The sequence below is a fragment of the Pseudomonas sp. LBUM1673 genome, assembly GCF_059695645.1.
The window spans coordinates 4,578,288-5,501,033 of record NZ_CP166780.1; the positions used below are offsets into that span (position 1 = coordinate 4,578,288).

The following is a 922,746-nucleotide window of genomic DNA, read 5'->3' on the forward strand; positions in this document are numbered from 1 at the left end:
GTATTTAAAAACGATATGTACCGGATAAATGGTTATATGGAGTGGAACATCGACGTTCCATTACCATTGGAGCCCCGAAAAGTAGAACATCTTCATCACCAGCCTCTCGACACCGAACCACATTTTCTAGGCACCGGGGGGAAATGCGTCAAGCTCACCTCTTACCCTGAGCAAACCGCAATCGAACATCTGGAGGGCGAGGGTTCTACATACTTTATTCACCTCAGCACCGACATGACATTACGTATATCCACTCCAGGTGCTGTTGCCGACCCCGTACCCAAATTGCCATTTGCCTCCACCTGGGAGTTTGACGCAACAGACCTCGACAATATAGATATCAAACTGGTGAAAAAAACATTACAGATCGGGGGTAATGTTATTCACCTGCCTGAATATAACAACCCTGAAGATCTTATTGATCAGGTCCGCGTCATTACATCAAAAGGCATTATCTATGCCGTCGATCTGCTCTTCGAAGATGTCTATATAGAGGGCCTCGATGCAAGGTACTTTGACCCTCCCTCCGATTCTGCAACGGCGCTGCCCGAGGCGTTTTCATCCATAGCGACCAGAACGTTGGCAGTTCGAAATATCGCCATGAGAGATCTCACCCAAGGCACTTTAACTTACAGCTTGCCGGAACGCAGGTGGACCCTTGACACTGACAAGTCCCGCACCATTGCTTACACGCAACTTAAGGTACTCAATCGTTGTGCACATCAGCTAACACGTTGCCATGAGCTAGTACTGACCGGCCTGAACTCTACACCCCCAATAGGTGCTCCGCAGCTTCAAACCGTGCTGGACAACTGCAAAATCCTAATAGAAAACACGACACTTCAGGCCTCTGAAAAACTCTCGTGGGGCCCGAATATGTCGAGACTGTTATCCGAGCAAACAAACCATTCATGATGTGAATGAAATCTCCATCATTCTAAAAAATATTTCAGTAATTTATTGGATCACAGATTAATGGCTAAACCACCCAAGAAAGTTCCGGGCTCTCGTTCATCCGACCCCTCGTCCACAACTACCAGGCCGACGTCGGAGAATAGCCCGGTCGCAAGCGAGCACATCAATACCGGTCGCCCTCGCCCGCCTGTGCAAGCTGAGGATTCAACACCCGGCGCACACTCATCCGATACTTCCACGGGCGGAGTCACTCATCAGCCGTCTGTGGTCGTGACCGACATGCCTGGCTCCACCCCCCGTATGTTTGAGACCGCCCTCAGCGAGATTGCCTGGCCCCGGAACAGGTACGTCGAGTTGGTCCCGACCGGAGAAAATACAGGACTCTTCCATAGCCCGGATCTCAGGATATACGCCGAAATAGGAGACGAAGGCCGGTTCATGGTCGAACGCAACCGCCAGGGCGAATACCTGGTTCCCCTTTCCTTTGCACCTGGAGTGCCTGGCCCGATCCTGGCAAAGATTGAAGGCCAGCCGCGTTGGCGCATCGAACGACCGGGCTGGGTAACGACCGCAGAAGGTTCGAGCGCAACCGTGCCGACTATCGCAGCGCCGATGGACACTCGACCGATGAAAGTCATTTCCCAAGAGCTGGCGACCCGGCTGCCAGAAGCCAGGGAAACGGATGGAATCCGCTATGACAGCCTGGGCAGAATGTTTGTCGATACCGCCACCGAAGGCACGACCCTGATCCGCAAAAATGCTGTGGGCGACTATCAATCGACCGGCCTTGCCGCACGCGATCCGTCCGGGCCGGTACTTGAACGGATTCAAGGTTCAAAACTTTGGCAACGAAAACCACAGAACGCCACCTCCACAGAAGAAAGTCCTCGAGCTGATAGTCATCAATCATCTGCGGCCGATGAAGAATCAGGTTCCAGCCCAGGCAAGCGCCCACGACTCGATGATAATGTCGATTCGTCCAATGCAGGCGCACGCCCCGGATATCCCCTTGATCATGGTGCTGTCGATCGGACAGGGCAAACCCCCTACTTCTGGTTGCCATGGGGTCAAATAAACAAACCCGTTACCGGAGAATCCGTCCAGTTAGGCTGGCTTCATTATCCGATCGTGCCCCTCGGTTCGGCGACTAATCACGTACCCAAGGTTTACTTCCTGCAACACCCTGAATTTGCCCCCTCACACTTCGATGCCTTCGAGCGCATGTTGCAAGACGCACCCTCGTTGCAGCCCGTGGCGACTTTCCGCATGAGCTACGACCCGAGGGAAGTCCGACCAGGCAAGCGGTTTTTTGACAAGCCGCTGTCGCTGTCGGTCTCTGACACATTCATGGATTTTTCTGATCTCACGTCCCGGGCCGTCGCCAGAAAACTATTCGAGCTCTCTGATAACTCGCCCGTGATCACTACAACCGGATTGATTAATATCCAGGCGGTTTTGCAACAGTGGAACCAAAAACCGTTCCCCACAACGCCTGCATTCGCCGATCCGATGAATATGCTTCCCGTGACTGCCGCCACTGAGATCGCCGGGAAAAAAATTATAAGACTGCCTCCTGACGCTGACGGACCGCTGCAACGGCTCACCTTCGACCCCCAGCATTTCCCCGTGGAGTGGAATCACTACACAGCAGATGCCTCGGACTACAATCTCAGGCGCCTGGTAGGGGCCTTGCTGGTCCGCAGTGGCTATGACGTCTTTCCCCTGACTCATGAACACCGAAAGCCTACGTTGGTATTCAAGCGAGCGAACCATGACAATGTTTTCTTCCTGAAGTTGGGGGCGATCAAGAAAGATACTCTTGCGCACGACACATCACCGGGCTCGGAACTTGCCGATCCGCATCTGCTTGCCAGAATTGGCAGCGACGCACATCAAGCACTGAATACCGCTAACGCAGAAAACAAGGTGGTATGGCTGCTGGGTGGCGCTCTAAAGGCTGAGTCGGGTTCGCAATCGGTCTTCGTTATCAGAGAGCGCTAATCACAAGCCATTGGCCCTCGCAGGTACGCCTGCCAGGGCCTCATCCCATTAAGACCCAAAAAGTCCGCGCCTCATACAAATGCCAGTCAGTTAAGGCGCGGACTTTGTGGGAGCGGGCTTGCTCGCGAAAGCGGTGTATCAGGCGACATCAATGTTGACTGTGCCTCCGTCTTCGCGAGCAAGTCGGATCGCCGAACCGCCACTCCCACATAGATTACGGTTAACTGACAGGCAATACGGTTTGCCGTTTTAAAGTTATCAGCGGGAACAGCAAATAAACGCAACAGCTCTTAACCACCGTCGGAAACGTTTTGCATCATTTGTCACTCTGGATAGACATATATACCGCACGCAAAAGAGATTATTTAACGAATATTCAGCTCTCAGAAGCCAAGAACTGCGCAATCGCACGACTTGCAATACTGACCACATCATTCTTTGGCCTACCCATCCAGGTCAAATAATTAAATCAGTACTTCATCGGAGCAAATCAATGGCTAAACCACCCAAGAAAGTTCCGGGTTCCCGTCCATCCGACACCTCTTCAACAACGACAAGACCCATGCTGGAAGAAAGCCCGGCCGCAGGCGATCGCGTCAACGTAGGTCACTCTGATCCGCATTCGCAAGCTGGAGCTTCACCTCCCGGTGCACACTCATCGGATGCCTCCACGGGTGGAGCCACTCATCAGCAATCCGTCGTAGTCAGTGATATGCCTGGCCCCGGTAACAGCGCTGAGTCTGCAAACACGCAAGCTCCGGCTGTTGTTGCACCTGCTCGCACGGAATCGTCGACGTTCATTCCTGCGCACCTGGCAGCCAAACTGACAAAAGCAGAAGGCTCCGTGGACGGGATCCGTTACGACAAGTTGAAAAAAACTTATGTCGAGATGCAAGAAGGCACCGTCAGGGTTCACAAACACCCGGACGGGAGCTATCAGCAGACTTCCGTCAGCGAGTTGATCCCGTCCGGTGCGCTGCTTGAACAGATTGCGGGAACGAAACTTTGGCGACGAAAAGCACAGACCACTACGACCACACAAGAAAGTCCTCGACCGGATGTTCACCGACCGTCCGCCGAATCCGACGAACCACGTCCCGGTCCGAGCAAGCGTCCGCGTCTGGATAAAGAAGATAGCCACTCCCCCGATACAGAGGCATTCGCTGAAAGTCTCCTCTCGGATGAATCGGGCACACTGGATCTTTCCTACGGACTGGGGCGAAACTGGGGAAAGACCACAAAGCCTCAATCGGGCGAGTCCATAGAAATAGACGGGCTTCATTATCCGATTGTGCCTCAAGTTATGCTTGCTGATACTCGTCTTGTCTATCTGGAACACCCAGGCTTTTCACCTGGGCGATATGACGCTTTCGAACAGATGCTGTTAAACGATCCATCGCTGCAACCAAAATGGGCAGTTAAAAAGGATGACCAGTGGAAGATAGTGGAGAGACGCCCGCCGTTTGAAATGTCCCTGACTCAATACGTCACCCGCTCCTTCCAGTATTTGTCGGATCATACAGTGAGCGCGGTCGCAAGGGCCGTGTTTAACCAGGCTGGTTATTCCGAAGTCATCAACGGTCATGGACTCTCGGTGATGAGTCAGACATTTCGCCACTGGGCAGATAGAGCCCATATCGACGCTCCCCGACGAGAGCTGGCTGATCCGATAATGATGTTGCCTAAGCTGCCCACAACCAATAACGGCACCGAGAAAACAATATCACTTCCTTCTCCGTCTTTAGAGGCATTACAGCGACTCGACTTTGACCCAAAACGATTCCCTCAAGTATGGAGCGAGTATGTAATGGGTGGACCCAGCCTACGAAGCTTGTTCAGCACCGTTTTAGAACATAACGGCTATATCGTAAATCGCACGACCCGCGTACTCAGCGAGGATGCGTTGCTGTTTCACCGAGAAGAACTTGACGCCGTATTCGTGTTGAGATTTCCCGCCACTTCGCTGCTTGGAAACATTCGACGTCACACGGTACCGGGCTCCGAACTAAGCGATCCAGCGTACCGGAGCAGGATTGGCGAGGAGCAATGGCAGGAACTGAACCAGCATCTCGATCCGGACAAAGCTATCTACTTACTGGGCTGTACTCAACCAGTCGGACCAGATCAATCCACTCTCGTTATCGTTAGAGAAGGCTGAAAACGTGCGTTGTCAAACGTCCCATAGATTCTGCGCGCCAACGGGTGCTCCGATTTCTGTGAAATCAGACTTTCATCGTTAAAAAACTTTTCAGTAAATTATCAGAGAAAAATTTAATGGCTAAACCACCCAAGAAAGTTCCGGGTTCTCATCTATCCGACACATCATCAACTACGACAAGGCCCACGTCGGAAAATAGCCCGATCGCAGGTGACCACGTCAACATGGGTCGCCCTGATTCGCATCCGCAAGGAACAGAAACAACACCCGACGCACACTCATCGGATGTCCAGCACGGCGAAGTCACTCGTCAGCCATCCATCGTAGTGAGCGATATACCCGGCACCGAAACCATTACGCCTGCATCTGCTCTCAGATCCGTTTCCTGGCCCGCGGACCAGGTCGGTCTTTTGACTCCAATTGTAGACAAGCCCGGGCTGTTCAACGGCCCGGACGGCAAGACCTACGCCCACATTGCAGATGAGGGCCATTTCCTGGTCGAGCTTAAACCCGATGGCCGCTATCAGGTTCCCTTCGCCTTTACACCGGATCTATCAGGTCCGTTCCTGACAAAAGTCGAAGGCCAGCCGCATTGGCGCTTCGAACTACCAGATTGGGTATTACAAGGTTCAGGTGCAACCACGCAAATGCCGGTTATTGTTGCCCCCCCAAGGCTGCAGCCACCAACGCTCCTTCCCGCCCATCTGGCAGCCATGCTGACAAAAGCGGAAAACTCAGTGGACGGGATCCGTTATGACAGGCGCGGAGGAAGCTATGTCGACATGGAAGATGGCACAACTTTCAAGGTGCGCAAACGCCCGGACGGAAGCTATCAGCAGAGCTCTGCCCACGAATTCAACTCGCTCGGTGAGCTGGTTGAACAGATGCCAGGTACTAAGCTCTGGCGCCGCAAAGGACAGGACACCACGAAGGATATACGTCGGCCAGCGACCGAATCCGAAGAACCGACGGCGGGCCCAAGCAAGCGTCCGCGCCTGGAGGAAGATGGCGACACGTCCGATCCAGTCCCATGGGCTGACATTTTTTTCTCGAATACACCGGCTCCGGTAAATCCATCCATCGGACAGTGGAAAAACTGGGGAAAGGTCACAAAGCCGCGATCCGGCGAATCGATCGAAATAGACGGCCAACACTATCCAATTGTGCCTCAAGGTGTGGAGGCCAATACCCGTCTTGTCTCTTTGGAACATCCGCGATTCTCACCCGGACGATTCGATGCTTTCGAACAGATGCTGCAAGACTCTCCTGAGCTGCAACCAAAAGGGGCTGTGAAAGTGGATGACAAATGGATGGTCATAGAAAGCCGCCTTCCATTTGAAAAAACCATGACTCAATACGTCGCCGACACCTTCAGGCATTTGTCTGATCACTCCGCGAACGCGGTCGCAAGAGCAATGTTCCGCTGGGCCAATCACTCCGAAGTGATCAACGCTCACGGGCTTTATGCATTGTTTGACGTCTTTCAACACTGGGCAAACAGAGGCACTATCAACGTCACGCGACAAGAACTGGCAGAGCCGTTGTTGATGTTGGCAGCGGCGCCCAAAAGCGGTAGGACCCTTGCAATTCCCCGAAAGAATTCAGAGCAATTTTTGGAGCGACTCGACTTTGCCCCACCAAAAGGCTCTAAAGAACTCCTCGAATATAACGGTAGCCTACTTGCTGAGAGAAATCTGTTCATCGCCGTTTTAGAAGGCAACGGCTATATCGTCAACCGCAAATTCGTCGTAGGGATGAGTGTGATGTTTCGTAGAAAAGACATCGACGCCGATTTCGTGTTAGGAATCTCTCACGGCGCTGGTGAAAAATCCGACCTGCCGCGCTATCACTCGAAGCCGACCAACACCAGGCAGAAACAGAGGGAGATGTTGACGTCCCCTGGGCAGGATGACCCGCAGAGACTGCTCAAGCATTTCGACGAAGGTAAAATCATCTTTTTACTGGGCGGCGTCACAAAGTCTCAGAGCGGTAGTATTACGCTCTTCGTCCTCAGAGAAAAATAATCAACCGCCTTGCGCACGAGAACGTCCGGTAGCGCACCTGAAATCAGCCGAAGCGCACGGTATTGCTCAAAAAAAAGCCCGCAGTGTGAGCGGGCGAAAGACCAAAGAAGCTATATGCGCAGTCGCTTCTCGGAGGAGGCAGCTGCTTGGGGGATCAACTGCCTCGATACGTGGAATAACTGTACGGCGAAATCAACAACGGCACATGGTAGTGATCCTGCTCCGCAGAGATGCCGAAACGCAGCACCACCACATCCAGGAACGCAGGCTCAGGCAGCTGAACCCCACGGGCACGGTAGTAATCACCCGCATGAAACTGAAGCTGATAGACCCCGGACCGATAGTCATCGCCTTGCAGCAGCGGCGAATCGACACGACCGTCGCCGTTGGTGAGCGCAGTGGCGACCAATTCCAGCTGCGAACCTTCAACGCGGTACAACTCGACCTTGATCGAACTGCCCGGGCAACCGTGTGCAGCGTCCAAAACGTGTGTAGTCAAACGTCCCATTGATTCTGCGCGCCTGCCTGCGTGGAGCAGTCAGACCTCGCGCCTCCCGAAGTCAGTTGAAAAGGAGACCGCACCGTTTCGGAGCACGAAAAGCTGCGGCGAGCGACTGATTAAGACACTTTTCAAAAAAATTGTACACAATAAAAACGACATTTTTACCTCCAACACCGTCATTCAGGGTTTGCCAACGAATCTTGCGCCAAACCATAAGATCAAAGGACCTCTTATCCATTAGTTGACCAGTCAGGCAGGTTTCTTGCAATACTCTCCAAAGAGCGCAGTCAGTGAAAAATGCAAAAAATCAGGCTTACAAAGTGAATATAAAGTTGTATACAATCACTCCATTGCTGTGACGCCAGCCTGCCCTCTCATCGCCAGGCCGCCACGCAAACCCTGACTTTGAATAAGTCGATACGAACAAGAAGGAAGACTGCAGTGAGCGCTGACTACCCACGCGACCTGATCGGTTACGGCAGTAACCCTCCTCACCCACACTGGCCGGGCAATGCCCGCATCGCCCTGTCCTTCGTGCTCAATTACGAAGAAGGCGGCGAGCGCAGTATCCTTCACGGCGATAAAGAATCCGAAGCCTTCCTGTCAGAGATGGTTTCGGCGCAGCCGCTGCAAGGCGAGCGCAACATGAGCATGGAATCCCTTTACGAGTATGGCAGCCGTGCCGGCGTCTGGCGGATTCTGAAACTCTTCAAGGAATTCGACATCCCGCTGACCATCTTCGCCGTGGCCATGGCCGCCCAGCGCCACCCGGACGTGATCCGCGCCATGGTCGAGGCCGGTCACGAGATCTGCAGCCACGGCTACCGCTGGATCGACTACCAGTACATGGACGAAGCGCAGGAACGCGAGCACATGCTCGAAGCGATCCGCATCCTCACCGAAATCACCGGCGAGCGCCCACTGGGCTGGTACACCGGCCGCACCGGCCCGAACACTCGTCGGCTGGTGATGGAAGAAGGCGGTTTCCTCTACGACTGCGACACCTACGACGACGACCTGCCCTACTGGGAACCGAACAACCCGACCGGCAAGGCGCATTTGGTGATCCCGTACACCCTGGACACCAACGACATGCGCTTCACCCAGGTTCAGGGTTTCAACAAGGGCGACGACTTTTTCGAATACCTGAAAGACGCGTTCGACGTGCTGTATGCCGAAGGCGCCGAGGCTCCGAAGATGTTGTCGATCGGCCTGCACTGCCGCCTGATCGGCCGCCCGGCGCGTCTGGCTTCGCTTAAACGCTTTATCGAATACGCTAAAAGTCATGAACAGGTGTGGTTCAGCCGCCGCGTCGACATCGCTCGCCACTGGCACGCAACCCACCCGTATCAAGGGACCGCGAAATGAGCCACTTCCAAACCCTGAAGCCATCGACCCTGAGCCGCGACGCGTTTGTCGCCGCCTTCGCCGACATCTACGAACACTCGCCATGGGTGGCCGAGAAGGCCTTCGACCTGGGCCAGGACGCTTCGATCGACGAGATCGAAACCCTGCACCAGCGCATGAGCGACATCCTGTTGAGCGCTGATCACGCCAGCCAACTGGCCCTGATCAACGCTCACCCGGACCTGGCAGGCCGTGCCGCCGTCCAGGGCCAACTGACCGAAGCCAGCACGAATGAACAGGCTGGCGCCGGTATTCACCAATGCTCGATCGATGAGTTTGAACGCTTCACCGAGCTGAACGACGCCTACAAAGCCAAGTTCAAGTTTCCCTTCATCATGGCGGTAAAAGGCAGCAACCGGCATCAGATCCTCGCGGCGTTCGAAACGCGCATTCACAACTCGGTCGACACCGAATTCAAATGCGCGCTGGCGGAGATCAACAAGATCGCGTTGTTCCGATTACTGACCCTATAAGCGAGCCTGGCCCGAGTGCTCTTAAACGCGAAAAGTACCCAGGGCCCCGCAAGCATCCCAAGCCACTTATTTAAAGGCAGACAAGAAGAATGAAAGCTTACGCCGTACCTTTCGAGAAGTTCGTCAACCTGGCCGACGCCCGCCTGGGCACCAAAATCATCTCGGTCACCGATGACTGGTTCGCAGACGCCAACCGTCTGTTCCAACCGACCCCGGCCGTATGGAAGGAGGGCGTGTTCGATGACAACGGCAAGTGGATGGACGGCTGGGAGTCGCGCCGCAAGCGCTTCGAAGGCTACGACAGCGCGGTGATCCGCCTGGGCGTACCGGGCTCGATCAAAGGCGTGGACATCGACACCTCATTCTTCACCGGCAACTTCCCGCCGTCGGCTTCCCTGGAAGCCTGCTTCCTGGCAGAAGGCGAGCCAACCGAAAACACCCAGTGGGTTGAAGTGCTGTCCGCCGTCGAACTGCAAGGCAACAGCCACCACTTCCACGAAATCAACAATGATCAGGCTTTCAGCCACCTGCGCTTCAACATCTACCCGGATGGTGGCGTGGCTCGTTTGCGTGTGTACGGTATTCCGCACCGCGACTGGTCCGCTGTGGGCGACAACGAGCAGATCGACTTGGCAGCAGCCCTCAACGGTGGCCGTGCCCTCGCCTGCTCCGACGAACACTTCGGCCGCATGAGCAACATTCTCAACCCGGGCCGTGGCATCAACATGGGCGATGGCTGGGAAACCGCCCGTCGTCGTACACCGGGCAATGACTGGGTGATCGTCGCGCTGGGTCATGCTGGCGAAGTCGAGAAAGTCATCGTCGACACCCTGCACTTCAAGGGCAACTACCCGGACACTTGCTCGATCCAGGGCGCGTTTGTGAAAGGCGGCACCGACAGCCAGATCGAAACCCAATCGCTGTTCTGGCGCGAACTGTTGCCGAGCCAGAAGCTGGAAATGCACGCCGAACACACTTTCGCCGAGCAGATCAAGGCACTGGGCCCGATCACCCACATCCGCCTGAACGTGTTCCCGGATGGGGGCGTGAGCCGCCTGCGCGTCCTCGGCAAGGTAGCTAAATAAGCGCTGAGGCCAATCGCGAGCAGGCTCGCTCCCACATTGGATTGTGGTGTACACAAAACCTGTGGGAGCGAGCCTGCTCGCGATAGCAATAGAACAGACAACAACGAATTCAAGGTAAGAAGACCAGCATGCGCACATTGACGATTGAACCGTTGACCAAAGAAGCCTTCGCCCCTTTCGGTGACGTGATCGAAACCTCTGGCAGCGATCACTTCATGATCAACAACGGTTCGACCATGCGCTTCCACAAACTGGCGACGGTAGAAACCGCCACGCCAGAGGGCAAGGCGATCATCAGCATCTTCCGCGCCGACGCGCAGGACATGCCGCTGACCGTCAGCATGCTGGAGCGTCACCCGCTGGGCAGCCAGGCTTTCATTCCGCTGCTCGGCAACCCCTTTCTGATCGTGGTCGCGCCACTTGGCGATGAACCTGTATCAGGCTTGGTCCGCGCCTTCGTCACCAACGGCAGGCAGGGCATTAATTACCATCGCGGCGTCTGGCACCACCCGGTGCTGACGATCGAAAAGCGGGATGACTTCCTGGTGGTTGATCGCAGTGGCACAGGCAATAACTGCGATGAGCATTTTTTCAAAGAGGATGAGCGTTTGATCCTCGCCCCCCACCAATAAGAGAAGAGTCCGATCACTCGACAACAGAGTGACGGGCGAGAGGTAAAGACTGTGGAAGCACATCTGTTGGAATGGCTGAACCTGAGCGTGCGCTGGGTTCACATGATCACCGGCGTGGCCTGGATCGGCGCGTCGTTCTATTTCGTCTGGCTGGAAAACAACCTGAATCGGGTCAACCCGAAAAGTGGTTTGGCGGGCGATTTGTGGGCGATCCATGGCGGCGGTATCTACCACCTGGAAAAATACAAACTAGCTCCACCGACCATGCCGGACAACCTGCACTGGTTCAAATGGGAAGCCTACTTCACCTGGCTGTCGGGGGTCGCGCTGCTGTGCGTGGTGTTCTACTCCAACCCGACACTTTATCTGCTGGCACCGGGCAGCACCCTGAGCGGTCCTGAAGGTGTGGCCATCGGCCTCGGCTCGCTGTTCATCGGCTGGTTCATCTACTCCTTCCTTTGCGACTCGGCCCTGGGCAAACGCCCTGCCCTGCTCGGCTTCATTCTGTTTGTACTCATCATCGGCGCCGCTTACGGTTTCAGCAAAGTGTTCAGTGGGCGTGGTGCTTACCTGCACGTCGGCGCGATCATCGGCACCATCATGGTCGGCAACGTGTTCCGCATCATCATGCCGGCCCAGCGCGCATTGGTGGCGGCGATTGCCGAGAATCGCACGCCCGATCCGGCCCTGCCGGCCAAAGGCCTGCTGCGTTCGCGTCACAACAACTACTTCACCTTGCCGGTGCTGTTCATCATGATCAGCAACCACTTCCCGAGCACCTACGGCAGCCAATACAACTGGCTGATCCTGGCCGGGATCGCGGTACTGGCGGTTTTGGTGCGTCACTACTTCAACACCCGTCACGACAGCCACAAATTCGCCTGGACCTTGCCCGCTGCGGCGGTCGGCATGATTTGTCTGGCGTATGTGACCGGCCCGGCGCCGATGTCCAGTGCGCCGGAAGTGGCCAAGGCGCCTGAGACCATCGAGTATCAGCCGCTACCGGAAACCGCCCTCGGCGGTGGCAAGAAACCGGCTGAAGCTACATCGGCGACGGCCCCTGAAGCTGCACCCGCCCAAGCGTCGAATGCAGGTCCCAGCTTTGACAAAGTGCACCACGTGATTCAGGAACGTTGCACGGTCTGCCATTCGGCCAAACCCACCAGCCCGCTGTTCAGCGCGGCACCCGCCGGCGTGATGTTCGATACGCCAGAACAGATCCGCCAAAACGCTGCTCGCATCCAGGCTCAAGCCGTCACCAGCCAGATCATGCCACTGGGCAACATCACGCAGATGACCCAGCAGGAACGTGACCTGATCGGCGCATGGATTGGTCAGGGCGCTCCGACCCATTAAGTAGCAAAAGCTTCGCTCCTAAAGGATTTGCATTGACCTTGCAGGAGCGAGCGATGCGTCGATCCGACTGCCCGCGAATGGCCGCATTGATCTGAACCCGTGACGAAGGAGTTCACCCTAATGCGGGAGCGGGCTTGCTCGCGAAGACGGCAGTACAGTCAACATTGATGTCGCCTGACACACCGCTTTCGCGAGCAAGCCGCTCCCACATTAGGGTGAGCCCCCTTATCACAGTGCGCCTCAAACAATAAAAACAAGAGAGAGCAACCAGATGATTCGTACCCAGACAAGCCTGTCGTTCAGCGACGCCGGCCTGACTGCCTGCAACCGTGCCCCAAACCTGTCGCCAGCGCTCTGTTGCGGGGCACTTGAGCCATCGCCCGGGAGTCAGTGTTCTCCGCGGCCGTCCGAATCCGGTCTAAAAAAAAGCGCGAATTTAATTCCTGACCAGAAAGCCAACTTACCCCGGCTCTGGACCGCACCAAGGCATCCCGAAATGACGCTCAATCGACTGTTTTCGAACAGCCGAACGGGCGTTTTTTTGCTTTTTTTTATGCCTTGGCTCAGCTCTTGCTAACAGCACCAAAGCTGACCGAATGGATGATTTTTACAGCAACAAGAAAAGGCGCCACACCAGAGCGCCGACCTTAGAAAAACAACGTGGAACCACCTACTTTTTGGGAGCAACCGAATGAAACGTACGTGCACCAGCCTGATGCTCGCAGGATCCTTACTGGCCGGGGGCCAGGCAATGGCCGGCGACTTGCTGCAATGGCAGAACAACAGCCTGACCTACCTCTATGGCAAGGACTTCCAGGTCAACCCGCGCATTCAGCAAACCGTCACCTTCGAGCACGCCGATGCCTGGAAATACGGCGACAACTTCGTGTTCGTCGACAAGATCTTCTACAACGGCAAGGAAGACAGCGGCGTCGGCTCGAACACCTATTACGGCGAAATCAGCCCGCGCTTGTCGTTTGGCAAGATCTTCGACCAGAAACTGGAGTTCGGTCCGGTCAAGGACGTGCTGCTGGCCATGACGTACGAGTTCGGTGAGGGCGATACCGAGTCTTACCTGATCGGTCCGGGTTTCGACCTGGCGATTCCCGGGTTCGACTACTTCCAGCTGAACTTCTACCAGCGTCACACCGAAGGCAGCCGCCCGGGTGACAACGTCTGGCAGATCACCCCGATCTGGTCCTACACCATTCCTGTCGGCGATTCGAACATCCTGATCGATGGTTTCATGGACTGGGTGGTCGACAACGACCAGAACAGCAAAGGCACCTACCACGCCAACCTGCACTTCAACCCGCAGGTCAAATACGACTTGGGCAAAGCCCTGAACATAGGCGAGAAGCAGTTGTACGTCGGCGTCGAGTACGACTACTGGTCAGACAAGTACGGGATCAAGGACAGCCAGGCCTTCAAGACCGATCAAAGCAATACGAGCTTGCTGGTGAAGTTCCACTTCTAATCGTAAAAGCTTCGCGGGCAAGCCTCGCTCCTACAGGTCTTGTGTCGTTCACCGATTACATGAACGACTCAAATCCGTAGGAGCGAGGCTTGCCCGCGAATAGCCGCGCCGCCAATCTCAAGCCGGAACCGCAGGCTCCACCAGCCCAAGAAACCGGCACAACTCATCCCGCTTGGCCAATGCATCGCGCCGTCCCAGATCGATCAACTCGCTGCAATACCCCGCCTCGAACAACAGATAACTCAGCACCCCTGCCCCGCTGGTCTTGGTTGCTCCCGGCCCGCGTAAAAACAGACGCAAGGCCGCCGGTAATTCCTGCCGATGCCGCGCCGCAATTTCATCGATCGGCTGACTCGGCGAAATCACCAGCACCTCCACCGGCGCCGCCCCCAATGCACGACTCGATGCGCCGTCGGGCAGCAAATGGCTGAACTGATTGAGGCGCTGCAACAACTCGATGTCACCTTCCAGGCTGTCAATGAACGTACTGTTGAGCATGTGCCCGCCGATTTGCGCCAGGGTCGGCTGCTGACCGGTGTACGCACGTTGCAGCGGCTGCTGCGGATCGACCCCGCGCGGGTTGCCGCTGACGCCCACCACCAGCACTCGGCTGGCGCCCAGGTGCAGGGCCGGGCTGATCGGTGCCGACTGACGCACCGCGCCATCGCCGAAATATTCTTCGCCGATTTTCACTGGCGCAAACAGCAACGGAATCGCCGAACTGGCGAGCAGATGGTCGACGCTCAACTGGGTCGGCACGCCGATACGTCTATGGCGCAACCAAGCCTCGATGGTGCCACCGCCCTGATAAAACGTGACGGCCTGACCGGACTCATAGCCGAACGCCGTGACCGCCACCGCCTGCAATTGCTTTTGCGCGATGGCCTCGGCAATCCCGGGCATGTGCAGTTTGTCGTTGAGTAAACCGCGCAATGGCGAGCTGTTGAGCAGGGCCACCGGCACCTGAGCGCCAATCCCCATCAGATTGTGACTGACAAACCGGGCGGCTTGATGGATCACCCCCGGCCAGTCGCTGCGCAACACCAGATGGCTGCGGAAGCCTTGCCAGAAGGCCGTCAGACGCTGAATCGCGCCGCGAAAATCCATCGCCCCACTGGCCAGGCTGACTGCGTTGATCGCACCGGCCGAGGTGCCGACGATCACCGGAAACGGATTCGCCGCACCCACCGGCAACAGCTCGGCAATTGCCGCCAGCACACCCACCTGATAGGCCGCGCGAGCCCCACCACCGGAAAGTATCAACCCTGTAACCGGTTCAGCAGAACTCATTGCAACACTCCATGGAGCTTAAAGGGATCGGTGACTCAACCGCGTTTGGCGTACAGTTTCGGCTCGCCCGGTGGACGACTCTTGAAGCGCCGATGTGCCCAGAGGTATTGCTCCGGACATTCGCGCAAGGCACTTTCGACCCACCGGTTGATCCGAATGCAGTCAGTCTCTTCCGTCTCGCCGGGAAAGCCCTCGAGCGGCGCATGAATCACCAACCGATAACCGCTGCCATCCGCCAGGCGTTCCTGGGTGAAGGGCACCACCAGCGCCTTGCCCAGCCGCGCGAATTTGCTGGTGGCGGTCACGGTCGCCGCCTGAATCCCGAACAGCGGCACGAAGATACTTTGCTTGGCGCCATAGTCCTGATCCGGTGCGTACCAGATTGCTCTCCCTGCCCGCAGCAGCTTGAGCATGCCACGCACGTCGTCGCGCTCCACCGCCAGAGAGTCGAGGTTGTGCCGCTCGCGACCACGACGCTGGATGTAGTCGAACAGCGGATTCTTGTGTTCGCGGTACATGCCATCGATGGTGTGCTGCTGACCGAGCAGCGCCGCGCCGATCTCCAGCGTGGTGAAATGCACGGCCATCAGAATCACGCCCTTGCCCTGCGTCTGGGCCTGCTTCAGATGCTCCAGGCCTTCGACATGGGCCAGTTTCGCCAGACGCTGGCGCGACCACCACCAACTCATGGCCATCTCGAAGAAGGCGATGCCGGTGGAGGCGAAGTTTTCCTTGAGCAGGCGCTTGCGCTCGGCAGCGGACTTTTCAGGGAAACACAGCTCCAGATTGCGCTTGGCAATGCGCCGTCGGTCGCCGGCCACTCGGTACATCAATGCACCCAGGGCGCGCCCGACCGACAGCAAAGCCGGGTACGGCAACTGCACAATCAGCCACAACAGCCCCAGGCCACACCACAGCGGCCAGAAACGCGGAGAAAGAAATGCTGTTCGAAAACGCGGGCGATCCATTAAAGGTTCCGAAAAGACAATGGCCGGGCATTCTACATCGTTCGACCCGGCTTGCGGCCCGCGGGCGTTCTCGTTATAAGTCTCGGCACTTTTAGTGACAAGCCGTTGTATGCCGACCATGAGCCAAACCGAACCGCTAGACCAAGATCCCGTGTTCCAGTTGAAGGGCAGCATGCTCGCCATTACGGTGCTGGAACTGGCCCGTAACGACCTTGAGAACCTTGATCGGCAACTGGCTGCCAAGGTCGCCCAGGCGCCCAACTTCTTCAGCAACGCGCCGCTGGTACTGGCCCTGGACAAACTCCCGGCCAGCGAAGGCTCGGTCGATCTGCCGGGGCTGATGCGTATCTGCCGCCAACATGGCCTGCGCACCCTGGCGATCCGCGCCAGCCGCATCGAAGACATCGCCGCCGCCATCGCCGTCGATCTGCCGGTGCTGCCGCCGTCCGGTGCCCGTGAGCGGCCGCTCGACCCACACGAAGGCGAAATAAAGAAAAAACCGGAAAAACCACCGGAGCCGACCATCAAACCGACGAAAATCATTACTTCGCCGGTACGTGGTGGCCAGCAGATTTATGCCCAGGGTTGCGATTTGGTCGTCATTTCGTCGGTCAGCCCGGGGGCGGAACTTCTCGCCGACGGGAACATCCATGTATACGGCGCGATGCGCGGTCGTGTCCTGGCGGGTGTCAAAGGTGACACGAAAGCCAGGATTTTCTGTCAGCAAATGACCGCTGAACTGGTCTCCATCGCCGGCCACTACAAGGTTTCCGAGGATCTGCGTCGCGATCCATTGTGGGGCGCGGGCGTACAAGTCAGCCTGTCGGGCGACGTGTTGAACATCATTCGGCTTTAACGGATACTGCCGCATTTTCCAAGCATCTCTAAAACGTAGCGAAAACGGCTCAAACGAAGTAGGAAAAAGGCCAAAAGCAGTGTTTACCGGGGGTAAGCGCCGCTCAGAGCCGGATTCCAGCCAAGGCTGTCCGACTGCAGTAGTTTTTCAAGAGATGTTTTTCAGGGGCTAAACGTCCTTTTTCCTTAGGGGTAAAACACCTTGGCCAAGATTCTCGTGGTTACATCCGGCAAGGGTGGTGTGGGTAAGACCACCACCAGCGCCGCTATCGGTACCGGCCTCGCTCTGCGCGGCCACAAAACAGTTATCGTCGATTTCGACGTCGGTTTGCGTAACCTCGACCTGATCATGGGTTGTGAGCGCCGCGTGGTGTATGACTTCGTCAACGTGGTGAACGGCGAAGCCAACCTGCAACAGGCCCTGATCAAAGACAAGCGTCTGGAAAACCTCTACGTGCTGGCCGCCAGCCAGACTCGCGATAAAGACGCGCTGACCCAGGAAGGTGTCGAAAAGGTCCTGATGCAGCTCAAGGAAGACTTCGAATTCGTGGTCTGCGACTCCCCGGCGGGCATCGAGAAAGGCGCCCACCTGGCCATGTACTTCGCCGACGAAGCGATTGTCGTGACCAACCCGGAAGTCTCCTCCGTACGTGACTCGGACCGCATGCTGGGCCTGCTGGCCAGCAAGTCCCGTCGCGCCGAGAACGGCGAAGAGCCGATCAAGGAACACCTGCTGCTGACCCGCTACAACCCTACACGCGTGAGCAACGGCGAAATGCTCGGCGTCGAAGACGTCAAGGACATCCTCGCGGTGACCCTGCTAGGCGTGATTCCGGAGTCGCAAGCCGTCCTCAAGGCCTCCAACCAGGGCGTGCCGGTTATTCTTGACGACCAGAGCGACGCCGGTCAGGCGTACAGCGATGCTGTCGATCGTCTGCTGGGCAAAACCGTGGACCATCGTTTCCTCGATGTCGAGAAGAAGGGATTCTTCGAGCGACTTTTTGGAGGTAGGTAATGAACCTTTTTGACTTCTTTCGTGCCAACAAAAAGCCCAATACCGCCTCGGTAGCGAAAGAGCGTCTACAGATCATCGTGGCGCATGAACGCGGCCAGCGCAGTACGCCGGATTACCTGCCAGCCTTGCAGAAGGAACTGGTGGAAGTGATCCGCAAGTACGTCAATATCGGGTCCGATGACGTGCACGTCGCTCTGGAAAACCAGGGCAGTTGCTCGATCCTGGAACTCAATATCACCCTGCCAGATCGCTGAGTCGATCCGGCGGGAGCCACGGCGGCTCAGGCTCTTACGTACTCCGTAGGAGCGAAGCTTGCTCGCGAACACAAGCAACTCGGTGTATCTGATAGACCGAGGTGACGCATTCGCGAGCAAGCTTCGCTCCTGCAGGGGTGGGGCCTGAGCCGCCGTTGGCGTTTGTTACGAGGCTGTTTTAATGCCGTTGTCCAACATCCGCATCATCCATCAGGACGCCGCCGTACTGGTGGTGGACAAACCGACCTTGTTACTCTCGGTCCCTGGCCGGGCCGATGACAACAAGGACTGCCTGATTACGCGCCTGCAAGAAAACGGCTACCCGGAAGCACGAATTGTCCATCGGCTGGACTGGGAAACGTCCGGCATCATTCTACTGGCCCGTGACCCGGACACTCATCGCGAGCTGTCTCGGCAATTTCACGACCGCGAAACCGAAAAGGCCTACACCGCCCTGTGCTGGGGACAACCGGAACTGGACAGCGGCAGCATCGACCTGCCCCTGCGCTACGATCCGCCGACCAAGCCACGTCATGTGGTGGACCACGAATTTGGCAAGCACGCCTTGACCTTCTGGCGTGTGCTGGAGCGTTGTGGCGACTGGTGCCGCGTCGAGCTGACGCCGATCACCGGACGCTCTCACCAGTTGCGCGTACACATGCTCTCCATCGGCCACCCGCTGCTGGGTGACGGCCTCTACGCCCATCCGCAAGCCCTGGCCGCCTGGCCACGCCTGTGTCTGCACGCGAGCATGCTGAGCTTTACCCATCCCCAGACCGGCGACCGCTTGCGTTTCGAGTGCCCGGCACCGTTTTAAATCTGCCACATGGCGACACGGCTTCAAAACGAGGATTGAACAGAATGAGTGGTACTGACTCCTTGGCAACGCCCGTCAAGAAAACCCGAAATCAACTGCTTTATCTGATCTACGGCAATCAGGACGTTTACCGGCGAGAAGCCAAGTTCAGCATTTTGACTGCGCTTTCCCACATGAAGAAAGGCGAGCCTTTGTGCATCCGGGTCCTGACGGATCGCCCGCAGGATTACGCCGGCTGGCCGGTTGAAACCGTGCTCCTGACCGAGCAAACCCTGACCTTGTGGCAGGGCGAGAACGGCTATCACCATCGCCGCAAGGCCTGCGCCATGGCCGCTGGCCTTGCGCTTGCTGAAAAGACGCTGTTCGCCGATACCGACACCCTGTTCCTCAGCGACCCGAATCTGATCTTCGACCAGATTCAGCCCGGTCACTATTTGATGGATCGCTTCGAATACGACTGGCGGGATGTCTGTGAGCGCCATGACTACCTGAAACTCGGAGAAAGTCTACGCACTCGCGGCATCACTGCGGACAACGGCTTCAAGCTGTACAACAGCGGGCTCTGCGGCGTGACCGACCGCGATACGCCGCTGTTTGAAGCGTCGATCCAGTTGATCGACGAATGGACCCGCGGCAGCTTCGACATTCACACCATCGAGCAAATCGCCCTGTCGTTCGCGATGCGCGATAAACCGGTGCGTGAAGCCAAAAAATACATCTATCACTACTTCGCGGAAAAACGTTTCTTCCATGCGATGCAGGCGCATTTCTTTGCGCAGCATGGCGAGCAGTTCAGCCAGGATCTGGTGAAACTGTGCCGCGATGTACCGCGGGTCAAACCCGTCCCGTCAGCCTGGCAACGGCTGAAAATCAAATGGAAATTGCGCAACCAGAGCGGCGCCATGAAAAAGGTCGGTCGCGATCTACTGTATGGCAGCGCAGCGCCCGATCATCCGTACTACACGGTATGCCGACACGAATGGTGGGAATCCGCCTCGCGGGAGATTCTTCGCTGGAACCATACTCGTCAGAAACAGCTTCTGGGCGCTCATCAAACTGGCTGGCCCAAACAATTGCCCAAGCCAGAAAAGCCTGAAGATGAGCAGATCATCATGAAGTACCTGAAAAAACGGGTGGCCGCAGCTCGCTGACGCAACTGGCGAATGTCAGGCCCAAAGCCCCCAGCCAATACGTTAAACTCCCGCCCACTGCTGTCTGGAGTTTTTTATGCGCGAAGAGTTGAACCAAGGCCTGATCGACTTCCTCAAGGCCTCCCCTACCCCGTTTCATGCCACCGCCAGCCTTGTTCAGCGTCTGGAAGCGGCCGGTTTTGTGCGCCTCGACGAGCGCGAGCCGTGGACGACCGAGGCCAACGGTCGTTACTACGTCACCCGTAACGACTCTTCGATCGTCGCGTTCAAAATGGGCCGTCATTCGCCCCTGCATGGTGGCATTCGCCTGGTCGGCGCACACACCGATAGCCCGTGCCTGCGGGTCAAACCCCAGCCGGAACTGCAACGCCAGGGCTTCTGGCAACTGGGTGTCGAAGTCTATGGCGGTGCACTGCTGGCGCCGTGGTTTGACCGTGACCTGTCTCTGGCCGGCCGCGTGACTTTCCGCCGTGACGGTAAGGTCGAAAGCCAGCTGATCGACTTCAAGGCGCCGATCGCGATCATTCCGAACCTGGCCATCCACCTCAACCGTGAAGCCAACATGGGGTGGGCGATCAATGCCCAGACCGAACTGCCACCGATCCTCGCGCAATTCGCCGGTGACGAACGCGTGGACTTCCGCGCCGTGCTCACCGATCAACTGGCCCGCGAACATGGCTTGAACGCCGACGTGGTGCTCGATTACGAGTTGAGCTTCTATGACACCCAAAGCGCTGCGGTCATCGGCCTGCATGGCGATTTCATTGCTGGTGCGCGCCTCGATAATTTGCTGTCGTGCTACGCCGGCCTGCAAGCGTTGCTGACGGCCGAAACCGACGAAACCTGCGTGCTGGTCTGCAACGATCACGAAGAAGTCGGTTCCTGCTCGGCCTGTGGCGCCGACGGTCCGATGCTTGAGCAAACCCTGCGTCGTCTGTTGCCCGAGGGGGATGAATTCGTACGGACCATCCAGAAATCCCTGCTGGTCTCGGCCGACAACGCCCACGGCGTGCACCCGAACTACGCCGACAAGCACGACGCCAACCACGGCCCGAAACTCAACGCAGGCCCGGTGATCAAGGTCAACAGCAACCAGCGCTACGCCACCAACAGCGAAACCGCCGGGTTCTTCCGCCACTTGTGCATGGCCGAAGAAGTGCCTGTGCAAAGTTTCGTGGTGCGCAGCGACATGGGCTGCGGCTCGACCATCGGCCCGATCACTGCCAGCCACCTGGGCGTGCGCACCGTGGACATCGGCTTGCCGACGTTCGCCATGCACTCGATCCGTGAACTGTGTGGCAGCCATGACCTGGCGCATCTGGTCAAAGTGCTGAGCGCGTTTTACGCCTGTCGCGAATTGCCGTAGCCCTTAGTGATTAAACGCTAACTTTTGTGGCGAGGGAGCTTGCTCCCGCTCGGCTGCGAAGCAGTCGTAACTTGGCGAACCCGGTCTGACTGATAACCTGATACTGCTTGTTTTGGGGCTGCTTCGCAGCCCAACGGGAGCAAGCTCCCTCGCCACAATAAGCTTGCGATCCATTCCTGCATACACATCACCACCACTCACCCAAAAGCCGCCTAGACTTGCAGTACGCCCTCCGACAAGGCTGTCACCATGATTTCGACGTCTTCGTTTCACGCCATGCTGATCCCGATTCTTTCCGGGATGATCATGCTGGCCATCGGCTTCAACTTTCGCGACAAGAACGCCGGTGTGTTCGCGATGTGGGTCGGCATGCTGATGATCCTCGCCACCGTGATCTACAAGATCCTCGCCAAACTCAACGAATAAAATCCTCGCGCCTGCGCAAGATCAAAAAATCAGACCACATCCACCCCGACATGAATCGCATCATGGCGCCAGAACTCCAGGTCACAATCGATCAACCGTCCATGCTGATCATAATTGACCCGGGCAATCCGCAACCCGGGGCCGCCCACCGACACCCGTAAAGCCGCCGCCGCATCCACCGACAACGCCGTCGGCACAATCTCGAAACGCACACGCCCATAGTGCAAATCATAGTGCCGTGCATACAGCTCGGTGATCGACTGATTCAGATCGAAGTCCAGAATCCCCGGAAAAAACTGCGGATTCAGGTAGTGCTCCACATACAGCACCAACCGCCCATCAATGCGTCTTGAGCGGCAGATCTGGATCACGCTCGACAATGCCGGTAGCTGCAACCACGCACACACCGCCGCTGACGCCGGTTGCAACCGCGCCGAAATCACCTCGGTCGACGGCACTCGCCCTTGCGCACTGACCATCGCGTGAAAGTGACTGCGCTGCATCAGGTTATAAGCCAGGCGCGGTGGCGACACGAACCAGCCGCGCCGTTCCTCGCGATAAATCTGGCCCTGGGCCTCCAACTGCAACAAAGCCTCACGTACGGTGATCCGAGTGGTACCGAACAACTCACTGAGCTTGCGCTCCGCCGGCAACTTGCTCCCGGGCGCCAACAGACCATGGTCGAGCTGTTCCTGCAGAACCTGCCCGATGGCTGTCACCGCTTTGGTTGTCTCGATGCGCATCAACGTTACCTATCTGGACTAGACCAGCACTGATTCAGGGCAGAACCGCGATTCAAATCGATTCCCTCAATTGCCTGCAAGCCTAGGCACTGCACATGACTGGCAGATGACAAAGCCGCCGAACGGTTGCGCCAGACACCTGCAATTTTATGGCCAAGTCCCTTTCATATCAGCCCTTTAGCCATGGTCTACGCTTATCTCGCACCCCGCGTACCCGAGCGCAGAAAATCCAGGCCGGCCGGTCGTCGACATCAAAATGTCATCCAGCTCGCCTAAATTGGCTCAGGTATTGCTGACCTAGACCAACACAACCGCAATCGCAGCGTTGAAAACGCCCAAAGGAGCTTCGGATGAAACAGTTTTTCCTGGCATCACTGTTAGGCTCGACCATTGCCCTGTGCACCACCGCCATGGCGGCGGATGATCTGAAAACCCTGGAAGCCGCTGCGAAAGCGGAAGGTGCAGTCAACAGCGTCGGCATGCCCGATGACTGGGCCAACTGGAAAGGCACCTGGGAAGACCTTGCCAAGAAATATGGCTTGAAACACATCGACACTGACATGAGCTCGGCTCAGGAAATCGCCAAGTTCGCCGCTGAAAAAGACAACGCCAGCGCCGACATCGGCGATGTCGGTGCCGCCTTCGGCCCGATCGCGGTCAAGCAGGGCGTTGTGCAACCTTACAAGACCACCACCTGGGATCAGGTTCCGGCCTGGGCCAAGGACAAGGACGGCAACTGGGCACTGGCCTACACCGGCAGCATCGCGTTTATCGTCAACAAGAAGCTACTGCACGGTTCCGAAGTGCCGACCAAGTGGTCCGACCTCAAGACTGGCAAATACAAGGTCTCCATCGGTGACGTAAGCACCGCTGCCCAAGCGGCCAACGGTGTACTGGCTGCGGCACTGGCCAACGGTGGCGACGAGAAAAACATTCAGCCAGCCCTGTTGCTGTTCGCCGACATCGCCAAGCAAGGTCGCCTGTCCATGGCCAACCCGACGATCGCCACCATGGAAAAGGGTGAAATCGAAGTCGGTGTGGTCTGGGATTTCAACGGTCTGAGCTACAAGGCGAAGATGGCGAATCCGGATGACTACACCGTACTGATTCCATCCGATGGCTCGGTGATTTCCGGTTACACCACCATCATCAACAAATATGCGAAGCACCCGAACGCCGCCAAACTGGCCCGCGAATACATCTTCAGCGACGCCGGCCAAATCAACCTGGCACGCGGTAACGCCCGCCCGATCCGCGCCGAGCACGTAAAACTGCCGGATGACGTCAAGGCCAAACTGCTGCCGAACGAGCAGTACAAAGGCGTGACCCCGATCAAAGACGCCGACGCGTGGGAAAAGACTTCCAAGGCGCTGCCACAGAAGTGGCAGGAAGAAGTCATCATCAATATGCCGTAAGGCGGTAGCTCCCCCATTTGGAAATCTGATGGAGATCCAAATGGGGGAGCGGGCTTGTGTGGCGAGGGGGCTTGCCCCCGTTCGAGTGCGCAGCGCTCGCAGATCCTGGGTCCGCTGCGCGGCCCAACGGGGGCAAGCCCCCTCGCCACAAGCCCGCTCCCACAGGGGATTGGTTGCGTACTTGAATCATCTGTTTTTGCGGAGTCCCTGCCCCTATGAAGCACAACGTCATCCTTGTCGTGCTCGACGGCCTCAATTACGAAGTCGCACGCCACGCCATGGGGCATCTACAGGCTTACGTTGGCGCAGGACGCGCAGCACTCTACAAACTGGAGTGCGAACTGCCGGCCCTGTCCCGACCACTTTACGAATGCATCCTGACCGGCGTTACGCCGATCGACAGCGGCATCGTTCACAACAACGTCTCGCGCCTGTCCAACCAGCGCAGCATTTATCACTACGCCACCGACGCCGGCCTGAAAACCGCGGCCGCGGCCTATCACTGGGTCAGCGAGTTGTATAACCGCTCGCCGTTCGAGGCCGCCCGGGATCGTCACACCGACGACCCCAAACTGCCGATCCAGCACGGTCACTTCTACTGGAGCGACCACTACCCGGACTCGCACCTGTTCGCCGACGCGGAAAACCTGCGCCTGCGCCATGCGCCGAACTTTCTATTGGTCCACCCCATGAACATTGACGACGCCGGGCACAAGCACGGTCTCGACACCCCGCAATACCGAAACAGTGCCCGCTCGGCCGACATCATCCTCGCCGACTACCTGCAAGGCTGGCTCGACGCCGGTTATCAGGTGTTGGTGACGGCCGACCACGGCATGAATAACGACCGCTCGCACAACGGCCTGCTGCCCGAAGAACGCGAAGTGCCGCTGTTTGTCCTCGGCGATGCCTTCAGCTTCAACAAAAACGCCGCACCGAAACAGACCGAAATCTGCGGCACCGTCTGCGAACTGCTCGGCGTGCCCCACGACAAACCTGTGTGCCGGGAGCTGCTCAAGTGAACGCCATGACTCGCGGCAAATGGCTGGCGGTACTGTGTCTGGTGCCCTTCACGCTGTTCTTTATCGTGTTCGAGATCGCCCCGCTGCTCTGGGTGATGATCAACAGCCTGCAATCGGAAGAGTTTGGCTGGGGCTTGGCCAACTTCAGCAAAATCTTCAACTCGAAATTCTATTTGCAGGCGATCCAGCACAGCCTCGAGATCAGTTTCTGGTCCAGCGTGTTCGGCATCATCATCGCCGTACTCGGCGCCTACTCCTTGCGTCGGGTCGATTCGAAACTGCGCAACTTCGTCAACGCCTTCGCCAACATGACCAGCAACTTCGCCGGCGTGCCCCTGGCCTTTGCGTTCATCATTTTGCTGGGGTTCAACGGCACCTTCACCATCATGCTCAAACAGGCCGGAATCATTCAGGATTTCAACCTGTACTCGAAAACCGGGCTGATCATTCTCTACACCTACTTCCAGATCCCCCTGGGCGTGCTGCTGCTCTACCCGGCGTTCGATGCCCTGCGCGAAGACTGGCGGGAGTCCGCCGAGTTGCTCGGCGCCAACGGCTGGCAGTTCTGGCGACACATCGGTTTGCCGGTGCTGACCCCGGCGCTGCTGGGCACGTTCGTGATTCTGCTGGCCAACGCCCTTGGCGCTTACGCCACGGTGTACGCCCTGACCACCGGCAACTTCAACGTGCTGCCGATCCGCATCGCCGCGATGGTCTCCGGCGACATTTCCCTCGACCCGAACCTGGCCAGTGCCTTGGCCGTGGTGTTGGTGGCGTTGATGACCCTGGTGACCATCGTGCATCAGCTGCTGTTGAAGAGGAGCTACCATGTCTCGCGCTGAACTGGGCCCCGTCGGTATCTACCACCGGGTCGTGGTGTATTTGCTGTTTGCCATTTTGCTGTTGCCGCTGATCGGAACATTGATCTACTCGATCGCCAGCAGTTGGTCGGCGACGGTGATGCCCAGCGGTTTTACCTTCAAGTGGTACATTCAGCTGTGGAGCGATCCGCGTTTTCTCGAGGCGTTCGGTCAGTCGTTGCTGGTCTGCGTCGGCGCGCTGATTCTGTCGGTGGTGCTGATTCTGCCGCTGCTGTTCGTGGTGCATTACCACTTCCCGAAACTCGACGCATTGATGAACATTCTGATCCTGCTGCCCTTCGCGGTGCCGCCAGTGGTGTCGTCGGTGGGGCTGTTGCAGCTTTACGGTTCGGGACCGTTCGCCATGGTCGGTACGCCATGGATTCTGATCGGTTGTTACTTCACCGTGGCGCTGCCGTTCATGTATCGGGCAATCACCAACAACCTGCAAGCGATCAACCTGCGGGACCTGATGGACGCCGCGCAACTGCTCGGTGCCAGCACCTGGCAAGCAGCGTTCCTGGTGGTGCTGCCGAACCTGCGCAAGGGTCTGATGGTGGCGTTGCTGCTGTCGTTCTCGTTCCTGTTCGGTGAGTTCGTGTTCGCCAACATCCTCGTCGGCACCCGCTACGAAACCCTGCAGGTTTACCTCAACAACATGCGCAACAGCAGCGGCCACTTCACCAGCGCGCTGGTGATTTCCTACTTCTTCTTTGTGCTGGTTCTGACCTGGGCGGCCAATATCTTGAACAAGGACAAAAGCGAATGAGCTACGTCAGCGTCCAACATCTTCAAAAAAACTACTCCGGCACCACGGTATTCAGTGACATCAACTGCGAAATCAAGAAAGGCGAATTCGTCACCCTGCTCGGCCCGTCCGGTTGCGGCAAGTCCACCCTGCTGCGTTGCATCGCCGGGCTGACCTCCGTAGATGGCGGCAAGATTCTGCTGGAGGGTCAGGACCTCGTGCCGCTGAGCCCGCAAAAACGCGGGATCGGCATGGTGTTCCAGAGTTATGCGCTGTTCCCGAACATGACCGTGGAGCAGAACGTCGCCTTCGGCTTGCGCATGCAGAAGGTCAACGCCGACGACAGCCACAAGCGCGTCGCCGAAGTACTGAGTCTGGTGGAGCTGAACGACTTCGCCGCCCGTTACCCGCATCAGCTGTCCGGCGGCCAGTGCCAGCGTGTCGCCCTGGCCCGCTCACTGGTGACCCGGCCTCGGTTGTTGTTGCTGGATGAGCCGCTGTCAGCACTGGATGCACGGATTCGCAAGCACCTGCGCGAACAGATCCGTCAGATCCAGCGCGAACTGGGCTTGACCACGATCTTCGTCACTCACGATCAGGAAGAAGCCCTGACCATGTCTGACCGAATATTCCTGATGAATCAGGGAAAGATCGTACAGAGCGGCGATGCCGAAACCCTCTACACCGCGCCGGTCGATGTTTTTGCCGCAGGCTTCATCGGTAACTACAACCTGCTGGATGCCGACAGCGCCAGCAAACTGCTGCAACGACCGATCACCCATCGCCTCGCGATTCGCCCGGAAGCCATCGAGCTGAGCCTCAACGGCGAACTCGATGCGCAGATCCGCAGCCACAGCCTGTTGGGCAACGTGATTCGCTACCGGGTCGAAGCCCGGGGTGTGGAATTGGTGGTGGATGTGCTGAACCGCTCGGCGGCCGACTTGCACCCCGATGGTCAGCGCCTGGCGCTTTCCATCGATCCGACGGCCTTGTGTGAGGTAGCCTGATGACTTTGCTGATGTTGAAGAGAGAACTGCACTGATGGCCCTGGCAATTTTTGATCTGGACGAAACCCTGATCCACGGCGACTGCGCCACCCTCTGGAGCGAGCAAATGGGCCGCCTGGGCTGGGTCGATCCCGAGTCGTTCATGCGTCAGAACAACGAACTGATGGACGCTTACAGCCACGGCAAGTTGCGCATGGAGGAGTACATGACCTTCAGCCTGGAGCCGATGATCGGTCGCACACCACAAGAGATCGAGCACTTGGTGGGGCCTTGGGTAGAAGACTTTATCGAGCCGATCATCTTCAGCGACGCCACCAAAGCCATCGCCGCCCACCGCAAGGCCGGCGACCGGATTCTGGTGATCTCGGCCTCGGGCACACATTTGGTCAAGCCGATTGCTGACCGCTTGGGCATTGACGAGATTCTCGGCATTGAGCTGGAAGTAGCGCACGGGGTGTACAGCGGCAATACCGTTGGCACCCTGACCTATCGTGAAGGCAAGATCACCCGGTTGCTGGAATGGCTGGATGCCGAAGAAGAAAACCTGGAAGGCGCGAGTTTCTACTCGGATTCACGCAATGATTTGCCGCTGCTGCTGAAGGTAGATTTCCCACACGTGGTGAACCCCGATCCGGTCCTGTTCGAACACGCCGAAAAAGCCGGCTGGCCGATCCATATCTGGAAATAACCAAGAACTTGTAGGAGCGAGGCTTGCCCGCGAATGGTGCGACGCGGTGTATCTGTCAGACCGCGTCACCTCATTCGCGGGCAAGCCTCGCTCCTACACGGGTCAGGTCAAGCTTTCGTCGATCACCAATACCAACTTCCCCGACACCTTATTGGTCGCCAGCTCCGCAAACGCCGCTTCGGCATCCTTGATCGCAAACGTCTTGGCCAGTTGCGGGCTCAACCGCCCTTCGGCAAACAGCGGCCAGACGTGCTGACTGAGATCGCTGAACAAATCGGCCTTGAACTGCTCGTCGCGATTGCGCAGGGTCGAACCCAGCAGCTGCACACGCTTGGCCAGCACCTGCGCCAGATCCAGTTGCGCCTCACGACCGCCCATCAAACCGATCAGCACCCAGCGACCATCGCGAGCCAACAGCTTGAGGTTCAACGCCGCGTAGTTGCCACCCACCGGGTCGAGGATCACGTCGAACGGCCCCAGATCGTTCAAGCTGTTCAGATCGTCGTTGCGCACCACTCCACCCTGCGCGCCGAGGGCTTCACAGTAGGCCAGACGCTCGGCAGAACCGACACTGACCCAACACGGGTTACCAAATGCCTTGCACAGCTGAATGGCAGCTGAACCGATTCCACTTGCTCCGGCATGCAGGAGAACTTTCTCACCCGGTTTGATCGCAGCCAGTTGAAACAAATTCAGCCAAACGGTCGCATACACTTCCGGCAATGCTGCGGCCTCGGCCAGCGACAAACCATCGGGAACCGGCAACACATGCCGTCCGTCGACAACTACCTCTTCGGCCATCCCACCCCCGGCCAGCAAGGCGCAAACCCGATCGCCGACCTGCCAGGACGAACCCGGACCGACCTCGCTGATCACCCCCGAACACTCAAGACCCAGCACTTGACTGGCCCCCGGCGGTGGCGGATAAAGACCTGCTTTCTGTAACAAATCGGCGCGATTGAGTCCTGCTGCCGCCACTCGGATGCGAACTTGTCCTACATCGCACGTAGGACTCGGCTCTTCAACCCACTCCACTCGCCCCTCAACGCCTTGCAATGCTTTCACAGTGCCTCCATAGTGAGTCTGGACTGAGCCCGAAGCTGTAGCGCCGGGCTTTTTGCATTATGCGACCGGCCCTTGTGGATCCGGCGACTTCAAAGACGGCCTAATATGCGTTATCAATTGTCCCCGCGTCGAATCAGCATGAAGCACTTGTTCCCCAGCACCGCCCTCGCTCTTGTCATTGGTCTCGGTCTTTTGCCGATGTCGAGCAATTCGTTCGCAGCCAACAGCTGGGACAAGCTTCAGCCCGATCGTGACGAAGTAATCGCCAGTCTGAACGTCGTTGAATTGCTCAAGCGTCACCATTACAGCAAGCCACCGCTCGACGATGCACGCTCCGTGATCATCTACGACAGCTACCTCAAGCTGCTAGATCCATCGCGCAGCTACTTCATGGCCAGCGATATTGCCGAATTCGACAAATGGAAAACCCAGTTTGACGACTTCCTCAAAAGCGGCGATCTGAACGCCGGGTTCACCATCTACAAGCGCTACCTGGACCGCGTCAAAGCGCGTCTGGACTTTGCCCTTGCCGAGCTGAACAAAGGCGTCGACAAGATCGACTTCACCACCAAGGAAACCTTGTTGGTCGATCGCAAGGATGCCCCTTGGCTCAAGACCACCGCCGAGCTGGACGACCTGTGGCGCAAACGCGTCAAGGACGAAGTGCTGCGGATGAAGATCTCCGGCAAAGAGTCGAAGCAGATTCAGGAAACCCTGACCAAGCGTTACAAGAATCAACTGGCGCGTCTGGACCAGACCCGTGCGGAAGACATCTTCCAGGCGTACATCAACACCTTCGCCATGTCCTACGACCCGCACACCAACTATCTGTCGCCGGATAACGCGGAAAACTTCGACATCAACATGAGCCTGTCCCTGGAGGGCATCGGCGCCGTGTTGCAGAGCGATAACGATCAAGTGAAAGTCGTGCGCCTGGTGCCTGCCGGCCCGGCCGACAAAACCAAGCAGGTTGCACCGGCCGACAAAATCATCGGCGTGGCCCAGGGTAACAAAGAGATGGTCGACGTGGTCGGCTGGCGCCTGGACGAAGTCGTCAAGCTGATTCGTGGTCCGAAAGGCACCGTGGTGCGCCTGGAAGTGATTCCGGCCAGCAATGCACCGAACGACCAGACCACCAAGATCGTGCCGATCACCCGCGAAGCGGTGAAACTTGAAGATCAGGCGGTGAAGAAGTCGGTCCTCAACCTCAAGCAGGACGGCAAGGACTACAAGCTCGGGGTCATCGAGATCCCGGCCTTCTACCTGGACTTCAAGGCCTTCCGTGCCGGCGATCCGGACTACAAGAGCACCACCCGTGACGTCAAGAAGCTGCTGACCGAGTTGCAGAAAGACAAGGTCGACGGCGTGGTCATCGACCTGCGCAACAACGGCGGCGGCTCCTTGCAGGAAGCCACCGAGCTGACCAGTCTGTTCATCGACAAAGGTCCGACCGTACTGGTGCGTAACGCCGACGGCCGGGTCGATGTACTGGAAGACGAAAACCCGGGCGCGTTCTACAAAGGCCCGATGGCGTTGCTGGTCAACCGTTTGTCCGCCTCGGCGTCGGAGATCTTCGCCGGTGCCATGCAGGACTACCACCGCGCGCTGATTATCGGCGGCCAGACCTTCGGTAAAGGCACCGTGCAGACCATTCAGCCGCTGAACCATGGCGAACTGAAACTGACCCTGGCCAAGTTCTACCGGGTTTCCGGTCAGAGCACCCAGCATCAGGGCGTGCTGCCAGACATCGATTACCCGTCGATCATCGACACCAAGGAAATCGGCGAAAGCGCCCTGCCGGAAGCCATGCCATGGGACACCATCCGTGCGGCCATCAAGCCTGCGCTCGACCCGTTCAAACCGTACATCACACAGCTCAAGTCCGAGCATGACGTGCGCACGGCCAAAGACGCGGAGTTCGTGTTCATCCGCGACAAACTGGCCCTGGCGCAGAAGTTGATGAGCGAAAAAACCGTCAGCCTCAATGAAGCCGACCGTCGTGCACAACACGCCGACATCGAAGCCAAGCAACTTGCCATGGAAAACCTCCGCCGCAAGGCCAAGGGCGAAGAGCCGCTCAAAGAGCTGAAGAAAGAAGACGAAGACACCATCGCGGCCGAACAGGACAAGACCAAGCCAGAAGACGATGCCTACCTGAGCGAGACCGGGCGGATTCTGCTGGATTACCTGAAACTCAACACCGCGGTCGCCAAGCACTAAGTTGTTACAAGCAAGATGATGGCAATTTAATGCTGACGCTCCCCGGAGCGTCATCAAACAGACATCATTCTGTCGTGAAATACAGGACTGGGCGTGCTCTTTAACGAGAGCACGCCCAGTCCTTTTTTTATCGCCAGAGAACGCCATGACCACGACCGAACAGCTGAGTGCCTTGAGCTCAATACTGACTCAAAGCGGTTTGCACAGCCTGTTCCAGCCGATCATTTCCCTCTCTGAACGACGGATCATCGGCTACGAAGCCCTCAGCCGTGGCCCCTCCAACAGTCCGCTACACTCCCCCATCGCCCTGTTCGCGGTAGCCCGCCAGGCCGGTCGCCTCAGCGAACTGGAGATCGCTTGCCGCCAAAGTGCTTGCCGCCGTTTCAATGAACAGCAACTGCCCGGCAAACTCTTCCTCAATGTGTCCCCGGAATCCCTGCTCGAAGCCGCCCACCAACCCGGACGCACCCTGCAACTGCTGCAGGATTTCGGCATACCACCGAGCCAGGTGGTGATCGAACTCACCGAACAGACCCCGACCGACGATTTTCAGCTGTTGCAAACCGCCCTGCATCACTATCGGGCGATGGGCTTTTCCATTGCACTGGATGACCTGGGTGCGGGTTATTCGAGCTTGCGGCTCTGGTCTGAATTGCGCCCGGATTACGTCAAGATCGACCGGCACTTTATCGACGGCATTCATCAGGACGCGCTCAAGCGTGAGTTCGTCGGCTCGATCCTGCAGATCGCCAAGGCTTCCCGGGCACAAGTGATCGCCGAAGGCATCGAATTGCCGGAAGAACTGGCGGTGTTGACTGAGATGGGCGTCGATCTGCTGCAAGGCTATCTGCTTTGTCGCCCCCAGGAACATCCGCCCCGCGATGCCCGAACCTTGATGCCTAAACAAAACAGCACCGCAGCGGTACTGAACGAGGAAGTCAGTGACCTTAGCGCCCTGCTCAACGACCAACCGGCGGTGACCAGCGACACCCCGACCGCCACCGTGCTGGAAGCCTTCCGCCGCCAAGCCAACCTGAACTCCCTGGCGGTGCTCGACGAGCAGGGCCAACCCTGCGGCATCGTCCACCGTCATTCGCTCTCGGACGCCCTGCTCAAGCCCTTTGCCACCGACCTGTTCGCCCGCAAGCCCATCAGCCGCTTGATGAGCGACGACTTCCTCGCCGTAGAAATGAGCCAATCGCTGCAACAGGTCAGCCGCCTGATCACCAGCCGTGCCCGCCAGCGCATCGAAGAAGACTTCATCATCACCCTCAATGGCGGCTATCTGGGGCTCGGTCGAGTGATCGACGTGCTCAAGCTGATTACCGAACTGAAAATCCAGCAAGCCCGCTACGCCAATCCGCTAACCCTGCTACCGGGCAACGTGCCGATCCAGCAATGCCTGACACGGCTGCTGCAACAGGAACGGGAATCGGTGATCTGCTACGTGGACATCGACAGCTTCAAACCCTTCAACGACATCTACGGCTACGGCCGCGGGGATGAAGTCCTACTGTGTTTGGCGCACTGTCTGAACGACCGCATCGACCCATCCCGCGACTTCGTCGGCCATATCGGCGGCGACGACTTCCTGCTGGTGCTCGGCCCGGAAGACTGGCGCAAACGCCTGAATCAACTGCTGGACGACTTCCACAGCCAATGCCGACGCTTCTACCGCAGCGAACACCTGGAAGCCGGCTGCTTCATCGCCCCCAACCGCCAGGGCGTAAGACAGGAATTTCCACTGCTGTCCCTGTCCATCGGCGTGGTGCATTTGCATCCACAGGCTTGCGGACAACTCGATGCCAGCCAGTTAGCCGAGATGGCCTCACAGGCCAAACACCACGCGAAGAATGTGCCGGGGTATAGCGTGCATGTGATTGATAGCCTGGCGGTGCCCGGACCTGAAGAAGAACTGCTCATTGGGCATCGCTGATCGATCTGACGCCTTCGCGGGCAAGCCTCGCTCCTACAGTTATTGTGTCGTTCGCAATATCTACAAACGACACAAAACCTGTAGGAGCGAGGCTTGCCCGCGAAGAGGCCCGCTCAGGCACCGCAAATTTCCAGGACTAATCCATCACAAAGCATCGTCCGAAGGCCGCGCCCGCAACCGCCGCCCAATCACATCCAGCACATCACACCCATCGCGCAATGGAATGGCACAGAGCAAGGCAAAGTCACTGAGTATCATCGAATCGCATTCGACAGAGCCGCGCATGGACAGGTTCTCAAGCACCTGAGTGACGGCGCGGGTTCGATAGCCGGCAGCGTCAGTAAAATATCGAGCGGTGCGTGGGTATCAACGAACAAGGTCGGCATGTCGCTGCAATTGCTGGTGAGCGCCATGAAGCGGTTTTCGGGGTGGGGAATTGGTTTTTCGTAGGGTGGATCAGGGGTAATTGCTGTCATTGTTTGATTCCTAACGTATGGATTGGAGCCGCCAGAAATCACTTCCACGCAATAGGTGGCGGCTGTACGCAGGTGTGGAAGACCGGGACGTTAGGCACCCGGCGCACTCGAAAGCGCCCCGCGCACAGCCACCATAAAACACAGACGATAAAAAACGCCGAACTGGTGGCGCTTGATGCGCCTAACGATAGAAGGGCTTCCACACCCTGTCACTGAATTTGCAGTGACAGAAGAAAGACTATCGATGGAGCGCATTTCGCACCAGTTCATGCAAATCGCTACAACTTGAAGGAAATCTCCGATGGATCTACCCGGCAATAAACGCGCGAGACTTTGCGGGGGATCGATCAGGAAAGAAGTCGGGAAAGGATGATGTTGATGTAGGGCGATTCGCCAATGAGCGCTCCATTAATCAGCGAGCAGGCAGAAACGCAAACGTGGCGAGAGGTTTCCCTCACGCCACGTTCGTTTGTCAGACACGCAATGGTTTAATCCGCATTTGTGTCATTCGCAATATCCACAAACAACACAAAGCCTGTAGGAGCGAGGCTTGCCCGCGAAGAAGCCCGCTCAGGCACCGCAAATTTCCAGGACTAATCCGTCACTAGACATCGCCCGAAGGCCTAGCCCGCAACCGCCGCCCAATCACATCCAGCACATCGCAGCCATCGCGCAGTGGAATGGCACAGAGCAAGACAAAATCGCTGAGGATGATCGAGTCGCACTCGACAGAGCCGCGCATGGACATGTTTTCGAGCACCTGCGTTACGGCGCGAATTCGGTAGCTAGCAGCGTCAGTCAAAATATCGAGTGGCGCGTAGGTATCGACGAACAGCGTGGGCATGTCGCTGCAATTGCTGGTCAGCGCCATGAAGCGGTTTTCAGGGTGGCGAATTGGTTTTTCGTAGGGTGGATCGGGATGTAGTGTTGGCATTTTAAGCTTCCGATGAGAATGGGAGCTGCCATCAGCCTTCCTACAGGCTTGGGTGGCAGCTATACGCGGGGTAGGAATACCGAGCATCGGAAAACTCGACCACGCCGAAACGTGCCCGCGCATAGCCGCCGCGACAGATATTACGGACGCACATTGACGGCCGCAAATCTGACTTCGATTGCTAACGCATTACCGATGCTATTAAAGGGTTCCTACACCCCCTCACTGATATTCAGTGACCACTAAAGCCTATCGATTGAACTCACTACGCACCAGTTCACGAAAACCGCCACAACTTGAAGGAAACTTCCGAAGACCTTGCCCAGAAATTTCGCTCAAAAAAACAAACGTGTTGGAAGGTTTCACTGAAGCCTGGCTTGATTTCTCCACAGTGGGTTAGCCGCTTTCGACCCAGGCTGTGTGAAAACGCCAGCGATTGTCTAATCTTCTGATCGTCTAGATCGTGGCGGGGACGATCATGAAGAGATTCATTGAAGGTGAGGCTCGGACGCAAGTCACGTTGCTGCCGGAGTGTCTGGACGATTACGTTGCCGAAGAAAATCCAGTGCGAGTGGTCGACGTTTTCGTCGATGAACTCGACCTGGGTGCACTTGGGTTTGAAGGTGTCGATCCTGCCGCAACGGGGCGTCCGGCCTACCATCCTGCGATCTTGCTGAAGATCTATATCTACGGCTATCTCAATCGAATTCAGTCCAGCCGCCGGCTTGAACGTGAGGCCGAGCGCAACGTCGAGTTGATGTGGCTGACGGGGCGTTTGGCGCCGGACTTCAAAACCATTGCCGACTTTCGCAAAGACAACGGCAAAGCCATTCGCAGCGTCTGCCGGCAGTTCGTAGTGCTTTGTCGCAACCTCAATCTCTTCTCCCAATCGATCATCGCCGTCGACGGCAGCAAATTCAAAGCCGTCAATAATCGCGACCGTAACTTCACCCAGGGCAAAGTGAAGGCACGCATGCAGCAGATCGAACAGAGCATTGATCGCTATCTGGCGGCGATGGATTCGGCGGATCGGGCAACGCCAGAGGTGGCCGAGGCCAAGGCCGAGCGGCTGAAAGAAAAAATCGAAACGCTGAAACAGCAGATGCAAAAACTCAAGGACATCGAGGCGCAGCTTTGCGACAGTCCAGACCAGCAAATCTCTCTTACCGATCCAGATGCACGCTCAATGGCGACGAGCGGCCGAGGCACCGGAACGGTTGGCTACAACGTCCAAACAGCCGTCGACGACAAGCACCATCTGATCATTGCCCATGAGGTGACCAACGTTGGTAATGACCGTGGGCAACTGAGCAATATGGCGAACCAGGCGCGTGAAGAAATCGAGGCTGAATCGCTAACGGTGGTGGCCGACCGAGGTTATTACAAAGGTCTGGAAATCCTTGCCTGCGAGCAAGCGGGCATCACTACCTTCGTACCGAAACCTCTCACATCTGGCAGCAAAGCGGAAGGCAGATTCGGCAAGCAGGACTTCATCTATCTTATTGCGTCTGACGAGTATCGATGCCCTGCGGGGCAGTTACTAACTAGGCGGCACTCGTCGATGGAAGACGGCATGTTATTGCATTGTTACTACTTCTCGGGCTGCCAGTCCTGCTCAATGCAAAAGCAATGTACGACGGGTAAGGAGCGCCGTGTGAAGCGCTGGGAACATGAGGCGGTAATCGACGCGATGCAGGTTCGGCTGGAGCATGACCCGGGGAAGATGAAGGTTCGCCGCCAGACTGTTGAGCATCCTTTTGGAACGCTCAAATATTGGATGGGAGCCACCCACTTCCTGACCAAAACCCTACCGCGGGTAAGTACCGAAATGAGCCTTCATGTGCTCGCCTACAACCTCAAACGAATGATGAGCATCTTCGGCATCGCAGGACTACTTGAGGCGATCAGGGCGTGAGTCCAGCCGCTTGCTCGCCCATTAGTAGCCGTTTGGGCCGCTGACGCGGCCCAAACGGCATTACGAACGTCTATATAGCTGACTAAGGTAATTCGCGCTTCCGCCTGCTGATTCCACAGGCAACCCTCGCGACTCTCGGTTTTCGACGTATTTAGCGCGTTTTCACACAGCCTGGACCCATAGCTGCCCGCGGTGAGTGGCGGCAACCGGCCGATTCTGTTGAAAAAGTCGGATTTTCATCTCGCCTGAACTCAGGCACGACCACCACCGGAGAACCTACTCACCACATTGAGTGGTTTCTCGGCCCTTCGTTGATCTTTGCTGCTCTGTTAGTGGGTTAGTTTGAGGTTTTTTGCTTCGTGCAGGCGCACCTATCCCGTAGAAGGTGGCCCTTGAGATGCAAGTTTGGCCAGACGTCGTAGGTTCTGCACCGCAGCGGCCAGCGTGAATTCATCGGACGCGCCACTCATGCCACGTAGTCGCAAGCGATCCAGTTTCAGGATGCGCTTGAGGTGGGCAAACAACATTTCGACCTTCTTACGTTCGTGGCGAGAGCGCACGTACTCCGGCGTCGCTGCGATGCGTCGAGCCACATCACGAGCGGCTTCATGGACGCTGCGGACGATCTTACGAATCGAAGTGTTCGGGCAGCACTTGGCTTTCATCGGACAGGCAACGCAGTCGGTCTGTCTGGATCGGAAGATGATGGTGTTGGCTTTGGTGACGTGCGAACGCTCGTTCTTGAAAGCTCGCCATTCACTGCGCAATGCATTGCCGGCCGGGCAGCAGTATTCTTCAGCCTCTTCATTCCAGTGGAAATCATTGCTCGAAAAACTGTCGTTCTTGCGCTCGGTTTTGTCCCACACTGGCACGTGCGGTTCGATGTCTTTTTCCTCCACCATCCAGGCTAGCATCGGCGCGGTACCGTAAGCGGTATCGCCGATGAGGCGATCCGGCTTGATGTCGAATTGCGCTTCAACGCGATCGATCATCGTCTTGGTGCTCTCGACCTCGGCCGTGCGATGAGCCGGTGTGGGTTCCACATCCACGATGACGCCGTGCTCGGTATCGATCAGATAATTCGTGGAGTAAGCGTAGAACGCTGGGCCTCCTGGAGCAGCAGTCCAGCGAGCCTGAGGATCAGTCAGTGATAAACGCTTCGGCAGCGTTTCGGCCAAAGCCTCTTCATCAAGTGCCTCAAGGTACTCACGCACGGCGCGAGTGCTCAGGGACGGATCGCTCCAGTTGACCTGTTCATCACCCGGTACGCCGCGCTGCCGGCTCGCATCCGCTTTAATGATGCTGGCGTCCACGGCAAATCCTTCGCCTTTGACCAAGCCTGCGTCCATGCAGCGACGCAGCACTTCATTGAACAACCAGCGAAATAGATCACTGTCCCGAAAACGGCCGTGTCGATTTTTGGAAAAGGTCGAGTGATTGGGGACTTCATCTTCAAGGCTTAACCGGCAGAACCAGCGATACGCCAGGTTCAAATGTGCCTCTTCGCACAGCCGACGCTCTGAGCGAATGCCGTAGCAATAGCCCACGATCAGCATGCGAATCATCAGTTCTGGATCAATCGACGGACGCCCAATCGGGCTATAAAAATCGGTGAGGTAGTGGCGCAGGTCGCTCAGATCGAGACATTGATCAATGCTGCGCAGAAGGTGATTGGCTGGGATGTGATCTTCAAGGTTGAACGAGTAAAACAGTCGCTCCTGCCCACTCGATAACTGTCCCATCATGCTGCGTACTCTCTCGCTGGACGATGGAGTGATTTTGCCGTAGACGACACAGGAGCGCCATTCTTAGCAAAGTCGACCCAAAGCAGACCATGGCAAGTGGTTATCAGATAGAGAGGGTTCCGCAGTTTTATCCGACTCTTGACTGGTCATTCCCAGCCCAGTTTTCTGTAGGAAGTCTTGTCTTGTTCGGGAAAGTCCGTCAGGTATTCACCCCACTGCATGTGCGCATAGTATTTAGTCATCGCTTCGAAATGACTTTCAGCCTCGACCTCCCAAACAAGCTTCGCTTCCGAATGCATAAGCGCACGCGCACCATCTCCTTGAGCACCGGCTAGACAAAAGGTCTGACAGCCATCAGGTTCCTGCCAAAGTTCATGATTCATATTCGAGGTTCTGTTTTTTAAGGTCGTTATGGTGCCCGAAACTCTGATGGAACGGCCGTTACGGATCGGCTCTGTAGAAGAGACTGAATCCGAACGCCGACTTTTTCAAAAAAATCGGCCAAAAGCAGCCGTTCGAATTATGCATTACCCGCTGCGATTCAGTTAACGAGGCCGGTCCCCACATCAGAAAGAACCTGGGCGCTCGGCGGTGAGAGCTGAGCCATTGCAGAGTCTCTGCCCATACCATGTGACCGATCAGGGCAGCTCCGCACAGGGTCGGATGTCTCCCAGGCGGCGTCCGAAATTTCGTATCGTTTGGGCAGAATTCGGAAAAATCGTACGTTAAGGCATTCGTGAGCCATTCGTGAGCCAACTAGGGGTCAGCTCACGAAACGGTCACCGGGCGACATCCATCTTCGGGTGATGCACATGCATTGGATGTGAGGATGGAACAGAGGATCAGACGGAAAATACTTCTGCAACAGGCAACCGGTTCGACGCTTTCAATTCCCGCAAGGACAAATTCGAACGGATGCTCGACACGCCCGGCAGCTTTCTCAGCACCTTGTCCACAAAGCGGCTGTAATCATCGAGGTCCCTGGCGACCACCTGCAATAGAAAATCCGCCTCGCCCGTCGTGTTGTGGCAGGCGAGCACATTGGGACAAGCCTGAATGATTTTCTCGAACGCCGCAGTCACCTCTTCCCCGTGCTGTGTACAAACGAGCTGCACGAACGCCATGACGCCGAGGCCCAGTTTGCGTCGGTTCAGAATCGCCTGATAGCCATCGATCACGCCCTGTTCTTCGAGGCGTTTCACACGCCTCCAGCAAGGCGTTTCGCTCAGCGAGATCTGCTCAGCGAGTTTGGTGTTGGATAGGCGTCCATCACGTTGAAGACGATCCAGAATGCCGGCATCTACTTTATCTATTTCATCCATTTGAGAGGAATCTTTCAAAAATTAAATGATATAGAAAGAATGCCCTCAACTTCCTGCATTCTCAAGTACAAAAGGAAAGGTAAATTCAGGCTGCACCTTCATAATGATTGAGCATTTAGCACATCCATTTACCCCCTTCGAAGAAGGAGCCGCCCATGAAAGCAGTAGTCTATGAAGCCTTTTCCGCCCCGCCACAACTAAGAAATGTCCCTGACCCCACGCCAGAAGCGCATGGCGTCGTCGTCAAGGTGATGGCTACCGGCGTCTGCCGAAGCGACTGGCATGGCTGGGTCGGCCATGACACCGATATCGAACTCCCCCACGTTCCAGGGCACGAGTTGGCGGGGATCATTGAGGCGGTCGGCAAAGACGTGACGAAATGGAAAATTGGGGACCGTGTCACCGTTCCGTTCGTGGGCGGGTGCGGCGCCTGCCCTGAGTGCCACTCAGGGAATCACCAGGTCTGCGACTATCAGTTTCAACCCGGCTTTACCCATTGGGGGTCGTTCGCCGAGTACGTGTCCATTCACAAGGCGGACATCAATTTGGTTGCGTTGCCAGATACGCTGACATTCACCACCGCGGCCAGCCTGGGATGCCGTTTCGTGACCTCGTTTCGCGCCGTCGTCGACCAAGGCAAAGCATCCTCGGGGCAATGGGTCGCGGTCCACGGCTGCGGCGGCGTCGGCCTGTCTGCGATCATGATTGCCAACGCGGTGGGTGCCAACGTCGTGGCGATCGATATTTCTGAAGAGAAGCTCGCCCTGGCCCGTGCACTGGGCGCGGTCGCCACTTTGAATGCGGCCAAGGTTGCGAACGTCGCCGAAGCCGTCATCGAGATCACCCAAGGCGGCGTCCACGTATCCCTGGATGCACTGGGACACCCCACAACATGCTTCAACTCGATCAGCAATCTGCGCAAGCGCGGCAAGCACATTCAGGTCGGACTCATGCTGGCTGAGAACAGTACACCTGCCATCCCGATGAGCAAAGTCATCGCCAACGAGCTTGAAATACTCGGCAGCCATGGCATGCAGGCGCATCGCTACGACGCCATGCTGGCGATGATGCAATCGGGGAAACTGGCTCCTGAAAAGCTCATCGGCAAAACAATCAGTCTGGAACAGTCGATTGATGCGCTGATGAACATGGACAAATTTGAAGTCGCGGGCGTGACAGTGGTGACGGAATTCTGAGGGGCACATGATGAATCGACACGCGGTATCCCCCGTTACCGCCTTCGGCGGCGGCGGCAATATGGCCACCTCCATGGTTGGCGGTCTGATTAGCAACCACTTCCGACCTGATGCCATCATCGTATCCGAACCAAGCAATAAAAAAACGGCAATGCTGGCCGAGCGTTTTGGCATTCGCACTACTACTTGCGCGCTGGCAGCGGTCGAGCCAGGGACGTCGTTGGGGGCAACTCAGGAAAAGTGAACATCGTACGTTAAGCCGTGTGCCATAACGGTTTACTACACGGAGCTGACCTTTCCTGTCGACGTGTCAGGTTGATGTACACCCTCACAAAGCTGACGCTTGGCAGTTGCACACTCGACCCTTGAATCGACCCTACTTCGGTAGATGCTCTTCAGTCTATTAAGGGCTTTTAAGGGCTTTTAAGGCTGCCACGAGCGTCCGCCAAGGGTCGTTTTCGGCCAGTCGTGACAGGCAGTAATCGGCCAGAAGCGGACATTAACCACACGCATCTACAAAGCCAATTTCAGAATCATTATGTCGGATTGGGGACTGATAGCGCGTCGCCAATGCCATAGAAATGCCCACCGGCGATGTAATGCAGACTTCTTAAAGTGGGATCTGCTTTTTCGAATTGCCAATGCCCATTCTTGAATACACGGGTATCTGACCATGCGCCAACGATCTCGCCAATGAACAGGTCGTACGTCTGCTGGTTATGTGGCTCAGTAATCAGTTTGCAGGCCAGCCATGCTGAGCATCCCGCTACGAATGGCTGGTCGTATTCATCAATCTCGAATAACTCCGCCCCTGCACGCGTCAGCTTATCTGGTTCGCTGGCAAGGCTATGGGTTCCCAATTCATGCGTCAGTTTCAGCTGCGCCACGGTGGGAATCTGTATGACAAACCGGCCGCTTTTTTCGACCAGTTCACGGGTCTTCGCGCTCTTGTCCAGTACCACTGTTAATTTGGGTGGTGCGTAATCCAGTGCACAAGCCCAAGCTGCAGCCATCACATTATCGACGCCATCATGACGTGCTGATACAAGCACGGTGGGACCGTGGTTAATGAGGCGATATGCTTTTTCCAGTACAACGGAAGCAATATTACTGTCCATTGATATTCCCAAGAATGACAAGTATCTAAGTCAACACCAAGGCGATGTATCAGGCCAGACGATCAGCGCTAAGACATGTATGCCCGGGGCAGGATTGATCCCTGCCTCTATGAGCGCACTGGCAATATGTGATGCCGGATTGATGCGCCGTAGCCTCACCTTGCGCCCCCTTTATGGCTGATACCTTGCATTGCCAAATCGTCCAGCGCTTACTACTGGACGATTTGGCAAGTGCTGCATTCAGCCTTCGAATTGGTGGTACACGCTGGCAATGACTTGCCAAGTGTTATTCACCTTAATCAAGGTCAGATAATCATTGTAGTTTGCACCAATCGCGGCCCTCTCCATATCGATATGAACAATCGCAGTGCTCGGTGTAATTGCAAGCACATCGATGTGTGCCGTAAGTTCTTGGTCATGATTTTTCTTTTAGATGTGCTTGTGAATTGAGCGTACTGATTGAGGATTTAATTATTTGGATGTGTGTAGTAAATCTTGCTAACCACAGTCCACTTGCCTTCGACCTTCAGCAGATGGAAGAAGTCGGTGAAGGAGATGCCTGACATGTCGTTGGCGTCGATGCGAGCACTAGCCGCCGTACCAACGATCTCGATGCGGGCTATAGCGGCCTGTGCATCAGGAGATGGGCGGAAACCCTTGTCGACCCCATCGAACAGGCTTTGAATCGCGCCGCCGACCAGCTTGCCATCGGCACCGACGCTGTACATCGTCGCATTCTGGCTGAACGCGGGCTTCATGATGCTGCTATTGGCCTGCTTGCAGCCCTCAATGTACTTGTTCAGCACCTCGGTGATGGCTTGGTATTCTTGTACGTAAGTAGGTTTGCTCATGGTTTTATTACTGATAACTTGTTGGCTGCGCGGCAGGTCTTCTGCTTGAGCAGTCGCGCTCAAGCCCGTAATCATTGCCACGAAAAATAAAGTTTTGATAATAGTCTTTTCCATTTATTTTCTCATACCTAAGGGTTGCAATTACTGATTGATGCTCAACTGCAAAAAAACGCAACAGACATTGCGAGAAACTTTGATGCTTCTATATCCTCGCAATGAAATGAACGGCGTGTTTTCTGTCATGAATCCCGCAGCTTTGCCGTGACCTGCGGATTCCTTGTCTTTAAATTACTTGCCCAGGTTGGTCTTGAGTTCTTGCGATGCCTGCGCGATCGCGCTGCGGGGCGCCGGCAGGTGGCTGAACGCGTTCGACAGCCCAAAATCGTGAATCATGCCGTTGTAGCGCACCGACTTCACATGCACACCCGCAGCGTCGAGCTTGCGGCCGTAAGCTTCGGCTTCATCGCGCAGGACATCGAATTCGGCGGTCTGGATCAGCGTCGGCGGCAAGCCCTTCAACTGCTTGGTCGTCGCCTGCAGCGGCGAAGCGTAAATCTGCTTGCGTGCCTCGGAGTCGGGCGTGTAATTGTCCCAGAACCACACCATCAAGTCCTTCGTCAGGAAGTAGCCGTTGGCAAACTCCTTGTACGACGGCGTGTCGAAGTTTGCATCCGTCACCGGGCATAGCAATACTTGCGAACGCAGTGCAGGTGTGCCCTTCTCGTTCGCCATCAAGGCAACCACAGCGGCCATGTTGCCGCCTGCGCTGTTGCCAGCTACGGCGAGGCGCTTGCCGTCGACGTTGATCTCCTTGCCATGCTCGGCCACCCATTTTGTCGCGTCATAGGCTTGCTCGATGGCGACGCCGTATCCCGCCTCAGGCGACAAGGGGTAGTTGACGAAGACCGCCACCGCGCCCGAGCCCGCCACCAGGTCACGCACCAGCCTTTCGTGGGTAGGAAAGTCGCCCAGCACCCAGCCGCCGCCGTGGAAGAACATGAACGCGGGCAGGGTCTTCTGTTTGCTGCCGGCCGGGCGCACTATCGTCAGCTTCAGGTCGCTACCATTGACACGGATCGTCTTCTCGCTGACGTCAGCCGCCGGCAAGGCCACCTTGGGGCTAGCTTGCGCGCCCACCAGCGCGGCGCGGGCGTCTGCCGGCGTCATGGTATCGAGCGTCTTACCGCCTTCAAGGGATTGCAAGAATTTTGCTACGTTGTGTTCGACGCCGGGCAGGTCGGCTGCAGAAGCATTACCAAGCGACAGGGTCACGACGGAAAGGGCAAGAGCGGAGGTGAGGGTTTCCATGATGTTTCCTTTTTATTGCCTGAGTGTTTGCGTCATTAAATAGCGAGCTACTTTTTTATTGCGTTGCGTCTTCGATCAGACGGGCGAAGGCAGGGTCTTCCTGGCGGTGTGCCGGACGCACAGTTCCAGCGCCGCTCGGCTGCAAAGAAAAAACAGCAGGCATGGCGGGAAGCCTCATCTGCCGCGTATTTAAGGAAGACCGGAGGTTCAAGGCGCGACGTGGGTGTGGAAGATCTTGCTGACTACCGTCCACTTGCCATCGACTTTCAGCAGATGGAAGAAGTCGGTGAAGGAGATGCCTGACATGTCGTTGGCGTCGATGCGAGCGCTAGCCGCCCTACCGACGATCTCGATGCGGACTATAGCTGCCGGTGCGTCAGGAGATGGGCGGAAACCCTTGTCGATCCCATCGAACAGGATTGGAATCGCGCCGCCGGCCAGCTTACCGTCGCCATCGACGCTAAACATCGTTGCTTGCTCACTGAAAGCTGGCTTCATGATGCTGCTTTTGGCCTGCTTGCAGCCCTCAATGTACTTGTTCAGCACCTCGGTGATGGCTTGATATTCCGGCACGTAAGTAGGTTTGTTCATGTTTGTACTCCTGATTGTTAATTCGAGTCGTTGTAAAAAATCCGGCCACTCTTGGCTCGTATAGAGATCAACCCCTGCGATTATCCGCAGCGGCGTCCACTGTTGGGGCCCAAGGCCCCAACTGGTGAAGTTTGGTTTCGCGCTTGTCGAGCCACCAGCCGGCCTGAATATTCCAGGCGGCAAACGCTGCATTGGGGCTAGCAATCCCCAACTTCTGTTGTGCATGCGACGGCAAGTGCGGATCGCGAAGAGCTGCATGACCAAGCGCTACCAGGTCAGCCTCGCCAGAGGTGATGACAGCTTTACCCGGCTAGCGCAGGCCAATCGGTGTAACCCTTTGCGCCGTTGCCGTAATAGGTTTCGCGTGGCGCGATGGCAAGCTCAGCGCCATCTTGCAAACGACGCACCAAATCTGGATTGGCAATGAACGGACGGCCAAATGCCACTGCATCAACCTTGCCTTCAGCACGACGAGTAACGGCCAGCTCAAGGCCGTAATTGTTGTTGCCTATGTATGGCCCTTTGAACAGTGCGCGTAATGCATCGAGGTCTACGTTCTCAGGCACGACGCGCGACGTAGCCGTAGCGCCTTCGACAAAATGCATGTAAGCGAGCTGGAAGCGATTCAGTTGCTCAATCAGATAGCCATAGGTTTGCATTACCTGGCTGTCCAAGGGCGTGTTACCCGCATCTGGCGTCACGGGAGAGAGACGAATGCCAACGCGGTCATGACCCCAGACCTCGACCACTGCGGCAGTTACTCCCAACGTGAGTCGCGTGCGATTCTCGATCGAACCACCATATTGGTCGGTTCGCTGATTGGTAGAATCGCGCAGGAACTGATCGAGCAAATAGCTATTGGCAGAGTGCACTTCAACACCATCAAAGCCGGCGCGTTTTGCGCATGCGGCGGCGTGTCGGTATTGCTCGATGATGCCTGGGATCTCGGATGTTTCCAGTGCTCGCGGCATGGAGACATCCATCATTCCATTTTCGGTGTAGGTCTGCCCTTCAGCTCGAATCGCGGATGGCGCTACCGGCGCCGCGCCATCCGGCTGCAGGTCCACGTGCGAGAAGCGCCCCACATGCCACAGTTGGCAAACAATAAGACCACCAGCTGCATGCACCGCATCTGTTACCAGTTTCCAGCCCGCTACTTGCTCTTCAGTCCAGATGCCTGGCGTCAATGCATACCCCCGCGCCTGTGCGGAAATATTGGTCGCTTCACTAATGATCAGACCTGCGCTGGCACGTTGTGCGTAGTAGCGAGCGTGCAATTCGTTGGGTACGCCATCTGGCCCCATGCGACTGCGCGTTAACGGGGCCATGACAATGCGGTTAGCCAGAGATAAGGCTCCTAAAGTCATCGGAGAGAAAAGATCCGTCGATGGGCTGTTGAGTGTCATTGTGATTCCTAGTGATAACTGTTCTGCCGGATGAAATTCCTTGCTGTATAAACTATGGAGATCGGTAATAATGACGTAAATAGTCATAGGCGGACATACAGTATGAACAATAAGGTCATAATGCGCCCTACATCTCGCGCTGACGACGTAAAAGACGGACTTGCTGCACCATCGGTGCATCTTCCTGGTCTGTTGACCTTCGAAGCTGCTGCAAGGCATTTAAACTTCGCGCGGGCTGCAGCGGAATTAGGTGTTACGCCAACAGCGGTATCACGCACTATCAAAAGCGTGGAAGCACAACTGAATGCGCGACTGTTTAACCGCACAACACGCAGTGTCAGTTTGACCGAAGCTGGGGCTTCATTGAACGCCGAATTAGCGCCTGCCCTGGCAATGATCAAAAGCTCCTTGTCACAGGTTTTAACAGCGACGGATCAACCGTCCGGCACAGTGCGCATCAACTCTTCATACGTTGCATACCGTATCTTGATCGAACCGCATCTTCAGGCGTTTCTGGAAAAATTCCCGCTGATTAATGTCGAGGTATCACTGGATAACCAACTTAGCGATATCGTCAATGCCGGTTTCGATATCGGCATGCGCATGGGGAAAAGAGTGCAAAACGACATGGTCGCCGTACAGTTGGGAGCGGTACAAAAAAGAATTGTGGTGGCTGCGCCGGATTACTTCAGCAAGCGGGCTGAGCCACAGACTCTGGAGCAACTGCTGAAGCACAACTGCATTCGCCAGCGGTATTCAGTTGGCGGAAGATTCTTTGAATGGAAGTTCGAAGATAGAGATCAAATGGTTCAAGTCGATGTTCAAGGGCGTTTAATTTTTGACGAAATGAGATCCGTCCTTGATGCTGCAATACAAGGCCAAGGCATTGGTTTCGTTTTCGATGATTTCGCGAAGCAAGAGTTAGAAAAAGGCACCCTTCGGCAGATATTGAAGCAGCACAGCGGCATGGACGATGCGTTTCATCTTTACTACCCGCATCGTAAGCACATGCCAGGAAAGCTGCGTGCGTTTGTTGATTTCATGCGTAGTGCTAATAAGACGGAGAAATTTTGATTTAATTTTCCCAATGCAGCATGTTCGGAAATATTGAGTAATCAGCACAAATGAAGTGAGGACATTAATTTTTTGAAATCCCACGAATATGAATAGTCGGTAATGTCCGCTTCTGGCCGAAAGCAGCTCGTCATAGAATTTACAATTGACCATCATTAGCCCCCCCACAACGCATGCTTATCAAAGAACATCGATTACTGCGCAGTATCGCCGCTCGCCAACCCTTTCAACTTGATCTCAGCCAACGGATGCCCGGCCTTCAAAGCAATACGCCAAAACCGCGCCGCTTCCACCGGATCCGGCGCCTTGCTCGGCGTCCCCGCCAGGCAGATCACACCAACCTGATACGCCGCCTTCCCATCCCCCGCCAACGCCGCCAGGCGCAGTAATCGCACCCCCTCCTCGCGCGCGCCAAGACCAACACCGCGAAAGGTCAGAATGTGGCCGTAGAAACTCTGGGCACCAACATCACCCAGGTTCGCCATGCGCGCGAACTGGCCCTCGAGCCAACGCCAGCCTCGCGGCTGACGCACAAACCACGACCAGTGGAACAACCGGCGGGCCAGCCAGTAACCGGCCCGCGCCTTGAGTCGTAAAAACACTCAGGCTTCTGCCGATTCGGGGTACTCGTATTCGAACACCCGCACCACTTCCGAGGCATGCCAGGACGCGGCAGCCACGCCATCGGACGGCCCGGAGAAGCGTCCGAGGCGCTCGACACACTCGAAGAACCCGGTGCGCGGCAAGCGACTGGCGCCCTGGCTGATCACCAGCGAACTGCGCAACGGCTGCTCGGCTCTGGCATCCAGCGCGGCCAGGTGCTCAAGGGCTGCGGTCAAGGTTTGCATGGCCGGCGTGGGTAGCTGCAAACGCTCCAGCAACGCCCGATAAGTCAAAAGATGGCGCTGACGACGCGCCTGATCCAGTTCCCCCAGCAATCCGTCCCAATGTTGACGACTGATGCGTACGCTCACGATTCATCCCTCCATCCTGGCACCGTCAATTCCCAGGCGAGGCTGCGGCGAATAGCAGCGTCGGGTTGACGCTCACCGCTTTCGATCAAGGCGAGATATGACGGGCTGATGCCTACCGTGCGGGCCAGCGCCTCAATGGCGATGCCCTTCCCTTCGCGCAAATTGCGTAGTTGATCCAGACCCGGAAGAATCTGGTCTGGTGCCGCCGCGGGAGGCACTGTGGCGTCGCGCGGTGTTTGTTGCTTGATGCCTGCTGCTTTCAGTAGAGCCTGATACTGAGCCCATGGCAGAACCGCATACTCGGGTTCGCCTTCGCGTGTGATTATCTGAATATCCATGACTTCCCCGTAGGACAACGACACTTAGCGAGTCGGCACTTTTCCCTAGAAGTGTAATCCTAACAGCGGCCAAGGTCGCGGGGGGTATGAATATCTGAGGATCCTGAATGGGCTCAGGTTTTTTTCGGGCCCTGAAGCTGCAGTTGTTCCGGGGAATCGGGCAGCCGTTCGACTACTGCGAGCTTTTCCGGCAACTGACGCTTGCGCCAGGCGCGGAAGGCGTTGAGTTCGTCATCGAGGACTTTCATCAGCCAGGCCAGCACGGCAATGTCGTCGAGCATGCCAAATACCGGGATGAAATCCGGGATCGCATCCACCGGGCTCAGGAAATACATCAAACCGGCCACCACCGAGACCAGTGCCTTTGGACTGATGGCCCGGTATTCGCCACGCCAGTAGGCCAGGCAGAGGGCCTGCAACAAGCGCAGATCGTCTTTGAGCTTGCCCAGACGATTGCCTTGGCTCGCACCTTTGCTGGCAACCGCAAACAGCAGGGTCGGCAAACGACCACGGGCGAGCAGGCGTCCGGCCAGAGGCAGGAAACGAGCGAAATTCCAGGGCGTTTTCATCATTTTCCTCCCAGTGAAATGTTATCCACACAAATTGTGGATAACCTTGTGAACAGAGCTGCATTTCACCGCTGAAAGCCCCGTTTCATAAGGGCCTGACTCAGATCGGGCGTTTTTTACTCACATAAAAAAACCCAAGATTTCATTGACTTGGTGTCGCGGTCCGTCTAGCTCGGGCGCCCTCACTGGCTATGACTCCAGCGTACAGCATCCGTTCGCTTTGTTTACCTTCGCTGAATGCCAGATGCAACAACGCCCCGCATAAGCGAGGCGTTGTTTTTTCGAGCAGACGCGGATTACTTGGTGGCGTCTTGTTTCGCTGGATCCTTGATGGCCAGCAGCTCCAGGTCGAATACCAGCACCGAGTTGGCTGGAATCGCCGGGCTTGGGCTTTGGGCGCCGTAAGCCAGGTCGCTAGGGATGTACAGTTTGTACTTCTCGCCAACGTGCATCAGTTGCAGGCCTTCGACCCAACCTGGAATCACACCGCTGACCGGCAGATCGATCGGGCTGCCGCGCTCGACGGAACTGTCGAAAACGGTGCCGTTGGTCAGTTTACCGGTGTAGTGAACCGTCACCACGTCGGTCGGCTTGGGCTGCGCGCCATCGGCCTTCTTGACCACTTCGTATTGCAGGCCGGAAGCCGTGGTGACGACACCCGCTTTCTTGCCGTTTTCTTCAAGGAACTTCTTGCCAGCGGCTGCCGACTCTTCGCTCATCTTGGCCAAACGCTCTTCAGCACGCTTTTGCAGCGCGGCGAAGGCTTCAACCAACTCTTCATCTTTCAGCTTCTGTTCTTTCTTGCCGACGGCATCTTCGATGCCCTGGGCTACCGCTTTGGAATCCAGGTCATCCATGCCTTCCTGAGCCAGGCTTTTGCCCATGTTCAAGCCGATACCGTAGGAAGCTTTTTGCGCCGGGGTTTTCAGCTCTACGCTGGTCTGCGAATCACAACCCGCAAGTACCAGGCCAACCAGGGCCACCGCCGCCGCCAACCGATGCTGTTTCATGCTATTTCCTTGTTCATGCGCCTAAAGGGCAATCGAGTAAAGCCGCGAGCTTATCAGGCCGCCACGACCAATGGCTACCGGCATGAGAGCAGGAAACATCCGATAAGTTCAGGTGTTTAAACGCATTTGGGCGATAGAAGAATGAAGCTTCTGTCATCTGGCGCTCACAGACCCGGATGCCGGTTCCCATAGCCTCTGGCGTAATGGCCTCTTGCCGCACCTCGTCAGCTGAGGCATAAGATAGCTACTAATTGACAAGGATGTTTATCTTGCGCCTCATATTCCGTTTGCTGATTCTGATCGCAGTACTGCTGGGGCTGGCCCTCGCAGTGGTGCTGTACTACGTCGCCAACCCGAAATTACCGGCCTGGTCACCGGTGCAACAGGTGCATTACCTGGAGCAATGGAACGCCGCCGACCGCCAGGCTTACTACTTCACACCTCAGGGTACCCAGGTCAAAGGCTTGCGCTATGACTGGTTCAACGCCCTCGAACTGCCCTTCTCGCAACGCCGGTTCGCCGCTCCCGAATACCTCGCACGCTTTGGTTTTCTGATTGACCCGAGCCAGAAAGCCACGCCGAACAACCCTGGTAACCTGCCTGTCGGTTTTGCCCGTCATCAAAACCCCGGCAGCCAGGACGAGTTTCTGGACATCACCTGCGCCGCCTGCCACACCGGTGAATTACGCTTCAATGGCCAGGCCGTACGCATCGACGGCGGCTCGGCCCAGCATGTATTGCCAGCCAGCGTCCCGACCCTGCGTGGCGGCAGCTTCGGCCAGGCACTGGTGGCCAGCCTCGCCTCGACTTACTACAACCCCTGGAAATTCGAACGTTTCGCACGCAACGTTTTGGGTCAGGACTACGACGCACGTCATGAACAGTTACGCCAAGACTTTAAAAGTTCACTCGATACCTTCTTGAAAGTGGCCTGGAACGACACCCATCGCGGGCTCTATCCCACCGAAGAAGGCCCCGGCCGCACCGACGCCTTCGGGCGCATTGCCAACGCCAGTTTCGGCGACGCGATTTCGCCCGCCAACTACCGCGTGGCCAACGCTCCAGTGGATTACCCGCAACTGTGGGAGATGTGGACCTTCGACTGGGTGCAGTGGAACGGTTCGGCGCAGCAACCGATGGCCCGCAACATCGGCGAGGCCTTGGGCGTCGGCGCCACGCTGAATTTCTTCGACAGCAGCGGGCAACCCCTCAAGGGCGATACCCGCTACCCGTCCAGCGTCCGGGTGCGCGATCTGCACCGGATCGAGCAAACCCTGCAACGACTCAAACCGCCCGCCTGGCCGGAAGCCCTGTTGGGCAACATCGACAAGCCCTTGGCCGTAAAAGGCCGCGCGCTATTCGCTGAAAACTGCGCCGGGTGCCATGTACCCCGTGTCACCCAAAGCGACGGCAGACCGGTGCAACATCTGAAATTACTGCCCGTGGAGGTGATTGGCACAGACCCCGGCGCCGCCAACAATATTGCCGACCATCGCTTCGATCTGACGGCCTTGCAGTGGGATCCGGCAGAGCTTGCGCAACTGGACGTACAACTGCATCCCAAACCAACGCAACCCTTGGATTTGAGCCAGTTGTCAGTGGCCAAGGGGCTGGCCTACGTCACGGCTTTCGTGGGGAACCAAGCCTACCGCGAAGCCAATGTGACACCCGCAGAGCGTCCCAATCTGGACGGTTTCGGCCTGCCTATCGGCGTCCAGGAATTGCGCAGCTACAAAGCCCGACCACTGGCGGGCGTGTGGGCCACGCCGCCGTTTCTGCACAACGGTTCGGTGCCGAGCATTTATCAACTGCTCTCGCCCCAGGATGAACGCGCGACCACGTTCTACAAGGGCACCTTCGAATACGACCCCAAACACCTGGGCTATCGCACTGAAGCCTTCACCAACGGTTTTGCGTTCGACACGCGCATCACCGGCAATCACAACAGTGGTCACGAGTTCCGCGCAGGCGAGCGCGGTAACGGCGTGATAGGTCGCCTGCTGCAACCGGAGGAACGCTGGGCGCTGCTGGAATACCTGAAAGTGTTGGGCGGCCCGCTGGAGTCGCAATTGCCTGCCCCTCTCCTCAGTCATAAGGATTGACCCATGCTAATCACTCTCTGGCTGCGCCTGGGCGCCTTCCTCGGCAAAACCCTGCTGTGGTTGCTGGGTCTGGGCCTGCTCGGCTGGGCGCTGTTCACCGCATGGTCCGCCTGGCAGCATCGCGGCCCGGTATCGGCTGAAGAACTGATTCCGGACGGCGAAGCGGCGATGACCCAGGACATCATTCAGACGGCCGTGCGTATCGTCGATCAACACCGCGAAAGTACCCGCTACCTGCGCGACGCCCACGCCAAGGCCCATGGCTGCGTGAAGGCTGAAGTTCAGGTGTTGCCGGATCTGGCAACGGAGTTACGTCAAGGCGTGTTCAGCGAACCCGGCAAAACCTGGCAAGCGACGGTGAGGCTGTCCAACGGCAATGCATATCCGCAGTTCGACAGCATCCGCGATGCCCGGGGCATGGCGATCAAACTGCTCGATGTGCCTGGCAAACAGTTGCTGAGTGACCGACAAGGGCACAGCGAACAGGATTTCGTGATGTTCAACCATCCGAACTTCTTTGTCAGCGATGTCGCCGAATATCGTCAGAATGTGGCCGCTCAGGCTGACGGCAAAAAGGTGATGGCGTTCTTCCCGGGTTGGGACCCGCGCACCTGGCAGGTTCGCCATCTGTTTGTTGCGCTGGCGACACTCTCCCCGGCCCCGGCAAGCCCGACGCAGACCACCTACTTTTCGGTTTCGCCGTACAAGTTTGGTGAAGCCAACGCCAAATTCCGGGTGATGCCGGATCCTGATAGCTGCCCGATCTACGCGCTGCCCACGCAAAATCAAAACCTGCCGAACTTCCTGCGCAGTGCGCTGAACCAGCAGTTGTCGACTGACCGGGTGCCGGCCTGTTTCGTTTTACAGATCCAGCGTCAGGATCCGAGCCAATACATGCCGATCGAAGACACCAGCATCGAGTGGCGTGAGCGCGACGCCCCCTTCGAAACCGTGGCCCGGATCAAGCTGCCCGCCCAGGATTTCGACACCCCGGCGCTGAACCTGCAATGTGACAATCAGTCGTTCAACCCATGGTTCGGCCTTGAAGCCCATAGGCCGATTGGTGGGATCAACCGGTTACGCAAAGCCGTGTACGAAGCCGTCAGCGACTACCGACACAGCCGCAACGCCGAACAATAAACTAGGCAGAAACGAAAAAAGCGACCTGTTCGGGTTGTGCCAGTCAGTTAAGCAAAATCCCTGTGGGAGCGGGCTTGCCCGCGATGATGGCAGCACATTCACCATTGATGTGTCAGACAGGTCGCTATCGCGGGCAAGCCCGCTCCCACAGAACTTAATGGCATTGACCTGTTCGGGTCGCTTTTTCAGTCGATCCAGCACAAAGCCAAATCCCAGACAGCAAAAAGCCCGCATTAAGCGGGCTTTCTGTGGTGATCTGGCGTTCAGCGTTCCAGATACCGAATATGGCGCAGCGGACGGGACTCGAACCCGCGACCCCCGGCGTGACAGGCCGGTATTCTAACCGACTGAACTACCGCTGCGCGTAGCGTTGAAAGTAAGTGGTGGGTGATGACGGGATCGAACCGCCGACATTCTGCTTGTAAGGCAGACGCTCTCCCAGCTGAGCTAATCACCCTTTACCTTCGTTGCGGGGCGCATTGTGCCACAGATTTTCATAAAGTGTTGATTTAATTGATAAATTTATCAAAAAATCTGAAAATCGGTAAAACGACACGACCTGCAGGAACAACGTTCAAACCATGGACAGAAAAAAACCCGCGTTAGCGGGTTTTTCCGTGGTGACCTGGCGTTCAGCGTTCCAGGTAACCGAATATGGCGCAGCGGACGGGACTCGAACCCGCGACCCCCGGCGTGACAGGCCGGTATTCTAACCGACTGAACTACCGCTGCGCGTAACACTAAAGCGAATGGTGGGTGATGACGGGATCGAACCGCCGACATTCTGCTTGTAAGGCAGACGCTCTCCCAGCTGAGCTAATCACCCTTCACTTTCGGTGTGGCGCGCATTCTACGGAGCGACCACACCTCTGGCAAGCACTTTTTAAATTAATTTTTTCAGGCCTTCCAAAGGCTTAGCGAAGGGTTGGCCTATGGCGCCGCTAAGAGAATAATGCCCCCCTTTGTATAAAGGAGAGACTCACCCCATGTGGTTCAAAAACCTGCTTATCTATCGCCTGACCCAAGATCTGCCTTTTGATGCCGAGGCGTTGGAAACTGCACTGGCCACCAAACTGGCGCGTCCATGTGCAAGCCAGGAGTTGACCACCTACGGTTTCGTCGCGCCATTCGGCAAGGGCGCAGACGCGCCGCTGGTGCACATCAGCGGGGATTTCCTGCTGATCGCCGCCCGAAAGGAAGAACGCATTCTGCCGGGCAGTGTCGTGCGTGACGCGGTGAAGGAAAAGGTCGAAGAGATCGAAGCCGAGCAAATGCGCAAGGTCTACAAAAAGGAACGCGATCAGATCAAGGATGAAATCATCCAGGCCTTCCTGCCCCGCGCCTTTATCCGTCGCTCGTCGACCTTCGCCGCCATCGCGCCGAAACAGGGCCTTATCCTGGTCAACTCGGCCAGCCCGAAACGTGCCGAGGACCTGCTCTCCACCCTGCGTGAAGTAATCGGCTCGCTGCCGGTGCGTCCGCTGACGGTGAAGATGTCGCCGACCGCCACCATGACCGAGTGGGTCACCACCCAGAAAGCCGCGGACGATTTCTTTGTGCTGGACGAGTGCGAACTGCGCGATACCCACGAAGACGGCGGCATCGTGCGCTGCAAGCGTCAGGACCTGACCAGCGAAGAAATCCAGCTGCACCTGAGCACCGGCAAAGTGGTCACTCAACTGTCGCTGGCCTGGCAGGACAAACTGTCGTTCGTACTCGACGACAAAATGGTGGTCAAGCGCCTGAAGTTTGAAGATCTGCTGCAAGATCAGGCGGAACAGGACGGTGGCGACGAAGCCCTGGGCCAACTGGACGCCAGCTTCACCCTGATGATGCTGACCTTTGGCGACTTCCTGCCGTCGATGGTTGAAGCGTTGGGTGGTGAAGAGACCCCGCAGGGCATTTAAAGGCAAATGATTGTCCCTGTGGGAGCGAGCCTGCTCGCGATAGCGGAGTTTCAGTCAACATCATTGTTGAATGTCAGTCCCTCATCGCGAGCAGGCTCGCTCCCACATTGGTTTTGTGGTGCTACTTAACAATAAGGATCAGGCCATGCGCGCACTGGCTGCACTGAGTCGTTTTGTCGGTAACACCTTCGCTTACTGGGTACTGATTTTCGCCGTCGTGGCGTTTGTGCAACCGGCCTGGTTCATCGGTTTGAAAGGCGCCATTGTGCCGCTGCTGGGGTTGGTGATGTTCGGCATGGGCCTGACCCTCAAGCTCGAAGACTTCGCCGAAGTCGCTCGCCATCCGTGGCGCGTGGCCCTGGGTGTGGTCGCCCATTTCGTGATCATGCCCGGTGTGGCGTGGTTGCTTTGCCAGGTTTTCCACCTGTCACCGGAAATCGCCGTCGGCGTGATTCTGGTCGGCTGCTGCCCAAGCGGCACCTCGTCGAATGTAATGACCTGGCTGGCCCGGGGCGATCTGGCGTTGTCGGTGGCCATCGCCGCCGTCACCACCCTCCTCGCTCCGCTGCTGACGCCAGCGCTGATCTGGCTGCTGGCCTCGGCCTGGTTGCCGGTGTCGTTCATGGAGCTGTTCTGGTCGATCCTGCAAGTCGTGCTGCTGCCGATCGTGCTGGGCGTAGTCGCCCAGCGCGTGCTCGGGGATCGGGTTCGTCACGCGGTAGACGTGTTGCCACTGGTGTCGGTGGTGAGCATCGTAATCATCGTCACTGCCGTGGTGGCTGCCAGCCAGGCGAAGATTGCCGAATCCGGCCTGCTGATCATGGCCGTGGTGATGTTGCACAACAGCTTCGGCTACTTGCTGGGTTACTTCACCGGGCGCCTGTTCAACCTGCCACTGGCCCAGCGCAAATCCCTGGCACTGGAAGTCGGCATGCAGAACTCCGGCCTGGGTGCGGCCCTGGCCAGTGCGCACTTCTCGCCGCTAGCGGCGGTGCCAAGCGCGTTGTTCAGCGTCTGGCACAACATTTCCGGGGCGCTGCTCTCGACGTATTTCCGTCGCATGAGCGAGAAACAAGATCGGCAAACCGCTGCGCAGCAGGCAGCTGAGTAAGCCGAAACTTGATCCTCGGGTTAATGATCGGCACTCTGTTGCGCAACGCGGGGACGACCTCGCGGCTCGATCGAGTCATTAATCCGGGGACGACCCCATCCATCGATGGAGGTCTCTGATGTCCTGGATCATTCTGTTTTTTGCCGGTCTGTTCGAAGTCGGCTGGGCCGTGGGCCTGAAATACACCGACGGCTTCAGCCGCCCTCTTCCTACCGCACTGACTATTGCCGCCATGGCGATCAGCCTTGGCCTGCTGGGCCTTGCCATGAAAGAGTTGCCGCTGGGCACGGCCTATGCGATCTGGACTGGCGTGGGTGCGGTGGGCACGGTGATCGCCGGGATCATTCTGTTTGGTGAATCCATGGCGCTGTTCAGGCTGGCCAGTGTGGCGTTGATCATTGCCGGTTTGATTGGGCTCAAGGTTAGCGCTTAAGCCACTACCGTCTTCGCGGGCAAGCCTCGCTCCTACAGGTTTTGTGTTGAGCCATATATTGTGGACACACCACCAATCCCTGTAGGAGCGAGGCTTGCCCGCGAAGAGGCCCGCCCGCTCAACAACTATCTAACGGCCCCACGCAAATTCCCCACCAACCCTTGCAATTTGGCTGGCTCAGCCACCTCAACGGCCACCGCAGGACCTGCCACCAACGTCACCCGCGACCACAACCGACGAAACATCCCCTTGTTCGGATCGCGGCTGAAGAAACTCCCCCACAACCCCTGCAACGCCAGCGGAATCACTGGCACCGGTGTTTCTTCGAGAACCCGCGTAAGCCCGCCCTTGAACTCGTTGATCTCACCATCAGCGGTCAACTTGCCTTCAGGAAAAATGCACACCAGCTCGCCGTCCTTCAGGTATTGGGCGATGCGGGTGAAGGCTTTTTCGTAGATCTGAATGTCTTCCTGACGCCCAGCGATCGGAATTGTCCCGGCCGTGCGGAAGATGAAGTTCAGCACCGGCAGGTTGTAGATCTTGTAATACATCACAAAGCGAATCGGCCGACGCACTGCGCCGCCAATCAGCAAGGCATCAACGAACGACACATGATTGCAAACCAGTAGCGCCGCGCCCTCATCAGGAATCAGCTCCAGGTTGCGATGTTCGACGCGGTACATGGAGTGGCCGAGCAGCCAGATCATGAAGCGCATGCTGAACTCAGGCACGATTTTGAAGATGTAAGCGTTGACGCCAATGTTCAGCAGCGACACCACCAGGAACAGCTGCGGGATCGACAGTTTGGCGATGCTCAGCAAGACGATCGACACAATCGCCGACACCACCATGAACAAGGCGTTGAGAATGTTGTTGGCGGCGATCACCCGCGCACGCTCATTCTCGACGGTACGCGACTGGATCAGCGCATACAGCGGCACGATGTAGAAACCGCCGAAGACCCCAAGGCCCAGAATGTCGATCAACACCAGCCAGGCGTGACCGAACCCAAGGACTTCGATCCAGCCATGGCCGGCAACGCTGTCTGGAATCCCGCCGGAATGCCACCACAGCAGCAGGCCAAACACTGTCAGACCGAACGAGCCGAACGGCACCAGACCGATCTCGACTTTGCGCCCGGAGAGTTTCTCGCAGAGCATCGAACCCAGTGCGATACCGACCGAGAACACTGTAAGAATCAGCGTCACCACGGTCTCATCGCCGTGCATCCACTCCTTGGCATACGCCGGGATTTGCGTCAGATAAATCGCCCCGACAAACCAGAACCAGGAGTTGCCGACGATCGAACGCGATACCGCAGGCGTTTGCCCCAGGCCCAGCTTCAAGGTGGCCCAGGACTGGCTGAAGATGTTCCAGTTCAAGCGCATTTGTGGCGATGCCGCGGCGGCCCGGGGAATGCTGCGGCTGGCCAGGTAACCGAGCACCGCAATACCGATGATTGCCGTGGACACGACCGGCGCGTAGTTGCTGGCGGACATCATGATCCCGGCACCAATCGTCCCGGCGAGAATCGCCAGAAAGGTGCCCATTTCCACCAGACCGTTGCCGCCCACCAGCTCTTCTTCGCGCAAGGCCTGCGGCAGGATTGAATACTTCACCGGCCCGAACAACGCCGAGTGGGTGCCCATGGCAAACAGCGCCAGCAGCATCAGCGACAGGTGATCGAACATGAAGCCGACCGCGCCCACCGCCATGATGACGATTTCCCCGAGCTTGATCAGACGGATCAGCGCGTCCTTGGCGAACTTTTCCCCGAACTGCCCGGCCAGGGCCGAGAACAGGAAGAACGGCAGGATAAACAGCAACGCACACAGATTGACCCAGATCGAACGGTCACCCTCGATCGTCAGCTTGTACAAAATGGCGAGGATCAGCGACTGCTTGAAGATGTTGTCGTTGAAGGCCCCAAGGGACTGCGTGACAAAAAACGGCAGGAAGTGCCGAGTGCGAAGCAAGGTGAACTGTGAGGGGTGACTCATCTTCCATGTGTCCCTGATTTTGGATAGCTGATTTTGGGTAGCATTATTGGAATGTAGAACGTCAATCCAGGCCACACACATTACCTAATCTTTGCCGGTTATTGCTTTAATCCTGCAATGCACGGCGAGACAAACAATTCACCACGCCACGCGCCCTGCACCGTCCGTTTGGCAACTATCAGCCACATCACCGCCAGCATCGCCACCAACACGCAACCAAAGCCACTGAAAAATATCAGGTTCAAGGCACTGGCCAGTTTCAGCGTGGCCAGGGAGTAGACACCCAGCGGGAAAGTGAACCCCCACCAGCCGAGGTTGAACGGGATACCGGCGCGCAAGTAACGCACGGTGATCAGCAGCGCCATCAGCATCCACCAGAGCCCGAAGCCCCACAGCGTGATGCCGGCCACCAATCCAAGCCCCGCGGCAATCTCGCCGATACCCGGTAGACCGTTGGCGGCAAAGATCGCCGGCGCGTCGGCGCCCAACAGCAACATGCCCAGCGCACCGGTGCCAATCGGCCCAAGGGCCAGCCAGCTCGAGGCGGCCATGTTTTCGTGGGGTAATTTATGCAACGCCATGCGCAACAACAGGATAGTCAGAATGCTGAACGCCACCGGCAGGGAAAAGGCCCAGAGCACGTAGCTGGTAACCAACACCACCAGTTGTGAATGAGCATCGACCAAGTGTGGCGCCAGCAAGCCGCCGCTGACCGCCGCCACTTCCGCCGCCACCACCGGCAACAGCCAGACAGCGGTCATCTGGTCGATGCTGTGCTCCTGGCGGGTAAACATCATGTAGGGAATCAGGACGCCGCAGGCCAGCGACATCGCCACGTCCAGCCACCACAGCACTTCGGCGACATGAATCACACCGTCGCCCCAACGCGGCAGACCGAACAGCAAAAAGCCATTAATGATGGTCGCAAGCCCCATGGGAATGGTGCCGAAAAACATCGAAACCGTGGAATGGCCGAAAATTCGTCGCGCTTCGTCGAAGAACATTGCCCAACGCGCGGTATACATAGCCATGAACAAGACAAACAGAACGATATTGAACAGCCACAGACCTTCGGCAAACGCATGCAGACCGGGAATCGACACCGGCAAATGCGCAAGCGCCAGTGCCAATACACCAGTGCCCATGGTCGCCGCGAACCAGTTGGGGGTGAATTGGCGGATGGCCTCTCGTGGGTGCTGCAAATGACTGATCGGTTTGATACCGGGTTTAACGCTATGGGTGCAGGTCATGGTGAACTCCTGTCCTCTCGTGAGGTGGAGTCCATGGTAGATCCGAATGGAATATCGATATAACGGGTAATTTCTCTAACTGTTATCTGTTTTGCAGATATGTCATCAGACGCTGCCTTCAGTCTCGATCACCAATATCCTTGCCACGCCCAGCGGATGAGCCACATGCTCGGTGCCCACCGACGCATAAAAAATATCGCCAACTTCGAGTAGCGTTTCCTTTTCGAAGCCTGCTTCGCGATAACGCATCTGCACCTGCCCATCGAGCACCACGAACACTTCCTGGCCATCGTTGATGTGCCATTTATAGGGTTGATCGGTCCAGTGCAAACGTGTGGTGATGCCGTTCATGTTGGCGATATCCAACGCCGCCCAGGCGCGGTCACCGGTGAAGGATTTGCTGCGGATGATCTTCATGGGTCGGTCCGTCGAAATGAATGGCAGCGCCAAGGCTAGCGGTCATCGAACATCGACGCCACAGGCTTTGACGGACTGCATCGGTTGATCGATATTGCGTTCAGTCAGTGAGACCGCTTTCGCGGGCAAGCCTCGCTCCTACAGGTATTGCGTAACCTTGTAGGAGCGAGGCTTGCCCGCGAAGAGGCCCGACAAGACACCAAAGATCCAACTGACTTCGAACCTGCGACACCCCGCCCCGCCACGACCTTGGTCGACACTGACTAACTCAGGCGGTCATGCGAGACTGTCTGGACCGGGCGGGAGTCCCGGATGTCTTTTGTCTGGAGTTCCCATGTCGCTGTCCATCGGGCTGATCGCCACCGTCTCCCTGGCCTATATGGCCATTCTGTTCGCCATCGCCTTTTACGGCGACCGTCGCAGTGCGCCGTTGCCGCCACGGATGCGTGCCTGGGTGTACAGCCTGTCGCTGGCCGTTTATTGCACCAGCTGGACGTTCTTTGGCGCCGTCGGCCAGGCGGCCGAACAACTCTGGTCATTCCTGCCGATCTACCTCGGGCCGATCCTGCTGCTGGTGTGCGCGCCGTGGGTTCTGCAAAAAATGGTGATGATCAGCAAGCAGGAAAACATCACCTCCATCGCCGACTTCATCGCCGCCCGCTACGGCAAATCCCAGTCTCTGGCGGTGGTGGTGGCGTTGATCTGCCTGGTCGGCGTGCTGCCCTACATTGCCTTGCAGCTCAAGGGCATCGTGCTGGGCGTAAATCTGCTGATCGGCGCCGGTGCCGACGCCATGGGCACGCGCGCGCAGGACACGGCACTGATCGTGTCGCTGGTGCTGGCGCTGTTCACCATCGTTTTCGGTACCCGCAACCTCGACGCCACGGAACACCACCGCGGCATGGTGCTGGCGATTGCCTTTGAATCGCTGGTCAAGCTGTTCGCTTTTCTCGCGGTCGGCGCGTTTGTAACCTATGGCCTGTACGACGGTTTCGACGACCTGTTCGACCAGGCCATGCTCGCTCCGCGCCTTGAAGCGTACTGGAAGGAAACCATCAACTGGCCGTCCATGGTGGTGCAGACCGGTGTGGCGATGATGGCGATTATCTGCCTGCCCCGGCAGTTCCACGTGACCGTGGTGGAAAACATCGATCCTCAGGATCTGCGTTTGGCCAAATGGGTGTTCCCGGCCTATCTGGCGTTGGCGGCGTTGTTTGTCGTGCCGATCGCGCTGGCCGGTCAGATGATGCTGCCCAGCTCGGTGTTGCCGGACTCATTCGTCATCAGTCTGCCCCTGGCCCAATCTCACCCGGCCCTGGCGATGCTGGCGTTTATCGGCGGCGCTTCGGCGGCGACCGGCATGGTGATCGTCGCCAGCGTAGCGCTGTCGACCATGCTCTCCAACGACCTGTTGCTGCCCTGGTTGCTGCGGCGCAACAACGCCGAGCGGCCATTCGAAGTGTTCCGCCAGTGGATGCTTTCGGTGCGCCGGGTGAGCATCGTGGTCATTCTGCTGCTGGCCTACGTCAGCTATCGCCTGCTGGGCTCCACCGCGAGCCTGGCGACCATCGGCCAGATCGCCTTCGCCGCCGTGACCCAACTGGCCCCCGCCATGCTCGGCGCGCTGTACTGGAAACAGGCTAACCGCCGGGGCGTGTTCGCCGGGCTGGCCGCCGGCACGTTCCTCTGGTTCTACACCCTGGTGTTACCGATCGCCGCCAACAGTCTCGGTTTGCCCCTGAGCAGTTTTCCAGGCCTGGCCTGGCTACAGGGCAACCCGCTGAACCTGCCAATCACGCCGCTGACTCAAGGGGTGGTGCTGTCCCTGGCGGGCAACTTCACCTTGTTCGCCTGGGTTTCGGTGCTGTCACGCACGCGGGTTTCGGAGCACTGGCAGGCCGGCCGCTTCATCGGCCAGGAAGTCAGCGCCCGCCCCAGCGCCCGTTCGATGCTGGCGGTACAGATCGACGACTTGCTGCAACTGGCTGCCCGTTTTGTCGGTGAAGAACGGGCTCGCCAGAGCTTCATCCGTTTCGCCTACCGTCAGGGCAAAGGCTTCAACCCGAACCAGAACGCTGACGGTGAATGGATCGCCCATACCGAACGCTTGCTGGCCGGTGTACTTGGCGCATCGTCGACCCGCGCAGTGGTAAAAGCCGCCATCGAAGGTCGGGAAATGCAACTCGAGGACGTCGTACGGATCGCCGACGAAACTTCGGAAGTGCTGCAGTTCAACCGCGCCCTGCTGCAAGGCGCCATCGAGAACATCACCCAAGGCATCAGCGTGGTCGACCAGTCGTTGAAACTGGTGGCCTGGAACCGGCGTTACCTCGAGTTATTCAACTACCCCGACGGCTTGATCAGCGTTGGCCGACCGATTGCCGACATCATTCGCTACAACGCCGAGCGCGGCCTGTGCGGCGCCGGCGAAGCGCAAGTGCATGTCGCCCGTCGCTTGCACTGGATGCGTCAGGGCCGGGCCCATACTTCCGAGCGGTTGTTCCCCAATGGTCGAGTGATCGAGCTGATCGGCAACCCGATGCCCGGCGGCGGTTTCGTCATGAGCTTCACCGACATCACCGCGTTCCGCGAGGCCGAGCAGGCGCTGACCGAAGCGAACGAAGGCCTCGAACAACGGGTCACCGAACGGACCCACGAACTGTCGCAACTTAACGTCGCCCTGACCGAAGCCAAGGGCACCGCCGAATCGGCCAACCAGTCGAAAACCCGTTTCCTGACCGCCGTCAGCCATGACTTGATGCAACCGCTGAACGCCGCGCGACTGTTCTCTGCCGCCCTCACCCATCAGGAAGACGGTTTGTCCAGCGAGGCACAGAAGCTGGTTCATCACCTGGACAGTTCACTGCGCTCAGCCGAGGACCTGATCAGCGATCTGCTGGATATTTCCCGCCTGGAAAACGGCAAGATCAACCCTGATCGCAACCCCTTCGAGCTCAATGAGTTGTTCCATGCGCTCGGCGCCGAGTTCAAGGCACTGGCTCAGGAACAGGGGCTGAAATTCCGCGTCAGGGGCAGCGCATTACGAGTCGACAGCGACATCAAACTGCTGCGACGGATCTTGCAGAACTTCCTGACCAATGCCTTCCGCTACGCCAAGGGGCCGGTGCTGCTGGGCGTTCGGCGGCGCAACGGCGAGTTGTGTCTGGAAGTCTGGGACCGTGGACCGGGCATTCCGGAAGACAAACAGCAGGTGATTTTCGAAGAGTTCAAACGCCTCGACAGCCACCAGACCCGTGCAGAGAAAGGTCTGGGACTGGGGCTGGCGATTGCCGACGGGTTGTGTCGAGTATTGGGTCACACCTTGCGCGTGCGTTCCTGGCCGGGTCGCGGCAGCGTGTTCAGTGTCAGCGTGCCACTGGCCCAAGCACAAACCGTGGCACCGGCCAAGGTCGCCGAACTCAATGGCCATTTGCTCAGCGGCGCGCAGGTGCTGTGTATCGATAACGAAGACAGCATCCTGATTGGCATGAACAGCCTGCTCACGCGCTGGGGTTGCCAGGTCTGGACCGCGCGCAACCGTGAGGAATGCGCGACGTTGCTCGGCGACGGGGTTCGCCCGCAATTGGCGCTGGTGGATTACCACTTGGACGATGGCGAGACCGGAACCGAGTTGATGGCATGGCTTCGCACGCAACTGGGCGAGCCGGTGCCGGGGGTGGTGATCAGTGCCGATGGACGGCCGGAGACGGTGGCCCAAGTGCATGCAGCGGGCCTGGATTACCTGGCCAAACCGGTGAAACCGGCGGCGTTGCGGGCGTTGTTGAGTCGGCATTTGCCGTTGTAATAAATGCGTCTGGCTAGCCCAGAACCTGTGGCGAGGGAGCTTGCTCCCGCTCGACTGCGAAGCAGTCGCAAAACACGCCACGCGGATTGCCTTACGGGAAACGGGGGCTGCTGCGCAGCCCAACGGGAGCAAGCACCCTCGCCACAAATATCATCGGAAACCAGAGGCTTACTCCGGCAATTCGGCCAAGCCATCGACATCCGTCATCGCTCGCTCCAGCAGGTCTGCCGGCAAGCTCTTGCTGGCCCGCGCCCCAAGCAACTTGAGCTGCTCGCTACGACTGACCAGGTTACCGCGGCCTTCAGTCAGCTTGTTGCGTGCCGAACTGTAGGCCTTGTCCAGTTGCTGCAAGCGATTGCCGACCTCATCCAGATCCTGAATGAACAACACGAACTTGTCGTACAGCCAACCGGCGCGCTCGGCGATTTCCCGGGCGTTCTGGCTCTGGCGCTCCTGCTTCCACAGGCTGTCGATAACCCGCAAGGTGGCCAGCAACGTGGTCGGGCTGACAATCACGATATTGCGGTCGAAGGCCTCCTGAAACAGCGTCGGCTCCGCCTGCAATGCCGCCGAAAACGCCGCTTCGATCGGGACGAAAAGCAGGACGAAATCCAGGCTGTGCAAGCCGTCGAGTCGTTTGTAATCCTTGCCGGCCAGGCCTTTGACGTGATTGCGCAGGGACAGCACGTGCTGCTTGATGGCGATCTGACCGATGCCGTCGTCCTCCGCCGCCACGTATTGCTGATAAGCCGTCAGGCTGACCTTGGAATCGACCACGACCTGTTTGTCACCGGGCAGGTAAATAATCACATCCGGCTGGAAACGCTCGCCGTCCGGCCCCTTGAGATTGACCTGGGTCTGGTACTCACGCCCCTTCTCCAGGCCCGCGTGCTCAAGCACCCGCTCGAGAATCAGTTCGCCCCAGTTGCCTTGGGTTTTCTGCCCTTTCAAGGCGCGCGTCAGGTTGGTGGCTTCGTCGCTCAGGCGCAGGTTCAGTTGTTGCAGCCGCTCCAGTTCCTTGGCCAGGGAAAAACGCTCGCGAGCTTCAGCCTGATAGCTTTCCTCGACGCGTTTTTCAAACGACTGGATGCGTTCCTTCAACGGATCGAGCAACTGCCCCAAACGCTGCTGGCTGGTTTCGGCAAAACGCTGCTCACGCTCATCGAAGATCTTGCCCGCCAGCTCGGCGAATTGCGCTCGCAGCTCGTCCCGCGAGCCTTGCAGGTCGTTGAGGCGCTGCTGATGGCTTTCCTGCTGCTCACGCAGCTCGGCGTTGAGGGAGGCGGTTTGGGCGTCCAGGCGACGCAACTCAGCCTCTTTGCCGGCACGTTCGATGTTCCAGGCGTGGGCGGCGTCGCGGGCATCGTCGCGTTCGATCTGGAGCAGTTCGACTTCACGGCGCACGGCGGCCAGATCAGCTTGTTTGGCGGCGTTGGCCTGGCTCAGATCAGCGATTTCATCACGGCAGGTGTCGAGCTGGGCATTCAAGCCGTCCTGCGTCAACTGGGCCATGGCGAGGCGCTCTTCCAGCAGTGCCAGTTCGGCCTGCCCCGCACTTGCCCGACGCTGAAGTTGCCAGGCCAGTACCAGTAACGGCAATGCAGCGCCCGCCAGACCCAGCAAAGCGCTGGTCAAGTCCATCGCCATAGCCACTCCTGCCGATTAGATTAAAGCGTGAAGGTTAACCAAGGCGTCAGGTCTTGGACAGCTCAGTCTTCGGTCAGGCCGAGTTCCTGTTGCGCGCGTCGGTCCCCCGCACGCGCGGCCTGACGCAACAGCTCCTGGCCAATGCGCAGATCCCGGGCGTTACCGCATTCGCGACACATCAGCTGGCCGAGACGGCTTTGCGCGGCCACGACGCCTTCACGGGCAGGCTGCTTGAGCAAACGTCCGGCGAAGTATTTGACGCTGGGGTTTTCGCCCAGGCGCGGGCTGTCCAGTAGCCACTCGGCCACGCGCATCGAAAAGCGCTTGTGAGGGGTAATACTGGGGGGTGTTGAGGCAGCAGGGACTGATACTGAGCGAAACTTCATAAAACACTGTGGGGCAGATCGAAAAGCGCGCCACTCTACTCTTTTTTTCGTACAGGTAAAGTCGAAAAAAGACTGCACGCCCGTCCTAGAGCAAGCGCTTGGGACAATCCACAGAAGCTGTGGATAACTCAGTGGACAACCGCCTTTGAACTCGCGCAAAGCCCTGTGGAATGGGGCTCGCAGTCAAACTGACGATTTTTTCACCAGTAAAAAAAAGCGATGTTTTTCATTGACTTAAATTTTCGTTACAGGCACCCACTCCCATTGAGGCGATGATGACAGTGGGATGACAGTCCGCGCAACTTATGTGCACAAGTACCTGCGAGGCGGTTATATCGATGCGCTTTTTCGGCGCGTTTTGTCGGTAACGCCTGGGGATAAACCTTGGCAACCCGCGCTGCAGATTGATCCTGGTTCGATTGTCCCTCTCGGATCAACGGCCGGGTTCTGGTCTATTACGGGGCACGTGCCTGACAGTGGCTGTTTCCGACAGCTCATCCGGACGTGGTCAACAGGCACTCCAGCGATCTATTTTGCGAACAGACTTCCCTTCGGCCATTCAATCCGTTAGTATCCGCGGCGTTAGTACCAAGCTGAAAGTCAATTCTGGTCGAACAAATCCTCCGGTCAGCCTTCCCTAAGAGAAGCCTCCACCGACAAAACGGGATCGACCACCTCGATGGTTTCCAGGTAAATCTTGCGCCAACACAGCCTTTGAATCGAAAGCAAAGGGTGTTGCGAAGCTCACTTACTCTGACCGAACCAACCTGCAAATTGATCAGGATCTTCACCCCGGGCCCAGAACCTTTGCCCTTGATGTGTTGCCTGCCCTCCTAAGTACCTACCTGCCAGCCCAAGCGCGCCAACTTATCAGCGCTTCAAACTGGCTGCTTTGTTCCAGTCGGGTTCTTCGTTCGACCAATGGTGGTCGTCGTCACTGGAACGTTTTAACTTTGCACGGTTCTTATCCGTGTCGCTTGTAGGAACACCCATTATGTCTACTCAAATCCACACTCAGGATGCCATTCGCACCCTAACCAACGCTTTTGCTCCAATGAACTGCCTGATCATGGCCGCTCGCAAAGGCTGCTTCAGCTTCACTCTGGTCAACGAACACGGCATCGCTCGTCACAGCGAACGTCTGTACCCCGATCAATATTCCAGCGCTGAACCGTTGCAGGCTGTGATCGAGCGTACTCGCCAGGCACTGGTTGCCTGAGACGCCAGAAAGACTGAAAACCTTAAATGCCCTGCTGAAAAGCGGGGCTTTTTATTGCCCGATATTTCTCGTTTCGTGGCCTACGGCTAAGCACCAACCGGTATAACGGTTATAACTCGAAGCCGGAAATATTTTAAAAACAGTCCTTTACAGCAAAATAATGACACTACACTTCAACTCAAGCGGCTTAAGCCGCTTCCGGCGAGCCTGAGTCGATCCACTGCTGCCAAGGCCTCTTTCAGGTATCGCCGACCACTTCAGGTTTCGAGGGCGTTATGGGTATCGCTGCCAGCGAACTGTGCCGTTATGTGATCCGTCCGACATTGATCTACCTCGGACGCCATAGCGCGACTGCCGAATCCCTGCTGCTGGGCATTGCCGCCAGTCAGTCAGCCCTTGGCTCCGCCCTGCATGACCGCCGTGGACACGGCCTGTACCGAATCGCCGAACCCCGTCACCAGGCCCTCTGGGATCATTACCTGGCCCTGGACCCGGATCGGGCGAGCCTGGTTCGCGGCCTGGCCAGCCAGCATGCTTTTCTCAGCGGCCCGCACCTGGAATTGACCGTCAACCTGCGTTACGCCACGGCCATCGCCTGGCTGTTGGTAGAAGAACAGAACACTCCCCTCCCCGCCTCTGACGACTTACTGGGAATGGCCCGAATCTGGCGCCAGACTTTCCAACCCCAAGGTCGTTTGCGAGATTTCACCTGCGCCTGGCAAACCTGTGTTTCATCGTTGAATCAGGTCGCCTGCTGACCACCTCCGTTTCACAAAATCGCCAAACAGTCGCGAATCTGGTCTGATTGTCCTACAAAACCGCTCTAAATCAAGCGATACAGGCTATAGCGCCCGGACGAAAATGTTGGTAATTTTCGCCCCGGTGATCACCAGGAGTTCTAATAATGAAAAAAGTAATGCTCAAAACCACCCTTAGCCTCGCCGTTGCCTTGGCATCCACCCAGATTTTCGCAGCTGGCTTTGCCATCAACGAACAAAGCATCAGCGGGATGGGTACAGGTTTTGCCGGGCGATCTTCCTCTGCAGACGACGCAAGCACCATTTTCGGCAACCCTGCCGGCATGTCTCGCCTCAAGCGCGAACAAGTGACCGGCGGCGTTGCACTGCTCGACGCACACACCGACATCAGCCACGCCAGCTCCAGCCCGAACAGCGGCAGCAACGATGGCGACATGGTTCCCTTCATCGCCGTACCGATGGGTTACTACGTCAAGCCAATCGATGACCATTGGGCATTCGGTATTGGCATGTACGCCCCGTTCGGCCTGGTGACCGACTACGAGAACGGCTTTGCCGGCCGTTACTTCGGCAGCAAGAGCGACGTAAAAGTCATGACCTTGCAACCGACCATCAGCTACGCCTTCAACGACAAGGTGTCGATCGGCTTCGGTCCGACCATCAACCGCATTACCGGCACTCTGGAATCGAACCTGTCGATCACCCAGGCCGCGCCAGACGGCAAGGTCAAAATCAAGGGCGACGACACCGCGCTGGGCTACAACATCGGCGTACTGGTTCAAGCCACCGACAGCACGCGCGTCGGCCTGACCTACCACTCGAAAGTGAAGTACAAGCTCGAAGGTGATACCAAGGTCAACTACAACGTCCTCGCGGCCGTCGGCCAGAACCCAAGCCAGAAGTACGATGCTTCGCTGGACCTGACCACGCCTGAATCGGTCGACTTTTCGGTCACCCATCAACTGGACGACAAGTGGACCCTCTACGCAGGCAGCACCTGGACTCGCTGGAGCCGCCTGAAAGAGATCAGCGTCGAAAACAAAGGTGTTCCAGCCATCCTGAACGGCCAATTCGGTACCATCACCGAAGAGCAGAACTGGCACGACACCTGGGCCCACGCCATCGGCGCGTCCTACCAGCTGAACAAGGAATGGGTGCTGCGTACCGGTCTGTCCTTCGACCAGGCACCGACCAATAATGTCGACCGTTCCCCACGTATCCCGACGGGCGATCGCAAAATTTTCAGCCTGGGCGCCGGCTGGAGCCCGACCGACGATCTGACCATCGACGTAGCGTACTCATACCTGCGTGAAGAGTCAGTCAAGGTCAACAACAGCAACAACCGTGGCCAGACCTACAACGCCACGTATGAAAACTCGGCGAATGGTTTCGGTGTAGGCGCGACCTACCGCTTCTGACGGTTCCTCACCCGTCGCCTGAATTGAAAAAGCCCCGCACTCTTGTACAGAGGCGGGGCTTTTTAGTGGCCGTCGATCAGGGTTTCGAGGCGAGGGCTTTCTCCACCACCTCGATGAACTCGGGATTGTCGGGCTTGGTCAGGCTGGAGAAATTGGCGATCACATTGCCCCGACGCTCGACCACGTACTTGTAGAAATTCCACTTCGGCGCACTGCTTTGTTCGGCAAGTACCTTGAACAAATGCGTTGCGCCATCGCCGCGGACTTTCTGTGGCTCGGTCATGGTGAAGGTCACGCCATAGTTCACGTAACAGACCTTGGCAGTCTCTGCGCCATCTTTGGACTCTTGCTTGAAGTCATTGGAGGGAACACCAACCACCTCAAGCCCTTGATCCTTGTAACGCTGATACAGCGCCTCAAGGCCTTTGAACTGCGGGGCGAAGCCACAGAAGCTCGCGGTATTGACTACCACCAGCGGCTTGCCGGCGAAGCGCTGGCACAGATCGATGGATTCCTTGGCACGCAGCTTGGGCAACGAGCCTTGTAACAACTCCGGACATTCTCCCGCCTGGGCCAACCCGGCAAAAGCCATTAGCAACGCGGGAACTGCAAGCCAGCGCATCAGCATGTCGGACACCCTTGAGCAATCGTCAGAAAACGAAATTACTCGCCTTCGCCGCTCGCTAGCAAGCACCCATGCCCAACTGCATCAATGCCAACCCGCCCTGATGCCAGCCCCACCACGCCAGTGCCAGCAGCAGTACGCCGACGGCGATTACAACCATCCGCGGCCAGAGACTGTTCATGCCGCACTCATCCGGGTTTGCAGACGCGCCACCGGCTGCTCGCGTACCGGCCAGTTCAGGGCTGCGGCCAACAGACTCAAAAGAATCGCCACCTGCCAGATCAAGTCGTAGCTCCCGGTTCGGTCATACACCACTCCGCCCAACCAGCCGCCGAGGAACGAACCGAGCTGATGGAAGAGGAAAACGATCCCACCGAGCATGGACAAATTTCGTACACCGAACAAGGTCGCCACCGTGCCGTTGGTCAAGGGCACCGTCGACAACCAGAGAAACCCCATGGCCATGCCGAATAGATAAGCCGTGACTTGAGTGACCGGCGCCCAGAGGAACAGCACAATCACCACCGCCCGCAACAGATACAGACCGGTGAGCAAGCGCGGTTTGGACATCCGCCCGCCAAGCCAGCCCGCGGTATAAGTACCGAAGATATTGAACAGCCCGATCAGCGCCAGCACCGTGGTGCCGACGGAGGCTGGCAAGTGTTGATCCACCAGATAGGCCGGCAAGTGCACGCCAATGAACACCACTTGAAAACCGCAGACAAAAAAGCCGAACGCCAACAGCCAGAAACCCGAATGGGAACAGGCTTCGCGCAGCGCTTCAGAGAGGGTTTGCTCGTGCCCGAGAACTGGCAGCGGTTTGTCTTTAAGCATGCTCACCAGCGGCACGATCAGCGCCACCACCAGACCCAACACCAGCAATGCGGCGGACCAGCCAAGCCAGCCGATCAGCCCCAGTGTGCCGGGCAACATGGCGAATTGACCAAAAGAACCGGCGGCGCTGGCGATCCCCATGCCCATGCTGCGTTTTTCCGGCGGCACGGCACGGCCGACCACGCCAAGGATCACCGAGAACGAGGTGCCGGACAGACCGATACCAATCAACAGGCCGGCGCTCAAGGACAAGGTCACCGCCGAATCGGACAGCCCCATGAACACCAGGCCCAGGGCGTACAGCACACCACCGATCAACACCACCTTCGCAGCGCCAAAGCGGTCGGCCAGTGCGCCGGTGAACGGCTGCGCCAGACCCCAAATCAGGTTCTGCAGGGCAATGGCGAAGGCAAACACTTCGCGCCCCCAACCGAATTCGGCACTCATGGGCGCCAAAAACAGCCCGAAGCCGTGTCGTACCCCCAGGGACAACGCCAGAATCAGCGCACTCCCCAACAGAACCCAACCGCACGTTCGCCACATCGATGTCATTCTTGTTCTCCGGTAGCGGGTATATACCCGCTTAAGATCGAACAAACCGGCCTCAAGCCAGTTCGTCCAGCAGTTTCAGCAAGGTTTCACGCTTCTCGGCACCCAAGCGGTCGATCAACCGCTGCTGCGCCGCTTCCCAGGCCGGCAAGGCCGCTGCCAGACGTTCATGCCCCGCTTCGGTAAGCAGGACGATGCGATTGCGCATGTCCTCGCCTTCAACCAGCGTCACCAGGCCTTCGCCCTCCAGCACCCGCAGATTGCGCCCCAGGGTGCTGCGATCCAGGCCCATGGCTTCGGCCAAAGACGAGATGCTCGGCTGATCCAGACGCTGCAGATTGCACAGCAGAGAATATTGGGCAACGTTGATCCCGAAGCCGTCGAGGGCGCCGTCGTAATGCCTGCTGACGCCACGAGCGGCGCGACGCAGGTTGGTGCACAAACATTGAGAAGGAAGCATGGTGCGTGTATATACCCGCGGTTAAATGAAAGCAAATTTTTCGAAACATATTACCTGTAGGAGCAAGGCTTGCCCTACTGCCAGTCAGTTGAGCGGCAATGCGATCCGTAGCAGCTGGCGAAGCCTGCGTTCGGCTGCGCAGCAGTCGTAAAATCAGAAATGGCGGTACGTCAGGCAGACCGCGTCGAGCCGGATTCACGACTGCTGCGCAGCCGAACGCAGGCTTCGCCAGCTGCTACAGGCAAGCCCCGCTCCTACAGGGATTCAGAGCAGCGCCAGCCCCACCAGCACCGCCATCTCCAGCAACTCCAGTAAAGCCCCCGCCGTATCGCCAGTCGTCCCGCCCAGTCGTCGCACCATCACTTGCCGCAACCAGACAAACACGGCTGCCGCCAACGCAAGCGCCCATATAGCGCTGAGGCCAGCCATCAGCACACAAGCCACGGCACTGACTGCCAACACCTGCTTGCCAGCCAAACGCGGCAGATGATCGGCCAGCGCTTGCCCCAAGCCGCCGGGACGCACATAAGGCGTGGTCAGAAATAACCCCAGTAACGCGCTGCGACTAATCAGCGGAACGATGATCAGGAGCACGCTGTGCTGCTGCTCGATCAATGCCAGCAATGCAACGAACTTGAGCAGCAACACCAGCACCAGCGTCACCACCGCGATCGGCCCGCTGCGTGGGTCTTTCATGATGGTCAGGGTGCGCTCACGGTCGCCGTAGCCTCCGAGCCACGCATCGGCGCTATCGGCCAGACCATCCAGGTGCAACGCGCCGCTGAGCAACACCCACACGCTCAGCAGCAGTGCGGCGTGAAGCAATAATGGCGTGCCCAGCAATAGCCAGTTCAGCCCCCACAGAATCGCGCCGAACAGCAAACCGACCAGCGGATAAAACAGCAGCGACCGGCCCAATTCCTCGGGCGTCGGCATGCCCGGCAGGCGAATCGGCAGGCTGCTCAAAAATTGCAGGGCGATCCAGAACGGCAACATGGTCAGATCGCTTCCCTTAACAAGACGCCCGCATCGACCGACAACGAGAACAGCGCGCCATGGCCAACTTCAACATTGAGCAGCTGCTCACGAGGCAATTCGCGCGCTTGAGCCAGCAACAAACGCATGACGCCGCCATGGCTGATCAGCAAAATTCGCTCGCCCGCATAGGCCTCGTGCAACCGCTCGATGGCCGCCAACACCCGTGTCGAAAAATCCGCAACCGGCTCAGCGTCCGGCGGCGTGAACGAATAGGGATCGGCCCAGAACAAACCCAACGCCTCGGCGCTGGTTTCCATCAGCGCCGCCGCGCTCTGCCCTTCCCAGGCGCCGAAGTGCAGCTCTTGCAGATCCTTTTCCAGCTGCACCGGCAAACCCAGTTGCGCCCCAAGCTCTTGCACAAAGCGTGCGCAACGCTGCAACGGCGAACTGACCAAGCGATCCCAAGGGCCTTGCTCGACCACTGCGGCGCGCATCTGCTCCCAGCCCTTGCCGGTCAGCGCATCGTCGAGGCTGCCGCGCAAACCGCCGCCGAGTTCGGTTTCGCCATGGCGCAACAGGTCCAGGCGCAAGGTCATGCCGGGCGATCCGCCACCGCGGCTTCGGCGAATGTCGCCATTTGCCCGTGCAGGTCGCAGGCCAGACGCAACAATGGCACGGCCAATGCCGCACCACTGCCCTCGCCAAGTCGCAGGCCGAGGTCCAGCAACGGTTCGGCGTTCAGGGTTTCGAGCACATGGCGATGACCCGGCTCGGCGCCACGATGACCGAACAGCAACCACTCGCGGCAGGCCGGATTCAAACGCACCGCCACCAGCGCGGCGACGCTGCAAATAAACCCGTCGACCAACACCGCGACACCCTCCTGAGCACAGGCCAGGTACGCGCCGACCAGCGCAGCGATTTCGAAACCACCGAGATTGAACAAAGTTTGCAGCACATCGCCACGCTGAGCGCCATGCAACGCCAAGGCGCGTTCGATGACCTGAGCTTTATGGCTGACACCCGCCGCGTTCAAACCGGTGCCCGGACCGGCCAGATGCACCACCGGGCAATCGAGCAAGGCACAGGCCAACGCGCTGGCCGCAGTGGTGTTGCCGATGCCCATCTCGCCACCGATGAACAACTGTGCGCCTGCCGCGATGGCGCGCTGCGCACTGTCACGGCCGGCCTGCAAGGCGAGTTCGCCCTGGGCCTGAGTCATTGCCGGTCCCTGAACGAAATTCGCCGTGCCCGGGCCGATGTTCAGGTGACGCACACCCGGCAGATTCAACGATGGCGTGACGGTGCCGAGGTCGACCACTTCAAGGGAAGCACCCAACTGCCGCGCCAACACACTGATCGCCGCGCCGCCGCTGACAAAATTGTGCAGCATCTGCCCGGTGACTTCCTGCGGAAACGCCGACACCCCTTCGGCGACCACGCCATGGTCACCGGCAAAAATCGCGATCCACAGCTGCTCGAGCGTCGGCTTGACCTGCCCCTGCAGCCCAGCCAGTTGCACCGCCACCGACTCGAGCTGGCCGAGCGAGCCGGCGGGCTTGGTCAGTTGCTGTTGACGCGCCTGCGCCTGCTCGACCGCTTGCGCGTCGATTGGCTTGCACGGGTTCAGCCACCAGGAGTGAGTCATAACGCAGTTCCTTTCAAAGTCAGGGGCAGGCCGGCGACAGTCAGGACGACTCGCTGACAGCGCTCGGCCAAGGCTTGATGCAGCCAACCGGCTTCATCGACATAGCGGCGAGTCAACTCGCCCAGCGGCACGACACCCATTCCGGTCTCGTTGCTGACAAAAATGATTTCCCCCGGCAACCACGCCAGGCAGTCGAGCAGGGCTTCGCGTTCGGCCGACAGACGCTCGGCGTCGTCGAGCATCAGTAGATTGGTCAGCCACAGCGTCAGGCAATCCACCAGCAAGCAACACTCGGCACTGGCGCTTTCGCGCAGCACGCGAGCCAGCTCCAGCGGTTCTTCGATCAACGCCCATTCCGCCGGACGACGGGCACGGTGATGAACCACCCGCTCGTTCATTTCACCGTCCAGAGGTTGGCTGGTGGCGATGTAGATGACTTGGAGCTGACTGTCTGACGCGAGTTTTTCAGCCAGGCGGCTTTTGCCGGATCGGGCGCCGCCGAGGATCAGTTGCAGCATGGTCATCAACCTTCTAATTGGTGGTGTAGCGACGTACCCCATCGCGAGCAGGCTCGCTCCCACAGTTGACCGCGTTCCAATGTGGGAGCGAGCCTGCTCGCGATGGCGGTCTCGAAATCACCTCAAATCCCACAGAGTTCACGCAGTAACGAAGTATCCAGATGCTTCTCCACCAAATCCGCCAGCCGTTCGATATCGCGCTCGCGCAACCCGTGATAATCCACTGCCTGCACATCCTGCAACCCGGCCCAGCGCAACAGCGCACTGCACGCTGCCGGTGACTCGAACAGGCCATGCAGATAGGTACCGAAAATCTGCCCATCAACACTTTGCGCACCATCGCAGCGACCATCGTCCAGCTGCACGGCGGCGTTTTCCAGCGCCGGTCCAGTGGTCACGCCGGCATGAATTTCATAGCCACTGACCTGCGCGTCCTCCAGCGCCAAACGCCCACGCACATTGCGCAACTGCTTCTCTTCTTCGAGCTGCGTTTCGAACGCCAGCAAACCCAAACCGGCGCTGGAACCCGGCGCGCCTTCAAGGCCCAACGGGTCATGCACCTGCTCGCCGAGCATTTGCAAACCGCCGCAGATCCCCAGCACTTTTCCGCCGTAGCGCAAGTGCCGTGAGATCGCCGTGTCCCAACCGTTGGCCCGCAGATACGCGAGGTCGCTGCGCACACTTTTCGAGCCAGGAAGAATCATCAGGTCGGCGGGCGGAATCGCCTGGCCGGGGCCGATGAATTGCAGGTCCACCTGCGGATGCAGGCGCAGTGGATCGAAATCGGTGTGGTTGCTGATGCGCGGCAGCACCGGCACCACCACGTTGAGCACTTGATCGGCCTTGTCGGTCTGCCGCTGATCGAGGCCATCCTCGGCCTCAAGATGCAGGTCCATCACATACGGCAAAACGCCGATTACCGGTTTGCCGGTGCGCGCTTCCAGCCAATCCAACCCCGGTTGCAGCAAGGCGAGGTCGCCGCGAAAACGGTTGATGATGAAGCCTTTGACCCGCGCCTGTTCGCTGGGCGATAGCAGCTCCAACGTACCGACCAAATGCGCGAAAACCCCGCCGCGATTGATGTCGGCAATCAGCACGACCGGGCAGTCCACCGCCTCGGCAAACCCCATGTTGGCGATATCGCCAGCGCGCAGATTGATCTCTGCCGGCGAACCCGCCCCTTCGACCATCACCACCGGATACGCCGCGCTCAGCCGGTCATGGGAAGCGAGCACCGCTTGCATGGCGATGGCTTTGTAGTCGTGATACGCGACGGCATTCATGGTGGTGACCGCACGCCCATGAATGATCACTTGGGCGCCGGTATCACTGTTGGGTTTGAGCAGCACCGGGTTCATGTCAGTGTGCGGTTCGAGTTTGGCCGCCTGAGCCTGCACCGCTTGAGCACGGCCAATCTCGCCACCGTCGGCGGTGACGGCGCTGTTGAGGGCCATGTTCTGCGGTTTGAACGGCACGACGCTCACACCCTGACGTGTGACCCAGCGACACAGCGCCGTCACCAGTGTGCTTTTACCGGCGTCGGATGTGGTGCCCTGCACCATCAATGTAGTCATTGCGCTTCCTTAACGTAGGCTTCAAGCGCTTGCTCAAGACGCGCCCAATCCGCCTCATCCGCAGGCAAACCAAACCGCAGGCTGCTGGTGTGGGTGAACAACCGCAACAGAATGCCGCGCCGGGCCATGAATTCATGCAGCGCTTCGGCGCACTCGGTGATCAGCCATTGGAACAATGCGCAGCCGCCCTGAGGTTTGAAACCGTACTGCTCAAGCAGCAACGCCAGACGCTCGCCAGCCTCGTCAGTGCGAATGCGCTGTCGAGTGTGCCCGTCGGTATCTGTCAGGCAAGCCTGGCCCAGCACTCGGGTCGGACCGCTGACGGCCCATGGCCCGACCTGTTCGGCCAGCAGTTTGAGCAACTTGCGTTCGGCCAGTACAAACCCTAGCCGCACACCGGCCAGGCCGAAAAACTTGCCGAAGGAGCGCAGCACAATCAAGCCGATCTGATTGGCGAACGGTGCCAGGCTCAAATGGGGTGTGTTGTCCATGAACGCCTCGTCCACCACCAGCCAGCCACCGCGCTGAGCAAGCCGCGAATGCCAATCCAGCAGGCGAGCCGGGGTCAGGCTCAGCCCCGTGGGATTGTTCGGATTGACCACCACCAGCACATCGAGGCTGTCGAGAAAGAAATCGACTTCGGAGTCCAGCACTTCACGCACGATGTAACCGTTGCGACGCCAGGCTTCAGCGTGTTCGGCGTAACACGGCGACAGCACGCCGACCTTGCCGGCCCGACGCAAACGCGGCAGCAACTGGATCGCCATTTGCGAACCGGCCACCGGCAACACTTGAGCGGCACCGTAATAGTCGCAGGCGGCCTGCTCCAGACCGTCATCGGTTTCCGGCAAACGCGCCCAGGCCCGCAGCGGGATGTCCGGGACCGGGAATGGCCAGGGCGCCAAGCCACTGGACAGATCGAGCCAATCGGCTTCGGCGATGCCGTATTCAAGCGCCGCCTTGCGCAAGCGGCCACCGTGCTCAAGCATAGAATTCAGCCCCCACGCAGAGAATCAGCAGCCATAACCATACCCCGCGCTGAACCATTTGCCAGCCACGGTCAATGGAATCGGCATCTGCCGGCACGCCTTCGCCTAGTGGCGGACGCTGATGCAGTTCACCGTGATAGATCGCCGCCCCGCCCAACTCGACGCCCAGCGCACCGGCACCGGCCGCCATCACTGGCCCGGCATTCGGGCTATCCCAGGTTGGCCCCTGGGTGCGCCAGCACTTCAGCGCCAGTCGGGTTTGGCCCAGCAGCGCGTAGGTCAATGCCACGAGGCGCGCGGGAATGTAGTTCAAAACATCGTCGATCTTCGCCGCGGCCCAACCGAAACGTTCGAAGCGTTCGTTGCGGTAACCCCACATCGCATCCAGGGTGTTGCTCAGACGATAGAGCACCACGCCGGGCGCACCCGCCACGGCAAACCAGAACAGCGCGGCGAACACCGCATCGCTGCCGTTCTCCAGCACCGATTCGGTGGCGGCGCGGGCGACTTCGGTTTCATCCAGTTCGCTGGTCTGACGGCTGACCAGATAGCCGACGCGTTTGCGCGCCTCGATCAGATCATCGCTACGCAGGGCCTTGGCCACCGGCTCGACATGCTCGCCGAGGCTGCGCATGCCGAGGGCGCAATAGAGCACGAGAATCTCGACAATCCAGCCGACATAAGGCGCCCAGGAAAGTGCGGTGGCCAGCAAGGTCAGCGGCACGACCGCCATCACCCAGGCCGTAACGCCATGACTGCGCCAGCCACGGCCACCGGAGTTGAAACGCTGTTCGATGCGATCGGCAAAACGACCGAACGCCACCAGCGGATGCCAGCGTTTGGGTTCACCCAGCAGCGCATCCAGCGCGACCGCGGCGACACTCAACAACGCCACACTCATTGACTCACTCCCCAATAGTTTTCATACAGCAACTCACTCAGCGGACGCGCCTGCGCCCAGCCTTCGAGTACCAACATCGGCGCCGGATAGAATTCCTTGACCGGCCCCAGGCAAAGAACAGCCAAAGGCTTGGCCCCGCTCGGTAAACCCAGCAAGTCCGCCAAGGCTTGCGGCTCGAACAATGACACCCAGCCCATGCCCAGGCCTTCGGCACGGGACGCCAGCCAAAGGTTCTGGATGGCGCAGGACAGCGAGGCCATGTCCATTTCCGGCAATGTACGACGGCCGAAGATATGCCGTTCACGATCTTCCATCAGTGCGGCCACCAGCACTTCGGCGCAGTCGTTGATGCCTTCGACCTTGAGCTTCATGAACTCGTCGGAGCGCTCGCCGAGGGCTTCGGCCGTGCGGATGCGTTCGTCTTCCACCAATTGCTGGATCTTGCCGCGCAGTGCCCGGTCGTTGATGCGGATGAAACGCCAGGGCTGCATCAGGCCGACACTCGGCGCCTGGTGCGCGGCTTCGAGCAGACGCCTCAGTAACTCGGGCTCGACCGAACCGCCGCTGAAGTGACGCATGTCGCGGCGTTCGCCGATGGCTCGGTAAACAGCATCGCGTTCGGCCCGGCTAAATGCGTTGTCCGTCATGGCCTCTTCGCGAGCAAGCCCGCTCCCACATTTGAAATGCGTTCCACTGTGGGAGCGGGCTTGCTCGCGAAGGCGGTTTCAAGGTCAGGCACAAACAGCGCAGCAATCGCCGATGGATTGGATGGAAAATAAAAATGCACATAAGAGGCCGTCATCCGCCCCTCACGATAAACCGCCTCTGCCCCTCGCCCGCCATTGGGGCTCAAACCTCGAGCAATCGGCTCCAGTTCGGTACTGGTCAGTGAGTGGTGATACGTGTGCCCACGCAGCAAACCTTCCGGCAACTCAACCGCCTGCAAGGCCAACGCGGCAAGACGTTTCTGCATCACCGCATCACCGCTCAGCAAGCCAACCAGTTCAGCCCGAGTGCCCTCGACATCGGTTAACGAATCCAGCAGATACAGCATGCCGCCACACTCGGCCAGCAACGGTTTGCCCGCCGCGTGGTGAGCCCGGATCGCGGTCAGCATCGGCGCATTTTGTGACAACGCCACATGGTGCAATTCGGGGTAGCCGCCCGGCAGATAAAGGCTGTCCGCCTCCGGCAACCCGGTGTCGCGAATCGGCGAGAAAAAAGACAATTCGGCGCCCATGGCCCGCAGCAGATCCAGGCTCGCGCCGTAGGTAAACGCGAAAGCTTCGTCCCGGGCCACGGCAATCCGCACACCGGCCAGCAACGGCTCGGCCGCGATCATTTCAGGCGCGGCGAATTCCACGGCTGGCGGCAACGCCACGTCGCAACTGCCGGCCAGCGAATCGGCCGCCGCATCGAGGCGCAGATCGAGATCGTTCAGCTCGCTGGCCTGAACCAGACCGAGATGCCGACTCGGTAATTCGATCCCGGTCTCCCGGGGCAACGCGCCGTACCAGCGCAAGCCTTCAGTCAGGCTGCCTTCGAGCAACTGCGCATGGCGCACAGTGCCGACCCGGTTGGCCAACACACCGGCAAACGGCAAATCCGGCTGATAACGCGCAAGGCCCAGGGCCAGTGCGCCAAAGGTCTGCGCCATCGCGGTGCCGTCGATCACGCCAAGCACCGGCACACCGAAGTGCCGCGCCAGGTCGGCGCTTGACGGCGTACCGTCGAACAACCCCATGACGCCTTCGATAAGGATCAGATCGGCTTCGCCTGCGGCTTCCCACAATAAACGACGACTTTCTTGCTCGCCGACCATCCACATGTCGAGCTGATAGACCGGCGCACCGCTGGCGCGCTCGAGAATCATCGGGTCGAGAAAGTCCGGGCCGCATTTGAACACGCGAACCTTGCGCCCCTGATTGCGATGCAAACGAGCGAGCGCGGCGGTAACGGTGGTCTTGCCCTGACCGGAGGCCGGCGCGGCAATCAGTACCGCCGGGCAATGACGTGGCTGATTCACAACTCGACGCCTTTTTGCGCTTTGATCCCGGCCTGGAAGGCGTGCTTGATCATGCCCATTTCGGTGACCGTGTCGGCCAGCTCGATCATCTCCGGTTTGGCGCCACGGCCAGTGACCACCACATGCTGCATCGGCGGACGGCCCTGCAAGTCACTGAGCACCTGATCGAGATCGAGGTAGCCGTGCTTGAGGGCGATGTTCAATTCATCGAGCACCACAAGGCCGATGGACGGATCACTCAGCAATTCGCGGGACACCGCCCACGCGGCTTCGGCGGCGGCGATGTCGCGCTGGCGGTCCTGGGTTTCCCAGGTGAAGCCCTCGCCCATCACATGAAAACGCACTTGCTCCGGGAAGCGCCGGAAGAACAGCTCCTCGCCGGTGCTGGTGCGCCCCTTGATGAACTGCACCACGCCACACTGCATGCCGTGGCCCATGGCCCGCGCGAGCATGCCGAACGCCGAACTGCTCTTGCCTTTGCCGTTGCCGGTCAGCACCAGCAGCAGGCCGCATTCATTCGGGGAGTTGGCGATGCGTTCATCGATCACGGCTTTTTTGCGCAGCATGCGCGCCAGATGGCGTTCGTCACGATCGGGGGTATCAGTCATGGGGAAGCTCTCCGTTGAGGCTGGATAACGGCGGGCAGGCACAAGAATAGACGGCAAGAAGCCTGGCATCGCCCACCGTGATGCCGCTGAATGAATCAGGCCGGTCTCCGGGCTCATGAGCGGCTCCAAGGCCAACTGCGCGCCTTCCCATGTCGATAGTCGACACAGTGGCTCAAGGCGCAGCTTTTACTCATTTACCGTTGCGGGGGCAGCGCCGGGATCGCGATCATTCTTCGCAGGAAGAAATTCACTCACCGGCTTCCCTGTTTCACTCTGTCGACCAAGGCCACAGAGCACCTGAAACAAGCCGCGAAGGTTAGAGGGTTGGGGGTGGAGCGTCAATTAAAGCCGGGACACCGCTGAGCGAATAACTGCCACCTATCAATTATCTGACGCCAATCTTGTGCCACACTGTCGGCAGTGATATCAAAGAGCCACAATCTCACAACACAATAATAAGGGTGAGCCACATGCAAGGCATGATCATCAGCAATCCGAAGCTGGAATTCCTGCGGCCGGTGCTGGAACGCTGGTTTGACTGTATCGACCGCTACAACGCCGTGCGTGGCGATAACGATACGCCTTACTGGCATGACGAAAACGCCAACCTCGGCCTGCTCTGCGCCGCGGCGTGGATGGCAGAAATGGTCACGCTGCAACAAACACCGACGCGCAAGCAGAACGAAGAAGGCGAACGCAACGCCCGCGCCGATCTGTTTATCGCCACCCCCGAAGAACGCGCCTACCTTCAAGCCACTCAACGCTGGCCACGAGTCAATAGCCTGAACCTGACCCAGGCACTGCAGGACATCACCAGCGACGCCAAGCGAATCAGCTACGCCAGCGACCTGAAACTCGGGTGCCTGTTCGTTGCGCCGCAAAAAGCCCAGCAGAGCGCTACACCGGAAGAACTTCAGGACATGGTCGACGACCTGCAAAAGGAACACTGCTGCGCCGTGGCCTGGTATTTCCCGTACGCCTACCGCAAGTTGCGCAACGAAGCCGGTAACTATCACCCCGGCATTGCCGTGCTGCTCAAGGAAGCCCGCGGCTGACCGGTTGAACCATCGAGCGTCTACGCTTCTCTATGATTACGTCAATGCATTCATAGGGAAGATCAGTAATGCGCAAACCCCAGCTCGTTTTCATCATCGCGCTCGCCGGAGGGCTCGCCGCCTGTGGTGAAACCTCCAGCCTGCAAGTCTCGGACGGCACCGGACCGTCGCCCAAGCTGCCAGAACCGAATAAAACCCTGATCCCCACGGTGAACATCGCCCCGGCGATCGGCTGGCCTGAAGGAGTCAAACCCGTCGCGGCGGCGGGGACTCGAGTGGCCGCGTTTGCCGAAGACCTCGATCACCCGCGCTGGCTCTACGTGTTGCCCAACGGCGACGTGTTGGTGGCCGAAACCAACGCGCCGGCCAAACCCGATGACGGCACAGGCATTCGCGGCTGGATCATGGGCAAGGTTATGGGCCGTGCCGGTGCCGGCGTCCCCAGCCCGAACCGCATCACCCTGCTGCGGGACAAGGACCACGACGGCGTCGCCGAAACCCGCACGGTGTTCCTGGAAAACCTCAATTCGCCTTTCGGCATGACCCTGGTCGGCAATGACCTGTACGTCGCCGACACCGATCGCCTTCTGCGCTTCCACTATGAAAACGGCGAGACGTCGATCAAGTCGCAGCCCATCAAGGTGGTCGATCTACCGGGCGGCACGCTGAATCACCACTGGACCAAAAACGTCATCGCCAGCAAGGATGGCAGCAAGCTGTACGTCACCGTGGGCTCCAACAGCAACGTCGGTGAAAACGGCATGGGTCAGGAGGAAGGCCGGGCGGCAATCTGGGAAGTGGATCGCGCCACCGGTAACCACCGGATCTTCGCCTCGGGGATACGTAATCCAAACGGTCTGGCCTGGGAGCCTCAGAGCGGCGCATTGTGGACCGCAGTCAATGAACGTGACGAAATCGGCAGCGACCTGGTGCCGGACTACATCACTTCAGTGAAGGACGGCGGATTTTACGGCTGGCCTTACAGCTATTACGGCCAGCACGTCGACGTGCGCGTCGAGCCGCAAAACCCTGATCTGGTCGCCAAGGCCATTGCACCAGACTACGCAGTGGGCCCCCATACCGCGTCACTGGGCCTGGCGTTCGCCGAAGGCAGCAAATTACCGGCGCCGTTCACTCACGGGGCTTTCATTGGCCAGCATGGCTCGTGGAACCGTAAACCGCACAGCGGCTATAAAGTGATTTTCGTGCCGTTCAACGCCGGTAAACCGACCGGACAGCCAGTGGATGTGCTCACCGGTTTCCTCAATGACGAGGAAAAAGCCATGGGCCGGCCAGTGGGCGTGGTGATCGATCAACAGGGCAGCTTGCTGGTGGCGGATGATGTGGGGAACAAGGTGTGGCGGGTGTCGGCGGCCAAGTAAACAGCGCTGCCCGCGAAGCCGTTGGCGGATGTGTCGCCCCCTTCGCGAGCAAGCCCGCTCCCACAATGGACCTGTATTCGCAGATCTAATGTGGGAGCGGGCTTGCTCGCGAAGAGGCAATCACAGCCCCAAAAAACCGCCGTCTAGCACTTGCGGTGCGAGCGATCATGACAATCCAGGCTATGGATTATGTGCCAAGTGCTCGGGTTGCAAGACGCGTTTGGCGCTCAGGTAGGCTTTCTGCCAGTAAGCTTTGGACAAGCTGTCCAGCTTGACCGTGCCGCCCGTGGCCGGCGCATGGACGAAGCGGCCTTCGCCGACATAGATCCCGGCGTGGCTGACCTGGGAGCCGCCATTGGTGGCGAAGAAAATCAGGTCGCCGGTTTGCAGGCCTTCCTTGCCGACATTGGGGGCCTGCATGCCGATCATCTCGCGGGTGGAGCGTGGCAAGGAAATACCTGCGACATCGCGATAAACGTAACCGATCAGACCACTGCAATCGAATCCGGAATCCGGCGTGTTGCCGCCCCAGCGATAAGGCGTTCCCACAAGACCGAGCGCGCGAAACAGCACGTCTTCTGCCGCAGGGGAAAAGGCTTGGGAAGGACCGAAAACAATGGGCGCGCGAACCACCGGCGCGGGTGGCGGTGTGCGGCTGGCGCAGGCGCTGAGCAGCGCTGCGAAGAACATGAGTGCGAGGCGGGCCGACATCGTCATAAACAGAACATCCTGATCTGGCTGCGGCTTTTTCTGCCACAAAGACAGAAAAGAAAACCGCCTGCGCAGAACGCAGGCGGTTTGCCATCAATAATAGATCAGGATTCTAGCGACTACGCGGCAAACTTCAAGTAAGACTTTAACTTCGCCTTACAAACTGTCCGTTTACTTACGTGCAGTGACGATAGCCGGGGCTGCTGCAGGCGCCATCGCGAGGGCGCGCTTGGCTTCAATGAAGGTCTTGCTCCAGTAGCTGTCGCCCAGGCTATCGATCCGGACACCACCGCTTTTGCGGCTGCTGGAGTGGATGAACTGGTTGTCACCCAGGTAGATGCCGGCGTGACTGACACGACCGCGACGGCCATTGGTAGCGAAGAACAGCAGGTCACCCGGTTTGAGGGCGCTGCGAGCAACCAGAGGAGCGTCAACGTTGATCATTTCGCGGGTGGAGCGCGGCAGGTTCATGCCAGCCTCTTCACGAAACAGATAACCGATGAAACCGCTGCAGTCGAAGCCAGCCTCGGAGGTGCCGCCGAAACGGTAACGGGTACCGATCAGGGACATGCCACGTTCGAGGATGCTGTCGGCCAGAACCGGAAGCTGGTACGACTTGCCGCCGGCGAAGTCTGCCAGCTCTTTATCGGTGGCCGCCTCTTCCTGGTAAAGAGTTTCCTGGAAAAGAACGGAAGACTGCGCGGTAGATGAATTCTTGACCTGTTGTTGTTGCTCTTGCTGGGACACTGGAGAGTGAGCAGCGCAACCGAACAACAGGGTAACGAGTGCGAGAGGCACGAGGGGTGCGAAGCGATTTAGCATGGGCACGACCGTGGCTGATAGTTTCTGAAGAAGCCGAGACTATGCCCGCTATCAACCTCATTTGCAAATTCAATCGATCTTTATGTGACTTCTCGGTTTCTCGTTTACATCTAAGCGCTTAAGCCCATTTTGAATCTTTGCGCAGCCTGCCCCCTTGCAGGAAAGCGGATCTGTTGACGCCTGAAATATGCCAAACCCGTGTAAAACCTGGGCTTTGCCAGGTTTTTACCAACCAAGGGTTTCTTTCAGGAACGGGATCGTCAGCTTGCGCTGAGCTTGAAGGGAGGCCTGATCGAGACGCTCAAGCAACTCGAAAAGCGCACTCATGCTGCGGGTACCGCGGGTCAAAATAAAATGCCCGACTTCGTCGGTCAGGTGCAGGCCACGACGGGATGCACGCAACTGCAAGGCACGCAATTTGTCTTCATCAGAGAGCGGGCGCATCTGAAAAATCAGGGCCAGCGTCAGCCGCGACTTGAGGTCCGCCAGCTTCACTGGCAGTTCGCGCGGGGATGTCGAGGCGGCGATCAGCAGACGCCGACCGCTGTCACGCAGACGATTGAACAAATGGAACAGCGCCTCTTCCCAATCCGCCTTACCGGCGACTGCCTGCAGATCGTCCAGGCAAACCAGTTCGTATTGTTCAAGGTTGTCGAGAATTTCAATGCCGCGGTCCAGCAACTCGGCCAACGGCAGGTACACCGCTGGTTCCCCCAGTTGCTCGAAGCGCAGACACGCCGCTTGCAGCAAATGCGTGCGCCCTACCCCGTCCTTGCCCCAGAGGTAAATCAGGCTTTCCGTCCAGCCGGCATCGGCTTCGCAGAGCCGCTCGACATAGCCGAGTGCTGCGGCATTGGCGCCTGGGTAGTAATTGATAAAGGTAGCGTCATCACGCAGACGCACACCTAGGGGCAGCTGAATCGGTTTCATGCTGACTGAACAGTTCCAAAGGAACCGTTAGTGGCCTCTGTGTAAAGTTTGCGAAGTTTATACCCGTGAAGCTGACCGCACAATGCGACAGACCACAAGCAAAATCAAAGGTTTGCGTTAACTGACAGTTTCTTTGCGGCGCATGTGACAGCCGCGCGAGGGAAGCGGGCAAACCTGGCATGAAACCAGACAGCCCGCTACGCACAATCAAAAAACCTTACAGTTCAGATTCGTCGACACCGATGTAGATATCAGAATCTTTATATAAATCATGCACATGACGCACCAGAACCATGATCACCGCCGCCACCGGCAACGCCAGCAGTACGCCGGTAAAACCGAACAGCTCACCGCCGGCCAGGATGGCGAAAATCACCGCCACCGGATGCAGACCGATCCGGTCCCCCACCAGTAATGGCGTCAAGACCATACCTTCCAGCACCTGGCCGACCATGAACACCGCAACGATACCGATCATGGGGTACAGATCGCCACCGAACTGGAACAGACCGGCAATCAACGCCGCACCAATCCCGATGACGAACCCCATGTACGGCACGATCGCCGCCAGCCCCGCGATCAGACCGATCAACAGCCCCAACTCCAGCCCGACGATCATCAAGCCTGCGGCATAGATCACGCCCAGCGCCAGCATCACCAGCAACTGCCCGCGCACGAACGCTCCGAGCACTTCATGGCATTCCCCAGCCAGGGACATGACACGCTCTTCACGATCACGGGGCAGCAGGCTGCGGATCTTGGCCATCATCAGATCCCAGTCGCGCAGCAGATAAAAACTCACCACCGGGATCAGCACCAGATTGGCCAGCCAGCCAATCAGCGCAAGGCCTGAAGCTGTCGCCTGACTCAGCACCACGCCGACAACGTCGGTGGTCTGGCCCATGTGCTCGCTAAGTGCAGCCTTGAGCTTGTCGAACTTCCAGAAGCCGTCCGACAAACCCATCTTCGATTGCGCCCACGGCACCGCGGTGTGCTGTAACCAGTCGAGCATCTGCGGCGCCAGTTCATACAACCGAAACAGCTGCTTGGCGAGCATTGGCACCAACACCAACAGCAACGCGGTGACGATCAACGTGAACAACGCAAACACCGCCACCACGCCCCAGGTTCGTGACAGGCCGTACTTCTCCAGCCGATCCACCAGCGGGTCGAACAGATAGGCCAGCAACAGCGCCACCAGGAACGGCGTCAGGATCGGGTGCAACAGGTAAACAAACGCGCAAAGCAGGACCACCCCACCGAGCCAGAACCAACGCCGTGTATCGGCCATGTACCACTCCTGCTTCTATATATAGAAAAAACTTACCAACGGAAACGCAACTGCGGCGTCGGTGCCGGGGCTGGCGCTGCGACCGGTGTCACGCCAGCAGCCACGGGTTGAACAGGCGCCGTGGGGGCCGGCGTCTCACCGGCCGGAACTTCCTGCAACTTCGCCAGGGACAACTGCGCCCGCAGTTGATCGGCGCTGCCGTTGACCCGATAAAGCACGCGATCGCCGTCGACACTTTGCAGACGCGCGCCAAAAGGTTCCAGCAAACGCCCGAGCGTCGCATAACGTTCCAGACTCATCCCTTGCACCTCCAGCAATTGCTCGCTCGACGTCCCCGGCTTGGCGACAAAACGTGGGGCCAAACGCTCGCTGACCGCCAGCATCACCGCATCGGCCACGGCGGCGGTATCGGCGCCCTGCACGCTACCGGCCTCTTTTTGATCACCCAACCACAAACGCCACTTGGCTTGCCATTGCCCCCCCTCTTCGCGGGCATGCACCGCCAGCAAGGCGTCGGCATTGTAACGGTCGGACGCGCCCCGCAGCGGCGCAGGGTCTGCACTTTCCAGATTCGGTGCAGTGGCGACGATCTGCTCATCCAGGTCCGCCAACGGCAGACGCAGCGGCAGGCCACGGTGTTGAGCCGCGCGACGCAGGGGCGCAGCGCTGGCCTGACCATCGCCGACCAGGCTCGAACCTTCGGCGGAATCGTTCAACCACCAGCTGAGGATCGACGGCCGATTGGTGCCCCACAGAGCCAACCCGGCACGGCGCAAGGCCTGTTCGGTGGTGGCCGGATCGAAATCGACTTTCAGCACCTGCGGCGGCCCGGCGTCGTAACCGAACTGGCTGATGATCTGCTGAGGGTCTTTGCGCACGGCCGCCAGACCTGGGCTCTGCGCCGCCTTGGGGTCGCCGGTCAGGCGCAATACCAGCGTTTCCAGCGCCCGCTGAGTCGCCTGATCGCGCTCCTCCGGCGTCTGACTGGTGACAGGTTGGCGCACTTGATAGAGGCCTTTGACGGTTTCGGCATGGCTGGCCAGGCTGATCACGGATAAACAGCCCACGAACAAGAATTTAAGAAAACGCATGAAAGATTCCTGACGACTAGAGCGGCTGGAACAGACCGCATGAACTAGGCTGTGACCACACGCCCAAGCAAAACATTCACACGATCCCGGTAAGTTTTCGCACTGTCATAACGATAGACGGTTAGCGTCGATACCTTATACAGCCATGTGTGACACCACTAACACGGGCAATATCGGTTTTTTTAACGCGATATGCCCCTACCCGTCGGCACGAGGATGGCCGCTGCCTCTCAAGCCTGATAAAATCGCGCGCCTTCGCAGACCGGCAACAGCCGGGCGGTGTCGCAATAGTGCGTGAGGCAATCGCCCCCCGTCGATTTCGACGTCCCCACTGGACTCGGTCGTTACCCCTGAATCCCCCCTAAAGGCCTGGATCATGAGCAAGCAACCCTCCCTGAGCTACAAGGACGCCGGTGTAGACATCGACGCCGGTGAAGCATTGGTCGAACGCATCAAGAGCGTCGCCAAGCGCACTGCGCGCCCGGAAGTCATGGGCGGCCTGGGCGGTTTCGGCGCCCTCTGCGAAATCCCGGCCGGTTACAAGCAACCGGTACTGGTCTCGGGCACTGACGGCGTTGGCACCAAGCTGCGCCTGGCGCTGAACCTGAACAAGCACGACAGCATCGGCATCGACCTGGTGGCCATGTGCGTGAATGACCTGGTGGTGTGCGGCGCCGAGCCGCTGTTCTTCCTCGACTACTACGCCACCGGCAAACTGAATGTCGACACCGCTGCACAGGTTGTGACCGGCATCGGCGCTGGCTGTGAACTGTCCGGCTGCTCCCTGGTCGGCGGCGAAACCGCTGAAATGCCTGGCATGTACGAAGGCGAAGACTACGACCTGGCCGGCTTCTGTGTCGGCGTCGTAGAAAAGTCCGAAATCATCGACGGTTCGAAAGTCGCTGCCGGCGATGCCCTGCTCGCCCTGCCGTCTTCCGGCCCACACTCCAACGGCTACTCGCTGATCCGCAAGATCATCGAAGTGTCGGGTTCCGACATCGAAAACATCCAGCTCGACGGCAAACCGCTGACCGACCTGCTGATGGCCCCGACCCGTATCTACGTGAAGCCGCTGCTCAAGCTGATCAAAGACACCGGCGCTGTCAAAGCCATGGCCCACATCACCGGTGGCGGTCTGCTGGACAACATCCCGCGCGTACTGCCAAAAGGCGCTCAAGCGGTGGTTGACGTCGCGAGCTGGACCCGCCCGGCGGTGTTCGACTGGCTGCAAGAGAAAGGCAACGTCGACGAAACCGAAATGCACCGCGTGCTGAACTGCGGCGTCGGCATGGTCATCTGCGTGGCTCAAGAGCACGTTGAAACCGCGTTGAACGTTCTGCGCGAAGCCGGCGAGCAGCCTTGGGTCATCGGTCAGATCTCCACCGCTGCCGAAGGCGCGGCTTCGGTTGAACTGAAGAACCTCAAGGCACACTGATGCAGGAGCGGATGTCCCAGACCTGTGATGTGGTGGTGCTGTTGTCCGGCACCGGCAGTAACTTGCAGGCCTTGATCGACAGCACGCGAACCGGCGACAGCCCAGTTCGCATCGCTGCGGTGATTTCCAACCGCGCCGACGCCTACGGCCTGCAACGCGCCAGGGACGCGGGTATCGACACCCGCACCCTGGATCACAAGGCTTTCGAAGGTCGCGAGGCCTTCGATGCCGCGCTGATCGAACTGATCGACGCCTTCAACCCCAAACTCGTGGTACTGGCCGGCTTCATGCGCATTCTCAGCGCTGACTTCGTGCGCCACTATCAGGGTCGCCTGCTCAATATCCATCCCTCGCTGCTGCCCAAATACAAAGGGTTACACACTCATCAGCGCGCGCTGGAGGCCGGCGACACTGAACACGGCTGTTCCGTGCACTTCGTCACCGAGGAACTCGATGGCGGACCACTGGTCGTACAGGCAGTAATACCGGTAGAGTTGCACGATTCGCCGCAGAGTCTGGCGCAGCGAGTCCATACCCAGGAACACCTGATCTACCCGATGGCCGTACGCTGGTTTGCTGAAGGTCGTGTATCACTCGGTGAGCAAGGTGCTTTACTGGATGGACAGTTACTCGCGGCCAGCGGCCACTTGATTCGAACCTAGGAGATTTTATGCGTCGCGCCCTGCTCTTCGCTTGCGCTCTGCTCGCCCTGCCGTTTGCGCAGGCCGCAGACCTTCAACCCTTCTCCGCCAGCTACACCGCCGACTGGAAGCAGTTGCCCATGAGCGGCACCGCCGAACGCAGCCTGACCAAGGGAGCCAACGGCGTCTGGAAACTCAGCTTCAAGGCGTCGATGATGATCGCCAGCCTGACCGAAGAAAGCACCCTGACCCTGGACAAGGACACGCTGCTGCCGCAGTCCTACCACTTCGAACGCGGTGGCCTGGGCAAAGCCAAGAAAGCTGATCTGGACTTCGACTGGACCAACAAGATGGTCACCGGCACCGATCGCGGTGACGCCGTCAAGCTCCCGCTCAACCGTGGCATGGTCGACAAGTCCACCTATCAACTGGCGCTGCAGCATGACGTGGCCGCGGGCAAGAAAAGCATGAGCTATCAGGTCGTCGATGACGGCGAAGTCGATACCTATGACTTCCGCGTGCTGGGTTCGGAGAAAGTCGACACCAAGGCCGGCCAGATCGATGCGATCAAGGTCGAGCGCGTGCGCGACCCGACACAAAGCAAGCGCATCACCGTCCTGTGGTTCGCCAAGGACTGGGATTACCTGCTGGTCCGTTTGCAACAGGTCGAAACCGACGGCAAGGAGTACAACATCATGCTCCTCGATGGTACGGTCAACGGCAAGACGGTCAAAGGCAGCTGATTCGCAACGACATGAAAGCCCCGCAAACGCGGGGCTTTTTTTCGTCTGGCATTTGGCTGGGCGAGAGCGATCAGCGCACGGTAAAGCGTTGCTGGGCCAGCAGGCGATCACCCTGGAACACCATGAAACGCCATTCACCGGGAACGACTTCATGGCTTTCGGTGAACTCGTAGGCCATCAGGTCCTGCGGAGCACCGGGTACCAGTTTTTGAGTGACTTCCAGTTTGTCGTGACGCACGCCATCCGGAGTACGGATGCCCGGCGTGAAATAGAGCAAAGTCAGCGGCTGATCTTCGGCGACCTTGCCGACCAACTGGTAACGCATACCGAACTTGGTGCCGAGCTTGGCGGGGACGATTTCAGTTTGCTGGATCTGTTCATTGCTGCGGCGCAAAACTCGCTCGCCCGATTGCAGTTCGGCTTTCGGGCCAGCGAACACGCCGTATTCCACTGGGCCTTCGACGCGGACTTCGGCACTGGCCAAACCACTGACGAACATCATTGTGGCCAAGACGGCTAAACGGGTGAGGTGCATGGTGCGCTCCTTGATTGAGATGGCCGGAGCGTATGACACGGACATGACTTATTGATGACAGGTCCGAGTTTGGCGACAGGTTCAACAAATGGGTTGAATGAGCTATCGCTTTCGCGAGCAAGCCCGCTCCCACACGGGATCTCGGTCGTTTACAACATCTATGTACACAGGAGATCCAGTGTGGGAGCGGGCTTGCTCGCGAAGGCCGCGCCGCGAAATCAGCTTTTACCTACGGAACGAGGCAGGATCGCCAAAAAGTTATCCCGCGCGACCTTTCTGGCAACATCCTCCGGCAAGGCATCAAGAAACGGATCGAAGCCGCGCATTTCCTGACCGAGCTTGTTGAAACGTCCCACCACATCGGAACCGAGCATGAAGCGTTCCGGAAAGCGCTCCACCAGCTTCACCCATTTATCCCGAGGCTTGCCCTGCTCGTCCAGCAGGTAAGGCGTCAGCATGCTCCAGGACAGGTCAACGAACAGATTGGGGTAGGCCTCGAGCATTCGTGACAGCGTCGGCAACAGAAAATCCAGCTGAGTCTGGTGCCGATGAATCTCCGCGCTGCTGCCCGCGTGAGCCCAAATGAATCGCGTGTGTGGATGATTGCGCAGCGGCTCTTCGATTTCTGCCAGGTACAGCGGATTTTTCTCACGCTTGGAGGTGATGTTGGAATGCAGCATCACCGGCAAGTCGTTCTCGGCAGCCAGGTGGTAGATGCGGGTCATCGCCTCGTTATTGGCTCGCGGCGTGTCGCCGGACGTCAGTGCAGTCAGATCGTCGTGACGGGTAAAGATTTCGCCAATGCCCTGCCAAAGCCCAGGATTGAGGTCGAGCATGCGCTGGATGTGTGTCGCGGAGTTCTTGTCATTCGGGTTGAAGCCGGACAGAAAAGGGTGGAAACGCTGGCGCTGCTCGGGCGTCAGCTTATTCACCGCCGCCGCGACGATCACATCGGTCGCGCTGTACCAGTAGGCATCGGCGTCATCGCCGGCGTAATAACGTGGACGCTTGGGTTCGTCTTCGTGCCATTTCTTGGCCACCGGAATGCCGGAAATCATCACATGCTCAATGGCATTTTCGTCCATGGCCGTGAGCAATTTCGACATGCCAGCCGTTTCCTGGAAAAAATCGACGTAATGCAGGTGCGCATCGCTGTAAGCGTATTCGCGGGCGTAGGCATCAACGCTGCACAGCGCCAACAGCCAGGCGAGGCTCAAGCGGATCGGGGGCACGGGATTCTCCTGGATATGAACACCTGCGGTATGAGCAACATAGACCGCTGCGCGCAAACCAGGGTTCAGCCGGCAAGAAAGTGGAACGCGAACTTGAAGGAATGCTCTATAACTTCAGGGTCTTTTTTGATCGAATGACTTTTCATATTGCCCGCGAGGTTTCCCATGACTGTTACCGTCAATACCGTCTCCGCCGAAGGTTTTCGTCACAGCGTCCAGATCGATGACCACGAACTCTTTGCCGATGTGTCGAAAGCCTCTGGCGGCGAAGGCACAGCGCCCGAACCACACGACTACTTCGACGCAGCCCTCGGTGCCTGTAAGGCTCTGACGCTGAAAATGTATGCCAAGAAAAAGGACATCCCGCTGACGGGCGTCGAGGTTGAGGTCACGCGCGACAACAGTGAAGAGCAGAAAGGCAAATACGCCCTGCACGTCGAACTCACGCTCAAGGGTGTGCTCACCGACGCCCAGCGTGACGAACTGCACCGCGTGGCCGACCGCTGCCCGGTACACAAGCTGATGACCACTTCCGAGATCAGCATCGAAACCCATCTGTCCGAAGGTGCCTTCAGCCAATAGCGGCAAGGGCTGCGCAAGCGGGTTATGCTCCCTGCGTCACCCGCTCAGCCTGGAATGCACCATGAACACTCCGCTCGTGATCCGCCCTCGCGCCGAAGATGTCGAAGGCCAGCCGATTCTTCGCCCGTTGCCGTCAGCCAAATGCCGCAACGTCGGGCCTTTCGTGTTTTTTGACCACATGCTAGAAACCCGTTACCCGGCGGGCAAAGGCATGAACATCCGTCAGCATCCGCACATCGGCCTGTCCACCCTCACCTACCTGTTTGAAGGGCAAATCCAGCACAAGGACAGCCTCGGTTCCGATCAGGTGGTGAATGCCGGTGATGTCAGCTGGATGACGGCAGGTAGCGAAATTGCCCACGTCGAACGCACGCCCGAACCATTGAAAGACAGCGGCTTTACGATGCACGGCTTACAGATCTGGCTGGCTTCGCCCAAGGATCGTGAACACGGTCCGGGACACTACAGCCACCATCCGGCTGCCACGCTGCCCGTCAGCGATAACCTTGGCGTGAAGATACGAATGATCGCCGGGTCAGGCTTTTGCCTCGAATCGCCGGTCCCGGTGCTTTCTCCTACGCTGTATGCCGAATTGAACCTGCAAACGGCGACCACATTGCTGATCCCCACCGAGCATGAAGAGCGGGCACTGTATGTGCTGAGCGGTGAGGTGCAACTGGATGGCGAGCTGATTGAACCTCACTCGCTGGTGGTATTGCCGGCCGGGGAAGAGATGACACTGTTCGCCGAGAGCGACTGTCATGCCGTGCTGTTTGGCGGCGCACCGCTGGATGGCCCGCGACGGATCAACTGGAATTTCGTGGCCAGCGATCCGGCATTGATCGATGAAGCACGTCGGCGTTGGGCGGCCGGGGATTGGCCGACAGTGCCGGGGGAAAGTGAGCGGATCGAACTGCCTTCGGATCTTCGACGTTAGTAACACCGCCATCGCGGGCAAGCCCGCTCCCACAGTTGACCGGGTCGTTCGCAAAAATTGCATACGGCACAAATCCCTGTGGGAGCGGGCTTGCCCGCGATGAGGCCCGCGTAGGCACCGACTGAGTCAGAGCCTGAAAACAGCTCAGCCCTTGAACACTTCATCCAGCAAGTTATGCATCGACATGAACGCACGAGCAGCGGTTTTTGCGTCATACATCATCGTGCCCGGCACATTGGCATGGGGATCGGTGAACGAATGCACCGCGCCGCCGTAGCTTAGCAATTGCCAATCCACACCAGCGGCGTTCATTTCAGCTTCGAACGCCGGCAGTTGCTCTTTCGGCACCAGCGGATCGGCAGCACCATGCAGCACCAGCACCGAGCCCTTGATGTTTTTTGCATCGTTCATGTTCGGCGTATCCAGTGAGCCATGGAACGACACTGCCGCTTTCACCGGCGCGCCGGCACGCGCCAATTCCAGCGCACAGCAACCACCAAAGCAGAAACCAAACGTCGCCAATTTCGAGGTATCGACTGTCGCCTCACCCTGCCCTTGGAGTTGTTCGAAGGCAGCCTGCATGCGTTTGCGCAGCAAGGCACGGTCATTCTTCAACGGCATCATCGCCGCGCCTGCCTCATCGCCGTTCTGCGGACGAATCGACTGACCGTAAAGGTCCGCGATCAACACCACGTAGCCCTTGGACGCTACCGACTTGGCGATCTCTTCGGCACCGGCGCTGACACCCATCCAGTTCGGCGCCATCAACAGACCCGGGCGCGGGCCTTTATGGTCGGCATCGAAGGCCAGTCGGCTTTCATACGACTGGCCGTCGATCTGATAGGCGACGGAGCGAACAATGATTTGGCTCATGACTAACTCCCAGTAAAAAACACCAGAATAAAAAAACCCGCCTAACAGACTGTGTGAAAACACGCTGAAGGCGGCCTAAGCAAACGCCCCGACTTGTTCGGGGCGTTTGCTTTTGTGCAGGTAACAGGCGAAAAAAGGCTTTTCAGCCCATCAACTCCATCATTTGACGTACACCCAGCACATTGATCGCTCTTTTGAGGTTGTAGGCGTTCACCGCCAGGGCAATTTCCGCTTTTGCCCCCTCTAACTGTCGCAGCAGGAAGCGGCCGTTTCCAAACAGCCATTGTTTAAGGTTGCCGAAGGGATGCTCAACGATGGACCTTCGGCTCACCATCATTTCGGGATGCGCCTGCATGCGCTGCTCCATTCGCTCGAAGGCATCTTCGTGGGCGTGGCGTGAGACGTATCGGCGCTGAGCGTCGGTGCATTGACCTTTCAGTGGGCAGTTGGCGCAGTCGCTGATAGCTGCGTGGTAAATGCGCTCACCTTTATTCAGCTGTTTGAGTGTCAGCAGTTTGCCGGCAGGGCATTGGTACTGATCCTGCTGCGCATCGTAAGCAAAATCTTTTCGCTCGAAGAGTTCCTTCTCCTTGCTACGGGGGTTAACCGCTCGGTTGGGCGGCACGTACGCCGTAATGCCCGCGTCTTCACACGCCTGGAACTGCTTGCCGTTGGAGTAGCCCGCATCGGCGGTCACGCTCAGTTCGCTCTGCTGCAACTGTTCTTTGGCGGCCTTGGCCATGGGCTCAAGTTGCTGGGTATCGTTGCCGTCTTGTGTCACGTCGTGATGCAGGATCAAGCAATGTTCAGCGTCCACGGCGGTTTGTACGTTGTAAGCCACCCGCGGACCTTTGGGCGTGCGCATCATTCGGGCATCGCTTTCGCCGGTGTTGAACTGCTCGATCCCCATCGACTTCATCAGCGCCTGGCAGGTCAGATTGTTCAGTTGCCGGGCTTCAAGTTGCTTCAGCGCTGTCTTGATGGCGCTGCGATCAATGGTTTCACCCGCTTCGGCTTTATCGGCCTCATCCAGTTCAGCCAGATATTGGGCGATGCGCTTATCCAGTTTTTCCTGCTGGCGTTTGAGTTGTTTCACGTTCAGATGGCGCCGCGACGAGGCTACCGCCTGGAATTTACTGCCATCAATGGCAACCAGGTCGCCAGCGATCAAACCGACCGTACGACAGAACTGAACGAAGACCCGGCACGTTGCACTGAACGCCTGTTTGTTGTCCTTGCGAAAGTCGGCAATGGTCTTGAAATCGGGTTTGAGGCGGTTGAGTAACCACATGACTTCGATGTTGCGCTGGCATTCGGCTTCGAGACGACGGGAGGAGCGGATACGCTGGAAATAGCCGTACAGATAGAGCTTTAGCTGATCGGCCGGATCGTAAGAGGGGCGACCTGTGCTTTTGGGCACCGCCTTGTCAAACCCCAGACGTATGAGATCGAGCTTGGCAACGAAGGCATCAATCACGCGAACGAGGTGATCCTCAGGGATTAAATCTTCCAGCGAAACCGGAAAAAGGCTGGTCTGATCGCGCGCTTGGCCCTGGATGTAAGCCATAACAAGAATGCCCCGTATCTTTCGATACGGGGCATTTTCTTAAACCGCGATGCAGATTGCTAGGTTTTCACACAGTCTGTTCGGCGGGTTTTTCTACAACGCGGTTAAACCGACAGTTCAACCAGCAGCTTGTTCAGACGACGCACATAAGCGGCCGGGTCTTTCAAGCTGTCGCCGGCTGCCAGGGCTGCCTGATCGAACAGGATGTGCGACAGATCGCCGAAGCGCTCGTCACTCTGCTCGTTGTCGAGTTTCTCGATCAGCGGGTGAGCCGGGTTGAATTCGAAGATAGGCTTCGAATCCGGAACCTTCTGACCACTGGCTTCCAGAATCTGACGCATCTGCAGGCCCAGGTCCTGCTCGCCGATAGCCAGAATCGCCGGGGAATCGGTCAGACGGTGGGAAACCCGAACTTCAGCAACAGAGTCGCCCAAAGCGGTCTTGAGACGCTCAACCAGGCCTTCTTTGGACTTGGCGACTTCTTCCGCGGCTTTCTTGTCTTCTTCCGAGTCCAGATTACCGAGATCCAGATCACCGCGGGCCACGTCGACAAAACTCTTGCCGTCGAAGTCGCTGAGGTAGCTCATCAGCCACTCGTCAATACGGTCGGTCAGCAGCAGCACTTCGATGCCTTTCTTGCGGAAGACTTCCAGGTGCGGGCTGTTTTTGACTTGCGCGTAGGTTTCGCCGGTCAGGTAGTAGATCTTGTCCTGACCTTCCTTGGCGCGTGCCAGGTATTCGGCCAACGAAACCACTTGCTCGCCGTCTTCGCCCTGAGTGGATGCGAAACGCAGCAGGCCGGCGATTTTCTCTTTGTTGGCGAAGTCTTCTGCCGGGCCTTCTTTCATGACCTGACCGAAGTTCTTCCAGAAGCCTTTGTATTGCTCAGGCTCGTTTTTCGCCAGTTTTTCCAGCATATCCAGAACGCGTTTGGTCAGCGCCGACTTCATGGAATCGATGATCGGGTCTTTCTGCAGGATTTCCCGCGACACGTTCAGCGACAGGTCGTTGGAGTCGACCACGCCTTTGATGAAGCGCAGGTACAGCGGCAGGAACGACTCGGCTTGATCCATGACGAACACACGCTGCACGTACAGCTTCAGGCCTTTCGGCGCTTCACGCTGGTACAGGTCGAACGGAGCACGGGTCGGCACATAAAGCAGCGAGGTGTACTCGAGCTTGCCTTCGACCTTGTTGTGGCTCCAGCTCAGCGGGTTTTCGAAATCGTGAGCGACGTGTTTGTAGAACTCCTGGTATTCCTCGTCTTTCACTTCAGTGCGAGGGCGAGTCCACAGGGCGCTGGCGCGGTTGACGGTTTCCCATTCAACGGCCAGCTTCTCTTCGCCTTCAACGGCTGCCACTTCTTTCGGCAACTCGATCGGCAAGGCGATGTGGTCGGAGTACTTCTTGATGATGTTGCGCAGACGCCAGCCATCGGCGAATTCGTCTTCAGCGGACTTCAGGTGCAGAACGATGCGGGTACCACGGTCGGCTTTCTCGACGGTGGAGATTTCGAATTCGCCTTCGCCCTTGGACGACCAGTGCACACCTTCGCTGGCAGCCAGGCCGGCACGGCGGCTGAATACGTCAACTTTATCGGCGACGATGAAGGCCGAGTAGAAACCGACACCGAATTGACCGATCAGGTGCGAGTCTTTTTTCTGATCGCCAGACAGGTGTTTCATGAAATCGGCAGTGCCGGATTTGGCGATGGTGCCCAAATGGGTGACCGCGTCTTCACGGCTCATGCCGATGCCGTTGTCTTCGAGGGTGACGGTTTTAGCGTCTTTGTCGAAGCTCACACGGATTTTCAGTTCCGCGCCGCCTTCCAGCAATTCAGGCTTGGCGAGCGCTTCAAAGCGTAATTTGTCGACAGCGTCAGAGGCGTTCGAGATCAATTCGCGAAGGAAAATTTCCTTGTTGGAATACAGCGAATGGATCATGAGGTGCAGCAGTTGCTTCACCTCGGTCTGGAAGCCCAGGGTTTCCTTTTGAGTTTCCACACTCATGGTCATCAAACTCCAATCAGATGGCATAAGCCGCGACCTTGAAGGTCGGCGGCGGGTTGTCATCAGAGTTGGGGGCTGAGATCAGGATTTCAAGGGCTCTTCGATTTTGAAGTGAGCGCGGGCCGTGGCAATGGGCTCGGTTTCGGTGCTTTGCCAGGCGGTAATCGCCACGTTTGCCACCCGACGCCCCTGTCGGCACACCTGGCATCTGGCCCAGGTATCGCGAAACTGCCCTGCGCGCAGGTAGTCGAGGGAAAAGTCGATAATCTTCGGCACGCCGGGCGAGCCGGTGAAAATCAGCAGGTGCAGTGCCGCCGAGAGTTCCATGAACCCGGCAATCACCCCGCCATGAATCGCCGGCAATAGTGGATTACCAATGTTGTCCTTGTTGGCCGGTAGACGAAACAGCAGCTCATCCCCCACCCGCGAACATTCGACACCGATCAGCCTGGCGTAGGGAATCAGGTGCAGCAGCGAGGCGTAGTCTCCCTGCGCATGAGCTTGTTGAAGTTGTTCGTTGAACGTGTCGGTCATTTCGCAACTCCAGCAATGGCACCGGCAAAACCTTTGGTGCCTTTGACGCCCTTACCCATGCGCATGAACGTACCCACCACATGGGCGATGGGCTGTTTGGGGTCGTCCTGATAGGCAAAACCGCGCGCGAAAATCACGTCGGTGGTCACTCGGTAGCATTGGGCGAAGCCGTACACGTCCTTATGCGGTTCTGCGGCGTACATGTAGTCGATGCGCAAGTCCAGCGTCGGGCAGACTTCGAACTCGGGCAGCACACAGAGGGTGGCCATACCGCAGGCGGTGTCCATCAGCGAGGTCAGCGCACCGCCATGAATCACCCCGGTTTGCGGATTGCCTACGATCTGCGGGCTGTACGGCAAAATGACCGTCAGACCTTCGCTGCTGGCACTGTGAACGCGCATGCCGAGTACCTGACAATGCCGCAATGCCGACAGGAATCGGGTCGCACGCTCAAAAACGGGGGTTTCGGCCATTTGATAAAACTCTTCTTAGTGTCCGGGCAAAGTAGCAGGCTTGCGGGCAAAAGTTCCGTGGCACAACAAACTTATATATCTGTGCGAATTGAGGAACTTAACCCGGATCGCCGTGCTCGAAAGGCCAGTAGATATTTTCCATAAGGAGAAACACCCCATGCGTAAGACTTTAGCTATTGCCTTGATGTTGACCGCTTCCCTCGGTCTCGCTGCCTGCGATAAAAAATCCGAGGACAAAGCTCAAGATGCCACCAAACATGCTGAACAAGCTCAAGAAAAAATGAGCGAAGCTCAGGATAAAGTGAACGAGGCCGCGAAAGAAAACGCCGAAGCTGCCAAAGCACAGGCTGAATCGAACAAAGCCGCCACACAGGAAGCCGCTCCGGCAGCGCCTACAGAAGCACCTAAAAACTAAAACAGTTTTTAGCGTGATAAAAGAAAACCCGCCAAGTGCGGGTTTTCTTTTGTCTGCGGCTTTTGTTTGCCATGCAGCATTAGAGCAAAATTGTTCTAAAAGTCGGACTAATCATCAATAACAACGAACACACTAAACCCACAAACCACACCAGACTGCGCTGCCAGGCCAAATCCCCCCAATAGCACAGCAAGTAAATAATGCGCGTGATCACGAAGATGATCGCCAGCGTATCGATCAGCCATCCCGCCGTCTGCGTGGTGTGCGCCATCAACACCCCCACCGTAAACACTATGAACGCCTCGAAACTGTTCTGGTGGGCCGCCAATGCACGGGCACCGAAGCCTGTAAGTTGCGCCTGCTGCAAGCGCGGCAGATGATTGTTGTAACCACCCTGCTCGCTCATGGCCTTGGCGACTGGAATCTTTGTCAGGTAAATCAACAATGCGCTGATAAACACACACCAGAACGGAATACTCATCCAGCAACCTCTTTGTTCACTTCAGGCAATGGCGCCTCTGTAGGGGTATAGACCATCACATCAAGAACGTCGGAGTGAAACTCGCGGCGATACAACACCAGCACGACGCCGGCACTCATCAACATGAACAACCAGGGGCTGACGAACCACGCCAGCATGGTCATACCGAAGTAATAGGAACGCAGACCGAAGTTGAACTGGTTGGCCGCCATGGAGATGACACGGGCGGCTCGGGAAGCGAAGGCTTTACGTTCTTGCTCGGACACATGACGCTCGCCGATCATCGGTGCCGAGCCCACGAGAATGGCCGCAAAGTTGTACTGACGCATGCACCAACTGAAGGTAAAGAACGCATAGACAAACACCAGTGCCAGGCACAACAACTTGATCTCCGACATGCCTTGGGAGGCCTGTTGCACCATCGGGATATCCGCCAACAACGAAACAGCCCTGTCGGACGCCCCCAACACCGTGAGAATACCGGCCAGGATAATCAACGTGCTCGAAGCAAAGAACGAGGCGTTGCGCTCAAGGTTGCCGATCACGCTGGCATCGGCGATACGGTTGTCGCGCAACAGCATGCGGCGCATCCAGTCTTCGCGGTACAGGTGCAGCACGCTGGCCAGGCAGGCGGTGTCACGACCCTTCCATGTCGCGTAACGGGTGTAGCCCCCCCAGCAAACGACAAACCAGAGCGCGGCGAGGATGTGGATCAGATTGGCGTGGATGAACGACATGCAATTCCTTGTGAGACGTTGGCATTGGTAAACCTTGTAGGAGCGAGGCTTGCCCGCGAAGACGGCGTGTCAGGCGATAGTTTTTTCGCATGTGACACCGCCTTCGCGGGCAAGCCTCGCTCCTACAGGTAGTGCTTCGACGTTAGCGCAAGGAAAAAGACACCGCATCCCGCCCATAAAAAATGCCCCGTATCGATTGATACGGGGCATTTCCATTTGCAGCTCAAGGCCCGCGTGTGGCGGGCCATGAAACCACTTAAGCCAGCGCTTCTTCGCGCTTGCCCAGCAGACGATCGCAGACCACGGCAACTCCCAGGGTCATGACCGACGGCACCAGCCACGCCAGCCCCTGATCGCTCAGCGGCAAGTGAGCCAACTGAGTTGGCATCCAGTCCGCCAGACCTGCGCCCTTGAGCGCGTCGATCATGCCGAAGATGAACGACACCAGCATCACCGGACCGACGATGCGGCCCTGCTCATGCCAGAAGTCCTTGCAGAAGCTCAGGGCGACCAGAGCGATGTACGGCGGGTAAATGGCGGTCAGCACCGGGATCGAAAACGCAATCAGCTTGGTGAGGCCCAGGTTGGACACCAGCAGGGAGAACGCCGCCAGGATGATCACCAGCGTCTTGTAGGACAGTGGCAGTACACGGCTGAAGTATTCGGCACAGGCGCAGGTCAGACCGACCGCGGTTACCAGGCAGGCCAGGGAAATCAGCACCGCAAGGAAACCACTGCCGAGCGAACCGAAGGTGTGCTGCACGTACGCATGCAATACCGCCGCGCCGTTGGTAGCACCGGCGGCCACTTCATGGCTGCCAGAGCCGAGGCGGAACAGACTGACGTAAACCAGCGCCAGCCCCACGCCGGCAATCAGCCCGGCGATGATCGCGTAACGGGTGATCAACACCGGTGACTCCACGCCGCGGGAACGGATCGCATTGACGATGACAATGCCGAATACCAAGGCGCCCAGGGTGTCCATGGTCAGGTAACCATTGATGAAGCCCTGGGAGAACGGTGCCGCCACATATTCAGGGGTGGCCACGCCGATATCACCGGCCGGCAACGCGAACGCCGCGATACCGAGAACGGCCAGGGCGATGATCTTCAGCGGTGCAAGGAAGCGTCCTACGGTGTCCAGCAGGCGACCCGGATAGAGCGAGATGAAGAACACCAGCAGGAAGTACACCGAGCTATAGAGAAACAGCGCCAGCGGGCTTTCGCCAGTCAGTGGCGCCAGGCCCACTTCGAACGACACGGTCGCGGTGCGCGGCGTCGCGAACAACGGGCCGACAGCGAGGTAACACGCGGCTGCCAGCAGGCCGCCAGCGATTTTACCGATCGGGCTGCTCAACGCATCCATTGCACCACCGACCTTGGCCAGGGCGACAACAGTGATCACCGGCAGACCGACCGCGGTGATCAGAAACCCCAGCGCCGCCATCCAGACATTAGGGCCGGACTGCAAACCGACGATAGGCGGGAAGATGATGTTGCCAGCCCCGACGAACAGGGCAAACGTCATAAAACCCAGCGCCAGGATGTCCTGGCCTTTCAACACTTTCATTAAGGAAATACCACACTACTGAATCGGAATTTAGAGAGGGATTTCCCTTATGGGTGAGGGAAATGCTGTCGATCCGTATAGGACTGACCCGTTTAGCGCGTCGCTGCCTTGTGGGCCGCAGACGCAAAAATGGCTGCTAGCCTAACGAATTTGCCCGACAAACGCACTGTTACAGGGCGAACTATCCGATACGCGACATTTCAATGTCGCGTTTTTGCATGTAAATGGTGGGTGTCTGCAAGTAAGCGTTCGCGGGCAAGCCTCGCTCCTACGGATTTAAGTCGTTCACAAATACGGCGAACAACTCAATACCTGTAGGAGCGAGGCTTGCCCGCGAAGAGGCCCTTCCGCAAACACAAATCCCGGAAACGACAAAGGCCACCCGAAGGTGGCCTTTGTTTGGTGAAGCGTCAGTTAAGCGCGAGGCTTACTTGATCGCCCAACCGGTCAGCTCGGACAAAGCCTTGCCGATGTCTGCCAGCGAACGCACGGTTTTAACGCCTGCGTCTTCCAGGGCAGCAAACTTCTCGTCTGCAGTGCCTTTGCCGCCAGAAATGATTGCGCCAGCATGGCCCATGCGCTTGCCCGCAGGGGCAGTCACACCAGCGATGTAGGAAACAACCGGCTTGGTCACGTTTGCCTTGATGTAGGCAGCCGCTTCTTCTTCAGCCGAACCGCCGATCTCACCGATCATCACGATCGCTTCGGTCTTCGGGTCTTCCTGGAACAGCTTCAGGATGTCGATGAAGTTCGAACCCGGGATCGGGTCACCGCCAATGCCGACGCAAGTCGACTGACCGAAACCGGCGTCAGTAGTCTGCTTCACAGCTTCGTAGGTCAGGGTGCCGGAACGGGAAACGATACCGACCTTGCCTGGCAAGTGAATGTGACCTGGCATGATGCCGATCTTGCATTCGCCTGGAGTGATCACGCCTGGGCAGTTAGGACCGATCAGGACTACGCCCAGCTCGTCGCACTTGACCTTGGCATCCAGCATGTCCAGGGTAGGAATGCCTTCAGTGATGCAAACGATCAGCTTGATGCCGCCGAAGGCTGCTTCCAGGATGGAGTCCTTGCAGAAAGGAGCTGGAACGTAGATCACGCTGGCGGTGGCGCCAGTGGCAGCTACAGCGTCTTTCACGGTGTTGAACACTGGCAGACCCAGGTGCTCGGTGCCGCCTTTGCCAGGAGTTACGCCACCAACCATCTTGGTGCCGTATTCGATGGCTTGCTGGGTGTGGAAACTACCTTGCGAACCGGTAATACCCTGGCAGATAACTTTGGTGTCTTTATTGATCAGGACGCTCATTATTTGCCCTCCGCAGCTTTAACGACTTGTTGAGCAGCGTCGGTCAGGCTGGTAGCAGCGATGATGTTCAAACCGCTTTCTGCCAGTACTTTAGCGCCCAGCTCAGCGTTGTTGCCTTCAAGGCGAACAACAACCGGGATTTTCACGCCGACTTCTTTCACAGCGCCGATGATGCCTTCGGCAATCATGTCGCAACGAACGATGCCGCCGAAGATGTTGACCAGTACTGCAGCGACGTTAGTGTCGGACAGGATGATCTTGAACGCTTCGGTAACGCGTTCTTTGGTAGCACCGCCGCCCACGTCGAGGAAGTTGGCTGGTTTGCCGCCATGCAGGTTGACGATGTCCATGGTACCCATGGCCAGGCCAGCACCGTTGACCATGCAACCGATGTTGCCTTCCAGCGCTACGTAGTTCAGTTCGAACTTGGCAGCGTGCGCTTCGCGCGGATCGTCTTGCGACGGATCGTGGAAAGTCTTCAGCTTAGGCTGACGGTACATGGCGTTGGCGTCGATGTTGATCTTGGCGTCGAGGCAATGCAGATCGCCGTCAGCCTTGATCACCAGCGGGTTCACTTCCAGCAGAGCCAGGTCGTGATCCTTGAACAGCTTGGCCAGACCTACGAAGATCTTGGCGAACTGAGCAACTTGCTTGCCTTCCAGACCCAGCTGGAATGCCAGCTCGCGACCCTGGAATGGCTGAGCGCCAACCAGTGGATCGATGGTGGCCTTGAGGATTTTCTCAGGGGTGTCGTGAGCGATTTTCTCGATGTCCACGCCACCTTCGGTGGAAGCCATGAACACGATGCGACGGCTCGAACGGTCAACGACAGCGCCCAGGTACAGCTCTTTAGCGATATCAGTGCACGATTCAACCAGGATCTTGGTGACTGGCTGACCATTGGCGTCAGTCTGGTAAGTCACCAGACGCTTGCCCAGCCACTGCTGTGCGAATGCTTTAGCGTCTTCTTTGCTGCGAACCAGCTTGACGCCGCCCGCTTTACCGCGACCACCGGCGTGAACCTGGGCTTTGACAACCCATTCGCTGCCGCCGATTTTATCGCAAGCTTCTGCTGCTGCTTCCGGGGTGTCTACTGCGTAGCCGGTGGAAACTGGCAGGCCGTACTCAGCGAACAGCTGCTTACCCTGATACTCGTGAAGATTCATGCTTATTACCGTCTTCGTTAGGTACTGCGCATTCGGTGCTGCACTTGTTCAAGTGCCGCACCACCTGTGACTGCTGCTTGCGTAGCAGAGCTACGCAAGACTGCGTCCAGCGGACATTCCGCGGTGAGTCTTGCATGCAAGGCTCACGACGGGCCGTACCGCCGTGGTTTCTTATTGTCTTAACGCTTCTTGCGGTTGGCGATGTGGATGGCGCCGCCATTCACTGCCAGTGCAGCTTCGTGCAAGGCTTCAGACAGGGTCGGATGGGAGAAAACCATCATGCCCAGGTCTTCCGCGCTGGTGCCGAATTCCATACCGATCGCGCCCTGCTGAACCAGTTCTGCAGCGCTCGGGCCAATCACGTGGACGCCCAATACGCGGTCAGTCTTGGCATCGGCAATGACTTTCACGAAACCGCCGGTGTCGTTGGCTGCCATGGCACGGCCACTGGCTGCGAACGGGAAGGTGCCAACGTTAACTTCAACGCCTTCAGCCTTCAAGGTCTGCTCGGTTTTGCCGACCCACGCGATTTCCGGGTGAGTATAAATAACAGACGGGATCAGGTCATAGTTGATTTGAGCTTTGTGGCCTTTGATGCGCTCGACAACCATGATGCCTTCTTCGGACGCCTTGTGCGCCAGCATCATGCCGCGAACCACGTCACCGATCGCGTAAACGCCCGGTACGCTGGTCGCGCACTGGTCGTCAACGAATACGAAACCGCGCTCGTCGATGGTCACACCGCTGTCGGCAGCCAACAGTTCGGTGGTCACTGGACGGCGACCAACGGCAACAATCAGCTTGTCGAAGGTGATGCTCTGTTCGCCGTTGGCATCGGTGTAGTTCACAACGACTTCGTCGCCGTTTATTTTCGAACCGGTGACGCGAGCGCCCAGCTTGATGTCCAGACCTTGTTTGGTCAGGGTTTTGTAGGCTTCTTTGGAAACGGCGTCGTCAGCGGCTGGCAGGAACTTCTCCAGGGCTTCCAGAACAACCACTTCAGCGCCCAGACGGGACCATACCGAACCCAGTTCCAGACCGATCACACCAGCGCCGATAACGCCCAGACGTTTTGGTACGGATTGGAATTCCAGAGCGCCCGTCGAATCGACGATCACGTTCTGGTCAACCGGAGCCGGTGGAATGTCGATCGGACGCGAGCCCGAAGCCAGAATCACGTTCTCGGCTTCGATGATTTCGACGGTGCCGTCCGGCTTGGTCAGTTCAACTTTCTTGCCAGCCAGCAGTTTGCCATGACCTTGCAGGGAAGTGACGCCGTTCGCCTTGAACAGGGTGGCAACGCCAGAGGTCAGGCCTTTGACGATGTTGGCTTTACGACCAACCATTGCCGCCACGTCCATGGTCACGCCAGCGTGGTTGATACCGTGGATCGCGAAGCCTTCTTTGGCTTCTTTGTATTTCCAGGAGCTGTCCAGCAGCGCCTTGGATGGAATGCAGCCGACGTTCAGGCAAGTACCGCCGAGGGCCAGTTTGCCTTCCTTGTCGGTGTATTTCTCGATGCAGGCAGTGGTGAGGCCCAGTTGCGCTGCTTTAATGGCAGCCACGTAGCCGCCAGGACCCGCGCCAATCACTACCACGTCGAATTTCTGAGTCATGTGTCATTCCTTCTCGAATCAAACCGGACGACCCCTTTTGGGGACCGTCGTGGGACGAAGCTGGTCATTACAGAAGGGCCGTCCATCGCTGAACGGCCCGAGCAACGAAATCAGATATCCAGCAGCAAACGAGCCGGGTCTTCCAGCAGGTTCTTGATGGTAACCAGGAAGGTCACAGCTTCTTTGCCATCGATCAGACGGTGATCGTAGGACAACGCCAGGTACATCATCGGACGGATAACGACTTGACCGTTGATCGCCATAGGACGCTGCAGAATGTTGTGCATGCCCAGGATAGCCGCTTGCGGCGGGTTGACGATTGGGGTCGACATCATCGAACCGAAGGTACCACCGTTGGTGATGGTGAACGTACCGCCGGTCATTTCGTCCATCGACAGCTTGCCGTCACGAGCCTTCTTGCCGAAGGTGGCGATGCCGCCTTCGATTTCAGCCAGGCTCATCAGTTCGGCGTTACGCAGAACCGGTACAACCAGGCCGCGGTCGCTGGAAACAGCCACACCGACGTCAGCGTAGCCGTGATAAACGATGTCAGCACCGTCGATCGACGCGTTGACAGCCGGGAAGCGTTTCAGCGCTTCAGTGGCAGCCTTGACGAAGAACGACATGAAGCCCAGGCGCACACCATTATGGCTCTTCTCAAAGAGATCCTTGTACTTCGAACGCAACGCCATGACTTCGGTCATGTCGACTTCGTTGAAAGTGGTCAGCATTGCCATGTTCGATTGAGCTTCAACCAGACGCTTGGCGACGGTGGCCCGCACTCGGGTCATCGGTACGCGCTTCTCGATGCGATCGCCGGCAGCGAACACTGGAGCAGCAGCGGCAGGAGCAGCAGCCTTGGCAGGCGCGGCAGCCGGAGCGGCTTTCTTGGCAGCTACAGCGGCAACAACGTCTTCCTTGGTCACACGACCGCCTTTGCCAGTGCCAGCAACGGAAGCGATGTTGATGCCGTTTTCTTCAGCCAGCTTGCGAGCAGCCGGTGCAGCAACAGGATCATCTTCGCCTTCAGCGGCTGGAGCAGCAGCTTGTGCAGCGGCCGGAGCAGCGGCAGCAGCTGGAGCGGCAGCAGCGCCGCCCGCTTCGATGGAGCCCAGGACTTCGTCGGACAGAACGGTGTCGCCTTCGTTCTTGACGATAGCGCCCAGCACGCCATCAGCGGTGGCCAACACTTCCAATACGACTTTGTCAGTTTCGATGTCGACGATCAGATCATCGCGCTTGACGGCGTCGCCCGGTTTTTTGTGCCAGGTGGCAACGGTGCCATCGGCAACCGATTCCGGGAAAGTGGGGGCTTTGATTTCGATAGCCATTATCTGTGGGTCCTTAAATTCGGTTTCAGGTGCGCGAAGGCGTTAAACAGTAAAGGCGTCTTGCAGCAGTTGTTCCTGCTGCTCAGCGTGCATCGATGCATAACCACAAGCAGGTGCAGCAGAAGCATCACGGCCCGCGTACTCGAGTACGAGAGACTTGTTGTGATTGCCAACGATGCGGCGCATGTGGTGTTGGCTGCAGTACCAGGCACCCTGGTTCATCGGCTCTTCCTGACACCAAACGATATGTTTGAGGTTGGTGTACGGAGCCAGGACTTCGTTCAAGTCGTCCTCAGGGAATGGGTACAGCTGCTCGATACGCACGATGGCGATGTCATCACGACCTTCGGCACGGCGTTTTTCCAGCAGGTCGTAGTAGACCTTGCCGCTACACAGAACAACGCGCTCGACCTTTTTCGGGTCCAGGGCATCGATTTCCGGAATAACGGTCTGGAACGAACCTTCGGCCAGATCTTCCAGGGTCGAGATGGCCAGTTTGTGACGCAACAGCGACTTCGGAGTCAGAACGATCAACGGCTTGCGCAGCGGGCGAATCACCTGACGACGCAGCAAGTGGTAGATCTGAGCCGGCGTGGTCGGCACGGCAACCTGAATATTGTGCTCGGCGCACAGCTGCAGGTAACGCTCCAGACGAGCCGAAGAGTGCTCCGGACCCTGACCTTCATAACCGTGCGGCAGCAGCATGGTCAGACCGCAGAGACGACCCCACTTGTGCTCGCCACTGGTGATGAACTGGTCGATAACCACTTGGGCACCGTTGGCGAAGTCGCCGAACTGGGCTTCCCAGATCACCAGCGCCTCAGGCGTGGTGGTCGAGTAACCGTATTCGAACGCCAGCACGGCTTCTTCGGACAGGAACGAATCGTACAGGTCGAAACGTGGCTGGCCCTTGTACAGGTTTTGCAGCGGGATGTAGGTACCCGCGTCTTTCTGGTTGTGCAAGACAGCGTGACGGTGCGAGAACGTACCGCGACCGATGTCCTGACCCGTCATGCGAATCGGGTGACCTTCGAACGCCAGGGTCGCGTACGCCATGGTTTCGGCGTAACCCCAGTTGATCGGTAGGCCGCCGGCTTGCATTTTCTGACGGTCTTCGTAGATTTTCGAGACCTGGCGCTGAACCACGAAGCCTTCCGGAATTTCCAGCAGCTTGGCGGACAGTTCCTGCAAGGTTTTCAGATCGAAGCGAGTGTCGTGACGCGCGGTCCAGGCGTGGCCCAGATACGGACGCCAGTCCACGAACAACTCTTTGTTCGGCTCTTTGACCAGGCTTTTTACAACATGCAGACCGTTGTCCAGCGCATTGCGGTATTCGTCGACTTTCGCCTGAACACGCTCTGCGTCCAGCACCCCGCCCTGGGTCAGACGATCGGCATACAGCTCACGGGTGGTGCGCTGTTTGGTGATCTGCTGATACATGATTGGCTGGGTGCCGCTAGGCTCGTCGGCCTCGTTGTGGCCGCGACGACGGTAGCAGACCAGATCGATCACCACGTCACGCTTGAACTGCATGCGGTAGTCGATGGCCAGCTGGGTCACGAACAACACGGCTTCCGGATCATCACCATTCACATGGAGGATCGGCGCCTGGATCATCTTCGCAACGTCGGTCGCGTACTCGGTGGAGCGCGAGTCCAGCGGGTTGCTGATGGTGAAACCGACCTGGTTGTTGATCACGATGTGCACGGTACCGCCGGTCTTGAAACCGCGGGTCTGCGACATCTGGAAGGTTTCCATGACCACACCTTGACCGGCGAATGCCGCGTCACCGTGAATGGAGATCGGCAGAACCTTCTCACCGGTAGGGTCGTTACGACGATCCTGACGGGCGCGAACCGAACCCTCGACCACCGGGGAAACGATTTCCAGGTGGGAAGGGTTGAACGCCATGGCCAGGTGAACTTCACCGCCAGTGGTCATCACGTTGGACGAAAAGCCCTGGTGATACTTAACATCACCGGAACCCAGCTCGACCTTCTTCTTGCCTTCGAACTCGTCGAACAGCTCGCGCGGGTTCTTGCCGAAGGTGTTGACCAGCACGTTGAGACGGCCACGGTGGGCCATGCCGATGACGATTTCCTTGGTGCCGTAGGAACCGGAACGCTGGATCAGCTCGTCGAGCATCGGAATCAGGCTCTCGCCGCCTTCCAGACCGAAACGCTTGGTACCCGGGTATTTGGTGCCCAAGTATTTTTCAAGACCTTCGCCGGCAGTGACGCGTTCGAGCAGATGGCTCTTGATGTCGGTGGAGTACGTCGGACGGCCGCGCACGCTTTCCAGACGCTGCTGGAACCACTGGCGCTGCTCGGAATCGGTGATATGCGTAAATTCAGCGCCGATGGTGCGGCAATATGTCTGCTGCAACGCTTCGTGAATTTCGCGTAGGCTCGCCTCCTCTTTGCCGATGAACAGGTCGCCGGCACGGAAGGTTGTATCAAGATCGGCATTGGTCAAGCCGTAATGATTGATCGACAGGTCTGCAGGTGCAGGACGCTGCCACAGCCCCAGCGGGTCAAGCTGGGCTGCCTGGTGGCCACGCATACGGTAGGCCTGGATCAATCGCAGCACTTCAACTTGCTTCTTCTCGTGCTCACTGCTCACGCTGCCGGCGGAAACCGGTTGGGCGCGGCGCTGGTTCTTTGCCAGCAAGACGAAATGATCGCGAATTGTGGAGTGCGAAACATCGGTGGCAGTGTTGCCATCAGCAGGCAACTTCTGGAAGTAGGTGCGCCACTCTTCTGGCACAGCGTTAGGGTCGTGCAGGTAGAGCTCATAGAGCTCTTCCACATAGGCAGCGTTACTACCGGATAGGTAGGCGCTGTTCCACATGCGCTGCATCACGCTTTCTTGCATGCTTGGTCACCCTCGGTTAGGGGAACACCACCGGCGTCGACACCGAGCACACTTGCAGAAGTCCGAATGCAGCGACTAAAACAAGCCACTTAGGATCACGCTGATAGTCCGGGTACCAGCCCGGATGCCCCTGCTTGTCTCATTTCTTCAAAATAAGAGCCGCAGCCTTTTAAGCTGCTGCTCAGGTTAAGACTACGGCGCCGGTTGAAGCCTGCGCCGTAGCATCTACGGGTACTGCGGTCCTACGGGTACAGCAGCTGAATCACACGCCGCTTTGCAGCAACATGTTACGAATGTGACCGATGGCCTTAGTCGGGTTCAGGCCTTTCGGACAAACGTTGACGCAGTTCATGATGCTCCGGCAGCGGAATACGCTGAACGGGTCATCCAGCGAAGCCAGACGCTCGGCAGTCTTGTTGTCACGGCTATCTGCCAGGAAGCGATAGGCTTGCAGCAGAGCAGCCGGACCCAGGAACTTGTCCGGGTTCCACCAGAAGGACGGGCACGAAGTCGAGCAGCAAGCGCACAGAATGCACTCGTACAGACCGTCGAGCTTTTCACGCTCTTCAGGGGACTGCAGACGCTCGATGGCCGGAGCCGGCGTGTCGTTCTGCAGGTATGGCTTAACCTTTTCGTATTGCTTGTAGAAGATGCTCATATCGACGACCAGGTCACGGATAACCGGCAAACCTGGCAGCGGACGAACGATCAACTTGTTGCGTTTTACGACGGCAGACAGCGGCGTGATGCACGCCAGACCGTTCTTGCCGTTGATGTTCATGCCGTCGGAACCGCAAACACCTTCACGGCAAGAGCGACGATAGGAGAAACCTTCGTCCTGCTCTTTGATCAGGGCCAGCACGTCCAGCACCATCAGGTCTTTACCACCGGTATCAACCTGGAATTCCTGCATGAACGGCGCAGCGTCCTGATCAGGGTTGTAACGATAAACACTGACTTGCAACATGGCGGCCACCCTTAATAAGTCCGAATCTTAGGTTCAAAAGTCGGAACAGTCTTCGGCGAGAAGTTCACGGCACGCTTGGTAACGCGCTTGTCACCCGGGAAGTACAGGGTGTGGCACAGCCAGTTTTCGTCGTCACGGTCTTCGAAGTCTTCACGGGCGTGAGCACCGCGGGACTCTTTGCGCACTTCTGCAGCGATGGCAGTGGCTTCGGCCACTTCCAGCAGGTTCTGCAGTTCCAGCGCTTCGATACGCGCGGTGTTGAACGCCTGGCTCTTGTCGTTGATCTTGACGTTGGCGATACGGCCACGCAGATCAGCCAGCTGAGCAATACCCTTCTGCATGTATTCGCCGGTGCGGAACACACCGAAGTAGTTCTGCATGCAGTTTTGCAGTTCACGACGCAGGGTTGCCACGTCTTCACCTTCGGTACGCTCGTTCAGAGCGGACAGACGTGCCAGGGCCGCGTTGATGTCGGCGTCGGTGGCGTCATCGTATTCGATACCGTCGGTCAGCGCCTTTTCCAGGTGCAGGCCGGCAGCGCGGCCGAATACCACCAGGTCAAGCAGCGAGTTGCCGCCCAGACGGTTGGCACCGTGAACCGATACGCACGCCACTTCACCCACTGCGAACAGGCCAGGGATGATTTCGTCGACGCCTTCGTCGTTCTGGGTGATTGCCTGACCGTGAATGTTGGTCGGAACGCCGCCCATCATATAGTGGCAGGTCGGAACAACCGGAACCGGAGCAACAACAGGGTCAACGTGTGCGAAAGTCTTGGACAGTTCGCAGATGCCTGGCAGACGGCTGTGCAGCACTTCCTCGCCCAAGTGGTCGAGTTTGAGCATTACGTGGTCGCCATTCGGACCGCAACCGTTACCGGCGATGATTTCTTTAACCATCGAACGGGCAACTACGTCACGACCGGCAAGGTCTTTGGCGTTCGGAGCATAACGCTCCATGAAACGCTCGCCGTGCTTGTTGATCAGGTAACCACCTTCACCACGGCAACCTTCGGTGACCAGTACACCGGCGCCGGCGATGCCGGTCGGGTGGAACTGCCACATTTCGATGTCTTGTACCGGCACGCCGGCACGCAGCGCCATACCAACGCCGTCACCGGTGTTGATCAGGGCGTTGGTGGTCGAAGCGTAGATGCGACCTGCACCGCCGGTGGCCAGTACGGTGGCCTTGGCACGGATGTAGGTGGTTTCACCGGTTTCGATGCAGATGGCAATCACGCCGACGAACGCGCCGTCCTGGTTTTTCACCAGATCAACAGCGTAGTACTCGTTCAGGAACGTGGTGCCGGCTTTCAGGTTGCCCTGATAAAGGGTGTGCAGCAACGCGTGACCGGTACGGTCGGAAGCGGCGCAGGTACGGGCGGCCTGGCCACCTTTACCGTAATCCTTCGACTGACCGCCGAATGGACGCTGGTAGATACGACCCTGTTCGGTACGCGAGAACGGCATACCCATGTGGTCCAACTCGTATACGGCGGCAGGACCTTCCTGACACATGTATTCGATAGCGTCCTGGTCACCGATATAGTCGGAACCCTTGACGGTATCGTACATGTGCCAGCGCCAGTCGTCGTTCGGATCGGCAGACGCGATGGCGCAGGTAATGCCGCCCTGGGCCGACACGGTGTGCGAACGAGTCGGGAAAACCTTGGTGATCACGGCAGTCTTGTGACCGCCCTGTGCCAGTTGCAGCGCTGCGCGCATGCCGGCACCGCCACCACCAATAATGATGGCGTCGAAAGAAATCGTTGGAATGTTAGCCATGGATCAGATACCCCAGAGAATCTGCACACCCCAGACGAAGTAAGCGAACATCGCAACGCCGCATACTGCCTGGAAAAGGAAACGTACTGCAGTCGCGGACTTGCCCAGCGCCATCGGCGTCAGGTAGTCAGTCGCGATGGTCCACATGCCGACCCAGGCGTGAGCGCCCAGGGCTACAAGGGCCAGCAGACTGAAGATACGCATCCCGTTGTGGGCGAACAGGGCATGCCATTGGTCGTAGCCAATGCCTGGATTCGCAACGAGGTATCCGATCAGGAAGATGAAATAAGCCGCGAGAACGACCGCAGACACACGCTGTGCCATCCAGTCATAGAGGCCCGAACGCGATAGGTTCGTAACGCTGGTTACCATATCCAAACTCCCGCCAGAACGATCAACACCGCAGACACGGCGATAATGATTTGCGAGCCCAGTTTGCCGCCTTCCAGCGTCTCACCGATGCCCATATCCATAATCAAATGGCGCACACCGGCTACCAGGTGATACAGAAGAGCGGACAGGAGGCCCCATGCTACGAACTTGGCCAGCGGACTGGTCAAGCATGCCTTCACCTCGGCAAAACCTTCCTCGGAACCCAGAGACTTGCCCAATGCATACAGCATGAAGCCAAGGCCCAGGAAGAGGATGATGCCGGAAACACGGTGAAGAAACGACGTAACGCCGGTGATGGGGAGTTTGATGGTCCTTAGGTCTAGGTTTACAGGTCGTTGGCTTTTCACGGCTTTTTTCACACTGAAGAGCCCCTAACAATCAGGGCAAAGTTGTTGGGGAGTGCACTGGTCAGGTAACCACCACCCAGGGATGCGACCCCCAATAAAGCAGGCCCAAAAGCCCCTGGCGGTCGGTGGCCGAGTATAGACAGTTAGGCTACTAATGACAACGCGTTCACCTCCCCCTAATAGCTGATTGCACAAGTGAGATAAAAGGCGTAAATGGCAGTCAATTTCGAGGAAAAAGTCCGGTTAAAGCCTTCTGGAGCAAGACTTTAGGCAAATTGACATTCGAATTTATCTCACTATAGTGGTGCGGGCCCTGCGTGGGGGGTCTGTCTGATGATTTCAAGCATAAATAGGAGGCCACATGGCTGACAAAAAAGCGCAGTTGATCATCGAGGGCGCAGCCCCCGTCGAGCTGCCCATTTTAACCGGCACCGTTGGTCCCGATGTTATCGACGTTCGGGGCCTGACGGCCACGGGCCGTTTCACCTTTGACCCTGGTTTCATGTCGACTGCCTCCTGCGAGTCGAAGATCACCTATATCGACGGCGACAACGGCATTCTGCTACACCGCGGCTACCCGATCGAACAGCTGGCTGAAAAGTCGGACTACCTGGAAACCTGCTACCTGCTGCTCAACGGCGAGCTGCCGACCGCAGAACAGAAGGCCCAGTTCGTCGGCACCGTGAAGAACCACACCATGGTCCACGAGCAGTTGAAGACCTTCTTCAACGGCTTCCGTCGCGACGCCCACCCGATGGCCGTCATGTGCGGTGTAGTTGGCGCCCTCTCGGCCTTCTACCACGACTCCCTCGACATCAATAACCCGCAGCATCGCGAAATCTCCGCGATCCGCCTGGTTGCCAAGATGCCGACCCTGGCCGCAATGGTTTACAAGTACTCCATGGGTCAACCCATGATGTACCCGCGCAACGACCTGACGTACGCGGAAAACTTCCTGCACATGATGTTCAACACCCCGTGCGAGATCAAACCGATCAGCCCGGTGCTCGCCAAGGCCATGGACCGGATTTTCATCCTCCATGCCGACCACGAGCAGAACGCATCGACCTCTACCGTACGTCTGGCCGGTTCGTCGGGTGCCAACCCGTTCGCCTGTATCGCCGCCGGCATCGCTGCACTGTGGGGCCCTGCCCACGGCGGTGCGAACGAAGCCGTTCTGACCATGCTCGATGAAATTGGCGATGTCTCGAACATCGACAAGTACATCGCCAAGGCCAAGGACAAGAACGATCCGTTCAAACTGATGGGCTTCGGTCACCGGGTCTACAAGAACCGCGACCCACGCGCCACCGTCATGAAGCAGACCTGCGACGAAGTACTGAAAGAACTGGGCATCACCAACGATCCGCAACTCGAACTGGCCATGCGCCTGGAAGAGATCGCCCTGACCGATCCGTACTTCATCGAACGCTCGCTGTACCCGAACGTCGACTTCTACTCGGGGATTATCCTCAAGGCGATCGGCATTCCAACCAGCATGTTCACCGTGATCTTCGCCCTGGCGCGGACCGTCGGCTGGATCTCCCACTGGAAAGAAATGCTCTCCAGCCCGTACAAGATCGGCCGCCCGCGCCAGTTGTACACCGGCTACGAGTCGCGTGATATCACCAAGCTGGAAGACCGCGAATAAGACCTGTCTTGCGATAACGTCTTGAGCTGTACCGGAAACGGCCTCTATTTAGATAGGGGCCGTTTTTGTTTGTGGCCCTTGTGGGCCTTCGGCCCTTTGGTTGTGTACATATCCGTTTCTGCGGTAACGGCTTCTATTGGTTTCGCTCTTACAGCGAGTCACTTTGGAAAAACCCCAAAGTAACCAAAAGGCTTCTGCCCCTTTCGTTCGGTGCCTCGCCTAGGCTCGGCATGCCCTCGCTCCGGTCCTGCTCCGTGGGCCCGCCGCCATCGGCCATCCATGGCCGGGGGCGGCTAACCCGGCATCCATGCCGGGTTGCCCACTACGCAGAACCTCCACTCGGCCTCTCGAGGGGGCGGTGCATCAAAATCAAAAGCTGCAGGCGAGCTAACGCTCGGCCTGTTGGGTGGTGAAAAGCGCCGTGGTACGCCGCTCCATTGTGGGAGCTGGCTTGTCGGGTCGCCGCATCGCTGCGATGGCGACCTGACAGCCGACCAATCTCTCCCGGATGTACCCAGTCCAACTGTGGGAGCGAGCCTGCTCGCGAAGCCGTTGATCTTGCCGTTGCCGTTGCTTTGGCTTTGGCTTTGGCTTTGGCTTTGGCTTTGGCTTTTGATCTTGATCTTGATCTGCCGCCCCTTTCCCAGAGGCCGAACGCAGGTATTGCGTAGGGGGCACCGCGGCAAGGATGCCGCGGTAGCCGCCCCCGGCCATGGATGGCCGATGGCGGCGGGCCCCCGAAGCAATGCCGGAGTGAGGGCATGCCGAGCCTAGGCGAGGCACCGAATGGCGGGGCAAAAGCGCTTTGGTTACTTTCGCGTTTTTCGAAAGTGACTCGCTGTAAGAGCGAAACCATCAGCAGCCGTTACCGCAGAAACGGATATGCACACGATCAAAGAGCCCGGCCCGCTATCAGGCCACCTTCGCGGGCAAGCCGAACAGAGTGCGATAACCGCCCAATAAAAAATGCCCCGATCTCTCGACCGGGGCATTCGTTTTAGTGCGGCTTATATATAGAAGCCTTAGTGCGAAACCGCCCCACTCGCCCCCAACCCAGTCTGCGAACGAACAAACTGTGGGAAGAACAGCGCCCGCTCGTTCACACCCTCGGCCGACTTATCGGTGATCGAGAAGAACCAGATCCCGACAAACGCAATGGCCATGGAGAACAGCGCTGGGTATTCATACGGGAAGATCGCCTTCTCGTGACCCAGGATCTGCACCCAGATGGTTGGCCCCAGCACCATCAAGCCAACAGCACTGACCAGCCCCAGCCAGCCGCCGATCATCGCACCGCGAGTCGTCAGCTTCTTCCAGTACATGGAAAGCAGCAGTACCGGGAAGTTGCAGCTCGCCGCGATGGAGAACGCCAGGCCCACCATGAACGCGATGTTCTGCTTCTCGAACAGAATGCCCAGGCCGATCGCCAGCACCGCCAGGGCGATGGTGGTGATTTTCGAGACACGGATCTCGTCCTTCTCGTTGGCCTTGCCCTTCTTGATCACACTGGCATACAGGTCATGGGACACCGCCGAAGCACCGGCCAGGGTCAAACCGGCCACTACCGCCAGGATGGTCGCGAACGCTACCGCCGAGATGAAGCCCAGGAAGATACTGCCCCCGACCGCGTTGGCCAGGTGCACCGCCGCCATGTTGTTGCCGCCCAACAGCGCGCCAGCCGCATCTTTAAAGGCAGGGTTGGTGCTGACCAAGAGGATCGCGCCAAAGCCGATGATGAAGGTCAGGATGTAGAAGTAACCAATGAAGCCGGTTGCATACAGCACGCTCTTACGAGCTTCCTTCGCGTCGCTCACGGTGAAGAAGCGCATCAGAATGTGCGGCAGGCCAGCGGTACCGAACATCAGTGCCAGGCCGAGGGAGAACGCCGAGACCGGATCTTTCACCAGGCCGCCAGGGCTCATGATCGCCTCACCTTTAGGGTGAACCTTGATCGCTTCGGAGAACAGCGCGTTGAAGTCGAAGTTGACGTATTTCATTACCATCAACGCCATGAACGAGGCACCGGACAGCAACAGCACCGCCTTGATGATCTGCACCCAGGTAGTCGCCAGCATGCCGCCGAACAGCACGTACAGGCACATCAGGATACCGACCAGGATCACCGCAACGTGATAGTCGAGACCGAACAGCAGCTGAATCAGCTTGCCTGCACCGACCATTTGCGCGATCAGGTAGAACGCCACCACCACCAGCGAACCGCACGCCGACAGCGAGCGGATCTGGGTTTGCCCCAGGCGATAGGACGCCACGTCGGCAAAGGTGTACTTGCCCAGGTTGCGCAGGCGCTCGGCGATCAGGAACAGAATGATTGGCCAGCCCACCAGGAAGCCGATCGAGTAGATCAGGCCGTCGTAGCCAGAGGTGAACACCAGGGCGGAAATACCCAGGAAGGACGCCGCGGACATGTAGTCACCGGCAATCGCCAGACCGTTCTGGAAACCGGTGATCTTGCCGCCCGCCGCATAGTAGTCGGCGGCCGAGTTGTTTTTCTTGGAAGCCCAGTAAGTGATATATAAAGTCGCGCCGACGAACGCCACAAACATCAGGATCGCCGCGACGTTCAGGGGTTGTTTCTGTACCGCACCCGTGAGGGCTTCAGCCGCCCAGGCGCCAGGTGCAAAGGCTGCGATGCTCAATAGAGCCATTAGACGCCGGATCATTGCTGAGCCTCCTTGAGAATCGCATTGTTCAAGTCGTCGAATTCGCCGTTGGCGCGTCGCACGTAGATGCCCGTCAGGATAAAGGCCGAAACAATCAGCCCGACACCGATCGGAATGCCCCAGGTAATCGATGACTCAGGGCTGATTTTCGCGCCCAGGATATGCGGCCCGTAAGCAATCAAAAGGATGAATCCGGAGTACAGCCCAAGCATGATCGCCGAAAGAATCCAGGCGAATCGTTCTCTCTTGCTGACCAGCTCTTTGAAGCGCGAGCTGTTTTGAATCGAGAGGTAAATGCTGTCGTTCATTGTTTTTATCCTCGCAGCACAGATTTAGTTGGAACGGTATCCACTCTATGCGGCTGCCGGACAGGTTCCAGACGACCTTAGTATTAGAACGACATGACAGAGTCACCATTTTTCAGCATGCATTAAACAATGTGGGAGCGGGCTTGCTCGCGAAGGGGCCGTCACATTCGACATCTCTGTCGACTGACACTCCGCTTTCGCGAGCAAGCCCGCTCCCACATAAAAAAGCAAAAAGCCGCTTGGCAGTTACGCCAAGCGGCCTTGTAAGGTGCTGACCAGACGCTTCAGGTCAAATCATTTGGTCCAGTCGGCAACGCGATCCGGGTGTTTGGCCACCCAATCTTTCGCTGCTGCTTCAGGTTTGGCACCGTCCTGAATCGCCAACATGACTTCGCCGATTTCGTCTTTCGACGCCCACTGGAAATTTTTCAGGAACTTGGCGACTTCCGGCGCCTTGGTTGCCAGTTCTTTGCTACCGATGCTGTTCACGGTTTCAGCCGCGCCATAAACGCCTTTCGGGTCTTCCAGGAAGCGCAGTTTCCACTTGGCGAACATCCAGTGCGGCACCCAACCGGTGACGGCAATGGATTCGTTCTTCTTCTCGGCACGGGTCAGCTCGGCAATCATGCCGGCGCCGGAACTGGCCTTGAGGGTGTAGCCGTCCAGGCCATAGTCCTTGATCGCCTGCTCGGACTTGAGCATCACGCCTGAACCGGCGTCGATGCCGACGATGCGATTTTTGAAGCTGTCGTCGGTTTTCAGATCGGCAATAGACTTGGCCTTGACGTACTCCGGCACGATCAGGCCGATTTTCGCATCCTTGAAGTTCGGGCCGTAATCGACGACCTGATCCTTGTTCTTGGTCCAGTATTCACCGTGAGTCACGGGCAGCCACGCCGACAACATGGCGTCGAGTTTGCCAGTGGCCACACCCTGCCACATGATCCCGGTGGCAACAGCTTGCAGTTTCACGTCATAACCGAGCTTCTGCCGGATCACCTCGGCAGCCACGTTGGTCGTGGCGACACTGTCCGACCAGCCGTCTACATAACCGATCGTCACTGCCTTGCCTTCAGCACTGGCCATCGTAGAACTGATCGCCAGCACCAAAGCGGCACCTGCGCCCAAGAGTCGTCGCATCTTCATCGTTACTTCCCCGAAAGTGCTGCGCTCGACGGATGCCGAGCCGCTCAACGTATTGTTATGGTGCACAGCGCCCCCATCACGCCTCACCGCAAACTCGTTCAAACATCAGCGGAGTACTGACGATTGGATGATCAACCTGACGACCACGACGACCTGCTCTGCCAGCGACCTCAAGGCATCGAGAAACGACATCAGAAGGCCATTAATTGCAACCGCCGCAAATCCATCCGCCACCCCGCCCGAACTTTGCATGACAAAATTATGCAGGCCACCAAGCACGGGACAAATGCAGGTAACATGCGCGGCTTTGTTCCCAGACGGCCTGATCATGCCCGCGACATCCCGTTTTCCTTTTTTTGCTTATTTATTTGCCTGCCTGCTGGGGCTTTTTGCCCTCGGTGGCTTCTGGTATGGCCTCGGCAAACCGGTGATCCTGCCGGACGTGGCCAGCGCGACGCACAAGCTGCAATGCGCCTCCTACACCCCGTTCGACAAAGACCAATCGCCGTTCGATGTACCGTTCAAACTGCGCCCCGAGCGCATGGACGCCGACCTCGCACTGCTGGCAACCCGTTTCGAATGCATCCGCACCTATTCCATGACCGGCCTCGAGGCCCTGCCCGATCTGGCACGCAAGCACGGTTTGAAACTGATGATCGGCGCCTGGGTCAACAGCAACCCGGTGGACACTGCCAAGGAAGTCGACCTGCTGATCGCCTCGGCCAATGCCAACGCCGATGTAGTGACCTCGGTGATCGTCGGTAACGAAACCCTGCTGCGCAAGGAAGTGACCGGCGCGCAGTTGACGACGCTGATCAATAAAGTCAAAAGCCAGGTCAAACAACCGGTGACCTACGCCGACGTCTGGGAGTTCTGGCTCAAGCACCCCGAAGTCGCCCCGGCGGTGGACTTCCTGACCATCCATTTACTGCCGTACTGGGAAGACGATCCGTCGAATATCGATGCTGCGCTGCAGCATGTGGCCGAGGTGCGTCAGGTGTTCGGCAACAAGTTTGCGCCCAAGGACGTGATGATTGGCGAAACCGGTTGGCCGAGCGAAGGTCGTCAGCGCGAAACCGCCTTGCCGAGCCGGGTCAACGAAGCCAAGTTCATTCGCAACTTTGTGATCATGGCCGAGCAACAAGGCTGGCATTACAACCTGATCGAGGCGTTCGACCAGCCCTGGAAACGCGCCAGCGAAGGTGCGGTCGGGGGTTACTGGGGACTGTTCGACGCCGATCGTCAGGACAAGGGCGTGCTCGCCGGGCCGGTTTCGAACGTGCCGTACTGGTCGCAATGGCTGGCGGTGGGTGGTTTGCTCTTCATCGGCACGCTGATCCTCGGCGGTCGCGTTCGCAGCACCCGCGCGGCGTTGGTTCTGCCATTGCTCGGTGCGTTGGCGGCCTGTTCGATTGGCGCTTGGGGCGATCTGGCCCGTGTCACCACCCGGTTTGCCAGTGAATGGCTGTGGGTCGCCTTGTTGACGGGGTTGAATATGCTGGTGCTGGCCCACGCCGCACTGACCTTGAGCGCTCGTACCGGCTGGCGTGAACGCGCCTTCAATGCACTGGAACGTCGCGCCGGCTGGTGGCTGGCAGCGGCAGGTTTTGCCGCAGCGGTGATGATGCTGGAGCTGGTGTTCGACCCGCGTTATCGCAGCTTCCCGAGTGTCGCCTTCATCCTGCCGGCGCTGGTGTATCTGTGCCGCCCGGTGAGTGTGCCGCGCCGGGAAATCGCCCTGCTGACTTTCATCATCGGCGCTGGCATTGCGCCGCAACTGTATCAAGAAGGTTTGCAGAACCAGCAGGCCTGGGGTTGGGCGCTGGTGAGTGTGTTGATGGTGGCGGCGTTGTGGCGCAGTTTGCGGGTTCGCAAGGGCTGATCTTCTGCGTGCTGGCGGGCGTCTTCGCGGGCAAGTCGGATCGCCGCATCGCTCGCTCCTACAGATTTATGTCGACCGTGATAATTGCGAACGACTCTAAACTGTAGGAGCGAGGCTTGCCCGCGAAGGCTGACTATCAGGCGCTGCGAGAAGCCCGGACCAGGCGCAACCCGGCAATCACCACCGCAAACACCGCCAATGTAGTGTTGTACAACGCCAGCGCCGGAAACCCGAACACCAGCGCCAGCACCGCCAGCCACCACCCCGCTCGCCCAGGCAGCACAAAACCGATCACGGCGGCGGCCACTGCCGCCCAGCCCAACACCTTGAAATGAATCATCAAGCCCAGATTCGATCGAATCTGGCATTCCCAGCGACTGGCCTCGTCCACGCAGATGCCGACCCATTGAGCATCCTCCATGAAGCCATAACGCGCGCCATAACTGGCGGCCAGCCATAGCGGCAGGAGAACGAGCAGCAGAATCACGGGCAGACGGCGGGACATGAAGCACTCCAATAAACGAAATCGGCGGCCAGCTTAATCCCCCGCCCGAGGTAAGCAAGTGACATCAACAGATAACTGTTCATGAAATAGCTGCAAAGTGTATCGTCCGGCTACCGTTGCTCCGAAATCAGGCCTGTTTACTGCCCATCATGGCACTTTGGCGCATATCCGATGGTCATAGGCTGCGAACTTCATTCCGCACCTTCCTCTAAGGGATCTAGTAATGCTCCGTTCCTTGCGCTTCTTCGCCGCCCTGTTTGGCGGCTTGATTTTAAGTGCGTCCGCACTGGCGGCCGACATTGATGCCGCCAGTTACGGCTACCCCCTGACCAACCCGTTCGAGGCGACCATCGCCACGACACCGCCGGAGTTACGCCCGGAATTGCCGCTGGACGACGACATCAATCAGTCGGACCGCAGCGTCACGTTGCGCCCCGAGCGTGAATTCAGCCTGCCAGACAACTTCTGGCCGGTAAAGAAACTCACCTACCGCATCGCCACGCAAGATCAAGCCGCACCGTTGATTTTCCTGATCTCCGGCACCGGTGCGCGCTATGACAGTACCCTCAACGAGTACCTGAAAAAGCTCTACTACAAGGCCGGCTATCATGTGGTGCAGTTGTCGTCACCGACAAGCTTCGACTTCATGACCGCCGCCTCGCGTTTCGCCACCCCTGGCGTGACCAAGGAAGATGCCGAAGACATGTACCGGGTGATGCAGGCCGTTCGGGCGCAGAATCCGAAACTGCCAGTCACCGACTATTACCTGAGCGGCTACAGCCTCGGCGCACTGGATGCGGCATTTGTGGCGCACCTGGATGAAACCCGTCGCAGCTTCAATTTCAAGAAAGTCTTGCTGCTCAACCCGCCGGTCAACCTGTACACCTCGATCACCAACCTGGACAAGCTGGTACAAACAGAGGTGAAGGGCATCGACAACAGCACCACCTTCTATGAACTGGTGCTGGACAAACTGACCCGCTACTTCCAGCAGAAGGGCTACATCGACCTCAACGATGCCCTGCTCTACGACTTCCAGCAGTCCAAGCAGCACTTGAGCAACGAGCAGATGGCCATGCTGATTGGCACGTCGTTCCGTTTCTCGGCGGCGGACATTGCCTTCACCTCGGACCTGATCAACCGCCGCGGCCTGATCACGCCACCGAAATACCCGATCACCGAAGGCACCACCCTCACGCCGTTCCTCAAACGCGCGCTGCAATGCGACTTCGACTGCTACCTGACCGAACAGGTCATCCCGATGTGGCGCGCCCGCACCGACGGCGGCAGCCTGCTGCAATTGATCGATCAGGTCAGCCTGTATGCGCTCAAGGACTACTTGCACGACAGCCCGAAAATCGCCGTCATGCACAACGCCGACGACGTGATCCTTGGCCCTGGCGACCTGGGGTTTCTACGCCGAACCTTTGGCGACCGTTTGACTGTTTATCCATTGGGCGGCCATTGCGGCAACCTCAACTATCGCGTCAACAGCGACGCCATGCTGGAGTTTTTCCGTGGCTAAATACCCCCTGCTGATCGCAGCGTTACTCTGTGCAGGCGTCGCCAACGCCGACAACAGCAAAGCCAATGCACCTGTGGTGGTCGATAGTGACGGCTTCAAGGAACCGCTGAGCAAACTCAAATTCAACCCGGGGCTGGATCAGCGCGAGTTCGAACGCTCGACGCTCAACGCGTTGAACGTCTATGACCCGCTGGAAGAATGGAACCGCCGTGTCTACCACTTCAACTACCGTTTCGACCAATGGGTGTTCCTGCCCGTGGTCAACGGCTATCGCTACGTCACCCCAAGCTTCCTGCGCACGGGCGTCAGCAACTTCTTCAACAACGTCGGTGATGTGCCGAACCTGGTGAACAGCCTGCTGCAATTCAAGGGTCAGCGCTCGCTGGAAACCACCGCGCGCCTTCTGCTCAACACCACCATCGGTGTCGCCGGCCTGTGGGACCCGGCCACCACCATGGGGCTACCGCGCCAGAGCGAAGACTTCGGCCAGACGCTAGGCTTCTACGGCGTACCGGGCGGCGCCTATTTCGTGCTGCCGATCCTCGGCCCGTCCAACCTGCGTGATACCGCGGGACTGATCGTCGACTACACCGGCGAATCGGCGATCAACTTCCTGAACGTCGCCGAAGTCAGCTCCAACCACCCGGAAGTCTTGGCACTGCGCATCATCGACAAGCGTTATCAGAACAGCTTCCGCTATGGCCAACTGAACACGCCGTTCGAGTATGAAAAAGTGCGCTACGTGTACACCGAGTCGCGCAAGCTGCAGGTCGCCGAGTAATTCCGTCGGCAACAAAAAAGGCCATTCGATTTGCATCGAATGGCCTTTTTCATGTGCGGTGTCTCAAACACCACCAATCACTGTAGGAGCGAGCGATGCGGCGATCCGACTTGCCCGCGATAGCGGTGTGTCAGTCGACATCAATATTGAAGATGATATCGCCTTCGCGGGCAAGCCTCGCTCCTACAGGTTCAGGCTTTCACCGTTTTCCAAACCTTGCCGACAGCCATCACTGCGACCAACACCGCCGCACCCGCCACAATCCCGGCCACCGCATTCAGCAACGTCGGCACGATAAACCCGGCCCCACCGGCACCCGCGCTGACACCTTCGATCCAGTGATGAACCACCGGCACGCCGTGGGTCAGAATCCCGCCGCCGACCAAAAACATCGCCGCGGTGCCGATCACCGACAGGCTTTTCATCATGTACGGCGCTGCACGTAGAATCCCGCCGCCGATGCTTTTGGCCATTTGCCCAGGCTTCTGGGTCAGCCACAGACCGAGATCATCGAGCTTGACGATGCCGGCCACCAGGCCGTAGACGCCGATGGTCATGACGATGGCAATGCCCGAGAGCACGATCACTTGCTGGGTCAGCGAAGCATCAGCCACGGTGCCCAGGGTGATGGCGATGATTTCCGCCGAGAGAATGAAGTCGGTACGGATCGCACCTTTGATTTTGTCCTTTTCGAACGCCACTAGATCGACCGCAGGGTTGGCCACGGCCTCGACCAACTCTGCGTGCTCGGCCTGATCTTCAGCTTTGCTATGCAGAAATTTGTGGGCGAGCTTCTCGAAGCCTTCGAAGCACAGGTAAGCGCCACCCACCATCAACAACGGCGTGACCAGCCACGGAATGAACGCACTGATGGCCAACGCCGACGGCACCAGGATCAGCTTGTTGAGAAACGAGCCCTTGGCCACCGCCCATACCACCGGGATTTCCCGCTCGGCACGCACGCCGGAAACCTGCTGGGCGTTGAGCGCCAGATCGTCGCCCAGTACACCGGCGGTCTTCTTTGCGGCCATTTTGGTCATCAACGCCACATCGTCCAGTACGGTGGCGATGTCGTCGATCAGCACCAGCAAACTGCTTCCTGCCATGAATCAGGTTTCCTTCTTGAATGAATGGTGCGCAGCATAGCGCGACCCGAGGCCACACGGGGCATTCTTGAGCGCCGCGCGAGCCCGGTGCTACCATGCGCAACCGCCAGAACAGGCAAGGAACCCCTTGGTTTATGAGCACTATCCGCGAGCGCAACAAAGAACTGATCCTGCGTGCCGCCAGTGAAGAATTTGCCGACAAGGGCTTCGCTGCGACCAAAACCAGTGACATTGCGGCCAAGGCCGGGCTGCCCAAGCCCAACGTCTACTACTACTTCAAATCCAAGGAAAACCTCTACCGCGAGGTCCTGGAAAGTATCATCGAACCGATCCTGCAGGCCTCGACACCGTTCAATGCCGACGGTGTACCCGGCGAAGTACTGAGCGGCTACATTCGCTCGAAAATCCGCATCTCCCGTGACCTGCCCTTCGCCTCCAAGGTGTTCGCCAGCGAAATCATGCACGGCGCCCCGCACCTGAGCCCCGACCTGGTCGAGCAGCTCAACGGCCAGGCCAAACACAACATCGACTGCATACAGACCTGGATCGACCGCGGCCTGATCGCCCCCATCGACCCCAACCACCTGATGTTCAGCATCTGGGCCGCCACCCAGACCTACGCGGACTTCGACTGGCAAATCTCTGCGGTTACCGGCAAGGCCAAGCTGGATGAGGCCGACTATGAAGCGGCGGCGCAGACGATTATCCGGTTGGTGCTCAAAGGGTGTGAGCCCGACTGATAGACCGCGGTGCCTTCATCGCGAGCAGGCTCGCTCCCACAGGGTCGATCTGTGCACACCGGCTCTTCGAACAACCCAGATCCATTGTGGGAGCGAGCCTGCTCGCGATGGGCGCAATTCGGTTTCTGATCAAACCCAAATAGCATCCCACGGCGGATAGTCGCCAAGGCGCTCGACCAATCCCGCCCGCAACGGATTCGCCACAACATACCGGGCCAGCTTTACCAAGTCTTCCTCACGACGCAGCGCTCGATCATGAAAACCTTGCTGCCAAAGGCCGATCTTACGACCGGTGGACAAGTTCACCGCTTTGGTACTCAAAGATTTGGTCTTCTGCATCAGTTCACTCAGCGACCCCTGCTGCAACTCGATCAACCAATGGAAGTGATCAGGCATCACAACCCATGCCAACGAGTTAGCGCAGCCTTGATCCTGGGCAGTGCGAAATTGAGCGGCGACTAATCGGCCCAAGACAAAATCGTTGAAAACAGGTTCTCTACCGAGTGTGTTGGTGGTCAGGAGGTAAATTCGGTTTGGTTCGGCATAGCGACCAATGCGCAGGCGATGTGAAGCAGGTAAATCAGGCATCCTTTGCCCCTTTCATGATCAAGTCATGAAGAAGGCTAGTCCTGTGAATGCTTTTGGGTGGGGCAGACTTTTAGCTGGATGTGTCTGGTAGATGACCATCGCGAGCAGGCTCGCTCCCACATTGGTTCCGCGGCGGTCACAAATTTTGTGTCCACCATTGAACTACTGTGGGAGCGAGCCTGCTTGCGATGGCGACTGTTCAGACGCTGAAGATCAACCAACCACCCCCGCATCCGCCTTCAATCCCTGCGCCTCAACCGCTCTGATCGCACACTGCTCGTCAACATCAGACAGGTCCCCGCTGATGCCCACAGCTCCCAACACACCCCCATCCTGATCCCGAATCAACACGCCGCCCGGTACCGGGACGACGCTGCCCTGCCCCAGGCTATTGAGCGCGGCGAAGAAGGCCGGGCGTTGCTGGGCGTCCTGTGCCAGCAGGCGTGAGCCTTTGCCCAGGGCAATGGCACCCCAGGCCTTGCCGATGGCGATCTGCGGGCGCAGCAGGCTGGCGCCGTCTTCGCGTTGCAGCGTTATCAAGTGCCCGCCAGCGTCCAACACGGCAACGGTCAAGGGCGCGGCGCAGATTGCACGACCTGTGGAGATGGCCTGATTGGCCAGGTTGACTGCGATGTTCAAGGTTAAAGCGCTCATGGTGCCGTCCTCATTTTGTTATTGGGAAAGCCGTTGGACTGCTTTCTGTTGCGCAATCCGATGCAACAAATAGAACACAATTAATTATTTTTATGTATACAATAATTTTCGAAAAGCGCCACACTCGACGAAAAATCACAGTTCTTTAGGCTTCCGACGAATGAAACAGCCGATTGAGAAAATGGATTGACCTGCGCCGTCCGCCGTGAATACACTCTGCGCAAAGCCACTTGTATACAATTACAAAACGTAAGAGGCACAAAACAATGAGCAAAATGAGAGCAATCGAAGCCGCCATTCTGGTGATGCGCCGTGAAGGGGTTGATACCGCTTTTGGCATCCCCGGCGCCGCGATCAACCCGCTGTACTCCGCCTTGCAGAAGGTCGGCGGCATCGATCACGTCCTCGCTCGCCACGTTGAAGGCGCCTCGCACATGGCCGAGGGTTACACCCGCACCAAGGCCGGCAACATCGGCGTATGCATCGGCACGTCTGGCCCTGCCGGTACCGACATGGTCACCGGGCTCTACAGTGCCTCGGCCGACTCGATCCCGATCCTGTGCATCACCGGGCAGGCGCCCCGCGCCCGTATGCACAAGGAAGATTTCCAGGCCGTCGACATCACCAGCATCGTCAAGCCGGTCACCAAGTGGTCGACCACCGTTATGGAACCGGGCCAGGTGCCTTACGCGTTCCAGAAAGCCTTTTATGAAATGCGCTCCGGCCGCCCAGGCCCGGTGCTGATCGACCTGCCGTTCGACGTGCAGATGGCCGAAATCGAATTCGATATCGACGCCTACGAGCCACTGCCGCTGGCCAAACCGACCGCTAACCGCGTGCAAATCGAGAAGGCTCTGGCCATGCTCGATCAGGCTGAGCGCCCACTGTTGGTGGCAGGTGGCGGCATCATCAATGCCGACGCCAGCGAGTTGCTGGTGGAGTTCGCCGAGCTGACCGGTATTCCGGTGATCCCTACCCTGATGGGCTGGGGCACCATCCCGGACGATCACCCACTGATGGTCGGCATGGTCGGTCTGCAAACCTCGCACCGCTACGGCAACGCGACGATGCTGAAGTCGGACGTGGTGCTGGGCATCGGTAACCGTTGGGCTAACCGTCACACCGGTTCGGTCGACGTTTACACCGAAGGCCGCAAGTTCATTCACGTCGACATCGAACCGACCCAGATCGGCCGCGTGTTCACCCCGGACCTGGGCATCGTGTCCGACGCTGCTGCCGCGTTGACCGTGTTCATCGAAGTCGCTCGCGAATGGCAAGCCGCCGGCAAACTGAAAAACCGCAGCGGCTGGCTGCAAGACTGCCAGCAGCGTAAAGCCAGCCTGCAGCGCAAGACTCACTTCGACAACGTGCCGGTCAAACCGCAACGCGTTTACGAAGAGATGAACCAGGTGTTCGGCAAAGACACCTGCTACGTCAGCACCATCGGTCTGTCGCAGATTGCCGGTGCGCAGTTCCTGCACGTCTACAAACCGCGTCACTGGATCAACTGCGGCCAGGCAGGCCCTCTGGGCTGGACCATTCCGGCCGCACTCGGTGTGGTCAAGGCTGATCCGACCCGCAAGGTTGTGGCGCTCTCGGGCGACTACGATTTCCAGTTCATGATCGAAGAACTGGCGGTGGGCGCGCAGTTCAAGCTGCCGTACATCCACGTTGTCGTAAACAACTCGTACCTGGGGCTGATCCGTCAGGCCCAACGCGGTTTCGACATGGACTACTGCGTGCAGCTGTCCTTCGACAACCTTAACGCTCCGGAACTCAACGGTTACGGTGTCGACCACGTCGCTGTCGCCGAAGGTCTGGGTTGCAAGGCGCTGCGGGTATTTGAACCGGATCAGATCCAGCCTGCCCTGCGCAAGGCTCAGGAACTGATCGAAGAGTTCAAAGTGCCGGTGATCGTCGAGATCATTCTGGAGCGCGTGACCAACATTTCCATGGGCACCGAGATCAACGCCGTCAACGAATTCGAAGACCTGGCGCTGGTCGGCAACGATGCGCCAACGGCGATTTCGTTGCTCGATTAACTGGCCTGACACCTGTAGCAGCTGCCGAGGTACGAGGCTGCGTTGCGTGTCCGCAGGACCGCCGCCGAGGGCCGCTTCGCAGCCCAACGCAGCCTCGTTCCTCGGCAGCTGCTACAGGCACCTATTTTTTACGGGAGACCACCATGCCGCGTTTCGCAGCCAACCTGTCCATGTTGTTCACCGAGCAGGATTTTCTTGCCCGTTTCGACGCTGCCGCCAAGGCCGGCTTCAGCGGTGTCGAATACCTGTTTCCCTACGATTTCAGCTCCGCCGAAATCAAAGCCAAGCTCGATGCCAATGGCCTGACCCAAGTACTGTTCAACCTGCCGGCCGGTGACTGGGCCAAGGGCGAACGTGGTATCGCGTGCCTGCCGGATCGGGTCGAAGAATTCCGCGCCGGTGTCGATCTGGCCATCGCTTACGCCAACGTGCTGGGCAACACCCAGATCAACTGCCTGGCCGGTATTCGTCCACAAGGCGTCGACGAAGCCACCGTGGAAAAAACCTTCGTCGCCAACCTCAAGTACGCAGCCGACAATCTGCAAGCGGCGGGCATCAAACTGGTGATGGAAGCGATCAACACCCGCGACATTCCGGGTTTCTACCTGAACAACACGGCGCAAGCCCTTTCGATTCGCGAACAGGTCGGTAGCGCCAATCTGTTCCTGCAATACGACATCTATCACATGCAAATCATGGAGGGCGACCTGGCCCGCACCATGGCCGCGCACCTGGGCGAGATCAACCACATCCAGTTGGCCGACAACCCGGGGCGCAACGAACCGGGCACCGGTGAAATCAACTACCGCTTCCTGTTCGAACACCTGGACCGCATCGGTTATCAGGGTTGGGTTGGCTGTGAATACAAGCCGCTGACCACCACTGAAGCGGGTTTGGGCTGGCTCAAAACCCATAACGCAATTTGATCTGACACCGCGTCATCGTTCTTCGCGGGCAAGCCTCGCTCCTACGGGGGCCTGGGTTGTCTGTAGGAACGAGGCTTGCCCGCGAAGGCGTCCTCGCTGTCATCCCACGAATTTTGCGAACAGAGCAATAAAAACAAGAGGATTTTCTCATGGCTAAAATCGGATTTATCGGCACCGGCATCATGGGCCACCCAATGGCGTTGAACCTGCAGAAAGCCGGTCACAGCCTGTTCCTGTCGGCGCACCACGACGCCGCCCCTGCCGACCTGGTCGCCGCTGGTGCCGTCGCACTGGCGAACCCGAAAGAGGTCGCTCAGGAAGCCGAATTCATCATCGTCATGGTTCCGGATACCCCGCAGGTCGATGACGTGCTGTTCCGCGCCGACGGCGTTGCGGCGGGTGTTGGCAAAGGCAAGATAGTCATCGACATGAGCTCGATCTCGCCCACCGCCACCAAAGCCTTCGCTGCCAAAATCAACGAGAAAGGCGCTCAGTACCTGGACGCCCCGGTGTCTGGCGGTGAAGTCGGAGCCAAGGCTGCGACCCTGAGCATCATGGTCGGCGGCGATGCCGATGCCTTCGAACGCGCCCTGGCGCTGTTCCAGGCCATGGGCAAGAACATCACCCTGGTGGGCGGTAATGGCGATGGTCAAACCGCGAAAGTGGCTAACCAGATCATCGTTGCGCTGAACATCCAGGCCGTCGCCGAAGCCTTGCTGTTCGCCTCGAAAAACGGTGCCGATCCGGCCAAGGTGCGTGAAGCGCTGATGGGCGGTTTCGCGTCGTCGAAGATCCTTGAAGTTCACGGCGAACGCATGATCAAGGGCACCTTCGACCCGGGCTTCCGCATCAGCCTGCACCAGAAGGACCTGAACCTGGCCCTGGCCGGCGCTCGCGAACTGGGCATCAACCTGCCGAACACCGCCAATACCCAGCAAGTGTTCAGCACCTGCGCGGCCATCGGTGGCAGCAACTGGGACCACTCGGCGCTGATCAAGGGCCTGGAACACATGGCGAATTTCTCGATTCGCGATAAATAAAGCCTTGCGCAAAAACCTGTGGGAGCGAGCCTGCTCGCGATGAAATCGCCGCGATGCACCTGACATACCGCGGCGCCTGAATCGCGAGCAGGCTCGCTCCCACAGGGAACCGAGTCGCCCTCCATTAACAAGAATTCCGGGAGCCCGCCATGTCGGTCGATCCGCAACAACTGCTGCGCGAGCTGTTTGCCACAGCCATCGACGCGGCCCATCCGCAGCACGTCCTCGAAGCTCATTTGCCCAAAGATCGCAGCGGTCGGGTGATCGTCATCGGCGCCGGTAAAGCCGCAGCGGCCATGGCCCAGGTGGTAGAGCGCTGCTGGCAGGGCGAAGTGTCCGGCCTGGTGGTGACCCGTTACGGCCACGGCGCCCCGTGCGAAAAAATCGAAGTGGTCGAAGCCGCGCACCCGGTGCCGGATGCGGCTGGTTTGGCTGTCGCGAAACGGGTGCTGGAACTGGTCAGCGACCTGAGCGAAGACGACCGCGTGATCTTTCTGCTGTCCGGCGGTGGCTCTGCCCTGCTCGCCTTGCCCGCCGCCGGTATCACCCTGGCCGACAAACAGTCGATCAACAAAGCCCTGCTCAAATCCGGCGCCACCATCGGCGAGATGAATTGCGTGCGCAAGCACCTCTCGGCGATCAAGGGCGGACGTCTGGGCAAAGCCTGCTGGCCGGCCACGGTTTACACCTATGCGATTTCCGATGTACCGGGCGATCTCGCCACGGTCATCGCCTCCGGTCCTACCGTGGCCGACCCGAGCACCTCGGCTGAAGCGCTGGCGATCCTCAAGCGTTATGGCATCGAAGTCCCGGCCTCGGTGCGCAACTGGCTGCAAAGCCCGGAATCGGAGACGGTCAAACCCGGCGATCCGAGCCTGGCCCGCAGTCATTTCCAGTTGATCGCCCGCCCACAGCAATCGCTGGAAGCGGCAGCGGTGAAAGCCCGTCAGGCCGGTTTCAGTCCGTTGATTCTCGGCGACCTGGAAGGTGAATCCCGGGACGTGGCGAAAGTCCACGCCGGCATTGCGCGGCAGATCGTCCAGCACGGCCAGCCGTTGGCAGCGCCGTGCGTGATTCTGTCCGGCGGCGAAACCACCGTCACCGTGCGCGGCAATGGCCGTGGCGGGCGCAACGCCGAATTCCTGCTGAGCCTGACCGACAGCCTCAAAGGCCTGCCCGAGGTCTACGCCCTGGCCGGTGACACCGACGGTATCGACGGCTCCGAAGACAACGCCGGTGCGATCATGACCCCGCATAGCTACGCCCGCGCCGCCGCACTTGGCCTCGCTGCCTGCGACGAACTGGACAACAACAATGGCTACGGCTACTTCGCGGCGCTGGATGCGCTGATCGTCACCGAGCCGACCCGCACCAACGTCAACGACTTCCGTGCCATTTTGATTCTCGAGAGCCCTAAACATGACGCCTGACAAGAAGGTCAAAATCCTCGCCACCCTTGGCCCGGCCACCGACGGGATCGACGATATCCGTGAATTGGTGAAGGCCGGGGTCAACATCTTTCGCCTGAACTTCAGCCACGGCGATCACGCCGACCACGCGCAGCGCTATCAATGGATTCGTGAGGTCGAGCGCCAGCTGAACTACCCGCTGGGGATTCTGATGGACCTGCAAGGCCCGAAATTGCGGGTCGGCAAATTCGCCCAAGGCAAAGTGCAGTTGTATCGCGGTCAGGCCCTGCGGCTGGACCTGGATGCAACACCGGGGGATGAACGCCGGGTCAACCTGCCTCACCCGGAAATCATCGCAGCCCTGGAGCCGGGCATGGACCTGCTGCTGGACGACGGCAAGCTGCGCCTGCGAGTGGTGACCAAGTACGCCGACGCCATCGACACCACGGTGCTCAACGGCGGCGAGCTGTCGGATCGCAAAGGCGTCAACGTGCCGCAAGCGGTGCTCGACCTGAGCCCGCTGACCGCCAAGGACCGTCGCGACTTGAGCTTCGGTCTGGAGCTGGGTGTGGACTGGGTCGCGCTGTCGTTCGTGCAACGCCCGCAAGACATTCGCGAAGCTCGCGCGCTGATCGGCGACAAGGCCTTTTTGATGGCCAAAATCGAGAAGCCATCGGCTGTGACGCAACTGCGAGAAATCGCCGAATTGAGCGATGCGATCATGGTCGCTCGTGGTGACTTGGGCGTGGAAGTGCCGGCCGAAAGCGTGCCGCAGATTCAGAAAAATATCATCAGCACCTGCCGCCAACTCGGTAAACCAGTGGTGGTGGCGACGCAGATGCTGGAGTCGATGCGCTTCTCCCCGGCGCCGACCCGAGCTGAAGTCACCGACGTCGCCAACGCGGTGGCCGAAGGTGCCGACGCGGTGATGTTGTCGGCAGAAACCGCGTCCGGTGAGTACCCGCTGGAAGCGGTGCAGATGATGAGCAAGATCATCCGTCAGGTGGAAAACGGCCCGGACTATCAGACCCAACTGGACGTGAGCCGGCCGAAGGCTGAAGCCACAGTGTCGGACGCGATCAGCTGCGCCATCCGCCGCATCAGCAACGTACTGCCGGTGGCGGTGCTGGTGAACTACAGCGAATCCGGCACATCGAGCCTGCGGGCAGCGCGGGAACGGCCGACGGTGCCGATCCTCAACCTGACGCCGAATCTGCAAACCGCACGGCGTTTGACGGTGGCGTGGGGCGTGCATTCGGTGGTCAACGATCGGCTGCGCCAGGTGGACGAAGTGTGCTCGACGGCGTTGGAGATTGCGCAGGCGCAGGGGATGGCTCAGCGCGGCGATACGTTGTTGATCACAGCAGGCGTGCCATTTGGGCAGCCGGGGTCGACCAATTCGTTGCGTATCGAGACGTTGATTTAAAAATCTACCCCTGTGGCGAGGGAGCTTGCTCCCGCTCGGCTGCGAAGCAGTCGTCGCTTTGGCATGACGGTTTCAACAGAAAGACCGCATTGCCGATTTTAGGGCCGCTCCGCAGCCCAACGAGGGCAAGCCCCCTCGCCACATGATTTAGCGCCTGTACTGGCCTCTTCGCGGGCAAGCCTCGCTCCTACAGTTTGAGTCGTTCGCAATTATCGCGATCGACGTAAGTCCGTAGGAGCGAGGCTTGCCCGCGAAGGACGATTACACGGTTCCTCTGACACACAGACCTAAAATGCCTGCCAACCACTTCCACACCCACTGCCCCGACTGGGCCACCGCCCTGCTCAACGGCTTCAGCCAGATCTTTCTCCAGCGCCATCCGCTGTGCGGGCTGCTGTGTCTGTTGGCGATTCTGTTCAGCGCGCCGGCCCTGCTCGGCGGTGCGCTGCTGGGCGGTGTCGCCGGGTTGCTCACCGCGCAACGTCGCGGGTACGCCAAGGTTGATCGTCAGGCCGGGCTTTTCAGTTACAACGGTATTTTGCTCGGCCTGCTGCTGAGCCTGTATTTCCCGTGGTCGGCGTTGTTGCCACCGCTGATCATTGCCTGTGGCGGCCTGAGTGCGATGCTCACTCAGCAATGGCTCAAAGGCCCCCGCGATCGTCATTGCCTACCGGCCTACACCGCACCTTTCGTTGGATTGAGTTGGTTGTTGCTCGGCTTTGCCGCCCCACAGCAACCCGTTCCTCTGATCGAACTGAACGCCCTCAACCTGCTCGCCGCCGAATTGAAAGGCCTCGGGCAAGTCATGTTCCTTGGCCATCCACTGGCCGGCGCACTGATTGCCGCCGGATTACTGATCGCCGACCGCCGCGCCTTCCTGTGGGCGCTGCTGGGTTGCGCAGTTGGCCTCGGCTTCGCCTTGCTGCATCACGACACCTCCAGCGCATTGCAGGGCTTGAACAGCTACAACCCAGTGCTCGCCGCCCTCGCCTTCACCCCGCAACGCCGTCAACCGTGGCTACCGCTGCTGGGCATTCTGCTGGCGGTGTTGCTCACGCCGGGGTTCGCCGCACTGGGTCTGGCAACGCTGACCGCGCCCTTCGTCCTCGCCTGCTGGCTGGTTCGCGCAGGCTGCAGGGTGCTGCGTCAGGCCGTCGTAGACAGCACGCCTTGCGCTAGCGGGGAGAATCACCCTAGGCTTCGCTGATTCTCGGTTCAGGCGTTTTCCATGGACAGCAGCAAAAACTGGCGTGAAGAGCTTTACGTCATGATTTTCCAGAGCGACACCAAGGCTGGTCGGCGTTTTGACAGCATCTTGCTGTTGATCATCCTCGCCAGCCTGGTGATCGTGATTCTGGACAGTATCGACAGCGTTCACCAGAACTACGCCGATGTGCTGGCGTACATCGAATGGGGCTTCACCGTCATTTTCGTCATCGAATACGGCCTGCGCCTGTATTGCTCGCCCAAGCCGTTGCGCTACGCGTTCAGCTTCTATGGGCTGGTGGATTTGCTGGCGATCGTGCCCGGCATTCTCGCGCTGTATTACAGCGATGCACAGTACCTGCTGATCATCCGGATCATTCGGATGCTGCGGATTTTCCGCGTGCTCAAGCTCAGCCCGTATCTGAAGCAAGCCAACTATTTGATGACAGCGCTGCGCGGCAGCAAGCAGAAGATCGTGGTGTTTCTGCTCAGCGTCAGCACCCTGGTAACGGTGTTCGGCACTCTGATGTACGTGATCGAAGGCCCGGAACACGGCTTCACCAGCATCCCAAAAGGCATCTATTGGGCCATCGTCACACTGACCACCGTGGGCTTTGGCGACATCGTGCCCAGGACGCCATTGGGTCAGGTGGTTTCGTCGCTGGTAATGATCACCGGTTACTCGATCATCGCCGTGCCAACAGGGATCTTTACCGCGGAACTGGCCAACGCCATGCGCGGCGAACAACTGCAACACGATTGCCCGACCTGCCAGAAAAACAGCCACGAACACGGCGCAGCATTTTGCTCCCGTTGCGGCAATGCGCTGTTCAAGAAACTGGAATAAGCAAAGTGCTTTTTAATCTTTAAACGACTATGCGAGCCCGGCTATAGTCGCTGGCAAATTGCCAACACTTTCCATAGAACATGTTTGATTACACAAGGAATGCGCAGTGAAAAAACTCTTTGGCGCCTCATTTCTGGCCGCTGGCCTGGCCTTGAGCAGCGTGGCTCAGGCTGCACCGACCCTGCTTAACGTTTCCTACGACGTGATGCGAGATTTCTACAAGGACTACAACGCTGCCTTCCAGAAACACTGGCAAGCCGAGCACAACGAAAACATCACGCTGCAGATGTCCTTCGGCGGTTCCAGCAAACAGGCGCGTTCGGTGATCGATGGCCTGCCGGCGGACGTCATCACCATGAACATGGCCACTGACATCAACGCCCTGGCGGACAACGGCAAACTGGTCCCGGAAAACTGGGTCACGCGCCTGCCGAACAACAGCGCGCCGTTCACCTCGGCCACCGTGTTCATCGTGCGCAAAGGCAACCCGAAAGCCCTGAAAGACTGGCCGGACCTGCTCAAGGACGGCGTGCAAGTGATCGTCCCCAACCCGAAAACCTCGGGCAACGGCCGCTACACCTATCTCTCGGCCTGGGGCTATGTGCTGAAGAACGGCGGTGACGAAAACAAAGCAAAAGCCTTCGTCGGCAAGCTGTTCAAACAAGCGCCAGTACTGGATACCGGTGGCCGTGCAGCCACCACCACGTTCATGACCAACCAGATCGGCGACGTGCTGGTGACCTTCGAAAACGAAGCGGAAATGATTGCGCGTGAGTTTGGCCGTGATCAATTTGAAGTGATCTACCCGAGTGTTTCTGCCGAGGCCGAGCCGCCGGTGTCGGTGGTCGACAAAGTGGTCGAGAAAAAAGGTACTCGCGCTGCCGCCGAGGAATATTTGAAGTACCTGTGGTCGCCGGAAGGTCAGGAAATTGCCGCTGCCAACTACCTGCGTCCGCGGGATCCGGCGGTATTGGCCAAGTACACCGATCGCTTCCCGAAAGTGGATTTCCTGTCGGTGGAGAAGACCTTTGGTGACTGGCGCACCGTGCAGAAGACCCACTTCAATGATGGTGGAATCTTCGATCAGATTTACAGCGGTCAGTAATTCCTGAGCCCAACGAAAAGGCGGCCTGTAGAGGTCGCCTTTTTTGTGGCCGAACACAAAATTTGTGTTCGCTGAAGATCTCCTGTGGGAGCGGGCTTGCTCGCGAAAGCGGTGTGTCATTCAACATTGATGTCGACTGACACGGTCTCTTCGCGAGCAAGCCCGCTCCCACAGGGTTTTGGACATGTCATTACATCGGTGGTGTGACGCCATCCTTGCCGGCCGAAATGGATTGCGCGGTCAGTGTCCCATCAGCACTTTGGGTGACGAATGTCACGATCTTCACGCCCACCTTCAACAAGCTGCGATCCCCCGGCGCCAGGTTCACGATCGGCACATCCTCCGGCACCAGAATTTTCTGCTGGCCGCCCTTGTAGTTGACGGTCAAAACCCGACCATTGCTGACCACCAGATCGCCCACGCTGCCGTTGGTCATGCTGCTGCCCTTGACCAGATCAAAAGGCCGATGGCCGTCGCCGCTGCCGGCCAGTTCCGGTGGGAAGACATGGACTTCCAGGGCCTTGAGAGTGCCGTCTTCCTGGGGCACAGCAGCCGAGCCGATGTAGCTGCCGGGTTTGATGTCTTCGATATTGGCCAGGGTGACGGCGCGGACTTTGGCGTCTTGGGTCAGGTTGATCGCCACGTTTTCACCGCTGTTGACGTGGACTTTCATGACGTCGGCGCTGATGCCGGTGATTTCGCCGCGCACGCCGATGCGCATACCCGGCGCGTCCTGGGCCTGAGCCAACGTTGTCGTGAACAAGGTGATCAAGGTAACTGTTGAAGCGCCGCGAATCAGGTGACGGAACATCGCATTCATGGAAGTGCCTTCCGTGTTTATGAAACGTTAAGAGAGAACATAAGCACGCTATCGAACAAGATGTAAGTGAATGTATCATCGGATCCCACTGTTCGGGCGCAGGGTTGTCGGCAGATAGCACACACATGCGTCATTCATTCCGTACAGGCATGATGACTATCACTCCAAACTCTCTTCCGCCGCTCTACCCAGCCGATTAGCCTTTGCGCACTCCCTTCTTGTTCAGCGAGCCACGTTATGAATCCAGCGACTCAGGTGCCCCACGGTGCCGCAACAATGACCCGAGGGATGGTGCTGCTCTTCGCCTTCTGCTGCGGCGCTATCGTGGCCAATATCTACTATGCCCAGCCGATCATTGGCCTGATCGCGCCAGATATCGGTCTGACCGACACCATGGCCAGCCTGATCGTTTCGCTGACGCAGATTGGTTATGCGCTGGGCCTGTTCTTCCTGGTGCCGTTGGGTGATCTGCTGGAAAACCGCCGTTTGATGATCATCACCACTGTGGTGGCGATCGCCAGTCTGCTGGGCGCGGCGTTTACCGATCAGCCAAACGTTTTCCTGCTGATCTCGTTGCTGGTGGGGTTCAGCTCGGTGTCGGTGCAGATCCTGATTCCACTGGCCGCCCACCTGACGCCAGAAGAATCGCGCGGCCGCGTGGTTGGCGGGATCATGGGGGGATTGCTGTTGGGGATTCTGCTGGCTCGACCGGTGTCCAGCGTGGTGGCTGACCACTTCGGCTGGCGCGCGATGTTTGTCATCGCAGCGGTGTTGATGGCGGCGATCAGCATTGTGCTGACCCTGACGGTGCCCAAGCGTCAACCGGATCACAGTGCCTCTTATGGCCAATTGCTGGGCTCGCTCTGGACACTGTTGCGTCAGCAGCCGGTGTTGCGTCAACGGGCCTTTTACCAAGGCTGCATGTTCGCCACGTTCAGTCTGTTCTGGACCGCCGTGCCGCTTGAGCTGGCGCGTCATCATGGCTTGTCGCAAACCCAAATCGCGATCTTCGCCCTGGTCGGCGCCATTGGTGCCATTGCCGCGCCCATCGCCGGTCGACTGGCCGATGCCGGCCATACCCGCATCGCCTCGCTACTGGCCATGCTGTTCGCCAGCCTGAGCTTCCTGCCCGCGTTCATCCACCCGGCCTATAGCGTCATAGGCCTGGCCGTGACCGGCGTGGTGCTCGACTTCTGTGTGCAGATGAACATGGTCCTCGGCCAGCGCGCGGTCTACACCCTCGACGCCAAAAGCCGCGGCCGACTGAATGCGCTGTACATGACCAGCATCTTCATCGGCGGTGCGTTTGGTTCATCGGTGGCCAGCGCGGTGTATGAGCATGGCGGCTGGTTGTGGATCGTGATTGTGGGCAGTGCGTTTCCTCTGTTGGCGTTGTTGCGGTTTTTGAGCGTTTCAGAGAGGCGTTCGTTGGCAACGGCTTAGGACGCTAACAGCTTCGCGGGCAAGCCTCGCTCCTACAGGGATAATGCAAGACATGTAGGAGCGAGGCTTGCCCGCGAAGGCGATTCGACTGATACCACTCAGGGCCGAACCAGTTTCTCCATCGCCGCATCCGCGAGAAAGGAGGAGCGGCTTTTGACATTGTGCTCTCGCACATAACGGTCAATACGCTGGATCACGTAGCCAGGCAGCGTCACGTTGACCTTCTCGGTCTTGCCCAGATACGGCGAGATATCGAGTTCCAGCATCCCCCAACCCATGTCGGCAAATTCCGGATTCTCGCGGTGCGCAGCCGCTGAGGTCGGCATCGGAATTGACTCCCCGTCTGTCATGATCTCCTGCAGCATGATGTGGGCAATTTCGACCGCCGCGTTGTAAGCGTCTTCAAACGTATCCCCGGCCGTTACGGCACCAGGAATATCGGGGATCTGAATACCGATGGCGGTGTTCTCGTCGCCCCACTCGATACAGATTGGGTATTGCATTATGGATCTCCTGCCAAACTGGCTCCCGGGCAATACAGCCCGGCTCGCCTCCTGATGCTTTTGACCGTCCCGATCGGCAAACCCTTCTTCGGATGGGGGACGGGTATCGTGTAAGGGTTGTAACGGTGAGTGAAGATGTGATGACTGCCGGTGACCCGGTCCAGTGTCCAGCCCGCCTCTATCAGCTCCTTGATCAATAACCTGCTCTGCACCACCAGCCTCCTTGCTCCGGCCCAACAAAAATAACCCTAGGGTTATTTTTACTCAAGCACAAAAATCCGGATCACGACGCTCGGTTGTTTTACAGGGTGTTGATTTGATCGGACCTACGAAGGCTCGGTCGTTTGTCGATTACGTCCAGACTTGCAGGCAAAAGAGTCTTAAACAAGCCCAGGTTTCGTTTATTGCGATTTTCGTTTGATTCGAATAGCCTTCCAGCATCGCTACTCAGAATATTGGAAACCATCATGTCCTTAGTCATCCACCCACCAATCAACCTGCCCATGGCACGCGAAGTTCAAGCCGCTATCGAAGGCCAGCGCGCCCTCGCGGCCTATCTCGCGACTCAATTCGAAACCCAACGCATCCAGATTTTTGACGAGCAGAATGAAGCTCACAGCGTCGAACTGCCCACTTCAGCCCTGCGATTGCTGGTCGACATTCTGGCCGCATTGGCAGAAGGCAATGCGGTAAAGGTCGTTCCGGTTCACGCCGAACTGACCACCCAGGAAGCGGCGGATTTACTCAATGTCTCACGCCCGCACCTGATCAAACTGCTGGAATCCGGCGAGTTGTCCTACCACAAAACCGGCAAGCACCGACGTGTGCGCTTTGCCGATTTGATGGACTATAAAAACCGGCGCGACACCGCCAGCGAGCAAGCAATGACGCTTCTCGCCGAGCAAGCACAAGCGTTAAGGACAGGATACGAGTGAGGCACTCCCCTTTTACCGCTGTATATGACGCATGTGTTTTGTACCCTGCTCCCTTGAGAGATTTCCTGATGTGGCTCGCGCTCTCAGGACGTTTTCGGGCGCGATGGTCACTGGAGATACACAACGAATGGAAGCGCAATCTGCTGAAAAACCGTCCAAACCTGACAACAGAGCAATTGGATCGCACGTCCGACCTGATGGATCAGGCCATACCCGATGCTTGCGTATATGGTTACGAAAAGCTGATCGAGGGGCTAACACTGCCTGACGTCGATGACCGACATGTTCTGGCTGCCGCCATTCGCTGCAACGCCAGTGTCATTGTGACCTTTAATCAGAAAGACTTTCCCGATGACACACTGGGACCTTTTGGCATCGAGGCCCAGCATCCTGATGAGTTCGTCGATAACCTCTTTGACCTGGACCCGGCAGCAGTTGTCGCGGCAGCACAACGGCAACGCAAACAGCTAAAGATGCCGCCGATGGATGTCGGCACCTATCTTGATCTGCTATTGCGCCAAGGCCTGGTTCAGTCGAGCAAGGCGTTGACCCACTATCGGGCCATTCTTTAGCCTTCCACAAACCCCAAAAAGCAAAACGGCGATCCTCAGATCGCCGTTTCCATTCACTGCCCGAATTGTCTGCCCAACCCACCCGGCACACCATGGATGTCCGTCTCTTCCCACGGTCCGTTCGGGCTGATCGAGCGGCTCCAGCCGTTGTTCCAGCGGTAGTAGGTGCGCTGGCGGTAGAACGTGTTGGTTTGGTTGTCGAGCACATAAACGCCGAGTTTCGCGTCCCAATGGCTATTACCACCCGGTGGCGGGGCGAAGCTGGCGGAGGTGCGTGGCATCGGCTTGGACGGTTTGACCGGGGTGCTCGGTTTACTCGGCACCGTCGACGGAGCCGGTTTGGTACTCGGCCCCGAAGGCGGGATTGGCGGCAGCCGTGTGGGCTCGGGCTGCTGGACCGCACAAGCGCTTAACCCCAAAACCATACTGAGAAGAGTGATACGAGCGATGGCGGTCATGGCGGCGTTTCCTGTTATTTATCCGGGCTGTCGATGGTCAGTTTTTGTGGCGCGGTGGTGCTGGTGGCCAAGGGTTGGCTGCGACCGATCCATTCGCCGGCAGTCGGTTGGCCGGCGCGGGAGATGCGCGCAACCAGTTGGACTTCAGGGAAGTTCGACAGTTTCAACTGCGGCATCATGGCATCGGCATCACCCAGCTCGACGGTCGCCGGCAAGTCCGCGACGGTCAGACGCTTGGCGGCCAGCGGTGCGGGCGGGCCGGAGGTGGCACGGGCAAAGATGAATACGCTGTCGCCGGGCTGGACCTTGGCTTTCAAGTCCGGAGCCAGATCGACACGCACCTTGAGCAGTGCGGCAGCTTTCGCTGTTGGAGCTTCGGCCACCTTGCCACCGCTGGCTTCGAGTTTCTCGGCGGCCCGAGTGATGCCGCCTTGCAGCGCGACGCGGGACTTGTCATCCGGTGGCAGTTGCGCCAGCAGGCGACTCCAATAGTCGATGGCTTCCTGATAACGCTCGCCTTCAAAGGCCGCAATGCCCAGCAGGCCGAGGCTGGTGACTTCTTTCGGATCAGCTTTCAGCGCTTCGTCGGTCAGCGCCTGAACCTTGTCCGACCATTTTTTGCCGTCCGCGAAGTACTGGGCCTGAGCCCATTGCCCGAGCAGTTCCGGCTGACGACCGGCCAGGGTCACGGTGCGTTCGAAGATCTTCGCTGCATCGGCCGGACGGTCCTGGGCCATGTAAGTGCGGCCCAGGAAGTACAGGCCTTCAGCCGAGTCAGGCTGAGCGGCGACCGCACGCTCCAGGCGACGGGTCATCTCTTCCATCGACTGCGGCGCCTGGGCGAACTCGCGGGTCAGCTCGACTTTGTCGCTGGCCCCGAAATGCAGGTACAGCCCCAGGCCCAGCACCGGCACCAGAATCGCCGCCAGCAATGGCAACGGTTTGCCCAGACGCGACACTCGCGGCGCCTCGACGCCTTCGGTGTCGGCGAGCAGTTCACGGGCGGCTTCGGCGCGGCCGGTGTCCATTTGTTCGGCGTTGAGTACGCCCTCTTCCTGCTGAGTCTGCAACTCAGCCACGCGCTCCTGATAAAGCGCGACGTTCAGGGCCGTGCGGTCCTCTTCAAGCTGGGCACGACGACCACGCAGAACGGGGATCAGCAAAAAGCTCAGGGCAACCAGAAGCAGCAAACCTGCAGCGAGCCAGAAATCAATCATTCTTGGTTTTATCCAACAGATGGTCGAGGCGCTCACGCTCCTCGACGGAAAGCTCATCCTTGCTGTCAGTGCGTTGCACGCGACGGCGACGGACGATCACGGCGATGACCACAAAACCGCCCAGCAACAGCCCGGCGGGGCCGAACCAGAGCAAAGCGGTTTTGGCGTTCAAGGCGGGTTTGTAGCGGACGAAATCACCGTAACGGTCGACCATGAAATCGATGATCTGCTGGTTGTCCTTGCCCTCGCCGAGCATGCGGAAAATCTCTTTGCGCAGGTCGGCGGCGATCGGTGCATTGGAATCGGCGATGTCCTGATTCTGGCACTTGGGGCAACGCAGCTCTTTGGTCAGTTCGCGAAAACGCTCACGGTCACCTTCTTTGGCGAACTCATAGGTGTCGATGGCCGCGTGGGCCACACCGGCCATGCTCAAACCCAGCACGGCGGCGGCAATCCAGCGCTTCATGGCTTGACCTCATCGACCAGCGCCTGATACTTGGCCGCCAGTTTTTCACGCCAGACTTGTTCGTCGATCACACCGACGAATTTGTCGCGGATGATGCCCTTGGCGTCGATGAAAAAGGTTTCCGGTGCGCCGTACACACCGAGGTTCAGGCCCAGGGTGCCGGCATCGTCACGGATGTCCAGTTGATACGGGTTGTGGAACTCGGCCAGCCACTTCAAGGCGTCGGCGTTGACGTCCTTGTAGTTGATGCCGTAGATCACCACGCCTTGCCCGGCCAGTTTGTTCAGCACCGGATGCTCGACCCGGCAGGAAATGCACCAGGTGCCCCAGACGTTGACCAGTGCCGGTTTACCCAGAATGTCCGCTTTGGTCAGGGTTTTGTCACCCTGCACCGAAGGCAATGAAAATTCCGGGAACGGTTTGTTGATCATCGCCGAGGGCAGCTCAGCCGGGTCCAGGTACAGACCCCGATACAGAAAAACAGCGACCACCAGAAAAATCGCCAGTGGCAACAGCATCAACCAACGTCTCATGCGGTGGCTCCCGTCATGCCGAGCGCTTCACGCACGCGGCTTTTCACCTTGACTCGATAACGACGATCCAGCGCCGCCAGCAACCCGCCTAACCCGGTGAGCAACCCACCGAACCAGATCCAGCGCACGAACGGTTTGACGTGCACGCGAACCGCCCAGGCGCCCTCGCCCAACGGCTCACCCAGTGCAACGTAAAGGTCACGGGTGAAACCGGCGTCAATCCCGGCTTCGGTCATCACCGAATTCTGCACGGTGTAGAGGCGTTTTTCCGGGTGCAGCACGCTGACTTCCTTGCCATCGCGGATCACCCGTACGGTGCCCTTGTCGGACGTAAAGTTCGGCCCTTCGAAGTGCTTGGCGCCTTCGAACACAAATTGATAACCGGCAAGGCTCATAGTCTCACCCGGCGCCAGGCGCAGATCTCGCTCGGCACTGTTCTGGCTCGACAACACGACACCCAGCGCACACACGGCAATGCCCAAATGGGCGATTTGCATACCCCAATAGCTGCGGGTCAGCGTCGGCAAACCTTTGATCAGTCCCTTGTGACGGGTCTTGTCGAAGATATCCCGCACACCGGCCAGCAACACCCAGGCGGCGAGCATGAACGTCGCCAGCACCGCCCAGTTGAAATCGCCATAAGCGACGCCAGCCACCACGGCCAACGCGGCGCTACCGAGCAACACCGGGGTCAACATGCTCATCAGCCATTTGACCGGGGTGTCTTTCCAGCGCACCAGCATGCCGACCGCCATCACCAGCATCAGCAACGCCATCAATGGAATGAACAGCGCGTTGAAATAGGGTGGGCCAACCGACAGTTTGGCGCCGGTCATCGCATCGAGAATCAGCGGGTACAAAGTGCCGAGCAGGATCATCGACGCGGCCACCACCAGCACCAGGTTATTGCCCAGCAGCAGGGTTTCCCGGGACCAGAGGTTGAAGCCGACATGACTTTTGACCACCGGAGCGCGCAGGGCGAACAGCGTCAGCGAACCGCCGACCACAAACAGCAGGAAAATCAGGATGAACACGCCGCGCTCAGGGTCGGACGCAAAGGCGTGAACCGAGGTCAGTACGCCGGAACGCACCAGGAAGGTCCCCAGCAAGCTCAACGAGAATGCCGCGATAGCCAGCAATACGGTCCAGCTCTTGAACACGCCACGTTTTTCCGTGACCGCCAACGAGTGAATCAGCGCCGTGCCCACCAGCCAAGGCATGAAGGATGCGTTCTCCACCGGGTCCCAGAACCACCAACCGCCCCAGCCGAGCTCGTAGTAGGCCCACCAGGAGCCCAGCGTAATACCGATACCGAGGAAGGCCCAGGCGACGATGGTCCACGGACGGGACCAGCGTGCCCACGCCGCATCGAGACGACCGCCCAGCAGTGCGGCGATGGCGAAGGCAAACGCCACGGAGAAACCGACGTACCCCATGTACAGCATCGGCGGGTGAACGATCAGGCCGATGTCTTGCAGCAGTGGATTAAGGTCGCGACCATCCGCCGGCATCTGCGGCAAGATCCGGGCAAAAGGGTTGGATGTCAGGATCAGGAACAGCAGGAAACCGGTGCTGATCATGCCCATCACCGCCAACACCCGCGCCAGCATCACTTGCGGCAACTGCCGGGAGAACACCGACACCGCGAAGGTCCAACCGCCGAGGATCAACGCCCACAGCAGCAACGAACCTTCATGCGCGCCCCAGACGGCGCTGAATTTGTAATACCACGGCAACGCGCTGTTGGAGTTGCTGGCCACATAGGCGACGGAGAAGTCGTCCGCCATGAACGCGTAAGTCAGGCAACCGAAAGCGAACAGCAGAAACGCGAACTGCCCCCACGCCGCCGGCTGGGCCAGGCTCATCCACAAGCGATCGCCGCGCCAGGCACCGAGCAACGGCACCACGGCCTGAACCAGCGCGAAACACAGCGCCAGGATCATGGCCAGGTGGCCGAGTTCGGGGATAAACAGCCCTGAACTATAGAGAGCAGAAGTCATCAATTAACCCTCTTTCGCAGGAGTGGGTGCCGACTGGCCGCTGTCTTTCAGGGCCTTGGTCACTTCCGGCGGCATGTACTTTTCATCGTGTTTGGCCAGCACTTCGTCGGCCACCACCACGCCGTCAGCGTTGAGCTTGCCGAGGGCGACGATGCCCTGCCCTTCGCGGAACAGGTCCGGCAGGATGCCGCGATAACTGATGGTCACGGATTTGTTGAAGTCGGTGACGATGAATTTCACGTCCAGGGAATCGCCGGAACGTTGCAGCGAACCTTTCTCGACCATGCCGCCCGCGCGGATACGTGTGCCTTGCGGCGCTTCGCCGTTGGCGATCTGGGTCGGGGTGTAAAACAGATTGATATTCTGCTGCAGGGCGCTCAGGGCCAGGCCGACGGCAGCGCCGACACCGACCAGGATCGCGAAAATGATGATAAGACGCTTTTTACGCAGCGGATTCACTTGCCGTTCTCCCGGCGCAAACGACGCGCCTCTTGTTGCAGATACCGCTTGCGGGCCAGGATCGGCGCCGCCACGTTGAGGGCCAGCACCGCCAGGCAAATGCCATAGGCTGACCAGACATACAGGCCGTGATGGCCCATGGCGAGAAAGTCGCCGAATGAAACGAAACTCATCGAACGGCCTCCAGACTGTTCTGCACTTCGGTTTTCACCCAGCTCGCCCGGGCTTCGCGCTTGAGCACTTCAAGGCGCATGCGCAGCAACAGCACCGCGCCGAAGAAACAGTAGAAACCCAGCGCCGTCAGCAGCAGTGGCAGCCACATCTCGGCGGGCATCGCCGGTTTTTCGGTGAGGGTGAAGGTCGCGCCCTGATGCAGGGTGTTCCACCACTCCACCGAGTACTTGATGATCGGGATGTTGATCACACCGACGATCGCCAGCACCGCGCAGGCCTTGGCGGCGCTGTCACGATTGCTGATGGCGTTGCCCAGCGCAATAAGACCGAAGTACAGAAACAGCAGAATAAGCATGGACGTAAGTCGCGCATCCCAGACCCACCACGAGCCCCAGGTCGGTTTGCCCCAGATCGCACCGGTGACCAGCGCCACGACGGTCATCCAGGCACCGATCGGGGCGGCGCATTGCAAGGCGACGTCGGCCAGTTTCATTTTCCAGACCAGCCCGACAATGCCGCACACGGCCAGCATCACGTAGATGGACTGCGCCAGCATGGCGGCAGGAACGTGGATATAGATGATGCGAAAGCTGTTGCCTTGCTGGTAGTCCGGTGGCGCGAAGGCCAGGCCCCAAACCACACCGATGCCGATCAGCAGCAACGCCGCGACGCTCAGCCATGGCAGCAGTTTTCCGCTGATGCCGTAAAACCATTTGGGTGAGCCGAGCTTATGAAACCAGGTCCAGTTCATTGCTGTTTCCATCACGGGTGCTGCTCGCCATCACGAGCAGCGAAGGGCCTTTACTGATCAAAATTTGATCAGACCTCATTATTCGCCGACGCTGATCTTCAGGCCAGCGGCTATTGCAAAAGGTGTAAGGGTTATCGCCAGGGCGGTCAGGCTACCAAGCCACAAGAGATAACCGGTCGCCGGCATGCCCTGCAACGCCGCCTGCAAGGCGCCACTGCCGAGAATCAACACCGGGATGTACAGTGGCAAAATCAGCAGCGCCAGCAACAGGCCACCACGTTTCAATCCTACCGTCAGCGCCGCGCCCACCGCACCGAGCAGGCTCAGCACCGGTGTACCCAGCAATAAAGAAAGCAGCAACACCGGCAGACAGGCGGCAGGTAAACCGAGCATCAACGCCAGCAAGGGCGCGAGCAAAACCAGCGCCAGGCCGGAAAAAGCCCAGTGTGCCAGCACCTTGGCCAAAACCAGAATAGCCAGGGGGTGCGGCGAAAGGACCCACTGCTCAAGGGATCCATCTTCGAAATCACTGCGGAAAAGCCCGTCCAGCGAGAGCAAAACCGATAAAAGCGCCGCCACCCAGACTAGTCCCGGAGACAAGGTTTGCAACAATTGAGTCTCGGGGCCGACCGCCAACGGGAACAAAGAGACAACGATGGCGAAGAACACCAGCGGGTTCGCCAATTCGGCAGGACGGCGGAACAGCAAACGGGCCTCGCGGGCGACCAACAGGCCGAAAACACTCATACGGCCCAGTTCCCCAAATCAATGTCGCGATAGCCGGCTGGCATCCGGGTCAGTGTGTGGTGAGTGGTCAGCACCACCATGCCGCCCCGCTCGCAGTGCGCGGCCAGGTGTCCTTCGAGTTGCGCCACGCCTTGTTTGTCGAGCGCGGTGAATGGCTCATCGAGGATCCACAGCGGCGGGCTGTCCAGGTACAACCGCGCCAAGGCCACGCGACGTTGCTGGCCGGCGGACAGGGTGTGGCAGGGAACATCCTCGAAACCGCGCAGTCCCACCGCTTCCAGTGCCTGCCAGATCGCCTCATGGGAGGCCGGTTGATGCAAGGCGCAGAGCCAACAGAGGTTTTCCTCGGGGGTCAGCAGGTCCTTGATGCCGGCGGCGTGGCCGATCCACAACAGGTTGCGCGCCAGTTCACTGCGTTGCTCGTGCAGTGGCTGGCCGTTTAGCAATACTTGACCGGCGGTCGGGTGCATCAAACCGCAAAGCAGACGTAAAAGGCTGGTTTTGCCACTGCCATTAGGACCGCTGATTTGCAACATTTCGCCACTGGCCAGTCTCAATTCGAGATTTTCGAAGAGCAGCCGAAGGTCTCGCTCACAAGCAAGGGCAACGGTTTGCAGGACAGGACTGGTCAAGAGATCACGGGCCTTTTGCGGTTCAAGTCGGCTCTGGCGCGGCCGTTAAAGAGATGCAGCATAGATGCAATGACGGCTTGTTCTAGAGAGCTGCGTCAAACATTTGCAATGTTTTCGCCACTCAGCGAAAGACGGGCGGCATTATACATGCCGTACCTTACTCTCAAGAGTGCAATTTCCTCAGGTTGTGTCCGCGTATGACAGGCGAAATAAACATCCTCCCGCTCCCGCAAACCACCCCGGCGACTACGCGTGCGCTGGTGGTCAGCGGCGAATTGCTCAAGCTGCTGACGCCGATGGAGGGTCTGATCACGGCCGGTCAGACCGCCAGGGCCGAAGTGCTGTCGCTCAAGCAGGCGGATCAGACCTTTCAACTGTTGCTCAAGGTTACGCTCGACAGTGGCCGCCAGACCACGGTCCAGGCCACCAGCACTCAGCCGCTGCCTCAGGGCACCAGCCTGGCGATCACCCAGCCATCGGCGGGCAATTTGGCGGTCACGGTGCAACAGGCGATCGCCTCCAGCGTCGCGACCCTCACCCGCATCGACACGGCGCAACTGCCGGTCGGGACGTTGCTGCAAGGCAAAGTGCTGACCTCTCAGGTAATGCCGCAGGTGCCGGGCCAGCCGACGGTGTTTCGCTCGATGGTGAGCCTGCTCAACACCGCGCTGAGCGGCAGCACCCTGAGCATCGACAGCCCGACGCCACTGCGCATCGGGACCTTGCTGAGCGCCTTGGTGCAGGACACCCAGACGCTGAAATTCGTCCCGTTGAGCAGCCGTCAGGAACAGTTGGCGGTGACGCAGCAACTGGTCAGCCAGCAAAGTCGCCAGGGCTCTTTAGAGGGTTTGATCAAAGTCCTGCAAAACCTGCCGCCGTCGGATCAGACCTCCAGCGACTTGCGCGCCGTCGTGGACAAATTGCTCGCCGGCCTGCCGGACGTTCAGCAACTGAGTACGCCCAAAGGCCTGGCCCAGGCGTTGGCCAATAGCGGCCTGTTCCTCGAAGCGAAACTGCTGACCGGACAAAACCCGACCCTGACACCTGACATGAAAGGCGACTTGCTCAAGCTGATCGCACAACTGACGCCGGGCCTGCCGGCCAACACCCCTTTCAACGCGATCATCGCCGCCAATACACTGGCGCAAGCGCTGCCGAGTTTCGTGCGAAGCGCCTTGGGCATGCTTGGGCAAGTCAGCGCCAAACCGTTGCCGACCAGTTTCCCGCTTCCCGAGCGCCTGCTGCAAAGTCAGGACGGTGAAGGCGATCTGGAGCACTTGTTGCGTCTGGCAGCGGCGGCCGTCTCGCGGCTGCAAAGCCATCAGCTGTCGAGCCTGGAACAGACCGGCGTCACCGACGACGGTCGGCTGCTCAGCACCTGGCAGCTGGAAATCCCCATGCGCAACCTGCAGGACATCGTGCCGTTGCAGGTCAAATTCCAGCGCGAAGAAGCGCCCGAGAAAGAACAGCCCCACGAACGCCGCGACGAACGCGAACCCAAGCAACAGCTGTGGCGCGTCGATCTGGCGTTCGACATGGAACCGTTAGGGCCGTTGCAGATTCAGGCCCAACTGATCAAAGGCAGCCTCTCCAGCCAGCTATGGGCCGAACGGCCGTACACCGCGAGCCTGATCGAGAGCAACCTGGCCGGACTGCGCGAACGCCTGCGCGCGTCAGGCCTGAACGTCGGCGATCTGGATTGCCACCTCGGCACACCGCCACAAGGCCCTCAAACCCGCCTCGAACAACGCTGGGTCGACGAAACCGCATGAACGAATCCACCGCACCACGCCAGGCCATCGCCCTCAAATACGACGGCACTCACGCCCCTACCCTCACGGCCAAAGGTGACGAAGAACTGGCCGAAGCCATTCTGCAAATTGCCCGCGATTACGAAGTGCCGATCTACGAAAACGCCGAGCTGGTGAAACTGCTGGCAAGGATGGAATTGGGAGAGAGTATTCCGCAGGAGTTGTATCTCACGATTGCCGAGATTATTGCGTTTGCGTGGAATTTGAAGGGCAAGTTTCCTGAGGGGCAGGATCCGCATGCGCCTAGAGAGGAACGAGACGTAACGCCTTCAGCTCAGGAATGAGAGCACCACGACTCGCCACCCCAATTGAGATTGGTCGTCATTTCGTTGATGCCACGGTGACGTTATCGGTTCTGAAGAAGTGCAAAAGTCTGAGGCAACGGCTGATAATCAAACCATTGATAACGCCCGCGCCCAAAGATGAGAAAGAGATCATAAACACTTTATCAGCAAGTTCCGGACGCATTGCAACTTGATAACCGCTGTAATAACGCCAGGCAAAAAAGCACCAATAAACGACGAGTACTTTGACCGAACCACCCAGTATCAATCGATCACCTTCGCGTTCGACATCGCGGTACGAGTAAAAACCCAGCGCCCCAAGCCATCCGACTGACAACCCAAGCGCGTAAATCGACAACGGCATTGCGATACCCTGAGAGAAATTCAAAGACACCAGGGAAGTCGTGACAAATATTATCGGTGTTATCAGTAACGACCTTTTGGTTTCATGATTTTTGAAGCAAGCAATGACACCAAAATAGGTCACTATAAAAAAGACCGCATAAACCCATAGTGGTGTATGACGAAAGATATCGAACATAACAATCCTTGGCACTGCACATGTCAAAAACACGGCATTTAAGATTGGGGGGGGCGCGATCGAAATGTGACTTCGTCTGCGGGCGGGTAAGTCCGATCAATGCTATGCGGCAACGCAGATCAGGTTATTAATGAGGGGCCATTCTCACAAGTCGGCGAGATCCCACAAAATTGTAGGCAATGGACTAGGGCAGTGTAATTTTGGTCTGAGAACGGGCAACAAATCTGAACATCAATTTCTTTCGCCTTCCGTGTCGCTATAAAACTGCCACCTTCAGTTCGATTGCTGACTTGTCACAAAGCCCTCAAATACGACGGCACCCACGCCCCTACCCTCACGGCCAAAGGTGACGAAGAACTGGCCGAAGCCATTCTGCAAATTGCCCGCGATTACGAAGTGCCGATCTACGAAAACGCCGAGCTGGTGAAACTGCTGGCAAGGATGGAATTGGGAGAGAGTATTGCGCAGGAGTTGTATCTCACGATTGCCGAGATTATTGCGTTTGCGTGGAATTTGAAGGGCAAGTTTCCTGAGGGGCAGGATCCGCATGCGCCGATGGTAGAGAAGGATGTCACCGATCGAGGGGACGATTACTGAGGATTTGAGGACGCCTTCGCGAGCAAGCCCGCTCCCACAGGGGATTGGCGGCGCTCACACATTCTGTGTCCACCACCGATCCACTGTGGGAGCGGGCTTGCTCGCGAATAGCGATCTCAACGCAAGCGCAGAAATCAGTTCTTGTGCAACTTACTCATCAACTCCGCCTCAGCCTGGGTCAAGCCGCAGGACTGAGTCAGTTCATCGACGCTGGCCCCCATCCCCACCAATCGCGCCGCTTGGGCAAACGACAGGCTCGACGGATCACGCTGCTCCAACTGAGCCAGTTTGTCCGGCAACGGCCCGACGACCGCGCGCAGTTCGTGCAGGTCTTCACCCATGCGCACGTTGCCGCTCTGGTAGTCGTCGACGCGCTTGGCCAGGTCCTTGATGCGCTGATCGCGCAGCGCATCGCCCTGGGCCTGTTGCGCGGCGATTTGCCGTTGAGCGCGGATGTATGCCAGGAACATCGTCAACGTGCCTGCCCAGAAGAGGAACAGGACAATGACAGCCACCTCAAGAATCAATCAGATACTCTCCAGTTCCGACCATTCTTCTTCGCTCATCATCTTGTCCAGCTCGACCAGGATCAGCAGTTCGTTGTTCTTGTTGCACACGCCTTGAATGAACTTGGCGGACTCTTCGTTACCGACGTTTGGCGCGGTCTCGATTTCCGACTGACGCAGGTAAACCACTTCAGCCACGCTGTCGACCATGATCCCGACCACTTGCTTGTCGGCTTCGATGATGACGATACGGGTGTTGTCGCTGATCTCGGCATTCATCAGGCCGAAGCGCTGACGGGTGTCGATCACGGTGACCACGTTACCGCGCAGGTTGATGATGCCCAGCACGTAGCTCGGGGCACCCGGAACCGGGGCGATTTCGGTGTAACGCAGGACTTCCTGAACGCGCATCACGTTGATGCCGTAGGTTTCATTGTCCAGTTTGAAGGTTACCCATTGCAGGATCGGATCTTCGGAACCTTTTGCAGACGACGCCTTATCATTCATACCCTGACCCCTCGAAAAACCGCCCTGGCGGTGTGTGTTCTGTGTGGCGGCATTCAACAATGCCGTCGCATGTTTGTTATGTCGGCTGTTATGTCGATTTGTGTAGCGGCTTGCTGCCGCCCATGTGCTTTGCCCCACCGCTGGCGATCAACTCGGCCAGGGCGGAAACGTCCAGCAGCGCACACATGTGCTCAATCACCGTGCCGGCGAGCCATGGCCGCTGACCTCGATGACTTCTCCATTTGATTTCATTCGGGTCCAGGCGCAACGAGCGGCTGACCTGATGCACCGCCAGTCCCCACTCGTAGCCCTGAACCGAAATAACGTATTGCAGGCCCTGGCGGAAATCATCGCGATAACGATCCGGCATGACCCAGCGCGCAGTATCCAAAACTTTCAGGTTGCCGGCCTGGCTCGGCAGGATTCCAAGGAACCATTCCGGCTGACCGAACAACGGCGTCAGCTCGTGGCCGGCCAGGGAATAAATCGAGCCCAGGCACACCAGCGGCACCGCCAGGGTCAACCCGGCGACGTCGAACAACAGGCATTCGAACGGCTCGGCAGCCCATGCCGGACGACCGTCGGTTTCCACCGGGGGCGGCGTGTTGCTCGGCGGCAGATGAACTTCCACCACCGGCGGCACCAGCGCTTGCAGCAGCGGTGCAATCGTCGACACGGGCGCCAGAATCGGTGCCGGCGCTTCGATCACGGCCACCGGTGCTTTCAACACTGGAGCAACGATTGGTGCGGCGGCCACTGCCGGTTTCTGCGCATCACGGGCCTGTTCTTCAAGCACGGCAGCCTGGAACTCATCCAGCGCTGCTTCAACCACGACAACCTCGGGCAGAGCCTCGATTTCTGGCGGCAACTCTTCGGTCGCCTCCTGCAGCAAGCCGTCCAGATAGGATTGGAGGGCCAGTTGCGGGCGCGAGGTGATCTTCACCGGCCGATTCAGGTTCATCTCACGCCACCTGCGGAACAAGTTGCTGCGCCAGCAAATGCTTGAGCAGTGCACGGTACGCGAGGACACCACGGCTCTTGCCGTCGAATTGCGAAGGCGTCACCCCGGCCCGGCTCGCATCACGCAAGCGGGTGTCGATCGGGATGTAGCCTTGCCAGATTTCTTCCGGGTACTTGTCGCGCAGCACACGAAGGGTGCCGAGAGAAGCCTGGGTGCGGCGGTCGAACAGGGTCGGCACGATGCTGAACGGCAGCGCCTGTTTGCGCGAGCGGTTGATCATCGCCAGGGTGTTGACCATGCGTTCCAGGCCTTTGACGGCCAAGTGTTCGGTCTGCACCGGAATCACCAACTGCTGGCTGGCCGCCAAGGCATTGACCATCAGCACGCCGAGCAGCGGTGGGCTGTCGATGACGGCGTAATCGAAGTCCTGCCACAACTGCGCCAGGCTCTTGGCGATCACCAGGCCCAAACCACTCTGGCCCGGTGACTGGCGTTCAAGGGTCGCCAGCGCGGTGCTCGACGGCAACAGGGAAATGCGTTCGTCACTGGTGGGCAGCAGCAACTGACCGGGCAAGCCTTGCGGCACGCTGCCCTTGTGCAGAAACAGGTCGTAGCTGCTGTGTTCCAGGCTGTCGGGGTCGTAACCGAAGTAGCTGGTCATGGAGCCGTGGGGATCGAGATCGACCACAACCACGCGCTTGCCCGCCTCGGCCAGTAAACCGGCTAAAGCGATGGAGGAAGTGGTTTTACCGACACCACCCTTTTGATTGGCGACTGCCCAGACTCTCATTCGGATTGTTCCTCCCGGTCGAAATGCTCGACCGAGAAATAGCTCAACGTATTAATGCGGGTGACGGAGAATTGACGGCGCTCTCTCGTCCCGGCGACTTGACCGGGGTCGGTGCAGTTTGTGTGCCAGCACGCTTCAACGCGGCATCCGGTTTTGTATTGGCGGTTCCGGTGCCAGTGAGGCTGCGACGTACATCAAGATTTCGTGACACCACCAGCACCACCCGACGGTTACGCGCCCGGCCTTCGACGGTGGCGTTGTTGGCCACCGGCTGGAACTCGCCGTACCCCACCGACGCCAGACGCCCGGGGTTCACGCCCTGCATCGCCAGCATGCGCACGATGCTCGCCGAACGGGCCGAGGACAGCTCCCAGTTGGTCGGGTATTGCGCGGTACGGATCGGTTGATCGTCGGTGAAACCTTCGACGTGGATCGGGTTGTCGAACGGTCTCAGGATCGCGGCGACCTTGTCGATGATGCTGAATGCAATGTCGCTGGGCATGGCGTCGCCGCTGCCGAACAACAGGCTGGAATTGAGTTCTATCTCGACCCACAACTCATTGCCGCGCACGGTCATTTGTTTGGAGCTGATCAAGTCGCCGAACGCCGCGCTGATGTCATCGGCAATGCTTTTGAGCGGATCATTGGCGGCCTGGGCGATGCCGGCGTCGATCTGTTCGCTGTCCTTGACCAGCGGCTTGGCCGGGGTCACGGTCTTCGGTCGTTCTTCACCGATGGGAATCGGCTTGAGGGCGCGGTCGGAGTCGGTGAACACCCCAATCAACGCCTCGGAAATGATTTTGTACTTGCCTTCGTTGATCGAAGAAATCGAATACATCACCACGAAGAAAGCGAACAGCAACGTAATGAAGTCGGCGTAGGAAACCAGCCAGCGTTCATGGTTTACATGTTCTTCAGGTTGCCTGCGACGTGCCATGGTCCATTTCCTCCATCAATCCATGAAGCCCTGAAGCTTCAACTCGATAGAGCGAGGGTTTTCACCTTCGGCGATCGACAGAATGCCTTCCAGCAACATTTCGCGATAACGCGACTGCTGCAACGCAATGGACTTGAGCTTGGCGGCAATCGGCAGCAGCACCAGGTTGGCACTGGCCACGCCGTAGATGGTGGCGACGAAAGCGACGGCAATGCCGCTGCCCAGTTGCGATGGATCGGCCAGGTTGCCCATGACGTGGATCAGGCCCATTACCGCACCGATGATGCCGATGGTTGGTGCGTAACCGCCCATGCTTTCGAAGACTTTGGCGGCTTCGATATCGCGGCTTTCCTGGGTGTAGAAATCCACCTCCAGAATACTGCGAATCGCTTCCGGCTCTGCGCCGTCCACCAGCAACTGCAGGCCTTTGCGCGAGTAACTGTCGGGTTCGGCGTCAGCCACCCCTTCCAGACCGAGCAAACCTTCCTTGCGGGCGGTCAGGCTCCAGTTCACTACGCGATCAATGCCCCCGGCCAGGTCCACGCGGGGTGGAAACAGGATCCAGACGAGAATCTGTATGGCGCGCTTGAAGGCGCTCATCGGCGATTGCAGCAGCGCTGCGCCGACGGTGCCACCGATTACGATCAGCGCTGCCGGGCCGTTGGCCAACGCGCCGAGGTGACCGCCTTCAAGGTAGTTGCCCCCAATGATGGCGACGAACGCCATGATGATCCCGATAAGGCTGAGTACATCCATCAGATGCAGGCCTCAACCAGGTGTCGGCCGATATCGTCCAGGCTGTACACCGCGTCCGCCAGTTCGGCTTTGACGATGGCCATTGGCATGCCGTAGATCACACAGCTGGCTTCATCCTGAGCCCAGATCGCACTGCCGCCCTGCTTGAGCAGACGCGCGCCTTCGCGACCGTCGGCGCCCATGCCGGTCAGTACCACCGCCAGAACTTTGTCGCCGTAGGACTTGGCCGCAGAACCGAAGGTGATGTCCACGCACGGTTTGTAGTTCAGACGCTCGTCGCCCGGCAGGATTTTCACCGCGCCACGGCCGTCGATCATCATTTGCTTGCCACCCGGTGCCAACAGCGCCAGGCCCGGACGCAGGATGTCGCCATCCTCCGCTTCCTTGACGCTGATGCGGCACAGCTTGTCCAGACGCTCGGCGAAGGCCTTGGTGAAGGCGGCCGGCATGTGCTGGATCAACACGATCGGTGCCGGGAAGTTGCCCGGCAACTGGGTCAGAACCCGTTGCAGCGCAACCGGACCGCCCGTGGATGTGCCGATGGCGACCAGTTTGTAGGGTTTGCGTTTCGGCGCTGGAGACGACGGAGTCGCATGGGTGCGAGCCGGAATCGGTGTCGGTGCCGGACGCGCAGGCGCGCTGCTGCCATAGCTGCTGGCGCTCGAAGGCGCAGGCGTCGGAGCGGGTGCAGCCATTGGGGCCGGGGCCGGGGCACTATAGGCGCTAACACGACGGTTACTTCGCGAGATGCTGAGAATCTTCTCGCACAGCAGTTGCTTGACCTTCTCCGGGTTGCGCGAGATGTCTTCGAAATTCTTCGGCAGGAAGTCCACCGCGCCGGCATCCAGCGCATCGAGGGTGACCCGCGCGCCTTCGTGAGTCAGCGAGGAGAACATCAACACCGGGGTCGGGCAGCGCTGCATGATGTGTCGCACCGCCGTGATGCCATCCATCATCGGCATCTCGTAGTCCATGGTGATCACGTCTGGCTTGAGGGACAGTGCCTGATCGATCGCCTCTTTTCCGTTGGTCGCCGTACCGACGACCTGGATATTCGAATCCGCTGCAAGAATTTCCGAGACGCGGCGGCGGAAAAACCCCGAATCGTCCACCACCAGGACCTTGACTACCATAAACACTCCGTTAGACGGGGCGAGGCTCAGTCGCCCCGCTCCCCCAGAATCAAATACGCCGTGCGGCGTAACGCTTGAGCATGCTCGGCACATCGAGAATCAGTGCAATGCGGCCGTCACCGGTGATGGTGGCGCCAGACATGCCCGGGGTTCCCTGGAGCATTTTGCCCAATGGCTTGATGACCACTTCTTCCTGGCCCACCAGCTGATCGACGACAAAACCGATCCGCTGAGTGCCCACCGAAAGGATCACCACATGGCCTTCGCGCTGCTCTTCGTGAGCGGCGGAGCTGACCAGCCAGCGCTTGAGGTAGAACAGTGGCAGCGCCTTGTCCCGCACGATCACCACTTCCTGGCCGTCCACCACGTTGGTGCGCGACAGGTCGAGGTGGAAGATTTCGTTGACGTTCACCAACGGGAACGCAAACGCCTGGTTGCCCAGCATGACCATCAGCGTCGGCATGATCGCCAGGGTCAACGGGACCTTGATGACGATCTTCGAGCCCTTGCCCTTGGTCGAGTAAATATTGATGGTGCCGTTGAGCTGGGCGATCTTGGTTTTCACCACGTCCATGCCCACGCCGCGCCCGGAGACGTCGGAAATTTCGGTCTTGGTCGAGAAACCCGGCGCGAAGATCAGGTTGAAGCAATCCGACTCGCTGAGACGGTCCGCCGCATCCTTGTCCATCAGGCCTTTCTTCACGGCGATACCGCGCAGGACATCAGCGTCCATACCTTTGCCGTCATCGGAGATGGACAGCAGGATGTGATCGCCTTCCTGTTCAGCGGACAGGATCACCTTGCCGCTGCGGGGTTTGCCCATCGCTTCGCGATCAGCCGGCTCTTCGATACCGTGGTCGACCGAGTTGCGCACCAAGTGGACCAGCGGGTCGGCCAAGGCCTCGACGAGGTTCTTGTCGAGGTCGGTTTCTTCACCGACCAGCTCCAGGTTGATCTCTTTCTTGAGCTGGCGAGCCAGGTCGCGAACCAGACGCGGGAAGCGCCCGAAGACTTTCTTGATCGGCTGCATCCGGGTCTTCATGACCGCAGTTTGCAGGTCGGCCGTGACCACGTCGAGGTTCGACACGGCCTTGGACATGGCTTCGTCGCCGCTGTTGAGGCCCAGACGGACCAAGCGGTTACGCACCAGCACCAACTCGCCGACCATGTTCATGATCTCGTCGAGGCGCGCGGTATCGACCCGCACAGTGGTCTCGGCTTCGCTGGCCGGTTTTTCCGCAGGCGGAGCGGCCGGGGCACGAGCAGGTGCCGGTGCAGCAGCGGCGGCAGGCTTGGGCGCTTCGGCTTTTGGCTCGGGCGCTTTGGCCACAGGTGCGGGCGCAGCAGCCTTGGCGACAGGGGTTGCTACCGCAGAAACAGCAGCACCTGTGCCCACTTCAGTGAACTTGCCCTTGCCGTGCAATTCGTCGAGCAGCGATTCGAACTCATGATCAGAGATCAGATCGCCGCCGGCCGCTTTAGCGGTTGGCGCAGCCGGGGCCGGAGCCGAAGCAATGGCCGATTCCAGCGCATCGACCGCAAAGTTGCCCTTGCCGTGCAGCTGGTCGAGCAGTGTTTCGAACTCGTCGTCGGTAATGTCGGAGCTGTCGCCTCCCGCTTTCGGGGCAGCCGGTGCAGCGGGCACAGCCACTGCATCGACAGCGAACTGGCCTTTGCCGTGCAATTGATCGAGCAACGACTCGAACTCGGCATCGGTAATTTCGTCACTTGCAGCCGCATCGGTGGCAGGCAGCGCAGCAACCACGGGAGCCTCGGCCTGAGCCTTGACGGCGTTCAGCGAGTCCAGCAGTTGCTCGAATTCGTTATCGGTAATGTCACCTGATTCGCTTTCAGCGGCAGGCTCTTGCACCACTTCAGCGACAGGTGCCGCTTCATCGGCGGTTTGCGGCTCGGCCAGACGGGCCAGAGCGGCCAGCAATTCAGGCGTGGCAGCCGTGATCGGGCCGCGTTCGCGGACTTCGCTGAACATGCTGTTCACCGCGTCCAGCGCTTCGAGAACCACGTCCATCAGTTCCGAGTCGACGCGTCGTTCACCCTTGCGCAGGATGTCGAACACGTTCTCGGCGATGTGACAGCACTCCACCAGCTCGTTGAGCTGGAGGAAGCCGGCGCCCCCTTTTACAGTGTGAAAACCGCGAAAAATTGCATTGAGCAAGTCCGCATCATCCGGTCGGCTTTCAAGCTCGACCAGCTGTTCGGACAGTTGCTCTAGAATCTCGCCGGCCTCAACCAGGAAATCCTGAAGGATCTCTTCATCGGCGCCGAAGCTCATTAAGGGGGTGCTCCTGAGGTCTAAAAACCTAAAAAACCTAAAATGCTAAAACTCTAAAATCCTAGGCTGGATAACAAATCGTCCACATCGTCCTGACCGGACACAACGTCTTCTCTTTTATCGGCATGAATCTGCGGACCTTCACCCTGCGAGAGATGTTTTTGCGGATCTTTTTCAGCCAGCATCGCTTCATGGTCATGTTCGATACCCGCAAAGCGGTCTACCTGGCTTGCCATGAGCACGAGTTTGAGCAGGTTGCTTTCAACTTCGGTGACCAGTTGGGTCACGCGTTTGATCACCTGACCGGTGAGGTCCTGGTAATCCTGGGCCAGCAGAATGTCGTTGAGGTTGCTCGACACGACGCGGTTGTCTTCGCTGCTGCGTGTCAGGAAACCGTCGACCCGCCGGGCCAGTTCGCGGAACTCTTCAGCCCCGACTTCGCGACGCATGAACCGTCCCCAATCCGTGCTCAGCGCCTGAGCTTCGTCGCTCAGGCTGTTGATCAGCGGCGTGGCGTTTTCCACCAGGTCCATGGTGCGATTGGCCGCGGCCTCGGTCAGCTTGACCACATAGGACAGGCGCTCGGTGGCATCCGTGATCTGAGACACTTCCTCGGCTTGCGGCATGTGCGGGTCAATCTGGAAATTGACGATCGCGCTATGCAGCTCGCGGGTGAGCTTGCCCACTTCCTGGTACAGGCCACGGTCACGGGTCTGGTTGAGCTCATGGATCAGTTGCACAGCGTCGCCGAACCTGCCTTTTTCAAGGCTTTCGACCAGTTCGACCGCGTGTTTTTTCAGGGTCGACTCAAAATCGCCCTGTGAAGATTCGATATGCTCCATAGCTCCCCCGTGGCGCAGTTTCTCAACCGATGCGTTCGAAAATCTTCTCGATTTTTTCTTTCAACGCCTGGGCCGTGAAGGGTTTGACCACATAGCCGTTAACACCGGCCTGGGCCGCTTCGATGATCTGCTCGCGCTTGGCTTCAGCGGTCACCATCAGCACCGGCAGGTGCTTGAGCCTTTCATCGGCGCGTACCGCACGAAGCAGGTCGATGCCGGTCATACCGGGCATGTTCCAGTCGGTGACCAGAAAATCGAAGTTACCGCTTTGCAGCATCGGCAACCCGGTCAGCCCGTCATCAGCCTCGGCGGTGTTGGTGAACCCAAGGTCACGCAACAGGTTTTTTATGATCCGCCGCATCGTTGAGAAGTCATCAACGATGAGGATTTTCATGTTCTTGTCCAATTCGACCTCCAAGCAGTCTTAAACGCGCCCAGCACCTGGACGCGCCATTTCAATCAATCCGGCAAAGCACTCAATGACTGTCTGGAGCACAACAGATCGAGACCGGCGCAGTTCAACACCACACCCGCTCCATTCGCAGTGTCCCCACACTGCCTTCAGCGCGCTCGCCACTCCCCCAAACGCCCCCGCAAACGGGCCGCGCACTGGCTGTGTAACTGGCTGACCCGCGATTCGCTGACCCCCAGGACCTCACCGATTTCCTTGAGATTCAACTCTTCGTCGTAGTACAGCGCCAACACCAGTCGCTCACGCTCCGGCAAATTGGCAATCGCATCCGCCAGCGCTGCCTGGAAGCGTTCATCTTCCAGATCGCGTGACGGCTCGAGATGAGCACTCGCGCCATCCTCATGCAGCCCTTCGTGTTCGCCGTCCTGCAACAGATCGTCGAAACTGAATAACCGGCTGCCCAGGGTGTCGTTCAAAATCCCGTAATAATCGTCGAGACTCAATTGGAGTTCGGCCGCAACCTCGTGATCTTTAGCGTCACGGCCGGTTTTAGCTTCAATCGAGCGAATCGCGTCGCTGACCATGCGGGTATTGCGGTGGACCGAACGTGGCGCCCAGTCCCCCTTGCGCACTTCATCGAGCATTGCGCCGCGGATTCGTATGCCCGCGTACGTCTCGAAACTCGCGCCTTTGCTGGCGTCGTATTTGGTCGACACTTCAAGCAGGCCGATCATCCCGGCCTGGATCAGGTCTTCGACCTGGACACTGGCCGGCAAACGCGCCAGCAAATGGTAGGCAATACGTTTGACCAGTGGCGCGTAACGCTCGATCAGCTCGTACTGCGCGTCACGTGCCGACTTCTTGTAGAGGTTGTAGCCACTGGCTGTCATAGGACGGGTCCTGCGGTTTGTTGCACGAGGCGCTCGACGAAAAATTCCAGGTGCCCACGTGGATTGGCAGGCAGCGGCCAGGTATCGACCTTCTGCGCAATGGCCTTGAACGCCAGGGCGCACTTGGAACGCGGAAAGGCTTCGTAGACGGCACGCTGCTTCTGCACGGCCTTGCGCACGCATTCGTCGTAAGGCACCGCGCCGACATATTGTAAGGCGACGTCGAGAAAACGATCCGTGACCTTGGTCAACTTGGCGAACAGGTTGCGGCCTTCCTGCGGGCTCTGCGCCATGTTGGCCAGGACGCGGAAACGGTTCATGCCGTAGTCGCGGTTCAGCAGTTTGATCAGCGCGTAGGCGTCGGTGATCGAGGTCGGCTCGTCGCATACCACCAGCAAGACTTCTTGCGCTGCGCGCACGAAGCTGACCACCGAGTCACCAATGCCCGCAGCGGTGTCGATCACCAATACGTCGAGGTTGTCGCCGATATCGCTGAAGGCCTGGATCAGGCCGGCATGCTGGGCCGGGCTCAGATGAACCATGCTCTGGGTGCCGGATGCGGCCGGGACGATGCGAATACCGCCAGGCCCCTGCAACAGCACGTCGCGCAGCTCACAGCGGCCTTCGATCACGTCGGCCAGGGTGCGCTTGGGTGTCAGTCCCAGCAGGACGTCGACGTTCGCCAGCCCCAGATCGGCATCCAGCAGCATGACTCGCCGGCCGAGCTCAGCTAAAGCCAGGGACAAGTTCACTGACACGTTAGTCTTCCCGACGCCACCTTTGCCGCCGGTCACCGCGATCACCTGTACGGGATGCATGCTGCCCATGTTATTTTCTTTACCTTGTCTTACTTAGACGGAGGCCACATTACTGGCTGCGCGTTCATCAACAGAACAATGCATGGCAGACCATCGATGTAGGTACAAAAACTGTTCATTAATACCTCAGCCAACCCGCTTGGTCGGGCTGTGGTAAAGGTCAGCGAACATATCAGCCATGGCTTCTTCGCTGGGTTCTTCCTGCATTTGCACGCTGACGGCGCGGCTAACCAACTGATGACGACGCGGTAGATGCAAATCATCCGGAATCCGCGGGCCATCGGTCAGATAAGCCACCGGCAACTCATGACTGATAGCCAGGCTCAACACCTCGCCCAGACTTGCCGTTTCATCCAGTTTAGTCAGGATGCAGCCGGCAAGGCCGCAACGTTTGTAACTGTGATAAGCGGCGGTTAGAACCTGTTTCTGGCTGGTGGTTGCCAAGACCAGATAATTTTTTGATTTGATGCCCCGTCCAGCCAGACTTTCGAGTTGCATGCGCAGTGCCGGGTCGCTGGCCTGCAGGCCGGCGGTATCGATCAGCACCACGCGTTTGCGCAGCATGGGCTCCAGCGCCTGCCCCAGCGATTGGCCCGGGTCGACGTGGGTAACTGGCACGTTGAGGATCCGGCCCAAGGTCTTGAGCTGTTCCTGGGCACCAATGCGATAGCTGTCCATGCTCACCAGCGCGATGTTCTGTGCGCCGTACTTGAGCACGTAACGGGCCGCGAGCTTGGCCAGCGTGGTGGTCTTGCCCATGCCGGCCGGGCCGACCATGGCAATCACGCCGCCCTCTTCCAGTGGCTCGACTTCCGGGGTGGCGATCATCCGCGCCAGGTGCGCGAGCAACATGCGCCAGGCCTGACGGGGCTCTTCAATGTCGGTAATCAGCGCCAGCAGATCCCGCGACAACGGGCCGGACAGGCCGATGCGTTGCAGGCGACGCCAGAGGTTGGCTTGGGCCGGACGGCTGCCTTGCAGCTGATTCCAGGCCAGCGAGCCCAGTTGTACTTCCATCAGTTCACGCAGGCTGTTGAGTTCGAAACGCATCGAATCGAATGCACGCGGGTCGACGCCACCGGAGGCTGGCGCAGGGGCCGGCGCTGCACGACGAGGTTCGGCGTAGGTCGGTTCGATCAGCGGCTCGGCGGCGGTCAACGGCAGGCCAGCGAACAACTGGCGATTGGTGGTCTTGTCGCTCTCGCCATCGCCACGCAGGCTCAGTTCGGCCTGGGCGGTGACGATCCGCGACTGGGTCTTGCGCAGCTCGTCCTCGAGTTCCATGTTCGGAACACGCGGGGCCAGCGCCGACAGCTTGTAATCCAGGGCAGCCGTCAGCTCGACACCGCCAGCAATCCGGCGATTGCCAATGATGGCGGCATCAGCGCCCAGCTCATCACGAACCAGTTTCATGGCCTGACGCATATCGGCGGCGAAAAAACGCTTAACTTGCATAAACCACTACCTCAGCCGTTGGGCCCTACTGTCGCAACGATGGTCACTTGCTTGTTGTCAGGAATTTCCTGGTAAGCCAACACATGCAAACCCGGGACTGCCAGTCGGCCAAATCGCGACAGCATCGCGCGAACCGGACCGGCCACCAGCAGAATCACCGGTTGACCTTGCATTTCCTGACGCTGCGCCGCTTCGATCAATGAGCGTTGCAGTTTCTCTGCCATGCTTGGCTCCAACAGAACACCCTCTTCCGAGCCTTGTCCTGCCTTCTGAAGACTATTGAGCAATATTTGTTCCAACCTTGGCTCCAAGGTGATGACAGGCAGCTCCGACTCAGTCCCTACAATGCTTTGCACGATTGCACGGGATACGCCGACGCGCACCGCGGCCACCAAAGCGGCAGTATCTTGACTCTTGGCGGCGTTGTTCGCTATGGCTTCGGCGATGCTGCGAATGTCCCGAACCGGCACCTGCTCGGCCAGCAACGCCTGCAAGACTTTGAGCAGTTGCGACAGCGAAACCACCCCCGGCACCAGCTCTTCGGCCAGCTTCGGCGAGCTTTTGGCCAGCAATTGCATGAGTTGCTGGACTTCTTCGTGGCCGATCAGCTCGCTGGAGTGCTTGTACAGAATCTGGTTCAAGTGGGTTGCCACTACCGTACTGGCATCGACCACGGTGTAACCGAGGGATTGTGCCTGGGCACGCTGGCTGATTTCGATCCAGACCGCCTCCAGACCAAAAGCCGGATCTTTGGCGGTGATGCCGTTGAGCGTGCCGTAGACCTGCCCCGGGTTGATCGCCAGTTCGCGGTCCGGGTAAATCTCGGCCTCGGCCAGGATCACGCCCATCAGGGTCAGGCGGTAGGCGCTTGGCGCCAGGTCGAGGTTGTCACGGATATGCACAGTCGGCATCAGGAAGCCCAAGTCCTGGGAGAGTTTTTTACGCACACCCTTGATCCGTGCCAGCAGCTGACCACCCTGGTTGCGGTCCACCAGCGGAATCAGGCGGTAACCGACTTCCAGACCGATCATGTCGATCGGGGTAACGTCGTCCCAGCCAAGCTCTTTGGTTTCCTGGGCGCGGGCCGGCGATGGCAGCAGTTCCTGCTGACGCTTGACCTCTTGCAGCGCATGAACCTTGACCGCGTTCTGCTTCTTCCAGAACAGGTAAGCGCCACCAGCCGCCAGGGCCGCCATGCTCAGGAAGGAAAAATGCGGCATGCCCGGCACCAGGCCCATCACCGCCATCAAGCCAGCGGCCACTGCCAAGGCTTTCGGCGAGGCGAACATCTGACGATTGATTTGTTTGCCCATGTCTTCCGAGCCGGAAGCACGGGTCACCATGATCGCAGCGGCAGTCGACAACAGCAGTGATGGCAATTGCGCCACCAAACCGTCACCGATGGTCAACAAGGCGTAAACCCGACCGGCATCGCCAAAGGTCATGCCGTGCTGGAAGATACCGACTGCCATGCCGCCGATCAGGTTGATGAACAGAATCAGCAGGCCGGCGATGGCGTCACCGCGCACGAACTTGCTGGCACCGTCCATGGAACCGTAAAACTCGGCCTCTTGAGCCACTTCCATTCGGCGCAATTTCGCCTGGTTCTGATCGATCAGGCCGGCGTTCAAGTCGGCGTCGATCGCCATCTGTTTACCGGGCATCGCATCGAGGGTGAAACGCGCGCTCACCTCGGAAATCCGCCCCGCACCCTTGGTCACCACGACAAAGTTGATGATCATCAAAATCGCGAAGACCACGATACCGACCACATAGTTACCGCCGATCACCACCTCACCGAAGGCCTGAATCACCTTGCCGGCGGCGGCATGGCCGTCCTGGCCGTGGAGCATCACCACCCGCGTCGAAGCCACGTTCAACGCCAGTCGCAACAACGTCGCCACCAGCAAAATGGTCGGGAACACTGCAAAATCCAGCGGCCGCAAGGCGTACACGCAGACCAGCAACACAACGATGGACAAGGCAATGTTGAACGTGAAAAACACGTCCAGCAGGAACGGCGGCACCGGCAACATCATCATGGCCAGCATGACCAGCAGCAACAGCGGCACACCCAGATTGCCCCGACTTAAGTCGGCAACGTTTGTGCGGGCACTGTTGATTAACTGAGAGCGATCCACCGGTTTTCCCCGTTCCTTTAAAGCAAACTTTTGACGCCTGAAGCAGGCGCAGGGCGGCTATTGCAAGAAGCCTTCCAACTTTTGCCGGGGTTTGAAATAGAGGTCTGCTTCGGGGTTTGTATTGCCTGAAACGGCGCCTTCGCGGCAAGCCTCGCTCCTATAGTCCCGTGTCGTTCGCCTATGTCGCGATCGACTCAAAACCTGTAGGAGCGAGGCTTGCCCGCGAAGAGGCCAGCATTGCCAATGCACAATCAGGAATCGCGCCGCAAATCCGGCGGAATCGGCAGATCGTCCTTGAGCGGATCCGGGCGCTTGCCCTTGCCCGCGCGATACTGGCGGATCTGATAGACATAGGCCAGTACCTGGGCGACCGCCAGATACAGCCCGCCAGGAATTTCCTGCTCCAGTTCCGTGGAGTAGTAGATCGAACGCGCCAGCGCGGGCGATTCGAGCAGCAGCACTTCGTTGGCCACGGCGATTTCGCGGATCTTCAGGGCCAGGAAGTCGCTGCCCTTGGCGACCAGCATCGGCGCCCCGCCCTTTTCCGGATCGTACTTGAGTGCCACAGCATAGTGGGTCGGGTTAGTGATGACCACGTCAGCCTCGGGCACCGCCGCCATCATCCGCCGCTGGGAGATCTCGCGCTGCATCTGTCGGATGCGCTGCTTGACCTCCGGTTTACCTTCCTGATCCTTGTGCTCGTCGCGCACTTCCTGCTTGGTCATCAGCAGTTTCTTGTGGCTTTCCCACAACTGCACCGGCACGTCGACCGCCGCGATAATGATCAGCCCGCACGCCATCCACAAGGTACTCCAGCCGACCACTTGCAGACTGTGAATGATCGCCATGTCCAAGGGCTCGTGGGCGATGCGCAGTAGATCGTCGATGTCCGACGACAAGACTGCCAACGCGACGAACAACACGATGAAAAACTTCGCCAGGGCCTTGAGCAACTCCACCAGCGCCTTGGCCGAGAACATCCGCTTGAGGCCTGCGCCGGGGTCCATGCGACTGAACTTGGGCGCCATGGAGCCGGCCGCGAACAGCCAGCCCCCCAGGGAAATCGGACCGATCAGCGCCGCCAGCAGCAAGGTGATCATGACTGGCTGAATCGCCAACAGGGCGATCTGCCCCGAGTGCAGCAGATAAGCGCCCATGGAGCGCTGATCCAGAATCACCTCCCGCGAGAGCGAGAAGTTCATGCGCATCAGCTCCATCAAATCCTGGGCCAGGGCGCCGCCAAAAATCAGCAATCCACCGGCGCCGGCCAGCATGACCGCCAGAGTGTTGAGCTCCTTGGAACGTGCAATCTCGCCCTTCTCACGGGAGTCCTTTTTACGTTTCTCCGTGGGGTCTTCTGTTTTGTCCTGACCGCTTTCGCTCTCTGCCATGACTCAGCGCGCCCGTGCCAATTCGCGTAACAACTGCAAGGCCTCAGAGGCCAGCGGTTGATACTGATTGAGAATGTCCGCCAGGCCGACCCAGACGATGAACAGCCCAAGCACCAGGGTCAGCGGGAAGCCGATCGAGAAGATGTTCAGCTGCGGCGCCGCCCGGGTCATCACGCCAAACGCAATGTTGACCACCAGCAACGCGGTGATCGCCGGCAACACCAGCAACAGCGCCGCGCCGAGTACCCAACCGAGCTTGCCGGCCAATTCCCAGAAATGATGAACCATCAGCCCGCCACCGACCGGCAGCGTGGTGAAGCTTTCGGTGAGGACTTCGAACACCACCAAGTGGCCATTCATCGACAGGAACAGCAGCGTTACCAACATAGTGAAGAACTGCCCGATCACCGCCACCGACACGCCGTTCGTGGGGTCGACCATTGAGGCGAATCCCATACCCATCTGGATCGCGACAATTTGCCCGGCAACCACAAAAGCCTGGAAGAACAGCTGCAAGGAGAAGCCCAACACCGCGCCAATGATGATCTGCTCGGCAATCAACAGCAGCGCGCTCAGGTCCAATGCGTTGACCGGCGGCATCGGTGGCAGGCCGGGGGCGATCACGAAGGTGATCGCCAGGGCGAAGTACAGGCGCACGCGCTGGGGCACCAGCGTCGTACCGAAAATCGGCATGACCATCAGCAAAGAACCGATGCGAAACAGCGGCAACATGAACGTCGCCACCCAGGTACTGATCTGGGTATCGGTCAGCTGCAGCAACGACATGGTTTAGCCAATGACCTGAGGAATACTGCCGTACAACTGCAGGATGTATTCCATGAAAGTCTGCACCAGCCACGGGCCGGCAACGATCAGCGTCACCAGCATCACCAGCAGGCGCGGCAGGAAGCTCAGGGTCTGTTCGTTGATCTGGGTGGCCGCCTGGAACATCGCCACCAACAACCCCACCAGCAAGCTTGGGATCACCAGCACGGCGACCATCACGGTGGTCAGCCACAGCGCTTCGCGAAAGATGTCTACGGCAACTTCCGGCGTCATGGTGAAACGCCGCCGAAGCTGCTGGCCAACGTGCCAATGATCAACGCCCAGCCGTCCACCAGCACGAAAAGCATGATCTTGAACGGCAGGGAAATGATCAGTGGCGAGAGCATCATCATACCCATCGCCATCAGCACACTGGCCACGACCAGGTCGATGATCAGGAACGGGATGAAGATCATGAAGCCGATCTGGAACGCGGTTTTCAGCTCCGAAGTCACAAACGCCGGAACCAGAATCGTCAGCGGGGCCTGATCCGGCGAAGCAATGTCGGTGCGCTTGGATAGGCGCATGAACAGCTCCAGATCGCTGCTGCGCGTCTGGGCGAGCATGAAGTCCTTGATCGGCACCTGAGCCTTGGCCACGGCATCCTGAGCGGTGAGTTTTTCCGCCAGATACGGCTGCAAGGCATCCTGATTCACACGATCGAACACCGGCGCCATGATGAACATGGTGAGGAACAGCGCCATGCCGGTGAGGATCTGGTTCGACGGTGTCTGCTGCAAGCCCAGGGCCTGACGCAGGATCGAGAAAACGATGATGATCCGGGTGAAACTGGTCATCAGCATGACGAACGCCGGGATGAAACTCAGCGCGGTCATGATCAGCAGGATTTGCAGGCTGACCGAGTATTCCTGAGCGCCTTCGGCGTTGGTGCCCAGGGTGATAGCCGGGATCGACAACGGATCGGCGGCGAACGCCAGCGGCGCTGCCAGCATCAGGGCCAGCGTCAAGACGATGCGTAACGCACCCATTACTTCTTATCCTTCTGATCCTTGCCCAACAGCTCCAACAGGCGCTGGGCAAACTCGGGGGTCGCTTTTTCAGTCCCGCCCGGCACTTGCACCGGCTCCTTGAGCACATGCAACGCGGTGATGGTGCCGGGGCTCAGGCCGAGCAGAATCTGTTCGTTGCCCACCTGCACCAGCATCAAACGATCACGAGGGCCAAGCGCCCGGGAACCGATCAGCTCGATCACCTGCCCCTTGCCGGCCGGCCCGGCCTGCTGGACCCGGCGCAGCAGCCAGGCGAGGAAGAAGATCAGCCCCAGCACCAGCAGCAAGCCGAACACCAATTGCGTCAATTGCCCGGCCACACTGCTGCTGACGGCCGGCGCAGCGGCTGCTGTTGCTGCAGTCGTTACCGGCTCGGCAGCCAACACGCTGAATGGCAAGGCCAACGCTAACCCAAGCACCCCTCCCAGAACCCTTTTCACTCAGCGCAGCTTCTTGATGCGTTCGCTTGGGCTGATCACGTCGGTCAGGCGGATGCCGAACTTTTCGTTGACCACCACCACTTCGCCGTGGGCGATGAGCGTGCCGTTGACCAGCACGTCCAGCGGCTCGCCGGCCAGACGATCGAGCTCGATCACCGAGCCCTGGTTGAGCTGCAGCAGGTTGCGGATGTTGATGTCGGTGCTGCCGACTTCCATGGAAATCGACACCGGGATGTCGAGGATCACGTCCAGGTTCGGACCGTCCAGGGTGACCGGATCATTGTTCTTCGGCACGCTGCCGAACTCTTCCATCGGCAGACGGTTGGACGGCGAACTCGCGGCGTCGGCGGCCAGCAAGGCATCGATATCGTCTTGCCCGGCGTCACCGGTTTCCTGCAGGGCCGCAGCCCATTCATCAGCCAGTGCCTGGTCGTCCTGGGCGTTCATATCGTCATTCATCATTTGTCCTCGGCGGGCAACCATTCAATTAGAGGCTGTCAGTTAAAAGCGATTGTGTAGAGCGCCGATCAACGGCGCTCGATCGGCTCGATCACTTGCAACGCGAGGTTGCCTTTGTGCGAGCCCATCTTGACCTTGAAGGCCGGCACGCCGTTGGCGCGCATGATCATCTCTTCCGGCATCTCGACCGGGATCACATCCCCCGGCTGCATGTGCAGGATGTCGCGCAGGCGCAACTGGCGGCGGGCAACCGTGGCACCGATCGGCACGTCGACGTCCAGCACGTCCTGGCGCAAGGCGTTGACCCAGCGCTCGTCCTGATCGTCGAGGTCCGACTGGAAACCGGCATCGAGCATTTCGCGCACCGGCTCGATCATCGAGTACGGCATCGTCACGTGCAGGTCACCGCCACCGCCATCGAGTTCGATGTGGAACGTCGACACCACAACGGCTTCGCTCGGGCCGACGATGTTGGCCATGGCCGGGTTCACTTCCGAGTTGATGTACTCGAAGTTCACCTCCATGATCGCCTGCCAGGCTTCCTTCAAATCGACGAAGGCCTGTTCCAGCACCATGCGCACCACTCGCAGTTCGGTGGGGGTGAATTCACGCCCTTCGATCTTCGCGTGACGGCCATCGCCGCCGAAGAAGTTGTCCACCAGTTTGAACACCAGTTTGGCGTCGAGGATGAACAGTGCGGTGCCGCGCAGCGGTTTGATCTTGACCAGGTTGAGGCTGGTCGGCACGTACAGCGAGTGCACGTATTCGCCGAACTTCATCACCTGCACGCCACCGACGGCAACGTCCGCCGAGCGGCGCAGCATGTTGAACATGCTGATGCGGGTGTAGCGGGCAAAACGCTCGTTGATCATTTCCAGGGTCGGCATGCGTCCACGGACGATGCGATCCTGGCTGGTCAGGTCGTAGCTTTTGACGCTGCCGGGTTCAGCGGCGTTATCGGTCTGTACCAGACCATCGTCGACGCCATGCAACAGCGCATCGATCTCATCCTGGGACAGCAGGTCCTGCACGGCCATGTCGTGTTCCTACTGCAGTACGAAATTAGTGAAAAGCAACTGTTCGATCACCACTTTGCCAAGCTCTTTCTGCGCCACTTCCTGAACGCTGGCCGTGGCCTTCTGACGCAACATCTCCTGGCCGACCGGGGTCGCCAGCGTGGCGAAATCCTGACCGGAAAACAGCATCACCAGGTTATTGCGGATCACCGGCATGTGGACTTTGAGCGCCTCCAGATCAGCTTGATTGCGACCCAGCATGGTGATGCTCACCTGCATGTAGCGCTGACGGCCGTTCTGGGTGTAGTTGGCCACGAAGGCCGGAGCCATCGGCTCGAAGATCGCCGGCTGCTTGCCGAGCACAGCGGTTTCAACCGCGGCAACAGGCTTGCTCTGAGCGCTGTGCATGAAGAACCAGGTCGCCCCCACGGACACACCGATCGCCAGCAGCAAAGCCAGCACGATCACGATGATCAGCTTGATCTTGCCTTTGGTTGCAGGGTCTTTTACTGCTGCTGTTTCGCTCTTCGCCATGCCAATAATCCGTCACTATTCGGGTTTTCACAGTCGCACGGCAAGGCAAGAGCAAGTGTTATGCCAGAAGTGTCGGGGCGTTGAGGCGCAGGTTTAATGAGATCGTAAGAACTGTAGGAGCGAGGCTTGCCCGCGAAGAACGATAACGTGGCTTATCGGTTAAACCGCGTTATCGTTCTTCGCGGGCAAGCCTCGCTCCTACAGGGTGTTGCGCTTGATCAGGCGTAGTAGTCGACGGCGCTGGAGCCAATCACGCTGGTGGTGTTCGCGGCTACTTCAGCGACAGTCGCAGGAAGCTCTTCATCGACGGCATCGAGGCGACCGCCGCTGGCATTGGTACGCCCACCCTGGCCTTGTTGAGCCTGCTCCTGACCCTGGCCCTGCCAGCCACGAGACTGATCGGAAACATTAACGTCGACCTGGCCCATGCCCTGCTGCGCGAACATGTCACGCAGGCGATGCATTTGCCCGTCGAGCGCTTCGCGAACGCTTGGGTGAGCGCTCATGAAGGTCACCTGGGTCTGCTGATCCGGAACCATGTTCACCCGAATATCGAGGCGTCCCAGCTCGGCCGGTTGCAACTGAATGTCGGCCGCTTTGAGGTTGGCGCTGGACAGGTACATGACCCGGTTGACCACCTCTTCAGTCCAACCGCTCTGATGCATGGCGATCGGCTGGTTCACCGGCACTGCATTGGCAGTCTTGGGTGTTGCCGCCTGGGTCAGTGCCGCCAGACGGTTGGCGAAATCATCAACACGGGTATCGCTGCTGGCGGATTTCAGATCCTTGAGGCCGTCATCGATCAGGCCACTGAAAGCCTTCTCGCCGCCCTGGCTGGTGCTGTCCTGATCGGCTTGCACGTCAAGCATGCTTGCCATGCCCGCAGCAAAGTTTTGCGCCGAAGTCGGCTCGCCATCGACTTGAGTCGAGGTTGGTGCAGCTTTTGACTGGGCCTGGCTTGCCGCCGAAACGTGCCCGCCCTGTTCCATGGCCATGCGCACCGCAGGCAGCGCATCGAGAGGATCAGCTTCGGGGTCGAAATCAGGATCGGCGGTCGCAACAGCCTGCGCCGCTGCCGCCGTAACGGCGGCCGCGACAGGTGCTTCAACGGGTGACTGCGCAGTAGCCACAACCGGCGGGGTTTGCGGCACAGGGGCTGCCACCACCGGCTGCATCACCTGCATCAACGCAGGATCGAGGGTCGGATCGAGGGTCGGATCGACAGGCGCGGTATCGGCCACCGGCGTCGACGACTCAGCAGTCTCCGGCGCGTCATCGCTGGCTGTCTTGTCGTCGGTCTGCGCCGGTTTATCGGCGGGCAAGGTTTTGCCGCTATCGGCAACCGCCGGTTCCGGGGCGGCAGACGGGTCGTTGCTCACATCCTTTTTGCCGCCATTGTCCGCAGTTTTGTCGCGTGCGGATTTAGTCGATCCGTCCGCCACGGCCGAGGGCTTGCTCTGGGCCTGATTGGCGTAGACCTGAGCGAAGCTGGACGCCTTGTCCCCGGGCTCAGCCGTCAGTGCCGGTGCATTGGCGGACGCGGCTTGAGTTTTGGCCGCAGCGGCGGTCTGAAGAAGAATGTTGGGGGTAACGGGCATAAAACGGTCTCCGCTGCACTGGGATCGTAGGTACAGTTGAGCAAGTTGATTGCAAGGGTCGAGCCAGCTTTGCTCGCTAGCTGTTAAAAGCGCCGGACGGTTGCTGGTTCGGCAAGGGAACGCTGGCGTTCCGCTTCGTAAAGTAGCCGGACAATGGCGAATTCGCCGTCAATTTCTCCGACCAGCGCTTTAATGCCTTCGAGTTTTTTTTCTTTGGCTCGCTGCTCCAGTTCATGGCACAGCTCGGCCAGCCGGGTAGCGCCCATGTTGCTGCTGCTGCCCTTGAAACTATGCGCAGTGGCGCCTAACCGATCGGCATCGTCAGCCTGCCGCAGCAGACTCAAACGCTCTTCGGAATCGGCGAGAAAGGTATCAAGCAATTCTGGATACCCGTCTTCCATAACTTCCCGCAACGCGCTCAGCACGTCCCGGTCCAGATGTTTGTCGTCCACTTGTTCACTCCTTGATCAAGAATGCCTGGGATTATGCCAGAGCCTCCCAGAAAAACTCCACGTGAGCACTTCGACCATTATCGGACCAGCTCGCATGATGACTCAACTGGCGGATCAAATTGACTCCTCGTCCCGACAGACGGACATCATCGACGGGACGCTCCATTATCCGCGCTACATCGAAGCCCTTGCCACTGTCTTCGATCCGGACTGTCAGGCAACCGCCCTCGCCTTTTGGCATCACCTGCAAATGCACCCGCACATAGCCGTCCCGCAATTCGTCCAGGCGCGCACTGCGCTGTTGATAATAACGCGCAAAACCCGAAGCATCGCGTTTCAAACTCGAATCCAGGCCCAGCACGCCATGCTCAAGGGCATTGGAATAAAGCTCTGCCAGCACACTGTAGAGTGCGCCACTCTGAGCCCGCAGGCCATGCACCTCAAGCAGCAATTGCAACAAGTACGGCAGCGGATTGAAGCGTTTGAGGGTGGCAGAGCGGAACTCGAAACTCACCGACCAGTCCAGCGGGCTGGACTGGCCGCTGTCGGAGTACACCGGCGCAGTCGGACTCAATTGCGCAGCCTCCAGCAGGCTGACCTCGACCATGCTCACGTCATCGCGGGCCTCGCCACGGAAGTCCCGCAAGGCCTGTTCGATCTCTTCGAACAGCGCATCAGGCTGATGATTGGCTGCAAACACCTGTTCCAGTCGCTCTACGCCAAACAACTGTTCATTGGCATCGCAGGTGTCGATTACCCCGTCGGACAGCAGGAACACTCGATCCCCGATGGCCATCGGGAACACCTCGGTACGATCATCGAAGGTTTGCGGACTCAGCACACCCAGCGGCAAGTGCCGTGCCGTCAGCGGTGTACGTTCGCCGGTGGCGACGCTGTGCAGGTAACCGTCCGGCATCCCGCCGTTCCAGACCTCCATCGACCCTCGCTGAAAGCTCAGGCACAGCAGGGCCGCACAGCAGAACATGTCCACCGGCAGGATGCGTTTGAGCTTGGCGTTCATCTCCCGCAGGGTTTCGGACAAGCCGTAGCCCTTGGCAGTCATGCCGTAGAAGACTTCGGCCAAGGGCATGGCGCCAACAGCGGCCGGCAAACCATGACCGGTGAAATCGCCGAGCAACACGTGCATGTCGCCGGCCGGGGTGAACGCAGCCAGCAACAGATCGCCATTGAACAGCGCATAGGGTGATTGCAGGTAACGGATGTTCGGCGCACTCAGGCACCCGGAGTGGGCGACCTTGTCGAACACGGCTTTGGCCACGCGCTGTTCGTTGAGCAGGTAATCGTGGTGCCTGGCGATCAGGTCTCGCTGCTCCAGCACGGTGGCCTGCAAACGCCGCAAGCGGTCCATTGCCTTGATCTTGGCGGCGAGAATCACCTGGTTGTAAGGCTTTGCCAGAAAATCGTCGCCTCCGGCCTCCAGACAACGGGCCAAGGCTTCGCTTTCGGTCAGCGACGTCAGAAAGATGATCGGCACCAGGGTTTCGCCAGCCAGTGCCTTGATCTGCTGCGCGGCCTCGAAACCGTCCATCACCGGCATCATGGCGTCCATCAACACCAGGTGCGGTCGCTGCGAGCGAAACACGTCGACCGCTTCGGCACCGTTGCCAGCCGTCAGCACCTCATGGCCCTGACGACGGACGATAGTCGACAGCAGCAAACGGTCGGCCGCGCTGTCTTCGGCGATCAGAATCGTCAGCGGCTCGAGCGGCTGCATGACGCTCAACTGATGTCGAACAACTTGTCGAAATTGGAGATGGCGAGGATTTTCTTCACGTCGGAACTGCTGTTGATGACGTGAATATCGGAACTGTCGCCACCGGCGTGATCACGCAGCAAGAGCAGCATGCCCAGCGCCGAGCTATCGAGATACGTGGCTTCCTTCAGATCCACTACGATGGAATCGGGTTTCTTGTTGAGTTTTTCGTAGGACTCACGAAATTCCTGATGCCGACCGAAATCGAATCGTCCCTTGATCGAAATCGTCAGCTTTTGCCCATCCTGAGATACTTCTGTAACGACTGACATTTCACGGCTTCCTTGTCATTGGCGAACGTACGTGTAGAAGGTTTAGCACCTGACGAGGGTAGGAGCAAGGCAGGAAATCAGAATCAAAAGATCGCAGCCTTCGGCAGCTCCTACAGGATCGGGTTTACATGCGGTCAATGTAGGAGCTGCCGAAGGCTGCGATCTTTTAAAACCGACACTCAATACGGATCCTGACGCGGCAACCGCTGGGACAGCTCATCCAGCAGCTTCTGTTCACGCTTGTCTTCCAGCTGCCGTGCCTCATCCATGTAGCGCTGAACCAGTTTGCGCAAGCCTTCGACCCGGGCAAACGCCTGCTGCCAGGCTTCCCGAGACTTGTTCAGGTTGTTTTGATGCCAGTTCAGACTCTGGCGCTGCTGGTCGATGGCCGTGCCCAATTGCGCGAGAAATCCCTGGTAACCCAGCAACCATTGGCCTGACACGCCGCTACTGCCGCGCACGATCCATTGCTCCTGGTATTCCAGACGAAAGTTTTCCAGGTCGGCGAGTTTACTTTCCGCCAGACGAACCTGACCCTGGAAGTGCCCCAGGCGCTGGACGGCGGTTTTCTCGGCCTTTTCGGCCATTTCCACCACAGGCGCCAGGCGCGTCGCGCGACTCGGGGCCATGATCGATCAACCGCCCGGCGCTGGTGCGAAGACCGAAGCGAGATGGCCTTCGCTGGCGCCCATGCTGATGTTGTCGTTCAGACCCTGGCGCAGGTAAGTAACCATGGCCGGTTGCAGGGCGATGGCAGTGTCGGTTTCACGATCACCGCCGGGCACATAGGCGCCGACGCTGATCAGGTCGCGACTCTGCTGATAGCGCGACCAGTATTGCTTGAACATCTGCGCGTGGTTCATGTGCTTGGCGCCGACCACCGACGGCATGACCCGGCTGATGGACGCTTCGATATCGATGGCCGGGTAATGCCCTTCCTCGGCCAGACGCCGGGACAGCACGATGTGCCCGTCGAGCACGCCCCGCGCCGAGTCGGCGATCGGGTCTTGCTGATCGTCGCCTTCGGACAATACGGTGTAAAACGCAGTGATCGAACCGCCGCCCTTTTCGGCGTTGCCGGCCCGCTCCACCAGTTTCGGCAACTTGGCGAACACTGAGGGTGGATAGCCCTTGGTCGCTGGCGGTTCGCCGATAGCCAGGGCGATTTCCCGCTGGGCCTGGGCGAAACGGGTCAGGGAATCCATCAGCAACAGGACGTTTTTGCCTTTGTCGCGGAAATACTCGGCGATCCGCGTGCAGTACATGGCCGCCCGTAGACGCATCAGCGGCGCATCGTCCGCCGGCGACGCCACCACCACCGAACGCTTGAGCCCTTCTTCACCGAGGATGTGCTCGATGAACTCTTTAACTTCACGACCCCGCTCGCCGATCAGCCCGACGACGATAATGTCGGCCTCGGTGAAGCGGGTCATCATGCCCAGCAGCACACTCTTGCCGACGCCGGTACCGGCAAACAACCCGAGCCGCTGACCGCGACCGACCGTCAACAAACCGTTGATGCAGCGGATACCGACGTCCAGCGGCTGGCTGATCGGGTCACGCTTGAGCGGGTTGATGGTCGGGCCGTCCATCGGCACCCAATCTTCGGCCTTCATGCCACCTTTGCCGTCGAGCGCACGACCGGCGCCATCGAGCACCCGCCCGAGCATGCTCATGCCCATCGGCAAACGACCGGTATCAGCCAGGGGAACCACACGGGCACCGGGGGCGATGCCGGCGACACTGCCGACCGGCATCAGAAAGACTTTGCTGCCAGAGAAGCCCATGACCTCGGCTTCGACCTGCACCGGGTGATAGCTGTCATCGTTGATGACCATGCAGCGGCTGCCCATGGCGGCGCGCAAGCCTTCGGCTTCGAGGGTCAGGCCGACCATGCGCAGCAGCCGGCCTTCAAGAATCGGCGCGCCTGCAAGCTCCGTGGCCTCGGCATAGCTACCGAGGCGCTTGGCGAAGCTGGTGCGATCAAGGCGCATCGGGATCGTCCAGTTCTGGTTCGACCGGGGCGACCACAGGCTTTTCGTCGCTCGGCAACTCAAGGCTCAGGTCCGGCGCGGCCGGGTGCAGCGCCTGATCGTGCAATTGATCGAACAGCTTGGCCATGACCTGGGTAACGCGGGTCTCGATGGTGGCGTCGATACGGCTGTGTTCCGTCTCGACCCGGCAGCCACCCGGCAACAGAGACTCGTCCTCGACGATGCGCCAGGTTTCTTCATGGCGCTCGCGCAGGGCTTTGACCTGTTCGAAATCCTGCGGGTTGATGTACAGCCGCACATTACCCACGCCCAGCGGCAAGAGCTTGAGTGCTTCACGCATGACGTGTTCGATCTGCGTCGAGTCGATGGCCAGTTCGCGCTGAATCACTTGTTTGGTGATGTGCTGCACGAGGTGGACCAGGGACTTTTCGATCTGGGTGTCCTGCTCGGCAATGGGCTCGAACAGGTTGACCATCAGTTGTTCCAGGCCAGCGATCTTGGCCGCCAGGGCCACTTCGGCTTCCTGACGGACCTTGAGCGTGGTGCTGTGAAAACCTTCTTTCTCGCCGATGGCGAAGCCTTCGTTGTAGGCCTCCTGGCGAATGCTTTCGAGCTCTTCGAGGGTCAGTGGCTGGACTTCTTCCAGCGGCACTTCTTCCATTTCCGGCGGTTCGGGCTCTGGCTCGGGCTCGGGTTCCGGCACAAACGGGTCGAAACTGGGCAGCGACCAGATGTCGAAACCACCGACGTCCTTGGCACGGATCAGGTCGGTATTGGACTCATCATGTTTGGACGACATAGTGACCTTAGATCATCTCTTCGCCGCCCTTCCCGCCGAGAACGATTTCTCCGGCTTCGGCCATACGGCGGGCAATGGTGAGGATTTCTTTCTGCGCCGTTTCCACGTCGCTGACGCGCACCGGGCCTTTGGCCTCGAGGTCGTCGCGCAACAGTTCGGCCGCCCGTTTGGACATGTTCTTGAAGATCTTTTCCTTGACGCCTTCGTCCGAGCCTTTGAGGGCCAGCACCAGGACGTCCGAGGACACTTCGCGCAACAGCGCCTGAATGCCGCGGTCGTCGACATCGGACAGGTTGTTGAACACGAACATGAGGTCTTCGATCTGACCGGACAGGTCTTCGTCGACTTCGCGAATCGAGTCCATCAACTGACCTTCGATCGAGCTGTCGAGGAAGTTCATGATGTCGGCCGCACGCTTGATGCCACCCAAGGTGGTGCGCGAGGCATTCGAGTTGCCGGAGAACTGCTTCTCGAGAATCTGGTTGAGTTCTTTCAGGGCCGCTGGCTGCACGGTGTTCAACGAGGACACTCGTAGAATGATGTCCAGACGCACCTTATGGTCGAAGTTGCCCAGCACTTCACCGGCCTGATCCGGATCGAGGTACGCCACCACGATTGCCTGAATCTGCGGGTGCTCGTAACGGATCACGTCGGCGACGGCGCGCGGCTCCATCCACTTCAGGCTGTCGAGGCCACTGGTGTTGCCGCCCAGCAGGATCCGGTCGATCAGGCCGTTGGCCTTGTCTTCGCCCAGGGCCTGAGTGAGCATTTTGCGCACGTAGTCATCAGAACCGACACCCAGGCTGGTTTGGTCACCGACGATGTCGACAAACTCGCTCATCACCTGTTCGACCTGCTCGCGGTGCACGTTACCCATCTGGGCCATGGCCACGCCCACACGCTGGACCTCTTTGGGCCCCATGTGGCGCAACACTTGCGCGGCGTCGGTAGAACCCAGGGACAGCAGCAGAATCGCGGCTTTGTCGACCCGGGACAGTTTGGCGGCAACGGCTCGGTTATCACTCATCTGCGTTAATCCACTCTTTCACGACCTGGGCCACGCGACCCGGATCTTCTGCCACCAGACTCTTGATTGCGTTCAACTGTGCGTCATAGCCTTCGCTCGGGCTCGGCAGCAGGATGCTGGTCGGGCCGCCGAGGCTGACGCGGTCGTTGGCCAGTTCGCCGTCCAGGCCGCTCATGCCGCCGAGTTCCATGTCGCTGCCCAGGCCAGCAAGTTGCTTGCCTTTGCCGCCACCGGTGATGTTGTTGAGCACCGGACGCAGCACACCGAACACCAGCACCAGGATGAACAACACACCCAGCACTTGCTTGACGATGTCCCAGAACCACGGCTGGGAGTAGAACGGGATATCGGCAATCACTTCACCGCGCTCGGCAGAGAACGGCATGTTGATCACACTGACGCTGTCGCCACGGCTGGCGTCGAAACCGACCGCGTCTTGCACCAGACGAGTGAAGCGCGCCAATTCATCGGCGCTCCACGGTGCACGGGTGGTTTCGCCGTTGGCCGCGTTGACCTTGACCTGATCGTCCACCACCACCGACACCGACAGGCGATTCAAACGGCCCTGTTGTTGTTTGGTGTGGCTGATAGAACGGTCGAGTTCGAAGTTCTTGGTGGATTGCTGACGCTTATCCGCCGGGTACGGCGCCAGCATCGGCTGGCCGGTGGCCGGGTCCATGATTTGCTGACCGTTGGCATCGAGCAACGGTTGGCCTGGTTGCACCATGCCGGCCGATGCCGTGGCGCCACCGGTGGTTTGCGGTGCGGAGGCTGGCGATGGCGGCTGGTTGCTTAGGGCACCCGGCACACCTTGCGGGCCATTGCTGGCGGTACGTTGTTCGTTGACGGACTGCTCGCTGCGCAACGCCGGCTGGTCCGGGTTGAACTGCTCGGAAGTCGACTCGACGGCACTGAAATCCACGTCGGCCGAGACTTCGGCTTTATAGCGATCGTTGCCCAACACCGGTTGCAGGATGTTGTGCACACGCTGGGTCAGCATGTTTTCCATGCGACGGCTGTAGTCGAATTGCTTGCCGGCCATGGTCAGTTCGGAGTTTTCCGCCTGATCCGACAGCAGGTTGCCCTTCTGATCGACAACGGTGATCTGCGACTTGCTCAGTTCGGGAACGCTGGTCGCGACCAGATTGACGATGGCAACGACCTGGCCTGGCTCCAGCGAGCGACCGGAATAGAGCTCAACCAGCACCGAGGCGCTTGGCTTGCGCTCATCACGTACGAACACCGAGCTTTTCGGAATCGCCAGGTGCACGCGGGCACCTTTGACGTTGTTCAGGCTGGAAATGGTCCGGGCCAGTTCGCCTTCGAGGCCACGACGATAACGGGTCGCCTCCATGAACTGGCTGGTGCCCAGGCCCTGGTCCTTGTCGAGGATCTCGAAACCGATGTTGCCGTCGCTGGGAGTGACACCAGCGCCCGCGAGCTTGAGCCGCGCACGGGACAGGTCATCGGCCTTGACCAGCAAGGCACCGGAGTTCGGTTCAACGGTATAGGGAATATCGGCTGCGGCCAGGGTTTCCATGACCTGCTTGGCGTCCATACCGGCAAGGCTGCCGTACAGAGGCCGGTAGTCCGGCTGTTGGGACCACAACACCACGGCAAAACCAATCGCCACGCTCGCGGCCAGGCCGACCAACAGGCCCACCTGACGCAACATGGTCATCTCGGAGAGGTTTTCCAGGAAGGACAACCCGAACAGCGGCGGTTTGCCGTCTATTGGAGTGGCCTTGGCCGGAACATTATCGGCGATTGCTTCTGCCATGACTCAATCTCGTCCTTAAACCGGCATCTGCATGATGTCTTGGTATGCCTGAACCAGCTTGTTACGCACTTGGGTCAACGCCTGAAAAGACACGCTGGCTTTCTGTGAGGAAATCATCACGTCCGTCAGGTCAACGCCGCTTTTACCAATCTCGAAGGCACTGGCCAGCTGACTGGACGCCTGCTGGGTGTCGTTCACTTTATTGACGGCCTGACCGAGCATGTCGGAAAAGCTGCTGCCGCCCAATTCAGGGACTGCGGCAGTCGATTTCGGCGCAGACATGGCGTCCATTTGCATGGCGCGCATATCCAGCATCAATCGATTGAATTCAATACCTTGGCTCATGGTTTCTCTCTTTGACGAAGCTACGTCTTTGGCTACCCGCAATTTTTTGACACTCACTCGGCGGGTAGTGAGGTGTTAGCAACAAGAGTGCCAGCTCCGTGGCCGCTCTAAACAAAAGCCAATTCCGGGCTTTGTTCAACCGTGAACCAACGCAAGACACAAGCGGGCTTGCTCGCGAATACGGTTTTCCATTCAACAGAGATGCTGGCTGGTCTACAGCTTTCGCGAGCAAGCCCGCTCCCACATTTGTTTTGCGGTGTTGCTGCGTCAACTTTCAGGTGGCGAACAGGTAAGCTTCCACATCCATCCCGGCGTCGCGCATTTGCGCCAGCTTGTAGCGCAAGGTGCGCGGGCTGATGCCCAGTCGCTCGGCGGCTTCTTTGCGACGGCCGCGTTCGGCGCGCAAGGTGTCGATGATCATCTGAAACTCACGGCGCCGCAGGTCATCGCCCAGCGCCCCTGCCGATTCGGCTTCGACTTCCACAGCGCGCACGGGCGCTGGCGCCAATGTCGGCAACGGCGCACACGCCACAGGCCCGGCCAGACAGAAATCCTGCGGCTGGATCAAACCACCCTGCTGCAGAATCAAGGCACGCTGAATCGCATTATCCAACTCACGCACGTTGCCCGGCCATGGATAGCCGATCAGGCACGCCTGCGCCTCAGGCGAGAGCTTCGCCGCTGCATGCTTCATTTTATTGACGTGTTTGGCCAGCAGCCGCTCGGCCAGTGGCAGGATGTCGGCGGTGCGCTCGCGCAGCGGACGCCAGGCCAGCGGAAACACCGAAAGGCGATAGTAAAGATCTTCGCGAAAACGCCCCGCCGCCACTTCACCGGCCAGATCACGGTTGGTGGTGGCGACCACTCGAATGTCCAGCGTGATCGGCTTGCGTGCGCCGACTCGCTCGACTTCGCGCTCCTGCAATACGCGCAGTAACTTGGCCTGAAGGCCGAGGGGCATTTCGGAAATTTCGTCGAGCAGGATCGTTCCGCCATCGGCCTGTTCGAACTTGCCGGCCTGCGCCGCGATGGCGCCGGTGAACGAACCCTTTTCGTGACCGAACAAGGTGGCTTCGAGCATGTTGTCCGGGATCGCCGCGCAGTTGATCGCAATGAACGGCTGACTGGCGCGATGAGAGTGCTGATGGATGTAACGCGCCAGCACTTCCTTACCGGTCCCGGACTCACCGGAGATCAACACTGTGGAGTCACTGCGTGCCACGCGCGCAGCCAATTCCAGCAATTGCGCACTGGCCGGTTCGAACGCCACAGGCCCTTCGCTCTCGATCGTGCCGAGATTGCCCAAGGCGTGACGCGCCACCAGATCGAGCAAGGCCTTGGGCTCGAACGGCTTGACCAGATAATCCGCTGCGCCCTGACGCATGGCATCGACCGCTCGTTCGACAGCACCGTGAGCGGTCATCAGCAACACCGGCAGTTGTGGCTGACGAGCCCGCAGCAATCCAAGCAGTTGGTGACCGTCCATGCCCGGCATGTTGACGTCACTGAGCACTAAGTTAAATGCCTCGGCGCCGACCGCAGCCAGCGCCTCTTCCGCCGAACCGACAGCGATGTAATCGTGCCCGGCAAGCAGCAGCGTATCGGCCAATGCCTCCCGTAGCGCGCGGTCATCCTCGACCAGTAAAACCTTGATGGCCATGTCCTTCACTTCTCTCCCTGAGCGCTGGGCTGCTGACCAGAAAAAAGCGGCAAGATCACCTGCGCGCAAGTGCCTCGACCCGGCCGCGAGCGCAATTGCAATTCTCCCTGATGAGCACGGGCCACCGCCTTGACCACGGTCAGGCCCAAGCCGGTGCCGGTAGTTTTGGTGGTGAAAAACGGTTCACCCAAACGCGCCAGCACCGCGCCATCGATACCGCTGCCGCTGTCGCTGACGCACAGGCGCAGGTTGTTGCCGCGGGTATACAAGTGAACCTTCAAACGGACGTCGCCGGCGCTAGCCTGAATGGCGTTCTCGATCAGATTGAGGATCGCCCCGACCAACGTGTCGCGATTGCACAGCAACTCACCGGCATGGCTGTCACACTGCCAGCGAATCGGCAGATCCTGAACATGGGTCAGTGCGGCCGCTTGCAGCGCCTGCATCAACAGCTTGGGAGTCACGCGATCGGTCAACGGCAACTCGCCGCGAGCGAACACCAACATATCGCGAACCTGGTGCTCCAGCTCATGCAGACGCTCTTTCAGGCGAGCGGCAAAACGCTGCTGGGTGGCGACCGGCAATTCCTGCTCGGCCAAATGACTGGCGTAGAGCAACGCGGCAGACAACGGTGTACGAATCTGATGAGCCAACGACGCAACCATACGACCCAGAGACGACAAGCGTTCGTGGCGAGCCAATTGATCTTGCAGATGACGGGTTTCAGTCAGGTCGTTGAGCAACACCAACTGACCGGGCTCGGCGTCCAGCGAGCGCGTGGCGATCGACAGGCGTCGACCGTCCTTGAGAGAGATTTCGTGACCGTCGTCTTCCCGAGGTGCAAAGCATCGCGCAATGACATGGCGCCACAGCTCGCCCTCCAGGGGCAGGCCGAGCAGCTCACTCGCGGCGGGATTCGCTTCACGCACGATGCCCTGGGCGTCGATGACAATGACGCCGCCGGGCAACAGATCGAGGAGGTTTTGCAGACGGTTGGCCAGGCGTTCTTTTTCCGCCAGCTCCTGCATGCGCTGAGCGCTGACCACTGCCAGCTCGCCCTTGAGCTCGGTGACCCGGGCTTCAAGCATGCTGTAGGAGTCGGTCAATTGGCTCGACATCTGATTGAACAGCGCAAACGCCTGCTCAAGGCCAAGCCGGCTTGCCTGCTCTACGGACGACGGTTGCCCCGAAGCATCAGGGACAGGAGACATCTGGGCGGCTGGGGGCATCGTGCTCTCTCGCGTGGTTGACCGTCAGTTAAACGGAACGTTGCGAGGGATGTAGCAATACCCGTGCCTAAAAAAAACTGCCTATAAATGAAGAGGTTGAAAAACAGGCGTCAATCATCCGCCTGTTCATCACCTTCTCGACGGCTCATGCCGTACTTGCGCATCTTCTCCACCAGCGTGGTGCGACGAATACGCAGCCGTTCGGCCGCACGCGCCACAATGCCATTGGCATCATCCAGCGCCTGCTGAATCAGCCCTTGTTCCAGCCCGCCGAGGTAGTCCTTCAAGTCCAGGCCTTCCGGCGGCAGCAGGGCATTGGCGGTGAAGTCCGGGGTATGACCGTTGATGGCCACCCGCTCTTCGAGATCGCTGCGCAGGCTGTCGACCAGTTGCTCGTCTTCGTCGTCGACGTAGCGGAATTTCTTCGGCAATTCGACCACGCCGATCACCCCGTACGGGTGCATGATCGCCATGCGCTCCACCAGGTTGGCCAGCTCGCGAACGTTGCCCGGCCAGCCGTGACGGCACAGCGACATGATCGCCGCCGAGTTGAAACGGATCGAACCGCGCTTCTCGTGCTCCATGCGCGAGATCAACTCGTTCATCAGCAGCGGGATGTCTTCGACGCGCTCGCGCAGCGGCGCCATCTCGATCGGGAACACGTTCAGGCGATAGTAGAGGTCTTCGCGGAAGGTACCGATCTCGATCATGCTTTCGAGATTCTTGTGGGTCGCCGCGATGATCCGCACATCGACGCTTTGGGTCTTGTTGCTGCCCACGCGCTCGAAGGTGCGCTCCTGCAAGACACGCAGCAACTTGACCTGCATCGGCAGCGGCATGTCGCCGATTTCGTCGAGAAACAGGGTACCGCCGTTAGCCAGTTCGAAACGCCCGGCACGGCTGGTGATCGCCCCGGTGAAGGCGCCCTTCTCGTGGCCGAACAATTCGCTTTCCAGCAACTCGGCCGGGATCGCCCCGCAGTTGACCGGGACGAACGGCGCGTCACGACGTTTGGAGTGGTAGTGCAGATTGCGCGCGACCACTTCCTTGCCGGTGCCAGACTCACCGAGGATCAGCACGCTGGCATCGGTGTCGGCGACTTGCTGCATCATCTGACGGACGTGTTGAATCGCCCGGCTGGTGCCCACAAGGCTGCGGAAAAGATTGGGTTCACGGTGACGACCGCGCTCACGGGCCTGGTCATACATCTCGCGATAGACCTGGGCACGGTGCAGCGAGTCGAGCAATTTGCTGTAGCTGGGCGGCATTTCGAGGGTCGAAAGCACTCGGCGACGCTGGTCTTCGGGTAAGTCAATGGAAGAATTATCGCCCATTAGCAAAACCGGAAGGAACTCATCCCAGGTTGCGAGTGTCTTTAACAAGCCCATGAGTGCACCAGGAGCATTGACCGTCCCGATGAGGACACAGATTACTTCACGACTTGATGACAAAGAGCCGACAGCCTGCTGCCAGTCATGGCTGCCACAGGGTAAATTTTCTTCGCCAAGAAAATTTAAAATCACCGCCAAATCGCGGCGGCGGACGCTATCGTCATCAATCAGCAGAATTTTGGTTTCACGCCACATGCAATAGCAACTTCCCTAGTCAACTCAATGCCCAAAATGAGGGGCAAGCTAGACGCTTGCAGACACAGTGTGCCTGTAGACGCCTGAAATCTGGAACCAGCCACTAGTTAAGTCAAAAAACCGTGCACAGTCAAATTTATGGCGCACTATGTTTGGATTAACTGAGGGTTAATTTAACCAAACAGATGGTAAACCTTTGCCGCGTTCTGTGCTTGGTGGATCTGCGACATCTCGTCGACTATTGCCTGCCGCTCACCCGTCGCCGCCGCCAGAAGCTGTTTATACACCCCCAGCAACTCCTCAAGGTTGTCGCGCAACGCGGCCTCGTCCACCGAAGCTTCACTCAAGACGTCTTCCATGCAGGAACGGCAAGCCAGGTCCAACTCACCAATGGCCTCCCAGTTGCGCTCGGCCAATGCATCGACCAGGGCGTCCCGGGTTTGTTCGATTCGCTGCAAGACAAGACTCATGGTGATCTCCTTAAAACTGCGGACCCGGCGCGGCGATAGCATCCCAACCGTCTTTCACCGTGCGAAGCAAATCGGCGACTTCGTCGAGAATTTTTGGATCGGTCTTGATGTTAGCCTCGGCCAGACGCTTCATCATGTAGGTGTAGAGACTATCCAGCTCACCCACAGATTCGGCCTGGTTTTCCAGGTCCAGACCTTCACGCAGACCACCGATGATGCCGATAGCCTTGCCGATCAGAACACCTTTGTTCGCAATGTCCTTACGCTCCATCGCACCTTTGGCCTGAGCGATACGATCCAGGCCGCCTTCCATCAGCATCTGCACCAGACGATGGGGGCTGGCTTCGGAAGTTTGCGCCTGAGCGCCAATCTTCTGGTATTGGCGAAGGGCTAACATTGGATTCATGCTGTACCTCATCAGAATTCTGTGGTTCGTATAACCAGTGTATCGACGACGCGTCAAAAAACTTTAGATTCAAAAACCAAAAGCCCGGAGCGTGAAAACGCTGCCGGGCTTTTGGCACTCTGAGCTATAACCTATGAGTTGTTTTGCTGGGCGGTAATAGCCTCGAACATGGACGTGATGTTGCTGGCAGTCGCCTTCAACTGACCCACCAGGGCATCCATGGCGTTGTACTTTTTGGTCAACACCGCCGTCAGGGTTTCGATCCGACGATCCAGTGCATCCTGGTCATCTGACAGTCTTTTCGCTATGACACTGAGATTTTTGGTGCGCGTCGTGAGGATAGCCTCAACTTTATCAGCACCGGTACCAGTACCTTCGGTATAAGGCTTGATCGCATTATCCATGCGCTCAAGCAAACCGTTGTCACCGGTAAACAGCGTCTGAACCTCACCACCCAGCTTCTTGTCATTCATTGCCGTAGTGAACTTCGTGCTATCGAAATTCAAGAGGCCTGTCGTCTGATCAGTGCTGATACCCAACTGAGAGAGCACGGTGAGCTTGTCGCCAGCACCGGTTTCGGACAACGGCGCCCGTATAGCCGCCAGCACTGAGCGCGGCAGGGAGTCGCCGGTCAGCGCTGCCGCCACAGTCAAATTGCCATCTGCATCAGCCGTAGTCTTGGTCAGAGAGGTGACAGCCTTGGCAACAGCATTGTAGGCATCGACGAATTTCTGAATCGACGTCTTCAAACCATCATTGTTGGACGCTACGGTCACGGTCGATGTGCCGACCGTGAGCAGACTCAAGCTCAGCCCGGAGATCGTACTGTCGAGAGTGTTGGAGTCGCTGGTCATCGCCAGGCCGTCGACAGTGAACGCCGCATCCTGGGCCAGACCGCCGATGGCACCCGAAGAGGTGGCGGTCGGCGTGGCGGCCATTTCGACCGACCCATCGATTTCCAGGCCGGCGATACCGCTGGCAGAAATATCGGAACCCGCACCCATGGTGGTCGAACCCAGCACCAGACGCGAGCCGAAACTGTCGGTCACGATGTTGGCACTCAGGCCGCTGGCCTGGTATTGAGTGTTGATCGAGTCACGCACCGATTGCAGGGTGGCACCCGCCTCTATCGTGACCGGGTAACTGGTGCCGTTTTGGGTGATGGTCAGCGTGCCCGACGGAATCGTGCTGGTGACACCATCGGCAAATGCAGCAGAGGCCACTTTCGAAGAAGTGGCCAGTTGGGTGACCTTGACAACGTAGCTACCGGAGACAGCCGTGTTACTGGACGTGGCGGTCAGAACGCTTGTACTGGAGGACGTAGCGGCAAACCCCGAGAACTGTGGGCTGGTCGTACTGTTCAAGCCATCCATCGCAGTCTGAAACGCCGCCAGCACCGATTTTAAAGTGCCGATACCGGAGATACTCGACGTGTTTTTCGTGGTCGCACGGTCGATCTGGCCCTGCTTGGCGGCTTTGTCAGCCTCGACCAAGGCTTTGACGATAGAACTGGTATCAAGGCCAGAGCCTAAGCCGGAGCTCGTTATACTTGCCATGTGTAACTCCCTTCAGTGTGTCGTCGGCCTTTTGACCACTACAACGCCAAAAAGAACATAACAACAAAATTCGTGCCAGCTGTCAGACTTTTGCGCTGAACAACAGGCTGCTTGCATCATTCAAACTGTTCGCCAGCTTGAGGACTTCTTCGTTGGGGATCTGACGGATCACCTCACCGGAGTCACTGGCAATCACTTTTACCACTACTTTGCCTGAAGGCTCATCAATCGAGAACTCCAGGTTACGCTTGACCGACTGAACGAACTTTTCGATTTCCTGAACGGCCATCTTCAGTTTTTCCTGTTCGGTCTGATTGCTTTTACCTTCTTCCTTGACGGCAACCACTGGCGCAGTTTCCGCTAGAGGCTTTTCCGCAGGCCTATCGGCAACAGTCGTCGCCTGCTTGGCCGCAGGATAAGACAAGTTCAGCTTCACGCTCATATCCATGTCCATCACCTCTTAAATCAAAAAAGCGAGAGAGCGCGACATGCACACTCCCTCGCCAAAACTTACTCAGTTGTTACTGAAGCAGTTTCAGTACAGCGGATGGCAGTTGGTTGGCCTGGGCCAGAACTGCGGTGGAAGCCTGTTGCAGAGTTTGTTGCTTGGTCAGCTGCGCAGTTTCAGCAGCGAAGTCGGTATCTTGTACGCGACCCAGTGCAGCAGCGGCGTTTTCGTTGATGTTCTGCAGGTTGGAGATGGTGCTGGTCAGACGGTTTTGTGCAGCACCGAGGTCAGCACGAGTGGAGTTGATGGTCGCCAGAGCCGCATCGATTGCGACGATAGATGCTGCGGTGCTGTTTTCTGCGGTGGTGCTATCGGTACCGGTGATGGCAATAAGGGCACTATCAACGGCCAGAGTCGTAGCGTCCATGCCAGCGCTCAGATCAATGGTGATCTGGTTGGTCGCACCTGTGTTGGAACCGACCTGGAAGGTCATGGTGCCAGCGGAACCGTCGATCAGGTTCTTGCCGTTCAGGTTGGTCGACGCCGCGATACGCGTCAGCTCGTCGGACATCTGAGCGAATTCTGTGTTCAGAGCGACACGGTCAGCAGTACCGTTGGAGTCGTTTCGCGATTGAACAGCCAGTTCACGCATACGCTGCAGAATGTTGGTCTGTTCCTGCATCGCGCCTTCAGCGGTCTGAGCGATCGAGATACCGTCGTTGGCGTTTTTGATCGCCATGGTCTGACCACGGATTTGCGAAGTCATACGGGTAGCGATTTGCAGGCCGGCGGCGTCGTCTTTGGCGCTGTTGATTTTCAGGCCGGAAGACAGGCGAGTCATCGAAGTCGACAGAGCATCGGAAGCCTTGTTCAGGTTTTTCTGCACGTTCAACGATGTGACGTTGGTGTTTACTGTTAATGCCATGACGAATTCCTCGTTGGTTGGGTACTGCGGCTTCCGGCCCTGGCAACCGCCGGGTATGGCCTAGAGAACCTTCGTAATAGTTATCGTCGGGATTGCAACTTGCTTTAGGGGATTTTCAAAAATATTTGCCATCACGTTGCCACCCCCCGTAATTCAAGGGCTGGGCAGCGTGAGAGCAGCGAAAAAAATGACGTCAGGGAAATGCCGGTGACGGAGATGGCGAGGACTCGCCTGCACCGGCGCAAGAGAAATTGCTTAAATGGACAGACTGTCGCGCAGCAACCGGACCAGTTCGTATTCCAGGTAGTCCGCCAGCGCCAGCCAGTTCTGCGCCTCCTGGCACTCGAGCATCTGGCCGAGCAACAACACCCACTGCTGCCGAATAACCTGCGGCGTCAGATCAAAGGACGGTTGCATGGCCCCCATCAACTCGATCATCGCCAGCCCCGCTTCTACATCACGCCCCAAACGGAACAATGCCGCACATTTCTCCGAGTAGACGACAAAGGACTCAAGCCCGCTCATAACGCCAACTCCGGATGAAAAACCGTACCGGCGATCATCGCCCCTGCCCGGCTGCTGTTATAGAAGCGCACCTGAGGATGCCCTGCGATAAAACGCTCCAGTTCACACAAGTAACTGCGGAAATTGAGCTGGGTTTTGATGCGTTGACCATGACCATCGAGCACCCAGTGTTTGGCCGCGCCCAGTTGTGGCCCCAGGTCGCCATCGTTCCAGCCGGCATGGGTCTTGTCGTTGGGGAAGGCGAAGTCGGCACCGAACAGGATGATCTGTGCCGCACCCATCTTCACCGCCAGGTCCACCGCCGGATGAATCACACTGCCGCCGACATACAGCTCGCCCTTGGGCCGTTGCCGACGCATCTGCTGGTAGATGGGACTGGCGGAATAACCGGCATACCGCGGTCCTTGCCAGGCTGCCAGCACCTGAGGGTCGACCATGGGCATGTACGCCAGGGTAATGTCGGCCGTACCCTCAGGCGGCAGATGCCGGGCTGAGATGCGCTGGTCGATGCTGACCACCACATCGGGGCGGATCCCGTGATCGAGCAGCGGTCGGTAGGCCGTATCGACGCAGATGAACAACGGCCGCTCAGCCTGATTGCGAATCGCGCGCAAGGTCTCGAAGTGCTGTTCAAGACTAGGGCCCGTGGCAATAACGAACGCCTCCTGCCCTTTGCGCGAACCGAACAACTCGGCCACATCGCGATCGGCTTGCACCAGTTCCAGACTCACCTGCAAGCGCTCGACGATGTCCGGGGCCTGAGGGTCGAATTCACGGTTATTGAAGGTCAGGTGGGTTTCGCTGATCAGGCGATCACGGATCTTGGCATTGAAGTCATCGGCCAGTACCAGCTCGGACGGCAAGGCAAAGAACGGCAGCTGGATTTCCGTCAGATCACCGGCATACAAAAGCTCGACTCGTGGATCGTTGAGCCATTGCTGCTGATCGAGCAGTTGCAGCACCAGCGCAAACACCGCACCGTTGAGGATGTGCACATACAACCGTTCAAGCCCAGTGCGCGCCAGCAACTCCATCTGCAGATCGCCAAGCCCGGTGCCGTAGACATGCACCACGGGGCTGTCGACTGGCAGGCTGTCGGCCTGAAGCCTGGCTTCGCGGGTGCGGTCGTGGCGACTGGTCAGCTGGATGCCGTTGATGCTCAACGTCGAGCCCAGGCCTTCGACCAGATCAGCCTGCAACAGGCTCGCGTCTTCAACCAGCAACCGCGCAGACAGCAGCGGCCAGCGGCGCTGTATGACCTCGGCATTGCGCTCAAAGAACTCGCTCATGGAGCCTCGCTTTTCATTCGGGCAAAAAAATAGCGCTCAAGGTTACACCTTGAGCGCTTTTTTGTGCCTGGCTTTCTTTGACTAAAAAGCCGAGGTTCAAGGGCGATAGATGATCGCCGAACCCCAAGACAAACCAACACCGAAACCGCTGAGCGCCACACGCTTCCACTTGGAATCGAGCACGTGTTTTTCCAGCAGCAACGGAATGCTCGACGACACGGTATTACCGGTTTCGACCATGTCCTTGATGAACTTCTCAGGCTCACCCTCGAAACGCCGCGCCACCGCATCGACAATCGCCGCACTGCCCTGGTGAATGCAGAAGGCATCGATATCGTCGGCCGTGAGGCCCGAGTCAGCGAGCAGCTCATGCAAATGCGCCGGCACTTTGAGCAGCGCGAAGTTGAAGACCTGACGGCCGTTCATGAAGAACACCCCGTCGGAAACCTTCAGGTGTGGCGCGCCGGAACCGTCGGTGCCGAACTTGGCCTTGCCCAACTGCCATGGTGCGTCTTCGCCCATCCACGTGGCGGTGGCTGCATCGCCGAAAAGCATGGTGGTATTGCGGTCTTCCGGGTCGACAATCTTCGAGTACGGATCGGCGGTCACCAGCAAGCCATTCTTCAGGCCTGCGGCCTCCATGAAACCCTTGATGGCGTAAATGCCATAGACGTAACCGGAGCAGCCCAGGGAAATATCGAATGCGGCCACGGTCGTCGGCAGGCCCAGTTTGTCCTGAACGATGGCGGCGGTGTGCGGCAGGCCTTCTTCGTCGCCGTTCTGGGTGACGACGATCAGCACGTCGATGGCTTCACGTTTCAGTTCGGGATTGTTGGCGAACAGCGCGTTGACTGCTTCGACACACAGGTCCGAAGTTTCTTGCCCGGCGTCTTTGCGCGGCAGGAAGGCCGAACCGATCTTGCCCAGGATGAACTCTTCATCCTTTTCGAATTTTGCACCTTGTGCGTAATTGTCCACGCCGGCTACAGGAACGTAGCTCGCAATGCTCTTTATGCCAATCATTACGGCTTCCCAATAATAAACAGCCCAATACCACCGCTCGCAAGGATTCGAGGGGCGCCGACAAACAACGAATAACGTCGCCCTCAAGGGGGTGACAGCGGGAAGAATAAAGGGCCATCACTGGGCTAAAAAACAGACCAGGCGCCATCTCCCCTTTTTATACAATACAGTGAAGATGCGCGTTATGACTCGCAGGTCACGCTATTTCGCCGAATCAGCCCCACAACAGGCTATTCAACCAACGACCAGTCCAGCGGCGTTCCGCGCTTGATGGCCTGGCGGGCGCGGCGGCCCAGAAGGGTTTCAGCGTGTTTGGGGGCCAGCCCCAGGCCAGGCCGGATGGCCCGCAGATTGGCAACAGTGAAGGGTTCTCCGGCAACCATGTCCTGGGTGACATACAGCGAACGGCGGTATACCAGAGACTTGCGCTCGGCCTCAGTCACGCCGTAATGCACCTGGCCCATCGCCTGCCAGGCGCGTTCGGTTTCGATCACCAGGCTGGCAAGTTCGGCCGGTTCCAGGGAGAAACTGGCGTCCACCCCACCGGCGGCACGGTCGAGGGTGAAATGTTTTTCCACCACCGTCGCCCCCAGCGCCACTGCGGCGACAGACACCCCGACGCCCATCGAATGATCGGACAAACCGACTTCACAACCAAACAATTCACGTAGATGAGGGATGGTGCGCACATTGCTATTAGCCGGTGTCGCCGGGTACGTGCTGGTGCACTTGAGCAACACCAGATCCTTGCAACCGGCCTCACGGGCGGCGCGCACGGTTTCATCGAGTTCGGCGATGCTGGCCATGCCAGTGGAAATGATCAGCGGTTTGCCGGTAGCAGCGACCCGACGAATCAGCGGCAGATCAGTGTTCTCGAAACTGGCGATTTTGTAAGCCGGTACGTCCAGGCTTTCAAGGAAGTCCACTGCGGTGTCATCAAATGGTGTGGAGAACGCCAGCATGCCCAGCTCTTTGGCCTGGGCGAAAATCGGCGCGTGCCATTCCCACGGCGTGTGGGCCTTCTCGTACAGTGCGTACAGCGAAGAACCGGCCCACAGACTGTTAGGGTCCTTGATGAAGAACTCACCTTCGCAAAGGTCCAGGGTCATGGTCTCGGCGGTATAGGTTTGCAACTTCAAGGCGTGGGCACCGGCCTTGGCCGCGGCTTCGACGATTTGCAGCGCCACGTCCAGCGACTGGTTATGGTTGCCACTCATCTCGGCAATGATAAACGGCGGCGCATCGGCACCGATCGAGCGGTTGCCGATCTTGAAACTCGTCATGGGTGATCCTTTAAATCGCGCGTGAACGCGCAAGCACTCTGAGTGAAACCTGCCTCGCAAAAAACTTTCAGCGACGCTTGATTGGCCGGCAGCACCTGAGCGGTGATGGCTTCCAGCGCCGGCCAGTGAGCGGTGACGAAGGCTTCGCCCCGCGCCAACAGCGCCCTGCCCCAGCCCAGGCCAAATCGGCCTTCGAACAGATAAATCGAGACTTCGGCCCGAGTACCGTCAAGGTCATAGCGCAGCACACCGACCGGGCCGTCATCCGCCTCGGCAATCAACAGCAACCGCCGCGGATTGCTCAGGCTCGCGGCCAGCCAGGCCTGATGCCGTTGCCAATCAATGACGTGGGTGTCCAAAGACCAGCGCCGTACCGCCTCGGCATTACGCCCGTCGAACAACAATTGCGCATCGTCCTGAGTGGCCTGATGAACTTGCAGCACCGCACCGGCGAGCGCTGCCGCCACCCGCAGTGCTCCACGGCCATCGACCAACTGCCGCGAGCGGTCGGCCAGACTCTGACGAAAACCCTGATTGCCCACGACAAAACCGATGGCCTGGCGCAACTGCTCGACGCTGACCTGCTCGCGACTGCCCAGAAACACATGAGCCCCCGAGGTCGCCATCACCTCGCCATTGGCCTGCTGATTATTCGAGACCGCAATGCAGATCGTCGGCAGCCCCATGGCCGCCCGCTCCCAACTGGTGCCGCCACCGGCACCGACGAACAAATCGGCCTCGGTCATCAACCGGTAGAAGTCACTGACAAAACTGTGCAGGCGCCAGTTCGGGCGATAGTCCGCCAGCGTCTGCATCTGCTCCCAGGCCGGGTTGTCGGCACCCGCCACGAAATCGACCTCCAGCTCATGGAAATCCGCCAGCGCCAACATCGCGTGGTGGGTCTGCATGGCCGCATCGAAACCGCCGAAATTCACCAGCACTCGCCTGGCCCGAGGTTTGATCTCGATCGCCGGACAGCAAAACTCATCGCGCAACAGGGCAAACCGTGGACCGAGCAAAGTCTGGCAGTCGGGCGTCAGCAGTGAGTCATAAGCCTTTGGCGTGCCCGACAGATTTTGATTGAGCAGCAGATCGACGCGGTACTGCCGAGTGGCTAGGTCATCCACCGCCGCGATCCGTGGTGCCCAGCGGCGGGCCGCTGTCTGCCAGTGATGGTCGAGGCCATAGTGGTCGACGATAATCCAGTCGAAAGCTGGATGACCTTCCAACGCTTGCCCCAGCGCAGCGATGTCCGCCTGCCACGGCAGCATCGACTCGATGGCTTGCTGCGGATCCTCACCGGGATAACGCTGCGGTAGCGCGAAGGTTTCGAAACCCTCGGCTTGCAGACTGTCCAGTCGATGCCCCGGCAGCAGACGACACGCGAAAGCAACGTGCGTGCCCTGCTTGCGCAACACCCTGGCCAGGGTCAGGCAGCGGGCGACATGGCCGCTGCCGATGGTCGGCGACGCGTCGGCGCGGATCAGCACTCTCATTGCAGCTCACCACCGGCCTTTAAGGCTGCGTAAAGGTATTCGGCGCGTTTCCAGTCTTCGAGGGTGTCGATGTCCTGCACCAGATGCCGCGGCAGAATCACCGGCAGGCTCGCTGGCGAGAACAGCACATCACCACGCAACCAGGCCTCGCTGCGCCCCCAGTAGAACTGGCCGGCGTCTTGAAAAGCTTCGGGCAAGTCCTGGGAGCGGGTATCGCGAAATTCCGGGTAGAGCGAGGTCAAGGCGCCCTGCTCGTCGAGGGTCAAGGCCCGCTGTACCGGGAAGCCGAAACCGGTGACAGAAAATGCGAAGGATCTGTCCGGGTGCTGCTCCAGCAATTCATGCCCCTGACGCAGATAACGCGCCTGCAACAACGGCGCCGTCGCGTAGACGCAGCAGGCATAGTCGAACGGCGGCAATTGCTTCAAGGCATGCACGATGACCGCTGCGGTGCCGGTGAAATCGTCGGCAAGCGCCGCGGGCCGCATGAACGGCACCTGAGCACCGTGAGCCCGCGCGACTTCGGCAATTTCCTCATCGTCGGTGCTGACGATCACCTGGTCGAACAGCGTCGACGCCAGCGCCGTGCGAATCGAACGGACGATCATCGGCACGCCGTCGAACGGTTTGAGGTTCTTGCGCGGGATTCGCTTGCTGCCACCGCGGGCCGGAATGATCGCAACGCAGCTCAAGAGTCACTACTCCTCAAGGACCAGTCGTCGCAATTGCTCGACCACATAGTCCTGTTGTTCATCGCTCAGCAGAGGAAACAGCGGCAGGCTGATGGCCTCGGCGTAATAACGTTCGGCCTGGGGGAAATCACCCACGGCAAAACCCAGGTCGCGATAGTACGGCTGCAAGTGCAGCGGAATATAGTGCAGGTTCACACCGACACCGGCCGCTCGCAAGCCTTCGAACACCTGTCGATGGCTGAGGTTGATCCGCTGCGTCTGCAAGCGCACCACGTACAGATGCCACGCCGACTCGGCCTCGGGCTGCGCGCTGGGCAAGGTCAGTGGCAAGTACGCCAGCAACCGGTCATAACGCGCCGCCAGTTCACGCCGACGCTCAATGAAGCCATCAAGCTTGTTCAGCTGCGACAGACCGAGGGCCGCTTGCAGATCGGTGACCCGGTAATTGAAGCCCAGCTCCACTTGCTGGTAGTACCAGGGACCGTGGCTGGGTTCGGTCATCTGCTCGGGGTCACGGGTCATGCCGTGGCTACGCAGGCGCTGCAAGCGCTCGGCCAGTTCCGGGCGATTGGTCAGCACCATGCCGCCTTCGGCACTGGTGATGATCTTCACCGGGTGGAAACTGAACACCGTCATCGCCGCGAATTCGCCACAACCCACCGGGCTCCCGGCATAGGACGCGCCGACCGCGTGGGAGGCATCCTCGATCACTGTGAAACCATAGCGCTCGGCCAGTTCGGCGATCATGCGCATATCGCAGCTCTGCCCGGAGAACGCCACCGCCACCAGCACTTTGGGCAGCGTGCCGTCGCGCTCGGCGGCTTCAAGCTTCGACGCCAGGGCAAAGGCGTCGAGGTTCCAGGTCAGCGGATCGATGTCGACAAAATCGACCTCGGCGCCGCAGTAGCGACCGCAGTTGGCCGAGGCCAGGAAGGTGTTGGGCGTGGTCCATAACCGATCGCCCGGCCCAAGGCCGGCGGCGAGACAGGCAATGTGCAACGCCGCCGTGGCATTGCACACCGCCACCGCGAAATCGGCCTGGCAACGCTCGGCCATGGCCTGTTCGAAACGCTCGATGGTCGGCCCTTGCGTCAGCCAGTCGGACTGCAACACGGCAACTACCGCATCGATGTCTTCCTGATCGAGGCTTTGCCGACCGTAGGGAATCATGCCGACAGCTCCGCGTGCAGGTCAGCGATCTGGCCGACCGAAAGGAAGTGCGGGTTGGTGTCGGAGCGGTACTCGAAGTCTTCGCTCACCGGCCGGCCCTGCTCGCCCAGTTTGTCTACGGCAAAATCCACGTCAACGCTGGTGAAACGAATCGACGGCTGAATGGTGTAGTGATCATCGAATTCCAGGGTCATGCGCGCGTCATCCAGCGGCACCATCAGCTCATGGAGTTTCTCCCCTGGACGTATGCCGACGTTTTTGTGCGGCAAATGTTCAGCCATGCCCCGCGCCAGATCGACGACGCGAATCGACGGGATCTTCGGCACAAACACTTCACCGCCGTGCATGCGGGCAAAGCTGTCGAGCACAAACTTTACACCGTGATCGAGGGTGATCCAGAAACGCGTCATGCGCTCGTCGGTGATCGGCAGCTCTTTGGCGCCCTCGGCAATCAGCTTGCTGAAGAACGGCACCACCGAACCCCGCGAGCCAGCGACGTTGCCATAGCGCACCACGGCAAAGCGGGTCTGCTGTTCGCCAGCAATGTTGTTGGCGGCCACGAACAGTTTGTCCGACAGCAGCTTGGTCGCGCCGTACAGGTTGATCGGGCTGGCGGCCTTGTCGGTGGACAACGCAACGACTTTTTTCACGCCGTTGTCGATGGCCGCGGCAATGATGTTTTCCGCGCCGTTGACGTTGGTGCGGATGCATTCGGTGGGGTTGTATTCCGCCGCCGGTACTTGCTTCAAGGCCGCGGCATGCACCACGTAATCAATGCCGCGCATGGCCTGACGCAAACGGTCGGCGTCGCGCACGTCACCGATGAAGTACCGCATGCACGGTGCGTTGAACGTCTGCTGCATCTCGTACTGCTTGAGCTCATCGCGGGAAAACACCACCACCCGTTTGGGCTGGTATTGCTCCAGCAACCGGCGGATGAAATTGCGCCCGAACGAGCCGGTGCCGCCGGAGATGAAAATCGATTTACCGTTGAACATGCCTTGAGTCCTTTTATCTGTCAGCCAGGCTTATGCGAGCAACTGCGCCCAGTTCACACTGGAAGCGTCTCCGAGGGTAAAGCCTTTGCCGGTCAGGGCCAGGTTCTGGTTGTAGGCGACGTCCTGGGCGAAACGGGCCTGCCACTTGTCACGCAGGGCGGCACGAGCCTGAGGCGCCTCGGGCAACAGGCCAGGGTGCAGCAATTGCGCCTGGGGCGTCCAGACGGTGAGATAACCCGCATCGGCGACTTTCAGGCACAGGTCGACATCAGCGAAGGCTTCGTCGAAATGCTCTTCATCCAGCCCTCCGACCGCGTCATACAGATCCTTGCGAATCATCAGGCAAGCACCGGACACCGCCGAATAGTTCTGCTCGACCTGATGGCCGTTCATGTAGCCCTTGGCGTCCTTGCGTTCGCCGACAAAGACCGAGCCGATATCGCCATTCAAACCGAGAACCAACCCGGCCTGGGTGGTAACGCCTTGAGTGTCCGTCAACTTGGCGCCAACGATGCCGACTTCGGGACGCTGAGCCTGATTGAGCATGGCGTCGAGCCAATTGGCATTGAACACTTGGGTTTCGGCCGACAGCAGCACCAGGTACTCACCCTTGGCCTCGGCGCTTGCAACGTTATACAACGCTGAATCACTCAGGCGCTGACCGGTGCGCAGCACACGAATGCGCTCGCCTTTACCTTCCAGACCGCTCAGCCATTCGGCCAGCTCTGGCGATTGGCTGTGGTTGTCGACGATCAGCACTTCGTGGCGCTGGTAGCGGGTGCGTTGCAGCACGCTGACCAATGCACGTTGCAAGTGTTCCAGGTTGTCCTGGCTCTGGAGGACGATCGACACCATCGGTCGCTGAGCGTGCTGATAGTCAATCTGCCAAGTCTGCGGCAGCGTAGAGCTGACCTGACCACGATACCCACGATTGGCCAGATGACGAGTCAACACCTGACGTTCCTGAGCATTTTCTTCAGTGACCGGCGCGTTGCAGATCAGCAAGGGTTCGGCCAGGTGCGCCAGACCACCAAGACCGCCGTCTTCGATCAGACGCAGCAGTAGGTCGAACTCCAGCGCCTGGGTGTATTGCGCCGAGAATCCCTTGGCCTGGACCAACACATCACGCCGGATCAACCAGTGTCGCGCCATCAGTGACGGCACGGTTTGCAGCAGATCGAGGTTGACCCCGGGACGGAATACCTCCGCCAGAGAACCGTTGGCCTGACGCTGAATTTCATCCATCGCCACCGCACGCACACCCTCGGCGCCGATCAGCTCCAGGCTGGCGCGCAGCAACCCGCTTGGGGTCAACTGGTCACCGGCCTCAGCCAGCAGCAGCCAGTCGACAGCAGATTGGTCGACGATCTGGTTGATGCGATCCACATAGTTGGCGGTGGTGACTTTGACGAAGTGCACGGTGTCGCGCACGGACGTGGTCGCCGGCAATTCGCCGGTAGTGAAGACCACCACTTTGAAGGCTTTGCAGTGGCCGTTGACCAGGCTATCGAAGGTCGCCTGCAACTTGAACAAGTCTGCATCCAGGTCCAACAGCAGAATGCCGAATTGCGGGCCGCCATCGTGCGTGGCCAGATGCCTGGAAATAGCTGAACGTTGAGCGGCATCAGGATTGCGCGCTTCGAGCCAGTCGAGCAAACGCCCGGACGGCATGTTCTGAAGCAGTGTGCGGTCATCCTGTCCCGGTACCGAATCCAGACGCTTGGCCCATGCTTGAAGCTTGAGCTTCTCGTCCTGTTCCTCGGTGCCTTCGAGCGACTCGATCAAGCGCTTGACCACCGACCGATTGAACCGGTTAAGACTCAATGCCTCCCACAAACGGGCGCGGAGGGTGCGGTCGTTGTCGTCAGGCTGAATTCGCATCAGCTCGTGTTGCTTGAGCAGAATGCCTTCGAGCTCCTGCAATTGCAGACGGCCGGCCGGCATGGCATGCAACAGGAATTCAAGTTCGGTCAGCAGGTCGAACATCGGTTTGTTGTAAAACGGCATTTCGACGAACTGCTCGGGGCCGAACGAGCGAACCGGCTCGCGCCCCGGCTCGTTCCAGACTGAACGGAAGATCAGGGTGGCTTTGAGCGAGCGACCTTCGAGCAGGCAGTCGGCCATGGCGGTAAAGCTGTCCAGAACAATCTGTTTGACCCGGGCCGGGTCGCTGTCGCTGAACTGCGTCGGGATCGAAGCCAGGAATTGCGCAAACTGCTCGCGGTCGGCGACGGTTTTCGCATCTTTGTACGTCAGCACGGTCAACACATTGGTGCTGTGATCCGAGGCGCCATAATTCGCCTCACGCACAATGTAGGGAATCGGCAGGATCCGCGCCTTGGCACACGCCAGCAGGTAGAAAGCGTGGCCGATTTCCTGCCACTCGAAACTGGTACCAGCAGGCAACAGGCTGAGCCACTGTTGCAGCAGGTCGGTGCGAGTCACCGCATAGAACGGCGGCAGGAACTGGCCCATGAGTTCCATGACCCGATCTTCAGGCTGCTGCGAGTTGTAGTCCTCTTGCACCCTTTTGTCGCGGCGGTAGTAATTCACTTCGGTGGCACGGGCCAGGTACATCATTCCGTAGCCATGACACAGGCCGTAGTCAGGGTTGCCTTCAAGAAACTCCACCGACTCGGTCAGGGCGCCATGCAACAGGAAGTCGTCGTCGGCAGCAAACACCATATACGGTGTGGTGACCTGATTGACGCCGTAGGTGAGTTTTTCCTGCAGCCCCTGATAGGTGAATTGCGGCAAGTGGCGATAGTCGACCGACGGGAAGTCCCGGGCCATGTGCTCATCGCCCTCGACAGACGAGTCCAGAACCAGAACCGTGCAGGGATAACTACTGTAGTACTGCAAGGTACGCCGCAGGAACGCGTTCCGGTTGTGAGAAATCACCACCACCGTAAACCGCTCGTTCAGCGGCGCAACGTTGTTTTGAGCACTGTTTTGAACCTGCATCTTCCTATCCCCACAACCGGCCAATCGCCAAGAACCTGAAACCACTTCTGATTAACGAACGCGACGCAGATAACCATCCGGCGCTACGGTGATCAGCAGCTTGTTTTGCAGCTGCCGGTCGATTTCGAAGTCCTTGTTTTCTTCCAGGTACTTCCACACCGCGGTCTTCGGGTTATCGCCCGGGCCCCACGGACGATCCGGAAAGAAATCGGCCGGCATGTCTTCGACCACGGTGTCCATGACCACGCAGTAGCTGTCCACCGAAACCAGTGGTGCGTACAGGCGCAGTTCTTCCAGCACGTGATCGTGGGTGTGGTTGGAGTCCAGCACCAGAATGACTTTCTTGCCTTCGGCAATGGCACGTACTTGCGCGGCGATCGCCGGATCGATGCTCGAACCTTCGATCATGGAAATGCGCTTGCTCATCGGGTGGCTTTCGATGGCTTCGCGGTTGTGCGGACGAATATCGAGGTCAATGCCCAGCACTTCACCGTGGCCTTGCAGCTCCAGCAAGGAGGCGTAGTAGATGATCGAACCGCCGTGGGCGATGCCGCATTCGATCACCAGGTCCGGTTTGACCTGCCAGATGATTTCCTGCATCGCCATCATGTCTTGGGGCAACTGGATGATCGGGCGGCCCATCCACGAGAAGTGGTAGCTGTACTTGTGCTTGGCCGATTCGTTGAAGAAATCCCGGGCCAGGCCGGTGAGTTTCTGGTCGTCACCCTGCTGGGCGACTTGTTCCTGGCATTCGGCTTCGAAGGCTTTATTGATGCTGTTGTCGGTCATTTTAGAATCTCAATAGTCACTGGAACGAAGCGCTGTCGACGGCGTGATAGACGTAGCGTCCACCGGTCATCCGCTTGATTTCTTCGAGGTAGTTGGAGTTCATCACAAACAGGTTGGCGCCTTCGGGCAGTGCGTCCATGGCCTCTTGGGGCGAGGACACCCGCACGCCGCTCAGGGGTAGATAACGGCCCTGTTTGGCCGGGTTAATATCCACCACGCGATCCACCGCCACGCCCGCGCGTTGCAGGAACAGCGAATAAATCACGCCTTTGGACGACGCCCCCCAGATCGCTGAACCTTGCTCAGACGCCGCTTGAATGATCTGCACCGCACGCTCAAGGCTGCTGGTGAAGCCATCCGGCAATGCCAGGCGCGGCACCGGTTGCTCCGGCGTCAGACGCAACGTCGCAAGATCGGCGACGATGTACAGGTATTGGCCACCAAACAGATGACCGGCCTCGTGCACGGTGCCGAACATCCGGCGCAGGTCATCGAGGCGGAAATAATTGACGTGCTCGTAGAACAGGTCGAACCAGGCACGGTGCTCGAGAATCCAGTCGAAGCACGGCACTTCGATGTAGATCCGCCCGCCCTGATTGGCCTGGGCCATCTCGGCAAGAAAACTCACCGGGTCCTGGATATGTTCCAGCACATGCCGCAGTACGATAGCGTCCGCCGACAGACCCAGGCCGCGAGTGAACGGCGCCTTGATCACGTCGGCGTTGTCACCCTCGTAGGCCGGGTCGATGCCGGTGATGGCGTAGCCCAGGCCTTTGAGCAGCTCAAGGAAGTAGCCTTTGCCACAGCCGACTTCGATCAGTTCCTGCCCCTTGAAGTGACGGGCAATGATCCCTTCGACATCGCACAGGTGCTTCTGGAACTGACCGGAGTGGGCCTGCTCATTCTGGTAGTCGGCGTCGTAGCTGAGCTTGTCGGCGTCGAAGGCCTGATTGAAGATCAACCCGCTCGTCTGGTCCTGCACCAACACCATGTCGGCACTGGCCGAAGCTTTCGCCGATTGCGCGTCGGCAAAGGTACGGTTCTGCAACACCGGCAGGTCGGCGACCCGATACAACTCATGCTTCATGCTCTGCTCCCAGTAGCTGTTGCAAGCGGTCCGCCACGCCCCAGAACGCCATCGGCTCGTGGGTCGCGTATGGGTAGTGACCCAGATTCAAATCGATCGACGCGCCGCGTTCACGCAGCCGTTGTTCGACCAGCGCCCGGACCGATATCGGCTGACCGCTGGAGCAATTGATCACGCCGTCGAATTCGCGCTGTTGCAGGATCGCGGCGAGGTATCCGGCGGCCGTGTCGATCGCCAGGTAATCGCGCAACTGCTCGCCGGCCGACATGTTGAAGCTGCCGTCTCCGGCCTCGATGGCTCGATCCAGCGCCGCGAGCAAACTGTTCGGGTTCTGCCCTTCGCCGTGCAAGTAAAACAGCCGCGCCCATTGCAGGGTGAACGGCTGCTGGCGTTGCAGGTTTTCCAGGAACAGGCGCAGGGTGTTTTTTGCCAACCCGTAAGGATTGCTCGGCTGCGGCGCGGTCTGCTCGCTGAGCGGTCCGCTCTGCAAGCCGTATTCGAAACAGGTCCCGGTGACCAACACCTGCGACACGCCCGCCTCGACCGCACCCTTGATGAACCGGTAATCGGCCATCAGATTGTGTTCGAAGTGAAACAGCGCCTGATAGTTCGGTAACCCCGGCCAGGCGAGATGCGCCAAGGCATCGACGCCATCGGTCAGCACGGCGAAGTCCAGGTCGGCGGCATGAATATCCACCGCCACGAACTCCACGGCATTGATCCACGACAGTTGCGCTGCGGTCTCGGCGTTACGCGCCACGGCCCGGACCTCACAGCCACGGGCGAGCAAGGCCGCGACCAGATGTCGGCCGACGAACCCGGTGGCACCGGTCACCAGCACCTTCACAGTACGGTCAACTCAGGCACGGCGATCACGAAGCGGCCGTCCCACTGACGTATCTGCGCCAGTTGCTGACTGACTTCGTGCAACAGGTTCCACGGCAACACCAGGATGTAATCCGGCTTTTCCAGATCGATCTGCGCCGGTGAAACGATCGGAATACGACTGCCCGGCAAATACTTGCCTTGCTTGTGCGGATTGGCGTCGGCCACCCAGGCCAGCAGGTCCGGTTTGACCCCGGCGTAGTTGAGCAAAGTGTTGCCCTTGGCCGCCGCGCCGTAACCAACCACACGCTTGCCGTCGGCCTTGGCCTGCAACAGGAAGCGCAGCAGTTCGTGCTTGATGCCCTCGGCTGCTGGCGCCAGGGTCGCGTAGTACTGGGGGGTTTTCACACCTGCTGCAAGTTCGGCCTGCAACTGCTGCTCAACGGCTGGCTGCACCTCGCGGCGAACACCGTCGGCACGCTGGACGAACACCCGCAACGACCCGCCATGGGTCGGCAGCTGACTGACGTCGAACACTTCCAGGCCATTGCGCTCGCACAAGGTCTGAACGGCGGTCAGGGACAGGTAGGAATAATGCTCGTGATACAGCGTATCGAACTGCTGCCCGGCCATCAGCGTCAGCAGTTGCGGAAATTCGAACGTCGCCACACCGGTCGGCTTGAGCAGGGTGGCAAAACCACCGAGGAAATCATTGATGTCCGGCACATGCGCCAGCACGTTGTTGGCGGCCATCAGGTCGGCGGCCCAGCCTTCGCTGTTCAGCTGCGCAGCGGTGTCGCGACCGAAGAACAGTTCGCGAATTTCCAGGCCTTTTTCCCGCGCCGCTTGCGCCGTGCTGCGGGTTGGTTCGACGCCCAGGCAAGGGATGCCGCGCCCGGCCACGTACTGCAACAGGTAACCGTCATTGGCGGCGATTTCCACCACACGGCTGTCGGCGGTCAGGCCGAAGCGCTCGACCATCTCAGCCACATAGCGTTCGGCATGGGCCAGCCAGGTGCTGGAGAACGAACTGAAATAGGCGTACTCGGCGTCGAACAGGCTATCGGCGCTGGTGTAATCCTCGGTTTGCACCAACCAGCACTGCAGACACACTGCAACCTTCAGCGGCACCCATTGCTCGGCTTGTTCCAGCTGGTCGGCGCGCACGTAGGCGTTGGACGGCGGCGAGGTGCCGAGATCAATCAGCGGCAAGGCCAGAGGAGTACCGCAACCACGGCAGTTCATAGACGCACTCCAGCGAAGTGTTCATCAAGCAGGGGATGGCTGGAATCCCTGGCCGACAGATTATTGACAGGCAACGGCCAGGCAATGGCCAGCCGTGGATCATTCACCGACAAACCACCCTCGTGCGCAGGCGTGTAATCAGCGCTGTGCAAGTAGAGCAATTCGGCGTCGTCGGTGAGGGTCTGAAAGCCATGAGCGAATCCGGCCGGGATCAGCAGGCTGCGACCATCACCGGCCCGCAGGTGTTCGGCGTGCCAGTGCAGGAACGTCTCGGAGTCGGGACGCAAATCCACCGCCACATCCCAGACCTCGCCGCGCAGGCAGGTAATCAACTTGGCTTCCGGCGCATTGGAATTCTGATAATGCAGACCGCGCACACTGCCCCGTTCGCGGGTGCAGGAATGATTGATCTGGCGGATATGAAACGGCTGGCCGAAAGCAATCAGGCTGCCCTCACAGAACAGCCGCGCGAAGTGCCCGCGCTCATCTTCGAAGCGTTTGTGCTGCACGCTGAACAGACCGGCCAGCGGCAAGGCTTTCAACAGAAACTCACTCACAGCGCGCCTCGATACAGGTTCAACTGGCGCAGGGTGATTTCACGCATGTCATCGCCGTTCTGCCACGCCAGGTGCCAATCGAGGGTCTGGGTCAGGCATTGCTGCAACGACCAGCGCGGTTGCCAGCCCAGCAGTTGACGGGCGCGGCTGCTGTCCAGGCGCAACAGACCGGCTTCGTGCAAATCACTCGGTTCGATGCGCAAGCCACGCGCTTGCGGCCAGCGGTTGGCGAGCAACTCGACCACTTCGCCGACGCTGCACATGTCTGCTTCGCTCGGACCGAAGTTCCACGCACCAGCAAACTCCGGGCCCTGCTCGTAAAGGCCGGCAGCCAGTTGCAGATAACCGGCCAGCGGTTCCAGGGCGTGTTGCCACGGGCGTACGGCTTGCGGGTAACGCAAGGTCACGGGCTCGTCTGCGGACCAGGCCTTGAGCACATCGGGAATCAGCCGTTCCGGCGCGAAATCGCCACCGCCCAACACGTTGCCGGCACGGGCCGTGGCCAGGGCCAGACCGTGCTCAGCGTAACGCTCGGCCGGGAAGAACGACGCCGCGTAAGACTGCGCCAACAATTCGCAGCAAGCCTTGCTGCTGCTGTAAGGATCGTGGCCGCCGAGGGCTTCGTTTTCGCGGTAGGGCCACAGCCATTCCTGATTGGCGTAGACCTTGTCGGTGGTCACCAGCACGCAGGCACGCACGCCACCGACCTGACGGATCGCTTCGAGCAGATTGAGGGTGCCCATGACGTTGCTGGAGTACGTCCCCAGGGGGTCGCGATAGCCTTCGCGCACCAGCGGTTGGGCCGCCAGGTGCAGGACGATTTCCGGTTGGGTTTCGGCAATCAGCTCCAGCAACGCGCCGAGGTCACGCAGGTCACCGCGCTGATCGTTGATGCCTTCAGCCACCCGCGCCAGTTCGAACAGGCTCGGTTCGGTGGACGGATCAAGGGAAAACCCGCTGACCTCGGCACCGAGGCTTTGCAGCCACAACGTCAGCCAGCTGCCCTTGAAACCGGTGTGGCCGGTCAGCAGGACGCGCTTGCCGCGCCAGAACGCCGGGCTCAGTCCCATTGTTTCCATGGGGCCTCCCCGCTCAGCCACAACGCCTCAAGGTGATTCTTGTCGCGTAGGGTGTCCATCGGGTGCCAGAAGCCTTCGTGCTGGAACGCCTGCAACTGATCTTCTGTGGCCAACGCCGCCAGCGGCTCGGCTTCCCAGGAGGTTTGATCGTCAGCGATGTACGGCAAGACCTTGGGCGACAGGACGAAGAAGCCGCCATTGATCCAGCCGCCGTCGCCACGGGGTTTCTCGGTGAAACCGAGGACCTTGTCGCCATCACGTTCCAGCGCACCGTAGCGTCCCGGCGGCTGCACCGCCGTCACGGTAGCGAGCTTGCCGTGGGTCAGGTGAAAGTCCACAAGGGCACCGATATTGAGGTCCGAAACGCCGTCGCCGTAGGTGAAGCAGAAAGCCTGCTCTCCATCCAGGTAACGGGCAGCGCGTCGCAGGCGGCCACCAGTCATGGTGTCATCGCCCGTATCGACCAGCGTGACGCGCCACGGCTCACTGTAGTTCTGGTGAACGTCCATGCGGTTGTTGCACATGTCGAAAGTGACGTCGGAGGTGTGCAGGAAGTAGTTGGCGAAGAAGTCCTTGATCGCGTAGCCCTTGTAGCCCAGGCAGATCACGAAATCATGAATCCCGTGAGCGGAGTACTGCTTCATGATGTGCCAGAGAATTGGCTTGCCGCCGATCTCGATCATCGGCTTGGGCTTGAGGTGCGACTCCTCGCTGATGCGCGTGCCCAGGCCACCCGCCAAAATAACTGCCTTCATCGTCTCCCCTCTTGTTCTTCACAGGGCTCAGCCAAGCTGTATCAAGCTTTTGCGGGCCTACTGGCTAAAACCTTTTTGCCGTGTCGGGCGCTTGCGGAATGAGCGCAAGTGCTCGTTTTATGGCGATATGAGGGGGGCTTGCAGGAAACGCGCCAGCTCCGTGGGCCCAGCGTCGGGGGGTGTTAGGCATGAAAAAGGGGATGAACCCGGTCAACAGCAACCGGACTCATCCCCTTCTGCGGTGTATCAAGCCTTTAATCGGGATTCAGGATTGAGGGCATTGATACGCCGGATCACCCAAACATCGCAAACGCATCGCTGTTGGCCGGCAGATTGATGAGCTGTCCGTCCGCAGTCTGCACTTGCTCAATGGTATCGGAGCCGGCGAACCAGTCCTTGAGCCGCACGCCGTTATCTGGAACCTGCCCGGAATTGAAACTCCACTCGTGCAGGTAGAGGTCATCACCGATGCGATCAATCAGCAGTTCGGCATTGTTGATGTATGACAGAACAAGCTTGTCGGACTGACTGGTGCCGTCATCCTGGATCGTAACCAGTGCCGAGGTGTCGATGTTGTAGGTATCGTCCCCCTCTCCACCGAAGGCCGAACCGCCGTCCTGTAGCACCAGCCTGTCGTCGCCCGTACCACCAAACAGCGAAAAGCCGGAGTCCGTACCGGTCAGCAGATCGTTGCCGTCACCACCGTCGGCCATGCCGTGAATCACCGTGATGACATCGCCCCCCGCTTCACCATAGGCCTGGCTGCCCTCGTCGTTGCCAGCGGTGACAATGGTGTCGTTGCCATTGCCGCCATACAAGGTGTCAGCCTGCGGCCCATTGATCACACCATCGAGAGTGAATGGCCCGATCTGGGACACCAATCCGCCATAGAGGTAATCGTTGCCGTCGCCACCGTAGATGAGGTCGTTACCCAACCCGCCTTCAAGGTAGTTGACGTTGGCATCACCGGTGAGGGTGTCATTGAAGTGACTGCCCACTACGCGCTCGATGTTGAGCAATACGTCGCCTTGTGCATCGCCACCCTGATTGACACCAGTCAACAGGTTGATGTTCACGGCGGTGGCATTGGTGATGTACAAGACGCTGTCCTGACTGTCGCGGCCGTCAATCACATCCGCGCCTGCCCCACCGATAAAGACGTCACCGAACCGCGACCCCGACAACGTGTCATCAAAGTTGCTGCCCCGGAAGAACTCAATGTTGGTGAAGGTGTCGCCCGCGGCATCACCGGCGTTGGCATTGGTGGTCAGGTCGATGGTCACCGCGGCGTCCGAAAGCTCGTAACTGACCAGATCCTGCCCAACAGCACCGTCCAGGCCCATGGCGGTGGTACCACCATAGAAAATGTCGTTGTAGCTCGACCCCTTGATCGCTTCGATGTCGGCAAAGGTATCGCCCGCCCCGATCCCGGAATACACACCGGTCTTCAGGTTGATGGTCATCGCCACGGTGCTGTCGGTATAGCCCGCCGTGTCATAACCGGCGCTGCCGATAAACTGGTCGGCGCCCGCACCACCGTACAGCGTGTCGTTGCCCGAGCCGCCGGTGATGATGTTGTCGCTGGCGTTACCCCAACCGGTGTACGCGCCGGTGCCGACAAAGGTCAGACGCTCGACGTTGGCGGCCATGAAGGTGTGGCTGGGGTTGACCACCGACACGCGCATCTCGTCGTTGCCGCCATCGGCCAGTTCGACGATGCTCGGCGTGATGCTGGTGCTGATGTAGTAGGTATCGTCCCCGGCGCCGCCTTCGAGCGCTATCCCGCTCAGTCCAACAACGGTGAAGCTGTCGTTGAACGCCGAACCGATGACTCTTTCGATGTTGGTCAGGGTGCTGCCCTCGGCGTCGCCGCCGGTGCCGGCCATGCCCGTGCCAAGACGGATATCAACGTTCACCGCAGCGGCCGACGTCGAGTAGTCGACCGTATCGCTGCCGACCCCGCCGTCGAAGTCCGTGCCCCGGCCGTCGCCGACAAAAGTGTCGTTGTAGTTCGAACCCTTGATCGCCTCGATGTCGGTAAAGGTGTCACCCGCCCCGATCCCGGAATGCACACCGGTCTTCAGGTTGATGGTCATCGCCACGGTACTGTCGGTATAACCCGCCGTGTCGTAACCGGCACCGCCGATGAACTGGTCGGCACCCGCGCCACCGTACAGCGTGTCGTTGCCCGAGCCGCCGGTGATGATGTTGTCGCTGGCGTTACCCCAACCGGTGTACGCGCCGGTGCCGACAAAGGTCAGACGCTCGACGTTGGCGGCCATGAAGGTGTGGCTGGGGTTGACCACCGACACGCGCATCTCGTCGTTGCCGCCATCGGCCAGTTCGACGATGCTCGGCGTGATGCTGGTGCTGATGTAGTAGGTATCGTCCCCGGCGCCGCCTTCGAGCGCTATCCCGCTCAGTCCAACAACGGTGAAGCTGTCGTTGAACGCCGAACCGATGACTCTTTCGATGTTGGTCAGGGTGCTGCCCTCGGCGTCGCCGCCGGTGCCGGCCATGCCCGTGCCAAGACGGATATCAACGTTCACCGCAGCGGCCGACGTCGAGTAGTCGACCGTATCGCTGCCGACCCCGCCGTCGAAGTCCGTGCCCCGGCCGTCGCCGACAAAAGTGTCGTTGTAGTTCGAACCCTTGATCGCCTCGATGTCGGTAAAGGTGTCACCCGCCCCGATCCCGGAATGCACACCGGTCTTCAGGTTGATGGTCATCGCCACGGTACTGTCGGTATAACCCGCCGTGTCGTAACCGGCACCGCCGATGAACTGGTCGGCACCCGCGCCACCGTACAGCGTGTCGTTGCCCGAGCCGCCGGTGATGATGTTGTCGCTGGCGTTACCCCAACCGGTGTACGCGCCGGTGCCGACAAAGGTCAGACGCTCGACGTTGGCGGCCATGAAGGTGTGGCTGGGGTTGACCACCGACACGCGCATCTCGTCGTTGCCGCCATCGGCCAGTTCGACGATGCTCGGCGTGATGCTGGTGCTGATGTAGTAGGTATCGTCCCCGGCGCCGCCTTCGAGCGCTATCCCGCTCAGTCCAACAACGGTGAAGCTGTCGTTGAACGCCGAACCGATGACTCTTTCGATGTTGGTCAGGGTGCTGCCCTCGGCGTCGCCACCGGTGCCGGCCATGCCCGTGCCAGGACGGATATCAACGTTCACCGCAGCGGCCGACGTCGAGTAGTCGACCGTGTCGCTGCCGACCCCGCCGTCGAAGTCAATGCCCCGGCCATCGCCGACAAAAGTGTCGTTGTAGTTCGAACCCTTGATCGCCTCGATGTCGGTAAAGGTGTCACCCGCCCCGATCCCGGAATGCACACCGGTCTTCAGGTTGATGGTCATCGCCACGGTACTGTCGGTATAACCCGCCGTGTCGTAACCGGCACCGCCGATGAACTGGTCGGCACCCGCGCCACCGTACAGCGTGTCGTTGCCCGAGCCGCCGGTGATGATGTTGTCGCTGGCGTTACCCCAACCGGTGTACGCGCCGGTGCCGACAAAGGTCAGACGCTCGACGTTGGCGGCCATGAAGGTGTGGCTGGGGTTGACCACCGACACGCGCATCTCGTCGTTGCCGCCATCGGCCAGTTCGACGATGCTCGGCGTGATGCTGGTGCTGATGTAGTAGGTATCGTCCCCGGCACCACCTTCGAGCGCTATCCCGCTCAGTCCAACAACGGTGAAGCTGTCGTTGAACGCCGAACCGATGACTCTTTCGATGTTGGTCAGGGTGCTGCCCTCGGCGTCGCCACCGGTGCCGGCCATACCCGTGCCAGGACGGATATCAACGTTCACTGCAGCGGCCGACGTCGAGTAGTCGACCGTGTCGCTGCCGACCCCGCCGTCGAAGTCAATGCCCCGGCCATCGCCGACAAAGGTGTCGTTGTAGTTCGAACCCTTGATCGCCTCGATGTCGGTGAAGGTATCACCCGCCCCGATCCCGGAATGCACACCGGTCTTCAGGTTGATGGTCATCGCCACGGTGCTGTCGGTATAACCCGCCGTGTCGTAACCGGCACCGCCGATGAACTGGTCGGCACCCGCGCCACCGTACAGCGTGTCGTTGCCCGAGCCGCCGGTGATGATGTTGTCGCTGGCGTTGCCCCAACCGGTGTACGCGCCGGTGCCGACAAAGGTCAGACGCTCGACGTTGGCGGCCATGAAGGTGTGGCTGGGGTTGACCACCGACACGCGCATCTCGTCGTTGCCGCCATCGGCCAGTTCGACGATGCTCGGCGTGATGCTGGTGCTGATGTAGTAGGTATCGTCCCCGGCACCACCTTCGAGCGCTATCCCGCTCAGTCCAACAACGGTGAAGCTGTCGTTGAACGCCGAACCGATGACTCTTTCGATGTTGGTCAGGGTGCTGCCCTCGGCGTCGCCACCGGTGCCGGCCATACCCGTGCCAGGACGGATATCAACGTTCACTGCAGCGGCCGACGTCGAGTAGTCGACCGTGTCGCTGCCGACCCCGCCGTCGAAGTCAATGCCCCGGCCATCGCCGACAAAGGTGTCGTTGTACTTCGAACCCTTGATCGCCTCGATGTCGGTGAAGGTATCACCCGCCCCGATCCCGGAATGCACACCGGTCTTCAGGTTGATGGTCATCGCCACGGTACTGTCGGTATAACCCGCCGTGTCGTAACCGGCACCGCCGATGAACTGATCGGCGCCCGCGCCACCGTACAGCGTGTCGTTGCCCGAACCGCCGGTGATGATGTTGTCGCTGGCGTTGCCCCAACCGGTGTACGCACCGGTGCCGATAAAGGTCAGGCGCTCGACGTTGGCGGCCATGAAGGTGTGGCTGGGGTTGACCACCGACACGCGCATTTCATCGTTGCCGCCATCGGCCAGCTCGACGATGCTCGGCGTGATGCTGGTGCTGATGTAGTAGGTATCGTCCCCGGCACCGCCTTCGAGCGCTATCCCGCCCAGCCCAACAACGGTGAAGCTGTCGTTGAACGCCGAACCGATGACTCTTTCGATGCTGGTCAGGGTGCTGCCCTCGGCGTCGCCACCGGTGCCGGCCACCCCCGTGCCAGGACGGATATCAACGTTCACCGCAGCGGCCGACGTCGAGTAGTCGACCGTATCGCTACCGACCCCGCCGTCGAAATCCGTGCCTTGCCCGTCGCCGACAAAGGTATCGTTGTAGTTCGAACCCTTGATCGCCTCGATGTCGGTGAAGGTATCACCCGCCCCGATCCCGGAATGTACACCGGTCTTCAGGTTGATGGTCACCGCCACGGTGCTGTCGGTATAGCCCGCCGTGTCATAACCGGCGCCACCGATGAACTGGTCGGCGCCCGCGCCACCGTACAGCGTGTCGTTGCCCGAGCCGCCGGTGATGATGTTGTCGCTGGCGTTGCCATAACCGATGAAGGCCTGGCTGCCGGTGTAGGTCAAGCGCTCGACGTTCGCCGCCAGGACAGTGCCGCTGGGGTTGACCACCGACACGCGCATTTCATCGTTGCCGCCACCGGCCAGTTCAACAATGGTCGGCGTAGCGCTGGTGTTGATGTAATAGATATCGTCCCCGGCGCCGCCTTCGAACGCCATCCCGCCCACCGCCACGGTGAAGCTGTCGTTGAATGCCGAACCGATGACCTTTTCAACGTTGACCAAGGTGTCACCCTCGGCATCGCCGCCCCTTCCCGCCTGCCCGACACCCAGACGAAGATCCACGTTGATGGCTTCGGCAGACGCCGAATAGTCGACGGTGTCGGTACCGGTGCCGCCATCCAGCTTGTCCGCACCGGCACTCCCTTTGATCACATCATTGCCACCCAAGGCATTGATCTCATCATCCCCACTGGTACCCGTCAGCGTATCCACGCCAGTTGTCCCGTTTATCACTGCCATTGCGACTTCTTCCTTGCCTTGTTGTTGAACCAGATACCTTCAGAAAACGGCGCCCGACGAGCGTCGTCACATCTTCATTTCAATAAATGTCTATCCCGATACTTTCGGCAGATCCAACTCGAACTGGAGAAGAAAAATCACCTTGAAATCAAACAAAAACAGGCGACATAAAGTCGCCTGTTTTCAAGGGATGGGTTGGCGCCAATCAGTCCGGCAACCAGCCCCACAACCAGTGGTTCAAATTATCGCCCCGCAACATGAAATCCCGATGCACCGCGTCACGCAATTCATCGCCCATGCGGTAACTCGCGTCCGGGTCGGCCAGGTGCATGCGGATCGCTTGCAGCCATTCCGCCGTGCTATTGCTGTACACCTTGGTGCACAGCAAGTGGCCGCGATAAGCCTCGGTGTCGGTACAAATCACCGGGTATCCGCAGGCGCCGTACTCCAATAACCGCAGGTTGCTTTTGCAGTCGTTGAAGATATGGAATTCCAGCGGTGCCAGCGCCAGGTCAAGGTTCAGGCTGGCCAGTTTGAACGGGTAGCTCTGCAAACCGATGGCGGAATGATACTCGTGGATGTAAGGCCGCAATTCCTCCGGGCACATGCCGAAGAACACCCACTCCACTTCATTCGCCAACTCGCGCACGACCTCAGCAATGATCTCCAGGTCCCCGGTGTGACTGGTGCCGCCACCCCAGCCAACGCGCGGTTTACTGGAGGTGCGGCGACGGCTGGTCAGCGTCGCCCACGGGTCTGGCGACAGCATGTTCGGTACCACGCGAATGTCGTTGTGCATGCTCGACAAAATATCGGCCAACGGCTGGGTTGTGACTACCAAGCGATCGCACAGGCCGATGCCTTCGCGCAGCATCTGTTCGATGTTGACCGGTTTGTTGCGGGCGTGAGCGTTTTTCTTCGGTGCGCTGACGATGTAGTCGTCGAGTTCGAAAACCCGCAGGGCGCTGGAATACTTTTTCATCCGCAGAATATCGCCGACTGAACCTTCGCTGTAACGTCCCTGCAGGACGATGGTGTCCGGGGACAGACGCTCGATCTCCACGATCGACGGCGACTCATGGGCCACCCGTGAGATCACTCGTCCGGTGGCTTCGAGCTCTGCCAGCGGCGCGATCACCCGGTAGTGACCGACGGCAGTGCTGTTGACCGGAAGACCGAGAATCAGCGGCAATGCACGGGTGCAAAACGGGTTCCAGTTGTTGCGTAGCGAAGGCTCCAGACTGAAGCTGGAAACCCCAAGGCTCAGTGCCGGGCTGTAGGCCGGATCCTTGGCGATCTTCGGCAGCCATTTGCGATAGAAGGCGTCCTGTTCACGCTCACACACCTCCGGCGTCGACTCCTCACCTTCCGGGGCCAGCACCACACTGGAATACGGTGTCCAGACCACCAGGTAGCCGTTGTTATTCACCCGCAGGCACAAATCGACATCAACCAAGCACTGGGTAAACGTCACCTCATCGAGCTGCCCCAGACTGTCGAACACTTCCTTGCGAACCATCAGGCATTGGTCACTGACCGCGCTCCAGTTCTGGGTCATGTGCAACCGCTGCATGTAGCCGCGAGAATCAGCAGCCTCCCCGGCGAATGGCGAACCGACCGCCCCCCCCAACCCGAGGATCAACCCGGCGCTGACGATCGATCCCTGCGGACTGAGAGTTCGGGCGCCGACCACCCCCACTTCAGGACGCTGTGCGTGGTTGAGCAATTCGTCCAGCCAATCGCTGTTGCAGATCACCGTCTGAGGACTGAGCAGCAGCAAGTAGTCACCATGGGCCAGGCTCGCAGCGAAGTTGCGGATCGCCGCATCGTTGGCATCACCGGCGTAACGCAGCACCCGCAGCATCGCAGCACCCAGCTGCGTCATGGCAGCCAACCAGTCGAGCATCGCCGGGTCGTCCGTGCCGCTGTCGACGATCAGGATTTCGTACTGGGTGTAAGCCGTGCGCTCGATCAAACTTTCGGTGCAACGTTGCAAGGCGTGCAGCGAATCGCCGGTCTGGATGATGATCGACACCAGAGGACGCGCCTCATGCCGGTAATCGATGCGATTGATCAGTGGCAATTCTTCGTGACGGATAGTGTGCGCCATGCCGATACGGTCCAGGTGCGCACCGACCATGCCAGCGTTGTTCTCGATGACTTCGGGTAATGACAGCCAGTCGGCAAAGGCCAGACTCGATTCCACCTGAATCTCGGCGATGTGCTCGATGGTCTGCGGACCGACCTCTTCCACCAGACGCCACATCAGGTCATGGGGTGCCAGTTCGCCGTGAGCCGGGTCAAATCCACCCAGGGCCATGAAGCGCTGACGGTCGAAGGCCAGGGTTCGGCCGACGTAGGGGTAGGCACGCATCAGATCGAGGTTGAAATCCGGCTTGAACACCGGGTCGATCGACTCGCCGTCGATCAAAGCACCTTCGTCGCTATAAGCACAGAAAATGCCCGGCACCCCAGTGATGCGCTCCGCCAGAACCAGCAACGCCGATTCGCGCAAGGTGTCGCCTGCCTGCATCAGGTAAAACCAGTGAGTGCCTTCCAGTTGCGGGACCACAGCATTGAGCTGTTGTGCCCAGTTCGACTGAAACGGCAACTGAACGATTCGATCATCGGCATCACAGTGCGCATCGGACAGCACCACCACTGCCTGAGGGGCATACAGCTGAGCACTGATGCCCTGCAATGTGGTTTTCAGCGCTGCGCTGTCGGCACCGCGGTCAATGACGATCGGCACGATCTGCGGGCGGAACGCCCAGCTGTCGATGCGCTGCGACATGAGCCGCTGCTCGACTGCCGAGAACCTGCGGATCGCCAGCCATTGGCGATAGAAGTCGGCGTAACTCTCGCTCTCCCCACCGACTCGACCATTGACCACCGTGCTGCGGTTGTCGAGGATGCGCATCACAAACAACTCTTCCCAGGCGTGGGGTTGATCAGTGACTTTATCCAGGTCGATATAGCGAACCCAGCCCAATGCCGGCGCCGATTCGCCACTGCGTACCGCGAGCATCTGCGCCAGCCAGCTCCACTCGAGCGCGGCCGCCTTGAGCATCTCAGGGGTCTGGCTCAATCGCTCTGTATACAGACGCTCGGTGCTCAGCACCGTGCTGAGCGACACCAGGTTACCGCGGCGCATCAGGCACACGAACAAGGCGAAATCGAGCATGGCAATGAACCCGGAGCCTTCCTGGATCAAAGCTGGCAACAACTCCAGCACATCAGCGCGACGCAACAGGCTAGCGCTGAAATTGCCGAGGAAATTCTTTGGCGTGCCCTCGAAAATCGCCAGCATATCGTCGCCTTTGAGCAACGCATCGTTCGGACAAAAGCGGCAGTTGCCCACCCGCGACGGCAGCAGAAAATTGCCAGCGTCGCTGAACATGCGCAAGGCAAACACCAGATTGACGTCTGGGTGATCGATCAACACCTGGGCCTGCAAGGCAACGCTGGGCGAAAACAGTCGATCGTCATCGCACAGCACTTTGATGAACTCGCCCCGGGCTTCCTCGACGCAACGCAGTACGTTCTTCTGCAACCCCAACCGCTGCGGGTTGCGCAAGTAGCGAACCGGATGAGCCGGCTCGGCGAAGCCCTCCACGATGGTGCGGATTTCATCGTCGGGCGAGTCGTCGCAGATGACGATTTCAACGTGCTCGTAGGTCTGAGCGAGCGCACTCATCAGCGCCTGGCTGAAGAAGCGTGGGTTGAAGGCAGGAATGACGATACTGACGAGGGGGCGTTGATTCACGGCGGGGAACTCTCGAGCGGCGGGCCTCTACCCTTTCAGGCAGAGACCCCGGAACCGCTTAAAAAAAGACGGTTGGCAGCTCGGCAGGCGCAAACTCAGACCTTGTTGAACAGGCCCAGCTGAGCAATCTTGCTGAAGGCCAGTTGCGAGGCCTGCAGCATGGTTTGCTGCAAGGTCAGACGGGTCATGACGGCGGCCGCATCGGAATCGCGGATCGACGATTGGGTCTGGGCGTTGGCCAGGATCAGGCTCTGGTTGGTGTCACTCTGGGTGTCCAGGGCAGCACCGCGACCACCGACCGAACTCAAGGCGCTGGACAACTGATCGGTGCCGCTGGCCAGGTTGGCAATGCCGGAAGCCAATGACGCCTGCAATTTCTGAGTGGCGATGGCGTTACCGTTGGTTGGCGTATTCAATGCGGTTTTCAACTGGCTCACAGTGTCCAGGATGTTCTGGGTTTCATGAGTATTGACCGCGATGCTGAACTGATCGTCGGCAGCCGGGGTACCGGTCAGGGTGAAGCTCACACCCGATGCGGTGGCGACGCTGCCGACCAGGGTCCCGGAAGACACCGGGCTGCTGTTGGCCGTCAAGGGCGCGGCATACAGCTCGAAGTCGGTGGCAGTGGTGAACTTCAGGATCGCCGAACCACTGGGGAAACTGGCGTGGTAATCCACCGAGTTAGTGATGCTGCTGGCAGTCACCTGCGCCGTCGAAGGATTACCTGGGCTGCCGGTTGCGGTGAAGGTGTCCGGTTTGGCCGCCAGGGTAAAGGTGTGGCCAGGCAGCACGGTGGCTGCAGTGTCACCGGCGCTCAGATTGATATTCAGAGTCAGCTCGACGCCGCGGAAAGTAACGGCCTGGCCGGCCTTGCTGGTAGGGTCGAATGCGCCGCCCTGACTGGCTTCGGCGGTCACGTCGTTACCGAGCGAGTCAGTGATCTGCAATTGCGTACCGCTGACAAAGTCCACGGTATACGGCTCGCCGCTGCGGAACGTGCTGTTGTAGGTGACGTTCGACGACACTTGGCCATCGGACAGGGTTACGCGACCATCATCCACGGCCGGCGCGGTCATGGTGACCTCGCTGCGGCTGGTGTTGATTGCTTTCTGGAACGCGTCCCAACCGGTGCTGTTGGTGGCCATCGACATGGTATCGCCAATCGCCAGGTCCAGCGTTACCTGGTCACCGTTGTAGCTGTAGGTGCCATCGTTGTTGCGCGTGAACGGCACGGTATCGCCCTTGGAACCGGCGAAGATGTATTTGCCGTTCTCGTCCTTGCTGTTCATCAGGCTCAGCAATTGCTCTTCGATTTGCCCCAGCTCCGAAGCGGTGGCCTGGCGGTCGGCGTCGGTATAACCGGCGTTGCCCGCGCTAACGGCCAGTTCCCTGGCGCGCTGCAACACATTGTTGATGCTGGTCATCACCGCTTCGGCAGTACCGAGGGTGGCCTTGATAGTCGTGGCATTAGCTTCGTACTGATCGAGCATCGAAGCCTGCTGACCCAATTGCAGCAGGCGTGAAGCGCCAACCGGATCGTCGGCTGCGGTGTTGATGCGAACCAGGCTGCTGGCCTCTTCGCTGCTCTTGACCACGTTGGCGAAGTTCTTCTGATAGTTGGCAGCAGAGGACTCGTAAAACTGGGCGGTAGAAATGCGCATGGGCTACGACTCCTTAAAGACTGTTGATCAGTGTGTTGAAGATTTCCTGCGCAGCCTTGATGATCTGCGAAGACGCGGTGTAGTACTGCTGATACTTGACCAGGTTGCCGGTTTCCTCATCGAGGTCGACACCCGACAGCGAATCACGAGCGGTCTTGGCATTGGCCAGGATGGCGGTGGTCGCGGCACTGTCGAGGTTGCCCTGGGCGGCCTTGGCGCCGACGCCCTCGACCAGCTTGCCGTAAGCGTCGGTCAGGGAAATGCCACCGCTGGTCGAACCGGTATCCACGGTCTTCAGGGTCTGCAAGTCGGCCAGTACGTTGCCGTTGCGGTTGTCCAGAGTGCCCGCCTGACTGAGCGTCACGTTGATCGCCGTCGCGCTGTCCGGTGAACCGGCGATGGTCATATCGAACGATGCAGTACGCTGCACGATTGGCGGTCCTGGATCATTGATCGCGGCACCGCTGGCGTCGACCAGTGGAATGGTCAGGCTCAGCGTATTGTTCTGGCCAGGCACGATGGTGCCGTTGCTGAGTTCATTACCCTGGGCATCGAGCAACTGGTAAGTCTGGGTGGTACCACCGGTGGCACCGAAAACCACTTTGACCGGAGTCGAAGTCTTCAGGCCATTCTGAATGGCCAGGGTGGTGGTCGCGTCATAGATATCGAACTTCGTAGTCAGGGTCGGTTGACCGCTGGCCGGAATCGTCAATGTGCCGCTGCTGCCAGCAGCAATGGCCGCCCCCAACGGTGCTGCGATGGCCAGACGCTGAGGGTCGGTCATCTCAATCTCGATGTCGGTCGCCGCATTGCGGGTCGGAGTGATCTTGAAGGTGTCGCCGGCGGCTGCGGTGCCGTTGAGCGTCATGGAGAAACCATCGATCACCGGAGCCGGCGTGGTCGTCGTGCTGAACGCGCCCATGGCAGTGCCTTCAGGCAGACGCTGCACGGTGTAGTCAGTGGCGGTGGTGAACGTGACCTTGTAATCATTGATGGTCAGCGCGCCGCTGTCCTCGATGGTCACGTCGAAGTTGCCCGAGCCTGCGTTGTTGCCGACCGTGGCGATACTGCGCTGGGCCATTTGCGAAGCACTGTTGATGCTGCTGAACAGGTTCGAGCCGAACTCACCGTTTTTGTCGATGCCCTGGGCCTGGATGGTGTTCATCTGATCGGCAACGACCAGCGCCACACGACCCAGCTCGTTCATCGCCGGGTCCAGTACGGTGCTGCGATAGCGGAGCAAGCCGCCTATCTCACCACCGGTCATCACCGAGGTGACGTCGATGGTGCTCGAGCCGCGATTGAGCTGAATGGCCGAACGCGACGGGTCGGTTTTGCTTGGCACCACTTCCAGCTTGCTGGCGGTGTTGCCCATGACCAGCGGCTGACCGCTGCCCAGGTAAATATCGAGGTTACCGTCACGCTCGATCACTTGCGCGCCGGTGAAGGTAGACAATTGACGTACGACCTCGTTGCGCGTATCGAGCAAGTCGTTGGGCTGGCCGCCGGCGTTGGAAATTTCGGAGATCTTCTGGTTCAACTGGGCCACGGTGGCCGCCAGTTTGTTGACCTGATCGGCCATGTCCGCCAGGTTGCCGTTGATGTTCTCGTTCTGCGTGGTCAACTGGCTGGAGATCGAGTTGAACCGGTTGCTCAGGGCTTGCGCATCGCTGAGCAGCAGTTGGCGCGAGGCATCATCGCCCGGTTTGGCGTTAACGTTCTGTACCGAGGCGAAGAACTTGGTCAGGGCGCCATTGAGGCCGGTGCCGCTGTCCGACAGCAACGCGTCGAGCGGGCTGATCTGCCCGGCGTAGGCCGCCGAGTCGCTGTTGAGCGAGGTGGTGGTCTGCAGCTGTGCGTCGAGGTAGCTGTTGTACACCCGACGCACATCGGCGAGGGTCGTACCGCTGCCGACCCAGACATTGCCGAACTGATTCGAGGCCTTGGTACTCTGCACGGTTTGCTGACGCGAGTAGCCGGACGTATCGGCGTTGGCAATGTTATTGCCGGTCACCATCAACGAGGTTTGGCTAGCGGATAAACCCGACATCCCGATATTGAGCAAACTCATGGTTCAAACCTTATACCTTGTGCCTATAAAGGCGTGGTGGAAGCGCCCGCCGCAGCGTAGTTTTGGTAACTCGTCATCTGCTTGGCTATCTGCGAAATCTTGCTTGCGTAATCCGGGTCGGTTGCATACCCGGCTTTTTGCAACTCGCGTACAAACTGTTCTGGGTTATCGGCCGACTTCAGCACATCTTGATAGCGATTATTGCTTTGCAGCAGCGTCACAAGGTCATGGAAGCTGTCCTTGTAAGAGGCGTAGGAACGGAACTCGGCCGTCTCCTTGACCATCTCGCCATTTCTGAATTCGCTGGTGATCGCCCGCGCCGAATCGCCCTTCCAGCTACTGCTGGCCTTGATGCCGAACAGGTTGTGGCTACTGCTGCCATCCTGGGCGCGCATGACCGATTTGCCCCAACCGGTTTCCAGGGCTGCCTGAGCCACCAGGTAACGCGGATCGACGCCGATACGGTCGGCAGCCTCTTTGGCCATCGGCAGCATGGTGTTGACGAATTCGTCGGCGGAGCTGAAGGCCTTCTTTGCCGGCGCCAGGGGTATTTGAGCCATGGCACGACCATGAATCTGCAGGCGCCCGCTGGATGTCGTATCCGTTTGCGAAGCCAGCCAATCGCCGTTGTACAGAGAGCCGGAACCGGTCTTGGTGCTCTGCGGCAACTGGATGTTGTTCTGCGCCGCTGTGGCAGTGGTCGCCGTGGTCGATGTCGATACCGATGCAGATGCAGATGGCACCAGCCCGGCAAGCAAGCGGTCGGCCAGTTTCGGCGGCAATGCCAGACGCCGCTGATTGATCAGTGCCATGTCATTGCGGTGAGCGCCCTCACCCGCACTTGCCGGCGACTTCACCGAACGCGAAGCCCACAACGGGCGCTCACCATTGAGGCGCGACAGCGGCCCGTTGGTGGCGACCGTGCCGGCGGCAATCGGTGTTTCCACGGCGGCTTTCGCGGCGGCCTGCTTGGCGGCAGACGCTGCCGCGGCCTCCCCTGGCGCCAGCGGTTTGTTCTTCGACATCTGGCGCATCAGCACGTCGGCCAGGCCAATACCGCCGCCTTCGCGGGACAGGGAAACGGCCAACTGCTGGTCGTACATTTCCTGGTATTGCTTGGCCGCCGGTGTATTGAGCGGATTGTCCTCGCCCAGCGCTTCGGTGGCCGAGCGCATGGACTTGAGCATTTCACCGAGGAACAGCGACTCGAATTCCTGCGCCACTTTGCGCATGTTCGCATCGCTGTTCTTGTCGCCAACCTTGAGCTGGTTCAGACGGTTCAAGTCCGAGTAGGAACCCGAATCGCTGCTGCTGACCAGACCGCTTTTGCGCATATCCATGATCGCCGTCCTCAGATCACGATCAGGTCGGCTTGCAACGCGCCAGCCTGCTTCAGCGCTTCGAGGATCGCCATCAAGTCACCCGGCGCCGCGCCGACCTGGTTCACCGCACGGACGATTTCGTCGAGGGTGGTGCCCGGGCCGAACTTGAACATCGGCTTGGCTTCTTGCTGAGCGTTGACCCGCGAGCGCGGCACGACCGCCGTCTGCCCGTTGGACAGAGGGCCGGGCTGGCTGACGATCGGGTCTTCGGTGATGGTCACGGTCAGGCTGCCGTGGGTTACGGCGGCTGGCGAAACCTTGACGTTCTGGCCGATCACGATGGTGCCGGTACGCGAGTTGATGATGACTTTCGCCACCGCCTGACCCGGGTCGACTTCGAGGTTTTCGAGGATCGACAAATAGTCGACCCGCTGGCTCGGATCGAGCGGCGCGGTCACGCGGATCGAGCCACCATCGATGGCCTGGGCGACGCCAGGGCCAAGCATGTCGTTGATCTTGTCGACAATGCGCTTGGCGGTGGTGAAGTCCGAACGGTTGAGGTTCAGGGTCAGGCTGTTGCCCTGATTGAAACCGCTCGGCACCGCACGCTCGACCGACGCACCGCCCGGAATGCGACCGGCCGACGGAACGTTGACGGTGATCTTCGAACCATCACGACCTTCGGCATCGAAACCGCCAACCACAAGGTTGCCCTGAGCAACGGCGTAGACGTTGCCGTCGATACCTTTGAGCGGCGTCAACAGCAAGGTGCCGCCACGCAGACTCTTGGAGTTACCGATGGACGCTACGGTGATATCCACCTGCTGACCCGGCTTGGCGAACGCTGGCAAGTCGGCACTGATCGATACCGCCGCGACGTTCTTCAACTGCACGTTACCGGAACCTGCCGGCACCTTGATGCCGAACTGCGAAAGCATGTTGTTGAAGGTCTGCAGGGTGAACGGGGTCTGGGTCGTCTGGTCGCCGGTGCCGTTAAGCCCGACCACCAGGCCGTAGCCGATCAATTGGTTGGAACGCACGCCGGAAATACTGGCGATATCCTTCAGCCGCTCGGCTTGAGCGTCGAAGGCCGCCGTCAGCAACAGGGCGCCCACCACAAGGCTTTTCAGATTCAACGTAGCCACCTAGAAAGGGAACAGCGGGCTGAGGAAGAAACGGTCGAACCAGCCTGGCTGACTCGCATCGGCAAACGCACCGGTGCCCGAATAGGTGATGCGTGCATCGGCGACGCGGGTCGACGACACGGTGTTGTCGGTGGCAATGTCATCGGCACGAACGAGGCCGGCAATCCGCACCAGCTCGTCACCAGTGTTGAGGGTCAGCCACTTCTCGCCACGCACGGCAATGATGCCGTTGGGCAGCACGTCAGCGACGGTCACAGTGATCGAACCGGTCAGGCTGTTGCTCTGGCCGGACTTGCTGTCACCCTTGGTCGCACGGTCGGCGCTATAGCCGGCGTTCAGACTCAGGTCGCCGCTACCGATCGGGTTATTGGTGGTCAGGCTGGAGCCGAACAACGAGGTCAGGCCAACACTGGTCTCACTGTTCTTGTCGATCTGCGAGTTGGCGTTTTTGCTCGCCTGGGTGCGTTCGTTCAGGGTGATAGTGATGATGTCGCCGACCCGGAATGCCTTGCGGTCGCTGTACAGGTTCTGTTCGAAACCGGCCTGGTAGATCGAGCCGTTATTGGCGGCAGCCGGCAGCGGCGTGCGCGGCAACACCGGGGCGTAGTAAGGGTCATTGGGCTTGGGCGGCGGGGCGACGCAGCCCGCGAGCACGACGGCCCCACTCAGTGCCAGAACAGATACGAAGCGATTCATGACCCTACCTCACGGTGTTGCAGGCGACCTCATGGCCGCCTCATAGACTTGATTACAGATTCTGCGTTACGAACGAGAGCATCTGGTCGGCGGTGGAGATCACTTTGGAGTTCATCTCGTAAGCACGCTGAGTGGTGATCATGTTGACCATCTCTTCAACGGTGCTGACGTTGGACGTTTCCAGGGTGTTCTGCAGCGTGGTGCCGAAACCGGCGAGGCCCGGGGTGCCAACTTGCGGCGCGCCACTGGCAGCGGTTTCCAGGAACAGGTTGTTACCCACCGCTTGCAGACCGGCCGGGTTGATGAAGTCGGCGGTTTGCAGGTTGCCGATCACCTGGGAAGCAGCGTTACCGGGAACGGTGACGGACACGGTGCCGTCACGACCTACGGTAAAGGTCTGGGCGTCGCTCGGAATGACAATCGCCGGCTCCAGAGCGAAGCCGCTGGCGTTCACGATCTGACCGTTGGAATCCAGGTGGAACGTACCGTCACGGGTGTAGGACGTGGTGCCATCCGGCTGCAGAATCTGGAAAAAGCCGCGACCGTCGATGGCCATGTCCAACGGCTGCTCGGTGGTTTGCAGGCTGCCGGCGGTGAAGTTTTTCTGGGTGCCGACGATGCGCACACCGGTACCCACTTGCAGACCCGACGGCAATTCGCTGTCCTGGGTCGACTGGGCGCCTGGCTGGCGTTTGATCTGATACAGCAAATCCTGGAACTCGGCGCGGTCACGTTTGAAACCCGTGGTCGAAACGTTCGCCAGGTTGTTGGAAATGGTGGTGAGGTTGGTGTCCTGGGCGGACAGACCTGTTTTGGCAACCCATAGAGCCGGAAGCATTCGATTCTCCTCGTGCGCCTGTTTTACGGCGCGACGTTCTGATAATTAGCTGATCTGCAAGACCCGAGCCATGGCCTGGTCATCGTCTTTGGCGGTGTTCATCATCTTGATATGCAGTTCGAACTGCTTGGCCAGCGCCAGCACCGAGGTCATTTCTTCCACGGCATTGACGTTGCTCGACTCAAGGAACCCGGACACCAGTTTGACGTTGGCATCGGCCTGCGCCGGTTTGCCGTCCTTGGTGTGGATCGAACCGTCCAGGCCTTTGGTCATGTTCTTGAAGTCCGGGTTGACCAGTTTGATGCGGTCGACTTCGGCCATTACACGTGGACCTTCGCCCATCGCACGGATGCTGATGGTGCCGTCTTCGCCAACTTCGATTTGCTGCTCGGGCGGCACGGCAATCGGCCCGCCATTGCCTACCACCGGCATACCGTTGCCGGCGCGCAGCACGCCCAAGGCGTCAACGTTCAGGCTGCCGGTGCGCACATAGCTTTCACCGCCATCGGGGTTCTGCACTGCAATCCAGCCATTGCCTTGCACCGCGACATCGAGGTCGCGACCGGTTTCCACCAGCGAGCCCGCAGAAAAGTCGGTGGCCGGACGCTCGCTCATGGCAAACGCACGCGCCGGAAAGCTGTCACCAAACACCGGCATCGAACGGGCCTGCTCCAGGTCCTTCTGAAAACCATTGGTAGAGATGTTCGCCAGGTTGTTGGCATGAGCCTTCTGCGCCAAAGCATTCTGGCTGGCGCCGGTCATTGCCACATAAAGGTACTTGTCCACACTCTTTCCTCTGCATGCCGGACGTTTGCCGCCCACCGCTGTACTGCTGAGCTATAAGCAATTTGCAGACCAACTTTTTTCTGGCGGCGCCGGGCCCGGCAAACAAAGGACTTGAGGGATTCAGAGGGGACTGGGGGAATGTATCGAAGACGAAAAACCGGCGGTGTTATGCCGGTAGGTGGCAAGAGCCGGCCTTCATGACCGACTCAGTTCCCTGTGGCGAGGGAGCTTGCTCCCGCTCGGGCGCGAAGCGGCCGCAAAACCATCCTGCGCGATCTGCCTGCAATAATTCGGTTGTCATTTTTGGGGCTGCTGCGCAGCCCAGCGGGAGCAAGCTCCCTCGCCACAAAAGCTGCTTAGCCCGGCTCTTTGCCGACTTCGTACTCACGCAACTTATTGGCAATGGTCGTATGCGAAACCCCCAACCGTTTACCCAATTGCCGACTGCTCGGATGCTCGGAATACAAGCGTTCCAGCACCGCTTTTTCAAAGCGCCCGACAATCTCGTCCAACCCGCCCTCAAGGGAAAAATCGCCAAGCGGCTGACGCACGCCGTAATCCGGAAGACGAATGTGCTCGGCTTTGACGGTCCCCCCCTCACACAGAGAAACCGCCTGGAACAGTACGTTTTCCAACTGCCGCACATTACCCGGCCAGCGGTAGTGACTGAGCCGCTCCATCGCGGCCGGGGCCAGTTTCGGCAACGGACAACCTATCTGTCGACTGGCCTGATCAAGAAAGTGCTCCACCAGCGGCGCCAATCCGTCGAGGCATTCGCGCAGCGGCGGGATGTGCAGTGAGAGCACGTTCAAGCGATGGTACAAATCCTGGCGAAACTCACCGCGAGCACACAACTCGGACAAGTCCACCTGGGTCGCGCAGATCACCCGCACATCCAGATAGACCTCCTCATCGCTGCCCACACGACGGAAGCAACCGTCCTGCAGAAAGCGCAGCAATTTCACCTGCAAGCGCGGGCTCATTTCACCGACGCCATCGAGAAACAACGTACCGCCCGCCGTCAATTCCAACAGCCCGAGCTTGCCTTCGGCCCGCGCCCCTTCGAAGGCGCCGGGGCCGTAGCCGAACAATTCAGTCTCGGCCATGGACTCCGGCAGACCGGCGCAGTTGAGCGCCATCAGTGGTGATTGCCCACGCGGGCTCGCCAGATGACAGGCCCGCGCCAACAATTCCTTGCCGGTGCCGGTTTCACCTTCTATCAATAGAGGTGCATCCAGCGGCGCCATGCGTCGTGCCTCGCGAACCACCGCCGCCATCACTTTCGAGCTCTGGAAAATGCTGTCGAACCCACGCAACTCCTGCTTGCGCACGTTATAAATGCGCTCGCCCACCCGGTCCGCCCGGTGCAGCGTCAACACCGCACCGGCCATGGCTTCGCTGTCGTCATGTTCCGATTGCAACGGCGCGATGTCGGCAAGAAACACGTCGCCCTTGACCTTCACCCGCAAGCCGTTGATCCGTGACTTGTTGGCGCGTACCAGCTCCGGCAAATCGAAATCCTCGGCGTACCGCGACAGCGGAATCCCCGGCACCTCATCCACCCGCACGCCGAGCAACTGCGCCGCCGCACGGTTGGCCGCGACGATGGAGCCGCCCATGTCGATCGACAGCACCGGAAACTCCAGGGCACCGAGCAAGGCATTGAGCTCCATGTGCCGACGCTCGCTGGGCATCAGTCCTACGCGCTTGACGCCGAATACCCCGGCAATGGACTCGAACTTCGGGCGCAGCGCCTGGAATTGAATGTTGATCAGGTTCGGGCAGTGCAGATAGATCGCATTGCCGTGCTCACCGCCCACCTCGCCGCGGGCGACGTTAATCCCGTACTCGACCAGCAGGTTGAGAATGTCGCGCAGGATTCCGATGCGGTTCTGGCAGTGGACTTTGATACGCATATAAAGGCCCGAAAAAGCGGTGAGTGAGGTTGATGCCGAGCGCACAACCTGTGGGAGCGGGCCTGTGGCGAGGGGGCTTGCCCCCGTTTGAGTGCGCAGCACTCACAAGATCTTTGGTGCATCAGAGATTTTGGGGCTGCTTCGCAGCCCAACGGGGGCAAGCCCCCTCACCACAGCCCGCTCCCACAGGGGTATTTGCACTGCCCTCGGACGGATTTTTTTGCCGAGCGGCTCAGTTAGTCGTCAAGATTATGTGACACCCGTGAGCCATTTCAAACCCGGAAATATCAATACTTGCGCCATAGCGGCCAATCCGTAACGAATACTTTACGAAAAGCAGAGATTTTTCCTGCTCGCAACGCGGATCATCTGCAGCAACATCGCACGCCTTGGGGTATTTCTAGGTCTATAGCTGTACACACAACAAGAACGAATCCCCTAGCAGGAGAGCAGCATGAAGCAGACGCAATACGTGGCTCGCGAGCCCGATGCGCAAGGTTTTATCGACTACCCCGCCGAAGAACACGCGGTGTGGAACACGCTGATCACTCGCCAACTGAAGGTGGTCGAGGGCCGTGCGTGCCAGGAATACCTGGACGGTATCGAAAAACTCGGTCTGCCCCACGACCGCATTCCGCAACTCGGTGAAATCAACAAGGTCCTCGGTGAAACCACCGGCTGGCAGGTTGCCCGAGTGCCCGCACTGATTCCCTTCCAGACCTTTTTCGAATTGCTGGCGAACAAGCAGTTTCCGGTGGCGACCTTTATTCGTACCCGCGAAGAGCTGGATTACCTGCAAGAACCGGATATTTTCCACGAGATCTTTGGCCACTGTCCGCTGCTGACCAACCCCTGGTTCGCCGAATTCACCCACACCTACGGCAAACTCGGCCTCCAGGCTTCCAAGGAAGAGCGCGTGTACCTGGCGCGCCTGTACTGGATGACCATCGAGTTTGGCCTGGTCGATACGCCACAAGGCCTGCGCATCTACGGCGGCGGCATTCTGTCCTCGCCGAAAGAGACCGTTTACTGCCTGTCGAACGAGCCGGAGCATCAAGCCTTCGATCCGCTGGAATGCATGCGCACGCCGTACCGCATCGACATTCTGCAGCCACTGTACTTTGCGCTGCCGAACCTCAAGCACCTGTTCGATCTGGCCCACGAAGACATCATGGGCATGGTCAAGCAAGGTATGCAGTTGGGGTTGCACACACCGAAATTTCCGCCAAAAGCCGCGTGACCTGCGTCTTTTGGCATCAAGTGAGTCTGTTACGGATCGCCGCTATGCTTTAGCGTGATCCCACTGACGACCGTTTTTCAAAACACTCGATTTCAGGAACACATCATGTCCACATTGAACCAAGCCCATTGCGAAGCCTGCCAAGCCGGCGCCCCTCAGGTCAGCGACGAAGAACTGCCGATCCTGATCAAGCAGATTCCTGACTGGAACATCGAAGTACGCGACGGTGTGATGCAGCTGGAAAAAGTTTTCCTGTTCAAGAACTTCAAACACGCGCTGGCGTTCACCAACGCCGTCGGTGAAATCTCCGAGGCCGAAGGTCATCACCCGGGCCTGCTGACCGAGTGGGGCAAAGTCACCGTGACCTGGTGGAGCCACTCCATCAAGGGTCTGCACCGCAACGACTTCATCATGGCCGCGCGCACCGACGAAGTGGCCAAGAACGCCGAGGGCCGCAAATAATGCATTTCGACGCCATCGGCCGAGTGCCCGGCGACCCGATTCTCGGCCTGATGGAGGCCTATGCGCAGGACCCTGCCCCGCGCAAATTCGACCTCGGCGTGGGTGTCTATAAAGATGCCCAGGGCCTGACGCCAATCCTCGAAGCGGTGAAGCTCGCCGAGCAGCGCCTGGTGGATCGCCAAGCCACCAAGACCTACATCAGTGGTCACGGCGATGCGGCGTTCGGCAAGCTCATCAACGCGTTGGTGCTTGGCGCCGATTCGGCGCTGATCGCCGAACAACGGGCCGGCGCCACTCAAACGCCGGGCGGCACCGGCGCGCTGCGTTTGAGTGCCGACTTCATCGCCCAGTGCCTTCCGGGCCGTGGCGTGTGGTTAAGCAACCCGACCTGGCCGATTCACGAAACCATTTTCGCGGCGGCCGGGGTCAAGGTCAGTCACTACCCGTATGTGGGCAGCGATAACCGTCTCGATGTGGAAGCGATGCTGGCGGTGCTCAATGAAGCACCCAAGGGCGATGTGGTGCTGTTGCACGCCTGCTGCCACAACCCGACCGGTTTCGACCTATCCCATGACGATTGGCGTCAGGTGCTCGACGTGGTGCGCAGCCGCGATTTGCTACCGCTGATCGACTTCGCCTATCAGGGTTTTGGCGACGGCCTGGAGCAAGATGCCTGGTCGACCCGGTTGTTCGCCGCCGAGTTGCCGGAAGTGCTGATCACCAGTTCCTGCTCGAAGAACTTCGGCCTGTACCGCGACCGCATCGGCGCGTTGATTGTCTGCGCGAAAACCGCCGACAAACTGGTGGATATCCGCAGCCAACTGGCCAACATCGCCCGCAACCTGTGGTCGACGCCGCCGGACCATGGCGCCGCCGTGGTCGCGACCATCCTGGGCGATCCGGAGCTGAAAAGCCGCTGGGCCGACGACGTGGAAGCCATGCGCTTGCGCATCGCCCAGCTGCGTAGCGGTCTGGTCGAAGCGCTTGAACCCCATGGCTTGCGCGAGCGATTTGCGCACATCGGTGTGCAACGCGGGATGTTTTCCTACACCGGTTTGTCGCCGGAGCAGGTCAAACAGCTGCGCGAGCGTCACAGCGTTTATATGGTCAGCTCAGGCCGGGTGAACGTTGCCGGGATTGATGCGACGCGCCTGGATTTGCTGGCCGAGGCCATCGCTAACGTCTGCAAATAACCATCGAGCACTGCAAGTCCCCCTGTGGGAGCGAGCCTGCTCGCGATAGCGGTTTTTCAGTCACATTAATGTTGAATGTGCCACCGCTATCGCGAGCAGGCTCGCTCCCACATTTGTTTTGTGTCGCCCCCTCTTGCTGACCTGTCTAGACAATCCCATCCGTCGCAACAATTGGATATAAAAGCCTATTTGTCATTTCTCCTGCTGTATCCTGCCCAGGCTTTTTTAAAAGCGCGGATCTACCAGATCTATCCACAGACTTAGCGAGGAGCGCGAACATGCACGAGATCCCTAATCTCCCCTTCCCAAGCCTGCACGAAACTGAGCAGACAACCACGCAACAAGCCGGTGCCCAACAGCCCGAGCCGAAAGAAGCCCCTGAACGCCGCCAGGCCGACAGCGAAGACTGATACAACCGCACGACCAGACCGTGTGGAAAGCGCTAATATGCGCTTTCCACACCGCCTGAACCTTGAGCTTTCCCATGACCGATGAATCCAGCGTCACATTCAACGAAGCTCAGGCCAGCGTCCTGATCGGCACTGCCGAGAAGATGATCGATATCTGGAATCGCCTTTCTCCCGAGAAACAAGCGGCTTTACTCGCCCGTTTCGGCAGCGAAGAAAACGCCCTGGCCGCCCTGGTCACGACGCAATTGGTTGCCCCCGCAAAATCCTGATTACGCCGTCCGGCAAATAGTTTTACTTTTCCACGACCCGCGACCGCCACGCCGCTATCATAAGCAGCCTATCTATCCTGCTGCCCCGTGGATTTTTACCCATGTCAGAAACCCAGCGCCCCCTGGCGGTCACGCTGCAAGTCGTTTCCATCGTCCTGTTCACTTTCATCGGTTACCTGAATATCGGCATTCCCCTGGCTGTATTGCCGGGCTACGTCCACAGCGACCTCGGCTTCGGCGCGGTGATCGCCGGGCTGGTGATCAGCGTGCAGTACCTTGCCACCCTGCTCAGCCGTCCTTATGCCGGGAAAATCATCGACAACAAGGGCAGCAAACTGGCGGTGATGTATGGCCTTGCCGGCTGTGGCTTGAGCGGTGTGTTCATGCTGATTTCGGCCTGGACCCAGAGCTTGCCGACGTTGAGTTTGATCAGCCTGTTAGTTGGCCGACTGGTGCTCGGCAGCGCAGAAAGCCTGGTCGGCTCCGGTTCGATCGGCTGGGGCATCGGCCGGGTCGGGGCGGCGAACACCGCCAAGGTCATCTCCTGGAACGGCATCGCCAGTTACGGTGCGTTGGCGGTCGGCGCACCGCTGGGGGTGCTGCTGGTGAGTCAATTGGGTTTGTGGAGCATGGGCGTAAGCATCGTGTTGCTGGCCGTTCTGGGTCTGGCGCTGGCCTGGCCGAAAACCGCCGCACCGATCGTCGCCGGCGAACGCCTGCCGTTCATGCATGTGCTGGGGCGCGTGTTGCCCCACGGCTGCGGTCTGGCCTTGGGTTCCATCGGCTTTGGCACCATCGCGACCTTCATCACCCTGTATTACGCCACTCAGCAGTGGTCCAACGCGGTGCTGTGCCTGAGCCTGTTCGGCGCCAGTTTCATTGGCGCGCGATTGCTATTCGGTAACCTGATCAATCGCCTCGGCGGCTTTCGCGTGGCAATTGCCTGCCTCTCGGTGGAAACCCTCGGGTTGCTGCTGCTGTGGCTGGCACCGGATGCTCATTGGGCACTGGCCGGCGCGGCACTGAGCGGTTTCGGTTTCTCGCTGGTGTTCCCGGCCTTGGGCGTGGAAGCGGTCAACCTGGTGCCCGCTTCCAGCCGTGGCGCGGCGGTCGGGGCTTATTCGCTGTTCATCGATTTGTCGCTGGGGATTACCGGTCCGCTGGCGGGTGCGATTGCGGCAGGTTTCGGTTTTGCCTCGATCTTCCTGTTCGCCGCCCTCGCCGCGCTAAGTGGCTTGATGCTGAGCGTTTACCTGTACCGGCAAGCGCCAAAGTATCGGGAAGAGCGCGACACTCGCTAGAAGTCGACCTTGCCACGCCCGGCCTTGATGCTGCCGCGCTTGGTCTTGGATTCGAGCCGACGCTTCTTTGAACCGAGAGTCGGCTTGGTCGGACGACGTTTCTTTTCCACTTTAGTAGCGCTGAGGATCAATTCGGTCAGCCGCTCCAGCGCATCGGCGCGATTGGCTTCCTGCGTGCGGTACTGCTGGGCCTTGATGATCAACACACCTTCGCTGGTGATGCGACTGTCGCGCAGCGCCAGCAGCCGCTCCTTGTAGAACTCGGGCAAGGACGAGGCCGGAATGTCGAAGCGCAGGTGCACGGCGCTGGAGACCTTGTTGACGTTCTGCCCACCGGCGCCCTGGGCGCGAATGGCCGTCAACTCGATCTCGGCATCCGGCAGATGCACGTTGTTGGAAATCACCAGCATGCCAAACCTTCCCTCGGGTTGCTCAAGCAACGGATAAACCCAGCTCCGACAACAGCATTGAAGCTTGCGCACGGGAAATCACCGCGCCTTTGAACAGTTTGGCATCATTGAGGCGAAAACCACTCAGGTCCGCGCCGCGCAGATCCGCACCGGCGAAGGTCGCCCCGTTGATACGGGCGTGCGCCAAGCTGCAGTCGACGAACTCCGCCTTGCGAAAATCCGCATCACTCAAGTCCGCGTCGGAAAAATCCAGCCCGCTCAAGGTGCTCCGGGCAAACGACAGCCCCGGAAGGAATGCACTATTGAGGCGGGTCTCGGTGAATGACAAGCCAAGGCTTGAGCAATGACTGAAGTTGGCCCCCGTCAGCTTGCAGCCGTTGAAACTGACCTGCGCCAACTTCGCGCGCTGCCAGCGAGTGTTGTTCAGGTCGCAGTTGCTGAACACCGCTTCCAGCAGATGGGCCGCCTCGAATATCCCGTGACCTCCCCGACAGCCCTTCCACGTCGTCCCTTCCAGACGCGCGCCGAGGAAATTGCTGCGCAGCAACATGCAGCGCTGGAATTCGCAGTGGTCCAGCACCAGCCGAGACAGGTCGATATCGGTAAAGTCGACGCCGATGAAGCGCAACGGCCGCTTGTGCTGTTCAATCAGCGCTTGTACGTCTTGGCGTCCAAGGCTCGCTTCTTCGATGTCGTAATGTATTGGCGCGTCGCCCATGCCGTGTTCCTCCGTTGAATTGACGAGGGCCAGTCTATAGTCACTCCGCATAAGACCGCAGACAAAAAAACCGGCTTTTCAGACTGTGTAAAAAAGCAGTCTGAGAAGCCGGTTTTTTTGTTGTAGGCATTTGCCTACTTGATGGCAGAGCCGACTACATCGACGGACGCCTGATCACGTCGCTTGGTCTTGATGCCGTAGCAGACCCACATGAACGCGACCCACACCGGAATCGCGTACACCGAGACCTGGATGCCCGGGATCAGCAGCATCACGCCAAGGATGAACACCACGAACGCCAGGCAAACATAGTTGCCGTACGGGTACCACAGGGCCTTGAACAACGGCGTCTGTTTGGTCTTGTCCATGTGCTGACGGAACTTGAAGTGCGAGAAGCTGATCATCGCCCAGTTGATCACCAGGGTCGCAACCACCAGCGACATCAACAGCTCCAGCGCATGTTGCGGAACCAGGTAGTTCAGCAGCACCGCGACCAGGGTCACGGCAGCCGACGCCAGAATCGAACGCACCGGCACGCCACGCTTGTCGATCTTCGACAGGGCCTTTGGCGCATCGCCCTGCTCGGCCATGCCCAACAACATACGGCTATTGCAGTAAGTGCCGCTGTTGTACACCGACAGCGCCGCGGTCAGGACCACGAAGTTGAGGATGTGCGCGGCCGTGTTGCTGCCGAGCATCGAAAACACTTGCACAAACGGGCTACCGCTGTAGGCATCGCCGGACGCGTTCAGCGTCGTCAACAGGCTGTCCCAAGGGGTCAGCGACAGCAGGACCACCAGCGCACCGATGTAGAAAATCAGGATCCGGTAGATCACCTGGTTGATAGCTTTCGGGATCACGGTTTTCGGCTTGTCGGCTTCAGCGGCAGTGAAACCGAGCATTTCCAGGCCACCGAAGGAGAACATGATGATCGCCATGGCCATCACCAATCCGCTGACGCCGTTCGGGAAAAAGCCGCCATGGGACCACAGGTTGGTCACCGAAGCTTGCGGGCCGCCGTGGCCGCTGACCAGCAGGTAGCTGCCCAGGGCAATCATGCCGACAATCGCCACGACCTTGATGATCGCGAACCAGAACTCGGCTTCACCGAAGACTTTGACGTTGGCGAGGTTAATCAGGTTGATCAGCACGAAGAACCCGGCTGCCGATACCCAGGTTGGAATGTCCGGCGCCCAGTAGTGGATGTATTTGCCGACGGCGGTCAGCTCCGACATGCCCACCAGAATGTACAGAATCCAGCAGTTCCAGCCCGACAGGAAACCGGCGAAACCGCCCCAGTATTTGTGGGCGAAGTGGCTGAAGGAGCCGGCCACTGGCTCTTCGACGATCATTTCGCCCAGCTGGCGCATGATCAGGAAAGCAATGAAGCCGCAAATGGCGTAGCCGAGGATCATCGACGGGCCGGCGGATTTGAGCACGCCGGCCGAGCCGAGGAACAGCCCGGTACCGATCGCGCCACCGAGGGCGATCAGTTGAATATGGCGATTTTTCAGGCCGCGTTTAAGCTCGCCTGAATGCGAGTTTTGTCCACTCATGAAAAGGGTCTCACGCAAGGTTTGATGATGTTCAGTAGACGTTGCTGCTTGGTTGCGATTTCAAGCAGCGCCGATCAAACCCCAGCGCAGGCACCAGGAGTTCAGCGTTTTTACGACAGTCATGCGTCACCTGTTTGTTTTTATCTGTGACGAAATCGAACCCGACACGCTCGTGACGCGGCGGAGTGAGCAAGGCGGATAGCCTTGAGGTTTGCGCTGTTGCGCAGAGGGTCACAGTTAAAACGCGGCGCATTGTACACCTGTAACCCCCTGCTGCCAGACACCGCTGGATCAGCGCGTCGCTTGCCGGGATTGCCTGTGTCCGCCCCGAGAGTCTCGGGCGGCTGCAAAAATTGAGTCAGACCTTTGCAGGTCATCGATGGGGGCGGCGGAAAAATCGCCCTTGGATGAGGGATGGAGATGAGTCACGGCGTTCATTGCGCCTCCTTCTTGTTATGCACCTGCACGACAGGCATGGGGCGCATCTCACCCTTCATCCGATGCTGAAACAAGCGCGCCAGAGCCCTTGGATGCCAGCAACTCGCCCGCGGGCGGCAGGTTTTCCTTACAGGGCTTTCCCTCGCGGCATTCCACGGGCTTTGAGAGGGCTTTTCGTCAGGTTTTATTTACAAAGCGTAACGCAAACTTTCCAAATCAGATCCAAAGACACGTTGACTGTAAACTGACGATAGGAAGCTTGCTAAGGAAATACCCGACTTAGTTTTCTGTTTTCTGTTTTCTGTTTTCTGTTTTCTATTAAGAAATTGGCTTTCGAAAAATGGAATAAATAGTTCAAATGAAAATTGTTTGATTATTTTTTTGCATTCCAAAAAGCTCTGAACTAGGTTTCAGCGACATGCCGAGTCGCATCGACCGGCAAATTGACGCGCTCTTCAACGAGTGAAAAGCACGCCGCTGTTCTTACCGAAGCTGTTCTTACCGAAGAAGGCATCTAGGAGATTCACCATGCAAGCACTGGACAAAGACTTGGACACTGAACTGCAACTGGACGATTGGTTTGAAGCACCGACCCACGAGGCCGCCGTTGAAATGATGCAAGCCGACGCGGTTGTTCCGTTCGGCACGGCGATGTGGCCTCTGTAAGACATCCCGGCAGGCACGATCCGGCCGGTCGTGCCCGCCACTTTCTCGGTTTGTCAGGGAGGACTACATGGATAAGCAGCGCGCCATCTCGCATTTCCTTTACTACCTCGAACATCACCCTGCCGTTGCCGGTATCAACCCCGCGAAGGTCTTGCTCGGCCATACCGCTGATTATGAGGCACACACCTGCGCCATCGCCGAACAGGCCGGTAACAGCCGACGCTTCAGCTTCAGCGCGATGCGTCTGGACCTCGAACCCACCGAATTGCTGGCCCAGGCCATTGCCGACAGCGATCTGTACATTTTCTTCTACGACTCTTCCACCCTGCCCAACCCGCGCCCCGACGGCCCGGACTTTGTCCGCGCGCTGCAAGGCGTGATGGCGCAGAACTGGAAGAAGTCGCTGCTGTTCAAGGATTACGGCGATTACTTCTACGACACCTTCATTGTCACCCCGCAGCGGATTGCCGGGTTGAACAGCCACTTGATCCAGCGCATGTCCCACGCCACCACCCTGAGCTTCAAAGATGATCATGGCTCGTGGTTCGAAACACCCTTTAGCAGTATCAAGAAGTGGACCGACATCAACGGTGTCGGCAACTTCGATCTGGCGCCCGGCGAGATTGCCACCCATAGCGAGGCCATAAATGGGCGGGTGAAGTTTATGGGGACTTTCCTCGGCACGATTCCGTTTGCCCGCAAGTACGGCGTATTGGCGTCACCGCTGGAGTTGTGGATCGAGAACTCGACCATCAGCAAAATCGCCACTGATGTGCCAGGGCTGGAACATGACTTCAACAAGTACCTGGACGCCAACCCATCCAATCGCCGAATCGAAGAGTTGGGGATCGGCACCAACGAAGGCGTGAAAGATTTGTATGCGCGCAATGCCGGGTTCGAAGAGCGCCATTGCGGCTTGCACCTTGGACTGGGCGGTGGCGCCAAGGGTAGCCATCATTTGGATCTGATTTTTTCTGGCGGCGTGTTGGCGCTGGATGATGAGCCGGTGTTTGATAGGCGGTTTTTGTTTTAACCCGGGATTTTGCGGTGATGCGGCTGACGTCTTCGCGAGCAAGCCCGCTCCCACAGGTGACCGAGTTCTCTCGGGAGATTGCGATCAAATGTGGAAGCGGGCTTGCTCGCGAAGACAGACTCACAAACACCACATCACTAAAACCAGACCCCAAAAAAACGCCATCCCGAGGGATGGCGTTTTTCATGGGCCGCTTACCGATTACTCAGGCTTGCGACGACCAAAGCCCGGACGCTGGCCGGAGCCGGCTGGTGCGCCGCGGCGTTTGCCCGATGGCGTGTCACGGTCGACCAGCACGATGCCTGGGCGTTTCTTGGGCGCCGGCTTGGCCGGGCGCTTGGTGTCGGCCGGGCGGTCTGCCACGGGCGTACCGCGACCGGCAGGCGCGCCACGATCGCTACGACCACCGGACGGAGCGCCACGGCCTTCGCCACGCTCAGTACGACCGTTGGCCGGACGTGGCGTGCGTGGGCCGCGCTCGCCGTCCTGACGTGGCGCTGGTTTGCGGGCCGGGCGTTCGCCTTCGATCTGCGGCTCGCGGGCTGGACGCGGACCGGCCGCCGGGGCACCAGCAGCTGGACGCAGAGTCCGTACGCGTTCGGTCTTGCCCACCGGACGGGACGACTTGCGTTGCATACGCTCGAGCTTGTCTTTGCTCTTGGCGTTCATCTGCGGCATCGCCACCGGCGTCAGGCCGACTTCAGCACTCAGAATATCGACTTCGTACTGGCTCATTTCGCGCCAGCGGCCCATCGGCAGGTCGGAGTTGAGGAATACCGGACCGAACCGCACGCGCTTCAGGCGGCTGACCACCAGGCCCTGGGATTCCCACAGGCGACGAACTTCGCGGTTGCGACCTTCCATCACCACGCAGTGGTACCAGTGGTTGAACCCTTCGCCACCCGGAGCCTGCTTGATGTCGGTGAATTTGGCCGGGCCGTCTTCGAGTACCACGCCTGCCTTCAGGCGTTCGATCATCTCGTCATCGACTTCGCCACGTACACGTACCGCGTATTCACGGTCCATTTCATAGGAAGGATGCATCAGGCGGTTGGCCAACTCACCGTCGGTGGTGAACATCAAGAGACCGGTGGTGTTGATGTCCAGACGACCGATGTTGATCCAGCGACCTTCTTTGGGGCGCGGCATCTTGTCGAACACGGTAGGACGGCCTTCCGGGTCGTCACGGGTGCAGATTTCACCGTCGGGCTTGTTGTACATGATCACGCGGCGTACCGACTCGGCGGCTTCTTCGCGCTTGATCACCTTGCCATCGATGGTGATGGCGTCATGCAGGTCGACGCGCAGGCCGAGGGTGGCGTCTTTGCCATTGACCTTGATGCGGCCATGGCTGATCCAGGCTTCTACGTCACGGCGCGAGCCGACGCCGATACGGGCGAGGACTTTCTGCAGTTTTTCACCTGCTGGGCCGATTTCCTGGTCGTCTTTCTGGTCGTTGATACTCATCTGGGCACCTCCCGGTGTGGTCTGTTCAGGCTTGCCTGAAGCATTGAAAGCTGGGTCCTCGGGCGAAGGGATCGCCAAAGGGTCGCGAATCATACGCTCATGACGACGTTCGCGCATCAGAGACTAGCGGATCAATGAAGACTTACTTGATTTTCCGCCGACCGGTGGCACCGAGTTCGATCAACCGCAGTCAATACTCCAGTCAACTCAACACCCTGTGGGAGCGGGCTTGCCCGCGATTGCGGTGGGTCAGGCAGCAATGATGTTGACTGACACTCCCTCTTCGCGCGCAAGCCCGCTCCCACAGGGATTCCCGTTGCCCGCAGGATTTGGGTCAATCTTCGAACTGACGACGCTCAGCCTCGATTGCTTCTGCCAGAGCCTTGGCTTCGGCTTCTTCGTCGGTCAACTCGGGCTCGGGTTTCGACTGTTCGAGAGCGGCGACGGCGGCCAGGAGTTTTTCCCGCGCTTGGGCGACGCCAAGTACGTCATCCTCCAGCTCTTCTTCGACTGGGGCTTCGGGCTCGACTTGAAGTTCAACTTCGATTTCAGGCTCAGGCTCAGGCTCAGGTTGAACAAGATCGTCTTCGGTCCCGGTCAACTCGCCATCGCGCAGCAAATCATCAAAGTCGGTCTTGAGCCCCTCTTCCATGGTGTCCAGTTCCAGCAGCAACGTATGGAAACTGGTTTCTTCCTTCGGCTCCTCCGGCTCGGCGCTGGCATCCGCCAGTTCTTGCAACCCGGCCGGCACCGGCGCGTCATCGAACTCGAGCATCGGCTCGGGCTCCAGCTCGCGCAGTTCGGCCAGCGGGGGCAAGTCGTCGAGGTTCTTCAGGTTGAAGTGATCGAGAAACGCCTTGGTGGTGGCGAACATCGCCGGTTTGCCGGGCACGTCGCGGTAACCGACGATGCGAATCCATTCACGCTCCAGCAGGGTTTTCACAATGTGGCTGTTGACCGCCACGCCGCGCACGTCTTCGATCTCGCCCCGGGTGATCGGCTGGCGATAGGCGATCAGGGCCATGGTCTCGAGCATGGCCCGGGAATAGCGTTGCGGCCGCTCTTCCCACAAACGTCCTACCCACGGCGCGAACTTTTCGCGGATTTGCAGGCGATACCCGGAGGCGACTTCCTTCAACTCGAAAGCTCGGCCATCGCAGGACTTGGCCAGAATCGTCAGCGCTTTCTTGAAAACCGCTGGCTCCGGTCGCTCGCCTTCTTCGAAGAGTTCGAACAGGCGTTCAAGGGATTGAGGCTTTCCCGAGGCCAACAGAAAGGCTTCAAGCAGTGGTGCCAGCTCGCGGGGTTCAGTCAGGTTCATGATTCAACTCGTTATTCGGCTCGGGCTCGCACGTGGATCGCCGCGAACGGCTCATTCTGCACCAGCTCGACCAAGGATTCCTTGACCAGTTCGAGGATCGCCATAAAGGTCACCACCACCCCCAGGCGCCCTTCCTCAGCGGTGAACAGCTCGACAAAGGGCACAAAACCACCGCCCTTGAGCCGTTCCAGCACATCGCTCATACGCTCGCGGGTGGACAATGCCTCGCGACTGACCTGGTGGCTTTCGAACATGTCGCCACGGCGCAAGACCTCGGCCATGGACATCAGCAACTCTTCCAGGCTCACATCTGGCAACAGCTTGCGCGCCCGGGCTTCCGGGGCATCGAGCCTGGGCACCACCACGTCGCGACCGACGCGGCTCAGGCCATCGATGCCTTCGGCAGCAGCCTTGAAGCGCTCGTATTCCTGCAAGCGGCGAATCAGTTCGGCGCGAGGGTCGTCTTCTTCGTCTTCGATCGTTTCGGCCCGCGGCAGCAGCATCCGCGACTTGATCTCGGCCAGCATCGCAGCCATCACCAGGTACTCGGCGGCCAGCTCCAGGCGCACCGACTGCATCAACTCGACATACCCCATGTACTGCCGGGTGATTTCCGCCACCGGGATGTCGAGGATGTTGATGTTCTGTTTGCGGATCAGGTACAGCAACAGGTCGAGCGGGCCTTCGAAGGCTTCAAGAAAGACTTCGAGTGCATCCGGCGGGATGTACAGGTCCAGCGGCATTTCCATGACCGCCTGGCCATAGACCATGGCGAAAGGCAGCTCTTGCTGGGCGCCGGCCTGGCTGTCGACGGGTTCTACTGCAGACATCTACGCCTCGACCATGAAGGGCGCGGGGTCGCCGCAACCGACGCGGATGACTTCCGGCTCGCCGTCGGCGAGGCTGATCACAGTGGACGCCTTGATCCCGCCGAAACCGCCGTCGATGATCAGGTCCACCTGATGCTCGAGCAACTGGCGCATTTCGTAAGGATCGCTCAACGGGTCGGTGTCGCCGGGCATGATCAGGGTCACGCTCATCAGCGGTTCGCCGAGTTCTTCCAGCAGCGCCAAGGCAATCGGATGGCTCGGCACGCGCAGGCCGATGGTGCGTTTTTTCGGGTGCAGCAACAGCCGCGGGACTTCGCGGGTGGCGTTGAGAATGAAGGTGTATGGCCCAGGCAAGTGAGCCTTGAGCAAGCGGAAGGTGCCGGTGTCGATCTTGGCAAACAGCCCCAACTGCGACAGGTCGCTGCAAATCAGCGCGAAGTTGTGCTTCTCATCCAGCTGACGCAGCCGGCGCACGCGCTCCACGGCGTTCTTGTCGCCGATCTGGCAACCAATGGCGTAGGACGAGTCTGTGGGGTAAATCACCACCCCGCCTTTGCGGATGATCTCGACAGCCTGTTTGATCAGGCGCGCTTGCGGGTTTTCCGGATGAATCTGGAAAAATTGACTCACATTCTCTACCTGTTCAGACGGCGGCAATAATTGGGTCATGTTTGAATCGACACCACAGTGGCGGCAGATCCTCCGGAAGCGGGCGATATTCACCGATCTCGGACCAGCCTCCAGGGCCATGAAAATCACTGCCGGCGCTGACCAGCAGACCAAACTCGCGGGCAAGAATCGCCAGGCTGCCCACCTGTTCGGCAGGCTGGTGGCCATTGACCACTTCTATTGCGTGGCCCCCTGCTTGAATATAGTCGGCAATCAGGCGGCGACGTTTGCTGCGAGTGAAATCGTAGTGCCAAGGATGCGCCAGGCTGACCCAGGCACCCGCGGCGCGCAGGGTTTCAACAGTATCTTCCAGGGTCGGCCAGTGCTGTTTAACGTCCCCCAGCTTGCCGGCGCCCAACCATTTGCGGAACGCTTCGGCGCGATCCTTGACGAAACCTTCGCGCACCATCCAGTCGGCGAAGTGCGGACGGGCCGGCGCGTTGCCGCTGTCGCCCAGTTCCTGCTGCATGGCCCGGGCACCGTCAAGCGCCCCCGGCATGCCTTTCAACGCCAACTTGCGGCTTATTTCTTCGGACCGTAGCCAGCGGCCATCGTGCAATTTTGCGATGGCCTCGACCAATGGAGCGGCATTGACATCGAAACCATAGCCCAGCACGTGAATGGTCGCCCCGCCCCAAGTGCAGGATAATTCGACGCCATTAACCAGTTGCATCCCCAGCGCCGTCGCGGCGCTACGGGCCTCATCGAGGCCTTCGAGGGTGTCGTGATCGGTCAAGGCCAGGACTCGCACGCCTTTCTCGAACGCACGCGCAACCAGTACCGCAGGCGCCAGGGCGCCATCGGAGGCCGTGCTATGGCAGTGCAAATCAACATTCACAGGACTGTGTCACCTCAAATCAGCTGACGCTATCGCGCGTCAATATGTTTGTTATTATGCCGCCACATCCTGCTTCTGGCTGCCACTGTGAAACAATTCATCGACTTCATCCCGCTTCTGCTGTTTTTCATCGTCTTCAAAATCGATCCACGGGTCGTCGATATCGGCGGTCATGAACTGACTGTCGGGGGTATCTACAGTGCCACCGCAATGCTGATCGTCAGTTCTCTGGTGGTCTACGGCACGCTGTACATCAAGCAGCGCAAGCTGGAGAAGAGCCAGTGGCTGACCCTCATCGCCTGCCTGGTCTTCGGCAGCCTGACCCTGGCGTTCCACAGCGAGACCTTCCTGAAATGGAAAGCCCCGGTGGTCAACTGGCTGTTCGCCCTTGCGTTCATCGGCAGCCACTTCGTCGGTGACCAACTGCTGATCAAACGCATCATGGGCCACGCCCTGAGCCTGCCGGAGCCGGTCTGGACCCGCCTGAACATCGCCTGGATCGGTTTTTTCCTGTTCTGCGGTGCCGCCAACCTGTTCGTGGCATTCACATTCCAGAGCTACTGGGTCGACTTCAAGGTCTTCGGCAGCCTGGGCATGACTTTGCTGTTCCTGGTCGGCCAGGGCATCTACCTGTCCCGCCATTTGCACGACGCCGACACCACAACGCCAAAAACCGAGGACTGACATGCTTTACGCAATCATTGCCACAGACGTCGCCAACTCCCTGGAAGCCCGCCTGGCCGCACGGCCTGCGCACCTTGAGCGCCTGCAAGTGCTTAAAGGTGAAGGTCGCATCGTACTGGCTGGCCCGCACCCGGCCGTCGACAGCAATGATCCGGGCGCGGCGGGTTTCACCGGCAGCCTGATCGTCGCCGAATTCGATTCCTTGAGCGCCGCAAAGGCCTGGGCCGACGCCGATCCGTACATTACCGCAGGCGTCTACGCCAATGTTTTGGTCAAGCCATTCAAGCAAGTCCTCCCGTAAAGTCCTCGCGCGCGATGAGTCTTCTCGGTTCATCGCGCGTTCAATCGCTCATTATTCTCGTTTACCGGCCGACAACCTGCCCAATACCCGTATTGGAATCAGGAGTTGCGATGCGCAAAGGTCCGTTGTGTCTGATGTTGGTGACGTTGTCGATCATGGCGCCCGCCCACGGTGAAGAAAGCGCCGAGGGCGGTAATTCGACGCCGCTGTCCTTGAGCGCCGGCAGCCAGATCACCGAGTTGCAGCAGCGCTTGAAGGCAAGCGAACAGCAACGAGAAGAACTGAGCAAACAATTGCAAAATACCGATGGCGAACGCGAAAGCGCCCAGTTGAGCCGGTTGCGCCAAGAGAATCAGCGCCTGAAGCTGCAACTCAAGGAAGCCCAGGCCAGCAGCCCGCTGCCGCGCTTGCTGACTGATCAGCAACAATGGTTCGTCATCGGAGCCGCAGTAGCGCTATTGGCCCTGCTCTGCGGTATCTTCGCCAGTGGTGCCACCAGAAAACGTAGGCAATGGCTAAATTGAGTGAGTCATGAGCGAGCTGTTACTAATTGATGATGACCAGGAGCTGTGTGAGCTCCTGAGCAGTTGGCTGAGCCAGGAAGGCTTTCAGGTACGCGCCTGCCATGACGGCCAGAGCGCACGCCGTGCGTTGGCCGAAACGTCCCCGGCGGCCGTGGTACTGGACGTGATGCTGCCGGACGGCAGCGGTCTGGAACTGCTCAAGCAACTGCGCAGCGACCATCCGGATTTGCCGGTGCTGATGCTGTCGGCCCGTGGCGAACCGCTGGACCGCATCCTCGGCCTGGAACTCGGTGCCGACGATTACCTGGCCAAGCCGTGCGACCCACGGGAACTGACAGCCCGCCTGCGTGCCGTGTTGCGCCGCAGTCATCCGACGGCAGTCTCCAGCCAGCTCGAACTGGGCGACTTGTGCTTCAGCCCGGTGCGCGGTGTGGTCAGCATCGATGAACAGGAATTTACCCTCACCGTCTCCGAAAGCCGTCTGCTCGAAGCCCTGCTCAAGCAGCCCGGCGAACCGCTGGATAAACAGGAACTGGCACAAATCGCCCTCGGTCGAAAACTGACCCTTTACGACCGCAGCCTGGACATGCACGTCAGCAACCTGCGCAAAAAAATCGGCCCGCACCCCGACGGCCGCCCGCGCATCGTGGCCCTGCGTAGCCGCGGTTATTACTACAGCCTCTGAATCCGGACACAATCCTTTGTAGCAGCTGTCGAGCCCCAGCGAGGCTGCGTTCGGCTGCGCAGCAGTCGCGATCCGTCTGAAGCCGGACGCAGCCTCGCCGGGGCTCGACAGCGGCTACATAGGTCATGTTTCGTCACAGATGAATCGTCGAAGTGTTGGAATTGTCAGGAAGATAGAAATTCGTCTTTACCCAAGCTTTACGCTCCGCTGACCGCCGCTGACCTTGATCTCCGTAATCTGCACACATCCGGAACGTACCGGGAACGAGACAAGGAGATACACCATGCGCAAGACTCTTATCGCTTTGATGTTTGCTGCCGCCCTGCCAACCGTTGCCATGGCCATGCCTGAAGGCGCCGGCCCGATCGGTGACCACATGGACGGCTCACGCCACGGCGGTCAGATGCACGGCATGCGCGGTAAAGGCCCGTACAGCCAACTGGACCTGAGCCGCGAACAGCGCGAGCAGATCCGCAAGATCATGGGCGAACAGATGCATGAGCGTCAGCAACTGGTCGACAAGTACCTGGAAAAACTCTCGCCAGCCGATCAGAAAGCCCTGAAAGACGAGATGGCGGCCAAGCACAAGAAAGCCGAAGCCGACGTTCGCGCCCTGCTGAAACCGGATCAACAGAAGCAATTCGACGAGATCCAGAAGAAAAAGGCGGAGCGTCGCGCCGAATGGGCCGAGTTCAAGGCCTGGAAAGCGCAGCAACAGCAAAAAGCGCAATAATGCGCTAACCCTGGACCCAACGGCTAAACCCCGTTGGGTCTGTTGCCACTCAATTCAATGTGGGAGCGGGCTTGTGGCGAGGGGGCTTGCCCCCGTTCGGCTGCGAAGCAGTCGTAAACCCATTACATGCGGTTTAACGTTGAAATGCCGGGGCCGCTTCGCGACCCAACGGGGGCAAGCCCCCTCGCCACACAAGCCCGCTCCCACATGGATTGCGTTTGTTTGAGGATTTTCTGTGCGCTCATTGTTCTGGCGTATCCTGGCCAGCTTCTGGCTGGCCATCGCTCTGGTTGCAGGGCTTTCCATTCTGCTCGGGCACATGCTCAACCAGGACGCGTGGATCCTCAGTCGTCACCCGGGCCTCAACACCCTGGCCGAACAGTGGACGCAAACCTACGAAAGCCAGGGAGAAGAAGCCGCCCAGGACATTCTGGAGCAGCGCAAGCGCCAGTATCACATCGACGTTCAGGTGCTCAACGAGACGGGGGACCCGGTGGTACGCGGCACCTTTCCCCGGCGGGCAGCCGCCTTCGAAGCCCGGCAGAACAATGACGATCGGCGCCTGCCATGGCGGCGTCTGACCGATGAATACACCAGCGCCAAGACGGGCGACACCTACCTGCTGATCTACCGCATTCCGCACCCGGAACTGGACGCCTGGCACCGTGAAAGCCTGCTCTGGCCGCTGAGTGCGCTGGGTATCGCCCTGGTGGTGCTGACCCTGTTCAGCCTGCTAGTGACCTTTTCCATCACCCGACCGCTGAGCCGTTTGCGCGGCGCGGTGCATGAGTTGGGGCAGACGACGTATCAGCAAAATAGCCTGGCGCAACTGGCCAACCGCCGCGATGAGTTCGGCGTGCTGGCCAACGACTTCAACCGCATGGGCGCGCGCCTGCAAAGCCTGATCGGCAGCCAGCGGCAATTGCTGCGCGATGTGTCCCACGAATTGCGTTCACCCTTGGCCCGGCTGCGCATTGCGCTGGCTCTGGCCGAGCGGGCCAACCCCGAAGAGCGAGAAAAACTCTGGCCGCGCCTGACCCGTGAGTGCGATCGACTGGAAGCACTGATCAGCGAAATCCTGGTGTTGGCGCGGGTCGACGCCGACAACGCCAGTGCCGAAGAAGTGGACCTCAATGCACTGCTCAACACGCTGCAAAAAGATGCTCAGCTGAGTTCACCCGAGCAGAGCGTGCGCCTTGAAGCCGAGCCGCAACTGAACCTCAGAGGCTGGCCGACCATGATCGAGCGCGCCGTGGACAACCTGCTGCGCAATGCCCAGCGTTTTAACCCGGTCGGGCAACCGATCGAAATGCAGGCGTTGCGCCAGGGCGACAGGATTGTGGTCTGCATACGCGATCACGGCCCTGGCGTCGAGGCCGAGCATTTGAATCAGCTGGGTGAACCCTTCTATCGGGCACCGGGGCAAACAACCGCCGGGCATGGCCTGGGCCTGGCCATTGCACGCCGTGCGGCGGAGCGGCATGGCGGCAGTCTGGTGCTGGCCAATCACCCAGAGGGCGGGTTTATCGCCAGCCTGGAATTACCGTTGGTGCCGGGAGTTGTGGTGCAGCCTTAAAAGCTTCGCGGGCAAGCCTCGCTCCTACAGGTTATGCGGCGATTACAATATTGTGCCGTAATACAAATCCGTAGGAGCGAGGCTTGCCCGCGAAGCATTTGATCTTCAGGCTTTGCCGGGCCAGGCGCTGACGAATTCGGTCAAATCAACCTTCTCCGCAACACGCGGTTCTTTCTGCGGTGTGCCAAGGTAAAGAAACGCAATCACCTCTTCCCCTTCCGCCAGCCCCAACCCTTTGGCCACATGCGCCGAATAAGCCAGCTCACCCGTACGCCACACCGCGCCAATGCCCTGCGCATAGGCCGCCAGTAAAATCCCGTGGGCCGCACAGCCTGCCGCCAACAGTTGCTCGGACTTGGGATATTTAACGTGCTCCTGCAAACGCGCGACCACCACAACCACCAGCGGCGCACGCAACGGACCGTTGCGCGCCTTGTCCAGCAAGGCCTCGGACACATCACTGTCTTGCAGCTTGGCCGCTTCGGCCAGCAACTCACCCATTTGCTCGCGTGCTGCGCCTTCGACTGTCAGGAAGCGCCAAGGCTGTAAATGGCCGTGGTCAGGTGCGCGCATCGCGGCGGCAAACAGCACTTCCCGTTGCTCGGCAGTAGGCGCCGGATCGAGCAGTCGTGGGACGGAAACACGGTTGAGCAAAGCGTCAAGAGCCTGCATCGGCTACCTCCTGTAAAAAGTGTTTGGCTATTCTAGCGGTATCTGGCACAGGGCTGCCGGTTTACATGCCCTGCCCCGCAGGTAGAATGGCGCCCTTCCCCCACTTCAGCCCGAGCGGACTTCATGGCGTTGCCGACCCTACGGATCATTGGTTTCATCATCGGCATCTTCCTGATCACGCTGGCCATCGCCATGGTCGTGCCCATGGCCACACTGGTGATCTTCGAGCGCACCAGCGACCTGCCATCGTTCCTCTGGGCCAGCATGATCACCTTTGTCGCCGGCCTGGCCCTGGTGATTCCGGGGCGCCCCGAGCATATACATCTGCGTCCGCGAGACATGTATTTGCTGACCGTCAGCAGCTGGCTGGTGGTGTGCATCTTCGCCGCCCTGCCGTTCCTGCTGACCCAGCACATCAGTTACACCGACTCGTTCTTCGAAAGCATGTCCGGCATCACCGCCACCGGTGCGACGGTGCTCACTGGCCTGGACAGCATGTCCCCCGGCATCCTGATGTGGCGCTCATTGCTGCACTGGATAGGAGGGATCGGCTTTATCGGCATGGCGGTAGCGATTCTGCCACTGCTGCGTATCGGTGGCATGCGGCTGTTTCAGACCGAGTCGTCGGACCGTTCCGAAAAGGTCATGCCCCGTTCGCACATGGTGGCGCGTTTGATCGTTGCGACCTACGTCGGCATCACCATTTTCGGCAGCCTGGCGTTCTGGTGGGCCGGGATGGGCCTGTTCGACGCCATCAACCATGCGATGTCAGCGATTTCCACCGGTGGTTTCTCGACCTCCGACCTGTCTTTGGCCAAGTGGCCGGAGCCTGCGGTGCATTGGGTCGCGATCGTCATCATGATTCTCGGTGCCCTGCCGTTCACCCTGTATGTCGCCACGTTGCGCGGTAACCGTCGGGCGCTGATCAAGGATGAACAGGTTCAGGGGCTGCTCGGCATGTTGCTGGTGACCTGGCTGGTGCTCGGCACCTGGTACTGGTGGACCACCCAGCTGCACTGGCTGGAGGCCTTGCGGCATGTGGCGCTGAACGTGACATCAGTGGTGACCACCACCGGTTTTGCACTGGGGGACTACAGCCTCTGGGGCAACTTCTCGCTGATGCTGTTCTTCTATCTGGGGTTTGTTGGCGGCTGCTCGGGTTCGACCGCTGGCGGGATCAAGATTTTCCGCTTCCAGGTGGCCTACATTCTGCTCAAGGCCAACCTTAACCAGTTGATTCACCCGCGCGCGGTAATCAAGCAGAAGTACAACGGCCACCGTCTCGACGAAGAGATCGTGCGCTCGATCCTGACCTTTTCGTTCTTCTTCGCCATCACCATTTGCGTCATCGCACTGCTGCTGTCGCTACTGGGCGTGGACTGGATGACAGCGCTTACCGGCGCGGCCGCCACGGTATCTGGCGTGGGCCCGGGGCTCGGCGAAACGATCGGCCCGGCGGGTAACTTCGCCAGCCTGCCGGATGCCGCGAAGTGGATTCTCTCGTTCGGCATGCTGCTGGGCCGGCTGGAGATCATTACGGTGTTTGTTCTGTGTATCCCTGCGTTCTGGCGTCACTGACCCGTTTTGGTGCCTCCATCAGCCGCGCACGGTATTCGCCAGGGGTGGTGTCGAACCAGCGTCTGAAGGCACGGAAGAAGTTGCTCGGATCGGCAAACCCCAACAGGTAGGCAATTTCCAGCAACGTCATGGTCGGTTGCGCCAGGTACTGCTCGGCCAGTTCACGCCGTGTGTCATCCAGCAGTGCCTGAAAACTCGTGCCCTCTTCCTGCAAGCGTCGCTGCAAGGTGCGTTGCGACAAGTGCAGCGTCTGCGCCACCGCCTCACGCTTGGGTTCGCCCTGGGGCAGTAAACGGCACAACACCTGCCGCGCCTTGTGGGTCACGCGGCTCTCGGAAAACCGCGCCAGGTACTCACCGGCAAACCGGTCGTGCAACAGCGCCATGGCCTCGTTGGCAGTGGGCAGCGGCGCCTCCAGATCGGCGCGCTCGAAGATCAAGGCGTCATAGGGCGCGTTGAACATCATCAGGGCATGGAAAGCTTGCTTATACGGTTCGAGATCGACGGGGTGATCGCCCTGCAGCAGCACCTTGCGCGGTTGCAGCGTGCGCCCGGTCAACCAACCGCACAGCGCCAAGGCGCAGGCCAGCGACGCCTCGGCACTCTGTCGGGTCGGCGGCAGGTGGTCGCCATGGACCGTCAGAATCAGCGCATAACCCTCATCCAGCAATCGGAAACTCAGGTCGGCACTTTCAGCAATGATTCGCTGATAACGCACCAGACGCTGAAAGCCTTCGGCCAGGGTCTGGCTGGACATCAAGGCATAACCGGCGACATGGAAGGACGCCGGTCGCACCACCTTACCCATGTTCAGGCCGATCGCCGGGTTGCCGGACAGCTCGACCGCGCGCTGCCAGAGCCGCGTCATGGAATCTTGCGGGAAGCGCGCATCCGGATCATCCAGTGCCGCATAGTCGAGCCCTAGCTGCTTGAACAGAACCCGGCAATCCAGGCCGTCCATTTCCAGTGCCTTGACAATCCCCATCGCCCAGCTTGCAGAAGTCGTTCGTTCGCTCATGGCGTTTACTACGTGATGGCCGCATGCCACGACCCAATTCCGAAGGATACTAAAGTGGCGCCTATTGTCACTGGCTGATGCCAATGATCACTCTAGACTCAAATAAGCTACCCGCAGAACAACTTGTAGCGCGCACAGCAACCACAGAGATCGCACTCGTGGAAAACATCAAACGTTTCAATAGCTTCGCTGAGTTTTACCCGTATTACCTCAGCGAACACCGCAACAGCACCTGTCGACGATTGCATTTTGTCGGCACCTCCCTGGTGATTTTCATTCTGGCGCTGACCATCGGCAAAGGCGCGTGGTGGATGTTGCTGGCCCTGCCGTTGGCCGGTTACAGCTTTGCCTGGGCCGGGCATTTCTTCTTCGAGAAGAACCGTCCTGCAACCTTTCAGCATCCTTTTTACAGCCTGCTCGGCGATTTCGTCATGTACCGCGACATGATTCTGGGTCGCGTACCGTTCTAGGCCATCAAGGCGTCCTGTGCAGCCAATGCTGCATTGGATCCAATGCCTTACACTCAACGCATCCCTTTCGATAAGAACAACAGGATAGCCGATGAATGCCCATGCCCGTTTTACCCACATGCAAGACGGCACGCAGGAAGACTGGGCGATCATCGCCGCAGATTTCAGCGCCTATGCCCGGCAACTGCCCAAACGGATCGTGGCGCACCTGAAGTTACTGGAGGGGGATTTCGGCGGTTTTCCAGTGGATCGCCTGACCCACTCTCTGCAAACCGCCAGCCGTGCCTGGCGCGATGGCCGCGACGAAGAGTACGTGGTTTGCGCCCTGCTCCATGACATCGGCGACACGCTGGGCTCCTACAACCACCCGGACATCGCCGCGGCGATCCTCAAGCCGTTCGTCAGCGCCGAGCACCTGTGGATGGTGGAGAAGCACGGGATTTTCCAGGGCTATTACTTCTTCCATCACCTGGGCATGGACCGGCATTTGCGCGAGCAATTCAGTGGTCATCCGCAGTATCAGGCAACCATCGAATTTTGCGCCCGGTACGATGCCGCGGCGTTTGATCCAGCGTACGACACGCTGCCGCTGAGCTTCTTCGAACCGATGATGGAGCGCTTGTTTGCGCAGCCGAAGAACTCGATCTACAAGACGGCGATGGAAGAGCACGCGCCCGCCCGATGAATGTCGGGGACCGCTGCGCGGTCCATTCGCGAGCAAGCCCGCTCCCACATTTGATCTTCTGTGAACACAACATTGGGGACCACCACAGATCCAATGTGGGAGCGGGCTTGCTCGCGAAGAGGCCGTCCCAGATACCCTAAACCTCAAGCCGGCTCCGCGACTTTCTCCGCCTTCAACTCAGCCTCCCGCGCCTGAGCATCGGCCAACCGATACAGCTCGATCGACCCATCCCAATGCTCGATCAGTGCCGTGCACGACTCCACCCAGTCCCCGCAATTGAGGTAGTCCACCTCGCCGACCTTACGAATCTCGGCATGGTGAATGTGCCCGCACACCACCCCGTGCAATTCGCGTTTGACGCATTCGTGGGCGATTGCTTCTTCAAAATCGCTGATGAAACTGACGGCGGTTTTGACCTTATGCTTGAGGTACGCCGACAGCGACCAGTAACCGTAGCCATAACGGGCACGCCAATGATTGAGCCAGCGGTTGAGCGTCAGGGTGAATTCGTAGGCCGAGTCGCCGAGAAACGCCAACCAGCGGTGATAGCGGGTGATCACGTCGAACTGGTCGCCGTGAATCACCAGCAGATGACGGCCATCGGCGGTCACGTGCACGGCTTCGTCCACCAGTTGGATGTTGCCCAGCATCAGTTTGGAATAACGACGCAGGAATTCGTCATGGTTACCGGTGACGTAGATCACTTCCGTACCGCGCTTGCTCATGGTCAGCAGGCGACGAATCACATTGGTATGCGCTTGCGGCCAATACATGCCGCTGCGCAGTTTCCAGCCGTCGATGATGTCGCCGACCAGGTAGATCTTGTCGGTGTGGTAGCCCTTGAGAAACTGCGACAGGTGTTCGGCCTGGCAGTCCCGAGTGCCCAGATGCACATCGGAAATCCATAAGGTCCGCACACGTTGCTTACGGCTGGGTTTGGCGAGCTCGGCGCTGGTCATGGGCAACCCTCAGGACAAGTTTTGGCAAGCTTGCGCCGGTCGGGTGAATTGCCCATGACAGTGGCAAGTCAGTCTTGTGACAGCGCGAGCCTGGCCGCACCCGGTGTAGACTGGCGACCTGCACAGGAGACCTGCGATGAGACCGATCCTCACGCTACGCCAGTACACCCACGACCTGATCGTCCACAGCCACGACCACGCGCAACTGGTGTTCGGGCTATCGGGCGCGCTGGACTTCGAGGTTGAGGGGCATGGTAGTCAGGTGGTGCAGCAGAGTTTCGTGGTGGTGCCGTCGGGAGCGCATCATGCCTGCGACAGCGCCCATGGCAGTCGTTGCCTGGTGCTGGATGTGCCGAGCGACCAGTGGGTTTCGCAGTCCCTTGGCGATCACGCCGAAGCCAGCCGCCGCTTGCTCGACAATGCCGGGCGCCTGTCGCTGGACGCCGGGCAAAGCCAACTGGTGAGTTGGCTGGCGGGCAGTCAGATCAGTGATCCGCTGATTGCCCAGCAAGGCGCGGTGCTGTTGCTGGCCAGCCTGAACAACACCAGACCCGACAGTGTGGGCGGTCGGCGCCTGCCTTATGCGGCGCTGAATGCGCACATCGATCAATACGCGGCCTATCCACTGCAAGTCGCCGATCTGGCACGCATTGCAGGCCTGTCCAGCGCTCGGTTGCATGCGCGATTCGTGGCGGAATGCGGGCAAACGCCGATGGACTACATTCGCAGTCGTCGGCTGCACATTGCCGTGAGCCTGTTGCGCAATTCAGCGCTGCCCATTGGCGAGATCGCCTGTCGGGTCGGTTACAGCTCGCAGAGCGCTTTCGCCGCGGCCGTGTTGCGCGAGTTCGGTACCTCTCCCGGTAAATTGCGCCGCGAGGCTGGCGACAAATGACGCGAGTCTGACGACAGACATAGCCAAGCGTTGCGCGATTAAATGTAGGGACCGACGGTGTTGTCGGTCGGATTCGATACGTTTATCAAGGATTGCAATGACTCCCCGTACCGCCCTTGGCGCTCTGCATATCGGTGCACTGATGTTTGGCCTGACCGGCGTATTTGGCAAACTCGCCGCCGCCTCGCCGGCCATCATCGTGTTCGGCCGTGCTGCGTTTGCCGTTCTCGCCCTGGCGTTTTTTGCACGGTTCGCCAGCAATACCCGTTGGCATAAACTCGACGCCGTGGACTGGCGCCGGCTGCTGCTCAGTGGCTTGCTGCTGGCCGGGCACTGGGTGAGTTTCTTCATCGCGGTGAAGATTGCCGGGGTGGCGATCGCGACCCTGGGCTTTGCCAGTTTCCCGGCGTTTACCGTGATCCTCGAAGGGCTGATCTTCCGCGAGCGCATCCGCGCCAATGAAATCCTGCTAGTGGTGTTGGTCAGCGTCGGATTGGTGCTGGTCACGCCGGACTTCGATCTGGCCAGCGGTGCCACCAGCGGCCTGCTGTGGGCGGTGGCTTCCGGCTTGCTGTTCGCCCTGCTGTCCCTGACCAACCGCGCCAGCTCCGGGCGAATCCCGCCGGTGCAGGCGGCGCTGTGTCAGAACGTGGTGGTTGCGATCTGCCTGCTGCCGGTGGCGGCACCGCAGTTGAGCGAAGTGCGCGCCATCGATTGGCTGTGGATCGGCCTGCTCGGGGTGTTCTGCACCGGCGTGGCCCACAGCCTGTTCGTCGCCAGCCTGGCGGTGATCAAGGCACGGACCGCGTCAGTGGTATTCGCGCTGGAGCCGGTTTACGGCATCACCCTGGCCTGGCTGTTGTTCGATGAAAACCCGACGCTGCGCATGTTGATCGGCGGCGCGTTGATCATCGTGGCCATCGTGGTCTCCAGCCGGTTATCCGGTAGTTCAAGCAAGAACGCTGTGGCGGCAGAGGCCGCGTCTCACTGAATGCGGTCGTTGTGGCCCAGGTCGCGGTCCGGATCGATCTGATCGCGGACCCGCTGCTTGAGCACCTTGGCCTCGGGAAAACCGCCATCGGCCTTGCGCTCCCAGAGCTGCACATCGTCACAGAAAATGTGAAAGACCCCACCGGTGCCAGGCACCAGAGACACTTTGCCCAGGTCGTCGCCAAAGGTGCTGAGCAGCTCCTGAGCCAACCAGGCTGCGCGCAACAGCCATTGGCATTGCGTGCAATAGGTGATGACGATTTCCGGTTTACGTGCGGTCATGATTGGTAAAACTCCTGTGCCAGAGGGCGTCGCTATAATAGCCGCCTTTATCGCTCGCCCCGAGATCCATGATGCGCCGTATGCTGTCCTGCCTGTTGCTGTGTCTCTTCCCCTTGATCGTGCGAACAGGCGGTTTATTTGAACCTGGGGCAGACGTTCTAAAACGAACGCCCTCTACAGGTATCCTCTATAAAAATGTGGGAGCGGGCTTGCTCGCGAAAGCGTCATAACATTCAACATCTTTGGTGATTGTCAGTCCGCTTTCTCGAGCAAGTCGAATCGTCGCACCGCCGCTCCCACATCAGGTCTTCAAAACTTCCCTATCGAATACCGGCCAACAGAGTCCGGGCCGTCTCCTTGAGCGGTTCGTCGCCTTCCTTGAGCAACTCGTTAAGCAGCGCGATGGCACTGTCCAGATCGCCGTCGTCGATGCAGGTCTGGGCCTGTTCGAGTTTGCCCGCACTGCTCGGCCCGGCCGGTTCAACGTCCATCGACTCAGCAGTCAGCGGCTCAAGCTCCAGCATCTGGCCAGGATCGCTGAATTCGTTGAGAAAGGTGTCGTCCAGAGACTGAGCGTCAGGTTCAGCGCTGGACGATGAGTGTTCGAAGGGGCTGATCAGGTCCCAATTCGCATCCATCGACAGGTCATCCAGGTTCAACTGGAACTCATCGCTCGGTGCCACTTCAGGGACTGCAAGTGTAGGTGTAGGCGGAGCCACGGCGGCGGCGACCGGTGCGGCGCTGATCAGTTTCGGATGGCGGGCGCGGATGTCCTGAAGTTGTTGCGCGTCGAACCCGGCATCTCGCAGGTTGCTTTCCTGCTCGTCATAAGCCTGCACATCGCCCTGTTTGCCGAGGACTTCCAGCAGTTGCACGGCCAGATCGGTGCGCTGGGGCTCCCTGATCAACGCGTCTCGCAACAAACCGGCCGCCTCGGACAAACGGCCATACGCCAGATAGATACCCACCCCCTCCAACACGTCGCCTGCGGGAATCTCTTCGGCCGATCCGGCTACCGGTTGCGGCTGGGGTGCCGGCTTTACCGGTTCTGTTGCGTGGTTGAGCACCGGTTCATGGCGCGACGGCCGCACCGGTAATGGATCGGGCAAAGCCTGAATCTGCTGTCGTTGACGGCGGATGAACACTCCGAGCAATACCAAAACCACCAACGCCAGCAACCCGATGATCAATGGCCAATGGGTTGCCTCGGGCGTCTCGACAGCTACCGGGACCGGCGCCGCCGATGCCTGTTTGACTTCCGCCAATTGGGTTTGCAGCTCGATCACCTGTCTTTTCTGGCCGGCGATCTGCTCGTCCTGAGCCTGAAGCCTCGCATTGAGTTCATCGATGGTCGTTTGCAGCTGCTGGTTTTGCAGCACGCTGGTCGCCAGTTGTTCGGCAACAGGATCACTCGCAGGCAGGACGGCTGGTTTATCGACGTCAGGCTTGGGCGCTTTTACAGCCGGTGGCTGAGCGGCAGCCGGTTCGACGGACGGGAACGCGGAAGTCTGAGGGGCGGGCGCTGGATCGTCGCTGACGGGAACAATTCCGGGCGAACCCGGCGGATCGATCAGCACCGTGTACTCGCGCAGCAAACGCCCGCTAGGCTGATTGAGCTGCACGAGAAAATTCAGAAAGGGTTCCTTGACCGGTTTACTGGAAGTCACCCGGATCAAGCTGCGGTTGCCTCGCAGGATCGGTGTGAACTTCAGGTCGTTGAGGAAGAACACCCGCTCGACCCCGGCGCGGCTGAATTCGTCCGCCGTCGCCAGGCTGACCGACAACTCGCCCTCACCCAGACCAGCGGCGTCCACCAGGGCGATATCGGCGTTGAACGGCTGATTCAATGCCGAATGCTGGGTGATGTCACCCAACCCGAGCGCAGGGGCCAATGCCGAGTAAGTGACGGCACCACCGACCAGCAACAACCTGGCGCAACACCGCAATACAACGTGCCAACTCTCAAGCATGAGCATCCCTTAGATAACCAGAACCAACCTGTACGTGTTCGCACATCCGGTACGAACACGATATTGCCTAGTAGTTCTTTATAGTCTGCCCAACGGGGTATCTCAAAAGTCCGGTGTGTGTTTGTACCTCAAGATTTTTCCAGGTTGCCCAGGATGTGCCCGTGGACACGCATGCAGACCTTCAAATCCGCCTCATCAACGCCTTCGAACAGTTCGTGGCGCAATTGAGTGGCAATGGTTTCAATTTGTTCGATCAAGGGCCGGGCCGGAGCACAAAGGACGATTTTTTTCGCCCGACGGTCTTCCAGCACGGATTGGCGTTGCACCAGGCCCTGACTTTCCAGGCTGTCGAGCAGTCGAGCCAGGGTGGGCCCTTCGACGCCGACGCTTTGCGCCAGTTCGCGCTGGGTGGGGGCATCATCGAAACGCGCCAGGTGCAGCAGCACCAGCCAACGCGCCTGGGACAGACCCAGGCCAGCCAGTCGGCGGTCCAGTTCGGCACGCCAGCCCCGAGACATCTGGGCCAGTTGCATGCCAAAGCGGTGTTGATCGGTTAACGGCATAAAACACTCATGGTTAGACTGAAATAGAGAAAAACTAATTATTAGTCAGCTAAGCATGACCTTTGGCTATAGGCAAGGGTTGCCCCGGACTGAATCGTTACATCTGTGCGGCAGGTCATTCAGATTTCGAATTCCGACTGCAGAGCAGCACGAACGCAATACAAAACACCTTCCGGCACTCTCCCTGCGAACAGCGCGGCAATTTCCGACACGGGCGGTAACTCGCCCTCGCCGTCGAGGAAGGCGTCCTGAACTTCGCCCATCAACTCTTCGGGCAGGTCCAGCGCCTGTTCCAGCGACAACTGCTGCTTGCCGATCGCTTCGGCGAGCATCGTGTAAACGTTCTTTTCCGAGCATTGCAGCTGACTGGCGATCTGCAGCGGTGTCATCCCGGCACGGGCCAGCGTGATCAGCTCGTGGCGCACATCGGCCACCACTTTCGGCGCCTCGACCTGACCGCCGAGCACTTCGAGGAAGGCCTCGCCGTAACGCTCCAGCTTGCGCGCGCCGACGCCGCTGACCGTGGCCATTTCCGCCAGTGAGGTCGGCTGGCTACGGAGCATTTCCAGCAGTGTCGAGTCGGGGAAGATGACGTACGGCGGCACGCCATGCTCTTCGGCCAGTTTGCGACGCAGGGCACGCAAGGCTTCCCACTGTTCGCGCTCTTCACCGCGAACCAGTTGGCTGGCCTGGCTCTTGCTGCTTTTGGCGGTGGTTTGCGGCTTGAGGTCGCGGCGCAGTTCCAGGGTCACTTCGCCCTTGAGCAGCGGCCGGCAGGTATCGCTCAGGCGCAGACCGCCGTAGCCTTCGAGATCGATGTCTGCCAGACCGCGGGCAACAAGCTGTCGGAACAAGGAGCGCCATTCGCTCTCCCCCATCGCTTTGCCTACGCCGAATACCGACAAATGCTGATGGCCGAAGTTGCGGACCTTTTCGTTGTCCTTGCCCAGCAACACGTCCACCAGATGACCGACACCGTAGCGCTGACCGGTGCGGTAGATCGCCGACAATGCCTGACGGGCCGGCTCGGTGGCATCCCAGGTCTGCACGCCGTCGACGCAGTTGTCGCAGTGGCCGCAGGGCTCGGGCATGTCTTCGTCGAAGTACGCGAGCAGGGTCTGGCGGCGGCAGCGGGTTTCTTCGCAGAGCGAGAGCATGGCGTCGAGTTTGTGCTGCTCCAGACGCTTGTGGCGCTCATCGCCTTCGGAGTTCTGCAGCATCTGCTTGAGCATCACCACGTCTTGCAGGCCGTACGCCATCCAGGCATCCGCCGGCAGGCCATCACGACCGCCGCGACCGGTTTCCTGGTAATAGGCCTCAAGGGACTTCGGCAAATCAAGGTGCGCGACAAAACGTACGTTGGGCTTGTCGATCCCCATGCCGAACGCCACGGTGGCGACCATGATCAGGCCTTCCTCGTTGAGAAAGCGCTTTTGGTGATGGGCCCGCGTGTCGTTGGGCAGACCGGCGTGGTATGGCAGCGCCGGGAAACCTTGTTCGCTGAGGAACACCGCCACTTCGTCGACCTTTTTACGCGACAGGCAGTAAACAATACCGGCATCGCTGCGCCGCTCGGCGAGGAACGCCAGCAACTGCTTGCGCGGCTGTTCCTTGGGCACGATGCGATAGAAAATGTTCGGCCGGTCGAAACTCGAGAGGAAGCGCTCGGCATCCTGCAAATGCAGGCGATCGACGATTTCTTCTCGGGTACGCTTGTCGGCCGTGGCGGTCAAGGCAATGCGCGGGACGTTGGGGAACAACTCCGCCAACTGGCCCAGTTGCAGGTATTCGCGACGGAAGTCGTGGCCCCATTGGGACACGCAGTGGGCTTCGTCGATGGCGAACAGGGCGATTTCAAGGCTTTGCAGGAAGGCCAGCATGCGCGGCTGTACCAGACGCTCGGGCGCGAGATAAAGCATCTTCACTTCACCGCGCTTGATCCGCGCCGCCAGATCACGCTGTTGTTCCGCGCTCAACGTAGAGTTCAACGCCGCCGCGGCGACGCCCAGTTCTTCGAGGGTCGCAACCTGATCGTCCATCAGCGCGATCAGCGGCGACACCACCACCGCCAAGCCCTCGCGCAGCAGCGCCGGCACCTGGAAGCACAAGGATTTGCCGCCACCGGTAGGCATCAGCACCAGGGCGTCACCGCCACTGGCCACGCGCTCAATGATTGCACCCTGACGGCCACGGAAACTGTCGTAGCCGAAGATGTCCTTGAGGACGCGTTGAGCCTGTTCGAGCATAAAAACTCCAAAAATCACCGAAACATCCCTGCAAGACTGGTTCAGAACCACGAAGGCTGCACCGACAAATCGTAAGTGCGCATTGCATGACGCTTCACATTTCAGCCCGGATGCCAGCAGGGCATCACAAAACGCGCGAGTATACCCGAGCCCTCCCCTGCAAAGGGCGCCGCTGATAAGACACACGAAAGCCAATGCAATGCAGACCTTGTGGGTCTCTATTGGTCCAATCACCTCCGCGCGGCTGGCCTGAGTGCTCAAGAAGGCCTAGAATTCCCGCATCTGTTTAATTCCCAAGGTAGCCCTTTAATGTCCTTCGCTGAGCAACTAACCCGCCTGCAAGTCTTCCTCGACGCCGACGAGCTGCATGACGAGGCGCTGGACTACGTGGCCGCCCACGGCTACCTCACTGCGCTGTCGATCTGTTCCGAAAGCGTTCCCGACCGTGAGTGGATCGATGCGCTCTTCGCCGAAGAGCCGCATTACGCCGACGACACCGAACGTGAAGCGATCGAATCCACCCTGCTGCTGCTCAAGGCGCACATCGCCCGCCAACTGGCGTCCGACGAAGAGTTCGAGCTGCCATGCGACCTCGACCTGGGCGACGATCCGGACGATTCCGATCTGCGCGGCTGGTGCATCGGTTTCATGGAAGGTGTGTTCCTGCGCGAAGCGGCCTGGTTCGAAACCGCCGAAGACGAAGTCAGCGAAATGCTGCTGCCGATCATGGTCGGTTCGGGTCTGTTCGACGAACAGCCTGAGTTCTCCGACATCGCGGCCGACGCCAACCTGATGGACGACATGATCGTGCAAATCCCGGAAGCCCTGACCGCGTTGTACCTGCTGTGCAACGCGCCGGACGAAAAACCGGCGATCCTCAAGCCACGTCACCACTAAGGTTTTGCCTATGGACAACCCCATAGGCAACCGCCCCCTGATGTTGCGCTACGTGCTGCTGGCCATCGGCTGGCTGAGCGTAGCGTTGGGGGTGATCGGGATTTTCCTGCCGGTGTTGCCCACCACACCGTTCCTGTTGCTGGCAGCCGCCTGTTTCGCCCGCAGTTCGCCGCGCTTCTATCAGTGGCTGGTTGAACATCCGCGGCTTGGGCCGTGGGTTCGCGATTACCTGAGCGGCAACGGCATTCCACTCAAGGGCAAGGTCTATGCCATTGGCTTGATGTGGGCGAGCATCCTGCTCTCCTGCTACCTGGTGCCCTTGCCGTGGGCACGTGCGTTCATGCTGACCAGTGCAGTGCTGGTAACGCTCTACATCCTCAAGCAGAAAACCCTGCATAAACCCTGAGCCTAGAGTTTTTGTGGCGAGGGGGCTTGCCCCCGTTCGGCTGCGCAGCAGTCGCCAAACCGATCGATACAGTGTGTCAGGAGAAGATGGGTTGCAGGTTTTGGGGCTGCTTCGCAACCCAACGGGGGCAAGCCCCCTCGCCACAAAAGCAGTCCTGCAATGCCCCTTCGTCCGACGACCTACCCTTGCTCACTGAAAACACCGCCTAGACTTCAGACATCTGCACTCGAGCAGCCAGACATGTCCCGCAGTCCGCGTAGTCCACGATGGTCAACGCTCCGACTTCGGTTCGGCGGATGGCTACTGCTGGCGAGTTTTCTGCTGGCCGGGTTGGGCAGTGTCTGGGCCGACTGGGATTTTGCGCAGATTCTGCAAACGGCCGAAAAACGTTACGGCCCCCTTGGCCCGGCCCGGGGACGGATCGAGGCCTGGAGCCAAATGCTGCAAAGCGAACGTAACCAGCCAGAACGCGAGCAACTGAACGCGATCAATCGTTTCTTCAATCAACAACTGAGCTTTCAGGACGACACGCGTATCTGGCGTCAGACTGATTACTGGGCCACGCCAGTGGAATCCTTGATCAAAGGCGCAGGCGACTGTGAAGACTACGCCCTGGCGAAATATTTCAGCCTGCGTCACCTGGGGATTCCCAGCGAGAAACTGCGCATCACCTACGTCAAGGCGCTGACTCAGAACCAACCGCACATGGTGTTGACCTTCTACAGCAGCCCCACGGCCGACCCACTGGTGCTGGACAATCTGATCGGCGAGATCCGCCCCGCCTCCCAACGCAAAGACCTGCTGCCGGTGTACGCCTTCAACGCCGAAGGCCTGTATTTGCCGGGGTCCAATGGCGGCAAACGCAGCAGCGACTCGAAGAAACTGTCGCGCTGGCAAGACCTGTTGGAAAAAATGCACATCGAAGGGTTCGCCGTGGGCGAAGGCTAGCCGCTACTGCAAGGAGCGTTTTATGTCACTGCGCAAACAGTTGTTTCTCGCCATTTGCCTGTTCTTGCTGGTGGCCTTCAGCGGCAGTTTTTTTGTCAGTCTGGAAAGCTCTCGCGAACAGATGCTCGGCCAGTTGCGTTCCCACGCCCAGGACGCCGCCACGGCGCTGGGCCTGTCGTTGACGGCGCAGATCGACGACCCGGCGATGATTGAATTGATGGTCAGCTCGATTTTCGACAGTGGCTATTTCAGCAGCATCCGGGTCATCAACATTGAGAATGAACACCTGCTGGTGGAACGCAGCACACCGGCGCAAATCGAGGGTGTTCCCGGCTGGTTTGTCAGCCTGGTGAACCTGCGCCCACAGGGCGGCGAAGCACTGATCATGCGTGGTTGGGAGCAGGCGGCACGGGTCGAAGTGCTGAGCAATCCGCAATTCGCCCTGGCCAAACTCTGGGACAGCACCCTCGGCAGCCTGATCTGGTTGCTGATTTGCGGACTGCTCAGCGCGGTGTTTGGTGGCTGGCTGTTGCGCCGGCAACTGCGACCTCTGGACAACATGGTCAAACAGGCCGAAGCCATCAGCAACCGCGAGTTCCGCAGTTTGCCGAAACTGCCGCGCACGCCGGAGCTCAAACGCGTGGTGCTGGCCATGAACCAGATGGTCGCAAAACTCAAAGCGTTGTTCGCCGAAGAGGCCGCGCGCAGCGAACAGCTGCGGGCAGCCTCCTATCAGGACAGCCTTACGGGCCTGGCCAACCGGCGCTTGCTGGATGAAAAACTGGCCGCCAAGCTACTGGTTTCAGAGCAAAGCCGCGACGGCCATTTGCTGATGCTGCGGATCAACGACCTGACCGGACTCAACCAACGTCTGGGCGGCCAGCGCACCGATACCCTGATCAGCACCGTCGGCGAATTGCTCAAGCGCCTGACGCAACCACCGGAACGGCGCACCTGGCTTGCAGCGCGTAATCGCGGTGGCGAATTCAGCGTGCTGACCCCGGGTCTGGACAGCAAGGATGCCGCACGCCTGGCCTCCGAAATCAGCGCCACCCTGGAAAATCTGCGCCTGACCGGTGCCAGCGACTGCATGCCGGTGGCACACCTGGGCGTGGTCGCCTATCACCCCGGCGAACCGGTGAACGACGTGCTGCTGCGGCTTGATCAGGCATTGACCCAGGCCCGGCAACACCCCGAGCGGCCGTGGATACACCTGGCCCACGCCGACACCGCGCCGAACCAGTCCCAACATGACTGGCGCAACTGGATCGATGACGCGCTGACCGAAGGCAAGATGCAGTTGTATTTCCAACCGGTGGTGCAGTGCGCCGATACCAGCCAAGTGCTGCACCACAAAGTCCTCGCGCGCCTGCTCGACCCGCAGGGCCAAGCGATTGCCGCCGGACATTTCCTGCCGTGGATCGAGCGTCTCGGCTGGTCGGCGCGATTCGATCTGGCCATGCTCGAAACCACCCTCGAATACCTCGCTGCCAACCGTTGGCCGCTCGCGTTGAGCCTGTCCGGCAGCACCCTGCACGATCAGGCCCAGTTGAAACTGATCTGCGACCTGCTCGAATCACTGCCGGAACTGGCGCCTCTATTGACCCTGGAAATCGACGAGCGCCAATTACCGCCCCCCGAAGAGCTGCAACGCCTGAGCCACAGCCTGCTCAACACCGGTTACCGCATCGGTTTGCAGCATTTTGGTGGCAGCTTCAGCCAGATCGGCAACCTGACGCAATTGGGGTTGGCTTACCTGAAAATCGATGGCGCCTACATTCGCGGCATCGATGAGCAGAGCGACAAACGCGTGTTCATTGAGGCGATTTTTCGGGCGACCAACAGCATTGATTTGCCGTTGATTGCAGAGATGGTTGAGACACAGGGGGAGCTGGAGGTGATTCGGGAGCTTGGGTTGTTTGGGGTGATGGGAAGACTGATTGGGCCGCCAGAGCCGATGTAGAGAGGGCGTGCCGACGGGCGCTAACGAACCACCCCGGCACGCCGCAACGCTTCAATCCGCTGCGCACTGAAGCCCAATTCCCCCAACACCTCATCGGTATGCTCACCCGGCGCCACACCGATATGCCGCGGCTCAGGCAGCCCTGCTGAAAACTTCAATGGACAGGCTATCTGTACTTGAGTCGAACCATCGCCACGGGGCACCTCAGTCACCAATTGCCGCGCCTTCAACTGTGGGTGTTGAACCGCTTCGCCCAGACTCAACACCGGCTCGACACACGCATCGACTCCGGCAAATAGTTCACACAACTGGGCAAAGTCGTATTTTTCGAATTCAACTTTCAACGCCGCCTTGAGCGCCTGTTGCCGGGTTGGGTCGGGCGACAGCCCCTGGGCCGCCAGTTCCGGCTGGCCCAGGGCCGTGCAGAGTTGCTGCATGAATGCCGGCTCCAGACTGCCCACCGACAACCAGCGCCCATCGCGCGAACGGTAGTAGTCGTAGAAGCTGCCACCATTGAGCATCTGCTCTTCCCTGCCCGGCTCCACGCCACAGGCCAGGTACCCGGCACCGGCCATGGCGTTCAGGCTGAAAGCGCAGTCGGTCATGCTCACATCCAGGTGCTGCCCCTGCCCGGTCTGCTGCCGCGCGATCACCGCCGCCAGCAGGCCGATCACCCCGTGCAACGAGCCACCCGCGATATCCGCCACCTGCATGCCCAACGGCAACGGGCCGCCGTCGGCACGGCCGGTGTAGCTCGAAAGTCCCGCCAGCGCCAGGTAGTTGATGTCGTGACCGGCGCGATCCTTGTAGGGACCGGTCTGGCCATAACCGGTAATCGACACATAAATCAGCTTCGGATTGATCGCCTTCAAGGCTTCATACCCCAGGCCGAGCCGGTCCATCACGCCGGGACGAAACTGCTCCAGCACGATGTCGTGGTCCTGCAGCAATTGCTTGATCACCTCCAGTGCCTCGGGCTGCTTGAGGTCCAGCGCCAGGCTGCGCTTGTTGCGATTGAGGTAGGCGTGGCTGGCCGAAATGCCTTGATCATGGGGTGGCAGTACCCGCAGCAGGTCCATGCGGGTCGGTGATTCGATGCGCAGCACCTCGGCGCCCATGTCCGCCAGCAGCAACGAGGCGAACGGCCCCGGCAGCAGTGTCGAGAAATCCAGAACCTTGAGTGATGCCAGTGGACCGAGCATGAGTTGTTCTCCAGTGCGATCCCCCAAGCCTAGGCAGCCCAGGACATTGCAGCAATCACCTTATGTATCAGTGGCGGTGACCGTTACGCTCAAATCGCAGGCATGAAAAAACCCGCCGAACAGACTGTGTGAAAACCTAGCAATCTGCATCGCGGTTTAAGAAAATGCCCCGTATCGAAAGATACGGGGCATTCTTGTTATGGCTTACATCCAGGGCCAAGCGCGCGATCAGACCAGCCTTTTTCCGGTTTCGCTGGAAGATTTAATCCCTGAGGATCACCTCGTTCGCGTGATTGATGCCTTCGTTGCCAAGCTCGATCTCATACGTCTGGGGTTTGACAAGGCGGTGCCCAAAAGCACAGGTCGCCCCTCTTACGATCCGGCCGATCAGCTAAAGCTCTATCTGTACGGCTATTTCCAGCGTATCCGCTCCTCCCGTCGTCTCGAAGCCGAATGCCAGCGCAACATCGAAGTCATGTGGTTACTCAACCGCCTCAAACCCGATTTCAAGACCATTGCCGACTTTCGCAAGGACAACAAACAGGCGTTCAGTGCAACGTGCCGGGTCTTCGTTCAGTTCTGTCGTACGGTCGGTTTGATCGCTGGCGACCTGGTTGCCATTGATGGCAGTAAATTCCAGGCGGTAGCCTCGTCGCGGCGCCATCTGAACGTGAAACAACTCAAACGCCAGCAGGAAAAACTGGATAAGCGCATCGCCCAATATCTGACTGAACTGGATGAGGCCGATAAAGCCGAAGCGGGTGAAACCATTGATCGCAGCGCCATCAAGACAGCGCTGAAGCAACTTGAAGCCCGGCAACTGAACAATCTGACCTGCCAGGCGCTGATGAAGTCGATGGGGATCGAGCAGTTCAACACCGGCGAAAGCGATGCCCGAATGATGCGCACGCCCAAAGGTCCGCGGGTGGCTTACAACGTACAAACCGCCGTGGACGCTGAACATTGCTTGATCCTGCATCACGACGTGACACAAGACGGCAACGATACCCAGCAACTTGAGCCCATGGCCAAGGCCGCCAAAGAACAGTTGCAGCAGAGCGAACTGAGCGTGACCGCCGATGCGGGCTACTCCAACGGCAAGCAGTTCCAGGCGTGTGAAGACGCGGGCATTACGGCGTACGTGCCGCCCAACCGAGCGGTTAACCCCCGTAGCAAGGAGAAGGAACTCTTCGAGCGAAAAGATTTTGCTTACGATGCGCAGCAGGATCAGTACCAATGCCCTGCCGGCAAACTGCTGACACTCAAACAGCTGAATAAAGGTGAGCGCATTTACCACGCAGCTATCAGCGACTGCGCCAACTGCCCACTGAAAGGTCAATGCACCGACGCTCAGCGCCGATACGTCTCACGCCACGCCCACGAAGATGCCTTCGAGCGAATGGAGCAGCGCATGCAGGCGCATCCCGAAATGATGGTGAGCCGAAGGTCCATCGTTGAGCATCCCTTCGGCAACCTTAAACAATGGCTGTTTGGAAACGGCCGCTTCCTGCTGCGACAGTTAGAGGGGGCAAAAGCGGAAATTGCCCTGGCGGTGAACGCCTACAACCTCAAAAGAGCGATCAATGTGCTGGGTGTACGTCAAATGATGGAGTTGATGGGCTGAAAAGCCTTTTTTCGCCTGTTACCTGCACAAAAGCAAACGCCCCGAACAAGTCGGGGCGTTTGCTTAGGCCGCCTTCAGCGTGTTTTCACACAGTCTGCGAAGCGGGTTTTTCAGTGCAGCCTGTGTTTCTGTGACGCGTTTACTTGACGCTGGCCGGGGTTGGACCTTCAGCCACGCCCAGGTCGTCTTCTTCACGCTCGTCGGAGATACCGCGACCGCCAGAAGCCAGCTCGGTATGCAGCGTGTCTTCGTCCAGCTCTTTGACCCACTTGGCAACCACGATGGTGGCCACGGCGTTACCAACAAGGTTGGTCAGGGCACGGGCTTCGGACATGAAGCGGTCGATACCCAGGATCAGCGCCAGACCGGCAACCGGCAGGGAGCCAACGGCGGACAGGGTGGCAGCCAACACGATGAAGCCACTACCGGTCACACCGGCGGCGCCCTTGGAGGACAACAGCAGCACCAGCAGCAAGGTGATCTGGGCAGTGAGGTCCATTGGGGTGTCAGTCGCCTGAGCGATGAACACAGCGGCCATGGTCAGGTAGATCGAAGTACCGTCAAGGTTGAACGAGTAGCCAGTCGGGATTACCAGACCCACAACCGATTTCTTCGCACCCAGGCGTTCCATCTTGATCAGCATGCGTGGCAGGGCGGATTCCGAAGAGGAAGTACCCAGCACGATCAGCAGCTCTTCACGGATGTAGCGAACCAGTTTCAGCACGCTGAAACCGTGTGCGCGGCAGATCGCGCCCAGCACCACCACCACGAATACAATGCAGGTGATGTAGAAGCAGATCATCAGCTGACCGAGTTGAATCAGCGAACCGACGCCATAGGCACCGATGGTGAAGGCCATCGCACCGAACGCGCCGACTGGAGCCAGCTTCATGATCATGTTGATGATGTTGAACATCACGTGGGCGAAGCGATCGATGAAGTCCAGCACCGGTTTGCCGTAGGCACCCAGGCGATGCAGGGCGAAACCGAAGATCACCGAGAACATCAGCACTTGCAGGATGTCGCCGTTGGCGAACGCACCGACGATGGTGTTCGGGATCACGTTGAGGATAAAGGCGATGATGCTCTGGTCTTTACCAGCCGAGATGAAACCAGCGATTTTGCTGGTGTCCAGGGTCGACACGTCGATGTGCATGCCGGCGCCCGGTTGCACGACGTTGACCACGACCAAGCCGATCAGCAAGGCAATGGTGGAAACAATTTCGAAGTACAGCAGCGCATAGCCGCCGGTCTTGCCGACCGATTTCATGTTCTGCATGCCGGCGATACCGCTGACGACGGTACAGAAGATGATTGGGGCGATGACCATTTTGATCAGTTTGATGAACCCGTCACCCAGCGGCTTGAGGGCTACACCGGTCTGCGGGTAGAAGTGACCGAGCAGGATGCCGATAGCGATGGCAACGATCACCTGGAAGTACAGGGATTTATACAGTGGCTGACGAGTCGTCATTGTAAGTTCCTCAAGAGTGCCTCAGTAACAACATCCATCTGTTGTCCCTGGCACCTCAATTGCGAACCCTCCTGCACTGGAGGGATTTGTTTTGTCGAGCTGCGCGATGGCAGACCTCTGCGGCTTGTATCGCAAGGTGCGTGCCATCTTCGAAAAAAAACCTGCCAGCCTTGTGACATCAAGGGTTACAGGTTTTTTTCCGTCCCCCATCGGCTACAACCATGTGGCGGATTTCCGCCCACCTGCCAAAACCTCGTCCTGCAATTTGGCGGATATCCGCCTTGTTCATCGTCGACCGGCACCGCTACCATCCATTGCTCAGTGGACGGACCTGCCCTCTATGCGCGAACGCACTATCGCCAGCCATTTCGCCCGTGCCGCCCTCGGTGGCGCGCGTCGGCGTGGCTACGACTATTCAAGTCTTTTGCAGCAACTGGGGATCAGCCCCGAGTTGCTTGAGGAGCCGCGCGCCCGAATCGCGCCCGAGCAGTTCGCCCGATTGATCCAGGGGCTGTGGCTGGCCCTGGACGACGAATACCTGGGCTTTGGGCAGGCCCCGAGCAAACCCGGTAGCTTCGCGATGATGTGTCACGCGGTGATCCACTGCCGCAATCTCGATAAAGCACTCAATCGCGGCTTATTGTTTTACAGCCTGTTCCCCGGGGCACCCCGGCTGACGCTGAGCCGCGAAGGCGACATGATTCGCCTGAGCCTGGACGATTCACAGCTATGGGACCCGGACCATTTCCTCAGCGAAAGCCTGCTGGTGATCTGGCATCGCCTCGGCAGTTGGCTGATCGGCCAGCGCATTCGCCTGGAGCAGGCCACATTCAGCTACCCAAGGCCCGAACACGGGGCCGAATACGATTTGCTGTTTTCCTGTCCGCTGGGCTTTTCCACCGTGAAGAGCACGACGGCGCAAAGCAGTCTGCTGTTTCACAGTCGCTACCTGAATATGCCGCTGTTGCAGGACGAACGAACCCTCAAGCACTTTCTCGAGCGCTCCCCCGCCGACCTGCTATCGCGCCCAGACGAAGGCGACAGCCTGAGCAGCCAGTTGCGACGCTTGCTCAGCCGCGACAGTGCTCGCTGGCCGGACCTGGAAGCAGTGGCCGCGCACCTGCACATCAGCCCGCAGACGTTGCGTCGGCATTTGCGGGAAGAAGGGACGAGTTTTCAGGAATTGAAGGATCAGTTGCGGCGGGACATTGCGATTTATCACCTGGGGCGTGCGGATCTGTCATTGCAACAGATTGCCGAGCAGCTGGGGTTTTCCGAGCCTTCGGCGTTTCATCGGGCGTTCAAGAAGTGGACGGGGCTTACGCCCGGCGCTTACCGAGCGCAAGAGAACTGATTTTTGCGTTGAATTGACTGGCCCCATCGCGAGCATGCTCGCTCCCACATTGAATCGGCGTCATTCACAAATAATTTGTTCAGCACAGATCCCCTGTGGGAGCGAGCCTGCTCGCGATGAGGCCCAAAAAAACACCGCACAACTATGCAGCCAGCCAAGCTGTTGTGGCGAGGGAGCTTGCTCCCGCTGGGCTGCGAAGCGGCCCCATAACCTACAACCGCATGTTTTCAGGTACGCCGCATACACCGGTTTTACGACGGCTTCGCCGCCGAACGGGGGCAAGCCCCCTCGCCACAGATGCCCAATCACTTCAGATCCAGTGTCAGGCAGGCGGATCGAGGTTATCCAGCACCCGATTCACTGCCAACTCACCGAGCATGACCACCTGTTGTATCCCCAACATCATGTTGCGATGTGGCATGTCCATCAACCCGGCGAACTCACTGAGCATCACGCTGGCTGATGCCAGGGTTTCGCAGGCGTTAACCAGCAGGGTTTCGTTATCGACCTTCGCACCCACATGGTAAATGGTGCTGGGTTTGCGCGGGGTGTCTTTGGGGATTGTCGGTTTGAGGTAGTGATCGAGGGCGCGGTCGGCGGCTTCGTGGAGTTTTTTCGAATCGAGGGATTCGTAGGGAGAGGTTGGATCGGTTTCCGGCGGGTTTGGCGTTGGTTTGAACATAGTGAAACTCCTGACGAGCGAAATATAAGGAGCCATCACCCTCGCTACCAAACGAAGGGTGGAGGCCATACGCAGGTTGGTAGACCGGTCGTCAGGAACCCCGGCGCGTCCGAAGACGCCCCGCGCATGACCACCATAAAACAGAAACGATAAAAGTCTCCGCAAACGGTAGCGCTGTGCAACTGACGGAATCCGGGCTACCAAACCCGATCGCTGTTTTTCAGCGACCGGCAAACGATAGAGCCCGGCCCTTAGGCGCACAAGCCGGCGGATTCTGGCGTAGTCGTAGGCAGCGGCGCAAGGATGTGTAGCCTGAGTGAGTATCTGGAGATGTCTTTTAAACATCGCCGTTTATTGGTCTTGCTGCGGGCTTTATGGTGGATGGGCTGGCCCCTTCGCGAGCAAGCCCGCTCCCACAGGGGATCTGCTGCGAACACAGTATTTGTGAACGACAAAGATCCAGTGTGGGAGCGGGCTTGCTCGCGAAGAGTGGCGGATAAATGCGTCCCCTTTTCCCTTCTTTTGATCGAAAGGAAGGACGGATAAATGCATCCGCCCTCTTCAGGACATGGCGTAGCACCATCCAATAGTTCGAAGGTGCTTCACCGGCCACCCTCAATCAGTTCTCAACACCGAAACGAAGTTGCTAGACGAATTGCATACATACAATCGACCGTCAGGTGTTAAAGCCGCGCCGTGGGAACTACCACCTGTTGCAAATGTGTTGAGCAACGCACCTGATTGGGTGTCGTAAACCTGGCATTTACCTGATGGAGAATCATAGGTGCAAAGATACAGGCGTAAGCCATCAGGACTGAAGGTCCCGGTATAGCTATTGGGTGCAACCGCATGAATGGTGCGACGCGGTCCAAGGGGTTCTGCGTTCATTTCCAACAACGGGGCGTTGGGCTGATTAGACGGGGGTAAAAATATTTGAGTTCCTCTAGGGTCAAGGAGAACAATAGCCCGATGGTTTGCTACCGCGACCTCCTCGATTCTTCTTCCCGTCATGAGATCAATTGCTACCAACTTACTAGGATTTGTACCGTACTCGCAGTAGTAAAAGCGTTGTCCATCCGGACTGATTGCCGCTCCGCTTGTATAGCCTCCCACAGGGAAGGTTTTGATCACTTGGTCCAAACGGGTATCAATTACCTTCACCGCTCCGTGGGTACTGCTATTGGTATGGACGACCAGAAGAGTTCCATCTGAACTCATGGCAACAGAGCCGAAAGAACCTTGCGCCGGGATTCGCTTGAGCACCGTATTTAAAGCCGTATCGATTACCAGGACCTCATGCGGCCCAGCGCTGGCGGCATACATCTTGGCGCCGTCCGGAGTCACAAAAATACCCGCAAAAAAACGCGTATTGAATGTGGTAATGGTGTCGATCAATTGATTGGTCGTGGTATCGATCACCGAGATCGATCCGTCGTGTCCGACATAGGCCCGCAAGCCGTCCGGGCTTATGGCGATTGCTCTCTGGGGCTTGCCTAACGTGATGTTGCCCACAGGCCCTGTAGCTACGACCCTTACCTGCGCTGTGGCGGTGGGCGCGCCATTACTGCTGGCGGCCAAGCTGAAAGTCCCTATACGTTGAGGGCCTTTTACCCCCGCTACCGATACTGCACCGACTGTATCGGTGTTGAAATCACGCTCACCACTGGCACCATCCGGATAAGTGAAACCCTCGGGGAGGATCAAGCGAACAGGTGTATCAGGGACAGGCGTGCCATTGTCGGAAAGGAACAGGTTGATCGCCTTGAGTTGTCCTCCGATAGACACCGTATAGGGTGCGTTGGTAAACGACAATTCAAGCGGTGACGGCCGCTCGCCGATCACCTGCGCCTCGGCGGGTTTCGAGGACGCGATAACGCCCACTCTGATCTGCTCATAACTCGCGGTTACCTTCCCACCCTCCAATACTTTCGCCGCCGGCACTTCAAAAATCGGAAAGTAATCTGTTTTTTCCAACGTGATAACGCCGCTGTGCGTTACATCCGGTCCCGTTGGCGGCGTGCACGTGTAACTGAGTCGAGCACTGTCACCCTTGGCCCACTGCGATGAAGGCGCATGAAATTGTACATATAGAAAATCCTTCACCTTACCCAGATCAATGGTCTGCGGATCATCGGATGGATCGTTCAGAACCTCACTCAACACTGGCGAGGGCAACACGACGCGGTCTACGTGGACGTCAATGTACTGGGTCGCGGATTCAGTGAAATTACCCAGTTGATCGGTAACGGAATAAAAGATCGGCGTTTTAGGGTTATCGTGATTCTGCTGGAATGTGTCGGTGAACAGATGCTGTGTGAGAGGTATTTGGGGATTCTCATCTTCCGGTGTGAGTTCGCGTTCCACGTAAGCGTTGGTGCCGACCCCCAGGCTAATGTTTTCATAAGCTCGGCGGGGGAAATACTCGAACTTGAATTCCACACCACGCGCAGCATCATCCGGGCCGACACCATTCTTCAGAGTTTCTTCAGGAATAGTTAAACGGATGCCATCGGGATCACCGGGTGCCGAGCGGTAATGGAGCACTCTTAGCTCTCGCGACTTTTCGGGATTGCCCGACGGGCGGATTACCTGATAGTAAATCTCGCTGACGCCTTCGAGCAGGCGCGCCTTCGGCACGTACAGGCGAACGCGTTCGTTTTCCTCCCCCCTGGCAATGGTTTTGCCATCCACCAGACGAGCGACCGATGATGCGCTGTGCTTGATGTACAGTTCGATGCGGTCATCCACCGCAACGGTCTCGTTGAAAGACTCTGCCCAAGGGTCCACCAGACACTCGAGCCCCTTCTCACCTTCGGCAAGCGCTATCGGTATGCCGCCGTCCGCTATACCTGCCGGCCTGACAGGCGTGACCCAGCCGGGAATGATGACCGGGTAAAGCAAAAACAAACCGTCCAAATCATTTAAATCGGTAAATTGCGCAGACAGAATGTCCATCGTTCTCTCCAGACACGCGATGAGTCCGAGCTATCCCCGGATCCGAGTACTCATCAAACGTGCGCCAGAGAAAAATGACCACTGTCAGAAATAACAGGTACAGAAGGATTTCCGACGAGCAGCGTGCGCAACAACCGCTCTTAAACCACCGGAAAATGAATCCGGAACGCCGCCCCGCCCATCGGCGAATCCCCCAGCATCAGCTTGGCGCTGTAGCTTTCGATGATGTCCTTGACCACCGCCAACCCAATCCCCTGCCCCGGATGCTGGCGATCCAGCCGCTCGCCACGCTCGAGAATTCGCGCACGCTGGTCCGGTGGTACACCAGGGCCGTCATCTTCAACGCACAACTCAATCCCGCTAAGGGTTTCACGCACGCTGATGCGCACTTCGCCGAGGCACAGGCGATAGGCGTTTTCCAGCAGGTTGCCCATCATTTCCAGCAAGGCGCCTTGCTCGATCGGCACATAACATGGCTCCGGCAGATCGAAAGCGACGCGCACGCGTTTGTCGCGGTAGACCTTGTCCAGGGTGTCGCAGAGGCTTTTCAATATCGGTTGCAGGCGCACCTGATGGCGCACCAAACCGCTTTTGCGCAGGCTGGCGCGTTGCAGCTGATAGCCGATTTGCTGGCTCATGCGTTCGATCTGGGATTGCAGCACCCAGGCCTGATCGCGATCTTCCGGGCGCTGGGCCATGTCCTCGCTGACACCTTGCAATACCGTCAGCGGGGTTTTCAGGCTGTGGGCCAGGTCGTCGAGGGAATCACGATAACGGCTGCGTTGTTCACGCTCACTGTGCAGCAAACGGTTGAGGGAGCCCGTCAGGCGCAGCAGTTCGCGCGGGTGTTCTTCACTGAGGCTTTCGCGGGTGCCTCCTTCGATCTGGTCCAGCTCCTGGCTCAGCCGGCGCAATGCCTGTAACCCCCAGGTCAGTCCAATCCACAGCAACGCGAGCAACACCAACAAGGCTGCGCCGAAGCCCAGGTAAAGGTTTTCCCGCAGGCCTTCGAGGGTGACTTCATACTCGCGCACCGGTTGCAGCGCGACGATGCTGAACGCCGCGCTTTGGCCGCCCAGCAGTTTGACCTCGACGTCATAAACAAAGAACTCCTGACCATCGGCTTCGCTGATCCTCGCGAACTCGCTACCGCGTCCGTCGTAGCGCGGCTTGTAGTTGATCTTCTCTTCCCGAGTGGCCTTTGAGCGCCAGACCAAGTGACCTTCGCGGTCATAGATGTAGCCGAGCAAACGGCTGTCGGTGAGGTTGAAGCGTTCATCGGGCAACTGCGCCGGCATCTGCAAGCGGTTGTTATCCACCCGGGCAGCGGAGATCAGCGTGGTGACGTCCGACGCCAGGCGCTGCTCGATGGAATCCTGCAACGCCAGGCTGAACGCGCCCTGCATCGCCGGCAGCAGCGCCAGCATGAACAGTACCGCCAGGATCGTGGCGGCAAGCATCAAGCGGACACGAAGGGAACGAATCAAGTGCAACGCTCATTGAACAGATAGCCGAGGCCACGCACGGTATCGATCGGCTTGAAGCCGGCCGGGCCTTCGAGTTTGCGGCGCAAGCGGCCGACCAGCACCTCGATCACATTCGGATCGCGCTCGTCGTCGTCCGGGTAGAGCTGCTCCATCAAGCGGTCCTTGGCCACCACTTGCTGGTGATGCCGCATCAGGTACTCGAGGATCCGGTATTCGTAGGCGGTCAGCGCCAGCGGTTGTTCATCGAGGGACGCCTGTTTACGGTTGAGGTCCAGCAGCAAAGGACCGGCGACGATAGTCGACTGGGTGAAACCGCTGGAGCGGCGCAGCAAAGCATTGAGCCGAGCGTCCAGCTCTTCGAACTGGAATGGCTTGACCACGTAGTCGTCGGCCCCGGCGGCGAGGCCTTCGACCTTGTCCTGCCAGTTGCCGCGCGCGGTGAGGATCAGGATCGGAAACGTCTTGCCCCGGGAGCGCAGTTGACGAATCAGGTCGAGCCCGCCCATGCCCGGCAAACCGAGATCGATCACCGCCAAGTCATGATTAAACTGCTCGGCCTGATACAACGCATCGATAGCGTTGGCCACGGACTCGACCACATGGCCGCTATCCGTCAGGCGGGTTTGCAGGTGATGGCGCAACAGCGCTTCATCTTCGACGACCAGTAATTTCATAACACTCTCCTGGGCAAATCAACATCTCCAGAGGCACAGTTTCGCAACTCAATGGTTGACAGGCCGACGCCAGCCAGTTGAACCGCGAAACCTGTGGGAGCGGGCTTGCTCGCGAAAGCGGTGTGTCAGGCGACATCAATGTTGACTGTGCTGCCGTCTTCGCGAGCAAGCCCGCTCCCACAGGGGTTTCGTTTATCTGACGGGCATTGGTGCATGCCCGCGACCCTTTTAGAAAGCGTAGTTGGCAGACAGATACGTCTGGGCGCTGCTGGTCAAATCCAGCGAACCCTGTTTGCTGCCACCGCGCTCGCTCATCTCGGTGCTGGCGTTGCTGCGCAGGTAACGGTAACCCAGCTCGACCGAGGTGTTCTGCGAAACTTGCTGCAATACACCGAACTGGCCGCCCAAGGCGTACCCGATGTCGCTGTCATGACTGAAGCCTGGCGAGTTCTGGCTCAGTTTGGTCAAACCGGCTGTGGCACCGCCGAACAGTTTGGTGCTGGCGCCCACCGGGTAGAACAAATCGTAGCTGCCCAGCAGGTTTTCCTGACGCAGTTTAATGCCATTATGCGAGCCCGACACGTTGTCGTAAGTGGCGTAGTAGCGGCCCTGGCTGTCTTGCTGGCCCAGACGCACGCCCCAGGTGTTGTCCTTGCCGATCACGCCGTCGGCGTTCGGATGGTTGAGGTTGTCGTTCAGGGCGTTGGATTTTTTCACTTTGTCGCTGGTCTGGCCAAAGGTCAGGCCCGCGAAGTTAGTGGTATCGGCGTGGGCGGCAACACTGGCGCCCATCACGGTGAAAGCCAGCAGCAGTTTTTTGAAGGTAGTCATTGGGGAGTTTCCTCATGTGCCATGTGCTTTTCGGGTACGGGGCAAGGTTACTGCCCCCACCCTGTACTCCCCCTGAACGCACTCTGAACCTAAGCTGAATCAAATCGACTACGCTCAATTCACGGTTTTTAATTTAATAAGGAGACCTGATCATGCGCATGTTCCTCGCCCTCGTATTACTGGCTCTGAGCGGGCTCAGCCAGGCCGCCATCAAGACCCAGGAAATTCCCTATCAGAGTGCCGACGGTACGAAGCTGATCGGCTATTACGCCTACGACGACGCCATTAAAGGCCCGCGCCCGGGCGTGGTGGTGGTGCATGAATGGTGGGGCCTCAACGACTACGCCAAGCGCCGCGCCCGTGATCTGGCCGGTTTGGGCTACAGCGCGCTGGCCATCGACATGTTTGGCGACGGCAAGAACACCGAACACGCCAAGGACGCCATGGCGTTCATGCAAGCGGCGTTGAAGGACAGCGCAGCGGCCAATGCGCGGTTTCAGGCCGGGCTCGATTTGCTGAAAAAACAGCCGCAAACCGACCCGAATAAAATCGCCGCCATTGGTTACTGCTTCGGCGGCAAGGTGGTGCTGGATGCGGCACGTCGGGGTTTGCCGTTGGCTGGCGTGGTGAGCTTCCACGGCGCGCTGGCGACCAATACGCCGGCGACACCAGGCAGTGTGAAGACGAAAATCCTTGTGGAGCATGGCACTCTGGACAGCATGGTCACTGCGGATAACGTGGCGACGTTCAAGGCGGAAATGGACAAGGCCGGTGCCGACTACAAGTTTGTCAGCCTCGAAGGCGCCAAGCATGGGTTCACCAATCCCGATGCGGATCGTCTGAGCCATGGCGATCATGGCGGGCCGGACATCGGTTACAGCAAGGTCGCGGATGAGCAGTCGTGGGCGGATATGCAGGCGTTTTTGAAGAAGGTATTTGGTTGATCAGGTAGGCCCTGTGGCGAGGGGGCTTGCCCCCGTTAGGCAGCGAAGCAGCCCTAAAACCTGGAATCGCATTTTGACAGACACACCGCGTTCGCCAGGTTTACGACTGCTTCGCAGCCGAACGGGGGCAAGCCCCCTCGCCACAAAAGCCTTGCTGCCACTACCCAGCCATTGCGCTAGACGGCAAAATGCCTGTCATGAATCCCGTCCCCGCCCTACCCGCCTGCTGCACCCCACTCGACACCCATTGGCCGCTGCCGTTTGTGCTGCCCGATACGGTCCTGCTGGGTACCCACTTCGATACCGCGCAACTGGCCAGCGATGATTTCCAGCGCAGTGCCATCGAGCCGCCTGCGAGCATCCAGCGTTCGGTGGCCAAGCGCCAGGCCGAGTTTCTCGCCGGGCGGGTCTGTGCTCGAGCCGCGTTGCAACAACTGGAAGGGCTGAGTTTCATACCGGCGATTGGCGAAGACCGCGCACCGGTGTGGCCAGCACATATCACCGGTTCGATCACCCACAGCACCGGCCGGGCTGCGGCGATTGTCGCGAACAAGGCCCATTGGCGCGGCTTGGGGATGGACCTGGAAAACCTGCTCGACGCTGAACGGGCCGAACGCCTGGCCGGGGAAATTCTCACCGGGCCTGAGCTGCAACGCATGGCCACCGGGGCTCGCGATCAACTGGCCCTGTGGGTGACGCTGACGTTTTCGGTGAAAGAAAGCCTGTTCAAAGCGCTCTACCCGATCGTTCAGCAGCGCTTCTACTTCGAACACGCCGAAGTGCTGGAGTGGAGCGAGGGTGGTGAAGTACGGTTGCGGTTGCTGACTGACCTGTCCAGTGAATGGCGTAGCGGTACTGAGCTGGATGCGCAGTTTGCAGTGATGGATGGGCAGTTGTTGAGTCTGGTCAGTATCAAGACCTGAAGGCTTTCAGTGTTTGGGGTGGCCTCATCGCGGGCAAGCCCGCTCCCACAGTTTCAGTGGTGTTCACAGATTTTGTGTACGACACGGCCCCTGTGGGAGCGGGCTTGCCCGCGATGAGGCCCTAAAGGACACCAACAATCTCAACGCCGCTCCTGATTCCTCGGCCAGCTCAAACTGAAACAGGCCCCGCCCAGGCTTTTGCTCTTGCCGATCAAGGCTCGCCCGTCATGCCAATGGATGATTCGCCGCACGATCGACAACCCTAACCCATGCCCGCCCGAGGCGCGGGTGCGGCTGTCATCGAGGCGCAGGAACGGGGTGAAGATTTTCTCCCAGGCCTTTTCCGGCACGCCCGGCCCGTCATCCTCGACATCCACCCGACAGCGCTGCTGCCCCACCTGATAACTGACGGTCACCCGTGAATGGGCATGGCGCATGGCGTTGCTCACCAGGTTCTGCAACGCCCGGTGCAAGTAACGCGGCTCGGCCTCGACCCAGGCGCCGTCACAATCGACGGCCGACAGGCACAAGCCGCGCAGCACCGTGACCTCGGCGCGCAGTGGCGCCAGTTCTTCTATCACCTGATTGACCAACGCATCCAGGTCGATCCGCTGGAAATTCAGTGCCGGTGAACCCTGCTCCAGACGGGCATAGGTGAGCATCTCGTCGACCAGCCGATCGAGGTCCTCGATGTCGTGGTCCATCCCTTCGCGGTATTTCTCCTGCGCCTCTGGCGTGGTGGCCGAGCCGATCATCTCCAGGCCAAAACGCAAGCGCGCCACCGGCGTGCGCAACTCGTGAGACACGGCGCGCACCAGTTCTCGCTGAATCGCCAACAATTGCTGCAAGTGCTCGGCCATGCCGTTGAACGCCGAGGCCAGGCGCCCCACCGAGTCCGCGCCGCGTGCTGGTACGCGGGTTTCCAGGCTGCCCTGGGCGATGCGTGTGGCGGCGGCTTCCAGCCCGCGCAAACGGCGCTCGAGTTGACGCACCAATAGATAGACAATCAAACCGATCAGGCTCAGGCCAAGGGCCGCGATCAGCACCAGCCACTCGGGCGGATAAGGATTCATCTGATACAGCGGGCCGATTTCCAACACCCACGGCGTACCGACCATGCCGGCAAACACCCGGATCGAATCGCCGCCCTTGCCCAGCGCCATCACCGTGTCGCCTTCGGATACGCGGCGGCTCTGGTCGTCGTCCATGTCGGCCTGATCGACCGTGACCAGCCGCAGATCAAAGCCGAAACCCTTCTGTTCCTTTAACTGCGCCAGACGCTTGGGCTGCTCGGCCACCGGGACGCGCACCAGCTCATCGGCCAACAGATAAATGGTCGCTCGCGCCAGTTGCTCGCTGATCTGCTGGACTTCGCCTGTGAGCACCAGCTGTTCCTTGTCACTGACCAAGCGATAAACCTTCGCCGCATGCGGACCGGTCTGCTCCACCAGTGCCTGACCGCGCAGCACGCGGGTGCGCTGTGTGAGGTCGAGGTCGGTCTGGGGAAACGTCTTCAGCGCCAGCGGAATCCCCAGCAAACGCCCCCACACCAGCAAGGCCCGGTGGCGCTCGGTTTCGTTCATCGGCTGCAGGTTGTCAGCCATCAGCGAGAACGTGCCGTGGGCCAGGCGCTCACGGTACTGCTCGCTGCGCACCTGGTTGAGCAGGTGCAAGGCCAGCACACCGAGCACGGCCACCAGAATCAGCGCCGCGCACATGCCGCCATAAATGCGCAGGAAGATCGAGTTCACAACGACAGGTCTGCGCAGGCTTCGGGAACGAAAAGATAGCCTTTGCTGCGGATGGTTTTGATCAGCCGCGGATGCTCCGGGTCATCGCCGATCTTGGGGCGGATGCGCGAGATGCGCACGTCGATGGAACGGTCCTGGCCGTCATAACCGATACCGCGCAGCGCGGTGAAAATTTCTTCGCGAGACAGGATACGCCCGGCGTTGGCCACCAGCAGCCACAGCAAATCGAACTCGGCGCTGGTCAACTCGATGCCTTTGTCATGCAGCCAGGCTTCGCGCAATGCGTTGTCCACCACCAGCGGGCCGAACTGTAGTCGCCGTTGTTTTTCCGGGGCCACTTCAGAGGGTTCACTACGCCGCAGCAGGGCTTGAATACGCGCCAGCAACAAACGCGGACGCACCGGTTTGCACACGTAGTCGTCGGCGCCCAGGTCCAGGCCGAGAATCTGATCGGAGTCATCGGTGCGCGCGGTGAGCATCAGGATCGGGCCATCATAGCGGTCGCGAACCTTGCGGCAGATGCTCAGGCCATCTTCGCCCGGCAGCATCAGGTCGAGGATCACCAGGTCCGGCTGTTCATTGATGATGCGTGCCACCGCCAGGGCGCCATTGCCCTCGATCGCCACGCGCAGGCCGTTGGCTTCCAGGTAATCGCGGGTCAGTTCGGCCAGACGCTGGTCGTCCTCGACAATCAATACCTGCCAGGCTTCTTGCTCCACGATGACCTCTGCTTGCCAACACCACTGATAAGGAAGGATCCGCCCGTCTTTTTGTAATGATTGGGGAGGATAAGAATGCATCTGCATCGGCCGATTGTATAAACGCCACTCGCCGAGAACACAAGCCGGTAAATGCGTTCGGACACAACGGTTTTTTGTGATAGGGTTCGCGCCCTTAAAAATCCGGATGACTGTTTTCAGTCGCTGAAAATCAGTGAAAAACGGTCGGCTCCAGCTAGGTCGCGGCCTACACGCCTGTTCCCTCTTTCACACACAATTTACGCACAGGTTTATCCACAGGTAGTACGTTGCAATCACCCCCCAAAACGCATTATCTTGTACCTCGGCGCTCAAAAACCCCTACATGTAGGGGTTTACGCCAAAAACCAAACACAAACCGGACACCGATTTCAAGCGCTTTTATTGCCTCTTTCCGGTTGAACCAAACGTATTTTCGAAAGACCAAACCGCGCGTGCGGATGGCTACTGTTTTTAAGCCCGAAACGGCGATAACGGTACGGGTGTTGCAGTCATTTACTGCCGCCCAAAACGGAATTCGGTTTCAGGCCTAGGGCGTGACACCAAAGACTTCGGCATGGAAGCGGCATCAATAGCCTTCTTCCTACTGTCCCGAAGTTGTTATACCCGGCGTTCGCCGGTTGTAGTGCTTCAGGACAGAACGGTGGGCACCGTGATGGTGCCCAAACAAACATAGAGAACGTGGAGACACCCATGCAAACCGACACAACTCGCGAGAACCCGCAGGGCACCTTGCCGCAGGCCGCCGATTCGAATTCGGATCTGTCCGCCACCGCGCCTGGCCAGCTGCGCGTGATCAAGCGTAACGGCACTGTCGTTCCTTACACCGATGACAAGATCACCGTCGCCATCACCAAAGCGTTTCTTGCAGTTGAGGGCGGCACCGCTGCCGCTTCGTCGCGCATCCACGACACCGTTGCCCGCCTGACCGAACAGGTCACCGCGACCTTCAAGCGTCGCATGCCATCGGGCGGCACCATCCACATCGAAGAAATCCAGGACCAGGTCGAACTGGCCCTGATGCGTGCCGGCGAGCAGAAAGTAGCCCGCGACTACGTGATCTACCGTGACGCCCGTTCCAAGGAACGTGCCGTACGCGCCCCAGCCGAAGAAGCCGTCAACGCCCACCCATCGATCCGCATCACCCGCGCCGATGGCAGCCTTGCACCTTTGGACATGGGTCGTCTGAACACCATCGTCACCGAAGCCTGCGAAGGCCTGGAAGAAGTCGACGGCGACCTGATCCAGCGCGAAACCCTGAAAAACCTGTACGACGGCGTGGCCCTGAGCGACGTCAACACCGCCCTGGTGATGACCGCCCGTACGCTGGTCGAGCGTGAACCGAACTACTCGTTCGTGACCGCCCGCCTGCTGATGGACACCCTGCGTGCCGAAGGCCTGAACTTCCTGGAAGTCGCCGAGAGCGCGACCCACCACGAAATGGTCGACCTGTACGCCAAGGCGCTGCCGGCGTACATCGCCAAAGGTATCGAGTTCGAATTGCTGAACCCGATCCTGGCCACTTTTGACCTGGAAAAACTCGGCAAGGCCATCAACCACGAGCGCGATCAGCAGTTCACGTACCTGGGCCTGCAAACCCTGTACGACCGTTACTTCATCCACAAGGACGGTATCCGCTTCGAACTGCCACAGATTTTCTTCATGCGCGTGGCCATGGGCCTGGCGATCGAAGAGAAGCAGAAAGAAGACCGTGCGATCGAGTTCTACAACCTGCTGTCGTCCTTCGACTACATGTCCTCGACCCCGACCCTGTTCAACGCCGGCACCCTGCGCCCACAGCTGTCGAGCTGCTACCTGACCACCGTGCCGGATGACCTGTCGGGCATCTACCACGCGATCCACGACAACGCCATGTTGTCGAAATTCGCGGGCGGCCTGGGCAACGACTGGACGCCGGTTCGTGCGCTGGGTTCGTACATCAAGGGCACCAACGGCAAATCCCAGGGCGTTGTACCGTTCCTGAAAGTGGTGAACGACACCGCCGTCGCCGTTAACCAGGGTGGCAAGCGCAAAGGCGCTGTGTGTGCCTACCTGGAAACCTGGCACATGGACATCGAAGAGTTCATCGAACTGCGCAAGAACACCGGTGATGACCGTCGTCGTACCCACGACATGAACACCGCCAACTGGATCCCTGACCTGTTCATGAAGCGCGTCTTCGATGACGGCCCGTGGACCCTGTTCTCGCCATCCGAAGTGCCGGATCTGCACGACCTGACCGGCAAGGCCTTCGAAGAGCGTTACGAGTACTACGAAGCCCTGTCCCAGTACCCAGGCAAGATCAAGCTGTTCAAGACCATTCAGGCCAAAGACCTGTGGCGCAAAATGCTGTCCATGCTGTTTGAAACCGGCCACCCATGGCTGACCTTCAAAGACCCGTGCAACCTGCGCAGCCCGCAGCAGCACGTGGGCGTGGTTCACAGCTCGAACCTGTGCACCGAGATCACCTTGAACACCAACAAGGACGAGATCGCCGTTTGCAACCTAGGCTCGATCAACCTGCCGAACCACATCGTGGACGGCAAGCTGGACACCGCCAAGCTGCAACGCACCGTGAACACCGCTGTGCGCATGCTCGATAACGTGATCGACATCAACTACTACTCGGTGCCGCAAGCGAAGAACTCCAACTTCAAGCACCGTCCGGTCGGTCTGGGCATCATGGGCTTCCAGGACGCTTTGTACCTGCAGCACATTCCTTACGGTTCCGACGCTGCCGTCGAGTTCGCCGACAAGTCGATGGAAGCGGTCAGCTACTACGCGATCCAGGCGTCCTGCGACCTGGCCGACGAGCGCGGCGCCTACGAGACGTTCCAGGGTTCGCTGTGGTCCAAAGGCATCCTGCCGCTGGATTCGCAACAGATCCTGATCGAGCAACGTGGCCAGAAGTACATCGACGTTGACCTGAACGAATCCCTGGACTGGGCACCGGTTCGTGCCCGCGTTCAGAAAGGTATTCGTAACTCCAACATCATGGCCATCGCACCGACCGCGACCATCGCCAACATCACTGGCGTATCGCAGTCGATCGAACCGACCTACCAGAACCTCTATGTGAAATCGAACCTGTCGGGCGAATTCACCGTGATCAACCCGTACCTGGTTCGCGACCTGAAGGCTCGCGGCCTGTGGGACTCGGTCATGATCAACGACCTGAAGTACTACGACGGTTCGGTGCAACAGATCGAGCGCATCCCGCAAGAACTCAAAGAGCTCTACGCGACTGCCTTCGAAGTGGACACCAAGTGGATCGTCGACGCCGCCAGCCGTCGTCAGAAGTGGATCGACCAGGCTCAGTCCCTGAACCTGTACATCGCCGGCGCTTCGGGCAAGAAGCTGGACGTGACCTACCGCATGGCCTGGTACCGTGGTCTGAAAACCACTTACTACCTCCGTGCCCTGGCCGCGACCAGCACCGAGAAGTCGACCATCAACACCGGTAAGCTGAACGCTGTTTCCAGCGGCGGCAACCACGGTGACGACTCGGTCCTGGCAGCTCCTGCCGGTCCTGCTCCAGTGCCGAAGGCGTGCGCCATCGACGAGCCGGATTGCGAAGCTTGCCAATAAGCTGAGCTGGTGAGCGCTGAAAGGCGCTTACTCGAACCCCCCGATGAGCCTCTGGCTTGTCGGGGGTTTTCTTTTGTCTGGGGAAAAACCATGGCAAAAAAAACGGCAAAACCCGAATTGCAGGTTTTGCCGTTTGTGTTTACAACCGCAACATCCATCAAACCTCGACGGATGTTGCCGCTACGTTGCGACGCTTAAACCGGAATGGTGAAAGAGTCTCCGTTGTTGGTCATGAACGTCTCGATGGTGTTGGATCCGGCATACCAGTCCTTCAGGAATACCCCGGAGTCCAGGTTACCGCTCTGGTAATCGGCAGCGTTGAAGATGTAGGCACCCAGGTCGTTTTGGACCACCCGAACATCGCTGAGACTCTGGATGTTTTTCAGGGTGACGGTGTCGATGCCGCTAGTGCCGTCATCGAAGATGGCGACCATGGTTTTGGAGGAAACAAAGTACGCATCGCTTCCCTCACCGCCATACCCGTCACCCGAAGAGCTCAGATACAACTTATCGGCACCCGCACCGCCACGCAGCTCATAACCATGGCTCAACCCCATCAACGTGTCGTTTCCGTCGCCCCCGTCAGCAATACCCGACAGGACGGTGATGTTGTCATTACCGGCTTCGCCATAAAAGACCGAACCGACGTCATGGTTGTGACCGATGATGTAATCATCACCGTTACCGCCATAAATGGTATCGGCCTGGTCGGCACTTGAAGACGTCACCGCCAGCGCCCCCGTTACAGTGAAGCTGTCGCCGTACAAAATGTCGTTGCCATCACCGCCATAAAGAGTGTCGTTACCGGCACCGCCTTCCAGCATGTTGGCGTAGGTATTGCCAGTCAGTGTGTCATCGAAGGTAGAGCCGACCAGGTTATCGATGTTATTGAGCACATCGCCCTGAGCATCGCCCCCAGTGCCGGTGCCAGTCAGCAAATTGACCTGAACCGCGTCGGAGCTATTCACGTACCAGGCTGCGTCACCACGGCCCACACCGGTCAAGACGTCAGCACCGCCACCACCCACAAAACTTTCGACCGCGCCGGCACTGCCGGTGAAGGTGTCATCGTAGTTCGAGCCCTGAAACGCTTCGATGGCGGTGTAAACATCGCCTGCTGCAACACCGGTAAGCACCGCCGCGCTCAGATCAAGGGTGACACCCGAGCTCTCTGCTGCAAAGCTCAGAATATCGGTACCCGAACCGCCATCGAAGCGGTCGATGCCATCGCCACCGACAAAGATATCGTGGCCGTTTGAACCTTTGATCAGCTCGATACCCGCGTAAGTGTCGCCAGCAGCGATACCTGTATTGATACCGGTTTTGGTATTGATCGTCACGCCGCCAGGGCTATCGGCGTAGCTGACAGTGTCATTGCCATCGCCGCCAATGAACTGGTCCGCACCGGCACCGCCGAGCAATGTGTCGTTACCTGCTCCGCCGGTGATGATGTTGTCACTGGCATTACCCGTACCGGTGAAATTGCCGGTGCCGGTGAAGGTCAGGCGCTCGACGTTGTTGGCCAGCACTTGCGTGTTGAGCTGGGTGCGCACTTCGTCGTCACCGCCGCCGACCTGCTCGACGACCGTCGCGCCCTGATTGGTGATGACGTACACGTCGTCGCCAGCGCCGCCTTCCAGGATATGGATCGGGCTGTAGCCGGCCAGGGTGTCGTTGAACACCGAGCCCACTACCCGCTCGATGCCCACGTAGCTGTCGCCCTGCGCATCACCACCGGTGCCCTTGCCGGTCAGGAAGTTCACGTCCACCGCACTGCTCGAGCCGGAGTAGTCCACGGTATCAGTACCGCCGGAGCCGTCGAAAGTATCGACGGCGGCGCCACTGATAAAGGTGTCGCTGCCCGAACCGCCCTGCAGGATTTCAATTCCCACGTAGGTGTCGTCAGCAGCCAGACCGAGGTTGATCCCGGTTTTGGTGTTGATGGTCACCGACTGGATACCAGCGTCGCTGTAACTCACCGTGTCCGTGCCGGCACCACCGATAAACTGATCGGCACCGCCAGCACCACGCAGGATGTCGTTACCCGCTCCGCCGGTGATGATGTTGTCCGAGGCGTTGCCGGTCCCGTTGAAAACACCGGTGCCGGTGAAGGTCAGGCGCTCGACGTTGTTGGCCAGCACTTGCGTGTTGAGCTGGGTGCGCACTTCGTCGTCACCGCCGCCGACCTGCTCGACGACCGTCGCGCCCTGATTGGTGATGACGTACACGTCGTCGCCAGCGCCGCCTTCCAGGATATGGATCGGGCTGTAGCCGGCCAGGGTGTCGTTGAACACCGAGCCCACTACCCGCTCGATGCCCACGTAGCTGTCGCCCTGCGCATCACCACCGGTGCCCTTGCCGGTCAGGAAGTTCACGTCCACCGCACTGCTCGAGCCGGAGTAGTCCACGGTATCAGTACCGCCGGAGCCGTCGAAAGTATCGACGGCGGCGCCACTGATAAAGGTGTCGCTGCCCGAACCGCCCTGCAGGATTTCAATTCCCACGTAGGTGTCGTCAGCAGCCAGACCGAGGTTGATCCCGGTTTTGGTGTTGATGGTCACCGACTGGATACCAGCGTCGCTGTAACTCACCGTGTCCGTGCCGGCACCACCGATAAACTGATCGGCACCGCCAGCACCACGCAGGATGTCGTTACCCGCTCCGCCGGTGATGATGTTGTCCGAGGCGTTGCCGGTCCCGTTGAAAACACCGGTGCCGGTGAAGGTCAGGCGCTCGACGTTGTTGGCCAGCACTTGCGTGTTGAGCTGGGTGCGCACTTCGTCGTCACCGCCGCCGACCTGCTCGACGACCGTCGCGCCCTGATTGGTGATGATGTACACATCATTGCCAGCACCACCTTCCAGTATCTGGGTCGTGCTGTAGCCGGTCAGGGTGTCGTTGAATGCCGAGCCCACAACCCGCTCGATGCCCACGTAGCTGTCGCCCTGCGCATCACCGCCGGCGCCCTTGCCGGTCAGGAAGTTCACGTCCACCGCACTGCTCGAGCCGGAGTAGTCCACGGTATCAGTACCGCCGGAGCCGTCGAAGGTATCGACGGCGGCACCACTGATAAAGGTGTCGCTGCCCGAACCGCCCTGCAGGATTTCAATTCCCACGTAGGTGTCGTCAGCAGCCAGACCGAGGTTGATCCCGGTTTTGGTGTTGATGGTCACCGACTGGATACCAGCGTCGCTGTAACTCACCGTGTCCGTGCCGGCACCACCGATAAACTGATCAGCACCGCCAGCACCACGCAGGATGTCGTTACCCGCTCCGCCGGTGATGATGTTGTCCGAGGCGTTGCCGGTCCCGTTGAAAACACCGGTGCCGGTGAAGGTCAGGCGCTCGACGTTGTTGGCCAGCACTTGCGTGTTGAGCTGGGTGCGCACTTCGTCGTCACCGCCGCCGACCTGCTCGACGACCGTCGCGCCCTGATTGGTGATGATGTACACATCATTGCCAGCACCACCTTCCAGTATCTGGGTCGTGCTGTAGCCGGTCAGGGTGTCGTTGAACGACGAGCCCACTACCCGCTCGATGCCCACGTAGCTGTCGCCCTGCGCATCACCGCCGGTGCCCTTGCCGGTCAGGAAGTTCACGTCCACCGCACTGCTCGAGCCGGAGTAGTCCACGGTATCAGTACCGCCGGAGCCGTCGAAAGTATCGACGGCGGCGCCACTGATAAAGGTGTCGCTGCCCGAACCGCCCTGCAGGATTTCAATTCCCACGTAGGTGTCGTCAGCAGCCAGACCGAGGTTGATCCCGGTTTTGGTGTTGATGGTCACCGACTGGATACCAGCGTCGCTGTAACTCACCGTGTCCGTGCCGGCACCACCGATAAACTGATCAGCACCGCCAGCACCGCGCAGGATGTCGTTACCCGCTCCGCCGGTGATGATGTTGTCACTGGCATTACCCGTACCGGTGAAATTGCCGGTGCCGGTGAAGGTCAGGCGCTCGACGTTGTTGGCCAGCACTTGCGTGTTGAGCTGGGTGCGCACTTCGTCGTCACCGCCGCCGACCTGCTCGACGACCGTCGCGCCCTGATTGGTGATGACGTACACGTCGTCGCCAGCGCCGCCTTCCAGGATATGGATCGGGCTGTAGCCGGCCAGGGTGTCGTTGAACACCGAGCCCACTACCCGCTCGATGCCCACGTAGCTGTCGCCCTGCGCATCACCACCGGTGCCCTTGCCGGTCAGGAAGTTCACGTCCACCGCACTGCTCGAGCCGGAGTAGTCCACGGTATCAGTACCGCCGGAGCCGTCGAAAGTATCGACGGCGGCGCCACTGATAAAGGTGTCGCTGCCCGAACCGCCCTGCAGGATTTCAATTCCCACGTAGGTGTCGTCAGCAGCCAGACCGAGGTTGATCCCGGTTTTGGTGTTGATGGTCACCGACTGGATACCAGCGTCGCTGTAACTCACCGTGTCCGTGCCGGCACCACCGATAAACTGATCGGCACCGCCAGCACCACGCAGGATGTCGTTACCCGCTCCGCCGGTGATGATGTTGTCCGAGGCGTTGCCGGTCCCGTTGAAAACACCGGTGCCGGTGAAGGTCAGGCGCTCGACGTTGTTGGCCAGCACTTGCGTGTTGAGCTGGGTGCGCACTTCGTCGTCACCGCCGCCGACCTGCTCGACGACCGTCGCGCCCTGATTGGTGATGATGTACACATCATTGCCAGCACCACCTTCCAGTATCTGGGTCGTGCTGTAGCCGGTCAGGGTGTCGTTGAATGCCGAGCCCACAACCCGCTCGATGCCCACGTAGCTGTCGCCCTGCGCATCACCGCCGGCGCCCTTGCCGGTCAGGAAGTTCACGTCCACCGCACTGCTCGAGCCGGAGTAGTCCACGGTATCAGTACCGCCGGAGCCGTCGAAGGTATCGACGGCGGCACCACTGATGAACGTGTCGCTGCCCGAACCGCCCTGCAGGATTTCAATTCCCACGTAGGTGTCGTCAGCAGCCAGACCGAGGTTGATCCCGGTTTTGGTGTTGATGGTCACCGACTGGATACCAGCGTCGCTGTAACTCACCGTGTCCGTGCCGGCACCACCGATAAACTGATCGGCACCGCCAGCACCACGCAGGATGTCGTTACCCGCTCCGCCGGTGATGATGTTGTCCGAGGCGTTGCCGGTCCCGTTGAAAACACCGGTGCCGGTGAAGGTCAGGCGCTCGACGTTGTTGGCCAGCACTTGCGTGTTGAGCTGGGTGCGCACTTCGTCGTCACCGCCGCCGACCTGCTCGACGACCGTCGCGCCCTGATTGGTGATGATGTACACATCATTGCCAGCACCACCTTCCAGTATCTGGGTCGTGCTGTAGCCGGTCAGGGTGTCGTTGAACGACGAGCCCACTACACGTTCGATGCCTAGGTAGGTATCGCCTTGGGCGTCACCGCCGGTGCCCTTGCCGGTGAGCAAATCTACGTTAACTGCGGTCGTCGAGTTCACATAGGAAACTGTATCGGTACCCGCACCACCATTCAAAACATCGGCACCCGCACCACCATCCAGCAAATCATTCCCTGCCCCGCCATCCAGCGAGTCATTCCCTGCCAACCCATAGAGCTCATCCGCACCCGTAGTACCTACCAGAGTATCCGTACCCGATGTCCCATTAATCACTGCCATTTTTTCTTCCTTGCCGTTTTGATGAATCGGTAGATAACGCAACAACTCAGGCAGCGTGTCACCCTTCCCGGAACGCCCGCTGAGCGTGATCGCTGATCGGTTTGAGCAGATAAGAAATGACGCTTCTGGAGCCGGTCTTGATCATCGACTCCACGGGCATACCCGGCACCAATGCCAGCCCTTGCAGCTTTGCCATTTCGGTCTTGGGAATTCTTATGCCTGCACGATAGAAGCCGACACCGGTGCGTTCGTCCTGAATCAAATCCGCCGACAGGCGAACCACAGTGCCGCTCAATTCGGGAGTGGTGCTGCGATTGAAAGCACTCAGGCGCAGCGTGGCGTCCTGACCGAGGGAAACCTGATCGATGTCCTGCGCACTGATCTTCGCCTCCACCAACAACTCATCATCAGCCGGCACGATCTGCATCAACCCTTCAGCCGGGGAAATCACGCCGCCCACGGTGTGCACGGCCAATTGCTGTACCCGCCCGGCAATGGGCGAGGTGATGTCAATTCGCTTGAGCTGATCATTGGCGCTGATTTCACGTTCGATCAACTCGCCCTGGCGTGCGAGCAGGTCGCGTAGTTCCTCTGAGACTTCGCCGCGAAACGTCTGATCAATTTGAAGCCGTTGCAACTCGGTTTCGGCGATCTTGCCCCGCGCTTCGGCAATGGAAGCCATCAGTTGTCCGCGCTCACCGCGCAGTCGAGCGATGCCGCGGGCCAAGGCGTTGACCCGATCCAGCGTCATCAAGCCTTTGTCGAAGAGTTTTTTGACCGCTTGATATTCCTTGTCGATCAACTCGATTTCTTCAGACTTGGTTTTCTGCTGAATGTCGTGGCCGACGATGGTTTCGTTGAGTTGCTGTACCCGCTCGCGCAGTTGCTTCTTCTGCCCTTCACGGGAAGCACGTCGGTCCAGGAACAATTGCCGCTCGCTGGCCATGACCGCCCGCGCCTGATCGGCACTCATGCGTGCGAGCAACTCTTTCGGCACTGCCACTTCACTGGCATTGTCGCGCTCGGCTTCCAGACGTGCCTGGCGTGCCCAGGCCTGGTTCAACGACTTGCTCACGATGGCCTGACTGGCCGCTTGCAAGGTGGCATCGAGGCGCAGCAAGACATCCCCCGCCGCGACCCGCTGGCCTTCCTTGACCAGTAACTCGGCCACCACGCCGCCGGTCGGGTGCTGGATCTTTTTGACGCTGCCTTCCACCGCGAGGGTGCCGGTGGCAATGACTGCACCGGACAGGTTGGTGCAGATCGCCCAGGTCAGACCGCCGCCGAGCAACACCACCAGCGAGATGGCACCGAGGCGCAAGTGGCGAGATAGCGAATGGCTCAGGGTACTTTCTTGATCGTTATGCATCAGTTGGACACTCCCAGTTCCACTACATTGGTCGCGGGCCGGGAGGCCGGTGGCGCAGGCTTTCTAAGGACGGATTCTTTAGGGCCAAAGGCAACCTGCACGCCGTTTTCCAAAATCAGCACCTGATCGATCACCGACAGGATGTTGGTGCGATGGGCGATAACCACGACGATCCCACCGCGCGCCTTGACCGCCAGAATCGCTCTGGCCAGCGCATGCTCGCCTTCGGCATCGAGGTTGGAATTGGGTTCGTCCAGCACCACCAGGAACGGGTCGCCGAACAACGCTCGCGCCAGGGCAACGCGTTGCCGCTGGCCGGCGGACAGATTGACGCCGCCCTCCCCAACCTGGGTTTCATAACCTTGGGGCAATTGCAAAATCAGCTCGTGAACACCCGCCAGTTGCGCGGCGGCGACGATTGCACTGTCTGCCGCTGAAGGGTCAAGTCGTGCGATGTTCTGAGCCACTGTGCCGGTAAACAAGCCCACGCTTTGTGGCAGATAACCGATCAACTTGCCGCGAGCCTGATCCGTCAACAGATCAAGCGGCGCACCGTCGAGCCGCACATGTCCACGGGCCGGGCGCCAGGCGTTAACCAGAACACGGGCCAATGACGACTTGCCCGACGCGCTCGGCCCCACCACGCCGACAGCGGTGCCAGCCGCCACGGTGAAATTGACGTTCTGAAGCGTCAGGCGCTGGCTGCCGGGAGGTGCAACGAAAATCCCTTCCACCTGCAGACTACGATGAGCCGCCGGCAATTCGGTCTTGCTCTGCTGATCGGGAAACAGGCTGAAGACTTCCAGCAGTTTCTTCCAGGCGATGTGCGCACCCAGCAAGCTGCGCCAAGTGGCGATGACTTGCTCGGCAGGCGCCAGCGTGCGGGCGACGATGATTGAAGCGGCGACCATCGTGCCGCCACTCAGGTCACCTTTGATGACCAGATAGGCACCGAGGGCCAGCGATCCCGACTGCACGGCCAGGCGCAGGTTTTTCGAAATACCGCCAAAAAAGCTGCCGATATCCACCGAGCGACGCTGCAACGTGGTGTAAGTGCTGTGGTGGTTTTGCCAAATGGTCGAAGCATTTTCGGTCATGCCCATGGCTGCCAGCGCTTCGGCGTTCTGATGGGACTGCTGGCCGTGATGATTGCGCTTGTTCAAGGCCTCGGCCGAGACTTGCATCAACTTGCGGGTTTGTCGGTCGGTCATGACCGTCAAGGCGATCAGGACGATCATCAGCGCGGTGGTCAGCCAGCCGAACAACGGGTGGACATAGAAGCAGACCGCCAGATAGACCGGCATCCAAGGCAAGTCGAAGAACGCCACTAGCCCCGGCCCGCCGATGAAACCGCGGATCTGATCCAGTTCCTGTGCTGGCTTCAGGGCATCTCCGGTAATCGGCGTTTTCAACGAGGCGCCGGAAATGACACTGAAAACTCTGGAAGACAACGCCAGATCGAGGGACGAAGCAATTCTGACCATGACCCGGGAACGCACGATGTCCAGCAAACCGGACAACGCGTAAACACCAAGCACCAGCAGCCCCAGAGCAACCAGCGTCGGAATGCTCTGGCTGGGAATGACCCGGTCGTAGACTTCCAGCATGAACACCGGGCCGATCAGCGCCAGAATATTGATCACCCCGGAAAACACTGCCGCGCCGATCAGTCCGCGACGCAATACCGATTTCAGTTGCAGCGCCACGACAGGCGCACTGACGGCTTTATGACTCTTCACTGGTGTTCCATCCCTAGGGTTTTCATGGCTTCCATGTCGCCGAACGCGTGTTCTGGCTTGATGACGCAGGTCGACAGAAAACTTGACGCGCATCGACCCGCGCACGCCGAGGGTGCAAGTTCCGCACCAGACAGACCCGACGAACGGTAGAAACCCACTCAGGCACTTTTCCATCGGGCATAAAAAAACCGACGCATTGCGGCATCGGTTTTTTTAGAGCTATCGAATCACATCAGGTCATCTGAATGATGGTCTGCATGATGGTGCTCTGGGTGGAGATGGTCTTGGCGTTGGCCTGGTAGTTGCTCTGGGCCTTGATCAGCTCGACCAATTCGTTGGTCAGGTTGACGTTGGACTCTTCCAGAGAGTTGGACACGATCGAACCCAGAGTACCGGTCTCTGGCGCATCGACACCCGCCACACCCGAGGAGAAGGTTTCTTTCCAGCGTGTGCCGCCGATGGGCTGCAAGCCTTGCTCGTTGGCGAAGCTGGCCACCGCCACCTGGCCGATGGCCTTGGTTTGCTGGTTGCTAAAGTTGGCGGTCATGACGCCGCTGGCGTCGATGGTCAGGCTGGAGATCTGGCCAGTGGCATAGCCGTCCTGGAACTGGGCGGTACGAGCGGTCGCCGAGTTGTAGGACGTGGTCTTCGCCATGCTGAACGCGATACCGCCAGTAGCGGCGTCGGAACCATTCGGGCCCCAGGTCACAGGAGTCGTTGTGGCGTCGGTGATAACGCCGGGGATCCAGCCGGTCATGGTCAACGTAGTATTGTCTGAACCTAGAGTCCAGCCGGTCCCTGCGGTGATCGTGTCGATGCTACCGTCGGAGTTGAAGGTAATATCTGCCTCGATAGCCGTCGGGGAGGTGTCAGTCGGGTCGCTCGGTGTCCGACCATCCATGTAGGTATAAATCTTCCATTCGTTTACGTCAGTCTTGACGTAATACTGATCCATGGTGTGCTCATTACCTTGGGTGTCATAGACCTTGGTGGAAATGGTCTTATTGTAGCTGTTGGTATCGGTCATGCTGAACGTCGCCACGGTCGGCAAATCTTCAGCCGAATTCAGGTTCATCGTCTGATCGATCGTGGTGGTCGCGTTCGGCTTGAGGGCGGAAGTATCGATCTTCAGGTCAGTCAACACACCGTTGATGATCTTGCCATTGGAGTCGACGCCATAACCCTGCAGACGGTTGCCGTTGTTATCAATCACATAGTTTTCGGCATCAGTCTTGAACGCACCGGCACGGGTGTAGCTCAGGGAACCGTTGTCGCTGAGGATGAAGAAACCGCTGCCCTGGATGCCCATGTCGAGCACGTTGCCGGTGTTGTTCACATCGCCTTGGCTGAACTGCTGGGAGACGTTGGCCAGACGCACGCCGTTACCGATGGTCTTGCTGCCGGTACCCAGGCGGGTGGCCGAGTACACGTCTTCGAATTCTGCGCGGGACGATTTGAAACCGGTGGTCGCGACGTTGGCGATGTTGTTGCCGGTCACGTCCAGTTGTTTGTTGGCGGCATAGAGACCGCTAAGGCCGATATTGAAAGACATATTCCACTCCTTTGTGCCGGGTTAGTCGGCTCTATATACCAATGGTTTGTACTTCGGACAGGGCAACGCTGCCCAGGCCTGCCAGGTTCAGCGTCAACTCACCGCCGGTCTGGCTGAGGGTCACGCTGTTGACCGTTGCCGGCAGGTAAGTAATCAGAGAGGTGGCCGTGTCGTCGATGGTGGTCGTCGCGCTGAAGGTGTAGGTACCCGCCGTCGCCACGCTGCCCGCATCGTCCTTGCCGTCCCAGACAAAGCTGGAATTGCCGGCACTCTGGCTACCCAGCTCAATCGTGCGAACGGTTGTACCCTCGGCGTTATTGATCTTGATGGTGACCCCGGATACCGACGAAGGCACGACGACCGTACCGTTGAGGCTCTTGGAGGTGTCGACCACGGCGGTGTCGGTCTGCGCGATGACCGAACGGCCCACCAGCGAAGAAGCCTGCAAGGCTTGCGAGGAGTTGTAGCTGCTGGCAAGGCCGGTGACCGTGTCGTTCAGCGTGGTGATGCCTTCCAGGCTACTGAACTGCGCCAGCTGGGCCACGAACTCGCTGTTGTCCTGAGGATCGAGCGGGTTCTGGTTTTTCAGCTGAGTCACCAGCAGTTGCAGGAACGCGTCTTTGCCCAGTTCCTGGCCGCCGGTAGCGGCCGAGGTCAGGCTGCCGGTAGTAGAAGTAGTGGTCGTGACCGAAGAGTTGGCCAGTACATCACTGATAACGCTCATATGAATCGCCCCTTATCACTGACCGAGGGTCAGGACCTTCTGCATCATGGTTTTGGCGGTGTTCATCATTTCGGCGTTGGTCTGGAACGAACGGCTCGCGGAAATCATGTCGGCCATCTCTTCGACGACGTTGACGTTCGGGTAGTAGACGTAGCCCTTGCCATCGGCAGCCGGATGGTTCGGCTCGTAGCGCGCTTCAAGGTTGCTCTGGTCTTCGACCACACCCAGCACTTGCACGCCTTGACCGGCCGCGTCCTGGTTCTGGAACAGCGAGTCGCTGCCGCCGCTCTGGCCGCCCTGGAACATGGTGGCGAACACTGGGTGACGGGCGCGGTAAGTCTGGTCGATGCTCGACGAAACGGTCTCGGCGTTGGCGATGTTACTGGCGACGGTGTTCAAGCGAGTGGTCTGGGCACTCATGCCGCTACCGGCAATGTTGAAAACACTGGATAGAGACATGGATTACTCTCCGCGCAGGGCTGACACCAGCCCTTTGAATTTACTGTTGAGCAGGGTGAAGCTGGCCTGGAAGTTGACCGCGTTTTCCGCGTAGTTCGACTGTTCCAGTTGGGCGTCCACGGTGTTCTGGTCGATCGACGGTTGCATCGGTGTGCGATACATCAGCGACTCGTCGCCGTTGCCCAGGCCTTCAGCTTCGATGTGACGGCTGTTGGTCATGTTCAAGGCGAACTTGCCGTTTTTGGTTTTCTCGTTCTGCTCGGCGAGCACTTTCGAGAAGTCCAGATCCCGAGCCTTGTAGTTCGGGGTGTCGGCGTTGGCGATGTTGTTGGCCAAGACTTCAGCGCGCTGAGCGCGAAAGCCCAGGGCTTGTTCGTGGATACCGAGCGCTTTATCGAAGCTGATGCTCATGTCGGGAAACCTTCGGGTGACCTGATTTTTCGTACGATGGATATAGCAAGCGGCGTGCCAATTCAAAAAAGCCCGTAAACCGGGGCTTTGCCGGCGGTGGCAGGGCGGCAATGCCAGAAAAGCGGCAACCGATTTCCGCCGCCTGCCGCTTTTCTGCCGCTTCTTGCAATCGAAAGAACACCACCGCTCCCACAGGGGTTGTGGTGATTTTGAGAGATAATTACAGGCATAAAAAAACGGGAGCCCCTGAGGACTCCCGTTTTTTTATGCCGCCAACGAATCACTTCGCCTGGTAAATGATTCCCGGGCTGCACTGGACCATCTGGTAATGGTCCGGCAAACCGTTCAGCGCTTCGGACGCGCCAAGAAACAGATAACCGCCCGGCTTCAGCGTGCTGTGAATGCGCAACAGGATGTCTTTCTTCACCTCGGCGGAGAAGTAGATCAGTACGTTGCGGCAGAACACGATGTCGAACTTGCCCAGGCTCGCGTAGCTGTCCAGCAGGTTGAACGAACGAAACTCCACCCGACTCTTGATCGGCGCCTTGATGGCCCAGCGTCCCGGCCCTTTGGGGTCGAAGTAACGCTGAAGGCGCTCGGGCGACAGACCGCGGCCAATGGCCAGGCTGTCGTACTCGCCGGTCTTGCAGTTGGTCAGCATGGTGCCGGACAGGTCGGTGGCAACGATCTGCACGCCCATCTTCAACTGGCCCATGTTGACCCGCTCGAACTCATCGATGGACATCGACAGCGAATAGGGTTCCTGCCCCGACGAGCACGCCGCCGACCAGATCCGCAGGCGCTGGCCGGGGCTGGCCTTGATCGCTTCAGGCAATACCTTGTTCTTCAAGACTTCAAACGGATAGGTGTCACGAAACCACAGGGTTTCGTTGGTGGTCATGGCATCCACCACCATCTCGCGCAAACCGCTGCGCGGCTGGGTCTGGATGCGCTGAACCAGCTCACCCAGGGATTTGATGCCCTGCTGTTCCATCAGTTTGTTGAGACGGCTCGAGACCAGGTATTGCTTGTTTTCACCGAGCAAAATGCCACAGGCTTTTTCCAGGAATACCCGGAACTGTTCGAAATCCAAATTACCCGTAGACAATGATGCCGCCTCTTAAATCGTGTTGACCGCCAGGGGCAGAAGGCCCCTAGCTGTTATCTGCTGCTTTGATCCGGTCGACTACCCGGGATGCCAGGTCATCAGGACGGAATTTGGCCAGGAAGTCATCGGCACCGACCTTCTTGACCATCGCCTGATTGAATACACCCGACAACGAAGTATGCAGGATGATATGAAGCTTTTGCATGCGCGGGTCGGCGCGGATCTCGGCCGTCAGGGTGTACCCGTCCATCTCCGGCATCTCGATGTCGGAGATCATCATCAGGAACTCTTCCTCCGGCTTCTTGCCCTCGTCGACCAGCTTGCGCAGGTAATCCAGCGCTTGCCGACCGTCGTTCAACGCCACCACTTCGACGCCGACCGTTTGCAGGCAACGAGTCACCTGCTTGCGCGCCACCGACGAGTCATCGACCGTCAATACTCGCAAAGAGAGCGCCTTGTGCTGAGTCTCGACATCCACCACGCCAATCGAAATCGCTTCCGGTGTCGGCGCCACTTCCGCCAGCACCTTCTCGACGTCGATGATTTCGACTAACTGGTTGTCGACCCGAGTCACAGCCGTCAGGTAATGATCGCGCCCCGTGCCCTTGGGTGGCGGATGAATCTCCTCCCAGTTCATGTTGACGATGCGTTCCACCGACCGAACCAGGAAGCCCTGGGTCTTGGTGTTGTACTCCGTGATGATCACGAAGGGATTGCTCTGATCCAGCAACCGACCGGAACCGGTCGCCATCGCCAGATCCAGAATCGGAATGGTCGCCCCCCGAATATTCGCCACACCGCACACGACAGGACTGGACTTGGGCATCAGGGTCAGCTTGGGGCATTGCAGCACCTCGCGAACCTTGAACACGTTGATCCCATACAGCTGCTGGCCGTCGAGACGGAACAACAACAGCTCAAGGCGATTCTGCCCTACCAGTTGCGTGCGCTGGTTCACCGAATCCATTACACCAGCCATGCCCAGACTCCTACTACCTACCAACGCTAAGTGTGTTGCGACGCACATTCTTCACTAAACGGCACGGCGCTTGCTTTTTAACTCTTATGAACACAGAACCGACATTTTTCCGACGCCTGACATCAACCTGCCGCAGATTACTCTGTGCGATGTCGGCCGTTTGCCTGTTCAACGCTGGCAGCCCTGCCCTTGCTGATGCGGTTACCTTGCCTGACATGCTTATCGGCGTCACTCAGGGCTTTCTTGAATTCACCGTAGAAGACTATCTGGCCACCAGTCAAACGCAAGGACGCTACGAAATCGAGGTCAACCAGCTCGATCCGCGTCTGCGCATGCCCATGTGCGACAAGGAATTGACAGCCACCCTCGAGAGCCCGGCGAGGCCTCTGGGCCGGGTCACGGTCAAGGTTCGCTGCGATAGCGCCTCCCCCTGGACGGTCTTCGTACCCGCTCAAGTGCGGCTGTTTCGCGACATCGTGACGACCACTCGTCCGCTCAAGCGCACAGGTATTATCGAGCCTCAGGACGTGACCCTGCGCGAGCGCGATATCAGCCTGATAAATCAGGGCTTTCTGACTTCCGTCGATCAGGCGATCGGACAAAAACTTACCCGACCAATGGTCGCCGATCAGATCATTACCCTGGTGCATCTCGAACAGGCGGAAGTGATCCGCAAGGGCGACCAAGTGGTGATTACCGCCCGCAGTGGTACGCTCAGTGTGCGTATGCCGGGTGAAGCGCTGTCCAATGGCGGCATGAGCGAACAGATTCGCGTGAAAAACCTTAACTCCCAGCGGGTCATCAAGGCGCAAGTCACCGCGCCCGGCCAGGTGGAGGTTTTTATGTGAGCGGCCATGCAGGGCTCTGTGTTCGTGAAGAGTGGCGCTGCCCGAAGCTGTTCCCTAAACTGTGCCGCATGCAGGACATGCGCTGGCGCATGCAAGCTCATTGATAAATGGGCCTAAAGTTTTCCGGGGGATAGCCGAAAACATGGCAAGCGTCCAAATACCCAGAGGTTTTTTGTCATGGTCATCGATTTCAGTCGTTTAAACAGCTCCTCGTCACTTACGGGCAGTACACGTACCAGCGCAGCGAAGGAAACCGCCGAAGCCGGCCAATCCGCGCCGCTGAATACCCCGGCCGAACAGGCCAGTACCACCAAAAGCGGGGAATCGGTACACCTCAGTGATGAGGCTCAACAGTTGCAGAAGGTCACTGACAAGCTGCGCGATCAGCCTGCCGTCGACAAAGCCCGCGTGGCCGAGTTGAAAGCAGCGATTGCCGATGGCAGCTATAAAGTCGACAGCAACCGTGTAGCCAGCAAACTGCTCAATTTCGAAGCCCAGCGCTAGGCCACGGCCCGCGCCAGGCTTTTGGACGCTTAAACCCAAGGCCAGCCATGCACGACACTAATTTACTGCAACTGATCATCGACGACTTTGCCCCGGCGCAACACCTGCTGGAGCTGCTGCAAACCGAGTCCCTCGCGCTGCACGGTCGCGACATGCCACTGCTCGAAGACATTCTGGCGCAGAAACAGGCATTGATCATTTTGCTCGATCAGCATGGTCGCAAACGCAGTGAAATCCTTACCAGCCTCAACCTGCCGACCAATCGCCAAGGCTTGGAGCAACTTGCCAGCCATTCGAGCATTGGCGAACAGTTGCTGGCGCAGAGCGATGTGCTGACCGACCTCCTGGCCCAGTGCCAGGCCGCCAATGCCAACAATGGCCAGTCGATTCTGGTGCAGCAGGCCGCCACGGCCAACCAGCTGAAAATCCTCACCGGCGGCGAGCCGCCAGCGCTCTACGATGCCCGCGGTTCAACCTCCAGGCTCGCAAAACCACGCCCGCTCAGTCAGGCTTGAGCCTTTCAATGAGCACGCTCTATCAAGACGCGAAACATGCTGGCAGAATGCTGGCCAGTAGTCATATTTGTCTGGAGATTGATGCCCCGTGTTCAATGCCTTAAGCGCGGAAGATGCTCCGCAGCCACCCAAGGTGCTCACCACACCCCTGGAAATCTCCGGCAATCTGCGTCAGCTGCAAGACAGCCATGACCCGCTGATCATCACGTTCCACGAACGCAGCCAGCGCTTCCAGAGTTATCTGGTGGACGTCGACCGTGACAGCAACATGATCGCCCTGGACGAAATGATCCCCCGCGACGGCGAACGCTTTCTGCTGGCCGGCGAACCGTTCAAGGTCGAAGGCTTCCACGAAGGCGTACGCATCGCCTGGGAAAGCAATGGCCCGCTGACGATCGACGAGTCCGGCGATGGCCGCTGCTACCGTGGCGCTCTGCCTGATGAGGTGGTTTACCATCAGCGCCGCAATGCTTTCCGCGCCGCGCTGAAGCTGGCCCAACTGGTCAATGTCGAACTGGGGGGTGACAAACTCAAGTCGCCCGTCAGCGGCAAGCTGCTGGACATCTCCGCTACTGGCGGCAAATTGCGCTTCGAAGGCGACATCACCGCCCGGCTGCAACTGGGCCAGGTCTACGACCGTTTCGTCGCCGCCCTGCCCTTCGGCAGCATGACGGCACCGGTGGAGTTGCGTTACCTGCATTTCGAAGAAAAGATCAACACCACCTTTGCCGGCGTGCGTTTTCACAACATGAGCGGTTTGGTGCAGCGGCAGGTCGAGCGGTTCGTCTATCAGCTTCAGCGCGAAGCGCGGCGCTTCGATAAAGACGACTTCTGATACACCGCTCTTATAAAAAACGGGCAGTCCCTTGCGGTGACTGCCCGTTTTTTTATGCCTTGATCAAGGCCTCGCTTCGGTAAAGCTTTGCTCACGACCCGCGTCAGGGTCTTCTGGCTCCGGATCCGTTTCAGGCACTGATTCGGGCTCAGGTTCAGGGTTGATCGGATTTTGCATCTGATCCTGCACTACCTGCTCATCGACTCGCGGATCAAGGCAAGCGACCAGTGGCGAATTCGACATACTGTCCGGCATGGCCACGTGATGCAGCGGAGCATCGTCCACCTGATGCAGGTTGGTGACCGCCTTCGGACGGATTCGCCACACCAGCACCAGGGCGAAGAAGCTGAAGAAGGCGTAGAGCATCTGACTGCCGAACAACTTCATCAGCACCCCGGCCACCAGCGGCCCGATACTCGCGCCGACACCGTAAGTCACCAGCAGCATCGCCGTCAGCGACACCCGGCGATCACCCTCGACGTGGTCGTTGGAGAACGCCACCGCCAATGGATACAGGCAGAACTGCACCAACGAGCAGAGGAAGCCTGCGATGAACAGCACCTCCAGCGGCACCTGCCGCATGATCGCCAGCGGCAACGCGGCCAGCGCCAGGCTAAACGCAAAACAGCGGATCAGCAGCGCCCGGTCATAGCGGTCCGACAGCCAACCCAACGGCCACTGCACCACCAGGCCTGCAAAAATGCAGCTCCCCATGAACAGACCGACCTGTTCGGTGGACAATCCTTGCTGCGAGGCATACAGCGGCGCCAGACCGTAGAATGAACCGACGATCAGCCCCGACCCCAACACCGTGCTCAGCGACTGCGGCACGCGTTTGATGAAGAAGCGCGGCTCCATCGGCGCCGGATGCAAAGGCGCCGGGTGAATCCGTCGCGTCAGGGCCACCGGCACCAGGCACAAGGCGAAACACAGTGCGACCAGCATCAACAGTTCCAGGCCCAACCCCGGGTGCATGACCAGAATCAGTTGACCCAACACCAGCCCCAGGTACGAGGCGATCATGTAGCCGCTGAACACCACCCCACGCTGCTTGGCTTCCGCCTGCTCATTGAGCCAGCTTTCGATCACCATGTACTGGCACATCATGCCCAAGCCGACGATCACCCGCAGGAACAGCCACGCGGGCAGCCAGTCGACCAAACCATGACCGAGCACCGCCGCGCCGACGATCCCGGCGCAGGCTGAATAGGCTCGAATATGCCCGACGCGGGCAATCAGCCGGTGGCCGATCTTGCCACCCAGCACCAGGCCGAAATAGTTGGCCGCCATCAATGCACCGACCCACAGGCTGTCGACTTTATCGGCCGCCAGGCGCAGGGCAAGGTAAGTACTCAACAGGCCTGAGCCGATCAACATCATCAGCGAAGCGAAATAAAGCCCTCGAAAGGATTTCAGGATTTGGCGCATCGGCGTTCCGAGCGGCTCCTTACAATGAGTATCGGGCTATCGACAAACGATAGCCCGTCGGCGACGGATCGTCAGGCCTGGGTGGCTAGAACACGCCGTTCCCAGGGAGTAATTTCATCAAAGAAGCTGGTCAACTCCAGGGTCTTCGAAGCGATGTAGCCTTCGATGAACTCCTTGCCGAACAGTTCCTTCGCCAATTGGCTACGTTTCAGACGTTCAAGAGCGGCATGCAAGGTACACGGCAACGAAAGATTATCCGGCACCACGAACTCGCCCTGGATCGGCTCGCTCGGCTCCAGTTTGTTTTCGATGCCATACAGCCCCGCCGCCAGGCTCGCGGCGATCGCCAGATAAGGATTGGCATCGGCCCCCGGCAAGCGGTTTTCGACCCGACGAGCGACCGGTGAACTGGCCGGAATGCGCAGTCCGGCCGCGCGATTGTCGTGGGACCAGCAGGCATTATTCGGCGATGCGAAAGGATGGCACAGGCGCTGATAGGAGTTCACGTTCGGCGCAAACAGCGCGGTGAAATCCGCCATGCCGGCCTGTTGACCACCAATGAAATGACGGAATGTGGCGGTTGGCTGGCCGGCCTTGTCGCTGAACACGTTACGTCCGGTGCCGATCTCGACGATGCTCTGGTGGATATGCATCGAACTGCCCGGCGTGTGAGCCAACGGCTTGGCCATGCAGACCACGGTCAGGCCATGCTTGAGCGCCACTTCTTTAAGCAAATGTTTGAACAACAAGGTCTGGTCGGCCAACAGTAGCGGATCGCCGTGCAGCAGGTTGATCTCGAACTGGCTGACGCCCATCTCGTGCATGAAGGTATCGCGCGGCAAGCCCAGCGCCGCCATGCATGCGTAGACTTCATTGAAGAACGGTCGCAAGCCGTTATTGGAGCTGACGCTGAACGCCGAATGACCGTCCTCACGACGACCGTCCAGGCCCAGTGGCGGCTGGAAGGGTTGCGTCGGATCGGGATTAGGCGCGAAGACGAAGAATTCCAGCTCGGTCGCCACGACCGGCGCCAACCCCAGGGCGGCATATCGAGCGATCACGGCCTTGAGTTGGCCGCGGGTCGACAATGGCGAGCTTTGGCCGGTCAGCTCGTGCGCATCGCAAATGGCCAACGCTCGAGGCTGCGGGCTCCAGGGCAAGCGGTGGATCTGCGCGGGATCAGGCACCAGCGCCAGGTCGCCATCATCGCTGCCGTAAAAGCGCGCTGGCGGATACCCGCCCATGATGCATTGCAGCAGCACCCCCCGCGCCATCTGCAAACGCCGCCCTTCAAGAAAGCCTTCGGCGGTCATCACCTTGCCGCGTGGTACGCCGTTCAGGTCCGGCGTGACACATTCAATCTCATCAATGCCCGTCAATCGCTGCGCGAGTGAACGATGACCATCGGTTGTCATGACGCAATCCTTGTTGTTGTACGAGCCGCGAACGGCGACCTGTACAAAATAGGCTCCGGCTGTTCGGGATATCAAGCAGCGTCAAACAAAAAGGCGTAATCCTGTGAGGACTGCCGACCAGAACAAGAAGTGCCCTGAACAAGAAGCGCCCTGAACAACACGGGAGCGGTGTTGTTCAGGGCAGATAGAGACTGAACACACCGCCGCCCAATGGGCCGCCATTGCTGATTTCAGTACGTCCGCCCACGCCATTGCGCTGATGCAACGCGGCAATCCGCCCGGCAAAGTACAGACCCAAGCCAGTACTGCCACTGCTGTGGTTGATACCCTGCACGTAATCGGCCTGATGCTCGATCATCTCGGGCGGGTAACCCTCGCCATCGTCGTTGATGCTCAGCACCAGTTGCCCGGCCTCATCGCTGACGCTGATCAACAAGGCATGGCGGGCATAACGAATAGCGTTGTTGATGCTGTTGGCGAGCACCGAGGCAATCAGCTCCCGGTCAAAGAAACCCAGTGGGCTCAACGGATCCACTTCATACGTCGCGATGATGCCACGGCTGGCGAACACTTCTTGATGAGCCGCCAGTTGCGCCTCAATAAAGTCATCCAGCTCGTGATAGGCCGGCTGCAACGGCATCTGGTTGACGCCGAGTTTGTACAGCCCCAGCAACTGCACCAGCATGCCATTGAGGTGGGCGAACTCGAACTCGATGACGCCCTGTTGCGGGGTGTGCCGCTCGGGATCGGGCAAGCGCGCCAGCCATTGGCTGTGAGCCTGCATCAGCATGGCCAGAGAGTTCTTCATGTCGTGCACGGTGGAGGCAATCACCGTGGAGAAGTCGAGTGACGGTTCGCTGTCGATCATTCGCCGAACGCCTTGATTTTCAGTTTCTGGTAGCGCGCAAAACGCGTGTCGGTATCGGGCATCAGGCCGACTGTTTTCAGGCAGGCGCGACATTCCTCCAGTTCGGCCGACGGCACACTGGTGTCGGTGCCATGCAGCAGCGCCTGCGCCATGTTCAGGGCAATACTGATGTTCTTCGGCTGCAGCGCCAGGGCTTTGCGGAATACGTCCCGGGCTTCCACCAGATTGCCGGTTTTGTACACCCGCACACCCTGGCGGTTGAGATCGGCGGCCGCATTACCGGAGTTGAGGATGGTCGGGTCGTCGGTCAGCTTGGCGATACCCTTCATCACGGTCGGATCGTCGCCGTAGATTTCCGCACAGTTTTTCAGCATCGAAGCGCCGGCATTCGCCTGCCCCAGCATTTGCAATTGCTTGGCCACCAGCAGCGCCGCTTCGGCGCTCATGAACTGCTCCATGCCATCAAGGCGCATCATCGCTTGCTCGGTGAGCTTCTCGGCGGTTTCGGCATCGTTGAGCAGCAGGCTGGTGGCCTTCATCAAACGCGCACGAATCTGCAAACCAGGGTCGGAGGGGTTCTCCTTCGCCACCGCACTCAGCGTCGTGTTGATTTCAAGGCGGGTCCGGGTGTCCAGCCCCTTCTCACTGCCTTTGCTGATCAAGGCATGGGCGAGGCCGAGGTTGCTTTCCGCATCCTTGAACCGTGACTGCGCCCCTTGGGACACGGCCTGACGATAGGCTTTGGAGGCGGTGTCGAAATCTTCGTTGGTCATTGCCAGCTTGCCCAGCAACGCTTGCCGGCGCACCGCCAGCGGCGACAGACGAATAGCCTCTTCCAACACTTTCTGCGCCGCTTTGGTGTCGCCTTCGGCGACCAGCACATCGGCCATGCCATCGTAGAGGGCCGGCATCATCGGGAAGACTTTCAGTGCTTTTTCGTAAATGCCTTTGGCCTGGCCGACCTGACCACGCTTGAACAGCAACTGGCCCAACCCGGCAAACGCCCACGGCAACGGGCGATCCGCGAGAATGCTGTCGTACAGACGCTCCAGCGCTTCGTTCTGGTTCAAGTCACGCAGAGCATCGGCGCGGTAACGCAGGCACAGCGGCGAATAACGAATGTCCTGTTTGCACAGGGCGATGCAGGCATTAAGCACCTCCATCGGTTTGCCCCGGTCAAGGGCTTGCAGGATCGGTTTGAGCAACGTCTTGCGCTGCTCCAGTCGTTCCAGACGCTGGGCCAGGCCGGAACGGTTGAACGGCTTGGTCAGGTAAGCGTCGGGCTCATGCTCCAGTGCGCTGAGCACCATGGCCTGACTGGTTTCTGCAGTGACCATGACAAATACACTTTCATGGCTGATCAGCTTCTCGATCATCAGGTCTTCGAGCACCTGCTGGCCGTTCTTCTTGCCATCGCCCAGGTGAAAATCCTGCAGGATGAAGTCATAGGACTTCTGCGAGCACATGCGCAGCGCCTGCTCGCCGGTATCGGCGGTGTCGACGTCCTTGACGCCCAGCTCCCGCAGCATGGACCTGACGGAACTGCGGAAATCCGAGAAATCATCGACGATCAGAAAACTCTTTTGGTGGTACGACAGCATCGAAGATTTCCAGGCAATTTAATAAGAACAATCCAAAGGCAATGACACGGGCGAACTCGGCTTCGCGGCCTTTTTGGCGCGCAGATGATAGCGGGAGGCCATAGGCTATCAAGTCATTTCGCATAAACCGTGATGACGTTTGCCGGTCGCCAGAGACGAAAATCACAACGACCTATCGGGTTATCGGCCAGTAGTCACGTTCCCTTGAAGCGGCGGGCGTGCAATCGCGTATTTGGCTGTCGTGACTGGCTTTTCCATGTAGTCGTCGGGGGACGGGTATGAAAAAGCCCCGCCAGAAGGAATGCTCTGACGGGGCTTTTTAACAGCCGAGTGCTGAAGATCTGATGGTTTCCCAGGGCCACACGACTCGGCCAGCCCATGCCCCGCTTGGGTTTCAGCTCATTCGAGCCCCGCCAGTGTTGAGTGCCCACGACCCTTTCGCCAAAAACAAATCGACATAATATTGACACCAAAACATCCACCTGTCGGAATATTGGCACATCGTACTGTTACCTCCGGTTAACACCTTTACAAAGCCTGACCCCACAACTAAACACACATCAAACTGATATCAGGAAAGGCCGTATCCCTGAGTCAGTGCTACCCCAAAACGCGGCCTCACCCAGCCTTTCTCCAGGAGTCCCTTCCATATGGGTACTCTCAGTCTATTGCGTGCCACGCGCAGCGCAGCCCCAGGCTGGCGTCCACGTTCGCCCGACTTGTCCTGCGATCCGCTCCTCAAGCGCGGCGAACTTCTCCACCCTCGCGATACCCGCGCGCCTTTGCCGGCAGCGCTTGTCCCGTCAGCCGGCCACCGATGTCCGGCACCCGCCTCGCACCGCTCCTGAACAACCGGAGCGGGACAAGAACGGGACTTCGTCCTGTTAGCAGTCCCTGGCGATTCTAAAAATAAAAAACTGGCATTTTCGGGAGAAAGACATGACTACCACCACAACTACCGGCGGCACCGATACTTCGTTTTCCAACACACCGCAGGCGAAGGACGACATTTTCACTACAGGTGTCATTGGCACAAGCAACGCGACCATCACGGAAGACCTGCTCGCAGTCGTGTACCTGAACGTCATGTCCAATGACCTCGGTGGCAACGCAAAGACACTCTGGTCACTCGATAACGCGACCAGTCTTTCTACCGCCACCAATGTTTATGCCCCGGCCGACCTCCTGATGCAGGACACGAGCAGAATTGAGGCGACGAGTACTGACACCAGTTTCAATGGTGCAAAAATCTGGATTACGTCGGATGGCAAGGTCGGCTACGACGCCGCTACTTTGTCGACTGCTTTCAAGGCACAACTTCAGGCGCTTGCTGCCGGAGGATCCCTGACGGACAGCTTTACTTATGCGATTCGTCTCAGCAACGGCACGCTCAGCTGGGCCACTGCGCAGGTGCAATTCGCAGGTGTGAATGACAGTGTGACGATGAGCCTCGGCGCACAGGCCGACACGGTCACCGAAGATGCGACCACAACGCCGAGCACGACCGATTCGCTGAGTGCGACGGGCACGATTGCGTTTAGCGATGTTGATCTGAGTGACACGCATACCGCCTCATTCGTGGCTGCGGGAGGCAATGCTACAGCGCTGGGCAACTTCGCCCTTACCTCTGTGGCTGAAGCGGCCAATGCGGCCAACGGCACCGTTAACTGGACTTACACCGTGAGTAATGCGGCAGCCCAGTATCTGGCCCAGGGTCAGACGGCTACCGAAACCTATGTGGTCACCATCAATGATGGGCATGGTTCGTCGACAACGAAGAATGTGACCATCACCATTACCGGCACCAACGACCAGGTGCAAATCACCAGCGGCGTGCAGGCCGGCGATGCCGGGGAAGACAGCGGCGACTACGCCGCCAGCGGCAGCATCACCTTCACCGACGTCGACCTGATTGACACCCACAGCGTCACCGTCACGCCGGGCGCTTCCGGCTACCTGGGCAGCTTCACCACTAACCCACTGAGCGACAGCACCGGCACGGGCAGCGGTTCGCTGGGCTGGAATTTCGCGGTGAACAACGCCGCGTTGCAGTTCCTCGGCGAAGGCCAGAACGTCACCCAGACTTATAACGTGGCGATCGGCGACGGCGCGGTGCAGACCGTGACCATCACCATTACTGGCACCAACGATCAAGTACAGATCACCAGCGGCGTGCAGGCCGGCGATGCCAAGGAAGACAGTGGCGACTACGCGGCCAGCGGCAGTATTACCTTCACCGACGTCGACCTGATTGACACCCACAGCGTCACCGTCACGCCGGACGCTTCCGGCTACCTGGGCAGCTTCACCACTAACCCACTGAGCGACAGCACCGGCACGGGCAGCGGTTCGCTGGGCTGGAATTTCGCGGTGAACAACGCCGCGTTGCAGTTCCTCGGCGAAGGCCAGAACGTCACCCAGACTTATAACGTGGCGATCGGCGACGGCGCAGTGCAGACCGTGACCATTACCATCACTGGCACCAACGACCAGGTGCAAATCACCAGCGGCGTGCAGGCCGGCGATGCCGGGGAAGACAGCGGCGACTACGCCGCCAGCGGCAGCATCACCTTCACCGACGTCGACCTGATTGACACCCACAGCGTCACCGTCACGCCGGGCGCTTCCGGCTATTTGGGCAGCTTTACCACCAATCCCCTGAGCGACAGCACCGGCACGGGCAGTGGTTCGCTGGGCTGGAATTTCGCGGTGAACAACGCCGCGTTGCAGTTCCTCGGCGAAGGCCAGAACGTCACCCAGACTTATAACGTGGCGATCGGCGACGGCGCAGCGCAGACCGTGACCATCACCATTACCGGCACCAACGACCAGGTGCAAATCACCAGCGGCGTGCAGGCCGGCGATGCCGGGGAAGACAGCGGCGACTACGCCGCCAGCGGCAGCATCACCTTCACCGACGTCGACCTGATTGACACCCACAGCGTCACCGTCACGCCGGGCGCTTCCGGCTACCTGGGCAGCTTCACCACTAACCCACTGAGCGACAGCACCGACACGGGCAGCGGTTCGCTGGGCTGGAACTTCGCGGTGAACAACGCCGCGTTGCAGTTCCTCGGCGAAGGCCAGAGCGTCACCCAGACTTATAACGTGGCGGTCGGCGACGGCGCAGTGCAGACCGTGACCATCACCATTACCGGCACCAATGACCAACCAACCCTGACAATTGTCGACATCGCCGGGGCGATGAACGAAGGCGATGGCACGGCGATGCTGAGCGACAGCGGCGCCCTGAGCTTTGCCGATGTGGATAGCACCGACACGGTGACCGTATCGCAGACCGCCAACAACGACATCACCTGGAGCGGCGGCACGCTCAATGCGGCCGTGGCCTCGGCACTGGTGACCGGCTTCTCGGTCGATCAAGACAGCTGGGACTACAGCAGCAACCAGAACCTCGACTTCCTCGGTGCGGGTGAAACCATCACCTTCTCGTACACGGTGGTCGCCACCGACGATAGCGGTGCGGCTAACTCCACCTCGGCGACGACCGTCACCATCACCATTACCGGCAGCAACGACGCGCCGGTGCTCAGTTTTGTGACCGGCAATGATGCCGGCGCAGTGCAGGAAGACACCGCGCTCAGCGTCAGTGGCCAGTTCGGTTCGGCCGACATCGATCACGATGCCACCGCCACTTGGACCATCAATGGTACCAATACCGGCACCTATGGCTCGATCGCCGTGGACAGCACCGGCCAGTGGACCTACTCCTTGGCCAACGGCACCGATGGCGTCGCCAGTGCGGTGCAATCGCTGAAGGCCGGCGAGAGTCATGATGAGGTGTTCAGCGTACAGGTCAGCGATGGCCAGGGCGGCATCGACACCCAGTTGGTGACCGTCACCGTCACCGGCAGCAACGACGCACCCGTGCTCAGCTTTGTGACCGGCAACGATGCCGGCGCAGTGCAGGAAGACACCACTCTCAGCATCAGTGGCCAGTTCGGTTCGGCCGACATCGACCACGAGGCCACCGCCACCTGGAGCATCGCCGGTACCAATACCGGCACCTACGGCTCGATCGCCGTCGACAGCAGCGGCCAGTGGACCTACACCTTGGCCAACGGCACCGATGGCATCGCCAGCGCGGTGCAATCGCTGAGCGCTGGAGAGAGTCATGATGAGGTGTTCAGCGTGCAGGTCAGCGATGGCCTGGGCGGCGTCGACACCCAACTGGTGACCGTCACTGTCACCGGCAGCAACGACGCGCCGGTGCTCAGCTTCGCGACTGGCAACGATGCCGGCGCGGTACAGGAAGACACCACGCTCAGCATCAGTGGCCAGTTCAGTTCGGCCGACATCGACCACGCTGCCACCGCCACCTGGAGCATCGCCGGTACCAATACCGGCACCTACGGCTCGATCGCCGTGGACAGCACCGGCCAGTGGACCTACACCTTGGCCAACGGCAGCGATGGCGTCGCCAGCGCCGTGCAGTCGCTGAAGGCTGGTGAAAGTCATGACGAAGTGTTCAGCGTGCAGGTCAGCGATGGCCAGGGCGGCATCGACACCCAGTTGGTGACCGTCACCGTCACCGGCAGCAACGACGCACCCGTGCTCAGCTTCACAACGGGCAACGATGCCGGCGCGGTGCAGGAAGACACCACGCTCAGCGTCAGTGGCCAGTTCAGCTCGGCCGACATCGATCACGAGGCCACCGCCACCTGGAGCATCGCCGGTACCAATACCGGCACCTACGGCTCGATCGCCGTGGACAGCACCGGCCAGTGGACTTACACCCTGGCCAACGGCACCGATGGCGTCGCCAGTGCGGTGCAATCGCTGAAGGCCGGCGAGAGTCATGATGAGGTGTTCAGCGTACAGGTCAGCGATGGCCAGGGCGGCATCGACACCCAGTTGGTGACCGTCACCGTCACCGGCAGCAACGACGCACCCGTGCTCAGTTTTGTGACCGGCAATGATGCCGGCGCAGTGCAGGAAGACACCGCGCTCAGCGTCAGCGACCAGTTCAGTTCAGCCGACATCGACCACGATGCCACCGCCACCTGGACCATCAATGGTTCGTCAACCGGCACCTACGGCTCGATCGCCGTCGACAGCACCGGCCAGTGGACCTACACCTTGGCCAACGGCAGCGATGGCATCGCCAGCGCCGTGCAGTCGCTGAAGGCTGGTGAAAGTCATGACGAAGTGTTCAGCGTGCAGGTCAGCGATGGCCTCGGCGGCCTGGATACCCAACTGGTGACCATCACCGTCACCGGCAACAACGACGCACCCGTGCTCAGTTTCACAACGGGCAACGATGCCGGCGCAGTGCAGGAAGACACCACGCTCAGCGTCAGTGGCCAGTTCAACTCGGCCGACATCGATCACGAGGCCACCGCCACCTGGAGCATCAATGGCTCGTCAACCGGCAGTTACGGCTCGATCGGGGTGGACAGCACCGGCCAGTGGACGTACACCCTGGCCAACGGCACCGATGGCATCGCCAGTGCGGTGCAATCGCTGAGCGCTGGAGAGAGTCATGATGAGGTGTTCAGCGTGCAGGTCAGCGATGGCCTGGGCGGCGTCGACACCCAACTGGTGACCGTCACTGTCACCGGCAGCAACGACGCGCCGGTGCTCAGCTTCGCGACCGACAACGATGCCGGTGCTGTGCAGGAAGACACCACGCTCAGTGTCAGTGGCCAGTTCAACTCGGCCGACATCGATCACGAGGCCACCGCCACCTGGAGCATCAATGGTTCGTCAACCGGCAGCTACGGCTCGATCGCGGTGGACAGCACCGGCCAGTGGACGTACACCCTGGCCAACGGCAGCGATGGCATCGCCAGTGCGGTGCAATCGCTGAGCGCTGGAGAGAGTCATGATGAGGTGTTCAGCGTGCAGGTCAGCGATGGCCTGGGCGGTATCGACACCCAACTGGTGACCGTCACTGTCACCGGCAGCAACGACGCGCCGGTGCTGACGGTGGAGACCAGCGGAGCGGTGAGCGAAGACATGACCGCCCCGATCCTCACCGACAGCGGCACGCTGAGCTTTGCCGATGTGGACGTCAATGACGCTCACATCGTGAGTGCGGCATACAACGGCGACGCCAGCTGGACCGGCGGCAGTTTGAGCGCGGGCCAGATCACGGCGATCACCAGTGGCTTCAGTAGCGACAGCAATAGCTGGGACTACAGTGTGGCCAACAGCGCGCTGCAGTTCCTCGGTGTCGGCGAGAGCATCACCCTAAGCTTCGACGTGACGGTGACCGACGACTCGGGAGCGGGCAATGCCAGCGACACCGAGACAGTAGCCATGACCATCACCGGCACCAACGACCAACCAACGCTGACGATTACCGACACCACCGGTGCGATGAACGAAGGCAACGGCACGGCCACACTGAGTGACAGCGGTGCCCCGAGCTTCGCCGATGTGGACAGCAACGACACGGTGACCGTAGCGCAGACCGCCAACGGCGACATCACCTGGAGCGGCGGCACGCTCAATGCGACCGTGGCTTCGGCACTGGTGGCCGGCTTCTCGGTCGATCAGGACAGCTGGGACTACAGCAGCAGTCAGAACCTCGACTTCCTCGGCGCGGGTGAAACCATCACCTTCTCGTACACGGTGGTCGCCACCGACGATAGCGGTGCGGCTAACGCCGCCTCCACCACCGAAACGGTCACCATCACTATCACCGGCAGCAACGACCAACCAACGCTGACGATTACCGACACCACCGGTGCGATGAGCGAAGGCAACGGCACGGCCACACTGAGTGACAGCGGTGCCCTGAGCTTCGCCGATGTGGACAGCAACGACACGGTGACCGTATCGCAGACCGCCAACAACGACATCGCCTGGAGCGGCGGCACGCTCAATGCGACCGTGGCTTCGGCACTGGTGGCCGGCTTCTCGGTCGATCAGGACAGCTGGGACTACAGCAGCAGTCAGAACCTCGACTTCCTCGGCGCGGGTGAAACCATCACCTTCTCCTACGCCGTGGTCGCCACCGACGATAGCAGTGCGGCTAACGCCGCCTCGGCCACCGAAACGGTCACCATCACTATCACCGGCAACAACGACGCACCCGTGCTCAGTTTCACAACGGGCAACGATGCCGGCGCGGTGCAGGAAGACACCACGCTCAGCGTCAGCGGCCAGTTCAGCTCGGCCGACATCGATCACGCTGCCACCGCCACCTGGAGCATCGCCGGTACCAATACCGGCACCTACGGTTCGATCGCCGTCGATAGCTCCGGCCAGTGGACGTACACCCTGGCCAACGGCACCGATGGCATCGCCAGCGCCGTGCAGTCGTTGAAGGCTGGTGAAAGTCATGACGAAGTGTTCAGCGTGCAGGTCAGCGATGGCCTCGGCGGCGTCGACACCCAACTGGTGACCGTCACTGTCACCGGCAGCAACGACGCGCCGGTGCTCAGCTTCGCGACTGGCAACGATGCCGGCGCGGTACAGGAAGACACCACGCTCAGCGTCAGCGGCCAGTTCAGCTCGGCCGACATCGACCACGAGGCCACCGCCACCTGGAGCATCGCCGGTACCAACACCGGCACCTACGGCTCGATCGCCGTCGACAGCACCGGCCAGTGGACCTACACCTTGGCCAACGGCACCGATGGCATCGCCAGTGCGGTGCAATCGCTGAGCGCTGGAGAGAGTCATGATGAGGTGTTCAGCGTGCAGGTCAGCGATGGCCTCGGCGGCGTGGATACCCAACTGGTGACCATCACCGTCACCGGCAGCAACGACCAGCCAACACTGACGATGGCCGACACCACCGGCGCGATGAGCGAAGGCAACGGCACCGCCACTCTGAGCGACAGCGGCGCCCTGAGCTTTGCCGATGTGGACAACAACGACGCGGTGACCGTATCGCAGACCGCCAACAACGACATCGCCTGGAGCGGCGGCACGCTCAATACAACCGTAGCCTCGACACTGGTGGCCGGCTTCTCGGTCGATCAGGACAGCTGGAACTACAGTAGCAACGAGAACCTCGACTTCCTCGGCGCGGGTGAAACCATCACCTTCTCGTATGCGGTGGTCGCCACCGACAACAGCGGCACCGCTAACGCCACCTCGGCGATGCAGACCGTCACCATCACCCTCACCGGCACCAACGATGATCCGACGATCACTCTGGCCGCAACCGATGCACTTGGCGTGGTGACCGAAGACGGCGACGCGCCTGATCTAACGACGACCGGCATGATCGCGTTCAACGACATCGACCTGAGCGATGTGCATACCACCGATGTAGTGGCTGACCCGGGTAACACGCTGGGCGGCACCTTGACGATGGGCGCTGTGAGCGAAAGCGCTGCGACCGAATCGGGCACGGTGGGCTGGACCTACACGGTGGCCAACAGCGCCACGCAGTACCTGGCCGATGGCGAGACAGTGACCGAAAAGTTCACCGTCACGATCGACGATGGCGAGGGGGGTACTGTGGATCAAGTGGTGACGGTGACCATCACCGGCAGCAATGACGATCCAGTGGTTGCTGCAGCCGACGTCACTGGCGGAGTCACCGAGATGGTGACTCCGGTGAGCAATCTAACCGACAGCGGCACTATCGGCTTCAGCGACGTTGATCTGAGCGACAGCCATAGCATCGACCCAACCATCACCGTTTCCGCGGGCGCGCTCGGCAGCCTGACGGCCAGTGTGACCACGCAGACCTCGGATGTGGACGGCGCCGGAGGTGTGATCACCTGGAACTACAGCGTGGCGGCCAGTGCGGTCGAGTACCTGGGCGAGACCGATACCAAGGTGGAATCATTCACCATCACCTTGGATGACGGCCATGGCGGAACAGTTGATCGCACCATCGAAGTTACTATTACCGGCACCAACGACGGTCCCGTAACGATGGCCGATGTCGCCGCCGGTACAGAGAACCAGACCCTGACCATCGACGTACTGACCAACGACACCGACGTCGACGACGGTCATGTGTTCACCTTGAACACCGCCAGTACACCGGCCGACAAAGGCACCGCCAGCGTGGTCGGCAATCAACTGGTGTTCAACCCTGGCACCGACTTCGACCACCTGGCGCAAGGTGCAATCGAGCACGTGACGCTCAGCTACACGATGCAGGACGAACACGGCGCGCTCTCCAGTTCCACGGTCGACGTGACCCTCACCGGCACCAACGATGCACCGGTAATGACGGCAGGTGGGTCGCTGTCGTACACAGAAAACCAGGCAGCAACTGCGATCAACTCAGTGCTGACGGTCACCGATGTCGACAGTAGTAACCTGACAAGCGCAACCGTATCGATCACCAACAATTTTGCCTCGGGCCAGGACATACTCGGGTTCACCAATCAGAACGGCATTACCGGCAGCTACAACGCGGGCACTGGCGTGCTGACACTGACTGGAACCGCTACGGTGGCGCAGTATCAGGCCGCGCTGCGCTCGGTGACCTACTCCAACAGTAGCGACAACCCCACAACAACGGCGCGCACGATTAGCTTCCAAGTCGATGATGGAGCTTCGGCCAACCACGCGAGCAATTTCGCGACAACAACCGTCACGGTGGCGGCAGTCAATGACGCACCGACGACTTCTGGCTTGGCCATCACCGAAACGTCGATCAGCTTCGTCGCGACCGACCCGGACAATGCGACGCTGTCGCTGCAGAGTCCGTTTGCCGCGGCGTTCGGCAATCCCTCGATCACAAGCGGCGCCAGCACGAGTCTGACCCCGGTGGAACAGGGCTCCGTGGTGTCAGGCACATTGCAGGTGAAAGATGGCAGTGTTGCGACAGGCGTAGTGGAGCTCTACCTCGGTACGAGCGCGGGCAACAATTTCACAGCGGGTAGCTCCGACACAGCGATCTACGGTTTCGGTGGCACGGACAATCTGTCCGGTGGTACCGGCGCCGACTGGATTTTTGGCGGTGCGGGCAACGACGTGATCGGCGGCATGAACAATGACCGCCTGCTCGACGGCGGCATCGGAACCGATACCCTCAATGTCACCAGTGTCTTTGTCAACGCGAGCGACAGCCAGATCGCGAATATTGAAAACGTACTGTTCAGCACATCTTCAGGAACGCTGATCCTGAACGCTCAAACTGAGAGTTTCACCATCTCCGGCACTTCGGGTGCCGATTACATCGTCGCAGGCAGTGGGAATGACACGATCTTTGGCACTGACAACGACACGCTGCTGGATGGAGGCACCGGTTCCGATACCTTGGGTACCGGTCCCCTCTTCACAAGCACAAGCGACGGGCAGATTACAGGGATCGAGAATGTATTGATCGGAACGGCAGCGACCCTGAACCTCTCCAACCAGACCGAAGGCTTTACCATTACCGGTTCTTCGGGTGTCGACACCATCACGGGTGGCACAGGTGCAGACAGTATCAGCGCGGCGGGTGGCAACGACATCATCAACGGTGCACAGAACGACACGCTGCTCGACGGCGGAGCCAACACCGATACACTCAACGTCAGCGCAAACTTCACCAGCACCAGCAACGCCCAGATCGCCAATATCGAAAACGTGACGCTGACGACTTCCGGGCTGACACTCAACCTTGGCAACCAGACCGAAGCCTTCAATATCAATGGTTCATCCGGCGTCGATAGCATCAGCGGCGGCAGCGGAGCCGACACCATCAACGGCCAGGCGGGCAACGATACGCTGACCGGGAATGGCGGGGCTGACCAGTTCCGGTTGCGCACCAACGGTGGCACGGACACGATCACCGACTACACGGACAACACCGACAAGATTGGTTTCCTCGATAGTGCCGGGACGGGCGGTGTCAACTTCACAACCGTTGGGAGTTCGGCCGGTACAACGCTTCTCGCCACCGACTTTCAAACCCGCAACAGCATCAACAACATCAACAACAACGACGACAGCAAGGTTGATGTGATCGACGCGAGTTCGCAGACGACGTTACAGATCACAACCACCAATGGCGGCACCGCCACCAACACCTACGTGATCGTATTCAACTCGACGACCGGCAAGGGCGAAATCTGGTTTGACACAGACTGGAGCACTACGGCGAGCCGGGTACAAGTGGCAACGCTGAACAACGTTACGACATTGGCCGGGGTCGCTAACATCACAGCCTCAGACATCGTTGTCCACGACAGTACCCTCGGCCCCGCTGGTGTTGCTGGCAGCCCCATTAACCTGGGCCTGGCCGATGCGGCAATTCGCGCGGACGTCACGACGGTGAGCATTTCCGGTATTCCCGCAGGCTGGACCCTGAACCAGGGCACCGACAATGGCAACGGCACCTGGACGGTGGACAAGAGCAGCCTGGACACGCTGACGGTCACAACACCGGCAGATTTCGTGGGCGCCAGGGTTTTGCCGGTCACGATGACCTGGACCAATGCCGATGGCACGGTGGAAAGCGAAGTGATTCGCGACAACGTCGAGGCCTACGCCCCCGGCTCGCCGATCTTCGCCTTGTCAGCGGACGACAACCTCACCGGCTCCAGCGGCGCCGACCAGTTCGTGTTCGCTCAGCCTATCGGTAACAACGTCATCCACAGCTTCGATGCGGTGGCGGACAAGATCGACTTGATCGGCTTCGCGGGGGTCACCGCCTTTGCTGACTTGAGTATCGCTAACGACGCCAACGGCAATGCACTGGTCAACATCGGCTCCGGCCAGACGGTCACCCTCAAAGGTGTCGATGCGGCGGACTTGAGCGAAGCGAACTTCCAGTTCGATGTAGACCCGGTCACGACCAATACCGGCACCCTCACCATTGCCGACGGCGCGATCATGCCGTTCGGTGGCAGCATCCATAACAGCGGCGCCATCGAGCTCGGCTCCGCCGGCAGCGAGACCAATCTTGAGATTCTGTTCCGTGGCGCGACCTTGACCGGTGGCGGCCAGGTACTGCTATCCGACAGCACGCAAAACGTGATTTTCGGCGGTAGCGCCGACACCGTGCTGACCAATGCCGACAACCGCATATCCGGCGCAGGCCAGTTGGGCGCCGGGCAAATGGTGCTGGTCAATGCGGGGCTGATCCTGGCCAGCGGGCTGAACAGCCTGGTGCTCGACACCGGCAGCCACACCATCACCAACAGCGGGGTGCTGGAGTCCACGGGTGAAGGCGGCATGACAGTGGCCAGTGCGGTCGACAACTCCGGGCACTTGTGGGCCAACGGTGGCGACATGCGCCTGCTGGCCGACGTGATGGGCAACGGCAGCGCCACCATCGACGGCGACGCGACCCTGAGCTTCGATGGCACCGCCCATGCCTCAGTCGCCTTCCATGGCAATGGCGCGGGCACGCTGGTGATCGCACAGGCCGAAGCGGCGAGCTCGCTGGTTGGCATCCTCGGTCTGGAGAGCGATGACATGCTGACCTTCGGCGATCTCGCCTTCGGCGCCAACACCCAGCTCAGCTACAGCGCCAACGCCTCTGGCGCCGGCGGCTTGCTGACGGTGGACGACGGCATGCATCGGGCCGAAGTGAACCTGCTGGGGCACTACTCGGTGGATGACTTCCAGGCCACCGACGGCGGCGAGGCCGGCACCCAGATCAGTTACACCGGCGCATCCAGCGGCACACTGGTGGGAAGTATGGCGGCGGACGTGCTCAGTGGCGGCGACGGCAACGATATCCTGGCGGGTCGTGGTGGGGAGGACACGCTCAGCGGTGGCGCGGGAGCCGATGTATTCGCCTATCTCAACGGGGCAGAAGGCGGGGACACCATCCTCGACTACAACTTCGCCGAAGGCGACGCACTCGACCTCTCCGCACTGCTCAGTGCCAACTTCGTTAGCGGCAGCAGTCAGGTGTCCGACTTTGTCCAACTGGCGCAGTCCGGCAGCGACATCGCCGTGCAAGTGGATGCCGATGGCGCAGCCAATGGTACGAACTTCGCCGATGTGGCGGTCCTTGCCAACACTGGCACGAGCGGTACCGATCTGGTGCGCACCTGGTTTGGGGAGGGTGACCATACGCTGACAGCTTGATGCACTGGGCTGGAGCTGGCCGGGAGGGTGCATTTAGCACCGAACGGCCGGCGCTACCAGACTATGCTCATCGCAAAGGTAGTCGTGCTAGGACTGCCTCGATTTGTGAGGGCAATGGAAATGCGCAAAAAATCTCAGCCTTGGCTCGTACCACTGCTCATCCTGTTCGCTGCCTTATGGCTCATGGGCAAAAAAGATACGGCGCCAACACAGCAGAAGGCATCCACCATCCAAGCTACGCCGAGTAATTTCGTTTCATCACTCTCCCCTACGCCTGAACCTGTCGCGACACCGACGCCAGCGGATCAATTTGTCAGCGCTGACAAACTCAACCTCAGGGATCGCCCTGGCGGCAAAGTGATTTCCAGTCTGGAACGGGGCGACAAGGTGCAGGTGTTCGAAAAGCAAAAGGAATGGGCAAGAGTGAGTATCGATGGCCAACCTGCTAGATGGCTGTCCTCCAAAAGCCTCTGTAGCGGTGCGAATTGTTACAGCGCATCAAGGCAAAGTACTCCAGCACAACCAGCATCATTACCGAAACCCAGTCGTCAGCAATCGCCTAGCTATGGGTCGTCCTGTCCCTGCTCTTCAGGTAGCGTCTGCGTCGGACCAAGGGGCGGCCGCTACTGCATTACCTCGGGCGGGAACAAGCGCTACGGCGTTTGAATGAGGCCGTGAATTATTGACCACCTGACAGCAGACTGAAGCAGGTCAAACCGACGTTGCAGCGCGATACGGTAGAAAACCGCATCGGAGCAACCATCACGATGATAAGGACAGGAAGAGAACGTATGCGACTCGAAGTGAGCGGCAACTGGATTTTCGGGGACGGGATACGCATTGAGGGTAAATATCCCGCCCTTGAAGCTGTATTGGTCAACGGGCGGGTGCTGGTGACGTTTGATTGGATGGCTTTTGAGAGGAATGCTCCTGCGCAAAATCTTTTTTGCTACGACTCGTCAGGCAATCTACTTTGGCGAGCGCCAGGTATTGGAATGGGTGCCGTGGATGCCTATACCGGCGTAACGGGCGAGGAGCCGCTGTGGGTAGGAAATTTTGCTGGATGCAATTGCCGGATAGACGAAGCATCTGGCCAGGTCCTAGAGGTTCTCTTCACGAAATGAACGCTACGCGCTTCTCCATAGAACACTTCACCTCTCGCTAGAGCAAATACCGTTAATTGTGACCCTGGCTCACATTTGAGTCATCCGGACCGATGTTGGATTTGGCTTTCAGGCGTTCGCCTATCCAATTCCTGAACAACCATCCGAGGGTCGCCAATAGAACAGCACTGCCTCCCGCAGAGACAATTGTGGTCACAGCGAAACTCATCAGCGTATCCATTGCACCTTCCTGATAAAAAGCCAGAAGGGGTAAACCTTATTCAGGACGCGACACTGAAGCAATTCTATTGCCCCCCCTGCACCCATGAGGAAAATACGGAAGAAGATGAAATACTTGGATGCCTTGAATTATATGGTGTCCCAGGGCAGGTTCGAACCATTCTCTTGAGGAACCCAACCATCGGCAGATGGTAAGCCATCTATCATGTTGATTAAATGACCTTTACGTTAGAAAAAATCAGGCCTGGTTGGTGTGACTGGTCACCTATAGCTGCGATCCCAACTGCTTAACAGCTCTAGCTCGAGCGTCCCGGAGGAGATCTCAACTCCTTCCTCTTAGCTCGAAAAAATCTAGCAAAAACGAGATTGATGTCCTCATAAGACAGGTCTTTATGGAAGAAAGCCACGCTCCGAAGCTTTTGGCTGATTTCCGATGGAAACGCTATAGCATCGCAGCGATACCGATCTCAGCGCAGGCCCAAGCTAAATTGTTTCATCTGTCCATCACCCTGGAGATCCGTTTGGCAGAAACGACAAAACGCATCTTATCCTTAGCTCCTACTTTGCTGTTAGATGGCGGCTGATTTTTAGTCAGAGCGACGGAAATCGCCATCCGCACTCTGGGAAAACTGGGGAGTCGTTACAAAAGGATTTTTGGGACCGAAACGAAGCTGAGACCATCTCTGCTACAGACATTGTGGATTGGTGGTATTAGACGGAAGCATCGAAATTCTTGGATGCCTCAAATGGGAAAGGCACCCGCTGGCCTCACTGGCTCGAAACATTTTTTGCACGCCAGGCCAAAAAGGCAGAGAACCGTGCTTCGTTTATCAATGTCGGCCTAGCGGCACTTCGGCTAACCAGACCGCCCTCATGGACAGCAACCATATCTGAAAAATGAATTATCAATGTCTCAATGCATTTGAAAGCGTCCTCAAGCTTTTGCTCGTTTTGATGAGAGGGACTCATTGGCATATCCGACCATTCAAGTGACTGCGCGTGCAAAAGATCGTACTGTGCGCGGAGTTTAACTAATTGGGATTCAAGCTCGCGAATACGTTCACGGCCTCTGTCACCTTTTTTGTTAGGATTATTAGACTCGACCCACGCATCAAGATATACCCGATAACCACCACGAAGCAAAGTCTTCCAACTTAATACGCTTTGTGTGGTAACTAGGACTCCTCTGGGAATACCCTCATCAAGAGGCCTCTGCTCCCACTCTCGTATCAAACTTGCACAAAATTTTGAGAGTTGAGTGACACCTTTAAATTTAACGCTACTCACAGAAGCAATATCCAGTGATCGCTGAAGTAAATCTAAGCGCTGTACTCGTTGCCTTATGAGGACGGTGTTCAAGGCTTTCCCTTAAAAATCAAACCACTGAGGCCTAGATCTACATTTCCGTTCGGCTGATGCTGTTCCAACTGTTGGAGCCACGTCGTTTTATCCATGTGCAACAGCCTCATGAATTCCGGTAAATCAAGCTTTTTGCTAGCACAAAGGCTCCTAATCATAGACACGACAATCTCCGCGTTGCCAAAACCAACGGGCGCCGTAAGCGCTTCGATTACTTGGTTATTCCCGGCCATAAGTAGTCGGGCTGCACGATCAATTTCAAAACGAGTCGTTTCGGACGTCAAATCAGGAAACACCTCTGACATGCCTACTCTATAGAGAAAGTCTTCTGGAGAATTTACATCATTTGAAAATACCTCTAACGATGATGTCATAAATGACTTGTCTCGTACGATCAACTCATCCTGTTTTGCAGAGCTGTTTTTTTTACTTTGAATAACAGCCCACAAAGAATGCTCTACCGCCGCCCAGCCTAATGCGTCTTTAGCCAACTCATTTAGCTTCGCCGCAAAAATCTCCCGCTGCGCGGGGCTTGACTTAGATGCAATCTCGACAACTTGTCTCTCGTAATTCAAAAACCTGTCGACCACCGCTTGTCGCTTCATCGCAACGGCAACTATATTATGAACAGAAAATATAGCTAATGAGCAAAACTGGCAATTGTGCTTACCGATAGTGAGAATCACCTCTTTGTTACAAATAAAACCGAGTGGGCAAACATGGGTATCACAGTGACTGGCCGTTTGCTCTTTGTCCGACGCCAAATAGCCAAGGCCATTGGGTAAGGTTGTATGCCGTAAACTGATCCAGCCGTTTTCTTCAGCAAGACCCACAAAATTCGGATCGTCGCGAATTCCCTCAAGCGTTCCAACCAATTCATCCATGTTATGGGTAATCTTAAATATGTCCTTCAGCTTTACTCTGTTGTCTTCTCCATTGAAAACTCCATGCATCGCCCTACGCAAATGGTCGCCTTTATCATAGCTTCTGACCTGCATTAAAGACTGCCCTGTAAGCTGAATAACAAGCTCTGGCTGCAATATTGAACTCAGCTCAGTCACGAAACTAGCGCGAGCCCCATGTGGAGTAATTTTACATCGAAGCCTAACAGGGCAATAGGGAGCACCGACAGCCTCAGACGACTTCACATTAGACGCGTCAGGGGTAAAAACTTTGACATCCTTTTCAGTTATTTTTCTTTTTTCAAAATCATCCCATTCAAAATAACCTTTTCCATCTTTACCAGATGATTTTATCGGCAGAAATGCTACAAGTGGTAATTTCACTCCCATGTTAATGCGCATATACGCTTGAAAAGCCAGGCAGCCTTCTGTCCAGAACAAAGAATAAGCATTATCAGAAAATGGGGTACCATCTGAAAAATTGTATAAAAAAAGCGGGGCAATTTTTTTCCATTTAGTTTTTTTTCGTCCATCATAATCCACCTCACGACTCAAACCCGGCGAAGTCAAATGGGACGACATATTTACCAACCAGTCTCTTTGTGCATCCATCAACTGTATAACGCGCATAATGGTAACAACAACAATTGGAACAGACGAAACCTTATCTGTGTTTAACCATAGCAACGTCAAATGAAAAGGGTGGGTGGTCAACCGGTCACATAGCTGATCGTACTCACGCGCGTCGATCCATTGAGCAGCCTGCCCCCTCGGGCCAGCTTCCAGAAGAACCAATATAAACCGAATTAATCCAGGATAGTAGTAGGAATTACCCTTTACAACAATAAAAGAAAACAGCTCCGGACTTACTCTTTTTATGTAGTGAATTTTACCACGAATAAAAAAACACGGTACAACCCCGACTAACTCCAATTCTAAATCGTTACCATTTTTCTTAGATTCCAACACTGCTTTATGTAACACCTCTGAATGCTCAGAAAAATATTCGCTTAGCATCTCCAGAGAGTGAAGGAAGTTGACAAAAAACATGAAATGATCACCAATGAAAGCATTTTTTGTGACAGTTCGATATTTTTTACTCTTTGGGACCTTAATTACGGGTTGCCGTAACCCCTCACATCCGGGCATCTGAGAACCAATCAACTCATCGAAGAAGCTTCGAAAATGGGCACCATTCTGGGAATTATATTTCCACCCCATGAACTTCATCCACTCCACCAAAGAGAGAGGCCTAACGGCGTCCTTATCTATGCAGAAGTAGTGCACATGCGCGGTAAATAGCGCAGGTGTCTCGGGATACATATAAGCAACCGTGCCATTTTCCGCAAACCATAGAGGCAAATAGATAAACAACCATGCGTTCAGTCGACCGAGACATGTATGATATGGCCGTTCCAGTTCTAATATACGAGTTCTGAAGAAGTGCTGCTCACATTCCAGCCACACTTCAGAAGCGGTCTGAATGTCTACATACGGGCAAATCTTTGAGCTGAACTCAACCGCTCCGCACTCTTTGATCCCTTGAATACTAAGTGCACTCATATCTACGTTAGCGATGGCAAACGCATCCCGCATACGCTCTTCTAGAGTTCCGTCGCCCTCGGTCAGATGACTAAAACTCTTGAAGTCCGCATAACCAATAGAACGTTTAGTGGACGGGAAATTGAATCTCCCAGTCCATGCAGCTACATCGGCAGATACTCTGCCAGGAAACGCCTCTATCAGTGCAATAACAATATCCCTCATTGGAACTGGAGATTGGTTACGATCAGTAGCATTTGCTTGGTACGCCCTCCAAGCTTGTAGGTCCTCGACATTTAGATCTTCAGGGCCATACATATCAGTGGTGAGTAGCACCTTCGATCCATTTTGAATGAGCCGGCGAAGTTTACGTTCCTCAGGGGAGCGACCAGTTGAAGAACTACTGATAGCATCCCTTTTGCGCTCTGCCTCCATAGTTATGAATAAAAGTAGATTTTCCGGCCATACATTGAAATCAACATCGAGTTTTGAAAGCCACAATGCTTGGGGCCGCATAAAACCATACGGTAGTAATATTGCTCTTTCATAATAAAAACAAACGAGAAAACACCTAAGTACTGGCAACCACTCCTGTAGCTCCACACTCGAGGGGATCAACTTGTTTGGCAGCATGTCAACAGCTATCTGGGGATTTTGTTTTACGTCATCAATTTTTAAATTAGATAGCTTAAACCATACATCGGCGTATATACGTACTTCGTCCGCATTGAAATCTAAACCTTGAAAATGGTGAAGAAACCGCTCTTTAGGTAGCCCTGCCGCTTTGGGTATATCGACCAGAACCGCTGATAATATCAAGCAGGTTTTTTTCATCGCGTTTTTGAATGAATCCACTAACGCGGCGCCCGAAAGCAAATAAATAATTTCCGCCCCAAAATTAACCATTTACTTGATCTCCTTTTCTGAATTCAACAACTTCGCAACTTCCTCTAAACGGTTACGAAGATATTCAAAACGCAGCTGGGTCTCTGTTACATCTCCGCCGTTGATTCTGGACTGAGTTGCAATGTAGATCTCCTCGTAGAATCTCTCCCTATCTCTCTGGGCGTATATCGCTAGCGCTCCGACATCTTTATGCCCGGTAAGCTTCGCGAGATCATAGAGGCTCATCCCCATCCCTTCCTCAAAATGAATAAAGTTATACATAAAGTAACAGTAGCTATGTCTTAAGGAATGCGGACCAACTCTAAACAACGATAATCCGAGCTTTTCATAAATAGGGGCAGCCGCTAATTTGAACGCATCTAACACCCCTGAGTAACTGGAAAGGAATAGTGGGCGACCGTTTTCCGTCTCGAAAATGAAATTATGCTGCGATGAATTTTGATTTTGCCTATAGAGAGCTAGATTTTTAAAAAATAATGTTCCATATGGTTCGAGCAGCACGGTTTCGCTGGTTTCGCGGCCTTTCCAGGCTAATTGCTCGCGCTCGTGAAAACTAAGGCCAACGTAGGCATCTAGATAGTTGCCTCGGCCAATAGGCTCTCGGCAGTAAATCTTACGAGTTGCAAAGTCAATATCTTCCCAAAGTATCTGCATGGCTTCAGAAATTCGCCAACATGAAGCGGCACACAAAGACATAAGAGTTGCGTCACGAAAACTTCTAAGATTAGCTATAAATTCCGCAATATGTCCCAGTGGGAAATATTTATCAGGCGTTATAGGTACCAATTTGTCGCTTTTGGCACCTACCACGTGTTCGGAAACTTTGTTCGATCTACGCGAGTAAGGATGTCTTTTCGAGGCAACATCGTTTCGGCGCTGTGCCATTTGGTGTATTAAAGCTAAATCCCGAATTAAGTCATCCTCCACTCCTGATGAAGTACTCAATCCGTTTTTAATGTAGTCTATTTTCCTAATGTATTCCTCTGCGCAAAACGAAATAAACGAGTCGATACCGTTATGGACTACAACAAGGCTTTTGCGGAGAACTAAATTTTCTCCTAAAATGTTGACCATGCGTATGACCATGGGGTCATCCGACAATCTTCCATTCGATAAATAATCAGAATAAGAAAGATACAACGAATACGTTGAAACTTTATTTCCGAAAATTTGCATGCCAACATACATATAATCCAACCATCTCGCAACAGCAAGAGTGTAGCGTTTGAAAGTCCCATTCCTTCTGCCTCCCACTGCCAGCCACAAGCAATAGCTTAGAAACACACCAAATTCAGATCGCTCGCCACTTGGTGAGAATATAAAAAGCCTGAACGCTGCTCGCCCTCTTACCAAACATGGTACTGAAATAAAACTTTTATAGTCTGGCATACTGCTTTCTCTTTCAAGTTACGGCGCAGCATAGTACCAACCTTTATAACTTTCAAATTTCACCAAGTCTCAATTGCCAAACATAATATCGACAAATCGTTTACAGTTAATATCTAATTATATCGACCAACATAACTAGACTATTGATTCTATTGACCCGCAAATATCTCCCTCTCCAATCAAGTACAGAATTCAGTCATAACGAAATTCTGTCATATGAATACACATTATAAATTTTATGGTATTCATTCCAATCTAGTCTTAAAAATATGAAAATAGCTTGGGGTTTTCAGCTGCATATTTAGGGTTGGTACAAGAATGACAACGATTAAAGACGACTTGGGGAACGATCAGTCAGTCATTCGCGGAGGTAATGACTAGGCTGGGAGCTGCTTAAACCGCCACTCTTCATTCAAAGGCGGTCTCTGAGGGAAGATGGTTTTTGTCGATAAAAGCGGTATTTTTAAGCGTTGCCGCCTGCATGACGAGTTTCCGGCAGCTCTCGGCCCCTCCGAATCGTCCCCATCATCGGTCTCTATATTTGCCTATATAGACAATTGGTAAATGCCTAGCACCTCTTTACACAAAACCGCAGTGCGGCTGAGGCAGCATTCAGCTGTAGCCTTTTTCGGACGTTCATTGTTCAGCAAAGACGCAGGTAAATCAGATACCAAGGCAGCTGGACCACCAACGCTGAGGTGTTTCGTCTGTGACTATCTCTATCTATTGAGAACCATCGCGAGGTAATGGACTAAGGGGGCTACCTCGACTTCCGGTTATCGCAGAGCAAGCAATAACGTAGTCAGCATTTTGCAAAGGGTAGCCGCCCAGTGAGAGGTCGGAGTTAGGTGATCGGTTAGGGAATTCTAGCTCTAAATGACCAAGGCCGGTCCTTGGGTAAATATTGAGACATGAATTTTTGAATCTCTACGTAGCCGATGTATACGCGACCCTTTGACTGAGTCATGGTCAAGGCCTTGATTTCAAGCAGTTCACTTCTTGCCAGCAAATCTGTGAGGGAACGCACGTTGTCTATGCAGAGAAGTTGTTCAGCGAAGCGAGACTCATCGCCACCTGCATATACTTTCATGATGCCTAATACCCGAGAGAGCCAAAACTCCGAAGTTCCATTCGATGTTTTCAACAAAGAATGCAACAACAGACAATCATTATATATCGACTCTCGTCTCAACCACGCGAAAGCCAACAGCGGGAGGTAGGATAACATTGAGCCGTTGGAAATAGGAACCACTTCGAATACAACTCCACTTATCTCCTCCAGTTCCATCGCCTGTTCAAGAACGCCATACACTTGAGGATCGAATATATCCAAATAAAGTATTGGCACAATCCCACCTCCTTATTTGGTGAGTAACGATATAAAGATTCGGAGCGTGAATAGGATCTACAGAGATTTATAAAAATGTAGCTGATATGTTCGCTTATGCAAACAATATTTAATTAGCCATGTCGTGCTCTATTGAAAATGAAATTTACTCCAACTATTTCAACCCCATAGAATCAATTAGCCCACCACATGTACTAATTGACGTATCAGACACATTGAGTTTTACACTCGCTCTGCTTTGGATGGTGGTCGGTTACCACCTCCGTGTGCGCCCCCAATGTCCGTTCAAACGTCCAACCGCAACAAACCCGAATTCACCCGCTGGTAACTGCGCTGCCTGTCCTTTTCCATGACCAATTGCCCCCATCGATGCACGTTATGCCTATCGTTTGTTTTTCTCTGGCCGGGCCCGCCGTTACCTTGGCAGTATCTAACGATCAATGGTCCTTCCTATGAAAAACGTCTTTGGTTTGAATGTTATATTTTCAGCACTTACTGCCACACCAATTCCACGTGTGTCTATTTTGGATGACAGCACCTTCAACCCGTCTCCTTCCGACGTGAACAGGGCCCGGACGTTGCGCAGAAGAGATAGGGCCACAGACCACCTCGATGGTGACGCCCGTAGGTAATTCGGGAACTAAGCTCGATGAGCTGCGAATTGAAGCCGTGCGTCTCGCATCGCTTCAAAACATACCTGAGCAGCCACGATACGTTTGGCTGAAGCAAAGAATCTGATCTGTGGATTTGGATATCTTGGTGCACCACGAGGACTGGAATCCCCATGGCTCTCACCTTTCCACGACGGGCTGGATACTTCAGCGTCACAGGAGACCGGCGATTCCCCCTTGGTTCAATCCTGGGTGATGTCGTTCAACGACCTACACGGCAGCTGGACGCTCAGCGAAACTGACGCGCACCGCTAGTAACGATCCCCGTCCACATAGAATCCTAAGTCATTGAGTATGTGGTTGAGCGCTCCAACAATCCGGGACTCTGCGCGGAACTCGGCGTCGGTGTAGGACAGTGCTACAGCCAGGCACAACTGTTCCTCAGTGAGGCCCGCGGGCTCGAACGACCAGATCTGGATTTTCGAAACATTTGTATCGTTGTGGTGAAAGTCCTCAATCAGCTCAACGCTGGACGACAACTCCCGCCATTGCTCGAGAGAAACCCCATACGTCCGCTGCGGCCAATCAGCGAGCATCGATCGGTGGTCCAGGAACGTATCGCCGACATAACTCAGTGTTCGCTTGAGGTCTCGAACGGTGAGATCGAACAACCTTGGTGATGAGACGTATCTTCGAACCTCATCTAGGTCAATTAGCGAGTCGCCGCATTTGAGTTGCTCGTGCAGCTTCGCTATCAAATTCTCGCGATTTGCCATGCTGTACTTCAAGGTCTACTCCCCATAGTGGATCGCACAACGAGGATGGTGATAATGCATCCTCCGGTTGGGGGCGCGGTTGCCACAGATGGCACAAATATGAACGGACGCAGCTTCCGCAAGGTTGAAGACACCTTCGACGAAATCGTCACCCCCACGGTAATGAATCCTCAGTCCGCCGAATTTTTCCTTAACCTGCTCGACGGTCACTTCACCGCAACCAGGACTAATATCGGTTCTCGCTGAAACAAGGGAGAACGCATGGTTAAGGATGTCGAACCATCCGTCTCCACACTCAAAGCCCCAAAAAAAGTGATCGTTCACTATTACGGCGTTTGGAAAAAGCGACAGATGTGGCTTACAGAGCAAATGTTCTAGATCAGGACTCATTTGAAAATCCTCCTACCGCAGTGGCCATATGGTTTTTCCCACAGGATGTGGGGAATCCACTTGCCGCACCGGATAGGTGCTGCCACCTGAAACCTCGTATGAGTATTTGCGTCCCTCCTCACCGGGCGTTGCGATCAATTTAGTAAGCGCCTCCATTCGCCACTCATCCGTACCGTTCAACCATCCCGGCGATACGAGCTGTACTCCACTGACAAAGGCACTATCGGAATCAGACTGCACCAAGCTCATCAGGCCGATGACATCGGGGATCAAAAACTGCTGAGCACACACGCAGTCGGGATCACCATCCTGAAAATATTGGTGCGTCACATAAAACCATTCACGGTTCTCGGACTGAGCGATGAACGCCCAGCGTGTCGTGTTCTGCTCGAAAGACGGCAGCACCGGCAGCCTCGCTGCCTCATAGGTTTCAAACATATAATTTCTCAAAAAAGCACTTATGAACGCTATAGTACGTGGCATTATAGTGTTCATTCCATGCTTCATCATCTCTTTTGTGAGATGAAAAAATGGAACCGAGTGCCACCTTTGGCGCCGCGCTGAGAAAGCTGCGGGCGCGACAAGGTCTTAGTCAGGATGATTTTGCGTTAGTCAGCAGCCGGACCTACATCAGCCAATTGGAACGGGAATTAAAATCTCCAACGGTCGAAAAGATCGATCAACTCGCTGCGTTCATGGGCGTGCACCCAGCAAGCCTGATGGTTGGGAGTTATCTAGAATCATGGACGCTGGAAAACATCGAAACACTTTTTGATCAGATCCGGCGTGACCTCATTTGGAGGGATACTACGGAGAAGGGTCAGCTGGAAACGGACGAGTAAGGCACTGTTAGGGAGGTAAATTCACGAAGGTGTTACGAGGCTGAATGATCGATCGCGTACAAGAAGGCGGAGAAACCAAGCTGCTATCGGATTCATTTCTGAGCATGCTTGATGCTCGCTCAGATTGGTTGGCGGCTTCAACGCTAATTCGTGAAGGTCTGCCCTCATCTTTTTTCAGCGAATTGAGCGTGTTTGTCGGGTTTACTCAAGCAGCCCTAGGGAGGCTCCTGGACGTAAAAATTTCCACGCGCAGGCGCTGGTTGAAGGCAGGCACGTTGAATCCAACTGAAAGCGATTACCTCTTCCGTGCAGCAGTTGTCCTCAACGGTGCCCTGGGTTTATTTGCGGGTGACAAAATCGCCATGCGGAACTGGCTTGAAAGCCCTGCCCTGGCTTTGGGCCAGAAAGCGCCAGCCGAGCTGTTGTCCACATTCGTTGGGCTTAACCTTGTCGAAGCCTTAATCTGGAAAATAGAGCACGGTGTTGTCGTGTAGTCGTGTTCCCTAAAAGTGTTACGCGGAACAAGTTTCCGCCTCCGGCGGCCATGCTCGGCCTGTCGTTATATCCGGATGCCTTGGCTCGTCATTAATCCGCCCCTTTTCGTCCCGATACTCTTCAATCGCCAGTAAGCACCGTTTGGCCAACCGTGAGTGCGCGTCGTTGGCAGGTAACATTGCGAAAAGTCGTGCACGTATCCCTGTAAGGGGCAATCCAAACTCCTCAAAAGCGCCCCTCCATTGCTCCGAGGGCCGCCGGGAAATAGCTAAGTTTCTTAACGCCCCACCCAGATGTTGAAAAGGATGAGGGGCTTCGACGTTACCTTCAAAAAGCGCCATGAAATTGTCCTCGCCAGGTAAGTCATTCATTGCCATTTCAAGAACACGGCGAGTGCTTCCGGGGGGCAATGCAAGGTAGCGCTCGATTAGAATCCTATGGAAATCAGGGAGCAAAATGGCAAGCCTGGTTAACTCAGACGACAGGTGGAAGCCATCCCCTGCTGGGATTCGCCCCTCGCTAAGGTGCTCAAGCACAGCAACAACCGCCTCCTGAGTGTTCAACTTCAACATCGCGCTTGTCCATTGGGAATCACCCAAAAACGCAGGGATGTCAGCGGCCAGACGTTCTAGCATGACAAACGCAGTATCGGCGGGGCTTTGGGGGATGGTCTCTAACAAACGTCGTAAAGCGTTTGGGCTACGGTGCTGATCTGACAACATAGAAATGGCATCGTGTACCCGTTCTGGACCGTCGGAAAAGGGGAATAAATCAATCCACCCCATCAACTCCCCACGATTCTCGTCAAGTCGCCATCTTTGTTCCTGGGCTTCGGAGAGTAGTGACTGCACACCTTCCATCAGCATCGCAGAAGGAATAACTTCGCCAGCGCGAGCAGCATTTACCAGTAAACGATGCTTGCACGGTGTCGGCTGAGGAAGCGACAGAAGCAAATCTATTTCTGATCGCTTTGCTCCATGCGGTAAAGCAAGACCCACACTGCCAAGTACAAGAGCATACTTCTGCTCTGCATCAGACTTTGAAGCAACTCCGAAATCCATCGCCACAGCAAAGATCGCCTCCGCGAAATCTGATGTCGCAGGGCGTTGCTTCACGCGTTCCGCTCTCCGAATCAGATGATGCGAGTAATCGGTCGACCTATTGAAGTACGGTTTATTTGAAGGGGAATGATCGACCAGCCAAATCTCCAGCAACGCCCCTGCTGCCTCCTTGCCCCAACGTAAGTCACCCAACCCCCGAATGAGTACTGCGACAGCAGGTGCATCATGCATAGCTGCCAAGGCCCGGGAGTACATCAACGAATGCCCCATTGGGTTCACACCTCCACGTCCCCCAGCTTGAAGCCAGCGAGATCGTTCAATCTCATATTCGGCCAAGTCACGCTCAATGAGAGTAAACAGAGGTTCCGCCAACTCAGCATCCGCAACTCTTTCAGCGGCTCGAGCCACCTCGGAAGCAACATTACGGGGTAGCTGAGGTGCAGCTAGTAGTGCGTCTATCCAAGTGCCAATGACTCGAGACAAATTCGAGCGAGATTCATTGTCAAATGGAGGCTTCGTATCACCACCGCCCCGGCCGTGACGGGCGAGAAAATCAGCTAACAAGCCGATGCGACGATAGTTAGCCTCCTCTGACTTGGATACAAGCACCTGTGCGAAGACGTTTTGCCGTGTGCCGGATAGCGCACCTACCAATCGATGATGGGCTTTCGACAATACCTCGTCATATCGCCCAAGCACCTCCACTTGGCTATCTATTACAAACAACTGGTCGAAGAGCGCAGCGATGGTGACCGGGCCAATGACGGCCGCAGCAGCATTTAAACGACGCTCCGAGGTGAGTGGATCGATAGCCGCCTCAGCAACCGGTCCTGAATCGATTAGTGGTGTCTGATGGAGATAGTCCTCTATTCGAAAAGGAAGTGGTAAATCTGCGACGACTCTGGCAACGAGCCCAGCAGCAACGGCGAGCGGATACTTTGAGAACGAAGTCATCACTGCATAATCGATCCTACTGCCATTCGGATCGAACTCGACTGTCCCTATTAGCTGCGTAATCTGGAACTCCGCGTCCTCTGGGCTCTCTTGCAAGATCCAGTCAAGTAATTGCCCTGGCGTAGCGTCAGCTTTGCGTGCCGCTCCGCGCAGAGCCATCAGGCGAGCATCAAGCTGCACGTCAGTGAGGTGTTCAGGGAAACCCTCGTGCGCTACCACGTCCCAAACCGTGTCCGAAGCAGCCTCCAGAATTAGGTTCACATGGCGGTCAGCTCGGCGGAACGCCAATGCCTTTACAACGGCGGCAACTACCTCCGGATCAGGATCGGAAGCAGCCAGTTCAACCGCTAGCTCCAAGCCATCGAATCCACTATTGCGTACGATCTCAGGGAAAGCTATTAGTCGCTGGGCCGTAGGTATCTGACCCAACTGGATCGCACAATCAACTCCGAGGACACTGGGGTGAAAACGATCAATTAATCCGAATAGACCGAATTGAGTTTGACGCTCTGTGCTTGAGACAAACGGCCAAATTGCTTGCGCGAAATCGGGCTTTCCAGAGGCGACCATAAATCTCACAGCTCTATCAAGTTCTCCCGGGCGGTGCCAGCGCTCAATAAAAGCAAGAACTTCATCGCGCACCTTCCTCCATACCAAATCATCGGCTCTCTCGAGCATTACCGCAGCCAAAACCGGGTCAATTTTAAGCGCCTCGTTAATTGCAACTGCGACCGACCGCACGCCTTCTTCACCTTCACGTGAAACTCTGTCGCATGCGAAGAGGACCGAATCCTCCCAGCTCGGCCAATTGAGCATTTGTTCGCGCAGTACGTTAAGCGCATCCGCATCCCCTGCTGACGCGTCAAGCATCACACGTCCTACTTCCAAAGACGCATACCAGTCTTGGAACAACTGATGCTGGAAACTCACTGCTCCGTCGATGCCAGTCGAGCGAACCAGCAAGTGCGCGGCAACTAACCCATCAACAATTGCACGGGGTTGCGGTGCTGAGCCAATTTGTCCAGCCGCTATAAGACACTTCGTGACGTCTGAAACGATGCGGTTAGCGCTGGTGTCGGCGACTATAGTATTCGCGCCACGGACTGCTTCGACCGCAAGCCCAATCAAAAAGGCTTTATGCTGACCAGCAGCATCTCTCTGCAAACGTTCGACTTTCTCAGGTGCGCTCTCATTCTGAAGCACAAACATGCGCAACACCGCTTCCTTCGTCACCGGGAATTCCGCACCTGTGGGCAACGTCAGCAAGGCATTTAGATAAAGTGGATTGCTCACCAACTCGCGGACTCCACGTGTTCGCCAAGCCCTATCCACAAAACCAACGCCCTCATCCCCCCTCACCGCTTGCGCGATCTCTAGCTGTTGCTCATCGGAAAGAGGATCGATCACGATAATCGGCCGAATGTCCGGTAGAGCCTGACGTCGCGAGCTTATGACAATGCCGAGTTGCGGGTAGTCGCGCTGTAACGCCGTCAGGTCACGAGTTGCTCGCAACCGAGCATCGGCTGGTAGTTCATTCCAGCCATCCAACAGCAGAGCAAGATTCCCGTGGTAGGCCAGCTGCATCAAGTGTTCTCGCCTGATGCCATAGAAAGCGCTACGACGTAGGACGAAATCAAAAAAATCTTCCAGTCGGTCAGACCACTCACCGAGGGGGACAAGCATAGGAATCAAACCTTCCTGATGACCCATGCATTCTGCGAGCTGTAAAAGAGTGGTCGATTTCCCGGTGCCGCCTACCGCGACAACGCCAACTGGCTCTGCAAGCGAAACAAGTCGTGCAAAGCTTTCAAACGTCACTTGGGGTGTGGTACTGCCCTCAAGCCTTAGCGTTAGCGCAATGGTTCGCGCGGGTTGACCGGGTGCAGCACGGAAACCTTGAATGTCTGTTAGTGTCGCCGCACGAAGTCGTCCTCCGACCACATCGATCGCTTCAACGGTTGGAAGGTTGAGCCCCTGAAGGAAATCCTGGTCTGCATCATCGAGCAGTTCAGCAGGTCTAATAGAACCTAGCGGTTCGCCACCGGCGATCGCATCCAGTGCCCGTTGTATTGCCGTGTCTTTCCATTCTTGCAGCAGTGCGACCGTAAAGCGCGAATCGTCGGAATCGATGAGTTTTGAACAACTTTGGCACATCCAGATACCATTCATGGGGCTGCTGCGCTCGGCGGAACTCATGCTGGGATCGTAGCGCTTCCCTCCAGGTGCCGCTGCTGCGATGTGCGCACCGACACCGATATTAACCGCCCCTTCTTCAGCTAAAGCTGGGCCGGAAGTCGAGCGCATACAGGATGGATTCGAGCAGTGATAACCCACACGAGCGGCAAGGTTACGAATGGTTTTGGCCCGGAAATCGTCGCGCATAGACATTCAAAATTCTGAAGTGAAAATTCACGGCTATACCAAATAAGGTATAGCCAATAGTCCTGAGATCGCTGAGGCTCAGTGTGTTCCCAGTTACATTCGGTTTCAACGAGTGAACCCTGCCTCTCCCTGCCAGGTACTACGTACTTGAATGATGTTGATCAACGAAAAGTACCGGACTCAAAATGATAGACCAAACACTGGAAGGCTCTGACTTTGAACGACTGCTGAAAATCAAAGCGATGAACCAGGCACGCTTGTCGCGGCAAAGAAACGAATGGCTTGCAAAGTATGAGGCGCTGAGCCCGGAAGAAAGAGCACTCGTTGACGAACAATTCAAGAAAACATTCGTGGAAATTGCGGCTCAGTTTGGCCGGAGCCGGCATTTTGTCTTTGGAAGCACAGGTACCACCTCACCAGATGACGAATAAGGCCGCTGAAGTTTGAGTACTCGGTAAAAACGCCAGAGTTGGACCATTAAGCCAAAGTGAAACTGGCCAGTTTCTAGTACGCTGCGCCTTCTGGCCAATAGGACGATATCAAGGATGACACTGTCGAGAATCAACGATGAAGGCGGCGTTTTTTTGCTACCGGCAGACTTCCCAATAGCCGATCTGCTACTGGTCGCGACGTCTCTTGAGAAAGCAGATATTTTGGTTCCCGGCTATCTCCCCCCAGGCAGGGGAATCTACGATCCTGCCGTCTATCTTTATGCTCAGCATGAGGGGATCAAAACCCAGATCCTGCCCGACCGCAATGTTGCCTCTCGCTTTGCTCAGCTTGCGAGAGGGTACGAAACAATAGCGGATCGTCAGCTTCAGACAGCAGCAGGTCTGCTCGCCTTCACCCACTGCCTCAAGATTGATTTTGAGCCCAGCATTGCCTTTCACGAACTCGCTCACCTATCCGGCAACGACTGTGCTCACGAAGAGCTGGGCTGGTTTCGAGCAGCCGATAGCGCGCATCCCCAGGATATGATCAACGTTGCCCTCCATCGCACGGATGGCGTCTCTCGCTCATATAAGCCCTCCCCCATTGCTGCGACTGACTTAGCGAGGCCTCTGAAGCGCTGGAACCGAAATTACATCCTTGCGCTAAAGATCCTTGAGCTGGACTTTCTTCCAATGACTCCTGTTGGGAGAGTTCTTCATTTGTTGGATTGGATGGCTGACGAATTCACTTTTGGCGGACCGGCGGCTCTCTTGGCCAGTGTGTACCTAGCGCCAAACTCCCCCCCCAAAAAAGGGGTGTTTAAACAGAAGAACTCCCCCGACCGCGACGGCGCCATCGCAGGGGTTCGAAATGCCGCCTGGGACCTCACGCTGTGTAATTGCATTCATCTGAACACTCAATTGCATCGGATCTGAACACCTAATTGCATCCGACTTGCACACCCAATTGCATTCCCACTGAACAGCAGTTGCATCACTTGCACTGTCGGAAACCGGGCCCGTTCGATTGCACTTTCTTATCCGGATGGTCAGATTTTATGGCCTGTTGTGAATGTTCACGCCCCCAACAAAAAACCGGCACTCAGTGCCGGTCTGTTTTTGCCTCAAGTGTCGCTCTACAGATTCTTACCCCGGCGCTTACGCATGGACTCTCCAGTCAACTCCATCAGATGTGACCGATGAATTATTCGGTCCAGGATGGCATCGGCTATGGTGGGATCACCGAACAGGTCATACCACTTTTCGGTTGGTATCTGGCTGGTGAGCAACAGCGAGCCGTTCATAGACTGCAAATCCACAATTTCCAGTAGCGCTGGCCCGAGGTGTTTAGCGATCCCTCCGATACCCAGATCGTCAATAATCAGCAATGGGATCTTGATCAACTGCCGGCGCAGTTTAGGGAGAGAGCCATCCGCATGCGCGAAAGCAATGTCCTCAAACAGCTTGGTCGAGGTGGTGTAGTACGCGTTAAACCCCAAGCGACAGGCTTGATTCCCAAACGCGCAGGCCATCCAGCTTTTTCCCGTACCGGTCGCTCCGGTCAAAATCAAATTCTGCTTACGCCGAATCCATTCGCAATCGGACAGCGCCATGATCCTGCTGCGATCAAGACCTCGATCGCTCTTGAAATCAACATCTTCAAGGGTTGCCTGAGCGAAACGTAACTTAGCCGACTTGAGGTAGCGTTCGATTTTCCGGTTTTCTCGCTCTGAGGTCTCGACATCCAACAGTTCACCCAGTCTGGCATCGAAGGACTTTTTTTGCAGGCTCGGGATGCTCTGCTGACGCTCGTAAGCTTGGGCCATGCCGCGAAGACCAAGCTCATGCAGGCGCTGCATGGTAAAGGGCGCGTTACTCATGCGATATCTCCAGCTTGAACAACATAGTAAGCAGCGCCACGCAGATTCTCGTGTTCCATGGCGGGTGCATGTGGTGGGATCTCTGGGTGCTGATCGGTACCGTTTCTCAATATCGAGCGCAGGCGCTCATAGCCCAGGATTTTTAACTTCAGGGCGTAGGCACAGGCAGACTCAATACGTTCATGCAGTTGTTCGTTCCGAGTGTCTCGTCGTAAGGCAATAACGGCCTTCAGTCCATTGGCGAAATCCTTGCGCTCCTCGAGGTTACGTCGAGCGTAGGTAAGTGTTGCGGGCCCAATGGACTCCGCCCAGGCCAATAGAGCCTCAGGCTGGCAGTCTTGATAGTGTTTGTGTTGAGCCGGCTGATGTTCTGGCAGCGTGGTGATGCCTGGGCCGATGACCAGTTGGTGGCTGGCGATCTGACGACGTCGATAGCTCACGATGAGGTTTTCACTGGTCGCACGGATGTCGACTAATAAGCTGGTGTATTGGTAGGGAAGTGAGTAGCGATGACCTTGATGCTCAATGTGGTAATCGCTTTCTACACGAACTTGGTAACGCCACAGGCTGAATGCATAGCGATCATTGGGCAGGCTCTTCAGCGCTGGTACATCGAGTTCCTGAAAACGTACCAGACGACTCTTGGGGTAGGTTCTGGTGATCCGTTCATTCAACTGCGTCATCCAGTAGCTGATTTGCTGGTTCAGCTCATCCAGCGCAAAAAAATTGTGATTCCGTAAGCGAGCCAGCACCCAACGCTGCACGATCTGAACACCAATCTCGGCTAGCGACTTGTCCTTAGGCTTGCGCGGTCGAGCAGGCAGAATACCGAATCCGTAGTGCTCAGCGAACTCCTGATAAGCTGAGTTCAGTTGGATCGAATCCCGCCCGTTTTTCAGTACCGCAGCCTTGAGATTGTCCGGCACTACGTAGCGTGGCACACCACCCAGGTGTTGCAGGGCGATGACGTGACAATGCAGCCAATTGGCAACTGTCTGGCTGGCGACGGCTGTTGCACATAGATAGCCTGACGCGCCCAAGGCGCCGACAAAGACGTGAGCCTTGGTTTCTTCACCGGTCTCCCGGTCGATGATCGGAATGGTGCGCCCGCAGAAATCCACAAACAGTTTGTCGCCCGGCTTATGAATCTGCCGCATGCTGATCTTCTGTTTCTTCAGCCATGTTCGATACTGTCGGGTGAACTGAGTATAAGATGCGCTCTCGGGGTCGTCGTTACGGAACTCCTCCCACAGTAAGCTCAAGGTAATGTCACGCTTTCGAAGCTCGTCATGTACTTGAGCAAGGTTCGGTATTGAGCGGCGACGGCCCCTCGTTTCCTGCCCGTAGTTAAGGCGAGCTTCGAAAGCACTGTCATCCAAGGCCCGCAAGCTCTCCCAGTCTTCACTGATGGAACTCAGATGGTCGCGAAGCGCACGCACCGTGTTAGGAGACACCCCAGAAAGACGTGCCACCGCACGTAGAGACAGCTTTGGACTGTTGGCATGTCGCACGACCTGCCGCAGTTGATCTACTTTTAGCCTCATCACATTCCCCTGTGACAGGCGAAACAAAGCCTCGCCGGTCGCGTTCAATGCAAATTCATGGATGAATGGGCAGGTTGCTGACTTGACGTCAGCCGAGGGGAGACACAGAATGTAGTCGTCAGGGTGTTCAAATCTGACGCTTCTCCTAAACGCTCTGGGCGCTCACCCAGGGCTTTTTTCATCTCCAAAGCCTGCTATTTCAATACAGTTATCGGGCTGCGCTCATTGATATGTCCCTCCTTTAAGTTTCAAAGCCTATTTCCTATCGTTCGGTTAGCCGAACGATAGCCTGTTCCTGAGTTCACCTGGGATCAGTTGTTGCCTTGTGATAAGACTGGTTCGAGTTCAGTGGTGCACTGGTAACGCTGCTGGGCAACCCACAGGGCAACGTCCTTGGACAATGCAAAGTATCCGCGACGGTGCTTTACCTCAAAAATCGGAACTTCCATATTTCCCCGGATGATCGCCTGGCTAAAAGCCGCGGGCGAATAGAAGCCAAGCTCGCGCCATAAGGCGCGACTTCCCAACATGACGCCATAACGAGATGTCAGCTCTCGCTCCAGTTCAGCGGCGAGCGCTTGAATACTAGGTTGTTGGTTCATGGCAATCATCGTTTGAGGTAGTTGGACACATAGTAAAGAAAACAACTACAGTCGAGAAGTCGTAAAAAAATCACAATATTTTACTGTGAAATTATGCGGGTTATTCTTCTATATGTCTGATTTTGAAAGAATTAAGGAAATTTACTTGGGTTTCGCAGAGGATATGCGCAACTTCTCTGATGAAAATAATTTCGCCTCAATAGAGACAATTGACTCTCTTCGGGTGCGCTATTGGTATGAGGAGTTGAGATTGCGCACCCAGTTGGATACGGCATCCGAAATGGAATATTACTTTGAGGGGGAGTCGTTCAAAAGGGACGCGAAGGGGGCTGTTGCCTGGTACCGGAACAAGTGGTCACGCTATGCGAATGGGCAGCATGTGCCTCAAGCCAAAACGCTTCTTCGAGTCGCGGCGCGAGAGCATGGCTCTACTCGAGAACTCAGCCTCCCGCTTTGGGAGGCCCTTGATGTCTCAAATAGCCGCGTAATGGAAGGAGACGGCTTTCTCAGGTATGTAGATCCTGAAATTCAGGCGGTGATTTTTAGCCGATCATCGTCCGGGGTGCGGACATGCTATGGCCGGGTGGTCATCACGCAACTCTTACTGGAAAAGCTCGAACGCCGGGCAAGTCTGGATGCATTAGCTTGTCTGACATGGTTGCTGCGCGAATCTTCCATGCAGGAAGACCAACAGATCACGGTGAAGATAGCTCGCGCACTCCACAACGTTTTGTTGATGGTAAGCATCGAACTGCACATGCATAAAACGGCTTTGCCGTTGTTACGGTTATTTATTCGAGACATTCTACCACTCGGACTTGAGCGACATTTCAAGATGTGGATGACTGAATATGATTTTATGCATGCTTCTGCACGCCTCAATTTGCTGGTGTACCAGACCTCACAGGGCAACAAGCGCACTTTGAGCTGGCTTCAACGCGTCAAAATTATGCAGCGGTTGCTGGAAGGCGATTTCGGGATGGATGTGCAGTTCGCTATGGCTCCGCAGTTCGACCTCAGCGAAGAGTTGGCTACCCCAGAGGATATCCTCAAAAATTACTGGCGCGCAGCACGACTGCGCGAGTGGGGCTGGGACCAGATAATGAACGGTCGATGTGAAGCATTTCCACCAACTGAGCTCCTCCTGTAATTCCAATGTAACGGGTTTCATGAATGCGTCCCCACTAATTGCTCGATGATCTTGGTGTAGGATTCCGAAATAAATGCGACAGGTCTTGAGCTGATCCGAAGAGTGTGGTGCTGGGTTGTTTCCCCTAAGGCCCGCTACTAAACACTCGATTACCCCGCTCTAGCAGTCCGAAATAATCAGAGCCTACTCAGGCCATTCCAAGCCCAATATCCAGGCAAACGGCAATTCATTCGATTGACGCCAGAATAATGGCCATCTAATATCGCGCCACTATTGTGCTACTGCTCTCCATTCGAGGGATCGAACATGTACCCAGCCGCTCTCGCGGCGAGGTTGTGCGTGGCTTTGCTGTGCCTGTCTCCGCTAAATCTTGCTTATGCCGCTCCGACTCCTGGGGAAACCGACCTTATCCGTGAACGCCAGGATCGCCTGCTCGAAGAGCAACGTCGGCGTCTAGAAGAACTCAAGGAATTACCCGGCAAGGAAGTCAAACCCGCCGCACCGACGGCGCCCGCCGACACCCGTTGCTTCCCGATCCAAGACATTGAACTCAAAGGCGCCGACAGCCTCTCCGAGAGCGAGAAGAATCGTCTGCTCAAGCCTTACATCGGCCAATGCCTGGGCGTTACGCAGCTCAATGAACTGCTGAAAGTCATCACCGATCACTACATCGAGAAAGGTCTGGTCACCAGCCGCGCCTACTTGCCGCAGCAGGATTTGTCCGGCGGGCATTTGAAGGGGCTGGTAGTCGAGGGCAAGCTCGAAGGCTTGAAGGGCGCGAAGGGCAGCAAGCTGTCGGACCGCGAGTTGGGCATGGCTTTTCCCGGCAAGACCGGCGAGCTGGTCAACCTGCGAGAAATCGAGCAACTGGTCGATCAGCTCAACCGTTTGCCATCGAATCAGGCACAGATGGAATTGGCGCCGGGCAAGAATGTCGGCGGCAGTGAAGTGCTGGTCAAGAACACTCCGCAGAAGCCGTGGCGTGCCGGGTTGTCTCGTAGTAATGACGGCCAGCGCAGCACCGGCGAGCAGCAGTGGGGCACCACGTTTGATTGGGACAGCCCGCTGGGCCTGGCCGATCAGTTGATGCTGCGCGGCGGTCACGATGCGATGACCGATCACCAGCACACTTCCAACAACGCGATGCTCTATTACAACCTGCCGTGGGGCTGGTGGAATTTCAGTTACACCTATAGCCAGAGCGAGTACCGCTCGCAAGCGCAGGCCAATGGTTTCAATTTCAAGCAGACCGGCGACAGTGAAAACCATCAGCTGCGCGCCGAGCGGGTGATCCATCGCGATGCCCTGAGCAAGACCTCCCTCAGCGCCGGCCTGTCGTACCTGCGCACCAACAACTTCATCGAAGACAGCAAACTCAAACTGAGCAGCAACCGCCTCAGCGAAGCGCAGTTCGGCATCAACCACGGTCGGCGGATCGGCACTGCGTTCGTCAACCTCGACCTGGGCATGCAGGAAGGCATCGGCATCCTGGACGCCCAGGGCAACGGTGATCCAGGCCCCGGCGAGCCGGACGCGCGTTACCGCAAATACACCGCCACCGCGAGTTATTTGCAGCCGTTCAAGCTGTGGGGTGAGTCGTTGAGTTTCAGCAGCCTGATGACCGGGCAGCGCAGTGAAGACGTGCTGTTCAGCCCGCAACGCACCAGCCTCGGCGGGCAGTCGTCGATCCGTGGTTACAAGGACCAATCCTTGTCCGGTGACAGCGGCGGTTACTGGCGCAACGACCTGCGCTGGAGCCGTCCGATAACGCTGGAATGGCTGCGCCCGGTGTTCGCCGAATACGGCACCAGCCTCGGTTACGACCAGGGCGTGATTCGTGGCGATCGCTTCAACGGCGATCAGCACGGGCGCATGTCCAGCAGTTCCGTGGAGCTGTTCGCCCGTGGTCAGCATGTGGCGGCCAGCGTCACCTTTGCTCACTCCCTGGAACGCCCTGACGCGCTGACCGAGCGCGAAGCACCGATCTATTTCCGCGTGGATTTCTTCCTCTAAATGCTGCTTTAACGAGATTCAAATCATGGACGTTCGTCAACTGGCCTTCCTCGTTGGTCAACCCTCTGCTGCGATCAAAAACCGCGAGCACTTCTGGGGCATGCCCAAGCGTGGACTGGCATTCCTGTTGGCCAACGTCATGTTCTGGCAGCCGATGTGGGCGCAAGCGGACGGAATTGTGGTGGCCTCGCCGGGCACCAGCCTCGGGCAGGCGGGCAACGGTGTGCCGATCGTCAACATCGCCACGCCCAACGGGACGGGGCTGTCGCATAACCAGTTCCATGATTACAACGTAGGCACCCAGGGTGTGATCCTCAACAACGTCGCCAACCAGACTGGCGCGACGCAACTGGGCGGGATCATCGTCGGCAACCCCAACCTGACCAACCGGGTTGCGGCGCAAACCATCCTCAACGAAGTGGTCGGCGGCAGCCCCAGCCAGTTGCGCGGTTACACCGAAGTGGCGGGGCAGTCGGCGCGGGTCATCGTTGCCAACCCTTATGGCATCAGCTGCAACGGCTGCGGCTTCATCAACACTCCGCGTGTGACCTTGACCACTGGCAAACCGGTGTTGGACAACGGTCGTCTGGATCGCTTTCAGGTCGATCAGGGCAGCATTGCCATCGACGGTGCCGGGCTCAACGCCAGCAACGTCGACCGCTTCGAAATCATCACCCGCAGCGCGAAGATCAACGCCGAGATTCAGGCCAACAACCTGACCATCGTCGCCGGTCGCAATGATGTCAACGCCGACAGCCTCAATGCCACCGCCCGCGCCGATGACGGCAGTGGCAAACCGGGACTGGCCATCGATTCCTCGGCCCTCGGCGGCATGTACGCCGGGGCGATCAAACTGGTGGGCACCGAAGCCGGGGTCGGGGTGAAACTCGACGGCAACCTGGCGGCCAGTGGTGGCGATATTCAGCTCGATGCCAACGGACATCTCAGCCTCGCGCAGGCGTCGGCCACGGGCTCGGTCAACGTCAAAGCGGCGAGCCTCGACGCTCGCGGCCCGGTCTACGCCGGCACTTCGCTGAACGTGCAAACCCAAGGCAGCCTGACCAACCAGCAAACCCTCGCCGCCCGGGACAGCATCACCCTGAGCGCCGGCGGTGTACTGAGCAACAACGGCATCATCGAAGCCGGGGTTAACGCCGACACCAGCCGCAACGCCAACGGCGATGTGAGCCTGAGCGCGCAGAACCTCACCAACACCGGCAAGAGTGTGGTCGCCAGTCGCAACCTGACGGTCAATACCAGCCAGACCCTGAGCAACCAGAACGGCACGCTGAGCGCCGGGCAAACCGCCAACATCACCGCCGGGACCCTGGATAACCAGAACAACGGCCGGGTCTTGAGCAGCGGTGCGCTGAACGTGACGGCCAATCAGGTGCTCAACGGGAACGGTCTGATCACCAGTACCGGCCATCTCAGCGCAACCCTTGGCCACCTGAACAATCGCAATGGCGAACTCTCGAGCCTGGCGACCGCGACGTTGCGCATGGCCACGCTGGATAACGTGGCGGGACTGGTGAACGCCGGTCAGGCTTTGAGCATCACCGCCACGGGTTTGGTGAACAACCAGGGCGGCAAACTGACCAGCCTCGACAGCCTGAGCGTCAACGCCGGCAAGGTCGATAACAGCAACAAGGGCCGGATCGCCAGCAACAAGGCCCTGACGGCCACCGTCAGTGGCCTCGACCAACACGATGGCGGGCAACTCACCAGTGGCACGTTGCTGACCCTGGATCTGAATCACGGCGAGCTGAACAACCAGAACGGTTTGATCAACGCCCCAGTGCTGGTGCTGAAAAACCTCGCGCAGGTGGACAACCGCAACGGCGAAATTTCCAGTGCCCAGGCTTTCACGCTGGCGGCCGACAGCCTCGACAACAGCAACGGCAAACTGCTCGGTAATCAAGCGGTGATCCTGCGCGTGCAGCAGGCGCTGACCAACATCAAAGGCCTGATCGCGGCGGCAAGCGTCGATGTACAGGCCGGTAGCCTGAACAACAACGGCGGCACCCTCACCAGTCGTGCCGGCCTCGAACTTCGGGTTAACGGCCAACTCGACAATCAGGACCAAGGGCTGATCAACGCCACCGACAACCTGACCATCAACACCGCGAGTTTGAACAACCAGAATGGCGGCTCGTTGCTTGGCAGCGCCATTGCCATCGACTTCAGCGGCGCCATGGGTGACCTGAACAACGCCAACGGCCTGATCACTACCACCGGGCAACTGAGCCTGCGCAACCTGCGGGACTTGAACAACCAGAGTGGTGAAATCTCCAGCAGCCAAAGCTACACGCTGACGGGCCGCCACCTGGACAACAGCGATGGCACACTCTTCAGCCGTCAGCAACTGGACCTTACTGCCGATGCCACCACTAACCTCGATGGTCTGATTTCCGGCTGGCAAAGCCTGAGCCTTTTGGGCGGCAGCCTCGACAACCGTAATCTAGGCACCTTGTCGAGCCGCGACGGTGACGTGCTGGTGGACCTCACCGGCGCCGTGCGCAACAGCAACGCCGGCGCTCTGGTCAGTAACGGCACGTTGAAGGTCACGGCGGCCAGCCTCGACAACAGCGACAACGGCATTCTTTCCAGTGCCGGCGCGCAAACCTTGGTCATCGCCGGAGCACTGAATAATGCCCAAGGTGGTTTGATCGACAGCGGCGCCAGTCTGGATATCCAGGCCAAAGCGCTCGACAACACCAACGCAACCATCAACGCCCAGCAGGACATCAGCTTCACCGGCACCGACCTGAACAACAGCACCGGTACCCTGGCCGGCACTGGCGCGGTCACCCTCAATCTGCTCGGCACCCTGACCAATACCAACGGCAAACTGGCGAGCAACGGCCCGTTGGTCATTCAGCGCGCGGTGCAGATCAACAACCAGGGCGGCCAACTGACCAGCCAGGGTTTGCTGAGCCTGTCGACCGGCGGATTCGATAACCGCAATAGCGGCATTGTCGCGGCCAACGATCTACTGACGCTCACGGCCAGTGGCGTGGTGCAGAACAGCGCGAACGGTCAGATCTTCAGCAGCGACGCCGGCCTGACACTCAACGCCGCCAGCCTCGACAACGCCAAGGGCTCCCTGCAAAGCGAGGGCGACCTGACGGTAAAAACCGGCGGCGCCATCGATAACCAGAGCGGGCGCATTGTCGCCAAGGCCGGCAACCTCGACATCACCGCCACCAGTCTCGACAGCCGCGGCGGTGTGCTCTCCAGCCTGCAAGGCGCCTTCAATAGCCACATCACCGGCGTATTGCGCAACGGCTATGACCTGAACAATAACCGTCAGGGCGGGATCATTCAGGCCCAGAGCCTGGACCTCGAGGCACTGGCCGGCATCGACAACTACGGCGGGCGGATCACCGCGCAAACCGGTGACGCCATCGTCGACACCGGCACCAACGGCAACTTCGACAACCGCAATGGCGGCCTCTACGCCAAGGGGTTGGTCAGCGTCACGGCTAAAGACTTCGACAACAGCGGCGACAACGACGGGCAGATCGGCGGGCAACAGATCGACCTGAGCCTGCGCGGCGCATTGAACAACCGCCTGGGCATTATCGAAAGCAAAAGCACCCTGACCATCACGGCGGCGAGTCTCGACAACCAGACCGGTCAACTTCGCGCACTAGGCGACAATGGCAAAACCGCGTTCACCCTCGGCGGCCTGTTCGACAACCGCAATGGCACCGTGGAATCCGCCAACAGCAACCTGGCCCTCGCTGCCGGTAGCTTGCTGAACGCCGGCGGCAACGTGCTGCACGTCGGCACCGGTATCTTCGATATTGCCACCGGACAACTGGGCAGCGCTGGCGGCACCTTCGTCACCCGTGGTGGCCTGACCCTCACCGCCGCCAGCTGGACCAACAGCAGCCTGATCCAGGCCGATCGCCTGACCGTCAACATCAACAGCCTCAACCAGACGGCCAGCGGTCAACTGTTGGCCGTCAGCACACTGACCGGTAACGGCGGTAACTGGAATAACGAAGGCCTGATCGCCAGCGACGACAGCCTCGACCTGACTCTCACTGGCAACTACACCGGCAACGGTCGTACCAGCAGCCTCGGCGACCTGACCCTCAAAGCCAATCAACTCACCTTGAACGCGGCGACTAGCATCGCCGGTGGCGGCAACACCACCATTTCCGTGGGTGGACAGCTCAGCAACGCCGGTCGCCTGACGTCGGCTGCCGACCTGACCCTGACGGCCGGCAGCGTAAACAACACCGGCACCGTGGGCGCCGGCGAGAACCTGACGTTGACCACAGACGTGTTGCGCAACGACCGCGGATTGATCTTCAGTGGCGCAGACATGCAGCTCCTGAGCCCCAGCTTCACCAACTACTACGGGCAGGTCTACAGCCTGGGCAGCACGCTCATCGCCAGGGACAAAAACAAGACCAAGGCTGATCTGCTGGACAACAGGTCCGCAGGGATTGAGAGCACCGGCGACCTGACGATCGCCGCCACGACGGTTAACAACGTCATGGATGTGTTGCAGTACACCGAGCATGAGAAAAGTGTCGCGACCATCACTCAGTTGTCGTGCACGCTGATTGCCTATGGATGTGACAGCCGTGGCGGTGGTCGCATCAACGGCCTTTGGGAAATTGCAGAAACCGATCGCTTGAAGATCACGCTTCATTCTGAAGCCGCCTCGATCAACAGCGGCGCGGACCTGACGATTAACGCCGGCGAAGTGAACAACACCAGCAGCAGCATGACCGCCGCCGGGGATTTAAAGATCACGGCATCGACGATCAACAACAAAGGTGTGCAAGAGCAGGACATCGAAACCACCCGACGATTCGTGAGCTGGGTCAACGAAACCGCCTCGGCCATTGGCATGGCCGATCTCTTCACCCAACGAAACAACCCGACACCTTCGGCTACCGTCGAACAGGACATGAGTAACTTTCTGGCCTGGATGGGCGAAACACTGCCGACCAGCAGCCGCGTCATCAGCGGCGAGTCTCTGGATGCCATCATCCAGGCGGGTGGAAACGTCACCCTCGATGCCACCCAGAACATCAACAACAGCGTGGTCCGCCCGTTCTACGCCTATGTGGCGGCGGGTCGCACCACAACCGACACCGGCGCGGGCAGTGGCTACTCGACGCCGATCCAGATCAACCAGCAACTCGCCCCCGATCTGGCCCAGCAACAAGTCAACCCGTTGATGCTCCCCGGCTTCAGCCTGCCCACCAGCCAGAACGGCCTGTTCCGTCTGAGCCAGGAAGGCAGCACCAACCCAACCGGCACCGGCCCACAAAGCTGGACCCTCACCGGCGCCAGCGTCACCTCGTCCACCAGCGCGCCGGTCACCCTCAACCGCGTCCAAGGTCTGCCAAGCAACGCCGGCAAATCCCAACCGCACAAATACCTGATCGAAACCAACCCGGCACTCACCGACCTCAAGCAATTCATGAGTTCGGACTACCTGCTGTCCGGTCTGGGCTACGACCCCGACCAGAGCGCCAAGCGCCTGGGCGACGGCCTCTACGAGCAGAAACTGGTCCAGCAAGCCGTGGTCGCCCGCACCGGCCAACGCTTCATCGACGGCCAGACCTCGGACGAAGCGCTCTACAAGTACCTGATGAACAACGCCATCGCCAGCAAGGCGCAGCTCAACCTGAGCCTCGGCGTGACCCTCACTTCACAACAAGTCGCGGCCCTGACCCACGACATCGTCTGGCTCGAAGAGCACGAAGTGAACGGCGAAAAAGTCCTGGTGCCGGTGCTGTACCTGGCCAACGCCAACAATCGCCTCGCGGCCAACGGCGCCCTGATCCAGGGCAGCGACGTGACCCTGATCGCCGGCAAAGACCTGAACAACGCCGGCACCCTGCGCGCCAGCCAGAACCTGGATGCGACGGCGAAGAATGATCTGGTCAGCAGTGGGTTGCTGGAGGCGGGGGATCAGTTGAAGGTGCTCGCCACCAATAATTTGACCAACAAGGCGGGGGGGATCATTGCCGGGCGGGACGTGACGCTCACGACCACGAACGGCGACGTGATCAACGAACGTACCGTCACCACCCATGAAAGTGGTACGGGTTACACCAACGAACGCACGGACTTCGCCAACAGCGCCGCCCGCATCGAAGCCGCCAACGCACTGACCCTCAACGCCGGGCGCGACGTCAACAACACCGGTGGCGTGCTGAAAAGCGTTGGTGACACCACGATCAAGGCCGGTCGTGACGTCAACATCACTTCCGCCGAACAGATCGTCAGCCACGAGGTCGGTACACACCGCGATCAAACCATCACCCAATATGGTTCAAGCGTTGATGTAGGACAGGACCTGAAGGTTACTGCGGGTCGAGACCTCAGCGTTATCGCCAGTCAGATCGACGCCAAACGTGACGTCAGCATGAGCGCAGTCGGTGACCTGACATTGGCCTCTGCTGCGGATGAACAGCACTCCTTTAGTCAAAACAAAAAATTCACCAGTCAGGAAGACCATGTCAGGCAGGTGTCTACGACGGTGAATGCGGGCGGTACCGTCTCGCTAGACGCGGGTAAAGATCTAGGCCTGATTGCCAGCCGGGTGAGTGCCGGGGATGAGGCGTATCTGGTTGCCGGCGGTGATCTATTGGTAGGAGCAGCACAAGACGAGGACTACAGCTTCTACAGCAAGACCAAAAAAAGCTCGTCAGGCAAAAAGAGCCAGCTTCAGGAGTTTTCCAGCACGACCAATGTCGGGAGTTCGGTGACTGCCCAGGGTAAAACCGTACTGTCCGCCGGCAACGATTTGCTGATCGAAGGGAGCAATGTGATCTCTGAGAAAGGTGGCATCGGTCTGGCTGCTGGCAACGATGTGAAGATTGTTGCCGTCACCGATTCAACCAGCGCACGCAATGAAAGCAGCTCAAGCAAAAGCAGCTGGGGTGGTTTGAAATCGAGCAAAGTCCAAGACAGCGTCTCGGAGTCTCAAACCACTGCGGTGGGTAGCCTGATATCGGGTAACACCATCGCAGTCAGCGCGAAACGAGACGTGGCAATTACCGGATCGGCCTTGGTCAGTACTGACGATTTGGCGGTTCGCGCCGGCCGCGACTTGGATATCACCGCCGCTGAAAACACCTACACCCGCACCGAATCGCACAAGGAAAAGAACCGTGACCTGACCGGTGTACTCACGGCCAACAACCTTGGCGTCGATGACATCACTGGCAACCAACACCTGTCCATCAGTGGCCAACGCCACAACGGCACGATGTCGCAAACGACTCTGACCGGCAGCACCATTGGCTCCAGCAACGGCAACGTAAGCCTTGTGGCCGGGGGAGATCTCAGCGTTATCGCCAGCGATTTGATCAGTACCAAAAACATAAGCTTGCGCGGTACTAACGTCACTATTGCGGCGGGCATGGAAAGCTCAAGCCAAAGCACCGCCGACCAATCCAACAGTCTGGCGGTAGGACGTGTTGTCGGCGGAGCGATCATTGACACCGTTAACACCATTCGTACGGCGGTCAAAGCCGCCAACGATGCGGACGATCCTCGTCTTAAAGCGGTGAAGTTTGCCCAGGCTGCATTGGCTGCTTACAACCTCAATGGCATGGCGGGTGATGCGGAGGCAAACAGCACCGGTTTCAAAGACAAGACTGGCGGTACGTCCAGCAATGGGTCGCTGATTAAAATTGGTACCGAGCTTGCCAATACTCACAACAAAAGCACCAGTGAGTACAACAGTCAAACGGCGAGACAGAGCTCCGTCAATGCTGGCGGCACGCTTTCGATCATCGCCACGGGGAACGCGGAGGGTGAGTCCGGCGACATTCATGTCATTGGGAGTACCTTAAAAGCCGCCGACACTGCCTTGATCGCGAAAAACGACATCATTCTGGAGAGCGCGCAAAACACTGCTGAATGGGCCAATAACAATTCCAGCAACAGAACTGCCATCGGTGCCAGTTTCAACATTGGGCAACAAAACGGCTTTACCCTGGATCTCGGTGCGTCGGGCGCGAAAGGCACCGGGACCGGCAGCTCCATCACGCAGGTCAATAGCACACTGAACACAGGTTCGCTCCTGTTGCGTAGCGGAGGCGACACCACCCTTGCGGGCGCTCAAGTTCATGCCGACAGCATTAATGCGTTGATTGACGGCAACCTGAACATCATTTCCCGTCAGGACGTCGAGATCCAGGGGAACAAGCAAGGTAGTGGTGGTTTCGGCGCGAGCATTTGCATTCCTCCGTTTTGCTATGGCGTACCGGTGTCCGGCTCGGCAAATCTGGCCGCTGGCAATATGAACAGCGAGTACAGGGCTGTAACTGACCAAACCGGGCTGTTTGCCGGCTCGGGCGGGTACACCATTGATGTTGGCAAGACTACCACTCTGACCGGTGGGGTTATTGCCAGTGACGCGACGCCGGACAACAACCTGCTGATCACCGACCGACTCATTGTCAGCGACATCAAGAACGTCAGTGAAATCGAGGCTCAGTCCGCAGGCATTTCGGCCAGTTTCAGCAGTGCAGGTGGCGGGAGTGGTTCTGCCGGTGGTTTGTATGGCATCGCACTTAATGACTCAGACCAAAGCAAAACCCGTAGCGCCGTCAGTGAAGGCACCATCATCGTACGCAACCCGGAAGGTGCGAACGATCTGGTTGGTCTGAATCGCGACACCGCCAATGCCAATGAACAGCTCGACAAACCAGACCAGCATGCAATGGACGAACGCATCGAGCTTGTAAAAAGCGCGATGCAGTTAGCACAGGGCATTGGTGATGCAATCGCTGCTGCAAAAATCGACGAAGCCAAGGATCTGAATAGCGACGTATCCAACGCTGCAAGGCAGAAGCTTAACGACAAAGGTATTGCCGACCCGACTCCTGAACAAATTGCGCAGCAAGTTCAGCAAGATTACGGCATGGGCAGCAGCTTCCAAAAAGCCTCGAAGGCTGTAAGTGCAATCGTGCAAGGAGTGCTGAGCGGCAACATTCTCGGTGCCTTGGCCGGTGCATCGGCGCCTTATCTGGCTCAAGCCGTGAAGCAAATGACTGAGGGCGATGACGCGGCCAACTTGATGGCGCACGCCTTGTTGGGGGCGGTGCTTGCGAAGGCGCAGGGCGGATCGGCCTTGGCCGGCGCTGCGGGAGCGACTATCGGTGAGCTGATTGCCAAACAGCTTTATCCGGACAAGACCAGTGATCAGCTGACTGAGTCAGAGAAACAGACGGTTTCGGCACTGTCGACACTGGCTGGTGGGTTGGCTGGGGCTATGGTTACCGGGAATTCCGCAGGAGCGGCGTCAGGTGCCTGGACTGCGAAGAATGCGGTAGAAAACAACCATCTGAGCGTGATTGAAAAAGTCTCGCTTAGGATGAAGCAGAAAGAGTACGACGAGTCGTGCAACGGCTCTACATCAAGCTATTGTCAGGGGCTGTCCAGCGACATTGCTGATCTTATCGCCAAGGGCTTCAGCGTGCTCAAGGACGAAAGAATCGTAGAGGATAGTGATTTCACGCGTGCTTTTGTTTCCAGTACCAACCCTGGAGATATCGTTTCCTGCGCTACATCAGCGAATGGTTATTGTGTTGCCACCGATAAGTCGATTACGACGGATCAGGGTGAGGAGTGGATCCTGCAACCAGCCTCTTACGAGCAATCGATCAGAGGGAAAGCACAAAACAGACTGAATGAAGCAACTATGCAAGCTCAGCTTCAGGGACTATCCAATGAGCTTTTCATTTCTGGCTGCGGTGGGGCGGGCATCATCGGGATAGCGTGCCAAGGCTACATGGCCACGGGGGGGGTGAACCCTATTACAGGAGTGGGAGGAACAGCTGAAGAGCAGGTAATGTGGGGCGTTGGTGCTCTGCTAAATGCTTGGGGATTGTTTGGCTCCATTTACACCGGGGGCGTAAAAGGGATTCCTAGCCCTAATAGCTTGTTGAAACTAGGCGAAACACAGCTTGTTGACGGAGTTGCTACAACTCGTGTAGGACGATGGATGTCACCCTCCGAGTTATCTCAGATGCAGAATAGTGGTAGTGTCGTTCAGGGAAGCGGCGGACAAACCTTTATTTCTATTAATGGAGCTTTGGATTTTAAGGGGGCGTCCCCCAAAGGTTCTGTTTACGTTGAGTTTGATGTTCCGGCTAACAGCTTGTTACAAGGTGGCAAAGATGGTTGGTTTAAGATGATTGGGCCTGACGCTATGAATTCGCAGCAATTTTTGCTAAATAAACAAGGTGGCGTACAGCTCCCTAGTGTAAAGAATATACGTATTCTGGATGGCAAGTGAGGAGGTTGTAATGAATGTTGAATATTTCAATGAGAATATTAAGCCGTTATTGAAAGGTTATTGTTTTAGATATTCCTCGTTTTCTAATGGTGATTTTGGTGATCTTGAACGGATTGAGATTGAGGGATTTAACAAGGTGGGGGGGGTGGAGTTTTGGTCTATGGGATGGATGGGTGTTGATGTTTATGATTGCTCTTTAGATGATCAAGTTTTGAATGTTTTGCTTTCGCCTGAAGAAAAAGAGCTGGCAGAGGGGGTGTTTGCTCGGTTGTTAGAGGTTCTAGAGGTGAAGTCTACATAACAAAGAGATGAATTGGAGCAGATCACCCCTTTCCTGGAAGTAGAAGGACGGTTGTAGTCTGTCCCACAATTTCCGTGAAGGTATGCTGCGGCGATTTTCAATATTTATGACGCATTGTTTTGACAAATATTTTCTCATCAGCCGAATATACGCTTATAAGGACTTTCATTCGTGAACAGAACCACGCTGCTAACACTGACTTTGATTTTTACATTATCAGGCTGCCATTCCAACGTCAGAGACTCTTCACCCAGCCTGCTGAAGGACGGTGTCCAGCTGCGTCAGAACACGGTGACAGTCGATGCACAACACGCCAAAGTCGTCATGAAAGCCTCAGGTAATACCTATCCAGTAGAGTTCGCGATCAGGCGTGCAGCGGATCCTGACCAGCGTATTGAGGTGCTTGGAACCGTGGTGGATTCAGGTCAGGGGAAGGTGTTCGGCTGGATCGCCAAACTTAACGAAGTGGCCAACAGCGCGACTGTTAAACGCTTCCCACAGTTGGAAGTACAGGCCGATGCCGATCAGCCGTTCCAAGTGTCGGGTTATTCGAATGGCGGAGGTGTTGGGAGTACCTATAGATGCGGTCCGCTCAAAACCACTTTCACACCGGAAAGAAGCAAGGTCTATCTGGTGGAGTTTCAGTTTGTTGGTAGCCGCTGTGAGCAGCATGTCTACGATATCACCCAGCCTCAGGGACGTATTCCCGTGACGAGCATACCGTCAGCGTAAAGTGGCAAATTTAATTATTTGGTTTGGCTGAGGTAAACCAGTACAAATCACGTTTTTTCTTGAGAGAGGGGGTAGTACTCCTTCGATTTCTTTCTGACCAGGATGGGCGAAATACTGCCGACCAGCAGCCGCGTCATCAGCGGCGAGTCTCTGGATGCAATCATCCAGGCGGCTGGAAACGTCACCCTCGATGCCGCCCAGAACATCAACAACAGTGTGGTCCGCCCGTACTACGCCTATGTGGCGGCGGGTCGCACCCAAACCGACACCGGCGCGGGCAGTGGCTACTCGACGCGGATCCAGATCAACCAGCAACTCGCCCCCGATCTGGCCCAGCAACAAGTCAACCCGTTGGCGCTCCCCGGCTTCAGCCTGCCCACCAGCCAGAACGGCCTGTTCCGTCTGAGCCAGGAAGGCAGCACCAGCCCAACCGGCACCGGCCCGCAAAGCTGGACCCTCACCGGCGCCAGCGTCACCTCGTCCACCAGTGCACCGGTCACGATCAACCGCGTGCAAGGCCTGCCGAGCAACGCCGGTAAACCCCAACCGCACAAATACCTGATCGAAACCAATCCGGCACTCACCGACCTCAAGCAATTCATGAGTTCGGACTACCTGCTGTCCGGTCTCGGTTACGACCCCGACCAGAGCGCCAAGCGCCTGGGCGACGGCCTCTACGAACAACGCCTGGTCCAGCAAGCCGTGGTCGCCCGCACCGGCCAACGCTTCATCGACGGCCAGACCTCGGACGAAGCGCTCTACAAGTACCTGATGAACAACGCCATCGCCAGCAAGGAGGCCCTCAATCTGTCGATGGGTGTCAGCCTTACCTCGCAGCAAGTCGCAGCGCTGAGCCACGACACCGACTAACTCGGCACGATGCGCTTCGAGTAGCTCGATGATTTTCGTCAGCTCGCTGGGACACCCAACGTGTGCAAGTGGTGCAACTGCTGTGCAGTGGGAATACAAATGGGTGTGCAAGTCGAATGCAATTGGGTGTTCAGGTGCGGTGCAACTGGGTGTGCAAGTTCATGCAATTACGCACTCACGCAGGTAAGCGACTTTGCACTCAGAGTTAACAAAGCCGGCTACGAAGGAAAAATCCAGTACATCTTCGCGAGCTTCGACGTCCACCTGAGGCAGATGACCCGCCTGTTGCTCGAAGTAGGAAAGGAGGATGCTGCCGAGGACGTCATGGCAGAAAGGCTCTCGCAGTGGTGGTCTCGCAAGGATGCAATGTGTATCGCCACAAAAATCAAAAACCATTTGGTCCGTATTCAGACTTCAGGATTGAATCCAAAAAACTCATCAGATCCAGACTTCATACAAAACCTTATCCTCAATGGTGAAACGCGAATTCGGAATGCCGCTTTGAGGAGCTGATTATTAGGCCCCACTATAGCGCTGGCAGCCGAGGCAACAGAATGGGTAAATTTTGACTGGCCTAGGCCATGAAGGGTGTGTGGAAAGAACTATGTTTGGTCGACGTAAAAACCTGCTTAAAAGGCTAGGAATGGTGCCGACTTAAATTTAAGTGCAGCCCCTATGCCTTGTCTCCGCAGTGCCAGGTCGATGAATTCGCCGGACACATACTTACCTCCCGGCAGGCTAACGTACAGGCTTCCCAGCCCCGCAGTAGACACCTCTCGGTGATATCTCAAATGCCCTATAGGAATGGGGTAACCCCTTTACAACATGGCTATCCTCGGTTCAAGTCGACGCCTGAAAAGGCCGGTAATCACTACCTTAGGATGAGCAATCGTGACCGAGATCAGACACCATACAGTCCATGCTAACGGCATTCGCCAACACTACATAGACCCCTGGTACCGGCCCAACGGTAGTGCTGCTTCATGGCTTCCCAGAGACCGATTACGGATGGAGACACCAGATCCCCGTGCTCGCCCAAAAATACAGGGTGATCGCTCCTGATTTGAGGGGTTATGGTGAAACGGACAAGCCAGTTGCAGGTTCGGCACAAAGCTAAAGGCGCCTTTAACTGCTTCCAGAATTGGCTTCGAAGCGGCTGGAGCATTGTCGATGGTGTAGGTAGTGAAAGTGGTCATCGGAATTTCCTGAGCTTATGAGTGAATGCCGCGTTTTTGGGATCAATCTTGCGACTCATACCGGCATTGCGAAACACGGGTGCCAGGCATATCACTCATTCTGTTCAGCAATGGTCTTGAGATGGGCAGTCGATTACTTCAAATAGCCGTCGACTGGGTTTAGAGAGGATGAAGGCAATCCCCCAAAGGCTTACTTTGGAGTTTTTACAGAGGAATTTGAGACTAAAAATCGCTGAGAAACTGAGGTATGGACGCTTTTGTAAAGCACCAAACGGAACTGCGCTATTGGGTAACGTCACCGGCCCATCAAATTGGTTTGATAGAAACGACGTCGAAATATCGAAATTTCTTTTTCTTAGCCTCGTTCTTCGCGTCCTGCTCGGCAACAAGCGTGCTGAGTGTACTGGCGTCGTAAACGAACACCTCGATCTCACCTTCGAATTCCTTCGTGACATTGAGTGTTACTCGCAGTTTTGGTGACAATGCATTAACAGCTGAACGAGGCTTAGGGCTAGGTAGCGGTTTCGCAACTGCTACTGGCTTAGGTATTTCTGGCGTGGGTTCAGGTGCTGGATTGCTTGATACACCGAAGAGTGCTTCACGCATCTCTTCCTCACTCAACTCTGTGCTCATCATGCTTATCCTCAAAATACAGGGCAAAATATTTTACACCCCAAGCAGTGTCACACTCTGGGCTTTACTGGTTATCTTCAGCGAAGGTGGCAGTGCCCCCTGGCGTGTTGACGGAAGCGTTTCACGTAAGGCGGATCAATTGTGGCGTTGGACACACTTACCAGCAGTCATTCAGCGAAACCAGAAAAATAGAATTATGACAAGTCCTAAGGCTAACAATCCCAAGGACTTGCCAGAGGCTTTTTTGTCGAGGGTACCCACTGTGGTTTATTGACTGAATTTGGCATCGGCTCGCTAGCAAACGAGTTGATGAACCGCCTCGCTTTTACCGCATCCAACATCAACTTGACATTAGATGAAGGAAAGTCATTTACGGAATCAAATTCCGCCATAGAGCAAGCAGTTGATGGGGACGCGGAGGGGTTCCCCTCGGGAGGAAAAATAGGCACTTCACCACGAGATAAAATTTGCAAATTTGTAATAACGACAGTGCGACCTGCCCTGTCGTTTCCGGCCCGCTTCGAACATGAAAACAACGCTGTACCATTTTTTAGCTTGGAGTATTGCGCGTAAACAAAGCTGTCATCTTGATTCTCCCTCAACACCGATTCAGGTATCCCGAGCACAAAACTGTTAGGCAACGTCCCAAGGTCAATAATTTCATGTATGGGTTTAGTTGTTGTACCTTCTAGAGCTTTCACGACTCCACTTTGTTCAGAGTCTGGCAGGAGCCATAGATTCCTCACTTTTTCGTAACCTCTGCAAATACTTCGTTGAGCACACTAGTAAAAAAAGTCCTAAAAAGATAATCGTCAATCATGCTAATAGGGGAAACCCCAACAATAGCTGCTTTCTCCTCACCAAGAAATTTATGGGCGATATTTTGAATTTTTATCGATTCGTCCTTTACCAAGTTGACAATATAATCACGATGATCTTCCGGATTGCCGGAAAACTCGATCCTGTCAACCTTATTTAAAAGAATATGAATTCTTACACCTTGTTTGAAACTTTTCAAGCAACTTGCCAACCACTTAAAATCATCTCTTACTCTGTCTATTGAGGACTCTCTATCCTCAAGCAACCTATGGAAATCGACCAAATAAAATACGACGTCAGCATCCGCACAGGCTTGTTCCCAAAATCGCTGTCTTTCGTCAATCTCTCCGCCAACATTAATAGAGCGCTTGCATTTAAACTCGATCTTTTCGCGCCCCCCAACTCCCCAAGAGACGTCAAAATTTCCGACCGCCTCCGCTCCCCGAGTCTGGATGTGCTGACCTGGTGGAGGCAGATCTTTGATCCTATCAAATAAACTATTTTTTCCTGACGCTGTCGGCCCAATCACAGCAATCGTTCTTCCAGACCACCAAGATTTCATGCGAACGAAATACTCTGGAGCTTTCTCGACGACCTTTTCGAGTATCTCTTTCGTCAGATAACTGAGAATAATTTTCGCAATGTTGGACATTAACCCTTCCTTATCCTTTTTTCCCGGAGGCACTTTTTTCTCACCAGCCATACCGTTTCCCTATATGCAGAACATGGAAACACTTTCTTCAGAAAAACCAAGGTTATTTTTTGCTGAAAACATCTTCTTATGAGTTGTGGCCATCATCGATATCAAATGCAAAAGCCAGTCCATCTATTGAAGGATAATCGGGCTTAGCGCGAGTCCCCCCTACCAGCAAACGCTAGCAAAATGCCTCTACTGTGTCGAGAGACTCTATCGCGCTGTTTTCCCCTCCGTATGGCAGCAGATTGAGAACTGCCGCTTTCACACATGCCCAACCGCCTCGGGCTCAAAAAACGTCCGCGTGAGAAAAATGGACTGAGGTATGGCATTTTGCTAGCCTTCATCGAATTTTATCTTGAAAGCCATATTTTTAAGTCTCATACCATCAGTCTTCTAGCCCTTCGCAAAGCATTCTCTTTATGACGATGTAGCCGGAAAGGGAAATCCAGTCAGCGAGGAGCGAAGTAAAAATGAATGTCAAAAGTATCGCCTTGAAAGAATCTTTCGAAGGGCTCGTTACCGACCCACGGCTAGTGCAACTTTGCGACGTCCAGAGGACTGGCGATGAGTTTTTAGACGTTGTTAGATTGTTAGAGAACCAACATTCGGATATTTTGGCTTGGCTGCTCGACCCTAGAGAAGGCCATGGTCAAGGCGAAGAAATTTTGAGAGACCTGCTTATCCACGCTTCTATTGCTGCCAGAGACAGTTATAGTGGACTTGACGGCAGAGGGACTACGGCTCGCTTTTTCAAAAGCTGGCAACCATCCAAGATTCGGACCACAGGCTTCGGTTCTGCATTTACCGCTCGAGAGCTAGGAATGAAGTCGGATGAGCGCGTCGATCTGTTTGTAATTGACTCTCAGAACAAATTTATCTTGGCTATTGAGAACAAAGCGGGAACCCGCCACACCGAAGAGCAACTTGAACGATACAAAAATCATCTGAGCACTGTGGTGTCGGCAAATTCCAGGCTGAGCGATTACTCCCAGGTCTACATCGCGCTGGATCGAAACTCTAACGAAGAAGATCTAGAGTACGCGCCAGGCTCAAGTCACTGGTTGCATATGGGATACTCGTGGCTAAAGCCCTCAGCCCAACGCGCCCTTCTTCATGTTAATCGTGGAAATTCAGCCGCCAAAATGGTCATGACTTATTGCAATAGACAAACGGACTGGGAGGATCCTGATGACGCGCTATGTAACCGACTTTGCGCTGAGCTTCACCACTCGTACCCAGAAACTATAAAGCAATTGATACTTATCAACCAAGGTCGAGCTGAGAAAGACTGGCTAGCAAGTAAGAAAGAAGACGCCGTTCTACTGTTCGCCTTGCAAAATAAAAGTGCCATCGACTTATTGAGAGCCACTAAAGGCATGGCTTCTGTGAAATCGGAAATTATCCACAAACTTAAGATACGAAAAGAGCACATCTCTAGCAAGCGTACACGCCTATATATTTTCCCCGCTTGTTGCGACGCGTTTTTAGGCTACGACTGGCCTATTTATCTAACACTCAATTACCACGACAACTCCACATCTAAATACAACCTAACTCTTTGCTGGAATGCTGAGTATGCGAACAATGACACGGAGGCTGAGCATCTACGCAAGGTTTTAACATCTCTTTATTCTAATTTCGAAAAACGGAGTGAAAGTCGTGTTCGTCGGGTAAATATAGCTACGGGCCAGTCTTTGACGGACATCATCCAAAAAATCTCGGTGGTCAGCAAAGGGATTGAAGAGGCATTGGCAAGTTTTGACTCTAAAATTTCCTAGTCGGCACGCAATGTAAATTTAGCAAGCATCTCAAGCACATATGCATTAGCTCGAGGTTTAATTTTTCATGAGACCCGAGTGACGACCGACGCCAGACGGATATGAACCGTCTGGCGAAAGGCAAAGCCATCAATCAGATGCTTTTAAACGCTTCAAACTCGGGCTGCGTCAGCTTGATATTGATCTCGCTGATTTGGTATTCGCCGATGCCTTCGAGCAGTTACCCACCAAACTCACCACCGATTTCAGTGGAATGATCAGCTCGCCTCGGCGAGCTGTCTGTCGTTGGTGACGGCTCTGATTTCGCTGCCAACCAGCCCGCAAAGATATTCATCTTTCCAATTGGCCCATCCGCGCGGGCGAAGGTTAAACCCATGACGCCAATGATTTTGGCTAAGAGGTTGATACGTCCCGCCCAATTAGGCGAAGCGTAGCCACGCGATCAAAAAAGCGCGGATAAGTGGCAAGAAATCGATTGTATGCGCTCTTTCATTAGACACTAATAGTCATCGAGCAGAAGAGGCTTCGCTTCTGAATTTTCGTCCTCAATCGTTGCTGGGCAGCTTGATCTAGGACAGAACCCGATCCGAAACAAGTTGCCAGGAAGCATCATCGACGCGTAATTGGAAAACTTTTGGGCAGATGTCAGCGAGCTTTTTAAGCTCCAGTGGATCTTTCTGAAGGTGATTCCTCACTCCAAGGAAAATCTCCTTGATCGGCACTTGATGGTTGTATAAGTGAAGGCCATCGGGAAGATCGTCGCGTATATCAATCGCCCGCATAGGGTCGGCCTGGAACACTTGTACCTCTTCGAAGTAGCTGTGCGCAATTTTTACGACTCTCACTTCTTCTTCGTAAACCCAGCTTGCGTGCTTCGTTAGAAACAGGCGTCGGGCGAGCGCCTGCTGCTCGTATGATTGATCGCCCTCGGCACCTAACCCCCATTTGTAAACCTTTTGCAGCACCTTCATAGTTTCAGGCGTCATCACAAAAGGTGACTTCGTGTGGGTATAAATCACGTCGCCGGCTTCAGCAGGAATAAGGTTGTAACGAGATGAGTTAAGAAACGCTCCGCTTACGTCGTACCCAACAACCATGCCCGTGTGCTCCTGGCCATAGTGAGCCCACATTAATGGGTTTAGGGGGCTGCGGGTGAGGCTTAGGATCACCACTTGGGCCTTAAGATCTTCAACACGCTGCCTAAGCGTATCAAGCTTAATCCGGGCCCCTTCTCCATTCGAAAGTGCAGTCAGCTCAAATGGATCGTTGAAGTCCTTCGGCGTTCGGAAGCCAAGCTTACGGCTCTGAATAGCTCTAAGTCCGCTACATGCCCCGTAGTATTTGTAGAGAATAATAATCGGCCCTCCCTGTCATGTAATACCTAGCGCACCAGCCGACGCGATCACCTTCGACCGGCAAACTCAAAGGCTGAAAGAAGACATTTCTATGTGTTCATGAATACGGCAGCGAATCATTCCGCATCCCCACCAGTCCTTTTTCAGAAATTACCTTTTGGCACACCATTTCTCAAAGCGCGTTCAAAGTCTCGGGGGATGGTTCACGTATAGCGTTGAGAATCAGACTGAAGTCCGCCGATCAATTTTGTTATCAAGTCCAGCGTGTCACGTACGCTGTCCGTGCTGACAACAAGCCGCTGACCGGCTCTATAACGCGAGTCGCCGCTTTTCAAGACGTAACCATCATCGACAATCCCTTGCGTATGCGCGAGTAGGTGACGCTGCTGGAAGGCAATTTTGAGCCGATTCAACTGCTCAATAGATAAATGATCGCTGAAACCTTTGCCTGTCGCGGACCTCCAGAGTTCGTCTCCCTCAGCAAGGTTCTGAAAGGCATTTTTGCGGAATTTTGGAGAGGATGGAAGACCTACGAAAAGGGACTCCGCACACCTCTGGAAGGCGGTTACTGTGTTTTGAAGACCGTTCTCAATCAAAAGGCGCACTGTGTACTCACCAATGTCGCGATCCGCAATGGCAGCTCGTACAGCATCAAGCTGATCCAAAGCTCGCCCTACCCCGTTGGCGGTTTGACTAAACAATTGATCCGCGGCGTTGTGACCGCACGCCGGGCAAAAGTAAGCAGCCCCGATTACCGCATAGCAACAAGCACAGATGGGGCACGTGATCTTTAACTTCATCGGCTCCGTTGCTGCCGGAGGGAGCGGCACATGCTGACGCCGACTATCGACAGACATGGTCATCGAAATAAAACCATTAGGTCGCTGACGCGCATTCCATCCAATCGCATCCTGCTCCAACGCTACACCGATTCGCTCGCTGATCTGAGTGATCGCTGCCTGTCGTGCATGGGCAAGCTGCTCCTGGGTCCACCACTGTCCAGAGTCGGCTGTATGCGCACAATTGGGACAGAAAACTTCCTCATTACGAACTTTTTCCTTCCAATCGTCGCTACGAACTTTGAATTGGAACAAGCATTCTTCCGATGGGCACTCGCGATCAAAGAAGCCTTCCTCGTCATCACCTATAAGGACGGATACCGTGGTCTGCCCTTCTAACTGATGCAAAGCGCGTATGGTTTCTTCAAACATAACTGCCCCCAATTCCAGCACGTTGCGGCATGAGCTTCCATCCTAGGACCTCGGCATCACCAAAGCGAGCTTATCAAGAGACAGAAATGCAAAGGTATTTTCCGCCTCTCTTCAATATTGAGTAACGCACCGCATCAAAACACTCGCTTTTCTCATTATTTTTAAAATATTTTCGGCGATCTGAAAACCTTGAAATTGCAGGATGATTCGTCACTCCTAAGGCTCTAATCAGGGCATCAGAGCCTCGAAATGACCGCTCAGCTCTGAGCGATTTACCGGACGCACGGTATGATGTGCGCAACCCGCTCAATCTGGTCAGCGCCGACGCAGCCCCGAGTGACTTGATGCTCAACCTGCTGCTTCGCACCCTTCTCTACACGGGCCATCAGATGCGATCGCGAAGTCTCGCGAACGTAAAAACGACTTTTCTATGGTGAACATTTAATGCAATTTAAGAAATCTGCTTTCGTCGCAATCGCAATCGTGGCGTCCCTGATCATGGGGTGTGACTCAGGCCAGAAAATCGATCTCAAACGCGACATGAAAATCTCGGCAACGTTGTGGAATCGCCAGGGCACCCTCATTGGAAAGGATCTGACCGTTCAAACCGGCACACCTGGCTCCGAAAAGGATGACATTTCAACTGAGAATGCTCTGAAAAAGTACGAATGTAACCTCGCTGTTGAGCAGACGCTGGATGAAAAAACTCACCAATATGTTACAGGCCCGGCGAAGCTTGCTTGCGCTAAAGACATTGTTGAGATCCCCGCAGTTCTGATTGATAAAGATGGCAAAGCGGACGTCCCAGCGCTTGCTGTGGATCAGCGCATCAGTGTGAAATTGACAGAATCAACAGAGGTCAAAATCAAGTAACCCAAAAGCCCGACATGCTTCACATGAGCGCCTTCTCGCCTTGTAACAGCCGACCACTGTAAAAAATAACAAAAAAGGCGCATCCCATATGGAATGCGCCTTTGATTTTAGCGGTTTGTATCAGACAGCTACTGCTTCAACCATGTGGGAAAGATGACTATGTTTGACTTATCCGCATTTAGTGTTCCGCAGGTACGATATGGTTTCGCCCGACTGTGAACGCTCACACCAAGCGACTCCATACCTAAACCATTCTGGCGCACTCAGCCCGCCTAGCAGACTCATCAAATACAGGAAAGCTCTCAATGGCACAGGAGACCGGCATGAAGATACAAATCACCCCGCCGCGCTTACGCTCACAGTCCAATTGGCTCACATTCAATGAACTACAAGAGGCTGGCAACAATGACTGTTACGGGGGATCGGAATATCCGCTGTATTCTGATGTCGAGATTCATGGTGAATTAGATAACGGTTTAGGCCCATATGCGCTTCTCAATGCAAGTTCCTTTGGTCGACCTAAGGGCGCTAACATCGCCATCGTCCTTCGATATTTTAACTTTGAAGCTCCAGAACGTAGGAATTTGGCCGAACTCAAAACTGACGTCAAACTCTTTCACGGCGGAAGCCTACCGGAGGAAATCACGTCTCTGGCTTCGTTGGCGTTAGGAGTTCGATTGAAGGCTGGCGATGCAAATCGCTACTTTGATGGAGGTGACCCCCTTGGGCGCTATATGGCCCACAGCTCCCGGCCAGCACCATCACTCTCGGTAAATCATGGTCTTCCGCTAATTCCCATGCCTGAGCATGTGCTTCTGAACGACATCCAATCACGCTTAGCGACCATACCGACAGTGAAAGCCAAACTTTATACCGAGCTGGTTAGGTCGGCGCGGGCCTATCAAGATGCGCTCTGGATTTCAGAAAGTGAGCCCCATCTAGCTTGGCTACTATTTGTGTCCGCACTCGAAATTGCCGCGAACGCCCAGTTCTCTTCTGCTGGATCGTCGACCGAAAACCTGAGGGAGCTTATGCCCGAACTGGCCACAATGGTCGAAGCATCAGGTGGGACGGATTTGCTGAATAAAGTGGCGACGGATCTGAAGGGGCTGTTCGGTTCCACCAAGAAATTTCTCATGTTCTGTGAAGCATTCATGCCAGCAGAGCCGCCTGACAGACCCAGCTTGGATTGGATGAAGATTGAGTGGACCTGGGATGCCTTGTTGCCAATCCTTAAGAAAATTTACTCACTCCGCTCGTACGCATTGCATGCTGGTATTCCTTTCCCTACGCCGATGTGTCAGCGCCCCCACCAGTGGGCTCAAGATACCGTACCGGCAGAGCGCGCTATTACCTCACTTGCTGTCCAAACCCTCAACGCCCAGTGGGTACCTGAAGACGCACCCATTGCCCTCCACACATTTCAGCACTTCACACGTGGGGCGCTTCTGAATTGGTGGGATCGAATTTCTATCACTGCTTAAAGGAGACGAGCATGCTCAAGCATGGAATGGATTGGTCTAACCTGGCTGAAGGTGGCCGCCCGCGGAAGACTGCAAAATACCTCTCAAGTAGATGTTTTGTTCTGCTCTTGTGCGCTGCTGCACCTGCAATGTGCTGCGACTGGAAGGTCTCGCAGAGGACGCAAACCGGCGATAGCGTGAAATAGCTTAAAAAGGAAAGTCAAACCAATGGGCATTGTGGAAAAAGATTCAATAGCAGAACAGGTGTCTCAACCTCATCCACCTGCATTTCGCCAATTTCTCCGAGTAGTGAGATTCGAGAGCATCTCGATCATCACCGTCTTTTTTGCCATGGTAGTAACCCGGGGATATGCCTACTTGGAAAAGGTGGATCTAATACTGGGTGTTCCTGCTTGGAGAGTGGGATACGACAGTTTGATATACGCGATATATGGCGGCCTTCCTTTCACGTTTCTCCTCACCGGAGTAGGTGCAGGTACCGCTTTAGCGCTCGCATTTCTTGGAGGTCTCGTCCTACTAGAAAAGCCAGCAGTAACGAAACCACCAGAGAAGCACTATGACCAAAATTCAATACGCTACCGATTACCTACCGCGCTTCCTCTACTGTTAGGCGCTTTCTTTGTCGGCCTATTCTCTATTTTGCTATGGCTCGTGATGGACTTCATGGTGAAAGATGCGCAAAAAAGTGCAATCACTGTTGCGTACGAGCTAATTGAAAAGTGTTCGGAAGCCACACTAGCACTGACAAACACAGATAAAGTTACCGGATGCATAGTCGGTGAGACCGACGACATGCTTTACCTTGTAAAACGAATAAGCAACGAAAATGACGTCATGAAATTCAGTAAAATCATGCAGCCAAAAATTGCTTTAGCCTCATCATCAGAACCAGCAGAACTGAAAAAACCGATGTAAAACCAACATTGACTTATTAAGACCCCAGCGATGTTCAATATAGGATGATAGCGTCGATGAACAGTTTCTCAGGTGCTCCAGAAGAATTGGCCGAAAAAATCACGTTCGAACTGGAAGCATTGGACTATCTACGTCGCGAGCTTTTTGACCAGTCCGAGCAACCAGATAGCAGCATGGACATCGTTTTAGGGGATGTTGCCGAAAACGGTAATTTGCTAGCCACAGTAAACGTTGTATTCACAGAAAGCATGTCGGCAGGCGCCGTGGGTGCGGCCCTGGCTCGTTTAAAACCTCTAGTGTTCAGTGCGTGCTTCAAGCTCCACGACATGCTTGCAGAATGGATATTGAGATCGAACGGTTGTATCGACTGGCCATTTCGTAAAAAAATCTCATCTTATCGTAGGCTCAAAACCTCAAATACGTTGATTGAACCTGACTTCTTTTTACAAAGGCCGGATGTCAGCGCTGCATTTTGGGGTATGTACGAATCTCTAGTGGAGTTTCGAAATCCAATTACTCATGGTGGAGGAACGAGAATCAATGAAGATGGCGCAATAGAAATCAAAAAAATTGGATCTTCGCAGATTTTCACCCACAGCGAGCTTGGTTCTTACATTAGAGCGATGTGTATCATTGCAAATCATTATGTAAACTTAGTCAAAATAGATATTCACCTAGAACGCCTACTAAACTTCGATTTATCGATTTTAGAAAAGCATCACAACATGATCTTCTTGGATCTCGAGACACCTAGATTTGCACGACTAAATCTTGAGATACCTGAACACATGCTCGAATGCAAAAATCCCATCAAGGCAACTTTCGACTTTGATACCCTTAGACAAAGGATGGTTGAGACCTACTCAAGTGATAATCCCTCGCGATTGTTTTACTCCACCTGCGTTAAGGTATCCACAACGGGACGGAGCGCTATGTGGGTATTTCCGATGGAGTCGACACCGTCGGGACTCGTCACACTAGCAGTTGGAGACGTAGCGCTTGATAAATACCTTGTAAATTAATCCCGCTTTCGAAAAATTAGCGTTCTCGTGCCGATAGAGTCCCTTTATCCTCTACGCCATAAAGTAGAGGATTTTCTCCCAGAGTCTCCTCGACGAAGGCGACGAACGCACGCGCTTTTGCACTGGCCATCCTTTCTGTCGCGAACACCGCCCAGAGATCCATGCAGGGCAAACGCCAGTCTTCAAGCACTGCTTTCACCTCCCCACTAGCCATCTTCGGCGCGAACATCCAAGCCGAACAAAGCGTCAGACCGAGATCGGACAAGACCGCCGTGCGTACACCCTCAGCAGCAGTGACCCGAATACGCTCTGACACGGTTATAGATTGCTCGGCGCTTCCTCGCGTAATCGCCTCAATTTTTCCAGCAATCTTCGCAAAAGCTGCACAGTTCGATGGGGATTGCCGAGTCGACAGGTCAACGGCTCACCCTGAGGCCCGGGAAAAGCAAATCCTCCAAAAAACGATCCAGCATTTCGCAACGCATGGTTTCTCAGGGAGTACTCGGGAGTTAGCACGTCAGCTCGGGGGCACTCAGCCTCTGCTCTACGGTAGCCCGCATGCGCTACAAGACGCCACTAAAGAGCTTGGCGGAATCGGTATAGAGATGCGCTGACACCTCCATTCGGTCGGCGGCTGATGACATCGTTGACTAACTCTAATCCATTCGAGCAGCTTAAATAGCTGATCGTTGACATCCCGAATGAAGCGAAATTTGCTGCATCCGAGAACGCCTCTGTCGGCTTTCTTTTCTATATCTAATCGATTCGATGATATTCACTTGATGCCTTATCGCCCACCTACCTTTTCAAGAGATGATCGATTTTCACTACCGCTAGGACCGTAATCCTTATTAACGTCGCCAGATGATTCTTACAACAAGAAAATTATTTTCTCTTCTTCGTTTCTTGATAATTAACCTTAAGAAACTTACTCTTCTTTGTAAAGCTAGCAATGGCAACCTCACGCAAGCTCCAGTTTAAATTATCAAAATCCGCCGGCCTGAATTTATCCTCGTTTATAGTAAGAACATATTGCTTCTTATTTAGCTGATCGCGCCTCGAATCAAGATAGTTCAAACTTTTAACTAATGTATCTTGATCCACATCAAAAATATTGTCATGGACTAAAAACCCCGGATGCCTATTAGATATTCTTTCATCTAATAATAGAGCGACATCATACATGAATACTTTTTCTCGCTCGTTACTATGACTACCATCATCGTGAATCCGCAATTCAAACCTAACAACCTCTTTGGTATTGAGAACCTCAATATCAAATGAACAATGCTTATTCCCTGCCACAAAATCGTGAATATCTAAAATAGATTCCTCTAAAGAGTCGAGAGTATTTGATGCTTCGAGCAAAGAAAATTTAAGATCAAGCAATCTGTTATTTTTCTGGATTACAGTTTCAGATTTTTCTATCTCAAACTTTGCGTAGTTTTTCATCCATGCGGACAAAGACGAAAGATCTTCTACTTTCCGCTGATGGACAGCAATAGTCTGTTTTAGATTTTTGAGAATACCGTTATGATCTAAGAGAGAAATGCGGTCTTTGTATTGCTTATCCAACGCAACCAAATTTTTTTCGATCAACTTTAGATCATTTGAAATCTCAGATCGCTTTCCATCCAATATATCTTTCTGAAAATCATCAATTTTTCTCTTAAAACTAATTACCTCATCAAGCTGCTTTTTTATATAGCTTCCAAGCCCATCGCTAAACTGGTTATATAACTCTACTATTTCCTCGTCAGCGATGTAGGAATCGCCATGAAAAACCCGAATTTTTGCAAGCTCATGCTTCAATGTGACTTGCCGAGCCCTAGCCTCATCAATGGTACTTTCAAGATTGAGAATTTCGTCTTTAACAATCTCGTACCCTTGAATATTTTCAAGGGCGTCAATTTCTTCTTGTATCTTATGTACCTGACTTGTTAACTCGTTAAGTTCCGCCTTCGCCTCAGCAAAATTCTTACCCGTCAGAGTCTGAATATTCTCCTTTATCTTCGCCGTCGCCGCTCTAATCTTATCTAGTTGCCCCCAAAGAAACTTGACCTCCTTATAGGGTTTAGCATCAATATTTAAAAGATATAAATGCGGAGAGTAATCAGCGGGAATTCTCTTATTGGTATCATGGCAAAGCACCAAAGACTTGAACTCTGATCGTTCGTCGCGAATAAGCGGTCCAAGCATGGACCTGAATGAAGGAGCATCGTCAACATCTGGCCTTCTGAATTCACTGTTGAAAAATTCAGTCGCGTCTTCTAGCGACGAGAATTTTGTAACGAAATCTGGGCCGTATAAAGTTGGATTTTGATGACCGGTCACACTTCTTTTTATTACAAACTCCACCTCATTATAACTAAATTTTAAACATATTTCAGTATCAGGATCAAACGTATCTTTTGGAACAAGCGAAATTCGTGACTCTGCGAGTTTCTTTAAAAGTGCAAAATTGAGAAACTCAATGGCTAGAGACTTGCCAACGCCGTTGGTTTTTATGCTCCCCTCATTCGCTTCTCCTAAGATTAAATTTAACCCCGGCCTAAACACTATTGGCTTGAACGTCTCAGGCTCACTGTACAACAACATCAACTTAAACATTATTTAGACTCACATATGGAGCGTGAAATTCGATCAACCCTAAAGAATAAAGAAACAACATTCCATAATAGACCCCTCTAACACCTGCTTTATCTCTCTTTTTAATTTCCCTTGCCAGTTCAAAGATACTTACTCTCGATAGCTCTTTTTCCTTAAGTAGCTTCAATATCGCAAAACCAATTACTGGTGCTGATGTAGCCAGGTCATCATCTTTAGATATTAGGCTGGGCATGATATGACCTTATTCGGGAATACGTTGCATTGAATCAACTGGTCAACGATGTAAAACTCCACAGCCCGCCCATCAAACTCGACCTGGTTTTGACCGAGAATGGAAGTAAAATGCGAGACAATTTTCTCTAGAGCCAATTTTGGATTGCCATCACATTGGGTTAACACCTTGTCACTGTACGCCCTCAAATGCGCACCGGCTTTCCTTAATTTCACCTGCCCAAGGTCGGTATTATCCTTCACCACCTTAAGGATTGCGCCGTATTCGATAAATAACCGTGTAAAATTATCCTTCAGATCTTCTGCGTGATCAGAGAATCTTCTATTTATTTTTTCATCGGGAAATGGCTCTTCGAGAAATCCATTCCCAGACTCCGGATGATTGTCATCGCTGATATACTCAATCAAACGAAGAATTGTTGTAACCTCTTTGGGTATTGATGCCCTAGAACTCAGGGTAATCTCTCGATCAAGAAATTCAGATACCACCTTTATTTTTTCAGTGGGCAAGTCAGATATTTTCTCAAGCAGATAACCTACATCCCAAACATCTTTAACTGTATCTAAACTCCAGCCATCAATTTCAATAAACGGCTCTCTATACTTTTTCTTACTTGCAATATTTAAGACAATCAAAGAACTGTATTTTTCACCCAAGCCATACTCTACAAACTTCGCTATGGTCTTTTTGATTTTTTTTACGTCGCTAGAAGATGTTACCTGAATCGCTATTTTAAGGACTTCGTCACCCAAATCAATTGCAGCTGCATTTAAATCTTGTACATTTATATTTTTAAGGTTGTATCCCAGCAGCAAATTTAATAGATCTCGATAAAAATTTTCAGAGTATATGTTTATATCGGTTAAATTCAGACGACTATATAATTCGACCTGAGACTTTATCCAACCCAGCTTATCAACCACATTACTAATTAGTGATCTTCGATTCTGCATCTTATTCGCTTCTAATCCATTATTTGTGATGCAACTCGGCTTAAACTTAATAAGTCATTGAGGGATGCGTGAAACCGCCAGCTTTTGGTTCAGCCTCTAAAATTGAACACAACAAGCCAGATCCACGATCTCATCAAACATGCGCTGATTGCAGCATAGGTAGCCTCCATACTCACCAGGAGAGTAACTGTCGCATTGCCACCATCGGCTGGCAACCATTTTGTACATCGAATTCGGACTTCTCGGCACAGCCTCCACAGGCCTCAAAATCCTGAATTAGAGTATGCGGAGTTCAATTTCTCGCCGGACCAATTGAGATTTACTGAGTGAAAGAAGAAGCATAGCTGGATGAAAATTTGGTCCTTAAATCTATGAGTTACGCCTACTTCACACGAGAGAAGCTCCTCATCGTTTCCCACCACCCACCGCCGTCGATCCGTAATTGACACTTTTCAGTTTTCAAAAACCCTTTTCGAACCAGCGTGTTAACCCCACATCGCGTCGTGTAATCTCCAAACCCGAATTTCTCCCTCTCCTACCCCCTTTACTTGGCTCACGGCAGGCCCTGCTATTTATCGAACGATAACTACGAGAACAAGCAGGAGACCTCCATGCCCGTACAAAAGCTCGCTCATTGCTCGATCCGGTCGTTCGACCTCGAAAAACCCTATCGCTTTTACGAGAAGATCCTAGGCTTCAAGCCCGGCTACCGATCTCCTTTCGACTTTCCCGGCGTCTGGCTGTACATGGCAGGTGATGAAACCGATTTCGGAACGGTCCACATCACTGGCATCGACCCACGAATCCGAAAGGCCTGAAGAAGTACCTGGGCGATAAAGAAACGCCCCTGACCGGCACCGGCACCGTCGACCACATTGCGTTTTTGGTCACAGGCTTGGCCGAGTAGTGGAATGTGTTATGCGGACTGGGCTCTGACCATTCGGACCGCCAACGCTAAGGGAATCGTTGGCATAGGTTGAAACGGAAATCAGTCCGTAGTGGCGCGCCTCGGCTATGTGAGTTTGTGCATGTGGGCCCTCTAAACTGCAAAGGGCCCATCTGCCTCACCCGCTCCGCCCCTAAATGATTTAAAGCGCGAAGTCGGAAAGCAACGAATAACGATGAGGAGATAATTGGCGACTACCTTCAAATCGGGATTCGCGCCTCGCAGCTTAGGTCAGTGGCAGCCTTGTTAGGCAGCAATCGGATTTCTACCTTTCCCCTCCGTCCGCTGTGCTTCGCTAACGGCCCATGTGGCCAGACGGCAATTGACCGGTCTGTGTAGATCGTCGTTGCGACGCCTGCTGGTCAAATCGGATGATGCCTATAACTGCCGTAATCTCATGATGGTGTCTGTGATGCTTTGAGCATTCGTGTCTAGCGTTTCCAAAGCCGCAATTGCGTTAGCGGCGACACTCCCCACTCCATTCTCTGAGAGCCATTTCGTAATTTCCTCAATGGCCGCAGCAATGGCGTGCTGGTTGTACAGGAGCATTGTGAGAGTGTCCGCTATATATATGTTGGTTTCAGAGTTGTCTGGCATGAATCTCGTCCTTGAATAATCGATGCTGGAAGACTAGCTGAACTCGCCGTTGACTGGGGCCACGTCTCCAGATCACTCACACTCGGACAGTCGCTGACCTGAACGCTCCAAATGCACCTGAACTGACACGCCCCCTCAGCGACCATTAAGCGTAATGAGGGGCTGAAGCAGTCATCCAGAATCGCTTACGGAATCAGAACATTCATTCGACGTCGCAGGCGCGTCGGGATCAAACTCAGGCATATTGATCAGCGTATCGGGCGGTCACAAAGACCCGTTTTTCAAGATCAATTGCGAGGCTCTGTACGAAAAATATTGTCGCGACATCGTGTCCGACCTTTTTGGGCGGATCCATATAATCATCGAGAGGAGATTTTCAGGTGACGCAGGATAGAGAGCATCCCCTTGTAGAACTGATGTCTATTGCGGCCAAAGCCGGTGTAGGGCTTTTGCCTGGAGGCGGGCTGCTCGCTGCTGGCTATGAAGGCTTGCAGCTTTTGAGTAAGCAGGCAGCTTTACAGATGGAGCGTCGGACTGAAAAGCGCTACGAAGAATTCATCAAGAATGTCTTTGAGGGTGAGGTCACACCAGAGGTTACCCAACATCTCACTGCTGATGATTACACCGCGCTCCTTTCGGGCTGCATGAACGATATGGAGAACGAGAAAGCTAAATACTACGGCCGTTTGGCGGCTGCGATCGGTAGAGGTGAAATCAAGAGTGACAGCCGACGATTCATGATTATTACACTTAACCAACTGTCTGAGCTTCAGCTTCAAATGCTGCGAAAATCTTTCATAGCCTCTAAGTTTTCGTTACGCCCTAGCCAGGGTAGCGGGCAGTTGGATGCTATTCAGATATTGCAGATCAGTGATCCAATCCATAATCATGAGTACAAGGACCTCGTCAACAGGTCTCTCTACATCGCTGACAAGCTCTCAGATTTAGCAAAAAATCTAGTAGAGGCTTGTTTCGATCCTCAAGAGCTTCAGCCAGCAGCCATAGGTCATTTGGAGTGGTATCCCAAAATAGTGGATATTATTTTCGACTCGAATCAGACTGAGTTAGTCTTTTCGTTGATTAATGCTTGTTGGGCGTCGGCGATTCGTTCGTCAAACCGGGGGGTTCAAATAATTGATCGACCAGTTCTAGCCCACTTCGCTAGTCCACGCATCATGATCATGGGGAGCGATGCTGAACCGAATTATTTACCGTCCTTGAAGGCACGAATGAAAGATAATGACGTTCTTTTCGTGTGCTATCACAATCACGAACAACTCATTCGTGCCTATTACCCGGACAGCACAGTTATCAATGCTTATGGTTTGTCTACGGTCGAGATCACTGAACAAGTAATGAAGCTGATCAAAACAGCGAACGGTCTGTCTATTTAACTGATTCCTGGCTATCGCTGATCAAAAACAGCCAATTTGTAGGCCATATAGTTGGCTTTTCATAACTGGTCTAGCTCCGAGGAGCCAGCGATACTGAACCGTGGCAGAAGACGTGTCCTTTGTGCGGGTAAGCCTTGCCGCTGTGTAACTGTAATGCCCCCTTTGGGTCGGACAGTGACCTACACTCGTAGTGACTGATCCACCATTGTCCAACCCCAACGAGGAGGACGAATCATTTCTGACCTTACTGGTCCGAAAACGCTACCCGAAATTACGGGCTCGCACCCGGCCCCGGGGTATCCGCTAACCTACCCAGCCTTCGGAGAATTTTGTTTCTTATATTCTTCGAACTGTTCCTCGGAGTTAATGTTTTTGCGATGAACATCTGCGTGGGTTTCTGGATTGAGGTTTCGACCTTTTGTCGGATCTAGCGAGTCTTCCGGATCTGTATGCAGTTCTTTCGGATTCACGTGATGGAAGGCAAAACCCTTTTGAGCAGCTTCTCCAGTGACTTCGTCCACCATGACATTTCGCTCAGCGCGCAATGTAGGTAGCGTTTTAGCGCTGAAAGCGTCGAGCTGCCTCCTGGCCTCCTGGGCCTGAGGTGAATCCGAAATCGTGAGTAGAGAGTCGCGAGCGTATTGAAGCAAGGCTTGCTTGCCGGCATCGCGAGTCTCCTGAGCTTTTTTATCTGCAAGGCCTACAACCGCTGAACTATGCGCATACTGCTCCCCCCCAAAGGTGCGCGTATCTTCCTCGTCAATTTGATTAACGAAAATGAAATGAGCCTTGGCTTTGGTCGTTTGGAACACCGTAGGAAAAGCCTGCTTAGGGACATAGAGGACCCCATTAGTACCCAGCGTAACAAAATCACTTATCTGGCTATCAACTTGGTCATATTTCTCGATCGGTACAAGGTCATTTCTTCGCTTTGGCTTAGGGTAGTCGAAATCTAAAGGCTTCAGAAGAACTGGCAACTTGCTGGTTGACGGAGAGTCATCATTCTTCGCCATTATTCTTCATCCCTTCGTAAAGCTCATTCAATTTCGCCGTAGCTTCACCAGCTTCCGGATGTTTACAGTAGTCAGGGTGAACAAATTTTATTATAGAATTTCGCCATTCTTTTGATTTTTTTTCCGACTCGTATAATTCTGGCGTAATGCTTAAAAGTTTTGCGCGATTTCGTCCATCAAGGTGCACCAAAACGAAGATAAAAAAAGCCGAATCTGAGGAAAAGTAATTGCTGACTTTGAAGCCCGCTTCTTCCGAAGGCATTTCGCCGTCGAGGGTTGTGGCACTTTCTGTCATAAGTAATTCCTCATAATGATCAGATAATCTCCTTGCACATAAAGGCTCGGTGAGGAGCAATGGAGGGCCACGGTAAACTCTCCCTGTCAGCTGAGAAAGTCAACTAAAAGGGTTCTCGTCGAGCTATATCTATTAGGCGTACCAACGTAACCGCCTTGATCTAGCAAGCGACAACCAACGCACGTGAAACAGGCGAGTCTTCGATTCGGGTCGATTCCAGCCCCCCGTGACGGGCAGAAATCGGCCAGGAGCAGTCATTCAACCTCTACGAAACCATAGGGCGATACAAAGCGACCGTCAGCTTACGACTGTGTCCGATACACAGGTAGCCTGATCGAGGACTAAGCTAATTCCTGGTGACGCCCGGTCCATCCAAATCAGCGGTGGCGCATGAACATGGTTTTCTCTTTATTGATGGCGTTGGTATTAGCGTTCCTGATTGGCTGGGTTTCGCAGCGCATGGGCATGTGCCTTGTCAAAGCGAGCGAACAACTGCTGGCGGGGCGCCCGACGTTGTTTGTGGCACTGACATCGTGTGGATTGTTCGGGTTGCTGCTGGCCCCGCTCTATCGTTTCTCCGAGTTCAGCCTTCCGCTGTACTCGCCGGGTATTTCCTATCCTTTACTGGTTTCGGGAGGCTTCTTGTTCGGGGTGGCATCGGTGCTGAACAACGGTTGCAGCGTAGGTACGCTGACCAGGTTTGCCTGTGGCAATTTCAATAAACTGTTCACAATGATCGGCTGGGTCCTGGGGATCGTGCTCTGGTATTACATGCGCATGATGCCCGAACAGAAGACCATTCTGATGCCGGAAATTTCCAGCCGCCATTACTGGCTGTTGATCGGTGTAGTGGCGCTGGTACTGATTTTTTTAGTCTGCACACATGGTAATAAACACCTGGTTTTCTCCAGCATGCTGCTGGGTGCGTTGACGAGTGCGCTCTATACGTTCGAGCCGTTATGGACACCGAGTGTGTTCTTTTACAATGTTTCGCAGTTGTTCTGGCAAGCCGATATGGCAATCAGCGCCCGGCGTATTGCCGTGTTTGTCATGTTGCTGGCAGGCATGCTGAGTTTTACCGTGTACAGGAAAATGTTCCGTTTCGAGGCCTTTACCCCATCAAAGGCTGGCGTTCATTTGTTGGCGGGTATTTTGATGGGGATTGGGGCTTCGATGATGCTCGGCGGTAACGACTCGCAAATACTGTTGGTGTTTCCAACACTGAGCGTTGCTTCAAGCATTCCAATGGTGTCGATTGCCACAGGCATTCTGGTGTCATTGTGGTGCAAAAAACGCTTTACGAATTGAACACCCTCAAGATAGTTCCGCTTTCGACGCAATAAAACAGACAGTGATGACAGACAGAAATCGGCTAAAAATGGACGTTCCACCTACGCCTGTTTCCAGTCAAAAGCCGCGTACCGGCTGTGTCTAAGAAGTAAGTTGCGATTCAATGGGATGGACTCCTATTCACCTCAACATTTTGAATATCAGGCAGAAGGGGCGATCCACAGTCACAGTGAGAAGGAGTCCACACATGAAGCTAATGCGCATTGGGGGCGACTTGGCTAAAAACGCGTTTCAGATCCAATCCACTGCACGGATCACCCTATCGCAGTCGTTGGCTAGATAGTCCCGGTTAAATCCACTGCTTGTAGATGTGATTTCCAGACTGGCAGTTAACGGGATGCCTCTGCACCAACTAGAACTTCCGGAGCTGCCTGGAGTTTGAGGTCGCGTCTAGCTTCCTCCCAGGTGTCGTACTGGTCTGACGTTAGGAACTTATTAAGAGTCGGCGTGTGTTTTCCTTCCCCGTTAAGTGACACGAGGCGAACCTTGGCGGCAGCCTCCAAGCGCTTCCCTTGCAATCTCGGCATCTACCCAAGCTTTTCAGGGCAGAACCTCCGTCCGTATTCTGCGAAATTGCACCCTTCTTAACCACCCACGCGCACAGCAACTGACCACCTATTTGCATTCGACCTGACCAGTCATTTTGATTGGATTTGGCCAGGGTAGCTGTACTGTTCTCAAACTTGCGACGATAGTCAGTGGTGGAGTCGCTGGATAACTAGCGATTTCCAACCCCACTACCATTGAAGCCAGCGCGGTCCGAGCAGCGCACCGATAACGGTTGGTATCAACATGCCAAGCAAGTACCAGACGCCCCAGAAAGGGACTTCCATTTCAGGGCAATGCAGGCAATAAGCAATGGTAGCCATCGCCCCTGAAAGCAGTCCGCCGCAGGCGCCGGCCAGTCTCAGGCGAGTGGGTGCCAACCCACGCAGCGCCCAAAAGACAGCAATGAACCCCGGAATCGAAAGCAAGGTGATGTTCAGCGTACACACGCGCCATGTTTTACCGAAGATCATCGAAGCACGCACGTCCGGGGCTGCTGTCATCAGGACATAGAGGGCGCCAGCCCACACCGCTGCAACCGCAGCAATAACAAGCAGTTGTCCGGCGCCTGGCGTAACTCCGGGCCTCGCCAGGCGCACAACCTGGCTCAACGCGCCGACCATCAGGCACAAGGGCAAGGCAATCTTTGCCCAGAAAATCGGAGTTGCCGCCACTTCGGCCAGATCCGGACGTGCGCCAAACATAACCATCACCAGCAAGAAGGCCGTTATCAGGCCGACCAGCACCGCGACGCCGAAACGCTTTGCGAGCGCATGCCGGTCGACCGGTGTAACACCGGTCGCCAGCATGGAAATAAGATCGTCAGTTTTCATCGTGTACCTCTAATCCTGTCGGCCAACGCCTTAAGCCCGCGATGGATGCCAATCTTTACCGCTGACTCCGAAAGCCCGGTCATTTGCGCGGACTCGGCGACCGACAAGCCTTCAAGCTTCACCTGCTGAATCGGCAAACGCTGCCGGTCAGGCAGTTGCTCAAGTAACTTGCCGAGGTCGCGATGGGCCTGCTCCGGCTCCAGATGAGGCTTGGCAAACAGCTCCGCCACATCGTCGAGCGAGTCATTGAGCACTTCATTGCGCGACCTACCACGAAAAAAATCCGTGAGTTTGTAGCGGGTGATGGCAAACACCCAGGCCGTCAGCGGTTGGTCCGCACGGTACGTTTGTCGACCGTTATGGACGGCCAGCAAAACCTCTTGCAGCAAATCCTCGACTTCACCCGGTTGCCGTTGAAGTCGGGTTCGAACAAAGCCGCGTATATGACCACTCAGCTCCTTGAGGAAAGTGCCATAAGCCCGCTCGTCGCCACCCAAGCCCGCGAGGAACAAGGTCTGAAGATGAATTTCCCGGCTCCGCAATGCATCGTTATGTGTAGTTCGTTCCATCGTCCACTCTGGTTACACGAGGATGAAAATATTCTGTACTTGCATAACGCCAGCGCCAATAACGGGCGATGGATCATGCTTGCCGCCAAAGGCATATGGCAACAAGCAGATTCATTTTGTGGATCTAAAAAATATTTTGCGATGGCTGTAACCGGATTTGAAAACTCAGCGAACTACCTTTCGGATCTGAAGCACAGAGCACTCCTGCACTGATGCGACGACCCACCCTCATGATCCCGGAGAATAACCATGAACAATCTGAAGCTTGCTGCCATCGCCGTTGCCTTTTCCTCCTTTGCTGCCGGCGCCATTGCCGCCGAGACCCCAGCCGCCGCAGGCGCCATGGAAAAATGCTACGGCGTCGCCATGGCCGGTCACAACGATTGCAAGGCCGGTGCAGGTACCACATGCGCAGGTACGGCAAAAATGGATTACCAGCCTAATGCCTGGAAAAACGTTCCCGCTGGCACTTGCACCACCATCAAGACACCAAAAGGCACCGGCACCCTCACACCAATGTAACGTCAACGCCACGGGGCACGTACTTATCATGAACAAGGCATTCCAGATCGGGGCGGGACTTGGCCTCAAACCGAACCATTACCAAGAGGCCCACGACTGCACGGTCGAAGGTCTCTGGTTCGAAGTTCATCCGGAAAACTACATGGTTGGTGGCGGCCCCCGCCTGGCATGGCTGGAGGCCATTGGCGAGCGGCACCCATTGTCGTTGCACGGGGTGTCACTTTCGCTGGCGGCCGATTGCCCGCCGGACCCGGAGCACTTGAAACGCCTGAAACAGCTCGCTGATCGCGTTCAACCGGCACTGATTTCCGAGCACCTTGCCTGGTCAGCCTGGCGCGAACAATACCACCCCGACCTGTTGCCTTTTCCCCGAACAAATGAAGCGTTACAGCGTATCGCAAGCAATATCCAGCGCACACAAGACGCCCTCGGGCGTCGCATTGCCATCGAAAACCCGACCCATTATTTGCACCTGGACGGGCATGACTACAGCGAACTGGAATTTCTCACCGAATTGAGCACGGTGACTGGCTGTGGCTTGTTGCTGGACGTCAACAACGTGCACATCAGTGCGCACAACTTGGGTTTTAGCGCCGCCGATTATCTGGATTCCTTTGCGGCCGACGCCATCATGGAGATTCATCTGGCCGGATTCACCAAAGACCCTGGCCATTCAAAGTTGTTGATCGATAGCCACGACGCCCCTGTCGCCGAGGATGTCTGGTTTCTGTACCAGCGGCTGATCGAACGGATCGGCCCGCGTCCAACACTGATCGAACGCGACGACCATATCCCCGCTTTCGACGTTTTACTGGCCGAGCGCAACCGAGCGCAGACGTTATTGAACCTTGGGCAAAATCAGCGAATGAAGGTGGCGATATGAAGCCCTCTCTCGCAAGCTTTCAGGATGCCTTCGTCGATGCGTTATACGGCACTGGATCATCCACGATGGATTCGCTGACCCAACAACCAGGCTTTGCGGTCTATCGCAATACCGTACTCAAAGGCACGACGGATGCGTTGCTAGCCAACTTCCCTACCGTAGAGCGCCTGGTGGGCACTGACTGGCTTAAAAGCGCCTCCGCCATACATGCCCGGCTTGCACCGCCAACAGATGCACGTTTACTGAATTACGGAGCGGGCTTCCCCGACTTTCTCGACAAATTCGAGCACGCGCAAGACATGCCGTATCTGGGCGACGTCGCCCGTCTGGACCTGCTCTGGACACAGGTTCATTGCGCCGCTGATGAGCCCGGTCTTGGGCTGAACGACTTGGCGCAGATTCCCGCTACGGGATTGGGCAACTTGCGGCTTAAACCACGGGACACCGCCCGTTGGGTCTGGTTGCCGGATTGTCCCGCCTACACGATCTGGTGCGTCAATCGTGAACAACGGGAAATGCCTGAAAAACTCGAATGGCAAGGTGAAGGTGCACTACTGACACGCAAGTCCGGCCGCGTGCATTGGCAGGCTGCCAGTGCCGCAGACTGCGCCTTTCTCGACGCCTGCGCGGCCCACCTGCCCCTCGATGTCGCCGCTGACTGGGCCATTGAAGTCGAGTCTGACCTGAACCTGGAAAACCTCATTATTCGCCTGGTGAGTGCTGACGCGTTTGTAACGGCGGAACTCCTGACAACCAGTTACTGAAGCCATCAACGGAGCACAGCATGGATACCATTAACACCCGCTCACCTGCCGCCGACAATTCCCTGCGTGGCCTCTGGAACCGCGTTGCAACCCGATTGGGCAATCTGATCAGCGATTCGTTTCTGGTGTTGGTGGCGCGCATCGCCATCGCCGCCATTTTCTTCATGTCAGGACGCACCAAAGTCAGCGACGTTCTGACGATTACGCCGAGTACCTACGAACTGTTCCGTACGGAATACGCCTTGCCTCTGATCTCTCCAGAACTGGCGGCACACCTTTCGACCTACAGCGAGCACCTATTTCCACTGCTGCTGGTGCTCGGGCTGTTCACCCGTCTATCCGCCTTGGCGTTGCTGGGTATGACCTTTGTCATTGAGGTTTTCGTTTACCCCGATGCCTGGCCGACGCACCTGTCCTGGGCGGGATTGCTGCTAATCATCATCGCACGTGGTGCAGGAGCACTTTCGCTGGATCGCAGACTGGGCATCCGGTGATCCATTCACGTATGGGGAACTCTCTAGCAGGAGTTTGCGAGTAGTTATCGCCCACATCAGCGTGAAGTTCGCCGTCATTCCAAGAGCACGCCTTTGTACTAGTTAACAATCCTGCGACTGCCTCATGTGGGTAAGCGCAGGGCACGCACGCGCATTGCGTAGGCAATACGCAACTAAATAAGCGAATACAGCCGATCTATCTTCAACCAATTTCTACATACCGGTGAAAAATATGCAAAGCAACATCGTACGATTCTCCTGTGTAGGCTGCGGTATTTGCTGCAAGGGCCGACTGATACCGCTGACATTGGCTGAGGCACAACAATGGTTAAACCGCGGTCACGACATCGCGGTGATTCTTGAGGCCTTTGATGAATCAAGTTGGCCTCATTCATCAGCGGAGTTTGCCCACGCCAAAGGCCGATCTGTAAGTGTAAATTGTGGTAAGACCCAGATACAGGTCATCGCTGTGTTTGCCGGCAAAGCACTTGAGCAATGCCCTAATCTCAGAGCTGACAATCTTTGCGGCATCTACGAAGAACGCCCCCTGGTTTGCCGCATTTATCCGATGGAAATCAACCCATTCATCGCGTTACGTCAAGATAACAAAGCGTGCCCGCCACAGGCGTGGGAGAGCGACGACATTCTCTGTACAGATGGCCGTGCAGATCAGGCTCTGGAAGCACTCGTCAGTCAATCTCGACAAGCAGACAGAGCCGATGCATCAAGCAAAATCGCCATCTGCGCGCAACTGGGCCTGAATGTGGCGAGTTGGAAAGACAACGCGCTGGCCGTTTACTTTCCACCACGAGAAAAACTGCTCGAAGCGATACACCGCGTCAAAAGTACTCTTGAGGAATATCCAGGCTGCGAGTGGCAGGTGCGGGTCGATGATTTATCGCTGCGCGAGCGATTGACCGCATCGGACGTGTCTCTGGCTGCCAACGAGTCCGCCGAGTACATCTTTCATGTTTTATGAACCGCCTTTAACGCTGAGTTCGCTCATCAATACCGAACTACTGTGCGTACTCGCGCGTTTATTTTTCACGCAATATGACCAAGAGGCCACACGGGTTGATTGCAGTCCTCCGCGACGGGCAGCTGTAGCTTCACAGAATAGTTGATCATTTTCACAAGTAATTGAGCAGACGCCCCCTGACAGGAAAGCGACAAAAAGGCCAATTCTCCGAATTGGCCGAAAGCAGACCTCCGCCATGCATTAGCCATCGCGAAACTCGCGCGACTAGCTTCAGCAAATTCTCCAGCAACTCTTTAAGCTCAGCGCGATACTCATCATTTTCACGGTACGTGTAGCAATGGAAGATCTGCTCAGCTGTCATCAGTGGCCAGCGTTGTCGCAGACCTACACCCTTCCCCATCAGGCAAGATTGATCAGAACCAGCTAGCCCTTGGGACTGACGCTGTGGGTCGAGGAGCGCGGCTCAGATGAGGTTGGAGGCAATGTGCGCAGTGCGCTGGCAACGATCAGCAAGAACGAAGAGTTCATTAACATGACGTTAGCGGTACTCATGACATCTGAATGACTTCTATTGAAATACAGCAATCGGCCAATTTCAGCTATTGCTGACCGGCAGCTATGGGGCCTGTACGCCGATCGCCAAGCGAGCGATGCAACCCTTAGCGTTTCAGGTCGGGATAACTGTAAGGGCGATACACCATCTTGCAGGGCAAGGCACCCACCCGTCGACTCCAATTGAGAAAGGTTTGATGTACTAGCTATATGCCGCTAAAACTTAAGCGAGGATAAAAATATAGGTGATGACATGGTATCGAGATTTGTTGTCGTTCCGGCGATACCTACTGAGACGGGATCGGTACGTGATGGTGCTCGCTTCTACTCCAGCATGGCGCCTTGTGGCTACAGCATCTACGACAACAAGGAAAAGTGTCGTCTTCACCTGTCATTTCCGACGCGAGATGAAGCGGAGGCTGCGTGTGAATTGAAAAACTCAGAGCAACTATTCAGGTCAATGTCCTAACTGCGACCACCGTGGGACCTTCATAGCACAGCGCAAAAATTCTGGAATTTTGACCACAACCTGCCAATGGATCTACTAAGGGCGTAAAGATCTGAATGGTGACCTATGACGGCAAACGAGGATTTGATTGATTGAAATGGCCGCTGGCATATCACTAACGGCGTCGTGTCATGCCGAACGTGCCAAGCACAGCAGAAAGAGATTGATCGTAGTGCAGTGTTTGTACATTCCTCAGGCTGTGGTTATGCGGGACAACTACGTAACCAATGGGATGACTTGAATGCCATCTGCAAAAAGCTCGGTCACCGGGTATAGGTAGCTTTGAGTGTTCGTCTTAGACATCTTTGACTAATAGAAGACTTCTCAGTCCGCCGACGGTCCATAGCTACCTGCGGCTCGCCCGTCCAGCATAGGCATCGGATCAATTTTGGGGGAGTTAAGAAAAGTAGCCCACGCCTCATACGCCAGCTTCTGGCGATAGGTAGCTTCATTCCACAAGGTCCCCTCCAACTGTCGTGCCGATACGAGCATCATAAGATTGGTGGTGGCTGCATCAAGCTCAAGCAAAAGCTCGTGGGACTGGAAGCGATAGTCGTCTAGGTTGTTCATCATCGAGGTACACCAGTCATGGCTCTGAATTACGAGCTGTTGTTCCGATATAGGTTCAGTGTGAGATCAGTTTCATCATCGCATTGATCCGCAAGACAACCGGCTTCATCTTAGGCAAGCTAGAAGGTCAGGTAAACACTTTCCCCCCACTCAAAGCGAGGCAGCATTGCGCAAGGGCTGAGCGACGGCTTTGGCTCGGATTGCGTCCACGCACTGTGACTGATCGTAACCGTCCGCCCAACACACCTTCCCGACCCCAGCACTTAGGGCAATGATGACAAATCAATCTAAAGTGGACACCTGAAATGGACTCACCCATACCGGCACAGTCGCATTAGTTTCAACTAGGGGTAGTTATTACACTAAGCCGATGTGTGTTGCCCTGCGGTAAAAGGCGTGAATAGCCCACACCACCCCAACAAAAAGCAATGCTGTCCCAAGCGCTTCCATAGGAGAGGGCCAGCGATGGTTGATGAGCAGGCCCATCGCAGTCGCATAAATGGTTCCGCTGGCGATCAATTGCCCGCTTAGCGCCAGAGGTAGGCGCCGAGTTGCGATTGACCATGCCCAGGCACCTGCAAGGGTGGCCCCTAACCCCTGAATCAACCCACAGACTATTAGCGCCTGAGTACCTGCTAACCCGCTCGGATGGCTGGCGAAGTGGGACAGTTTCAAGTACAGCCCAACTGGGATAAAGGCCAGCATTTCGACGCTGCACATGAAGATCAGCATGGCTGACCACAACATGGGCGACATGCTTGGGCGTCGAGCCAAAGCACTTTCATTTATTAGGCCAAAACCAGTCCAAAATCCGATTGCCATCAACGATGCTAGTAGTCCAAACACTATCGAGGTTGTCGGGGACACCACCGTCGCGTTACTTAAATCAAACACGCTCAAGTTGACCAAACTTATGCCTAAAGCCGCCACCAGCAGCGGCCCAGAAATGGCGCGCCAAGGCACGCTGGAGCTTCTAATGTTGCCGGCAATCGCTAGCACGATAGGTACGGACCCCATCATCACCGGAGGGATCACCGGCCCAGCAGCCAAGACCGCAGTGGTTATCAGGAAGAAGTAGCCGATGTACCCTAAGAAGCCCAGTAGCGCAGCGCATGCCCAATCGCTCAACCGCAATTGCCGCACTTCGCTACGGTAAACAAAAAGCACTAGCAGGCTACCCAAACCGGCAAAGGCATAGCTCACCACAGCCAGGTCAAAAAGGCTGTAATCGCCGACTAGTCCCGGAAAGATGTAGAGCAGTGACCAGGAAAAAGTGGCGGCAATGGCCGCTAACAAGCCTAGGGTCATACGCTCTGCTCCTGCTGGCCCTGATTCTGGATCCAGCAATGAGCTAGTTGCCGGGCAGTGGCGAATACCTGCACGTCTTGGCCCATGGCGCCGCTAACAAAACTGCCCTCCAGCAAGATAAACAGCCCCTCAGCAACTACGTCAGGGTCGCTTACACCGGCGCTCATTGCCAATGCAGTAAGATTTTCGCGTATCCCTTGCTTATGCCTGCTCACTGCCAAATGCACAGGATGGCTAAACTGGGGGAACTCAGCCGCACTGTTGACGAACAGGCACCCGCGCCCGCTATCTTGCAAAAGAAAGCGTTGATACAAATCGAAAAACGCGAGCATGCCACTGACCGGATCAGAGTGCCCCGCCAAGGTGCGCGCTACCTCTTCGCGCCAGCGGCGGTCACGCTCCTCAAGGCAAGCCACTATCAGCGCATCTTTGGAAGGGAAATGGCTGTAGAGCGTCATCTTGGTAACACCCGCCATCGCGGCGATGGCCATCACGCTAGTAATGTATATGCCTTGTGACACAAACAGCTTCAGCGCTGAATCAATCAAGCGCTCACGTGTGTTGTCCATGTTGCGGCACTCCGGCATAGCGACGGAGATGACTATACTGACCGGTAAGATTGAGGTGCATCCAGACACGACCTGAATCATGGCCGTTACGACACAGATCGCAGCATGCCAACGCAGCGGTAATTCTTAGGATATGGCCAATCAGGATGTTCACTACGGTAGCTAAGTGTCCTCGGAATCTGCGTGGTTAAACTGATGGCCATTTATGTGGCAGCAGCTCGGTAACATCACTCGCCCGCTGCGTCGGTAGTAGAGTGAGAACATTCATCAGGTGGGCATATGGATCATGTCCATTAAGTTGCGCGGACTGGATCAAACTCATGATCGCAGCCGCCCTTTTTCCGCTGCGTAGCGATCCGGCAAACAACTAATTAGAACGCCCAAGGCCCCACGGCCGGATCTGGTTCTCGACCTGGTAGTTGTCGATGGGCACAGCCCCATCGTCCAGGTAGCGCGTCAGCGCTATCCAGCGTTTAAGGCTGTAATCCAAGGATTTGGCTGTCGCTGATTCATTTGGCACCAGATCCCGCTGGGCTAACATCCGGTCATACGATGTTTTGATTATCGGTACTGCCTTTTCCTGCCGTATTCGCCAGCGATCCTCATCGCTCATGCCTCGCGCTTGGCGCTCAACTTCGTACAAGCCGCCAATTGAGTGCAGCACCTGTTCAGCCAGCCGCCGCTCGGAGCGAATACCGTAGCAATAGCCTACGATCAGCATGCGGATCATCAGCTCAGGGTCAATCGACGGACGCCCAATCGGGCTCGAAAAATCGGCGAGGTAATGGCGCAAGTCGCTCAGATCAAGACATTGATCAATGCCGCGCAGAAGGTGATTGGCTGGGATGTGATCTTCAAGGTTGAACGAGTAAAACAGTCGGTCCTGCCCACTCGATAATTGTCCCAGCATTTGCGTGCTTCCCTGCTGGCCAATGTAGAGATTTTGCCGCCGGCCAGAAAGGGGAGCTACTTTTTCAACAGAATCGGCCAATAGCTGCCCGTCAGAACCGGCGAAGCGGGGGCGATTCAGTATTTGCCGACAGGTTAACGAATATCCAGACGACAAAAAGCCCGCGTATGGCGGGCTTTTTGTCGAAGGGGAACCAAATCCTTTGGTCTTGGCCCAGTATTGCGCAGCAATACACAATCTATCAAGGCAATCCAATTGGAAGTTTAAAAGATTTGGATAGCTGGACTAAGTTGAGCTTCTCGCTAACGCACCCGATGAAATTGTCACAACTGGTATTGCGAATCCGGACGCTAGGACGTGGTAAACGGGCTTCCTGGCGACTCAAAGGCGAAGCGATCAATATCTCCAGAACACAGGTGTCAAAATTACCAGCACCGTCAGAATTTCCAATCGCCCAAGCAGCATGCCGACGGTCAGCAGCCACTTAGCAGCGTCAGGCAACGAAGCAAAATTGCCCGCAGGCCCAATGACCGTGCCAAGCCCCGGCCCAACATTGCATACTGCGGTGGCGGCCCCACTCAAGGCAGTCGTCCAATCCAGTCCAATCAATGCCAACCCCAAAGCGATCACAGCAATAGTAATTGTGAAGAAAAACGAGAAGGTCAACAGCGAACGCAAGACGTCCTCATCGATGGAATGGCCGTTGTACTTTTTCTGGATCACCGCACGGGGATGAATCAGTTGTTTCAAGCTACTCAGGAGCAGCACAGCGGCAACCTGAAAGCGGAAAATTTTCAGGCCACCGGCGGTTGAGCCTGAGCATCCCCCGACGAAGGTCAGGTAGAAAAACAACAGCACGGAAAAACTGCCCCACAACGTGTAGTCACCTACCGCGATGCCGGTAGTCGTAACGACCGAGGTCACATTGACGGCCACGATGCGAAAGGCATCCCACCATGTGTAATCACTGTGGAAACACAACCAGGTGCCCACTACCAACCAGGTAACGATCAGAAACCCAACAAACCCGCGCACCTGATGATCCTTCAGTAACACACGTCGATGGCCGCGCAATGTTGCGACGTACAAAGTAAAGGGCAGACTGCCCAGAATCATGATTACCACAGCTACCCAGTGAATCGCTGGCTGCATCCAATGCCCAAGTGAAGCGTCCGACGTAGAGAATCCCCCAGTAGAAATCAATGACATTGCGTGGTTGACCGCTTCAAACGGTGTCATCCCGGCGATCCAGAGTGCCAGTGCTCCGGCGCCAGTGAGCCCTAGATAGAGACAGAGGATGTACTTTGCTGCCACGTGGGAGCGTGGCGTCACTTTCTCAGACCAGTCTGAGGACTCTGTCTGGAAAAGACGCATGCCACCCACTCGCAACAGTGGAAGGATTGCCACCGCCATGCCGATGAAGCCGATTCCACCCAGCCAGTGCAGCATCGAACGCCAGATCAACAATCCCGGTGACGCAGTATCCAAACCACTCAAAACGGTAGAGCCAGTAGTTGTGATGCCGGACATGGTTTCAAAGAAAGCATCGGTGTAACTGATGTGGCTGATGAACACCATTGGCAAAGCCGCGAAGGTACACACCACCACCCAACTGCCCGTAGTCAACAGGTACATATCCCTTGGACGAAGCACCACGGTATCTGGACGTCCTCGCACGACCAACAGTAGGCCACCAAGGAAAGTGATCAAACTCGACCAAAGAAACGCGGGAAGGTCATCGCTGTACCCGTAGGCCAAGAGCGTAACCATAGGAATGGTCATGCTGACAGCCAGCGTGATCAGAAATACACCGAGGATGAAACCAATAAGCCGCATTGCCGCGATGGACATAGAAATAGCCTCCCAGATTTAAGCTGCGAAGCCTTTCAATCAGGCCTTCAGAACGCTACCGACCATCCAACTCATAGCCAACGAGCTGAGAGTATCTGCAATGTAATTGAGTAATGTTGCCTACGAATAAAAAACCCGGCACAGGGCCGGGCTTACCTGTACTCCCCTACAACACAGTTCCCAAATGAGAGGGATGGAGAACCGACTGAGGAACACAGGTCGCCGATATTGCCAAAGCATGTTTTGCAAAGCAATCCATCTATGAAAAATGCTCCGACAGCTGCGCGCTGGCGGGTGTCGGTGACTACCACCGGTAGCGGTCCGTCGCCGAGCCCAACAGTCACCATAAGCTCGGCGTTTGGAAAAAGCACCACTGCTCCCATCAGCAGTCATTGAACCGTATTTAGGAGGGCTTTGCGCCCCTAGCATGAATTTGGGCACGCTTGTAATCACCACCGAGCAATGGCAAGTCAGCCGTTGCCGGGTGGCGATTGCATCGTTGCAAACTGGCACATTGTAAATGTGCTTAGTACTTCAGCTTCCCCCAAATCAATCCGATGAGTGCAGCCAAGCCAGACGCCGCGAGCACGCTAAGTTTCGCCGTTGAGAGTAACGCCGGATCAGGAAACGCTAACGACGCTATGAAAATGGACATGGTGAATCCGATACCCGCCAGCAGTCCCACCAGGCCGACACCCGCCCAGGTCACGCCCTCAGGTAGCTCACAAATTTTGAGTTTAACGAGGGTTACGCTGGCCAAAACGATTCCGAGAGGCTTGCCCAGTACCAGTGCCAATACAACCCCAATGAATACATTCAGGGAGACAGCATCTTCCAGGCGGTCGCCCTCTAGACTCACCCCAGCGTTTGCCAGTGCGAAAAGAGGCATAACCCCAAAAGCTACCCATGAATGCAGTCCTGCCTGTACGCGCTGCACTGGGGGCAGTATTTCCCGCTCGGCCTGTCGGAGTTGTTTCAGCGGTGTCGCCACGGCCTGCGGACTATTCCCGGACTGGGCAAGTCGATCCATCAGTTCATGGAACGTGCGCCCGATGGTGTCCAGCGGGCGCTCCGTTGTGGGCTTGGAGCTGGTCGGTGTCATCAGCCCAAGAATTACACCTGCGAGCGTTGGGTGCACCCCCGTCTTCAGGAGGCCAAACCACACAATGGCGCCAGGCAGTATGTACGCGTAGGCCTTGCTGATACCCATTCGCTGAAAAGCCAGCACCAATACCAGTCCACTCAACGCCACCACCAAACCGATATAATCCAGGCTTGAGGTATAGAACACGGCGATGATGAGGATGGCGACTATGTCGTCGATGATGGCCAGTGCCAACAGCAGCACGCGAATACCACCCGGGATCGACTTCCCCAAAAGCGCGAGAACACCCACTGCAAATGCGATATCAGTGGCCGTCGGCACGGCCCAACCTGCACTGCCCTCGGTTCCATGATTGAACAGCGTGTAGATGGTCGCCGGCACCAAGACGCCGCCCAATGCGGCTCCTAGAGGCAGGGTCGCCAACTTGAAGTTCGCAAGCGCGCCGTCATGAATCTCCTGGCGTATCTCCGCCCCAACAACAAGGAAGAAAACTGCCATCAAGCCGTCATTGACTAAGAAGTGTAGTGAGCAAACGACTTTGAATTCACCTAGCCCTAAAGTGAGTTGGGTGTTCCAGAAATGTTCGTAGGAGTCGGCAATCGGGCTGTTCGCCCAGATCAGTGCTACCAATGCCGCGAGTAATAGAACGACACCGCTGACGGCTTCGATATGGGTAAACCGCTCAATCGCTGTCAGCGCGCGTACGGTCAACTCTTGGGGACGTGGAATCGAGGGTGACGCCAAGTTTTTATCAGGCACATTAACTCTCCGCTGGCGGCCCGACCAACGTTTGAGCATTAACCTGCGATGTGCCGTATGCAGCAACGCACCCGGCTCGATGATAGGTAGCTTAACAGCGGGAAGCAAATGACTCCGCCAATGAACCTTCCGCCGGCAATGTCACTCCATCAAAGGTGATCGAGTTGTTGCATTGGCAGACCGAACTTGAATCGTGGACCAGTGACTTCGCTATAAAAGGTATTGAAGATGATCGCTCGTTGGCGCTGGCTGCTACATCAGATGACGAAACGGCTCTGGTTCAGAGCCAGTTTATTTTCTGTACTGGGTGTGGCGACCGCATTGCTCGCCGTTGTCTTCAATGACTACATTCCCGCCTCACTGCCAGCGCGTATCGGCGCTGACGCTGTTGACAAGATTTTGGGCATCATCGCCTCCAGCATGCTCGCCGTGACCACCTTTTCGCTCAGCACAATGGTGACGGCCTACGGCGCCGCTAGCAGTGGCGTAACACCTCGCGCCACCACACTGGTGATGGAAGACCGCACTACCCAAAATGCCCTCGCCACGTTTATCGGTTCATTTCTGTTTAGCTTGGTGGGAATCATTGCATTAAGTACTGGAGCCTATGGCGCGCAAGGAAGGGTTCTGCTTTTTGCAGTGACCATCGGCGTGGTGATTCTGATCGTGTACACACTTCTGCGTTGGATCGATCACCTATCGAGATTGGGGCGGGTGGGTGAAACCATTGATCGCGTCGAAGCGGCCACCATCCATGCGATAAAAAATCGGGTCGAATGGCCTTATCTGGGGGGCGTCGCCTACCCTGCCGATGGGAGTGTTCCGTGCTCAGCGAAAGCCATTACGAGTCTTCAGACCGGGTATGTCCAACACGTCGATGTGCATGCGTTGGGTGCGATTGCTGAAGAGCATGAGACGCAGATTTATCTCGATATTCTTCCCGGCAGCTTTGTGCATGAAGGCATGCGTCTGGCCCAGGTCGTGATTTTAAGCAATGAACACATCGGAGATCCGGGGGCCTGCGCTGAAAAAATCCTGGGTGCCTTGACCATTGGCGTACGCCGAACCTTTGAACACGATCCACGGTTCGGGCTTTCGGTGCTGTCGGAGATCGCCTCACGAGCCTTGTCGCCTGCGGTCAATGATCCTGGAACTGCAATTGACGTACTGGGACGCGGGGTCAGGAGCCTTACCTGCTGGGGTAAACCAACAGAACAGATGGCGGAAATAGGTTCAGGGTGCGAGCGAGTCTTCCTGCACGGACTGGATGTCGGTGACCTGTTCGACGATTTTTTCGCTCCCATCGCCAGAGATGGTGCGAGCTTGATTGAAGTGGACGTCCGACTGATGAAGGCCCTGATCAGTCTGGCGCAGATAAATCCGGATATTTTCAAAAGTGCCTGTACCAGACATATGAGCCTACTACTCCAACGAGCGGAACATGCGCTCACATTGTCGGAAGACCAGGCGAAGCTCAGTGCACTGGCCCGAACACTGGTCCACTAGAACACCCTAAGGATTTGTCTTTCGGGTTGTGACGTCATTATCCGGCGATTGCAGAAAGCCACGAGCCAGCTGCTGATACAACTCGGGCCCCATCCGTGCGCTGACCGCTTTAGCAATCAATGCGACTGCCATGAGGCTGATCACCATCCCATGGCTGTCGATCATCTCCATCACGATAATTGCGGAAGTGATCGGGGACTGTGTTACTGCGGCCAGAAAACCGACCATGCACAACGCAATGATAGGCTGCGTCGCCAAACCAAAGAAGTCCGCGACGTTGGCTCCTACAGCGGCGCCGACTGCCAGGGACGGGGCAAAAATGCCGCCCGGGATACCGGAGAAGTAAGTCACTACCGTCGCAAGAAAACGCGTGATCGGTGCGTGCCATGGCAGGCCGACATCGGACACGATGATCTGCGACGTGATCCCGTAGCCGCTGCCAAATGACATACCGCCACTCAACCAGCCCAGTATTGCCACGATCATTCCACACGCGCCGGCGAACCATACAGGATGCGTGCGCCGCCATTCCCAGAGGACGAATCGATGATGGCGCTGGGGCCACAGCAACATCCGACTAAACAGGCCGCCCAGCAGCCCGCAGCCAATTCCGATCACCAGCACCGGGGCAATGATATCCAGGCCGATTTCGTGTATGTCGAAGTGACCGAAATAATTGTAGTTGCCCTGCAAAGCGATGGCGACCATCCCCGACAGGATGATCGTGCTGAGCAAGACTCCGCTGGTGCGGGTCTCAAGTTTGCGCCCCAGCTCTTCGACGGCAAACGCCACACCGGCCAGTGGTGTATTGAAGGCTGCCGCGATGCCTGCCGCCCCTCCGGCCAGAATAAGGTCCTCGCTGCGGATGATTCGCGCATTGGGCAGATAGCGGTGAAAGAAATGCATGATCGAAGCAGCGACTTGTACCGACGGCCCCTCGCGTCCTGCGGAAAAACCACCGGTCAGCGCCAGTGTGCCAAGTCCTATCTTGGCAAAGGCAATGCGCAGCGACACCAGTTTGTCGACGGGTTTGCCCTGATGAGCCAGGCGCGTGGCGGCAATCACCTGGGGAATGCCGCTGCCTTGGGAGCCGACAAAAAAACGAGTGGTCAACCACACTACCAACATGCCGACCAAGGGTGTGTAAATAAACGGCAACCAGGGCCGTTCGGCAGTCTGTTGCGCAAATTGCGTCAGTGCCAGATCAGCCAACCGAGCAAACATCACGACAAGTAGGCCCGCCAGGGTCGCAGCCGCCCAAAGCGTCACGCGTGTGCGCCAGCGTATGGAGGCGAAGCGGCGGCGCAGTAGCACTATCGGTTTGATCACCCGAGCGAATTCCCATTGAGTTTCAGGACTGTGGTGCTGGCAAGACTAACCGGATATGCGCTGTCGTCCAACGGCTCTAGCGCCAATGCGGAGAACCATCCCGTCACTGCAAGCCTTTATCAGGACTTCCACCGCCGAGATTGGCTCAATCCACCGCTGTCCGCGCCTGAATCAACTACAGTGGAATCACTCTGCATACAGACAAAAACAAGACGGAGATTTCCCATGCGAGTAATAAGCCGCTTTGCCCTGTTAGCCGCCGCTACGTTGGCTGTCACCACCGCAGTTCAGGCCGCTCCAGTATTCATCAACATTCTAACGGGGGGAACCAGTGGGGTTTACTACCCAATTGGTGTTGGCCTGTCGCAGATCTATAACGACGGCATCCCAGGCGTGAAGACTTCGGTTCAGGCCACAAAAGCTTCGGTGGAAAATTTGAACCTGTTGCAAGCAGGTCGTGGAGAGTTGGCACTCGCACTGGGGGACTCCGTAGCCGATGCGAAGAACGGCGTGGAAGACGCCGGTTTCAGTGCGCCGTTAACCAAATTGCGCGCCATCGCGGGTGCTTACCCTAACTACATTCAAATAGTGGCCAGCAAAGAGTCAGGAATCAAAACTCTGGCGGACCTTAAAGGCAAGACCATCTCCGTAGGAGCGCCAAAGTCAGGCACTGAACTGAACGCGCGAGCGATCTTCAAAGCCGCAGGCCTGACCTATGAAGACATGGGTAAAGTGCAATACCTGCCCTTTGCCGAATCGGTCGAATTGATCAAGAACCGGCAGTTGGATGCCACCCTGCAATCTTCCGGGTTGGGCATGGCGGCTATTCGCGATTTGTCCTCTGTCATGCCGTTGAACTACGTTGCAATCCCGACTGAGGTGGTCGCAAAAATCGGCAACCCCGCCTATCAGGGCGCGATGATTCCGGCCAATACCTATGATGGGCAACCTGAAGCGGTACCTACGGTTGCGATCACCAATATTCTGGTAACGCGTGCCGATGTATCCGATGAAGTGGCTTATGAAATGACTAAGCTGTTGTTCGAAAACCTGACTCGCTTGGGCAACTCTCATTCAGCGGCCAAGGACATCAAGCTGGAAAATGCAGCTAAAAACCTGCCGATAGCACTGCACTCGGGCGCGGAACGCTACTACAAGGAAAAGGGCGCGTTGTAATGACACAAGGCGTGGCGGCAGGACCGCTACGCCTTCTTTCGCTCTTTTCAATGTGGTCATGAGGCAGGCAGCTAATGAGTGAAGATCATCAGGGCATCTCTGCAAATCCGCGAGACTGGCCAAAAACCCTGTTTTACGTGGCGTTGCTGTTCTCGATCTTTCAGATTGTCACCGCAGCGTTTGCACCCATCTCAAGTCAGGTTTTACGCGCCGTACACGTCGGTTTTTTGCTTTGGGTAGTTTTTCTGAGCTACCCCGCTTACGGCAAGGATCGTCCCTGGCAACCGCTGGCTTGGGTACTCAGTCTGGCTGGGATTGCCACGGCCTTGTATCAGTGGGTGTTCGAGGCTGACCTGATTCAGCGCTCCGGCGATCTGACGACAGCAGACACCGTGATTGGGCTTGTGCTGATCGCACTGGTGTTCGAAGCCGCCCGACGGGTAATGGGAATTGCGCTTCCAATCATCTGCGGCCTGTTCTTGGCTTATGGCTTGTTAGGCGAATATCTGCCCGGCGACTTGGCACACCGGGGATATGGATTTGACCAGATCATCAACCAACTCTCATTTGGTACAGAAGGGTTGTACGGAACACCAACCTACGTGTCGGCCACCTACATTTTCCTGTTCATCCTGTTCGGTGCCTTTTTGGAACAGGCTGGCATGATCAAGTTGTTCACAGATTTCGCCATGGGGTTGTTCGGTCACAAGCTGGGCGGTCCGGCCAAAGTCGCAGTCGCCTCGTCGGCACTGATGGGGACCATAACCGGTTCCGGGATTGCCAACGTCGTGACGACAGGGCAATTCACTATCCCGTTGATGAAGCGTTTCGGTTACCGGGCGGCGTTTGCCGGCGGGGTCGAAGCGACCTCCAGCATGGGCAGCCAGTTGATGCCGCCCGTGATGGGGGCCGTCGCCTTTATCATGGCTGAAACTATCAACGTGCCGTTCGTGGAGATTGCCAAGGCAGCGTTGATTCCCGCTATTCTTTACTTCGGATCCGTGTTCTGGATGGTACATCTGGAAGCCAAGCGCTCGAACCTCAAAGGCCTGCCCAAGGACCAATGCCCCAGTGCACTGGGCGCGGTAAAGAAGAGCTGGTACCTGCTGACTCCTCTCTTGGTTCTGGTTTACCTGCTGTTTTCCGGTCGCACGCCCCTGTTCTCCGGCATGGTGGGGCTGGCACTGACGGCCATCGTCATTCTCGGCTCGGCGATCATTCTCAGAGTGCACAATTTTGGCTTGCGTTGTGCGTTTTGGATCGCCCTCGGAGTTCTGTGCACCGGATTCTTCCAGCTGGGAATCGGCGTTATCTTTTTAGTCATCGCGGTGCTGGTATTGGTGTGCGGATTCATAAAAGGTGGCCGGGAAACGCTGACGATCTGCCTGCATGCGCTGGTCGAAGGTGCGCGACATGCAGTACCGGTGGGGATTGCTTGTGCGCTGGTGGGCATCATCATCGGCGTAGTGTCACTGACAGGCGTCGCCTCAACCTTTGCGGGTTACATTTTGGCCATTGGCCGGGACAACCTGCTGCTTTCACTGGTGCTGACGATGATCACCTGCCTGGTGCTGGGCATGGGCATTCCGACCATTCCCAACTACATCATCACCAGTTCAATCGCAGCACCTGCACTGTTGGAACTGGGTGTGCCCCTGATCGTGTCACACATGTTCGTGTTCTATTTCGGCATCCTAGCCGACCTAACGCCACCGGTGGCCCTCGCCTGTTTTGCCGCAGCACCGATTGCGAAGGAGACCGGATTCAAGATCAGTTTATGGGCGGTCCGTATTGCGCTCGCTGGGTTCATCATTCCGTTCATGGCCGTCTACAACCCGGCGCTAATGTTGCAAGGTGGCAATTTATGGATGACTGCCTACATGTTGATCAAGACAACGTTGGCGGTCGGTCTCTGGGGAATGGCATCAACGGGATACCTGCAACAAAAAATGGCGCTATGGGAACGCTTGTTGAGTGTTGGCGCGGGAGCATTGTTAATCGTGGCGTTGCCGCTGACCGATGAAATTGGCTTTGCACTTGGGCTGCTGGTGATCCTTCAACACGTGTGGCGGTCGAAGCAGGTCGGGACGGCTAACGCATGATTGGATTGTGTCTGGGTCTCGCTGGCGTCGTCTGGGCGCAGTTACCCATTTCGCAGTTCACGCTGGCGTGGGACCACACTATCGAGAAGATCCGTTGGGAGGAGGACTACCGCGTCACCAAGCAAGGCCTTGTGTTGAAGGAAGCCAGAATCCGGGGCAATGGTGCGGGAATGGAAGTTCCTGAGGACGCCCGACTGGAAAATGGCAGTTGGCACTACCAACGTCAGCTGCCACCGCTGCAACCTCTGCGCTTGGGGCGTACTCCGGAGGCTGGAGACTACCAATTGTGCATTAATGGGGCGTGCAACTTCATGAGCCGGTGGGTTGGAATACCGACCAACAGCCAGCCTTTCATACAGATGTGGAGTTGCGAGACGGGCTAATGCCTGGATATCCGAATTCGGATTTGGAAAGACAGGTAAACGACTTGGCAGACTGAAAAAACGCCTATCGACATTTATGAGCGCATTTTGCCAGCGACCAAAGGTTAGGACGGATCACGAGAAAGGTCATCGCGCCCCATCAGATTTAAACTTTGGCATACGGTCTCTGCTTCTTCACACACTAGGTACTTTTCACTGACGAAGATACCCGTAACCGTGTTGACGATCCGGTAATAAAAATCCGTGTTGGAATTGTTCGCCGCGTCTCGATAAACAGGCCCATCGTCCGTAAGCAATGGACGTTTTTGCACGACAAATATTTCGTCCATTCCCCTCCCAAGTTTTTGCTCACCGATAGACAAAGCCACCCTCTCCAATTCGCGCAAACGATTCGAGCGTCTGTGGCGTAGCAAGATACCTCAAGCGGGAGAAATAGGTCGACTAGGTGCGGGGCCCCGTTGCGACTCCTTTAGTGAATCAGGTGAATGGGACGTATATCGCACGAAGCGCAGACTCAGCGCGCCCACTCCCCCCTGGAACTGCACACCTGTGGTAGACGCCATGATCTGGAAATCTATTGAAATGAAGGTCAGTCGACAGCCTGGAAGTCTCCGTAACCTCTAGGAAGCTCCATCCAAGTGTCAAGAGCTGCGAGCTGCCTGGCGACAGCAGCATCCCACTCGGAACCTACGGCCATGTTTTTACTCATCATGGCGTGGATGACAGCTGTCGCCTGTTGGTACTCATGATGTATTTCCAACGCTTTTGCTAAAAACTCTTTTTGCCGAGTCATAGGGGGCTCCAAAGGCTGAAACCGAGCATTGATCCGCATCCTTATACAATTGACATCAGCATGAATTCGTTGGTTGCAAGAGGCTGGTTGATAGCCCCAGATCTACATCAGGTACACCTGAATGCTTCATGCAGTGACCCAACTTGCGTAGGTACACATCAAACCAAAGGCTAACAAAAAGAACGCCAAATAAGGGGTCATGTTTTCCCTCCTCTCGGTGCGGAGCGCATCAGTTTTCGAATATATCGGTGCTTTGGCATGCATCAAGGTTAAGGTGGGTTAAGAAAATTTAATCTTCGGCCGCTGCGCTGGTCACTAAGGTGGACCTGCCAAGGCGGCATTGAGTCGCAAGCGCTAAGAGCAGGCTGAAGCGGAGGAAGGTATGAATTGCGCATTGGTCATAGAGGACGACAAGGTGACGGCGGAAGTCATCATCACTGAACTCCAACGCCATGGTTTCAGTGCGAAATGGGCCGCAACTGGACGCGACGGATTAGCACTGGCGATTGCGGGAGGTTATGACGCCATTACCCTGGATCGAATGCTTCCCGATTTTGATGGCCTAACCATTGTCAGTACGTTGCGTAGTCTTGGGATTCAAACACCTGTCCTGATGATCAGTGCACTTTCAGACGTCGATGAGCGCGTTCAGGGTCTGCGTGCGGGCGGCGATGATTATCTGACCAAACCCTTTTCTGCTATCGAGATGGTTGCGCGTCTTGACGCATTGCTTAGGCGCACCAGTGTAGACGCAGGCCATCCGCAACTTTGTTGCGGAAACCTGCGATTGGATCTGGTCGAACACAAACTGACTCGAAAAGATGAACACATTCTGCTGCTACCGACCGAGTTCAAGCTGCTCAATTACCTGATGCGCAGTGCCGGCCAGTTGGTCACTCGGACCATGCTGTTTGAAGAGGTCTGGGGTTATCACTTCGATCCTGGGACGAACATCATCGATGTTCACATTGGTCGGCTGCGCAAAAAGCTTGAAGGCGACGAAGGCACACCCGTCATTCATACAATACGCGGTGCCGGCTATGTCCTTGCTACCAAAAACTGAGGAGTGGCGCTCATCCGGTAGTCGATTGATCGGGTTCTACGCCATATTTTTTGTGGTTTGGGGGGCACTCTTCACCGGCGTGTTGTACTGGGAAATCTCCCACTACCTGGGCACCGTTGCAGAGCGGACATTATTGCAGCGTGCCCACTACTATCAAAAAATCGATGACAAAAAACTGGTGAAAGAACTGGCTGCCAGTGAAGCCTACTCAACGCCCGGGATCGATGCTTACGGATTGTTCACTTCCGACGGACAACACGTTGCAGGAGACCTGCTCAAACTGCGCTCCAGTTTGCCTGATGATGGCAAGGTTCATTATCTTGAGCGCGGACTGAGCATTGCGTTACCTGACAAAGAAACCAGAAGCAGTTATGCCCTGCTAGCACGTCGCCCCGACGGGCATATTCTTATTCTGGCGCGTGACGGCGGCTCGATTTTAGCCGTTGGCGGGATTATCGAGCAGGCATTGATGTGGGGACTTTCGTTAACACTCATCCCCGGATTGATTGGTTGGCACTTGTTGCGGCGTCTGCCCTTACGCCGTGTCAAACGCCTACAGCTTTGTACCGAGAGCATCGTTTCAGGCAACTTGTCGGAGCGTTTACCCTTATCCGCCCGTCGCGATGAATTGGATATGCTGGCAAATGCCGTGAATACGATGCTCGATCATATCGAGCAACTGATGCATGAGGTCAAAAGTGTTTGTGATGGTGTCGCTCACGATTTGCGTACGCCACTAACTCGGCTGCGTGCAAGGCTTTATCAGCTCCAGCAACTGCCTATAGACAACGATCACGAGCAAATTTTGAACCAAGCCCTTGAGGAAAGCGAATCGATCATGGTGCGTTTTCAAGGATTGCTTCGGGTTGCTGAACTCGACGACATTCGTCGCCGCTCGGCATTTGCACCTTTCAAAATTATGGCGCTGTTACAGCAAGCGCATGAATTTTATGAGCCTTTGGCACTCGACCGCTCTCAGACGCTCTCTCTGGAAATTACCAATAACCTGCCTCAACTGTATGGCGACTCTTCGTTGATGTTTGAAGCCTTGGTCAACCTGCTCGATAACGCCATCAAATTCACCCCGGAGGGAGGGCACATCAAATTGCGGGGAAGTATCAAGGATTCAACGGTCATCGTTGAAGTTGCTGACGATGGCACTGGCATACCCGAGACAGACCGTACACACGTCATTCGCAGGCTCTACCGAGGGGACGCTAGCAGAATGCAACCCGGCCATGGCCTCGGATTATCCCTGGTCGCGGCCATCGTGAAATTGCACGGCTATACGTTGGATATTCAGCCTGCCGCTATGCATAGCGGTACCCGTGTCTTGATTATCTGCCCGACGGTTTCCGGTTGATTTGCGGATCTATCGATACCTGCACATTAAATTTAACTTAATCCAGCTTAATTTTGAGGCTCGACGCCCTGAGGGCTAGCTTGACACCACTTTATGTTGATCTAGGGCCTCTTCCTTGTGAAATACCTGTTGTCCCCGCTTGTGCTAACCGTGTTCTGTCTAACGATGCATGTAGTCTTCGCTAACCATGCGCTGGCTGAAACTAACGCGCCAAGAGCGATGATCCCCGCCGCGCCAAAGCTCGGGGCTAAAGCCTGGATTCTGATCGACGCGGCTACGGGAAGCGTCATTACCAGTCACAACAGCGATAAGCGACTACCTCCTGCAAGCCTGACAAAAATGATGACGGCGTTTGTCGCCACACGTGAGATCAAGGCCGGGCGCATGAAAGATGATGACAGCGTCTCTATTAGCGAAAACGCCTGGCGCACGGGTGGCTCACGAATGTTTCTCGACCCGGGCAGTTCGGTTTCTGTTCACGACTTGCTGAGCGGTGTGATCATTGACTCTGGTAACGACGCAAGCGTTGCACTCGCCGAACATGTGGCTGGAAGTGAGGGCGCCTTCGTCGGGATGATGAATTCGACTGCATCTGTATTCGGCATGAGTAACACGCACTTTGTGAATTCCACCGGGCTGCCTGACCCAGAGCATTATTCATCTGCCCGCGATATGGCTTTGTTGGCGCGGGCAATCATCAGCCAAGAGGCTAACTCTTACGCGCTTTACTCCAAAAAACACTTTTCTTGGAACGGCATTCGGCAAGCCAACCGCAATCTACTTTTATGGCGCGACTCAAGCTTTGACGGATTGAAGACTGGCCATACTGAGGCCGCTGGTTATTGCATGGTGGCTTCGTCGCACCGAGCTGGGCGACGCTTGATAAGTGTGATATTTGGCGCCATCAGCGCGCATAAACGCACGGCAGAGACGGAAAAGCTCATGGGCTATGGTTTTCGCTTCTACGACACCCAAACCTACAAAAAAGCAGGGGAAATACTCACGTGGTCTGCACTCTGGAAGGGTAAAGAACGATTGATCGCCTTGGGATTGTTGGACGATATGACCCTCACATTACCCAAGAATGAAAATCGTGAAGTAGAGACACGTCTGGAGATTGACGGACCACTTGAAGCGCCTATCTCTGCTGGCACCGTCGTTGGAAGACTGGATCTGTACGATGCTGAGCAAAAACTGGGCAGCCTACCACTGGTAGCACTTGAAGACGGTGAACCGGGTGTTTGGTGGAAACGTTGGTGGGACACAATGCATCTGTTTTTTTACCAAACGATCCGCGGTTGGTTCGATGAGCCGCAGATTGCATGACCGTGGCAAAGGCGTCCTCACACTGGGAAGAAAATGCCCAGACGACTCACAGGGCCGGAGTAGCTGATGAACTCGGATGACTTGCGAAGAGAATTAGCGCTGTCGAAGTTCTTCAATGGCGACTCATCACTCAACGACGCCGTCCAAGGACTGAGTCCGGACGATAAAAAATTCTGCATCGAGTCGGCCTTTGAACAAGAGGCCATGCGGCTGGGGATCGAGGTATGGGAGCTAACGCTTACATTGATTTCAGAGTCGCCCGAAGAACTGAAAAATTTGACCCTGGAGTTTCATCGAGAGGTGGCAGAAATGGTAGAAATGGAGTGGGAGGAGTATTGCAAACTGAATGGGATTAATGGGTAGTCTTCTTAAGTCATTGGAGTACGAATATGAGTTATGAAGATTTTTCAGCAGGTCACGAAATTCCCGATGATTTTTTTACGGTCATCGATATCCCTGCAAACCATTCTCCAGTTAATTACGAGGTGGATAAACTAAGTGGGCAGATTTTCGTCGAACGCTTCCTCAGTACAGCAACGCTCTATCCGGCGTACTACGGATTTATTCCAAATACGCTATGTGATGATGGCGATCCTCTGGACGTACTGGTGATTTGCCCTTACCCAGTATCGCTTGGCGTTGTTGTTCGCAGTCGACCAGTTGGTGTTATGTACACAACGGACGAAACCGGCCCGGGAGCCAATATAATAGCTGTACCGCACGAGAAGCTTAGCGCGTTGTACAGCAACGTGAAGGAATGGGAAGACCTTCCCGTACTACTGCTCGCCCAGATCCAGCATTATTTCGAAAACTCCAGAGTGTTGGAGACGGGCAAGTGGGTGAAGATGGGCCGCTGGGGGAGCGCAGATGAGGCGAGGGAGGAGATTCGCAAGTCGGTAGCCAGCTATGTCAAAAGCTAGATTTTGGAACTCCTGAGTCAAAGTGACATATCCATACCAATGACGTGGAACATAAGCGGGCTTAGGCCCGATGGCACATTTTCAGTCTCCGCCACCGTTTACTTCATTTTTATCATCCCTGATGGCGTAGACACATGTTTCCGTCAACTTGTGGTTTTATTTGCGCATTATCGCCAGCGACAGATTTTGCTGAGTTCCGCCCTTGCTGACCGACAGCTATGGGTCGTCTTCTGCCTCACGAGACGAGCAAAAAAGTCGGCCAAAAGCAGCCGCTCAACTGTGTCTATCAAACTAGGGGCATTCAGTATGTATCCACTGATTTCACCTGCTATAAGTAGAGGCGTTGATTTTTTACATCGAGGGAAGCATGCTTGAATTTCATACTACAGCTACAGGTGTCGATCTTGAATACGAAGGGGATCTGGGAGCCAATGACAAATGGGTCTGGGATGAGTTGACGACCAACCACAAAGCGCGGATATCTCGAATATTCTTGTTCAAATCTTCAGACTTGCTAAATCCTCCCTCCGCCAACCAAGATTTTGAGAATTACAAGTATAATTTTCGATTCGGAACATTCGAAAATGACTATGTGAGGATTCCTGCGCGGATCCTCGAGATTAAAAATGATTTGCTCATAAGTCGTGATATTACACTCAAGCGGTCGTTCTTTGTTGCTGAGCGCAATATCTCGATTTTCCTTCGACTATCAGAATTACTAGATCACTCCGATCCCATTGTAATAGGAGGGGCACACCCCGACGCAATACCGAAAGACGTATTTGAGGAGTTGCTCAAAAAATTCCCGAACACCTATGAACTCAATCGCTACGCCGATGCTCGTGTTCACACAATACTTTCTCAGTACCTGGATGGCATGAGGGATGCACGGGGCCGCTATGAGAACTATCTCAACAGAAATAAGTCTCTCACCGGCACCAAAAAAATCGATTTGGATGTAGTAAAGAAGCTGGAAATCGAGAAATACGTTTTGATTCGAGACCTGATAAAGGACTCCTTGGCGACCAAGAAAAATTGGTCCGAGGGCGACTGGCAGAAGCTGATGCTGTCCTTCTTACTCCTTTTGTTCCCAAAATATATCATAGTTCTCGAGAACGTCACTATCCACGACTACTACAGTAATCCCAGTAAGAAGACTGATCGTTTTATCGACATTGCCTTGGTTGATGCCAACGGAAATCTTGACGTCATCGAAGTCAAAAAGCCCTTCGATGACAAAATCCTTCGCAAGAGTCAGTACCGTGGTAATAGTATCCCGACCTCAGAGCTGAGCGGAAGCATCATGCAGTCCGAGAAATATCTGTTTCACTTATCGAAATGGGGTATCAAAGGTGAAGAGACGCTCACTAAAAAATACACCACTGAACTACCGCCGGGCATGAAGATTCGGATTTCCAATCCTAAGGCGATTATCATCGTCGGACGCGATCAGATTGGCGGTGCCGACATGACTGGCAGCCAATTGTTGGACTTCGAGATCATAAAACGTAAGTATGCAAACATGATGGACATCATCACATACGATGATCTTCTGCGACGGCTCAATAATACTATTGTTGCCCTCGGCGGCTGAAAGATCGATCAGGTGAGATTTTTTAATAACTAATCTTGACCGATTTTCGCCTTCCATCTCCGTCAGCTTTGGGTCACTTATTGCTCTTCTTTGGAATACCAGCATTCGCGTGTACGAATGCTGACGATAATTTCAACCGCCGCTCTTGAATGAAATGAAAAAAGGGCCCTCGAAGGGCCCTTTGTACTCAAACCAAAATCACTTGGTCAGCCAAGACTCAACGGTCGCGGAGCCGTGTTCCGCTTTCCATTCTTTCAACGTTTTGTGATTGCCGCCTTTGGTTTCGACGACTTCACCTGTGTGAGGATTCTTGTAAACCTTCACTTGGCGTGGCTTACGGGTGCCAGATTTGGAATCGAAAGCAGGGGCGCGACGGCTCGCTTGCGGATCTAGCAGGTTGATCACGCTCGGCAAGCTGTAACCGTACTCGACCAGCAGTGCCCGCAGTTTGGTCTCGAACTCAATTTCTTTCTTGAGGCCAACATCACCTTTCAGGGCTTCGAGAGCTTGGAGCTGTTCAGCCAAGTGCTTTTCGAGCTGACGAAATTCGGCGAGTTTTGACATATTCATTCTCTATGTAGTTAGTCACCTAACAATACACCAAAAACCACAATTTGAATCTAGGGTTATGGAGCCAAGTGCATGCGAGTCCAGGTTGCGGCTCTGTTTATTCGTCCTCCGCCAATCGGCGTATCGAGGTCAACATCAATCTGACTGACTGGCGAAAGGATGCAAGCGACTAGATGCGTGTCCACAGGAAGCACTCGCTTCCGACTTGTCTCCGCCCATCAGGGATCGTGAAACTGCAACTACGTTGCGGCTATGAGCTACCCAACGGCAAATCGCGGTACTGGCATCAGCTGGATGAGTGGCGTCGGACGGTTTGGCGCAATTCTCAGCGGATTTGTCGGAGCCCAATTGTTAGAGTCTGGCTGGAACCTATTGCAGTTCACTGGGATGTTGACCGTACCAGTGTTAATCGCCGCGGCCGCAATCCTCCTTAAATGGAAAACTTCTCACGGGATACCGATACTCATCCACCCACCTATGGTCGCCTTCCGGCAGCGCCGGCTTCACTCAAGCGGACTTGAAGCTAAACTGCGATCGACGATGGAGTTGAACCATGAAATCTAAAAAGCAAAGAGCCAAGTCCAAGACTGCTAACCGAGGGAACGCTCCTGACAACGCCCCGTCTTTGGGCCCTACCAATACACCAACCACAAAGCTAAATCTCTCTACGTTGTTGGCCCAGACGCCAGAGCAGTGTATCGACAGCAGTTGGGAAAATTTGGCTCCGGTGGGCCGGGAGTTTCGATAAGCGACAACGCATTAGCGCCAAGTTCTTCGTTTGGATCTCAGCACCTTAGGCCTCGGTGAGTGCTGAGAGCGCCGGCTCTGCCGAACGGACCCATTGGTGGCATCCGCCCAGGGGGGGCTAATGTCGCGGGGACTGAGGTACGCGCGCGCTGAAGATGCTCAGTCTGCCAAATCCCTCAGTAAGGTCCGAACCTCTCTCACCAACCTCTTGATCTCGTCAGCCGGCGGAGACTCAGGGGCAAAATTGACCACCGCATTGAAATAGCAGAATCCCTCCCAAAATGTCCGGTCGGCGTTGTAGCGCTCGATTTCAACTCGGTGTGAATTTGTAAGATGCACGTTCAGGAGTGGAATTTTGGTTTTCTTAACGATTTGATAAACTCGGCTGTAATGCTCATAAATTTCAAGGTCCTCTTCTCTTACCAACTCGGCAAGCTCTTCAGCCCAAGACTGATCTGGTTCCCCATTTCCAATCACACTAAATGCACTATCACTCGGCGCTGACGGATTGAAATTTGTCATGAGACCAAACACTTTTTCTGGGAAATTCCCACCGTTTAGCTCAACGAACCGATCTCGAAGCTTTCTCGCACTGTTAATGGAAGCTACACACATGCCGTCGAGAAGGATCACAACCAACGTAGAAAGCAAAAAAGTCTCGTCAGGCATCCGGTTAAAGTCGACAAAAATGTAGTCGTACTGAGGTAGAAGATCCTCCCAGGTGTATTTTGCCGTCCTCTTTGACACCAAACGGCATATATCAGAGTCGTACATTTGCTCAAGATTACATTTAGCTATCACTTCGGGATCCAGGAAAACCTCATCCTTGGCAAGCTGCTCTTCTATATCTTTAACCTCGTACGGGTAGAGCCGAACGTCAACTTCGTCATAAAAATCGACTCCAATTTCATCACGAAGTCGATTTACGCTCGCAGGCCGCTCTCCCTTTATGTGACAGCGAAACACAATGTCGTTGGTAACCACCGCAACCCGATAACCCTCATTTGCCAAAAGAGCTGCCGCCGCAATGGTGATGGGTGATTTCCCAACTCCGCCTTTGAACGTTGCGAAGCTAAGAACCTTGCAGTTCTTGTAAATGAGGCGGCCGTCGTCAGATATCGGAGGATAGGCAAGTTCATGCTGAATGCAAAAATGCGAGAGCGTGCTTTCAGATATGTCGCGATGCGAAGGTGCACCGTAAGGTGCTTCGTAGCCTTTCCAGGTTCTGTAATTAACTCGCACAGAGTCAGCCGCTTGTTGGGCCGTTAAGCCTAACCGCTTCCGAAGATCCCGGAGCTGAGTCGGGGTGATAGCTGCATCCATCGAAGTGTCTCCCAATTTTTTCTCAATATAGTGGAGAAATTTGAACTGGGGCAGCGGGTGCAATGCACCCTATGCTAACTACGTAGGGAGAAGGCAATCTATATAACTATTTAGTTATGCATTTATAATACAAATCATGCAACCTCAAGAAAAACAACTAGACAATGGAGCCGGATTGTTGACTAGTATATTATGGAGCGCTAAACTAATAACAAATAATAAAAAAGGCCTTAACATCCATGAAGTACGTAATACAATGCAACACCAAATCCAATCAAACCCAGTGTAATAAACAATTGAAACGCTTGATGGGCGAACCTATCGAAATTACTTTCTTCCAAGAAGCTTACGACCCCTTAGAAAATGTTGTAAGCCTCCATCAAACCCCGATTACATCACCTACCAGATATACCAGAATTGCTGCACGCATTGACACAACAAAAGGCACTATCGATAGCTGGTTTCTCGCAACATCAGATGTCCAAGGAAAAATCTGTAATTTGCATACTAACAACAATCACAGCGTCGCAAATTTAAAAGGTCAAATTGTCTTTTTCCACAGCGCGATAAAAGAGCCGAAAAAAACCGGGGGAGACAAAAATCACCTTCCGGGCGCTTTCTATCAATTCCATCATTGGTTGGTTTCTGAAATCACTGAGCATTTAAACCACTTAGGATTCTTTTGTCGTTTACACGGTACGGAGATCCAGTCGTTCGTTTTAAACAAATCGCCCTAAGCTTTGGTCACTGCTCTGACTCATACAGCGCTTCAAACACCCATCCACATAATTTCCAGCACTAGAATTATGCAATTTGTCGTTGTGGTGTTGGTGCCTCGCTTATTGAGGATTCGCCCGCTTGCCATATATAGCTCAAGCCTTTCGCTTAGAAAATGCATAATGATCCGGCATGTTAGGTCTACTCATCGCATGCACCTCAACAACCTTTAATTTGTAGCCACACGTATATTCATCGACCAATGGCAACTCAATATAGCTAGCCGCGCCCTCCCCTCTCACCTCCCCACCCGAGCGTGAACTGTGAAAAGCCCTAAGCTCCTGCTCGTGACCAAAGGAATCACCAGACAAATAGAAAGCGCACAATGTAGATATACCTTTTAATGTAAACCTCCTTCCATACCGTTTACTTATGCAGCTCATTAACTCACTGAGCAAAGGAATGGGTTCACCCGCACGCTCTTCGTAATAGATATTTCTGAAATTAGGACCGACAGTCTGAATCTCAATTTTTAATCGAACTCCGTTTCCGCCTGCAAAATCCTGCCAAAAGGTTTCCTCTTGCTCTGGCGTTAGACTAGTGTCCGTAAAAGACGCGTAGAACATATGCGGCATCAAATCTGTTCGATAGTATGGATTTCCTTCAGCATCCTCATCAAGGTAACCCGCTAATTCGTGGCTTTCGCAAAAGGTCAGAATCTCATCTTCAGCATAACGCTTTTCAATATTGCTAAGCCGGAAAACTCCTGAATTCAAAATAGATTCAGCTGATTCAGTTTTTGTATAATGGTAAACTGTTGCAGATTCAATACTTGGCCACAGCGACTCAATAATCAACCGCGACAACTTGTCATCCTGTGTTACTAGATCAGTTACTGACTTGTCCGTAATAGTCACATCTGAACGTAGAATGGTATCGTAGATCCCATGTTTATTCAGTATAAAATTGATATCTTCGATTATAGCTTGATTTTCACTAGCCCTTTCCAAGCTCTCTTCTGCCGCGTTCATAAAATTCACCTTCTCAAAGATTTTTATTCAGTTCACTCGCGAATTTTACGCCACGAATAAAACTCAGATTATTATTAATCAATAATTAACCAATTCCAATCGCTAAGACACGACATGCCAAACCACATTAACCCTCTGCGTACTACCAACTAGGTGTATGCACACGAATGAACAAGCTTGTTTATCAACTGCACGCTCGATGACTGTGCAAAGCTTATTCTCAATTCCTTCTTGCGCAGAAACAACCATATCCTCGAAGAAAATCACGAGACGAGTAGATTCCGGATACACCTTTTTAGTTTTTCGCAGTATCGCTTCTTCGATGAGACTTTCAGTGTCACTCACAACCTGGTCAAGCGAGGTTAAGATTCGCCGCACAACAACCTTCAGTTCCGTCGATTGAGTTCCATTTCTTTTCAAAGGTAGCGAAGGCCCTGGCGACCATCTTTCGCGCTCTAAGTGCAAGCGGCGTAGAAACTCCTGCTCACCCTTCTGGGCTTGTGTGATTTCGACATGGTAGGAGTCAAATCTATCCAGCGTGTCCGTCACGACCGCGTCGTAATTCTGCGATCCGATTTTCGGTTCCAGGATCACTTCATGTGAATTCGGTAGCTTGTCTCCCCAAAGGGCCAATGGGTAGATCTCTTCAACCAACTCCTTAAGCCCACCCTTGAGCCTTGTGAACGCGGGCCTGGAACCTTCTATCTGACCTATTTCCTCGAGCTTGGACGTAACCCATTGCAATAGCTCGGAAGCGAGGCGGGGCTCCTCCATTTCCTCCTTGGTAACGTAAATCATGATTTCCTTAAGCCGATGCCGGTGGTCGAGATTCTCCTCGGTTCCCCTGAGGCCGCCAAGCCTTTAGCTGGAACGCTAGTGAGGCTCTGTGAAAGGCGGCATACCATATTGAGCAGCCAAGGCCTCCACCTCATCAGAGCTGATAACGCCTGACTTGCCAAACTGAGCCACGATATCAAAAATAGCATGCAAGACCTCCTCCACGTCTGGAATTGGCACGTCGGTATTCCTGCAAAAGACGGTGCGAACACGTTTGCCGACCTCGACCTGCCGCACAAGGATCTCATAGCGATACTTCTCAGGTGGTGCACCCAGTACGACTTGATTCGAAAGGCTCGATGCCTCGCCTTTGTACATCGGTCGCATCCGATGGGAGCGTTTTGGGTGGCTTTGGAACCAAGCTGCGTCATCGGCCTTCCAGGCACTACTCTCGAATGACACGTTGGTAGCTGGTCGGTGTATCCCAGCCCGTCGCAGCAGGTCGGCTGACTGCTTATCCAAATCGGTAAAATGCGACTGTATCGCTGCGATCGTAGCCTCCACATCCTCTTGCGAACTTTCGTGGTTCTTATCACCCTGACTCCCACACGGCATATGATCGATATTTTTGTTCACGTAGACGCCGCTGGCCATTATCGATGAAAGCCTTCGAACACAGCACTCGCCAGTTAGTACTGTATGGGAGTAGACAGAGAAGCCGCCGTAGGTTTTGCTGTTGTGCTCTAAGGCTTTTCCACAAAGCCCACAGCAATCACCATTCGTACTCAGCACCTTCCGAAACTCTTTGTCAAACCGGCGTCTATCATTCCTGTTCATTACTTACCCGCCTACTCATTGTTTTAATCAAAGGAAATGTGACCGTCGCTATTGAGGGTTCAATCGAAGTCAGGGAGTCGCTCGAAAATTTCGGCAAGTAGATGAACGTAGGCGGGAAGCAAATCGGCCGCACTGGCCCACCTAACTGACATATACGTTCAGCATGTCATGCTCGCTACCCTTCCTCCTCCAACAAGACAGTCACAACAAATGCAATCCAACATTCCTATTGCACCACTCAATTACTAGTTGGAGAAATCAATTTGTGCAAGCAACTAACAAAAAATACCCGATAAAATGCCACTCACGGACCTATGTTGCCAAACAGACGCAAGGAAACATGAGCACGTAGGCGTCACGACCAACCGCATATGGAAAACACCAGCAACATGAAAAACGCATGAGCGCGCACAAATGGAAGAAGTTGCGACGGCTCCATGCTATGAGCGCACCCGATGTTCATTACGTGCTTACATAGGTAAGTTGTGAACAAATTGCGCAGGAGAGCCTGTAAGCTCGGTGCGGTGGCAGAACCAGGTCACAAGAGTCATTAGGGATGGTAGGAGTGCCAACAGATGGCCTAGGGCGCCCGCTGGCGGGGCTAGCACGAGGGCTTGCCGCCCGAAGTCTCACACGCTCGACTCCTGCTTAAGCCCTGTCTTTCACCGGAGGAAGCTCTAACGCTCCTCACCTTAGGATTCGATTTGGTCAGTGACTACGCAAACTCTAGCTCTTGTGATCAGCGTATACGTTCCATCGATTCTGAAATCGCATGCAAGTCCGTCATGCCTTCAGCAATTAATTGCAGATCCATTATCGAACAGAGGATGTCTAGCTCAACTTCACAGTCGGGAAACTGCGGATCGTGCGATATGCTGCAATTGGAGAACCGGAAACGTTCGGCCACCACAGCCAAAAAATCCAATACGTCATGTATGCATTCACTACGAAATCTAAACTTATTCATTAAAAACCCTTTATTATTGTTTAGATAAATCATAGCACACTCGACATCACGATATTAATCCGCCTAACAAAATCGCAACCTTAACAACTTATCAGACTCAAATCATTTAACGTCAAATTTGTAATATTGATGTCGTGCTCTGCAAAAGCTGATCATGGCCGGATTAATATATGAGCCGCTCACCACAAGGCATTACCCTCCCTTATTCTCATACTCAGCCAACTAAAAGTGTCACGACGACGCCTCCTAATAACACCCAAATGTTAACAGGCTCAGCGACGCACTCCAGTAGAACTCGATAAGTTTGGTAGAAATAGATGAGGCTGATCGGTGTGGGGATGACAGGATGAGCATTTCGTTACTTGAGTAATATAAACAAGCTTAATAAAATATTATATTGCTGACCTTCTACAATCCGCTGTTACGAAAACATCGGAGCCATCTTACCTATGAGCGACCTTTTCCGCAGGGGGAAGCCATTGTGATCTTACAGCTCAGGGGGAGGTACGGAGCACGGGGAATCACCAACGACTGAAGCGTCAGGTTGTGGGAAGAGTCTGAAGGTGCGGCAGCTGTCGAGGGTATTGCTCCCTGCTGGAGTTGAACCAGCATCTAACCCTTAGGAGGGGCTTATTCTATCCATTGAACTAAGGGAGCACGTCTACAGATCTGCGGTGGAGGATCTTACACGAAGGATCGATTCGGGTGAAATCAATTGGTTAGCCGAGGTTGGTCCAGGACAAGCTGCTTCATCCCGAGGCGAATCCTTTTGGATGGATAGAGGCTCATCCCACTCCCCATGGAACGATTGATACGTTCATCATTTATGAATCTTGGACACCAATCCATCTGAGCATCAGGCTATGGATTCTATTGGTGACTAGTCACAGGCGTAGAGAAGAACTGCCAACCTTCCCCTTAGGAGGGGGATGCTCTATCCAATTGAGCTACTGAGACACAAGTCGCCCGCAAAGGAATGCGGAGCGATGGACGGCGTGCATGTTAACGGGCAAGCCTGCTTTTGTCATGTCGTCCGTGGGCTTTTTAAGTGTAGGCAGATGTCTCACGGTAGCGTGGCTTTGTTTACCGTGCAAATTGCATCACCGCAAAATGCCATCATTGCAAAATGCAATGTGGGCATTTTGCAAAAATATCTTAGTTCATTGTTTTTAAAGGATTTAATAGCCGTTAAACTTTTGGCATGCGGGCTGCTTCGACTGTTCTTCACAGAACACAGGAGATCAGCCCATGAACAGCGCTCTTTTAGTCGCGAACGCGGTCGCTTTGGCGGTTCTGTTGGGTTTTCATTTCTTCCCCGAAAACGACGCTGCGACGCTTGCCCAGCGCATACCCCATTACCTGCAACTGCAAAAAACGCCTCAATTGGCAGTCATGAGCGATCAACGCAGTGTTGTCGGGCAAGAGGTGAGTCAAGAGAGCATTCAGTTGCGCACACAGTCTTTCGAACGCTTGGCATTTTGAATCACCCCATCAGGAGCACCGCATGTCCAAATCAGCCGCAGGATTTTTCATCCTCGCTTTACTGAGCGGCATTCTTCATCTGTCATTGGTCCAGGACACGGTCATCACCCTGCCCCTGATTGCCTGCAGCGTGTTCGGTGCGCTGTTCGTGCTGGCGCTGATCGCCGGGCGCAAGATCAAGTTCGATCCGGTTTTACGCTGAGGCTCAGCAGTTTCAGAAGATTGGCAACGGTGACAGTAAGGTCGCCGGAGTTATCGAGTCGACGGATCTGCGTATCACCGATTGAATCGTCAGCCGTGAACAGCGCATTACGGCGCAGTCTTGCTTCAATTTCTGCCGGGCTTTCACGCCCCCGCTGTAGCAGACGCTCGCGCAGGGCTTCATCCTTGACCGTCAACAGCACCGGCAATAGCGTGGGATAGCGCTGTTGCGCTTCTGCCAGGTGCCCGCGCGAACCGTTGATCAACACATCGCGACCGTCCTTGAGCCATTGGTCTATGCGAGCAGGAATCCCGTAATCCAGCCCATTGGCCTGCCACGACAGCGCGAAATCCCCTTGTCTTTTACGTCGTTCGAACTCTTCGCAGGAAACCTCGATGGCGTCTTCGCCCACGGATTCGGCCGAGCGCGTAATAACCCGGCGTACGACTTCACAATGGCGTGTCCGCAACGGTTCGCGAGCGGCTTCGATGAGGCTGTCCTTACCGGATCCGGAAGGTCCCATTAAGTAAATCAGCCGGCCATCCATCCTGAAATCATCCCGCGCCACGCGCCCACCCTAGTAAATCGGCCATTTGCCACTATCCTGTTAAAATAAGGATCAAGGATCGAATCCGCATAGCATGCACCTTCAGGCGTCTTCGGGCATCACCTGTCGGGCAAGAGGACGCGGTCAGCGATACGGACTCATGGATAGTTTTCAAACCAGTCCGCATTTCTGATAATAGGTGCTGGCATTAAGCCTTTACCCGGATCAATATTTGTCACAGAATTGACGCCAATGATCTGGCTAATTTGAGGCATGATGCGCGCCTCTATCAATTCAGGTTGAACATTTGGTCGGAGTGCTTGTCCTATCTGACATCCTGCGGCCAATCCCGAGAACCGCTCCCCTGAACTAACCGGTTAAATATATGCGCCCATTGAAACAGGCAATTTATTCCAGCCGTACGGCTGACAAGTTTGTCGTACGTCTGCCAGACGGAATGCGTGAACGCATTGCCGAGGTGGCTCGCAATCATCATCGCAGCATGAATTCCGAAATCATCGCGCGTCTTGAACAGAGTCTTATTCAGGAAGGTGCGTTGGGCGAAGAATTGAGCATGCGCCTGGACAGCCCCGAGCTGTCATTGCACGAACGCGAACTGCTGCAGCGCTTCCGCCAACTCTCTCACCGCCAGCAAAACGCTCTGGTTTCGCTGATCGCCCATGACGCCGAAATGGCCGCAGACGTCTCCTGATTCATTCCGAAAGCTCAAGCCAGCGTAATAGCTGGCTTTTTTTTGCCTGAAATTCGGGCAAAAAAACCCGCCGATTCGGCTAATGCCAGTCAGTTAAGGAACGAAACCTGTGGGAGCGGGCTTGCTCGCTCCCACATGGATTGCGCTTAACTGACAGGCATTTGCCGAATCGGCGGGTTCTTTAAAGCACGACGTCAGAGCAGGAAAATCGTTGCCAGCCCGAGGAAGATGAAAAAGCCACCACTGTCGGTCATGGCTGTGATCATCACACTGGCCCCCATTGCCGGGTCGCGCCCAAGCCGTGCCAGGGTCATTGGAATCAAAACCCCCATCAGTGCCGCAAGCAGCAGGTTAAGCGTCATGGCGGCGGTCATCACCACGCCCAGGGACCAACTGCCATAAAGCAGATAGGCCACCACACCAATCACGCCGCCCCAGACCAGGCCATTGATCAAGCCGACCACCAACTCCTTGCGCATCAGCCGCGACGTATTGCCGGTACTGACCTGGTCCAGCGCCATGGCCCGAACGATCATGGTGATGGTCTGGTTACCCGAGTTGCCACCAATACCCGCGACGATCGGCATCAATGCCGCGAGTGCTACCAGCTTCTCGATGGAACCTTCGAACAGACCGATCACCCGGGATGCAACGAACGCGGTGATCAGATTCACCGCCAGCCAGGCCCAACGGTTGCGCAGGGATTTCCAGACTGACGCGAAAATATCTTCTTCTTCGCGCAAACCCGCCATGTTGAGAACTTCGTTTTCACTCTCTTCACGAATCAGGTCGACCATTTCATCGATGGTCAGACGGCCGATCAGCTTGCCGTTCTTGTCGACAACGGGCGCGGAGATCAAGTCGTAACGTTCGAACGCTTGAGCGGCCTCGTAAGCGTCTTCGTCCGGATGAAAACTCACCGGGTCGCTGGCCATGACTTCCGACACCTGCTTTTCCGGGTCGTTGACCAGCAGACGCTTGATCGGCAACACGCCCTTGAGCACGCCGTCGTAATCGACCACGAACAGTTTGTCGGTATGACCCGGCAGCTCCTTGAGACGGCGCAGGTAACGCAAAACCACTTCGAGACTGACGTCCTCACGGATGGTCACCATCTCGAAGTCCATCAGCGCACCGACCTGCTCCTCGTCATAGGACAACGCGGAGCGGACGCGCTCACGCTGTTGGCCATCAAGGGTTTCCATCAGCTCGTGGACGACGTCTCGCGGCAGCTCGGAGGCCAGGTCAGCCAGTTCGTCGGCATCCATGTCCTTGGCCGCGGCCAGGAGCTCGTGATCGTCCATGTCGGCGATCAGGGTTTCGCGAACCGAATCGGATACTTCGAGCAGAATGTCGCCGTCGCGATCGGCCTTGACCAATTGCCAGACCGTCAGACGATCGTCCAGCGGCAAAGCTTCAAGAATGTAGGCGACGTCGGCGGAGTGCAGATCATCGAGCTTGCGTTGCAGCTCGACAAGGTTTTGCCGGTGAACCAGGTTCTCGACCCGGTCGTGATGCGGACCTTCCTGGCGATGAGTCAGGTCTTCGACCACCCGCTGGCGCTGCAGCAGCTCAACGACTTGAGCGAGGCGGTCCTGCAAGCTTTCCTGCGTTTTCTTTACTTCAACTTCAGACATAGGCGAACTCCACTCCCAGCAGCGGGGCACGCCGGAAGGATCAATCAGTCAATTCATGATTGTAAAAACGGGGTACTGAGTAACTACTGGGTAAGTCCATGGAGGTATTCCACAAGCCCCGGCGGGGCTGACGGGCGCAATGATACACCGCTTGGCGGCTTTAAACGTTAAAAAATCGCGGCTGAAACAAGCGCTTGCGAGACAAACCTGAGCGCCGCCCTGATCCATGAAATTGCGACGACTCATCCTGAAAAGAAAACACACTGTCATCGAAGAATGTAATGGCTACCCTTGATAAGGACCGTCAAGGAGGACGTCGAATGCCATCGAATGCTCATTATTTTTTGCTTGCCGCCCTGCTCTTCCTGCCGCCCTGGGCGCTTGCTGCGACCGTTCACCGATGCGAAGCCCCTGATGGGCGAATCACCTTCACGACCTTGAGCTGTACGGCTGGAGAAAGCCTCTCACTTCAGGACGTGCACACTTTCATACCCGGCAGCACGATAACCTTGATGCCAGAGGCCGACCCTCGCGAAACATCAGGTATAAAAATCCAAAGGAGAGAACTGACCATCGTTGGTCAGTCCGAGGACAAATGTGGAAATCTGCTCAGCGCGAAGGAACGTCGCATAGCGATCATCAATCAGCGGATTGTCGCCGGCATGAGCCAGCAAGACGTCGAAAGCGCTCTGGGCAAACCAGACAAGATCAGCACCCGCAATTCAGCCACGAGTTACCGCTACGACAACAAGCGAGGGCGTAGTGCACGTCGAGTTCGATGAGAAAGGCTGTACCAAAGGAAAAGCCAAATCGCAGACGGCAAAAAGCCCGCGTTAAACGCGGGCTTTTTGGTGTTTGGTGCACTCGACAGGATTCGAACCTGTGACCGCTCGGTTCGTAGCCGAGTACTCTATCCAGCTGAGCTACGAGTGCATTTGTGTTTTTATACCAGATCACAACTTGTTGGAGCCAAGTTATTCACATTACTGCAAACAACTCTTAAATGGTGCACTCGACAGGATTCGAACCTGTGACCGCTCGGTTCGTAGCCGAGTACTCTATCCAGCTGAGCTACGAGTGCATTTGTTGCCGCGCATTATAGGCCGTCGAATCTTTTTGTAAAGCGCTTTTTTCTAGTAATTTCAACAACTTACTGAAGAAGCCAGATTACAACGTACTAAGCAAATAATGGCGGAGAACGGGGGATTCGAACCCCCGACACCCTTTTGAGGTGTACTCCCTTAGCAGGGGAGCGCCTTCGGCCACTCGGCCAGCTCTCCGCAACACGGGGCGTATATTAACCAGCTTTATCCCCGTTTGCAAACACAAAAAACGATAAAAATTAATGGCTTGGTTCTTCGTCCTTCTCTTTCTTTATACGCAGGTAAATTTCCTCACGGTGGACAGCTACCTCTTTCGGGGCGTTGACACCAATACGCACTTGATTTCCTTTGACGCCGAGCACGGTCACGGTGATTTCTCCATCACCAATAATCAGGCTTTCTGCGCACCGACGAGTCAGAATCAGCATACCTTTCTCCTCACGCATTTCATTTCAGGGACAACAGTCTGCAAAAAAAAGGCATTCGACCTACAACCAGAACGATCGTAGCCCTACATGCCTGAGTATTGACTAGCGCGAGCAAAAGAACAGTTTTGGAACGCACCATTCAAAAAAACAAAGGGCGCGGTTAGACCGCGCCCTTCGGGAAACGCATTACTCACCCTGCCGGGCCGGCGCGTCCAGCTCGAAAGCCGTGTGCAGAGCGCGCACAGCCAGCTCCAGATATTTCTCTTCGATCACCACGGACACCTTGATTTCCGAGGTCGAGATCATCTGGATGTTGATGCTTTCTTTCGCCAGGGATTCGAACATGCGGCTGGCCACGCCTGCATGGGAGCGCATGCCAACGCCAACGATCGAGACCTTGGCAATCTTGGTGTCGCCAACGACTTCACGGGCACCGATCTCGCGAGCGGTGTTTTCCAGCACGGTTTGCGCTGCCTGGTAGTCGTTGCGGTGCACGGTGAAGGTGAAGTCGGTGGTGTTATCGTGCGCGACGTTCTGCACGATCATGTCGACTTCGATGTTCGCGGCACTGATCGGGCCGAGAATCTTGAACGCCACGCCCGGGGTGTCTGGCACGCCACGGATGGTCAGCTTGGCTTCATCGCGGTTGAAAGCGATGCCGGAAATGATCGGCTGTTCCATGGTTTCCTCTTCATCAATAGTAATGAGGGTGCCCGGACCCTCCTTGAAGCTGTGCAATACGCGCAGCGGAACGTTGTATTTGCCGGCGAATTCCACCGCACGGATCTGCAACACCTTGGAACCGAGGCTGGCCATTTCCAGCATCTCTTCAAAGGTGATCTTGTCCAGACGCTGAGCCACGGACACCACACGCGGGTCGGTGGTGTAGACGCCGTCGACGTCGGTGTAGATCTGGCATTCGTCAGCCTTCAGGGCTGCCGCCAGCGCCACGCCAGTGGTGTCGGAACCGCCACGACCGAGCGTGGTGATATTGCCGTGCTCATCGACGCCCTGGAAACCGGCCACAACCACCACACGACCAGCCTTCAGGTCACCGCGAATCTTCTGGTCATCAATCTGCAAGATACGCGCTTTATTGTGCGCGCTGTCCGTCAGAATCCGTACCTGATTGCCGGTGTACGACACCGCTGGCACGCCGCGCCTGATCAGCGCCATGGCCAACAGTGCAATCGTCACCTGCTCACCGGTGGAAACGATCACATCCAGTTCGCGAGGAACCGGCTGGCCGTCGCCACTGATTTGCTTGGCCAGATCGATCAGACGGTTGGTTTCGCCGCTCATTGCAGACAGCACAACCACCAGGTCATCGCCCGCATCGCGGAATTTCTTAACCTTGTCGGCGACCTGTTCGATTCTCTCGACAGTGCCGACTGAGGTGCCTCCAAATTTCTGTACGATCAAAGCCATTTCAAAGCCGCCTCTGCCCATGAAGGGCGCCCAATAATCACTCAAACAGCGTTCTGGCCCGCCACTAGACCGCGAACCAGACACACTGCCTTATAAACCCTGCTCTACAAATGGAACAGTCAGGGCCAATGCAGCATCCAGTGCGCCAGCGTCAGTACCACCGCCCTGCGCCATGTCTGGACGACCACCACCCTTCCCGCCCACTGCCGCAGCAGCCTGCTTCATCAAATCACCGGCTTTGAGTTGGCCAGTCAGGTCTTTGGTCACGCCTGCAACCAGGACGACCTTTTCCTCATGGACACTGCCGAGCAGGATCACTGCGCGGCCGAGTTTGTTTTTCAGTTGATCGACCAGCGCCAGCAGCGCCTTGCCATCCTGACCGTCCAGACGCACGGCCAGCACTTTCACGCCTTTGACGTCCAGGGCAGAAGCCGACAGATCGTCGCCTGCCGCGCTCGCCGCCTTGGCCTGCAACTGCTCGAGTTGCTTCTCCAGCAGACGGTTGCGCTCAAGCACAGCCGACAGCTTGTCGATCAGGTTATCGCGGCTGCCCTTGACCAGGTTGGCCGCTTCCTTGAGTTGCTCTTCAGCCGCGTTCAAGTAGGCCAGCGCTGCTGCGCCGGTCACTGCTTCGATACGACGCACACCGGAGGCTACACCACCTTCACTGATGATTTTCAGCAGGCCGATGTCACCGGTCCGGTTGGCGTGAATACCGCCGCACAGCTCGACGGAGAAATCGCCGCCCATGCTCAGTACGCGTACGTTGTCGCCGTACTTCTCGCCGAACAGCGCCATGGCGCCTTTTTGCTTGGCGGTTTCGATGTCGGTTTCTTCGGTTTCAACCTGGGAATTCTTGCGAATCTCGGCGTTGACGATGTCTTCCAGCGCCTTCAACTGCTCAGGCTTGATCGCTTCAAAGTGACTGAAGTCAAAGCGCAGGCGCTGACTGTCGACCAACGAACCTTTTTGCTGAACGTGATCGCCCAGCACCTGGCGCAATGCGGCGTGCAGCAAGTGAGTGGCGGAGTGGTTCAGCGAAGTCGCGTGACGCACGTCGGCATCCACATGAGTTTCGACCGGAGCACCCACGATCAGGCTGCCCGATGCCAACACACCGTGATGTAGGAACGCGCCGCCGGTCTTGGTCGTGTCGCGCACATCAAAGCGCGAAGTACCGGCTTGCAGGAAGCCGCAGTCGCCGATCTGACCGCCCGATTCAGCATAGAACGGGGTCTGATTGAGAACGACCACGCCCTCTTCGCCTTCACTTAATACGTCGACCGACTGCCCTTCTTTATAGAGAGCCACAATTTTGGCCGCGCCCTTGGTGGCGTGGTAACCGGTGAACTCGGTAGCTACATCAACCTTGACCAGGCTGTTGTAGTCCATGCCGAAGGAGCTGGCGGAGCGAGCACGGACGCGCTGGGCTTCCATTTCGCGCTCGAAGCCTTCTTCGTCGATGGTCAGGCTGCGCTCACGCGCGATGTCGCCAGTCAGGTCCATCGGGAAGCCGTAAGTGTCGTAGAGCTTGAACACCACGTCGCCCGGCACCACGTCGCCTTTGAGTTCGGCCAGATCCTGCTCGAGGATCTTCAGGCCCTGTTCCAGAGTCTTGGCGAATTGCTCTTCTTCGGCTTTCAGGACGCGTTCGATGTGCGCCTGCTGGGATTTCAGCTCAGGGAACGCTTCGCCCATCTCGGCGACCAGCGCCGCAACGATCTGGTAGAAGAAGCTGCCCTTGGCGCCCAGTTTGTTGCCGTGACGGCAAGCGCGACGAATGATCCGGCGCAGCACATAACCGCGACCTTCGTTGGATGGCAGCACGCCATCGGCAATCAGGAAGCCGCAGGAACGAATATGGTCAGCCACGACTTTCAGGGAGGCCTGAGCGTCATTAGTGCAACCGATGGCCTTGGCCGCTGCACTCAGCAAACTCTGGAACAGGTCGATTTCATAGTTCGAGTGAACGTGCTGCAGCACGGCACTGATCCGCTCCAGGCCCATGCCGGTGTCCACCGACGGGGCTGGCAACGGGTGCAACACGCCATCGGCGGTGCGGTTGAACTGCATGAACACGTTGTTCCAGATCTCGATGTAACGGTCGCCGTCTTCTTCCGGCGAGCCTGGTGGGCCACCCCAGATGTCGGCGCCGTGATCATAGAAAATCTCGGTGCAAGGACCGCACGGGCCGGTATCGCCCATGGTCCAGAAGTTATCGGATGCGTAAGGCGCGCCCTTGTTGTCGCCGATGCGAACCATGCGCTCGGCCGGCACGCCGATGTCCTTGGTCCAGATGTCGTACGCCTCGTCATCGCTGGCGTAGACGGTGACCCAGAGCTTTTCCTTTGGCAGGTTCAGCCACTTGTCGGACGTCAGGAAGTTCCAGGCGTAGGTGATCGCGTCGCGCTTGAAGTAATCACCGAAGCTGAAGTTACCCAGCATTTCGAAGAAGGTGTGGTGACGGGCCGTATAACCGACGTTTTCCAGGTCGTTGTGCTTGCCGCCGGCGCGCACGCATTTCTGGCTGCTGACCGCGCGGGTGTACGCGCGCTTTTCCTGGCCCAGGAAGCAGTCCTTGAACTGGTTCATCCCCGCGTTAGTGAACAGCAGGGTTGGGTCGTTGCCCGGAATCAAAGAGCTGGAGGCTACACGGGTGTGGCCTTGCTCTTCGAAGAAGCGAAGGAAGGCTTCACGGATTTCTGCGCTTTTCATTAGGTTCTTCCACGGAGGCTGCGGCCAAAGGCCTGTGCGAAACGTCAACAGACGAAGCGACGGCAAAGGGCCGCATTATATCGGCCCTGCGCGCGGGGTACAGCGTGTTTATACGATAGAAACGGTCAATTGGACCGCTAGCGCGATCAGTTGCGGGAAAACTCGACGAATGTAGCGACGACCTGCTCGATTTGCGCACGGCTGACGTCCATGTGCGTGACCATTCGCAGACGGCCGGCAGCGCTGAGCTTGATCCCGCGTGTCGCGGCAAAGGCCTTGATCGCTTCGGCCTTGTCGCCCATTTGCACGTAAACCATATTGGTCTGCACCGGCTCAACCTCGTAGCCCGCCGCTCGCAGGCCTTGGGCCAGCCACTGTGCGTTGGCATGGTCGTCGGCCAGGCGCTGAACATTGTTGTCCAGTGCATAAAGCCCCGCTGCGGCGAGAATCCCGGCCTGGCGCATACCGCCGCCGACCATCTTGCGCAGGCGTCGCGCCTTGGCAATCAACTCGACCGAACCGCACAGCACCGAACCGATCGGCGCGCCCAGGCCTTTGGACAGGCAAACCGAAACCGAGTCGAAATGCTGAGTGATTTCCCGGGCATCGACACCCAGCTTGACCGCTGCGTTGTAGAGCCGCGCGCCATCCAGATGCAGCGCCAGGCCATGTTCACGAGTGAAGTGACGTGCCTGGGCCAGATACTCCAGCGGCAGCACTTTGCCCTGCATGGTGTTTTCCAGCGCCAACAAGCGGGTACGAGCGAAGTGGAAGTCATCCGGCTTGATCGCGGCGGCGACCTGCGCCAGGTCCAGCGAGCCATCGGCCTGCACATCCAGCGGCTGCGGCTGGATCGAACCGAGCACCGCCGCGCCGCCCCCTTCGTACTTATAAGTGTGGGCCTGCTGGCCAACAATGTATTCGTCACCGCGATCGCAGTGGGCCATCAAGCCCAGCAGATTGCTCATGGTGCCCGTCGGCACAAACAACGCCGCGGCAAAACCCAGTCGTTTGGCCAGTTCGGCTTCCAGACGGTTGACCGTTGGATCTTCGCCATAAACGTCGTCACCAGTGGCCGCAGCGGCCATCGCGTCGAGCATCCCTGCGGTGGGTTGGGTGACGGTGTCGCTGCGAAGATCGATAACACTCATGAATCTGGCCTCGGTAAACAGGGGAAAAATCCGTTTCGGAAAGGAATTACTGCGGTCATACCGACAAATAATCAAGCCTTGGACGAGGAAAAGACGCTTTACGCCTTCGAACAACCCGATAGCAATCATCAGAAAACAGCGATTCGCGACCAATGCCTGTCAGTTAAACCGCTCCCACAGGTTCCGTACCTTGACTGGTCGGTATTGGCCATGCGCACCGCGCAAATATGTGTTAAAAACGCTTCGCCGCCAAACAAACGGGCGGCAAAACGTTCTCAGGGCGGGGTGTAACTCCCCACCGGCGGTAATTGCGCGCAATGCGCATAGCCCGCGAGCGCTTGGCGTCTGACATGGCAATGGCTGTGGATTGCGGCAAGGTCAGCAGACCCGGTGTGATCCCGGGGCCGACGGTCATAGTCCGGATGAAGAGAGAACGGGATTGGCGCCAAAGGGCCGTCCGTTGGCACTCGTGCGAGCGTGCGTACCCTCAAATCCCATTCGATTCATAACGCCCTGTTTTTCACACAAACAGGAGTCAGAACATGCAACCCACCGCAATCGATAGCAAAAGCAAAAACCATCAGGGCGAGCGCGTCGCGTTCATCCAGGCCTGCTGGCACAAGGAAATCGTCGACCAGAGCCGTAAAGGCTTCGTCACTGAAATGATTGCTCAGGGTTACCAGGAGTCGGACATCGATTTCTTCGAAGTCGGCGGCGCCTTTGAAATTCCGCTGCACGCCAAGCTGCTGGCCAAGTCCGGCCGTTATGCCGGCATCGTCGCGGCGGGCCTTGTGGTCGACGGCGGCATCTATCGCCATGAATTCGTCGCCCAATCGGTGATCAGCGGCTTGATGCAGGTTCAGCTGGAAACCGAAGTGCCGGTGTTCTCGGTGGTTTTGACCCCGCACCACTTCCATGCTGGCGAAGAACACCAGAAGTTCTTCTTCGAGCATTTCGTGCATAAAGGTCAGGAAGCGGCGAAGACTTGCGCGGATACGCTGCACAAGACTCGCGCATTGCGTCGCACTGAGCACCGCGCAGTAGCCGTTTAAAGCACAACACCATCCCCTGTAGGAGCGAGGCTTGCCCGCGAAGGCGATGTCCAATTCAACGATGATGTTGAATGTTGAATCGCCTTCGCGGGCAAGCCTCGCTCCTACAGGTGGGCGGCGATAATTTTCAGGCGAGGTTTTCGTCGGTGGTCGGCACGATCAGGATGCCGGCGCGCAGGCCATTCTTGACCTTGGGGTTCGGGAAAATGATCCGGGCGCCCGGCTCTTCGATAATCCAGCGGGTATTGGCGATATCCTCGGCCAGCACATAACCCACTTTCAACTCCGAAAAATTTTCGATGTCCGCCGGCAGGTTCAAGCGAAAGCTATCGCTGTGCTTGATGACTTCCCGCGCGACGCTGAACAACTGCAAACCATCCAGCCCTTCGTCGGTCATTGGTGGCTCGGAGCCTTCGATGATCTGCTTCAGGCGGGTTTCAAGAAGACTGACGTTGACCCCTTCGTTTTGCCCAAACGGCCGGGCCTTGCCCAGCTCCAGAGTGAAGGACTCGGCATCGAGCTTGTCGTAGGTGTAGGAGCTGAAGACGATAGAGGGCTTGTTCTGCAACAGCACCGCTTCCATGCCGGCAGCGCGCAGGCGAGCCAGTTCCAAGCGTGAATGCTGACGACCTTCTTTCCAGGGGTACAGGGCGAACTGCTCGATTTTCGAGCCACGGATGGCTGTGTGCAGGTCGTAGTGCAGACGATTGCGGTCCGGCAGGCTGAAGAAAGTCGCCGCCAGCCGCTCCAGCTCACAAGCGCGCAAAGCCTCGGAGCCGCTGCTTTGTTCGTGCTGGCCGTTGAACAGCCGATTGACGTCCTGCTCGACAAAACGCTCACCGCGGCGGATGGCCTCAGGGTTGCCGAACAGGAACAGAATACGTGCGCGCGGCTTCAAGTCACCGCGTGCGATGTCATGCAACAGGCGGTCGAGCAGCTCGATCGGCGCTGTTTCGTTGCCATGGATGCCGGCCGAGAGCAGCAGGTCCAGGCCGTTGTCGCGAGCTTCAGGCGGCCGGACTTCCAGCGCACCTTCGCTCAACCAGCGCATCCGCACGCCTTCGACAGTCAGTTGAGTCTTCTCCGCCGGTTCGCGGCCGGCGAGGGTCAGTTCAAGCAGTTTGCCGAGGGCGAGCATAGAGCGGCTTCCTTAGTGGTCGTGCGCGCAATCCGGGCCGTGCACGTGGTCTTCGTCACCGACTTCAGCCGGTTCCATTTCCAGTTGCAGACTTACCAGATTAGTCGCCAATGGGCGCAGCAGCAGGTTGGCGTATTCAGCGTCACCTTCTTCGACGTCCACGCCGATCAACAATTGGCCGCGGCCGTCTTGCTGGATCCACAGCTCTTTGCCTTGCCACATGACCGCGACGCGGGTGCAGGAAGTTTCCAGTTGCGTGCCGTCGGTGTCTTCAAGGATCAGCTGCAGGGTATCGCTCATGTTTTACGCTCTCATCTGGAGATTAAGTGGCGCGCCCGCTGTTCATAAAAAACAAAAAGCGCGCCGGCTATCAATTGATCTGGAATGGATAAACCGCGCCCAGTTTAAGGATTTGCGTCAGTTCATCCAGTGCCGTCCGGCACTCAAGCAGCAATTGCGGGTCCGCCAGATCGTTTTCGGTCATACGGTCGCGGTAGTGCTTGTCGACCCATTCGGTCAACGTGCCGTACAACGGTGCCGTCATGATAACCCCTTGGTTGACGGCCGCCAGTTCGGTTTCGTTGAGTGCGACGCGCAACCGCAGGCAAGCCGGACCACCACCGTTCTGCATGCTCTGCTTGAGATCGAAAACTTTCACTTCGCGGATCAGGCCGCCAGAGCGGGTCAAGCCTTGCAGGTACTGCCAGACACGCTCATTGCCACGGCATTCTTCCGGCACGATCAACAGCATCGAGCCGTCAGGACGCGACAGCAGCTGGCTATTGAACAGGTAGGAACGTACCGCGTCTTCCACGGTGACCGCGGAACGCGGTACGCAGATCGACTGAAATTTTCCACCGACTTTTCCGAGTTTGCTTTGCAGTTCAGCGAGCATCTGGTCGGTGTCGAGGAAGGCGTCCTCGTGATAGAACAATACCTCGCCGTTACCCACTGCGATCACGTCGTTATGGAACACACCCTGATCGATCACCGAAGGGTTCTGCTGCGCATAAACCACGCCGTCATCACTCAGGCCGTGCAGACGTGCGACAGCCTGGGACGCTTCGAGGGTCTGGCGCGCCGGGTATTTCTGCGGCGACGGGTAACGGGTGTCGAACGCGCTGCGACCGAACACGAAAAACTCGACACCGGCTTCACCGTAGTCACGGCAAAAACGGGTGTGGTTGGCCGCGCCTTCGTCGCCGAACTGCGCCACGGCCGGCAAAGCGGCGTGGTGAGCAAAGTGCTTCTGATCGGCGAACATCGCCCCCAGCACGCGGCTGGTGGTCGGGTGTTCGATGCTGCGGTGGTATTTGCAGTTCAGGTTGGCGGCGGTGAAATGCACGCGGCCATCGGCGGTGTCGGCGCTCGGGCTGACCGTGGCGGCGTTGGCCACCCACATGCTCGACGCCGAGCAATTGGCAACCAGCAGCGGCATGGCCTGTCTGGCTGCCTGTTCGATCACCTGAGCGTCGGTGCCGCTGAAACCCAACCGGCGCAGCGCCGCCACGTCAGGACGTTCTTGTGGTGCCAGCACACCTTGCTGAAAGCCCATCTCCATCAGCGCCTTCATCTTCGCCAGGCCTTGCAGCGCGGCTTCCTTCGGGTTCGAAGACTGCTGGCTGTTGCTCTGGGACGCGACGTTACCGTAGGACAGACCGCCGTAGTTATGGGTCGGCCCCACTAGACCGTCAAAATTGACTTCATAGGATTTCATCAGCGAGGCTCCACGAGAATCTGTTTTTATAGGCTTCAAGTAACAATTCAGTAAGACCGAGTTGCGGCCTTCGCGGGCAAGCCTCGCTCCTACAGGTTCAATGGGATCCGTAGGAGCGAGGCTTGCCCGCGAAAGCGGTCTTACGACATGCGCACGCCCGGGGTCAGCGCGCTCGGCAAGGTCAGGCTCGGGGTTTCCAGCGAGGCCACCGGGTACGCGCAGTAATCTGCGGCGTAGTAGGCACTGGCCCGATGGTTGCCCGATGCACCGACACCACCAAATGGCGCACTGCTTGCAGCACCGGTCAGTTGCTTGTTCCAGTTGACGATACCGGCCCGGCTTTCCAGCCAGAACTGCTGATAACGCGCTTCGGAATCCGACAGCAAACCAGCCGCCAGGCCATAGTCGGTGTCGTTGGCTTCAGCGATCGCCGCTTCAAAGTCAGCGTAGCGGATCACCTGCAGCAGTGGACCGAACAGCTCTTCGTCCGGGCGATCGGCAACCGCCGTCACGTCCAGAATGCCAGGCGTCAACAAGGCTGCCTGGGCCTGGGGCTGAGTCATTTCCAAAAGTGCTACTGCGCCGTTGGTCAGCAGATGTTCTTGCGCATCCATCAGCGCTTTCGCAGCGCCGAGGGAAATCACCGAGCCCATGAACGGCGCCGGTTGCTGATCGAACGCACCGACGTCAATCGTCGAGCTGACTGCCACCAGACGCGCCAGCAGCGTATCGCCCCAGGCGCCTTGCGGCACCAGCAAGCGACGGGCACAGGTGCATCGCTGACCGGCAGAAATGAATGCCGACTGAATGATGGTGTAAACGGCGGCATCGAGGTCCGCGACCTGATCCACCACCAGCGGGTTGTTGCCGCCCATTTCCAGCGCAAGGATTTTGTCCGGACGACCGGCAAACTGCTGGTGCAGGTGATTGCCGGTACGGCTGGAACCGGTGAAGAACAGACCGTCGATGCCCGGGTTCGCCGCCAGGGCAATACCGGTTTCGCGAGCGCCCTGCAGCAAGTTCAACACACCGGCCGGCAGACCGGCTTCGATCCAGCACTTGACCGTCAGCTCGGCGACTTTCGGGGTCAGCTCACTGGGTTTGAACAGCACACTGTTACCGGCCAGCAGCGCCGGCACGATGTGACCGTTCGGCAAGTGACCGGGGAAATTGTAAGGTCCGAACACCGCCACCACACCGTGTGGCTTGTGGCGCAATACCGCAGTGGCGTCGCCCAGCGGGCCGCTCTTCTCGCCGGTACGTTCGCGGTAGCTCTGCACCGAGATCGCAATCTTGTTGACCATGCTGGTGACTTCAGTCGCTGCTTCCCACAGGGGTTTGCCGGTTTCTTCACCGATGGTGCGAGCCAGTTCGTCAGCATGATTCTTCAGCGCAGTGGCAAAGGCTTCCAGCACGCTGATGCGCTCTTCCAGGGTACGGCGAGCCCAGCTCGGGAACGCCTGACGCGCGGCTTGCACAGCCGACTCGACCTGACCGGCCGTGGCGCCTTCGCCGTCCCACAGCACTTGCTGGGTCACCGGGTTTACCGATTGAAAGGTTTCACCCTGGCCGGCCAGCCATTCACCGGCGATGTATAGCGAATTCATTATTTCGACTCCCGAGCAGCGGACAACGGAACGGCGCGTACTTGATCGCCTGCGTTGAGTTGAAGACGTTTGGCAGTCAGCGGATCGACCACCAAGGTGCCGGCGGCGAAGCGTGCGGGAGCGGCCGTGATCCGGCAGTCTTCGCGTTTGCGGTTATGAATCAGGAACGGCGTAGCGTCGTCACCCGGGGTGCCGATGGCCAGCACCAGCGCCTGGCTGTCGCGCACCGCGCGGATCTTGGCGGTTTCGCACTCCACTGCAGGACCGGCGTCAAAGATGTCGACGTAGCCTTGATAGCTGAAGCCTTCGCTCTTGAGCATCGCCAGGGCCGGCTCGGTGTCCGGGTGAACCTGGCCAATCACATTGCGCGCATCTGGCGACAGGAAGCAGGTGTACAGCGGGAATTTCGGCATCAGTTCGGCGATGAACGCCTTGTTGCCCACGCCGGTCAGGTAATCGGCCTGGCTGAACTCCATCTTGAAGAAGTGCCGGCCCAGACTTTCCCAGAACGGCGAACGCCCAGCTTCGTCGGACACACCGCGCATCTCGGCGATAATTTTGTTGCCAAACAGCTGCGGGAACTCGGCGATGAACAGCAACCGCGCCTTGGCCAGCATGCGGCCGTTGAGGCCACTGCGGTAATCGGCGTGCAGGAACAATGAGCACAGTTCAGAGTTGCCGGTCAGGTCGTTGGCCAGGAACAATGTCGGAATTTCACGGTAAATGTTCAGCTCTTGCGAGGCGCTGACCGTCAGGCCAACCCGGAAGTTGTACCAGGGCTCACGCAGGCCGACGGCGCCAGCAATGGCGGAAATACCCACCACACGGCCATTGTCGTCCTCGAGCACGAACAGGTAGTCCGTATCGCCCCGCCCGGCTTCGCCGCGGAAGGTCTTCTCGGCCCAACCGACCCGATGGGTCAGACGTTCTTCGTTGGCCGGCAAGGTGGTCAGGCCGGTGCCAGTGCTGCGGGCCAGGTCGATCAGAGCGGGTAAATCGCTGCTGCGTACGGGACGAACGATCATGCTATCTCCTCAAACGGGCCGCTTGCGCCACCCGCGAAACTCACTACTTTCCAGGATTCTTTCCAGGCACTCTTTCCAGGCATAGCAGCAGGCGTTAAACCGCCACCAGGCGCACGCTGGCACCTTCACCGACACCCAAGGCTTCGGCCGCTTCAAGATCCAGAGTCACGGGTTTGCCCGGCGCGTAATCGAGCTCAAGCAAAACGGCGCGGTAATCCTGCAACTGGGCGTTAGCCACCAGATACTGACGACCGGCACCTTTGACCGGTTCACCGATTTTCACCGGGACCACACGGCTCTGGGCGATCGAACGGATTCCCGAGACACGGGCATGCAGGGTCGGGCCTCCATCGAAAATATCGATGTAGTGATCGGTCTCGAAGCCTTCGCGCATCAAGATGTCGAAAGTGATCTGCGCCCGTGGGTGCACCTGGCCCATCGCCTCTTGAGCGGAGTCCGGCAGCAACGGCACATAGATCGGGTAATGCGGCATCAGCTCGGCCAGGAATGTGCGGCTTTTCAGGCCACACAGACGCTCGGCTTCAGCGTAGTTGAGGTCGAAGAAGTTACGACCGATGGCATCCCAGAATGGCGAGTCGCCATTTTCGTCGCTGTACCCGACGATTTCGGTCACCACCGAATCGGCAAAGCGCTCCGGATGGCTGGCCACGAACAACAAGCGACCACGGGAGTTGAGCTCCGCCCAAGGCGAACCCACCAACTCCGGCTTCACGTAGAAACTGGTCAGCAAGCTGTTGCCGGTCAGGTCGTGGCACTGGGAGAGCACGTGGATCTTGTTGTGAATCTTCAGCTCGCGGGAGGCATGCACGAAAGTTTCGTTACGAAAGCTGTAGAACGGCTCGGAATAACCGGCCGAGGCAACGATGGCCGAACAACCGACCAACTTGCCGGTAGCGGTGTCTTCGAGGACAAAGAAATAGCTTTCTTCACCGTTGAAGCTGACTTCGGCGGCGAACGAGGCTTCGCTTGCTGCGATCTTGTCGCTCAGGCGTTCAACGTCGTCCGGCAAGGAAGTGACACCAATCGGGCTGTCCGCAGCCAGACGCTGTACCTCGCCCAGATCAGCCATTTGCGCGGGGCGCATCACCAGCATGGTGTCACTCCTTTCTCGTAACTCTTTGGGGGGAAATAAGCCGAACCCTTGTAGGAGCGAAGCTTGCTCGCGAAGGTGTGTCAGTCGACATCACGGTGGCTGACACACCTTCGCGAGCAAGCTTCGCTCCTACAGAAGAGCGGGTCCGGCATAAAAATTGGGTTCGACGCCCGGATAGCCAGGCGTCGAGGGGGTCTATCAGGCTTGCGTCAGTTTGGCCACGGCACGTTCGAAACGGTCCAGACCGGCATCGATATCGGCGTCTTCGACCACCAGGCTTGGCGCGAAACGAATCACGTCCGGGCCTGCTTGCAGAATCATCAGGCCTTCGCGCTCCGCGGCGTTGAAGATGTCTTTGGCTTTGCCTTTCCAGGCATCGCTCAGCACACAACCGAGCAGCAGGCCCAGACCGCGAACCTGAGTGAAAATGCCGTACTTCTCGCCGATCTGCTCAAGACGGGTCTTGAACTTGTCGTGCTTGGCTTTGACGCCGCTCAGCACTTCTGGCGTGTTGATCACGTCGATCACGGCTTCAGCGACAGCGCACGCCAGTGGGTTACCACCGTACGTGGTGCCGTGGGTCCCGACGACCAGGTGTTTGGCCAGGTCTTCGGTGGTCAGCATCGCTGCGATCGGGAAACCGCCGCCCAGGCTCTTGGCGCTGGTCAGGATGTCCGGGGTCACGCCGTAATGCATGTAGGCGAACAGCTCGCCGCTACGGCCCATGCCGGTCTGGACTTCGTCGAAGACCAGCAGCGCGTTGTGCGCGTCGCACAGCTCACGGGCGCCTTGCAGGTAAGACAGTTCGGCCGGCAGTACACCGCCTTCGCCCTGGATCGGCTCCAGAACCACCGCACACGTCTTGTCGGAAACAGCGGCTTTCAGCGCGGCCAGATCGTTGTAAGGCACGTGGGTGATGCCGGTGATCTTCGGACCGAAGCCGTCGGAGTACTTCGACTGGCCACCAACGTTCACGGTGAACAGGGTACGGCCGTGGAAGCTGTTGAGCGCAGCAACAATTTCGTACTTCTCGGTACCGAAACGGTCATGGGCCACGCGACGGGCCAGCTTGAAGGCGGCCTCGTTGGCTTCGGCGCCGGAGTTGCAGAAGAACACACGCTCGGCAAAAGTGGCGTTGACCAGCTTATGGGCCAGGCGCAAGGCCGGCTCATTGGTGAACACGTTGGACACGTGCCACAGCTTGTTCGCCTGCTCGGTCAAGGCAGTGACCAGCGCCGGGTGCGCATGGCCCAATACGTTAACGGCAATCCCGCCGGCGAAGTCGATCAGCTCGCGGCCAGACTGGTCCCAGACACGGGAACCGGCGCCACGCACAGGAATGAAAGCGGCAGGCGCGTAGTTGGGAACCATTACCTGGTCGAAATCGGCGCGTTCTACCGCAGCGTGCTCAACGGACATCGGAGTCTCCTGAAGAGGAACACCCGCCTGAAACTGGCGAGCGATGAGGGGATTGTAAGGACAGTTTTCAGCCCGGCCTTGCCGCCAAGCGACAACTTCTTATAGCGCAAACACAGGTTTTTCCCGGGTTTACGGCAATGCGACAAATAGGGTCGCAAAGGCGCAGTTTAAACTGCCGCCGCCGATTTGCGGCAGGCCCGAGAGGATATCAATTCAAGTCGGCGTCACAGGTATAAATATGTACCGCACCTTCATCCCATCGTTCTGATTTGCTGGGCGCTTTCCAGACGCCAAGGATTGGCCCGATGCAATCGACTGAAGAACGGCAACCCGCCATCACCGACACAATCCATTCGCAACATCCCGACAGCCATTATTCGCACCTCAAAGCCACCCTTCCCGATTGGCTGGGCAACGCCTCCCCTGCCAAGCGCCAGGCATTCAAGAACGCCCACCCCCTGTTGCCGCTACAGCTGCGGGCTGCATCGGCGACCCAACACCAGGAGCTCAAAGCACTCAACGCTGCACACTGGACGGCTCAAAACGATGTCGACCAACAACTGAAGCACCTGCAAGACGTCAGCGCCTTTGCCGAGCCGTTGCTCAAAGCGGCGCTGAAAGAACACTTTGATCTGGAGCTGGACGTCAGGACAACCTTCCTGCGCCTGTACATACCCGCGAAGACGCCATGGTTTCCGATCAAGACCGGCGCCCGTGCCTGGACGGTCTCGTTACTGGACGCAGCGCTGCATAACTTCGAAGAGAAGGAGACTGAAGACGGCGCCTATGAAGCTGACTCGACCTTCATCACCGAGCCTTCTGCGACCGGGCAGTTCGATACCCTGCCCTTGATCAAGGGCAAGCTGAGCATCCCGGCGTTTACCAAACTATGCAGAGAGCTGGATATCGGCACTCAATACCAAACCCATCTGAAAGAAAACCTCGGCTTTAACGACCCGGCTAAAGCGTCGGCACTGCGGCTAAAGGTCGACGAAAGTCAAAAGGCCGCCCTGAAAACTGCCCTTCAATGGGCACGGATGAACCGCGACATAAGCGAAGCTTACTTCCGCTTGATTACAGGCCTGCTAGATGGGCTGCAAGGCATGCGGATCAACAGGCAGACCCTCTTATGTCACGACCTGTCAATGATGTCCGCCTCCCTCACCGGTATTGTCGTATTCGCCCCTGACGCTGAAAACGTTCGAGAGGTAACGCGGGTAGTGGCCTACGTCCCGGATGACCCGGAACACCCGGTCAAGGAATATGCATCGACGGCCGAGATGGAAGCCGAACTCACCCGTCAGTTGCGCTCGAAAGATTACCAACGCTTTTTCAGCCGGTTTGTGGATCATGAGCAAACTGGTGTTTTGCTCGCCAACCTGAATAGCCGTTTGACCAAAGTGAAGTGGCATTCGCCCGTTCAAGGAAGCTCTGAACCGCCGTGGCGGGAAACGCCCCTCGACAAGCCAGATCTGCAGCTTGCAAGCACTTTGATTAAAGATGATCTGTGGCAGCACCGCTATCAGGCCAAATTGAACAAGATCCTCAACGACGCGAAAGTCATTGCTGTCCCGACCGCTACAGTCGATCAGAAAGCCCGTTGGGCCCGCTGGGATTCACTGATCAAAACAGCCTCATCGATCATTGAAACCGCCGCATTCATCATTGCGCCGTTTGTGCCAGGCCTGGGTGAATTGATGATGGGCTATATGGCTTATCAACTGCTCGACGAAACTTTCGAGGGAATTATCGAATGGGCCCAGGGCAGAACCACCGAAGCGTTCGAGCACCTCATGGGCACGCTGGAATCGCTGATACAACTGGGCGCGTTTGCGGTAGGTAGCGCCATTGCTGCAGGTGAGTTTCGCAACGCATTACCCAAAGAAGTCGTCGCCTTTATCGACCGGTTCAAGCCTGTCGAGCTGCCCAATGGCCAAACCCGGTACTGGGAACCGAACCTGACCCGCTACGAGCAGAAAACCATTCCTGGCAAGGATTCCCTGCCCAATGAGCTGGGCCTGCATCAGCATCAGGGAAAACAGCTGCTGCCCCTTGAAGATGCGCACTTCGCAGTGAGCAAAGGCCCGCTCTCCGACAGGTATCTGATTGAACATCCGACCCGCCCTGACGCTTACAAACCGGTAGTGCGGCACAACGGCGACGGGGCATGGCATACCGAGCTCGAACAACCGCTGGAGTGGGACAAACCCACTGCATTGCGCCGGATCGGACATTCTGTCGAATCGTTTTCTCCAGCCCAACGCGAGCAGATTCTCAAGGTCAGCGGCTACAACGAAGACGCACTGCGCAAAATGCATGTCGATCAGGAGTCCCTCCCACCCTTGCTCGCCGATAGCATCAAACGCTTCAAAATCGACCAGGATCTTCAAGGTTTTATCGATCAACTGGACAGCGAGCTCCCCGAGCATTACCTCAGCGCCGACCCAGTGCCACAGCTGCAACTCCTCGCAGAGCACGGCCGATGGCCAGCCAGCAAACGGCTGCGCCTGGTGGATCAACAGGGGGAAATCATCTGGCAGTCTTCAAGCGACGAAACCTTGCCCCTCACAGAGATTCGCCAGGACAACCTGATGGAGGGTGACTTACTCAAAACACTGCTTTATTCCCTTGATGAACAAGAAGCCAAAGCGCTGCTGGGAGAAGAGTTCGCCGGCCCGATGCTCGCACTGGATGTGCGCACCCGGACATTGAGACAACAACTGGCTCAGCTCGCCAGGCAACAACGAACCTCAATGTTCGAAACACGCTACAAGGCACTCGAGTTAAATGAAGCCCCCCTGGCGCAGCACATCGCCCGACACGCCCCCCAGTTGCCAGCCAGTGTCACACGGGAATTGCTCAACACCGCCACCGGAACGCAATTGCTGCAAATCAGCGAAGGGCAATTGCCGGAACGCCAACAGGATCTTGTACAACTGGCCAATCAGGAAGTGCGCGTCGCGCGTGCCTATGAAGGGCTGGAGCTGGATTCCGTCAGCAATCCGGATACCAATACCCTGGCATTGCACAGCCTCAAACGCTTGTCCGGCTGGACAGGCGATGTGCGCATCGAGATCCGGGACCGGGTTTATGAAGGGCCGATGCTGGACAGCACCGGACGTTCGGATGCGCCCGTTCAGAAAGTCCTGATCCGACAGACCGATGGCACCTATCAACCCTACGACGACCGTGGCCAGGAACTGCATTCGGCAACTGACTTCTACTCCAGCGTTTTGTACGCCCTGCCTGACGCAGAACGCCAGGCCCTGAACATCCAGATCGGCCAGACGCAGAAGCTGAAAAACTCAATCCGCGAGCGACCTCTGGAGCGCAGCGAGTTGCGAGTTGCGATCTCACAACCACCACTTCGGGAGCCGGCCGTTGACACTTTGCGTCTGGTGGGCGTGGAAGGGTATCCACCCTTGCGATCCGAGTCGCCCCGTACCCTGGAAGACAGGGTCCAAGAGGTTTATCCGTCACACGCTCCCGAACAAGTCCAGGAATTGATTTCCAGGCTGCAGAACCACCCCGCTGGTGTGCGCGGCGAACTTTCCCGCCTGCGCAACGAATACGCCAAACTCAGCGATGACCTGCGTCGCTGGGAGACTGACGTACCTGCCACCCACCCCGACAACGGCCTCCCGCTGACGACAGATCAGCGTCGAGCAGCCCTGCAAAGCCGCTCGGCGCTCAGAAGCGCTATCCAGTATTCCTGGCGCAGACAAACTCGCGGGCCCGCCGGCTACATGCTCCAGGTAGCAGATCCGATACTGGGCGACCTCCCCACCCTGGATGCTGACTTCAGTCATATCGCCTCACTGTCGATCAATGGCAGCACCGGCACCCGTGCCGTCGATCCTTTTTTGCAGCACTTCCCTGGATTACTGTACATGGACGTGCAAAACCTCACCTTGCCGAACCTGCCACAATCCATCACCTCAATGCCGGTTCTTCGACAGCTGATCATGCGTAACTGCGGCATTACGCTCACCCCTGCCAACCAGTCCTTGCTCTCTTCATTACCCGAGCTCTCCCTGCTGGATCTACAGGACAACCCGCTGGGGCTCCCCCCAGATATACACACGATGCCTTCGTTGCGTTACCTCAATCTGGCCAACACGGGCATCTCCACGCCGCCAGCCGGTCTGCTGGATCATCCTCGACTTGTCACCGGCCGGTTCGATGGCAACCAGATCACCGAAGTGCCCGACGCGCTCTTCACGTTAGCGGCCCCCCTCAGTGACGGATTCGATTTTGCAGGCAACCCGTTGTCCGCAGCCACCCGGGAGCAGGTGAAAATCCACTACCAACGCACCGGGAGACATTTCGGAATATTGCCCGAACAGGCGGATATCACTCGCACGACAGCCCTGTTTCCAGACCTGAACACTCATCAAGCGTCTGACGTACTGTACCGATTGCCCGGGACGCTGAATCAAGGCCGAGTTCAACTCACGAACTGGGAGGCCGAGATTACCCAAATGAAGGATGACCTGGCGCAATGGGTCAGAAACATTCCTGAGCGCAATACCTCGACTGGTCAACCTCTCAACTTCAACGAGCAGTCGAGCGAACTGATCAAAAGAGACAGGTTCGGACAAGAGCTGGAACAATTCTGGCGCAAGAGATTGAGTAACCAAACGAGCGCCAGGGACAGCCATTTGATGGCGACCCTCGAATTCATGGGCGACATGCCAGTACTCACCGCGGATTTCAGCCATGTTTCCAAGCTGACCCTCACAGGCAACAAAAGTGTTTCTGCAATGGCGCCGTTCCTGCAACGTTTCCCGAACTTGAGCGTCCTGGAACTGCGTTTCTTTGATTTGGAACCGACGTCCCTGTCAGCCATCAACATGCCTCTGCTGAATACACTTGAACTGAAGAATTGCGGGGTGCTGCTGACTCCCGAAAACCAGACAGCGCTCTGCTCAATGAGCAACCTTGAAACGCTGGAACTGAGCGACAATCCTTTAGGTACGTTTCCCGACCTGAATCTGTTGCCTCAACTGACGTACATTGACCTGTCCAACACCCGTATCTCCGATGTTCCCGCCGGACTGGCCGATCATCCAAACCTGCGAACCGCGATTTTCAGCGGCAACTTTATTACCGAAATGCCCGACGCCGTTTTCGACCTTTCCGCCAATCGCAGTGACGGATTTGACTTTGCCGACAATCCGTTATCGACAGCGACAAGGAATCGGATAAAAACCTACCACCGCAAGACCGGACACGACTTTGACGTGCGGGCCGATAACGCTGATATCGCCTTGGTCCGAGAGCTGTTCCCGACGCTGGATATCCAAGAGGCCAGTGATGTGATCTATGACTTGCCCGGAACCCTGGCAGATGGCCAGCTTCAACTCGATCGCTGGAAAGCGGAGCTGACCCAACTGACGGCCGATCTGACCCTGTGGGCCCCACAGGTTCCGAGCGTTCACCCCGTCACCGGCGAAGTGCTCACTGCCATTCAGTTGTTCGACGAGTACACGTCCCGGTCGGAGTTCGGCCAAAGACTGGAACAGTTCTGGCGTCGTCGTTCAGTCACATCCGGGATGCGGGAAGACTTCTTCGCGTCGGATTTGAAATTCATAGGTGACATGCCACGGCTGACAGCGGATTTCACTCATGTTTCAAGGCTGAACCTCAAGGGCAACCCGGCAATCCGTGGAACCGAGCCGTTCCTTGAACTTTTTCCGAATGTGCAATACCTGGAAATGCGTGGCTTCGGACTGGATCAAGTGCCTCAGACCATCACTCGCATGCCGGCCCTCAAGGAGCTGACACTGGCCAATTGCGGTGTGACGCTCACACCCGAAGGCCAGACCGCACTTGCATCGCTGGGTGAGCTTGAGCTTCTGGATCTGAGCGGCAACCCGCTGGTGGTAGCGCCTGACCTGGAGGTCATGCCCGCACTGAACGACATTCGACTGTCCAACAGCGGAATTTCCAACCTGCCAAACGGTATCGTCAATCATCCGAATCTAAGAAACGCCCTGCTCAATGGCAACAGGATTACCGAGCTGCCCGAAACCTTTTTCAATCTCGACATCGATCTCGCCTATAGCGTTGATCTCACCAGCAACCCGTTGTCCCTGATCAGTCGCGACGGCATCAAGACGTACTATGCGCAAAACGGACATGACTTTGGCGTACTGCCGGAGGTGGCCGACATTGTTCGAGCGCGAGAGTTGTTTCCGGGGCTGGATGTCGAAGACGCCAGCCATATGATCTATCACCTGCCGGGAACACTGGAGGCCGGCAGCGCTCAGCTTGTGCGCTTGGAGGCGGAAATTGCCCGGATGACCAGCGACCTCACGGCCTGGGTCGAGGGCACTCCAGCGCGCAATCCGAACGGCGGTTTTCTGAGCACAGCTGAAAAGATGACACAGCGCATCAGCAGAAGAGAGTTCTGTCGAAAACTGGAGCAGTTCTGGCGTAACAGGCGGACTGACAGAACAGAATTCAGGTCTAACACGTTCGTGGCGGATCTGGCCTTCACCGGGGATATGCCAACGCTGACAGCAGACTTCAGCCATGTCACGCAGCTGTCCCTCCAAGGCAACGATGCCCTGAATGCCCCTGATAGCTTTCTGACGTGTTTTACCGGACTGCAGGGACTGGAAATGCGCGATTTCGCCTTGGGCCGATTACCCCAGGCGATTACCCGGATGTCCTCACTCAAAACACTGGTGTTGAGCAGCTGTGGTGTCGTATTCGACGCCGAAGCACAGGCAGCACTTTCTTCCTTGCCCCGCTTGGAAATGCTGGATATGTACAACAATCCACTGGGCAGCGTCCCGGATGTATCGCGCATGACAACGCTGACTTTTATCGACCTGGCTAGAACCGAGCTTGACCGTGTGCCTGTCGGCCTGTCGAATCTGCCGCGACTTGATACTGCCTTATTGAACGAAAACTGGATAACTGAACTGCCGAACGAACTCTTTAACCTCTCTACCGACGCCCGTAATGGCGTTGACTTAGGCAGTAATCCGCTGTCCGCAACCGCGCGAGAGCGGATAAAAACCTATCATCAATTGACCGGAAGCGATTTTGGCGTATTGGCCGACCGGGCCGATATCGAACGGGCACAAACGCTATACCCACATTTAACCGACACACGAGCCAGCGATTTCGTCTATGCCCTGCCCGGCACGCTGGCCGAGGGACGTCTAGAGCTGGCCCGCCGGCAAACCGAGCTCGCCACCCTGATCAGCGACCTTGAAGTGTGGATGAACGAGGTTCCACTAGACCCCGCCACCAACGCGCCGCTGGATGCCGAAGCTCTGCTTCAAGAGCGATCCAATCGAATGAAGTTCAAGGAAAGCCTGGAGCATTGCTGGCGCCGGATTGTCCCAGAGAATCAGTCCGAGTTCAGCTTCACGTCCAATCTGTCGATCATTGGTGATCTACCTGCTCTGTCGGCAGACTTCGGGCATATACGCGAACTGAGCCTGACGAGTACATCGAATGTTGCCCCTCGTGCCAGCCGATTCCTGAATCATTTCCCCAATCTGCAAAAGCTCGCGATCCTGGGGTATCAGCTGGACGACATTCCCTCCGTGGTCTTCGCAATGGAAAAACTGACGGCGCTGAGCCTGCCCAAGTGCCGCATCACCCTGACCCGGAATACCGTGGAGGCACTGGGTGCGATGGAAAATCTCGACAGCCTGATTCTGCGAAACAACCCGCTGAGCCTGGTGCCTGACGTTAGCCGCCTGAAAAGATTGACTTGGCTGGATCTGAGCAATACCGGACTCAGCGAAGTACCAACAGCGCTGTTCGACAGTCCTGTCCTTAGTCACGCAGACCTCTCCAATAACGCAATCACCGAGTTGCGGATCGAGATGCTGAACGCCGCCCCCGTCGGCACTGTCGATGTCAACTTCAGCGGTAATCCGTTATCCGCGCAAAGCCAGCAACGCCTTGATGCTTACATCGCCATCAGGGCAGACAGGTTGGCTTACCGGCAAAGGCTGCGCCAAGAATTCGACGAATTCGAGGATTCTTCGTTTTCCGATGGAACTGAACGATCGCAGCGATCTACCGGGTCATCGGAGTCGTTCCCATGACCGTTTCAGTTAACGTCTAGCCGCGTTCCGACGGCACCGACGACAACTCGAACGGGCTGCTGCTGCGCCGCTGGTTGCGATCTTCCCGCGGCGTGGCACCGAAGAAATTGCGGTAGGCGCTGGAGAAATGCGGCCCCGAAGAGAAGCCACAAGACAGACCGATCTGGATGATCGACTTGCTGGTTTGCATCAACATCTGCCGGGCCTTGTTCAGGCGCAGCTCCAGGTAATACTGGCTCGGCACGCGGTTGAGGTACTGCTTGAAGATCCGCTCCAACTGCCGACGTGATACGCACACATGCTGGGCGATTTCGTCGGTGGTCAGCGGTTCTTCGATATTGGCTTCCATCAGCAACACCGCCTGGGTGAGCTTCGGATGGCTCGAGCCCAAGCGGTTCTGCAACGGAATACGCTGGCGCTCGCCGCCTTCACGGATGCGCTCGACCACCAGTTCTTCCGATACCGCGCCGGCCAGTTCGGCGCCGTGGTCACGGGCCAGCACCGCCAGCAACAAGTCCAGTACCGACAAGCCACCGCAGGCGCTCAAGCGATCGCGATCCCAGTCGAACAGATGGCTGGTGGCGATGACTTTCGGGAAACGCTCGGCGAAATCGTCCTGCCAGCGCCAATGCACGGCAGCGCGATAACCGTCGAGCAACCCCAACTGCGCCAATGGGTAAACACCGGCTGACAAACCGCCGATCACACAACCGGCTCGCACCAGTTGTTTCAGCGCACTGCTGAGCGCTGGCGCGAGTGCGGTCGGCGGCTCATCGGCGAGCAGGAACAGCTTCTGGAAGTTTTCGAGCTTGCCGGCCCAAGGTTCACCCGGCAATTGCCAGGCGCCATCGGTCGGCGGTTCGGCCTGCAAAAACGACAGTTCGTAAACAACGTCCGGGTGCACACGCTGGGCAACACGCAAGGCCTCCTCAGCCAGCGCAAGCGTCAGAGCTTTAGTGCTGGGCCAAATCAGGAAACCAATTCGATGGGCAGTCATGGCGGGCAATCCGAAACGAAAACAGTGTTAAAGCCGAAGGCGGCTGCAACCAAATTAGACCATCTGGCGCGCGGTGCGCAGCATGACCTAATTTGGTGCGTAACGGGAGCGATTACTTGAGGCTGCCCGAGAGGAATTGTTGCAAACGTTCAGACTGCGGATTGACCAGCACTTCGCGCGGGTTGCCGCTTTCTTCGACGACGCCTTTGTGCAGAAAAACCAGCTGGTTCGACACTTCACGGGCAAAGCCCATTTCGTGCGTCACCACCACCATGGTCCGGCCTTCCAGCGCCAGGGCCTGCATGACTTTCAGCACGTCACCGACCAGCTCCGGGTCGAGGGCCGAGGTCGGTTCGTCGAACAGCATCACCTCAGGCTCCATCGCCAGCGCACGGGCAATCGCCACACGCTGTTGTTCGCCGCCGGACATGTGGCCTGGGTAGCCGTCCTTGCGATGAGCCACGCCGACCTTGTTCAGGTAGTGCTCGGCCTTCTCGCGGGCTTCGGCCTTGGACATGCCGAGCACGTGGACCGGCGCTTCCATGATGTTTTCCATCGCGGTCATGTGCGACCACAGATTGAAATGCTGGAACACCATCGACAGACGCGAACGCATGCGTTGCAGCTGTTTCGGGTCGGCCGCTTTCAGCCCGCCATCCTTGTTGGCGACCAGTTTCAGCTCTTCGTTGTTGAGCAGAATCTTGCCCGCGTGCGGCTGCTCGAGCAGGTTGATGCAGCGCAGGAAAGTACTTTTGCCGGAGCCACTGGAGCCGATGATGCTGATCACATCGCCAGCCGCCGCTTTCAGGGACACGCCCTTGAGCACTTCGTGACTGCCATAGCGTTTATGCAGGTCTTGGACTTCAAGTTTGTACATGCGGTCGGTTCTCACAAAAACAGTCAGTCAGTCGTTGAGCAAGCGCCCGTGACGCAGCGCTTCGCGCCCCGCCACCTTGGCCAGCCAGAAACCGGGTTGGGCATAACGCAGCCGTTCAATGGCAAACAGCACCCCGGACGTACCAGCACACACCGTGCTGACCCGATCCGATAACGGATCGATCACTTCGAAAATCTCGTCACCCGCTTCAACCCACTCACCGGGTTTACGCAGAAAACTCACCACGCCAGGGTGCGGCGCGAACAGCAATTCGGTGCCTTCGAACGGCATGCCTTCGCAAGCGTCTTGCGCGGGTTTTGGCCATTCGCCGCTGATCAGCCCTTGCTCGGCGAGGAACGCCAGGATGCCTTCGGCGTGAGCCTGCGCCTCAAGGCGCCCGGTATCCGACTGACCACCCAATTCAATGGTAGTCGCCAGGCAGGCCAGTGGAATCTGAGCGTCCGGAAACAGACGCGACAGGCGCAGCCATGGCAGCGAGCACGCTTCATCAAAGGAACTGCCACCGGAATCCTCCGCCAGCAGCCCCACCTTGACGTTCAAGTGTGCGGCCAGCGAACGCCAATGCGACCAGTGTTGCGGCAAGGCGTACATGTGCAATGCCGCCTCGGCATCGCAATGCAAATCCAGCACCACATCGGCGGTGCAAGCATGGCTGAGCAAGATGCGCTGCATGCCTTGCAGCTGACTGGCAGCCGGTGGCAAGGCGGCCAGCACATCGCTCATGGTTTCACGGATCAAACGGATATTGGCGTGAGGATCGTCACCCAGATGCCCTTGGAGCTCGGCGGCCACGGGCTCGCTCAGCTCAACGAAATCCCGGTTGAAGTTCTTGCCGCTGCCGGCCTCGAAACGCCCCTGATGATTACCCTGAAGCAGTTGCCCCAGGCCCAGCGGGTTAGCCACCGGCACCAGTTCGATCACACCGTTCAGCAAGCCTTGGGCTTCGAGTTCGGTCAGGCGCTTTTTCAGCTCCCAGGCCGTGCGCATCCCCGGCAGTTCATCGGCGTGCAGGCTGGCCTGGATGTAGGCCTTGCGCTCGCCGGCGCCGAAGCGGAACACCGAAATCCAGCGTTCACTGCCCAGGTGGCTCCACGGCAATGCATGATCGATGCGTTCCATATCAGTGCTTCCGCGGGGCCAGGTAGCCCAGCCAGCGGTGCTCGGCCATTTTGAACAGGCGCACCAGAATGAAGGTCAGGCACAGGTAGAACACGCCGGCGGTGATGTAGGCTTCGAACGGCAAGTAGAACTGAGCGTTGACCGTGCGCGCGGCACCGGTGATGTCGATCAGGGTCACGATGGACGCCAGACTCGTGGTCTGCAGCATCATGATCACTTCGTTGCTGTACTGCGGCAGCGCCCGGCGCAGCGCCGATGGCAACAGGATCCGCTTATACATTTTGATGCGTGACATGCCCATGGCCTTGGCCGCTTCGATCTCGCCGTTCGGCGTGGCGCGCAGGCTGCCGGCGATGATTTCAGCGGTGTAGGCGCTGGTATTGATGGCGAAGGCCAGGCACGCACAAAACGTGGCGCTGGACAGCCAAGGCCAGAGGAAGCTTTCCCGCACCGCTTCGAACTGCGCCAGACCGTAGTAGATCAAAAACAGCTGCACCAGCATCGGTGTGCCGCGGATCACGTAGGTGAACAGCCAGGCACTCATGTTGACGATCGGCTGCTTGGAGACGCGCATCAGCCCCAGCGGCAGCGCCGCCAGCAGACCGAAGAACAGCGATAGCGCGAGCAATTTCAGGGTGGTCAGCAGGCCGCCGAAGTACAGCGGCAAGGCCTCCCAAATGACGTTGTAGTCGAAGATCATAGATCAGCCGCCCTTACGCCTACCGAGTAGCGCTTCTCAAGGTGACGCAATGCCAGCAACGAGACGCTGGTGATCACCAGGTACATCGCCGCCACTGCGAGGAAGAAGGTGAAAGGCTCGCGGGTGGCATCTGCCGCCTGCTTGGCCTTGAACATCATGTCTTGCAGACCGACCACCGAAATCAGCGCGGTCGCCTTGGTCAGTACCAGCCAGTTGTTGGTGAAGCCCGGAATCGCCAGACGAATCATCTGCGGCACCAACACCCGGAAGAACACCTGAAAACTACTCATGCCGTACGCCATGCCGGCTTCTGCCTGACCTTTGGGAATCGCCATGAAGGCGCCGCGAAAGGTTTCCGACAAGTACGCACCGAAGATGAAGCCCAGGGTGCCGATACCGGCGGCCAACGGGTTCAGGTCGATGTAGTCGTCATAACCGAGCATCGGCGCGACGCGGTTGAGCAGGTCCTGGCCGCCGTAGAAAATCAGCAGGATCAGCACCAGATCGGGAATACCGCGGATCACCGTGGAATACAGATCGCCCAGCCAGGCCAGCCAGCGCACCGGCGACAGACGCAACGCAACGCCGATCAGCCCCAGAACGATGGCCAGGGCCATGGACGACAAGGCGAGCTGAAGCGTCAACCATGCGCCATCGAGGATGACAGCCCCGTAGCCTTTCAACATGATTCAGGTCCTCGAAAGTTGGGATGAAAAAATGGCGCAAACCTCAGAGATCCTGTTGCTTGCGCCATTCCGGACTTGTTGCGGGGACGGTTACTTGCCGTAGATATCGAAGGCGAAGTACTTGTCCTGGATTTGCTTGTACTTGCCGTTTTCGCGAATGGCCGCGATCGCGGTGTTGATCTTGTCTTTCAGCGCGTCGCCCTTGCGAACCGCGATACCGATGCCGTCGCCGAAGTACTTCTCGTCGGTGAAGGCCGGGCCCACGAAAGCGAAACCTTTACCGGCGTCGGTTTTCAGGAAGCCGTCATCCAGCAAGGTCGCGTCTGCCACGGTGCCGTCGAGGCGACCGGCAGCCACGTCGAGGTAGATTTCGTTCTGCGAACCGTAAGGCTTGATCTCGGCACCCAGCGGGGCCAGGACTTCGCGGGCGAAACGCTCGTGGATCGAACCCCGTTGCACGCCGATGTTCTTGCCCTTCAACTCAGCCAGGCTTTCGCTGACTGGCGTGCCGGCCTTCATGACCAGGCGAGCCGGGGTGTTGTAGTACTTGTTGGTGAAGTCCACGGACTTCTTGCGGTCTTCAGTGATGGACATGGACGACAGGATCGCGTCGATCTTGCGCACTTTGAGTGCCGGGATCAGGCCGTCGAACTCTTGCTCGACCCACACGCACTTGACCTTCATCTCTTCGCACAGGGCGTTGCCGATGTCGTAGTCGAAACCCACGATGCTGCCGTCCGGCGCTTTGGAGGCGAACGGAGGGTAAGCTGCTTCGATACCGATTTTTACGGGCTTGTCATCGGCGAAGGTCGGCAGGGACAGCACGGACAGTGCCAGGGCGCCAAGCAGCACAAGTTTCTTCATCTTGGGACTCCATCGGTAAAGGGCAAAAACGGCAGAGTGAGCGACAGCCCAATATGCGAATGGGTTAAACCGCAAAGCGGTGCTGCGTCTTCAGGATGCGTGCATGGAATTCAACAAGTGATTTCAACGCAGACAACGACGAGCGAGTGATCGGCATTCTAACGACAGGCCCGAAGCCGATATTTCTTCAATGCGACAACAAATTACAGATGCACCGAGAAAGCCGCTTGAGCGCGTTGACAGCCTTGCAATTTCATGCAAGAGAAAAAGACAGTAAACCGATCTATGTTGCAAATTGCGGGCCTATTATTGGCAAACCCTTCTAATCCGGCAAGCGCAGCGTGGCGTCTTATTTTTCATGGCGGGTGATGAGGCCCAGAAACGGGGCTTCGCGTTTCCCAATGCCTCGTTGTCGGGCGTGCGGTTACACATTCAGTTACTTGAAGGGTGACGGGTAACAGAGGGAAATGACCTACAGATGAAGCCGATAATTATTGGGCGCCTGATAGATCGCCTTCGCGAGCAAGCCCGCTCCCACAGTGGATTTGGTGTTCGCTGGAGATCTACTGTGGGAGCGGGCTTGCTCGCGAAGAGGCCCGAACTGCCACTGCAAAAACATCAGACAATAAAAAGCCCCACCGGGCTCAACACCCGGCAGGGCTTCAAAGACGCCGAACGCGGTTTAAGCGACGTTCATGGTCTTATGCGTATCAATCAAATGCTGCACCACACCCGGATCGGCCAGGGTGGAGATATCACCCAACCCATCGTATTCCGCCGTGGCAATCTTGCGCAGAATGCGGCGCATGATTTTGCCCGAACGGGTTTTCGGCAGGCCCGGCGCCCACTGAATCACATCCGGCGAAGCAATCGGGCCGATCTCTTTACGCACCCAGTTCTTCAGCTCCAGGCGCAGTTGCTCGTTCGGCTCTTCGCCAGCGATCAGGGTGACGTAGACATAGATGCCCTGCCCCTTGATGTCGTGCGGCACACCGACCACCGCCGCTTCGGCGACTTTCGGGTGAGCGACCATCGCGCTTTCGATCTCGGCAGTACCCATGCGGTGCCCGGAAACGTTAAGCACGTCATCCACGCGACCGGTGATCCAGTAGTAACCGTCTGCGTCACGACGCGCACCATCACCGGTGAAATACATGCCACGGAACGTCTTGAAGTAGGTATCGACGAAACGGTCATGGTCGCCGTACAGCGTACGCGCCTGGCCTGGCCACGAATCGAGAATCACCAGGTTGCCCTCGGCAACGCCTTCGAGGATGTTGCCCAGGTTGTCCACCAGTGCCGGCACAACGCCGAAGAACGGACGTGCCGCTGAACCTGGCTTGAGGCCGTGAGCGCCCGGCAACGGGCTCATCATGTTGCCGCCGGTTTCGGTCTGCCACCAGGTGTCGACGATCGGGCAACGGGATTGGCCGACGTTCTTGTAGTACCAGTCCCACGCTTCCGGGTTGATCGGCTCACCGACCGACCCCAACAGACGCAAGCTGCTGCCATCAGCGCCTTCAACAGCGGCTTTGCCCGACGCCATCATCGCGCGAATCGCGGTTGGCGCGGTGTAGAGGATGTTGACCTTGTGCTTGTCGACGATCTTCGCCACCCGGGTGATGTCCGGATAGTTCGGCACGCCTTCGAACAGCACCGTGGTCGCGCCATTGGCCAGCGGGCCGTAGACGATATACGTGTGGCCGGTGACCCAGCCGACGTCGGCGGTGCACCAGTAGATTTCGCCCGGACGGTAGTCGAACACGCGCTCGTGGGTCATCGCCGCATACAGCAGGTAACCGCCAGTGGTGTGCTGCACGCCCTTCGGCTTGCCGGTGGAGCCGGAGGTATAAAGGATGAACAGTGCTTCTTCGGCGCCCATCTCTTTCGGCGCGCACACACTGCCCGCCACTTTCATCAGGTCTTCGTACCAGATGTCGCGATGCTGGTTCCACTTGATGTTGCCGCCGGTGCGCTTGCACACGATGACTTTCTGAATGCTGCTGGTTTCCGGATTGGTCAGCGCGTCGTCGACGTTGGTCTTGAGCGGGATCTTCTTGCCGGCTCGAATGCCTTCGTCGGCGGTGATCACCACTTTGGATTTGCAGTCGATGATACGGCCAGCCAAAGCTTCCGGCGAGAAACCACCGAACACCACCGAGTGAATCGCACCGATCCGGGTGCAGGCCAGCATGGCGACCACGGCTTCGGGGATCATCGGCATATAGATCGTCACCACGTCACCGCGATGCACATCCTGGCCGCGCAAGGCGTTGGCGAACTTGCAGACTTGTTCGTGCAGCTCGCGGTAGGTGATGTTGCGACTTTCGGCAGGGTCATCCCCTTCCCAAATAATCGCGATTTGATCGCCGCGCTCGGCCAGATGACGGTCGAGGCAGTTGTAGGAAACGTTCAGCGTGCCGTCGGCAAACCATTTGATGTCGACATGGTGATCGTCGAAGGAGGTCTGCTTCACCGTGGTGAAAGGCTTGATCCAGTCGAGGCGCTTGGCTTGTTCGCGCCAGAAGCCATCCGGGTTGACGACCGATTGCTGATACATGGCCTTGTAGGTGGCCTCGTCAGTCAGCGTGTTGGCTGCTACCTCGGGACGAACGGGATACAAAGAAGCCGCACTCATCTTTCTTACCTCGGTGGAATAGTTGTTTTTGTATGGCCCAGTTGTAGCCGGGCGGGGCCTATAGAACCATTCGACGATGGTAGTAACAAGCCCCTACAAATTATCGTGGATACCCCGAAACCCCACTTCCACGCCTCTTCCAGACAATTCCGGCACCCTGCCATAACGCGACATGTAGCAGCTGGCGAAGCCTGCGTTCGGCTGCGCAGCAGTCGTAAATTCAGCAAATGCGGTATGTCTGGCAAATCGCGTATACCGAATTGCGACTGCTGCGCAGCCGAACGCAGGCTTCGCCAGCTGCTACAGATCGTGCGTCGCAGTAAATTAAGTGCCGTAGCTTTTCGGGGATTGTTACCAAATCTGCCAAAGGTGTTTATCAAAAGCACGGCTATATGCACGCCCCCCCTCAGGCCTAAAATCAGCCTCGCCAACAAGGCAACGTGATTAGCCCAGTTGCAGCCCCCACGAAGGCAGTTAATCCAAGACTCTTTATTAAAGCTCCACACGCCATCCCAAAAAGATTGCGCGATCCCATTCGACCTCAGAAAGGTAAATTTGAAATGAAAGCTTTATTGGTTCTGGCCCTCAGCAGTCTGTGCGCAACCGCCATGGCGGATGAGGCCCCGACTGATGTCGCACAAAAACAACCCGCCATTGAGGAATACACCTACTCCACCCACCTGGACATCGCCAAAGTTGTATCGATGAGCGAAATCCCGAATGTCTGCGAAGTGGTTCCGGCCAAAATGGAATACGACGACTCCAAAGGTCAGCGGCACATTCTGCGCTACAGCGTCATGGGTAACGGCTGCTCTAACGGCTGATCCGCCCACCTCTATCTACCAAAGCTCGACCCATCCGCCCGCATTAAAAGCAGATGAGCCCAGGGCGTTAATATCGATAAATACGATTATTTAAAGCATTTATTTGCGCTTTTTAATCAAAATATCTGGCGTAGTATGAATTCCACACCCAAGGCACAAAACGCCAACAAACCTGGAGCCACTACCATGAAAACCAAACTGATCCTCGCCCTGACCCTTTCCGTCCTGGCCGCTAACACCTTCGCCGCCGATGGCTACGACCGCACTGGCTCGCCTGCTTTCACAAATGAAGCGGCTGTCGCTTCTGACGGTTATGACCACACAGGTGCTGCCTCTTTCGCTGCTGACGGCTTTGATCGCACTGATGCCGCCAAAGTCGCTGCCGATGGCTTCGATCGTACTGATGCCGCCAAAGTCGCTGCCGATGGCTTCGATCGTACTGATGCCGCCAAAGTCGCTGCCGATGGCTTCGATCGTACTGATGCCGCCAAAGTCGCTGCCGATGGTTCTGACCATGTAGGCGCAGCTCGTTTCAGCTAATGGCTGAACGCGACATTAGAGCCCGACTTCGGTCGGGCTTAGTTGTGTCTGAAGTGGTTGAAAATCAACCAAAACCACAACATGTAGTGAAAAACGCCATTTTTTGGTTGTTTTTTGAGCAGCGAATTTCAAGCACATTTTCAGCCAAAAACTGCACACAATCTCGCCCACAAAATCCCCTCTCCTCCCCTGAAAGCCCCGTCCCATCCGGTTTGGGACACATCAGCAGACCGTAACGACGCGAGCACCCTGACCTCACCGTCAAAAACCAGCCGAAACCGGCGAAAAAAAAACTTCCTCCGCCAAAGCCCTGTAAACCCTCGCTCCAACCTGAAAACGCCCCTCGCCGACCGCTCCGGGTGCCATTTCGCCGCACCACGGGGCTGAAAATTTCCTTATAATGCGGACTTAAACGGGCCTGCAATATTCCCTTACAGGGGTGAAAAGCCAGTCTGAAGCCCACGCAGAAACAGCTCACGTTCTCTGCGCCCATCAGTGGCTTCGGAACACCCGTACAAAATTCTGTTTATTGCCTGCGTTGTACTACGGCAAAAAACGATTTCCTTTAGATCCAACGCGGCCAGAAACGGCCGTGTGAAAAACCAACCTATCAGTTTTCACACGGGCAACTGGCCCTCACGCAGGAGACGACACGTCATGCTGAGCTGGGACGAATTCGACAAAGAAGATGACGGCGAAGTCGCTGTAAAAGGCGCCAACGCCGGCCACGCTTCTGAAGCCAACATGGACCGCCTCGACAGCGCCGGTGGTGCCGCCGCTCAAGAAGCCCGCGCCGTGACCGCGACCGACTCCGCCGCGATCGCCCGCGCCAAGGCTGCCCTGGATTCCCTCGACGTCGCCGAAGGCCTCGCCGAACTGGAAGGCGCCTCGGCCCGTGTTGCTGTCGATGAAAAGCGCATGATCAACTGCCGCGCCGACCTCAACCAGCTCGTCCCATTCAAATACGACTGGGCCTGGCAGAAGTACCTGGACGGCTGCGCAAACCACTGGATGCCGCAAGAAGTCAACATGACCGCCGACATCGCCCTCTGGAAAAACCCGGAAGGCCTGACCGACGACGAGCGCCGCATCGTGATGCGCAACCTCGGCTTCTTCTCCACCGCCGACTCCCTGGTTGCCAACAACCTGGTCCTGGCCGTGTACCGCCTGATCACCAACCCGGAATGCCGCCAGTACATCCTGCGCCAGGCCTTCGAAGAGGCGATCCACACCCACGCCTACCAGTACTGCATCGAATCGCTGGCCATGGATGAAGGCGAGATCTTCAACATGTACCACGAGATCCCATCGGTCGCGAAAAAAGCCACCTGGGGCCTGAAATACACCCGTTCGATCTCCGATCCGAAGTTCGAAACCGGCACCGTCGAAACCGACAAAGAGCTGCTGCGCAACCTGATCGCTTACTACTGCGTTCTGGAAGGCATCTTCTTCTACTGCGGCTTCACCCAGATCCTCTCCATGGGCCGCCGCAACAAAATGACCGGCGTCGCCGAGCAGTTCCAGTACATCCTGCGCGACGAATCCATGCACCTGAACTTCGGCATCGACGTGATCAACCAGATCAAAATCGAAAACCCGCACTTGTGGGATGCCGAGATGAAGGAAGAGGCTTCGCAGATGATTCTGCAGGGCACTCAGCTGGAGATCGAATACGCGCGGGACACCATGCCTCGCGGCGTGTTGGGCATGAATGCGGCGATGATGGAGGACTACCTCAAGTTCATCGCCAACCGTCGCCTGTCGCAGATCGGTCTGAAAGAAGAATACCCAGGGACGACCAACCCGTTCCCTTGGATGAGCGAGATTATGGACTTGAAGAAAGAGAAGAATTTCTTTGAGACGAGAGTTATTGAGTATCAGACTGGTGGGGCATTGAGCTGGGATTGATGCCCGGAGCTAGCCACGATTTGCCGGTCACGAGCTGAATCGGAAAAATCGCAAAAACCAAAAAGCCCTGACTTGTTCAGGGCTTTTTAGTTTGGGAAAAGAACGCACGCCCCTCGCAGCAGTTGCCGAAGGCTACGTCCGAGGGCGAAGCCCTCGCAAAACCAAACCCCTCCCGCAATCGCTAGAATCGCGAAAACCTATTCGATGAACTCTTGAAGAGCCCGATCAAAATCCGCTGACATGCGAATCTGCCCTTTAAGCTGCCCGGGCTTACACCGTGCGTAATCGCATCCATCTGACCACCTGTTTGCATCGCCACTGACCACTCAATTGCGTTCGTGCTGCCCACCGCTTGCCTCCGACTCGACCATACACGCCACGACCGGAAGAGAACGGACAGATACCGCCGTTGGTCAGGAGGGGCTCATGATCATCAGGCACGAATGGAAAATCCATGAAACAGAACTATCGTTTTTCATTACATCATATGGATACGCTCCTTTCAGGCGCGCACTCATGATTGATGCCAAGGCGCTCAAGGAGCAGAGCCATCCCTGTGCGCATATTATTTCCAATGACCTGCTAGAAGGAACAAAGTCATGTCAGGAAAATACAATGCGGAAAATACGGAAACAGAACTTCAGATCCTCTCGAAACAATCGGATACTCCCGTAATCCTGAAAGGCAATCTGACATCTCTGCACGACAATCCGGAAAGAATCCATCAGCTACTGGATATCCTGGAGCTACCGAAAGGAACTGAAGTTCGAGTCATAACCAAGGCAGCATCAGTCATCGTGCGCTAACCCAAGTGTCCTTGCACAAGTGCTTGTAACTTGTGCAAGGGAGTGCAGCGAACAAGAAGCCAAAGGGTTAAAGGTCATGCATAGCAAGGAAGCCATCGGCATTATCAGCGAACGCTTAAAAGATAACGTCTCTGTGGTGTTCTCGAACGACAAGGCAACGATTGCCTATGCACTGTGGGAAGTGGAGCTTCCTGTAAGCTGGGTGAACGCTCAACCCGTGATAAACGATCTGCTTAATCGGCGTATATCTCGTGCCCAGGCACTGGAGAGTCCGATGGCCAATCCGCTGGTAAACCTGCTCAGCGCACAGGGCTGTTTCACATCGATTGAAAAAACGCATTACTCTCTTAAAGAAATAAAAGCGCTGTTTGATCCGCTCCGTTCCGAATGGTACGCGACCTATTATGCCCATCTCGCCTGGGAACAAATAAGAACCGGAAAGTCCAATCGCAATGTATTATTGGCCTGGTTAATACACAACTATCACATCTCGCGCGCCGCTGGCATTGTAGCGGCCCGAATGGCGGCCTTGGGGAAAGACAAAATCTCGACTCAATTCTTTCAACAGGATGCACTGGAAGAATATTGGCACTGCGATGCGTTCTACTCTCTGGATACGCCCTTACTGCAAGGCGTAAGTCTGGCCGATGTGAAATCCTATGTGCCCCTGCCTGGTTCGCTGGCATTTGAAGAGCACTGCCTGCAAGTCGCAGAAACCGATCCTTTAGGACATTTATTGATCGCCTATTTTCAAGAGTCGAGCATCGCTTTCGCCAGCGCCAGCAACGATTTCTATCAAGTCGTAGAGGATCAATACGACATCAAAGGTTTATTCAATACCTGGAAACAACATATCCAGATAGACGTCAACCATGGTCATGCCGAGGGGCTTGGTCAATTATTGGACTCCGCTGCCGAAGTGGAAGCAGCTGTATTGGAGCGCGCATTGCGCAATGCCTGGCTCGGCTACTATTTTCTGTGTTGTAGCCTGGACGACATTCAGCAGGAGCAGCACGGCGATGAAATATACCTCCGGCTACCGGTTGAACAGAATGCAGCAGGCAATCTCCCTGACTTGTGGGAAGCGCTGGTCAGCCATCTCGACACGGAAAAGTTTCCCCAGACTGCCCGCTTGCGCGATGCCGATCAGGCTTTTCTAGTCGACGGATTATGCAAGAGTGCTTTTCGGGCGCTCGGCTTTGCTCGCGACCACGATCAGATCATCGCCTGCGGAGGAGCTGCTAAAGCTTTCTCCCGACATGACAAGCCAAACGAATCCGACGATCCGCTCAATCCATGGTCGGTGGCCATCACCAACCACTTGCTGGAAGCCGCCAACTGCCCCGCCACTTGGTTGATGCTGACTAGCCTGCTAGGTGAACGACTCACCCGGTTCAAGTTGACTGCCACAGTGAGAACCTGCATCGAGCAGGCACTCCGCGGCTGCGTAGTGAACAGCTCAAGCTGCCGTTTACCATTAACAGCGCTGCGCCAGCTGGACGAACTGATAGTGCGCTGGCTTGGCAGCCGTGATCTGATGCCGCACAGGTTGTTACAGATATAGGACGGGGTCAGCGATGTCGCACTTCTCGCTCTGTGGGCAGTACCGCGTACAAAGCCGGCGTGACTATGCCACATCGGCGCTGGAGGGTGAGTGGTATGGCGGCCCGGGTTTGCTGGGCAATACAGGTGTCAATGAGGCGTTACGGGCCCATCCGTTCTGGACCGGACAGGTACAAGTGGCGTTGCGGCCTGCGCTGATCAGTCAACGTTGCGGCAAGTTCGCCTCCGAGCCGGACATTCTCTACAAGCATGACTTGTTCATCCCCGCCCCCGGCAGCGACGCCATGCTGGAAAATATTGTCGATGTGCTCAAGTCGTGGCAGAACTGGATCCAGAGAAAAAAATTTGTCCAGACGCTGCTCTGTGCTGAAGACTATCAGCACGCCATGGGGCATTTAAGCGACTTGCAAACGACCATCGCCAATGAATATATGGTGCATGAGGCCGGGCACTTCATCGCCTATGATGTTTTTACCAAGCAGAACGATGGTTATTTCGCACCAGGCGGAAAAGCTGTGTGGCCGCTTATCTATCTTGAAGAATTCCGCGCGGATTTGAATGCTTTCGGATTTGCGGTAAAACTGCTACCGCCTGAACAGGCTGTACAAATCTTCCTGTATAACCTGCTACTTCGCTTTGGCGTTCATCGCCAGGGCATATTGACCCTGCACAATGCACCTTACGGCCTGATACCTTATCTTTTGTTCTGTTTACTGCACGAGCTTGGCTTTGTTGCAGTTATTAAAGTGTACGGGCGTTATTGTTTTAAGTTGAGCAGCCTTCATACAACAACCCTCATCGGCCTAATGCAAGACTGTGCCCATCATGCGAAAGTACAATTGAACGCGGTGGAAATGGCCACCACCAGTTCATGGGAGCGGGCTCTCGCCGCGGCGAGTTACGTTCGGAATCGATTGGAACAAAATGAACAGACCAGGCAATTCGCATTGGTAATGAACCAGCCTGCAGCAGGCAAGGAACAACCATGACTGACCAACAACCTAATCCCTATATGCTTCCTCCTGACTTGCCTGTCCCGCAGGATGACGGTGCTTGTGATCATCTACCGAGAATACGGTTGCCGGAAATCGAATTGACGTCCACAGAGGGCAAACTCTGGAATCTGGCTAAACAGGCCGGGAAAGCCATAGTCTATATCTATCCGGCCACCGGTGTGCCTGGCAAAGACCCCATGCCAGACTGGGATGCTATTCCAGGAGCACCGGGTTGCACCCTGCAGTCACTGGGCTTTGGCGAGCGTTACGAGCAGTTTAAGAAGATGGGGTATCAGGTATTCGGTGTCAGCGGGCAGAGTGCGGCCGAACAGATCGAGTTCAAGCAACGAACAAAGCTACCCATCATACTCTTGAACGATTCAAACTTTATTCTGCGAGACAAACTTGGCCTGCCCACATTCCAAGCCTACGGCCAATTGTTTTATAAGCGTTTGGCTCTGATATTGGAAGACGGGAAAATCAGGCAGGTGTTTTACCCAGTATTTCCACCGGATCAATGCGCGGCCAAAGTATTGGCATGGCTGGAGAGCAACGAATAGGCCTGCCCGTAGGCTGTGTAAAAAAGAGGGCAATACGTCAATTTCGTACAACTGAGCCGTCAGCAGCCCTGGTGCCGGTACGGATGTGAAAGAAAAGGGGACAGATTTATTTACGAAGCCAGCAAACCAAATAAATCTATCCCTTTGCGCCAGCTCCCCGTTTACCGTGTTCGCTCAGGACCGCATCTGTCGAAGGATCGTTAAATGAACGTCTAGATTGCACTTAACTAAATGATCTAGCGAAGCCGTCCCTCCAACGAACAACGCCGGCTCAAAGCCATAGAGCTCACTTTCGTCAAGGGCACCCAATTTTTCCAGCGCTCGCTCAAATAAAAACTCACCCTGATTATCTTCCAAATCATAACGCTCCTTATCAGACATAGCGAAAAATGTCTGAATGGCAAGATCCGGATTTTTATTAGGTGTTTTCAACTTGTTCATCAACGCGACGATAGAGCCCGTCGGACACGAAACAACAATTTTCTGATTGTATTTTCCCCCAAGCATAAAGAGTTCCAAACGCACTCCTTGCGATAACGTGGTAATTATCTATCTGCGGAAATTCAGTGCCCGAGAGCCACATGTCGAGCAGGTGCTTGTAGTCATCTGGGTTCACTGTCCAGAAAAGCCCGTTGGCATACTCACACCACCCTTCGTGCTGCCAGTAGTCAAGCAGCACATCAGGTAGCACCCCACGATATTTCGCAATCTGGGAGTCTGGCGCTTGCCGATGAGATGTCGCCTCCCCCATTACACTGATGAAATACTCGAAATCCTTGTCTCTCACCGTATGGCTTCCTCTGGTGGCAAAGTCCAATGCTGTGGCCAACGTTGTCGCCAATCAGCACACAACTGCTCTCCCCGTTACCCCCCTAGAAGAGCATTCCGGTTACGCCTGCACGCTCCAGACGATGCTTCACTTCTTCACTAACAATTAATACCCCCTTTTCCTTAGAAAATTTTTATACAAACTACTCGCCGTCTATCCACGCACGCTTGATCCAGCTAGCGAGACTTGGCCAAGTTTCACTAGAACTTCCATCATGCGACCAGTAACTGACAGAGCCATCCTCAAGAAGACAATAGTAGTTTCCATTATCCTCGCAAATAGGAAGCCACGATTCAGGAACACCCTGCTCTCGCGCTTCATTGACAGCCTTTAAAAGCTCCCTTGGGCTATCTCTATTTATCGTTAGTCGAAGCGCGTCCTTGCCATTAAAAACACTATCACCTACCTCTTTTAAAAAAAATTTGTAATCATCCGAAAACGAAATACCTACCTCACCCTCATAATCGCCAACCAAAGCGTCGTCAGGAAGTTTCTGGACAACTGGAAGACGCATGCGAACGCTTCTTAACTCGGCAACAGCATCACCAATATTAATATTCACAACCCTCCCCAAAATTAAAAGCTATAAACTCAAGAGAAAAGTGGGAAGTTTTATTTATGAACCTAGCAAAACAAATGAACCCTTCCTCTTTTCACTAACTAGCACACAACTTCGCCCTCGCCATTTACACCCTCGAATAGCATCCCTGTGAGACCCGCTCGCTCCAGACGAAGCTTTACGTCCTCGCTAACTATCAATGCCCCTAAGTGCTTCTTGATACGAAAAATGTGTTTTCCCTGAACCTTGGCAGGATCGATCACGAGGTTCAGAAAAACCCTATAGTCACCAGCTCTATCAGGCCGTACGGGATCATTAACCTCATATATCTCGAAATCGGAGCGTGATTCATTTACACAATCCAATTGGGTCTCGACAATCATTACATAGTAACTTTCTTGAGCTTGCTCCCCCGCAACCGTCACAGGCTCAAGCACGACATTCATATAAGGCTCATCAACGTCGGGAACTCCAACCAATGCATCCCAGGCTTTCTTGCTCAAAATCGGCACGGAGGCATATCCAGCTAAGGAAAAGTCCAGATTCACGCCCTCTTCAAGAACCTCTAGAGCGTAGGTACATGGCTCCATATACTCAGCAGGAGGATCGATAAAGAGCCAGTTATTGCAGTGTTTTATATCACCCAAATACCAGCACTCAGGAAACCATACACCTTCACGTAACAAGTAATATTTCATCCCGGCTTCCTGCCCTGCTTTAGTTGGCAACTAAAAAACCATCCTCGGTGAGAGCACATCTCCCTCCAGCTCGCCAGAACCTAAAATACATTTCCAAGTTCATATCAAACATAAACAACGGCTGCCCAATGTACCAAGCAAGATAATAATCCGCAGCCAATCCATAAAACGCCTCAAACAGCGCATAAATTTGCTCGGTGTCAGAAACCCTGCTCCCCCTGATTGCATCCCCGAGTGCATCAAACAACCAATAATGAGGAATATCTTGTTGAAGCCAGCGGTCCATGTCTTGATTATCAACAAAAAGCACTCGGGCATTTTGGCAAATTTTGAGAACGTCGGAATCACCAAGCACACCACATACTCTTTCTTGCTCCTTAAACCACTCCCGGCCTAGCTGAATCAGTTCATTTTCCCCAACTTTACATTTTGGCAAGAGATATAGAGACTTCTCCATATCTCCAGAGGCAAGAACGCGCTCAGCCCTAACAACCAACTCTTCCGAAAACGGAAAATAGCTGAATATACGCCGAATTTCCTCTGAACTACTGTGCGCCTTCAACAATCCCAAAAAATGAGATTTATCGAACACTGCCTTGCCTTCACAGAAGGCACACCAGTCCGACAATAAAGACTTCATGCTTACCTCCCGAAAAGGGGGACAGATTTATTTACGAAGCTAGCAAACTAAATAAATCTGTCCCCCTTTTGCTCATCTTGCTTTCGCCCCTCGAGCGCCTCCGAAAGCTATCGACGACCCCACAACCTTGCCCAAAACCCGACCTTATTCTGTACAGCCACCGTTGCAGGCGGCTCAGCCTCATGCCTCACCGGGTGCGTACTCGGGCCGTTAGGCCTCAATAAATCCCCCGGATAATGCTCAAGCCCCAAGCACTGCGAATCATCCATCACGAAAGCTTTGACTGCCGCCACGGCTTCCACGCACCAGCGGCCAAAATACGCGCCGCCCTCAAAGTTCGCATCGCCGTAGATGTACCAATAAGGATGTTTATAACTGACTGCCTGAGGGTCAGAGCCGGATTTCGCGCCTGTACGCACTTCTTTGTACCAGTGCTGAACGAAGGCATTCAGCAGCGATACTTGCGAATCCGCCGGAGCATCCACCGCCGCCAGCAATCGACCATAGGGTTTTGGGTAAAGAAGCACAGAACCTGCTTTGCGCTCGGGGCTGCGACTCGCGATCACCCGGTCAAGCAGCACGTCCTCACCTTCGTTGCCGATCAACACTAACAACCGCTTCCATTGATCATCCGGAATCTCCAACGCTAACCCCAATCCGACCAGCCAAAAGCAAATGATGTAATGGTCGTAGTTAACGCGCCAGCTATGGCGGGTGACTTGCTGCTCCTGAGTCCAGACCGTCGCACCAAGGCGTTCGGCCCTTTCCCAGGCATTGAGCAACCCAGGAAAATAACACGGCAGGTCGGCTACTGGACACCCGGCAGAATACCGACGCAGCATCTGGTGCCAGTGTTTCTTTGCGAGGATAAAAAGAAACTGAGGGGCATAATCCGGATCGCCCGCTGCTTTATTGGCAGTTTCAAACGCCTCACCAATGTATTCATCGCCATATTCGACCCATTCCGACCAGTAGCGGGAGTCCCCCAGCGGTGCCCGAATCATTTACTGCCCCTCCAATAATTTAAATATTGAAACCGGTTCAGCCACAAGCTTCCCACTTTTTCCAGAACACCTACAGAAAAGGGGACTACAGAAAAGGCAGAAAAGGGGACAGATTTATTTACGAAGCCAGCAAACTAAATAAATCTGTCCCCTTTTGCTTGACCCATTTTCTACCGCCCAAAGAAATTCTCGTAGGCAGTCTCCACACGGACAGCAACTTGATCAGAAATGATGACTAAGTTCTCTAGCGCAGCTGTTTCAGCGGATAACAAAGCACTCGAAACGGTAGGTGAAGTCAGACCTAGCTGCTGTCGAACCTGAAAAATTGCGCGAACTTCTAAGGGCAACAAATCGAAAGGCGCATATTTGAATTCAGGGTCCCACGCCCCGCCGTTATCTTCCGAGTGGGCTAAATGATATTGACACAGATCTTCCAGAGCCTGAGCAAGCCCTTGCTCATTAGTCCACTCATCTATCACTTTTTGGTAAATACCCAGATTCATTGTCTTAATCTCTGGAAGCAAATCTCCTTCCGAATAGACTGAATAAAGCCAGAGCATAAAAGGTTCGAATCGACGCTGTTTAAGATAGCCAGAATCGACGGCGCCGCTGACGGTTAGCATCCCGGCAAGCACATCGGCTACGGACGAAGCTACATCTCGACGATCAAGCACGATGAATCCGGCCAGCAAGCATCCAGCAATGCTCAACTGGTTAGTCAAATTGGGTACAGTTTTGATGCCTTGAAGAAAACTCGTTTTGGAGAAAGCCTTTGCTTTGAGCATAAGCGCCCAATAACGGTACATCATCGAACGAGAGACATGCTCCCAGCCAGAGGCATCTCGGTCACTGATAGCAACCTCGCCCTGAATACCGTAATAGGTAGCCAGCATCCCCAACGAATCAGCCACGGCGTCCAATCCGCCTAATGAGTCGCTGGCAAGATCCTCATCAATATAGTCAAGCTCTTGAGCCATCATGCCCTTTGACTGGGAAAGCCAACGTCGGTGCTGCTCAAGTATGCTGTTAATTTTTTTCATTTTAGTACGTCCCCATGTATCCCAAAAACATCAATTGCGTGCCCAAGGAGAGACTCTCAATACTTCTCCCTTTAAATCAACACCGATCACATTTCCACTCACATTTTCAGGTGCTTGCCTAAACTCCCTGAGCATCTGGCGTGCCTGTTGTTGGTCGGCGAGGTCAATATTTCGGTAACGCCCCTGGCGACTAGCTGCCTGAGTCAAAATATCCTCGACAAACGTCGTCATATTTTCTTGACGACTGGAAAGCCCCCCGATACTCCCTGTTCGCGATGATTTCACCTCAGTGAAAGCGAGACGACCATCAGGTGTCCGACTGACAATATCGATGCCATTTCCACTGCTGTTCTGGATAGCAAAGATGTCAGTATGGTTATTATCGCGCAAGAAGGTTTTGGATATAGTCTCACCCAAATCGCCAATCTGCTGGTTTGTCAGGGTCGAGAGATCTTTACCTCTAGACGCTTCAAACAAATCAGTCGTCGTGCTCGGGGGGACTGTTCTATCTAACCCCCTTCCAACAGAGGGTCCATCACCGCTCCAGTCAGGCAACGGTTTGGTAGCCGGCGCTTCAACTTTCGCTATTTTTTCAAGCTTGGCCATATCGGCCATCTTTTCAAGACTTTCCGTCCCCACCTTAATCCCGGTTTTCGCCAACGCCACGCCGCCCTTGGCCGCCCCGCCAACGCCGGTGGCGATGCTGCCGACGTCCCAGACGAGTTCGCCAATGTCCTGGCCCAGTTGCACGGCGCGGTCGTCGCCGCCGTTTTCCAGGGCGTCTTTGACGCGGTCGATTTTGGCGTTGAGTTCATTGACTTTGTCGTCGCCGAACTGCTTGCGGGCCTCGGGGTCGTTGACCAAGGCTTTGAGGCCGTTGAGCCCGTCAACAGGATGCAGGAGGAATTGCGCCAGGCCCTCGACGTCGCTCCAACCCGCCTGCACCAAGCCTTTGCCCACGCCGAAGCGAGTCAGTACGTCTTGTTTTTGATTGATGAAGGCCCATTTGGCGATCACTTGCAGTTTGGCCGGACCGACGGCCTCTGTGTATTCTTTGTCGGCCTGGACCAGTTGCTGGGTCGCCAGCCAGTTGTTGTCCACCGCTGCGCCTGCCGCACTGTTGGCAGTGGCGGCATCCAGTGAGGTGCTGGTGGAGGCCAGCCCGGTGACCAAACTGACGATCAGGTTACGCTTGGCTTCGCGCTGTGCTTCGCTTTCGTTGGGGCTGGCTTCGGAGAACAGCCCGGTGAGCAGGCTCGACGCCGCCGCGCCCGCTGCACCGCTGCCACAGCTCTGGCTGCTGGCCGCAGCTCCCGCGCAGGCGACGATGCCGTGCAGGGCTGCGTGCAGGGGTGAGCCTTCGGTGAGTTTGCCGTCCGCCACTAGGTCGCCGATGTAGCTGGCGCCCTTCTGTTGCACGTAATTGACCACCAGCCCCTGAACGAACGCGCTGTTGCTGCCGCTGATGTTGCCGCTGGCGGCACCCACCAGTGCAGTGGTGATCTGGCGGTAAGTGCCGCCCGCTCCCCAGTTGTCGGCGATGCCGCGGGCTTCTGCGTTCAGCTGCTGGGCGCTGTTGAGTAACGCCAGGCGTTCGGTGTCGGTCAGCTGGGCCTTGGAGTCGAGGGCCTTTGCTTGTGCATCGCTGGCCTGTTGGCGCTTGAGGTCGACTTCCTTGGCCTTGTTGGCGAGCAAGGTGCCGGCTTCGTTGGCGAACGCCCCCACAATCTCGAAACCGGCGCGGATCTCGTCTTCGTCGAAAATCGGCTTGAGCGCGCTGCTGGTGTCGCGGTCGCTGGAAACGTCGCGGTTGAGGCTGGCGACGGTTTGTTCGGCGCTCTGGCCGGTGCGCTTTTGTTGCTCGGCGTCATTGGTAATGACGATGGTGCCGCCACTGATGCCGCTGCGGGTGACGCTGCTGGCGTCGTCGCTGGCGCTGATGGCAATCGGCATAGTGACGCCGATGTCATTTTCATTCTTCGGCAGGTCGGTGCCCGGGGTCTGCGCGGCGCCGCTCTGGGCGTTGCCTTGCTGGTCCTTGCCGACTTCTCGATAACCGCCGCCGACGCTGACAGTACTGGCGTCGTACTCGGCTTTGTTTTTGATGTCGCGGCTGGTGAGGCTGGCGGTGACCAGCCGATTTTTGCCGTCCTGCGAGGCCTTGTCGCTACTGGCGATCACCCCGCCGATCAGGTCGGTGTTGCCACCGACGCGGATGTCGAAGCCATCGTCCCCGGCCTTGATGCCTGACTGTTCGGTAACGCTGGCATAGTCGGAGTCGATATCGGTGGCGCCGAAGCTGCCGCTGGCACCGCTGACCGAACTCAGGCCGTAGCAGAATGGCGGAATGCACAGGCTGATGCCGAAGCCCAGGCTCTGTTCATCGACCTCATAGGTGTTGGTGTCTTGCAGACTCTCGATGTTCAGGTTGCCGCCGACATCGGCCACCACCTGCTTGCCGCTCGCCACCGCGCCTTTGAGGTTTGTGTCACCGCCCGAGGACAGCAGCAATTGGTTGCCCGCCTCGACATGGGTATTGGTGTGAGTGAGTTCATCACCATCGGCCTGGCCACGGCTGCCGGTCGCGCCCAGGTCCAGGGTGAAACCGTTGCGGGTGCCTCCCAGCGAAAAGCCGATGCCCACGCTGGCGCTGCTGCCTTTGCTGTCGGTCTCCTGTTTGTTGGTGTTGCTGGCGGCCAGCAGGTTGATGTCACCGTCCGCCAGCAGGCTGGCATTGCGTCCGGCCTTGATCTGGCTGCCTTGTACGGTGATGTCGCTGGCGGCACCGGCACCCGTCGCGCGCAGGCGAATGTCGTTGCCCGCGGTCACGGTTGAGCCGGCGGCGCTGTCGCTGGTATGGGTGGTGGTGCTCTCGTTCTTCTTGGTACCCAGCGACAGGCTGATGTTGATACCGCCCGCCGAGCCCGGGTCCATCGCCACGGCGGTGGCGGCGTTGTTGGCCGCCAGCACGGCAGTGGCAGCGGCCAGTGCCTTCATACGCCCGTCTTCGGTTTTCTCCGACGCTTGTTTCATTTGCTGGGAGGTCTGAATCGCGCTGATCACCGGGTTCGTCACGGTGAGGGTGAACCCGGTTTGTTTGAACAGGGTTTCACGCTCGCGCTGGCTGGTATTGCGCGCTTCAACGATGTCGATGGTTTGCGCCGTAACGCCGATGTCGCCTTGAGGGGCCGACACTTGACTGCCCACCTGACGGTAGCCCTTGCCCGCTTCAATCAGCACATCGCCGGTGGTCGAACCGACGGTGCTGGCCACTGCCGTCTGTTGTGTGGTGAGGTCCTTGACGCTCTGCTGCTGGCTACCCATGGTGACGGCGATGCCACCGCCGCTGAACAGACCGCTTTTTTTGACGGACTTGTCGTGGCGTTCGCTGCTGCTGTCGGTGGCCGCCTCAATATTGATGTTGTTGTCCGCCGCCAAAATGGTCTGGGTGGTGGACACCACATTGCTGCCGCTCAGGTTAATGTCGCGACCGGCCTGCAGGTATGTTTGTTCGCCGCTCAGGGTGGAGCCTTGGGCCTGGGTCTGGCTGACGGTGTCGCGCGTGGTGGTGGTCTTGCTGGAGAACAGCCCGTTGCTCCCTTTGACCTTGTGCGCTTCGTCGGCAAATTGGTGGTCCTGGCCGGCAGTCAGGTGAATATCGCGTTTTGCCTCGGCAATCACCGCGCCTTGCTCGCTGGTCACGTGAGCGGCTCGTGCGTTGAGGTCCTGACCCGCACTCAGGCGGACGTCGCCCTGGCCTTGAACCAGAGAGCCCACTTCGGTTTGGCTGGCGTCCTTGCGCCAGTTGCTACTGTTCCAGGTCAACGCTTGCTGATGCGCCTCACCCACGGTCGCCAGGTTGATGTTGTTGCCCGCCTCCAGTGATGTGCTGCTGCCGCTGCCTGCGTTGACGACCTGGGCGCCGGCGAGGTTGAGGTCGTTACCGGCGCGGACACTCATCGTGCCTTGAGCGCCGCTGACGAACAGCCCGGCCACCCGTGACAGGTTGGTACGGGTACCTTGGGCGCTGCTGCTGTCTCGACTGCTGGAGATGACGTTGATGTCTTGTCCGGCCTTGAGTGACAGGCTGTCCACGGCACCGATCAGGCCGCCGAGGTTGTTGAGGTTCTCCCGCGCGGTGAGCGATGCCTTGTCGGCCTGGATGCGCCCGCCCAGGTTTTCGATGTTCTGCGCAGTGATCGCCATGACGCTGCGCCCGGCCAGGCTACCGCTGTTGATCAGATCGCCTGCGATGTTCAGGTTCAACTGCTGCCCGGCAATCAGGGCGCCAGAGCCGTTGAGGTCGCCTTCTTGAACCCGCACGTACACTTGCGGCACCAACACATTGCGGGTTTCACCGTTGGCGAGGGTGACCTGCTTTTGCACCAGCCAAACGATGTCGCTGGTCAACTGGGCCATTTGCTCGGAGGTCAGGGCCACGCCAGGCACCAATTGCCACTGACTGGCGACGGTGACAGCGCTGTCGATCAGGGCACGGTACTGCACTTCGTCATTCGCGTAGCCATCAAGGAAACGTCGGCCGGTGAGTTGCGCCACCTGTTCGCGAATCAGCTTCTGCTCGTAGAAGCCGTCACCTAAACGTTGCTGGGTCAGGGCCGGGTCGACTTGCAGGCGTTGCAGCATGTAATCCGAAGACAGCCAAGTGCGGTAGCTGGCAAAGCGCGGGTCGGTTTCGATCAAGTAATGGCTGGTGCTCTGAGGGATAGTGCTGAACAAGCTATTGTTCGGCAATGCCAGGGACAGCCCACCGCTGCGAATCTGCTCGGCAACGCCTTTGGTGTTCAGTGTGGTTTGAGCGGCGACCTGAACGATAGGCGCCACCAGGTAGATCCTGTCGGCGGGCGCGCTGACAGTGCCCGTGGAGGCGATCTGTTGGCTGACGTTCTGTGTTTCGCGGGCGCTAATCTGGGTGCCGGTTCCGTTACCGGCGGAGTTTTGTGCGTACACGGTCGGCTGCAGGGAGATGTCCTGAATCGAGGGTGCAGGCGTATAAGCCGTGGCGACCCTTCCTTGACTGTCGCGGCCCTTGCGCTGGATGCGAAAGAAGTGGGTGGCGGTGCCGCTGTCGGTGGTGGTGCGCTGGCCCGACAGCTCGGTGTTGGTCAGGCTGGCGATGTCAGCCTGCAACAACCCACCAGCAATGATGCGACTATTGTCGTTGAGGACATCGCCTGCGCTGATCTGCATCGTCCCGCCAGACAGGATCTGTGCCGGTGCCGAGGTGGCGATCTGGGTTTCCCGCACCACGCGGGTGTAGTCGTAACGGTTCCAGTCGTCTTGCTTGCCCTCAGGAGTAACCAGGTGAAGGACCTCGTCGTCGCTCAGGGAAATCTGGTTGCGCTGATAGCGGTTCGACGAACCGCTACGCTGGAACTCTTGCAGGGCGGTGCGGCTGATTTCCACCTCACGGGTGCTGAAGTGTTCGTTGGTGTTGCGCACGCTTTGCACGTTCAGCGACAGGTTGCCGAGGGCTTCGATGGTCGCACTGGCGTTGGTCAGCAATTGGGCACGGCCTTGGGCCTTGTCACTGGCGTTCAGCGTGCCGCCGATGGCGAGGTCCCCGGCACTGAAGATCAGTGATTGTTCGCGGTTATCCAGGGTGCTGGCGCCAATGTCCAGCGACTCGCGGGCGGCAATGGTCGCGGCAGTGCCGTTTTCATCACGGTTGGTCAGTGTCGAGGTGACGATAGCCAGTTGGTCACCGTAAAGACGCCCCGTGCCCAGGTTGTTGAGCGAGGTGGACTGCACACGCACTTGCTGGCCATCGATCAGGCCACGGTTGGTCAGACTGTCGACTACAGTCAGGCGAACCTGGCCGGCGCTAATTTCTGCATTGACGCCGTTGTTCAGTGTCTGCGCACTGATCAGCAGGTTTTTGCCCGCCAGCAATCGCCCGTTATTGTTGAGGGCCCCGGCGGTGCTCAGGTCAAGATTGTTGTTGGCCTGAATCTGCCCGCTCAGGTCCAGGCCACTTTGCAACCTGAAGGTCAGATCGCCAAGGCTCAGGGCCCGACCGGAGCCGCCGTAATACGCCGCGTTGAGCGACAGCAGTTTGCCCGCGAGCAGGGTGCCGTCAAGGTTGTTCACCGACTGGCGACGTTGCGCCGAGTCACGGTCACTGATGATCAGGCCGGCACCTGAGGAAATCAGCCCGCCTTGGTTGTTCAGCACCCGGCTTACGCCAATGGACAACCCTTCGTCAGTGCGTACAGCACCGGCCTGGTTACCAAAGGTATTGACCGCCAGGGACATGGCGCGACCTTCAAGGCCCTGATTAGTGCCTTGGGTGGCGCTGTTGTCGAGCACGTCGGTGCTCAGGTCCAGCGTACCCGCGCTGCGAACCAGCCCGCCCTGATTGTTGAGCGTCTCACCCAACACCAGCTTAACGTCGCCAAGGCCTTGCAACTGGCCGCCGCGGTTATCCAGTCGGGCGCCTTCGACACGTACGGTTTTCTCGCCAATGATTTGGCCACCGCTGCCGTTGCTCAGGTCGACGGCATTGAGCAGCAGACTGCCCTTGGCGCCCAGAAAACCGGCGCTGTTGTTGAGGTGGGCGCTGTGTATTTCGACCGCATCCTGGCCGCTGATGCCTTGGGTAGTGCCAGACTGAATGTTATTCAGCGCCTGGCTACCGGTGTCGATGAACAGCTTGCCTTTGGCCTGGATCAAGCCTGCAGCGTTGCGTAGTTCACCACTGCGCAGATCGAGAGTCGCACGGGCATTCAGCGTGCCCTGGCTGTTGTCCGCCAGGTTGCCATGGCTGTCTAGATCCAGGGCCTGGCCGCTGATCACGCCGTTTTGGTTATTCAGCCCTTGGGCCGACAGCTTGATATCACCTTGGGCTTCCAGACGCCCGCCGCTGTTGTTCAGCGCGTCATCTGCCACGGTGACCAGCAACCCGGACTGCACCGAACCCAGTACGCCGTTGCTGTTGTTCAACTGCCCGGCGATGATCTCCATGCGTTGAGTGGCCGCGAGCGTGCCGCCGATGTTGTTCAACTGATCGAACTGCGCGTGCAGCTCACCGCCTGCACTCACGGTGCCTTGGATGTTGTCCAAGCGCTCGCCGCTCACCCGCGCCGTACCACTGGCTGCCAAGGTTCCGCTGCTGTTGTCGATCAGCTTGCTGGCGGTGACCGTCAGTGCCCCGCGATCAGTAGCCAGGACTTTACCGTTCTGGTTGTTCAGCGTGCCGACATCGAGGACCACGGCGCCGGGGTTGCTGACGTGTCCGTTCTGATTGTCGAAACGCTGGCGGGCGGTGATCTGCAACGGCTGAGCGCCGGTTTGGAGAATACGCCCGCGCTGGTTGGACAAGGTCGTGGTATCGAGGGTGATCTGCTGGCCTTGGGTCAGGCCGTCATCGACCACCACATCGGTGGCCTTGATCGTCAACGTTCCGTTGCTCGCCAGGCTGCCTCGACTGCCGTCCAGCCGGGTGGCCTGGATGTCCAGGGTGCCTTTGCCTGCGTGTTCGACCTTGCCTTTGCTGTTGTCGAAGCGGCTGGCGCTGAGCTTCAGGTTGTTGGCATTGGAGGCAATTCGCCCGTCGCGGTTGTCGAGGGTGGCGCTGGCCTTGATCAAGGTGTCTGCGGTGCCGGTCTGCACCCATTCACCGCCGATGTTGGAGAGGTCACGGGCGCTCAGTTGCAGGTTGTCGGCGTTGAACTTGGCCGTATCGGTTCGCAGGGTTTTGGCAACATTTGCCGTCAACACCCCAGTCGCATCGACCTTACTGCCACTGAGGTTGGCGTCGCCGGTGCTGGCGGTCAGGGTGATGTTGCGCCCTTGGGTCTGACTGCTGCTCAGGTCCAGATCAGCGGCCTGAACGCTCACATCGCCTGCTGCGAGGTTCTGGCCTTGCGCCTTGACGGTGGTCGCCTGTAGCGCGAGGTTGCCACTGCTGCCCAGCTTGCCGTCTGCATCCACACCCGCCGCCAGGCTGGAGGCATTGGTGCTGCGAATAGTTTTAGCGGTGAGCGTCGTGTGGTTCTGGCTGGCAACGGTGCCGCTGTTGTCGATGTCACTGGCGCTGTTGAGATTCAGGTCGCCTTTGGCGTAAAGCGTGCCGCTGTTTTCAACACTGGCGACGTTGATTCGGGTCGTTGCTGCGCTGCTGATAGCGCCCTGGTTTTGCAATTTGCCGTCGGCGCTGATCACCACCTCACCGGCCATGGCGCCGATCTGCCCGGCGTTGCGCACACCGACGCCAGATTCAGTGCCCACCAGCATGATTTTCCCGGCGTACATACCGCCCAGCTTGGCAACGTCGATGGCTACAGCTGGCTTTTCCCCTTCAGCAGCAGGCAGCGGCGTGGCCTGGGTGTTATCGGCGTTGACCTGATTGCGTCCGGCCGTGACCTTCAGGTCGTTGGCCCAGACCCCAGCGTTGACCTGTACGGTGCGGGCGATCAGGTCTGTGTAGTCGGTCTCACGCGCATCCAGGCCGTTGCCTTCGATGTTGATGGCGCCGCCCTGCACGGTGTAGCCGGTGATGCGACCGTTATCAAACTGCGCCTGGCCGGTGCTGAGGGTCGCACGGTTAGCATTGATGAAGCCGCAACCGTTGCAGGTAATGCCGGACGGATTGGCGATCACCACTTCGGCGCGTTGGCCTGCGACTTCGACATAACCGCGCAACTGACTGGGATTACTGGAGTTAATTTCGTTGAGGATGACCCGCGCACTGCCATTGGCCAGCGAAGCGTTACCCTCAATCCAGCCGCCCAGTTGCGTCTGGCTATTAGCCCCACTGTTGTTGAGAATCGCGCCACGGCTATCGACGTCGAACTGGTTGTAGGTGTTACGCGAAACACCGGCGGCGCTGGGGGTCTGGATATTCACCTGCGCAGTACCGTTGGCACTTTCGGTCACCATCGGCCGCTGATCGGCCGGGGCTCCGGGGTCGGCTACGATGGTGCCCGCCCAGGCTGGCACCACGCTCAAGGACACCAGCCCAATCGCCGTCATCAACGCAAAACGCAATGCCCCGAGCGTCGCGATGCAAGCAGGTGCGCCTGCCATCGGACCGGAACGGGTCCCCGGCGCCTTGACCTGGCTGGCGACATTCTCTGCCACGACCATCAGCAGTCCACGGGCCTTGTTGAAAACGATTCGGTACAGGTGTTTGTTCATTGCAATTCCATTTGCGGTAGCAGCCCGCGATACCAGAGGGTGGGGTTACGGTGCGATTGCCAGCGGATGGGCGGCAAACCAGGCCTTGGCCTGCTCAGGGATGACACCGATCCCTTGGAATGTCTTGACCCGCAGACCGCGCTCATCGCCTCGGTGATAGAGGGCACGCGCGCAACGATTAGCGAATAGGTGACGCTGCAGCAACCGGCTCAATGCAGCGGTGTGGCCAAAGGGTGCAATCCAGTCGTTGAGCCAGAGGCGCTCGCCGCTGTTCCAATCGGTTTCAGTCAGCGTCAACGGCGACTGCTGCAAATAGCGTTGCTCGGCGGCCTCGTCGAAGTTGAGCCAGGACAGGAAAAACACCGGTTTGCCGTGTTCAGTACCGAGCACGAACTGGCGATGCTTGAGGGCGGGCAACAACAGCGTCGGCAGGCTGTGCAACGGTGCATCGCGATGGGCTTTGGAATGCATCCACAGCCAAGTGGCCGAGCCGAACACGGCGGCTTCGTTCCAGGGTTCGTCGATCAGACCGGGGGCGGTAATGTCTAGTGTCTCGAATTGCATGGGATCACCTCAGAATGACCAGATGACGGTGAAGGCGCTGGTCACGTTTGCCGTCTCGAAGCCATCGGGCTTCTTCAACGGGGTGCCCAGCGACCAGTCATAAAACAGGCCTTTGTAACCACCGCGTATGCCCACCACGGCCCCCGCCAGGCGCTGACCAATCAGGAATTCACTGGATTGACCGCTGACTTCGCCGTAGTCGACACCGGTGTAAAGCTCCTGGCCGGTCTGCCCCAAAGCCAGGCCGACTTCGTTGCGCAAAGTCCAGCCACGGTCAGCGGAAAGTGTGTTTTCACCATCAAAGCCCCGCACGCTGTAGCGCCCGCCGATCGAGAAGCGATCCTGAGGCACCAGCGGGGTACGGTTCCATTGCGCACGCCAGCCGCTGATGTAGCGCAAGCGCTGGTCGCCGACCACGAATGGCACCTGCAATTGGGCGTCGGCGGTGATGATTTGCGAGCGTGAAGTGCCTGCGCCAAAGGGCTCTTCAGGGGCTTGAAGCGAGTGATGGGCACCGGTGCCGCGACGATAAGCTGCACCGAGGTCAATAATCGAGGCGCCGATGAATTCGCGATGGTTCAGCCCGAACTGCCAGCCGGCCATGCGCCGATCCTGGTTGCCGATTTCGGTGTCATCAATGAAGTTCTCTGACGAGCGCGTCCACAGGCTGCCCCAAGCGGTGGTCTTGCGTACGGCGTCGCGGTACAGCAGGCGCGACAGGCGCAACTCGTTGTTGCGACTCTCACCACGGTATTGATAAGTCTGGGTGGTGCCCGCGACGGCCTGTTCGTAGTTGTATTCACTGCTGGTGAAACCCAGTTGCCAGTAGCCGAACGGCAGCGAGTAATGCAGGGTGCTGCCATCGGAGCCGCGCTGGCCGGACTCGCCGCCACCCAGGTCATGGTTAACGCTGGCGTAGAATAAGTCGTTGAGCGACAGCAGGTTATCCAGGGACAGCGACAGGTTGCCCTGATATTTACCGGTAGTCTTGCTGCCCGAGTTGTCCACGGACAGGCTCATGCGGGCCGGAAACTGCTGGCGCCAGGCAATCACCACGTCACTCTCACCGGGTTTGGCGTCGGCGGCGCGGGCAGGTGCGATCTGGATGTCGGCTTCAACCGTAGGCACGCGTTTGAAGTTTTCCAGCGCCTGCTCGATGTCACGCAGGTTGAGCAGATCGCCAGGATTGGCGGGTACGGCATTCCAGGCATTGGCACGGTGGCTGGTGCCTTCGGCGAAACGAATCTCGCGGATGCGCCCCGGCATCAGGGTCAGTACCAGAATCCCGCTGTTCAAGTCCTGGGCTTCAGCGAGAACGCGGGTGGTGACGTAACCCCTTTCGATGATCGCGTTCTGCATGCGCTTCATCGTCAGGTTAATCCCGGCACCGCCCAGGCAATGCCCTATGGCGGGGTCATGCTTGGGATTGGCGGCGCGCAGTGCCCACTGAAACTTTTCGGACGCCTCGCCAATCAGGCGGATTTCGTTGATGGCAAAGCAGGGGCTTTCCTTGGCGGGCAAGCGTGTGCCCCCCTCGGTCACCGGCGCCGCCTGAAGGCGCACGTCCGGCCGTGACTCCAATTGATCACGCAGCACCCGTTCGCGCTCACGCTGGCGCAGCAGCTCTTCTTCAGGCCCGGCAGCCTGCGCAGCGCCCCCCACGCCCATGATCCACACGGCCAGTGAAAGTAGCGCGAGACGCTTGGCGTTACGTGGAGATGAACGGGTCACGTCAACAAGACGGCGAGCGGTGCTCGGCTTACACGTTCGGCAGCGTGCATCTGGGTGCATGTCACATCCTTGTGGCCTGAATCAGAGGCACGGTGAGTCAGGCCGCTGGAAACGGCAGTAGCACTGACACGAATAGAGGGAGGTACGCGCCTTCGCACGCAGCGAAAGGAAAAGTCCTACAACGTACCGAGACGGTCAGATAGCAAAGGCGAGATAAAGTTTCGCGTCATACAAAACTTTTGAAACTGATTCGTAGAAATGGGGGATCTGTCACAGCGTTGAGGGGCTGGGGTTGGGCTGGGAGTGATTCCCGCTGAACCGAGCACGCTTGAAAAGACCGCCGAAAGGCGGTCTTTTTTCATCCATTAGAAATGGCAGTTTTAGTCATCATTACTGTATCGATGCCTGTCAAAAAAAAGACCTGCACCGAAAGAAAGAACCATGATCGGTAGAGCGCCAAGATCAAGCCCATCGATCTTCGGCACCACTATAAAAGCAGCCACCCCACCCAGGACAAAAGCGCTGATACCCAACCATTTCCTGTACCGGTACGGTCTAACGAAGAACCCCAGAATGAGCGCAATACTCAACAATAGCCCGTCGCCAACATATTCACTCATCGCTTGTTTCAACCTTTTGCCTTGAAAATGTGCAGCTTTCGTCTCATATAAATAAAGCCCTCTAAGTCGGCCTCGATCACTCGGCTCAACCGTAAAGTGCACGACTGTGAAAGAAACACCATGACGACCAAAATAATGATTCCGTTCCAGCTTCACGGATACGTCCTTTATTTGAGTAATGGCATAGATGTTCCTTTATTTTGTGCTGGTGTAGACGTTGCTATAGGGGAAACAAAAAAGGCTTACGGAGTTTTCGGATGTGTCCTACACAGCGTTTATGCGCGTGATTCGGAGGTAAGAGCCTGGGTGCGGAAATCGCTTTAATCATCCCTACGGCAATCCAACGATACTCCTACAGAACTTACAGCTTCTTCCACATTGATGCCCAAGCGAAGCCTCTTTAAGCTCTATCATAGGTGCCTAAGAAACACCCAACGTAGAAGCTGACTTCCTCACATAGAGCCGCGTGCTGTCCCAAAGACATGCGCAATTTTGTGTTTGAAAGAGACTGCTTGTTGGGATTTCTTACGTCCCTCTACGTCGGGTTCTGGCCTTCCCAAATTCAGCGTAGAGGTAATGGTTATGCCTACACAAAATCTACTCCGCTCTCCCTCCGTTTCGGAGATCGGTCATGTCTGATCCCTACACCACTACAGTTTTCATCCGCCACAACCTCCACCTTCACGCCCTCCTCCTGGAAAACCAACCATGGTTCTGCGCCCGTGATCTGGGTCGCTTAATGGGCTTTCATCTGAATGATCGTGTGGTCCGCAAACTGGACGAGGATCAGCGGCATACGTTGTTGATTGAATACCATGGCCAACCGGAGAAGCGACTGATGCTCAGCGAATCCGGTGTGTATGCGTTGTTGGTGTATCACTACGCGCCGGGGCATCGGTTGTTGCGTGAGTGGTTGACTCATCAGGTGGTGCCGGCATTGCGCGATGCGGGGCAGGCGAAAAACGAGGATCGGCCGATGTTGAGTTTGTTGGATTGGCCGGAGATGTCGTTGAGTCTGTTGCATTGGCAGGATGAAGGCTGGATTCGGCTACGGGACATGCCTTATCTGTTGCTCAATCGCACACGGCGGCGGGTGCCGGTGGTTAAGCCTTGGTGGCGGAAGGTTGTGGAGGTGTTTCAATCGTAGAAGCATTCGGTGGGTTAGAGCGACGGTGTTTTTGTAGGATCGCTTGAGGGATGCGTCGGTCTTTTCTGTAGGAATTTTCGTAGACAGGTGTAATGGCCACTCAGTATCGTCCGAGGGTTTTCAACCCTCGGCGATTGTATGGGCACTCCAAAAGAAAGAACGGGCTGGGATGATCAGGAGCTTGAGGCTTCGGTTGATGCCTATCTAAAGATGTTGAGTCTCGAGCAGAGCAATCAAACTTTCAGGAAGGCTGACGAGAATCGTCTTTTACGCGAAGGACCGTTGAGCAAGCGCAGCGCCTCGTCGGTTGAGTACCGCATGCAGAACATCTCCGCTGTGATGGAACAAATGGGTCTGAGCCACATTGTCGGCTATGTATCTGCAAAAAACGTCGGCACCGGGATTGGTAACCGAATTCGAAAGATTCTTGCCGAAAAAGATATCGAAGCATTTCGCAAAAAACCAACGCGAGCCAGCCAGCACTTTACGTATCGGCTGTTAGAGGCTCAGACACCTCAATTTGATGATGCACCTGAAGGCATTCTGAATCCCAACCAGACCAGCTCCGCAACCATTAGGTATTCGCGGGCACGAAGGATCACTGATTGGGTATTGAAGCAGTCTCAAGGCTTCTGCGAGGGATGTAATCAAGCAGCTCCTTTTCTGTGTGCTGATGGATCGCCATACCTTGAAGTCCATCATGTTAAGCATTTGGCGCAGAAAGGCTCAGATCGTCCGAAGAATACCGTGGCGTTGTGCCCTAACTGCCATCGACGTTGTCACTATTCGAGCGACAAGGATGAATTCACTGCTTCGCTTTATGACAAAGTCGGGCGGTTGAGACGTGAGTAATCGGGCTGAATGAGATTTGTGGCGAGGGAGCTTGCTCCCGTTCGGCTGCGAAGCAGTCGCCAAGCAAACAACTTGATCTGTCTGATGTACCGCGTTTGCCGGGTTTGGGGCTGCTGCGCAGCCCAGCGGGAGCAAGCTCCCTCGCCACAGTAGGATGCGTTGCTGTGGAGTCAGCGCTGGGTAGATAGACTGAGTTGATGCTGGGATTCGCGGGCAAGCCCGCTCCCACAGGTTTGGTGTGTTGCCATCGATTTGCGGTGTGTTGAAAACAGTCAGTGCAACCCGCCCCGCCTCCCGCTATTAATACCCTTCCCCCCTCTAGGACCCGAGCCCGCCATGAAATTCGACCTCGCCTACTGCCTCAGCCTCGACGACAAGCTGTCGATCTATGACGTGCGCGATTTGAATTTCGACGAAACCATGGAGTTCGATTCCGCCAAGGAGCATTTCCAGTGCCCCAACGATGCCTGCCGTTTGGCATTCGATGTGGCCAACGTGTTGGGGACGTTCAACGCCAAGAATGTGAATTACGTGCGCACGCCGCATTTCAAGAACATCCCCAGCACGCGGCATGTCGAGGGTTGTCCTTATGTCAGCCTGAAGACGCCGGCGTCTGGCCTGGAGGCGGACGGGGCGGAATCGGATGACAGTCGGGAGGAGCATTTCCCGTCGGAGTTGTTGCTGACTCGGCGTGAGTATGTGCGTAAGCCATCAAGCCCTGCGGTGGTGGCGGATGTCATGCGAGATGCCCCGAAAACCACTTCAGCGGACAGTCATGCAGAGCATCCGAACCGCGAGTCGGCGCCGGACAAGACCAGTGTCTTCGCCCATCCGGTGGAGTGTTTTGTGTCGAACTTCGAGGATAAGGAGCTGCTCAAGCGCATGCCGCTGAAGATTGGCGAGCACACGGCGCCTTATGGGTCGTTCTTCAAGAAGATCGAATACCTGCAGGACAACAAGGGGCTGATTTACTGGGGCAAGATCAAGGAGATCAAGGATTACACCCAGAGCTTTCGCATCGATTTCGAACAGAAGGTCTGGTTCAAGCAACCGGACGAGGCAAAGAAGAAGCCTTACTCGGTCAATGTTTACCTGAGCAAGAAGCTGATCGACAACTACCGCAAGCGCAAAGCATTCCTAGAAGAGATCAAGCACGCCGTCGACAGTGAGGCGCAGTTGTATTGCTTCTTTTATGGTGTGACGCCGGAGTTGAAGCAGGTGCCGAGCAAGAAAAATCCCGAAGAGACGTTCGGGGTGTTCAGTGCCAATATTGAGAACCTGGATCACTTCATCATTCGTGAGGCGCCAGGCTTGGCGAGTCAATAGTCATTGGCTCACCCTGCTGGACGTCGCGCTCAGTAAACCTTCTCTATTAGATGCAATGCTGTTCACTTAAGCAATTTCAGCCGCGACGCACTTCCTTGTAGCAGCTGCCGAAGGCTGCGTTCGGCTGCGTAGCAGTCGTAAAACTGCGGTGCGTCAGGCAGACCGCGTTTGCCGGATTCACGACTGCTACGCAGCCGAACGCAGGCTTCGCCAGCTGCTACAGATCGCATCACGGCTTAAGTGAACAGCATTGTGTCCACTAGGTGGACTTTATAAGCCTGTGGCATGATGCCAGTAGTGTTTTCCCTGATGTTCAACGCCGGTGAGTGCCCTATCTGTGTCAGTGACTCCCCTACTGGTATGTGACGACTCCAACATGGCCCGTAAGCAGGTGTTACGGGCGCTGCCGGTGGACTGGTCGGTTTCGGTCACCGAGGCCAGCAATGGTCGCCAGGCAATGGAGGCCATACGCCAGGGGTTGGGGCAGGTGGTGCTGCTTGATCTGACCATGCCGGAGATGGATGGTTATCAGGTGTTAAGCGCCTTGCGCGCCGAAGGATTGAAGGCGCAAGTCATTGTGATCTCCGGTGACGTTCAGAAAGAAGCGGTGCGCCGCGTGCGTGAGCTGGGCGCGCTGGCGTTCCTGAGAAAGCCTTTCGACGAACACGAGCTGCGCCAGACACTCAGTCAGCTGGGGCTACTGACGGAACTTGGCCTGGCGTCGCTGGGGAGTCGTCCGGCGGCGAACACGGTCATCAGTTTTCACGATGTGTTCCGCGAAACGGTCAACGTTGCCATCGGCCGGGCCGCCGCCCTGATAGCCCAGGTATTGGGCGTATTTGTACAGTTGCCAGTCCCGAACGTGAACATCCTCGAAGTCGGCGAGTTGCACATGGCGCTGACCGATGCCGGCAGCTGCAAGCAACTCACGGCCATCTGCCAGGGTTTTATCGGCAGTGGCATCGCCGGCGAAGCCCTGCTGATGTTTCACGACTCGGAAATCACCGACATCGCGCAATTGATGCAGCGTCAGAGCCCCGATTATTCGGACCTGGAAATGCTGCTGGACCTCTCCAGCGTTCTGATCGGTGCTTGCCTGAGCAGCATTGCCGAACAGATCGATGTGGCGTTTTCTCAAGGCCACCCGCAGATCCTCGGCCAGCACGCGGCCATCGATGAGCTGATCCGGGTCAATCACAAGCGCTGGAGAAAGACCCTGGCGGTGGAAATCAGCTACAGCCTGGAAGGGCATGACATTCGTTTCGACCTATTGTTGCTGTTCACGGAAGACTCAATCGAGCGGTTGACCCACAAACTCGCCTACTTGATGAACTGAGCCATGAACGATCCTATCGATCTGAACGAGTTTCACTGGTTGCTGGCGATCGTCCAGAGCATCGACGTCGGTGTGGTGGTGCTCGACCGCGACTACTGTGTGCAGGTCTGGAACGCCTTCATGGAGAACCGCTCCGGGGTACAGCCCAAGGACGCTCACAATCAGTATTTCTTCAGTCTGTTTCCCGAAATCGACCGCCAATGGTTCCGCCGCAAGGTGGAAAGCGTCGTTACCCTGGGCACGCCAGCGTTCACTGTCTGGGAGCAGCGCCCGTATGTGATGCGGTTCAAGAACTACCAGCCGATCACCGGCCAGGAAGAGTTCATGTACCAGAACACCACGTTGTTCCCGCTGCGCTCCACCGACAGCAAAATCAACCATATCTGCCTAGTGATCTATGACGTCACCGACGTCGCCACCAACCGGCATCAGCTCCAGGCCGCCAATGCGCAACTGCAGCAACTCTCCAGTACCGATCGGCTGACGGGCCTGTACAACCGCGGTCATTGGGAAGAAAGCCTGAAATCCGCCTATGCCCGGCACCAGCGCTATGGCAATGCCACCAGCCTGGTGATGTTCGATATCGACCACTTCAAGCGGGTCAACGACACCTATGGTCACCAGGCGGGCGACAAGGTCATCGAGCAAGTCGCCAGGCTGGTCCACGAGCATGTACGCGACTCCGATGTGGCTGGGCGTTATGGCGGTGAAGAGTTCGGCGTGGTGCTTTCGGACACCGACAAGGCCGGTGCACAGGTTTTCGCCGAGCGTCTGCGTAAGGCAGTCGAAGGACTGGAAGTGCTGCACAACGGCCAGAGCATCCGTTTCACCATCAGCCTGGGAGTGGCCGACCTGAGCCAGTCCTCGATCAACTACACCGACCTGATCGGCTGGGCGGACCACGCGCTGTATGCGTCGAAAAAGGCCGGGCGCAATCGGGTGACGGTGTATGAGGAGGTAAAGCCGTCCAGCCCAACGGTAGTGGCGAATAAGTAACTTCGTCTCAGGGCAGTTGCACCGCTACACCGCCGGGGTGTTGCTTGATGACGCTGTAAGGCAGGACGCTCCATTCAACATACCCACACGAAGCGGCTACATGGGGAAATGATGGCTCTAGCTTGATGCCCTTTTCGGTGAAGTGCCAAGACAGGAAACGCCACGGATCTTCGTCACTGTAGGCACACTCCTCATCACTGGTCATTTGATCCGGATAAAGCTTAATGAACTGCGCCACCAACCAGGGCGCTAACTCATTGGCGCGATACGCAGAAAACGCGGTGAACGTGTCAGGTGATTGATCGCTTTCAGCGTAAAGTTCTTCGTAATGCAGCGGTTTCCCCTCCCCCACCCAAAGAACATCTTCAAGTACCAAGGGCTTCCCGGTCTTGGCATCGAGGTTAAGCGGTACATCGTTTTGATCCGGGTAAGCGCCGCCACAGTTGTACTCAGTGCCGATGTTCAGGCTGATGACTGAAGGCGTCATCAACAACGGTTTGATCGTTTGGTTATAGAAGTTCTCGCCACCGCCGGCGAGGCATCCGTAATAACCCACCACTTCCTGCCACAAGCGCCCCATCAACTGTTGATTGATGCGCTGACGTTCTTCGGCACTGTAGCCCGACACGACTTCAAACAGCGTCGTCCTGGTTTGCGGCTCGCTCCACCATTGCAGCGAGTAGCCATTGAACGTTTCTGTCTTTCCTTGCGTGAGCTTCATGCCTTGAAGGCGCAGAAATTCGTAAGGCGAATTTTCATGGAGTGCTGCGAGATAGGGCAAGGTATCGGCGGACACTGGCGGGAGATTGGCTTGCTGCAACTCGATCTTGAGGACTTTACCCTGAGGGCTGGTCCATTCGCCGGACAAGCCGTTGGGTTGGCCCTGCAAGCGAACTTTTGGGAGAGCTGTTTGCTCGCCATACCGCGGGATTCCCTCGTCAAGGAGCAGGAGTTCGCCTTCCTTTTTGCCAGAGAGTACGAGGTCTTTGCGGTACTTTTGATAGAAGTAGCGGCCCTCACTGCCGTTGGCGTTCACTTCCAGCACAATCGGCATTTTACCCAAGGTTCCGGTGTAAACCTGAGTGTCGTTTTCAGCCCACAGCACGGTAGAAAAAGTGGAACACGTCAGCGCGACAATGCCGGTAAGACGAAACAGTCCTTTGAACATCAAATCATCCTTGAAAGAAGAGAGCGTCTACTCACGAAATATTGGCCCCGAGTATGGCGAATCAGCGTCTGAGAATCGAGATGGCAATGTCCGGTCAATCCTGCTCAAGCTGCTGCATCAGTTCTCGAATTTCCCGTTTCACTTCTTTGCGCCGATCACGCGCTTGAATACCTGACTCGTCGAGACCGCAGTAATCCAACCTTACTTGGCGCACATACTCAGCATCACCAAAACTAGCAAACCAATATATACCCGCGCATGTATTTGGTCCGGTATCCGCCCGATCCACGGCGTGGCCAGCCGAATCCCCACTAGCGACCCAACCGTCAGCACCGCAAACGCCAGCACATCCACATAACCGACAAACCACGACCCCAGATCAAACTCGGTAAACCCCGCCATAGCCATGTAAGTCAGCGTCCCGGCCAACGCCACAGGCAAACTCAATGGATTGGCCATGGACGTCGCCCGAGACATGCTCAGCCCACAACGTCGTAGCAACGGCACGGTCATGACGCTGCCACCCACGCCGAGAAAAGTGGCGATGGTGCCAATGCCTACACCGCCGCCCGACACTTCTGCCCTGCCCAATCGCCGCGGGATTACAGCGTCAGACTGTGTGAGGAAACCGCGTCTGAACAGGCAGTCCAGTAGGGTGACGCCCAAGTAAACGATGAAGGCAAAACGGATCAGCTCGCCACTCGCCCACATCGCTGCAACGGCTCCGACGATCGCGCCCAGGCCGATGAACCCGCCCAATGGCCACAGGTAATGGCGAATGAGATTACCGGCGCGGTGATGCTTTGCGGTGGCGATCAGGGCATTGACGACCATCACGCAGGTCGAGGTGGCCACCGCAATGTGCATCGCCGATTGGCCGATGGGGTCGTCGGCGCCGTGGCTGGCCGTGAGCATGCAGTACAGCAAGGGCACGACGACGAATCCGCCGCCGAAGCCGAACAGCACGGCGGTGACGCCGGTCATGCAGCCGAAGAGTGCCAGCAAGAGGTAGAAGAACATCACGCATCGTCCGTTGGTTGAGAGTGGCCGACGATAGAGCAATGGGGCTTGGCCTATTGCCGGTAAGTTAAGAGCAATCCATGTGGGAGCGGGCTTGCTCGCGAAAGCGGTGTGTCAGGCGACATTAATGTTGACTGCGCCGCCGTCTTCGCGAGCAAGCCCGCTCCCACCCATTGCGCACCTAACTTACTGGCATCAGGGCTTGGCCTGCTTCAGCAAGCAGGCCAATAATGTTTGCGTTTACGCCAACCGCTGGATACCGCTCGATGCGCAATGTTTCGATTGATCTGCTGGACGCCACACCACGGCCGGTGGTGGCCATCGGTACGGATTACTCCTACGGTCATCGGCTGCCGCGCCATACCCACCGGCGGGCGCAGTTGTTGTACGGCGCCACCGGGGTGATGCAGGTGAGTACGCACGACGGCAATTGGGTGGTGCCGCCGCAGCGTGCGGTGTGGATTCCGCCGGGGGTGGCGCATGAGGTATTGATGCTGGGGGTGAGCACCCGCAGTGTGTACATCGAACCAGAGGCGGTCGACTTGGGAAACCGCTGCCAGGTGATCAGTGTTTCGCCGTTGATGCGGCATTTGCTGATGGATGCGGTGGAGGTTGCGCCGGAGTACGACGAGGCCGGGCGAGACGGTGTTTTGATCGACTTGCTGCTGCACGAACTGGCCCGTAGCGCTCACTTGCCGTTGCACATTCCGTTGCCTGTCGATTTGCGGCTGCTCGGGCTATGTCAGACGTTTCTCCAGCAACCGAACATTCATCAATCGCCGCAACAATGGGCCGATCAGCTGCATATCAGCCTGCGTACTTTCAATCGCCTGTTTCGTCAACAAACCGGCCTGAGCTTCAGCCAATGGCGGCAGCGGGCCTGTGTGGTGCTGGCCTTGGCGCGGCTGGCGGTGGGCACGCCGGTGACGCGGATTGCCCTGGATTTTGGCTATGACAGCCCGGCAGCGTTCTCGACCATGTTTCGTCGTGTGCTGGGGCAGGCACCGTCCGTCTGGTTGGAGGGGGTGAAATAGCGAGGCCAAAAAAAACACATGCCCAGTGCATAACCTGTGGCGAGGGAGCTTGCTCCCGCTGGGCTGCGAAGCAGTCCTAAAACCTGCAACCTTGTTCTGTCAGGCACACCGCATGCATCGGATTGGCGACTGCTGCGCAGTCGAGCGGGAGCAAGCTCCCTCGCCACAGGTACGATGTGCGTCTCAAAATTCCTGGCCTTAGCCACTGCCTTGTTCTGACAGCAACTCAAAACTCTGCTCCTTCACATCCTGAGAATCCAGACCTATCTGCACCCGGAACTCGCCCGGTTCGGCGACGTGTTCCAACTGGGCGTTGAAGAACTTCAAGTCGTTCTCATTGATGCTGAAATGGACCGCTTTCTCCTCTCCGGCCTTGAGCATGATTTTTTGAAAGTTCTTCAGTTCTTTGACCGGACGGCTGACGGATCCAACGACATCGCGGATATACAGCTGAACCACCGTTTCGCCGTCGCGCTGGCCGATATTCTTCACGATGACGCTGGCGACGAGGTTGTCGGTCTTGCTCAGTGTGGTCGAAGACAGGGCCATGTCGGTCAGGCTGAAATCGGTATAACTCAGCCCATAGCCGAAAGGATAAAGCGGACCGTGGGATTGATCGAAATATTGAGACGTGTAGTTGCGAAGCGCACCCGCTATGTAGGGGCGACCGGTGTTCAAGTGACTGTAGTAATTCGGGATCTGCCCCACGGAGCGTGGAAAGGTGATGGGTAACTTGCCGGACGGGTTGTAGTCCCCGAACAACACATCGGCAACGGCATTACCTCCCTCGGAGCCGCTGTACCAGGTTTCCAGAATTGCATCGGCCTGTTTCTGTTCCTTGCCGATGGAAAGCGGCCGGCCGTTCATCAATACCAGTACCAGTGGCTTGCCGGTGGCTTTCAGGGCAGTGATCAATTCACTCTGACGCCCAGGCAGATCGAGGCTGGTTCGACTGGCCGCTTCATGAGACATGCTGCGGGGTTCACCCACCACGGCAATCACTACATCGGCTTGCTGTGCAGCCTTGACCGCTTCGTCAATCATTTCTGCTGCCGGACGAGGGTCGTTCGCGATTTCGGACACTCCCTGGTATTCCAGGTATTTAACAACCTCCTGATCCTCCTCGAGATTGGCGCCTCGGGCATAGATCAGCGAGCCCTGGGTCATCGCGTTTTTCAGCCCGTCGTAGATCGTCACCGATTGCGAGGCCACGCCGCTTGCAGACCAACTGCCCATGATGTCGACGGTACTTTTTGCCAACGGGCCTATGAGCGCGATCACAGCCTCTTTTTTTAGCGGCAAGAGCCCGTTTTCGTTCTTCAGCAGCACCAACGTCTTGCGTGCCACCTCACGGGCCTGCGCTCTGTGCAGACGGTTTTCAGCATTGTTATCCGCGGGGTCTTCACTGGCAACGCCGATGCGCCGGTAAGGGTCTTCGAACAGCCCCATATCGTACTTGGCCCCCAGCACTTCCCGCACCGCGTTATCGATATTGCTCTGGGAGATAGCGCCAGACTCAAGCAGCCCCGATAGCTCCGGACCATAGGAGAAGTCGTTCATGCTCATATCAACGCCAGCCCTGATCGCGAGCCTGGCCGCTTCGCGGTGATTCTTCGCCACACCATGCTGAACCAGATCGTTTATCCCGTTATGGTCGCTGATGACCAGTCCCTTGAAGCCCCATGCCTTGCGAAGCAGGTCTTGCATCAACCATGCATTGGAAGCGGCGGGCACGCCATTTATCGAGTTAAGCGCCACCATCATCGCCCCCGCGCCACCCTCAATCGCCGAACGATAAGGTGGCAGGTAGTCCTGGTACATCCTGGCCAGGCCCATGTCGACGCTGTTGTAGTCGCGTCCACCCTCGACAGCACCATACAACGCAAAGTGTTTGGCGCTGGCCATGATGCTGTCGGGTGCATTCGGGCTTGTGCCCTGGTAGGCCTGAACCATCGCTTTGGCAATGCGCGACACCAGGTAGGTGTCTTCGCCGAAGCCTTCGGAGGTGCGCCCCCAACGAGGGTCACGGGCAATATCTATCATGGGTGCGAAGGTCAAATCGATACCGTCAGCACTGGCTTCTTTCGCCGCCGTTCGACCGCTCAATTCGATAGCGCCAATATCCCAGCTGGAGGCCAACGCCAGGCCAATGGGAAAAATGGTTCGATGGCCGTGTATCACGTCCCAGCCGAAAAACATCGGGATTTTCAGGCGGCTTTGTTGAGCCGCGTCCTGCATGGGTCGGTTTACGTAACGGCTCACAGAGCCGTACGTACCACCAATTCGCCCGGCGGTGATCTCTTGGCGTATTTTTTCGGGCGTCATGTTCTCATCAATGGCGATCAATCGCAGTTGGCCGATTTTTTCCTCCAGGGTCATCTGATTGATCAGGTTGGTGACAAAGGCCTCTTTGTTTAACGATGCCATATCGGCCAGGACCGGCAGACTTGTGAAACCGATCAGGGCACATAGCAGACGTAATCTGTTCATGATTCCCTTCCCTGCATAACGCTGTGGCGCACTGCGTCTGAAACGCCACCTTTCCTTGTATTGAATATCAGAAAGCTGACGTTCAATCATTGCCGCTAACGGGAGTTGAAATCCCATTGAGGTTTCGATCCCGCATAGAAGTAGCGTAGTCGGTCCCACGCTCCTGCCTGAGCGAAAAACAGAATCGATCAAAAAATGAGTTTGATCCGGGCATAAAATAACTGTACAAAAACACAGTATTTTATCGAATCGCCACTTTTGAGCTCCGGAGAACACCATGGCCTCTCTTGCGATGAAAATTACCCTGGAACGTATCGCCCTCTTCCAGTTCACCCCCGCCCACTGCGCCCAGGCCCGAGCGATGCTGGGCTGGAGTGTCGAGGAGTTGTCTGAGGAGGCCGGAGTTTCCGTTGATGCCATTCAGCGTTTCGAGGCGGAGCGTGATGTGCTGGATGTCACCCGACTGGCCTTGGCGTATCGGTTTGAATCGCAAGGTTTGGTGTTCTTCCCGGGGTTTGCACCGGGTCGAGGGATGAATGTGAAAGGGTCTACGCCGGATCCGGTGGGGCGGGCAGATTATGCGATGGTTGAGTGAGGTTTCAGCGGATGAATGAAAACGACGAAAGCAACTGCTGCGCTTACGAGGCGCGGGGGTCCGCCGATGCGGGTGAGATGCGGGCCAAAGCCGAACACGTCATGAAGATCGGCATGCTCCTGGAAGCCGGTCGTCTGAGTAAGACCGAGGCTGCGCAAAGGCTCGGACTGTCTCAGGAAGAACTGGACGAAATACTCCATGGAAAATTTCGCGAGTTGACCGTCGCAAAGATCTCGAAATATCCACCTAATACCACCGCGACATCCTCTTTGTAGCAGCTGGCGAAGCCTGCGTTCGGCTGCGCAGCAGTCGTGAATCCGGCTGACGCGGTCTGCCTGACGTACCGCAATCTCTGATTTTACGACTGCTGCGCAGCCGAACGCAGGCTTCGCCAGCTGCTACAGATCGCATTACGGCATAACTGACCGGCATAGGGCCGCTCCTATAGCGAGCGGCCCGGCAGCACAACATCAAGCGTTCTGAGGCGCCACCTGATCGCTTACATCTTCCAACTCCGACCACCACGCGCTGCCCCGCTGCGGATACATCACGTTAAACGCCTCGCCCATTTGCGGGGTGGTGATGGAGACATTCCGATCCCAGGCCAACGCCAAAATACGATCAAAGGGTTCGTACCAAGCGTGCATCGACAAGTCGAAGGTGCCGTTGTGGATGGGCAGCAACCAGCGCCCTTTAAGGTCAATGTGCGCTTGCAGGGTTTGCTCGGGCTGCATGTGAACGTGAGGCCACTCGACGTTGTAGGCGCCGGTTTCCATCAGGGTCAGGTCGAACGGGCCGTACTGTTCGCCAATGCGTTTGAAGCCGTCGAAATAGCCGCTGTCGCCGCTGAAGAAGATCCGCGTGTCGCCGTCGATCATCACCCACGATGCCCAAAGGGAACTGTTGCTGTCGAACAGGCCACGACCGGAAAAGTGCTGCGAGGGTGTGGCGACAAATTGAAGGCCATCGACCTCGGTGCTCTGCCACCAATCCAGTTGCCGTACTTTGCTGGCATCGATGCCCCACTTGATCAGGGTATCGCCCACGCCCAGCGGTGTGAGGAAGTACCGGGTCTTGTCCGCCAGTTTGAGGACGGCCTGATGATCGAGGTGGTCGTAGTGATCGTGGGACAGGATCACCGCTTCAATCGGCGGCAAGTCTTCGAGGCTGATCGGCGGTTGGTGGAAACGCTTGGGGCCGGCCCATTGCACCGGTGAGGCGCGTTCAGCGAAGACCGGGTCGGTGATCCAGAATTTATCCCGCAGCTTCAGCAGAACCGTGGAATGGCCGAGGCGATAGACGCTGTGGTTGGGCGCGGCTATCAACGCTGCCTGGGTCAGGGTTTGCACCGGGACCGGCGCCGTCGGGCGGGTATTACGCGGTTTGTGGAAGATCATGTTCCACATGATGCGCAACATTTTTCGAAGGCCTTCACGTTGCACGGGCGCATGATTTCGGAAGTGCCCTTCTACCTGACGGGAAGCTTCAGGCGTGGAGACGCTATCGGCAGGGGAGGTTGAAGTGGTCATGACTGAATGGCTCCAGAAAAACCGCACAATTCACGATTTTCCGCTTGGGACGATAAATGGCCAAGGCACGCACGCATCAGCCGGAGATTCCATTTTTCACGGTGCAGGATTAACGCAACATTACACTGCACAGTGTAGTTTCAAGGTTGCATCAAAGCCGATCACAAGTAAACTATCTAGTGTAATTCTCCACTTCTTCCTGCCGAAGCGTATTTATGACAGCTCTACAGCGCCTCACCGACCGTAAACGCGAAGCCATCATCCAGGCGGCGATTGCCGAATTCCGTGCCAACGGTTTCGACATCACCAGCATGGACAAGATCGCCGCTACCGCGGGCGTGTCGAAGCGCACGGTGTACAACCACTTCCCGAGCAAGGAAGAGTTGTTCGCCGAAATTCTCAATCAATTGTGGACGCGGGTGACGGCCGAACAGGAAACGGCCTACCGCCCTGACCTGCCGCTGCGCGATCAACTGCGTCTGATGTTGCAGGCGAAACTGCAAATGCTGGCCGATGATAATTTTCTCGACCTGGCGCGGGTGGCGATTGCCGCCACCATCCATTCTCCCGAGCGCGCGCAAAACATGGTCGCCCGAATGGGCGAACGCGAAGAAGGCCTGACCCTGTGGATTCGCGCCGCCCAGGCTGATGGCCGATTGAAACCGATCGCGCCTGAGTTCGCCGCGCAACAGGTCCAGGGATTGCTCAAGTCCTTTGCGTTCTGGCCACAGATTTCCATGGGCCAGCCAGGCCTTTCGCCCGAGATGCAGCACACTGTCGTGGAGTCGGCGCTGGACATGTTCCTGGCCTGTTATGAGCGCTGAATCGGGCTGCAAAAAATGACAATGTCCGCCACTTTTATCGCTGTCCGGGCGCCCTGAATAGAACATCGTAATGTGTTTCAGAATGAAACTGGCGCTGGGGCTATAGTGAGCCTCAGTCCCAGCGCCATGCAGAGAGCATCATGAGCACCCCGACCAGCGAAACCGAAACCACCGCCCCCGTCGATCACCTGCGCTTCCATCGCCCTCACGCTCACCTGGCACCCACCTTTGGTACCGACCGTTTTGCCCTGCGCGCCGAGGCCTTTGCGCGGTTCTTCGGCACGCCGATCTTTCTCGGCGCCCAGACCCTGATTGTGGTGATCTGGGTCTGCCTGAACCTGTTCGGCGTGACTCACTTCGATGTGTACCCGTTTATCCTGCTCAACCTGGCGTTCAGCCTGCAATCGGCCTATGCCGCGCCGCTGATTCTGCTGGCCCAGACGCGTCAGGCGGCGCGGGACAAAGCCCAGTCAGACGCCGATGCGCGACATCGCGAAGCCTTGGCCGTGGCCAACAGCGAACGTCAGGCCCAGGCCGCGCAAAACACCGCGCAACTGATGGAGCTGCTGGAGCAAAACACCCGGCTCACCGAAATCACCAAGACCCTGACCGAACGCATAGAAAGCCTGACATCGGAAATGCATCAACACTTCGTAGGCAAAGAGCCACCGAAGGCGTGATCCGACTCAAGGCAACTTCAGCGCCCGCCCCAACTCATCGAACAACGTCACCACCGAGCGCAACGCGCGGCAGTCCGGGCGTGTGAGCAACCACAGCGCGGTGTCGTAACCGTGCAAGGGGTCGGTCAACGGTTGCAGTCCGTCACCGATCAGGAAGTCCGGCAATGCCGCAACACCCAGCCCGGCCCGCACCAACTCGGTCACCGACAACATGCTGTTGCAGCGATAACCGGGTGTCACGCCAGGCAATTGCTGACGGCGCCAGGCGACGGTGGGGTGATCGGGCAGGAAATCGTCCGGGGCGATCCAGGTCAAGGCGGCCAGGTCGTCGGAATCGACCGATTGCAGATAGGCCGCGCTGGCACAGACCCGGTAGGAAATATCTGCCAGACGCCGGCCAACCAGATGCTCGGGCGGTGTGCGGGTCAGCCGCAAGGCGATGTCGGCATCGCGACGGCTGAGGTTGGCGAAATCGTTGGAAGTGCTGAGTTCAAGGGTCAACGCCGGGTAAGACGGCATGAACCGCGCCAGCGCCGGCAACAGCAGACTTTGCAGGACCGAATCGGTGCAGGTCAGACGCACGGTGCCGCTGACCACTTCACCACCCTGCTCCACGCCAATGCGCGCCGCCTCCAGCGCTTGTTCGGCGCGTTCAGCCTGCTCGGCCAGGGTCTGTGCCAGCGTGGTCGGCAGGTAACCGGCACGGCTCTTTTCGAACAGTTGCTGGCCCAGCGCGGCTTCCAGTCGGCGGACGGCGCGAAACACCGTCGAGACGTCGACCTTCAATAACGTCGAAGCCCTGGCCAGAGAGCCGCCGCGCACCAAGGCGAGGATCAGGGACAGGTCCGGGTAGTCCAGCCGATAGTGCATCGATGCATTAATCAATTGGGATAACGCCAATATTGATTGCGTGAACGCCAATCTATAGTGGGTGCCAGGAATCAACAAGCGTCGAGATCACTCATGGAAACCAGCGCCATCCGCATCGCCCTGATCGGCGATCACGACCCACAGGTCACCGCCCACCAAGCCATCCCCGTAGCCCTCGGCATGGCCGCCGAACACTCAGGCAAGGACATACAGTTTCAATGGCTGGCCACTGACCATATCAACGCCGATACGCCACTGGATGACTTCGATGGTTTCTGGTGCGTGCCTGCCAGCCCATACCGCGACATGGACGGTGCGTTACGGGCGATCCGTTTTGCCCGCGAGCAGCAGCGACCGTTTCTCGGCACTTGCGGCGGTTTTCAGCACGCGGTACTCGAATTCGCCCGCAATGTTTTGGACTGGAAAGATGCCGAACACGGCGAGACAGCGCCCGACGCGACGCGGGCGTTGCTCACGCCGCTGAGCTGTTCGCTGGTGGAGGCTGTCGACAGCATTCATTTGATTGAAGGCTCGTTGATCGCCAAGGCGTACGAAAGCGCTGAGATTCGCGAGGGATATCGCTGCCGTTATGGTGTGAATCCTGAATTTGAACCTGAGCTACTGAAACAACAGTTACACGCAGTTGGCCACGATTCGGCAGGGGATCTGCGGGCAGTGGAGCTAAAAGATCATCCGTTCTTTGTCGCGACGCTGTTCCAACCGGAGCGCGCCGCGCTCAAGGGCATTCTGCCGCCGTTGGTCCGGGCGTTGATCGAGGCCTGTGCGAGGTAAAAACCATGATCGCCCAGACACCTGCAACGCCTTACTACGCCGTGATTTTCACCTCGCTGCGCACCGACGGCGATCACGGTTACGAACAGGCCGCCGAACGCATGGTTGAACTGGCCCGTGAGCAACCCGGCTTCCTTGGCGTGGAATCGGCCCGGGGTGCGGATGGGCTTGGGATTACGGTGTCCTACTGGGCCAGCGAAGCGGCGATCCTGGCCTGGAAACACCACCCCGAGCACAGCGCGATTCGCGAGCGCGGGCGGTCGACCTGGTATTCGGCGTGTCATACGCGGGTGTGCAGGGTTGAGCGGGCATATTCGTTTGAGCAGTGATTGCTGCGGTGTTTTTTAAATCGCCTTCGCGGGCAAGCCTCGCTCCTACAGGAATTCAACACGACCTGTAGGAGCGAGGCTTGCTCGCGAAGAGGCCAGAACAGACACAACAAAACATCAACCCCGCACCAGACTCCTCACCGCCGTAATCTGCGGCACTTCCCGCCGGTTCATGTACACCCGCAACGGCTCGGTAATATTGATCCGGTCATCGATGTTCTGATCCAGCAGCAACTGGATCAGCTCACGCTTGAGCGTCATGGTCTGCTCAGGCCCTGGCGCCCAGACAAACTCACTGGTGGGAATGATGCCGTCATCAGCCACATCCATACCGAACGAATCCTCACTGAAACGCACGATGTAATGACCGGTCTTGCGATTAAGACCGACGAAGCCTTTGAGTTGGTCGGCGGCCTGGCAAATGAGCTGGGAAGTGATGCGCATGGTAAACCTCACAAAAGGTCGCAAAGGACCGGTGATCGATGGTTTACACGCAGGGCAAGCGAACGGGTTTCCCTCTGCCGGGGAAACGCCTCGGCCAAGAGTACTGCAATGCGCCATACAAACGCGTTGAAAAATTCTCCTTTAAACATGTTTATGTCGGTCTGGCGATAGCGCAAGCGGCGCTCAGTTGCTAAAAGATACGTCTTTGAAATCTCATCGCAAAAGGACTTCGATCATGCCTGTTACCTTTACCCAAGGCGCCCTGCTGCTGAGCCTGATGCTCGGCCTCGGCCAGGCACAGGCCGCCAGCGAGCCAAGCCCCACAGCACTGGCGACCCGTTTGGGCATTCCGCACCCGGCGGTGATCGCCCACCGCGGCGCGTCCTTCGATGCACCGGAATCCACCGCCGCGGCCTACAAACTGGCTCGCGATCTGGGTGCCGACTACCTGGAAATGGACCTGCAACGCAGCAAGGATGGCGTGCTGTTCGTCCTGCACGACAACAACCTGCAACGCACCACCGACGTCGCCACCAAATTCCCTGAACGCAAGGACAGCCCAGCCAACGAATTCACCATCGCCGAACTCAAAACCCTGGATGCCGGCAGCTGGTTCAACACCGCTTACCCGGATCGCGCGCGTCCGAGCTACGCAGGCCTGAAGATCCTGACCCTGGACGAAATCATCGACATCGCCCAAGGCAATCCGCTGCACAAGCCTGGCCTGTACATCGAAACCAAGGAGCCAAAGCAGTTTCCCGGCATCGAGCGTGATCTCAGAGACAAATTGCAAGATCGCGGCTGGCTGAGCCCGACCGTTTCCAAACTGGCGAAGAGCAATCTGGCGGTCGGCCAGGGCAAAGGCAAAGTAGTGCTGCAAACCTTTGAGAAGAGCAGCCTCGAACTGCTCGAGAAGGAAATGCCGCAAGTGCCGAAAATCCTGCTGCTGTGGGTGGGCGAAGGCAGCATCGAGCCGAAATCCAAAGTGACGTTCGCCGAGTCCGGTGACAAGGACAAAGCGACTTACTACGCCAAACAGGAACCGAAAGACAAAGCCGAATTCCAGCAATGGGTCGAGTACGCCAAGGCCCAGGGCGCTATGGGTACCGGCCCTTCAGCCGCGCTGACCAAGGGTGGCGATCAGAGCTATTCGGACCTGGTGAAACCGTGGATGAATCAGTACACCCACGATCAGGGCCTGCTTGTGCACGTCTATACCATCGACGATGCCGTGGATTATCAGAAAGTGGCGGATGCCGGCGTCGACGGCATCTTCACCAACCGCGCCAGTGAACTGCTGAAGTTTTATAAACGTCCGGCGGCGGCGAGCGTTGCGCAGTTGTTGCAGAACAACGGGTACTGAGTGACGCAAAACACCGAATGGACAGGCCGCCTGTGGTTAGGGCGTGACTATGGTCTGATCCACGCAGAGCTGGGGCGCACCGCGCCCCATGCCCATTACGCCCATCAACTGATCCTGGCCCCTGATCGACCGGTCACCGTCAGTCTCGACGGAAAGAACCAAACAGCCCATCGCCTGTTCATCCCCTCTCAAACCTGCCACGCCATTGTCGAATCGCCGGATGCGGTGTTCACGGTCTATGCCGAGCCACTGATGTTCGATGGCCAAACACTGCACAATTGCGTGTTCGACGCCGCCCTCTCTCTGGAGAACTTCGACCATGCCATTCGCTATTGCCCGCGCCGATCCCTTGGCGATCCTCGGATCGAGCGCGCCTTGTCTACCCTAGACAGTTTGCTGACGACCAAGGTGCCGGCCAGCGCATTAGCCGCCGAGGCGCACCTGTCCTTGAGTCAATTGCAACGGCTGTTCGCCAGCCAGCTCGGTCTGCCCGTGCGCAGGCTGGTGCTGTGGCGACGACTGCGTCTGTCGATGGTGCTGATCCTGGCCGGTAGCTCCGTGACCGACGCGGCGCACGAGGCCGGGTTTGCCGATTCTGCGCACTTCTCTCGGAGCCTGAAAAAGCTCTTCGGCGTGACCGCTCGCCAAGCGTTGCATCACATCGATCTACGTCTGCTGGCTTGATTCAGCGCCGCAACGGCTCAGGTACTGCGGGCTCTTTGCTCAACGACACCGGCCCGAACGGGTCCCGCAATTGCGCCATGTAGTCGCGAGGGAAGTCTGGACGGCTGCCGATGCCCAGGTCGCCCTGACGGATTTCATAACCCGCTGTGTAAAACCCGGTCCCCAGAAGCCAGTCCCACAGGTTGAAGAACAAGGCGAAGTTCACGTCGCCGGCCCGCCCATATTTCATGTAATGAAAGCGATGCACCGGCGCCCAGGCGAATATCCAGCGCAAGTACCCCAGCTGCATATCGACATTGGAATGTTGCAGCAGCAACTGGATGGCGATGACAAATACCAGCAGTGCCGCCACGTCCAGCGGGATGCCCAGCAGCAACAACGGCAACAGCCCCGCAGAGGCTTCAATGGCTTGATGCAACGGATGTTTCATCAAGCCATTGAAGCCGTACAGCCGTTGAACGCTGTGATGCACCGCATGCAGACGCCACAACCACTGCACGCGGTGACTGGCGTAGTGCATCAGGCTGAAACCGGCGTCGGCGATGAAAATCGCCAGCGCCAGTTGCGACCACAGCGGCCAGTCCCTTGGCCATGCGCCATCGAATGACAGCAGCGCCACCAGGCCCGGTAACGCCAGCAGTCCGAGGGTGTTCAACGCCTCGTTGACCAGCGCGTGAACAATGTCACGGGCGCGATCACCGGCCGAGCGATTCCAGCACGCCTCATAGGGTAAAGCCCATTCGGCCAGAAACGACACGGTCAGGGCTGCGAGAAACACCGGCAACAGCCATCCCACCCATAATCCGGTAACGCCCATTAACCAAAGACCGGCCCCAATGAATCCGCCCCAGAACACTGGCGCATAGATCCGCGCAAAGATGTATTTCATCGCCACCTCCATTGATCGAGGTCGCAGCATGAAAGGTTTCCGGAGTGACGGAATTGAACAAACGGCGCAATCGAAGCCCGTTTTTAAGGGTGAATTAAGTTGCGCGAGCTAACCTGATCCCACTTAAACAGCTCACCCAAGGAAAGAACTTCATGAAAACCTTAACTGCCCTGTTCACCGCTGCTGCCCTGACCCTCACCGCTGGCCTGGCCCAGGCTGACATTCGTGTCGACCAAATCCCTGAGTTGGTCAAAAGTGGCAAGATCAAACCACTGGAAGAAATGAATCAGGCCGCACTGAAGTTACACCCGGGTGCCACGATTACCGATACCGACCTGGACAACCACTTCAATGGTTACGAATATGAAGTCGAGCTGCGTCTGGCTGACGGTACCGAGTGGGACGTGGACTTCGATGCCACTACCGGCAAGGTTCTGAGCAACAAACAAGACACGTGATTCAACTACAAAAAAGCCGCACGATCTTCGGATCGTGCGGCTTTTTTGCATTCGGCGTCAGGCAAATCGAGCGAGCAACAGGGCTTCAGCTTACCCTCACGGACTTAAGCGGTGGTGCTGACCACCGACCCCGACGTACTGCCCCCCTCATCCTGCAACACCTGCATCAACGCCGCCGTCGCCGTCTGCAACGAAGCCGAAGTGGCCGCAATCTGCGACTGAGCCGCCGCGACGTTCGCCGCTTTGGCTTCGGCGCTTTCCTGCTTGGCCTGGGCCGCTTGCAGTTGTTGCTGTTGTTCCTGCAATTGCTTTTGCAGCTCGGCGATCTGCTTGCGCAGGGCTTTCACCGTATCGGATTCTGTGCTGCTGGAACTGCCGCCACCTGAGGCAGGCGCACCGCCAGCGGAAACCTTGGTGGTGTCGCTGGAGGCCTCAGCCGTCGCTGCGACTGAGGTATCTTCAGTGCTGCCGCTGATCGCGACCTGGCTTGAAGAGGTCGACAGGGTCTGGTTGATCGAAACGGAGCTGATGCTGACCATGGGATTTATCCAATATGGAGTTTGGGTAAATCTGTCATCGACAGGCGCGACATAAACTTGAGAGGTACTGTGTACCGGTTTGGTAAGCCAATTGGTACACAACCCATTTCACTAGGCGCTCAACCGCGCCGTCACTTCATTCAACTGCCCCGACAATCCATGCAGATTGTGGCTGGCCGCTTCAGTACGCTGCACGTTGTCCAGGTTGGTACTGGCGATGCTGGTAATTTCGGTGAGGTTGCGCGAGATGTCTTCGGCCACGGAGGTCTGCTCTTCGGCGGCGGTGGCGATCTGGCGGTTCATGTCGCGAATGGCTTCCACGGCATGGGTGATGCGCTCGAGCATGGCGCCGGCCTGGGTCACTTGTTCGACGCTTTCTTCACTGCGCGACTGGCCGCTTTCAATCGCTTGGGCCGCGTCCACTGCACCGGTTTGCACGGTTTGAATGATCTGGTTGATCTCGATGATCGACGCAGCCGTGCGCTGGGCCAGGCTGCGTACTTCATCGGCGACCACCGCAAAACCGCGCCCGGCTTCACCGGCACGGGCCGCTTCGATCGCCGCGTTGAGTGCCAGCAGGTTGGTTTGCTCGGCGATGCCGCGAATCACTTCCAGCACTTTGCCGATGCGCCCACTGTCTTCTTCCAGACGACGGATGACCGTGGCGGTGTTGGCGATTTCGCCGCGCATTTGGGTGATGGTATGAATGGTGCCCTGCATGACTTTTTCGCCCTGTTGAGCGGACTGATCCGCTTCGTCAGCCGCACGCGCGGCGTCTGCCGCGTGGCGCGCGACCTCTTGCGCGGTGGCGGACATTTCATTCATCGCCGTGGCCACCTGATCGGTGCGGTTGAACTGCTCGTTGGTGCCGCTGGCCATGAGGCCGGCAATCGAATTCAGCTCGCTGCTGGCGCTGTTCAGATCCGTCGCACTGCGCTGCAAACGGTTGAAGGTTTCAGCGAGAAAATCGCGCAAGGTGTTGGCGGCCTTGGCCAGGTTGCCCAACTCGTCCTGACGGGTGCTGGCCACGCGCTCGGCGAACCGACCCTGGCTGAGTTGCGCCACATAATCGATCAGTTTGCGAATCGGTTCCACCAGGTTGCGGTTGACCAGCCACAGACTCAACAAGCCAATCAGCAGACCCGACACCAGCATCACCACGATCCCCAACAACACCGTCTGATCGGCGCTGGCACTGATCAGCTTCGATTGCTCGGTGCTTTGCTTGCGCAGTTCGCTGACCAATTCATTCATCTGTTCGCTGGCGGCACGGTCCACGCCCTTGACCGCGTTGTCGCCGGCCGCGGGATCAGCACCGGCAGCGACGTAGGCATCACGGCCCTTCTGATAGGCCGCACCTAATACACGATGCTCTTCACGCAGGCGTTCAATGCGAGTCTTGAGTTGCGGCTCGATGCCCTTCTGCCCGGCCAGCTCACTCAGGATGCCCTGCACGTCGCGCTGACCGTCCTCGAACTGCTTCCAGTATTTGTCCAGGTTCGCAGGTTCCTTGCCGCGTAGCAGAACGTTTTTCCACTCCTGAACCTGCACCTTGAATTGCAGGTTGGCTTCATCGATCAATTGCGAGGTGCGCAACGGACCTTCGATCAGATTCGCGTAGTTCTGAACGCCGTTGGACAGAAAGTGAAAGCAGGCCAAAGCGATCAGCAACATCGCCAACAGGCTGCCGCTCAACAGGGCGAGGATTTGCGCTCTCAGGGATTTTTGCAAAAACATCGAGTGATACCTCATGGCAGGGATAAGGCACGCCCAAGTGGCGCGCAAGATGTCCGGACATCCCTGTCAGCGACGCTGGTTCACGACCAGAATCGGAAGATCGACATCAGCAACATCGGCGTGCCAGAGCCATTCTTTAGCCCTTCCGACCACCGGTATGGAGGCGGTTTTCCGGCGCCATTCAACTGTCACAAAACCTTCAAAATACGTTGCGATGATGGGGCTCAAGTGAACCTGTAAAACCCGCGACAGGCGCCTCCCCCCGCAGCGAGACCTCATGAACCACAGCATTGACCAACGCCATCGCGATTCCGACCTGTTCGGCCTGCTTTACGGTTTCAGTTTTCGCCCCGGCGAGCGCGGCCGGGAGATCGATTCGGCCAAGGCGCTGCACTGCCTGCAACAACCGGACGACAGTGACGAATTTCTCTGGCTGCACCTGAACCTGGCCCATGCTGCGTGCGAGCGCTGGATGAAAAGCCATCTGGCATTGCCCGACGAGTTTTTCGAAGCGCTGCACGAAGGTTCCCGTTCGACGCGCATCGAGCATGTCGATTCGGCCTTGTTGGCAGTGGTCAACGACGTGGTGTTCAACCTCAGCAGTATGGTCTCTTCGGATGTTTCGACACTGTGGGTCTGTGCCCGCAGCCGGCTGATCATCAGCGCGCGGCTGCAACCGCTGCACTCGGTGGACAAGCTGCGTTCTTCGGTGAAGGCCGGTGAATGCTTTCGCTCACCGCTGGAACTGCTGGTGCATTTGCTGCGCGATCAGGGCGAAGTGCTGACGCAGATCGTGCGCAAGACCAGCCTCAGTGTCGATCAGATCGAAGATGAGTTGCTGTCTTCGCGCCTGTCCACCAACCGCGCCGAACTGGGCGCCAACCGTCGGGTGCTGGTGCGCCTGCAACGGTTGCTGGCGCTGGAGCCGGGCTCGTTGCTGCGCCTGCTCAATCGCCCACCGCAATGGTTGCAGAAGGAGGACGTCAAGGAACTGCGTAAATCCACCGAGGAGTTTGCGCTGATCATCAACGACCTCACGGCCCTCGGTGAACGGATCAAGCTATTGCAGGAAGAAATCGCCGCCAACCTCAACGAACAGAGCAACCGCACGCTGTTCACCCTGACCGTGGTCACGGTGCTGGCGCTGCCGATCAACATCATCGCCGGTTTCTTCGGTATGAACGTCGGCGGGGTGCCGCTTGCCGGTGATCCGGAGGGGTTCTGGATTCTGGTGGCGCTGGTCGCGACGTTTACCCTGATTGCCGGACGCTGGGCGTTTCGCAAGCGGCAGGATTATTGAATCCTTCGGCCCTACCGATACATTGTGGCGAGGGAGCTTGCTCCCGCTGGGTTGCGAAGCAACCCCAAATCCTGCAAACCGGTTTATTCAGACAAAACGCGGTTGCCTATTTGACGACTGCTTCGCAGCCGAACGGGAGCAAGCTCCCTCGCCACAGATGTTTGTCTGCTTTAGCATCCGGCATCGCAAAAAAACCAAACACTGACCCAGCGCAGCCTCTCTGTAACATTTGGCAACGATCATGACCGATACTCCTTCTCGGCTCAGGATTATCCGGCATGGCTACGCCTTCCTTCACCTCCACTGCCCAGGCTCCCGCCAGCAGCGCCAGGCCGCAGCTCGATAAAAAACCCGGCCTGCTCACCTTTGTGGTGTTCTTTGCAGTACTGGGCAGCGGGCTGTTGTTCACCGCCTACAGCCTGATGCACGACATGAGCGAGCTTGGCACGGTGGTCACCACCTGGACGCCGTTTCTGCTGTTGGGCGTCGCACTGTTGATTGCCTTGGGTTTTGAGTTCGTCAACGGTTTCCACGACACCGCCAACGCCGTAGCGACGGTGATCTACACCAACTCCCTGCCGCCGAACTTCGCCGTGGCCTGGTCCGGGTTCTTCAACTTTCTGGGGGTGTTGCTGTCGAGCGGCGCGGTGGCATTCGGCATCATCGCCCTGTTGCCGGTGGAGCTGATTCTGCAAGTCGGTTCCTCCGCCGGTTTCGCGATGATCTTCGCCCTGTTGATCGCCGCGATCCTGTGGAACCTCGGCACCTGGTGGCTGGGTTTGCCGGCCTCTTCATCGCACACCCTGATCGGCTCGATCATTGGCGTCGGCGTGGCCAATGCCTTGATGCACGGCCGCGACGGCACCAGCGGCGTGGATTGGGCCCAAGCGACCAAGGTCGGTTACGCGTTGCTGCTGTCGCCGCTGATCGGCTTCGCCTTTGCCGCGCTGTTGCTGCTGGCGTTGCGCGCCTTCGTCAAAAATCGCGCGTTGTACAAGGCGCCTAAGGGCCACACCCCGCCACCCTGGTGGATTCGCGGCATGTTGATTCTGACCTGCACCGGTGTGTCCTTCGCCCACGGTTCCAACGACGGCCAGAAAGGCATGGGCCTGATCATGCTGATCCTGGTGGGCACCTTGCCGATGGCGTATGCGCTGAACCGCACCATGCCGGCGGATCAGGCCTTGCAGTTCGCTGCTGTAGCGGAAGTCACCCAGCAAGCGCTGATGAAAAACTCGCCGCTGCCGGCGCCCGCCGATCCGCGCCCGGTGCTGACCGATTACATGCGCAGCAAGGAAGCCACGCCGCAATTGATCCCCGCCCTCGCCGCACTGGCGGGCCACATCGGGAACGAAGTGAAGGGATACGGCTCGCTGTCGAAAGTCCCGGCCGAAGCGATGGGCAACGTGCGCAACGACATGTACCTGACCAGCGAAACCATTCGCCTGATGGACAAGAACAAGGTCGGCAACTTCGACGCCGACACCACCGGCAAGCTGCAACTGTTCAAGCAACAGATCGACAACGCCACACGGTTCATTCCGCTGTGGGTGAAGATCGCGGTGGCCATTGCCCTGGGGCTGGGCACCATGGTCGGCTGGAAACGCATAGTGGTAACGGTCGGCGAGAAAATCGGCAAGACGCACCTGACCTACGCCCAGGGAGCCTCGGCGGAAACCGTGGCCATGCTGACCATCGGCGCTGCCGACATGTTTGGCCTGCCGGTGTCGACTACCCATGTGTTGTCTTCGGGGGTGGCCGGGACCATGGTCGCCAACGGTGGCGGTTTGCAGATGAAGACCATCCGCAACCTGCTGATGGCCTGGGTACTGACCTTGCCAGCGGCAATTGTGTTGTCGGGCAGTTTGTACTGGCTGTTCACCAAACTGTTCTGACCCCACAGGACCTGTAGGAGCGAGGCTTGCCCGCGAAGAATGCACTGCGGTTTACCCGAATGACCGCATTATCGTTCTTCGCGGGCAAGCCTCGCTCCTACAGGGATTGTTTTTGCCCGGCGAAAGCATTTCGTCGCAAACTCAGAGGATTGCGCGTCTATTGATTCACCACCCACCGGATTGCACTTCAGTTTGCTAACGTCTGGCCGACTCATAAGAGACTCGATGTATTCAGGAGGGGAACCGTGAATCTGTATATCAATCAGCTTCAGCACAAAGCTGACTTTAAAGAAGCCATCTACGCCGGCGACATCTTCCTGAACACTCAGCTGCGCGCCGCCAAAGAGCTGTGTGCGTTCGCCCAGGAAAGCATCACCGCCGCCTTCGACGGCGAGACCAATCACCAGGCGCTGCACACACTGATGCCGGTGGAAGAATTCGTGGTACTGGTGACGCGCCTCAAAGGCCAGTTCACCAACAGCCAGCGCGCCAAGGACTTGATCCTGTCGTTTATCGACGAGATCGGTGTCGACCCGCGTGAGTACATTTTCGACGTGCCGCGTATTCGCGTGGTGCCGAACTATGACTACCTGCACGCCGGTGTCAGCTACGCCTACAAGCCTCATCGCGACACGTGGTACGGCAGCGTCGATTGCCAGATCAACACCTGGATGCCGGTGCATACCATTCGCCCCGACCAGACCATGATGATCAACCCCGGTTACTTCGACGTGCCGGTGAAAAACACCTCCAGCGAATGGAGCCTCAACGACTGGATCAACAACCAGCGGCATAAGGCCAAGGACAACCTCAAAGAGGAAGTCCGCATGCACCCGGTGCCGCTGGAGGCGATCAACACCGCGTCTGAAGTGCGCATCGCCGGCAATACCGGCGAGATGCTGATCTTCTCCGGCTCGCATCTGCACGGCACGGTCGCCAATCACACCGAACAAACCCGCTTCAGCGTGGACTTCCGCCTGATGCACCTCGACGACCTCAAGCACAAGCGCGGCGCGATCAACGTCGACAGCGCCTGCCCTGACGTCGGCGCCGGTTTCAAAGACTATTTCCACGCCCACGACTTTTCGAATTTCCAAGGAATCGACCAATGACCAAGCGTCGCATCACGCCTGCCGAGGCCCAGTACAACGAAACCCGTGCCAACGTCCTGAAACGGGTCGATGCCGAGTATGTGGCCGACGCGCCGTTCGTCTTCGCCAACCGTATCGGCGTGACCGCTGCCCTGTCGCGCATGGAGCTGTTCAAGAAGGTTGCCGAAGTGCCGGGTGCGATCATCGAGTGCGGCGTGTACAAGGGCAACTCGCTGATGCTCTATATGCACCTGTCGATGATTCTGGAGCCGTACGCGATCAACCGTTCGATCATTGGCTTCGACACGTTCGAAGGCTTCCAGAGCATCGACAAGAAAGAAGACCCGGCAGACGTCAACGAGACGATGTTCTCCGACACCGACCAGTCGCTGATCCAGGACATGATCGACGCCAACGACCTGCTGCGCCCGGTCAACCGTATTCCGCGTTGCGAGCTGGTCAAGGGTGACATCGTCAAGACCGTGCCGGAGTGGGTCAAGACTCGTCCAGACCTGGTGGTGGCGATGCTGATCCTCGACACCGACCTGTACGAATCGACCAAAGTCGCGCTGGAAACCTTCCTGCCGTACATGCCAAAAGGCGCGATTGTGGTGCTCGACGAAGTCGCTTACCGCAACTTCCCTGGCGAAACCAAAGCCCTGCGCGAAGTGCTCGACCTGAACAAGATCGAACTCAAACGCCTGCCGTTCGATTCGTGCGTGGGCTACTTCCACGTCTAACACATAACCCGCCCCCGTAGGAGCGAGGCTTGCCCGCGAAGAACGATAACGCGGTCATTCGGTTAAACCGCGGTGTCTTCTTCGCGGGCAAGCCTCGCTCCTACAAAGGCGGGTTTTTACGCTTCGCAAGCCCCGCGTACCAAAAGCCGCTCACGCACCACGTCATAGCTCCAGTGGTACACGTAGGTGTATGGCAGGAAAAACAGCAGCACGCCAACGTCCAGCAGAAACGCCTGCCACAGGCTGACCTTCAGCCACCAGACAATCAGCGGTACGCCAAACGCGACCAGACCGCCTTCGAACAACAGCGCATGCACCACGCGGACCCAAGCGTTACGCACAATGGCAAAGCGCTTGAGCAACCGGTCGAACAGGCCGTTGAAGACCACGTTCCAGGCCAGGGCAAGGGCTGCAATGGCCATGGTTGCCGCCCCCATTTCCAGCATGGGTTTGTCCATGACCCAGGCCAGCAGTGGGGTACAGATCAAAACGGCCAGCAGTTCGAAACCGATGGCCTGGAAAATTCGTTCAGTAATGGATTTGTTAGCGTTCATAGCCAGGCTCCCTGAGTGACTGTGATTGCCATGATCTGTTATCACGCCGATACTTCATAACCAATAACCATCGATCAAGGCGATAGTTCATGGCCTCCCACGAAGTGTTGCTGGCGTTTGTCCAGGCGGCGACTCAAGGCTCGTTTTCCGCTGCGGCGCGCAAGCTCGGTCGCAGTCAGTCGACCATCAGCGCCGCAGTGGCCAGCCTGGAAATCGACCTGAACCTTGCCCTCTTCGACCGCAGCAGTCGCAAACCGAGCCTGACTCCGGCCGGGCACGCCATGTTGCAGCGGGCCGAGGACATCCTGGCCGCCACCAGCCGCCTGGAAATGACCGCCAGCCAACTGTCCCAAGGGGTCGAGCCGAAGCTGACCGTAGCGATTTCCGACACTTATCAGTCCGACCGTTTCGAAGTGGCGCTCAGTGCTTTCGAGCAGCGTTATCCGGACCTGGAATTGGAATGCCTGATCGCCGAATGCGATGACCTGGTGGCACTGGTACAACGCGGCCGAGCACATATCGCCTTCGCCGAAATGCAAGACCGTTACCCGCCAGACCTGGTCAGTTCGACGGTGGACGAGCGCACGGAAATAGCCCTGTTCGTGTCCCATGCACACCCGCTGGCGAAGCTGAGCGGAATCGATCAGGACGTGCTGCAGCAACACCGCGAATTGCGTCTGGCGACGATCGTCAATCCGTATGAAAGCCTGGCGAAGGGGCGTGTCTGGTCGGCGCCGAGCTACCTGATGCTGCTGGAAATGGCCCAGGGCGGCTTCGGCTGGGCGCCGTTGCCCCGGTGGCTGGTGGGGCGGTTCGGGGCCGGCTCGTTGGTGGAACTGAAGGTGCGCGGCTGGCCGAAACCGGTGTTCGTCGATGCGCTGTGGTCGCGTTTGCATCCGCCGGGGCCGGCGGGGAGTTGGTTATTGAGCAAGATGTTGGAGTGAAGGTCCTGCGGACCTTATCGCGGGCAAGCCGCGCTCCCACAGGGTCGAGTCGAATCGCAAAAGTGTGATCAACTCAATCCTGTGGGAGCGAGGCTTGCCCGCGAAGGGGCCCGCAAGATCACATCATCCCAACTCTCGCAATCGCCCCTCGATAAACCGCCGCTCCGGCATCTGTTGCGTCAATTCCAGCGCTCGCTCATACGCCGCCCGAGCCTCTTTCACCCTCCCCAACTGCCGATAAAACTCTGCCCGCGCCGAGTGCGCCAAGTGGTAATCCAGCAATTCACCTCGCGCCAGAATCCCTTCGATCAACGTCAGCCCGGCCAGCGGGCCATCGCGCTTGGCCAGCGCCGCCGCACGGTTCAGTTCGATCACCGGCGACGGCACGGCCCGCAGCAGCACCTCATACAGCCCGACGATCTGCGGCCAGTCCGTCTCCGCCGCCGTGAGTGCTTCGGCATGCACCGCGGCAATCGCTGCTTGCAGGCAATAAGGTCCGAAGCGCCGCGTCGTCAGCGCCCGCTCCACCAGTGCGCAACCTTCGGCCATCAGTTCGGCGTCCCACAACGAGCGATCCTGTTCATCCAGCACAATCAGCTCGCCGTCAGGCGAGGTTCTGGCGGGGCGCCGGGACTCATGCAACAGCATCAGCGCCAGCAGCCCCATCACCTCCGGCTCGGGCAACAGCTCCATCAACAACCGACCGAGACGAATCGCTTCACGCGTCAGGTCTTCGCGGGTCAGTTCGCTGCCGATAGACGCCGAGTACCCTTCGTTGAACACCAGGTAAATCACCCGCAGTACACTGTCGAGACGCTCGGGCAGTTCCGTCAGGGTGGGCACTTGGTAAGGGATTTTCGCGTCACGGATCTTGGCCTTGGCCCGCACGATGCGCTGGGCGATAGCGGCCGGTGCCGAGAGAAAGGCCCGGGCGATTTCTTCGGTGGTCAGGTCGCAGACTTCACGCAGGGTCAACGGCACTTGAGCGTCCGCCGCGAGTGCCGGGTGACAACAGGTGAAGATCAAGCGCAGGCGATCGTCTTCCACATCTTCGTCGCTCCAGTCGGCTTGCTCCAGCGCCTCCAGTTGAGCGATCAACATCGGCCGGGACGCGTTAAAGCGCGCGCGCCGGCGTAACACATCGATGGCCTTGAAGCGCCCGGTGGACACCAGCCAGGTGCGCGGATTATCCGGCACACCGTCACGCTGCCAGCGCTCGACCGCGACGAAAAAAGCCTCGTGCAGCGCCTCTTCGGCGAGGTCGAAATCGCCGAGCAAACGGATCAGGGTCGCCAGGATCCGCCGCGACTCGTTGCGGTAGACCTGCTCGACCTGTGCCCGTACCGATTCGCCAGGCATCAGTCCGGCATGCCTTCAACTGGCTTTCGTTGCATAGGTTGCGGACTCATGAAAGAACTCCTGTTGTGATTATTATTCAGGGATTCAACTGGCGAACGGGTCGCACCTCGACACAGCCGACCCGGGCCGCCGGAATGTTACCGGCGACCTGGAGGGCTTCATTGAGGTCCTTGGCATCGATCAGGTAGAAGCCGGCCAACTGCTCCTTGGTCTCAGCGAACGGGCCGTCGGTGATCGACATCTTGCCGTTGCGCATGCGCACGGTGGTCGCGGTTTGTACCGACTCCAGCGCCTCGGCGGCGATCATCCGGCCGCTGCCCTGGATCGACTCGGCATAGGCCATGCATTCGGTGTCTTTCGGGCTATCGGGCAGCGAGTGCAATTCCAGCTCATCGCTGTAGACCAGGCATAAATACTTCATGGGACTCTCCATTTCAGGGGGTTCTCCATCTCTTGGAGTTTTGCCCTGATCGAACGGATCAACTATGGCTGCAGATTGGCGCTTTGGCGCTGCTTTCCGATAAACAGCCCGACGATCAGGGTTCCAGGTTGAACAGCGCCGTGCCGCTCGTCATGTCGAACGGTGTCGACCAGTGTTCGTGGACGATCTGCCATAGCCCCGCTTCCTGCCGGTAGCACGCGGTGACCCGCATCCAGCAGGCCTGGGTTTCACCCTTTTCATTGGTGCCGCCGCAATGCGCCAGCCAGTGAGCGAAAGCGATCTCCTGCGACGGCACGATGTTGATCTCGTGGAACTCGAAGATGTGTGGACCGGGGCACATCTCCATGCATGCCTGCCAATGCGCGCGGTAGGCTGCTTTGCCCTTGAATTGCAGGGCTTTGACGGCATCGAAGGAAACGATGTCATCGGCATACAGCGCCATGACCTTTTCCACGTCCTTGGCAATGACCGCCTGGCGGTAGGTATCGATCAGGTTATGGATTTGTGTCTGAGCATTCATGATGGTTCTCCGTGTTTTTTTTTGTTGAAGACACCCTTAGTCGTTTGGTGAAAAGCCAAATCGACAGCCGAAATAAAAATAATCCATAGACGCAAACTCGCTAGAATCCGAGGCTCATTTCCGTTGGAAAAAGGACACTCCAGTGACAGCCCGACTCGTGCCTTACGAAAGCCTGAACGCCCTGCAGCGCCAACAGGTCGAGGCTATCGAAATCCACGCCGAACAAATCAAGTTCTCCGGCGACATTCATGGTGCATTGCACACCTTGCTGTCCAAACCCGGCCCTGGCGTCAAAGGCTTTGCGCTGTTGGTGGAGGATGCTCCGGTGGCTTTCCTGCTGCTCAAGCGCCCGCCAGTGCTGCCGGCCTGGGCCAACGAACACAGTGCCACCCTGCACGCCCTGCAAGTCGATCGCCGCGCCCAGGGCAAAGGTTATGGTAAAGCCTGCCTGCAAGCCCTGCCCGAGGTTGCGCGTCAGGCCTGGCCGGAAATCAAAGGGCTGGAGTTGTCGGTGGATGCGGACAATGAGTCGGCCATCGCGCTGTATGCCAAATTTGGCTTTGTCGACAGCGGCGAAGCGTATAAAGGCCGGATCGGTTATGAACGGCGGATGGGGCTGGTTTTCTGATTCGTAGAGGGATGAACGATGGTGAATTCAATCGAAGCGCTGGAAGCGATCTACGGCCTGCCCCATGAGCGTGCGGTGCGCAAGCAGATCCCCTTTCTGAACGAGGACTATCAGGCGATGGTCCGCGCCTCGCCGCTAGTGATTATCAGCTCGGTCGGCCCCGACGGCATGGACGGCTCACCGCGGGGCGATGCGCCGGGTTTCGTGCGGATCGTCGATGAACGCACGCTGGCGATCCCGGATCGCCCGGGCAACAACCGCATCGATACGCTGCGCAATGTCGTGCTCGACTCGCGGGTATCGCTGCTGTTCATCATTCCGGGAATCGGCGAGACGCTGCGGGTCAACGGCACGGCGCAAATCAGCGCCGAGCCCGAGTGGCTGGAGAGCTTTGCAGTCAACGGCAAACCGGCGCGCACGGTGATGCTGGTGACAGTGGAGGCGGCGTATTTCCACTGTTCGAAAGCGATTGTGCGTTCGGATTTGTGGAACCCGCACAAATACCTCGAACGCTCTGCCCTGCCGACGGCGGGCGCATTTCACAAACGGCTGAACGATGGACAGTTCGATGCCGAGACGTATGACCGGGAAGCACCGGCGAGAGTGCGGGATAGCCTTTACTGATTGTTTTTTGGAGGGCGGCATGGACAACATCTCAAGGGTCCAGGCAATCATTTCGGGCGACCCCGACCGCTGGCGCCTGCTTCAACTTGTTCACTCCCTGAATTTACCGGATTGCTGGATTGGTGCCGGGTTTGTCAGGAATGCCGTTTGGGATCACTTGCATAACCGGGTTCCGTCCCCGGTCTCGACCGATATTGATGTCATCTGGTTTGACGCCGATCGCTGCACACCCACGGATGACCGACAGCTGGAGGAAGCGTTGCGGAACCTGGATCGAACTGTCAAATGGTCGGTAAAAAACCAAGCCAGGATGCATGTTAAAAACGGTGACCAGCCCTACACATCCTCGACAGATGCGATGAGATATTGGCCGGAAACAGCAACAGCGGTCGCTGTCAGACTTGTGCAGAGCGATGTTTGTCAGGTTGCCGCGCCGTTGGGACTAGATGATCTTTTTCGATTGGTCATCAGGCCTACTGCAAGATTTGTTTCAGATAAGCACATGATTTTTCAAAAGCGCTTCAGATCGCATTACGGCTTAACTGACCGGCATTACCTTCATAACCACTCATTTTTTTCTGCTACAGCGCCAACACCATCTCATGCCACGCCATCCCGCCATGGTCGGACGCTGAAGGCTTGATGTAGGCAAAACCAAACCCGGCATAGAGCCGAATGTGCTGTTCCTTGCACATCAGGTGGATGCTGGCCTTGTTCAGTGCGCGCATCCGCTCGATGAATGCCCCCATCAAGCGTTTCGCCAGGCCCTGCCCTTGGTAGTCCGGATGCACCACCACCGACATGATCACCACGTGCGGGCCAGCCGGGTCGTGGCCGATCAGTTCCTTGAACGCCTCGTCCGACATTTCCACCTCAAACGCCGCACCGGAATTGATGAAACCGGCTACAACGCCATCCACTTCAGCCACGATGAAGCCCTCGGGCCAGGTGGCGATGCGGGTGGCGATTTTCTCGCGGGTGGCGGCTTCGTCGCCTTCGTAGGCAAGGGTTTCGATGGCGTAGCAGCGGTCCAGGTCAGTGGGGGTGACGTGGCGGATGACGGTGTTCATGGCAGCTCGGAATCAGCGAGGGAAAGGCAGAGGATCATAAATTAATAAGGTGTTCATATCGATCAGAGAGGCGGACCGCCGATCCGCCACTCGACCCGCCATTACGCTTTGAGCGGCAGCCAGATTTCCAGCACACCAGTGTTGAGCTTCGGATTGAAATCGTCGCTGTAGCGTTCGAACTCCGGGGCATCCGCCGCCTCATGACCGGACTGCGGCAGCCAGGTTTCCCAGATGTACTGAAAGGTTTGAGGCAGCGTATCCAGAGACCCGTTGTGCTCGAACACCGCGTAATACTGGGGCAGAATCTCGACCCAGCGGTATTTTTCGGGCAGGTCGTCGAGCTTGCTGATCTCGACGCCAGCAATGTATTCAAAACCACCCTTGCCGTCGGGGTTGCAGCAAACGCCGTAGGTCACTTCGCCCTTTTGCCCGGGAACATTCCCGATGTGGGGGACGAATTTATCCCAGAGCTCGGGAATCTTACCGGCGGTCTCTTGGGTAAATCGTCCACCAAGCCCCGCAATAAGCATGAAGTGCCCGTTTTCGAAGCGTGGTTCAGCCTTTTCGACGCGTGTTTGCTCATCCATGACTCAACTCCTGGGAACGAAAAAAGTGGGTTCGGCTGGGAGTATAGAAGCCAAACCCGATTCGCCCAATTACAGTGCGTGCAACTGTTCGACGGTGCCTGGCGCAATGAATTCGTTATAACCCGATAGGATCACGTAGACCGCGAAATAGCAGAAAATCGCCGCCGATGCCATGTAGGAATAACGCAGCAGTTTGTCACCGAGCAACTTGCCGCCGTGGCTCGCAGCGAAGCACAGACCGATACACCAGAGCAGCCCGGCACAAAGAAATCCGCCGAGAAACAGCGCCGAGCTGAGCACGCCACCGCCGCCGGAACGGGCAATCAGCGTACCGCCCACCGCGGCGAACCAGAGAATGGCGCTGGGTGATGACATGGCGAGAAAGATCCCGCGGAAAAACTCGCGGCGGTGCGAGTTGTGCCCCACCTCCGGGGTTTGCGCCAACAGCGCTTCATGGTGGATCGCCGAATAAATCATCTTCGCCGCGAAATACAGCAGCAATGCCGACCCGCCGATCCACAACACCCAGCGCACCGTTTCGTATTGCAGCAACACGGTCATGCCGGCCAAGGCCAGCACGGCGTAGATCAGGTCGCCGACACACGTCCCCAAACCCAGCGCAAAGCCTTGAAAATAGCCACGCTGCATCGCCAGCGTGATCATCGCGATGTTGGCCACGCCGATGTCCAGGCACAGCGAAAGGCTCAGCAGGAAGCCACTGGTAAATTCCATCGACCATTTCCTTGGGAAATATTTATTGACGCGCAGGCTAGACAGTTTGCCACGACTGCCCTTACATTCCGCCACAGGCCACCGCAGTGGCCAGCGTCGCTCGGACGGTTCCGGGCGCTTACGTTATCCGAGGCAACAATGGCCGAACAAGGTTCGCCGCGCCGCTTTGCGCGCATAGATCGACTCCCCCCTTACGTTTTCAACATCACCGCCGAGCTGAAGATGGCCGCCCGTCGTCGTGGTGAAGACATCATCGACTTGAGCATGGGCAACCCCGACGGCGCCACCCCGCCGCACATTGTCGAAAAACTCGTCACTGTCGCCCAGCGCGAAGACACCCACGGCTACTCCACGTCCAAAGGGATTCCGCGCCTGCGCCGGGCGATCTCCAATTGGTACAAGGATCGCTACGCAGTCGACATCGACCCGGAAACCGAAGCCATCGTCACCATCGGTTCCAAGGAAGGTCTGGCGCATTTGATGCTGGCCACCCTCGACCAGGGTGACACCGTACTGGTGCCGAACCCGAGCTACCCGATTCACATCTACGGTGCCGTGATTGCCGGCGCCCAGGTGCGATCGGTGCCGCTGATCCCTGGTGTGGATTTCTTCGCCGAGCTGGAACGGGCGATTCGCGGCTCGATCCCGAAACCGAAAATGATGATCCTCGGCTTCCCGTCCAACCCCACCGCCCAGTGCGTGGAGCTGGACTTCTTCGAGCGGGTGATCGCCCTCGCCAAGCAGTACGACGTTTTGGTGGTGCACGACCTGGCCTACGCCGACATCGTCTATGACGGCTGGGAAGCCCCGTCGATCATGCAGGTGCCCGGCGCCAAGGACATCGCGGTGGAATTTTTCACCCTGTCCAAGAGCTACAACATGGCGGGCTGGCGCATCGGTTTCATGGTTGGCAATCCGGAGCTGGTCAACGCCCTGGCGCGGATCAAGAGCTACCACGATTACGGCACTTTCACTCCACTGCAAGTGGCGGCCATTGCGGCGCTGGAAGGCGATCAGCAATGCGTCAAAGACATTGCCGAGCAGTATCGGCAGCGGCGCAACGTGCTGGTCAAAGGCCTGCATGAATTGGGCTGGATGGTCGAAAACCCGAAAGCATCGATGTACGTCTGGGCCAAGATTCCCGAAGCTTACGCGCACCTGGGCTCGCTGGAATTTGCCAAGAAACTGCTGGCCGAGGCCAAGGTTTGCGTCTCGCCGGGTGTGGGATTCGGTGAGTATGGGGATGATCATGTGCGCTTCGCGCTGATCGAAAACCAGGACCGGATTCGTCAGGCCGTGCGCGGGATTCGCGGGATGTTCCGGGCGGATGGGCTGGTTCAGAAAACCAACAGCTAACACAAAACACTGTGGGAGCGAGCCTGCTCGCGATGAGGGCTTAACATTCAACGAAGAGGTTGAATGTAAGTCCGCCACCGCGAGCAGGCTCGCTCCCACATTTGTATTGCGGTGTGCTTAAACGAACAACGACAACAGCAGGATGAAGCCCAGGCCCACCACGGACAGGATGGTTTCCATCGCGGTCCAGGTCTTGAAGGTTTCCGCCACGGTCATGTTGAAGTACTGCTTCACCAGCCAGAAACCGGCGTCGTTGACGTGGGACAGGATCAGCGAACCGGCACCGGTGGCCAACACCAGCAGCTCACGGTTCACACCCGGAATCATCCCCACCACCGGCACCACGATGCCCGCGCCGGTAATGGTCGCCACGGTCGCTGAACCGGTCGCGATACGAATCACCGCCGCCACCAGCCAGGCCAGCAGGATCGGCGAGATCTGTGCAGCCACCGCCATGTGACCGATCACATCACCTACACCGCTGGTTACCAGCATCTGCTTGAAGCCACCACCCGCACCGATGATCAGGATGATTGCGGCGGTTGGCGCAAGGCTGGCATCCAGCCATTTGAGCATCTGGTTGGAGCCAATGCCCTGCTTGTAACCGAAGGTGTACAGCGACAGCAGCAACGCCAGCAGCAGTGCCGAGATCGGATGACCGATCAGGTCCATGAAAGTGCGGAAGAAGTTGCCGTCCGGCAGCACCACATCGGCAAAGGTCTTGAGCAGCATCAGGAACACCGGCGACAGCACGGTGATCAAGGTGATGGCGAAGCTCGGGAGATCGGCAGAATCGTTATCACGAGCCAGTTGATCGACCAGTTCCTGGTTAGGATGACCTGGAATGTACTTGGCGATGAACGTGCCGTAGATCGGGCCGGCGATGATGGCCGTCGGCAGCGCAACGATCAGGCCGTAGAGAATGGTTTTACCGATGTCGGCACCGAACACGCCGATGGCCAGCAACGGACCCGGGTGCGGCGGAACCAGACCATGCACGGCGGACAGACCGGCCAGCAGCGGGATACCGATCTTGATGATCGACACGCCAGTGCGACGGGCCACGATGAACACCAGCGGAATCAACAGCACGAAGCCGATTTCGAAGAACAGCGGGATGCCGACCAGGAACGCGGCGAACATCATTGCCCACTGCACCTTGTCCTTACCGAACGCGCGAATCAGGGTCTGGGCGATCTGATCCGCCCCGCCCGACTCGGCCATCATTTTGCCGAGCATCGTGCCCAGCGCCAGGATGATCCCGACGAAACCGAGTACCCCACCAAAGCCGTCCTGGAACGCCTTGATGATGGTGCCGATCGGCATGCCGGAGGTCAGCCCGAGGAAGGCTGCGGCGATGATCAGGGCGATGAAGGGGTGAAACTTGAACTTGGTGATCAGGACGATAAGCCCGATCACCGTGACCACTGCGTCTAGCAGCAGGAACGTCTCGTGGGACATGCCAAACATTAGGGGTGTCTCCTGTTTGTTGTTGTTATTAAAGCGGTTATTCAAAAGCCGTCAGGACAGCGCTATCTTTTGGAGCCAAACTCAACTGGCGAGTTTCAAGCCATGTTCGAGCCACCAGGCATGAGCCTGCTTCGCCAACTCATCGACGCTGTGGCTGGAAGCATCCAGAGCCAGGGTCAGGGGCTCACCAACGGGCGATTCAAGTGTGGCGAACTGGCTGTCGATCAAGGTCGACGGCATGAAGTGGCCCGGCCGATGAGACACACGATCGGCGGCGACTTCAGGGGTCAGCTCAAGGAAAACGAAACCCAGGCCCGGCAAGGCACTGCGCAAGCGTTCGCGGTAACTGTGTTTGAGGGCCGAGCAAGTCAGAACCGGGTGCTCGCCCTTGGCATCGACGCGGCGCAGTTCATCGCACAGGCTGTCGAGCCAGCCGGCACGGTCTTCATCGTTCAGGGGGATACCCGCGCTCATCTTTTCGATATTGGCGGCCGGGTGGAAAGTGTCGCCTTCAATGGCGGTCGCGCCGCTGAGCTGGCACAGGGCTTGGCTGACGCATGTCTTGCCGCAACCGGCAACGCCCATGATGACCAGGGCGGTGATGGGATGATTCATGTAACACCTCAGCGCGCAGACAGCGCTACCTTTGCTACGTAAAACACTCGTGCAAAAGCAGAAATTGCCGACGCCTTCTTGTCATTTTTGTGGGTTGCAGCATGTTCGTTCTCGATGCCAAAAAGCGAGGATCAGGCAAACCTCGTTCACGCATTTGCAGCTGCATCGAGACAGCGCTACCTTAGTGCCTTGAATTTTGTTTGGCAAGCCGTCCGATGAATACCCCTAAAAACGATAAAAATACTCGCACCACTGGCCGCCCTACCCTCAACGAAGTCGCGCGCCTGGCCGGTGTCAGCCCGATTACCGCCTCCCGCGCCCTGCGTGGCGTCAGCACGGTGGCCACCGAACTGGTGGAAAAAGTCCAGAAGGCCGCCCTCGATCTGAACTACGTAGTCAACCCCGCCGCACGCGCCCTGGCCTCGGCCCAGAGCCATTCCGTCGTGGTTTTGGTGCCGTCATTGTCCAACCTGCTGTTCATCGACACGCTGGAAGCCATTCATCAGGTTTTGCGACCAAAGGGCTTCGAAGTGCTGATCGGCAACTTCCATTACTCGCGTGATGAAGAAGAAAACCTGCTGCGCAATTACATGGCCTATCAGCCTCGCGGCTTGTTGCTGACCGGTTTCGACCGCACCGAAAGTTCGCGGCGAATGATCGAAGCCAGCAACATCCCCTGCGTGTACATGATGGAGCTGGACAGCGCGGCCGGGCTCAATTGCGTCGGTTTTTCGCAAGTCGCCGCTGGTGAAACGGCGGCCGAGCATTTGCTTTCCCGCGGTCGCAAACGCCTGGCCTACATCGGCGCGCAACTGGACCAGCGCACGCTGCTGCGTGGCGAAGGTTTCCGTCGCGCGCTGCAAAAGGCCGGTTTGTATGATCCGGCCCTGGAAGTGCTGACACCGAGAGCCTCGTCGGTGGGTCTGGGCGGCGAATTGTTCCTGCAACTGCTCGCAACCCATCCGGACGTCGATGCGATCTTCTTCGGCAACGACGACCTGGCCCAGGGCGCGTTGCTCGAAGCGTTGCGCAATGGAATCAAGATCCCCGAGCGCGTGGCGATCCTCGGCTTCAACGACTTGCCGGCGTCTGAGCACATGGTGCCGCGCCTGAGCAGCATCAGCACCCCACGAGAAGCCATTGGCCGTCGCTCCGCGGAGCTGATGCTGACCTTGCTGGCCGGCAACTCGGTGGCCAAACCGGTGCAGGACATGGGGTTTGAGTTGAAGGTGCGGGAAAGTACCTGAAGCGCGATCGCTCCCATGCTCCGCGTGCTAGATTCCTGACACCTGGAACGGAAAACGGAGAACCTAAATGGAACATGCGCTGAAGATTTTGGGTAAAGCCTCCTCGATCAACGTCAGAAAGGTGCTGTGGACCTGCGAAGAACTGAGTGTTTCCTACGAGCGAGAAGACTGGGGCAGCGGTTTCGCGTCGACCCATACTCCGGAGTTTCTTCGGCTCAATCCCAATGCACTGGTGCCGGTGATCATCGATGAGGCCGGCGTGCTGTGGGAATCCAATACCATTTGCCGGTATCTGGCCGGTAAACACCAAAACACGGATCTGCTACCGCACGAGCCGGCGGCGCGCGCTCGGGTGGAGCAGTGGATGGATTGGCAAGCCACCGAACTCAATGCGTCCTGGAGCTACGCGTTCACCGCGTTGGTGCGCAAAGATCCAGAGTTCCAGGATGCGCATCGCATTGCCGCCGGTGTACGCGGCTGGAACCAGAAGATGGGCATTCTCGAGCACCAGCTCGCGACCACCAAAGCTTATGTCGCCGGGCCACGGTTCACGCTGGCCGACATCGTCCTCGGGCTGTCAGTCAATCGCTGGCTGATGACACCGATGGAGCGACCCGACTACCCGGCCATCGACGAGTACTTCCAACGGCTGGCACAGCGTCCAGGTTTTCTGAAACACGGCTGCAATGGCTTGCCATAACGCCAGACCCGCCCCCTCTGCCGCTCCATAAAAAGAGAAACCCATGAACGGACTCAACGTACTGCTGACCGGCGCCTGCGGCCGAATCGGCAAAACCTTTTTCGAAGCTTCACAGGACCGCTACACCTTCGTGCTGACGGATCGCATCGAGCCCGACTTCAATGTCGATGCGCCCCATCGCTTTGTACGCCTGGACCTGTCCGACCTCACCGCCACACGTGAAGTGCTCAAAGGCATCGACGTCATCGTGCATCTGGCTGGCATCCCTCACGCCACCGCCTCTTTCGATGAGTTACTGCCCAACAATATTCTGGCCACCACTTACCTGTTCGAAGCCGCAGTGGCCGCGGGTTGTAAACGGTTGGTGTTCGCCAGCAGCGCACAGACCATCGAGGGCTATCCGGTGGACCGGCAGATAACACCAGGCATGCAGGTGATGCCGGCCAATCTGTATGGCGTCAGCAAGTGTTATGGCGAAGCGTTGTGTGCGTTCTACGCTGCCAAACACAACCTCTCGAGCATCGCCATACGCATCGGTGCTTTCGAGTTTGCGGACCGTCACGAATTGACCAACGCTCGCGACCTGAGCGCATGGCTCAGCCCTCGTGATGCAGTGCAGTTGCTGCAACTTTCGGTGGAAGTCGAAGGTGTGCAACACCTGATCGCCCACGGTATTTCCAATAACCGTTTCAAGCGCCTGGACCTCAGTGAAACGACCCGGGTGTTGGGTTATCTGCCGGTGGATGATGCATTTCAGGAGTTCGACATTCCCATTGGGTTTCCTTGACCGGGCTTTTCCATGGCCGGCGGACTCAGCATCGCCGATGCGTATCTATTTACGGTGTTGCGCTGGACTCAGGTGTTTGGCATCGATCTGGATCGGTGGCCGGCGTTGATGCAGTTTCAGGCGCGGGTTGATTTGCGGCCCGCCGTGAAAGCGGCGTTGGCTGCGGAATTGGTGTAAGGCGTTAGATCGCTTCGCGGGCAAGCCTCGCTCCTACAGGTTCGCGTCTCGTAGGAGCGAGGCTTGCCCGCGAACAATCCTTCAGTCAACGTAATCGTCCATAGTCCAACGCCTCAGACTCTTGCTGATAGTCGAGTACGACTTGATAGTCGCTTTCGGTGGCCGGCAGCACTGGCAAAAAACTCTCCGTCACGGTGCAGCGGTGCCAGTCGGTGGCGTAACAGGTTCATGCCACTGTTGGAGTCTTCAGCATTGATCACGCCACGACTGCCCCGGAAGGCCGACAAGGTCCATCGAGGCTCATCCGCGCGCGTCAGCAACAGGCTGCAATGGTTACCGCCGTTGCTGTCCGGGAGTTCATAACGGGGACGACCGATAACCCGGACGCGACCGCGCAAGACCGTCATCAACGGATAGCCGCAGGTCTGGGTCAGCAGCAGGTGCGGGGGCAGCCAAAGGTCCATCAGCGACAGCCCTTCGGTATCAAGGCGAGTGCTGCCGAGCCGTTCGACGATCTGCGCCAGCCAACGCTCGTTGGCCTGGCGGATCGGCTCGGGGGCAACGTACATCAGTAATTCCGCGAGGTGTTGTGTCATCGACACCTTCCCATGCAACAAAAATCCAGTGTGGGAGCGGCGGTGCGGCGATCCGACTTGCTCGCGAAGGCGATGTGTCATGCAACATCAATATTGACTGACATGGCCCCTTCGCGAGCAAGCCCGCTCCCACAGAGGAACTCATTCGCAATCAGTGAAACGGATGCTGCGGGCTGTCGATCGCCCGTACGCCGTGCTGACGCACCAACTGAGCATAACCCTGCACCAAAAACCCGCCACTGCGTGTCAGCCATTGCTCGCGACGCGCGCGATAGACCTGCGGCAGGTCGTACCAGGGCAGGCCCGGCAAGTCGTGATGCACCAGGTGCAAGTTGAGGTTCAGGAACAGCCAGCGCCATAATGGGGGATGGCTTTGCTCAGAACGGGGATCAATCCTCCTCTGTGCAATGGCGTCAGGATTTCTTGCAGACTATTTGGTTATTTCGTTAGACGTGAGGAACAGGAGCCCGAGGACCCCGGGCTCCGTTGACGCGGGATCAGTGACCGAACACACCCACCTTCTTGGCCTTCTTGTCCGCTCGTTTTTCATCGGCGGTTTTCGCCGGTTTTTTCTTTGCTGCTTTTTTTGAATCCATGCCTTTGGCCATGATACGTACTCCACTCATACGGGATGTGAGATCAGGTATACACCTATCCCTGCGCCGGCGTTCTTTTATAATCACCCGCTTTGCGTACCGACAGTCCGAACCCATGCCCAGCACCCAGTACACCTTGCTCGACGAGCCGTTATGGCCGTTGATGAACAAGTTTTACCGCGCCCACCAATCGTCGATGAAAGCGGTGCGCGATGCACAACTGTGGGTCGCAAAACGCGAAGAGATCATTGCGGCGTTATGTTTGCGGCCAGTGGCCGGTGGGCATTGGCTGACCGGGCTGTTCGTCAACCCGAGCTGTCGCGAGCAAGGAATCGCCGCGGCGTTGATCGCCCACGCCGTCCAGCACCTCGAAGAGCCAGTCTGGTTGTTCTGCCATCCGGATTTGCGTGGCTTTTATGAGCGTCGCGGTTTTACTTTCAACCCGCCCCTGCCCTACGCTATGGCTGAGCGGTTGAGCCGTTATGCGCGTAGCAAACCGATGATTGCCATGGGTCTGGAACGCACTAAAGATCTATGAAGATGTGGGAGCAGGCTTGCTCGCGAAGGGGTCGTCACATCCGGCATATCTGTCGGCTGACACTGTGCTTTCGCGAGTAAGCCCGCTCCCACATGGGTTATGTGGTGGTTCAATCGTCTGCGTTGGGATCAAGATCCGGGAACATCACCTCGGTAAACCCGAACTTGCTGAAATCACTGATACGCGACGGGTATAACCGGCCAATCAGGTGATCGCATTCATGCTGCACCACGCGTGCATGAAATCCCGACGCAATGCGCATGATCGGCTCGCCCTTGGGATCGAAACCTTCATAGCGAATCTGCTGATAACGATCCACCGCCCCGCGCAGGCCCGGCACCGACAGGCAGCCTTCGAAACCCTCTTCGAGGGTCGGGCTCAAGGGCGTGATGAGAGGATTGATCAGAATCGTCTGCGGCACCGCTTCGGCGTCCGGATAGCGTTCGCTGTGCTCGAAACCAAAGATCACCAGTTGCAGGTCGACACCGATCTGCGGCGCAGCCAGGCCGACCCCGCCGACGCTTTCCATGGTCTGGAACATGTCGTCGATCAATTGCCACAGCTCGGGGCTGTTGAACATTTCTGTCGGCACCGCAGGGGCAATGCGCAGCAGGCGCTCATCGCCCATTTTCAGAATTTCACGGATCATTTTATGGCTTCGTCAGTGGTCGGCTTGATCGAGTGGTCCCGTCCCAATCCCGAAACGTGGTGTTTGTGTTCGTGGTCGTGCTCGCCGGGCACCTTCTCGCCAGGATCCTTGCCTTCGGTCGACATGTGCTCGATCACCGCGTTCATCTCCGCGCCGAGCAACAGCACCGCGGCGGAAATATAGAAGTACAGCAGCAACACGATGATCGCGCCGATACTGCCATACATGGCGTTGTAGTTGGCGAAGGCTTTAACGTAAAGACCGAAGCCCAGCGAAGCGATGATCCAGACCACCACGGACAACACCGCACCCGGGGTGATGAAGCGAAACTCTTGTTTGACGTCGGGCATGACGTAGTAAATCAGCGCCACCGCCATCATCAACAGAATCACGATCACCGGCCAGCGCACAATGGTCCATAAGGTTACGATGAAATCTTCGAGGCCGACTTGTGCGGCGATCCAGCCCATCACCTGCGGCCCGAGCACCATCAGCGCGGCAGCGATCAGCAACATGCCGGCGATGCCAATGGTGTAGAAAATCGACAATGGAAAGCGTTTCCAGACCGGACGACGTTCGACCACGTCATACGCGGCGTTCATCGCACTCATCATCAGCCGCACACCGGCGGACGCGGTCCACAAGGCGATCACGATACCCACCGAGAGCAAACCACCCTTGGATTGCTGGAGCTGGTCGATCACCGGGTTTACCTGCTCCAGCGCCTGGGGCGGCAGCACCAGTTCCGATTGCAGGCGCAACCAGGAGAAAAAGTCCGGCAAGTGGAGAAAACCGATCAGGGCGATCAGGAACAGGATGAAAGGAAACAGCGAGAACAGCATTTGATAGGCCAGCGCCGAGGCATAGGTCGACATCTCGTCGTCGACGAACTCGGTGACCGTGCGCATCATCACGCGATGCAGGGGCAGACCTTTCATGGTCGGAAAAAACATTAGCGTCTCCTTTCGCCGCAAAAAGGTTGAAGTCAAGGCGACTCAGGGGCCGTTTTCTACAACAAAGTAGCCTACTTGGCGACTTTGAAACAATTTCGTTGCTCAAGTTCAAGCTGACACAAAAACGGCCATCCGCGGATGGCCGTTTCTGTTACTCATCAAAAGCCGGATTATGCCTTGTCGATGCCTTTTTTCAGAGCATCCTTGGCTTTGCCAACCGCTTGCTGGGCTTCGCCTTTCTTTTCCTGCACGACGCCTTCGGTGCGCAGTCTGTCATTGCCGGTGGCCTTGCCGACACCTTGCTTGACGTTGCCGGCCGCTTCGTTTGCCATGCCTTTAACTTTATCGCCAGTGCTGCTCATGGTATTTCTCCTGTGAACATTTTCAACGGGGAAAGTCGTTACACAACGATGGACCGGGAGCCTTTGTGCGGAGTTTCATTTATTTATTAACCGGACATTTCACAGGTTAGGCTTTATGTTTGCAGGCTTTGCCCCGAGAATGCGCAACGTATTCAGGCCATGGCGCTGAAGATCCAATCCCGTAGGAACGTTATGAAACTCGATAAAAAGCAGGCCATTGCCCGCAGAAACCAGGAACTCGGCGGTGCTGTGCTTGGTGTCAACAACTGCCATTTCACCGAATTGAACCGCAACCGCAACATTTTCTGGTTCGATATCCCGGTCGCGCGCCTGGCCATTGGTCAGTACGAATGGATTCACTTGCTGATGCACACCCCGGATACCGACGAACTGCTGCACCTGAAAGTGCCGACGGTGTTCCTGCGCGAGAAGCTCGAAGGCCTCGTAGTGCGCAACCAGGGCAAGCGCAAGGCAGCCCTGAGCCTGGAACTGAGCGCCGACAAGGACTCGTACCTGCAAGACATGCGCCCGGCCGGTACCAACGTCAATTTCGCGCAGTTCCGGCAATAACCACCCGTCTGCATTGAGGACTACTGTGGCGAGGGAGCTTGCTCCCGCTGGGGTGCGCAGCGCCCCCAAATCAGGCACCTCGATTCACCTGATCAGGCCGGTTGCAGCTTTTACGACTGCTGCGCAGCCGAACGGGAGCAAGCTCCCTCGCCACAAAAAGCGCTCTTGATACCGCTTTAAACAAAAATCCCCGCATCTGCGGGGCTTTTGTTTGACTAGGCGCCTACTTTCTTCGCACCCAGCTTCTTCAGCTCTTCGTCGCGCAATTCGCGGCGCAGGATCTTGCCGACGTTGGTGGTCGGCAGCGCGTCGCGGAACTCCACGGCTTTAGGCACTTTGTAGCCGGTGACGTTGGCGCGCATGTGCTCCATCACCTGTTCCTTGGTCAGGGTTACGCCCGGTTTGGCGACGATGAAGATCTTGATCGCCTCCCCCGACTTCTCGTCCGGCACACCAATGGCTGCGCATTGCAGCACACCCGGCAGGGTCGCCAGCACGTCTTCCAGCTCATTGGGATACACGTTGAAACCGGAAACCAGAATCATGTCTTTCTTGCGATCGACAATGCGCATGTAACCGTCAGGCTGGATCAGCGCGATGTCACCGGTCTTCAACCAGCCTTCGCTGTCGAGTATTTCGTCAGTGGCGTCCTGGCGCTGCCAGTAGCCCTTCATGACTTGCGGACCTTTCACACACAGCTCACCGATGGCGCCCAACGGCTGTTCAACACCGGCATCGTCGATGACTTTGCACAGGGTCGATGGCACCGGAATACCGATGGTGCCGATCTGGATGTTCTGGCTCGGGTTCACCGTGGCCACCGGGCTGGTTTCGGTCATGCCATAACCTTCGCAGATCGGGCAACCGGTGACCGCTTTCCAGCGCTCGGCCGCGGCCAGTTGCAAGGCCATGCCGCCGGACAGGGTGATTTTCAGGCTCGAGAAATCCAGCTTGCGGAACGCTTCGTTGTTGCACAGCGCAACGAACAGCGTGTTCAGGCCGACGAAACCGCTGAACTTCCACTTCGACAGTTCCTTGACCATCGCCGTCAGGTCGCGCGGGTTGCTAATCAGGATGTTGTGGTTGCCGATCAACATCATCGCCATGCAATGAAAGGTGAAGGCATAGATGTGGTACAGCGGCAGCGGGGTGATCAGGATCTCGCAACCTTCATTGAGGTTGGAGCCCATCAGCGCCTTGCACTGCAGCATGTTGGCCACCAGGTTGCGGTGGGTCAGCATCGCGCCCTTGGCCACGCCGGTGGTGCCGCCGGTGTATTGCAGCACGGCAACGTCGCTGCTGGCCGGGTTGGCTTCAGCCACTGGCTGGCCATGGCCCTTGCTCAGCACATCATTGAATTTGATGGCCTTGGGCAAGTGATACGCCGGGACCATCTTCTTCACGTATTTGATGACGCTATTGACCAGCAGACGCTTGAGCGGCGGCAAGAGGTCGGCCACTTCAGTGACGATCACATGCTTGACGCCGGTCTTCGGCACGACGGTCTGGGCCAGGTGCGCCATGTTGGCCAGGCAAACCAGGGCTTTGGCACCGGAGTCGTTGAATTGGTGTTCCATTTCCCGCGCGGTGTACAGCGGGTTGGTGTTGACCACGATCAGCCCGGCGCGGATGGCACCGAAGACGGCGACCGGGTACTGCAACACGTTGGGCAGCTGCACGGCAATTCGATCGCCCGGCTGCAAGTCGGTATGCTGTTGCAGGTAAGCGGCAAAGGCACCGGACAATTCGTACAGTTCACCGTAGGTGATTGTCTTGCCCAGGTTGCTGAATGCCGGTTTGTCGGCAAAGCGTTGGCAGGACTGCTTCAACACCGCCTGAATATTCGGATACTCGTCTGGATTGATCTCGGCAGCAATCCCGGCAGGGTACTTATCCTTCCAAAAGTCTTCGATCATGGAAGCCCACTCCTCAGCAACGCGAATTCAAATACCGCATTTGATGCGATTATTATTGGTGTGTGTTTTTGGTGAGTCTGGCTTTTAACATTAGGCCGAGAAGTCACAAAGCGCGCCGAGAGTAGCAGCTTTGCCAAGGGCCGACTAGAGCCTAAATCAGCCCCTACAGTCACATTAATGACTCAAGATAAACAAGCAGTCATTTTAGAGCAAAAATTCTATACAGCCCTGGAAGTCGCTGAAACCGGGGCTTCATTCCCTAAAAACATCGCGGGCAAGCCCGCTCCCACAGGCTCAGTGTTGTTCACCAAAGTAGGTGAACGACGCGAAACTTGTGGGAGCGTGGCTTGCCCGCGATCCGCGCCAAGCGCGGCCATTCAACGATCAGGCGATATCACGCAACTCCCGCCGCAGAATCTTGCCCACCGGCGTCATCGGCAACGACTCACGCAGCACGATGTGCTTGGGTACTTTGTACGCCGTGAAGTTTTCCTTGCAATAGGCCTTCAGCTCCTCGAGGCTGACCCCCGATTCACGGGCCACCACAAACAATTTCACCGCCTCCCCCGAACGCTCGTCCGGCACGCCGATCACTGCGCAGTTGGCGACTTTCGGGTGGGCCATCACCACGTCTTCAATCTCGTTCGGGTACACGTTGAAACCCGAGACGATGATCATGTCTTTTTTGCGATCGACGATGCGCACAAAACCATCCGGGTCGATCACCGCGATGTCACCCGACTTGAACCAGCCGTCGGCATCCAGCACTTCGGCGGTGGCTTCGGGTTTCTGCCAGTAGCCCTTCATGATCTGCGGGCCCTTGATACACAGTTCGCCGCGCTCGCCCAGCGGTTGTTCGACGCCTTCATCGTTGATGATCTTCAGCGTGGTGCCCGGCACTGGCAGGCCGACCGTGCCAATACGCGACTTGTCGCCGTAGGGGTTGGTGCAAGCCACCGGCGAGGTTTCAGTCAGGCCATAACCTTCGGTGATCCGGCAACCCGTTAGCTGTTCCCAGCGCTCGGCCGTGGCCTTGACCAGCGCGGTGCCGCCAGAGTTGGTGAGTTTGAGGCTGGAGAAATCCAGGGTCTTGAAGTCCGGATGGTCCATCAGCGCGACGAACAGCGTATTGAGTCCCAGAAGCCCCGAGAACCGCCAGTTCTTCAGTTCCTTGATGAAGGCGCCAATGTCCCGTGGATTGGTGATCAGCACGTTGTGGTTGCCGGTCACCATCATGCACATGCAGTTCGCCGTGAATGCATAGATGTGGTACAGCGGCAGCGGCGCGATCATCACTTCCTGCCCTTCGCGCAGCAGCGGCTGACCATCGGCACCGAGTTGCCCCAGACACGCCCGCGCCTGCTGCATGTTCGCCACCAGATTGCCGTGGGTCAGCATCGCGCCCTTGGCCAGACCGGTGGTGCCGCCGGTGTATTGCAGCACGGCGAGATCGTCGAGGCCGACGTTCAGCGGTTTGATGCCCAGGCCCCGGCCCAGACGTAGCGCGCTCTTGAAGGAAATAGCCTGCGGCAACGAATAGGCCGGGACCATTTTCTTGACCTTGTCGACCACGGTATTGATCAGCCAGCCCTTGGCGGTGGGCATCAGGTCGCCCATTTTCGCTTCGATCAGGTACTGGATGTCGGTGTCGGGCAGCACTTCCTGGACCTTGTGCCCGAACACGTTCAGGTAGACCAGCGCCCGGGCACCGGAGTCCTTGAACTGGTGACGCATCTCCCGCGCGGTGTACAGCGGGTTGGTGTTGACCACGATCAGCCCGGCACGCAAGGCGCCGAACACGGCAATCGGGTAATGCAGGACATTGGGCATCTGCACCGCGATGCGGTCCCCTGGTGCCAGGTCGGTGTGGGCTTGCAAGTAACCGGCGAACGCCGCGCTGTAGCGTTCCAGTTCGGCGTAGGTCAGGGTCACGCCCATGCTGCTGAACGCCGGGCGATCGGCAAATTTCTTGCAGGAACGCTCGAACACCTCGATCACCGACTTATAGACCCCAAGGTCGATATCCAGGGGCACGCCGGCCGGGCGTTTGTCATTCCAGAAATCAGGTTGCATTGTTTTTGTCCTCTTTACCTGAACCTATCCAGGGCCGCTTTCTGTCACTGCTGAAAAGCGGGGCTTCCCGGACACTAGCAGCTATGGTGAATCAGGCAAATATGCGCACGGCCGTCATTGATCGCGTGAATCTTGCTGCCCCGCCGTGGCCTGATCAGACGGCAAGCGACGGATGCGCTATACAATGCATCGAGGCTGTTTCCCACCCTGCCGCCCCATGCAGCCCAACGCAAAGGAATCGCCATGATCCACGACACTTTCTGGCTGACCGCGAGTGACCACAGCCGCCTCTTCGTCAACCAGTGGCTGCCGGCTGCACCGTTGAAGGCCGTGATCCTGCTGGCCCACGGCATGGCGGAACACAGCGGTCGCTACGCCCGTCTGGCGCAAAAGCTCTGTGATCAGGATTATGGCGTCTATGCGCCGGACCTGCGTGGACATGGCAAAACCGCCGAAAACGGCACACTGGGCCATTTCGCCGACGATGATGGCTGGCGCAAAGTGGTCGGCGACCTGGCCAGCCTTAACCAACATATCGGCCAACAGCATCCTGGCGTGCCGATCGTGCTGCTGGGCCACAGCATGGGCAGCTACATCGCCCAGGCTTACTTGCTGCACCACAGCGCCAGCCTGCACGGGGCGATCCTCAGCGGTTCGAACTTCCAGCCCGTGACGCTCTATCGCGCAGCGCGACAAATTGCTCGCCTCGAACGCCTGCGCCAAGGCCCCAAGGGTCGCAGTGCGCTGATCGAATGGCTGTCGTTCGGCTCGTTCAACAAGAAGTTCAAACCGGCGCGCACGCCATTCGACTGGCTGAGCCGCGACCCCGCCGAGGTTGACAAGTACGCCAACGACCCGCTCTGCGGCTTTCGCTGCACCAATCAACTGTGGATCGATTTGCTCGGCGGCTTGCAGCAAATCAGCAAAGCGTCCAATCTCGCCCAAATCGATCCGGGCCTGCCGCTGCTGGTAATCGGCGGCGAATGTGATCCGGTGAGCGAAGGCAAACGTCTCAAAGATCTGGCTCATGCCCTGCGCGACGCTGGCTGCCAGAGCCTGCACCTGACTATTTACCCGCAGGCCCGGCATGAACTGTTCAATGAGAGCAACCGCGATGAAGTGACTGGCGATGTGTTGAACTGGATCGCCCAGGCCTTGAGCAACCGCCGGCCCCCCAGAGCCGAATAGTTTTTTGTGGATTTATTTAATTCGTCACAGGAATCGAGACAGATGACCCAGGTTACCAACACCCCTTACGAAGCCCTCGAAATTGGCCAGACCGCCAACTACAGCAAGACTGTCGAAGAGCGCGACATTCAGTTGTTCGCCGCGATGTCCGGCGACCACAACCCGGTGCACCTGGACGCCGAATTCGCCGCCGCCAGCATGTTCAAGGAGCGTATCGCCCACGGCATGTTCAGCGGCGCGTTGATCAGCGCAGCGGTGGCTTGCGAGTTGCCTGGGCCGGGGACTATTTATATCGGTCAGACGATGAGCTTTCAGAAGCCGGTGAAGATTGGCGACACGCTGACTGTGCGCCTGGAGATTCTTGAAAAACTGCCGAAGTTTCGTGTGCGTATTGCCACTCGGGTGTTCAACCAGCGCGACGAGTTGGTGGTGGACGGCGAGGCAGAGATTCTGGCACCGCGCAAGCAACAGACCGTGACGTTGCCTACCCTGCCGGCGATCAGCATCGGCTGATTCACCGATTATCTGCGGCCAGGATGGGCTTTTTGTGGCGAGGGGGCTTGCCTGTGGCGAGGGAGCTTGCTCCCGTTCGGCTGCGGAGCAGTCGTAATACAGCTGCCATCGCGCCTGATCAGGTGAGTCGAGGTGCCCGATTTGGGGGCGCTTCGCACCCCAACGGGAGCAAGCTCCCTCGCCACAGTGAATGCAGCGTTATCGCTCTCCCTCCTGCACCTGCACACTCGCGGTCATTCCCGCACTCAAACTGATCCCCTCGGGCAACTTGTCCAGCTTGATCCGCACCGGAATCCGCTGCGCCAGGCGCACCCAGTTAAACGTCGGTTCCACTTCGGCCAGCAACTGCCCATCGGGCGTGGTATTGCGGTCGGTGATCCCGCGACTGATGCTTTCGACGTGCCCCTGCAACGCCTCCCCCGCACTCATCAACCAGACTTTGACCGGATCCCCGACGCGAATCCGCGACAGTTTGGTTTCTTCGAAATACGCCTGTACATAAAAGGTCGAATCGTCGATCAATGCCATCACCGGTTGACCGGCATTCACGTAATTACCCTGGGCCAGACGCAGGTTGGTGACGTGACCGCCGCGAGGCGCATGCACCTCACTGCGGGTCAGGTTGAGTTGCGCGACCTTGGCTTCAGCCTGAGCTTCACGCAGTTCGCCCCGGGCGATGCCGGCATTGATTTGCGCGTTTTCGCGCAGTTCGACGCTGATCGCCTGCGGCCCGAGACTGGCGCGGCGGCTCGCTTCGTGTTCACGCAGGCTGAGTTGCTGCTGACGGGTCTGCACCACCGCTTGAGCCCTCTCCAGCGCTGCCTCGAAACGATCGCGGTCGATGCTCAGCAACACATCGCCAGCCTTGACCTGCTGGTTATCGAAAGCCTTGAGCTCGCGCACCCAGCCAGACACGTCCGGGGCGATGACCACCACGTCGGCGCGAATTCGTGCGTCGCGGGTCCATGGCGTCAACATGTAGTACTGCCACAGATGGAAACCGGCAAAAATCGCCAGCGCCACCAGGCTCAGGGTGACCGCGACACGTACGGGTGTACGCATATTCAACTCCTTATAAAGGCCCGAGGACGACGGTGATCAGGGTCAATACACAGACGAACAAGGCGCAATCAAACAATGCTTCGTGCCAGATCCAGCGGCCGACCGGGGTCAGGCGCAATACCATGCGCAACGCTCCGGTGGCCAGCAACGCCAGCAGCACATCAATCAAAAACGGACTGAGCAGCACCCCGCCCACCGACCACTCACGCAAGCCCATGGCTTTGCTCCTGTTGACGACACCAGGCACGCCAGCTGCTTTGCAATTGCAGCACCGCGCCCTGGGCGAGTTTCACCGCATCGCTGGGCGGCAACGCGTACAAGGTTTTCAGCAACGCTTCGCTCGGTTGCGCCAGCGCCTCGGCGCGACTGCCGGCCGGGCCTTGCTCGAGGACTTTCTGCAGTTGCTCGAGATAGCGCCGCTGGGGTGCACTGACCGGCATCTGGGCGACCGCCAGGCTCAAGCGCAAATGCAGCAACTCGTCGCCGATGTCCAGGCCGAGCAAGCCGTCATCCCAACGGCTGCGTGCCGGTTCCGGCAATTCGGGATAGTACCGCGCCAGTTGCAGCAAACGGTCGGCCATGCGCCCGCCGAACCAGCTTTCGGCACCGTGCAGATTACGACGGGTCAGCCGCACCAGATCGGCGAGGGTCGCCGCCAGCAACCGTTGGCCATGCCACGCCGGGTTACGCAGAATCAGCAAGTGGAACGCCAGCACCGCCGCGCCCACCCCGACCAGCATCGCCTGTGCACTGTTGAAGAAATTCGCGACATCGAACTTCATCATGTTCAGCGGCGATACCAGCACAATAAAATGCAGACAGAACGAGGTGGCCGTAGCGCCGATCTGCGGTTTGGCCATGCCCAGCGCCCCGAGAAACAGCGGCACGCCCATCCCCATGCACAGCAAGGCAAACCCGCTCCATTGCGGCAGCAGAATCTGCCCGATGATAAACGCCGACGGAATCGCCAGCAGGATGCCACGCAGAAAACTCATGCCGATTTGCGCGCCATTCTCGCGACTGGCAAACAGACTGCACACCACACACGTCAGCACCAGCGCTCCCGATGCCGCAGGCCATGCCGTCGCCAGCCAGAAACCCGCCACCACCAGAAACGCCAGCGCACTGCGCGCGCCGAAGACCAGTGCCAATGACAGATCACGGTGCGGCGTCAGGGTTCTCGGCGGATCGATTGTTTCGCTGCCCTCCTGTACCGCTTTCAACGCTGTGCAGGCCGCCATGGCGGTATCGAGCAGCAAGGTGAACCGGGCCAGGCAATAACTTTGCGCAGAACTGATTTGCGCATCGTGAGAGGCATCGAGCAGTCTCGGGCGCAAGGCTTGCAGCGTGTCAGTATCGCAAGCGCCAAGGGCTGCTTGAACCTCGGCCATCCATGGCATCAACTGCTCGGTTTCCTGGGGTTCCAACTGATTCCATTGGCGACGAACCGAACGGGCGATGCGCAACAGCATCAACAGCTTCTGACTCAAGCCGCTGATGGCCCGAGCCCGTTGTCGACCGAGGCTGCCTTCAAACCAGGCATGCTCGCGCTGGGCGTCAACCGCGACGATTTTCCCGAGAATTTCCAGCAGACCTTTGCGCGCCTGACCGTCGCCAGCCAGGGTCGCACGCGCGGCATTCATGCCACTTTGCCAGGCCACCCGGGCCTGATCCGCCAGTTGCTGCTCGACTCGCAATGGCCAGAGCAACGCACTGGCGGCGGTAGCACAGAGAATGCCCAGGCAGATTTCCGTGCAGCGAGCCACGGCTTGATCGAACACCGTCAGCGGATGAGTAATGGCCGGCAATGCGATGATCGCCACTGTGTAACCGGCCAACACGAAGGAATAGGACCAAGCGCTACGTAGCAAGGTCGAGCACGCCGTACACAGCCCAAGCCACAACGCCAATGCCAGCAAAAACAGCCAGGGTGCCTGGGCGAACAGGCCCATGAACACCACCGACATGATCGTCCCGACCAGCGTGCCCAACAGCCGTGCCAGGCCCTTGTGCACCACCATCCCGGATAAAGGTTGGGCGACGATAAACGCCGTCATCAACGCCCACGAAGGTTGCTCCAGCCCCCAGCGCAACGCCAGCCACAGCGCCAGGCCGCCGCCGATCAAGGTCTTGATCGCGAACTGCAAGGCGCGGCGGTCAGGCGCGAACAAGGCCTGCAAAGTGATAGGCACGTAAGACACTCTTGAAAGGACGATTTAACGATAGTCGGGCTGAACGAGGTCACTTGGAAAACAAATTATTAGCTAGCTATCTATATCCCGTCCAGCGATAAATCCCGAACACAAAAAACGCCAGACTGGCTGGCGTTTTTGACAGGCAACGAACGTTTACGAACGTGCACGAGCCTGATTGCGCAGGGCTTTCACTTGATCGTGGTTGCGTTGCACGCCGTGGTATTGGCGCTCAACGATGTCACGAATGCTCACCAGGTTGTTCTTGTTGATTTTTTCCAGTGCTTCCTTGTAAGCCTTTTTAGCGTGGTCTTCACCGCGTTCGGCCTCGTTCAGCACTGCCTCTTCATCCTTGCCGGTGAACATCGCCTTCACGTCGACCCAGCGACGGTGTAGATCGCCACTGACACTGGTGGAGGTTTCCGGATCACCACCCATAGAACGCACAGTAGCCTGCAGCTCGGCAGCGGCAGAGGCGCAGTCGGCGGAGCGCTGAATGAACAGGTTTTTGAGTTCTGGATTTTTGATGTCTTCAGCGCAAGTCTTGAACCCTTCCTGACCGTCTTTACTGGTTTCAATCAGGTCGTTGAGTACAGAGATCGCTTCTTTGTTGATGTCGGTCATTTTTCAATTCCTTGCGGTTGATGAAAGATGCAATAAGTAGTTGCACCTCGCATGCCAGCTTCGAATTGATTAACTTTTACTTATATTTCAATCGGTTAGTTTTTAAGGCGACATCTGTATCCGCTTTTTTTGCATGATCTGTCATTTGGCCTGCATGCAGAATGCCTGTATTTTCCAGACTGTTTGAATCAAGACGACTGATGATGAATCCCGAAAAGCTCGAACTGCTGATTACCCGCGAAATGCCCTTCGGCAAATACAAGGGCCGCATCATCGCCGACCTGCCCGGCCAGTACCTCAACTGGTTCGCTCGCGAAGGGTTCCCTCACGGTGAACTGGGTGGTTTGCTGGCCTTGATGCAGGAAATCGACCACAACGGCTTGTCGGAGCTGCTCGAACCGCTACGCGCCAAACACGGCAAGCCCGCCCCTCGTCACTGACCTGCCCTGCCTCACCGAGTAGCTCATGCCCGATAACACCCGCCGTACCCGCGATGAAGTCTTTTGGCAGACCTTTGCCCACCGCTATGCTGTCGAACCCGGCCCCCTGAATCTGGAGAACGGTTACTTCGGGCGCATGTCGCGCTCAGTGGTCGAGGAATATCAGCGCAACATCGAACTCATTAACCGCGGCAACTCGGTGCATGTGCGCCAGCGCTTCGAACAGGGCGAAAGCGGCATGATTCGCGCGCAACTGGCCGAGCTGATCGGTGCACCGGCCGAAGCCGTCGCCTTCACCCGCAACGCCTCGGACGGCCTGCAATCGCTGATCCGCAACTACAAGCGCCTGGAACCGGGCGATCAGGTCCTGATATGCGATCTGGAATACGACACGGTCAAGAGTGCGATGCGTTGGCTGGCCCGTTATCGAGGCGTGGAAGTGATCGAGATCGAACACCGTCACCCCGCCAGTTCCGATAGTTTACTGGCCACTTATCGCGAAGCTTTCGTGCGTTATCCGCGATTGAAGCTGATGGCCCTGACCCACGTCACCCATCGCACCGGGTTGGTGATGCCGGTGCAGACAATTACCGCTGCCGCCAGGGAACACGGCATCGACGTGATCCTTGACGGCGCCCATGCCCTCGGCCAGATCGAGTTCAATCTCGATGAACTGGGCATCGCCTTTGCCGGCTACAACCTGCACAAATGGATCGGTGCGCCGCTGACCCTCGGCTTCATTTACATCGCGCCCGAGCGCCTGGCCGATATTGACCCGGACATGGACGAAATGCATTTCCCGGTCACCGACATTCGCGCCCGTACGCCGTACAGCACCCCGAACATTCCGGCCCTGCTGACCCTGCCGTTGGTGTTCGAAGAGCATCGTGCCATGGGCGGTTCTGTCGCCAAGGGCGCACGGCTCAACTACCTGCGCAACCGGTGGGTCGATGTCGTTCGGGAGCTACCGGGGATCGAAGTCATGACCCCCGATGATCCGCGCCTGTATTGCGGCATCACCTCGATGCGCTTTACCCGGCATGCCGACCAACAAGTGATGGTCGAGCGCCTGCTCAACGACTACAACCTGTTTACCGTGGTGCGCAGCGGCGCAGCGTGTGGCCCGTGCATCCGCATTACGCCGGGGCTCACCACCACCGCAGCCGACATGGATGTACTGGCCCGGGCCCTGACCGAACTGCGCTGACGTCACACGGTGTACTTGTCGAAGTCCTCGGGCTTGATCTGCGAGGACACGGCAAACGTGTCGACACCGATGGTCATGTGCCCGAAAAAGCCGTCTTCATTCGAGTCTCGACCGATGGTATGAACGTTCAGGGTCGAGGCTTCGCCGCCCATGGCGTCATAGAAAATATCTTGATCGTTGGTCAGCGGCAGGACAGCTCGACCGCTGTACTCACGGGCGTTGAGCACCGACCTTGATGCAACCTCGGGAAAGTAAAGCTGCCCGACCCAGGCGACATGTCGCTCTTCCAGATAGTTGTTGCCGGCCGTGATGCGGACGGCGACGTGGATGTGCAGGGCGCGTCCGGCGTAATACCCCGGATAAATGGTGGTAAACCGCACGATGCCTTTTTTGTCGGTGAACTGCCCGCCACGCAGGTAGGTATCGTCATCGGTACGCGGGATCGAACCGATGGCATTGACGTCGACTTCCTTGTCCGGGTCGACCTTGCTCCAGCCCGAATACGCCCCACGCGCATTGCAATGCCAGATATCGACCACAGCCCCCGTAACCGGTTGACCGGTCATCGCATCGACGATCGTCAGCCGCAACACCAAGGGGATGCCGTCCATGCCTTCGCTGATGTTTCGTCTGATCAGTTTCGGGTTACGAAAATACGGGCCGGCGACCTGTTCGGGTGACAGCTGATAAACCGATGGAGGGGGTGCAATTGCAGTGTTGTCGTCCATGACGCTCTCTCTTCCATAAGATGAGCACAGGTTAACGCTGGACGAGCGGCGAGACGCGGTAACTATGTACCGCATGATGTCGATCTGTAGCAGCTGCCGAGCCTGCGAGGCTGCGTTCGGCTGCGTAGCAGTCGTGAATTCGGCCGATGCGGTTCTGCCTGACGTACCGCAATCTCTGGTTTTACGACTGCTACGCAGCCGAACGCAGCCTCGCAGGCTCGGCAGCTGCTACAAAGAGCGTGTCCACAGACACAGTTTTTTCAGGCAAAAAAAAACGGTGCGCCGACCAAGCGCACCGTAAAGCCGTAGAACACACAACGAAGTGTTTGGTAAATCCAGTGAATCAGTCCAGCAGGGCCAACGCCTCGGCCGTGCACTCCTGGATGCGGGCCCAGTCGCCATTCTTGATCCACTCGGGGTCAAGCATCCAGCTACCGCCCACGCACATCACGTTTTTCAACGCCATGTAGCTCTTGATGTTGGCCGGGCTGACACCGCCGGTCGGGCAGAATTTAACTTCGCCGAACGGGCCGCCCAGCGCCTTGATGGCCGCGACGCCACCACTGACTTCTGCCGGGAACAGCTTGAAGCGGCGATAACCCAGGCTATAGCCTTCCATGATGCCGGAGGCGTTGCTGATGCCCGGCAACAGCGGGATCGGGCTGTCGACACTGGCTTCAAGCAGATCACGGGTGATGCCCGGCGTTACGATAAACTGCGAACCGGCCGCTTCAGCAGCGGCCAGCATGCTGCGATCGAGCACGGTGCCTGCGCCGGTCACCAGTTCCGGACGCTGTGCGCGCAGGATCTGGATTGCCTTGAGGCCGAACTGCGAACGCAGAGTCACTTCCAGCGCCGTCAGGCCACCGGCTGCCAGGGCGTCGGCCAACGGCAGCACGTCCTGTTCACGAGCGATGGTGATCACCGGCAGGATCCGCGCCTTGGCGCAGAGGCTGTCGATCAGGGCAACTTTGTCCGCCATGGAAACGGTCGGGGATGTGTTTGTCATAGCGGCTGATCCTTGGTTCATGGGCACCAGTAAATCTCTAACGTAGGTTGCAGAAACGCCCGAATCGGCATGGCGGCAACATCGTCACCGGCCAGTGCGGCACTCAGGGTGGTCAGCTTGGACTGACCGGAAATCGATAGAACGGTGTTTTTTGCAGACGCCAGCAGCGCACGGCTCATGGTCAAGCGCTGATGCGGTACGGTCGGCGCCAGCATCGGCCAGCAACGACGGGTGCCGTCGACTTTCAAGGCATCGGCCAGGTTCGGGCTGTTGGGGAACAACGACGCGGTGTGGCCGTCGTCACCCATGCCCAGCACCAGCACATCGATCGGCGGCAATTCGGCGAGCAAGCGATCAGCCTGCTCGGCGGCCAGTTCCAGGTTGGCGGTGGCACTGTAGAAGCTCAAGAACTGGGCCTTGGCCGCCGGGCCTTGCAACAGGTAGCGCTTGAGCAGACCGGCATTGCTGTCGGCATGCTCCACCGGCACCCAGCGCTCATCAGCCAGGCTGACCACCACTTTCGACCAGTCCAGCGCCTGCTTGGCCAGGTGCTGGAAAAACGCCACCGGGCTGCGTCCACCGGACACCACCAGCGTCGCGGTGCCCTGTGCAGCAATTGCGTCGCTCAGTTGTCTGGCTACCGTCAATGCCAGGCCTTCGGCCAGCAGCACCGGGCTTTTGAACTCATGGGCGCTGACGCCCTGAGGCAATTTCAATTCAGATATCGCCATACCACGACCTCCCGTCCCGCGTGATCAATGCAATGGAGCTCATCGGCCCCCAGGACCCGGCCGCGTACGGCTTGGGCGCATCACCGGATTTTTTCCATCCGGCGATCAACTGGTCACACCACTTCCACGCGGCTTCGATTTCATCTTTACGGACAAACAGGTTCTGATTGCCGCGCATCACTTCCAGTAACAACCGCTCGTAGGCATCGGGAATCCGCGCGCTGCGATAGGTGTCGGAAAAATTCAGCTGCAACGGACCGCTGCGCAGCTGCATGCCCTTGTCCAGGCCTTGTTCCTTGGTCATCACGCGCAAGGAAATGCCTTCGTCCGGTTGCAGGCGGATGATCAGTTTGTTGCTGATCTGCAAGCGCTGCTCAGGAGCGAAGATGTAGTGCGACGGCTCCTTGAAGTGAATGACGATCTGCGACAGCTTCTGCGGCATACGCTTGCCGGTCCGCAGGTAAAACGGCACGCCGGCCCAGCGCCAGTTGCGAATATCAGCACGCAGGGCGACGAAGGTTTCGGTGTCGCTCTGGGTGTTGGAGTTAGGTTCTTCCAGATACCCGGGCACCGATTTACCTTCGCTGTGACCGGCAATGTACTGGCCACGCACCACCTGAGTAGTCAGGCCTTCCGGGCTGATCGGCGCCAGCGCCTTGAGGACTTTGACTTTCTCGTCACGGATGCTGTCGGCGGACAGGTCGGCTGGCGGGTCCATGGCGATCAGGCAGAGCAGTTGCAGCAGGTGGTTCTGGATCATGTCCCGCAGCTGGCCGGCCTTGTCGAAATAGCCCCAACGGCCCTCGATCCCGACCTTCTCGGCCACGGTGATTTCCACGTGGGAGATGTAATTCTGGTTCCACTGGGTTTCGAACAGGCTGTTGGCGAAACGCAGGGCGATCAGGTTCTGAACGGTCTCTTTGCCCAGATAGTGGTCGATGCGATAGGTGCGGTTCTCCGGGAAGAACTGCGCCACGGCGTCGTTGACCTTGCGCGAGGATTCCAGGTCCGAACCGATGGGTTTTTCCAGCACCACGCGGGTGTTTTCGGTCAGGCCGACCTTCGACAAGTTCTCGCAAATGGCGCCGTAAACCGCCGCCGGGGTGGCGAAGTAGGCAATCACCCGCTGGGCGCTACCGGCCTGCTCGGCCAGGGCAACGTAGTCGTCAGCCTTGAGGAAGTCGACGTGCAGGTAGCTCAAACGAGCCAGGAAGCGCTCGACCACAGTTTCATCCAGCTCTTTGGCACCGACGTAGCGGCGCAGCTCGGTGGCAATGTATGCCAGATGCTGCTGCTCGCTGCCCGGTTCACGGGCCAGCGCGATAATGCGCGTATCCTCATGAAGCAGGCCGGCGCCATCGAGTTGATAAAGGGCAGGAAACAGCTTGCGCAAGGCTAGATCGCCAAGAGCGCCGAACAAGGCAAAGGTGCACGGTTCAACCGTAATCGAAGGCATGATGTTTGTTCTTTTATCAAGTTAAGCTACAAATACCTTTTTTCAAGGCATCACTCAAGGAAAAATGTAGTAATAACCACAACATTTTCGCAAAATATAGATTCCGTGTGGTGGTCGGTCGGGGCCATCAGTAGGATAGGCCACCGTTATGGGCCATATCCAAGGCCCAATTTGCATAGCCGAACGCTTATTTGCGCTGCTGACCCAAGGAACATGTAATGGACCGCGTGCGAAATTTACTGGAACAGATCCAGAATCGCCTTGAAGACCTGAACAAGGCAGAACGCAAAGTCGCCGAAGTGATCCTGCTCAACCCGCAGCAGGCCACCCGGTTCAGCATCGCCGCCCTCGCCCAGGCCTCAAAGGTCAGCGAGCCGACGGTCAACCGTTTCTGCCGTTCGTTCGGCGTCAGCGGTTATCCAGAACTCAAGCTTCAGTTGGCCCAAAGCCTGGCCAGTGGCGCGGCGTATGTCAGCCGGGCGGTTGAAGCCGATGACAATCCGGAAGCCTATACGAAAAAGATTTTCGGCAGCGCCATCGCCTCTTTGGACAGTGCATTGCAGGCTCTTGACCCGAGCCTGATCAGCCGCGCCGTCGACCTGTTGATCCAGGCCCGGCAGATCCACTTCTTCGGCCTCGGCGCCTCGGCCCCGGTGGCGCTGGATGCACAGCACAAGTTCTTCCGCTTCAACCTGGCGGTGACCGCCCATGCCGACGTGCTGATGCAGCGCATGATTGCCTCGGTGGCCCACACGGGTGAGTTGTTCGTGATCATTTCCTACACCGGCCGTACCCGCGAACTGGTGGAAGTAGCGCGCATCGCCCGGGAAAACGGCGCTTCGGTACTGGGCCTGACGGCCGAGGGTTCGCCGCTGGCCAAGGCCAGTACCTTGAGCCTGAACATTCCACTGCCGGAAGACACCGACATCTATATGCCGATGACGTCGCGGATCATTCAGCTGACTGTGCTCGATGTGCTCGCCACCGGCATGACCTTGCGCCGAGGCGTGGATTTCCAGCCGCATTTGCGCAAGATCAAGGAAAGTCTGAATGCCAGTCGGTACCCGATTGGGGATGAGTTTAATTAGTCCGATAGCTCTATTGCCTGCTCCGGCCTCTTCGCGGGCAGCCTCGCTCCTACAGGATTGATGTCGGTCGCGAAATTGGCGGTCAACCGAAAACTGTAGGAGCGAGGCTGCCCGCGAAGAGGTCAGCCGCAACACCGAAAGTCTTGAGCTAAACCCCAACCCGCGCCTGCAAACTCAAATGCGCCCGCTCCCCCGGTGCCAGGCACAGGCTGTCGGTCCCGCCGCTGGCCGCTTCCACACAGACGAACTCTAAAACCTCGTTCCAGCTCACGCCCAGCAACGGCCGTGCGCCGGGATGCCAGACCACCGTGTCTGCATGGTCACCGGTGTCGATGCACAATTGCCGCTGCCAGGCGTGGTCCTTTAGTTGCAATTCACCGTCATGCTGGAACACCCGCTGACAACCGCCGTCGACCCGCAACTCGCCTTCCTGCTGGCAAACCTGGCGGTTCAGCTGGTCGTAACCTTGCGCGCCGTCGAGCCCAGACAGCGCTACCTCACCCACGTCACCAATACGCCAATAGGCGTGCAACGCCTGACTCAACTGGCACGGCATGTCGTCCTGATGCTCGGTGCTCAGGTGCAAATCCATGCGCTCGCCCAAGTGCGCGTGCAGGTCCACCTGCCAGTCGCATAGCTGAAGCTGCCAGTGCAAACGCACGCCATCATCGTCGCTACGGCTGTCCATCAGCTTCCAGTCGAGCAGCCTTGCCCAACCGTGGGACGGCCAGGCGTTTTCGCTCGGATGGCGGCCATACCACGGCCAGCACACCGGCACCCCGCCGCGAATCGCACCGACGTGCGGCCATTTCGCCGCGCACCATAGCCAGGGCTTCTGACCCTTTGGCTGGAAGTGCAGCAACTGCGCGCCCTGACGACTGAACACCGCCTGACACAGCGGATGATCAATCACCAACACGTCGCGCTTCTGATAGCGCTCCCACGCAAACACCGGACGTTCGCGCAAGGATTTGAAGAAGCGTTGTAGCGGATGCTCAAGCATGTGCCACGGTCCTGAAAATCATTGGTGTACTCGTACTCTTGTGCCCAGTGAACCACTGTGGCGAGGGGGCTTGCCCCCGTTCGACTGCGAAGCAGTCGTAAAAGTGATCATGCGTCTCTTAAGACAACTGTATTGGGGGAGTGCTGCGCACTCCAACGGGGGCAAGCCCCCTCGCCACAGCAAGCTCCCTCGCCACAATGCATTCGCCAGCCGCCTGGCTGATCAGCCCCAAAAAAAAGCGGATAGCCTTGGCCATCCGCAAATATGCGCACATAGAGAGGAGCTTATCGCAACAGCGTTAGAACACCGACTGAATTTTCAGACCGGCCACCAGAGCGTTGTCGACTTCATCCACACCACCTGGGTGAGTGATGTATTGCAGGTTAGGACGTACGGTCAGCCAGTTGGTAACGTGGAAACCGTAGTTGATCTCGTAGTTGTACTCGGTGGTACGCAGTGGCGAGAACAGCGGATCGTTGTAGTCGGTGACACCATTGGTGGCGTTGACCAACTCGGCGTTTTTCTTCACGTCATCGTTGACATGGATACGGGCGAAACCGATCCCGACGTCGTCTTTTGGACGAGCATCGAACGGGCCTTTGTACACAAACATCAGCGACTGGTAGTTGTCGACGAAGTTGGTGTCCTTGTCGTGAAAGGTGGCGTTGGCCGCGATGTTCAGACCGCGAGAAGCATCACCGTTGTGGCTGGTGAGTTGTTGCTGCGCCACGAACCAGTAGCCGTTCTTGCTGTCGTGGCTGCGATAGGCGTTGCCTGTGGTCGCTGCATCATTGCCGTTGTCGTCTTCACGGACATCATCGGCATCGGCAGTGCTCTTGTAGTAACCGACACGGTATTCACCCGGCAGGTTGTTGACCTTCGGCGACCAGACCAGTTCGACCGGCAAGACGGTGCCCTTGGTACCACTGCCACTGAGCTTGAAGCCGTTACCGTGCTCAAGTTGCGATGGGTTCTGGTTGTACGCGCCGATCTGCGCATATAACTCAGGCGTGATGTTGTACTTCACGCGCATCGCCGCCTGCATGACCGGCCAGTTGTACCAGATACCGGTCGCCCAGTTACCCGCTTGGGAACCGCAGAATGCCAGGTTCTGGAACTCGCAAGGGAAGGTGTTGAAGTCTTCGCCTTCGCCGAAGTAACCGGCTTTGACGTCCAGTTTACCGTCGAGGAACTGATGCTGGACCCACAACTGGGTCAGACGGACCATGTGGCCACGGCCGTAGACTTCCTGGGAGGAACTCAAGGTGCCGGCACGCGGGTCGCCGATACGGTCATTGGAGATGTTTTGACCGTTACGGTTGGTGAGCTGGATCTTGGCCTGGGTGTTATCCCAGCCCCACAGCTTTTCCAGGTCCAGCGCCACGCCCAAGCCAAACTGGTCGGCGTAACGCGCCGTCTTGTCGTTGTTGTAGCCGCCGTGCAGGTTGGCGCCCACTTCACCGACGTAGTCGGCCTTGATGTCGATACCTTGTTCGATCAGCTTGGTCCGCTCGCCACCCCAATCACCGGTCATCCACTGCGAGTCAGCACTGAACGCGTCAGCCGCGTGCACGCTACCGGCCAGCATCATTGCCGCAATAGCTGACAATTGGCAGATAAGCCGAGCGTTGTTCTTCTTCATCATCCCTACATCCTCGTTTTATTGTTATTAACTGTTTTTATCTAACGCGGTTTACATCGATTGCGGCGGATGTCCCCATCTGCAGCGAATCCCCCCTGTGGGAGCGGCTTGTGTGGGAGCTGGCTTACCTGCGATGCAGGCGACTCGGTTTAACGTCGAACCGAGTTGATGCCATCGCAGGCAAGCCAGCTCCCACATAGCCCCGCTCACACATTTGATCTTTATCTACCTTTGAATTGGGCTACGTTGGCGCTGTGAGCTTCGGTTTTTGGCAGGCCGGCAACGCCGAGGCGTTCACCGGTCTTGGCATCGAACAGCAGCACTTTCGAAGGATCGAATTGCAAAGTCAGGGTCTCGCCCACGGCCGGCGCGACGTCTGGTGCCAGGCGGCAGCAGACTTTGGTGTCGTTGAGGTTGACGAACACCAGGGTGTCGGGACCGGTCGGTTCGGTGACCTGCACTTCGGCGCGAATGGTCGGCAAACCATTCGGCTCGCTGCCCGCCAGCACGATCTGCTCCGGGCGCATGCCGAGGATCACTTCACGGTCTTCCAAACCGGCGTCCTGCATGCCCAGCGGCAATTCGCAGCGCGCCTGACCGCTGTCGAGCAGCGCCACCAGACGACCGTCCTTGCGCTGCAGACGCAGCGGGATGAAGTTCATCGGCGGCGAACCGATGAAGCTCGCCACGAACAGGTTGGCCGGGTTGTTGTAGATGTCTTTCGGCGTGCCGAACTGCTGAATGATCCCGTCCTTCATCACCGCCACTTTGTCGCCCAGGGTCATGGCTTCGATCTGGTCGTGAGTCACGTAGACCGTGGTGGTTTTCAGGCGCTGGTGCATCAGTTTCATTTCGGTGCGCATCTCGACCCGCAGCTTGGCGTCGAGGTTGGACAGTGGTTCATCGAACAGGTAAATCTTCGGCCGTCGCGCCAGCGCCCGGCCCATCGCCACGCGCTGTTGTTGACCACCGGAGAGCTGACCCGGTTTGCGGCTCAGCAGGTGTTCGATTTGCAGCAACTTGGCCACGCGAGCGACTTCTTCGTCGATTTCAGCGGCCGGCATTTTGCGAATCTTCAGGCCGAACGCGATGTTGTCGCGCACGCTCATGGTCGGATACAGCGCGTAGGACTGGAACACCATGGCGATGTCGCGATCTTTCGGGCTCATGCCGCTGATGTCGGCGTCGTCCACCAGGATCGCCCCGCCGCTGATGTTTTCCAGACCCGCAATGCAGTTCATCAAAGTGGATTTACCACAGCCCGATGGACCGACCAGGATCAGGAACTCACCGTCATTGATCTTCAGCTCGATGTTTTTCAGGGTGTCCGGCAAACCGGCGCCGTAGGTTTTGTTAACGTTGCGTAATTCGAGAGTTGCCATGTTCTACCCCTTGACCGCGCCGGACGTCAGCCCACGCAGGAAATACTTGCCAGCAAATATGTAGACCAGCAGTGTCGGCAGCCCGGCGATCATCGCGGCAGCCATATCAACGTTGTATTCCTTGGCCCCGGTGCTGGTGTTGACCAGGTTGTTCAGGGCCACGGTAATCGGCTGGGCATCGCCACTGGCGAAGACCACGCCGAACAGGAAGTCATTCCAGATTTGCGTGAACTGCCAGATCAGGCAGACCATCACGATCGGGATCGACATCGGCAGCAGGATCTTCCAGAAAATCGTGAAGAAGCCCGCGCCATCCAGCCGCGCCGCCTTGACCAGCGCATCCGGAATGCTCACGTAGTAGTTACGGAAGAACAGCGTGGTGAACGCCAGGCCGTAGACCACGTGCACCAGCACCAGGCCCGTAGTGGTGTTGGCCAGGCCTATCTTGCCGAGGGTGAACGAGGCCGGCAGCAGCACCGTCTGGAACGGCAGGAAGCAGCCGAACAACAACAGGCCGAAGAACAGTTGCGAACCACGGAAGCGCCACATCGACAGCACGTAGCCGTTCATGGCACCGATGAAAGTAGAGATCAGTACCGCCGGCACGGTGATTTTCACCGAGTTCCAGAAGTAGCTGCCGACACTGTCCCAGGCTTTGATCCAGCCGATGCCATCAATCACTTGCGGCAAGCTCAACAGGTTGCCGGTGCGGATATCTTCCGGGGATTTGAAACTGGTCAGCAGCATCACCACCAACGGGACCAAATAGATCGCCGCGGCCAGCAACAACGTCGCGTAAATGGCGATGCGGCTGAAGCTGATGCCTGGCTTGCCAAGTTGATTACTCATGGCGTTTGCCTCGCAATTCGGAGTACAGGTACGGCACCAGAATCGCCAGGATCGCGCCGAGCATCATCATGGCGCTCGCCGAACCAATGCCCATCTGGCCACGGCTGAAAGTGAAGGAGTACATGAACATCGCCGGCAGGTCGGACGAATAGCCCGGGCCACCCGCGGTCATCGCTGCCACCAGGTCGAAACTCTTGATCGCGATGTGCGCCAGGATCATGAAGGCGCTGAAGAACACCGGGCGCAGGCTCGGCAATACGATCTTCAGGTAGATGGTCGGCAGGCTCGCGCCGTCGACTTGCGCCGCGCGGATGATCGATTGATCGACACCGCGCAGGCCGGCCAGGAACATCGCCATCACAAACCCGGAGGCTTGCCACACGGCGGCGATCACCAGGCAATACACCACGCGATCCTGATCCACCAGCCAGTCGAGACGAAAGCCTTCCCAGCCCCAGTCACGCAGCATCTTGTCCAGGCCGAGCCCTGGATTGAGCAACCATTTCCACGCCGTACCGGTGACGATCATCGAGAGCGCCATCGGGTACAGGTAAACGGTGCGAATGAAGCCTTCCTTGCGAATGCGCTGATCCAGCAGCACCGCCAGGAACACCCCCAGCACCAGGCTGATGCCGATGAACATACCGCCGAACACCGCGAGGTTCTTGCTCGCGACCCACCAGCGATCGTTGTCCATCAGGCGAATGTATTGCTGCAGGCCGACCCATTTGTAGCTCGGCATGAAACTGGAGTTGGTGAAGGACAGTACGAATGTCCAGATGATGTAACCGTAAAAACCAACCAGGACGATCAGCATGCTCGGCGCCAAAACCAGTTTGGGGAGCCAGCGCTGCAGTGCGTCGAACGGTGAGGCTTTGCTGAAAACCGCCACAGAGCTCATCGGGATAATCCAGGTGAAGAGAAATGGAATCGGCACGGCGATCCCTTGTGGGAGCGGGCTTGCTCGCGAAAGCGGTGTGTCAGTCGACATCCATGTTGAATGTCAGTCAGCTTTCGCGAGCAAGCCCGCTCCCACAGGGATTACTCGGTGTCAGGGATTACTGGGCGGCTTTGACAGCCGATGCCAGTTGCGCGCTGGCCTTGGCCGGGTCAGCGTTCTTGTCGTTCATGAAGTTGGTCACCACATCGAAGATTGCGCCCTGCACGGCCAGGGAAGTGGCCATGTTGTGCGCCATGCTCGGTTGCAGGCCGCCAGTCTTCTCGTCAGCCAGGAAATCCTTGGCCGCCGCTTGAGCGCAGGAATCGAAGCCCAGCGCGCTCATGTCGTTAAGCATGTCAGTACGCACCGGGATCGAGCCTTTGTTGATGCTGAAGACTTTCTGGAAGTCTTTGCCCAGAGCGACCTTCGCCAGGTCTTGCTGAGCGGCGATGTCGCCTTTGCGATCGGCTTTGAGCTTGAACACAGCCATCGAGTCGATGTTGTAGGTGAAGGCTTTTTCGGTGCCCGGGAACGGTACGCACTGATAGTCCTTGCCCGCTACTTTCTTGGCGGCGGTCCATTCGCTCTTGGCCCAGTCGCCCATCATCTGCATGCCGGCCTTGCCGTTGATGACGTCGGCGGCAGCGATGTTCCAGTCACGACCGGCGCGGTTCGGGTCCATGTAGCCGGTGATTTTTTTCAGCTCCGTGAAAGCCTTGGCCATCTCGGGCCCGGAGAGGGTTTTCTGATCCAGGTCGACCAGCGCTTTTTTGTAACCGTCGGCGCCCATGACCGAGAGCACTACGTCTTCAAACACGGTGCTGTCCTGCCAAGGCTGGCCACCGTGAGCGAGCGCGATGAAGCCGGCGGCTTTGAGCTTGTCGCCAGCGGCATAGAATTCTTCGAGGGTGGTCGGCGCTTTGTCGATCCCGGCTTTCTTGAAGACTTCCGGGTTGATCCACAGCCAGTTGACGCGGTGGATGTTCACCGGCACGGCGACGTAATCGCCTTCGTATTTCACGGTGTCGGAGACTTTCTTGATCAGCAGGTTATCCCAGCCTTCGGACTTGGAAACGTCTTTGAGCGTGTCGGTGCTGAGCAGGCCAGTGCTGCCCCACTCCTGGATGTCCGGCCCTTTGATCTGGGCAACGCCCGGCGGGTTACCGGCCACGGCGCGGCTTTTGAGTACGGTCATGGCCGTGGAGCCGCCACCGCCGGCCACTGCGCCGTCCTTCCAGGTGAAGCCGTCTTTTTCGACTTGGGCCTTGAGCACATCGACCGCTGCTTTTTCACCACCCGATGTCCACCAGTGAACGACTTCCACCGAACCTTTGGAATCGGCGGCAAGGGCACTCAGCGGGAATGCAGCAACGGGAAGCAGCGAAGCGAGAGAAATGACAGTAGCGAGGCGAGAAATCGCATTCATCTAGTAGTACCTTTCTTGTTGTTATGCATGCAAGTCTGGTGCTTGCGCTACATAGGATTCTAAACAGGGGATGCCCCTTCGCAGGTAACGAAGGGACGCGCGAATGTCACCACATGGTTACACAGGAACGCTCTGGGACAATTGCGCCAGCGCAGTGGCCATGCTCGGCGCCAGCGGCAGGCGCGGGATCAATACGGCTTGCCAAGCGTGATACAGGTCGGGTTTGCCGGCCCAGATATCGGCGCTCGGGCGGTTCAACGGATCGAGTTCGTGATGCCAGCTGCCATCGCAGCGGTCAATGAAATGACTGTCACAAAATTCCCAGAACAGTCGGTACCAGCGCTCGTATTGCCCGTCACCGGTGCGTTTAAGCAGCGCACTGGCGGCGGCGCTGGCTTCGGCGTGTGTCCAGTGCAGGCGATGTCGAACCACCGCACGGTTATCCCAGTCGAGGGTGTAGACAATGCCCGGTGCACCATCGACGTCCCAGCCGTGACGGCAATTGTGGTCGAAGAGTTTTTGCGCATCGGTTGCCAGCCAGCCCGGTGTGAGTATCCCGGCCTGCACCCGCGCCGCCTCAAGGTGCAGCAATAGCCGCGCCCATTCGAAACCATGGCCCGGCGTGGTGCCGTAAGGACGGAAACCGTCAGCCGGGTTGTCGTGGTTGTAGTCGCGCAGCGGCTGCCAGTCGCGGTCGAAATGCTCGACCACCAGGTAGTCGTTGGCCGCGGCGTGATCGTGAATAACGCGCTCGACGATGCGCTGGGCGCGAATCAGCCAGCGGTTGTCCTCGGTGACATCGGCCAGGGCAAGGAAGGCTTCGGTGGCGTGCATGTTGCTGTTGGCGCCACGATAGGCCTCCTCTTCACGCCAGTCGCGGCTGAAGGATTCGCGCATGGCGCCCTCCTCCTCGCTCCAGAAATGCGTGTCGATGATGTGGATTGCATCAATGAGCAAGGCTTGTGCACCGGGACGTTGGGCGACCACCGCAGAACTCGCGGCCAACGCCACGAAGGCATGCAGGTAAGCGGCTTTACCGGTATTGCCGTCGCGGTGTTCGGGCGCGGCGAACCAGCCACCGTGCTCGGCGTCACGCAGCGGCCCGCTGAGGGCCTTGATGCCGTGATCCACCAGCTCGGCGAAACCCGGCAGGCCCTGGATGTGGGCCATGGCGAAGCTGTGGGTCATGCGCGCGGTGTTCATGGTTTCGGCTTGCGCGCCGGCCGGCAGGCGACCCTGATCGTCGAGGTTGCCGAAACCTTCGGGGAGCTTTGAAGCCCTGGCGAACGCCAACAGGCGCAGGCCTTCGGTGGCGAGCCATTGCTGATGGGCAGGCGCGTTCAGCCAACTGCTGAAGGCGGGTTGGAAGGTGTCCATGCGGTACCTTTTTTTGTTGTTGTGACTGGGACCAGTCTAAACAACGAGCAGTGATGGGCAGGTAACGAAGGGGGCGAGTTATGTCACTGGTTTGTGACATTCACTCCAACTCCGAGGTGAGTGATGTCTTGTGGCGAGGGAGCTTGCTCCCGCTGGACTGCGCAGCAGTCCCTCTTTTAGGGCCGCTCCGCGCCCCAGCGGGAGCAAGCTCCCTCGCCACAGGGGCGGTTTCAATCCATTGATCTCGGCAACTGCAACGTCACACGCAAGCCACCTTCACGCAGATTTTGCAGGCTGACTTCCCCGCCATGGCTATGCGCAATGTTGCGCGCAATCCCCAACCCCAGCCCATAACCCTGCTGCTGCCCGGCCAAACGGAAGTGCGGCTCGAACACCTGCTCCAGCCGCTGCTCCGGCACGCCCGGCCCTTCATCGTCGACATGCAAGACGAACGCGCTTTCGTCGTCATCGATGTGCAGATGCGCGTTCTGCCCATATTTCAAGGCGTTGTCGATCAGGTTGCCGATGCAACGCTTGAGCGCCAGTGGCTTACCGGGATACGGCGCCAGCGCCCGTCCCTGCTGGGTCACGCGGCCATTGCCGTTGGGCGCCAGATAGGGTTCCACCAGACAGTCGAGCACATGATTGAGGTCCACCGGCTCGATGTTTTCGTGGATGTCGGTGTCTTTCACGCATTGCAGCGCGCCTTTGACCAGCAACTCCAGCTCATCCAGATCACGACCGAACTTGGCTTGCAGCTTTTCGTCTTCAAGCAATTCGACCCGCAATCGCAACCGGGTGATCGGTGTGCGCAAGTCATGGGAAATCGCGCTGAACAACTGGCTGCGTTCAGTCAGGTAACGGCTGATGCGCTCACGCATCGCATTGAAGGCGCGGCCCACTTCCACCACTTCACTGCCACCGCCCTCGGCCACCGGTTCGACTTCCGCACCCAAAGACATGTCCCTGGCCGCCCGAGCCAGTCGCTTGAGCGGTCGGCTCTGCCAGTGCACCAGCAGGCCGATGAACAGCAGCAAGAAACCGCTGGTGAGCACGATGAACCAGACCTGCTGCGCCGGCAGGCCCTGCTCTTCAAGACTGGTGTAGGGCTCGGGCAACAGCGAAGCGATGTACAGCCATTCGCCCGGTGCCATCTGGATTTGCGTGACCAGCACCGGCGGGTTCACCGGCTCCAGGGTCAACGCGTAGTGCGCCCAGGAGCGCGGCAACTCGTCGAGCTTCAAGCCTCCGTTGAAAATCCGCAAGTCTTCGGGGCTGACGAACGTCACCGAGATGTCGGTGTCCTGGCCCAGCGACTGGCGCAGCACTTCGTCCACCGCTTTGAGCACCGCTTCTTTGCGCGGGGTGATCGGCAGTACTTCCATGCCCAAGGGTTTGTCGTTGAGGGTCACCACGAACCGGGTGCCGCCCATGCTGCGCAACTGGTCGAGCACCAGCGGCCTGAACGCCACCGGCAACGAGCGGAAATAACTGACGCTGGCCGTCATCGAATGGGCCAGGCTGCGGGCACTGGTGACCAGGCCTTCGAGTTGGGTGGCGCGCAATTGCGAAACCCAGATAACGCTCGACAACGCCTGGGCGAACAGCACCGCCAGCAGGGTCAGCAGCAACATGCGCCCGAGCAGCGAGCGCGGCACCGGCACACGTCCGGCGAGCTTGCGCAGAAAATCAGTGACCATTGCTGGCAACCACGTTGGCTGCCAGTTGGTAGCCGCTGCCACGTACGGTACGGATCAGCCGCGGCGGTTTTTCGGTGTCGCGCAGGCGCTGACGCAAACGGCTGACCGCCATGTCGACGATACGATCGAGCGGCATCAGATCGCGGCCACGGGTGGCGTTGCCGATGGTGTCGCGGTCGAGGATTTCCTGAGGGTGATCGAGGAACAGTTTCAACAGCGCAAAATCGGCGCCCGAGAGAATCACTTCCTCGCCATCGATGTGGAATAGTCGATGACTGACCATGTCCAGCCGCCAATCATCGAAGGCCAGCACTTCACTGCCGGAACGCTCCTGACCGAACTGCGCGCGGCGCAACAAGGCTTTGATGCGCGCCTGCAACTCACGGGGACTGAAGGGTTTGCCGAGGTAGTCGTCGGCGCCCAGCTCCAGGCCGATGACGCGGTCGGCCTCGTCGGAACTGGCGGTGAGCATGATGATCGGTACGTGGGCCTGGCGCGGGTGCTGGCGGATCCAGCGGCAGAGGCTGAAACCGTCTTCGTCCGGCAGCATCACGTCGAGGATCACCAGATCGCTCGGCGCCTCGTTCAAGGCCTGACGAAAGCCTGCACCGTCGGGCGTGGTACGAACCTGGAAACCGGCGCGGGTCAGGTAGGTGTCCAGCAACTCGCGTATCTCTTGATCGTCATCGACCAACAAAATCGACTTGTTGACTGAGCTCACAGGGCGGCGTCCTTGTTGTTTGTGTTAGAGAGGATTATGCCTGATCGATCGTGGATCTATGGTGTCTGTTCCGGCCTCTTCGCGGGCAAGCCTCGCTCCCACAGGATTCGTGCCGGTCAGCAAATCGGCGACATTCCTGTAGGAGCGAGGCTTGCCCGCGAATGAGGCGACGCGGTCTAAGCCTGATCGAGCGCCACACCCGCACCAACAAGGCCGGAATACGGCGCTGTCACCAGCCACACCGGAATGCCTTTGAAGTAATCGCTCATGCAGCCCTTGTCGGCGAAGCTGCGGGCGAAACCGCTTTCGATGAAGAAATCGGCAAACCGTGGAATCACCCCGCCAACGATGTAAACGCCACCCCGTGCACCGGTGGTCAGTACGTTATTGCCGGCCACGCGACCGAGCCAGCAACAGAACTGCTCGAGCACTTCCAGGGCAATCGGATCACCCGCCAGCCCCGCAGCCGTAATCGCCTCAGGCGTGTCGAGCACAGGCGTGTGACCGTCCACCGCGCAGATCGCGCGGTAGACCCGCGGCAAACCACTGCCGCTCAACGCCGTTTCAGCGCTGACATGACCGATCTCGTTGAAGATGTGTTGCCAGAGTTGAGTTTCCCGCGGACTGCTCAACGGCAGATCGACGTGACCGCCCTCCCCCGGCAGCGGGGCAAAACGGCCCTCGCCCAGATCGAGCAACGTCCCCACGCCCAAGCCAGTGCCCGGGCCGATCACCACCGCCGGCCGCAATGGCTCCGGCGTGCCCTCGCAGACCACCCGAAACTCGCCCGGCTGCAAGCGGGTCATGCCCAGGGCCATGGCCGAGAAGTCGTTGACCAGCAGCAGTTGATCCACCTGCAAGGTCTTGCAGAACCCCTTGCGACTGAGTCGCCAGTGATTGTTGGTGAACTTGAATTCATCGCCGCTCACAGGGCCCGCCACCGACAGGCACACCGAACCGATAGAACCCGGCGCCAGACCGAGCCCGCTCAGGTAGAGCGCAATCGCCTCCTCCGGGCTGGCGTGGTCTGCCGTCGCCAGCACCTGGATCGATTCCAGCTGCTGGTTTTTCCACAACGCGAAACGTGCGTTGGTGCCACCGATGTCACCGACCAAAGCCAGTTTCAATTAAGCGTCTCCAGGGCAGAAGTAAAGGCGCTGGCGCCTTGCTCTGCGGAGCTGAAGGCCATGCGCATGAAACCAAACAGTTCGCGACCGCTGCCGATGTTGTTGCCCAACAGACCCTTGGCAGGTTCGCGCGCTGCGAATTCTTCGGCGTCCACCTTAAGCTCCAGGGTGCCTTTGACGCCATCGACGCGGATGATATCGCCCTCTTGCACCCGCGCCAAAGCACCGCCCACGTAAGCTTCAGGGCTGACGTGGATCGCCGCCGGGATTTTCCCCGAGGCGCCGGACATGCGTCCGTCAGTCACCAAGGCAACTTTGAAACCGCGATCCTGCAGCACGCCGAGGAACGGCGTCATTTTGTGCAGTTCCGGCATGCCATTGGAGCGAGGGCCCTGGAAGCGCATCACAGCGACAAAATCTTTCTCCAGCAAACCGGCCTTGAACGCATCGGCCAGGTCCTGCTGATCCTGGAACACCATGGCCGGTGCTTCGACGATCTGGTTTTCCAGCGCGACCGCCGAAACCTTCATCACGCCACGGCCGAGGTTGCCTTCCATCACTCGCAGACCACCCTCTGCCGAGAATGCGCGAGCGACCGGACGCAGGATGTTTTCGTCGAGGCTTTCGATCGGGCCTTCGCGCCAGACCAGTTCACCGTTATCGAGGAACGGTTCCTTGGTGTAGCGGCTCAGGCCGTGGCCGAGCACGGTGTTGACGTTTTCGTGAAGCAGGCCGGCTTCCAGCAGCTCGCGGATCAGGAACGACATGCCGCCCGCCGCCTGGAAGTGGTTGATGTCGGCTTTGCCGTTCGGGTACACGTGGCTCAGGGTCGGCACCACCTCGGAGAGGTCGGCCATGTCCTGCCAGGTCAACTGGATGCCCGCCGCCATAGCGATGGCCGGCATGTGCAGGGTGTGGTTGGTCGAGCCGCCGGTGGCGTGCAACGCGACGATCGAGTTGACCAGCGAACGCTCGTCGACGATTTCGCCGATCGGCATGAAGTCGCCACTCTGCTTGGTCAGACGCGTCACCTGGTGCGCCGCTTCGCGGGTCAGGGCATCACGCAACGGGGTGTTCGGGTTGACGAACGAGGCGCCCGGCAAGTGCAGGCCCATGACTTCCATCAGCAACTGGTTGGTGTTGGCGGTGCCGTAGAAAGTGCAGGTGCCAGGGCTGTGATAGGACTTCATCTCCGATTCCAACAGCTCTTCGCGGCTCGCCTTGCCTTCGGCGTAGCGCTGACGCACATCGGCTTTCTGCTTGTTGGAGATGCCCGAAACCATCGGCCCGCCCGGCACGAAAATCGTCGGAAGATGACCGAAACGCAACGCGCCCATCATCAGGCCCGGCACGATCTTGTCGCAGATGCCGAGCATCAGCGCGCCGTCGAACATGTTGTGGGACAGCGCCACAGCGGTGGACAACGCGATCACTTCACGGCTCGGCAGGCTCAGCTCCATGCCCGGCTCGCCCTGGGTCACGCCATCGCACATCGCGGGCGTACCACCGGCGAACTGGCCGACGGAACCGATTTCGCGCAGGGCTTTTTTGATCTGCTCAGGAAAGACTTCGTACGGCTGGTGCGCCGAGAGCATGTCGTTATATGACGAAACAATCGCGATGTTGGCGGAGTTCATCATCCGCAGGCTGTGCTTGTCGTCGCTGCCACACCCGGCCACGCCATGGGCGAAGTTGGCGCATTGCAGCTTGCCGCGCATCGGGCCGTCGCTGGCGGCGCCGCGGATCAATGCAAGGTAAGCCTCACGCGTGGCGCGGCTGCGGGCGATAAGCCGTTCGGTGACCTCAAGGACGCGGGGATGCATGTGTAGAACTCCAGGCTAACGGATGTGGCGACCTGATTGTCTATGCTGATCAAGCACCGCTGTGATTGGGATGACAGACGGTTTTCTTGATCATTCGGACCAGTTGATTCAGGTCACTCGTTGTAGATAAAACAAAATATTGCCATTAAAAAGGCTTGTTTTCTATTTTTATGCGAATAATCTTGTAATTCCAACAACAAAACGACGGCGGCGCTGTAAATGACTCTTCGAATCGCAATCAATGGTTTTGGCCGTATCGGCCGTAATGTCCTGCGCGCACTGTATACCCAAGGTTATCGTGAGGATCTGCAGATCGTAGCGATCAACGATCTGGGCGACAGCTCGATGAACGCTCATCTGCTCAAGTACGACACCGTTCACGGCACATTCGATGCCGATGTCCAGCACGATCAGGAAAGCCTGACCGTCAACGGCGACCGTATTTCGGTCAGCGCCATTCGCAACCCGGCCGAATTGCCGTGGGCTGCGGAAAAGGTCGACGTCGTGTTCGAATGCACTGGCCTGTTCACCGACCGTGCCAAAGCCGCCGCGCATATTACGGCCGGCGCGCGCAAAGTGATTATCTCGGCCCCGGCCAAAGGCGCCGACGCCACCGTGGTCTATGGTGTTAACCACGACATTTTGCGCCAATCGCACCAGATCATTTCCAACGCCTCGTGCACCACCAACTGCCTGGCCCCGGTGGCCCAGGTGCTGCACCGCGAATTGGGCATCGAAAGCGGTCTGATGACCACCATTCACGCCTACACCAACGACCAGAACCTGACCGACGTCTACCACACCGACCCGTACCGCGCCCGTTCCGCCACCCAGAACATGATCCCGAGCAAGACCGGCGCCGCTGAAGCCGTCGGCCTGGTGCTGCCGGAACTGGCGGGCAAACTGACCGGCATGGCGGTACGTGTTCCGGTGATCAACGTGTCGCTGGTGGACCTGACCGTGCAACTCAAGCGTGAAGCGTCGGCCGATGAAGTCAACGCGCTGCTAAAAGAAGCCAGCCAGCACTCGAAAATTCTCGGCTACAACGCCCTGCCGCTGGTTTCCAGCGACTTCAATCACAACCCGCTGTCATCGATCTTCGATGCCAACCACACCAAGTCCAGCGGCAAGCTGCTCAAAGTGCTGGCCTGGTACGACAACGAATGGGGCTTCTCCAACCGCATGCTCGACAACTGCCTGGCGCTCTGCAACGCAGAATAAACAGCTCGACACTTGTGTCGACGCGGACCTGTAGGAGCTGCCGCAGGCTGCGATCTTTTGATCTTGATCTCCTCCGGATCGCTGAAAATCAGGATCAAAAGATCGCAGCCTGCGGCAGCTCCTACAGGTGTTGGCAACGCCGAAAAATGCGTCGTCGCAGGCGCATTCTCGTCTGGAGAAGCAAGCGATGATCGGTATCAGCTTTACGCAAAAGACCCTGGCAGCGCGCAAACGTATCGCCCTGGTCGCCCATGACCACTGCAAAGTGTTTTTGCTGGACTGGGCCGAGCGGCAGAAAGACAAGCTCGCGCAACATGAACTGGTCGCCACCGGCACGACGGGGTTGTTGTTGCAACAACGCCTCGACCTGCCGGTGGAGAGCATGATCAGTGGTCCGCTGGGCGGCGACCAGCAACTCGGCGCGCGAATCGCCGAGCAGCGGGTCGACATGCTGGTGTTCTTCTGGGACCCGTTCGAACCGCAACCCCACGACCCGGACATCAAGGCGCTGCTACGGGTCGCGGCGGTGTGGAACATCCCGGTGGCCTGCAACGAATGCAGTGCCGATTACCTGCTCAGCAGCCCGTTGATGAATCAGGCCCACGAACACCGCATCCCGGATTACGCGACCTATCTGCTGGGGCGCGGGTAACACTGCAAATCGCACTTGACCATTCGAGCGGATGACAAGCATTACCATTCGCTCGAAATGGATCAGGTCCTCCCGTGAGTCAATCACGTCTGCCATCACCCCCCCAATTCGCCTGAAAATACGGTCCTGTGGGAGCGGGCTTGCTCGCGAAAGCGGTGTAACAGTCGACTTCTCTGTTGAATGTCAGGCCGCCTTCGCGAGCAAGCCCGCTCCCACAAGGTATGTATGAACTGTAAGCCTTGCGATCCACCTCAAGCCCCATGCCTCACCCAGCCACCTCAAAACTCACCCGACTTCTTTTCGCCCTGCTCGCGGACAAGTCGGATCGCCGCACCGCTCGCGCCTACAGGTGACATTTTGAACTATGCTCGGGCTCTCGCTCCGGAGGGCCTTCGATGACTGATTTACTCACGTCCATTCAAGCCGCACTCGGCTTGCCGCACACACCCATACCGTTCACCTCGAGCGGCGCCCTGTCCTCGGCGTTTGCCGTGACTGATCTCGCCTGCGCGAGCATTGCCGCCGCCGGCCAGGCGGCCAGCGTACTGCTGCATCGGCAAACCGGTCGTTTACCCAGCCTTGAAGTCGACCGGCGTCTGGCGTCGTTCTGGTTCGCCACCTCGATCCGCCCCGTGGGCTGGAGCGTCCCACCGCTATGGGACCCGGTCGCCGGCGACTACGCCAGCAAGGACGGTTGGATCCGCCTGCACACCAACGCACCCCATCACCGCGCCGCCGCCGAATCAGTGCTCGGCGCCTGTGCCGACCACGCAGCGATGGCGAACAAAGTGGCTCAATGGGCGAAAAGCGATCTGGAACAAGCGGTAGTCGAAGCCGGTGGTTGCGCGGCACAGATGCGAAGCTGGAAGCAATGGCAGGCCCACCCTCAAGGTCGGGCCGTGAACGCCGAACCGCTGATGCAGTTCAGCGCCGACGGCAGCCAAAACGCGAAACCGTGGCAGGGTTCGGTAGCGCAACCACTGTCCGGGATCAAAGTGCTGGACCTCACGCGAGTGCTCGCCGGCCCGATCGCCAGCCGCTTCCTCGCGGGCCTCGGCGCCGATGTACTGCGCATCGACCCACCGACCTGGAACGAACCGGGCGTGGTGCCGGAAGTCACCCTGGGCAAACGCTGTGCGCGCCTGGATCTGCACGACAAGACTGATCGCGCGGTATTCGAAAGCCTGCTCAAGGACGCCGACATCCTGCTTCACGGCTACCGCGCCGACGCACTGGAACGCCTGGGTTACGGCATCGCCCAACGCCAGGCACTGGCCCCCGGCCTGATCGATGTTTGCCTCAACGCTTACGGCTGGAGCGGCCCCTGGCAGAACCGCCGCGGCTTCGACAGCCTGGTGCAGATGAGCAGCGGGATTGCCGACGCGGGCATGCAGTGGAAAAAGGCGGATAAACCGACACCGCTGCCGGTTCAGGCCCTTGACCACGCCACCGGGTATTTGATGGCGGCCAGTGCGATCAAGCTATTGGCTGAGCGATTGAGTAGCGGGGGCGGTGGCACAGCGCGCTTGTCACTGGCACGCACGGCGAAAGTATTGATTGAAAATGGCGCGGGGACGGATGAGCCATTGCGGGTAGAAGATGACAACGATCAAGGGATGTTGGTTGAGCAAACATCGTGGGGGCCAGCCCATCGGTTGCAAGTGCCGCTGAAGATTACGGAAACGCCGCTGCAGTGGGCGCTGCCGGCCGGGGAATTGGGTTCCCATCGCGCGCAGTGGTGGTGACCATCAGATAGCTTGCTCGCGAAGACGCCCGAATAGTCAACGCAGGTACCGCATCACAACGACAGTAACTGCGGCAAAGAGAAAATCCCGCCGCCAATCATCAAGTCCCTTTTTCTCAAATGCGGCCGATGCGACCAGCACCGAAAAATCATCACGTAGTTGTTTTTAACTAAATAGATAAAGCGAAATAACGTTTATCCATTAATCCAGTCAGCGCCTGTTATTTATAGCCGAACAATCTATTGCTTTGGCCTGCGAAACCGCAGAAACAAACTAATTTCAAAGCCCTAGCACTATCGATTACGCCTGCCTGTTCTGGCGAAGCCCCTGTGAACAGGGCTTTTCCAGCAATACCGCTATGCACGGAAAAGATTCATAAGTCATTCATTAACAATGGAATGTGCCCATGCACTGATCTATGTCAGCTGATTGAATAGCTAACAGAATTACCCTGTTATCTCTCTTCTCCTGCATTGGAGTCATGGAATGTCTGAATCCCCCGGAAAACTGAAACTCGGCGCGCTCGTTGCTTTAGTGGTCGGCTCAATGATTGGTGGCGGGATTTTCTCTTTGCCCCAGAACATGGCCGCCAGTGCTGATGTAGGTGCCGTTCTTATTGGTTGGGCCATTACCGCGGTGGGCATGTTGACCCTCGCCTTCGTGTTCCAGACCCTGGCCAACCGCAAGCCGGATCTGGACGGTGGTGTTTACGCCTACGCCAAGGCCGGTTTCGGCGACTACATGGGCTTCTCGTCCGCCTGGGGTTACTGGATCAGTGCCTGGTTGGGGAACGTTGGTTACTTCGTACTCTTGTTCAGCACCCTCGGCTACTTCTTCCCCATTTTTGGGGAGGGAAATACTGTCGCCGCGGTGATCGGTGCCTCGGTGCTGCTCTGGGCGGTGCACTTTCTGGTTTTACGGGGGATCAAGGAAGCGGCGTTCATCAACCTGGTGACTACCGTCGCCAAGATCGTGCCGCTGCTGCTGTTCGTGCTGATCGCCGTGTTCGCTTTCAAACTGGAGATCTTCACCGCCGACATCTGGGGCGTAAAAAACCCGGACCTGGGCAGCGTGATGAACCAGGTGCGCAACATGATGCTGGTCACCGTGTGGGTGTTCATCGGCATCGAAGGCGCGAGCATTTTCTCGGCCCGTGCGGAAAAACGCAGCGACGTGGGTAAAGCCACGGTCATCGGCTTCATCACCGTGCTGCTGTTTCTGATGCTGGTGAACGTGCTGTCCCTGGGAATCATGACCCAACCGGAATTGGCGAAACTGCAGAACCCGTCCATGGCCGCGGTGCTGGAACATGTGATCGGTCATTGGGGCGCGGTGCTGATCAGCGTTGGCCTGATCATCTCGTTGCTGGGTGCGCTGCTGTCATGGGTGCTGTTGTGCGCGGAGATCATGTTCGCCGCTGCCAAGGACCACACCATGCCGGCCTTCCTGCGCAAGGAAAACGCCAACCATGTACCGGTCAATGCACTGTGGCTGACCAATGTGATGGTTCAGCTATTTCTGATCATCACGCTGTTTTCGGCCAGTACTTACCTGTCACTGATCTACCTCGCCACGTCGATGATTCTGGTGCCTTACCTGTGGTCGGCGGCGTATGCGCTGCTGCTGGCGGTGCGCGGCGAGAGTTATGAAAACGCTTTGGCCGAGCGCAGGAAAGATCTGTTCATCGGTGCCGTCGCGTTGATCTACGCGGTCTGGTTGATCTATGCCGGTGGCGTCAAATACCTGCTGCTCTCTGCCCTGCTCTATGCGCCCGGCGCGATCCTCTTCGCCAAAGCCAAACTTGAAGTCAACAAACCGGTTTTCACCAACGTCGAGAAGCTGATTTTCGCCGCAGTCGTCGCGGGTGCCCTGGTGGCGGCCTATGGGCTGTATGACGGCTTCCTGACTCTGTAACACCTGACTCATTTGTCATCTGGAGGATCTCTGTAATGAGCACCGAAAAAGTTAAGTACGGCGTCCATTCCGAAGCCGGCAAACTGCGCAAAGTCATGGTTTGCTCCCCCGGCCTGGCTCACCAGCGGCTGACCCCGAACAACTGCGACGAGCTGCTTTTCGATGATGTGCTGTGGGTTGCCCAAGCCAAGCGTGACCATTTCGACTTCGTCACCAAAATGCGTGAGCGTAATGTCGACGTACTGGAAATGCACAACCTGTTGACCGATATCGTCGCGATTCCAGAAGCGCTGGACTGGATTCTGGAACGCAAGATCACCGCCAACTCGGTCGGCCTTGGGCTGGTCAACGAAACCGGTTCCTGGCTACGCAGCCTGGAGCCGCGCAAGATCGCTGAATTCCTGATTGGCGGCGTCTCCGCCGATGACCTGCCGGACAGCTTCGGCGGCAAGACCATTCAGATGTTCCGCGAATTTCTCGGTCATTCCAGCTTCATCTTGCCGCCGCTGCCCAACACCCAGTTCACCCGCGACACCACCTGCTGGATCTACGGCGGCGTGACCCTGAACCCGATGTACTGGCCGGCGCGCCGTCAGGAAACCCTGCTGGCCACCGCCATCTACAAGTTCCACCCGCAGTTCACCCACGCCGACTTTCAGATCTGGTACGGCGACCCGGACCAGGAGCACGGCAACTCCACCCTTGAAGGCGGCGACGTAATGCCGATCGGCAACGGCGTGGTGGTGATCGGCATGGGCGAACGCTCGTCCCGCCAGGCCATCGGTCAATTGGCGGTGAATCTGTTCAAGAACAACGCGGTGGAAAAAGTCATCGTCGCCGGCCTGCCGAAATCCCGTGCAGCGATGCACCTGGACACCGTGTTCAGCTTCTGCGACCGCGACCTTGTGACCATCTTCCCGGAAGTGGTGAACCAGATCGTCGCCTTCAGCCTGCGACCTGACGAAAGCAAACCGGGCGGCATTGATATCCGCCGCGAAGAAACCAGCTTCCTCGACACCGTGGCCAAGGCCCTCAACCTCAAAGCACTGCGCGTCGTCGAAACCGGCGGCAACAGCTTCGCCGCCGAACGCGAGCAATGGGACGACGGCAACAACGTGGTGGCGCTGGAGCCGGGCGTGGTCATCGGCTACGACCGCAACACCTACACCAACACCCTGCTACGCAAGGCCGGCATCGAGGTCATCACCATCAGCGCCGGAGAACTCGGGCGCGGGCGTGGCGGCGGCCACTGCATGACCTGCCCGATCATTCGCGACCCTATCGACTATTAGCTTGCATACCTCGGCCTGCGCTTATAAGGCACAGGCCCTGGGGATAACCGAAACCAAAGGAGATCCAATCATGGCTTTCAACATGCGCAACCGCAGCCTGCTCTCGCTGATGCACCACACCACTCGCGAGCTGAATTACCTGCTGGACCTGTCCCGTGACCTCAAACGCGCCAAATACACCGGCACCGAGCGTCCACACCTGCAAGGCAAGAACATCGCACTGATCTTCGAAAAAACCTCGACCCGTACCCATTGCGCCTTCGAAGTCGCGGCCCATGACCAGGGCGCCCACGTCACCTACATCGACCCGGTGTCGTCGCAGATCGGCCACAAAGAAAGCATGAAAGACACCGCCCGCGTGCTGGGGCGGATGTTCGACGCCATCGAGTACCGCGGCTTCGAACAGGAAATCGTCGAAGAGCTGGCGAAGTTCGCCGGCGTGCCGGTGTTCAACGGCTTGACCGCTGAATTCCACCCGACGCAGATGATCGCCGACACCCTGACCATGCGTGAGCACAGCGACAAGCCGCTGCACGACATCAGCTACGCCTACCTCGGCGATGCCCGCTACAACATGGGCAACTCGCTGTTGATGATCGGCGCCAAACTCGGCATGGACGTGCGCATTGCCGCACCAAAAGCGTTGTGGCCGCATCAGGACTTCATCGATCAGTGCAAAGCCTTCGCCGAGGAGAGTGGCGCGCGCATCACCATCACCGAAGACCCGAAAGAAGCAGTCAAGGGCGTGGACTTCATCCACACCGACATCTGGGTGTCGATGGGTGAGCCAGTGGAAGCGTGGGACGAGCGCATCGAGCAACTGCTGCCGTACCAGGTCAACGCCAACATGATGAAGGCCTCGGGCAACCCGCGCGTGAAGTTCATGCACTGTTTGCCAGCGTTCCACAACAGTGAAACCAAGGTCGGCAAGGACATCGCCGCGCGCTATCCCCTCCTGGCCAACGGCGTCGAAGTGACTGAAGAAGTATTCGAGTCGCCGGCCAACATCGCCTTCGAGCAAGCGGAAAACCGCATGCACACCATCAAGGCGATTCTGGTGTCGGCGCTGGCGGATATCTAACGGCTCACTGGGCTCTCCCTGACGGAACACGATCAATGTGGGAGCGGGCTTGCTCGCGAAAGCGGTCTGACAGGCAACATTGATGTCGACTGACACGTCGCCTTCGCGAGCAAGCCCGCTCCCACACCAACCCGGTTCCCACAGAGAGATCGAGTTGCTCGCCCTCTATTTAGAAGGACTGCACTATGCGTATCGTCGTTGCTCTGGGCGGTAACGCCCTGCTCCGCCGGGGTGAACCCATGACCGCGGACAACCAGCGCGCCAACATCCGGATCGCTACCGAACAGATCGCCAAGGTCTATCCCGGCAACCAACTGGTGATCGCCCACGGCAATGGTCCGCAGGTTGGCCTGCTGTCGCTGCAAGCGGCGGCCTACACCCAGGTTTCCCCTTACCCGCTGGACGTGCTCGGTGCCGAAACCGAAGGCATGATCGGCTACATCATCGAACAGGAACTGGGCAACCTGCTGGACTTCGAAGTCCCGTTCGCCACTCTGCTGACCCAGGTCGAAGTCGACCCCAACGACCCGGCGTTCCAGAACCCCAGCAAACCCATCGGCCCGGTCTATACCAAGGCCGAAGCGGAAAAACTCGCTGCCGAGAAAGGCTGGGCCATCGCTCCGGACGGCGATAAGTTCCGCCGCGTGGTGGCCAGTCCGAGACCGAAACGCATCTTCGAAATCCGCCCGATCAAGTGGTTGCTGGAAAAAGGCAGCATCGTGATTTGTGCCGGCGGTGGCGGCATTCCGACGATGTACGGCGCCAGCGGCAAACTGCAAGGCGTGGAAGCGGTGATCGACAAAGACCTGTGCTCGGCGTTGCTGGCCGAACAGCTTGATAGCGATCTATTGGTGATCGCCACCGACGTCAGCGCGGCGTTCATCGACTTCGGCCAACCCACCCGGAAAGCCATCGCCCAGGCCCACCCGGATGAAATGGCAAAACTCGGCTTCGCTGCTGGCTCCATGGGACCAAAGGTCCAGGCGGCCTGCGAGTTTGCCCGCCATACTGGCAAAGTCGCGGTGATCGGTTCGCTCTCGGACATCGAAGCGATCGTCCAGGGTAAGGCCGGCACCCGTATCAGTACGGCGACGCCTGGTATTACCTACCGATAGAAAGAAACTCCGGGGGCAGCCGTGAGGTTCTGCCCTGATTCAATGCCTTTTGAAGGAGAGATGCCAATGGCCACGTTCGAACCCGGACACTTGCACATGGAGCGCCATGCGCTGAACAAGGATGACTTCAGCTACAACCTGCACATCGAATACGAAATCGCCCAGGATCCCAAGGAAGGCCAAGGCATGCTCTTCAAGCTGCATGGCTCGGTCGAGGGCAAGGACCTGAATGAAGAGTTTTATCTGCCCAAGGACCAGGCCTTCGACTTTGCCCGCCACGCCACGCGCATCGCGCAAAAGTACGGCCTGCCCAAGACGGCCAGCATCGGCGCCATGCACAAGTATTACGACGAAATGTTTGAAGACGTGCGAGCGCAACTCGACGTCAAATCCGGCGACCCGGTCAAACCCGAACACCTCGAATAACCCAATTCTTCTGTAAAAGCCGAACCTGTGGGAGCGGGCTTGCTCGCGAAAGCGGCCTAACAGGCCACATTGATGTCGACTGACACGCCGCCTTCGCGAGCAAGCCCACACATTGGTTCGGTGTAGCCCGTAAAGTCCTGCGCTGGATTTCACCATTGGCCCGCCCCAAGGCATACTTGCCACCCTCCGCTCTCCAGAACCCAACCGCCCCATGCGCATCCACGTCAGTTTCATCGACCGTGTCGGTATCACCCAGGAAGTCCTGGCCTTGCTTGGTGGGCGCAATCTCAATCTGGATGCGGTGGAGATGGTGCCTCCCAACGTCTACATCGACGCCCCGACCTTGAGCCCGGCAGTGCTCGAAGAGCTTCGCGATGCGCTGTTCAGCGTGCGCGGGGTGCAAGCGGTGACGGTGGTCGACATCCTTCCCGGCCAGCGCCGTCACTTGCAACTCGATGCGCTGCTCGCCGCCATGACCGACCCGGTGTTGGCCCTCGACAGCGCCGGCAAGGTGCTGCTGGCCAACCCGGCACTGATTGCCCTGTATGGCCGCGAACCGGCGGGTGAAAGCATCAGCGAGCTGTTTGCCGACCCGGCGCTGCTCGACGCGTTGCTGGAAAACGGCTTCCGTTTGCCGCTGCGGGAGATCACCGTCAACGGTCAAACCCTGCTGCTGGACGCCACGCCGATCACCGACGCCGGCGCCCTGCTGACCCTGTATCAACCGAACCGCATCGGCGAACGCCTCTCGGCGCTGCACCACGATCACGCCGAAGGCTTCGATGCCCTGCTCGGCGAATCCCCGGCGATCCGTACGCTCAAGGCACGCGCCCAGCGAGTTGCGGCCCTGGATGCACCGTTGCTGATCCAGGGTGAAACCGGCACCGGCAAAGAACTGGTGGCTCGCGCCTGCCACGCCATCAGCGCCCGCCACAGTTCGCCGTTCCTGGCCTTGAACTGCGCGGCACTGCCGGAAAACCTCGCCGAAAGCGAACTGTTCGGCTATGCCCCCGGCGCCTTCACTGGCGCGCAACGGGGCGGCAAACCGGGGCTGATGGAACTGGCCAACCAGGGCACGGTGTTTCTCGACGAGATCGGCGAAATGTCGCCGTATTTGCAGGCGAAATTGCTGCGTTTTCTCAACGACGGCAGCTTCCGTCGGGTCGGTGGCGATCGCGAAGTAAAGGTCAACGTGCGGATCCTCAGCGCGACCCACCGCGATCTGGAAAAAATGGTCAGCGAAGGCACCTTCCGTGAAGACCTGTTCTATCGCCTCAACGTCCTGAATGTGGAAGTCCCGCCCCTGCGCGAGCGCGGCCAGGACATTCTGCTGCTGGCGCGCTACTTCATGCAGCAAGCCTGCGCGCAGATCCAGCGCCCGGTCTGTCGCCTGGCCCCCGGCACCTACCCGGCGCTGCTGGGCAACCGCTGGCCGGGCAACGTGCGGCAATTACAGAACGTGATTTTCCGCGCCGCAGCGATTTGCGAAAGCAGCCTGGTGGACATCGGCGACCTCGACATCGCCGGCACCTCCGTGGCGCGCCAGAGCGACAGCGAGGTCGACAGCCTCGAACAGGCCATGGAAGATTTCGAGAAAACCTTGCTGGAAAAGCTCTACGTCAGCTACCCCTCGACCCGCCAACTGGCCAGCCGCCTGCAAACCTCCCACACCGCGATTGCCCATCGGTTGCGTAAGTACGGGATTCCCAACAAGCCGTAATGCTGGAAATACGATCTCGTTACCGACACAAAACCACTGTGGGAGCGAGCCTGCTCGCGAAGGCGGACTGACATTCACTATGGATGTCGACTGATACACCCTCTTCGCGAGCAGGCTCGCTCCCACAGGTTTATGCGCGGTCTGAAAATCTCCTCAAAAACGACCTCCACCTGTACTGAAAGCGCTACAGTGGAATGATATCGCTACACCTTCTCCTGATCACCGCTGTGCAAGGCTTTGATCCACCTCAGCTTTTTTCTCCCGTCTGCGCTGTAGCGATTTCGCTACAGCTCGTTCATTCCAGTCTTCCGCAAAAACCAATAACTAATTGATTTATAAAGAATAAATAACATTGGCCGCGATTTTGCTAAGTAACCCATCATAAATCAGGGCACTGCCCGAGCATTCAATCGCGTCCACCAGACGAGTCTGGCCCCTTAGGAGTTTCCATGAGCGAGTTGCGTTTTACTGAAGATCACGAATGGCTGCGCACCGAAGCTGACGGCACCGTCACAGTCGGCATCACCGCTTTCGCGCAGAACGCACTGGGCGACGTGGTTTTCGTACAACTGCCTGAGCTGCAGTCCTACGAAAAAGGCGCTGAAGCCGCCACCGTGGAATCGGTAAAAGCCGCCAGCGGCGTGTACATGCCACTGGACGGTGAAGTGCTGGAAGTGAACCCGGCGCTCGACAGCAGCCCTGAACTGGTCAACGAAGATCCGCTGGGCGAAGGCTGGTTCTTCCGCTTCCAGCCAACCGACGCCTCGGCTGTCGGCCAACTGCTGGATCAAGACGCTTACGACCGTCTGATCAAAGCCAACGCTGAAGCCTGAGGAGCGGTCATGACTATTAATCTCAGCACTGCCAACGAATTCATCGCGCGCCACATCGGCCCGCGTTCGGGCGACGAGCAAGCCATGCTCAACAGCCTCGGTTTCGACTCCCTGGAAGCCCTGAGCGCCAGCGTCATTCCCGACAGCATCAAAGGCACCAGCGTTCTGGGCCTGGAAGACGGCCTGAGCGAGGCCGATGCACTGGCTTCGATCAAAGCCATCGCCGCCAAGAACCAACTGTTCAAGACCTACATCGGCCAGGGCTACTACAACTGCCACACACCGTCGCCGATCCTGCGCAACCTGCTGGAAAACCCGGCCTGGTACACCGCTTACACCCCGTACCAGCCAGAAATCTCCCAGGGCCGTCTCGAAGCGCTGTTGAACTTCCAGACCCTGATCAGTGACCTGACCGGCCTGCCGATCGCCAACGCCTCCCTGCTCGACGAAGCCACCGCCGCTGCCGAAGCCATGACCTTCTGCAAACGCCTGAGCAAGAACAAAGGCAGCCACGCCTTCTTCGCCTCTAGCCACTGCCACCCGCAAACCCTCGACGTGCTGCGCACCCGTGCCGAGCCTTTGGGCATCGACGTGGTGGTGGGCGATGAGCGCGAACTGACCGACGTCAGTGCGTTCTTCGGTGCTTTGCTGCAATACCCGGCCAGCAACGGTGACGTGTTCGACTACCGCGCACTGACCGAGCGGTTCCACGCTGCCAATGCGCTGGTCGCGGTCGCGGCTGACCTGCTGGCTCTGACCGTGCTGACCCCGCCGGGCGAATTCGGCGCCGACGTAGCCATCGGCAGTGCTCAACGCTTCGGCGTGCCGCTGGGCTTCGGTGGCCCGCACGCGGCCTACTTCTCCACCCGCGATGCGTTCAAGCGCGACATGCCGGGCCGTCTGGTCGGTGTTTCCGTGGACCGTTTCGGCAAGCCGGCCCTGCGCCTGGCCATGCAGACCCGCGAGCAACATATCCGCCGCGAGAAAGCCACCAGCAACATCTGCACCGCCCAAGTGCTGCTGGCCAACATCGCCAGCATGTACGCCGTGTACCACGGCCCGAAAGGCCTGACGCAGATCGCCAATCGCATTCATCACCTGACTGCGATTCTCGCCAAAGGCTTGAACGCATTCGGCCTGAACGTCGAGCAAGAAACCTTCTTCGACACCCTGACGGTTAAAACCGGCGCGCAAACCGCCACCCTGCATGACAAGGCCCGCGCCCAGCGCATCAACCTGCGTGTGGTGGATGGCGAGCGTCTGGGTCTGTCCCTGGACGAAACCACCAGCCAGGCTGACGTTGAAGCCCTGTGGAGCGTGCTGGCCGACGGCAAGGCATTGCCAGACTTCGCCGCCCTCGCCGCCTCGGTCGACAGCCGCATCCCGGCCACGCTGACTCGCCAATCGCCGATCCTCAGCCACCCGGTGTTCAACCGTTATCACTCCGAAACCGAGCTGATGCGCTACCTGCGCAAGCTCGCCGACAAGGACCTGGCCCTGGATCGCACCATGATCCCGCTGGGTTCCTGCACCATGAAGCTCAACGCCGCCAGCGAAATGATCCCGGTGACCTGGGCTGAATTCGGTGCCCTGCACCCCTTCGCTCCGGCCGAGCAAAGCGCCGGCTATCAGCAGCTGACCGATGAACTGGAAGCGATGCTCTGCGCCGCGACCGGTTACGACTCGATTTCCCTGCAACCTAACGCCGGTTCCCAGGGTGAATACGCTGGCCTGCTGGCGATTCGCGCCTACCACCAGAGCCGTGGCGAAGACCGTCGCAACATCTGCCTGATCCCCTCGTCCGCCCACGGCACCAACCCGGCTACCGCCAACATGGCCGGCATGCGCGTGGTGGTGACTGCGTGCGATGCCCGCGGCAACGTCGACATCGAAGACCTGCGCGCCAAGGCCATCGAGCACCGCGAGCATCTCGCGGCATTGATGATCACCTACCCGTCGACCCACGGCGTGTTCGAAGAAGGCATCCGCGAAATCTGCGGCATCATTCATGACAACGGCGGCCAGGTGTACATCGATGGCGCCAACATGAACGCCATGGTCGGCCTCTGCGCACCGGGCAAGTTCGGCGGCGACGTGTCTCACCTGAACCTGCACAAAACCTTCTGCATCCCACACGGCGGTGGCGGCCCGGGCGTCGGCCCGATTGGCGTCAAGTCCCACCTGACGCCGTTCCTGCCGGGCCACGCCCAGATGGAACGCAAGGAAGGCGCAGTCTGCGCAGCACCGTTCGGCAGCGCGAGCATTCTGCCGATCACCTGGATGTACATTCGAATGATGGGTGGCGCGGGTCTCAAGCGTGCTTCGCAACTGGCGATCCTGAATGCCAACTACATTTCCCGTCGCCTCGAAGAGCACTATCCAGTGCTGTACACCGGCAGCAACGGTTTGGTGGCACACGAGTGCATCCTCGACCTGCGCCCATTGAAAGACAGCAGCGGCATCAGCGTCGATGACGTCGCCAAACGCCTGATCGATTTCGGTTTCCATGCTCCGACCATGTCGTTCCCGGTGGCCGGCACGTTGATGATCGAGCCGACCGAAAGCGAATCCAGGGAAGAACTGGACCGCTTCTGCGACGCCATGATCCGCATCCGCGAAGAAATCCGCGCGGTGGAAAACGGCACGCTGGACAAGGACGACAACCCGCTGAAAAACGCGCCGCACACCGCCGCGGAAATCGTCGGTGAGTGGACTCACCCGTACAGCCGCGAGCAAGCCGTTTACCCGGTAGCGTCGCTGATCGAAGGCAAGTACTGGCCACCGGTCGGTCGCGTCGACAACGTCTTCGGCGATCGCAACCTGGTCTGTGCCTGCCCGTCGATCGAAAGCTACGCTTGATCTATAGGGGGCGGGTTCGCTCGCCCCCCTTTTCAAGAACACCCGCATCCCCTGTAGGAGCGAGGCTTGCCCGCGAAGAGGCCATCAAGACCGCAAAAAGCTTCGCGGGCAAGCCTCGCTCCTACAGTTTCGCGTTGCGCCTATAACAAGAAACCGGAGAACAACCATGTCGTTAAGCGTGTTCGACCTGTTCAAGATTGGCATCGGCCCCTCCAGCTCCCACACCGTCGGCCCGATGCGTGCCGCTGCGCGCTTCGCCGAAGGTTTGCGCCGTGAAGGATTGTTGCCGGTAACCACCTGCGTCAAAGTCGAGCTCTACGGCTCGCTCGGCGCCACCGGCAAAGGCCACGGCAGCGACAAGGCTGTGTTGCTGGGCCTGGAAGGCGAACACCCGGACACCGTAGACACCGAATCCGTCGCCGCCCGCCTGCAAGAGATTCGCGGCAACGGTCGCCTGAACCTGCTCGGCGAACACAGCATTGCGTTCAACGAGAAAGAACACCTGGCGATGATCCGCAAGCCGTTGGCCTATCACCCCAACGGCATGATCTTTCGCGCATTCGACGCGGCGGGTCTGCAAATCCGCAGCCGCGAGTACTACTCGGTCGGCGGTGGCTTCGTGGTCGATGAAGACGCCGCCGGCGCCGACCGCATCGTTGAAGACGCCACGCCGCTGACCTTCCCGTTCAAAAGCGCCAAGGACCTGCTCGGTCATTGCACCACCTACGGCCTGTCGATCAGTCAGGTGATGCTGACCAATGAAAGCGCCTGGCGCCCGGAAGCAGAAACCCGTGCCGGTTTGCTGAAAATCTGGCAAGTGATGCAAGACTGCGTCACCGCCGGTTGCCGCAACGAAGGCATCCTGCCCGGCGGACTGAAGGTCAAACGTCGGGCTGCGGCGCTGCATCGGCAACTGTGCAACAACCCGGAATCGTCGTTGCGCGATCCGTTGTCGGTGCTGGACTGGGTCAACCTGTACGCCCTGGCGGTCAATGAAGAAAACGCCAACGGCGGACGCGTGGTCACCGCGCCCACCAATGGTGCCGCCGGAATCATTCCGGCGGTGCTGCATTACTACATGCGCTTCATCCCTGGCGCCAACGAAGACGGCGTAGTGCGCTTTCTGCTCACCGCGGCGGCGATCGGCATTCTGTACAAGGAAAACGCTTCGATCTCCGGCGCCGAAGTCGGCTGTCAGGGCGAGGTCGGCGTCGCCTGTTCCATGGCGGCCGGCGCCTTGTGCGAAGTGCTCGGCGGCACGGTACAGCAGGTGGAAAACGCGGCCGAAATCGGCATGGAACACAACCTCGGCCTGACCTGCGACCCGATTGGCGGGCTGGTGCAGGTGCCTTGCATCGAGCGCAACGCCATGGGTTCGGTCAAGGCCATCAATGCGGTGCGCATGGCCCTGCGTGGCGACGGTCAGCACTTCGTCTCCCTGGACAAGGTCATCCGCACCATGCGCCAGACCGGCGCCGACATGAAAAGCAAATACAAGGAAACCGCCCGTGGCGGTTTGGCGGTCAACATTATCGAGTGCTGATGCACGCATCTGTACTATTTTCAGGAGCTGGATATGTCCACCGAACAACTGTTGAAAACCCCGTTGCACGCGCTGCACCTCGAACTCGGCGCCCGCATGGTGCCATTCGCCGGCTACGACATGCCGGTGCAATACCCGCTGGGCGTGATGAAAGAACACCAGCACACCCGTGATCAGGCCGGGTTGTTCGATGTATCGCACATGGGCCAGATCCGCCTGACCGGCGCCAACGCGGTCAAAGCCCTGGAAACTCTGGTGCCGGTGGACATCATCGACCTGCCGGTGGGCATGCAGCGCTACGCGATGTTCACCAACCAGACCGGCGGCATCCTCGACGACCTGATGGTCGCCAACCTGGGTAATGACGAGCTGTTCCTGGTGGTCAACGCCGCCTGCAAGGATCAGGACCTGGCTCACTTGCGCCAGCACATCAGCGACCAATGCACGATCGAGCCACTGTTCGAAGAGCGCGCACTGCTGGCGTTGCAAGGTCCGGCCGCCGTCACCGTGCTCGCACGCTTGGCGCCGGAAGTTGCGAAGATGACCTTCATGCAGTTCGCCCGCGTAAAGCTGTTAGGCGTGGACTGCTTTGTCAGCCGTTCGGGCTACACCGGTGAAGACGGTTTCGAAATCTCCGTACCGGCCGCCAATGCCGAAGCCCTGGCTCGTGCCCTGCTGGCCGAACCCGAAGTAGCAGCCATCGGCCTCGGCGCTCGCGACTCCCTGCGCCTGGAAGCCGGCCTGTGCCTCTACGGCCACGACATGAACACCGAAACCACACCAATCGAAGCCAGCCTGCTGTGGGCCATCTCCAAGCCTCGTCGTGCCGATGGCGCGCGGGCCGGGGGCTTCCCTGGCGCTGAAACCGTGTTCGCCCAACAGCAGGCCGGTGTCAGCCGCAAGCGCGTTGGCCTGCTGCCGCAGGAACGTACTCCCGTGCGCGAAGGTGCAGAGATCGTCAACGAAGCCGGCGAAATTATCGGCAGCGTGTGCAGCGGCGGTTTCGGGCCGACCCTCGGCGGTCCGCTGGCCATGGGTTACCTCGACAGCGCTTATATCGCTCTGGATACGCCGGTTTGGGCCATTGTTCGTGGGAAAAAGGTGCCTTTGCTTGTAAGCAAAATACCATTTGTTCCACAACGCTACTATCGGGGTTGATTGACTGTTTCTATAAGTAACGCGGTTGGGTTAACAGTGCACTAATCTGTAACGCAACCGCCATAAAACAGTGCATACGCCGCGTTTATGAATGTTACTTATAACAATCGAAAACAATTGAACAACGCTGTCGAATAAGCCGCCACTAGTGCCCCCTCTAACTGCCATCAAGCTGAGGAAATCCGGGGCTTCTCAGGGCTTGTATTTTCTCCCGTAGTTGGCGTAGAGTTTGTTCACTGTGTTTGCATGGGTCGCTTGGAATCGTGACCTGGGCAGTAGCCTACAAGTTAGCTACATCCCGTTCGACGTCTTCTTACTCTCCTGCAACCAGCCCCAGTACTCTTTCACGAGAAGGAGACTGTCATTCATTTTTGCGTCAAAGGAAATAAGAAATGTCCCAACGTCAGAGCGGTACCGTCAAGTGGTTTAACGACGAGAAAGGTTTTGGTTTTATCACTCCAGAAAGCGGTCCGGATCTGTTCGTACATTTCCGCGCTATTCAGGGCAACGGCTTCAAGAGCCTGAAAGAAGGCCAGAAAGTGACTTTCGTTGCTGTGCAAGGCCAGAAAGGCATGCAGGCTGACGAAGTACAAGCAGAAGCCTGATCTTCTGTAACGAAAAAGCCCCTGATACTGATATCAGGGGCTTTTTTGTGCGCGTAAATCCGTAAAATGGCTTCTTTTTCTGCTCTGAGGCTGCCATGTCGAAACACCTGCTCAACCCACAGGGCGACTTTCCCGCCGTCGGCCTGGGTCGTCACCTGGCAGCGATGTTCTACGACTTCCTGTTGTGCACCGCCCTGCTGATCGTCACCAGCGGCATTTACAAGATGATCCAGATGGCAGTCATCGGTGAAGAAAAAATGCGCGCCCTGACCGAAGCCGGCGCGCTCGACGGTGATCCTCTGCTGTCGACAGTGCTGCTGTTTGTGCTGTTTGGCTTCTTCGCCAAGTTCTGGACCTGGTCGGGCCAAACCCTGGGCATGCAGGTATGGGGCATCCGCGTGCAAAACGCCGACGGCTCATCCATCAGCCTGTGGCAGGCGCTGCTGCGCTTTGTGGTATCGATCGCGTCCTGGCTATGCCTGGGGCTAGGGTTCTTCTGGTCGCTGTTCGATAAACAGAAGCGCAGCTGGCACGACATCTATTCCAACACCCAGCTCGTACGCATTCCAAAGAAGACCAAATAACTGTGGCGAGGGAGCTTGCTCCCGCTGGGGTGCGAAGCGCCCCCAAATGCGGCTGCTGCGCAACCGAACGGGAGCAAGCTCCCTCGCCACAACAGCTCTCGCCACAGTAAGTATTAGGCGTTACCGGCCAACTTCATCCGCGCTGCCTGCGTGAAATCAAGCATCCGCTTCAACGGCCGCACCGCCTGCGGAATCAACGCCGGATCAACGAAGATCTCGTTGGTCCCTTCACGCAAGCTCTTCAGCATGCGCTCAAGGGTGTTCATCGCCATCCATGGGCAATGCGCGCAACTGCGGCAGGTCGCGCCGTTACCGGCCGTTGGCGCTTCGATGAAGACCTTGTCCGGGCACAGCTGCTGCATCTTGTAGAAGATGCCGCGGTCAGTGGCGACGATCAGGGTCTTGTTTGGCAGGCTTTGCGCAGCAGCGATCAACTGACTGGTGGAACCCACCGCGTCGGCCAATTCGATCACCGCAGTCGGCGACTCCGGGTGCACCAGAATGGCCGCATCCGGGTACAGCGCTTTCATGTCTTCGAGCTGCTTGGCCTTGAACTCTTCGTGAACGATGCAGGCACCGTCCCACAGCAGCATGTCGGCACCAGTCTTGCGCTGGATGTAAGTACCCAGGTGCTTGTCCGGGGCCCAGATGATGGTTTCGCCGTTATCCATCAGGCTTTCGACGATTTCCACCGCGCAGCTGGAAGTCACCACCCAATCCGCCCGGGCTTTGACTGCCGCCGAGGTGTTGGCATACACCACCACCGTACGTTCCGGATGTTGATCGCAGAACGCCGAGAACTCGTCCACCGGGCAACCCAGGTCCAGCGAGCAGGTCGCTTCCAGGGTCGGCATCAGTATGCGTTTTTCAGGGTTGAGAATCTTGGCGGTTTCGCCCATGAATTTCACACCGGCGACCACCACGGTCTTGGCCGGATGGGCATTGCCGAAGCGGGCCATCTCCAGAGAGTCGGAGACGCAGCCACCGGTTTCTTCGGCCAAGGCCTGAATGACCGGATCGCAATAGAAGTGAGCAACCAGCACCGCGTCCTGAGCCTTGAGCTCGGCAGCGATGGCAGCACGGTAATAAGCCTCTTCCTCGGCCGTCAGCGGCTTGGGCTGCTTGGCATCGAGGTGGGCTTGAACCAGAAGGCGTTCGGAAATTTGCGTCATGATCGCAAGACCTGCGGGCGCTTTCGCGCGAAAGTCGAGTATACACCCGGCTCCGGACCCTTCGGGGTACCGCCGGGAGAGTGAGTATTCATCAGGTAAGGACAGCGTTGAAGCTGCGCAAGGCTACAGAATATCCCGTGGATGCAAAAGATGATTCTGACCTGCGTCACGCAGTGCGATTCCGGATTGAGACGACCTCAAATCGCGGGCAAAAAAAAATCCGGAAATCCTCACTTGCGTGGGCCTTCCAGACTTTTAAAACTGCTACAAAAATGGTGGGTCGTGTGGGATTCGAACCTACGACCAATTGGTTAAAAGCCAACTGCTCTACCAACTGAGCTAACGACCCGCTGTGTGGTGGCGCGTATAATACTGATTTTTAAAGGTTATTCAACACCTAATTTGAAATAAATCAGAAATAAGGTGTTGGGTCGGTCACGCCGGCCACCGCGAAGCCTTCTGCACGCAGACGGCAGCTGTCGCATTTACCGCAGGCACGGCCGTTATCGTCCGCCTGATAGCAGGAAACGGTCAGCCCGTAATCGACACCGAGCTTCACCCCTGCCTGAACGATCTGCGCCTTGCTCAGGTTCTGAAGTGGCGCCTGGATACGGAAGCCCTGCCCTTCTACCCCAGCCTTGGTCGCCAGGTTGGCCATGCGCTCGAAAGCTTCAATGAACTCGGGACGGCAATCCGGGTAGCCGGAGTAATCCACCGCGTTTACACCGATAAAGATGTCACGCGCGCCCAACACTTCGGCCCAGCCCAGCGCCAGAGACAGAAACACGGTGTTACGCGCAGGCACATAAGTCACCGGAATGCCCTCGCTCGGCGCTTCCGGCACGTCGATGGAACTGTCGGTCAGGGCCGAGCCGCCAATGCCGTTCAGGTTCAGACCGATCACCTTGTGCTCGACTACGCCCAGGTCACGGGCAACACGCTCGGCGGCATGCAGTTCAGCACGGTGGCGCTGACCGTAGTCGAAGCTCATGGTGTAGCAGCTATAGCCTTCGGCCCGAGCCATGGCCACGACCGTCGCCGAGTCAAGGCCGCCGGACAGCAGGATGACCGCACGTTTTTCAGCAGTGTTCAGTTGTTCAGTCATTTCAGCGCCCCGGCTCGTCATTCCAAAGATATTTATGCAGCTGCAATTGCAGACGCACAGGCAGATTGTCCGCCACCACCCAGTCCGCCAGATCACGCGCGTTCAGGTCATGGTGGCTCGGCGAGAACAGGACTTCGCCGGCACGCAGGTCAAGACCGTACTGAATCAGCTTGGACACCGCCCAGTCGTAGTCTTCCCGCGAGCAGATGACAAACTTCACCTGATCGTTAGGCGTGAGCAGTTCGATGTTCTCGTAGCGGTTGCGGTGTGCCTCTTTCGAGCCAGGGGTTTTCAGGTCGACGACGCGACTGACCCGTGGATCGACTGCCGAGATGTCCAGCGCGCCACTGGTTTCCAGCGACACTTCGTAACCGGCGTCACACAACTGCTTGAGCAATGGGATGGCATTCGGTTGCGCCAGGGGTTCGCCACCCGTGACACAGACGTAACGCGGGCGAAAACCGGCCACTTGCTCGAGGATGTCGTCGAGGGTACGAATGGTGCCGCCAGTGAACGCGTAGGCGCTGTCGCAGTATTGGCAACGCAATGGGCAACCGGTCAGGCGCACAAAAACAGTGGGCAGCCCGGCAGTCCGCGTTTCACCCTGTAACGAGTAGAAAACTTCGGTAATTCTCAATGTGTCTTGCATAGTCGCCACGGGCGTAACAGCTAAACAGGCTGTCCGCCTCCGTCAGGCACTTTAGGGAACCCCGCCAACGCGCAAGTCCCAAAAAGCGTGTTTCATAAAAAGGGCATGAATTCTAACGAAAAAACCCGCGACAAGCGCGGGTTTCTTCAAAACGGTCAAGCAGGCTTACATGCGCTGCAAATCGCGTTGCGCCAGCTGAGCGGCGGAAGTGCCCGGATATTGGGACACAACTTGTTGCAGAATACCTTTGACCCTGTCGGTATGACCGAGGCGGCGTTCTACATCAGCGAGCTTGTACAGCGAATCAGGCACCTTGGCGTGCTTGGGGTACAGCTGCGAAACCTTGGCAAAAGCCTGACCTGCACCTTGCAGATCGCCTTTGGCCAGGTTCACTTCACCCAACCAGTACTGGGCGTTGCCCGCGTATTGGCTGTTCGGGTATTTGCGCAGGAATGCGGCGAAAGCCTGGCTGGCCTTGTCGAAATCCTTGGCTTTGATCAGGTCGAAGGCTGCATCGTAGTACAGTTTTTCCTTCGCCGGGTCAGCCGGTTCGCCACCCGCGGCAGGGACTTGAGCGGCGGCCGCTCCCGCCCCTGCGCCGGCTGCTGCACCGGGGGCATTCAAATCGCCACCGGTGGAAGAATTATCAGGAGTCGCGGCTGGTGCAACGCCGGTTCCTATGCGCCGATCAAGATCCTGATATCGCTCCAGGTTCTCTTGCTTCATGCGCGCTACATCATTTTGCAGTTCTTCGATCACACCCTGTTGGCGCGAGATCTGATCCTGCATTTGTTGCAGTTGGTTGAACAGCTGGCCCTGTGCCGAGACAGGGGCCGAAACCCCTCCCCCGGCATAGGCGCCGTTCGTACCGTAACCCGCAGGCGGATAACTACTCCCGCTATTGTTATAGCCGGAGTTGTCCTCGACCACAGGAACCGCAGCCCACACCGCAAGCGGTGCGAGGCTGAGAGCCAAAACAGTTACAGCACGACGGCACGTTCGCATGACGAATTACTTACGCAGTTCGACGCGACGGTTTTGAGCCCAGGACTGCTCGTCGTTGCCGGTAGCAACTGGACGCTCTTCGCCGTAGGAAACCAGTTCCAGCTGAGCTGGGGAAACACCTTGCAGTACCAGGTAGCGCTGAACGGCTTTCGCACGACGCTCGCCCAGTGCCATGTTGTACTCACGAGTACCACGTTCGTCGGTGTTGCCTTCCAGAACAACGCGAGCGCCGTTTGCTTTCAGGTCTTTGGCGTGAACGTCCAGAGCGCGCATGGCTTCTGGCTTCAGGTCCGAGCTGTCGTATTCGAAGTAGAAGGTGGTGATTGCGCGCAGAGCAGCTTCTTCGCTCAAGGAGCCATCAACAGCACCAGTGTTAGCGCCGTAACCAGCGTTTGGATCGACAGCGCCTTCACCGGCATTGTCGCCGCCTTTGGACGAGCAACCTACAGCTACAGCCATGGCCAGAGCCAGCGCAGCAAATTTACCAAACTTCAGCATTTCCATCGTGAAACTCCTAATGAACCCCAGTGTGTTAAGTACAACGTGTAGCGCCGCGTCAGTTCAGGTAAGGGGACCAGGACGGTTCTCTGACTTCGCCTTGTGCGGTAGGAAGCGGGAGCCTCACGCGTCCATTAATGGACACGAGCATCAAGACTCCCCGGCCCTGCTGGCGGGTGGCGTAGATTACCATGGTGCCGTTGGGCGCAACAGTAGGCGACTCGTCCAGAGTGCTATCAGTGAGGATCTTTACACTACCGCGCTGCAAATCCTGGGCCGCCACCTTGAAATTGGTGAAACCCTCTTGGCGATGAATCATCACCAGGGTCTTTTCGTCAGCCGACAATTTAGGGTTGGCGTTGTAGTTACCAATAAAGGTCACACGCTCCGCACCACCACCGCCTGCGCTGGTTTTGTAGATCTGCGGCTTGCCGCCACGGTCGGAGGTGAAGTAGATGGTCGAACCATCTTTACCCCAGAACGGTTCGGTGTTGATGCCTTGGCCGTTGGTGACGCGACTGATCTGTCGCGAACCCAGGTTCATCACATAAATGTCCGGGTTGCCGTCTTTCGACAGTACGAACGCCAGGCGCTGACCATCCGGCGACCATGCTGGCGCACCATTCAGGCCTTCGAAGTTGGTGATCTGCTCACGGCGACCGGTGTCGATGTTCTGCATGAAAATGCGCGGACGCTTCTGCTCGAACGACACATACGCAATGCGCTTGCCATCCGGTGCAAAACGCGGCGACAGGATTGGCTCGCGCGATTGCAGCAGCGTCACGGCACGGGCACCGTCATAGTCCGAACGTTGCAGCGTGTAGCGAGTGTTCTTCTCGGAGAACCGCTCGGCCGTCACGTACAGCAGGCGAGTCGAGAACGCACCTTTGATACCGGTGAGTTTTTCGAACGACTGGTCGGAGATGTAGTGCGACATGTCGCGCAGTTGATCGACGCTGCCCGACACGCTGCCGGTCAGCACTTGCTGCTCGGTGGCGACGTTGAACAGTGCGTATTGAACCTGCAGACGACCGCCCGCCGGAACAATGCTGCCGACCATGACGTACTGGGCACCCAGCGCCTTGAAGTCACGGAAGATAATTTCGCCGGCCTGGCTTGGCTGGCTGATCATGTTCTGTTTTGGAATCGGCGAGTAGTAACCCGAGTTGCGCAGGTCGTTACCGATAATTTCAGCCATGTCGTCCGGCAGCACGCTGCCGCCCTGGTTACCAAATGGAACGACTGCGATCGGGGTGGCCCGATCACTGCCGCTGGTGACCAGAATGTTTTTTTCATCGGCTGCCGCTATCCCTGCCAGGCAGCAAATAACGACAAGCATTCCTCGAAGAAGGTTTCTCACAAGGCTAGATCCTCAGGTGTGAATGTCATCTTGAATGAACGATAGGGAGCGAAATCGCTCGGTTTCATTCCCTGCATTTCTGTCAAACGTCCAATGTTCTTGACCGCCGCTACAGCGGAAGCGTCAAACGGACCATCGCCGCTGGACTTGGCCACGCCAACCGAAGTCACCGTACCATCCGGCAACATGCCGATTTGCAACACGACCGTCATGCCTTTGCGCGCCGAAGGTGGACGAGCCCAGCCTTCCGCTGCACGAGCACGAATCAGATCATCGAAACTGCCGGCGACTTCGTCACCCTGCTCATCGGCCAAGGCCTGCTGACGCTGCGGCGTATCGGAAAGCAAATCTGCCAGGGCCTGAGCCTTTTTGTCTTCGGCGGATTTACGTGCCGCTTCCTGCGATTTTTTCTTCGCAGCATCGGCAGCAGCTTTCTTCTTCGCATCTTCGGCGACTTTCTTCTTCGCCTCTTCAGCTTCAGATTTCTTCTTGGCGTCTTCCGCGGCTTTCTTCTTCGCGTCTTCGACGATCTTTTTCTTGGCTTCTTCAGCGGCCGCTTTCTTGGCCTCTTCTTCAGCAGCTTTCTTGGCTTCTTCTTCAGACTTCTTCTTGGCTATATCAGCCAATTGTTTCTCTTCGGCCTTTTTGGCTTCGGCGGTCTTCTTCGCTTCGTCGGCTTTCTTGGCTTCATCAGCCTTCTTTGCCTCTTCCGCTTTCTTCGTCTCGTCGGCCTTCTTGGACTCTTCGGCTTTTTGAGCCGCATCTTCCTTCTTTTGTTCCGCGGCCTTGATCGCTTCCTGTTCGATCTTTTTCTGTTCCATCTGTTCGACTTCGGTCTGACGTGCGGCGGATTTTTTCGCCTCACCCGCAATCTTCTGATTGGTCTGGGTGGTCGCCTGACTTTTCGATTTCAGCTGGTACAAGGTCGCCTGGACAATCGGCTTGGCCGGCGGCAGTTCCGGTGTGAAGGCAAAACTGACGAACAGCATGCCAAAAACCAGCACGTGCAAGACAAGCGCCCAGACGCTAGGCCAGAAATAGCTTTCCGAGGCGGACGGCTCTCGCATTTGCTGCATCAGGGTGCCTCGGTAATCAAGCCAACATTACCGACCCCGGCTTTCTGCAACCCGCCCATGGCGCCCATGACGGAGCCGTAATCGACGGTCTTGTCGCCGCGGATGAATACCTGGGTACGCTTGCCGCCTTCAGTACCGGCGCGAATGATCTTGGTCACGGCGTCGGTCATTTGCGGCAAGGTCATGGCCTTGTCCTGCTGCTTTTCGGTGTCGACTTCGCTGCCAAGGTTCCAGTAGTAGGTCTTGTCAGACTTGATCGAAATGGTCAGGACCTGGGTGTTGTTGTCCTGCGGCAAGGCTTCGCTGGAAACCTTGGGCAGATCAACTTTCACGCCCTGATTGAGCATCGGCGCGGTCACCATGAAGATGACCAGCAGTACCAGCATCACGTCGATGTAAGGCACCACGTTCATCTCGGCAACCGGCTTGCGCTTTTTGCGAGCTCGAGCGATTAAAGCCATTGGAAATTACCTGCTTATTCTTCGCTGGTGTGCACTTTGCGGTGCAGGATCGCCTGGAATTCGTCGGCGAAGGTGTAGTAACGGCCCAGCAAGGTTTCGCTGCGAGCAGCAAAACGGTTGTACGCGATAACGGCCGGGATGGCGGCGAACAGACCGATCGCGGTAGCAATCAGTGCTTCGGCAATACCAGGGGCCACAGTGGCCAAGGTCGCTTGCTGGGCAGTTGCCAGACCACGGAAGGAGTTCATGATGCCCCAGACCGTACCGAACAGACCGATGTACGGGCTGACGGAACCGACGGTGGCGAGGAACGGCAGGCTCTGCTCGAGTTTTTCTTCCTCGCGGGAGATGGCCACGCGCATGGCACGGGCCACACCTTCCATGACCGCTTCCGGGTCAACGCCTGACTGCTGACGCAGACGGGAGAACTCCTTGAAGCCGGCACGGAAGATCTGCTCGACACCCGAATCCGGATCAGGGTTGCTGCCGGCCTGACGGTAGAGTTTGGACAGGTCGATACCCGACCAGAAGCGCTCTTCAAAGCTCTCCAGGGCACGTCGACCGGCGCGCAGCAAGTTGCTGCGCTGAAAGATCATGATCCATGAGGTCACCGATGCGGCTACCAGGATCAGCATTACCAGTTGCACCACGATACTGGCATTGCTGACCAGGCTCCACATGGAGGAATGGTCGACGACGTTAGCTTCCACGCTTTATCTCCTGCTTTGAGTGTGTACCCGCGCCGCTCACGTCGGCAAAGGCCGCACGTAGAGCTTCGGGAATGGCCCGGGGTTTCAAACTGTTAGTGCGCACACAGGCCACCAGAAACTGCCCTTCGCAGAGCAGCACATTATCCGTAGCCCGCCTGACCTGCTGCTTGAAGCGCAGGCTGACCCGGTTCAATTCAATTACGTCAGCGCTTACCAGCAGTTCGTCGTCCAGTCGCGCCGGCGCGTGGTAACGCGCTTCGCTGGAATGCACGACGAACAACAGGTCCTCCCCTGCCAGCGCCGACTGGGCAAAGCCCAGCTCCCGGAGCCGCTCGGTTCGAGCCCGTTCCATAAACTTGAGGTAATTGACGTAATACACGATGCCGCCGGCATCGGTGTCCTCGTAATAAACGCGACAACGATGTGCGAACGGCTCAAGCCCGTTTTGCGCGCGCATACTCTAGTGCTTACTCCTCAGGTTGCCAATCCGGCCAGGCAACTGTTTTTCAATGTTCTGCGGCTTTCTTGCGAAAGAACGGTCCTGGGACCGCACATTGCCCGAAAAAATCAGCACGCAAAGGTAATTAATCGTCCACGGCATCGAGGAACTCGTCTACCACGGGCATCTCGCCTAATCGTGACGGGATGTTTAAACCGAAGTGCAGATACGCATGCCGAGTGACCACCCGCCCCCGCGGCGTGCGCATGATGTAGCCCTGCTGGATCAAATACGGTTCCAGCACGTCTTCAATGGTGTGACGCTCTTCGCTGATGGCCGCCGCCAGACTGTCCACCCCCACCGGCCCACCGTCGAACTTCTCGATCATGGTCAACAGCAAGCGTCGGTCCTGATGATCGAAGCCACGTTCGTCGACATCCAGCAGGTTCAGCGCCAGATCGGCGATCGGTTTGGTGATATGCCCCTTGGCACGCACTTCGGCAAAATCCCGGACCCGACGCAGCAAGCGGTTGGCGATCCGCGGCGTGCCACGGGCACGGCGGGCGATTTCGAAGGCGCCTTCCGGGTCCAGCGGCAAACCGAGGATGTTCGCCGAACGGCTGACAATCGTCGCCAGGTCAGCGGTGTTGTAGAACTCCAGGCGCTGGACGATCCCGAAACGGTCGCGCAACGGGTTGGTCAGCATGCCTGCACGAGTGGTCGCACCGACCAGGGTGAACGGCGGCAGATCGAGTTTGATCGAGCGCGCGGCCGGCCCTTCGCCGATCATGATGTCGAGCTGGAAATCTTCCATGGCCGGGTACAGCACTTCTTCGACGATCGGCGACAACCGATGGATTTCGTCGATGAACAGCACGTCATGGGGTTCAAGGTTGGTCAGCAACGCCGCCAGATCACCCGGACGCTCGAGTACCGGCCCCGAGGTGCTTTTGATCGACACGCCCATTTCCTGGGCAATAATGTTGGCCAGGGTGGTTTTACCCAGGCCCGGCGGGCCGAAAATCAGGGTGTGATCCAGGGATTCATTGCGCCCTCGCGCAGCCTGGATGAACAACTCCATTTGCTCGCGAACGGTTGGCTGGCCAATGTATTCGGCCAGGCTGACTGGACGAATCGCCCGGTCCTGGACTTCTTCGCGGTCACGGGGGCCACCCGTGGCGGCGATCAGACGATCAGCTTCAATCACTTAGATCATTCCCTTCAGGGCACGACGAATCATGTCTTCACTGCTCAAACCTTTCTCCTTGATCGAGGAAATCGCCCTGCTGGCTTCCTGTGGCTTGTAGCCCAGGGAAATCAGCGCGCTGACCGCGTCATTTTCGGCAGTGGCGACCGGAGGCGCATCTGGCCCACCCGGCTGGTTTGGCACCAACGCGAACATCGCCGGCACGGTTTCCCAGGCCTTGAAGCGGTCCTTGAGTTCCACTAGCAAACGCTCGGCCGTCTTCTTGCCCACTCCCGGCACCTTGGTCAACGCCGAAGTGTCCTGGGACTGCACGCAACGGACCAACTCGTCGACCTCCAGGCTGGACATCAAGGCCAGCGCCAGTTTCGGCCCTACCCCATTGAGACGGATCAATTCGCGAAAAAAGTCTCGCTCACGCTTGCCGAAGAAGCCATAGAGTAACTGCGCGTCTTCGCGTACGACCAAATGGGTGTGCAAGGTCAGCGGTTCACCGACCGACGGCAAGCGATAAAGCGTGGTCATGGGCACTTCCAGCTCATACCCCAGACCATTTACATCCAGAATCAGGTGCGGCGGCTGTTTCTCAGCCAGGGTGCCGCGCAAGCGTCCAATCACGTTTCAGATCCTTGAGCGTTGGCCAGATCAGTGCTGGCGACTGACAGAACAAGGGTTTTGCGCCGACAACACAGGCGCAAAACCCTCATTCCATAAAAAATGATTGCTGATGCTATCAGAGACGCAGGCGCCCGCCACGACTGCGTGCCGTGCCCAGACCATGAGGCAACAGGCTGGAACGGGTGTGAGCGTGGCAAATCGCAATGGCCAGGGCATCCGAGGCATCGATTTGCGGCTTGCTGGTCAATTTCAGCATGTGCATGACCATCATCTGCACCTGTTCTTTATTTGCCGAGCCGGTACCAGTCACTGCTTGCTTGACTTGGGTGGCGGTGTATTCGGCGATTTCCAGGCTTTCCTCAGCGCCGGCCACGATAGCTGCGCCACGGGCCTGGCCGAGCTTGAGGGCCGAGTCGGCGTTACGGGCCATGAAGACTTTTTCGATGCCCATGGTCACCGGCCCGTAGGTCTGAATGACTTCGCGCACGCCCCGATAGACGATTTGCAGGCGCTCATGCAGCTCGCCGGAGCCCGTGCGAATGCAGCCCGACGCCACGTACACGCAGCCCCGCCCGGTATCACGTACTACGCCATAACCTGTGATACGCGAACCGGGGTCGATTCCAAGAATTAAAGTCATAACGCCTGCGGATTAGGTAAGAGCACTTTTTTGAACACGGCGAATAACAAACGTGGGAGCTGGCTTGCCTGCAATGACGCAGGCACATCAAACAATGATGTAGCCTGACACACCGCTATCGCAGGCAAGCCAGCTCCCACATTAAATTTTAGTCACCCTTAACCGAGCTGTGCGGCCACCGCTTCTGGAATGTCGGCGTTGGAATACACGTTCTGCACATCATCCAGGTCTTCAAGCATGTCGATCAGCTTCAGAACCTTCTCGGCGCCTTCCAGGTCCAGTTCGGCACTGGTGGTCGGCAGCATGACGATTTCCGCGTCATCACCCTTAAAGCCTGCGGCCTCCAAAGCATTGCGCACGGAATAGAAGCCGGCGAACGAGGTGAACACGTCGATGGAACCGTCTTCGTGGGTCACCACATCATCGGCGTCAGCCTCCATGGCTGCTTCCATCAGTGCGTCTTCATCAACGCCTGGCGCAAAGGAAATCTGCCCTTTGCGCTCGAACAGATAGGCCACCGAACCGTCGGTGCCAAGGTTACCGCCACATTTGCTGAACGCATGGCGAACAGCCGCCGCGGTGCGGTTACGGTTGTCGGTCATGCATTCGACCATCACCGCCACACCTCCCGGGCCATAACCTTCGTAGGTCAGCTCGACCATGTCGTCGGTATCGGCAGCACCGGCACCGCGGGCAACCGCGCGGTCGATGATGTCGCGACTCATGTTCGCACCCAGCGCCTTATCCAGCGCCAGACGCAAACGCGGGTTGGAGCCCGGATCAGCGCCGCCCTGACGGGCAGCAACCGTCAGCTCACGAATCCACTTGGTGAAAATCTTGCCCTTCTTGGCATCCTGACGTTCTTTGCGGTGCTTGATGTTCGCCCACTTGGAATGACCCGCCATAACTCGCTCCGAATTATCTTTGAAACATTGCCCGCCACGCCATGATGCGCCAGCCAGCAAAAAAAAATCTCGACCCTATCTATAAAGAAAGGGCGCATCCGAAGATGCGCCCGCAAGGTCAGCCTTACTCAGTTTTAGGCGTTTCGCGCAGACGAATGTGCAGTTCGCGCAATGCCTTGGCATCCACCAGACCCGGAGCCTGAGTCATGACACAGGCAGCGCTCTGGGTTTTCGGGAAGGCGATCACTTCACGGATCGACTGGGCGCCAGTCATCAGCATTACCAGACGGTCCAGACCAAAGGCCAGACCACCGTGCGGCGGCGCGCCGTATTTCAGGGCGTCGAGCAGGAAGCCGAACTTCTCTTCCTGTTCCGCTTCACTGATACCCAGCAGACGGAACACCGACTGTTGCATTTCCTTGCGGTGGATACGGATCGAACCACCACCCAGCTCGGTGCCGTTCAGTACCATGTCGTAGGCACGGGACAGCGCGGTCGCCGGGCTGGCTTCCAGTTCTTGCGGGGTGCACTTCGGCGCAGTGAACGGGTGGTGCAAGGCGGTGAAGCTGCCGTCGTCGTTCTCTTCGAACATCGGGAAGTCGACGACCCACATCGGTGCCCACTCGCAGGTCAGCAGATTCAGATCGTGACCGACCTTGATCCGCAGCGCGCCCAGGGCTTCGCTGACGATCTTGGCTTTGTCGGCACCGAAGAACACGATGTCGCCGTCAACCGCACCAACGCGATCAAGGATCACATTGAGGTTGGCCTCAGGGATGTTCTTGACGATTGGCGACTGCAAGCCTTCGACGCCTTTGGCGCGCTCGTTGACCTTGATGTACGCCAGGCCCTTGGCACCGTAGATGCCGACGAACTTGGTGTAGTCGTCGATCTGCTTGCGCGGCATGCTTGCCGCGCCTGGAACGCGCAGAGCGGCAACGCGGCATTTCGGATCGTTGGCCGGGCCGCTGAACACTTTGAAATCAACTTCTTTGAGCTGGTCGGCAACGTCCACCAGTTCCAGCGGAATACGCAGGTCTGGCTTGTCGGAACCGTAACGACGCATGGCCTCTTCGAAGGTCATGTGCGGGAAGTCGCCGAATTCCAGACCCAGCACTTCCTTGAACAGGTTGCGGATCATTTGTTCGGTGATGCCCATGATCTCTTTTTCATCGAGGAAGCTGGTCTCGATGTCGATCTGGGTGAATTCCGGCTGACGGTCGGCGCGCAGATCTTCGTCGCGGAAGCACTTGGCGATCTGGTAGTAACGGTCGAAGCCGGCGACCATCAGCAGCTGCTTGAACAGCTGTGGCGATTGCGGCAAGGCGAAGAAGCTACCTGCGTGAGTACGACTCGGCACCAGGTAGTCGCGAGCGCCTTCTGGCGTGGCGCGGGTCAGAATCGGCGTCTCGACATCGAGGAAGCCGTTCTCGTCCAGGAAGCGACGGATGCTGGTGGTCATGCGCGAACGCAGACGCAGCTTCTCGAGCATTTCCGGGCGACGCAGGTCGATGAAGCGATAACGCAGACGGGTTTCTTCACCGACGTCGGAGAACTCGTTGAGCGGGAACGGCGGGGTTTCCGCTTCGTTCAACACTTCCAGCTCGTAGCCCAGCACTTCGATCATGCCCGACGCCATGTTGGCGTTGCCGGCACCGGCCGGACGCAGACGCACCTTGCCGGTGACCTTGACCACGTATTCGCTGCGCACGCGGTCGGCGGCGGCGAAGGTTTCAGCGCGGTCCGGGTCGAACACCACCTGGGCCAGACCGTCACGATCACGGATATCGAGGAAAATCACCCCACCGTGGTCACGACGACGGTGGACCCATCCGCAAAGGGTAATTTCCTGGCCTTCCAGGCTTTCGTTCAGTTGGCCGCAATAATGGCTGCGCATCATGGTAGTGGTTTCACTTCTCGTAATTCGAAATTCGGTTGGAGCTCTTGCCACACCCCCGCACCTGAATAAGGTGCCAGATGATGCAAGAGCTCGCGCGTGTCATTCAGCCCGGGCGCTAGACCCTAGTCAGCTTTGTCGCCACCGGCCAGATTTTTCTTGGAACCGGTCTTGAAGTCGGTTTCGTACCAGCCGGTGCCGCTGAGGCGGAAGCCCGGCATGGACAGCATCTTTTTAAGCTCTGGCGCCTGGCAGGCAGGGCAGTCGACCAGCGGTGCTGCGCTGATCTTTTGAATGGCTTCCAACTGATGACCACAGGAAGCACATTGATAGTCGTACATCGGCATGGGGGTTGTCTCGGCGATCAGATTGCTACCGCGCATGCTGGGCTTTGCGGCAAAGAGCGGGATTATATCCATTAAATGCAGCCTGTGCAGCCGTAAGACTGCACAGACCGACACTCGACCTGATCCACCGCCACCGCTAAGCCATGACGAGGCAACTGCCCTCCCTCAGGCTGTGCACGACACAGACAACCCGTACCAGCCCGGTGAAGTTCTTCACCCCGCCATGACGCAAATGCACTTCGCGATCCACATGGGACAACAGCGCACTGACCGAACAGCAATTGACCTTGGCCATGTCGCCCAAAATATCCCAATAGACCTGCTCAAGCCGCAAACAGGTCGCAAAGCCATTCAGGCGCACTGACCGGGATAAAGGCTGGGCCAGGCCCATATCGAATTCGCTGACAAATGAATCAATCCTTACCTCCTTGGGTGGACCGCCCCTCCCTTCGCTTCGCCTGTCTTCATGAACCATACCGTTGACACTCCTTTGTCATCCTTGCTGCTTATATGAGTCATATTCCGTTTCCTTATAAAAGCGCAGGCGCACAGGTATATCCAGATGACTTTTTGACCATCAACGTAGGATAAGCCAACAACTGGGGGGAGATCATGGAGCTCGTCCTAGGCCGGACGATTTCCTACGAAAACTGACGCAACGTCATTCAACGAAAAGGCAACAGATCCGAGAAGCACAGCGCGCAAACAACACTCAGCAAGCGTCATCCGCACACCGGCCAGTGGAAGCGCCGCTGGACTGCCTGATTTGAGTAGATGCGGGCTTTGCTGTTAAATAGGCAGTGTGTCGCTACCGCCTATTTTCCAGGGGCTGCGCATAGGCTGATAGCGGGTACGTGCCCAACGCCTCTTATTGTTCTGAAGCGAACCGTGCTCAATCAGCTCTTCCTTGTGATCCGTCTTAACGTGAGTTAATCAAAATGTTGAAAATCGTCCACCTGCTAATGGGCGCAGCAGCCCTGCTGCTGTCCTTCATCCCTAGCCTGCGATCCGAAGCGGTACCTTACCTGCAACAACCCGATGCGCTGTACCTGGCCTTTTTCGGCCTGCTCAACCTCACCCTCGCGCCTGTTATCCCTTACTGGAACAAAGGCCCGCGTCATCAACTGCAAAACCTGGTCAGCGCCTTGCTGGTTCTGGCTGTGGTGCTGCAAACCCTGACGCTGATCGCCCCGATGCCTGTCATCGCCGGTCAACCTGCCGTTCTGTTCAGCCTGGTCGCTGCCCTGATCGCCGTTCTTTTGCACCTGGCCATCAGCTTCTACAAATCTTCACCGGCTGCTGCCTCGCCAAGCTATGACATGAGCAACCGCGATACTGGCACCGTCAAATGGTTCAACACCTCCAAAGGCTTCGGCTTTATTTCCCGTGATTCCGGCGATGATATTTTCGTGCACTTCCGGGCGATTCGCGGCGAAGGCCATCGCGTTCTGGTCGAAGGCCAGCGCGTGGAGTTCTCTGTCATGAACCGTGACAAAGGCCTGCAAGCCGAAGATGTGATCGCCGCCCTGCCGCGCCGCTGATCCCAAGGCTAAAAAAAACCGCGAACAGCCCAGGCTGTTCGCGGTTTTTTTATGACCTGCTTTTCTCTAACGTAGCTCACTAATGTGGCTCAGTAATGCGGCGGTGGCGCCTCTTCTTCGAAGGACTCGAACTGACCGGCCATTTCCTCTTGCCGCTTGAGCAATGCGGCCATTTGTAGTTGCAGGCGCTCCACTGCGCGCTGCTGCGTCGCCAGCACATCACTCAATGCCTGGATGGTGTCATCCTGAAACGCCAACTGGCTTTCCAGATCGGTAACGCGCTCTTCCAGGCTCATGATTCAGCCCTCCAGAAACTTGAAATCATCGGTCAACACCAGACGCAGCCGTTCGCGAATCGTCGCGATCTGCTCTGGACTGTACGGCTTGGCCTGCTGCTTGCCCCAGACCGGGGCTGGCCAGGCGGCGTCTTCACGCTTGCGCACAATCACATGCATGTGCAACTGACTGACGACATTACCCAGGGCCGCGACGTTCAACTTGTCCGCGTCGAACGAGTCCTTGAGCATCTCCGCCAGCGCGGTCGTTTCCTGCCACAGCTGCTGTTGATCCGCGGCATCCAACTGAAATATCTCACTGATATCCTCGCGGCGGGGCACGAGGATGAACCACGGGTAGTTCGAATCATTGGATAACAGCAACCGACAGAGTGGGAAATCGCCGATCGGTAACGTGTCTTGTAAAAGTCGTGGATCTAAAACGAACACAGCGCGCACTCCCGTCCTGGTCTTTTTTCAGCTTAGCGCCCATACAGAAAAAACGGCGCACCAAGCGACAGGACGGCAGCATACCTGCGAACGCCCCAAGCTTCACGACGAACCGCCGACTCCATCGCCCCCGGCGTCGCCCCGAGATGAGACATTTTGATCCGCGTCGCCCCATTACCGAACTCGCCGCCCCACAGAAAAAGCCAGAATAACCAACAAACAAGGGCCTGTTCGAAATCACCACCCAGCGACACTGTGTGAATTCGGTACAGCAATTGAAATTTTTTGCACCAAAACCGTACAACGCGTCTACGCTGAGTGCGTCAGCATGCGTTAACTACTCACTTGCAGGGGTGAACCGGTAACGTTTTTTGTTGTCGCCCCCCTGGCTCGACGTGATAACCACGATGTCAGGTACGGCGTCAAGCCTTAACAGAACGAGGTTGAACCCCCCTGTTTTATGAGGTTTTTACAGCAACAGGCAGGTCTTTGAAAAAAAACAGCAACAGAATTCCATTTTGTGCACGCTTGTTGCATTCACCCCCGTATCGTCTATAAGAGCGCCGCTGGAAGTGGCAGTCTTAAGGCAATGAAAACAGTGGCAGGGTTGCCCGATGGAGATTCAAACGTTTCACCAAGGACTCTTTTTTCCGATGCTCAAGCTCTGGAAAAACAACGCTGAAGTTGTCAGCCCGGTTGCATTGGGACTGTGAATTTGCGACATATACCCAGCCATTTACGACAAGGTCGTAAAGAAGCTGAAAGGTTAGATTCGCAAGTATCGCCAATAGGGTCGGCGTGATATAAGTTTGCGCCGACTCAAAAAGAAAGAGCCGCCCAGATAATAAAACAGGTGGGACGGCAGTACTCTTCTAAAAACCAAAGGAGCAAATCACGATGCGCGTGATGAAGTGGAGCATGATCGCACTGGCTGTTTCCGCCAGTACCTCGCAGTTTGCAATAGCGTCCTCCCAAGAGGAATCCAAGGGCTTTTTTGAAGATCAGAGCCTGAATGTTCTGAATCGTATGCTCTACATGAACCGCGACTTCAAGAACGAGAACGCGGTAAGCAGGGGCCAAAGCTATCGCGAAGAAGCTGGCGTGGCCTCACGTGCCATCTATGAGTCCGGTTTCACCCAAGGCACCGTTGGTGTAGGCGTTGATGCCTTTGCATTCGGTACCATCAAGCTTGACGGCGGCCGAGGCCGTGCTGGTAACGGTCTGTTCGCTACGAACAGCGAAGGTCGACCTGAAGATACCCAATCGAAAGCTGGCGGTGCGGTTAAATTCCGTCTGTCCGACACCGTCCTGAAATACGGTAACCAACAAACTACCAGCCCTGTCTTCTCGACCGACGACAGCCGCTTGCTGCCGGAAGTTGCCACCGGTACTTTGATCACCAGTAAGGAAATCAAAGGCCTGGAGCTGACCGCTGGTCGCTTTACCGCTATGAGTTCGCAGACTGGCATGGGTCGTGACAGCATCAATGGTCCGGGGGCGAAAGGCCTGACTTCTGCCAACATTGCCGGTGCAACCTACCAGTTCACCGATAATTTCGTAGCCGGCGTGGCTGCTTCCGATGTTGAGGACTACTTCAAGAAGCAATACATCAACGCCAACTACACCCTGCCGATCAACGAAGATCAGTCGCTGAACTTCGACTTCAATGGCTACAAAAGCAAGAGCCAAGGTCAGGAACTGTCGGGCGAAGTCGACAACCGCATCTGGTCCCTTGCAGCTGCGTACAGCCTCGGCGCTCACAAGTTCACCGTGGCTCACCAGCGCTCTAGCGGTGACACCGGTTACCTCTACGGCGTTGACGGTGGCGGTACCATCTTCCTCGCCAACTCCGTTCAGTATTCCGACTACAACGGCGCGGACGAGCGTTCCTGGCAGGCTCGTTATGACCTGAACATGAAGACCTACGGCGTTCCTGGCCTGAGTTTCATGACTCGTTACGTTACAGGCGACCACATCACTACCGCGTCCGATATCGAAGGCAAGGAACACGAGATCGATTTCGAAACCAAATACGTTATGCAAAGTGGCCCAGCCAAAGACCTGTCTTTCCGCCTGCGTAGCGCATTCTATCGTTCGAACACTGCCTACTCTGGCGGCGACAACAACGACTTCCGTGTGATCGTCGAATACCCGCTGAGCATCTTGTAATTCAGCGCTAGTTCGACAGCTACACAACACGGCAACAATAAAAAACGCTCACCTGATTCAGGTGAGCGTTTTTTTTGTATCTGGGCTCGTACAAATTTTAATGTTGCTAGTTACATAGCAACCTAACAATACACAGCTGACCGAACCTCTAAGCCATCATTGAGGCGTTATTGCGGCGCAGTTTCCTGAACCATACGAATAACCCGCTGAGGAAACGGAATATCGATGCCGGCAGTCTTCAAGCGATCGCGCGATTGTTCGTTGAACATGAACATCACATTCCAATAGTCAGCGGTCTTCACCCACACGCGCAGGGAAACAGTGATCGAACTGTCGCCCAACGTGGAAATCACCGCTTCCGGTGCCGGATCAGTCAATACTCGCGGGTCCTTGGCCAGTTCCAGCAGTACTTCACGGGCCTTTTGCAAATCCGCCTCGTAAGCCACACCTACATCAAATACCACCTTGCGGGTCGGCTGACGGTTGGTGTTGGTGATGATGCCGTTCGACAGATTACCGTTAGGGACGATGATGGTTTTGTTATCGCCGGTACGCAGCACGGTGTGGAAGATCTGGATGCTGTCGACAGTACCGGCAACACCTTGAGCTTCGATCCAGTCACCGATGCGAAACGGGCGGAACAACAGAATCAGCACGCCGCCGGCGAAATTCGCCAGGCTGCCCTGCAAGGCCAGACCGATCGCCAGGCCGGCGGCACCGATGGCCGCGACGAAGGACGTGGTTTCCACACCGATCATCGACGCCACGCTGACGATCAGCAGAATCTTGAGGATGATGTTCGCCAGGCTGCTGATAAAGCCTTGCAGCGCCAGGTCGGCATTACGCAGGGCCAGCAGGCCGCCGAGTTTTTGCGTGACCTTGTTGATCAGCCACCAGCCGATGGCCAGGGTAATCACCGCCAGTAGCACACGGCTGCCGTATTCCATGATCATCGGAACCCAGGCTTGGGATGCCTTGACCAGGTTGTCCACTTCAGTATTCAAATCCATCTACTTCTCCTGATTTCCGGCCATCCGGCACGCGAAAAATAAGCGGCAGAAAAGACCCGCCGGGGTGAGCACAATAAGGGTGGGAGCGGCGGTTCGACGATTCGACTTGCTCGGGAAAGCGGTGTGTCATTCAACAGTGATGTCGACTGATACGTCCTCTTCGCGAGCAAGCCCGCTCCCACAAGGTTTCCGCTTGAAAAGTCAGTCGCGGAAGTTGTTGAACTGCAGCGGCATGTCGAACGTCTTGGCGCGCAGGGCGGCGATGGCTTCCTGCAAATCGTCACGCTTCTTGCCGGTGATGCGTACCTGCTCGCCCTGAATGGCGGCCTGGACCTTGAGCTTGGCGTCTTTGACGTGAGCGACGATTTTCTTCGCCAACTCTTTGTCGATGCCTTCCTTGAGGACCGCTTCCTGCTTCATCAACTTGCCCGACGCGTAGGCATCCTTGACCTCAAGGCACTGCACGTCGATCTTGCGCTTGACCAGGGCCAGCTTGAGGATCTCGATCATTGCTTCAAGCTGGAAATCGGCTTCAGCGGTCAGGTTGACGGTCAGGTCCTTTTCCTTGAACTCGAAGCTGCCCTTGCCTTTCAGGTCATAACGACGATCGAGTTCCTTGACGGCGTTCTCGACCGCGTTGGTGACTTCGTGTTTGTCCAGTTCGGATACCACGTCGAACGACGGCATGTAATCTCTCCAATAAAAAGGCGCGCTCGATAACGATGGAGCGCGCTTGGCTTGCGGTTAAAATCGGGCTCATTATAACGGGTCTTTTCCAACCGATACTGCGAGCCTCACATGCCAGCGTCAAACCGAGCAAAAAGCTGATGTCTACCCCTTGGCATGTTCTGGGCGCCGGCAGTCTCGGCACGTTGTGGGCCACCCGTCTGGCACGGGCCTCAGTGCCGGTCAGGCTGATTCTGCGGGACGCGACACGCTTGCAGGCTTATCAAGCGGCAGGTGGGCTGACGCTGGTCGAACACGGCGAAGCGCAGCTGTATCCGGTGCCCGGCGAAACAGCCGACAGCGATGAGCCCATCCGCCGTCTGCTGGTGGCCTGCAAAGCCTACGATGCCGAAAAAGCCGTGGCCCGGCTCGCCCACCGGCTGACACCCGACGCCGAACTGATCCTGTTGCAGAACGGCCTCGGCAGCCAGGACGCCGTTGCCGCGCAGGTGCCTCAGGCGCGATGCATCTTCGCCTCCAGTACCGAAGGCGCGTTTCGCGATGGCGACTGGCGTGTGGTGTTTGCCGGCCACGGCTACACCTGGCTGGGGGATGCCAGCCATCCGGTGGCGCCGATCTGGCTGGAGGATTTGAGCGCCGCCGGCATTCCCCATGAGTGGAACACTGACATCCTCACAAGACTGTGGCGAAAACTGGCGCTCAATTGTGCGATCAACCCGCTGACCGTGCTGCACGAATGCCGCAACGGCGGTTTGCAGCAGCACCATTGCGAAGTCGCCACCCTGTGCGCCGAGCTTACCGAACTGCTGGAGCGCTGCGGCCAACCGGCAGCGGCCGAAAACCTCCAGGAGGAAGTCAAGCGGGTGATCCAGGCCACTGCGGCCAATTTCTCTTCGATGTACCAGGACGTCGCGAATCAGCGCCGCACCGAAATCAGCTATCTGTTGGGCCACGCCTGCAAAGTCGCGTCGAGGCATCAGTTGCACCTGCCCCACCTCAATCAATTGCAGCAGCGCTTGATTGCTCATCTGCACAGCCTTGGATTGCCCAGCGACTGAGCAGCGGCTACGCTGGCCACTTGTTCCTTTTCAGCGATGAACCTGATGCCATTGCGCCAGCGCCTTGAAAACCTTCCAGTCGGCCAGAAATTGCTGGCCGCTCTGCTGGTGCTGTTGACCACCGTTTTGCTGGTCGCCAACCTGACCTTTATCAGCGCCGCGTATTACATCTCCCAGGAAAGCATGGCACCTCAGGCCCTGCAAACCATCGGCCGGCTGGTATCCAACCCGAGCCTGATCGCCGAAGCGTTGAAGTCACCGCAAACCGCCGAACGCTTGCTCAACGAGCTCAGCAGCTATACACCGCTGCGGGCGGCAGCGCTCTATGACGGCAAAGGTGTGCGTCTGGCGCAGTTGCAACACGGCGACAAGCTGAGCCTGCCAGAGCACTACCGGCACCTCGACGCCTGGCAAGCCACGGAGTTTCGCAGCAATCAAGTGATTACCCTGCCCCGCCCCGGCACTGCGCCTGGGCATTTGCTGCTGGTGGCCAGCAGCGAACTGCCAATGGCGTTCTACACCGGGACCCTGACCGCCAGTTTGGGGATTCTGATCTTCAGCGTACTGTTGTGGCTGGTGATCGCCCGGCAGATCAAACGCCTGATTACCCGACCGATCCATCAACTCGAAGAGTTGTCCCGGCAAGTGACCCGGGAAGAGAACTACGCCCTGCGCGCCTCTCGCGGCAACCACGACGAAATCGGCAGCCTCGCCGAAGCGTTCAACACCATGCTCTCGCGCATCGAAGCCCGGGAGCAGCAACTCAAGCGTGCCCGCGACGACTCCCAGGCCGCTTACGACCAGGCTCAGGGGCTGGCCGAAGAAACCCGTCACACCAACCGCAAGCTGGAGCTGGAAGTTCAGGTGCGCAGCAAGATCGAAAAGAAACTCACCGGTTTTCAGAACTACCTCAACAGCATCATCGACTCCATGCCGTCGGCACTGATCGCCCTCGACGAGCAGCTCTACGTGACCCAGTGGAATCAGGAAGCCAGCGCTCTATCCGGCACGCGCCTCGACGAAGCCTTGAACCAGCCGATCTTCCTCGCCTTCGAACCGCTCAAACCGTTCCTGCCGCAGCTCAGGCAAACCGTCGAGCAGCACACGGTGGCGAAAATCGAACGCGTGACCTGGCTCAAGGATGATGAACCCAAGCATTACGCCCTGACGTTCTATCCGTTGATGGGCGGTGCCGGGCGTGGCGTGGTGATCCGGATCGACGACATCACCCAGCGTCTGTCCCTGGAAGAAATGATGGTGCAGTCGGAGAAAATGCTCTCGGTCGGTGGCCTCGCCGCCGGCATGGCCCACGAAATCAATAATCCACTGGGCGCGATCCTGCACAACGTGCAGAACATTCGTCGGCGCCTGTCACCTGATCTGCCGAAAAACCTCGAACAGGCCGAGCAACTCGGCATCGAGCTGGAAACGGTCAACCAGTATCTGCAAGCTCGCGAAGTGCCACAGCTGCTCGACGGCATTCAGCAGGCCGGCGCCCGGGCGGCAAAAATCGTGACGCACATGCTCAGTTTCAGCCGCCGCAGTACCCGGCAGATGGCCCCCTGCGACTTGCCGGCGCTGATCGATCAAGCGGTGGAAATTGCCGGCAACGACTTCGACCTGGCCATCGGCTTCGACTTCAAGGGGCAGGCGATCCTTCGGCAATTCGATCCGGCACTGGGCCCGGTGCCCGGCACCGCCAACGAACTGGAACAAGTGCTGCTCAACCTGCTGAAAAACGCCGCGCAAGCCATTCATCAGCGTACAGACGACCGCGAACCGGGGCGGATCATTCTGCGTACAAAGCTGAATCCGCCGTGGGCAGAAATCCAGGTTGAAGACAACGGCATCGGCATGAGCGAGAACGTTCGTAAACGCACGTTCGAACCGTTCTTCACCACCAAGGAGATCGGTCAGGGCACCGGCCTTGGGCTCTCGGTCTCGTATTTCATCATCACCAACAACCACAAGGGCCAAATGGAAGTGCAATCGACGCCGGGCCAAGGCACTTGCTTCACCTTGCGCCTGCCGTTGTCGGGCACTCCGGTGGTTTCTCAAGAACTCAATCAGCTGTCGAGGTAACCATGGGCTTTCGCTTGTCGAAGATTTACACCCGCACTGGCGACAAAGGCGAAACCGGGCTCGGCGATGGTCGCCGGGTGCCCAAGGATCATCCGCGAATCGAGGCCATCGGCGAAGTCGATACGCTGAACAGCCAAGTGGGGGTGCTGCTGGCCGGATTGGCGACAGAAAGTAACGCGTATCCGGGGTTGAACGAAGTGATCGACGTGTTGGCGCCCTGCCAACATCGGTTGTTCGATTTGGGTGGCGAACTGGCGATGCCGGTGTATCAGGCACTGAACATGGCGGAAATCGAGCGGTTGGAAGCGGCGATCGATGTGTGGAATGAAGAGTTGGGGCCGCTGGAGAATTTCATTCTGCCCGGCGGTTCGATGCTGATTGCCCAGGCCCACGTATGCCGCTGTCTGGCGCGCAGTGCCGAGCGGCGCTGTCAGCAGTTGAATGCGATCGAGCCGTTGGCCGGGGTTGGCCTGGCGTATATCAATCGGTTATCGGATTTGTTGTTTGTGGCGGCACGGTTGATTGCCAAGCGTCAGGGGATTGCCGAGATTTTGTGGCAACCGGCGGCTAAACCTCAAGCTTAGTCGGCGCGTCCGAAGACGCCATCGCGAGCAGGCTCGCTCCCACAATGGATCGAGGTGTACACAAATCCAATGTGGGAGCGAGCCTGCTCGCGATGAGGCCAGTGGCTACACCGCAGAATCAAGCCTCAGGCCAAAACGCCCGAATCCCCGCCACACCCTGCGCACCCGCTTCCCAGGCTTTCTGCCGCTCTGCCGGGCCAACCCCACCGAGCAAAAACACCGGTTTGCTGAACCCCTCGATCAAGGTCGAAGCCTGTTCCCAACCCAATGGCAGAGCATCCGGATGCGTCTGGGTCGCTTGCACCGGCGACAGGGTCACAAAGTCCACGCCCATCTGCTCGGCCAGCGCCAGTTCTTCAGCGTTGTGGCAAGACGCCGCCAACCAGCGCGACGTCGGCAGCGGCCGCCCCGCCGCCGCGTACTTGCGCAGCTGTGCCGACGTGATGTGCCAACCGGCGGACGGGAAGTCCCCCAGCCATTCAAACGGCCCCTTGATCATCAACTGCGCCTTGCCGGCACAGAGCCCCGCCGCGTCCACCGCCAGATCGCGGTATTGCGGGTCGTAGCCGGTAGGCGCGCGCAACTGAATCAACTTGATGCCGCCAGCGATGGCGTTCTGGATACCACGCAGCAAGGCCGGGGTTTCCAGGCCCTCCGGGGTGATCAGGTATTCGCCGGGCAAACGTGCGGCGGCGACGATTGGCTGGTTGGCGGCCGGGAATTCGTAGTCCACCAGTTCCCGCGGGGTCACCCAGGCCAAAGGCTGACCTTCAGCGCCATGGGGTTCACCGGTAAAGTCCGAAACTTCCCAAACATCCAGCAACACCTGCTTGTCCGGGTAGTCGTGGCGAACCTTGATCAGCGGTCGCGCGGTATTGACCACAATACCCAACTCTTCGTGAAGCTCGCGGGCCAGGGCCGTTTCGACCGATTCATCATCCTCGACCTTGCCACCGGGGAACTCCCACAAGCCGCCCTGATGCTGGGTGTCGGCACGGCGGGCGATGAGAATCTTGCCATTGCTATCGCGGATAACCGCGGCTGCTACATGTACTCGTTTCACCGCTCTATTTCCTCCAGGCCAGCCTTCTGCCAGGCCTTGAAGGCTGGCCATTGGTAGATGGTTTCGACATAGGCCGCGTCGACCTCGGGCAGCTTCACTTGATAAGTACGCAGGCGTACGGCAATCGGTGCGAAAAACGCATCAGCCAAGGTCGCGCCCCCAAACAGGAACGGACCGGTTTCGGTTGCGACGGCCCGACATTCAGCCCACAGCGCCAACATGCGCTCGATGTCGGCCTGGGCGTCAGGCGGGGTCGACGACAGCGGCGCATCGTGGCTCAGATCGAACGGCATGTTGCCGCGCATGGCGAAGAAACCGCTGTGCATCTGCGCACAGGCCGAACGCGCCTGGGCACGGGCGGCAGTGTCCTTGGGCCAGAGGCTGGCGTCGGGGAATTGCTCGGCCACGTACTCGGCAATCGCCAGGGAGTCGGCGATGGTGCCGTGTTCGGTTTTCAGCAGCGGGGCTTTTCCGGTCGGCGAATGCTTGAGCAGGCGCTCGCGGGTGTCCGGCTGGTTCAGCTTGATCAGTTCTTCGGTGTAGGCTGCGCCGGTCAGGTCGAGGGCCAGCGCGGCGCGCAAGGACCAGGAAGAATGCAGTTTGTCGCCGATGATCAGGTGGAGGCTCATGTTCGGGACCTTTTGATAAGAGTACAAGCCTGAATCTTTAGCGTCTGGTGGTCCTTCTTCGCGGGCAAGCCTCGCTCCTACAGGAATCGCGCCGTACACAAAGTTTGTGCACACCACTGAACCTGTGGGAGCGGGCTTGCCCGCGATAGGGTCGCCGCAGTCTTAAGTACGGTACTCGGCGTTGATCTTCACGTATTCGTGGGACAGGTCGGTGGTCCAGATGGTTTCGCTGCAATCACCGCGACCCAGCTCGATGCGGATGGTGATCTCTTCCTGCTGCATCACCGCCGCGCCCTGAGCTTCGGTGTAGGTGGCAGAGCGAGCGCCACGGCTGGCGATGCACACGTCGCCGAGGAACACGTCGATCTTGCTCACGTCCAGGTTCGGTACGCCGGCACGGCCCACGGCAGCCAGAATGCGGCCCCAGTTCGGGTCGGAGGCGAACAGCGCGGTCTTGATCAGCGGCGAGTGGGCCACGGTGTAACCAACGTCCAGGCACTCCTGGTGATTGCCGCCGCCGTTGACTTCCACGGTGACGAACTTGGTCGCGCCTTCGCCGTCGCGAACGATAGCCTGGGCCACGTCCATGCAGACTTCGAACACTGCCTGTTTCAGCAAAGCGAACAGTGGACCGCTGGCCTCGGTGATTTGCGGGAGTGCAGCCTGACCGGTGGCGATCAGCATGCAGCAGTCGTTGGTCGAGGTGTCGCCGTCGATGGTGATACGGTTGAACGACTTGTTGGCGCCGTCCAGCAGCAGGTTTTGCAACACGTCGCGGGAGACTTTGGCGTCGGTGGCGATATAGCCGAGCATGGTCGCCATGTTCGGGCGAATCATGCCCGCACCTTTGCTGATGCCGGTGACAGTGATGGTCACGCCGTCATGCTGGAACTGGCGACTGGCGCCCTTGGGCAGGGTGTCGGTGGTCATGATGCCGGTAGCGGCCGCTTCCCAGTTGTTCTCCGACAGGTCATCGAGGGCGGCTTGCAGCGCACCTTCGATTTTCTCGACCGGCAACGGCTCGCCGATCACGCCAGTGGAGTACGGCAATACCAGGCTTGCATCGACGCCGGTCAGTTCAGCCAGTTTGGCGCAGGTGCGCTCAGCGGCAGCCAGGCCTGGTTCGCCGGTGCCGGCGTTGGCATTGCCGGTGTTGGTCAGCAGGTAACGCACCGGGCCTTGCACGCGTTGTTTGGCCAGGATCACGGGAGCTGCGCAAAAGGCGTTCAAGGTGAACACGCCCGCCACCGTAGAACCTTCGGCACAGCGCATGACCACGATATCCTTGCGCCCCGGGCGCTTGATACCGGCCGAGGCGATACCGAGTTCAAAACCGGCAACCGGGTGCAACGTTGGCAAAGGACCAAGACCAACAGCCATGAATGCGCTCCTTAATAAATGATGTCTGCACCGCCGTCAGGGCGTCGGTGGTTTAAATGGCAAAACGCCGCGACGGCATAAGCCGGTCGCGGCGCGGGTATTTCAGCGTATGAAACGGGTTTACTGGATCTGCCCGTGGCAATGCTTGAACTTCTTGCCCGAACCGCAATAGCAAAGCTCGTTACGGCCCAGCTTCTGCTCATTGCGCACCGGCGCGGTGGCGAGGGCCACATCGACCTCTTCACCCAACACTTCCGGTTGCTCCAGGCCAGGTGCTTCGTCGTGCTGGAACTGCATGCGCGCAGCCAGCGCCTCGGCTTCCTGACGCAGACGAGCTTCTTCTTCGATCGGATCTTCGCGGCGAACCTGAACGTGCGACAGCACACGGATAGAGTCGCGCTTGATCGAATCCAGCAGTTCGGAGAACAAGGTGAAGGACTCGCGCTTGTACTCCTGCTTCGGGTTCTTCTGCGCATAACCACGCAAGTGGATGCCATGGCGCAAGTGATCCATGGTCGACAGGTGGTCTTTCCACAGGTCGTCCAGTACACGCAGCACGATTTGCTTTTCGAAGGTGCGCAGTGCTTCGGCACCGGCCTGGTCTTCTTTCTCGTTGTACGCCGCGATCAGTTCGTTGAGCAGCTTCTCGCGCAGGGTTTCTTCGTACAGGTGATCGTCTTCGTCGAGCCATTGCTGGATCGGCAACGCCACGCCAAAGTCACTCTGCAACGCGGCTTCCAGACCCGCCACATCCCACTGCTCAGGCAGCGATTGCGGTGGAATGTGCGCACTGACAGTGGCGTTGAGCACGTCCTGACGGAAGTCGACAATGGTTTCGCCGATGTTGTCCGCGGCCAGCAACGTGTTACGCATGTGATAGATCACTTTACGTTGTTCGTTGTTGACGTCGTCGAACTCGAGCAGTTGTTTACGAATGTCGAAGTTGCGGCCTTCAACCTTGCGCTGGGCCTTCTCGATGGCGTTGGTCACCATGCGGTGCTCGATCGCCTCACCAGACTGCATGCCCAGCGCCTTCATGAAGTTCTTCACCCGGTCAGAGGCGAAGATGCGCATCAGGCTGTCTTCCAGCGACAGGTAGAAACGGCTGGAACCGGCGTCGCCCTGACGACCGGCACGACCACGCAACTGGTTGTCGATACGGCGCGATTCGTGACGCTCGGAAGCAATCACCTGCAAGCCGCCCGACTCCAGCACTTGCTGGTGACGTTTCTGCCAGTCGGCCTTGATCTGGGCAATCTGTTCAGGGGTCGGGTTTTCCAGGGTCGCGACTTCCACTTCCCAGTTACCGCCCAACAGGATGTCGGTACCACGACCGGCCATGTTGGTGGCGATGGTCAATGCGCCCGGGCGACCGGCCTGAGCAATGATTTCGGCTTCTTTTTCGTGGAATTTGGCGTTCAGAACCTTGTGTTCGATGCCTTCCTTCTGGAGCAGGCTGGACATGTGCTCGGACGTTTCGATGGTGGCGGTACCCACCAGCACCGGACGGCCCTGAGTCATGCACTCCTTGATGTCGTTGATGATCGCCGCGTATTTCTCTTCGGCGGTCAGGAACACCAGGTCGTTGTAGTCTTTACGCGCCAACGGTTTGTTCGGCGGGATGACCATGACCTGCAGGCCATAGATCTGATGGAACTCGAACGCTTCGGTGTCCGCGGTACCGGTCATGCCGGACAGCTTGTTGTACAGACGGAAGTAGTTCTGGAACGTGGTCGACGCCAGGGTCTGGCTCTCGGCCTGGATATTCAGGTTTTCCTTGGCTTCGATGGCCTGGTGCAGGCCTTCGGACAAACGGCGACCCGGCATGGTACGGCCGGTGTGTTCGTCGACCAGTACGACCTGACCGTCCTGCACGATGTATTCGACGTTGCGATTGAACAGTTTGTGCGCACGCAGGCCGGCATAAACGTGGGTCAGCAGGCCGAGGTTGTGCGCCGAGTACAGGCTCTCGCCTTCAGCCAGCAGGCCGACGCGGGTCAGCATGTCTTCGATGAACTGGTGACCGGCTTCGTTGAGTTCGACCTGACGGGTCTTCTCGTCGACGGTGTAGTGGCCGGCCTTGGTGACTTCGCCTTCGACTTCTTCGACGTGCAATTCCAGCTGCGGGATCAGTTTGTTGATCTCGATGTACAGCTTGGAGCTGTCCTCGGCCTGACCGGAGATGATCAGCGGGGTACGGGCTTCGTCGATAAGAATGGAGTCGACTTCGTCGATCACGGCAAAATTGAGTTCGCGCTGGAATTTTTCTTCCATGCTGAACGCCATGTTGTCGCGCAGGTAGTCGAAACCGAATTCGTTGTTGGTGCCGTAGGTGATGTCGGCAGCGTAAGCGGCGCGTTTCTCTTCCGGCGGCTGGAATGGGGTGACCACGCCGACCGTCATACCGAGGAATTCGTAGAGCGGACGCATCCAGTTGGCGTCGCGGCGGGCCAGGTAGTCGTTCACCGTCACAACGTGCACGCCCTTGCCGGACAGCGCGTTGAGGTAAACACCCAGTGTTGCCACCAGGGTCTTGCCTTCACCGGTACGCATTTCCGCGATCATGCCTTCATGCAAGGTCATGCCGCCGATCAGCTGGACATCGAAGTGGCGCATACCCATGACGCGCTTACCGGCTTCGCGGGCAACCGCAAAGGCTTCTGGCAGCAGTTTGTCGAGGGTTTCCCCTTTGGCGAGGCGGGCCTTGAACTCGTCTGTCTTGGCACGCAATTGATCGTCCGAAAGGGCCACCATTTGCTCTTCGAAGGCATTGACGAGTTGCACCGTCTTGAGCATGCGTTTGACTTCACGCTCGTTCTTGCTTCCAAAAAGTTTCTTTAACAAAGGCGCAAACATATCGGCAGGATCTTCCACACTAAAGGGATGGAGGGCGGCCCCGTGAGTCGCCCGTGCAGCCCTCATGGCCGCATGCGAACGAGCATTCTACCCGGAAACGATGGTGAGGAAAGTGGCGTTATTCCACGATGCATGCACTGCGCTGTGACGGGGCTCACTTAAAATAAGGGCTTTTTGCTGAACTTCAACCCATCGAGGGCACAAGTTACTCGTTGATTTAATGGGTAAAGCGCTCGCAAAGCAATGGGTCGGGAGCAGCGGGTGCTTTCTGTTACCATGGCCGCTCTGTTACTTCAGGTGTTCGATCATGGCATTTCGCCCTCTCACGGCCAGAGCACCCGCCGTTCTGCTTCGCGAAGCCAAACCGCTGAAAGCCATCTTTGGCCACGCTCAACGCCTGGGTCATTTACAACGTCTGGTGGAAAGCCAGTTGCAGCCGGCCGCCCGCGAGCATTGCCATGTGGCGTCGTGGCGCGAAGGCAGTTTATTGCTGATTGTCACCGACGGCCACTGGGCCACCCGCCTGCGCTATCAACAAAAGCGTCTGCAACGCCAGTTACAGCTGTTCGACGAGTTCGCCAGCCTGACGCGGATCCTGTTCAAGGTTCAGCCGCCTACCGTTCAGCAAGGGGCTGCGGGGCATACGATGGATTTGTCGACCGATGCGGCGGCGACCATTCAGGCCACTGCCGATGGCATCAGTGATCCGAACCTGCGGGCGGCGCTGGAGCGACTTGCGGCGCACGCCAGACCCAAAACCTGAAATTGACACATACCCTGTAGGAGCGAGGCTTGCCCGCGAAGAGGCCCTTGAGGCCGCCAAAAGCTTCGCGGGCAAGCCTCGCTCCTATATTGATTGGTTGTGTTCATCAAAGATTTTCAGCGGCGTTTGCTGCCGCCGAGCAATGAGCCCATCAACCCGCGTACCAATTGTCGGCCCAATTGATTCGCCGCCTGTCGCATGGCTGACTTCAATGCCTGTCCTGCCGCCGTGCCGAGCAATTCCCCGGCCTTGTCGGTAAAGCTCGGCTCTTCAGGTGCAGGTTTGTCCGGCACTGCTTCAGGATCCGGCGCCAACCCTTTACGCCCCATCAGCACTTCATAAGCCGATTCACGATCGAGCGGTTTGTCGTAACGCCCCTTGAACGGCGAACCGGCGATCAGCACCGTGCGCTCAGTCTCGGTCAACGGCCCGATACGCGATTGCGGCGGTGCGACCAATACACGCTGAACCATTCCAGGCGTGCCCTTGTCCTGCAAGGTGCCAACCAACGCTTCACCGATCCCCAATTCAGTCAATACCGACAAAGCGTCAAATGCCGGGTTCGGCCGGAAACCGTCAGCCACCGCGCGCAGGGATTTCTGCTCCTTGGCGGTGAACGCGCGCAAGCCATGCTGAATGCGCAGGCCCAACTGAGCCAGCACATCATCCGGCAGGTCGCCCGGCGATTGAGTGACGAAATACACGCCCACGCCTTTCGAACGGATCAGTCGCACCACTTGTTCCAGACGATCCTGCAACGCCTTGGGCGTACCGGCGAACAACAAGTGTGCTTCGTCGAAAAACAGCGCCAGCAGCGGTTTGTCCGCATCGCCGCGCTCCGGCAGTTGCTCGAACAGTTCGGCCAGCAACCACAGCAGGAACGTCGCATAGACCTTCGGCGCTTCGTGCACCAGACGGCTGGCATCGAGCAAATGAATGCGCCCGCGACCATCCACGGCCGGTTGCAACATGTCTTCCAGTTGCAGCGCCGGTTCGCCAAACAACGCTTCGGCGCCCTGCTGTTCCAGCGTCGCCAAACGACGCAACAGCGCCTGGCTGGAGCCGGTGGTCATCAATGCGGCGTCATCCCCCAGCAATTCGGGGTTATCACGCAGATGATTGAGCAGCGCCTTCAAATCCTTGAGGTCCAGCAGCAACAGCCCTTCGCGGTCGGCCACCTTGAACGCGGCATAAAGTGCCGATTGCTGACTGTCGGTCAGCTCCAGCAGGCTGCCGAGCAACAACGGACCCATTTCGCTCAAGGTTGTGCGTAATGGATGACCGGACTGACCGTGAATGTCCCACAGGGTCACCGGATACGCCTGAGGCTTATGGCCCAGCCAGGGCATCCCGGCGATCCGCTCCGCGACCTTGCCTTGAGGGTTGCCTGCGGCGCCCAGGCCGCACAGGTCGCCTTTGATGTCCGCCGCGAACACCGCCACGCCGGCATCGCTGAAGGCTTCGGCCAGGCGCTGCAACGTGACGGTTTTACCGGTCCCGGTAGCGCCCGCTACCAGGCCGTGACGGTTCGCCAGGCGCATGGCCTGGGTGATTGACTGGCCCGCGAGGTCAGCGCCAATAACGAGTTGCGATGAGTCAGGCATTTTGTCACCCCTGGTTAATCTTTGATCCTTCACGGCCGATACAACAAACGAAGAGACCAGACTGAAAATAGCGTAGGTAATTCCCTAAGGAGAGGACGGAAATATCAGCTTACTTTCAACACTGCCCATTTTGCGCGTCTTTATAAAAACAATAAGACCTTAGCGGACCCCAGGCCCATGAACAAAAATCTGCGCTTCAGCCATAAAATACTGATTGCCGCCGCCCTCATCGTTATTGCTGCCTTCGCCTCGTTCACACTGTACAACGACTATTTGCAGCGTAATGCGATACGCCGCAATCTGGACAACTATCTGCAAGAAATGGGTAACGTCACTGCCAAAAACATTCAGACTTGGCTGGCTGGCCGTAGCCTGCTGATCGAAAATCTGTCACAGGCCGTTGCCCTGAACGCCGAGACCGGCAACGTCGCCAATCTGCTGGAACAGAAGGCCGTCACATCGACCTTCATGGGCGCCTACCTGGGCAACAAGGATGGCACCTTCATCATCCGTCCGGACAGCAAGATGCCCGACGGCTATGACCCTCGCATCCGCCCTTGGTACAAGAGCGCGCAAAGCACCAGCGGTCCTGCCCTGACTGAACCTTACATCGATCTGGCCTCTGGCCAGTTGGTGATCTCCATTGTCGATAGCGTCCTCAAGGACGGTCAGAACATTGGCGTGGTCGGTGGTGACTTGAGCCTGCAAGTGATCGCTGACAGCCTCAACGCGCTGGACTTCGACGGCATGGGTTATGCGTTCCTGGTCAGCGCCGACGGCAAGATCCTGGTTCACCCGGACAAAGCCCTGGTCATGAAGTCCCTGAGCGAGGCGTACCCAAAAAACACCCCACGCATCAGCAGCGACTTCAGTGAAATCGACGTCGACGGCAAGGCCCGCATCGTCACGTTCACCCCAATCAAAGGCCTGTCATCGGTCAATTGGTACATCGGCCTGTCGGTGGATAAAGACAAAGCCTTCTCGATGCTCAGCGAATTCCGTGCCTCGGCGGTCGTTGCGACAGTGATTGCCGTGGCCATCATCATCGCCCTGCTCGGCATGCTGATCCGCCTGCTGATCCGGCCGCTGCACGTCATGACTCGCGCCATGGAAGACATCGCCGACGGCGAAGGCGACCTGACCAAGCGCCTGACCATCCAGAATCAGGACGAATTCGGCATCCTTGGCACGGCGTTCAACCGTTTCGTGGAACGGATTCATACATCGATCCGCGAAGTGTCCTCGGCCACCGGCCAAGTCAACGAAGTGGCCCTGCGTGTGGTGGCCGCGTCAAACTCGTCGATGTTCAACTCCGACCAACAGGCCTCGCGCACCAGCAGCGTCGCTGCGGCAATCAACCAGCTCGGCGCTGCGGCCCAGGAAATCGCCCGCAACGCCGCCCAAGCGTCGAATCAGGCCAGCGACGCGCGCAGCCTGGCCGAAGACGGCCAGCAAGTGGTCGATCGCAGCATTGCCGCGATGAATCAGTTGTCGAGCATGCTCAGCGCCTCAAGCACCAACATCGAATCGCTGAACAGCAAAACCGTGAACATCGGACAGATTCTCGAAGTGATCACCAGCATCTCCCAGCAAACCAACCTGCTGGCGCTCAATGCCGCCATCGAAGCGGCGCGGGCCGGTGAAGCCGGGCGTGGCTTTGCCGTGGTGGCTGACGAGGTGCGCAACCTGGCGCATCGCACTCAGGAATCGGCACAACAGGTGCAGACCATGATCGAGGAGCTGCAAGTCGGCGCCCGCGAATCCGTCAGCACCATGAGCGACAGCCAGCGCCACAGCCAGGACAGCGTGGAAATCGCCAACCTGGCCGGCGAGCGCCTGAACAGCGTGACGCTGCGCATCGGCGAAATCGACGGCATGAACCAGTCGGTGGCCACGGCGACCGAGGAACAGACGGCGGTGGTCGAGTCGATCAACGTGGACATCACCGAAATCAACACGCTGAATCAGGAAGGCGTGGAAAACCTGCAATCAACCTTGCGGGCGTGCTCGGACCTTGAGCAACAGGCGTCGCGGCTGAAGCAGTTGGTAGGCAGTTTCCGAATCTAGCGTCTGATCACGGGCTCTGTGGCGAGGGAGCTTGCTCCCGCTGGGTCGCGAAGCGACCCCAAAATCGGGATAGAAGGTGTGTCAGATTGAACACACCGGCTGATTTACGACTGCTTCGCAGCCGAGCGGGAGCAAGCTCCCTCGCCACACCACTGTCCAAAGCCCTTGGCTTCGCCGCAAAACCCCAATCGAACATCTATCCTTCATATAGGTCAACCAAGGGAGAACAAACGGACCGGAGGAATGTTCATCGTGCATATCGCTGACATAACCATGTTCTACGCCCCTGCCAGCGGTGGTGTGCGCACTTATCTGGATGCCAAACACCGTCGCCTGGGCGTCAAGCCAGGCATTCGCCATAGCTTGTTGATCCCCGGGGCCCATTTGAGTGAACAGGACGGCGTTTACACGGTTCCGGCCCCTGCCCTTCCCTTTGGCAAGGGTTATCGCTTCCCCCTCCGTCTCGCGCCGTGGCGCAATGTCCTGCAGGATTTGCAGCCCGATCTGATTGAAGTCGGCGATCCTTACCTGACCGCCTGGGCTGCTTTGGACGCCAAACGGCAACTCGATGTGCCAGTGATCGGCTTTTACCACTCGGACCTGCCGCTGCTGCTCAGCAATCGCATGGGCAACTGGGTTACCCCCAATGTCGAAGCGTATGTCAGCAAGCTCTACGGCAACTTTGACCGGGTTCTGGCGCCAAGCCAGGTCATGGCCGACAAATTGATCGCGCTGGGGGTGAAGAACGTTTTCGTACAACCCTTGGGCGTCGACCTGCAAACGTTCAACCCCAGTGCACGGGATCCAGGTTTGCGGGCCGAATTGGGCATCGATGAAAACACGCATCTGCTGATCTTCGCTGGCCGTGGCTCCAAGGAAAAAAACCTGCCGGTGCTGCTCAATTGCATGAAACGCCTGGGTCGTCGTTACCACCTGCTGCTGGTTGGCTCGTCAATGCCGACGCTGGTGCCGCGCAATGTCACCGTCATCAATGAGTTCTGCCCGGCGACGAAAATTGCTCGACTGATGGCCAGTGCCGATGCGCTGGTGCATGCCGGTGATCAGGAAACTTTCGGCCTGGTGGTCCTCGAGGCCATGGCCAGCGGCATTCCGGTAGTGGCTGTGGCAGCCGGGGCCTTTCAGGAAATCGTCACCGATCAATGCGGCCTGCTTTGCGCGCCGAACAATCCAGCGGCGATGGCCAACGCCGTACGCGAACTGTTCAATCAGGGCAGCGCCGCGCTGGGTAAACAAGCCCGCAACCATGTCGAACGGGATTACGCCTGGGATACCGTGGTCAACAGCCTGTTGGGCCACTATCACGCCGTACTCGACAGCCAATGGCCGCTGACCGCCAATGGTTGAGCCCATGAACCCGCCCAGCCTGTTACTGGTGCTGCACGACGTTGCGCCGCAAACCTGGCCCGATTACCAAGCCTTCGTCGAAGCCGTCGACGCGTTGGGTGAGGTACCGATCACCTGGCTGGTGGTGCCGGACTTTCACAGACACAACGATCTGGACGCGTATCCGGCGTTTCGACGTTTGATGACCCGCCGCGTCGCTCGCGGCGACGAACTGGCACTGCACGGTTACTTCCATTGCGATGAAGGACCGCCCCCCATCACTCCCCGAGACTGGTTCATGCGCCGGATCTACACCCATGAAGGCGAGTTCTACAGCCTTTCACAGGAAACCGCCCTCGCCCGCCTGCGCGCCGGAGTCAAAGTGTTCCAGCGTTATCACTGGCCACTGGAAGGTTTCGTCGCCCCAGCCTGGCTGATGAGCGAAGGCACCCGCCAGGCATTGCGCCAGTTACCGCTGCGCTACACCAGCGATGCGCAGCATCTGTATCGGCTGCCGGATTTCACCGAGATCGATGCCCCGTGCCTGGTCTGGAGCGCGCGCAGCGCCTGGCGCCGAGGGCTGTCGAAGCTGGTCAGCGATCAGCGCGAACAACGCTGGCGCCAGGCGCCGGTGATTCGACTCGGCCTGCACCCGGTGGACATGCGCCATGAATTCTCGCGTCAGTATTGGCTGCAAACCCTCAAGCGCTTGCTCGCCGAAGGTCGTGTGCCGATGACCAAGGCCAACTGGCTGGCACTGCAACGCGACCCCATCGGTCACGCCGCATGAGCCGCGGGATTCTGCTGGTCCTCGCCCTGCTCGCTGCGGTGCTCATCCCCTCGCTGCTGGGTGGTGGTGAGACCTGGTCGCGCCTGCAAAGCTTTCCGCTGAAATGGCTGCTGATCATGTTCGGCATGATCCTGCTGTGCTGGCTGCTCAACACCCTGCGCTTGCGCCTGTTGCTGGGTGATCAGCGCGCCAGGGTGAGTCACCTCAAAAGCCTCGGGGTGGTGATGTCCGCCGAATTCGCCTACTGCGCCACCCCCGGTGGCAGTGGCGGGCCGCTGACCATCATGGCGCTGCTGGCACGCCACGGTGTGCGGCCGGCCAGGGGGAGCGCCGTGTTCGCCATGGACCAGTTGAGCGATCTGCTGTTTTTTCTCTGTGCGCTGAGCGGGATTCTGATTTATGCACTGTTCCAGCACCTCAGTCAGCGCCTGGAATGGTTGCTGACCGTCAGCGCCATCTCGATGTTCGGCGGACTGTTCAGTTGCGTGGTGGTGGCTCGCTACCATCGCTCGCTGATTCGTCTGAGTGGTCGGTTGCTCGCCCGCCTCAATGTCAAAGGCACCACCCGGATGCGCTGGGCGAGAAAGCTCCTGCACTTCCTGGCGGCGTTCACTGACACACTGAAGTTACCCTTTCAAACGCTGATCACCGTATTTGCACTGACCTGCCTGCATTGGCTCTTGCGCTATAGCGTGCTGTATCTGGCGTTGCGCGGGCTGGGCGTGGATTTGCAGTGGGCCTGGTGCTTTCTGATCCAGATGCTGTCGCTGAGTGCGGGGCAGTTCAGTTTGTTGCCGGGCGGGGCCGGTGCGGCGGAATTGACGTCGGCGGCGCTGCTCGCGCCCATGGTGGGAAAATCCACCGCGGCGGCAGCGATTCTGATCTGGCGGACCGTGACCTATTACTTCTATCTGGTGGTCGGTGGTCCGGTATTTTTGCTGATGTTCGGGCGGCCATTGCTGAAGAAGTTGATAAAGCTCAAGCAGGCTTAAAGGATCGCAGCCTTCTAACCCCTCGCCACAGTGTGATCTTTTTCAGGAGTCCCCGGACTCATCGCCGGGATCGTCCTGCAACTGCTCCCACAACTCGGCGGCACCGGGAAACTCCGTGCCGTCTTCGGGGCTCAGGTCATCCGGGTCATAGCGACTCAAACACCCCTCCCCCAACGTGGCGGGTGCCTTGGAAGTCGCTTTGTCCAGTGGATCGGCCATGGTCATGTTCTCCGTGCAGAAACGGCGAAGGGCCTGAAGCGATTGAACGCCCAGGCCCTTCGACTTTCAACCGTACGGCTATCAGAACACGACGGTTTTGTTGCCATGCACCAGCACCCGGTCTTCCAGGTGATAACGCAGACCGCGGGCCAGCACCATTTTCTCGACATCACGACCAAAGCGCACCATGTCTTCGATGCTGTCGCTGTGGCTGACGCGCACCACGTCCTGCTCGATGATCGGACCGGCATCCAGCTCTTCGGTGACGTAGTGGCACGTGGCGCCGATCAACTTCACACCGCGCATCGAAGCCTGATGATATGGCTTGGCGCCGACGAACGACGGCAGGAAGCTGTGGTGAATGTTGATGACCTTGTGGGCATATTCGCTGCACAACTCGGGCGGCAAAATTTGCATGTAACGGGCCAGTACTACCACTTCGGCCTCATGCTGTTTGACCAGACGCGAGACTTCGGCGAAGGCCGGCTCCTTGTTCTGTGGGTTGACCGGTACGTGATAGTAGGGAATGCCGTGCCACTCGACCATGCTGCGCAAATCATCATGATTGGAAATCACGCAGGCGATTTCGCAGTCCAGTTCGTCACTGTGCCAGCGGTGCAACAAGTCGGCCAGGCAGTGGGATTCACGGCTGGCCATCAACACCACGCGCTTTTTCTGCGCGGTGTCGGTGATGCGCCAGTCCATCGAGAACTCTTCGGCAATCGGTGCAAACGCTTCGCGAAAGGCTTCGATACCGAAAGGCAGCGAATCGGCACGAATTTCGTGACGCATGAAGAACCAGCCACTGAGATTATCCGAGTGATGGCTCGCTTCAGTGATCCAGCCGTTATGTGACGCCAGAAAGTTACTGACTTTAGCAACGATACCGACGCGGTCCGGGCAAGCAATCACCAGCCGAAAAGTGCGCATGAGGGGGAAACTCCAGAACTTCGCAAAGGCCGCCATTCTAGCGATTGCGCAGCAAAACTGCAGTATTGATGACGTGTGGCCTTGAAAGGCCGCTGCGGCACGGCTTCTGGAAGCACCACGTGCCCCGTGCGACAGCGCTCTTGTGGGTAATCTTCAAGAGGTCAACTGTGAATATTTGTGACGCTATTTAACTCTCACTCCAATGTGTGTCCTATTCCGCAACTAATTTAAATAAAACTTCGGTTAAATGTTTACTTGACGAAACACCCTGACTATTATTGTCGCACTGTCACCTGTCATCCAGCGCCCAACATAAGGTAGTCCTCATGTCCTTGATCAACGAATATCGCGCCACCGAAGAAGCTATCAAAGAGCTGCAAGCCCGTTTGAAGAATCTGTCCCAAGACGACAAACTGCAAACCGAGCTGGAATTCGAAGGCAAACTGCGCACCCTGATGGGCGAATACTCCAAATCCCTGCGTGACATCATCGCACTATTGGATCCAGAGTCCAAAACCAAGGCTCCACGTGGTGGCGCAGTAAAAACTACTGGCACCAAGCGTGCTCGCAAAGTTAAGCAATACAAAAACCCGCACAACGGTGAAGTCATCGAAACCAAAGGTGGCAACCACAAGACTCTGAAAGAGTGGAAAGCCAAGTGGGGCGGTGACGTGGTTGAAAGCTGGGCTACCCTGCTGGGCTAAGCCGCAAGCGTGTCGCAGACTGATCCGCGACCTGAAGAACGCCAGCAAATGCTGGCGTTTTTTTATGCCCGGAATTCAAGCAGAGATCATTGTCGTCTTCAAAGACTCAAACGTTTGCGTAATGCCTGAACATGATGATGCCATTCATTCAAGACCGCTCGCTGAAACGATGTAGCGCTAGTCGTCAATTGGGCGGCAGCCTCCAGAAAACTTTCCAGTGTATTGGGCGCGCCCCACTCGGGTGCACACAAACGTTTCTGACAGAATATTCGCCAGCGCTCTTGCTCTTCCAGGCTCAACGTATCGGGAAAGTTGCGTGCGCGATAACGAAACAATAATTCAGGCAAACGTTCATCATCAAAAGGCCACTGCTCTTGTGCTAATTGCGCAGGGTCGGCGGTTCTGACTTGCTCACATAGACGCCGGTCCCGATCACCGATAAAACCGTCGTATAACTGTTGCTCGGGGTCCAGGCTCGGAGAAAAATCATCACGGCTGTAAATCCCCGACACTTTATCTCGCCAAACTTGCTGTGCGTCACTTAGCCGCAGCGCCCGCTCCTGATAAAGCGCCATATCCAGTCCCAAACGTTGCTGATCTAGAGGACGAAGTACCGATAACGGCGCCACGACGGGGCACTTGTTGATGTGTATGAGCTTGAGCGGCACCGGCAGTTCGCCTTCGGCCAAATCATCACGGCGGGTGTAAAGCCGCTGACGCAAGGTTTCGCCATCCAGATCGAGCAGCCCCTGAGGGTCCAGGTGCAGGTCACAGACAATCAGCGCGTTGCGATTGCGTGGATGCCAGGCCAGCGGCAGCACCACACCGACATAGTGTCGGGCTGCCGAAAAGCGCCCGGAAATGTGCACCATCGGCTGCAACAGCCGAATTTGATCCATCACCTTTTGTTTGCTGCGCAACTGAAACAGCCAGTCATACAACTTCGGCTGTTTTTCTCGAATCAGACGCGCCAGGGCGATGGTGGCGCGAACATCCGACAGCGCCTCGTGTGCATTCCCGTGATCGATGCCATTGGCGGCGGTCAGACGTTCGAGCTTGAGCGTCACCCGCCCTTCGTCGTCCGTGGGCCAGACGAGGCCATCGGGGCGCAAGGCATACGCCGCGCGCACCACATCGATCAGGTCCCAGCGGCTGTTGCCGCCCTGCCACTCCCTTGCGTAAGGGTCGAAAAAGTTTCGATACAGGCTGTAACGGGTCATCTCATCGTCGAAACGCAACGTGTTGTACCCCGCCCCACAGGTGCCGGGGGCCGCGAGCTGGGCATGAACCCGTGTCATGAAATCGGCTTCGCTCAACCCTTGCTCGGCCAGACGGCCGGGCGTAATACCGGTGATCGCGCAAGCCGCCGGATGAGGCAGGATGTCGTCACTGGGCTGGCAGTAGAGATTGACCGGCTCGTCTATTTCATTGAGATCGAAGTCGGTGCGAATCCCCGCCACTTGCAACGGGCGGTCGCAACGTGGGTTGATGCCAGTGGTTTCATAGTCGTACCAGAAGATCGAGGTCACGGGTTGTTCCTGAACTGAAGACCGGCGAAGTCTAGGCGCACACACGCCGCCGCGACCAGAAATCTTGTTATTCAATCATCTCTTGTCACTTACCGTGCACTACATAGTTATGTCGTTTTCCCCCAAGAGGCTGCTAGCATCGGGCGGACATCGAATCCGGACCAGGCCACATCAAGGTTGCCCATGCTCGAGACCACAGCACTGCCAAGGATAGCGACGCTGGCCCCGCCACTGGACACGCGGTATCACGTCGAAACGCCCGAAGGCATCGACTTGCCACTGCGCCCTGCCGGGTTGATGGTACGTGCGCTGGCGTTCGCCATCGACCTGGGTCTGCGCGGGTTGATCCTCGGTCTGCTGTTTATTGTGTTGGCGTTTCTCGGAAAACTCGGTGCAGGGCTTGGCTCGATTCTGCTGTTTGTGGTGAGCTGGTGGTACATGGTGCTGTTCGAAGTGCTCAACCAGGGCCGCTCGCCGGGCAAGCAATGGATGGGCCTGCGTGTGGTGCACGACGATGGCACGCCGATCGGCTGGTCCGCGTCCTTGCTGCGCAACCTGCTGCGATTTGTCGACATGCTGCCGTTCGGCTACTTCCTCGGGGCGATCAGTTGCCTGCAACATCCCACCTTCAAACGCCTCGGCGACCTCGCCGCCGGCACGCTGGTGATCTACCGCGAACAACCGCTCACCCGACCGCAGCTGCCCGATGCCCCACCCAGACGCGCAGCCTTCACACTGACGCTGACCGAGCAACGCGCCATCCTCGGGTTTGCCGAACGCCAGGGTGAACTCTCCGAATCACGGGCCAAAGAACTGGCCTCGATACTCGCTCATCCGTTGCAGGTATCGAAGCCGCAGGCCGTGGCCGAACTCAACGGCATCGCCCGTGGACTGTTGGGCCCGACATGAAGCAAAGCCTTTTCGAAAGTCGCCACAAGGCCGAATGGGAGCAGTTTGCACTCATGCTTGAACGGCTGGAGCGAGGCAAGGATGCCTCACGAACGGCCAGTTTCCCCAGCGATTATCGACGGCTCTGCCAACACCTGGCCCTGGCTCAGGAGCGCGGTTACAGCAGCTTTTTGATCGACTCATTGCAACAACACGTGTTGCGTGGGCATCAACAGCTTTATCGGCATCGCAGTCGACTGGGTGCCAATGTGCTGGGTTTCATCCTTGCCGGCTTCCCGCGACTGGTGCGCGAACAGTGGCGCTTCGTGCTTGCCGCCAGCCTGATGTTTTTTGGTAGCCTGATCGGCTTCGCGTTGCTGGTGTATCTGTTCCCAGACCTGATCTACAACCTGATTCCGGCCGAACAGGTCAGTGAAATACAAAGCATGTACGACCCCGTCGCCGGTCATTTGGGACGTTCGGCCGAACGGGCGGCCAGTGAAGACTGGGTGATGTTCGGTTATTACATCATGCACAACATCGGCATCGCTTTTCAGACCTTCGCCAGCGGCTTGCTGTTTGGCCTGGGCAGCGCGTTTTTCCTGTTCTTCAACGGTTTGATGATCGGCGCAGTGGCCGGGCACCTGACGCACATCGGCTATGGGCAAACCTTCTGGTCGTTTGTGATCGGCCACGGCGCCTTCGAACTGAGCGCCATTGCCCTGGCCGGTGCCGCTGGCCTGCAACTGGGCTGGGCTTTGATCGCGCCGGGGCGCTTGCCACGGGCCGAGGCCCTGCAACTGGCGGCGCGCAAAAGCGTGTTGCTGATTTGCGGGGTCATGCTGCTTCTGCTGATTGCAGCGTTTATCGAAGCCTACTGGTCGTCGCGAACCGGGCTCGCGCCGCTGACCAAATACCTGGTCGGCGCGGTGCTCTGGTTACTGGTGGCGACTTATCTGCTGTTCGCAGGACGGACCCGCCATGCGCCTGAGTGACGCCAGTGTGGTGATTCGCCCGCGCACGACCTGGGAAGCCATGGACCTGGGGGTGCTGCTGAGTCAGCGTCATCGACGCCTGTTGATGACCAGTTGGGCCATTGTGACCTTGCCGATTTTCGCCCTGCTCACCCTGATGCTGTGGGATTCACCCACCCTCGCCCTGTTCCTGTTCTGGTGGCTCAAGCCGGCGTTCGATCGGCTGCCGCTGTACATCCTGTCCAAAGCCATGTTCGGCGAAACGCCCACGCTGAAACAGGCCCTGCGCCAATGGCCGCGACTGCTCAAGCCGCAACTGCTGGCCAGCCTGACCTGGCGTCGCCTGAGCCTGAGCCGCAGTTTTCTGCTGCCGGTGGTGCAACTCGAAGGCTTGGGGGGCGAAGCACGACAACAGCGTTTGTGCGTGCTGTTGCAGCGCAACGCCGGCGCCGCGCAGTGGTTGACCATCATCGGCGTGCACCTGGAAAGCGCGTTGTGGATCGGCCTGATGGTGCTGCTCTATATGTTTTTACCGCAGCAGGTCGAACTCGACTGGGGCTGGCAGACGTTGATTACCGCCGCTACACAGGACTGGCGCTGGCTGGAGCACCTGACCAATGCTTTTTATGCGCTGGTGCTGGTGGTCTGGGAACCGATTTATGTGGCCTGCGGTTTCAGCCTTTATCTGAACCGGCGCACACGGCTGGAGGCCTGGGACATCGAGCTGGTGTTCCGCCGGTTGCGCCAACGCTTGACCAGCGCGGTCGTCACCCTGCTGCTGGCCGCGATCCTGTTGGTGCCGACGGCACAAAGCGTCTGGGCCGCCGAACCGGTCATTTCACCGGACAGCCCGCGTCTGCTAGAGCAACCACTGACCAGTCAAGCCTCCCGGGACAGCATCAAGGCCATCCTCGATCAGCCACCGTTCAAGAACAAGGAAGCGGTCACACATTATCGGTTTGGCGAAGACAAACCCGCCGCCGACGGCGCGAACGATGGTCAAACACCCGCCTGGCTGAAGGCGCTGTTCAGCTTGCTGGACAGCCAACGCTTCGGCGTATTGGCCAGCCTGATCGAAGTGCTGCTGTGGGGCACGGTGATCGGCGCCATTGGGCTGTTGATCTGGCGCTACCGCGATTGGTTGCAGGCGTTCGTCAGTCGCCGGCCAGCATTGAACCGTAAAGTCGCGCGGCCATTACCGCAGCAGGCGTTTGGCCTGGACCTCAACCGCGAAACCCTGCCCGCCGATATCGCGGCCAGCGCCGAGAACCTCTGGCAAACCCACCCGCGTGAAGCCCTTGGGTTGCTCTATCGCGCCTTGCTCAGCCACTTGCTGCACGATTTCAACATGGCGCTCAAACCCGCCGACACCGAAGGCGAGGTTCTTGCGCGTGTAGAACGACTGCAACAACCTGCGTTGCTGGCCTTCAGTAAAAGCCTCACCAGGCACTGGCAGAACATGGCCTACGGGCATCGCCTGCCCCCCGCGCATTTGCAACAGGAACTCTGTGACGGCTGGCGCGCGTTGTTCGGCCCGGGAGCGGTACGTTGAACCGAAGGGGGTGGCTTGCGGCAGGCGTGTTCATCGCCGTGCTGTTGGGCGTGTTGAGTGTTTACCTGTATTTCAAGGCCACGCCCTACCAGGCAGAAATCGATCACGGCCCTTCCCCCGAAGCCCAGGCCAACCCCTACCTGGCGGCCGAGCATTTTCTGCGTAAACAGGGCCTGACCGTCAGCCATGCCAACAGCCTCGACATCCTGCCGACCCTCGAGCCTCATCAGCGCAGTTTGTTGTTGCTCGGTGATCGGTCGAACATGTCGCCGCGACAGGTGGATCAGGTGTTGAACTGGACCCGGGCCGGCGGACGCCTTTTATTCATCGCCGAAGCCCTGTGGGATGAAAAGACCGGCCAGAGCAATGACCTGCTGCTCGACCGGGTGCAGTTGCACCAGTCCCTGAGCAAAGACCTCAAGGAACCGCCACCCGATCCCGACGACGATCCCTACCCCAAACTGACCAAGCTCTACCTGGAAAACGAAGAGGCGCCGGCCTATGTCAGCTTCGATACCGCGTTCCACCTCGACGACCCGAAAAATCTTGCCCTGGCCTGGGCCAACAGTGCCAAGGCCACGCACATGATGCAGCTGAGTCACGGCCTCGGTTCAATCACCGTGGTCACCGACGCCGACCTCTGGAAAACGCCGGTCATCGACCAGTACGACAACGCCTGGCTGCTGTGGTACCTGACAGCCGACACGGACGTGACCCTGCTGTTCAATACCGATCACGACAGCTTGCTGACCTTACTGTGGCGCTACTTTGCGCAAGCCTTGGTGGCCTTGATCGCCTTGATCGCTTTGGGGTTCTGGCACGTCGGTGTGCGCAACGGCCCTCTGCTGGAGCCGGCCCCGAGAGCCCGCCGCCAGCTTCAGGAACATCTGCGCGCCAGCGCCGACTTCATGCTGCGCCACAGCGGTCAGCACAGCCTGTTGCACGCCTTGCAGCAAGACATCCTGCGCCGCATCCGTCACCGTCATCCCGGTTTTGAACAACTCGGCGTTGCCGAACAATGGCTGGTGCTCGCGCGCCTGACTGGCCAACCCACACGCGCCATCAGCCAGGCCATGAGCCCGCGACCGAAGCAGCGGCTGTCCAGCGCTGAATTCAGCCGTCAGGTCGCCCACCTGCAAACCTTGAGGAACGCCTTATGAGTGAACAGATCGAGCCCGGCACACAGACCCACGCCGCCCAGCAGCGCCAGCGCGCCAGCCAATTGGCCCAAGCGGTAAGGACCGAACTGCAAAAAGCCGTGATCGGCCAGAACACGGTGATCGACGATGTGCTCACCGCCCTGATCGCCGGCGGCCATGTGCTGCTCGAAGGCGTGCCGGGGTTGGGCAAGACGCTGCTGGTGCGCGCCCTCGCCCGCTGCTTCGGCGGCGAGTTCGCGCGCATCCAGTTCACCCCCGACCTGATGCCTAGCGACGTCACCGGGCACGCGGTGTACGACCTGCACACCGAGCAGTTCAAGCTGCGCAAAGGGCCGTTGTTCACCAACCTGTTGCTGGCCGACGAGATCAACCGCGCCCCGGCGAAAACCCAGGCAGCGCTGCTCGAAGCCATGCAGGAACGCCAGGTCACGCTCGAAGGCCGTGCCCTGCCGATTGCGCAACCGTTCATGGTGCTCGCCACGCAAAACCCCATCGAGCAGGAAGGCACTTATCCATTGCCCGAAGCCGAGCTCGACCGTTTCATGCTCAAGGTGCGTATGGACTACCCCGATGCCGATCAGGAATTGAGCATGGTCCGTCAGGTGAGCCGTTCGACCCGGGCCGACATGCTGGATGTGCAGCCGCTGCGCACCGTGCTGCAAGCCAAGGACGTGCAAGCCTTGCAGCGCATTGCCAGTGATCTGCCGCTGGATGATCAGGTGCTCGATTACGCTGTACGCCTGGCCCGCACCACCCGGACCTGGCCGGGGCTGATCCTCGGTGCCGGGCCTCGCGCCTCCATCGCATTGGTGCGCTGCGCCCGCGCCCGGGCGTTGTTGCGCGGCGGTGAATTTGTGATTCCCGATGACATCAAGGGTTGTGCGCTGGCGGTGCTGCGCCATCGCGTGCGCATCGCGCCGGAACTGGACATCGAAGGGTTAGAAGTCGATCAGGTACTCCAGCAACTGCTCGATCAAGTGCCGGCACCGCGCCTGTGAACACGGTCATGCGGACCAACCCTGTGGCGAGGGAGTTTGCTCCCGTTCGGCTGCGCAGCAGTCGCAATACAGGTAGACGCGTTTTACCTGACACTCCGTGTCGGATGGTTTTGGGGCTGCTTCGCACCCCAGCGGGAGCAAGCTCCCTCGCCACAAGCGATGTGCGCCAATGAAACCCTCGCGCCTCCTTCTGATCTGGCTCGCAGTGCTGCTGGCCATCGGCATCGTGCTCGGCACCTTGCGGGCACTGGACATCGCCGTTCCATCAAGCCTCTTGTCAATCAACTGGGGATTACTACTGGCCCTGCTGGCCCTGGCGATACTCGACGCCATCCGCCTCAAACGCCTGCCCTCGCCCCGCGTACAGCGGCAGATGCCCGGCAGTCTGGCCCTCGGTCGCTGGGGTGAAGTACGGCTGGAGGTCGAGCATGATTTTGCTCAACCACTGAACGTACACATCTTCGATCATGTACCTGACGGCCTGAGCTTCGAAAATCTTTCACTGTCGGTCGAACTGCAACCCGGCCAGCACAGCCAGATCGGCTATCGGCTACGGCCCCTCAAACGCGGGCACTTCAGCTTCGAACACTGCGAAATCAACCTGCCGAGCCCAATGGGTTTATGGTCCGACAAACGCCTGCTGAACGTGGTCGACAACACCCGCGTCTACCCCGATTTCGCCCGCCTCTACGGCGGCCAACTGCTGGCAGTGGACAACTGGCTCAGCCAACTCGGCGTGCGCCAACGTCAACGGCGCGGTCTGGGCCTGGAGTTTCATCAGCTGCGCGAATTCAGAGAAGGCGACAGCCTGCGCCAGATCGACTGGAAAGCCACGGCCAGGCAACGCACGCCCATCGCCCGTGAATATCAGGACGAGCGCGACCAACAGATTATCTTCATGCTCGATTGTGGCCGGCGCATGCGCAGCCAGGATGATGAACTGTCGCACTTCGACCATGCGCTCAACGCCTGCCTGCTGCTCAGTTACATCGCCTTGCGCCAGGGTGATGCGGTGGGCCTGAGCACCTTTGCTAGCGAACAGCCGCGCTACCTCGCCCCGGTCAAGGGCACCGAACAACTCAAGGTCCTGCTCAACACTGTCTACGACCTCGACAGCAGTCAACGAACCGCCGACTACCAGTCTGCGGCGAATCAATTGCTGACCAGACAGAAGCGCCGGGCACTGGTGATACTGATCACCAATTTGCGCGACGAAGACGATGAGCAATTGCTGACCGCTGTCAAACGCCTGAACCTGCAGCATCGTGTGCTCGTGGCGAGCCTTCGGGAAAACGTGCTCGATGAAATACGCCATCGCCCGGTACAGACTCAGGACGAAGCACTGGCCTATTGCGGGACGGTGGATTACCTGAACGCAAGCGCGCAACGCCATGAGCGCTTGAGTGCTCATGGCGTTGCGGTGCTGGAAGCCCGGCCCGGGGAGTTGGGGGCCGAACTGGTGACGCGGTACTTGAGCTGGAAGAAAGCGGGAGCCTTCTAACCTTCGATCAAACCTGCATCCGGTTACTCAATCAGGAATCTCAGTATTTGTGGAGAATCCGGGTATTGAGAGAACGTCAGCTGATAGATGTAATCTTCAACGCCCCATCTCGAAGCGATCACAGTCCATGCCAAAGTCAGTTCGTTGAACTTGCGTGGGGAATCCAGTCCCGGGTCGAATCCCATATCAAACTCTCCAAGCCGTTGGAACGACACCGACTCGTTCAGACATTCTGGCGGAACCGAGATGCTGAACTCGACCGGGCTCCCCAGCGGAATCTTCACGACAATCTCGGAATCCTTGATTTCGCACTGTTGATTTCGCACGCGATAGACAATACCGGCAGGCAGCCCGGCAGAAGGAACCGGCCCCAACGACATCGCATTGACCGGCGATTGCTTGAGCAGGCGCGATGCCTCAAGTTGCAGGTTGTAAGCCCCGCCGATCGTGCCGCTAACGCTCCAGCTCAATTCGGCCGAGTCCAATCTTCGGACAGCGCCCAATGGAGGATCCACTCTCGTTATTCCCAACTCCGCCGCTGATGAATACCCCTTCAGCCTCAGGCAAATGTCACGTCCACGCAAATGACTGCTCGGATTGTCGACCACCAACTTGATGGTATGAGCTTGAGTAATCCGAGGAAACTTGGTCTCTTCGCCCCAGACTGTTGAAGGAACGTCAGCGTTCAGCTGAATCCGGGCATCGTCCCAGACACCCGCCGCCAGCGCCTTGAAACGGAAGGTATGGGACGGAGCCATCTCAGTGCCATCGCTGACACTTTCCAGCGTGGCGACCACCTGAACATCCTTTGCCTGTTCGGCCTTGTAGGCAAAATACGCCCACCCCTCGCTATCCGTTTTTACCCGTGCATGCTCTTGCTCGGCCGTAAAGACCACCTCTACACCGGAGGCGGCCCGTCGGGTTCCGGACGCGCGTACCTTGACGCCCAACCGGACGGTTTCGCCTACCACCGGATCAATAGCGGCCTCGCGCACCTCGCCAATCTCGATAGCGTTGTGTCCTGGTTCCTGCTCTTCAGACATGAGTAATCCCTCTCCCGTCAGCGTGGTGGAAGCCGGCACAGTGAATGAATCGGATTCCCCGACTCTCGCGGCCAACACTGTGAATTCAAATGTAAAAGCGGGGGAAGCATCGGGGCCATCGTAAGGGCTTGGCACCGTGGCGATCACTTCCACATCGCCCGCTTGTGCGGCTGTATAGGTAAAGCGTGCCCAGCCAGTCTCCTGTGTCGGAACCGGCGTAACAGTGTCGCCATCCTCATAGCTGACCACGACACCGGGTACTGACCGCTCGGTGTAATACGACTGGGCCTTGATATCCAGAAAGGCGGTCTTGCCCACAAACAAATCAAAAGTGGGCCCACGTACATCGGCTATCTTGATTCGGTTGTGGCCCAGCGACATAGCCACCGGGGGGTAAGTGAACCCGGCCTGACCGAGCTCCAGCGAGAGCCCCAATGCGCCGCTTTCGGTACTGGCGCGAGCGTCCAGCGTCCACTCCAGACCATTGCTTGGTAGATCATGCGCAGTGTCAGGCGCCAACGTCACATCGAGGGCATTGTCTGGGGCCCACTTCGCAGCGACCTCAAGCCCGGTCAACAGGCTGTCGGGGTTTGGCGTAAAGCCTAAGGTGTGCAGCCCTCCCAGACAGGGATAGGCCGTACTCCCGAAAGCCAATTTTTTGTTGTCGAACGTGAACGTCCCCTCTCCCTCAAGTGTTTTTGACAGCAATCGCCCCTGCAACTCAAAAGGCTGCTCAAATTCCTCATGACACACATCTAACTTGAAACGCGCACTGACATCGGAGGTTGAACTGACCTTCCAGATCAACCCGTCCCTGGTCAATCGACGCTTGTCTTTCATCGGAGGATCGAAATCAAAGCCCAAGTCGGCATCGCCTTCACTTTTCAGATCCAGGTAGATGTATTCGTCCAACAGGGTGTCGTCACCGGGCAAGATCAGCAGGTCCACCGGCTGTGCATCGCGAAAACAGAGGAGTCCGACCGATTCCTCTTTCCGGCCATCCAATGTCACCGTTACCAGCTTGCGCCATGGATCCTCAGCCAATACCGTGACCGTGAACTCATGCTCCGGCTCCGCGTCATCGTAAGGGCTGACGGCTTTTGCCTTGATCTTGAATGGGCCGCCTTCTGCGACAGGGTCGTACAGGTATCCACACCAGCCGTCTGCTCCCGTCTGCAGCGTGGGCTCTTGCGCTCCATCAATGCACCACTGAACATCAACCCCCTGGACTTCCTTCACACCGGGCACTTGCGAGCGAATCTGAACGGACATCGCAAGCTTCGGACCGCCCACCGCAGGAAATCTCGACGGCGGGTTCACATCCCCGATAACCAACCAGTTGTGGGCCAGGTTCAGCGTTTGCGAGGGAGACCGGTTGAGCAATTTCGAGCAGCTGACATTGAATTCAAAAACACTGTCTCTTCGGTCTTCACACGCCATGCTCCACACCAACCCGTTCTCCTCAACGGGTTTCCCGGTCACAAGCTCGGGGTTGAATGTCACACCCAGTCCCTCAGGTGTGTCCTCCCCCGTCCAATACAGCGACAGCTCAGAATCGGCCAATGCGTGGTTTGTCGGGAACGCCAGCCTTACTTCATGGGTGGCGCCGCGGCAGGGGTAGCCGGTTTCCGCACCCCAAATCCATTCACGGGGCGATCCATCCAGCGCAAAAGTCGCGCTCAACCATGGGTCTTCCTTCAATACACACACTTTGAACCCATGCCGGGCGTCTTCCTTTTTATAGTGGCTGTCGACCGAAGCCACGATCTCCCAGTCGCCTTCTACGTCCGGTGTCCAGGTAAAACCGGCCTCGCCGTTCCCGTCCGAGGGTTGCATGTCCAACACGATATCGTCCGCAGGCGTCGAGCCTTTCAACGTCCAGGTGACCACGCGATTGGCCAGGGGCGTTTTGGTGTAATGGGACTCCACCCGCACACGCAGTTCCACGCTCTGATTGAGGTCGATCACCGGATAGTAGGCGGCCTCCTGCAGCGCGATGACATCCAGCTGAAAATGGCCGGAAACCGTGCGCAACGGATACAGGTCGGCGGTGTAATAACTGCGCACGTCCAGGGTGTGCTCAACTTCCTTGTCTTCAACAATCCCGGCGCAGGTTATCGTCCACAGGTCGCTGACTGGATGCTCTTGCCCCCACCGTGGGCCGGCATTGAGAACGCCCTCGGGATCAGACACGCCGCCGTTCACCAGCAACCCTGCGTGCGTTCCATTCCACACACTGTCTCTCGCCAGTTGCAGCGCTACGTCATGACTGGCGCCAAAGCACAGGTGCAGCTTTTCATCGGGGGATTGTGGTTCGCCATCGATCGTCACACCGTCCAGCTGCAACGGCTCCAGCAGCAACTCCAAACGCACGAAAGCGACCCGCACGGCGCCTGGCCTGCCCACCCCGCCATTATCCGGACTGATGACGGTAAACCTGACCCTAGTTTCCGCAGAATCGAGGGTGAGCAGGTGAATGTACTCGGCGAGTTTGAGATCCAGCAGAAGTTCGTCGGGGCCCAACTCTTGTTCGGGCTCGGCCTCACGCGAGGGTGCAAGCGTCAGATCCACTTCCCCGCCCAATCCAGGATTGATCCGCAGCGTACCTACGGCGTCTCGTACCGCCTCGTACCAGAAAATCAGCTTGTAATCCGCCTTGCCGGGTTCAGGGTGCGGCAACGATGCCAGGTTAATCGTCTGATAGCCCTCACCCATATTGACGGCATTCATGAAGCCGATCGTTTTGCCCTGCCATAGCCCTTCCTGCCGGGTGACTTTACTTTCGTCATTGATGAACCAGTCGTTCAGATCACTCTGAAAGTCGCCGTTGAGAATGAAGTTGTGGCTGGCGTAAACATTTTCTTCGTTCATGGCTGCGTCTTCCTTGCGCGTTGGGTACCCGTGGCCTGATCGGGCGAACTGATTTCGGAGGTAAGTTTGGGCAAGCCCTCAACAGCGATGGCGAAATCCCGCCCTCCGTCCCGGGCTTGATACCTCAGTGTCAGGATGATGTCCGTCAAAGACTGCAGGAGACTCTCTTGGGGAGACTCGCCAAACCTGGGGAACGACAAGACATAGTCGGCATGGGCGCCCGTGCCTTCAAAAGGTGCGTAACGGCCATCATCCACAGCATCGACAATGCCGTTGTCGTCCAGCCCCAAAGACAACCCTATCTGCTGGTAAGGACGCAGGTTCTGCACCAGAGAACCTGGAACCGCTGTAGCGGACGAAGTATTGTGCAGGTATTTGACGGTCTCGATTTCCGGCTCAAGAATTGTGGAACTGCCGGTTTGCACCAGCGAGGCACAAATATTCTGGTAAGGCCCCAACAAGCCAGGAAAGGTCAGTGATACCCCCTTGACCTGACGGCGGTAGTGCCCCGGATAGTCTTCATTGAAGAGTCGTTCGTTCAGTTGGAACTTCAGTTCTCCGTCATCTATGCCGTCCTTCCACTTGGTCTCGCCCATCAGCGTCTTGAGGGAAATCGTTTTCACCAACTGCAGCCGGTGCTCGTCGCGCTTGATACGCGCAGCCGCCATCCTCAGCAGATCCAGCTTCAGCGAAGAACCGGTCGTGAACCCATGGTAGGTGTCCATCCAGACATCCGGGCGGATAAAACGGGTCTTGTAGTCGGCCATTTCATACTGCCAACAGGTTTCGGCACACAGGCACAGGCCGGCGACCACGTCGTAAACCTGGTAGATCAACGTCTTCACTTGCCCAACGACCCATTTGCTCAACTCGAGTCCGGTACTGCGGTTCTTGTAGAACGCGTACACCGCCTTGGCCTGGTTATTGGCTATTTCAGTCTGTTGCAGGCTGGCCTTCGCGGCGCTGATCGCGTGGTCCTGGGCCAGCAGTTGCTCGCGCAACACCCGTGCCTCGGCATTGGACTGGTCGCGCGCCAGCTCCCATTCTTGCTGGCGCCGCCTCTGCTGCTCGATGATGCTGGCCTCTTCGGCTTCGCGCATCATCAGATCCGCCGTCAGTTGAGCCGCCTCGGCGAAAGCGTACGGGACAGCCGCCAGACGCATACCGCCGTTGGATGTCCCAAAGATATTGGGAGCCAGATCCAGTGCCGCCCCCGCTGTTCTCAATACTCCGGCGCCTGCGGCGACATATCGGGCAACCATACTTTTTTCCAGAACGCCGTACTCAGCCTCGGAAACCCCTTCATCGATCAAGTTCTGATAGTGCTGCGCGCGGGCCTTGACCATGCTTTCGCTTTGTCGCAATGACGCAGCGGTGGCCTCATGCTGGGCGATCGTCGCCTCGTGGATCGAGCGGACATAGACGGCCTGCTCGATAATATGGCCTTGATGCAACTCCTCCAGTTCGCCCCGGTCACGCTGTTCCAGCCATGACCTGAGCTGATCCTCTTGCTGGATCAGAAACTCCACGCCCTGCAGTGCCAGGTTATGCACGGTTTGCCATTTGTAAGGCACGACCTGCACCTGCCCGCCCGGGTTGCGGGACGTTCCCAGATTGCCATTGGCTTGCGCCCGCAACAGCTCCAACGGATCCATGGTCGGGCTGAACAGCGGAATCGACAGCCGCTGACCGTCGATCGAGCGGTTGTTGCGCAGGTTGTTCAGCCGCGCGTTGAGCAGGTCCCACAAGGCTTTGGGACGCTCATTGAGCCCGGGGCGAAACACACCTGAGCCCAACAGGTCGAAACGCGGCGTGGTCAGCATGCCGGAGGGCAGATCGGCCAGGCTGAGTTCAAAGTCGGCTTCGAAGGCTTTTAGGGGATCGCGCCCTCTGACACTCATCAGCACGTCTTTGAGTGGCTTGGGTTGCCATGTGCTGGCCGTTCGGGTGACCGGTTCTTCGCCGATCAACGTCCGTGCCCTGCTGTAGTTCAGCGCGGCGTGAACCATGCTGTCGTAATCCAGTTGGCGATAGAGGCCGTCGCCCCACTCGATCAGGTTTTCCACATAACGCAGAAAAATGGCGATCTTGAAGTGAATCGGTGCGGTATAACCGATCGCGTCCGGATCCGACGGCGCCGCGCGTTCATACGAGATTTCGATGTTCTCGTTTTGCAGCGGACGGCAACGCCAGTACGCCGGCGCCGGGATTACCACCGGATCCCCGGGCTGCGGGTTCTCCGGCGGCTTGATCTTGCGCGCCAATGGGTTGAAGACGTACTCGTACCAACTCTGCGCTTCGTGGTAACGGCCTTCCGCCGACAAGCGTGCACCCACCAGATCCGGTGTATGGAAAAACAACTCCCAGAAGTACAAACCGTTGCAGCCGTCGAAGGGCCCGTTTTCCTCAATCTCTCCAGAGGGCATGAGCGGCTCGTCGACATGCTGGGTGTCCCAGGAAAGCAACGCATCGACCGACACCGCCGCGCGACTGGTCAGCACCGGACCGAAGGTGGAGTTCACCCGTGAGTACTTGAGCGCCTGTTGGCTGTTGTTGAAACTCAGAAATTGCGCCCCCTCGGTGCTGCTCTTGTCGAGGGACGGGGTGGTGTACAGACGCGGGTTCTCCTTCAGTTCGACGATGAACTTGTTGCGCCCGTATCCTACTTTTCCCCCTGCTATATCACCGAAAGAAAACTCCCACCGCGGAACGATAGGCGTATTGTCGTTGACCATCGATGGGACTAGACGGCGATATGTCCGCCACGGCGTCGCATATTGACCGTCCAGCACGCCGGTCGAGGTCCAAGGCAGTGGATCGCCATCAACTAGTGGAGTCAATGCGAGATTGAAGACCACAGGGGCATAGAGAATCCTCGGTACCACCTGATTTTGCTCATTGAGCACGGCGTCACCCAGGCCGGAAATGGAAAAACCGGCACCGGCCCGAATCTCGTCTTGTGTTCTTCCAAGCAGATACGTCAATGCAGTCGCAGAAAGCGTGGCAACGGCTTCCGCCACCCAGATCCCGTCACCGAGCGATGTTTCCTTGAAGTCATCGACGACGAATGAGCGGACAGTTTCCTTGTTAGCGCCTATGGGCAGTTGCACGTCATAAGTCTGCGTCGGCTTTTCCCGCGTGGTCAGCGTGATGCGCAACTGCTTCTCGCCGGCATCGACAATGCTGACATCGAACGAGGTATTGCTCCCCACCGCCCTCCAACCGACCGTCAAACGCAGGAGGACGCGCCCGGCTTCACGCACCGCATCGCAGCGCCCCCTAACTCTGAGCACCTGATAGAAGTTATTGTCCGCTCCCTGCTCGAGGGTAAAAATGGCGTCCAGAAACAAGTTATCGTTGATTGTGCCAAGGACTAACGGCGTGCTGGTCACAGTGACCGTCGAATAATCCTGCGGCACCACTTTTTGTTGCAGGCTGGCGGCGTTCCTGAAACGGCCAAAGGTCATCGTCAGCAGGGTCGCGGTGTCATCGGCCACCTTGCGGAACAACGCATCGCGGGTTTCATGAATTTCGATTTCATGGAACGAGGCCGGCCCGTCCAGGCCATGGCGGTTGGTGTAACAAACGGCCAACCGATCGTCCTTCGGATCACCGTCGCCCAGTGACACAACCGTCAACCGGCCATTGGACACGTCGTACTCGCAGTCACGCCGATGCAGCGACAGCGGCGCCGACCACTGACCGTTCAGGGAGCTGAAGGACAGCTTGATTTCCAGCGACCAGGGTGTCTGCACCACGCCGTTGCTATCGACCTGGCGCTCACGCCACTCACACCAGACCAAAACCGGGAGCCCCAGCCAATTCACGCAGCGGATGTCCACCACAGTGCCCGTGGTGGCGATATCGATCTTCTGCCATTCACCCCAGGCAGCCGGGTTGATTTTTTTGCTGACGTTGTCCAGTTCGACTTTGACATTGCGCAAGTAGTAAGCAAACGGTGCTGTCCGTTCCTGCCCGATCAGGTAATAGCGTGCGTCCTGAACGTTCGGTCCGTCGATGTAGCCGCTGAGCACATCAAGATCACAGATGCGCTGGAAGGCCTGGGTGTACTCCATCAAGCCCCTTTGCACCGATCCGGTACTCAGGCGCATCTGATTAAGACTGTTTTCCAGCGCCCGAAACAGCGTGGTTTTGTTCAGGCGCAGTGACGGGACAATGTAGTTTTCCGCTTGATCCTTGAGCAGCACATTGGCCGACCATGTGCTGTAGTGACTCAGAATCCCGTACCAATACTGCAAGTCCTCCTCTTCGAAATGGCTGTTTTCGAAACCCTTTTCCATGCCGCTGTAAACCGACTGGATATGTTGCTGCAACGTCCGCACGGTCGAGGAAATCCGGGTGGCCTCCAATTGCGCACTGTCCTGGACATCGAGCATCAGATATTCGCTCAATTCGTCGGAGGTACGCAGGGTGACGGCACCTGACCATAGCCTCTGGCCCAGCACCGCCTCCACCATCGCCGCCGTGTAACGTTGCGTCAGCTCATTGATTTGCAGCGTTTCCATTGTGTTTTTCTCCCTGTCGCTGGGTGATGACCCGACCGGCCTGCAAACGCAGTGTTCAGGCCGGGGCTCTGGACAACCAAACAGTTCATGATGTCGACGATGAACGTCGGGTGACGGGGCGTTTGCCCAAGGTGCCTTCGATCACCAGTGCCTCATTCAAGCGGTCGCAGAACAGGCTCAACTGGAACCGACCGTTTCGGATGTCGGCGGTGCGGATCGCCACCTGATAGGGGGCATCGGTGAACTCGAAGCGCGTGGCCAAAGGTGGGGTGAACACCATTCCCAGCGCCTGGGTGGAATAGTCGGAACTCCACCCGAGCGCACCCTGGCTGCCCTTGAGTTGCGAGGCGTCGGCCGGAGCGATTTCGAGGCGGTAATGGCCGTTTCTGAACAGGGTGAGCTCGTCGGTGCCGGGGGTGATCGGCACACGGATTTCGCCGCCGGATTCAATCGTGATCAGCTCGACTTTCCATTCGAAGGCGCGAACGACAGTCAAATCGAACCGTTGTGTGCGCGGCGGATGGAGCTCCAGCTCAGCGGTCACTTCAAATTGGCCAGCCGACGTCGAGTTGAACGGATACACCGCTCGACCTTGCGCATCGGTCGCAATGGACACCTCCACGGGTAGCGTCGAATTGACCTTCCACAACACCGGATAATTGCCAACCGGCTCCGCATCCTCGGCGCTCGACTCCTTCACATCCACCCACAGCAACGTCGGCCGCGTCGCGCCGGCCACCGGGAAGCGAATGACCTGCGAATAGTTCTGAATCACGGCGTCACTCGCCACCCACACCTTGACCTCGACCACGGGATCAGCGCCCAGTTGTGCGTAGATCGTCAGATCACCAGGCTGAGGACTTGCCACCGAAAAATCGGAGAACCCGTTCGCACCGCTGGCTCGCTCGACTTTGGTCGGATCGACACTCGTCCACCACATCACCGTCTCGCCCGCGTCGGGTTCATCGTCGAGCCCGACAACCCGGCAGCGCACCGGCAAGGCATGACCGGCCATCGCCACCGCGGTGACAGCAGGCTTGTCGAGAATCCGTGGCTTGTCGGCAAACACAATGGGACGGCCGAAGGTGAGCTTGTGGCTGCCCTCCACGTTGCCGACCGCAATGATGGCATTGCCCGGACTGGAACTGGAGATCCACACCCGGCTCAGGCCATCCTTGTCGGTGTACGTCTGGCTGGGGCGGATTTCCCCCAGCGTGGTGGACCAGGCCACCTGGCGATGAGCCCCCCGGTTGCCATAATCGTCGATCAGCACAGCGTACATCTCCTGCTCCCACAGACGCCCCGCCAACACCGGATCTTGGGGCGGCAGCCCGCTCAATTCGGAATTGAACTTCAGGGTCGCCTCATCGCAATCGATCACCACCGACGGCGCATACACCGGCTCATACAGCGGCAAATTGAACGACACATGGGCGGTGCCCATCCGCGCCCCCGCCTGGAGCCGGGCCCAGGCCCGCCCCTGATGATCGGTGCGGGTCACCGGCGTGAGCATCGCCCCCAGGTCTGTCGCCCAGTGAATGTCCACGCCCTTGAGCGGCTCACCGTAAAAGTCGAGCAGCAAGCATTCGAACTCCGCCACTTCCTGTGGCAGGTTCGCGATCAGGGTCGAGTTGTCCACCACGCAGCGGGTGGTGAAACTCTGCCCGACTTCCGCCGAATCCTGGGCGGTGCTCATGGCATTGAATCGGGCCAGGCTTTCCAGCGCGCTTTGCGCGGCCAAGGCATAGGCCGGTTCCAGATCCAGCGGGTACAACGTGCCCAGGCGCAGCGCTGCCGTGGCATCCATCCCGTGCCTGGCCAGCTCCAATGTACGATCCAGCACATCAAGGTGCGCCAGATTGCGCAGAATGGGCCGGGCCGGGCTATCGCTGCCTTCGATCTCGTGATTGATGTGCTCGGCGCATTCGAGCACATGCCGGATCCCGCAGCCGAAATAGGTGGCCAGCTTGTCGGCGGCGGCATCACGAACCAGGCGCAATCCGTCCTCACTCAGGTCGTCGGGCAACTGGTTGACTTGAAGCAGGTAGTCGAGCATTTTTTCCTCGGGCTGGCGGGCCCGGGTAATCAGCCGGCGGTAGAACGCCAGGTAGTACACTGCCTGGATCGAGATCTCGTACGGGCTCTGTAGACTGAACCATTGATACTGTTCGCCCGTCAGCAGCGTGGCGAGCATTGGCGGGCTCAGTTCAAGCTTGTTGGCAATCCGGCCGCGCCGCTCCAGCTCCGCGAGCATTTGCAGGAATGAATCCGGTTTCTCCAGCACCTGTTGCAGGCGTGCGGGCTGCAGCGTCATGGCCTCTTGCAAAAAGTCATAGGGATGACCCTGAGCCCAGGACAACACCTGCGCGGCCAGCAAGGAATCCAGTTTCAGATAAACCGAAATGCCTTCCTCCACCACCACCCGCTGCTCGTCTCGGCAACGCAGTACGATGGTGCGGATGAGGGTTTCCAGGGGCTTGATCCTGGCGGCATAATCTTCCTCCGGCTCGGGCACGGGCTCGACCTCCTTCGGAAAGAGCCCCTTCACCAAATCCTTGATCACGGCGTCGGCACGCACCAGATACTGGGCCTCGGTTTCACCATGGCGCCCGATCACCAGCCCTTGGTCGTCCACCAGCGGGTTCAGCAGCGTCAGCCACTGGATGAGCTGCTCATTACTGTCCCGCAGCGGTGCACCTTCCTCCAGCAGCGTGGCCTCTTCCACCAATACCGGCTGCGCCTGGCTGCGCAATTGCCGCAGAAACTGCTCCTGGGCCTGCGACCAAACGGTCGGCACATACACAGGGTTGACGTTTTGCACCAACCACAGCACCGGTAAATCGTAGTCCCGAGCCCATGCCGCAGCGGTCATTAGTCCGCGGATGGCGCTCAACGCATCCGCGCCGTCTCCCGAGCCGTAACTGGACACCGCCGGCTCACCCGCCAATTGCGCCACCAGACCTTGACCTTCGCTCAGGGTTTGCAGCAGCGCGGTCGACTCGATAGGCGTCAGCCCGAACAGTCGCCCCAGCCGCACCAGGCGCCAGAAACTGGAAAGAATCGCCAGGCTGCGCTGCAAGTGTGTCTTGAGGCCATAGACCTCGGCGATCACCGTGGCCAGGTAGCGGTAGGTCTCGAAGTTGATGTCCAGCGCGCTGCAAATCTGATGCACCGTCAGCTGCTCGGCTTCGGTGCGCGGCACGATGGCAAACTCGACATTGTCGATGCGCAGGTTTCGTTCATACATCGCCTCTCGGTTGTACACCCGGTCAAAGTGCGACAGTTGCCCGTCCTGGCCGTACACCGACAGCACGTCGATGAACGCCGCGAACTCTTCGGCCTTACAGTCGTATGCCGTGTTCAACTCCTTGAACAGCCCCAGACAGCGCAGGGTATTGGGGCGAATCCAGATCGACAGTTCCCCGGTGCCGCGACGTTCGGCGTTCATTGCCGCGACGAGCAATTGATCGACCTGATGGCTGGGCAACTGCAGCATGCGATCCAGCCGGCACTTGCGATTGATCCGGTCCATGCGGTGTTCCAGAGCCTCGAAATTCGTCTCGCCCACATGAATCAGCTCGAACCGAGCTCCCATGCTGCTTGGTACGATATCGATAGCAGGGTGCTCCCCCCCATGGATATAACGGGCACCTGCCGTTACCCCCGTCAGCAGATCATCCGGGTTACCCAGCACCGGGGCGTTGGCCGAAAGTGTGGGCGTAAAGGCACCACTCCCCAACAAGCAATCGACCTGGCGTTGATCAAGGCGTGTTGCATCCTTGAAAATCCACAGCCTGCGCAGGCTTTCGAGGAAATTCGCCAGGCTGCCAAAGTTGTCGGGATAGAAATCGGCGGCGGACTTTTGCGGATCCGCATCGACCAGCCGCGTACGCGGATCCGCCCTCCACAGTGGTGCGTTGGCCATCGCGGCAGTCAAGGGAAAGTACGGGTCTTCCAGCAGCAACGACAAATGCAGCGGCCCGATGCCGCAGCTCAACTGCAAGGCCACATCGGCGCGATCGCCCCGGGCGCCCGGGTTCTTGAAATATGGGTAATCCAGGTCGACCCGGCGAATGATGTCCCCGAGTGCCCCATTCTTTACCGCCTCGCCGACAACATGAGTGATGCTTTCCCAGTCGTGGTCGTAGGGCAGGCTGTTGTGAAAACGGATCGTGCGCAGGTACGTCTTAACGGTCGGAAAGTCGATGCCGGGCCGGGACAAGACTTGAGCTTCAAGCACCGCGTTGGCGATTTCCAGCCGCGACTGCACGCGGTTGATCGCCATCTCGTCGATCAGCAATTGATCCACATCCGGCCGGCACTCATCCAGCGCGATGGCCTGGGCTGGATCGCCCTGCGGCACGATGTTGTCTCGTACCCATTCACGCAGGGCCACCATGTAAGCAGTGGTCGAAGCGCCATGCTCAGGGCTGCCAGGCGGGGCGGCGCCATCGACATCCGGATTGAACTGTTCCTTGTACGTGGGCAACGTCACCGACGCCTTTTCATCGTCTGGCGTCGGTGCAGCGCGCAGGCTCTGCTCGCGATACACCCTGGCTATGTACAACGCCAGGGCATTGCCACGGACGATCAACGAGCGGGCCTGTTCGCGGCCCAGACCAAGCTTCTGCAACCCGCCAGCGCCCAGTTTTATCAAGTCGAATACGCTGGGGTTCTGTGCGATGTATTTGTCGAAAGGCAGGGCTGCATCAATGCGCTCCTCCCCCAGCACAGCCTTGACTAATTGGTGAATCGGACGATTGTCGGATGCATTCATTGCGCTATTTTCCCTTCAGGCAAAACCAGGGCCGGATCCCTTCAGCGGGTTGGCGGTTGCTTGCGTCAGGTTGATTTAGCGCTTGCTGACAAGGGTAGGTCTACTGTCAGATCTGACAGGCTGGATGACCGCTGGTCGGAAGGCGTAGCCATGGATGCCATTTGCAGCGGACAAAAAAATGGCCCTCACAGAGGGCCCAATGCTGTTCACTTAAGCCGTGATGCGATCTGTAGCAGCTGGCGAAGCCTGCGTTCGGCTGCGAAGCAGTCGTATCATCAGTCATTGCGGTGCGTCAGGTACACCACGGCAGCCGGACTCACGACTGCTGCGCAGCCGAACGCATCCTTCGGCAGCTGCTACAAAAAATGCGTCGAGGCTGAAATTGCTTAAGTGAACAGCATTACTCACAGAGGGCCAGATCTTAAGGAAACAGCAAAGCGTCAGCCGGCATCGATCACCGTGAAATCACGCTCGAGCATCCAGGGAGATTGCAGGGTGTCTTTGTACCCTTTCCCTGCCATCCTGAAGTCCCCCAGCGGCAGCCCACCGGTCACGATCACCCATTGCCCCAGCGCATCGGCAACACCTTTGCCCCAAACGACATTGGGGTTGCCCGATCTGTAGAGCCGCACTTCCACCCCCGGCATTGCCGTGCCGCGGATCACTTCGCGAGGGGATATCTGGGCGTCCGCGACCGGGCTGACGATCACGGGGCGGTCAATGTTTTCGGCAACCTTGAAGTTCATGGCAATGCCCGACCAGGCTGAGAGTTGACCGTCCATGTTCTGCTGAGCCGCGATCTGATGGGCATTCGTCTGCACCGCCAGCTCAACCGCGCAGCGAACCGACCAGTTGCCTTGCGCATCCACTCTCGTCGTCGCGAGCACGGTCGTGGTGCTATGGCGATACACCTTGAGCTCCGCACCGGGCATGCCTCTGCCGGCAAACACCGGTCGGCACTCGAGTTCCTGGGCCGCATCGTTCACGGGCAAGTCGATGATCGGCTTTTCAAAAGCGGCTGGCATCTGGATCACCTTGGCAGTGCGGTTCGGCAACAACCACTTCGAGACGACGTCATCGCGCGATTGACGCACCGAATAGGTATAAGCGCTTTCCGCCACCGGCAATTCGATCTGCGAGCGTACCGCCCACTTCCCGTTGCGATCCACCCGGGTCGTCGCCAATACCGTGCTCATGTCATTCACCTTGCAGATGAAGATTTCAGCCCCCGGCTCCCCCGTGCCGGAGAACATCGGCCGCCGTCCAACCTCTTGCCCCACGAGCGGGAAATGCACGGTGGGTGCTTCAAACTGGGCAGTCTTGCGCTCCACCATGAAGCGCCCGCTCTCGGCCCACTCCGAAGCCTTGCCGTCCACGGTCTGGCGCATGATCACCCGCGCTGCGCCGACGGGCAGATCCTTGTTGCCCACCACTGCCCACCGCCCATCGTCATCGGCCACCGTCGCCGGCGCCAGCACGTCTTCGGCGTTGAACCATGAAGCGACGGTGATGCTGGCCCCAGGCGTGGCCAGTCCACTGTACAGCGGTCTGATCCCGACCCAGTCGCCGGGCAGGGGTTCGGTGATTTGTGGGGCCGGACCGAGCAAGAGAAAAGTACTCGTGGACGACGCGAGAGAGTCCAGCCCCGCACCGGCTCGCGCAAATACCTTGATGCCGTTGGTGGCGATCATGTTGTGCACGAAGTTGGCCGACCAGGTGCCATCCTCCTTCACCGTGACGGGTTCGAAGTTGTAAGCATTGCCCGTCCGTTGGACATGCACGGTATCCTCCGGATAACCGAATCCAGAGATCCTTAGCAGACGACCCAGCGCTTCGCCATCACCGGGGGTATCGATCACCGGCACGTTCGGCACCACCGTGACGACACGCTCGAACGGGTCACTGAGGTATGTCTTTTGACGAAGTCTGGCCTCCACGATTTTCGGACCACCCACCGACAGCGTCAGCGTTTCCTCCCAGCTGCCGTCCGGCTTCAATGGAATGTCTGTAATAAAGGGCTGGTTTTCACCCTTGATCGACAACTCGACGGTGCCCTGCGACGCAGTCGTTGTGCCTGTGAACTTCGACGTCCGCGCCGGCCTGCCGTTTGGCGCCGGCACCGTTATCCCGGGCTTCGGCACGCGCACCTTCACCGTCCGGTTCGCGGTCGCATCGGATATGTTGGCACTGCTTCGGGTTTCTTTCTGAATAGCATAAATGATCAGATTACCCGGGGCACGCTCAGCCAGCTCCGCCGTCCATTCTTTGTCTTCGCCTACCGGTCCGCCCCCCAGTTCCTGATGGGTGGACGAATAAATAACCACCCAACAGCCCGGGAAACCTGTCCCCTCAATGACCGGAACGAGATCGACCTCGGCGTTGTCGGCCGTTGTGATAATCGGCACCGGAGCTTTTACCGTAAACGTTCGCGTGCGCGGTGAAGACGGCTGCCCATCGCCGAAAGCCGCTGTGGCCGTGAGGGTATAGGTGGCCGGCGCCCAGTCTTCGGCGGCGTCCAGGGTAAACGTGCCGCCCGTGGCCGTCAGTGTTTCATCCAGTTTGTCCGGAATCTTCAAAACGATGGTCGACCCCGGCCAGGCTCTGCCGAAAATCTGCGGGCGCTGTCCGGAGGGGACATCCGACCGTGGTTCGCTGAGTTCGGGGGGAGGCGAGGCCACGGTCATCGAAAACTTGTCACTGTCAGTGGACCACTGATTGTTCACCCATTGCCGTGCGGTCAGGTTGGTGTAAACACCAGGCGCAAGTTCGGCGTTCGCCGTGGTGGTCCAGCTGAGGTTTGTCCGCACCGGGGCCGCTGGTACAGTCGGGCGCAGGTCTACACCATTGTTGAAAATGACGACCACGACCTCATGCGTGCCCCACTGACGTCCTCTGCCGGAAAAGGTGGCCATCTGCCCGTTGACGATGGCGGTCATACCCGTCGGCACGGGGGTAGGGACGTTGACAGACAGATTATCAGCCCAGCCTGAGTTGAAAATACGCCCGCTCACCCCGTCGGAAACGCTTTGTCTACCGGAGAGTGCGTACCCGCCCGGTACAAAAGTTTCCGGGATATCCTTCGTCCAGTTACCCGAGTTGACTGGTGCATCAAAGTAAAAGGTGCCGAACCCGGGTTGATGAATGTCCATTCGAACACCAACACCGTTATAGCCGGTGCCGTACAGCTCAACACCTTCCCCTTTTAGCCTGGATAACAGGGTCGGTTTGGGCGGCCGCACAAGTAGGGTGAACGGCGTGCTGCCTACTGAAGTCACGCCCAGATAGGTGTGGGTGCCGACAATCGAATGCGGGCCCGGCGTCAAGGTCACCGATCTGCTCCACCTCCCGGTTTCGTAATTGACCGAAGCGCTGCCCAAGTGAGTGCTTGTGGTTTCCGAGTGTAAGTTGACCGAGTTCTGCCAATGGCGCACAGGGGCCGTACCTTCAAACGTCGAAGTCATCTCCACAGTGTGCAACGAACCGGGCGTTGTAATCACAGGAGGGCCAACAAGATAAAACGGGTGATTGCCCCCCCACTCAGAGTAGACACCCTCTAAGACCTGTCTGGCGGAAATGGAGTGGTGCCCCCCCAGCGCAAACGTATGGATACTGGGTGAGCTCCATGTGCCATCGCCATTGACCGCCGCGTCGACTACGACTTGCGGACCTGAGTTTGATACGTGAACAAAAATTTTGGCTCCCGGCTGTGCTCCCCGGCCCCAGATCACGGGTCGCTGATCAGCGGTTGGCGGGGTTGTGACCGGGGCCGTAATGGAGGGCCCTTTGAGAACGGTGAGCGTCTTTGTCTGAGTGTATCGGCCTGTCGTCCCGGCAAGGTCCTCCCGGATGAGGAAGTCTTGCGCGCCTTGGGCTACAGACGAGAGCAAGTTAACGCTCCATCGCTCGCTCGTGCCAACCGTGACCGTTTCACTCAATTCCGTGCCGACATTGGGACGTACAAGCTTTATGACACTGCCCTGTCGGGCAGTACCTGTCACCCTCCCGACAACCACATTAGCGGCATCAAAAGCGGCTGCGCGCCGTACTACAAGCTGCTGAGAGGACCATGGGGAACGCTCGCCTTTGTACCACCACACGGCATCAAACCGTGCGGTATTCGATTCAGCAAGATTGGATATCGTAACGTGCTGCCATTGCTGGCCCTGATACCATAACCTGTTGATAACCGTTTTCGCACTGCCTTCGGCATGATGGTAATCCATCTGCACTTGATGTGACCCATCACTTTGAGGGACGTTGAATGTGATAGTCATCGTTGTATCAACAAGGAGAGTTTTGCCTACCCCCATCCACTGCAACGGAGCCGGGGCAAGTGGTTCGTTGTCCCCGTCGTCACCGGACATGGCCAGAGGTTTTTCCGAATGCCCGTCATTAAGGGATATTGTTTCAAAAACGGATTTTTCTTCATCTGACATGATCGCGCCCTTCACTTTTGCGGTTGTCGTGGCTATTTGCCTCCCTTCTACGCCCCGCCCGCGGATGTGTGTACCTGTAAAATCTGACAGTCCCGACAAGTGGTAGCCCACGACAAAGGTGTATTTCAGAAGCCTTCAACGTCGTCATCCGAAGGCTACGACGGGTTGCGCATTTGCCTACAGATCCGCCAGAATCCGCCGGCTTGTGCGCCTTGTGCCTGTCCCGTAACTTGATCCGTGCCGCTGCCAATCAGCGGTCGGGTTTAGTCGCCCGGGAACATGTGCATTGCGTATAAGCGTCATCCAGTCGGGTATTCCCTATCCCCGCACTCGATGGTGGCTGTTCGCAGGGCGCCCTAGGGCGCGCCGGTTCGTGCACTCCCGGTCGACTAACCTGCTTACAGCCGCCACCCTTTCGTTTAGTCGCGAACAGGTGAAGGCCCCAACTACGAGTGTGCAAAAACATGTTCAAACCAACACCAAATCCCCCCGAAACCGACCCGATTTCCCCCTACGAATCACCCGATTCAAGAAAACTCAACGAGGCCGCCGAAAAAGCCCTCGACCACTACCTCAAACCCGAAGCTCCCCCCTCACGCAACTCCGTGGATCGCGGCATGCAAATGTTCATCGTCGCCCCCAACATGAACCCCGAAGCCGTGGCCATCCAGACCTACGAAACCTTTTCGTCGGTCAGCATTCTGCTGCTCGACCTGGCGGACAGCCTGGACGACAAGCCGCGACATCTGGCGATGGCGATCTATCAGTTGAGCGAGATGGGCTTGTTGCTGGCGGAGAAGGCGCTGGATAACGAGCGGGCGATTGCTACGGCCTAGCCTTCAAATAGTGGTTGTCTGTACCGACGCCTTCGCGGGCAAGCCCGCTCCCACAGTGGTTAGCGTTGATCACAAAATTCAGTGTTCACCGCAGATCACTGTGGGAGCGGGCTTGCTCGCGAAGCTTTTGGCAGTTTTGAATCAAACAGACGCCGGCAACGGCTGAAAGCTGAAGTACTGCTGTAACGCCGTTAACAATTGCCCATACTCCGGCGGTGCCCGTTGCAGGCTGAACCCGGCGTCATAGTGGTGAGGGGTTGCGTCTTCGTGGCACCACAGGCAACAGGCGCTGAGGTCGATAACCTGCTGACAGTTGCCATCCATGGGGATCTTCAGGCGCAGATTAAAGACGGCGCCCACCATGATCGGCAACTGGCTGATCAGCATCAGCCCGTCCTCGGACAGATTGCCCAGAAAGCCGATGGGCTTGTCGGTGACGCTGTTGAACACTTTGAGAAAATACGGCAGTTGATGCCGCTCGATCCGGCGGTCAGTGAACATGCGTTATTCGCCATGCAAGGCCCTTAAGCAGGGCCGCACTAATGCTTCGGAACGGGGCCTGCTCTATTGCTTTGTAGGCAGAAGCCGCGCTCTCCCCGATCCTGGTGCGACAGTCCATCCGTCCGCTGTCGCTTACTGCTGCCGATCACAGGTGTTACCTCGATTAGAAACAAGGCTCTAAACCGATCTATTCGACTATAGCTCACCCGCACCGGCCGGCCAGCCTTTGAATGCTGCCTTCAATCAGAACCGGGTCGGACGCACCGCCGTCGCACTGCGGGTCGGGTAATGCCCCAGGCTCTCCAACGTTTCCAGACGGGCACGGGCGCGGTAGGCGTATTCGCTTTGCGGGTAGGACGCGATGATGAACTGATAAGTCTGGGCCGCATCAATGAACAGCTTCTGCCGCTCCAGGCACTGACCGCGCATCATCGACACTTCCGGCTGCACATAGCGACGGGAACGACTGTCGCGATCGACCTTGGACAGTTCAAGCATGACCTGCTCGCAGTTGCCACGTTCATAGGCACTGTAGGCATTATTCAAATGATGGTTCATCGACCAACGGGTGCAGCCCACAACACTGAGGGCAAGGACGGCAATGAGCACGAATCGCATGGGGGATCTCCTGTCTTGCGCTCTGTATCGACCCGTGGGTGGAAATCTTCAGGATGGTTTGTGCCAATTGTCGCGTTCAATAAAGAAACCAATAACTAAGCTCTTCACAAAAACCAAGTTCCTCACAAAAAGTAGTGCAAACGAACAATGACTACACCCCAAGAGCATAGTAGCCTCTGCTAGCGCTTGAACTCAGGAGTCTATGCATGTCCGTCCGTCGCACCAAAATCGTCGCTACCCTTGGCCCGGCCAGTAACTCGCCGGAAGTTCTCGAACAGCTGATTCTGGCTGGCCTGGACGTCGCCCGCCTGAACTTCTCCCACGGCACCCCCGACGAGCACAAGGCTCGCGCGAAGCTGGTGCGTGACCTCGCTGCCAAGCACGGCCGCTTCGTCGCCCTGCTGGGTGACCTGCAAGGCCCGAAAATTCGTATCGCCAAATTCGCCAACAAGAAGATCGAGCTGAAGATCGGTGATCAATTCACCTTCTCCACCAGCCATCCGTTGACCGAAGGCAACCAGCAAGTGGTCGGCATCGACTACCCGGATCTGGTCAAGGATTGCGGCGTGGGCGACGAGCTGCTGCTCGACGACGGCCGCGTGGTGATGCGCGTCGATACCGCCACCGCCACCGAGCTGAACTGCACCGTGCTGATCGGCGGCCCGCTGTCCGACCATAAAGGCATCAACCGTCGCGGCGGTGGCCTGACGGCGCCGGCCCTGACCGAGAAAGACAAGGCCGACATCAAGCTCGCTGCCGAAATGCAGGTCGACTACCTCGCGGTGTCCTTCCCGCGTGACGCCGCCGACATGGAATACGCCCGTCAACTGCGCGACGAAGCCGGCGGCACTGCCTGGCTGGTGGCGAAGATCGAACGCGCCGAAGCCGTGGCTGACGACGACACCCTCGACGGCCTGATCAAGGCTTCCGACGCGGTGATGGTGGCCCGTGGTGACCTGGGTGTGGAAATCGGCGACGCCGAGCTGGTGGGCATTCAGAAGAAAATCATTCTGCACGCACGCCGCCACAACAAAGCTGTGATTGTCGCGACCCAGATGATGGAGTCGATGATCCAGAACCCGATGCCGACCCGCGCCGAAGTGTCCGACGTAGCCAACGCCGTGCTCGACTACACCGACGCCGTGATGCTCTCGGCCGAAAGTGCTGCCGGCCTGTACCCGCTGGAAGCCGTACAGGCCATGGCGCGCATCTGCATCGGCGCTGAAAAGCACCCGACCAGCAAGACCTCCAGCCACCGCATCGGCAAGGTCTTCGAAAGCTGCGACCAGAGCATCGCCCTGGCGGCCATGTACACCGCCAACCACTTCCCGGGCGTGAAGGCGATCATCGCGTTGACCGAAAGTGGCTACACGCCGTTGATCATGTCGCGCATCCGTTCCTCGGTGCCGATCTACGCGTTCTCCCCGCACCGCGAAACCCAGGCCCGCGCGGCGATGTTCCGTGGCGTCTACACCGTACCGTTCGACCCGGCATCGCTGCCGCCTGAGCAAGTCAGCCAGGCCGCGATCGACGAGTTGCTCAAGCGCGGTGTCGTCGAGAAAGGCGACTGGGTCATCCTGACCAAGGGCGACAGCTACCACACCATCGGCGGCACCAACGGGATGAAAATCCTGCACGTTGGCGACAAGATGGTCTGAGTGACCGAACGCTGAAAAAACAAAGCCCCGCCATGTGAATGGCGGGGCTTTTTGCATTCTGATCCTGAAAAATTGTTGTCTGGGCCGGCCTCATCGCGGGCAAGCCCGCTCCCACAGGATTTGTGTTGAAATTCGATTTTGTGGACACCCGCAATCCTTGTGGGAGCGGGCTTGCCCGCGAAGAGGCCCGCCCGGCCACCGGAGACTTAATGCCGTTTGATGAATCCGGTCAACGCCGCAATCGCTTCCGGCGAACGCAGCCTTTGGGTGAACAACGCGCCCTCCTCTTCGATCACTTTGCGGATCAACTCCCGATTCGGCGCTTTCATCAGTTGCTTGCTGATGCGTACTGCCTCTGGCGGCAACGTCTCGAAACGCAACGCCATATCCCGCGCCTTGGCTAACGCCGCTTCGCCACTGCCCAAGGCTTCAGTCGCGATCCCCCACGCGGCAGCCTGTTCACCGCTGAATCCTTCACCGAGCAACAACAACTCAGAAGCTTTGGCATGCCCGAGCAACCGCGCCAGGATCAGGCTGGAACCGAACTCCGGGCATAACCCGAGATTGACGAAGGGCATGCGCAACCGCGCATCCGTGCTGACGTAAACCAGATCGCAATGCAGCAGCATCGTCGTACCAATCCCCACCGCCGCACCGGCCACGGCGGCAATCACCGGCTTGCGGCACTCAAGCAAATTGAGCATGAAGTGGAATGCCGGGCTGTCGAGATCGCTCGGGGGTTGCTGGAGGAAATCGCCAATGTCGTTGCCGGCGGTGAAACACTCAGCACCACCGGTAATCAGCACCGCATAGATTTCGGGGTCGGTGTCGGCTTGCTTCAGGGCCTCGACCAAGTGGCTGTACATGGCACGCGTCAGGGCGTTTTTCTTCTCGGGGCGGTTGAAGCGCAGGGTCAGCAAACCGCGCTCACGTTCAAACTGGATGGCATCGGGCATGGCAAGTCCTGATCTGAGAGGATCAACTGTGGCGAGGGAGCTTGCTCGCGCTTGAGTGCGCAGCGCTCACAAACTTTTGGGGCCGCTGCACATCGCTCGCCACAAAAATCTGCGCTCAACCACGGGGTAGAAAGACATCCGCCAGCAGTTGATTGCGCGGCAAACCAGCCAGGTACAGGCGCCGGGCAAAGGCGTCGACGCTGTCGGGGGCTCCGCAGACTAAGGCCAGGGTTTGCCGGGAAACAAGGCGCAGTTGCGCCAAAGCCGCGGGCAACTCGGCCGCTGTCCAGAACTCGACGTTCAGGTTTTCACGGCCATCGGCCATGGCTTGCAGGGGTTTGGCCAGATAATGCTCATCCGCGTCATGAGCCAGGTGAATAACGCGAATGGCGCCCTGGTGATGCTGACGCAGCGCTTCACGCAAGATACCAAACAACGGCCCCAGACCGGTGCCCGCCGCCAGCAACCACAGCGGTCGGCCATGCCAGTCCGGGTCGTAATGCAAGGCTCCCCCGCGCAGCTCGCCGAGGCGGATCGGATCGCCGATCTTCAAGCGACGCGCCGCGTCACTGAACTCCCCCGGTTGGCGGCAATCGAGGTGGAACTCCAGAAAGCGGTCCTCCTCCGGCAGGCTGGCCAGGGAATACGGCCGCGCCACCTGCCCCGCCCACAACACCAGATGCTGCCCCGCCTGATAGCGCAACGGTCGCTCGCAGGTCAGGCGCAAACGCAACACGCTGGGGCTCAGCCAATCGCTGGCGACCACCTGAGCGGCAAGGCCATCGCGCAATGGATCAAAGGTTTCGACTTGCAGATCGTCGACCACCTGGCACTGACAGGCCAGGCGCCAACCCTGCTGGCGCTGCTCATTGCTCAAGGCATCGGGACGGCTGTCGCTGGGCAAGCCCTCGACACATTTGACCAGGCAGGCATGGCAACTGCCGGCGCGACAGCTATAGGGCACCGACACACCGTTTTGATTCAAGGCATCCAGCAGGTTACTGCCCACCGCCACCGACCATTGGCGTGCGCCGACCCGTAATTCAGGCATCGACATTCTCCCAGGCCGCCGCGCAACGGTTGCGGCCGTCACGCTTGGCGCGGTACAGCGCCTGATCGGCGCGGTGCAGAGCGTCATCCAGATCGTCGCCCAGTTCCAATAAGGTCATGCCCGCCGACAGGCTGAGGTGGCGCACGTCCAGACCGACCAATTCGACATCCATGAAGGCAATGCGCAACCGCTCGCAGCAAGCCGTCAGGCGCTCGGCATCGCAATCGGGCAACAGCACCACAAACTCTTCACCGCCATAGCGGGCCAAAATATCGCCGTCGCGCAGGCAGGCAGTGGCCACCCCGGCAAACGCTTGCAGCACCTGATCGCCGGCAGCATGGCCGTGAACATCGTTGATGCGTTTGAAGTGGTCGAGGTCGATCAACGCCAGGCCATGCAACACATCGGCTTCCATGGCGTTCAACTCGCGGGAGGCCAGGCGCAGGAAATGTCGGCGGTTGAACAGCCCGGTGAGTTCGTCGGTCGCCACCAGGCCTTCGAGCTGGCGCATCATCCCGCGCAGGGTGTCTTGATGCGCCTGCAAGGCGAACCGCCGCTGACGCATACGCTGGCGTGACATCTGCACGTAGCGGGCGTAAAGCACCAGCCAGCCGAGCACCACAAACAGCACGCACACCTGCAACAGGGCCAGCGTCGGGTCGGGCAGCTGAAAGTGGTAGCCCTCCCACAATGTGATGGCGCTGAAACTGAAGAACACCAGCAACGCGCAACGCACAATGGCCATGCGCGAAAGATGAAACAGCCCGAACAACAGAATCAGCAGGTAAAACACCAGGAACGTGCCGCGAGCCTCGTCCAGATGGGCGATCAGCCAGGTTTGCCAGCCCAGCCCCAGCAGTATTTGCACTTCAGTCAGGCTGGGATCAGAGAAACGCAGGTTAGCGCCGCTGTAAAACACCGCGAACAACACCGCCTGGCTGAGCACTACCAACACGCTGCCGACCACCATGCCGACGACGGAGTCATCGTAATGGCCGGTGTAAAACGCCAGCCACAGCAGCAGTAAAGCCAGGGCGTAGGTGCCGGCTGCGAGGGCAAAGCGTTTAAGCAAAAGCCGCTGGATGGCGTTATGGGTCAATCGTTGATTCACCGTGGGAAAGGAGGCTGTCCGAGTGTCTCTACTCTACAGACCGAATGCCACTTTAGTGGCGTGCCTGATAAATGACCATTCAATTTTCGGGGCAAAAAAACTGGCGTCAAAACCATGGCCCACATTTGTAGCAAGTACACCTTTTACTGTGGCGAGGGGGCTTGCCCCCGTTCGGCTGCGCAGCAGTCGTAAAGTATGCCAATGCGGTGTGGCTTGAAGGAAAGCTGGGGGGAGCGCTTCGCACTCCAACGGGGGCAAGCCCCCTCGCCACAAAATCCGGCGCGTGTACAGGCCATCGAGGCGCGTTATACTGCCGCGCCTTTTTAGCGTCGCGCCAGCAGCCCCGGCGTGCCTTGTAAAGGTGCTTGCAACCGACCGATGCACCCAAGCTGCAAGCACCTTATTGAATGTTCCCGTCTTTTAGAGGAGCGCGACTCATGACCGTGATCAAGCAAGACGACCTGATTCAGAGCGTTGCCGACGCCCTGCAGTTCATTTCCTATTACCACCCCGTTGACTTCATCCAGGCGATGCACGAGGCCTACCTGCGCGAAGAATCGCCGGCAGCCCGCGATTCGATCGCGCAAATCCTGATCAACTCGCGCATGTGTGCCACCGGCCACCGCCCGATCTGCCAGGACACCGGCATCGTCACCGTCTTCGTCCGTGTAGGCATGGACGTGCGCTGGGATGGCGCCACCATGGGCCTGGACGACATGATCAACGAAGGCGTGCGCCGGGCTTACAACCTGCCGGAAAACGTCCTGCGTGCCTCGATCCTCGCCGACCCGGCGGGCGCTCGTAAAAACACCAAGGACAACACCCCGGCCGTTATCCACTACTCCATCGTTCCGGGTAACACTGTGGAAGTGGACGTGGCGGCCAAGGGCGGCGGTTCCGAGAACAAGTCGAAAATGGCCATGCTCAACCCGTCCGACTCGATCGTCGACTGGGTGCTGAAAACCGTTCCGACCATGGGCGCCGGCTGGTGCCCACCGGGCATGCTCGGCATTGGCATCGGCGGTACCGCCGAGAAAGCCGCCGTCATGGCCAAGGAAGTGTTGATGGAATCCATCGACATTCACGAGCTCAAGGCACGCGGCCCGCAGAACCGTATCGAAGAGATGCGTCTGGAGCTGTTCGAGAAGGTCAACCAACTGGGCATCGGCGCCCAGGGCCTGGGTGGCCTGACCACCGTGCTCGACGTGAAGATCATGGATTACCCGACCCACGCCGCCTCGTTGCCGGTGTGCATGATCCCGAACTGCGCCGCCACCCGTCACGCACACTTCGTGCTCGACGGTTCCGGCCCGGCGTCCCTGGAGGCGCCACCGCTGGACGCCTACCCGGAAATCGTCTGGGAAGCCGGCCCGTCGGCCCGTCGCGTCAACCTCGACACCCTGACCCCGGAAGAAGTACAAAGCTGGAAGCCGGGCGAAACCGTCCTGCTCAACGGCAAAATGCTCACCGGTCGCGACGCCGCGCACAAGCGCATGGTCGAGATGCTGAACAAGGGTGAAACCCTGCCGGTGGACCTCAAGGGTCGCTTCATCTACTACGTCGGCCCGGTTGATCCGGTACGCGAAGAAGTGGTTGGCCCTGCCGGCCCGACCACGGCGACGCGGATGGACAAGTTCACCCGTCAGATCCTCGAGCAAACCGGCCTGCTGGGCATGATCGGCAAATCCGAGCGCGGCCCTACCGCGATCGAAGCGATCAAGGACCACAAAGCCGTTTACCTGATGGCGGTCGGCGGCGCGGCTTACCTGGTGGCGCAAGCCATCAAGAAATCCCGCGTGGTGGCTTTCGCCGAACTGGGTATGGAAGCCATCTACGAGTTCGACGTCAAAGACATGCCGGTCACTGTTGCAGTCGACAGCAAAGGCGAGTCGGTACACATCACCGGTCCTGCCATCTGGCAGCAAAAGATCAGTGAAAGCCTGGCGGTAGAAGTGCAGTAAGCGCTTCCTTCTGCCCGCACGGCCGGTTCATCGATACGGATGACCCGGCCGTTTTTTTATCCAGCGCTCCAACTATTTTCGTTATAGAAAAACTTTCAGTTCAATCCATTTGATCTTGAAAAACCCTCCTCCCCTGTCAGATCTGACAGGTTACGTCTCGCGTCCGTCTTGATAGCGTTACTCCACCCACGCCCAACGCGTGCGCACCGGATGAAACCATGGCAGATCAAGACCTGAGCATCACCACGCCTTCCATCACCAAAAGCTCGTCGATCGCGATGATCGGCAAGGGTTGGAGCTCCGTGGGCCCGACCGGCGAGGCGTCGTTTCAGCTACCACTGCCCATTTCCAGCGGCCGTGGCGCTGACCCGCAGTTGTCACTGGCTTACAGCAGTCAGTCCGGCAATGGCCCGTTCGGCATTGGCTGGAATCTGGGCAACGGTCAAATCCGGCGCCGGACCAACAAGGGCGTGCCGCGTTATGGCGATGATGACGAAATCATCGGACACGATGGCCAGATATGCATGCCCGAACGCAATGCGGACGGCACGATCAAGTCGCGCTTCGAAAGCAGATTCAACGGAAAGAACATCGGTCTTCACTCTGTGGTCTGCTATTCGCCAGAGGTCGAAAGCGTTTTCACCATCAGGGAACGCTGGCAGCCGGTAAGAAAAGAGCGGGACGAGCAGAAGCCCGTATTCTGGCTTGTGTACGGCCCCGACGGCTCATTGCATATGTACGGCAAAACAGCGGATTCGCGCATAGCGGACCCTGATGATCCGCTACGCGTGGGTGTCTGGCTGCTTTGCGAAAGCATGACCGCCCACGGCGAGCATATTTGTTTCGATTACAAGGCCGACGATCAAGACCCCGACCCCGTCCATGACTACCGCGCCCAGCGTTACCTGCATCGGGCGTTATACGGCAATTGCACCGCCAGCCAGGACCTGTACACCTGGACGGTCGACAACCCGGCCGATCTGGGCTGGCATTTTCATTTGCTGTTCGACTACGGTGAACGCACCCTTTCGCTAACCGAAAAACCCGCTTATGGCGGCGATTCCCTGAAACCCTGGCTGACCCGTCCGGATGCCTTTTCGGCCTTTGGGCACGGTTTTGAAGTGGGCACACGCCGGCTCTGTCAGCAGGTGCTGATGTTTCACTACTTTCCTGCCGAATTGGGCGCCGAACCGGCATTGGTTCGGCGGCTGCTGCTCAAGTACAACCAGAACACACCGCAATGGAGCTACAGCCAGATCACCTCGGCCCACTATCAGGCCTGGGATGCCAGCGGTTCTGTGGAAAACACCCCGCCGGTGCAGTTCGAGCATTCACCTTTCAGCCTAAACAAAACGCCCGTACGGTTGCTCGAAGCAGACAACATGCCGGGCGTCGAGGATGGCGGGTTCTACCAGTGCGTCGATCTTTACGGCGAAGGCTTGCCGGGCTTTCTCTGCCGCTATGACCAGTGCTGGTACTACCGGGAACCGGTACGTGCCCTGTCCGGGCCGGATGACATCGGTTACAGCCCATGGAAAGCGTTGGAAAACATTCCGGTCGCGAACCGCAATAAACCCGTGCTTCAGATACTGACCGATCTGACCGGTGATGGCCGTCTCGACTGGATCACCGCCCAACCGGGCTTGAGTGGTTTCCGGACCTTGAATGCCGATCGCACATGGGCTGAATTCAAGACCTTTACCCTGTTCCCGGTAGAGTTTTTCAGTGCGTACTCACAGTTGGGCGACCTGGCTGGCGAGGGGCTTCTTTCGCTGGCAGTGATCGGGCCACGTTCCGTGCGTTTTTACCGCAACAATCTTGAGGACGGTTTCCAGCAGGCCGAAGAGGTTCCCCATGAGCCCGGGGATGACCGGCTTCCCTTGTTCAGCAATGCCGCCAGCGAACTGGTATTTCTGGGCAACCTGTTGGGCAGCGACACGACCGATCTGTGCCGCATACGGCACGACGAAATCAAATGCTGGCCCAATCTGGGACACGGCAAGTTCGGTAAGGGGCGAGTACTCAGCGGTCCTGCGTTCAAATACGACGAGTTCAATTGCGCACGGGTGCGGATCGCCGACCTCGACGGATCCGGCGCACCGGCATTGATCTATCTGAAATCCGATGCGTTCGAGATTTACCTGAACCGTGGCGGCAAAGGCCTGGAAAAGGACCCGATCAGCGTGCCATGGCCTGAGGGTGTGCGATACGACCGACTGTGCGAGGTCACGTTCGCCGACCTGCAAGGCCTGGGCTGTGCCAGCCTGATCCTGACGGTGCCGCACATGAAGCCGCGCCACTGGCGCTACGACTTTGTGTCGGTCAAGCCCTATTTGATCACATCCAGCAACAACAACATGGGATGCAGCGCCCGCGTCGTCTACCGCAGTTCGGCGCAGGAATGGCTGGATGAAAAGCAGGAACGGCTTTCTGATAAGCTGCTGGAAGTCCCTGTGTGCTTTTTGCCGCTCACTGTGCAGGTTGTCAGTCGGCAACTGCAACTGGACGAAATCACCGGCAACTGCCTGAGCCAGGGGTTCAAGTACCGCGAGGGTTATTACGACCCGATTGCTCGTGAGTACCGGGGCTTTGGCCATCTGGAACAGACCGACAGCGAAAGCGCCACGGGCGATGATGATATCGGCTTTACGGCGCAAACCCGGGTCCGGAGCTGGTTTATTATCGGCCAGTTCATGGACAGGCCGCGCGATGGCTATTTCGACAAGGACAAAGATGCCTTCGCGCTGGGTGGGACATTGCTCAGCGAATATGACCCCATCAACGAGTGCGATGTGCCGTTCCCGCCGCCCGACGAAACCATCAAGTACGAAATCGCCCGGGGGATGTCCGGGACGCTCATGCGGGTCGAAACCTACAACGGCGAAGACGACCCGCTCACGCCACAGCCTTACACGGTCGAAGAATACCGCTACCTGGTTCGCCAGGTGCGGCCTAAAGGTGACCACTATCCCGATGCGATCATCCTGCCTCTGCTGCTAGAGAAGATCAGCTACCAGTACGAACAATTTATCGACGACCCTTTGTGCCAGCATGAAATCAATCTGTGCTGGAGCAAATATGGTCTGCCCACCCACTCCGTGGCCATCAGCTATGCACGCCGCCGAACCGTAGGGAACACCCCGCCTTTTACCGATCCCGATGAACAACAGTGGTGGCGCGACGCCCATGACGACGCGCAGCAGTCGTACTACCTGAGCGAAACCCGTGCCCAGTTCATCGATCTGGATGCCGATCCGCAGCACCGGCGATTGGGCTTGCCCTGGCAGCAGCGCGCCAATGCGTTGATCTTGCCCAAAGGGCCTCTGCCCGGCGGCCTTGAGCTGGACAAAATTACATTTAAGGAATTGACCGATCATCAGGATTCCGGAGAGTGGAATGCCCTGCGAGTGCTGACCCAACAGTCGGTGCAGCGTTACCTCAAGACCGAAGATCAGTCGCTGATGCCCGATGGCAAGGCCGAATACGAAGCCCTCGCCGGCCCGCTGGAGGTGGCGCAACTGGACAAGACCGCGCTGGACGCCTACAGCGAACTGTCTTCACCCTTCGACATCCGGGACGAGCTGGCGAAAATCGGTTACACCCCTATGAAGCTGCTGTTCGAAACACCGCCGCCGGCCGACGACGAAGACAACCTGTGGTCAGCCCGGTACGGTTTTGCGAAGTACGACAATCTCGACGGCTTTTACAAAGTACTCGAGTACCACGAGACCCCCAGCCACGGCGTGACAAAGGCCGAATACGACACCTACCGTCTGGCGATCAAAAGCGTCGAACTGCCCGATGGCTGTACGACCCGGATCGAATACGACTATCACGCGCTGCAACCCGTGCGCATCATCGATGCCAACGAGAATGTTCAGGAAGCCATTTACGAACCGTCCGGACAACCCTTGGCCATCAGTGTTTTCGGCACCGAAAACGGCAGCGCCGCTGGCTTCAAACCGCTGTGCGAGTTCGTGCGCCCGGTGGATCATCGCCCGGATCCGGCCATCGAAAACCCGGTGGATGCCATTCAAAAAGCCGCCAGCACGTTGCGCAAGGACTTGTTCAGCTGGATGGGGCAATTGCCGCCGGCCGTCAGCCCCGAATCGCTCGCCGAATGGATCACGAACGGTTACGTCTTGCCCAGCGGACATATTTGCGCCAGCGCCCGCCAACGCTTGCAGCAAGGCACCGCGATGACCGTGTCGGAACAAGCGTTGAGCGAACTCATCGCCACGGTTCGCCGCGAGCCGGTGCATAGCGTCATCCTCAGCGCCGACCGTTACCCCGACGATCCGGTTCCGGCACAGATCCAGATCGTCAAAGCCTGTGTGGATGGCTTTGGCCGGGCGCTGCAAACACAGCAACTGGTCGAACCCGGCATGGCTTATGCGGTGGACGCCGACGGCAAGCTGACCATCGAGAATGGCCAGTATCTTGAGGTATACGCCGACCCACGCTGGCGCATCAGCGAACGGGTCGAATACAACAATAAAGGCCTGCCGGTTCGACAGTTCCGGCCGTTTTTTGCCAATTCCCATGGTTACGTCAACGACCATTCCCTGCATAAGCTCGGCTATTTCGATCAGCTGTTTTATGACGTGCTGGGCCGCCTGATCAAACTGATCAACGCCAAAAAGGACTTCTCCCGCGAGACCTATCACCCCTGGTACCACACCAGCGAAGACTTCAACGACACCGCCGGGCTGATATCGGAACCACAGGCGGCGCACTCATGACAACCGAGATCCATCGGCGCACGCCCTCGCTCGCGGTGAGTGACGGCCGCGGCCTGCCGATCCGCCAGATCGTTTATCTGCGCACTGTCGCCGGTAAAACCGCTACCGCCCTGGTGACCCGCCAGCGCTACGACGCGGCCGGACGCCTGGTGGCGCAATGGGATCCGCGCTTGCCCAAGCCTAACCTCGCTACCGTTTACGGGTTGGCCGGCGAACCGCTGAAAATCGACAGCGTTGATGCCGGCTGGCGCCTGACTCTGCCGGGGCTGGCCCGTGAGGCTTTGCAGCGCTGGGATGCGCGTGGCAGCCATTGGCGCACGACCTTCGATAATCAAATGCGTGGGGTGGCGGTCGAGGAAAATGGCGTGGCCGACGTCGATGTTTTTACTTACGCCCACGCTTCGGCCGATGCAGGGCACAACCTGCGTGGGCAGTTGCTTGAACAGAAGGATGCGTCGGGTACGCTGCGCCTGGACAGCTATGGCCTACTCGGCCAGCCACTGACGCAAACCCGCACCTTTCACGATGCCGAGGCCTTCACCAGCCGCGGCATCTTCAGCCCGCTTGGCGTCGTGCTGGAGCAGATCGATGCCGGCGGCCATCGGCAGCAATCGTGCTACGGACTTGCCGGGCAACTCAAGCAGGTGCAGTTGCTGGTCAATGGCCAGACCGATTGGCAACCGGTATTGCTCGATGCGCAGTACAACGCTGCCGGGCAGATCATCGAACAGCAGGCCGGCAACCAAGTTATCAGCCAGTGGACTTACGATCCCGCCGACAGTCGTCTGCGCGCACAGCACAGCCAGAAAACCGCCGGGCCGGTGTTGCAAAGCCTTGAATACTTCTACGACCCTGTCGGCAACATTACCCGCATCGAAGACCATGCCTTCGAGCCGGTTCATTTCGCCAATCAGCTCATCGACGGCCACCGCGATTTCACCTACGACTCGCTGTACCGGTTGGCCAGTGCCACCGGTTATGACGACACCCCGCCATCCGACATCCCGGGCCTGCCGCAGCCAACCGATCCGAAAAACCGCCTCAACTACACCCAGACCTACCAGTACGACACAGGTGGCAACCTGATCGAGCTTTGCCATGTGCGCGACGGCGCCGGTTACACCCGCCAGATGCGCATTGATCCGAACAGCAACCGTGGGGTGCGCTGGAAACCGAGCGACGCAGAACCGGTGTTCGACACCTTGTTCGACCGCCACGGCAATCAGCAGAACGTACAACCCGGCCAACCGCTGAACTGGAGTGCCCGCAACGAGCTGGAAAGCGTCATCCTGATCCACCGCGACGACGGTCGCCACGACGCCGAGCATTACCACTACAGCCAGGGTGTGCGGGTGTACAAACGCCACGAAACCCATGCCGGAGCAACCGCGCATTTTCATCAGGTTCGTTATTTGCCGGGCCTTGAGATTCGCAGCAAAGACAACGGCGAGGAGCTGCACGTCATCAACCTCGCCATCGGCGTCGGCAGTGTGCGTTGCCTGCATTGGACGCAGAAAAAACCTGACGGTATTGATGCCAATCAACTGCGCTACAGCCTCGATGACCATTTGGGCTCCAGCGTGATGGAGCTGGATGGGCAAGCGCAACTGATCAGCCACGAAGGCTATTACCCGTTCGGCGCCACGGCGTGGATGGCCGCCCGTTCGGCAATCGACGTCAACTACAAGTTCATCCGCTATTCGGGCAAGGAAATGGATGTCAGCGGACTGTATTACTACGGGGCGCGGTACTACGCACCGTGGTTGCAGCGCTGGGTCAGTGCCGATCCAGCGGGGGAGATGGATGGGCTGAATCTGTACGGGTTTGTCGGAAATAATCCGTTGTCGTACGTGGATCCGGACGGCAGACAGAAAGAGAAGCGCGAAATCGTCGATTACTCAAAGTTCATTACCGTACTCGGTGGCTATGCCGCCACTACACTGGACCAGATGCTCAACGTTGCCCATCAGCAGAATATCGGTAAGGAACTGCTGAAAAACCTGGTGGGAGAATCCATCAATGCCGGGATCGGTTTCGTCGGCGGCTATTACGGCAGCCAGAATTTCGACTTTCTCCTGCCCGATAACGTGCATGTGGCCAACTTCACCAGGCAGAGTAAACCCATGTATTCGCAAGGTGTGGTTGGCGGGAACATCGGCGCCGATATTGCGGGAGGGACAATCGGTCCCTTCACTCCGGCCGCAAGCCTGATCAGGCCACTGATTCCACAAACGTCGGCGATGACCATACAAGCCATTGATCGAGAGGCTGGCATCAGCACGTCAGACCGTTCGACGGACTGGGTGCAGGAAAGTGTCGGTTTTTTTCTGAACCGTGCCGTCGGGTCAGTGGTGCCGGCCGTCAATGTGGCGCTCAACATGGGCTCCCGGGTGCAGGAAGCCGAGGACATGAAGAATCGCCTGGACCCGGTCAAGATCCAGAAGATCGAAACGATGCTTGATAGCTGGAAACAAACCATCGAAGAGCGCTCGGCAAACGTCGAAATGGCGTATGGCCGCTTGAAGCAGGAAACGGTGAATCCAATCGACCTGATCCCCAATGTGACGCACATGACCGACATGTCAAATTACCAGCCGATCCGACGCAGTACCTTGCAACAACAGGGCAAGGCTGTCCTGGGTATGATCGAAAGCACCCAGACAATCGTGTCTTGGTACAAGGAAGATGGCACCACAGATAACCAGTACCTGATGAAACAGGCACGTGAGAGCAAACGCGCGAACCAGCATCGTTGAGTTCGAGCTACAGTCCTTGAGCAAAAGGTTGCGACATGAGACCACTGATGCATTGGCGCACCCCGAAAATCACCGCCAGCGACCCTCGCGGTTTACCGGTGCGCCATGTCGCCTGCTTACGCAACGTACTCGATGGCCCGCTGCAATCGCAACAATCCAATCATTTTTATGCCACTGACGTAACCATCGGTCATTTAAGGCAGACACAGGCCAGGCTCAAGGGCTAGTGGTCAGGTATGAATACGGCAAGCAAATCGCGATCTGCGTGCTATCGTGCTTGCCCGTCTTGCGCCTGATACTTCCATGCTTGTGACCTCTCGCTCCTTGCGTCTGATGCTCTACACCCTGCTGATCATCGCCGGTGCCGCCCTCGCCGCCACCCTGGCCATCCGCCACACCGAACGCCAAGCCCTGGTGGAAGATGCCGCGCGCGCCAATCAGCAGTTATCGCTGTACGCCAACTCCCTGCACACCCTGATCGACCGCTACCGTGCCCTGCCCGCCGTATTGGCGCTGGACCCGCAACTGCGCGCCGCGCTAAGCGGTGAAGTGAGCCCCGAGCAGCAGCTTGCGTTGAATCGCAAACTGGAAAAAATCAACGGAGCAGCCCACTCATCGACCCTGGAACTGCTCGACCGCACCGGCCTGGCCGTGGCCGCCAGCAACTGGCGCTTGCCCAGCAGTTACGTCGGCCACAATTACGGTTTTCGCCCCTATTTCAGCCAGACCCGCACCCAAGGCACCGGGCGTTTTTACGCAGTGGGCGTGACCAGTGGGATTCCCGGTTATTTTCTGTCCAGTGCGGTACTGGGCGACAACGACCAGTTCCTCGGCGCCATGGTGGTGAAACTCGAATTCCCGGAACTGGAGCGCGAATGGCGTCAGGGCAGCGATACGTTGCTGGTCAGCGATGCGCGCGGGATCATCTTCATTGCCAACCAGCCTGGCTGGCGCTATCGCCAATTGAAGCCGCTGAGCGACAGCGATCGCGCCGAGCTCAAAGCCACGCGCCAATACGACAAACAACCGCTGACCCCGCTTGAATATCAATCGGTGCGACGCTTCGACGACAACAGTGCGCTGACCCGGGTGGATGGCCCCGACGGGACGGCGGATTACCTGTGGGAATCGCTGCCGCTGGCCACCGAAGGCTGGACGCTGCACCTGTTGCGTCGCCCGCACGTCGCGTTTGAAGACCGCCGCAACGCCGGGCTCGCTGCCGCCGGCGCCTGGCTGACGCTGGTGTTTCTGCTGCTGTTTCTCAATCAGCGCTGGCGTTTGGCGAAATTGCGCCAGCGCAGTCGCGAAGAACTCGAACAGCTGGTGGAAGAACGCACCCGGGATCTGCGCACCGCTCAGGACGGGCTGGTGCAATCGACCAAACTCGCAGCGCTGGGGCAGATGTCCGCCGCGCTCGCCCACGAAATCAATCAGCCGCTGACCGCCCAGCGCATGCAGCTTGCTACTCTGAGGCTGCTGCTCGATCACGGTCGGGTCGAGGATGCCTACAAGGCACTGAAACCGGTGGACGACATGCTCACGCGCATGGCCGCCCTCACCGGCCACCTGAAAACCTTCGCCCGCAAAAGCCCCAGCGGTCTGCGCGAACGGCTGGACCTGGCAGCGGTGGTCGATCAATCCTTGCAGTTGCTGGATGCGCGCCTGCGTGACGAGCACATCAGCACCGTGCTACATCTGACTCGCCCGGCCTGGGTGCGTGGCGATGCGATTCGTCTGGAACAGGTGCTGATCAACCTGCTGCGCAATGCCCTGGATGCGATGCACGACAAACCCTGCAAGCGTCTGGAAATCCGCCTCGAAGCCGATGAGCAATTGTGGCGCCTGACCGTCGCCGATAACGGCGGCGGCATTGCCGAAGAGAACCTGGGACAGGTGTTCGATCCATTCTTCACCACCAAACCGGTGGGTGATGGCCTGGGCCTCGGGCTGGCTGTCTCCTTCGCCATCGTCCACGAAGCGGGCGGGCGCCTGAGTACCGATAATGGCGAAAACGGCGCGGTGTTTACCCTGACGTTGCCTATTGATCTGGAGGTGCCTGGCTGATGCTCAATTCGGTGATGGTGGTCGATGACGAAAGCAGCATCCGCAGCGCCGTCGAACAGTGGCTGAGCCTGTCGGGGTTCGAGGTGCAGCTGTTCAGCCGCGCCGATGAGTGCCTGGCGCAACTGCCCAGGCATTTCCCCGGAGTGATCCTCAGCGACGTGCGCATGCCCGGTATGACGGGGCTGGAGCTGCTGGCCGAAGTCCAGCGCCGCGATGCCGACTTGCCGGTGATCCTGCTGACCGGCCACGGTGATGTGCCGATGGCCGTCGAAGCCATGCGCGATGGCGCTTATGATTTCCTTGAGAAGCCTTTCAGCCCGCAAACCCTGCTGAGCAGCCTGCGCCGCGCGCTGGACAAGCGCCGGCTGGTGCTGGAAAACCGTGCCCTGCACGAACAGGCAGACAATCGCGCCAAACTCGATGCGACGCTGCTGGGGGTATCTCGTGGTTTGCAGACGTTGCGCCGGCAGGTGCTGGACCTGGCGACGTTGCCGGTCAACGTGCTGATCCGGGGCGAAACCGGCAGCGGCAAGGAGTTGGTTGCCCGTTGCCTGCACGACTTTGGTCCCCGTGCAGACAAGCCCTTCGTGGCGCTGAACTGCGCGGCGATTCCCGAGCAGTTGTTCGAGGCCGAATTGTTCGGCCATGAGAGCGGCGCGTTCACCGGCGCCCAGGGCAAACGCATCGGCAAGCTCGAATACGCCGATGGCGGCACACTGTTTCTCGATGAAATCGAAAGCATGCCCCTGGCCCAGCAGGTGAAATTGCTGCGGGTGTTGCAGGAGCAGAAGCTTGAGCGATTGGGCTCCAATCAGAGCATCCACGTGGATTTGCGGATCATCGCCGCAACCAAACCCGATTTGCTGGATGAAGCCCGGGCCGGACGTTTTCGCGAAGATTTGGCCTATCGATTGAATGTCGCCGAGTTACGTCTACCGCCATTGCGCGATCGGCGTGAAGACATTCCACTGTTGTTCGAGTTCTTTGCGCAAAGTGCCGCCGAGCGCTTGGGCCGTACCTTTGCCCCCTTGAGCGGGCCGCAACTGAGCCATCTACTGAGCCACGACTGGCCGGGTAATGTGCGCGAGCTGGCGAACGTCGCCGAGCGACAAGTGCTGGGCCTCGGCGAACCGGAACCGGTGGGGATCGATCCCGGCCAGTCTCTGGCGGCGCAGCAGGAAGCCTTCGAAGCGCATTGCTTGCGCGCGGCACTGACCCGGCATAAGGGCGATGTGAAAGCGGTGCTTGAAGAGCTGCAACTGCCGCGTCGTACCTTTAATGAAAAGATGCAGCGGCATGGGTTGAGTCGGGAGATGTTTTTGCAGGACAGCTGATTTTGCCGTGCCTGTTCTGTCCCCATCGCGAGCAGGCTCGCTCCCACAATGGTTCTGCGTACACCAATTTACTGTGGGAGCGAGCCTGCTCGCGATGAGGCCGGCACAGGCAAAGAAACCCATAACTCTATAAGCGGATTCCCGCTCGCGCCCGATCCTGAATGCGCGGATTTCCGCTCACCAAAACCTCCCACCCCCTCTAAACCGGCCCTCCACCCCTTGGCACAGCTCCTGCTATAGCCCAAGCAGGCTGCGTTTAAACGCGCTCCACAAAAACAATTAAACGAAGGATCCTTCAATGGATAACTCCAACGCCCTGCCTCTTGGGTCGGCTGCCGTGCCGGCTAAAGAAAGAACCACCGCCAGCCGGATCAAATCGATCTTCAGCGGCTCTGTCGGCAACATGGTCGAGTGGTACGACTGGTACGTCTATGCCGCCTTCTCCCTGTACTTCGCCAAAGCCTTCTTCCCCAAAGGCGACACCACCGCCCAACTGCTCAACACCGCCGCGATCTTCGCCGTGGGCTTCCTGATGCGCCCGATCGGTGGCTGGTTGATGGGGCTCTACGCCGACAAGGCCGGTCGCAAACGTGCGTTGATGGCCTCGGTGTACCTGATGTGCTTCGGCTCGCTGCTGATCGCCCTGAGCCCGGGTTATGAAACCATCGGCATCGGCGCGCCGATCCTGCTGGTGTTCGCCCGCCTGCTGCAAGGTTTGTCGGTCGGGGGTGAGTACGGCACCTCGGCCACTTACCTCAGCGAAATGGCGACCAAGGAACGTCGCGGCTTTTACTCCAGTTTCCAGTACGTGACGTTGATCTCCGGCCAGCTCATCGCCCTGGCGGTGTTGATCGTGCTGCAACAGACCCTGACCACTGAAGAGCTGTACGCCTGGGGCTGGCGCATTCCGTTCGCCATCGGTGCGCTGTGTGCCGTGGTCGCTCTGTACCTGCGTCGTGGCATGGAAGAAACCGAGTCGTTCACCAAGAAAGAGAAAGCCAAGGAAAGCGCGATGCGCACCTTGATGCGCCACCCCAAGGAACTGATGACCGTGGTCGGCCTGACCATGGGCGGCACGCTGGCGTTCTACACCTACACCACGTACATGCAGAAATACCTGGTGAACACCGTCGGCATGAGCATTTCCGACTCCACCACGATTTCCGCGGCCACGCTGTTCCTGTTCATGTGCCTGCAACCGATCATCGGCGGGCTGTCGGATAAAGTCGGTCGTCGGCCGATCCTGATCGCCTTCGGTATTCTGGGGACGCTGTTCACCGTACCGATCCTGACCACCCTGCACACCATCCAGACCTGGTGGGGCGCGTTCTTCCTGATCATGGCGGCGCTGATCATCGTCAGCGGCTACACCTCGATCAACGCGGTGGTCAAAGCCGAACTGTTCCCGACCGAGATCCGCGCCCTGGGTGTTGGTTTGCCGTACGCGCTGACTGTATCGATCTTCGGCGGTACCGCTGAATACATCGCGCTGTGGTTCAAGAGCATTGGCATGGAAACCGGTTACTACTGGTATGTCACGGCGTGCATCGCGGTGTCGTTGCTGGTGTACATCACCATGAAAGACACCCGCAAACACTCGCGGATCGAGACGAACTGACAGCAAGATTGATGGTGGCTGTTAAGGCCCCATCGCGAGCAGGCTCGCTCCCACAAAGGTCTGGTGTACGCAGATCCAATGTGGGAGCGAGCCTGCTCGCGATGGCCGCTACTCGGTTTCAAGACAACTTTGCAACTTCCTGCTTCCCTCCCACAATCATCCCCGCCCGTCACTCACGCAAAAGAGCGCGATTAATCGCTGGTTAATGCCCAGGACTCATCCTGCACCCGTCTGATCAATGTGCAAATGAACCTGGAGCTACCACCATGAAAACCCGACTGATTCTCGCCCTGACCCTCTCCGTGCTGGCCGCCAATACCTTCGCCGCCGACGGTTACGACCGCACCGGTTCCGCCGTTTCAACCGCTGACAGCAATGTTGTCGCTTCCAATGGCCACGACCGCAGCGACGCAGCCAAAGTCGCTACCAACGGCGCCGACCACACCGACGCTGCCCGCACCAACTGATCCCCAATACAACACCACAGCCCGGCCTTCGCCGGGCTTAGTCGTTTCTGGGGGAAAGTAAAATGCCAGGCTCGACACAAAACAATGTGGGAGCGGGCTTGCTCGCGAAAGCGGCTTAACATTCAACAAGGATGCTGACTGATACACCGCTTTCGCGAGCAAGCCCGCTCCCACATTAGGTCTCATCGCTGGAAATAACCCGCTCGTCCTTGCACTATGATCAATCCCGAAACAAAGCCTCAGGAACCCCGTTCATGCCCGACGACATCCACTTCTACGAACCCGCCAATGGCCACGGCCTGCCGCATGATCCGTTCAACGCCATCGTCGGCCCGCGCCCTATCGGCTGGATTTCCTCCCAGGATGCCAATGGCCGCCTGAACCTGGCGCCCTACAGCTTTTTCAACGCCTTCAACTACATCCCGCCGATCATTGGGTTTTCCAGTGTCGGGCGCAAAGACAGTTTGAACAACATCGAGCAGACCGGCGAATTCGCCTGGAACCTGGCGACCCGCCCACTGGCCGAGCAGATGAACCAGAGCTGCGCCATGGTCGGGCCTGAGGTCAATGAATTCGAACTGTCCGGGCTGACCACCGCCACGTCGAAAATCATTCAGGTGCCACGGGTTGCCGAAAGCCCGGTGTCCTTCGAGTGCAAGGTCACGCAGATCATTCAGTTGCAGCGCGCAAACAAGGAAGTGGTGCCGAGCTGGCTGATTCTCGGCGAAGTGGTTGCCGTGCACATCGCCAAATGGCTGTTGAAAGAGGGGGTGTACGACACCGCCGCGGCAGAACCGATTCTGCGCGGCGGCGGGCCGGCGGATTATTTTCAGCTGGGGCCAGAGGCACTGTTCAAGATGTTCCGCCCGGGGGCGGTCAAGTAATTACCAGAGCAGGTCGGCGTCTTCTTTAACGTCTTTGAGGCGGGTCAGCTCTTTGGCTGCGGCCTCGTCGGCTTCATGAGCGGTCTTGAAAGTCTGGCCTTCCAGCACTTTGTGAAAAGTCGGGGCACCGGAACCGCCGAGGGCTTTGACGGCAATCGCGGCATGGTAACCGCCCTCGCCCGGTACTACTGCTGAAACGGCTTCGAAGTGTTCAAAGGCTTTGCGTGCCATGTCGCGGATCCTGGCTAATGGAGAATTGCGCCATTAAACCCTCAACCGGCGAGTTTGTGTACCGCTGCCTGGGACTGACCAAGGGCCTGGGCCGCCGAGACATCCTTGAAGGTATGGAAATCCAGGCTGTTGACCACCAGCTCCTGCACCAGCTCGGCAAAAACCTGCATCGCCGGGCTGCCGAAGTAAGCGGTCATGGCCTGTTGGTTGTCCCAGAAACCGGACACCAGCCACAGCTCTGGATCGCATTGCGAGTGCTGCAGGGCGAAGCTCAGGCAACCCGGCGCGTTGCGCGATGGCTCGATCAGGGCGCTCAGACGTGCACCGAGTTCTGCCGAACGCCCGGCGCGGGCGCGGACGAAGGCCATATGACTGACGGGGATCTGCGTAGACATGTTCAACCCTCCCAGGTCATCCAGTGGCAGCCGGGGACGGGCTGCGACAGGATCCAAGATTAGGCGGCGCGCCACGGTCGTCGTTAGTCGATTCCTGCCGGCTTGTTGCACAATCCTGCGCGGCTGCACCAAACGCCTGTGACAGCATGTAAAACAATGTCACACCGCTGCAACACGACTTTCAAGCAAGTTTTCCCGGCGCTGCCCTGCCATAGCAGCCCCGCGTATTCACCCCGTGCAGAATCAGGCAAGCTTTGGGCAGGATGTGTCTACCGCTGTCCCTTGCACAAATTTAAGCTCAGCCCATTACCAACGCGTCACCGAGGATGCCCTGCATGTCGTCGCTCGATCATTTTCAAGCCCCGCTGGATGCCGACATGGAAAAACAGCGCGCGGAACTGGCCGCCCTCATCCGCCGTAACACCATAGAGGATGGCACTTATGCCACTGCCGTCGGTTCGCTGTTCATGTCGCGCCACAGTAAAAACCATGAGTTCGCCCCAGTGCTGGCGCAACCGGCCCTGTGCATCATGGCCCAGGGGCGCAAGGAAGTACGGCTGGCGGATGAATACTTTAATTACGACCCGTTGAATTACCTGGTGGTGTCGGTCTCGATGCCTTTGAGCGGGCGGGTGGTGAATGTCTCGCCCGAGGAGCCGATACTCGCCGTGCGGCTGGACATCGACCCGGCAGAAATCACTGCGCTGATTGCTGATGCCGGTCCCATTGGCGTGCCCACACGGCCCACCGGCCGCGGGCTGTATGTCGAGCAGATCGACTCGGCAATGCTCGACGCCGTGCTGCGTCTGGCGCGTTTGCTGGACACCCCCAAAGACATCGCCATGCTGGCGCCGCTGATTCGCCGGGAGATTCTGTATCGGCTGTTGCGCAGCCAGCAGGGTCATCGGCTGTATGAAATTGCCATCGCCAACAGCCAGAGCCATCGCATCAGCCAGGCGATCAAATGGCTCAATGGCAATTATGAGCAACCGCTGCGCATTGATGATCTGGCGCGGGAAGTGAACTTGAGCGTGTCGACACTGCATCACCGCTTCAAGGCGATGACGGCGATGAGTCCGCTGCAGTATCAGAAGCAGTTGCGCCTGCAAGAGGCACGGCGGTTGATGCTGGCCGAAGGGCTGGAAGCGTCGGCGGCGGGTTACCGGGTGGGGTATGAAAGCCCCTCTCAGTTCAGCCGTGAGTACAGCCGATTGTTCGGGGCACCGCCGCTCCGGGATTTGGCGCGGTTGCGGTTGTCGGTTTGATCTGACTTTTTCGGTGCGGCTACTGACGCCTTCGCGAGCAAGCCCGCTCCCACAGGGGATTTGGTGGACACAAAATAAGTGAACACCGCAGATCCAATGTGGGAGCGGGCTTGCTCGCGAAGAGGCCGGCAAAGGCGACCCACCTCTAAAGTCAGGCGCTCAACACGCGGCAAGCCTCCGCCGGCAACGTCACCGACACCGGATTGCCAATGTTCAACCCAACCCCCTGACACGGTGTACTCAACGCGGTAAACGACACCCCGGAACACTCGACAGTGGTTTCAATCGTCGCGCCAATATCCCGCACAAAGGTCACCTTCCCGAGCAAGCGATTCCCCGCCGTGGCCTGGGGGTGCGACAGTTGCAGATCCTCAGGGCGAATCAGCATTTTCACCTTCTCCCCCACCACAATGCTGCTGCAGATCGGCACTTCCAGTGCATCGCCACCGGGTAGCCCGATCTTGCCGTTGCCCAGCGCCGTGGCCGGAAAAATATTCCCCGAACCAATAAAGTCCGCAACGAACTCATTGGCCGGATGCCGATAGATTTCAATCGGCGTACCCACCTGCTGCACCCGATGCTCGCCCAGCACCACGACGATATCGGCCATGGTCATGGCTTCGCGCTGGTCGTGGGTGACCATGATGGTGGTGATGTTCAAACGCTGTTGCAGCTGACGGATTTCCACCTGCATCGACTCGCGCAACTTGGCGTCCAGCGCCGACAGTGGTTCATCGAGCAGGAGGATTTTCGGGTGGTTGGCAATCGCCCGGGCAATCGCCACGCGCTGACGCTGACCGCCAGAGAGTTTCGCCACCGGGCGATCAATCATTTCCTGCAACTGAATCAGCGCCAGCAACTCCACCACCCGCGCCTGCTGGTCAGCCTTGCTGACCCCGCGCAGTTTCAGCGGATAAGCGATGTTCTCCCCCACAGTCATGTGCGGAAACAGCGCCAGCGATTGAAACACCATGCCGAAATTGCGCTGATGCGCCGGCGTATGGCCGATGTCTTCACCGTCCAGGCGAATCTCGCCACCGGTCAGGGTTTCAAGCCCCGCGATCATGCGCAACAAGGTGGTTTTGCCGCAACCCGAAGGGCCGAGAAAACACACCAGTTTGCCCTCGGGCAAATGCAGGTTCACATCTTTTACCGCGCAAGCCGAGCCGTAATGTTTCTCGACGTTTTCCAGAATCAGACCAGTCATGTTGCACCTCAAATCAAAAGGAAACGCCGCCTTCACCAACCAGCTTCTCCAACGCCCAGATCAGGACGAAGTCGATCAGCACGATCAGCACGGCAAACGAGAAAACGGTAGGGTCGAGCGAAGACACGGTGCGGCTGTACATCCAGATCGGCACGGTCATGACGTCGATGGTGTAGAGGAAATAGGTCACGGTGAATTCGTTGAACGAGACGATGAACGCCAGCAGCATGCCCGCCAGAATTCCCGACTTCATCAGCGGCACCACCACATCGACAATCGCCCGCAACGGTGAAGCGCCGAGCATTTGCGCGGCCTCTTCGACTTCGCTACCGATGGAGAGCATCGCCGCAGTGCAGTTTTTCACCACGAACGGCAGCGCCAGAATCACGTGGGCAATCACCAGTCGCGAGGTGGTGATCTGGAACGGCAGGCTGTCGAACACCAGCAGCAAGGCCAACCCCAACACCACCATCGGGAACACCAGCGGCAGCGACATCAGTTGCAGCGCCACGGCTTTACCGCGGAACTCGCAACGGGTCAGCGCGTAGGCTGCCGGCACCGCGATAATCGTCGCGAAAATCATGGTGAGGCAGGCCACCATCAGGCTGGTGGTCATGGCTTTGCCGAGGCTCAGCACATCGCTGGAGTCTGGCGAGACGAAGGTGTTCCAGGCGGCTTTGTACCATTGCAAGCTGTAGCTGCTGGGCGGGAAGTCGAGGTTCGACGCACCGCTGAACGACATGACGATCATGGTCAGGATCGGCAACACCGCCAGCAGCAAAATGAAGCCCGACAGGATGCCGGCGAACTTGCCGGTATCGCCCGGCAGCAGTGAGTGGCGCTTCTTGATCAGGGTGCTCATTGGGAAGCCTCCAGCATGCGCCGACGACGGCCAGTGATGTATTCGGACAAGGTCATGATCGCCAGGGTGGTGACGATCAGCACCACACCGGCAGCGGACGCGGCGGGCCAGTTCATCAGCGGAGCGATCTGGTCATGCACCATCACCGCCAGCATCGGCACACGCCGACCACCGAGCAGCAGCGGCACCACAAAACTGCTGGCGTTGTAGGCGAACACCAGCGTCGCGCCAGTGATGATCCCCGGCAAACTCATCGGCAACACCACCTGGCGAAACACCTGCAAGCGACTGGCACCGAGGGTGGCAGCGGCTTCTTCGTAAGTGCGGGCGACGCCGCGCATGGCGCTGGCAATCGGCAGCACGGCCAACGGGAACGCGGTTTGCACCAGCCCCATCAATACGCCGTTCTGGTTGTACAACAGCATGATCGGGCGCTTGATCAGGCCCAGGCCCATCAGCGCCTGATTGAGCATGCCGCCGGGGCCGAGAATCACCAGCCAGCCGTAGCTTTGCAGCAGCAGGTTGACCAGCAACGGCAGCAGCACCGCCGCGAGGAAGATCCGGCGCACAAACGGTGAGGTCAGCCGCGACATGGTGTAGGCCACCGGGATCGCCAGCAGCACCGCAATCACCGCGCTGATCAGCGCCAGGCGCAATGTCAGCAGCAAGGATTTGAGGTAATAGGGTTCCAGCAATTGGGCATAACTGGCCAGGCTGAACCCGGTCCACTCCGCGCCTTTGGTGCCCACGCTCATGCGCAGCACCAAGAGGCTCGCGGCAATCAGCACACCGAGAAACAGCATCGACGGCGAGAGGAAAAACCAGGCGCGTGCCGTCGGTGAGACACCCCGATTGATGCGCACTGGTGCGGCGCTTACCGGATGGGTCAGAGGTTGATGTTCCATAGCAAGGGTCTCGTCAATGGAAAGCAGCTGAGCGAACACAGGCCTCGAAACCACGTTGAACCCTGTGGGAGCGGGCTTGCTCGCGAAGGGGCCGTGTCAGTCGACATCAATGTTGAATGTCACACCGCATTCGCGAGCAAGCCCGCTCCCACATTGGGTTTGTGGTGCTCCAAAGGACCGGTGTTCGCCACTCGATCAGGAAGAAAAGATTTCCGTGTAACGACGAATCCATTGGTCATGCACGGTGGCCAGGAAGGCGTTGTCGTGCATGATCGCCTTCTCGGCAATCTGCTCCGGCGTGAGGATGTAGGGGCTCTTGCGCGCTTCGGCGGAGATGATCGCCTTGGCGTTGACCGGGCCGTTGTAGATGTCTTCGGCCATCTTGCCCTGCACCAGCGGGTCCAGAGAGTGGTTGATGAAGGCATAGGCCAAATCGATATCGCCCGGGCGATTTTTCGGCATCACCGACAGCATCAGGTCGGTGTAGAAGCCTTCCTTCATGCCGAACGTGGCGCCCAGACCGTAGGCCGGATCGCGAATCTGTTTCGGGAAAAATGCCGGCGCATACAGGCCACCCATGTCCAGAGAACCGGTGCGGAACAGCTCGGCGATCTGGTTCGGGTTTTCGCCCAAGGTCACGACGCGATCTTTCAGCTCGGCGAGTTTCTTGAAGCCCGGCTCAATGTTGTGTTCGTCACCACCGGCCAGTTTGGCGGCGATGATGATCAGGTCCATGGCCTCGGTCCAGTTCGGCGGCGGCAGGAAGATGTTCGGCGACAGGTCTGCGTCCCACAGGGCGGCGTAGCTGTCCGGCGCCTCTTTGATGGTGCGGGTGCTGTAGACCAGACTGTTGCACCACAGCAGATAACCGATGCCGTGACCGTTGGCGCCGGTGCGGTATTTCTCCGGCACATCGACCAGGTTGGGGATGCGGTTGAGATCAGGTTTTTCCAGCAGCCCGGCGGCGGCCAGACCTTCGGCGCCGACGCCAGCCAGGGTGATGATGTCGTACTGCGGGCGATCACCGGCGGCCTTGAGTTTGGCAACCATTTCCGAGGTGCTGCCGGTGCGGTCAGCGATGACCTTGCAGCCGTACTTGTCTTCGAAGGTCGCCGCGATATTGCGCAATGCGGCAAGGCCAGTGTCATCGGACCAGGTCAGCAGGCGCAGGGTCTTGCCCTGGAAGCGTGTATCGCTGGCATTGGCCTTGATGAACGGCATGCTCATGGCCGCCGCAGCTACGGACGCCACGCCCACGGTTTTGATGAATTGACGTCTGTTCAGATCGTGCTCGCCCATGAAGGACTCCCTTTGTTTTTTTAAGTATGAGGTTGGTCGCAACCCTTGCATCCGCGCGGTCAGATCAGCTCCAAGCCCCCGGTTTCAAAGGGCAAGAGCGGCGCCGACAGCTTCATCCTGAGGTCGAGCAAAACACCTGACTATCGATAAAAACTCATTGAAGCCATGACACCAGTGCATGCCTCATCAAGAGGCATGCACTCACCTTTTTCGTGCCTTCAGACGGCCCGAATCACGTGTTTGATTTCCTGGAACGCCTGCAAACCCCACGGCCCTAATTCGCGGCCGATGCTGCTCTGTTTGTAGCCACCCCAGGCGGTCTGCGGGAAGATCACTTGCGGTGCGTTTATCCACACAAGCCCCGCCTGCAAAGCGTTGGCGACGCGATCCGCGGCCTCGCTGTCGCGCGTGACCACGCTGGCCACCAGGCCGAACTGGCTGTCGTTGGCCAGGGCAATTGCCTCGGCTTCAGAGGTGAAACTGCGCACGCAGATCACCGGGCCGAAAATCTCTTCGCACCACAGCGCACTGTCGAGGGGCACGTCGATGAAAATGGTCGGCTGCAAAAAATAGCCGCGTGGCAGATCTGCCGGGCGATTACCGCCGCAGATCAGCTTCGCCCCAGCACTCAAACCACGGTCGATGTGGCCCAGCACACGTTGGTATTGCGCCTGATTGACCAGTGCACCCATTTCCACATTCGGGTCGAACGGGTCGGCCACGCGAATGGCTTCGGCGCGCGCCTTCAATCGCGCTACAAATTTTTCCGCCAGTTCATCGGCAACCAGCACGCGGCTGGTGGCGGAGCACATCTGCCCGGCGTTGAAGAAACCGCCGCCACAGGCCACTTCGACCGCCAGTTCGATATCGGCATCGGCGAGAACCAGCAGCGAAGATTTACCGCCCAGTTCCAGGCTCACGCCTTTCACGGTTTCCGCCGCCCGCTGCATCACCTGCACGCCGACAGCGTTGCTGCCGGTGAAGGAAATCTTGGCGATACGCGGATCAGCCGACAGCGGCGCGCCGACGGCCAGACCGGTGCCGCAGACCAGGTTGAACACCCCGTTTGGCAGGCCGGCCTCGGCAATGATCGTCGCCAGTTCCAGCTCCGGCAGCGGCGTCACTTCTGACGGTTTAAGCACCACACAACAACCGGCGGCGAGGGCCGGGGCGAGTTTCCAGGCGGTGGTGACCATCGGGAAATTCCACGGCACGATCAGCCCCACCACACCGTACGGTTCGCGGCGCAAACGGGCGCTGAAATCATCGCTCGGCAACGCCACGGCGCTGTCCTGTTTCGCGTCCAGGCCTTCGGCCAGATCGGCGTAATACTCGAAGGTGGCGATCACATCGTCGACGTCGATGGCCGCTTCAAACAGCGGTTTACCGTTGTTGCTCGACTGCAACTTCATCAACTGCTCGCGACCGGCCTGCACGCCCGCGGCGATTCTGCGCAGGATCGCACCGCGTTCGGTGCCGGTGGTTTTCGACCATTCTTTGAAAGCGTTGGTCGCCGCCGTGACGGCCTGATCGACAGCGCCTTCATCGCCGCCGTTAACGGTGGTCAGCAGCGCTTCGGTCGCCGGGTTGATCACGCGCAAATGTTCATTGCCGGACGACCATTGGCCGTCGATGTACAGACCATCAAGCGTGGTCGGGAACGTCGCAGAAAAACTCATTTCGACACCGCCTTCATCCACTGGGTCTGGTCGACTTCAATCAAGGTCGGGCCTTGGCGATCGGTGGCCAGGCGCAATGCGCTACGCAGTTGCTCGACACCGTTGACCGCCTCGGCCGCGCAGCCCAGGGCCTTGGCCACACCGATGAAGTCCGGGGTGTAGATGTCCACGCCCACCGGTTCGATGGCGCGGTTAACCATGTATTTCTTGATCTCTTCGTAGCCCTGGTTATTCCACAGCAATACGATCACCGGCGTGCATGCTTCCACTGCACTGGCGAGTTCCGGCAGGGTGAATTGCAGACCGCCGTCGCCGATCAGGCACACCACCGGAGGGCGTGCGCCGCCTTCGACGCTGCCACCGAGCCAGGCGCCAATTGCCGCCGGCAAGGCGTAACCGAGGGTGCCGTAACCGGTGGAGGAGTTGAACCAGCGACGCGGGCGTTCCGGGTTGAAGGTCAGGTTGCCGGTGTACACCGGTTGGGTCGAATCGCCGACGAACACCGCGTTCGGCAATTCGTACAGCACGGTTTCCAGGAAGCGGGTCTGGGCCAGGGTCGGGGCGTCCCAGGTCGCGGCCAGTTCCTCGCGCAAACGTGCGGCACGCACCTGACCCCAGTCATTGCGGCGCTCGGCCAGCGACTTGTGGGACAGCGCGCTCAACAGGGCCTGGGCGGCGTTGCGCGAGTCGGCCACCAACGCGACTTTCGGCGGGTAATTACGCACGGTCTGGTCAGGGTCGATGTCCACGCGCAGCAGCACGCCGGGGATTTCGAAGCCGCCGGCGAAGGTGACGTCGTAATCGGTTTCGGCCAGTTCGGTGCCGATGGCCAGCACCACGTCGGCCTCGGCCACCAGCGCACGGGTTGCCACCAGGCTTTGGGTCGAACCGATCAGCAGCGGGTGGCTGGACTCGAGCATGCCCTTGGCATTGATGGTCAGGGCCACCGGCGCGTCCAGCAATTCGGCCAGTTCTGTCAGCTCGGCCGCGGCATCGATGGCACCGCCACCGGCGAGAATCAACGGACGTTTGGCACCGGCCAGCAAGTCGGTCATGCGGCTGATCGCGCTTGGCGAAGCACCAGCGCGATCAATGTTCACCGGCACGCTGGCGAGCAAGTCATCGGCCTCTTCGACCAACACGTCCAACGGAATTTCGATGTGCACCGGACGCGGACGGCCAGCCTGGAACAGCGCGAAGGCGCGGGCCAACACGCCCGGCAATTCAGCCGCCGACATCAAGGTGTGGGAGAACGCTGCCACGCCGCCGACCAGTGCGCTTTGGTTCGGCAGTTCATGCAACTTGCCGCGACCGCCGCCCAATTGGCTGCGCGATTGCACGCTGGAGATCACCAGCATCGGGATCGAGTCGGCGTAAGCCTGGCCCATGGCAGTGGTGATGTTGGTCATGCCAGGGCCGGTGATGATGAAGCACACGCCCGGTTTGCCGCTGGTGCGCGCATAACCGTCGGCCATAAAGCCGGCGCCCTGTTCGTGACGCGGAGTGACGTGGTTGATGCTCGAACGGGCCAGCCCGCGATACAGCTCCACGGTATGCACCCCGGGAATGCCGAACACCTGCTCGACCCCGTAATCTTCGAGTAACTTGACCAATACTTCGCCGCACGTCGCCATGTCTTTGCCCTTTTTGTTCGTTTGAGACGCCGGGCCTGCGCAGTGTTTATGATGGGTTGGCAGGTCCAGGGATGGCCTCATTGGAACGGGCGACACGTAGCCGCAACAATGGATAAAAAGTCATACTAGCCATGTCCTCACGTCATACCTTGGATCCCAATGAAACGATTGCCTCCCCTGCCGGCGCTGCACACTTTTCTGATCACCGCGCAGTGCTGCAACTTCACCCGGGCCGCCGAACAACTGCACATCACCCAAGGCGCGGTGAGCCGGCAGATCGCCGGGCTGGAAGATCATCTGGGTTATGAGCTGTTCATTCGCCAGGCGCGAGGCTTGAGCCTGACCGCCGAAGGCCGGGAATGGCTGCCACGGGTGCAGCAGATTTTTGGCCTGATCGACGAGGCGGTGGAGCAGATCGGCGAGAAGCGCGAAACCCTGCAACTCAAGGCGCCGACCTGCGTGATGCGCTGGCTGTTGCCGCGCCTGTTGCAGTGGCAAAAGGAACGCCCGGACGTGCCGGTGGAATTGACCACCACGGTGAAACACGGCGTGGACTTTCATCGCGAGCAGTTCGATGCGGCGGTGATGTATGGCGCGCCGCCGGACAGCTCACTGGCCTCCCATCATTTGTTCGATGAGCAACTGACCCCCGTGTGTTCCCGACCGATGCTTGAAGGGCCACTGGCTTTGCAAACTCCGGCCGATCTGCAACAGCACTTGTTGCTGCACCCCACCCGTGATGAACGGGACTGGAATGCCTGGCTGAAAGCCGCGGATATTCGATTGAGCAATGTCGGCAAGGGCCAGCATTTCGAAACCCTGGACCTGGCGATGTCGATGGCGTCCCAAGGGACGGGCGTGGCGATTGGCGATTGGTCGTTGATCGGCGATGACCTGAGTGCCGGGCGGCTGGTCATGCCCTTTGAATTGAAGGTAAAAACCGGGTTGGCGTATTTCCTGGTGTTCCCCGAGAAGCCGGAGCCTTCGCCGAAGTTGCGCGAATTGATGGGATGGTTGGTGGAGCAGGCTCAATCGCGTTGAGCCCTTCGCGAGCAAGCCCGCTCCCACATTAGATTTCCAGTGAACACAGTATTTGTGTACGACGTAGATCAAATGTGGGAGCGGGCTTGCTCGCGAATGATTTAAGCAGCGCCATCAATACCCGACAGTAAACCGCTGCCGTGAATACTTCGGTGTTTCCACTTCATCAAGCAGCGCAATCGCGAAGTCAGCAAAGGTAATCCAGCTACGGCCCTCTGCACTCACCAGCAAATCGTCCTTGCCGATCCGAAACGTGCCCGTGCGCTCACCTTCGACGAACTCTGCCGACGGTGACAGGAAGGTCCAGTCCAGGTCCTTTTCTTGATGCAAGGTATTCAGGAACGCGGCACCGGCGCTGGCCTCGGCCTTGTATTCCTCCGGGAAGCCTTCGCTATCGATCACCCTGGAACCGCCCGGCAGCAACAGCGAACCGGCACCGCCCACCACCAGCAGCCGTTTGGCCCCAGACTTCTTCACCGGCTCGATGACGGCGCTGGCGGGGATGGTGGAGAAATGCGCCGCGCTGATTACCGCATCATGTCCGGCCACGGCGGCTTGCAAAGCGGCGGCGTCGAGCACGTCCACATTTTTGCTCACGACACCGGCACGCTGGCCGATTGTCGAGGTGTTGCGGGCGATGGCGGTGACGCTGTGACCGCGACGCAGGGCTTCTTCCAACAGTTGGCTACCGGCACGTCCGGTGGCACCGATGATTGCGATGTTGCTCATGACGTTTCTCCAGTTGCGGTGATGTAGTTTGTAGTGATTTGGCAATGCTCATTGTGGCGAGGGAGCTTGCTCCCGCTGGAGTGCGAAGCGCTCCCCTGCATGTCTTCAGACACACCGCATCAGCTGGTTTTACGACTGCTTCGCAGCCGAGCGGGAGCAAGCTGCCTCGCCACAAAATTTCACTCTTCAGACATTTTCATTTGGCTTGTGAGCTTGCTCAGCGGATCACCACTTCATCTCGCCCTTGGCGACTTTGGCGCTCAGCTCAAGCGAGCTTTCTTCACCCAGGGTCGGGTAGCGTTTTTTCATCGCGGCGATCAGTTCGGCAGCGTCTTTCGCCTTGGCGGTTTCTTCGTCGAAAGCCTTGATGTAATCGGCAGTGAACTGCACCGCCGCCAGAGAGCGAGCGCTTTCACCGAGGTAGTGACCCGGCACAATGGTTTTCGGCTTCAGCGCTTCGATCGCGTGCAGCGTCGTCAGCCAATCGGCGTGGGACTGCGGGGTCTGGGTGTCGGCCATCCACACGTGAATGTTTTCGGCGACGACCACGCCACCGACCACAGCCTTGATCGACGGGATCCACACAAAGCTGCGGTCCGGCTGCTTGCCATCCAGGCCGACCACCTGCAATTTCTGCCCTTCCAGCATCAGGCTGTCGCCCTTGAGCACCTGCGGCACGATGGTTTTGTTCGGCACGTCAGCGCCCATTTTCGGGCCCCAGAACGCCAGTTTGCCGTCGACGGTTTTTTTGATGTGATCGACGGTCGGTTGCGAGGCCAGCACCTTGGCTTTCGGGAACGCTTGGGTGACGGTGTCGAGGCCGAAGTAGTAATCCGGGTCACCGTGACTGATGTAGATAGTGGTCAATTGCTTGCCGCTGGCGCGAATTTTTTCCACCACCTGTTCGGCCTGGGCTTTGCCGAATTGCGCGTCCACCAGAATCGCTTCCTTCTCGCCGCTGACCAGTACCGAGGTCACCGGAAAAATGGCGTTGGTGCCTGGGTTATAGACATCCAGCGTCAGGGTGGACGCCGCAGCGGCATGGGCCGCGAAGCCGAGCGTGGCGGTTGCCAGAAGAATGCGTTTGATTGAAGTGAAGCCGATCATCTGTTGCTCCGTTGTCCGAATGCCGTGTTTGGCGATGGGACAGAGCTTAGTTGCCTGGTTCGATACAAAAAATGCGATGCTTAAACATAGTTTGTTTCTGAAAGCGGGCAAATCATGGATCGTCTACAAGCAATGCGGGTGTTCGTTACGGTGGTGGACCTGGGCAGTCAGTCGGCCGCCGCCGATCACCTGGACCTGTCACGGCCGGTGGTTTCCCGGTATCTGGCGGAGTTGGAGGATTGGGTCGGCGCGCGCCTGATGCATCGCACCACGCGCAAATTGAGCCTGACCACCGCCGGTAGCGAGATTCTGCCCCGCTGTCGGCAAATGCTCGACTTGTCCACGGACATGCAAGCCGCCGTCAGCGAGCCGGACGATGCGCCGCGTGGTCTGCTGCGGATCAGCGTCAGCACCTCGTTCGGCCAGGCGCAACTGGCGGACGCCATGGCGGCTTACGTCAAACGTTACCCCGGCGTCAGCATCGATATGCAAATGCTCGACCGCACGGTGAACCTGGTGGATGAACGCATCGATCTGGCCATCCGCACCAGCAACGACCTGGACCCGAACCTGATCGCCCGGCGCCTGACGGTCTGCCGCTCGGTGATCTGCGCCTCCCCCGCTTACCTGCGCGAGCACCCGACGCCGCAACGGGTCGAGGACCTCAGCCTGCACAACTGCCTGACCCACTCCTACTTCGGCAAAAGCCTCTGGCATTTCGAACAGGACGGCGAACCCGTCTCGGTACCGGTGCAGGGCAACATCAGCGCCAACGAAACCAGTACGCTGTTGCGCGCGACGATGGCCGGGGCTGGCGTGGTGATGCTACCCAGCTACCTGGCCGGCGTGCATATCCACAGCGGCGAACTGATCCGCCTGCTGCCCCAGGCCGAGCCCCGCCAGCTGAACATCTATGCGGTGTATGCCTCACGCAAGCACATGCCGGCGGCGTTGCGCAGCATGCTGGATTTTCTGGTGTTGAGATTTCCGGAAGAGCCGGAGTGGGATGTCGGCCTGTAAACACATCCCCTGTGGGAGCTGGCTTGCCTGCGATGGCGTCGTCACATCCAACAATGATGCTGACTGGCAGCTCGCTATCGCTGGCAAGCCAGCTCCCACAGGGATATCAGTGTTCTGAATATCGCGTTAACCGCGAAAGCCGCTTTGCTGGCAACTCACTGGCGCTGACCTACGCTCAAAGCAGTACCGAAAGGTATTCGTTCAGAGGTCAACACCATGAACATAAAAACAAGAAGATACCTCGCCATTTTCATCACTTGCGCGGCGACGCTGGCGCTATATGGCACGGCCGCCTGGCGCGTCGAACAGTTGCGACAAGTGCCCCGTGAGTTCGCGAGCTGCAACTTCGAACGCTGCATTCCCCACAACGCGAGCCTCAACGCCCTCCGGTAGCGAACACCCTGTGGCGAGGGGGCTTGCCCCCGTTCGGCTGCGCAGCAGTCGTAATTCGGTGAATGCGGTGTTCTCATTGAAATGCTGGGGTCGCTTCGCGACCCAACGGGGGCAAGCCCCCTCGCCACAGGGTTCAGGCGTCGTTGTCCTGATCGGCAGTGTCCTGGTCGGCCTTCAAGCGGTCGCGAAAAGCCTTGGGCGAGATCCCCACGCGACGCCTGAACAGGCGTGTGAAGTTGGTCGGATCGGAAAACCCCAACACGTCGGACATTTCATAAATGGTCATGCTGGTGTAGGTCAGCAAGCGCTTGGCCTCCAGCAATTGACGCTCGTGCATGATCTGCAACGCCGGTTGCCCCGCCAGCTCACGGCACGTGCCATTGAGGTGGGACACGGAAATCCCCAGCCGATGAGCCAGGTCCTCGACCTTGACGTGCTGGCGATAAGTCTCTTCCACCAACTGAATAAAACCGCTGAGGTATTCCCGGGCACGCTGCGGGCGCTGACTGGCGGTACGGCGCTGAATCACCTGGCGGCTGACCCACACCATGATCACGCTGGCCAGCGAATGCATGAGCATTTCCCGTGCTGGTTGATGGCCGGTGTATTCGCTTTGCAGCGCTGAGAACAGGCTGTTGAGGTACTCGCCGTCCTGGCCCGCCGGGTAGCTTTCGGCCTGCGCCAGGGCATTCACCGAATTGCCCAGTTGTGCCTGCAGATGAGTGATCAGCGGCGCGGCCAGAGTGACGACGAAACCTTCGACATCCTCGGAAAACCGATAACCATGCACCGATAACGGCGGCAGAATCAGGATTGCCGGCTCAGTCAATTGTGAGCGTTTACCTTCGATCTCAAGCTCTGCCTGACCTTTGAAGACGAAGAGCAACTGACACAAATCAGCGTGGCGATGGGGTTTTATTTCCCATTGATGTTCGCGGCTGCGTTTGGAAATGGTTTCACAGTGCAACAAGTCTGGGGTCGGCCAGTCCAGGCTTTCACCGTAGAGTTTGAACACCGGAATCGATGGCAGGGCGGGCTTGTTCATCACGTCAATCCAGGCCTCAGGGGTAACGGGGCGATAATCGCACCGATTGGCAGAATGTACAGGTATCGGCTCAGTTTTCACCTTCAATTGACAGACTCGCAAGTGAAAAATGCAAGTACTCGATCCATAAAAATCATTCACCGGCCGTGGCCGTGTGGAGCTCGCGAGTCATAAAAACAATGAAAACACTCAAAACCCAAGTCGCCATCATCGGCGCCGGCCCCTCTGGTTTGTTACTCGGCCAATTGCTGCATAACGCCGGAATCGACACCCTGATCCTCGAACGCCAGACCCCGGACTATGTGCTCGGACGCATCCGCGCCGGTGTCCTCGAACAAGGCATGGTAGAGCTGTTGCGCCAGGCTGGGGTGGGTCAGCGCATGGACGCCGAGGGGCTGGTCCATGCAGGCTTCGAACTGGCCCTCGATGGACGCCGCGTGCACATCGATCTGCAGGCGCTGACCGGCGGCAAAACCGTGATGATCTATGGCCAGACCGAGGTCACCCGCGACCTGATGGCCGCCCGTCGGGACGCCGGTGCACAGACGATCTATGAAGCCAGCAATGTCGTCCCCCACGGCATGAAAACCGCCGAACCCTTTGTCACCTTCGACAAGGACGGCGAAACCTGGCGACTCGATTGTGACTACATCGCCGGTTGCGACGGTTTTCATGGCGTGGCGCGGCAGTCGATCCCTGCCGACTGCCTGAAGGTGTTCGAGCGGGTTTATCCGTTCGGCTGGCTGGGGATTCTCGCCGACACGCCACCGGTTCACGAAGAGTTGGTCTACGCACGGCATGAACGAGGGTTTGCGCTGTGCAGCATGCGTTCGGCGACACGTACCCGTTATTACCTTCAGGTACCGGCCCAGGATCAAGTCGAGGAGTGGTCCGATCAGCGCTTCTGGGATGAGCTCAAATCCCGCCTGCCGGCCGCCCTCGCAGCCTCTCTGGTGACGGGCCCGTCGATTGAAAAAAGCATCGCGCCGCTGCGCAGTTTCGTGGTCGAACCGATGCAGTACGGGCGGATGTTCCTGGTCGGCGACGCCGCGCACATCGTCCCGCCCACCGGCGCCAAGGGCTTGAACCTGGCGGCCAGCGACGTCAGCACATTGTTTAATATTCTGCTGAAGGTTTACCGCGAAGGGCGTGTGGATTTGCTGGAGAAGTATTCCGAGGTCTGCCTGCGGCGGGTGTGGAAGGCCGAGCGGTTTTCCTGGTGGATGACCTCGATGCTGCACCGCTTCGACGACCATGACGCGTTCAGCCAGCGTATCAGCGAATCGGAGTTGGCCTATTTCGTGGACTCCGAGGCGGGGCGAAAAACCATTGCAGAAAATTACGTCGGCCTTCCATACGAGGCTATCGAATAGCCTGCTACCGACTTACACTGGCGAGCATCCCGCTCGCCTAGCCTCTTGCGGGCCCATCACTGCCCGCAGGTTTTACCCGTGACCAATCTCAACCGGCCTGACACGCCCAAACCGGCCATTCGCAGCGTGCTGATCGCCCTGATGCTGGCGATCTTTCTGGGCGCGCTGGACCAGACCATCGTCGCCGTGTCGATGCCGGCCATTTCCGCACAATTCAAGGACGTCAGCCTGCTGGCCTGGGTCATTTCCGGGTACATGGTGGCGATGACCGTGGCGGTGCCGTTTTACGGCAAACTCGGCGATCTGTATGGCCGCCGCACGTTGATGCTGTTTGGCATGGGGGTATTCACCCTCGCGTCATTGTTCTGCGCCATGGCGCAAAGCATGGAGCAACTGGTGCTGGCGCGAATCCTTCAAGGCATCGGCGCTGGCGGGATGATTTCGGTGAGCCAGGCGATCATCGGCGACATCGTTCCGCCCCGCGAACGCGGTCGCTATCAGGGTTACTTCAGCAGCATGTACGCAGTGGCCAGCGTGGCCGGCCCGGTTCTCGGTGGCTACATGACCGAATACCTGTCCTGGCGCTGGGTGTTTCTGATCAACCTTCCATTGGGCCTGGGTGCCTGGCTGGTGGCCCACCGCACGCTGGTGGGGCTGCCAGTGCCGCAGCGCCAGCCGATCATCGACTACTTCGGCACATTGCTGATGATCATCGGCCTGACGGCGTTGTTGCTGGGCATCACTGAGGTTGGCCAGGGCTATTCGTGGCGCAGCGCCGAAGTGTCGGGTTTGCTCGGTTGCGCGGTGGTGGTGTTGGCCGTATTCGTCTGGCATGAACAGCGGGCGCGAGAACCATTGCTGCCGATGCACTTGTTCGCCAACCGCACTGCGATTCTGTGCTGGTGCACGATTTTCTTCACCAGTTTCCAGGCGATTTCCCTGATCGTGCTGATGCCCCTGCGCTTCCAGAGCGTCACCGGCGCCGGTGCCGACAGCGCCGCGTTGCACCTGTTGCCGCTGGCCATGGGTTTGCCGATAGGCGCGTATTTCGCCGGACGCCAGACCTCAGTGACCGGTCGTTATAAACCAATGATCCTGACCGGCGCCCTGCTGATGCCATTCGCGATTCTCGGCATGGCGTTCAGTGCACCTCAGGCGTTTGTGCTGAGCAGCCTGTTTATGTTGCTCAGCGGGATCGCCAGTGGAATGCAGTTCCCGACGTCGTTGGTGGGTACGCAAAACTCGGTGGAACAGCGGGACATCGGCGTCGCCACCAGCACCACCAATCTGTTTCGCTCTCTGGGCGGCGCGGTGGGGGTGGCGTTGATGTCGGCGTTGTTGCTGGCGCTGTTGCAGGATTCAAGTTTCGCGCACATGGCAGGCTCGTTGCTGATTGCTGAGGGCCATTCGGGGAATGTCTTGCTCGATGGTTTGAACGCCGCGCCGGGTGATGCGCAAAACGCCCTGCGCGCTGAGTTGCTGCTGACTTTCCGGCATTTGCTGATGGTCAGCGCGGCGGTGTCGCTGCTGGGGCTGGCGGCGGCGATTGCCATGCCGAATAGAGTGTTGCGGGGGCGGGAGGACACTGTTCGATAGTAATACCGAGGTGCGGCCTTCGCGGGCAAGCCTCGCTCCTACAGAGGAATGCGGTCAGGGTAGGAGCGAGGCTTGCCCGCGAAGACGTCAGCCCGGACACCACCGAATCAAGGGCTGTAATACCCCACCGCCACCAGAAAATGCCCGACCTTTTTCAGGTAGGCATGCTTGTCTTCGACCTTGCCGGTCACCGGGTTTTTCCAGCGGTATTCGTATTCGCCGTCATCCTGACTGGCCATTAGCGCCAGGATCGGCTCGCCCACCGGTTTGTCTTCCGGGTCCTTGATCTTGCTGAAGTCGGTATTGATCAGCCGCAGGTTGGTGCCATGGGCGACATAGCGCCGGGTATCCAGGTCGACGACAAACACGTACAGGTCATCCTGCAAGTAACCGCCCTTCAGGGAGTTGATTGCCGTGAGCGTGCCCTTCTCGTTTTTGGCCAGATCGACCGCTGCTTTATCGAGCAATGCTTGCGCCTGTTGCGGCGAGGCCCGTGGCAGGTAGTAACCGACCGCCAGAATCCGCTGGCCGATGCGCTGATAGAACACATGCTTGCGTTCGACCTTACCGTCGGCCCAGTTCTGCCAGCGGTATTCGGCCTGCTGAATGCCATTGCCCTCCGGCACTTTCAAGGCGTCCTTGAAGGCTTTCTGCACATCCGGCCCAAGCACCTCGGACACATCACGGCCGATCAACGCCGAAGACGGCCCGCCGCTGGCGAGCATCACGCCCTTGGTATCAACCACGAAGACATAACGATCCTTGTCGACAAACTCACCCTGACGGCTGAAGGCTGCGAAAGCCTTGTCGCCATGCTCGTGGTAATAGGCCAGGGCTTTTTCCAGCAAGGCTTTGGCAGCCTGGCTATCAGCCTTTTCCGTCATGGCGGCATGAACCGGCCCCAGGCACAGCAAAAGCATCCCGCCCAACAAGGCTAACTTGTGAAGAACCCCCATTGCGCATCCCCCGTTCTTGTTAGTGTTTCAAGAGCGTAGACGGCTTGGGGCTATGTATGAATATTCAGGAAACTGTGGCGGGGGTTTGTTTTAAAGAGACTTTGTGTGGCGAGGGGGCTTGCCCCCGTTCGGCTGCGCAGCAGTCGTAAAACCTGAGCATGCGGTGCAGCTGGAAGAATGTAGGGGAGCGCTTCGCACTCCAACGGGGGCAAGCCCCCTCGCCACAAAAAAAACCTGGCCACAGCAAGCCCCTAGCCACAAAAGTCCCACTCCACAGGCCCCACTCCACACAGGCCGCATCACTGCATCAGGTTATTGAGGCCGGGCGCGCAGCTGCTGTTGCAGATTCTGAATCTGCGCCTGCAGGGTGTTGATATTGCGGGTGACCTGGCCGCGGAAGGCGTCGAATTCGGCGGTGTTGGTGCCACCTTGAGCGGCAGCCGGGCGATTGTCCTGCTCGCTTTTGAGCACGATCATGTCTTGCTCCAGGCGCTCGATGGCGGCGCTCGGGTTGCCTTGTTTCTTCAGCGCGGCGATGTCGGCACCCAGGCTTTTGAGCTGGGCATCGACTTTGCTGGTATCGGCCGGTGCGCTCTTCAATGCGACCACTTCACCGCTCAAAGCTTTGACCTGAGCCTGTAACTGAACATTGGCCGCTTGTTGTTCGGTGGCTTGCGCGGTCATTTGCGCCAGGCGCTTGTCCAGATCGGAGGTCTGGCCGAGGACGCCTTGCTGCTGTTTGCTCTGATCCTGAAGTTTGCTTTCCAACTGTTTGCTCTGGTCCTGGAGTTTGCCTTCGAGCTGTTTGATTTGCAGCTTCAACGCTTCACTGTCGGTGTTGACATTGGACTGGCTGGCCACGACCTTGCCGGAAATGTCCTGCAAGCGCCCCGCCGCTTCCTCACTGATGCGCGCGAAACTTTCCTGGGTCGCCACCAGTTGTTGTTCCATCAGCGAGATCTGCTGAAAACTCCACCAGGCAAGGCCGGCGAAGGCAAAGAACAACGCACCGACCAATGCCCACAGAGGGCCGGTGCCCGGGCCTTTGACCTTGACCACCGGTGTGGTGCGCGAATGCACGGAAGTGCGAGCGGTGGTCGGAAAATCATCGTCGTCGAAGCTGTCGGCGCGCAGGCTCGGAACATCGTCGAAGTCGTCGTTGGCATCGTTACGCATGGGCATTAGGGTCAACCTTTGTGGAACGCGGTGATGGCTTGATGCGGCGAAGTATAACCCCCGCTGCCGCACCGGTTGACCCTGAACCCCGAACTCGGTTCAGTAAGGGGCCGCCCTTGTGTGTCAGCGAATGTCCTGAGCCTTCCACCAGCCGCAGAATTCATCAAGGGCGGTCCAGAGGCTGACTTTCGGATCGTAGTCCAGATAATGCCGTGCGCGGCTGATGTCCAGGGTGAAGTTTTTGTTCATGACTTGCATGCCCAGCCGCGACAGGGTCGGCTCGGGACGACCGGGCCACAGCTTGCACACACCCTCGTTGAGCGCGGCAAGGCTGTAGGCCAAACCGTAGGAACGGTAACGGGTCACCTGTGGGACATCCATTTGGCGCATCACGTAATTGACCACATCCCACAACGGAACCGGCGCTCCGTTGCTGATGTTGTAGGCCTTGCCCAGGGCCGAACCGTTGGCCAGCAAGCTGCTGAGCAATGCTTCGTTGAGGTTTTGCACGCTGGTGAAATCGACCTTGTTCAGGCCATTGCCAATAATCGCCAACCGCCCTTTGCGCTGCATCTTCAGCAATCTGGGAAAAATGTTCATATCGCCGGCGCCGGTCACGAAACGCGGGCGCAGGGCCAGGGTTTCGAGGCCGAATTCCTGCGCACCGAAGACTTTTTGCTCGGCCAGGTATTTGGTCGCGGCATAGGGATGCTTGAAGCGCTTGGGCACCTGCTCTTCGGTCAACCCCAGATGATCACGGCCATCGAAGTAGATCGACGGCGACGACAAGTGCACCAGACGCCGGACCCGCTGTTTCAGACAGGCTTCGACCACGTTCTCGGTGACTTCGACGTTGCCTTGATGAAAGTCCTGATACCGCCCCCACAAACCCACTGCACCGGCGCAATGCACCACGGCTTCAACGTCTGAACACAGGTCGCGCGCCAGTTGCGGGTCGCTCAAGTCACCCTGGATGAACTCGGCGCCACGGCGCACCAGATGCTCGACGCTCTCGGCCCGGCGACCGTTGACCCGCACGTCCAGGCCCTGCTCCAGGGCGAAACGCGCAAAGCGTCCGCCAATGAAGCCACTTGCGCCGGTGACCAGAATCTTCATGAATTGCTCCGAATATTTCGTTTTGCGTTTGGCGTATGGCGTATGGCGTGAGGTCTTGACGCTGCCCGTCAGTCCAACGGCACCAGCCATTGCTTCGACGAGCGCACCAATTGATCGGTGAGTAACCCCAACAGCTGACCGCCATTGCGCCAATGATGCCAGTACAGCGGCACATCGATCGGCTTATCTGGCAAAAGCTCGCGCAGGATTCCGCGCTCCAGTTGCTCGCGCACCTGCAATTCAGGCACCAGGCCCCAGCCAAGCCCCGCTTCCGTGAGACGAAGAAACCCTTCGGACGATGGGCATAAATGGTGTTCGAAACCGCCATCCACACCCAACGATGCAAGGTAGCGATGCTGTAGGAAATCGTCCGGGCCAAACACCAGGGCCGGGGTTTTGGCCAATTGATCGGCGCGTACACCTTCGGGAAAATGCCGGGCAATGAACACCGGGCTCGCCATCGCACGGTAGCGCATCGCCCCCAACAGAACACTGCGCGCACCGGCCACTGGCCGTTCACTGGCGCAGACACACCCCGCCACTTCGCCTGCGCGCATGCGTTTAAGGCCGACGGTCTGGTCTTCTACCACCAAGTCGAGCAGCAAATGTTGTTCCGCGCAAAAGTCGCCCACCGCCTCCGCCCACCACGTTGCCAGGCTGTCAGCGTTCAGCGCGATACGCAGGCGTTCGGGCAATCCCTCTTCGTCCAGTGCCGGCACCAGGGTTTGCAGATCCCGCTCAAGCAATCGCACCTGCTGCACATGGTTGAGCAATCGCCGGCCAATCTCCGTCGGGGCCGGTGGCGTTACGCGCACCAGCACTGGTTGGCCGACCCGCGCCTCCAGCAGTTTGATGCGCTGGGAAATGGCCGATTGGGACAAACCCAACACCTGCGCGGCGCGTTCGAATCCGGCCTGCTCGATCACCGCGGCGAGCGCGGACAGTAATTTGTAGTCGAACATCAGTTTTCCTAATGAGCGATCAGCACTATTGGTTTTTCTTATACAGCCTACAACCGGAGAATGACCAGCAAGAACTCTTGAACAAGGATCACCGACATGGCTGGCGAAACGTCATTGGCAACGCTGCTGCGCAGCATGAGCCCGCAACTCAACGACGGCGAATACGTGTTCTGCACCTTGCCCGACGGCAAGTTGCCCGCAGGCCTTGAGTTTGTCGGCAGCTTTCGCGAACAGGAAGGCCTGACAGTGATTCTGGAACGTTCCCACGCCGAGAACGCCGGTTTCAGCTTCGACTACGTCGCCGCATGGATCACCTTGAACGTGCACTCGGCCCTCGAAGCCGTCGGCCTGACCGCCGCGTTCGCCACGGCGCTGGGCCAGGCCGGCATCAGTTGCAACGTGATCGCCGGGTACTACCACGACCATTTATTCGTCGGCCAGGCCGATGCCGAACGCGCCCTGCAGGTGCTACGGGATCTAGCGGCCAACGCGGAGTAAAACGTATGTGGCAAAGCTATGTGAACGGCCTGTTGGTGGCCGCCGGGCTGATCATGGCGATCGGCACCCAGAATGCGTTTGTGTTGGCTCAGAGCCTTCGGCGTGAACATCACCTGCCGGTGGCGGCGCTCTGCGTGACCTGCGATGCATTGCTGGTGGCCGCCGGGGTGTTCGGCCTGGCGACGGTGTTGGCGCAGAACCCGACCCTGCTGGCCATCGCCCGTTGGGGTGGCGTGGCGTTTCTGCTGTGGTATGGCAGCCTGGCGTTGCGTCGGGCCTGCTCGAAACAGAGCCTGCAACAGGGTGAAAATCAGACGGTACGTTCACTGCGGGCGGTGCTGCTCAGTGCATTGGCGGTGACGCTACTCAACCCGCACGTTTATCTGGACACCGTATTGCTGATCGGCTCCCTCGGCGCACAACAAACCGAGCCCGGTGCTTATGTAGTGGGTGCGGCGAGTGCATCGTTGCTGTGGTTCTTCACGTTGGCGCTGGGTGCGGCATGGCTGGCGCCGTGGTTGGCGCGCCCCAGTACCTGGCGAATCCTCGACCTGTTGGTCGCCGTCATGATGTTCACCGTAGCGTTGCAGTTAATCAGCGCCGGGTGATTTATTCCAAAAGGCTCTGGAACCTCTATTCCACACAGTTGTTGCGTGGTTATGCCGCACCCCCGGTGCTATGATCCGATCCCTGCGCCGCAAAGAGTACAAACTCCCCGGCGCATGTCTGGCCGCCCGTGATCGGCCTTGCGCTCACCGCAACTGACCTGATTAGGAGAATCATCATGGCTTTCGAATTGCCGCCGCTGCCTTACGCACACGATGCCCTGCAGCCGCACATTTCAGAGGAAACTCTGCAGTACCACCACGACAAGCACCACAACACCTATGTCGTGAACCTGAACAACCTGGTGCCAGGCACCGAGTTCGAAGGCAAGACCCTGGAAGAAATCGTCAAGACTTCCTCGGGCGGTATCTTCAACAACGCCGCTCAGGTCTGGAACCACACGTTCTACTGGAACTGCCTGGCGCCAAACGCCGGCGGTCAACCAACCGGCGCACTGGCTGATGCCATCAACGCCGCGTTCGGTTCGTTCGACAAGTTCAAGGAAGAGTTCAGCAAAACCTCCATCGGCACCTTCGGTTCCGGTTGGGGCTGGCTGGTGAAAAAGGCTGACGGTTCCCTGGCCCTGGCCAGCACCATCGGCGCCGGCAACCCGCTGACCAGCGGCGACACCCCGCTGCTGACCTGCGACGTCTGGGAACACGCTTACTACATCGACTACCGCAACCTTCGTCCGAAGTACGTCGAAGCGTTCTGGAACCTGGTCAACTGGAAATTCGTGGCTGAGCAGTTCGAAGGCAAAACCTTCACCGCTTAAGCTTCGCGCCAGTCAAGAAACCCGGCTTTATGCCGGGTTTCTTATGCCTGATAAGAATGCGGCGCCTTCGCGAGCAAGCCCGCTCCCACATTTCGAGTGGAGGCTTGCATTAAAAATCAGGGCGCTTTCCCACAATGTGAGCGGCATTCGCCCCCTTGCCCCCACAGCACAGCGGTATAACATCACCGCAAGGAAAAATTCTCTCAATCGCCTCAAGTTGAAGGCCCCGACAACCGACACAGTGTTAATAGGGCAAATACTCCAAACAGCAGCATATCGGCCAAGCTACCGGCAAAATCCCCTGGGTTGGATTGTCCCTTTGACTGCCATCACGGGATTGCCAATACTCATGGCAACTTGACGCTACCCGCACGGAACAAGGAATAACCCTTTGAAGCTGGAACTCAAGAACAGCTTGTCGGTGAAGTTGCTCCGGGTCGTGCTCCTGTCGGCATTGATCGTCGGCGTGGTCTTGAGCTGCGCGCAGATCGTTTTCGATGCCTATAAAACACGCCAGGCCGTGGCCAACGATGCCCAGCGCATCCTCGACATGTTCCGCGACCCCTCGACCCAGGCCGTCTACAGCCTGGACCGGGAAATGGGCATGCAGGTGATCGAAGGTCTGTTTCAGGACGACGCCGTGCGCATGGCCTCCATCGGCCATCCTCACGAAGCCATGCTCGCGCAAAAAACCCGTGAGTTGCAGCATTCCAACAGCCGCTGGCTGACCGACCTGATCCTCGGCAAGGAGCGCACCTTCACCACTCAACTGGTGGGCCGCGGTCCCTACAGCGAGTACTACGGCGACCTGAGCATTACCCTCGACACCGCCACTTACGGCCAGGGCTTCATCGTCAGCTCGGTGATCATCTTCATCTCTGGCGTATTGCGCGCCTTGGCCATGAGCCTGGTGCTGTATCTGGTCTATCACTGGTTGCTGACCAAACCGCTGTCGCGGATCATCGAACACCTGACTGAGATCAACCCGGACCGGCCCAGCGCCCACAAGATTCCGCCGCTCAAAGGTCATGAGAAAAACGAACTGGGGGTCTGGATCAACACCGCCAACCAGTTGCTCGAATCCATCGAGCGCAACACTCACCTGCGCCACGAAGCGGAAAACAGCTTGCTGCGCATGGCCCAGTACGACTTCCTCACCGGCTTGCCGAACCGTCAGCAATTGCAGCAACAACTGGACAAGATCCTCGTCGACGCCGGCAAATTGCAGCGTCGGGTCGCGGTGCTGTGTGTCGGGCTCGATGACTTCAAAGGCATCAACGAACAGTTCAGCTATCAGGCCGGCGACCAGTTACTGCTGGCCCTGGCCGATCGCCTGCGGGCCCATAGCGGTCGCCTCGGCGCGCTCGCCCGCTTGGGTGGCGATCAGTTCGCACTGGTCCAGGCCGACATCGAACAACCCTACGAAGCCGCCGAACTGGCCCAAAGCATTCTCGATGATCTGGAAGCGGCGTTCGCCCTCGATCATCAGGAAATCCGCCTGCGTGCCACCATCGGCATCACCCTCTTCCCCGAGGACGGTGACAGCACCGAGAAGTTGCTGCAAAAAGCCGAGCAGACCATGACCCTGGCCAAGACTCGCTCGCGCAACCGCTATCAGTTCTATATCGCCAGCGTCGACACGGAAATGCGTCGGCGCCGCGAGCTGGAAAAAGACCTGCGCGATGCCTTGATCCGCGACCAGTTCTACCTCGTCTACCAACCGCAGATCAGCTACCGCGATCATCGCGTGGTGGGCGTCGAGGCGTTGATTCGCTGGCAGCATCCCGAGCATGGGCTGGTGCCGCCGGACCTGTTCATCCCGCTGGCCGAGCAGAACGGCACCATCATCGCCATTGGCGAATGGGTGCTGGATCAAGCCTGCAAACAATTGCGCGAGTGGCACGATCAGGGCTTCGTCGACCTGCGCATGGCGGTGAACTTGTCCACCGTGCAATTGCACCACGCCGAGTTGCCGCGGGTGGTCAATAACCTGCTGCAGATGTACCGCCTGCCGCCGCGCAGCCTGGAACTGGAAGTCACCGAAACCGGCCTGATGGAAGACATCAGCACCGCCGCCCAGCACCTGCTGAGCCTGCGTCGCTCCGGCGCGCTGATCGCCATCGACGACTTCGGCACCGGTTATTCATCACTGAGTTATCTGAAAAGTCTGCCTCTGGACAAAATCAAGATCGACAAGAGCTTCGTTCAGGACCTGCTCGATGACGACGACGATGCGACCATCGTTCGCGCCATCATCCAGTTGGGCAAGAGCCTGGGCATGCAGGTGATTGCCGAAGGTGTGGAAACCGCCGAGCAAGAGGCCTACATCATCTCCGAAGGCTGCCACGAAGGTCAGGGCTATCACTACAGCAAACCGCTGCCAGCGCGGGAATTGAGCGCCTACCTCAAACAGGCACAGCGCAGTAACGCGGCCATCCTCTGAAACAACCTTTGAAGGAGCTGGCGAAGCCCTGTGGCGAAGGGAGCTTGCTCCCGCTCGGCGGCGCAGCAGTCGCAATCAGGTTGACGCGATCCTTCTGGCAGAACCGGGTTGCAGAATTTGGGACAGCTTCGCCGTCCAGCGGGAGCAAGCTCCCTCGCCACAGGGCTTCGCCAGCTGCTACAGGTCATGTTCCTGGCATTCAGCCGCGTAAATAAGAAATATTTCCAGCTACAACCCTTTACACATAATGCGAAAGATTTGCATTATGTCGCAGTTTTGCGCGCCTCCGTGCGCGTCCAATCAATCACCGAAGCAGGATGTTTGCCATGATTCGTATGCCTCTGGCCACCGCCAGTCTGCTGGCCATCGCTATTTCCCTCGCCGGTTGCGGCGAAGGCAAAGACAAGGCTGCCGCTCCACAAGCGCCGACCCCGGCCGCCAGCACTGCTGCCCCGGCTGCGCCTGCTGCTACCGGTAAAGTCGACGAAGCCGCCGCCAAGGCTGTGGTCGCGCACTACGCCGACATCGTCTTCGCCGTTTACAGCGATGCCGAATCCACCGCGAAAACCCTGCAAGCCGCCGTCGACGCGTTCCTCGCCAAGCCGAACGCCGACACTCTCAAGGCCGCCAAGGCTGCCTGGGTCGCGGCTCGCGTGCCTTACCTGCAGAGCGAAGTGTTCCGCTTCGGCAACACCATCGTCGACGACTGGGAAGGTCAGGTGAACGCCTGGCCACTGGACGAAGGCCTGATCGACTATGTCGACAAATCCTACGAACACGCACTGGGTAACCCGGGCGCCACCGCCAACATCATCGCCAACACCAAGGTTCAGGTCGGCGAAGACAAGGTCGACGTGAAAGACATCACCCCGGAAAAACTCGCCAGCCTGAACGAGCTGGGCGGTTCCGAGGCCAACGTCGCCACCGGCTACCACGCCATCGAATTCCTGCTCTGGGGCCAGGACCTGAACGGCACCGGCCCTGGCGCCGGCAACCGTCCGGCCTCCGACTACCTGGAAGGCAAAGGCGCTACCGGCGGTCACAACGATCGTCGTCGCGCTTACCTGAAATCCGTGACCCAACTGCTGGTCAACGACCTGCAAGAAATGGTCGGTAACTGGAAGCCGAACGTGGCTGACAACTACCGCGCCACCCTGGAAGCGGAACCGGCTGAAACCGGCCTGCGCAAAATGCTGTTCGGCATGGGCAGCCTGTCTCTGGGCGAGCTGGCGGGCGAGCGCATGAAGGTTTCCCTGGAAGCCAACTCCCCGGAAGACGAACAGGATTGCTTCAGCGACAACACCCACAACTCGCACTTCTACGACGCCAAAGGCGTGCGTAACGTGTACTTGGGCGAATACACCCGCGCCGATGGCACCAAAATGACCGGCGCCAGCCTGTCGTCCCTGGTCGCCAAAGCCGACCCGGCAGCCGACACCGCGCTGAAAGCCGACCTGGCCGCCACCGAAGCCAAGCTTCAGGTCATGGTCGATCACGCCAACAAGGGTGAGCACTACGACCAACTGATCGCGGCCGGCAACACCGCTGGCAACCAGATCGTTCGCGACGCCATCGCCTCGCTGGTCAAGCAGACCGGTTCGATCGAAGCAGCTGCCGGCAAACTGGGTATCAGCGACCTGAACCCGGACAACGCTGATCACGAGTTCTGATCAACGCTGGCTGAATAAAAAGGCGACCTTCGGGTCGCCTTTTTTTGTCCCTGCCTGAATGAAATCCCTGTGGGAGCGAGCCTGCTCGCGATGGGGGAATCACAGCCAACATTGATGTTGAATGTGAAACCGCTATCGCGAGCAGGCTCGCTCCCACAGGTATTGCGCTTAGCCTGTTAGCCACGATAAACCCGCCCCACATCAACCAAACGATAATTCCTCTTATTCAAACCCCCATGCCCTGTTAGACTTTGCGCCCTTGTTTTGCTCGTCTTGCAGGATGTCCGATGCCCTCGCTGCCTCTTCGCTTGTCCGCACTGTTGCTGGCCCTGGGCCTGAGTGCCTGCGATGACGCCCCGCGTTTTACCCAGGCCGAACCCGGTGAAGCCCGCTCCGGCGGCAGCGCGACGGTGCGCAAGACCGATCAGAACTCATTCTCCCTGCCGTCCGCCAATCTGCCGCCGTCACGGCGCGTCGATTTCAGCGTCGGCAACAGTTTCTTTCGCAGCCCTTGGGTGATCGCGCCGTCGACCACCACTGCCCGCGATGGCCTTGGCCCGCTGTTCAATACCAACGCCTGCCAGAACTGCCACATCAAGGACGGCCGCGGTCATCCACCGGCGCCCGATGCGCCGAATGCGGTGTCGATGCTGGTGCGCCTGTCGATCCCCGATGCGCCGGCCTACGCCAAGGTCATCGAACAACTGGGCGTGGTGCCGGAGCCGGTCTACGGCGGCCAGTTCCAGGACATGTCGGTGCCCGGCGTCGTCCCGGAAGGCAAGGTGCGCGTCGATTACACGCCGGTCCCGGTGCGTTTCAAGGACGGCACCGAAGTCGAGTTGCGTAAACCGACCTTGCAGATCACTCAACTCGGCTACGGCCCGATGCACCCTGACACGCGTTTCTCGGCGCGCATCGCACCGCCGATGATTGGCCTGGGCTTGCTTGAGGCGATCCCTGACGAGGCCATTCTGGCCAATGCTGAGGCTCAGGTGCGAGAGAAGAACGGCATCGCCGGACGACCGAACCGGGTCTGGGACGACGCGCAGCAGAAAACCGTTCTCGGGCGATTTGGCTGGAAGGCCGGGCAACCGAACCTCAACCAACAAAACGTTCACGCGTTCTCTGGTGACATGGGCCTCACGACCAGCCTGAGACCCGTTGATGACTGCACCGACGCGCAAACCGCTTGCAAGCAGGCGCCCAACGGCAATGGCCCCGATGGCGAGCCGGAAGTCAGCGACAACATTCTGCGTCTGGTGCTGTTCTATAGCCGTAACCTCGCGGTGCCGGCCCGTCGCGATGTCGGCACGCCGCAAGTACTGGCCGGCAAGAATCTGTTTTTCCAGGCGGGATGCCAGTCCTGCCACACCCCGAAATACACCACCGCCGCCAACGCCGCGGAACCTGAATTGGCCAATCAAGTGATTCGCCCTTACAGCGACCTGCTGCTGCATGACATGGGCGACGGCTTGGCCGACAACCGCAGCGAATTCCAGGCCAGTGGCCGCGATTGGCGCACGCCGCCGTTGTGGGGCATCGGCCTGACGCAGGCGGTCAGCGGCCACACCCAGTTTTTGCATGACGGCCGCGCCCGTAACGTGCTCGAAGCCGTGCTCTGGCATGGCGGCGAGGCGAAGGCGGCGCAGCAACAGGTTTTGTCTTTCAATGCCGAGCAGCGCGCGGCGTTGCTGGCGTTTTTGAATTCCCTTTAATACGTATTCCTTCAGCGGGAGCCCGACATGTTCCGTCCCAAATTGTTGTTCACCAGCCTTGCTGCCCTCGCCCTGGGCGCCTGTTCGCCCCAGGATCCGCAAGCGGTCACGTCAGCGGCCATCGCCAAGCAAGTGATCCTGCCGACCTACAGCCGCTGGGTCGAAGCCGACCGGCAACTGGCAGTCAGCGCCCTGGCGTTCTGCCAAGGCAAGGAAACCCTGGACACCGCCCGCGCCGACTTCCTGCACGCGCAGAAAGCCTGGGCCGAGTTGCAACCGCTGCTGATCGGGCCGCTGGCCGAAGGCAACCGTTCGTGGCAGGTGCAGTTCTGGCCGGACAAGAAAAACCTCGTGGGCCGTCAGGTCGAGCAACTGGTGACCGCGCAACCGCAGATCGATGCCGCCGCCCTGACCAAATCCAGCGTTGTGGTTCAAGGGCTCTCGGCCTATGAATACATCCTGTTCGACAGCAAGATCGACATGGCCGACAGCGCGCAGAAAGCCAAATACTGCCCGCTGCTGACCGCCATTGGCGAACGCCAGCAGCAACTGGCCGAAGAGATCCTGTCGCGCTGGAACACCAACGACGGCATGCTCGCGCAGATGAGTAAATTCCCGAACCAGCGCTACGCCGACTCCCACGAAGCGATCGCCGATCTGCTGCGCGTGCAAGTGACTGCACTGGACACCCTGAAGAAAAAACTCGGCACACCGATGGGCCGTCAGAGCAAGGGCACGCCACAGCCGTTCCAGGCCGATGCCTGGCGCAGCCAATCGTCGCTGCAAGGCCTGCAAGCGAGCCTGAGCGCGGCGCAAACCGTCTGGGTCGGTGTCGACAACAAAGGCCTGCGCGGTCTGTTGCCGAGCGAGCAGAAACCCTTGGCCGACAAGATCGACGCGGCCTACGCAGCGGCCCTGAAATTGTTCACCAGCAACCAGCGCTCGCTGACCGACATGCTCACCGACGATGCCGGGCGCCAGCAGCTCAACGCGATCTACGACAGCCTCAACGTTGTCCATCGCCTGCACGAAGGCGAGCTGGCCAAGGCGCTGGGCATCCAACTGGGCTTCAACGCCAACGACGGTGACTGATGAGGGCAAGTGCCATGCTGCGACGCCAGGCTCTGACGTTAGGGAGTTTGCTGCTGGGTGCGGTGACACTGGGCGGCTGGACGCTGTTCAAGCAAAAGGACAAAAGCCCGCTGCTGCTCTCGGCGCGGGACGATACCGACGGCAAGCACTACGCCGTCGGTTATCGGCTCGATGGCACCCGGGTATTTGCCACCCAGGTCGGCCAGCGCTGCCACGACATCATCAACCACCCGACGCTGCCGATAGCGCTGTTCGTCGCCCGGCGTCCGGGCACCGAGAGTTACCTGATCGACCTGCGCGACGGCACGCTGCTGCAAACCGTGGTTTCGCAACCGAACCGGCACTTCTACGGTCACGCGGTGATTCACAAGGACGGCGACTGGCTGTACGCCACCGAGAACGACACCGCCGATCCGGGTCGTGGCTTGCTGGGTGTGTATAAGTTCGAAGGTGAGCGACTTATCCACAGCGGCGAGATACCCACCCACGGCGTCGGCCCGCATCAGGTGTCATGGATGCCCGACGGCGAAACCCTGGTGGTGGCCAACGGCGGGATTCGCACCGAGGCCGAAAGCAGGGTCGAGATGAACCTCAATGCGATGGAACCGAGCCTGGTGCTGATGCAACGCGACGGCACATTGTTGAGCAAGGAAACCCTCGCCCAACAGATGAACAGCGTGCGGCACCTGGGTATCGCCAGCGACGGCACCATCGTCGCCGGCCAGCAGTTCATGGGGGCTGCTCACGAGCCATCGGAGCTGCTGGCGATCAAGCGTCCCGGCCAGCCATTCGTGGCGTTTCCGGTGCCCGAGCATCAGTTGCAGGCCATGGGGCATTACACCGCCAGCGTCGCCGTGCACAGCGAACTGCGTCTGGTCGCCCTGACCGCACCGCGGGGCAACCGCTTTTTTATCTGGGACCTGGACAGCGGTGAAGTACGCCTGGATGCACCGCTTCCCGATTGCGCCGGTGTCGGGGCCGTGGCCGATGGTTTTGTCGTGACCTCGGGTCAAGGACGATGCCGGTACTACGATTGCCGCCAGACAACCCTTGTTGCAAAACCTTTGGAGTTGCCTGCGGGGCTCTGGGACAACCACCTTCATCTGCTCTGAACACGTGACCTGTAGCAGCTGGCGCAGCCTGCGTTCGGCTGCGCAGCAGTCGTGAAATCAGGCGCCGCGATGTGCCAGGAACACCGAGGCGTCAGGATTTGCGTCTGCTGCGCAGCCGAACGCAGCCTTCGGCAGCTGCTACAGTTGGAATCGCCGTCGCAGTGGGAGTAATGTGCCCGCCTGTCTTACCTGATTTTCTCCAAGGAAATGGAAATATGCTGCGCCGCCGCATGCTGATCATGTTGGGTGTTGTCCTGCTAATCGTGCTGGTCCTGGCCGGTTACAAAGCCTTCTCCATCTACACGATGATGCAGGGTTTTTCCGCACCGAAACCGCCGATAAGTGTCGCCGTGGCCACCGCCACCGAACGTCCGTGGCAAAGCCGTTTGCCGACGGTTGGCACCCTCACCGCACTGCAAGGGGTCGACCTGAGCCTGGAGATCGCCGGCACCGTCAAGGAAGTGCAGTTCGAGTCCGGGCAGAAGGTCAAGGCCGGTCAGCCGATCCTGCAACTCGACACCGCCGTGGAAACCGCCCTGCTGGCAACCGCCCAAGCCGACCTGGGACTGGCGCAACTGGATTACGGTCGCGGCAGCCAATTGGTGGGCAGCCAGGCTATTTCCAAAGGTGAGTTCGACCGACTCTCGGCGGTGTTGCAAAAGAGCCGGGCCACGGTCAATCAGCTCAAGGCGGCACTGGAGAGAAAACGCATCCTCGCCCCGTTCAGCGGGACCATCGGCATTCGTCAGGTAGACGTCGGCGACTACGTGGCCAGCGGCACGATGATCGCCACCCTGCAAGACCTCAGCAGCCTCTACGTCGACTTCTTTGTGCCCGAACAATCGGTGCCGAAAATCGCCCTCGGCCAACCGGTACAGATCACCGTCTCGGCCTACCCGACACAGAATTTCCCCGGGACCATCAGTGCAATCAACCCGAAGGTCGAGAGCAGCACCCGCAACGTGCTGGTGCGCGCAACCCTGGCCAACCCCGATGGCAAACTGCTGCCGGGGATGTTCGCCAGCCTGCAGGTGATGTTGCCTGATCCGCAGCCACGCATCGTCGTGCCGGAAAGCGCAATCACCTACACCCTTTATGGCAACTCGCTGTACGTCGTCGCGCAGAAAAAGGCCGAAGACGGCAGCTTCGAAAAAGACGACAAAGGCGAGCCGGTTCTGATCGCCGAACGACGCTTCGTCGAAACCGGCGAACGCCGCGACGGGATGGTCATGATCACCAAAGGCGTACAGAACGGCGAAAAAGTGGTCACAGGTGGCCAGATCAAACTGGACCACGGCGCGCACATTGCCATCAGCGACGACAAGACCCTAGCCGAGAAGAGCAGTCAGCCGCGCGCTGACTGATCAAGGAACCCCCATGGCTTTTACCGATCCGTTCATCCGCCGCCCGGTGCTCGCCACCGTGGTCAGCCTGTTGATTGTGCTACTGGGCTTCCAGGCCTGGAACAAGTTGCCGCTGCGCCAATACCCGCAAATGGAAAACGCCCTGATCACGGTGACCACCGCTTACCCCGGGGCCAACGCCGAAACCATCCAGGGCTACATCACCCAACCGATGCAGCAGAGCCTGGCCAGCGCCGAGGGCATCGACTACATGACCTCGGTCAGTCGCCAGAACTTCTCGGTGATCTCGATCTACGCGCGCATCGGTTCCAACAGCGATCGCCTGTTCACCGAACTGCTGGCCAAGGCCAACGAGGTGAAGAATCAGCTGCCCCAGGACGCCGAAGACCCGGTGCTGAGCAAGGAAGCCGCCGACGCCTCGGCGCTGATGTACATCAGCTTCTTCAGCAAGGAGCTGAGTAACCCGCAGATCACCGACTACCTGTCACGGGTCATCCAGCCGAAACTGGCGACCCTGCCGGGTATGGCCGAAGCCGAGATTCTCGGCAACCAGGTGTTCGCCATGCGCCTGTGGCTGGACCCGGTGAAGCTCGCCGGTTTCGGCCTGAGCGCCAGCGATGTGACCAACGCCGTGCGCCAGTACAACTTCCTCTCCGCGGCCGGCGAAGTGAAAGGCGAGTACGTGGTCACCAGCATCAACGCCAACACCGAACTCAAATCCGCCGAGGCCTTTGGCGCGATCCCGCTCAAGGTCGAGGGCGACAGTCGCGTGTTGCTGCAGGACGTGGCGCGGGTCGAGATGGGCGCGGAGAACTACAACTCCGTCAGTTCCTTCGGCGGCACGCCCTCGGTGTACATCGGCATCAAGGCCACGCCCGGCGCCAACCCGCTGGACGTGATCAGGGAAGTGCGCAAGATCATGCCGGAGCTGGAAGCCCAGCTGCCGCCGAACCTGAAAGGCGAAATCGCTTACGACGCCACGCTGTTCATCCAGGCCTCCATCGACGAAGTGGTGAAAACCCTGTTCGAAGCGGTGCTGATCGTGATCGTGGTGGTGTTCCTGTTCCTCGGCGCCCTGCGCTCGGTGGTGATCCCGGTGGTCACCATTCCGCTGTCGATGATCGGCGTGATGTTCTTCATGCAGATGATGGGCTACTCGATCAACCTGCTGACCTTGCTGGCGATGGTGTTGGCCATCGGGCTGGTGGTGGACGACGCCATCGTGGTGGTGGAAAACATTCACCGGCACATTGAAGAAGGCAAGACGCCACTGGATGCGGCCATCGAGGGTGCCCGGGAAATCGCCATGCCGGTGGTGTCGATGACCATTACCCTGGCGGCAGTCTATGCGCCGATCGGTTTTCTGACCGGTCTGACGGGCGCCTTATTCAAGGAGTTCGCCCTGACCCTGGCCGGGGCGGTGGTGATCTCTGGCGTCGTCGCCCTGACGCTGTCGCCGATGATGTGCGCCCTGCTGCTGCGCCACGATGAAAACCCCAGCGGCCTGGCCCATCGCCTGGACGTGATCTTCGAAGGCCTCAAGCGCCGCTACCAGAGTGTGCTTCATGGCACCCTCAACACCCGGCCGGTGGTGCTGGTGTTCGCAGTGATCGTGCTGTGCCTGATTCCGGTGCTGCTCAAGTTCACCAAGTCGGAACTGGCGCCGGACGAAGACCAGGGCATCATCTTCATGATGGCCAGCGCCCCGCAGACGGCTAACCTCGACTACCTGAACACCTACACCGACGAGTTCCTCACGATTTTCAAGGAGTTTCCCGAGTACTACTCCTCGTTCCAGATCAACGGCTTCAACGGTGTGCAATCGGGGATCGGCGGCTTCCTGCTCAAACCCTGGAACGAACGCAGCCGGACCCAAATGCAGCTCCTGCCCGAGGTCCAGGGCAAGCTGGAGAGTATTCCCGGGTTACAAATCTTCGGCTTCAACCTCCCATCTCTGCCGGGCACCGGCGAAGGCATGCCGTTTCAGTTCGTGATCAACTCGGCCAACACCTATGAGTCGTTGTTGGAAGTGACGGACCGGGTGAAAAAAAGAGCGATGGAATCCGGCAAGTTCGCTTTCGTCGACGTCGACCTGGCCTTCGACAAACCCGAAGTCGTGGTGGATATCGATCGGGCCAAGGCCGCACAAATGGGCGTGTCGATGCAGGACCTGGGCGGGACCCTGGCGACGTTGCTGGGCGAAGCGGAGATCAACCGTTTCACCATCGAAGGTCGCAGCTACAAAGTCATTGCGCAGGTGGAACGGCCCTTCCGGGATAACCCCGACTGGCTGAACCATTATTACGTCAAGAACACCAAGGGCGAATTGCTGCCCCTGTCGACCCTGATCACCATCACCGACCGCGCGCGGCCGCGCCAGTTGAACCAATTCCAGCAACTCAACTCGGCGATTCTTTCCGGGGTCCCGCTGGTCAGCATGGGTGAAGCCATCGACACCGTGCGCCAGATCGCTCGGGAAGAAGCGCCGGCGGGTTATGCCGTCGACTATGCCGGTGCATCACGGCAATACGTTCAGGAAGGCAGCGCGCTGTGGGTCACCTTTGCCCTGGCGCTGGCGATCATTTTCCTGGTGTTGGCTGCCCAGTTCGAAAGCTTCCGCGATCCGCTGGTGATTCTGGTGACCGTACCGCTGTCGATCTGCGGTGCGCTGATCCCGTTGTTCCTTGGCTGGTCGAGCATGAACATCTATACCCAGGTGGGGCTGGTGACGTTGATCGGGCTGATCAGCAAGCACGGGATCCTGATCGTCGAGTTCGCCAACCAATTACGCAAGGAAAAAGGGCTGTCGCCTCGCGAAGCGGTGGAGGAAGCGGCAGCCATTCGCCTGCGTCCGGTGTTGATGACCACGGCGGCGATGGTGTTCGGCATGGTGCCGTTGATCATCGCCACAGGCGCGGGGGCTGTCAGCCGGTTCGACATCGGCACGGTGATCGCGACGGGAATGTCGATCGGGACGCTGTTCACGTTGTTCGTGCTGCCATGCATCTACACATTGCTGGCCAAACCCGACAAACCTGAAGAACACCCATAAACCTGTGGGAGATTCTATGTAGCCTTCAATCCTATGGGCGACGTAGAACCAATGTGGGAGCGGGCTTGCTCGCGAAGGCGGTGTGTCATTCAGCATTTATGTTGACTGTCACACCGCCTTCGCGAGCAAGCCCCCACATTGGATTTAGGGTGAGCTGTCTAGTCCTGAAACAGGTGTAAACCTTATTCAGGACGCGACAAGCCAATAAAAAAGGCCTCGCATGTGCGAGGCCTTTTATTTGGGCTTCAATCTGTTCAACTCTGCGGCCTCAGTCCCTGAGAAAGTCCGAACATGAACAGTAACAAGTCATGATCAGGTTGAGTGGCCACGGGGGCTTTCACTACCCGGGGCAACGGACGATGCACATCACCGTGCACTGAACTGAGGACTTGTGTGCGGGGCTGCTCCCAGGCCACCACCGCCAATGAAGCAACTGCCAAGGCTCCTGCCAAAAACACACCTCGTGCAATTTCAACTTTCATTGTCATAAGCCTTTGATAGCGCTGCCAAACGCCGTCTCATAAAAGTAGACGAGTTTTTTCCAGTCCGTATCGCTGAATGACGAGTGGCGGCGCAGTTGCTTCAGATCATGGGCCGCTGCGCGACGGGCGGTCAAACGCTGCCGACCTTTCTCCAGATCTATCAAGGCTATTTCGACCTTGGCCGACTCGCCTTCACCGATGACCCGCACGAATACATGTTTGATGTAGAGGCAGCTGTGCTGCCAACGGCCCTTGTGCATGCGAGCCAGGTTGCCGGCCAGTTCCTTCAACACGCGATCGTGCACCGCCTCACCATGACGCTCGCGGCCGCCGCCCGCGTACCAGTGTACGATTTCCTCGAAGCCGTCCAGCGATTTGGTGACCAGCAATGCGCGCCATTTATGCACGGGGTCGCGCTGTGCACCGCAGAAAACGATGTCTGGAACACGAACGTCGAGCAGGCGCAGACCGATGAGCGCATCGCGCTCGCGCAATACCGTCGGCCGACCGAACGGGTGCAACCAGCTGCGATAGATATGCCCGGTTTGACGTTTGGCGTAGAGCAGCTGTCCATCACTGCCCATAACGCGCTGCACACCACTTTCTCCACCGCGACGGACGTTGGGCTCTTCTACCCATTCACCGCGCAGGTTCCAGAAGTGGTCGAAGCGGTCCTGAGAAGTAACTTCCGTTTGTGCCATACATTGCCCTGCCATCCTGCTACCTCTTGCGTAATACGTAGACTCGCCACATGGCATAGAGCGGTAAAAAGTCCAGTTGCTCCTGGATACGGAAACCCGCCTGCTCGAATTCCTTTTCAACCGTGGCGGTCGGTAACACAAATCGATTCTGGTAACCCTCCTGCCCACGCCGTTTCTCGGCGCGCTTGCGTTTCCATGCCTTGAAATTGCCGTCCACCCATAATGAAACAATCACGCTGTCGCGGGTGACGCGCTCGAATTCGCGCAGAATGGCCCGTCGATGCTCGGCTTCACCGATGTGATGGAGCAAACGCATGCAGAAAATGCTGTCGACGGCGTTATCGGGCAAGGCAATGTCGAATGCAGAAGTGTGCAAGGGTTGTACCCGCTTTACCACCTCGGCGGGTTGCGCCTGCATGGCAATCTTCAGCATGGACTGCGAGTTGTCTGCTCCGATGATGACACGATTGTGTTTTTCCGCCAGCAGCGGCCAGAAACGCCCCGCGCCGCAGGGCAAATCGAGGACCAGACCAGGCTCACCGGCCAGCGTCAGCGCTTTTCGCGCCAGTTGCTCGTCACGCCAGTGGGACAGTCGGCGGCCGAGCCCTTCCTGATGCTTGCGCAAATATTTTTGAGCATGTTGATCGTCGTATTTTTCGGAAAAATCGAGTTTGATCGGGGCCGCCATCACTGCAATCTCCTGAACTTCTGATGACAACCACCTTAGGTAGCGCCGCGTCAGTGTCAGGTCATGAGTTTGTGAAAAATTCGTCATGTAAAACCCCGAATTATTTCGAGGTTTTACATGGCCGCAAAGAAAGACCGAAGCCCACTCACCGCTATTGCTGATTCAATTCCACCTGAAAACGACAGCCATTGGGTTCCATGTTCGTCAGGCTGACGTTCCAGCCCTGGTTCTCGCAAATCCGCTGTACCAGCGACAGCCCCAACCCCAGGCCTTCGCCGCGTTTTTCGTTGCCGCGCACGAAAGGCTCGAACATCGCCTCGCGTTTTTCCTCAGGAATGCCCACACCACTGTCCTCGACCACGAACCCCGTGTCCGTCAGGGTCAGGCGGATAAACCCGTGCTCGGTGTAATGCAGCGCATTACGCAACAGGTTGCCCATCACCGCGTGCAGGAGGGTCGCGTTATAGCAGGTATCCGGCGGATTGCCCGGCTCAAAGTTCAGCGTCAGGCCCTTGGCTTCGATCGGCTCGCGCCATTGGCAGAGCAGTCCGTCGGCCACCTGGCTCAGGGTCTGCTGGGGGGCCATGCTGGCGTCTTCATGTTGAGCGCGCGCCAGCATGAGGAAGGTTTGCACCAGCTCGCGCATTTCGGCACACGCACGGGCGATTCGCTCGACCTGGGCACGGCCGCGCTGATCGATGCCAGGGTTTTCCAGCAACAGCTCACAGGAACTGGCCAACACCATCAACGGCGTGCGCAGCTCGTGGCTGACGTCACTGGTGAACAATCGCTCACGGGTCAAGGCCTGACGCAAGCGCCCGAGGGTGGCGTCGAAGGCCACGGCCAGTTCGCCCACTTCATCGGCGGCATAGTCCGGAGCCAGTGGCGGTGCCAGGCCCAGCAGCTGATCGCGATGACGCACCTGACGGGCCAGTCGCACCACCGGCGCCATCACTTTGCGCGCCAGTACCCAGCCCAGAAATACCGCCAATGCCAGGCTCAGCACGAAACCCACCAGCACCACGGCAAACAGCACCCGCTCACGCTCTTCGAAATCGCTCTGGTCCTGCATCAGCACGTAACGCCGACCGTCAACGATTTCGACCATCGCGTGATACGACAGCTGCTCGCGAAAGACTTCATGAAAGCCCGAGTCCAGGTGCCGCAAATCCTTGGGCAATTCGAAGTCGCCCGGCCCGCCGCTGAAATAGAACAGCTGGTCCGGCTCGGGGCGGTGGCTCCAGTCCGACACGCTGTCCATCAGCAACAGGCGTTGCAAATCGCCGCCCAGACCTGCCGAGATCAGTTTTTCTTCCACCAGGTGCACGGTCGCCACAATGCCCATGGCGAAGGCTCCCGCCACCAGTGCGCTCATCAACGCAAAGGCGATGATGATCCGTTGAGCAAGGCTCTGCTTAAACTCCATCACGGCCCTCGGCCAAGCGATAACCGACGCCATGCACCGTGTGCAGCAAGGGCTTGTCGAACGGCTTGTCGATCACCTGACGCAGTTGATGGACGTGGCTGCGCAGGCTGTCGCTGTCCGGGCAGTCATCGCCCCACAGGGCCTCTTCAAGAACTTCCCGGCGCAGCACATGCGGGCTTTTCTGCATCAACACGGCCAGCAACTTCAGGCCGACCGGGTTGAGTTTCAGCAGACGGCCTTCGCGCGTCACCTCCAGAGTATCGAGGTCGTAGCTCAGATCGCCGACCTGCAAGGCACGGCGACCGCCTCCCTGGGCACGGCGCATGACCGCCTCGATCCGCGCTGCCAGTTCGGACAGGGCAAAGGGTTTGATCAGGTAGTCGTCAGCACCGGATTTGAAGCCTTGTAAACGGTCATCCAGTTGATCGCGCGCAGTGAGCATGATCACTGGCGTGTCGCGGCGAGCGTCTTCGCGCAGGCGTTTGCACAGGGTGTAGCCGTCGATGCCGGGCAGCATGATGTCGAGCACGATCAAGTCGTAATGCTCGGTCGCCGCCAGATGCAGGCCTGACAAACCATCCTGCGCGCAATCCACGGTGTAACCTTTGAGCCCCAGATAATCGGCCAGATTGGCCAGGATATCGCGGTTATCTTCAACCAATAGAATTCGCATCGGCACCTCCTCCGTACACAGTAACGGCTGTCTTGGCGCGCAGCTTAAGGCCAAGTGTGGCTCAGGGATAGGGTGGCGTGTTGTTTGTAAATCCGACAAAAAAGGCCTGAGACGGCCTTAACAACTTTTTCACCATCGATTCACAGGTTGACGACAGCGGCGTGTTCAGACTCCGCGCGGTTGCGCTGTTCAGAACACTTTACTCACCAAGGAATTGCCATGGTTTCGACCGCTGTCCGCCCCGCTTCCAGGCCACTGAACGTCTGGCTGTGCCTGGGAGTGCCCGCCATTGCGGCGATCACCCTTCTGCTGCTCGAACTGACGTCCCTGGACATGGACCTGGCCAGACGGTTCTATGATCCGGTCGTCGGCGAATTCGTCGGGCGGCACAGTTATTTCCTGGAAAACATCCTGCATGACCGAGCCAAGCAAGTGGTCATTGCCTTTTCTGTGTTCGCCATCCTGGGCTTCATTGGCTCCTTTTTCATGGAAAGGCTCAAACCGTTCAAACGTGAACTGGGTTGTCTGGTGATGTCTCTGGCGCTGGCAACCTCCTTCGTCACCCCGATCAAAGCGGTGACGGCGGTGCAATGCCCATGGAGCCTGGAACAATTCGGCGGCCACGAAACCTACAGCGAACTGCTCAGCCCTCGCCCGCACACCGACAAGCCAGGCCGCTGCTGGCCCGGTGGTCATGCGGCGACCGGCTTCACGTTGTTTGCGTTGTTCTTTGTGTTGCGTGATCGACGTCCGCGGCTGGCGCGCAAGGCGTTTGTCTTCGCCTTCGCGTTGGGTTCGGTGTTTTCCATCAGCCGGATGATGCAGGGCGCGCACTTCTTCTCGCACAACGTATGGACGGCGATTTTCTGCTGGCTGATTTGTCTGGGGGCGTATTACTACATCCTCTATCGACCGGCCTCCAAGGCAGATCGTGTGACCGAGACAGAACCGGTCGGCGCCTGAACACAGATCCAGTGTGGGAGCGGGCTTGCTCGCGAAGGCGGCTTAACATTCACCGAAGATGTTGAATGTCGGACCGCTTTCGCGGTGCAAGCCCGCTCCCACAGGGGGCCGATGAAGATCCCACGATTGGGACAAACTCCGGGCAATAAAAAACCCCGCCGGCTCAACACAGGCGGGGTTTTCGTACAGGGTAAGGCTGGCTTACATCATGCCGCCCATGCCGCCCATACCGCCCATGTCTGGCATGCCGCCGCCAGCTGGGCCGTCTTCCTTGATCTCGGCGATCATGGCTTCGGTGGTGATCATCAGGCTGGCAATCGACGAAGCCGCTTGCAGAGCCGAACGAGTCACTTTGGCCGGGTCCAGGATACCCATTTCGATCATGTCGCCGTATTCGCCGGTAGCAGCGTTGTAACCGTAGTTACCCGAACCCTGCTTGACCTTGTCTACAACTACGCTTGGCTCGTCGCCGGAGTTGGCAACGATCTGACGCAGTGGCGCTTCAACAGCGCGACGCAGCAACTGGATGCCAACGTTCTGGTCATCGTTGTCGCCTTTCAGCTCGGAGATTGCCTGCAGAGCGCGAACCAGTGCCACGCCGCCGCCAGGTACCACGCCTTCTTCAACGGCTGCACGGGTAGCGTGCAGGGCGTCTTCAACGCGGGCTTTCTTCTCTTTCATTTCAACTTCGGAACCAGCACCAACCTTGATCACTGCAACGCCGCCGGACAGCTTGGCCAGACGCTCTTGCAGTTTTTCACGGTCGTAGTCCGAAGAAGTGTCGGCCACTTGCTGACGGATCTGCAGAACGCGAGCCTGGATGTCAGCCTCAACGCCGGCACCGTCGATCACGGTGGTGTTTTCTTTGGACAGGATCACGCGCTTGGCATTACCCAGGTGTTCCAGGGTAGTGCTTTCCAGGCTCAGACCGATCTCTTCGGAGATAACGGTACCGCCAGTCAGAACAGCGATGTCCTGCAGCATGGCCTTGCGACGGTCGCCGAAGCCTGGAGCCTTGACGGCTGCGACTTTAACGATGCCACGCATGTTGTTCACGACCAGAGTCGCCAGGGCTTCGCCTTCAACGTCTTCAGCCACGATCAGCAGTGGACGGCCGGCTTTGGCAACGGCTTCCAGTACTGGCAGCATTTCGCGGATGTTGGAGATCTTTTTGTCGACCAGCAGGATCAGCGGACCGTCCAGCTCGGCAGTCATGGTCTCTGGCTTGTTGACGAAGTACGGGGACAGGTAGCCGCGGTCGAACTGCATGCCTTCAACAACCGACAGTTCGTTTTCCAGGCCCGAGCCTTCTTCAACGGTGATCACGCCTTCTTTACCGACTTTTTCCATGGCTTCGGCAATGATGTCGCCGATGGAGCTGTCGGAGTTGGCCGAGATGGTGCCGACCTGAGCGATGGCCTTGGTGTCAGCGCAAGGCTTGGACAGGGCTTTGAGCTCTTTGACGATCGCGATGGTCGCTTTGTCGATACCGCGCTTCAGGTCCATCGGGTTCATGCCGGCAGCGACGGCTTTCAGGCCTTCGTTGACGATCGATTGAGCCAGAACGGTAGCGGTGGTGGTGCCGTCGCCTGCGTCATCGTTGGCACGGGAGGCAACGTCTTTGACCAGCTGCGCGCCCATGTTTTCGAAGCGATCTTTCAGCTCGATTTCTTTGGCAACGGAAACGCCGTCCTTGGTGATGGTCGGAGCGCCGAAGCTCTTCTCGATGATAACGTTACGGCCTTTAGGGCCCAGGGTCGCTTTTACTGCGTCAGCCAGGACGTTGACACCGGCGAGCATTTTCTTGCGGGCGGAATCGCCGAATTTAACTTCTTTAGCAGCCATGATCGATATTCCTTAAATACTTTGTAGTAACGGGAAAATGAGCGGGGAATCAGCCTTCGATGACAGCGAGGATTTCGCTCTCGCCGATGACCAGCAGGTCTTCGCCGTCAACTTTCACAGTGTTGCTGCCGGAGTAAGGGCCGAACACAACCTTGTCACCCACTTTCACGGCCAGCGCACGCACTTCACCGTTGTCCAGTGCTTTACCTGGGCCTACAGCGAGGACTTCACCCTGGTTTGGCTTTTCAGCAGCCGAACCTGGCAGGACGATACCGCCAGCGGTTTTCTTTTCTTCTTCGCTGCGACGGACGACGACGCGGTCATGCAGAGGACGAAGCTTCATTGTCGATCTCTCCTAATTGTGGTTTTCATCGGCCGGTGTAGTCCCGGCGGGTTTAACAAATCCGGCGGTGCCGGGTGCGGTTCGTCGAGCGAACCGCGGAAGTCTGTCTGGCGCAATTGCCAGAAACCTTGCGGTGACCGTTACATAAGGGCGCATAAGCTTATTTCAAGGGCGGGGAGCGAAAATTTTTATGTCGATGCCCTGAAAACGAACACGGCACCCGAAGGTGCCGTGGCGATGGAAGTGTTACTTGGCGTCGCGGTGCTCGAACTCGCCTTCGATCACGTTAGGCTCACGGCCCAGCGGCTGCTGCGGAACGGGACCGCCCCGTGGCTGAAGGTCGTCGGCGAACGCACGCTGACGGATCGCCGCTTCTTCGGCGCGCTGGCGCATTTTATTGGCCAGCAGACGACGAGAGATCGGCAGCAGCATGATCAAACCCAGCACGTCAGTGACGAAGCCCGGCAGGATCAACAGACCGCCCGCCAGGGCCAGCATCAAACCTTCAAGCATGGTCTGGGCCGGCAGCTCGCCGCGGTTCAGGCTTTCACGAGCACGCAGTGCAGTTGCCAGACCAGCGATGCGCAGCACGAACACGCCGAGCATCGAGCCGAGAATGACCAGCAGCAGGGCCGGGAAAAACCCGATTGCCCCACTGACCTTGACGAATACGAACAGCTCCAACACCGGGAACAGTACAAAGAGCAATAAAAAAGGGCGCATCAAATGGTTCCTCAACGCAAGAATGCCTTGCCAGTCTTCCCTAGATGACGTCGCCGTTTCGTGAATTCAAGCGTCGGCCACTTCATTTTTCGGCCAATGCTCGGCGTGGGCCAGGAAAACCAAGGCTTCCCGGACTTGTGTCGGCGTATTACAGGGCGTTTGAAACGGCAGCCAGTAGAGTCCCTGACCGATGCGCAAGTGCATGCCTTCGGTGTCGATACCGACCAATTGCGCCGGCGCGATTTTCGGCAGGCCCGCCAGGTCGACGTAGTGGGCGATGGCTTTGGCGTGATCGGCATTCATGTGCTCGACCATACTCACTTCGGCCTTGCCGGCGAACGGGTTGGCGAGGGTCAGTTGATCGACCCAGTGAATCGCGCCGAAGCCGCCGATGTAGCGGTGCCGTACCGGTTTAAGCACCCAGAAGTCGAAATCGTGGGCCTTGTGATAGTTCTGCGAGTCCGGGAAATAGCGGTAGTAACGCGCGGCTGCCGCATCGATGGCAGCCGTGCCCTGGAGCTTTTCCGCCTCGGCGAGGTAAGTCAGGCGACCAACGGCTTGTACGTCTTCGGCCTCACGCTCACCCACCAGCAGCGAGCATTTCGGATCTTTCTGCAGGTTGTGAGTGTGCTGAGCGATGCGGCTGATAAGGATCAGCGGCCGGCCGTGCTCGTCCAGGCAGTACGGAACCACAGAGCCAAACGGAAAACCGGGCATCGCCTTGGAGTGCGTCGAGAGCACTCCACGGTATTCCTTGAGAAGCAATTCTCGGGCATGCTTAGCCACTACAACGCTCAATTTATGACTCCTTATATAGAATCCGTCGAAAAAACGGACAGGCGCCTGGGTTAAAGTTCCAGCACGCCATAGGGGCAGTTCTCATGTGCAGCCAGGCCACATCAGGCTCAGATCGAGAGGCCCTCTAGAAGGAGAACCACTCCGATCCGCTATGGGGCTATGCGAATGCAACTCACTGACAAAGTAATCATTATCACCGGCGGTTGCCAGGGTTTAGGCCGTTCCATGGCCGAGTATCTTGCAGGTCTTGGCGCGAAACTGGCGCTGGTGGACCTGAACCAGGAAAAGCTCGATACCACCGTCGCGGCTTGCAAGGCTAAGGGTGTCGAGGCCCGAGCCTACCTGTGCAACGTCGCCGATGAAGAGCAAGTGACCCATATGGTCGCCCAGGTGGCCGACGATTTCGGCGCGATTCATGGCCTGATCAACAATGCCGGCATTCTGCGCGACGGCCTGCTGCTGAAGGTCAAGGACGGCGAAATGACCAAGATGAGCCTGGCCCAATGGCAGTCAGTGATCGACGTCAATCTGACCGGCGTGTTCCTGTGCACCCGTGAAGTCGCGGCAAAAATGGTCGAGCTGAAAAACAGCGGCGCGATCATCAATATCTCGTCGATTTCGCGCGCCGGCAACGTCGGCCAGACCAACTACTCCGCCGCCAAGGCCGGTGTTGCCGCGGCAACCGTGACCTGGGCCAAGGAACTGGCGCGCTACGGCATTCGCGTGGCGGGCATTGCGCCGGGCTTCATCGAAACCGAGATGACCCTGAGCATGAAACCGGAAGCGTTGGAGAAAATGACTTCCGGGATTCCGCTCAAGCGCATGGGCAAACCCGAAGAGATCGCCCAGTCGGCGGCCTACATTTTCGAGAACGACTACTACACCGGTCGGATTCTGGAATTGGATGGCGGGTTGCGCATCTAAGGGGCAACACAAAACAAATGTGGGAGCGGGCTTGCTCGCGAATGCGGTGTGTCATTCAACAGATAAGTTGACTGATCTACCGCCTTCGCGAGCAAGCCCGCTCCCACATTGGATCGCATTTCTTCAGCGAATCAATCGTCGCTGACGGTGATGTTCGGCATCGCCGGCATCAAAGCTTCCTGCAACACAATCCGTGCGCCGACATGGCGGGCCAGTTCCTGGTAAACCATCGCAATCTGGCTGTCAGGCTCGGCGATCACCGTTGGCTTGCCGCCATCGGCCTGTTCGCGGATCAGCATCGACAGTGGCAACGAAGCCAATAGTTCGACACCGTACTGGGTGGCCAGCTTCACACCACCACCCTCACCGAACAGATGCTCGGCATGCCCGCAGTTGGAGCAGATGTGCACGGCCATGTTCTCCACCACGCCCAGCACCGGGATATTGACCTTGCGGAACATCTCCACGCCCTTGCGCGCGTCCAGCAACGCCAGATCCTGTGGGGTGGTCACGATCACCGCACCGGCCACCGGGACTTTCTGCGCCAGGGTCAGCTGGATGTCGCCGGTGCCTGGCGGCATGTCGATGACCAGGTAATCCAGGTCGCCCCAGGCCGTTTGCGTGACCAGTTGCAACAGCGCACCGGAAACCATCGGTCCGCGCCAGACCATCGGCGTGTTGTCGTCGGTCAGGAAGGCCATGGACATCACTTCGACGCCGTGGGATTGGATCGGGATGAACCACTTCTGATCCTTGACCGTTGGTCGGGTGCCTTCAGGGATGCCGAACATGATGCCCTGGCTCGGGCCGTAGATGTCCGCGTCGAGAATCCCGACCCTGGCACCTTCACGAGCCAGCGCCAGCGCCAGGTTGGCGGCGGTGGTGGATTTGCCCACGCCCCCCTTGCCGGACGCCACGGCCACGACGTTCTTGACGTTGGCCAACCCCGGAATCTGCGCCTGGGCCTTGTGCGCGGCGATCACACTGGTGATCTCGACGCGCGCGGTGACCACGCCGTCCAGGCCTTCGATGGCTAATTGCAGCAACTGCGCCCAGCCACTCTTGAACAGACCGGCGGCGTAACCCAGCTCCAGCTGGACACTGACGCGATCGCCCTGAATATCGATGCTGCGCACGCACCCGGCGCTGACCGGGTCCTGGTTCAGGTAAGGGTCGGTGTATTGACGAAGGACGGCTTCCACCGCTGCGCGATTGACGGCGCTCATGGGCAACTCCGATAGCTAGACTTGAAAATCAGGCGGGTATCCTAACCGTTCTACATCATAGACGGCATGCTCCACGATGATTTGTGGCAAACACATCCCTGTGGCTGGAGAGCGTCCCTGTGGCGAGGGGGCTTGCCCCCGTTGGGTCGCGCAGCGGCCCCCTGCAATCTGTCAGCCCGACCGAGTTGTCTGGATTCACGACTGCTTCGCAGCCGAACGGGGGCAAGCCCCCTCGCCACAGGGGTGAAAAATATGCGCCGGCGCTTTATAGTGGCCGACCTCCGTTTCATCAAGTAGCCGAGCCCCATGTCCGAGCCACGCAAGATCCTCGTCACCAGCGCCCTGCCCTATGCCAATGGTTCGATCCACCTCGGCCATATGTTGGAATACATCCAGACCGATATGTGGGTGCGTTTCCAGAAGCATCGCGGTAATCAATGCATTTATGTCTGCGCCGACGACGCTCACGGTTCGGCCATCATGCTGCGCGCGGAAAAGGAAGGCATCACCCCGGAACAACTGATCGCCAACGTCCAGGCTGAACACAGCGCCGACTTTGCCGAATTCCTGGTGGACTTCGACAACTTCCACTCCACTCACGCCGAAGAAAACCGTGAGCTGTCGAGCCAGATCTACCTGAAGCTGCGCGACGCCGGGCACATCGCCACGCGTTCGATCACTCAGTACTTCGACCCGGAAAAGAAAATGTTCCTGGCCGACCGCTTCATCAAGGGCACTTGCCCGAAATGCGGCACCGAAGACCAGTACGGCGACAACTGCGAAAAATGCGGTGCGACCTACGCGCCGACCGACCTCAAAGATCCGAAGTCGGCAATCTCCGGCGCCACGCCAGTGCTCAAGGACTCCCAGCACTTCTTCTTCAAACTGCCGGACTTCCAGGAAATGCTGCAAGCCTGGACCCGCAGCGGCACCCTGCAAGATGCCGTGGCCAACAAGATCGCCGAATGGCTGGACGCCGGCCTGCAACAGTGGGACATCTCCCGCGATGCGCCGTATTTCGGTTTCGAGATCCCCGACGAGCCGGGCAAATACTTCTACGTATGGCTGGACGCACCGATCGGCTACATGGCCAGCTTCAAGAACCTCTGCGCCCGCAAGCCGGAACTGGACTTCGACGCGTTCTGGGGCAAGGATTCCACCGCCGAGCTGTACCATTTCATCGGCAAGGACATCGTCAACTTCCACGCCCTGTTCTGGCCCGCCATGCTCGAAGGCGCCGGGTTCCGTAAACCGACCGGCATCAACGTACACGGCTACCTGACCGTCAACGGCCAGAAGATGTCCAAGTCCCGCGGCACGTTCGTCAAGGCCCGGACCTACCTGGATCACCTGTCGCCGGAATACCTTCGCTACTACTACGCCGCCAAGCTGGGCCGTGGCGTCGATGACCTGGACCTGAACCTCGAAGACTTCGTGCAGAAGGTCAACTCCGACCTGGTCGGCAAAGTCGTCAACATCGCCAGCCGTTGCGCCGGTTTCATCCATAAAGGCAATGGTGGCGTGCTGGTCGCCGGCAACGCCGCGCCGGAACTGACCGATGCCTTTTTGGCCGCAGCGCCAAGCATTGCCGATGCTTATGAGTCTCGCGACTTTGCCCGCGCCATGCGCGAAATCATGGGTCTGGCCGACCGTGCCAATGCCTGGATCGCCGACAAGGCGCCGTGGTCACTGAACAAACAGGAAGGCAAGCAGGATGAAGTCCAGGCCATTTGCGCCCTGGGCATCAACCTGTTCCGCCAATTGGTGATTTTCCTCAAACCGGTGCTGCCGTTGCTGGCCGCCGATGCCGAGGCGTTCCTGAACGTCGCACAGCTGACCTGGAACGACCACGCCACCTTGCTCAGCAACCATCAGCTGAACGAGTTCAAACCGTTGATGACCCGCATCGACCCAGTAAAAGTGCAAGCCATGACCGACGCCTCGAAAGAAGACCTGACCGCCAGCGCAACCGACACCGGCGAAGCTGCACCCGTCGGCAACGGTGAACTGGCCAAGGATCCGCTGTCGCCAGAGATCGAGTTCGACACCTTTGCCGCTGTCGACCTGCGCGTGGCGCTGATCCTCAAGGCCGAAGCAGTGGAAGGTGCCGACAAACTGCTGCGCCTGACCCTGGACATCGGTGACGAGCAACGCAACGTGTTCTCCGGCATCAAGAGCGCCTACCCGGACCCGTCCAAGCTCAATGGTCGCCTGACCATGATGATCGCCAATCTCAAGCCCCGCAAAATGAAATTCGGGATCTCCGAAGGCATGGTGATGGCGGCCGGCCCTGGCGGTGAAGAAATCTACCTGCTGAGCCCCGACAGCGGCGCCAAGCCAGGTCAGCGCATCAAGTAAGGTTCTGCGGTAACTCGATCCCACAGTCGTGCCCGGCGCGACTGTGGGATTTTCATGTCTGGCCCACCCTCCTTCCTTGCCGGATAATGCCTAACCTTGTTAGACAGGCCTCCTTTTGCCGGCACGATCATGACCGAACTGCTTCTTACGCTTATCAGCGCTGCCCTGATCAACAACCTCGTGTTGCACTGGCCGCTGGGCGTCGATCCGGTGCTGGGCAGCGAGCGGCCACAGGTCCACGCGCTGGGCGTCGCGACGACGTGTCTGATGCTGATCGTCGGCACGCTCGGCTATGGGCTCTATCACTGGCTACTGGTGCCGTTGGGGCTGACCTCGCTGCGTCTGTTCGTGTTCCTGCCACTGAGCGTTCTGCTGATCGGTCCGCTACTGAAGCTGCTTTCGGCATTGTTTGTGAAGCTGTCATTCGATGGCCTCTGGCCCCTGCTGCTGGGGAATGCCGGGGTGCTTGGGCTGACGTTGCTCAACGCTCAGAACGATAAGGGAATTTTCCACGCCATAGCTCTGAGCCTTGGCGCCGGGCTGGGTTTCTGGCTGGTGCTGAGTCTGTTCAGCGACTTGCGCCAGCGCACACTCGATAACGATATCCCCCTGCCCTTTCGTGGCCTGCCTATCGAATTGATCGGCGCCGGATTGATCGCGGTGGTTTTTCTCGGATTCAGCGGGCTGATCAAAACATGAGTCTGATTCAACGCATCGACGCCCTCTTGCCGCAGACCCAATGCGGCAAGTGTGGCCACCCCGGATGCAAACCCTACGCCGAAGGCATCGCCAGCGGCGAGCCGATCAACAAGTGCCCACCGGGCGGTAGCGAAACCATCGCGGCCCTGGCCGACCTGCTGAAAGTGCCGGTGCTGGAACTGGACGTCAGTCGCGGCTCGGCACCGGCGCAGATCGCTTACATCCGCGAAGCCGAGTGCATCGGCTGCACCAAATGCATTCAGGCCTGCCCGGTCGACGCCATTGTCGGCGCGGCGAAATTCATGCACACGGTCATCGTCGACGAATGCACCGGTTGCGACCTCTGCGTGGCACCCTGCCCGGTGGATTGCATCGAGATGCATCCATTACCGCTGGCCACGGTGCTGCCGATTGTCGGCGGGCTGGCGTTCAGCCAGGAGGAACAACAGGCTCGCGCCACCAAGCGCAATCGCGCGCGACGCCGTTTCGAACAGCGCAATGCCCGTTTGCGTCGCGAAGAGGAGCAGAAACTCGCCGAACGCCAGGCCCGTGCCCAACGCGCTGTGCAGCACAGCGAAGTGACACTCGACCCGGTTCAGGCCGCGCTTGAGCGTGTCCGCGCACAAAAGGCCGCCAATGCCGATGCGGCACTGAAAAAGGCCAAGGTCGATCTGGCGATGAGTCGGGCGCAGCTGAACAAATCGCTCAAGGCCTTCGGGCATCCGCCGACCTTCGAACAGCAATCGCAACTGATCGTGCTGCAACAGCAATTCGAAGCCGCCGAACAGGTATTGGCACAACTGGAAAGCAGTGCACCGCAAGTTTCTGCGCCGCCTGCTCTGGCGAAAGATGCCGAGCTGAAACGGGCGAAGATTCAGTTGGCCATGCGCCGTGCCGAACTCAAGAAAGCGCAAACAAGCGAAGCGCCGGCCGAACAGATTGCCGCACTGGAGCGCGCGCTCAGTGAAGCCGAGCGTCAGGTGGATGCCTATGTCACCCCTTGAATCGGTGGATGAACGCCTTCAACAGGCCATGAAGCTGGTATTGCTGGCCACCGTGCCGGGGATGCTGGTGTTGTTCTGGCTGTACGGCTGGGGGGTGTTGATCAATCTGATTCTGGCGGCAGCTACCGCACTCGCCGTTGAAGCGGTGGTGTTGCAGCTGCGCAAGCAACCCGTAAAACCGACGTTGAGCGATGGCAGCGCCCTTGTCAGTGCAACGCTGCTGGCACTGGCCTTGCCGCCTTATTGTCCGTGGTGGCTGACGGTCAGTGCTGCGGCCTTCGGACTGTTTTTCAGCAAGCATTTGTATGGCGGTGTCGGCAAGAATCCGTTCAACCCGGCGATGCTCGGTTTTGCGCTGGTTCTGGTGACGTTTCCCCAGCAAATGACCCACTGGCCATCCTCCCATGGCATGGATTTGCTCGGCGGGCTGCAACAGGTGTTCGGCTTCAGCTTCGCCCAGACACCCGATGCGTGGGCCCAGGCCACGGCGCTGGACAGTCTGCGAATCAACAAAAGCCTGACCATGGAAGAACTGTTCGCCGGCAATCCGGCATTCGGCCGTTTTGGCGGCCAAGGCGTGGAATGGGTCAACCTGGCGTTTCTGGCAGGCGGTGCGTTTCTGCTGCAACGGCGGGTGTTCAGTTGGCATGCACCGGTCGGCATGCTCGCCAGCCTGTTCATCATCAGCCTGTTGTGCTGGAACGGTACAGGCTCCGACTCTCATGGCTCGCCACTGTTTCATCTGCTCACCGGCGCGAGCATGCTGGGTGCCTTCTTCATCGTGACGGAGCCGGTATCCGGTGCAAAAAGCCCCACTGCCCGATTGCTGTTCGGCGCAGGTGTGGGATTGCTGACTTACCTGATTCGGACGTGGGGCGGGTATCCGGACGGCGTGGCCTTTGCGGTTTTGCTGATGAACCTCTGTGTGCCGGCGCTGGAGCGGTTTGCCGCGTCCAGGCAGGAACAGGTTGCCCCATGAACCGAGCGACGAGCGTTGTGATCCTGGTAGTGCTGGCTGGCCTGGGGATGGGCGCGACTTACCTCGTGCAGCACACCAGCGCCACGCGTATTGCGGCCGAACAACGCTTGATCGACAGCCGTCAGTTGCTGGATCTGCTAGCGCCCGGCAGCTACGACAATCAGCCACTGGAACAACCTCTCAGCCTCGAAAATACTCGCTTGGCCAACAGCACGCTGTTGGGTGGCTACCTGGCGTCCAAGGCCGGCCAACCGAGCGCCGTGTTGCTGCGCAGTCAGGCGCTGGGCTATGCAGGCGCCATTGACTTGCTGATCGCCATCGACACCCATGGCAAGTTGCTGGGGGTCAAAACCCTCAAGCAATCGGAAACCCCGGGACTGGGTGGCAAGCTCGCCGATTGGCCCAATGCCTGGCTTCAGGTGTTTACTGGCAAGTCTCTAACCGAACCCGGTGACAATGGTTGGGCCTTGAATAAGGACCAAGGGCAATTCGATCAGATCGCAGGCGCGACCATCACCTCAAGAGCAGTGATCAATGCCACCCATGACGCGTTGCGCTACTTCGATGAACACCGGCAACCGCTAATCGGGAGCAGCGCCCATGAATAAATCATCGACCCTGCAGAATTCGCTGATGCTAACGCCGTTGATCGGCGTCACTGATTCATTGGTCACGGCCCTGGGCCTGTGGCTGATGTTCGCCCTGGTGCTCAGTGCTTATGGGGTGAGCATGGGCGCCTTGCGCTCGCGACTGGTTCCCGCAACACACTTGCTGGCCAGCCTCTTGCTGGCTGCCACGCTGACCAGTTGCGCGGATCTCGCCACGCAAGCCTGGTCGCTCCAATGGCACCAGCATCTGGGTTTCTATGCAGGCTTGATCGCCTTGCAATGCGTCGTGCTGGAACACAACGGTTTTTTCCAGAACACATGGCGTGATCGCCTGCACCTGAGTGGCCTGTTCGGCGCCTTGATGGTGGGCTTGGGCCTGCTACGCGAGTTCATCGGCAACGGGACACTGGGCAGCCATCTGTCCTGGCTGGCCGGTGCTACGCAACCGGACTGGCAAGGCTGGTCCCTGATCGCCGACGGTGGCCTGCACTTGGCCACGTTGACCCCTGGCGGGTTTATTCTGTTGGGATTACTGATCGCCGCACGTCAAGCCTGGACCCGTCCGGCTGCCTCACATTGATCGCCTTCGAGGAAACGCATCGTCCATGAATGCCGCAAAACGTCTTGAAATTTTCCGCAGGTTTCACGAAGACAACCCTGAACCAAAGACCGAACTGGCCTATTCCTCGCCGTTCGAATTGCTGATCGCCGTGATTCTCTCGGCGCAATCGACCGATGTCGGTGTCAACAAGGCCACCGCCAAACTGTTCCCGGTGGCCAATACGCCGGCAGCCATTCACGCCTTGGGCATTGAAGGGCTGTCGGGGTACATCAAGACCATCGGCCTGTTCAACAGCAAAGCGAAAAACGTGATCGAAACCTGTCGCTTGCTGGTGGAGCGTCATGGAGGTGAAGTGCCGCAGACCCGCGAGGCGCTGGAAGCACTGCCCGGCGTCGGTCGCAAAACCGCCAACGTAGTGCTCAATACCGCCTTTCGTCAGCTGACCATGGCCGTGGATACTCACATTTTTCGGGTCAGCAACCGTACCGGCATTGCTCCGGGCAAGAATGTAGTCGAGGTGGAGCAGAAACTGATGAAATTCGTGCCGAAGGAATATCTGCTCGACGCTCATCACTGGCTGATTCTCCATGGCCGCTACGTTTGCCTGGCCCGCAAGCCCCGTTGTGGCAGTTGCCGGATCGAGGACTTGTGCGAATACAAGCAAAAGACCTCGGACGATTGAGGCGCTATTAGTTTTTTTGATAGATCGATTGAAAAAATCTTTTTTACCCGCCGGGAAATTGTCGATATAAGGAGCGCCAAAGGCAGCCTTAGCCTGGAGTTAACCTTATGAGCACTGGCAAAGAGCAATTGGACGTAGAAGACGACTTCACCCCCGTTGAGGCCGATGACGCAGAGCCGGTAGTGGAAGTGGCAAAGACCAACCTGAGCAAACGTCGCACCATCGACAATCTGCTGGAGGAGCGCCGACTGCAAAAGCAATTGGCCGATTACGATTTTGACCTATGACACCTAAAAGCCTCCCGAAACGGAGGCTTTTTACTAAGTGCCGATCCCCGATAAACGCCCGTTCATCGCGCCTCGTCAAACGCTGGCGTACTCATACCAGGCCATTGCGCTGAGCCAATTCTATGAGATCGACCAGTGAGCGAGCATTGAGCTTCAACAACAGGCGAGTCTTGTAAGTGCTGACGGTTTTATTACTGAGGAACATTCCATCGGCGATCTCCTTGTTTGTTTTTCCTAGTGCCAGTTGTTGCAGGACCATCATTTCCCGCCCGGACAAACGATCTACCATATCCGCTTCACTGGCATTCCCAAGACTGGAACGCACGGTATGCAGAGCCTGATTAGGGAAATAACTGTAACCTGACAACACGGCTTTTATCGCACTCAGCAACTCAGTGAGGTCCTGTTGTTTGCAAACATAGCCTGCAGCACCCGATTGCATGCAACGCATGGAAAAATGCCCTGGCGCCTGGGACGTCAATATCAGCACTTTAAGAGGCATCGCTGCCGATGTCAGGCGGGCGATAACTTCCAGACCATCCAGTTTCGGTATTCCAATATCCAGAATGACAATATCCGGCATAAGTTCACGAGCAAGTTGCAATGCATCCACGCCATTGTCCGTCTCTGCAACGACTTCGTAGCCATGACGCTCCATTAGCATACGTACCGCAAGACGAATGACGGGGTGATCATCCACGATCAGCACTTTATTCATGGGCAAGTCCAATTTTCGCTGTTCGAATTTTTAGAGCCCGCACCATAGCCTAGTCGTTTCACCCGTGGCATGCCGCCCCCCCCGGCCACTCGCACCGAGAGACATCACCTACAAACAACACGGATTATTCCTACAAAAAATCATTGCACACAATGAACCAGAGATTTTATCGGCCGAACACCGCTCAACATCTCGACAGTTTATTTGTATCAATTTACAACCAAAAAAACAAAAAAACAGGGTTCAATGAGAGCGATCCAACATACTTTTACTATTGAGCTACCCTTAAAAGTAACTGGTATTTTCCAGTGATGTCCATCATCTGGCCCAGGCGACTCAAAAAACTTACACACTGCAACACCTCAATGCAGAACAAACCCACACAACTTTAAAACAAATTAACAACCATACCCAAACCAAAAACAATGCAGCTACTATAACGATCTCAATCACATAGTAAAAAACGGTATTCAACGCTACTACAAAAAACTCACACACTCGCTATCATCCACCCAGGCACACCCCATAAACCAACAGAGAATAAAGATAATATCTCATGAGCAAAAAACATGATAAAACTCAAAAAAAGAATCACCAACCCCATGACAATCATTGCGATATTTGCAGTACTATCCGAAACATCGGCTGCTGTCTCTCTCCCCTTTCTCGACAATAAGGAGAGAGAGCTCTATGTCTGGTTTCTGATCAGCTTTCCATTTTATTTGCTTTTTCTTTTCTTCATCACACTCAACTTCAACTATCGATCGCTTTACGCACCCTCCGATTTCGAGAAGGGAAAGCATTTCATAAAAGCCATGGACAATGCTGATCACTCGGGAAACACCCCTTCCAGGGTCCCGCGTGAAAACCCAGCCCAACACCATGTGCACCTGCCTGCTCCTCTAAAGGATTTGCACATCGTTGATGCACGATGGATAAACAAAAAAATGGCGTTCAGCGCCTTGATGGAGAGTATCCAGCACCCTCCGGACAACGCTGCACAAGTGATTGTATTTCTTACGTGCGCCGATTCGGAGGTATTGCTGAAGGAAAACGCGCTCAAACACTGGAAACAAATAAAGAAACGCAACAACGCAGCGTTCTGTATTTCTTACAATTTGAGCTCACAGGGTGTGACGATTATGGGCTAGGTTTTGATCTGTCACACAGCAGAAGGCAGCCCTTGAAGTGAAATCAAAGACCAGAAGCAGAAGGAAGGGTTAGCAGAAACAGGAAAAAGCGAAGCGCAATATGCAGCAGCCTCTTTTCAGAGTTGTGGCCTTGTCATCGACAAGGCCACAATTCCATTACCGCCTCAAAGGTCTCAGAAAAGCTTCCGGCCTTTGTTCGCCGCGATACGCATGCGCAAGGCGTTGAGCTTGATGAAGCCCGCCGCATCGGCCTGGTTGTAGGCGCCGCCATCTTCCTCGAAGGTGGCAATATTGGCGTCGAACAACGACTCGTCGGACTTGCGGCCGGTGACGATCACGTTGCCCTTGTACAGCTTCAGGCGCACTACGCCGTTCACGTGAGCCTGGGAAGCGTCGATCATCTGTTGCAGCATCAGACGCTCAGGGCTCCACCAGTAACCGGTGTAGATCAGGCTGGCGTATTTAGGCATCAGCTCGTCTTTGAGGTGAGCCACTTCGCGGTCCAGGGTGATCGATTCGATCGCACGGTGGGCGCGCAGCATAATGGTGCCGCCAGGCGTCTCGTAGCAGCCACGGGACTTCATGCCGACGTAGCGGTTTTCAACGATGTCCAGACGGCCGATACCGTGTTCGCCACCGATACGGTTCAAGGTCGCCAGCACGGTGGCCGGGGTCATTTCGACGCCGTCCAGTGCCACGATGTCGCCGTTGCGATAGGTCAGTTCCAGGTACTGCGGTTTGTCAGGAGCGTTCTCCGGGGAGACGGTCCAGCGCCACATGTCTTCTTCGTGCTCGGTCCAGGTGTCTTCCAGCACGCCGCCTTCATAGGAGATGTGCAGCAGGTTGGCATCCATCGAGTACGGGGATTTTTTCTTGCCGTGACGCTCGATCGGGATGTTGTGCTTTTCAGCATAATCCATCAGCTTTTCACGGGAGAGCAGGTCCCATTCGCGCCACGGAGCGATCACTTTTACGCCTGGCTTCAAGGCGTAGGCACCCAGCTCGAAACGAACCTGATCGTTGCCTTTGCCGGTCGCGCCATGGGAAATGGCGTCAGCGCCGGTTTCGTTGGCGATTTCGATCAGGCGTTTGGCTATCAACGGACGAGCGATGGAAGTACCCAGCAGGTACTCGCCTTCGTAAACGGTGTTGGCGCGGAACATCGGGAACACGAAATCGCGCACGAATTCTTCGCGCAGATCGTCGATGTAGATTTCTTTTACGCCCATGGCCTGTGCCTTGGCGCGGGCCGGTTCGACCTCTTCGCCCTGACCCAGGTCAGCGGTGAAGGTTACTACTTCACAGTTATAAGTATCCTGCAGCCACTTGAGGATCACCGAAGTGTCCAGGCCGCCGGAATACGCCAGAACGACCTTGTTTACGTCCGCCATGCCATCACTCCACGGGGTTCTACGGAAAGCGGTCAAGTCTACCGCTGATGCCGGATAATTTACAGAGGCGCGACAGCTTATGACGACGAAGCGACAGATTATGTCGAGCGAGCGACGATTTCAGCAGGTTCAGGAGGTCGTTGCGCTGCTTGCGGCGGCAGTGGCCTGAGGTGCCGGCTTCTCGGTCGGCGCTACTCGTTCCAGGCGTACGGCGACCCGGCGGTTCTTCGCCCGGTTGGCGGTATTGTTGTTCGGTGCCAACGGATAGCGCTCACCGTGAAAACGCAGGGTGATCTGCGATTCCTGGATTCCATTTGCCTTGAAGAAGTCCATCACAGCCAGTGCCCGGCGTCGTGACAGTTCACGGTTGGTCAGGCGGTTGCCACTGTTGTCGGAATGGCCGTCGAGTTCAATGTGGTTGACCGTCGGATCGGCCTTCATGAACTCCAGCATGACTTGTAACTGGGCCTTGGCCCTGGCGTCGAGATCGATGCCCTCACCCGGAAATCCGACTTCGGATTGCTTCACCTGCTCGAAATTCTTCGGCAGCAACTTTGCCACGCAACCCTGATAGTCACTGTAGGCCTTGCTGAACTTGACGGGCAGCAGACGGACTTCAGATACCCGACCGTCGCCCGAGGAGTGTCGAACGACCGGACTGCGGCCATCCATCAAACCACTGATCAAGCGCCCGGCCTGAACTTGCGAGCTGTTGAACAGCACGTCGCCACTGCCGATTCTCACCGAACCCAGGTTGATGTCGCCACGCCCCGGCTGCCACGGCGCAGCAGCCGCCAGCAGGGTCGCGGACCCCCCTCCGATCATTGAGTTGTAGGCTTTCAGACGAAATGTCGCCTGCTCGCCGGCGCGACGCACGAACTCACCCGAACCGAAATCGGTGATCGGTTGAGTCAGGCGGCATTCGAACTTGTCACCTTCGACCGTCCACTCAATGCTCTCCAGACGAGTCTGGAAAGTGAGCGCCATCGCAGGAAGGCTGGCAAACACACTGAGCAAGGCTAAATAACGCTGGCGCACGGGAGGCTCCACTGGCTTCTACAACAAAAAAACCGACACACATGTTTAGGGCATACCTGTTGGATATCGGAAGCTTGCCGCAAAACTTGATAGCGAGTGCCTGGAAGAGTCTTTTCCGGTAGCATTCCCCTGAGTTTGACCCGCCTGGAATTCCCTCATGTCCGACCGCCTGACCCTGCTGCGTCCCGACGACTGGCATATTCATCTTCGCGATGGTGCTGTGTTGCCCAATACCGTCGCGGATGTCGCGCGCACCTTTGGTCGCGCCATCATCATGCCCAACCTGGTACCCCCGGTGCGCAACGCTGCTGAAGCCGATGGCTATCGCCAGCGAATTCTCGCCGCACGTCCGGCCGGCAGCCGTTTCGAACCGCTGATGGTTCTGTACCTGACCGATCGCACCCAGCCCGAAGAAATTCGTGAAGCCAAGGCCAGCGGTTTCGTTCACGCCGCCAAGTTGTATCCGGCCGGCGCGACCACCAACTCGGACTCTGGCGTCACCAGCATCGACAAGATTTTCCCTGCACTCGAGGCCATGGCCGAAGTCGGGATGCCCTTGCTGGTTCACGGTGAAGTCACCCGTGGCGATGTTGACGTTTTCGATCGCGAAAAAGCCTTCATCGATGAGCACATGCGTCGGGTGGTCGAACGTTTCCCGACCCTGAAAGTGGTGTTCGAACACATCACCACCGCGGATGCCGTGCAGTTCGTCAACGCGGCTTCGGCCAACGTTGGTGCGACCATCACCGCGCATCACCTGCTGTACAACCGCAACCACATGCTGGTGGGCGGGATTCGGCCACACTTCTACTGCCTGCCGATCCTCAAGCGTAATACCCACCAGGAAGCCCTGCTCGACGCCGCTACCAGTGGCAGCGACAAGTTCTTCCTCGGCACCGATTCGGCGCCCCATGCCCAGCACGCCAAAGAAGCGGCTTGCGGCTGTGCCGGTTGCTACACCGCTTATGCCGCGATCGAGATGTATGCCGAAGCCTTCGAACAGCGCAACGCGCTGGACAAGCTCGAAGCCTTCGCCAGTCTCAATGGCCCGCGTTTCTACGGCCTGCCGGCGAACACCGATCGCATCACCCTGGTCCGCGACGAGTGGACCGCCCCAACCAGCCTGCCATTTGGCGAGCTGACTGTAATCCCGCTGCGCGCCGGTGAAAAACTGCGCTGGCGCCTGCTGGAGGAACACGCGTGAGTGAAGACCATTTCGACGACGAACAGGACGGTAATGGCGGTGGAGGCGGTTCCCGTCATCCAATGGCTGCCAGGTTCCGGGGTTACCTGCCGGTAGTCGTCGACGTAGAAACCGGTGGCTTCAACTCGGCCACCGATGCCCTGCTGGAAATCGCCGCCACCGTGATCGGCATGGATGAAAAAGGCTTTGTGTACCCTGAGCACACCTATTTCTTCCGGGTCGAACCGTTCGAAGGCGCCAACATCGAAGCGGCAGCATTGGAATTTACCGGGATCAAGCTTGATCACCCGCTGCGCATGGCTGTGAGTGAAGAAGCGGCCCTGACCGATATCTTCCGCGGTGTGCGCAAGGCTCTGAAGGCCAATGGCTGCAAACGGGCGATTCTGGTCGGGCACAACAGCAGCTTCGACCTGGGCTTCCTCAACGCCGCTGTCGCGCGCCTGGACATGAAACGCAACCCGTTTCACCCGTTCTCCAGCTTCGATACGGCGACCCTCGCCGGTCTGGCTTACGGTCAAACCGTATTGGCCAAGGCCTGTCAGGCAGCGGACATCGACTTTGACGGACGCGAGGCCCACTCGGCCCGCTACGACACCGAGAAGACGGCTGATCTGTTCTGCGGCATCGTCAATCGATGGAAACAAATGGGCGGCTGGGAAGACTACAACGACTGATGCCTGTCGCTGGTTTATCCCGTTCATAAAAAAACCGGCCTTTCGAGAGGCCGGTTTTTTATTGCCTGACGCCTGCCTTACAGCGCAGCAGCGTTCTCGGTCAGGTAAGCCGCGACACCTTCGGTCGAAGCGGTCATGCCTTTGTCGCCTTTTTTCCAGTTGGCAGGGCAAACTTCGCCGTGCTCTTCGTGGAATTGCAGAGCGTCAACCAGACGGATCAGCTCTTCGATGTTACGACCCAGCGGCAGGTCGTTGATGATCTGCGAACGGACAACACCTTTGTCGTCGATCAGGAACGCGCCACGGAAAGCCACGCCGCCTTCGGATTCAACGTCGTAGGCCTTGGCGATTTCGTGCTTCATGTCGGCAGCCATGGTGTAACGAACTTCGCCGATACCACCATTGTTGACCGGGGTGTTGCGCCAGGCGTTGTGGGTGAAGTGCGAGTCGATCGACACCGCGACCACTTCCACGTTGCGAGCCTTGAAGTCAGCCATGCGGTTGTCCAGAGCGATCAGCTCGGACGGGCAAACGAAGGTGAAGTCCAGTGGGTAGAAGAACACCAGGCCGTATTTGCCTTTGATGGCCGACGACAGGGTGAAGCTGTCTACGATTTCGCCATTGCCGAGTACGGCCGGTACGGTGAAGTCAGGGGCTTGTTTGCCTACGAGTACGCTCATTGAATATCTCCTGATGTAATAGTGAAGAACAGGGTTAGTGCCAGCCTGCCACCCTCAGGCGACAGCCCTGTGACACGAACCCCCTTCGCAAAGGCCGACCATCATACACCGCGTTTTTGGCCTGTCCTTAACGGTTTTTTCTGGTGGTTGAAAAGACCGCTGCTATATTTTCCTCATGGACAGTCCAAGAGGAAGCCGTTCGTCAGTCATTCACCCTTATGACGAAAAGCTTTCAGAAACAACTTTGACAATCATTCTCGTTAACATTAAGATCCATCGCAATTGAGTCACAACCAGCGACGGTTCTCACTTATGTATGTCTGCCTCTGCACTGGCGTCACCGACGGTCAAATCCGCGAAGCAATCTATGAAGGTTGCTGCAGCTATCGGGAAGTACGTCAGGCCACCGGCGTTGCCAGCCAATGCGGCAAATGCGCCTGCCTTGCCAAGGAAGTGGTGCGCGAAACCCTGGGCAAACTGCAAACAGCCCAGGCAGCGATCCCCTACCCCGTAGAATTTACCGCCGCATAAGTACCGCATTTTAAAGAACCGGACTCGATGTCCGGTTTTTTTATGCCTGAAAATCAATCGCTTAGACGCCAGACGCGGAACACAAACATTCTTATTCCGATTAATTTTCATTTAAGTTTCAATAACTTAGGTTTGACACTCTTAATTACGCGGCTCAAACTCTGCCTTATATACAGCGACTACAGGGCAGGACCCCATCATGAAAGGCGACGTTACAGTCATCCAGCATCTCAACAAAATCCTTGCCAATGAGCTGGTCGCGATCAATCAATACTTTTTGCATGCGCGCATGTACGAAGATTGGGGCCTGAACAAGCTCGGCAAGCACGAGTACCACGAATCCATCGACGAGATGAAGCACGCTGACAAGCTGATCAAGCGCATCCTGTTCCTTGAAGGCCTGCCGAACGTCCAGGACCTGGGCAAGCTGCACATCGGCGAACACACCAAGGAAATGCTTGAGTGCGATTTGAAGATCGAGCGCGACGGCCATGCCGATCTGAAAGTCGCTATCGCTCATTGCGAAACTGTCGGCGACTTCGGTAGCCGTGAACTGCTCGAAGACATTCTTGAATCCGAAGAAGAACATATCGACTGGCTGGAAACCCAACTGGGCCTGATCGATAAAGTTGGTCTTGAGAACTATCTGCAATCGCAGATGGGCGAAGAGTAAATTCTACGCCGCTAATCGCGATGCAATAAAAAGCCCCGCTCTCTTTATAAAGAGGCGGGGCTTTTTTATGCGCTGTCTCGTCCTGAATATGGTTTACACCTATTCGGGACTAGACACGCTCTTGTAGGAGCGAGCGGGCGGCGATCCGACTTGCCCGCGAAGCTTTTAGCGCCAGTGATGACGCCTTCGCGGGCAAGCCTCGCTCCTACAACAGATACCGAATCAGGCTTCGGTCTTGTTCGCTGCGGCTTTTTCGACAGCGGCTTTGATCGTCGCTTGCAACGAACCGTCAGCAGACATTTCAGTCATGATGTCGCTACCGCCGACCAGTTCACCACCGACCCACAGTTGCGGGAAGGTTGGCCAGTTGGCGTACTTAGGCAGGTTGGCGCGGATTTCCGGGTTCTGCAGGATGTCCACATAGGCAAACTTTTCGCCACAGGCCATTACAGCCTGAGCGGCTTTCGCGGAGAACCCACACTGTGGGGCATTCGGCGAGCCTTTCATGTAAAGCAGAATGGTGTTGTTGGCAATCTGCTCTTTAATCGTTTCGATGATATCCATGGAGCACCTCGGCTGAACTTTCCGACTCAGTGGTCGGCACGGTGGCGCATTGTAACGGAAACCCGAGCGCCATGCTCGGCCTCCCCGACAGACATGTTCACGCCGCCACCACGGTCACCGGCACGCCGTTCAACGCCGCATTGCCTGACAACTCATCGAGCTGACATTCATCAGTCAGGTCATTGGCGCTGGAGCCTGGCTGGCCACTGGCGATCGTCATCTGCACGCCCGGTCGCGCATGGCCCCAACCGTGAGGCAGGCTGACCACACCTTTCATCATATCCAGGCTGGCAATCACTTCAACCTCGATCACGCCGACCCGTGAACTGACGCGCACCCGCTGCCCATCGCTGAGTCCGCGGCTGGCCAGGTCATCCGGGTGCATCAGCAGTTGATGGCGCGGCTTGCCCTTCACCAGACGGTGATAGTTGTGCATCCATGAGTTGTTGCTGCGCACATGGCGACGGCCGATCATCAGCAACTCATCGGCGGCCGGAGCTTGTAGCGCCGCGAAGCGCGCCAGGTCGGCGAGGATCACGGCAGGCGCCGCCTGGACTCGTTGATTGGCCGTCTTCAGGCGTGACATCAGGTTGGGTTTAAGCGCCCCGAGATCGACACCGTGAGGGTGATCGAACAAGGTCGCCAGTGATAGCTTGTGCTCTGAAGCGTCGCCATACAGACCCATCCGCAGCCCTCGGTCGATCATCTGCGCCGGCGCGATGGTCGGTTTCAGTTCTTTGCCGGTCTTCGCCGCAAAGGCTTTGGCCAGCCCCACGAAGATCTCCCAATCATGCAACGCGCCTTCCGGCCTGGCGAGGATCGCCCGATTGAAGCGGGTGACGTTACGCACCGCGAACATGTTGAAGGTGGTGTCGTAATGATCGTTTTCCAGCGCCGACGTCGACGGCAGGATCAAGTCGGCATAACGGGTGGTTTCATTGATGTACAGGTCGACGCTGACCATGAACTCCAACCCGTCCAGCGCCTGCTCCAGTTGTCGGCCATTGGGCGTGGACAGCACCGGATTTCCCGCCACGGTGATCAGTGCGCGGACCTGCCCTTCCCCTTCGGTGAGCATTTCTTCGGCCAGCGCCGACACCGGCAACTCGCCACCATATTCAGGACGCCCGGACACGCGGCTTTGCCACAGGTTGAAATGGCCGCCCGAAGTGGACGCCACCAGGTCCACCGCAGGCTCGGTGCATAACGCACCGCCGACACGATCAAGGTTGCCGGTCACCAGATTGATCAGTTGCACCAGCCAATGACACAAGGTGCCGAAGGCCTGGGTCGAGACACCCATCCGGCCGTAGCAGACCGCTGTCGGCGCCGCCGCAAAATCCCGGGCCAGTTGGCGGATCTGTTCGGCGGGTACTGCGCACAACGGGCTCATGGCTTCGGCAGTGAAGGTTACGATTGCCTGACGCACGTCATCCAGACCGTCCACTGGCAAATCACTGTCGCAGGTCAGGCCTTCGGCAAACAACGTATTGAGCAACCCGAATAACAGCGCCGCATCGCCACCGGGGCGCACGAACAGATGCTGATCGGCAATCGCTGCCGTTTCGCTGCGACGAGGATCGACCACCACTACTTTACCGCCCCGGGCCTGAATCGCCTTGAGACGCTTCTCTACATCCGGCACGGTCATGATGCTGCCGTTGGAGGCCAGCGGATTGCCACCCAGTATCAGCATGAAATCGGTGTGATCGATGTCCGGGATCGGCAACAGCAAGCCGTGGCCGTACATCAAATGACTGGTCAGGTGATGGGGTAATTGATCGACCGATGTCGCGGAAAACCGGTTACGGGTTTTCAGCAGGCCTAGAAAGTAATTGCTGTGGGTCATCAACCCGTAATTGTGCACGCTGGGGTTGCCCTGATAAACCGCCACCGCGTTCTGCCCATGTCGTTCCTGAATCGCCGCCAGACGTTCGGCTACAAGGCCAAAGGCATCTTCCCACTCGATAGGCTGCCATTCGCTGCCCACTCGCAGCATCGGCTGACGCAGGCGATCCGGGTCGTTCTGAATGTCTTGCAGCGCAACCGCTTTGGGGCAGATATGCCCGCGGCTGAAGGTGTCCTGAGGGTCACCCTTGATCGAGGTAATCTGTACGCCGCTGCCTTCGACCTCAGTGGTTTCGATGGTCAGGCCGCAGATGGCTTCACACAGGTGGCACGCACGGTGATGGAGAGTCTTGGTCATGGCCAGTCTCTGTTTTGTTCTGGGCGGGCAATGTCGGCCGCGGGAACAAAACTATGGCGCGTGACTCCCCCCTTTGCCAGCGACGTTCGTCTTGTGAATCGGTGACTATCAGGCCAGCCGATGGCAGCAAGGGGATCAGTTCGGTGGCAGACTCGGCGGCGCCTGCAGCTGGATTTCCTGGATGGTTTCGATCTGTTCGTGGGCGACATGCACACCGGTGAGCTCGCCGATCAGCCGCCAATGCTCGTCGAGCCCGGCGCTGATGATGGCCATGTGGTCGATCATGCGTCGGCCGGCCACCTTGGTGACTTCGTCCTCGCTGCGCAACAGCTCGAAGGACATCGAGGTCATGGAAGCGGTCAGGTGGGTCAGAGAGCGTGCCGTAAGGCCAAGTAGCTCCATTAACAGTTGTTCTTTCGATTCCATTCCAAGGGTTTCCTGCTTCGCTCGTTTGGGCCTGTCGCCCTCTATTCCTGTGTCCGGCGCAGGCTCAGGAAATAATAGATGACAGGCCCTAGTTATAACCCAGCGCTTTGCATTAGCAAATGTTTCGGACCAGGCACATGGCCAGCCAAAACCTCGAATGACAGGTCGGAAACCGACCGCCAGCGCGTCATCTGCGCCCCGTTTTATTGCCAAGCCCGGCGGGCCCGGTGTACAAATGGTCAGCTGCTGTCAGGAAACAGGCTTCAAAAGCGCTACTGCGGTCACCCCGTAGCCCCTCTGAAATCCCCTAAGCACCGTAGCCCATTGGAAAAACGCGACATTTAATGTCAATATCGCGCCTCCCCCTATTTCGTCGCCCCGTGCGGCTTACGCCGCAGGTCTCGCCCGTTTTTCAGACAAGGCTTTGAGTATCTGCGGTCTGTTGCAAAAAGGTAGTCAATGATGAGCGCAAGGCACTTTCTCTCCCTGATGGATTGCACGCCCGAAGAGCTGGTCAGCGTGATCCGTCGAGGCGTTGAGCTCAAGGACCTGCGTAACCGCGGCGTACTGTTCGAGCCTTTGAAGAACCGGGTCCTGGGGATGATTTTCGAGAAGTCCTCGACCCGTACCCGTATTTCGTTCGAAGCCGGCATGATCCAGCTCGGTGGCCAGGCGATCTTCCTCTCGCCACGCGACACTCAACTGGGCCGCGGTGAACCAATCGCCGACTGCGCCATCGTCATGTCGAGCATGCTCGATGCGGTGATGATCCGTACCTTCGCCCATAGCACCCTGACCGAATTCGCCGCCAACTCCCGCGTGCCCGTCATCAACGGCCTGTCCGATGATCTGCACCCGTGCCAGTTGCTGGCCGACATGCAAACCTTCCTCGAGCACCGCGGTTCGATTCAAGGCAAGACCGTGGCCTGGGTCGGCGACGGCAACAACATGTGCAACAGCTATATAGAAGCGGCGATCCAGTTCGACTTCCAGTTGCGCATCGCCTGCCCCGAAAGCCACGAACCCAACCCTGAGTTCGTGGCCAAAGCCGGCGATCGGGTAACCATCGTCCGCGATCCGCAGGAAGCCGTGCGCGGCGCGCATCTGGTGAGCACCGACGTCTGGACCTCCATGGGCCAGGAAGAGGAAACCGCCAAGCGCCTGAAGCTGTTCGCGCCATTCCAGGTCAACCGTGCGCTGCTCGACCTGGCGGCCCCGGACGTGCTGTTCATGCATTGCCTGCCGGCCCACCGTGGCGAGGAAATCAGCCTTGATCTGCTCGAAGACCCGCGCTCGGTGGCGTGGGATCAAGCCGAAAACCGTCTTCATGCACAAAAGGCCCTGCTTGAGTTTCTCGTCCCGCCTTCGTACCACCACGCATGAGCCAGCCATTACTGCTGAACGTGCGCAATCTCGCCTGCGGTTATCAAAACCAGCGAGTCGTGCAAAACCTCAACCTGCATTTGAATGCCGGCGATATCGGTTGCCTGCTGGGGTCTTCGGGTTGCGGCAAAACCACCACTCTGCGGGCGATTGCCGGTTTCGAACCGGTACACGAAGGTGAAATCCAGTTGGCGGGCGAGACCATTTCCAGCGCCGGTTTCACCCTCGCCCCGGAGAAACGCCGGATCGGCATGGTGTTTCAGGATTACGCGCTGTTTCCGCATTTGAGCGTGGCCGAGAACATCGCCTTCGGGATCCGCAAACACCCGCAAAAAGATCGCATCATCGAAGAGCTGCTCGAACTGGTCAACCTGAAAAACCTCGGCAAGCGTTTCCCCCATGAACTGTCTGGCGGCCAACAGCAGCGGGTCGCATTGGCCCGTGCCCTGGCGCCGGAACCGCAACTGCTGTTGCTCGACGAACCGTTCTCCAACCTCGATGGTGAACTGCGGCGCAAGCTCAGTCATGAAGTACGCGGCATTCTCAAGGCTCGCGGCACCAGTGCGATTCTGGTGACCCACGATCAGGAAGAAGCTTTCGCGGTCAGCGACCATGTGGGTGTTTTCAAGGAAGGTCGCCTGGAGCAGTGGGACACGCCCTATAACCTCTATCACGAACCACTGACGCCATTCGTGGCCAGTTTCATTGGCCAGGGTTATTTCATTCGCGGTCAGTTGAGCAGTCCAGAGTCGGTGCAGACCGAGCTGGGTGAACTGCGCGGCAATCGTGCCTACACCTGGCCGATCGGCGGTGCCGTGGACGTATTGTTGCGTCCGGACGATATCGTCTATGCGCCGGACAGCCCGCTGAAGGCGCAGATTGTCGGCAAGAGCTTCCAGGGCGCATCAACCTTGTACCGCCTGCAGTTGCCTACGGGCGCGCAGTTGGAATCGATCTTCCCAAGCCATGCCGATCATCTGGTCGGTGCTGAAGTAGGAATCCGGGTGGCAGCGGAACATCTGGTGCTGTTCCAGGCATCCGGCAGTACAGCGGCGCAAATTTCGCCGGTCGAGTACGGTGTTCGACGGCACAGTACCGCTAGCTGACACCTGAATCTGTAGGAGCGAGGCTTGCCCGCGAAGGCGTCATGCCAGTCAATGGTGATGTCGACTGAAACTACGCCTTCGCGGGCAAGCCTCGCTCCTACAAAAATCATCCAAGCAATAATTTACCACTCGCAACGAGCGTCGCATTCCCGCCTATCTTCACCCGATCCCCTTCCAGCCGGCAGAACAACTCCCCGCCCCGCGCAGAACACTGATAAGCCGTCAAACTCGACTTGCTCAAGCGTTCCGACCAATACGGAATCAGGCTGCAATGGGTCGACCCGGTCACTGGGTCTTCATTGATCCCGATTGCCGGGGCAAAGTACCGTGACACAAAGTCATGTTTGTTGCCCTTGGCTGTCACGATGGCGCCCAGCCACGGCAGTTTCGCCAAGGCAACCATGTCCGGCTGACAATCGAGTACGGCCTGCTCGGACTCCAGCACCACGAACAATTCGCTCGACCCCAGCACATCGACCGCTTCGACACCCAAGGCGCGCTCGACATCCAGGGTCACGTCCACTTCCGATAGCGCGATTGCCGGAAAGTCCAGCCACAAGCGCTCGCCCTCACGACTGACACTCAGCGAGCCGGACTTGCAGATGAAGTCCAGCCGTTCGGCCGGTTCTTTATAGCGTTCAAACAGCACGTAGGCGCTGGCCAGGGTCGCATGACCGCATAACGGAACTTCGGTGGTCGGGGTAAACCAGCGGATGTGCCAGACGGGGCCCTCACGGACCAAAAATGCGGTTTCGGCGAGGTTGTGTTCGGCGGCGATTTTTTGCATCAACTCATCATCGAGCCAGGCATCGAGCCGGTACACCATCGCCGGGTTGCCACTGAACAGCCGATCACTGAACGCATCGACCTGATGAAACTCAAGCTGCATGACACTTCTCCTTTTTCAGGTTGCCGAGCATGAAGCCACGGACAACCCTTCACCAGTGACAGAACGAATCAATTTCCACCATACAGCGCCGGGTTGAAAGCCCCGGCCTTCTGCTCAGGCGCGGCCAATATCGGCGAACTTCGCCTGGGTGTGTTCGGCCAACACGGCGGGCGCCAGTTCGACTTCCAGACCGCGCCGTCCAGCACTGACGAAAATGCTGGCGAAGGGCTGAGCCGAATGATCGATAAAGGTGCGCAGGCGCTTCTTCTGCCCGAGCGGACTGATGCCGCCCAACAGATACCCCGTCGAACGCTGCGCGGCCGCAGGATCGGCCATTTCGACTTTTTTCACGCCAGCAGCATGCGCCAACGCCTTCAAGTCCAGACTTCCGACGACCGGCACCACTGCCACCAATAACTCCCCCTTTTCGCTGGCCGCCAGCAACGTCTTGAACACTTGCGCGGGATCCAGCCCCAGTTTTTCCGCGGCCTCCAAGCCATAGGACGCTGCCTTCGGATCATGTTCGTAACTGTGCACGCGATGTTCGGCACGAACTTTTTTCAACAAATCCAATGCGGGGGTCATGGCAGCTCCAGCTTGGCGACAGAAGAAAAATACTGCGCAGGATTCTAGGTCATTGATCGATAAAAGGCTCTATTTCGGCAAAGGCCTGACGCGGCTTTCGGCCGTTCGTCCACGTCCAGCCTGCCACGTGAACGATGCGATCATTCATGTGACTAATAGTTGAAATATGACCGACGGTTCACTTTCGACCTTTGACATCAGCGTTTCTTGTCTATATTTTTTCGAATACGAATACTGTACGAATGTCTCACTGCAGCACCCAGCAGTACGCCAAGAACAGGACGGGGATCCTGCCTTGGTGGAAATCGCGCTTTGGCCATGATGAAAGAAGCGCCAGACAACAACAAAAACGAGGTTTTCAATGACCACTGCTTTACAACAACCGTCGCTCTCAAGCCAATGCATGGCCGAGTTTCTGGGCACTGCGTTGCTTATCTTTTTCGGCACCGGTTGTGTTGCCGCGCTCAAGGTGGCGGATGCCAGCTTCGGGCTGTGGGAAATCAGCATCATCTGGGGGGTTGGCGTCAGCATGGCGATCTACTTCACCGCTGGCGTTTCCGGCGCGCATCTCAACCCTGCCGTGAGCATCGCACTGAGCATTTTCGCTGACTTCGAGAAGCGTAAACTGCCTTTCTATATCATCTCCCAGGTGGCCGGCGCCTTCTGCGGGGCCTTGTTGGTTTACACGCTGTACAGCAACCTGTTCTTCGATTTCGAACAAACTCACCAAATGGTTCGTGGCACCCAGGCCAGCCTTGAATTGGCCTCGGTATTCTCCACCTTCCCCAACCCGGCCCTGTCCACTGCCCAGGCCTTTTTGGTTGAAGTGATCATCACTGCCATTTTGATGGGCGTGATCATGTCGCTGACCGACGACAATAATGGCCTGCCCAAAGGCCCATTGGCGCCACTGCTGATCGGCCTGCTGATTGCCGTGATTGGCAGCTCGATGGGCCCGCTGACGGGTTTCGCGATGAACCCGGCGCGTGATTTCGGCCCAAAGCTGATGACTTTCTTCGCAGGCTGGGGTGAAATTTCCTTCACTGGCGGGCGCGATATCCCGTACTTCCTGATCCCGGTTTTTGCACCGATTGTCGGTGCCTGTCTCGGTGCTGCAGCTTATCGCGGGCTGATTGCCCGTCATCTGCCCAGCGCCATACCTGCTACAAAGGATGCAACACCGGCCATTGACGGCAAACCAAGAACGTCTTGAAACCGTTGGCGCGTGATCCTGCCATTTGGTCCCGCGCCTGACCTCACTTCCTAACTTTCGTCCAAGGCAATCGACATGACCGATATTCAGAATAAGAACTACATCATTGCCCTCGATCAGGGTACGACCAGCTCCCGCGCGATCATTTTCGACCGTGACGCGAATGTGGTCTGCACCGCCCAGCGCGAATTCGCACAGCATTACCCGCAAGCCGGCTGGGTCGAACATGACCCGATGGAAATCTTCGCTACCCAAAGCGCCGTGATGGTCGAGGCCCTGGCTCAAGCCGGCCTGCATCACGATCAGGTCGCGGCCATCGGCATCACCAACCAGCGCGAAACCACCGTGGTCTGGGACAAAACCACCGGCCGCCCGATCTACAACGCGATCGTCTGGCAGTGCCGCCGCAGCACCGAAATCTGCCAGCAGCTCAAACGCGATGGCCACGAGCAATACATCAGCGACACCACAGGCCTGGTCACCGACCCGTACTTCTCCGGCACCAAGCTCAAGTGGATTCTCGACAACGTCGAAGGCAGCCGTGAGCGGGCGCGCAAGGGTGAACTGCTGTTCGGCACCGTCGACAGCTGGCTGATCTGGAAATTTACCGGCGGCAAGGTGCACGTTACCGATTACACCAACGCCTCGCGCACCATGCTCTTCAACATCCACACGCTGGAATGGGACGCGAAGATGCTGGAAGTCCTCGACATCCCGCGTGAGATGCTGCCGGAAGTTAAATCGTCGTCCGAAATCTACGGCCACACCAAAAGCGGCATCGCCATTGCTGGTATCGCTGGCGACCAGCAGGCCGCCCTCTTCGGCCAGATGTGCGTCGAGCCAGGCCAGGCGAAAAACACCTACGGCACCGGTTGCTTCCTGCTGATGAACACCGGCGACAAAGCGGTGAAATCCAAACACGGCATGCTCACCACCATCGCTTGCGGCCCGCGTGGCGAAGTGGCCTACGCCCTGGAAGGCGCAGTGTTCAACGGTGGTTCCACCGTGCAGTGGCTGCGTGACGAGTTGAAAATCATCAACGACGCCCACGACACCGAATACTTCGCCAACAAGGTCAAGGACAGCAACGGTGTGTACCTGGTGCCGGCCTTCACCGGTCTGGGTGCTCCGTACTGGGACCCGTATGCCCGCGGCGCGCTGTTCGGCCTGACTCGCGGTGTCCGCGTGGATCACATCATTCGTGCCGCTCTGGAGTCGATTGCCTATCAGACCCGCGACGTTCTGGACGCCATGCAACAGGACTCCGGCGAACGCCTGAAGGCCCTGCGCGTGGACGGCGGCGCAGTCGCGAACAACTTCCTGATGCAGTTCCAGGCCGACATCCTCGGCACTCAGGTCGAGCGTCCAAAAATGCGCGAAACCACTGCGTTGGGCGCGGCCTATCTGGCAGGTCTGGCTTGCGGCTTCTGGGGCAGCCTGGACGAGTTGCGCGGCAAGGCAGTGATCGAGCGCGAGTTCGAACCGACACTGGACGAAGCCGCGAAGGAAAAACTCTACGCTGGCTGGAAAAAAGCCGTCAGCCGCACTCGCGATTGGGAACCGCATGAGGGCGCTGAATAAGCCAGGGACAGGATTCGTATCGGGTTGTAACTGGTAGGGAGCGGGTTCCTGCGGCATCATGGGCAAATTTTGCACGGCAGCCCAAAGGAAGCCCCATGAATCTGCCTCCCCGTCAGCAGCAAATCCTCGAACTGGTCCGCGAACGCGGCTATGTCAGCATCGAGGAAATGGCTCAGCTGTTCGTCGTTACACCGCAAACCATCCGCCGCGATATCAATCAGCTGGCGGAAGTCAATCTGTTGCGTCGCTACCACGGCGGCGCGGCCTACGATTCCAGCGTCGAAAACACCGCCTACGCCATGCGTGCCGATCAGATGCGCGATGAAAAGCAGCGCATCGGAGAAGCCATTGCCGCTCAGATTCCCGATCACGCCTCGCTGTTCATCAATATAGGCACCACCACCGAATCCATCGCTCGGGCGCTGCTCAACCACAACCATCTGAAAATCATCACCAACAATCTGCATGTGGCTTCGATGCTCAGCGCCAAGGACGACTTCGACGTGCTGCTTACGGGTGGCAACGTGCGGCGTGACGGCGGCGTGGTCGGCCAGGCCAGCGTCGACTTCATTAACCAGTTCAAAGTCGACTTTGCGCTGGTCGGCATCAGCGGCATCGATGAAGACGGCAGCCTGCTGGACTTTGATTATCAGGAAGTGCGGGTGTCACAGGCGATCATCGCCAACGCCCGGCAGGTAATCCTGGCGGCTGACTCCAGCAAATTCGGGCGCAATGCCATGATTCGTCTGGGGCCGATCAGCCTGATCGATTGCCTGGTCACCGATCAGCAGCCTTCGCCGGCCTTGGCGCAATTGTTGAGTCAGCACAAGATTCGGCTGGAAGTGGTTTAACCCCCCTCGAAAGCAGCACGCTCCCTTGTGGCGAGGGAGCTTGCTCCCGCTCGGCGGCTGCGCAGCAGACGCAAATCAGACAATTTGTTCTTCCTGAAAAACCGCGTTCGCCGGTTTTTGGGCCGCTTCGCAGCCCAGCGGGAGCAAGCTCCCTTGCCACAAAAGCACTCATTCAATGTTCGAAAATTTTCCTTTAACGGCCCTTCGATCAGTATTTTCAATCGAACCACACTGGCTGCGGGCGTCTTTATGGGCTAATATTTTCGCAAATGAACATCAATGTTCGAATTCAAATACAGAAACTCCAAAAATCCGAGGCCAGCCGATGTCCACTTCTACCTTGCCTACGCCCCCCATCGCCGAGGTCTACGATATCGCCGTCATCGGTGGCGGGATCAATGGCGTGGGGATCGCAGCGGATGCCGCCGGTCGCGGTCTTTCGGTATTCCTTTGCGAAAAGGATGACCTGGCCAGCCACACTTCGTCCGCCAGCAGCAAGCTCATCCATGGCGGCCTGCGCTACCTCGAACATTATGAATTCCGACTGGTGCGCGAAGCCCTGGCCGAACGCGAAGTGCTGTTGGCCAAGGCGCCGCACATCGTCAAACAGATGCGCTTCGTGCTGCCGCACCGCCCGCACCTGCGTCCAGCCTGGATGATCCGCGCCGGCCTGTTCCTTTATGACCACCTCGGCAAGCGGGAGAAACTCGAAGGCTCGAAAAGCTTGAAGTTCGGCCCGGACAGCGCGCTGAAAAGCGAAATCACCAAAGGCTTCGAATATTCCGATTGCTGGGTCGATGACGCGCGCCTCGTCGTACTCAATGCCATGGCTGCCCGCGAGAAAGGCGCCCACATTCACACCCAGACCCGCTGCATCAGTGCCCGTCGCACCAAAGGCCTGTGGCACCTGAACCTGGAGCGTGCCGATGGCAGCCTGTTTTCGATCCGCGCCAAGGCGCTGGTAAACGCAGCCGGCCCATGGGTCGCCAAGTTCATTCGTGACGACCTGAAGATGGAATCGCCGTACGGCATCCGCCTGATCCAGGGCAGCCACCTGATCGTGCCGAAACTGTATGAAGGCGAACATGCGCACATCCTGCAAAACGAAGATCAGCGAATCGTCTTCACCATTCCGTACCTGAACCATTTCACTCTGATCGGCACCACCGACCGCGAGTACACCGGCGACCCGGCGAACGTTGCGATCACTGAAGGCGAAACCCACTATCTGCTGAAGGTCGTCAACGCTCACTTCAAGAAACAACTCGGGCGCGACGATATCCTGCACAGTTATTCCGGCGTTCGTCCGCTGTGCAACGACGAATCCGACAACCCGTCGGCCGTCACCCGCGACTACACCCTGGCATTGTCGGGCAGCGCCGAAGAAGCGCCGCTGCTGTCGGTGTTCGGCGGCAAACTGACGACGTACCGCAAGCTCGCCGAGTCGGCGCTGGCGCAACTGGCCCCGTACTTCACGCACATCAAGCCAAGCTGGACCGCCAGCACCACCCTGCCCGGCGGCGAAGACATGACCACCCCGCAGGCCTTGAGCTCGCGGATCCGCGACAAGTTCGACTGGGTGCCTACAGAGATTTCCCGCCGCTGGGCCACCACTTACGGCAGCCGCACCTGGCGCATGCTGGAAGGCGTCGAAAAACTCAGCGACCTGGGTGAGCACATCGGCGGCGGCCTCTACACCCGCGAAGTCGATTACCTGTGCAGCGAGGAATGGGCGACCACCGCCCACGACATTCTGTGGCGCCGCAGCAAGCTCGGGCTGTTCACCACCCCGGCGGAACAGGAAAAGCTCAAGGATTACCTGAACAAGGTCGAGCAGAACCGCAGCAAGATTGAAGCGGCCTGATCGGTAATCCGGTTGAACGAAAGCCCCTGAATCTCACGATTCAGGGGCTTTTTGCATTCTGGAGAACACCACTAATCAACTGTGCGGGCTTGCTCGCGAAGACTGACTAACATTCAACATATCCGTCGGCTGATCGACCGCCTTCGCGAGCAAGCCCGCTCCCACCGGGGGTATGTGCAAGGCATGAAATTACATTCGGTTTTCCGAACACGACCTGTCGGCCGATTCGGTAATCCGGATCATTCAACAGAAAAGCTCAACGCCACAAATATTTAATACCCTTACAAATCAACAAGTTGATCTATATCGCCTGGCCTGGCACGAGTCATGCTCTACACTCTTGGTCGAATACCTGTTGCGCCAACACTTCAGGAGCCGTCAGGCATTCGAAGCACAAATGGGCCGATGAACTGGCTCCATAAAAAAAACAATGTCGAGGAAAATTTGATGCGCATCGTTCCCCATATCCTGGGCGCAGCCATTGCTGCCGCTCTGATTAGCACTCCAGTTTTCGCCGCCGAACTCACCGGCACACTGAAGAAGATCAAAGAGTCCGGCACCATCACCCTCGGGCATCGTGACGCTTCCATTCCGTTCTCCTACATGGCGGACGCTTCCGGCAAACCGGTTGGCTACTCCCACGATATCCAGCTGAAAATCGTCGAAGCGATCAAGAAAGATCTGGACATACCCAACCTCCAGGTCAAATACAACCTGGTGACCTCGCAAACCCGCATCCCGCTGGTGCAAAACGGCACCGTGGACGTCGAGTGCGGCTCCACCACCAACAACGTCGAGCGTCAGCAGCAAGTTGACTTCTCCGTCGGCATCTTCGAAATCGGCACCAAACTGCTGGCCAAGAAAGACTCCCCCTACAAAGACTTCGCCGACCTCAAAGGCAAGAACGTCGTGACCACCGCGGGCACCACGTCCGAGCGCATCCTCAAGTCGATGAACGCCGACAAGCAGATGGGCATGAACGTGATCTCCGCCAAAGACCATGGCGAGTCCTTCCAGATGCTGGAAACCGGCCGTGCCGTTGCTTTCATGATGGACGACGCCTTGCTGGCCGGTGAAATGGCCAAGGCCAAGAAGCCGACCGACTGGGCCGTGACCGGGACTGCGCAGTCCAATGAAATTTACGGCTGCATGGTTCGCAAGGGCGACGCTCCATTCAAGAAAGCTGTCGACGACGCCATCATCGCGACCTACAAGTCCGGCGAGATCAACAATATCTACGAAAAATGGTTCATGCAGCCAATCCCGCCTAAAGGCCTGAACCTGATGTTCCCGATGAGCGAAGAGCTCAAGGCCCTGATCGCCAATCCGACCGACAAAGCGGCTGACGAAAAGAAATCCTGATTTCTGACTAACCTTATCCCTTGAGAGGGCCTCTGCCCTTTCAGGGGGTTGTCATCCCCTGCTGGCATTTTATGGAAACACTCGAACCGGTGGCTGTCGAGCCGCACGTGTGTGCCTGATCGGAGTGGCCTGTACGGTTAGTTCGTTAGCTCAAATTCGGATGCCAGAAGTTCATATCCAAGGCGCTGTGACGAGTCATAGCTCGCTATGGCGAAGAACAGCAACGCAGGATATGGACTTCTGGCGCCGAAGTTGACTAACAGAACTGACCACACAGGCCACCAGGGTCGGGCGGGAACGGAGCTTCCCCAGGCGGGCATTTGTAAATCGAACGAATCCGAGGGGAGACCCTAATGAATTACAACTGGGACTGGGGCGTGTTCTTCAAGTCCACCGGCGTGGGCAGCGAGATTTATTTCGACTGGTACCTCTCTGGCTTGGGCTGGACCATCGCCATCGCCGTCGCCGCCTGGATCATCGCGCTGCTGCTGGGCTCGATTCTGGGCGTCATGCGCACGGTGCCGAATCGCATCGTATCGGGCATCGCGACCTGCTACGTCGAACTCTTCCGTAACGTGCCGCTGCTGGTGCAGCTGTTCATCTGGTACTTCCTGGTACCCGACCTGCTGCCCGCGGACCTGCAAGAGTGGTACAAGCAGGACTTGAACCCGACCACTTCGGCCTTCCTCAGCGTCGTCGTCTGTCTGGGTCTGTTCACGACTGCCCGGGTTTGCGAACAAGTGCGCACCGGTATCCAGGCGCTGCCTCGCGGCCAGGAATCCGCAGCCCGTGCCATGGGTTTCAAGCTGCCACAGATCTACTGGAACGTGCTGCTGCCCCAGGCTTACCGGATCATCATTCCGCCGCTCACCTCGGAATTCCTGAACGTCTTCAAGAACTCGTCCGTCGCGTCGCTGATCGGCCTGATGGAGTTGCTCGCGCAGACCAAACAGACCGCCGAGTTCTCCGCCAACCTGTTCGAAGCCTTCACCCTGGCAACGCTGATCTACTTCACGCTGAACATGGGCCTGATGCTGCTGATGCGCGCGGTCGAGAAGAAAGTCGCCGTACCGGGCCTGATTTCCGTAGGGGGTAAATGATGGAATTCGACTTCACGGGCATCATTCCGTCCCTGCCGGGCTTATGGAACGGCATGGTCATGACCCTCAAACTGATGGTCCTGGGCGTGGTCGGCGGGATCATCCTCGGCACGCTCCTGGCTCTTATGCGCCTGTCCCCCAGCAAACTGCTGTCGAACATCGCCGGCGCCTACGTTAACTACTTCCGCTCGATCCCGCTGCTGCTGGTCATCACCTGGTTCTACCTGGCGGTGCCGTTCGTGCTGCGCTGGATCACCGGCGAAGACACTCCGATCGGCGCATTCGCCTCGTGCATCGTGGCCTTCATGATGTTCGAAGCGGCGTACTTCTGCGAAATCGTCCGGGCTGGTGTGCAGTCGATTCCCAAGGGCCAGATGGGCGCTGCCCAGGCCTTGGGCATGACGTATGGCCAGATGATGCGGTTGATCATCCTGCCGCAAGCGTTCCGCAAGATGACCCCGCTGCTGCTGCAACAGAGCATCATCCTGTTTCAGGACACTTCGCTGGTCTACGCGGTCGGTCTGGTGGATTTCCTCAATGCCTCGCGCGCCAGTGGCGACATCATCGGTCGCTCCAATGAGTTCCTGATCTTCGCAGGTCTCACGTACTTCACAATCAGCTTTGCCGCCTCGCTGCTGGTCAAGCGTCTGCAAAAAAGGTTTGCCGTATGATCTCTATCAAGAATGTCAACAAGTGGTATGGCGACTTCCAGGTACTGACTGACTGCAGCACCGAGGTCAAAAAAGGCGAAGTGATCGTGGTGTGCGGGCCGTCCGGCTCCGGCAAATCCACCCTGATCAAATGCGTCAACGCGCTGGAACCGTTCCAGAAAGGCGACGTGGTGGTCGATGGCACGTCCATCGCCGACCCGAAGACCAACCTGCCGAAACTGCGTTCACGCGTGGGCATGGTGTTCCAGCATTTCGAACTGTTCCCGCACCTGACCATCACCGAAAACCTGACCATCGCGCAGATCAAGGTGTTGGGCCGCAGCAAGGAAGAGGCCACCAAGAAAGGCCTGCAATTGCTTGAGCGCGTCGGGCTGTCTGCCCATGCGCATAAGCATCCGGGCCAGCTTTCCGGTGGTCAGCAACAGCGTGTAGCAATTGCCCGTGCGCTGGCGATGGACCCGATCGTCATGTTGTTCGACGAACCGACCTCGGCGCTGGACCCGGAAATGGTCAACGAAGTACTCGACGTGATGGTGCAACTGGCCCACGAAGGCATGACCATGATGTGCGTGACCCACGAAATGGGCTTCGCCCGTAAAGTGGCGGATCGGGTGATCTTCATGGACCAGGGCAAGATCATCGAAGACTGCAAGAAAGAAGAGTTCTTCGGCGACATCAACGCCCGCTCCGAGCGTGCGCAGCATTTCCTTGAGAAAATTCTGCAGCACTAAGCACCAGGCACCGCTCCCCAACTAATGTGGGAGCGGAATTGTGTGGGAGTGAACCGCTTTTCGTAGGAGCCAGGCTTGCCGGCGAAAGCGCACTTAAGGACGCCTTCGCCGGCAAGCCTGGCTCCTACAGGTCCGATCGGGCAAGCCCCCTCACCACAGACCACTCCCACAGGGGGTCAGTGGGAATATGGATATTTGTGTTGTGGTTGACCCAAGGCATCTGTGATGAAATGCGACTCCACCCTCTATCGCGCCGCGCCGCCATCACTCGCCGTGAAACCCCGTTTGATTCGCCATCTGTTCCTGCCGCCGCTGATCATCGCCCTGATGATCGGATTGGGTTATATCGGCTTCTGGGTCAGTGAACACTACGGAATTCGCAGCCTCAGCGAGAACGGCCAGCGTCAGCTGGAACTGCACGCCCGCGCCGTCGAAAGCGAGATCAGCAAATACACCTACCTGCCCAGCCTTTTGGAACTCGAATCCAGTGTTTCCAAGCTGTTGGCCGACCCGTCGCCGGAACACCGGCAGACAGTCAACGAATACCTTGAAGGCCTGAACCGGCGCAGCCGCAGTCGGGCCATTTATGTGATGGACACCACCGGCCGCGTACTGGCCACCAGCAACTGGCGCGATGTCGACAGTTATCTGGGCGAAGACCTGTCCTTCCGTGCCTATTTCCAGAACGCCGTGCGCGGTTACCCGGGGCGGTTCTACGGCATCGGCAGCACCAGTGGCGAACCCGGCTACTACCTGGCTCACGGTCTGGAAGAGCACGGCAAGATCATCGGCGTCGCGGTGGTCAAGGTTCGCCTCGAAGCCATGGAAGAACGCTGGCAGCGCGCGCGCCTGGAAGCGTTCGTCAGTGACGAAAACGGCATCATCATTCTCTCCAGCGATCCGGCGCGACGGCTCAAGTCCGTGTTGCCGTTGAGCGACGACACTAAGGAGCGTCTGGCCCGCAGCCTCCAGTATTACTGGTACCCGCTGAACGAACTGCAACCACTGGCGCGTGAACGACTGGCCGAAGGCGAGGAAAAACTGACCTTCCCCGCCAACAGTGAACTGGTGTCCGATGAAAAAGACATCAGCTACCTGTCGCAAACCCGGCCGCTGAGCGATACGCCATGGAACTTCACCCTGCTCACACCCCTGCAAGACCTGCGGCGTGAAGCGATCAATCAGGGAATTCTGGTGGCGGTGGCGTTTGCCCTGGTGGCGTTTCTGCTGATCGCCTGGAACGAGCGACGCAAGGTGATCGCCACCCGCCTCGCGGCACGGGAAGCCCTGCAGGAAGCCAACAATCAACTGGAGCGTCGGATTACCGAACGCACCACTGACCTGCGCGCCAGTAACGAACGGCTCAAGGGTCAGATTCGTGAACGCCGGCAGGCGGAAGAGACGTTGCGCCGGGCTCAGGATGAATTGGTGCAGGCCGGCAAGCTCGCCGCCATCGGCCAGATGTCCACCAGCATCGCCCACGAATTGAACCAGCCGCTGGCAGCATTGCGGACCTTGTCCGGCAATACCGTGCGCTTTCTGGAGCGTGGTCAGTTGGACGTGGCCAGCACCAACCTCAAGACCATCAATGAACTGATCGACCGCATGGGCAGGATTACCGCCAGCCTGCGTTCCTTCGCCCGGCGCGGTGATGACAAGGGCCAGGCCAGCCTCGGCAAAGCCGTGGACGCCGCCCTGCAATTGCTGGGCAGTCGTATGGAAAGCGCTCATCTGCAACTGCATCGCGACCTCACAGATGTACAGGTGCAGATCGACCAGACCCGTCTGGAGCAAATTCTGGTCAACCTGATCGGCAATGCGCTCGACGCCATGCAGTCGCAACCCCAACCGGCATTGTGGCTCGAAGGCGAGGCGTTCGACGGCAAGTATCGCCTGCGGGTACGCGACAATGGCCATGGCATCGATGTCGAAGCGCGCAAACATCTGTTCGAACCCTTCTTCACCACCAAACCCGGCGAACAAGGCCTGGGCCTGGGCCTGACCCTTTCAGCCAGCTTGGCCGCCGCCACTGGCGGGCATCTGGGGGTCGAGCACCCGGCCAGCGGTGGTACCACCTTCGTCCTCAGTTTACCGTTGGTAAGCCCCACTCCCGCCGAGCCAATATGAACAACGACCTCAGTGTGTTGATCGTCGAAGACGACCCCCATGTCCTGCTCGGTTGCCAGCAGGCGCTGACCCTGGAAGACATTCCCTGCGTGGGCGTCGGCAGCGCCGAAGAAGCGCTGGAGCGAGTCGGCGATAACTTCGCCGGCATCGTCATCAGTGACATCCGACTGCCGGGCATCGATGGCCTGGAACTGCTGACCCGGCTCAAGGCCCGCGATCGCAGCCTGCCGGTGGTGCTGATTACCGGCCACGGCGACATCTCCATGGCCGTCGGTGCGATGCAGAAAGGCGCCTACGATTTCATGGAGAAACCCTTCTCCCCCGAACGCCTGGTAGACGTCGCCCGCCGCGCGCTGGAGCAACGCAGCCTGGCGCGGGAAGTCTCGTCGTTACGTCGACAGCTTTTCGAGCGCGATTCCCTCGAAGGCCGGATCATCGGTCGCTCCCCCGCCATGCAGAACTTGCGGGAGTTGATCGCCAACGTCGCCGATACCTCAGCCAACGTGCTGATAGAAGGTGAGACCGGCACCGGTAAGGAACTGGTTGCGCGCTGCCTGCACGACTTCAGCCGCCGTCACACCAAACAGTTCGTTGCACTGAACTGTGGTGGCCTGCCAGAGAACCTGTTCGAAAGCGAAATCTTCGGCCACGAGGCCAACGCCTTCACCGGTGCCGGCAAGCGGCGGATCGGCAAGATCGAACACGCCGATGGCGGCACGCTGTTCCTCGACGAAGTGGAAAGCATGCCGCTGCCATTGCAGATCAAACTGCTGCGAGTGTTGCAGGAACGCACCCTCGAACGCCTGGGGTCAAACCAGAGCGTGGCGGTGGATTGCCGGGTGATCGCCGCGACCAAGTCTGATCTGGATGAATCGAGCAAGGCCGGCGAGTTTCGCAGCGACCTGTATTACCGACTGAACGTGGTGACCCTGGAACTGCCGCCGTTGCGCGAACGCCGCGAGGACATCCTGCAACTGTTCGAACACTTCTTGCAGCAGTCGTCCCTGCGCTTCGACCGCACCGCGCCAGAGCTGGATAACCAGACCCTGTCGACGCTTATGAGCCATGACTGGCCAGGCAACGTGCGTGAACTGCGCAACGTCGCCGAACGCTTTGCCCTCGGTTTGCCGGCGTTCAAAAAAACCGGCGCCAGTGGCAGCAATCAGGGCCTGGCCTTCGCCGAAGCGGTGGAAGCTTTCGAACGTAACCTGCTCAGTGATGCTTTGCAGCGCAGCGGTGGCAATCTGACCCAGGCCAGTCTGGAATTGGGCATGGCCAAGACCACGCTGTTCGACAAAGTGAAGAAATACGGGCTGAGCCACTAATGGATCTGATTTTCAAAGCTGCCCTGGGTGCGGCGGTGGTGGTGATCCTTGCCATGCTGGCGAAGACCAAAAACTATTACATCGCAGGCCTGGTGCCGTTGTTTCCGACCTTTGCGCTAATCGCTCATTACATCGTCGGCAAGGGCCGTTCGCTGGATGATCTGAAGACCACCATCGTGTTTGGCATGTGGTCGATCATTCCGTACTTCGTGTATCTGGCGACCTTGTATGTGATGGTCGACCGTATGCGGCTGGAGGCTTCGCTGGCAGTGGCGGCGGTGGCGTGGTTGATGGCGGCGACAGTGCTGGTTAGCGTTTGGGTTCGCGTCCACGGTTGACCGTTGTCCTCTGTGGCAAGGGAGGCTTGTGTGGCAAGGGGGCTTGTGTGGCGAGGGGGCTTGCCCCCGTTGGGTCGCGAAGCGCCCCCCTGCATTTCAAAGTTAAACCGCATGTAATGGGTTTACGACTGCTTCGCAGCCGAACGGGGGCAAGCCCCCTCGCCACACAAGCTCCCTCGCCACAAAAGCCCTGTGCGACTCAGATCAGCTCACCGTCCCGCCCTTCGCTTCACTCATGATCTGCCGAATCGCGCCGACAAACGCGTCCACCGGCTGTCCGCCACTGACGGCGTATTGCCCGTTGAACACCACCGTCGGCACTGAACTCACTCCGCGCGATAACCATAACTGCTCTTGCTCGCGAACCTCTTTGGCAAATTCGTCCGAAGCCAGAATCGCCTCGGCCCGCTGCCGATCCAGCCCCACGCTTTCAGCGAGCTGCGCCAACTGCAGGTGATCGGACGGATTGCCCCCTTCAGTGAAATACGCCTTGAACAACGCCTCTTTCAGGTTGAACTGCAACCCTTCCAGCCCCGCCCAGTGCAACAAGCGATGGGCATCGAAGGTGTTGTAGATACGGCTGTTGCCGTCCGTGCGAAAGGCAAACCCGACCTCGGCGCCGCGCGCGCGGATCATTTCGCGATTCTTCTGCGATTGCTCAGGGGTCGAGCCGTACTTTTCGCTGATGTGTTCGGTAATGTTCTGGCCTTCCGGGCTCATCTTCGGGTTCAGTTCGAACGGCTGAAAACGGATCTCGGCCTGGACCTCGTCACCCAGCAAATCCAGGGCCCAGGTCAGGCCGTACAGGCCGACGACGCACCAAGGGCAGGATACATCGCTGACGAAATCGATTTTCAGGGGGGTACTCATCACACACCTCGCAGGCTTGAATCGGGCCGGAAAGTTCAAACGATACACCAGGTGAGAGCACGCAGCAGATCACTTGTGGGAGCGGGCTTGCTCGCGAAGGCGTCGTGTCAGTCGACATCTGCTTTGACTGATGCACCGCATTCGCGAGCAAGCCCGCACACATTGGATTGGGGTGTTATAGAAGATTGTGTTCGGCCACTGGATCGATTTGTGCCCAGTGTGAGGTATCTTCTCGGTGGGCCTGCAAATACGGTAACACCGCCGCCAACAACGGCGCCTTGAACGCTTCCTGAAAACGATGGGCCAGGCCCGGAATCAACTTCAACTGACTGCCGCGAATGTGTGCCGCCAGGTGCACGCCATGCATCACCGGCAACAACGGATCGGCGGTGCCGTGAACCACCAGCGTCGGCACCCGCAGTTGGTTGAGCAACGCCACCCGGCTCCGTTCCGCAAGGATGGCCATGATCTGGCGCTTCACGCCTTCGGGGTTGAACGCCCGGTCATAAGACTGCGCCGCCTGCTGCAACAACACCTCTCGATCATCGCTCACCGTCGGGCTGCCCAGCGCCGCCAGCAGGTCGGCCTGTTGCTCCAGGGCAATTTCGCGATTCGGCGCACCACGGCGCGCAAGCAACTGCACTAACGCCGCACTCGGCGCCGGCAAGCCTTCGGCGCCAGAGCTGGTCATCAGCAAGGTCAGGCTCTCGACACGCTCTGGCGCCATGGCCGCCATATGCTGGGCGATCATCCCCCCCATGCTCGCGCCCAGCACGTGGAACTGCTCGAGGTGCAACGCATCCATCAGTCCAAAGGCATCGTCAGCCATGTCGGTCAGGGTGTATGGCGCCGACACCGGCAAACCGAGTTTGTAGCGCAGCACTTCGAAGGTCAGGTTGGCGTCGACAGGCATTTGCCGCCAAGTAGACAGACCGACATCGCGATTGTCATAGCGAATCACCCGGAAACCCTGCTGACACAGCGCAACCACTACCTCGTCCGGCCAGTGAATCAACTGCCCACCCAGGCCCATCACCAGCAGCAACGCTGGATCCGAGGCACGGCCGATGCTCTGGTACGCCAGGCTCACCTGATCCAGATCGACCCGCTCGGTCGGAACATTGACATCGCAGCGCGAAGCCGCCAGGGACGACAGGCTGAACAATAAAGCGGCCAGAAAAGTGGCCGTCGATAAAAACAAGGCACGCATGAAAAACACCGAAACGCAGAACTCCAGTAGAGCGCGAGTCTGATGAAGTTTGTTCAAGCGCGCTGCCACAGTTACGTGACAGTTTGATGAAGAGTGCTGAACGGTCATATCCGAGACCGAGTTATCGTTCATCGCGAGCAAGCTCGCTCCCACAGGATTGATGCCGAACACAAAATCTGTGATCGGCCCCTACCCTTTGGGAGCGAGCTTGCTCGCGATGGCGTCCGGGCAAACGCCGCAGGAGGTTAAGCCAGCTGACTACGCAACTGCCGCGCCGCCGCCACCATGTTCACCAACGCCGCCTCAGTCTCCGGCCACGCGCGAGTCTTCAACCCGCAATCGGGATTGACCCACAGTCGCTCGGCCGGAATCCGTTTAACGGCTTTGCTCATCAACTTGACCATCTCGGCCGTGTCCGGCACCCGTGGCGAATGAATGTCGTAGACGCCCGGGCCAATGTCGTTCGGGTAGTCGAAGGCCTCGAAGGCTTCCAACAGTTCCATGTCCGAACGCGAGGTTTCGATGGTGATCACGTCGGCGTCCATGGCGGCGATGGACTGGATCACGTCATTGAATTCGCTGTAGCACATGTGGGTGTGGATCTGGGTTTCGTCACGCACACCGGACGCGCTCAGGCGGAAGGCTTCCACCGCCCAGTCGAGGTATTCCTGCCATTGCGCCCGACGCAGCGGCAGCCCTTCGCGGAACGCGGCTTCGTCGATCTGCACGATCTTGATGCCGGCGTTTTCCAGGTCGACCACTTCGTCACGCAGAGCCAAGGCCAGCTGCTGCGCCTGGATTTTGCGCGAGACGTCTTCGCGGGGGAACGACCACATCAACATGGTCACGGGACCGGTGAGCATGCCTTTCATGACCTTGTCGGTCAGGCTTTGTGCGTACGTGATCCAGTCGATGGTCATGGCATTCGGGCGGCTCAGGTCGCCATAGATGATCGCCGGTTTCACACAGCGCGAACCGTAGCTCTGAACCCAGCCGAAACGGGTGAACAGGTAGCCGTCCAGTTGCTCGGCGAAGTACTCGACCATGTCATTGCGTTCGGCTTCACCGTGCACCAGCACGTCCAGACCCAGACGCTCCTGGACTTGCACGGTGTGGCGGATTTCGCTGTGCATGGCATCGGTGTAGTCGTTGGCCGACAGCTTGCCTTGCTTGAAGGCTTGCCGCGCCAAACGGATCGAACCGGTCTGCGGAAACGAGCCGATGGTGGTGGTCGGGAACGCCGGCAACTTCAGGCGTGCGCGCTGCTGCTCGATACGGCTGGCAAACGGCGAATGGCGTTGGCTGTCTGCGGCGCTGATCGCTGCGATACGCGACTGCACTTCGGCCTTGTGAATGCGTGGTGACCGGGCGCGGCTGGCCTGAATCACACGGCTTTGGGCCAGGGCAGCTTGCACTTTGGGTGCTTGCGGGTCGTTCAGGGCATCGCGCAGCACGGCAATTTCACCGCACTTTTGTACCGCGAAGGCCAGCCAGCTTTTCAGTTCCGGATCGAGTTTGTCTTCGCGATCCAGGTCCACCGGGCTGTGCAGCAACGAGCAGGAACTGCTGACCCACAGGTTGTCGCCAAAACGTTCCTGCGCCGGTTGCAGTTGCGCGAGGACGTGCTCCAGTTCGCAACGCCAGACGTTGCGGCCGTTGACCAGGCCTACGGAGAGAATCTTGTAGGTCGGCAGACGATCCAGCACTTGGCCGAGTTGATCCGGGGCGCGCACGGCGTCGATGTGCAAACCTTGCACCGGCAGGCTGACAGCCAGACCGAGGTTGTCTTCCAGGCCACTGAAGTAGGTCGCCACGAGTTTTTTCAGCGGCGAGTACTGGAGGATGTGATAAGCGCGTTCGAAGGCATTTTTCCAGGCTTGTGGCAGGTCGAGGGTCAGGATCGGTTCATCGATCTGCACCCACTCCACGCCTTGTGCTGCCAGGCGACCGAGTATTTCGCCGTAGATCGGCAGCAGGCGCTCCAGCAGGTCGAGTTTGTCGAAGTCGTTGCCATCGCCCTTGGATTTGCCCTTGCCCAGCCACAGGTAAGTCAAAGGACCGATGATCACCGGTTTGACGTTATGCCCCAGCGCTTTGGCTTCGTCGACTTCGTCGAACAGCTGTTCCCAGCTCAACTTGAACTGTTGGTCAGCGGTGAATTCCGGGACCAGGTAGTGGTAGTTGGTGTCGAACCACTTGGTCAGTTCCTGAGCGTATTGCGCTTGGGTGTGTTCACCGCCGCAGCAGGCTGCGGTAGCACCACGGGCCATGGCGAACAACGTGTCCAGAGTCGGCAGGCCGTTGGCATCCTTGGCACTGTCGAAGCGCTCGGGGATCACGCCGAAGGTCAGGGAATGGGTCAGCACCTGGTCGTACCAGGCGAAGTCGCCCACCGGCAGCAGGTCGATGCCGGCGTCTTTCTGCAACTGCCAGTGGGTGGCACGCAGTTGGCGGCCGACGCTTTTCAATGCGCCCTGATCGAGATCGCCCTTCCAGTAGGATTCGAGGGCTTTTTTCAATTCGCGGTCAGCGCCGATGCGCGGAAAACCAAGTGTGTGGGCCAAGGCCATGGTGAGATTCCTCCCTGTAAAAGATGGCCCTATTGTCGACAGTCGAGCCAACATGAGACAAACTCAACCTTTTCGTGTTGATCACAAATTTTCCTCATGGAGCCCCCGGTGCTTGAAATCCGTCACCTGAAGACCCTGCACGCCTTGCGCGAAGCCGATAGCCTGGTGGATGCGGCCGACCGCCTGCACCTGACGCAGTCAGCACTGTCCCATCAGTTCAAGGAACTGGAGGAGCGCATGGGCATGCCGCTGTTCGTGCGCAAGACCAAACCGGTGCGCTTCACCAGCGCCGGGCTGCGCCTGCTGCAACTGGCTGATGCCACACTGCCGCTGTTGCGTGGCGCAGAGCGCGACATCGCGCGGCTGGCCGGCGGTACCGCGGGGCGTTTGCACATGGCGATCGAGTGCCACAGTTGCTTCCAGTGGCTGATGCCGACCATCGACCAGTTCCGCGATGCCTGGCCGGAAGTCGAACTGGACCTGGCCTCGGGGTTCTCCTTCGCCCCACTGCCGGCGCTGGCACGTGGGGATCTGGATTTGGTGGTGACGTCCGATCCGCTGGAACTGGCCGGGATCACCTATGTGCCGCTGTTCACCTATGAAGCCATGCTCGCGGTGGCTAACCAGCACCGCTTGGCGAGCAAGCCGTACATCGTGCCCGAAGATTTGCTTACGGAGACCTTGATCACTTACCCGGTGGAGCGCGATCGGCTGGACATCTTCACCCGCTTCCTGGAACCGGCCGACATCGAACCGGCCCAGGTGCGCACGTCGGAACTGACGGTGATGATGATGCAACTGGTGGCCAGTGGTCGTGGCGTCTGCGGCATGCCCCATTGGGCGCTGCATGAATACAGTTCACGGGGTTATGTGAAGGCCAAGCGACTGGGGGAAAAAGGCTTGTTTGCAACGCTGTATGCCGGGATTCGCGCCGACATGCTGGATGCGCCCTACATGCGCGACTTCCTGCTGACGGCCAAGGACACGTCGTTTTCGACGCTGGATGGCGTCAGCGCTGTCCGCTGAACCTCTCAATGAAGAAACACGGAACACTGTGGGAGCGGGCTTGCTCGCGAAAGAGGCCGGCCCATCCACCACAACAGCCCTATGCCAAAGGCTCAGCGGTGAGCTCGCGCCACATATGGATCTTGTCGAAGTAGTCCTCCCCTACCCGCATAGCCAACGGTTCAAGGCCGAACTGCACGAAGCCACAACGCTGATACAGCCTGAATGCGGCTTCGTTGCCGGCGGTGACGGTCAGCTGAATCAGCCGCAGGCCCTGGTGAGTCTGCGCTTCGGTCAACGCTGCCTGAACCAGTTGATAACCAAGTCCGCGCTGGCGAAACTCGCCCGAAACGTACATGCCAAACAGCATGGCCTTGTGCCGGGCCTTTTCCCGGGGTTCGAAGGCCAGGCCGACGATACCCGCCAATTTTCCGTCCTCGAACGCACCGAACACAACATCCAGCTTGCCGGTCAGGCGCGACTCCCACCAACCCAGCGGCATGGTGGCACGCTCGCGCACGCTGGAGGTGAAGGCCTGGGGATGCAGGTCGTAGGCTTCGAGCATCAGCGCCCGGTAGTCGAGGGCGTGACTGGCATCCAGCCGTTCGATCCACATGCTCAAGCCGTCCTGCGTTGCTCAAGCATCAACCGCAGCGCCAGGCCACCGAGCACAAAGCCCATGAAGTAACGCTGCATCGCCAGCCAGTTCGGGTTGTTGACGAACCAGGAAGCGAGGCCCGCGGCGAACAGCGCGATCAGCAGGTTGACACTGAAGCTCACGCTGATCTGGGTCAGGCCGAGGATGATGCTCTGGGTGAACACCGAACCGTGCTCAGGAGTAATGAACTGCGGAAACACCGAAAGGTAAAACACTGCAATCTTCGGGTTCAGCGCGCTGGTGAGAAAGCCCATGGTGATCAGCTTGCGGGACGAATCCGCCGGCAGCTGCTGCGCCTCGAACGGCGAACGCGCACCGGGCTTCACCGCTTGCCAGGCCAGCCACAGCAGATACAGCGCGCCGGCCCACTTCAACACTTCGTAGGCCACCGGCACTGCCAGAAACACCGCGGTCAAACCCGCTGCAGCAGCGAACAGGTGCACTAGAAACCCCGCGACCACGCCCAGCAACGACGTCACCCCGGCCTTGCGTCCCTGGCAGATTGAACGAGAAATCAGGTAGATCATGTTCGGTCCGGGCGTGAGCACCATCAACAGCGCCGCAGCGGCGAAAATCAGCAAGTCTTGAAGCGGGATCATGGGCATTCTCCGTCCTTGGACGATCAGGCGGTTTCGATCAGTGAAGCTCGATAAAACGGCAGGATCAGGTCCCGTGTCAATGGCGCCAGAGTGACATCGCCGTCGGTGGCCGGATCGAGCCAGCGCACCTCTTCAATCTCCGCCGCCGGGGAGACGTGCGAATCGATGGTCAGTTGAAAGAGTTCGGCCTGTACGACAAAACCCGGCTCATTGGCGGCCGGTGCCGAGAATTGGCCCAGGTAAGCGGCGTGCGCCGGATCGATAACCAGCCCCAATTCCTCTTCCAGCTCACGGGCGAGAGCGTGGATCGGCTGCTCATGGGCCTCAATCTTGCCCCCCGGCTGCATGAACGCCTCGGTGCCGCGTTTGCGGACCAGCAGGGTGCGACCGTCAGGGCCGATCAGCAGGGCAGCGGCAATGCGGATGAGGCGGGGCGAAGCAGCGGATGAAAGCGTCATGGATCAGGATTGGCCTTGGGTAAGAGCAGCAAGGATCACATAAGCGCCGGTTCTTCGTCACGCCGAAAAAATCTCCGCAGCCCTCCCTGTAGGAGCGAGGCTTGCCCGCGAAGAACGATGACGCGTAATACCTGAAAAACCGCGGTGCATTCTTCGCGGGCAAGCCTCGCTCCTACAGGTTATGCGTCTTTACTTACGGCCTGAAGACTCAACTCGTCTCGAGAAGTGCGCCCTCCACTTCCTCCGGCACTTTCACAAAAATGCTGTACTTGGCCCCTTCCATCGCCTCGAAAGCGATCAGCTTTTCCACCAGCGGCCCATTCAACTCCTTGCCGGCATTGAGCAGCAGCATGCCATTGTCGGCATTCAGGTTGCGCGCCAGGATCATGCCCGCTACCAGATCCCGGGTGGTCAGCACCTTGACCGTCGGATCGGCCAGTGTCACATCGCTCAGGTAAGCGGCGCAGACCTGAATGAAATCCTCCACCAGCTCCGGGTCGTAGAGTCGACCGGCGTACTGGCGGATATACACCAGGGCTTCATCGCTGTTCATCTGCCGTTCGAGGATCAACCCGCGCTGCAACTCGATGAAATCCACCGCCAGTTTCAGCAACCGCGAACCGAACGGAATCGCCTCGCCCTTGAGCCGATCAGGAAAGCCGCTGCCGTCCCAACGCTCCTGGTGATGCAGGATCAGCCGGGCGGCATCCTTCATCGGGTCGAGCGTCATCAGCAGCGACTCACTCTGCTTCGGGTAACCCCGATAGCGCTCGCGGTCATTGTGATGCAGCAGGTCCGAGGGCGTGCTCATCATGCTGTCGGTCCAGCTCAACTTGCCGATGTTGTAGAGCGCCGCCGCCATGGTCAGGTCACGACTGGTGCCTTCGTCCAGGCCATGGAGTTTGCAGTACACCCGCACCAGTTCGATGATCTGCCGGTTGGTCTGCTTGGCAGGCGGCAGGCGCAGGTTGGCCAGCAACGAAAACACTTCCGTGCCGGTGACATAGCTGCGTTTGAGCTCTTCGTAGGCCAGGTCGAGCATGTCGGCGGTCTGTTGCAGCTCGCTGGTGCGGGCCGCGACGTGTTTTTCCAGGGTGGCGTTGAGCTGCTTCAATTTCTCGTTCTGATCCCACGTCTCCTGCACCAGACGCAAGCGTTCACGCTCGGAATGCTGATAGGCGAGTGATTGGCGCAACGCCAGCAGCATTTCCTCATCGTGCCAGGGCTTGCTGATGTACCGGTGAATCTGCCCTTCATTGATGGCCTTGATAATGGCCGACGGATCGGCATAACCAGTCAGCATGATCCGGGTGGTGTCTGGGTAGTGCTGATGGATGTGAGCCAGCAGCGTGGCGCCATCCATATTGGGCATGCGCGCGTCACTCATCACCAGGTCGATCGGCTGCCGCGCCATGATCTCCAGGGCCTGGGCGCCGCTGGTGGCCAGCAACACCTCGTAGGGCTGGCCGCGCAGCAGGCGGCGCAGGCTGTTGAGAATCGACTCCTCATCGTCGACCAGTAGTAATTTGGGTTTATCGGTCACAGTCGTGGGGAGTTGCTCTTCCATGGCATTACCTCAAGTGAAACGGGTGTCTATATCGCGCGCGGGGCAAACGTCCAGACGTTCCCACGCCTGACTTACAGGCTAGATGATTTTCAGCCCGACCCCGGAAATGATTCGTTTCAGTCGACCGGGCGGATTTCTGGCCTGGCGACTATGCTCTGATGACTCGGATCCAGAACGATACCCGCTCCAACCAGTGATCAGGGAAGGGATACCCTCTATGAGCTCGTCGCCCCAAACTGCTGTCGGTACAGGCGCATGTCAGTGAATACGCGGCTTGCGCGGACTAATCGCCGGGTTCTCATTGTCGACGACACCGCATCGATCCATGAGGATTTCTCCAAGATTCTCAGCCCGCCATCGATCGAAGACGACAGCCTGTCCAGTACCGAAAACACCCTGTTCGGAACCTCGGTGTCGGTATCACCGCAAGGTTTCGTCATCGATTCGGCGTTTCAGGGCCGCGAAGCGCTGGACAAGGTCGAGACCGCACTGGCGAATGACTCGCCCTATGCGATGGCCTTCATCGACATGCGCATGCCGCCGGGCTGGGATGGCCTGGAAACCATCGAACGCCTGTGGCAAGTCGATCCCAAGCTGCAAGTGGCGCTCTGCACCGCGTATTCCGACTATTCCTGGGAAGACATCGACGAGCGCCTGGAACTGGGCGATCGCCTGCTTATCCTGAAAAAACCCTTCGATGCCATCGAAATCCGCCAGATGGCCAGCGCGTTGACCGCCAAGTGGCAAATGACCGAAGACGCGGCGCTGAAGATGTCCTTGCTTGAGCAAGCGGTCGAAGAGCGCACCCGGGAGCTGTCCGATGCCAACATCATCGTGCAGAACAGCCCCACCATTTTGTATCGGTTGCGGGGCGAACCGTCATTTCCGTTGATGTACATCTCCCACAACATCACCAAATACGGGCACATCGCGGCGGCTCTGGTGGCTTCGTCCAACTGGGCTCAGGAGCTGATCCATCCCGACGATCAATCGAAAGTCGACACTGCCATGGCCCGGGTGCTGGATCGCCATGCAGCCGGCGCTTCCATCGAGTTCCGGCTGCGCACCGGCGACGGAGCCTGGCGCTGGGTCGAAAACCGCTATATCCCGGTGCGCGACAATGAGGGCCGCTTGCTGGAGGTCGAAGGCATCATCATCGACATCACCGAGCGCAAACTGGCCGAAGAAAAAATCGCCCTGCTGGCCCGCACCGACGGGCTGACAGGGCTGGCCAACCGCGCGACGCTGATCGAGCGGCTGCATCAGGCGTTCGCCGCCGCCCGTCGCGGGGCCACACCGTTCGCCATGTTTTACCTGGACCTGGATCATTTCAAACGCATCAACGATACCCTGGGCCACCCGGTGGGCGATCTATTGTTGCAGGAGGTCGCCCGACGCATCAAAGCCTGCGTGCGGGAAAACGACGTGGTCGCCCGCCTGGGTGGCGACGAGTTCTCGATACTGCAGCTGGATGTCAGCGATCCGACCCACTCCGCGGCCCTGGCCGCCAAGGTCCGTGATGCACTGGTGCTGCCCTACTCCCTGGCCGGCAATGATGTGCGGGTGTCGGTCAGCATCGGCATCAGCAGCTACGCCCCGATCAGTCTCAGCGCCGACAGTCTGTTGACCCAGGCTGATATGGCGCTGTATCGCTCCAAGGAAAAGGGCCGCAACCAGTACCACTTCCACTCCGAGGAGATCAATCAGGAAGTGGTCGAGCGCATGACCATCGCCAACGACTTGAAAAAGGCCATCGAACACGACGAACTCGAACTGAGTTACTGGCCGGAAGTGGACTTGAGCAGTGGCAAGATCCTTGGCATGGAAGCGCAGCTCAGCTGGAACCACCCCTTGCGCGGTTTGCTGGAAGCCCAGGCGTTTCTGCCCGCGGCGGAAAAAACCGGCATCATCGTCGCCCTCGGTCATTGGGTGCTGGAGCACGCTTGTCGGCAAATGCGCCAGTGGCGCGACGAAGGCATGGCGCCACCGGTGGTGGCGATAAAGCTCTCCCTGGCCCAGCTCAAGAGTGGTCCCGAGCTGATCTATGACGTGTTGCGTACCACCGCACGCTGGGAGCTGTGCCCATGGGACCTGCGCTTCGACGTCACCGAAGCGACCCTGGCCCAGACCAAGTGGACGCACAACGATGTACTGCCGCGTCTGCGGGAGCTGGGGGTGAAGATCGCCATCGACGACTTCGGCACCGAATACTCTTCATTCGACTACCTCAAGACTTACCAGGTCAATCATCTGAAACTCGCTCAGGCGTTCATCGACACCGCCGCCCACGACCCGGCCAGTGCCAACACCTTGCGGGCCATCATCAATTTCGCCCGCGACGTCGGGATCGGCATCATCGCCGAAGGCGTCGAAACCCAGGAGCAGCTCACTGCACTGATGGCCACCGGCTCACCGATGAACGCACAGGGCTACTACTTCAGCAAAGCCGTCAGCAGCCAGCAGGCCGCCGAACTGCTGAAGGCCGGAAGCATCGTGCACGCGGACCATGGTCCCGGAACACTGCCGGGAGATTCGCGACGTGCCACGGAGGACAAGGAATGAAGACCTCGTTCGTCCAGGCCAATCGGCGCATCCTGATCATCGACGACACGCCCTCGATCCATCAGGATTTTCGCAAAATCCTCGGCGCCGATACCGACGACGAACAAACCCTGGCCGGTACTGAAGCAGCGCTGTTCGGCACCACCCGGCAGCCGGCTCGGCCGACATTTCAGCTCGACTCCGCCTATCAGGGCCAGGAAGCGCTCGAACTGGTCAATCGCGCCCTGGCCGAAGGCCGCCCTTATGCCCTGGCGTTTACCGACATGCGCATGCCGCCAGGCTGGGACGGTCTGGAAACCATCGAACGGCTCTGGAAGGTTGATCCTCACCTGCAAATCGCGTTGTGCACGGCCTTTTCCGATTACACCTGGGAAGCCATAGCCGAACGGCTGGAATTCGGTGATCAGTTACTGGTGCTGAAAAAACCCTTCGACAGTCTGGAAATCCGCCAGATGGCCAGCGCCTTGACCTGGAAGTGGCAGATGGCGCAAGACGCGGCGATGAAAGTGCAGAGCCTGGAGCAAACCATCGAAGCCCGGGTCCACGAACTGCTCAAGGTGTCTCATCTGTTGCAGTACGACGTGTTGACCGAGCTGCCCAACAGCACCTTGCTGGGTGACCGGCTGAACCAATCCCTTGCCCTGTCCAGGCGCCATGACAAACAACTGGCCGTGATGTTTCTGGGGCTCGATCGCTTCAAGCGCATCAACAACGCCTTGGGTCACCCGACCGGTGACGAGATGCTCAAGCGTGTCGGGCAAAACCTGGTCGCCAACGTGCGCGCGTCCGACTCGGTATTTCGCTACGGCTCCGATGAATTTGTGGTGATCCTGGCTGACATCCACCACCCCCAACAGACCAAGGGCATCGCCGAAAAGCTCTTGAACGCCATACGGGCACCCCAGCACATCGCCGGCCACGACCTGAGCGTGACGGCCAGCCTGGGCATCAGCATCTATCCCGATGACGGTTTCGATGCCATCGCACTGATCAAGAAAGCCGAAACCGCCATGCGTAACGTCAAGGAAAGCGGCCCGAACGATTTCAGCTTTTTCATCGATGAGATGAACCAGCGCGCCCGGGAACAGCAGACCATCGAGTCGGGCATTCGCCTGGCGCTGGAACGGGACGAATTTGTTCTGCACTACCAGCCCAAACTCGACCTGGGCAGTGGCAAGGTGGTCGGTGCCGAGGCGTTGATCCGCTGGAAAAAACCGGGGCAAGGCTGGATCTACCCTACAGACTTCATCGGCGTGGCCGAAGACAGCGGCTTGATCGTGCCGTTGAGCAAATGGGTGCTGGCTCAAGCCTGTCGACAAGCCTGCGCCTGGCAAGCGAACGGTCTGCCGAAGCTTTGTATGTCGGTGAACGTGTCAGCCATCGATTTCCGCCAGCGGGATTTTGTCGAGGGCATCGAACAGATACTCGAGCAAACCGGTATGGAACCTGCCTTACTGGAGCTGGAAATCACCGAAGGCGTATTGATGCAGAACGTCGATGCCACAATGCTCGCGCTGAACCGGCTCAAGGCATTGGGCGTGCGACTGGCCATCGATGACTTCGGCACCGGCTATTCCAGCCTGAGTTATTTGCAACGGTTTCCCATCGATGTGCTGAAAATCGACCAGTCGTTCATTCGTGGCCTGAGCCGTGACAGCAATGACGCGGCGCTGGTCAGCGCCATCATCAGCCTGGGCAGGAGCCTCAAACTGACCGTCATTGCCGAAGGGGTGGAAACCCTCGAACAACTGAATTTTCTCAAGGCCCTCCAGTGCGAGGAAGGCCAGGGCTACTATTTCAGCAAAGCCGTGGAGCCGGATGCCTTCGTGCAATACCTGATGTCCGTGCAGCCCGCGCCATCCGCCGCCACATGAACGATGTGTAACGACACACAGGCCCCTGCACCAAGGAATCATAAGATGTCGCGCTCCTTCTATTACCTGCTCCTGGTGCCTCTGTTCGGATTTTGTCTGGCAGCCAACGGCGAACCGCTCAACGAACCGCTCAAACCCTTGCCCGCGGTACCCCAGCAGAATCCCTTGCAAATCGAACTCGGTCGCCGCTTGTTCAACGAACCACGCCTGTCGGTCAATAACAGCCTGTCCTGCGCCAGTTGTCATCGGCTGGAAATCGGAGGCGCCGACGACAAGGCGTTGTCTATCGGCTTCAACGGCGCGCCCTTGACGATCAATACCCCCAGCGTGTTCAACTCAAGTCTGAACTTCCGGCAATTCTGGAACGGCCGCGCCGACACCCTGGAAACGCAAGCCCATGAAGTGGTGCAGAGCCCCAGCGAAATGGGCAGTCATTGGGAGCATGTGGTCGAGGTGCTGTCCACCGACCCGGCTTACAAAAGCGCTTTCGCCAAGGCCTACCCGGACGGCGTGACCATGGACAATGTGCAAAACGCCCTGGCCACCTACGAACGCACGTTGCTCAGCGCCAACTCGCGTTTCGACCAATACCTGCTGGGCAATACCGAGATTCTCAGCATCGAAGAGAAGTACGGTTACCAACGCTTCAAGGACTATGGCTGTATCGCCTGCCACCAAGGGGTGAACATCGGCGGCAACATGTTCCAGAAGTTCGGGGTCATGGGCGATTACTTCCAGGTTCGAGGCAATCCCACCGAAGCCGATCTGGGCCGTTACCTGGTCACCAAGGCTGAAGAGGACCGCAATGTGTTCAAGGTGCCGAGCCTGCGCAATGTCGCCGTGACGCCACCGTACTTTCACGACGGCTCGGCAAAAACCCTCGAAGAAGCGGTCGACGTCATGTTCAAGTTCCAGCTCGGTCGTGTGCCCTCTGACAAGGACAAGACCTTGATCATCAAATTCCTCAAGACCCTGACCGGTGAGTGGGGAGGCAAACCTCTATGAAAACGTATCACCGTCGCAACCTGGCATTACTCAGTGGCGTGGCCTTGCTGCTGGCCTCGACGCTGCTGTTCCTGTACCTCAAATCAAGCTCCGACCAGAACTCGACTTACGCCGAGTCCCGGGACCTGATCGGGCGGATCAAACAGTTCAACGCGCAGTGGGAAACCGAGATTCTCAAGGCCAGGATTGCCATCAGTAACAACTACGATCCGCTGGTGGCACCGCTGAGCGAGATGACACGCCTGTGGGAGCGGTTCGAGAGCATGGAGTCCAACCACGGCCGCAACTCGCCCATCTGGCATGCCAGAAATGATGCGTACCACGCCGCCATTCAGGAAAAAACCCGGCTGGTGGAGCAGTTCAAATCCCATAATGCGGTGCTGCGCAACTCACTGGCGTTTTTGCCCACTGCCGAAGACGACATCCAGGAACCGCTTGCCCAACTGGTCGATGGAGACAAGCTGCAACTTCAAAACATTGCCACCGACACCTACGACTTGCTGCTCAGCAGCCTGGAGTTCGCCCAGGTCGCCTCTGATGACAAAGCGGCCGATATTCTGCTGGGGCTAAACAAACTGGGGGTGAACAAACAGCGATTGCCGGAGCAGTTCCACAGCCCGATCGATATTTTGAGTAACCACATCGCGCTGATCCTGCGTGAACAACCGGCGGTCAATCGGTTGCTGGAAAACATCGAAGCGATTCCCGTGGCCGAACGGCTGGACGACATTACCGATCTGCTGAACAACGATCAGCAACAAGCCGATGCAGCCAACCGGCGCTACCACTTCTACATGCTGGTGTTTTCGACGCTGTTGGTGTTGGTGCTGGTGTACCTGGCGACTCGCCTGATGCGCAGCTTCGGGGAGATCAATCGGGTCAACAAGGAACTGCAAACCGCCAACGACGTCCTCGAGCAACGGGTCGAAGAGCGCACTCGCCAACTCAAGGACACCCAGAGCGAATTGCTCGACACCGCGCGCCAGGCCGGCATGGCCGAAATCGCCACCAACGTGCTGCACAACGTTGGCAATGTGCTCAACAGCGTGAACATCTCTGCCGACCTGGTCACCCGTAAACTGCGTAGCAGCAAGGCCCAGGGGCTCGGCAAGGCGATGCAACTGATCAATCAACATCAAAGCGACCTGGGCACCTTTCTGACCCTGGACGAGAAAGGAAAACTGCTGCCCGGCTACCTGAATCAACTGGTGGACGCCATTGCCCTCGAACAGCAAGGCATGACCGACGAACTCGCCCAACTGAGCAAAAGCGTCGACCACATCAAGGACATCGTCGCCACCCAGCAGTCCTACGCGGGCGCCAACAGCCTGATGGAACCGTTGTACATCAAAGAATTGCTCGAAGACGCCCTGCGCATGAACGCCGGCGCCCTGACCCGGCATCAAGTCACGGTGATCAAGGAGTATGGTGACGTACCACAAGTCATGGGCGACAAGCACCGTTTGCTGCTGATCCTGATCAACCTGATCAGCAACGCCAAATACGCCATGTCCGACCTCAGCAATCGCCCGCGGCAAATGACCCTTGGGGTAAAAGTCGTCGACGACACGATCCTGCAAATCAGCGTCAAGGATGACGGCGAAGGCATTGCACCGGAGAACATGACGCGGATCTTTGCCCACGGTTTCACGACCCGCAAGGAAGGTCACGGCTTTGGCCTGCACAGCTGTGCCCTGGCCGCGATCGAGATGAACGGCCATCTCACCGCCCACAGCGACGGGCCGGGCAAGGGTGCCCTGTTTACCTTGCAGATCCCACTGAGCACCGTCATGGAGGAAGCATGAGCGATCTTTCCAACCGACGTATTCTGCTGATCGACGACACACCGTCCATCCATGAAGACTTTCGCAAGATCCTCACCCCAACTTCGTCGCAACATCTGGAGCTGGATGAGATGGAGGCCGCACTGTTCGGCAGTGAAGTGAAATCCGCCAGCGCTCTGTTCGAACTGGATTCGGCTTATGGCGGCCAGGAGGGGCTGGGCAAACTGATCCAGGCATTGAAGGAAAACCGCCCTTACGCCTTGGCCTTCGTCGACATGCGCATGCCTGAGGGCTGGGACGGTGCACAGACCATCGAACACCTGTGGCAGGAAGACCCGCAACTGCAAGTGGTGGTATGCACCGCCTATTCCGACTATTCCTGGGATGAACTGCTGGACCGCTTGCAGGCCCACGATCGCCTGCTGATCCTGAAAAAACCGTTCGATAACATTGAAGTCCAGCAGATGGCCAACACCCTTCTCACCAAATGGGACATGACCGAACGGGCCTCCATTCAGATGAGTCACCTGGAGCATCTGGTGGACCAGCGAACGGCCCAGTTCAAGCAGGCCAGCGAGGCGTTACAACGGGAAATCGATGAGCGTAAGCAACTGGAAAGCCAGTTGGTACAGTCGGAAAAACTCGCCTCTCTGGGGCAACTGGCGGCGGGCGTCGCCCATGAAATCAATAACCCCATCGGCTTCATTTCCTCCAACCTTGGCGCCCTCGATGGCTACTTCAAGCAACTGCAGGAAATGCTCGATGCCTATCAGGGAGCGGAAGAGGCGATTGCTTCAAGCGAGGTCATCGACCGTCTCGGCCAGCTGCGCGAACGGGTCGAACTGGACTTTCTGCGCGAAGACATTCCACTGCTGATCAAGGAATCCAAGGACGGGATCAATCGGGTCGGGCAGATCGTCAAAGACCTGAAGGACTTCTCCCGCGTGGACTCCAATCAGGAATGGCAGTGGGCCAATCTGCACCAGGGCATCGAGTCGACGCTGAACATCGTCGCCAATGAACTCAAGTACAAGGCCGATGTGGTGAAAGAGTATCAAGACCTGCCCGACATCGAATGCCTGCCTTCGCAAATCAATCAGGTGATCATGAACCTGATCGTCAACGCTTCTCAGGCCATGGGAACGAAACGGGGCACCATTACGCTGCGCACCGGGCTTGAAGGCGAAACGGTGTCGATCGAGGTCGAGGACACGGGATCAGGCATCGAACCGGACAGCCTGCAAAAAATATTCGACCCGTTCTTCACCACCAAACCGTTGGGCCAGGGGACAGGGCTTGGGTTGTCCCTGTCCTATGGCATCGTGAAAAAACACCAGGGCGATATTACGGTACGTAGCGAAGTCGGGGTGGGCACCACGTTTCGGGTCCGGTTACCGGTGCGCCAGACAAAAACAGCGGCCTGAACACCTGGCAAAATGTGGGAGCGGGCTTGCTCGCGAAGGCGGTGTGTCAGACAACTCATATGTTGAATGTGAGTCCGCATTCGCGAGCAAGCCCGCTCCCACAGGGATTAATGTCGATCACAAATGTTTGATGCTCAGCGGTTGCTCCAGCAACGAAATCGCCCGTAAGCTGGAAATCTCTGTCGAAACCGTGAAAGTCCATAAGAAACACCCGTACAGCAAGCTGGGGATCAAATCCCGACCCGAGCTGTTTTCGTTATTTCTCCAGGCGCAGAATGCCTGACGCCCTGTGCTAACACCGGAGATCTCTGTGGCGAGGGAGCTTGCTCCCGCTGGATCGCGAAGCGATCCCAAAACAGGCAATGCGTTCAGTCAGACAAATCCCGTCAGTAGGTTTTGCGACTGCTGCGCAGCCGAGCGGAAGCAAGCTCCCTCGCCACAAAAACCTGTATGCCACTGCCCTACCATTACCGAGTCCGAACCCAGGGAACCCAGGGAACCCGTATGAGCCTGTCACTCCTGAGCCGCTACGCCTTCTTTGCCGTCTGTGTGATATTCACCCTCGCCAGCCTGCCCTTTCTGGAACACGACTGGCTCTGGCCGATCACCGTCGTCACCGGTGCCCTCAGCCTGTTGGGTCTGTTCGACCTGTTGCAAAGCCCTCATGCGGTGCGCCGCAACTATCCGATCCTGGGCAATATTCGTTATCTGGTGGAAGGCATTCGCCCGGAAATCCGCCAGTACCTGCTCGAATCCGACAGCGATGCCCTGCCCTTCCCCGGGCTCAGCGTTCGCTGGTGTATTCGCGGGCCAAGAACGAAAGCGCCGACAAACCTTTCGGCACACTGATCGACGTGTATCAGTCGGGCTTCGAATTCATCGGCCATTCCATGCGCCCCGCACCATTGAGCGACCCGAGCAGTTTCCGGGTAATGGTCGGTGGCCCGCAGTGTACCCAGCCGTACTCGGCGTCGGTGTTCAACATCTCGGCCATGAGCTTCGGCTCCCTCAGCGCCAACGCCATTCGCGCATTGAACCAAGGCGCCAAACTCGGCAACTTCGCCCATGACACCGGCGAAGGCAGCATCAGCCCCTATCACCGGGAAAACGGCGGCGATCTGACCTGGGAACTGGGCAGCGGCTACTTTGGCTGCCGCACCGCCGATGGCCGTTTCGACCCGGAACGCTTCGCCGCCCAGGCACAGAATCCGCAAGTGCGGATGATCGAAATCAAAATGAGCCAGGGCGCCAAACCCGGCCACGGCGGGATCCTGCCCAAGCACAAAGTGACTCAGGAAATCGCCGAAACCCGCGGCATCCTGATGGGCGAAGACTGCATCTCGCCGTCGCGCCACAGCGCGTTTTCCACGCCGATCGAACTGATGCACTTCATTGCGCAACTGCGTGAACTGTCCGGCGGCAAACCGGTGGGCTTCAAGTTTTGCCTGGGCCACCCATGGGAATTCATGGGCATCGCCAAGGCCATGCTGGAAACCGGCATCCTCCCGGACTTCATCGTGGTTGACGGCAAGGAAGGCGGCACCGGTGCCGCGCCTGTGGAGTTCACCGACCACATTGGCGTGCCGATGCGCGAAGGTCTGCTGTTCGTGCACAACACGCTGGTGGGTCTGAACCTGCGGGACAAGATCAAACTCGGCGCCAGCGGCAAGATCGTCAGCGCCTTCGACATCGCCAGCGTCCTGGCCATCGGCGCCGACTGGGCCAACTCGGCACGCGGCTTCATGTTCGCCATCGGCTGCATCCAGTCGCAAAGCTGCCACACCAACAAATGCCCGACCGGCGTCGCTACCCAGGACACCCTGCGCCAACGCGCGCTGGTGGTTCCGGACAAGGCCCAGCGCGTGTTCAACTTCCATCGCAATACGCTGAAGGCCCTGGCCGAAATGCTCGCGGCCCCGGGCCTCGATCATCCGTCACAGCTGTCGGCCAAGCATCTGGTGCGGCGCATGTCAGCCACCGAGATCAAACTGTTCTCGCAGTTGCATGTGTTCCTCAAGCCAGGCGAATTGCTCACCGGTGAAGTGAACGGCGAGTTTTACTCGCGGATGTGGCAGATGGCGCGGGCGGATAGTTTTGAGCCTAATGAAGCGGCGGCTGCGTAGAACGTGTTTTGCGCGCCAATCCCAGGGGTTGGCGCGTCCTCCAGAATGAACAAGCGAGCTTCACTGTCCCCTTCCTTTAGCATCAGCACTTGTTTCCAGTGTTTGGGAAACAATGCGTCATGTTCAGGACGAGCGTTGCCCGTTACCCACCAGACTCTCCTGGCATTCAGTTTCAGGGTCGAAAAGTCGTTGAAGAAAATCGAGTGCAGGTGACGGGGGATGAGTGCCCAACCACCGTATTCGGCGGTTCCCCAAAGGGTGCCTGTCGGTGTTTTGAAAACGTATAGCCTCGGCTGGATGCCTGTCGAGTTGTAGTACATGAACGGCAAGTACCAATACAGGTTATCCACCACGATCTCGTCACCCGGACGGACTTCGCGGCTGAGCCTCGCAACCACGGCGTCCAGCCTCGCTTCTTTGCGAATGCTTGTCCCGTTCATCTCATCCGTTTGTGTGTAAACCGCCGAAAGCCCGTGTACTTCTGCCAACACAATGAAAACCATGGCAACAGCAGCAAGGGCGGCGTGGCGTTGGCTCCATGTGTCCAGCGCGAGGGCTACGACAAGGGGCAACGCGGCGGCAGCGAACACCAGGTATCTGGCATTGAAAACCGGCACGATCAGCGACACCAGAAAAACGGTCAGCACCGGCACAAAAAAATAGCCCACCAGCAAGATGCTGAAAGGACGCTCATTGCGGTCCTTGAGCAGCACCGTCGCGGCGCAAACAACAAGCAAAACCGAGGGCAACACACGCCATAAAGATGAGTAACTGACCGAATCCCCCATCATTACCAGGTGCCAAACGAAGGTCAGCACTGTTTGCCAGGTGAGCGGCGGTATCCATTCGAGCCCGTCCATTCGCAGCAATTGATTGATCAAATGAGGTACCCACGGCAGGTACAACACAACCATTGCGCAGTTGACCAAGACCCACGCACGAATCGGTATTGCTGTGGATCGACCGCCATCGCGCACTCGCCACCAACAAAGCCAATGCACCAAAACGCACAGCGCGGCGAAGTAATGCGTATAGAAAGCCGCCGTCATCAGCAGCACGTAAAAAACCGGATAACGCTTTTGATCCGGTGCCTTGATCCAGCACACCAGCGCCACAGTCGCGCCCATCAGCCAGAAGCCAAGCAAGGTGTACATTCGCACTTCCTGGCTGTAGCGCACCGATATCGGTAGCAATGCCAACAGCAATGCCGCTGTCCAGGTCGCCCGTCGCGTCGCCACCAGACTCATCAATTTGATGCACAGCAACAGCGTGCCCACATCGGCCAGTGCACTCAGAGATCGCGCAGACAACACGCCATTGCCGAACAGCAACATCCAGAAATGCAGAAAGACATAGTAAAGCGGCGGATGAACATCCCGAGCCGTCGTGGCCCAGATAAACGCAGGCGAACCTTCGGCCAACAGCAGGCTGTAGGCCTCGTCATACCAGATGACCGGCACGGTGATGGAGTGAAACCTTGCGAACAACGCGATGGCTAGCACCGCCACCAGACCAGCCCCGTCGGCGACACGGGAAGGAAAGCGTTTGGGATAGATCGAAGAGGCGCTCACCGGCTGCTCATCCTCATGGCTCACCACGCAAGCGTGGTGATCGGGGCCGGCTCTTTCATCACGATGAAACCGTAATCGCCCAGCAGATAGAGGCGGTAGAACTGGCTCTCCACCAGCGGTGGATAACCCTGGTAACCCACCAGGGTCGCGTTGCGTCGCTCCCTCTCGGCAACCACATTCGTGATGCCCGCCTTTGGCAGGTTTTCAGCCAGCATGAAGAAGTTGATGTTCAGCAGATAATGCAAGACCGGCATCTGCTTGAACGAGCCCGCGGCCTCCACCAGCCAGTGATCGGAATAACTCACCGACATGTAAATGCGCTTGGCCTCGCGCAGTTGCCGATGGGACGCAATGTCCTGCCCCAGAGAAAACAACGCGCTGGACGCAAAGGTGTTCTGCACCGTCAGCACGCGGCCATAGGCGTAGGACAGCGAAAGCATGCCCAGCAGAGGCAACGCCAACAGCATCGGCAGCCGCTCATGAATGGGCGCCAGTGCCAGATGGCTCAAATAGAACAACAGCACCAACAACACCGCAAACCCCATCAAGGTTCTGGCGCCTTCATTGAAGTCGCGGAAAAACAGCGCGGCACCCGACACCAGCAAGGTCACGACCGGCACTGTCAGCACACACACCAGGCCCATCACGATTTTTCTCAGCCCCGTGTCCTGCCGCCCAATTACGTTCCGGGCCAGCCGTGCGCTGCCCGCAAGGGCACACAGCAGCAGCGCGGCGAACACCCAGGTGAATCCACCGTGAAACAGCAGCACGACTTTTTCCAGAACGCGGCCGATGTTGATTTCAAGTTGCAGCCAGGGTGACGCCGCCCAGTTCAGCAACAAGGCACGATCGTGATTCATGTATGGATAAGCCGTGACGCTGTAGATCAACCCGCCGAGCCCTGCCTGCGCGACTTTCCAGCCGATCAACTCGTACCACTGCCGCCAGGGCCACTTGTCATTCGCGCCCCTGAACAGCTCCAGACAACACAGGCCCAGAAATACATTGAGGCTCACCTGATAGAACCCCAGGCCCAGCGCAATCAGAAAGGCCGGCACCAGCCATTGCAGAATGCGCGAGGGATGACGAAAAGTGATCGCGTAAATCACCGCCACCAGGCTCATGGCGATAGCCGGCCCGTCGTATTGATAAGACAGGGCCTGCAGAAAAAACGGGTTGTACCAGAGCGGCAACAGTACCAGGCAGCAGGACATCGTCGGCTGCGGGTAGTAATGGAAGGTCAGGCTGGTCAACGCCGAGGCCATGGCCAGCGTGGCGATCAGCAGCGGTAACGGAAAGATGTTCGGCGCGGCATCGCTGAAGGTCAGCAGGTTGTAGAACAGCTCGGTGAACAACCGCCCCTGCCCCGCCCAGGCAGTACCGGCCGACAGGGAGCGCCAGTTGTCATCGATATAAGGGTAATCCGCGAGGATCAGCGGAATGACATACACCAGGGTCGCGATCAGAAAAAACAGCCAGACCCGGCGACGCCCGAGTTCCTTGCTGAAAAAGTCGCTCAGTCTGCCCATGCTAAAGCCCGATCCGGTCTTTGCCACCGATGACGTCTCTGATCACATAGCGAGGCCGATGTTTGGCTTCAATGTAGATTCGGCCGACATACTCACCGAGAATGCCGATGCCAATCAGTTGGACACCGCCGAGAAACAGAATGGCCGTCATCAACGAGGGGTAACCGGGGACGCTGTTGCCGAAGAAAATCTTGTCCAGCACCATGTACACCGCGTACAGCACCGCGAAAATCGAAATGCCGCCCCCGATGTAAGTCCACAACCGCAACGGCACGGTGCTGAACGAGGTAATGCCTTCCAGCGCCAGGTTCCACAGTTTCCAGCCATTGAACTTGCTGCTTCCCGCCACTCGCCCGGCCCGCTCGTATTCCACCACCGCCGTAGTGAACCCGGCCCACGACAGAACGCCTTTCATGAACAACTGATGCTCGGGTAGTGCGCGAATCACATTCACCACCTTGCGGTCCATGAGGCGGAAATCCCCGACGTTTTCTTCGATCCGGGTGTAGGAAATTCTATTCAGCAAATGGTAAAAAAGCGCCGCACTGTGGCGTTTCAGATAACTGTCACTGTCACGATTGCGGCGTTTGGCGAGCACCACGTCAGCACCTTTCTGCCACTCGGCAATCAACTGCGGGATGACTCTGATCGGATCCTGCAGGTCCACGTCCATGGGAATCACTGCATCGCCGGTGGCATATTCCAGCCCGGCAAATAGCGCCGGTTCCTTGCCGAAGTTGCGCGAGAAGTTGATCAGCAATACCTGTTCATCGACCTGTGCCAGCGCCTTGGCTTGCTCAGCTGTTCGATCGGTACTGCCATCGTTGATGAACACGATCTCGACCTCACACGGGTCAAGTTTCAATTCACGGCGCACTGCCTGATGGAACAGATTGATCGCCTGCTCTTCATTGAATACCGGAACAATCAGCGAAACCTTCACGTTTTCACACTCCTGAAAATCGAAGTGTAGATGTTCGCCAGACCGCCATCTGGGGGCGTTCTGGCGCGCGAACTGCCCGGCAGACCAACGGACACGCAGTCCCATTTGTTCGCTATAGGCAACTGAGACATTCGGTAATATCCGGTCTTTTGCAATTATCTGCGAATCACGCCACCCTGCGCGCCGCCGATGTGCGGCGAGTAACCTTTTGCTTCGCCGTCCACTCCCTCCTCAACAACCCGTTCAAGAGCCCGCCGTCATGACGTTTGAACGCGATCACCGAATCGACTTTTTTCGCGGCCTGGCGCTGATCTTCATCTTCTGGGATCACGTACCGCAAAACCCGCTCGCGCAGTTCACGGTGCGTAACGTGGGCTTCAGTGATGCGGCGGAGATTTTCGTGTTCCTGGCCGGTTACGCGGCGGTGCTGGCCTACGGAAAAATCGCCCGGCGCGACGGGTTCATGGTCGCCACGGTGAAAATACTGCGTCGCACCTGGGTGCTTTATGTGGTGCATATCTTTTTGCTGGCGCTGTTGATGGGCATTGTGTTTTTCGCCAACAGCCACGTGGAAACCCGTGATCTGGTGCAGGAAATGGGCTTGCAATATTTCCTCAGCAACCCACAGCAGGCGTTGATGGATGAGTTGTTGCTGCGCTTCAAGCCGAACCTGATGGACCCGCTGCCGCTGTACATTTTTTTGCTGCTCGGCCTGCCGCTGGTGCTGCCGATGCTGCTGCGCAAGGCTGAATACGTGGTGGGGTTGTCGGTGGCCTTGTACCTGCTGGCGCCATGGCTTCAGTGGAACCTGGCGGGCACCGATGGGGGCGTGTGGTTTTTCAATCCGATGGCCTGGCAGCTGCTGTTTATTCTCGGTGGCGCGGCGGCGATTCACGGGCAAAGGCCTCGGGTGCCGCAACCTCGACGGTTGACTCGGCAGCCGGTTTTTATCGCAGCGCTGAGCTATTTGCTGCTGACCGGGCTGATCGCAGTGTCGTGGAAGTGGCCGACCGTCCATGACGCCTTCATGCCCCAATGGCTTGGCGAATGGCTCTATCCGATCAGCAAGACCAACCTCTCGCCAGCGCGCCTGCTGCACTTCCTTGCCCTCGCTTACGTCACTGCCAGGGTGTTGCCGGACACGGGCTGGACGCAGCACTGGCTGGCGCAACAAAGCTGTCGCATGGGCCGCTATTCGTTGGAAGTGTTCTGCTTTGGCGTGTTGCTGGCGCCGTTGGCAGACATGCTTAACGCCTTGGGCGGGAACACACTGGCAATGCAAATATTCAGTGCACTGCTGGGGGTCGGGTTGATGGCGTTGCTGGGGGCTTGGCTGGATTTCAACAAGCGGTTGAATCGGCCGGCCCAAGTCACCGTCGTCTGACATTGAGACAAGCCAACCCTTGTGGCAGGAGGCTTTTGTGGCAGGGAGCTTTTGTGGCGAGGGGCTCTTGTGGCGAGGGGCTCTTGTGGCGAGGGAGCTTGCTCCCGCTCGGCTGCGAAGCAGTCGTAATCCGGTACATGCGATCGGTCTGAACGGTGACCCTTTAGGGCCGCTACGCGCCCCAGCGCGAGCAAGCTCGCTCGCCACAGGAGATCGCACCAACCAATAAAAAGCCCCGATCATTCAGGTCGGGGCTTTTTGCATTTCTGGCGTTGCGAACTTACGAAGCCGAACGCACCGCACCTTGCGGCACATGGGTCGGTTGCAACTTGAACACGTAGAACAACACCGTCAGCAGTACCAGGAAAGCAGGCCCTACATACAGTGCCACGCGAGTGTCCGGGAAGTACGCCATCAGGCCAACCACCAGCACCAGGAATGCCAGCGCCAGCCAGGAACTGATCGGGTACAACCACATGCGGTATTTGAGGCCGGCACGCTCGCTGGCGCTCAGGCCTTTGCGGAACTTGAGCTGGGCCAGCAGGATCATCGCCCAGGTCCAGATCGCACCGAAGGTGGCAATCGCGGTGACCCAGACGAAGACCTTCTCCGGCACCAGGTAGTTGAGCAGCACGCCCAGCAGCAAGGCAGCGATCGACAGCAGCAACGCGCGACGGGGCACGCCGTTGTTCGAGGTTTTGGCGAAACCGGCCGGGGCCTGGCCGTTCTGCGCCAGGCTGTAGAGCATGCGCCCGGTGCTGAAAATGCCGCCGTTGCAGGACGACAGCGCCGCAGTAATCACCACGAAGTTGATGATGCCGGCGGCAGTCTTGATGCCCAGACGCTCGAAGGTCATCACGAACGGGCTGCCCTGGGTGCCGATTTCGTTCCACGGGTAGATCGACAGGATCACGAACAAGGCGCCGACGTAGAACAGCAGAATCCGCCAGAACACCGAGCCGATCGCATTGGGAATGGTCTTCTGCGGGTTCTTCGCTTCACCGGCGGTCAGGCCGATCATCTCGACGCCGAGGTAGGCGAACATCACCATTTGCAGGGACATCAACACGCCTTGCATGCCGTTGGGCATGAAGCCGCCGTGAGCCCAGAGATTGGAAATCCCCAAGGCGACGCCGTCGTTACCGAAACCGAAAGCGATCACCCCGATGCCGCCGACCACCATCGCAATGATGGTCACGATCTTGATCAGGGCGAACCAGAACTCGAACTCACCGAAGGCTTTCACCGCGATCAGGTTGATCGACCCCATGCTGACCAACGCGGCGAGTGCCCAGATCCAGCGCGGCACGTCGGGGAACCAGACGCCCATGTACACCGCCACCGCGGTGATTTCCGCGACGCAGGTCACCAGCCACAGGAACCAGTAGTTCCAACCGGTCAGAAAACCCGCCAGAGGGCCGAGGTAGTCCTGGGCATAACGGCTGAACGAGCCGGCGACCGGGTTGTGCACCGCCATCTCGCCGAGGGCGCGCATGATCACCAGGATCGCCAGACCACCAATGATGTAGGACAGCATGATGGCCGGGCCGGCCATTTCGATGGCCTTGGCCGAACCGAGGAACAGGCCGACGCCGATACAGGCACCGAGCGCCATCAAGCGAATATGCCGTTCGCCCAGTTCGCGTTTAAGCGGACCGCCCTGAGCGGTCTCGCCGTGAGGCAGGTGATTGCCGATTGGCATAGGGGTACAACCTCCTTGTTATTGGATATGACACACCGAGTGTCGAAGCGCCGACCGATAAGCCAGCGCTTTCTGAAACCAGGCCTGCTTCGTGGGCAGACGCGTCTTGCAGGACAAAACCTGCAAGATCAGCGGGGCGTGCAGTATAAAAAGCTTCCTATAGGGTTTTTCACTCTATAAATCACAACATTCAGCCAGAACTCTCGGGAAAATCCCGGTTTACGGAGGGCATTACCTGGCTTATGCAGGATTATTCGCTACTGAAACGGGCGCCGATGGTGCGTCGCCATGCCAAAAGCCAGGCAGTGTGAGGGAGCTGTTGTGGCGAGGGGGCTTGCCCCCGTTCGGCTGCGCAGCAGTCGTAAATCCTGTACATGCGGTGTCCCTGATACAAACATGGTGCTGTTGGTTTTTTGGGACTGCTGCGCAGTCCAACGGGGGCAAGCCCCCTCGCCACAACCGAAATTAATCCTTCGCAAGAGTCAGAATATTCACTCAATAATTACGGCCCCGATCCAGGAAGTCGGGAACTAGCCTGAGAAGCGTCAAGTTGACTACTTACGCAAGGAAGCAATGGATTGCCTACTCAACCAAACTCTCATCGTCTGCGCTTTGGTAGAACCTCCGAAAACGGCCGCGCTTACCTCATCACTGCAGTTACTCACGAACGCCAACCCATATTTTCTGACTGGCGACTGGGACGTTTGCTTGTCGCAGAACTGCGCCGAGTTCACGATGCGGGATTAGTGGATTCAATCGCCTGGGTTGTGATGCCCGATCATTTCCATTGGCTAATGCAGCTGCAGGACAACAATCTGGGCAATGTTGTCGGCTCTACCAAGTCACGCTGCACTCTGGCAGTAAACAAAATGACCGGGCGGCGTGGTCCGCTATGGCAAACCGGCTATCACGATCGGGCAATCCGCGATGGTGAAGAACTCCTGCCGTTCGCTCGTTACATTGTTGCCAATCCATTGCGCGCAGGTCTGGTCAAGAAAATTGGCGATTACCCGCTGTGGGATGCCTGCTGGCTTTGAACCTTGTGGCGAGGGGGCTTGCCCCCGTTCGGCTGCGCAGCAGTCGTAAATCCTGCACATGCGGTTTGCCTGATACAAACATAGTGTTACTGGTTTTTGGGACTGCTGCGCAGTCCAACGGGGGCAAGCCCCCTCGCCACAGTAAGCCCCTTAACCACAGCAAGCCCCCTAATCACAGCAAACTCCCTAACCACAGCAATCCCCCTCTCCACAAGGAATGGTGCATACCTGACATTTGGTTATTCACAATTTTTTCACCAACGCCAACCACCGTCTAAGCTTCAAACAAGTCCGATCAATCTGCGTGAATGGATCAGTCGACTATGGGCGCTTTGTGGCAAACCGATTCGAGTAAAACTGTGGTTCCGACTGAACGAGTGGATGAAGCGCCTTTACCTGAGAAACCCCGTCGCTCCCGGCACGGCTGGGGGGCTTTCTGGTTGCTGCTGCTGATTATTCTGATTGTCCTGGGCCTCGCCGCGGCCAAGGAAATGCGCACCTCCAAGTTTCAAGCCCGGGAAATCAGCCAATATGCCGCCTCGCTGAAGTACGAGCTGCAACCCGGCCCCAGCGACGCGATTCGCTACCCAGGCGCGGGCCCGTTCGATCAACGCCTGGGTTACAGCGCCATGGATGAATTTCTGCCGCGCCTGCTCAAGCGCGATTACGTGGTGTCGGCACAAACCCGCTTTTCCCCAGCGCTGATGAAGTACAGCGACAAGGGCTTTTTCCTGCCCTATGCCGAGAAAATCCAGGCCGGGCTGTCGATCACCGATTGCCGCGCGGCCCCGCTGTACCAATTCAAGTACCCCCAGCAGCTCTATTCAAACTTCGCGGCGATCCCTCCGGTGGTGGTCAACAGCTTGCTCTTCATCGAAAACCGCTTTTTGCTCGATCCCCGTCAACCCTTGGCCAACCCCGCCGTGGACTGGCCGCGGTTCGGCATGGCCGCGTGGTCCCAGGTGGCCAAGCTGTTGCGCCTGCCCGGTCAGTCGGCGGGCGGCAGTACGCTGGCGACGCAGCTTGAGAAATATCGGCACTCGCCCGATGGCTTGACGGTGTCTGGCGCGGAAAAAATCCGGCAAATGATTTCCGCCAGTGTGCGGGCTTATCAGGCGGGGCCGGAAACCCTTCAGGCACGGCAAAATGTGATTCGCGACTACCTCAACAGTGTTCCGCTGTCGGCGGTGCCGGGCCACGGCGAAGTGCATGGCATGGCCGAAGGCCTGCGCGTCTGGTATGGCGCCGATTTCAACAAGGCCAACGAACGGCTGGCCAGCACCGATACCGATCAGAAAAGCCTGTCGGAAAAAGGCCTGGCCCTGCGTGAGATGCTGTCACTGATGATTGCTCAGCGTCGCCCTTCCCATTACTTGACCAAGGGCCATGATGAATTGGCCAGTCTCACCGACAGCCATATTCGCCTGCTGGCACAGAATGGCGTGATCGATGCGCCACTCGCGGCGGCGGCATTGACCAGCAAAGTGATCTATCGCGACTGGCAGACGCAACCCACCATTCAGCCGATCGAAACCAACAAAGGCATCAGCGTGGCGCGCAGTCGTCTGGCGGGTTTGCTCAATCGTCCGCTGTACGACCTCGATCGCCTCGACCTCTCGGCCACCAGCACCTTGCAAGGCGATCTGCAATCCCAGGCCACCGAGTATCTCAAGCATCTGGCCGATCCAGACTTTGCGGCGCAGATCGGCTTGATCGGTGAACGCCTGCTCACCCCCACCAGCACTACGCAAGTACGCTACAGCTTCACGCTGTTCGAACTGACCCCCGACGGCTCGCGGGTGCGGGTGCAGACCGACAGCACCGACCAGCCGTTCGACATCAATGAAGGCAGCAAGCTGGAACTGGGCTCCACCGCAAAAATGCGCGTGCTGACCACCTATTTGCAGATCATCGCCGAGCTGCACGATAAGTACGCAACGATGACCGTCCCTGAACTGAAAAAAGTCGACGTCCCGGACCAGGACCGCCTGAGCCGCTGGGCCGTTGATTACCTGATCCAGAACAAAGACCACAACCTGCCGAACATGCTGAGTGCCGCGCTGGATCGCAAATACTCCGCCAGCCCCGGCGAAGCCTTTTTCACCGGCGGCGGGCTGCACATCTTCGTCAACTTCCGCAAGGAAGACAATGGCCGCCTGCCGACGCTACGCGATGCCCTGCGTGAGTCGATCAACCTGCCGTTCATTCGGTTGATGCGCGACCTGGTGCGCTACACCACCTATTCCGGTCCCAACAACAGCGCCGAATTGCTCAAGGACGATCGCGACCCTCGGCGTCAGGAATACCTGGCCTCATTCGCCGACAGAGAAGGCACCTCATTCCTTTTGAAGTTCTGGAAGAAATACCGCAACAAAGACACCAAGGCGCGGCTCGAGACCTTTCTCGACGGCATGCGCCCGACACCGATTCGCATGGCCGCGGTGCACCGTTATCTGTTGCCACAGGCCAGTCAGGAAAGTTTCAACACCTTCGTGCGCTCGCACCTCAAAGGCGTCAAGCTCAATGAAAAACTGACCGACGAACGCCTCGAACGCCTCTACCTGAGCTACGGCCCCGGTGCCTACGACCTGCCGGATCAGGGCTTCATCGCTAAGGTTCACCCGCTGGATCTGTGGTTGATCGGCTACCTGTTGAATAACCCCGACGCCAAGTTCAGCCAAATCGTCAAAGCCAGCCACTTCGAACGCCAGGAAGTCTACAGCTGGCTGTTCAAAAGCCGCCACAAGGGTGCCCGCGACAGCCGGATCCGCACCATGCTGGAGATCGAAGCGTTCCTCGATATTCACCAGCGCTGGCAGAAAGTCGGTTATCCGTTCGATCACCTGGTGCCGTCACTGGCCACCGCCATCGGCAGTTCCGGCGACCGTCCGGCAGCGTTGGCGGAACTGATCGGCACCATCCTCAACGACGGTGTGCGGATGCCGACGCTGCGCATCGACAGTTTGCACTTCGCGGCCAATACACCGTACGAAACCAAACTGATCAATGACCCGGACGTCGGCAAACGGGTGATGCCGTCCGAAGTCGCCACGGCCATGCGTGAAGCCTTGTCGCAAGTGGTGGATGCCGGCACGGCCAAACGTGTCTCTGGCAGTTTCACATTGCCGGATGGCCAACCGTTGGCCATGGGCGGTAAAACCGGGACCGGTGATAACCGCATTGAGGCCGTCGGTTCGGGTGGGCGGATTCTGAGTTCGAAATCGATCAACCGCACCGCGACCTTCGTGTTCTACATCGGCGATCGCCACTTCGGCACGATGACAGCGTTCGTGCCCGGGCGCACGGCCGAAACCTTCAAATTCACTTCGGCGTTGCCGGTGCAGGTGCTCAAGGGCATGGCGCCGATTCTGACGCCATACCTGCAACCGAATAGCAGTGTCGCGTGTCAGCCGCTTCCGCTATCGCGGCTGTGAGATTTCTGCGAAGCAGGTGGTATTTAGTTATTTTTCAGATTCGAATTTTCAACGGTTTAGCGGCAAGAAGCGCTGTTTGAGCACCGATGTTTAGACTTTTGTTTTGAGCCCCAACAGATAGGCTGATCATTCTTAAAACAATCAAGGATGATTGCCATGTCTGACGCCCACACGCCTGCCAAAAACACGAATAAAGGCCGGCACTACGAGTTCATCAAGAACACCATCAGCGACAATTTCAAAACCGCCACCGTCAGCAGAGGCCTGGCACTGGCGGCCACGCCATTGGAGATTGAGCCCTGGTACACCACGGCGCTCGCCCCCCATCACGACATGCTCAAAGCCGCCAACCTCAAGGCATGGGGCTCGCAGAACCAGGTCGACCAACTGTTCGAAAAACTGCAGGACGTCCACTCGTTTGCCGCGCCCCTGCTCCAGGCGAAGCTCAAGGAACGCTACGGAATCGAGAATGACGTCAAGACGACTTACCTGCGCCTGTACATGCCCAAGGATCAGCCCTGGTACGTGATTGACCTCTCTGGCGGCGTCACTGCCCGAACCGTCTCCCTGCTGGATGCAGCGCTACACAACTTCGCACGAGCCGAAACGGTCGATGCCAGCTCGCAGTTCATTACTAAACCTGACAAACACGGGCACTTCGATGTATTACCGATCAAACGCAAAATGACCATCAGGCAGTTCCAGGCGCTTTGCCGGGAACTGGATATTGGCGCGCTTTACAAAAAACATCTTGAACGCTATCTGCTTCCCGGCGAACCCGTAGCTGAAGCCGTCATGAAGTACAAAGTGACCGAAAGTCAGAAAGACGCACTCACCGTTGCCGCTCAGCTGGCCTTGACGACAGGGGATATCCAGTACGATGTCTACAAGCTGATGCTGGATCTGGCACAGGACAAACCTCAACTGCTGCTCAATGGGAAACAGATGCTGTGCTGCGACTTGTCCATGATGGACACCCGTCTGACCGGCATTGTGCTGTTGATTCATGCCGTGCGGGGTAGCCGTGGTATTCGACGGCTCATTGCGTACGTCCCCCACGACCCTGATCACCCGCTCAAGGAGTACGAATCCACAGAGGCTTTCTCCAATGAGCTGGTGCGCCAATTGCGCGAAGACAGAATCGGCGCATCATCGCAGCTGAGCTATCGACAATTCTTCAGCCAGTTCGTCGATCAGCAGCAGCGCGGGCACTTCTTCGCCAACCTGGAGCAACGTCTCTTCACCGTCAAATGGCACACGAAAGAGGATCCGACAGACCAGCGTCCCGCGTGGCGCAAGGAACCCGTGCTTCGACCCCGATTGCAAATCGAGCATTTGCCGCTACCTCGGGATTACTGGAGGCATGCCTACCAGCAAAAGCTGAACAAGATCCTCAACGACGCCCGTGAAATTGCAGTATCCACCGCCGACACAGACAGCAAAGCCCGCTGGGCCTGGTGGGACAACTTCAAGAAAATCGTCTCCGACATTTTCAACGTCGCCCTGTTGATCGCTACACCGTTCGTGCCGGGGCTGGGCGAACTCATGATGACCTACACCGTTTACCAACTGACCACCGATGTCATCGAAGGGCTCGTCGATCTGGCCGAAGGCCTCGGCCTTGAAGCGGCCGAACATGTGATCAGCGTGGTGACGGATGTCATTCAACTGGCGGCATTTGGGGCGGGAGCTGAAATCGGCAACGCTTTTCGGCTCAAACTGTCGCCGCTGGTCGAGGGCATGAAACCCGTCAAGTTGCCCGATGGCAAACAATCGCTGTGGCATCCCGACCTCGAACCTTACGAGCAAAAGAATCTCACCCTGTCTACCGACTCGAAACCCGACGAGCACGGCCTGCATCGACATGCCAATCAGGACATCCTGCCGCTGGAAGGCAAGCTCTACTTCGTAGAGAAAGCATCGAAAGAGCCGACATCCAGGACTCACCGTGTCAAGCACCCCACCCGCCCCAATGCCTACTCGCCCAAGATGGAACATAACGGCCATGGCGCCTGGGTACACGAGGCGGAGAACCCGCAAAACTGGGAAGGTGAAACATTGATGCGCCGCCTCGGCCACAGCGTCGATCGCTTTTCGCCAACAGAACTGGAGCAGATCCGCATCAGCAGCGGCACTGACGACAATGAGCTGCGTCGGATGCATGTCGACAACAGTCCACCGCCGCCGGTGCTGGCCGACACCATCAAGCGCTTCAGTGCGTATGACGAAGTGCAGATAGCGAGTGCGAATATCCGTGGCGGGCGACCGATCGATCCGGCGTCTGTCTGGTTTGAACCGATGGTGACGGGCCTGCCAGGATGGCCGTCAGAGCGGGCACTGAGGGTGTATGAAAATGCCGACCTGACGGGCTATTCGCGCAAGTACGGCAATGCCAACGCAACGGATGCCAATACTCTGAGCATGAGTCTCGCTGATCTCACGTCCGGCAAACTGCCCGAACGCGTCGTAGGCTTTCTGAATGAGACCGAGCCAAGGGCTCTGCTCGGTCGCGACATGCCGAGCGCCGAACGCACCCAGGCGTTGCGCAATCTACTCGCGGACGCCGTCGACGGGCGTCAGGGTGAGTTATCCATACGTCTGTATCAGGCTGAAGAAAGCTCGAACAAGGCGGATGTCCGCTTGCTGAAGCAAACGTTCCCGGACATGCCGCTCACCCTCACAGAAAAACTCCTGTCTCACGCCAAGGCAGCCGAACTTCAGCGAATGACTGATGAAAATCGCGTGCCGCTACGCCTGAAAACCCAGGCGCGTGAACTGAATTTCGAGGCCAGTACTGCTCGCGCCTATGACGGCTTTTATCGGGATGAGCTGGTGGTACCGGATACCGAACGGCTGGCGCTTAACACGCTCAAGTTCAATACCGATGGCTTCGGCGATTTGCGCTTCGAGGTGCTGGACGGCACCTATGACGGCACACTGCGGTGCAGCATCGGCCCGGATGACGCCACGACAGTCCGGCGCCTGATCAGAGACGAACATGGCCAGTACGAGGTTCTCGACGGGGCCAACAAGAAACTGCATGACGCCGGTAATTTCTACGAATCGATTCTGCGCGCCCTGCCTGACGACAAACGCGCGGCATTGGGCTACCAACGGGGTCAGGGCCGTCTGCTCAAAGTGTGGATCATGGAGAAATGCGCGCCTGCTGTCGAACGCCGCACATTGCTGGCAGAACCACCCATTCGCCTGGTTGCCAACATTGAAACCGTCAACCTGGTGCGCGGGCCGAGGCTGTCCATATTCGCAAACACCCCGGAAAAAAGGGTCAGGAACCTCTATCCGAAATTGAACGAACAAGAGGTGAGAGCCTTCGTTGAGGCATTGCGCGCCAAGGGTGATCCCGACCAGGCCATCGACCGGCTCAGGGACGAACTCGGCGAGTTACGCAGCACACTGGATATCTGGCAGCAAAAACAACAGCCCCACGTGGACTCGGATGTAGTCGGCTCTGTCAAAAAGTTCGATGATTTCAAGCGAAAAGGCGGAAGTCACATTCAGGAACGGCTCCTTGAATGCTTTGAACGCAAAAGCGAGGCCTTCGGTGAGCGCAGCAGTCACCCGGAAGGCGGCTATACGCTGGACTTGTCCTCCGACTTCATGGGCCCGAAACTCGATCGTTGGTGGAAGGATCTGCGTGAGCAACCCAATATCAAAAAATTCCTCGACCAGGTGACCGTGCTGAACGTGGACAACGCTCGTTTTTCTCCTGACGCCAAAGGTCTGTTGAGCGATTTCCCCAATGTTCGTCATTTGAGCGCCCGCCATAGCGGCCTGACCGAGCTGCCGCCCAGTGTCGGCACGATGCGTCTGCTCGAAACCTTGCGCCTGACAGACAACAGAATTCAATTGACTGCTGACGCTGCCAAGTCGTTGAGAGAGCTCACGCGCCTGGAAACGCTAAGGCTCGATAACAATCCGCTCAGGCAGCCCCCGGATGTCGGTCACATGCCCAGACTGAGGGTACTGAGTCTGAAAAACACCGGCATCGACACCTGGCCGGAAGGTCTTTTCAAGGAGGGGGTTTTCGAGAAACATCGCCCGCGCGTTTTTTCTCTCGATCTACGGAAATGTCCGATCACGAACGTACCCGATGTCGTGCCTGGCTCCGATCATGCATTTCTCGTGGCACGCACACGACTTGACGCAACGAAGCTTTCCGATGTTGATCGAGTCCATTTTGGAGACTACCGCGAGTCCGTAGGCTTAGCCCGTGAACAAGTCTATGAGCGGGCTGCGGACGATGAGTTATCTCATTGGCTGTCGTTACCGGACTCAGAAATTTATAGTCAATCGGCGGGGATCGGGACCTATAGAGAGGAGAGCTGGCACGATGTGATGGCGGAGCCCGACTCCACCGATTTTTTCAAAGTCATCCGCAAGCAGAGAGCCGGCCAGGATTACCGAAATGATCACTCACGCAAACAACTCACCCGGCGGGTCTGGCAAATGATCGATGCCGTCGCGCTGGACACCGATCTGCGCGAGGAACTGTTCAAACAGGCCAAACAACCTGAAACCTGCGGGGATGCCGGGGCACAACTGTTCAATAACATGGGAATAAAAGTGCTGGTGTCGCAGGCGCGTGCCGAATCGACAACTGGCGCGGCGCTTGAAAACAAGCTTGTCAAACTGGCCAGGAGCGCCGCTCGCCTGGAAAACATAAACGAAATTGCCGGAGCAGAGGTTAAGAGTCAGGAAAACAGACTCAAAAGCAACCCGGAAAAATTCGACGCTCCGGACCCTGTGGAAGTGCACCTGGCGTACGAGACCGGGCTGGCCAAGCGACTGGATTTGCCTTGGCAATCTGAAGGCATGCTGTATCGGACGAGAGCAGACGTGGACGCCGCCAAGATTAACGCCGCGTACGATAAGGTCATTGCAGTCGAAAAAGGTGACGGATTGGTCGACGGGATGATCGATTTATTCGAGAACCCGTTTTGGGAAAAACACTTGCGCAAAACCCAACCGGACAAGTTCGATGCGAGTGATCGCCGTCTCGCGACCAAACATGCTCTGCTCGAAGATCTGCGCACCGCCCAAAACAACTGGGCGAACGCCCAGACTCCGGCGCAACGCTCCTCGCGCAAAGGAAGGGTGGAAAGTCTGGCCAACCAGCTGAATGTTCCGCACGCCCAAGTGTTCACTGGAAGGGAAATGACCACGCAGTTTTATAATCGGATGCTGTCAGAGATGGCCGAAGAACGAAACGAATTGGCCAGAACACTGACCCGTAAAGCGTTGGCAAACGCCGGACTTTAAACCATGCAATGCACCATGGGTGCAAACGCTTGACCGCAGGCCAGCCCTGAGTGTCATCCACTCCGGGCTGGCTTTTTCATCCGGGGTACTTCGTTCAGCCCACTTCCGAATCCCAGATGACGGTGACATGGCCTGAATAGTTTCGGGAGATGCCCGGCTTGAGCATTTCCTCGACCTGATCGCGGGCCACTTCGAAATGCAGGGTGCCGGGTTTACGTTCCAGGTAAAAACCAGGCTGGAACAACTCGGTGCCTGCGCCATCGCGCAGCAGAGGACGACGACTCACCGGCTGCCCAGCCGCGTCCGTCAGCCCGTTAGGCAAGGTGACGCTGACATCGAGCGGCACCGAGTGGCCAGCGGTTGGCTCCCACAATGCACAGGCGTTGCCGTTGCCGTACTGGCATTCCAGGTTCATCTTGAAACGACTCGACGCTGAAATATTGAACGTCTGATCGCGGAACAAGCGTGTCGGTTTGCGCCCCTGGGTCAGCCAGGATTGCCAGCCACCCTGCGGCACCAGTTCGACGCGATCGCCACCTGGGGGAATATCGACTTTCAGGGTGTGCTGCACATCCAGAAAAAAATTGAGGGTCAACAGCGGGTCTGCCGGAATCATGACATCGCCCATGTCGAAATCCTGGCCCGGACCGACTGTATACGTAACAGAGCCGCTGTATTCACCCGAAATCATTTTCAGCGGATCAGGGGTGCGCAGTTCGTACGCGTAAACGAAGAATTGGTAACGCATGGCGAGGGGGATATCGAATTTCGCCTGCTTGCTGCAAACCCCAGCCCCTTCAGGGACTCTCCAGAAGCTGTTGTAGCCATGGGGTCCAGCCGTAGCCAAACCTACCCCTTGGCACGGCGTCGGAGCGTACACCCACCTGCCTCCTTCCCATAGATCATCCCACCATCCCCCTCCGGTCAACTCGACCACCGACAGGGGAAGCGCCGTTTCATGACCAATACCCGCAATCCTTAACTGGACAATTTGTGTATCACCCGAGGCATGGGTGACCGTAACGTCCCGCCAGTCGGAAGGCACTTTGGCCATCCCGCCCTGACGCGGATCTGCATGATTGGCCAGAATCGGCGCATTGGCGGTGAACGGAATAGAGGCGATCAGGCTGAACAACCCCAGGGGTTCACAGACTTGCGGCAACTGACGACAAAAACCTTCGGACGGCGTCTGGTTCTTGAACTGGTTTTTCTGCGGATTCGCCGTATCCGGCTGGAACGTCGCTTCGATGTTATGCACTTCTGCCCATGCAGGAACGGCGACCATGGCGAACAGCAAACCGATGCATAGCCAGCCATTGCGCCGCTTGTGGCATTGTCTGTATGAAAAACCCATGTTCTTCTATTCCTTCAAAAGCTGCGTCTGAACATCCGAAGCCCGATGACCTTCGGCCTCAGGCGCCCGGCGCTACCGCGTTGAAAATCATGTTGACGTTGCCGAAGTAATCACCGGGCTTGTAAACCCCATCAGCAGGTGGCACCGGCAAGATCTCCAGCACAACACGTTTACCCGTGCCGGCTTCGGCCATGGAAACCACTTCACTGTTCTCGTGCTCACTCAGCAACTTGCCGTTGAACAGGACACGCAAGCCAATGTTATCGGCGTCGGTCCCGTTGGACAGGTAAGGCCGCCCATCCAGCCGGGCCTCGATCGAGCCGGCCTCGTTCTTGACATCGAAATACTTGCGCAAGCCGCCCAATGTCGACGTCGATAGATTCCACGGCAACGGCTGCTCCCGATGAATCCAGCCCGGGTCTGCCGGGATTACGTAGAACGCCAAGGTGGGAATCGTCACGAATACTTCGAAACGGTGCGCCTCCCTGGCGCCAAACGCCGGCGCGCATGCCCACACGGCCATGGCCATGGCCAGGATCAAAACCAAAGTCGTTTTTTTTAACATCATCACTACCTCTTGCTTCAGTTCACGCCCCCGGCGCCCTGGCACTGAACAACAGCAGTACGTTGCCGCTGTATTCCCCGGGACGGTACCCCCCGGCCGGTTTCACCGGATCGATCTCCAGTAACACCCGCTTACCCGTCGCCGCTTCCTCCTGCGACAACACTTGTAGCGGGTGCAGGTCCGGGCTCAACTCCACACCGTTGAAACTGACCCGCAGCGCAATGTCGTCGCCCGGCTTGCCGTTCGACAGGTACGGCACGCTTTCAAGACGCGCTTCAATCGCACTGGTGTCATGCCGCACATCGAAATTCTTGCGCACACTGCTCAGGGTCGATGTGGGGTAATCCCAGTGGAGCTGTTGCGGGCGATGAATCCAGTCAGGCTCCGCCGGGATCAGATAGAACGAGCGGCTCGGAACGGTCAGCGTCACCTCGAAGGTGTGCTCTTCCCGAGCCGCCCATGCCAAGGAGTTCATCAGTACGGTCATTGCCATCAGGGCGAAGACGGCGCATTGCTTGATCATGTTTGATACCCGTTGCGTCAAATGAAAGCCGGCCTGTCGGCTAATGCCAGTTAGTTAAGCAATTTCAGCCTCGACACTCTTCGTAGCAGCTGCCGAGCCCGCGAGGCTGCGTTCGGCTGCGAAGCAGTCGTAAAATCAGTCATTGCGGTACGTCAGGCAGACCGCGTCAGCCGGACTCACGACTGCTACGCAGCCGAACGCAGCCTCGCGGGCTCGGCAGCTGCTACAGATCGCATTACGGCCTGGCTGGCATCAGGCCTAGCGGCTGGCGATCTTCAGGGCTTTTTTAGTGTCGCCTTCGATCAGGATGAACCGGTATTCACGCCCCTTTTCCTTGTCGAAGCCGAACGTCTTGCCCGCCAGCACATGATGTTTAGTGGTCGCTCCACAGTCGGTTTCGCTGGTCAATGAGCAGCTTTTGAACTCATCGACGATGACCACCGTGTTGCCGTTGTTGCGCAGTTCGTAGCGGCTGCCGGTTTCATTGATGGCGGTCTCGAAACGGGCATCTTTCGGCCGCACGAAGAAAATCGTGCCAAACCCGGTCATCACGTTGACCCCGGCCGACAGGGCCTTTTTGTAGTCTTCGCGCTCTTCACCGCTGACCACGAAGTCATCTTCCTTTTCCGGCACCACCGGCACGAAACGCACACGGAAGTAGCGTTCGCTGTCACGCTCCCCCATATACAACAAGCGAGTGCCCTGCATGCCCTGGGCCGGCACGATCAGCCGCGCCGGGCTGGCCATCACGCCATTGCGCGAGGCGCCGTCGGCGGCGGTTTCGACCGGAATCTCCCGGGGCGTACCGTCGGCGTCGTAGACAATTTCCAGCACGTTGACCTTGACGAAAGCGGTGCTGTCGCCGCTGTTGAATACCCGTTTGAGGTAGGTACTTTTATCGGCATCCAGATAGTCATACACAGTGCCAACATTGATCTGCGGTCCCGCCTGTGCCGTCACACAAAACACACTGAGCACCCACAGCAAAAACACACGCTTCATCATCTTCAATCCCATCAGAATAAAAAGTGGCCAGGCCGGGACGGTCAAACTTCCGAGTCCCAGATAATCGTGATGTTGCCGCTGAGCGTGTCACTGAAGCCGGGACGCAGCAGAAAGTCGATGGCGTCCCTGGGCATCTCGAAACGTAGCGAGCCCGCTTTTCGATCCACATAAATGCCAGGCTGGTAGGGGCCTAACCAGGTGTTGTATTGCAGCCTGTGCAGCTTGACCGGCCCGCCGCCGGCACCGGCACTGGTGATACCAGCGGGCAACGTGAGGTAGGTTTCCACCTCGGTGGTGTTACCTTTCGGACTGCCAAGCCGGCATCGCGAACCGCCGTATGAATTGCACAGCATCATGACTTTGAAGCGCGACGACGCGGAGATGTAGAAGAGTTGATCACGGTAGATTTTGGTGGGCTTGCGACCTCCGTCAATCCAGCGTTGCCACCCCCCCTCGGGCTCCAGCGCGACCTTGTTGCCGCCCGGTGGCAGATCGACCTTGAGGGTGTGTTGCACGTCCAGTACGAAATCCAGGGTCAGACTGCCGTCATCTGGAATCATCACCGGCCCCAGATCGAAATCGGCGCCTGGGCCCATGGTGTAGGACAACTGACCGGTGTAGAGCCCGCTCGACATGCCCAAGGGGTTGGGCGTTCGTAGCTCATAGGCAAAGTCGAGCGTGTCGAAGTACATGGATGGGATGCTGAAAGCGGCCACCTTCACACAGGGCGCCTCCACTGGCGCTTTCCAGAAAAACCGGTAGCTATGGGTCCCGTATATACCTACACCGCTGTACTGACAGGGCGCTGGCGCATTTACCCAGCTGCTGCTGGTCCAAAGTTTCTGATGGCCTTCAAGGTTGTCCGTTACGCCCACCAGATTGGCTGCCGAATCGCTCAGGATGAAGTTGGAGCCAATGCCGATGATGCGCACTTCGACGGTTTCAGCTTCCTGTGTCTCCATATTGGTGACCGTCAGCTGCCGCCAGTTGGCCGGTACCTTCAACGGGATACCTTCGCCGAGCACGATGGCGCGACTGGAATTGAACCGAACCGGCAACTGGATACTGAACATATTGTTGCCAGTACACTCAGCCGGATAGTTCGCGCAATAACCACTGTTCTGAGTTTGGTTGAGAAATACATTTTTATTCGGCTGGGATGAATCAGGCTGGAACAGCGCCCTGATTTCCTGAATCGCCGCTTCTGCCGAAGGCACACTCAGCGCCGCCAACAACCCCAGGCAACACGCAGACATTTTCATGAATTCAACCCGCCTTCTGTTCGGTGGACGTGACGTCGGCCAGGGTGTCCGGCGTGCAGCGCAGATCACCGATCATCAACACGTTGTTTTCACTGCGATGACGACTCGCATCAAGGCGGAACTGGCACAGCAACTGGTTGCCCTGACGCACTTCCAGGGTCGGAGAACCCGCGTTCATTTCCATCGAGAAGAAACCGTCGACTTCCGTCACCCCGCGACTGGCGTGGTTAATCACGTGATGGCCCTTGAGCGGCTGCCCTTGCGCATCGACCAGTCGACCGAGCACCGTCAGGGTTTTCATCACTCGCACCTTGCGGTAATCCACCCCGCCCTTGTTCAGGTGATAACGGGTGCGCGCCGGCTCGATGGTGGCCGCCGGCACGTGATTGCCTTCGAAGTCGAAACTCACCGAGCTGTTTTGATACGCAGTAATCGGGATGAAGTTGCGGCCCGGTTTCAATGGCGCGCTGCCGCCACTGAAATCGTCTGCACGCAAGGCGATGTCATCGATGTCCGACTCCACGTCGACGATCAGCCCCGCGCCGCGCATCTCATGCTGGCTGGTCAGTACCATTTGCTGACCGCCGACGACCAGCGTGCTGTCCACGTTCAGGCCGCCGGTAAAGTTGCCGTTGTAGGACGAACGCTGAACAAAGCCATCGCCATTGATGGCGCCGGTGCGAAAGTTCGCCAGGCTGGACATGCCAACGCCGTAGGTGTCGGTGAGTGCGGTCACCGAGACGCTTTGCAGCACATGATCTTTCAGATCCTTGCGCCAGCCGAGGGAGGCGTTGTTGTCGCGACTGCCATCACGGGCCGTGCGCGAACCGATGCTGCCGGTGAACTGCTGGCCGGGCGCGCCCAATGCCAGATTGATACTCAGGTCAACACCGCGATTACGCGCATCGCCACTGCTGAAACTGCCGGGCCGATCGAACAGCGACAGCCGCCAGCTGGCATCACTGCCAAACAGCACGGTGCGCTGGTTCCAGCCCAGATCCAGGCCAACGCCTTCGACGTTACCCTCGCTGTGCGACACCCGGGCATTGATCGAACTTTTGCTGCTGACCCGATGGTTGAGCGCCAGGGACGAGTTGCTGGTCTGGCCGACGAATACATTGCGCTGGCGCACCCGGGTGCCGTCCGGCAGGGTTTCGTAGGTGTTGGTGGTATCGAGCCAGCTGCGGTTATGGCTGATCACCAGGCTGCCGGCGCCATAGTTATAGAGGCTTTGCACATCCAGGCCAGTGCCATGATCCTGCGTCTGGTAAACGTTGGCATACAGGCTGATGTGATTGGCCAGAGTCCAGTCGATGGAGCTGCCGTATTGCAGTTTTTCGCGAATCTGGCGCGCCGACAGCCCGAGGATCACCCGCGGGTGCATCAGGTAGTTGACCGAGGCCCCAGCTGTCGGATTGCCGCTGGACTGCTGGTCCCAGTTACTGAGCAGTTTGCTTTCTTCCCCGGCAAATAGGTTGTAGCGCCAACGTTCGTCAAGGTTGCGCCAGTTGTTGGGCTTGTACACCAGCTCTTGGGTGGTGGAGGTGATCTGACCGTCTTCGATCAGGCGCACTTCCACCTCATAAATGCCGCCCGGCAGCGGGCGGGTGTCGAGGGTCTGCAAACCGGCGGGCACCGATTGGGTGTTGATCAACAGACCGTCGCGATAGATCTCCACCGACCCCTGGCGATTGGCCGTGACGTAGATCGGATAGACGCTGGGCATGGCGCTGTTGATGGCCAGGCTGTCGGAGCTGCCGTACATGACGCCGACGGCCGTGTCGGGGCTGGTGCCAAACGTACGCGGTTGGCGGGTCAGCCCTTCGGAATTGGGGGTGAAATAGCCCAGACGAACGAAACTGCCTTGCAGTTCGCGCTGGGTGTAAAGCTCATGGACCGCGTGGTAAAGCTTGTCGTCCTCGCCGCCAAGGCGGGCCAGTTGCATGTTGAACGTCTGGCTCCAGTTGCCCAGGCTGGCGCTGGCTTCAAGCCCAAAGCGCCCGCCCAGGTCCTGATCCTGGCCGCCGTTGAGATTGAGCTGGTTGCGCACCATCAGACCGCTGCTACCGCCATCGGGCTGCTCGTAGTAACGCTTGGCTTCAACATCGCGCTCAGCGTTTTCGGTGAGGATCGATACCAACGAGTTTTCCAGGTTGTAATGCACGGCCAGCACTTGATCCGGACATTGGCCGGTGCAATTGCCCAGCGGCACACCCGGTTTGAGATAACTCGCCCATTTTTCCCGCTCAGCGGGGCCGAAGCGGTTTTCGCTGGTGTCGGTGAATTCGAGCAGGGTGATGCGATCATCGCGAGACAACACCACCATAGCCTCCCCCAGGGGCTGTTGATCGAGTTCCACCCGAACAGCCAGAGGCACATCAAAGAAATGCTCTTCGAAATCCGCCGGCAGGCCTTTGGCCTGTGCCAACAAACTTCGCGGTGTCGTACCCGCGGAAGAAACAGGGGCCGCCGCCGCACTGGCACAAAACAACAGCGCAAGCGCAGCCGCGATGGGTGTCATCGGGAACATGAACACGTACTCTGATTACGAACAAGTTGAAGTCCGACGGGGCAAACAATACTGTTTGCCCCGCCGGGTAACGCTACTTTGAAAGTTAGCGCTTACTGCCTGATCGCTCGATCAAGGGGTACTGACCGGAGGCACGGCGTCGAAGGTCATTGCCACGACACCGGTGTAATCGCCCGGATTGAAGCTTGAACCCACTGCACTGATTTTCAGCGGCGCACGATAGTTCACGTCGGACTCCGCCTCACCCACAACCAACTGCGGAGTCAGCGTCAGTTCCCTGCTATTGAGCTCGACTTTCAAATCAATGGTATCGGAGCCGGAGATCAGTCTTGGCGCGCTTTCCAGGCTGGCATGAACCGAACCGTTGTTGTTGCGCACATCGAAGAACCCATTAACCTCTCCCATTTTGCCGGTGCCCGGCTGAAAGCTCATGTCCTGATCCCTGTTGACCAGGTCAGGGTCAGTCGGCACCACATAGAAACCGTTGGTCGGCACGTGGGCGATGAGGTTGATGGAGTGACGCGCTTCACCCGCGGCGAATGCCATGGAGGAACCCAGCGCCAGAACAGCCAGTGGGGCAGCGATTGCGAATTTCTTGAACATCGTTCAGTACCTGTTTTCTTGATAGAGATCGGTCCATTGAAAGTTCAAACAACGCATACCTTTTGTGGGTCGTGTTGATTTGAACTTTCAACGCCGGGGCATGATCTGCTGTTCGCTCTGGAAAGTAAGCAAGTAACTTCCTATGACTGCGTAGTTAAACGACCTCATGACTGGAAAGAAAAAAGAACAAAAAATCAAAAAATCAAAATACAAAACAGTAACTGTAAGTTATGCCCTACATACAGTTTTATTGAAAAAACCATACAGCGACTTCAACTATACAAACACGGGACTTCAGGCCTTTTTAGAATATAAGCTCAATTATTAATAGAGCAATAGCTTTAACCTCCCGGTTATTCCTTCCCGAGCAAAAAGTCAGCCGGCCGGCCTAATGCCAGTCCGTTAAGCGAAATCCCTGTGGGTGCGGGCTTGCTCGCGAAGGCGTCGGGTCAGCCAGCATCAATGTTGAATGACACACCGCCTTCGCGAGCAAGCCCGCTCCCACAGATCTGGCATCGCTCTACCCGTCCACCGCTCGTCAGCTGTGATAAGGATCTCTGAAAAAACGCCTTGCCTGCGCCTTAAGATATATCTTAAGTTGTATCTAAACACGACGAGAGATAGCAAAAAATGAGAGACCATCATTCCCCCCATCGCGAGCCCGGCGACGGCCGCGACGGCTTCGAAAAACGCCCGGGACCTGGCCGCGAACGCGGTGGACGCGGACCGCGGGTGTTCGCCCCTGGCGACTTGAAACTGCTCCTGCTGGCGCTGATCGCCGAGCAGCCGTGCCACGGCTATGACTTGATCCGCCAGATCGAAAGCATGTTCGACGGTGCCTACAGCCCCAGCCCTGGCGTGATCTACCCGACCCTGACCTTCCTTGAAGAAAGCGAAATGATCCTGGGTGACGCCGAGGGCGGGAAAAAACGCTACAGCATCACCGACGCCGGCCGTCTGTCTTTAAGCGAACAAGCGATTGCCCTGGACGGCGTGCGCATGCGCATCGAGGTCAGCAAGCGCTCATTGCGCGGCCATGACCGCCCGGCCGAAATTCATGAAGCGGTGCACAACTTGCGTCATGCCTTGCAGATGCATCACGGCCGTTGGAGCCCGGAAGAAATCCTGCGAGTGCGCGACCTGCTCAACAACACGGCCAAAGCCATCGTCGACGGCCCCGCCGTTCAACCCACTTCGGAGAAAGCCGAATGACCGACGTTATCGTGCAATCCCCTTCCATTCACCGTGTCAGCCATGAGATCAAACGCCGTCGCCTGCAAGTGCTGCGGGTGGTCGACCTGACCCCGCGTATGCGCAGGATTACCCTGGGTGGTCCAGAGCTTGCGGGCTTCGTCAGCCTTGGAACCGACGACCACGTAAAACTGCTGTTCCCACAAAACGCAGCGGAACAAGCGGAGCTGGAAACCCTGGTACTCGGTGCCGGCAAGGACAACGGGCCGATGCCCACGATGCGCGACTACACGCCACGTCGTTACGATCTGGATACGCTGGAGCTGGACATTGACTTCGTACTGCACGGCGATGGTCCTGCTTCGACCTGGGCGGAACAGGCAAAACCCGGCCAGTTTCTGCACATCGGCGGGCCTCGGGGCTCGATGATCGTGCCGGATATCTTCGACAGCTACCTGCTGATCGGCGACGAAACCGCCCTGCCCGCCATCGCCCGCCGTCTCGAAGGCCTGGCCGCCAATCGGCGTGCGTTGGTCATCGTGGAAGTGGAGAACGGCGCCGAACAACAACGCCTGGAAAGCGCTGCGCAGGTCGATGTGATCTGGGTGCTGCGCGAAGGTGGCCGAAACAACCTGCTGACCACCGTGCAGCAGATCAAGGTGCCCGATGGCCATCTGTATGCGTGGGTGGCGACCGAGACCAAAGTGTCGCGGCAGATCCGCCGGGTATTGCTCGATGAGCACGGTTTGAACGAACAGTTCGTAAAGGTCGTCGGCTACTGGCGGCTGGATGACAGTGACGAGGAATAACCGCAACACTGTGGTTGCATGCTTTTTGTGGCGAGGCAGCTTGCTCCCGTTCGGCTGCGAAGCAGTCGTAAAACCGGTTGGCGCGGTTTGCCTGATACATCGCGTCAGCCGGGTTTGGGGCTTGCTTCGCAAGCCAACGGGAGCAAGCTCCCTCGCCACAAAGCTCCCTCGCCACAGTCAGGGTTCACTTGCGATCCGTGCGCCACCGATCCAGCCCAATCACCACCAGCGCAATCACCACAAATCCAGCCAACAATCCCCCGGCATTCACAAACACCTGTGGATAACCCAACTTGTCGACATCAATGAACGGATAGGGATAAACCGCCAGCAGATGCCCGCGCCATAACGCATAGCCGAAGTACACCAGCGGATAAATCACCCACAACGCAATGTGCCGTAGCCGCAACGTCCCTTTGGGCACACAGAACCACCAATAAGCCAGAAACAGCAGCGGCATGACGTCATGCATCAGCTCATCGGCCAGCCATTGCCAGCCTTCGGGATGCCACAAATGGCGCAACAACAGGCTGTACGTCAAACCGACCACAACGATGCTCACCGCAATCGCGCTACTCACCCTCGGTTGTAGAAACCAGCGTCGCGCCGCCGACTCGCGGGACGTCAGTTCACAGGTCAGCACCACCGCCACCAGCGTATTGGTCAGCACAGTAAAAAAGCTGAAAAAACTCACCAGCCCGCCCAGCAGACTGGCCGCAAGACTCCAGCGTGAGTAGAGAATCAGGTACAGCTGAATGCTCAGTCCCGCCCAGCCCAGGACCGCCGCCACGGCAATACAACGACGCCTCGCGGCAGAACCTGGCGTCGAGGGTATGACCATGCTCAGACCGGGCGCTTGGTGCGCATCAGCTTCACGTACAGGCGTTCGACCTTCTCCCGCGCCCACGGGGTTTTGCGCAGGAATGTCAGGCTCGACTTGATGCTCGGGTCGCTCTTGAAGCAGCGGATATCGATACGCTCGGCCAGCCCCGACCATTCGTAGTGTTCAACCAGCGCGTTGAGGATCTGTTCCAGCGTCACGCCATGCAGCGGGTTGGTGTTCTGTTCGGTCATGCCGGGCCTTCGAGCGATGAGAGATTGGAAGCCGCGCACCTTAGCCGAGGGCTTCGTTGGGGGGAAGCTATCTGTTTGCTCTGTGTTAAATGTAGGTGACCTTGCAAAAATCGTCCGAACGCGGCCCCAATGCTGTTCACTTAAGCAATTTCAGCCGCGACACATTTTTTGTAGCAGCTGCCGAAGGCTGCGTTCGGCTGCGCAGCAGTCGTGAGTCCGGCTGCCGTGGTGTACCTGACGCACCCCAATGACTGACTATACGACTGCTTCGCAGCCGAACGCAGGCTTCGCCAGCTGCTACAGATCGGGCTAACGCGGCCCGAGCGTTCGGACGATCTTTTTCTGCGCACTGTTACCCAATCCGAAATGATCCATGTCAGTAAAAGCCCTTTCTCTATGTGTAACAGAACATTATCCTTACGCCCGCCCAAGCTGAAACGCTTCACCCTTGCGTCATTCCTGCTGCGTTCAGTTCACCCCCTTTAGAAAAAGACCAAGAATTTATTCTCTATGCCTGATGTTCAAACCCTGCGAGACAGCGCTGTCTTTTCCCTGTGGCCAGCTGGCGGGATCAAGATCCAGTCGTCTTTCTAATTAAAACCACAAGACCTGTGGGAGCGGGCTTGCTCGCGAAAGCGGTCTATCAGTCAACCAGGATGTTGAATGTGATGGCCTCTTCGCGAGCAAGCCCGCTCCAAGGATTGCGGCGTTCAAATTCAACGGAGCTTTTTTGCGGAGCCCTTTTTAGCTGAACCATGCCCGCGCCAGATCGTCATCTACAGTGACTACTGCGCGGGACTACTTAAAACATCACGGAGAACCACACTATGAGCGCTGATGGTGCTTTGAGTCGAAGCCGTCTGCTGCCGAGCCTGCTCGGTATCGTGCTTCTGCTAATGGGCCTGGCCTTGCTGGCCGGGGGGATCAAGCTGAGCATGCTCGGCGGCTCACTGTATTACCTGCTGGCCGGTGTCGGCCTGATGCTGACCGGGGGCCTGCTGCTTGCCGACCGTTATGCAGCGCTGAGCCTGTACGCGGTGGTGCTGTTCGCCAGTACGGTCTGGGCACTGTGGGAAGTCGGTCTGGACTGGTGGCAACTGGTGCCACGTCTGGCGCTGCTCTTTGCCCTCGGCATCGTCATGCTGTTGCCATGGTTTCGTCGCCCGCTGCGTAGCGGCGAGTTCAACCCGGTCGGCACCGGCGTGCTGAGCGCTGCCGTGGTCATCGCCGGTATCGCCGCGCTGGCCAGTCTGTTCACCAACCCCGGTGAAATCAAAGGCCAGCTGGATCGCGACGCCGTACCCGGCATGACCAACACCGCCCCGGCCATGCCCGATGGCGACTGGAACTCCTACGGCCGCAGTGCCCATGGCGATCGTTACTCGCCATTGGCGCAGATCACGCCGCAGAACGTCAGCAAACTGGTCCCGGCCTGGACCTACCGCACCGGCGACCTGCCGGGCCCGAACGATCCGGGTGAAACCACCGCCGAAAACACCCCGCTCAAAGCCAACGGCATGCTCTACGTTTGCACGCCGCACAGCCAGGTGATCGCCCTGGACCCGGACACCGGCAAGGAACTCTGGCGTTTCGATCCGAAGCTCTCCACGCAGAACGCGGCGAACTTCAAGGGCTGGGCGCACATGACCTGCCGTGGCGTGACCTATCACGATGACGCCGCCTACGCGTCCGAGCAGAGCCCGACCGGCAGCGCCAACGCGCCAGTGACCAGCGTCTGCCCACGCCGGATTTTCCTGCCGACCGCCGACACCCGTCTGATCGCCCTGAACGCCGACACCGGCAAAATGTGCGAAGACTTCGGCAACGGTGGCCAGGTTGACCTGACGACCAACATCGGTGAATTCACCGCCGGCGGTTATTACTCCACTTCGCCACCGGCGGTCACCAAAGACCTGGTGGTGATTGGCGGCCACGTTACCGACAACGTTTCCATTGACGAGCCAAGCGGTGTAATCCGCGCGTTCGACGTGCACACCGGCAAACTGGTGTGGAATTGGGACAGCGGCAACCCGGACAACACCACGCCGATTGCCGAAGGCGAGGTCTACACCCGCAACTCGCCGAACATGTGGTCCATCTTCAGCGTCGACGAAAAACTCGGCATGATCTACCTGCCGATGGGCAACCAGACCCCGGATCAGTTCGGTGGCGCGCGTACCCCAGAATCGGAACTGCACGCCGCCGGCCTGACCGCGCTGGACATCGCCACCGGCAAGGTGCGCTGGCACTTCCAGTTCACGCACCATGACCTGTGGGACATGGACGTCGGTGGCCAGCCAACCCTGATGGACCTGAAAACCGCAGACGGTGTGAAACCGGCAGTGCTAGCGTCCACCAAGCAAGGCAGCATCTACGTGCTGGACCGCAGCAATGGTCAGCCGATCGTGCCGATCAAGGAAATCCCGGTGCCGCAAGGCGCGGTGGAAGGCGACCACACCTCACCGACCCAACCGATGTCCGACCTGAACTTCGTGCCGCCGACCCTCAAGGAACGCGACATGTGGGGCGTGACCCCGTTCGATCAGATGCTGTGCCGGATCGACTTCAAATCCCTGCGTTACGATGGCATGTTCACACCGCCGTCGCTGCAAGGCTCGATCGTTTATCCCGGTAACTTCGGTGTGTTTGACTGGGGCGGTATGTCGATTGACCCGGTTCGTCAGATCGCTTTCGTGAACCCGAGCTACATGGCGTTCAAATCGAAACTGATCCCGGCCGCGGAAATCGCCAAACAAGGCCCTCGCGTCAGCGAAACCGAAGGCGTGCAGCCAAACAAAGGCGCGCCGTACGGGGTGATCCTCGAAGCCCTGCTGTCGCCAATGGGCCTGCCGTGCCAGGCGCCGGCCTGGGGTTACGTGGCGGCGGTCGATCTGACCACCAACAAAACCATCTGGATGCACAAGAACGGCACCGTGCGCGACAGCTCGCCGGTTCCAATCCCTCTGAGCATGGGCGTACCCAGCCTGGGCGGGGCCTTCACCACTGCCAGTGGCGTGGCCTTCCTGAGCGGCACCCTCGACCAGTACCTGCGCGCCTACGACGTGAAAAACGGCAAGCAACTGTGGGAAGGCCGCCTGCCGGCCGGTGCACAAACCACACCGATGACCTACACCGGTAAAGACGGCAAGCAATACGTGCTCGTTGTGGCCGGTGGTCACGGATCGCTGGGCACCAAGCAAGGTGACTATGTGATTGCGTACAAACTGTCGGAGTAAGCGGTAGCGGCAGTTAAACGAAAGGCGACTCCTGTTGAGGGGGTCGCCTTTTTTTGTGGGCGCTGCAATCCCCGCCACACCCAAAATCCCTATAGGAGCGAACTGTGGCGAGGGGGCTTGCCCCCGTTGGGCTACGAAGTAGCCCCAAAACCTCTGATGTACCAAAGATCTTATGAGTGCTACGCACTCAAACGGGGGCAAGCCCCCTCGCCACAGCCAAAGCATGGTCGGCCCGAAGGCCGCCAAGTCCAAGCACCTGTCAAAACCCTGAACACACACGCTGAAATATCCAGGCCCATTGAAACCACCCCCCACCTGCCCCATCTAAGACCCATACCCCATTGCGCAGGTGCCCCATGAGCGACCAGCAAGAATTCCCCGAAGACCCGAGTGAATACACCGAAACAGACAAAATCGAACACCACTCCACCGGCAAAGGTCTCGCCCTGCCTGGCCAGAACCTGCCAGACAAGGTCTACATCATCCCGATCCACAACCGCCCCTTCTTCCCGGCGCAAGTATTGCCGGTGATCGTCAACGAAGAGCCGTGGGCCGAAACCCTCGAACTGGTGAGCCAAGCCGACCACCACTCCCTGGCCCTGTTCTTCATGGACACGCCCCAGGAAGACCCGCGACACTTCGACACCAAGGCGTTGCCGGAATACGGCACCCTGGTCAAAGTCCACCATGCCAGTCGCGAAAACGGCAAACTGCAATTCGTTGCCCAGGGCCTGACCCGGGTGCGTATCAAAAACTGGCTTAAACACCATCGCCCACCGTACCTGGTGGAAGTCGAATACCCGCATCAGCCCACCGAGCCGACCGACGAGGTCAAGGCCTACGGTATGGCGCTGATCAACGCGATCAAGGAACTGTTGCCGCTCAACCCGCTGTACAGCGAAGAGCTGAAAAACTACCTCAACCGCTTCAGCCCCAACGACCCCTCGCCCTTGACCGACTTCGCCGCCGCCCTGACCTCAGCCACTGGCAGCGAACTGCAAGAAGTGCTCGATTGCGTGCCGATGCTCAAGCGCATGGAAAAAGTCCTGCCGATGCTGCGCAAGGAAGTCGAAGTCGCGCGCCTGCAAAAAGAAATCTCCGCCGAAGTGAACCGCAAGATCGGCGAGCATCAGCGCGAGTTCTTCCTCAAGGAACAGCTCAAGGTCATCCAGCAAGAACTGGGCCTGACCAAGGACGACCGCAGCGCCGACATCGAGCAGTTCGAGCAACGGCTGACGGGCAAAGTGCTGCCGCCCCAGGCGCAGAAGCGCATTGAAGAGGAAATGAACAAGCTGTCGATCCTCGAGACCGGTTCGCCGGAGTACGCGGTAACCCGCAACTACCTCGACTGGGCGACCTCAGTGCCTTGGGGCGTATACGGCGAGGACAAGCTCGACCTCAAGCACGCGCGAAAGGTGCTGGACAAACACCACGCCGGCCTCGATGACATCAAGGACCGCATCCTCGAGTTTCTCGCAGTCGGAGCCTATAAAGGCGAGATCAGCGGCTCCATCGTCTTGCTGGTGGGCCCGCCGGGCGTGGGCAAGACCAGTGTCGGCAAATCCATCGCCGAAACCCTGGGCCGACCGTTCTATCGCTTCAGCGTCGGCGGCATGCGCGACGAAGCCGAGATCAAGGGCCACCGTCGCACCTACATCGGCGCGCAGCCGGGCAAACTCGTCCACGCGTTGAAAGACGTCGAAGTGATGAACCCGGTGATCATGCTCGACGAGATCGACAAGATGGGCCAGAGCTACCAGGGCGATCCCGCCTCGGCGCTGCTGGAAACCCTCGACCCGGAACAGAACGTCGAATTCCTCGACCACTACCTGGATTTGCGCCTGGACCTGTCGAAAGTGCTGTTCGTCTGTACCGCCAACACCCTGGATTCAATCCCCGGCCCGTTGCTGGACCGGATGGAAGTGATTCGCCTGTCGGGCTACATCACCGAAGAAAAAGTCGCCATTGCCAAGCGTCACCTGTGGCCGAAACAGCTGGAAAAGGCCGGCGTGTCCAAAGGCAGCCTGTCCATCAGTGACAACGCTCTTAAAGCATTGATCGATGGCTACGCCCGTGAAGCCGGGGTTCGGCAGCTGGAAAAAAACCTCGGCAAACTGGTGCGCAAGGCCGTGATGAAGCTGATCGATGAACCGAAAGCGGTGATCAAGCTCGGCCCGAAAGACCTGGAAGCCTCACTCGGCCGACCGGTGTTCCGCAACGAGCAAGTGCTGTCCGGCATCGGCGTAATCACCGGGCTGGCCTGGACCAGCATGGGCGGCGCCACCCTGCCGATCGAAGCCACACGCATTCACACCCTCAACCGTGGCTTCAAACTCACCGGGCAACTGGGGGACGTGATGAAAGAGTCGGCGGAAATTGCCTACAGCTACGTCAGCTCCCATCTGAAGCAATTCGGCGGTGACCCGACGTTCTTCGACGAAGCCTTCGTCCACCTCCACGTACCGGAAGGCGCCACCCCGAAAGACGGCCCGAGCGCCGGCGTGACCATGGCCAGCGCCCTGCTCTCGCTCGCCCGCAACCAGCCACCGAAAAAAGGCGTGGCCATGACCGGCGAACTGACGCTGACCGGGCATGTACTACCGATTGGCGGCGTGCGCGAGAAAGTCATCGCTGCGCGTCGGCAGAAAATCGATGAACTGATTTTGCCCGAGCCCAATCGCGGCAACTTCGAGGAACTGCCGGAATACTTGAAAGAGGGGATTACCGTGCACTTTGCCAAGCGCTTTGCGGATGTGGCGAAGATATTGTTCTGATCCGTAACCTGATCATTACCACGCTCCAGAACAATCAGACTCAACCAAAAAAGCCCGCTGACCTTAAAGGTTCAGCGGGCTCTTCATTTGCGTCACGGACTGAGGGTGGCGGCCAGCACTACGGTACTGCGCGCAAGAAAAATATCCACTCCCGGCCCATCTTCCTCTTCTCGAATACCTTCAATTCAACCAACCCATTCAAGGTCGCGGACGCAGTGTTGTAAGAGCAGTCCAGATTCTCCTTCACATTGACCGCCGTAAATTCCTTGGCCATTCCACTCTTGGCCACTTGGTATATGGCCCGCTGTTTCTCGGTCAAACGGTCGAAAAATCCAGACTCCAGCAGCCATCGATCAAAGTTCTCAGCATAGGCCAGACTTTTTCGATAAGCCTCAGTAAAACCACTAACAGCACGCAGAATCACCGAACACTGGAAATCGATAAAATAAGTCAGGTCCAACTCATCAGCTTCCGTATTCAGATACGAGCGCCCATATTTCACCGGCGCATTGCGCAGCAAAATGCTGATCGCTATATAGCGAAAGGCCGAGAAATCATTCTTGAACATGAACCAGTAAAACAGCGCACGCGCGACCCGACCGTTGCCGTCGCGAAAAGGATGCTCATAGCCCAACGCAAAATGCAGAGAGATGCCTTTTATCAACGGATGAAGATAATCCACTTGATAGGGATCGTTGTGGGATTGATTGATCCACTTCGACAGCACCTGCAATCGTGACATCAGCCCCGCTGCGGGCGGCGGTGTATGCACGGTGTTGCCCTCGCCATCCTGCACCACCACATCATCGTTGGCCCTTAAAGCCCCTGGTGAATATTGAGTGTCGTCGATGCCCTCGACGCCGACACGATGCATCGCCGTGATCAGCTCGATGCTCAAGGGTTCATAACGTTTTTCCCAGGCGAAGTTCATCATTTTGTAGTTGCCGATGACCATTCGCTCATCCGGCGTGCGCGGCAGGCGATGACGCTTGAGCATGTCCTTGGCCACTCGGGTAGTGGTCGCCGCACCTTCGAGTTGGCTGCTGCTGATGGCTTCGTCCTCAATCAGATCGTTGAGCAGATAGCTGAAATGCGCGTGCTCGCCGATCTGGCTGGTCATGTACTCCAACGCGGCCGTTGTAGCTTGCCGGTCAACGGCAGAAATAGCTTTCTGCGCCAGCGGTGTGAGCACGAAGTGGCCCCACTGGATAGGCTCGCCCAATGGCAGAAGGCTTAAGTACTGGGCGGTCCGGGCTTTTTTGACCAAGGCCCAGCACAGATTCGAATCCAGCCCTGGCGCCCAACGGTAGCGCAAGTCATCGAGTGGAAGGTAACGCCCCTGATCATCCAGAGGCTTGAGCAGTGCGAGATAGTCCGAGAGGCGTTCCTTGTGGGGCGATTGCCCCAACAGATCGAACACCGGGTCGGATCTGCCTTTCAGCATCGGCGGCTTTTTCATATTGCTGTCTCAAAAACTCACGAAACTGAGTCTTGAGTACAGCACCGCCCCTGCTCTGACTCAATATCAGAAGGATCTGAAATACATGTAGGAGCTCAGGCCTAATGCCGCTCCCACAGGGTTTGCGCTTAACTGGCCGGTATCAGGCGCTTAGGCCGGCTCTTTTTTGACCCTGAACCAGGCCGCATACAACGCCGGCAAAAACAGCAACGTCAGCGCCGTCGCCACAATCAAACCGCCCATGATCGCCACCGCCATCGGCCCGAAAAACACACTGCGTGACAATGGAATCATCGCCAGCACCGCCGCCAGCGCCGTCAGCACAATCGGTCGGAACCGCCGCACCGTCGCCTCGATAATTGCTTGCCAGGGCTTGAGCCCCGCCGCGATGTCCTGCTCGATCTGATCCACCAGAATCACCGAGTTACGCATGATCATCCCGGACAAGGCGATCGTCCCGAGCATGGCCACGAAACCGAACGGCTGGCGGAACACCATCAAAAACAGCGTCACACCGATCAGCCCCAGTGGCGCCGTCAGAAACACCATCACCGTGCGTGAGAAACTGCGCAATTGCAGCATCAGCAACGTCAGCACCACCACGATGAACAGTGGCACACCGGCTTTCACCGAGTTCTGCCCGCGAGCCGAGTCTTCCACCGTACCGCCGACGTCCAGCAAATAGCCGTCCGGTAATTCGGCGCGAATCGGATCGAGGGTCGGCATGATCTGCTGCACCAGCGTCGCCGGTTGCTCCTTGCCATAAATGTCGGCGCGAACCGTCACGTTGGGCAGGCGGTTACGGTGCCAGATGATGCCTTCTTCAAAGCCATATTCCAGCGTTGCAATCTGCGACAGCGCCACGCTGCGACCATTGTCGGTGGGCACGGCCAGACTCGGCAGCAGCGCCAGTTCGGTACGCTCATGCACCGTGCCGCGCAACAGGATCTCGATCAATTCGTTGTCTTCGCGGTACTGGCTGACGCTGGCACCGGTCAGCGAGCTTCGCAGGAAACTCGAGAGGTTTGCCGTGCTCACGCCCAGCGCCCGCGCGCGGTCCTGATCGACGTTCAGGTAAACGACTTTGCTCGGCTCTTCCCAGTCCAGATGCACGTTGACCACGTGTGGATTCTCGCGAACCTTGGCCGCGACTTTACGCGCCAGGGCGCGGACATCCTCGATGTGTTCACCGGTGACTCGGAACTGCACCGGATAGCCAACCGGCGGGCCGTTCTCCAGCCGCGTGACCCGCGAGCGCAAGGCCGGGAATTGTTCGTTGAGGGTTTCAATCAGCCAGGTGCGCAGGGTTTCGCGGTCTTCGATGGTTTTGGCCAGGACGACAAACTGCGCAAAGCTCGCTGCAGGTAATTGCTGATCCAGCGGCAGGTAGAAACGCGGCGAGCCGGTGCCGACGTAAGCCACATAGTTGTCGATCCCGGCGTGATCCTTGAGCAGGACCTCGAGACGCTTGACCTCTTCTGCGGTGTTGCTCAGGGAAGCACCTTCGGCCAGTTTCAGGTCGACCATCAACTCCAGCCGCCCCGAAGCCGGGAAAAACTGCTGCGGCACGAAGCGAAACAGCACCACTGACGCGACAAACATCACGATGGTCAGGACGATCACCGTTTTGCGCCGGCGCACGCACCACTCCACCAGCCGTCTGACGCGCTGATAGAACGGCGTGCCGTAAGGGTCGGGCTGGCCGTCGCCGGTGCCGTGTTTGGCGGCGTGAATTTTCGCCAGGTCCGGCAGGAGTTTTTCCCCCAGATAAGGCACAAAAACCACGGCGGCAATCCACGAGGCCAGCAGCGCGAGGGTCACCACCTGGAAGATTGAGCGGGTGTATTCGCCGGTGCCCGATTGGGCGGTGGCAATCGGCAGGAAGCCGGCAGCGGTGATCAACGTACCGGTGAGCATCGGGAACGCGGTGCTGGTCCAGGCATAGCTGGCGGCCCTGACCCGATCAAAGCCCTGCTCCATTTTGATCGCCATCATTTCCACGGCGATGATCGCGTCATCCACCAGCAACCCCAACGCCAGCACCAGCGCACCGAGGGAAATCTTGTGCAGGCCTATCCCTAAGTAATACATGCAGGCGAAGGTCATCGCCAACACCAGCGGGATCGCCAGCGCCACCACCATGCCGGTGCGCACACCGAGGGAGAAGAAGCTCACCAGCAACACGATCGCCAGCGCCTCCACCAGCACCTGAACGAACTCGCCAACACCGGTCTTCACCGCGGCTGGCTGGTCAGACACCTTGCGCAACTGCATGCCGGCCGGCAGGTTTTTCTGGATCCGGGCGAACTCGACTTCCAGCGCCTGGCCCAGTATCAGAATATCGCCACCGTCCTTCATGGCCACGGCCAGACCAATGGCGTCTTCAGCCATGAAGCGCATGCGCGGTGCCGGTGGGTCGTTGAAACCGCGACGAACGTTGGCCACATCGCCGATGCGGAACGTGCGATCACCGACGCGGATCGGGAAGTTCTTGATCTCGTCGACCGTCTGAAAATTCCCCGAGACCCGTAGCTGCAAACGCTCGCTGGTGGTTTCGAAGAAGCCTGCGGTAGACATCGCATTCTGTTCTTCAAGCGCCTGCTGCACTACCGCCAACGGCAACCCGAGGGTGGCCAGTTTAACGTTGGAGAGTTCGATCCAGATCTTCTCGTCCTGCAATCCGAGCAGGTCGACCTTGCCCACATCCTTGACCCGTTGCAGCTGAATCTGGATGCGGTCGGCGTAGTCCTTGAGCACCGCGTAATCAAAACCTTCGCCGGTCAGGGCGTAGATGTTGCCGAAGGTGGTGCCGAACTCATCGTTGAAGAAGGGGCCCTGGATGCCCGGTGGCAGGGTATGGCGAATGTCGCTGATTTTTTTGCGGACCTGATACCAGAGGTCCGGGATTTCCACCGAATGCATCGAATCCCGAGCGATGAACGTCACCTGGGACTCGCCCGGGCGGGAGAATGAAGCGATCCGGTCGTACTCGCCGGTTTCCATCAGTTTCTTTTCAATACGCTCGGTGACCTGGCGCGACACTTCCTCGGCCGTGGCCCCCGGCCAGTTGGTACGAATCACCATGGCTTTGAAGGTGAACGGCGGGTCTTCGCTTTGGCCAAGTTTGGTGTAGGACAACGCGCCGACGACGGCCAGCAAGAGCATCAGGAACAGTACGATCTGGCGGTTACGCAGCGCCCATTCGGAAAGATTGAAACCCATCGGGGATTACTCCTTGTGCGCCAGATTGACCGCGCGGTTGGAGCGGTCCACCGGGCGCACTTGCTGCCCGTCGTGAAGCACATGAACACCGGCGGCCACCACCCAGTCGCTGGCGTTCAGGCCTTCGAGCACCGGCACGGTTTTCTCACCGAATGCACCGACCCGCACCGGGGCTTTTTTCAACGTGTTGTTGGCGCCAACCACCCACACATAAGTGGCACCGTTTTCCGCGGTGACCGCCGACAGTGGCACCGACAACGCCACCACTTCGGCGGTCTGGATGAACACCCGGGCGCTCTGGCCGAGTTCGGCAGGAACCTTGCCGGCGGTGAAGGCAATGCGAGCGGCGAAGGTGCGGGATTTTGGATCGGCCGCGGGTGACAACTCACGGATGCTCCCGGGGAAACGTTGATCGGGTTGGGTCCAGAGTTCCACCGAGACCGGCTGACCGACCTTGAAGCGGCCGAAGCTCTGCTCCGGCAGGCTGATCAACACTTCGCGCTCGCCATCGGTGGCGAGGGTAAACACGGTTTGCCCGGCCGCCACCACCTGCCCGACTTCAACCGCACGCTTGGCCACTACGCCATCCTGCGGCGCACGCAGCACCGCGTAGCTGGCCTGATTGGTCGAGACGTTGAATTCGGCTTTGATTTGCTTGAGGCGTGCTTCACCGGAGCGGTAGAGGTTTTCCGCGTTGTCGTACTGCGAACGGCTGACCATCTGCCGCTCCATCAGCGTCTTGTAGCGATCACGCTCGGCACGCACCATGCTCAGGTTGGCCTCGGCGGCCGCGACCTGGGCACGGGTGGCTTCCAGTTGCAGACGCACGTCCTGAGGGTCGAGTTCCGCCAGAGGCTGATCGGCCTTGACCCGCTGCCCTTCCTCGACCAGTCGTCGGCTGACTTTGCCGCCAATACGGAAGGCCAGATCTGGCTCATAGCGCGCGCGGACTTCACCGGGATAACTTTCCATGGCCTGCGCCGAAGGCTCTGGCTGTACGACCATAGCCGGGCGGACGGTGACTTGAGGCGCCTCTTCATGGCCACATGCCGACAATAAAAAAGCCAGACTGACCGGCAACGCGAGGGGCAAGGCATAGCGCAGCATGGTGAACGACCTTTCGCTAATGGTGCTTGGAATAATTATACTGAGCAGTATGTTATTAATAGCAAACTCACCAGTCCAGTATTAAAGCGAAGAATGTCTGACAATCTTTCAACATCCAGTGGTCCGGGCCGTCCCAAGGATCTGGCCAAGCGCCAGGCAATCCTCGATGCGGCGAAAATCCTGTTTTTGAGTAAGGGATACGCCAACACCAGTATGGATGCCGTGGCGGCCGAGGCCGGCGTGTCGAAACTGACGGTCTACAGCCATTTCAACGACAAGGAGACACTGTTCTCCGCCGCCGTGGTGGCCAAATGCGAGGAGCAACTGCCACCGCTGTTTTTTGAATTGCCGGGCGGCATTACGGTGGAAACCGTGCTGCTGAACATCGCGCGCGGCTTTCATCAACTGATCAACAGCAACGAATCGGTGAACCTGCACCGTCTGATGATGACGCTGGGCAGCCAGGACCCGAAACTCTCATTGATTTTCTTCGAAGCCGGGCCAGAACGCATGTTGCATGGCATGGAGCGGTTGCTGATCAAGGTCAATCAGAGCGGCGCGTTGAGCATCGATAAACCGCGTAACGCGGCCGAGCACTTCTTTTGCCTGCTCAAGGGCGCAGGGAATTTCCGGTTGCTGTATGGCTGCGGCGAGCCGGTGACCGGGGATGCGGCTGAAGCCCATGTGCGGGAAGTGGTGGGGTTGTTTATGCGGGCGTATCGGCCGGAGTCAGCCTGATAAATTGAGGTGTCTGGGCTGACGCCATCGCGGGCAAGCCCTCTCCCACAGGTTCCGAGGTGTTCTCAGATATTGTGCCCAACACAAAACCTGTGGGAGCGAGGCTTGCCCGCGATGGGGGCGACACGATCTTAAGGCTTGAGCGCTTTCTTCGGATAAATATCGTATCGGCTGGACTTGCCATCCAGCGCATGGCTCGGCTTCGGCCCATCGATGCACGGCGCCTTGCGCGGGCGTTTGACCACCACCCGGTGGCTGGCCAGGGCCAACGCCGCTTCGAGCAGCGCCGGCGCGTCCGGGTCATCGCCCACCAGCGGCCTGAACAGGCGCATTTCCTTCTTCACCAACGCAGTTTTTTCGCGATGGGGAAACATCGGATCGAGGTAGATGACCTGCGGCGGTTCGCCTTCCCAGTTGCGCATCACCTCGATCGAATTGCCCTTGAGCAAACGCATCCGCGCCACGATCGGCGCCACGTCGAAATCTTCCGCGCCACGCGCCAGGCCATCTTCAAGCAAGGCACCGATCAGCGGCTGACGCTCGATCAGGCTCATCTCGCAGCCCAGGCTGGCCAGCACGAACGCGTCCTTGCCCAGCCCCGCCGTGGCATCCAGCACGCGCGGGCGCACGCCCTGAGCGATCCCGACCGCCTTGGCAATCATCTGACCGCTGCCGCCGCCGTACAACCGACGATGGGCCGCACCGCCCTCGACGAAGTCCACCCGCACCGGCCCCGGTGCGTCCGGCCCGAGTTGTTGCAGCTGCAACCCCTGCTCACCCACCTGCAAGGCAAACTCGCCGTTATCCACCTGCAACGGCAACCCCAGGCGCTCGGCCCATTGCTCGGCCTGTGGCTGGAAGGTCGTGCCCAAGGCCTCGACATGGATGCGGCAAACCGCAGGTTGCTCAATCATGGGAAAACACGCTCAAAAAATTAATGATCGGCAAAAACGGCCGATAACAAAACTATCGAGCATTTTGCCAGAGCTGAGCGTCGATCGAGAGAAATGTCAGACATTCAACGCACATCGATAGGTTACATCTCGCCCCACGGCGATTTTGGCCTGCGAAACTCCCAAGCACTGAGCGGCGTCAGTCACCTGTGGCAGGATTTTTTTGCCCAGGCCCTGGCCGATCAGTCGGGCGATGTGGTGCCGGCGTCTCTCAACTTTCCACCGGTCGATCTCGACAGCCCGGTCGAACCAACCATCGGCAGCGAACTGCTGGCGCACATCATTTCCCAGCGCGAATGTGATGTGAAAGAAACCGCAGTCCGCCCGCCAGAGCCATTGTTCCTGCCGATTGCCGAGTTCGAAATGGACCTGGCCGACAAACCGTTCCCGCCGTTTCCGCCGGAAGAAATCGTCGCGCAACAGAAACAACAGGACTTCGACAGCGGCTGGGTACGCCCGATCGTGCTCACCGCCGGTCAACCGCTGCCAGCGCCTGGAACCGCGCCGCAACCGCGTCCGCTGCACTTGCCGATCGCCGAGTTCGAACTCCACCTGCTGGACAAGCCGTTCCCGTCGTTCTCGCCAGAAGAGTTGGTGGAACAACAGAAACAACTCGATTTCGATAACGGCTGGGCACGCCCGATCGTTCTGCAGAACCTGCGCATCGCCGCATAACCCTTCAGCGGCATCTCCACCACGGCCCGACATCCACATGAAAGTGATTGCGATGGGCGGCGTTGTAGTCCGGGCTCAATACCACACTGAACATGTCGCAGGCGCCGTCGCGGACCTGACGGAGAAATCGCGCGTCCTGATTATCCTTCGGCCAATCCTTGAGCACGCTGATTGATCGCCCGTCCGCCAGCCGGAATCCGCTGATGTCCAGTGCATCGGCCGTGGCATGCTGGCTTCGCCTGCCGTTTTCACGGTTGTAAACGTTGCGGCAGGCGAAGCTGCCGAGATGGTCGAGCCGTGTCACCGTCTGTCCATAGGCTGCCTGAGCCGCCGGTTGCAGGGCGTGGCGTTCGAACAGGGCGAACGCCACCGCCAGGCGGCAACTGGCGAGGAAACTGCTGCTCAGCGCCACCTCGCCACCTTGCACACGCATGGTGTTGGTCAACGGACAAGTCGCGTCCGGGCTATCGGCCTGACGGCTTACACGTAATCCGGAACTACTCAGAGCCTGGTCGCATAACTGCGGATCATCGCGCAGACGCATCAGTTTGTAGCGGGTCAGCAGGTTCGGTTCGGCCTTTACGTCCAGCGGCGCCCACGGGTTCCATTGCGGGGGAATGGAAACCCAGCCGCGCCAGACGCTCAACCCGGCAGCGCCGATGAGCAACAGCACCAGCAACAGCCCCCACCGAAACCGCATCGTCAGCCTTTGAACAATTGATTGGCCCGCTGGAACGGCATCGACCGAGAGGTAAAGCCGAAGGTCCCGTGCTGCTGGATTTCCTCGGCGGCGCGGAAGAACTCGCCATACGCCGCCAAGGCCAGAGCCGAACCGACGCTGATGCGTTTGACGCCCATCTCACTCAACTGCTCTACCGTCAGCTTCAGCCCGCCGGACATCAACACATTGACCGGTTTCGGCGCCACGGCGCGGACCACCGCCAAGACCTCTTCAGCGCTGCGCAGGCCCGGTGCGTAAAGCACATCGGCGCCGGCCTCGGCGAATGCCTGCAAGCGGCGAATGGTATCGTCGAGGTCCGGATTGCCGTGCAAAAAGTTCTCGGCACGCGCCGTCAGCACGAAGGGAAAAGGCAAGCTGCGGGCCGCCGCGACGGCCGCTTCGATACGCGCGACGGCATGCTCGAAGCAGTAGATCGGACTGTCCTCACGCCCCGTGGCATCTTCGATCGAACCGCCGACCGCACCGGCCTTTGCCGCACGCACAATACTTTGGGCACAGTCGGCGGGGGCGTCGGCAAAACCGTTTTCGAGATCCACCGCTACCGGCAGATCAGTGGCCGCGACAATCGCTTCAACGTTCGCCAGGGTCTCGTCGAGCGTCAGCCCACCATCGGGACGGCCCCGGGAAAAGGCGTAACCGGCACTGGTGGTCGCCAATGCCTCGAAGCCAAGGCTGGCGAGCATTTTCGCCGAGCCGGCGTCCCAAGGGTTGGGAATGACAAAAGCGCCCTCGCGTTCGTGCAGTGCTTTGAACGCCTGGGCTCGAAGGGTTTGCGCATCCATTGGCAGGCTCCTGAAAAGGGGGAAAGAATCCCAATGCGGAGTAAGTAGGAGCCAGGCTTGCCGGCGAAGGCGCTCTTAAGGACGCCTTCGCCGGCAAGCCTGGCTCCTACAACTGGCATTAGGAAACGAGGCCGCTTCAGAGCAAGCCAAGTTGCTCGGCGGCGGGTTCTCTGTATAACTCAGGCAGCGGCGGCAAGCCAGGCAAACGCAGCATCAGTTGTGCGTGAAAACGCTGCGCCAGTTTTGCCGCCAGCAGGTTATCGGCGGTGTGCAGGAAGATATAGGGCGTGCGCCCCTCTTCGATCCAGACGGCGATTTTCTCGACCCACGGCACCAGGAACGGGTCGTTGGCTTCAAGCACAGGATGGCCGATGAAACGCACTTGAGGGAATTGAGTAAACGCAGCGGGTCGAGGCGGCACCCTGGGCTTTTTCGATTGGGCGTGGAGCACCGAAGGATCAGTCGAGGTGCAGCTGAACAGCGCCCGCGGATCAAGACAGATGCGCTCGACACCGCGGTCCAGCAGCAGACGATTGAGCATCCGCTCGGCGTCGCCCTTGGCGAAGAATTCATCGTGCCGCACTTCGACAGCCAAAGGCCTGTCCACAGCGTCGATAAAACCGGCCAGCTCCGACAATCGTTGTGGGGTGAAGCCTTTGGACAATTGCAGCCAGACAGGAGAAACCCGCCCACCCAGAGGACTGAGCAATTGCAGGAAGGTCTCGGCGGCGGTCAGCTGTTCGCGCAGGTCACCGCTGTGGCTGATGTCGCCGGGGAACTTGGCGGTGAAGCGAAAGTGTTCGGGCATGGTTTCGGCCCAGCGCTGCACGGTGGCGGCAGAGGGGCTCGCGTAGAAGGTCGTATTGCCTTCCACGGCGTTGAACACTTGAGAATAAAGATTGAGAAACTCGGCGGGCCTGGCGTCTTGCGGATACAAGTACTCGCGCCAGGCGTTTTCACTCCAGGACGGGCAGCCGAGGTAGTAAGGCAGCCACATCAGATGTACAGGTCGAGACCCAGTACATCCGCATCCCAATCGACAAAACCGGCGGTGCTCAGGTAACTGGCCAGTGCCATCGCCACGCTTTTGCTCATGGCGCGGTGATAAATCATGTCTTGTTGACGCGCGGGGAGATTGCTCAGGCGTTGCGCGGAAGCTTTGGCAGCACGGGCGGCCAACTGCTCCTCGGAAGGAATTTCCAGCTCGCCGTCGATATCGACGTAGTCGTCATCCGTCACAGGGCCTTTGCGGGACTTGCGCTTGATGGGGTAGGACTGGGAGGAAACGCCGTCTATACGCATAAGTGCATGCTCGGTATCGATGATGGCAGCTTAGTGGCACATAGCCCACTTCGCAAACTGCCGAGTGATAACTAGAACACAGAAAAGACAAAAGGTTTAAAAGCGGCGAGTAGAAACTGACGATTGGCTAGAGATGAAATGCTGATTGTGGCGAGGGGGCTTGCCCCCGTTCGGCTGCGAAGCAGTCGCAAAACCAGCCAATGCGGTGTGTCAGGGGAATGTGGTGGTGGTTTTTGGGGCCGCTTCGCGACCCAACGGGGGCAAGCCCCCTCGCCACAGAAGGCTCTCTTGCCACAAAGACCGCGTGGATTAACGCGCTTTTGGGGTCGCGACTTTGTCGCGCAAATACACCGGTTGCGCCTCATCAGCCACGATCGCTTCACCCCGTTCCCAGGCGAAACGCGCCAGGGTCAGCAGGTCTTCGGCGTGAGGCAGCATGCCCGCGTCTTGCCCGCTCAGGTTGACGGCGATGCGCTCGGCATATCCCCAACCGGTGCCCGCGCCGAACCACTCGCCGCTGGCATCGGCCGGTAACGCAGCGGCTTGCGGTGGCAATACTGCTTCGTTGCCCACCAGACGCATCTCCCCCGCCGTTTCGCGGTAGCAACCCCAATACACCTCATCCATGCGCGCATCGATGGCCGCCGCGACCTGGCTGACGCCGTGTTCGCGATAGGCCCGCTGGGCAAGTACGGCGAGATTGGAGACCGGCAACACCGGACGCTCCAGCGCAAACGCCAGCCCCTGCACCACGCCGATGGCAATCCGCACACCGGTGAACGCGCCCGGCCCACGGCCGAATGCAATGGCATCGACCGCTTGCAGCGTGGTCCCGGCATCGGCCAGCAGCTGCTGGATCATCGGCAGCAGCTTCTGTGCATGCAGGCGCGGGATCACCTCGTAATGACTCGTGACTTTGCCCTCATGCAGCAAGGCAACGGAGCAAGCTTCAGTCGCGGTGTCCAGGGCCAGCAAGGTGCTCATCGATGTTTCCGTAAGAGAGGTCAGAAAAAGTGCGCCAGTATAAACAACTACGGCCCGCAAGCGGGCCGTAGTAGATGAAGCCGATCAGACTTTTCAGCTCAGTGCTTCAAGCACTTTGCCAGTGATCGCTTCAACCGAGCCGACGCCAGCGATGTGGCTGTACTTCGGCTTGCCCTGATCAGCGGCCAGGTTCTGGTAGAAGGCTACCAATGGCTTGGTCTGGGAGTGGTAAACCGACAGGCGATGACGCACGGTTTCTTCGGTGTCGTCCTTGCGCTGCACCAGCTCTTCACCGGTGATGTCGTCCTTGCCGGCGATTTTCGGCGGGTTGTAGACGGTGTGGTACACGCGGCCGCTGGCCTCGTGAACGCGACGACCGGCGATACGCTGAACGATTTCTTCGTCATCGACGGCGATTTCGACCACGTTGTCCAGTTCCACGCCAGCGTCTACCAGCGCTTCAGCTTGCGGAATGGTGCGCGGGAAACCATCGAACAGGAAACCGTTGGCACAGTCAGGCTGCGCGATACGGTCCTTGACCAGGGCGATGATCAGGTCATCAGAGACCAGACCACCGGCATCCATAATGCTTTTGGCTTTAATGCCCAGCTCGGTGCCGGCTTTTACCGCAGCACGCAGCATGTCGCCGGTGGAGATTTGCGGGATGCCGAATTTTTCGGTGATGAACTTAGCCTGAGTACCTTTACCGGCCCCGGGAGCTCCCAGCAGAATGACGCGCATTAGATGTGCTCCTCAATTTTTTATTTAGAATAACTTAAACAAAACAATGGATTCGCCTCGTGGGGCCAATCTCAAAAATAGGGTCCGCGACCGCCCAAACGGCCAAAGGCTGATCAAGATACACAGCAGACCCTGCCCACACAAGCCGCCGAAAGTCGGAGAAACCCGCGCCTGACGAGACCTTGCGAAGGGGTAGTCCAAGTCGCAACCCCATCATTAACTGTCGCGTGCCAGACCTTTTTTACCGCTCGCCAGCAGGCACTCGACGTTCGCGCCGGGTGCCTGTCCCCCACGACGAAAACCTTAGCCGGTATTTCGCAAACCGGCGGCAATCCCCGCCACAGACACCAGCAACGCCTGTTCTACCGGGCTGTCCTGCGCCACATCCTGTTGCCGCGAACGTGCCAACAGTTCGGCCTGCAATAGATGCAGCGGGTCGAGGTAAGTGTTGCGCAGACGGATGAATTCAAGGGTGTCTGGGCTATGTGCCAGTAGTTGAGACTGACCAGTCAGCCCCAGGACCACCGAACAGGCCTGCGACAATAGGTCGCGTAAATGCGCACCCAAAGGAAGCAGATCCGGCTCGACCAGGCGCTCATCGTAAGACTGGGCGATATCCGCGTCGGCCTTGGCCAACACCATTTCCAGCATATCGATGCGGGTACGGAAGAACGGCCACTGCTCACGCATCTGCCCCAGCAACTCGCCCTCGCCGCGCTCCAGCGCCTTGCTCAGTGCCGCTTCCCAGCCGAGCCAGGCCGGCAGCATCAGGCGCGTCTGGGTCCAGCCGAAGATCCACGGAATGGCGCGCAGGCTTTCGATCCCGCCGGCGCGACGCTTGGCCGGGCGGCTGCCCAACGGCAAACGCCCCAACTCCTGCTCCGGGGTGGACTGGCGGAAATATTCGACGAACTGCGGATTTTCCCGCACCACGGCGCGGTAAGCCTTGACGCCGTCGGCGGCCAATTCGTCCATCAAATGGCGCCAGGCAGGCTCAGGAGGTGGCGGCGGCAGCAAGGTCGCTTCCAGCACCGCCGCCAGGTACAGATTGAGGTTTTGCTCGGCGATGTCCGGCAGGCCAAATTTGAAACGAATCATTTCCCCCTGCTCGGTGGTGCGGAAACGCCCCGCCACCGAACCCGGCGGCTGCGACAGAATCGCCGCGTGCGCCGGACCACCACCGCGGCCCACGGTGCCACCGCGACCGTGGAACAACAGCAGTTCCACTTGCTGTTCGCGGCAAATATCAACCAGCCGCTCCTGCGCCCGATACTGCGCCCAGGCCGCCGCTGTAGTGCCGGCGTCCTTGGCCGAGTCGGAATAACCGATCATCACTTCCTGTGGCCCTTGCAGGCGCGAGCGATAGCCCGGCAGCAGCAAGAGTTTTTCGATCACCGGGCCCGCATTGTCGAGGTCGGCGAGGGTTTCGAACAGCGGCACCACGCGCATCGGCCGCAATACACCGGACTCTTTGAGCAGCAATTGCACGGCCAGCACGTCGGAAGCGGCACCGGCCATGGAAATCACATACGAGCCGAGGGAAGCCCCCGGTGCCGCAGCGATTTCCCGGCAAGTCGCCAGCACTTCTGCGGTGTCGGCAGACGGCTTGAAATACGCCGGCAGCAACGGCCGACGATTGTTCAGTTCGCGCATCAGGAAGGCGATGCGCTCTTCCTCGCTCCAGTCCTCATAACGGCCCAGGCCGAGGTAGTCAGTGATTTCGGTCATGGCCGCCGTATGGCGCGACGAGTCCTGTCGCACATCGAGGCGCACCAGAAACAGCCCGAACGTCACCGCCCGGCGCAGACAATCGAGCAACGGACCGTCGGCGATAACGCCCATGCCGCACTCATGCAGCGAGTGGTAACACAACTCCAGCGGGTCCAGCAGGTCGCGGTTGTTTTGCAGCACTTCGGCCGACGCGGGCGTGGTTGCAGTCAGGGATGCATGGGCCCAGTTACGGGTCGCGCGCAGGCGCTCACGCAATTGTTTGAGCACTGCGCGGTAAGGCTCGGCGCTGTCGCCGGCCTTGGCTTTCAGGGCGTCACTGGCCTGTTGCATCGACAACTCGGCGGCGAGGTGATCGACATCGCGCACGTACAAATCGGCGGCCATCCAGCGCGCCAGCAGCAACACTTCGCGGGTCACAGCGGCGGTGACGTTGGGGTTGCCGTCGCGATCGCCGCCCATCCACGAGGCAAAGCGAATCGGCACGGCCTCCAGTGGCAGGTGCAGGCCGGTGGCGGCATGCAGGGCTTGATCGGCCTTGCGCAAATAGTTGGGAATCGCCTGCCACAGCGAATGCTCGATCACCGCAAAGCCCCACTTGGCTTCGTCCACGGGTGTCGGACGGGTACGGCGGATTTCTTCGGTGTGCCAGGCTTCGGCGATCAGGCGCTGCAACTTCGTCTTGATCTGCTCGCGCTCGGCGGTGGTCAGGTCACGGTGATCCTGGGCGGCCAGTTGCGCGGCGATGGCGTCGTACTTCTGGATCAATGTGCGACGCGCCACTTCGGTGGGGTGCGCGGTCAATACCAGCTCGATTTCCACCCGCCCCAATTGCCGGGCCAGGGACTCGGCGTCATGACCTGCCGTCAGCAGGCGAGCGAGCAGTTCCGGCAACACCCGGGCCTCGAACGGTGCGGGTTGCGATTCTTCGCGGCGGTGAATCAGCTGATATTGCTCGGCGATATTGGCCAGGTTGAGGAACTGATTGAACGCCCGCGCCACCGGCAGCAACTCGTCTTCGCTCAACTGATTGAGGCTGGCGCTGAGTTCGGCGTCCATCGAACCGCGACGGTCGGCCTTGGCGCCTTTGCGGATCTGCTCGATCTTGTCGAGAAAGCCGTCCCCGTACTGTTCACGAATGGTATTGCCCAACAGCTCACCCAACAGGTGAACGTCCTCGCGCAAGCGTGCATCAATATCGGTCATCAGCAGTTCTCCAGCAAAAAATCCGGGCGGCTATGCTTTAGGTATTAGAGGCTCTGACATAAATGCCTTTCATAGAGAGTGCCGTCGTAAAGTGCTTCTTACAAGCAGACGAAGGGACTTCGAACCCCAAGCGTTACCGCTAGTCTCAACATTAAGCCGTACAACGGCTTACCACCGGCCACTGCCGGACACTCACCCGGCCTGCCACGAGCAGGTGCGCAATGAGGTCATTATGAAAATCCGCGAGCTCGCCAAGCATTGGGAAGAAAACGCCAAGGGTCGCCTGACCGACACCGGCTACACGATTCGCCTGGACGTGGAAGCCGCCGCGCGGCTGGCGGCGATTATCGAGATGTACCCCAAACGGCATCCCGAAGAACTGCTCGGCGAATTGATCGGCGCCGCCCTGGAAGAGCTCGAAGCGAGCTTTCCGTATGTGAAAGGGTCAACGGTGGTAGCCACCGATGAAGAAGGCGATCCGCTGTACGAAGATGTCGGCCCAACCCCACGCTTTCTCGCCTTGTCCCGCCGGCATTTGCACGACTTGTCGACCGATAACGACAAGCAGAAACACTGAATTTTCCGCCGAACTTGTGGGAGCGGGCTTGCTCGCGAAAGCTGTGTGTCAGGCGACATCAATGGTGACTGTGCCGCCGTCTTCGCGAGCAAGCCCGCACACATTGGCTTGCAGGAACGGCCGGTATACCGCTGCACATCGCTAAAGTTCCCGATTTAGAGCCTTGTCCACTCGGTCAACGTTTTTTCGGGTAGTAGGCCATCTTCTCTGAACTTTTAAAAAACACTTCGGGTCAACCCAGTAACCATGCCTGGGACGGCCGTTTCGAAACGCTCTGGAAACTGATGGTTGCGGCTCCTTGCCCAGGATGGATTCAGATGTTTTTCAGGAGTTATCCAATGGAGTTGAAAACCATGAAGACCAGCACTGCCCTATCCTCGTTTACCCACCTGCGCGGTCTCAAACTGGCGGCCCTGGCCATCGGCAGCAGCTTCGTTCTGGCCGGTTGCGCCGGTAACCCGCCGACCGAGCAATACGCCGTGACCCAATCCGCCGTGAACAGCGCTGTCAGCGCCGGCGGTACCGAATTCGCCGCGGTGGAAATGAAAGCCGCTCAGGACAAACTCAAACAAGCCGAAATCGCCATGCACGACAAGAAGTATGACGAAGCCAGAATGCTGGCCGAGCAAGCCGAGTGGGACGCCCGTGTCGCCGAGCGCAAGGCCCAGGCGATGAAAGCCGAACTAGCTGTGAAGGATTCCCAAAAAGGTGTTCAGGAACTGCGTCAGGAAAGTCAGCGCACCGTGCAGTAAGCGCGCATCCCGATTTTCAGACCTGAAACTCTTATCGATAGAAAGGACGAACCATTATGCGCAAACAATTGATGATCCCCGCCCTCCTGGCCGCAAGTGTTGCACTGGCTGCCTGCTCCACACCGCCCAACGCGAACCTGGAGCAAGCCCGTACCAACTACACCGGCCTGCAAGCCAACCCGCAAGCCAGCAAAGTCGCGGCGCTGGAAACCAAAGATGCCAGCGAATACCTGGACAAGGCCGACAAGGCTTACCTGGACAGGGAAGACCAGGCCAAGGTCGACCAACTGGCTTACCTGACCAATCAGCGTGTTGAAGTGGCCAAGCAAACCATTGCGCTACGCACCGCTGAAAACAACCTGAAAAACGCCGCGGCGCAACGGGCCCAGGCTCGTCTGGATGCTCGCGACCAGCAGATCAAGCAGTTGCAGGACAGTTTGAACGCCAAACAGACCGATCGCGGCACGTTGGTGACCTTCGGTGACGTGTTGTTCGCCACCAACAAGGCCGAGCTGAAATCCAACGGTCTGGTGAATATCAACAAACTGGCGCAGTTCCTTCAGGAAAACCCGGACCGCAAAGTGATTGTCGAAGGCTACACCGACAGCACCGGCGCGGCGTCGTACAACCAGTCGCTGTCCGAGCGTCGTGCGACGTCCGTGCAGGTCGCCCTGATCAAGATGGGGGTAGATCCCGTGCGCATCGTGGCCCAGGGTTATGGCAAGGAATACCCGGTGGCGGAGAACTCCAGCGTCTCGGGCCGTGCGATGAACCGTCGGGTGGAAGTGACCATTTCCAATGACAACCAGCCGGTCGTCCCGCGTTCGGCGATCAGCGCCAAGTAAGCTGACCACGCTGATACTTAAAAGCCCCGCCTGAGTTGATCAGGCGAGGCTTTCGTTTTTAAGGTCAAAAGATCGCAGCCTTCGGCAGCTCCTACAGGGTTTGCATATACCGCGATGTCGCGGGTGTGCCCGGTCAATGTAGGAGCTGCCGAAGGCTGCGATCTTTTCGGGCGGGTTACGGTTGCAGTTTTTGCGGGGTTTCCTGACCCATGCAGCGCACGGCCTTTTTCTTGCTGTTGATCAGCACGCCGGTCAGGCCTTTCTGTTCGGTGTCGAACAGCACCAGCACGCCATCGATGCACTGGGCCACTTGCGGGGCCGGTTCCAGAGAGACCTTGTAGTCTTCGCCCGGCACGGTCTTGAGCATGGTGAAGTCGCTGAGCAGCAGCGCGTCTTGCGGTTTGGCGAAGTGCAGGTAGCCGTACCACCACAGGGCGCCAACGGTGCCGAGGATGCTGCAAATACCGGTGATGATCAGCGGGATGGCGTTACGTTCTTCACTCATTGCGGACTCTCTGGTGGTTCATCTTCAGAATTCGGGGGCGCCGGGTAATTCGGGACTTCACCCAGGCGGCGCAAACCGTCGAAATGCTGCGGGTCTTCGAGGTAGCGCAGCATGACCTTTCGCCAAACCGGGTCGGCGAACGTTTGCACATGACCGCCCCGGGTCAGTTGCAGCACTCGCGGCGGCGGCGCAGCTTGATACAGTCGAATGCCGTTGGAAAGGGGCACCAGCTGATCATCGATACTGTGATAGATCAGTTTCGGTACGCCGTTGAGCTGCCTCATGGAATGGATCGCACTGTCGCCGTCCGGCACCAACCAGGATAACGGCATCTGGAACGGCCAGGTCATCCATGACGTGCTCAGGGCAAAACGTCCGACATCACGGTAGCTGGCAGGCACGCCATCGAGCACAAAAGCCTTGAGTTGCCGCTGGCGCTCGGGATGCTGGGCCAGGAAATGCACGGCCATCGAACCGCCAAGGCTCTGACCGAGAAGGATCAGCGGCTTGCCCTTGACCTCCGGGGCCTGGTCGAGCCATTTGAACGCGGCATCGATGTCCTGATAAATCGCCGGTAACGCCGGTTTACCTTCGGACCAACCGTACCCGCGATAGTCCACCAGCAACACTTGATAGCCCTGCTCCGGCAACCACCAACTCCCACCCAAATGCCACGCCAGGTTGCCGCCGTTGCCGTGCAAATGCAGCACTGTACCTTTGACCTCGACGCCTTTTTTCGCCGGCAGCCACCAGCCATGCAGCTTGAGGCCGTCAGCGGTGATCAGGGTGACGTCGCGGAATTCGAGTTTGGCTTTTTCCGGGGTGAACGGCTGGCCGGGCTCGGGATAGAACAGAAGAGAGTCGCAACCGCCGAGGGCCAAGAGCAGGCAAAAGATGCCGAGGATTCTCATCCGGTGAAGCCTCGCGAAAATAGGGGGTTGGAATACGATCCAATGTGGGAGCGGGCTTGCTCGCGAAAGCGGTTTTCCATCCCGCATTGATGTCGACTGACACACCGCTTTCGCGAGCAAGCCCGCTCCCACATTTGGACTGCGCCATGGCTAGAGGATATTGGAATAATCCGCTTCGATCCGGTCCAGGCTCAGGTGGTTGAGGAAGTTGGAGAAGCACATCCAGGCCGACAGCGCGTTCATGTCGCGGAATTGGTCGGGCAGGTACTTGGGCGGCACCACCAGGCCTTCGTCCACCAATTGGCGCAAGGTCCGCATGTCTTCCAGCGTGGTCTTGCCGCAAAACAATAGCGGTATCTGCTCCAGCTTGCCTTTACGCACGGCCAACTGAATGTAGTTGTAAACCATGATAAAGCCCTTGAGGTAGGACAAGTCTTTGGTAAATGGCAGACCGGTCGGCACCGAGCCGCGGAAAACCCGACTGGCGTTGCCGTAGCTTTCGGCCATTTCGAAGCCTTGCTCACGGAAGAACTCGAAAATCTGCAAGAAGTCCGCGCCCTCCTCCACCATGTGAATGGCGCGGGTACGGTTGGTGAGTTTGCGCAGGCGGCTCGGGTAGGAGGCGAAGGTGATGATTTCCATCAGGATCGCCAGGCCTTCCTGGGTCACGGTGGACGACGGCGGGCCCTTGGACAGGAACGTACAGATCGGCTGATTCAGACCGTTGAGCGTGGTGCCCACATGCACCAGCCCTTCGTGGACTTCCAGCGCTCGCACGTCGCGGTCGTTGAACATCGCGTCGGCGCGGATCTTGATGTAGTCGGCGCCGGCCGCCGCATCGGCGACGATCCCGTCGGATTCGAACACCCGAATGGTTTCCTCGGCCTCGCCAAATACCTTGTTCAACCGATGTTGCAGCAGGTTGACGGCTTCCTTGGCGGTGAGGAGTTTCGGTTCATCCTTGAGGTCGCCACGACCATCGATATTGTTCAGGTAATCGGAGAGCATCAGGCCCAGGTCGGCCAGGGTCGGGTCGCCGGCGTGAAACGCATCGGACGCCGCGCCGTACAACTCTTGGGAAATCAGCCCGAAATCCTCGGTGCCGCGCGCTTCAAGCATGCGCACCACCATGCGGTATTCCTTGCACATGCGGCGCATGATCTGCCCGACCGGGTTGAACTGGCCGAGCTGGCGAGTGATGTCGCGCTCGATGTTCTGGAATTCCAGTTTCACTTTGCTGGAGTCAAACGACAGCGGTCGATTGAGGTAGTAGTCGCGGTCCACGGCCGGCATTTCCTTGCCCTTGGCCTTGAGGAACCCCTTGCGAATGCTGTCGTCCCACTTGACCGCATCCAGAACGCGAATCGGCGTCTGCGCCAGCACTATGCGATCGGACAACATGCGTATCGTCTGCTGGTATTCGTCCACCCGAAACTCCTGTAGAAAAACCGTTTACGTGCTGGGTTTATTTGGTTTTGGCCAGGCGCTGGTAGCGCACCGCTTCGACGAAGACATCGGAGTTGGCCGGATCGTCGAGGTAAGCAAACACCTGATCCAGGCTGTTGTGGATCAACACCCCGTCGCCGTCGTCGGTCTGGAAGCCTTCGCCACTGAGGGCCTCTTGCCCCATGGCCTGTTTGATCTGTTCGAGGTCGAGGTTGTAGACCACCAGTTCGTGCTTATCGTTGAGTTCGAAACCCGTGATGGTGAAGTGCCCGCCGAACTGCGCCGGCACCTTCGCCGACAGGTACCAGCGATTGCCATGGCGCGACACGGTGAAGGGATAGGCTTCACGCTCATGGGGCTTGGCCTTGAAGTAGCTGACCGCCTGGTAGTGATTGTCGCCGATGCGCGTCAGTTCCAGGTTCATCGGCTCGCCCCAGGCATTGGTGCTGGTCCATTTGCCGAGCAGCCCTTTGGGCGCGGGCTCGCTGGCGGGCAGCGGCTCCTTGAAGGTCACCAGACAGCCACTGAGCAGCAGGAACGACAAGGCGATCACAACGACACGCCAGGCTTTCATTCAACACTCCCTATGAACACAACACCAACCTCAAGTGAACACCGGCCCCTGTGGGAGCGAGCCTGCTCGCGATGGCGGTGTGTCAGGCAACAGAGATGCTGAATGTCAGACCGCAATCGCGAGCAGGCTCGCTCCCACAGGGGTTAGCCTCCACTCAGGGGTTACACCGACGCCAGCACCAGGTGCATGTAGCGGGTCAGAATGCCGAGCATTTCGGCTTCGGCAACAGGCTCGACGTCGTTGAGCAGGCCCTGATATTCCATCCGTCCGATAATCGCCGTCAACACTTTGGCATCCTGTTGTGGCTCACGGGAACCCAATACCTCGAAAAAATGGCAGGTACCCTGTAGGAGAATTTGCTGATGCGAGCGTACCAACTCCGCCAGACGCGGGTTCAACAGCGCTTCCTGACGGAACGCCTGCTCGGCCATCAAGTGCTCGCGACGGTTGTGCAACTGGCGCTGCACATAGTCGGCGGTCAACCGTGCAATATCGTCAGCGAGTTGTGAACGGGACTCGGCGCTGCCATCGCCATAGGCGACCATCTCGCGCAGCAAGCCTTCGTTGCTGGCCCACAACTTGGCCATGAAGGCCGCGCTGCGTTCCACGTATTGGGCGAAGGTATCGGTGAGCAGGTCATCGATGTCCTTGAAATAGTAGGTGGTGGCCGACAGCGGCACACAAGCCTCGGCAGCCACCGCACGGTGCCGCACGGCCCGCACGCCATCACGCACGACAATGCGCATCGCCGCGTCGAGGATGTCCTGTCGACGCTGTTCGCTGCCCTGTCGGCTGGCCTTGCGGCCTTGGTACTGAACACTTTCAGCGACCGCAGTGGCGATACCCGCTGCACCTTCTTGAGCCATTGCACGATTCACGACAGGTATTCCTCTCTAAACGTCAAAAGTAACCAATTGATACGTTTGTACCAGACAGGCAATAAAAAACCGCCTGTTATAGGCGGTTTTTTATTTGAAACACTTACGCTTGCGGCCGCATGTGCGGGAACAGGATCACGTCGCGGATCGACGGTGAGTTGGTCAGCAACATCACCAGGCGGTCGATGCCGATCCCTTCACCCGCGGTCGGCGGCATGCCGTACTCCAGCGCGCGAACAAAGTCGGCGTCGTAGTGCATGGCTTCGTCATCACCCGCGTCCTTGTCGGCCACCTGCGCCATGAAACGCTCGGCCTGGTCTTCCGCGTCGTTCAACTCGGAGTAGGCGTTGGCGATTTCACGGCCGCCGATGAACAGTTCGAAACGGTCGGTGACGTTCGGGTTCTCGTCGTTACGACGGGCCAGCGGCGACACTTCGAACGGGTACTGGGTGATGAAGTGCGGCTGCTCCAGCTTGTGCTCGACCAGCTCTTCGAAAATCATCACCTGCAGTTTGCCCAAACCTTCAAAGCCGAGCACCTTGGCGCCGGCCTTCTTGGCGATGGTGCGGGCCTTGTCGATATCGGTCAGGTCGTCAGCGGTCAGCTCAGGGTTGTACTTGAGGATCGAGTCGAACACCGACAGACGCACGAACGGCTCGCCGAAGTGGAACACTTTGTCGCCATAAGGCACGTCGGTGCTGCCCAGAACCAGCTGCGCCAGCTCGCGGAACAGCTCTTCGGTCAGGTCCATGTTGTCTTCGTAGTCGGCGTAAGCCTGGTAGAACTCCAACATGGTGAATTCAGGGTTGTGACGGGTAGAAACGCCTTCGTTACGGAAGTTGCGGTTGATCTCGAACACCTTTTCAAACCCACCAACAACAAGCCGCTTGAGGTACAGCTCAGGCGCAATGCGCAAGAACATTTCCATGTCCAGCGCGTTGTGGTGAGTTTCGAACGGCTTGGCCGCCGCGCCACCCGGAATGGTTTGCAGCATCGGCGTTTCCACTTCCAGGAAGTCACGCTGCATCAGGAAGCTGCGGATGTGCGCAATCACTTGCGAACGAACGCGGAAGGTCTGGCGCACGTCCTCGTTGACGATCAGGTCGACGTAACGCTGGCGGTAGCGCTGCTCGGTGTCGGACAGGCCGTGGTGCTTGTCCGGCAGCGGGCGCAGGGATTTGGTCAGCAGGCGCACGTGGGTCATTTCAACGTACAGGTCGCCCTTGCCGGAACGCGCCAGGGTGCCTTCGGCTGCGATGATGTCGCCCAGGTCCCAGGTTTTCACCGCGGCCAGAGTTTCTTCGGACAGGGTTTTACGGTTGACGTAAACCTGGATGCGTCCGGACATGTCCTGAATAACCATGAACGAGCCACGGTTGAGCATGAGACGACCGGCAACCTTGACCGGGATCGCAGCCTCTGCCAGCTCTTCCTTGGTCTTGTCCGCGTACTTCTTCTGCAAGTCTTCGCAGTAAGCGTCGCGGCGGAAGTCGTTGGGGAAGGCCTGGCCCTTGGCGCGCTCGGCAGCAAGCTTTTCCTTGCGCAGGGCGATCAGGGAGTTTTCTTCCTGTTGCAGGGCTTGCGGGTCGAGTTGTAGGTCGCTCATGTCTTTAAATATTCCATCAGGTTCGTTGCCCCCGGCATTCGCCGGGGTTCGCGGGCAAGTCGGGTCGCCGCATCGCTCGCTCCTACAGGATTACGAAAACCCTGTAGCGCGTGCCTTTACAGCCCTTGTTTCAAGCTGGCCACCAGGTATTCGTCGATGTCGCCGTCGAGCACCTTGTCGCAGTCGCTGCGTTCGATGTTGGTACGCAGATCCTTGATCCGCGAGGCATCGAGCACGTACGAACGGATCTGGTGACCCCAGCCGATATCCGACTTGGTGTCTTCCAGGGCCTGGGAAGCGGCGTTGCGCTTCTGCACTTCCTGCTCATACAAACGCGCCCGCAACATTTTCATCGCGGTGTCTTTGTTCGCATGCTGGGAACGTTCGTTCTGGCAGCTGACCACGGTGTTGGTCGGTACGTGAGTAATCCGTACGGCCGAGTCGGTGGTGTTAACGTGCTGACCACCGGCACCGGAGGAGCGGTAGGTGTCGATGCGCAGGTCCGACGGGTTGATGTCGATTTCGATGTTGTCATCGATTTCCGGCGACACGAACACGGCCGAGAACGAGGTGTGACGACGGTTGCCGGAGTCGAACGGGCTCTTGCGCACCAGACGGTGCACGCCGATTTCGGTGCGCAGCCAGCCAAAGGCGTATTCGCCCTTGATGTGCACGGTAGCGCCCTTGATACCGGCGACTTCACCGGCCGACAGCTCCATGATGGTCGCGTCGAAACCGCGTTTGTCCGCCCAGCGCAGGTACATGCGCAGCAGGATGTTGGCCCAGTCCTGGGCCTCGGTACCGCCGGAGCCGGCCTGGATGTCCAGGTAGGCGTTGTTGGCGTCCATCTCACCGCTGAACATGCGACGGAATTCAAGTTTTTCCAGGGACTCGCGCAGGCGCTCGACTTCGGCAGCGACGTCATCGACGGCGGCCTGGTCTTCTTCTTCGGCGGACATCAGCAGCAAGTCTTTGGCATCGGCCAGGCCGCTGTGCATTTCGTCGAGGGTTTCGACGATCTGAGCCAGCAGCGACCGCTCGCGGCCCAGCTCCTGAGCGTACGACGGGTTGTTCCAGACAGACGGATCTTCAAGCTCGCGATTGACTTCAGTCAGACGCTCATGCTTTTGATCGTAGTCAAAGATACCCCCGAATAGTTTCGGAGCGCTCGGATAGGTCCTTGATACTGTTAAGGATCGGGTTGATTTCCATGGCGGGCAGCACTCGTTGGCGAACTTTTGAAAGCCGGCGAGTATAACGTAATCAAGCTGTCAAGGCAGCCCGCCTGGCGGCTTTAGCGGCGAATGGTTTTGGCGCAAGTCGGGTCACTGACCGCCCGTCAACTGGCGCCACTGACTCACTGCCCTTGTGGCGAGGGAGCTTGCTCCCGCTGGGCTGCGAAGCGGCCCCCAAAATCTTGTGAGCGCTGCGCACTCAAGCGGGAGCAAGCTCCCTCGCCACAGGGTCTTTTGGTGGGCTAAATATCTACCCGCCCGTCATTCAATCCCCACCTGATTACGCCCATTGTTCTTCGCCAGATACAGCCCCTTGTCCGCCGCCGAGATCAATTGCCGGCAATCGCTGCCCGGCTGCGGGATCATGGTCGACAAGCCGATGCTGATGGTCAGGCTCGAACCTTCGGTCGGGAAAATGTGCGGAATCTTCAACCCGGCCACGGTCTGGCGCAGTTTTTCCGCCACCATCCGCGCACCGCCGGGCGAGGTGTTGGGCAAGACCAGAACGAACTCTTCGCCGCCGTAGCGGGCCGGCAGGTCCGACGGCCTGGCGCTGGCGTCGCGAATCGCCGTGGCGACCTTACGCAGGGCCTCATCGCCTTCAAGATGGCCAAAACTGTCGTTGTAGGACTTGAAATAATCGACATCGATCATCAGCAGCGACAGCTGGGTCTGGTCCCGCAGCGAACGCCGCCACTCCAGCTCCAGGTATTCGTCGAAATGCCGGCGGTTCGACAGCCCGGTCAGGCCGTCGGAGTTCATCAAGCGTTGCAGCACCAGGTTGGTGTCGAGCAACTGCTGCTGGCTGACCCGCAACGCGCGGTATGCCGCGTCACGCTGCAGCAGGGTCATGTAGGAGCGCGAGTGATAGCGGATGCGGGCCACCAGTTCGATGTTGTCCGGCAGTTTGACCAGGTAATCGTTGGCCCCGGCGGCAAACGCGGCGCTCTTGATCAGCGGATCTTCCTTGGTCGACAGGACAATGATCGGAATGTCCTTGGTCGCCGGGTGATTACGGTATTCGCGCACCAGGCTCAGGCCATCGAGGCCGGGCATGACCAGGTCCTGAAGGATCACCGTCGGCTTGATGCGGATCGCCTGGGCAATGGCCTGGTGCGGGTCGGCGCAGAAATGGAAGTCGATGTTTTCTTCGTTCGACAGGCCACGCCGCACCGCCTCGCCGATCATTGCCTGATCGTCCACCAACAACACCATGGCGGCGTTTTCGTCGGTTTTGAAGTCGTCGAGCTGTAAATCATTCATGTGCGGTCACCTGAGTACTGCTTGGGCCACGATTGCTGCTAATGATAGTCATTTTGGGAAAATCTCCAGCAATCGTGGCGCTATCTTGTCCAGTGGGCGAACTTCCACAGCCGCGTCGATGGCCGCGGCTGCCTTCGGCATGCCGTACACCGCACTGCTTTGTTGGTCCTGAGCGATGGTCAGGTAGCCCTGTTGGCGCATGAGTTTAAGCCCCTGCGCGCCGTCGCGCCCCATACCGGTCAGCAGAACGCCCACGGCGTCACCGCTCCAGTAACTGGCCACACTCTCGAAAAACACATCGATCGAAGGCCGATAGATCTCGTTGACCGGTTCGGCGGTGTAGGCCAACGTGCAGTTTTTCAGCAAGCGAATATGATGATTGGTACCGGCCAGCAGGATCGTGCCGCTTCGTGGCGGCTCGCCTTCCTGGGCCAGGCGCACGTCCAGGCCACTGGCGCCGGCAAGCCATTCGGCCATGCCGGCGGCGAACACTTGATCCACATGCTGGACCAGCACGATGGCCGCCGAAAAATCCCGTGGCAGGCCCTTGAGCAGCACTTCCAGCGCCGCCGGCCCGCCTGCGGATGAACCGATGGCCACCAGGCGCTGGCGCGAAGCCGAGTGGCGGTGCGGGCTCGGTGCCGCTCGCACCCGATTGCTGTGGTCGCCAATCAGCCAGCCAATGTTCAGGATCTTGCGCAGCAGCGGTGCGGCGGCTTCCTGAGCATTGCCTGCCCCGATAGCCGGGGTATCGACCACATCCAGCGCACCGTAGCCCATGGCTTCGAACACCCGGTGCACGTTCTGCTGGCGGTCGACGGTGACGATGACGATCGCGCACGGCGTCTCGGCCATGATCCGGCGGGTTGCTTCCACGCCGTCCATCAACGGCATGATCAAATCCATCAGGATCAAGTCCGGGGTGTATTCGGCGCAACGTTGCACCGCCTCAGCCCCGTTGCCAGCGACCCAGACCACCTCGTGCGCAGGCTCGAACGCCAGCGCGCGGCGCAAAGCCTCTACCGCCATGGGCATGTCGTTGACGATGGCGATTTTCATGCCCGCGCCCCTCCAATGAGCTCAACCACTGCATCCAGCAACGCGTCATCATGAAAACTGGCTTTGGCTAGATAATAGTCGGCTCCGGCGTCCAGTCCACGGCGGCGGTCTTCTTCGCGGTCCTTGTAGGACACCACCATCACCGGCAGGGATTGCAGGCGGTTGTCACGGCGCAATAAAGACACCAGCTCGATGCCGTCCATGCGCGGCATGTCGATGTCGGTGATCAGCAGATCGAAATCCTCCGAACGCAGGGCGTTCCAGCCATCCATGCCGTCCACCGCCACGGCGACGTCGTAACCGCGATTGAGCAGCAGCTTGCGCTGCAACTCACGAACGGTCAGCGAATCGTCCACCACCAGAATCCGTTTACGCGCCGCTTCGACGGCTTGATTGGCGTGCCGGGCAATGCGTTCCAGACGCCCGGTATTGAGCAGTTTGTCCACCGAACGCAGCATGTCTTCGACGTCGACGATCAGCACCACCGAGCCGTCGTCAAGCAAGGCCCCGGCAGAAATGTCCTGCACCTTGCCCAAGCGCTCGTCCAGCGGCAGCACCACCAGTGTTCGCTCGCCGATAAAGCGCTCGACCGCCACCCCGTAGATCGCCTCGCGCTCGCGGATGACCACCACTTTGAGGGTCTGCGCGCCGTTCTGGCTCGCTGGGCGATGCAACAGCTGACTCGCGGCAACCAGCCCGACATGCCGGCCTTCGTGCCAGAAGTGCTGTCGGCCTTCGACCTGCACGATATCCTCCGGCGCCAGGTCGCACATGCGCTCGATGTGCGCCAGCGGGAAGGCATACGCCTCGTCACCGACCTCCACCACCAGACTGCGCACCACCGACAGCGTCAGCGGCACTTCGAGATGGAAACGACTGCCCGCGCCTGCCGTTTGCTCCAGTACTACGGCGCCGCGCAACTGACGAACCATATGCTGAACCGCGTCCAGCCCAACGCCGCGCCCGGAGACTTCGGTGACCGTGTCTCGCAGGCTGAAACCCGGCAGAAACAGGAACGTCAGCAGCTCCTCTTCACTCAACTGGGCAGCGGTCTCGGCTGGGGATAACTGCCGCTCGACGATGTTGCGGCGCAGCTGTTCCAGATCGACGCCATTGCCGTCATCGCTGAGCTCCAACACCAGCAGACCGGCCTGATGGGACGCGCGCAGACGGATCAGGCCTTCCTCCGGTTTACCGGCCAATAGTCGTTGTTCCCGGGTTTCGATGCCGTGATCGACCGCATTACGCAGCAGGTGCGTCAGCGGCGCTTCGAGTTTTTCCAGTACGTCGCGATCGACTTGAGTCTTATCGCCCTCGATCTCCAGTCGCACCTGCTTACCGAGGCTGCGGCCAAGATCGCGGACCATGCGCACTTGCCCGGTCAGCACGTCGGCGAACGGCCGCATGCGACAGGCCAGCGCCGTGTCATACAACACCTGCGCCCGCCGGCTGGCGTGCCAGGCGAACTCATCGAGCTCGGCGTTTTTTTCCGCCAGCAATTGCTGGGACTCCGCCAGTAACCGACGGGCGTCGCCCAAGGCTTCCTGAGCTTCGAGGCTCAAGGCATGGTCCTTGAGATGGACGTTGAGGTTTTCCAGCGCCCTCAGGCCGTTGCTCTGCATGCGTTTGAGGCGCTGCATGGTGGCCAGGTGCGGTTTGAGCCGCTGGGTTTCCACCAGGGATTTACTCGATAGATCGAGCAGGCTGTTCAAGCGCTCGGCCGTGACGCGCAATACGCGTTCGCCACTTTCGGTGGTGCGTTTAGTCTGGGGCGCTGGCTCGGCGGGCGCTGCCGGGGGGGCTTCGGTGGCGGCCGGCATGGGCGGCTCAACCTTGGGCGTCGGCGGTTCCAGCTGAAGTTCTGCCATTGGCGGCGCGATGGGGGCAACGGCCGCCATGTGATCAAGCAGCCGTCCCATCAAGACGACGTAAGCGTCGATATCCGCAGGCGCCGGAGCGTTGCCCGGCGTCGCAATCCGCATCAGCAGATCGGTGCCTTGCAACAGTGCATCAATGTGCTCGGGCCGCAGGTACAGGCGCCCTTCCTGGGCGCTGACCAGGTAATCTTCCATTACATGGGCGACGCTGACCCCGGCATCGACACCGACAATCCGCGCCGCGCCCTTGAGCGAGTGGGCCGCGCGCATGCACGACTCGAGGTAATCGGCCTGGGTCGGATCGCGCTCAAGCGCTAAAAGACCTGCGCTCAGCACCAGGGTCTGGGCCTCGGCTTCCAGGCTGAACAGTTCCAGCAAAGAGGCGTCACGCATTTGCTCGGGGGTCATGTGAGGCTCCGGGTCACGGCGGACAGCAGCTGTTCTTCATCCAGCCAACGCAGGCTGCGACCTTTGAATTGCAAGACGCCACGGGTGTATCTGGCGCTGGCCTGGGTGCCGGACTGAGACGCGGCATCGAGAATGCGCTCGTCAATGGCGTGAATCCCGTCCACTTCGTCCACCGGCACCACCACCGGCCCGCCGTGGGCGGCGATGATCAGCATCCGCGGCATCACCCGCGCGCTGGGCGCCACGCCACTGGTGCCGTCGAGCCCCAGCAGCTCCACCAGCGACAGGCACGCTACCAAGGCCCCGCGCACATTCGCCACGCCGAGCAAAGCCCGGGAACGCTGATGCGGCAAGGAATGGATCGCCTGCAGCGGCGCCACTTCGACCAGGCTGCGGGTGGCCAGGCCCAACCACTCTTCGCCGAGGCGAAACATCAACAGCGAGCGGGTTTTCACGTCGCTCCCGGCCACTGTGGAAACTTGCTCGCGATCGTCCTGTTGCAACGCATAGCGGTCGAGCAAGCGTGTGGCGGCAGCCGAATACACCGCGCAATTGCGGCAATGAATGTGTTCGCTCAGCAGCGGGCAGGACTGGTCGCCGTGGATACCGATGCGGTTCCAGCAGTCGTCGATGACCTGGGCATCTTCATGGGTGACGCTCAAGGTGTCGGAGCCGTTCATCGTTTACGCTCACTGTCAGCGGCGCGCTCGCTGCGGGCGGCGCGGGCCTGCAATCGTCTGGCACCCGCCGTGTCGCCCTGGGATTGCAGCAAGGCGGCCAGGTGCATCAACGCGTCGGGGTGTTGCGGTTCGAGGTACAACGCCTTGCGATAAAAACCCTGGGCTTCGAGGGCGCTGCCGGCGACATCGCTGAGCAGCCCCAGCCAATAGAACACCTGGGCCACCGGCTCGTGACTGCGCAAATAGCTTTCGCACGCGGCGCGGGCCTCAGCGCTTTTGCCTTCGTTGGCCTGCGCGGCGATGTTCGCCAGCAGTGTGGCAGAGTCCGAAGGGGTAGCTGTCGAAGGAGTGCCATTGGGTGCCTGAGGCATCGGCACGACTGTCGCGAAAGGCCGACTGCGCACTGGCGGCGGTACCACGCTGCGCACCGGTTGTTGCACCGGCAGCGGCATCGGCGTGAAGGTCGCAAGCGGCTCGGGCGCAGTTTGACGACTGAACGCAAACGACTGTGGGATACCGATCGAGCGCATGCCGAAACGACCCAACAGACTGCCCTCCGCCGGGCCGATAAACAGCACGCCATCGACGTGGGTCAGGCGTTTGAGCACTTCGAACACTTGCTGCTGGGTCGGCAGGTCGAAATAAATCAGCAAATTTCGACAGAACACGAAGTCATAAGGTGGCTCATTGGCCAGCAAGGCCGGATCCAGCAGATTGCCGACCTGCAAACGCACCTGTTCAAGCACGCGCCCGCTGAGGTGATAGTTGTCGTTTTCGGCGGTGAAATGCCGCTCGCGAAACTCGATGTCCTGGCCGCGAAATGAATTCTTGCCGTACAGCGCCAGCCTGGCCTTTTCCACCGACAGCGGGCTGACATCCATGCCGTCGACCTTGAACTGGTGCGGCGCCAGCCCGGCATCGAGCAATGCCATGGCGATGGAATACGGTTCTTCGCCGGTGGAACACGGCAGGCTGAGAATCCGCAAGGCGCGCATGTTGTTGATCGCCGTCAGCCGCTTGGCCGCCAGTTTCGCCAGCGTGGCGAAGGATTCCGGGTAACGGAAAAACCAGGTTTCGGGGACGATCACCGCTTCGATCAGCGCCTGTTGTTCATCCCGCGAGCCCAGCAAGGTATGCCAGTACTGATCGGCCGTCAGCGCTCGAGCCGCCGTGCAGCGCTGGCGCACCGCGCGTTCGATGATCGCCGGGCCGACCGAGCCCACATCGAGGCCGATACGTTCTTTGAGGAAATCGAAAAACCTTTGATCACTGCTCATCCCTGCTCCTCAAACTGCGCCAGGTCCAGCGGCGGCGAGGGAAACAACAGGGCGCGAACCTGTTCGTCCAGCAAATCGGCAACCCGCACCCATTGCAACAACCCCTGGGCATCTTCGCGCACCGGGCCCAGGTACGGCGCCTGGCGATTGTCCAGGCCATAAGGCTGAAAGTCTGCCGGGTTACAGCGCAACGTCTCGGTGACCTGTTCCAGAATCAACCCGAGCAATTGCGCAGGCGTCGCCTCATCCGGCCGATAGTGCACCAACACCAACCGCGTGCTGGTGCGGGCCTGGGCCGGTTGGCCGAACGTCAGGGCGCTGAGGTCGATCACCGGCACTACCGCGCCGCGATAGGCGAACACCCCCGCCACCCAGTCCGGCGCCCGGGGAATGGGTTTCAACGGCAGTTGCGGCAGCACTTCGGCCACCTCGATGGCCTGCAAGGCGTAACGCTCGTTGCCGATGCGGAACACCAGAAACAACGACTGCTTCGCCGGCATCGCCGCGCCGCGTTTGGCCGCGAGCTCGCTCATCAGACTTTGAATCGCGAAACGCCGCCACGCAGCCCCACGGCCACCTGGCTCAGCTCATCGATAGCGGAACTGGCCTGACGCAGAGATTCGACAGTCTGGCTGCTGGCGTCACCCAACTGCACCAGTGCGTGGTTGATCTGCTCGGCGCCCGTGGCCTGGGCCTGCATGCCTTCGTTGACCATCAATACCCTTGGTGCCAGCGCCTGAACCTGATGAATGATCTGCGACAGCTGCTCGCCCACCTGCTGCACCTCGGACATGCCACGGCGCACCTCTTCGGAGAACTTGTCCATGCCCATGACCCCGGCCGACACCGCCGACTGGATCTCGCGCACCATCTGCTCGATGTCGTAGGTGGCCACCGCGGTCTGATCCGCCAGACGCCGCACTTCGGTGGCGACCACGGCAAACCCGCGACCGTATTCGCCGGCCTTCTCGGCTTCGATTGCGGCATTCAGGGACAACAGGTTGGTCTGGTCGGCGACTTTGACGATGGTCACCACCACCTGATTGATGTTGCCGGCCTTCTCATTGAGGATCGCCAGTTTGGCGTTCACCAGATCCGCCGCGCCCATCACCGAGTGCATGGTGTCTTCCATGCGTGCCAGGCCTTGCTGCCCGGAACCGGCCAGCACCGAAGCCTGATCGGCGGCGGTGGAGACTTCGGTCATGGTGCGCACCAGATCCCGCGAAGTGGCGGCAATTTCCCGCGATGTCGCACCGATTTCGGTGGTGGTGGCGGCGGTTTCGGTGGCGGTGGCCTGCTGCTGCCTGGACGTCGCGGCGATTTCCGTGACCGACGTGGTGACCTGCACCGAGGAGCGCTGGGCCTGGGACACCAGTGAGGTGAGCTCGGTCATCATGTCGTTAAAGCCGGTTTCCACCGCGCCGAATTCGTCTTTGCGATCAAGATCCAGGCGACTGCTGAGATCGCCCGTACGCATGACTTCGAGGATATCAACGATGCGATTCATCGGTGCCATGATCGCGCGCATCAGCAGCAAGCCGCAGAGGCCGGCCACGATGATCGCCACCAGCAAAGAGACGCCCATGCTGATTTTGGCGGCCGTCACCGCGTCACCGATGGCCTGCGTGGTTCTGTCAGCCAGCTCGTGATTACTTTCGAGCAGGCTGTTCAACTGCTTGCGCCCAGTGACCCAGGCCGGCGTGAGTTTTTGCTCCAGGGCAAGACGCGCTGGCTCGTACTCTTTGCGCTGATAGAGGTCGAGGACGTTGGTCATTTCTTGATTGTAAAGCTGATGACGCGCTTCGAATTCGTCAAAGATGGCCTGATCATCCGCGGTGAAAATGGTCTTGCGGTAGTTGGCCATCTGCTCGTTCAAGCGCTCTTCGAAGCTCTTGTACATGGTTTGGTCGGCGGCGGTTATTTCGCGACGTCCGGACAGGCCGACAATCTGCTGGGTGAGGTTATAACTGTCGACCCAGACACCGCGCATCATCGAACTGAAATACACCCCGGGAACCGCATCGGTGCGAACCCTGTCCGCGCCGGCGTCGATCTTGATCAGCCGGGAAAAAGACACCACGACCATCAACAGCATGATCGCGATAATCACCGCAAAGCTCGCCAAAATGCGTTGGCGCAACGTCCAGTTCTTCACAGTCAGTCCTCGGTGCGGTTCAAATTGCGAGGGAGTATAGCCGAGGGGCTGTGGGCGCGGGCTTGCTCGCGAAGGCGCTCTGAAGACTTACACCGAAGCCTGCCGCACCTGCTTCTCCAGCTCGGCCTTCAACCCCGACTCCAGCTTCAACTGCCGCGCCAGTTCATCCAGGTAGGACTTCTCCATGAAATTCTCCTCATCCACCAGCATCACACTGGCGATGTACATTTCAGCCGCCATTTCCGGCGTGCTGGCGGCGCGGGCGACGTCGGTCGGGTCCAGCGGTTTGTTCAGTTCGGCGTGCAGCCAGTGTTGCAGTTCCTGATCGTTGTCGAGCTTGCTGAACTCGCCTTCGATCAATTGGCGCTCCCGTTCGTCGACATGGCCATCGGCTTTGGCAGCGGCCACCAGCGCCTTGAGGATCGCCTGGCTGTGTTGCTCAACTTGCGCTGTCGGTAGACGATCGAGGGTTTGCGGTTCGGTCTTGGGAGCAATACCCTGCTGGGCCTGCCAGTTTCCGTAAGCCTTGTAGGCAATGACCCCCAACGCGGCGAGGCCGCCGTAGATCGCAACCTTACCGCCGACGTTGCGCGCCTTCTTGCTGCCCAGCAACAGCCCCATGGCGCCAGCCGCCAACGCACCGCCCCCTGCGCCCGAGAGCAGACTGCCGAGGCCACTGGAACCACCACTGCCGCCGAGCAAACCGCCCAATCCACCGCTGGACGCTTTGTTCTGGGCGCCACCAGCCTTGTTCTGCAACAGATCCTGACCGGATTTGAGTAGTTGATCGAGCAATCCACGGGTATTCATTTTGCTGCCTCCACGAATTCGGGTTAACCGGATCTTTAAGGCCATCAGCCTAGATCGAAAGTGCCCGACGATTGAGGGCGAGTGTGCTTCCAGATGTTGCTCAATTTCAGGCAATCCGGCGGGGACACACCACGTAATCCATTTTTCATCGAATGCAACCTTTGAGATTTGTCGACCGTGGGACCGCGCACCAGGCTTGATAAATCCATAAGACAGCCCGTCTCAAGTCCACCTCGCACAAAGCGCACTAAGCTAATAACAAGCCACACACGGCGCATCACCCCGTTCAACATTGCCCCGACCATAATTTAAACAAGAGGGTTCACCCATGCTCGTGCACAAGACCGCACTGCTCAGTGCAATCACCACAGCATTGCTGGCCAGCGCCAGCCTGCAGGCCGCCGAACCGCTGAAGGCCGTCGGTGCCGGCGAAGGTCAGCTGGATATCGTCGCCTGGCCCGGCTACATCGAACGGGGTGAAACCGACAAGGCCTACGACTGGGTCAGCGGTTTCGAGAAGGAAACCGGCTGCAAGGTCAACGTCAAGACGGCCGGCACGTCCGATGAAATGGTCAGCCTGATGGCCAAGGGTGGTTACGACCTGGTGACGGCGTCCGGTGACGCCTCCCTGCGCTTGATCGCTGGCAAACGTGTACAACCGATCAACACCGACCTGATCCCCAACTGGAAAAATCTCGATCCGCGTCTGAAGGATGCGCCGTGGTATGTGGTCGACAAGCAGACCTACGGTACCCCGTATCAGTGGGGCCCGAACGTGCTGATGTACAACACCAACGTGTTCAAACAGCCGCCGACCAGTTGGGGCGTGGTGCTCGAAGAGCAGAAGCTGCCCGACGGCAAATCCAACAAGGGCCGCGTGCAAGCGTATGACGGCCCGATCTACATCGCGGACGCGGCGCTGTACCTGAAAACCGTCAAGCCGGAACTGGGCATCAAGGACCCTTACCTGCTCGACGAAAAACAGTACAAGGCCGTGCTCGATCTACTGCGCGGTCAACAAAAGTTGATCCACCGCTACTGGCACGACACCACCGTGCAGATGAGTGATTTCAAGAACGAAGGTGTGGTGGCTTCCAGCGCCTGGCCCTATCAGGTCAACGGCCTGATGAACGAGAAACAGCCAGTCGCCTCGACCATCCCGAAAGAAGGTGCCACCGGGTGGGCCGACACCACTATGTTGCACGCCGAGGCCAAACACCCGAACTGCGCCTACAAGTGGATGGACTGGTCGCTCACGCCGAAGGTCCAGGGCGATGTGTCCGCCTGGTTCGGCTCGCTGCCGGCGGTCCCGGCGGCGTGCAAGGCAAGCGAACTGCTGGGTGCCGAAGGTTGCAAGACCAACGGTTTCGACCAGTTCGAGAAAATCGCCTTCTGGAAAACCCCACAGGCTGAGGGCGGCAAGTTTGTGCCTTACAGCCGCTGGACCCAGGATTACATTGCGATCATGGGAGGCAGGTAATACACCGGCCCCTGTGGCAGATGAGCTTTTGTGGCGAGGGGGCTTGCCCCCGTTGGGTGGCGAAGCCGCCCTGGAGCCAGCCACTGCGGTCTGGCAGGTAAACCGCGTTCTCCGTTTCAGGGCTGCTACGCAGCCCAGCGGGGGCAAGCCCCCTCGCCACAGTGAGCATTTGAGCCACAAAAGCACACCCATTCAGGTTTTTCAGAAGTCCAGACAAGGCCACTGTGACGATCCTCGCCTTTTCGGAGCACCGCACCATGACGCTTGCAGTCCAGTTCACCAACGTTTCCCGTCAATTCGGCGAAGTGAAGGCTGTTGACCAGGTTTCCATCGATATCCAGGACGGCGAGTTCTTTTCCATGCTGGGCCCTTCCGGTTCGGGCAAAACCACTTGCCTGCGTCTGATCGCCGGTTTCGAACAACCGAGCGCTGGCTCCATCCGCATTCATGGCTTGGAGGCCGCCGGGCTGCCGCCGTATCAGCGTGACGTGAACACCGTGTTCCAGGATTACGCCCTGTTCCCGCACATGAACGTTCTCGACAACGTCGCCTACGGTTTGAAAGTCAAAGGCGTCGGCAAGTCCGAACGCCGTAAACGCGCAGAAGAAGCCCTCGACATGGTCGCCCTCGGTGGCTACGGCGAGCGCAAACCGGTGCAACTGTCCGGCGGCCAGCGCCAGCGTGTGGCCCTGGCCCGCGCGTTGGTCAATCGCCCGCGTGTGTTGCTGCTCGACGAACCCTTGGGCGCCCTCGACCTGAAGCTGCGCGAGCAAATGCAAGGCGAGCTGAAGAAGCTGCAACGCCAGCTCGGCATCACCTTCATCTTCGTCACTCACGACCAGACCGAAGCCCTGTCGATGTCCGACCGCGTGGCCGTGTTCAACAAGGGCCGCATCGAACAGGTCGACACGCCGCGCAACCTGTACATGAAACCGACAACCACCTTCGTCGCCGAATTCGTCGGCACTTCCAACGTGATTCGCGGCGATCTGGCGCAGCAGTTGAGCGGCAATCCACAGCCGTTTTCGATTCGCCCGGAACACGTGCGTTTCGCCGAAGGCCCGCTGGCCAGCCATGAAATCGAAGTCAGCGGCCTGCTGCACGACATCCAGTACCAAGGCAGCGCCACCCGCTATGAACTGAAACTGGAAAACGGCCAGACCCTGAACATCTGCCAGGCCAACGTCCAGTGGCTGGACGTCAGCGCGCAACATCAGACCGGGCAACGCATCAGCGCTCGTTGGGCGCGTGAAGCAATGATTCCGCTGCACGACAATGTTGTGGGCGGAGTGTGAGATGAACAGCGTGACGAGCCCTCAAAACCCGGCCAGCGGTTCGCCATTGCGCCGGTTTTCCAACCTGCTGTACCGGCGGCCGAACCTGTATCTGTCGCTGCTGCTGGTGCCGCCACTGCTCTGGTTCGGCGCGATCTACCTCGGCTCGCTGCTGACCCTGCTGTGGCAAGGCTTCTACACCTTCGATGACTTCACCATGGCGGTCACCCCCGACCTGACCCTGGCGAACTTCGCTGCGCTGTTCCAGCCGTCGAACTTCGACATCATCCTGCGCACCCTGAGCATGGCCATCGTCGTCTCCATCGCCAGTGCCGTGGTGGCCTTCCCGATCGCCTACTACATGGCGCGTTACACCAGCGGCAACATCAAGGCGTTTTTCTATATCGCGGTGATGATGCCAATGTGGGCCAGTTACATCGTCAAGGCTTACGCCTGGACCTTGCTGCTGGCCAAGGGCGGCGTGGCGCAATGGTTTGTTCAGCATCTGGGGCTGGAGCCGGTGTTGCAGTTAGTGCTCGGGATTCCGGGCGTCGGTGGCAGCACCTTGTCGACCTCGCACCTGGGGCGGTTCATGGTGTTCGTCTACATCTGGTTGCCGTTCATGATCCTGCCGATCCAGGCTTCACTGGAACGCCTGCCGCCGTCGCTTCTGCAAGCCTCTGCGGACCTGGGCGCCAAGCCGCGTCAGACCTTCATGCAAGTCATTTTGCCGCTGTCGATTCCGGGCATCGCCGCCGGTTCGATCTTTACGTTTTCGCTCACCCTTGGCGACTTTATCGTGCCGCAACTGGTAGGCCCGCCGGGCTACTTCATCGGCAGCATGGTCTACGCCCAGCAAGGGGCGATCGGCAATATGCCAATGGCGGCGGCGTTCACCCTGGTGCCGATCGTACTGATCGCCATTTACCTGTCCATCGTCAAACGTCTGGGGGCCTTCGATGCGCTCTGATTCTTCATCTCAAGACCAGGCTTCCTTAGGTCTGCGCATTGCCGCCTGGGGCGGGTTGGTGTTCTTGCACTTCCCGATCCTGATCATCTTCCTCTACGCCTTCAACACCGAAGACGCGGCGTTCAGCTTTCCGCCCAAGGGCTTCACCCTGAAGTGGATCGGCGTGGCGTTCTCCCGGCCGGACGTGCTGGAAGCGATCAAGCTGTCGTTGCAAATCGCGGCCGTCGCCACATTGATTGCGCTGATCCTCGGCACCCTCGCATCGGCGGCGTTGTACCGGCGGGATTTCTTCGGCAAGCAAGGTATCTCGCTGATGCTGATCCTGCCGATCGCGCTGCCGGGGATCATCACCGGGATCGCGCTGCTGGCGACCTTCAAGACCCTGGGGATCGAGCCGGGGATGTTCACCATCATCGTCGGCCACGCGACCTTCTGTGTAGTGATCGTCTACAACAACGTCATCGCTCGATTGCGCCGCACGTCCTACAGTTTGATCGAAGCCTCGATGGACCTTGGCGCCGATGGCTGGCAGACCTTCCGCTACATCGTTCTGCCGAACCTCGGCTCGGCGTTGCTGGCCGGGGGCATGCTGGCGTTCGCCCTGTCGTTCGACGAAATCATCGTCACCACCTTCACCGCCGGCCATGAACGCACCTTGCCGTTGTGGCTGCTCAACCAGCTCAGCCGCCCACGGGACGTGCCGGTGACCAACGTCGTCGCGATGCTGGTGATGATGGTGACCATGTTGCCGATCCTCGGCGCCTACTACCTGACCCGGGGTGGCGAAAGCGTTGCGGGCAGTGGCGGGAAGTAACTGACAACTCATTCCCAATGTGAGAACCGGCCTTTGTAGGAGCGAGGCTTGCCCGCGAAGCTTTTGACATTCTTGAGGACGCCTTCGCGGGCAAGCCTCGCTCCTACAGGATTCGGTTCCGACAGAAAAACAACCGCTTCGATGAGGACAAAGCCATGCAAACCAAACTCTTGATCAACGGCCAACTCGTCAACGGCGACGGCCCCGCCCAAGCCGTGTTCAACCCGGCACTCGGTCGTGTGCTGGTAGAAATCAACGAAGCCAGCGAAGCCCAGGTCGACGCCGCCGTGCGGGCCGCCGACAGTGCCTTCGAAGGCTGGTCGCAAACCACGCCGAAAGAGCGCTCACTGCTGTTGCTCAAACTCGCCGACATCATCGAAGCCCATGGTGAAGAACTGGCCAAACTGGAGTCGGACAACTGCGGCAAACCCTACAGCGCTGCGCTGAACGACGAGATCCCGGCGATTGCCGACGTGTTCCGTTTCTTCGCCGGCGCCAGCCGTTGCATGAGCGGTGCGTTGGGGGGTGAATACCTGCCCGGCCACACCTCGATGATCCGCCGCGACCCCGTGGGCGTGATTGCCTCCATCGCGCCGTGGAACTACCCGCTGATGATGCTCGCCTGGAAAATCGCCCCAGCCCTGGCCGCCGGTAATACCGTGGTGCTCAAACCGTCGGAACAAACCCCGCTGACCGCCCTGCGTCTGGCCGAACTGGCGTCGGAAATCTTCCCGGCTGGCGTGCTTAACCTGGTATTCGGCCGCGGTCCTACGGTCGGCACCCCACTGGTCACACACCCGAAAGTGCGCATGGTGTCACTGACCGGCTCCATCGCCACCGGCTCGAACATCATTTCCAGCACCGCCGGCAGCGTCAAACGCATGCACATGGAACTGGGCGGCAAGGCGCCGGTGATCATCTTCGACGATGCCGACATCGACGCCGCCGTAGAAGGCATTCGCACCTTCGGTTTCTACAACGCCGGCCAGGATTGCACCGCCGCCTGCCGCATCTATGCCCAAGCAGGCATCTACGACCAGTTTGTCGAAAAGCTCGGTGCGGCGGTCAGTAGCATCAAGTACGGCTTGCAGGATGATCCATCGACGGAGCTTGGCCCGTTGATCAGCGCGCAACATCGCGACCGCGTGACCGGATTGGTCGAACGCGCCATGGCGCAACCGCACATTCGTTTGATCACTGGCGGCAAAGCGGTGGAAGGCAATGGTTTCTTCTTTGAGCCGACAGTGCTGGCCGATGCGCAACAAGACGACGAGATCGTGCGCCGCGAAGTGTTCGGGCCGGTAGTGTCGGTCACCAAGTTCACCGATGAAGCACAAGCACTGGCCTGGGCCAACGACTCAGACTACGGCCTGGCGTCGTCGGTCTGGACCGCGGACGTCGGCCGCGCCCATCGTCTGTCTGCACGCCTGCAGTACGGCTGCACGTGGGTAAACACCCACTTCATGCTGGTCAGTGAAATGCCGCATGGCGGTCAGAAACTGTCCGGTTATGGGAAAGACATGTCCCTGTATGGGCTGGAGGACTACACCGTCGTGCGGCATGTGATGTTCAAGCATTAAAAGCTTCGCGGGCAAGCCTCGCTCCTACAGGTGCGCGTAGTTTCATTGAACGACGCAAATCCTGTAGGAGCGAGGCTTGCCCGCGAATGGCGTCATCACGAACTCAAGGACGACACCCGCTGCGTGCACCACCAGGTCCCACACCAAGCCAAACAAATTGAACCGATCTAACGCCACCAATGCTGGCCACATTTCTACGGGCAGGGTTGAGGGTGTTAGATCGGCTGAGGCTTGGAGAGGGTTTCGAATTCATCCATCAGCAGATGGATTTCGGTACTGGGATTGGGTTCGCCGCTGATGGCGACGTCTTCGAGAATCCTGGGTGCCAAAGCTCTGGCTTTCTGAAAAGGCTCACCCAATTGCTGAGCAAAATAGTTGATGCCTTTGCCCTTCTGGTACGTATCCATGTTCGGTTTTTCTCTGAGGCTTTTGGCCACCAAGTCGCCCGGAGAGTTTTTCCCAACCGCTCTAAATGGCTTTCGATTGAAGCCGAAGTGCAAAAGAAGCCAAAACTCAAAACAGGGAAACGATGCTATGACTTTGATTTTCGGATGAGGCCTCGCCAGATCTATCGCTCTCTCAAAACATTGGTGCGTATCGCGATCCAATGCACAAAACACTTTGTCGAAACGTTTCTGACGGGCAATGGCTCTTTCTACTATACCGCTCGGGTGCGTGACTCCGCAGTGGGCAATTTCTACCTGAGCTTTGGCGCGAAAATGAAAGGCGGCCTCCTCCAGATACCGTTTTCCTGACTTGCTATCTTCACAGAGAACCAGCACTTGGGGCTGAGGCTTGAACCTTGATTTCTTCCGATCAAATGATTTTGTCGAGTGCACCATTGGTCACCCCCGCCTGATCAGCGGCAAACCGCGGTAACGGCCTTCAAAGTAGCGTTTCTCAACATCCTCCCCCTCTCGCCCTTCAAAATCGTGAACGGAAAAAACACTGGTTGCACCATTGGCATCGCGCTCAGTGATCCAGAACTGATCACGCCGCAGAATTTTTGAATTCATTAGATGAGTATCGTGTGTCGTAAAGATCAGCTGAGTATCCAATCCGCTATCGAGATGTTTCCCGATCAGATCAGCAACTATTTCAGGATGGAGGCTGCTGTCCAACTCATCGACAGACAGTATCCCGCTTCCATCTGCGCGATTGATCATGAACCAGGGCAGCCAAAAGCCAATCAGGTTTTTTGTGCCTCCGGACTCCTCTGAAAAATCAAACTTTGCTGTTCCCAAAAGACTTGTATGTGTCAGGGTCACTTTGTCTTTTTGCGCCGCCGCGAAGAACTCTTTAAGCGTGAGCTTCTTCTTGGTCGGAACAGCATCTGCATCCTCAGTATTGAGTTGAATAGCAGACACCGGAATATCCACTGCCCTTAAGAACTCCTTTAAATCAACTGTGTAGTCCGAGGCAACCTGCAAAAACCTGATGGAGGCGGCAGACAGCCCCATCATATTGTTCTGCTCAATGACAAGAAGACCGGTTTGAAACCAGGTAAACGGCGCTCGCAACTGAGTCAGTTCTTCGCTGCTGTTCGCAACGGCCTGCGAAATAAACAACACCTTCGGGCTCGTCAGGCGCCGCCAGGCATTGTGGACATCCCTCCCCCCCTCAAGACTTGAACCAAAAACATACTGCTCTCCCTCATCACCAAAACGACGTTCATACAGCAGTGTTTCTTTCCCTTTGGGATAGGAGACCAGCTGCTCCTTGATTATCCGTTGCGAAGTAATGCGCAGAACAAACCGATATCGGAGCCCGTTTTGAATGAAGTTGTACTCAAAAAAACTGGGTTCGTTCTTGAGCTGCGGGTCAAAACGAAACGGTGAAACCGGCAGCGGTTCATCATTTGAGGAGGGGGTCGTTGCGAGCAGGCGTCCCATGATCCCCATCGCCTGGATCAGAGAAGATTTACCGGACGCGTTCGGCCCGTAAATCGCCGCTACCTTCAACAAGTCCGGTAGTTTTTCGCCACTCACGGAAGGTTTGAATACATTGCGCTTTTTACTCAGGCGTGGGGTCGCAACCATGGACAGGGTTTGCGCCTCACGGAAGGAGCGATAATTGGAAACCGAAAATTCGATCAACATGTAGAAATCCTGCACTTAATTCCTGAAAGCAGAATAAATATAGGAAAAACCATTCATTTGGCGCTGTCTCCCTGCACTTCGTGCAAAAACAGGAAATTCCTACAGATGGAGCCTTCCAGCAAATGCAACGATTCCTACAACAAGCGTCGCCAGAGTAGACTTGGCGCCGCGAGCACCTGAACGATAGGCTTCATCCCGTCGCTGAAAAATCAGCGACCCGGGGTCGAAGCCGGAACAAATCAAAACGGTGCTTACACGCCCCCATAGAACTATGGCTGTTTCATGCCTTCAGTTCTGCTTTATGGCGGGCCGTGTGGCGCGGGCCTTCCGGCTTCCGTTTTGATTGGAAGTGTCCCGACTTCGAACGCCACTCGGTTCGCCACCCAATCTGTCGAAGGGTTGGTGGCGACTTTCCCAATCAAAACGGAAGTCACCTTCATGTCTAAGCAGGCTCGAAATTCGTCCAGAACAGCCTTATGCCGTCTTCTGGGAGTAAGGTCATGACCCATCCTCATTTCACTCCTACTGTCTTCACCCGCCACAACCGCTTCCTCCACGCTTTCATGCAGGACAACCAAGCCTGGTTCTGCGTCCAAGACCTTGGTCGCTTAATGGGCCGCCCACTAGACCAACGACTCACCCTGAAGCTCGATCCTGATCAACGCCGATACGTCTGGTTGCTCAAAAACAGCAAAACCGTCGAATCACTGATGGTCAGCGAATCAGGGATGTACGCCCTGCTCGTTCATCATTTCGTCCCGGAAAACCGAAACCTGCGCCAGTGGCTGAGCAACGAGGTCATGCCAATGCTGCGTGATTCGAACACTGCATCGGTGGAAAACATTCCGAGCCTCAGCTCGTTGCAGTGGGCTGGGATCTCTGTGCCGCTGCTGCATTGGCAGCATCAGGCCTGGATCAAATGGCGGGACATGCCTGATCTGATGCAGGTACAGCGGCCATTCACGATTTGTAGCCGGTGAGCTGATGCACAAAGGGACGGACTTTTACAGGCCGTCCCTTTGGTTTTCCAACATTACTCAATCTCCTACCGTTAAAACCGCGAAACACTCCGCATCGCATCCACCAGATACCTCATCGCAATCCGGTCGCTCTCCGACAGCTCGCGATACCGCTCCACCAACTTCAACTCCTCCGAACTGAGCCGACGCCTTCGCCGACCGGTGGCCAGGCAGGGGAAGATTCCTAATATTTCAGTAATGCCTTGTACTTTCGACATGGACGATGTCCTTCTATACGTCAGAGAAAACTTCAAAACCGCATCGCCCTATCACTTTCAGCAGCCACCTTGTGCCCGCCGAACCCACCGGCCTGAAGGGCCGAAACCGGTCATGCCCATAGAATAGAAATTAAATCGGCGCTGAAAAGCTTTTTTAGAGTAATTAGTCAAAAAAAGCAGATATGCCCTATAAATCAGAAAGTGCTGTGAGAAACGTTACCTGAAATGTCTTGTTTCATTGCCGCGCTGTCGCTGTGCCATCAATCATTTTTGCTCTGCAACCGAACGGTTTAAAGTATTTGGCATCTCTTTAAGGTCCGTTGCGTTTGGCCAAGGCATGTCCGAACCGTTATTTTTGATCCAGCACGTGCCAGGAACGGCGCGGGATTGTTCACGACAGGTTGTACTTATGCACCGCAGGAATTTGCTCAAAGCCTCCATGGCCATCGCGGCTTACACTGGTCTCTCGGCCACCGGCCTATTGGCGGCACACGCCTGGGCTGGCAGCAGCACGGCTGATGGCGACGCTGTGGCGTTCGACTTCGAAGCGCTGAAGAGCCAGGCCAAACAGCTCTCCGGCAAGCCTTGGCAGGACACCAAACAGGTGCTGCCGCCGACACTGGCGACCATGACGCCGCAGAACTTCAATGCGATCCGCTATGACGGTAATCACTCGCTGTGGAAGGACCTGAAAGGTCAGCTGGACGTGCAGTTTTTCCATGTCGGCATGGGTTTCAAGCAACCGGTGCGCATGTACAGTGTCGATCCCAAGACCCGTCTGGCGCGCGAGGTACATTTCCGCCCGTCGCTGTTCAACTATGAAAAAACCACCGTCGACACCCAACAACTCAAGGGCGACCTGGGTTTCTCTGGGTTCAAGCTGTTCAAGGCCCCGGAGCTGGATAAGCACGACGTGTTGTCGTTTCTCGGCGCCAGCTATTTCCGCGCGGTAGACGCCACCGGCCAGTACGGCTTGTCGGCCCGCGGCCTCGCGATCGACACCTACGCCAAGAAGCGCGAAGAATTCCCGGACTTCACCAAGTTCTGGTTCGAGACACCGGACAAGGACAGCACCCGTTTCGTGGTTTACGCCCTGCTCGATTCACCGAGCGCCACTGGCGCCTACCGTTTTGACATCGATTGCCAGGCCGAGCGCGTGGTGATGGAAGTCGACGCCCACGTCAACGCCCGCACCGCCATCGAGCAACTGGGTATCGCGCCGATGACCAGCATGTTCAGCTGCGGCACCCATGAGCGGCGCATGTGCGACACCATTCACCCGCAAATCCACGACTCCGATCGCCTGGCCATGTGGCGCGGCAATGGCGAATGGATCTGCCGCCCGCTGAATAATCCGGCCACCCTGCAATTCAATGCCTTTGCCGACACCGATCCGAAAGGCTTTGGTCTGGTGCAGACCGATCACGAGTTCGCCAATTATCAGGACACCGTCGACTGGTACAGCAAGCGCCCTAGCCTGTGGGTAGAACCTACGACCGCGTGGGGCGAAGGCTCTATCGATTTGCTGGAAATTCCTACAACCGGCGAAACCCTGGATAACATCGTCGCGTTCTGGACGCCGAAAAAACCGGTCGCGGCCGGGGACTCCCTGAACTATGGCTACAAGCTCTACTGGAGCGCCCTGCCGCCAGTGAGTACGCCGCTGGCACGGGTCAACGCGACCCGTTCGGGCATGGGCGGCTTCATTGAGGGCTGGGCGCCGGGCGAGCATTACCCGCAGGTCTGGGCGCGACGCTTTGCCGTGGACTTTACCGGTGGTGGTCTGGAGCGCTTACCCGAAGGCGCGGGGATCGAGCCGGTGGTGACGTGCTCGAACGGTCAGGTGAAGGATTTCAACGTGCTGGTGCTCGATGACATCAAGGGCTACCGCATTACCTTCGACTGGTACCCGACCAATGACAGCGTGGCCCCGGTGGAGCTGCGGTTGTTCATTCGCACCAATGACCGAACGCTGAGTGAAACCTGGTTGTACCAGTATTTCCCGCCGGCACCGGAGAAGCGCAAGTACACCTGAGAGTTGGTTGGGGTCTGAAATGGCCCCTTCGCGGGCAAGTCGGATCGCCGCACCGCTCGCTCCTACGGGATCGGTGATGAACGCTCCACCCCTTGTAGGAGCGAGGCTTGCCCGCGAAGACGACCTGACAGACAACAAACATCTCAGCACAGAAACGCAAAAAGCCCCAGTCAACACGACCGGGGCTTTTGGGTTTCACAGCGGCATTCAGTCCCGCAAATCCGATTCATGAATCGGCTGTTCACGATGGGTCGCCCGCTGGTATTGCGCCGGCCAGATCGCCTTGTGCCCGCCCAGATCATCATCGGCATGCAGCGGCCAATACGGATCACGCAACAATTCCCGGGCAAGGAAGATGATGTCGGCCTGACAGGTACGCAGAATGTGCTCGGCCTGAGCTGGTTCGGTAATCATTCCTACGGTGCCGGTGGCAATCCCTGACTCCTTGCGTACCCGCTCGGCGAAACGGGTCTGATAACCAGGCCCCGTCGGAATCTCGGCGTTTACCGCCGTACCGCCCGACGAGACGTCGATCAGGTCCACGCCCAGATCCTTGAGGCGTCGCGCCAGCTCCACGGTTTCATCGGGGTTCCAGCCATCTTCCACCCAGTCCGTGGCCGATACCCGCACAAACACCGGTAACTCTTCCGGCCACACGGCACGCACCGCTTCGGTGACTTGCAGCACCAGCCGAATTCGATTCTCGAACGAACCGCCGTACTGATCGCGCCGCTGATTGCTCAGGGGCGAAAGAAATTGATGCAGCAGGTAGCCGTGGGCGGCGTGCACTTCGACCACTTTGAAACCGGCGGTCAGTGCCCGTTTGGCCGAATCGACGAATGCCTGGATAACGTCAGCGATCTCGCCCTCATCGAGCTGCTTCGGTGGTGTGTGCTGTGGGTCGAAAGCGATGGGCGAAGGACCGACCGGGATCCAGCCACCGTCCTCCGGCTTGACGCTGCCATGCGTGCCGAGCCACGGCCGATGCGTGCTGGCCTTGCGCCCGGCGTGGGCCAGCTGGATGCCGGCAACGGCGCCCTGGGCGGCGATAAAGCGCGTAATACGTTGCAAGGATTCGATCTGTTGATCATTCCACAGGCCGAGATCCTGGGCGGTGATACGCCCGTCGGCGGTAACCGCCGTGGCCTCGGTGAATACCAGACCAGCGCCGCCGATAGCGCGACTGCCGAGGTGGACCAGATGCCAGTCATTGGCCAGCCCATCGACGCTGGAGTACTGGCACATCGGGGACACCGCGATGCGGTTAAGCAGGGTCAATTGACGAAGGGTATAGGGTTCAAGCAGCAGACTCATGGGGCACCTCTCGAATCAGTGGGCAGGCTCCAGGGTTCTGTTTGAATAGTCGACGAGTGACAGGAAAAAGGTGCAGCACCCGCCCCCGCGGGCAAAAAATTCGACAAGACGTCACAAGGATAATCAAGCAGTGCTTAGAGCCTAGTCGACATCGGGGGGTGAGGGAGGGTTCAAGAAATGAAACACCCAAATTTGAAGTCAACACAAAGTCTGTGGCGAGGGGGCTTGCCCCCGTTCGACTGCGCAGCAGTCGTAAATCCGGTTACTGCGGTGTGCCTGACAGAAATGAGTTGCCTGGGTCTGGGGCCGCTTCGCAGCCCAACGGGGGCAAGCCCCCTCGCCACAGTTATCGCGGTTCGATGTGGGCAATCATCAACTGAACGGTCTCGTTCCCACGGAACTCGTTAAGGTCGAGTTTGTAAGCCAATTCAACCCACTTGATGGTCGGATTTGGCCAGATATCGCGGTCGATACCGAAGGCAATGCCGTCCAGCTTCACCGAACCGCATTCACTCTTCAGCACCACTTTGAGGTGTCGTTCACCGACGACGCGCTGCTCGACCAACTGGAACACCCCATGAAACAGTGGCTCCGGAAAGTGCTGCCCCCAAGGCCCGGCATGCCGCAGGGCGCGGGCCAGTTCCAGGTGAAACTCTTCGACCGCCAGTGTGCCATCCGACAGCAGGCGCCCGGTCAGGTCTTCTTCACGCAATTGCCTGCGCACTTCAGCGTCAAAGGCTTCGGCGAACAACGGAAAATTCGCTTCCGGCAAGGTCAGGCCGGCCGCCATGGCGTGGCCACCGTATTTGCTGATCAGGTTCGGATGCTGCGCCGCGACCACACTCAAGGCATCGCGAATATGAAAGCCCTGAACCGAACGCCCCGAGCCCTTGAGCAGGCCATCGCCGGCATCGGCAAAGGCAATGGTCGGACGGAAATAGCGCTCTTTCATACGCGACGCGAGGATACCGATGACGCCCTGGTGCCACTCGGGATCGAACAGGCACAGACCGAACGGCATCGATTCCACCGGTAAATCCTTGAGCTGGGCCAACGCCTCACGCTGCATGCCTTGCTCGATGGATTTGCGGTCCTGGTTCATGCCATCCAGTTGAGCGGCCATTTCACGGGCAGCGCCCGCGTCTTCGGTGAGCAGGCATTCGATGCCCAGACTCATGTCATCCAGACGTCCCGCCGCATTCAGACGCGGGCCGAGGATGAAGCCAAGGTCGGTGGAGGTGATGCGCGAATGGTCGCGCTTGGCCACTTCAAGGATCGCCTTGAGCCCCGGCCGCGCGCGCCCGGCGCGAATCCGCTCCAGGCCTTGATGCACCAGAATCCGGTTGTTGGCATCCAGCGGCACCACGTCGGCGACACTGCCCAGCGCCACCAGGTCCAGCAATTCGCCAATGTTCGGCTGCGGCTTGCTCTCGTACCAGCCCAGGCTGCGCAAGCGCGCGCGCAGGGCCATCAGCACATAGAAGATCACCCCGACACCGGCCAGGGCTTTGCTCGGGAACTCGCAACCCGGCTGATTCGGATTGACGATGGCATCGGCCAACGGCAGCTCATCGCCGGGCAAGTGGTGATCGGTGACCAACACTTTGAGCCCGGCCTTTTTCGCCGCTGCCACGCCTTCGACGCTGGAGATGCCGTTATCCACGGTGATCAGCAGTTGCGGAGCGCGGGTCAACGCCACTTCGACGATCTCCGGCGTCAGGCCGTAGCCGTACTCGAACCGGTTCGGCACCAGATAGTCGACATGCGCCGCACCCAACAGGCGCAACCCCAGCATGCCCACGGTACTGGCCGTTGCACCATCGGCGTCGAAGTCGCCGACGATCAGAATCCGCTGGCGCTGTTCCAGCGCCGTCACCAGCAAATCCACTGCCGCATCGATGCCTTTGAGCTGCTGATACGGAATCAGCCGCGCCAGGCTCTTGTCCAGTTCTGCCTCGGATTGCACGCCACGCGCCGCGTAAAGGCGTGTCAGCAGCGGTGGAATATCACCGAGGAATGGCAGGGTGTCGGGCAACAGGCGAGGTTCGATGCGCATGGGGTGACAGGTGCTTCTCTTGAATACGTAGGATAAAACCGGGTGATGCGGCCGAGCGGCGAACAATCAGCCGCGTTCGCCGGCCAGCCATTGCAACTGGACTTCATGCTGACCACGGTCGTCGGTGACGAAAATCGTTCCTTCACTGATCATCACGTCCCACTTGATAACGCGTGGCATGTCCTTGGCCAGGGTTTCCAGCACTTCCTGAGGCACGGCGGCTATGTTGACGTTTTTCAGGGTTTTGATGGCAGGGATCACTTTGCCTTCCCAGACGCGCAGGCTGCCGTAAGCCAGCAGGCTGGTGCGTTCGGTGCGGCGCGAGCACCAGGTCAGGCGATCGGCGTCTGGCTGGCCGACTTCGATCCAGTGCAGGACACGGTCATCCAGGCTCTTTTCCCACAGGGCTGGTTCATCCACGTCTGACAGACCGCGGCCAAACGACAGCTGCTCGTTGTACCAGAAGGCGTAGGCCAGCAGCCGCACGGTCATGCGCTCTTCGGTTTCCGAAGGATGACGGGCGATGGTCTGCTTCACGCTCTCGTAAACGCTGCGGTCGAGGTCGGTGAGGTTCAGTTCAAACTTGTAGGTCGTGGACGGCTGGGCCATGAACGGGCTTCTTGATACGTGGAAAGGCGGCAAGTCTAACCGATGCAACAGGTAATCAACGAATTGAAGGCGATCAACCTTGGGCGACTGACGGTCGGCTATGTTAAAACTCTACACTCGCTCAGCCTTTGTCCTACAGGATTCAGCATGCCGTTCTCCAACAAACCGCTCTCGGGTCTGAAAGTCATCGAATTGGGTACGTTGATTGCCGGGCCGTTTGCCTCGCGTATTTGCGGCGAGTTCGGCGCCGAAGTGATCAAGATCGAGTCACCGGACGGCGGTGACCCGTTGCGCAAATGGCGCAAGTTGTATGAAGGCACCTCGCTGTGGTGGTTCGTTCAGGCGCGTAACAAGAAGTCTCTGACCCTGAACCTGAAACACCCGGATGGCCTGGCGATTCTGAAACAGCTGCTCAGCGAAGCAGACATCCTGATCGAGAATTTTCGCCCCGGTGTGCTGGAAAAGCTCGGCCTGGGCTGGGAAGTCTTGCACGCACTGAACCCGAAACTGGTGATGGTGCGGCTCTCGGGTTTCGGCCAGACCGGGCCGATGAAAGATCAGCCAGGCTTCGGTGCGGTCGGTGAGTCCATGGGCGGCCTGCGCTACATCACCGGGTTCGAGGACCGACCGCCGGTGCGCACTGGGATTTCCATCGGCGACTCGATTGCCGCGCTCTGGGGCGTGATCGGCGCGCTGATGGCCTTGCGTCATCGCGAGGTCAACGGCGGCTTGGGGCAAGTGGTGGACGTGGCGCTGTACGAAGCAATCTTCGCCATGATGGAAAGCATGGTCCCGGAATTCGACGTGTTCGGCTTCATCCGCGAACGCACCGGCAACATCATGCCGGGCATCACCCCCTCCTCCATTCACACCAGCGCCGACGGCAAACACGTACAGATCGGCGCCAACGGTGATGCAATCTTCAAGCGTTTCATGCTGATCATCGGTCGCGAAGACCTGGCCAACGACCCTGTGCTGGCCAGCAACGACGGACGCGACAGTCGTCGCGACGAGATTTACGGGGTGATCGATCGCTGGGTCAACTCACTGCCGCTGGACGCGGTGATCGAGCAACTGAACCAGGCCGACGTTCCCGCCAGCCGGATCTTCAGTGCCGAAGACATGTTCAGTGATCCACAGTACCTGGCCCGGGAAATGTTCCTGCAAGCCAAGCTGCCCGACGGCAAGGACTTCAAGATGCCCGGCATTGTGCCAAAACTCTCTGAGACACCCGGCAGCTCCGAATGGGTCGGGCCGCAGCTGGGTGAACACAATGCGCAGGTCCTTCACGACCTTGGCTACGACCCGGCACAAATCGCACTGCTACGTGAAGACGGGGCCATCTAAGCTGAAGCGCCTGCTTTCATCAGTCATCGATTACGCCGGCATAGGTCGCGCGCTGACGGCGCTCGGGCTGTTGGCGGGGCTGATGTCCCCGGCTCTGGCGCAACCTAAAGAGCATTTGCTCTGGCTACTGCGAGATCTGCCGCCCGTGACGATCTTCGAAGGCCCGAAAAAAGGCCAGGGGGTTATCGATCAACTGATGCCGCTGTTGATCGCCGGCATGCCGCAATACGAACACACCCTGATGCGGGTCAATCGCGCCCGTGGCATGCAAATGCTCCATGAAAAATCCTTTACCTGCGACCCTTCGCTGATCTGGAGCGAGGAGCGCGAACAATGGATAGCCTTTTCCATTCCGGCTTTCCGGGCGGTCAGCAATGGGCTGGTGATTCGACGTGAAGATCGGTCGGTGCTGGAGCCCTTTCTCTTTGGCGATGAAGTCGATTTGGCAGCATTGTTGGCCAGCCGTCGAGAGAAAGTCGGTGTAGTGGCCGAGCGCCGTTACGGTCAGTTCCTCGACACGCTGCTGCAACAGGCGCCGCCCGGCGTGCTGGCGCCTCACTACGGCAACAACGCCCTCGGCAGTCTGTTGCAGATGCAGCGCCTGGGTCGTTTGCAGGTGGTCTTGGGTTACTGGCCGGAAATCCGCTATCAGGCTCGTCAGGAACATATTGCCGATGATCAGTTAGAGTTTTATCCGGTCAAAGGCACGGGCAAATACTTGTCCGGGTACATCGGTTGCTCGAATACGCCCCAGGGGCGACAGGCAATCCGTGAAATCAATCAGCTATTGCGCGCCCTGCCCCGCGAGCGCCTGGACCCGCTGTATGCCGACTGGCTCGATCCGCTAAGACGCAAAGACTACCTGGAAGAAACCAGGGCCTTTTTCGAACGTCAGGCTGCGCAATGACAAATCGCAGGCAAAAAGAAACCCCGAGAAGTGGGGAAACGACTCGGGGTTAAACGTGGCCTCTATTAGAGACCAGTGGCAGCAAGCTACAAGCACCGGAGCACAATGCTTGATCCTGCTGTTACATGGTCTGACTGACCTTGGCGCAGGAAGGTTCCCACAAAAAACAATTCAATTTCGGCTGGCCAGGATCTTGTCCTGAGCAGCATGGCGCAACGCCGCGATCACACAGGGTTCCAGACGTCCTTCGGCAATCAGCACGTCGCGATGCAGCCCATCGACGACATCCGTCAGCAGACGTTTGTCGGTTAACTGGGCCTGATTGAACGCCCGTTCGACCACGATAGCGCCGCTCGTACTCTTCAGTGTCACCAGGCATTCGCCATGGGCACCCGATGGGGTCAACTTGACCTGATACGGGCTCAGAGCCTCACCGAGCAATAGACTGATACTTTCCATCTCGATCACCACTCAATAGTCCGAAAACAAAGTGCCTGGGGCGTGTCCACAGTAAATGACCACAGGCCCGAGAAGAAAGTTCTGGATTCCAACGGCAGGCGCACCGGCGCCTCTGGTAGTTAGAGCATGCACGGTAAAGATGACAGTAAAAAAACAGCTGATCCGTGCTTAATGCCAGTCAGTGAAGAAAGGATGTCAAGTGCAAAACCTGTGGCGAGGGGGCTTGCCCCCGTTCGGCTGCGAAGCAGTCGCAAATCCGGTGCATGCGGGGTGCCTGACAGAATGGGGTTGCAGGTTTTAGGACTGCTTCGCAGTCCAACGGGGGCAAGCCCCCTCGCCACAAGTCTTGGCCTTCACTTAACTGACAGGCATTACCCTTCATACTTGCCTTGTTCGCTTGCCGATATCGCTCCATCCGCCCAGCAGTCCTCGCAATTGACCGTCCGCACTGTAGAACGGCACCGTCCACTGGTAGATATCCCTGACGCCGTCCTTGAACCTCAACTGACGTTCGCTGAAGCGGCTCTTGCGAGTACCGAGCTGAACCATGAACTCGGCGTGCAACTGCTCGGCGGTTGCTTTGGGCAAGACATCGAGCTCGATCAGTTGTCGACCCTGAACCTGGTCAAAACGGGTCGATAAACTCTCCTCATAACTTTTGTTGCACATGATCAAACGCCCTTCCAGATCACGCACGAACACCGGATCTGGCATGGCGTCTATCAATGCATGCTGGAATGCGAGCTGGTCATTGAAGTCTTTTTCCGCGGCCCGACGTTGCTGGATCAACACCGTGAGCCGCCGGTTCCACAGCAGGGATAACAGCGCGAAAATACTGCCGACAAAGACGCCCCAGCAGCCCCATTCGGTTATTCGCTGCCAGGTCGAGGGCGCCTGCACAGAAACAATGCCATCGAGCCACTTCAGGCGAATGGCACGTAACTCGGCAGGTGGAAACGCTTCGAGTGCCTTGTTGAGTATGCTCAACAATTGCGGCTGTCCTTTGCGTACCGCCAGATGATCAGCCTCCCATTTTCCCTCCACCGCATGGCCCGCCTTGAGCTGCCCGGACGGATAAAGCTGCGCCCCGGTTTCATTCTCGATGGTGGCGTAGGCTTCACCGCTTTCGACCAGCGCCCTGGCCTCGGCGTAGGTTTTGACCGAGCGCAGCTCAATGGCCGGATAGTCACGACGAATGGTGGCTTCCAGAGCATGCCGGGCCGGCAGCACCAGTACCCGTTTCGCCAGCTGCTTCATGGATTGCACCGGTGGCGCCCCCGCCCGCCCGACGAACACCCAGCCCGCACCACCGAACGCATGACTGAAATCCAGAAACTCCTTGCGCTCTTCACTCATCGCCAGCGTGGTGCTTATGTCCGCCGCGCCGCTTTCCAGCCGCTCCAGCAACTGATCGGTAGAAAACGACTCTTCATGGACGAACTGCAGCCCTGTCATGGCGCTGATGCGGTTGAGCACATCGTTGTTCAAACCGCTCCAGTGACCATGCTCGTCTTTGAACAGGTACAGCGGATACTGCGCGGACGCGACGATGACCGTCGGATGCTCGACAATCCATTGCAGCTCCCGAGCGTCCAATTCGACCGCGGTACCGACGACCGACTCTCGGGGTTCATTAGCCGCCAATTGCGCCGCCAGCCCCCATTGAGCAATGCTCATGGCGACGACCAAAAATACCCAGCACGTGGCTGGTTTAAGCCCTCTGAAAAACAGCATTGCCACTTCCTTGGTGATCGTCTCGCCCGTCCTTCATGGGCGGCTCTTCATTTACGAGACGCGACAAGTGTGGCATGCAGAAATGAGAAAGCCCGTCAGGAGACGGGCTTCAAAATGTGACAACTTTTGCCGGTTACAGCGGCTTGCCGCGGTTGCCATGCTGACTGACAAAGGCCTGCACGGCTTTCAGGTCATTCGGCAATACGGTGCAACGCTCATCTCGCTCAAACAAATCAGAAAGATGTGCAGGTAGCTCAAGCGCTTTTCCTACACCGGCTTTCTCCACTGCGTCAGGGAATTTGACCGGATGGGCCGTGCCCAGGATCACCATCGGGATATCCAGGCTGCGGCGGCATTCGCGCGCGGCCTTCACACCAATGGCGGTGTGCGGGTCCAGCAGCTCACCGGTTTGCTCAAAGACTTCGGCAATGGTTTCGCAGGTTTGGGCGTCGTCCACAGCCAACGAATCGAACAGCTTACGGGCTTCGGTCCAGCGTTCCTGTTCGACGCTGAAACCGCCACCCTGCTTGAAGGTGTCCATCAAACCGGCAATCGCCGCGCCGTTGCGACCGTGCAGGTCGAACAGCAGGCGTTCGAAGTTCGACGACACCATGATGTCCATCGACGGCGACAGCGTGGCGTGCAGGGTTTCCTTGACGTACTGATTGCCGCTCATGAAGCGGTGCAGGATGTCGTTGCGGTTGGTGGCGACGATCAGCTGGTTGATCGGCAGGCCCATGTTGCGCGCCAGGTAACCGGCGAAGATATCGCCGAAGTTGCCGGTCGGTACCGAGAACGACACCGAACGCGCCGGGCCGCCCAATTGCAGGGCTGCGTGGAAGTAGTAAACGATCTGGGCCATGATCCGCGCCCAGTTGATCGAGTTCACCGCCACCAGGCGAGTGCCCTTGAGAAAGCTCTGGTCCGCGAAGCTGGCCTTGACCATTTCCTGGCAGTCATCGAAGTTGCCTTCGATGGCGATGTTATGGATGTTCTCGCCGAAGATGGTGGTCATCTGGCGGCGTTGCACTTCGGACACACGGTTGTGCGGGTGCAGGATGAAGATGTCGACGTTTTCGCAGTGTTTGCAACCTTCGATCGCCGCTGAACCGGTGTCGCCGGAAGTGGCGCCAACAATCACCACGCGCTCGCCGCGCTTTTCCAGCACGTAGTCGAGCAGACGACCCAGCAGTTGCAGGGCGAAGTCCTTGAACGCCAGGGTCGGGCCGTGGAACAGCTCCAGCACCCATTCGTTGCCATTCAGCTGACGCAGTGGCGCAACGGCGTTGTGGGAAAACACGCCATACGTTTCTTCAAGAATCTTTTTGAAATCGGCATCGGGAATGCTGCCGGTGACGAACGGACGCATCACCCGGAAGGCCAGTTCGTGATACGGCAGGCCGGCCCAGGAAGCGATCTCTTCCTGGGTGAAACGTGGCAGGTTTTCCGGCACGTACAGGCCGCCGTCCGTGGCCAAGCCTGCCAGCAGGACGTCTTCGAAATTCAGGGCCGGTGCCTGGCCGCGGGTACTGATATAACGCATGACTGGCTCCAATAGACAGTGTTCGCAAACCCGGGCCCGCGCACGAGCCCGGTGAACGATAACGGCTTAGTTCAAGTGCTCGACGCGGATCCGTACGACCGGGCCGACCACGCCTTCCAAGGCTTCCAGGGCGGTGATCGCGGCGTTCATGTGCTGTTCCAGCACACGATGGGTCAGCAGGATCATCGGCACCAGGCCGTCGTGTTCTTCGACTTCCTTCTGCATGATCGATTCGATGTTGATGCCGCGCTCCGACAGGATGCTCGCCACCTGAGCCAACACGCCCGGATGGTCCTTGGCCTGAATGCGCAGGTAGTAAGCGCTTTCACAGGCTTCGATCGGCAGGATCGGATGGGCCGACAGCGAATCCGGCTGGAAAGCCAGGTGCGGTACGCGGTTTTCCGGGTCGGAGGTCATGGCACGCACCACGTCCACCAGATCGGCGATCACCGACGAAGCGGTCGGTTCCATGCCGGCGCCAGCGCCGTAGAACAGGGTCGAACCGGCAGCATCACCATTGACCATCACGGCGTTCATCACGCCGTTGACGTTGGCGATCAGGCGGTCGGCCGGGATCAGCGTCGGGTGCACGCGCAATTCGATACCGGCCGCGGTGCTGCGCGCCACGCCCAGGTGTTTGATGCGATAGCCCAGGGCCTCGGCGTAGTTCACGTCAGCGGTGGTCAGCTTGGTGATGCCTTCGGTGTAAGCCTTGTCGAATTGCAGCGGAATGCCGAACGCGATGGACGCCAGGATCGTCAGCTTGTGGGCCGCGTCGATGCCTTCCACGTCGAAAGTCGGATCGGCTTCGGCGTAACCCAAGGCTTGCGCCTCGGCGAGGACGTCTTCGAAGGTCCGGCCCTTTTCACGCATTTCGGTGAGGATGAAGTTACCGGTGCCGTTGATGATCCCGGCCACCCAGTTGATGCGGTTGGCGGACAAACCTTCACGGATCGCCTTGATCACCGGAATGCCGCCGGCCACGGCCGCTTCGAACGCCACGATCACGCCCTTCTCGCGGGCCTTGGCGAAAATTTCATTACCGTGAACGGCAATCAGTGCCTTGTTCGCGGTGACCACGTGTTTTCCGTTCTCGATCGCTTTGAGTACCAGCTCGCGGGCAACGGTGTAGCCGCCCATCAGCTCTATGACGATGTCGATCTCAGGGTTCGTGGCCACTTCGAAGACATCGTTGGTAATCGCAATACCGGTCGTCTGGAACTGAGGCTTTGGCGTGCGCATGGCAATTTGTGCCACTTCGATTCCACGCCCGGCACGACGAGCAATTTCCTCGGCGTTGCGCTGAAGTACGTTGAAGGTACCGCCACCGACGGTCCCTAACCCACAGATGCCTACTTTGACCGGTTTCACTGTGAACTCCCCATAAAACGGCCGACGCAGGGTCGGCCGTGAAAACAACCGCAATGACGCGGCCCTCTATTGATGGCCCGGCAAACCTGCCACCGGACCACGATCGTCATAGGCTGACCGTGACGATACGAAATTATTTCGCGCCCAGTGCCAGTTTGGCGACTTGTGGCGCAGGCTGGTAGCCCGGAATGACTTGTCCGTCGGCCAAAACGATGGCCGGTGTACCGTTTACCCCAATCGACTGACCAAGGGCGAACTGTTTGGAAACCGGGTTCTCGCACTTGGCGGCCTTGATTTCCTTGCCATCGACCATTTTGTCCATGGCTGCTTTCTTGTCTTTGGAGCACCACACGGCTTGCAGTTGTTCATCACCCGGCGAGCCCAGGCCCTGGCGCGGGAACGCAACATAACGCACTTCGATGCCGCGCTTGTTCAGCTCAGGCACTTCGGCGTGCAGTTTGTGGCAGTACGGGCATGTAGTGTCGGTGAACACAGTGATGTGCGACTTGGTTTCACCGATCGCCGGGTAAACCACGGTTTCAGCCACTGGAATATCGTTGATCAGTTTGGAAATGCCCAGGCGTTCGGTCTTCTCGGTCAGGTTGACCGGTTGGCCGTCCTTGAGCTGGAACAGGTAACCCTGAACGACGTATTGGCCGTCGGCGCTGGCGTAAAGCACGCGGCTGCCCTTGAGTTTGACTTCGTACAGACCTGGCAGCGGGCTGGCGCTGATGGTTTCGACCGGCACCTCGAGCTTGAGGTTTTCCAGGCTTTTACGAATGGCTTTGTCGGCCGCGTCATCGGCGACGGCAAAGGTGCTGACCAACGCAATGGCTGCGGCGGCGAAAATCTGGGTCAGACGCATGAGAACTCCTGAAGGCGGACAAATGGGACGATCAGAACGCCCGTGCCGAAACACCGGGTCATAACCGCCCATCGTGCAAACCGGCAAAGCCTACCACATAAGGCCCCTGTGGCGAGGGGGCTTGCCCCCGTTGGGTTGCGAAGCAGCCCCTCTTTGGCGATCCCTATCCGACATATGGACCGAGGCGTGGGGATTGACGACTGCTGCGCAGCCGAACGGGGGCAAGCCCCCTCGCCACAGGTCAGCATTTCCATCCCAGGAGCTGCGTTAGCCGCGCGGGTGATGTTTGGCGTGCAAATCCTGCAAGCGTGCGCGGGCGACGTGGGTGTAGATCTGGGTGGTCGAGAGATCGCTGTGGCCGAGCAGCATTTGCACTACCCGCAGGTCGGCACCGTGGTTGAGCAGGTGCGTGGCGAAGGCATGACGCAGGGTGTGCGGCGACAACGACTTGCCGATCCCCGCGACCTTGGCCTGATGCTTGATCCGATGCCAGAAGGTCTGGCGGGTCATTTGCTCGCCGCGCTGGCTGGGGAACAGCACATCGCTGGGCCGCCCACCCAGCAACTCGCCACGGGCATCGCGCATATAGCGCTCGACCCAGACAATCGCCTCCTCGCCCATCGGCACCAGTCGCTCCTTGCTGCCCTTGCCCATCACCCGCAGCACGCCCTGGCGCAGATTGACCTGTTCCAGCGTCAGGCTAATCAGCTCCGTCACCCGCAAACCACACGCATAAAGCACCTCCAGCATGGCGCGGTCTCGCTGGCCGATGGCTTCGCTCAAGTCTGGCGCGGCTAGCAGCGCTTCCACATCGGCTTCCGACAAGGACTTAGGCAACGGTCTACCCAACTGGGGCATATCGACGCGCAAGGTCGGATCGACCGCGATCAGCTTTTCTCGCAACAAATAGCGATAGAAGCCACGTACACCGGAAAGAAACCGCGCCGTAGAACGGGGCTTGTAGTTTTGCTCCAGGCGCCAGGCCAAGTGATCGAGGATCAACTCGCGTCCAGCGTTGATCAGTTCCAGGCCCTTCTCCTGCAACCAGCCGTTGAACAAGGCCAGGTCACTGCGATAGGCATCGCGGGTATTATCGGAAAGGCCTTTCTCCAGCCACAGGGCGTCGAGGAACTGGTCTATCAGGGGATGATCGATGGCGGGCATGGGGGCTCAGGACAGGCAGGCAAAAGGCCGCGAATAACGAAGATTGACGCTAGTCTTTCACAGCACGTTGGTAGTGACACCTAAAATTCAGGCATAAAAAAAGCATCCCTTGCAGGTAATGCCAGTCAGTTAAAGTGCGCAGCCTGTGGGAGCGGGCTTGCTCGCGAAAGCGGTGTGTCAGGCGACATCAATATTGACTGTACCACCGTCTTCGCGAGCAAGCCCGCTCCCACATTGGATTGCGCTTAACCGACTAGCATTAACCCCTGCGGGATGCTTCTTTTTGTATGAGGCGCTCAGCTCATTTACTGGGCCGGTTCGTTCTGCCCCAGGATCAACTTGCCTTCCTTGTCGACCGGAATCTGGTTGCCCGGATCGCGGTCCATCCGCACTTTGCCTTCCTTGCCGTCCAGCGAATAACGAACGTCGTAGCCTACAACCTTGTCGCTGATGTCATTGACCGTGTTGCAGCGAGTCTGAGTCGTGGTGTAGGTGTCACGCTCCTGCATGCCTTCCTGCACCTTGTTGCCCGCATAACCGCCGCCGACCGCACCGGCCACTGTGGCGATTTTCTTGCCTGTACCGCCGCCGATCTGGTTGCCCAACAGGCCACCCGCCAGCGCACCGACCACCGTACCGGCGATCTGGTGTTGATCTTTCACCGGCGCTTGTCGGGTCACCGTAACGTCCTTGCACACTTCACGTGGAGTCTTGATTTGCGTCTTGACCGGTTCAACGGCCAGCACTTGCGCATACTCAGGGCCGCTTTTAACCAGGTTGTAGGTGGCAACAGCGCCCCCGGCAGTCACACCGACAGCACCCAATACCGCACCAACCAGCAACGACTTGTTCACATGAACCTCCTGACCATCACAGACGGGACAAACCCGCTTCTCCCAGCCTTGGAGCATAAAAAAAGGCGCGAGTTCAACACTCGCGCCTTCTCGGCCAACAGCAGGAAAAACGATAGCCGTTATGGGCGGTCGTCGACTTCCGTCTCGGCCACTGCAGTAGGAATCAGGTCCTCGCTGCTCAGGTTCAGCCAGATCAGCACCACGTTCGCGATGTAGATCGACGAGTAAGTACCCGCCAGAACACCGATGAACAGGGCAATGGAGAAGCCGAACAGGTTGTCGCCACCGAAGAACAACAGGGCCGCGATCGCCAGCAAGGTGGAGATCGACGTCGCCATGGTCCGCAGCAGGGTTTGCGTGGTCGAGATGTTGATGTTCTCGATCAGGCTGGCCTTGCGCAGAACCCGGAAGTTCTCACGAACCCGGTCGAATACCACGATGGTGTCGTTGAGCGAGTAACCGATGATCGCCAGCACCGCCGCCAGTACCGTCAGGTCGAAGGTGATCTGGAAGAACGACAGGATACCGATGGTCACGATCACGTCGTGGATCAAGGACACGATCGCACCGACCGCAAACTTCCACTGAAAGCGGAAAGCCAGGTAGATCAAAATGCCGCCCAGCGCCATCAGCATGCCGAGGCCACCCTGATCGCGCAGCTCTTCACCTACCTGCGGGCCGACATACTCGACGCGCTTGACCACCGCAGGGTTGTCGCCGCCGACCTTCTGCAAGGCCTCGGCCACCTGGTGACCCAGTTGCGGGTCTTCACCTGGCATACGCACCAGTAAATCGGTAGTCGCACCGAAGCTCTGTACGATCGCCTCGTTATAACCCGATGTAACCAGCTGCTCACGCACTTTGGTGACATCGGCCGGACGCTCGTAGGTCAGCTCGATGAGCGTACCGCCGGTGAAGTCCAGACCCCAGTTCATGCCCTTGGTGGCGACACTGAACAAAGCCAATGCCGTGAGGAACAATGTGACGCCGAACGCAACGTTGCGAACGCCCATGAAGTTGATTGTACGTAACATGGCAGCCCCTTAAATCCACAACTTCTTGAAGTCACGACCGCCGAAGATCAGGTTGACCATCGCGCGGGTCACCATGATGGCCGTGAACATCGAGGTAAAGATCCCGAGGGACATGGTCACGGCGAAACCCTTGACCGGGCCGGTGCCCATGGCAAAGAGAATCCCGCCGACCAACAAGGTTGTCAGGTTGGCGTCGAGAATCGCGGTGAATGCCCGGCCGAAGCCTTCGTTGATTGCCCGCTGCACAGTCATGCCGGCGGCGATCTCTTCACGTATCCGCGAGAAGATCAGTACGTTGGCGTCGACCGCCATACCCATGGTCAACACGATACCGGCGATACCCGGCAGGGTCAGCGTTGCACCCAGCAGCGACATCAAGGCCAGCAGCATCACCATGTTCACCGTCAGCGCGACGGTGGCGATGATGCCGAAGAAGCGGTAGATGGCCATGATGAACAGCGAGACAAACAGCATGCCCCACAGCGATGCATCGATACCTTTGATGATGTTGTCAGCACCCAGGCTCGGGCCAATGGTGCGCTCTTCCGCGAAGTACATCGGTGCCGCCAGACCACCGGCACGCAGCAGCAGCGCCAGCTCGGACGATTCGCCCTGGCCGTTCAGGCCAGTGATGCGGAACTGGGCACCCAGCGGCGACTGGATGGTCGCCAGGCTGATGATCTTCTTCTCTTCTTTAAACGTCTGAACCGGTACGTCTTTCTCGACGCCGTTGACCACTTGCTTGGTGTAAGTGGTGACAGGACGTTGTTCGATGAAGATCACGGCCATGCTGCGACCGACGTTGTTGCGGGTCGCACGACTCATCAGCTCGCCGCCGTGGCCATCCAGACGGATGTTCACTTCTGGCGTGCCTTGCTCGCCGAAGCCAGCCTTGGCATCGGTCACCTGGTCACCGGTGATGATCAGGCCACGCTCGATCTGCGCTGGAGGACGGTTGCCTTCACGGAATTCGAAGGTTTCGGAAGTGGCTTTCGAAGCGCCAGGCTCAGCCGCCAGACGGAACTCCAGGTTGGCCGTCTTGCCGAGGATACGCTTGGCTTCTGCAGTGTCTTGCACGCCCGGCAGCTCAACCACGATGCGGTTGGCGCCTTGGCGCTGAACGATAGGTTCGGCAACACCCAGCTCGTTGACGCGGTTACGTACCGTGGTCAAGTTCTGCTTGATGGAGTATTCGCGGATTTCCGCCAGCTTGGCCGGGGTCATCGCCAGACGCAGCACCGGTTGGCCATTGAGGTCGGCCGGAACAATGTCGAAATCGTTGAAGTTCTTGCGAATCAGCACACGGGCCTGTTCGCGGGCTGCTTCATCAGTGAAGCCCAGCTGAATGGCACCGCCCAGTTGCGGCAGGCTGCGATAGCGCAGTTTCTCTTTACGCAACAGGCTCTTGACGTCGCCTTCGTAGACTTTCAGGCGTGCGTCGAGGGCTTTGTCCATGTCCACTTCCAGCAGGAAGTGCACACCACCGGACAAGTCCAGACCCAGCTTCATCGGGTGCGCACCTAAGCTGCGCAGCCATTGCGGAGTGGTTTGTGCCAGGTTCAGTGCAACGACGTAGTCATCACCCAATGCCTTGCGCACGACGTCTTTGGCTGGCAGCTGATCTTCAGCCTTGGACAGACGGATCAGACCGCCCTTGCCGCCCGCAGCCAGGGTGGCCGCCTTGACGTTGATCCCGGAGTCCTTGAGCGCGCTGCTCACACGATCCAGATCAGCCTGAGTAACCTGCAGCGCAGTGCTTGCACCGCTGACCTGAATGGCCGGGTCGTCAGGGTATAGATTGGGAGCGGAATAAATCAGACCGATCGCCAGCACCGCCAGGATCAGAATGTATTTCCACAGAGGGTATTTGTTCAGCATCACGCCGCCCGCTTATGACGCGGGGCGCCTTGCGCGCCCCGTCGATTGAGTAGAAGTTGAAACTTAGATCGCTTTGAGCGTGCCTTTTGGCAGCGTGGCGGCGATGGCGCCTTTCTGGAATTTCATTTCGACGGTGTCGGAGACTTCCAGAACAACGAAGTCGTCGGACACTTTGGTGATCTTGCCGGCGATACCACCGGTGGTCACGACTTCGTCACCTTTTTGCAGGCTGCCCAGCAGGTTCTTCTGCTCTTTGGCGCGCTTGGCCTGTGGACGCCAGATCATCAGGTAGAAGATGACCAGGAAACCGACCAGGAAAATCCACTCAAAGCCGCCACCCATTGGGCCTGCGGCAGGTGCAGCGGCGTCAGCCATGGCATTAGAGATAAAAAAGCTCATTTAGCACTCCAGTTGCAAATGTTGAATCTTGGGGTCAGAAAACTCAGTCCAAAGGCGGAACAGGTAACCCGCGTTTGGCGTAGAAGGCATCGACAAAGGCGGCCAATGTACCCTGTTGAATAGCCTCGCGCAAACCAGCCATAAGCACCTGGTAATGGCGCAAATTGTGGATGGTATTCAACATGCTACCCAGCATTTCGCCGCACTTGTCCAGATGATGCAGATAAGCACGGGAGAAGTTCTGGCAGGTATAGCAATCGCAGGTCGGATCCAGCGGCGAATCATCATGGCGATGGAACGCGTTACGGATCTTCAGCACGCCTGTATCAATGAACAGATGCCCATTGCGGGCATTACGGGTTGGCATCACGCAATCGAACATGTCCACACCGCGGCGCACACCCTCAACCAGATCTTCCGGTTTGCCAACGCCCATAAGGTAACGAGGTTTGTCAGCCGGCATCTGGCCCGGCAGGTAATCCAGCACCTTGATCATCTCGTGCTTGGGCTCGCCCACCGACAGACCGCCGATGGCCAGGCCATCGAAGCCGATCTTGTCGAGGCCTTCCAGGGAGCGCATGCGCAAATCTTGGTGCATACCGCCTTGAACAATGCCGAACAGCGCCGCCGTGTTGTCGCCATGGGCTTCTTTCGAACGCTTGGCCCAACGCAACGACAACTCCATGGAAATACGCGCGACGTCTTCATCAGCCGGGTACGGCGTGCATTCGTCGAAAATCATCACGATGTCCGAGCCCAGATCGCGCTGGACCTGCATCGACTCTTCCGGGCCCATGAACACTTTGGCGCCGTCGACCGGAGAGGCGAACGTCACGCCCTCCTCCTTGATCTTGCGCATGGCGCCCAGGCTGAACACCTGGAAACCGCCGGAGTCGGTCAGAATCGGGCCTTTCCACTGCATGAAATCGTGCAGGTCGCCGTGCTTCTTGATCACCTCGGTGCCAGGACGCAGCCACAAGTGGAAGGTGTTGCCCAGAATGATTTCCGCGCCGGTGGCGACGATATCCCGCGGCAGCATGCCCTTGACCGTGCCGTACGTGCCCACCGGCATGAACGCCGGGGTCTCGACGGTACCGCGAGGGAAGGTCAAACGACCGCGACGCGCCTTGCCATCGGTGGCAAGGAGCTCAAAGGACATGCGACTGGTGCGACTCATTCTATTTCCTCAGGGCCACGTGGTGCGGGGTTACGGGTGATAAACATCGCATCACCGTAGCTGAAAAAGCGGTATTCGTTGTCGACGGCAGCTTTATAAGCGGCCATGGTCTCGGGATAACCGGCGAACGCCGAAACCAGCATCAACAGCGTGGATTCAGGCAAATGGAAGTTGGTGACCAAGGCATCGACCACATGAAACGGCCGGCCCGGGTAGATAAAGATGTCGGTGTCGCCACTGAACGGCTTGAGCACGCCATCGCGCGCGGCGCTTTCCAGGGAACGCACGCTGGTGGTCCCCACCGCCACCACCCGCCCACCGCGAGCGCGGCAAGCGGCAACGGCATCCACCACATCCTGACCGACTTCCAGCCATTCACTGTGCATGTGGTGGTCTTCGATCTTCTCGACCCGCACCGGCTGGAACGTGCCCGCCCCCACGTGCAAGGTCACGAATGCGGTCTCTATACCCTTGGCGGCAATCGCCTCCATCAGCGGCTGATCGAAATGCAGCCCCGCCGTCGGCGCCGCCACCGCGCCCAAACGCTCGGCGTACACCGTCTGATAACGCTCGCGGTCCGAGCCTTCATCCGGGCGGTCTATATAAGGAGGCAACGGCATGTGCCCGACGCGGTCGAGCAGCGGCAACACCTCTTCGGCAAACCCCAGCTCGAACAATGCATCGTGACGCGCCAGCATCTCGGCCTCGCCACCGCCGTCGATCAAAATCTTCGAACCGGGCTTGGGCGACTTGCTGGAACGCACATGCGCCAGCACGCGATGACTGTCGAGCACCCGCTCCACCAGGATTTCCAGCTTGCCGCCGGAAGCCTTCTGGCCAAACAGCCGCGCCGGAATCACCCGGGTATTGTTGAACACCATCAAATCGCCCGGGCGCAAATGCTCAAGCAAATCAGTGAATTGACGGTGTGCCAGGGCGCCGCTGACCCCATCAAGGGTCAACAGGCGACTACCGCGACGCTCGGCCAAAGGGTGGCGAGCGATCAGCGAATCAGGGAGTTCGAAAGTAAAGTCAGCAACGCGCATGATGGGGTTCGTCTAGCAGGGCCCGGAAGTCTAGCGGAAATAGTGAAAATTCTCCATGTACCTGATTGACCGACGGTTATCTCATCTCTATACTTCGCCGCCATTGAGCCCTGATGGCGGAATTGGTAGACGCGGCGGATTCAAAATCCGTTTTCGAAAGGAGTGGGAGTTCGAGTCTCCCTCGGGGCACCAAAATTAAGAAAGGTCTTGCTTTGCAAGGCCTTTTTTTTCGCCTGTAGAAAAGTGATCCCGCCCCACCGCCTCCGTAGGAGCTGCCGAAGGCTGCGATCTTTTGATCTTGCTCTTCCACGCCGCCCACACCGGTGGAACATTTCACAAGGATTCCCCCCCATGGAATTGCTGCTGGAAACCGTCGCCCTTTTCTCCCTCAAGCTCGCTTATGAGACGGAAGATTCAAGTTCGATTCTGCGTGATGATTTGATGATGAGTGATTATGAGCGGGAGGTGTTTGGGTTGCTGGTGCGTAGGGGTGATGTCGAGGCGATCCAGAGTAAAGTGGATGAATGCCTGGGTTTGGCACTGAACGCTATTGGCGGTGTTGATACAGTCCTGGGCCGTGAATTGCTTAGATTGGCAGCAGATTTCAGCGCTGCGCGGACAATGGAACAGCTTGATGCCCCGCTCATCGCGCTCAAGGATTATCTGAAAGACATTCAGTAAATGATCGGACTGGGGAGCATGCGGAGAAATCAGCTTCGAAAGCTCCATCATCGATGTCCTGCCGGTGAATTCAAACTTCACCGTCCCCTACGATGAAAAACAAATCTCCAACTCGGAATCCAACCCACATCAGACAACAACGCCCTTCAGCACAGAGCCATCGGTTTGATATCGTGCCTCCATCGCTTCATCTCATCAAAGATGTCCAATGGCGATTTCAGGGGCATTGTTAACAAGGAAAAGGATTGAATGAAGCTAATCGGCATGTTGGTGTTCTTCGCTGCGACCGTGGGTATGTGGGTTTGGGTCGTGAGGAACCGCGGCACGGTGAATCTGTGGCTCGCTAACCTGGCAGGTGCCGTGGGCAGTTTTATTGTCGGGATGGTGGTGCTGATTCTGTTCAACAGATGGTTTGTCCCCGGAGGAAACTCGGCATGGGGCGTTGTATTCATGTTCTATACATTGATGGCGATTTTAGGTGCCTTTGTCGGAACTTGGCTTCTGGTGATCGCCAGGCTCAAGCAATCTGAATACCCCGTCGTCCGTCATTTCATCGCCGGAGCGTGCAGTGTGTTGGCGGCCCTGACCACGGTGGTGTTGTGGGTGATGATCCTTCCCGCCAAGTGAGTGTTTTGACACTCCGCTCATCGAGCTCGAGGATTACCTGAAAAATACTCAGTGAGCGAACGCCTCAGGCTGTGCTCTTCTAGACTTAATAGGTAGTCGTAGACAGAATCGAACACGTCGCTTTGGTGCAGATGAATCAAAAGCAGCGTGGCAAGCTGCCTTAATGCCCTTTAAGAGGTGCGGCAAAGACCGCATCGGGCACAACAAGATGCCCGCTCAGGGTGCCCTGGCCAACGGCCTGAAATTGCCACGATGCCGTGACGTGGTGTGAGTGCCGCAGCCGACACTTTCGGACGACCGACAACCGCCTGGTTTGTCCGTGACCGTGAGGAATGCTGTATGCCTGATGAGATGTTGCACCTGCCTATGGTCAACAGCCTGCTGGAGCGCCACAAGCGCTCCCCTGGCGCACTGTTGCCCATCCTTCATGAGATTCAGGAGGGTATCGGTTACATCCCCGATGCCGCCATCCCCGAGATTGCCCACGCCCTCAACCTGAGTCAGGCCGAGGTTCGCGGGGTGATCAGCTTTTACCATGACTTCCGCACCGCGCCGCCGGCTCGGCATATCCTGCGTCTGTGCCGGGCCGAGTCCTGCAAGAGCCGTGGTGCCGAGCTGCTTGCGGCGCAATTGCGCGAACGCCTGCAACTGGACGACCACGGCAGCAGCGCCGACGGCAATATCAGCCTGCGCCCGGTGTATTGCCTCGGCGCCTGTGCCTGTTCGCCCGCTCTGGAGCTGGATGGCCAGGTGCATGCGCGGCTCAGTGCTGAGCGTCTCGATGCCTTGCTCGACGCTTGTCGGGAGGACGCATGATGCCGGCTTTCTATCTGCCCCGTGATTCGCTGGCCCGTGCCGTGGGTGCCGAAGAGGTTGCGGTGGCCCTGATCACCCATGCCCGGGGACGCTTTGTGCCTCTGGAGTTGCAACGCACCAGTTCTCGCGGCCTGTACTGGCTAGAACCGCTGCTGGAAGTGGACAGCCCGCAAGGCCGTATCGGCTTCGGCCCGCTGACTGCTGCCGATGTGCCGTCCGTGCTCGATGCACTGCAAGGCGAGCCCTCCTCGCATCCACTGGCCTTGGGTCTGATGGAAGAGTTGCCGTATCTCAAGTCTCAACAACGCCTGCTGTTTGCCCGCGCTGGCATCACCCGGCCGCTGTACCTCGACGATTACCGGGATCATGGCGGTTTCGAGGGTTTGAAAAGAGCCGTCACCATCGGTGGCGAACAGACCGCGACTGAGGTGTTCGATTCAGGCCTGCGTGGCCGTGGCGGCGCGGCCTTCCCCGCCGGGATCAAATGGCGCACGGTGCGCGCTACCCAAGCGGCGCAGAAATACATCGTGTGCAACGCCGATGAAGGCGACTCCGGCACCTTCGCCGACCGCATGTTGATGGAAGGCGACCCCTTTCTGCTGATCGAAGGCATGGCCATTGCCGGCATCACCGTCGGCGCCACTTATGGCTACATCTATGTGCGCTCGGAATATCCACAGGCCGTGGCCACACTGCGCCAGGCGCTGGACATCGCCCGGACCGCCGGCTACCTCGGCGCCAATGTCGGCGGCAGCGGCCAGGCCTTCGATATGGAAGTGCGAGTCGGTGCCGGCGCTTACATCTGCGGTGAGGAAACCGCGCTGCTGGACTCGCTCGAAGGCAAGCGCGGGATCGTCCGCGCCAAGCCGCCGATCCCCGCGTTGCAGGGCCTGTTCGGCCTGCCGACGCTGGTGCACAACGTGCTGACCCTGGCTTCGGTGCCGCTGATTCTGGCCAAGGGCGCGCAGTTCTATCGTGATTACGGCATGGGCCGCTCACTGGGCACTATGCCCTTCCAGCTGGCGGGCAATATTCGTCGCGGTGGCCTGGTGGAACGGGCCTTTGGCCTGACCCTGCGGGAATTGGTGGAAGACTACGGCGGTGGCACCGCTAGTGGCCGGCCGCTGAAAGCTGCGCAGGTGGGCGGCCCGCTTGGCGCCTGGGTGCCACCGTCGCAATTCGACACGCCGCTGGATTACGAGGCCTTCGCTGCCATGGGCGCCATGCTCGGTCACGGTGGTGTGGTGGTGGCTGACGACAGCCTGGACATGGCCCATATGGCGCGCTTCGCCATGCAGTTCTGCGCCGAGGAATCCTGTGGCAAATGCACCCCATGCCGCATCGGCTCGACCCGGGGTGTGGAGGTGATCGACCGCCTGCTGGCCGCGCCTGACCAGAGTGGTCGTGATGAGCAGGTGATCATCCTCAAGGACCTGTGCGACACCCTTCAATACGGTTCGCTGTGCGCGTTGGGTGGCATGGTTTCCTTTCCGGTCGCCAGCGCCCTCAAGCACTTCCCCGCCGACTTCGGTCTGCAACCTTCGGAGGCCGACCAATGATCACTCTTTTCGACCCGAACACCGATATCGACCTGGGAACCCCCGCTCGCGACAGCCAAGTGCAAGTCACCCTGAACATCGACGGCCGCAGCATCAGCGTGCCCGAAGGCACCTCGGTGATGCGCGCCGCCGCGCTGCTGGGCACCACCATTCCCAAACTGTGTGCCACCGACAGCCTGGAAGCCTTCGGCTCCTGCCGCATGTGCCTGGTGGAGATCGATGGCATGCGCGGCTACCCGGCGTCCTGCACCACGCCGGTCAGCGAAGGCATGAGCGTGCACACCCAGACGCCGAAGCTCGCGACCCTGCGCCGCAACGTCATGGAACTGTACATCTCCGATCACCCGCTGGACTGCCTGACCTGCTCGGCCAATGGCAACTGCGAGCTGCAAACCGTCGCCGGCCAGGTTGGCCTGCGGGAAGTACGTTATGGCTATGAAGGCGACAATCATCTGGCCGACGTGAAGGACACCTCCAACCCCTACTTCGATTACGACCCGAGCAAGTGCATCGTCTGCAACCGCTGCGTACGCGCCTGCGAAGAAACTCAGGGCACCTTTGCCCTGACCATTACCGGGCGCGGTTTCGAATCCCGGGTCGCGGCCGCCGGTGGCGAGAACTTCCTCGACTCGGAATGCGTGTCCTGCGGCGCCTGTGTGCAAGCCTGCCCCACCGCGACCCTGATGGAAAAAAGCGTGGTCGAATTGGGTCAGCCCGAACGCAGCGTGATCACCACCTGCGCCTACTGCGGCGTGGGCTGCTCGTTCCGCGCCGAGATGAAAGGCGACCAGCTGGTGCGCATGGTTCCAGACAAGAACGGCCAGGCCAACCACGGCCACTCCTGCGTCAAAGGGCGCTTTGCCTGGGGCTACGCCACCCACCCGGATCGCATCACCAAGCCGATGATCCGCCAGCACATCAACGACCCCTGGCAGGAAGTCAGCTGGGATGAAGCGGTGACCTACGCCGCCAGCGAATTCCGCCGGCTGCAGCAAAAATATGGCCGCGACTCCATTGGTGGCATCACCTCCAGCCGCTGCACCAATGAAGAAACCTATCTGGTGCAAAAACTGGTGCGCGCCGCGTTCGGCAATAACAACGTCGACACCTGTGCGCGGGTCTGCCACTCGCCGACCGGTTATGGCCTGAAACAAACTTTGGGCGAGTCCGCCGGCACCCAGAGTTTCGACTCGGTGATGCAGGCCGACGTGATCCTGGTGATGGGCGCCAACCCCAGCGACGCCCACCCGGTGTTCGCCTCGCAGCTCAAACGTCGCCTGCGTGAAGGCGCACGGCTGATCGTCATCGACCCACGACGCATTGATCTGGTGGACTCGGTGCATGCCCGCGCCGAACTGCACCTGGCCCTGCGCCCGGGCACCAACGTCGCCATGCTCAACGCCCTGGCCCACGTCATCGTCACCGAAGGCTTGCTCAATCAGCCCTTCATCGACGCCCGTTGCGAGGGAACGGATTTCGCCCACTGGAGCGAGTTCGTCAGCCGCGCGGAAAACTCGCCGGAAGTCCTTGGCGCCATCTGCGGCGTAGAGCCTGCCGACATCCGCGCCGCTGCTCGTCTGTATGCCACCGGCGGCAACGCAGCGATCTATTACGGCCTGGGCGTCACCGAGCACAGCCAGGGCAGCACCGCGGTCATGGGCATCGCCAACCTGGCCATGGCCACTGGCAACATCGGCCGCGAAGGCGTGGGCGTGAACCCGCTGCGTGGGCAGAACAACGTTCAGGGCTCCTGTGACATGGGTTCTTTCCCCCACGAGCTGCCTGGCTACCGCCACATCTCCAACGAGGTGGTACGGACGCAGTTCGAACAGGCCTGGAATGTCACCCTGCAACCCGATCCGGGCCTGCGCATTCCCAACATGTTCGAAGCCGCCCTCAGCGGCAGCTTCAAGGGCCTGTATTGCCAGGGCGAGGACATCGCCCAGAGCGACCCGAATACCCAACACGTCACCGCAGCCCTGTCCGCCATGGAATGCATCGTGGTGCAGGACATTTTCCTCAACGAAACCGCCAAGTTCGCCCACGTGTTCCTGCCGGGCTGCTCGTTCCTGGAAAAAGACGGCACCTTCACCAACGCCGAGCGGCGCATCTCTCGGGTGCGCAAAGTCATGGACCCTCTGGGCGGCAAGGCCGACTGGGAAGGCACGATGGCCCTGGCCAACGCTCTGGGTTATCCCATGAGCTACAAACATCCATCAGAAATCATGGATGAAATTGCCAGCCTGACGCCGACCTTCACTAACGTCAGCTACGCCGAACTGGATCGCCACGGCAGCCTGCAATGGCCGTGCAATGCCGCGGCACCGGACGGCACGCCGACCATGCACATCGAGCAATTCGTGCGCGGCAAGGGGCGCTTCATGCTCACCGGCTACGTGCCCACCGAGGAAAAGGTCAACAGTCGCTATCCCCTTCTGCTGACCACCGGGCGCATCCTCAGTCAGTACAACGTCGGCGCCCAGACCCGGCGTACCGACAACGTCGCCTGGCACCACGAAGACCGCCTGGAAATCCACCCGACCGACGCCGAGAGCCGTGGCATCAACGAAGGCGACTGGGTCGGCATCGGCAGCCGCGCTGGCCAGACCGTACTGCGGGCGCGGATCACCGAACGGGTAGCCCCAGGCGTGGTGTACACCACCTTCCACTTCCCTGAATCGGGGGCCAACGTCATCACCACCGACAACTCTGACTGGGCCACCAACTGTCCGGAGTACAAGGTCACCGCTGTGGAAGTCAGCCGCGTCTACCACCCTTCCGAGTGGCAAAAACGCTACCAGGCATTCAGCGACGAACAACAACGTCTGCTCGACGAACGTCGCCATGAACGCAGCGCCGGGACAAAAGCCGAGGTTCGCCGATGAGCACTGACAACCTGATCAAAATGGCCAACCAGATCGCCCAGTACTTCGCCAGCGAACCGGACCAGCAACAGGCCGTGCTCAGCGTGCGTAATCATCTGCAGATGTTTTGGGCGCCCAGCATGCGCAAGGAGTTGCTGGCCTGGCAGACGGCGCATCCGGGGGAAGACTTGCACCCACTGGTGCAGGCGGCGGTCAGTGGGGCGGGCTGGGAGGCTTAGGTTCACACGCCCCCTTGGTCTGTGAAGACAGGCCAAGGGGCGTTCCTTACACCCATCGATACTGGCCGCTACTCGTCCGATCCATAAACAATCTCACTGCGAATGGCCTGTATCACGATACTCGACAACCGCTCAGTCAGCGGATCAGGGTTAGCCTCTCGTCTATGTAACGTCAGGGCTATGGAGGGTAACGGTGGCAACCCCCGTTCGCCGGCGACCAAAAGCTCGGTGCCTGATTGCAAGCCCAAAGCTGTCCTGATCGTGTAACCCAGACCAGCCTCGGTCGCCGCAGACAAACCATTGAGGCTGGAGCTGGTGAACGACAGCAGCCAGGGAATTGCTTCGCGGTTCAGCGCCTCAGTGGCCATCGAATGAAACGGACAGGGCGCGTCGAACGCGATGATGGGCAGCGGCGTTCCTGATTCGATGCGCCAGTCGAGGTACTGGTGAGAAGAGCCGATCCACTGCATGGGCAGTTCCGCCACCCTTTCCTGATACCCGGTTCTGACGTCCCCCCACACCACCGCGAGGTCGAGCGAGCCGTTTTCGATCCGGCTCAGCAGATCCGCATTGCGTGCAATCCGGGCTTCGACTCGAACATCGGGATGAGCTCTGGCGAACCGACCCAGCACTGTCGGCAGGAATCCGCTGAAATCCTCCTGAAGCCCGAGACGTACCCAGCCCTTAAGCTTGAGTTCGGAAACAGCCGCAATCGTCTCATCGTTGAGGCTCAAAAGACGTTGTGCGTAATTCAGCAGCACCTCTCCGGTGTCCGTCAGGGCCAGCGTGCGACCCGACTTTTTGAACAGCGGCGAGCCCACCTGGGCTTCGAGCTTCTTCAATTGGGCGCTGATGGCTGACGTCGAACGCGCGAGCTTTTGCGCGGCCTTGGCAAAACTGCCCAGTTCGACCCCGGTGACGAAGCTGCGCATGGCATCCAAGTCGAAATTTAACGGCCTCATAACCATCCTGTTTTTCGGGACAAATACGAAAAATAATCTGATATTCGAGACGATATTCCCATGACAGTCTTGGCCCCACAACTAATGAACGAGTGGGATGCTCATGCCTGTGGATAACAATCACCGCTGGAAAGTGCTTGGCGTCGGCGTTGCGGCCAATGCAAGCTTTTCCAGTGTGGTGGGGGGACTACCTGCAACAGCGGTCTATATGCGAGCGACGTATCAACTTGATAACGCCGAATTGGGACTTGTCTTGGGGGTTTTAGGCCTGGGCATCGCCGTCAGCGAGATACCGTGGGGGCTGTTGACTGATCGCTGGGGGGACCGTCCTGTGTTGCTGACGGGGCTTCTCACTTCCGGGATCGCCTTGCTGGTGTTGGCGATGCTTGCCTTGTTTGCGCCCACGGTGGTTTTGCTGGCAGTTGGCTTGTTCGTGGTGGGCTTGCTCGGGAGCAGCGTCAACGGCGCCAGTGGTCGAGCCATCATGGCGTGGTTCAAAGAGGGCGAGCGAGGGCTGGCCATGAGCATTCGGCAAACGGCCGTACCGGGGGGTTATGCCTTGGGCGCGGTGGTGCTGCCCTATCTCGCTCACACATACGGATTTGTTGAAGTGTTCACGGCCTCTGCCCTGTTCTGCCTCGTCGCCGGCCTGTTTGCGTGGTTCTGGCTGTATGAGCCCGACTTCTCCAGCAATGCAGCGAAGAAGCAGAGCCTGGAGGCTAGCAGCAGCCCGTTGAAAGACTTGAGGGTCTGGCGAATCGTTTTGGCCATCGGCCTGCTCTGCGCCCCGCAATTTGCCATTCTCACTTATGCAGCCGTGTTTTTTCATGACTTTGGCAACATCAATATCACGCTGGTTTCCGCTACGTTGGCGGTCATACAAATTGGCGCGATCGTCAGCAGGATCTGGAGCGGACGCTGGACCGATAAAAATAAAAACCGGCGCAGTTACCTTAAAGCCTGCGCCTGGTTGAGTGCTCTGACCTTTTTGGTGCTGGGCGGTACAGTATCGGCAGCCAGCTTCTACGGCATGAGCGAAACCCCACTGGCCAACGCCCTGATCATTGGTGTGATGGTCATCGCCGGCATCAGCGTGTCCGCCTGGCACGGCGTTGCCTACACAGAACTTGCCACACTGGCAGGTGCCAGTCGGGCAGGCACAGCCCTGGCCATGGGCAATACCTGCGTCTTTGTCGTGCTGTTCGCGACGCCCATCGCGGCGTCCGCCCTCATGACTCATTTCTCCTGGGGTGCGGTGTGGCTGGTAGCTGCCTTTTGTGCACTGCTGACGGTACCGCTCTTTCCCCGCGTTGAAAAAAACTATGCATTGGAACTTGGCTCGGCTTGAAATAGCTTTTCGCTAAAGCCCAATCACCTGCAATTCCCTGTTTTTCAAATGAGCATCTATGGATTACTTCAAACTGCTGGCTGCACCGGCAACACCACCAACGCCTCCAACCCACCCGTCGATCGATTTCGCAGGGTCAACTCCCCGCCATGCTCCAACACAATCGCCCGCGCCGCCGATAACCCCAAACCAACGCCCCCAGTGCTTTTATTCCGCGACCCCTCCATTCTGAAAAACGGTGCGAACACTTGCTCAAGGTTGGCATCCGGAATACCCGGCCCACGATCCAGTATTTTGATCCGCACCTGCCCCTCACCGGGGATCAGTTCAATCCCCGGCTCGCTACCGTACTTGATGGCGTTATCGAGCAAGTTAGTCATCACCCGCTTGAGCCCCAGCGGTCGACCGAAATACACCAGCCGCAACGGCCCGCTAAAGGCAATCTCGATTCCCTGATCGCGGTAATCATCAAGCAACGTTTGCAGCAACTCCGCCAGATCAAACTGGGTCGCCGGCTCAAGCCGCGCATCATCCCGGAAGAACTCCAACGCCGAGTTGATCATCGCCTGCATTTCATCCACGTCACGAAACAGCCGCTGCTGTTGCTCGCTGTCTTCGATGAATTCGCCAAGCAAGCGCATCCGCGTCAGGGGCGCGCGCAGGTCGTGGGAGATGGCGGCGAGCATTTGTGTGCGGTCGCGGATGAAGTGTTGCAACTGGGCCTGCATGGCGTTGAAGGCGAGAATCGCCTGGCGGATTTCGTGGGGGCCGAGCGGTTCGATGGGCGGTGCGCGGAAGTCCGTGCCGAAGCGGCGGGCGCCTTCGGTGAAGCGTTGCAAAGGGGTGGCGAGGCGGCGGGTGGCGATCAGTGCGACCAGGGCGGTGGAGATCAGTACCAGCAGGATGACGATCGAATAACGTGGCGCCTCTTCGAGGCCCCAACTGCGCGAGGGCGCGGAGAACATCAGCCATGACGCGTCCGGCAGTTCGATCAGCAGCGCGTAACGCGCGTCCGCCTGGTGCTCCGGCCAGTCGGCCGGCTGATAGACCTCGATCCGCCGGCCGGCGGACTTGAGCAACGGATGCAGGATCGTCGAGCCTGTTTCAAAACCCGGATCCTCCACCGCAGGCAGATTCAGGTCGTGCCGATCAAGGTGCCAACTGGCGGTGAAGTCTTCGTCGCTGACGGCTTGCGCCAATTGGCTGCGCAGTGGCGCCGGGGCTGCGTCGATGATGCGGGTGATGGCCGCGATTTTTTCCAGCAACCCGGTTTCGGTCAGCGGCGGGCGCGCCCATACACCGGCCAGTTGGATAAAAAGCCCGTTGAGCGCCAGTGAAATAAGCATGGCCAGGATGATCGTCAACGCGATCCAGCGCGCCACCGTGTCTTGCGGCCAGTTTCGGGCGCGGACCCGCGTCAGCCAGCTCATCGCCGCGTCACGCTGGGCGTGAACAGATAACCGCCATTGCGTACGGTACGAATCATCGCCGGCCGCTTGGTGTCGGACTCGAGTTTGCGCCGCAGGCGGCTGACCTGGACGTCGATGCTGCGATCAAACGCCTCGTGGCGATGCCCGCGTGCCAGGTCCAGCAACTGCTCGCGGGTCAGAATACGTTGCGGGTGTTCGACGAAGACCAGCAGCAAGTCGAATTCGCCGGCCGACAACGGGATCATCACGTTGTCGGGCGAGCGCAGTTCCCGGCGCGTGACGTCCAGGTGCCAGTCGGCGAAGTCGATCAGTGGCCGGGGTCGCTCTTGCGCCAGCGGACGGCGATCGTCCACGCGGCGCTGCACGGCGCGCACCCGGGCCAGCAGTTCACGGGCGTCGAAGGGTTTGGTCAGGTAATCATCGGCGCCCAGTTCCAGCCCGACCACCCGGTCGCTGAGTTCGCCCATGGCGGTCAGCATGATCACCGGTATCGCGTGGCGAATCCGCAGTTGCTGACAGAGGATCAGCCCGCTGTCGCCCGGCAACATCACGTCGAGAATGATCAGGTCGGGCGGCTGGCGCTCGATGGCCGCCCACAGCGACGCGCCGTCGGTGGCGACTTCGACGCGGTAGCCGTGCTGCACGAAGAATTTTTTCAGCAGATCGAGGACCTCAAGGTCGTCGTCCACGATTAGAAGGCTGTTCACCGAGGGTCACTTAGGGGGCGAATGGAACCGCCATCTAAAACCATTCACGGCAGCGCGTCATATATTTCAATCGTGCAATAAAACGTCAGCGCCGCAATAAACCAGACATCTTTGCGCAAGGCTTGAGGCTCAGCATCACGGCGAATTCCTCCCGAGACTTGCGTCCATGTTGCCTTTCAAATGTGCTCCCTGGCTGGCCCGCAACACTTCGATTGCTGTGCTGGCCGCCGGGTTGGCGGGTTGCAGCAGTCAGCCGTCGTCCCCCACCGCGACCTGCGCCGAAATAAATTATTCGGTGTACGACCCGGCGGAACCGCTCAATCGCGGGGTATTCGCCTTCAACCGGGTGGTCGATGACTACGCCTTGGCGCCAGTCGCGCGTGGCTACCGCTACACGCCGGACTTTTTCCAGACGGGTGTGCATAACTTTGTGGCGAACTTCGGCGAGCCCAAGGTCTTTATCAATGACCTGCTGCAAGGCAACCCGATGCGCTCGGTCAATACCCTGGGGCGTTTCGCGCTCAACACCACGGTGGGCGTGGTCGGTTTGATCGACGTCTCCGGCATGGTCGGCATCCCGCGTCACGACGCGGACTTCGGCCAGACCTTCGGCGTGTGGGGCATCGGCAATGGCCCGATCGTCGAACTGCCGTTGCTCGGCACCTCCAACAGCCGCGACGCCGCTGGCCGGGTGCTGAGTTTTGTGGTCAGCCCGTTCGGCAGCAACAGCGATACCGTGGACACGCTCTCTACCATCAACACAGTCGGCGGCATCGTCGATGGCCGCGCGCAAGCCTTACCGCTGACCGACAGCCTGCAAAAACTGCCGGACTATTACAGCGCGTTGCGCAACGTGGTCGCCGAGCATCGCGCGGCTTACGTGGCCGATGGCAAACAAGGCTCGCCGCACGCCACCACCCCACAATGCACAGGAGCACCGGCCGATGGGTTCTGAAGGAAAGAGTTTGATTCTGCAGCAACGAGTGATTCAGAACAGCTCGGCCCATTTGCACTGCAGGGAAATCACCCTTCGCCTGTCAGCGGACTGTCGCGAATTGGTGCTCAGCCGTTACACCGAACACTATGGCCCGGCATTGGTGCAATGGATGGAGCGCAGTCATACGGTGTCGGTGAGTGATCTGGTTCGTTGGTTGGTGGCTAATGGTGAGGTAGTAGTAAGGAAAGCCGACAACCAGTTGATGTCTTGATCTCGGAAAGGGGGACCTAAACGCCCGGTTACAGAATCGGTACGTTGATGCAACTGAATGGAACCCCTGCCGTGTTGACTCCGCTAAGTCCAGCACAGACAATTGCCGCAATCGCGCCCGAACCTCTGGTGCTGGCTCAGTCCGGCATTATGTTTGGGCCTTCTTTTTTCTGGGACATGGAATGTTGCAGCAATTAGCCCCTCCAAAGCCGTTTCGATCCTACAGTGATCTGTCCACCCTGCTCGCCAGCCGAGGCATGCAAATCACCAACGTAGCTCGCGCCTAACGCAAACTTAGTCAGGTCGGCGACAGTGAATTCCTTCGCGATTCGGATAACAACGTGGTCATGTGCACGGTCAGCAAAAAACCTCTACGTCGGAATGAGTTTGCGCCAGGCACGCAGTTCGACTTCATGTTCGACATCTATCTCTTCGATAAAAAACTGCGCCAACTGATGCTCGATGCCATTGAGCGCATTGAAGTGCATGTGCGATCAGTGATTGCGCATGAGGTGGGTTATCACGACCCCATGGCCTATCAAAACGTCAGGTTCATCAATCCTTCGCAGACAAAATCTTTCAATACCAAGCAGGGCCGACAACGTAACATTTGGACTGAATGGCTAAAACGTCAGAACGACCAGATGAGCGCACCCGTGAGGACAGCATTGAATGGCATCGACAGCACAGTAAAGCCATGCCTTTTTGGGTGGTTATTGAAGCGTGGGACTTTGGAACCGCATCGAAGTACTTCGCAGATACTTAAGGATACCCATCGCAACAGGATCAGCCGACGGTTGGGCCTCACGAACGCAAAAATCCTCAAAGAATGGCTTCAGGAAATCAACACACTACGTAACCGCTGTGCTCACCACAGCCGTATCCGGAATAAGGTTTCAACGAATCCGCTACCCATCGCCCCCAATGCCCCCTACTTCCAGAACCTTGCCCTTGATTCGAATGCGACCACTCGCCTGTACGGGCTGATTGCGGTGCTTTGGTATTTCGTCAAAGCCATCGGTGAGAATTCGCAATGGATTAACCAAGTGGCAGACGTTATCGATTCCAAACCTGCGGTGCCAGGCTGTCCTTTCGCAGCGCGTGGCTTGCCCGATGAAACAGGGTTCCCGAGAAAGTTGTTCGGAATCTAACCACCCGCCACTTTTGCAACGGATGACTAGCGCAAGAGCCCGCCGTAAGTCGGCAACGATTCATTTACACCGGCTGCGTTATCATCCCGCGCTTCTCTGTCGCAAGAACCCGGATGTCCATGTCTTTGCCATTGCCTGACGCTCATCAATCCCTGCCCCCGGTCCTGGTCGGACCGCTGTTGCGGCGCCTGGAACCCACGCGCCTTGTGTTGTGGTTGGTGGGATCGCGGGCGTTGGCGCTGACGTTGCGGCTGCAAGGTGTCGGCGATATCCGTCTGGATGCCGGGCAATGCACGGTCATCCCGGTCGGTACTCATGCCTTTGTGCATTTGATCGATGTGCCGCTTGAGAGCGCCCTGCCCTGCGACACGTTGATCGAATACGACCTGCTGATTGATGACGCTGACACCGGCATCGTCGACTGGGCCCCGCACTTGCTGTACGGCGAGGCCCGTTGCCCAAATTTCGTCCTGCGCTCACGGATCGATCAACTGCTGCACGGCTCCTGCCGCAAACCTCACCATCCGGCGGCCGATGGTTTGCTGTGCGTCGACCGGCTGCTTGCGTCCGAACCGGACGCTTGCAAGCGCCCGGCACTGTTGATGATGAGTGGCGATCAGGTGTATGCGGATGATGTCGCCGGGCCGATGTTGCGGGCGATTCATGCCTTGATCGAGCGCCTGGGGCTGTTCGACGAACACCTCGACGGCGCGGTGGTGAGTGACAGCGCCAAACTCTACGAGCACCCGGCCAGTTACTACCATCGTGCGGATTTGTTACCGGCGCTAGAGAGCAACGAAACCCTGCGCGAGCGATTTTTCGGTGGGGCGCGTAAGCCGATTTTCACCAGCAGCAGCGCCGACAACCATCTGGTGACCTTCGCCGAGGTCATGGCCATGTACCTGCTGGTGTGGTCGCCAACGTCCTGGACGTTGATCGCGCCGCAACCACCGGCACTGACACCCGAACGACGCAAACGCTATGCCCTGGAACAGACGCGCATCGATGCGTTCAAGACGGGGCTGGGTGGTGTCGGGCGGGCGATGGCGCATTTGCCGTGCCTGATGATTTTCGACGACCACGATATTACCGATGACTGGAATCTTTCCGCGCAATGGGAGGAAACGGCCTACAGCCATCCGTTCTCCAAGCGCATCATCGGCAACGCGCTGCTCGCTTACATGCTGTGCCAGGGCTGGGGCAACAACCCGGACGCGTTTGCCAGCATGCTGGCAAAAACCCGGTTATTGAGCGCCACGGGGCAGGATCATTACCTCGACAGCGACGTCCAGGACGACTTGATCGATGAGCTGCTGAGTTTTCAGAAGTGGCATTACGTGCTGCCCACCCGCCCGGCGCTGGTGGTGCTCGACACCCGCACCCGGCGCTGGCGCAGCGAGATGACTCTCAAGCAGCCGTCGGGCCTGCTGGACTGGGAAGCCCTCAGCGAGCTGCAACAGGAATTGCTCGATCACCCTTCAGCGATCATCGTTTCGCCGGCGCCGATCTTTGGCGTCAAACTGATCGAAACCGTGCAGCGTGTGTTCAGCTGGTGCGGTTATCCACTGTTGGTGGACGCCGAAAACTGGATGGCCCATCGCGGTGCAGCCCAAGTGATCCTGAACATTTTCCGACACTCCCGCACACCCGGTAACTACGTGGTGCTGTCCGGCGATGTGCATTATTCCTTCGTCTACGAAGTACTGATCCGACACCGCAAGGCCGGCCCGCGCATCTGGCAGATCACCAGCAGCGGCATCAAAAACGAATTCCCGCCGGCCCTGCTCGAATGGTTCGACCGCCTCAACCGCTGGCTCTACTCACCCCGCTCGCCCCTTAACTGGCTGACCAAACGCCGACGCATGCGCATTGTTCCGCACATTCCCGAACACGCTGAAGCGGGGGAACGGCTGTGGAACTCGGCAGGAATCGGCCAAGTGTTCTTCAATGAAAAGGGCCAGCCGCAGGATATTTATCAATTCAATGCGGATGGATCGCCGAAGACGCGAATGATTGCGCCTGAAATTTCCGAAGCGGCTGACTGACATTCCCTGAGTTGCCATGAGCAATCATTACCCGCACACCCTGAACCTCACCCGAACCCTGATCATCGGCAATTCCGGCGCGGGCAAAAGCTGGCTGGCCAAGCGACTGGCCGAACACCTGCAAGTACCCTGGACCGATCTCGACCTGATTCACTGGGTATCCGATGAACACAGCATCGCTCGTCCTCGCGCCGAGGCATTGGGAATGGCGCGGGTGGCGGCGAGTGAAGAGCGCTGGGTTATCGAGGGTGTTTACGACTGGATGGTCAGTGAACTTGTGGAACAGGCGACGGCGCTGATCTGGCTGTGCCTGGAGGACGAAGATTGCGTGAACAACATTCGTCAGCGAGAAGCGAAGCGCGATGAGCATGACGAGTTACTGATAGCGTTACTGGAATGGGCCGGCAGCTACCGTACTCGTGAAGGGTCCAGTGGATTTGCCGCGCATCAGCGTTTGTTTGAAGGGTTTGCAGGTTCGAAACTTCAACTGATGAGCCGGGTTGAAGTCACGGCTTTCGTCAGTACAGTGCAACAAACCGACTGATCGTCCCCGCCATTTTTTGCATTCCCAGCGGAGCGTTGGAACGATCAGTAAAGCTGGCGAGATTGTCAGAATGGGATTACACCCGTTACAGAAACGTCTTGAAGAGGCTTCAGCGATACTCTGCCCAAGCGTGGATACATTGTCTGCACAATGACCACTCGTAGGTGTCGCCTTGTCATCATGTACTCATTTCTGTACGTTCTTTGCATTGAGCGAGGACTACAGCATGCAAACCATCAACTACACCACCGCACGCGCACATCTGGCCGAAACCATGGACCGGGTCAACGAAGACCGTGCCCCATTGCTGGTTACCCGTCAAAAAGGTGAACCTGTGGTGATGATGTCTCTGGCGGAGTACAACGCTCTCGAAGAGACAGCCTATCTGCTCCGCTCTCCAGCCAACGCTGAGCGGCTGATCAAATCAATCGGTAACCTGCGAGCCGGGAAAACCAAAGTCAGGCAACTTATCGAAGAATGAGTATCGAATTCACTCCTGAAGGTTGGGACGACTATTTGTGGTTCCAGCAAAACGATAAGGCCGGGCTAAAACGAATCAACCTGCTGATCAAAGCGATCCTGCGCGAACCCTTCGAAGGGCTGGGGAAACCTGAGCCGCTCAAACACAATCTGAGCGGCCTCTGGTCACGCCGAATTACCTCTGAGCATCGCCTGGTTTATGCAGTCGAGGATGGTGAGGTACGTATCGTGCTTTGCAGGTATCACTACTGAGCACAATCTCAGGCCAACTTAACCGCCCGACAAACCCCTCTGACAATCATCTCCACCTCCCGCTCATCGATCGTCAGCGGTGGAAGCAGGCGAATGGTCTTGCCCCGTGTCACGTTGATCAGCAAGCCGTGATCCCGTGCGGCAATCAGGGTCAGGTCGCGGATCGGTTGGGCGAGTTCGACGCCGATCATCAAGCCCTGGCCACGGATCGCCAGAATGTTCGGGTCGTCGGCCAGTTCGATGCGTAATCTGGCGAGCAGACGTTCACCCTGAAGTTTGGCGTTTTCCAGCAGGCCTTGTTCCTCGATGATCTCCAGCACGGTGCAACCCACTCGGCACGCCAGCGGATTGCCACCGAATGTGCTGCCGTGGCTACCGGGGGTGAACAGGTCCGCGGCCCTGCCCCGGGCCAGGCAGGCACCGATGGGAACTCCGTTACCCAGGCCTTTGGCCAGGGTCATGACGTCCGGGATGATGCCTTCGTGCTGGAACGCAAACCACTGGCCGGTGCGGCCGATACCGGTCTGGATTTCGTCGAGCATCAGCAGCCAGGCATGCCGGTTGCACAGTTCGCGCACCGCTTTGAGATAACCGGGCGGCGCCATTTGCACACCGCTCTCGCCCTGAATCGGCTCCATCAGGATCGCCACGATGCGCGGGCCATGGGCTTTCTGCACCGTCTCCAGTGCCGCGAGGTCGCCGAACGGCACTTTGATGAAATCCCCCGGCAACTCGTTAAACCCCAGGCGCACCGCCGGGCCATCGCTGGCGGACAAGGTGCCGAGGGTCCGGCCGTGAAAAGCGTTTTCCATAACCACTATCAGCGGCTGCTCGATGCCTTTGTGCCAGCCATAAAGCCGTGCGAGCTTCAGGGCGGTTTCGTTGGCCTCGGCACCGGAGTTGCCGAAGAAAGCCCGTTCCATGCCCGACAGCTGAACCAGTTTCTGCGCCAGCTGCTGTTGCCAATCGATGCTGTACAGGTTGGAGGTATGCAACAGTAGCCCGGCCTGCTCGCTGATGGCCGACACGATTCGCGGATGGGAGTGCCCGACGTTAGTCACGGCCACGCCCGCCACCGCGTCCAGGTATTCACGACCCGCCTGGTCCCACAGGCGCGTGCCCAGGCCTTTGCTGAAACTCAGGGCCAAGGGTTGGTAAGTGCTCATCAGGCAGGCGGCGGTCATGACATCAAGCTCCATCAATAGTCGGTGTTTTTGCAGTATGGTTAGCCACCTGAGCTGGATAAACGCGGTAACACTTCAATCATTTTAAAGCTGAGATTGATAATGGATTTGTTCCAGGCAATGACGGTTTACGTAAGAGTGGTGGAAACCGGCAGCATGACCGCCGCCGCTTTGCAGTGCGAAATGTCCACGACCATGGTCGGCAATCACCTGCGGGCTCTGGAGCAACGCTTGGGTGTGCGTCTGCTCAACCGTACGACACGGCGTCAACGTTTGACGGAGTTCGGCACGACGTATTATCAGCGGTGTCTCGAAGTACTGGGGCTGGTGGCCGATTCCGAACGCCTGGCTGAACAGACCCTCGACGAGCCGAGCGGCACCTTGCGCATCACTGCACCGCTGACCTTCGGCACCGAACGGCTGGCACCGGCCTTGAGCGAATTCACCCTGCGTTGTCCGCAGGTCAAACTCGACGTCGTTTTGACCAACCAGCGCCTGGATCTGCTCGACAACGGTTTCGACGTCGCGATTCGCTTGGGCACTACCGAGCTGTCCAACATGATCGCTCGCCCGCTCATCGACTACACAATGACCCTGTGCGCATCGAAGGACTACCTGGCGCGTCGAGGCACACCGGAAAAACCCGCCGACCTGCAACACCATGACTGTCTGGCCTTCGCCTACCCGGCCGGCGACGACTGGCACTCGGTAGCAAAACAATGGCGCCTGAAGGGACCCGAAGGCGAAGTCATGGTGGCGGTCAGCGGACCGATGCTGATGAACAGCTCGGCGGGGCTGCATCAAGCGGCGCGAACCGGGATGGGCATCGTGATGGTGCCCGACGCATTGGTGGAACAGGACCTTCAGGACGGAAAACTGGTGGCCTTGATGCAGGACTACCAATTGCCGAGTCGACCGATGAACCTGGTGTACGCCCAGGACCGCTACCGATTGCCGAAATTGCGCAGCTTCGTCGACTTTGCACTGCAGAGGTGGGGCAAGCACTAGCCGCGGGAACACGCCATGCACTAATCTGCGCGACTGGCGAGTCACGTTGATATCAGGGCGGCAGGGAGACCGATGATGGGTGAGGCATCGAATATCGAGCCGTTGAAGTTCAATCTGGCAGATTTTAACGAAGACATGCTGCACACCATTCTGGAACTGGTCAGTGATGGCATCTGGGACTGGAACGCCAATACCGGGTTCGTCTACCGCAACCCCGGTTGGTACGAGATGCTCGGCTATTCGCCTCATTCCCTGGATAACAATGTGCTGACCTGGGAAAACGTGATCCACCCCGACGATTATTCGCGGGTCATGGCGCTGTTTGATGATTACCTGGATCAGCGTGCTCCCGGTTATCAAGCCGAGTATCGCTGCCGTATGCGCGATGGCACTTACACCTGGATCGAAGATCGCGGCTACGTGCTGGCCCGTAATGCCGATGGCTCGGTGGCGCGAATGATCGGTGCGCACCGCAGCATCGAAGACAAGAAACGCCTGTTCGAAGAGATGGAACGGCGCAATCAATCCCTCGAAGCCATCGTCGAAGAACGCACCCGGGAGTTGTCTCGGGTCAATCAGCAGTTGCAGATTCAACTCGAAGAGAACCGCAAACTGGCGGAAACCGATGTGCTGACTTCCATCGCCAATCGCTATCGACTGGAAAAAGCCCTGCCCCAGGAATGCGACCGCGCCCAACGCTTTCGCCAACCCCTGTCGCTAATCGCCATGGACATCGATGACTTCAAGAACATCAACGATCACTACGGCCACGCCTTGGGTGATGCGGCGTTGGTGCAGGTGATCGAGAGCGTGAAGCATTGTGTGCGCGAAGGCGATCTGTTGGCGCGTTGGGGGGGTGACGAATTCATCATGATCCTGCCCAATACCTCGTTGGCCGACGCCAGGTCACTCGCTGAAAGAATCCGTCATGGCCTGTCGAGCCCGCTGCCGGTCGGGGACTATCAAGTGACCATGAGTTTTGGCGTGGTGCAACGCTTTGAAGAAGAGCAACAGACCGGTTTGCTGGCCAGGGCCGATCAGGCGCTGTATCGGTCGAAGATTGCGGGCAAGAATGTGATTTCGGGATGAATACTCCCGTGCTTATCCGTGATGTGCAGCCCTCGGACGTGGAATCCGTGCGACTTTTTCTTGGCGAGAATGGCTGGGCTCACCGCACCGGCTCAGCTGAGCATTTCGCGCAGTTGATCGCTAATTCCCAACGTACAGCGCTTGCGATAAAGGACTCCCGCATCGTCGGGTTTGCCCGAGGTATCACCGACGGGTTGTCCAACGGTTATCTGTCGATGGTTGTCGTGTGCGGACAAACTCGACGTGAAGGCGTCGGTCGCGCGCTGGTTGAGCATGTCATGGGCGACAACACCGCCATTACCTGGGTTCTGCGAGCAGGCCGTGAAGGTGCTTCGGATTTCTTTTCAAAGCTGGGCTTTGAAACGTCGACCATTGCGATGGAACGCTCACGCTTGAAGTAGCCAATGCACTATTGACCAGCCTTCACCAACACCGGCTTCTCCTGATACCGATCCGGATACAACTGCTTCAACTGCGCCACCTTCGGCAGGTCATTGATCACGATGTAGGGGTAGGTCGGGTGCTCGGTCAGGAAGTCCTGATGCTCCTCCTCCGCCGGATAGAAGCCGTTGTAGGTTTCCAGTTTGGTCACGATGGGTTTATTGAACGAATGGGCGGCGTCGAGTTGCGCGATGTAGGCGTGGGCGACACGTTGCTGTTCAGCGCTTTTCAGGAAAAGCGCCGATCGATACTGGGTGCCGCGGTCCGGCCCCTGGCGGTTGAGTTCGGTGGGGTTGTGGGCCACCGAGAAATAGATCTGCAACAGGCTGCCATAGCTGACTTGAGCGGGATCGAAGGTGACTTCGACAGCCTCCGCATGACCGGTATCACCCTCGCTGACCCGCTCGTATTGAGCGGTGTCAGCGGCGCCGCCCGCGTAACCGGAGACGGCGTTCTTCACCCCTTTGACGTGTTGAAACACCCCTTGGACGCCCCAGAAGCAACCGCCCGCAAAGACCGCCGTTTCGCTATGCGCCTGGGTGGTCTCGTCGAGCGTTGGTGGGGGAATGATGACCGCCTCTTCGGCGCCTGCGAAAGAGAACGCTGCGCACTGACCGATAACACTGGCGGCGGCCAGCCCCAGCAGGGTGCGACGCCAGTTGAATAAGGTTTTCATGGGGTGTCTCCTGAATGAGTGGGGTTATCAACCAAACGTAAACGCATACGCCGACACACCCGGATCAAGGAACTCGATGCTGAACGTCCGGTCCGTCACACCTGCGCTCTGGCGTACCAGTTGATACAACCGCTGCTCGGTGACGCTGCCGCTGCCATCGGGCGCCACGTCAACACCGTGGGCATCACCTGGGGGCTTGCCGTCAATCAACACTTTGAAACGCACCGGTTTGCCGTCAGCACCGGGACCCAATACCAGATGCAGATCGCGAGCGTGGAAGCGGTAGACGATACGACTGGCCGGTGCGTTTGAAACGGCCCGCTCCGGACCGACAGTCCATTGGCCATCCAGGCTCCAGTTATTGAGGGCCAATTGTGACGGCGGGCTATAGGCCGCCACCTTGTCTGGCGCCAGATCGGTGTCAGCCACGAAATGCTCCGCCCGTCGGTAGCCGACATAGGTTTCCGGCGATTGCACTTCATTCATGTCCGGGGCGAGCTGGACACCCTCGGCACGCGCATTGATCAGCCCGTCCGCGACCTTCGCAACGCCCGCCTCACGCAGCAGTTGCTGAATCACTCGCTCCGATTCGGCGTATTTGCCTTCACCAAAGTGGTGATAACGAATACGCCCCTGAGCATCGGCAAAGTAGTGAGCCGGCCAGTATTGGTTGTTGAACGCACGCCAGACCTTATAGTCGTTATCGATTGCCACCGGGTAGGTGATGCCCAGGTCCTTCATGGCTTTGGTGACATTGCCTACATCCCGTTCAAAGGCAAACTCAGGCGTATGGACGCCGATCACCACCAGGCCCTGATCGCGATACTTCTCGGCCCAGGCCTTCACATACGGCAGGGTGCGCAGGCAGTTGATGCAGGAGTAAGTCCAGAAATCCACCAGCACAACCTTGCCCTTCAACCCTTGGGCCGTGAGAGGGGGCGAATTGAGCCATTGCACTGCGCCGTCCAGCGATGGAAGGTTGCCTTCAATCGGCAATGCGTCCGGTGTCTTCGCGGTCATTTTCATGCCATTGCCAGCGGCCATCATGCTGCCGGCGGGTTGATCGCCGGCCCGAGGAATCTGCGCCATCATCGCCCCGCTGTTGACCGGTGACTTACTGGCCAATCGGTCGACCAACGCCTGCTCGATACCGCCGGTGGATGCTGTCGAGACCCGCGCCAGAATCCCGGTATCCAGCCCCAAAGCGATCGCCGCCACACCGGCCAGCATCGCGGCCCCCAAGCCTCGACGCAGCCACTCGCCTGCGCCTATCGAGCGCTTCATCGAGGCGAAGACTTTACCGCCCAGCAGCAGTGCCGCAGCGAGAGAAGTGGCGGCACCGGCCGCGTAAGCCAGTAGCAACAAGGTGGTGGCGATGCTTGCGCCTTGTAGCGCCGCGCCAGTCAGCAGCAGGCCCAGAATTGGCCCGGCGCAGGGCGCCCAGAGCAGGCCCGTGGCGACGCCGATCAGGAACGACGCGCCGGGACGCGGCCGGGTATCGGCAGCCGCGGCTTCCGACAGACGACCGCCGGCCGCCACCAATGGACGCGTCAGGCGCTCGGCCAACCGAGGCAGCAACAGCGTCAGCCCGAACAGTGCAACGAACAGCAACGCGAGCCAGCGACCGTACTGATTGACTTGCACCACCCAACCGCCGCCCACCGCCGCCAACGAGGCGACGAGCGCGAAGGTCAGTGCCATCCCCGCCAGCAGCGGCAAGCCACTCTTCATAAACGGCTGCCCGGTGCGAGCGAAGACAAAGGGCAATACCGGCAGAATGCACGGGCTGACAATCGTCAGCACACCACCGAGATAAGCGAGAGCCAGAAGCCACATAACGTCGACCTGCATGAAGTGAGTGAAAGAAAGTGCCCATGGATCACGCCTGTGGCTTGAAGGTCAGCGCCAGGCCGTTCATGCAGTAACGCAGACCGGTGGGCTTTGGCCCGTCCTCGAAAACATGGCCCAGATGACCGCCGCAACGACGGCAGTGGACCTCTTCGCGCAGCACGCCGAAGGAGCGGTCCTGACGGGTGGCCACCGCGTTGTCCAGGGGAGCCCAGAAGCTTGGCCAACCGGTGCGACTGTCGAACTTGGTGTCGGAAGAAAACAACGGCAGCTCACAACCGGCGCAAGCAAAAACGCCCTTGCGGTGTTCGTTGTTCAGCGGGCTGCTGTAGGCCCGTTCGGTGCCCTCTTCACGCAGGATCTCGTACTGCTCGGCGCTGAGCATGGCGCGCCATTCGCTGTCGCTGTGGGTCACCTCGAAAACCTCTGCCGCACGGGCCTCATCAATCAGCGCGCCGCTTGCGGAAAATTTTGGCAATACACCGATCACCAGGGCTGCAGCCCCCAGCCCGCCGCTTGCTACGAGAAACTGTCGCCGTGAAAACATGGGCCTTCTCCAAAATTCCAGATGCCTTGCATGGAACACAGCCTAGGCTTGAGTTGATCGCCAAATCCTCACGAGGAGTTAAACAATTCGTGATAACTCAGCCTCAGGAAAACCCGCACAATGTGTTCATTGCGTCACAAAGGATTGAGCTCCATGGAACAGACCAAACGCGTCCTGGTGGTCGAGGACGACCTGCCTATCGCCGACCTTATCTGCCTGCATCTTCGCGATGAGCAGTTCGAGGTGGTGCACTGCGCCGATGGCGATGAGGGCATGCGACTGCTGCAGCAAGGAAGCTGGGACGCACTGATCCTCGACCTGATGCTGCCCGGCGTCGACGGCCTGGAAATCTGCCGCCGCGCCCGGGCCATGGCCCGCTACACACCCATCATCATCACCAGTGCGCGTTCCAGCGAAGTCCATCGAATTCTGGGCCTGGAGCTCGGTGCCGACGACTACCTGGCCAAACCCTTTTCCATGCTCGAGCTGGTGGCACGGGTCAAGGCGTTACTGCGAAGAGTCGACGCCATGGCCCGCAACCTGAAAATGGACGCTGGCAGCCTGATCACGGACGGCCTGTCCATCGACCCGATCACCCGTGAAGTCTCCCTCGATAGCCGTCGTCTTGACCTCACGCCGCGGGAGTTCGACCTGCTGTACTTCTTCGCTCGTCAGCCCGGCAAGGTCTTCTCGCGCATGGACCTGCTCAACGCGGTGTGGGGCTACAGCCATGAAGGCTACGAGCACACGGTCAACACCCACATCAATCGTCTGCGGGCCAAGATCGAGGCCGATCCGGCGCAACCGACGCGCATCCTCACGGTGTGGGGTCGTGGTTACAAATTCGCGACGAGCGGAGAACAGCCATGAGGTTGACCCTGACCCAACGCCTGTCCCTGGTGTTCGCCGTGCTGTTGCTGGTGTGCTGCGGCACCTCGGCATGGATGCAGGTGCGCTCCAACCACATGCATGAACTGGAAGTGGTGCAGGGGCTGTCGCGGGATCTGGCGCAACACATCGCCCACGACACTGTGCTGATGGACCGCAATGGCCCGATGCCCAATGCCGTGCGCGAATTGTTCAGCCAGCTGATGCTGGTCAATCCCAGTGTCGAGGTCTATTTGCTGGACACCGGGGGCCGAATTGTCGGCAGCGCCGCGCCCGAGGGCCGGATACGCCGGAAGCAGGTCGATCTGGCGCCGATCCAGCGCTTGCTCAAGGGCGAGGCCCTGCCGATTCTCGGCGACGATCCACGCAGCGTCGATGGCAGCAAGGTGTTCAGCGCCGCGCCATTGCGGGTCAACGGTCAGCCGGCCGGTTATCTGTATGTGGTGTTGCTCAGCGAAGAGCACGACCGCTTCGCCGAACGCGGTGCCACCAGCGCAGCGCTCAATACCGCGTTGTTGTCCATTGGGCTGGTGGCGTTGCTGTGCCTGATTGCCGGCCTCAGCGCATTTGCCCTGATCACCCGGCCACTGCGCCGTTTGACCGAAAAAGTCAGTCAGTTCGATATCAACGGCGTTCCGTCGGCACCGCCCGCCTCGTCCGAGCCAGAGCCGCTGGAGAAGGCCGCCAGCCACGATGAAATTGCCGTACTCGACGCCACCTTCCGGCAGATGCAGGCGCGCCTCGGTGAACAATGGCGCTCGCTCACCCGCCAGGATCAGGAGCGTCGCGAACTGGTGGCGAACATCTCCCACGACCTGCGCACACCGCTGGCCTCGCTGCACGGCTACCTGGAAACCCTGTCGCTCAAGGACGCCACGTTGTCCCCCACCGACCGCCGCCGCTATTTGGGGATCGCCCTGGATCAAAGCCGCAAGGTCGGCGGCCTGGCGCAATCGTTGCTGGAACTGGTGCGGCTGGAACACGGTTTCGTGCAACCGGTGCTGGAGCGCTTCTCCCTGACCGATCTGGTGCAGGACATCTTTCAAAAATTCGAACTCAGCGCCGAAGCGCGTCAGATCGAACTCAAGGCCACCTTCGCCCCCAACGTCGCGGTGGCCTGCGCCGATCTGGGGCTGATCGAGCGGGTGCTGACCAACCTGTTCGACAACGCCCTGCGCCACACCCCTCAGGGCGGAGAAGTCGAACTCAGCCTCCGCCCTCAAGGGGATTTTATCGAAGTCACGGTCAGCGACACCGGCCCCGGCATCGCCCCCGAACTGCGCGAAGGTCTGTTCCTGCGTCCGTTCAACATTGGCGGTGCCCGGCGCGATGGCGGACTGGGGCTGCGGATCGTGCACCGGATCCTGCAATTGCACGGTCGCGAGATTGAGCTGATCGATGTGCCCGGACGCGGCGCGACCTTTCGCTTCTCCTTGCCGGTGGATGAGCAAACGGCGGAACAGTGGGTGGTTCGTTCGATGAATATAAAATCGATGGGGAAATAGTCGACAGCGTTGCCAAAAATACTGACCAGCCGCCTGTTCATCCGTGACAACGCCGTGCAGGTCCAATAGATTAGGCGGCCTGAAAAGGCCCTGTGCTTTCTCGCCTCAATCCAAGTTAAAAGAAGTAGTGAAATTTCAATGTCCGATTCCAACACCGCTGAATCCGTAGTCACCTTGTCGTCCAAAGCGGAATACGAAAACTCCATCAATCTTTCACAGCATGTGCCTCAGGCCAAGACCATCAGCGAGATGGTCCTGGACGCTTTTCAATCCACCCGGGAAAGCGACCAGCTCCGCGAGCTGCGCGCTGCGATTCGCCAGGCTCATGACAGCTTCGACGACGACAAAGCCTACGAATTGATGGGCGAACTCAAGCAGCTGAAAGACGCCGAAGCGTCCGACATTGCCGCCCTGGAAGACCTGAGCAGCAAGTTCTCGATCAGCCGCATTCTGTCCAGCTTCAAGGACGACCCGGCGTTTCAGGAAATCGTCTATGGCCTGGCGCTGAAGGTACTGAACCAGACTCATCAGGCCATCAGCAACCCGAGCAGCGGCAAGAGCAAGACGGCTCGCGCCAAGAAAGAAGCCGAAGTGTTCACCATCAGCAAGGACGGCATCAGCGTCACGCTGCCCCTGCGCACACCGCGCTCGCGCCTGAACGTTGACCGTGAAGCGCTGGAGTTCCTGGGCTTCTCTTTCGTTGGCGAAGGCGATGAAGCCGAGCTGGAAAGCGAAACGTTCCTGGACAATGCCGGGGCCGAACAAGCGGTCAACCGCAAGAACATCATCACTGCGCTTCAGCAGCAAACCGCGTTCGACGGCTACAGCATCGCTGCGCAGTAACACGTCCCACTCGCCGTTGACTAAAAAGCCCCGCCCTGACTGTCAGGACGGGGCTTTTTGTTGCCTGAACCGACCTACTTGTAGTTACAGCGCCGAGGGGTGCAAGGCCGCGATCATATCGACTTCTATCGCGGCGTTTTTCGGCAGTTGATAAACGCCGACTGTAGTTCGGGTATGTATACCGGCGTTACCCAGCACATGAGTGAAAATATCCGACGCGCCGTTAGCCACTTCACTGAGATCAACAAAATCTTCGGTGGATTTCACATAGACCGTTATGCGAATCAGTGACTTTATTTTATCCAGTGAACCGATGGCAGCCTGCATCAGCGCGAGTCCGCGCATCGCACTGATACTGGCTGCCGCCTGGGCATAGGTCAGGCTGAGTTCCAGCCCCACTCTGCCGGGATACTGAATTTTGCCGTTCATGCGTGGCACCAGACCACTGACATACAGTTCATCGTGATGCCGAATCAACGGGGCGTAATGCCCGCCGGCGGTGTTCTCGCCATAGATGTCATAGCCAAGTTTTGTTGCCAGGGCGATGAAGCGTTGATCACAGGTCACTTGCTCAATCATTTACCGACTCTCCTCAATCAATAATGCAAATGACGTCTTCCACGATCGGTGAAGGGGGCAAACGTGATCCGCCAATCTGTAAGGCGATGGTAGAGCGTGTTGCTTGTCCTGATCAGAGCAAGTTCGTATAGAATCCAGCGAACTTTACTGCCGCAGAGACCAATAAAATGCCGGTTCAACGCGCAGTGATCGCGGCCATCGAATTCCAGCCTGGAGTGCCGCTGGTGCAGCAGATCGTCGACCAATTGTCGGTGGCGATCAGCCAGGGTGGCCTGCCTCATGGGACCAAGTTGCCACCGATTCGAGAACTCTCCGAGCTGATGAACGTGGGTAAATCCACGGTGGTCGACGCCCTCGACCGATTGCGGGCCAAAGGGCTGGTGGTCTCACGCCAGGGCTCGGGGCATTACGTCCACCGGGCAAGCCCACCGATGCAGATCGCAGCAGGCCCGAATCTGCAAGCACAGGACACGCTCAGCAGGGTCCGCCGCGCGGTGCTGCTGGACAACGGCGCGCTGCGTCCCGGTTGTGGGTTTCTGCCCGCCTCCTGGCTACCCGCCGAAGAACTGCTCAAAGCCGTGCGCGGCACTTTACGCGCCACCACGCTGCGCATGGGCGAATACGGTTCGGTCGGTGGTTATTTGCCACTGCGCGAGGCGTTGCGGGTGAAGCTGTCGACCTTTGGCATCGAGGTGCCGGTGGAGCAGATCATCACCACCGCCAACACCCTGCAGGCCATCGACCTGCTGATGCGCCTGTTGATAAAACCCGGCGACACGGTGCTGCTCGACGACCCGTGTTACTTCAACATGCACACCAACCTGGCGTTGCACGGCGCCAAGGTCATCACCATCGCCCGAGGTTGCGAAGGCCTCGATTTAGAGGCCTTCGAGCAATTGCTGATTGCCCATCGCCCCGTGCTGTATATGACCAACAGCACGCTGCACAACCCGACCGGGCATTCGTTTTCCGCCGCACAGGTTTATCGCTTGCTGGAGCTGAGTCACCGTTACAGCTTCCACATCCTTGAAGACGACCTGTATGGCGATATCCAGCAAAGACGCACCCCGCGCCTGGCGGCGAGCGGTCTGGACAATGTCAGTTACGTATCCGGTTTCTCCAAGACCCTGACCGCCAACAGCCGGGTCAGCTATACGGTGTTATCGCCGCAACTGGCCGCACGAATGATCGCCTTGAAGATGAACTGCGGCGGCGTGACGTCGGAACTGGCGGAGCAGATCATCTGCGCCATGCTCAGCAACGGCAGCTATGCCAAACATACCCGCCGCACGGTCGATCGCCTCTACGAATCGAGCAGTCGCGTGGCGAACTGGCTGGTGGAGGCTGGGTGTTCGGTGTCGTCGCTACCGGGTGAAGGTCTGTTCATCTGGACGCGCTTGCCCGAAGGACTGCATGCCGAAACCCTGGCGAGCGAAGGCCTCGAAAACAACCTGGTACTGGCGCCCGGCACCTTGCTCAGCAAAGCCACTGATGCCAGCAGCTTCTTGCGTTTCAACGTCGGTCACAGCGATAACCCACAAGTGCGCGAGCGGTTTTTCCGGTTGCTCGATAGCTGATTCTTTCTCATCAACCGAGGTGTGGCCTTCGCGAGCAAGCCCGCTCCCACATTTGACCGCATTTTCCTAAGAGAACTCGGGCGAATGTGGGAGCGGGCTTGCTCGCGAAGGGGGCGACCCGGTCCACCAGAATGCACCCAACAAAAAGCCCCGCTCTTCTCTCGAAGGCGGGGCTTTTCTTTACAGCATCCGAAGCTTAAGGCGCGTACGTCAGCAACAGCTCACTCGGCACTTTAAAATCCAGCGACATCATCACGCTCAACGCAGTAATGGTGAAGATCGAGAACACGAACAGCTTGCGCGCCCAGACCGTGTCATCCACTGCCTTGTAACCGGTCCAGGCCATGTACAACCAGTACATGCCCATGGCCGCGGCGACGGCGAGGTAGCTCATACCGGCGTAGCCGCTGAAGGTCAGCATCAAGGTCGCCACGAGGAACGCCAGGATGTAGAGCAGGATGTGCTTCTTGGCCACTTGAATCCCGCGCTTCACAGGCAACACCGGTATCGATGCGGCCAGGTAATCGTTGAAGCGGAAGATCGCGATGGCGTAGGAATGCGGCATCTGCCACAGGCTGAACATCACCAGCAACGTCAGAGCGGCCATGTCGAAGCTGTTCGTCACAGCCACGTAGCCAATCACCGGCGGCATGGCGCCCGACAGACTGCCCACCAGCGTGCCGTGAACCGACTTGCGCTTGAGGTACAGGCTGTAGAAGCCGACGTAGATGACGAAGCCGATCACCGCGAACAAAGCGGCCAACGGGTTGGCCACTTTGTACAACAGTGCAACGCCGAAAACACCCAGGACGGTCGCAAACACCAGGGCCAGCTTCAGGGAGATCAAGCCCTGAACCAGCACCCGGTTCTTGGTGCGTTCCATCTTCAAGTCGATGTCGCGGTCGATGCAGTTGTTGAACACGCAACCGGAAGCCACCACCAGGGACGTGCCGATCATCGCAGCCAGGAAAATGGCCAGATCGACATGCCCTTTGGAGGCCAGGAAAAATCCGCCTGCCACAGAAAGCACGTTACCGAAAATGATCCCCGGTTTGGTGATTTGGATAAAGTGCTTAAAGGACATCCAGACTTACCTCAGTGCGCCATCATGTTGGTGTGGATGCTGAACATGATCCACAGCGACAGGCCAACCAGCAGGACAATCACGATCGCGGCAAAAACAAACGCAATCACGTTGTTACGCTGCGCGGCGGAACGGTCCAGGTGGAGGAAGTACACCAAGTGCACCAGCACCTGGATCACTGCGAATGCCAGTACGATCCACAGGGTCACGGCTTTGGGCAGCGATGGGTACATCACCAGACCGAAAGGAATGACGGTCAGGATCACCGACAGGATGAAACCGATAGCATAGGACTTGACGCTGCCGTGGCCGGCGTCGTGGCTATCGTGGGAATGAGCGTTAGCCATTTACATAGTCCCCATCAGATAAACAACGGTGAATACGCAGATCCACACCACGTCCAGGAAGTGCCAGAACAGGCTCAGGCAGCTCAGACGGGTCTTGTTGGTCGCCGTCAGGCCGTTTTTCTGCACCTGATACATCATGATCGCCATCCAGATCAGACCGCTGGTCACGTGCAGACCGTGGGTGCCGACCAGGGTGAAGAACCCGGACAGGAAGCCTGAGCGGCTAGGGCCGAAGCCTTCGGAGATCAGTACGTGGAACTCGTTGATCTCCATGCCGATGAAGCCGGCGCCGAACAGGAAGGTCATGGCCAGCCAGCCCAGGACCTGGTTCTTCTTGCCCTTGAACAACGCCAGCATGGCGAAGCCGTAGGTGATCGAACTGAACAGCAGCAGAGCGGTTTCGCCCAGTACGTATGGCAGCTCGAAGATGTCGTGGCCCGACGGGCCACCCGCTACGTTGTTAACCAGTACCGCGTACGCCGCGAAGATCGACGCAAACAGAATGCAGTCGGTCATCAGGTAGAGCCAGAAACCGAATACGGTCATCTCGCCCGAGTCGTGGTGATGGTCATCATGCCCATGTCCATCGACATGGGTGTGTCCAGCATTGGTCACTAAGTTCGACATGGTTTAAGCCTGTTCCAACGAGGTTTCAACACGGGTGGCGGTGGCTGGAACTTTCCCGGCCGCTACCAGACGCTTGTGCTGCTCGGCTTCGATGCGCTCGATCACGTCGACCGGCACCATATAGCCTTGATCATCGCGTGCAGCGTGGATCACGAAGTAGCCCACGGTGCCAACCAGACTGACGATGGCCAGCCACCAGATGTGCCAGATCATCGCGAAACCGAACACGGTCAACAGAGCCCCCATGACCACACCGGTCGCGGTGTTGTTTGGCATGTGGATCGGCTCGTAACGGCTAGGCGCCTGGTACGCGGTACCGTTTTCCTTGGCTTCGGTGAACGGGTCGATGGTTTGCGCTTTTGGCAGCACGGCAAAGTTGTAGAACGGTGGTGGCGACGAGGTCGACCATTCCAGCGTGTGGGCATTCCACGGGTCGCCGTGTTCGCACATGTTCTCTGGCTTGTTGCGATCACGCACGCTGACGTAGAGCTGGATCAGCTGGCAGGCGATACCAACGGCGATCATTACCGCACCGAACATGGCCACGTACAGGTAAGGCACCCACTCAGGGTTGGTGGTGGCGTTCAGACGACGGGTCATGCCCATGAAGCCCAGTACATAGAGCGGCATGAACGCGACGAAGAAGCCGGTGATCCAGAACCAGAATGCTGCCTTGCCCCAACCTTCGTGCAGCTTGAAGCCGAACGCTTTCGGGAAGTAGAAGGCGAAACCGGCGATGTAACCGAACACGGCGCCGCCGATGATCACGTTGTGGAAGTGCGCGATCACAAACAGGCTGTTGTGCAGAACGAAGTCAGCACCCGGGATGGCCAGCAGTACGCCGGTCATGCCGCCGATGGCGAAGGTCACCATGAAGCCCAGGGTCCACAGCACTTGGCTGGTGAAACGCAAACGGCCCTGGTAGATGGTGAACAGCCAGTTGAATAGCTTCACCCCCGTCGGGATCGAAATCAGCATCGTCGCCAGACCGAAGAAGGCGTTGACGCTGGCACCCGAACCCATAGTGAAGAAGTGGTGCAGCCAAACCATGAAGCCCAGGATCGAGATCGCGCCCGATGCGTAGACCATCGAGTGGTGGCCGAACAGACGCTTGCCGGTGAAGGTCGAGATGACTTCGGAGAAGATCCCGAACGCCGGCAGAATCAGGATGTAAACCTCGGGGTGACCCCAGGCCCAGAACAGGTTGACGTACATCATCGGATTGCCACCAAGTTCATTGGTGAAAATGTGGAAATCCATGTAGCGGTCAAGCGTCAGCAAAGCCAGGGTAGCGGTCAGGATCGGGAACGAAGCCACGATCAGGACGTTGGCCCAGGTGCAGGTCCAGGTGAAGATTGGCATGTCCATCAGCTTCATGCCCGGGGTACGCATCTTCAGCACGGTGGCCAGGAAGTTGACCCCTGTCAGCGTCGTACCTAACCCGGATAGCTGTAGCGCCCAGATGTAGTAATCCATCCCCACGCCCGGACTGTATTGCAAGCCCGACAGCGGCGGATAGGCAACCCAGCCAGTCTTGGCGAATTCGCCAACGCCCAGGGACAGGTTGATCAGCACCACGCCAGAAACCAGCAGCCAGAAGCTCAGGGAGTTCAGGAACGGATAGGCAACGTCACGCGCACCGATCTGCAGCGGCACTGCAAGGTTCATCAGGCCGGTGAAGAATGGCATCGCCATGAAGATGATCATGATCACACCGTGAGCGGTGAAGATCTGGTCATAGTGTTCAGGTGGCAGGTAGCCAGGCGAACCCTCGGTGGCCATGGCCAACTGGGTGCGCATCATGATGGCGTCGGCAAAACCGCGCAGAAGCATGACCATGGCGACGATGATGTACATCACGCCGATTTTCTTGTGGTCGACCGAGGTCAACCACTCGGTCCACAAATAAGTCCACTTCTTGAAGTAGGTGATTGCAGCGAACAGCGCCAGACCACCGAGCGCGATCATGGCGATGGTTATCATCACGATCGGTTCGTGGAACGGGACCGCTTCCCAACTTAATTTACCAAACATCGTTTACTCCTCTGCCCCGGCAGCTGAATGCGAACTCATGTCCATCCCTTCCATGTTGTGGGCCACTTCTTTGTCTTTCTTCTCGTGGTGCGGCTTGCCCGGTTTCATGCCTTCGTACTTGTCGACGATGATCTGGAACAGGTTCGGCGTGACCGAGGAGTAAAGCTCGACTGGGTTGTTCTGGCTCTGCTTGGACAGGGCTGCGTATTCAGCTTGTTCAAGCTGTTTAGGTGCCTTTTTGACTTCGCTGACCCAGGCATCGAAATCTTCCTGGGAAGTGGCGATTGCTTTGAACTTCATGCCGGTGAAACCCGCGCCGCTGTAGTTGGCGGAGATACCGTCCATTTCAGCGTTCTGGTTGGCGATCAGGTGCAGTTTGGTCTGCATGCCCGCCATCGCGTAGATCTGACCGCCCAGAGCAGGGATGAAGAACGAGTTCATCACCGAGTCCGAAGTCACCTTGAAGTTGATCGGCGTGTGCGCCGGGAACACGATCTTGTTGACGGTGGCGATGCCTTGCTCCGGATAGATGAACATCCACTTCCAGTCCAGCGCGACCACTTCAATGGTGATCGGCTTGACGTCGGATTCCAGCGGACGATACGGGTCCAGTTCGTGGGTCGACTTGTAGGTGATGTAACCCAGGGCAATGATGATCAGTACCGGAATCGTCCACACGGCGACTTCGATCTTGGTGGAGTGCGACCACTTCGGCGTGTACACGGCGTTGGTGTTGGACGCGCGGTATTTCCAGGCGAACAGGAAGGTCATGACGATGACCGGCACGACGACCAACAGCATCAGCAGCGTTGCGGTGATGATCAGGTTTCGCTCATCCAGGCCGACCTGGCCCTTGGGATCGAGCAAGGTCATGTTGCAGCCTCCCAGCAACAACGTGCCGAGCAGCGGCAATAAGCCTAGTAGTCTGGGGTACCTGTTTTTACTCATCTCACGACCTCTAAAGCAGCTTGCGCAATGCAGTTGGGTTTTGATCGCCAACACTTCACCCTGCCAAGGGTTGGCATTTTTCTTGGATTGAATAAGGGCCTGCCCGTCGCGCGTCAGACGCTGTTCGACAATTGCTGGGCCTGCGGTGAGTTCTTATTCGAATTCGTGGTCAAGGGCCTTGTTACAGACCAATTCCATTTGGTGCGGATAGTCGGAAGGCCGACACCTGGGAGTCGCATGAAGCCACCCGGCCTCTCGACACCCTAGTTCTGCTCATGCACCTGAGTCAGGGTGAGCAGTGCCGGGAATTCAGTGCGGGCGATTGTAGATATGTAATGGTTCATAAACCATGTCTCATCCCGAAATAATTTTTATCCGATCCAGCAACAATCATTAACGGCTTTTGCAAAAGTGCGCCATGGTATCGAAATTAATTCTCAACAAAAACACCAAAAAATGTAGGTCTACCACGCGTGGTTCAGACAGCTTCCAGAACTCTGCACTCGCCTTCATCCTTGCTCTACCCCCCATGCGACAAGGACTTTGCCAACTTGCCAGCCCTTGTTAAAACTGCCTGTTTCGGCTGATGGAGCGCTAAAACCGGCAGCGGCTCCAAGGCTCGTTTTTGGTGCATGGCAATGCACCGATTCAGCGTCTGAAAATGCCCTGCGACACTCAAGCTGTGACAACATGTCGCACACGTGTCGCACCCTTCGTTGCCGCGCATCACCGTCCTTTTACCTGACCTCTGAACACGCAAAACGCCCCGGCCTCTCAACGAGGACCGGAGCGTTTTTTTGTTTCAGGCAACGGTACGGCGAACAGCCTCAGCGCAGTGCTTTGCGATTACGCGAAGTGAGCAGCGGCACCAACACCACGATCAGCACGAACGCCAGCAGCGCCCACTGTGCCAGGGACAAACCGAGGATTGGCGGGTACGGTGTGGAGCAGAAACCGTCGACCTGAAAGCCCAGCGGGAAGATCTTCGCCAGCGGCAGGCCGTCGACAATCGGTTGCAGCACATCGATGCCGCAACTGACCGCAGGATAGAACTGGGTATAGACGTGATGCCCGGCCACTCCAGCGCCTGCGATGGCGCAGATCACCACCAACGCTTCGAACAGCGTGATGCTGCGACGGGTGCGCATTGCCGCGCCGATAAACGCGAACAGCGCGACCAGCAACAACGCGTAGCGCTGCAGGATACACAGCGGGCACGGTGCCTCGCCCAGGGCCACTTGCATGTACAGCGCGCCACCGATCAGCGCCAGGCAGATAATGCCCAGCAACACCAGATAGCGCCGTTCACGTCCCAACCGCATCGTTTCCTCGCTCATCGCGTTTCCCTTCCAAATATCAATTGCCCGCAAGTCTACACGCTGTCCCTGACCTTTGAGAGCCTTGAACTGGCCGGCGGAGATGGGAGGAATAAACGACAAACCGGTTAAGAACGGATTAATTCTCAAGGGTTTTTCAGGAATCGGGACCGTGGTGAAGCTTTCGCGGGCAAGCCTCGCTCCTACAGGTTTTGCGTTGTTCGCGTGATTGCGGGCTGACACAAAACCTGTAGGAGCGAGGCTTGCCCGCGAAGAAGGCGACTCGGTCCCCCGAGCCGCCGCAACCGTTTATTCCAAAACCGACGCCGGCCCAAAGAACTCATAACGGCTTTGCTTCTCCGGCACACCCAACGCCTTGAGGTGACGCTTGACCGCCGCCATAAACCCTTTTGGCCCCAGGAAGTACGCATCCACATCGCGCTGCGCCGGCAACCACTCGCCGAGTTGCTCCTGGCTTAACAGGCCAACCTTGTCCGCCGCCGGGCTGACGCCATCGTCTTCGGCGTAGCAATAGAAACGCTTGAGCTGCGGATGACGCTCGGCCAGGCCATCGATCCAGTCGCGGAAAGCATGAACACTGCCGTTGCGCGCGCAGTGGATAAAGTGCACCGGCCGCTCGGTCGCCAGCGCCGCTTCGAGCATCGCCAGCGTCGGGGTAATGCCCACGCCGCCACTGATCAGCACCAGCGGTTTGTCGCTGGCGGTCAGGATGAACTCGCCCGCTGGCGGGAACAGCATGATGCTCGCGCCGACATGCAGTTGATCGTGCAAATGGTTGGAAGCACGGCCGCCGGTTTCGCGCTTGACGCTGATGCGGTACTGATCCTTGTTGGTCAGCGCCGACAGCGAATAGTTACGCCGGATTTCTTCGCCGTCGAGGATCAGTTTCATACCGATGTACTGGCCAGGCTCTGCCGCGAGAATCGGGCCCTTGTCCGCCGGTTCGAAGTAGAACGAGGTGATTTCCGCACTCTCCTCGACCTTGGCCGCCACGATGAACTCCCGGGCACCACGCCAGCCGCCCGGCGCCTGCGCCTTCTGGTCGTAGATGCTGGCTTCGGCGCCGATCAGGATTTCGGCCAATTGACCGTAGGCCGCGCCCCAGGCACTCATCACTTCAGGCGTGGCAATCTCTTCGCCCAGCACTTCAGAGATCGCCCGCAACAGGCAGCTACCCACGATCGGGTAATGTTCCGGGAGGATTTGCAGGGCCACGTGCTTGTTGATGATCTTGGCCACCAGGTCGCCCAACTGATCGAGCTGGTCGATGTGCCGCGCATACATCAAGACACCGTTGGCCAGGGCGCGGGGCTGATCGCCGCTGGCCTGGTGGGCCTGGTTGAACAGCGGGCGGACCTCTGGGTACTCGGAGAGCATCATGCGGTAGAAGTGAGTGATCAACGCTTCGCCACCGCTTTCCAGCAGCGGCACAGTGGATTTGACGATGGCACGGTCTTGAACACTAAGCATAAGAGCAACTCCAGAGCTTTATATGGATTACCCTTTACCTATCAGCTTCCATGCCAACATTTAAAACCTTATAAATCAATCAGTTAAAAACACAGTAGTCATATCGACACATACCGCTTTATAGTCTTACCGACTACACGGAGTCATTATGACTGCAAAATTGCTGCTCACCACCCTGCTGCCCCTGGTCTCCGACCTGTCCCGCGAATTGCCCGAAGGCGAGCGCTACCGACGCCTGCTCGAAGCCATGCGCGCCCTGCTCCCTTGCGACGCCGCGGCCCTGCTGCGACTCGATGGCGAATGGCTGGTGCCGCTGGCCGTGGACGGGTTGAGCACCGACACTCTCGGTCGACGTTTCAAGGTCAGCGAACACCCGCGCTTCGAAGCGCTGCTCAGCAGCCCCGGGCCGACTCGCTTCGCCGCCGACAGCGATTTGCCCGACCCTTATGATGGCCTGGTCGATGGTCTGCACGATCACCTGGAAGTGCACGACTGCATGGGCTGCCCGCTGTTTATCGACGAGCGGCCGTGGGGTTTGCTGACCCTCGACGCGCTCGACCCTGAACGCTTCGAACCGATCGAACTGGACGCCCTGCAAGCCTTTGCCAGCCTCGCCGCCGCCACGGTCAACGCCGCCGAGCGCATCGAGCGGCTGGCCAATCGAGCCGAAGACGAACATCAGCGCGCCGAGGTTTACCGTCAAGCCAGCGGCCAGCAGAACCGCGAAATGATCGGCCAGAGCAAGACTTACAAACGACTGGTGGAAGAGATCGACCTGGTGGGCGGCAGCGACCTGACCGTACTGATCACCGGCGAAACCGGGGTTGGCAAAGAGCTGGTGGCCCAAGCCATCCACGCGGCATCCCCACGGGCCGACAAACCGATCATCAGCCTCAATTGCGCCGCCCTGCCGGACACGCTCGTGGAGAGCGAACTGTTTGGCCATGTGCGCGGCGCCTTCACCGGTGCGACGAATGATCGGCGCGGCAAATTCGAACTGGCCAATGGCGGCACGTTATTCCTCGATGAAGTCGGCGAACTGTCACTGACGGTGCAAGCCAAATTGCTGAGGGTGCTGCAGAGCGGGCACTTGCAGCGCTTGGGGTCGGACAAGGAGCATCAAGTCGACGTGCGATTGATCGCAGCGACCAACCGCGACCTGGCCGAAGAAGTACGCAGTGGCCGCTACCGTGCCGACGTCTATCATCGCCTGAGTGTTTACCCGCTGCTGGTGCCTGCACTGCGGGATCGCGGTCGTGATGTGCTGCTGCTCAGCGGCTACTTCCTGGAGCAAAACCGCTCACGCATGGGCCTCAACAGCTTGCGCCTGACCAGTGATGCCCAAGCGGCATTGTTGGCGTATGGTTGGCCGGGGAACGTGCGGGAGCTGGAGCATTTGATTGGCCGCAGCGCGCTGAAGGCGCTGGGTAACTGCCAGCAACGGCCGAAGATTCTCAGTTTGAGCGCGGCGGATCTGGACTTGCCCAATGGCAGTGTTGAGCGCGCGCCGCCGGAGCCAGTGGTTACCGCGCCGGCGGCGTTGGTTTCAGGGGATTTGCGTGAGGCCACCGAGCATTATCAGCGCCAACTGATCAGCGCGTGCCTGGAACGGCACCAGAACAACTGGGCCAGTGCGGCGCGGGAGCTGGGTCTGGATCGGGCGAATCTGGGTCGGATGGCCAAGCGGTTGGGTATGAAGTAACCCCGACATCATGGTTAGGATTTCTGTGGCGAGGGGGCTTGCCCCCGTTCGGCCGCGAAGCGGTCGTGAAACCAGCGACGAGGTTGTACTCTGGAAAGCGGGAGTGCTTCGCACTCCAACGGGGGCAAGCCCCCTCACCACAGGCAAGCTCCCTCGCCACAGGGTTAACCGTTTGGCTGGCAATGGGCATTTCCCCTAAAGCCTGCCCCCAACAAGTCGATAACCCGGCATCGATAGCTGTTGGCGATGCTCGTAATCGCCCATCACCTTTTTCCACAGAAGGTTTTTATGTCTTCCAATAAAGCCCGCGCAGACTCACTTTCGCTTCTGCTGTTTACCTTGCGCAGCGGCAAGCTGATGGCGATCAACCTGCTGAAAGTCAGCGAAATCATCCCCTGCCCGCCGCTGACCAAGCTGCCGGAGTCGCACCCTCACGTCAAAGGTATCGCCACCCTGCGCGGCGCATCGTTGTCGGTGATCGACCTGAGCCGCGCCATCGGCGAACGACCGCTGGAAGACCCGAACGGTGGCTGCCTGATCGTCACCGACATCAGCCGCTCCAAGCAGGGCCTGCACGTTCAGGCGGTGAGTAAAATCGTCCACTGCCTGACTACCGACATCCGTCCACCCCCCTTCGGTTCCGGCGGCGTGCGCTCGTACATCACCGGCGTGACCTCGGTCGACGGCACCCTGGTGCAGGTGCTGGACATCGAAAAGGTCATTCACGGCATCGCTCCGGCGCAGATCGAAACGGCCCCGACCGAACTGAGCATGGAAGACGCCGAAGTACTGGGCAACGCGCGGATTCTGGTGGTCGATGACAGCCAGGTCGCCCTGCAACAATCAGTGCACACCCTGCGCAACCTCGGCCTGCAATGCCACACCGCCCGTAGCGCCAAAGAAGCCATCGACTGCCTGCTGGACCTGCAAGGCACCGCCCAGCAGATCAACCTGATCGTCTCGGACATCGAAATGTCGGAGATGGATGGCTACGCCTTCACCCGCACATTGCGGGAAACGCCGGACTTCTCGCACCTCTATGTGCTCCTGCACACGTCGCTGGACAGCGCGATGAACAGCGAGAAGGCTCGACTGGCCGGGGCCAACGGAGTGCTGACCAAATTCTCCTCGCCAGAACTGACCAAGTGCCTGATCGAGGCGGCCAAGGCCGTCGCCGAACAAGGTCACTGAGTTTTGGCCGAGGCGTTTTGCTGGCTGATGCGGCGCAACCTCGCTGAGGATGTGCCGCCTTTCACTTGGCCCAATGGCATTGAGTTGAACGAGTACCGGCCTGAACTCGCCCAAGCCGTTCATCACTTGATGGAACTGGGCTATCGGGAAGGCGGCGGCCGCGTGTCGGCACTGGAGGTCTGGCAACAGCGTTTCGAAACCGATCCTGAATGCGATCCGTCCCTGTGCTTTATCGCCCTGGATGCCGAAGGAGTCGTCGGCGTCGCCCAGTGCTGGACCAGTGCCTACATCAAGAACCTGGTGGTGCATCCGCGCGCTCAAGGCCTGGGCCTTGGTCGCACACTGCTGCTGCATGCTTTCAAGGTGTTTGAGCAGCGCCGCGAAGGCTTTGTGGATTTGAAGGTGCTGGAAAACAACCTTCGGGCGCAGCGCTTGTATGAAAGGGCCGGGATGTATGTGGTCCGCAGGGAGCCCGTGCCTGTCTGACACACCGCTTTCGCGAGCAAGCCCGCACACACATTAGACGGCGTCGTACGCTGATCAAATGTGGGAGCGGGCTTGCTCGCGAAGACGCCAGATCAGGCACCGCAAAGGTAAAAACTCAGCGCTTACCCATCGAACGACGGGTGCCAGGAGGCGCTGCACCCGGGGTCTTGGTGTGGCCATTCTTGGCGCCGTTCTTGTACCAAGGCTGACTGGCATTCTTCGCCGCGGCCAGTTCGCCCGGTTTGAACGGAAACTTGAACGCCGGGATCGCCGCTTTGGTTTCGCTGTCTGCGCTGGAGTCGACGCTGTCTGGCAGGTCTGCCTGGTCGTCGCTCAAAGCGTCGGCAACCGGCGGTTGTGTCGGGGAAGTCATGAAAGCTCCGGGTGATGCTCAAGAGTCGGGCCCGGTAGGCGAGCCGCGAAAGGCGGCAGTATACCTGTCTCGCGGGCCGCAAGCTGCAGCTGGTCAATCGGGTTTTGTGTTGACTGACCAACCGCTTTCGCGGGCAAGCCTCGCTCCTACAGGTGCATTGTGTCGTGCACCGAATCCGTGAACAACGATAATCCCTGTGGGAGCGAGGCTTGCCCGCGATAGCGGTGTGTCAGTCACAGGGATGTTGGATGTGCCGCCGTCATCGCGGGCAAGCCCGCTCCCACAAGTGGAGCGGTCATATACAAAATCTGCGTACGACACAAATTCTGTGGGAGCGAGCCTGCTCGCGATGAACGATAACGTGGTCTACGCCGGATCGACGTTATCCAACGCCCGATTCACTGCCAGCTCCGCCAACATGATGACCTGCTGGATCGCCAACGCCGTGTGGCGTTGCGGGCCGATCAGGTCTTTGGCGAAATCGCTGGTCAGAACACTCGCTGACGCCAACGATTCGTAAGCGTGGGCCAGCAGGCTTTCGGTATCGACGTCCGGGGCGACCATGAACATGGTGCTGGGGCGACGGGGTTTGTCGGTGTATTGCGCCGGGGGATCGAGGTAGTAGTCGAGGGCGCGTTTTATCGCTTCGCGGTCTTTGAGTAATTCTTCGGCGCGCGAAGCTTCGGCGTTGGGGGTGGTGGTGTTGAAAGGTGGGTCGGGGATTAACTTATCCATACAAACTCCTGCTGAAATGGGTGCCACCACTCGCCGGATCTCAAGCGACGAGGAGGTGGCAGCTATGTGCAGAGTGAGATCCACCGGAGCAGGCAACCGGCCAGACCGAAGTCTGCCCGCACACAGCTGCCATAACGCATTTACAGGCAGCGGATAAGCTGGCGCCAATTATGGTGGTATTGGCGCTAGATGCATACTAGTTGCCGGGGATCTCACGCCCGGTCGCTGAATTTGCAGCGACCGCCAAAGACTAGAGAGCCCGCGTCCGACCGACAACCTGAAAAATGCGTGGGAAAGTTCCATGTTTTGACACATCCATTAAACATTCAAAAGCCGAACGCGGAGCGTCCCTGGCGGCATTCCCACGCGGGAGCGTGGGAACGATCAATCCCACGTCTGACACCAAATTCTCGTCTGACACTGATGACTGTAGGAGCTGTCGAGTGAAACGAGGCTGCGATCTTTTGATCTTGAAAATCAACATCAAAAGATCGCAGCCTTCGGCAGCTCCTACGTGGAGTTGTGTACACCCGCGATAGATTGGTCGGCTGTCAGGCCGCCTTCGCGAGCAAGCCCGCTCCCACAGTGGAGCGATGTACACCCGCCCCTCACCACTCAACAGGCCGAGCGTTAGCTCGCCTGCCGCTTTTGATCTTGATCTACCCGCCCCTTCGGGAGGCTGAGCGCAGGTGTTCATCTGGGGATTGGCGCGCAGCGCCGTTCGACGCAGTCGAATCCATCGCATGTAGGTCGTCGCGAAGCAGACCGTAGGGCGATGCCCCCAGATGGATACCGGAGCGAAGGAACGCCGAGCCTTAGCGAGGGGCCGTACGTTTGGGGCGAGCGTTTTTTGCTTCCTTTTTTAGGCGCTTGTAAAAAAGGGAGTCGCCGTAAGGGCGAAACCATAAGTAGCCGTTACCGCAGAAATGGATATGTACTCAATCAACAAGAACCTGGTCGGCTATAAGGCCGCCAAGAAAACAAGATTCCAGCCCAAACTGACAAAGCCGTCAGTTACCAGTCACTCTCCTGACGGGCGAACAGGTTTATAAAGGAAGGTATAAACCTGACAAAACTCCGACCACTCAGCCCGGCGCCCCACTCGCATGCGAATTCAGAAAAAAACCGCCCTGTTCGCCGCCCTTCTGATCGCCCTGGCAGTGCTGGGCGTGTGGTACGCCACCAAACCCGCCACTACCAAACTGACCGCCCCCACTGCCATCCCCGTGCGAGTGGTCAGCGTCGCTGAAAAAGACGTGCCCCGCTACGTCAGCGGCATCGGCTCGGTGCTGTCCCTGCACAGCGTGGTCGTGCGCCCACAGATCGACGGCATCCTCACCAAACTGCTGGTCAAGGAAGGCCAGCTGGTAAACAAAGGCGACCTGCTGGCCACCATCGACGACCGCTCGATCCGCGCCAGCCTCGACCTGGCCCGCGCCCAACTCGGTGAAAGCCAGGCGCAACTGCAAGTGGCCCAGGTCAACCTCAAGCGCTACAAACTGCTGAGCGTCGACGACGGCGTGTCCAAGCAGACCTACGACCAGCAACAAGCCCTGGTCAATCAACTCAAAGCCTCTGCCCAAGGCAACCAGGCCTCTATCGACGCCGCTCTGGTGCAGCTTTCCTACACACAGATTCGCTCTCCGGTCACCGGTCGCGTCGGTATTCGCACGGTGGACGAAGGCAACTTCCTGCGCATGACCGACACCCAAGGCTTGTTCACAGTGACCCAGATAGACCCGATCGCCGTGGAGTTTTCCTTGCCGCAGCAAATGCTGCCAACCCTGCAGGGCCTGATCAACGATCCACAGCACACGCCGGTCAAGGCTTACATCGGCGCCGACACCGACGGCGAAACCGGCAACCTGCTGGGCGAAGGTCATCTGACCCTGATCGACAACCAGATCAACGCCAATACTGGAACCATCCGCGCCAAGGCCGAATTCGCCAACCCCGGGCAGAAACTCTGGCCGGGCCTGCTGGTAACGGTAAAAATTCAGACAGCGCTGGATAAAAATGCGCTGGTGGTGCCACCCGCCGTCGTACAACGCGGGCTCGATCAACATTTCGTCTACCGGGTCAGCGGCGACAAGGTTGAAGTCGTTCAGGTACAGATGGTTTATCAAGGCAGTGGCCAGGACATCATCAAAGGCGTGAAACCGGGCGATGTGCTGGTCAGCGATGGCCAATCGCGGCTCAAGCCCGGCACCACGGTTCAGGTGCTGACTGAACCACCGCAAGTCGTGCAATCGGAGCCGAAACCATGAAGGGCCACGGTTCGATTTCCGCGTGGTGCATCGATCATCCGGTGGCGACGGTCCTGCTGACCTTTGCCTTGGTGCTGCTGGGGGTGATCGCCTTTCCGCGGCTGCCGATTGCGCCATTGCCGGAAGCGGAATTCCCGACTATCCAGGTGGCCGCGCAACTGCCCGGCGCCAACCCGGAGACCATGGCTTCGTCGGTGGCCACACCGCTGGAAGTGCAATTCAGCGCCATCCCCGGCGTCACCCAGATGACCTCGAGCAGCGCCCTGGGCTCGACCATTTTGACCCTGCAATTCACCCTCGACAAAAGCATCGACACCGCCGCCCAAGAAGTTCAGGCCGCGATCAACACCGCCGCCGGCAAACTGCCCAAAGACATGCCGAACCTGCCGACATGGAGGAAGGTCAACCCGGCCGACAGCCCGGTGCTGATCCTCAGCATCAACTCGCCGCAAATGCCCGGCACCGAAGTCAGTGACCTGGTGGAAACCTTGCTCGCCCGTCAGATCAGTCAGATCGACGGCGTAGGCCAAATCAACATCACCGGTCAGCAACGTCCAGCGATCCGCGTTCAGGCATCGGCGGACAAACTCGCGGCTATCGGCCTGACCCTGGCGGACATTCGCCTGGCGATCCAGCAGACCAGCCTCAACCTGGCCAAAGGTGCGTTGTACGGCGAGTCGAGCATTTCGACCTTGTCCACCAACGACCAACTATTTCATCCCGAGGAATACAGCCAACTTATCGTTTCCTACAAGGACGGTGCACCGGTTCATCTCAAGGACGTGGCCAAAGTCGTCAACGGTTCGGAAGACGCCTACGTACAGGCCTGGGCTGATGGTCAGCCGGGGGTGAACCTGGTGATTTTCCGGCAACCGGGGGCCAACATCGTCGAGACCGTCGACCGTATTCAAGCGGCCCTGCCGACGCTGGCGGCCATGTTGCCGGCCTCGGTGCAGGTCAAGGTGTTGATCGACCGTACCCAAACCATCCGCGCCTCGTTGCATGAAGTGGAAGTCACCCTGCTGATCGCGATCCTGCTGGTGGTGGCGGTGATGGCGCTGTTCCTGCGGCAGTTGTCGGCGACCCTGATCGTGACGGCGGTGCTCGGTGTGTCGTTGATCGCCAGTTTCGCCCTGATGTACATCATGGGCTTCAGCCTGAATAACTTGACTCTGGTGGCGATCGTGGTGTCCGTCGGGTTTGTGGTGGACGATGCGATTGTGGTGGTGGAAAACATTCACCGCCATCTGGAGGCCGGCGACGGCATGCGCGAGGCGGCGATCAAGGGCGCCGGCGAGATCGGTTTTACCGTGGTGTCCATCAGCTTCTCGCTGGTGGCGGCGTTCATTCCGCTGCTGTTCATGGACGGCGTGGTCGGGCGACTGTTCAAGGAGTTCGCCCTGACCGCCACCTCGACCATCATGATTTCCGTGGTGGTGTCCCTGACGCTGGCGCCGACCCTGGCGGCGTTGTTCATGCGCGCACCGGTGCATCACGCCCACAGCAAACCGGGTTTCGGCGAGCGCTTGCTGGCGCTGTACGAAAAAGGCCTGCGCCGCGCCCTCGCCCATCAGAAATTGATGATCGGTGTGTTCGGCCTGTCCCTCGGCCTGGCGGTCGCCGGGTACATTTTCATTCCGAAGGGCTTCTTCCCGGTACAGGACACCGGTTTCGTCCTCGGCACCACCGAAGCGGCGGCAGACATTTCCTACCGCGACATGGTGAAAAAACACCTGGCGATGGCCGAAATTGTCGCGGCCGATCCCGCCGTCGAGACGTTCTCCCACTCGGTCGGCGTTTCGGGCAGCAACCAGACCATCGCCAACGGCCGCTTCTGGATCTCTCTGAAAAAACGTGGCGACCGTGACGTGTCCGCCAGCCAGTTCATCGACCGGATTCGCCCTCAGCTGATGAAAGTCCCAGGCATCGTGCTGTACTTGCGCGCCGGGCAAGACATCAACCTCAGTTCCGGCCCGAGCCGCGCCCAGTACCAATACGTACTCAAAAGCAACGACGGTGCACTCCTGAGCACCTGGACCCAGCGCCTGACGGAAAAACTGCGCAGCAACCCGTCATTCCGTGACATTTCCAACGACCTGCAACTGGGCGGCAGCATCACCCACATCAGCATCGACCGTAGCGCCGCGGCGCGTTTCGGCCTGACCGCCAGCGATGTCGACGAAGCGCTGTACGACGCCTTCGGCCAGCGGCAGATCAACGAATTCCAGACCCAGACCAACCAGTACAACGTGATTCTGGAGCTGGACACCAAGCAGCGCGGCAAGGCCGAAAGCCTCAACTATTTCTACCTGCGCTCGCCGCTGAGCGGGGAAATGGTGCCGCTGTCGGCCCTGGCGAAATTCGATGCGCCGACCATCGGCCCGTTGTCCATCGCTCACGACGGGATGTTCCCGGCGGCCAACCTGTCGTTCAACCTGGCACCCGGCGTCGCGTTGGGCGATGCGGTGATCATGCTCAATCAGGCCAAGACCGACATTGGCATGCCGACGGCCATCAGCGGTAATTTCCAGGGCGCGGCCCAGGCGTTCCAGAGTTCGCTGGCCAGCCAGCCGTGGCTGATTCTGGCGGCGCTGGTGGCGGTGTACATCATTCTTGGCGTTCTGTACGAAAGCTTCGTGCACCCGCTGACGATCATCTCGACCCTGCCCTCGGCGGGGCTCGGGGCGGTGATCATGCTGTGGATCTGCGGCCAGGACTTTTCGATCATGGCGCTGATCGGGCTGGTGCTGCTGATCGGCATCGTCAAGAAGAACGGCATCCTGATGATCGACTTCGCGCTGGACGCCCAACGCAACCGTGGCCTGCCGCCGGAAGAGGCGATCTATGAGGCGTGTATGACGCGGTTCCGGCCAATCATCATGACCACCCTCGCCGCCCTGCTCGGCGCCCTGCCGCTGATGCTCGGCTACGGCACCGGTGCCGAATTGCGCCAGCCGCTGGGGATTGCGGTGGTCGGCGGCTTGCTGGTCAGCCAGGCGCTGACGTTGTTCACCACGCCGGTCATATACTTGATGCTTGAGCGGCTTTTCCATCGACACACTCTCCCACCAGCGCCAGCACCACTGCCGGCGCTGGCGACCACAGACTGAGGCGGGGTCATGCGCGTTCTGATTATCGAAGACGAAGAAAAAACCGCGGACTATCTACACCGCGGCCTGACGGAACAGGGCTACACCGTGGACCTGGCCGGCGATGGCGTCGAAGGCTTGCATCTGGCGCTGGAAAACGACTTCGCAGTGATTGTCCTCGACGTCATGTTGCCGGGCCTCGACGGCTTCGGCGTATTGCGTGCGCTGCGGGCGCGCAAGCAAACCCCGGTGATCATGCTCACCGCCCGCGAGCGGGTGGAAGACCGCATCAAAGGCCTGCGCGATGGTGCCGACGATTATCTCGGCAAACCGTTTTCCTTCCTCGAACTGGTGGCGCGCCTGCAAGCGCTGACCCGGCGCAGCGGCGGCCACGAACCGGTACAGGTGAGCATCGCCGACCTGTGGATAGATTTGATCAGCCGCAAGGCCACCCGCGCCGGCACACGCCTGGACCTGACCGCCAAGGAGTTCTCGTTGCTCAGCGTGCTGGCGCGGCGGCAAGGGGAAATCCTCTCGAAAACCGCCATTGCCGAGATGGTCTGGGACATCAATTTCGACAGCGACGCCAACGTGGTCGAAGTCGCGATCAAACGCCTGCGGGCCAAGCTCGACGGGCCGTTCGACGAGAAATTGCTGCACACGATTCGTGGCATGGGTTATGTGCTGGAGAGCCGTGGTGTCCAGTAACAGTATTGCTCTGCGCCTGAGCGGGATGTTCACCCTGGTGGCGCTGCTGGTGTTCCTGCTGATCGGCGGTGCGCTGTATCAACAGGTCGACAAGGGTTTAGGCCTGCTGCCCGAAGCCGAACTCGTTGCCCGTTACAGCGTGCTTGAATCTGCGCTCAACCGGTACGGCACGCCCGAGCATTGGGTGAAGATCAACGCCAAGCTCAAACTGCTGAGCGAAGAAGACAAACGCATCCGCTTTTGGGTGGTCAGCGGCCATCCCGGTTATGAATACGGCCAACCCGACGCGCCGATCCGCGCCTTCGCCCAAGGCCCGCCGGGCATGCGCGACATGGCATTGCCCGACCATCCGTACCCGCTGAAAGTGTTGGTCACCGAACTGCCGGCCAAGGACCAGCGGCCACCGCTGCGCTTCCTGATCGGCATCGACACCGAAACCTTTTACGAGACGCAGCACCACTTGCTGATCGCCCTGATCAGCCTGGCGATCATTGGTGTATTGCTGGCCTCGCTACTCGGTTATTGGGTGGCCCGGATCGGCCTCAAACCGCTGATCAAGTTGTCGCAGGAGGCCCAGCGTCTGGCGCCACCACGGCTGTCCGGACGCCTGCAATTGTCGCCATTGCCACCGGAACTGAACCAGTTCGTCAATTCGTTCAACGCCACACTGGAACGGGTCGAACAGGCTTACTCGCGCCTGGAATCGTTCAACGCCGACGTGGCCCATGAACTGCGCTCGCCGCTGACCAACCTGATCGGCCAGACCCAGGTGGCGCTGACACGCGGGCGGTCAGCCGAACACTATTTCGAAGTGCTGCAATCGAACCTCGAAGAGCTGGAACGGCTGCGCTCGATCATCAACGACATGCTGTTCCTCGCCAGCGCCGACCAGGGCAGCAAGGCCACCAAACTGACGTCCACCTCATTGGCCGATGAAGTGGCCACTACGCTGGAGTATCTGGATTTCATTCTTGAAGATGCGCAGGTTCAGGTCGAAGTCAGTGGCGACGCACAGGTGCGGATCGAGATCGCTCATCTGCGGCGGGCGTTGATCAACTTGCTGAGCAACGCGGTGCAGCACACCGAACCCGGGCAAGTGATTGAGGTGCGGATCGAAGTCGAAGAGCATCAGGTCAGCATCGGCGTCGCCAACCCGGGATTGCCAATTGCCAACGAGCATTTGCCGCGGCTGTTCGAGCGTTTCTACCGGGTCGATGCGTCGCGCAGCAACAGTGGCAACAACCATGGCCTGGGGCTGGCGATCGTCAAGGCGATTGCGCTGATGCACGGTGGGGATGTGTTTGTGCGCAGTGACCATGGGATGAATACTTTCGGCATCCACCTCCCGGTCTGATCACACAGAACCCTGTGGCGAGGGGGCTTGCCCCCGTTGGGTCGCGAAGCGGCCCCCCTGCATTCTTTCACACCCACCGAGTTGCCTGAATTTACGACTGCTTCGCAGCCGAACGGGGGCAAGCCCCCTCGCCACAGGGTCGACTACCCGCTGAATGTCTTCTAAGCTTCAATTAGCAAAAGGCCAGCATGTTTTGCTGGCCTTTTTTTTATCCGGCACTTATATAGGCGCTCTGGACGCGACCGGTTTCTGGGACTCTGCCCGATTCTTGTAAAAGAACTTTCATAACGCCTTATTTGCAGAAGTCAGAACCATGAGTGTAAGCAGTGCGAAATCTCAACATCCGATCCGTTCGACACGATCGGAGCGGCTTCTGGTTCTTGGTAGTTTGTTGTTGGTCATTGCGATACTGAGCATTGTGGCGTTCCTGCTGATCCGCGAACGCGTCCATGCCGAATTGTCCGCCGCTCGCGCCGCCAATAATATCGTGCAATTGATCGACGCCGATGTGCTGCGCAATGTCGAACTCTATGACGTGTCCCTGCTGGGTTTGATCGCTGCCTCCCGGCGTGAAGACCTCAAGAGCGTTTCTCCTGTCATTCGCCATCTGGCCTATTTCGACCGCGCCACTGCCGCGCCGTACAAGGGCAACATTTTGTTGCTCGACAATAAAGGCGACGTGATCGCCGACTCGGCCTCGGTAGAGCCCAGAAAGGGAAACTATGCCGATCGTGAATACTTCCAGTCTCATGTGAACAACCTGGACCCGGGCATGTTCATCAGCCCCCCCTTCAGGGCCAGGTCGCCCGAACAGGATTGGCGTATCAGTTTCAGCCGCCGGGTGAACGGCCCCCAGGGTGAGTTCCTGGGCGTGGCCGAAGCCGCCATGCGGTTGAGCTACTTCGATCAGTTGTTCAACAGTTTGAGCATCGGCCGCGACAGCACGGTCAATCTGATCAGCAAGAACGGGATTCTTCTGGCCCAGCAACCACGCCTGGCCGAGGAGCTGATCGGCAAGGACTTCAGTAACCGCCCCAATTTTCAGCGCATCGTCAAGGAAGGCAACGGCAGCTTCACCAGCATGTCCGATCGATACCGTGACAAGCGCTTGTACACCTTCTCCAAGGTCGGGAACTTGCCGTTGATTGTCATCGTTGCGCTGTCCAGTGATGAGGTCTTTGCGGCCTGGAAGCGCACTACGGTGGTGGTTAGCTTGGCGACCATTGCCCTGTGCGTGAGCCTGCTGTGGCTGACCTGGTTGCTCTGCCGGGAATTGCGTCGGCGTCAAAGTGCCGAGCAGGAATTGGCACAACTGGCCGCTACCGACCCCTTGACCGGCCTGGCCAACCGTCGAAGTCTGGATCAGGCCCTGCGCCATGAATGGTTTCGCGCCCAACGCTCCGGCCAGCCATTGTCGATACTGATGATCGATATCGATCACTTCAAGGCATTCAATGATCGCCATGGCCATCAGGGCGGCGACGATGCCTTACGCTCGGTGGCCAAAGTGATCAGCACCCATGTTCGACGGCCTGCAGACCTTGTCGCCCGTTACGGTGGCGAGGAGTTTTCAGTGATCCTGGCTGAAACCGACAGCGCTGGCGCGCAACAGATTGCCGACAACATCCGTACGGCGGTGGAGCAGTTGCCGTTGGTGGGGAGTGATGAGTTGCCGATTACTGTCAGTATCGGCATCAGCACCTGGACGACAGCGACCGACATCAGCCTGGAGCAGTTGCTGTTTGCGGCGGACAAAGCGCTGTATCAGGCCAAGGAAAACGGGCGCAATCGGGTGGTTTCCGGCTGACCATTTGTAGTGGATCGACTGGCCTCTTCGCGAACAAGCCCGCTTGTACACAGTAGACCGCGTACCCATGTGGGAGCGGGCTTGCTCGCGAAGAGGCCAGCCAGACGCCACAAACAACCGGATCATAAAAAAAGGCCACCCGAAGGTAGCCTTTAAAAACTAGAGAGGTTTTTTGCTTACACGGCCGCAACAGGACGCATGTAAGAGATCGGTGCAGTGCTGGCGTCTTCGAAAGTCACGACTTCCCAAGCATCTGTCTGCTCAATCAACTTGCGCAGCAGCTGGTTGTTCAATGCATGTCCGGACTTGAAGCCCTTGAACTCACCAATCAGGCTATTGCCCAGCAGGTAGAGGTCACCAATTGCATCGAGGATCTTGTGCTTCACGAATTCGTCTTCATAGCGAAGGCCGTCTTCGTTCAGTACACCATCCGCGTCGACCACAATAGCGTTTTCAACGCTGCCGCCGAGTGCGAGGTTGTGCTTGCGCAGGTACTCGATGTCACTCATGAAACCAAAGGTACGGGCGCGGCTGACTTCTTTTACGAACGAAGTGCTGGAAAAATCCACGCTTGCACTTTGTGTGCGGTCACGGAAAACCGGGTGATCGAAATCGATCTCGAAGCTCACTTTGAAACCTTCGAAAGGGACGAAAGTGGCGCGCTTGTCGCCGTCTTCCACTGTCACTTCCCGCAGGATCCGGATGAACTTCTTGGCGGCGTCCTGTTCTTCCAGGCCGGCCGATTGAATCAGGAATACGAAGGGTCCAGCGCTACCATCCATGATCGGGACTTCGGACGCGGAGAGCTCGACGTAGGCGTTATCGATGCCCAGGCCAGCCATGGCCGAGAGCAGGTGCTCCACCGTGTCCACTTTGACGTCACCGTTAACAAGCGTGGTCGACATAGTGGTTTCGCCAACGTTTTCCGCGCGGGCAGGAATCTGCACCACAGGGTCGAGGTCAGCACGACAAAACACAATGCCGGTGTCGACGGGCGCTGGCTTGAGGGTCAGATAGACCTTCTCCCCGGAGTGCAGGCCGACACCTGTGGCACGGATAATATTCTTCAGGGTGCGTTGTTTTATCATGGCATGGGCCGCTTCAGCGCAAATTGCGAACTGGTATCAACAAAGGCTGGCGATGATAGCAGACCAGACCTTTGCTGAACACCAATCACCCTAATACCCCTGATACATTTCATCAATCGGCCTGACGACGCAGGAAAGCCGGGATGTCCAGGTAGTCCAGGTCATCTTGCGGGTTCATCTTCGCGGCAGTCGCAGCACCGGCCTGAGCCTGGTTGCGCATGACGGTCGGACGGTCCAGGTCACGGTAGTTCACCGCAGGCTGTTCTTGACGAACAGGGGCTTGTTGTTGTGGCTGGGAAGCCATCGAGGTGTGAACGGTATTGTCGATGACCTTCACAGGCTTCTCGATTTTAGCGCCTAAACCAGTGGCAACAACAGTCACGTGCAGCTCGTCGCGCATGTCCGGATCGATAACGGTACCGACCTTGACCATTGCGTGCTCGGAAGCGAAGGCTTCGATGATGCTACCCACGTCGGAGTACTCACCCAGAGACAGGTCAGGACCGGCGGTGATGTTCACCAGGATACCGCGTGCACCTTGCAGGTTCACGTCTTCGAGCAACGGGTTGCGAATGGCCGCTTCGGTGGCCTCACGTGCACGGTTCGGACCGCTGGCGCAGCCAGTGCCCATCATCGCCATGCCCATTTCGCTCATCACGGTACGCACGTCGGCAAAGTCGACGTTGATCATGCCCGGACGCTTGATGATGTCGGAGATACCGCGAACGGCACCGGCCAGTACATCGTCGGCCTTGGCGAAAGCCGACAAGAGGCTTGCGTCTTTACCGAGGATGGTCAGCAGCTTCTCGTTGGGAATGGTGATCAACGAGTCGACGCTTTCAGACAGCAGACGAATGCCTTCGTCGGCGATCTGCATACGCTTGCGGCCTTCGAATGGGAACGGACGGGTCACCACTGCAACGGTGAGGATGCCCATTTCCTTGGCCACTTCGGCGATGATTGGCGCAGCACCGGTACCGGTACCACCGCCCATGCCGGTAGTGATGAACACCATGTTGGTGCCCTGCAGGACTTCGGCAATGCGCTCACGATCTTCGAGAGCGGCCTGACGACCTACTTCAGGGTTGGCGCCAGCGCCCAGACCTTTGGTCACGCCGGTGCCCAGTTGCAGGATGGTCCGCGCGCCGATACTTTTCAGCGCCTGGGCATCAGTGTTGGCGCAGATGAATTCAACGCCTTCAATGTTGCTCTTGACCATGTGATTGACAGCGTTGCCGCCGCCACCGCCAACACCGATAACTTTAATTACCGGGCTTGCGGGGATGTTGTCTACGAGTTCGAACATTTTCCCTCTCCTTTCATTTCTCTAGTTTTTTCGCCTACTGCCTGTATCTACAACGGTATTGCGGTAAATCTTTAGAAGTTGCCTTGTACCCAGCTCTTGAAGCGATCGAGCAAGGCGGCTTTCGGTTCTTCATTGCTGTAGCTGTCGCGGCTGCCGATGCCCGAGAACGAAATCCCGTCGGACTGTTTCTGCAGGCCGTACATCAACAGGCCAACGCCGGTGGAATAGATCGGGTTGCGGACCACATCGTCCAGGCCCTTGACGCCATGGGGCACGCCCAGGCGAACCGGCATGTGGAAGATCTCTTCGGCCAGTTCCACAGCGCCTTCCATCTTCGACGTACCGCCGGTCAGCACGATGCCGGCCGGGATCAGGTCTTCGTAGCCGCTGCGACGCAGTTCGGCCTGGATCAGGGTGAACAGCTCGTCGTAACGGGGCTCGACCACTTCGGCCAGGGCCTGACGGGACAGCTCGCGCGGCGGACGGTCGCCAACACTCGGCACCTTGATGGTTTCACCGGCGCCGGCCAGTTTGGCCAGGGCGCAGGCGTAGCGAATCTTGATTTCTTCGGCGTACTGGGTCGGGGTGCGCAACGCCATGGCGATGTCGTTGGTCACCTGATCGCCCGCAATCGGGATCACCGCGGTGTGACGGATCGCGCCTTCGGTGAAGATCGCGATGTCGGTGGTGCCGCCGCCGATGTCCACCAGGCACACGCCCAGCTCTTTCTCGTCGTCGGTCAGGACCGAGTAGGCCGAGGCCAACTGCTCGAGAATGATGTCGTCGATTTCCAGGCCGCAGCGACGCACGCATTTTTCAATGTTCTGTGCGGCGTTGACAGCGCAGGTGACCACGTGAACCTTGGCTTCCAGGCGCACGCCGGACATGCCCAGCGGCTCGCGAACGCCTTCCTGGTTATCGATCACGTAATCCTGCGGCAGGGTGTGCAGCACGCGCTGGTCAGCCGGGATTGCCACGGCCTGGGCAGCGTCGAGAACGCGCTCAAGGTCGGCGGAGCTGACTTCGCGATCACGAATCGCCACGATGCCGTGGGAATTCAGGCTGCGGATGTGATTGCCGGCCACGCCGACGAACGCCGAATGAATCCGGCAACCGGCCATCAGCTGTGCTTCTTCGATAGCGCGCTGGATCGACTGCACGGTGGACTCGATGTTCACCACTACGCCTTTCTTCAGGCCACGGGACGGATGGGTACCGATTCCGACGATTTCCAGCGTGCCGTCGTCCGAGACCTCGCCGACCAGCGCCACCACTTTGGAGGTGCCGATATCGAGACCGACGATCATTTTGCCGCTTTGCACGTTTGCCATGGGTCCTGCCTCTTCTTAATTCTTCGCGACAGCGGGTTGGGCTGTCGTGGGCGCTACAGGTTCCCGCCAGCCAACAGCGAGGCCGTTGGCGTAGCGCAGATCGATGCGCGCAATGTTCGTAATCTGCTCTTTGAGCGTCTTGTCATAGATGGCAATGAAGCGGCGCATCTTTTCCACCAGGTTGCCGCGTCCCAGCAGCAGTTCGATTCCCGGGCCCGCGCTGCCGGCGCCGGTGGTCAGGAACCAGCTGCCTCGTTCACGCAACTCCAGGCGTGCAATCGAGAAGCCCAACGGCCTGAGCATCTGGCTCAGCACCTGATATTGCTGCATTACTTGCTGCTGGGCCCGCTGCGGGCCGAACAGCTGTGGCAAGTGTTCGTAGTTCGCCAGCTCGCGCGGGGTGAACGCCTGCCCCTGGTTGTTCAACAGCGATTCATCGCCCCAACGGGCCACCGGCAGTTGTTCTTCCAGGCGAATCACTACTTGATCCGGCCACACCCTGCGCACTTCGGCGTGGGCAATCCATGGCATCTGTTCAAGCTCGGTGCGCATGCTCGCCAGGTCGATGGTGAAGAAGCTCGACGCCACGTAGGGGGCGATCCGCTGCTGCACCGCTTGCTGGCTGATGTAACTCAAATCACCCTGCACCGCGATCTTGGTGATCGGCCGGTCGGCGTACGGCAGCAAACGCTGTGCGCCTTCATAAGTGCCGAACCCCAGCGCAACCAACAGCACGGGCCAGAACAGGCTTTTCAGAAAACCAAAGTTGGCTTTCGGCAGGCGCGCGGACATCGGCTCTTTGGCCACCATTCGGCTGGCACCCCGCGGCACCGGCTTGCGGCCGGGTGGTGCGGAGGGCTGATGTCTCAGCTGTGCGCCTTGCATGGTCTTACCCTCGCGGCTCTTGGTTACCGGCAGCGTTACCCGCAATGCTGGCGGCCAGAATCGCCAGAACCAGTTGCTGGAAATCCAGGCCAGCGGCACGGGCCGCCATCGGAACCAGACTGTGATCGGTCATGCCCGGTGCGGTATTGACTTCCAGGAACCAGAACTGTCCATCGGCGTCCTGCATCACGTCTGCCCTGCCCCAACCGGCGATACCCAGCGCCTCACAGGCTTTGGCCGTGAGGTCCATGAGTTCTTTTTCTTTGTTGCTGTCCAGGCCACACGGGATCCGGTACTGGGTATCGGAAGCCACGTACTTGGCGTCGTAGTCGTAGAAACTGTGCGTCGTGCCCAGGGCAATGGGTGGCAACACCTGGTCACGCAGGGTGGCGATGGTGAACTCCGGACCTTGAATCCATTGTTCGACCAACACTTGCGAATCGTAGGTACTGGCCGCTTTCCATGCGTCGATCAACTCAAGAGCTGAAGACACTTTGGCCATCCCGATACTGGAACCTTCATGGGCCGGTTTGACGATCAACGGGAAGCCCAGTTCCGTGGCCGCCGAAATACAATCGGCCTCGGAACTCAGTACGGCATGGCGTGGCGTCGGAATGCCGAGGCTATGCCAGACCTGCTTGGTGCGCAGTTTGTCCATGGCCAGCGCCGAGGCCAGAATGCCGCTGCCGGTGTACGGAATGCCCAGGCATTCGAGCAGACCCTGCATGCTGCCGTCTTCACCGCCACGACCGTGGAGGATGATGAAGGCGCGGTCGATTTTTTCGTTCAGCAGGCGCTGCAGCAGGTCATCGCCCACATCAAGACCGAACGCGTCCACACCGGCGCTTTGCAATGCTTCGAGCACCGCGTTACCCGATTTCAGGGACACTTCCCGCTCGGCACTCTTGCCACCGAACAGCACGGCGACGCGGCCGAAGTCTTTCGGCGCGATAGTGGAGACGAGGTTGGCGTAAGCAGCAGTCATTTCAACTTCCCCTCAACCGGTGCAGCAACGGCCCCGGCGAACAACGGACTGTTCAACAGTTTGGGTGCGAGACCACCGATATCACCGGCGCCCTGGCACAGCAGGATGTCGCCGGCGCGCAGCAGCGGCTTGACGATCGGCGCGAGGTCGATGCCGCGCTCGATGTAGATCGGGTCGAGTTGACCGCGCTGGCGAATGCTGTTGCACAACTTGCGGCTGTCGGCGCCCGGAATCGGCTCTTCGCCGGCCGGGTAGACCTCCATCAGCAGCAGCACGTTGGCGTCGGCCAGCACGTTGACGAAATCGTCGTACAGGTCACGGGTGCGGCTGTAACGGTGCGGCTGGTAAACCATCACCAGGCGGCGTTCCGGCCAGCCACCGCGCACGGCCTTGATCACCGCCGCGACTTCGGTCGGGTGGTGACCGTAGTCGTCCACCAGCATCACGTTGCCGCCTTCGACCGGCAGTTCGCCATACACCTGGAAGCGGCGGCCGACACCCTGGAACCCGGACAGGCCCTGGACGATGGCTTCATCGCTGACGCCTTCATCGGTGGCGATGCAAATGGTCGCCAGTGCGTTCAGTACGTTGTGGTTGCCCGGCATGTTCACCGAGACATCCAGTGGCTCGCGGTCAGGGCGCAACACGGTGAAGAAGGTCTGCATGCCTTGCTGGCGGACATTGATGGCGCGCACGTCGGCGTCTTCGCCAAAGCCATAAGTGACTGTCGGACGTTTGATCAGCGGGAGAATTTCACGCACCACCGGATCGTCCAGGCACACTACCGCCAGACCGTAGAACGGCAGGTTGTGCAGGAACTCGACGAAGGTTTTCTTCAATTTGTTGAAGTCACCGTCGTAGGTCGCCATGTGATCGGCGTCGATGTTGGTGACCACAGCCACCAATGGCTGCAAGTGCAGGAAGCTGGCATCGCTTTCGTCGGCTTCGGCGATCAGGTAACGGCTGGTGCCGAGCTGGGCATTGGTGCCCGCGGCATTCAGACGGCCACCGATGACGAACGTCGGGTCCAGGCCACCGGCGGCGAACACCGAAGCGATCAGGCTGGTGGTGGTGGTTTTGCCGTGCGTACCGGCGACGGCGATGCCGTGGCGGTAGCGCATCAGCTCAGCCAACATCTCGGCACGAGGCACCACCGGAATCCGGCGTTCCAGCGCGGTGGCGACTTCCGGGTTGGAAGTATTCACGGCACTCGACGTGACCAGCACATCGGCGGTCGCAGCGTTCTCGGCACGGTGGCCGATATAGATCTGGGCACCGAAGGATTCGAGACGCTCGGTCACCGGCGAGGCTTTAAGGTCCGAACCGGACACTTCATAGCCCAGGTTCAGCAACACTTCGGCGATGCCGCACATGCCCACGCCGCCGATACCGACGAAGTGGATGCGACGGATGCGGCGCATTTCCGGTTGTGGCATGGCTTTCTTGTTCTCAACCATGGGCCACCTCCAGGCAGGTATCGACCACGTTACGGGTGGCATCGGGTTTGGCCAGGCGGCGTGCCGCGGTGGCCATGTCATTGAGTCGTTGCGGTTGCATCAAGACCTCTGTCAGGCGAGCGGCAAGGTCCGCTGCGCCAGTCGTTCTTTGCGGCATCAGGAAGGCTGCGCCTTCACGGGCCAAATAATCGGCGTTGCGGGTCTGGTGATCGTCGATCGCGTGGGGCAAAGGCACCAGCATCGAGGGCAGACCGGCGGCCGCCAGTTCACTGATGGTCAGTGCGCCTGCGCGGCACACCACCAGGTCGGCCCAGCCATAGGCTTGGGCCATGTCTTTGATGAAAGGCTGCACTTGCGCCTCGACGCCAGCCGCGCGATAGCGCTCTGCAGTCACTTCATCGTGGTTTTTGCCGGCTTGATGGAACACGTCCGGGCGCAGGTCGGGGGCGACTTGCGACAGGGCTTCAGGCAGCAACTTGTTCAACGGTTCTGCGCCCAGGCTTCCGCCCAGGATCAGCAAACGCGCCTTGCGACCGGCCAGGGCAGGTCGCGGTGTGTCGAGGAACAGCTCGGCGCGCACCGGGTTACCGGTGGTCCGTCGGCTGTTCGACAGGGTAAAGGTGTCGGGAAACGCTTCACAGACTCGGGCGGCCAACGGCACCAGCAACCGATTGGCGGTACCGGCCACGGCGTTCTGCTCGTGAACGATGACCGGCACGCCGGCCAATTTGGCGGCAACGCCACCGGGGCCGGTCACATAACCACCAAACCCGACCACACAGACCGGCTGCAGCTGACGGATGATCGCCCGCGCCTGCCAGATCGACTTCAGCAACATGATCGGTGCCTTGAGCAGGGACAACTTGCCCTTGCCGCGTAAACCGCTGGCGTTAATCCGATGCAATTGAAGACCGGCCGCTGGCACCAGATCGTTTTCGATCCCGCGGGGCGTGCCGAGCCAGTGCACGGTGTAACCCCGGGCCTGGAACTCGCGAGCACAGGCCAGTGCCGGGAACACGTGGCCCCCGGTGCCGCCAGCCATAATCAATACGTTAGCGCCCATGGTTCGGCTCCTCGGCGAAGTCGCTCTCATGGAACTCCATCTCTTCGCTGCCCAGATGGGTTCGACTCTCCCACTCGATGCGCAGCAACAAACCGAGACAGGCACCGCAGATCACCAACGAACTACCGCCATAACTGAGGAACGGCAGGGTCAGACCTTTGGTTGGCAACAGGCCGACGTTCACCCCGATGTTGATCAGGAACTGGCCGATCCACAGGAACGACAGGCCGTACGCGATGTAGGCGGCGAAGAATTGCTTGGCCTTCTCGGCCCAATAACCGATGTACATGCCACGCACACAAACAAAGACGAACAACGCTACCGTGCACAAAGAACCCACTGCACCCAGTTCTTCGGCCAGGACCGAGAACACGAAGTCGGTATGGGCTTCCGGCAGGTAGAACTGTTTCTGCACGCTGTTGCCCAGGCCAACGCCCAGCCATTCGCCGCGACCAAAAGCGATCAATGCCTGAGACAACTGATAGCCAGCGCCGAACTGGTCGGCCCACGGATCCGCAAAGTTGGTCAGGCGCGCCATTCGATACGGCTGCACTTGAATCAACAGCACCACCGCCCCGACCGCCAGGACAACCATCAAGGAAAAACGGAACAGCCCGACCCCGCCCAGGAACAGCATCGCCGCCGCGGCGCCCATCATTACAACGGTGGCGCCGAAGTCCGGTTCCATCAGCAACAGACCCGCCATTGGCAGCAGAACGATGAACGGCTTGAAGAAACCCATCCAGCTTTCGCGTACTTCTTTCTGACGGCGTACCAGATAACCGGCCAGGTAAATGACCACGAATACCTTGGCGATCTCGGATGGCTGCACGTTGAAGAAACTGAAGCCGATCCAGCGCATCGAACCGTTCACCTCACGGCCGATCCCCGGGATGATCACCATCACCAGCAGACCGAACGCGCCGATCAGCATCAGCCAGCCCAGGCGTTGCCAGGTGGCGATCGGAATCATCATGGTGACAATGCAGGCACCCAGGCCCAGCACAATGTAGATAAGGTGGCGAATCATGTAATACAGGGCACTGCCCGACTGTACCGCCGCCACTTCGGTCGAGGCCGATGCAATCATGACCAGCCCCAGGCCGATCAATGCCAGGCAGCCGGCGAGCATCGGGAAGTCGAGGTCGATGCCTCGCCCGGTGATGATCGGCGACGGGTACGGCTTGATGATGTTTCTCAAGCTCATGCCAAGCCCTCCACGGCCTGAGCAAACAAACGCCCACGCTCTTCGTAGTTCTTGAACATGTCGAAACTCGCGCAGGCCGGCGACAGCAGCACCGCATCGCCCGGCTCTGCGATGGCGCGGCATTGCGCAACGGCTTCGTCCAACGAGCTGACGCGAATCAAAGGCACGGCATCGCCGATGGCCTGGGCGATCAGCTCGGAGTCGCGGCCCATCAGCACCACGGCACGGCAGTTGGCCGCAACCGGATTCCCCAGGTCCTTGAAGTCGGCGCCCTTGCCATCGCCACCGGCGATCAGCACAAGTTTGCCGTCAATGTCCGCGCCCAAACCTTCGATGGCGGCCAGTGCGGCACCCACGTTGGTGGCTTTGGAATCGTTGTAGTAGCTCACGCCGTTCAGGTCGCGAACCCATTGGCAGCGATGCTCGAGGCCAGCGAAGGTGCGCAGGCTCCAGAGCATGGCATCGAACGGCAACCCCACGGCGTGGCCCAGCGCCAAGGCCGCCAGGGCGTTGGACTGGTTATGCGCACCACGAATTTTCAACTCGCGCACCGGCATCAGGTTCTGGAATTCGAAGGCCAGGTACTTCTCGCCATCCTCTTCCCGGATACCAAAGGCCTTGAAATCGGGTTTGCTCAAACCGAAGGTCCAGCAGGGCTGACCTTCGCCCATCAGCGGGCGGCTCAGGGCGTCCTGACGGTTGACCACAAATTGCCTGGCGCCCCGGAAGATCCGGTGCTTGGCCAGGTGATAGGCCGGCAGACCGCTGTAGCGGTCCATGTGGTCTTCGCTGACGTTGAGCACGGTCGCCACTTCAGCGCCGAGGTGATCGGTGGTTTCGAGCTGGAAGCTCGACAACTCCATCACGTACAGCTCGACGTCGTCGCTGAGCAAATCCAGCGCCGGCGTACCGAGGTTGCCGCCGACGGCGACACGCTTGCCGGCCGCAGCGGCCATCTCGCCAACCAGGGTGGTGACGGTGCTTTTGGCGTTGGAACCACTGATGGCGACAATCGGCGCTTTCGCGTTACGCGCGAACAGCTCGATGTCGCCGGACAACTTCACGCCACGGGCGGCGGCAGCCTGCAGGGCCGGGGTCGCCAGTGCCAGGCCGGGGCTCACATAGAGCTCGTCGGCACGGCACAGGAATTCGACGTCCAGCTCGCCACAACGCACTTCCACGTGCGGATAGTCACGCTTGAGCGTGGCCAGTTCCGGTGGATTTTCCCGCGTATCGGCGACGGCAAACGACACGCCCCGGTTCGCCAGGAAGCGAACCAGGGACATGCCGCTCTTGCCGAGGCCGACAACGATGCGGAAGTGGTCAGAAGCGATCAGAGACACTCGTTCTACCTCAGCTTCAGGGTGGCAAGGCCGACCAGTACCAGAATCACGGTGATGATCCAGAAACGGACGATCACACGCGGCTCGGGCCAGCCCTTGAGTTCAAAGTGGTGGTGAATCGGTGCCATGCGGAACACACGGCGACCGGTCAGCTTAAAGGAGGCAACCTGAATCACGACTGACAGGGTTTCCATCACGAACACGCCGCCCATGATGAACAGGACGATTTCCTGCCGGACGATCACCGCGATGGTGCCCAAAGCCGCGCCCAGCGCCAGTGCGCCGACGTCGCCCATGAAAACTTGTGCCGGATAGGTGTTGAACCAGAGGAAACCCAGGCCCGCGCCGATCAACGCGCCGCAGAACACGATCAACTCACCCGCGCCCGGCACGTAAGGAATCAGCAGGTATTCGGCGAACTTCACGTTACCCGACAGGTAGCAGAAGATCCCCAAGCCGCCACCGACCATCACGGTGGGCATGATCGCCAGACCGTCGAGGCCGTCAGTCAGGTTGACCGCGTTGCTCGAGCCGACAATCACGAAATAGGTCAGGACGATGAAGCCCGCGCCCAGCGCAATGCTGTAGTCCTTGAGCATCGGCAGGATCAGGGTGGTTTCTACCGGCGTTGCCGCGGTCATATAAAGGAAGATCGCCGCGCCCAGACCGAACACCGACTGCCAGAAATATTTCCAGCGGCTCGGAAGGCCTCGGGAGTTTTTCTCGATGACTTTGCGGTAATCGTCGACCCAGCCGATGGCACCGAACAGCAGGGTCACCAACAACACGACCCAAACGTAACGGTTGGCCAGGTCAGCCCAGAGCAACGTGCTGACCCCGATGGACGAAAGAATCAGCGCGCCACCCATGGTCGGGGTGCCCGACTTGGAAAGGTGCGATTGCGGACCGTCGTTGCGAACGGATTGACCGATCTGACGGTTCTGCAAAGTGCGGATCATCCACGGGCCATAGCACAGCGACAAGACCAGCGCGGTCAGCACACCGAGGATCCCGCGCAGGGTCAGGTACTGAAAGACCGCGAAGCCTTTGTAGAACTGTTGCAGATACTCCGCTAGCAGCAGCAGCATTAATGTTTCTCCAGACGGGTCCCGCACAAAGCGGCGACGATGTTTTCCATCGCGGCGCTGCGCGAGCCCTTGATCAAAATGGTGGTGTTTGTGTCCTGCTCGGCTTCCAGGGCCTTGATCAGCTCAGCCTGTGTGCTGAAGTGAAAAGCCTGCTCGCCGAAAGCGTTCACGGCGTGAGCCATCATTGGCCCGACCGCGTAAAGCGCGCAAACCTTGCCGCGAGCGTACTCGCCCACATCGCGGTGCCCCTGCTCCGCCCAATCGCCCAACTCGCCGATGTCTCCGAGCACCAAAACGGTGCGACCGGAAAAGCCGGCGAGTATATCAACGGCGGCGCACATGGAGGTGGGGTTTGCGTTGTACGTGTCATCGATTACGCGCATGCCGTTTGTCGCCAGTTGCGCGACGGTGCGCCCCTTGACCGGTTGCACAGCGCCGAGACCGGTGGCGATGCCGAACAGTGACACGCCCAAGGCATGGGCGGCAGCGGCGGCGGCCATGGCATTGGCGACGTTATGGGTGCCCAGCAGGTTCAGTTGAACCCGTTCCACACCTTCAGGGCTGTGCAGGTTGAACGCCGGGCAACCGCGGGCGTCGCGATCCAGATCGCTGGCGTAGAAGTCGGCGCTGAGGTTGCTCAGGGCAAACGTCAGCACTTTGCGACCGTCGGCACGGGTCTTCCAGATTTCAAAAGCCTTGTCATCGAGGTTCAGCACGGCGACGCCATCGGCATCCAGCCCTTCGAGAATCTCGCCCTTGGCTTCAACGATTTTTTCCGGCCCGCCGAATTCGCCGACGTGGGCGGTCCCGGCGTTGTTGATGATGGCCACGTGAGGTTTGGTCATGGCGACGGTGTAAGCGATTTCGCCAATTCGCGAAGCGCCGAGTTCGATCACGGCGGCGGTATGTTCCGGGGCCAGTTCGAGCAGGGTCAACGGAGCGCCGAGGTCATTGTTCAGGTTGCCACGGGTCGCCAGCACAGGACCGCGCGTGCGCAGGATGCTCGCGAGCATTTCCTTGACCGTGGTCTTGCCGCTGGAACCGGTGATGGCCACGACCGGCTGAGTGAATGCTGCACGGTTCATCGCGCCCAATTGACCGAGGGCCTGGCGGGTGTCCTTGACCAGCAGTTGCGGCAGCGCGCTGTCGGCAACTTCGCGCTCGACCAGGGCACCCACGGCGCCTTTGGCGGCGACGTCATTAAGG

789 protein-coding genes, 10 tRNA genes, 13 pseudogenes and 2 riboswitches (2 of these 814 running past the window's edge) are annotated in these 922,746 nt (G+C 58.3%); of the genes and pseudogenes, 335 read left to right on the forward strand and 477 right to left on the reverse strand.

The features are described from left to right. From ACA044_RS21120 to ACA044_RS21135, 4 genes are all read left to right on the forward strand, one after another. Positions 1–915, forward strand: partial view of a calcium-binding protein gene (locus ACA044_RS21120; RefSeq protein WP_497443114.1) — the 3' end only. 2,808 nt of this gene lie to the left of the window's left edge; 915 of the gene's 3,723 nt are visible here — the last part of the coding sequence; its start codon lies off the left edge, out of view; the stop codon is at positions 913–915. A gap of 438 nt (positions 916–1,353) precedes the next feature. Next, positions 1,354–2,916: a hypothetical protein gene (locus tag ACA044_RS21125; protein WP_497443115.1), complete on the forward strand. Its 1,563-nt coding sequence runs from the start codon at positions 1,354–1,356 to the stop codon at positions 2,914–2,916. Between the two features lie 493 nt (positions 2,917–3,409). Continuing rightward, complete coding sequence (locus tag ACA044_RS21130) at positions 3,410–5,074, forward strand: hypothetical protein (RefSeq protein ID WP_497443116.1); 1,665 nt, start codon at positions 3,410–3,412, stop codon at positions 5,072–5,074. Between the two features lie 224 nt (positions 5,075–5,298). Beyond that, positions 5,299–7,098 carry a hypothetical protein gene (locus ACA044_RS21135; protein ID WP_497443117.1) on the forward strand — a complete coding sequence of 600 codons (1,800 nt, stop codon included), beginning with the start codon at positions 5,299–5,301 and terminating at the stop codon, positions 7,096–7,098. Positions 7,099–7,252: 154 nt separating this feature from the next. Here the strand turns inward: ACA044_RS21135 and uraH are convergent, their stop codons facing one another. Next, positions 7,253–7,606, reverse strand: a complete 354-nt coding sequence (gene uraH, locus ACA044_RS21140; protein WP_497443118.1) for a hydroxyisourate hydrolase — start codon at positions 7,604–7,606, stop codon at positions 7,253–7,255. A gap of 435 nt (positions 7,607–8,041) precedes the next feature. Here uraH and puuE point away from each other — a divergent pair, with 435 nt between their 5' ends. From puuE to ACA044_RS21170, 6 genes are all read left to right on the forward strand, one after another. Next, a complete protein-coding gene (gene puuE, locus ACA044_RS21145; RefSeq protein WP_497443119.1) occupies positions 8,042–8,968 on the forward strand; it encodes an allantoinase PuuE in 927 nt (308 codons plus the stop codon). After that, positions 8,965–9,480: a 2-oxo-4-hydroxy-4-carboxy-5-ureidoimidazoline decarboxylase gene (uraD, locus tag ACA044_RS21150; RefSeq protein WP_497443120.1), complete on the forward strand. Its 516-nt coding sequence runs from the start codon at positions 8,965–8,967 to the stop codon at positions 9,478–9,480. The genes puuE and uraD overlap by 4 nt, the downstream gene beginning before the upstream one ends. An 89-nt stretch (positions 9,481–9,569) precedes the next feature. Beyond that, positions 9,570–10,565, forward strand: coding sequence for an allantoicase (gene alc, locus ACA044_RS21155; RefSeq protein ID WP_497443121.1), 996 nt, complete (start codon positions 9,570–9,572; stop codon positions 10,563–10,565). Positions 10,566–10,693: 128 nt separating this feature from the next. Further along, on the forward strand, positions 10,694–11,197 hold the full coding sequence (locus ACA044_RS21160; RefSeq protein WP_497443122.1) for an ureidoglycolate lyase: 504 nt from the start codon (positions 10,694–10,696) through the stop codon (positions 11,195–11,197). Between the two features lie 51 nt (positions 11,198–11,248). Further along, the gene (locus ACA044_RS21165; RefSeq protein WP_497443123.1) at positions 11,249–12,553 is read left to right on the forward strand and encodes a urate hydroxylase PuuD; all 1,305 of its coding nucleotides are present in this window, start codon (positions 11,249–11,251) and stop codon (positions 12,551–12,553) included. A gap of 691 nt (positions 12,554–13,244) precedes the next feature. Continuing rightward, on the forward strand, positions 13,245–14,030 hold the full coding sequence (locus ACA044_RS21170) for an outer membrane protein OmpK (protein WP_497443124.1): 786 nt from the start codon (positions 13,245–13,247) through the stop codon (positions 14,028–14,030). 117 nt (positions 14,031–14,147) lie between these two features. On the opposite strand, the gene ACA044_RS21175 is transcribed toward ACA044_RS21170, so the two are convergent. Together ACA044_RS21175 and ACA044_RS21180 are read right to left on the reverse strand one after the other, a co-directional pair. Further along, positions 14,148–15,320, reverse strand: coding sequence for a patatin-like phospholipase family protein (locus ACA044_RS21175; protein WP_497443125.1), 1,173 nt, complete (start codon positions 15,318–15,320; stop codon positions 14,148–14,150). A 35-nt stretch (positions 15,321–15,355) separates the two neighbouring features. Next, positions 15,356–16,288, reverse strand: coding sequence for a lipid A biosynthesis lauroyl acyltransferase (locus ACA044_RS21180; protein WP_497443126.1), 933 nt, complete (start codon positions 16,286–16,288; stop codon positions 15,356–15,358). Positions 16,289–16,406: 118 nt separating this feature from the next. On the opposite strand from ACA044_RS21180, the gene minC reads away from it, so the two are divergent. The 7 genes from minC to ACA044_RS21215 all read left to right on the forward strand — a co-directional run bounded on the left by minC (position 16,407) and on the right by ACA044_RS21215 (position 22,172). Then, positions 16,407–17,144, forward strand: a complete 738-nt coding sequence (gene minC, locus ACA044_RS21185; protein WP_497443127.1) for a septum site-determining protein MinC — start codon at positions 16,407–16,409, stop codon at positions 17,142–17,144. 201 nt (positions 17,145–17,345) lie between these two features. Next, entirely contained in the window at positions 17,346–18,158 is an 813-nt protein-coding gene (minD, locus tag ACA044_RS21190) for a septum site-determining protein MinD (protein WP_497443128.1), read from the forward strand. Then, on the forward strand, positions 18,158–18,412 hold the full coding sequence (gene minE / locus ACA044_RS21195) for a cell division topological specificity factor MinE (protein WP_048394400.1): 255 nt from the start codon (positions 18,158–18,160) through the stop codon (positions 18,410–18,412). The genes minD and minE overlap by 1 nt, the downstream gene beginning before the upstream one ends. Before the next feature lie 181 nt (positions 18,413–18,593). Then, positions 18,594–19,229, forward strand: coding sequence for an RluA family pseudouridine synthase (locus tag ACA044_RS21200; RefSeq protein ID WP_223487641.1), 636 nt, complete (start codon positions 18,594–18,596; stop codon positions 19,227–19,229). Positions 19,230–19,273: 44 nt separating this feature from the next. Then, positions 19,274–20,380: a hypothetical protein gene (locus ACA044_RS21205; protein ID WP_497443129.1), complete on the forward strand. Its 1,107-nt coding sequence runs from the start codon at positions 19,274–19,276 to the stop codon at positions 20,378–20,380. 76 nt (positions 20,381–20,456) lie between these two features. Then, entirely contained in the window at positions 20,457–21,746 is a 1,290-nt protein-coding gene (locus ACA044_RS21210; protein ID WP_497443130.1) for a M18 family aminopeptidase, read from the forward strand. Between the two features lie 249 nt (positions 21,747–21,995). Further along, positions 21,996–22,172: a hypothetical protein gene (locus tag ACA044_RS21215; protein WP_497443131.1), complete on the forward strand. Its 177-nt coding sequence runs from the start codon at positions 21,996–21,998 to the stop codon at positions 22,170–22,172. Between the two features lie 29 nt (positions 22,173–22,201). Here the strand turns inward: ACA044_RS21215 and phnR are convergent, their stop codons facing one another. Then, entirely contained in the window at positions 22,202–22,915 is a 714-nt protein-coding gene (gene phnR / locus ACA044_RS21220; RefSeq protein WP_497443132.1) for a phosphonate utilization transcriptional regulator PhnR, read from the reverse strand. Between the two features lie 350 nt (positions 22,916–23,265). Between phnR and ACA044_RS21225 the strand changes: the two genes are divergently transcribed. The 6 genes from ACA044_RS21225 (at position 23,266) to ACA044_RS21250 (ending at position 28,655) form a co-directional block, all read left to right on the forward strand. Beyond that, positions 23,266–24,330 (forward strand): ABC transporter substrate-binding protein, encoded by a 1,065-nt coding sequence (locus tag ACA044_RS21225; RefSeq protein ID WP_497443133.1) that lies wholly within the window; start codon positions 23,266–23,268, stop codon positions 24,328–24,330. A 215-nt stretch (positions 24,331–24,545) separates the two neighbouring features. Then, a complete protein-coding gene (locus ACA044_RS21230; RefSeq protein ID WP_497443134.1) occupies positions 24,546–25,352 on the forward strand; it encodes an alkaline phosphatase family protein in 807 nt (268 codons plus the stop codon). 5 nt (positions 25,353–25,357) lie between these two features. Then, entirely contained in the window at positions 25,358–26,194 is an 837-nt protein-coding gene (locus tag ACA044_RS21235; protein WP_497447277.1) for an ABC transporter permease, read from the forward strand. Further along, entirely contained in the window at positions 26,181–26,981 is an 801-nt protein-coding gene (locus tag ACA044_RS21240; protein WP_497443135.1) for an ABC transporter permease, read from the forward strand. The genes ACA044_RS21235 and ACA044_RS21240 overlap by 14 nt, the downstream gene beginning before the upstream one ends. Then, positions 26,978–27,967, forward strand: coding sequence for an ABC transporter ATP-binding protein (locus ACA044_RS21245; protein ID WP_497443136.1), 990 nt, complete (start codon positions 26,978–26,980; stop codon positions 27,965–27,967). Before ACA044_RS21240 ends, ACA044_RS21245 begins: the two co-directional genes overlap by 4 nt. Positions 27,968–28,001: 34 nt before the next feature. Next, positions 28,002–28,655 (forward strand): HAD family hydrolase, encoded by a 654-nt coding sequence (locus ACA044_RS21250; RefSeq protein WP_497443137.1) that lies wholly within the window; start codon positions 28,002–28,004, stop codon positions 28,653–28,655. Positions 28,656–28,757: 102 nt separating this feature from the next. On the opposite strand, the gene ACA044_RS21255 is transcribed toward ACA044_RS21250, so the two are convergent. Further along, positions 28,758–29,720, reverse strand: coding sequence for a zinc-binding dehydrogenase (locus ACA044_RS21255; RefSeq protein WP_497443138.1), 963 nt, complete (start codon positions 29,718–29,720; stop codon positions 28,758–28,760). Positions 29,721–29,858: 138 nt separating this feature from the next. On the opposite strand from ACA044_RS21255, the gene ACA044_RS21260 reads away from it, so the two are divergent. Both ACA044_RS21260 and ACA044_RS21265 read left to right on the forward strand, forming a co-directional pair. After that, on the forward strand, positions 29,859–31,940 hold the full coding sequence (locus tag ACA044_RS21260) for a carboxy terminal-processing peptidase (protein ID WP_497447278.1): 2,082 nt from the start codon (positions 29,859–29,861) through the stop codon (positions 31,938–31,940). A 145-nt stretch (positions 31,941–32,085) separates the two neighbouring features. Further along, positions 32,086–33,876: a bifunctional diguanylate cyclase/phosphodiesterase gene (locus ACA044_RS21265; protein ID WP_497443139.1), complete on the forward strand. Its 1,791-nt coding sequence runs from the start codon at positions 32,086–32,088 to the stop codon at positions 33,874–33,876. A gap of 144 nt (positions 33,877–34,020) precedes the next feature. On the opposite strand, the pseudogene ACA044_RS21270 reads toward ACA044_RS21265, so the two are convergent. Next, a pseudogene (locus ACA044_RS21270) lies at positions 34,021–34,352 on the reverse strand (hypothetical protein). A 604-nt stretch (positions 34,353–34,956) separates the two neighbouring features. Further along, a complete protein-coding gene (locus ACA044_RS21275; protein WP_497443140.1) occupies positions 34,957–35,286 on the reverse strand; it encodes a hypothetical protein in 330 nt (109 codons plus the stop codon). A 478-nt stretch (positions 35,287–35,764) separates the two neighbouring features. Here ACA044_RS21275 and ACA044_RS21280 point away from each other — a divergent pair, with 478 nt between their 5' ends. Continuing rightward, on the forward strand, positions 35,765–37,201 hold the full coding sequence (locus ACA044_RS21280) for an IS1182 family transposase (RefSeq protein WP_497443141.1): 1,437 nt from the start codon (positions 35,765–35,767) through the stop codon (positions 37,199–37,201). Between the two features lie 371 nt (positions 37,202–37,572). Here ACA044_RS21280 and ACA044_RS21285 read toward each other — a convergent pair whose 3' ends face one another. From ACA044_RS21285 to ACA044_RS21295, 3 genes are all read right to left on the reverse strand, one after another. Beyond that, entirely contained in the window at positions 37,573–38,946 is a 1,374-nt protein-coding gene (locus tag ACA044_RS21285; RefSeq protein ID WP_497443142.1) for a transposase, read from the reverse strand. 146 nt (positions 38,947–39,092) lie between these two features. Further along, on the reverse strand, positions 39,093–39,329 hold the full coding sequence (locus tag ACA044_RS21290) for a hypothetical protein (protein ID WP_092304801.1): 237 nt from the start codon (positions 39,327–39,329) through the stop codon (positions 39,093–39,095). A gap of 459 nt (positions 39,330–39,788) precedes the next feature. Then, positions 39,789–40,268, reverse strand: coding sequence for an Lrp/AsnC family transcriptional regulator (locus ACA044_RS21295; RefSeq protein ID WP_497443143.1), 480 nt, complete (start codon positions 40,266–40,268; stop codon positions 39,789–39,791). Between the two features lie 155 nt (positions 40,269–40,423). Here ACA044_RS21295 and ACA044_RS21300 point away from each other — a divergent pair, with 155 nt between their 5' ends. Both ACA044_RS21300 and ACA044_RS21305 read left to right on the forward strand, forming a co-directional pair. Next, complete coding sequence (locus ACA044_RS21300; RefSeq protein WP_497443144.1) at positions 40,424–41,464, forward strand: zinc-dependent alcohol dehydrogenase family protein; 1,041 nt, start codon at positions 40,424–40,426, stop codon at positions 41,462–41,464. A 7-nt stretch (positions 41,465–41,471) separates the two neighbouring features. Beyond that, on the forward strand, positions 41,472–41,708 hold the full coding sequence (locus tag ACA044_RS21305; RefSeq protein ID WP_497443145.1) for a pyrroline-5-carboxylate reductase family protein: 237 nt from the start codon (positions 41,472–41,474) through the stop codon (positions 41,706–41,708). Between the two features lie 292 nt (positions 41,709–42,000). Here ACA044_RS21305 and ACA044_RS21310 read toward each other — a convergent pair whose 3' ends face one another. The 6 genes and pseudogenes from ACA044_RS21310 to ACA044_RS21335 all read right to left on the reverse strand — a co-directional run bounded on the left by ACA044_RS21310 (position 42,001) and on the right by ACA044_RS21335 (position 46,738). Then, on the reverse strand, positions 42,001–42,582 hold the full coding sequence (locus ACA044_RS21310; RefSeq protein ID WP_497443146.1) for a flavin reductase family protein: 582 nt from the start codon (positions 42,580–42,582) through the stop codon (positions 42,001–42,003). Positions 42,583–42,822: 240 nt separating this feature from the next. Further along, a pseudogene (locus ACA044_RS21315) lies at positions 42,823–42,993 on the reverse strand (nuclear transport factor 2 family protein); the annotation flags it as partial. A 56-nt stretch (positions 42,994–43,049) separates the two neighbouring features. Next, the gene (locus tag ACA044_RS21320; protein ID WP_222839687.1) at positions 43,050–43,433 is read right to left on the reverse strand and encodes a nuclear transport factor 2 family protein; all 384 of its coding nucleotides are present in this window, start codon (positions 43,431–43,433) and stop codon (positions 43,050–43,052) included. 288 nt (positions 43,434–43,721) lie between these two features. Beyond that, a complete protein-coding gene (locus tag ACA044_RS21325) occupies positions 43,722–44,741 on the reverse strand; it encodes an alpha/beta hydrolase (RefSeq protein WP_497443147.1) in 1,020 nt (339 codons plus the stop codon). Between the two features lie 207 nt (positions 44,742–44,948). Beyond that, the gene (locus tag ACA044_RS21330; protein ID WP_497443148.1) at positions 44,949–45,332 is read right to left on the reverse strand and encodes a nuclear transport factor 2 family protein; all 384 of its coding nucleotides are present in this window, start codon (positions 45,330–45,332) and stop codon (positions 44,949–44,951) included. Between the two features lie 302 nt (positions 45,333–45,634). Then, positions 45,635–46,738: an alkene reductase gene (locus ACA044_RS21335; protein WP_497447279.1), complete on the reverse strand. Its 1,104-nt coding sequence runs from the start codon at positions 46,736–46,738 to the stop codon at positions 45,635–45,637. Between the two features lie 102 nt (positions 46,739–46,840). Between ACA044_RS21335 and ACA044_RS21340 the strand changes: the two genes are divergently transcribed. Beyond that, the gene (locus ACA044_RS21340; protein WP_497443149.1) at positions 46,841–47,812 is read left to right on the forward strand and encodes a LysR family transcriptional regulator; all 972 of its coding nucleotides are present in this window, start codon (positions 46,841–46,843) and stop codon (positions 47,810–47,812) included. Positions 47,813–48,006: 194 nt separating this feature from the next. Here ACA044_RS21340 and ACA044_RS21345 read toward each other — a convergent pair whose 3' ends face one another. From ACA044_RS21345 to bamJ, 5 genes are all read right to left on the reverse strand, one after another. Beyond that, entirely contained in the window at positions 48,007–48,414 is a 408-nt protein-coding gene (locus tag ACA044_RS21345; protein ID WP_497443150.1) for an SEL1-like repeat protein, read from the reverse strand. Next, positions 48,415–48,786: a hypothetical protein gene (locus ACA044_RS21350; protein ID WP_007898892.1), complete on the reverse strand. Its 372-nt coding sequence runs from the start codon at positions 48,784–48,786 to the stop codon at positions 48,415–48,417. Then, on the reverse strand, positions 48,783–49,124 hold the full coding sequence (locus ACA044_RS21355) for a helix-turn-helix domain-containing protein (RefSeq protein WP_497443151.1): 342 nt from the start codon (positions 49,122–49,124) through the stop codon (positions 48,783–48,785). Before ACA044_RS21355 ends, ACA044_RS21350 begins: the two co-directional genes overlap by 4 nt. Positions 49,125–49,237: 113 nt before the next feature. After that, positions 49,238–49,693 (reverse strand): YkvA family protein, encoded by a 456-nt coding sequence (locus ACA044_RS21360; RefSeq protein WP_497447280.1) that lies wholly within the window; start codon positions 49,691–49,693, stop codon positions 49,238–49,240. Between the two features lie 296 nt (positions 49,694–49,989). After that, positions 49,990–50,703 carry a BamJ family beta-barrel-assembly machinery protein gene (bamJ, locus tag ACA044_RS21365; RefSeq protein WP_497443152.1) on the reverse strand — a complete coding sequence of 238 codons (714 nt, stop codon included), beginning with the start codon at positions 50,701–50,703 and terminating at the stop codon, positions 49,990–49,992. A gap of 269 nt (positions 50,704–50,972) precedes the next feature. Between bamJ and ACA044_RS21370 the strand changes: the two genes are divergently transcribed. Together ACA044_RS21370 and ACA044_RS21375 are read left to right on the forward strand one after the other, a co-directional pair. Beyond that, positions 50,973–52,805 carry a di-heme-cytochrome C peroxidase gene (locus ACA044_RS21370; RefSeq protein WP_497443153.1) on the forward strand — a complete coding sequence of 611 codons (1,833 nt, stop codon included), beginning with the start codon at positions 50,973–50,975 and terminating at the stop codon, positions 52,803–52,805. A 3-nt stretch (positions 52,806–52,808) separates the two neighbouring features. Continuing rightward, a complete protein-coding gene (locus tag ACA044_RS21375) occupies positions 52,809–53,945 on the forward strand; it encodes a catalase family protein (protein WP_497443154.1) in 1,137 nt (378 codons plus the stop codon). Between the two features lie 285 nt (positions 53,946–54,230). On the opposite strand, the gene ACA044_RS21380 is transcribed toward ACA044_RS21375, so the two are convergent. The 4 genes from ACA044_RS21380 to ACA044_RS21395 all read right to left on the reverse strand — a co-directional run bounded on the left by ACA044_RS21380 (position 54,231) and on the right by ACA044_RS21395 (position 54,771). Further along, positions 54,231–54,307: transfer RNA gene (locus ACA044_RS21380), tRNA-Asp, on the reverse strand. 19 nt (positions 54,308–54,326) lie between these two features. Further along, positions 54,327–54,402, reverse strand: a tRNA-Val gene (locus tag ACA044_RS21385). 198 nt (positions 54,403–54,600) lie between these two features. Further along, positions 54,601–54,677, reverse strand: a tRNA-Asp gene (locus ACA044_RS21390). 18 nt (positions 54,678–54,695) lie between these two features. Next, positions 54,696–54,771, reverse strand: a tRNA-Val gene (locus ACA044_RS21395). A 160-nt stretch (positions 54,772–54,931) separates the two neighbouring features. Here ACA044_RS21395 and rdgC point away from each other — a divergent pair. The 3 genes from rdgC to sugE all read left to right on the forward strand — a co-directional run bounded on the left by rdgC (position 54,932) and on the right by sugE (position 57,396). Beyond that, on the forward strand, positions 54,932–55,852 hold the full coding sequence (gene rdgC, locus ACA044_RS21400) for a recombination-associated protein RdgC (protein ID WP_497443155.1): 921 nt from the start codon (positions 54,932–54,934) through the stop codon (positions 55,850–55,852). Positions 55,853–55,997: 145 nt separating this feature from the next. Further along, the gene (locus tag ACA044_RS21405; protein WP_497443156.1) at positions 55,998–56,963 is read left to right on the forward strand and encodes a bile acid:sodium symporter family protein; all 966 of its coding nucleotides are present in this window, start codon (positions 55,998–56,000) and stop codon (positions 56,961–56,963) included. A gap of 118 nt (positions 56,964–57,081) precedes the next feature. Further along, positions 57,082–57,396, forward strand: coding sequence for a quaternary ammonium compound efflux SMR transporter SugE (gene sugE / locus ACA044_RS21410; RefSeq protein WP_402811266.1), 315 nt, complete (start codon positions 57,082–57,084; stop codon positions 57,394–57,396). A gap of 125 nt (positions 57,397–57,521) precedes the next feature. Here the strand turns inward: sugE and ACA044_RS21415 are convergent, their stop codons facing one another. The 3 genes from ACA044_RS21415 to ACA044_RS21425 all read right to left on the reverse strand — a co-directional run bounded on the left by ACA044_RS21415 (position 57,522) and on the right by ACA044_RS21425 (position 61,063). Further along, positions 57,522–59,396, reverse strand: a complete 1,875-nt coding sequence (locus ACA044_RS21415) for an MFS transporter (protein WP_497443157.1) — start codon at positions 59,394–59,396, stop codon at positions 57,522–57,524. A 98-nt stretch (positions 59,397–59,494) separates the two neighbouring features. After that, positions 59,495–60,646 (reverse strand): TDT family transporter, encoded by a 1,152-nt coding sequence (locus ACA044_RS21420; RefSeq protein WP_497443158.1) that lies wholly within the window; start codon positions 60,644–60,646, stop codon positions 59,495–59,497. Positions 60,647–60,751: 105 nt separating this feature from the next. Further along, positions 60,752–61,063 (reverse strand): cupin domain-containing protein, encoded by a 312-nt coding sequence (locus tag ACA044_RS21425; protein ID WP_497443159.1) that lies wholly within the window; start codon positions 61,061–61,063, stop codon positions 60,752–60,754. 334 nt (positions 61,064–61,397) lie between these two features. Here ACA044_RS21425 and ACA044_RS21430 point away from each other — a divergent pair, with 334 nt between their 5' ends. Then, positions 61,398–64,868: a hybrid sensor histidine kinase/response regulator gene (locus ACA044_RS21430; protein ID WP_497443160.1), complete on the forward strand. Its 3,471-nt coding sequence runs from the start codon at positions 61,398–61,400 to the stop codon at positions 64,866–64,868. 168 nt (positions 64,869–65,036) lie between these two features. On the opposite strand, the gene ACA044_RS21435 is transcribed toward ACA044_RS21430, so the two are convergent. Both ACA044_RS21435 and ACA044_RS21440 read right to left on the reverse strand, forming a co-directional pair. Further along, a complete protein-coding gene (locus tag ACA044_RS21435; RefSeq protein ID WP_497447281.1) occupies positions 65,037–66,401 on the reverse strand; it encodes a DNA recombination protein RmuC in 1,365 nt (454 codons plus the stop codon). 176 nt (positions 66,402–66,577) lie between these two features. Next, the gene (locus ACA044_RS21440) at positions 66,578–66,901 is read right to left on the reverse strand and encodes a sel1 repeat family protein (RefSeq protein ID WP_497443161.1); all 324 of its coding nucleotides are present in this window, start codon (positions 66,899–66,901) and stop codon (positions 66,578–66,580) included. Between the two features lie 994 nt (positions 66,902–67,895). On the opposite strand from ACA044_RS21440, the gene ACA044_RS21445 reads away from it, so the two are divergent. The 3 genes from ACA044_RS21445 (at position 67,896) to ACA044_RS21455 (ending at position 70,296) form a co-directional block, all read left to right on the forward strand. Continuing rightward, positions 67,896–68,120: a hypothetical protein gene (locus tag ACA044_RS21445; protein WP_007898912.1), complete on the forward strand. Its 225-nt coding sequence runs from the start codon at positions 67,896–67,898 to the stop codon at positions 68,118–68,120. A 275-nt stretch (positions 68,121–68,395) separates the two neighbouring features. Then, positions 68,396–68,878: a hypothetical protein gene (locus ACA044_RS21450; RefSeq protein ID WP_497443162.1), complete on the forward strand. Its 483-nt coding sequence runs from the start codon at positions 68,396–68,398 to the stop codon at positions 68,876–68,878. A 146-nt stretch (positions 68,879–69,024) separates the two neighbouring features. Next, complete coding sequence (locus ACA044_RS21455; protein WP_497443163.1) at positions 69,025–70,296, forward strand: OmpP1/FadL family transporter; 1,272 nt, start codon at positions 69,025–69,027, stop codon at positions 70,294–70,296. Between the two features lie 76 nt (positions 70,297–70,372). Here ACA044_RS21455 and ACA044_RS21460 read toward each other — a convergent pair whose 3' ends face one another. The 14 genes from ACA044_RS21460 to cobO form a co-directional block, all read right to left on the reverse strand. After that, positions 70,373–70,924 carry a glutathione peroxidase gene (locus ACA044_RS21460; protein ID WP_497443164.1) on the reverse strand — a complete coding sequence of 184 codons (552 nt, stop codon included), beginning with the start codon at positions 70,922–70,924 and terminating at the stop codon, positions 70,373–70,375. 55 nt (positions 70,925–70,979) lie between these two features. Next, the gene (locus ACA044_RS21465; RefSeq protein ID WP_497443165.1) at positions 70,980–71,102 is read right to left on the reverse strand and encodes a hypothetical protein; all 123 of its coding nucleotides are present in this window, start codon (positions 71,100–71,102) and stop codon (positions 70,980–70,982) included. Next, entirely contained in the window at positions 71,099–72,307 is a 1,209-nt protein-coding gene (locus ACA044_RS21470; RefSeq protein ID WP_454185424.1) for an MFS transporter, read from the reverse strand. Before ACA044_RS21470 ends, ACA044_RS21465 begins: the two co-directional genes overlap by 4 nt. Before the next feature lie 52 nt (positions 72,308–72,359). Continuing rightward, a complete protein-coding gene (locus ACA044_RS21475; RefSeq protein ID WP_497443166.1) occupies positions 72,360–72,764 on the reverse strand; it encodes a MarR family winged helix-turn-helix transcriptional regulator in 405 nt (134 codons plus the stop codon). A 264-nt stretch (positions 72,765–73,028) separates the two neighbouring features. Continuing rightward, positions 73,029–73,760, reverse strand: a complete 732-nt coding sequence (locus ACA044_RS21480) for an adenosylcobinamide-GDP ribazoletransferase (protein WP_497443167.1) — start codon at positions 73,758–73,760, stop codon at positions 73,029–73,031. A gap of 2 nt (positions 73,761–73,762) precedes the next feature. Continuing rightward, positions 73,763–74,338: an alpha-ribazole phosphatase family protein gene (gene cobC / locus ACA044_RS21485; protein WP_497443168.1), complete on the reverse strand. Its 576-nt coding sequence runs from the start codon at positions 74,336–74,338 to the stop codon at positions 73,763–73,765. Beyond that, entirely contained in the window at positions 74,335–75,390 is a 1,056-nt protein-coding gene (gene cobT / locus ACA044_RS21490; RefSeq protein WP_497443169.1) for a nicotinate-nucleotide--dimethylbenzimidazole phosphoribosyltransferase, read from the reverse strand. The genes cobC and cobT overlap by 4 nt, the downstream gene beginning before the upstream one ends. Continuing rightward, positions 75,387–75,908 (reverse strand): bifunctional adenosylcobinamide kinase/adenosylcobinamide-phosphate guanylyltransferase, encoded by a 522-nt coding sequence (gene cobU / locus ACA044_RS21495; RefSeq protein ID WP_497443170.1) that lies wholly within the window; start codon positions 75,906–75,908, stop codon positions 75,387–75,389. Before cobU ends, cobT begins: the two co-directional genes overlap by 4 nt. A gap of 122 nt (positions 75,909–76,030) precedes the next feature. Beyond that, entirely contained in the window at positions 76,031–77,482 is a 1,452-nt protein-coding gene (locus tag ACA044_RS21500) for a cobyric acid synthase (protein WP_497443171.1), read from the reverse strand. Continuing rightward, a complete protein-coding gene (gene cobD, locus ACA044_RS21505) occupies positions 77,479–78,471 on the reverse strand; it encodes a threonine-phosphate decarboxylase CobD (RefSeq protein WP_497443172.1) in 993 nt (330 codons plus the stop codon). Before cobD ends, ACA044_RS21500 begins: the two co-directional genes overlap by 4 nt. Further along, complete coding sequence (gene cbiB, locus ACA044_RS21510) at positions 78,464–79,372, reverse strand: adenosylcobinamide-phosphate synthase CbiB (protein WP_497443173.1); 909 nt, start codon at positions 79,370–79,372, stop codon at positions 78,464–78,466. The genes cobD and cbiB overlap by 8 nt, the downstream gene beginning before the upstream one ends. Continuing rightward, positions 79,369–80,019: a 5,6-dimethylbenzimidazole synthase gene (gene bluB / locus ACA044_RS21515; RefSeq protein ID WP_497443174.1), complete on the reverse strand. Its 651-nt coding sequence runs from the start codon at positions 80,017–80,019 to the stop codon at positions 79,369–79,371. The genes cbiB and bluB overlap by 4 nt, the downstream gene beginning before the upstream one ends. Continuing rightward, complete coding sequence (locus tag ACA044_RS21520) at positions 80,016–81,398, reverse strand: cobyrinic acid a,c-diamide synthase CobB (protein WP_497443175.1); 1,383 nt, start codon at positions 81,396–81,398, stop codon at positions 80,016–80,018. The genes bluB and ACA044_RS21520 overlap by 4 nt, the downstream gene beginning before the upstream one ends. Continuing rightward, the gene (cobO, locus tag ACA044_RS21525) at positions 81,395–82,006 is read right to left on the reverse strand and encodes a cob(I)yrinic acid a,c-diamide adenosyltransferase (RefSeq protein ID WP_497443176.1); all 612 of its coding nucleotides are present in this window, start codon (positions 82,004–82,006) and stop codon (positions 81,395–81,397) included. Before cobO ends, ACA044_RS21520 begins: the two co-directional genes overlap by 4 nt. Before the next feature lie 81 nt (positions 82,007–82,087). Then, positions 82,088–82,322: riboswitch (cobalamin riboswitch) on the reverse strand. 154 nt (positions 82,323–82,476) lie between these two features. Between cobO and ACA044_RS21530 the strand changes: the two genes are divergently transcribed. Beyond that, complete coding sequence (locus ACA044_RS21530) at positions 82,477–83,061, forward strand: hypothetical protein (protein ID WP_497443177.1); 585 nt, start codon at positions 82,477–82,479, stop codon at positions 83,059–83,061. A 68-nt stretch (positions 83,062–83,129) separates the two neighbouring features. Beyond that, positions 83,130–84,443, forward strand: coding sequence for a PQQ-dependent sugar dehydrogenase (locus tag ACA044_RS21535; RefSeq protein ID WP_497443178.1), 1,314 nt, complete (start codon positions 83,130–83,132; stop codon positions 84,441–84,443). A gap of 180 nt (positions 84,444–84,623) precedes the next feature. Here ACA044_RS21535 and ACA044_RS21540 read toward each other — a convergent pair whose 3' ends face one another. The 5 genes from ACA044_RS21540 to ACA044_RS21560 all read right to left on the reverse strand — a co-directional run bounded on the left by ACA044_RS21540 (position 84,624) and on the right by ACA044_RS21560 (position 89,288). Next, positions 84,624–85,160, reverse strand: a complete 537-nt coding sequence (locus tag ACA044_RS21540; protein ID WP_497443179.1) for a C40 family peptidase — start codon at positions 85,158–85,160, stop codon at positions 84,624–84,626. 165 nt (positions 85,161–85,325) lie between these two features. After that, positions 85,326–85,976, reverse strand: coding sequence for a C40 family peptidase (locus ACA044_RS21545; protein WP_497443180.1), 651 nt, complete (start codon positions 85,974–85,976; stop codon positions 85,326–85,328). A 225-nt stretch (positions 85,977–86,201) separates the two neighbouring features. After that, complete coding sequence (gene hda, locus ACA044_RS21550) at positions 86,202–86,906, reverse strand: DnaA regulatory inactivator Hda (protein WP_007898944.1); 705 nt, start codon at positions 86,904–86,906, stop codon at positions 86,202–86,204. A gap of 217 nt (positions 86,907–87,123) precedes the next feature. Then, complete coding sequence (locus ACA044_RS21555; RefSeq protein ID WP_497443181.1) at positions 87,124–88,197, reverse strand: AI-2E family transporter; 1,074 nt, start codon at positions 88,195–88,197, stop codon at positions 87,124–87,126. A gap of 32 nt (positions 88,198–88,229) precedes the next feature. Further along, positions 88,230–89,288 carry a DUF2066 domain-containing protein gene (locus ACA044_RS21560; RefSeq protein WP_497443182.1) on the reverse strand — a complete coding sequence of 353 codons (1,059 nt, stop codon included), beginning with the start codon at positions 89,286–89,288 and terminating at the stop codon, positions 88,230–88,232. Between the two features lie 376 nt (positions 89,289–89,664). Here ACA044_RS21560 and purM point away from each other — a divergent pair, with 376 nt between their 5' ends. The 3 genes from purM to ACA044_RS21575 are packed head-to-tail and all read left to right on the forward strand — an operon-like array spanning position 89,665 to position 92,107. Then, on the forward strand, positions 89,665–90,723 hold the full coding sequence (gene purM / locus ACA044_RS21565; RefSeq protein WP_497443183.1) for a phosphoribosylformylglycinamidine cyclo-ligase: 1,059 nt from the start codon (positions 89,665–89,667) through the stop codon (positions 90,721–90,723). 11 nt (positions 90,724–90,734) lie between these two features. Further along, positions 90,735–91,385 (forward strand): phosphoribosylglycinamide formyltransferase, encoded by a 651-nt coding sequence (gene purN, locus ACA044_RS21570; RefSeq protein ID WP_497443184.1) that lies wholly within the window; start codon positions 90,735–90,737, stop codon positions 91,383–91,385. An 8-nt stretch (positions 91,386–91,393) separates the two neighbouring features. Beyond that, entirely contained in the window at positions 91,394–92,107 is a 714-nt protein-coding gene (locus tag ACA044_RS21575; RefSeq protein ID WP_123496149.1) for a DUF3108 domain-containing protein, read from the forward strand. Between the two features lie 70 nt (positions 92,108–92,177). Here ACA044_RS21575 and ACA044_RS21580 read toward each other — a convergent pair whose 3' ends face one another. Further along, positions 92,178–92,642, reverse strand: a complete 465-nt coding sequence (locus ACA044_RS21580) for a DUF3859 domain-containing protein (protein WP_497443185.1) — start codon at positions 92,640–92,642, stop codon at positions 92,178–92,180. A 218-nt stretch (positions 92,643–92,860) separates the two neighbouring features. Further along, a complete protein-coding gene (locus ACA044_RS21585) occupies positions 92,861–93,874 on the reverse strand; it encodes an amidohydrolase family protein (RefSeq protein WP_497443186.1) in 1,014 nt (337 codons plus the stop codon). Between the two features lie 165 nt (positions 93,875–94,039). On the opposite strand from ACA044_RS21585, the gene ACA044_RS21590 reads away from it, so the two are divergent. Then, on the forward strand, positions 94,040–94,456 hold the full coding sequence (locus ACA044_RS21590; protein ID WP_123720747.1) for an OsmC family protein: 417 nt from the start codon (positions 94,040–94,042) through the stop codon (positions 94,454–94,456). A 61-nt stretch (positions 94,457–94,517) separates the two neighbouring features. Beyond that, positions 94,518–95,393, forward strand: coding sequence for a pirin family protein (locus ACA044_RS21595; RefSeq protein ID WP_497443187.1), 876 nt, complete (start codon positions 94,518–94,520; stop codon positions 95,391–95,393). Positions 95,394–95,537: 144 nt separating this feature from the next. Here the strand turns inward: ACA044_RS21595 and ACA044_RS21600 are convergent, their stop codons facing one another. The 5 genes from ACA044_RS21600 to ACA044_RS21620 form a co-directional block, all read right to left on the reverse strand. Further along, entirely contained in the window at positions 95,538–96,266 is a 729-nt protein-coding gene (locus ACA044_RS21600) for a dienelactone hydrolase family protein (protein WP_497443188.1), read from the reverse strand. A 142-nt stretch (positions 96,267–96,408) separates the two neighbouring features. After that, entirely contained in the window at positions 96,409–97,833 is a 1,425-nt protein-coding gene (locus ACA044_RS21605; protein WP_497443189.1) for an IS1182 family transposase, read from the reverse strand. A gap of 104 nt (positions 97,834–97,937) precedes the next feature. Beyond that, the gene (htpG, locus tag ACA044_RS21610) at positions 97,938–99,842 is read right to left on the reverse strand and encodes a molecular chaperone HtpG (protein WP_497443190.1); all 1,905 of its coding nucleotides are present in this window, start codon (positions 99,840–99,842) and stop codon (positions 97,938–97,940) included. An 81-nt stretch (positions 99,843–99,923) separates the two neighbouring features. Next, positions 99,924–100,376, reverse strand: a complete 453-nt coding sequence (locus ACA044_RS21615; RefSeq protein WP_497443191.1) for a PaaI family thioesterase — start codon at positions 100,374–100,376, stop codon at positions 99,924–99,926. Further along, positions 100,373–100,849: a PaaI family thioesterase gene (locus tag ACA044_RS21620; RefSeq protein ID WP_497443192.1), complete on the reverse strand. Its 477-nt coding sequence runs from the start codon at positions 100,847–100,849 to the stop codon at positions 100,373–100,375. The genes ACA044_RS21615 and ACA044_RS21620 overlap by 4 nt, the downstream gene beginning before the upstream one ends. A gap of 157 nt (positions 100,850–101,006) precedes the next feature. Here ACA044_RS21620 and ACA044_RS21625 point away from each other — a divergent pair, with 157 nt between their 5' ends. After that, entirely contained in the window at positions 101,007–101,264 is a 258-nt protein-coding gene (locus ACA044_RS21625; RefSeq protein WP_497443193.1) for a hypothetical protein, read from the forward strand. Positions 101,265–101,343: 79 nt separating this feature from the next. On the opposite strand, the gene ACA044_RS21630 is transcribed toward ACA044_RS21625, so the two are convergent. From ACA044_RS21630 to sdhC, 12 genes are all read right to left on the reverse strand, one after another. After that, positions 101,344–101,745, reverse strand: a complete 402-nt coding sequence (locus ACA044_RS21630) for an MAPEG family protein (protein ID WP_497443194.1) — start codon at positions 101,743–101,745, stop codon at positions 101,344–101,346. Then, a complete protein-coding gene (locus ACA044_RS21635; protein WP_497443195.1) occupies positions 101,742–102,482 on the reverse strand; it encodes a DUF599 domain-containing protein in 741 nt (246 codons plus the stop codon). The genes ACA044_RS21630 and ACA044_RS21635 overlap by 4 nt, the downstream gene beginning before the upstream one ends. Positions 102,483–102,738: 256 nt before the next feature. Continuing rightward, on the reverse strand, positions 102,739–104,052 hold the full coding sequence (gene brnQ, locus ACA044_RS21640) for a branched-chain amino acid transport system II carrier protein (RefSeq protein ID WP_497443196.1): 1,314 nt from the start codon (positions 104,050–104,052) through the stop codon (positions 102,739–102,741). A 427-nt stretch (positions 104,053–104,479) separates the two neighbouring features. Next, complete coding sequence (gene sucD, locus ACA044_RS21645; RefSeq protein ID WP_007898976.1) at positions 104,480–105,361, reverse strand: succinate--CoA ligase subunit alpha; 882 nt, start codon at positions 105,359–105,361, stop codon at positions 104,480–104,482. Next, positions 105,361–106,527: an ADP-forming succinate--CoA ligase subunit beta gene (sucC, locus tag ACA044_RS21650; RefSeq protein ID WP_007919879.1), complete on the reverse strand. Its 1,167-nt coding sequence runs from the start codon at positions 106,525–106,527 to the stop codon at positions 105,361–105,363. Before sucC ends, sucD begins: the two co-directional genes overlap by 1 nt. Positions 106,528–106,706: 179 nt before the next feature. Further along, complete coding sequence (lpdA, locus tag ACA044_RS21655; RefSeq protein WP_497443197.1) at positions 106,707–108,143, reverse strand: dihydrolipoyl dehydrogenase; 1,437 nt, start codon at positions 108,141–108,143, stop codon at positions 106,707–106,709. A gap of 110 nt (positions 108,144–108,253) precedes the next feature. Beyond that, complete coding sequence (odhB, locus tag ACA044_RS21660) at positions 108,254–109,474, reverse strand: 2-oxoglutarate dehydrogenase complex dihydrolipoyllysine-residue succinyltransferase (protein WP_010456848.1); 1,221 nt, start codon at positions 109,472–109,474, stop codon at positions 108,254–108,256. Between the two features lie 42 nt (positions 109,475–109,516). Then, positions 109,517–112,348 (reverse strand): 2-oxoglutarate dehydrogenase E1 component, encoded by a 2,832-nt coding sequence (locus tag ACA044_RS21665; RefSeq protein ID WP_497443198.1) that lies wholly within the window; start codon positions 112,346–112,348, stop codon positions 109,517–109,519. A gap of 262 nt (positions 112,349–112,610) precedes the next feature. After that, positions 112,611–113,315: a succinate dehydrogenase iron-sulfur subunit gene (locus tag ACA044_RS21670; RefSeq protein ID WP_497443199.1), complete on the reverse strand. Its 705-nt coding sequence runs from the start codon at positions 113,313–113,315 to the stop codon at positions 112,611–112,613. Positions 113,316–113,326: 11 nt separating this feature from the next. Beyond that, positions 113,327–115,099, reverse strand: a complete 1,773-nt coding sequence (sdhA, locus tag ACA044_RS21675) for a succinate dehydrogenase flavoprotein subunit (RefSeq protein WP_497443200.1) — start codon at positions 115,097–115,099, stop codon at positions 113,327–113,329. A gap of 3 nt (positions 115,100–115,102) precedes the next feature. Then, entirely contained in the window at positions 115,103–115,471 is a 369-nt protein-coding gene (sdhD, locus tag ACA044_RS21680) for a succinate dehydrogenase, hydrophobic membrane anchor protein (protein WP_008071469.1), read from the reverse strand. Beyond that, the gene (gene sdhC, locus ACA044_RS21685; protein ID WP_465808663.1) at positions 115,465–115,851 is read right to left on the reverse strand and encodes a succinate dehydrogenase, cytochrome b556 subunit; all 387 of its coding nucleotides are present in this window, start codon (positions 115,849–115,851) and stop codon (positions 115,465–115,467) included. The genes sdhD and sdhC overlap by 7 nt, the downstream gene beginning before the upstream one ends. Before the next feature lie 349 nt (positions 115,852–116,200). Between sdhC and gltA the strand changes: the two genes are divergently transcribed. Next, positions 116,201–117,490 (forward strand): citrate synthase, encoded by a 1,290-nt coding sequence (gltA, locus tag ACA044_RS21690; protein WP_497443201.1) that lies wholly within the window; start codon positions 116,201–116,203, stop codon positions 117,488–117,490. A 1,022-nt stretch (positions 117,491–118,512) separates the two neighbouring features. Here gltA and ACA044_RS21695 read toward each other — a convergent pair. From ACA044_RS21695 to ACA044_RS21705, 3 genes are all read right to left on the reverse strand, one after another. Beyond that, positions 118,513–120,171, reverse strand: coding sequence for a cation acetate symporter (locus ACA044_RS21695; RefSeq protein WP_497443202.1), 1,659 nt, complete (start codon positions 120,169–120,171; stop codon positions 118,513–118,515). After that, the gene (locus tag ACA044_RS21700) at positions 120,168–120,479 is read right to left on the reverse strand and encodes a DUF485 domain-containing protein (RefSeq protein WP_007894282.1); all 312 of its coding nucleotides are present in this window, start codon (positions 120,477–120,479) and stop codon (positions 120,168–120,170) included. The genes ACA044_RS21695 and ACA044_RS21700 overlap by 4 nt, the downstream gene beginning before the upstream one ends. Before the next feature lie 294 nt (positions 120,480–120,773). Next, positions 120,774–121,625, reverse strand: coding sequence for a glycine betaine ABC transporter substrate-binding protein (locus ACA044_RS21705; RefSeq protein WP_497443203.1), 852 nt, complete (start codon positions 121,623–121,625; stop codon positions 120,774–120,776). A gap of 286 nt (positions 121,626–121,911) precedes the next feature. Between ACA044_RS21705 and ACA044_RS21710 the strand changes: the two genes are divergently transcribed. After that, positions 121,912–123,507 (forward strand): glycoside hydrolase family 17 protein, encoded by a 1,596-nt coding sequence (locus ACA044_RS21710; protein WP_497443204.1) that lies wholly within the window; start codon positions 121,912–121,914, stop codon positions 123,505–123,507. A gap of 136 nt (positions 123,508–123,643) precedes the next feature. Here ACA044_RS21710 and ACA044_RS21715 read toward each other — a convergent pair whose 3' ends face one another. Further along, positions 123,644–124,012 (reverse strand): hypothetical protein, encoded by a 369-nt coding sequence (locus ACA044_RS21715; protein WP_497443205.1) that lies wholly within the window; start codon positions 124,010–124,012, stop codon positions 123,644–123,646. A gap of 223 nt (positions 124,013–124,235) precedes the next feature. Here ACA044_RS21715 and ACA044_RS21720 point away from each other — a divergent pair, with 223 nt between their 5' ends. Both ACA044_RS21720 and ACA044_RS21725 read left to right on the forward strand, forming a co-directional pair. Then, a complete protein-coding gene (locus ACA044_RS21720) occupies positions 124,236–125,537 on the forward strand; it encodes a serine/threonine protein kinase (protein ID WP_497443206.1) in 1,302 nt (433 codons plus the stop codon). Next, positions 125,530–126,318, forward strand: coding sequence for an MlaA family lipoprotein (locus ACA044_RS21725; RefSeq protein WP_497443207.1), 789 nt, complete (start codon positions 125,530–125,532; stop codon positions 126,316–126,318). Before ACA044_RS21720 ends, ACA044_RS21725 begins: the two co-directional genes overlap by 8 nt. 191 nt (positions 126,319–126,509) lie before the next feature. On the opposite strand, the gene ACA044_RS21730 is transcribed toward ACA044_RS21725, so the two are convergent. Then, complete coding sequence (locus ACA044_RS21730; protein WP_497443208.1) at positions 126,510–127,424, reverse strand: DUF808 domain-containing protein; 915 nt, start codon at positions 127,422–127,424, stop codon at positions 126,510–126,512. 134 nt (positions 127,425–127,558) lie between these two features. On the opposite strand from ACA044_RS21730, the gene ACA044_RS21735 reads away from it, so the two are divergent. After that, positions 127,559–128,164, forward strand: coding sequence for a TetR/AcrR family transcriptional regulator (locus tag ACA044_RS21735; RefSeq protein ID WP_497443209.1), 606 nt, complete (start codon positions 127,559–127,561; stop codon positions 128,162–128,164). Between the two features lie 129 nt (positions 128,165–128,293). Here the strand turns inward: ACA044_RS21735 and ACA044_RS21740 are convergent, their stop codons facing one another. Together ACA044_RS21740 and ACA044_RS21745 are read right to left on the reverse strand one after the other, a co-directional pair. Beyond that, on the reverse strand, positions 128,294–128,752 hold the full coding sequence (locus tag ACA044_RS21740) for an REP-associated tyrosine transposase (protein WP_497443210.1): 459 nt from the start codon (positions 128,750–128,752) through the stop codon (positions 128,294–128,296). Between the two features lie 213 nt (positions 128,753–128,965). After that, entirely contained in the window at positions 128,966–129,406 is a 441-nt protein-coding gene (locus ACA044_RS21745; RefSeq protein ID WP_497443211.1) for a GlcG/HbpS family heme-binding protein, read from the reverse strand. Positions 129,407–129,672: 266 nt separating this feature from the next. On the opposite strand from ACA044_RS21745, the gene gcl reads away from it, so the two are divergent. The 8 genes from gcl (at position 129,673) to ACA044_RS21785 (ending at position 139,407) form a co-directional block, all read left to right on the forward strand. Then, the gene (gene gcl, locus ACA044_RS21750; protein WP_497443212.1) at positions 129,673–131,448 is read left to right on the forward strand and encodes a glyoxylate carboligase; all 1,776 of its coding nucleotides are present in this window, start codon (positions 129,673–129,675) and stop codon (positions 131,446–131,448) included. 143 nt (positions 131,449–131,591) lie between these two features. After that, positions 131,592–132,374, forward strand: coding sequence for a hydroxypyruvate isomerase (hyi, locus tag ACA044_RS21755; protein ID WP_497443213.1), 783 nt, complete (start codon positions 131,592–131,594; stop codon positions 132,372–132,374). Between the two features lie 149 nt (positions 132,375–132,523). Then, positions 132,524–133,414: a 2-hydroxy-3-oxopropionate reductase gene (locus ACA044_RS21760; protein ID WP_497443214.1), complete on the forward strand. Its 891-nt coding sequence runs from the start codon at positions 132,524–132,526 to the stop codon at positions 133,412–133,414. 149 nt (positions 133,415–133,563) lie between these two features. Then, on the forward strand, positions 133,564–134,844 hold the full coding sequence (locus ACA044_RS21765) for a glycerate kinase type-2 family protein (RefSeq protein ID WP_497443215.1): 1,281 nt from the start codon (positions 133,564–133,566) through the stop codon (positions 134,842–134,844). After that, on the forward strand, positions 134,834–136,249 hold the full coding sequence (gene pyk / locus ACA044_RS21770) for a pyruvate kinase (protein ID WP_497443216.1): 1,416 nt from the start codon (positions 134,834–134,836) through the stop codon (positions 136,247–136,249). Before ACA044_RS21765 ends, pyk (ACA044_RS21770) begins: the two co-directional genes overlap by 11 nt. Before the next feature lie 292 nt (positions 136,250–136,541). Continuing rightward, complete coding sequence (locus tag ACA044_RS21775; protein WP_497443217.1) at positions 136,542–137,456, forward strand: urea transporter; 915 nt, start codon at positions 136,542–136,544, stop codon at positions 137,454–137,456. A 21-nt stretch (positions 137,457–137,477) separates the two neighbouring features. Further along, on the forward strand, positions 137,478–138,302 hold the full coding sequence (locus ACA044_RS21780) for an ion transporter (RefSeq protein ID WP_497443218.1): 825 nt from the start codon (positions 137,478–137,480) through the stop codon (positions 138,300–138,302). Between the two features lie 106 nt (positions 138,303–138,408). Further along, entirely contained in the window at positions 138,409–139,407 is a 999-nt protein-coding gene (locus ACA044_RS21785; RefSeq protein ID WP_497443219.1) for a sulfate ABC transporter substrate-binding protein, read from the forward strand. A gap of 190 nt (positions 139,408–139,597) precedes the next feature. On the opposite strand, the gene ACA044_RS21790 is transcribed toward ACA044_RS21785, so the two are convergent. Further along, on the reverse strand, positions 139,598–140,227 hold the full coding sequence (locus tag ACA044_RS21790) for a hypothetical protein (RefSeq protein WP_497443220.1): 630 nt from the start codon (positions 140,225–140,227) through the stop codon (positions 139,598–139,600). A 237-nt stretch (positions 140,228–140,464) separates the two neighbouring features. On the opposite strand from ACA044_RS21790, the gene ACA044_RS21795 reads away from it, so the two are divergent. Beyond that, positions 140,465–141,670, forward strand: coding sequence for an MFS transporter (locus tag ACA044_RS21795; RefSeq protein ID WP_497443221.1), 1,206 nt, complete (start codon positions 140,465–140,467; stop codon positions 141,668–141,670). A gap of 98 nt (positions 141,671–141,768) precedes the next feature. On the opposite strand, the gene ACA044_RS21800 is transcribed toward ACA044_RS21795, so the two are convergent. Both ACA044_RS21800 and ACA044_RS21805 read right to left on the reverse strand, forming a co-directional pair. Further along, positions 141,769–142,173 (reverse strand): type II toxin-antitoxin system HicB family antitoxin, encoded by a 405-nt coding sequence (locus ACA044_RS21800; protein WP_497443222.1) that lies wholly within the window; start codon positions 142,171–142,173, stop codon positions 141,769–141,771. After that, on the reverse strand, positions 142,173–142,385 hold the full coding sequence (locus ACA044_RS21805) for a type II toxin-antitoxin system HicA family toxin (RefSeq protein ID WP_063342932.1): 213 nt from the start codon (positions 142,383–142,385) through the stop codon (positions 142,173–142,175). The genes ACA044_RS21800 and ACA044_RS21805 overlap by 1 nt, the downstream gene beginning before the upstream one ends. Positions 142,386–142,640: 255 nt before the next feature. Between ACA044_RS21805 and ACA044_RS21810 the strand changes: the two genes are divergently transcribed. Together ACA044_RS21810 and ACA044_RS21815 are read left to right on the forward strand one after the other, a co-directional pair. Further along, complete coding sequence (locus ACA044_RS21810; RefSeq protein WP_008073029.1) at positions 142,641–143,108, forward strand: helix-turn-helix domain-containing protein; 468 nt, start codon at positions 142,641–142,643, stop codon at positions 143,106–143,108. Next, the gene (locus tag ACA044_RS21815) at positions 143,105–143,680 is read left to right on the forward strand and encodes a PIN domain-containing protein (protein WP_497443223.1); all 576 of its coding nucleotides are present in this window, start codon (positions 143,105–143,107) and stop codon (positions 143,678–143,680) included. Before ACA044_RS21810 ends, ACA044_RS21815 begins: the two co-directional genes overlap by 4 nt. A 53-nt stretch (positions 143,681–143,733) precedes the next feature. Here the strand turns inward: ACA044_RS21815 and ACA044_RS21820 are convergent, their stop codons facing one another. From ACA044_RS21820 to ccmA, 10 genes are all read right to left on the reverse strand, one after another. Beyond that, complete coding sequence (locus ACA044_RS21820; protein WP_497443224.1) at positions 143,734–144,138, reverse strand: hypothetical protein; 405 nt, start codon at positions 144,136–144,138, stop codon at positions 143,734–143,736. Positions 144,139–144,152: 14 nt separating this feature from the next. Then, positions 144,153–145,355 (reverse strand): c-type cytochrome biogenesis protein CcmI, encoded by a 1,203-nt coding sequence (ccmI, locus tag ACA044_RS21825; RefSeq protein WP_497443225.1) that lies wholly within the window; start codon positions 145,353–145,355, stop codon positions 144,153–144,155. Then, positions 145,348–145,821, reverse strand: a complete 474-nt coding sequence (locus tag ACA044_RS21830) for a cytochrome c-type biogenesis protein (protein WP_497443226.1) — start codon at positions 145,819–145,821, stop codon at positions 145,348–145,350. Before ACA044_RS21830 ends, ccmI begins: the two co-directional genes overlap by 8 nt. Continuing rightward, on the reverse strand, positions 145,818–146,354 hold the full coding sequence (locus tag ACA044_RS21835; protein WP_497443227.1) for a DsbE family thiol:disulfide interchange protein: 537 nt from the start codon (positions 146,352–146,354) through the stop codon (positions 145,818–145,820). The genes ACA044_RS21830 and ACA044_RS21835 overlap by 4 nt, the downstream gene beginning before the upstream one ends. Beyond that, entirely contained in the window at positions 146,351–148,354 is a 2,004-nt protein-coding gene (locus tag ACA044_RS21840) for a heme lyase CcmF/NrfE family subunit (RefSeq protein WP_497443228.1), read from the reverse strand. Before ACA044_RS21840 ends, ACA044_RS21835 begins: the two co-directional genes overlap by 4 nt. Before the next feature lie 3 nt (positions 148,355–148,357). Continuing rightward, positions 148,358–148,813 (reverse strand): cytochrome c maturation protein CcmE, encoded by a 456-nt coding sequence (gene ccmE, locus ACA044_RS21845; protein ID WP_497443229.1) that lies wholly within the window; start codon positions 148,811–148,813, stop codon positions 148,358–148,360. Then, the gene (gene ccmD / locus ACA044_RS21850; RefSeq protein ID WP_497443230.1) at positions 148,810–148,986 is read right to left on the reverse strand and encodes a heme exporter protein CcmD; all 177 of its coding nucleotides are present in this window, start codon (positions 148,984–148,986) and stop codon (positions 148,810–148,812) included. The genes ccmE and ccmD overlap by 4 nt, the downstream gene beginning before the upstream one ends. Next, positions 148,983–149,738: a heme ABC transporter permease gene (locus ACA044_RS21855; RefSeq protein WP_497443231.1), complete on the reverse strand. Its 756-nt coding sequence runs from the start codon at positions 149,736–149,738 to the stop codon at positions 148,983–148,985. Before ACA044_RS21855 ends, ccmD begins: the two co-directional genes overlap by 4 nt. 78 nt (positions 149,739–149,816) lie before the next feature. Then, positions 149,817–150,485, reverse strand: coding sequence for a heme exporter protein CcmB (gene ccmB, locus ACA044_RS21860; RefSeq protein WP_497443232.1), 669 nt, complete (start codon positions 150,483–150,485; stop codon positions 149,817–149,819). Next, positions 150,482–151,117 (reverse strand): cytochrome c biogenesis heme-transporting ATPase CcmA, encoded by a 636-nt coding sequence (gene ccmA / locus ACA044_RS21865; RefSeq protein ID WP_497443233.1) that lies wholly within the window; start codon positions 151,115–151,117, stop codon positions 150,482–150,484. Before ccmA ends, ccmB begins: the two co-directional genes overlap by 4 nt. A 197-nt stretch (positions 151,118–151,314) precedes the next feature. On the opposite strand from ccmA, the gene fliK reads away from it, so the two are divergent. Further along, positions 151,315–152,889 carry a flagellar hook-length control protein FliK gene (gene fliK / locus ACA044_RS21870; protein ID WP_497443234.1) on the forward strand — a complete coding sequence of 525 codons (1,575 nt, stop codon included), beginning with the start codon at positions 151,315–151,317 and terminating at the stop codon, positions 152,887–152,889. After that, positions 152,886–153,212, forward strand: a complete 327-nt coding sequence (locus tag ACA044_RS21875) for an EscU/YscU/HrcU family type III secretion system export apparatus switch protein (protein WP_497443235.1) — start codon at positions 152,886–152,888, stop codon at positions 153,210–153,212. The genes fliK and ACA044_RS21875 overlap by 4 nt, the downstream gene beginning before the upstream one ends. A 37-nt stretch (positions 153,213–153,249) precedes the next feature. On the opposite strand, the gene ACA044_RS21880 is transcribed toward ACA044_RS21875, so the two are convergent. Beyond that, on the reverse strand, positions 153,250–153,786 hold the full coding sequence (locus ACA044_RS21880) for a DUF6622 family protein (protein WP_497443236.1): 537 nt from the start codon (positions 153,784–153,786) through the stop codon (positions 153,250–153,252). A gap of 249 nt (positions 153,787–154,035) precedes the next feature. Here ACA044_RS21880 and ACA044_RS21885 point away from each other — a divergent pair, with 249 nt between their 5' ends. Next, positions 154,036–154,350 carry an EscU/YscU/HrcU family type III secretion system export apparatus switch protein gene (locus tag ACA044_RS21885; RefSeq protein WP_497443237.1) on the forward strand — a complete coding sequence of 105 codons (315 nt, stop codon included), beginning with the start codon at positions 154,036–154,038 and terminating at the stop codon, positions 154,348–154,350. A 134-nt stretch (positions 154,351–154,484) separates the two neighbouring features. Here ACA044_RS21885 and ACA044_RS21890 read toward each other — a convergent pair whose 3' ends face one another. The 66 genes from ACA044_RS21890 to ACA044_RS22215 form a co-directional block, all read right to left on the reverse strand. After that, the gene (locus ACA044_RS21890; protein WP_497443238.1) at positions 154,485–154,877 is read right to left on the reverse strand and encodes a DUF2802 domain-containing protein; all 393 of its coding nucleotides are present in this window, start codon (positions 154,875–154,877) and stop codon (positions 154,485–154,487) included. Continuing rightward, complete coding sequence (locus ACA044_RS21895; protein WP_008024622.1) at positions 154,878–155,363, reverse strand: chemotaxis protein CheW; 486 nt, start codon at positions 155,361–155,363, stop codon at positions 154,878–154,880. It lies immediately after the preceding gene. Positions 155,364–155,451: 88 nt separating this feature from the next. Beyond that, positions 155,452–156,318 carry a CheW domain-containing protein gene (locus tag ACA044_RS21900; RefSeq protein WP_497447282.1) on the reverse strand — a complete coding sequence of 289 codons (867 nt, stop codon included), beginning with the start codon at positions 156,316–156,318 and terminating at the stop codon, positions 155,452–155,454. Positions 156,319–156,325: 7 nt separating this feature from the next. Next, entirely contained in the window at positions 156,326–157,114 is a 789-nt protein-coding gene (locus ACA044_RS21905) for a ParA family protein (RefSeq protein WP_497443239.1), read from the reverse strand. Between the two features lie 43 nt (positions 157,115–157,157). Then, positions 157,158–158,051: a flagellar motor protein MotD gene (gene motD, locus ACA044_RS21910; protein WP_497443240.1), complete on the reverse strand. Its 894-nt coding sequence runs from the start codon at positions 158,049–158,051 to the stop codon at positions 157,158–157,160. Positions 158,052–158,066: 15 nt separating this feature from the next. Continuing rightward, entirely contained in the window at positions 158,067–158,807 is a 741-nt protein-coding gene (locus ACA044_RS21915) for a flagellar motor protein (protein WP_497443241.1), read from the reverse strand. Further along, positions 158,807–159,940, reverse strand: a complete 1,134-nt coding sequence (locus ACA044_RS21920; RefSeq protein WP_497443242.1) for a protein-glutamate methylesterase/protein-glutamine glutaminase — start codon at positions 159,938–159,940, stop codon at positions 158,807–158,809. Before ACA044_RS21920 ends, ACA044_RS21915 begins: the two co-directional genes overlap by 1 nt. A 49-nt stretch (positions 159,941–159,989) precedes the next feature. Continuing rightward, the gene (locus tag ACA044_RS21925; RefSeq protein ID WP_497443243.1) at positions 159,990–162,233 is read right to left on the reverse strand and encodes a chemotaxis protein CheA; all 2,244 of its coding nucleotides are present in this window, start codon (positions 162,231–162,233) and stop codon (positions 159,990–159,992) included. 53 nt (positions 162,234–162,286) lie between these two features. After that, the gene (locus ACA044_RS21930) at positions 162,287–163,075 is read right to left on the reverse strand and encodes a protein phosphatase CheZ (RefSeq protein ID WP_497443244.1); all 789 of its coding nucleotides are present in this window, start codon (positions 163,073–163,075) and stop codon (positions 162,287–162,289) included. A 22-nt stretch (positions 163,076–163,097) separates the two neighbouring features. After that, on the reverse strand, positions 163,098–163,469 hold the full coding sequence (locus ACA044_RS21935) for a chemotaxis response regulator CheY (RefSeq protein WP_167331167.1): 372 nt from the start codon (positions 163,467–163,469) through the stop codon (positions 163,098–163,100). A gap of 167 nt (positions 163,470–163,636) precedes the next feature. After that, on the reverse strand, positions 163,637–164,377 hold the full coding sequence (gene fliA, locus ACA044_RS21940) for an RNA polymerase sigma factor FliA (RefSeq protein ID WP_007894214.1): 741 nt from the start codon (positions 164,375–164,377) through the stop codon (positions 163,637–163,639). Continuing rightward, the gene (fleN, locus tag ACA044_RS21945) at positions 164,374–165,204 is read right to left on the reverse strand and encodes a flagellar synthesis regulator FleN (RefSeq protein ID WP_223487746.1); all 831 of its coding nucleotides are present in this window, start codon (positions 165,202–165,204) and stop codon (positions 164,374–164,376) included. The genes fliA and fleN overlap by 4 nt, the downstream gene beginning before the upstream one ends. A 117-nt stretch (positions 165,205–165,321) precedes the next feature. Next, positions 165,322–166,650 (reverse strand): flagellar biosynthesis GTPase FlhF, encoded by a 1,329-nt coding sequence (gene flhF / locus ACA044_RS21950; protein WP_497443245.1) that lies wholly within the window; start codon positions 166,648–166,650, stop codon positions 165,322–165,324. Positions 166,651–166,661: 11 nt separating this feature from the next. After that, positions 166,662–168,791 (reverse strand): flagellar biosynthesis protein FlhA, encoded by a 2,130-nt coding sequence (gene flhA / locus ACA044_RS21955; RefSeq protein WP_497443246.1) that lies wholly within the window; start codon positions 168,789–168,791, stop codon positions 166,662–166,664. 251 nt (positions 168,792–169,042) lie between these two features. Continuing rightward, entirely contained in the window at positions 169,043–170,182 is a 1,140-nt protein-coding gene (flhB, locus tag ACA044_RS21960; RefSeq protein WP_497443247.1) for a flagellar biosynthesis protein FlhB, read from the reverse strand. A 3-nt stretch (positions 170,183–170,185) separates the two neighbouring features. Further along, positions 170,186–170,968, reverse strand: a complete 783-nt coding sequence (gene fliR / locus ACA044_RS21965) for a flagellar biosynthetic protein FliR (RefSeq protein WP_497443248.1) — start codon at positions 170,966–170,968, stop codon at positions 170,186–170,188. 3 nt (positions 170,969–170,971) lie between these two features. Beyond that, entirely contained in the window at positions 170,972–171,241 is a 270-nt protein-coding gene (gene fliQ / locus ACA044_RS21970; RefSeq protein WP_150748843.1) for a flagellar biosynthesis protein FliQ, read from the reverse strand. Further along, on the reverse strand, positions 171,238–171,996 hold the full coding sequence (gene fliP / locus ACA044_RS21975; protein ID WP_008072635.1) for a flagellar type III secretion system pore protein FliP: 759 nt from the start codon (positions 171,994–171,996) through the stop codon (positions 171,238–171,240). The genes fliQ and fliP overlap by 4 nt, the downstream gene beginning before the upstream one ends. Next, positions 171,996–172,457 (reverse strand): flagellar biosynthetic protein FliO, encoded by a 462-nt coding sequence (gene fliO, locus ACA044_RS21980; RefSeq protein WP_497443249.1) that lies wholly within the window; start codon positions 172,455–172,457, stop codon positions 171,996–171,998. Before fliO ends, fliP begins: the two co-directional genes overlap by 1 nt. Next, positions 172,458–172,916, reverse strand: a complete 459-nt coding sequence (gene fliN / locus ACA044_RS21985; RefSeq protein ID WP_497447283.1) for a flagellar motor switch protein FliN — start codon at positions 172,914–172,916, stop codon at positions 172,458–172,460. Between the two features lie 68 nt (positions 172,917–172,984). After that, entirely contained in the window at positions 172,985–173,953 is a 969-nt protein-coding gene (gene fliM / locus ACA044_RS21990; protein WP_010456950.1) for a flagellar motor switch protein FliM, read from the reverse strand. Positions 173,954–173,962: 9 nt separating this feature from the next. Then, entirely contained in the window at positions 173,963–174,466 is a 504-nt protein-coding gene (gene fliL / locus ACA044_RS21995) for a flagellar basal body-associated protein FliL (protein WP_497443250.1), read from the reverse strand. A gap of 218 nt (positions 174,467–174,684) precedes the next feature. Beyond that, a complete protein-coding gene (locus tag ACA044_RS22000) occupies positions 174,685–176,064 on the reverse strand; it encodes a flagellar hook-length control protein FliK (protein WP_497443251.1) in 1,380 nt (459 codons plus the stop codon). A gap of 83 nt (positions 176,065–176,147) precedes the next feature. After that, on the reverse strand, positions 176,148–176,516 hold the full coding sequence (locus ACA044_RS22005) for an Hpt domain-containing protein (protein WP_497443252.1): 369 nt from the start codon (positions 176,514–176,516) through the stop codon (positions 176,148–176,150). Positions 176,517–176,547: 31 nt separating this feature from the next. After that, positions 176,548–178,251 (reverse strand): ATP-binding SpoIIE family protein phosphatase, encoded by a 1,704-nt coding sequence (locus tag ACA044_RS22010; RefSeq protein WP_497443253.1) that lies wholly within the window; start codon positions 178,249–178,251, stop codon positions 176,548–176,550. 5 nt (positions 178,252–178,256) lie between these two features. Further along, a complete protein-coding gene (locus tag ACA044_RS22015) occupies positions 178,257–178,562 on the reverse strand; it encodes an STAS domain-containing protein (RefSeq protein ID WP_497443254.1) in 306 nt (101 codons plus the stop codon). A 179-nt stretch (positions 178,563–178,741) separates the two neighbouring features. Beyond that, positions 178,742–179,191, reverse strand: coding sequence for a flagellar export protein FliJ (gene fliJ / locus ACA044_RS22020; protein ID WP_497443255.1), 450 nt, complete (start codon positions 179,189–179,191; stop codon positions 178,742–178,744). Between the two features lie 6 nt (positions 179,192–179,197). Beyond that, positions 179,198–180,556: a flagellar protein export ATPase FliI gene (gene fliI, locus ACA044_RS22025; protein ID WP_497443256.1), complete on the reverse strand. Its 1,359-nt coding sequence runs from the start codon at positions 180,554–180,556 to the stop codon at positions 179,198–179,200. Further along, positions 180,546–181,355 (reverse strand): flagellar assembly protein FliH, encoded by an 810-nt coding sequence (fliH, locus tag ACA044_RS22030; protein ID WP_497443257.1) that lies wholly within the window; start codon positions 181,353–181,355, stop codon positions 180,546–180,548. The genes fliI and fliH overlap by 11 nt, the downstream gene beginning before the upstream one ends. A 7-nt stretch (positions 181,356–181,362) precedes the next feature. Continuing rightward, the gene (gene fliG, locus ACA044_RS22035) at positions 181,363–182,382 is read right to left on the reverse strand and encodes a flagellar motor switch protein FliG (protein ID WP_008006649.1); all 1,020 of its coding nucleotides are present in this window, start codon (positions 182,380–182,382) and stop codon (positions 181,363–181,365) included. Further along, on the reverse strand, positions 182,375–184,162 hold the full coding sequence (fliF, locus tag ACA044_RS22040) for a flagellar basal-body MS-ring/collar protein FliF (protein ID WP_497443258.1): 1,788 nt from the start codon (positions 184,160–184,162) through the stop codon (positions 182,375–182,377). The genes fliG and fliF overlap by 8 nt, the downstream gene beginning before the upstream one ends. 15 nt (positions 184,163–184,177) lie before the next feature. Further along, positions 184,178–184,507 carry a flagellar hook-basal body complex protein FliE gene (gene fliE, locus ACA044_RS22045; RefSeq protein WP_497443259.1) on the reverse strand — a complete coding sequence of 110 codons (330 nt, stop codon included), beginning with the start codon at positions 184,505–184,507 and terminating at the stop codon, positions 184,178–184,180. A gap of 274 nt (positions 184,508–184,781) precedes the next feature. Beyond that, complete coding sequence (locus tag ACA044_RS22050; RefSeq protein ID WP_497443260.1) at positions 184,782–186,167, reverse strand: sigma-54-dependent transcriptional regulator; 1,386 nt, start codon at positions 186,165–186,167, stop codon at positions 184,782–184,784. Between the two features lie 5 nt (positions 186,168–186,172). Then, positions 186,173–187,396 (reverse strand): sensor histidine kinase, encoded by a 1,224-nt coding sequence (locus tag ACA044_RS22055; protein WP_497443261.1) that lies wholly within the window; start codon positions 187,394–187,396, stop codon positions 186,173–186,175. A 110-nt stretch (positions 187,397–187,506) separates the two neighbouring features. Further along, positions 187,507–188,982, reverse strand: coding sequence for a sigma-54 dependent transcriptional regulator (locus ACA044_RS22060; RefSeq protein ID WP_497443262.1), 1,476 nt, complete (start codon positions 188,980–188,982; stop codon positions 187,507–187,509). A 173-nt stretch (positions 188,983–189,155) separates the two neighbouring features. Then, on the reverse strand, positions 189,156–189,452 hold the full coding sequence (gene fliT, locus ACA044_RS22065) for a flagellar protein FliT (protein WP_497443263.1): 297 nt from the start codon (positions 189,450–189,452) through the stop codon (positions 189,156–189,158). Positions 189,453–189,462: 10 nt separating this feature from the next. Then, positions 189,463–189,858: a flagellar export chaperone FliS gene (fliS, locus tag ACA044_RS22070; RefSeq protein WP_497443264.1), complete on the reverse strand. Its 396-nt coding sequence runs from the start codon at positions 189,856–189,858 to the stop codon at positions 189,463–189,465. Between the two features lie 131 nt (positions 189,859–189,989). After that, positions 189,990–191,414: a flagellar filament capping protein FliD gene (gene fliD, locus ACA044_RS22075; protein WP_497443265.1), complete on the reverse strand. Its 1,425-nt coding sequence runs from the start codon at positions 191,412–191,414 to the stop codon at positions 189,990–189,992. A gap of 82 nt (positions 191,415–191,496) precedes the next feature. Beyond that, on the reverse strand, positions 191,497–191,862 hold the full coding sequence (locus ACA044_RS22080; protein ID WP_497443266.1) for a flagellar protein FlaG: 366 nt from the start codon (positions 191,860–191,862) through the stop codon (positions 191,497–191,499). Positions 191,863–191,935: 73 nt separating this feature from the next. Next, positions 191,936–192,787, reverse strand: coding sequence for a flagellin domain-containing protein (locus ACA044_RS22085; protein WP_497443267.1), 852 nt, complete (start codon positions 192,785–192,787; stop codon positions 191,936–191,938). Positions 192,788–193,042: 255 nt separating this feature from the next. Beyond that, positions 193,043–193,312 carry a hypothetical protein gene (locus tag ACA044_RS22090; protein WP_497443268.1) on the reverse strand — a complete coding sequence of 90 codons (270 nt, stop codon included), beginning with the start codon at positions 193,310–193,312 and terminating at the stop codon, positions 193,043–193,045. Beyond that, a complete protein-coding gene (locus ACA044_RS22095; RefSeq protein WP_497443269.1) occupies positions 193,309–194,601 on the reverse strand; it encodes a motility associated factor glycosyltransferase family protein in 1,293 nt (430 codons plus the stop codon). The genes ACA044_RS22090 and ACA044_RS22095 overlap by 4 nt, the downstream gene beginning before the upstream one ends. A 96-nt stretch (positions 194,602–194,697) precedes the next feature. Beyond that, positions 194,698–195,624 (reverse strand): ketoacyl-ACP synthase III, encoded by a 927-nt coding sequence (locus tag ACA044_RS22100; RefSeq protein WP_007894181.1) that lies wholly within the window; start codon positions 195,622–195,624, stop codon positions 194,698–194,700. A gap of 230 nt (positions 195,625–195,854) precedes the next feature. After that, on the reverse strand, positions 195,855–196,907 hold the full coding sequence (gene pseI / locus ACA044_RS22105; RefSeq protein WP_497443270.1) for a pseudaminic acid synthase: 1,053 nt from the start codon (positions 196,905–196,907) through the stop codon (positions 195,855–195,857). Continuing rightward, positions 196,904–198,403 carry a UDP-2,4-diacetamido-2,4,6-trideoxy-beta-L-altropyranose hydrolase gene (gene pseG, locus ACA044_RS22110; RefSeq protein ID WP_497443271.1) on the reverse strand — a complete coding sequence of 500 codons (1,500 nt, stop codon included), beginning with the start codon at positions 198,401–198,403 and terminating at the stop codon, positions 196,904–196,906. Before pseG ends, pseI begins: the two co-directional genes overlap by 4 nt. Then, entirely contained in the window at positions 198,400–199,095 is a 696-nt protein-coding gene (pseF, locus tag ACA044_RS22115; protein ID WP_497443272.1) for a pseudaminic acid cytidylyltransferase, read from the reverse strand. The genes pseG and pseF overlap by 4 nt, the downstream gene beginning before the upstream one ends. Positions 199,096–199,101: 6 nt before the next feature. After that, positions 199,102–200,265 carry a UDP-4-amino-4,6-dideoxy-N-acetyl-beta-L-altrosamine transaminase gene (gene pseC, locus ACA044_RS22120; protein ID WP_497443273.1) on the reverse strand — a complete coding sequence of 388 codons (1,164 nt, stop codon included), beginning with the start codon at positions 200,263–200,265 and terminating at the stop codon, positions 199,102–199,104. After that, entirely contained in the window at positions 200,262–201,263 is a 1,002-nt protein-coding gene (gene pseB, locus ACA044_RS22125) for a UDP-N-acetylglucosamine 4,6-dehydratase (inverting) (protein ID WP_123720681.1), read from the reverse strand. Before pseB ends, pseC begins: the two co-directional genes overlap by 4 nt. A gap of 30 nt (positions 201,264–201,293) precedes the next feature. Then, positions 201,294–204,227 (reverse strand): TIGR00180 family glycosyltransferase, encoded by a 2,934-nt coding sequence (locus ACA044_RS22130; protein ID WP_497443274.1) that lies wholly within the window; start codon positions 204,225–204,227, stop codon positions 201,294–201,296. 51 nt (positions 204,228–204,278) lie between these two features. Next, positions 204,279–205,016: a cephalosporin hydroxylase family protein gene (locus ACA044_RS22135; protein WP_497443275.1), complete on the reverse strand. Its 738-nt coding sequence runs from the start codon at positions 205,014–205,016 to the stop codon at positions 204,279–204,281. 16 nt (positions 205,017–205,032) lie between these two features. Next, on the reverse strand, positions 205,033–206,103 hold the full coding sequence (locus tag ACA044_RS22140) for a class I SAM-dependent methyltransferase (RefSeq protein WP_497443276.1): 1,071 nt from the start codon (positions 206,101–206,103) through the stop codon (positions 205,033–205,035). Further along, complete coding sequence (locus ACA044_RS22145; RefSeq protein WP_497443277.1) at positions 206,093–206,950, reverse strand: NAD-dependent epimerase/dehydratase family protein; 858 nt, start codon at positions 206,948–206,950, stop codon at positions 206,093–206,095. Before ACA044_RS22145 ends, ACA044_RS22140 begins: the two co-directional genes overlap by 11 nt. Further along, positions 206,947–208,173: a methyltransferase domain-containing protein gene (locus tag ACA044_RS22150; protein WP_497443278.1), complete on the reverse strand. Its 1,227-nt coding sequence runs from the start codon at positions 208,171–208,173 to the stop codon at positions 206,947–206,949. Before ACA044_RS22150 ends, ACA044_RS22145 begins: the two co-directional genes overlap by 4 nt. Then, positions 208,170–208,730, reverse strand: coding sequence for a dTDP-4-dehydrorhamnose 3,5-epimerase family protein (locus ACA044_RS22155; protein ID WP_497443279.1), 561 nt, complete (start codon positions 208,728–208,730; stop codon positions 208,170–208,172). The genes ACA044_RS22150 and ACA044_RS22155 overlap by 4 nt, the downstream gene beginning before the upstream one ends. Next, positions 208,727–209,809 carry a CDP-glucose 4,6-dehydratase gene (rfbG, locus tag ACA044_RS22160; RefSeq protein WP_497443280.1) on the reverse strand — a complete coding sequence of 361 codons (1,083 nt, stop codon included), beginning with the start codon at positions 209,807–209,809 and terminating at the stop codon, positions 208,727–208,729. Before rfbG ends, ACA044_RS22155 begins: the two co-directional genes overlap by 4 nt. Further along, entirely contained in the window at positions 209,791–210,564 is a 774-nt protein-coding gene (rfbF, locus tag ACA044_RS22165; RefSeq protein ID WP_497443281.1) for a glucose-1-phosphate cytidylyltransferase, read from the reverse strand. The genes rfbG and rfbF overlap by 19 nt, the downstream gene beginning before the upstream one ends. Before the next feature lie 293 nt (positions 210,565–210,857). Further along, positions 210,858–216,446, reverse strand: a complete 5,589-nt coding sequence (locus ACA044_RS22170; protein ID WP_497443282.1) for a beta strand repeat-containing protein — start codon at positions 216,444–216,446, stop codon at positions 210,858–210,860. 205 nt (positions 216,447–216,651) lie between these two features. After that, positions 216,652–220,212, reverse strand: a complete 3,561-nt coding sequence (locus ACA044_RS22175) for a glycosyltransferase (protein ID WP_497443283.1) — start codon at positions 220,210–220,212, stop codon at positions 216,652–216,654. A 95-nt stretch (positions 220,213–220,307) separates the two neighbouring features. After that, entirely contained in the window at positions 220,308–221,873 is a 1,566-nt protein-coding gene (locus ACA044_RS22180) for a flagellar hook-associated protein 3 (protein WP_497443284.1), read from the reverse strand. Between the two features lie 13 nt (positions 221,874–221,886). After that, on the reverse strand, positions 221,887–223,944 hold the full coding sequence (gene flgK / locus ACA044_RS22185) for a flagellar hook-associated protein FlgK (RefSeq protein ID WP_497443285.1): 2,058 nt from the start codon (positions 223,942–223,944) through the stop codon (positions 221,887–221,889). 23 nt (positions 223,945–223,967) lie between these two features. Beyond that, the gene (gene flgJ / locus ACA044_RS22190; RefSeq protein WP_497443286.1) at positions 223,968–225,284 is read right to left on the reverse strand and encodes a flagellar assembly peptidoglycan hydrolase FlgJ; all 1,317 of its coding nucleotides are present in this window, start codon (positions 225,282–225,284) and stop codon (positions 223,968–223,970) included. 11 nt (positions 225,285–225,295) lie between these two features. Beyond that, the gene (locus ACA044_RS22195) at positions 225,296–226,402 is read right to left on the reverse strand and encodes a flagellar basal body P-ring protein FlgI (RefSeq protein ID WP_497443287.1); all 1,107 of its coding nucleotides are present in this window, start codon (positions 226,400–226,402) and stop codon (positions 225,296–225,298) included. Between the two features lie 9 nt (positions 226,403–226,411). Further along, the gene (flgH, locus tag ACA044_RS22200) at positions 226,412–227,107 is read right to left on the reverse strand and encodes a flagellar basal body L-ring protein FlgH (RefSeq protein ID WP_497443288.1); all 696 of its coding nucleotides are present in this window, start codon (positions 227,105–227,107) and stop codon (positions 226,412–226,414) included. Positions 227,108–227,159: 52 nt separating this feature from the next. Further along, entirely contained in the window at positions 227,160–227,945 is a 786-nt protein-coding gene (gene flgG / locus ACA044_RS22205) for a flagellar basal-body rod protein FlgG (protein ID WP_497443289.1), read from the reverse strand. A gap of 45 nt (positions 227,946–227,990) precedes the next feature. Then, positions 227,991–228,731: a flagellar basal body rod protein FlgF gene (locus tag ACA044_RS22210; protein ID WP_052966740.1), complete on the reverse strand. Its 741-nt coding sequence runs from the start codon at positions 228,729–228,731 to the stop codon at positions 227,991–227,993. Between the two features lie 356 nt (positions 228,732–229,087). After that, positions 229,088–230,647 carry a sigma-54-dependent transcriptional regulator gene (locus ACA044_RS22215; RefSeq protein WP_497443290.1) on the reverse strand — a complete coding sequence of 520 codons (1,560 nt, stop codon included), beginning with the start codon at positions 230,645–230,647 and terminating at the stop codon, positions 229,088–229,090. 454 nt (positions 230,648–231,101) lie between these two features. Between ACA044_RS22215 and phhA the strand changes: the two genes are divergently transcribed. The 6 genes from phhA (at position 231,102) to ACA044_RS22245 (ending at position 235,522) form a co-directional block, all read left to right on the forward strand. Further along, positions 231,102–231,887 carry a phenylalanine 4-monooxygenase gene (gene phhA, locus ACA044_RS22220; RefSeq protein ID WP_497443291.1) on the forward strand — a complete coding sequence of 262 codons (786 nt, stop codon included), beginning with the start codon at positions 231,102–231,104 and terminating at the stop codon, positions 231,885–231,887. A gap of 105 nt (positions 231,888–231,992) precedes the next feature. Further along, positions 231,993–232,349 carry a 4a-hydroxytetrahydrobiopterin dehydratase gene (locus ACA044_RS22225; RefSeq protein WP_497443292.1) on the forward strand — a complete coding sequence of 119 codons (357 nt, stop codon included), beginning with the start codon at positions 231,993–231,995 and terminating at the stop codon, positions 232,347–232,349. Next, entirely contained in the window at positions 232,349–233,542 is a 1,194-nt protein-coding gene (locus ACA044_RS22230) for an amino acid aminotransferase (protein ID WP_497443293.1), read from the forward strand. The genes ACA044_RS22225 and ACA044_RS22230 overlap by 1 nt, the downstream gene beginning before the upstream one ends. 278 nt (positions 233,543–233,820) lie before the next feature. After that, positions 233,821–233,952 (forward strand): hypothetical protein, encoded by a 132-nt coding sequence (locus ACA044_RS22235; protein WP_497443294.1) that lies wholly within the window; start codon positions 233,821–233,823, stop codon positions 233,950–233,952. A gap of 74 nt (positions 233,953–234,026) precedes the next feature. Beyond that, positions 234,027–234,221, forward strand: coding sequence for a hypothetical protein (locus tag ACA044_RS22240; protein WP_489348917.1), 195 nt, complete (start codon positions 234,027–234,029; stop codon positions 234,219–234,221). A gap of 101 nt (positions 234,222–234,322) precedes the next feature. After that, positions 234,323–235,522: an MFS transporter gene (locus tag ACA044_RS22245; protein WP_497443295.1), complete on the forward strand. Its 1,200-nt coding sequence runs from the start codon at positions 234,323–234,325 to the stop codon at positions 235,520–235,522. Here the strand turns inward: ACA044_RS22245 and arfB are convergent. From arfB to ACA044_RS22260, 3 genes are all read right to left on the reverse strand, one after another. Beyond that, complete coding sequence (gene arfB / locus ACA044_RS22250; RefSeq protein WP_008010994.1) at positions 235,519–235,932, reverse strand: alternative ribosome rescue aminoacyl-tRNA hydrolase ArfB; 414 nt, start codon at positions 235,930–235,932, stop codon at positions 235,519–235,521. The two genes, ACA044_RS22245 and arfB, sit on opposite strands and share 4 nt — an antisense overlap. A gap of 22 nt (positions 235,933–235,954) precedes the next feature. Further along, the gene (locus ACA044_RS22255; protein WP_497443296.1) at positions 235,955–236,650 is read right to left on the reverse strand and encodes a pentapeptide repeat-containing protein; all 696 of its coding nucleotides are present in this window, start codon (positions 236,648–236,650) and stop codon (positions 235,955–235,957) included. Positions 236,651–236,784: 134 nt separating this feature from the next. Beyond that, positions 236,785–238,206, reverse strand: a complete 1,422-nt coding sequence (locus tag ACA044_RS22260; RefSeq protein ID WP_497443297.1) for an amino acid permease — start codon at positions 238,204–238,206, stop codon at positions 236,785–236,787. A 966-nt stretch (positions 238,207–239,172) separates the two neighbouring features. Between ACA044_RS22260 and ACA044_RS22265 the strand changes: the two genes are divergently transcribed. Together ACA044_RS22265 and ACA044_RS22270 are read left to right on the forward strand one after the other, a co-directional pair. Then, positions 239,173–239,310, forward strand: a complete 138-nt coding sequence (locus ACA044_RS22265) for a hypothetical protein (RefSeq protein ID WP_007938535.1) — start codon at positions 239,173–239,175, stop codon at positions 239,308–239,310. A 67-nt stretch (positions 239,311–239,377) separates the two neighbouring features. After that, positions 239,378–240,343 (forward strand): leucyl aminopeptidase, encoded by a 966-nt coding sequence (locus ACA044_RS22270; protein WP_497443298.1) that lies wholly within the window; start codon positions 239,378–239,380, stop codon positions 240,341–240,343. Positions 240,344–240,544: 201 nt separating this feature from the next. Here the strand turns inward: ACA044_RS22270 and rluB are convergent, their stop codons facing one another. The 5 genes from rluB to ACA044_RS22295 all read right to left on the reverse strand — a co-directional run bounded on the left by rluB (position 240,545) and on the right by ACA044_RS22295 (position 245,468). After that, positions 240,545–241,810, reverse strand: a complete 1,266-nt coding sequence (rluB, locus tag ACA044_RS22275; protein ID WP_497443299.1) for a 23S rRNA pseudouridine(2605) synthase RluB — start codon at positions 241,808–241,810, stop codon at positions 240,545–240,547. Positions 241,811–242,144: 334 nt separating this feature from the next. Beyond that, positions 242,145–243,131: an SMC-Scp complex subunit ScpB gene (scpB, locus tag ACA044_RS22280; RefSeq protein ID WP_497443300.1), complete on the reverse strand. Its 987-nt coding sequence runs from the start codon at positions 243,129–243,131 to the stop codon at positions 242,145–242,147. A gap of 11 nt (positions 243,132–243,142) precedes the next feature. Further along, positions 243,143–243,961: a segregation and condensation protein A gene (locus ACA044_RS22285; protein WP_497443301.1), complete on the reverse strand. Its 819-nt coding sequence runs from the start codon at positions 243,959–243,961 to the stop codon at positions 243,143–243,145. After that, positions 243,962–244,591 (reverse strand): L-threonylcarbamoyladenylate synthase, encoded by a 630-nt coding sequence (locus tag ACA044_RS22290; RefSeq protein WP_497443302.1) that lies wholly within the window; start codon positions 244,589–244,591, stop codon positions 243,962–243,964. A gap of 13 nt (positions 244,592–244,604) precedes the next feature. Then, positions 244,605–245,468 carry a PHP domain-containing protein gene (locus tag ACA044_RS22295; protein WP_497443303.1) on the reverse strand — a complete coding sequence of 288 codons (864 nt, stop codon included), beginning with the start codon at positions 245,466–245,468 and terminating at the stop codon, positions 244,605–244,607. An 87-nt stretch (positions 245,469–245,555) separates the two neighbouring features. Between ACA044_RS22295 and ACA044_RS22300 the strand changes: the two genes are divergently transcribed. From ACA044_RS22300 to ACA044_RS22325, 6 genes are all read left to right on the forward strand, one after another. Next, a complete protein-coding gene (locus tag ACA044_RS22300; protein WP_497443304.1) occupies positions 245,556–246,152 on the forward strand; it encodes a septation protein A in 597 nt (198 codons plus the stop codon). 1 nt (position 246,153) lies between these two features. Then, entirely contained in the window at positions 246,154–246,453 is a 300-nt protein-coding gene (locus ACA044_RS22305) for a YciI family protein (RefSeq protein ID WP_497443305.1), read from the forward strand. Positions 246,454–246,563: 110 nt separating this feature from the next. After that, positions 246,564–246,977, forward strand: a complete 414-nt coding sequence (locus tag ACA044_RS22310; protein ID WP_497443306.1) for an SH3 domain-containing protein — start codon at positions 246,564–246,566, stop codon at positions 246,975–246,977. 7 nt (positions 246,978–246,984) lie between these two features. After that, positions 246,985–247,662, forward strand: coding sequence for a response regulator transcription factor (locus tag ACA044_RS22315; RefSeq protein ID WP_008010984.1), 678 nt, complete (start codon positions 246,985–246,987; stop codon positions 247,660–247,662). A gap of 283 nt (positions 247,663–247,945) precedes the next feature. Next, positions 247,946–248,395 (forward strand): Spy/CpxP family protein refolding chaperone, encoded by a 450-nt coding sequence (locus ACA044_RS22320; protein WP_497443307.1) that lies wholly within the window; start codon positions 247,946–247,948, stop codon positions 248,393–248,395. A 235-nt stretch (positions 248,396–248,630) separates the two neighbouring features. Next, positions 248,631–249,971, forward strand: a complete 1,341-nt coding sequence (locus tag ACA044_RS22325) for a sensor histidine kinase (RefSeq protein WP_497443308.1) — start codon at positions 248,631–248,633, stop codon at positions 249,969–249,971. A gap of 105 nt (positions 249,972–250,076) precedes the next feature. Here the strand turns inward: ACA044_RS22325 and ACA044_RS22330 are convergent, their stop codons facing one another. Next, the gene (locus ACA044_RS22330) at positions 250,077–250,643 is read right to left on the reverse strand and encodes an NAD(P)H nitroreductase (protein WP_497443309.1); all 567 of its coding nucleotides are present in this window, start codon (positions 250,641–250,643) and stop codon (positions 250,077–250,079) included. Between the two features lie 123 nt (positions 250,644–250,766). Here ACA044_RS22330 and ACA044_RS22335 point away from each other — a divergent pair, with 123 nt between their 5' ends. Continuing rightward, positions 250,767–252,221, forward strand: coding sequence for a TrkH family potassium uptake protein (locus ACA044_RS22335; protein ID WP_497443310.1), 1,455 nt, complete (start codon positions 250,767–250,769; stop codon positions 252,219–252,221). Here the strand turns inward: ACA044_RS22335 and ACA044_RS22340 are convergent. Next, positions 252,178–253,239 carry an AraC family transcriptional regulator gene (locus ACA044_RS22340; RefSeq protein WP_497443311.1) on the reverse strand — a complete coding sequence of 354 codons (1,062 nt, stop codon included), beginning with the start codon at positions 253,237–253,239 and terminating at the stop codon, positions 252,178–252,180. The genes ACA044_RS22335 and ACA044_RS22340 overlap by 44 nt on opposite strands. A 158-nt stretch (positions 253,240–253,397) precedes the next feature. Between ACA044_RS22340 and ACA044_RS22345 the strand changes: the two genes are divergently transcribed. Together ACA044_RS22345 and ACA044_RS22350 are read left to right on the forward strand one after the other, a co-directional pair. Further along, the gene (locus tag ACA044_RS22345) at positions 253,398–253,709 is read left to right on the forward strand and encodes an Mpo1-like protein (RefSeq protein WP_497443312.1); all 312 of its coding nucleotides are present in this window, start codon (positions 253,398–253,400) and stop codon (positions 253,707–253,709) included. A gap of 91 nt (positions 253,710–253,800) precedes the next feature. Beyond that, the gene (locus ACA044_RS22350; RefSeq protein ID WP_497443313.1) at positions 253,801–254,394 is read left to right on the forward strand and encodes an HD domain-containing protein; all 594 of its coding nucleotides are present in this window, start codon (positions 253,801–253,803) and stop codon (positions 254,392–254,394) included. A gap of 143 nt (positions 254,395–254,537) precedes the next feature. Here ACA044_RS22350 and ACA044_RS22355 read toward each other — a convergent pair whose 3' ends face one another. Then, on the reverse strand, positions 254,538–255,353 hold the full coding sequence (locus tag ACA044_RS22355; protein ID WP_007895014.1) for a UDP-2,3-diacylglucosamine diphosphatase: 816 nt from the start codon (positions 255,351–255,353) through the stop codon (positions 254,538–254,540). A gap of 136 nt (positions 255,354–255,489) precedes the next feature. Between ACA044_RS22355 and ACA044_RS22360 the strand changes: the two genes are divergently transcribed. Beyond that, positions 255,490–256,248 (forward strand): helix-turn-helix transcriptional regulator, encoded by a 759-nt coding sequence (locus ACA044_RS22360; RefSeq protein WP_497443314.1) that lies wholly within the window; start codon positions 255,490–255,492, stop codon positions 256,246–256,248. A 97-nt stretch (positions 256,249–256,345) separates the two neighbouring features. Beyond that, positions 256,346–257,239 carry a DMT family transporter gene (locus ACA044_RS22365; protein ID WP_497443315.1) on the forward strand — a complete coding sequence of 298 codons (894 nt, stop codon included), beginning with the start codon at positions 256,346–256,348 and terminating at the stop codon, positions 257,237–257,239. Here ACA044_RS22365 and ACA044_RS22370 read toward each other — a convergent pair. The 4 genes from ACA044_RS22370 to recQ all read right to left on the reverse strand — a co-directional run bounded on the left by ACA044_RS22370 (position 257,233) and on the right by recQ (position 262,299). Continuing rightward, positions 257,233–257,520 carry an Rdx family protein gene (locus tag ACA044_RS22370; protein ID WP_497443316.1) on the reverse strand — a complete coding sequence of 96 codons (288 nt, stop codon included), beginning with the start codon at positions 257,518–257,520 and terminating at the stop codon, positions 257,233–257,235. The two genes, ACA044_RS22365 and ACA044_RS22370, sit on opposite strands and share 7 nt — an antisense overlap. 320 nt (positions 257,521–257,840) lie before the next feature. Beyond that, on the reverse strand, positions 257,841–259,490 hold the full coding sequence (locus tag ACA044_RS22375; protein ID WP_497443317.1) for a motility hub landmark protein FimV: 1,650 nt from the start codon (positions 259,488–259,490) through the stop codon (positions 257,841–257,843). A gap of 128 nt (positions 259,491–259,618) precedes the next feature. Next, the gene (locus tag ACA044_RS22380) at positions 259,619–260,053 is read right to left on the reverse strand and encodes a MarR family transcriptional regulator (RefSeq protein ID WP_497443318.1); all 435 of its coding nucleotides are present in this window, start codon (positions 260,051–260,053) and stop codon (positions 259,619–259,621) included. 119 nt (positions 260,054–260,172) lie between these two features. Continuing rightward, positions 260,173–262,299 carry a DNA helicase RecQ gene (gene recQ / locus ACA044_RS22385; RefSeq protein ID WP_497443319.1) on the reverse strand — a complete coding sequence of 709 codons (2,127 nt, stop codon included), beginning with the start codon at positions 262,297–262,299 and terminating at the stop codon, positions 260,173–260,175. Between the two features lie 309 nt (positions 262,300–262,608). Here recQ and ACA044_RS22390 point away from each other — a divergent pair, with 309 nt between their 5' ends. The 4 genes from ACA044_RS22390 to lapD all read left to right on the forward strand — a co-directional run bounded on the left by ACA044_RS22390 (position 262,609) and on the right by lapD (position 266,513). Continuing rightward, on the forward strand, positions 262,609–263,196 hold the full coding sequence (locus ACA044_RS22390; RefSeq protein WP_007895005.1) for a UPF0149 family protein: 588 nt from the start codon (positions 262,609–262,611) through the stop codon (positions 263,194–263,196). Between the two features lie 10 nt (positions 263,197–263,206). Continuing rightward, a complete protein-coding gene (locus ACA044_RS22395) occupies positions 263,207–263,602 on the forward strand; it encodes a YbaN family protein (RefSeq protein ID WP_497443320.1) in 396 nt (131 codons plus the stop codon). 240 nt (positions 263,603–263,842) lie between these two features. Continuing rightward, positions 263,843–264,550: a cysteine protease LapG gene (gene lapG, locus ACA044_RS22400; protein WP_497443321.1), complete on the forward strand. Its 708-nt coding sequence runs from the start codon at positions 263,843–263,845 to the stop codon at positions 264,548–264,550. 22 nt (positions 264,551–264,572) lie between these two features. Beyond that, positions 264,573–266,513 (forward strand): cyclic di-GMP receptor LapD, encoded by a 1,941-nt coding sequence (gene lapD, locus ACA044_RS22405; RefSeq protein ID WP_497443322.1) that lies wholly within the window; start codon positions 264,573–264,575, stop codon positions 266,511–266,513. Between the two features lie 20 nt (positions 266,514–266,533). Here the strand turns inward: lapD and ACA044_RS22410 are convergent, their stop codons facing one another. After that, the gene (locus ACA044_RS22410) at positions 266,534–267,715 is read right to left on the reverse strand and encodes a CaiB/BaiF CoA transferase family protein (protein WP_497443323.1); all 1,182 of its coding nucleotides are present in this window, start codon (positions 267,713–267,715) and stop codon (positions 266,534–266,536) included. Between the two features lie 199 nt (positions 267,716–267,914). On the opposite strand from ACA044_RS22410, the gene ACA044_RS22415 reads away from it, so the two are divergent. Continuing rightward, entirely contained in the window at positions 267,915–269,339 is a 1,425-nt protein-coding gene (locus tag ACA044_RS22415) for an IS1182 family transposase (protein ID WP_497443324.1), read from the forward strand. A 139-nt stretch (positions 269,340–269,478) separates the two neighbouring features. On the opposite strand, the gene ACA044_RS22420 is transcribed toward ACA044_RS22415, so the two are convergent. Further along, positions 269,479–270,813 (reverse strand): dicarboxylate/amino acid:cation symporter, encoded by a 1,335-nt coding sequence (locus ACA044_RS22420; protein ID WP_497443325.1) that lies wholly within the window; start codon positions 270,811–270,813, stop codon positions 269,479–269,481. A gap of 340 nt (positions 270,814–271,153) precedes the next feature. Between ACA044_RS22420 and ACA044_RS22425 the strand changes: the two genes are divergently transcribed. Next, positions 271,154–272,167: an AraC family transcriptional regulator gene (locus ACA044_RS22425; RefSeq protein WP_497443326.1), complete on the forward strand. Its 1,014-nt coding sequence runs from the start codon at positions 271,154–271,156 to the stop codon at positions 272,165–272,167. A 322-nt stretch (positions 272,168–272,489) separates the two neighbouring features. Here the strand turns inward: ACA044_RS22425 and ACA044_RS22430 are convergent, their stop codons facing one another. From ACA044_RS22430 to ACA044_RS22450, 5 genes are all read right to left on the reverse strand, one after another. Continuing rightward, positions 272,490–272,849 carry a DUF6124 family protein gene (locus ACA044_RS22430; protein WP_497443327.1) on the reverse strand — a complete coding sequence of 120 codons (360 nt, stop codon included), beginning with the start codon at positions 272,847–272,849 and terminating at the stop codon, positions 272,490–272,492. 615 nt (positions 272,850–273,464) lie between these two features. Then, positions 273,465–275,804, reverse strand: coding sequence for a YncE family protein (locus ACA044_RS22435; protein WP_497443328.1), 2,340 nt, complete (start codon positions 275,802–275,804; stop codon positions 273,465–273,467). Between the two features lie 140 nt (positions 275,805–275,944). Further along, the gene (locus tag ACA044_RS22440) at positions 275,945–277,291 is read right to left on the reverse strand and encodes an ATP-binding protein (RefSeq protein ID WP_497443329.1); all 1,347 of its coding nucleotides are present in this window, start codon (positions 277,289–277,291) and stop codon (positions 275,945–275,947) included. Beyond that, the gene (locus ACA044_RS22445) at positions 277,288–277,965 is read right to left on the reverse strand and encodes a response regulator (RefSeq protein WP_497443330.1); all 678 of its coding nucleotides are present in this window, start codon (positions 277,963–277,965) and stop codon (positions 277,288–277,290) included. Before ACA044_RS22445 ends, ACA044_RS22440 begins: the two co-directional genes overlap by 4 nt. A 228-nt stretch (positions 277,966–278,193) precedes the next feature. After that, complete coding sequence (locus ACA044_RS22450; protein ID WP_497443331.1) at positions 278,194–278,796, reverse strand: hypothetical protein; 603 nt, start codon at positions 278,794–278,796, stop codon at positions 278,194–278,196. Positions 278,797–278,948: 152 nt separating this feature from the next. On the opposite strand from ACA044_RS22450, the gene ACA044_RS22455 reads away from it, so the two are divergent. Both ACA044_RS22455 and ACA044_RS22460 read left to right on the forward strand, forming a co-directional pair. Next, a complete protein-coding gene (locus ACA044_RS22455) occupies positions 278,949–279,740 on the forward strand; it encodes a dienelactone hydrolase family protein (RefSeq protein WP_497443332.1) in 792 nt (263 codons plus the stop codon). Positions 279,741–279,937: 197 nt separating this feature from the next. Further along, positions 279,938–280,663: a 4'-phosphopantetheinyl transferase family protein gene (locus ACA044_RS22460; RefSeq protein ID WP_497443333.1), complete on the forward strand. Its 726-nt coding sequence runs from the start codon at positions 279,938–279,940 to the stop codon at positions 280,661–280,663. A gap of 140 nt (positions 280,664–280,803) precedes the next feature. Here ACA044_RS22460 and ACA044_RS22465 read toward each other — a convergent pair whose 3' ends face one another. Together ACA044_RS22465 and ACA044_RS22470 are read right to left on the reverse strand one after the other, a co-directional pair. Further along, positions 280,804–282,414, reverse strand: coding sequence for an ATP-binding protein (locus ACA044_RS22465; protein WP_497443334.1), 1,611 nt, complete (start codon positions 282,412–282,414; stop codon positions 280,804–280,806). Further along, positions 282,411–283,133: a response regulator gene (locus ACA044_RS22470; protein ID WP_497443335.1), complete on the reverse strand. Its 723-nt coding sequence runs from the start codon at positions 283,131–283,133 to the stop codon at positions 282,411–282,413. The genes ACA044_RS22465 and ACA044_RS22470 overlap by 4 nt, the downstream gene beginning before the upstream one ends. Before the next feature lie 732 nt (positions 283,134–283,865). Between ACA044_RS22470 and ACA044_RS22475 the strand changes: the two genes are divergently transcribed. After that, positions 283,866–286,760 (forward strand): ribonucleoside-diphosphate reductase subunit alpha, encoded by a 2,895-nt coding sequence (locus tag ACA044_RS22475; protein ID WP_497443336.1) that lies wholly within the window; start codon positions 283,866–283,868, stop codon positions 286,758–286,760. 194 nt (positions 286,761–286,954) lie between these two features. Here ACA044_RS22475 and ACA044_RS22480 read toward each other — a convergent pair whose 3' ends face one another. The 9 genes from ACA044_RS22480 to ACA044_RS22520 form a co-directional block, all read right to left on the reverse strand. Beyond that, a complete protein-coding gene (locus ACA044_RS22480) occupies positions 286,955–292,399 on the reverse strand; it encodes a beta strand repeat-containing protein (protein WP_497443337.1) in 5,445 nt (1,814 codons plus the stop codon). 58 nt (positions 292,400–292,457) lie between these two features. Continuing rightward, positions 292,458–293,768: an HlyD family type I secretion periplasmic adaptor subunit gene (locus tag ACA044_RS22485; protein WP_497443338.1), complete on the reverse strand. Its 1,311-nt coding sequence runs from the start codon at positions 293,766–293,768 to the stop codon at positions 292,458–292,460. Beyond that, positions 293,768–295,507, reverse strand: a complete 1,740-nt coding sequence (locus ACA044_RS22490) for a type I secretion system permease/ATPase (RefSeq protein WP_497443339.1) — start codon at positions 295,505–295,507, stop codon at positions 293,768–293,770. The genes ACA044_RS22485 and ACA044_RS22490 overlap by 1 nt, the downstream gene beginning before the upstream one ends. A gap of 232 nt (positions 295,508–295,739) precedes the next feature. Then, complete coding sequence (gene flgE / locus ACA044_RS22495) at positions 295,740–297,059, reverse strand: flagellar hook protein FlgE (RefSeq protein ID WP_497443340.1); 1,320 nt, start codon at positions 297,057–297,059, stop codon at positions 295,740–295,742. A gap of 31 nt (positions 297,060–297,090) precedes the next feature. Then, the gene (flgD, locus tag ACA044_RS22500; protein ID WP_497443341.1) at positions 297,091–297,783 is read right to left on the reverse strand and encodes a flagellar hook assembly protein FlgD; all 693 of its coding nucleotides are present in this window, start codon (positions 297,781–297,783) and stop codon (positions 297,091–297,093) included. A gap of 15 nt (positions 297,784–297,798) precedes the next feature. Then, positions 297,799–298,242 carry a flagellar basal body rod protein FlgC gene (gene flgC / locus ACA044_RS22505; RefSeq protein WP_007899122.1) on the reverse strand — a complete coding sequence of 148 codons (444 nt, stop codon included), beginning with the start codon at positions 298,240–298,242 and terminating at the stop codon, positions 297,799–297,801. Positions 298,243–298,245: 3 nt separating this feature from the next. After that, entirely contained in the window at positions 298,246–298,653 is a 408-nt protein-coding gene (gene flgB / locus ACA044_RS22510; RefSeq protein ID WP_007899124.1) for a flagellar basal body rod protein FlgB, read from the reverse strand. A gap of 280 nt (positions 298,654–298,933) precedes the next feature. Continuing rightward, the gene (gene cheR, locus ACA044_RS22515) at positions 298,934–299,761 is read right to left on the reverse strand and encodes a protein-glutamate O-methyltransferase CheR (protein ID WP_105346310.1); all 828 of its coding nucleotides are present in this window, start codon (positions 299,759–299,761) and stop codon (positions 298,934–298,936) included. A gap of 46 nt (positions 299,762–299,807) precedes the next feature. Next, the gene (locus tag ACA044_RS22520; RefSeq protein WP_497443342.1) at positions 299,808–300,740 is read right to left on the reverse strand and encodes a chemotaxis protein CheV; all 933 of its coding nucleotides are present in this window, start codon (positions 300,738–300,740) and stop codon (positions 299,808–299,810) included. A gap of 86 nt (positions 300,741–300,826) precedes the next feature. Here ACA044_RS22520 and flgA point away from each other — a divergent pair, with 86 nt between their 5' ends. The 4 genes from flgA (at position 300,827) to ACA044_RS22540 (ending at position 303,442) form a co-directional block, all read left to right on the forward strand. After that, positions 300,827–301,588 carry a flagellar basal body P-ring formation chaperone FlgA gene (gene flgA, locus ACA044_RS22525; RefSeq protein WP_497447284.1) on the forward strand — a complete coding sequence of 254 codons (762 nt, stop codon included), beginning with the start codon at positions 300,827–300,829 and terminating at the stop codon, positions 301,586–301,588. A 177-nt stretch (positions 301,589–301,765) separates the two neighbouring features. Then, the gene (gene flgM, locus ACA044_RS22530) at positions 301,766–302,092 is read left to right on the forward strand and encodes a flagellar biosynthesis anti-sigma factor FlgM (protein WP_497443343.1); all 327 of its coding nucleotides are present in this window, start codon (positions 301,766–301,768) and stop codon (positions 302,090–302,092) included. Between the two features lie 47 nt (positions 302,093–302,139). Next, entirely contained in the window at positions 302,140–302,607 is a 468-nt protein-coding gene (locus ACA044_RS22535; protein WP_497443344.1) for a flagella synthesis protein FlgN, read from the forward strand. A gap of 88 nt (positions 302,608–302,695) precedes the next feature. Further along, positions 302,696–303,442 (forward strand): flagellar brake protein, encoded by a 747-nt coding sequence (locus ACA044_RS22540; RefSeq protein ID WP_497443345.1) that lies wholly within the window; start codon positions 302,696–302,698, stop codon positions 303,440–303,442. Positions 303,443–303,505: 63 nt separating this feature from the next. On the opposite strand, the gene ACA044_RS22545 is transcribed toward ACA044_RS22540, so the two are convergent. The 4 genes from ACA044_RS22545 to ACA044_RS22560 form a co-directional block, all read right to left on the reverse strand. After that, the gene (locus ACA044_RS22545; RefSeq protein ID WP_497443346.1) at positions 303,506–304,870 is read right to left on the reverse strand and encodes an MFS transporter; all 1,365 of its coding nucleotides are present in this window, start codon (positions 304,868–304,870) and stop codon (positions 303,506–303,508) included. Positions 304,871–304,941: 71 nt separating this feature from the next. Next, on the reverse strand, positions 304,942–306,183 hold the full coding sequence (locus tag ACA044_RS22550; protein WP_497447285.1) for a glutamine synthetase family protein: 1,242 nt from the start codon (positions 306,181–306,183) through the stop codon (positions 304,942–304,944). Between the two features lie 277 nt (positions 306,184–306,460). Further along, on the reverse strand, positions 306,461–307,153 hold the full coding sequence (locus tag ACA044_RS22555; protein ID WP_497443347.1) for a sensor histidine kinase: 693 nt from the start codon (positions 307,151–307,153) through the stop codon (positions 306,461–306,463). Beyond that, the gene (locus ACA044_RS22560; RefSeq protein ID WP_497443348.1) at positions 307,150–308,754 is read right to left on the reverse strand and encodes a response regulator; all 1,605 of its coding nucleotides are present in this window, start codon (positions 308,752–308,754) and stop codon (positions 307,150–307,152) included. Before ACA044_RS22560 ends, ACA044_RS22555 begins: the two co-directional genes overlap by 4 nt. Positions 308,755–309,693: 939 nt before the next feature. Between ACA044_RS22560 and ACA044_RS22565 the strand changes: the two genes are divergently transcribed. From ACA044_RS22565 to ACA044_RS22580, 4 genes are all read left to right on the forward strand, one after another. After that, positions 309,694–321,720: a beta strand repeat-containing protein gene (locus tag ACA044_RS22565; protein WP_497443349.1), complete on the forward strand. Its 12,027-nt coding sequence runs from the start codon at positions 309,694–309,696 to the stop codon at positions 321,718–321,720. A 183-nt stretch (positions 321,721–321,903) separates the two neighbouring features. After that, positions 321,904–322,386, forward strand: coding sequence for an SH3 domain-containing protein (locus ACA044_RS22570; protein ID WP_497447286.1), 483 nt, complete (start codon positions 321,904–321,906; stop codon positions 322,384–322,386). Between the two features lie 125 nt (positions 322,387–322,511). Beyond that, positions 322,512–322,844, forward strand: coding sequence for a DUF7957 family protein (locus ACA044_RS22575; RefSeq protein ID WP_497443350.1), 333 nt, complete (start codon positions 322,512–322,514; stop codon positions 322,842–322,844). A gap of 611 nt (positions 322,845–323,455) precedes the next feature. Next, a complete protein-coding gene (locus ACA044_RS22580) occupies positions 323,456–323,647 on the forward strand; it encodes a hypothetical protein (RefSeq protein ID WP_497443351.1) in 192 nt (63 codons plus the stop codon). Between the two features lie 184 nt (positions 323,648–323,831). Here the strand turns inward: ACA044_RS22580 and ACA044_RS22585 are convergent, their stop codons facing one another. From ACA044_RS22585 to ACA044_RS22605, 5 genes are all read right to left on the reverse strand, one after another. Next, positions 323,832–324,422 carry a hypothetical protein gene (locus ACA044_RS22585; RefSeq protein ID WP_497443352.1) on the reverse strand — a complete coding sequence of 197 codons (591 nt, stop codon included), beginning with the start codon at positions 324,420–324,422 and terminating at the stop codon, positions 323,832–323,834. Continuing rightward, positions 324,419–327,772, reverse strand: a complete 3,354-nt coding sequence (locus tag ACA044_RS22590) for a hypothetical protein (protein ID WP_497443353.1) — start codon at positions 327,770–327,772, stop codon at positions 324,419–324,421. Before ACA044_RS22590 ends, ACA044_RS22585 begins: the two co-directional genes overlap by 4 nt. Further along, positions 327,773–329,161, reverse strand: a complete 1,389-nt coding sequence (locus ACA044_RS22595) for a tyrosine-type recombinase/integrase (protein ID WP_497443354.1) — start codon at positions 329,159–329,161, stop codon at positions 327,773–327,775. It lies immediately after the preceding gene. 856 nt (positions 329,162–330,017) lie between these two features. Then, positions 330,018–330,509 (reverse strand): hypothetical protein, encoded by a 492-nt coding sequence (locus tag ACA044_RS22600; RefSeq protein ID WP_497443355.1) that lies wholly within the window; start codon positions 330,507–330,509, stop codon positions 330,018–330,020. 922 nt (positions 330,510–331,431) lie between these two features. Next, on the reverse strand, positions 331,432–331,908 hold the full coding sequence (locus ACA044_RS22605; protein WP_497443356.1) for a hypothetical protein: 477 nt from the start codon (positions 331,906–331,908) through the stop codon (positions 331,432–331,434). Positions 331,909–331,995: 87 nt separating this feature from the next. Here ACA044_RS22605 and ACA044_RS22610 point away from each other — a divergent pair, with 87 nt between their 5' ends. Beyond that, positions 331,996–332,142, forward strand: a complete 147-nt coding sequence (locus tag ACA044_RS22610) for a hypothetical protein (RefSeq protein WP_497443357.1) — start codon at positions 331,996–331,998, stop codon at positions 332,140–332,142. A 156-nt stretch (positions 332,143–332,298) separates the two neighbouring features. Here the strand turns inward: ACA044_RS22610 and ACA044_RS22615 are convergent, their stop codons facing one another. Further along, entirely contained in the window at positions 332,299–332,724 is a 426-nt protein-coding gene (locus tag ACA044_RS22615) for a hypothetical protein (RefSeq protein ID WP_497443358.1), read from the reverse strand. Between the two features lie 92 nt (positions 332,725–332,816). On the opposite strand from ACA044_RS22615, the gene ACA044_RS22620 reads away from it, so the two are divergent. Next, positions 332,817–333,128, forward strand: a complete 312-nt coding sequence (locus ACA044_RS22620; protein WP_497443359.1) for a helix-turn-helix domain-containing protein — start codon at positions 332,817–332,819, stop codon at positions 333,126–333,128. A 44-nt stretch (positions 333,129–333,172) separates the two neighbouring features. Next, complete coding sequence (locus ACA044_RS22625; RefSeq protein ID WP_497443360.1) at positions 333,173–333,622, forward strand: Xre family toxin-antitoxin system antitoxin; 450 nt, start codon at positions 333,173–333,175, stop codon at positions 333,620–333,622. Positions 333,623–333,640: 18 nt separating this feature from the next. Here ACA044_RS22625 and ACA044_RS22630 read toward each other — a convergent pair whose 3' ends face one another. Next, positions 333,641–338,020 carry an NACHT domain-containing protein gene (locus ACA044_RS22630; protein ID WP_497443361.1) on the reverse strand — a complete coding sequence of 1,460 codons (4,380 nt, stop codon included), beginning with the start codon at positions 338,018–338,020 and terminating at the stop codon, positions 333,641–333,643. 185 nt (positions 338,021–338,205) lie between these two features. On the opposite strand from ACA044_RS22630, the gene ACA044_RS22635 reads away from it, so the two are divergent. Both ACA044_RS22635 and ACA044_RS22640 read left to right on the forward strand, forming a co-directional pair. Continuing rightward, on the forward strand, positions 338,206–338,451 hold the full coding sequence (locus ACA044_RS22635) for a hypothetical protein (RefSeq protein ID WP_497443362.1): 246 nt from the start codon (positions 338,206–338,208) through the stop codon (positions 338,449–338,451). Positions 338,452–338,565: 114 nt separating this feature from the next. Beyond that, entirely contained in the window at positions 338,566–339,387 is an 822-nt protein-coding gene (locus ACA044_RS22640; RefSeq protein ID WP_497443363.1) for a hypothetical protein, read from the forward strand. 200 nt (positions 339,388–339,587) lie between these two features. Here ACA044_RS22640 and istB read toward each other — a convergent pair whose 3' ends face one another. From istB to ACA044_RS22655, 3 genes are all read right to left on the reverse strand, one after another. Next, positions 339,588–340,331, reverse strand: coding sequence for an IS21-like element helper ATPase IstB (istB, locus tag ACA044_RS22645; RefSeq protein ID WP_497443364.1), 744 nt, complete (start codon positions 340,329–340,331; stop codon positions 339,588–339,590). Beyond that, positions 340,328–341,923 carry an IS21 family transposase gene (gene istA, locus ACA044_RS22650; RefSeq protein ID WP_497443365.1) on the reverse strand — a complete coding sequence of 532 codons (1,596 nt, stop codon included), beginning with the start codon at positions 341,921–341,923 and terminating at the stop codon, positions 340,328–340,330. The genes istB and istA overlap by 4 nt, the downstream gene beginning before the upstream one ends. A 263-nt stretch (positions 341,924–342,186) precedes the next feature. Further along, entirely contained in the window at positions 342,187–342,477 is a 291-nt protein-coding gene (locus tag ACA044_RS22655; protein WP_497443366.1) for a hypothetical protein, read from the reverse strand. Between the two features lie 112 nt (positions 342,478–342,589). Here ACA044_RS22655 and ACA044_RS22660 point away from each other — a divergent pair, with 112 nt between their 5' ends. The 8 genes and pseudogenes from ACA044_RS22660 to ACA044_RS22695 all read left to right on the forward strand — a co-directional run bounded on the left by ACA044_RS22660 (position 342,590) and on the right by ACA044_RS22695 (position 358,945). Further along, a complete protein-coding gene (locus ACA044_RS22660; RefSeq protein WP_497443367.1) occupies positions 342,590–343,627 on the forward strand; it encodes a hypothetical protein in 1,038 nt (345 codons plus the stop codon). Between the two features lie 306 nt (positions 343,628–343,933). Further along, positions 343,934–345,640 (forward strand): ShlB/FhaC/HecB family hemolysin secretion/activation protein, encoded by a 1,707-nt coding sequence (locus ACA044_RS22665; RefSeq protein WP_497443368.1) that lies wholly within the window; start codon positions 343,934–343,936, stop codon positions 345,638–345,640. A gap of 25 nt (positions 345,641–345,665) precedes the next feature. Then, entirely contained in the window at positions 345,666–355,925 is a 10,260-nt protein-coding gene (locus ACA044_RS22670; protein ID WP_497443369.1) for a two-partner secretion domain-containing protein, read from the forward strand. Between the two features lie 10 nt (positions 355,926–355,935). Continuing rightward, positions 355,936–356,226, forward strand: a complete 291-nt coding sequence (locus tag ACA044_RS22675; protein WP_497443370.1) for a hypothetical protein — start codon at positions 355,936–355,938, stop codon at positions 356,224–356,226. A gap of 171 nt (positions 356,227–356,397) precedes the next feature. Further along, positions 356,398–356,958, forward strand: coding sequence for a hypothetical protein (locus ACA044_RS22680; RefSeq protein WP_497443371.1), 561 nt, complete (start codon positions 356,398–356,400; stop codon positions 356,956–356,958). A 138-nt stretch (positions 356,959–357,096) separates the two neighbouring features. Beyond that, a pseudogene (locus ACA044_RS22685) lies at positions 357,097–357,819 on the forward strand (hypothetical protein); the annotation flags it as partial. Between the two features lie 108 nt (positions 357,820–357,927). After that, positions 357,928–358,341, forward strand: a complete 414-nt coding sequence (locus ACA044_RS22690; protein WP_497443372.1) for a hypothetical protein — start codon at positions 357,928–357,930, stop codon at positions 358,339–358,341. A 460-nt stretch (positions 358,342–358,801) separates the two neighbouring features. Next, positions 358,802–358,945 carry an alpha/beta fold hydrolase gene (locus ACA044_RS22695; protein ID WP_497443373.1) on the forward strand — a complete coding sequence of 48 codons (144 nt, stop codon included), beginning with the start codon at positions 358,802–358,804 and terminating at the stop codon, positions 358,943–358,945. A gap of 385 nt (positions 358,946–359,330) precedes the next feature. On the opposite strand, the gene ACA044_RS22700 is transcribed toward ACA044_RS22695, so the two are convergent. The 3 genes from ACA044_RS22700 to ACA044_RS22710 all read right to left on the reverse strand — a co-directional run bounded on the left by ACA044_RS22700 (position 359,331) and on the right by ACA044_RS22710 (position 361,179). Next, entirely contained in the window at positions 359,331–359,657 is a 327-nt protein-coding gene (locus tag ACA044_RS22700; RefSeq protein ID WP_497447287.1) for a hypothetical protein, read from the reverse strand. A gap of 212 nt (positions 359,658–359,869) precedes the next feature. Beyond that, on the reverse strand, positions 359,870–360,358 hold the full coding sequence (locus ACA044_RS22705; protein WP_497443374.1) for a hypothetical protein: 489 nt from the start codon (positions 360,356–360,358) through the stop codon (positions 359,870–359,872). Positions 360,359–360,399: 41 nt separating this feature from the next. Next, on the reverse strand, positions 360,400–361,179 hold the full coding sequence (locus ACA044_RS22710; RefSeq protein WP_497443375.1) for a GTPase domain-containing protein: 780 nt from the start codon (positions 361,177–361,179) through the stop codon (positions 360,400–360,402). A gap of 464 nt (positions 361,180–361,643) precedes the next feature. Between ACA044_RS22710 and ACA044_RS22715 the strand changes: the two genes are divergently transcribed. After that, positions 361,644–362,951, forward strand: coding sequence for a PDDEXK-like family protein (locus tag ACA044_RS22715; RefSeq protein ID WP_497443376.1), 1,308 nt, complete (start codon positions 361,644–361,646; stop codon positions 362,949–362,951). A 569-nt stretch (positions 362,952–363,520) separates the two neighbouring features. On the opposite strand, the gene ACA044_RS22720 is transcribed toward ACA044_RS22715, so the two are convergent. Both ACA044_RS22720 and ACA044_RS22725 read right to left on the reverse strand, forming a co-directional pair. Then, positions 363,521–364,081 (reverse strand): DUF2971 domain-containing protein, encoded by a 561-nt coding sequence (locus ACA044_RS22720; RefSeq protein WP_497447288.1) that lies wholly within the window; start codon positions 364,079–364,081, stop codon positions 363,521–363,523. A 428-nt stretch (positions 364,082–364,509) separates the two neighbouring features. Further along, complete coding sequence (locus ACA044_RS22725; RefSeq protein WP_497443377.1) at positions 364,510–365,517, reverse strand: hypothetical protein; 1,008 nt, start codon at positions 365,515–365,517, stop codon at positions 364,510–364,512. A gap of 444 nt (positions 365,518–365,961) precedes the next feature. On the opposite strand from ACA044_RS22725, the gene ACA044_RS22730 reads away from it, so the two are divergent. From ACA044_RS22730 to ACA044_RS22745, 4 genes are all read left to right on the forward strand, one after another. Further along, on the forward strand, positions 365,962–366,390 hold the full coding sequence (locus tag ACA044_RS22730; protein ID WP_497443378.1) for a hypothetical protein: 429 nt from the start codon (positions 365,962–365,964) through the stop codon (positions 366,388–366,390). Positions 366,391–366,713: 323 nt separating this feature from the next. Then, positions 366,714–367,874, forward strand: a complete 1,161-nt coding sequence (locus tag ACA044_RS22735) for a hypothetical protein (RefSeq protein WP_497443379.1) — start codon at positions 366,714–366,716, stop codon at positions 367,872–367,874. Positions 367,875–368,081: 207 nt separating this feature from the next. After that, complete coding sequence (locus tag ACA044_RS22740) at positions 368,082–368,789, forward strand: hypothetical protein (RefSeq protein ID WP_497443380.1); 708 nt, start codon at positions 368,082–368,084, stop codon at positions 368,787–368,789. Positions 368,790–368,845: 56 nt separating this feature from the next. Continuing rightward, positions 368,846–369,811, forward strand: a complete 966-nt coding sequence (locus tag ACA044_RS22745; protein ID WP_497443381.1) for a hypothetical protein — start codon at positions 368,846–368,848, stop codon at positions 369,809–369,811. Between the two features lie 16 nt (positions 369,812–369,827). Here the strand turns inward: ACA044_RS22745 and ACA044_RS22750 are convergent, their stop codons facing one another. The 4 genes from ACA044_RS22750 to ACA044_RS22765 all read right to left on the reverse strand — a co-directional run bounded on the left by ACA044_RS22750 (position 369,828) and on the right by ACA044_RS22765 (position 373,606). Next, the gene (locus ACA044_RS22750; protein ID WP_497447289.1) at positions 369,828–370,226 is read right to left on the reverse strand and encodes a LysR substrate-binding domain-containing protein; all 399 of its coding nucleotides are present in this window, start codon (positions 370,224–370,226) and stop codon (positions 369,828–369,830) included. A gap of 470 nt (positions 370,227–370,696) precedes the next feature. After that, positions 370,697–372,421, reverse strand: a complete 1,725-nt coding sequence (locus ACA044_RS22755) for a DUF2326 domain-containing protein (RefSeq protein WP_497443382.1) — start codon at positions 372,419–372,421, stop codon at positions 370,697–370,699. Further along, entirely contained in the window at positions 372,414–372,653 is a 240-nt protein-coding gene (locus ACA044_RS22760) for a hypothetical protein (protein WP_497443383.1), read from the reverse strand. The genes ACA044_RS22755 and ACA044_RS22760 overlap by 8 nt, the downstream gene beginning before the upstream one ends. Then, positions 372,641–373,606 (reverse strand): SMEK domain-containing protein, encoded by a 966-nt coding sequence (locus ACA044_RS22765; protein ID WP_497443384.1) that lies wholly within the window; start codon positions 373,604–373,606, stop codon positions 372,641–372,643. The genes ACA044_RS22760 and ACA044_RS22765 overlap by 13 nt, the downstream gene beginning before the upstream one ends. Positions 373,607–374,217: 611 nt before the next feature. Between ACA044_RS22765 and ACA044_RS22770 the strand changes: the two genes are divergently transcribed. Then, positions 374,218–374,424, forward strand: a complete 207-nt coding sequence (locus tag ACA044_RS22770) for a VOC family protein (RefSeq protein WP_497443385.1) — start codon at positions 374,218–374,220, stop codon at positions 374,422–374,424. Between the two features lie 506 nt (positions 374,425–374,930). Here ACA044_RS22770 and ACA044_RS22775 read toward each other — a convergent pair. After that, positions 374,931–375,149 carry a hypothetical protein gene (locus ACA044_RS22775; protein ID WP_497443386.1) on the reverse strand — a complete coding sequence of 73 codons (219 nt, stop codon included), beginning with the start codon at positions 375,147–375,149 and terminating at the stop codon, positions 374,931–374,933. Positions 375,150–375,529: 380 nt separating this feature from the next. On the opposite strand from ACA044_RS22775, the gene ACA044_RS22780 reads away from it, so the two are divergent. Further along, entirely contained in the window at positions 375,530–376,543 is a 1,014-nt protein-coding gene (locus tag ACA044_RS22780; RefSeq protein WP_497443387.1) for a hypothetical protein, read from the forward strand. 308 nt (positions 376,544–376,851) lie between these two features. Here the strand turns inward: ACA044_RS22780 and ACA044_RS22785 are convergent, their stop codons facing one another. Together ACA044_RS22785 and ACA044_RS22790 are read right to left on the reverse strand one after the other, a co-directional pair. Next, positions 376,852–377,556, reverse strand: a complete 705-nt coding sequence (locus ACA044_RS22785; protein WP_497443388.1) for a hypothetical protein — start codon at positions 377,554–377,556, stop codon at positions 376,852–376,854. After that, positions 377,543–377,851, reverse strand: coding sequence for a hypothetical protein (locus tag ACA044_RS22790; protein WP_497443389.1), 309 nt, complete (start codon positions 377,849–377,851; stop codon positions 377,543–377,545). The genes ACA044_RS22785 and ACA044_RS22790 overlap by 14 nt, the downstream gene beginning before the upstream one ends. A 390-nt stretch (positions 377,852–378,241) precedes the next feature. On the opposite strand from ACA044_RS22790, the gene ACA044_RS22795 reads away from it, so the two are divergent. Further along, entirely contained in the window at positions 378,242–379,159 is a 918-nt protein-coding gene (locus ACA044_RS22795) for a YeeE/YedE thiosulfate transporter family protein (RefSeq protein ID WP_497443390.1), read from the forward strand. A gap of 779 nt (positions 379,160–379,938) precedes the next feature. Here ACA044_RS22795 and ACA044_RS22800 read toward each other — a convergent pair. Next, positions 379,939–380,580, reverse strand: coding sequence for a DUF1109 domain-containing protein (locus ACA044_RS22800; protein ID WP_214380610.1), 642 nt, complete (start codon positions 380,578–380,580; stop codon positions 379,939–379,941). Next, positions 380,577–381,149 carry a sigma-70 family RNA polymerase sigma factor gene (locus ACA044_RS22805; protein WP_497443391.1) on the reverse strand — a complete coding sequence of 191 codons (573 nt, stop codon included), beginning with the start codon at positions 381,147–381,149 and terminating at the stop codon, positions 380,577–380,579. Before ACA044_RS22805 ends, ACA044_RS22800 begins: the two co-directional genes overlap by 4 nt. A 75-nt stretch (positions 381,150–381,224) precedes the next feature. On the opposite strand from ACA044_RS22805, the gene ACA044_RS22810 reads away from it, so the two are divergent. The 7 genes and pseudogenes from ACA044_RS22810 to ACA044_RS22840 all read left to right on the forward strand — a co-directional run bounded on the left by ACA044_RS22810 (position 381,225) and on the right by ACA044_RS22840 (position 385,356). Beyond that, on the forward strand, positions 381,225–381,362 hold the full coding sequence (locus ACA044_RS22810) for a hypothetical protein (protein ID WP_497443392.1): 138 nt from the start codon (positions 381,225–381,227) through the stop codon (positions 381,360–381,362). A gap of 36 nt (positions 381,363–381,398) precedes the next feature. Next, positions 381,399–381,671 carry a BufA1 family periplasmic bufferin-type metallophore gene (locus ACA044_RS22815; protein WP_010461569.1) on the forward strand — a complete coding sequence of 91 codons (273 nt, stop codon included), beginning with the start codon at positions 381,399–381,401 and terminating at the stop codon, positions 381,669–381,671. Positions 381,672–381,699: 28 nt separating this feature from the next. Beyond that, positions 381,700–382,554, forward strand: coding sequence for an MNIO family bufferin maturase (bufB, locus tag ACA044_RS22820; protein ID WP_497443393.1), 855 nt, complete (start codon positions 381,700–381,702; stop codon positions 382,552–382,554). Beyond that, positions 382,551–383,318, forward strand: coding sequence for an HvfC/BufC family peptide modification chaperone (locus ACA044_RS22825; protein WP_497443394.1), 768 nt, complete (start codon positions 382,551–382,553; stop codon positions 383,316–383,318). The genes bufB and ACA044_RS22825 overlap by 4 nt, the downstream gene beginning before the upstream one ends. 20 nt (positions 383,319–383,338) lie before the next feature. Continuing rightward, the gene (locus ACA044_RS22830; RefSeq protein WP_497443395.1) at positions 383,339–383,812 is read left to right on the forward strand and encodes a DoxX family protein; all 474 of its coding nucleotides are present in this window, start codon (positions 383,339–383,341) and stop codon (positions 383,810–383,812) included. A gap of 232 nt (positions 383,813–384,044) precedes the next feature. Beyond that, positions 384,045–384,791: a YkgJ family cysteine cluster protein gene (locus tag ACA044_RS22835; protein WP_497443396.1), complete on the forward strand. Its 747-nt coding sequence runs from the start codon at positions 384,045–384,047 to the stop codon at positions 384,789–384,791. A gap of 363 nt (positions 384,792–385,154) precedes the next feature. Next, positions 385,155–385,356, forward strand: a pseudogene (locus ACA044_RS22840) (hypothetical protein). Between the two features lie 819 nt (positions 385,357–386,175). On the opposite strand, the gene ACA044_RS22845 reads toward ACA044_RS22840, so the two are convergent. The 6 genes and pseudogenes from ACA044_RS22845 to nhaA all read right to left on the reverse strand — a co-directional run bounded on the left by ACA044_RS22845 (position 386,176) and on the right by nhaA (position 392,923). After that, complete coding sequence (locus ACA044_RS22845; RefSeq protein WP_497345946.1) at positions 386,176–386,424, reverse strand: hypothetical protein; 249 nt, start codon at positions 386,422–386,424, stop codon at positions 386,176–386,178. A gap of 354 nt (positions 386,425–386,778) precedes the next feature. Next, positions 386,779–387,729, reverse strand: coding sequence for a DMT family transporter (locus ACA044_RS22850; RefSeq protein WP_497443397.1), 951 nt, complete (start codon positions 387,727–387,729; stop codon positions 386,779–386,781). Then, a complete protein-coding gene (locus ACA044_RS22855; protein ID WP_497443398.1) occupies positions 387,726–388,298 on the reverse strand; it encodes a TetR/AcrR family transcriptional regulator in 573 nt (190 codons plus the stop codon). Before ACA044_RS22855 ends, ACA044_RS22850 begins: the two co-directional genes overlap by 4 nt. A gap of 187 nt (positions 388,299–388,485) precedes the next feature. After that, positions 388,486–389,208: pseudogene (locus ACA044_RS22860) on the reverse strand (IS66 family transposase). Between the two features lie 396 nt (positions 389,209–389,604). After that, positions 389,605–391,059, reverse strand: coding sequence for a TrkH family potassium uptake protein (locus tag ACA044_RS22865; protein WP_497443399.1), 1,455 nt, complete (start codon positions 391,057–391,059; stop codon positions 389,605–389,607). Between the two features lie 526 nt (positions 391,060–391,585). Continuing rightward, a complete protein-coding gene (gene nhaA, locus ACA044_RS22870) occupies positions 391,586–392,923 on the reverse strand; it encodes a Na+/H+ antiporter NhaA (RefSeq protein WP_497443400.1) in 1,338 nt (445 codons plus the stop codon). A 228-nt stretch (positions 392,924–393,151) separates the two neighbouring features. On the opposite strand from nhaA, the gene ACA044_RS22875 reads away from it, so the two are divergent. Continuing rightward, positions 393,152–394,429: a DUF2254 domain-containing protein gene (locus tag ACA044_RS22875; protein WP_497345934.1), complete on the forward strand. Its 1,278-nt coding sequence runs from the start codon at positions 393,152–393,154 to the stop codon at positions 394,427–394,429. Positions 394,430–394,435: 6 nt separating this feature from the next. Here ACA044_RS22875 and ACA044_RS22880 read toward each other — a convergent pair whose 3' ends face one another. Beyond that, complete coding sequence (locus ACA044_RS22880; protein ID WP_497443401.1) at positions 394,436–395,758, reverse strand: chloride channel protein; 1,323 nt, start codon at positions 395,756–395,758, stop codon at positions 394,436–394,438. Between the two features lie 225 nt (positions 395,759–395,983). Between ACA044_RS22880 and ACA044_RS22885 the strand changes: the two genes are divergently transcribed. The 3 genes from ACA044_RS22885 to ACA044_RS22895 all read left to right on the forward strand — a co-directional run bounded on the left by ACA044_RS22885 (position 395,984) and on the right by ACA044_RS22895 (position 399,419). Then, on the forward strand, positions 395,984–396,934 hold the full coding sequence (locus tag ACA044_RS22885; RefSeq protein ID WP_497345930.1) for a TAXI family TRAP transporter solute-binding subunit: 951 nt from the start codon (positions 395,984–395,986) through the stop codon (positions 396,932–396,934). Between the two features lie 74 nt (positions 396,935–397,008). Beyond that, positions 397,009–399,036 (forward strand): TRAP transporter permease, encoded by a 2,028-nt coding sequence (locus ACA044_RS22890; protein WP_497443402.1) that lies wholly within the window; start codon positions 397,009–397,011, stop codon positions 399,034–399,036. Then, on the forward strand, positions 399,033–399,419 hold the full coding sequence (locus tag ACA044_RS22895) for a DUF1850 domain-containing protein (RefSeq protein WP_214380599.1): 387 nt from the start codon (positions 399,033–399,035) through the stop codon (positions 399,417–399,419). The genes ACA044_RS22890 and ACA044_RS22895 overlap by 4 nt, the downstream gene beginning before the upstream one ends. 104 nt (positions 399,420–399,523) lie before the next feature. On the opposite strand, the gene ACA044_RS22900 is transcribed toward ACA044_RS22895, so the two are convergent. Next, positions 399,524–399,748 carry a hypothetical protein gene (locus tag ACA044_RS22900; RefSeq protein WP_497443403.1) on the reverse strand — a complete coding sequence of 75 codons (225 nt, stop codon included), beginning with the start codon at positions 399,746–399,748 and terminating at the stop codon, positions 399,524–399,526. A 260-nt stretch (positions 399,749–400,008) separates the two neighbouring features. Further along, on the reverse strand, positions 400,009–400,212 hold the full coding sequence (locus ACA044_RS22905; protein WP_214380598.1) for a hypothetical protein: 204 nt from the start codon (positions 400,210–400,212) through the stop codon (positions 400,009–400,011). 382 nt (positions 400,213–400,594) lie between these two features. Between ACA044_RS22905 and ACA044_RS22910 the strand changes: the two genes are divergently transcribed. From ACA044_RS22910 to ACA044_RS22935, 6 genes are all read left to right on the forward strand, one after another. Then, positions 400,595–401,275, forward strand: a complete 681-nt coding sequence (locus tag ACA044_RS22910; RefSeq protein WP_497443404.1) for a response regulator transcription factor — start codon at positions 400,595–400,597, stop codon at positions 401,273–401,275. Further along, positions 401,253–402,638 carry a sensor histidine kinase gene (locus ACA044_RS22915; RefSeq protein WP_497345925.1) on the forward strand — a complete coding sequence of 462 codons (1,386 nt, stop codon included), beginning with the start codon at positions 401,253–401,255 and terminating at the stop codon, positions 402,636–402,638. Before ACA044_RS22910 ends, ACA044_RS22915 begins: the two co-directional genes overlap by 23 nt. Positions 402,639–402,755: 117 nt before the next feature. Further along, positions 402,756–403,964 carry a D-alanyl-D-alanine carboxypeptidase family protein gene (locus tag ACA044_RS22920; protein ID WP_497443405.1) on the forward strand — a complete coding sequence of 403 codons (1,209 nt, stop codon included), beginning with the start codon at positions 402,756–402,758 and terminating at the stop codon, positions 403,962–403,964. A gap of 66 nt (positions 403,965–404,030) precedes the next feature. Then, a complete protein-coding gene (locus ACA044_RS22925) occupies positions 404,031–404,327 on the forward strand; it encodes a DUF6388 family protein (protein WP_497345921.1) in 297 nt (98 codons plus the stop codon). A 26-nt stretch (positions 404,328–404,353) separates the two neighbouring features. Then, positions 404,354–404,884, forward strand: coding sequence for an inorganic diphosphatase (gene ppa, locus ACA044_RS22930; RefSeq protein ID WP_497443406.1), 531 nt, complete (start codon positions 404,354–404,356; stop codon positions 404,882–404,884). Positions 404,885–405,251: 367 nt separating this feature from the next. Further along, a complete protein-coding gene (locus tag ACA044_RS22935) occupies positions 405,252–406,478 on the forward strand; it encodes a Shedu immune nuclease family protein (RefSeq protein ID WP_497443407.1) in 1,227 nt (408 codons plus the stop codon). A gap of 198 nt (positions 406,479–406,676) precedes the next feature. Here the strand turns inward: ACA044_RS22935 and ACA044_RS22940 are convergent, their stop codons facing one another. Both ACA044_RS22940 and ACA044_RS22945 read right to left on the reverse strand, forming a co-directional pair. Beyond that, positions 406,677–407,042, reverse strand: a complete 366-nt coding sequence (locus ACA044_RS22940) for a histone-like nucleoid-structuring protein, MvaT/MvaU family (protein ID WP_497443408.1) — start codon at positions 407,040–407,042, stop codon at positions 406,677–406,679. A gap of 912 nt (positions 407,043–407,954) precedes the next feature. Further along, entirely contained in the window at positions 407,955–409,118 is a 1,164-nt protein-coding gene (locus ACA044_RS22945) for a nucleotide-binding protein (RefSeq protein ID WP_497443409.1), read from the reverse strand. 308 nt (positions 409,119–409,426) lie between these two features. Here ACA044_RS22945 and ACA044_RS22950 point away from each other — a divergent pair, with 308 nt between their 5' ends. Beyond that, positions 409,427–409,855 carry a hypothetical protein gene (locus tag ACA044_RS22950; protein ID WP_497443410.1) on the forward strand — a complete coding sequence of 143 codons (429 nt, stop codon included), beginning with the start codon at positions 409,427–409,429 and terminating at the stop codon, positions 409,853–409,855. Between the two features lie 135 nt (positions 409,856–409,990). Here ACA044_RS22950 and ACA044_RS22955 read toward each other — a convergent pair whose 3' ends face one another. The 4 genes from ACA044_RS22955 to ACA044_RS22970 all read right to left on the reverse strand — a co-directional run bounded on the left by ACA044_RS22955 (position 409,991) and on the right by ACA044_RS22970 (position 414,104). After that, complete coding sequence (locus tag ACA044_RS22955; RefSeq protein ID WP_497443411.1) at positions 409,991–410,866, reverse strand: hypothetical protein; 876 nt, start codon at positions 410,864–410,866, stop codon at positions 409,991–409,993. Between the two features lie 102 nt (positions 410,867–410,968). Continuing rightward, positions 410,969–411,664 carry a hypothetical protein gene (locus ACA044_RS22960; RefSeq protein WP_497443412.1) on the reverse strand — a complete coding sequence of 232 codons (696 nt, stop codon included), beginning with the start codon at positions 411,662–411,664 and terminating at the stop codon, positions 410,969–410,971. Between the two features lie 75 nt (positions 411,665–411,739). Next, positions 411,740–412,297 carry a hypothetical protein gene (locus tag ACA044_RS22965; RefSeq protein ID WP_497443413.1) on the reverse strand — a complete coding sequence of 186 codons (558 nt, stop codon included), beginning with the start codon at positions 412,295–412,297 and terminating at the stop codon, positions 411,740–411,742. Positions 412,298–414,032: 1,735 nt separating this feature from the next. Continuing rightward, a tRNA-Arg gene (locus tag ACA044_RS22970) sits at positions 414,033–414,104 on the reverse strand. Positions 414,105–414,695: 591 nt separating this feature from the next. Here ACA044_RS22970 and ACA044_RS22975 point away from each other — a divergent pair. Further along, complete coding sequence (locus ACA044_RS22975) at positions 414,696–414,929, forward strand: hypothetical protein (RefSeq protein ID WP_497443414.1); 234 nt, start codon at positions 414,696–414,698, stop codon at positions 414,927–414,929. A gap of 22 nt (positions 414,930–414,951) precedes the next feature. Then, positions 414,952–415,131 carry a PA3371 family protein gene (locus ACA044_RS22980; RefSeq protein ID WP_497443415.1) on the forward strand — a complete coding sequence of 60 codons (180 nt, stop codon included), beginning with the start codon at positions 414,952–414,954 and terminating at the stop codon, positions 415,129–415,131. On the opposite strand, the gene phnN is transcribed toward ACA044_RS22980, so the two are convergent. Next, a complete protein-coding gene (gene phnN / locus ACA044_RS22985) occupies positions 415,106–415,678 on the reverse strand; it encodes a phosphonate metabolism protein/1,5-bisphosphokinase (PRPP-forming) PhnN (RefSeq protein ID WP_497443416.1) in 573 nt (190 codons plus the stop codon). The genes ACA044_RS22980 and phnN overlap by 26 nt on opposite strands. A gap of 385 nt (positions 415,679–416,063) precedes the next feature. Here phnN and ACA044_RS22990 point away from each other — a divergent pair, with 385 nt between their 5' ends. Next, the gene (locus tag ACA044_RS22990) at positions 416,064–416,390 is read left to right on the forward strand and encodes an Arc family DNA-binding protein (RefSeq protein WP_018926380.1); all 327 of its coding nucleotides are present in this window, start codon (positions 416,064–416,066) and stop codon (positions 416,388–416,390) included. A gap of 194 nt (positions 416,391–416,584) precedes the next feature. On the opposite strand, the gene mgtE is transcribed toward ACA044_RS22990, so the two are convergent. Continuing rightward, positions 416,585–418,027 carry a magnesium transporter gene (gene mgtE / locus ACA044_RS22995; protein ID WP_497443417.1) on the reverse strand — a complete coding sequence of 481 codons (1,443 nt, stop codon included), beginning with the start codon at positions 418,025–418,027 and terminating at the stop codon, positions 416,585–416,587. 320 nt (positions 418,028–418,347) lie between these two features. Between mgtE and ACA044_RS23000 the strand changes: the two are divergent. Continuing rightward, positions 418,348–418,864, forward strand: a pseudogene (locus ACA044_RS23000) (cell envelope protein SmpA). A 19-nt stretch (positions 418,865–418,883) separates the two neighbouring features. Here the strand turns inward: ACA044_RS23000 and ACA044_RS23005 are convergent. The 7 genes from ACA044_RS23005 to ltaE all read right to left on the reverse strand — a co-directional run bounded on the left by ACA044_RS23005 (position 418,884) and on the right by ltaE (position 424,852). Further along, positions 418,884–418,960 (reverse strand) — tRNA-Arg (locus ACA044_RS23005). Positions 418,961–419,031: 71 nt separating this feature from the next. Beyond that, positions 419,032–419,108: transfer RNA gene (locus ACA044_RS23010), tRNA-Arg, on the reverse strand. 108 nt (positions 419,109–419,216) lie between these two features. After that, positions 419,217–419,307 (reverse strand) — tRNA-Ser (locus tag ACA044_RS23015). 62 nt (positions 419,308–419,369) lie between these two features. Continuing rightward, positions 419,370–419,558 carry a carbon storage regulator CsrA gene (gene csrA, locus ACA044_RS23020; protein ID WP_002554426.1) on the reverse strand — a complete coding sequence of 63 codons (189 nt, stop codon included), beginning with the start codon at positions 419,556–419,558 and terminating at the stop codon, positions 419,370–419,372. Positions 419,559–419,744: 186 nt separating this feature from the next. Next, positions 419,745–420,986 (reverse strand): aspartate kinase, encoded by a 1,242-nt coding sequence (locus tag ACA044_RS23025; RefSeq protein ID WP_497443418.1) that lies wholly within the window; start codon positions 420,984–420,986, stop codon positions 419,745–419,747. 90 nt (positions 420,987–421,076) lie between these two features. Next, a complete protein-coding gene (alaS, locus tag ACA044_RS23030) occupies positions 421,077–423,701 on the reverse strand; it encodes an alanine--tRNA ligase (protein WP_497443419.1) in 2,625 nt (874 codons plus the stop codon). A 146-nt stretch (positions 423,702–423,847) separates the two neighbouring features. Then, a complete protein-coding gene (gene ltaE / locus ACA044_RS23035; protein WP_497443420.1) occupies positions 423,848–424,852 on the reverse strand; it encodes a low-specificity L-threonine aldolase in 1,005 nt (334 codons plus the stop codon). Between the two features lie 267 nt (positions 424,853–425,119). Then, a riboswitch (FMN riboswitch) is annotated at positions 425,120–425,291 on the forward strand. A gap of 103 nt (positions 425,292–425,394) precedes the next feature. Here ltaE and ACA044_RS23040 point away from each other — a divergent pair. Further along, positions 425,395–425,904: a 6,7-dimethyl-8-ribityllumazine synthase gene (locus tag ACA044_RS23040; protein WP_497443421.1), complete on the forward strand. Its 510-nt coding sequence runs from the start codon at positions 425,395–425,397 to the stop codon at positions 425,902–425,904. Positions 425,905–426,031: 127 nt separating this feature from the next. On the opposite strand, the gene astE is transcribed toward ACA044_RS23040, so the two are convergent. The 7 genes from astE to ACA044_RS23075 form a co-directional block, all read right to left on the reverse strand. After that, entirely contained in the window at positions 426,032–427,042 is a 1,011-nt protein-coding gene (gene astE, locus ACA044_RS23045; RefSeq protein WP_497443422.1) for a succinylglutamate desuccinylase, read from the reverse strand. Between the two features lie 12 nt (positions 427,043–427,054). Beyond that, positions 427,055–427,342, reverse strand: a complete 288-nt coding sequence (locus ACA044_RS23050; RefSeq protein ID WP_033056735.1) for a hypothetical protein — start codon at positions 427,340–427,342, stop codon at positions 427,055–427,057. A 70-nt stretch (positions 427,343–427,412) separates the two neighbouring features. Beyond that, a complete protein-coding gene (gene astB, locus ACA044_RS23055) occupies positions 427,413–428,759 on the reverse strand; it encodes an N-succinylarginine dihydrolase (RefSeq protein ID WP_497443423.1) in 1,347 nt (448 codons plus the stop codon). Positions 428,760–428,899: 140 nt separating this feature from the next. Next, positions 428,900–430,369, reverse strand: coding sequence for a succinylglutamate-semialdehyde dehydrogenase (gene astD / locus ACA044_RS23060; RefSeq protein WP_497447290.1), 1,470 nt, complete (start codon positions 430,367–430,369; stop codon positions 428,900–428,902). Next, on the reverse strand, positions 430,366–431,391 hold the full coding sequence (gene astA / locus ACA044_RS23065) for an arginine N-succinyltransferase (RefSeq protein WP_497443424.1): 1,026 nt from the start codon (positions 431,389–431,391) through the stop codon (positions 430,366–430,368). The genes astD and astA overlap by 4 nt, the downstream gene beginning before the upstream one ends. Before the next feature lie 94 nt (positions 431,392–431,485). Then, positions 431,486–432,505, reverse strand: a complete 1,020-nt coding sequence (gene aruF / locus ACA044_RS23070; protein WP_095634598.1) for an arginine/ornithine succinyltransferase subunit alpha — start codon at positions 432,503–432,505, stop codon at positions 431,486–431,488. A gap of 198 nt (positions 432,506–432,703) precedes the next feature. Then, entirely contained in the window at positions 432,704–433,924 is a 1,221-nt protein-coding gene (locus ACA044_RS23075; RefSeq protein WP_497443425.1) for an aspartate aminotransferase family protein, read from the reverse strand. Between the two features lie 305 nt (positions 433,925–434,229). Between ACA044_RS23075 and ACA044_RS23080 the strand changes: the two genes are divergently transcribed. Continuing rightward, the gene (locus tag ACA044_RS23080; RefSeq protein WP_497443426.1) at positions 434,230–441,999 is read left to right on the forward strand and encodes a dermonecrotic toxin domain-containing protein; all 7,770 of its coding nucleotides are present in this window, start codon (positions 434,230–434,232) and stop codon (positions 441,997–441,999) included. 16 nt (positions 442,000–442,015) lie between these two features. Here the strand turns inward: ACA044_RS23080 and ACA044_RS23085 are convergent, their stop codons facing one another. The 7 genes from ACA044_RS23085 to acs all read right to left on the reverse strand — a co-directional run bounded on the left by ACA044_RS23085 (position 442,016) and on the right by acs (position 449,901). Continuing rightward, positions 442,016–442,996, reverse strand: a complete 981-nt coding sequence (locus ACA044_RS23085) for a GlxA family transcriptional regulator (protein ID WP_497443427.1) — start codon at positions 442,994–442,996, stop codon at positions 442,016–442,018. 112 nt (positions 442,997–443,108) lie between these two features. Continuing rightward, entirely contained in the window at positions 443,109–443,873 is a 765-nt protein-coding gene (locus tag ACA044_RS23090; protein ID WP_497443428.1) for an ABC transporter ATP-binding protein, read from the reverse strand. Positions 443,874–443,900: 27 nt separating this feature from the next. Then, the gene (locus ACA044_RS23095; protein WP_497443429.1) at positions 443,901–445,013 is read right to left on the reverse strand and encodes a M14 family metallopeptidase; all 1,113 of its coding nucleotides are present in this window, start codon (positions 445,011–445,013) and stop codon (positions 443,901–443,903) included. A 1-nt stretch (position 445,014) separates the two neighbouring features. Next, complete coding sequence (locus ACA044_RS23100; protein WP_497443430.1) at positions 445,015–445,713, reverse strand: ABC transporter permease; 699 nt, start codon at positions 445,711–445,713, stop codon at positions 445,015–445,017. After that, positions 445,710–446,399: an ABC transporter permease gene (locus tag ACA044_RS23105; RefSeq protein WP_007951063.1), complete on the reverse strand. Its 690-nt coding sequence runs from the start codon at positions 446,397–446,399 to the stop codon at positions 445,710–445,712. Before ACA044_RS23105 ends, ACA044_RS23100 begins: the two co-directional genes overlap by 4 nt. A gap of 90 nt (positions 446,400–446,489) precedes the next feature. Continuing rightward, positions 446,490–447,263: an ABC transporter substrate-binding protein gene (locus ACA044_RS23110; RefSeq protein ID WP_497443431.1), complete on the reverse strand. Its 774-nt coding sequence runs from the start codon at positions 447,261–447,263 to the stop codon at positions 446,490–446,492. Between the two features lie 682 nt (positions 447,264–447,945). Beyond that, positions 447,946–449,901, reverse strand: coding sequence for an acetate--CoA ligase (gene acs, locus ACA044_RS23115; RefSeq protein ID WP_497443432.1), 1,956 nt, complete (start codon positions 449,899–449,901; stop codon positions 447,946–447,948). 560 nt (positions 449,902–450,461) lie between these two features. Here acs and ACA044_RS23120 point away from each other — a divergent pair. Next, positions 450,462–450,725 carry a DUF2790 domain-containing protein gene (locus tag ACA044_RS23120; protein WP_497443433.1) on the forward strand — a complete coding sequence of 88 codons (264 nt, stop codon included), beginning with the start codon at positions 450,462–450,464 and terminating at the stop codon, positions 450,723–450,725. 186 nt (positions 450,726–450,911) lie between these two features. Beyond that, the gene (locus ACA044_RS23125; RefSeq protein WP_497443434.1) at positions 450,912–451,265 is read left to right on the forward strand and encodes a hypothetical protein; all 354 of its coding nucleotides are present in this window, start codon (positions 450,912–450,914) and stop codon (positions 451,263–451,265) included. 64 nt (positions 451,266–451,329) lie between these two features. On the opposite strand, the gene ACA044_RS23130 is transcribed toward ACA044_RS23125, so the two are convergent. Then, complete coding sequence (locus tag ACA044_RS23130; protein WP_497443435.1) at positions 451,330–451,758, reverse strand: hypothetical protein; 429 nt, start codon at positions 451,756–451,758, stop codon at positions 451,330–451,332. 164 nt (positions 451,759–451,922) lie between these two features. Between ACA044_RS23130 and ACA044_RS23135 the strand changes: the two genes are divergently transcribed. The 5 genes from ACA044_RS23135 to ACA044_RS23155 all read left to right on the forward strand — a co-directional run bounded on the left by ACA044_RS23135 (position 451,923) and on the right by ACA044_RS23155 (position 457,097). Then, positions 451,923–453,173 carry a ribonucleotide-diphosphate reductase subunit beta gene (locus ACA044_RS23135; RefSeq protein WP_007934889.1) on the forward strand — a complete coding sequence of 417 codons (1,251 nt, stop codon included), beginning with the start codon at positions 451,923–451,925 and terminating at the stop codon, positions 453,171–453,173. 599 nt (positions 453,174–453,772) lie between these two features. Then, positions 453,773–453,979, forward strand: a complete 207-nt coding sequence (locus tag ACA044_RS23140; protein WP_497443436.1) for a hypothetical protein — start codon at positions 453,773–453,775, stop codon at positions 453,977–453,979. A 76-nt stretch (positions 453,980–454,055) separates the two neighbouring features. After that, positions 454,056–455,543 carry a hypothetical protein gene (locus ACA044_RS23145; RefSeq protein ID WP_497443437.1) on the forward strand — a complete coding sequence of 496 codons (1,488 nt, stop codon included), beginning with the start codon at positions 454,056–454,058 and terminating at the stop codon, positions 455,541–455,543. Between the two features lie 13 nt (positions 455,544–455,556). Continuing rightward, positions 455,557–456,531 (forward strand): hypothetical protein, encoded by a 975-nt coding sequence (locus ACA044_RS23150; protein ID WP_497443438.1) that lies wholly within the window; start codon positions 455,557–455,559, stop codon positions 456,529–456,531. Then, positions 456,528–457,097 carry a peroxiredoxin gene (locus ACA044_RS23155; protein ID WP_497443439.1) on the forward strand — a complete coding sequence of 190 codons (570 nt, stop codon included), beginning with the start codon at positions 456,528–456,530 and terminating at the stop codon, positions 457,095–457,097. Before ACA044_RS23150 ends, ACA044_RS23155 begins: the two co-directional genes overlap by 4 nt. Positions 457,098–457,271: 174 nt before the next feature. On the opposite strand, the gene ACA044_RS23160 is transcribed toward ACA044_RS23155, so the two are convergent. From ACA044_RS23160 to ACA044_RS23210, 11 genes are all read right to left on the reverse strand, one after another. Continuing rightward, the gene (locus ACA044_RS23160; protein ID WP_497443440.1) at positions 457,272–457,538 is read right to left on the reverse strand and encodes a T6SS immunity protein Tdi1 domain-containing protein; all 267 of its coding nucleotides are present in this window, start codon (positions 457,536–457,538) and stop codon (positions 457,272–457,274) included. Then, positions 457,516–457,884, reverse strand: coding sequence for a GAD-like domain-containing protein (locus tag ACA044_RS23165; protein WP_497443441.1), 369 nt, complete (start codon positions 457,882–457,884; stop codon positions 457,516–457,518). The genes ACA044_RS23160 and ACA044_RS23165 overlap by 23 nt, the downstream gene beginning before the upstream one ends. Before the next feature lie 184 nt (positions 457,885–458,068). Next, the gene (locus tag ACA044_RS23170) at positions 458,069–458,488 is read right to left on the reverse strand and encodes an SMI1/KNR4 family protein (RefSeq protein ID WP_497443442.1); all 420 of its coding nucleotides are present in this window, start codon (positions 458,486–458,488) and stop codon (positions 458,069–458,071) included. Between the two features lie 98 nt (positions 458,489–458,586). After that, on the reverse strand, positions 458,587–459,183 hold the full coding sequence (locus ACA044_RS23175) for an imm11 family protein (RefSeq protein ID WP_497443443.1): 597 nt from the start codon (positions 459,181–459,183) through the stop codon (positions 458,587–458,589). A 19-nt stretch (positions 459,184–459,202) separates the two neighbouring features. Further along, positions 459,203–459,823 carry a hypothetical protein gene (locus tag ACA044_RS23180; protein WP_497443444.1) on the reverse strand — a complete coding sequence of 207 codons (621 nt, stop codon included), beginning with the start codon at positions 459,821–459,823 and terminating at the stop codon, positions 459,203–459,205. Positions 459,824–459,930: 107 nt separating this feature from the next. Then, positions 459,931–460,827 carry a PoNe immunity protein domain-containing protein gene (locus ACA044_RS23185; protein WP_497443445.1) on the reverse strand — a complete coding sequence of 299 codons (897 nt, stop codon included), beginning with the start codon at positions 460,825–460,827 and terminating at the stop codon, positions 459,931–459,933. 170 nt (positions 460,828–460,997) lie between these two features. After that, positions 460,998–461,867, reverse strand: a complete 870-nt coding sequence (locus ACA044_RS23190; RefSeq protein WP_497443446.1) for a hypothetical protein — start codon at positions 461,865–461,867, stop codon at positions 460,998–461,000. Positions 461,868–461,897: 30 nt separating this feature from the next. After that, the gene (locus tag ACA044_RS23195) at positions 461,898–471,023 is read right to left on the reverse strand and encodes a hemagglutinin repeat-containing protein (RefSeq protein ID WP_497443447.1); all 9,126 of its coding nucleotides are present in this window, start codon (positions 471,021–471,023) and stop codon (positions 461,898–461,900) included. A gap of 45 nt (positions 471,024–471,068) precedes the next feature. Continuing rightward, positions 471,069–471,587, reverse strand: coding sequence for a toxin-activating lysine-acyltransferase (locus tag ACA044_RS23200; RefSeq protein WP_497443448.1), 519 nt, complete (start codon positions 471,585–471,587; stop codon positions 471,069–471,071). Positions 471,588–471,596: 9 nt separating this feature from the next. Further along, positions 471,597–473,255, reverse strand: a complete 1,659-nt coding sequence (locus ACA044_RS23205; RefSeq protein ID WP_497447291.1) for a ShlB/FhaC/HecB family hemolysin secretion/activation protein — start codon at positions 473,253–473,255, stop codon at positions 471,597–471,599. 443 nt (positions 473,256–473,698) lie between these two features. Next, complete coding sequence (locus tag ACA044_RS23210) at positions 473,699–474,094, reverse strand: hypothetical protein (RefSeq protein WP_497443449.1); 396 nt, start codon at positions 474,092–474,094, stop codon at positions 473,699–473,701. A 475-nt stretch (positions 474,095–474,569) separates the two neighbouring features. On the opposite strand from ACA044_RS23210, the gene ACA044_RS23215 reads away from it, so the two are divergent. From ACA044_RS23215 to ACA044_RS23235, 5 genes are all read left to right on the forward strand, one after another. Further along, a complete protein-coding gene (locus ACA044_RS23215; RefSeq protein WP_497443450.1) occupies positions 474,570–475,085 on the forward strand; it encodes a BRO-N domain-containing protein in 516 nt (171 codons plus the stop codon). A 138-nt stretch (positions 475,086–475,223) separates the two neighbouring features. Further along, positions 475,224–475,937: an HNH endonuclease gene (locus tag ACA044_RS23220; RefSeq protein WP_497443451.1), complete on the forward strand. Its 714-nt coding sequence runs from the start codon at positions 475,224–475,226 to the stop codon at positions 475,935–475,937. Positions 475,938–476,273: 336 nt separating this feature from the next. Next, complete coding sequence (locus ACA044_RS23225; protein ID WP_497443452.1) at positions 476,274–477,263, forward strand: hypothetical protein; 990 nt, start codon at positions 476,274–476,276, stop codon at positions 477,261–477,263. 337 nt (positions 477,264–477,600) lie between these two features. Next, positions 477,601–478,599 carry a response regulator gene (locus ACA044_RS23230; protein ID WP_497443453.1) on the forward strand — a complete coding sequence of 333 codons (999 nt, stop codon included), beginning with the start codon at positions 477,601–477,603 and terminating at the stop codon, positions 478,597–478,599. Positions 478,600–478,602: 3 nt separating this feature from the next. Beyond that, positions 478,603–479,595 carry a sensor domain-containing diguanylate cyclase gene (locus ACA044_RS23235; protein WP_497443454.1) on the forward strand — a complete coding sequence of 331 codons (993 nt, stop codon included), beginning with the start codon at positions 478,603–478,605 and terminating at the stop codon, positions 479,593–479,595. A 7-nt stretch (positions 479,596–479,602) separates the two neighbouring features. Here ACA044_RS23235 and ACA044_RS23240 read toward each other — a convergent pair whose 3' ends face one another. Together ACA044_RS23240 and ACA044_RS23245 are read right to left on the reverse strand one after the other, a co-directional pair. Continuing rightward, the gene (locus ACA044_RS23240; RefSeq protein WP_497443455.1) at positions 479,603–480,763 is read right to left on the reverse strand and encodes a hypothetical protein; all 1,161 of its coding nucleotides are present in this window, start codon (positions 480,761–480,763) and stop codon (positions 479,603–479,605) included. Between the two features lie 201 nt (positions 480,764–480,964). Further along, entirely contained in the window at positions 480,965–481,783 is an 819-nt protein-coding gene (locus tag ACA044_RS23245) for a sulfite exporter TauE/SafE family protein (protein ID WP_497443456.1), read from the reverse strand. Positions 481,784–482,049: 266 nt separating this feature from the next. On the opposite strand from ACA044_RS23245, the gene ACA044_RS23250 reads away from it, so the two are divergent. Then, positions 482,050–482,817, forward strand: a complete 768-nt coding sequence (locus tag ACA044_RS23250; RefSeq protein ID WP_497443457.1) for an AraC family transcriptional regulator — start codon at positions 482,050–482,052, stop codon at positions 482,815–482,817. A 198-nt stretch (positions 482,818–483,015) separates the two neighbouring features. Here ACA044_RS23250 and bglX read toward each other — a convergent pair whose 3' ends face one another. Then, positions 483,016–485,307, reverse strand: a complete 2,292-nt coding sequence (gene bglX / locus ACA044_RS23255) for a beta-glucosidase BglX (RefSeq protein ID WP_497447292.1) — start codon at positions 485,305–485,307, stop codon at positions 483,016–483,018. A 277-nt stretch (positions 485,308–485,584) separates the two neighbouring features. On the opposite strand from bglX, the gene ACA044_RS23260 reads away from it, so the two are divergent. Then, positions 485,585–485,902: a helix-turn-helix domain-containing protein gene (locus ACA044_RS23260; RefSeq protein WP_497443458.1), complete on the forward strand. Its 318-nt coding sequence runs from the start codon at positions 485,585–485,587 to the stop codon at positions 485,900–485,902. A gap of 11 nt (positions 485,903–485,913) precedes the next feature. Continuing rightward, positions 485,914–486,177, forward strand: coding sequence for an XRE family transcriptional regulator (locus tag ACA044_RS23265; protein WP_497443459.1), 264 nt, complete (start codon positions 485,914–485,916; stop codon positions 486,175–486,177). Positions 486,178–486,372: 195 nt separating this feature from the next. Here ACA044_RS23265 and ACA044_RS23270 read toward each other — a convergent pair whose 3' ends face one another. Beyond that, a complete protein-coding gene (locus ACA044_RS23270) occupies positions 486,373–487,431 on the reverse strand; it encodes an MBL fold metallo-hydrolase (protein WP_497443460.1) in 1,059 nt (352 codons plus the stop codon). A 215-nt stretch (positions 487,432–487,646) separates the two neighbouring features. On the opposite strand from ACA044_RS23270, the gene ACA044_RS23275 reads away from it, so the two are divergent. Then, the gene (locus tag ACA044_RS23275) at positions 487,647–488,255 is read left to right on the forward strand and encodes a TetR/AcrR family transcriptional regulator (RefSeq protein WP_497443461.1); all 609 of its coding nucleotides are present in this window, start codon (positions 487,647–487,649) and stop codon (positions 488,253–488,255) included. 140 nt (positions 488,256–488,395) lie between these two features. Beyond that, complete coding sequence (locus tag ACA044_RS23280; RefSeq protein ID WP_497443462.1) at positions 488,396–488,935, forward strand: DUF1003 domain-containing protein; 540 nt, start codon at positions 488,396–488,398, stop codon at positions 488,933–488,935. A 6-nt stretch (positions 488,936–488,941) separates the two neighbouring features. Here ACA044_RS23280 and ACA044_RS23285 read toward each other — a convergent pair whose 3' ends face one another. Further along, complete coding sequence (locus tag ACA044_RS23285; RefSeq protein WP_497443463.1) at positions 488,942–489,883, reverse strand: LysR family transcriptional regulator; 942 nt, start codon at positions 489,881–489,883, stop codon at positions 488,942–488,944. 15 nt (positions 489,884–489,898) lie between these two features. On the opposite strand from ACA044_RS23285, the gene ACA044_RS23290 reads away from it, so the two are divergent. Together ACA044_RS23290 and ACA044_RS23295 are read left to right on the forward strand one after the other, a co-directional pair. After that, positions 489,899–490,597, forward strand: coding sequence for a CTP synthase C-terminal region-related (seleno)protein (locus ACA044_RS23290; RefSeq protein WP_497443464.1), 699 nt, complete (start codon positions 489,899–489,901; stop codon positions 490,595–490,597). 5 nt (positions 490,598–490,602) lie between these two features. Then, positions 490,603–490,926 (forward strand): antibiotic biosynthesis monooxygenase family protein, encoded by a 324-nt coding sequence (locus tag ACA044_RS23295; protein WP_497443465.1) that lies wholly within the window; start codon positions 490,603–490,605, stop codon positions 490,924–490,926. A 117-nt stretch (positions 490,927–491,043) separates the two neighbouring features. On the opposite strand, the gene ACA044_RS23300 is transcribed toward ACA044_RS23295, so the two are convergent. Further along, positions 491,044–491,370: a DUF2025 family protein gene (locus ACA044_RS23300; protein ID WP_497443466.1), complete on the reverse strand. Its 327-nt coding sequence runs from the start codon at positions 491,368–491,370 to the stop codon at positions 491,044–491,046. Between the two features lie 235 nt (positions 491,371–491,605). On the opposite strand from ACA044_RS23300, the gene ACA044_RS23305 reads away from it, so the two are divergent. Both ACA044_RS23305 and ACA044_RS23310 read left to right on the forward strand, forming a co-directional pair. Continuing rightward, complete coding sequence (locus ACA044_RS23305; RefSeq protein WP_497443467.1) at positions 491,606–492,733, forward strand: glycerophosphodiester phosphodiesterase; 1,128 nt, start codon at positions 491,606–491,608, stop codon at positions 492,731–492,733. Beyond that, on the forward strand, positions 492,734–493,417 hold the full coding sequence (locus ACA044_RS23310) for a helix-turn-helix transcriptional regulator (RefSeq protein WP_497443468.1): 684 nt from the start codon (positions 492,734–492,736) through the stop codon (positions 493,415–493,417). 1 nt (position 493,418) lies between these two features. On the opposite strand, the gene ACA044_RS23315 is transcribed toward ACA044_RS23310, so the two are convergent. Next, positions 493,419–494,306 (reverse strand): sterol desaturase family protein, encoded by an 888-nt coding sequence (locus ACA044_RS23315; RefSeq protein WP_497443469.1) that lies wholly within the window; start codon positions 494,304–494,306, stop codon positions 493,419–493,421. Between the two features lie 152 nt (positions 494,307–494,458). Between ACA044_RS23315 and ACA044_RS23320 the strand changes: the two genes are divergently transcribed. Beyond that, positions 494,459–494,764 carry a PepSY domain-containing protein gene (locus tag ACA044_RS23320; RefSeq protein WP_497443470.1) on the forward strand — a complete coding sequence of 102 codons (306 nt, stop codon included), beginning with the start codon at positions 494,459–494,461 and terminating at the stop codon, positions 494,762–494,764. A 104-nt stretch (positions 494,765–494,868) separates the two neighbouring features. Here ACA044_RS23320 and ACA044_RS23325 read toward each other — a convergent pair whose 3' ends face one another. From ACA044_RS23325 to ACA044_RS23335, 3 genes are all read right to left on the reverse strand, one after another. Further along, a complete protein-coding gene (locus tag ACA044_RS23325) occupies positions 494,869–495,303 on the reverse strand; it encodes a hypothetical protein (RefSeq protein WP_497443471.1) in 435 nt (144 codons plus the stop codon). A gap of 111 nt (positions 495,304–495,414) precedes the next feature. Beyond that, a complete protein-coding gene (locus ACA044_RS23330) occupies positions 495,415–497,040 on the reverse strand; it encodes a methyl-accepting chemotaxis protein (RefSeq protein ID WP_497443472.1) in 1,626 nt (541 codons plus the stop codon). A 66-nt stretch (positions 497,041–497,106) separates the two neighbouring features. After that, a complete protein-coding gene (locus ACA044_RS23335) occupies positions 497,107–497,268 on the reverse strand; it encodes a hypothetical protein (RefSeq protein WP_497443473.1) in 162 nt (53 codons plus the stop codon). 49 nt (positions 497,269–497,317) lie between these two features. Between ACA044_RS23335 and ACA044_RS23340 the strand changes: the two genes are divergently transcribed. From ACA044_RS23340 to ACA044_RS23355, 4 genes are all read left to right on the forward strand, one after another. Further along, positions 497,318–498,340, forward strand: a complete 1,023-nt coding sequence (locus ACA044_RS23340; RefSeq protein ID WP_305448614.1) for a transporter — start codon at positions 497,318–497,320, stop codon at positions 498,338–498,340. A 278-nt stretch (positions 498,341–498,618) separates the two neighbouring features. Further along, positions 498,619–500,235 (forward strand): inorganic phosphate transporter, encoded by a 1,617-nt coding sequence (locus ACA044_RS23345; RefSeq protein ID WP_497443474.1) that lies wholly within the window; start codon positions 498,619–498,621, stop codon positions 500,233–500,235. Between the two features lie 245 nt (positions 500,236–500,480). After that, positions 500,481–501,347 (forward strand): hypothetical protein, encoded by an 867-nt coding sequence (locus ACA044_RS23350; protein ID WP_497443475.1) that lies wholly within the window; start codon positions 500,481–500,483, stop codon positions 501,345–501,347. Further along, positions 501,344–502,066, forward strand: coding sequence for a TylF/MycF/NovP-related O-methyltransferase (locus ACA044_RS23355; protein ID WP_007946102.1), 723 nt, complete (start codon positions 501,344–501,346; stop codon positions 502,064–502,066). Before ACA044_RS23350 ends, ACA044_RS23355 begins: the two co-directional genes overlap by 4 nt. A gap of 116 nt (positions 502,067–502,182) precedes the next feature. Here ACA044_RS23355 and ACA044_RS23360 read toward each other — a convergent pair whose 3' ends face one another. Next, complete coding sequence (locus tag ACA044_RS23360) at positions 502,183–502,620, reverse strand: multidrug/biocide efflux PACE transporter (RefSeq protein WP_497443476.1); 438 nt, start codon at positions 502,618–502,620, stop codon at positions 502,183–502,185. An 89-nt stretch (positions 502,621–502,709) separates the two neighbouring features. On the opposite strand from ACA044_RS23360, the gene ACA044_RS23365 reads away from it, so the two are divergent. Next, positions 502,710–503,564, forward strand: a complete 855-nt coding sequence (locus tag ACA044_RS23365; protein WP_497443477.1) for a LysR family transcriptional regulator — start codon at positions 502,710–502,712, stop codon at positions 503,562–503,564. A 123-nt stretch (positions 503,565–503,687) separates the two neighbouring features. Here the strand turns inward: ACA044_RS23365 and ACA044_RS23370 are convergent, their stop codons facing one another. The 3 genes from ACA044_RS23370 to ACA044_RS23380 all read right to left on the reverse strand — a co-directional run bounded on the left by ACA044_RS23370 (position 503,688) and on the right by ACA044_RS23380 (position 505,885). Then, positions 503,688–504,923, reverse strand: a complete 1,236-nt coding sequence (locus ACA044_RS23370) for an RNA polymerase sigma factor (RefSeq protein WP_497443478.1) — start codon at positions 504,921–504,923, stop codon at positions 503,688–503,690. Between the two features lie 76 nt (positions 504,924–504,999). Continuing rightward, positions 505,000–505,344 (reverse strand): YciI family protein, encoded by a 345-nt coding sequence (locus ACA044_RS23375; protein WP_497443479.1) that lies wholly within the window; start codon positions 505,342–505,344, stop codon positions 505,000–505,002. A gap of 115 nt (positions 505,345–505,459) precedes the next feature. After that, positions 505,460–505,885 (reverse strand): YybH family protein, encoded by a 426-nt coding sequence (locus ACA044_RS23380; RefSeq protein WP_497443480.1) that lies wholly within the window; start codon positions 505,883–505,885, stop codon positions 505,460–505,462. 142 nt (positions 505,886–506,027) lie between these two features. On the opposite strand from ACA044_RS23380, the gene ACA044_RS23385 reads away from it, so the two are divergent. From ACA044_RS23385 to ACA044_RS23395, 3 genes are read left to right on the forward strand one after another with little or no spacing between them, the layout of a single operon-like run. Then, positions 506,028–506,513 (forward strand): GNAT family N-acetyltransferase, encoded by a 486-nt coding sequence (locus ACA044_RS23385; RefSeq protein ID WP_497443481.1) that lies wholly within the window; start codon positions 506,028–506,030, stop codon positions 506,511–506,513. An 18-nt stretch (positions 506,514–506,531) separates the two neighbouring features. Next, positions 506,532–507,137 (forward strand): pyridoxamine 5'-phosphate oxidase family protein, encoded by a 606-nt coding sequence (locus ACA044_RS23390; RefSeq protein WP_497443482.1) that lies wholly within the window; start codon positions 506,532–506,534, stop codon positions 507,135–507,137. A 19-nt stretch (positions 507,138–507,156) separates the two neighbouring features. Then, positions 507,157–507,780, forward strand: a complete 624-nt coding sequence (locus ACA044_RS23395) for a nucleotidyltransferase family protein (RefSeq protein ID WP_497443483.1) — start codon at positions 507,157–507,159, stop codon at positions 507,778–507,780. On the opposite strand, the gene ACA044_RS23400 is transcribed toward ACA044_RS23395, so the two are convergent. From ACA044_RS23400 to ACA044_RS23410, 3 genes are all read right to left on the reverse strand, one after another. Continuing rightward, on the reverse strand, positions 507,719–508,207 hold the full coding sequence (locus ACA044_RS23400) for a GNAT family N-acetyltransferase (RefSeq protein WP_497443484.1): 489 nt from the start codon (positions 508,205–508,207) through the stop codon (positions 507,719–507,721). The genes ACA044_RS23395 and ACA044_RS23400 overlap by 62 nt on opposite strands. A 101-nt stretch (positions 508,208–508,308) precedes the next feature. Next, positions 508,309–508,794 (reverse strand): GyrI-like domain-containing protein, encoded by a 486-nt coding sequence (locus ACA044_RS23405; protein ID WP_497443485.1) that lies wholly within the window; start codon positions 508,792–508,794, stop codon positions 508,309–508,311. A gap of 69 nt (positions 508,795–508,863) precedes the next feature. Further along, on the reverse strand, positions 508,864–509,526 hold the full coding sequence (locus ACA044_RS23410) for a LysE family translocator (RefSeq protein WP_497443486.1): 663 nt from the start codon (positions 509,524–509,526) through the stop codon (positions 508,864–508,866). A 138-nt stretch (positions 509,527–509,664) separates the two neighbouring features. Here ACA044_RS23410 and alaC point away from each other — a divergent pair, with 138 nt between their 5' ends. Then, on the forward strand, positions 509,665–510,882 hold the full coding sequence (alaC, locus tag ACA044_RS23415; RefSeq protein WP_497443487.1) for an alanine transaminase: 1,218 nt from the start codon (positions 509,665–509,667) through the stop codon (positions 510,880–510,882). A gap of 117 nt (positions 510,883–510,999) precedes the next feature. Here alaC and ACA044_RS23420 read toward each other — a convergent pair whose 3' ends face one another. Together ACA044_RS23420 and ACA044_RS23425 are read right to left on the reverse strand one after the other, a co-directional pair. Further along, positions 511,000–512,352, reverse strand: coding sequence for a GntP family permease (locus ACA044_RS23420; protein WP_497443488.1), 1,353 nt, complete (start codon positions 512,350–512,352; stop codon positions 511,000–511,002). 81 nt (positions 512,353–512,433) lie between these two features. Continuing rightward, entirely contained in the window at positions 512,434–512,967 is a 534-nt protein-coding gene (locus ACA044_RS23425; RefSeq protein WP_497443489.1) for a gluconokinase, read from the reverse strand. A 215-nt stretch (positions 512,968–513,182) separates the two neighbouring features. On the opposite strand from ACA044_RS23425, the gene gntR reads away from it, so the two are divergent. The 4 genes and pseudogenes from gntR to ACA044_RS23445 form a co-directional block, all read left to right on the forward strand. After that, entirely contained in the window at positions 513,183–514,214 is a 1,032-nt protein-coding gene (gntR, locus tag ACA044_RS23430) for an HTH-type transcriptional regulator GntR (protein WP_497443490.1), read from the forward strand. Positions 514,215–514,281: 67 nt separating this feature from the next. Next, positions 514,282–514,914: a glutathione S-transferase family protein gene (locus ACA044_RS23435; RefSeq protein WP_497443491.1), complete on the forward strand. Its 633-nt coding sequence runs from the start codon at positions 514,282–514,284 to the stop codon at positions 514,912–514,914. A 43-nt stretch (positions 514,915–514,957) separates the two neighbouring features. Beyond that, entirely contained in the window at positions 514,958–515,701 is a 744-nt protein-coding gene (locus ACA044_RS23440; RefSeq protein ID WP_497443492.1) for an NAD-dependent epimerase/dehydratase family protein, read from the forward strand. Positions 515,702–515,707: 6 nt separating this feature from the next. Next, positions 515,708–515,878, forward strand: a pseudogene (locus ACA044_RS23445) (glutathione transferase GstA); the annotation flags it as partial. A gap of 146 nt (positions 515,879–516,024) precedes the next feature. Here ACA044_RS23445 and ACA044_RS23450 read toward each other — a convergent pair. Together ACA044_RS23450 and ACA044_RS23455 are read right to left on the reverse strand one after the other, a co-directional pair. Then, positions 516,025–516,474 (reverse strand): annotated as a pseudogene (locus tag ACA044_RS23450) (substrate-binding domain-containing protein); the annotation flags it as partial. A gap of 151 nt (positions 516,475–516,625) precedes the next feature. Then, positions 516,626–516,856: pseudogene (locus ACA044_RS23455) on the reverse strand (fatty acid desaturase); the annotation flags it as partial. 329 nt (positions 516,857–517,185) lie between these two features. Between ACA044_RS23455 and ACA044_RS23460 the strand changes: the two are divergent. Beyond that, a complete protein-coding gene (locus ACA044_RS23460; protein ID WP_497443493.1) occupies positions 517,186–517,608 on the forward strand; it encodes a GNAT family N-acetyltransferase in 423 nt (140 codons plus the stop codon). A gap of 109 nt (positions 517,609–517,717) precedes the next feature. Here the strand turns inward: ACA044_RS23460 and def are convergent, their stop codons facing one another. The 3 genes from def to ACA044_RS23475 all read right to left on the reverse strand — a co-directional run bounded on the left by def (position 517,718) and on the right by ACA044_RS23475 (position 519,572). Continuing rightward, entirely contained in the window at positions 517,718–518,257 is a 540-nt protein-coding gene (gene def, locus ACA044_RS23465; protein ID WP_497443494.1) for a peptide deformylase, read from the reverse strand. After that, a complete protein-coding gene (locus tag ACA044_RS23470) occupies positions 518,254–519,210 on the reverse strand; it encodes a YihY/virulence factor BrkB family protein (RefSeq protein WP_497443495.1) in 957 nt (318 codons plus the stop codon). The genes def and ACA044_RS23470 overlap by 4 nt, the downstream gene beginning before the upstream one ends. A gap of 170 nt (positions 519,211–519,380) precedes the next feature. Next, positions 519,381–519,572 carry a CsbD family protein gene (locus ACA044_RS23475; RefSeq protein ID WP_497443496.1) on the reverse strand — a complete coding sequence of 64 codons (192 nt, stop codon included), beginning with the start codon at positions 519,570–519,572 and terminating at the stop codon, positions 519,381–519,383. Between the two features lie 192 nt (positions 519,573–519,764). Between ACA044_RS23475 and ACA044_RS23480 the strand changes: the two genes are divergently transcribed. Further along, positions 519,765–520,142: a hypothetical protein gene (locus ACA044_RS23480; protein ID WP_018926454.1), complete on the forward strand. Its 378-nt coding sequence runs from the start codon at positions 519,765–519,767 to the stop codon at positions 520,140–520,142. 215 nt (positions 520,143–520,357) lie between these two features. Here ACA044_RS23480 and fadD1 read toward each other — a convergent pair whose 3' ends face one another. Beyond that, positions 520,358–522,058 carry a long-chain-fatty-acid--CoA ligase FadD1 gene (gene fadD1 / locus ACA044_RS23485; RefSeq protein WP_497443497.1) on the reverse strand — a complete coding sequence of 567 codons (1,701 nt, stop codon included), beginning with the start codon at positions 522,056–522,058 and terminating at the stop codon, positions 520,358–520,360. Between the two features lie 384 nt (positions 522,059–522,442). After that, positions 522,443–524,131, reverse strand: a complete 1,689-nt coding sequence (gene fadD2 / locus ACA044_RS23490) for a long-chain-fatty-acid--CoA ligase FadD2 (protein ID WP_497443498.1) — start codon at positions 524,129–524,131, stop codon at positions 522,443–522,445. 243 nt (positions 524,132–524,374) lie between these two features. Between fadD2 and ACA044_RS23495 the strand changes: the two genes are divergently transcribed. After that, the gene (locus tag ACA044_RS23495) at positions 524,375–525,319 is read left to right on the forward strand and encodes an alpha/beta hydrolase (RefSeq protein ID WP_497443499.1); all 945 of its coding nucleotides are present in this window, start codon (positions 524,375–524,377) and stop codon (positions 525,317–525,319) included. A gap of 42 nt (positions 525,320–525,361) precedes the next feature. Beyond that, on the forward strand, positions 525,362–525,832 hold the full coding sequence (locus tag ACA044_RS23500) for a MaoC family dehydratase (protein ID WP_497443500.1): 471 nt from the start codon (positions 525,362–525,364) through the stop codon (positions 525,830–525,832). Between the two features lie 198 nt (positions 525,833–526,030). Here ACA044_RS23500 and ACA044_RS23505 read toward each other — a convergent pair whose 3' ends face one another. The 4 genes from ACA044_RS23505 to ACA044_RS23520 all read right to left on the reverse strand — a co-directional run bounded on the left by ACA044_RS23505 (position 526,031) and on the right by ACA044_RS23520 (position 529,710). After that, positions 526,031–526,894 (reverse strand): efflux RND transporter periplasmic adaptor subunit, encoded by an 864-nt coding sequence (locus ACA044_RS23505; protein ID WP_497443501.1) that lies wholly within the window; start codon positions 526,892–526,894, stop codon positions 526,031–526,033. A 10-nt stretch (positions 526,895–526,904) separates the two neighbouring features. Next, positions 526,905–527,111 (reverse strand): DUF1656 domain-containing protein, encoded by a 207-nt coding sequence (locus tag ACA044_RS23510; RefSeq protein WP_497443502.1) that lies wholly within the window; start codon positions 527,109–527,111, stop codon positions 526,905–526,907. Further along, positions 527,098–529,086, reverse strand: coding sequence for an FUSC family protein (locus ACA044_RS23515; RefSeq protein WP_497443503.1), 1,989 nt, complete (start codon positions 529,084–529,086; stop codon positions 527,098–527,100). The genes ACA044_RS23510 and ACA044_RS23515 overlap by 14 nt, the downstream gene beginning before the upstream one ends. Before the next feature lie 156 nt (positions 529,087–529,242). Further along, the gene (locus tag ACA044_RS23520) at positions 529,243–529,710 is read right to left on the reverse strand and encodes a ferritin-like domain-containing protein (protein WP_497443504.1); all 468 of its coding nucleotides are present in this window, start codon (positions 529,708–529,710) and stop codon (positions 529,243–529,245) included. Between the two features lie 203 nt (positions 529,711–529,913). Here ACA044_RS23520 and ACA044_RS23525 point away from each other — a divergent pair, with 203 nt between their 5' ends. Both ACA044_RS23525 and ACA044_RS23530 read left to right on the forward strand, forming a co-directional pair. After that, positions 529,914–530,150 carry a DUF3820 family protein gene (locus ACA044_RS23525; protein ID WP_007949456.1) on the forward strand — a complete coding sequence of 79 codons (237 nt, stop codon included), beginning with the start codon at positions 529,914–529,916 and terminating at the stop codon, positions 530,148–530,150. A 25-nt stretch (positions 530,151–530,175) separates the two neighbouring features. Further along, a complete protein-coding gene (locus ACA044_RS23530) occupies positions 530,176–531,357 on the forward strand; it encodes an aminotransferase class V-fold PLP-dependent enzyme (RefSeq protein ID WP_497443505.1) in 1,182 nt (393 codons plus the stop codon). Positions 531,358–531,359: 2 nt separating this feature from the next. Here the strand turns inward: ACA044_RS23530 and ACA044_RS23535 are convergent, their stop codons facing one another. The 4 genes from ACA044_RS23535 to zwf all read right to left on the reverse strand — a co-directional run bounded on the left by ACA044_RS23535 (position 531,360) and on the right by zwf (position 535,281). Continuing rightward, a complete protein-coding gene (locus tag ACA044_RS23535; protein WP_497443506.1) occupies positions 531,360–532,085 on the reverse strand; it encodes an intradiol ring-cleavage dioxygenase in 726 nt (241 codons plus the stop codon). Positions 532,086–532,428: 343 nt separating this feature from the next. Continuing rightward, complete coding sequence (locus ACA044_RS23540; RefSeq protein ID WP_497443507.1) at positions 532,429–533,094, reverse strand: bifunctional 4-hydroxy-2-oxoglutarate aldolase/2-dehydro-3-deoxy-phosphogluconate aldolase; 666 nt, start codon at positions 533,092–533,094, stop codon at positions 532,429–532,431. A 17-nt stretch (positions 533,095–533,111) separates the two neighbouring features. Further along, on the reverse strand, positions 533,112–533,825 hold the full coding sequence (gene pgl / locus ACA044_RS23545; protein ID WP_497443508.1) for a 6-phosphogluconolactonase: 714 nt from the start codon (positions 533,823–533,825) through the stop codon (positions 533,112–533,114). Next, the gene (gene zwf, locus ACA044_RS23550; protein WP_497443509.1) at positions 533,812–535,281 is read right to left on the reverse strand and encodes a glucose-6-phosphate dehydrogenase; all 1,470 of its coding nucleotides are present in this window, start codon (positions 535,279–535,281) and stop codon (positions 533,812–533,814) included. The genes pgl and zwf overlap by 14 nt, the downstream gene beginning before the upstream one ends. Before the next feature lie 227 nt (positions 535,282–535,508). Between zwf and ACA044_RS23555 the strand changes: the two genes are divergently transcribed. Beyond that, positions 535,509–536,369, forward strand: a complete 861-nt coding sequence (locus ACA044_RS23555) for a MurR/RpiR family transcriptional regulator (protein ID WP_497447293.1) — start codon at positions 535,509–535,511, stop codon at positions 536,367–536,369. Positions 536,370–536,517: 148 nt separating this feature from the next. On the opposite strand, the gene ACA044_RS23560 is transcribed toward ACA044_RS23555, so the two are convergent. The 11 genes from ACA044_RS23560 to edd form a co-directional block, all read right to left on the reverse strand. Further along, positions 536,518–537,372 (reverse strand): D-hexose-6-phosphate mutarotase, encoded by an 855-nt coding sequence (locus ACA044_RS23560; protein WP_497443510.1) that lies wholly within the window; start codon positions 537,370–537,372, stop codon positions 536,518–536,520. A gap of 298 nt (positions 537,373–537,670) precedes the next feature. Further along, the gene (locus ACA044_RS23565; RefSeq protein ID WP_497443511.1) at positions 537,671–539,017 is read right to left on the reverse strand and encodes a carbohydrate porin; all 1,347 of its coding nucleotides are present in this window, start codon (positions 539,015–539,017) and stop codon (positions 537,671–537,673) included. Positions 539,018–539,235: 218 nt separating this feature from the next. Next, positions 539,236–540,396, reverse strand: a complete 1,161-nt coding sequence (locus ACA044_RS23570; protein WP_454187545.1) for an ABC transporter ATP-binding protein — start codon at positions 540,394–540,396, stop codon at positions 539,236–539,238. A gap of 3 nt (positions 540,397–540,399) precedes the next feature. Continuing rightward, positions 540,400–541,245: a carbohydrate ABC transporter permease gene (locus ACA044_RS23575; RefSeq protein WP_497443512.1), complete on the reverse strand. Its 846-nt coding sequence runs from the start codon at positions 541,243–541,245 to the stop codon at positions 540,400–540,402. Next, entirely contained in the window at positions 541,238–542,146 is a 909-nt protein-coding gene (locus ACA044_RS23580) for a carbohydrate ABC transporter permease (RefSeq protein WP_007902369.1), read from the reverse strand. The genes ACA044_RS23575 and ACA044_RS23580 overlap by 8 nt, the downstream gene beginning before the upstream one ends. Before the next feature lie 157 nt (positions 542,147–542,303). Next, positions 542,304–543,611 carry an ABC transporter substrate-binding protein gene (locus ACA044_RS23585; protein WP_497443513.1) on the reverse strand — a complete coding sequence of 436 codons (1,308 nt, stop codon included), beginning with the start codon at positions 543,609–543,611 and terminating at the stop codon, positions 542,304–542,306. Between the two features lie 117 nt (positions 543,612–543,728). Next, positions 543,729–544,988: a D-mannose isomerase gene (locus tag ACA044_RS23590; protein WP_497443514.1), complete on the reverse strand. Its 1,260-nt coding sequence runs from the start codon at positions 544,986–544,988 to the stop codon at positions 543,729–543,731. Between the two features lie 230 nt (positions 544,989–545,218). Further along, positions 545,219–546,646 carry an ATP-binding protein gene (locus tag ACA044_RS23595; protein WP_497447294.1) on the reverse strand — a complete coding sequence of 476 codons (1,428 nt, stop codon included), beginning with the start codon at positions 546,644–546,646 and terminating at the stop codon, positions 545,219–545,221. Positions 546,647–546,677: 31 nt separating this feature from the next. Then, positions 546,678–547,409 carry a response regulator gene (locus ACA044_RS23600; RefSeq protein ID WP_008006907.1) on the reverse strand — a complete coding sequence of 244 codons (732 nt, stop codon included), beginning with the start codon at positions 547,407–547,409 and terminating at the stop codon, positions 546,678–546,680. Positions 547,410–547,585: 176 nt separating this feature from the next. After that, entirely contained in the window at positions 547,586–548,536 is a 951-nt protein-coding gene (locus ACA044_RS23605) for a glucokinase (protein ID WP_497443515.1), read from the reverse strand. Next, positions 548,533–550,359 (reverse strand): phosphogluconate dehydratase, encoded by a 1,827-nt coding sequence (edd, locus tag ACA044_RS23610; protein ID WP_497443516.1) that lies wholly within the window; start codon positions 550,357–550,359, stop codon positions 548,533–548,535. Before edd ends, ACA044_RS23605 begins: the two co-directional genes overlap by 4 nt. A 219-nt stretch (positions 550,360–550,578) precedes the next feature. Here edd and gap point away from each other — a divergent pair, with 219 nt between their 5' ends. The 15 genes from gap (at position 550,579) to ACA044_RS23685 (ending at position 569,107) form a co-directional block, all read left to right on the forward strand. Further along, positions 550,579–551,580, forward strand: coding sequence for a type I glyceraldehyde-3-phosphate dehydrogenase (gene gap / locus ACA044_RS23615; RefSeq protein ID WP_497443517.1), 1,002 nt, complete (start codon positions 550,579–550,581; stop codon positions 551,578–551,580). Positions 551,581–551,767: 187 nt separating this feature from the next. Next, positions 551,768–552,232 (forward strand): methylglyoxal synthase, encoded by a 465-nt coding sequence (locus ACA044_RS23620; RefSeq protein ID WP_497443518.1) that lies wholly within the window; start codon positions 551,768–551,770, stop codon positions 552,230–552,232. 395 nt (positions 552,233–552,627) lie between these two features. After that, positions 552,628–553,977, forward strand: coding sequence for a CoA transferase (locus ACA044_RS23625; protein ID WP_497443519.1), 1,350 nt, complete (start codon positions 552,628–552,630; stop codon positions 553,975–553,977). 486 nt (positions 553,978–554,463) lie between these two features. Further along, positions 554,464–555,891 carry an arginine-ornithine antiporter gene (gene arcD / locus ACA044_RS23630; RefSeq protein WP_497443520.1) on the forward strand — a complete coding sequence of 476 codons (1,428 nt, stop codon included), beginning with the start codon at positions 554,464–554,466 and terminating at the stop codon, positions 555,889–555,891. 35 nt (positions 555,892–555,926) lie between these two features. Continuing rightward, entirely contained in the window at positions 555,927–557,183 is a 1,257-nt protein-coding gene (gene arcA, locus ACA044_RS23635; RefSeq protein ID WP_497443521.1) for an arginine deiminase, read from the forward strand. A 70-nt stretch (positions 557,184–557,253) separates the two neighbouring features. Further along, positions 557,254–558,264 carry an ornithine carbamoyltransferase gene (locus ACA044_RS23640; protein WP_497443522.1) on the forward strand — a complete coding sequence of 337 codons (1,011 nt, stop codon included), beginning with the start codon at positions 557,254–557,256 and terminating at the stop codon, positions 558,262–558,264. A gap of 185 nt (positions 558,265–558,449) precedes the next feature. After that, on the forward strand, positions 558,450–559,379 hold the full coding sequence (gene arcC / locus ACA044_RS23645) for a carbamate kinase (protein ID WP_497443523.1): 930 nt from the start codon (positions 558,450–558,452) through the stop codon (positions 559,377–559,379). A gap of 66 nt (positions 559,380–559,445) precedes the next feature. Further along, a complete protein-coding gene (locus tag ACA044_RS23650; RefSeq protein WP_497443524.1) occupies positions 559,446–559,805 on the forward strand; it encodes a DUF5064 family protein in 360 nt (119 codons plus the stop codon). A 211-nt stretch (positions 559,806–560,016) separates the two neighbouring features. Then, the gene (gcsR, locus tag ACA044_RS23655; RefSeq protein ID WP_497443525.1) at positions 560,017–561,525 is read left to right on the forward strand and encodes a transcriptional regulator GcsR; all 1,509 of its coding nucleotides are present in this window, start codon (positions 560,017–560,019) and stop codon (positions 561,523–561,525) included. Positions 561,526–561,974: 449 nt separating this feature from the next. Next, complete coding sequence (gene gcvH, locus ACA044_RS23660) at positions 561,975–562,358, forward strand: glycine cleavage system protein GcvH (protein ID WP_497443526.1); 384 nt, start codon at positions 561,975–561,977, stop codon at positions 562,356–562,358. Between the two features lie 9 nt (positions 562,359–562,367). Then, positions 562,368–565,217, forward strand: a complete 2,850-nt coding sequence (gene gcvP / locus ACA044_RS23665; protein WP_497443527.1) for an aminomethyl-transferring glycine dehydrogenase — start codon at positions 562,368–562,370, stop codon at positions 565,215–565,217. 166 nt (positions 565,218–565,383) lie between these two features. Next, positions 565,384–566,760 (forward strand): L-serine ammonia-lyase, encoded by a 1,377-nt coding sequence (locus ACA044_RS23670; RefSeq protein ID WP_497443528.1) that lies wholly within the window; start codon positions 565,384–565,386, stop codon positions 566,758–566,760. A 33-nt stretch (positions 566,761–566,793) separates the two neighbouring features. Further along, on the forward strand, positions 566,794–567,918 hold the full coding sequence (gcvT, locus tag ACA044_RS23675) for a glycine cleavage system aminomethyltransferase GcvT (protein WP_497443529.1): 1,125 nt from the start codon (positions 566,794–566,796) through the stop codon (positions 567,916–567,918). A gap of 392 nt (positions 567,919–568,310) precedes the next feature. Further along, a complete protein-coding gene (locus tag ACA044_RS23680; protein WP_003175786.1) occupies positions 568,311–568,523 on the forward strand; it encodes a cold-shock protein in 213 nt (70 codons plus the stop codon). Between the two features lie 95 nt (positions 568,524–568,618). Then, positions 568,619–569,107, forward strand: coding sequence for an RDD family protein (locus ACA044_RS23685; protein WP_497443530.1), 489 nt, complete (start codon positions 568,619–568,621; stop codon positions 569,105–569,107). Between the two features lie 113 nt (positions 569,108–569,220). On the opposite strand, the gene nadA is transcribed toward ACA044_RS23685, so the two are convergent. From nadA to ACA044_RS23775, 18 genes are all read right to left on the reverse strand, one after another. Beyond that, positions 569,221–570,279 (reverse strand): quinolinate synthase NadA, encoded by a 1,059-nt coding sequence (gene nadA, locus ACA044_RS23690; protein ID WP_497443531.1) that lies wholly within the window; start codon positions 570,277–570,279, stop codon positions 569,221–569,223. A 273-nt stretch (positions 570,280–570,552) separates the two neighbouring features. Next, positions 570,553–570,628, reverse strand: a tRNA-Lys gene (locus tag ACA044_RS23695). 63 nt (positions 570,629–570,691) lie between these two features. Then, positions 570,692–571,384 (reverse strand): 7-cyano-7-deazaguanine synthase QueC, encoded by a 693-nt coding sequence (gene queC / locus ACA044_RS23700; RefSeq protein ID WP_497443532.1) that lies wholly within the window; start codon positions 571,382–571,384, stop codon positions 570,692–570,694. Between the two features lies 1 nt (position 571,385). After that, positions 571,386–572,033, reverse strand: a complete 648-nt coding sequence (gene queE, locus ACA044_RS23705) for a 7-carboxy-7-deazaguanine synthase QueE (protein ID WP_095054352.1) — start codon at positions 572,031–572,033, stop codon at positions 571,386–571,388. 165 nt (positions 572,034–572,198) lie between these two features. After that, the gene (ybgF, locus tag ACA044_RS23710) at positions 572,199–573,038 is read right to left on the reverse strand and encodes a tol-pal system protein YbgF (protein ID WP_497443533.1); all 840 of its coding nucleotides are present in this window, start codon (positions 573,036–573,038) and stop codon (positions 572,199–572,201) included. 6 nt (positions 573,039–573,044) lie between these two features. Next, positions 573,045–573,542: a peptidoglycan-associated lipoprotein Pal gene (gene pal / locus ACA044_RS23715; RefSeq protein ID WP_003178634.1), complete on the reverse strand. Its 498-nt coding sequence runs from the start codon at positions 573,540–573,542 to the stop codon at positions 573,045–573,047. A gap of 52 nt (positions 573,543–573,594) precedes the next feature. After that, a complete protein-coding gene (tolB, locus tag ACA044_RS23720; RefSeq protein WP_497443534.1) occupies positions 573,595–574,896 on the reverse strand; it encodes a Tol-Pal system beta propeller repeat protein TolB in 1,302 nt (433 codons plus the stop codon). After that, complete coding sequence (gene tolA / locus ACA044_RS23725) at positions 574,893–575,972, reverse strand: cell envelope integrity protein TolA (RefSeq protein WP_111451445.1); 1,080 nt, start codon at positions 575,970–575,972, stop codon at positions 574,893–574,895. The genes tolB and tolA overlap by 4 nt, the downstream gene beginning before the upstream one ends. Continuing rightward, on the reverse strand, positions 575,972–576,424 hold the full coding sequence (tolR, locus tag ACA044_RS23730; protein WP_162556275.1) for a protein TolR: 453 nt from the start codon (positions 576,422–576,424) through the stop codon (positions 575,972–575,974). The genes tolA and tolR overlap by 1 nt, the downstream gene beginning before the upstream one ends. Positions 576,425–576,447: 23 nt before the next feature. Then, on the reverse strand, positions 576,448–577,143 hold the full coding sequence (gene tolQ / locus ACA044_RS23735) for a protein TolQ (protein ID WP_007897030.1): 696 nt from the start codon (positions 577,141–577,143) through the stop codon (positions 576,448–576,450). Next, positions 577,133–577,600: a tol-pal system-associated acyl-CoA thioesterase gene (gene ybgC / locus ACA044_RS23740; RefSeq protein WP_497443535.1), complete on the reverse strand. Its 468-nt coding sequence runs from the start codon at positions 577,598–577,600 to the stop codon at positions 577,133–577,135. Before ybgC ends, tolQ begins: the two co-directional genes overlap by 11 nt. A 127-nt stretch (positions 577,601–577,727) precedes the next feature. Continuing rightward, positions 577,728–578,789: a Holliday junction branch migration DNA helicase RuvB gene (gene ruvB, locus ACA044_RS23745; protein WP_008006678.1), complete on the reverse strand. Its 1,062-nt coding sequence runs from the start codon at positions 578,787–578,789 to the stop codon at positions 577,728–577,730. Beyond that, complete coding sequence (ruvA, locus tag ACA044_RS23750; protein ID WP_497443536.1) at positions 578,790–579,404, reverse strand: Holliday junction branch migration protein RuvA; 615 nt, start codon at positions 579,402–579,404, stop codon at positions 578,790–578,792. It abuts the gene before it with no gap. A 115-nt stretch (positions 579,405–579,519) separates the two neighbouring features. Continuing rightward, positions 579,520–580,044 carry a crossover junction endodeoxyribonuclease RuvC gene (ruvC, locus tag ACA044_RS23755; RefSeq protein ID WP_258699405.1) on the reverse strand — a complete coding sequence of 175 codons (525 nt, stop codon included), beginning with the start codon at positions 580,042–580,044 and terminating at the stop codon, positions 579,520–579,522. 158 nt (positions 580,045–580,202) lie between these two features. Further along, the gene (locus ACA044_RS23760; protein WP_497443537.1) at positions 580,203–580,949 is read right to left on the reverse strand and encodes a YebC/PmpR family DNA-binding transcriptional regulator; all 747 of its coding nucleotides are present in this window, start codon (positions 580,947–580,949) and stop codon (positions 580,203–580,205) included. 124 nt (positions 580,950–581,073) lie between these two features. Continuing rightward, positions 581,074–582,849 carry an aspartate--tRNA ligase gene (gene aspS, locus ACA044_RS23765; protein ID WP_497443538.1) on the reverse strand — a complete coding sequence of 592 codons (1,776 nt, stop codon included), beginning with the start codon at positions 582,847–582,849 and terminating at the stop codon, positions 581,074–581,076. 122 nt (positions 582,850–582,971) lie between these two features. Further along, the gene (locus ACA044_RS23770) at positions 582,972–583,193 is read right to left on the reverse strand and encodes an FmdB family zinc ribbon protein (RefSeq protein ID WP_010457489.1); all 222 of its coding nucleotides are present in this window, start codon (positions 583,191–583,193) and stop codon (positions 582,972–582,974) included. Positions 583,194–583,329: 136 nt separating this feature from the next. Next, entirely contained in the window at positions 583,330–583,668 is a 339-nt protein-coding gene (locus ACA044_RS23775; protein ID WP_497443539.1) for a ribbon-helix-helix domain-containing protein, read from the reverse strand. Positions 583,669–584,131: 463 nt separating this feature from the next. Here ACA044_RS23775 and ACA044_RS23780 point away from each other — a divergent pair, with 463 nt between their 5' ends. Beyond that, complete coding sequence (locus ACA044_RS23780) at positions 584,132–584,734, forward strand: cold-shock protein (RefSeq protein WP_111451443.1); 603 nt, start codon at positions 584,132–584,134, stop codon at positions 584,732–584,734. An 89-nt stretch (positions 584,735–584,823) separates the two neighbouring features. Here the strand turns inward: ACA044_RS23780 and ACA044_RS23785 are convergent, their stop codons facing one another. Both ACA044_RS23785 and ACA044_RS23790 read right to left on the reverse strand, forming a co-directional pair. Further along, positions 584,824–585,030 carry a SlyX family protein gene (locus tag ACA044_RS23785; RefSeq protein WP_050683199.1) on the reverse strand — a complete coding sequence of 69 codons (207 nt, stop codon included), beginning with the start codon at positions 585,028–585,030 and terminating at the stop codon, positions 584,824–584,826. A 3-nt stretch (positions 585,031–585,033) separates the two neighbouring features. After that, on the reverse strand, positions 585,034–585,459 hold the full coding sequence (locus tag ACA044_RS23790) for an HIT domain-containing protein (protein ID WP_497443540.1): 426 nt from the start codon (positions 585,457–585,459) through the stop codon (positions 585,034–585,036). An 897-nt stretch (positions 585,460–586,356) separates the two neighbouring features. Between ACA044_RS23790 and ACA044_RS23795 the strand changes: the two genes are divergently transcribed. Next, on the forward strand, positions 586,357–587,628 hold the full coding sequence (locus tag ACA044_RS23795; RefSeq protein ID WP_497443541.1) for an OprD family porin: 1,272 nt from the start codon (positions 586,357–586,359) through the stop codon (positions 587,626–587,628). A gap of 167 nt (positions 587,629–587,795) precedes the next feature. Here the strand turns inward: ACA044_RS23795 and ACA044_RS23800 are convergent, their stop codons facing one another. Next, entirely contained in the window at positions 587,796–588,638 is an 843-nt protein-coding gene (locus ACA044_RS23800) for a mechanosensitive ion channel family protein (RefSeq protein WP_497443542.1), read from the reverse strand. 201 nt (positions 588,639–588,839) lie between these two features. Next, positions 588,840–589,325, reverse strand: coding sequence for a YajQ family cyclic di-GMP-binding protein (locus ACA044_RS23805; RefSeq protein WP_018926510.1), 486 nt, complete (start codon positions 589,323–589,325; stop codon positions 588,840–588,842). Between the two features lie 140 nt (positions 589,326–589,465). Here ACA044_RS23805 and ACA044_RS23810 point away from each other — a divergent pair, with 140 nt between their 5' ends. The 3 genes from ACA044_RS23810 to ACA044_RS23820 are packed head-to-tail and all read left to right on the forward strand — an operon-like array spanning position 589,466 to position 593,049. Beyond that, positions 589,466–590,383 carry a putative 2-dehydropantoate 2-reductase gene (locus ACA044_RS23810; protein ID WP_497443543.1) on the forward strand — a complete coding sequence of 306 codons (918 nt, stop codon included), beginning with the start codon at positions 589,466–589,468 and terminating at the stop codon, positions 590,381–590,383. 45 nt (positions 590,384–590,428) lie between these two features. Then, positions 590,429–592,465: a sensor histidine kinase gene (locus ACA044_RS23815; protein ID WP_497443544.1), complete on the forward strand. Its 2,037-nt coding sequence runs from the start codon at positions 590,429–590,431 to the stop codon at positions 592,463–592,465. Positions 592,466–592,467: 2 nt separating this feature from the next. Continuing rightward, positions 592,468–593,049: a cob(I)yrinic acid a,c-diamide adenosyltransferase gene (locus tag ACA044_RS23820; RefSeq protein ID WP_497443545.1), complete on the forward strand. Its 582-nt coding sequence runs from the start codon at positions 592,468–592,470 to the stop codon at positions 593,047–593,049. A 118-nt stretch (positions 593,050–593,167) separates the two neighbouring features. Here ACA044_RS23820 and ACA044_RS23825 read toward each other — a convergent pair whose 3' ends face one another. The 4 genes from ACA044_RS23825 to secA all read right to left on the reverse strand — a co-directional run bounded on the left by ACA044_RS23825 (position 593,168) and on the right by secA (position 598,977). Then, a complete protein-coding gene (locus ACA044_RS23825) occupies positions 593,168–594,112 on the reverse strand; it encodes a Nudix family hydrolase (RefSeq protein WP_497443546.1) in 945 nt (314 codons plus the stop codon). Beyond that, a complete protein-coding gene (locus tag ACA044_RS23830; RefSeq protein WP_497443547.1) occupies positions 594,109–594,741 on the reverse strand; it encodes a glutathione S-transferase family protein in 633 nt (210 codons plus the stop codon). The genes ACA044_RS23825 and ACA044_RS23830 overlap by 4 nt, the downstream gene beginning before the upstream one ends. Positions 594,742–594,903: 162 nt before the next feature. Continuing rightward, the gene (gene argJ, locus ACA044_RS23835; protein WP_497443548.1) at positions 594,904–596,121 is read right to left on the reverse strand and encodes a bifunctional glutamate N-acetyltransferase/amino-acid acetyltransferase ArgJ; all 1,218 of its coding nucleotides are present in this window, start codon (positions 596,119–596,121) and stop codon (positions 594,904–594,906) included. Between the two features lie 120 nt (positions 596,122–596,241). Next, on the reverse strand, positions 596,242–598,977 hold the full coding sequence (secA, locus tag ACA044_RS23840; protein WP_497443549.1) for a preprotein translocase subunit SecA: 2,736 nt from the start codon (positions 598,975–598,977) through the stop codon (positions 596,242–596,244). 307 nt (positions 598,978–599,284) lie between these two features. On the opposite strand from secA, the gene ACA044_RS23845 reads away from it, so the two are divergent. Further along, entirely contained in the window at positions 599,285–599,740 is a 456-nt protein-coding gene (locus ACA044_RS23845; protein WP_497443550.1) for a DUF721 domain-containing protein, read from the forward strand. Positions 599,741–599,856: 116 nt separating this feature from the next. Here the strand turns inward: ACA044_RS23845 and ACA044_RS23850 are convergent, their stop codons facing one another. After that, on the reverse strand, positions 599,857–601,344 hold the full coding sequence (locus ACA044_RS23850; protein WP_497443551.1) for a helicase HerA-like domain-containing protein: 1,488 nt from the start codon (positions 601,342–601,344) through the stop codon (positions 599,857–599,859). 177 nt (positions 601,345–601,521) lie between these two features. On the opposite strand from ACA044_RS23850, the pseudogene ACA044_RS23855 reads away from it, so the two are divergent. The 5 genes and pseudogenes from ACA044_RS23855 to gpgF form a co-directional block, all read left to right on the forward strand. Further along, a pseudogene (locus tag ACA044_RS23855) lies at positions 601,522–602,553 on the forward strand (HAMP domain-containing protein); the annotation flags it as partial. A gap of 93 nt (positions 602,554–602,646) precedes the next feature. Then, entirely contained in the window at positions 602,647–603,411 is a 765-nt protein-coding gene (locus ACA044_RS23860; protein WP_425439644.1) for a methyl-accepting chemotaxis protein, read from the forward strand. 243 nt (positions 603,412–603,654) lie between these two features. Continuing rightward, positions 603,655–604,776, forward strand: coding sequence for an N-acetylglucosaminyl phosphatidylglycerol synthase (gene gpgS / locus ACA044_RS23865; RefSeq protein ID WP_497443552.1), 1,122 nt, complete (start codon positions 603,655–603,657; stop codon positions 604,774–604,776). After that, positions 604,769–605,545 (forward strand): N-acetylglucosaminyl phosphatidylglycerol deacetylase, encoded by a 777-nt coding sequence (gene gpgD, locus ACA044_RS23870; RefSeq protein WP_497443553.1) that lies wholly within the window; start codon positions 604,769–604,771, stop codon positions 605,543–605,545. Before gpgS ends, gpgD begins: the two co-directional genes overlap by 8 nt. After that, complete coding sequence (gpgF, locus tag ACA044_RS23875) at positions 605,542–606,537, forward strand: glucosaminyl phosphatidylglycerol flippase (RefSeq protein WP_497443554.1); 996 nt, start codon at positions 605,542–605,544, stop codon at positions 606,535–606,537. Before gpgD ends, gpgF begins: the two co-directional genes overlap by 4 nt. A 42-nt stretch (positions 606,538–606,579) precedes the next feature. On the opposite strand, the gene ACA044_RS23880 is transcribed toward gpgF, so the two are convergent. Both ACA044_RS23880 and purU read right to left on the reverse strand, forming a co-directional pair. Next, positions 606,580–606,756 (reverse strand): hypothetical protein, encoded by a 177-nt coding sequence (locus tag ACA044_RS23880; protein WP_497443555.1) that lies wholly within the window; start codon positions 606,754–606,756, stop codon positions 606,580–606,582. Between the two features lie 81 nt (positions 606,757–606,837). Further along, entirely contained in the window at positions 606,838–607,686 is an 849-nt protein-coding gene (purU, locus tag ACA044_RS23885; RefSeq protein ID WP_497443556.1) for a formyltetrahydrofolate deformylase, read from the reverse strand. Between the two features lie 326 nt (positions 607,687–608,012). On the opposite strand from purU, the gene mvaT reads away from it, so the two are divergent. Then, positions 608,013–608,390: a histone-like nucleoid-structuring protein MvaT gene (gene mvaT, locus ACA044_RS23890; protein ID WP_007903853.1), complete on the forward strand. Its 378-nt coding sequence runs from the start codon at positions 608,013–608,015 to the stop codon at positions 608,388–608,390. A gap of 98 nt (positions 608,391–608,488) precedes the next feature. Here mvaT and sbcB read toward each other — a convergent pair whose 3' ends face one another. After that, on the reverse strand, positions 608,489–609,919 hold the full coding sequence (sbcB, locus tag ACA044_RS23895; RefSeq protein ID WP_497443557.1) for an exodeoxyribonuclease I: 1,431 nt from the start codon (positions 609,917–609,919) through the stop codon (positions 608,489–608,491). Between the two features lie 183 nt (positions 609,920–610,102). Here sbcB and ACA044_RS23900 point away from each other — a divergent pair, with 183 nt between their 5' ends. The 6 genes from ACA044_RS23900 (at position 610,103) to ACA044_RS23925 (ending at position 616,992) form a co-directional block, all read left to right on the forward strand. Next, positions 610,103–610,828 carry an RDD family protein gene (locus tag ACA044_RS23900; RefSeq protein WP_497443558.1) on the forward strand — a complete coding sequence of 242 codons (726 nt, stop codon included), beginning with the start codon at positions 610,103–610,105 and terminating at the stop codon, positions 610,826–610,828. After that, complete coding sequence (locus ACA044_RS23905) at positions 610,825–611,802, forward strand: stage II sporulation protein M (RefSeq protein ID WP_497443559.1); 978 nt, start codon at positions 610,825–610,827, stop codon at positions 611,800–611,802. Before ACA044_RS23900 ends, ACA044_RS23905 begins: the two co-directional genes overlap by 4 nt. Then, positions 611,789–613,333 carry a DUF4129 domain-containing protein gene (locus ACA044_RS23910; RefSeq protein WP_497443560.1) on the forward strand — a complete coding sequence of 515 codons (1,545 nt, stop codon included), beginning with the start codon at positions 611,789–611,791 and terminating at the stop codon, positions 613,331–613,333. The genes ACA044_RS23905 and ACA044_RS23910 overlap by 14 nt, the downstream gene beginning before the upstream one ends. Further along, a complete protein-coding gene (locus ACA044_RS23915; protein WP_497443561.1) occupies positions 613,330–614,493 on the forward strand; it encodes a DUF4350 domain-containing protein in 1,164 nt (387 codons plus the stop codon). Before ACA044_RS23910 ends, ACA044_RS23915 begins: the two co-directional genes overlap by 4 nt. After that, positions 614,490–615,491, forward strand: coding sequence for an AAA family ATPase (locus ACA044_RS23920; protein WP_497443562.1), 1,002 nt, complete (start codon positions 614,490–614,492; stop codon positions 615,489–615,491). Before ACA044_RS23915 ends, ACA044_RS23920 begins: the two co-directional genes overlap by 4 nt. Positions 615,492–615,660: 169 nt before the next feature. Beyond that, positions 615,661–616,992, forward strand: coding sequence for a DUF58 domain-containing protein (locus tag ACA044_RS23925; RefSeq protein ID WP_497443563.1), 1,332 nt, complete (start codon positions 615,661–615,663; stop codon positions 616,990–616,992). 23 nt (positions 616,993–617,015) lie between these two features. Here ACA044_RS23925 and ACA044_RS23930 read toward each other — a convergent pair whose 3' ends face one another. From ACA044_RS23930 to ACA044_RS23945, 4 genes are all read right to left on the reverse strand, one after another. Continuing rightward, positions 617,016–620,906, reverse strand: a complete 3,891-nt coding sequence (locus ACA044_RS23930; protein ID WP_497443564.1) for a hypothetical protein — start codon at positions 620,904–620,906, stop codon at positions 617,016–617,018. After that, on the reverse strand, positions 620,903–625,432 hold the full coding sequence (locus tag ACA044_RS23935) for a Tc toxin subunit A-related protein (RefSeq protein ID WP_497443565.1): 4,530 nt from the start codon (positions 625,430–625,432) through the stop codon (positions 620,903–620,905). Before ACA044_RS23935 ends, ACA044_RS23930 begins: the two co-directional genes overlap by 4 nt. Positions 625,433–625,517: 85 nt before the next feature. Beyond that, complete coding sequence (locus tag ACA044_RS23940) at positions 625,518–630,209, reverse strand: Tc toxin subunit A (RefSeq protein WP_497443566.1); 4,692 nt, start codon at positions 630,207–630,209, stop codon at positions 625,518–625,520. A gap of 440 nt (positions 630,210–630,649) precedes the next feature. Beyond that, a complete protein-coding gene (locus ACA044_RS23945) occupies positions 630,650–634,645 on the reverse strand; it encodes a hypothetical protein (protein WP_497443567.1) in 3,996 nt (1,331 codons plus the stop codon). A 464-nt stretch (positions 634,646–635,109) separates the two neighbouring features. Here ACA044_RS23945 and ACA044_RS23950 point away from each other — a divergent pair, with 464 nt between their 5' ends. Beyond that, positions 635,110–635,481, forward strand: a complete 372-nt coding sequence (locus tag ACA044_RS23950) for a DUF6124 family protein (protein ID WP_497443568.1) — start codon at positions 635,110–635,112, stop codon at positions 635,479–635,481. Between the two features lie 141 nt (positions 635,482–635,622). Here ACA044_RS23950 and ACA044_RS23955 read toward each other — a convergent pair whose 3' ends face one another. Both ACA044_RS23955 and ACA044_RS23960 read right to left on the reverse strand, forming a co-directional pair. Then, entirely contained in the window at positions 635,623–635,982 is a 360-nt protein-coding gene (locus tag ACA044_RS23955) for a PilZ domain-containing protein (protein WP_497443569.1), read from the reverse strand. A gap of 243 nt (positions 635,983–636,225) precedes the next feature. Next, a complete protein-coding gene (locus ACA044_RS23960; protein ID WP_497443570.1) occupies positions 636,226–636,600 on the reverse strand; it encodes a tetratricopeptide repeat protein in 375 nt (124 codons plus the stop codon). Between the two features lie 206 nt (positions 636,601–636,806). Between ACA044_RS23960 and pyk (ACA044_RS23965) the strand changes: the two genes are divergently transcribed. Next, positions 636,807–638,258, forward strand: a complete 1,452-nt coding sequence (gene pyk / locus ACA044_RS23965) for a pyruvate kinase (RefSeq protein WP_497443571.1) — start codon at positions 636,807–636,809, stop codon at positions 638,256–638,258. A 206-nt stretch (positions 638,259–638,464) separates the two neighbouring features. Here pyk (ACA044_RS23965) and ACA044_RS23970 read toward each other — a convergent pair whose 3' ends face one another. The 3 genes from ACA044_RS23970 to ACA044_RS23980 all read right to left on the reverse strand — a co-directional run bounded on the left by ACA044_RS23970 (position 638,465) and on the right by ACA044_RS23980 (position 641,364). Beyond that, positions 638,465–639,214 (reverse strand): enoyl-CoA hydratase-related protein, encoded by a 750-nt coding sequence (locus ACA044_RS23970; protein ID WP_497443572.1) that lies wholly within the window; start codon positions 639,212–639,214, stop codon positions 638,465–638,467. A 115-nt stretch (positions 639,215–639,329) separates the two neighbouring features. Further along, positions 639,330–640,265, reverse strand: coding sequence for an iron-sulfur-binding ferredoxin reductase (locus ACA044_RS23975; RefSeq protein ID WP_497443573.1), 936 nt, complete (start codon positions 640,263–640,265; stop codon positions 639,330–639,332). Next, on the reverse strand, positions 640,258–641,364 hold the full coding sequence (locus ACA044_RS23980; protein ID WP_497443574.1) for a GGDEF domain-containing protein: 1,107 nt from the start codon (positions 641,362–641,364) through the stop codon (positions 640,258–640,260). Before ACA044_RS23980 ends, ACA044_RS23975 begins: the two co-directional genes overlap by 8 nt. A gap of 449 nt (positions 641,365–641,813) precedes the next feature. On the opposite strand from ACA044_RS23980, the gene ACA044_RS23985 reads away from it, so the two are divergent. The 9 genes from ACA044_RS23985 (at position 641,814) to ACA044_RS24025 (ending at position 657,202) form a co-directional block, all read left to right on the forward strand. Next, positions 641,814–643,337 carry a fumarate hydratase gene (locus ACA044_RS23985; RefSeq protein ID WP_007938826.1) on the forward strand — a complete coding sequence of 508 codons (1,524 nt, stop codon included), beginning with the start codon at positions 641,814–641,816 and terminating at the stop codon, positions 643,335–643,337. A 218-nt stretch (positions 643,338–643,555) separates the two neighbouring features. Beyond that, a complete protein-coding gene (locus ACA044_RS23990; RefSeq protein ID WP_497443575.1) occupies positions 643,556–648,079 on the forward strand; it encodes a SpvB/TcaC N-terminal domain-containing protein in 4,524 nt (1,507 codons plus the stop codon). Next, positions 648,076–650,835, forward strand: a complete 2,760-nt coding sequence (locus ACA044_RS23995) for an RHS repeat-associated core domain-containing protein (protein ID WP_497443576.1) — start codon at positions 648,076–648,078, stop codon at positions 650,833–650,835. Before ACA044_RS23990 ends, ACA044_RS23995 begins: the two co-directional genes overlap by 4 nt. Before the next feature lie 35 nt (positions 650,836–650,870). Next, positions 650,871–651,062 carry a hypothetical protein gene (locus tag ACA044_RS24000; protein WP_497443577.1) on the forward strand — a complete coding sequence of 64 codons (192 nt, stop codon included), beginning with the start codon at positions 650,871–650,873 and terminating at the stop codon, positions 651,060–651,062. A gap of 76 nt (positions 651,063–651,138) precedes the next feature. Next, positions 651,139–652,899, forward strand: coding sequence for a sensor histidine kinase (locus ACA044_RS24005; RefSeq protein ID WP_497443578.1), 1,761 nt, complete (start codon positions 651,139–651,141; stop codon positions 652,897–652,899). Beyond that, positions 652,899–654,233 (forward strand): sigma-54-dependent transcriptional regulator, encoded by a 1,335-nt coding sequence (locus tag ACA044_RS24010; protein WP_497443579.1) that lies wholly within the window; start codon positions 652,899–652,901, stop codon positions 654,231–654,233. Before ACA044_RS24005 ends, ACA044_RS24010 begins: the two co-directional genes overlap by 1 nt. 298 nt (positions 654,234–654,531) lie before the next feature. Next, positions 654,532–655,851 (forward strand): MFS transporter, encoded by a 1,320-nt coding sequence (locus ACA044_RS24015; RefSeq protein WP_497443580.1) that lies wholly within the window; start codon positions 654,532–654,534, stop codon positions 655,849–655,851. A 266-nt stretch (positions 655,852–656,117) separates the two neighbouring features. Further along, complete coding sequence (locus ACA044_RS24020; RefSeq protein WP_497443581.1) at positions 656,118–656,318, forward strand: hypothetical protein; 201 nt, start codon at positions 656,118–656,120, stop codon at positions 656,316–656,318. Between the two features lie 254 nt (positions 656,319–656,572). Next, on the forward strand, positions 656,573–657,202 hold the full coding sequence (locus ACA044_RS24025; protein ID WP_497443582.1) for a flavin reductase family protein: 630 nt from the start codon (positions 656,573–656,575) through the stop codon (positions 657,200–657,202). Here the strand turns inward: ACA044_RS24025 and ACA044_RS24030 are convergent, their stop codons facing one another. Together ACA044_RS24030 and ACA044_RS24035 are read right to left on the reverse strand one after the other, a co-directional pair. Beyond that, complete coding sequence (locus ACA044_RS24030) at positions 657,203–657,433, reverse strand: hypothetical protein (protein WP_008010028.1); 231 nt, start codon at positions 657,431–657,433, stop codon at positions 657,203–657,205. A gap of 41 nt (positions 657,434–657,474) precedes the next feature. After that, complete coding sequence (locus ACA044_RS24035; RefSeq protein ID WP_497443583.1) at positions 657,475–657,828, reverse strand: antibiotic biosynthesis monooxygenase family protein; 354 nt, start codon at positions 657,826–657,828, stop codon at positions 657,475–657,477. A 335-nt stretch (positions 657,829–658,163) separates the two neighbouring features. On the opposite strand from ACA044_RS24035, the gene ACA044_RS24040 reads away from it, so the two are divergent. Beyond that, on the forward strand, positions 658,164–659,093 hold the full coding sequence (locus ACA044_RS24040) for an AraC family transcriptional regulator (RefSeq protein WP_497443584.1): 930 nt from the start codon (positions 658,164–658,166) through the stop codon (positions 659,091–659,093). A gap of 151 nt (positions 659,094–659,244) precedes the next feature. Here ACA044_RS24040 and ACA044_RS24045 read toward each other — a convergent pair whose 3' ends face one another. The 6 genes from ACA044_RS24045 to ACA044_RS24070 form a co-directional block, all read right to left on the reverse strand. Continuing rightward, a complete protein-coding gene (locus ACA044_RS24045) occupies positions 659,245–660,300 on the reverse strand; it encodes an ABC transporter ATP-binding protein (RefSeq protein WP_497443585.1) in 1,056 nt (351 codons plus the stop codon). Between the two features lie 13 nt (positions 660,301–660,313). Further along, positions 660,314–661,162, reverse strand: coding sequence for an ABC transporter permease (locus ACA044_RS24050; protein ID WP_497443586.1), 849 nt, complete (start codon positions 661,160–661,162; stop codon positions 660,314–660,316). Continuing rightward, the gene (locus ACA044_RS24055; protein WP_052967302.1) at positions 661,159–662,067 is read right to left on the reverse strand and encodes an ABC transporter permease; all 909 of its coding nucleotides are present in this window, start codon (positions 662,065–662,067) and stop codon (positions 661,159–661,161) included. Before ACA044_RS24055 ends, ACA044_RS24050 begins: the two co-directional genes overlap by 4 nt. Positions 662,068–662,262: 195 nt before the next feature. Continuing rightward, positions 662,263–663,366, reverse strand: a complete 1,104-nt coding sequence (locus ACA044_RS24060; protein WP_497443587.1) for an ABC transporter substrate-binding protein — start codon at positions 663,364–663,366, stop codon at positions 662,263–662,265. Between the two features lie 218 nt (positions 663,367–663,584). Then, positions 663,585–665,045 carry an aldehyde dehydrogenase family protein gene (locus ACA044_RS24065; protein WP_497443588.1) on the reverse strand — a complete coding sequence of 487 codons (1,461 nt, stop codon included), beginning with the start codon at positions 665,043–665,045 and terminating at the stop codon, positions 663,585–663,587. Beyond that, complete coding sequence (locus tag ACA044_RS24070; protein WP_497443589.1) at positions 665,042–666,679, reverse strand: 5-guanidino-2-oxopentanoate decarboxylase; 1,638 nt, start codon at positions 666,677–666,679, stop codon at positions 665,042–665,044. The genes ACA044_RS24065 and ACA044_RS24070 overlap by 4 nt, the downstream gene beginning before the upstream one ends. A gap of 159 nt (positions 666,680–666,838) precedes the next feature. On the opposite strand from ACA044_RS24070, the gene ACA044_RS24075 reads away from it, so the two are divergent. Next, positions 666,839–667,720: a LysR substrate-binding domain-containing protein gene (locus ACA044_RS24075; RefSeq protein WP_497443590.1), complete on the forward strand. Its 882-nt coding sequence runs from the start codon at positions 666,839–666,841 to the stop codon at positions 667,718–667,720. 114 nt (positions 667,721–667,834) lie between these two features. On the opposite strand, the gene ACA044_RS24080 is transcribed toward ACA044_RS24075, so the two are convergent. After that, a complete protein-coding gene (locus ACA044_RS24080; RefSeq protein ID WP_497443591.1) occupies positions 667,835–668,449 on the reverse strand; it encodes an NAD(P)-dependent oxidoreductase in 615 nt (204 codons plus the stop codon). A 225-nt stretch (positions 668,450–668,674) separates the two neighbouring features. After that, positions 668,675–669,556 carry an MBL fold metallo-hydrolase gene (locus ACA044_RS24085; protein ID WP_497443592.1) on the reverse strand — a complete coding sequence of 294 codons (882 nt, stop codon included), beginning with the start codon at positions 669,554–669,556 and terminating at the stop codon, positions 668,675–668,677. A gap of 114 nt (positions 669,557–669,670) precedes the next feature. Between ACA044_RS24085 and ACA044_RS24090 the strand changes: the two genes are divergently transcribed. Beyond that, positions 669,671–670,576, forward strand: a complete 906-nt coding sequence (locus ACA044_RS24090) for a LysR family transcriptional regulator (RefSeq protein ID WP_497443593.1) — start codon at positions 669,671–669,673, stop codon at positions 670,574–670,576. Between the two features lie 526 nt (positions 670,577–671,102). Here the strand turns inward: ACA044_RS24090 and ACA044_RS24095 are convergent. After that, a complete protein-coding gene (locus ACA044_RS24095; protein ID WP_497443594.1) occupies positions 671,103–672,014 on the reverse strand; it encodes a helix-turn-helix domain-containing protein in 912 nt (303 codons plus the stop codon). Between the two features lie 179 nt (positions 672,015–672,193). Between ACA044_RS24095 and pobA the strand changes: the two genes are divergently transcribed. After that, positions 672,194–673,387: a 4-hydroxybenzoate 3-monooxygenase gene (gene pobA, locus ACA044_RS24100; RefSeq protein WP_497443595.1), complete on the forward strand. Its 1,194-nt coding sequence runs from the start codon at positions 672,194–672,196 to the stop codon at positions 673,385–673,387. 78 nt (positions 673,388–673,465) lie between these two features. Then, a complete protein-coding gene (locus ACA044_RS24105) occupies positions 673,466–674,983 on the forward strand; it encodes an MDR family MFS transporter (protein ID WP_497443596.1) in 1,518 nt (505 codons plus the stop codon). A 107-nt stretch (positions 674,984–675,090) separates the two neighbouring features. Here ACA044_RS24105 and ACA044_RS24110 read toward each other — a convergent pair whose 3' ends face one another. From ACA044_RS24110 to ACA044_RS24125, 4 genes are all read right to left on the reverse strand, one after another. Beyond that, positions 675,091–675,939, reverse strand: a complete 849-nt coding sequence (locus ACA044_RS24110) for a cache domain-containing protein (RefSeq protein WP_497443597.1) — start codon at positions 675,937–675,939, stop codon at positions 675,091–675,093. Between the two features lie 312 nt (positions 675,940–676,251). Next, a complete protein-coding gene (locus ACA044_RS24115) occupies positions 676,252–677,121 on the reverse strand; it encodes an ATPase (protein WP_497443598.1) in 870 nt (289 codons plus the stop codon). Between the two features lie 117 nt (positions 677,122–677,238). Beyond that, positions 677,239–678,231: an NAD-dependent epimerase/dehydratase family protein gene (locus tag ACA044_RS24120; RefSeq protein ID WP_497443599.1), complete on the reverse strand. Its 993-nt coding sequence runs from the start codon at positions 678,229–678,231 to the stop codon at positions 677,239–677,241. Positions 678,232–678,299: 68 nt separating this feature from the next. After that, positions 678,300–679,193, reverse strand: a complete 894-nt coding sequence (locus tag ACA044_RS24125) for a LysR family transcriptional regulator ArgP (protein WP_497443600.1) — start codon at positions 679,191–679,193, stop codon at positions 678,300–678,302. A 96-nt stretch (positions 679,194–679,289) separates the two neighbouring features. On the opposite strand from ACA044_RS24125, the gene ACA044_RS24130 reads away from it, so the two are divergent. From ACA044_RS24130 to ACA044_RS24175, 10 genes are all read left to right on the forward strand, one after another. After that, on the forward strand, positions 679,290–679,691 hold the full coding sequence (locus ACA044_RS24130) for an ACT domain-containing protein (protein ID WP_497443601.1): 402 nt from the start codon (positions 679,290–679,292) through the stop codon (positions 679,689–679,691). Between the two features lie 5 nt (positions 679,692–679,696). After that, positions 679,697–680,299: a LysE/ArgO family amino acid transporter gene (locus ACA044_RS24135; RefSeq protein ID WP_497443602.1), complete on the forward strand. Its 603-nt coding sequence runs from the start codon at positions 679,697–679,699 to the stop codon at positions 680,297–680,299. 176 nt (positions 680,300–680,475) lie between these two features. Continuing rightward, the gene (locus ACA044_RS24140; RefSeq protein ID WP_007898423.1) at positions 680,476–681,072 is read left to right on the forward strand and encodes a superoxide dismutase; all 597 of its coding nucleotides are present in this window, start codon (positions 680,476–680,478) and stop codon (positions 681,070–681,072) included. Between the two features lie 391 nt (positions 681,073–681,463). Continuing rightward, the gene (locus ACA044_RS24145) at positions 681,464–683,515 is read left to right on the forward strand and encodes a putative bifunctional diguanylate cyclase/phosphodiesterase (protein ID WP_497443603.1); all 2,052 of its coding nucleotides are present in this window, start codon (positions 681,464–681,466) and stop codon (positions 683,513–683,515) included. A gap of 326 nt (positions 683,516–683,841) precedes the next feature. Further along, positions 683,842–685,185 (forward strand): imelysin family protein, encoded by a 1,344-nt coding sequence (locus ACA044_RS24150; protein ID WP_497443604.1) that lies wholly within the window; start codon positions 683,842–683,844, stop codon positions 685,183–685,185. 287 nt (positions 685,186–685,472) lie between these two features. After that, a complete protein-coding gene (locus ACA044_RS24155; protein WP_497443605.1) occupies positions 685,473–686,900 on the forward strand; it encodes a di-heme oxidoreductase family protein in 1,428 nt (475 codons plus the stop codon). 27 nt (positions 686,901–686,927) lie between these two features. After that, positions 686,928–687,992 carry an imelysin family protein gene (locus tag ACA044_RS24160; RefSeq protein ID WP_497443606.1) on the forward strand — a complete coding sequence of 355 codons (1,065 nt, stop codon included), beginning with the start codon at positions 686,928–686,930 and terminating at the stop codon, positions 687,990–687,992. A 14-nt stretch (positions 687,993–688,006) separates the two neighbouring features. Continuing rightward, on the forward strand, positions 688,007–689,104 hold the full coding sequence (locus ACA044_RS24165; protein ID WP_497443607.1) for a DUF1513 domain-containing protein: 1,098 nt from the start codon (positions 688,007–688,009) through the stop codon (positions 689,102–689,104). Positions 689,105–689,319: 215 nt separating this feature from the next. Further along, positions 689,320–690,468, forward strand: coding sequence for an efflux RND transporter periplasmic adaptor subunit (locus tag ACA044_RS24170; RefSeq protein WP_497443608.1), 1,149 nt, complete (start codon positions 689,320–689,322; stop codon positions 690,466–690,468). 13 nt (positions 690,469–690,481) lie between these two features. Next, positions 690,482–693,520: a multidrug efflux RND transporter permease subunit gene (locus ACA044_RS24175; protein ID WP_497443609.1), complete on the forward strand. Its 3,039-nt coding sequence runs from the start codon at positions 690,482–690,484 to the stop codon at positions 693,518–693,520. 254 nt (positions 693,521–693,774) lie between these two features. Here the strand turns inward: ACA044_RS24175 and ACA044_RS24180 are convergent, their stop codons facing one another. The 5 genes from ACA044_RS24180 to colR all read right to left on the reverse strand — a co-directional run bounded on the left by ACA044_RS24180 (position 693,775) and on the right by colR (position 697,490). Beyond that, a complete protein-coding gene (locus ACA044_RS24180) occupies positions 693,775–694,002 on the reverse strand; it encodes a hypothetical protein (protein WP_497443610.1) in 228 nt (75 codons plus the stop codon). 2 nt (positions 694,003–694,004) lie between these two features. Continuing rightward, complete coding sequence (locus ACA044_RS24185; protein ID WP_497443611.1) at positions 694,005–694,718, reverse strand: lipopolysaccharide kinase InaA family protein; 714 nt, start codon at positions 694,716–694,718, stop codon at positions 694,005–694,007. 4 nt (positions 694,719–694,722) lie between these two features. Then, positions 694,723–695,391: a class I SAM-dependent methyltransferase gene (locus ACA044_RS24190; protein WP_497447295.1), complete on the reverse strand. Its 669-nt coding sequence runs from the start codon at positions 695,389–695,391 to the stop codon at positions 694,723–694,725. A 151-nt stretch (positions 695,392–695,542) separates the two neighbouring features. Beyond that, complete coding sequence (locus ACA044_RS24195) at positions 695,543–696,817, reverse strand: sensor histidine kinase (protein WP_497443612.1); 1,275 nt, start codon at positions 696,815–696,817, stop codon at positions 695,543–695,545. Then, entirely contained in the window at positions 696,807–697,490 is a 684-nt protein-coding gene (colR, locus tag ACA044_RS24200) for a two-component system response regulator ColR (protein ID WP_008069526.1), read from the reverse strand. The genes ACA044_RS24195 and colR overlap by 11 nt, the downstream gene beginning before the upstream one ends. Positions 697,491–697,709: 219 nt before the next feature. On the opposite strand from colR, the gene ACA044_RS24205 reads away from it, so the two are divergent. Then, positions 697,710–698,453: a phosphatase PAP2 family protein gene (locus tag ACA044_RS24205; RefSeq protein ID WP_497443613.1), complete on the forward strand. Its 744-nt coding sequence runs from the start codon at positions 697,710–697,712 to the stop codon at positions 698,451–698,453. A gap of 201 nt (positions 698,454–698,654) precedes the next feature. Here the strand turns inward: ACA044_RS24205 and groL are convergent, their stop codons facing one another. The 4 genes from groL to ACA044_RS24225 all read right to left on the reverse strand — a co-directional run bounded on the left by groL (position 698,655) and on the right by ACA044_RS24225 (position 702,162). After that, positions 698,655–700,298 (reverse strand): chaperonin GroEL, encoded by a 1,644-nt coding sequence (groL, locus tag ACA044_RS24210; protein ID WP_008155543.1) that lies wholly within the window; start codon positions 700,296–700,298, stop codon positions 698,655–698,657. 49 nt (positions 700,299–700,347) lie between these two features. Next, positions 700,348–700,641, reverse strand: coding sequence for a co-chaperone GroES (locus ACA044_RS24215; RefSeq protein ID WP_007898444.1), 294 nt, complete (start codon positions 700,639–700,641; stop codon positions 700,348–700,350). Between the two features lie 246 nt (positions 700,642–700,887). Continuing rightward, entirely contained in the window at positions 700,888–701,364 is a 477-nt protein-coding gene (locus ACA044_RS24220; protein WP_497443614.1) for an FxsA family protein, read from the reverse strand. A 66-nt stretch (positions 701,365–701,430) separates the two neighbouring features. Further along, a complete protein-coding gene (locus ACA044_RS24225; RefSeq protein WP_497443615.1) occupies positions 701,431–702,162 on the reverse strand; it encodes a HugZ family pyridoxamine 5'-phosphate oxidase in 732 nt (243 codons plus the stop codon). A 165-nt stretch (positions 702,163–702,327) separates the two neighbouring features. Between ACA044_RS24225 and ACA044_RS24230 the strand changes: the two genes are divergently transcribed. Continuing rightward, a complete protein-coding gene (locus ACA044_RS24230; protein WP_497443616.1) occupies positions 702,328–703,086 on the forward strand; it encodes an SDR family oxidoreductase in 759 nt (252 codons plus the stop codon). Between the two features lie 131 nt (positions 703,087–703,217). Here the strand turns inward: ACA044_RS24230 and apbC are convergent, their stop codons facing one another. Beyond that, positions 703,218–704,312: an iron-sulfur cluster carrier protein ApbC gene (apbC, locus tag ACA044_RS24235; protein ID WP_497443617.1), complete on the reverse strand. Its 1,095-nt coding sequence runs from the start codon at positions 704,310–704,312 to the stop codon at positions 703,218–703,220. 306 nt (positions 704,313–704,618) lie between these two features. On the opposite strand from apbC, the gene metG reads away from it, so the two are divergent. The 8 genes from metG (at position 704,619) to ACA044_RS24275 (ending at position 711,491) form a co-directional block, all read left to right on the forward strand. Further along, positions 704,619–706,670: a methionine--tRNA ligase gene (metG, locus tag ACA044_RS24240; RefSeq protein ID WP_497443618.1), complete on the forward strand. Its 2,052-nt coding sequence runs from the start codon at positions 704,619–704,621 to the stop codon at positions 706,668–706,670. A gap of 129 nt (positions 706,671–706,799) precedes the next feature. After that, entirely contained in the window at positions 706,800–707,369 is a 570-nt protein-coding gene (locus ACA044_RS24245) for an Rnf-Nqr domain containing protein (protein ID WP_497443619.1), read from the forward strand. Further along, positions 707,366–708,373, forward strand: coding sequence for an electron transport complex subunit RsxB (gene rsxB / locus ACA044_RS24250; protein WP_497443620.1), 1,008 nt, complete (start codon positions 707,366–707,368; stop codon positions 708,371–708,373). The genes ACA044_RS24245 and rsxB overlap by 4 nt, the downstream gene beginning before the upstream one ends. Further along, positions 708,360–709,352, forward strand: coding sequence for an RnfABCDGE type electron transport complex subunit D (locus ACA044_RS24255; RefSeq protein ID WP_497443621.1), 993 nt, complete (start codon positions 708,360–708,362; stop codon positions 709,350–709,352). The genes rsxB and ACA044_RS24255 overlap by 14 nt, the downstream gene beginning before the upstream one ends. Then, positions 709,349–709,960 (forward strand): RnfABCDGE type electron transport complex subunit G, encoded by a 612-nt coding sequence (locus ACA044_RS24260; RefSeq protein ID WP_497443622.1) that lies wholly within the window; start codon positions 709,349–709,351, stop codon positions 709,958–709,960. The genes ACA044_RS24255 and ACA044_RS24260 overlap by 4 nt, the downstream gene beginning before the upstream one ends. After that, entirely contained in the window at positions 709,953–710,540 is a 588-nt protein-coding gene (locus tag ACA044_RS24265; RefSeq protein WP_497443623.1) for an Rnf-Nqr domain containing protein, read from the forward strand. The genes ACA044_RS24260 and ACA044_RS24265 overlap by 8 nt, the downstream gene beginning before the upstream one ends. Before the next feature lie 25 nt (positions 710,541–710,565). Next, the gene (nth, locus tag ACA044_RS24270) at positions 710,566–711,204 is read left to right on the forward strand and encodes an endonuclease III (RefSeq protein ID WP_497443624.1); all 639 of its coding nucleotides are present in this window, start codon (positions 710,566–710,568) and stop codon (positions 711,202–711,204) included. A gap of 107 nt (positions 711,205–711,311) precedes the next feature. Further along, positions 711,312–711,491 carry a PA3496 family putative envelope integrity protein gene (locus tag ACA044_RS24275; RefSeq protein ID WP_007898493.1) on the forward strand — a complete coding sequence of 60 codons (180 nt, stop codon included), beginning with the start codon at positions 711,312–711,314 and terminating at the stop codon, positions 711,489–711,491. Between the two features lie 91 nt (positions 711,492–711,582). Here the strand turns inward: ACA044_RS24275 and ACA044_RS24280 are convergent, their stop codons facing one another. Then, a complete protein-coding gene (locus ACA044_RS24280) occupies positions 711,583–712,209 on the reverse strand; it encodes a response regulator (protein ID WP_497443625.1) in 627 nt (208 codons plus the stop codon). A gap of 569 nt (positions 712,210–712,778) precedes the next feature. Here ACA044_RS24280 and ACA044_RS24285 point away from each other — a divergent pair. Then, complete coding sequence (locus ACA044_RS24285) at positions 712,779–713,360, forward strand: hypothetical protein (RefSeq protein ID WP_497443626.1); 582 nt, start codon at positions 712,779–712,781, stop codon at positions 713,358–713,360. A 173-nt stretch (positions 713,361–713,533) separates the two neighbouring features. Here ACA044_RS24285 and ACA044_RS24290 read toward each other — a convergent pair whose 3' ends face one another. Together ACA044_RS24290 and ACA044_RS24295 are read right to left on the reverse strand one after the other, a co-directional pair. Then, positions 713,534–714,751 (reverse strand): argininosuccinate synthase, encoded by a 1,218-nt coding sequence (locus ACA044_RS24290; RefSeq protein ID WP_123358038.1) that lies wholly within the window; start codon positions 714,749–714,751, stop codon positions 713,534–713,536. A 129-nt stretch (positions 714,752–714,880) separates the two neighbouring features. Further along, on the reverse strand, positions 714,881–715,789 hold the full coding sequence (locus ACA044_RS24295; RefSeq protein ID WP_497443627.1) for a flagellar protein MotY: 909 nt from the start codon (positions 715,787–715,789) through the stop codon (positions 714,881–714,883). Between the two features lie 157 nt (positions 715,790–715,946). On the opposite strand from ACA044_RS24295, the gene pyrC reads away from it, so the two are divergent. Both pyrC and rnt read left to right on the forward strand, forming a co-directional pair. Next, positions 715,947–716,993, forward strand: a complete 1,047-nt coding sequence (gene pyrC, locus ACA044_RS24300) for a dihydroorotase (RefSeq protein ID WP_497443628.1) — start codon at positions 715,947–715,949, stop codon at positions 716,991–716,993. Further along, positions 716,990–717,667, forward strand: a complete 678-nt coding sequence (rnt, locus tag ACA044_RS24305) for a ribonuclease T (RefSeq protein WP_007898509.1) — start codon at positions 716,990–716,992, stop codon at positions 717,665–717,667. The genes pyrC and rnt overlap by 4 nt, the downstream gene beginning before the upstream one ends. 77 nt (positions 717,668–717,744) lie before the next feature. On the opposite strand, the gene ACA044_RS24310 is transcribed toward rnt, so the two are convergent. Continuing rightward, on the reverse strand, positions 717,745–718,347 hold the full coding sequence (locus ACA044_RS24310) for a peroxiredoxin (protein ID WP_497443629.1): 603 nt from the start codon (positions 718,345–718,347) through the stop codon (positions 717,745–717,747). A gap of 312 nt (positions 718,348–718,659) precedes the next feature. Between ACA044_RS24310 and ACA044_RS24315 the strand changes: the two genes are divergently transcribed. Together ACA044_RS24315 and bfr are read left to right on the forward strand one after the other, a co-directional pair. Beyond that, positions 718,660–718,878, forward strand: coding sequence for a bacterioferritin-associated ferredoxin (locus ACA044_RS24315; protein WP_497443630.1), 219 nt, complete (start codon positions 718,660–718,662; stop codon positions 718,876–718,878). A gap of 199 nt (positions 718,879–719,077) precedes the next feature. Continuing rightward, entirely contained in the window at positions 719,078–719,551 is a 474-nt protein-coding gene (gene bfr / locus ACA044_RS24320; protein ID WP_007898512.1) for a bacterioferritin, read from the forward strand. A 222-nt stretch (positions 719,552–719,773) separates the two neighbouring features. Here bfr and grxD read toward each other — a convergent pair whose 3' ends face one another. From grxD to plzR, 3 genes are all read right to left on the reverse strand, one after another. After that, positions 719,774–720,115, reverse strand: coding sequence for a Grx4 family monothiol glutaredoxin (gene grxD / locus ACA044_RS24325; protein ID WP_497443631.1), 342 nt, complete (start codon positions 720,113–720,115; stop codon positions 719,774–719,776). Positions 720,116–720,212: 97 nt separating this feature from the next. Further along, a complete protein-coding gene (locus ACA044_RS24330; RefSeq protein ID WP_497443632.1) occupies positions 720,213–722,321 on the reverse strand; it encodes a molybdopterin oxidoreductase family protein in 2,109 nt (702 codons plus the stop codon). A gap of 135 nt (positions 722,322–722,456) precedes the next feature. Next, positions 722,457–722,747, reverse strand: coding sequence for a PlzR type 4 pili assembly inhibitor (gene plzR, locus ACA044_RS24335; protein ID WP_497443633.1), 291 nt, complete (start codon positions 722,745–722,747; stop codon positions 722,457–722,459). Positions 722,748–723,209: 462 nt separating this feature from the next. Between plzR and argF the strand changes: the two genes are divergently transcribed. Both argF and ACA044_RS24345 read left to right on the forward strand, forming a co-directional pair. Then, on the forward strand, positions 723,210–724,130 hold the full coding sequence (gene argF / locus ACA044_RS24340) for an ornithine carbamoyltransferase (RefSeq protein WP_497447296.1): 921 nt from the start codon (positions 723,210–723,212) through the stop codon (positions 724,128–724,130). Next, positions 724,127–725,236 (forward strand): ABC transporter ATP-binding protein, encoded by a 1,110-nt coding sequence (locus tag ACA044_RS24345; protein WP_497443634.1) that lies wholly within the window; start codon positions 724,127–724,129, stop codon positions 725,234–725,236. Before argF ends, ACA044_RS24345 begins: the two co-directional genes overlap by 4 nt. A gap of 106 nt (positions 725,237–725,342) precedes the next feature. Here the strand turns inward: ACA044_RS24345 and ACA044_RS24350 are convergent, their stop codons facing one another. Beyond that, positions 725,343–726,125: a PhzF family phenazine biosynthesis protein gene (locus tag ACA044_RS24350; RefSeq protein ID WP_497443635.1), complete on the reverse strand. Its 783-nt coding sequence runs from the start codon at positions 726,123–726,125 to the stop codon at positions 725,343–725,345. A 114-nt stretch (positions 726,126–726,239) separates the two neighbouring features. Beyond that, complete coding sequence (gene ybaK, locus ACA044_RS24355) at positions 726,240–726,710, reverse strand: Cys-tRNA(Pro) deacylase (protein ID WP_497443636.1); 471 nt, start codon at positions 726,708–726,710, stop codon at positions 726,240–726,242. Positions 726,711–727,071: 361 nt separating this feature from the next. On the opposite strand from ybaK, the gene ACA044_RS24360 reads away from it, so the two are divergent. From ACA044_RS24360 to ACA044_RS24410, 11 genes are all read left to right on the forward strand, one after another. Then, positions 727,072–727,923: an MIP/aquaporin family protein gene (locus tag ACA044_RS24360; protein WP_497443637.1), complete on the forward strand. Its 852-nt coding sequence runs from the start codon at positions 727,072–727,074 to the stop codon at positions 727,921–727,923. Positions 727,924–727,998: 75 nt separating this feature from the next. Then, a complete protein-coding gene (gene glpK / locus ACA044_RS24365) occupies positions 727,999–729,504 on the forward strand; it encodes a glycerol kinase GlpK (protein ID WP_497443638.1) in 1,506 nt (501 codons plus the stop codon). A gap of 95 nt (positions 729,505–729,599) precedes the next feature. Continuing rightward, a complete protein-coding gene (locus tag ACA044_RS24370) occupies positions 729,600–730,355 on the forward strand; it encodes a DeoR/GlpR family transcriptional regulator (RefSeq protein WP_007898523.1) in 756 nt (251 codons plus the stop codon). A 325-nt stretch (positions 730,356–730,680) separates the two neighbouring features. After that, positions 730,681–732,219 carry a glycerol-3-phosphate dehydrogenase gene (gene glpD, locus ACA044_RS24375; protein ID WP_497443639.1) on the forward strand — a complete coding sequence of 513 codons (1,539 nt, stop codon included), beginning with the start codon at positions 730,681–730,683 and terminating at the stop codon, positions 732,217–732,219. 447 nt (positions 732,220–732,666) lie between these two features. Then, the gene (locus ACA044_RS24380) at positions 732,667–733,581 is read left to right on the forward strand and encodes a glutamate/aspartate ABC transporter substrate-binding protein (RefSeq protein WP_497443640.1); all 915 of its coding nucleotides are present in this window, start codon (positions 732,667–732,669) and stop codon (positions 733,579–733,581) included. 353 nt (positions 733,582–733,934) lie between these two features. Continuing rightward, positions 733,935–734,681, forward strand: a complete 747-nt coding sequence (locus ACA044_RS24385; RefSeq protein WP_497443641.1) for an amino acid ABC transporter permease — start codon at positions 733,935–733,937, stop codon at positions 734,679–734,681. Beyond that, positions 734,681–735,352 (forward strand): amino acid ABC transporter permease, encoded by a 672-nt coding sequence (locus tag ACA044_RS24390; RefSeq protein WP_497447297.1) that lies wholly within the window; start codon positions 734,681–734,683, stop codon positions 735,350–735,352. Before ACA044_RS24385 ends, ACA044_RS24390 begins: the two co-directional genes overlap by 1 nt. Beyond that, entirely contained in the window at positions 735,349–736,083 is a 735-nt protein-coding gene (locus ACA044_RS24395) for an amino acid ABC transporter ATP-binding protein (protein WP_497443642.1), read from the forward strand. The genes ACA044_RS24390 and ACA044_RS24395 overlap by 4 nt, the downstream gene beginning before the upstream one ends. Positions 736,084–736,308: 225 nt before the next feature. Next, the gene (gene aauS, locus ACA044_RS24400) at positions 736,309–738,210 is read left to right on the forward strand and encodes a two-component sensor histidine kinase AauS (protein ID WP_497443643.1); all 1,902 of its coding nucleotides are present in this window, start codon (positions 736,309–736,311) and stop codon (positions 738,208–738,210) included. Then, on the forward strand, positions 738,207–739,535 hold the full coding sequence (aauR, locus tag ACA044_RS24405; protein WP_497443644.1) for a two-component response regulator AauR: 1,329 nt from the start codon (positions 738,207–738,209) through the stop codon (positions 739,533–739,535). The genes aauS and aauR overlap by 4 nt, the downstream gene beginning before the upstream one ends. 8 nt (positions 739,536–739,543) lie before the next feature. Then, positions 739,544–739,873: a GlpM family protein gene (locus tag ACA044_RS24410; protein ID WP_210645385.1), complete on the forward strand. Its 330-nt coding sequence runs from the start codon at positions 739,544–739,546 to the stop codon at positions 739,871–739,873. Positions 739,874–740,077: 204 nt separating this feature from the next. On the opposite strand, the gene ACA044_RS24415 is transcribed toward ACA044_RS24410, so the two are convergent. The 3 genes from ACA044_RS24415 to metE form a co-directional block, all read right to left on the reverse strand. After that, positions 740,078–740,743, reverse strand: coding sequence for a DsbA family oxidoreductase (locus ACA044_RS24415; RefSeq protein WP_497443645.1), 666 nt, complete (start codon positions 740,741–740,743; stop codon positions 740,078–740,080). Between the two features lie 175 nt (positions 740,744–740,918). Continuing rightward, on the reverse strand, positions 740,919–741,953 hold the full coding sequence (locus ACA044_RS24420; RefSeq protein ID WP_497447298.1) for an alpha/beta fold hydrolase: 1,035 nt from the start codon (positions 741,951–741,953) through the stop codon (positions 740,919–740,921). Positions 741,954–742,198: 245 nt separating this feature from the next. After that, the gene (gene metE, locus ACA044_RS24425) at positions 742,199–744,523 is read right to left on the reverse strand and encodes a 5-methyltetrahydropteroyltriglutamate--homocysteine S-methyltransferase (RefSeq protein ID WP_497443646.1); all 2,325 of its coding nucleotides are present in this window, start codon (positions 744,521–744,523) and stop codon (positions 742,199–742,201) included. A gap of 108 nt (positions 744,524–744,631) precedes the next feature. On the opposite strand from metE, the gene metR reads away from it, so the two are divergent. After that, positions 744,632–745,549 (forward strand): transcriptional regulator MetR, encoded by a 918-nt coding sequence (gene metR, locus ACA044_RS24430; RefSeq protein WP_258616935.1) that lies wholly within the window; start codon positions 744,632–744,634, stop codon positions 745,547–745,549. Positions 745,550–745,628: 79 nt separating this feature from the next. On the opposite strand, the gene ACA044_RS24435 is transcribed toward metR, so the two are convergent. From ACA044_RS24435 to nosR, 4 genes are all read right to left on the reverse strand, one after another. Next, on the reverse strand, positions 745,629–746,144 hold the full coding sequence (locus ACA044_RS24435; protein WP_497443647.1) for a GNAT family N-acetyltransferase: 516 nt from the start codon (positions 746,142–746,144) through the stop codon (positions 745,629–745,631). 2 nt (positions 746,145–746,146) lie between these two features. Beyond that, the gene (locus ACA044_RS24440; RefSeq protein WP_497443648.1) at positions 746,147–746,785 is read right to left on the reverse strand and encodes a LysE family translocator; all 639 of its coding nucleotides are present in this window, start codon (positions 746,783–746,785) and stop codon (positions 746,147–746,149) included. A gap of 23 nt (positions 746,786–746,808) precedes the next feature. After that, positions 746,809–747,243: an NUDIX hydrolase gene (locus tag ACA044_RS24445; protein ID WP_497443649.1), complete on the reverse strand. Its 435-nt coding sequence runs from the start codon at positions 747,241–747,243 to the stop codon at positions 746,809–746,811. Between the two features lie 208 nt (positions 747,244–747,451). Next, positions 747,452–748,810: a response regulator c-di-GMP phosphodiesterase, NosR family gene (gene nosR, locus ACA044_RS24450; RefSeq protein ID WP_497443650.1), complete on the reverse strand. Its 1,359-nt coding sequence runs from the start codon at positions 748,808–748,810 to the stop codon at positions 747,452–747,454. A 255-nt stretch (positions 748,811–749,065) separates the two neighbouring features. Here nosR and ACA044_RS24455 point away from each other — a divergent pair, with 255 nt between their 5' ends. From ACA044_RS24455 to ACA044_RS24485, 7 genes and pseudogenes are all read left to right on the forward strand, one after another. Then, entirely contained in the window at positions 749,066–751,372 is a 2,307-nt protein-coding gene (locus ACA044_RS24455) for an EAL domain-containing protein (protein ID WP_497443651.1), read from the forward strand. Next, the gene (locus ACA044_RS24460) at positions 751,369–753,246 is read left to right on the forward strand and encodes a GGDEF/EAL domain-containing response regulator (RefSeq protein WP_497443652.1); all 1,878 of its coding nucleotides are present in this window, start codon (positions 751,369–751,371) and stop codon (positions 753,244–753,246) included. The genes ACA044_RS24455 and ACA044_RS24460 overlap by 4 nt, the downstream gene beginning before the upstream one ends. 45 nt (positions 753,247–753,291) lie before the next feature. After that, positions 753,292–754,251, forward strand: a complete 960-nt coding sequence (locus ACA044_RS24465) for a cytochrome-c peroxidase (RefSeq protein WP_497443653.1) — start codon at positions 753,292–753,294, stop codon at positions 754,249–754,251. Beyond that, complete coding sequence (locus ACA044_RS24470) at positions 754,248–756,056, forward strand: DAHL domain-containing sensor histidine kinase (protein WP_497443654.1); 1,809 nt, start codon at positions 754,248–754,250, stop codon at positions 756,054–756,056. Before ACA044_RS24465 ends, ACA044_RS24470 begins: the two co-directional genes overlap by 4 nt. After that, positions 756,053–757,459 (forward strand): ATP-binding protein, encoded by a 1,407-nt coding sequence (locus ACA044_RS24475; RefSeq protein ID WP_497443655.1) that lies wholly within the window; start codon positions 756,053–756,055, stop codon positions 757,457–757,459. The genes ACA044_RS24470 and ACA044_RS24475 overlap by 4 nt, the downstream gene beginning before the upstream one ends. 127 nt (positions 757,460–757,586) lie before the next feature. Beyond that, positions 757,587–757,742 (forward strand): annotated as a pseudogene (locus tag ACA044_RS24480) (response regulator transcription factor); the annotation flags it as partial. 221 nt (positions 757,743–757,963) lie between these two features. After that, a pseudogene (locus tag ACA044_RS24485) lies at positions 757,964–759,582 on the forward strand (FMN-binding glutamate synthase family protein). Here the strand turns inward: ACA044_RS24485 and ACA044_RS24490 are convergent. Genes ACA044_RS24490 through ACA044_RS24500 form a run of 3 tightly spaced genes read right to left on the reverse strand, consistent with a single transcriptional unit; the run spans position 759,516 to position 763,625 of the window. Next, a complete protein-coding gene (locus ACA044_RS24490; RefSeq protein ID WP_497443656.1) occupies positions 759,516–761,153 on the reverse strand; it encodes a glycosyltransferase family 39 protein in 1,638 nt (545 codons plus the stop codon). The pseudogene ACA044_RS24485 and the gene ACA044_RS24490 sit on opposite strands and share 67 nt — an antisense overlap. Positions 761,154–761,173: 20 nt before the next feature. Then, on the reverse strand, positions 761,174–762,682 hold the full coding sequence (locus ACA044_RS24495; RefSeq protein ID WP_497443657.1) for a glucosyltransferase domain-containing protein: 1,509 nt from the start codon (positions 762,680–762,682) through the stop codon (positions 761,174–761,176). Between the two features lies 1 nt (position 762,683). Beyond that, on the reverse strand, positions 762,684–763,625 hold the full coding sequence (locus ACA044_RS24500; protein WP_497443658.1) for a glycosyltransferase family 2 protein: 942 nt from the start codon (positions 763,623–763,625) through the stop codon (positions 762,684–762,686). Between the two features lie 259 nt (positions 763,626–763,884). Here ACA044_RS24500 and ACA044_RS24505 point away from each other — a divergent pair, with 259 nt between their 5' ends. Then, complete coding sequence (locus ACA044_RS24505) at positions 763,885–765,009, forward strand: OpgC family protein (protein WP_497443659.1); 1,125 nt, start codon at positions 763,885–763,887, stop codon at positions 765,007–765,009. A 280-nt stretch (positions 765,010–765,289) separates the two neighbouring features. On the opposite strand, the gene ACA044_RS24510 is transcribed toward ACA044_RS24505, so the two are convergent. Beyond that, entirely contained in the window at positions 765,290–766,711 is a 1,422-nt protein-coding gene (locus ACA044_RS24510; protein WP_497443660.1) for an amino acid permease, read from the reverse strand. Between the two features lie 578 nt (positions 766,712–767,289). On the opposite strand from ACA044_RS24510, the gene ACA044_RS24515 reads away from it, so the two are divergent. The 3 genes from ACA044_RS24515 (at position 767,290) to ACA044_RS24525 (ending at position 776,462) form a co-directional block, all read left to right on the forward strand. Then, positions 767,290–767,748, forward strand: coding sequence for an REP-associated tyrosine transposase (locus ACA044_RS24515; protein WP_497443661.1), 459 nt, complete (start codon positions 767,290–767,292; stop codon positions 767,746–767,748). A gap of 323 nt (positions 767,749–768,071) precedes the next feature. Continuing rightward, complete coding sequence (locus ACA044_RS24520) at positions 768,072–771,182, forward strand: transglycosylase domain-containing protein (protein ID WP_497443662.1); 3,111 nt, start codon at positions 768,072–768,074, stop codon at positions 771,180–771,182. Positions 771,183–771,338: 156 nt separating this feature from the next. After that, a complete protein-coding gene (locus ACA044_RS24525; RefSeq protein WP_497443663.1) occupies positions 771,339–776,462 on the forward strand; it encodes an NEL-type E3 ubiquitin ligase domain-containing protein in 5,124 nt (1,707 codons plus the stop codon). A gap of 94 nt (positions 776,463–776,556) precedes the next feature. Here ACA044_RS24525 and ACA044_RS24530 read toward each other — a convergent pair whose 3' ends face one another. From ACA044_RS24530 to ACA044_RS24560, 7 genes are all read right to left on the reverse strand, one after another. After that, positions 776,557–777,816 carry a hypothetical protein gene (locus ACA044_RS24530; protein WP_497443664.1) on the reverse strand — a complete coding sequence of 420 codons (1,260 nt, stop codon included), beginning with the start codon at positions 777,814–777,816 and terminating at the stop codon, positions 776,557–776,559. Between the two features lie 58 nt (positions 777,817–777,874). Further along, positions 777,875–778,381: a CS1 type fimbrial major subunit gene (locus ACA044_RS24535; protein ID WP_497447299.1), complete on the reverse strand. Its 507-nt coding sequence runs from the start codon at positions 778,379–778,381 to the stop codon at positions 777,875–777,877. Between the two features lie 22 nt (positions 778,382–778,403). Continuing rightward, complete coding sequence (locus tag ACA044_RS24540; RefSeq protein ID WP_497443665.1) at positions 778,404–778,904, reverse strand: CS1 type fimbrial major subunit; 501 nt, start codon at positions 778,902–778,904, stop codon at positions 778,404–778,406. A 258-nt stretch (positions 778,905–779,162) separates the two neighbouring features. Next, a complete protein-coding gene (locus tag ACA044_RS24545) occupies positions 779,163–779,906 on the reverse strand; it encodes a molecular chaperone (protein WP_497447300.1) in 744 nt (247 codons plus the stop codon). A gap of 44 nt (positions 779,907–779,950) precedes the next feature. Next, positions 779,951–781,171 carry a hypothetical protein gene (locus tag ACA044_RS24550; protein ID WP_497443666.1) on the reverse strand — a complete coding sequence of 407 codons (1,221 nt, stop codon included), beginning with the start codon at positions 781,169–781,171 and terminating at the stop codon, positions 779,951–779,953. A gap of 4 nt (positions 781,172–781,175) precedes the next feature. Then, positions 781,176–783,701, reverse strand: a complete 2,526-nt coding sequence (locus tag ACA044_RS24555; RefSeq protein ID WP_497443667.1) for a CS1-pili formation C-terminal domain-containing protein — start codon at positions 783,699–783,701, stop codon at positions 781,176–781,178. Positions 783,702–783,812: 111 nt separating this feature from the next. Beyond that, positions 783,813–784,304 (reverse strand): CS1 type fimbrial major subunit, encoded by a 492-nt coding sequence (locus tag ACA044_RS24560; RefSeq protein ID WP_497443668.1) that lies wholly within the window; start codon positions 784,302–784,304, stop codon positions 783,813–783,815. Between the two features lie 630 nt (positions 784,305–784,934). On the opposite strand from ACA044_RS24560, the gene ACA044_RS24565 reads away from it, so the two are divergent. After that, complete coding sequence (locus tag ACA044_RS24565; protein WP_497443669.1) at positions 784,935–785,516, forward strand: PadR family transcriptional regulator; 582 nt, start codon at positions 784,935–784,937, stop codon at positions 785,514–785,516. After that, entirely contained in the window at positions 785,513–786,304 is a 792-nt protein-coding gene (locus tag ACA044_RS24570; RefSeq protein WP_497443670.1) for a siderophore-interacting protein, read from the forward strand. Before ACA044_RS24565 ends, ACA044_RS24570 begins: the two co-directional genes overlap by 4 nt. Positions 786,305–786,488: 184 nt before the next feature. On the opposite strand, the gene ACA044_RS24575 is transcribed toward ACA044_RS24570, so the two are convergent. Both ACA044_RS24575 and ACA044_RS24580 read right to left on the reverse strand, forming a co-directional pair. Then, complete coding sequence (locus tag ACA044_RS24575; protein ID WP_497443671.1) at positions 786,489–787,145, reverse strand: Pr6Pr family membrane protein; 657 nt, start codon at positions 787,143–787,145, stop codon at positions 786,489–786,491. Positions 787,146–787,147: 2 nt separating this feature from the next. Continuing rightward, complete coding sequence (locus ACA044_RS24580; RefSeq protein ID WP_007941719.1) at positions 787,148–787,378, reverse strand: VF530 family protein; 231 nt, start codon at positions 787,376–787,378, stop codon at positions 787,148–787,150. A gap of 827 nt (positions 787,379–788,205) precedes the next feature. Here ACA044_RS24580 and ACA044_RS24585 point away from each other — a divergent pair. Together ACA044_RS24585 and lon are read left to right on the forward strand one after the other, a co-directional pair. Beyond that, positions 788,206–790,614: a glucose/quinate/shikimate family membrane-bound PQQ-dependent dehydrogenase gene (locus tag ACA044_RS24585; RefSeq protein WP_497443672.1), complete on the forward strand. Its 2,409-nt coding sequence runs from the start codon at positions 788,206–788,208 to the stop codon at positions 790,612–790,614. 356 nt (positions 790,615–790,970) lie between these two features. Continuing rightward, positions 790,971–793,388: an endopeptidase La gene (lon, locus tag ACA044_RS24590; protein ID WP_497443673.1), complete on the forward strand. Its 2,418-nt coding sequence runs from the start codon at positions 790,971–790,973 to the stop codon at positions 793,386–793,388. A gap of 118 nt (positions 793,389–793,506) precedes the next feature. Here lon and ACA044_RS24595 read toward each other — a convergent pair whose 3' ends face one another. From ACA044_RS24595 to ACA044_RS24605, 3 genes are all read right to left on the reverse strand, one after another. Further along, positions 793,507–794,847: a Fic family protein gene (locus tag ACA044_RS24595; protein WP_497443674.1), complete on the reverse strand. Its 1,341-nt coding sequence runs from the start codon at positions 794,845–794,847 to the stop codon at positions 793,507–793,509. Positions 794,848–794,997: 150 nt separating this feature from the next. Further along, the gene (locus ACA044_RS24600) at positions 794,998–798,069 is read right to left on the reverse strand and encodes an efflux RND transporter permease subunit (protein ID WP_497443675.1); all 3,072 of its coding nucleotides are present in this window, start codon (positions 798,067–798,069) and stop codon (positions 794,998–795,000) included. Between the two features lie 6 nt (positions 798,070–798,075). Beyond that, a complete protein-coding gene (locus tag ACA044_RS24605) occupies positions 798,076–799,176 on the reverse strand; it encodes an efflux RND transporter periplasmic adaptor subunit (protein WP_497443676.1) in 1,101 nt (366 codons plus the stop codon). A 93-nt stretch (positions 799,177–799,269) separates the two neighbouring features. Here ACA044_RS24605 and ACA044_RS24610 point away from each other — a divergent pair, with 93 nt between their 5' ends. After that, positions 799,270–799,914 carry a TetR/AcrR family transcriptional regulator gene (locus ACA044_RS24610; RefSeq protein WP_497443677.1) on the forward strand — a complete coding sequence of 215 codons (645 nt, stop codon included), beginning with the start codon at positions 799,270–799,272 and terminating at the stop codon, positions 799,912–799,914. Between the two features lie 131 nt (positions 799,915–800,045). On the opposite strand, the gene ACA044_RS24615 is transcribed toward ACA044_RS24610, so the two are convergent. Then, positions 800,046–800,828 (reverse strand): class I SAM-dependent methyltransferase, encoded by a 783-nt coding sequence (locus tag ACA044_RS24615; protein WP_497443678.1) that lies wholly within the window; start codon positions 800,826–800,828, stop codon positions 800,046–800,048. 93 nt (positions 800,829–800,921) lie between these two features. Between ACA044_RS24615 and ACA044_RS24620 the strand changes: the two genes are divergently transcribed. Further along, entirely contained in the window at positions 800,922–801,542 is a 621-nt protein-coding gene (locus ACA044_RS24620; protein ID WP_497443679.1) for an energy transducer TonB, read from the forward strand. Positions 801,543–801,546: 4 nt separating this feature from the next. On the opposite strand, the gene ACA044_RS24625 is transcribed toward ACA044_RS24620, so the two are convergent. From ACA044_RS24625 to ppc, 7 genes are all read right to left on the reverse strand, one after another. Further along, on the reverse strand, positions 801,547–802,242 hold the full coding sequence (locus tag ACA044_RS24625) for an extensin-like domain-containing protein (RefSeq protein ID WP_497443680.1): 696 nt from the start codon (positions 802,240–802,242) through the stop codon (positions 801,547–801,549). 2 nt (positions 802,243–802,244) lie between these two features. Beyond that, a complete protein-coding gene (locus ACA044_RS24630; protein ID WP_497443681.1) occupies positions 802,245–803,066 on the reverse strand; it encodes an isocitrate lyase/PEP mutase family protein in 822 nt (273 codons plus the stop codon). A gap of 136 nt (positions 803,067–803,202) precedes the next feature. Continuing rightward, positions 803,203–804,063, reverse strand: coding sequence for a DUF72 domain-containing protein (locus tag ACA044_RS24635; RefSeq protein ID WP_497443682.1), 861 nt, complete (start codon positions 804,061–804,063; stop codon positions 803,203–803,205). Further along, positions 804,063–804,368 carry a hypothetical protein gene (locus ACA044_RS24640; RefSeq protein ID WP_497443683.1) on the reverse strand — a complete coding sequence of 102 codons (306 nt, stop codon included), beginning with the start codon at positions 804,366–804,368 and terminating at the stop codon, positions 804,063–804,065. The genes ACA044_RS24635 and ACA044_RS24640 overlap by 1 nt, the downstream gene beginning before the upstream one ends. A gap of 309 nt (positions 804,369–804,677) precedes the next feature. Then, the gene (gene tsaB / locus ACA044_RS24645; RefSeq protein WP_497443684.1) at positions 804,678–805,352 is read right to left on the reverse strand and encodes a tRNA (adenosine(37)-N6)-threonylcarbamoyltransferase complex dimerization subunit type 1 TsaB; all 675 of its coding nucleotides are present in this window, start codon (positions 805,350–805,352) and stop codon (positions 804,678–804,680) included. Positions 805,353–805,445: 93 nt separating this feature from the next. Then, on the reverse strand, positions 805,446–806,093 hold the full coding sequence (adk, locus tag ACA044_RS24650; protein ID WP_497443685.1) for an adenylate kinase: 648 nt from the start codon (positions 806,091–806,093) through the stop codon (positions 805,446–805,448). A 303-nt stretch (positions 806,094–806,396) separates the two neighbouring features. Then, the gene (ppc, locus tag ACA044_RS24655; protein WP_497443686.1) at positions 806,397–809,027 is read right to left on the reverse strand and encodes a phosphoenolpyruvate carboxylase; all 2,631 of its coding nucleotides are present in this window, start codon (positions 809,025–809,027) and stop codon (positions 806,397–806,399) included. 232 nt (positions 809,028–809,259) lie between these two features. On the opposite strand from ppc, the gene ACA044_RS24660 reads away from it, so the two are divergent. The 3 genes from ACA044_RS24660 (at position 809,260) to lptF (ending at position 811,201) form a co-directional block, all read left to right on the forward strand. Then, positions 809,260–809,604, forward strand: coding sequence for a pilin assembly protein (locus ACA044_RS24660; protein WP_497443687.1), 345 nt, complete (start codon positions 809,260–809,262; stop codon positions 809,602–809,604). Between the two features lie 338 nt (positions 809,605–809,942). Further along, the gene (locus tag ACA044_RS24665; RefSeq protein WP_497443688.1) at positions 809,943–810,356 is read left to right on the forward strand and encodes a DUF4398 domain-containing protein; all 414 of its coding nucleotides are present in this window, start codon (positions 809,943–809,945) and stop codon (positions 810,354–810,356) included. Between the two features lie 56 nt (positions 810,357–810,412). Next, positions 810,413–811,201: a lipotoxin F family OmpA-related lipoprotein LptF gene (gene lptF / locus ACA044_RS24670; protein WP_497443689.1), complete on the forward strand. Its 789-nt coding sequence runs from the start codon at positions 810,413–810,415 to the stop codon at positions 811,199–811,201. Between the two features lie 175 nt (positions 811,202–811,376). Here the strand turns inward: lptF and ACA044_RS24675 are convergent, their stop codons facing one another. The 15 genes from ACA044_RS24675 to ACA044_RS24745 all read right to left on the reverse strand — a co-directional run bounded on the left by ACA044_RS24675 (position 811,377) and on the right by ACA044_RS24745 (position 827,885). Then, the gene (locus ACA044_RS24675) at positions 811,377–811,706 is read right to left on the reverse strand and encodes a PA3694 family proteiin (RefSeq protein ID WP_497443690.1); all 330 of its coding nucleotides are present in this window, start codon (positions 811,704–811,706) and stop codon (positions 811,377–811,379) included. Next, positions 811,703–812,617, reverse strand: a complete 915-nt coding sequence (locus ACA044_RS24680) for an alpha/beta hydrolase (RefSeq protein WP_497443691.1) — start codon at positions 812,615–812,617, stop codon at positions 811,703–811,705. Before ACA044_RS24680 ends, ACA044_RS24675 begins: the two co-directional genes overlap by 4 nt. A gap of 150 nt (positions 812,618–812,767) precedes the next feature. Further along, positions 812,768–814,018, reverse strand: a complete 1,251-nt coding sequence (locus tag ACA044_RS24685; protein WP_497447301.1) for a flavohemoglobin expression-modulating QEGLA motif protein — start codon at positions 814,016–814,018, stop codon at positions 812,768–812,770. Between the two features lie 64 nt (positions 814,019–814,082). Further along, on the reverse strand, positions 814,083–814,637 hold the full coding sequence (locus ACA044_RS24690) for a hypothetical protein (protein WP_497443692.1): 555 nt from the start codon (positions 814,635–814,637) through the stop codon (positions 814,083–814,085). A 161-nt stretch (positions 814,638–814,798) separates the two neighbouring features. Further along, on the reverse strand, positions 814,799–815,515 hold the full coding sequence (locus ACA044_RS24695) for a TetR/AcrR family transcriptional regulator (RefSeq protein WP_497443693.1): 717 nt from the start codon (positions 815,513–815,515) through the stop codon (positions 814,799–814,801). A gap of 103 nt (positions 815,516–815,618) precedes the next feature. Then, on the reverse strand, positions 815,619–817,121 hold the full coding sequence (lysS, locus tag ACA044_RS24700) for a lysine--tRNA ligase (protein ID WP_497443694.1): 1,503 nt from the start codon (positions 817,119–817,121) through the stop codon (positions 815,619–815,621). Positions 817,122–817,237: 116 nt separating this feature from the next. Further along, a protein-coding gene (gene prfB / locus ACA044_RS24705) for a peptide chain release factor 2 (RefSeq protein ID WP_095920368.1) occupies positions 817,238–818,333 on the reverse strand; the annotation gives its coding sequence in 2 pieces (ribosomal slippage) (positions 817,238–818,260 and positions 818,262–818,333; 1,095 coding nt in all). 284 nt (positions 818,334–818,617) lie between these two features. Next, the gene (locus tag ACA044_RS24710; RefSeq protein WP_497443695.1) at positions 818,618–819,619 is read right to left on the reverse strand and encodes a diguanylate cyclase domain-containing protein; all 1,002 of its coding nucleotides are present in this window, start codon (positions 819,617–819,619) and stop codon (positions 818,618–818,620) included. 48 nt (positions 819,620–819,667) lie between these two features. Beyond that, the gene (locus ACA044_RS24715; RefSeq protein WP_497443696.1) at positions 819,668–820,678 is read right to left on the reverse strand and encodes a chemotaxis response regulator protein-glutamate methylesterase; all 1,011 of its coding nucleotides are present in this window, start codon (positions 820,676–820,678) and stop codon (positions 819,668–819,670) included. After that, positions 820,675–822,963 (reverse strand): hybrid sensor histidine kinase/response regulator, encoded by a 2,289-nt coding sequence (locus ACA044_RS24720; protein WP_497443697.1) that lies wholly within the window; start codon positions 822,961–822,963, stop codon positions 820,675–820,677. The genes ACA044_RS24715 and ACA044_RS24720 overlap by 4 nt, the downstream gene beginning before the upstream one ends. Beyond that, a complete protein-coding gene (locus ACA044_RS24725; protein WP_497443698.1) occupies positions 822,960–823,643 on the reverse strand; it encodes a chemotaxis protein CheW in 684 nt (227 codons plus the stop codon). Before ACA044_RS24725 ends, ACA044_RS24720 begins: the two co-directional genes overlap by 4 nt. After that, positions 823,640–824,920, reverse strand: a complete 1,281-nt coding sequence (locus ACA044_RS24730; protein ID WP_497443699.1) for a CheR family methyltransferase — start codon at positions 824,918–824,920, stop codon at positions 823,640–823,642. The genes ACA044_RS24725 and ACA044_RS24730 overlap by 4 nt, the downstream gene beginning before the upstream one ends. After that, the gene (locus ACA044_RS24735) at positions 824,917–825,453 is read right to left on the reverse strand and encodes a chemotaxis protein CheW (RefSeq protein ID WP_497443700.1); all 537 of its coding nucleotides are present in this window, start codon (positions 825,451–825,453) and stop codon (positions 824,917–824,919) included. Before ACA044_RS24735 ends, ACA044_RS24730 begins: the two co-directional genes overlap by 4 nt. Then, positions 825,453–827,075, reverse strand: a complete 1,623-nt coding sequence (locus tag ACA044_RS24740; RefSeq protein WP_497443701.1) for a methyl-accepting chemotaxis protein — start codon at positions 827,073–827,075, stop codon at positions 825,453–825,455. The genes ACA044_RS24735 and ACA044_RS24740 overlap by 1 nt, the downstream gene beginning before the upstream one ends. 87 nt (positions 827,076–827,162) lie before the next feature. Continuing rightward, positions 827,163–827,885, reverse strand: a complete 723-nt coding sequence (locus ACA044_RS24745) for a tellurite resistance TerB family protein (protein WP_497443702.1) — start codon at positions 827,883–827,885, stop codon at positions 827,163–827,165. 328 nt (positions 827,886–828,213) lie between these two features. Between ACA044_RS24745 and ydcS the strand changes: the two genes are divergently transcribed. The 5 genes from ydcS to ACA044_RS24770 all read left to right on the forward strand — a co-directional run bounded on the left by ydcS (position 828,214) and on the right by ACA044_RS24770 (position 834,003). Continuing rightward, positions 828,214–829,365, forward strand: coding sequence for a putative ABC transporter substrate-binding protein YdcS (ydcS, locus tag ACA044_RS24750; RefSeq protein ID WP_497443703.1), 1,152 nt, complete (start codon positions 828,214–828,216; stop codon positions 829,363–829,365). 257 nt (positions 829,366–829,622) lie between these two features. After that, complete coding sequence (locus ACA044_RS24755) at positions 829,623–830,660, forward strand: ABC transporter ATP-binding protein (protein ID WP_497443704.1); 1,038 nt, start codon at positions 829,623–829,625, stop codon at positions 830,658–830,660. 1 nt (position 830,661) lies between these two features. Further along, positions 830,662–831,609 carry an ABC transporter permease gene (locus tag ACA044_RS24760; protein WP_497443705.1) on the forward strand — a complete coding sequence of 316 codons (948 nt, stop codon included), beginning with the start codon at positions 830,662–830,664 and terminating at the stop codon, positions 831,607–831,609. Continuing rightward, the gene (locus tag ACA044_RS24765) at positions 831,599–832,423 is read left to right on the forward strand and encodes an ABC transporter permease (RefSeq protein ID WP_497443706.1); all 825 of its coding nucleotides are present in this window, start codon (positions 831,599–831,601) and stop codon (positions 832,421–832,423) included. The genes ACA044_RS24760 and ACA044_RS24765 overlap by 11 nt, the downstream gene beginning before the upstream one ends. A gap of 155 nt (positions 832,424–832,578) precedes the next feature. After that, positions 832,579–834,003, forward strand: coding sequence for a gamma-aminobutyraldehyde dehydrogenase (locus tag ACA044_RS24770; RefSeq protein ID WP_497443707.1), 1,425 nt, complete (start codon positions 832,579–832,581; stop codon positions 834,001–834,003). A gap of 215 nt (positions 834,004–834,218) precedes the next feature. On the opposite strand, the gene ACA044_RS24775 is transcribed toward ACA044_RS24770, so the two are convergent. Next, positions 834,219–834,845 carry an RloB family protein gene (locus ACA044_RS24775; protein ID WP_497443708.1) on the reverse strand — a complete coding sequence of 209 codons (627 nt, stop codon included), beginning with the start codon at positions 834,843–834,845 and terminating at the stop codon, positions 834,219–834,221. A gap of 3 nt (positions 834,846–834,848) precedes the next feature. Next, complete coding sequence (locus ACA044_RS24780; protein ID WP_497443709.1) at positions 834,849–836,102, reverse strand: AAA family ATPase; 1,254 nt, start codon at positions 836,100–836,102, stop codon at positions 834,849–834,851. A 500-nt stretch (positions 836,103–836,602) separates the two neighbouring features. Between ACA044_RS24780 and ACA044_RS24785 the strand changes: the two genes are divergently transcribed. Beyond that, positions 836,603–837,082 carry a BRO-N domain-containing protein gene (locus tag ACA044_RS24785; RefSeq protein WP_497443710.1) on the forward strand — a complete coding sequence of 160 codons (480 nt, stop codon included), beginning with the start codon at positions 836,603–836,605 and terminating at the stop codon, positions 837,080–837,082. Between the two features lie 71 nt (positions 837,083–837,153). Here the strand turns inward: ACA044_RS24785 and ACA044_RS24790 are convergent, their stop codons facing one another. Continuing rightward, complete coding sequence (locus ACA044_RS24790; RefSeq protein ID WP_038979098.1) at positions 837,154–837,339, reverse strand: hypothetical protein; 186 nt, start codon at positions 837,337–837,339, stop codon at positions 837,154–837,156. A gap of 409 nt (positions 837,340–837,748) precedes the next feature. Here ACA044_RS24790 and ACA044_RS24795 point away from each other — a divergent pair, with 409 nt between their 5' ends. Further along, positions 837,749–839,374, forward strand: a complete 1,626-nt coding sequence (locus tag ACA044_RS24795; protein ID WP_497443711.1) for a glucan biosynthesis protein D — start codon at positions 837,749–837,751, stop codon at positions 839,372–839,374. Between the two features lie 207 nt (positions 839,375–839,581). Here the strand turns inward: ACA044_RS24795 and ACA044_RS24800 are convergent, their stop codons facing one another. The 3 genes from ACA044_RS24800 to ACA044_RS24810 form a co-directional block, all read right to left on the reverse strand. After that, positions 839,582–840,688, reverse strand: a complete 1,107-nt coding sequence (locus ACA044_RS24800; protein WP_497443712.1) for an NADH:flavin oxidoreductase/NADH oxidase — start codon at positions 840,686–840,688, stop codon at positions 839,582–839,584. 346 nt (positions 840,689–841,034) lie between these two features. Then, the gene (recJ, locus tag ACA044_RS24805) at positions 841,035–842,744 is read right to left on the reverse strand and encodes a single-stranded-DNA-specific exonuclease RecJ (RefSeq protein WP_497443713.1); all 1,710 of its coding nucleotides are present in this window, start codon (positions 842,742–842,744) and stop codon (positions 841,035–841,037) included. Positions 842,745–842,810: 66 nt separating this feature from the next. Then, positions 842,811–843,353 (reverse strand): YaeQ family protein, encoded by a 543-nt coding sequence (locus ACA044_RS24810; RefSeq protein WP_095054212.1) that lies wholly within the window; start codon positions 843,351–843,353, stop codon positions 842,811–842,813. 147 nt (positions 843,354–843,500) lie between these two features. On the opposite strand from ACA044_RS24810, the gene ACA044_RS24815 reads away from it, so the two are divergent. Together ACA044_RS24815 and ACA044_RS24820 are read left to right on the forward strand one after the other, a co-directional pair. Next, positions 843,501–844,700, forward strand: coding sequence for a CaiB/BaiF CoA transferase family protein (locus ACA044_RS24815; RefSeq protein ID WP_497443714.1), 1,200 nt, complete (start codon positions 843,501–843,503; stop codon positions 844,698–844,700). After that, on the forward strand, positions 844,681–845,607 hold the full coding sequence (locus tag ACA044_RS24820; RefSeq protein WP_497443715.1) for a TIGR02285 family protein: 927 nt from the start codon (positions 844,681–844,683) through the stop codon (positions 845,605–845,607). The genes ACA044_RS24815 and ACA044_RS24820 overlap by 20 nt, the downstream gene beginning before the upstream one ends. Positions 845,608–845,778: 171 nt before the next feature. Here the strand turns inward: ACA044_RS24820 and ACA044_RS24825 are convergent, their stop codons facing one another. The 12 genes from ACA044_RS24825 to queA all read right to left on the reverse strand — a co-directional run bounded on the left by ACA044_RS24825 (position 845,779) and on the right by queA (position 859,131). Further along, positions 845,779–846,066 carry a DUF3509 domain-containing protein gene (locus ACA044_RS24825; RefSeq protein ID WP_497443716.1) on the reverse strand — a complete coding sequence of 96 codons (288 nt, stop codon included), beginning with the start codon at positions 846,064–846,066 and terminating at the stop codon, positions 845,779–845,781. A 378-nt stretch (positions 846,067–846,444) separates the two neighbouring features. Continuing rightward, positions 846,445–847,800 (reverse strand): transporter substrate-binding domain-containing protein, encoded by a 1,356-nt coding sequence (locus ACA044_RS24830; protein WP_497443717.1) that lies wholly within the window; start codon positions 847,798–847,800, stop codon positions 846,445–846,447. A 133-nt stretch (positions 847,801–847,933) separates the two neighbouring features. Further along, positions 847,934–849,343 carry a threonine synthase gene (gene thrC, locus ACA044_RS24835; protein WP_007897604.1) on the reverse strand — a complete coding sequence of 470 codons (1,410 nt, stop codon included), beginning with the start codon at positions 849,341–849,343 and terminating at the stop codon, positions 847,934–847,936. A 66-nt stretch (positions 849,344–849,409) separates the two neighbouring features. Beyond that, positions 849,410–850,714: a homoserine dehydrogenase gene (locus tag ACA044_RS24840; RefSeq protein WP_497443718.1), complete on the reverse strand. Its 1,305-nt coding sequence runs from the start codon at positions 850,712–850,714 to the stop codon at positions 849,410–849,412. Between the two features lie 133 nt (positions 850,715–850,847). Further along, on the reverse strand, positions 850,848–851,579 hold the full coding sequence (locus tag ACA044_RS24845; protein WP_497443719.1) for a thioredoxin fold domain-containing protein: 732 nt from the start codon (positions 851,577–851,579) through the stop codon (positions 850,848–850,850). 267 nt (positions 851,580–851,846) lie between these two features. Beyond that, complete coding sequence (xerD, locus tag ACA044_RS24850; RefSeq protein WP_007934017.1) at positions 851,847–852,743, reverse strand: site-specific tyrosine recombinase XerD; 897 nt, start codon at positions 852,741–852,743, stop codon at positions 851,847–851,849. A 305-nt stretch (positions 852,744–853,048) separates the two neighbouring features. Next, positions 853,049–853,597: a glycine zipper 2TM domain-containing protein gene (locus tag ACA044_RS24855; protein WP_497443720.1), complete on the reverse strand. Its 549-nt coding sequence runs from the start codon at positions 853,595–853,597 to the stop codon at positions 853,049–853,051. Between the two features lie 119 nt (positions 853,598–853,716). Further along, on the reverse strand, positions 853,717–854,631 hold the full coding sequence (gene secF / locus ACA044_RS24860) for a protein translocase subunit SecF (RefSeq protein ID WP_497443721.1): 915 nt from the start codon (positions 854,629–854,631) through the stop codon (positions 853,717–853,719). Between the two features lie 9 nt (positions 854,632–854,640). Beyond that, a complete protein-coding gene (gene secD, locus ACA044_RS24865; protein ID WP_497443722.1) occupies positions 854,641–856,509 on the reverse strand; it encodes a protein translocase subunit SecD in 1,869 nt (622 codons plus the stop codon). 63 nt (positions 856,510–856,572) lie between these two features. Beyond that, positions 856,573–856,908: a preprotein translocase subunit YajC gene (gene yajC, locus ACA044_RS24870; protein ID WP_008014002.1), complete on the reverse strand. Its 336-nt coding sequence runs from the start codon at positions 856,906–856,908 to the stop codon at positions 856,573–856,575. 43 nt (positions 856,909–856,951) lie between these two features. Beyond that, complete coding sequence (gene tgt, locus ACA044_RS24875; protein WP_010457900.1) at positions 856,952–858,067, reverse strand: tRNA guanosine(34) transglycosylase Tgt; 1,116 nt, start codon at positions 858,065–858,067, stop codon at positions 856,952–856,954. Between the two features lie 14 nt (positions 858,068–858,081). Next, positions 858,082–859,131, reverse strand: coding sequence for a tRNA preQ1(34) S-adenosylmethionine ribosyltransferase-isomerase QueA (queA, locus tag ACA044_RS24880; RefSeq protein ID WP_476225796.1), 1,050 nt, complete (start codon positions 859,129–859,131; stop codon positions 858,082–858,084). Positions 859,132–859,238: 107 nt separating this feature from the next. On the opposite strand from queA, the gene ACA044_RS24885 reads away from it, so the two are divergent. Together ACA044_RS24885 and ACA044_RS24890 are read left to right on the forward strand one after the other, a co-directional pair. Then, positions 859,239–859,323: transfer RNA gene (locus tag ACA044_RS24885), tRNA-Leu, on the forward strand. Positions 859,324–859,482: 159 nt separating this feature from the next. Beyond that, entirely contained in the window at positions 859,483–859,812 is a 330-nt protein-coding gene (locus tag ACA044_RS24890; protein WP_497443723.1) for a hypothetical protein, read from the forward strand. An 18-nt stretch (positions 859,813–859,830) separates the two neighbouring features. Here the strand turns inward: ACA044_RS24890 and ACA044_RS24895 are convergent. Then, positions 859,831–859,935, reverse strand: a pseudogene (locus ACA044_RS24895) (PH domain-containing protein); the annotation flags it as partial. A 126-nt stretch (positions 859,936–860,061) separates the two neighbouring features. Here ACA044_RS24895 and ACA044_RS24900 point away from each other — a divergent pair. From ACA044_RS24900 to ACA044_RS24920, 5 genes are all read left to right on the forward strand, one after another. Beyond that, positions 860,062–860,439 (forward strand): hypothetical protein, encoded by a 378-nt coding sequence (locus ACA044_RS24900; protein ID WP_497443724.1) that lies wholly within the window; start codon positions 860,062–860,064, stop codon positions 860,437–860,439. A 339-nt stretch (positions 860,440–860,778) separates the two neighbouring features. Continuing rightward, on the forward strand, positions 860,779–861,255 hold the full coding sequence (locus ACA044_RS24905) for a formate dehydrogenase subunit gamma (protein WP_497443725.1): 477 nt from the start codon (positions 860,779–860,781) through the stop codon (positions 861,253–861,255). Further along, positions 861,252–862,814: a formate dehydrogenase beta subunit gene (locus tag ACA044_RS24910; RefSeq protein WP_497443726.1), complete on the forward strand. Its 1,563-nt coding sequence runs from the start codon at positions 861,252–861,254 to the stop codon at positions 862,812–862,814. Before ACA044_RS24905 ends, ACA044_RS24910 begins: the two co-directional genes overlap by 4 nt. Then, positions 862,811–865,699: a formate dehydrogenase subunit alpha gene (fdhF, locus tag ACA044_RS24915; protein ID WP_497443727.1), complete on the forward strand. Its 2,889-nt coding sequence runs from the start codon at positions 862,811–862,813 to the stop codon at positions 865,697–865,699. The genes ACA044_RS24910 and fdhF overlap by 4 nt, the downstream gene beginning before the upstream one ends. After that, positions 865,696–865,917 (forward strand): formate dehydrogenase subunit delta, encoded by a 222-nt coding sequence (locus tag ACA044_RS24920; protein ID WP_497443728.1) that lies wholly within the window; start codon positions 865,696–865,698, stop codon positions 865,915–865,917. The genes fdhF and ACA044_RS24920 overlap by 4 nt, the downstream gene beginning before the upstream one ends. Positions 865,918–865,985: 68 nt before the next feature. On the opposite strand, the gene ACA044_RS24925 is transcribed toward ACA044_RS24920, so the two are convergent. Beyond that, positions 865,986–866,879, reverse strand: coding sequence for a LysR family transcriptional regulator (locus tag ACA044_RS24925; RefSeq protein ID WP_497443729.1), 894 nt, complete (start codon positions 866,877–866,879; stop codon positions 865,986–865,988). 103 nt (positions 866,880–866,982) lie between these two features. Here ACA044_RS24925 and ACA044_RS24930 point away from each other — a divergent pair, with 103 nt between their 5' ends. Continuing rightward, positions 866,983–868,227 carry an MFS transporter gene (locus tag ACA044_RS24930; protein ID WP_497443730.1) on the forward strand — a complete coding sequence of 415 codons (1,245 nt, stop codon included), beginning with the start codon at positions 866,983–866,985 and terminating at the stop codon, positions 868,225–868,227. 68 nt (positions 868,228–868,295) lie between these two features. On the opposite strand, the gene ACA044_RS24935 is transcribed toward ACA044_RS24930, so the two are convergent. Both ACA044_RS24935 and ACA044_RS24940 read right to left on the reverse strand, forming a co-directional pair. Further along, a complete protein-coding gene (locus ACA044_RS24935) occupies positions 868,296–869,657 on the reverse strand; it encodes a sensor histidine kinase (RefSeq protein ID WP_497443731.1) in 1,362 nt (453 codons plus the stop codon). Further along, complete coding sequence (locus ACA044_RS24940; protein WP_497443732.1) at positions 869,654–870,364, reverse strand: response regulator; 711 nt, start codon at positions 870,362–870,364, stop codon at positions 869,654–869,656. Before ACA044_RS24940 ends, ACA044_RS24935 begins: the two co-directional genes overlap by 4 nt. A 166-nt stretch (positions 870,365–870,530) precedes the next feature. On the opposite strand from ACA044_RS24940, the gene ACA044_RS24945 reads away from it, so the two are divergent. From ACA044_RS24945 to ACA044_RS24975, 7 genes are all read left to right on the forward strand, one after another. Further along, the gene (locus tag ACA044_RS24945) at positions 870,531–871,319 is read left to right on the forward strand and encodes an MlaA family lipoprotein (protein ID WP_497443733.1); all 789 of its coding nucleotides are present in this window, start codon (positions 870,531–870,533) and stop codon (positions 871,317–871,319) included. Continuing rightward, the gene (locus ACA044_RS24950; RefSeq protein ID WP_497443734.1) at positions 871,309–871,572 is read left to right on the forward strand and encodes a hypothetical protein; all 264 of its coding nucleotides are present in this window, start codon (positions 871,309–871,311) and stop codon (positions 871,570–871,572) included. Before ACA044_RS24945 ends, ACA044_RS24950 begins: the two co-directional genes overlap by 11 nt. Positions 871,573–871,918: 346 nt before the next feature. Continuing rightward, positions 871,919–872,722, forward strand: a complete 804-nt coding sequence (locus ACA044_RS24955) for an Abi family protein (protein ID WP_497447302.1) — start codon at positions 871,919–871,921, stop codon at positions 872,720–872,722. A 113-nt stretch (positions 872,723–872,835) separates the two neighbouring features. Then, positions 872,836–874,767: an alkaline phosphatase D family protein gene (locus tag ACA044_RS24960; RefSeq protein ID WP_497443735.1), complete on the forward strand. Its 1,932-nt coding sequence runs from the start codon at positions 872,836–872,838 to the stop codon at positions 874,765–874,767. 16 nt (positions 874,768–874,783) lie between these two features. Beyond that, a complete protein-coding gene (locus ACA044_RS24965) occupies positions 874,784–875,311 on the forward strand; it encodes a P-loop NTPase family protein (protein ID WP_497443736.1) in 528 nt (175 codons plus the stop codon). A 226-nt stretch (positions 875,312–875,537) separates the two neighbouring features. Further along, complete coding sequence (locus tag ACA044_RS24970; protein WP_007940444.1) at positions 875,538–875,792, forward strand: type II toxin-antitoxin system prevent-host-death family antitoxin; 255 nt, start codon at positions 875,538–875,540, stop codon at positions 875,790–875,792. Further along, on the forward strand, positions 875,789–876,043 hold the full coding sequence (locus ACA044_RS24975) for a Txe/YoeB family addiction module toxin (protein ID WP_497443737.1): 255 nt from the start codon (positions 875,789–875,791) through the stop codon (positions 876,041–876,043). Before ACA044_RS24970 ends, ACA044_RS24975 begins: the two co-directional genes overlap by 4 nt. 8 nt (positions 876,044–876,051) lie before the next feature. On the opposite strand, the gene ACA044_RS24980 is transcribed toward ACA044_RS24975, so the two are convergent. Beyond that, positions 876,052–877,227 (reverse strand): aspartate aminotransferase family protein, encoded by a 1,176-nt coding sequence (locus tag ACA044_RS24980; RefSeq protein WP_497443738.1) that lies wholly within the window; start codon positions 877,225–877,227, stop codon positions 876,052–876,054. A 102-nt stretch (positions 877,228–877,329) separates the two neighbouring features. Here ACA044_RS24980 and ACA044_RS24985 point away from each other — a divergent pair, with 102 nt between their 5' ends. The 3 genes from ACA044_RS24985 to ACA044_RS24995 all read left to right on the forward strand — a co-directional run bounded on the left by ACA044_RS24985 (position 877,330) and on the right by ACA044_RS24995 (position 879,725). After that, positions 877,330–878,235: a LysR family transcriptional regulator gene (locus ACA044_RS24985; RefSeq protein ID WP_497443739.1), complete on the forward strand. Its 906-nt coding sequence runs from the start codon at positions 877,330–877,332 to the stop codon at positions 878,233–878,235. 75 nt (positions 878,236–878,310) lie between these two features. Beyond that, positions 878,311–879,324 (forward strand): sensor domain-containing diguanylate cyclase, encoded by a 1,014-nt coding sequence (locus ACA044_RS24990; protein WP_497447303.1) that lies wholly within the window; start codon positions 878,311–878,313, stop codon positions 879,322–879,324. Then, positions 879,321–879,725: a GNAT family N-acetyltransferase gene (locus tag ACA044_RS24995; RefSeq protein WP_497443740.1), complete on the forward strand. Its 405-nt coding sequence runs from the start codon at positions 879,321–879,323 to the stop codon at positions 879,723–879,725. The genes ACA044_RS24990 and ACA044_RS24995 overlap by 4 nt, the downstream gene beginning before the upstream one ends. Before the next feature lie 8 nt (positions 879,726–879,733). Here the strand turns inward: ACA044_RS24995 and msrA are convergent, their stop codons facing one another. The 3 genes from msrA to msrB are packed head-to-tail and all read right to left on the reverse strand — an operon-like array spanning position 879,734 to position 882,836. After that, entirely contained in the window at positions 879,734–880,441 is a 708-nt protein-coding gene (gene msrA / locus ACA044_RS25000; RefSeq protein WP_497443741.1) for a peptide-methionine (S)-S-oxide reductase MsrA, read from the reverse strand. Positions 880,442–880,468: 27 nt separating this feature from the next. Beyond that, on the reverse strand, positions 880,469–882,277 hold the full coding sequence (locus ACA044_RS25005; protein WP_497443742.1) for a cytochrome c biogenesis protein DipZ: 1,809 nt from the start codon (positions 882,275–882,277) through the stop codon (positions 880,469–880,471). Positions 882,278–882,320: 43 nt separating this feature from the next. Beyond that, entirely contained in the window at positions 882,321–882,836 is a 516-nt protein-coding gene (gene msrB, locus ACA044_RS25010; RefSeq protein WP_497443743.1) for a peptide-methionine (R)-S-oxide reductase MsrB, read from the reverse strand. A 153-nt stretch (positions 882,837–882,989) separates the two neighbouring features. Here msrB and ACA044_RS25015 point away from each other — a divergent pair, with 153 nt between their 5' ends. From ACA044_RS25015 to ACA044_RS25025, 3 genes are all read left to right on the forward strand, one after another. Further along, the gene (locus tag ACA044_RS25015) at positions 882,990–883,706 is read left to right on the forward strand and encodes a response regulator transcription factor (RefSeq protein ID WP_497443744.1); all 717 of its coding nucleotides are present in this window, start codon (positions 882,990–882,992) and stop codon (positions 883,704–883,706) included. After that, positions 883,703–885,229, forward strand: a complete 1,527-nt coding sequence (locus ACA044_RS25020) for a sensor histidine kinase (protein ID WP_497443745.1) — start codon at positions 883,703–883,705, stop codon at positions 885,227–885,229. The genes ACA044_RS25015 and ACA044_RS25020 overlap by 4 nt, the downstream gene beginning before the upstream one ends. Positions 885,230–885,367: 138 nt before the next feature. Next, positions 885,368–886,072 (forward strand): hypothetical protein, encoded by a 705-nt coding sequence (locus ACA044_RS25025; RefSeq protein ID WP_497443746.1) that lies wholly within the window; start codon positions 885,368–885,370, stop codon positions 886,070–886,072. A gap of 84 nt (positions 886,073–886,156) precedes the next feature. Here ACA044_RS25025 and ACA044_RS25030 read toward each other — a convergent pair whose 3' ends face one another. After that, positions 886,157–886,651 (reverse strand): RidA family protein, encoded by a 495-nt coding sequence (locus tag ACA044_RS25030; protein ID WP_497443747.1) that lies wholly within the window; start codon positions 886,649–886,651, stop codon positions 886,157–886,159. A 167-nt stretch (positions 886,652–886,818) separates the two neighbouring features. Between ACA044_RS25030 and ACA044_RS25035 the strand changes: the two genes are divergently transcribed. After that, positions 886,819–888,228, forward strand: a complete 1,410-nt coding sequence (locus ACA044_RS25035) for an aminotransferase-like domain-containing protein (protein ID WP_497443748.1) — start codon at positions 886,819–886,821, stop codon at positions 888,226–888,228. 196 nt (positions 888,229–888,424) lie between these two features. Here ACA044_RS25035 and cyoE read toward each other — a convergent pair whose 3' ends face one another. The 7 genes from cyoE to hmpA all read right to left on the reverse strand — a co-directional run bounded on the left by cyoE (position 888,425) and on the right by hmpA (position 896,075). Then, positions 888,425–889,312 (reverse strand): heme o synthase, encoded by an 888-nt coding sequence (gene cyoE, locus ACA044_RS25040; protein ID WP_497443749.1) that lies wholly within the window; start codon positions 889,310–889,312, stop codon positions 888,425–888,427. Positions 889,313–889,323: 11 nt separating this feature from the next. After that, entirely contained in the window at positions 889,324–889,659 is a 336-nt protein-coding gene (gene cyoD / locus ACA044_RS25045; RefSeq protein WP_497443750.1) for a cytochrome o ubiquinol oxidase subunit IV, read from the reverse strand. Further along, positions 889,660–890,286, reverse strand: coding sequence for a cytochrome o ubiquinol oxidase subunit III (locus tag ACA044_RS25050; RefSeq protein WP_008044529.1), 627 nt, complete (start codon positions 890,284–890,286; stop codon positions 889,660–889,662). A gap of 3 nt (positions 890,287–890,289) precedes the next feature. Further along, positions 890,290–892,320, reverse strand: a complete 2,031-nt coding sequence (cyoB, locus tag ACA044_RS25055) for a cytochrome o ubiquinol oxidase subunit I (RefSeq protein WP_497443751.1) — start codon at positions 892,318–892,320, stop codon at positions 890,290–890,292. A gap of 3 nt (positions 892,321–892,323) precedes the next feature. Continuing rightward, positions 892,324–893,268: a ubiquinol oxidase subunit II gene (gene cyoA / locus ACA044_RS25060; RefSeq protein WP_497443752.1), complete on the reverse strand. Its 945-nt coding sequence runs from the start codon at positions 893,266–893,268 to the stop codon at positions 892,324–892,326. A gap of 827 nt (positions 893,269–894,095) precedes the next feature. Further along, positions 894,096–894,605, reverse strand: coding sequence for a disulfide bond formation protein B (locus ACA044_RS25065; RefSeq protein WP_497443753.1), 510 nt, complete (start codon positions 894,603–894,605; stop codon positions 894,096–894,098). A gap of 288 nt (positions 894,606–894,893) precedes the next feature. Next, positions 894,894–896,075 carry an NO-inducible flavohemoprotein gene (gene hmpA / locus ACA044_RS25070; RefSeq protein WP_497443754.1) on the reverse strand — a complete coding sequence of 394 codons (1,182 nt, stop codon included), beginning with the start codon at positions 896,073–896,075 and terminating at the stop codon, positions 894,894–894,896. A gap of 148 nt (positions 896,076–896,223) precedes the next feature. Here hmpA and norR point away from each other — a divergent pair, with 148 nt between their 5' ends. From norR to ACA044_RS25085, 3 genes are all read left to right on the forward strand, one after another. Further along, on the forward strand, positions 896,224–897,777 hold the full coding sequence (gene norR / locus ACA044_RS25075) for a nitric oxide reductase transcriptional regulator NorR (RefSeq protein ID WP_497443755.1): 1,554 nt from the start codon (positions 896,224–896,226) through the stop codon (positions 897,775–897,777). 288 nt (positions 897,778–898,065) lie between these two features. Then, positions 898,066–898,968 carry a chemotaxis protein CheV gene (locus ACA044_RS25080; protein WP_497443756.1) on the forward strand — a complete coding sequence of 301 codons (903 nt, stop codon included), beginning with the start codon at positions 898,066–898,068 and terminating at the stop codon, positions 898,966–898,968. A gap of 27 nt (positions 898,969–898,995) precedes the next feature. Next, positions 898,996–899,454 carry a GNAT family N-acetyltransferase gene (locus tag ACA044_RS25085; protein ID WP_497443757.1) on the forward strand — a complete coding sequence of 153 codons (459 nt, stop codon included), beginning with the start codon at positions 898,996–898,998 and terminating at the stop codon, positions 899,452–899,454. A 115-nt stretch (positions 899,455–899,569) separates the two neighbouring features. Here the strand turns inward: ACA044_RS25085 and ACA044_RS25090 are convergent, their stop codons facing one another. Together ACA044_RS25090 and ACA044_RS25095 are read right to left on the reverse strand one after the other, a co-directional pair. Beyond that, positions 899,570–899,827, reverse strand: a complete 258-nt coding sequence (locus ACA044_RS25090; protein WP_007905458.1) for a hypothetical protein — start codon at positions 899,825–899,827, stop codon at positions 899,570–899,572. A gap of 366 nt (positions 899,828–900,193) precedes the next feature. Further along, positions 900,194–900,562, reverse strand: coding sequence for a DUF6124 family protein (locus tag ACA044_RS25095; protein ID WP_497443758.1), 369 nt, complete (start codon positions 900,560–900,562; stop codon positions 900,194–900,196). A 1,106-nt stretch (positions 900,563–901,668) separates the two neighbouring features. Between ACA044_RS25095 and ACA044_RS25100 the strand changes: the two genes are divergently transcribed. The 5 genes from ACA044_RS25100 to ACA044_RS25120 all read left to right on the forward strand — a co-directional run bounded on the left by ACA044_RS25100 (position 901,669) and on the right by ACA044_RS25120 (position 909,787). Then, positions 901,669–902,829 carry an efflux RND transporter periplasmic adaptor subunit gene (locus tag ACA044_RS25100; RefSeq protein ID WP_497443759.1) on the forward strand — a complete coding sequence of 387 codons (1,161 nt, stop codon included), beginning with the start codon at positions 901,669–901,671 and terminating at the stop codon, positions 902,827–902,829. After that, positions 902,826–905,939 carry a multidrug efflux RND transporter permease subunit gene (locus ACA044_RS25105; RefSeq protein ID WP_497443760.1) on the forward strand — a complete coding sequence of 1,038 codons (3,114 nt, stop codon included), beginning with the start codon at positions 902,826–902,828 and terminating at the stop codon, positions 905,937–905,939. The genes ACA044_RS25100 and ACA044_RS25105 overlap by 4 nt, the downstream gene beginning before the upstream one ends. A 9-nt stretch (positions 905,940–905,948) precedes the next feature. Further along, the gene (locus ACA044_RS25110; RefSeq protein WP_476224516.1) at positions 905,949–906,626 is read left to right on the forward strand and encodes a heavy metal response regulator transcription factor; all 678 of its coding nucleotides are present in this window, start codon (positions 905,949–905,951) and stop codon (positions 906,624–906,626) included. Continuing rightward, on the forward strand, positions 906,616–907,980 hold the full coding sequence (locus tag ACA044_RS25115) for a heavy metal sensor histidine kinase (RefSeq protein WP_497443761.1): 1,365 nt from the start codon (positions 906,616–906,618) through the stop codon (positions 907,978–907,980). Before ACA044_RS25110 ends, ACA044_RS25115 begins: the two co-directional genes overlap by 11 nt. A 313-nt stretch (positions 907,981–908,293) precedes the next feature. Continuing rightward, positions 908,294–909,787, forward strand: coding sequence for a sensor domain-containing diguanylate cyclase (locus ACA044_RS25120; protein WP_497443762.1), 1,494 nt, complete (start codon positions 908,294–908,296; stop codon positions 909,785–909,787). A gap of 176 nt (positions 909,788–909,963) precedes the next feature. Here ACA044_RS25120 and lpxC read toward each other — a convergent pair whose 3' ends face one another. From lpxC to ACA044_RS25175, 11 genes are all read right to left on the reverse strand, one after another. Continuing rightward, positions 909,964–910,875, reverse strand: coding sequence for a UDP-3-O-acyl-N-acetylglucosamine deacetylase (lpxC, locus tag ACA044_RS25125; protein ID WP_007939852.1), 912 nt, complete (start codon positions 910,873–910,875; stop codon positions 909,964–909,966). Positions 910,876–910,987: 112 nt separating this feature from the next. Then, complete coding sequence (gene ftsZ, locus ACA044_RS25130) at positions 910,988–912,181, reverse strand: cell division protein FtsZ (RefSeq protein WP_007904318.1); 1,194 nt, start codon at positions 912,179–912,181, stop codon at positions 910,988–910,990. Positions 912,182–912,252: 71 nt separating this feature from the next. Then, positions 912,253–913,512, reverse strand: coding sequence for a cell division protein FtsA (ftsA, locus tag ACA044_RS25135; RefSeq protein WP_447794228.1), 1,260 nt, complete (start codon positions 913,510–913,512; stop codon positions 912,253–912,255). A gap of 15 nt (positions 913,513–913,527) precedes the next feature. Then, on the reverse strand, positions 913,528–914,397 hold the full coding sequence (locus ACA044_RS25140; RefSeq protein ID WP_497443763.1) for a cell division protein FtsQ/DivIB: 870 nt from the start codon (positions 914,395–914,397) through the stop codon (positions 913,528–913,530). A gap of 4 nt (positions 914,398–914,401) precedes the next feature. Beyond that, entirely contained in the window at positions 914,402–915,382 is a 981-nt protein-coding gene (locus ACA044_RS25145; protein WP_497443764.1) for a D-alanine--D-alanine ligase, read from the reverse strand. Next, positions 915,379–916,839, reverse strand: coding sequence for a UDP-N-acetylmuramate--L-alanine ligase (murC, locus tag ACA044_RS25150; protein ID WP_497443765.1), 1,461 nt, complete (start codon positions 916,837–916,839; stop codon positions 915,379–915,381). Before murC ends, ACA044_RS25145 begins: the two co-directional genes overlap by 4 nt. After that, positions 916,832–917,902, reverse strand: a complete 1,071-nt coding sequence (murG, locus tag ACA044_RS25155) for an undecaprenyldiphospho-muramoylpentapeptide beta-N-acetylglucosaminyltransferase (RefSeq protein WP_497443766.1) — start codon at positions 917,900–917,902, stop codon at positions 916,832–916,834. The genes murC and murG overlap by 8 nt, the downstream gene beginning before the upstream one ends. After that, on the reverse strand, positions 917,892–919,109 hold the full coding sequence (gene ftsW, locus ACA044_RS25160) for a putative lipid II flippase FtsW (protein ID WP_497443767.1): 1,218 nt from the start codon (positions 919,107–919,109) through the stop codon (positions 917,892–917,894). Before ftsW ends, murG begins: the two co-directional genes overlap by 11 nt. Further along, positions 919,106–920,452, reverse strand: coding sequence for a UDP-N-acetylmuramoyl-L-alanine--D-glutamate ligase (gene murD / locus ACA044_RS25165; protein ID WP_497443768.1), 1,347 nt, complete (start codon positions 920,450–920,452; stop codon positions 919,106–919,108). Before murD ends, ftsW begins: the two co-directional genes overlap by 4 nt. A gap of 5 nt (positions 920,453–920,457) precedes the next feature. Then, complete coding sequence (gene mraY, locus ACA044_RS25170; protein WP_497443769.1) at positions 920,458–921,540, reverse strand: phospho-N-acetylmuramoyl-pentapeptide-transferase; 1,083 nt, start codon at positions 921,538–921,540, stop codon at positions 920,458–920,460. Then, a protein-coding gene (locus ACA044_RS25175; RefSeq protein WP_497443770.1) for a UDP-N-acetylmuramoyl-tripeptide--D-alanyl-D-alanine ligase crosses the window boundary here: on the reverse strand, positions 921,540–922,746 show its 3' portion. The gene runs 161 nt beyond the window's last position; only the last 1,207 of its 1,368 coding nucleotides appear in the window; the start codon falls outside the window, past its right edge; it ends in the stop codon at positions 921,540–921,542. Before ACA044_RS25175 ends, mraY begins: the two co-directional genes overlap by 1 nt.

Coding starts and splice junctions, on each gene's coding strand:
- bufB (WP_497443393.1), top strand. CDS start 381,700: ATGAACAAGGCATTCCAGATCGGGGCGGGACTTGGCCTCAAACCGAAC.
- ACA044_RS24195 (WP_497443612.1), bottom strand. CDS start 696,817: ATGGAGTTTAAGCAGAGCCTTGCTCAACGGATCATCATCGCCTTTGCG.
- cobT (WP_497443169.1), bottom strand. CDS start 75,390: ATGACTCACTCCTGGTGGCTGAACCCGTGCAAGCCAATCGACGCGCAA.
- ACA044_RS21720 (WP_497443206.1), top strand. CDS start 124,236: ATGCTCCGTTCCTTGCGCTTCTTCGCCGCCCTGTTTGGCGGCTTGATT.
- fliN (WP_497447283.1), bottom strand. CDS start 172,916: ATGAATGACGATATGAACGCCCAGGACGACCAGGCACTGGCTGATGAA.
- ACA044_RS23480 (WP_018926454.1), top strand. CDS start 519,765: ATGAAACTCGATAAAAAGCAGGCCATTGCCCGCAGAAACCAGGAACTC.
- ACA044_RS23530 (WP_497443505.1), top strand. CDS start 530,176: ATGCCCGATAACACCCGCCGTACCCGCGATGAAGTCTTTTGGCAGACC.
- ybaK (WP_497443636.1), bottom strand. CDS start 726,710: ATGACCCCCGCATTGGATTTGTTGAAAAAAGTTCGTGCCGAACATCGC.
- ACA044_RS23195 (WP_497443447.1), bottom strand. CDS start 471,023: ATGAACAAACACCTGTACCGAATCGTTTTCAACAAGGCCCGTGGACTG.
- fdhF (WP_497443727.1), top strand. CDS start 862,811: ATGATCACTCTTTTCGACCCGAACACCGATATCGACCTGGGAACCCCC.
- ACA044_RS25030 (WP_497443747.1), bottom strand. CDS start 886,651: ATGATTGAGCAAGTGACCTGTGATCAACGCTTCATCGCCCTGGCAACA.
- ACA044_RS24510 (WP_497443660.1), bottom strand. CDS start 766,711: ATGCCAATCGGCAATCACCTGCCTCACGGCGAGACCGCTCAGGGCGGT.
- ACA044_RS24315 (WP_497443630.1), top strand. CDS start 718,660: ATGTATGTCTGCCTCTGCACTGGCGTCACCGACGGTCAAATCCGCGAA.
- pgl (WP_497443508.1), bottom strand. CDS start 533,825: ATGGCGATATCTGAATTGAAATTGCCTCAGGGCGTCAGCGCCCATGAG.
- ACA044_RS23250 (WP_497443457.1), top strand. CDS start 482,050: ATGCGCAATGTTTCGATTGATCTGCTGGACGCCACACCACGGCCGGTG.
- ACA044_RS24570 (WP_497443670.1), top strand. CDS start 785,513: ATGACCGACGTTATCGTGCAATCCCCTTCCATTCACCGTGTCAGCCAT.
- fliT (WP_497443263.1), bottom strand. CDS start 189,452: ATGAGTCTTGTCTTGCAGCGAATCGAACAAACCCGGGACGCCCTGGTC.
- ACA044_RS22050 (WP_497443260.1), bottom strand. CDS start 186,167: ATGGCCATCAAGGTTTTACTGGTCGAGGATGACCGCGCGCTACGGGAG.
- motD (WP_497443240.1), bottom strand. CDS start 158,051: ATGGCACGTCGCAGGCAACCTGAAGAACATGTAAACCATGAACGCTGG.
- secF (WP_497443721.1), bottom strand. CDS start 854,631: ATGTTACGTACAATCAACTTCATGGGCGTTCGCAACGTTGCGTTCGGC.
- groL (WP_008155543.1), bottom strand. CDS start 700,298: ATGGCTGCTAAAGAAGTTAAATTCGGCGATTCCGCCCGCAAGAAAATG.
- ACA044_RS22335 (WP_497443310.1), top strand. CDS start 250,767: ATGGCGTTGCCGACCCTACGGATCATTGGTTTCATCATCGGCATCTTC.
- ACA044_RS24435 (WP_497443647.1), bottom strand. CDS start 746,144: ATGTGGATCGAACGGCTGGATGCCAGTCACGCCCTCGACTACCGGGCG.
- ACA044_RS24950 (WP_497443734.1), top strand. CDS start 871,309: ATGGGTTCTGAAGGAAAGAGTTTGATTCTGCAGCAACGAGTGATTCAG.
- ACA044_RS24280 (WP_497443625.1), bottom strand. CDS start 712,209: ATGAATAAAGTGCTGATCGTGGATGATCACCCCGTCATTCGTCTTGCG.
- ACA044_RS24640 (WP_497443683.1), bottom strand. CDS start 804,368: ATGCGTATAGACGGCGTTTCCTCCCAGTCCTACCCCATCAAGCGCAAG.
- ACA044_RS22865 (WP_497443399.1), bottom strand. CDS start 391,059: ATGTCCATCGCGGCAATGCGGCTTATTGGTTTCATCCTCGGTGTATTT.
- ACA044_RS24420 (WP_497447298.1), bottom strand. CDS start 741,953: ATGCGTGCCTTGTTTTTATCGACGGCCACTTTTCTGGCCGCTTTATTG.
- ACA044_RS23410 (WP_497443486.1), bottom strand. CDS start 509,526: ATGGAATTTACCAGTGGCTTCCTGCTGAGCCTTTCGCTGTGCCTGGAC.
- ACA044_RS22320 (WP_497443307.1), top strand. CDS start 247,946: ATGCGCAAGACTCTTATCGCTTTGATGTTTGCTGCCGCCCTGCCAACC.
- ACA044_RS24615 (WP_497443678.1), bottom strand. CDS start 800,828: ATGATTGAGCAACCTGCGGTTTGCCGCATCCATGTCGAGGCCTTGGGC.
- ACA044_RS24530 (WP_497443664.1), bottom strand. CDS start 777,816: ATGGGTTTTTCATACAGACAATGCCACAAGCGGCGCAATGGCTGGCTA.
- ACA044_RS22555 (WP_497443347.1), bottom strand. CDS start 307,153: ATGATCGACAGCGAACCGTCACTCGACTTCTCCACGGTGATTGCCTCC.
- ftsZ (WP_007904318.1), bottom strand. CDS start 912,181: ATGTTCGAACTCGTAGACAACATCCCCGCAAGCCCGGTAATTAAAGTT.
- astE (WP_497443422.1), bottom strand. CDS start 427,042: ATGCTCGCCCTCGGCAAACTGCTTGAACTGACCCTCGCCGGCCGCGAA.
- fliD (WP_497443265.1), bottom strand. CDS start 191,414: ATGGCAAGTATAACGAGCTCCGGCTTAGGCTCTGGCCTTGATACCAGT.
- ACA044_RS24665 (WP_497443688.1), top strand. CDS start 809,943: ATGGAGTTGAAAACCATGAAGACCAGCACTGCCCTATCCTCGTTTACC.
- ACA044_RS21615 (WP_497443191.1), bottom strand. CDS start 100,376: ATGACCGACACGTTCAACGAACAACTTCAACAAGCTCATGCGCAGGGA.
- ACA044_RS21460 (WP_497443164.1), bottom strand. CDS start 70,924: ATGCTGATGCGCTGGCTTGCAGTTCCCGCGTTGCTAATGGCTTTTGCC.
- pyk (WP_497443216.1), top strand. CDS start 134,834: ATGACGCCTGACAAGAAGGTCAAAATCCTCGCCACCCTTGGCCCGGCC.
- ACA044_RS22740 (WP_497443380.1), top strand. CDS start 368,082: ATGGGCATTGTGGAAAAAGATTCAATAGCAGAACAGGTGTCTCAACCT.
- ACA044_RS22710 (WP_497443375.1), bottom strand. CDS start 361,179: ATGGCTGGTGAGAAAAAAGTGCCTCCGGGAAAAAAGGATAAGGAAGGG.
- phnR (WP_497443132.1), bottom strand. CDS start 22,915: ATGCGCATCGAGACAACCAAAGCGGTGACAGCCATCGGGCAGGTTCTG.
- ACA044_RS21920 (WP_497443242.1), bottom strand. CDS start 159,940: ATGGTAGTCAAGGTCCTGGTGGTGGACGATTCGGGGTTTTTCCGCCGC.
- ACA044_RS21340 (WP_497443149.1), top strand. CDS start 46,841: ATGAACAATAAGGTCATAATGCGCCCTACATCTCGCGCTGACGACGTA.
- ACA044_RS22410 (WP_497443323.1), bottom strand. CDS start 267,715: ATGCTCGGTCCACTGGCATCACTCAAGGTTCTGGATTTCTCGACACTG.
- ACA044_RS23400 (WP_497443484.1), bottom strand. CDS start 508,207: ATGAACACCGTCATCCGCCACGTCACCCCCACTGACCTGGACCGCTGC.
- ACA044_RS22850 (WP_497443397.1), bottom strand. CDS start 387,729: ATGACCCTAGGCTTGTTAGCGGCCATTGCCGCCACTTTTTCCTGGTCA.
- brnQ (WP_497443196.1), bottom strand. CDS start 104,052: ATGAAAGTGTTGAAAGGCCAGGACATCCTGGCGCTGGGTTTTATGACG.
- ACA044_RS22085 (WP_497443267.1), bottom strand. CDS start 192,787: ATGGCATTAACAGTAAACACCAACGTCACATCGTTGAACGTGCAGAAA.
- ACA044_RS24995 (WP_497443740.1), top strand. CDS start 879,321: ATGAATACTCCCGTGCTTATCCGTGATGTGCAGCCCTCGGACGTGGAA.
- ACA044_RS24380 (WP_497443640.1), top strand. CDS start 732,667: ATGCGCATCGTTCCCCATATCCTGGGCGCAGCCATTGCTGCCGCTCTG.
- rfbG (WP_497443280.1), bottom strand. CDS start 209,809: ATGGAAACAATGGGACTGAGCCCGGCGTTCTGGCGCGGCAAGCGCGTC.
- ACA044_RS24610 (WP_497443677.1), top strand. CDS start 799,270: ATGTCTGACAATCTTTCAACATCCAGTGGTCCGGGCCGTCCCAAGGAT.
- ACA044_RS24520 (WP_497443662.1), top strand. CDS start 768,072: ATGGGCGCTTTGTGGCAAACCGATTCGAGTAAAACTGTGGTTCCGACT.
- ACA044_RS24415 (WP_497443645.1), bottom strand. CDS start 740,743: ATGAGTACCCCCCTGAAAATCGATTTCGTCAGCGATGTATCCTGCCCT.
- ACA044_RS23090 (WP_497443428.1), bottom strand. CDS start 443,873: ATGTACAAACTTGAAGTCCAAGACCTGCATAAACGCTATGGCAGTCAC.
- ACA044_RS23150 (WP_497443438.1), top strand. CDS start 455,557: ATGTCGCACTTCTCGCTCTGTGGGCAGTACCGCGTACAAAGCCGGCGT.
- ACA044_RS22140 (WP_497443276.1), bottom strand. CDS start 206,103: ATGAAGCATGAGTTGTATCGGGTCGCCGACCTGCCGGTGTTGCAGAAC.
- ACA044_RS24030 (WP_008010028.1), bottom strand. CDS start 657,433: ATGGCACGCAAAGCCTTTGAACACTTCGAAGCCGTTTCAGCAGTAGTA.
- flgE (WP_497443340.1), bottom strand. CDS start 297,059: ATGTCTTTCAATATCGGCCTTAGCGGTCTCTATGCCGCCAACAAACAA.
- ACA044_RS21450 (WP_497443162.1), top strand. CDS start 68,396: ATGGGTATCGCTGCCAGCGAACTGTGCCGTTATGTGATCCGTCCGACA.
- ACA044_RS21475 (WP_497443166.1), bottom strand. CDS start 72,764: ATGCTTCCTTCTCAATGTTTGTGCACCAACCTGCGTCGCGCCGCTCGT.
- gcvP (WP_497443527.1), top strand. CDS start 562,368: ATGACTATTAATCTCAGCACTGCCAACGAATTCATCGCGCGCCACATC.
- ACA044_RS23820 (WP_497443545.1), top strand. CDS start 592,468: ATGGGCTTTCGCTTGTCGAAGATTTACACCCGCACTGGCGACAAAGGC.
- ACA044_RS24710 (WP_497443695.1), bottom strand. CDS start 819,619: ATGAATGATTTACAGCTCGACGACTTCAAAACCGACGAAAACGCCGCC.
- ACA044_RS24595 (WP_497443674.1), bottom strand. CDS start 794,847: ATGAAAAAGCCGCCGATGCTGAAAGGCAGATCCGACCCGGTGTTCGAT.
- ACA044_RS21775 (WP_497443217.1), top strand. CDS start 136,542: ATGCCTGCCAACCACTTCCACACCCACTGCCCCGACTGGGCCACCGCC.
- ACA044_RS24720 (WP_497443697.1), bottom strand. CDS start 822,963: ATGACCCCCGAGCAAATGCGTGACGCCTCTTTGCTGGAACTGTTCAGC.
- ACA044_RS22580 (WP_497443351.1), top strand. CDS start 323,456: ATGGAAGAAAGCCACGCTCCGAAGCTTTTGGCTGATTTCCGATGGAAA.
- ACA044_RS23325 (WP_497443471.1), bottom strand. CDS start 495,303: ATGGTCAGCATCAGCTCCGTTTCGATCAACCAGACCCTGTCGACCTCT.
- ACA044_RS21630 (WP_497443194.1), bottom strand. CDS start 101,745: ATGAGTATTCCGTTCTGGTGTGTGTTTATCAGCGCATTGTTGATTTAC.
- ACA044_RS22340 (WP_497443311.1), bottom strand. CDS start 253,239: ATGAGCGAACGAACGACTTCTGCAAGCTGGGCGATGGGGATTGTCAAG.
- ACA044_RS24795 (WP_497443711.1), top strand. CDS start 837,749: ATGCACCGCAGGAATTTGCTCAAAGCCTCCATGGCCATCGCGGCTTAC.
- ACA044_RS22675 (WP_497443370.1), top strand. CDS start 355,936: ATGAATGTTGAATATTTCAATGAGAATATTAAGCCGTTATTGAAAGGT.
- ACA044_RS23040 (WP_497443421.1), top strand. CDS start 425,395: ATGCAACCCACCGCAATCGATAGCAAAAGCAAAAACCATCAGGGCGAG.
- ACA044_RS21225 (WP_497443133.1), top strand. CDS start 23,266: ATGAAACAGTTTTTCCTGGCATCACTGTTAGGCTCGACCATTGCCCTG.
- ACA044_RS21590 (WP_123720747.1), top strand. CDS start 94,040: ATGACTGTTACCGTCAATACCGTCTCCGCCGAAGGTTTTCGTCACAGC.
- ACA044_RS23345 (WP_497443474.1), top strand. CDS start 498,619: ATGGCTACGCCTTCCTTCACCTCCACTGCCCAGGCTCCCGCCAGCAGC.
- arcD (WP_497443520.1), top strand. CDS start 554,464: ATGTCTGAATCCCCCGGAAAACTGAAACTCGGCGCGCTCGTTGCTTTA.
- mvaT (WP_007903853.1), top strand. CDS start 608,013: ATGTCCTTGATCAACGAATATCGCGCCACCGAAGAAGCTATCAAAGAG.
- argJ (WP_497443548.1), bottom strand. CDS start 596,121: ATGGCTGTTGGTCTTGGTCCTTTGCCAACGTTGCACCCGGTTGCCGGT.
- fliP (WP_008072635.1), bottom strand. CDS start 171,996: ATGGGTGCGTTACGCATCGTCTTGACGCTGGCCCTGATGCTGGCAGCG.
- ACA044_RS21290 (WP_092304801.1), bottom strand. CDS start 39,329: ATGAATCATGAACTTTGGCAGGAACCTGATGGCTGTCAGACCTTTTGT.
- ACA044_RS21575 (WP_123496149.1), top strand. CDS start 91,394: ATGCGTCGCGCCCTGCTCTTCGCTTGCGCTCTGCTCGCCCTGCCGTTT.
- ACA044_RS24465 (WP_497443653.1), top strand. CDS start 753,292: ATGTCGCGCTCCTTCTATTACCTGCTCCTGGTGCCTCTGTTCGGATTT.
- ACA044_RS22180 (WP_497443284.1), bottom strand. CDS start 221,873: ATGCGCATTTCTACCGCCCAGTTTTACGAGTCCTCTGCTGCCAACTAT.
- phhA (WP_497443291.1), top strand. CDS start 231,102: ATGAAGCAGACGCAATACGTGGCTCGCGAGCCCGATGCGCAAGGTTTT.
- ACA044_RS21780 (WP_497443218.1), top strand. CDS start 137,478: ATGGACAGCAGCAAAAACTGGCGTGAAGAGCTTTACGTCATGATTTTC.
- ACA044_RS24760 (WP_497443705.1), top strand. CDS start 830,662: ATGAACAGCGTGACGAGCCCTCAAAACCCGGCCAGCGGTTCGCCATTG.
- ACA044_RS23570 (WP_454187545.1), bottom strand. CDS start 540,396: ATGGCAACTCTCGAATTACGCAACGTTAACAAAACCTACGGCGCCGGT.
- ACA044_RS22620 (WP_497443359.1), top strand. CDS start 332,817: ATGGAACCGAGTGCCACCTTTGGCGCCGCGCTGAGAAAGCTGCGGGCG.
- ACA044_RS24600 (WP_497443675.1), bottom strand. CDS start 798,069: ATGGGTTTCAATCTTTCCGAATGGGCGCTGCGTAACCGCCAGATCGTA.
- sucD (WP_007898976.1), bottom strand. CDS start 105,361: ATGAGCGTCCTGATCAATAAAGACACCAAAGTTATCTGCCAGGGTATT.
- ACA044_RS22950 (WP_497443410.1), top strand. CDS start 409,427: ATGGGCGAACCTATCGAAATTACTTTCTTCCAAGAAGCTTACGACCCC.
- ACA044_RS23910 (WP_497443560.1), top strand. CDS start 611,789: ATGCGCCTGAGTGACGCCAGTGTGGTGATTCGCCCGCGCACGACCTGG.
- ACA044_RS21245 (WP_497443136.1), top strand. CDS start 26,978: ATGAGCTACGTCAGCGTCCAACATCTTCAAAAAAACTACTCCGGCACC.
- ACA044_RS23295 (WP_497443465.1), top strand. CDS start 490,603: ATGATCGCCCAGACACCTGCAACGCCTTACTACGCCGTGATTTTCACC.
- colR (WP_008069526.1), bottom strand. CDS start 697,490: ATGCGAATTCTATTGGTTGAAGATAACCGCGATATCCTGGCCAATCTG.
- flhF (WP_497443245.1), bottom strand. CDS start 166,650: ATGCAAGTTAAGCGTTTTTTCGCCGCCGATATGCGTCAGGCCATGAAA.
- ACA044_RS22565 (WP_497443349.1), top strand. CDS start 309,694: ATGACTACCACCACAACTACCGGCGGCACCGATACTTCGTTTTCCAAC.
- arfB (WP_008010994.1), bottom strand. CDS start 235,932: ATGCTGGTGATTTCCAACAACGTGCATCTGCCGGATGCCGAGATCGAG.
- ACA044_RS25110 (WP_476224516.1), top strand. CDS start 905,949: ATGCGCGTTCTGATTATCGAAGACGAAGAAAAAACCGCGGACTATCTA.
- ACA044_RS24265 (WP_497443623.1), top strand. CDS start 709,953: ATGAATAAATCATCGACCCTGCAGAATTCGCTGATGCTAACGCCGTTG.
- ACA044_RS21445 (WP_007898912.1), top strand. CDS start 67,896: ATGTCTACTCAAATCCACACTCAGGATGCCATTCGCACCCTAACCAAC.
- ACA044_RS22560 (WP_497443348.1), bottom strand. CDS start 308,754: ATGCTGTCGTACCACCAAAAGAGTTTTCTGATCGTCGATGATTTCTCG.
- ACA044_RS21305 (WP_497443145.1), top strand. CDS start 41,472: ATGATGAATCGACACGCGGTATCCCCCGTTACCGCCTTCGGCGGCGGC.
- ACA044_RS24790 (WP_038979098.1), bottom strand. CDS start 837,339: ATGTCGAAAGTACAAGGCATTACTGAAATATTAGGAATCTTCCCCTGC.
- lpxC (WP_007939852.1), bottom strand. CDS start 910,875: ATGATAAAACAACGCACCCTGAAGAATATTATCCGTGCCACAGGTGTC.
- nosR (WP_497443650.1), bottom strand. CDS start 748,810: ATGGAAGAGCAACTCCCCACGACTGTGACCGATAAACCCAAATTACTA.
- ACA044_RS22520 (WP_497443342.1), bottom strand. CDS start 300,740: ATGGCTGGTGTAATGGATTCGGTGAACCAGCGCACGCAACTGGTAGGG.
- ACA044_RS24935 (WP_497443731.1), bottom strand. CDS start 869,657: ATGAGCTGGCTGACGCGGGTCCGCGCCCGAAACTGGCCGCAAGACACG.
- ACA044_RS24775 (WP_497443708.1), bottom strand. CDS start 834,845: ATGGTGCACTCGACAAAATCATTTGATCGGAAGAAATCAAGGTTCAAG.
- ACA044_RS21170 (WP_497443124.1), top strand. CDS start 13,245: ATGAAACGTACGTGCACCAGCCTGATGCTCGCAGGATCCTTACTGGCC.
- ACA044_RS23395 (WP_497443483.1), top strand. CDS start 507,157: ATGGACAACATCTCAAGGGTCCAGGCAATCATTTCGGGCGACCCCGAC.
- ACA044_RS24090 (WP_497443593.1), top strand. CDS start 669,671: ATGGATCGTCTACAAGCAATGCGGGTGTTCGTTACGGTGGTGGACCTG.
- ACA044_RS24525 (WP_497443663.1), top strand. CDS start 771,339: ATGTCTGACGCCCACACGCCTGCCAAAAACACGAATAAAGGCCGGCAC.
- sugE (WP_402811266.1), top strand. CDS start 57,082: ATGTCCTGGATCATTCTGTTTTTTGCCGGTCTGTTCGAAGTCGGCTGG.
- ACA044_RS23185 (WP_497443445.1), bottom strand. CDS start 460,827: ATGATTCGGGCACCGCTGGGGGACTCCCGCTACTGGTCGGAATGGGTC.
- ACA044_RS21325 (WP_497443147.1), bottom strand. CDS start 44,741: ATGGAAACCCTCACCTCCGCTCTTGCCCTTTCCGTCGTGACCCTGTCG.
- ACA044_RS22940 (WP_497443408.1), bottom strand. CDS start 407,042: ATGTCAAAACTCGCCGAATTTCGTCAGCTCGAAAAGCACTTGGCTGAA.
- ACA044_RS23580 (WP_007902369.1), bottom strand. CDS start 542,146: ATGAGCTCTGTGGCGGTTTTCAGCAAAGCCTCACCGTTCGACGCACTG.
- ACA044_RS23375 (WP_497443479.1), bottom strand. CDS start 505,344: ATGAAGTATTTATGCCTGGTCTACAGCGATGAGCTGGAATTGCACTCG.
- ACA044_RS23095 (WP_497443429.1), bottom strand. CDS start 445,013: ATGGAACGCATCGATCATGCATTGCCGTGGAGCCACCTGGGCAGTGAA.
- ACA044_RS23920 (WP_497443562.1), top strand. CDS start 614,490: ATGAGTGAACAGATCGAGCCCGGCACACAGACCCACGCCGCCCAGCAG.
- xerD (WP_007934017.1), bottom strand. CDS start 852,743: ATGCCCGCCATCGATCATCCCCTGATAGACCAGTTCCTCGACGCCCTG.
- ACA044_RS24085 (WP_497443592.1), bottom strand. CDS start 669,556: ATGATCGGCTTCACTTCAATCAAACGCATTCTTCTGGCAACCGCCACG.
- ACA044_RS22380 (WP_497443318.1), bottom strand. CDS start 260,053: ATGCCGTTAACCGATCAACACCGCTTTGGCATGCAACTGGCCCAGATG.
- ACA044_RS24575 (WP_497443671.1), bottom strand. CDS start 787,145: ATGGTCATACCCTCGACGCCAGGTTCTGCCGCGAGGCGTCGTTGTATT.
- ACA044_RS24390 (WP_497447297.1), top strand. CDS start 734,681: ATGGAATTCGACTTCACGGGCATCATTCCGTCCCTGCCGGGCTTATGG.
- aspS (WP_497443538.1), bottom strand. CDS start 582,849: ATGATGCGCAGCCATTATTGCGGCCAACTGAACGAAAGCCTGGAAGGC.
- ACA044_RS22590 (WP_497443353.1), bottom strand. CDS start 327,772: ATGGTTAATTTTGGGGCGGAAATTATTTATTTGCTTTCGGGCGCCGCG.
- ACA044_RS23290 (WP_497443464.1), top strand. CDS start 489,899: ATGGAAACCAGCGCCATCCGCATCGCCCTGATCGGCGATCACGACCCA.
- ACA044_RS22625 (WP_497443360.1), top strand. CDS start 333,173: ATGATCGATCGCGTACAAGAAGGCGGAGAAACCAAGCTGCTATCGGAT.
- ACA044_RS23860 (WP_425439644.1), top strand. CDS start 602,647: ATGTTCAACTCCGACCAACAGGCCTCGCGCACCAGCAGCGTCGCTGCG.
- uraD (WP_497443120.1), top strand. CDS start 8,965: ATGAGCCACTTCCAAACCCTGAAGCCATCGACCCTGAGCCGCGACGCG.
- pseG (WP_497443271.1), bottom strand. CDS start 198,403: ATGAGAGTGCTGATCCGCGCCGACGCGTCGCCGACCATCGGCAGCGGC.
- ACA044_RS24475 (WP_497443655.1), top strand. CDS start 756,053: ATGAGCGATCTTTCCAACCGACGTATTCTGCTGATCGACGACACACCG.
- pobA (WP_497443595.1), top strand. CDS start 672,194: ATGAAAACACTCAAAACCCAAGTCGCCATCATCGGCGCCGGCCCCTCT.
- ACA044_RS22745 (WP_497443381.1), top strand. CDS start 368,846: ATGAACAGTTTCTCAGGTGCTCCAGAAGAATTGGCCGAAAAAATCACG.
- ACA044_RS22285 (WP_497443301.1), bottom strand. CDS start 243,961: ATGTCTGCAGTAGAACCCGTCGACAGCCAGGCCGGCGCCCAGCAAGAG.
- ACA044_RS24285 (WP_497443626.1), top strand. CDS start 712,779: ATGATAAAACTCAAAAAAAGAATCACCAACCCCATGACAATCATTGCG.
- flgB (WP_007899124.1), bottom strand. CDS start 298,653: ATGAGCATCAGCTTCGATAAAGCGCTCGGTATCCACGAACAAGCCCTG.
- mgtE (WP_497443417.1), bottom strand. CDS start 418,027: ATGTCTGAAGTTGAAGTAAAGAAAACGCAGGAAAGCTTGCAGGACCGC.
- ACA044_RS24920 (WP_497443728.1), top strand. CDS start 865,696: ATGAGCACTGACAACCTGATCAAAATGGCCAACCAGATCGCCCAGTAC.
- ACA044_RS23960 (WP_497443570.1), bottom strand. CDS start 636,600: ATGCGATTCGTGCTCATTGCCGTCCTTGCCCTCAGTGTTGTGGGCTGC.
- fliI (WP_497443256.1), bottom strand. CDS start 180,556: ATGCGCCTTGATCGCACCAGCTTCGCCAAGCGCCTCGGTAGCTATGCC.
- ACA044_RS25035 (WP_497443748.1), top strand. CDS start 886,819: ATGCCGGTTCAACGCGCAGTGATCGCGGCCATCGAATTCCAGCCTGGA.
- ACA044_RS24245 (WP_497443619.1), top strand. CDS start 706,800: ATGACCGAACTGCTTCTTACGCTTATCAGCGCTGCCCTGATCAACAAC.
- csrA (WP_002554426.1), bottom strand. CDS start 419,558: ATGCTGATTCTGACTCGTCGGTGCGCAGAAAGCCTGATTATTGGTGAT.
- murC (WP_497443765.1), bottom strand. CDS start 916,839: ATGGTTGAGAACAAGAAAGCCATGCCACAACCGGAAATGCGCCGCATC.
- ACA044_RS21555 (WP_497443181.1), bottom strand. CDS start 88,197: ATGGCCGATACACGGCGTTGGTTCTGGCTCGGTGGGGTGGTCCTGCTT.
- ACA044_RS22965 (WP_497443413.1), bottom strand. CDS start 412,297: ATGGCCAGCGGCGTCTACGTGAACAAAAATATCGATCATATGCCGTGT.
- ACA044_RS22730 (WP_497443378.1), top strand. CDS start 365,962: ATGCAATTTAAGAAATCTGCTTTCGTCGCAATCGCAATCGTGGCGTCC.
- flgK (WP_497443285.1), bottom strand. CDS start 223,944: ATGAGTTTGCTCAATATCGGGATGTCGGGTTTATCCGCTAGCCAAACC.
- scpB (WP_497443300.1), bottom strand. CDS start 243,131: ATGAACCTGACTGAACCCCGCGAGCTGGCACCACTGCTTGAAGCCTTT.
- ACA044_RS25020 (WP_497443745.1), top strand. CDS start 883,703: ATGAGGTTGACCCTGACCCAACGCCTGTCCCTGGTGTTCGCCGTGCTG.
- ACA044_RS24290 (WP_123358038.1), bottom strand. CDS start 714,751: ATGGCGGACGTAAACAAGGTCGTTCTGGCGTATTCCGGCGGCCTGGAC.
- ACA044_RS24040 (WP_497443584.1), top strand. CDS start 658,164: ATGTCGTCGCTCGATCATTTTCAAGCCCCGCTGGATGCCGACATGGAA.
- ACA044_RS21310 (WP_497443146.1), bottom strand. CDS start 42,582: ATGGACAGTAATATTGCTTCCGTTGTACTGGAAAAAGCATATCGCCTC.
- ACA044_RS24965 (WP_497443736.1), top strand. CDS start 874,784: ATGAGCAATCATTACCCGCACACCCTGAACCTCACCCGAACCCTGATC.
- ACA044_RS24370 (WP_007898523.1), top strand. CDS start 729,600: ATGAATCTGCCTCCCCGTCAGCAGCAAATCCTCGAACTGGTCCGCGAA.
- ACA044_RS25100 (WP_497443759.1), top strand. CDS start 901,669: ATGCGAATTCAGAAAAAAACCGCCCTGTTCGCCGCCCTTCTGATCGCC.
- grxD (WP_497443631.1), bottom strand. CDS start 720,115: ATGGATATCATCGAAACGATTAAAGAGCAGATTGCCAACAACACCATT.
- bluB (WP_497443174.1), bottom strand. CDS start 80,019: ATGACGGACAACGCATTTAGCCGGGCCGAACGCGATGCTGTTTACCGA.
- ACA044_RS24110 (WP_497443597.1), bottom strand. CDS start 675,939: ATGGGGGTTCTTCACAAGTTAGCCTTGTTGGGCGGGATGCTTTTGCTG.
- ACA044_RS24115 (WP_497443598.1), bottom strand. CDS start 677,121: ATGCCCATGCGTAACGATGCCAACGACGACTTCGACGATGTTCCGAGC.
- rluB (WP_497443299.1), bottom strand. CDS start 241,810: ATGAGTATCAACGACCAGAAAGACGACCAGGAAATCGGCCCAGCAGGT.
- ACA044_RS23945 (WP_497443567.1), bottom strand. CDS start 634,645: ATGTCAGATGAAGAAAAATCCGTTTTTGAAACAATATCCCTTAATGAC.
- ACA044_RS24560 (WP_497443668.1), bottom strand. CDS start 784,304: ATGTTCAAGAAATTCGCAATCGCTGCCCCACTGGCTGTTCTGGCGCTG.
- ACA044_RS23470 (WP_497443495.1), bottom strand. CDS start 519,210: ATGTTTTTTCCGACCATGAAAGGTCTGCCCCTGCATCGCGTGATGATG.
- gcsR (WP_497443525.1), top strand. CDS start 560,017: ATGCGCATCCACGTCAGTTTCATCGACCGTGTCGGTATCACCCAGGAA.
- ACA044_RS25140 (WP_497443763.1), bottom strand. CDS start 914,397: ATGCAAGGCGCACAGCTGAGACATCAGCCCTCCGCACCACCCGGCCGC.
- ACA044_RS22725 (WP_497443377.1), bottom strand. CDS start 365,517: ATGTTTGAAGAAACCATACGCGCTTTGCATCAGTTAGAAGGGCAGACC.
- ACA044_RS24075 (WP_497443590.1), top strand. CDS start 666,839: ATGAAACGATTGCCTCCCCTGCCGGCGCTGCACACTTTTCTGATCACC.
- ACA044_RS22635 (WP_497443362.1), top strand. CDS start 338,206: ATGATAGACCAAACACTGGAAGGCTCTGACTTTGAACGACTGCTGAAA.
- ACA044_RS22790 (WP_497443389.1), bottom strand. CDS start 377,851: ATGACAGAAAGTGCCACAACCCTCGACGGCGAAATGCCTTCGGAAGAA.
- ACA044_RS24055 (WP_052967302.1), bottom strand. CDS start 662,067: ATGGAACATCAACCTCTGACCCATCCGGTAAGCGCCGCACCAGTGCGC.
- ACA044_RS22485 (WP_497443338.1), bottom strand. CDS start 293,768: ATGCATAACGATCAAGAAAGTACCCTGAGCCATTCGCTATCTCGCCAC.
- ACA044_RS24255 (WP_497443621.1), top strand. CDS start 708,360: ATGTCACCCCTTGAATCGGTGGATGAACGCCTTCAACAGGCCATGAAG.
- minC (WP_497443127.1), top strand. CDS start 16,407: ATGAGCCAAACCGAACCGCTAGACCAAGATCCCGTGTTCCAGTTGAAG.
- fliJ (WP_497443255.1), bottom strand. CDS start 179,191: ATGGCCCCGAGTCGCGCGACGCGCCTGGCGCCTGTGGTGGAAATGGCC.
- ACA044_RS23390 (WP_497443482.1), top strand. CDS start 506,532: ATGGTGAATTCAATCGAAGCGCTGGAAGCGATCTACGGCCTGCCCCAT.
- ACA044_RS23320 (WP_497443470.1), top strand. CDS start 494,459: ATGAAAACCTTAACTGCCCTGTTCACCGCTGCTGCCCTGACCCTCACC.
- ACA044_RS24330 (WP_497443632.1), bottom strand. CDS start 722,321: ATGACCAAGACTCTCCATCACCGTGCGTGCCACCTGTGTGAAGCCATC.
- ACA044_RS22665 (WP_497443368.1), top strand. CDS start 343,934: ATGTACCCAGCCGCTCTCGCGGCGAGGTTGTGCGTGGCTTTGCTGTGC.
- ACA044_RS22150 (WP_497443278.1), bottom strand. CDS start 208,173: ATGAACTGCCGTGGTTGCGGTACTCCTCTGGCCTTGCCGCTGATTGAT.
- ACA044_RS22630 (WP_497443361.1), bottom strand. CDS start 338,020: ATGCGCGACGATTTCCGGGCCAAAACCATTCGTAACCTTGCCGCTCGT.
- ACA044_RS24385 (WP_497443641.1), top strand. CDS start 733,935: ATGAATTACAACTGGGACTGGGGCGTGTTCTTCAAGTCCACCGGCGTG.
- ACA044_RS23955 (WP_497443569.1), bottom strand. CDS start 635,982: ATGTTCACTGACCGCCGGATCGAGCGGCATCAACTGCCGTATTTTCTC.
- fliR (WP_497443248.1), bottom strand. CDS start 170,968: ATGTCGTTGCTGCAGCTGACCGATACCCAGATCAGTACCTGGGTGGCG.
- ppa (WP_497443406.1), top strand. CDS start 404,354: ATGAGTTATGAAGATTTTTCAGCAGGTCACGAAATTCCCGATGATTTT.
- ACA044_RS23510 (WP_497443502.1), bottom strand. CDS start 527,111: ATGGGCTTGCGTGAGTGGTCGGTGGGCGGGGTGCTGCTCAGTCCGTTT.
- ACA044_RS23785 (WP_050683199.1), bottom strand. CDS start 585,030: ATGAGCCTGGAAGAGCGCGTTACCGATCTGGAAAGCCAGTTGGCGTTT.
- ACA044_RS21300 (WP_497443144.1), top strand. CDS start 40,424: ATGAAAGCAGTAGTCTATGAAGCCTTTTCCGCCCCGCCACAACTAAGA.
- ACA044_RS24585 (WP_497443672.1), top strand. CDS start 788,206: ATGAGCGCTGATGGTGCTTTGAGTCGAAGCCGTCTGCTGCCGAGCCTG.
- ACA044_RS22235 (WP_497443294.1), top strand. CDS start 233,821: ATGCACGAGATCCCTAATCTCCCCTTCCCAAGCCTGCACGAAACTGAG.
- recQ (WP_497443319.1), bottom strand. CDS start 262,299: ATGCTCGAACAGGCTCAACGCGTCCTCAAGGACATCTTCGGCTACGAC.
- ACA044_RS22760 (WP_497443383.1), bottom strand. CDS start 372,653: ATGCCCAGCCTAATATCTAAAGATGATGACCTGGCTACATCAGCACCA.
- ACA044_RS23950 (WP_497443568.1), top strand. CDS start 635,110: ATGTTCAAACCAACACCAAATCCCCCCGAAACCGACCCGATTTCCCCC.
- ACA044_RS21125 (WP_497443115.1), top strand. CDS start 1,354: ATGGTCGAACGCAACCGCCAGGGCGAATACCTGGTTCCCCTTTCCTTT.
- ftsW (WP_497443767.1), bottom strand. CDS start 919,109: ATGAGCTTGAGAAACATCATCAAGCCGTACCCGTCGCCGATCATCACC.
- ACA044_RS21800 (WP_497443222.1), bottom strand. CDS start 142,173: ATGCAATACCCAATCTGTATCGAGTGGGGCGACGAGAACACCGCCATC.
- ACA044_RS23770 (WP_010457489.1), bottom strand. CDS start 583,193: ATGCCGATGTACGACTATCAATGTGCTTCCTGTGGTCATCAGTTGGAA.
- ACA044_RS22925 (WP_497345921.1), top strand. CDS start 404,031: ATGAACTCGGATGACTTGCGAAGAGAATTAGCGCTGTCGAAGTTCTTC.
- ACA044_RS23155 (WP_497443439.1), top strand. CDS start 456,528: ATGACTGACCAACAACCTAATCCCTATATGCTTCCTCCTGACTTGCCT.
- ACA044_RS24960 (WP_497443735.1), top strand. CDS start 872,836: ATGTCCATGTCTTTGCCATTGCCTGACGCTCATCAATCCCTGCCCCCG.
- ACA044_RS22980 (WP_497443415.1), top strand. CDS start 414,952: ATGTCCAAATCAGCCGCAGGATTTTTCATCCTCGCTTTACTGAGCGGC.
- ACA044_RS24000 (WP_497443577.1), top strand. CDS start 650,871: ATGAGACCACTGATGCATTGGCGCACCCCGAAAATCACCGCCAGCGAC.
- ACA044_RS23800 (WP_497443542.1), bottom strand. CDS start 588,638: ATGGATTTGAATACTGAAGTGGACAACCTGGTCAAGGCATCCCAAGCC.
- thrC (WP_007897604.1), bottom strand. CDS start 849,343: ATGCGTTATATCAGTACCCGCGGCCAGGCACCGGCCCTGAATTTCGAA.
- ACA044_RS23505 (WP_497443501.1), bottom strand. CDS start 526,894: ATGCGTACACCCGTACGTGTCGCGGTCACCCTGAGCCTGGTGGCGCTG.
- ACA044_RS24580 (WP_007941719.1), bottom strand. CDS start 787,378: ATGACCGAACAGAACACCAACCCGCTGCATGGCGTGACGCTGGAACAG.
- apbC (WP_497443617.1), bottom strand. CDS start 704,312: ATGAGCGCCGTCAATCGCGCAGCGGTGGAAGCCGTCCTTCGTCAATAC.
- ACA044_RS23220 (WP_497443451.1), top strand. CDS start 475,224: ATGGGCACTCCAAAAGAAAGAACGGGCTGGGATGATCAGGAGCTTGAG.
- ACA044_RS23990 (WP_497443575.1), top strand. CDS start 643,556: ATGGCAGATCAAGACCTGAGCATCACCACGCCTTCCATCACCAAAAGC.
- ACA044_RS24505 (WP_497443659.1), top strand. CDS start 763,885: ATGACGTTTGAACGCGATCACCGAATCGACTTTTTTCGCGGCCTGGCG.
- ACA044_RS21235 (WP_497447277.1), top strand. CDS start 25,358: ATGACTCGCGGCAAATGGCTGGCGGTACTGTGTCTGGTGCCCTTCACG.
- ACA044_RS24540 (WP_497443665.1), bottom strand. CDS start 778,904: ATGATCAAGCAATGCGCCGTCTTCGCCCTGATGGCAATGACCGTACTG.
- zwf (WP_497443509.1), bottom strand. CDS start 535,281: ATGCCTTCGATTACGGTTGAACCGTGCACCTTTGCCTTGTTCGGCGCT.
- ACA044_RS21820 (WP_497443224.1), bottom strand. CDS start 144,138: ATGACCGCCATCGCTCGTATCACTCTTCTCAGTATGGTTTTGGGGTTA.
- ACA044_RS21915 (WP_497443241.1), bottom strand. CDS start 158,807: ATGGATGTACTCAGCCTTATCGGGATCATCATGGCGTTCGTCGCCATC.
- fliQ (WP_150748843.1), bottom strand. CDS start 171,241: ATGACGCCGGAAGTTGCCGTAGACATCTTTCGCGAAGCGCTGTGGCTG.
- arcC (WP_497443523.1), top strand. CDS start 558,450: ATGCGTATCGTCGTTGCTCTGGGCGGTAACGCCCTGCTCCGCCGGGGT.
- ACA044_RS24170 (WP_497443608.1), top strand. CDS start 689,320: ATGCTGCGCCGCCGCATGCTGATCATGTTGGGTGTTGTCCTGCTAATC.
- msrB (WP_497443743.1), bottom strand. CDS start 882,836: ATGTTTTCACGGCGACAGTTTCTCGTAGCAAGCGGCGGGCTGGGGGCT.
- ACA044_RS22955 (WP_497443411.1), bottom strand. CDS start 410,866: ATGAACGCGGCAGAAGAGAGCTTGGAAAGGGCTAGTGAAAATCAAGCT.
- ACA044_RS25050 (WP_008044529.1), bottom strand. CDS start 890,286: ATGTCGAACTTAGTGACCAATGCTGGACACACCCATGTCGATGGACAT.
- sucC (WP_007919879.1), bottom strand. CDS start 106,527: ATGAATCTTCACGAGTATCAGGGTAAGCAGCTGTTCGCTGAGTACGGC.
- edd (WP_497443516.1), bottom strand. CDS start 550,359: ATGCATCCCCGCGTCCTTGAGGTCACCGAACGGCTTATCGCCCGCAGC.
- ACA044_RS23135 (WP_007934889.1), top strand. CDS start 451,923: ATGCTGAGCTGGGACGAATTCGACAAAGAAGATGACGGCGAAGTCGCT.
- ACA044_RS24555 (WP_497443667.1), bottom strand. CDS start 783,701: ATGTTCCCGATGACACCCATCGCGGCTGCGCTTGCGCTGTTGTTTTGT.
- ACA044_RS25105 (WP_497443760.1), top strand. CDS start 902,826: ATGAAGGGCCACGGTTCGATTTCCGCGTGGTGCATCGATCATCCGGTG.
- fadD1 (WP_497443497.1), bottom strand. CDS start 522,058: ATGATCGAAGACTTTTGGAAGGATAAGTACCCTGCCGGGATTGCTGCC.
- ACA044_RS22445 (WP_497443330.1), bottom strand. CDS start 277,965: ATGAAATTACTGGTCGTCGAAGATGAAGCGCTGTTGCGCCATCACCTG.
- ACA044_RS22310 (WP_497443306.1), top strand. CDS start 246,564: ATGCGCAAAGGTCCGTTGTGTCTGATGTTGGTGACGTTGTCGATCATG.
- ACA044_RS23235 (WP_497443454.1), top strand. CDS start 478,603: ATGAACGATCCTATCGATCTGAACGAGTTTCACTGGTTGCTGGCGATC.
- ACA044_RS21760 (WP_497443214.1), top strand. CDS start 132,524: ATGGCTAAAATCGGATTTATCGGCACCGGCATCATGGGCCACCCAATG.
- ACA044_RS22775 (WP_497443386.1), bottom strand. CDS start 375,149: ATGCCAGACAACTCTGAAACCAACATATATATAGCGGACACTCTCACA.
- ACA044_RS21795 (WP_497443221.1), top strand. CDS start 140,465: ATGAATCCAGCGACTCAGGTGCCCCACGGTGCCGCAACAATGACCCGA.
- ACA044_RS21480 (WP_497443167.1), bottom strand. CDS start 73,760: ATGTTGCCGTTCTGGATCGCCCTGCAATTTTTGAGCAGCCTGCCGATT.
- secA (WP_497443549.1), bottom strand. CDS start 598,977: ATGTTTGCGCCTTTGTTAAAGAAACTTTTTGGAAGCAAGAACGAGCGT.
- ACA044_RS24470 (WP_497443654.1), top strand. CDS start 754,248: ATGAAAACGTATCACCGTCGCAACCTGGCATTACTCAGTGGCGTGGCC.
- ACA044_RS23050 (WP_033056735.1), bottom strand. CDS start 427,342: ATGAGCGATACCCTGCAGCTGATCCTTGAAGACACCGACGGCACGCAA.
- purU (WP_497443556.1), bottom strand. CDS start 607,686: ATGCGCACTTTTCGGCTGGTGATTGCTTGCCCGGACCGCGTCGGTATC.
- ACA044_RS23535 (WP_497443506.1), bottom strand. CDS start 532,085: ATGGACGACAACACTGCAATTGCACCCCCTCCATCGGTTTATCAGCTG.
- ACA044_RS24080 (WP_497443591.1), bottom strand. CDS start 668,449: ATGAGCAACATCGCAATCATCGGTGCCACCGGACGTGCCGGTAGCCAA.
- ACA044_RS24460 (WP_497443652.1), top strand. CDS start 751,369: ATGAAGACCTCGTTCGTCCAGGCCAATCGGCGCATCCTGATCATCGAC.
- ACA044_RS22100 (WP_007894181.1), bottom strand. CDS start 195,624: ATGATTGGCATAAAGAGCATTGCGAGCTACGTTCCTGTAGCCGGCGTG.
- ACA044_RS24025 (WP_497443582.1), top strand. CDS start 656,573: ATGCCCGACGACATCCACTTCTACGAACCCGCCAATGGCCACGGCCTG.
- ACA044_RS24020 (WP_497443581.1), top strand. CDS start 656,118: ATGAAAACCCGACTGATTCTCGCCCTGACCCTCTCCGTGCTGGCCGCC.
- ACA044_RS24215 (WP_007898444.1), bottom strand. CDS start 700,641: ATGAAGCTTCGTCCTCTGCATGACCGCGTCGTCGTCCGTCGCAGCGAA.
- ACA044_RS24070 (WP_497443589.1), bottom strand. CDS start 666,679: ATGGCGACGTGCGGCGAAGTATTGGTCAAGTTACTCGAAGATTACGGG.
- ACA044_RS23380 (WP_497443480.1), bottom strand. CDS start 505,885: ATGAATGCTCAGACACAAATCCATAACCTGATCGATACCTACCGCCAG.
- ACA044_RS23975 (WP_497443573.1), bottom strand. CDS start 640,265: ATGCCTGAATTACGGGTCGGCGCACGCCAATGGTCGGTGGCGGTGGGC.
- ACA044_RS22755 (WP_497443382.1), bottom strand. CDS start 372,421: ATGTTTAAGTTGATGTTGTTGTACAGTGAGCCTGAGACGTTCAAGCCA.
- ACA044_RS22060 (WP_497443262.1), bottom strand. CDS start 188,982: ATGTGGCGTGAAACCAAAATTCTGCTGATTGATGACGATAGCGTCCGC.
- ACA044_RS24745 (WP_497443702.1), bottom strand. CDS start 827,885: ATGAATACCCGTGGATTGCTCGATCAACTACTCAAATCCGGTCAGGAT.
- ACA044_RS23540 (WP_497443507.1), bottom strand. CDS start 533,094: ATGACAAACACATCCCCGACCGTTTCCATGGCGGACAAAGTTGCCCTG.
- ACA044_RS22815 (WP_010461569.1), top strand. CDS start 381,399: ATGAACAATCTGAAGCTTGCTGCCATCGCCGTTGCCTTTTCCTCCTTT.
- ACA044_RS22735 (WP_497443379.1), top strand. CDS start 366,714: ATGAAGATACAAATCACCCCGCCGCGCTTACGCTCACAGTCCAATTGG.
- fliG (WP_008006649.1), bottom strand. CDS start 182,382: ATGAGTGATAACCGAGCCGTTGCCGCCAAACTGTCCCGGGTCGACAAA.
- ACA044_RS23940 (WP_497443566.1), bottom strand. CDS start 630,209: ATGAATGCATCCGACAATCGTCCGATTCACCAATTAGTCAAGGCTGTG.
- ACA044_RS24310 (WP_497443629.1), bottom strand. CDS start 718,347: ATGAGCGTACTCGTAGGCAAACAAGCCCCTGACTTCACCGTACCGGCC.
- ACA044_RS23080 (WP_497443426.1), top strand. CDS start 434,230: ATGCAATCGACTGAAGAACGGCAACCCGCCATCACCGACACAATCCAT.
- ACA044_RS22315 (WP_008010984.1), top strand. CDS start 246,985: ATGAGCGAGCTGTTACTAATTGATGATGACCAGGAGCTGTGTGAGCTC.
- lon (WP_497443673.1), top strand. CDS start 790,971: ATGAGCGACCAGCAAGAATTCCCCGAAGACCCGAGTGAATACACCGAA.
- fliH (WP_497443257.1), bottom strand. CDS start 181,355: ATGTCGTCCAAACATGATGAGTCCAATACCGACCTGATCCGTGCCAAG.
- ACA044_RS24785 (WP_497443710.1), top strand. CDS start 836,603: ATGACCCATCCTCATTTCACTCCTACTGTCTTCACCCGCCACAACCGC.
- ccmB (WP_497443232.1), bottom strand. CDS start 150,485: ATGAGTGTTTTCGGCCTGTTGGTCGCCCGCGAGGCCCGTTTGCTGTTC.
- pyrC (WP_497443628.1), top strand. CDS start 715,947: ATGTCCGACCGCCTGACCCTGCTGCGTCCCGACGACTGGCATATTCAT.
- ACA044_RS24605 (WP_497443676.1), bottom strand. CDS start 799,176: ATGCTGCGCTATGCCTTGCCCCTCGCGTTGCCGGTCAGTCTGGCTTTT.
- ACA044_RS23160 (WP_497443440.1), bottom strand. CDS start 457,538: ATGAACAAGTTGAAAACACCTAATAAAAATCCGGATCTTGCCATTCAG.
- ACA044_RS21250 (WP_497443137.1), top strand. CDS start 28,002: ATGGCCCTGGCAATTTTTGATCTGGACGAAACCCTGATCCACGGCGAC.
- ACA044_RS21835 (WP_497443227.1), bottom strand. CDS start 146,354: ATGAGACGTTGGTTGATGCTGTTGCCACTGGCGATTTTTCTGGTGGTC.
- ACA044_RS22360 (WP_497443314.1), top strand. CDS start 255,490: ATGAGACCGATCCTCACGCTACGCCAGTACACCCACGACCTGATCGTC.
- fadD2 (WP_497443498.1), bottom strand. CDS start 524,131: ATGCAACCTGATTTCTGGAATGACAAACGCCCGGCCGGCGTGCCCCTG.
- sdhA (WP_497443200.1), bottom strand. CDS start 115,099: ATGGCTAACATTCCAACGATTTCTTTCGACGCCATCATTATTGGTGGT.
- ACA044_RS24635 (WP_497443682.1), bottom strand. CDS start 804,063: ATGTGGCTGCCTTACTACCTCGGCTGCCCGTCCTGGAGTGAAAACGCC.
- ACA044_RS22890 (WP_497443402.1), top strand. CDS start 397,009: ATGAGTGAAGATCATCAGGGCATCTCTGCAAATCCGCGAGACTGGCCA.
- ACA044_RS23795 (WP_497443541.1), top strand. CDS start 586,357: ATGCGCGTGATGAAGTGGAGCATGATCGCACTGGCTGTTTCCGCCAGT.
- ACA044_RS22570 (WP_497447286.1), top strand. CDS start 321,904: ATGGGCAAAAAAGATACGGCGCCAACACAGCAGAAGGCATCCACCATC.
- alc (WP_497443121.1), top strand. CDS start 9,570: ATGAAAGCTTACGCCGTACCTTTCGAGAAGTTCGTCAACCTGGCCGAC.
- ACA044_RS24625 (WP_497443680.1), bottom strand. CDS start 802,242: ATGCGGTTTCGGTGGGGGCTGTTGCTGGTGCTGTTGCTCATCGGCGCT.
- ACA044_RS22690 (WP_497443372.1), top strand. CDS start 357,928: ATGGGTGTGCAAGTCGAATGCAATTGGGTGTTCAGGTGCGGTGCAACT.
- fliL (WP_497443250.1), bottom strand. CDS start 174,466: ATGGCGAAGAGCGAAACAGCAGCAGTAAAAGACCCTGCAACCAAAGGC.
- ACA044_RS24910 (WP_497443726.1), top strand. CDS start 861,252: ATGATGCCGGCTTTCTATCTGCCCCGTGATTCGCTGGCCCGTGCCGTG.
- ACA044_RS23565 (WP_497443511.1), bottom strand. CDS start 539,017: ATGATGAAGAAGAACAACGCTCGGCTTATCTGCCAATTGTCAGCTATT.
- ACA044_RS23500 (WP_497443500.1), top strand. CDS start 525,362: ATGACCCAGGTTACCAACACCCCTTACGAAGCCCTCGAAATTGGCCAG.
- ACA044_RS22135 (WP_497443275.1), bottom strand. CDS start 205,016: ATGACCGACAACAGCATCAATAAAGCCTTCGAAGCCGAATGCCAGGAA.
- astA (WP_497443424.1), bottom strand. CDS start 431,391: ATGATCGTTCGTCCCGTACGCAGCAGCGATTTACCCGCTCTGATCGAC.
- ACA044_RS23435 (WP_497443491.1), top strand. CDS start 514,282: ATGGAACATGCGCTGAAGATTTTGGGTAAAGCCTCCTCGATCAACGTC.
- ACA044_RS22915 (WP_497345925.1), top strand. CDS start 401,253: ATGTCCTTGCTACCAAAAACTGAGGAGTGGCGCTCATCCGGTAGTCGA.
- ACA044_RS22355 (WP_007895014.1), bottom strand. CDS start 255,353: ATGACCAGCGCCGAGCTCGCCAAACCCAGCCGTAAGCAACGTGTGCGG.
- ACA044_RS21375 (WP_497443154.1), top strand. CDS start 52,809: ATGCTAATCACTCTCTGGCTGCGCCTGGGCGCCTTCCTCGGCAAAACC.
- ACA044_RS22055 (WP_497443261.1), bottom strand. CDS start 187,396: ATGCCCCCAGCCGCCCAGATGTCTCCTGTCCCTGATGCTTCGGGGCAA.
- arcA (WP_497443521.1), top strand. CDS start 555,927: ATGAGCACCGAAAAAGTTAAGTACGGCGTCCATTCCGAAGCCGGCAAA.
- ACA044_RS23935 (WP_497443565.1), bottom strand. CDS start 625,432: ATGGAAACGCTGCAAATCAATGAGCTGACGCAACGTTACACGGCGGCG.
- ACA044_RS24395 (WP_497443642.1), top strand. CDS start 735,349: ATGATCTCTATCAAGAATGTCAACAAGTGGTATGGCGACTTCCAGGTA.
- ACA044_RS22550 (WP_497447285.1), bottom strand. CDS start 306,183: ATGACCGCCGAAGGCTTTCTTGAAGGGCGGCGTTTGCAGATGGCGCGG.
- ACA044_RS23330 (WP_497443472.1), bottom strand. CDS start 497,040: ATGTTTTTGCAAAAATCCCTGAGAGCGCAAATCCTCGCCCTGTTGAGC.
- ACA044_RS22640 (WP_497443363.1), top strand. CDS start 338,566: ATGACACTGTCGAGAATCAACGATGAAGGCGGCGTTTTTTTGCTACCG.
- ACA044_RS23590 (WP_497443514.1), bottom strand. CDS start 544,988: ATGGACACCTTCCAACCCGCCTTCAGCAGTTGGCTGAACGCGCCTGCC.
- ACA044_RS22090 (WP_497443268.1), bottom strand. CDS start 193,312: ATGAGCGGGCTTGAGTCCTTTGTCGTCTACTCGGAGAAATGTGCGGCA.
- ACA044_RS24360 (WP_497443637.1), top strand. CDS start 727,072: ATGACCACTGCTTTACAACAACCGTCGCTCTCAAGCCAATGCATGGCC.
- acs (WP_497443432.1), bottom strand. CDS start 449,901: ATGAGTGCGGCTTCTTTGTATCCCGTTCGTCCCGAGGTAGCAGCCAAC.
- ACA044_RS24230 (WP_497443616.1), top strand. CDS start 702,328: ATGCAACTCACTGACAAAGTAATCATTATCACCGGCGGTTGCCAGGGT.
- ACA044_RS23810 (WP_497443543.1), top strand. CDS start 589,466: ATGTCTACCCCTTGGCATGTTCTGGGCGCCGGCAGTCTCGGCACGTTG.
- ACA044_RS25065 (WP_497443753.1), bottom strand. CDS start 894,605: ATGAGCGAGGAAACGATGCGGTTGGGACGTGAACGGCGCTATCTGGTG.
- ACA044_RS23830 (WP_497443547.1), bottom strand. CDS start 594,741: ATGAGCCTCCACCTGATCATCGGCGACAAACTGCATTCTTCCTGGTCC.
- ACA044_RS21605 (WP_497443189.1), bottom strand. CDS start 97,833: ATGGCTTACATCCAGGGCCAAGCGCGCGATCAGACCAGCCTTTTTCCG.
- ACA044_RS22475 (WP_497443336.1), top strand. CDS start 283,866: ATGCAAACCGACACAACTCGCGAGAACCCGCAGGGCACCTTGCCGCAG.
- ACA044_RS22215 (WP_497443290.1), bottom strand. CDS start 230,647: ATGCGTATCAAAGTCCACTGCCAGAACCGCATCGGAATCCTGCGCGAC.
- pal (WP_003178634.1), bottom strand. CDS start 573,542: ATGGAAATGCTGAAGTTTGGTAAATTTGCTGCGCTGGCTCTGGCCATG.
- ACA044_RS21710 (WP_497443204.1), top strand. CDS start 121,912: ATGCAGGTAACATGCGCGGCTTTGTTCCCAGACGGCCTGATCATGCCC.
- ACA044_RS23240 (WP_497443455.1), bottom strand. CDS start 480,763: ATGTTCAAAGGACTGTTTCGTCTTACCGGCATTGTCGCGCTGACGTGT.
- ACA044_RS23075 (WP_497443425.1), bottom strand. CDS start 433,924: ATGTCCGTTGAGCACGCTGCGGTAGAACGCGCCGATTTCGACCAGGTA.
- gpgS (WP_497443552.1), top strand. CDS start 603,655: ATGTTCATCGTGCATATCGCTGACATAACCATGTTCTACGCCCCTGCC.
- ACA044_RS21265 (WP_497443139.1), top strand. CDS start 32,086: ATGACCACGACCGAACAGCTGAGTGCCTTGAGCTCAATACTGACTCAA.
- ACA044_RS24565 (WP_497443669.1), top strand. CDS start 784,935: ATGAGAGACCATCATTCCCCCCATCGCGAGCCCGGCGACGGCCGCGAC.
- ACA044_RS21180 (WP_497443126.1), bottom strand. CDS start 16,288: ATGGATCGCCCGCGTTTTCGAACAGCATTTCTTTCTCCGCGTTTCTGG.
- ACA044_RS22095 (WP_497443269.1), bottom strand. CDS start 194,601: ATGAGCGAGTTCTTTGAGCGCAATGCCGAGGTCATACAGCGCCGCTGG.
- ACA044_RS24980 (WP_497443738.1), bottom strand. CDS start 877,227: ATGACCGCCGCCTGCCTGATGAGCACTTACCAACCCTTGGCCCTGAGT.
- lptF (WP_497443689.1), top strand. CDS start 810,413: ATGCGCAAACAATTGATGATCCCCGCCCTCCTGGCCGCAAGTGTTGCA.
- ACA044_RS24955 (WP_497447302.1), top strand. CDS start 871,919: ATGTGCACGGTCAGCAAAAAACCTCTACGTCGGAATGAGTTTGCGCCA.
- ACA044_RS24140 (WP_007898423.1), top strand. CDS start 680,476: ATGGCTTTCGAATTGCCGCCGCTGCCTTACGCACACGATGCCCTGCAG.
- cobO (WP_497443176.1), bottom strand. CDS start 82,006: ATGACTGATACCCCCGATCGTGACGAACGCCATCTGGCGCGCATGCTG.
- cyoA (WP_497443752.1), bottom strand. CDS start 893,268: ATGAGTAAAAACAGGTACCCCAGACTACTAGGCTTATTGCCGCTGCTC.
- ACA044_RS22655 (WP_497443366.1), bottom strand. CDS start 342,477: ATGAACCAACAACCTAGTATTCAAGCGCTCGCCGCTGAACTGGAGCGA.
- ACA044_RS21925 (WP_497443243.1), bottom strand. CDS start 162,233: ATGAGCTTCGGCGCCGATGAAGAGATCCTTCAGGATTTCCTGGTTGAG.
- ACA044_RS23625 (WP_497443519.1), top strand. CDS start 552,628: ATGACTGATTTACTCACGTCCATTCAAGCCGCACTCGGCTTGCCGCAC.
- ACA044_RS21135 (WP_497443117.1), top strand. CDS start 5,299: ATGGGTCGCCCTGATTCGCATCCGCAAGGAACAGAAACAACACCCGAC.
- flgM (WP_497443343.1), top strand. CDS start 301,766: ATGGTCATCGATTTCAGTCGTTTAAACAGCTCCTCGTCACTTACGGGC.
- glpD (WP_497443639.1), top strand. CDS start 730,681: ATGTCCACTTCTACCTTGCCTACGCCCCCCATCGCCGAGGTCTACGAT.
- ACA044_RS22670 (WP_497443369.1), top strand. CDS start 345,666: ATGGACGTTCGTCAACTGGCCTTCCTCGTTGGTCAACCCTCTGCTGCG.
- ACA044_RS23130 (WP_497443435.1), bottom strand. CDS start 451,758: ATGGGCGCAGAGAACGTGAGCTGTTTCTGCGTGGGCTTCAGACTGGCT.
- queC (WP_497443532.1), bottom strand. CDS start 571,384: ATGACTGAACAACTGAACACTGCTGAAAAACGTGCGGTCATCCTGCTG.
- plzR (WP_497443633.1), bottom strand. CDS start 722,747: ATGGAATCGAAAGAACAACTGTTAATGGAGCTACTTGGCCTTACGGCA.
- adk (WP_497443685.1), bottom strand. CDS start 806,093: ATGCGCGTCATTCTGCTGGGAGCTCCCGGGGCCGGTAAAGGTACTCAG.
- ACA044_RS23585 (WP_497443513.1), bottom strand. CDS start 543,611: ATGAATGCGATTTCTCGCCTCGCTACTGTCATTTCTCTCGCTTCGCTG.
- fliK (WP_497443234.1), top strand. CDS start 151,315: ATGACAGGCGAAATAAACATCCTCCCGCTCCCGCAAACCACCCCGGCG.
- ACA044_RS25025 (WP_497443746.1), top strand. CDS start 885,368: ATGTCCGATTCCAACACCGCTGAATCCGTAGTCACCTTGTCGTCCAAA.
- ACA044_RS22660 (WP_497443367.1), top strand. CDS start 342,590: ATGTCTGATTTTGAAAGAATTAAGGAAATTTACTTGGGTTTCGCAGAG.
- flhB (WP_497443247.1), bottom strand. CDS start 170,182: ATGGCAGAGAGCGAAAGCGGTCAGGACAAAACAGAAGACCCCACGGAG.
- flgA (WP_497447284.1), top strand. CDS start 300,827: ATGAACACAGAACCGACATTTTTCCGACGCCTGACATCAACCTGCCGC.
- ACA044_RS23475 (WP_497443496.1), bottom strand. CDS start 519,572: ATGAGCAGCACTGGCGATAAAGTTAAAGGCATGGCAAACGAAGCGGCC.
- ACA044_RS22770 (WP_497443385.1), top strand. CDS start 374,218: ATGCCCGTACAAAAGCTCGCTCATTGCTCGATCCGGTCGTTCGACCTC.
- ACA044_RS23640 (WP_497443522.1), top strand. CDS start 557,254: ATGGCTTTCAACATGCGCAACCGCAGCCTGCTCTCGCTGATGCACCAC.
- ACA044_RS23805 (WP_018926510.1), bottom strand. CDS start 589,325: ATGCCGTCGTTCGACGTGGTATCCGAACTGGACAAACACGAAGTCACC.
- ltaE (WP_497443420.1), bottom strand. CDS start 424,852: ATGAGTGTTATCGATCTTCGCAGCGACACCGTCACCCAACCCACCGCA.
- ACA044_RS21330 (WP_497443148.1), bottom strand. CDS start 45,332: ATGAACAAACCTACTTACGTGCCGGAATATCAAGCCATCACCGAGGTG.
- ACA044_RS23305 (WP_497443467.1), top strand. CDS start 491,606: ATGCCTGTTACCTTTACCCAAGGCGCCCTGCTGCTGAGCCTGATGCTC.
- ACA044_RS23265 (WP_497443459.1), top strand. CDS start 485,914: ATGAATGAAAACGACGAAAGCAACTGCTGCGCTTACGAGGCGCGGGGG.
- ACA044_RS24900 (WP_497443724.1), top strand. CDS start 860,062: ATGAAGCTAATCGGCATGTTGGTGTTCTTCGCTGCGACCGTGGGTATG.
- ACA044_RS21430 (WP_497443160.1), top strand. CDS start 61,398: ATGTCGCTGTCCATCGGGCTGATCGCCACCGTCTCCCTGGCCTATATG.
- ACA044_RS21320 (WP_222839687.1), bottom strand. CDS start 43,433: ATGAGCAAACCTACTTACGTACAAGAATACCAAGCCATCACCGAGGTG.
- ACA044_RS24660 (WP_497443687.1), top strand. CDS start 809,260: ATGAAAATCCGCGAGCTCGCCAAGCATTGGGAAGAAAACGCCAAGGGT.
- ACA044_RS21715 (WP_497443205.1), bottom strand. CDS start 124,012: ATGTCCCGCCGTCTGCCCGTGATTCTGCTGCTCGTTCTCCTGCCGCTA.
- ACA044_RS21620 (WP_497443192.1), bottom strand. CDS start 100,849: ATGGCCGAAACCCCCGTTTTTGAGCGTGCGACCCGATTCCTGTCGGCA.
- bglX (WP_497447292.1), bottom strand. CDS start 485,307: ATGAACAGATTACGTCTGCTATGTGCCCTGATCGGTTTCACAAGTCTG.
- lapG (WP_497443321.1), top strand. CDS start 263,843: ATGTCCCGCAGTCCGCGTAGTCCACGATGGTCAACGCTCCGACTTCGG.
- ACA044_RS21665 (WP_497443198.1), bottom strand. CDS start 112,348: ATGCAAGAAAGCGTGATGCAGCGCATGTGGAACAGCGCCTACCTATCC.
- ACA044_RS23420 (WP_497443488.1), bottom strand. CDS start 512,352: ATGTTTGGCATGTCCCACGAGACGTTCCTGCTGCTAGACGCAGTGGTC.
- ACA044_RS23970 (WP_497443572.1), bottom strand. CDS start 639,214: ATGCCCGATGCCATCCAGTTTGAACGTGAGCGCGGTTTGCTGACCCTG.
- pyk (WP_497443571.1), top strand. CDS start 636,807: ATGTCCGTCCGTCGCACCAAAATCGTCGCTACCCTTGGCCCGGCCAGT.
- ACA044_RS23245 (WP_497443456.1), bottom strand. CDS start 481,783: ATGTTCTTCTACCTCTTGCTGGCACTCTTCGGCTGCATGACCGGCGTC.
- ACA044_RS21200 (WP_223487641.1), top strand. CDS start 18,594: ATGCCGTTGTCCAACATCCGCATCATCCATCAGGACGCCGCCGTACTG.
- ACA044_RS23425 (WP_497443489.1), bottom strand. CDS start 512,967: ATGAATCATCCCATCACCGCCCTGGTCATCATGGGCGTTGCCGGTTGC.
- ACA044_RS22000 (WP_497443251.1), bottom strand. CDS start 176,064: ATGCCCGTTACCCCCAACATTCTTCTTCAGACCGCCGCTGCGGCCAAA.
- secD (WP_497443722.1), bottom strand. CDS start 856,509: ATGCTGAACAAATACCCTCTGTGGAAATACATTCTGATCCTGGCGGTG.
- ACA044_RS22615 (WP_497443358.1), bottom strand. CDS start 332,724: ATGTTTGAAACCTATGAGGCAGCGAGGCTGCCGGTGCTGCCGTCTTTC.
- metE (WP_497443646.1), bottom strand. CDS start 744,523: ATGGCCTTGGCCCACACACTTGGTTTTCCGCGCATCGGCGCTGACCGC.
- ACA044_RS21530 (WP_497443177.1), top strand. CDS start 82,477: ATGCAAGGCATGATCATCAGCAATCCGAAGCTGGAATTCCTGCGGCCG.
- ACA044_RS21745 (WP_497443211.1), bottom strand. CDS start 129,406: ATGAGCGCTTTAACCTTGAACATCGCAGTCAACCTGGCCAATCAGGCC.
- ACA044_RS21230 (WP_497443134.1), top strand. CDS start 24,546: ATGAAGCACAACGTCATCCTTGTCGTGCTCGACGGCCTCAATTACGAA.
- ACA044_RS22370 (WP_497443316.1), bottom strand. CDS start 257,520: ATGACCGCACGTAAACCGGAAATCGTCATCACCTATTGCACGCAATGC.
- ACA044_RS21830 (WP_497443226.1), bottom strand. CDS start 145,821: ATGAAGCGCTGGATTGCCGCCGCCGTGCTGGGTTTGAGCATGGCCGGT.
- ACA044_RS21240 (WP_497443135.1), top strand. CDS start 26,181: ATGTCTCGCGCTGAACTGGGCCCCGTCGGTATCTACCACCGGGTCGTG.
- glpK (WP_497443638.1), top strand. CDS start 727,999: ATGACCGATATTCAGAATAAGAACTACATCATTGCCCTCGATCAGGGT.
- ACA044_RS22130 (WP_497443274.1), bottom strand. CDS start 204,227: ATGCAGGTTCAAAACAGTGCTCAAAACAACGTTGCGCCGCTGAACGAG.
- ACA044_RS23560 (WP_497443510.1), bottom strand. CDS start 537,372: ATGCTTGAGCATCCGCTACAACGCTTCTTCAAATCCTTGCGCGAACGT.
- ACA044_RS23775 (WP_497443539.1), bottom strand. CDS start 583,668: ATGGTTCATGAAGACAGGCGAAGCGAAGGGAGGGGCGGTCCACCCAAG.
- ACA044_RS23900 (WP_497443558.1), top strand. CDS start 610,103: ATGCTCGAGACCACAGCACTGCCAAGGATAGCGACGCTGGCCCCGCCA.
- minE (WP_048394400.1), top strand. CDS start 18,158: ATGAACCTTTTTGACTTCTTTCGTGCCAACAAAAAGCCCAATACCGCC.
- lpdA (WP_497443197.1), bottom strand. CDS start 108,143: ATGACTCAGAAATTCGACGTGGTAGTGATTGGCGCGGGTCCTGGCGGC.
- ACA044_RS22375 (WP_497443317.1), bottom strand. CDS start 259,490: ATGCTTGAGAGTTGGCACGTTGTATTGCGGTGTTGCGCCAGGTTGTTG.
- ACA044_RS22170 (WP_497443282.1), bottom strand. CDS start 216,446: ATGGCAGTGATAAACGGGACAACTGGCGTGGATACGCTGACGGGTACC.
- ACA044_RS21285 (WP_497443142.1), bottom strand. CDS start 38,946: ATGATGGGACAGTTATCGAGTGGGCAGGAGCGACTGTTTTACTCGTTC.
- ACA044_RS24005 (WP_497443578.1), top strand. CDS start 651,139: ATGCTTGTGACCTCTCGCTCCTTGCGTCTGATGCTCTACACCCTGCTG.
- ACA044_RS21455 (WP_497443163.1), top strand. CDS start 69,025: ATGAAAAAAGTAATGCTCAAAACCACCCTTAGCCTCGCCGTTGCCTTG.
- ACA044_RS25145 (WP_497443764.1), bottom strand. CDS start 915,382: ATGACTGCTGCTTACGCCAACCTCGTCTCCACTATCGCGCCGAAAGAC.
- htpG (WP_497443190.1), bottom strand. CDS start 99,842: ATGAGTGTGGAAACTCAAAAGGAAACCCTGGGCTTCCAGACCGAGGTG.
- odhB (WP_010456848.1), bottom strand. CDS start 109,474: ATGGCTATCGAAATCAAAGCCCCCACTTTCCCGGAATCGGTTGCCGAT.
- ACA044_RS23190 (WP_497443446.1), bottom strand. CDS start 461,867: ATGAAAAAAATTAACAGCATACTTGAGCAGCACCGACGTTGGCTTTCC.
- ACA044_RS21705 (WP_497443203.1), bottom strand. CDS start 121,625: ATGAAGATGCGACGACTCTTGGGCGCAGGTGCCGCTTTGGTGCTGGCG.
- ACA044_RS24735 (WP_497443700.1), bottom strand. CDS start 825,453: ATGAGCGAGCTCGCGGCCAAACGCGGCGCGGCGATGCCGGCGAAGCAG.
- ACA044_RS23370 (WP_497443478.1), bottom strand. CDS start 504,923: ATGCCTGGCGAATCGGTACGGGCACAGGTCGAGCAGGTCTACCGCAAC.
- ACA044_RS21580 (WP_497443185.1), bottom strand. CDS start 92,642: ATGCACCTCACCCGTTTAGCCGTCTTGGCCACAATGATGTTCGTCAGT.
- rfbF (WP_497443281.1), bottom strand. CDS start 210,564: ATGAAGGCAGTTATTTTGGCGGGTGGCCTGGGCACGCGCATCAGCGAG.
- ACA044_RS22830 (WP_497443395.1), top strand. CDS start 383,339: ATGGATACCATTAACACCCGCTCACCTGCCGCCGACAATTCCCTGCGT.
- ACA044_RS23685 (WP_497443530.1), top strand. CDS start 568,619: ATGTCGAAACACCTGCTCAACCCACAGGGCGACTTTCCCGCCGTCGGC.
- ACA044_RS23175 (WP_497443443.1), bottom strand. CDS start 459,183: ATGAAATATTACTTGTTACGTGAAGGTGTATGGTTTCCTGAGTGCTGG.
- metG (WP_497443618.1), top strand. CDS start 704,619: ATGTCCGAGCCACGCAAGATCCTCGTCACCAGCGCCCTGCCCTATGCC.
- ACA044_RS23880 (WP_497443555.1), bottom strand. CDS start 606,756: ATGGCCGATCCACTGGACAAAGCGACTTCCAAGGCACCCGCCACGTTG.
- ACA044_RS24755 (WP_497443704.1), top strand. CDS start 829,623: ATGACGCTTGCAGTCCAGTTCACCAACGTTTCCCGTCAATTCGGCGAA.
- ACA044_RS24095 (WP_497443594.1), bottom strand. CDS start 672,014: ATGAACAAGCCCGCCCTGCCATCGATTCCGGTGTTCAAACTCTACGGT.
- ccmI (WP_497443225.1), bottom strand. CDS start 145,355: ATGATTGATTTCTGGCTCGCTGCAGGTTTGCTGCTTCTGGTTGCCCTG.
- fliF (WP_497443258.1), bottom strand. CDS start 184,162: ATGGCAGAAGCAATCGCCGATAATGTTCCGGCCAAGGCCACTCCAATA.
- ACA044_RS24675 (WP_497443690.1), bottom strand. CDS start 811,706: ATGAGTGAAGAACGTAACGCCATCCCGCTGATCATCACCGGTATTTGC.
- ACA044_RS21160 (WP_497443122.1), top strand. CDS start 10,694: ATGCGCACATTGACGATTGAACCGTTGACCAAAGAAGCCTTCGCCCCT.
- ACA044_RS25005 (WP_497443742.1), bottom strand. CDS start 882,277: ATGTGGCTTCTGGCTCTCGCTTATCTCGGTGGTGTGCTGACGATTGTC.
- ACA044_RS21360 (WP_497447280.1), bottom strand. CDS start 49,693: ATGAAAACGCCCTGGAATTTCGCTCGTTTCCTGCCTCTGGCCGGACGC.
- ACA044_RS23280 (WP_497443462.1), top strand. CDS start 488,396: ATGAGCACCCCGACCAGCGAAACCGAAACCACCGCCCCCGTCGATCAC.
- alaC (WP_497443487.1), top strand. CDS start 509,665: ATGGCCGAACAAGGTTCGCCGCGCCGCTTTGCGCGCATAGATCGACTC.
- ACA044_RS21280 (WP_497443141.1), top strand. CDS start 35,765: ATGAAGAGATTCATTGAAGGTGAGGCTCGGACGCAAGTCACGTTGCTG.
- nadA (WP_497443531.1), bottom strand. CDS start 570,279: ATGACGCAAATTTCCGAACGCCTTCTGGTTCAAGCCCACCTCGATGCC.
- ACA044_RS21210 (WP_497443130.1), top strand. CDS start 20,457: ATGCGCGAAGAGTTGAACCAAGGCCTGATCGACTTCCTCAAGGCCTCC.
- ACA044_RS22480 (WP_497443337.1), bottom strand. CDS start 292,399: ATGGCAGTGATTAATGGGACATCGGGTACGGATACTCTGGTAGGTACT.
- ACA044_RS22910 (WP_497443404.1), top strand. CDS start 400,595: ATGAATTGCGCATTGGTCATAGAGGACGACAAGGTGACGGCGGAAGTC.
- ACA044_RS22015 (WP_497443254.1), bottom strand. CDS start 178,562: ATGTCAGTCGTTACAGAAGTATCTCAGGATGGGCAAAAGCTGACGATT.
- ACA044_RS22535 (WP_497443344.1), top strand. CDS start 302,140: ATGCACGACACTAATTTACTGCAACTGATCATCGACGACTTTGCCCCG.
- gcvH (WP_497443526.1), top strand. CDS start 561,975: ATGAGCGAGTTGCGTTTTACTGAAGATCACGAATGGCTGCGCACCGAA.
- ACA044_RS23140 (WP_497443436.1), top strand. CDS start 453,773: ATGTCAGGAAAATACAATGCGGAAAATACGGAAACAGAACTTCAGATC.
- ACA044_RS24060 (WP_497443587.1), bottom strand. CDS start 663,366: ATGGGCGAGCACGATCTGAACAGACGTCAATTCATCAAAACCGTGGGC.
- aruF (WP_095634598.1), bottom strand. CDS start 432,505: ATGCTGGTGATGCGCCCCGCGCAAATGGCTGATCTGGGCGAGGTACAG.
- ybgC (WP_497443535.1), bottom strand. CDS start 577,600: ATGCGCGCGCAAAACGGGCTTGAGCCGTTCGCACATCGTTGTCGCGTT.
- ACA044_RS22810 (WP_497443392.1), top strand. CDS start 381,225: ATGCTTGCCGCCAAAGGCATATGGCAACAAGCAGATTCATTTTGTGGA.
- cobD (WP_497443172.1), bottom strand. CDS start 78,471: ATGCTTGAGCACGGTGGCCGCTTGCGCAAGGCGGCGCTTGAATACGGC.
- ACA044_RS24165 (WP_497443607.1), top strand. CDS start 688,007: ATGCTGCGACGCCAGGCTCTGACGTTAGGGAGTTTGCTGCTGGGTGCG.
- purN (WP_497443184.1), top strand. CDS start 90,735: ATGTCCCAGACCTGTGATGTGGTGGTGCTGTTGTCCGGCACCGGCAGT.
- bfr (WP_007898512.1), top strand. CDS start 719,078: ATGAAAGGCGACGTTACAGTCATCCAGCATCTCAACAAAATCCTTGCC.
- ACA044_RS21335 (WP_497447279.1), bottom strand. CDS start 46,738: ATGACACTCAACAGCCCATCGACGGATCTTTTCTCTCCGATGACTTTA.
- nth (WP_497443624.1), top strand. CDS start 710,566: ATGAATGCCGCAAAACGTCTTGAAATTTTCCGCAGGTTTCACGAAGAC.
- ftsA (WP_447794228.1), bottom strand. CDS start 913,512: ATGGCAAACGTGCAAAGCGGCAAAATGATCGTCGGTCTCGATATCGGC.
- ACA044_RS24205 (WP_497443613.1), top strand. CDS start 697,710: ATGGTTTCGACCGCTGTCCGCCCCGCTTCCAGGCCACTGAACGTCTGG.
- ACA044_RS22425 (WP_497443326.1), top strand. CDS start 271,154: ATGCGCGAACGCACTATCGCCAGCCATTTCGCCCGTGCCGCCCTCGGT.
- ACA044_RS23815 (WP_497443544.1), top strand. CDS start 590,429: ATGCCATTGCGCCAGCGCCTTGAAAACCTTCCAGTCGGCCAGAAATTG.
- fliM (WP_010456950.1), bottom strand. CDS start 173,953: ATGGCCGTGCAGGACCTGCTGTCCCAGGATGAGATCGATGCGCTGTTG.
- ACA044_RS21895 (WP_008024622.1), bottom strand. CDS start 155,363: ATGAATGATAAGGCGTCGTCTGCAAAAGGTTCCGAAGATCCGATCCTG.
- flgD (WP_497443341.1), bottom strand. CDS start 297,783: ATGAGCGTTATCAGTGATGTACTGGCCAACTCTTCGGTCACGACCACT.
- ACA044_RS24630 (WP_497443681.1), bottom strand. CDS start 803,066: ATGGATGCGCAAACCCTTCGAGCCCAGGCGTTCAAAGCACTGCACGAA.
- ACA044_RS23620 (WP_497443518.1), top strand. CDS start 551,768: ATGATCGGTATCAGCTTTACGCAAAAGACCCTGGCAGCGCGCAAACGT.
- ACA044_RS24890 (WP_497443723.1), top strand. CDS start 859,483: ATGGAATTGCTGCTGGAAACCGTCGCCCTTTTCTCCCTCAAGCTCGCT.
- pseI (WP_497443270.1), bottom strand. CDS start 196,907: ATGACGAGTTTCAAGATCGGCAACCGCTCGATCGGTGCCGATGCGCCG.
- ACA044_RS25015 (WP_497443744.1), top strand. CDS start 882,990: ATGGAACAGACCAAACGCGTCCTGGTGGTCGAGGACGACCTGCCTATC.
- aauS (WP_497443643.1), top strand. CDS start 736,309: ATGAAATGCGACTCCACCCTCTATCGCGCCGCGCCGCCATCACTCGCC.
- ACA044_RS21440 (WP_497443161.1), bottom strand. CDS start 66,901: ATGAAGTTTCGCTCAGTATCAGTCCCTGCTGCCTCAACACCCCCCAGT.
- ydcS (WP_497443703.1), top strand. CDS start 828,214: ATGCTCGTGCACAAGACCGCACTGCTCAGTGCAATCACCACAGCATTG.
- ACA044_RS21420 (WP_497443158.1), bottom strand. CDS start 60,646: ATGACCTGCACCCATAGCGTTAAACCCGGTATCAAACCGATCAGTCAT.
- flgJ (WP_497443286.1), bottom strand. CDS start 225,284: ATGGATATGCGCAAAAGCGGTCTGGTCAGCAGCAGCGATTCGGGTTCC.
- ACA044_RS24845 (WP_497443719.1), bottom strand. CDS start 851,579: ATGCGTCTGACCCAGATTTTCGCCGCCGCAGCCATTGCGTTGGTCAGC.
- rsxB (WP_497443620.1), top strand. CDS start 707,366: ATGAGTCTGATTCAACGCATCGACGCCCTCTTGCCGCAGACCCAATGC.
- tolA (WP_111451445.1), bottom strand. CDS start 575,972: ATGCAGCAAATGCGAGAGCCGTCCGCCTCGGAAAGCTATTTCTGGCCT.
- ACA044_RS21700 (WP_007894282.1), bottom strand. CDS start 120,479: ATGAACGACAGCATTTACCTCTCGATTCAAAACAGCTCGCGCTTCAAA.
- ACA044_RS24050 (WP_497443586.1), bottom strand. CDS start 661,162: ATGAGCACCCTGATCAAGAAGCGCCACTCACTGCTGCCGGGCGATACC.
- ACA044_RS21730 (WP_497443208.1), bottom strand. CDS start 127,424: ATGGCAGGAAGCAGTTTGCTGGTGCTGATCGACGACATCGCCACCGTA.
- ACA044_RS22395 (WP_497443320.1), top strand. CDS start 263,207: ATGGACAACCCCATAGGCAACCGCCCCCTGATGTTGCGCTACGTGCTG.
- ACA044_RS22855 (WP_497443398.1), bottom strand. CDS start 388,298: ATGGACAACACACGTGAGCGCTTGATTGATTCAGCGCTGAAGCTGTTT.
- ACA044_RS21355 (WP_497443151.1), bottom strand. CDS start 49,124: ATGGATATTCAGATAATCACACGCGAAGGCGAACCCGAGTATGCGGTT.
- rdgC (WP_497443155.1), top strand. CDS start 54,932: ATGTGGTTCAAAAACCTGCTTATCTATCGCCTGACCCAAGATCTGCCT.
- ACA044_RS25085 (WP_497443757.1), top strand. CDS start 898,996: ATGCGGCGCAACCTCGCTGAGGATGTGCCGCCTTTCACTTGGCCCAAT.
- ACA044_RS22415 (WP_497443324.1), top strand. CDS start 267,915: ATGGCTTACATCCAGGGCCAAGCGCGCGATCAGACCAGCCTTTTTCCG.
- purM (WP_497443183.1), top strand. CDS start 89,665: ATGAGCAAGCAACCCTCCCTGAGCTACAAGGACGCCGGTGTAGACATC.
- flgG (WP_497443289.1), bottom strand. CDS start 227,945: ATGCTTCCGGCTCTATGGGTTGCCAAAACAGGTCTGTCCGCCCAGGAC.
- ACA044_RS23340 (WP_305448614.1), top strand. CDS start 497,318: ATGAACCACAGCATTGACCAACGCCATCGCGATTCCGACCTGTTCGGC.
- ACA044_RS22080 (WP_497443266.1), bottom strand. CDS start 191,862: ATGGATATGAGCGTGAAGCTGAACTTGTCTTATCCTGCGGCCAAGCAG.
- ACA044_RS23440 (WP_497443492.1), top strand. CDS start 514,958: ATGAACGGACTCAACGTACTGCTGACCGGCGCCTGCGGCCGAATCGGC.
- ACA044_RS23145 (WP_497443437.1), top strand. CDS start 454,056: ATGCATAGCAAGGAAGCCATCGGCATTATCAGCGAACGCTTAAAAGAT.
- ACA044_RS23110 (WP_497443431.1), bottom strand. CDS start 447,263: ATGAAGAAACTTGTGCTGCTTGGCGCCCTGGCACTGTCCGTGCTGTCC.
- ACA044_RS24550 (WP_497443666.1), bottom strand. CDS start 781,171: ATGAAAATGTCTGCGTGTTGCCTGGGGTTGTTGGCGGCGCTGAGTGTG.
- ACA044_RS22430 (WP_497443327.1), bottom strand. CDS start 272,849: ATGTTCAAACCAACGCCAAACCCGCCGGAAACCGATCCAACCTCTCCC.
- ACA044_RS21840 (WP_497443228.1), bottom strand. CDS start 148,354: ATGACTTCTGCTCTCTATAGTTCAGGGCTGTTTATCCCCGAACTCGGC.
- ACA044_RS24945 (WP_497443733.1), top strand. CDS start 870,531: ATGTTGCCTTTCAAATGTGCTCCCTGGCTGGCCCGCAACACTTCGATT.
- ACA044_RS24985 (WP_497443739.1), top strand. CDS start 877,330: ATGGATTTGTTCCAGGCAATGACGGTTTACGTAAGAGTGGTGGAAACC.
- ACA044_RS24345 (WP_497443634.1), top strand. CDS start 724,127: ATGAGCCAGCCATTACTGCTGAACGTGCGCAATCTCGCCTGCGGTTAT.
- tgt (WP_010457900.1), bottom strand. CDS start 858,067: ATGTCCTTTGAGCTCCTTGCCACCGATGGCAAGGCGCGTCGCGGTCGT.
- ACA044_RS24535 (WP_497447299.1), bottom strand. CDS start 778,381: ATGTTAAAAAAAACGACTTTGGTTTTGATCCTGGCCATGGCCATGGCC.
- ACA044_RS24680 (WP_497443691.1), bottom strand. CDS start 812,617: ATGAGAATCCTCGGCATCTTTTGCCTGCTCTTGGCCCTCGGCGGTTGC.
- ACA044_RS22305 (WP_497443305.1), top strand. CDS start 246,154: ATGCTTTACGCAATCATTGCCACAGACGTCGCCAACTCCCTGGAAGCC.
- ACA044_RS24035 (WP_497443583.1), bottom strand. CDS start 657,828: ATGTCTACGCAGATCCCCGTCAGTCATATGGCCTTCGTCCGCGCCCGC.
- ybgF (WP_497443533.1), bottom strand. CDS start 573,038: ATGCGAACGTGCCGTCGTGCTGTAACTGTTTTGGCTCTCAGCCTCGCA.
- ACA044_RS23845 (WP_497443550.1), top strand. CDS start 599,285: ATGGCATTTCGCCCTCTCACGGCCAGAGCACCCGCCGTTCTGCTTCGC.
- ACA044_RS24175 (WP_497443609.1), top strand. CDS start 690,482: ATGGCTTTTACCGATCCGTTCATCCGCCGCCCGGTGCTCGCCACCGTG.
- ACA044_RS22330 (WP_497443309.1), bottom strand. CDS start 250,643: ATGCAGGCTCTTGACGCTTTGCTCAACCGTGTTTCCGTCCCACGACTG.
- ACA044_RS22960 (WP_497443412.1), bottom strand. CDS start 411,664: ATGATTTACGTTACCAAGGAGGAAATGGAGGAGCCCCGCCTCGCTTCC.
- ACA044_RS23650 (WP_497443524.1), top strand. CDS start 559,446: ATGGCCACGTTCGAACCCGGACACTTGCACATGGAGCGCCATGCGCTG.
- ACA044_RS23405 (WP_497443485.1), bottom strand. CDS start 508,794: ATGGATGAGCAAACACGCGTCGAAAAGGCTGAACCACGCTTCGAAAAC.
- ACA044_RS21275 (WP_497443140.1), bottom strand. CDS start 35,286: ATGCCAACACTACATCCCGATCCACCCTACGAAAAACCAATTCGCCAC.
- ACA044_RS21560 (WP_497443182.1), bottom strand. CDS start 89,288: ATGCGTTTTCTTAAATTCTTGTTCGTGGGCTGTTTATCCGTGATCAGC.
- ruvC (WP_258699405.1), bottom strand. CDS start 580,044: ATGACTTTAATTCTTGGAATCGACCCCGGTTCGCGTATCACAGGTTAT.
- pseB (WP_123720681.1), bottom strand. CDS start 201,263: ATGTTCAACGGTAAATCGATTTTCATCTCCGGCGGCACCGGCTCGTTC.
- ACA044_RS23930 (WP_497443564.1), bottom strand. CDS start 620,906: ATGAACGAAGAAAATGTTTACGCCAGCCACAACTTCATTCTCAACGGC.
- ACA044_RS24275 (WP_007898493.1), top strand. CDS start 711,312: ATGAGCACTGGCAAAGAGCAATTGGACGTAGAAGACGACTTCACCCCC.
- ACA044_RS21425 (WP_497443159.1), bottom strand. CDS start 61,063: ATGAAGATCATCCGCAGCAAATCCTTCACCGGTGACCGCGCCTGGGCG.
- ACA044_RS21205 (WP_497443129.1), top strand. CDS start 19,274: ATGAGTGGTACTGACTCCTTGGCAACGCCCGTCAAGAAAACCCGAAAT.
- ACA044_RS21635 (WP_497443195.1), bottom strand. CDS start 102,482: ATGTCGTTCATCCACGCCAATCTGATCCACATCCTCGCCGCGCTCTGG.
- ACA044_RS23300 (WP_497443466.1), bottom strand. CDS start 491,370: ATGCGCATCACTTCCCAGCTCATTTGCCAGGCCGCCGACCAACTCAAA.
- hyi (WP_497443213.1), top strand. CDS start 131,592: ATGCCGCGTTTCGCAGCCAACCTGTCCATGTTGTTCACCGAGCAGGAT.
- ACA044_RS23905 (WP_497443559.1), top strand. CDS start 610,825: ATGAAGCAAAGCCTTTTCGAAAGTCGCCACAAGGCCGAATGGGAGCAG.
- ACA044_RS23850 (WP_497443551.1), bottom strand. CDS start 601,344: ATGCCTGACTCATCGCAACTCGTTATTGGCGCTGACCTCGCGGGCCAG.
- gpgD (WP_497443553.1), top strand. CDS start 604,769: ATGGTTGAGCCCATGAACCCGCCCAGCCTGTTACTGGTGCTGCACGAC.
- istB (WP_497443364.1), bottom strand. CDS start 340,331: ATGAGTAACGCGCCCTTTACCATGCAGCGCCTGCATGAGCTTGGTCTT.
- ACA044_RS22230 (WP_497443293.1), top strand. CDS start 232,349: ATGCATTTCGACGCCATCGGCCGAGTGCCCGGCGACCCGATTCTCGGC.
- ACA044_RS23270 (WP_497443460.1), bottom strand. CDS start 487,431: ATGACCACTTCAACCTCCCCTGCCGATAGCGTCTCCACGCCTGAAGCT.
- ACA044_RS24350 (WP_497443635.1), bottom strand. CDS start 726,125: ATGCAGCTTGAGTTTCATCAGGTCGATGCGTTCAGTGATCGGCTGTTC.
- recJ (WP_497443713.1), bottom strand. CDS start 842,744: ATGCGCATCGAACCTCGCCTGTTGCCCGACACCCTGCCATTCCTCGGT.
- ACA044_RS22255 (WP_497443296.1), bottom strand. CDS start 236,650: ATGGGCGACGCGCCAATACATTACGACATCGAAGAAGCGAGCCTTGGA.
- ACA044_RS21405 (WP_497443156.1), top strand. CDS start 55,998: ATGCGCGCACTGGCTGCACTGAGTCGTTTTGTCGGTAACACCTTCGCT.
- fliE (WP_497443259.1), bottom strand. CDS start 184,507: ATGAGCCAAGGTATTGAATTCAATCGATTGATGCTGGATATGCGCGCC.
- ACA044_RS24905 (WP_497443725.1), top strand. CDS start 860,779: ATGCCTGATGAGATGTTGCACCTGCCTATGGTCAACAGCCTGCTGGAG.
- ACA044_RS22945 (WP_497443409.1), bottom strand. CDS start 409,118: ATGGATGCAGCTATCACCCCGACTCAGCTCCGGGATCTTCGGAAGCGG.
- ACA044_RS22435 (WP_497443328.1), bottom strand. CDS start 275,804: ATGGACATTCTGTCTGCGCAATTTACCGATTTAAATGATTTGGACGGT.
- ACA044_RS24120 (WP_497443599.1), bottom strand. CDS start 678,231: ATGAAGATTCTGGTCACCGGCGCAAGTGGCTTCATTGGCGGACGCTTT.
- ACA044_RS22975 (WP_497443414.1), top strand. CDS start 414,696: ATGAACAGCGCTCTTTTAGTCGCGAACGCGGTCGCTTTGGCGGTTCTG.
- ACA044_RS21625 (WP_497443193.1), top strand. CDS start 101,007: ATGCGTAAGACTTTAGCTATTGCCTTGATGTTGACCGCTTCCCTCGGT.
- ACA044_RS24190 (WP_497447295.1), bottom strand. CDS start 695,391: ATGGCGGCCCCGATCAAACTCGATTTTTCCGAAAAATACGACGATCAA.
- cbiB (WP_497443173.1), bottom strand. CDS start 79,372: ATGAGTGTGGCGTTGTTGAGTGTCGCCGCGGTCGCGCTGGATGCGCTG.
- ACA044_RS23680 (WP_003175786.1), top strand. CDS start 568,311: ATGTCCCAACGTCAGAGCGGTACCGTCAAGTGGTTTAACGACGAGAAA.
- ACA044_RS23085 (WP_497443427.1), bottom strand. CDS start 442,996: ATGACTGCCCATCGAATTGGTTTCCTGATTTGGCCCAGCACTAAAGCT.
- ACA044_RS21905 (WP_497443239.1), bottom strand. CDS start 157,114: ATGAGAGTCTGGGCAGTCGCCAATCAAAAGGGTGGTGTCGGTAAAACC.
- ACA044_RS24765 (WP_497443706.1), top strand. CDS start 831,599: ATGCGCTCTGATTCTTCATCTCAAGACCAGGCTTCCTTAGGTCTGCGC.
- ACA044_RS21855 (WP_497443231.1), bottom strand. CDS start 149,738: ATGAACTGGACCTGGTTTCATAAGCTCGGCTCACCCAAATGGTTTTAC.
- aauR (WP_497443644.1), top strand. CDS start 738,207: ATGAACAACGACCTCAGTGTGTTGATCGTCGAAGACGACCCCCATGTC.
- ACA044_RS23125 (WP_497443434.1), top strand. CDS start 450,912: ATGAAAACCAAACTGATCCTCGCCCTGACCCTTTCCGTCCTGGCCGCT.
- ACA044_RS24160 (WP_497443606.1), top strand. CDS start 686,928: ATGTTCCGTCCCAAATTGTTGTTCACCAGCCTTGCTGCCCTCGCCCTG.
- ACA044_RS21875 (WP_497443235.1), top strand. CDS start 152,886: ATGAACGAATCCACCGCACCACGCCAGGCCATCGCCCTCAAATACGAC.
- gcvT (WP_497443529.1), top strand. CDS start 566,794: ATGTCCACCGAACAACTGTTGAAAACCCCGTTGCACGCGCTGCACCTC.
- ACA044_RS21790 (WP_497443220.1), bottom strand. CDS start 140,227: ATGAATGCGATGTTCCGTCACCTGATTCGCGGCGCTTCAACAGTTACC.
- ACA044_RS22805 (WP_497443391.1), bottom strand. CDS start 381,149: ATGGAACGAACTACACATAACGATGCATTGCGGAGCCGGGAAATTCAT.
- ACA044_RS21765 (WP_497443215.1), top strand. CDS start 133,564: ATGTCGGTCGATCCGCAACAACTGCTGCGCGAGCTGTTTGCCACAGCC.
- ACA044_RS24220 (WP_497443614.1), bottom strand. CDS start 701,364: ATGCGCCCTTTTTTATTGCTCTTTGTACTGTTCCCGGTGTTGGAGCTG.
- ACA044_RS21175 (WP_497443125.1), bottom strand. CDS start 15,320: ATGAGTTCTGCTGAACCGGTTACAGGGTTGATACTTTCCGGTGGTGGG.
- ACA044_RS25080 (WP_497443756.1), top strand. CDS start 898,066: ATGTCTTCCAATAAAGCCCGCGCAGACTCACTTTCGCTTCTGCTGTTT.
- ACA044_RS23105 (WP_007951063.1), bottom strand. CDS start 446,399: ATGTTGAAAGGCTACGGGGCTGTCATCCTCGATGGCGCATGGTTGACG.
- ACA044_RS22225 (WP_497443292.1), top strand. CDS start 231,993: ATGTCCACATTGAACCAAGCCCATTGCGAAGCCTGCCAAGCCGGCGCC.
- ACA044_RS22795 (WP_497443390.1), top strand. CDS start 378,242: ATGAACATGGTTTTCTCTTTATTGATGGCGTTGGTATTAGCGTTCCTG.
- msrA (WP_497443741.1), bottom strand. CDS start 880,441: ATGAAAACCTTATTCAACTGGCGTCGCACCCTGCTGGGGCTGGCCGCC.
- flgH (WP_497443288.1), bottom strand. CDS start 227,107: ATGAATCGCTTCGTATCTGTTCTGGCACTGAGTGGGGCCGTCGTGCTC.
- ACA044_RS23780 (WP_111451443.1), top strand. CDS start 584,132: ATGTTGAAAATCGTCCACCTGCTAATGGGCGCAGCAGCCCTGCTGCTG.
- ACA044_RS22875 (WP_497345934.1), top strand. CDS start 393,152: ATGATCGCTCGTTGGCGCTGGCTGCTACATCAGATGACGAAACGGCTC.
- ACA044_RS21600 (WP_497443188.1), bottom strand. CDS start 96,266: ATGAGCCAAATCATTGTTCGCTCCGTCGCCTATCAGATCGACGGCCAG.
- ACA044_RS22545 (WP_497443346.1), bottom strand. CDS start 304,870: ATGCGCCAAATCCTGAAATCCTTTCGAGGGCTTTATTTCGCTTCGCTG.
- ACA044_RS24135 (WP_497443602.1), top strand. CDS start 679,697: ATGTGGCAAAGCTATGTGAACGGCCTGTTGGTGGCCGCCGGGCTGATC.
- ACA044_RS24830 (WP_497443717.1), bottom strand. CDS start 847,800: ATGCTGTTTTTCAGAGGGCTTAAACCAGCCACGTGCTGGGTATTTTTG.
- ACA044_RS23670 (WP_497443528.1), top strand. CDS start 565,384: ATGTCGTTAAGCGTGTTCGACCTGTTCAAGATTGGCATCGGCCCCTCC.
- ACA044_RS22845 (WP_497345946.1), bottom strand. CDS start 386,424: ATGATGAACAACCTAGACGACTATCGCTTCCAGTCCCACGAGCTTTTG.
- ACA044_RS21545 (WP_497443180.1), bottom strand. CDS start 85,976: ATGCTAAATCGCTTCGCACCCCTCGTGCCTCTCGCACTCGTTACCCTG.
- ACA044_RS23520 (WP_497443504.1), bottom strand. CDS start 529,710: ATGACCGACATCAACAAAGAAGCGATCTCTGTACTCAACGACCTGATT.
- ACA044_RS21130 (WP_497443116.1), top strand. CDS start 3,410: ATGGCTAAACCACCCAAGAAAGTTCCGGGTTCCCGTCCATCCGACACC.
- ACA044_RS24150 (WP_497443604.1), top strand. CDS start 683,842: ATGATTCGTATGCCTCTGGCCACCGCCAGTCTGCTGGCCATCGCTATT.
- ACA044_RS24925 (WP_497443729.1), bottom strand. CDS start 866,879: ATGAGGCCGTTAAATTTCGACTTGGATGCCATGCGCAGCTTCGTCACC.
- ACA044_RS22715 (WP_497443376.1), top strand. CDS start 361,644: ATGAATGTCAAAAGTATCGCCTTGAAAGAATCTTTCGAAGGGCTCGTT.
- cyoB (WP_497443751.1), bottom strand. CDS start 892,320: ATGTTTGGTAAATTAAGTTGGGAAGCGGTCCCGTTCCACGAACCGATC.
- ACA044_RS24130 (WP_497443601.1), top strand. CDS start 679,290: ATGGCTGGCGAAACGTCATTGGCAACGCTGCTGCGCAGCATGAGCCCG.
- gntR (WP_497443490.1), top strand. CDS start 513,183: ATGAATACCCCTAAAAACGATAAAAATACTCGCACCACTGGCCGCCCT.
- ACA044_RS23925 (WP_497443563.1), top strand. CDS start 615,661: ATGAAACCCTCGCGCCTCCTTCTGATCTGGCTCGCAGTGCTGCTGGCC.
- ACA044_RS22390 (WP_007895005.1), top strand. CDS start 262,609: ATGTCCTTCGCTGAGCAACTAACCCGCCTGCAAGTCTTCCTCGACGCC.
- fleN (WP_223487746.1), bottom strand. CDS start 165,204: ATGGGCAGCATGCATCCCGTACAGGTGATCGCGGTGACCGGCGGCAAA.
- ACA044_RS22800 (WP_214380610.1), bottom strand. CDS start 380,580: ATGAAAACTGACGATCTTATTTCCATGCTGGCGACCGGTGTTACACCG.
- cyoE (WP_497443749.1), bottom strand. CDS start 889,312: ATGTCCTTTAAGCACTTTATCCAAATCACCAAACCGGGGATCATTTTC.
- ACA044_RS24780 (WP_497443709.1), bottom strand. CDS start 836,102: ATGTTGATCGAATTTTCGGTTTCCAATTATCGCTCCTTCCGTGAGGCG.
- ACA044_RS22905 (WP_214380598.1), bottom strand. CDS start 400,212: ATGACTCGGCAAAAAGAGTTTTTAGCAAAAGCGTTGGAAATACATCAT.
- ACA044_RS24690 (WP_497443692.1), bottom strand. CDS start 814,637: ATGAAAGCCTGGCGTGTCGTTGTGATCGCCTTGTCGTTCCTGCTGCTC.
- ACA044_RS23575 (WP_497443512.1), bottom strand. CDS start 541,245: ATGAGTAATCAACTTGGCAAGCCAGGCATCAGCTTCAGCCGCATCGCC.
- ACA044_RS22245 (WP_497443295.1), top strand. CDS start 234,323: ATGTCAGAAACCCAGCGCCCCCTGGCGGTCACGCTGCAAGTCGTTTCC.
- fliA (WP_007894214.1), bottom strand. CDS start 164,377: ATGACAGCCAGTGGCTACAACCTCTACAAGAAGTCGGCACGTGACGCG.
- ACA044_RS22935 (WP_497443407.1), top strand. CDS start 405,252: ATGCTTGAATTTCATACTACAGCTACAGGTGTCGATCTTGAATACGAA.
- ACA044_RS23260 (WP_497443458.1), top strand. CDS start 485,585: ATGGCCTCTCTTGCGATGAAAATTACCCTGGAACGTATCGCCCTCTTC.
- ACA044_RS23215 (WP_497443450.1), top strand. CDS start 474,570: ATGTCTGATCCCTACACCACTACAGTTTTCATCCGCCACAACCTCCAC.
- ACA044_RS24185 (WP_497443611.1), bottom strand. CDS start 694,718: ATGGCAGGGCAATGTATGGCACAAACGGAAGTTACTTCTCAGGACCGC.
- ACA044_RS24715 (WP_497443696.1), bottom strand. CDS start 820,678: ATGAAAATCGCCATCGTCAACGACATGCCCATGGCGGTAGAGGCTTTG.
- ACA044_RS25090 (WP_007905458.1), bottom strand. CDS start 899,827: ATGACTTCCCCGACACAACCGCCGGTTGCCGACGCTTTGAGCGACGAC.
- pseC (WP_497443273.1), bottom strand. CDS start 200,265: ATGATTCCCTACGGTCGGCAAAGCCTCGATCAGGAAGACATCGATGCG.
- ACA044_RS22240 (WP_489348917.1), top strand. CDS start 234,027: ATGACCGATGAATCCAGCGTCACATTCAACGAAGCTCAGGCCAGCGTC.
- ACA044_RS22720 (WP_497447288.1), bottom strand. CDS start 364,081: ATGTGGGCTCACTATGGCCAGGAGCACACGGGCATGGTTGTTGGGTAC.
- ACA044_RS22270 (WP_497443298.1), top strand. CDS start 239,378: ATGGATAAGCAGCGCGCCATCTCGCATTTCCTTTACTACCTCGAACAT.
- ACA044_RS21740 (WP_497443210.1), bottom strand. CDS start 128,752: ATGCCTGATTTACCTGCTTCACATCGCCTGCGCATTGGTCGCTATGCC.
- ACA044_RS22595 (WP_497443354.1), bottom strand. CDS start 329,161: ATGCCAGACTATAAAAGTTTTATTTCAGTACCATGTTTGGTAAGAGGG.
- tsaB (WP_497443684.1), bottom strand. CDS start 805,352: ATGAGCACCTTGCTGGCCCTGGACACCGCGACTGAAGCTTGCTCCGTT.
- ACA044_RS24155 (WP_497443605.1), top strand. CDS start 685,473: ATGCCCTCGCTGCCTCTTCGCTTGTCCGCACTGTTGCTGGCCCTGGGC.
- ACA044_RS23525 (WP_007949456.1), top strand. CDS start 529,914: ATGAATCCCGAAAAGCTCGAACTGCTGATTACCCGCGAAATGCCCTTC.
- ACA044_RS23315 (WP_497443469.1), bottom strand. CDS start 494,306: ATGAAATACATCTTTGCGCGGATCTATGCGCCAGTGTTCTGGGGCGGA.
- gpgF (WP_497443554.1), top strand. CDS start 605,542: ATGAGCCGCGGGATTCTGCTGGTCCTCGCCCTGCTCGCTGCGGTGCTC.
- ACA044_RS22265 (WP_007938535.1), top strand. CDS start 239,173: ATGCAAGCACTGGACAAAGACTTGGACACTGAACTGCAACTGGACGAT.
- ACA044_RS24045 (WP_497443585.1), bottom strand. CDS start 660,300: ATGACTGGTCTGATTCTGGAAAACGTCGAGAAACATTACGGCTCGGCT.
- ACA044_RS22785 (WP_497443388.1), bottom strand. CDS start 377,556: ATGGCGAAGAATGATGACTCTCCGTCAACCAGCAAGTTGCCAGTTCTT.
- cobC (WP_497443168.1), bottom strand. CDS start 74,338: ATGACCTTGCGCCTGGACCTGTTGCGCCATGGCGAAACCGAACTCGGC.
- gcl (WP_497443212.1), top strand. CDS start 129,673: ATGAGCAAAATGAGAGCAATCGAAGCCGCCATTCTGGTGATGCGCCGT.
- ACA044_RS23100 (WP_497443430.1), bottom strand. CDS start 445,713: ATGATCTTCGACTACAACGTCATTTGGGAGGCCTTGCCGCTGTACTTC.
- ACA044_RS24620 (WP_497443679.1), top strand. CDS start 800,922: ATGTCAGACATTCAACGCACATCGATAGGTTACATCTCGCCCCACGGC.
- ACA044_RS23200 (WP_497443448.1), bottom strand. CDS start 471,587: ATGCAATTCGAGACACTAGACATTACCGCCCCCGGTCTGATCGACGAA.
- def (WP_497443494.1), bottom strand. CDS start 518,257: ATGATCCGTGAAATTCTGAAAATGGGCGATGAGCGCCTGCTGCGCATT.
- ACA044_RS25095 (WP_497443758.1), bottom strand. CDS start 900,562: ATGGATAAGTTAATCCCCGACCCACCTTTCAACACCACCACCCCCAAC.
- ACA044_RS24010 (WP_497443579.1), top strand. CDS start 652,899: ATGCTCAATTCGGTGATGGTGGTCGATGACGAAAGCAGCATCCGCAGC.
- ACA044_RS25120 (WP_497443762.1), top strand. CDS start 908,294: ATGAGTGTAAGCAGTGCGAAATCTCAACATCCGATCCGTTCGACACGA.
- ACA044_RS22825 (WP_497443394.1), top strand. CDS start 382,551: ATGAAGCCCTCTCTCGCAAGCTTTCAGGATGCCTTCGTCGATGCGTTA.
- ACA044_RS22420 (WP_497443325.1), bottom strand. CDS start 270,813: ATGACGACTCGTCAGCCACTGTATAAATCCCTGTACTTCCAGGTGATC.
- ACA044_RS21260 (WP_497447278.1), top strand. CDS start 29,859: ATGAAGCACTTGTTCCCCAGCACCGCCCTCGCTCTTGTCATTGGTCTC.
- ACA044_RS23460 (WP_497443493.1), top strand. CDS start 517,186: ATGCCCAGCACCCAGTACACCTTGCTCGACGAGCCGTTATGGCCGTTG.
- astB (WP_497443423.1), bottom strand. CDS start 428,759: ATGAAATCCTATGAAGTCAATTTTGACGGTCTAGTGGGGCCGACCCAT.
- ACA044_RS22450 (WP_497443331.1), bottom strand. CDS start 278,796: ATGACTACCTTCAAAAAACTGCTGCTGGCTTTCACCGTGATGGGCGCC.
- ACA044_RS24445 (WP_497443649.1), bottom strand. CDS start 747,243: ATGACGCTTTCATCCGCTGCTTCGCCCCGCCTCATCCGCATTGCCGCT.
- ACA044_RS22260 (WP_497443297.1), bottom strand. CDS start 238,206: ATGAGTGGACAAAACTCGCATTCAGGCGAGCTTAAACGCGGCCTGAAA.
- ACA044_RS24685 (WP_497447301.1), bottom strand. CDS start 814,018: ATGTTGTCCGATCGCATAGTGCTGGCGCAGACGCCGATTCGCGTTCTG.
- ACA044_RS24260 (WP_497443622.1), top strand. CDS start 709,349: ATGAACCGAGCGACGAGCGTTGTGATCCTGGTAGTGCTGGCTGGCCTG.
- ACA044_RS23205 (WP_497447291.1), bottom strand. CDS start 473,255: ATGGGCGTGGGGGGCGCTGCGCAGGCTGCCGGGCCTGAAGAAGAGCTG.
- ACA044_RS24455 (WP_497443651.1), top strand. CDS start 749,066: ATGTCAGTGAATACGCGGCTTGCGCGGACTAATCGCCGGGTTCTCATT.
- ACA044_RS24015 (WP_497443580.1), top strand. CDS start 654,532: ATGGATAACTCCAACGCCCTGCCTCTTGGGTCGGCTGCCGTGCCGGCT.
- ACA044_RS24180 (WP_497443610.1), bottom strand. CDS start 694,002: ATGAAAGTTGAAATTGCACGAGGTGTGTTTTTGGCAGGAGCCTTGGCA.
- ACA044_RS24815 (WP_497443714.1), top strand. CDS start 843,501: ATGCCGTTCTCCAACAAACCGCTCTCGGGTCTGAAAGTCATCGAATTG.
- ACA044_RS22455 (WP_497443332.1), top strand. CDS start 278,949: ATGCGCATGTTCCTCGCCCTCGTATTACTGGCTCTGAGCGGGCTCAGC.
- alaS (WP_497443419.1), bottom strand. CDS start 423,701: ATGAAAAGCGCAGAAATCCGTGAAGCCTTCCTTCGCTTCTTCGAAGAG.
- ACA044_RS24125 (WP_497443600.1), bottom strand. CDS start 679,193: ATGTTCGACTACAAATTACTGTCCGCGCTCGCCGCGGTGATCGAGCAG.
- ACA044_RS24065 (WP_497443588.1), bottom strand. CDS start 665,045: ATGAGTTTTTCTGCGACGTTCCCGACCACGCTTGATGGTCTGTACATC.
- murG (WP_497443766.1), bottom strand. CDS start 917,902: ATGGGCGCTAACGTATTGATTATGGCTGGCGGCACCGGGGGCCACGTG.
- ACA044_RS22610 (WP_497443357.1), top strand. CDS start 331,996: ATGAACGGACGCAGCTTCCGCAAGGTTGAAGACACCTTCGACGAAATC.
- ACA044_RS21935 (WP_167331167.1), bottom strand. CDS start 163,469: ATGAAAATCCTCATCGTTGATGACTTCTCAACGATGCGGCGGATCATA.
- argF (WP_497447296.1), top strand. CDS start 723,210: ATGAGCGCAAGGCACTTTCTCTCCCTGATGGATTGCACGCCCGAAGAG.
- ACA044_RS23985 (WP_007938826.1), top strand. CDS start 641,814: ATGACCGTGATCAAGCAAGACGACCTGATTCAGAGCGTTGCCGACGCC.
- ACA044_RS21735 (WP_497443209.1), top strand. CDS start 127,559: ATGAGCACTATCCGCGAGCGCAACAAAGAACTGATCCTGCGTGCCGCC.
- ACA044_RS24970 (WP_007940444.1), top strand. CDS start 875,538: ATGCAAACCATCAACTACACCACCGCACGCGCACATCTGGCCGAAACC.
- mraY (WP_497443769.1), bottom strand. CDS start 921,540: ATGCTGCTGCTGCTAGCGGAGTATCTGCAACAGTTCTACAAAGGCTTC.
- ACA044_RS24810 (WP_095054212.1), bottom strand. CDS start 843,353: ATGGCCCAGCCGTCCACGACCTACAAGTTTGAACTGAACCTCACCGAC.
- ACA044_RS23275 (WP_497443461.1), top strand. CDS start 487,647: ATGACAGCTCTACAGCGCCTCACCGACCGTAAACGCGAAGCCATCATC.
- queA (WP_476225796.1), bottom strand. CDS start 859,131: ATGCGCGTTGCTGACTTTACTTTCGAACTCCCTGATTCGCTGATCGCT.
- ACA044_RS22010 (WP_497443253.1), bottom strand. CDS start 178,251: ATGCAGCCGCTCGAGCCGCTGACGATTCTGATCGCCGAAGACAGCGCG.
- ccmD (WP_497443230.1), bottom strand. CDS start 148,986: ATGAGTTTCGTTTCATTCGGCGACTTTCTCGCCATGGGCCATCACGGC.
- norR (WP_497443755.1), top strand. CDS start 896,224: ATGACTGCAAAATTGCTGCTCACCACCCTGCTGCCCCTGGTCTCCGAC.
- ACA044_RS22895 (WP_214380599.1), top strand. CDS start 399,033: ATGATTGGATTGTGTCTGGGTCTCGCTGGCGTCGTCTGGGCGCAGTTA.
- ACA044_RS24545 (WP_497447300.1), bottom strand. CDS start 779,906: ATGAAGCGTGTGTTTTTGCTGTGGGTGCTCAGTGTGTTTTGTGTGACG.
- ACA044_RS23025 (WP_497443418.1), bottom strand. CDS start 420,986: ATGGCTTTGATCGTACAGAAATTTGGAGGCACCTCAGTCGGCACTGTC.
- ACA044_RS21295 (WP_497443143.1), bottom strand. CDS start 40,268: ATGGATGAAATAGATAAAGTAGATGCCGGCATTCTGGATCGTCTTCAA.
- gap (WP_497443517.1), top strand. CDS start 550,579: ATGACTCTTCGAATCGCAATCAATGGTTTTGGCCGTATCGGCCGTAAT.
- ACA044_RS23365 (WP_497443477.1), top strand. CDS start 502,710: ATGGCCTCCCACGAAGTGTTGCTGGCGTTTGTCCAGGCGGCGACTCAA.
- ACA044_RS24800 (WP_497443712.1), bottom strand. CDS start 840,688: ATGAGTCTGCTGCTTGAACCCTATACCCTTCGTCAATTGACCCTGCTT.
- ACA044_RS22900 (WP_497443403.1), bottom strand. CDS start 399,748: ATGGACGAAATATTTGTCGTGCAAAAACGTCCATTGCTTACGGACGAT.
- ACA044_RS24495 (WP_497443657.1), bottom strand. CDS start 762,682: ATGGGCAGACTGAGCGACTTTTTCAGCAAGGAACTCGGGCGTCGCCGG.
- lysS (WP_497443694.1), bottom strand. CDS start 817,121: ATGAGCGACCTACAACTCGACCCGCAAGCCCTGCAACAGGAAGAAAAC.
- ppc (WP_497443686.1), bottom strand. CDS start 809,027: ATGACCGATATTGATGCACGCTTGCGCGAGGACGTTCACCTGTTGGGT.
- ACA044_RS22990 (WP_018926380.1), top strand. CDS start 416,064: ATGCGCCCATTGAAACAGGCAATTTATTCCAGCCGTACGGCTGACAAG.
- cyoD (WP_497443750.1), bottom strand. CDS start 889,659: ATGGCTAACGCTCATTCCCACGATAGCCACGACGCCGGCCACGGCAGC.
- ACA044_RS21470 (WP_454185424.1), bottom strand. CDS start 72,307: ATGACATCGATGTGGCGAACGTGCGGTTGGGTTCTGTTGGGGAGTGCG.
- bamJ (WP_497443152.1), bottom strand. CDS start 50,703: ATGAAACAGCATCGGTTGGCGGCGGCGGTGGCCCTGGTTGGCCTGGTA.
- ACA044_RS22700 (WP_497447287.1), bottom strand. CDS start 359,657: ATGAGCACAGAGTTGAGTGAGGAAGAGATGCGTGAAGCACTCTTCGGT.
- ACA044_RS21535 (WP_497443178.1), top strand. CDS start 83,130: ATGCGCAAACCCCAGCTCGTTTTCATCATCGCGCTCGCCGGAGGGCTC.
- ACA044_RS24930 (WP_497443730.1), top strand. CDS start 866,983: ATGCCTGTGGATAACAATCACCGCTGGAAAGTGCTTGGCGTCGGCGTT.
- ACA044_RS21670 (WP_497443199.1), bottom strand. CDS start 113,315: ATGTTGCAAGTCAGTGTTTATCGTTACAACCCTGATCAGGACGCTGCG.
- lapD (WP_497443322.1), top strand. CDS start 264,573: ATGTCACTGCGCAAACAGTTGTTTCTCGCCATTTGCCTGTTCTTGCTG.
- ACA044_RS22575 (WP_497443350.1), top strand. CDS start 322,512: ATGCGACTCGAAGTGAGCGGCAACTGGATTTTCGGGGACGGGATACGC.
- hda (WP_007898944.1), bottom strand. CDS start 86,906: ATGAAACCGATTCAGCTGCCCCTAGGTGTGCGTCTGCGTGATGACGCT.
- ACA044_RS24730 (WP_497443699.1), bottom strand. CDS start 824,920: ATGAGCAGTGATCAAAGGTTTTTCGATTTCCTCAAAGAACGTATCGGC.
- fliS (WP_497443264.1), bottom strand. CDS start 189,858: ATGAATCCAATGTTAGCCCTTCGCCAATACCAGAAGATTGGCGCTCAG.
- gltA (WP_497443201.1), top strand. CDS start 116,201: ATGGCTGACAAAAAAGCGCAGTTGATCATCGAGGGCGCAGCCCCCGTC.
- ACA044_RS21930 (WP_497443244.1), bottom strand. CDS start 163,075: ATGGAGCATATCGAATCTTCACAGGGCGATTTTGAGTCGACCCTGAAA.
- ACA044_RS22365 (WP_497443315.1), top strand. CDS start 256,346: ATGACTCCCCGTACCGCCCTTGGCGCTCTGCATATCGGTGCACTGATG.
- ACA044_RS22460 (WP_497443333.1), top strand. CDS start 279,938: ATGAATCCCGTCCCCGCCCTACCCGCCTGCTGCACCCCACTCGACACC.
- ACA044_RS24975 (WP_497443737.1), top strand. CDS start 875,789: ATGAGTATCGAATTCACTCCTGAAGGTTGGGACGACTATTTGTGGTTC.
- ACA044_RS23760 (WP_497443537.1), bottom strand. CDS start 580,949: ATGGCGGGTCATTCCAAGTGGGCGAACATCAAGCACCGCAAAGAACGT.
- uraH (WP_497443118.1), bottom strand. CDS start 7,606: ATGGGACGTTTGACTACACACGTTTTGGACGCTGCACACGGTTGCCCG.
- ACA044_RS23355 (WP_007946102.1), top strand. CDS start 501,344: ATGACCAAGCGTCGCATCACGCCTGCCGAGGCCCAGTACAACGAAACC.
- ACA044_RS23360 (WP_497443476.1), bottom strand. CDS start 502,620: ATGAACGCTAACAAATCCATTACTGAACGAATTTTCCAGGCCATCGGT.
- ACA044_RS24825 (WP_497443716.1), bottom strand. CDS start 846,066: ATGGAAAGTATCAGTCTATTGCTCGGTGAGGCTCTGAGCCCGTATCAG.
- ACA044_RS24440 (WP_497443648.1), bottom strand. CDS start 746,785: ATGATCCCGCTTCAAGACTTGCTGATTTTCGCCGCTGCGGCGCTGTTG.
- ACA044_RS21415 (WP_497443157.1), bottom strand. CDS start 59,396: ATGAGTCACCCCTCACAGTTCACCTTGCTTCGCACTCGGCACTTCCTG.
- phnN (WP_497443416.1), bottom strand. CDS start 415,678: ATGGATGGCCGGCTGATTTACTTAATGGGACCTTCCGGATCCGGTAAG.
- ACA044_RS23225 (WP_497443452.1), top strand. CDS start 476,274: ATGAAATTCGACCTCGCCTACTGCCTCAGCCTCGACGACAAGCTGTCG.
- ACA044_RS21595 (WP_497443187.1), top strand. CDS start 94,518: ATGAACACTCCGCTCGTGATCCGCCCTCGCGCCGAAGATGTCGAAGGC.
- ACA044_RS21540 (WP_497443179.1), bottom strand. CDS start 85,160: ATGACGATGTCGGCCCGCCTCGCACTCATGTTCTTCGCAGCGCTGCTC.
- yajC (WP_008014002.1), bottom strand. CDS start 856,908: ATGAGCTTTTTTATCTCTAATGCCATGGCTGACGCCGCTGCACCTGCC.
- ACA044_RS21465 (WP_497443165.1), bottom strand. CDS start 71,102: ATGAACAGTCTCTGGCCGCGGATGGTTGTAATCGCCGTCGGCGTACTG.
- ACA044_RS23495 (WP_497443499.1), top strand. CDS start 524,375: ATGATCCACGACACTTTCTGGCTGACCGCGAGTGACCACAGCCGCCTC.
- hmpA (WP_497443754.1), bottom strand. CDS start 896,075: ATGCTTAGTGTTCAAGACCGTGCCATCGTCAAATCCACTGTGCCGCTG.
- cobU (WP_497443170.1), bottom strand. CDS start 75,908: ATGCTGCAACTGATCCTCGGCGGCGCCCGATCCGGCAAAAGCCGCCTG.
- queE (WP_095054352.1), bottom strand. CDS start 572,033: ATGCAAGACACATTGAGAATTACCGAAGTTTTCTACTCGTTACAGGGT.
- ACA044_RS21500 (WP_497443171.1), bottom strand. CDS start 77,482: ATGACTACATTGATGGTGCAGGGCACCACATCCGACGCCGGTAAAAGC.
- ACA044_RS22835 (WP_497443396.1), top strand. CDS start 384,045: ATGCAAAGCAACATCGTACGATTCTCCTGTGTAGGCTGCGGTATTTGC.
- sdhD (WP_008071469.1), bottom strand. CDS start 115,471: ATGGTAACCAGCGTTACGAACCTATCGCGTTCGGGCCTCTATGACTGG.
- ACA044_RS24990 (WP_497447303.1), top strand. CDS start 878,311: ATGGGTGAGGCATCGAATATCGAGCCGTTGAAGTTCAATCTGGCAGAT.
- ACA044_RS22350 (WP_497443313.1), top strand. CDS start 253,801: ATGAATGCCCATGCCCGTTTTACCCACATGCAAGACGGCACGCAGGAA.
- ACA044_RS23120 (WP_497443433.1), top strand. CDS start 450,462: ATGAAAGCTTTATTGGTTCTGGCCCTCAGCAGTCTGTGCGCAACCGCC.
- ACA044_RS21810 (WP_008073029.1), top strand. CDS start 142,641: ATGTCCTTAGTCATCCACCCACCAATCAACCTGCCCATGGCACGCGAA.
- ACA044_RS24725 (WP_497443698.1), bottom strand. CDS start 823,643: ATGAACGGCTCCGACACCTTGAGCGTCACCCATGAAGATGCCCAGGTC.
- ACA044_RS21695 (WP_497443202.1), bottom strand. CDS start 120,171: ATGATCCGGCGTCTAATGGCTCTATTGAGCATCGCAGCCTTTGCACCT.
- ACA044_RS22885 (WP_497345930.1), top strand. CDS start 395,984: ATGCGAGTAATAAGCCGCTTTGCCCTGTTAGCCGCCGCTACGTTGGCT.
- ACA044_RS22765 (WP_497443384.1), bottom strand. CDS start 373,606: ATGCAGAATCGAAGATCACTAATTAGTAATGTGGTTGATAAGCTGGGT.
- ACA044_RS24770 (WP_497443707.1), top strand. CDS start 832,579: ATGCAAACCAAACTCTTGATCAACGGCCAACTCGTCAACGGCGACGGC.
- flgC (WP_007899122.1), bottom strand. CDS start 298,242: ATGTCTCTATCCAGTGTTTTCAACATTGCCGGTAGCGGCATGAGTGCC.
- ACA044_RS23995 (WP_497443576.1), top strand. CDS start 648,076: ATGACAACCGAGATCCATCGGCGCACGCCCTCGCTCGCGGTGAGTGAC.
- ACA044_RS23180 (WP_497443444.1), bottom strand. CDS start 459,823: ATGAAGTCTTTATTGTCGGACTGGTGTGCCTTCTGTGAAGGCAAGGCA.
- ACA044_RS21215 (WP_497443131.1), top strand. CDS start 21,996: ATGATTTCGACGTCTTCGTTTCACGCCATGCTGATCCCGATTCTTTCC.